The 911,057-nt window shown below is 56.3% G+C and carries 860 protein-coding genes, 8 tRNA genes and 8 pseudogenes (2 of these 876 running past the window's edge); 470 read left to right on the forward strand and 406 right to left on the reverse strand.

Going from position 1 to position 911,057, the window contains the following annotated elements:
- The 3 genes in view from ACFIO0_RS02885 to ACFIO0_RS02895 are tightly spaced (each overlapping or abutting the next) and all read right to left on the reverse strand, a layout consistent with a single transcriptional unit that may run on beyond the window.
- On the reverse strand, positions 1–389 hold the 5' portion of the coding sequence (locus ACFIO0_RS02885) for a DUF2269 family protein (RefSeq protein ID WP_390913406.1). Its footprint begins 76 nt before the window's first position; 389 of the gene's 465 nt are visible here — the first part of the coding sequence; it begins with the start codon at positions 387–389; its stop codon lies beyond the left edge, outside the window.
- Positions 389–1,654 carry a DoxX-like family protein gene (locus tag ACFIO0_RS02890; RefSeq protein WP_390913408.1) on the reverse strand — a complete coding sequence of 422 codons (1,266 nt, stop codon included), beginning with the start codon at positions 1,652–1,654 and terminating at the stop codon, positions 389–391. Before ACFIO0_RS02890 ends, ACFIO0_RS02885 begins: the two co-directional genes overlap by 1 nt.
- Complete coding sequence (locus ACFIO0_RS02895; protein WP_390913410.1) at positions 1,651–2,523, reverse strand: S-methyl-5'-thioadenosine phosphorylase; 873 nt, start codon at positions 2,521–2,523, stop codon at positions 1,651–1,653. Before ACFIO0_RS02895 ends, ACFIO0_RS02890 begins: the two co-directional genes overlap by 4 nt.
- Before the next feature lie 335 nt (positions 2,524–2,858).
- On the opposite strand from ACFIO0_RS02895, the gene ACFIO0_RS02900 reads away from it, so the two are divergent.
- Positions 2,859–4,523, forward strand: a complete 1,665-nt coding sequence (locus tag ACFIO0_RS02900) for a SulP family inorganic anion transporter (protein WP_390913412.1) — start codon at positions 2,859–2,861, stop codon at positions 4,521–4,523.
- A gap of 27 nt (positions 4,524–4,550) precedes the next feature.
- Here ACFIO0_RS02900 and ACFIO0_RS02905 read toward each other — a convergent pair whose 3' ends face one another.
- Complete coding sequence (locus tag ACFIO0_RS02905; RefSeq protein ID WP_390913414.1) at positions 4,551–5,156, reverse strand: flavin reductase; 606 nt, start codon at positions 5,154–5,156, stop codon at positions 4,551–4,553.
- Positions 5,157–5,248: 92 nt separating this feature from the next.
- Here ACFIO0_RS02905 and ACFIO0_RS02910 point away from each other — a divergent pair, with 92 nt between their 5' ends.
- Both ACFIO0_RS02910 and ACFIO0_RS02915 read left to right on the forward strand, forming a co-directional pair.
- Positions 5,249–5,737: a GNAT family N-acetyltransferase gene (locus ACFIO0_RS02910; RefSeq protein WP_390913416.1), complete on the forward strand. Its 489-nt coding sequence runs from the start codon at positions 5,249–5,251 to the stop codon at positions 5,735–5,737.
- A 45-nt stretch (positions 5,738–5,782) separates the two neighbouring features.
- Positions 5,783–6,562 carry an EcsC family protein gene (locus tag ACFIO0_RS02915; RefSeq protein WP_390913418.1) on the forward strand — a complete coding sequence of 260 codons (780 nt, stop codon included), beginning with the start codon at positions 5,783–5,785 and terminating at the stop codon, positions 6,560–6,562.
- On the opposite strand, the gene modC is transcribed toward ACFIO0_RS02915, so the two are convergent.
- Genes modC through modA form a run of 3 tightly spaced genes read right to left on the reverse strand, consistent with a single transcriptional unit; the run spans position 6,559 to position 9,101 of the window.
- Positions 6,559–7,659 (reverse strand): molybdenum ABC transporter ATP-binding protein, encoded by a 1,101-nt coding sequence (gene modC, locus ACFIO0_RS02920; RefSeq protein WP_390913420.1) that lies wholly within the window; start codon positions 7,657–7,659, stop codon positions 6,559–6,561. The two genes, ACFIO0_RS02915 and modC, sit on opposite strands and share 4 nt — an antisense overlap.
- Positions 7,656–8,357: a molybdate ABC transporter permease subunit gene (gene modB, locus ACFIO0_RS02925; protein WP_390913422.1), complete on the reverse strand. Its 702-nt coding sequence runs from the start codon at positions 8,355–8,357 to the stop codon at positions 7,656–7,658. Before modB ends, modC begins: the two co-directional genes overlap by 4 nt.
- A 3-nt stretch (positions 8,358–8,360) precedes the next feature.
- Positions 8,361–9,101 (reverse strand): molybdate ABC transporter substrate-binding protein, encoded by a 741-nt coding sequence (gene modA, locus ACFIO0_RS02930; RefSeq protein ID WP_390913424.1) that lies wholly within the window; start codon positions 9,099–9,101, stop codon positions 8,361–8,363.
- A 193-nt stretch (positions 9,102–9,294) separates the two neighbouring features.
- On the opposite strand from modA, the gene ACFIO0_RS02935 reads away from it, so the two are divergent.
- The 6 genes from ACFIO0_RS02935 (at position 9,295) to ACFIO0_RS02960 (ending at position 15,321) form a co-directional block, all read left to right on the forward strand.
- Positions 9,295–9,768: an NUDIX domain-containing protein gene (locus ACFIO0_RS02935; RefSeq protein WP_390913425.1), complete on the forward strand. Its 474-nt coding sequence runs from the start codon at positions 9,295–9,297 to the stop codon at positions 9,766–9,768.
- A 73-nt stretch (positions 9,769–9,841) separates the two neighbouring features.
- On the forward strand, positions 9,842–10,285 hold the full coding sequence (locus ACFIO0_RS02940) for a DUF1178 family protein (protein ID WP_390913427.1): 444 nt from the start codon (positions 9,842–9,844) through the stop codon (positions 10,283–10,285).
- 4 nt (positions 10,286–10,289) lie between these two features.
- Entirely contained in the window at positions 10,290–10,934 is a 645-nt protein-coding gene (locus tag ACFIO0_RS02945) for an SDR family NAD(P)-dependent oxidoreductase (protein WP_390913429.1), read from the forward strand.
- Between the two features lie 74 nt (positions 10,935–11,008).
- Complete coding sequence (locus tag ACFIO0_RS02950; RefSeq protein WP_390913430.1) at positions 11,009–12,247, forward strand: aspartate kinase; 1,239 nt, start codon at positions 11,009–11,011, stop codon at positions 12,245–12,247.
- A gap of 43 nt (positions 12,248–12,290) precedes the next feature.
- The gene (gene ptsP, locus ACFIO0_RS02955; RefSeq protein WP_390913431.1) at positions 12,291–14,528 is read left to right on the forward strand and encodes a phosphoenolpyruvate--protein phosphotransferase; all 2,238 of its coding nucleotides are present in this window, start codon (positions 12,291–12,293) and stop codon (positions 14,526–14,528) included.
- A 13-nt stretch (positions 14,529–14,541) separates the two neighbouring features.
- Positions 14,542–15,321, forward strand: a complete 780-nt coding sequence (locus tag ACFIO0_RS02960) for an IclR family transcriptional regulator C-terminal domain-containing protein (RefSeq protein WP_390913433.1) — start codon at positions 14,542–14,544, stop codon at positions 15,319–15,321.
- 2 nt (positions 15,322–15,323) lie between these two features.
- Here the strand turns inward: ACFIO0_RS02960 and ACFIO0_RS02965 are convergent, their stop codons facing one another.
- Together ACFIO0_RS02965 and ACFIO0_RS02970 are read right to left on the reverse strand one after the other, a co-directional pair.
- Positions 15,324–15,575: a hypothetical protein gene (locus tag ACFIO0_RS02965; RefSeq protein WP_390913435.1), complete on the reverse strand. Its 252-nt coding sequence runs from the start codon at positions 15,573–15,575 to the stop codon at positions 15,324–15,326.
- Positions 15,576–15,790: 215 nt separating this feature from the next.
- On the reverse strand, positions 15,791–16,255 hold the full coding sequence (locus tag ACFIO0_RS02970; RefSeq protein WP_390913437.1) for a MarR family transcriptional regulator: 465 nt from the start codon (positions 16,253–16,255) through the stop codon (positions 15,791–15,793).
- Positions 16,256–16,386: 131 nt separating this feature from the next.
- Here ACFIO0_RS02970 and ACFIO0_RS02975 point away from each other — a divergent pair, with 131 nt between their 5' ends.
- The 5 genes from ACFIO0_RS02975 (at position 16,387) to ACFIO0_RS02995 (ending at position 23,845) form a co-directional block, all read left to right on the forward strand.
- Positions 16,387–17,433 (forward strand): TAXI family TRAP transporter solute-binding subunit, encoded by a 1,047-nt coding sequence (locus ACFIO0_RS02975; RefSeq protein ID WP_390913439.1) that lies wholly within the window; start codon positions 16,387–16,389, stop codon positions 17,431–17,433.
- 98 nt (positions 17,434–17,531) lie between these two features.
- On the forward strand, positions 17,532–19,874 hold the full coding sequence (locus ACFIO0_RS02980; protein WP_390913441.1) for a TRAP transporter fused permease subunit: 2,343 nt from the start codon (positions 17,532–17,534) through the stop codon (positions 19,872–19,874).
- A 16-nt stretch (positions 19,875–19,890) separates the two neighbouring features.
- Complete coding sequence (locus tag ACFIO0_RS02985; RefSeq protein WP_390913443.1) at positions 19,891–21,453, forward strand: sulfatase-like hydrolase/transferase; 1,563 nt, start codon at positions 19,891–19,893, stop codon at positions 21,451–21,453.
- Between the two features lie 119 nt (positions 21,454–21,572).
- Positions 21,573–22,733 carry an acyl-CoA dehydrogenase family protein gene (locus ACFIO0_RS02990; protein ID WP_390913445.1) on the forward strand — a complete coding sequence of 387 codons (1,161 nt, stop codon included), beginning with the start codon at positions 21,573–21,575 and terminating at the stop codon, positions 22,731–22,733.
- Positions 22,733–23,845, forward strand: coding sequence for a CoA transferase (locus ACFIO0_RS02995; protein ID WP_390913447.1), 1,113 nt, complete (start codon positions 22,733–22,735; stop codon positions 23,843–23,845). The genes ACFIO0_RS02990 and ACFIO0_RS02995 overlap by 1 nt, the downstream gene beginning before the upstream one ends.
- On the opposite strand, the gene ACFIO0_RS03000 is transcribed toward ACFIO0_RS02995, so the two are convergent.
- From ACFIO0_RS03000 to ACFIO0_RS03030, 7 genes are all read right to left on the reverse strand, one after another.
- Positions 23,842–24,945 carry a DUF1513 domain-containing protein gene (locus ACFIO0_RS03000; RefSeq protein WP_390913449.1) on the reverse strand — a complete coding sequence of 368 codons (1,104 nt, stop codon included), beginning with the start codon at positions 24,943–24,945 and terminating at the stop codon, positions 23,842–23,844. The two genes, ACFIO0_RS02995 and ACFIO0_RS03000, sit on opposite strands and share 4 nt — an antisense overlap.
- A gap of 1 nt (position 24,946) precedes the next feature.
- Positions 24,947–25,957: an imelysin family protein gene (locus tag ACFIO0_RS03005; protein ID WP_390913450.1), complete on the reverse strand. Its 1,011-nt coding sequence runs from the start codon at positions 25,955–25,957 to the stop codon at positions 24,947–24,949.
- On the reverse strand, positions 25,954–27,444 hold the full coding sequence (locus ACFIO0_RS03010; RefSeq protein WP_390913452.1) for a di-heme oxidoredictase family protein: 1,491 nt from the start codon (positions 27,442–27,444) through the stop codon (positions 25,954–25,956). Before ACFIO0_RS03010 ends, ACFIO0_RS03005 begins: the two co-directional genes overlap by 4 nt.
- 10 nt (positions 27,445–27,454) lie before the next feature.
- Positions 27,455–27,940 (reverse strand): bacterioferritin, encoded by a 486-nt coding sequence (gene bfr / locus ACFIO0_RS03015; RefSeq protein ID WP_390913454.1) that lies wholly within the window; start codon positions 27,938–27,940, stop codon positions 27,455–27,457.
- Positions 27,888–28,181, reverse strand: coding sequence for a (2Fe-2S)-binding protein (locus ACFIO0_RS03020; protein WP_390913456.1), 294 nt, complete (start codon positions 28,179–28,181; stop codon positions 27,888–27,890). Before ACFIO0_RS03020 ends, bfr begins: the two co-directional genes overlap by 53 nt.
- Before the next feature lie 3 nt (positions 28,182–28,184).
- Positions 28,185–29,198, reverse strand: coding sequence for a hypothetical protein (locus ACFIO0_RS03025; protein ID WP_390913458.1), 1,014 nt, complete (start codon positions 29,196–29,198; stop codon positions 28,185–28,187).
- Between the two features lie 73 nt (positions 29,199–29,271).
- Positions 29,272–30,534 carry an imelysin family protein gene (locus ACFIO0_RS03030; RefSeq protein WP_390913460.1) on the reverse strand — a complete coding sequence of 421 codons (1,263 nt, stop codon included), beginning with the start codon at positions 30,532–30,534 and terminating at the stop codon, positions 29,272–29,274.
- Between ACFIO0_RS03030 and ACFIO0_RS03035 the strand changes: the two genes are divergently transcribed.
- Positions 30,533–30,658 carry a hypothetical protein gene (locus tag ACFIO0_RS03035; RefSeq protein ID WP_390913462.1) on the forward strand — a complete coding sequence of 42 codons (126 nt, stop codon included), beginning with the start codon at positions 30,533–30,535 and terminating at the stop codon, positions 30,656–30,658. The two genes, ACFIO0_RS03030 and ACFIO0_RS03035, sit on opposite strands and share 2 nt — an antisense overlap.
- A gap of 237 nt (positions 30,659–30,895) precedes the next feature.
- Here ACFIO0_RS03035 and ACFIO0_RS03040 read toward each other — a convergent pair whose 3' ends face one another.
- Positions 30,896–31,504 (reverse strand): TetR family transcriptional regulator, encoded by a 609-nt coding sequence (locus ACFIO0_RS03040; RefSeq protein ID WP_390913464.1) that lies wholly within the window; start codon positions 31,502–31,504, stop codon positions 30,896–30,898.
- A 70-nt stretch (positions 31,505–31,574) separates the two neighbouring features.
- Between ACFIO0_RS03040 and ACFIO0_RS03045 the strand changes: the two genes are divergently transcribed.
- The 4 genes from ACFIO0_RS03045 to ACFIO0_RS03060 all read left to right on the forward strand — a co-directional run bounded on the left by ACFIO0_RS03045 (position 31,575) and on the right by ACFIO0_RS03060 (position 34,067).
- Entirely contained in the window at positions 31,575–32,111 is a 537-nt protein-coding gene (locus ACFIO0_RS03045) for a redoxin family protein (protein ID WP_390913466.1), read from the forward strand.
- A gap of 24 nt (positions 32,112–32,135) precedes the next feature.
- Positions 32,136–32,543 (forward strand): nuclear transport factor 2 family protein, encoded by a 408-nt coding sequence (locus ACFIO0_RS03050; RefSeq protein WP_390913468.1) that lies wholly within the window; start codon positions 32,136–32,138, stop codon positions 32,541–32,543.
- Positions 32,544–32,587: 44 nt separating this feature from the next.
- Positions 32,588–33,031 (forward strand): nuclear transport factor 2 family protein, encoded by a 444-nt coding sequence (locus ACFIO0_RS03055; protein ID WP_390913470.1) that lies wholly within the window; start codon positions 32,588–32,590, stop codon positions 33,029–33,031.
- Between the two features lie 163 nt (positions 33,032–33,194).
- Entirely contained in the window at positions 33,195–34,067 is an 873-nt protein-coding gene (locus ACFIO0_RS03060; RefSeq protein ID WP_390913472.1) for an isoaspartyl peptidase/L-asparaginase, read from the forward strand.
- On the opposite strand, the gene ACFIO0_RS03065 is transcribed toward ACFIO0_RS03060, so the two are convergent.
- The 7 genes from ACFIO0_RS03065 to ACFIO0_RS03095 form a co-directional block, all read right to left on the reverse strand.
- Positions 34,064–35,791 (reverse strand): Mur ligase family protein, encoded by a 1,728-nt coding sequence (locus tag ACFIO0_RS03065; protein ID WP_390913474.1) that lies wholly within the window; start codon positions 35,789–35,791, stop codon positions 34,064–34,066. The two genes, ACFIO0_RS03060 and ACFIO0_RS03065, sit on opposite strands and share 4 nt — an antisense overlap.
- Complete coding sequence (cphA, locus tag ACFIO0_RS03070; protein WP_390913476.1) at positions 35,781–38,648, reverse strand: cyanophycin synthetase; 2,868 nt, start codon at positions 38,646–38,648, stop codon at positions 35,781–35,783. The genes ACFIO0_RS03065 and cphA overlap by 11 nt, the downstream gene beginning before the upstream one ends.
- Positions 38,649–38,684: 36 nt before the next feature.
- Entirely contained in the window at positions 38,685–39,515 is an 831-nt protein-coding gene (locus tag ACFIO0_RS03075) for a cyanophycinase (protein ID WP_390913478.1), read from the reverse strand.
- Positions 39,516–39,652: 137 nt separating this feature from the next.
- Positions 39,653–40,798 (reverse strand): alpha-D-ribose 1-methylphosphonate 5-triphosphate diphosphatase, encoded by a 1,146-nt coding sequence (locus ACFIO0_RS03080; protein WP_390913480.1) that lies wholly within the window; start codon positions 40,796–40,798, stop codon positions 39,653–39,655.
- 154 nt (positions 40,799–40,952) lie between these two features.
- Positions 40,953–41,807: an alpha/beta hydrolase fold domain-containing protein gene (locus tag ACFIO0_RS03085; protein WP_390913482.1), complete on the reverse strand. Its 855-nt coding sequence runs from the start codon at positions 41,805–41,807 to the stop codon at positions 40,953–40,955.
- 10 nt (positions 41,808–41,817) lie between these two features.
- A complete protein-coding gene (locus ACFIO0_RS03090) occupies positions 41,818–42,771 on the reverse strand; it encodes a dihydrodipicolinate synthase family protein (RefSeq protein WP_390913484.1) in 954 nt (317 codons plus the stop codon).
- Positions 42,768–44,882 (reverse strand): molybdopterin cofactor-binding domain-containing protein, encoded by a 2,115-nt coding sequence (locus ACFIO0_RS03095; protein ID WP_390913486.1) that lies wholly within the window; start codon positions 44,880–44,882, stop codon positions 42,768–42,770. The genes ACFIO0_RS03090 and ACFIO0_RS03095 overlap by 4 nt, the downstream gene beginning before the upstream one ends.
- Positions 44,883–44,999: 117 nt before the next feature.
- On the opposite strand from ACFIO0_RS03095, the gene ACFIO0_RS03100 reads away from it, so the two are divergent.
- Positions 45,000–45,770 carry an aspartate dehydrogenase gene (locus ACFIO0_RS03100; protein ID WP_390913488.1) on the forward strand — a complete coding sequence of 257 codons (771 nt, stop codon included), beginning with the start codon at positions 45,000–45,002 and terminating at the stop codon, positions 45,768–45,770.
- A 62-nt stretch (positions 45,771–45,832) separates the two neighbouring features.
- Positions 45,833–46,375, forward strand: a complete 543-nt coding sequence (locus ACFIO0_RS03105) for a 3-hydroxyanthranilate 3,4-dioxygenase (protein ID WP_390913490.1) — start codon at positions 45,833–45,835, stop codon at positions 46,373–46,375.
- A 3-nt stretch (positions 46,376–46,378) separates the two neighbouring features.
- On the opposite strand, the gene ACFIO0_RS03110 is transcribed toward ACFIO0_RS03105, so the two are convergent.
- Positions 46,379–46,543, reverse strand: a complete 165-nt coding sequence (locus ACFIO0_RS03110) for a cytochrome oxidase subunit III (RefSeq protein WP_390913492.1) — start codon at positions 46,541–46,543, stop codon at positions 46,379–46,381.
- A gap of 259 nt (positions 46,544–46,802) precedes the next feature.
- On the opposite strand from ACFIO0_RS03110, the gene ACFIO0_RS03115 reads away from it, so the two are divergent.
- Positions 46,803–47,600, forward strand: a complete 798-nt coding sequence (locus ACFIO0_RS03115) for a tryptophan 2,3-dioxygenase family protein (RefSeq protein WP_390913494.1) — start codon at positions 46,803–46,805, stop codon at positions 47,598–47,600.
- Positions 47,600–48,790 carry a kynureninase gene (gene kynU / locus ACFIO0_RS03120; protein ID WP_390913496.1) on the forward strand — a complete coding sequence of 397 codons (1,191 nt, stop codon included), beginning with the start codon at positions 47,600–47,602 and terminating at the stop codon, positions 48,788–48,790. The genes ACFIO0_RS03115 and kynU overlap by 1 nt, the downstream gene beginning before the upstream one ends.
- Positions 48,791–48,804: 14 nt before the next feature.
- Here kynU and ACFIO0_RS03125 read toward each other — a convergent pair whose 3' ends face one another.
- The 3 genes from ACFIO0_RS03125 to ACFIO0_RS03135 are packed head-to-tail and all read right to left on the reverse strand — an operon-like array spanning position 48,805 to position 50,819.
- Positions 48,805–49,599, reverse strand: coding sequence for a metal ABC transporter permease (locus tag ACFIO0_RS03125; protein WP_390913498.1), 795 nt, complete (start codon positions 49,597–49,599; stop codon positions 48,805–48,807).
- A 12-nt stretch (positions 49,600–49,611) separates the two neighbouring features.
- Positions 49,612–50,343: an ATP-binding cassette domain-containing protein gene (locus ACFIO0_RS03130; protein WP_390913500.1), complete on the reverse strand. Its 732-nt coding sequence runs from the start codon at positions 50,341–50,343 to the stop codon at positions 49,612–49,614.
- Entirely contained in the window at positions 50,343–50,819 is a 477-nt protein-coding gene (locus ACFIO0_RS03135; protein WP_390913502.1) for a transcriptional repressor, read from the reverse strand. Before ACFIO0_RS03135 ends, ACFIO0_RS03130 begins: the two co-directional genes overlap by 1 nt.
- 80 nt (positions 50,820–50,899) lie before the next feature.
- Here ACFIO0_RS03135 and ACFIO0_RS03140 point away from each other — a divergent pair, with 80 nt between their 5' ends.
- Positions 50,900–51,805: a metal ABC transporter solute-binding protein, Zn/Mn family gene (locus tag ACFIO0_RS03140; RefSeq protein WP_390913504.1), complete on the forward strand. Its 906-nt coding sequence runs from the start codon at positions 50,900–50,902 to the stop codon at positions 51,803–51,805.
- A 127-nt stretch (positions 51,806–51,932) separates the two neighbouring features.
- Here the strand turns inward: ACFIO0_RS03140 and ACFIO0_RS03145 are convergent, their stop codons facing one another.
- The gene (locus tag ACFIO0_RS03145) at positions 51,933–53,960 is read right to left on the reverse strand and encodes an alkaline phosphatase PhoX (protein ID WP_390913506.1); all 2,028 of its coding nucleotides are present in this window, start codon (positions 53,958–53,960) and stop codon (positions 51,933–51,935) included.
- Between the two features lie 282 nt (positions 53,961–54,242).
- Between ACFIO0_RS03145 and ACFIO0_RS03150 the strand changes: the two genes are divergently transcribed.
- From ACFIO0_RS03150 to ACFIO0_RS03180, 7 genes are all read left to right on the forward strand, one after another.
- On the forward strand, positions 54,243–54,956 hold the full coding sequence (locus tag ACFIO0_RS03150; protein ID WP_390913508.1) for an N-acetylmuramoyl-L-alanine amidase: 714 nt from the start codon (positions 54,243–54,245) through the stop codon (positions 54,954–54,956).
- A gap of 509 nt (positions 54,957–55,465) precedes the next feature.
- Positions 55,466–56,095 carry an ATP-dependent Clp protease proteolytic subunit gene (locus ACFIO0_RS03155; RefSeq protein WP_390913510.1) on the forward strand — a complete coding sequence of 210 codons (630 nt, stop codon included), beginning with the start codon at positions 55,466–55,468 and terminating at the stop codon, positions 56,093–56,095.
- A gap of 135 nt (positions 56,096–56,230) precedes the next feature.
- Positions 56,231–57,496 (forward strand): ATP-dependent Clp protease ATP-binding subunit ClpX, encoded by a 1,266-nt coding sequence (gene clpX, locus ACFIO0_RS03160; protein WP_390913511.1) that lies wholly within the window; start codon positions 56,231–56,233, stop codon positions 57,494–57,496.
- 104 nt (positions 57,497–57,600) lie between these two features.
- Entirely contained in the window at positions 57,601–57,963 is a 363-nt protein-coding gene (locus ACFIO0_RS03165) for a Rid family hydrolase (RefSeq protein WP_390913512.1), read from the forward strand.
- Between the two features lie 72 nt (positions 57,964–58,035).
- Complete coding sequence (locus ACFIO0_RS03170; protein ID WP_390913513.1) at positions 58,036–58,419, forward strand: NADH:ubiquinone oxidoreductase subunit NDUFA12; 384 nt, start codon at positions 58,036–58,038, stop codon at positions 58,417–58,419.
- Positions 58,420–58,430: 11 nt separating this feature from the next.
- Entirely contained in the window at positions 58,431–58,883 is a 453-nt protein-coding gene (gene mlaD, locus ACFIO0_RS03175) for an outer membrane lipid asymmetry maintenance protein MlaD (RefSeq protein WP_390913514.1), read from the forward strand.
- Positions 58,884–59,005: 122 nt separating this feature from the next.
- On the forward strand, positions 59,006–59,251 hold the full coding sequence (locus ACFIO0_RS03180; protein WP_390913516.1) for a DUF2155 domain-containing protein: 246 nt from the start codon (positions 59,006–59,008) through the stop codon (positions 59,249–59,251).
- Here the strand turns inward: ACFIO0_RS03180 and aat are convergent.
- Genes aat through accB form a run of 3 tightly spaced genes read right to left on the reverse strand, consistent with a single transcriptional unit; the run spans position 59,215 to position 61,703 of the window.
- On the reverse strand, positions 59,215–59,841 hold the full coding sequence (gene aat, locus ACFIO0_RS03185; protein ID WP_390913518.1) for a leucyl/phenylalanyl-tRNA--protein transferase: 627 nt from the start codon (positions 59,839–59,841) through the stop codon (positions 59,215–59,217). The genes ACFIO0_RS03180 and aat overlap by 37 nt on opposite strands.
- Before the next feature lie 7 nt (positions 59,842–59,848).
- On the reverse strand, positions 59,849–61,201 hold the full coding sequence (gene accC, locus ACFIO0_RS03190; protein ID WP_390913520.1) for an acetyl-CoA carboxylase biotin carboxylase subunit: 1,353 nt from the start codon (positions 61,199–61,201) through the stop codon (positions 59,849–59,851).
- Positions 61,202–61,211: 10 nt separating this feature from the next.
- The gene (accB, locus tag ACFIO0_RS03195) at positions 61,212–61,703 is read right to left on the reverse strand and encodes an acetyl-CoA carboxylase biotin carboxyl carrier protein (RefSeq protein ID WP_390913522.1); all 492 of its coding nucleotides are present in this window, start codon (positions 61,701–61,703) and stop codon (positions 61,212–61,214) included.
- Between the two features lie 187 nt (positions 61,704–61,890).
- Between accB and ACFIO0_RS03200 the strand changes: the two genes are divergently transcribed.
- Positions 61,891–63,360 (forward strand): AMP-binding protein, encoded by a 1,470-nt coding sequence (locus tag ACFIO0_RS03200; protein WP_390913524.1) that lies wholly within the window; start codon positions 61,891–61,893, stop codon positions 63,358–63,360.
- On the opposite strand, the gene ACFIO0_RS03205 is transcribed toward ACFIO0_RS03200, so the two are convergent.
- The 6 genes from ACFIO0_RS03205 to ACFIO0_RS03230 form a co-directional block, all read right to left on the reverse strand.
- Complete coding sequence (locus ACFIO0_RS03205; protein WP_390913526.1) at positions 63,357–64,784, reverse strand: calcium-binding protein; 1,428 nt, start codon at positions 64,782–64,784, stop codon at positions 63,357–63,359. The genes ACFIO0_RS03200 and ACFIO0_RS03205 overlap by 4 nt on opposite strands.
- A gap of 193 nt (positions 64,785–64,977) precedes the next feature.
- The gene (locus tag ACFIO0_RS03210; protein WP_390913528.1) at positions 64,978–65,718 is read right to left on the reverse strand and encodes an ATP-binding cassette domain-containing protein; all 741 of its coding nucleotides are present in this window, start codon (positions 65,716–65,718) and stop codon (positions 64,978–64,980) included.
- A gap of 11 nt (positions 65,719–65,729) precedes the next feature.
- Complete coding sequence (locus tag ACFIO0_RS03215) at positions 65,730–66,494, reverse strand: ATP-binding cassette domain-containing protein (protein WP_390913530.1); 765 nt, start codon at positions 66,492–66,494, stop codon at positions 65,730–65,732.
- A gap of 11 nt (positions 66,495–66,505) precedes the next feature.
- Entirely contained in the window at positions 66,506–67,714 is a 1,209-nt protein-coding gene (locus tag ACFIO0_RS03220) for a branched-chain amino acid ABC transporter permease (RefSeq protein WP_390913532.1), read from the reverse strand.
- A gap of 4 nt (positions 67,715–67,718) precedes the next feature.
- Complete coding sequence (locus ACFIO0_RS03225; RefSeq protein ID WP_390913534.1) at positions 67,719–68,750, reverse strand: branched-chain amino acid ABC transporter permease; 1,032 nt, start codon at positions 68,748–68,750, stop codon at positions 67,719–67,721.
- Positions 68,751–68,897: 147 nt separating this feature from the next.
- On the reverse strand, positions 68,898–70,244 hold the full coding sequence (locus ACFIO0_RS03230; protein ID WP_390913536.1) for an ABC transporter substrate-binding protein: 1,347 nt from the start codon (positions 70,242–70,244) through the stop codon (positions 68,898–68,900).
- 229 nt (positions 70,245–70,473) lie between these two features.
- On the opposite strand from ACFIO0_RS03230, the gene ACFIO0_RS03235 reads away from it, so the two are divergent.
- From ACFIO0_RS03235 to ACFIO0_RS03255, 5 genes are all read left to right on the forward strand, one after another.
- Positions 70,474–71,775, forward strand: a complete 1,302-nt coding sequence (locus ACFIO0_RS03235) for a short-chain fatty acyl-CoA regulator family protein (RefSeq protein ID WP_390913538.1) — start codon at positions 70,474–70,476, stop codon at positions 71,773–71,775.
- Between the two features lie 104 nt (positions 71,776–71,879).
- Positions 71,880–72,248, forward strand: coding sequence for a response regulator (locus ACFIO0_RS03240; protein ID WP_390913540.1), 369 nt, complete (start codon positions 71,880–71,882; stop codon positions 72,246–72,248).
- Positions 72,249–72,251: 3 nt separating this feature from the next.
- Complete coding sequence (locus tag ACFIO0_RS03245; protein ID WP_390913542.1) at positions 72,252–72,548, forward strand: hypothetical protein; 297 nt, start codon at positions 72,252–72,254, stop codon at positions 72,546–72,548.
- Complete coding sequence (locus ACFIO0_RS03250) at positions 72,548–75,232, forward strand: ATP-binding protein (RefSeq protein WP_390913544.1); 2,685 nt, start codon at positions 72,548–72,550, stop codon at positions 75,230–75,232. Before ACFIO0_RS03245 ends, ACFIO0_RS03250 begins: the two co-directional genes overlap by 1 nt.
- A gap of 197 nt (positions 75,233–75,429) precedes the next feature.
- Positions 75,430–76,599 carry a FliM/FliN family flagellar motor switch protein gene (locus ACFIO0_RS03255; protein ID WP_390913546.1) on the forward strand — a complete coding sequence of 390 codons (1,170 nt, stop codon included), beginning with the start codon at positions 75,430–75,432 and terminating at the stop codon, positions 76,597–76,599.
- Here ACFIO0_RS03255 and ACFIO0_RS03260 read toward each other — a convergent pair.
- The 4 genes from ACFIO0_RS03260 to ACFIO0_RS03275 are packed head-to-tail and all read right to left on the reverse strand — an operon-like array spanning position 76,596 to position 78,159.
- Positions 76,596–77,033 carry a TIGR01244 family sulfur transferase gene (locus ACFIO0_RS03260; RefSeq protein WP_390913548.1) on the reverse strand — a complete coding sequence of 146 codons (438 nt, stop codon included), beginning with the start codon at positions 77,031–77,033 and terminating at the stop codon, positions 76,596–76,598. The genes ACFIO0_RS03255 and ACFIO0_RS03260 overlap by 4 nt on opposite strands.
- A gap of 9 nt (positions 77,034–77,042) precedes the next feature.
- Positions 77,043–77,474 carry a DUF6691 family protein gene (locus ACFIO0_RS03265; RefSeq protein ID WP_390913550.1) on the reverse strand — a complete coding sequence of 144 codons (432 nt, stop codon included), beginning with the start codon at positions 77,472–77,474 and terminating at the stop codon, positions 77,043–77,045.
- Positions 77,474–77,896: a YeeE/YedE family protein gene (locus tag ACFIO0_RS03270; protein WP_390913552.1), complete on the reverse strand. Its 423-nt coding sequence runs from the start codon at positions 77,894–77,896 to the stop codon at positions 77,474–77,476. The genes ACFIO0_RS03265 and ACFIO0_RS03270 overlap by 1 nt, the downstream gene beginning before the upstream one ends.
- A gap of 23 nt (positions 77,897–77,919) precedes the next feature.
- Entirely contained in the window at positions 77,920–78,159 is a 240-nt protein-coding gene (locus ACFIO0_RS03275; RefSeq protein WP_390913554.1) for a hypothetical protein, read from the reverse strand.
- A gap of 116 nt (positions 78,160–78,275) precedes the next feature.
- Here ACFIO0_RS03275 and ACFIO0_RS03280 point away from each other — a divergent pair, with 116 nt between their 5' ends.
- Positions 78,276–78,536, forward strand: a complete 261-nt coding sequence (locus tag ACFIO0_RS03280) for a GapR family DNA-binding domain-containing protein (protein ID WP_390913556.1) — start codon at positions 78,276–78,278, stop codon at positions 78,534–78,536.
- A gap of 32 nt (positions 78,537–78,568) precedes the next feature.
- On the opposite strand, the gene ACFIO0_RS03285 is transcribed toward ACFIO0_RS03280, so the two are convergent.
- Entirely contained in the window at positions 78,569–79,444 is an 876-nt protein-coding gene (locus tag ACFIO0_RS03285) for a hypothetical protein (RefSeq protein WP_390913558.1), read from the reverse strand.
- Positions 79,445–79,570: 126 nt separating this feature from the next.
- Here ACFIO0_RS03285 and ACFIO0_RS03290 point away from each other — a divergent pair.
- Positions 79,571–79,646, forward strand: a tRNA-Thr gene (locus tag ACFIO0_RS03290).
- A 262-nt stretch (positions 79,647–79,908) separates the two neighbouring features.
- Positions 79,909–81,294: an IS1182 family transposase gene (locus ACFIO0_RS03295; RefSeq protein ID WP_390913560.1), complete on the forward strand. Its 1,386-nt coding sequence runs from the start codon at positions 79,909–79,911 to the stop codon at positions 81,292–81,294.
- Positions 81,295–81,597: 303 nt separating this feature from the next.
- Here ACFIO0_RS03295 and ACFIO0_RS03300 read toward each other — a convergent pair whose 3' ends face one another.
- From ACFIO0_RS03300 to ACFIO0_RS03310, 3 genes are all read right to left on the reverse strand, one after another.
- Positions 81,598–82,728, reverse strand: coding sequence for a hypothetical protein (locus ACFIO0_RS03300; protein WP_390913562.1), 1,131 nt, complete (start codon positions 82,726–82,728; stop codon positions 81,598–81,600).
- The gene (locus ACFIO0_RS03305; protein WP_390913564.1) at positions 82,721–83,293 is read right to left on the reverse strand and encodes a DUF4365 domain-containing protein; all 573 of its coding nucleotides are present in this window, start codon (positions 83,291–83,293) and stop codon (positions 82,721–82,723) included. The genes ACFIO0_RS03300 and ACFIO0_RS03305 overlap by 8 nt, the downstream gene beginning before the upstream one ends.
- Before the next feature lie 347 nt (positions 83,294–83,640).
- Positions 83,641–84,540, reverse strand: a complete 900-nt coding sequence (locus ACFIO0_RS03310; protein WP_390913566.1) for a LysR substrate-binding domain-containing protein — start codon at positions 84,538–84,540, stop codon at positions 83,641–83,643.
- A 97-nt stretch (positions 84,541–84,637) separates the two neighbouring features.
- Between ACFIO0_RS03310 and ACFIO0_RS03315 the strand changes: the two genes are divergently transcribed.
- From ACFIO0_RS03315 to ACFIO0_RS03325, 3 genes are read left to right on the forward strand one after another with little or no spacing between them, the layout of a single operon-like run.
- Entirely contained in the window at positions 84,638–85,414 is a 777-nt protein-coding gene (locus ACFIO0_RS03315; RefSeq protein ID WP_390913568.1) for a CmcJ/NvfI family oxidoreductase, read from the forward strand.
- Between the two features lie 27 nt (positions 85,415–85,441).
- Positions 85,442–86,230: an SDR family NAD(P)-dependent oxidoreductase gene (locus tag ACFIO0_RS03320; RefSeq protein WP_390913570.1), complete on the forward strand. Its 789-nt coding sequence runs from the start codon at positions 85,442–85,444 to the stop codon at positions 86,228–86,230.
- A 15-nt stretch (positions 86,231–86,245) separates the two neighbouring features.
- Positions 86,246–87,160 carry a 2OG-Fe(II) oxygenase gene (locus tag ACFIO0_RS03325; protein WP_390913572.1) on the forward strand — a complete coding sequence of 305 codons (915 nt, stop codon included), beginning with the start codon at positions 86,246–86,248 and terminating at the stop codon, positions 87,158–87,160.
- A 160-nt stretch (positions 87,161–87,320) separates the two neighbouring features.
- Here ACFIO0_RS03325 and ACFIO0_RS03330 read toward each other — a convergent pair whose 3' ends face one another.
- On the reverse strand, positions 87,321–88,274 hold the full coding sequence (locus ACFIO0_RS03330) for an SDR family NAD(P)-dependent oxidoreductase (protein ID WP_390913574.1): 954 nt from the start codon (positions 88,272–88,274) through the stop codon (positions 87,321–87,323).
- A gap of 161 nt (positions 88,275–88,435) precedes the next feature.
- Between ACFIO0_RS03330 and ACFIO0_RS03335 the strand changes: the two genes are divergently transcribed.
- Positions 88,436–89,326, forward strand: coding sequence for an AraC family transcriptional regulator N-terminal domain-containing protein (locus tag ACFIO0_RS03335; protein WP_390913576.1), 891 nt, complete (start codon positions 88,436–88,438; stop codon positions 89,324–89,326).
- A gap of 768 nt (positions 89,327–90,094) precedes the next feature.
- Here the strand turns inward: ACFIO0_RS03335 and ACFIO0_RS03340 are convergent.
- The 7 genes from ACFIO0_RS03340 to ACFIO0_RS03370 all read right to left on the reverse strand — a co-directional run bounded on the left by ACFIO0_RS03340 (position 90,095) and on the right by ACFIO0_RS03370 (position 96,326).
- Complete coding sequence (locus tag ACFIO0_RS03340) at positions 90,095–90,874, reverse strand: sialidase family protein (protein WP_390913578.1); 780 nt, start codon at positions 90,872–90,874, stop codon at positions 90,095–90,097.
- Entirely contained in the window at positions 90,804–91,388 is a 585-nt protein-coding gene (locus ACFIO0_RS03345; RefSeq protein WP_390913580.1) for a hypothetical protein, read from the reverse strand. The genes ACFIO0_RS03340 and ACFIO0_RS03345 overlap by 71 nt, the downstream gene beginning before the upstream one ends.
- Before the next feature lie 27 nt (positions 91,389–91,415).
- Positions 91,416–91,856: a c-type cytochrome gene (locus ACFIO0_RS03350; RefSeq protein ID WP_390913582.1), complete on the reverse strand. Its 441-nt coding sequence runs from the start codon at positions 91,854–91,856 to the stop codon at positions 91,416–91,418.
- Between the two features lie 137 nt (positions 91,857–91,993).
- A complete protein-coding gene (locus tag ACFIO0_RS03355; protein WP_390913584.1) occupies positions 91,994–92,719 on the reverse strand; it encodes a copper-binding protein in 726 nt (241 codons plus the stop codon).
- 46 nt (positions 92,720–92,765) lie between these two features.
- Positions 92,766–94,124, reverse strand: a complete 1,359-nt coding sequence (locus ACFIO0_RS03360; protein WP_390913586.1) for a multicopper oxidase domain-containing protein — start codon at positions 94,122–94,124, stop codon at positions 92,766–92,768.
- Positions 94,125–94,136: 12 nt separating this feature from the next.
- Complete coding sequence (locus tag ACFIO0_RS03365) at positions 94,137–95,600, reverse strand: TolC family protein (protein WP_390913588.1); 1,464 nt, start codon at positions 95,598–95,600, stop codon at positions 94,137–94,139.
- Between the two features lie 297 nt (positions 95,601–95,897).
- The gene (locus ACFIO0_RS03370) at positions 95,898–96,326 is read right to left on the reverse strand and encodes a hypothetical protein (RefSeq protein ID WP_390913590.1); all 429 of its coding nucleotides are present in this window, start codon (positions 96,324–96,326) and stop codon (positions 95,898–95,900) included.
- Positions 96,327–96,919: 593 nt separating this feature from the next.
- On the opposite strand from ACFIO0_RS03370, the gene ACFIO0_RS03375 reads away from it, so the two are divergent.
- Positions 96,920–97,552 carry a tyrosine-type recombinase/integrase gene (locus ACFIO0_RS03375; protein WP_390913592.1) on the forward strand — a complete coding sequence of 211 codons (633 nt, stop codon included), beginning with the start codon at positions 96,920–96,922 and terminating at the stop codon, positions 97,550–97,552.
- A 195-nt stretch (positions 97,553–97,747) separates the two neighbouring features.
- Here ACFIO0_RS03375 and ACFIO0_RS03380 read toward each other — a convergent pair whose 3' ends face one another.
- Positions 97,748–98,452, reverse strand: a complete 705-nt coding sequence (locus ACFIO0_RS03380; protein ID WP_390913594.1) for a winged helix-turn-helix transcriptional regulator — start codon at positions 98,450–98,452, stop codon at positions 97,748–97,750.
- A 150-nt stretch (positions 98,453–98,602) separates the two neighbouring features.
- Between ACFIO0_RS03380 and mddA the strand changes: the two genes are divergently transcribed.
- Positions 98,603–99,346, forward strand: coding sequence for a methanethiol S-methyltransferase (gene mddA / locus ACFIO0_RS03385; RefSeq protein ID WP_390913595.1), 744 nt, complete (start codon positions 98,603–98,605; stop codon positions 99,344–99,346).
- Positions 99,343–99,951: an OsmC family protein gene (locus ACFIO0_RS03390; protein ID WP_390913596.1), complete on the forward strand. Its 609-nt coding sequence runs from the start codon at positions 99,343–99,345 to the stop codon at positions 99,949–99,951. Before mddA ends, ACFIO0_RS03390 begins: the two co-directional genes overlap by 4 nt.
- Before the next feature lie 449 nt (positions 99,952–100,400).
- Here ACFIO0_RS03390 and ACFIO0_RS03395 read toward each other — a convergent pair whose 3' ends face one another.
- Positions 100,401–102,173 carry an inorganic diphosphatase gene (locus ACFIO0_RS03395; RefSeq protein ID WP_390913598.1) on the reverse strand — a complete coding sequence of 591 codons (1,773 nt, stop codon included), beginning with the start codon at positions 102,171–102,173 and terminating at the stop codon, positions 100,401–100,403.
- A 105-nt stretch (positions 102,174–102,278) separates the two neighbouring features.
- A complete protein-coding gene (locus ACFIO0_RS03400) occupies positions 102,279–102,731 on the reverse strand; it encodes an NUDIX domain-containing protein (protein WP_390913599.1) in 453 nt (150 codons plus the stop codon).
- A gap of 366 nt (positions 102,732–103,097) precedes the next feature.
- On the opposite strand from ACFIO0_RS03400, the gene thiD reads away from it, so the two are divergent.
- The 11 genes from thiD to ACFIO0_RS03455 are packed head-to-tail and all read left to right on the forward strand — an operon-like array spanning position 103,098 to position 111,043.
- Positions 103,098–103,877 (forward strand): bifunctional hydroxymethylpyrimidine kinase/phosphomethylpyrimidine kinase, encoded by a 780-nt coding sequence (gene thiD, locus ACFIO0_RS03405; protein WP_390913601.1) that lies wholly within the window; start codon positions 103,098–103,100, stop codon positions 103,875–103,877.
- Positions 103,874–104,854 carry an FAD-dependent oxidoreductase gene (locus ACFIO0_RS03410; RefSeq protein WP_390913603.1) on the forward strand — a complete coding sequence of 327 codons (981 nt, stop codon included), beginning with the start codon at positions 103,874–103,876 and terminating at the stop codon, positions 104,852–104,854. Before thiD ends, ACFIO0_RS03410 begins: the two co-directional genes overlap by 4 nt.
- On the forward strand, positions 104,832–105,029 hold the full coding sequence (thiS, locus tag ACFIO0_RS03415) for a sulfur carrier protein ThiS (protein ID WP_390913605.1): 198 nt from the start codon (positions 104,832–104,834) through the stop codon (positions 105,027–105,029). The genes ACFIO0_RS03410 and thiS overlap by 23 nt, the downstream gene beginning before the upstream one ends.
- A gap of 1 nt (position 105,030) precedes the next feature.
- Complete coding sequence (locus tag ACFIO0_RS03420) at positions 105,031–105,801, forward strand: thiazole synthase (RefSeq protein WP_390913606.1); 771 nt, start codon at positions 105,031–105,033, stop codon at positions 105,799–105,801.
- Positions 105,798–106,394: a thiamine phosphate synthase gene (locus ACFIO0_RS03425; RefSeq protein WP_390913607.1), complete on the forward strand. Its 597-nt coding sequence runs from the start codon at positions 105,798–105,800 to the stop codon at positions 106,392–106,394. The genes ACFIO0_RS03420 and ACFIO0_RS03425 overlap by 4 nt, the downstream gene beginning before the upstream one ends.
- Positions 106,391–107,347, forward strand: coding sequence for a ThiF family adenylyltransferase (locus ACFIO0_RS03430; protein WP_390913608.1), 957 nt, complete (start codon positions 106,391–106,393; stop codon positions 107,345–107,347). The genes ACFIO0_RS03425 and ACFIO0_RS03430 overlap by 4 nt, the downstream gene beginning before the upstream one ends.
- A 10-nt stretch (positions 107,348–107,357) precedes the next feature.
- A complete protein-coding gene (locus ACFIO0_RS03435) occupies positions 107,358–108,296 on the forward strand; it encodes an ABC transporter substrate-binding protein (RefSeq protein ID WP_390913609.1) in 939 nt (312 codons plus the stop codon).
- Positions 108,293–108,961 (forward strand): TenA family protein, encoded by a 669-nt coding sequence (locus ACFIO0_RS03440; RefSeq protein WP_390913611.1) that lies wholly within the window; start codon positions 108,293–108,295, stop codon positions 108,959–108,961. Before ACFIO0_RS03435 ends, ACFIO0_RS03440 begins: the two co-directional genes overlap by 4 nt.
- Positions 108,958–109,659: an ATP-binding cassette domain-containing protein gene (locus ACFIO0_RS03445; protein WP_390913613.1), complete on the forward strand. Its 702-nt coding sequence runs from the start codon at positions 108,958–108,960 to the stop codon at positions 109,657–109,659. The genes ACFIO0_RS03440 and ACFIO0_RS03445 overlap by 4 nt, the downstream gene beginning before the upstream one ends.
- On the forward strand, positions 109,656–110,309 hold the full coding sequence (locus ACFIO0_RS03450; RefSeq protein ID WP_390913615.1) for a TenA family protein: 654 nt from the start codon (positions 109,656–109,658) through the stop codon (positions 110,307–110,309). Before ACFIO0_RS03445 ends, ACFIO0_RS03450 begins: the two co-directional genes overlap by 4 nt.
- Complete coding sequence (locus ACFIO0_RS03455) at positions 110,306–111,043, forward strand: ABC transporter permease subunit (protein WP_390913617.1); 738 nt, start codon at positions 110,306–110,308, stop codon at positions 111,041–111,043. Before ACFIO0_RS03450 ends, ACFIO0_RS03455 begins: the two co-directional genes overlap by 4 nt.
- Before the next feature lie 385 nt (positions 111,044–111,428).
- On the opposite strand, the gene ACFIO0_RS03460 is transcribed toward ACFIO0_RS03455, so the two are convergent.
- Together ACFIO0_RS03460 and traA are read right to left on the reverse strand one after the other, a co-directional pair.
- Positions 111,429–111,635, reverse strand: a complete 207-nt coding sequence (locus ACFIO0_RS03460; RefSeq protein ID WP_390913619.1) for an AlpA family phage regulatory protein — start codon at positions 111,633–111,635, stop codon at positions 111,429–111,431.
- A 131-nt stretch (positions 111,636–111,766) separates the two neighbouring features.
- On the reverse strand, positions 111,767–114,748 hold the full coding sequence (gene traA, locus ACFIO0_RS03465) for a Ti-type conjugative transfer relaxase TraA (protein ID WP_390913621.1): 2,982 nt from the start codon (positions 114,746–114,748) through the stop codon (positions 111,767–111,769).
- 172 nt (positions 114,749–114,920) lie between these two features.
- Here traA and ACFIO0_RS03470 point away from each other — a divergent pair, with 172 nt between their 5' ends.
- Positions 114,921–115,247 carry a conjugal transfer protein TraD gene (locus tag ACFIO0_RS03470; protein ID WP_390913623.1) on the forward strand — a complete coding sequence of 109 codons (327 nt, stop codon included), beginning with the start codon at positions 114,921–114,923 and terminating at the stop codon, positions 115,245–115,247.
- A 1-nt stretch (position 115,248) separates the two neighbouring features.
- Positions 115,249–115,494: a conjugal transfer protein TraD gene (locus ACFIO0_RS03475; protein ID WP_390913625.1), complete on the forward strand. Its 246-nt coding sequence runs from the start codon at positions 115,249–115,251 to the stop codon at positions 115,492–115,494.
- Positions 115,495–115,523: 29 nt separating this feature from the next.
- Here the strand turns inward: ACFIO0_RS03475 and ACFIO0_RS03480 are convergent, their stop codons facing one another.
- The 3 genes from ACFIO0_RS03480 to ACFIO0_RS03490 form a co-directional block, all read right to left on the reverse strand.
- Positions 115,524–116,696 (reverse strand): integrase arm-type DNA-binding domain-containing protein, encoded by a 1,173-nt coding sequence (locus ACFIO0_RS03480; RefSeq protein ID WP_390915278.1) that lies wholly within the window; start codon positions 116,694–116,696, stop codon positions 115,524–115,526.
- Between the two features lie 640 nt (positions 116,697–117,336).
- On the reverse strand, positions 117,337–120,414 hold the full coding sequence (locus tag ACFIO0_RS03485; RefSeq protein ID WP_390913627.1) for a type ISP restriction/modification enzyme: 3,078 nt from the start codon (positions 120,412–120,414) through the stop codon (positions 117,337–117,339).
- 215 nt (positions 120,415–120,629) lie between these two features.
- On the reverse strand, positions 120,630–121,589 hold the full coding sequence (locus ACFIO0_RS03490) for a hypothetical protein (RefSeq protein WP_390913629.1): 960 nt from the start codon (positions 121,587–121,589) through the stop codon (positions 120,630–120,632).
- Between the two features lie 62 nt (positions 121,590–121,651).
- Between ACFIO0_RS03490 and ACFIO0_RS03495 the strand changes: the two are divergent.
- Positions 121,652–122,053, forward strand: a pseudogene (locus ACFIO0_RS03495) (IS3 family transposase); the annotation flags it as partial.
- Between the two features lie 260 nt (positions 122,054–122,313).
- On the opposite strand, the gene ACFIO0_RS03500 reads toward ACFIO0_RS03495, so the two are convergent.
- On the reverse strand, positions 122,314–122,757 hold the full coding sequence (locus tag ACFIO0_RS03500) for a DUF3592 domain-containing protein (RefSeq protein WP_390913631.1): 444 nt from the start codon (positions 122,755–122,757) through the stop codon (positions 122,314–122,316).
- 416 nt (positions 122,758–123,173) lie between these two features.
- Entirely contained in the window at positions 123,174–123,401 is a 228-nt protein-coding gene (locus ACFIO0_RS03505; protein WP_390913633.1) for a tail fiber protein, read from the reverse strand.
- A gap of 416 nt (positions 123,402–123,817) precedes the next feature.
- On the opposite strand from ACFIO0_RS03505, the gene ACFIO0_RS03510 reads away from it, so the two are divergent.
- The 3 genes from ACFIO0_RS03510 to ACFIO0_RS03520 all read left to right on the forward strand — a co-directional run bounded on the left by ACFIO0_RS03510 (position 123,818) and on the right by ACFIO0_RS03520 (position 127,591).
- Positions 123,818–125,572: a hypothetical protein gene (locus ACFIO0_RS03510; RefSeq protein WP_390913635.1), complete on the forward strand. Its 1,755-nt coding sequence runs from the start codon at positions 123,818–123,820 to the stop codon at positions 125,570–125,572.
- A 254-nt stretch (positions 125,573–125,826) separates the two neighbouring features.
- The gene (locus ACFIO0_RS03515; protein ID WP_390913637.1) at positions 125,827–126,888 is read left to right on the forward strand and encodes a hypothetical protein; all 1,062 of its coding nucleotides are present in this window, start codon (positions 125,827–125,829) and stop codon (positions 126,886–126,888) included.
- Between the two features lie 34 nt (positions 126,889–126,922).
- Positions 126,923–127,591, forward strand: a complete 669-nt coding sequence (locus tag ACFIO0_RS03520) for a hypothetical protein (RefSeq protein WP_390913639.1) — start codon at positions 126,923–126,925, stop codon at positions 127,589–127,591.
- 459 nt (positions 127,592–128,050) lie between these two features.
- Here the strand turns inward: ACFIO0_RS03520 and ACFIO0_RS03525 are convergent, their stop codons facing one another.
- Positions 128,051–128,314, reverse strand: coding sequence for a hypothetical protein (locus ACFIO0_RS03525; protein WP_390913640.1), 264 nt, complete (start codon positions 128,312–128,314; stop codon positions 128,051–128,053).
- A 403-nt stretch (positions 128,315–128,717) separates the two neighbouring features.
- On the opposite strand from ACFIO0_RS03525, the gene ACFIO0_RS03530 reads away from it, so the two are divergent.
- Positions 128,718–130,235 carry a hypothetical protein gene (locus ACFIO0_RS03530; protein WP_390913642.1) on the forward strand — a complete coding sequence of 506 codons (1,518 nt, stop codon included), beginning with the start codon at positions 128,718–128,720 and terminating at the stop codon, positions 130,233–130,235.
- 258 nt (positions 130,236–130,493) lie between these two features.
- Here ACFIO0_RS03530 and ACFIO0_RS03535 read toward each other — a convergent pair whose 3' ends face one another.
- Complete coding sequence (locus ACFIO0_RS03535) at positions 130,494–130,883, reverse strand: hypothetical protein (protein ID WP_390913644.1); 390 nt, start codon at positions 130,881–130,883, stop codon at positions 130,494–130,496.
- Positions 130,884–131,216: 333 nt separating this feature from the next.
- On the opposite strand from ACFIO0_RS03535, the gene ACFIO0_RS03540 reads away from it, so the two are divergent.
- The 3 genes from ACFIO0_RS03540 (at position 131,217) to ACFIO0_RS03550 (ending at position 134,338) form a co-directional block, all read left to right on the forward strand.
- The gene (locus ACFIO0_RS03540; protein WP_390913646.1) at positions 131,217–132,185 is read left to right on the forward strand and encodes a glycine betaine ABC transporter substrate-binding protein; all 969 of its coding nucleotides are present in this window, start codon (positions 131,217–131,219) and stop codon (positions 132,183–132,185) included.
- A 71-nt stretch (positions 132,186–132,256) separates the two neighbouring features.
- Positions 132,257–133,285 (forward strand): ABC transporter permease subunit, encoded by a 1,029-nt coding sequence (locus ACFIO0_RS03545; RefSeq protein ID WP_390913648.1) that lies wholly within the window; start codon positions 132,257–132,259, stop codon positions 133,283–133,285.
- A gap of 12 nt (positions 133,286–133,297) precedes the next feature.
- Complete coding sequence (locus ACFIO0_RS03550; protein WP_390913650.1) at positions 133,298–134,338, forward strand: betaine/proline/choline family ABC transporter ATP-binding protein; 1,041 nt, start codon at positions 133,298–133,300, stop codon at positions 134,336–134,338.
- 320 nt (positions 134,339–134,658) lie between these two features.
- Here ACFIO0_RS03550 and ACFIO0_RS03555 read toward each other — a convergent pair whose 3' ends face one another.
- Together ACFIO0_RS03555 and ACFIO0_RS03560 are read right to left on the reverse strand one after the other, a co-directional pair.
- Positions 134,659–134,877, reverse strand: a complete 219-nt coding sequence (locus ACFIO0_RS03555; protein WP_390913652.1) for a hypothetical protein — start codon at positions 134,875–134,877, stop codon at positions 134,659–134,661.
- 1 nt (position 134,878) lies between these two features.
- Positions 134,879–136,048, reverse strand: a complete 1,170-nt coding sequence (locus tag ACFIO0_RS03560; protein WP_390913654.1) for a M24 family metallopeptidase — start codon at positions 136,046–136,048, stop codon at positions 134,879–134,881.
- Positions 136,049–136,148: 100 nt separating this feature from the next.
- Between ACFIO0_RS03560 and ACFIO0_RS03565 the strand changes: the two genes are divergently transcribed.
- The 6 genes from ACFIO0_RS03565 (at position 136,149) to ACFIO0_RS03590 (ending at position 142,387) form a co-directional block, all read left to right on the forward strand.
- Positions 136,149–136,934, forward strand: a complete 786-nt coding sequence (locus ACFIO0_RS03565) for an Asp/Glu racemase (RefSeq protein ID WP_390913656.1) — start codon at positions 136,149–136,151, stop codon at positions 136,932–136,934.
- Positions 136,931–138,100 (forward strand): ArgE/DapE family deacylase, encoded by a 1,170-nt coding sequence (locus tag ACFIO0_RS03570; protein WP_390913658.1) that lies wholly within the window; start codon positions 136,931–136,933, stop codon positions 138,098–138,100. The genes ACFIO0_RS03565 and ACFIO0_RS03570 overlap by 4 nt, the downstream gene beginning before the upstream one ends.
- 4 nt (positions 138,101–138,104) lie before the next feature.
- Positions 138,105–139,268: a cystathionine beta-lyase gene (locus tag ACFIO0_RS03575; RefSeq protein ID WP_390913660.1), complete on the forward strand. Its 1,164-nt coding sequence runs from the start codon at positions 138,105–138,107 to the stop codon at positions 139,266–139,268.
- Positions 139,269–139,342: 74 nt separating this feature from the next.
- Positions 139,343–139,576, forward strand: coding sequence for a hypothetical protein (locus ACFIO0_RS03580; protein WP_390913662.1), 234 nt, complete (start codon positions 139,343–139,345; stop codon positions 139,574–139,576).
- Positions 139,577–139,591: 15 nt separating this feature from the next.
- Entirely contained in the window at positions 139,592–140,602 is a 1,011-nt protein-coding gene (locus tag ACFIO0_RS03585) for a M24 family metallopeptidase (protein WP_390913664.1), read from the forward strand.
- A gap of 87 nt (positions 140,603–140,689) precedes the next feature.
- On the forward strand, positions 140,690–142,387 hold the full coding sequence (locus ACFIO0_RS03590; protein WP_390913665.1) for a sulfatase-like hydrolase/transferase: 1,698 nt from the start codon (positions 140,690–140,692) through the stop codon (positions 142,385–142,387).
- Here ACFIO0_RS03590 and ACFIO0_RS03595 read toward each other — a convergent pair.
- The 8 genes from ACFIO0_RS03595 to ACFIO0_RS03630 all read right to left on the reverse strand — a co-directional run bounded on the left by ACFIO0_RS03595 (position 142,384) and on the right by ACFIO0_RS03630 (position 154,233).
- Positions 142,384–143,169, reverse strand: coding sequence for a glutathione S-transferase C-terminal domain-containing protein (locus ACFIO0_RS03595; protein ID WP_390913666.1), 786 nt, complete (start codon positions 143,167–143,169; stop codon positions 142,384–142,386). The two genes, ACFIO0_RS03590 and ACFIO0_RS03595, sit on opposite strands and share 4 nt — an antisense overlap.
- Before the next feature lie 12 nt (positions 143,170–143,181).
- Entirely contained in the window at positions 143,182–144,543 is a 1,362-nt protein-coding gene (locus ACFIO0_RS03600; protein ID WP_390913668.1) for a cytochrome P450, read from the reverse strand.
- A 21-nt stretch (positions 144,544–144,564) separates the two neighbouring features.
- Positions 144,565–146,286 carry a peroxidase gene (locus tag ACFIO0_RS03605; protein WP_390913670.1) on the reverse strand — a complete coding sequence of 574 codons (1,722 nt, stop codon included), beginning with the start codon at positions 146,284–146,286 and terminating at the stop codon, positions 144,565–144,567.
- Positions 146,283–147,323: a hypothetical protein gene (locus tag ACFIO0_RS03610; protein ID WP_390913672.1), complete on the reverse strand. Its 1,041-nt coding sequence runs from the start codon at positions 147,321–147,323 to the stop codon at positions 146,283–146,285. Before ACFIO0_RS03610 ends, ACFIO0_RS03605 begins: the two co-directional genes overlap by 4 nt.
- An 11-nt stretch (positions 147,324–147,334) precedes the next feature.
- Complete coding sequence (locus ACFIO0_RS03615) at positions 147,335–148,015, reverse strand: hypothetical protein (RefSeq protein ID WP_390913674.1); 681 nt, start codon at positions 148,013–148,015, stop codon at positions 147,335–147,337.
- Between the two features lie 152 nt (positions 148,016–148,167).
- Positions 148,168–149,436 (reverse strand): tetratricopeptide repeat protein, encoded by a 1,269-nt coding sequence (locus tag ACFIO0_RS03620; protein ID WP_390913675.1) that lies wholly within the window; start codon positions 149,434–149,436, stop codon positions 148,168–148,170.
- A gap of 41 nt (positions 149,437–149,477) precedes the next feature.
- Positions 149,478–152,918 (reverse strand): pyruvate carboxylase, encoded by a 3,441-nt coding sequence (locus tag ACFIO0_RS03625; RefSeq protein WP_390913676.1) that lies wholly within the window; start codon positions 152,916–152,918, stop codon positions 149,478–149,480.
- 172 nt (positions 152,919–153,090) lie between these two features.
- Positions 153,091–154,233 (reverse strand): alpha-hydroxy-acid oxidizing protein, encoded by a 1,143-nt coding sequence (locus ACFIO0_RS03630; RefSeq protein ID WP_390913677.1) that lies wholly within the window; start codon positions 154,231–154,233, stop codon positions 153,091–153,093.
- A gap of 133 nt (positions 154,234–154,366) precedes the next feature.
- Between ACFIO0_RS03630 and ACFIO0_RS03635 the strand changes: the two genes are divergently transcribed.
- Together ACFIO0_RS03635 and ACFIO0_RS03640 are read left to right on the forward strand one after the other, a co-directional pair.
- A complete protein-coding gene (locus ACFIO0_RS03635; RefSeq protein WP_390913678.1) occupies positions 154,367–154,852 on the forward strand; it encodes a hypothetical protein in 486 nt (161 codons plus the stop codon).
- An 87-nt stretch (positions 154,853–154,939) separates the two neighbouring features.
- Positions 154,940–157,339: a UvrD-helicase domain-containing protein gene (locus tag ACFIO0_RS03640; protein ID WP_390913679.1), complete on the forward strand. Its 2,400-nt coding sequence runs from the start codon at positions 154,940–154,942 to the stop codon at positions 157,337–157,339.
- A 4-nt stretch (positions 157,340–157,343) separates the two neighbouring features.
- Here the strand turns inward: ACFIO0_RS03640 and ACFIO0_RS03645 are convergent, their stop codons facing one another.
- Genes ACFIO0_RS03645 through ACFIO0_RS03665 form a run of 5 tightly spaced genes read right to left on the reverse strand, consistent with a single transcriptional unit; the run spans position 157,344 to position 160,954 of the window.
- Complete coding sequence (locus tag ACFIO0_RS03645) at positions 157,344–158,003, reverse strand: DUF1045 domain-containing protein (protein ID WP_390913680.1); 660 nt, start codon at positions 158,001–158,003, stop codon at positions 157,344–157,346.
- Entirely contained in the window at positions 158,000–158,647 is a 648-nt protein-coding gene (gene otnC / locus ACFIO0_RS03650; RefSeq protein WP_390913682.1) for a 3-oxo-tetronate 4-phosphate decarboxylase, read from the reverse strand. The genes ACFIO0_RS03645 and otnC overlap by 4 nt, the downstream gene beginning before the upstream one ends.
- Positions 158,644–159,867, reverse strand: a complete 1,224-nt coding sequence (gene otnK / locus ACFIO0_RS03655; protein ID WP_390913684.1) for a 3-oxo-tetronate kinase — start codon at positions 159,865–159,867, stop codon at positions 158,644–158,646. Before otnK ends, otnC begins: the two co-directional genes overlap by 4 nt.
- On the reverse strand, positions 159,864–160,670 hold the full coding sequence (locus ACFIO0_RS03660; RefSeq protein WP_390913686.1) for an MBL fold metallo-hydrolase: 807 nt from the start codon (positions 160,668–160,670) through the stop codon (positions 159,864–159,866). Before ACFIO0_RS03660 ends, otnK begins: the two co-directional genes overlap by 4 nt.
- Positions 160,667–160,954 carry an antibiotic biosynthesis monooxygenase gene (locus ACFIO0_RS03665; RefSeq protein ID WP_390913688.1) on the reverse strand — a complete coding sequence of 96 codons (288 nt, stop codon included), beginning with the start codon at positions 160,952–160,954 and terminating at the stop codon, positions 160,667–160,669. Before ACFIO0_RS03665 ends, ACFIO0_RS03660 begins: the two co-directional genes overlap by 4 nt.
- A 266-nt stretch (positions 160,955–161,220) precedes the next feature.
- Here ACFIO0_RS03665 and ACFIO0_RS03670 point away from each other — a divergent pair, with 266 nt between their 5' ends.
- Genes ACFIO0_RS03670 through ACFIO0_RS03680 form a run of 3 tightly spaced genes read left to right on the forward strand, consistent with a single transcriptional unit; the run spans position 161,221 to position 163,997 of the window.
- Entirely contained in the window at positions 161,221–162,312 is a 1,092-nt protein-coding gene (locus ACFIO0_RS03670) for an isocitrate/isopropylmalate family dehydrogenase (RefSeq protein ID WP_390913689.1), read from the forward strand.
- Positions 162,309–163,322, forward strand: coding sequence for a Gfo/Idh/MocA family oxidoreductase (locus tag ACFIO0_RS03675; RefSeq protein WP_390913691.1), 1,014 nt, complete (start codon positions 162,309–162,311; stop codon positions 163,320–163,322). Before ACFIO0_RS03670 ends, ACFIO0_RS03675 begins: the two co-directional genes overlap by 4 nt.
- A gap of 15 nt (positions 163,323–163,337) precedes the next feature.
- Positions 163,338–163,997 (forward strand): FCD domain-containing protein, encoded by a 660-nt coding sequence (locus ACFIO0_RS03680; RefSeq protein ID WP_390913693.1) that lies wholly within the window; start codon positions 163,338–163,340, stop codon positions 163,995–163,997.
- Here ACFIO0_RS03680 and ACFIO0_RS03685 read toward each other — a convergent pair.
- From ACFIO0_RS03685 to ACFIO0_RS03705, 5 genes are all read right to left on the reverse strand, one after another.
- The gene (locus tag ACFIO0_RS03685) at positions 163,994–164,989 is read right to left on the reverse strand and encodes an AraC family transcriptional regulator ligand-binding domain-containing protein (RefSeq protein WP_390913695.1); all 996 of its coding nucleotides are present in this window, start codon (positions 164,987–164,989) and stop codon (positions 163,994–163,996) included. The two genes, ACFIO0_RS03680 and ACFIO0_RS03685, sit on opposite strands and share 4 nt — an antisense overlap.
- Positions 164,990–165,227: 238 nt before the next feature.
- Positions 165,228–165,725: a flavin reductase gene (locus ACFIO0_RS03690; RefSeq protein WP_390913697.1), complete on the reverse strand. Its 498-nt coding sequence runs from the start codon at positions 165,723–165,725 to the stop codon at positions 165,228–165,230.
- Between the two features lie 57 nt (positions 165,726–165,782).
- Complete coding sequence (locus tag ACFIO0_RS03695) at positions 165,783–166,466, reverse strand: adenylate kinase (protein WP_390913699.1); 684 nt, start codon at positions 166,464–166,466, stop codon at positions 165,783–165,785.
- Positions 166,467–166,472: 6 nt separating this feature from the next.
- Positions 166,473–168,431, reverse strand: coding sequence for an acetate--CoA ligase (gene acs / locus ACFIO0_RS03700; protein WP_390913701.1), 1,959 nt, complete (start codon positions 168,429–168,431; stop codon positions 166,473–166,475).
- Between the two features lie 352 nt (positions 168,432–168,783).
- Complete coding sequence (locus tag ACFIO0_RS03705) at positions 168,784–169,173, reverse strand: carboxymuconolactone decarboxylase family protein (protein ID WP_390913703.1); 390 nt, start codon at positions 169,171–169,173, stop codon at positions 168,784–168,786.
- On the opposite strand from ACFIO0_RS03705, the gene ACFIO0_RS03710 reads away from it, so the two are divergent.
- From ACFIO0_RS03710 to ACFIO0_RS03730, 5 genes are all read left to right on the forward strand, one after another.
- On the forward strand, positions 169,172–169,306 hold the full coding sequence (locus tag ACFIO0_RS03710) for a hypothetical protein (protein WP_390913705.1): 135 nt from the start codon (positions 169,172–169,174) through the stop codon (positions 169,304–169,306). The two genes, ACFIO0_RS03705 and ACFIO0_RS03710, sit on opposite strands and share 2 nt — an antisense overlap.
- Positions 169,307–169,322: 16 nt before the next feature.
- Positions 169,323–170,456, forward strand: coding sequence for a zinc-binding dehydrogenase (locus ACFIO0_RS03715; protein WP_390913707.1), 1,134 nt, complete (start codon positions 169,323–169,325; stop codon positions 170,454–170,456).
- Positions 170,457–170,646: 190 nt separating this feature from the next.
- Entirely contained in the window at positions 170,647–171,663 is a 1,017-nt protein-coding gene (locus ACFIO0_RS03720) for a TRAP transporter substrate-binding protein DctP (RefSeq protein WP_390913708.1), read from the forward strand.
- A 115-nt stretch (positions 171,664–171,778) separates the two neighbouring features.
- Positions 171,779–172,408, forward strand: coding sequence for a TRAP transporter small permease subunit (locus ACFIO0_RS03725; RefSeq protein WP_390913710.1), 630 nt, complete (start codon positions 171,779–171,781; stop codon positions 172,406–172,408).
- Positions 172,408–173,805: a TRAP transporter large permease subunit gene (locus tag ACFIO0_RS03730; protein ID WP_390913712.1), complete on the forward strand. Its 1,398-nt coding sequence runs from the start codon at positions 172,408–172,410 to the stop codon at positions 173,803–173,805. The genes ACFIO0_RS03725 and ACFIO0_RS03730 overlap by 1 nt, the downstream gene beginning before the upstream one ends.
- A gap of 60 nt (positions 173,806–173,865) precedes the next feature.
- On the opposite strand, the gene mdoH is transcribed toward ACFIO0_RS03730, so the two are convergent.
- From mdoH to ACFIO0_RS03765, 7 genes are all read right to left on the reverse strand, one after another.
- Entirely contained in the window at positions 173,866–175,716 is a 1,851-nt protein-coding gene (gene mdoH / locus ACFIO0_RS03735; RefSeq protein ID WP_390913714.1) for a glucans biosynthesis glucosyltransferase MdoH, read from the reverse strand.
- 23 nt (positions 175,717–175,739) lie between these two features.
- Complete coding sequence (locus ACFIO0_RS03740; protein ID WP_390913716.1) at positions 175,740–177,266, reverse strand: glucan biosynthesis protein; 1,527 nt, start codon at positions 177,264–177,266, stop codon at positions 175,740–175,742.
- A gap of 407 nt (positions 177,267–177,673) precedes the next feature.
- Positions 177,674–179,212: a hypothetical protein gene (locus tag ACFIO0_RS03745; RefSeq protein WP_390913718.1), complete on the reverse strand. Its 1,539-nt coding sequence runs from the start codon at positions 179,210–179,212 to the stop codon at positions 177,674–177,676.
- A gap of 28 nt (positions 179,213–179,240) precedes the next feature.
- On the reverse strand, positions 179,241–180,011 hold the full coding sequence (locus tag ACFIO0_RS03750) for an SDR family oxidoreductase (protein WP_390913720.1): 771 nt from the start codon (positions 180,009–180,011) through the stop codon (positions 179,241–179,243).
- Complete coding sequence (locus ACFIO0_RS03755; protein WP_390913722.1) at positions 180,008–181,333, reverse strand: FAD-binding protein; 1,326 nt, start codon at positions 181,331–181,333, stop codon at positions 180,008–180,010. Before ACFIO0_RS03755 ends, ACFIO0_RS03750 begins: the two co-directional genes overlap by 4 nt.
- Positions 181,330–181,746, reverse strand: coding sequence for a GtrA family protein (locus tag ACFIO0_RS03760; RefSeq protein WP_390913724.1), 417 nt, complete (start codon positions 181,744–181,746; stop codon positions 181,330–181,332). The genes ACFIO0_RS03755 and ACFIO0_RS03760 overlap by 4 nt, the downstream gene beginning before the upstream one ends.
- Before the next feature lie 5 nt (positions 181,747–181,751).
- The gene (locus ACFIO0_RS03765) at positions 181,752–183,305 is read right to left on the reverse strand and encodes a UbiA family prenyltransferase (RefSeq protein WP_390913731.1); all 1,554 of its coding nucleotides are present in this window, start codon (positions 183,303–183,305) and stop codon (positions 181,752–181,754) included.
- Positions 183,306–183,864: 559 nt separating this feature from the next.
- Between ACFIO0_RS03765 and ACFIO0_RS03770 the strand changes: the two genes are divergently transcribed.
- From ACFIO0_RS03770 to ACFIO0_RS03795, 6 genes are all read left to right on the forward strand, one after another.
- Positions 183,865–185,700, forward strand: coding sequence for an AsmA-like C-terminal region-containing protein (locus ACFIO0_RS03770; protein WP_390913733.1), 1,836 nt, complete (start codon positions 183,865–183,867; stop codon positions 185,698–185,700).
- A 55-nt stretch (positions 185,701–185,755) separates the two neighbouring features.
- Entirely contained in the window at positions 185,756–187,306 is a 1,551-nt protein-coding gene (locus ACFIO0_RS03775; RefSeq protein ID WP_390913735.1) for a protein O-mannosyl-transferase family, read from the forward strand.
- 178 nt (positions 187,307–187,484) lie between these two features.
- A complete protein-coding gene (locus ACFIO0_RS03780) occupies positions 187,485–188,651 on the forward strand; it encodes a DUF4185 domain-containing protein (RefSeq protein WP_390913737.1) in 1,167 nt (388 codons plus the stop codon).
- Positions 188,652–189,177: 526 nt separating this feature from the next.
- Positions 189,178–189,432: a hypothetical protein gene (locus tag ACFIO0_RS03785; protein WP_390913739.1), complete on the forward strand. Its 255-nt coding sequence runs from the start codon at positions 189,178–189,180 to the stop codon at positions 189,430–189,432.
- Positions 189,429–190,919, forward strand: coding sequence for a sulfotransferase (locus ACFIO0_RS03790; protein ID WP_390913740.1), 1,491 nt, complete (start codon positions 189,429–189,431; stop codon positions 190,917–190,919). The genes ACFIO0_RS03785 and ACFIO0_RS03790 overlap by 4 nt, the downstream gene beginning before the upstream one ends.
- On the forward strand, positions 190,916–192,208 hold the full coding sequence (locus ACFIO0_RS03795) for an arylsulfotransferase family protein (protein ID WP_390913742.1): 1,293 nt from the start codon (positions 190,916–190,918) through the stop codon (positions 192,206–192,208). The genes ACFIO0_RS03790 and ACFIO0_RS03795 overlap by 4 nt, the downstream gene beginning before the upstream one ends.
- 302 nt (positions 192,209–192,510) lie before the next feature.
- Here the strand turns inward: ACFIO0_RS03795 and ACFIO0_RS03800 are convergent, their stop codons facing one another.
- Entirely contained in the window at positions 192,511–192,690 is a 180-nt protein-coding gene (locus ACFIO0_RS03800; RefSeq protein WP_390913744.1) for a hypothetical protein, read from the reverse strand.
- 64 nt (positions 192,691–192,754) lie between these two features.
- On the opposite strand from ACFIO0_RS03800, the gene ACFIO0_RS03805 reads away from it, so the two are divergent.
- Positions 192,755–193,288 (forward strand): hypothetical protein, encoded by a 534-nt coding sequence (locus tag ACFIO0_RS03805; protein WP_390913745.1) that lies wholly within the window; start codon positions 192,755–192,757, stop codon positions 193,286–193,288.
- A 15-nt stretch (positions 193,289–193,303) separates the two neighbouring features.
- Here the strand turns inward: ACFIO0_RS03805 and ACFIO0_RS03810 are convergent.
- Positions 193,304–194,501, reverse strand: a pseudogene (locus tag ACFIO0_RS03810) (IS3 family transposase).
- Positions 194,502–194,606: 105 nt separating this feature from the next.
- Between ACFIO0_RS03810 and ACFIO0_RS03815 the strand changes: the two are divergent.
- Positions 194,607–194,810: a hypothetical protein gene (locus ACFIO0_RS03815; RefSeq protein WP_390913747.1), complete on the forward strand. Its 204-nt coding sequence runs from the start codon at positions 194,607–194,609 to the stop codon at positions 194,808–194,810.
- Positions 194,811–194,967: 157 nt separating this feature from the next.
- On the opposite strand, the gene ACFIO0_RS03820 is transcribed toward ACFIO0_RS03815, so the two are convergent.
- The gene (locus ACFIO0_RS03820) at positions 194,968–195,936 is read right to left on the reverse strand and encodes a peptidoglycan-binding protein (RefSeq protein WP_390913748.1); all 969 of its coding nucleotides are present in this window, start codon (positions 195,934–195,936) and stop codon (positions 194,968–194,970) included.
- Between the two features lie 1,021 nt (positions 195,937–196,957).
- Here ACFIO0_RS03820 and ACFIO0_RS03825 point away from each other — a divergent pair.
- Positions 196,958–197,557 carry a pentapeptide repeat-containing protein gene (locus ACFIO0_RS03825; protein ID WP_390913750.1) on the forward strand — a complete coding sequence of 200 codons (600 nt, stop codon included), beginning with the start codon at positions 196,958–196,960 and terminating at the stop codon, positions 197,555–197,557.
- A 344-nt stretch (positions 197,558–197,901) separates the two neighbouring features.
- Here the strand turns inward: ACFIO0_RS03825 and ACFIO0_RS03830 are convergent, their stop codons facing one another.
- Positions 197,902–198,825 carry a pentapeptide repeat-containing protein gene (locus tag ACFIO0_RS03830; RefSeq protein ID WP_390913752.1) on the reverse strand — a complete coding sequence of 308 codons (924 nt, stop codon included), beginning with the start codon at positions 198,823–198,825 and terminating at the stop codon, positions 197,902–197,904.
- Between the two features lie 678 nt (positions 198,826–199,503).
- Between ACFIO0_RS03830 and ACFIO0_RS03835 the strand changes: the two genes are divergently transcribed.
- Positions 199,504–200,855 (forward strand): IS3 family transposase gene (locus ACFIO0_RS03835; RefSeq protein WP_390910864.1). Its coding sequence is split into 2 segments (ribosomal slippage): positions 199,504–199,840 and positions 199,840–200,855, totalling 1,353 coding nucleotides; the frame shifts between segments, so codons are not numbered across the junction.
- Positions 200,856–200,901: 46 nt separating this feature from the next.
- Entirely contained in the window at positions 200,902–201,231 is a 330-nt protein-coding gene (locus tag ACFIO0_RS03840; RefSeq protein WP_390913753.1) for a hydrolase, read from the forward strand.
- A gap of 17 nt (positions 201,232–201,248) precedes the next feature.
- Here ACFIO0_RS03840 and ACFIO0_RS03845 read toward each other — a convergent pair whose 3' ends face one another.
- The 6 genes from ACFIO0_RS03845 to ACFIO0_RS03870 all read right to left on the reverse strand — a co-directional run bounded on the left by ACFIO0_RS03845 (position 201,249) and on the right by ACFIO0_RS03870 (position 205,778).
- A complete protein-coding gene (locus ACFIO0_RS03845) occupies positions 201,249–201,986 on the reverse strand; it encodes a L,D-transpeptidase family protein (protein ID WP_390913755.1) in 738 nt (245 codons plus the stop codon).
- A gap of 40 nt (positions 201,987–202,026) precedes the next feature.
- Positions 202,027–202,908 (reverse strand): helix-hairpin-helix domain-containing protein, encoded by an 882-nt coding sequence (locus tag ACFIO0_RS03850; protein ID WP_390913757.1) that lies wholly within the window; start codon positions 202,906–202,908, stop codon positions 202,027–202,029.
- A gap of 115 nt (positions 202,909–203,023) precedes the next feature.
- Positions 203,024–204,583 carry an AAA family ATPase gene (locus ACFIO0_RS03855; RefSeq protein WP_390913759.1) on the reverse strand — a complete coding sequence of 520 codons (1,560 nt, stop codon included), beginning with the start codon at positions 204,581–204,583 and terminating at the stop codon, positions 203,024–203,026.
- A gap of 5 nt (positions 204,584–204,588) precedes the next feature.
- Positions 204,589–204,837, reverse strand: coding sequence for a hypothetical protein (locus ACFIO0_RS03860; protein ID WP_390913761.1), 249 nt, complete (start codon positions 204,835–204,837; stop codon positions 204,589–204,591).
- Positions 204,834–205,415 carry a DUF2953 domain-containing protein gene (locus ACFIO0_RS03865; RefSeq protein ID WP_390913763.1) on the reverse strand — a complete coding sequence of 194 codons (582 nt, stop codon included), beginning with the start codon at positions 205,413–205,415 and terminating at the stop codon, positions 204,834–204,836. The genes ACFIO0_RS03860 and ACFIO0_RS03865 overlap by 4 nt, the downstream gene beginning before the upstream one ends.
- A 6-nt stretch (positions 205,416–205,421) precedes the next feature.
- Complete coding sequence (locus tag ACFIO0_RS03870) at positions 205,422–205,778, reverse strand: spore germination protein GerW family protein (protein WP_390913765.1); 357 nt, start codon at positions 205,776–205,778, stop codon at positions 205,422–205,424.
- A 291-nt stretch (positions 205,779–206,069) separates the two neighbouring features.
- Between ACFIO0_RS03870 and ACFIO0_RS03875 the strand changes: the two genes are divergently transcribed.
- Positions 206,070–206,801, forward strand: a complete 732-nt coding sequence (locus tag ACFIO0_RS03875) for a DUF5765 domain-containing protein (RefSeq protein WP_390913767.1) — start codon at positions 206,070–206,072, stop codon at positions 206,799–206,801.
- A gap of 169 nt (positions 206,802–206,970) precedes the next feature.
- On the opposite strand, the gene ACFIO0_RS03880 is transcribed toward ACFIO0_RS03875, so the two are convergent.
- The 9 genes from ACFIO0_RS03880 to ACFIO0_RS03920 all read right to left on the reverse strand — a co-directional run bounded on the left by ACFIO0_RS03880 (position 206,971) and on the right by ACFIO0_RS03920 (position 216,996).
- Positions 206,971–207,540 carry a nucleotide exchange factor GrpE gene (locus tag ACFIO0_RS03880; protein ID WP_390913768.1) on the reverse strand — a complete coding sequence of 190 codons (570 nt, stop codon included), beginning with the start codon at positions 207,538–207,540 and terminating at the stop codon, positions 206,971–206,973.
- A 28-nt stretch (positions 207,541–207,568) separates the two neighbouring features.
- Positions 207,569–208,972 (reverse strand): Do family serine endopeptidase, encoded by a 1,404-nt coding sequence (locus ACFIO0_RS03885; RefSeq protein ID WP_390913770.1) that lies wholly within the window; start codon positions 208,970–208,972, stop codon positions 207,569–207,571.
- A gap of 57 nt (positions 208,973–209,029) precedes the next feature.
- On the reverse strand, positions 209,030–209,539 hold the full coding sequence (locus ACFIO0_RS03890; protein WP_390913771.1) for an Hsp20 family protein: 510 nt from the start codon (positions 209,537–209,539) through the stop codon (positions 209,030–209,032).
- A gap of 44 nt (positions 209,540–209,583) precedes the next feature.
- On the reverse strand, positions 209,584–209,985 hold the full coding sequence (locus ACFIO0_RS03895) for an Hsp20 family protein (protein WP_390913773.1): 402 nt from the start codon (positions 209,983–209,985) through the stop codon (positions 209,584–209,586).
- A 24-nt stretch (positions 209,986–210,009) separates the two neighbouring features.
- Positions 210,010–210,453, reverse strand: a complete 444-nt coding sequence (locus ACFIO0_RS03900) for an Hsp20 family protein (protein ID WP_390913775.1) — start codon at positions 210,451–210,453, stop codon at positions 210,010–210,012.
- A gap of 400 nt (positions 210,454–210,853) precedes the next feature.
- The gene (locus ACFIO0_RS03905; RefSeq protein WP_390913777.1) at positions 210,854–213,511 is read right to left on the reverse strand and encodes an erythromycin esterase family protein; all 2,658 of its coding nucleotides are present in this window, start codon (positions 213,509–213,511) and stop codon (positions 210,854–210,856) included.
- Between the two features lie 83 nt (positions 213,512–213,594).
- Entirely contained in the window at positions 213,595–214,578 is a 984-nt protein-coding gene (locus tag ACFIO0_RS03910; protein WP_390913779.1) for a zinc-binding alcohol dehydrogenase family protein, read from the reverse strand.
- Positions 214,579–215,129: 551 nt separating this feature from the next.
- Positions 215,130–215,657, reverse strand: coding sequence for a universal stress protein (locus ACFIO0_RS03915; RefSeq protein ID WP_390913781.1), 528 nt, complete (start codon positions 215,655–215,657; stop codon positions 215,130–215,132).
- The gene (locus ACFIO0_RS03920) at positions 215,629–216,996 is read right to left on the reverse strand and encodes a class I SAM-dependent methyltransferase (protein WP_390913783.1); all 1,368 of its coding nucleotides are present in this window, start codon (positions 216,994–216,996) and stop codon (positions 215,629–215,631) included. The genes ACFIO0_RS03915 and ACFIO0_RS03920 overlap by 29 nt, the downstream gene beginning before the upstream one ends.
- Before the next feature lie 339 nt (positions 216,997–217,335).
- On the opposite strand from ACFIO0_RS03920, the gene ACFIO0_RS03925 reads away from it, so the two are divergent.
- The 3 genes from ACFIO0_RS03925 to ACFIO0_RS03935 all read left to right on the forward strand — a co-directional run bounded on the left by ACFIO0_RS03925 (position 217,336) and on the right by ACFIO0_RS03935 (position 226,814).
- Positions 217,336–218,358 carry a universal stress protein gene (locus ACFIO0_RS03925; RefSeq protein WP_390913785.1) on the forward strand — a complete coding sequence of 341 codons (1,023 nt, stop codon included), beginning with the start codon at positions 217,336–217,338 and terminating at the stop codon, positions 218,356–218,358.
- Positions 218,359–218,585: 227 nt separating this feature from the next.
- Positions 218,586–222,182, forward strand: coding sequence for a DUF3131 domain-containing protein (locus ACFIO0_RS03930; protein ID WP_390913787.1), 3,597 nt, complete (start codon positions 218,586–218,588; stop codon positions 222,180–222,182).
- Between the two features lie 6 nt (positions 222,183–222,188).
- Complete coding sequence (locus ACFIO0_RS03935; protein ID WP_390913789.1) at positions 222,189–226,814, forward strand: GH36-type glycosyl hydrolase domain-containing protein; 4,626 nt, start codon at positions 222,189–222,191, stop codon at positions 226,812–226,814.
- Positions 226,815–227,905: 1,091 nt separating this feature from the next.
- On the opposite strand, the gene ACFIO0_RS03940 is transcribed toward ACFIO0_RS03935, so the two are convergent.
- Positions 227,906–228,349 carry an ion channel gene (locus ACFIO0_RS03940; protein ID WP_390913791.1) on the reverse strand — a complete coding sequence of 148 codons (444 nt, stop codon included), beginning with the start codon at positions 228,347–228,349 and terminating at the stop codon, positions 227,906–227,908.
- 120 nt (positions 228,350–228,469) lie between these two features.
- Between ACFIO0_RS03940 and ACFIO0_RS03945 the strand changes: the two genes are divergently transcribed.
- From ACFIO0_RS03945 to ACFIO0_RS03975, 7 genes are all read left to right on the forward strand, one after another.
- Positions 228,470–229,672: an efflux RND transporter periplasmic adaptor subunit gene (locus ACFIO0_RS03945; RefSeq protein ID WP_390913793.1), complete on the forward strand. Its 1,203-nt coding sequence runs from the start codon at positions 228,470–228,472 to the stop codon at positions 229,670–229,672.
- Between the two features lie 4 nt (positions 229,673–229,676).
- Positions 229,677–232,727, forward strand: coding sequence for an efflux RND transporter permease subunit (locus ACFIO0_RS03950; RefSeq protein ID WP_390913795.1), 3,051 nt, complete (start codon positions 229,677–229,679; stop codon positions 232,725–232,727).
- Positions 232,728–232,768: 41 nt separating this feature from the next.
- A complete protein-coding gene (locus ACFIO0_RS03955) occupies positions 232,769–233,824 on the forward strand; it encodes an alpha/beta fold hydrolase (protein WP_390913797.1) in 1,056 nt (351 codons plus the stop codon).
- 3 nt (positions 233,825–233,827) lie between these two features.
- Positions 233,828–235,036, forward strand: coding sequence for a sodium/glutamate symporter (gene gltS, locus ACFIO0_RS03960; protein ID WP_390913799.1), 1,209 nt, complete (start codon positions 233,828–233,830; stop codon positions 235,034–235,036).
- Positions 235,037–235,587: 551 nt separating this feature from the next.
- Positions 235,588–237,087: a BCCT family transporter gene (locus ACFIO0_RS03965; protein WP_390913801.1), complete on the forward strand. Its 1,500-nt coding sequence runs from the start codon at positions 235,588–235,590 to the stop codon at positions 237,085–237,087.
- Positions 237,088–237,317: 230 nt separating this feature from the next.
- Positions 237,318–238,604, forward strand: a complete 1,287-nt coding sequence (locus ACFIO0_RS03970) for an adenylate/guanylate cyclase domain-containing protein (protein WP_390913803.1) — start codon at positions 237,318–237,320, stop codon at positions 238,602–238,604.
- A 53-nt stretch (positions 238,605–238,657) separates the two neighbouring features.
- Entirely contained in the window at positions 238,658–238,924 is a 267-nt protein-coding gene (locus tag ACFIO0_RS03975; RefSeq protein ID WP_390913805.1) for a hypothetical protein, read from the forward strand.
- Between the two features lie 501 nt (positions 238,925–239,425).
- Here ACFIO0_RS03975 and ACFIO0_RS03980 read toward each other — a convergent pair.
- The 12 genes and pseudogenes from ACFIO0_RS03980 to trbB all read right to left on the reverse strand — a co-directional run bounded on the left by ACFIO0_RS03980 (position 239,426) and on the right by trbB (position 248,769).
- Complete coding sequence (locus tag ACFIO0_RS03980; protein ID WP_390913807.1) at positions 239,426–239,710, reverse strand: pyocin activator PrtN family protein; 285 nt, start codon at positions 239,708–239,710, stop codon at positions 239,426–239,428.
- Between the two features lie 170 nt (positions 239,711–239,880).
- Complete coding sequence (locus ACFIO0_RS03985; RefSeq protein ID WP_390913809.1) at positions 239,881–240,105, reverse strand: DUF2274 domain-containing protein; 225 nt, start codon at positions 240,103–240,105, stop codon at positions 239,881–239,883.
- A pseudogene (locus ACFIO0_RS03990) lies at positions 240,105–241,278 on the reverse strand (TrbI/VirB10 family protein). Before ACFIO0_RS03990 ends, ACFIO0_RS03985 begins: the two are co-directional and overlap by 1 nt.
- Entirely contained in the window at positions 241,275–242,231 is a 957-nt protein-coding gene (gene trbG / locus ACFIO0_RS03995; protein ID WP_390913811.1) for a P-type conjugative transfer protein TrbG, read from the reverse strand. Before trbG ends, ACFIO0_RS03990 begins: the two are co-directional and overlap by 4 nt.
- Positions 242,228–242,911, reverse strand: coding sequence for a conjugal transfer protein TrbF (gene trbF, locus ACFIO0_RS04000; protein WP_390913813.1), 684 nt, complete (start codon positions 242,909–242,911; stop codon positions 242,228–242,230). Before trbF ends, trbG begins: the two co-directional genes overlap by 4 nt.
- On the reverse strand, positions 242,911–243,402 hold the full coding sequence (locus ACFIO0_RS04005; RefSeq protein WP_390913815.1) for a hypothetical protein: 492 nt from the start codon (positions 243,400–243,402) through the stop codon (positions 242,911–242,913). Before ACFIO0_RS04005 ends, trbF begins: the two co-directional genes overlap by 1 nt.
- A gap of 217 nt (positions 243,403–243,619) precedes the next feature.
- Positions 243,620–243,889: a putative entry exclusion protein TrbK-alt gene (trbK-alt, locus tag ACFIO0_RS04010; RefSeq protein WP_390913817.1), complete on the reverse strand. Its 270-nt coding sequence runs from the start codon at positions 243,887–243,889 to the stop codon at positions 243,620–243,622.
- Positions 243,890–243,897: 8 nt separating this feature from the next.
- Entirely contained in the window at positions 243,898–244,665 is a 768-nt protein-coding gene (trbJ, locus tag ACFIO0_RS04015; RefSeq protein ID WP_390913819.1) for a P-type conjugative transfer protein TrbJ, read from the reverse strand.
- On the reverse strand, positions 244,662–247,184 hold the full coding sequence (trbE, locus tag ACFIO0_RS04020) for a conjugal transfer protein TrbE (RefSeq protein WP_390913821.1): 2,523 nt from the start codon (positions 247,182–247,184) through the stop codon (positions 244,662–244,664). Before trbE ends, trbJ begins: the two co-directional genes overlap by 4 nt.
- Positions 247,185–247,187: 3 nt before the next feature.
- Complete coding sequence (locus ACFIO0_RS04025) at positions 247,188–247,457, reverse strand: VirB3 family type IV secretion system protein (RefSeq protein WP_390913823.1); 270 nt, start codon at positions 247,455–247,457, stop codon at positions 247,188–247,190.
- Positions 247,457–247,789 carry a TrbC/VirB2 family protein gene (locus ACFIO0_RS04030; protein WP_390913825.1) on the reverse strand — a complete coding sequence of 111 codons (333 nt, stop codon included), beginning with the start codon at positions 247,787–247,789 and terminating at the stop codon, positions 247,457–247,459. The genes ACFIO0_RS04025 and ACFIO0_RS04030 overlap by 1 nt, the downstream gene beginning before the upstream one ends.
- A complete protein-coding gene (gene trbB / locus ACFIO0_RS04035) occupies positions 247,789–248,769 on the reverse strand; it encodes a P-type conjugative transfer ATPase TrbB (protein WP_390913827.1) in 981 nt (326 codons plus the stop codon). Before trbB ends, ACFIO0_RS04030 begins: the two co-directional genes overlap by 1 nt.
- Before the next feature lie 539 nt (positions 248,770–249,308).
- Between trbB and ACFIO0_RS04040 the strand changes: the two genes are divergently transcribed.
- The gene (locus ACFIO0_RS04040) at positions 249,309–249,917 is read left to right on the forward strand and encodes a hypothetical protein (protein ID WP_390913829.1); all 609 of its coding nucleotides are present in this window, start codon (positions 249,309–249,311) and stop codon (positions 249,915–249,917) included.
- A 196-nt stretch (positions 249,918–250,113) separates the two neighbouring features.
- Positions 250,114–250,820: pseudogene (locus ACFIO0_RS04045) on the forward strand (helix-turn-helix domain-containing protein); the annotation flags it as partial.
- 75 nt (positions 250,821–250,895) lie between these two features.
- Here the strand turns inward: ACFIO0_RS04045 and ACFIO0_RS04050 are convergent.
- Positions 250,896–252,247, reverse strand: a protein-coding gene (locus ACFIO0_RS04050) for an IS3 family transposase (protein WP_390910864.1) whose coding sequence is annotated in 2 segments (ribosomal slippage) — positions 250,896–251,911 and positions 251,911–252,247 — 1,353 coding nt in all. Because the reading frame shifts where the segments join, the coding sequence is not laid out codon by codon here.
- Between ACFIO0_RS04050 and ACFIO0_RS04055 the strand changes: the two genes are divergently transcribed.
- From ACFIO0_RS04055 to ACFIO0_RS04065, 3 genes are all read left to right on the forward strand, one after another.
- Positions 252,170–252,982: an SDR family oxidoreductase gene (locus ACFIO0_RS04055; protein WP_390913831.1), complete on the forward strand. Its 813-nt coding sequence runs from the start codon at positions 252,170–252,172 to the stop codon at positions 252,980–252,982. The genes ACFIO0_RS04050 and ACFIO0_RS04055 overlap by 78 nt on opposite strands.
- A gap of 226 nt (positions 252,983–253,208) precedes the next feature.
- Entirely contained in the window at positions 253,209–254,399 is a 1,191-nt protein-coding gene (locus ACFIO0_RS04060; RefSeq protein ID WP_390913833.1) for a serine hydrolase, read from the forward strand.
- Between the two features lie 276 nt (positions 254,400–254,675).
- Positions 254,676–254,846 carry a hypothetical protein gene (locus ACFIO0_RS04065; RefSeq protein WP_390913835.1) on the forward strand — a complete coding sequence of 57 codons (171 nt, stop codon included), beginning with the start codon at positions 254,676–254,678 and terminating at the stop codon, positions 254,844–254,846.
- 304 nt (positions 254,847–255,150) lie between these two features.
- Here the strand turns inward: ACFIO0_RS04065 and ACFIO0_RS04070 are convergent, their stop codons facing one another.
- Together ACFIO0_RS04070 and ACFIO0_RS04075 are read right to left on the reverse strand one after the other, a co-directional pair.
- On the reverse strand, positions 255,151–256,278 hold the full coding sequence (locus ACFIO0_RS04070; protein ID WP_390913837.1) for an alpha/beta hydrolase fold domain-containing protein: 1,128 nt from the start codon (positions 256,276–256,278) through the stop codon (positions 255,151–255,153).
- Between the two features lie 12 nt (positions 256,279–256,290).
- Positions 256,291–257,193, reverse strand: coding sequence for an NAD-dependent epimerase/dehydratase family protein (locus ACFIO0_RS04075; protein WP_390913839.1), 903 nt, complete (start codon positions 257,191–257,193; stop codon positions 256,291–256,293).
- A gap of 184 nt (positions 257,194–257,377) precedes the next feature.
- On the opposite strand from ACFIO0_RS04075, the gene ACFIO0_RS04080 reads away from it, so the two are divergent.
- Positions 257,378–258,304, forward strand: coding sequence for a cupin domain-containing protein (locus ACFIO0_RS04080; RefSeq protein ID WP_390913841.1), 927 nt, complete (start codon positions 257,378–257,380; stop codon positions 258,302–258,304).
- A 171-nt stretch (positions 258,305–258,475) separates the two neighbouring features.
- Here ACFIO0_RS04080 and ACFIO0_RS04085 read toward each other — a convergent pair.
- From ACFIO0_RS04085 to ACFIO0_RS04095, 3 genes and pseudogenes are all read right to left on the reverse strand, one after another.
- A pseudogene (locus ACFIO0_RS04085) lies at positions 258,476–258,861 on the reverse strand (GFA family protein).
- A gap of 291 nt (positions 258,862–259,152) precedes the next feature.
- A complete protein-coding gene (locus ACFIO0_RS04090) occupies positions 259,153–260,001 on the reverse strand; it encodes an NAD(P)H-binding protein (protein ID WP_390913843.1) in 849 nt (282 codons plus the stop codon).
- A gap of 16 nt (positions 260,002–260,017) precedes the next feature.
- Positions 260,018–260,791 (reverse strand): SDR family NAD(P)-dependent oxidoreductase, encoded by a 774-nt coding sequence (locus ACFIO0_RS04095; RefSeq protein ID WP_390913845.1) that lies wholly within the window; start codon positions 260,789–260,791, stop codon positions 260,018–260,020.
- Positions 260,792–260,896: 105 nt separating this feature from the next.
- On the opposite strand from ACFIO0_RS04095, the gene ACFIO0_RS04100 reads away from it, so the two are divergent.
- A complete protein-coding gene (locus ACFIO0_RS04100; RefSeq protein ID WP_390913847.1) occupies positions 260,897–261,817 on the forward strand; it encodes a cupin domain-containing protein in 921 nt (306 codons plus the stop codon).
- Positions 261,818–261,840: 23 nt separating this feature from the next.
- Here ACFIO0_RS04100 and ACFIO0_RS04105 read toward each other — a convergent pair whose 3' ends face one another.
- Entirely contained in the window at positions 261,841–262,467 is a 627-nt protein-coding gene (locus tag ACFIO0_RS04105) for a TetR/AcrR family transcriptional regulator C-terminal ligand-binding domain-containing protein (protein ID WP_390913849.1), read from the reverse strand.
- A gap of 58 nt (positions 262,468–262,525) precedes the next feature.
- Between ACFIO0_RS04105 and ACFIO0_RS04110 the strand changes: the two genes are divergently transcribed.
- The 4 genes from ACFIO0_RS04110 (at position 262,526) to map (ending at position 264,956) form a co-directional block, all read left to right on the forward strand.
- Complete coding sequence (locus ACFIO0_RS04110) at positions 262,526–262,981, forward strand: nuclear transport factor 2 family protein (RefSeq protein ID WP_390913851.1); 456 nt, start codon at positions 262,526–262,528, stop codon at positions 262,979–262,981.
- Positions 262,974–263,834: an ergot alkaloid biosynthesis protein gene (locus ACFIO0_RS04115; protein WP_390913853.1), complete on the forward strand. Its 861-nt coding sequence runs from the start codon at positions 262,974–262,976 to the stop codon at positions 263,832–263,834. Before ACFIO0_RS04110 ends, ACFIO0_RS04115 begins: the two co-directional genes overlap by 8 nt.
- A gap of 125 nt (positions 263,835–263,959) precedes the next feature.
- Complete coding sequence (locus ACFIO0_RS04120) at positions 263,960–264,166, forward strand: ParD-like family protein (protein WP_390913855.1); 207 nt, start codon at positions 263,960–263,962, stop codon at positions 264,164–264,166.
- Between the two features lies 1 nt (position 264,167).
- Positions 264,168–264,956 carry a type I methionyl aminopeptidase gene (gene map, locus ACFIO0_RS04125; protein WP_390913857.1) on the forward strand — a complete coding sequence of 263 codons (789 nt, stop codon included), beginning with the start codon at positions 264,168–264,170 and terminating at the stop codon, positions 264,954–264,956.
- Positions 264,957–265,050: 94 nt separating this feature from the next.
- On the opposite strand, the gene ACFIO0_RS04130 is transcribed toward map, so the two are convergent.
- Together ACFIO0_RS04130 and ACFIO0_RS04135 are read right to left on the reverse strand one after the other, a co-directional pair.
- Positions 265,051–265,971: an SDR family NAD(P)-dependent oxidoreductase gene (locus ACFIO0_RS04130; protein WP_390913859.1), complete on the reverse strand. Its 921-nt coding sequence runs from the start codon at positions 265,969–265,971 to the stop codon at positions 265,051–265,053.
- Between the two features lie 38 nt (positions 265,972–266,009).
- Entirely contained in the window at positions 266,010–266,750 is a 741-nt protein-coding gene (locus tag ACFIO0_RS04135; RefSeq protein WP_390913861.1) for an SDR family oxidoreductase, read from the reverse strand.
- Between the two features lie 123 nt (positions 266,751–266,873).
- Here ACFIO0_RS04135 and ACFIO0_RS04140 point away from each other — a divergent pair, with 123 nt between their 5' ends.
- Complete coding sequence (locus ACFIO0_RS04140; RefSeq protein WP_390913863.1) at positions 266,874–267,770, forward strand: LysR substrate-binding domain-containing protein; 897 nt, start codon at positions 266,874–266,876, stop codon at positions 267,768–267,770.
- 254 nt (positions 267,771–268,024) lie between these two features.
- Here the strand turns inward: ACFIO0_RS04140 and ACFIO0_RS04145 are convergent, their stop codons facing one another.
- Positions 268,025–268,429, reverse strand: a complete 405-nt coding sequence (locus tag ACFIO0_RS04145; protein ID WP_390913865.1) for a MerR family transcriptional regulator — start codon at positions 268,427–268,429, stop codon at positions 268,025–268,027.
- Positions 268,430–268,492: 63 nt separating this feature from the next.
- Here ACFIO0_RS04145 and ACFIO0_RS04150 point away from each other — a divergent pair, with 63 nt between their 5' ends.
- The gene (locus ACFIO0_RS04150) at positions 268,493–268,984 is read left to right on the forward strand and encodes a DUF2938 family protein (protein ID WP_390913867.1); all 492 of its coding nucleotides are present in this window, start codon (positions 268,493–268,495) and stop codon (positions 268,982–268,984) included.
- A 64-nt stretch (positions 268,985–269,048) separates the two neighbouring features.
- On the opposite strand, the gene ACFIO0_RS04155 is transcribed toward ACFIO0_RS04150, so the two are convergent.
- A complete protein-coding gene (locus ACFIO0_RS04155) occupies positions 269,049–269,456 on the reverse strand; it encodes a Rid family hydrolase (protein ID WP_390913869.1) in 408 nt (135 codons plus the stop codon).
- A 98-nt stretch (positions 269,457–269,554) separates the two neighbouring features.
- On the opposite strand from ACFIO0_RS04155, the gene ACFIO0_RS04160 reads away from it, so the two are divergent.
- Entirely contained in the window at positions 269,555–270,052 is a 498-nt protein-coding gene (locus ACFIO0_RS04160) for a LysR family transcriptional regulator (RefSeq protein WP_390913871.1), read from the forward strand.
- Positions 270,053–270,167: 115 nt separating this feature from the next.
- Here ACFIO0_RS04160 and ACFIO0_RS04165 read toward each other — a convergent pair whose 3' ends face one another.
- A complete protein-coding gene (locus ACFIO0_RS04165; RefSeq protein ID WP_390913873.1) occupies positions 270,168–270,563 on the reverse strand; it encodes a MerR family transcriptional regulator in 396 nt (131 codons plus the stop codon).
- A 212-nt stretch (positions 270,564–270,775) separates the two neighbouring features.
- Here ACFIO0_RS04165 and ACFIO0_RS04170 point away from each other — a divergent pair, with 212 nt between their 5' ends.
- The 3 genes from ACFIO0_RS04170 (at position 270,776) to ACFIO0_RS04180 (ending at position 272,655) form a co-directional block, all read left to right on the forward strand.
- On the forward strand, positions 270,776–271,303 hold the full coding sequence (locus ACFIO0_RS04170; protein WP_390913875.1) for a CHRD domain-containing protein: 528 nt from the start codon (positions 270,776–270,778) through the stop codon (positions 271,301–271,303).
- 116 nt (positions 271,304–271,419) lie between these two features.
- Positions 271,420–272,313 (forward strand): carotenoid biosynthesis protein, encoded by an 894-nt coding sequence (locus ACFIO0_RS04175; protein ID WP_390913877.1) that lies wholly within the window; start codon positions 271,420–271,422, stop codon positions 272,311–272,313.
- Positions 272,314–272,352: 39 nt separating this feature from the next.
- Positions 272,353–272,655 carry a hypothetical protein gene (locus tag ACFIO0_RS04180; protein WP_390913879.1) on the forward strand — a complete coding sequence of 101 codons (303 nt, stop codon included), beginning with the start codon at positions 272,353–272,355 and terminating at the stop codon, positions 272,653–272,655.
- A 308-nt stretch (positions 272,656–272,963) separates the two neighbouring features.
- Here ACFIO0_RS04180 and ACFIO0_RS04185 read toward each other — a convergent pair.
- Positions 272,964–274,315, reverse strand: a protein-coding gene (locus tag ACFIO0_RS04185) for an IS3 family transposase (RefSeq protein WP_390910864.1) whose coding sequence is annotated in 2 segments (ribosomal slippage) — positions 272,964–273,979 and positions 273,979–274,315 — 1,353 coding nt in all. Because the reading frame shifts where the segments join, the coding sequence is not laid out codon by codon here.
- Positions 274,316–274,424: 109 nt separating this feature from the next.
- Here ACFIO0_RS04185 and ACFIO0_RS04190 point away from each other — a divergent pair.
- A complete protein-coding gene (locus tag ACFIO0_RS04190) occupies positions 274,425–275,333 on the forward strand; it encodes an ATP-binding protein (protein ID WP_390913881.1) in 909 nt (302 codons plus the stop codon).
- Positions 275,334–275,400: 67 nt separating this feature from the next.
- Positions 275,401–277,023, forward strand: coding sequence for an exonuclease domain-containing protein (locus ACFIO0_RS04195; protein ID WP_390913883.1), 1,623 nt, complete (start codon positions 275,401–275,403; stop codon positions 277,021–277,023).
- A 152-nt stretch (positions 277,024–277,175) separates the two neighbouring features.
- On the opposite strand, the gene ACFIO0_RS04200 is transcribed toward ACFIO0_RS04195, so the two are convergent.
- On the reverse strand, positions 277,176–278,336 hold the full coding sequence (locus ACFIO0_RS04200) for a tyrosine-type recombinase/integrase (RefSeq protein ID WP_390913885.1): 1,161 nt from the start codon (positions 278,334–278,336) through the stop codon (positions 277,176–277,178).
- A gap of 111 nt (positions 278,337–278,447) precedes the next feature.
- Here ACFIO0_RS04200 and dusA point away from each other — a divergent pair, with 111 nt between their 5' ends.
- Genes dusA through ACFIO0_RS04215 form a run of 3 tightly spaced genes read left to right on the forward strand, consistent with a single transcriptional unit; the run spans position 278,448 to position 281,068 of the window.
- Entirely contained in the window at positions 278,448–279,467 is a 1,020-nt protein-coding gene (gene dusA, locus ACFIO0_RS04205; protein WP_390913887.1) for a tRNA dihydrouridine(20/20a) synthase DusA, read from the forward strand.
- A gap of 30 nt (positions 279,468–279,497) precedes the next feature.
- Positions 279,498–280,319 (forward strand): TSUP family transporter, encoded by an 822-nt coding sequence (locus ACFIO0_RS04210; RefSeq protein WP_390913889.1) that lies wholly within the window; start codon positions 279,498–279,500, stop codon positions 280,317–280,319.
- Complete coding sequence (locus ACFIO0_RS04215) at positions 280,316–281,068, forward strand: hypothetical protein (protein ID WP_390913891.1); 753 nt, start codon at positions 280,316–280,318, stop codon at positions 281,066–281,068. Before ACFIO0_RS04210 ends, ACFIO0_RS04215 begins: the two co-directional genes overlap by 4 nt.
- Here ACFIO0_RS04215 and ACFIO0_RS04220 read toward each other — a convergent pair.
- Genes ACFIO0_RS04220 through ccmI form a run of 3 tightly spaced genes read right to left on the reverse strand, consistent with a single transcriptional unit; the run spans position 281,065 to position 283,025 of the window.
- Positions 281,065–281,298 carry a DUF1289 domain-containing protein gene (locus tag ACFIO0_RS04220; RefSeq protein ID WP_390913892.1) on the reverse strand — a complete coding sequence of 78 codons (234 nt, stop codon included), beginning with the start codon at positions 281,296–281,298 and terminating at the stop codon, positions 281,065–281,067. The two genes, ACFIO0_RS04215 and ACFIO0_RS04220, sit on opposite strands and share 4 nt — an antisense overlap.
- Positions 281,299–281,787, reverse strand: a complete 489-nt coding sequence (gene ruvX, locus ACFIO0_RS04225; protein ID WP_390913894.1) for a Holliday junction resolvase RuvX — start codon at positions 281,785–281,787, stop codon at positions 281,299–281,301.
- Positions 281,784–283,025, reverse strand: coding sequence for a c-type cytochrome biogenesis protein CcmI (ccmI, locus tag ACFIO0_RS04230; protein ID WP_390913896.1), 1,242 nt, complete (start codon positions 283,023–283,025; stop codon positions 281,784–281,786). The genes ruvX and ccmI overlap by 4 nt, the downstream gene beginning before the upstream one ends.
- 294 nt (positions 283,026–283,319) lie before the next feature.
- Between ccmI and ACFIO0_RS04235 the strand changes: the two genes are divergently transcribed.
- From ACFIO0_RS04235 to rarD, 8 genes are all read left to right on the forward strand, one after another.
- Positions 283,320–284,564, forward strand: coding sequence for a sarcosine oxidase subunit beta family protein (locus ACFIO0_RS04235; RefSeq protein WP_390913898.1), 1,245 nt, complete (start codon positions 283,320–283,322; stop codon positions 284,562–284,564).
- A 259-nt stretch (positions 284,565–284,823) separates the two neighbouring features.
- The gene (locus ACFIO0_RS04240; RefSeq protein ID WP_390913900.1) at positions 284,824–285,054 is read left to right on the forward strand and encodes a hypothetical protein; all 231 of its coding nucleotides are present in this window, start codon (positions 284,824–284,826) and stop codon (positions 285,052–285,054) included.
- An 87-nt stretch (positions 285,055–285,141) separates the two neighbouring features.
- A complete protein-coding gene (locus ACFIO0_RS04245) occupies positions 285,142–285,471 on the forward strand; it encodes a sarcosine oxidase subunit delta (protein WP_390913902.1) in 330 nt (109 codons plus the stop codon).
- A gap of 58 nt (positions 285,472–285,529) precedes the next feature.
- The gene (locus tag ACFIO0_RS04250) at positions 285,530–288,544 is read left to right on the forward strand and encodes a sarcosine oxidase subunit alpha family protein (RefSeq protein WP_390913904.1); all 3,015 of its coding nucleotides are present in this window, start codon (positions 285,530–285,532) and stop codon (positions 288,542–288,544) included.
- On the forward strand, positions 288,537–289,106 hold the full coding sequence (locus ACFIO0_RS04255) for a sarcosine oxidase subunit gamma family protein (RefSeq protein ID WP_390913906.1): 570 nt from the start codon (positions 288,537–288,539) through the stop codon (positions 289,104–289,106). Before ACFIO0_RS04250 ends, ACFIO0_RS04255 begins: the two co-directional genes overlap by 8 nt.
- 134 nt (positions 289,107–289,240) lie before the next feature.
- Positions 289,241–289,651 carry a hypothetical protein gene (locus ACFIO0_RS04260; protein ID WP_390913908.1) on the forward strand — a complete coding sequence of 137 codons (411 nt, stop codon included), beginning with the start codon at positions 289,241–289,243 and terminating at the stop codon, positions 289,649–289,651.
- Positions 289,652–289,765: 114 nt separating this feature from the next.
- Positions 289,766–290,365, forward strand: coding sequence for a Fe-Mn family superoxide dismutase (locus tag ACFIO0_RS04265; protein ID WP_390913910.1), 600 nt, complete (start codon positions 289,766–289,768; stop codon positions 290,363–290,365).
- Between the two features lie 108 nt (positions 290,366–290,473).
- Positions 290,474–291,394 (forward strand): EamA family transporter RarD, encoded by a 921-nt coding sequence (rarD, locus tag ACFIO0_RS04270; protein WP_390913912.1) that lies wholly within the window; start codon positions 290,474–290,476, stop codon positions 291,392–291,394.
- Here rarD and ACFIO0_RS04275 read toward each other — a convergent pair.
- Positions 291,331–291,882, reverse strand: a complete 552-nt coding sequence (locus ACFIO0_RS04275; protein ID WP_390913914.1) for a TIGR00730 family Rossman fold protein — start codon at positions 291,880–291,882, stop codon at positions 291,331–291,333. The genes rarD and ACFIO0_RS04275 overlap by 64 nt on opposite strands.
- Positions 291,883–292,035: 153 nt before the next feature.
- Here ACFIO0_RS04275 and ACFIO0_RS04280 point away from each other — a divergent pair, with 153 nt between their 5' ends.
- Together ACFIO0_RS04280 and ACFIO0_RS04285 are read left to right on the forward strand one after the other, a co-directional pair.
- Positions 292,036–293,424: a LysM peptidoglycan-binding domain-containing protein gene (locus ACFIO0_RS04280; RefSeq protein ID WP_390913916.1), complete on the forward strand. Its 1,389-nt coding sequence runs from the start codon at positions 292,036–292,038 to the stop codon at positions 293,422–293,424.
- 88 nt (positions 293,425–293,512) lie between these two features.
- Positions 293,513–295,351 (forward strand): ABC transporter transmembrane domain-containing protein, encoded by a 1,839-nt coding sequence (locus ACFIO0_RS04285; RefSeq protein ID WP_390913918.1) that lies wholly within the window; start codon positions 293,513–293,515, stop codon positions 295,349–295,351.
- Between the two features lie 34 nt (positions 295,352–295,385).
- Here ACFIO0_RS04285 and ACFIO0_RS04290 read toward each other — a convergent pair whose 3' ends face one another.
- The 3 genes from ACFIO0_RS04290 to ACFIO0_RS04300 form a co-directional block, all read right to left on the reverse strand.
- On the reverse strand, positions 295,386–295,781 hold the full coding sequence (locus tag ACFIO0_RS04290; protein WP_390913920.1) for a DUF302 domain-containing protein: 396 nt from the start codon (positions 295,779–295,781) through the stop codon (positions 295,386–295,388).
- An 86-nt stretch (positions 295,782–295,867) separates the two neighbouring features.
- Complete coding sequence (locus ACFIO0_RS04295; RefSeq protein WP_390913922.1) at positions 295,868–299,725, reverse strand: efflux RND transporter permease subunit; 3,858 nt, start codon at positions 299,723–299,725, stop codon at positions 295,868–295,870.
- A complete protein-coding gene (locus tag ACFIO0_RS04300; protein WP_390913924.1) occupies positions 299,722–301,008 on the reverse strand; it encodes an efflux RND transporter periplasmic adaptor subunit in 1,287 nt (428 codons plus the stop codon). Before ACFIO0_RS04300 ends, ACFIO0_RS04295 begins: the two co-directional genes overlap by 4 nt.
- 290 nt (positions 301,009–301,298) lie before the next feature.
- Between ACFIO0_RS04300 and ACFIO0_RS04305 the strand changes: the two genes are divergently transcribed.
- The 3 genes from ACFIO0_RS04305 to der all read left to right on the forward strand — a co-directional run bounded on the left by ACFIO0_RS04305 (position 301,299) and on the right by der (position 305,036).
- Entirely contained in the window at positions 301,299–301,991 is a 693-nt protein-coding gene (locus ACFIO0_RS04305) for a hypothetical protein (RefSeq protein ID WP_390913926.1), read from the forward strand.
- A gap of 91 nt (positions 301,992–302,082) precedes the next feature.
- Entirely contained in the window at positions 302,083–303,483 is a 1,401-nt protein-coding gene (locus ACFIO0_RS04310) for a PQQ-binding-like beta-propeller repeat protein (RefSeq protein ID WP_390913928.1), read from the forward strand.
- Positions 303,484–303,554: 71 nt separating this feature from the next.
- Positions 303,555–305,036: a ribosome biogenesis GTPase Der gene (gene der, locus ACFIO0_RS04315; protein ID WP_390913930.1), complete on the forward strand. Its 1,482-nt coding sequence runs from the start codon at positions 303,555–303,557 to the stop codon at positions 305,034–305,036.
- Positions 305,037–305,077: 41 nt separating this feature from the next.
- Here der and ACFIO0_RS04320 read toward each other — a convergent pair whose 3' ends face one another.
- The gene (locus ACFIO0_RS04320; RefSeq protein ID WP_390913932.1) at positions 305,078–305,788 is read right to left on the reverse strand and encodes a hypothetical protein; all 711 of its coding nucleotides are present in this window, start codon (positions 305,786–305,788) and stop codon (positions 305,078–305,080) included.
- A 102-nt stretch (positions 305,789–305,890) separates the two neighbouring features.
- On the opposite strand from ACFIO0_RS04320, the gene ACFIO0_RS04325 reads away from it, so the two are divergent.
- A complete protein-coding gene (locus ACFIO0_RS04325; RefSeq protein ID WP_390913934.1) occupies positions 305,891–306,982 on the forward strand; it encodes a phospholipase effector Tle1 domain-containing protein in 1,092 nt (363 codons plus the stop codon).
- Here ACFIO0_RS04325 and serS read toward each other — a convergent pair.
- Both serS and ACFIO0_RS04335 read right to left on the reverse strand, forming a co-directional pair.
- Entirely contained in the window at positions 306,975–308,267 is a 1,293-nt protein-coding gene (gene serS / locus ACFIO0_RS04330; RefSeq protein WP_390913936.1) for a serine--tRNA ligase, read from the reverse strand. The genes ACFIO0_RS04325 and serS overlap by 8 nt on opposite strands.
- Positions 308,268–308,350: 83 nt before the next feature.
- Positions 308,351–309,982 carry a pentapeptide repeat-containing protein gene (locus tag ACFIO0_RS04335; RefSeq protein WP_390913938.1) on the reverse strand — a complete coding sequence of 544 codons (1,632 nt, stop codon included), beginning with the start codon at positions 309,980–309,982 and terminating at the stop codon, positions 308,351–308,353.
- 111 nt (positions 309,983–310,093) lie between these two features.
- Here ACFIO0_RS04335 and yajC point away from each other — a divergent pair, with 111 nt between their 5' ends.
- The 10 genes from yajC to ACFIO0_RS04385 all read left to right on the forward strand — a co-directional run bounded on the left by yajC (position 310,094) and on the right by ACFIO0_RS04385 (position 316,958).
- Positions 310,094–310,372 carry a preprotein translocase subunit YajC gene (gene yajC, locus ACFIO0_RS04340; RefSeq protein ID WP_390913940.1) on the forward strand — a complete coding sequence of 93 codons (279 nt, stop codon included), beginning with the start codon at positions 310,094–310,096 and terminating at the stop codon, positions 310,370–310,372.
- Between the two features lie 45 nt (positions 310,373–310,417).
- On the forward strand, positions 310,418–312,079 hold the full coding sequence (gene secD / locus ACFIO0_RS04345) for a protein translocase subunit SecD (protein WP_390913942.1): 1,662 nt from the start codon (positions 310,418–310,420) through the stop codon (positions 312,077–312,079).
- 1 nt (position 312,080) lies between these two features.
- Positions 312,081–313,049, forward strand: coding sequence for a protein translocase subunit SecF (gene secF / locus ACFIO0_RS04350; RefSeq protein WP_390913944.1), 969 nt, complete (start codon positions 312,081–312,083; stop codon positions 313,047–313,049).
- Positions 313,050–313,811 carry a TSUP family transporter gene (locus tag ACFIO0_RS04355; RefSeq protein ID WP_390913946.1) on the forward strand — a complete coding sequence of 254 codons (762 nt, stop codon included), beginning with the start codon at positions 313,050–313,052 and terminating at the stop codon, positions 313,809–313,811.
- Positions 313,812–313,815: 4 nt separating this feature from the next.
- Positions 313,816–314,169 (forward strand): MTH938/NDUFAF3 family protein, encoded by a 354-nt coding sequence (locus tag ACFIO0_RS04360; protein WP_390913947.1) that lies wholly within the window; start codon positions 313,816–313,818, stop codon positions 314,167–314,169.
- 9 nt (positions 314,170–314,178) lie between these two features.
- Complete coding sequence (ccmA, locus tag ACFIO0_RS04365; protein ID WP_390913949.1) at positions 314,179–314,799, forward strand: heme ABC exporter ATP-binding protein CcmA; 621 nt, start codon at positions 314,179–314,181, stop codon at positions 314,797–314,799.
- Positions 314,796–315,452: a heme exporter protein CcmB gene (gene ccmB, locus ACFIO0_RS04370; RefSeq protein ID WP_390913951.1), complete on the forward strand. Its 657-nt coding sequence runs from the start codon at positions 314,796–314,798 to the stop codon at positions 315,450–315,452. The genes ccmA and ccmB overlap by 4 nt, the downstream gene beginning before the upstream one ends.
- Before the next feature lie 93 nt (positions 315,453–315,545).
- Complete coding sequence (locus ACFIO0_RS04375) at positions 315,546–316,280, forward strand: heme ABC transporter permease CcmC (protein ID WP_390913952.1); 735 nt, start codon at positions 315,546–315,548, stop codon at positions 316,278–316,280.
- Entirely contained in the window at positions 316,277–316,426 is a 150-nt protein-coding gene (gene ccmD / locus ACFIO0_RS04380; RefSeq protein WP_390913954.1) for a heme exporter protein CcmD, read from the forward strand. The genes ACFIO0_RS04375 and ccmD overlap by 4 nt, the downstream gene beginning before the upstream one ends.
- The gene (locus ACFIO0_RS04385; RefSeq protein WP_390913956.1) at positions 316,419–316,958 is read left to right on the forward strand and encodes a DsbE family thiol:disulfide interchange protein; all 540 of its coding nucleotides are present in this window, start codon (positions 316,419–316,421) and stop codon (positions 316,956–316,958) included. Before ccmD ends, ACFIO0_RS04385 begins: the two co-directional genes overlap by 8 nt.
- Before the next feature lie 91 nt (positions 316,959–317,049).
- Here the strand turns inward: ACFIO0_RS04385 and ACFIO0_RS04390 are convergent, their stop codons facing one another.
- The 4 genes from ACFIO0_RS04390 to ACFIO0_RS04405 form a co-directional block, all read right to left on the reverse strand.
- Positions 317,050–318,657: an amidohydrolase family protein gene (locus ACFIO0_RS04390; protein ID WP_390913958.1), complete on the reverse strand. Its 1,608-nt coding sequence runs from the start codon at positions 318,655–318,657 to the stop codon at positions 317,050–317,052.
- A gap of 12 nt (positions 318,658–318,669) precedes the next feature.
- The gene (locus tag ACFIO0_RS04395) at positions 318,670–319,959 is read right to left on the reverse strand and encodes a TRAP transporter large permease subunit (RefSeq protein ID WP_390913960.1); all 1,290 of its coding nucleotides are present in this window, start codon (positions 319,957–319,959) and stop codon (positions 318,670–318,672) included.
- Positions 319,956–320,495: a TRAP transporter small permease subunit gene (locus ACFIO0_RS04400; protein WP_390913962.1), complete on the reverse strand. Its 540-nt coding sequence runs from the start codon at positions 320,493–320,495 to the stop codon at positions 319,956–319,958. The genes ACFIO0_RS04395 and ACFIO0_RS04400 overlap by 4 nt, the downstream gene beginning before the upstream one ends.
- 72 nt (positions 320,496–320,567) lie before the next feature.
- A complete protein-coding gene (locus tag ACFIO0_RS04405; protein WP_390913964.1) occupies positions 320,568–321,566 on the reverse strand; it encodes a TRAP transporter substrate-binding protein DctP in 999 nt (332 codons plus the stop codon).
- A gap of 99 nt (positions 321,567–321,665) precedes the next feature.
- On the opposite strand from ACFIO0_RS04405, the gene ACFIO0_RS04410 reads away from it, so the two are divergent.
- The gene (locus tag ACFIO0_RS04410; RefSeq protein WP_390913966.1) at positions 321,666–322,556 is read left to right on the forward strand and encodes a LysR substrate-binding domain-containing protein; all 891 of its coding nucleotides are present in this window, start codon (positions 321,666–321,668) and stop codon (positions 322,554–322,556) included.
- Between the two features lie 184 nt (positions 322,557–322,740).
- Here the strand turns inward: ACFIO0_RS04410 and acnA are convergent, their stop codons facing one another.
- Complete coding sequence (acnA, locus tag ACFIO0_RS04415; RefSeq protein WP_390913968.1) at positions 322,741–325,425, reverse strand: aconitate hydratase AcnA; 2,685 nt, start codon at positions 325,423–325,425, stop codon at positions 322,741–322,743.
- 248 nt (positions 325,426–325,673) lie between these two features.
- Between acnA and ACFIO0_RS04420 the strand changes: the two genes are divergently transcribed.
- Entirely contained in the window at positions 325,674–326,366 is a 693-nt protein-coding gene (locus ACFIO0_RS04420; protein WP_390913970.1) for a DUF1223 domain-containing protein, read from the forward strand.
- Here the strand turns inward: ACFIO0_RS04420 and ACFIO0_RS04425 are convergent.
- From ACFIO0_RS04425 to purB, 5 genes are all read right to left on the reverse strand, one after another.
- Complete coding sequence (locus tag ACFIO0_RS04425) at positions 326,363–327,265, reverse strand: lysophospholipid acyltransferase family protein (RefSeq protein WP_390913971.1); 903 nt, start codon at positions 327,263–327,265, stop codon at positions 326,363–326,365. The genes ACFIO0_RS04420 and ACFIO0_RS04425 overlap by 4 nt on opposite strands.
- 25 nt (positions 327,266–327,290) lie before the next feature.
- Entirely contained in the window at positions 327,291–328,178 is an 888-nt protein-coding gene (locus tag ACFIO0_RS04430; protein WP_390913973.1) for an EamA family transporter, read from the reverse strand.
- Between the two features lie 159 nt (positions 328,179–328,337).
- Positions 328,338–329,429 carry a FliG C-terminal domain-containing protein gene (locus tag ACFIO0_RS04435; RefSeq protein WP_390913974.1) on the reverse strand — a complete coding sequence of 364 codons (1,092 nt, stop codon included), beginning with the start codon at positions 329,427–329,429 and terminating at the stop codon, positions 328,338–328,340.
- Between the two features lie 75 nt (positions 329,430–329,504).
- Positions 329,505–330,050, reverse strand: a complete 546-nt coding sequence (locus ACFIO0_RS04440) for a tetratricopeptide repeat protein (protein WP_390913976.1) — start codon at positions 330,048–330,050, stop codon at positions 329,505–329,507.
- A 216-nt stretch (positions 330,051–330,266) separates the two neighbouring features.
- On the reverse strand, positions 330,267–331,571 hold the full coding sequence (purB, locus tag ACFIO0_RS04445; RefSeq protein ID WP_390913977.1) for an adenylosuccinate lyase: 1,305 nt from the start codon (positions 331,569–331,571) through the stop codon (positions 330,267–330,269).
- A 98-nt stretch (positions 331,572–331,669) separates the two neighbouring features.
- Between purB and ACFIO0_RS04450 the strand changes: the two genes are divergently transcribed.
- The 3 genes from ACFIO0_RS04450 (at position 331,670) to ACFIO0_RS04460 (ending at position 333,079) form a co-directional block, all read left to right on the forward strand.
- Positions 331,670–332,008, forward strand: coding sequence for a hypothetical protein (locus ACFIO0_RS04450; protein ID WP_390913979.1), 339 nt, complete (start codon positions 331,670–331,672; stop codon positions 332,006–332,008).
- Entirely contained in the window at positions 332,009–332,410 is a 402-nt protein-coding gene (locus ACFIO0_RS04455; protein WP_390913981.1) for a DUF6314 family protein, read from the forward strand. It begins immediately after the preceding gene.
- A 69-nt stretch (positions 332,411–332,479) separates the two neighbouring features.
- The gene (locus tag ACFIO0_RS04460) at positions 332,480–333,079 is read left to right on the forward strand and encodes a biotin transporter BioY (protein ID WP_390913982.1); all 600 of its coding nucleotides are present in this window, start codon (positions 332,480–332,482) and stop codon (positions 333,077–333,079) included.
- An 85-nt stretch (positions 333,080–333,164) separates the two neighbouring features.
- Here ACFIO0_RS04460 and ACFIO0_RS04465 read toward each other — a convergent pair whose 3' ends face one another.
- From ACFIO0_RS04465 to ACFIO0_RS04505, 9 genes are all read right to left on the reverse strand, one after another.
- The gene (locus tag ACFIO0_RS04465) at positions 333,165–334,379 is read right to left on the reverse strand and encodes an alpha/beta fold hydrolase (RefSeq protein WP_390913983.1); all 1,215 of its coding nucleotides are present in this window, start codon (positions 334,377–334,379) and stop codon (positions 333,165–333,167) included.
- Between the two features lie 357 nt (positions 334,380–334,736).
- The gene (locus tag ACFIO0_RS04470) at positions 334,737–336,413 is read right to left on the reverse strand and encodes an AIPR family protein (protein WP_390913985.1); all 1,677 of its coding nucleotides are present in this window, start codon (positions 336,411–336,413) and stop codon (positions 334,737–334,739) included.
- A gap of 190 nt (positions 336,414–336,603) precedes the next feature.
- Positions 336,604–337,944, reverse strand: a complete 1,341-nt coding sequence (dddP, locus tag ACFIO0_RS04475) for a dimethylsulfonioproprionate lyase DddP (protein WP_390913987.1) — start codon at positions 337,942–337,944, stop codon at positions 336,604–336,606.
- Positions 337,945–338,083: 139 nt separating this feature from the next.
- Positions 338,084–338,530, reverse strand: coding sequence for a glyoxalase superfamily protein (locus tag ACFIO0_RS04480; protein ID WP_390913988.1), 447 nt, complete (start codon positions 338,528–338,530; stop codon positions 338,084–338,086).
- 184 nt (positions 338,531–338,714) lie between these two features.
- Positions 338,715–339,113, reverse strand: coding sequence for a VOC family protein (locus tag ACFIO0_RS04485; RefSeq protein WP_390913990.1), 399 nt, complete (start codon positions 339,111–339,113; stop codon positions 338,715–338,717).
- Between the two features lie 79 nt (positions 339,114–339,192).
- On the reverse strand, positions 339,193–339,993 hold the full coding sequence (locus ACFIO0_RS04490) for a lytic murein transglycosylase (protein ID WP_390913992.1): 801 nt from the start codon (positions 339,991–339,993) through the stop codon (positions 339,193–339,195).
- A 141-nt stretch (positions 339,994–340,134) separates the two neighbouring features.
- Positions 340,135–341,538 carry a type I glutamate--ammonia ligase gene (gene glnA, locus ACFIO0_RS04495; protein WP_390913994.1) on the reverse strand — a complete coding sequence of 468 codons (1,404 nt, stop codon included), beginning with the start codon at positions 341,536–341,538 and terminating at the stop codon, positions 340,135–340,137.
- 33 nt (positions 341,539–341,571) lie between these two features.
- Positions 341,572–341,910 (reverse strand): P-II family nitrogen regulator, encoded by a 339-nt coding sequence (locus tag ACFIO0_RS04500; protein ID WP_390913996.1) that lies wholly within the window; start codon positions 341,908–341,910, stop codon positions 341,572–341,574.
- Between the two features lie 331 nt (positions 341,911–342,241).
- Positions 342,242–342,745 carry a Hint domain-containing protein gene (locus tag ACFIO0_RS04505; RefSeq protein ID WP_390913998.1) on the reverse strand — a complete coding sequence of 168 codons (504 nt, stop codon included), beginning with the start codon at positions 342,743–342,745 and terminating at the stop codon, positions 342,242–342,244.
- A gap of 172 nt (positions 342,746–342,917) precedes the next feature.
- Here ACFIO0_RS04505 and ACFIO0_RS04510 point away from each other — a divergent pair.
- Positions 342,918–343,001 (forward strand) — tRNA-Leu (locus tag ACFIO0_RS04510).
- 667 nt (positions 343,002–343,668) lie between these two features.
- Here the strand turns inward: ACFIO0_RS04510 and ACFIO0_RS04515 are convergent.
- Positions 343,669–344,334, reverse strand: a complete 666-nt coding sequence (locus tag ACFIO0_RS04515; protein WP_390914000.1) for a helix-turn-helix domain-containing protein — start codon at positions 344,332–344,334, stop codon at positions 343,669–343,671.
- Here ACFIO0_RS04515 and ACFIO0_RS04520 point away from each other — a divergent pair.
- Positions 344,285–344,806, forward strand: a complete 522-nt coding sequence (locus tag ACFIO0_RS04520; RefSeq protein ID WP_390914002.1) for a GNAT family N-acetyltransferase — start codon at positions 344,285–344,287, stop codon at positions 344,804–344,806. The two genes, ACFIO0_RS04515 and ACFIO0_RS04520, sit on opposite strands and share 50 nt — an antisense overlap.
- Complete coding sequence (locus ACFIO0_RS04525) at positions 344,803–345,240, forward strand: DMT family transporter (RefSeq protein ID WP_390914004.1); 438 nt, start codon at positions 344,803–344,805, stop codon at positions 345,238–345,240. Before ACFIO0_RS04520 ends, ACFIO0_RS04525 begins: the two co-directional genes overlap by 4 nt.
- Positions 345,241–345,508: 268 nt before the next feature.
- Here ACFIO0_RS04525 and ACFIO0_RS04530 read toward each other — a convergent pair.
- Together ACFIO0_RS04530 and ACFIO0_RS04535 are read right to left on the reverse strand one after the other, a co-directional pair.
- Positions 345,509–346,140, reverse strand: a pseudogene (locus ACFIO0_RS04530) (tyrosine-type recombinase/integrase).
- Between the two features lie 413 nt (positions 346,141–346,553).
- The gene (locus ACFIO0_RS04535) at positions 346,554–348,488 is read right to left on the reverse strand and encodes a sigma 54-interacting transcriptional regulator (RefSeq protein WP_390914006.1); all 1,935 of its coding nucleotides are present in this window, start codon (positions 348,486–348,488) and stop codon (positions 346,554–346,556) included.
- Positions 348,489–348,591: 103 nt separating this feature from the next.
- Between ACFIO0_RS04535 and ACFIO0_RS04540 the strand changes: the two genes are divergently transcribed.
- From ACFIO0_RS04540 to ACFIO0_RS04595, 12 genes are read left to right on the forward strand one after another with little or no spacing between them, the layout of a single operon-like run.
- Positions 348,592–349,968, forward strand: coding sequence for an ABC transporter substrate-binding protein (locus ACFIO0_RS04540; RefSeq protein ID WP_390914008.1), 1,377 nt, complete (start codon positions 348,592–348,594; stop codon positions 349,966–349,968).
- Positions 349,968–350,804: a nitrate ABC transporter permease gene (gene ntrB / locus ACFIO0_RS04545; RefSeq protein ID WP_390914010.1), complete on the forward strand. Its 837-nt coding sequence runs from the start codon at positions 349,968–349,970 to the stop codon at positions 350,802–350,804. The genes ACFIO0_RS04540 and ntrB overlap by 1 nt, the downstream gene beginning before the upstream one ends.
- 9 nt (positions 350,805–350,813) lie before the next feature.
- Positions 350,814–351,713 (forward strand): nitrate ABC transporter ATP-binding protein, encoded by a 900-nt coding sequence (locus ACFIO0_RS04550; protein ID WP_390914012.1) that lies wholly within the window; start codon positions 350,814–350,816, stop codon positions 351,711–351,713.
- A complete protein-coding gene (locus ACFIO0_RS04555) occupies positions 351,710–352,189 on the forward strand; it encodes a DUF1348 family protein (RefSeq protein ID WP_390914014.1) in 480 nt (159 codons plus the stop codon). Before ACFIO0_RS04550 ends, ACFIO0_RS04555 begins: the two co-directional genes overlap by 4 nt.
- A 31-nt stretch (positions 352,190–352,220) precedes the next feature.
- A complete protein-coding gene (gene cynS, locus ACFIO0_RS04560; protein ID WP_390914016.1) occupies positions 352,221–352,673 on the forward strand; it encodes a cyanase in 453 nt (150 codons plus the stop codon).
- A gap of 3 nt (positions 352,674–352,676) precedes the next feature.
- Positions 352,677–353,483, forward strand: coding sequence for an ATP-binding cassette domain-containing protein (locus tag ACFIO0_RS04565; RefSeq protein ID WP_390914018.1), 807 nt, complete (start codon positions 352,677–352,679; stop codon positions 353,481–353,483).
- A gap of 22 nt (positions 353,484–353,505) precedes the next feature.
- Positions 353,506–354,768 (forward strand): ABC transporter substrate-binding protein, encoded by a 1,263-nt coding sequence (locus ACFIO0_RS04570; RefSeq protein WP_390914020.1) that lies wholly within the window; start codon positions 353,506–353,508, stop codon positions 354,766–354,768.
- Positions 354,765–355,577 (forward strand): ABC transporter permease subunit, encoded by an 813-nt coding sequence (locus tag ACFIO0_RS04575; RefSeq protein ID WP_390914022.1) that lies wholly within the window; start codon positions 354,765–354,767, stop codon positions 355,575–355,577. Before ACFIO0_RS04570 ends, ACFIO0_RS04575 begins: the two co-directional genes overlap by 4 nt.
- Before the next feature lie 23 nt (positions 355,578–355,600).
- The gene (locus ACFIO0_RS04580; RefSeq protein ID WP_390914024.1) at positions 355,601–356,143 is read left to right on the forward strand and encodes an OsmC family protein; all 543 of its coding nucleotides are present in this window, start codon (positions 355,601–355,603) and stop codon (positions 356,141–356,143) included.
- 24 nt (positions 356,144–356,167) lie between these two features.
- On the forward strand, positions 356,168–357,268 hold the full coding sequence (locus ACFIO0_RS04585) for an acyl-CoA dehydrogenase family protein (protein ID WP_390914026.1): 1,101 nt from the start codon (positions 356,168–356,170) through the stop codon (positions 357,266–357,268).
- 16 nt (positions 357,269–357,284) lie between these two features.
- On the forward strand, positions 357,285–358,136 hold the full coding sequence (locus ACFIO0_RS04590) for a rhodanese-like domain-containing protein (protein WP_390914028.1): 852 nt from the start codon (positions 357,285–357,287) through the stop codon (positions 358,134–358,136).
- Positions 358,129–358,743: a DsbA family protein gene (locus ACFIO0_RS04595; RefSeq protein ID WP_390914030.1), complete on the forward strand. Its 615-nt coding sequence runs from the start codon at positions 358,129–358,131 to the stop codon at positions 358,741–358,743. Before ACFIO0_RS04590 ends, ACFIO0_RS04595 begins: the two co-directional genes overlap by 8 nt.
- Before the next feature lie 654 nt (positions 358,744–359,397).
- Here ACFIO0_RS04595 and ACFIO0_RS04600 read toward each other — a convergent pair.
- A complete protein-coding gene (locus ACFIO0_RS04600) occupies positions 359,398–360,306 on the reverse strand; it encodes an EamA family transporter (RefSeq protein ID WP_390914032.1) in 909 nt (302 codons plus the stop codon).
- Between the two features lie 190 nt (positions 360,307–360,496).
- Here ACFIO0_RS04600 and ACFIO0_RS04605 point away from each other — a divergent pair, with 190 nt between their 5' ends.
- A complete protein-coding gene (locus tag ACFIO0_RS04605; protein ID WP_390914034.1) occupies positions 360,497–360,775 on the forward strand; it encodes a hypothetical protein in 279 nt (92 codons plus the stop codon).
- A gap of 13 nt (positions 360,776–360,788) precedes the next feature.
- Here ACFIO0_RS04605 and ACFIO0_RS04610 read toward each other — a convergent pair whose 3' ends face one another.
- Genes ACFIO0_RS04610 through ACFIO0_RS04625 form a run of 4 tightly spaced genes read right to left on the reverse strand, consistent with a single transcriptional unit; the run spans position 360,789 to position 365,446 of the window.
- Positions 360,789–362,384 (reverse strand): gamma-glutamyltransferase, encoded by a 1,596-nt coding sequence (locus ACFIO0_RS04610; protein ID WP_390915279.1) that lies wholly within the window; start codon positions 362,382–362,384, stop codon positions 360,789–360,791.
- 26 nt (positions 362,385–362,410) lie between these two features.
- On the reverse strand, positions 362,411–363,349 hold the full coding sequence (locus tag ACFIO0_RS04615) for an acetamidase/formamidase family protein (protein ID WP_390914036.1): 939 nt from the start codon (positions 363,347–363,349) through the stop codon (positions 362,411–362,413).
- The gene (locus ACFIO0_RS04620) at positions 363,346–364,302 is read right to left on the reverse strand and encodes a Gfo/Idh/MocA family oxidoreductase (RefSeq protein WP_390914038.1); all 957 of its coding nucleotides are present in this window, start codon (positions 364,300–364,302) and stop codon (positions 363,346–363,348) included. The genes ACFIO0_RS04615 and ACFIO0_RS04620 overlap by 4 nt, the downstream gene beginning before the upstream one ends.
- A gap of 40 nt (positions 364,303–364,342) precedes the next feature.
- A complete protein-coding gene (locus ACFIO0_RS04625) occupies positions 364,343–365,446 on the reverse strand; it encodes a homoserine O-acetyltransferase (RefSeq protein ID WP_390914040.1) in 1,104 nt (367 codons plus the stop codon).
- Between the two features lie 206 nt (positions 365,447–365,652).
- Here ACFIO0_RS04625 and ACFIO0_RS04630 point away from each other — a divergent pair, with 206 nt between their 5' ends.
- Positions 365,653–367,716, forward strand: coding sequence for a RiPP maturation radical SAM C-methyltransferase (locus ACFIO0_RS04630; RefSeq protein WP_390914042.1), 2,064 nt, complete (start codon positions 365,653–365,655; stop codon positions 367,714–367,716).
- Positions 367,713–369,134, forward strand: coding sequence for a hypothetical protein (locus ACFIO0_RS04635; RefSeq protein ID WP_390914044.1), 1,422 nt, complete (start codon positions 367,713–367,715; stop codon positions 369,132–369,134). Before ACFIO0_RS04630 ends, ACFIO0_RS04635 begins: the two co-directional genes overlap by 4 nt.
- 6 nt (positions 369,135–369,140) lie before the next feature.
- Here the strand turns inward: ACFIO0_RS04635 and ACFIO0_RS04640 are convergent, their stop codons facing one another.
- From ACFIO0_RS04640 to ACFIO0_RS04700, 13 genes are all read right to left on the reverse strand, one after another.
- Positions 369,141–369,647, reverse strand: a complete 507-nt coding sequence (locus ACFIO0_RS04640; protein ID WP_390914046.1) for a nitrile hydratase subunit alpha — start codon at positions 369,645–369,647, stop codon at positions 369,141–369,143.
- Between the two features lie 69 nt (positions 369,648–369,716).
- On the reverse strand, positions 369,717–370,226 hold the full coding sequence (locus ACFIO0_RS04645; RefSeq protein WP_390914048.1) for a hypothetical protein: 510 nt from the start codon (positions 370,224–370,226) through the stop codon (positions 369,717–369,719).
- A 124-nt stretch (positions 370,227–370,350) separates the two neighbouring features.
- Positions 370,351–371,877: a radical SAM family RiPP maturation amino acid epimerase gene (locus ACFIO0_RS04650; RefSeq protein ID WP_390914050.1), complete on the reverse strand. Its 1,527-nt coding sequence runs from the start codon at positions 371,875–371,877 to the stop codon at positions 370,351–370,353.
- Positions 371,874–373,310, reverse strand: coding sequence for a radical SAM family RiPP maturation amino acid epimerase (locus tag ACFIO0_RS04655; RefSeq protein WP_390914052.1), 1,437 nt, complete (start codon positions 373,308–373,310; stop codon positions 371,874–371,876). Before ACFIO0_RS04655 ends, ACFIO0_RS04650 begins: the two co-directional genes overlap by 4 nt.
- Entirely contained in the window at positions 373,307–375,430 is a 2,124-nt protein-coding gene (locus ACFIO0_RS04660; RefSeq protein ID WP_390914054.1) for a methyltransferase domain-containing protein, read from the reverse strand. The genes ACFIO0_RS04655 and ACFIO0_RS04660 overlap by 4 nt, the downstream gene beginning before the upstream one ends.
- On the reverse strand, positions 375,427–377,382 hold the full coding sequence (locus ACFIO0_RS04665; protein WP_390914056.1) for a RiPP maturation radical SAM C-methyltransferase: 1,956 nt from the start codon (positions 377,380–377,382) through the stop codon (positions 375,427–375,429). The genes ACFIO0_RS04660 and ACFIO0_RS04665 overlap by 4 nt, the downstream gene beginning before the upstream one ends.
- The gene (locus ACFIO0_RS04670; protein ID WP_390914058.1) at positions 377,382–378,560 is read right to left on the reverse strand and encodes a radical SAM family RiPP maturation amino acid epimerase; all 1,179 of its coding nucleotides are present in this window, start codon (positions 378,558–378,560) and stop codon (positions 377,382–377,384) included. Before ACFIO0_RS04670 ends, ACFIO0_RS04665 begins: the two co-directional genes overlap by 1 nt.
- Positions 378,557–379,318, reverse strand: a complete 762-nt coding sequence (locus tag ACFIO0_RS04675; protein ID WP_390914060.1) for an FkbM family methyltransferase — start codon at positions 379,316–379,318, stop codon at positions 378,557–378,559. The genes ACFIO0_RS04670 and ACFIO0_RS04675 overlap by 4 nt, the downstream gene beginning before the upstream one ends.
- On the reverse strand, positions 379,318–380,487 hold the full coding sequence (locus ACFIO0_RS04680) for a pepsin-like aspartyl protease (protein ID WP_390914062.1): 1,170 nt from the start codon (positions 380,485–380,487) through the stop codon (positions 379,318–379,320). Before ACFIO0_RS04680 ends, ACFIO0_RS04675 begins: the two co-directional genes overlap by 1 nt.
- Positions 380,488–380,840: 353 nt before the next feature.
- A complete protein-coding gene (locus tag ACFIO0_RS04685) occupies positions 380,841–382,424 on the reverse strand; it encodes an acetolactate synthase large subunit (RefSeq protein ID WP_390914064.1) in 1,584 nt (527 codons plus the stop codon).
- Entirely contained in the window at positions 382,421–383,998 is a 1,578-nt protein-coding gene (locus ACFIO0_RS04690) for an AMP-binding protein (protein WP_390914066.1), read from the reverse strand. The genes ACFIO0_RS04685 and ACFIO0_RS04690 overlap by 4 nt, the downstream gene beginning before the upstream one ends.
- Positions 383,995–385,980: a TRAP transporter fused permease subunit gene (locus ACFIO0_RS04695; protein WP_390914068.1), complete on the reverse strand. Its 1,986-nt coding sequence runs from the start codon at positions 385,978–385,980 to the stop codon at positions 383,995–383,997. The genes ACFIO0_RS04690 and ACFIO0_RS04695 overlap by 4 nt, the downstream gene beginning before the upstream one ends.
- A gap of 76 nt (positions 385,981–386,056) precedes the next feature.
- Entirely contained in the window at positions 386,057–387,211 is a 1,155-nt protein-coding gene (locus ACFIO0_RS04700) for a TAXI family TRAP transporter solute-binding subunit (RefSeq protein WP_390914070.1), read from the reverse strand.
- Between the two features lie 244 nt (positions 387,212–387,455).
- Here ACFIO0_RS04700 and ACFIO0_RS04705 point away from each other — a divergent pair, with 244 nt between their 5' ends.
- The 3 genes from ACFIO0_RS04705 to ACFIO0_RS04715 all read left to right on the forward strand — a co-directional run bounded on the left by ACFIO0_RS04705 (position 387,456) and on the right by ACFIO0_RS04715 (position 390,524).
- Positions 387,456–388,322, forward strand: coding sequence for a type IV pili methyl-accepting chemotaxis transducer N-terminal domain-containing protein (locus tag ACFIO0_RS04705; protein ID WP_390914072.1), 867 nt, complete (start codon positions 387,456–387,458; stop codon positions 388,320–388,322).
- 181 nt (positions 388,323–388,503) lie between these two features.
- Complete coding sequence (gene tig, locus ACFIO0_RS04710) at positions 388,504–389,835, forward strand: trigger factor (protein ID WP_390914074.1); 1,332 nt, start codon at positions 388,504–388,506, stop codon at positions 389,833–389,835.
- Between the two features lie 125 nt (positions 389,836–389,960).
- A complete protein-coding gene (locus ACFIO0_RS04715) occupies positions 389,961–390,524 on the forward strand; it encodes a hypothetical protein (RefSeq protein WP_390914076.1) in 564 nt (187 codons plus the stop codon).
- Positions 390,525–390,537: 13 nt separating this feature from the next.
- On the opposite strand, the gene ACFIO0_RS04720 is transcribed toward ACFIO0_RS04715, so the two are convergent.
- Complete coding sequence (locus ACFIO0_RS04720) at positions 390,538–390,930, reverse strand: MFS transporter (protein WP_390914078.1); 393 nt, start codon at positions 390,928–390,930, stop codon at positions 390,538–390,540.
- Positions 390,917–391,216, reverse strand: a complete 300-nt coding sequence (locus tag ACFIO0_RS04725) for a hypothetical protein (protein WP_390914080.1) — start codon at positions 391,214–391,216, stop codon at positions 390,917–390,919. The genes ACFIO0_RS04720 and ACFIO0_RS04725 overlap by 14 nt, the downstream gene beginning before the upstream one ends.
- Before the next feature lie 238 nt (positions 391,217–391,454).
- On the opposite strand from ACFIO0_RS04725, the gene ACFIO0_RS04730 reads away from it, so the two are divergent.
- Positions 391,455–392,351: an EamA family transporter gene (locus tag ACFIO0_RS04730; protein ID WP_390914082.1), complete on the forward strand. Its 897-nt coding sequence runs from the start codon at positions 391,455–391,457 to the stop codon at positions 392,349–392,351.
- A gap of 29 nt (positions 392,352–392,380) precedes the next feature.
- On the opposite strand, the gene ACFIO0_RS04735 is transcribed toward ACFIO0_RS04730, so the two are convergent.
- Entirely contained in the window at positions 392,381–392,986 is a 606-nt protein-coding gene (locus ACFIO0_RS04735) for a multicopper oxidase domain-containing protein (protein WP_390914083.1), read from the reverse strand.
- Positions 392,987–393,330: 344 nt separating this feature from the next.
- Between ACFIO0_RS04735 and ACFIO0_RS04740 the strand changes: the two genes are divergently transcribed.
- Positions 393,331–395,784: a Hint domain-containing protein gene (locus ACFIO0_RS04740; RefSeq protein ID WP_390914085.1), complete on the forward strand. Its 2,454-nt coding sequence runs from the start codon at positions 393,331–393,333 to the stop codon at positions 395,782–395,784.
- Between the two features lie 33 nt (positions 395,785–395,817).
- On the opposite strand, the gene ACFIO0_RS04745 is transcribed toward ACFIO0_RS04740, so the two are convergent.
- Complete coding sequence (locus ACFIO0_RS04745; RefSeq protein WP_390914087.1) at positions 395,818–397,002, reverse strand: aminotransferase class I/II-fold pyridoxal phosphate-dependent enzyme; 1,185 nt, start codon at positions 397,000–397,002, stop codon at positions 395,818–395,820.
- Here ACFIO0_RS04745 and ACFIO0_RS04750 point away from each other — a divergent pair.
- The 3 genes from ACFIO0_RS04750 to ACFIO0_RS04760 all read left to right on the forward strand — a co-directional run bounded on the left by ACFIO0_RS04750 (position 397,001) and on the right by ACFIO0_RS04760 (position 399,625).
- Positions 397,001–397,951: an ornithine cyclodeaminase family protein gene (locus ACFIO0_RS04750; protein WP_390914088.1), complete on the forward strand. Its 951-nt coding sequence runs from the start codon at positions 397,001–397,003 to the stop codon at positions 397,949–397,951. The two genes, ACFIO0_RS04745 and ACFIO0_RS04750, sit on opposite strands and share 2 nt — an antisense overlap.
- A gap of 239 nt (positions 397,952–398,190) precedes the next feature.
- The gene (locus tag ACFIO0_RS04755) at positions 398,191–399,096 is read left to right on the forward strand and encodes a LysR substrate-binding domain-containing protein (protein WP_390914090.1); all 906 of its coding nucleotides are present in this window, start codon (positions 398,191–398,193) and stop codon (positions 399,094–399,096) included.
- 106 nt (positions 399,097–399,202) lie between these two features.
- Positions 399,203–399,625 (forward strand): MAPEG family protein, encoded by a 423-nt coding sequence (locus ACFIO0_RS04760; protein ID WP_390914092.1) that lies wholly within the window; start codon positions 399,203–399,205, stop codon positions 399,623–399,625.
- Between the two features lie 245 nt (positions 399,626–399,870).
- On the opposite strand, the gene ACFIO0_RS04765 is transcribed toward ACFIO0_RS04760, so the two are convergent.
- Positions 399,871–400,653: a shikimate dehydrogenase family protein gene (locus ACFIO0_RS04765; protein WP_390914094.1), complete on the reverse strand. Its 783-nt coding sequence runs from the start codon at positions 400,651–400,653 to the stop codon at positions 399,871–399,873.
- Between the two features lie 82 nt (positions 400,654–400,735).
- Between ACFIO0_RS04765 and ACFIO0_RS04770 the strand changes: the two genes are divergently transcribed.
- The 5 genes from ACFIO0_RS04770 to ACFIO0_RS04790 all read left to right on the forward strand — a co-directional run bounded on the left by ACFIO0_RS04770 (position 400,736) and on the right by ACFIO0_RS04790 (position 405,293).
- The gene (locus ACFIO0_RS04770) at positions 400,736–401,401 is read left to right on the forward strand and encodes a GntR family transcriptional regulator (RefSeq protein ID WP_390915280.1); all 666 of its coding nucleotides are present in this window, start codon (positions 400,736–400,738) and stop codon (positions 401,399–401,401) included.
- Between the two features lie 34 nt (positions 401,402–401,435).
- Positions 401,436–402,455 (forward strand): ABC transporter substrate-binding protein, encoded by a 1,020-nt coding sequence (locus tag ACFIO0_RS04775; RefSeq protein WP_390914095.1) that lies wholly within the window; start codon positions 401,436–401,438, stop codon positions 402,453–402,455.
- Between the two features lie 66 nt (positions 402,456–402,521).
- Positions 402,522–403,289 carry an ATP-binding cassette domain-containing protein gene (locus ACFIO0_RS04780; protein WP_390914097.1) on the forward strand — a complete coding sequence of 256 codons (768 nt, stop codon included), beginning with the start codon at positions 402,522–402,524 and terminating at the stop codon, positions 403,287–403,289.
- On the forward strand, positions 403,282–404,091 hold the full coding sequence (locus tag ACFIO0_RS04785; RefSeq protein ID WP_390914099.1) for an ABC transporter permease subunit: 810 nt from the start codon (positions 403,282–403,284) through the stop codon (positions 404,089–404,091). The genes ACFIO0_RS04780 and ACFIO0_RS04785 overlap by 8 nt, the downstream gene beginning before the upstream one ends.
- Positions 404,088–405,293, forward strand: a complete 1,206-nt coding sequence (locus tag ACFIO0_RS04790) for an FAD-dependent oxidoreductase (RefSeq protein ID WP_390914101.1) — start codon at positions 404,088–404,090, stop codon at positions 405,291–405,293. Before ACFIO0_RS04785 ends, ACFIO0_RS04790 begins: the two co-directional genes overlap by 4 nt.
- Before the next feature lie 83 nt (positions 405,294–405,376).
- Here ACFIO0_RS04790 and ACFIO0_RS04795 read toward each other — a convergent pair whose 3' ends face one another.
- The gene (locus tag ACFIO0_RS04795; protein ID WP_390914103.1) at positions 405,377–406,018 is read right to left on the reverse strand and encodes a nitroreductase family protein; all 642 of its coding nucleotides are present in this window, start codon (positions 406,016–406,018) and stop codon (positions 405,377–405,379) included.
- 95 nt (positions 406,019–406,113) lie between these two features.
- Between ACFIO0_RS04795 and ACFIO0_RS04800 the strand changes: the two genes are divergently transcribed.
- Entirely contained in the window at positions 406,114–406,503 is a 390-nt protein-coding gene (locus ACFIO0_RS04800; protein ID WP_390914104.1) for a winged helix-turn-helix transcriptional regulator, read from the forward strand.
- Between the two features lie 4 nt (positions 406,504–406,507).
- On the opposite strand, the gene ACFIO0_RS04805 is transcribed toward ACFIO0_RS04800, so the two are convergent.
- The gene (locus ACFIO0_RS04805) at positions 406,508–407,392 is read right to left on the reverse strand and encodes an HAD hydrolase-like protein (protein ID WP_390914106.1); all 885 of its coding nucleotides are present in this window, start codon (positions 407,390–407,392) and stop codon (positions 406,508–406,510) included.
- Positions 407,393–407,638: 246 nt separating this feature from the next.
- Here ACFIO0_RS04805 and ACFIO0_RS04810 point away from each other — a divergent pair, with 246 nt between their 5' ends.
- The 7 genes from ACFIO0_RS04810 to ACFIO0_RS04840 all read left to right on the forward strand — a co-directional run bounded on the left by ACFIO0_RS04810 (position 407,639) and on the right by ACFIO0_RS04840 (position 415,000).
- Positions 407,639–408,418 (forward strand): DeoR family transcriptional regulator, encoded by a 780-nt coding sequence (locus ACFIO0_RS04810; protein WP_390914108.1) that lies wholly within the window; start codon positions 407,639–407,641, stop codon positions 408,416–408,418.
- A complete protein-coding gene (locus ACFIO0_RS04815) occupies positions 408,415–409,440 on the forward strand; it encodes an ATP-binding cassette domain-containing protein (RefSeq protein WP_390914110.1) in 1,026 nt (341 codons plus the stop codon). The genes ACFIO0_RS04810 and ACFIO0_RS04815 overlap by 4 nt, the downstream gene beginning before the upstream one ends.
- A 45-nt stretch (positions 409,441–409,485) precedes the next feature.
- A complete protein-coding gene (locus ACFIO0_RS04820) occupies positions 409,486–410,754 on the forward strand; it encodes an extracellular solute-binding protein (RefSeq protein WP_390914112.1) in 1,269 nt (422 codons plus the stop codon).
- A gap of 73 nt (positions 410,755–410,827) precedes the next feature.
- Entirely contained in the window at positions 410,828–411,721 is an 894-nt protein-coding gene (locus ACFIO0_RS04825) for an ABC transporter permease subunit (protein ID WP_390914114.1), read from the forward strand.
- Entirely contained in the window at positions 411,718–412,527 is an 810-nt protein-coding gene (locus ACFIO0_RS04830) for an ABC transporter permease subunit (protein ID WP_390914116.1), read from the forward strand. Before ACFIO0_RS04825 ends, ACFIO0_RS04830 begins: the two co-directional genes overlap by 4 nt.
- Positions 412,524–413,315 carry a metallophosphoesterase gene (locus ACFIO0_RS04835; protein ID WP_390914118.1) on the forward strand — a complete coding sequence of 264 codons (792 nt, stop codon included), beginning with the start codon at positions 412,524–412,526 and terminating at the stop codon, positions 413,313–413,315. The genes ACFIO0_RS04830 and ACFIO0_RS04835 overlap by 4 nt, the downstream gene beginning before the upstream one ends.
- Before the next feature lie 32 nt (positions 413,316–413,347).
- On the forward strand, positions 413,348–415,000 hold the full coding sequence (locus ACFIO0_RS04840) for a Na/Pi symporter (RefSeq protein ID WP_390914120.1): 1,653 nt from the start codon (positions 413,348–413,350) through the stop codon (positions 414,998–415,000).
- A gap of 29 nt (positions 415,001–415,029) precedes the next feature.
- Here the strand turns inward: ACFIO0_RS04840 and ACFIO0_RS04845 are convergent, their stop codons facing one another.
- From ACFIO0_RS04845 to ACFIO0_RS04855, 3 genes are all read right to left on the reverse strand, one after another.
- On the reverse strand, positions 415,030–416,085 hold the full coding sequence (locus ACFIO0_RS04845; protein ID WP_390914122.1) for a YeeE/YedE thiosulfate transporter family protein: 1,056 nt from the start codon (positions 416,083–416,085) through the stop codon (positions 415,030–415,032).
- Between the two features lie 23 nt (positions 416,086–416,108).
- Entirely contained in the window at positions 416,109–416,444 is a 336-nt protein-coding gene (locus ACFIO0_RS04850) for a metalloregulator ArsR/SmtB family transcription factor (RefSeq protein WP_390915281.1), read from the reverse strand.
- 66 nt (positions 416,445–416,510) lie between these two features.
- A complete protein-coding gene (locus tag ACFIO0_RS04855) occupies positions 416,511–416,879 on the reverse strand; it encodes a hypothetical protein (protein ID WP_390914124.1) in 369 nt (122 codons plus the stop codon).
- An 88-nt stretch (positions 416,880–416,967) separates the two neighbouring features.
- Between ACFIO0_RS04855 and ACFIO0_RS04860 the strand changes: the two genes are divergently transcribed.
- From ACFIO0_RS04860 to hemA, 12 genes are all read left to right on the forward strand, one after another.
- On the forward strand, positions 416,968–417,708 hold the full coding sequence (locus ACFIO0_RS04860) for a cytochrome c biogenesis protein CcdA (protein ID WP_390914126.1): 741 nt from the start codon (positions 416,968–416,970) through the stop codon (positions 417,706–417,708).
- A 16-nt stretch (positions 417,709–417,724) separates the two neighbouring features.
- Positions 417,725–418,288, forward strand: a complete 564-nt coding sequence (locus tag ACFIO0_RS04865) for a thioredoxin fold domain-containing protein (RefSeq protein ID WP_390914128.1) — start codon at positions 417,725–417,727, stop codon at positions 418,286–418,288.
- A gap of 120 nt (positions 418,289–418,408) precedes the next feature.
- Positions 418,409–418,864, forward strand: coding sequence for a sulfur oxidation c-type cytochrome SoxX (gene soxX, locus ACFIO0_RS04870; RefSeq protein WP_390914130.1), 456 nt, complete (start codon positions 418,409–418,411; stop codon positions 418,862–418,864).
- A 28-nt stretch (positions 418,865–418,892) separates the two neighbouring features.
- On the forward strand, positions 418,893–419,315 hold the full coding sequence (gene soxY, locus ACFIO0_RS04875; protein WP_390915282.1) for a thiosulfate oxidation carrier protein SoxY: 423 nt from the start codon (positions 418,893–418,895) through the stop codon (positions 419,313–419,315).
- A gap of 23 nt (positions 419,316–419,338) precedes the next feature.
- Positions 419,339–419,668 carry a thiosulfate oxidation carrier complex protein SoxZ gene (soxZ, locus tag ACFIO0_RS04880; protein WP_390914132.1) on the forward strand — a complete coding sequence of 110 codons (330 nt, stop codon included), beginning with the start codon at positions 419,339–419,341 and terminating at the stop codon, positions 419,666–419,668.
- Between the two features lie 28 nt (positions 419,669–419,696).
- Positions 419,697–420,536: a sulfur oxidation c-type cytochrome SoxA gene (soxA, locus tag ACFIO0_RS04885; protein WP_390914134.1), complete on the forward strand. Its 840-nt coding sequence runs from the start codon at positions 419,697–419,699 to the stop codon at positions 420,534–420,536.
- A gap of 94 nt (positions 420,537–420,630) precedes the next feature.
- A complete protein-coding gene (gene soxB / locus ACFIO0_RS04890) occupies positions 420,631–422,334 on the forward strand; it encodes a thiosulfohydrolase SoxB (protein ID WP_390914136.1) in 1,704 nt (567 codons plus the stop codon).
- Positions 422,335–422,361: 27 nt separating this feature from the next.
- Positions 422,362–423,645, forward strand: a complete 1,284-nt coding sequence (soxC, locus tag ACFIO0_RS04895; RefSeq protein ID WP_390914138.1) for a sulfite dehydrogenase — start codon at positions 422,362–422,364, stop codon at positions 423,643–423,645.
- On the forward strand, positions 423,629–424,642 hold the full coding sequence (locus tag ACFIO0_RS04900) for a c-type cytochrome (RefSeq protein WP_390914140.1): 1,014 nt from the start codon (positions 423,629–423,631) through the stop codon (positions 424,640–424,642). Before soxC ends, ACFIO0_RS04900 begins: the two co-directional genes overlap by 17 nt.
- A gap of 90 nt (positions 424,643–424,732) precedes the next feature.
- Positions 424,733–425,179: a hypothetical protein gene (locus tag ACFIO0_RS04905; protein WP_390914142.1), complete on the forward strand. Its 447-nt coding sequence runs from the start codon at positions 424,733–424,735 to the stop codon at positions 425,177–425,179.
- Positions 425,180–425,306: 127 nt separating this feature from the next.
- Positions 425,307–425,744 carry a DUF302 domain-containing protein gene (locus tag ACFIO0_RS04910; RefSeq protein ID WP_390914144.1) on the forward strand — a complete coding sequence of 146 codons (438 nt, stop codon included), beginning with the start codon at positions 425,307–425,309 and terminating at the stop codon, positions 425,742–425,744.
- Entirely contained in the window at positions 425,744–426,964 is a 1,221-nt protein-coding gene (gene hemA, locus ACFIO0_RS04915; protein WP_390914146.1) for a 5-aminolevulinate synthase, read from the forward strand. Before ACFIO0_RS04910 ends, hemA begins: the two co-directional genes overlap by 1 nt.
- 7 nt (positions 426,965–426,971) lie before the next feature.
- On the opposite strand, the gene ACFIO0_RS04920 is transcribed toward hemA, so the two are convergent.
- Entirely contained in the window at positions 426,972–427,916 is a 945-nt protein-coding gene (locus ACFIO0_RS04920) for an MBL fold metallo-hydrolase (RefSeq protein ID WP_390914148.1), read from the reverse strand.
- 2 nt (positions 427,917–427,918) lie between these two features.
- Positions 427,919–428,839 carry an MBL fold metallo-hydrolase gene (locus ACFIO0_RS04925; protein ID WP_390914150.1) on the reverse strand — a complete coding sequence of 307 codons (921 nt, stop codon included), beginning with the start codon at positions 428,837–428,839 and terminating at the stop codon, positions 427,919–427,921.
- 151 nt (positions 428,840–428,990) lie between these two features.
- Here ACFIO0_RS04925 and ACFIO0_RS04930 point away from each other — a divergent pair, with 151 nt between their 5' ends.
- The 8 genes and pseudogenes from ACFIO0_RS04930 (at position 428,991) to ACFIO0_RS04965 (ending at position 434,409) form a co-directional block, all read left to right on the forward strand.
- A complete protein-coding gene (locus ACFIO0_RS04930; protein WP_390914152.1) occupies positions 428,991–429,704 on the forward strand; it encodes a cytochrome c biogenesis protein CcdA in 714 nt (237 codons plus the stop codon).
- 16 nt (positions 429,705–429,720) lie between these two features.
- Complete coding sequence (locus ACFIO0_RS04935; protein ID WP_390914154.1) at positions 429,721–430,134, forward strand: thioredoxin domain-containing protein; 414 nt, start codon at positions 429,721–429,723, stop codon at positions 430,132–430,134.
- 206 nt (positions 430,135–430,340) lie between these two features.
- Positions 430,341–430,945 (forward strand): annotated as a pseudogene (locus tag ACFIO0_RS04940) (MauE/DoxX family redox-associated membrane protein).
- A 73-nt stretch (positions 430,946–431,018) separates the two neighbouring features.
- Entirely contained in the window at positions 431,019–431,453 is a 435-nt protein-coding gene (locus ACFIO0_RS04945) for a c-type cytochrome (RefSeq protein WP_390914156.1), read from the forward strand.
- Positions 431,454–431,511: 58 nt separating this feature from the next.
- On the forward strand, positions 431,512–431,829 hold the full coding sequence (locus ACFIO0_RS04950; protein ID WP_390914158.1) for a copper resistance protein CopC: 318 nt from the start codon (positions 431,512–431,514) through the stop codon (positions 431,827–431,829).
- Positions 431,830–431,831: 2 nt separating this feature from the next.
- Positions 431,832–432,680 (forward strand): CopD family protein, encoded by an 849-nt coding sequence (locus tag ACFIO0_RS04955; protein WP_390914160.1) that lies wholly within the window; start codon positions 431,832–431,834, stop codon positions 432,678–432,680.
- Positions 432,681–432,688: 8 nt separating this feature from the next.
- The gene (locus tag ACFIO0_RS04960; RefSeq protein ID WP_390914162.1) at positions 432,689–433,987 is read left to right on the forward strand and encodes a multicopper oxidase domain-containing protein; all 1,299 of its coding nucleotides are present in this window, start codon (positions 432,689–432,691) and stop codon (positions 433,985–433,987) included.
- Positions 433,988–434,004: 17 nt separating this feature from the next.
- Positions 434,005–434,409, forward strand: coding sequence for a c-type cytochrome (locus ACFIO0_RS04965; protein ID WP_390914164.1), 405 nt, complete (start codon positions 434,005–434,007; stop codon positions 434,407–434,409).
- A gap of 28 nt (positions 434,410–434,437) precedes the next feature.
- Here the strand turns inward: ACFIO0_RS04965 and ACFIO0_RS04970 are convergent, their stop codons facing one another.
- Positions 434,438–434,707, reverse strand: a complete 270-nt coding sequence (locus tag ACFIO0_RS04970; RefSeq protein WP_390914166.1) for a hypothetical protein — start codon at positions 434,705–434,707, stop codon at positions 434,438–434,440.
- Positions 434,708–434,899: 192 nt separating this feature from the next.
- Positions 434,900–434,983, reverse strand: a tRNA-Tyr gene (locus tag ACFIO0_RS04975).
- A gap of 109 nt (positions 434,984–435,092) precedes the next feature.
- On the opposite strand from ACFIO0_RS04975, the gene rlmB reads away from it, so the two are divergent.
- From rlmB to ACFIO0_RS04990, 3 genes are all read left to right on the forward strand, one after another.
- Positions 435,093–435,884: a 23S rRNA (guanosine(2251)-2'-O)-methyltransferase RlmB gene (gene rlmB / locus ACFIO0_RS04980; protein ID WP_390914168.1), complete on the forward strand. Its 792-nt coding sequence runs from the start codon at positions 435,093–435,095 to the stop codon at positions 435,882–435,884.
- 69 nt (positions 435,885–435,953) lie between these two features.
- Positions 435,954–436,217, forward strand: a complete 264-nt coding sequence (locus ACFIO0_RS04985) for a hypothetical protein (protein ID WP_390914170.1) — start codon at positions 435,954–435,956, stop codon at positions 436,215–436,217.
- Between the two features lie 243 nt (positions 436,218–436,460).
- Positions 436,461–436,931 (forward strand): CoA-binding protein, encoded by a 471-nt coding sequence (locus ACFIO0_RS04990; protein ID WP_390914172.1) that lies wholly within the window; start codon positions 436,461–436,463, stop codon positions 436,929–436,931.
- 66 nt (positions 436,932–436,997) lie between these two features.
- On the opposite strand, the gene ACFIO0_RS04995 is transcribed toward ACFIO0_RS04990, so the two are convergent.
- From ACFIO0_RS04995 to hisA, 4 genes are read right to left on the reverse strand one after another with little or no spacing between them, the layout of a single operon-like run.
- Positions 436,998–437,303: a phosphoribosyl-ATP diphosphatase gene (locus ACFIO0_RS04995; protein WP_390914174.1), complete on the reverse strand. Its 306-nt coding sequence runs from the start codon at positions 437,301–437,303 to the stop codon at positions 436,998–437,000.
- On the reverse strand, positions 437,300–438,061 hold the full coding sequence (gene hisF, locus ACFIO0_RS05000) for an imidazole glycerol phosphate synthase subunit HisF (protein WP_390914176.1): 762 nt from the start codon (positions 438,059–438,061) through the stop codon (positions 437,300–437,302). Before hisF ends, ACFIO0_RS04995 begins: the two co-directional genes overlap by 4 nt.
- On the reverse strand, positions 438,061–438,414 hold the full coding sequence (locus ACFIO0_RS05005) for a hypothetical protein (RefSeq protein ID WP_390914178.1): 354 nt from the start codon (positions 438,412–438,414) through the stop codon (positions 438,061–438,063). The genes hisF and ACFIO0_RS05005 overlap by 1 nt, the downstream gene beginning before the upstream one ends.
- A gap of 2 nt (positions 438,415–438,416) precedes the next feature.
- Positions 438,417–439,136, reverse strand: a complete 720-nt coding sequence (hisA, locus tag ACFIO0_RS05010; RefSeq protein WP_390914179.1) for a 1-(5-phosphoribosyl)-5-[(5-phosphoribosylamino)methylideneamino]imidazole-4-carboxamide isomerase — start codon at positions 439,134–439,136, stop codon at positions 438,417–438,419.
- Between the two features lie 132 nt (positions 439,137–439,268).
- On the opposite strand from hisA, the gene ACFIO0_RS05015 reads away from it, so the two are divergent.
- Positions 439,269–439,652: a DUF2147 domain-containing protein gene (locus tag ACFIO0_RS05015; protein WP_390914181.1), complete on the forward strand. Its 384-nt coding sequence runs from the start codon at positions 439,269–439,271 to the stop codon at positions 439,650–439,652.
- 69 nt (positions 439,653–439,721) lie between these two features.
- Here the strand turns inward: ACFIO0_RS05015 and hisH are convergent, their stop codons facing one another.
- Positions 439,722–440,360 carry an imidazole glycerol phosphate synthase subunit HisH gene (gene hisH / locus ACFIO0_RS05020; protein WP_390914182.1) on the reverse strand — a complete coding sequence of 213 codons (639 nt, stop codon included), beginning with the start codon at positions 440,358–440,360 and terminating at the stop codon, positions 439,722–439,724.
- Between the two features lie 5 nt (positions 440,361–440,365).
- Positions 440,366–440,953, reverse strand: a complete 588-nt coding sequence (gene hisB / locus ACFIO0_RS05025) for an imidazoleglycerol-phosphate dehydratase HisB (RefSeq protein ID WP_390914184.1) — start codon at positions 440,951–440,953, stop codon at positions 440,366–440,368.
- 141 nt (positions 440,954–441,094) lie between these two features.
- Here hisB and ACFIO0_RS05030 point away from each other — a divergent pair, with 141 nt between their 5' ends.
- Both ACFIO0_RS05030 and ACFIO0_RS05035 read left to right on the forward strand, forming a co-directional pair.
- On the forward strand, positions 441,095–441,334 hold the full coding sequence (locus ACFIO0_RS05030) for an Lrp/AsnC ligand binding domain-containing protein (protein WP_390914185.1): 240 nt from the start codon (positions 441,095–441,097) through the stop codon (positions 441,332–441,334).
- Between the two features lie 8 nt (positions 441,335–441,342).
- Positions 441,343–441,789, forward strand: coding sequence for a hypothetical protein (locus tag ACFIO0_RS05035; protein WP_390914187.1), 447 nt, complete (start codon positions 441,343–441,345; stop codon positions 441,787–441,789).
- Between the two features lie 134 nt (positions 441,790–441,923).
- Here the strand turns inward: ACFIO0_RS05035 and ACFIO0_RS05040 are convergent.
- Positions 441,924–441,998: transfer RNA gene (locus ACFIO0_RS05040), tRNA-Gly, on the reverse strand.
- A gap of 149 nt (positions 441,999–442,147) precedes the next feature.
- On the opposite strand from ACFIO0_RS05040, the gene ACFIO0_RS05045 reads away from it, so the two are divergent.
- Both ACFIO0_RS05045 and ACFIO0_RS05050 read left to right on the forward strand, forming a co-directional pair.
- A complete protein-coding gene (locus ACFIO0_RS05045) occupies positions 442,148–442,579 on the forward strand; it encodes a hypothetical protein (RefSeq protein WP_390914188.1) in 432 nt (143 codons plus the stop codon).
- A 21-nt stretch (positions 442,580–442,600) separates the two neighbouring features.
- The gene (locus ACFIO0_RS05050; protein WP_390914190.1) at positions 442,601–443,488 is read left to right on the forward strand and encodes a YHYH protein; all 888 of its coding nucleotides are present in this window, start codon (positions 442,601–442,603) and stop codon (positions 443,486–443,488) included.
- 7 nt (positions 443,489–443,495) lie between these two features.
- Here the strand turns inward: ACFIO0_RS05050 and ACFIO0_RS05055 are convergent, their stop codons facing one another.
- On the reverse strand, positions 443,496–443,885 hold the full coding sequence (locus tag ACFIO0_RS05055; RefSeq protein WP_390914192.1) for an MAPEG family protein: 390 nt from the start codon (positions 443,883–443,885) through the stop codon (positions 443,496–443,498).
- Between the two features lie 267 nt (positions 443,886–444,152).
- The gene (locus tag ACFIO0_RS05060) at positions 444,153–444,386 is read right to left on the reverse strand and encodes a DUF1127 domain-containing protein (protein ID WP_390914194.1); all 234 of its coding nucleotides are present in this window, start codon (positions 444,384–444,386) and stop codon (positions 444,153–444,155) included.
- Positions 444,387–444,617: 231 nt separating this feature from the next.
- Between ACFIO0_RS05060 and ACFIO0_RS05065 the strand changes: the two genes are divergently transcribed.
- The 9 genes from ACFIO0_RS05065 to murD all read left to right on the forward strand — a co-directional run bounded on the left by ACFIO0_RS05065 (position 444,618) and on the right by murD (position 455,594).
- The gene (locus ACFIO0_RS05065) at positions 444,618–445,691 is read left to right on the forward strand and encodes a P-loop NTPase (protein ID WP_390914196.1); all 1,074 of its coding nucleotides are present in this window, start codon (positions 444,618–444,620) and stop codon (positions 445,689–445,691) included.
- Positions 445,692–446,465: 774 nt separating this feature from the next.
- The gene (gene mraZ / locus ACFIO0_RS05070; RefSeq protein WP_390914198.1) at positions 446,466–446,981 is read left to right on the forward strand and encodes a division/cell wall cluster transcriptional repressor MraZ; all 516 of its coding nucleotides are present in this window, start codon (positions 446,466–446,468) and stop codon (positions 446,979–446,981) included.
- Between the two features lie 4 nt (positions 446,982–446,985).
- Complete coding sequence (gene rsmH, locus ACFIO0_RS05075; protein ID WP_390914199.1) at positions 446,986–447,978, forward strand: 16S rRNA (cytosine(1402)-N(4))-methyltransferase RsmH; 993 nt, start codon at positions 446,986–446,988, stop codon at positions 447,976–447,978.
- 6 nt (positions 447,979–447,984) lie between these two features.
- A complete protein-coding gene (locus ACFIO0_RS05080; RefSeq protein ID WP_390914201.1) occupies positions 447,985–448,338 on the forward strand; it encodes a cell division protein FtsL in 354 nt (117 codons plus the stop codon).
- Positions 448,335–450,122, forward strand: coding sequence for a penicillin-binding transpeptidase domain-containing protein (locus ACFIO0_RS05085; RefSeq protein ID WP_390914203.1), 1,788 nt, complete (start codon positions 448,335–448,337; stop codon positions 450,120–450,122). The genes ACFIO0_RS05080 and ACFIO0_RS05085 overlap by 4 nt, the downstream gene beginning before the upstream one ends.
- 18 nt (positions 450,123–450,140) lie before the next feature.
- On the forward strand, positions 450,141–451,628 hold the full coding sequence (locus ACFIO0_RS05090; RefSeq protein WP_390914205.1) for a UDP-N-acetylmuramoyl-L-alanyl-D-glutamate--2,6-diaminopimelate ligase: 1,488 nt from the start codon (positions 450,141–450,143) through the stop codon (positions 451,626–451,628).
- Positions 451,625–453,058: a UDP-N-acetylmuramoyl-tripeptide--D-alanyl-D-alanine ligase gene (gene murF / locus ACFIO0_RS05095; RefSeq protein ID WP_390914207.1), complete on the forward strand. Its 1,434-nt coding sequence runs from the start codon at positions 451,625–451,627 to the stop codon at positions 453,056–453,058. The genes ACFIO0_RS05090 and murF overlap by 4 nt, the downstream gene beginning before the upstream one ends.
- A 28-nt stretch (positions 453,059–453,086) precedes the next feature.
- Complete coding sequence (mraY, locus tag ACFIO0_RS05100; RefSeq protein ID WP_390914208.1) at positions 453,087–454,157, forward strand: phospho-N-acetylmuramoyl-pentapeptide-transferase; 1,071 nt, start codon at positions 453,087–453,089, stop codon at positions 454,155–454,157.
- Between the two features lie 42 nt (positions 454,158–454,199).
- Positions 454,200–455,594: a UDP-N-acetylmuramoyl-L-alanine--D-glutamate ligase gene (murD, locus tag ACFIO0_RS05105; protein ID WP_390914210.1), complete on the forward strand. Its 1,395-nt coding sequence runs from the start codon at positions 454,200–454,202 to the stop codon at positions 455,592–455,594.
- A 16-nt stretch (positions 455,595–455,610) separates the two neighbouring features.
- Here the strand turns inward: murD and ACFIO0_RS05110 are convergent, their stop codons facing one another.
- Positions 455,611–456,786, reverse strand: a complete 1,176-nt coding sequence (locus ACFIO0_RS05110; protein WP_390914212.1) for an aminoacetone oxidase family FAD-binding enzyme — start codon at positions 456,784–456,786, stop codon at positions 455,611–455,613.
- A 230-nt stretch (positions 456,787–457,016) separates the two neighbouring features.
- Between ACFIO0_RS05110 and ftsW the strand changes: the two genes are divergently transcribed.
- The 15 genes from ftsW (at position 457,017) to ACFIO0_RS05185 (ending at position 473,255) form a co-directional block, all read left to right on the forward strand.
- Positions 457,017–458,186, forward strand: a complete 1,170-nt coding sequence (ftsW, locus tag ACFIO0_RS05115) for a putative lipid II flippase FtsW (protein ID WP_390914214.1) — start codon at positions 457,017–457,019, stop codon at positions 458,184–458,186.
- Positions 458,183–459,289: a glycosyltransferase gene (locus tag ACFIO0_RS05120; protein ID WP_390914216.1), complete on the forward strand. Its 1,107-nt coding sequence runs from the start codon at positions 458,183–458,185 to the stop codon at positions 459,287–459,289. The genes ftsW and ACFIO0_RS05120 overlap by 4 nt, the downstream gene beginning before the upstream one ends.
- On the forward strand, positions 459,286–460,692 hold the full coding sequence (murC, locus tag ACFIO0_RS05125) for a UDP-N-acetylmuramate--L-alanine ligase (RefSeq protein WP_390914217.1): 1,407 nt from the start codon (positions 459,286–459,288) through the stop codon (positions 460,690–460,692). Before ACFIO0_RS05120 ends, murC begins: the two co-directional genes overlap by 4 nt.
- A 343-nt stretch (positions 460,693–461,035) precedes the next feature.
- Positions 461,036–461,224 carry a UDP-N-acetylmuramate--alanine ligase gene (locus ACFIO0_RS05130; RefSeq protein ID WP_390914219.1) on the forward strand — a complete coding sequence of 63 codons (189 nt, stop codon included), beginning with the start codon at positions 461,036–461,038 and terminating at the stop codon, positions 461,222–461,224.
- Complete coding sequence (locus tag ACFIO0_RS05135) at positions 461,221–461,478, forward strand: DUF2484 family protein (protein WP_390914220.1); 258 nt, start codon at positions 461,221–461,223, stop codon at positions 461,476–461,478. Before ACFIO0_RS05130 ends, ACFIO0_RS05135 begins: the two co-directional genes overlap by 4 nt.
- The gene (locus ACFIO0_RS05140) at positions 461,475–461,741 is read left to right on the forward strand and encodes a hypothetical protein (protein ID WP_390914222.1); all 267 of its coding nucleotides are present in this window, start codon (positions 461,475–461,477) and stop codon (positions 461,739–461,741) included. The genes ACFIO0_RS05135 and ACFIO0_RS05140 overlap by 4 nt, the downstream gene beginning before the upstream one ends.
- Positions 461,738–462,655 (forward strand): UDP-N-acetylmuramate dehydrogenase, encoded by a 918-nt coding sequence (gene murB, locus ACFIO0_RS05145; protein ID WP_390914223.1) that lies wholly within the window; start codon positions 461,738–461,740, stop codon positions 462,653–462,655. The genes ACFIO0_RS05140 and murB overlap by 4 nt, the downstream gene beginning before the upstream one ends.
- Before the next feature lie 113 nt (positions 462,656–462,768).
- Positions 462,769–463,674 (forward strand): D-alanine--D-alanine ligase, encoded by a 906-nt coding sequence (locus tag ACFIO0_RS05150; protein WP_390914225.1) that lies wholly within the window; start codon positions 462,769–462,771, stop codon positions 463,672–463,674.
- Positions 463,662–464,555 carry a cell division protein FtsQ/DivIB gene (locus tag ACFIO0_RS05155; protein ID WP_390914226.1) on the forward strand — a complete coding sequence of 298 codons (894 nt, stop codon included), beginning with the start codon at positions 463,662–463,664 and terminating at the stop codon, positions 464,553–464,555. Before ACFIO0_RS05150 ends, ACFIO0_RS05155 begins: the two co-directional genes overlap by 13 nt.
- A 3-nt stretch (positions 464,556–464,558) precedes the next feature.
- Complete coding sequence (gene ftsA, locus ACFIO0_RS05160; RefSeq protein WP_390914227.1) at positions 464,559–465,893, forward strand: cell division protein FtsA; 1,335 nt, start codon at positions 464,559–464,561, stop codon at positions 465,891–465,893.
- Between the two features lie 174 nt (positions 465,894–466,067).
- Entirely contained in the window at positions 466,068–467,669 is a 1,602-nt protein-coding gene (gene ftsZ, locus ACFIO0_RS05165) for a cell division protein FtsZ (protein WP_390914229.1), read from the forward strand.
- A gap of 202 nt (positions 467,670–467,871) precedes the next feature.
- Positions 467,872–468,795: a UDP-3-O-acyl-N-acetylglucosamine deacetylase gene (gene lpxC, locus ACFIO0_RS05170; protein WP_390914231.1), complete on the forward strand. Its 924-nt coding sequence runs from the start codon at positions 467,872–467,874 to the stop codon at positions 468,793–468,795.
- A gap of 147 nt (positions 468,796–468,942) precedes the next feature.
- Positions 468,943–469,812: an outer membrane protein assembly factor BamD gene (locus ACFIO0_RS05175; RefSeq protein ID WP_390914233.1), complete on the forward strand. Its 870-nt coding sequence runs from the start codon at positions 468,943–468,945 to the stop codon at positions 469,810–469,812.
- A 40-nt stretch (positions 469,813–469,852) separates the two neighbouring features.
- Positions 469,853–471,499, forward strand: a complete 1,647-nt coding sequence (gene recN / locus ACFIO0_RS05180; protein WP_390914235.1) for a DNA repair protein RecN — start codon at positions 469,853–469,855, stop codon at positions 471,497–471,499.
- A gap of 91 nt (positions 471,500–471,590) precedes the next feature.
- A complete protein-coding gene (locus ACFIO0_RS05185; RefSeq protein ID WP_390915283.1) occupies positions 471,591–473,255 on the forward strand; it encodes a chloride channel protein in 1,665 nt (554 codons plus the stop codon).
- Positions 473,256–473,257: 2 nt separating this feature from the next.
- On the opposite strand, the gene ACFIO0_RS05190 is transcribed toward ACFIO0_RS05185, so the two are convergent.
- The 5 genes from ACFIO0_RS05190 to cobS all read right to left on the reverse strand — a co-directional run bounded on the left by ACFIO0_RS05190 (position 473,258) and on the right by cobS (position 479,075).
- Positions 473,258–473,602, reverse strand: coding sequence for a DUF427 domain-containing protein (locus ACFIO0_RS05190; protein ID WP_390914237.1), 345 nt, complete (start codon positions 473,600–473,602; stop codon positions 473,258–473,260).
- Positions 473,603–473,680: 78 nt separating this feature from the next.
- The gene (locus tag ACFIO0_RS05195) at positions 473,681–475,471 is read right to left on the reverse strand and encodes a M24 family metallopeptidase (RefSeq protein ID WP_390914239.1); all 1,791 of its coding nucleotides are present in this window, start codon (positions 475,469–475,471) and stop codon (positions 473,681–473,683) included.
- A 30-nt stretch (positions 475,472–475,501) separates the two neighbouring features.
- Positions 475,502–477,376, reverse strand: coding sequence for a cobaltochelatase subunit CobT (gene cobT / locus ACFIO0_RS05200; protein ID WP_390914241.1), 1,875 nt, complete (start codon positions 477,374–477,376; stop codon positions 475,502–475,504).
- 11 nt (positions 477,377–477,387) lie between these two features.
- Complete coding sequence (locus ACFIO0_RS05205) at positions 477,388–478,074, reverse strand: aspartate/glutamate racemase family protein (RefSeq protein WP_390914243.1); 687 nt, start codon at positions 478,072–478,074, stop codon at positions 477,388–477,390.
- A 14-nt stretch (positions 478,075–478,088) separates the two neighbouring features.
- The gene (gene cobS, locus ACFIO0_RS05210; RefSeq protein WP_390914245.1) at positions 478,089–479,075 is read right to left on the reverse strand and encodes a cobaltochelatase subunit CobS; all 987 of its coding nucleotides are present in this window, start codon (positions 479,073–479,075) and stop codon (positions 478,089–478,091) included.
- A gap of 281 nt (positions 479,076–479,356) precedes the next feature.
- On the opposite strand from cobS, the gene ACFIO0_RS05215 reads away from it, so the two are divergent.
- Positions 479,357–479,797, forward strand: coding sequence for a hypothetical protein (locus ACFIO0_RS05215; RefSeq protein ID WP_390914247.1), 441 nt, complete (start codon positions 479,357–479,359; stop codon positions 479,795–479,797).
- A gap of 17 nt (positions 479,798–479,814) precedes the next feature.
- Here ACFIO0_RS05215 and ACFIO0_RS05220 read toward each other — a convergent pair whose 3' ends face one another.
- A complete protein-coding gene (locus ACFIO0_RS05220) occupies positions 479,815–480,441 on the reverse strand; it encodes a DnaJ domain-containing protein (protein WP_390914248.1) in 627 nt (208 codons plus the stop codon).
- Between the two features lie 135 nt (positions 480,442–480,576).
- On the opposite strand from ACFIO0_RS05220, the gene ACFIO0_RS05225 reads away from it, so the two are divergent.
- Positions 480,577–480,834 carry a BolA/IbaG family iron-sulfur metabolism protein gene (locus ACFIO0_RS05225; RefSeq protein WP_390914250.1) on the forward strand — a complete coding sequence of 86 codons (258 nt, stop codon included), beginning with the start codon at positions 480,577–480,579 and terminating at the stop codon, positions 480,832–480,834.
- A gap of 22 nt (positions 480,835–480,856) precedes the next feature.
- Here the strand turns inward: ACFIO0_RS05225 and ACFIO0_RS05230 are convergent, their stop codons facing one another.
- The 5 genes from ACFIO0_RS05230 to gatB form a co-directional block, all read right to left on the reverse strand.
- Entirely contained in the window at positions 480,857–481,345 is a 489-nt protein-coding gene (locus ACFIO0_RS05230; RefSeq protein WP_390914252.1) for a DUF4177 domain-containing protein, read from the reverse strand.
- A 78-nt stretch (positions 481,346–481,423) separates the two neighbouring features.
- Positions 481,424–481,903 carry a thioesterase family protein gene (locus tag ACFIO0_RS05235; RefSeq protein ID WP_390914254.1) on the reverse strand — a complete coding sequence of 160 codons (480 nt, stop codon included), beginning with the start codon at positions 481,901–481,903 and terminating at the stop codon, positions 481,424–481,426.
- A 51-nt stretch (positions 481,904–481,954) separates the two neighbouring features.
- Positions 481,955–482,110, reverse strand: a complete 156-nt coding sequence (locus tag ACFIO0_RS05240) for a hypothetical protein (protein ID WP_390914255.1) — start codon at positions 482,108–482,110, stop codon at positions 481,955–481,957.
- Positions 482,111–482,137: 27 nt separating this feature from the next.
- Positions 482,138–482,827: a hypothetical protein gene (locus ACFIO0_RS05245; RefSeq protein WP_390914257.1), complete on the reverse strand. Its 690-nt coding sequence runs from the start codon at positions 482,825–482,827 to the stop codon at positions 482,138–482,140.
- A 178-nt stretch (positions 482,828–483,005) separates the two neighbouring features.
- On the reverse strand, positions 483,006–484,520 hold the full coding sequence (gene gatB, locus ACFIO0_RS05250; protein WP_390914258.1) for an Asp-tRNA(Asn)/Glu-tRNA(Gln) amidotransferase subunit GatB: 1,515 nt from the start codon (positions 484,518–484,520) through the stop codon (positions 483,006–483,008).
- Positions 484,521–484,673: 153 nt separating this feature from the next.
- Between gatB and ACFIO0_RS05255 the strand changes: the two genes are divergently transcribed.
- Positions 484,674–485,162 carry a hypothetical protein gene (locus ACFIO0_RS05255; protein ID WP_390914260.1) on the forward strand — a complete coding sequence of 163 codons (489 nt, stop codon included), beginning with the start codon at positions 484,674–484,676 and terminating at the stop codon, positions 485,160–485,162.
- On the opposite strand, the gene ACFIO0_RS05260 is transcribed toward ACFIO0_RS05255, so the two are convergent.
- Positions 485,159–486,463, reverse strand: coding sequence for a hypothetical protein (locus ACFIO0_RS05260; RefSeq protein WP_390914261.1), 1,305 nt, complete (start codon positions 486,461–486,463; stop codon positions 485,159–485,161). The two genes, ACFIO0_RS05255 and ACFIO0_RS05260, sit on opposite strands and share 4 nt — an antisense overlap.
- Positions 486,464–486,782: 319 nt before the next feature.
- On the opposite strand from ACFIO0_RS05260, the gene ACFIO0_RS05265 reads away from it, so the two are divergent.
- Complete coding sequence (locus ACFIO0_RS05265; protein ID WP_390914263.1) at positions 486,783–487,433, forward strand: transglycosylase SLT domain-containing protein; 651 nt, start codon at positions 486,783–486,785, stop codon at positions 487,431–487,433.
- Positions 487,434–487,439: 6 nt separating this feature from the next.
- Here ACFIO0_RS05265 and ACFIO0_RS05270 read toward each other — a convergent pair whose 3' ends face one another.
- Entirely contained in the window at positions 487,440–487,868 is a 429-nt protein-coding gene (locus ACFIO0_RS05270) for a hypothetical protein (RefSeq protein WP_390914265.1), read from the reverse strand.
- Positions 487,869–490,412, reverse strand: a complete 2,544-nt coding sequence (gene pepN / locus ACFIO0_RS05275) for an aminopeptidase N (protein ID WP_390914267.1) — start codon at positions 490,410–490,412, stop codon at positions 487,869–487,871.
- A 138-nt stretch (positions 490,413–490,550) separates the two neighbouring features.
- Here pepN and ACFIO0_RS05280 point away from each other — a divergent pair, with 138 nt between their 5' ends.
- The 4 genes from ACFIO0_RS05280 to ACFIO0_RS05295 all read left to right on the forward strand — a co-directional run bounded on the left by ACFIO0_RS05280 (position 490,551) and on the right by ACFIO0_RS05295 (position 494,315).
- Positions 490,551–490,682: a DUF2256 domain-containing protein gene (locus tag ACFIO0_RS05280; protein WP_390915284.1), complete on the forward strand. Its 132-nt coding sequence runs from the start codon at positions 490,551–490,553 to the stop codon at positions 490,680–490,682.
- 131 nt (positions 490,683–490,813) lie between these two features.
- The gene (locus ACFIO0_RS05285) at positions 490,814–492,958 is read left to right on the forward strand and encodes a malate synthase G (protein ID WP_390914269.1); all 2,145 of its coding nucleotides are present in this window, start codon (positions 490,814–490,816) and stop codon (positions 492,956–492,958) included.
- Positions 492,959–493,004: 46 nt separating this feature from the next.
- Positions 493,005–493,427, forward strand: coding sequence for a heme-binding protein (locus ACFIO0_RS05290; RefSeq protein WP_390914270.1), 423 nt, complete (start codon positions 493,005–493,007; stop codon positions 493,425–493,427).
- Between the two features lie 108 nt (positions 493,428–493,535).
- Entirely contained in the window at positions 493,536–494,315 is a 780-nt protein-coding gene (locus tag ACFIO0_RS05295) for a gamma-glutamyl-gamma-aminobutyrate hydrolase family protein (RefSeq protein WP_390914272.1), read from the forward strand.
- 39 nt (positions 494,316–494,354) lie between these two features.
- Here ACFIO0_RS05295 and ACFIO0_RS05300 read toward each other — a convergent pair whose 3' ends face one another.
- On the reverse strand, positions 494,355–494,897 hold the full coding sequence (locus ACFIO0_RS05300) for an REP-associated tyrosine transposase (protein ID WP_390914274.1): 543 nt from the start codon (positions 494,895–494,897) through the stop codon (positions 494,355–494,357).
- Positions 494,898–495,018: 121 nt separating this feature from the next.
- Positions 495,019–495,783 (reverse strand): SDR family NAD(P)-dependent oxidoreductase, encoded by a 765-nt coding sequence (locus ACFIO0_RS05305; RefSeq protein WP_390914276.1) that lies wholly within the window; start codon positions 495,781–495,783, stop codon positions 495,019–495,021.
- A 131-nt stretch (positions 495,784–495,914) separates the two neighbouring features.
- On the opposite strand from ACFIO0_RS05305, the gene ACFIO0_RS05310 reads away from it, so the two are divergent.
- From ACFIO0_RS05310 to ACFIO0_RS05330, 5 genes are all read left to right on the forward strand, one after another.
- Positions 495,915–496,382 carry a methyltransferase gene (locus tag ACFIO0_RS05310; RefSeq protein ID WP_390914278.1) on the forward strand — a complete coding sequence of 156 codons (468 nt, stop codon included), beginning with the start codon at positions 495,915–495,917 and terminating at the stop codon, positions 496,380–496,382.
- A gap of 150 nt (positions 496,383–496,532) precedes the next feature.
- Positions 496,533–498,104, forward strand: coding sequence for a Re/Si-specific NAD(P)(+) transhydrogenase subunit alpha (locus tag ACFIO0_RS05315; protein WP_390914280.1), 1,572 nt, complete (start codon positions 496,533–496,535; stop codon positions 498,102–498,104).
- Between the two features lie 16 nt (positions 498,105–498,120).
- On the forward strand, positions 498,121–499,554 hold the full coding sequence (locus tag ACFIO0_RS05320; protein ID WP_390914282.1) for an NAD(P)(+) transhydrogenase (Re/Si-specific) subunit beta: 1,434 nt from the start codon (positions 498,121–498,123) through the stop codon (positions 499,552–499,554).
- Positions 499,555–499,706: 152 nt separating this feature from the next.
- Positions 499,707–500,573: a hypothetical protein gene (locus ACFIO0_RS05325; protein ID WP_390914284.1), complete on the forward strand. Its 867-nt coding sequence runs from the start codon at positions 499,707–499,709 to the stop codon at positions 500,571–500,573.
- A 125-nt stretch (positions 500,574–500,698) separates the two neighbouring features.
- Positions 500,699–501,973 carry a DUF3422 family protein gene (locus ACFIO0_RS05330; protein ID WP_390914286.1) on the forward strand — a complete coding sequence of 425 codons (1,275 nt, stop codon included), beginning with the start codon at positions 500,699–500,701 and terminating at the stop codon, positions 501,971–501,973.
- A 3-nt stretch (positions 501,974–501,976) separates the two neighbouring features.
- Here ACFIO0_RS05330 and ACFIO0_RS05335 read toward each other — a convergent pair whose 3' ends face one another.
- The 3 genes from ACFIO0_RS05335 to ACFIO0_RS05345 form a co-directional block, all read right to left on the reverse strand.
- Positions 501,977–502,948 (reverse strand): ABC transporter permease subunit, encoded by a 972-nt coding sequence (locus ACFIO0_RS05335; protein WP_390914288.1) that lies wholly within the window; start codon positions 502,946–502,948, stop codon positions 501,977–501,979.
- Positions 502,941–504,008 carry an ABC transporter permease subunit gene (locus tag ACFIO0_RS05340; RefSeq protein ID WP_390914290.1) on the reverse strand — a complete coding sequence of 356 codons (1,068 nt, stop codon included), beginning with the start codon at positions 504,006–504,008 and terminating at the stop codon, positions 502,941–502,943. Before ACFIO0_RS05340 ends, ACFIO0_RS05335 begins: the two co-directional genes overlap by 8 nt.
- Before the next feature lie 140 nt (positions 504,009–504,148).
- On the reverse strand, positions 504,149–505,867 hold the full coding sequence (locus ACFIO0_RS05345; RefSeq protein WP_390914291.1) for an ABC transporter substrate-binding protein: 1,719 nt from the start codon (positions 505,865–505,867) through the stop codon (positions 504,149–504,151).
- A 321-nt stretch (positions 505,868–506,188) separates the two neighbouring features.
- Here ACFIO0_RS05345 and ACFIO0_RS05350 point away from each other — a divergent pair, with 321 nt between their 5' ends.
- From ACFIO0_RS05350 to ACFIO0_RS05370, 5 genes are all read left to right on the forward strand, one after another.
- On the forward strand, positions 506,189–508,045 hold the full coding sequence (locus ACFIO0_RS05350; RefSeq protein WP_390914293.1) for a dipeptide ABC transporter ATP-binding protein: 1,857 nt from the start codon (positions 506,189–506,191) through the stop codon (positions 508,043–508,045).
- Position 508,046: 1 nt separating this feature from the next.
- Positions 508,047–509,225 carry an acetylornithine deacetylase gene (argE, locus tag ACFIO0_RS05355; protein ID WP_390914295.1) on the forward strand — a complete coding sequence of 393 codons (1,179 nt, stop codon included), beginning with the start codon at positions 508,047–508,049 and terminating at the stop codon, positions 509,223–509,225.
- A 77-nt stretch (positions 509,226–509,302) separates the two neighbouring features.
- On the forward strand, positions 509,303–510,649 hold the full coding sequence (locus ACFIO0_RS05360; RefSeq protein WP_390914296.1) for an FAD-dependent oxidoreductase: 1,347 nt from the start codon (positions 509,303–509,305) through the stop codon (positions 510,647–510,649).
- Between the two features lie 19 nt (positions 510,650–510,668).
- A complete protein-coding gene (locus tag ACFIO0_RS05365; RefSeq protein WP_390914298.1) occupies positions 510,669–511,838 on the forward strand; it encodes an amidohydrolase in 1,170 nt (389 codons plus the stop codon).
- Between the two features lie 89 nt (positions 511,839–511,927).
- The gene (locus tag ACFIO0_RS05370) at positions 511,928–513,091 is read left to right on the forward strand and encodes an amidohydrolase (RefSeq protein ID WP_390914300.1); all 1,164 of its coding nucleotides are present in this window, start codon (positions 511,928–511,930) and stop codon (positions 513,089–513,091) included.
- 3 nt (positions 513,092–513,094) lie between these two features.
- Here ACFIO0_RS05370 and ACFIO0_RS05375 read toward each other — a convergent pair whose 3' ends face one another.
- The 3 genes from ACFIO0_RS05375 to moaA are packed head-to-tail and all read right to left on the reverse strand — an operon-like array spanning position 513,095 to position 516,410.
- Positions 513,095–514,102 carry a glycosyltransferase gene (locus tag ACFIO0_RS05375; RefSeq protein WP_390914302.1) on the reverse strand — a complete coding sequence of 336 codons (1,008 nt, stop codon included), beginning with the start codon at positions 514,100–514,102 and terminating at the stop codon, positions 513,095–513,097.
- Positions 514,099–515,379, reverse strand: coding sequence for a glycosyltransferase N-terminal domain-containing protein (locus ACFIO0_RS05380; protein ID WP_390914304.1), 1,281 nt, complete (start codon positions 515,377–515,379; stop codon positions 514,099–514,101). The genes ACFIO0_RS05375 and ACFIO0_RS05380 overlap by 4 nt, the downstream gene beginning before the upstream one ends.
- 23 nt (positions 515,380–515,402) lie before the next feature.
- Positions 515,403–516,410 (reverse strand): GTP 3',8-cyclase MoaA, encoded by a 1,008-nt coding sequence (gene moaA / locus ACFIO0_RS05385; protein WP_390914306.1) that lies wholly within the window; start codon positions 516,408–516,410, stop codon positions 515,403–515,405.
- An 85-nt stretch (positions 516,411–516,495) separates the two neighbouring features.
- Here moaA and ACFIO0_RS05390 point away from each other — a divergent pair, with 85 nt between their 5' ends.
- Together ACFIO0_RS05390 and ACFIO0_RS05395 are read left to right on the forward strand one after the other, a co-directional pair.
- Positions 516,496–516,945, forward strand: a complete 450-nt coding sequence (locus ACFIO0_RS05390) for a hypothetical protein (RefSeq protein ID WP_390914308.1) — start codon at positions 516,496–516,498, stop codon at positions 516,943–516,945.
- A gap of 91 nt (positions 516,946–517,036) precedes the next feature.
- Positions 517,037–517,570 (forward strand): redoxin domain-containing protein, encoded by a 534-nt coding sequence (locus tag ACFIO0_RS05395; RefSeq protein ID WP_390914310.1) that lies wholly within the window; start codon positions 517,037–517,039, stop codon positions 517,568–517,570.
- On the opposite strand, the gene ACFIO0_RS05400 is transcribed toward ACFIO0_RS05395, so the two are convergent.
- Genes ACFIO0_RS05400 through glmU form a run of 4 tightly spaced genes read right to left on the reverse strand, consistent with a single transcriptional unit; the run spans position 517,571 to position 521,965 of the window.
- Entirely contained in the window at positions 517,571–518,248 is a 678-nt protein-coding gene (locus tag ACFIO0_RS05400; RefSeq protein WP_390914312.1) for a DNA alkylation repair protein, read from the reverse strand.
- The gene (locus ACFIO0_RS05405; RefSeq protein ID WP_390914314.1) at positions 518,245–518,796 is read right to left on the reverse strand and encodes a pyridoxamine 5'-phosphate oxidase family protein; all 552 of its coding nucleotides are present in this window, start codon (positions 518,794–518,796) and stop codon (positions 518,245–518,247) included. The genes ACFIO0_RS05400 and ACFIO0_RS05405 overlap by 4 nt, the downstream gene beginning before the upstream one ends.
- Positions 518,796–520,616, reverse strand: a complete 1,821-nt coding sequence (gene glmS / locus ACFIO0_RS05410) for a glutamine--fructose-6-phosphate transaminase (isomerizing) (RefSeq protein WP_390914315.1) — start codon at positions 520,614–520,616, stop codon at positions 518,796–518,798. Before glmS ends, ACFIO0_RS05405 begins: the two co-directional genes overlap by 1 nt.
- A 2-nt stretch (positions 520,617–520,618) precedes the next feature.
- A complete protein-coding gene (gene glmU / locus ACFIO0_RS05415) occupies positions 520,619–521,965 on the reverse strand; it encodes a bifunctional UDP-N-acetylglucosamine diphosphorylase/glucosamine-1-phosphate N-acetyltransferase GlmU (RefSeq protein ID WP_390914317.1) in 1,347 nt (448 codons plus the stop codon).
- Between the two features lie 128 nt (positions 521,966–522,093).
- Between glmU and ACFIO0_RS05420 the strand changes: the two genes are divergently transcribed.
- Together ACFIO0_RS05420 and ACFIO0_RS05425 are read left to right on the forward strand one after the other, a co-directional pair.
- Positions 522,094–522,759 (forward strand): HAD-IA family hydrolase, encoded by a 666-nt coding sequence (locus tag ACFIO0_RS05420; RefSeq protein WP_390914319.1) that lies wholly within the window; start codon positions 522,094–522,096, stop codon positions 522,757–522,759.
- Between the two features lie 79 nt (positions 522,760–522,838).
- Positions 522,839–524,035, forward strand: a complete 1,197-nt coding sequence (locus tag ACFIO0_RS05425; protein WP_390914321.1) for an aminotransferase class I/II-fold pyridoxal phosphate-dependent enzyme — start codon at positions 522,839–522,841, stop codon at positions 524,033–524,035.
- A gap of 69 nt (positions 524,036–524,104) precedes the next feature.
- On the opposite strand, the gene hutU is transcribed toward ACFIO0_RS05425, so the two are convergent.
- From hutU to hutI, 4 genes are read right to left on the reverse strand one after another with little or no spacing between them, the layout of a single operon-like run.
- The gene (hutU, locus tag ACFIO0_RS05430; protein WP_390914322.1) at positions 524,105–525,775 is read right to left on the reverse strand and encodes a urocanate hydratase; all 1,671 of its coding nucleotides are present in this window, start codon (positions 525,773–525,775) and stop codon (positions 524,105–524,107) included.
- Positions 525,772–526,572: an N-formylglutamate deformylase gene (hutG, locus tag ACFIO0_RS05435; RefSeq protein ID WP_390914324.1), complete on the reverse strand. Its 801-nt coding sequence runs from the start codon at positions 526,570–526,572 to the stop codon at positions 525,772–525,774. Before hutG ends, hutU begins: the two co-directional genes overlap by 4 nt.
- Positions 526,569–528,110 carry a histidine ammonia-lyase gene (gene hutH / locus ACFIO0_RS05440; protein WP_390914326.1) on the reverse strand — a complete coding sequence of 514 codons (1,542 nt, stop codon included), beginning with the start codon at positions 528,108–528,110 and terminating at the stop codon, positions 526,569–526,571. Before hutH ends, hutG begins: the two co-directional genes overlap by 4 nt.
- The gene (hutI, locus tag ACFIO0_RS05445; RefSeq protein WP_390914328.1) at positions 528,107–529,303 is read right to left on the reverse strand and encodes an imidazolonepropionase; all 1,197 of its coding nucleotides are present in this window, start codon (positions 529,301–529,303) and stop codon (positions 528,107–528,109) included. The genes hutH and hutI overlap by 4 nt, the downstream gene beginning before the upstream one ends.
- Positions 529,304–529,341: 38 nt before the next feature.
- Between hutI and ACFIO0_RS05450 the strand changes: the two genes are divergently transcribed.
- Entirely contained in the window at positions 529,342–530,754 is a 1,413-nt protein-coding gene (locus tag ACFIO0_RS05450) for a formimidoylglutamate deiminase (protein WP_390914330.1), read from the forward strand.
- Positions 530,751–531,455 carry a UTRA domain-containing protein gene (locus ACFIO0_RS05455; RefSeq protein WP_390914331.1) on the forward strand — a complete coding sequence of 235 codons (705 nt, stop codon included), beginning with the start codon at positions 530,751–530,753 and terminating at the stop codon, positions 531,453–531,455. The genes ACFIO0_RS05450 and ACFIO0_RS05455 overlap by 4 nt, the downstream gene beginning before the upstream one ends.
- Positions 531,456–531,470: 15 nt before the next feature.
- Here ACFIO0_RS05455 and ACFIO0_RS05460 read toward each other — a convergent pair whose 3' ends face one another.
- Entirely contained in the window at positions 531,471–532,703 is a 1,233-nt protein-coding gene (locus ACFIO0_RS05460) for an MFS transporter (protein WP_390914333.1), read from the reverse strand.
- A gap of 67 nt (positions 532,704–532,770) precedes the next feature.
- Between ACFIO0_RS05460 and ACFIO0_RS05465 the strand changes: the two genes are divergently transcribed.
- From ACFIO0_RS05465 to ACFIO0_RS05475, 3 genes are all read left to right on the forward strand, one after another.
- Positions 532,771–533,817: a helix-turn-helix domain-containing protein gene (locus tag ACFIO0_RS05465; protein ID WP_390914335.1), complete on the forward strand. Its 1,047-nt coding sequence runs from the start codon at positions 532,771–532,773 to the stop codon at positions 533,815–533,817.
- A 123-nt stretch (positions 533,818–533,940) separates the two neighbouring features.
- Positions 533,941–535,104 (forward strand): acyl-CoA dehydrogenase family protein, encoded by a 1,164-nt coding sequence (locus ACFIO0_RS05470; protein ID WP_390914337.1) that lies wholly within the window; start codon positions 533,941–533,943, stop codon positions 535,102–535,104.
- A gap of 4 nt (positions 535,105–535,108) precedes the next feature.
- Complete coding sequence (locus ACFIO0_RS05475) at positions 535,109–536,581, forward strand: AMP-binding protein (RefSeq protein WP_390914339.1); 1,473 nt, start codon at positions 535,109–535,111, stop codon at positions 536,579–536,581.
- Positions 536,582–536,610: 29 nt separating this feature from the next.
- Here the strand turns inward: ACFIO0_RS05475 and ACFIO0_RS05480 are convergent, their stop codons facing one another.
- Positions 536,611–537,207, reverse strand: coding sequence for an OmpW family outer membrane protein (locus ACFIO0_RS05480; RefSeq protein ID WP_390914341.1), 597 nt, complete (start codon positions 537,205–537,207; stop codon positions 536,611–536,613).
- 145 nt (positions 537,208–537,352) lie between these two features.
- Between ACFIO0_RS05480 and ACFIO0_RS05485 the strand changes: the two genes are divergently transcribed.
- From ACFIO0_RS05485 to ACFIO0_RS05510, 6 genes are read left to right on the forward strand one after another with little or no spacing between them, the layout of a single operon-like run.
- A complete protein-coding gene (locus tag ACFIO0_RS05485) occupies positions 537,353–538,957 on the forward strand; it encodes a carboxyl transferase domain-containing protein (RefSeq protein ID WP_390914343.1) in 1,605 nt (534 codons plus the stop codon).
- A 39-nt stretch (positions 538,958–538,996) separates the two neighbouring features.
- Positions 538,997–539,434, forward strand: a complete 438-nt coding sequence (locus tag ACFIO0_RS05490; protein WP_390914345.1) for a hypothetical protein — start codon at positions 538,997–538,999, stop codon at positions 539,432–539,434.
- The gene (locus tag ACFIO0_RS05495) at positions 539,434–541,368 is read left to right on the forward strand and encodes a biotin carboxylase N-terminal domain-containing protein (protein ID WP_390914346.1); all 1,935 of its coding nucleotides are present in this window, start codon (positions 539,434–539,436) and stop codon (positions 541,366–541,368) included. Before ACFIO0_RS05490 ends, ACFIO0_RS05495 begins: the two co-directional genes overlap by 1 nt.
- Positions 541,365–542,033: a glutathione S-transferase N-terminal domain-containing protein gene (locus tag ACFIO0_RS05500; RefSeq protein WP_390914348.1), complete on the forward strand. Its 669-nt coding sequence runs from the start codon at positions 541,365–541,367 to the stop codon at positions 542,031–542,033. Before ACFIO0_RS05495 ends, ACFIO0_RS05500 begins: the two co-directional genes overlap by 4 nt.
- A gap of 24 nt (positions 542,034–542,057) precedes the next feature.
- Positions 542,058–542,909, forward strand: coding sequence for a hydroxymethylglutaryl-CoA lyase (locus ACFIO0_RS05505; protein WP_390914350.1), 852 nt, complete (start codon positions 542,058–542,060; stop codon positions 542,907–542,909).
- 2 nt (positions 542,910–542,911) lie between these two features.
- Positions 542,912–543,700: a crotonase/enoyl-CoA hydratase family protein gene (locus tag ACFIO0_RS05510; RefSeq protein ID WP_390914351.1), complete on the forward strand. Its 789-nt coding sequence runs from the start codon at positions 542,912–542,914 to the stop codon at positions 543,698–543,700.
- On the opposite strand, the gene ACFIO0_RS05515 is transcribed toward ACFIO0_RS05510, so the two are convergent.
- A complete protein-coding gene (locus ACFIO0_RS05515) occupies positions 543,697–544,014 on the reverse strand; it encodes a cupin domain-containing protein (RefSeq protein WP_390914352.1) in 318 nt (105 codons plus the stop codon). The genes ACFIO0_RS05510 and ACFIO0_RS05515 overlap by 4 nt on opposite strands.
- 359 nt (positions 544,015–544,373) lie before the next feature.
- Between ACFIO0_RS05515 and ACFIO0_RS05520 the strand changes: the two genes are divergently transcribed.
- The 27 genes from ACFIO0_RS05520 to ACFIO0_RS05650 all read left to right on the forward strand — a co-directional run bounded on the left by ACFIO0_RS05520 (position 544,374) and on the right by ACFIO0_RS05650 (position 566,951).
- The gene (locus tag ACFIO0_RS05520; protein WP_390914353.1) at positions 544,374–544,739 is read left to right on the forward strand and encodes an NADH-quinone oxidoreductase subunit A; all 366 of its coding nucleotides are present in this window, start codon (positions 544,374–544,376) and stop codon (positions 544,737–544,739) included.
- Complete coding sequence (locus tag ACFIO0_RS05525) at positions 544,730–545,254, forward strand: NADH-quinone oxidoreductase subunit NuoB (protein ID WP_390914354.1); 525 nt, start codon at positions 544,730–544,732, stop codon at positions 545,252–545,254. The genes ACFIO0_RS05520 and ACFIO0_RS05525 overlap by 10 nt, the downstream gene beginning before the upstream one ends.
- A gap of 10 nt (positions 545,255–545,264) precedes the next feature.
- Positions 545,265–545,876, forward strand: a complete 612-nt coding sequence (locus ACFIO0_RS05530) for an NADH-quinone oxidoreductase subunit C (RefSeq protein ID WP_390914355.1) — start codon at positions 545,265–545,267, stop codon at positions 545,874–545,876.
- A complete protein-coding gene (locus tag ACFIO0_RS05535; RefSeq protein ID WP_390914356.1) occupies positions 545,873–546,046 on the forward strand; it encodes a hypothetical protein in 174 nt (57 codons plus the stop codon). The genes ACFIO0_RS05530 and ACFIO0_RS05535 overlap by 4 nt, the downstream gene beginning before the upstream one ends.
- Positions 546,047–546,084: 38 nt before the next feature.
- Positions 546,085–546,273: a hypothetical protein gene (locus tag ACFIO0_RS05540; protein ID WP_390914357.1), complete on the forward strand. Its 189-nt coding sequence runs from the start codon at positions 546,085–546,087 to the stop codon at positions 546,271–546,273.
- Entirely contained in the window at positions 546,273–547,487 is a 1,215-nt protein-coding gene (locus tag ACFIO0_RS05545) for an NADH-quinone oxidoreductase subunit D (protein ID WP_390915285.1), read from the forward strand. The genes ACFIO0_RS05540 and ACFIO0_RS05545 overlap by 1 nt, the downstream gene beginning before the upstream one ends.
- Before the next feature lie 85 nt (positions 547,488–547,572).
- The gene (locus ACFIO0_RS05550; RefSeq protein ID WP_390914358.1) at positions 547,573–548,721 is read left to right on the forward strand and encodes an NADH-quinone oxidoreductase subunit E; all 1,149 of its coding nucleotides are present in this window, start codon (positions 547,573–547,575) and stop codon (positions 548,719–548,721) included.
- Positions 548,722–548,762: 41 nt separating this feature from the next.
- A complete protein-coding gene (locus ACFIO0_RS05555) occupies positions 548,763–549,887 on the forward strand; it encodes a hypothetical protein (protein ID WP_390914359.1) in 1,125 nt (374 codons plus the stop codon).
- A gap of 13 nt (positions 549,888–549,900) precedes the next feature.
- Entirely contained in the window at positions 549,901–550,122 is a 222-nt protein-coding gene (locus tag ACFIO0_RS05560) for a DUF5337 family protein (protein ID WP_390914360.1), read from the forward strand.
- A gap of 4 nt (positions 550,123–550,126) precedes the next feature.
- Positions 550,127–551,422, forward strand: a complete 1,296-nt coding sequence (gene nuoF, locus ACFIO0_RS05565; RefSeq protein WP_390914361.1) for an NADH-quinone oxidoreductase subunit NuoF — start codon at positions 550,127–550,129, stop codon at positions 551,420–551,422.
- 24 nt (positions 551,423–551,446) lie between these two features.
- The gene (locus tag ACFIO0_RS05570; protein ID WP_390914362.1) at positions 551,447–551,905 is read left to right on the forward strand and encodes an NINE protein; all 459 of its coding nucleotides are present in this window, start codon (positions 551,447–551,449) and stop codon (positions 551,903–551,905) included.
- 86 nt (positions 551,906–551,991) lie between these two features.
- Positions 551,992–552,402 (forward strand): DUF5333 family protein, encoded by a 411-nt coding sequence (locus ACFIO0_RS05575; protein ID WP_390914363.1) that lies wholly within the window; start codon positions 551,992–551,994, stop codon positions 552,400–552,402.
- Entirely contained in the window at positions 552,399–552,734 is a 336-nt protein-coding gene (locus tag ACFIO0_RS05580) for a hypothetical protein (protein WP_390914364.1), read from the forward strand. Before ACFIO0_RS05575 ends, ACFIO0_RS05580 begins: the two co-directional genes overlap by 4 nt.
- A gap of 133 nt (positions 552,735–552,867) precedes the next feature.
- Positions 552,868–553,269 carry a DUF5333 family protein gene (locus tag ACFIO0_RS05585; RefSeq protein WP_390914365.1) on the forward strand — a complete coding sequence of 134 codons (402 nt, stop codon included), beginning with the start codon at positions 552,868–552,870 and terminating at the stop codon, positions 553,267–553,269.
- 3 nt (positions 553,270–553,272) lie between these two features.
- Positions 553,273–555,288: an NADH-quinone oxidoreductase subunit NuoG gene (nuoG, locus tag ACFIO0_RS05590; protein WP_390914366.1), complete on the forward strand. Its 2,016-nt coding sequence runs from the start codon at positions 553,273–553,275 to the stop codon at positions 555,286–555,288.
- Positions 555,285–555,668, forward strand: coding sequence for a hypothetical protein (locus ACFIO0_RS05595; protein WP_390914367.1), 384 nt, complete (start codon positions 555,285–555,287; stop codon positions 555,666–555,668). The genes nuoG and ACFIO0_RS05595 overlap by 4 nt, the downstream gene beginning before the upstream one ends.
- Before the next feature lie 6 nt (positions 555,669–555,674).
- The gene (gene nuoH / locus ACFIO0_RS05600; protein WP_390914368.1) at positions 555,675–556,715 is read left to right on the forward strand and encodes an NADH-quinone oxidoreductase subunit NuoH; all 1,041 of its coding nucleotides are present in this window, start codon (positions 555,675–555,677) and stop codon (positions 556,713–556,715) included.
- A 2-nt stretch (positions 556,716–556,717) separates the two neighbouring features.
- Positions 556,718–557,212 (forward strand): NADH-quinone oxidoreductase subunit NuoI, encoded by a 495-nt coding sequence (nuoI, locus tag ACFIO0_RS05605; protein WP_390914369.1) that lies wholly within the window; start codon positions 556,718–556,720, stop codon positions 557,210–557,212.
- A complete protein-coding gene (locus ACFIO0_RS05610) occupies positions 557,209–557,640 on the forward strand; it encodes a carboxymuconolactone decarboxylase family protein (RefSeq protein WP_390914370.1) in 432 nt (143 codons plus the stop codon). Before nuoI ends, ACFIO0_RS05610 begins: the two co-directional genes overlap by 4 nt.
- Positions 557,637–558,239, forward strand: coding sequence for an NADH-quinone oxidoreductase subunit J (locus tag ACFIO0_RS05615; RefSeq protein WP_390914371.1), 603 nt, complete (start codon positions 557,637–557,639; stop codon positions 558,237–558,239). The genes ACFIO0_RS05610 and ACFIO0_RS05615 overlap by 4 nt, the downstream gene beginning before the upstream one ends.
- Positions 558,240–558,311: 72 nt before the next feature.
- Positions 558,312–558,617 (forward strand): NADH-quinone oxidoreductase subunit NuoK, encoded by a 306-nt coding sequence (gene nuoK, locus ACFIO0_RS05620; RefSeq protein ID WP_008553673.1) that lies wholly within the window; start codon positions 558,312–558,314, stop codon positions 558,615–558,617.
- Positions 558,618–558,622: 5 nt separating this feature from the next.
- Entirely contained in the window at positions 558,623–560,713 is a 2,091-nt protein-coding gene (gene nuoL / locus ACFIO0_RS05625) for an NADH-quinone oxidoreductase subunit L (RefSeq protein ID WP_390914372.1), read from the forward strand.
- A complete protein-coding gene (locus tag ACFIO0_RS05630) occupies positions 560,713–562,257 on the forward strand; it encodes an NADH-quinone oxidoreductase subunit M (RefSeq protein WP_390914373.1) in 1,545 nt (514 codons plus the stop codon). The genes nuoL and ACFIO0_RS05630 overlap by 1 nt, the downstream gene beginning before the upstream one ends.
- 15 nt (positions 562,258–562,272) lie before the next feature.
- On the forward strand, positions 562,273–563,712 hold the full coding sequence (gene nuoN, locus ACFIO0_RS05635; RefSeq protein ID WP_390914374.1) for an NADH-quinone oxidoreductase subunit NuoN: 1,440 nt from the start codon (positions 562,273–562,275) through the stop codon (positions 563,710–563,712).
- 27 nt (positions 563,713–563,739) lie between these two features.
- Positions 563,740–564,489, forward strand: a complete 750-nt coding sequence (locus ACFIO0_RS05640; protein ID WP_390914375.1) for a biotin--[acetyl-CoA-carboxylase] ligase — start codon at positions 563,740–563,742, stop codon at positions 564,487–564,489.
- 17 nt (positions 564,490–564,506) lie between these two features.
- Positions 564,507–565,280, forward strand: coding sequence for a type III pantothenate kinase (locus ACFIO0_RS05645; RefSeq protein WP_390914376.1), 774 nt, complete (start codon positions 564,507–564,509; stop codon positions 565,278–565,280).
- A gap of 3 nt (positions 565,281–565,283) precedes the next feature.
- Entirely contained in the window at positions 565,284–566,951 is a 1,668-nt protein-coding gene (locus tag ACFIO0_RS05650; RefSeq protein ID WP_390914377.1) for an MBL fold metallo-hydrolase, read from the forward strand.
- 84 nt (positions 566,952–567,035) lie between these two features.
- Here the strand turns inward: ACFIO0_RS05650 and ACFIO0_RS05655 are convergent, their stop codons facing one another.
- The 5 genes from ACFIO0_RS05655 to ACFIO0_RS05675 form a co-directional block, all read right to left on the reverse strand.
- A complete protein-coding gene (locus ACFIO0_RS05655) occupies positions 567,036–568,535 on the reverse strand; it encodes a DEAD/DEAH box helicase (protein ID WP_390914378.1) in 1,500 nt (499 codons plus the stop codon).
- 132 nt (positions 568,536–568,667) lie between these two features.
- Positions 568,668–569,600, reverse strand: a complete 933-nt coding sequence (locus tag ACFIO0_RS05660) for a glycosyltransferase family 2 protein (protein WP_390914379.1) — start codon at positions 569,598–569,600, stop codon at positions 568,668–568,670.
- A 3-nt stretch (positions 569,601–569,603) separates the two neighbouring features.
- Positions 569,604–570,605, reverse strand: a complete 1,002-nt coding sequence (locus ACFIO0_RS05665; RefSeq protein ID WP_390914380.1) for a glycosyltransferase family 2 protein — start codon at positions 570,603–570,605, stop codon at positions 569,604–569,606.
- 4 nt (positions 570,606–570,609) lie between these two features.
- Positions 570,610–572,217 (reverse strand): peptide chain release factor 3, encoded by a 1,608-nt coding sequence (locus ACFIO0_RS05670; RefSeq protein ID WP_390914381.1) that lies wholly within the window; start codon positions 572,215–572,217, stop codon positions 570,610–570,612.
- Positions 572,218–572,318: 101 nt separating this feature from the next.
- Positions 572,319–573,365, reverse strand: coding sequence for a Hint domain-containing protein (locus ACFIO0_RS05675; protein WP_390914383.1), 1,047 nt, complete (start codon positions 573,363–573,365; stop codon positions 572,319–572,321).
- A gap of 195 nt (positions 573,366–573,560) precedes the next feature.
- On the opposite strand from ACFIO0_RS05675, the gene ACFIO0_RS05680 reads away from it, so the two are divergent.
- The 6 genes from ACFIO0_RS05680 (at position 573,561) to ACFIO0_RS05705 (ending at position 578,844) form a co-directional block, all read left to right on the forward strand.
- Positions 573,561–574,340, forward strand: coding sequence for an SDR family oxidoreductase (locus ACFIO0_RS05680; protein WP_390914384.1), 780 nt, complete (start codon positions 573,561–573,563; stop codon positions 574,338–574,340).
- A 9-nt stretch (positions 574,341–574,349) separates the two neighbouring features.
- Positions 574,350–575,471, forward strand: coding sequence for a hypothetical protein (locus ACFIO0_RS05685; RefSeq protein WP_390914385.1), 1,122 nt, complete (start codon positions 574,350–574,352; stop codon positions 575,469–575,471).
- 104 nt (positions 575,472–575,575) lie between these two features.
- On the forward strand, positions 575,576–576,988 hold the full coding sequence (locus ACFIO0_RS05690; protein ID WP_390914386.1) for a sodium:proline symporter: 1,413 nt from the start codon (positions 575,576–575,578) through the stop codon (positions 576,986–576,988).
- Between the two features lie 44 nt (positions 576,989–577,032).
- Positions 577,033–578,112, forward strand: a complete 1,080-nt coding sequence (locus ACFIO0_RS05695) for an ATP-binding cassette domain-containing protein (RefSeq protein WP_390914387.1) — start codon at positions 577,033–577,035, stop codon at positions 578,110–578,112.
- A gap of 10 nt (positions 578,113–578,122) precedes the next feature.
- On the forward strand, positions 578,123–578,467 hold the full coding sequence (locus ACFIO0_RS05700) for a Lin0512 family protein (RefSeq protein ID WP_390914388.1): 345 nt from the start codon (positions 578,123–578,125) through the stop codon (positions 578,465–578,467).
- Positions 578,464–578,844, forward strand: a complete 381-nt coding sequence (locus ACFIO0_RS05705; RefSeq protein WP_390914389.1) for a Lin0512 family protein — start codon at positions 578,464–578,466, stop codon at positions 578,842–578,844. Before ACFIO0_RS05700 ends, ACFIO0_RS05705 begins: the two co-directional genes overlap by 4 nt.
- Here ACFIO0_RS05705 and ACFIO0_RS05710 read toward each other — a convergent pair.
- Positions 578,828–579,502, reverse strand: a complete 675-nt coding sequence (locus ACFIO0_RS05710; RefSeq protein WP_390914390.1) for a WYL domain-containing protein — start codon at positions 579,500–579,502, stop codon at positions 578,828–578,830. The genes ACFIO0_RS05705 and ACFIO0_RS05710 overlap by 17 nt on opposite strands.
- 205 nt (positions 579,503–579,707) lie before the next feature.
- On the opposite strand from ACFIO0_RS05710, the gene tatA reads away from it, so the two are divergent.
- From tatA to ACFIO0_RS05730, 4 genes are read left to right on the forward strand one after another with little or no spacing between them, the layout of a single operon-like run.
- On the forward strand, positions 579,708–579,947 hold the full coding sequence (gene tatA, locus ACFIO0_RS05715) for a twin-arginine translocase TatA/TatE family subunit (protein WP_390914391.1): 240 nt from the start codon (positions 579,708–579,710) through the stop codon (positions 579,945–579,947).
- A 3-nt stretch (positions 579,948–579,950) separates the two neighbouring features.
- The gene (gene tatB / locus ACFIO0_RS05720; protein WP_390914392.1) at positions 579,951–580,478 is read left to right on the forward strand and encodes a Sec-independent protein translocase protein TatB; all 528 of its coding nucleotides are present in this window, start codon (positions 579,951–579,953) and stop codon (positions 580,476–580,478) included.
- The gene (locus ACFIO0_RS05725) at positions 580,475–581,386 is read left to right on the forward strand and encodes a twin-arginine translocase subunit TatC (protein WP_390914393.1); all 912 of its coding nucleotides are present in this window, start codon (positions 580,475–580,477) and stop codon (positions 581,384–581,386) included. Before tatB ends, ACFIO0_RS05725 begins: the two co-directional genes overlap by 4 nt.
- Positions 581,383–582,228: a DUF815 domain-containing protein gene (locus ACFIO0_RS05730; RefSeq protein ID WP_390914394.1), complete on the forward strand. Its 846-nt coding sequence runs from the start codon at positions 581,383–581,385 to the stop codon at positions 582,226–582,228. The genes ACFIO0_RS05725 and ACFIO0_RS05730 overlap by 4 nt, the downstream gene beginning before the upstream one ends.
- Positions 582,229–582,239: 11 nt before the next feature.
- Here the strand turns inward: ACFIO0_RS05730 and ACFIO0_RS05735 are convergent, their stop codons facing one another.
- From ACFIO0_RS05735 to purF, 10 genes are all read right to left on the reverse strand, one after another.
- Positions 582,240–583,457, reverse strand: a complete 1,218-nt coding sequence (locus tag ACFIO0_RS05735; protein ID WP_390914395.1) for a peptidoglycan DD-metalloendopeptidase family protein — start codon at positions 583,455–583,457, stop codon at positions 582,240–582,242.
- Between the two features lie 72 nt (positions 583,458–583,529).
- On the reverse strand, positions 583,530–584,291 hold the full coding sequence (locus ACFIO0_RS05740) for a TIM barrel protein (RefSeq protein ID WP_390914396.1): 762 nt from the start codon (positions 584,289–584,291) through the stop codon (positions 583,530–583,532).
- A gap of 1 nt (position 584,292) precedes the next feature.
- Positions 584,293–585,192, reverse strand: a complete 900-nt coding sequence (gene ltnD / locus ACFIO0_RS05745) for an L-threonate dehydrogenase (RefSeq protein WP_390914397.1) — start codon at positions 585,190–585,192, stop codon at positions 584,293–584,295.
- Between the two features lie 146 nt (positions 585,193–585,338).
- Positions 585,339–585,995 carry a protein-L-isoaspartate(D-aspartate) O-methyltransferase gene (locus tag ACFIO0_RS05750; protein ID WP_390914398.1) on the reverse strand — a complete coding sequence of 219 codons (657 nt, stop codon included), beginning with the start codon at positions 585,993–585,995 and terminating at the stop codon, positions 585,339–585,341.
- Positions 585,992–586,777, reverse strand: a complete 786-nt coding sequence (gene surE, locus ACFIO0_RS05755; RefSeq protein WP_390914399.1) for a 5'/3'-nucleotidase SurE — start codon at positions 586,775–586,777, stop codon at positions 585,992–585,994. The genes ACFIO0_RS05750 and surE overlap by 4 nt, the downstream gene beginning before the upstream one ends.
- A gap of 111 nt (positions 586,778–586,888) precedes the next feature.
- Positions 586,889–587,524: an SDR family NAD(P)-dependent oxidoreductase gene (locus ACFIO0_RS05760; protein WP_390915286.1), complete on the reverse strand. Its 636-nt coding sequence runs from the start codon at positions 587,522–587,524 to the stop codon at positions 586,889–586,891.
- Positions 587,525–587,567: 43 nt separating this feature from the next.
- The gene (locus tag ACFIO0_RS05765) at positions 587,568–587,972 is read right to left on the reverse strand and encodes a hypothetical protein (RefSeq protein ID WP_390914400.1); all 405 of its coding nucleotides are present in this window, start codon (positions 587,970–587,972) and stop codon (positions 587,568–587,570) included.
- 35 nt (positions 587,973–588,007) lie between these two features.
- The gene (locus tag ACFIO0_RS05770; RefSeq protein WP_390914401.1) at positions 588,008–588,796 is read right to left on the reverse strand and encodes an arginine deiminase family protein; all 789 of its coding nucleotides are present in this window, start codon (positions 588,794–588,796) and stop codon (positions 588,008–588,010) included.
- Between the two features lie 85 nt (positions 588,797–588,881).
- A complete protein-coding gene (locus tag ACFIO0_RS05775) occupies positions 588,882–589,493 on the reverse strand; it encodes a DUF2199 domain-containing protein (protein ID WP_390915287.1) in 612 nt (203 codons plus the stop codon).
- On the reverse strand, positions 589,493–590,950 hold the full coding sequence (gene purF, locus ACFIO0_RS05780) for an amidophosphoribosyltransferase (RefSeq protein ID WP_390915288.1): 1,458 nt from the start codon (positions 590,948–590,950) through the stop codon (positions 589,493–589,495). The genes ACFIO0_RS05775 and purF overlap by 1 nt, the downstream gene beginning before the upstream one ends.
- 170 nt (positions 590,951–591,120) lie before the next feature.
- Between purF and ACFIO0_RS05785 the strand changes: the two genes are divergently transcribed.
- Positions 591,121–592,419, forward strand: coding sequence for a methyl-accepting chemotaxis protein (locus ACFIO0_RS05785; protein WP_390914402.1), 1,299 nt, complete (start codon positions 591,121–591,123; stop codon positions 592,417–592,419).
- Positions 592,420–592,428: 9 nt separating this feature from the next.
- Here ACFIO0_RS05785 and ACFIO0_RS05790 read toward each other — a convergent pair whose 3' ends face one another.
- The 7 genes from ACFIO0_RS05790 to alr all read right to left on the reverse strand — a co-directional run bounded on the left by ACFIO0_RS05790 (position 592,429) and on the right by alr (position 598,420).
- Entirely contained in the window at positions 592,429–592,995 is a 567-nt protein-coding gene (locus tag ACFIO0_RS05790; RefSeq protein WP_390914403.1) for a CvpA family protein, read from the reverse strand.
- A 48-nt stretch (positions 592,996–593,043) separates the two neighbouring features.
- Positions 593,044–594,414: a DNA repair protein RadA gene (gene radA / locus ACFIO0_RS05795; protein WP_390914404.1), complete on the reverse strand. Its 1,371-nt coding sequence runs from the start codon at positions 594,412–594,414 to the stop codon at positions 593,044–593,046.
- A gap of 50 nt (positions 594,415–594,464) precedes the next feature.
- A complete protein-coding gene (locus ACFIO0_RS05800; RefSeq protein WP_390914405.1) occupies positions 594,465–595,226 on the reverse strand; it encodes a DNA repair protein in 762 nt (253 codons plus the stop codon).
- 152 nt (positions 595,227–595,378) lie between these two features.
- Entirely contained in the window at positions 595,379–595,834 is a 456-nt protein-coding gene (locus tag ACFIO0_RS05805; RefSeq protein ID WP_390914406.1) for a paraquat-inducible protein A, read from the reverse strand.
- A 38-nt stretch (positions 595,835–595,872) separates the two neighbouring features.
- A complete protein-coding gene (locus ACFIO0_RS05810; RefSeq protein ID WP_390914408.1) occupies positions 595,873–596,619 on the reverse strand; it encodes an ATP-binding cassette domain-containing protein in 747 nt (248 codons plus the stop codon).
- On the reverse strand, positions 596,616–597,389 hold the full coding sequence (locus tag ACFIO0_RS05815) for an ABC transporter permease (RefSeq protein WP_390914409.1): 774 nt from the start codon (positions 597,387–597,389) through the stop codon (positions 596,616–596,618). The genes ACFIO0_RS05810 and ACFIO0_RS05815 overlap by 4 nt, the downstream gene beginning before the upstream one ends.
- A complete protein-coding gene (alr, locus tag ACFIO0_RS05820) occupies positions 597,386–598,420 on the reverse strand; it encodes an alanine racemase (RefSeq protein WP_390914410.1) in 1,035 nt (344 codons plus the stop codon). The genes ACFIO0_RS05815 and alr overlap by 4 nt, the downstream gene beginning before the upstream one ends.
- Positions 598,421–598,556: 136 nt before the next feature.
- Between alr and ACFIO0_RS05825 the strand changes: the two genes are divergently transcribed.
- The gene (locus tag ACFIO0_RS05825) at positions 598,557–599,702 is read left to right on the forward strand and encodes a sterol desaturase family protein (protein ID WP_390914412.1); all 1,146 of its coding nucleotides are present in this window, start codon (positions 598,557–598,559) and stop codon (positions 599,700–599,702) included.
- A gap of 8 nt (positions 599,703–599,710) precedes the next feature.
- On the opposite strand, the gene ACFIO0_RS05830 is transcribed toward ACFIO0_RS05825, so the two are convergent.
- The 10 genes from ACFIO0_RS05830 to ACFIO0_RS05875 form a co-directional block, all read right to left on the reverse strand.
- Complete coding sequence (locus ACFIO0_RS05830; protein ID WP_390914413.1) at positions 599,711–600,766, reverse strand: agmatine deiminase family protein; 1,056 nt, start codon at positions 600,764–600,766, stop codon at positions 599,711–599,713.
- Positions 600,766–602,265, reverse strand: coding sequence for a replicative DNA helicase (locus tag ACFIO0_RS05835; protein WP_390914415.1), 1,500 nt, complete (start codon positions 602,263–602,265; stop codon positions 600,766–600,768). Before ACFIO0_RS05835 ends, ACFIO0_RS05830 begins: the two co-directional genes overlap by 1 nt.
- Before the next feature lie 173 nt (positions 602,266–602,438).
- Entirely contained in the window at positions 602,439–603,119 is a 681-nt protein-coding gene (locus tag ACFIO0_RS05840; protein WP_390914416.1) for an orotate phosphoribosyltransferase, read from the reverse strand.
- Between the two features lie 61 nt (positions 603,120–603,180).
- On the reverse strand, positions 603,181–604,218 hold the full coding sequence (pyrC, locus tag ACFIO0_RS05845; RefSeq protein WP_390914417.1) for a dihydroorotase: 1,038 nt from the start codon (positions 604,216–604,218) through the stop codon (positions 603,181–603,183).
- A 39-nt stretch (positions 604,219–604,257) separates the two neighbouring features.
- Positions 604,258–605,211, reverse strand: coding sequence for a phosphoadenosine phosphosulfate reductase (locus ACFIO0_RS05850; RefSeq protein ID WP_390914418.1), 954 nt, complete (start codon positions 605,209–605,211; stop codon positions 604,258–604,260).
- A 127-nt stretch (positions 605,212–605,338) separates the two neighbouring features.
- Entirely contained in the window at positions 605,339–606,400 is a 1,062-nt protein-coding gene (locus ACFIO0_RS05855) for a glycosyltransferase family 2 protein (protein WP_390914419.1), read from the reverse strand.
- Positions 606,401–606,404: 4 nt separating this feature from the next.
- Positions 606,405–607,100: an FkbM family methyltransferase gene (locus tag ACFIO0_RS05860; RefSeq protein ID WP_390914420.1), complete on the reverse strand. Its 696-nt coding sequence runs from the start codon at positions 607,098–607,100 to the stop codon at positions 606,405–606,407.
- Positions 607,101–607,102: 2 nt separating this feature from the next.
- Positions 607,103–609,487, reverse strand: a complete 2,385-nt coding sequence (locus ACFIO0_RS05865; RefSeq protein WP_390914421.1) for a glycosyltransferase family 2 protein — start codon at positions 609,485–609,487, stop codon at positions 607,103–607,105.
- Positions 609,487–610,128, reverse strand: coding sequence for a sulfotransferase (locus tag ACFIO0_RS05870; RefSeq protein ID WP_390914422.1), 642 nt, complete (start codon positions 610,126–610,128; stop codon positions 609,487–609,489). Before ACFIO0_RS05870 ends, ACFIO0_RS05865 begins: the two co-directional genes overlap by 1 nt.
- Positions 610,125–611,171, reverse strand: a complete 1,047-nt coding sequence (locus tag ACFIO0_RS05875; protein WP_390914423.1) for a glycosyltransferase family 2 protein — start codon at positions 611,169–611,171, stop codon at positions 610,125–610,127. The genes ACFIO0_RS05870 and ACFIO0_RS05875 overlap by 4 nt, the downstream gene beginning before the upstream one ends.
- Positions 611,172–611,405: 234 nt before the next feature.
- On the opposite strand from ACFIO0_RS05875, the gene ACFIO0_RS05880 reads away from it, so the two are divergent.
- Both ACFIO0_RS05880 and ACFIO0_RS05885 read left to right on the forward strand, forming a co-directional pair.
- The gene (locus ACFIO0_RS05880) at positions 611,406–612,326 is read left to right on the forward strand and encodes an AAA family ATPase (RefSeq protein WP_390914424.1); all 921 of its coding nucleotides are present in this window, start codon (positions 611,406–611,408) and stop codon (positions 612,324–612,326) included.
- 49 nt (positions 612,327–612,375) lie between these two features.
- Entirely contained in the window at positions 612,376–613,641 is a 1,266-nt protein-coding gene (locus ACFIO0_RS05885) for a VWA domain-containing protein (protein WP_390914425.1), read from the forward strand.
- Here the strand turns inward: ACFIO0_RS05885 and purL are convergent.
- Entirely contained in the window at positions 613,638–615,800 is a 2,163-nt protein-coding gene (gene purL / locus ACFIO0_RS05890) for a phosphoribosylformylglycinamidine synthase subunit PurL (RefSeq protein WP_390914426.1), read from the reverse strand. The genes ACFIO0_RS05885 and purL overlap by 4 nt on opposite strands.
- Before the next feature lie 210 nt (positions 615,801–616,010).
- Here purL and ACFIO0_RS05895 point away from each other — a divergent pair, with 210 nt between their 5' ends.
- Complete coding sequence (locus tag ACFIO0_RS05895; RefSeq protein WP_390914427.1) at positions 616,011–616,325, forward strand: hypothetical protein; 315 nt, start codon at positions 616,011–616,013, stop codon at positions 616,323–616,325.
- A 221-nt stretch (positions 616,326–616,546) separates the two neighbouring features.
- On the opposite strand, the gene ACFIO0_RS05900 is transcribed toward ACFIO0_RS05895, so the two are convergent.
- Positions 616,547–617,452: a LysR substrate-binding domain-containing protein gene (locus ACFIO0_RS05900; RefSeq protein WP_390914428.1), complete on the reverse strand. Its 906-nt coding sequence runs from the start codon at positions 617,450–617,452 to the stop codon at positions 616,547–616,549.
- Positions 617,453–617,642: 190 nt separating this feature from the next.
- Between ACFIO0_RS05900 and ACFIO0_RS05905 the strand changes: the two genes are divergently transcribed.
- The 10 genes from ACFIO0_RS05905 (at position 617,643) to ACFIO0_RS05950 (ending at position 628,970) form a co-directional block, all read left to right on the forward strand.
- Positions 617,643–621,044: an indolepyruvate ferredoxin oxidoreductase family protein gene (locus ACFIO0_RS05905; RefSeq protein ID WP_390914429.1), complete on the forward strand. Its 3,402-nt coding sequence runs from the start codon at positions 617,643–617,645 to the stop codon at positions 621,042–621,044.
- A gap of 84 nt (positions 621,045–621,128) precedes the next feature.
- A complete protein-coding gene (locus tag ACFIO0_RS05910) occupies positions 621,129–622,010 on the forward strand; it encodes a 1-acyl-sn-glycerol-3-phosphate acyltransferase (RefSeq protein WP_390914430.1) in 882 nt (293 codons plus the stop codon).
- Between the two features lie 23 nt (positions 622,011–622,033).
- The gene (locus ACFIO0_RS05915; RefSeq protein WP_390914431.1) at positions 622,034–622,843 is read left to right on the forward strand and encodes an aspartate/glutamate racemase family protein; all 810 of its coding nucleotides are present in this window, start codon (positions 622,034–622,036) and stop codon (positions 622,841–622,843) included.
- A gap of 27 nt (positions 622,844–622,870) precedes the next feature.
- Positions 622,871–623,899: an N-acetyl-gamma-glutamyl-phosphate reductase gene (argC, locus tag ACFIO0_RS05920; RefSeq protein WP_390914432.1), complete on the forward strand. Its 1,029-nt coding sequence runs from the start codon at positions 622,871–622,873 to the stop codon at positions 623,897–623,899.
- A gap of 14 nt (positions 623,900–623,913) precedes the next feature.
- Complete coding sequence (gene ccmE, locus ACFIO0_RS05925) at positions 623,914–624,357, forward strand: cytochrome c maturation protein CcmE (RefSeq protein ID WP_390914433.1); 444 nt, start codon at positions 623,914–623,916, stop codon at positions 624,355–624,357.
- Between the two features lie 81 nt (positions 624,358–624,438).
- On the forward strand, positions 624,439–625,050 hold the full coding sequence (locus tag ACFIO0_RS05930; RefSeq protein ID WP_390914434.1) for a holin-associated N-acetylmuramidase: 612 nt from the start codon (positions 624,439–624,441) through the stop codon (positions 625,048–625,050).
- Positions 625,041–625,616, forward strand: coding sequence for a 3TM-type holin (locus ACFIO0_RS05935; protein ID WP_390914435.1), 576 nt, complete (start codon positions 625,041–625,043; stop codon positions 625,614–625,616). The genes ACFIO0_RS05930 and ACFIO0_RS05935 overlap by 10 nt, the downstream gene beginning before the upstream one ends.
- Positions 625,617–625,691: 75 nt before the next feature.
- Positions 625,692–627,671, forward strand: a complete 1,980-nt coding sequence (locus tag ACFIO0_RS05940) for a heme lyase CcmF/NrfE family subunit (protein WP_390914436.1) — start codon at positions 625,692–625,694, stop codon at positions 627,669–627,671.
- Positions 627,668–628,120, forward strand: coding sequence for a cytochrome c-type biogenesis protein CcmH (locus ACFIO0_RS05945; RefSeq protein WP_390914437.1), 453 nt, complete (start codon positions 627,668–627,670; stop codon positions 628,118–628,120). The genes ACFIO0_RS05940 and ACFIO0_RS05945 overlap by 4 nt, the downstream gene beginning before the upstream one ends.
- A gap of 76 nt (positions 628,121–628,196) precedes the next feature.
- Positions 628,197–628,970, forward strand: a complete 774-nt coding sequence (locus ACFIO0_RS05950) for an enoyl-CoA hydratase-related protein (RefSeq protein ID WP_390914438.1) — start codon at positions 628,197–628,199, stop codon at positions 628,968–628,970.
- Here the strand turns inward: ACFIO0_RS05950 and ACFIO0_RS05955 are convergent.
- The 5 genes from ACFIO0_RS05955 to gltX all read right to left on the reverse strand — a co-directional run bounded on the left by ACFIO0_RS05955 (position 628,967) and on the right by gltX (position 634,325).
- On the reverse strand, positions 628,967–629,272 hold the full coding sequence (locus ACFIO0_RS05955; protein WP_390914439.1) for a hypothetical protein: 306 nt from the start codon (positions 629,270–629,272) through the stop codon (positions 628,967–628,969). The genes ACFIO0_RS05950 and ACFIO0_RS05955 overlap by 4 nt on opposite strands.
- An 83-nt stretch (positions 629,273–629,355) precedes the next feature.
- A complete protein-coding gene (locus ACFIO0_RS05960; RefSeq protein WP_390914440.1) occupies positions 629,356–630,300 on the reverse strand; it encodes a calcium-binding protein in 945 nt (314 codons plus the stop codon).
- A gap of 166 nt (positions 630,301–630,466) precedes the next feature.
- Complete coding sequence (locus ACFIO0_RS05965) at positions 630,467–631,282, reverse strand: calcium-binding protein (protein WP_390914441.1); 816 nt, start codon at positions 631,280–631,282, stop codon at positions 630,467–630,469.
- A gap of 198 nt (positions 631,283–631,480) precedes the next feature.
- Positions 631,481–632,776, reverse strand: a complete 1,296-nt coding sequence (gene gltA, locus ACFIO0_RS05970; protein WP_390914442.1) for a citrate synthase — start codon at positions 632,774–632,776, stop codon at positions 631,481–631,483.
- A 154-nt stretch (positions 632,777–632,930) separates the two neighbouring features.
- Complete coding sequence (gltX, locus tag ACFIO0_RS05975) at positions 632,931–634,325, reverse strand: glutamate--tRNA ligase (RefSeq protein ID WP_390914443.1); 1,395 nt, start codon at positions 634,323–634,325, stop codon at positions 632,931–632,933.
- A 106-nt stretch (positions 634,326–634,431) separates the two neighbouring features.
- Here gltX and ACFIO0_RS05980 point away from each other — a divergent pair, with 106 nt between their 5' ends.
- Positions 634,432–636,459, forward strand: coding sequence for a ComEC/Rec2 family competence protein (locus ACFIO0_RS05980; protein ID WP_390914444.1), 2,028 nt, complete (start codon positions 634,432–634,434; stop codon positions 636,457–636,459).
- A gap of 36 nt (positions 636,460–636,495) precedes the next feature.
- Here the strand turns inward: ACFIO0_RS05980 and lexA are convergent, their stop codons facing one another.
- From lexA to ACFIO0_RS06015, 7 genes are all read right to left on the reverse strand, one after another.
- Positions 636,496–637,200, reverse strand: coding sequence for a transcriptional repressor LexA (gene lexA, locus ACFIO0_RS05985; RefSeq protein WP_390914445.1), 705 nt, complete (start codon positions 637,198–637,200; stop codon positions 636,496–636,498).
- Positions 637,201–637,299: 99 nt separating this feature from the next.
- Positions 637,300–638,472: a gephyrin-like molybdotransferase Glp gene (glp, locus tag ACFIO0_RS05990; RefSeq protein WP_390914446.1), complete on the reverse strand. Its 1,173-nt coding sequence runs from the start codon at positions 638,470–638,472 to the stop codon at positions 637,300–637,302.
- Positions 638,469–639,359 (reverse strand): DUF4357 domain-containing protein, encoded by an 891-nt coding sequence (locus ACFIO0_RS05995; protein ID WP_390914447.1) that lies wholly within the window; start codon positions 639,357–639,359, stop codon positions 638,469–638,471. The genes glp and ACFIO0_RS05995 overlap by 4 nt, the downstream gene beginning before the upstream one ends.
- Entirely contained in the window at positions 639,356–639,829 is a 474-nt protein-coding gene (gene moaC / locus ACFIO0_RS06000; RefSeq protein WP_390914448.1) for a cyclic pyranopterin monophosphate synthase MoaC, read from the reverse strand. The genes ACFIO0_RS05995 and moaC overlap by 4 nt, the downstream gene beginning before the upstream one ends.
- Positions 639,829–640,644 carry an indole-3-glycerol phosphate synthase TrpC gene (trpC, locus tag ACFIO0_RS06005; RefSeq protein WP_390914449.1) on the reverse strand — a complete coding sequence of 272 codons (816 nt, stop codon included), beginning with the start codon at positions 640,642–640,644 and terminating at the stop codon, positions 639,829–639,831. Before trpC ends, moaC begins: the two co-directional genes overlap by 1 nt.
- Positions 640,641–641,660 (reverse strand): anthranilate phosphoribosyltransferase, encoded by a 1,020-nt coding sequence (gene trpD / locus ACFIO0_RS06010; protein WP_390914450.1) that lies wholly within the window; start codon positions 641,658–641,660, stop codon positions 640,641–640,643. The genes trpC and trpD overlap by 4 nt, the downstream gene beginning before the upstream one ends.
- A complete protein-coding gene (locus ACFIO0_RS06015; RefSeq protein ID WP_390914451.1) occupies positions 641,657–642,238 on the reverse strand; it encodes a gamma-glutamyl-gamma-aminobutyrate hydrolase family protein in 582 nt (193 codons plus the stop codon). Before ACFIO0_RS06015 ends, trpD begins: the two co-directional genes overlap by 4 nt.
- A 187-nt stretch (positions 642,239–642,425) precedes the next feature.
- Between ACFIO0_RS06015 and ACFIO0_RS06020 the strand changes: the two genes are divergently transcribed.
- Positions 642,426–643,817 (forward strand): divergent polysaccharide deacetylase family protein, encoded by a 1,392-nt coding sequence (locus ACFIO0_RS06020; RefSeq protein WP_390914452.1) that lies wholly within the window; start codon positions 642,426–642,428, stop codon positions 643,815–643,817.
- 3 nt (positions 643,818–643,820) lie between these two features.
- Here the strand turns inward: ACFIO0_RS06020 and ACFIO0_RS06025 are convergent, their stop codons facing one another.
- The 7 genes from ACFIO0_RS06025 to fabI all read right to left on the reverse strand — a co-directional run bounded on the left by ACFIO0_RS06025 (position 643,821) and on the right by fabI (position 651,532).
- Positions 643,821–644,858, reverse strand: coding sequence for a succinylglutamate desuccinylase/aspartoacylase family protein (locus ACFIO0_RS06025; protein ID WP_390914453.1), 1,038 nt, complete (start codon positions 644,856–644,858; stop codon positions 643,821–643,823).
- Positions 644,859–644,888: 30 nt separating this feature from the next.
- Complete coding sequence (gene trpE, locus ACFIO0_RS06030; protein WP_390914454.1) at positions 644,889–646,400, reverse strand: anthranilate synthase component I; 1,512 nt, start codon at positions 646,398–646,400, stop codon at positions 644,889–644,891.
- Positions 646,401–646,412: 12 nt separating this feature from the next.
- Positions 646,413–648,260 (reverse strand): SurA N-terminal domain-containing protein, encoded by a 1,848-nt coding sequence (locus tag ACFIO0_RS06035; protein ID WP_390914455.1) that lies wholly within the window; start codon positions 648,258–648,260, stop codon positions 646,413–646,415.
- Positions 648,261–648,326: 66 nt separating this feature from the next.
- Positions 648,327–649,502 (reverse strand): aminotransferase, encoded by a 1,176-nt coding sequence (locus tag ACFIO0_RS06040; protein ID WP_390914456.1) that lies wholly within the window; start codon positions 649,500–649,502, stop codon positions 648,327–648,329.
- Positions 649,503–649,620: 118 nt separating this feature from the next.
- Positions 649,621–650,124, reverse strand: coding sequence for a xanthine phosphoribosyltransferase (gene gpt / locus ACFIO0_RS06045; protein ID WP_390914457.1), 504 nt, complete (start codon positions 650,122–650,124; stop codon positions 649,621–649,623).
- 2 nt (positions 650,125–650,126) lie between these two features.
- Complete coding sequence (locus ACFIO0_RS06050; RefSeq protein ID WP_390914458.1) at positions 650,127–650,729, reverse strand: LysE family transporter; 603 nt, start codon at positions 650,727–650,729, stop codon at positions 650,127–650,129.
- Positions 650,726–651,532, reverse strand: a complete 807-nt coding sequence (gene fabI, locus ACFIO0_RS06055) for an enoyl-ACP reductase FabI (protein ID WP_390914459.1) — start codon at positions 651,530–651,532, stop codon at positions 650,726–650,728. Before fabI ends, ACFIO0_RS06050 begins: the two co-directional genes overlap by 4 nt.
- 206 nt (positions 651,533–651,738) lie before the next feature.
- Here fabI and pdxH point away from each other — a divergent pair, with 206 nt between their 5' ends.
- The 7 genes from pdxH (at position 651,739) to ACFIO0_RS06090 (ending at position 659,978) form a co-directional block, all read left to right on the forward strand.
- Positions 651,739–652,344 (forward strand): pyridoxamine 5'-phosphate oxidase, encoded by a 606-nt coding sequence (gene pdxH / locus ACFIO0_RS06060; RefSeq protein ID WP_390914460.1) that lies wholly within the window; start codon positions 651,739–651,741, stop codon positions 652,342–652,344.
- A 129-nt stretch (positions 652,345–652,473) separates the two neighbouring features.
- Entirely contained in the window at positions 652,474–653,010 is a 537-nt protein-coding gene (locus tag ACFIO0_RS06065) for a cold shock domain-containing protein (RefSeq protein ID WP_390914461.1), read from the forward strand.
- Positions 653,007–653,477 carry a DUF192 domain-containing protein gene (locus tag ACFIO0_RS06070; protein WP_390914462.1) on the forward strand — a complete coding sequence of 157 codons (471 nt, stop codon included), beginning with the start codon at positions 653,007–653,009 and terminating at the stop codon, positions 653,475–653,477. The genes ACFIO0_RS06065 and ACFIO0_RS06070 overlap by 4 nt, the downstream gene beginning before the upstream one ends.
- A gap of 101 nt (positions 653,478–653,578) precedes the next feature.
- Positions 653,579–653,655 (forward strand) — tRNA-Pro (locus tag ACFIO0_RS06075).
- Between the two features lie 678 nt (positions 653,656–654,333).
- Complete coding sequence (locus ACFIO0_RS06080) at positions 654,334–658,014, forward strand: vitamin B12-dependent ribonucleotide reductase (RefSeq protein WP_390914463.1); 3,681 nt, start codon at positions 654,334–654,336, stop codon at positions 658,012–658,014.
- Positions 658,015–658,405: 391 nt separating this feature from the next.
- The gene (locus ACFIO0_RS06085; RefSeq protein WP_390914464.1) at positions 658,406–659,149 is read left to right on the forward strand and encodes a glycosyltransferase; all 744 of its coding nucleotides are present in this window, start codon (positions 658,406–658,408) and stop codon (positions 659,147–659,149) included.
- A gap of 58 nt (positions 659,150–659,207) precedes the next feature.
- Positions 659,208–659,978 (forward strand): TylF/MycF/NovP-related O-methyltransferase, encoded by a 771-nt coding sequence (locus ACFIO0_RS06090; RefSeq protein WP_390914465.1) that lies wholly within the window; start codon positions 659,208–659,210, stop codon positions 659,976–659,978.
- Between the two features lie 45 nt (positions 659,979–660,023).
- On the opposite strand, the gene ACFIO0_RS06095 is transcribed toward ACFIO0_RS06090, so the two are convergent.
- The gene (locus ACFIO0_RS06095) at positions 660,024–660,515 is read right to left on the reverse strand and encodes a sigma-70 family RNA polymerase sigma factor (RefSeq protein ID WP_390914466.1); all 492 of its coding nucleotides are present in this window, start codon (positions 660,513–660,515) and stop codon (positions 660,024–660,026) included.
- Positions 660,516–660,757: 242 nt separating this feature from the next.
- Between ACFIO0_RS06095 and ACFIO0_RS06100 the strand changes: the two genes are divergently transcribed.
- On the forward strand, positions 660,758–660,991 hold the full coding sequence (locus ACFIO0_RS06100; RefSeq protein WP_390914467.1) for a hypothetical protein: 234 nt from the start codon (positions 660,758–660,760) through the stop codon (positions 660,989–660,991).
- A 234-nt stretch (positions 660,992–661,225) separates the two neighbouring features.
- Here the strand turns inward: ACFIO0_RS06100 and ACFIO0_RS06105 are convergent, their stop codons facing one another.
- The gene (locus ACFIO0_RS06105; protein WP_390914468.1) at positions 661,226–662,764 is read right to left on the reverse strand and encodes a trimethylamine methyltransferase family protein; all 1,539 of its coding nucleotides are present in this window, start codon (positions 662,762–662,764) and stop codon (positions 661,226–661,228) included.
- Positions 662,765–663,213: 449 nt separating this feature from the next.
- Here ACFIO0_RS06105 and ACFIO0_RS06110 point away from each other — a divergent pair, with 449 nt between their 5' ends.
- A complete protein-coding gene (locus ACFIO0_RS06110) occupies positions 663,214–663,801 on the forward strand; it encodes an outer membrane beta-barrel protein (protein WP_390914469.1) in 588 nt (195 codons plus the stop codon).
- Between the two features lie 71 nt (positions 663,802–663,872).
- On the opposite strand, the gene ACFIO0_RS06115 is transcribed toward ACFIO0_RS06110, so the two are convergent.
- From ACFIO0_RS06115 to ACFIO0_RS06135, 5 genes are all read right to left on the reverse strand, one after another.
- Positions 663,873–664,706: a TPM domain-containing protein gene (locus ACFIO0_RS06115; protein WP_390914470.1), complete on the reverse strand. Its 834-nt coding sequence runs from the start codon at positions 664,704–664,706 to the stop codon at positions 663,873–663,875.
- Between the two features lie 114 nt (positions 664,707–664,820).
- Positions 664,821–666,569, reverse strand: coding sequence for a sulfotransferase (locus tag ACFIO0_RS06120; RefSeq protein WP_390914471.1), 1,749 nt, complete (start codon positions 666,567–666,569; stop codon positions 664,821–664,823).
- A gap of 126 nt (positions 666,570–666,695) precedes the next feature.
- On the reverse strand, positions 666,696–667,883 hold the full coding sequence (locus tag ACFIO0_RS06125) for an aminotransferase class I/II-fold pyridoxal phosphate-dependent enzyme (RefSeq protein ID WP_390914472.1): 1,188 nt from the start codon (positions 667,881–667,883) through the stop codon (positions 666,696–666,698).
- A gap of 78 nt (positions 667,884–667,961) precedes the next feature.
- Positions 667,962–668,309, reverse strand: coding sequence for an MmcQ/YjbR family DNA-binding protein (locus ACFIO0_RS06130; protein WP_390914473.1), 348 nt, complete (start codon positions 668,307–668,309; stop codon positions 667,962–667,964).
- Positions 668,306–668,476 (reverse strand): hypothetical protein, encoded by a 171-nt coding sequence (locus tag ACFIO0_RS06135; RefSeq protein WP_390914474.1) that lies wholly within the window; start codon positions 668,474–668,476, stop codon positions 668,306–668,308. Before ACFIO0_RS06135 ends, ACFIO0_RS06130 begins: the two co-directional genes overlap by 4 nt.
- A gap of 122 nt (positions 668,477–668,598) precedes the next feature.
- Here ACFIO0_RS06135 and cysS point away from each other — a divergent pair, with 122 nt between their 5' ends.
- The 6 genes from cysS (at position 668,599) to ACFIO0_RS06165 (ending at position 674,376) form a co-directional block, all read left to right on the forward strand.
- Positions 668,599–670,032, forward strand: a complete 1,434-nt coding sequence (gene cysS, locus ACFIO0_RS06140; RefSeq protein ID WP_390914475.1) for a cysteine--tRNA ligase — start codon at positions 668,599–668,601, stop codon at positions 670,030–670,032.
- Between the two features lie 301 nt (positions 670,033–670,333).
- Positions 670,334–671,965 (forward strand): citramalate synthase, encoded by a 1,632-nt coding sequence (gene cimA / locus ACFIO0_RS06145; protein ID WP_390914476.1) that lies wholly within the window; start codon positions 670,334–670,336, stop codon positions 671,963–671,965.
- Between the two features lie 69 nt (positions 671,966–672,034).
- Entirely contained in the window at positions 672,035–672,442 is a 408-nt protein-coding gene (locus ACFIO0_RS06150; RefSeq protein WP_390914477.1) for a hypothetical protein, read from the forward strand.
- Positions 672,439–672,645 carry a helix-turn-helix domain-containing protein gene (locus tag ACFIO0_RS06155; RefSeq protein WP_390914478.1) on the forward strand — a complete coding sequence of 69 codons (207 nt, stop codon included), beginning with the start codon at positions 672,439–672,441 and terminating at the stop codon, positions 672,643–672,645. Before ACFIO0_RS06150 ends, ACFIO0_RS06155 begins: the two co-directional genes overlap by 4 nt.
- Positions 672,642–673,622 (forward strand): alpha/beta fold hydrolase, encoded by a 981-nt coding sequence (locus ACFIO0_RS06160; protein WP_390914479.1) that lies wholly within the window; start codon positions 672,642–672,644, stop codon positions 673,620–673,622. Before ACFIO0_RS06155 ends, ACFIO0_RS06160 begins: the two co-directional genes overlap by 4 nt.
- Positions 673,612–674,376: a squalene/phytoene synthase family protein gene (locus ACFIO0_RS06165; RefSeq protein WP_390914480.1), complete on the forward strand. Its 765-nt coding sequence runs from the start codon at positions 673,612–673,614 to the stop codon at positions 674,374–674,376. The genes ACFIO0_RS06160 and ACFIO0_RS06165 overlap by 11 nt, the downstream gene beginning before the upstream one ends.
- 10 nt (positions 674,377–674,386) lie before the next feature.
- On the opposite strand, the gene ACFIO0_RS06170 is transcribed toward ACFIO0_RS06165, so the two are convergent.
- Positions 674,387–674,851: a hypothetical protein gene (locus ACFIO0_RS06170; protein ID WP_390914481.1), complete on the reverse strand. Its 465-nt coding sequence runs from the start codon at positions 674,849–674,851 to the stop codon at positions 674,387–674,389.
- 197 nt (positions 674,852–675,048) lie between these two features.
- Entirely contained in the window at positions 675,049–676,275 is a 1,227-nt protein-coding gene (locus ACFIO0_RS06175; protein ID WP_390914482.1) for an MFS transporter, read from the reverse strand.
- Between the two features lie 54 nt (positions 676,276–676,329).
- Here ACFIO0_RS06175 and ACFIO0_RS06180 point away from each other — a divergent pair, with 54 nt between their 5' ends.
- The 5 genes from ACFIO0_RS06180 to ACFIO0_RS06200 all read left to right on the forward strand — a co-directional run bounded on the left by ACFIO0_RS06180 (position 676,330) and on the right by ACFIO0_RS06200 (position 679,102).
- A complete protein-coding gene (locus ACFIO0_RS06180; RefSeq protein WP_390914483.1) occupies positions 676,330–677,055 on the forward strand; it encodes a precorrin-6A/cobalt-precorrin-6A reductase in 726 nt (241 codons plus the stop codon).
- Entirely contained in the window at positions 677,042–677,665 is a 624-nt protein-coding gene (locus ACFIO0_RS06185; protein WP_390914484.1) for a DNA-3-methyladenine glycosylase family protein, read from the forward strand. The genes ACFIO0_RS06180 and ACFIO0_RS06185 overlap by 14 nt, the downstream gene beginning before the upstream one ends.
- Positions 677,662–678,327: an alpha/beta fold hydrolase gene (locus ACFIO0_RS06190; protein WP_390914485.1), complete on the forward strand. Its 666-nt coding sequence runs from the start codon at positions 677,662–677,664 to the stop codon at positions 678,325–678,327. The genes ACFIO0_RS06185 and ACFIO0_RS06190 overlap by 4 nt, the downstream gene beginning before the upstream one ends.
- Before the next feature lie 303 nt (positions 678,328–678,630).
- Positions 678,631–678,678, forward strand: a complete 48-nt coding sequence (locus ACFIO0_RS06195; protein ID WP_390915289.1) for a hypothetical protein — start codon at positions 678,631–678,633, stop codon at positions 678,676–678,678.
- Positions 678,679–678,778: 100 nt separating this feature from the next.
- On the forward strand, positions 678,779–679,102 hold the full coding sequence (locus ACFIO0_RS06200) for an HNH endonuclease (RefSeq protein ID WP_390915290.1): 324 nt from the start codon (positions 678,779–678,781) through the stop codon (positions 679,100–679,102).
- A gap of 6 nt (positions 679,103–679,108) precedes the next feature.
- On the opposite strand, the gene ACFIO0_RS06205 is transcribed toward ACFIO0_RS06200, so the two are convergent.
- From ACFIO0_RS06205 to rocF, 3 genes are all read right to left on the reverse strand, one after another.
- Positions 679,109–680,413 (reverse strand): hypothetical protein, encoded by a 1,305-nt coding sequence (locus ACFIO0_RS06205; RefSeq protein WP_390914486.1) that lies wholly within the window; start codon positions 680,411–680,413, stop codon positions 679,109–679,111.
- Between the two features lie 336 nt (positions 680,414–680,749).
- Positions 680,750–681,799 (reverse strand): ornithine cyclodeaminase, encoded by a 1,050-nt coding sequence (locus ACFIO0_RS06210; RefSeq protein WP_390914487.1) that lies wholly within the window; start codon positions 681,797–681,799, stop codon positions 680,750–680,752.
- Between the two features lie 12 nt (positions 681,800–681,811).
- Positions 681,812–682,735, reverse strand: a complete 924-nt coding sequence (gene rocF / locus ACFIO0_RS06215) for an arginase (RefSeq protein ID WP_390914488.1) — start codon at positions 682,733–682,735, stop codon at positions 681,812–681,814.
- A 106-nt stretch (positions 682,736–682,841) separates the two neighbouring features.
- Between rocF and ACFIO0_RS06220 the strand changes: the two genes are divergently transcribed.
- On the forward strand, positions 682,842–683,267 hold the full coding sequence (locus ACFIO0_RS06220; RefSeq protein ID WP_390914489.1) for an AsnC family transcriptional regulator: 426 nt from the start codon (positions 682,842–682,844) through the stop codon (positions 683,265–683,267).
- A 13-nt stretch (positions 683,268–683,280) separates the two neighbouring features.
- On the opposite strand, the gene ACFIO0_RS06225 is transcribed toward ACFIO0_RS06220, so the two are convergent.
- Positions 683,281–683,745 carry a disulfide bond formation protein B gene (locus ACFIO0_RS06225; RefSeq protein ID WP_390914490.1) on the reverse strand — a complete coding sequence of 155 codons (465 nt, stop codon included), beginning with the start codon at positions 683,743–683,745 and terminating at the stop codon, positions 683,281–683,283.
- Entirely contained in the window at positions 683,742–684,320 is a 579-nt protein-coding gene (locus tag ACFIO0_RS06230; protein WP_390914491.1) for a VTT domain-containing protein, read from the reverse strand. Before ACFIO0_RS06230 ends, ACFIO0_RS06225 begins: the two co-directional genes overlap by 4 nt.
- A gap of 176 nt (positions 684,321–684,496) precedes the next feature.
- Between ACFIO0_RS06230 and ACFIO0_RS06235 the strand changes: the two genes are divergently transcribed.
- Positions 684,497–684,582 (forward strand) — tRNA-Leu (locus tag ACFIO0_RS06235).
- Between the two features lie 257 nt (positions 684,583–684,839).
- On the opposite strand, the gene ACFIO0_RS06240 is transcribed toward ACFIO0_RS06235, so the two are convergent.
- The gene (locus ACFIO0_RS06240; RefSeq protein ID WP_390914492.1) at positions 684,840–685,874 is read right to left on the reverse strand and encodes a substrate-binding domain-containing protein; all 1,035 of its coding nucleotides are present in this window, start codon (positions 685,872–685,874) and stop codon (positions 684,840–684,842) included.
- Between the two features lie 80 nt (positions 685,875–685,954).
- On the opposite strand from ACFIO0_RS06240, the gene ACFIO0_RS06245 reads away from it, so the two are divergent.
- Complete coding sequence (locus ACFIO0_RS06245; protein WP_390914493.1) at positions 685,955–687,136, forward strand: phytanoyl-CoA dioxygenase family protein; 1,182 nt, start codon at positions 685,955–685,957, stop codon at positions 687,134–687,136.
- A 515-nt stretch (positions 687,137–687,651) separates the two neighbouring features.
- Here the strand turns inward: ACFIO0_RS06245 and ACFIO0_RS06250 are convergent.
- Positions 687,652–688,545 (reverse strand): AraC family transcriptional regulator N-terminal domain-containing protein, encoded by an 894-nt coding sequence (locus ACFIO0_RS06250; RefSeq protein WP_390914494.1) that lies wholly within the window; start codon positions 688,543–688,545, stop codon positions 687,652–687,654.
- A gap of 159 nt (positions 688,546–688,704) precedes the next feature.
- On the opposite strand from ACFIO0_RS06250, the gene ACFIO0_RS06255 reads away from it, so the two are divergent.
- The 8 genes from ACFIO0_RS06255 to ACFIO0_RS06290 all read left to right on the forward strand — a co-directional run bounded on the left by ACFIO0_RS06255 (position 688,705) and on the right by ACFIO0_RS06290 (position 707,690).
- Positions 688,705–689,526 carry an SDR family NAD(P)-dependent oxidoreductase gene (locus tag ACFIO0_RS06255; protein WP_390914495.1) on the forward strand — a complete coding sequence of 274 codons (822 nt, stop codon included), beginning with the start codon at positions 688,705–688,707 and terminating at the stop codon, positions 689,524–689,526.
- Positions 689,527–689,713: 187 nt separating this feature from the next.
- Entirely contained in the window at positions 689,714–690,490 is a 777-nt protein-coding gene (locus ACFIO0_RS06260) for an SDR family NAD(P)-dependent oxidoreductase (RefSeq protein WP_390914496.1), read from the forward strand.
- Between the two features lie 109 nt (positions 690,491–690,599).
- The gene (locus tag ACFIO0_RS06265; RefSeq protein ID WP_390914497.1) at positions 690,600–691,064 is read left to right on the forward strand and encodes a 2Fe-2S iron-sulfur cluster-binding protein; all 465 of its coding nucleotides are present in this window, start codon (positions 690,600–690,602) and stop codon (positions 691,062–691,064) included.
- Positions 691,065–691,069: 5 nt separating this feature from the next.
- The gene (locus ACFIO0_RS06270; RefSeq protein ID WP_390914498.1) at positions 691,070–693,241 is read left to right on the forward strand and encodes a molybdopterin cofactor-binding domain-containing protein; all 2,172 of its coding nucleotides are present in this window, start codon (positions 691,070–691,072) and stop codon (positions 693,239–693,241) included.
- Positions 693,242–693,379: 138 nt separating this feature from the next.
- Positions 693,380–694,567: an adenylate/guanylate cyclase domain-containing protein gene (locus tag ACFIO0_RS06275; protein ID WP_390914499.1), complete on the forward strand. Its 1,188-nt coding sequence runs from the start codon at positions 693,380–693,382 to the stop codon at positions 694,565–694,567.
- A 457-nt stretch (positions 694,568–695,024) separates the two neighbouring features.
- A complete protein-coding gene (locus tag ACFIO0_RS06280) occupies positions 695,025–696,431 on the forward strand; it encodes an MATE family efflux transporter (RefSeq protein WP_390914500.1) in 1,407 nt (468 codons plus the stop codon).
- Between the two features lie 906 nt (positions 696,432–697,337).
- Entirely contained in the window at positions 697,338–705,479 is an 8,142-nt protein-coding gene (locus ACFIO0_RS06285) for a cadherin-like domain-containing protein (protein ID WP_390914501.1), read from the forward strand.
- Positions 705,480–705,818: 339 nt separating this feature from the next.
- Positions 705,819–707,690 carry a Hint domain-containing protein gene (locus ACFIO0_RS06290; protein ID WP_390914502.1) on the forward strand — a complete coding sequence of 624 codons (1,872 nt, stop codon included), beginning with the start codon at positions 705,819–705,821 and terminating at the stop codon, positions 707,688–707,690.
- Here ACFIO0_RS06290 and ACFIO0_RS06295 read toward each other — a convergent pair.
- A complete protein-coding gene (locus ACFIO0_RS06295) occupies positions 707,687–708,280 on the reverse strand; it encodes an NTP transferase domain-containing protein (RefSeq protein ID WP_390914503.1) in 594 nt (197 codons plus the stop codon). The genes ACFIO0_RS06290 and ACFIO0_RS06295 overlap by 4 nt on opposite strands.
- A gap of 3 nt (positions 708,281–708,283) precedes the next feature.
- Positions 708,284–710,701 (reverse strand): FAD-dependent oxidoreductase, encoded by a 2,418-nt coding sequence (locus tag ACFIO0_RS06300; RefSeq protein WP_390914504.1) that lies wholly within the window; start codon positions 710,699–710,701, stop codon positions 708,284–708,286.
- 156 nt (positions 710,702–710,857) lie between these two features.
- Here ACFIO0_RS06300 and ACFIO0_RS06305 point away from each other — a divergent pair, with 156 nt between their 5' ends.
- The gene (locus ACFIO0_RS06305; RefSeq protein ID WP_390914505.1) at positions 710,858–713,293 is read left to right on the forward strand and encodes an FAD-dependent oxidoreductase; all 2,436 of its coding nucleotides are present in this window, start codon (positions 710,858–710,860) and stop codon (positions 713,291–713,293) included.
- Between the two features lie 122 nt (positions 713,294–713,415).
- Here the strand turns inward: ACFIO0_RS06305 and ACFIO0_RS06310 are convergent, their stop codons facing one another.
- From ACFIO0_RS06310 to ACFIO0_RS06360, 11 genes are all read right to left on the reverse strand, one after another.
- Positions 713,416–714,339: an XdhC family protein gene (locus ACFIO0_RS06310; protein WP_390914506.1), complete on the reverse strand. Its 924-nt coding sequence runs from the start codon at positions 714,337–714,339 to the stop codon at positions 713,416–713,418.
- Positions 714,332–714,784 carry an SRPBCC domain-containing protein gene (locus ACFIO0_RS06315; protein ID WP_390914507.1) on the reverse strand — a complete coding sequence of 151 codons (453 nt, stop codon included), beginning with the start codon at positions 714,782–714,784 and terminating at the stop codon, positions 714,332–714,334. Before ACFIO0_RS06315 ends, ACFIO0_RS06310 begins: the two co-directional genes overlap by 8 nt.
- A gap of 123 nt (positions 714,785–714,907) precedes the next feature.
- Positions 714,908–715,507, reverse strand: a complete 600-nt coding sequence (locus tag ACFIO0_RS06320) for an NTP transferase domain-containing protein (RefSeq protein ID WP_390914508.1) — start codon at positions 715,505–715,507, stop codon at positions 714,908–714,910.
- The gene (locus tag ACFIO0_RS06325; RefSeq protein ID WP_390914509.1) at positions 715,500–716,279 is read right to left on the reverse strand and encodes an XdhC family protein; all 780 of its coding nucleotides are present in this window, start codon (positions 716,277–716,279) and stop codon (positions 715,500–715,502) included. The genes ACFIO0_RS06320 and ACFIO0_RS06325 overlap by 8 nt, the downstream gene beginning before the upstream one ends.
- On the reverse strand, positions 716,276–717,460 hold the full coding sequence (locus ACFIO0_RS06330) for a VWA domain-containing protein (RefSeq protein ID WP_390914510.1): 1,185 nt from the start codon (positions 717,458–717,460) through the stop codon (positions 716,276–716,278). The genes ACFIO0_RS06325 and ACFIO0_RS06330 overlap by 4 nt, the downstream gene beginning before the upstream one ends.
- Positions 717,457–718,332 (reverse strand): AAA family ATPase, encoded by an 876-nt coding sequence (locus tag ACFIO0_RS06335; protein WP_390914511.1) that lies wholly within the window; start codon positions 718,330–718,332, stop codon positions 717,457–717,459. The genes ACFIO0_RS06330 and ACFIO0_RS06335 overlap by 4 nt, the downstream gene beginning before the upstream one ends.
- A 51-nt stretch (positions 718,333–718,383) precedes the next feature.
- Positions 718,384–720,810, reverse strand: a complete 2,427-nt coding sequence (locus ACFIO0_RS06340) for an aerobic carbon-monoxide dehydrogenase large subunit (RefSeq protein ID WP_390914512.1) — start codon at positions 720,808–720,810, stop codon at positions 718,384–718,386.
- On the reverse strand, positions 720,807–721,337 hold the full coding sequence (locus tag ACFIO0_RS06345; RefSeq protein ID WP_390914513.1) for a 2Fe-2S iron-sulfur cluster-binding protein: 531 nt from the start codon (positions 721,335–721,337) through the stop codon (positions 720,807–720,809). The genes ACFIO0_RS06340 and ACFIO0_RS06345 overlap by 4 nt, the downstream gene beginning before the upstream one ends.
- Before the next feature lie 13 nt (positions 721,338–721,350).
- On the reverse strand, positions 721,351–722,205 hold the full coding sequence (locus tag ACFIO0_RS06350) for an FAD binding domain-containing protein (RefSeq protein WP_390914514.1): 855 nt from the start codon (positions 722,203–722,205) through the stop codon (positions 721,351–721,353).
- A 134-nt stretch (positions 722,206–722,339) separates the two neighbouring features.
- Positions 722,340–723,467: an MHYT domain-containing protein gene (locus ACFIO0_RS06355; RefSeq protein ID WP_390915291.1), complete on the reverse strand. Its 1,128-nt coding sequence runs from the start codon at positions 723,465–723,467 to the stop codon at positions 722,340–722,342.
- 671 nt (positions 723,468–724,138) lie between these two features.
- Entirely contained in the window at positions 724,139–725,458 is a 1,320-nt protein-coding gene (locus ACFIO0_RS06360) for a CNNM domain-containing protein (protein WP_390914515.1), read from the reverse strand.
- Between the two features lie 67 nt (positions 725,459–725,525).
- Here ACFIO0_RS06360 and ACFIO0_RS06365 point away from each other — a divergent pair, with 67 nt between their 5' ends.
- On the forward strand, positions 725,526–726,344 hold the full coding sequence (locus ACFIO0_RS06365; RefSeq protein ID WP_390914516.1) for a metallophosphoesterase family protein: 819 nt from the start codon (positions 725,526–725,528) through the stop codon (positions 726,342–726,344).
- On the opposite strand, the gene ACFIO0_RS06370 is transcribed toward ACFIO0_RS06365, so the two are convergent.
- From ACFIO0_RS06370 to ACFIO0_RS06380, 3 genes are read right to left on the reverse strand one after another with little or no spacing between them, the layout of a single operon-like run.
- The gene (locus tag ACFIO0_RS06370) at positions 726,308–727,255 is read right to left on the reverse strand and encodes a tyrosine recombinase (RefSeq protein ID WP_390914517.1); all 948 of its coding nucleotides are present in this window, start codon (positions 727,253–727,255) and stop codon (positions 726,308–726,310) included. The genes ACFIO0_RS06365 and ACFIO0_RS06370 overlap by 37 nt on opposite strands.
- A complete protein-coding gene (locus ACFIO0_RS06375) occupies positions 727,252–728,790 on the reverse strand; it encodes a hypothetical protein (RefSeq protein ID WP_390914518.1) in 1,539 nt (512 codons plus the stop codon). Before ACFIO0_RS06375 ends, ACFIO0_RS06370 begins: the two co-directional genes overlap by 4 nt.
- Positions 728,780–728,929: a hypothetical protein gene (locus ACFIO0_RS06380; protein ID WP_390914519.1), complete on the reverse strand. Its 150-nt coding sequence runs from the start codon at positions 728,927–728,929 to the stop codon at positions 728,780–728,782. The genes ACFIO0_RS06375 and ACFIO0_RS06380 overlap by 11 nt, the downstream gene beginning before the upstream one ends.
- Positions 728,930–729,010: 81 nt before the next feature.
- Here ACFIO0_RS06380 and ACFIO0_RS06385 point away from each other — a divergent pair, with 81 nt between their 5' ends.
- Positions 729,011–729,601: a shikimate kinase gene (locus ACFIO0_RS06385; RefSeq protein WP_390914520.1), complete on the forward strand. Its 591-nt coding sequence runs from the start codon at positions 729,011–729,013 to the stop codon at positions 729,599–729,601.
- A complete protein-coding gene (gene aroB, locus ACFIO0_RS06390) occupies positions 729,601–730,710 on the forward strand; it encodes a 3-dehydroquinate synthase (RefSeq protein WP_390914521.1) in 1,110 nt (369 codons plus the stop codon). The genes ACFIO0_RS06385 and aroB overlap by 1 nt, the downstream gene beginning before the upstream one ends.
- A gap of 9 nt (positions 730,711–730,719) precedes the next feature.
- Here aroB and ACFIO0_RS06395 read toward each other — a convergent pair whose 3' ends face one another.
- Entirely contained in the window at positions 730,720–731,256 is a 537-nt protein-coding gene (locus ACFIO0_RS06395) for a winged helix-turn-helix transcriptional regulator (RefSeq protein ID WP_390914522.1), read from the reverse strand.
- A gap of 41 nt (positions 731,257–731,297) precedes the next feature.
- Here ACFIO0_RS06395 and ACFIO0_RS06400 point away from each other — a divergent pair, with 41 nt between their 5' ends.
- Positions 731,298–731,675 (forward strand): VOC family protein, encoded by a 378-nt coding sequence (locus ACFIO0_RS06400; protein ID WP_390914523.1) that lies wholly within the window; start codon positions 731,298–731,300, stop codon positions 731,673–731,675.
- An 81-nt stretch (positions 731,676–731,756) separates the two neighbouring features.
- On the opposite strand, the gene ACFIO0_RS06405 is transcribed toward ACFIO0_RS06400, so the two are convergent.
- Complete coding sequence (locus ACFIO0_RS06405) at positions 731,757–732,293, reverse strand: single-stranded DNA-binding protein (RefSeq protein WP_390914524.1); 537 nt, start codon at positions 732,291–732,293, stop codon at positions 731,757–731,759.
- Positions 732,294–732,496: 203 nt separating this feature from the next.
- On the opposite strand from ACFIO0_RS06405, the gene ACFIO0_RS06410 reads away from it, so the two are divergent.
- Both ACFIO0_RS06410 and ACFIO0_RS06415 read left to right on the forward strand, forming a co-directional pair.
- Complete coding sequence (locus ACFIO0_RS06410) at positions 732,497–733,078, forward strand: transglycosylase SLT domain-containing protein (protein WP_390914525.1); 582 nt, start codon at positions 732,497–732,499, stop codon at positions 733,076–733,078.
- A 100-nt stretch (positions 733,079–733,178) separates the two neighbouring features.
- Positions 733,179–733,631: a hypothetical protein gene (locus tag ACFIO0_RS06415; protein WP_390914526.1), complete on the forward strand. Its 453-nt coding sequence runs from the start codon at positions 733,179–733,181 to the stop codon at positions 733,629–733,631.
- Positions 733,632–733,652: 21 nt separating this feature from the next.
- On the opposite strand, the gene ACFIO0_RS06420 is transcribed toward ACFIO0_RS06415, so the two are convergent.
- The 5 genes from ACFIO0_RS06420 to miaA all read right to left on the reverse strand — a co-directional run bounded on the left by ACFIO0_RS06420 (position 733,653) and on the right by miaA (position 740,510).
- A complete protein-coding gene (locus ACFIO0_RS06420) occupies positions 733,653–735,740 on the reverse strand; it encodes a dipeptide ABC transporter ATP-binding protein (RefSeq protein ID WP_390914527.1) in 2,088 nt (695 codons plus the stop codon).
- Positions 735,741–735,835: 95 nt separating this feature from the next.
- Complete coding sequence (locus ACFIO0_RS06425; RefSeq protein WP_390914528.1) at positions 735,836–737,302, reverse strand: ABC transporter permease subunit; 1,467 nt, start codon at positions 737,300–737,302, stop codon at positions 735,836–735,838.
- A 15-nt stretch (positions 737,303–737,317) separates the two neighbouring features.
- Positions 737,318–738,415: an ABC transporter permease subunit gene (locus tag ACFIO0_RS06430; protein WP_390914529.1), complete on the reverse strand. Its 1,098-nt coding sequence runs from the start codon at positions 738,413–738,415 to the stop codon at positions 737,318–737,320.
- A gap of 324 nt (positions 738,416–738,739) precedes the next feature.
- Positions 738,740–739,543, reverse strand: coding sequence for a helix-turn-helix domain-containing protein (locus ACFIO0_RS06435; protein WP_390914530.1), 804 nt, complete (start codon positions 739,541–739,543; stop codon positions 738,740–738,742).
- A gap of 79 nt (positions 739,544–739,622) precedes the next feature.
- Entirely contained in the window at positions 739,623–740,510 is an 888-nt protein-coding gene (gene miaA, locus ACFIO0_RS06440; RefSeq protein WP_390914531.1) for a tRNA (adenosine(37)-N6)-dimethylallyltransferase MiaA, read from the reverse strand.
- Between the two features lie 93 nt (positions 740,511–740,603).
- On the opposite strand from miaA, the gene pyrH reads away from it, so the two are divergent.
- The 13 genes from pyrH to lpxB all read left to right on the forward strand — a co-directional run bounded on the left by pyrH (position 740,604) and on the right by lpxB (position 752,821).
- On the forward strand, positions 740,604–741,341 hold the full coding sequence (gene pyrH, locus ACFIO0_RS06445; protein ID WP_390914532.1) for a UMP kinase: 738 nt from the start codon (positions 740,604–740,606) through the stop codon (positions 741,339–741,341).
- Between the two features lie 118 nt (positions 741,342–741,459).
- Positions 741,460–742,023, forward strand: coding sequence for a ribosome recycling factor (frr, locus tag ACFIO0_RS06450; protein WP_390914533.1), 564 nt, complete (start codon positions 741,460–741,462; stop codon positions 742,021–742,023).
- 20 nt (positions 742,024–742,043) lie between these two features.
- Positions 742,044–742,841 (forward strand): polyprenyl diphosphate synthase, encoded by a 798-nt coding sequence (gene uppS, locus ACFIO0_RS06455; protein ID WP_390914534.1) that lies wholly within the window; start codon positions 742,044–742,046, stop codon positions 742,839–742,841.
- Positions 742,838–743,629 carry a phosphatidate cytidylyltransferase gene (locus ACFIO0_RS06460; protein WP_390914535.1) on the forward strand — a complete coding sequence of 264 codons (792 nt, stop codon included), beginning with the start codon at positions 742,838–742,840 and terminating at the stop codon, positions 743,627–743,629. Before uppS ends, ACFIO0_RS06460 begins: the two co-directional genes overlap by 4 nt.
- A complete protein-coding gene (gene dxr, locus ACFIO0_RS06465) occupies positions 743,626–744,819 on the forward strand; it encodes a 1-deoxy-D-xylulose-5-phosphate reductoisomerase (protein ID WP_390914536.1) in 1,194 nt (397 codons plus the stop codon). The genes ACFIO0_RS06460 and dxr overlap by 4 nt, the downstream gene beginning before the upstream one ends.
- Before the next feature lie 5 nt (positions 744,820–744,824).
- Positions 744,825–746,174, forward strand: coding sequence for an RIP metalloprotease RseP (rseP, locus tag ACFIO0_RS06470; protein ID WP_390914537.1), 1,350 nt, complete (start codon positions 744,825–744,827; stop codon positions 746,172–746,174).
- A 115-nt stretch (positions 746,175–746,289) separates the two neighbouring features.
- Positions 746,290–746,415, forward strand: coding sequence for a hypothetical protein (locus ACFIO0_RS06475; protein WP_390914538.1), 126 nt, complete (start codon positions 746,290–746,292; stop codon positions 746,413–746,415).
- 144 nt (positions 746,416–746,559) lie between these two features.
- Complete coding sequence (gene bamA / locus ACFIO0_RS06480) at positions 746,560–748,911, forward strand: outer membrane protein assembly factor BamA (protein WP_390914539.1); 2,352 nt, start codon at positions 746,560–746,562, stop codon at positions 748,909–748,911.
- Positions 748,912–748,959: 48 nt separating this feature from the next.
- On the forward strand, positions 748,960–749,535 hold the full coding sequence (locus ACFIO0_RS06485) for an OmpH family outer membrane protein (protein ID WP_390914540.1): 576 nt from the start codon (positions 748,960–748,962) through the stop codon (positions 749,533–749,535).
- Between the two features lie 75 nt (positions 749,536–749,610).
- The gene (gene fabZ, locus ACFIO0_RS06490) at positions 749,611–750,075 is read left to right on the forward strand and encodes a 3-hydroxyacyl-ACP dehydratase FabZ (protein WP_390914541.1); all 465 of its coding nucleotides are present in this window, start codon (positions 749,611–749,613) and stop codon (positions 750,073–750,075) included.
- A 6-nt stretch (positions 750,076–750,081) separates the two neighbouring features.
- Positions 750,082–750,864, forward strand: a complete 783-nt coding sequence (gene lpxA / locus ACFIO0_RS06495) for an acyl-ACP--UDP-N-acetylglucosamine O-acyltransferase (RefSeq protein ID WP_390914542.1) — start codon at positions 750,082–750,084, stop codon at positions 750,862–750,864.
- Positions 750,864–751,655: a UDP-2,3-diacylglucosamine diphosphatase LpxI domain-containing protein gene (locus tag ACFIO0_RS06500; RefSeq protein WP_390914543.1), complete on the forward strand. Its 792-nt coding sequence runs from the start codon at positions 750,864–750,866 to the stop codon at positions 751,653–751,655. The genes lpxA and ACFIO0_RS06500 overlap by 1 nt, the downstream gene beginning before the upstream one ends.
- A complete protein-coding gene (gene lpxB / locus ACFIO0_RS06505) occupies positions 751,652–752,821 on the forward strand; it encodes a lipid-A-disaccharide synthase (protein WP_390914544.1) in 1,170 nt (389 codons plus the stop codon). The genes ACFIO0_RS06500 and lpxB overlap by 4 nt, the downstream gene beginning before the upstream one ends.
- A 56-nt stretch (positions 752,822–752,877) precedes the next feature.
- Here the strand turns inward: lpxB and mnmA are convergent, their stop codons facing one another.
- Positions 752,878–754,020 carry a tRNA 2-thiouridine(34) synthase MnmA gene (mnmA, locus tag ACFIO0_RS06510; RefSeq protein ID WP_390914545.1) on the reverse strand — a complete coding sequence of 381 codons (1,143 nt, stop codon included), beginning with the start codon at positions 754,018–754,020 and terminating at the stop codon, positions 752,878–752,880.
- Positions 754,021–754,218: 198 nt separating this feature from the next.
- Between mnmA and ACFIO0_RS06515 the strand changes: the two genes are divergently transcribed.
- The 4 genes from ACFIO0_RS06515 to recG all read left to right on the forward strand — a co-directional run bounded on the left by ACFIO0_RS06515 (position 754,219) and on the right by recG (position 759,727).
- On the forward strand, positions 754,219–754,497 hold the full coding sequence (locus ACFIO0_RS06515; protein WP_390915292.1) for a DUF1153 domain-containing protein: 279 nt from the start codon (positions 754,219–754,221) through the stop codon (positions 754,495–754,497).
- A gap of 100 nt (positions 754,498–754,597) precedes the next feature.
- Positions 754,598–755,320: a response regulator transcription factor CtrA gene (gene ctrA / locus ACFIO0_RS06520; protein ID WP_390914546.1), complete on the forward strand. Its 723-nt coding sequence runs from the start codon at positions 754,598–754,600 to the stop codon at positions 755,318–755,320.
- 223 nt (positions 755,321–755,543) lie between these two features.
- Positions 755,544–757,640 (forward strand): NAD-dependent DNA ligase LigA, encoded by a 2,097-nt coding sequence (ligA, locus tag ACFIO0_RS06525; protein ID WP_390914547.1) that lies wholly within the window; start codon positions 755,544–755,546, stop codon positions 757,638–757,640.
- Positions 757,637–759,727: an ATP-dependent DNA helicase RecG gene (gene recG / locus ACFIO0_RS06530; protein ID WP_390914548.1), complete on the forward strand. Its 2,091-nt coding sequence runs from the start codon at positions 757,637–757,639 to the stop codon at positions 759,725–759,727. The genes ligA and recG overlap by 4 nt, the downstream gene beginning before the upstream one ends.
- Before the next feature lie 548 nt (positions 759,728–760,275).
- On the opposite strand, the gene ACFIO0_RS06535 is transcribed toward recG, so the two are convergent.
- Both ACFIO0_RS06535 and ACFIO0_RS06540 read right to left on the reverse strand, forming a co-directional pair.
- Entirely contained in the window at positions 760,276–761,670 is a 1,395-nt protein-coding gene (locus tag ACFIO0_RS06535) for a methyl-accepting chemotaxis protein (RefSeq protein ID WP_390914549.1), read from the reverse strand.
- 80 nt (positions 761,671–761,750) lie between these two features.
- On the reverse strand, positions 761,751–762,200 hold the full coding sequence (locus tag ACFIO0_RS06540) for an iron-sulfur cluster assembly scaffold protein (RefSeq protein WP_390914550.1): 450 nt from the start codon (positions 762,198–762,200) through the stop codon (positions 761,751–761,753).
- Between the two features lie 84 nt (positions 762,201–762,284).
- Here ACFIO0_RS06540 and hisI point away from each other — a divergent pair, with 84 nt between their 5' ends.
- The gene (hisI, locus tag ACFIO0_RS06545) at positions 762,285–762,638 is read left to right on the forward strand and encodes a phosphoribosyl-AMP cyclohydrolase (protein WP_390914551.1); all 354 of its coding nucleotides are present in this window, start codon (positions 762,285–762,287) and stop codon (positions 762,636–762,638) included.
- Between the two features lies 1 nt (position 762,639).
- Here hisI and gluQRS read toward each other — a convergent pair whose 3' ends face one another.
- From gluQRS to ACFIO0_RS06565, 4 genes are all read right to left on the reverse strand, one after another.
- Positions 762,640–763,494: a tRNA glutamyl-Q(34) synthetase GluQRS gene (gluQRS, locus tag ACFIO0_RS06550; RefSeq protein ID WP_390914552.1), complete on the reverse strand. Its 855-nt coding sequence runs from the start codon at positions 763,492–763,494 to the stop codon at positions 762,640–762,642.
- Positions 763,491–764,105, reverse strand: coding sequence for a methyltransferase domain-containing protein (locus ACFIO0_RS06555; protein ID WP_390914553.1), 615 nt, complete (start codon positions 764,103–764,105; stop codon positions 763,491–763,493). Before ACFIO0_RS06555 ends, gluQRS begins: the two co-directional genes overlap by 4 nt.
- 21 nt (positions 764,106–764,126) lie before the next feature.
- Entirely contained in the window at positions 764,127–765,482 is a 1,356-nt protein-coding gene (trmFO, locus tag ACFIO0_RS06560) for a methylenetetrahydrofolate--tRNA-(uracil(54)-C(5))-methyltransferase (FADH(2)-oxidizing) TrmFO (protein ID WP_390914554.1), read from the reverse strand.
- Between the two features lie 326 nt (positions 765,483–765,808).
- Positions 765,809–766,594 carry an enoyl-CoA hydratase gene (locus ACFIO0_RS06565; protein WP_390914555.1) on the reverse strand — a complete coding sequence of 262 codons (786 nt, stop codon included), beginning with the start codon at positions 766,592–766,594 and terminating at the stop codon, positions 765,809–765,811.
- 57 nt (positions 766,595–766,651) lie between these two features.
- On the opposite strand from ACFIO0_RS06565, the gene ACFIO0_RS06570 reads away from it, so the two are divergent.
- Positions 766,652–767,071: a hotdog fold thioesterase gene (locus ACFIO0_RS06570; protein WP_390914556.1), complete on the forward strand. Its 420-nt coding sequence runs from the start codon at positions 766,652–766,654 to the stop codon at positions 767,069–767,071.
- 84 nt (positions 767,072–767,155) lie between these two features.
- Here the strand turns inward: ACFIO0_RS06570 and ACFIO0_RS06575 are convergent, their stop codons facing one another.
- Positions 767,156–767,389, reverse strand: coding sequence for a DUF1127 domain-containing protein (locus tag ACFIO0_RS06575; RefSeq protein WP_390914557.1), 234 nt, complete (start codon positions 767,387–767,389; stop codon positions 767,156–767,158).
- Between the two features lie 92 nt (positions 767,390–767,481).
- On the opposite strand from ACFIO0_RS06575, the gene ACFIO0_RS06580 reads away from it, so the two are divergent.
- The gene (locus ACFIO0_RS06580) at positions 767,482–768,891 is read left to right on the forward strand and encodes an aminotransferase class I/II-fold pyridoxal phosphate-dependent enzyme (protein WP_390914558.1); all 1,410 of its coding nucleotides are present in this window, start codon (positions 767,482–767,484) and stop codon (positions 768,889–768,891) included.
- Here the strand turns inward: ACFIO0_RS06580 and ACFIO0_RS06585 are convergent.
- On the reverse strand, positions 768,888–769,949 hold the full coding sequence (locus tag ACFIO0_RS06585) for a hypothetical protein (RefSeq protein ID WP_390914559.1): 1,062 nt from the start codon (positions 769,947–769,949) through the stop codon (positions 768,888–768,890). The two genes, ACFIO0_RS06580 and ACFIO0_RS06585, sit on opposite strands and share 4 nt — an antisense overlap.
- Positions 769,949–770,263 carry a hypothetical protein gene (locus ACFIO0_RS06590; RefSeq protein WP_390914560.1) on the reverse strand — a complete coding sequence of 105 codons (315 nt, stop codon included), beginning with the start codon at positions 770,261–770,263 and terminating at the stop codon, positions 769,949–769,951. Before ACFIO0_RS06590 ends, ACFIO0_RS06585 begins: the two co-directional genes overlap by 1 nt.
- Before the next feature lie 258 nt (positions 770,264–770,521).
- Between ACFIO0_RS06590 and rplM the strand changes: the two genes are divergently transcribed.
- The 4 genes from rplM to ACFIO0_RS06610 all read left to right on the forward strand — a co-directional run bounded on the left by rplM (position 770,522) and on the right by ACFIO0_RS06610 (position 773,550).
- A complete protein-coding gene (rplM, locus tag ACFIO0_RS06595) occupies positions 770,522–770,983 on the forward strand; it encodes a 50S ribosomal protein L13 (RefSeq protein ID WP_390914561.1) in 462 nt (153 codons plus the stop codon).
- Between the two features lie 2 nt (positions 770,984–770,985).
- Positions 770,986–771,474, forward strand: a complete 489-nt coding sequence (gene rpsI, locus ACFIO0_RS06600; protein WP_390914562.1) for a 30S ribosomal protein S9 — start codon at positions 770,986–770,988, stop codon at positions 771,472–771,474.
- A gap of 261 nt (positions 771,475–771,735) precedes the next feature.
- Positions 771,736–772,413: a hypothetical protein gene (locus ACFIO0_RS06605; RefSeq protein ID WP_390914563.1), complete on the forward strand. Its 678-nt coding sequence runs from the start codon at positions 771,736–771,738 to the stop codon at positions 772,411–772,413.
- Between the two features lie 141 nt (positions 772,414–772,554).
- The gene (locus tag ACFIO0_RS06610; RefSeq protein ID WP_390914564.1) at positions 772,555–773,550 is read left to right on the forward strand and encodes an MsnO8 family LLM class oxidoreductase; all 996 of its coding nucleotides are present in this window, start codon (positions 772,555–772,557) and stop codon (positions 773,548–773,550) included.
- Between the two features lie 57 nt (positions 773,551–773,607).
- Here ACFIO0_RS06610 and ACFIO0_RS06615 read toward each other — a convergent pair whose 3' ends face one another.
- The 9 genes from ACFIO0_RS06615 to guaA form a co-directional block, all read right to left on the reverse strand.
- Positions 773,608–774,225 carry a WHG domain-containing protein gene (locus ACFIO0_RS06615; protein WP_390914565.1) on the reverse strand — a complete coding sequence of 206 codons (618 nt, stop codon included), beginning with the start codon at positions 774,223–774,225 and terminating at the stop codon, positions 773,608–773,610.
- The gene (gene ppk2 / locus ACFIO0_RS06620; protein WP_390914566.1) at positions 774,218–775,087 is read right to left on the reverse strand and encodes a polyphosphate kinase 2; all 870 of its coding nucleotides are present in this window, start codon (positions 775,085–775,087) and stop codon (positions 774,218–774,220) included. Before ppk2 ends, ACFIO0_RS06615 begins: the two co-directional genes overlap by 8 nt.
- 62 nt (positions 775,088–775,149) lie before the next feature.
- On the reverse strand, positions 775,150–776,094 hold the full coding sequence (locus tag ACFIO0_RS06625) for an alpha/beta fold hydrolase (protein WP_390914567.1): 945 nt from the start codon (positions 776,092–776,094) through the stop codon (positions 775,150–775,152).
- 1 nt (position 776,095) lies between these two features.
- Positions 776,096–777,013 (reverse strand): homoserine O-succinyltransferase, encoded by a 918-nt coding sequence (metA, locus tag ACFIO0_RS06630; protein WP_390914568.1) that lies wholly within the window; start codon positions 777,011–777,013, stop codon positions 776,096–776,098.
- Between the two features lie 112 nt (positions 777,014–777,125).
- Complete coding sequence (locus ACFIO0_RS06635) at positions 777,126–777,983, reverse strand: ATPase (protein ID WP_390914569.1); 858 nt, start codon at positions 777,981–777,983, stop codon at positions 777,126–777,128.
- Positions 777,984–778,038: 55 nt separating this feature from the next.
- Positions 778,039–778,944, reverse strand: a complete 906-nt coding sequence (locus tag ACFIO0_RS06640; RefSeq protein WP_390914570.1) for an EamA family transporter — start codon at positions 778,942–778,944, stop codon at positions 778,039–778,041.
- A 57-nt stretch (positions 778,945–779,001) separates the two neighbouring features.
- Positions 779,002–780,066 (reverse strand): OmpP1/FadL family transporter, encoded by a 1,065-nt coding sequence (locus ACFIO0_RS06645; RefSeq protein ID WP_390914571.1) that lies wholly within the window; start codon positions 780,064–780,066, stop codon positions 779,002–779,004.
- 150 nt (positions 780,067–780,216) lie between these two features.
- Positions 780,217–781,077 carry an EamA family transporter gene (locus ACFIO0_RS06650; protein ID WP_390914572.1) on the reverse strand — a complete coding sequence of 287 codons (861 nt, stop codon included), beginning with the start codon at positions 781,075–781,077 and terminating at the stop codon, positions 780,217–780,219.
- A 10-nt stretch (positions 781,078–781,087) separates the two neighbouring features.
- Entirely contained in the window at positions 781,088–782,647 is a 1,560-nt protein-coding gene (gene guaA / locus ACFIO0_RS06655; RefSeq protein WP_390914573.1) for a glutamine-hydrolyzing GMP synthase, read from the reverse strand.
- Positions 782,648–782,854: 207 nt separating this feature from the next.
- Between guaA and ACFIO0_RS06660 the strand changes: the two genes are divergently transcribed.
- Positions 782,855–784,402 (forward strand): trimethylamine methyltransferase family protein, encoded by a 1,548-nt coding sequence (locus ACFIO0_RS06660; RefSeq protein WP_390914574.1) that lies wholly within the window; start codon positions 782,855–782,857, stop codon positions 784,400–784,402.
- On the opposite strand, the gene ACFIO0_RS06665 is transcribed toward ACFIO0_RS06660, so the two are convergent.
- On the reverse strand, positions 784,403–784,702 hold the full coding sequence (locus tag ACFIO0_RS06665; RefSeq protein WP_390914575.1) for a DUF6477 family protein: 300 nt from the start codon (positions 784,700–784,702) through the stop codon (positions 784,403–784,405).
- Between the two features lie 276 nt (positions 784,703–784,978).
- Here ACFIO0_RS06665 and ACFIO0_RS06670 point away from each other — a divergent pair, with 276 nt between their 5' ends.
- Together ACFIO0_RS06670 and lipA are read left to right on the forward strand one after the other, a co-directional pair.
- The gene (locus ACFIO0_RS06670; protein WP_390914576.1) at positions 784,979–786,103 is read left to right on the forward strand and encodes a DUF6456 domain-containing protein; all 1,125 of its coding nucleotides are present in this window, start codon (positions 784,979–784,981) and stop codon (positions 786,101–786,103) included.
- A 117-nt stretch (positions 786,104–786,220) separates the two neighbouring features.
- Positions 786,221–787,168 carry a lipoyl synthase gene (lipA, locus tag ACFIO0_RS06675; protein ID WP_390915293.1) on the forward strand — a complete coding sequence of 316 codons (948 nt, stop codon included), beginning with the start codon at positions 786,221–786,223 and terminating at the stop codon, positions 787,166–787,168.
- Here the strand turns inward: lipA and hpt are convergent, their stop codons facing one another.
- Complete coding sequence (gene hpt / locus ACFIO0_RS06680; protein ID WP_390914577.1) at positions 787,169–787,705, reverse strand: hypoxanthine phosphoribosyltransferase; 537 nt, start codon at positions 787,703–787,705, stop codon at positions 787,169–787,171.
- Positions 787,706–787,787: 82 nt separating this feature from the next.
- Between hpt and ACFIO0_RS06685 the strand changes: the two genes are divergently transcribed.
- Positions 787,788–788,231 (forward strand): SRPBCC family protein, encoded by a 444-nt coding sequence (locus ACFIO0_RS06685; protein ID WP_390914578.1) that lies wholly within the window; start codon positions 787,788–787,790, stop codon positions 788,229–788,231.
- Positions 788,232–788,288: 57 nt separating this feature from the next.
- Here the strand turns inward: ACFIO0_RS06685 and ACFIO0_RS06690 are convergent, their stop codons facing one another.
- The 4 genes and pseudogenes from ACFIO0_RS06690 to ACFIO0_RS06705 all read right to left on the reverse strand — a co-directional run bounded on the left by ACFIO0_RS06690 (position 788,289) and on the right by ACFIO0_RS06705 (position 791,899).
- On the reverse strand, positions 788,289–789,470 hold the full coding sequence (locus tag ACFIO0_RS06690; RefSeq protein WP_390914579.1) for an ammonium transporter: 1,182 nt from the start codon (positions 789,468–789,470) through the stop codon (positions 788,289–788,291).
- A gap of 315 nt (positions 789,471–789,785) precedes the next feature.
- Positions 789,786–790,256 carry a nicotinamide-nucleotide amidohydrolase family protein gene (locus tag ACFIO0_RS06695; RefSeq protein WP_390914580.1) on the reverse strand — a complete coding sequence of 157 codons (471 nt, stop codon included), beginning with the start codon at positions 790,254–790,256 and terminating at the stop codon, positions 789,786–789,788.
- Positions 790,253–790,750, reverse strand: coding sequence for a phosphatidylglycerophosphatase A (locus ACFIO0_RS06700; protein WP_390915294.1), 498 nt, complete (start codon positions 790,748–790,750; stop codon positions 790,253–790,255). The genes ACFIO0_RS06695 and ACFIO0_RS06700 overlap by 4 nt, the downstream gene beginning before the upstream one ends.
- Positions 790,747–791,899, reverse strand: a pseudogene (locus ACFIO0_RS06705) (bifunctional 2-C-methyl-D-erythritol 4-phosphate cytidylyltransferase/2-C-methyl-D-erythritol 2,4-cyclodiphosphate synthase). The gene ACFIO0_RS06700 and the pseudogene ACFIO0_RS06705 overlap by 4 nt, the downstream one beginning before the upstream one ends.
- Positions 791,900–792,080: 181 nt before the next feature.
- Between ACFIO0_RS06705 and dusB the strand changes: the two are divergent.
- From dusB to ACFIO0_RS06730, 5 genes are all read left to right on the forward strand, one after another.
- Positions 792,081–793,067, forward strand: coding sequence for a tRNA dihydrouridine synthase DusB (dusB, locus tag ACFIO0_RS06710; protein WP_390914581.1), 987 nt, complete (start codon positions 792,081–792,083; stop codon positions 793,065–793,067).
- Positions 793,064–794,122: an ATP-binding protein gene (locus ACFIO0_RS06715; protein ID WP_390914582.1), complete on the forward strand. Its 1,059-nt coding sequence runs from the start codon at positions 793,064–793,066 to the stop codon at positions 794,120–794,122. The genes dusB and ACFIO0_RS06715 overlap by 4 nt, the downstream gene beginning before the upstream one ends.
- Positions 794,123–794,146: 24 nt before the next feature.
- Complete coding sequence (locus tag ACFIO0_RS06720) at positions 794,147–795,514, forward strand: response regulator (protein ID WP_390914583.1); 1,368 nt, start codon at positions 794,147–794,149, stop codon at positions 795,512–795,514.
- Positions 795,515–795,648: 134 nt separating this feature from the next.
- On the forward strand, positions 795,649–797,874 hold the full coding sequence (locus tag ACFIO0_RS06725; RefSeq protein ID WP_390915295.1) for an ATP-binding protein: 2,226 nt from the start codon (positions 795,649–795,651) through the stop codon (positions 797,872–797,874).
- Positions 797,867–799,273, forward strand: a complete 1,407-nt coding sequence (locus ACFIO0_RS06730; RefSeq protein ID WP_390914584.1) for a sigma 54-interacting transcriptional regulator — start codon at positions 797,867–797,869, stop codon at positions 799,271–799,273. The genes ACFIO0_RS06725 and ACFIO0_RS06730 overlap by 8 nt, the downstream gene beginning before the upstream one ends.
- On the opposite strand, the gene ACFIO0_RS06735 is transcribed toward ACFIO0_RS06730, so the two are convergent.
- Entirely contained in the window at positions 799,270–799,737 is a 468-nt protein-coding gene (locus ACFIO0_RS06735; protein WP_390914585.1) for a hypothetical protein, read from the reverse strand. The two genes, ACFIO0_RS06730 and ACFIO0_RS06735, sit on opposite strands and share 4 nt — an antisense overlap.
- A gap of 120 nt (positions 799,738–799,857) precedes the next feature.
- Between ACFIO0_RS06735 and trkA the strand changes: the two genes are divergently transcribed.
- From trkA to ACFIO0_RS06760, 5 genes are all read left to right on the forward strand, one after another.
- A complete protein-coding gene (trkA, locus tag ACFIO0_RS06740) occupies positions 799,858–801,234 on the forward strand; it encodes a Trk system potassium transporter TrkA (RefSeq protein ID WP_390914586.1) in 1,377 nt (458 codons plus the stop codon).
- 4 nt (positions 801,235–801,238) lie between these two features.
- Positions 801,239–802,783: a potassium transporter TrkG gene (locus ACFIO0_RS06745; protein ID WP_390914587.1), complete on the forward strand. Its 1,545-nt coding sequence runs from the start codon at positions 801,239–801,241 to the stop codon at positions 802,781–802,783.
- 130 nt (positions 802,784–802,913) lie between these two features.
- Entirely contained in the window at positions 802,914–803,153 is a 240-nt protein-coding gene (hfq, locus tag ACFIO0_RS06750) for an RNA chaperone Hfq (RefSeq protein WP_108828425.1), read from the forward strand.
- Positions 803,150–804,448 (forward strand): GTPase HflX, encoded by a 1,299-nt coding sequence (hflX, locus tag ACFIO0_RS06755; RefSeq protein ID WP_390914588.1) that lies wholly within the window; start codon positions 803,150–803,152, stop codon positions 804,446–804,448. The genes hfq and hflX overlap by 4 nt, the downstream gene beginning before the upstream one ends.
- Positions 804,449–805,100: 652 nt before the next feature.
- The gene (locus tag ACFIO0_RS06760) at positions 805,101–805,973 is read left to right on the forward strand and encodes a trypsin-like serine protease (RefSeq protein WP_390914589.1); all 873 of its coding nucleotides are present in this window, start codon (positions 805,101–805,103) and stop codon (positions 805,971–805,973) included.
- A gap of 470 nt (positions 805,974–806,443) precedes the next feature.
- On the opposite strand, the gene ACFIO0_RS06765 is transcribed toward ACFIO0_RS06760, so the two are convergent.
- Both ACFIO0_RS06765 and ACFIO0_RS06770 read right to left on the reverse strand, forming a co-directional pair.
- Positions 806,444–806,989 carry a pseudouridine synthase gene (locus ACFIO0_RS06765; protein WP_390914590.1) on the reverse strand — a complete coding sequence of 182 codons (546 nt, stop codon included), beginning with the start codon at positions 806,987–806,989 and terminating at the stop codon, positions 806,444–806,446.
- Positions 806,990–809,467 (reverse strand): penicillin acylase family protein, encoded by a 2,478-nt coding sequence (locus ACFIO0_RS06770; RefSeq protein WP_390914591.1) that lies wholly within the window; start codon positions 809,465–809,467, stop codon positions 806,990–806,992.
- 113 nt (positions 809,468–809,580) lie between these two features.
- Here ACFIO0_RS06770 and ACFIO0_RS06775 point away from each other — a divergent pair, with 113 nt between their 5' ends.
- Positions 809,581–810,453, forward strand: coding sequence for an NAD(P)-binding domain-containing protein (locus ACFIO0_RS06775; protein WP_390914592.1), 873 nt, complete (start codon positions 809,581–809,583; stop codon positions 810,451–810,453).
- 302 nt (positions 810,454–810,755) lie between these two features.
- Here the strand turns inward: ACFIO0_RS06775 and ACFIO0_RS06780 are convergent, their stop codons facing one another.
- The 3 genes from ACFIO0_RS06780 to ACFIO0_RS06790 all read right to left on the reverse strand — a co-directional run bounded on the left by ACFIO0_RS06780 (position 810,756) and on the right by ACFIO0_RS06790 (position 814,222).
- Positions 810,756–811,505, reverse strand: coding sequence for a MipA/OmpV family protein (locus ACFIO0_RS06780; protein ID WP_390914593.1), 750 nt, complete (start codon positions 811,503–811,505; stop codon positions 810,756–810,758).
- Between the two features lie 399 nt (positions 811,506–811,904).
- A complete protein-coding gene (locus ACFIO0_RS06785; RefSeq protein ID WP_390914594.1) occupies positions 811,905–813,728 on the reverse strand; it encodes a CocE/NonD family hydrolase in 1,824 nt (607 codons plus the stop codon).
- Positions 813,671–814,222: an HXXEE domain-containing protein gene (locus tag ACFIO0_RS06790; RefSeq protein WP_390914595.1), complete on the reverse strand. Its 552-nt coding sequence runs from the start codon at positions 814,220–814,222 to the stop codon at positions 813,671–813,673. The genes ACFIO0_RS06785 and ACFIO0_RS06790 overlap by 58 nt, the downstream gene beginning before the upstream one ends.
- A gap of 86 nt (positions 814,223–814,308) precedes the next feature.
- Between ACFIO0_RS06790 and ACFIO0_RS06795 the strand changes: the two genes are divergently transcribed.
- Complete coding sequence (locus ACFIO0_RS06795) at positions 814,309–814,959, forward strand: TetR family transcriptional regulator (protein ID WP_390914596.1); 651 nt, start codon at positions 814,309–814,311, stop codon at positions 814,957–814,959.
- A gap of 299 nt (positions 814,960–815,258) precedes the next feature.
- On the opposite strand, the gene ACFIO0_RS06800 is transcribed toward ACFIO0_RS06795, so the two are convergent.
- A complete protein-coding gene (locus tag ACFIO0_RS06800) occupies positions 815,259–815,825 on the reverse strand; it encodes a YSC84-related protein (RefSeq protein WP_390914597.1) in 567 nt (188 codons plus the stop codon).
- A gap of 119 nt (positions 815,826–815,944) precedes the next feature.
- Complete coding sequence (gene hemB / locus ACFIO0_RS06805; protein WP_390914598.1) at positions 815,945–816,949, reverse strand: porphobilinogen synthase; 1,005 nt, start codon at positions 816,947–816,949, stop codon at positions 815,945–815,947.
- A 127-nt stretch (positions 816,950–817,076) separates the two neighbouring features.
- Here hemB and ACFIO0_RS06810 point away from each other — a divergent pair, with 127 nt between their 5' ends.
- Both ACFIO0_RS06810 and mfd read left to right on the forward strand, forming a co-directional pair.
- Positions 817,077–817,604 (forward strand): component of SufBCD complex, encoded by a 528-nt coding sequence (locus tag ACFIO0_RS06810; RefSeq protein ID WP_390914599.1) that lies wholly within the window; start codon positions 817,077–817,079, stop codon positions 817,602–817,604.
- 55 nt (positions 817,605–817,659) lie between these two features.
- Positions 817,660–821,130, forward strand: coding sequence for a transcription-repair coupling factor (gene mfd / locus ACFIO0_RS06815; protein WP_390914600.1), 3,471 nt, complete (start codon positions 817,660–817,662; stop codon positions 821,128–821,130).
- On the opposite strand, the gene ACFIO0_RS06820 is transcribed toward mfd, so the two are convergent.
- The 3 genes from ACFIO0_RS06820 to ACFIO0_RS06830 form a co-directional block, all read right to left on the reverse strand.
- Positions 821,127–822,335, reverse strand: coding sequence for an MFS transporter (locus ACFIO0_RS06820; protein ID WP_390914601.1), 1,209 nt, complete (start codon positions 822,333–822,335; stop codon positions 821,127–821,129). The two genes, mfd and ACFIO0_RS06820, sit on opposite strands and share 4 nt — an antisense overlap.
- A gap of 135 nt (positions 822,336–822,470) precedes the next feature.
- The gene (locus tag ACFIO0_RS06825; protein WP_390914602.1) at positions 822,471–823,124 is read right to left on the reverse strand and encodes a DsbA family protein; all 654 of its coding nucleotides are present in this window, start codon (positions 823,122–823,124) and stop codon (positions 822,471–822,473) included.
- A gap of 5 nt (positions 823,125–823,129) precedes the next feature.
- The gene (locus tag ACFIO0_RS06830; protein WP_390914603.1) at positions 823,130–824,638 is read right to left on the reverse strand and encodes an AMP-binding protein; all 1,509 of its coding nucleotides are present in this window, start codon (positions 824,636–824,638) and stop codon (positions 823,130–823,132) included.
- Positions 824,639–824,702: 64 nt separating this feature from the next.
- Between ACFIO0_RS06830 and ACFIO0_RS06835 the strand changes: the two genes are divergently transcribed.
- On the forward strand, positions 824,703–825,326 hold the full coding sequence (locus tag ACFIO0_RS06835) for a helix-turn-helix domain-containing protein (protein WP_390914604.1): 624 nt from the start codon (positions 824,703–824,705) through the stop codon (positions 825,324–825,326).
- Here ACFIO0_RS06835 and ACFIO0_RS06840 read toward each other — a convergent pair.
- Both ACFIO0_RS06840 and ACFIO0_RS06845 read right to left on the reverse strand, forming a co-directional pair.
- Positions 825,323–825,976 (reverse strand): aquaporin, encoded by a 654-nt coding sequence (locus ACFIO0_RS06840; RefSeq protein ID WP_390914605.1) that lies wholly within the window; start codon positions 825,974–825,976, stop codon positions 825,323–825,325. The two genes, ACFIO0_RS06835 and ACFIO0_RS06840, sit on opposite strands and share 4 nt — an antisense overlap.
- Before the next feature lie 74 nt (positions 825,977–826,050).
- On the reverse strand, positions 826,051–827,877 hold the full coding sequence (locus ACFIO0_RS06845) for an ABC transporter substrate-binding protein (protein ID WP_390914606.1): 1,827 nt from the start codon (positions 827,875–827,877) through the stop codon (positions 826,051–826,053).
- Between the two features lie 329 nt (positions 827,878–828,206).
- Here ACFIO0_RS06845 and ACFIO0_RS06850 point away from each other — a divergent pair, with 329 nt between their 5' ends.
- Entirely contained in the window at positions 828,207–828,980 is a 774-nt protein-coding gene (locus ACFIO0_RS06850; protein WP_390915296.1) for a 3-hydroxybutyrate dehydrogenase, read from the forward strand.
- Positions 828,981–829,002: 22 nt separating this feature from the next.
- Positions 829,003–830,034, forward strand: coding sequence for a patatin-like phospholipase family protein (locus tag ACFIO0_RS06855; RefSeq protein ID WP_390914607.1), 1,032 nt, complete (start codon positions 829,003–829,005; stop codon positions 830,032–830,034).
- Between the two features lie 8 nt (positions 830,035–830,042).
- On the opposite strand, the gene ACFIO0_RS06860 is transcribed toward ACFIO0_RS06855, so the two are convergent.
- From ACFIO0_RS06860 to ACFIO0_RS06875, 4 genes are all read right to left on the reverse strand, one after another.
- Positions 830,043–830,792 (reverse strand): DUF502 domain-containing protein, encoded by a 750-nt coding sequence (locus ACFIO0_RS06860; RefSeq protein ID WP_390914608.1) that lies wholly within the window; start codon positions 830,790–830,792, stop codon positions 830,043–830,045.
- 95 nt (positions 830,793–830,887) lie between these two features.
- Positions 830,888–831,808, reverse strand: a complete 921-nt coding sequence (locus ACFIO0_RS06865) for a pseudouridine-5'-phosphate glycosidase (protein ID WP_390914609.1) — start codon at positions 831,806–831,808, stop codon at positions 830,888–830,890.
- On the reverse strand, positions 831,808–832,698 hold the full coding sequence (locus tag ACFIO0_RS06870; protein ID WP_390914610.1) for a PfkB family carbohydrate kinase: 891 nt from the start codon (positions 832,696–832,698) through the stop codon (positions 831,808–831,810). Before ACFIO0_RS06870 ends, ACFIO0_RS06865 begins: the two co-directional genes overlap by 1 nt.
- 39 nt (positions 832,699–832,737) lie before the next feature.
- Complete coding sequence (locus ACFIO0_RS06875; protein ID WP_390914611.1) at positions 832,738–833,565, reverse strand: DUF4198 domain-containing protein; 828 nt, start codon at positions 833,563–833,565, stop codon at positions 832,738–832,740.
- Between ACFIO0_RS06875 and ACFIO0_RS06880 the strand changes: the two genes are divergently transcribed.
- Entirely contained in the window at positions 833,564–834,760 is a 1,197-nt protein-coding gene (locus tag ACFIO0_RS06880; protein ID WP_390914612.1) for a HupE/UreJ family protein, read from the forward strand. The two genes, ACFIO0_RS06875 and ACFIO0_RS06880, sit on opposite strands and share 2 nt — an antisense overlap.
- 24 nt (positions 834,761–834,784) lie before the next feature.
- Here ACFIO0_RS06880 and ACFIO0_RS06885 read toward each other — a convergent pair whose 3' ends face one another.
- Complete coding sequence (locus ACFIO0_RS06885; protein ID WP_390914613.1) at positions 834,785–835,414, reverse strand: thiamine phosphate synthase; 630 nt, start codon at positions 835,412–835,414, stop codon at positions 834,785–834,787.
- A gap of 142 nt (positions 835,415–835,556) precedes the next feature.
- On the opposite strand from ACFIO0_RS06885, the gene ACFIO0_RS06890 reads away from it, so the two are divergent.
- The 3 genes from ACFIO0_RS06890 to ACFIO0_RS06900 are packed head-to-tail and all read left to right on the forward strand — an operon-like array spanning position 835,557 to position 838,976.
- Positions 835,557–836,294 (forward strand): TrmJ/YjtD family RNA methyltransferase, encoded by a 738-nt coding sequence (locus ACFIO0_RS06890; RefSeq protein WP_390914614.1) that lies wholly within the window; start codon positions 835,557–835,559, stop codon positions 836,292–836,294.
- A 57-nt stretch (positions 836,295–836,351) separates the two neighbouring features.
- Positions 836,352–837,497 carry a heme A synthase gene (gene ctaA / locus ACFIO0_RS06895; RefSeq protein WP_390914615.1) on the forward strand — a complete coding sequence of 382 codons (1,146 nt, stop codon included), beginning with the start codon at positions 836,352–836,354 and terminating at the stop codon, positions 837,495–837,497.
- Between the two features lie 3 nt (positions 837,498–837,500).
- Positions 837,501–838,976: a carboxypeptidase M32 gene (locus ACFIO0_RS06900; protein ID WP_390914616.1), complete on the forward strand. Its 1,476-nt coding sequence runs from the start codon at positions 837,501–837,503 to the stop codon at positions 838,974–838,976.
- A gap of 67 nt (positions 838,977–839,043) precedes the next feature.
- On the opposite strand, the gene ACFIO0_RS06905 is transcribed toward ACFIO0_RS06900, so the two are convergent.
- Together ACFIO0_RS06905 and ACFIO0_RS06910 are read right to left on the reverse strand one after the other, a co-directional pair.
- Positions 839,044–839,352: a hypothetical protein gene (locus ACFIO0_RS06905; RefSeq protein WP_390914617.1), complete on the reverse strand. Its 309-nt coding sequence runs from the start codon at positions 839,350–839,352 to the stop codon at positions 839,044–839,046.
- A 242-nt stretch (positions 839,353–839,594) separates the two neighbouring features.
- Positions 839,595–840,410, reverse strand: a complete 816-nt coding sequence (locus ACFIO0_RS06910; protein ID WP_390914618.1) for a LysR family transcriptional regulator — start codon at positions 840,408–840,410, stop codon at positions 839,595–839,597.
- Between the two features lie 435 nt (positions 840,411–840,845).
- Here ACFIO0_RS06910 and ACFIO0_RS06915 point away from each other — a divergent pair, with 435 nt between their 5' ends.
- The gene (locus ACFIO0_RS06915) at positions 840,846–841,193 is read left to right on the forward strand and encodes a hypothetical protein (RefSeq protein WP_390914619.1); all 348 of its coding nucleotides are present in this window, start codon (positions 840,846–840,848) and stop codon (positions 841,191–841,193) included.
- A gap of 129 nt (positions 841,194–841,322) precedes the next feature.
- On the opposite strand, the gene gyrA is transcribed toward ACFIO0_RS06915, so the two are convergent.
- Complete coding sequence (gyrA, locus tag ACFIO0_RS06920; protein WP_390915297.1) at positions 841,323–844,025, reverse strand: DNA gyrase subunit A; 2,703 nt, start codon at positions 844,023–844,025, stop codon at positions 841,323–841,325.
- A 243-nt stretch (positions 844,026–844,268) separates the two neighbouring features.
- Here gyrA and ACFIO0_RS06925 point away from each other — a divergent pair, with 243 nt between their 5' ends.
- On the forward strand, positions 844,269–844,673 hold the full coding sequence (locus ACFIO0_RS06925; protein ID WP_390914620.1) for a DM13 domain-containing protein: 405 nt from the start codon (positions 844,269–844,271) through the stop codon (positions 844,671–844,673).
- Between the two features lie 90 nt (positions 844,674–844,763).
- On the opposite strand, the gene ACFIO0_RS06930 is transcribed toward ACFIO0_RS06925, so the two are convergent.
- Positions 844,764–845,723, reverse strand: a complete 960-nt coding sequence (locus ACFIO0_RS06930; RefSeq protein WP_390914621.1) for a radical SAM protein — start codon at positions 845,721–845,723, stop codon at positions 844,764–844,766.
- Between the two features lie 155 nt (positions 845,724–845,878).
- Here ACFIO0_RS06930 and zwf point away from each other — a divergent pair, with 155 nt between their 5' ends.
- Genes zwf through pgi form a run of 3 tightly spaced genes read left to right on the forward strand, consistent with a single transcriptional unit; the run spans position 845,879 to position 849,609 of the window.
- On the forward strand, positions 845,879–847,336 hold the full coding sequence (gene zwf / locus ACFIO0_RS06935) for a glucose-6-phosphate dehydrogenase (RefSeq protein ID WP_390914622.1): 1,458 nt from the start codon (positions 845,879–845,881) through the stop codon (positions 847,334–847,336).
- Complete coding sequence (gene pgl / locus ACFIO0_RS06940) at positions 847,333–848,001, forward strand: 6-phosphogluconolactonase (RefSeq protein WP_390914623.1); 669 nt, start codon at positions 847,333–847,335, stop codon at positions 847,999–848,001. Before zwf ends, pgl begins: the two co-directional genes overlap by 4 nt.
- Entirely contained in the window at positions 848,002–849,609 is a 1,608-nt protein-coding gene (gene pgi / locus ACFIO0_RS06945) for a glucose-6-phosphate isomerase (protein WP_390914624.1), read from the forward strand.
- A gap of 34 nt (positions 849,610–849,643) precedes the next feature.
- On the opposite strand, the gene ACFIO0_RS06950 is transcribed toward pgi, so the two are convergent.
- A complete protein-coding gene (locus tag ACFIO0_RS06950; protein WP_390914625.1) occupies positions 849,644–850,123 on the reverse strand; it encodes a thioesterase family protein in 480 nt (159 codons plus the stop codon).
- Positions 850,124–850,242: 119 nt separating this feature from the next.
- On the opposite strand from ACFIO0_RS06950, the gene ACFIO0_RS06955 reads away from it, so the two are divergent.
- A complete protein-coding gene (locus tag ACFIO0_RS06955) occupies positions 850,243–851,865 on the forward strand; it encodes a long-chain-fatty-acid--CoA ligase (protein WP_390914626.1) in 1,623 nt (540 codons plus the stop codon).
- Between the two features lie 67 nt (positions 851,866–851,932).
- Here the strand turns inward: ACFIO0_RS06955 and ACFIO0_RS06960 are convergent, their stop codons facing one another.
- Positions 851,933–852,853 carry a LysR substrate-binding domain-containing protein gene (locus tag ACFIO0_RS06960; protein WP_390914627.1) on the reverse strand — a complete coding sequence of 307 codons (921 nt, stop codon included), beginning with the start codon at positions 852,851–852,853 and terminating at the stop codon, positions 851,933–851,935.
- A 178-nt stretch (positions 852,854–853,031) separates the two neighbouring features.
- Between ACFIO0_RS06960 and ugpB the strand changes: the two genes are divergently transcribed.
- Genes ugpB through ugpC form a run of 4 tightly spaced genes read left to right on the forward strand, consistent with a single transcriptional unit; the run spans position 853,032 to position 857,210 of the window.
- Entirely contained in the window at positions 853,032–854,342 is a 1,311-nt protein-coding gene (ugpB, locus tag ACFIO0_RS06965) for a sn-glycerol-3-phosphate ABC transporter substrate-binding protein UgpB (protein WP_390914628.1), read from the forward strand.
- Between the two features lie 58 nt (positions 854,343–854,400).
- A complete protein-coding gene (gene ugpA / locus ACFIO0_RS06970; protein ID WP_390914629.1) occupies positions 854,401–855,282 on the forward strand; it encodes a sn-glycerol-3-phosphate ABC transporter permease UgpA in 882 nt (293 codons plus the stop codon).
- A 32-nt stretch (positions 855,283–855,314) separates the two neighbouring features.
- A complete protein-coding gene (gene ugpE / locus ACFIO0_RS06975; protein ID WP_390915298.1) occupies positions 855,315–856,151 on the forward strand; it encodes a sn-glycerol-3-phosphate ABC transporter permease UgpE in 837 nt (278 codons plus the stop codon).
- Positions 856,152–856,154: 3 nt separating this feature from the next.
- Entirely contained in the window at positions 856,155–857,210 is a 1,056-nt protein-coding gene (ugpC, locus tag ACFIO0_RS06980; protein WP_390914630.1) for a sn-glycerol-3-phosphate ABC transporter ATP-binding protein UgpC, read from the forward strand.
- 73 nt (positions 857,211–857,283) lie between these two features.
- On the opposite strand, the gene ACFIO0_RS06985 is transcribed toward ugpC, so the two are convergent.
- The gene (locus ACFIO0_RS06985) at positions 857,284–857,937 is read right to left on the reverse strand and encodes a TIGR02453 family protein (RefSeq protein WP_390914631.1); all 654 of its coding nucleotides are present in this window, start codon (positions 857,935–857,937) and stop codon (positions 857,284–857,286) included.
- 98 nt (positions 857,938–858,035) lie between these two features.
- A complete protein-coding gene (locus tag ACFIO0_RS06990) occupies positions 858,036–859,019 on the reverse strand; it encodes an aldo/keto reductase (protein ID WP_390914632.1) in 984 nt (327 codons plus the stop codon).
- Between the two features lie 98 nt (positions 859,020–859,117).
- Between ACFIO0_RS06990 and ACFIO0_RS06995 the strand changes: the two genes are divergently transcribed.
- Complete coding sequence (locus tag ACFIO0_RS06995; protein WP_390914633.1) at positions 859,118–860,017, forward strand: LysR substrate-binding domain-containing protein; 900 nt, start codon at positions 859,118–859,120, stop codon at positions 860,015–860,017.
- Positions 860,018–860,864: 847 nt separating this feature from the next.
- Here the strand turns inward: ACFIO0_RS06995 and ACFIO0_RS07000 are convergent.
- Positions 860,865–861,668: a nucleotidyltransferase domain-containing protein gene (locus tag ACFIO0_RS07000; protein ID WP_390914634.1), complete on the reverse strand. Its 804-nt coding sequence runs from the start codon at positions 861,666–861,668 to the stop codon at positions 860,865–860,867.
- A gap of 335 nt (positions 861,669–862,003) precedes the next feature.
- Between ACFIO0_RS07000 and ACFIO0_RS07005 the strand changes: the two genes are divergently transcribed.
- From ACFIO0_RS07005 to ACFIO0_RS07015, 3 genes are all read left to right on the forward strand, one after another.
- Positions 862,004–862,441, forward strand: a complete 438-nt coding sequence (locus ACFIO0_RS07005) for a response regulator (RefSeq protein WP_390914635.1) — start codon at positions 862,004–862,006, stop codon at positions 862,439–862,441.
- A gap of 500 nt (positions 862,442–862,941) precedes the next feature.
- The gene (locus ACFIO0_RS07010) at positions 862,942–863,790 is read left to right on the forward strand and encodes a hypothetical protein (RefSeq protein ID WP_390914636.1); all 849 of its coding nucleotides are present in this window, start codon (positions 862,942–862,944) and stop codon (positions 863,788–863,790) included.
- A gap of 280 nt (positions 863,791–864,070) precedes the next feature.
- Entirely contained in the window at positions 864,071–864,346 is a 276-nt protein-coding gene (locus tag ACFIO0_RS07015) for a hypothetical protein (RefSeq protein ID WP_390914637.1), read from the forward strand.
- Between the two features lie 459 nt (positions 864,347–864,805).
- Here ACFIO0_RS07015 and ACFIO0_RS07020 read toward each other — a convergent pair whose 3' ends face one another.
- A complete protein-coding gene (locus tag ACFIO0_RS07020; RefSeq protein WP_390914638.1) occupies positions 864,806–865,045 on the reverse strand; it encodes a hypothetical protein in 240 nt (79 codons plus the stop codon).
- A gap of 372 nt (positions 865,046–865,417) precedes the next feature.
- Between ACFIO0_RS07020 and ACFIO0_RS07025 the strand changes: the two genes are divergently transcribed.
- Positions 865,418–865,720 (forward strand): hypothetical protein, encoded by a 303-nt coding sequence (locus ACFIO0_RS07025; RefSeq protein WP_390914639.1) that lies wholly within the window; start codon positions 865,418–865,420, stop codon positions 865,718–865,720.
- 492 nt (positions 865,721–866,212) lie between these two features.
- Here ACFIO0_RS07025 and ACFIO0_RS07030 read toward each other — a convergent pair.
- The 4 genes from ACFIO0_RS07030 to speB all read right to left on the reverse strand — a co-directional run bounded on the left by ACFIO0_RS07030 (position 866,213) and on the right by speB (position 870,348).
- A tRNA-Gly gene (locus ACFIO0_RS07030) sits at positions 866,213–866,286 on the reverse strand.
- A gap of 52 nt (positions 866,287–866,338) precedes the next feature.
- Positions 866,339–867,178 (reverse strand): methyltransferase domain-containing protein, encoded by an 840-nt coding sequence (locus tag ACFIO0_RS07035; RefSeq protein ID WP_390914640.1) that lies wholly within the window; start codon positions 867,176–867,178, stop codon positions 866,339–866,341.
- Positions 867,175–869,220, reverse strand: a complete 2,046-nt coding sequence (locus ACFIO0_RS07040) for an ASKHA domain-containing protein (protein WP_390914641.1) — start codon at positions 869,218–869,220, stop codon at positions 867,175–867,177. Before ACFIO0_RS07040 ends, ACFIO0_RS07035 begins: the two co-directional genes overlap by 4 nt.
- Before the next feature lie 168 nt (positions 869,221–869,388).
- Complete coding sequence (gene speB / locus ACFIO0_RS07045) at positions 869,389–870,348, reverse strand: agmatinase (RefSeq protein WP_390914642.1); 960 nt, start codon at positions 870,346–870,348, stop codon at positions 869,389–869,391.
- Positions 870,349–870,483: 135 nt separating this feature from the next.
- On the opposite strand from speB, the gene guaB reads away from it, so the two are divergent.
- The 3 genes from guaB to ACFIO0_RS07060 all read left to right on the forward strand — a co-directional run bounded on the left by guaB (position 870,484) and on the right by ACFIO0_RS07060 (position 875,570).
- The gene (guaB, locus tag ACFIO0_RS07050; RefSeq protein WP_390914643.1) at positions 870,484–871,932 is read left to right on the forward strand and encodes an IMP dehydrogenase; all 1,449 of its coding nucleotides are present in this window, start codon (positions 870,484–870,486) and stop codon (positions 871,930–871,932) included.
- Positions 871,933–871,982: 50 nt separating this feature from the next.
- Positions 871,983–873,143 carry an RsmB/NOP family class I SAM-dependent RNA methyltransferase gene (locus ACFIO0_RS07055; protein ID WP_390914644.1) on the forward strand — a complete coding sequence of 387 codons (1,161 nt, stop codon included), beginning with the start codon at positions 871,983–871,985 and terminating at the stop codon, positions 873,141–873,143.
- Positions 873,144–873,266: 123 nt separating this feature from the next.
- Positions 873,267–875,570, forward strand: coding sequence for an ATP-binding protein (locus ACFIO0_RS07060; protein WP_390914645.1), 2,304 nt, complete (start codon positions 873,267–873,269; stop codon positions 875,568–875,570).
- Here ACFIO0_RS07060 and ACFIO0_RS07065 read toward each other — a convergent pair whose 3' ends face one another.
- The 6 genes from ACFIO0_RS07065 to hisD all read right to left on the reverse strand — a co-directional run bounded on the left by ACFIO0_RS07065 (position 875,571) and on the right by hisD (position 880,420).
- Entirely contained in the window at positions 875,571–876,164 is a 594-nt protein-coding gene (locus tag ACFIO0_RS07065; protein WP_390914646.1) for a gamma-glutamyl kinase, read from the reverse strand.
- 122 nt (positions 876,165–876,286) lie between these two features.
- On the reverse strand, positions 876,287–876,841 hold the full coding sequence (comE, locus tag ACFIO0_RS07070) for a sulfopyruvate decarboxylase subunit beta (RefSeq protein ID WP_390914647.1): 555 nt from the start codon (positions 876,839–876,841) through the stop codon (positions 876,287–876,289).
- Positions 876,838–877,344 carry a sulfopyruvate decarboxylase subunit alpha gene (comD, locus tag ACFIO0_RS07075; RefSeq protein WP_390914648.1) on the reverse strand — a complete coding sequence of 169 codons (507 nt, stop codon included), beginning with the start codon at positions 877,342–877,344 and terminating at the stop codon, positions 876,838–876,840. The genes comE and comD overlap by 4 nt, the downstream gene beginning before the upstream one ends.
- 6 nt (positions 877,345–877,350) lie before the next feature.
- Entirely contained in the window at positions 877,351–878,358 is a 1,008-nt protein-coding gene (locus ACFIO0_RS07080; RefSeq protein WP_390914649.1) for an alcohol dehydrogenase catalytic domain-containing protein, read from the reverse strand.
- Positions 878,355–879,110 (reverse strand): SDR family oxidoreductase, encoded by a 756-nt coding sequence (locus tag ACFIO0_RS07085; RefSeq protein ID WP_390914650.1) that lies wholly within the window; start codon positions 879,108–879,110, stop codon positions 878,355–878,357. Before ACFIO0_RS07085 ends, ACFIO0_RS07080 begins: the two co-directional genes overlap by 4 nt.
- Positions 879,111–879,112: 2 nt before the next feature.
- Entirely contained in the window at positions 879,113–880,420 is a 1,308-nt protein-coding gene (gene hisD, locus ACFIO0_RS07090) for a histidinol dehydrogenase (protein WP_390914651.1), read from the reverse strand.
- 210 nt (positions 880,421–880,630) lie between these two features.
- Here hisD and ACFIO0_RS07095 point away from each other — a divergent pair, with 210 nt between their 5' ends.
- The gene (locus ACFIO0_RS07095; protein ID WP_390914652.1) at positions 880,631–881,638 is read left to right on the forward strand and encodes a substrate-binding domain-containing protein; all 1,008 of its coding nucleotides are present in this window, start codon (positions 880,631–880,633) and stop codon (positions 881,636–881,638) included.
- On the opposite strand, the gene ACFIO0_RS07100 is transcribed toward ACFIO0_RS07095, so the two are convergent.
- Complete coding sequence (locus tag ACFIO0_RS07100) at positions 881,635–883,023, reverse strand: pyridoxal-dependent decarboxylase (protein ID WP_390914653.1); 1,389 nt, start codon at positions 883,021–883,023, stop codon at positions 881,635–881,637. The two genes, ACFIO0_RS07095 and ACFIO0_RS07100, sit on opposite strands and share 4 nt — an antisense overlap.
- A 247-nt stretch (positions 883,024–883,270) precedes the next feature.
- Here ACFIO0_RS07100 and ACFIO0_RS07105 point away from each other — a divergent pair, with 247 nt between their 5' ends.
- The 7 genes from ACFIO0_RS07105 to ACFIO0_RS07135 are packed head-to-tail and all read left to right on the forward strand — an operon-like array spanning position 883,271 to position 889,935.
- Positions 883,271–883,720: a DUF805 domain-containing protein gene (locus ACFIO0_RS07105; protein WP_390914654.1), complete on the forward strand. Its 450-nt coding sequence runs from the start codon at positions 883,271–883,273 to the stop codon at positions 883,718–883,720.
- Positions 883,721–883,760: 40 nt separating this feature from the next.
- Positions 883,761–884,501, forward strand: a complete 741-nt coding sequence (locus ACFIO0_RS07110) for a hypothetical protein (RefSeq protein ID WP_390914655.1) — start codon at positions 883,761–883,763, stop codon at positions 884,499–884,501.
- Positions 884,494–885,819, forward strand: a complete 1,326-nt coding sequence (locus ACFIO0_RS07115) for a hypothetical protein (RefSeq protein ID WP_390914656.1) — start codon at positions 884,494–884,496, stop codon at positions 885,817–885,819. The genes ACFIO0_RS07110 and ACFIO0_RS07115 overlap by 8 nt, the downstream gene beginning before the upstream one ends.
- Positions 885,806–886,762 carry an AAA family ATPase gene (locus tag ACFIO0_RS07120; RefSeq protein ID WP_390914657.1) on the forward strand — a complete coding sequence of 319 codons (957 nt, stop codon included), beginning with the start codon at positions 885,806–885,808 and terminating at the stop codon, positions 886,760–886,762. The genes ACFIO0_RS07115 and ACFIO0_RS07120 overlap by 14 nt, the downstream gene beginning before the upstream one ends.
- Position 886,763: 1 nt before the next feature.
- Positions 886,764–888,080 carry a DUF58 domain-containing protein gene (locus ACFIO0_RS07125; RefSeq protein ID WP_390914658.1) on the forward strand — a complete coding sequence of 439 codons (1,317 nt, stop codon included), beginning with the start codon at positions 886,764–886,766 and terminating at the stop codon, positions 888,078–888,080.
- A complete protein-coding gene (locus tag ACFIO0_RS07130; RefSeq protein WP_390914659.1) occupies positions 888,077–889,081 on the forward strand; it encodes a stage II sporulation protein M in 1,005 nt (334 codons plus the stop codon). Before ACFIO0_RS07125 ends, ACFIO0_RS07130 begins: the two co-directional genes overlap by 4 nt.
- A complete protein-coding gene (locus ACFIO0_RS07135) occupies positions 889,078–889,935 on the forward strand; it encodes an RDD family protein (RefSeq protein ID WP_390914660.1) in 858 nt (285 codons plus the stop codon). Before ACFIO0_RS07130 ends, ACFIO0_RS07135 begins: the two co-directional genes overlap by 4 nt.
- A gap of 18 nt (positions 889,936–889,953) precedes the next feature.
- Here the strand turns inward: ACFIO0_RS07135 and ACFIO0_RS07140 are convergent, their stop codons facing one another.
- A complete protein-coding gene (locus ACFIO0_RS07140; protein WP_390914661.1) occupies positions 889,954–890,598 on the reverse strand; it encodes a glutathione S-transferase N-terminal domain-containing protein in 645 nt (214 codons plus the stop codon).
- A gap of 301 nt (positions 890,599–890,899) precedes the next feature.
- Between ACFIO0_RS07140 and ACFIO0_RS07145 the strand changes: the two genes are divergently transcribed.
- The 8 genes from ACFIO0_RS07145 to ACFIO0_RS07180 all read left to right on the forward strand — a co-directional run bounded on the left by ACFIO0_RS07145 (position 890,900) and on the right by ACFIO0_RS07180 (position 899,251).
- A complete protein-coding gene (locus ACFIO0_RS07145; protein WP_390914662.1) occupies positions 890,900–892,183 on the forward strand; it encodes an extracellular solute-binding protein in 1,284 nt (427 codons plus the stop codon).
- 269 nt (positions 892,184–892,452) lie between these two features.
- Complete coding sequence (locus tag ACFIO0_RS07150) at positions 892,453–893,310, forward strand: ABC transporter permease subunit (RefSeq protein WP_390914663.1); 858 nt, start codon at positions 892,453–892,455, stop codon at positions 893,308–893,310.
- Between the two features lie 11 nt (positions 893,311–893,321).
- Entirely contained in the window at positions 893,322–894,158 is an 837-nt protein-coding gene (locus ACFIO0_RS07155) for an ABC transporter permease subunit (protein WP_390914664.1), read from the forward strand.
- Positions 894,158–894,916, forward strand: coding sequence for an SDR family oxidoreductase (locus tag ACFIO0_RS07160; protein WP_390914665.1), 759 nt, complete (start codon positions 894,158–894,160; stop codon positions 894,914–894,916). Before ACFIO0_RS07155 ends, ACFIO0_RS07160 begins: the two co-directional genes overlap by 1 nt.
- Before the next feature lie 4 nt (positions 894,917–894,920).
- Positions 894,921–895,814, forward strand: a complete 894-nt coding sequence (locus tag ACFIO0_RS07165) for a helix-turn-helix domain-containing protein (RefSeq protein ID WP_390914666.1) — start codon at positions 894,921–894,923, stop codon at positions 895,812–895,814.
- On the forward strand, positions 895,811–897,232 hold the full coding sequence (locus ACFIO0_RS07170; RefSeq protein WP_390914667.1) for a mannitol dehydrogenase family protein: 1,422 nt from the start codon (positions 895,811–895,813) through the stop codon (positions 897,230–897,232). Before ACFIO0_RS07165 ends, ACFIO0_RS07170 begins: the two co-directional genes overlap by 4 nt.
- On the forward strand, positions 897,220–898,254 hold the full coding sequence (locus ACFIO0_RS07175; protein WP_390914668.1) for a sn-glycerol-3-phosphate ABC transporter ATP-binding protein UgpC: 1,035 nt from the start codon (positions 897,220–897,222) through the stop codon (positions 898,252–898,254). Before ACFIO0_RS07170 ends, ACFIO0_RS07175 begins: the two co-directional genes overlap by 13 nt.
- Positions 898,255–898,321: 67 nt before the next feature.
- Positions 898,322–899,251, forward strand: a complete 930-nt coding sequence (locus ACFIO0_RS07180; RefSeq protein ID WP_390914669.1) for a PfkB family carbohydrate kinase — start codon at positions 898,322–898,324, stop codon at positions 899,249–899,251.
- A gap of 37 nt (positions 899,252–899,288) precedes the next feature.
- Here ACFIO0_RS07180 and ACFIO0_RS07185 read toward each other — a convergent pair whose 3' ends face one another.
- Positions 899,289–900,035 (reverse strand): IclR family transcriptional regulator C-terminal domain-containing protein, encoded by a 747-nt coding sequence (locus ACFIO0_RS07185; protein WP_390914670.1) that lies wholly within the window; start codon positions 900,033–900,035, stop codon positions 899,289–899,291.
- A gap of 84 nt (positions 900,036–900,119) precedes the next feature.
- Here ACFIO0_RS07185 and ACFIO0_RS07190 point away from each other — a divergent pair, with 84 nt between their 5' ends.
- The 4 genes from ACFIO0_RS07190 to ACFIO0_RS07205 are packed head-to-tail and all read left to right on the forward strand — an operon-like array spanning position 900,120 to position 903,716.
- A complete protein-coding gene (locus ACFIO0_RS07190; RefSeq protein ID WP_390914671.1) occupies positions 900,120–900,554 on the forward strand; it encodes a Rieske 2Fe-2S domain-containing protein in 435 nt (144 codons plus the stop codon).
- A complete protein-coding gene (locus ACFIO0_RS07195) occupies positions 900,551–901,774 on the forward strand; it encodes an aromatic ring-hydroxylating dioxygenase subunit alpha (protein WP_390914672.1) in 1,224 nt (407 codons plus the stop codon). Before ACFIO0_RS07190 ends, ACFIO0_RS07195 begins: the two co-directional genes overlap by 4 nt.
- A 30-nt stretch (positions 901,775–901,804) precedes the next feature.
- Positions 901,805–903,244 carry a glutamine synthetase family protein gene (locus ACFIO0_RS07200; protein WP_390914673.1) on the forward strand — a complete coding sequence of 480 codons (1,440 nt, stop codon included), beginning with the start codon at positions 901,805–901,807 and terminating at the stop codon, positions 903,242–903,244.
- 1 nt (position 903,245) lies between these two features.
- Positions 903,246–903,716 carry a hypothetical protein gene (locus tag ACFIO0_RS07205; protein ID WP_390914674.1) on the forward strand — a complete coding sequence of 157 codons (471 nt, stop codon included), beginning with the start codon at positions 903,246–903,248 and terminating at the stop codon, positions 903,714–903,716.
- Between the two features lie 51 nt (positions 903,717–903,767).
- Here ACFIO0_RS07205 and ACFIO0_RS07210 read toward each other — a convergent pair.
- A tRNA-Ser gene (locus ACFIO0_RS07210) sits at positions 903,768–903,857 on the reverse strand.
- A gap of 176 nt (positions 903,858–904,033) precedes the next feature.
- Between ACFIO0_RS07210 and ACFIO0_RS07215 the strand changes: the two genes are divergently transcribed.
- The 10 genes from ACFIO0_RS07215 to proB form a co-directional block, all read left to right on the forward strand.
- Positions 904,034–904,864 (forward strand): DUF2059 domain-containing protein, encoded by an 831-nt coding sequence (locus tag ACFIO0_RS07215; RefSeq protein ID WP_390914675.1) that lies wholly within the window; start codon positions 904,034–904,036, stop codon positions 904,862–904,864.
- On the forward strand, positions 904,865–905,671 hold the full coding sequence (locus ACFIO0_RS07220; RefSeq protein ID WP_390914676.1) for a DUF2059 domain-containing protein: 807 nt from the start codon (positions 904,865–904,867) through the stop codon (positions 905,669–905,671).
- Between the two features lie 178 nt (positions 905,672–905,849).
- Positions 905,850–906,581 (forward strand): 50S ribosomal protein L21, encoded by a 732-nt coding sequence (locus ACFIO0_RS07225; RefSeq protein ID WP_390914677.1) that lies wholly within the window; start codon positions 905,850–905,852, stop codon positions 906,579–906,581.
- 11 nt (positions 906,582–906,592) lie between these two features.
- Positions 906,593–906,862, forward strand: a complete 270-nt coding sequence (gene rpmA, locus ACFIO0_RS07230) for a 50S ribosomal protein L27 (protein ID WP_390914678.1) — start codon at positions 906,593–906,595, stop codon at positions 906,860–906,862.
- Between the two features lie 102 nt (positions 906,863–906,964).
- Entirely contained in the window at positions 906,965–907,531 is a 567-nt protein-coding gene (locus ACFIO0_RS07235) for a GNAT family N-acetyltransferase (RefSeq protein WP_390914679.1), read from the forward strand.
- Positions 907,528–908,022 (forward strand): GNAT family N-acetyltransferase, encoded by a 495-nt coding sequence (locus ACFIO0_RS07240; protein WP_390914680.1) that lies wholly within the window; start codon positions 907,528–907,530, stop codon positions 908,020–908,022. Before ACFIO0_RS07235 ends, ACFIO0_RS07240 begins: the two co-directional genes overlap by 4 nt.
- A complete protein-coding gene (locus tag ACFIO0_RS07245; protein WP_390914681.1) occupies positions 908,019–908,621 on the forward strand; it encodes a LysE family transporter in 603 nt (200 codons plus the stop codon). Before ACFIO0_RS07240 ends, ACFIO0_RS07245 begins: the two co-directional genes overlap by 4 nt.
- A 2-nt stretch (positions 908,622–908,623) precedes the next feature.
- Positions 908,624–909,160 carry a GNAT family N-acetyltransferase gene (locus ACFIO0_RS07250; RefSeq protein WP_390914682.1) on the forward strand — a complete coding sequence of 179 codons (537 nt, stop codon included), beginning with the start codon at positions 908,624–908,626 and terminating at the stop codon, positions 909,158–909,160.
- Between the two features lie 36 nt (positions 909,161–909,196).
- Positions 909,197–910,231 carry a GTPase ObgE gene (obgE, locus tag ACFIO0_RS07255; RefSeq protein WP_390914683.1) on the forward strand — a complete coding sequence of 345 codons (1,035 nt, stop codon included), beginning with the start codon at positions 909,197–909,199 and terminating at the stop codon, positions 910,229–910,231.
- Positions 910,219–911,057 carry the 5' portion of a glutamate 5-kinase gene (gene proB / locus ACFIO0_RS07260; RefSeq protein WP_390914684.1) on the forward strand. Its footprint extends 268 nt past the window's final position, so the window shows 839 of its 1,107 coding nt (coding positions 1–839); the start codon lies at positions 910,219–910,221; the stop codon falls past the right edge of the window. Before obgE ends, proB begins: the two co-directional genes overlap by 13 nt.

Consider the following 911,057-nt stretch of genomic DNA (forward strand, 5'->3'; position numbering starts at 1 on the left):
AAAAACCAGATCTTAAAAGCGCGTTTGGCTTGTGGGGGCAAGGTTGCGGCATTGGCCGTCAAATCACGGATGCGGATTTGTAGGCTCACGACCGGGGCCCAGCACGCGAACGCGGCGGCGTATAATGCGTAAGTTACAATCAGCCAAGGTTCCGTGAGGTTGTAGCCTTGCAACCAGACCAGCCAAAAGCCTGTCAGCGGTTGGATAATTCCTGCAGGCGTTGTGAATATCCAGTCTGCCATGACCACGCCGCGCGCGGTGGTATGGATTGCGCAAACCTCGCCGCTGCGCATCGCCCACACCATTTGAAATGCGGTGCCAATACCGGTGCCAAACAGGACGGTCGAGCTTAGGATATGTAGCCATTTTGCCGTCAGGTACGGATCCATTAACGTTCGTGCTCCAGAATGCCCCAGATTGCGACAAGCACCAGCAAAGGCAGGTTTTTTAGTAAACCGCCCAAAGGCAGCAACCACAAAAGCGGTGCTAGAATCATAAACGCCACGGTGTAGCTGAGGATGAGACCCAGTTGGATCCATGTCATCACCCCAGGTCGCCAATTGCGCAGCAGGGCGAATGCGATTGCCAGATCGGCCAGTCCACCAACCCGCGCCATCGCGATCAAAGCCGTGTCACTCAGCAGGTTGGTTGGAATCAGCGGTACGAAAGTTTCAGCGCTCAGCGTCAGTCCTAATATCCCCGACACCAGCCAAAGAAACACGAGCGACAGGCGCAAGAGCGGACGCATCAGGTAAAGCCGTGCAAGCCAGATGTCTTGGGTACCTGCGGGGCGCGATTGGATGAAATTGCTAACACTGCGAGGCTCAAAACTGATCTCAGGCGACATCGGGGCATGCACACCATGCTGCAATTGCGCGACCGCTTGTTTTGAAATCGGGCCGAGCCGCAGCGCGTCGCCTACCGCACCAAAGGCCACGGCAACAGGCAAAGGTAACCTAAAAATGGGGCGTTTTTTCAACCCCATCCAACCGCGTAGCATCTGCATCAGCTCGGCTTGGGTTACGGTTTCAAGACCCCCGATGTTGTGCGGTTTGCGGCTAGGTGGCACGTGCAAACATTGCAGAATGATCGCGGCCAAATCGCTGGCGTGGATCGGGTTAAACTGTTGCGCGCCGTCACTGACCACGGGCGTGATCAACGGAAATGCTGCCAGACTGCGCGCCAAGGAACTGCCGCCGTAGGACGTGTCGGCCATGACCAAACCCGGGCGCAGGATTGTGACTTGATCGGTTGTGGCCGCTTCGCCCAAACGTCGAAAGTTGGCGAAATCTGTCTCGGCGTCGATCCCGATGGCCGAAACCAGAACCGCGCGGGCATTTGGCGTCATTGCAGCATAGGCGGCGGTGGGGGCCGCAATGTGCACCGCTTGAAACTGTGCCTGTGATCCACTGAGCAGTCCGGCAGCATTCACCAGCCAAGTGTCGTCGGCAAGCGGGGTTTGCCAAAACCTAGGTTGATGCGTTGCCGGATCGTTCAAGTCTGCCTTCAGCGTCTCAAACCCCATTGCCGCCAGTTTGGATGGATTGCGGGCGTGGGCAATCACCTGCAATCCAGCACCGCGCAACGCAAACGCGATGTGACGGCCAATGAAACCATCGGCCCCAAGGATCAAAACCCGTTGGTTTGCCTTCACAAAACGCGACCTGCGACAGCGTCAAGTTTTGCCATGATCGCCGGGTCGCGGGCATCCGGGGCGGTCAAAATCGCGTATTCCAGTGCTTTGTCACAGCCGTGTGGGCAATCAACGCGCTCGGTTCCTAAAAGTTTAGGCAATCGCTTAACCATGTCGCGGCCCTTGTCGGCGTTGCCCATCAGCGTCTTTATGATTTCGGTTACGTCAACTTCTCCGTGGTCGGGGTGCCAGCTGTCATAGTCGGTGATCATCGCGACTGACGCATAGCAAAGCTCTGCTTCGCGCGCCAATTTCGCCTCTGGCATGTTGGTCATGCCGATCACATCCGCGCCCCAGCTTTCACGATACATTCTGGACTCAGCGAGGGTCGAGAATTGTGGCCCCTCCATTGCCAAATAGGTGCCGCCTCTGTGCACGGTTATTTTGGCGTCTCGTGCGGCTGTTTCGCACGCGCCCGACAGGCGCGGGCAAGTCGGGTGGGCGACGCTAACATGAGCGACGCAGCCGGTTCCAAAGAATGATTTTTCGCGCGCGAATGTCCGGTCAATGAACTGATCCACAATGACAAAATCACCCGGCTCCATGTGTTCGCGAAACGATCCGCAGGCCGAGACCGAGATCACATCCGTAACTCCAATCCGCTTGAGCGCGTCGATGTTGGCACGGTACGGAACGGTAGAAGGAGAGTGGATATGACCACGCCCGTGACGCGGTAAAAACGCCATGTCGACGCCGTCTAAAACACCTGTAAGAATTTGGTCAGACGGTGCACCCCACGGGGTTTCAACGGTGATCCATTCTGGCGATTCCAACCCTTCGATATCATAGATGCCCGAGCCTCCGATCACAGCGATTTTGGTGTTGGTCATGCAGGGGACTCCGGTGATTGATTTGGGGTGAATGTGATGCAAATCGCTACAGGTTTCAACGGCCAGACAGTGCATGGTACGTGTAATCCGTTTGGGTCTGCTGTTAACTTTTAAGGCGGTCTTGTGCATTGAATTGGGGCGATCGTGCGACCTTGCTAAGCCAAAGAGGCAGAAAACCGGTTTGGTTCGGGACCGTTTTGCGAGGCTTTGAATACCTCTTTGTCAAATATTCATACAGTTTTGGTATCTCGCCCAGCATGTTGCAGGGTTCACATCGCGCGCGAAACCGTCTAGGACGCGCCAAGAGTTTCTTTTCCCCTGACAGGACACTATCCATGCGCGCCACTTTTGCTGCATTCACAAAGAGTTTGAACGTCACCGATTTGCGTTGGATGCCTGAGGACGGATTTAGCGTCGGACGGTTACGGATCGAACTGTTGTCGGGGCTGACGGTTGCTTTGGCCTTGGTGCCCGAGGCGGTCGCGTTTGCCTTTGTGGCGGGGGTCAATCCGTTGGTCGGTTTGTACGCCGCATTTCTGGTCGGGCTGATCACAGCGCTGATTGGCGGGCGTCCGGGGATGATTTCGGGGGCGACAGGCGCATTGGCGGTGGTCATGGTTGCGCTGGTCGCGCAGCACGGCGTTGAATATCTGTTTGCAACGGTCGTTTTGATGGGCGCGTTGCAGATATTTGCAGGCGTCATGCAGTGGGGCAAATTCATTCGACTGGTGCCACATCCGGTGATGTTGGGCTTTGTAAACGGCCTTGCGATCGTTATTTTCTTGGCGCAAATGGGCCAGTTTAAAGTGCCCGGCACGATGGTTGATACGGGCCACGGCATGGGCGGTGGCGAATGGCTGAGTGGTATGGCGCTGTTCATGATGTTGACGCTGGTGGTTTGTACGATGGCGATTATCTGGGTGATGCCGCGCATTACCAAGCTCATTCCGGCCCCCTTGGCTGGGATTGGGATTGTCGCCGCGGTGGTGATTGGCTTTGGTCTGGATGTTCCGCGCGTTGGTGATTTGGCCTCGATCAGCGGTGGTTTTCCGTTGCCGCACAACCCGTTTGGCGAAGGTCTAGGGCTGTATGGTACAGCACTTGCGCCTTTCACCTTGGAAACGCTGTACATCATTCTGCCGTATGCAGTTATTTTGGCAGCGATCGGCCTGATCGAAAGCCTGCTGACGCTAAACCTTGTCGGCGACATGACGAACACCCGCGGTGGTGCCAGCCAGGAATGTATCGCCCAAGGTGTGGCCAACACGGTTACTGGTTTCTTTGGTGGTATGGGCGGTTGCGCGATGATTGGTCAGTCGATGATCAACGTGAAATCTGGCGGACGGACACGCGTTGCTGGCATCGCTGCCGCCGTGTTTTTGCTGCTCTTTATTCTAGTCGGCTCCAGCATAATTGAACTTATTCCGCTGGCGGCATTGGTCGGTGTGATGTTCATGGTCGTGATCGGGACATTCGCTTGGAATTCGCTGCGCATTTTGACCAAAGTGCCACTGACAGATGCATTCGTCATTCTGCTGGTGACTGTCGTCACCGTGTACGAAGATTTGGCCGTCGCCGTTGTTGTCGGTGTGATCGTGTCTGCCCTTGCCTATGCGTGGAACAACGCCCGCCGCATTCACGCAAAAACGCGCCTTTCAGCGACCCAAGAAGGGGCAAAAGTCTACGAAATCAGTGGCCCATTGTTCTTTGGCTCTTCAGATGGATTTTCGGAGTTGTTCGATGTTGACGGCGACCCCGACACAGTCATCGTCGATTTTGCCGACAGCCGGGTTGTGGACCAATCAGCCTTGCAAGCAATCGAGGCTATGGCCGGTAAATACGAGGCCGCAGGTAAGACTTTGATGCTGCGCCACCTAAGCCGTGATTGCCACCAATTGCTGAACAAAGCGGGCCACTTGATGGTCGATAGCGACGATGATCCTGAATACGCTTTGGCAGTGGATTACTCCGTACGCACTGGAATTTTGGGCGGTCACTAAAGCTGTTTCCTGTGTTTATGAACGGCTTTAGTCGTCCGGACGGATCAGTTCGAATACCTCTTTGACGCTCGTGTAATCGCGGTATCCCATACGGGCGAGCGGATTGAAGGTGGTCACGTCAAAACGCCCGTCGACGATCGTGTCATCGCGCATGTGAATGCCCGTGACTTCGCCAAAGACCACAAAATTCGAAGCGCCCTCGATCTGCACAATCTGGGTCATTTTGCACTCCATCGATGCCGGAACCCCGTCAATGCGGGCGCAATTGATGGTTTCGCACGCGATCGGGGTCAGCCCGACATGGGCAAATTCATCGACGTCTTTGGCCAATGTTGCCGAGGAAATGTTCATCGCGTCCTTCATGTCTGTCTGCACCAAATTCACACAAAACACACCGGTTTCACGAATGTTGGCAACGCTGTCCTTGGTGTTGTCCTGATCGTCTTTGGCACCGGTCGACGCGAACATGACCTGGGGCGGCGCGTACGCCACACCGTTGAAAAACGAATAGGGCGCAAGGTTGTTACGCCCGTCAGCATCACGTGTCGAAATCCATCCAATCGGGCGCGGCGTAATGATGGCGTTGAACGGATTGTGCGGCAACGGATGCCCGTCTTTTGGTTGATAGAACATGAAGATGCGCCTTTTCAGATCGATGTGTTTGGCAAAGACGTAGCGCCGTGTTAGGCGGAGTTCCAGCTTAACCAACACTTGACGCACATCTAATGTATGCCCTGACCCCTGAACAAAACGACGATTGGTGGGAGGTCGAGGCCCTCTATGACCTGTGTTTTGCGCCCGGACGTGAGGCGTTGTCGTCGTACCGGTTGCGTGACGATGTCCCGTCAGTGCCTGATTTGTCACTGATTGCGCGCGATATCGATGGCGTTTTGGGCGGTGCGATCCGCTATTGGCCGGTTTTGGTTGGGGATGCGCCTGTGCTGTTGCTGGGCCCTGTGGCCGTCCACCCGACCCGCCAAGGCGAAGGGTTGGGGCATCAATTGGTCGAGGCCAGCCTTGATATCGCCATGACGTTGCATTGGACGCGCGTGATGTTGGTGGGGGATGCGCCATATTACAATCGCTTTGGATTTCAACGTCTTGCGGGGGTGATGATGCCGCCGCCCACAAACCCTGATCGGGTGCTTGGGCGCGCCTTGAAACCAAATGCGTGGGTCGGTGTGCAGGGGCAGGTGCGACGTGCAAACCCTTGAAATTTAACGCTGGCGTCCCGATGTTTTGATCCAGAGAGGGACCACATGACCGAATTACCGATGATCCGTGTTGTCGATGTTGATGCTGAATTGGACGCATTGGCCATGCGCTACAAAAACGCAGGTGGTATTGGTATCGATCTGCTGAACTCGTTGGGTTTGCAAGCTGATGGATTGTTGCAACGCCTGCCCAAACCAGCGCGCGAAGGATTGCAGGACGCGACCGAAGCGGCCCTAAAACAAGCGATGAAGGCAGCCCATAAATCGCGCGACATGGTGCCCGATCAAGCCAGCTGGTTGAATGCAGCCGTCAGTGCGGCGATGGGGGCGGCGGGTGGTTTTGGCGGTTTGCCCACGGCCCTTGCCGAATTGCCGGTCACCACGACGTTGTTGTTGCGTGTGATCGAAGGCGTCGCAGCTGAACACGGTTTTGACGTGACGGCGGAAAACGTGCGTTTCGACTGTGTTCAGGTGTTTGCCGCTGGCGGTCCGATGGAACACGACGACGGTGCCGACCTTGCGTTTCTCAGCGCGCGCACGGCCCTCAGCGGCGCAGCGGTGCAGGGTATTGTGGCGCGCATTGCCCCGCGGTTGTCGGTTGTTTTGGGGCAGAAACTGGCCGCACAAGCTGTGCCGATTTTCGGAGCCGTGGCTGGCGCTGCAACGAATTACGCATACACCAGCTATTACACCGACATGGCGCATATCCATTTTGGGCTGCGTAAATTAGCGATTGATGCGGATCGGGATCACGCGGATCTGGTCGCGGATCTACGCGTCCGATTGGAAATATTGCCTGCTAAAACGCCAGTGAAAACGGCCTAACGCCCGATCGATTGTGGTGCGATGGACGTGGCGTTGATCACTGCATAGCACGCCACACCGTCGGACAATTCCAATTTCTCCACCGCATCTGCAGGAATGCGGGCCAACAGTCGGTCTGATCCTGCGTTCAGTGCTATGGCGGCACCGGGCCCGGCACCAGTTCGAATACTGCGCACTGTCACAGGTAAAATGTTGCGCGAGGACAGGCCTTCTGGCCGTGTCCGCGAAAGGATTACATCCTGGGCCAGAACGCGCAATCGCACCCGCGCGCCAATCGGTGCCTGAACCCCCGGTAATTCCAGCGCGCCGGCATCGACGTTCAACGTGCTGATCCCGTTGGCATTATGCGCGGCAACGGTCGCATAGATGACCGCACCCGCCTGTCGCACGCCCAACAGCGGTACCAAAGACGGATCGCTAAGCACATCAAACAGCGGACCGGAGGCTGCAACTTTGCCTTGGGATAAAACGACCAAATGATCGGCAAGGCGCGCAACCTCGTCCAGGGCATGACTGACGTATAAAATGGGCAAACCGGCGGCCCCCGATTTCAGTTGCTCGAGGTAGGGCAGGATGCTGTCTTTGCGGGTGGCATCAAGGGCTGCCAATGGTTCATCCATCAACAACATACGTGGGCGGCTCAGCAAAGCACGCCCAAGCGCCACCCTTTGTTTTTCGCCCCCCGACAGATCATGCGGCGCGCGTGTGAGCAAATCGGGTAAACCCAGCAAATCGACGACTTCTGTGAACGACGGATCATATTGACCTGCTAGCGTCCCACGCGCAGCGTGGCGCGCCCCGTAGTTCAAATTTTGGCGCACGCTCAGATGCGGAAACAGGCGCGCATCCTGAAAGACGTAGCCCATGCGCCGTTTGTGTGCGGGGACAAACATGCGCTTACTCGCGTCAAATAACGTATCCCCGTCGATGCGCACATGCCCAGCATCAGGGCGCAGCAGTCCGGCCACCGCGTTGATCAATGTGGTTTTGCCAGCACCCGAACGGCCAAAAATTGCGGTCACGCCGGCCGTGACTTCAAACCCAGCGTCCAGTGTAAAATCGCCCATGGTGTGGGTGATGTGGACGTGCACGCTCATGCTGCGGCGCCGCGAATACGGCGGGCGACGCGGTGGGCCAGCCACTCAGACACCAGTACGGCCCCGATGGCGATCACGCAGGCCCACAGAACCAACGCAATTGCGCGCGGCTCGCCCCCCGGAACCTGAAGGAACGCGTAAATCGCCGAAGGCAGCGTCTGAGTTTGTCCCGGAATGTTGGCCACAAAGGTAATTGTCGCCCCAAATTCGCCAATCGCTTTTGCAAATCCCATGACGCTGCCTGCCAGAATTCCGGGACTGATCAATGGCAGAGTGACGCTGGTAAACACGGAACGCGGCGAGGCACCCAAGGTCGCCGCTGCGGCTTCGAGCTTGGGGTCAACCGCTTCGATTGCCAACCGCATTGCACGCACCATCAGTGGAAAGCCCATGATGATTGCCGCCAAAACCGCGCCCGTCCATTTGAACGCAATACTGACGCCAAAAACAGTTTCTAGGATTTGCCCCATTGGGCCGTTGCGCCCAAAGGCCATCAGCAGCAGATACCCTGTGACAACGGGCGGCAGAACCAATGGCAAGTGGACCAACGCACTAAGGACCGCCTTGCCACGAAACCGGCCACGCGCCAGCAACCAAGCCACCCAAAGTGCGACAGGAATTGCACAGATGGTCGCTGTGCTCGCCACCAAAAGCGACAGGCGCAACGCATCCCAACTGGCTGGATCAAGCCCCAACATCGTCTATTCCGAATTCCGCGGCGCAAAGCCGTGCGATTTGAAAATGGCCTGCGCGTCGGGTGATGCGAGATAGGTCACAAACATGCGCCCGGCATCCGTAATAGCCGCCGCTGGATATTGAATGGGGGTGTGTGTCTCCGGTTCAATCTGGTGGATGATTTGCACACGCGGTTCAGACATTGCATCGGATCGATACGTGATCCCAGCAGGCACATCGCCGCGTGCAACCAAAGCGAGGGCAAGGCGCACATTGTCGGTTTCAACCAAATTGGGTTGCAGATCACCCCACAGCCCAACAGTTTCCAGCCATTGTTTGGCGTAGATGCCTGCTGGCACGGCGTCACGTTGACCCATCGCTATTTTTTTGGGTTTTAGCCACGTCGCCAGTGGCATGGTCCCAGCCGCAGGGGCGTCGATATGCGCAATCACGACCAGTGCATTTGTGGCCACGTTTGTGCGCGACTGCGAAATCAGCTGCGCGCGTTCATCGAGCCAATCCATCCAGTTCGGGTGGGCCAAAACCACCACATCAGCAGGCGCGCCTTGGGCCACTTGCCGCGCGATCAATCCGGACCCGGCATAAGACACCGTGATATCATCAGGATGCGTTGCGGCGATTTCGTCCAAGGCACCACGCAAAGAGGCGGCGGCGAAAACCGTAACGTCCCGCGCCATAACCGCAGATGCAGTGGTCAAGAAAACCGAGATCAGCCCAAAAGCCTTGATATGTGCGCGCAAAGTCATCGCAGGGACTATTCCCCAGCGCCTCGTGTGGCACAAGTCGAATAGAGGGCAATTCACCAGTCATTAACTATGATGTGAAACGTCACGGTGGGCATGGTGCACGCGTGAATTTAGGCCCTCAGTCGTACGGGGGCTGGAAATTCTTGGTAAAACCAGCTATATTGGCGAAAACAAAAGACAAAAAGGCAGGGCAATGACGGCCCCTAAGATCAAGCAGCTTCCTTTGAGCGTGCGCGGTGCGCACAAAAGTGACGTGCGCACGCAGTTTGCAGCGCTCTGTTATCGTGTGGTCAAAGACAAAATCCAGATCCTTGTTATCACGTCACGTGGTACGGGGCGCTGGATCGTTCCCAAGGGCTGGCCGATGGATGGCAAAACGCCAGCTGAATCCGCCGCCACAGAAGCATGGGAAGAGGCGGGCGTTGAGGGCAAAGTCAGCAGTTCTCCCTTGGGCTTGTATTCTTACAGCAAGATCAACGAGGGCGCAGTGGATTTGCCCTGTGTTGCCGTGATCTACGCGATCAAAGTCAAAAGCCTGTCCAGGGTCTATCCCGAAGCCGGACAGCGTCTTCGCAAATGGGTAAGCCGCAAGCAAGCCGCCAAGCTGGTGGACGAACCGGAACTGGCGCGGATCCTAAAAGATTTCGATCCGCGTTTGGTGGCCTGACCTTGCGTTTGATGCCTTGCGCTGACGGCGTATCACGCTAGTCTTTTGCGACACCTTCATGTTGTAGGACCCCATGATCAAATACACGTTGAAATGCGATCAAGACCACAGCTTTGACAGCTGGTTCCAGTCTGCGGATGCGTTCGACAAGCTGGTGGGTGGCGGTCATTTAAGCTGCGCTTTGTGCGGCAGTTCCGATGTGTCAAAATCTTTGATGACCCCAAAGGTGCGTCCGGCGCGCAATGCGGTTCAAACAACAGATCAGGACCAGTCCAAAGCGCTGAGCGTCCCGCAAAACGAGGCCGAAACAGCGCTAAGTGAGATGCGCCAGCAGGTCGAGGCGAATTCGGATTATGTCGGCACAGATTTTACAAAAACCGCCCGTGATATGCATTTGGGTGACGCACCTGAACGCTCGATCTACGGCACCGCCAATGCAGAGCAGGCCAAAGCCCTGATCGACGACGGTGTCCCTGTGATCCCATTGCCCTTTGTTCCAAAAGCGAAAGCGAACTAAAATCATGCATGTTGTTATTACCGGCGCAAGCCGTGGGATTGGTGCCGGTTTGGCCGCCCTGTACAAAGACGCGGGCAACGATGTGACGGGCACCGGTCGCTCTGTTGCGTCCGACATCCAGTTGGATGTGACGCGCCCAAGCGATCATGCTGCAATGGCCGACGCTTTGGCCGATCGTCCGATTGATCTGTTGGTGTGCAATGCGGGGGTCTATTTCGACAAGCAAGAAAACCTGAACGATGGCTATGGTGCCGAAATGTGGGCAGCAACCTTTGCCGCCAACGTGACGGGGGTGTTTTTGTCTATCCAGCACATGTTGCCGATGTTGCGCATGGCCCAGTCCCCAAAGATCGCGATTATTTCATCGCAAATGGCGTCCAGCACCCATGCGCCGGGGGGCAGCTACATGTATCGCGCGTCCAAGGCGGCGGTGCTGAATTTGGGGCGTAATTTGGCAACCGATTTGAAACCCGAAGGGATTGCCGTTGGCATTTATCACCCCGGTTGGGTGCAAACGGACATGGGCGGCAGCACGGCCGACATTGGCGTTGATGCCTCTGTACAAGGCTTGGCCCTGCGTTTCGATGCGCTGAACATTGCGAGCACGGGCTGCTTTGAAACATGGGATGGGCGCACGCACGCCTACTGATCTTGGTGGGGTTGTCTTGCAGTTTTGACGGATGCCGCGTAAAGCGCGATGCAAGCGAGTGACGTGAGGAAACAATGCCTGTTCTTGTGATGAAATTTGGTGGCACATCTGTGGCCACTTTGGACCGCATTCGCCGTGCGGCCAAAAAAGTCGGCGTCGAAGTCGCCAAGGGTTACGATGTGATCGTGATCGTCTCGGCCATGTCCGGCAAAACCAACGAATTGGTCGGTTGGGTCAATGAAACGTCCCCGATGTATGACGCGCGTGAATACGATGCGATTGTGTCTTCGGGCGAAAATGTGACCGCCGGTTTGATGGCGTTGACCCTGCAGGAAATGGACGTGTCGGCGCGCTCTTGGCAAGGGTGGCAGGTGCCTGTGCAAACGACCTCTGCGCATGCTGCAGCCCGGATCGAGGCAATTCCGTCTGACAACATTCTGGCAAGTTTTGCAGCCGGGCATCGCGTGGCGATTGTCGCTGGTTTCCAAGGGGTTAGCCCAGAAGGTCGCATCACAACGCTAGGGCGTGGTGGCTCTGATACGACGGCCGTGGCGTTTGCCGCGGCGTTTGAGGCAGAGCGCTGTGACATCTACACAGACGTTGACGGGATCTACACAACTGACCCACGGGTGTGTTCCAAAGCACGCCGTTTGGATCGGATCGCGTTCGAGGAAATGTTGGAACTGGCGTCTTTGGGTGCCAAGGTATTGCAGACCCGGTCGGTCGAATTGGCAATGCGTTACAAGGTCAAACTGCGCGTGCTCAGCAGTTTTGAGGAACAGTCAGACGAAGCTGGAACGCTGGTCTGCGACGAGGAGGAAATCATGGAAAGCAATGTGGTCGCCGGGGTCGCGTTCAGCCGCGATGAAGCAAAAATGACGTTGGTGTCGGTGGCGGATCGCCCAGGGATCGCGGCGTTGATTTTCACAGCCCTCAGCGATGCGGGTGTGAATGTCGACATGATCGTTCAGAACATCTCCGAAGAAGGGCGCACTGACATGACGTTCAGCTGCCCCACCGATCAGGTGATGCGCGCAGAGGCCGCGATGGCGACTGCAAAAGACGCAGGAACCATCAATTTTGCGGAGCTGATCGCGGATATTGACGTCGCCAAAGTGTCCGTGGTCGGCATCGGCATGCGCAGCCACACTGGGGTCGCGGCCAAGATGTTCCAAGTCTTGAGTGCGGAGGGTATCAATATCAAGGTTATCACGACATCCGAGATCAAGATTTCCGTTCTGATTGACCGAAAATACGTGGAACTTGCTGTCCAAGCCCTGCATGATGCATTTGAGTTAGAAAAAGCGGCTTAATTCCCCCATCGGGTGAAGCTGCGCCCAAGGGATACGTGCCAAAATGGCCGAGAATTTTGAAACAGAAAGCCGCAAGCTGCTTGGCCGTTTGCGTGACACCATGGCGGGCGAAGAAGCCGGTCAGGCGCGCTTGGACAAAATCACCCATCTGATCGCGGATAGCATAGGGTGCGAGGTGTGTTCCATCTATCTGTTTCGCGACGAAGACACGCTAGAGCTATGCGCGACCGAGGGCCTTAACCCGGAGTCTGTTCACCAAACCCGGATGAAACTGGGCGAGGGCCTGGTGGGCCGTGTCGCCAAACGTCGCGTTGTGATCAACACCGCTGATGCGCCGGGGTCCAAGGGCTTCCGGTTTATGCCAGAGACCGGCGAAGAAATCTTTTCGTCGTTTCTGGGTGTGCCTGTGCAACGACTGGGCGAGGCGCTGGGCGTTTTGGTTGTCCAGTCCAAGGACGCGCGACTGTTTTCACCGGATGAGGTTTACGCACTAGAAGTCGTGGCCATGGTCTTGGCCGAAATGACAGAATTGGGTGCGTTTGTCGGCGAGGGCGCTGCGATGTCGGCCCGCCATTCACAGCCTACGATGTTGCGCGGAACTGTCGCCCAAGAAGGGGTGGCAGAGGGGCACATTTGGCTGCACGAGCCACGCGTTGTGGTCACGAACCCGATTGCTGATGATCCGCACCGCGAATTGGAACGCCTCGAAGAAGCTGTCGAAGAACTGCGTGTCGGCGTTGACAAAATGCTGGAAATGGCTGGCGACGGTGAACAGCGCCAAGTGCTCGAAGCTTATCGGATGTTCGCCAATTCCAAGGGCTGGATGCGCCGGATGCAAGAAGACATCAGCCGTGGCCTAAGTGCCGAGGCGGCCGTCGAAAAAGAACAATCTGTCGCGCGTGCGCGGATGGAAACGGTCACGGACAGCTACCTGCGCGAACGGCTGAGCGATCTGGATGATCTGTCAAACCGGATGCTGCGGATTTTGACCGGGCAGGGTGCTGATACGGGGGCCGAAATGCCGGTCGATCCGATTTTGGTTGCGCGCAACATTGGTCCTGCGGAATTGCTGGATTACGGGCGCGGGCTCAAGGGAATCATCCTTGAGGCAGGGTCGGTCGGCAGCCACGCCGCCATCGTCGCCCGTGCCCTTGCGATCCCGCTGATTGTGCACGTGGGGCGCATCACCACCGAGGCGCTGAACGGCGATCAGGTGATGGTCGACGGCGAACAAGGCATCGTGCATCTGCGCCCCGATGACAGTGTCGTCACGGCGTTTCGCGACAAAATCGCAATGGAGGCCGAGGCGCAGCATCGCTATGCGTCGATCCGTGACAAGCGCGCAGAAACCAAATGCGGCAACATTATTGAGCTGAACATGAACGCGGGTCTGATGGCGGATTTGCCGTCGCTGGAAAATTCAGGTGCCGAAGGTGTTGGCCTTTTCCGTACTGAATTGCAGTTTTTGGTGCGCAGCCAGATGCCGAAACGTTCTGAGTTGAGCGCGCTTTACGGCCGGGTTCTGGACGCGGCGCCTGACAAGCGTGTGATCTTTCGAACGCTTGATATCGGGTCGGACAAGGTGCTGCCGTACATGAAACCCAACGATGAACCGAACCCGGCGCTGGGCTGGCGTGCGATCCGCGTGGGCCTTGATAAACCCGGGATTTTGCGCATGCAGTTGCAGGCCTTGATCCGTGCGGCAGCTGGACGCCCGCTGACACTGATGTTCCCGTTTGTGGCGCAATACGAAGAATACACCCAAGCCCGCGCCGAGGTCGACAAAGCACTGGCAGGCGAGGCCAAGCTGGGTCACGTGTTGCCTGCCTCAGTCGAAGTCGGCGCCATGCTGGAAACGCCAAGCCTTGGGTTCGCGCCGCGCAAGTTCTTTGAAGACGTGGATTTCCTTTCGATTGGTGGCAATGATCTAAAGCAGTTCTTTTTCGCAGCGGACCGCGAAAACGAGCGGGTGCGCAGGCGGTATGACACGCTGAATGTCAGCTTTTTGTCGTTCCTTGAGCAGATCGTGGAACGTTGCAATGATACGAACACGCCTGTGTCGTTCTGCGGCGAAGATGCGGGGCGCCCGGTCGAAGCGCTGTGTCTAACAGCCATAGGATTGCGCAGTCTGTCGATGCGCCCTGCGTCCATTGGGCCAATCAAAAGCCTGTTGCGCCGGTCAAATCTGCAAGACGTGCGCAAGGTCATTATGGATGCGCGCCATCGCGGCGACATGTCCGTGCGCCCTGCGGTGATGGACTATTTGCGCCAGCAAAACTAAGAGGCGCACACGCATGCAAAGTTCGATCATTTCCAAGCTTATGTCGGTGCTGACGCTGATCGGCGCATCGCGCACACCTTTGACGTTTTCCGAGTTGGTCGTGAAATCCGGCCTGAACAAAAGCACAATGCATCGCCTGCTGGCCATCGGCGTGGCAGAGGACGTTGTGCAAATGGACAAGTCGAACAAGACGTATTTGCTGGGTGCCAAGGTCTTTGATCTCGTGCGCAATGCCTATTCCGGCTACGATATCCAAGCCGTTGCTCTGGACGAAATGGTGCGCTTGCACGCGGTTTGCGACAGCAACGTGACCATTGGTGTGCCCAGCGGTCTGGAGGTGGTTTATCTGCGCATGCTTGAGGCCAAACACGCGCTTGGCAGCCACCAAAGACCGGGTATGCGCGAGCCGATGCATTGTTCGGCGTCGGGCAAAGCGCTGTGCGCATTTCTGCCTGATAGCGTTGTTGCGGCAAAGTTTGACGGATATGATTTTGCACCGCTGAACTCGCGCACAATTACCTCGCAGGAGGCGTTCCTGAGCGCTTTGCAACAGGTTCGTATCCTCGGTTACGCCACCAACGATCGCGAAGAATACGATCATCTGGTCGGCATTTCGGCCCCGATTTTCAACTACATGAGCGAACCTGTAGCGGTGTTGAACATCTGGTCGCCCCACGCGCGTTATTCATTGCAAGATCTGGAAAAATGGGCCCCGGATTTGATCGGTGCAACCCAGCGCGTTACCGCCTTGATCGGTGGGCGATCGCCCGATCCGCAAAGTTTCGGCACATAAAATTAGGATTGTTCGCCATTCTGCGGTGACAGTCGAATGTCGGAAACTGGCCGAAGGTCGGGCTGTATTGCAGGGTCCAAAACGACGGCTTCCAGCTGATGGATCGCGTCTTGAAGAATACCCGCGGCGTCGTTCAGTCCGGCTTCTTTGTAACTGTTCAAGATATCCTCAAGCACAAAAAACGTCCAAATCGGGTGGAGCGGTTTTTCGGTCTCGGTCTGAGACGCTAGATGAGTGATGTTGTCACAGTTCATTTGTCTTCTCGCTTCTTTTGCGCCTTGTGGCGTTGTTTGACGTTCGAAACAACGGTGGAAATTTGGAATAATTCCAGGAATAGGCGGAAATACGCGGACGGACTGGATTGGTCGAAAAATACTGGATGAAATTGGTTTCAAAAGTGGTGAAACGCATCTTTGGAAAAAACCGGCAGCGCTTTCAGGAAAACCGGACTGTCTGGCCCTAGCTCGGATCACGAACCGGAGTTGCTGAGGCGGGCATCGCAAGATGCACCAGCAATATCGAGCATGGATTTGAATTGATCAAATGCGTCAGCCTCAAACAGTGCGGCGATGTCGGATGCGAATTGTTGGGCACGGGGCCAAATGTCTTTGACGATTTTTACGCCTTCATCGGTCAGCGTGTACTGAATTCGCCGCTGGTCATGATCATCGGGGCGACTGTTGATCCAGCCCGCAGCAATCATCGATTTGACCACCCGACTGGTGTGTGCCGGATCTTGTGATGAATGACGTGCCAACGATCGTAGGTGAAGTTCGTCAAACTGCGCAAGGCTGACCATAATCCGCCATTGCTGCACTTTGATCCCTGCCGGGCGCAGGGTTTCGCGCTGGAAAATCAAAGTCAGCTTTGAGGCAAGTCGCAGAATTCTGATGTTCAGAATTTGGTCAACGTCGCTTGGCGGAATCAAACTCATGGTGTTCTCAGTTGGTCAGTTGGGCTGCTCTTATATGAGGGCGATTTCGTTGCAGGTGCAACAAATTAATTGACAGGGCGCGACAATGCCCGAACACTTGGCGACGGACATATTTAGACTGGGAGGAATAAATGTCGAAGTTTCTTTTTGCAGGCGCACTTGCCGCCTCATCATTGTTTGCAGCCCCTGTGTTTGCACAAGCAAACCTTACCGCTGAAACCGCATCGGTAGGTGGCGCGACCCATCTGGCACCAAGCCACCTGACAGAAGTTGCCGGCACCAGCGGCATCGCCAACATTCAGTTGGCCGATGGTCAAACGCTGACCAATTCGTTGCAAAACGTGGCCGAGGGCAAGACGGATATCGCAAGCACACCGCATATTCTTCCGTTTTTAATGAGCCGTGGGATCGGCCCGTATGGTAAGCTGGGCAAGGAAAAAGGTGCCGAGCTGGCGTCAAATCTGCGCTCGATCTACCCCTACACGCTGGGGATTTTCTTTCTTTACGCGTATGATGCAAAGAACATCCAAGGCTGGGATGACCTAGAGGGCAAGACCATCTTTAACGGCCCGCCACGTGGCGGTGCGTTGACGAATGGTCGCACGATCATTCAAATCGCTACAGGTCTAAAAGACGGCGAAGGCTATACCGGTCTGCAAGCGAATTGGGGCCAAGCAGCCTCGGTTATCGGTGGCGGTGAACCTGACGCAGTTGTGTTGCCAGAGCTGTTTCCGAGCGGGCGGATCTCGACCCTTGGGTCTTCGGGCAAGATGACCGCATGGTCCTTGCCAAAAGACATCTACGACAGCGAGCCGATGCAGAAATACATGAAGGCACCGGGCAGCGATAAAGTCGAAGTGCCAGTTGCAGACCTACAAGCGATCATGGGCGAAGATTGGACATTCGTTTCAGAGGACGCGACGTTCCGTGGCATGGCGACGATCGGCGGCGATGTCGTTCACAAAGACATGGACGAAGAGCTGGTTTACAATCTGGTCAAGGTCTACGTCGCTTCGCTTGATGCGCTGAAAGCCAAAGCGCCATTCGGGGATACCGTCAATTATGACAACCCTGGTTTGGGCATGTGTGGTGCTAACCCTATGAAATACCACAAGGGTGCCGTGCGTGCATGGGAAGAGGCAGGGTACGACATCCCTGACTGCGCCGAAGACAAGTAACACGTCTTGCGATTTAATACCGACGCCGCCTCATTCACTTTTGAACCCGGGGCGGTGTCTTTTTCCACGTAAGAGCAACGTTTAGGTTACACGCACTCATGGCTGAAAAATCTCACGCTGAGCAGTTCCAATCGGTTTTTCCGAACCGGTTGGTGTACGCAATGGCGCTGCTGTTTATGCTGCTGGGCGTGTTGAACAGCATGCCGACGATCCCTGGTTGGGATGACATGTGGCGTGGCGTGACAGGCATTGAAAAACTGAAGGTGCGCAGTTTTGCGACCGAGTGGTTCTACCCGATCATCTTTTTCATCATGATGAGTGTCGTCGCGCTCAAGCACTCAATGTGGCGGGCGTGGCAAGGCACTGGCCGGGCCGGCTTTGGTCTGTTCATGGATGTCGCGTTGGTCGTGTCCGCTTTCACCATCTCGCTTACCTATCTTATTGAAATCGATAGCGTTTGTTTGATTGATGCGCTGAACGGAAACCGCGCCCGATTGATCGCAGAAACCCTCAAGGCCGAGATCGCATTTGCCGATGAAATGGGTCTTCCGGCGCCTGATACCGTCGAGGACCCGCGGTGTGTGTCGACCACTGGTGTGTGGCTGGTGGCGATCATGGGTCTGTCGATGTTGGTGTTTTTGGGCTACAATATCAAGGTTTGGGGCCTGCCGCTGGTCCTCGTGTCTTTGGTCATTGCGCTTTATACAATCGCGACGGTTTTGGTGTGGTATTTTCACGGCCCCGAGGACATCAACAAATACCTGATGACCAAAATGGGGGGCGAGCCGCGCACGTTTCTGGATGGTCGTCCGAACGTCCATGACGCGCTGGTGAACAACGCCTCAGGGATGCTGGGGCGGTTCATGAATGTCATCATGAATGTGGTTTTCCCCTACATTATTCTAGGCGCGATGTTCGGTAAATCGGCGGGTGGTCAATCGCTGATCAAGCTGGCATTTCGCTGGACGCGCAAGCTGCGGGGCGGGCCTGCGCATGCGGCAATCGTGTCGTCTGCGATGTTCGGCACAATCACTGGCGGGCCTGTGGTTAACGTGCTGTCCACTGGCGTGCTGACAATTCCAATGATGCTAAAGCGGGGATTTTCCAAGACGTTTGCAGGCGGGGTCGAGGCCGCAGCGTCCTCTGGTGGCTCAATCATGCCGCCGGTCATGGGGGTTGCAGCGTTTATCCTCGCCGCGCTGACGGCCGTTCCGTACCGCGATATCATCGTGGCGGCGGCACTCCCGGCGATCGCTTATTTCTTTTGTCTGTTCCTGTCGGCGGTGTTTCAGTCGCGCAAACAAGGGCTAGTAGCGTTTGGTGATCTGACCGAAGACATGCGTTTGACGCGCGCGGATTTTCTGCATCTTTCCCAAATTTTCCTGCCGATTTTGCTGATCCTTGTCTTGTTGTTGACGCCCAAAGACGTTGTTGGTTGCGGCCCCATGGGCTGGCTGTTGGGGGTTGAGACAATCATCAACGGCGACTCGTGTCGCGGGGTGAATTTGCCTTGGTTGCTCGAAGTGTTCCAGAACGCTGCAGGGGACGCTGGCGCGACAGGCTGGTGGGCGGCAGCTTTTGTGACGCTTTTGTTGTTCCTCGACAAAGAGTTTCGCAATAAACCACGTTTGGTTTTGGATGCGTTGGCCGAGGCGGGCATGACAGTGTCCACGCTTTATATGATGTTCCTTGCGGTCACAGTGATCGACGTTTGTCTGAACTTTACCGGCCTTTCAAACTTTGTGGCGGTCGATATCCTCAGCTTCTTGCTCTCGCTTGATTTGGGGGGCAGCGGGTCGGCGATGTTCCAGTTTATTGCACTGTTGGTCACGATGTTTCTGGCGGTTTTGTTGGGCATGGGGATGCCTGCGGTGCCGGCGTATATCAACGTTGCCTTGTTGATGGGGCCGATGCTGATCGGGCTCGGAATTGCGACGTTTACCGCGCATATGTTCATCTTCTATTTTGCTGTGGCCTCGGCCATTACGCCGCCTGTGGCACTGGCTGCGTTTGCGGCGGCCACAATCACCAAGGCCGATCCAATGGCCACAGGTTTTAGTGCCGTGCGTTCAGGCATCGTGATGTTTGCCATCCCGTTTGTCTTTGCATTCTACCCAGAATTTCTGCTGATTGATCAAGCGCTTATCGACCCATCCAGCCCGATTGGCGCGCCATTGCCGGGATACGAAAATGGCGTGAGCATGACGTCGCTGTTGTGGCTGATTTTCCGCCTGATGGCAGCACTTTACCTTGTTGCCAGCGCCCTTGCGCGGTTCGACGCAAAGGCGCTGACGTTGACGTGGGTTTTGATCCGTTTGACGCTGGCCGTGCTGATCATGATGCGCCCGGAAATCATCCACGTCAGTGCGCTGATCGCGGCGTTTGCATCGGTCATTTGGCATCATGCCCAAAGCCGGACCCAACCCGCACTCGTCAGCTAAAGTCGGAGCACATGAGATGAGCAAACGCCCAAACTTTCTGTTTTTAATCACCGATCAGCAACGTGCGGATTGGCTGGGATGTTACGGGCATCCGGTTTTGAAAACGCCGAATATTGACGCGATTGCTGCCAAAGGCACGCGGTTTGACAACTTCCATGTGGCGTCGCCTGTGTGCATGCCGAACCGCGCATCTTTGCTGACGGGTCGCTATCCCAGTCGTCATGGTTTGCGCCACAATGGTTGCCGTTTGCCATTGTCCGCCAACACATTTGTCGATCTGCTGGCCGAGGCGGGCTATCACACCGCCGCTATTGGAAAAAGCCACCTGCAACCCTTTACCAATATGCCGCCCATGGACGTTACTCTGGATCAGATCGCCGCCCGAAAAGACGCATGGCGCCGCGACGACGGGGACTATGGCCAAGAAGAACCGGGGCGTTACACAGCCGATGGGCGATATGCGTTCAAGACGCCGTATTACGGCTATCAACACGTCGATATGGTCACAACACACGGTGATCGCTGCGGTGGGCATTATCGCCAATGGTTCCGTGAAAACGCTGACAATTGGGAGGCATTGCACGACGATGCGAACCAACTGCCGCACGACTATTCTTGCCCGCAAGCCTACCGCACTCCAATCCCGGAAAACCTGTACCCAACCGCCTACGTGCGCGACCGCGCTATCGACTATCTAGACAGTCGTGTGGGCGAAGAGGATCCATTCTTTAGCTTTGTGTCCTTTCCAGATCCGCACCACCCGTTTAACCCGCCGGGCAAATATTGGGACATGTACGACCCCGATGATTTTGGCATCACGCTGCCGTATTCTGCGCATCAAAACCCGACGCCACCGATGCGTTGGCTGGATGACAATCTACAGAACGGTGTTGGTCAAAAAATTCCGCAAACCGCGATGATGTTAAACGATCAGCAGATCAAAGAAGCGATGGCGCTAACCGCAGGTATGATGGCGTTTGTAGATGACGCGGTGGGCGATATCGTCGCTGCATTAGAACGCAACGGGCAACTTGAAAACACCGTGATTTGTTACACGTCCGATCACGGTGACTACCTTGGGGATTTCAACATGCTGCTGAAAGGCGCGTTGCCGTTTCGTGGGATCACGCGGGTGCCGTTTATCTGGTCTGACCCGGACAATCGGACAGCAGCGTCGTCTGATGCGTTGGCTTCGACTGTCGATCTGGCCGCAACGATTTTGGACCGTGTCGGGATCGAGCCGTTTAACGGAAATCAAGGCAAAAGCTTTTGTGGCGCAACGGCAGGTGCGGACGGCGTGCGCGACGAATTGTTGATTGAATACAACGATGGGGGCATGCGTTTGGGGTTCGAAACGCCGGCGCGGGTCCGTGCGTTGATCACGCCAAAATGGCGCTACACGATGTATCTGGATCAGGATTGGGGCGAGTTGTATGATCTGTCAGCAGACCCGAACGAGACACTCAATCTGTGGGACAGTGCCGATCATTTTGCGGCCCGCGCGCATTTGGCGGAACGTATGACCCATCATTTGACTGCCCAAATGGATGAAAGCCCACTGCCGGATCGGATCGCATAGACGTGTCGCGATGGCGCTTGGATCCCTCCGGAGTTTGGCAGCGTCGATCAGCACGTCTATGCCTTGCGAAAATTCTCATCTCTGCCTAGCAATGTGCATCCCAAAGCGAGACTTACCCGATGGCAAATGACCCAGACATCTACGAGGATATCCGCGATGCCGTTGCAAAATTATGCGCGCAATTTCCGGGCGAATACTGGCGCACATTAGATCGAGAGATGGCGTATCCCACTGAATTCGTTGCGGCATTGACGCAAGCCGGTTGGTTGGCGGCCCTCATTCCAGAAGAATATGGCGGCGCAGGACTGCCTTTGTCTGCGGGGGCGGCGATCCTTGAGGAAATCCACAAATCTGGCGGGAATGCCGGTGCGTGTCATGCGCAAATGTACACGATGGGCACGTTATTGCGTCACGGATCAGAGGCGCAAAAACAGCAGTATTTGCCGGGAATTGCGGATGGATCATTGCGCTTACAAGCCTTTGGCGTAAGCGAACCGACATCGGGCACGGACACGGGGGCACTAAAAACCACGGCTATTCTGGACTGCGATGACTATGTGATCAACGGTCAGAAAATCTGGACCAGCCGCGCCGAACATTCCGATCTGATGATCCTGTTGGCGCGTACCACGCCCCTGCGCGAGGGCATGAAAAAGACCGAAGGTTTGTCTGTGTTTATTGTCGATATGCGCGCAGCCCTCGGCAACGGCCTGACGATCCGCCCCATCCGCACGATGATGAACCACGCCGCAACAGAAGTGTTTTTCGACAACCTGCGTGTGCCTGCGGCCAATCTGATTGGTGAGGCCGGCAAGGGCTTTCGTTACATCCTGTCGGGAATGAATTCGGAACGTATTCTGATCGCTGCGGAATGTATCGGAGACGCCAAATGGCTGATCGGAAAATCCGTTGAATATGCCAAGGATCGCACGGTATTTGGTCGCCCGATTGGTCAAAACCAAGGCGTACAATTCCCTCTCGCCAAGGCCTACGCCAATATGCGCGCTGCGGAATTGATGGTACGTGAGGCGCTGCGGATCTACGAGGCGGGCGACAGTGCAGGGGCCGAGGCAAACATGGCGAAAATGCTAGCGGCTGACGCCTCAAATGAGGCCGCAAATGCGGCGGTTCAGACCCATGGAGGGTTCGGGTTTGCAGAAGAATACGACATCGAACGCAAGTTTCGCGAAACGCGTTTGTATCAGGTGGCACCGATCTCGACCAATTTGGTTTTATCGTATTTGTCCGAGCATGTTCTCGGGCTTCCACGGTCCTATTGATGGGCGCGTTGGACGGCCTTTTGGTCGTGGCGATTGAACAAGCCGTGGCCGCGCCCATTTGCACATTGCGCCTTGCCGATGCGGGGGCGCGGGTGATCAAAATCGAACGGCCCGAAGGCGAAACTGCGCGTCATTACGATACGGCGGTCAAAGGCACCTCGGCCTATTTTGCATGGCTCAATCGCGGCAAGGAAAGCGCGATTTTGGATTTGAAAAATGGTGGTGACCTGGCGATCCTGCGCGCGATGCTAAATCAAGCGGACGTTTTTGTGCAAAACCTGATCCCTGGCGCGATGGACCGGATGGGGTTGGGGAATGACGTCCTTGCTCGTGAATTTCCGAACTTGATTTCTGTCGCAATTCTCGGATACGGGCAGGACACTGCGTACGCTGACATGCGCGCCTACGACATGTTGGTCCAGGCGGAAAGTGGGCTGTGTTCGGTCACCGGCACGCCTGATAGCCCATCCAAAGTCGGGGTGTCGGCGGCGGATATTTCCACTGGCATGAACGCGCACTCTGCTATTCTTGAGGCGCTGATTGCGCGTGGGAAATCAGGAAAGGGCCGCCAGATCGAGATTTCGATGTTCGATTGCATGGCCGACTGGATGGCGGTGCCGCTTTTGCATTTTGAACATACAGACAAGGTCACCGGGCGCTTTGGATTGTCCCACGCGACGATTTACCCCTACCGTCCGTTTGCCTGTTCGGATGGTACGTTGATCATCGCGGTGCAGACCAATGCGGAATTTGCGCGTCTGTGCGACACTGCGCTGGACCGCCCCGATTTGCCAACCAACCCTGCGTTTGCAACGAATTCGGATCGCGTCAAAAATCGCGCGCTTTTGGACACCGAAATGGAACCGGTTTTTGCCAACCTGACAGTTGCTAGTGCGGTGGAACGCTTGACCCGTGCCAGTGTCGCTTTTGGAAAATACAACGAACTGAAAGACTTAGGCAGTCATCCTGCCTTGCGCCGCACAGATGTGATGTTGCCAGACGGGCAGATCGCAAGCATGCCGCGCCCCGCCGGGCGAGGGCCTGATTTCTCACCGAAACCTGTTCCCGGATTGGGTCAACACACTGAATTTCTGCGCAAAGAATTTGGCTAGCCGCGGATATTCGCATGCGATGAATTTATCGAAACCAGATGATTGTCCCACGCCAGTTTCTGTGGGTGGTCCGTCGACGATCCGCCAATCCGCTGCAAAATCCCTAAACCCGAAGTCGTGATGAAACCGTCGGTGTTTGCGGCAATGCCGCTGGCATCTTCTGATGGAACCGATCGTAGAAAGCGACCTGATTTCGCGTCATAGGTTTGGACCACGCCGCCGCGCGGGGATGTCACGGCAATGGTCGCGTTGTCGGACCCAACGGCGATGCTGCCAATGTACCCTTGCAAGGCGCGAGTTGCATCGGGTGGCGCTGAGAAAACCACTGGGTTGCTTCCACGTTGATGAACGCCGACCAATCCGGTCACATCCGTGTCCCCCTGCCATTGCATTCCGAACGCGACGTGACCTACCGATGAAACGGCAAGGTGGCGGATAGAGTTTTTGTGCAAACTGGCCGGTAATTCAACGACATCTACGATGCGATCGTCCTTTAGGTACGACAGGTTGGGTCGCATTGTTGGGATGTTCAGTTTTGTGCGCCCAGAGTCAGGATGCGTGTCGATCCCGCCATTGGCGACAACCAAAATATCGCTGTATGGCAGACGTTTAATGTCGTGCGGCCCGATCCCACCGCTGGGGAATTCAGCGACCCTTGCGTAACCTGCCTGAACATCCCAGACGCCGATGCGACCTTGGCCTGCCTCGTAGTCGTTTTGGGTGGTGAATAGCCAAGCTCCATCTTTTGAAAACGTGCCATGCCCGTAAAAATGCCTGCCTTCCGGTGCTGCCAGGATCGCTTTGGATTTATGCGTGACGCAATCGAACACAATTGCAAATGTACCGGGCCGGCGCGCAAATGCCACGGCTTCTGGTCGGTTGGGATGCGCTGCTGCGGCGTGGCCACGTCCGGGCAGGGGGATTTGAAACAACACTTTGAGGGTGGCACTTATTCCGCACAACACGAACGTGCCGTCGGGCAGGGCAGCGGCAGACAAATAATTGGGTGATCCGGCATCCGCCCAAGTTGCGGCAGGCATCAGACCAGTGGCCATCAAACCTGCAATAAAGCCACGACGACTTGGGTTTGAAACTGCCATTTTAATCGCCATCCAACGCGTTAAACCCTGCTGCAACGCCCAGTTCAGGGCCCAGCTGGTCGCGCACTATGACGCGGATACGCTCAACAGATTGTTGGATCACTTCGACTTTGATCCGGTTCTGAGGGTCAGCAACACCAGCAAAGATCGGATCGTTCAGTTGTGCCAATTCGTGTGTCGCGCGATCAAAGGCAACGTCCAAGGCTGCCGCTAAATCGTCGTTGTCGCCTGCAAGCCGCGTTGCCAAGTCGTGCAGCGCCAACAGACTAAGTTCGACGTGCTGTGCCGAGCGGCCAGAGCGCCATGCCTCGGCGCGGGTCGGACGTGGTTTCTGATAGGTTCCCAGCGGACGGCCTAGCCGTGTTTCGGACGTAAATTGCAACCCTGTGGACAGGGCCTTGAGCAATTCTTGAAGCACTTCTTCGTCTGATCGATACGTGCCAGTGGCCGAGGGTGTTTTTAAAACGTTCCCGTAATCCGCGGCCCATTCTTGCGCTATCGCGTGGCTCAAAATCGCTGTGTCTGCGGCAATGGTTTGGATCAGCATACAGCGATACCTGTCATCACCTGCAGCGCTAAAGGACTGATCGTAAATCAAAAATTCGAGCGCATAAAATCCACGGGCTGCGATTGATACAGCGTCGTAACTGGCCGGGTTTTCGGCGATCGGGTCTTGGTCTGCGATCAGTTTGTTTAGCGCTTTGGGCGTCGCGCCGCGACTGTCAGGCCAAAACGCAAGCGCAAAGGCGCGGTCATCGATTTCAGTTGGGCCGAACCGCAAGTGGCTGGCCGAAATCCATGCATCAAACGCGTCAGCGTAGGCGGCGCGCAAAGGTTGCGACGTCGCGCTGCAGTCTGATTTTGCCGCGCTCGCCAGTTTTTGTGAGGTGTGCGCCAAACGTTCAAACCGGGGCAGGATGTGATTTTGAACAATGCCCGATGTCACAGCGTTTTGAGCAAATGCGACTACGGGCATCGCAGAGATGATCACAGCAAAAAACAGATGTTTCATAGGCTCTCCAAGAATTTGATCAAGGCGTCGCGGTCAGCCTTTTGCATGTCAACGACGCTTTGTTTTGTCGGTGCGGCCTCGCCGTCGTGCCAAAGGATCGCCTCGAGCAAGGATCTCGCGCGCCCGTCGTGCAAGAAATAACTGTGACCGCTGACTTGCTGCGTTAGGCCGATGCCCCACAGCGGCGGGGTTCGCCATTCCTGTCCGGTCGCGCGGGCTTCGGGCCGATTGTCGGCCAAGCCTGCGCCCATGTCATGCAACAACATGTCCGTGTAGGGCCAAATCAGCTGAAAGCTTTGTTCGGGTTGATCGGCAAGGCGATGGGTGACGAAACTGGGGTGATGGCAGGACGCGCAACCGGTTTCATAAAACACCTGTTTGCCGCGCAACACATCGGGATCAGCTGCATCGCGTCGCGCAGGTACAGCGAGGTTGCGGCTGTAAAACGTCACCAGATCAAGGATATCGTCGTCAATTTCGAACCCGCGATCATCGGCATCACCGTGCGGCGCGTTTTGGCATTCGGTTTGCGCGGCGGTGCATTCGCCCGCGCCATTCGGAAACAGCGGCGACGAAATACCTATGTCACCGGCAAAGGCGGCGGCGGATTGTTCACGTACTGTTGGCGCACCTGCCTTCAGTCCGAAACGGCCCAGCATCGGTTGATTGAATTGCGCCGACCACACGATGTTTTCGCGCCCTGAAATACCATCGCCATCGAGGTCATCCGGGTCCGTTAAGACAAGGATGTCCGCCGTCGGAATCGCCTCTAGCAAACCAAGCCCGATCATTTGTGGCGCAACACGCGGGCTGAGCATTGCGTCCTTGTGCAGCGGTCCATAGCCAAGGTTCAGCGCCTCGTAACCCGGGTGGCGCAAGGTCGCTGTTTCGCCATCAGACAGTTCGATGACCTCGTGGGTATAGGTGACGCCCATTTTGTATTCGGCAGGGTGGCCGGGCAATGCAAAATCTTGCAATTGGGTGCCGTAGGTCGGGTCCGCTTGGGTGGCAAGGTAGTCTTTTATTTGGGCGGTGTTGTCGTTTAGTGACCCGGGGATCGAGATCCGCAAAAACATCGAAACAGCGCTTGTGTCGCCAGCCTCGGGGGGGTGACCACGCCCGTCTTTGATGTGGCACCGCTGGCACGACCGCGCGTTGTACAAAGGGCCCAGCCCGTCAGATGCCAAGGTTGAGGACGGCGAGGACACCCACAATTTGCGGAACAATCCGTTGCCGACTTTGAACGTCAGTTCGTTTTCGAAACTGATGTTTTTGGACGGCTGCGAAAACGCATCTGCATTGTTGCGCGCACGTACGGTTGCAGCACCCGCTGGCAGGTCCTCGAACCGTGTCATGGTCGAAAAATCTGTTGTTGGGGTCGTAACGCGCGCGACACGCGCCGCCTCGGACGGCGTGCGCGGAATGATGTTCAGGTGCGGTTCATCTAAGGGGTTGGCAGCGGCGGCGGACCCAAAAAGGCCCGCCATTAGCGCGACTTTACTCGGCTTCATCCATTTTCGACGCGTTAAGAAGTGCATATTTTTCTTCACCAAGTTTGGCCACAAGGTCCAGTTGCGTTTCAAGAAAGTCGATGTGCCCTTCTTCGTCCGTGAGAAGTTCTTCGAAGATATTCTTCGTCACAAAATCACCCACCGTTTCACAATGCTTGCGCGCGCTCATGTACAAAACGCGTGCGTCATGTTCAGAGGCCAAGTCACATTCCAGCGTCTCTTTTGGTGTTTGACCAATGCGCAACGGGTCTAGTTTTTGCAGGTTGGGATGGCCGCCTAGAAACAAAATACGCGCGATGATTTTGTCGGCGTGGTTCATCTCTTCGATGCTTTCTTCGCGGGATTTTTTGGCCATGTGGCCCAAACCCCAGTCTTCTTGCATGCGGTAGTGCAGCCAGTATTGGCTGACGGCCGTCAGTTCACTTCGCAGAGCGTCGTTTAGGAATTCGATTACTTTTTTGTCGCCGTTCATGGGTTTCTTCCTGTGTTGCTATGCCTGTCAAAACAGGCGGCTGCATGGGGACTTTTACGTTATCATTTGTGCGCATGGTCGACAGGAACAGCGGCATACATCCGCCGCAATCCGCCGATTTCCCAAGCGCGCGGTACACCTTGCCAGGTGTCACGATGGTTTTGTCGTCTGCCGCCCGCATCCAGTCGATGGCTGCGTGAATGTCGCGATCCGAGATGTTCTGGCAATGGCAGACGATCATGTTTTACCCTCCGATCGGGATGATGACGGAGACACCCAACAAGGTGGAATCCACGCCACTTTCTTCGGCGTATCCGAGGCCCGACGACACGGTGATGTCGTTGGCGAATGTGTAATCCGCGCCAAGTGACGCCAGATGATCGCTGCCGGAACTGCGCACATCGCGGTTGGTGTAGGAGGCGCCCAACGTCCAGTTGTTCAGCGTGTAGGCCGCCCCGATCGTGGCATATGTTGCGCGATCATCAGCACCGCCAAAGCCATCGAATGCGGCGATTTCTGCGATCAATTCCAGATCGTCACGGGCGGCATGAACGATGCCAAAGGCGAGGCCGTTTTGATCCTGAACGTCACCGACACTTGCGGACAAATGCGAGGCGCTGATGGAATAGGTGGTGGCACCTTCTTCCAGATCGTATTGCAGCGCGAGGTTGTCCAACTTGCCTGTGTTGCCAACGCCGCCTGACGAGGAAGTGTTGCGCCCACGGTCCGTGCCAAGCGAGCGACTTAGGAAGGAATCGTCCAAGTAAAACAGTGATGCCGTCAGCACCCCTGCGCCCAATTGAAAGCTGGCGGATGCGCCCAAGGCTTCTGACAGTTCGTAATCTTCGACAAAATTTGCGCCGTAAAAACCAGGCGCTGCGTCCCATGCCACACCAAAGGCTGGCGCGAATTTACCGACCGATACGACCGAGTTGCCTAAATCAAAGCTCAGCCCGATGCTGTCGACATACAGCCCCACGTCCTCGAATGCGCGATCATCGGTCGCGTCCAAGACGGATTCAAGGGTCAAGCCTGCAAACGCTGACACGGTGTCAGTGATTTGAAAACCCAGCGTGGCTTCGGTGGTCAGAAAAGTATCTGAAATTTCCGCCGTCGGATCGTCAGATGATATTACGGAATCAACGCCGATCTCGGTCTCGATCTCGAATGTAAAACGGCTGGCTTCTTGAGCCGATAGGGCCGTGCCGGACGCCGTGGCGAGTGCAAAAGCAATCGCAAAGTGGTTGGTGGTGGTCATGTGTGGTCCTTTTGAACGTACAAAAACTGGTGGCAAGGCTGGCGTCCGGCTTGCCTGCCACCGCAGTCAGAATTTATTGAAATACGGCGTTCGGATCGTCCAAGCTGTCGGATCCTTCAAACGCGATTTGGTCTAGCTTTAGCGCGGTGACGACCCGCTCGATGGACCGTGTTTGATCGATCAAACCGTTAACGCCGCCCATAACGAGGGCCTCACCTGCGTCGTTGCCGCGTTCCAGCATCTGGTCGTATGCAAAACCTGCTTCTGCCGCGGTTTTGATCCGGCCCAATGCCATCATCGTGCCTGACAATTTCCCGCGCATTTCAGCGTCAAGCGATGCGTCCGTGGCGGCAACCAGATCGGACAGGGATGGGCCTGAAACCAAGGTTCCGTTCACGCGGACGTATTCGCCCAAGTACACGTTTTGTACGCCCAACCCGTCGTAGTAGTGGCTATTGTGGGTGTTGTCGGAAAAGCAATCGTGCTCTTCCTCAGGGTCGTTCAGCATCAAGCCAAGACGCATGCGTTCGCCGGCTTGCTCGCCGTAAGACAGAGATCCCATGCCGGTCAAAATTGCAGACAAACCTGTGTTTTCGTCAGACATCAAAGCTGCGCGCGCGGCCCCGTCTGATTGCCACTGCGTCGTCATCCATTCCAGATCAGCAACCAGTAAATCAGTCGCGGCCTTTAGGTATTCACCGCGGCGATCACAGTTGTCGTTCGTGCAGTCGTCACCGGCTGCGTAGTCTGTCCATGACCGGTTTCCGGCCCCAGCGCCGTGTCCATTCAGGTCTTGACCCCACAGCAGGAATTCGATGGCGTGATAGCCGGTTGCGACGTTTGCCTCGACGCCGTCTGCCTCGTGCAGCGTGTCTGACAAAAATGCGGGCGTGATGGCTGCGGCGTCAACTTGGGCACCCGACAGCGTAAAGCTTGGGCTGGCGACGACATTCAACGCGGCCAATTCATTTTCGTCTGACGGGCCGCCATAGGCGCTATCCACGTAGTCGATCAACCCTTCGTCCAAGGGCCAGGCGTTCACTTTGCCCTCCCAATCATCGACGATGGCATTGCCAAAGCGGTAGACTTCGGTTTGCTGATAGGGGACGCGCGCTGCCAGCCATGCCTGTTTTGTCGCTTGCAAGGCTTCGGCCGAAGGGGTGGCCATCAAGGTGTCGACCGCCGTTTGCAATGCCTGCGCGGTGATCAAGCTGTCTTCGTATTTGGCGGCCGCGATGTCAGCGTAGGTGTCAAGAACCGCCGTTTTTTCAAGTGCGAATGCAGGCGTTGCGAGTGCGACAAGCAAAGCCGTCGATGAGAGGAAGGAATGTTTCATGGGTGTCCAGTCAGTGAAATTTGATGAATTCAAGGCGATACCCGGGGGTATCTTGCCGTGGCTGTCATCTGTCGATTGTCAGGCGATGCTGGATCAAAATCAGAGTGGCTGGGCGTTGCTGTAATCCTGAGTGTTTCAGTCAGCAATGTCAATCCGACTTTTTTAGTCGGAATTACAATTGTTTTGCGGAGTCATTTGTCAGATTAGGCGTGAGGGGTCGTCACGGGAATCACTGCCGCAACATCAAACGCCTGACCTCGGTCAAAAAAGGGGGCAAACGGTTTTGCTAACCTGCCGAGGCTCACCCTTGTTTTGACAACTGTAGTGACGCAGAAAAAATAAAGTTGTCTGCGTCTTTACGTTACATCGCCAGAACCATTTGGACGCGATCATCGATGTCTTCCAGCAGCGCCTCACCAGACCACCCGGCGCGCCCACGAAACACGAAACCCTGTCGCATGTCGTACATCAACCGGCCTCGTTGCTGTGCGGGGAAATCGGGCGGCAGAACGCCATTTTCTTTTTCGACTTCAAAGCGGCTGGCAAGGCGGATGTCAGTCGCGTTGATCGCGTTTTCCATCCGTTCATCAACGCCTTCGACTTCGCCAACGCTGGTGGAAACGCAAGAGGCCAGAAAGCAGCCGCGCATTCCGCTGTTCGAATCTGTGGCGTAAGAAATCACGCTTGTTAAAAACCCGTGCACTGCTTTTGCGATGTCTGGTTCCGTCTCAAACGCGACAATGGGTGCGCATGCATCGACGTCGGCGTAGCGGTCAATCGTCTTGAGATACAGTTCGCGCTTGTCACCAAATGCGGAATACAGGCTTGGCCCGCTGATTCCCATGGCGCGCGTCAAATCCTTCATCGACGCGCCATCGTAACCTTTGGTCCAAAAGACATTCATCGCCGCTATTAGGGCGTCATCCTCGTCAAAGCTCCGAGGGCGTCCCATTCTTTTTGTATCGATCATAATATATCTCTTGACTGGCTTCTTGAGTTACATCTATATCGTTCGTTATAAATGTGCAAGGAGCATCAAAATGACGACACAGAAGCTAAAAGCAGGTGGGGTATTCCCGATGCTTTCACTTCCAAAAGTTGGGGGTGGTACGCTAAACCTCGGCGCAGCTGCGGATGGGTATGATTGGCAAATGATCGTTGTCTATCGCGGCAAACATTGCCCGATCTGCACGCGCTACTTGTCTGATCTCAACGCCGTCCTGCCAGACCTGAACGGCATGGGTATTGATGTGGTTGCGGTTTCTGCTGATGCGGAAAACCTGGCGCTGGAACAATTGGCTGATGTTTATCCAAAGTTTGCCGTTGGATACGATCTGAGCATCGCGCAGATGCAGGCGATGGGTCTGTACATCACGGCCCCGAATTCACGGATGCCGGTCGTACGCCACTTTGCTGAACCGGCAGTGATTGTGACCGATGAAACCGGCCAGGTCAAAATGATCGACATCTCAAACGTGCCTTTCATGCGGCCGTCCTTGGACAGTCTTACCCGCGGCTTGCGATTTGTGCGCAGCCAAACGGAACCTTTTCCTGTCACCGGCAGTTTCGCCGGGTAACCCCTAGTCAGAAAGAAAAATACCATGACAAACGACACACAAACCGCCGATGTCCGCGCGACCATTGATGCGTTGATCAACGCAGGCACAACATCCGATCTGAGTGCGCTGGATCAGATTTATCACGACAGCATGAAAATCCACATGATCGATACAGATAACAATCTGATGCAGCACGATAAATCCAGTTTCATCGCAATGCTGAAAGGCATGGTTGCCGGCAATAACGGGCAATCAAATACGTGGTCCGAATACCATTCTGTTGAGGCAAAAGGCGACCACGGGCACGTCCTGATCACCCGCAAAGTGGATTTGGGCGGGGCCGATCGCATCCTTGTTCTGAGCATTGATCTACTGTTCGACGATGATCGTTGGCAGGTGACCCGCGAGGTCATTTTCAGCCGTCCAAACGTTGATGTGACTACATCATGATGGCTCGGAATTCACGGTTTAAAATTGTAAAAGGGTACGACACAATGAAACTTTCGATACTTGGCGCATTGATTTTGACCACGAGTTTTGCTTTTGCGGATGGCCATTTGGGCGATGCACCTGCCAGCCTTGTGGCCGTAAACGATGCATTTAACCAACGCGCTGCAGCGTCAGACGCCACCGGTTTGGTTGATCTCTATGCAAAGGACACGTTGTGGATTGCGCAAGGCGCACCGCTAAGCCAAGGCTTGGCCGGACCGCGCCAGTTGTTTGAATTTGTGACCGCGAACGCAGGGTCCGTCACCCACACAATTGACCATCTGTTTGTGTCAAAAGACGAAACTTTGGCGGTGATGATCGGGTCGGTCAAAGCCGTGGTTGAAGCTGCGGAAATGGACGCGACTGGAACGTATTTGTTTGTGCTTGAACCCCAAGACGATGGTTGGGAAATCGTCACTGACATGTGGCACCAGCACGTCGCACAATAAGGGCGATGGCTCGTGCATGCTGGCAGTCCTAACAATGTCACGAATGATCGGCTGAAGGCTTCAAAAACTGCTCTGGTTTCACTATACGCTGCAAGTAACACCTATCAGCGTATAGTGAAATGACATCGGAATTTCATTTGCGGCACAAAATATCGGATCACAGATGACTTATGCATTGGTACTTCACGGTGGGGCAGGCGCCCGTCCAGGGACAGACTACACCGTCCAAAAAGCAGACTTGGCGAAACTGATTGAGACCGGCCAAAGCATGTTGGTTCAAGGGCAATCAGCCTTGGACGTTGTCACGTGGGCCATCGAGGCGCTTGAGGCGTCCGGTTTGTATGTTGCAGGCAAAGGATCAGCACCGCATTCGATGGGCGGGTTTGAACTGGATGCTTCCATTATGCATGGGCCAAACCGGCGCGCAGGCGCTGTCGCCGCGATTGAAGGCATCAAAAGCCCCATTCAAGCAGCCAGAGCCGTTCTAGAAGATGGCCGCCACGTTATGCTTGCGGGCACAGGTGCCCAGATTGCGGCAAAAGCGGCAGGGCTGGCAGAGGTGCTCGACCCCCAAGACTACTATTCCGAGCATGTCTCGCACGGGTCAAGCGAGTCCGCTGATCATGGGACCGTTGGTGCGGTCGCCTTGGACATTCACGGCGAACTTGCGGCAGGCACATCCACAGGTGGCACGTTCAACAAGCTGATTGGTCGTGTTGGCGATACGCCCATTATCGGGTCCGGGACTTGGGCTGATGACACCGTCGCTGTGTCTTGCACAGGGCTGGGCGAGGCGTTCATTCGGACGGCAACAGCCTACGATGTGTCGGCGCGCATGCGGTACGGCAATGTCGCGCTTGATCAGGCCACGCGTCAGGTCTTGGACGAAGTCGCACGGTTTGACGGTGACGGCGGGCTTATTGCCATCGACGCGCAGGGCAACATTTCGATGCCGTACAACAGTGACGGTATGAAACGGGCCGCCGTTTCGGACAGGATGTCGCCAGTTGTGCGGGTGTTCGAACCCGAGGATTAAACCGGCAGCGGCTCACCCGCCTGCCAACCCGTTTGTTGCAATTTCTCGAGCAATGCCATCGTTTCAATGCGATCATCATGGACCAGCAACGCCAGGAAATCGCCGGGACGTGCCCATTCGAGCGATTTGATGACGGCCGAAATTTCTGTTCCGGTTTTTATGATGCCTTCCTCGCGGGCACCAAGGCGCAACAATTCGGTGGACATCACTTCGGTCAATTCGCCGGGCTGGCGGCCACGTAGCAAATCAGGAAGTTCGGCAACCACCACCATGTCGGGCGCGAATGTCCACATGGCTTGGATCATATCGCAAGTGTCTTGATCACTGCGATCGCCTGCCTGGCCTGCGATGACAAGGCGGCGGTTCGCAGGGATCGATTTGATCGCGGACGCCAAGGCCAGCACCCCGTGCGGGTTGTGCGCAAAATCAATCAGCAGCGTCAGCCCACCGACCTCCAGATAGTTGCCACGCCCTGGGTTTTCATCTGGTGAATCGGTAAATCCAGCAAGGCCATCCGCCATTGCAGAAACCGGCAGACCCAATGCATCGGCAAGGCCTATGGCACCAAGTGCGTTGTAAACGTTGAATTTTGCAGCGCCGCGCAAGGCAGGCACAAAGTCGTTGACGGCCAAAACCGGCAGCGCCTTTCCATCGCGCGCAAGCATCATTTGCCCATCAGACACAAAGGCTGCGCGCCCACCGGTGGCGATCCAAACCTCCAAGCTCGCTTGGTCAAAATCCAGTCCGAACCACGTGATTTCGCCGGCAAATTGTGGGCTGCGGACAACCAATTCGGGATCATCCGCGTTTAGCACCAACCGCCCGCCGGGGCGCACCGCTTGGGACAACTGGAACTTGGCGTCGGCTAGCGCCGTGACATCCATGATGCCGTAGGTCCCCAAATGATCCGCTGCGATGTTGGTCAGCAAACAGGCGTCCGCAGTCGGCACCGGCAGGCCACGCCGCATCAATCCGCCGCGTGCGGTTTCGATGATCGCAAGTTCGACACGTGGATCGCGTACAGCCAGACGCGCACCTGCGGGGCCCGAATAATCGCCTTCGTCTAATATTTCGCCGCCGACGCGCACCCAATCGCTGGAGGACAAGCCGACGCATTTGCCCGCGGCCGCCCCGATTGCGGCGGTCAAACGGACCGTTGTCGATTTCCCGTTGGTGCCGGTGACCATGGCGACAGGAACATCGTGTAGCGCATCCCAGTCGACGGCATCCGGTGCAGGCAAATCCGCGGTGTCGTAAACCTTGGCACCGCAGCCCAATCCGAGTGATATTTTATCATCATGCCCAAGATAGGTTACACCCTGTTCGCGTGCCCTTTGCGCCAGCGCAACTTCTTTTGGGGAAAGTTCGGCTGCGATCTGATCCCGCAATTTCTGAACTGTCGCATCGGTGTCGTAGGTCTCACCCGCCAGCGTCGCGGTGGTCGCAGCCCAGGATGCCTCAACCAAATCGGTGGCCGCGTACAGCGCATCAGTTGGCGCACTGACTTGCAGTGTTGCACCCCCGTCAAACGCCCGCATCGCGATGGTACTGTCGGTCCAGCCGACACCGTCCAGCAGCGTGCGGGCCGCAGCGCGCCACAGGGCCATAGCAAATGGTTTGTTCTGATCATCGATGCGCGCCTCGGCGGCGGCACCGACGCTGGACATCAGGAAATTTGCACCAGTAAGGCGACGCGTGTTTTTTAGCTGCGGCTCAATCGCCATCTTCGTCTCCTGAATCCTCAAGACGTACACCACGTGAATCGCGGATCATGCGCATGCCGCCCAGCAGAATATTTTCCGGGACTTCGGGTGCGTCTTCGACCGGGGTTGCACCAGCGAGCGGATCAAGTGCTCCGTCAGCACTGGACTGAGGCGCAGGTGTCGGGCCTGCCTCTTCCTCAGCGCTACTTTCAAACGCGTCTTGTGGGCGATTAAAGTAGATGATCTGTTTCCACGTCCGCGCGATGTTGTCGCCAAAAACCAGCAACAAATCATCAACCGCACCCATGTTAAGGGCAGCATCGACAGCATCAACTTCGCTCGGGATGATCTGGATTTGATCGTCTGGCACGCCGTTTTCGATCAGAGTTTTACGCAGCATTTCAGGGACTTCGGCGTCACCACGCCCGCGTCGCCCGTCATCGGCCTTGCAAATGTAGTGGTCAAATTTTCCGGCAACGATTTTGGCAGCCGCAACGATGTCTTCATCGCGCCGATCGCCGGGCATCGAAAAGCAAATCAGCTTGCGGCCCTTGGGCTCCAATTGCGTGCAAAGCTTGGTCATCGCCTCGATTGCGGCAGGGTTGTGCCCGTAATCCAGAATGACCTTGAAAGGGTGCTCTTCAAAGACGTTTAAACGGCCCGGTGCTTGGAAATACGAGGTGGCAAACGTGCGCAGACCTTGGCGGATATCCTCAAGTGACTTGCCCATTGAATAGCAAATTGCCGCCGCAAACATCGCGTTTTGCACGTTGTGCATGGCTTTGCCGTCGATCGTTGCAGGGATCAAATGGGTCCACATCAATTGGATGTTGGAGGAGTTTTCGTAGATCGTGATCATGTGCCCGTTCATGCCTTGTTCAAGCACAATGGCGCGCCCGCCGATGCGAACATGTTCGCGCACAAGCGGGTGATTGGCGTTCATGGTCACGTAGCAGATGTTGTCTGCTTGGGTGTGGCTGGCCATTTTCAGGCACAGCTCGTCATCCGCATTCAAAACGGCGGTATCGGTGGCGACCTCTACGACGATGCGTTTGACACGCGCTAAATCTTCAACGGTTTCAATGCCTTTCAGGCCAAGATGATCTGCATCGACGTTCAAGACCGCGCCAACGTCGCAGCGTTCATAGCCCATGCCGCTGCGCAACAGACCGCCGCGTGCAGTTTCCAAAATTGCTGCATCGACAGTCGGGTCGCGCAGGATCATTTGTGCCGCGCGTGGGCCAGTCAGGTCGCCTTTGACCGTCAAATTCCCATCGATGTAAACGCCGTCCGTGGTCGCCAACCCGACGGTGTTGCCGCTGAGCTTGTGAATATGTGCAACCATGCGCGACACGGTTGTCTTGCCGTTTGTGCCGGTGATCGAGGCAATCGGGACGCGGCTGGGCGTGCCTGCTGGAAACAACATTTCCATCACTGCGCCAGCAACATCGCGTGATTTTCCTTCGCTGGGGGCGACGTGCATACGGAAACCGGGGGCTGCGTTCACTTCGCAGATGCCGGCGGGAATGTCTTTGTAGGACTGCGAAATATCGGCCGACAAGAAATCAACGCCGCCGATATCAAGGCCAATCGCTTTGATCGCGCGTTCCGCCATGCTGCGATTGTCGGGATGCACGATGTCGGTGACGTCGACCGCTGTGCCGCCCGTCGACAGGTTCGCGGTGGAGCGTAAAAACACGGTTTCGCCGTCCTTGAGAACGGTGTTTTCGTCATAGCCGACCTCGGCCAGATGATCTCTGGCGGTTTTGTCCAGCTCTAGGCGCGTCAGAACTTTTTCGTGACCAACACCGCGACGCGGATCGGAATTCACGATATCGATCAGTTCGGCGGCCGTGTTTTTGCCGTTGCCGACGATGTGGCCCGGCACGCGTTTGGACACTGCCTCAAGCTTGCCATCAATCACCAGCATGCGGTGGTCCAGCCCTTGGATGAACGTCTCGACAATGACGGTGCGGCCACGTTTGTTGTACTCAAGCGCGAAATCGAATGCTTCGATCACGGCCTCGGCTGACGTCAGGTTGATTGAAATGCCGTTGCCGTGATTGCCGTCCAGCGGCTTGACCACCACAGGAAAGCCGATGCGTTTGGCGGCCTTAGCGGCATCCTCGGGGCTGGTTACGGCGATTTGACGTGGCACCGGCAAGCCAAGATCGCCCAAGATCCGGTTTGTCGCCTTTTTGTCCGATGCAAGATCGGTGGCGATGTAGTCGGTTTCAGAAGTGATCGTGGCTTGGATGCGTTTTTGATACTTGCCGTACCCCAGCTGGATCAGGCTGTATTCATTCAGACGCATCCACGGGATGTCACGTTCGATCCCTGCATTCACGAGGGAAGCGGTCGACGGCCCCAATGCTTTGCGTTGTGCGGCTTTGATGAATTTTTCGCGCTTGGCGGTGTAGTCGAACCCGTCCACGCGTTCGCCAGTTTCGACAAGATTATCGGGCAGCAGATTATGAATGAAATCGAGGGCAAGCTGGCTGGCGTGTAGGCCGACTTCTTCTTGTTCGTATTGGAACACCATATTGTAGATGCCGGTTTCGCCAGCGTCGCGGGTCCGCCCGAATGTCACATCCAGACCTGCGACGTTTTGCAGCTCAATGGACATGTGTTCCCAAATATGGGCCATCCATGTGCCTTCGTCTTCGCGTAGACGTCGGATAAACCCGCCGGGTTCGCGGTACGAACACCCGTGCTCTTGCAAGCCGGGCAGAGCGTCTAACAATTGCTCGATAAAATCGTCGCCAATTTTGGCAGATGGCCAGTCTTCTAAAATGCCAATGTCGACGACGTGTCGAATGACCGGGAACTTTGCGTATATATTCGGACCTCGAAAAACAGACGTCTCAAGAATCTTCATATACGGTCCCCTTTTAGGTGTATTTTGGTTGGTCGCTTATGCGGTTCCACTCGGAAAAGCTTGGCGTGAATTTAGATCATACCGATCCCCAGCCAGAAGGATATGTAATTTTACGCCAATCAATCCGACAGCTGCCCCCATCTCGGCATCGGCCATGGATGAGAACTCAATGTCTGAGGGGTCAACGATGGTTAAACCGCCGCTGCCAAAGACTTCGATGACGTCATCAGGTCCGATGAACGCTGCGGTATCTTCGTCGACACCCACACCCGTCGCAAAGGGGTTGTAGGCCAGCGCGGTCATCAATCGGCCAAGCCGATCGCGTTCACGAAAATGCTGATCGACGATCACACGGTTGGTCAGGCCCAGACCGGGTGACAATGATGCCATGCCGCGTTTTGGGGTTCCGCCGGATTTGCCGATCGCAATCATATGCTCGCACACAAACGCAGCCCCTGCGGATGTTCCGGCGATGTGAACGCCGCGCGCGTTTCCGGACCGCAATGCTTTTGCCGCAGAGGTTCCGCCGATGGTTGTGGCAAGCCGAAGCTGGTTGCCGCCGGTGATAAACACGCCCGTGGCCGCATTCAGTTTGTCTAGAAACGCTGGATCTTCGCAATCAGCGCGGGTCGCTAAATCTACGATTTCGATGTCGCGGACACCCAGCTCTTGGAACACGTCGCGTGTGCGGTGCCCTGCGGTGTCCAATTGCGATGCGGTCGGAATGATGACCATGCGCGCATCCGCCCCGCCGCTAAGTTCAACCAACCGCTGCAAAATTGTAGAGGAACGCACTTTTCTATCGCCGCCGCCGATAGGAATGATCCATCCACGCTGCGTATTTTCGATCGTTTTAGCCGGGCACATTGATACGATTCTTTCCAGATTTTCAGTGTCGTACCACTCTTACCTAAATGTTCAGGAGTCTACAGGTAAGTCGGGGTGTGATGAGACAAAACCATTGATTTGTTGACGGACGCCTACCTGCGATGGAAGTGCGCGCGTTAAAAGACGCGTGTACCTCGGCACCACGTTTCTTTGAGGGCAGGGACGTCGCCCATCATCGCAAAGCGGATCAGATCACCGCTGGCCCCGACGCGCAGAGCGCCGCGATCCGCCAGCCCCGCCGCACTTGCCGGGGTTGAGGACACAGTTGCGATACCGCGTGCCAGATTTCCCCACAAATCGCCCAATTGCACCGCTGCGACCAGCAACCCTGCTGGCACGTAGTCAGACGATAAAATGTCCAGCTGGTCTTTTTCTGCGAGCGCGAGGGCTGCGACATTGCCGGAATGGGACGCACCGCGAATGAGGTTCGGGGCCCCCATAACTGTTGCGATTTTGTGGTCCTGACAGGCTTGTGCCGCCTCAAGGGTCGTCGGAAATTCAGCGATCATGACCCCGTATGACTGGCTGGTGGCGACCTGTGCGGCCGTTGTGTCATCGTGGCTGGCCAACGTCGCGCCATAATGCGTGGCAGCAGCGACCACTGCGGCCTCATGTGCGGCCCCATATTCGCTTTGAACCCCGCGCAAGAACGTCACGTAGTCCTCAAAGCGAGCGGGGTCCAAACCGTGTTTGCCACAGACGTAGTCTTTGTATTTTTTCATGTCGCTGAATTGGCGTTGTCCCGGCGTGTGGTCCATCATGGACACGATGCCAACGCGATCTTTGGGGCCAAATTCGGTTAGCTCTGCCACAAGCGTTTCAGAGCAAATCTCGGCGCGTAGATGAATGTGATGATGAACCCTCAGCGCGCCCGCAGAGCGCATTGCCAGAATTTCATCCGCCATTTTGCGGGCATATTTATTGTAGCGTTTGGCGTCATTGCTGATGATCGATCCGACGCGAATGGCGTCAAAAACGGTTGTGATCCCGGTCGCAGCCAATTCGCAATCATGGGCCAGAATAGCTGGTCGCTGTGGCCAATCCACCTTTGGGCGCGGGGTCAGGTGGCGTTCAAGATTGTCAGTATGCAGTTCGACCAATCCGGGCGCGACAAAATCACCGCCCATGTCGCACGCACCGTTCGGGACGTGCCCGCCAGTGTTCATTTCTGAAATGACCCCGTCCGTGATGCGCAGCGATCCGAGAACCACTTCGTCTTGCAAGATCAGGCGGGCATTGGCAAAAATCGTCTCGTTCATCATCACTCTGTTCGCATGAGTTGGGGCCGTTACATGAGGCGCGCGCCCCAATCACAAAGGGTGCGTGCTGACCGCCACGATAATCAGGACGCCGAGCATGGAAAGCGAAAAATCGTTAGAACGCCCCAATAGCAAAAGATGGCTGCGCGAAAGCAATTCAATTTGACACTAAATCTGCCAGCGCGCACCCAAGTTCGGTGTCATTTACAAGGTCCATGACGATGTCAAAATGATTGCGTTCAGGTGCTTCTAGGCGGGTGACGGTTGCATCGGCTTGGATCAAGTGATCGGCGAATTGATTGCTTTGCCGTTTGAATTCGTCGGTTTCCTGCGCGCCCCAAGCGATCACCGTATTGGGAAAGCCCGACAGATTGGCCCGCATCGGGCTGTTGCGTTTGGCCACGTCCACGTCCATGCCGACGGCGTCGTTAATGTAGGTGCCAATCAGAGGCTCTAATTCGTAAATCCCGGATAACAACGCCAGTCCTTTTGGTCGACGGATTGCAGGCAATTTCAGACAACACATGGCCGCCAGATGCGCGCCTGCGGAACTGCCGGACAGGATAAACGCAGATGGATCATACCCCAATTGGGCCGCATTATCGTGCAAGCATTCGATGGCGTCGCAACATTCGCTAACGATGTCATCGAGGCTGGCGTCTGGGGCAAGTGTGTAGTCAATTGCCGCAAATCCCATACCTCGTTTTAGGGTGTCAGGTGCGGGAAAGAATGAATCGCGTTTGCTGAGCAGTTGCCAATATCCGCCATGGATAAAAATGTGCAGCGGTGCCAATTTGGACCCAGATGGCATTAATAGATCGATGGAATTGCTTGATTTGAAGCCATATTTGATCGTCTGTACGTTCTCGAAAGCGGCATAAGCCGCAGCACTTTTATCCACATACGCTTGGATAAACGGATCAATCGGACCATCTAGCACGGAGCTAGGAGAATAAGCCTGCGCACGCGTCGCTGCGTCCATGGTGCGCCATTGCGGGGTTCGATTATTCATTCGCAAAGCGTCACAATTTCAGGCCACAAGCTTCAAATGCTGTGCGCGTGGCCTGTTTTTCGGCTTCGGTCAATTCCAACATCGGATGGCGGACAGTGCCCCCAACTTGACCGAGCAATTCCTGCCAATATTTGCCATGCGCTGTGGGTTTGCCAGCAGGCTTTGTCGCTTTTATTGCAGCGCGCACGGGTTCAAGACTGTCGCGCAGTTTGCGTGCGGCAGTAAAATCGCCAGCAAAAGCCAGCTGCGTATAGTCATGCATGCGTTTGTCGTTTTTGGTTTGCAATTGGTAGGGCGGCGAAGAGCACAGATACAGTTGCCACCCAAGCTGTTCGATATTGTCGAGCCAATCGTCCTCGAGCGAGGTCGAGACCTGAATTTTGTCGCCTACAAGATGGGTCAGACGCACATACATTTCACGCGGAACCGAGTATTTTATGGCAACGATGTTGGGCAGTTCGGCAATGCGCGCACAGGTTTCCGGTTCCATCAGATACCCACTGTCAGGATGGCTCCACATGGCGATAGCTATATCAAGACGATCACATAGGTAGCTGTAATAATTGTACAAAACCTCATCGCGATCATGGCAGAAACTGAGGACCGGCGCATGCACGACGATGTAATCTGCGCCGCAATTTTGGGCGTGCAAGGCCAATTCTAGTACCGTGTCCACGTTCTGGTCGGACACCGACATGATCGTGGCGGCGGTTTGGCCGCACTCGTCCACGGCGATGTCCATGTTGCGTTTGCGTTCATCCAGCGACATCGAGAAAAACTCGCCCTGCTTGCCGGCAATAAACAGCCCTGCGATGTCCAGATCATCGATCCAGTGACGGATGTTACGACGCAATCCCGCCTCGTTAAATGCGCCGTCTTGATCAAAGGGGTTCAATGCTGCTGCCCAAATGCCGCGCATGTTTTCGCGTGCATATTCTTTGGCCTCGGATTTCAAATATTTCATGTCGCAGGTCCTTTTTGCCGGCTTTGCATCGCGCACCAGACACGATGCGGGGTCAGCGGCATTTGCAGATCAGTCACACCAAGCGGGGCAAGGGCGTCAAGGGCTGCGTTCAAAATAGCGGCAGGCGCACCGATCGTGCCAGCCTCGCCGACGCCTTTAGCCCCGAGCAGATTCATTGGGCTTGGGGTTTCGAAACTGTGCACCTCCAGTCGCGGTACATCGGTTGCGCGCGGGATCGCGTAGTCCATGAATGAACCGGTTAGCAATTGGCCGTCTTCGTCGTAAGTGATCTGCTCCATCATGGCCTCGCCAAACCCTTGGGCAAAGCCGCCAACGATCTGGCCATGAACAAAATCGGGAACCACGAGCGTACCTGCGTCATCCACGCACACCACCCGTTCCAGGGTTGGGGTCCCTGTATCGCGGCAAATAGAGATAACAGCGAGATACGCGCCATACCCCCAAGCCTGACCTTTGTTTTCATAGCGAGTTTGAACCGTGATGGGCAGTGGTTCGCCGTCTTTGACCCGTTGCTTGATCTGTTGGCACGCTTGCAAAACAGCGCTGCCACCGATGGCCGTGGAGCGGCTGGCCAAGGCGCCGATGCCAGCGGGGGCGTGATCTGTGTCGCCCATGCGGACCGTTACGTTGGCGGCTGGCAGGTCAAATGCCTGCGCTGCGATTTGGGCAAATGTTGTTTCGCGCGCGTGGCCTTGTGATGATGATCCGCTCGCGGCGATCACCTTGTTGTCTGGCTCTCGCGTTACGGTCGCGCTTTCCCAGCCGCTGCCTGATGGCTCCAGATAGAAGGCTGTGCCAATGCCGACCAATTCGCCGGATTGGCGACGCGCATCGCGTGATTTCATCAGTGAGATGTACGCTGATTTTTCGCGTAGCGCGGTCATGGCGTGATGATAATCGCCGGAATCTAACGTGTTACCGGTCGCTGTCAGGTGGGGGAACGCGTCGCTGCGCAATAGATTCCGGCTGCGTATCTCGAACGGGTCTTGCCCCAATGCGCGCGCGGCTTTGTCGACCAAACGCTCCATCAACATGTTGGCCTCGGGCCGTCCCGCGCCGCGATAAATGCCTGTAGGTCCGCGCCCGTCCTGGACAGCGCGGGTTGTGATATCTAAGGCATCTATGCCGTATCCCGAGGGCAAAATGCGGCCGGCGTTCCATGCGGGAATCAGGCCCGAATTTGGCAACCATGCTCCAATTGGCGCTTCGATTTCGGCCTTGAGCGCGAGGAATTTTCCGCGCGGGTCACAGGCGAGCCACCCTTTTGTCGTCAATCCCCGCCCATGAGTGCCAGCCAAGAAGTCTTCGCTGCGCGAGGCGGTCCATTTGACGTCGCGTTTGTGCTGAAAGGCGGCCCAGACCGTGAATACCTCTTCTGGAAAGAGCGAGGCTTTCATCCCAAATGCGCCACCAACGTGTTGGGCAACAACACGAATTCGGCTGATATCGATACCAAGGATCGATGCTAATTCGGAACGGCTGCGGTGCGGTGTCTGGGTGGAATGCCAAACGGTGACGCAGTCTGTTTTCGTGTCGTAGGCCACTGAAATTGAACGCGGTTCCATCGGTGAGGGGGCCAGTCGCGGGTGCTGGATTGTGCAGGACACGACAAGATGTGCTGCGTCAAAGATTGAGGCTGCTGACCCGTGTTGCCAACTTTGTTTGCCGACACACTTCAGGCGCTGTGTGGGATCGGCTTCAGTATCCACTTCGATCAAATCAGTAGCGTCTGCGCTGGATTGTGTTGACGTCCCCAACACCGCAGCGACAGGTTGACCTGCGGCGCGAACATGGGTTTGAGCGAGGATTTCGAAGGGCAACGTGTGACTGGTTTCCAGAACCGGATTCAGCGACAGAGCGCCAAGCGTTTTGACATCTGCACCAGTATGGACAGCGTGAATTTGCGGTGCATTCATCGCCCCGGCCACGTCTAGCCCCACGATTTTACCTTCAGAGGCCGCTGCGCGCACAAAGACAACATGCAACGGCGACTCCAATGGCACATCATCTGCAAAACGACCCCGACCAGTAATCAGATCGTAGTCCTCTCGTTTGATCAATCGCGGGTTCGCTGGGGGTGACAAGGTCATAACGGGCGTGTTTCCAGCGTGGTAAAAAAGACGGATATGCCGGTCAAAATATTGCCAGCCAAACGGTAGCATGCAAGGAGTTTGTGACAGAGTATCCGGATTTAGACGAGGACTAGGATGAAAATTGCACTGATTGGACAGGGCGCAATTGCGCAATTTGTGATGGAGCAGGCGCAATGTCATGGTTTTGAGGTGGCGGCTATTGTCCTGCGTGCCGGGCGCGCGCCGAAAGTTTCCGGCATGAAAATCGTTCATCAAGTGGCTGATTTAGATCATGATATCGACGTGGTTGTTGACTGCGCTGGGCATCAGGCGTTGCGTGAAATCGGGCCAGACGTGATGTGTGCGGGGATTGACCTTGTCACAATTTCAATTGGGGCGCTTGCCGATGATGCCGTTTCGGCCTCGTTGCGTGATGCAGCCAAGGCTGGTGGTTCCAAGTTGCATTTGGCCAGCGGTGCAATTGGCGCGCTGGATTGTTTGAGGGCTGCGAAAATTGGGACGCTGCACGAGGTCATTTACGTGGGGCGCAAGCCACCAATGGGCTGGGCAGGATCGCCGGCCGAGGCGACGCTCGACCTAACGACACTCACATCCGGTCACGCAGTTCACTTTGAAGGCAGCGCGCGGGATGCCGCATTGGCCTACCCCAAAAACGCCAATGTCGCGGCGGCAGTGGCCATCGCAGGCATCGGTTTTGATGACACCAAAGTACAGTTGATCGCAGACGCGGATGTGGAGGTTAACACCCATGAAATTCGCGCCCGCGGCGATTTTGGCAGCTTTGCTTTTCAAATCGGAGGCGAGGTTCTGCCCGGTAATCCGCGCACGTCAGCACTGGCAGCCATGAGCGTGGTCAGCACGATTGTTGACCTGAAAAACGCCTGATACGTTGACGAAACATGGCTTGGTGTCCACACTTGGGCACGTGTCATCACGAGGAAAACAAAATGTCCAAACTGGCTGCCTTTAATTTTCACAAGTGGATCGAAGAACATCGTCATCTATTAAAACCGCCTGTTGGCAACAAGATGATTTGGTCGGATTCCGACATGATGGTCACGGTTGTTGGTGGTCCAAACAAGCGCACCGATTACCACGACGATCCGGTCGAAGAGTTCTTTTATCAACTCGAAGGTGACATGCTGCTGAAGCTTTACGATGGCACTGAGTTTTACGATGTACCGATCCGTGAAGGCGAGATTTTCTTGCTGCCAGCGCATGTACGTCATTCGCCGCAGCACCCGCAAGAAGGGTCAATTGGTCTTGTGATCGAACCCAAACGGGCGACAGGGCAGTTGGACGCAATTGAATGGTATTGCTTTGAGTGCAGTGCCTTGGTGCACCGCGCAGAGATGCAATTGACGTCAATCGTGGATGATTTGCCACCGGTCTACGACAGGTTTTATGCGTCTGAAGAGCAGCGCAAATGCCCTGAGTGTGGCACAATCCACCCCGGAAAAGAGCCGCCAGAGGGTTGGGTGCAGCTATAGCGATTATTTTCTTGGGCGAAAGAACGGGATCATAAAAATCAGGCACGCCAGCAGGAAAAACACTGACCCAAACATCGCCCAAAAGCTGCCGACGGATGCAATAATAAAGCCGACAGCCGAGACGCAAAATAAAATCCAGCCGATGAAATTGATGGTGTTGTCTGTCATGTTCGCGCGATCTTATGTTTCTAGTTCGGTGCACGATATCGCTAATCCCAAAACAATCCAGACTTAAAATACTTGGGTATGTGTGCAAGGTGTCGTGGTAATTTTGCATGTCGAAGGTTTCTGTCTGGTTATTTCCTTTATGCTTAAAATATTTCTGCTTGAAGCAATTGAAACGCACCTCTAACCTAACCCTACGCGTACCTCGCAGAACGCCCAGAATCTTTCAAAAAGAATCCGATGACCACAACAGGAGCCCCTCATGAGCGATCACCACGGTGCCAAGATGAACTTTGCTGATGACATGTCGTACGGCGACTATCTCGGTCTTGACCAGCTGCTGAACGCACAGCATCCGCGTTCCGATGCGCATGACGAAATGTTGTTCATCGTTCAGCACCAGACGTCGGAATTGTGGATGCGCTTGGCCATTCACGAGCTGCAGAATGCGCGCCTGAAAATCATGGAAAACGATTTGCAGCCAGCCTTCAAAATGTTGACACGGGTAGCGCGGATATTCGAACAGTTGAACAACGCCTGGGACGTTTTGCGGACCATGACGCCCAGTGAGTACACTGAATTTCGCCCCAGTTTAGGCAATTCCTCAGGGTTTCAATCGCACCAATATCGATTGATTGAATATCTTTTGGGCAATCGACAGATGGCGCTAAAGAAAGTGCATGAACACAAGCCAGACGCGCTGGCCGCATTGGAAGATGAACTGGCTTTGCCCAGTCTGTATCAGGTGGCATTGACCGCGATTGGCGCGGATGCAGGCCCGCCGGGGCAGACCGCATGGGCAGCAAACGATGACGTTCAAGCCCGCTGGCAGGCAATTTACGAGAACCCGAAAGACAATTGGGAACTGTATCAATTGGCCGAAAAGCTTGTTGATTTAGAAGACTATTTTCGTCGATGGCGGTTTAACCATGTGACCACCGTTGAACGGATAATCGGGTTCAAACGCGGCACAGGCGGGACGTCAGGGGTGGCATATTTGCGCAAAATGCTCGAAGTAGAACTGTTCCCGGAACTTTGGCATGTCAGAGGAGATTTGTGATGACGTCGGTGCTTAGAAAAGAAATGTTTCATTTGCCAGAAGGGGTCATTTACCTCGATGGAAATTCGCTTGGTCCGTTGCCCAAGGCGGTGCCAGAGCGTTTGCAAAAGATGTTGACGGACGAATGGGGCGACATGCTGATCAAGGGCTGGAACACGGCCGGTTGGATGGATCAACCTGCGCGCGTCGGTAACAAAGTTGCAACGTTGATTGGCGCCCCGGATGGCACCGTTGTGCTGGGCGATACCCTTTCGATCAAGGTGTTTCAGGCCGTCGCGGCAGCCATCAAGATGCGCCCAAAGCGACGTGTGATCCTGAGCGATACAGGCAATTTTCCGACAGACGTGTACATGGCAAATGGATTGGCTAAATTGCTGGACCAAGGGTATGAGGTGAAAACTGTCGATCCGGCCGAAGTCACAACGCATTTCAACGACGACGTGGCGGCTGTGATGTTGACCCAAGTTGATTACCGCACGGGTCGTTTGTACGACATGAACGCCGTGACCAAACTGGCGCATGATGCAGGCGCTGTGATGATTTGGGATCTGGCACACAGTGCCGGTGCGTTGCCGGTTGATTTGGTTGCGTCTAACTGCGAATTCGCGATTGGGTGCACTTATAAATACCTCAATTCTGGCCCCGGCGGCCCTGCGTTTATCTATGTGCGCCATGACCTTCAGGACCAGATAGAACCAGCCTTGTCGGGATGGTTAGGCCACGACGCACCGTTTGATTTCGATCTCGATTATCGTCCGGGGCAAGGTATTGAACGCATGCGCGTGGGTACCCCGTCGGTGATGCAATCGACCTCGCTCGAGGTTGCGATGGAGATTTGGCAAAGCATTGATATGCACGATATTCGTGCTGCTTCAATTGGCCTGCAAGAGCTGTTCATTGCAGAACTTGAGGCGCAAGTGCCGGAACTGGAATTGGCAAGCCCGCGCAACCCGCAAGACCGTGGTAGTCAGGTTTCTTTTAGATTTTCAGATGGTTACGCGGCAATGCAGGCCATCATCGAACGTGGAGTGATCGGTGATTTCCGCGCGCCTGATATTATGCGCTTCGGCTTTACTCCGCTCTACATCGACGAGGGTGATGTGCGCGGTGCCGTCGCGATCATCGCAGATGTGATGAACAATCGCCTATGGGACGCGCCCAAATACAAGCAGCGAAATCGCGTGACTTAAACGCAGAAAATATCCTAGGCGCGGTTGCGCACGATACCAACTAAAGTGGTTAAGACAAAGACTGCGGCGGCAATCGAAACGATTGTCGGTCCGGTCTGCGTGTCCCATCGGAATGCGGCATTTAACCCACCAAGGGCCGAAAAAACCCCGATACACGCGGCGAGCAGTGCCATGGTTTCAGGCGTGCGGGCGAGGGGGCGCGCGGCAGCGGCGGGGATGATAAGCAGCGCGGAAATCAGCAATGCCCCGACCACTTTGATCGCGACGGCCACAACAACGGCCAACGCCAGTGTCAAAATTAGCTGTTCGCGTCGCGCATTTATGCCGCTGGCCGTGGCCAAATCGGGGCTTAGTGTAACGCTGAGCAACGCTTGCCAACGCCAGATCAACAGACCGATCACGCCAGCGGCCCCGGCCCAGATCAACGCCACGTCGCTCTTTGAAACGGCTAAAATATCACCAATCAAATAGGCCATTAAATCCATGCGCACGCCGCTCATCAATGAGACGGCCAACAGACCCAGCGCCAGCATCGTGTGGGCAAGAACGCCTAGTAGTGTATCTTCGGCCAGGCCACGGCCGGAAAGAGTGCTGACCATAATCGCAACCAACAGGGAAATCGCCAAGACACCCAGCATAATTGGTCCGTCAAAGGCCAGCGCAAGTGCAACCCCCAGCAAGGCGGCGTGCGCGGTCGCATCGCCGAAATATGCCATGCGTCGCCACACCACAAAGCACCCCAAAGGGGCAGCGGCAGCGGCCACACCGACACCGGCCAAGGCGGCGCGAACCATGAAATCATCAAGCATTATCAAAGACCTTTAGTGTGAGTGATCGTGATCATGGTGATGATCGTGTGTGTGTTGGTGGCGGTAAAGTGCAAGCGTACCTTGGGTACCAGAGCCAAACAATGCGCGGTATTCTGGTGCGCTGGCAACGACGTCTGGTGTGCCTTCGCAACACACATGACCGTTGAGGCACAGCACCCTGTCAGAGGCGGACATGACCACGTGTAAATCGTGACTAACCATGACAACCGCACATCCAAGATCGCGCCTGACGTCCTCGATTTGCCGGTAAAACGCGGCTGATCCGGGTTGATCTAGACCCTGCGTAGCCTCATCGAGAATTAGCAAATTCGGGCGATTTAACAGCGCACGCGCCAACAGAACCCGTTGAAATTGCCCGCCTGACAAATGCGCCATCTGGGCGTCTGCCTGCTCGGACACCCCCGCTGCCTCAAGAGCTTGGCTGGCGACCCGCGCTTTGACGCGCTTGGGAATATTGAGAAAGCGACGCACAGTCAGGGGCAATGCGGCGTCGATGTGCAGCTTTTGCGGAACGTAGCCGATGCGCAGATCCGCACTACGGGTGACGGTTCCGGAACTCGGGGTGATTGCACCGATCATGGCACGCAAAAAGGTGGATTTTCCAGAGCCGTTAGGGCCGACGATCGTGACGATTTCGCCGGTTTCAATGTTAAAATCCACATCTCGCAAAACGGTTTTGGTGCCGTGGCTAAGCGTCATTTTATTGGCAGTTATAAGCGACATTACGGGTTTTCCTGACAAGAGGGGCACAGCCCTTCGGCCTCGACCACGGTACGTTCGATTTGAAATCCTGCATCTTGGGCCGCGACACTCAGACGGGTTTCAACGGCGGTCGCGTCGGCCTCTGCTACGGCACGGCAGTCGCGGCAAATAAGAAAGGCAGGCGTGTGGTCATGACCCAAGTGCGAGCAGGCAATGTAGGCGTTAAGTCGTTCTATTTTATGGGCAAATCCTGCGCTGACGAGAAAATCTAGCGCGCGATAAGCAACCGGAGGCTGTGCGCTGTGCCCGTCTTTTCCCAAAGCTGCTAGCAGATCGTACGCCCCAAGAGCGCGGTGTTCGCGCAATAAAATCTCGAGCGACCTGCGTCTTACCGGCGTAAATTTTAGCTTTTTTTCAGCGCAGTGTGCTTCGGCTCGGGCAAGTGTGGAGACGATGCAGCTGGCGTGGTCATGGTGCTCAAAGCCGATAGCGGACATTGTGGAATTCCTTGGTCAATTGAGGGGTTGATATAGTATAACATTACGTTTAGCAATCACGCGTTAGAAAGAGGTCCATCATGAAAATTTTGTTAACTGCCGCTGCTTGTGTGTTATCGACGTCCGCTTGGGCAGAGGTCCCTCGGGTGGTCACTGATATTGCGCCCGTGCAATCCTTGGTCGCCCAAATAATGCAAGGTGTCGGGACGCCGGACTTGATTGTGCCACCAGCCGCATCCCCACATGATCATGCGATGCGCCCGTCAGAAGCGCGCGATTTGGCCAACGCTAATATCGTGATCTGGATGGGGCCAACGTTGACCCCTTGGCTGGAAGGATCGATTGGTGCATTGGCCCCCAACGCGACCCATCTGGCGTTGCAGGATCACGCGGACACAGTTCTGCCATTTCGCGAAGGTGCCCAGTTTGAGGCGCATGAACATGAAGCTCATGAGCATGCAGACGAGCCAGCTGAAGAATTCGATCCGCACATGTGGTTGGACCCTACAAATGCGCAAGCGTGGGTGACCAAAATTACCGCAGTACTGATTGCCCAAGACCCAGAAAATAAAGAAAAATATTTAAAGAACAGTGCAGAAGCAACGCAAAGCCTGAACGTGTTAGATACGCAAATACAACAACAATTGACCCCATACAAAGAACGCCCTTTTGTCGTGTTCCATGATGCGTTTCACTACTTTGAGGCACGTTATGACGTCGAAGCTGCGGGTGCGATTTCAGGGTCAAATGCACAGGCACCAAGCCCTCGTAGATTGCGTGAAATCGAACACGTTATCGAGAAATCAGGCGCTGTTTGCGTGTTCACCGAACCTCAGTTCAATTCGGGAATTGTGGATGCTGTTTCAGGTAAAGTACGCGTCGGAACGATTGACCCGATTGGGTTTAATTTGCCTGTAGATCACAAAATGTACTGGAAAATGCTGCAAAACATCGCTGACGGATTTGAGGCCTGCCTGAGCGACTAGTTTATCCTTGGGATGTTGCCAAATCCAGAATTTGGCAGGGTCAAAATCGTTAAATTCTTGAGTGTTGTTAACACATTGGCCCCGCGAAAACGGGGCCAATGCCGGAAAATAAAGATGACGAAGGGCGTTAGACGGCGATTTTACCGCCGTCTTTTTTCGTAATCACCACAACGGACGGGCGCGGTGGCATTGTTGGGTCAAAGTCAGGCCAGCGGGTGGCCGGATCTTCGAAGGTCGAGGACCGTTCGAACCCTTTGAGGTCTTTGGTGCCGTCAGTGCCCGGGTGTTGGACGGCGACCCATAGGGTTTCGCCGTTGTCATGAAAATACGGCCCACACATTTCGCCCCCTATCGGGCAGCGAAAGAACAGTTTGGATGTTCCGCGCAAATCGCCTTCGGTTTCAACGGCATACAGCCCGTCGGATTTACCGGTTTTGCCCCATTTTGATCCTTGGTCGGTCGACACCCAAAGCCGCCCCAAGGCATCCATTGCGGCGTTGTCGGGGGAACCAAACCAGCCGTTTTCGCTAGTTTCAGGGTTCCAGTGCGCGCCGACTTCGGCCAGCGATGGATCACCGCATTTCACAAGGATCGACCACATGCCAGTGGTCGCTGCGTGATCGCCGCCTGCTTCTTTGATTTCGATGATGTGCCCAAAGTCGGATTTGGCGCGCGGGTTGGCCGCGTTTTCGTCGCCCGCTTTGCGTTTGTTGTTGTTTGTCAGCATGATGTAGGCGGTGCCGTCGCCGCGTGGTTGCGCGTCTTCGGGCCGATCCATCGGGGTTGCGCCGAGCAAATCGGCTGCGATGCGGGTGTCGATCATCACGTCACCTTGGTCGTTGAACCCGTTTTCAGCGGTCAGCGGGCCAGTCCCGAATGTCAGCGGCATCCATGTTATCGTGCCGTCGGCGTCAAAGCGCGCCACATAGAGTGTGCCGTCTGACAACAGTGCCGAATTTGCCGCGCGATCATCTGAAACGATGCCGCCAGAGACGTATTTATACTGGTAGTCAAAGCGGTTGTCGTCGCCGGAATAGATCACCAAATGCCCGTCGGTTGAGACTGTGGTTTCGGCCCCCTCATGGCGGAATCTGCCCAGTGCAGTGTGCTTGATCGGCTTGGCGTCCGGGTCGCGCGGATCGACCTCGACAATCCAGCCAAAGCGGTTGGATTCGTTGGGATCTTTGTCGATGTTAAAGCGGTCATGCGTCGTGCCCCACGCGTACCACATGCCGGGCACACCGTAACGTTTCATGCTGGCGGCCTCGGATTGGTTCGAGATGTCGGGTTTGCCGTCGCCATCCAGGTTTTCGGTCCAGAAATAGCCGTGAAAGTTCTCCTCGGCCATCAGGTAGGTGCCCCACGGCGTCATGCCGCCGGCGCAATTGTTCATGGTGCCGATCACGGTCATGCCGTCCGGATCCGCGACGGTTTTCATGCGCGCGTGACCGGCGGCTGGGCCATCGATTGTCATTTCGGTATTCAAGGGCGTGATGCGGCGATTGTATGGACCGTCCAAAACAACCGACCATTTGCCGTCTGTCTGTTCGATTTCCACAACCGATCCACCGTGCGCGGCCATTTCCAGATCGATCAGCTCGGGTGTCATGCCCGAGAAACCAGCGCTGTCTTGGCGACCAAGGCCGGGAAACATGACTTCTTCGTTGGTGTATTCGTGGTTCACGCAAAGCAAGCCGCGACTGCCATCATCATTGAGCGCGGTAAAGCCGACGTAGTCGTTGTTGTAGCCAAATTGCTGCAATTGGGCGGCGGCGGATTGGTTCATCACATCAAAGGCGGGGGCGTCTGCGGTGATCGGATCACCCCAACGCAGCAGGATTTGCGCGTCATAGTCATCGGCGACGTGGTGGGTTTCATCGTTACCCCATGCGAGTTCGTCAAAGATGTAGCGCGATGCCGCGTCCGTGGCTGCGGCGGCAGAGTTGGGGGCGATCAATGCGGATGTTCCAAACAATGCGGTTGTCGCCGAGACGCCCAGCATGCCTGCCAAAACGCCGCGCCGTCCGTAGCGAGTATTGATCACATCGCCGATTGTGGCCGTCAGGTTCGGGTTTGTGGGGATGTCGTCAAAAGCCTCATAGGCTTCGGCTTTGTTACCGATTTCGGGGTCGTTGATGATGTCCTGGCGGTCCATTTTGGGCGCTCCTAGCTGGGGTGGGTTACGGGATAACCCTGATCAAGTTCCACTGTGTTTTGCGGGTTTCAGGTAACAATCGAATGACAGGTATATGACAAGCAGACGTCAAAACAGCGCCGAATATTTCCGGAAATGGGCAGGAATACCTGACTTGTTCAAATGCTGTTTAAGGATAACCTATGGGTGAACCTGCTGCATGTGTTTTCTCGCATTCTTTATAAAAGCAGCGTGTTCGAGCTGTTTATTGCTCAATTTTGAACGATATTTTTGGAGAAAATCATGTTTACAAAACCAAACCGAAAAGTTGATCGCGTATTCTTGCACTGTTCTGCCTCTGATGTTGCATCGCACGACAATGTGGCGACGATGCGCAAGTGGCATACTGATCCCAAACCGCAAGGGCGTGGCTGGTCGGATGTCGGGTATCATCTGTTCATTCGCAAAAGCGGTCAGCTTGAATCAGGTCGACCACTGGAGAAAACACCAGCTGCACAGGCCGGTCACAACACCGGTACAATTGCGATTTGTATGCATGGTCTGGATGAACCCAATTTCACCAACGCCCAGTACAACACGCTGACGGCTTTGTGTGTCGAAATCAACAATGCGTACAACGGTAACCTGACGTTTCATGGCCACAAAGAAGTCGCGGCCAAAGCGTGTCCCGTATATTTTTACAAAGATATTCTGAAATTGGATCAATTCGGTCGTTTGGGTCTGAGCGGTGCCAGCACCCGTCCCTTGGCGCATGCCGCGCACAACGAACGGATGCCTGATGCATTGCCGACAATTCGTCGTGGCGATCGTGGCGAGGCTGTCGCGTTGCTGCAGCGGTTCTTGATGATTAAGGACGACGGCATTTTCGGGCCAAAGACCGACACCGAAGTGCGCAATTTCCAATCGGCCAACGGCTTGTCTCGTGATGGGGTTGTTGGTCAAATGACGTGGACGGCATTGATCGGAACTGATCGTATCGAGCACTTTGGCGAATAGTTTCGTGGATGTTGAAAGGTCAATCCTAACCACGCCTGAACCGATTTGGGCGTGGGCATTTGAAATTAAATCCAATCGTTGCATCATCCACTGGGGGCCGTTGCAAGAGATGCTTTGACCCACAAACAAGGACGATGAAACGGCACTGGCAGGGCTGTTTTCGAAATTTGAAAGCCGAGCCTTTTGTCAAAGCGACTTTGTTAACTTTGCTCGCCTGAAATGGCTTCTTCGATGCGATTATAGAGCATGAGATCGAACCAACACATTGCTTGATATTCCGCGCGCTGCGCACGCATCGTTAACACCGCGTTCATCATAGCGCTTTAGGTGCAGTTCAGGTGTGTCATTTCATCTGGGTAGATTCGTATCGACGTGGTCGCAATAAATCGGATGTTGTCTGATCGTTTAGCGCATGTGCCCCCCTTGCAGCCCTCTGTTCGGGACACTAAGATTCAAGTAACGTCTGGCGGGGTATGGTCCTCACAGACAAGAGTGCAGGCAGACATTTTATGAACGATCCAATTGACACATATATGAACCTCGTCCCGATGGTGGTTGAACAAACCAGCCGCGGCGAACGCGCATATGACATCTTTTCACGCCTCCTAAAGGAGCGGATCATTTTCTTGAATGGTCCGGTTCACGATGGCATGAGCCAGCTTGTTGTGGCTCAGCTGTTGCACCTTGAGGCTGAAAACCCAAACAAAGAAATCTCGATGTATATCAATTCGCCGGGCGGTGTCGTGACCGCTGGCCTGTCGATCTACGACACGATGCAATACATCAAACCCAAAGTGTCCACGTTGGTTGTGGGCCAAGCGGCGTCTATGGGCTCTGTCCTTTCGGTCGCAGGCGAAAAAGGCATGCGGTTCTCGCTGCCCAATTCGCGCATTATGGTGCACCAGCCGTCCGGCGGGTATCAGGGGCAAGCCACCGATATCATGATCCACGCTGCAGAAACGCAAAAGATCAAAGATCAGATCAACAAAATTTACGTTAAACACACCGGTCAAACATTAAGTGCCGTTGAAAAAGCGCTTGAGCGGGACAACTTTATGTCCGCTGAAGAGGCGTTGGCATGGGGCCATCTCGATGAAATCGTTGAGAACCGTAACAAAGAAGACGACGCTAAAGAGTAAATTGTCGTCCCCTGCGCGTCGCGATCGCTGTCATTTTGCGATTGTGGCCGCGGGGGGGCTGACTTAAGCTAAGCCAAATCAGTTATTTTCGCGCAAAATGCGCAAAGCGAAACATTAAAACCTGAAAGGGTTGTCATGGCATCGAATACCGGCGGCGACAGCAAAAATACGCTTTACTGCAGCTTTTGTGGAAAAAGCCAGCATGAGGTGCGCAAGCTGATTGCGGGCCCAACTGTGTTCATCTGTGATGAATGCGTTGAGCTGTGCATGGATATCATCCGCGAGGAAACCAAAGCCTCGGGGTTGAAAGCGACAGACGGTGTGCCGACTCCGAAAGATATTTGCGAAGTTCTGGACGACTACGTTATCGGTCAAGCGATGGCCAAACGTGTGCTGTCTGTGGCCGTGCATAACCACTATAAGCGTCTGAACCATGCCCAAAAAGGCGGCGATATCGAGCTGGCGAAATCCAACATTTTGCTGATGGGGCCCACGGGCTGCGGTAAAACTCTGCTCGCCCAAACGCTGGCGCGTATTCTTGATGTGCCTTTCACGATGGCTGACGCAACCACCTTGACCGAAGCCGGCTATGTTGGCGAGGACGTCGAAAACATCATTCTCAAGCTTTTGCAGTCTTCCGAATACAATGTTGAACGTGCGCAACGCGGCATCGTTTACATTGATGAAGTCGACAAAATTACGCGTAAGTCTGAAAATCCGTCAATTACCCGTGACGTATCGGGTGAAGGAGTGCAGCAAGCGCTGCTAAAGCTGATGGAAGGCACGGTTGCTTCGGTTCCTCCGCAAGGTGGCCGCAAGCATCCGCAACAAGAATTCCTGCAAGTGGACACGACCAACATTTTGTTCATTTGTGGCGGTGCATTTGCTGGGCTGGACAAGATTATTGCAGCACGTGGCAAAGGTTCGGCGATGGGCTTTGGTGCGGACGTGCGTGACAATGATGATCGCGGTGTAGGCGAGATTTTTACGGATCTTGAACCAGAAGATCTGCTGAAATTCGGCCTGATCCCTGAATTTGTTGGCCGCTTGCCCGTTTTGGCAACTCTGGAAGACTTGGACGAAGATGCGTTGGTTACGATTTTGACCCAGCCTAAAAACGCGCTGGTCAAGCAGTATCAACGGCTATTCGAGTTGGAAGACACAGCACTGACGTTTACCGAAGACGCGCTGAGCGCTATCGCGAAACGCGCCATCGAGCGTAAAACAGGTGCACGTGGTCTGCGCTCAATTCTGGAAGAAATCCTTTTGGACACAATGTTCGATTTGCCAGGCCAGGACAGCGTAACCGAGGTGGTTGTCAATGAAGAAGCCGTGATGTCGGACGCGCAACCGCTGATGATCCACGCAGACACGGCCAAAGAACCGGCAAGTGCAGGGTAATCTACCCGACGGTGTTTGCATTCGAAACAAAAGGCGTGCCTCTGGCGCGCCTTTTCCATTTAAACTGACCAGATACGAGCACCATCGGGAAACAGAGGGCAAAGATGACAATCAAGCGCATACATTCCGGCGGCCCGTTTGAGGCAAAAATTGGATACTGCCGCGCGGTTGTTGCCGGCGGGTTCGTGCACGTGGCAGGAACTGTCGGACAGGGCGACACAGTTCAGGCTCAATGCCAATCTGCTTTGGATGTGATCGCGTCGGCACTCAAAGAGGCTGGCAGTGATTTTTCCCATGCTGTGCGCGTGACATACATGTTGCCTGATCCGGCTGACTTTGAAGCATGCTGGCCAATTCTTTCGGCGACATTTGGTGACAACCCACCCGCCGCGACGATGATTTCATGCGCGTTAATCGATCCGAAATACAAAATTGAGATTGAAGTAACAGCGCTTTTGGCAAGCTGATTTGCGCCGCTTGTCACTGGACGCGAGGTTTGGGATACGCCATACCAGACTTGAAACGCCGGAGGCTAATTTATGGGCATTCTGAACACATTGCTACGTTCTGTAACGTGGTGGAACGGTCAAACTCTGAACACGCAATTGTTCACGTGGCGCAAAGGCGTGCGTGTGGGCGAAGATGCGCAAGGCAATATCTTTTACAACAACGCGGATGATTCCAAACGTTGGGTGATCTTTAATGGCGAAGCCGAGGCAACGCGGATCGATCCCGAATGGCACGGCTGGTTGCACCGCACTTGGGATGAACCACCCACCGAAAAGCCGCTAAAGCATCAGTCTTGGGAAAAGCCGCATCAGGAAAACCTGACCGGTACGGCCATGGCATATGCCCCATCGGGGTCAATTCGTCGCAATGATCCTGCTCCTCGTGCGGATTACGAGGCGTGGACTCCGGAATAGGGGCGTTCAAAATGGCTGAAAACACTACAGAAGTAATCGTGGGCGGGGTGGTTCTGGCGGGGGCCTTGGCCTTTGGCATCTACGCAGCCCAAATCGCGGGCCTATCGGGCGGCGGCAGCGATGCATATTCGCTAAATGCCAGTTTCCGCAGCCTTGAGGGTGTCAGCGTTGGCACTGATGTGCGCCTTGCTGGCGTCAAGGTTGGCACGGTCACGGACATTGCGCTGAACCAAGAAACCTTTCGCGCCGACACGACAGTCAACGTCAAGCAAGGTATCGAAATCCCTGACGATAGCGCAATCGTGATTGCATCTGAGGGCTTGTTGGGCGGCAATTTCGTGGAAATCGTGCCCGGTGGATCGCCGTTTAGTTTTGCCGCCGGTGATGAAATCACCGATACGCAAGGTGCGGTCAGCCTGATCTCGCTTTTGTTAAAATTCGTGTCTGGCGGCTCTGGCGAATGATTGCTCGGGTTGCCGCCGCTATTGTGCTTTGCGCCTCATGTTTGGCCACGACACTTGCTGCTCAGCCAAAGGTAAGTTCGGGGTCCGGTGCAGTTTTACGCGGTTTGGACAAGTTCAGCGGCATGTCGATCGATATTGAAATCGGTGCGGGTGAAATTGCTAGGTTTGGCCGCTTAAACATCACATTGATGGAATGCCGCTATCCCGCTGGCAACAAATCCGGCAATGCCTATGCGGCATTAGAAATCAGTGAAATTGGCAAAGCTGGCACAGTATTTTCCGGCTGGATGATCGCATCTGCCCCAGCGCTTAGCGCAATGGATCACGCCCGCTATGACGTTTGGGTCATCCGCTGCATGACGTCCTGAGGGCTGCGAGGCGCTAAAAATCGCGCAGGTTGCGCCTGTGCAGTGTCCAGCAATTGATGATAATGCGCACGGGATATTTCGACGCCGCCAAGGCTTGCCAAGTGTTCAGTGATGAACTGGGTATCAAACAGTTTGAATCCCCCACGCCCGAGCAATTCTACCAAACAAGCCAGAGCTATTTTTGATGCATCGGTTCGCCGTGAAAACATGCTTTCGCCAAAAAATGCAGCCCCCAGAGTGACACCATAGACGCCACCAACAAGAGCATCGCCTTCCCAAACCTCTAGTGAATGGGCGCGATCTGTTTTGTGCAAGGCGCTGTAAAGTTTCCGAATTTCAGGATTGATCCAGGTTTCGACCCGGTCCGCACATCCATCGACAACAGCGTCGAAATCTTGATCAACGGTGACTGTCATCGTTGTCGTTCGCATTCGTTTCGCTAACGATCGTGAGATGTGAAACCCATCCAACGGCATGACGCCGCGCATTTTAGGATCGACCCAGAAAATTTCTGGATCGTCCCGGTTTTCAGCCATCGGAAAGATGCCGATGGAATAGCCGTGCAACAAAAGCTCCGCACTGAGGGCCATGACAGGTTTACTCGGACGCTAGATTGCTTTCCAGCCAATGTTCCAACCAGTGGATATTGTAACTGCCATCCAGAACATCAGGTTCCTGCAATAGGGCATGAAACAACGGCACAGTGGTGTCGACACCGTCAACGATCAGCTCACCCAATGCGCGGTTCAGACGCGCGAGGGCTTCTGGCCGGTCACGCCCATGCACGATCAATTTGCCGATCAGACTGTCGTAAAACGGTGGGATAGAATAGCCGTCATAAAGGGCGGAATCCATGCGTACCCCTAGACCACCGGGCGCGTGATACTGGCTGATTTTACCGGGGCAGGGCGTAAAGTTCGGCAGCTTTTCTGCGTTGATCCGAACTTCGATTGCGGCGCCGTTGATCACCAGATCGTCTTGCGTGAACGACATCGGCAGCCCTTCGGCGACGCGAATTTGTTCGCGCACCAGATCGACACCAAAGATGGCCTCGGTCACGGGGTGTTCGACCTGCAAGCGCGTGTTCATCTCGATGAAATAGAACTCGCCGTTTTCGTACAGGAATTCAATTGTGCCCGCGCCGATGTAGTTGATATCAGCCATCGCATCCGCGCAAACTTTGCCGATACGCGCACGCTCTTCGGGCGAGATGCTCGGACCGGGGGCTTCTTCGAATACTTTTTGGTGCCGGCGTTGCAAGGAACAATCGCGTTCGCCCAAGTGCACGGCTTTGCCTTTGCCATCGCCAAACACCTGAATTTCGATGTGGCGGGGCGTGGTCAGGTATTTTTCAAGATAGACTTCGTCGTTGCCAAAGTTGGATTTACCCTCGGCGCGCGCAGTCATAAATGCGCTTTCCATGTCGGCCGCGGTTTGGGCGACTTTCATGCCTTTGCCGCCGCCGCCAGCAGTGGCTTTGATGATGACAGGATAGCCAATTTCGGCACCGATGCGTTGTGCATCTTCTAAGGTTGGCACGCCGCCGTCAGAGCCGGGCACGCACGGGACGTTCAGGGCCTTCATCGTGTCTTTGGCGGTGATTTTGTCGCCCATAACCCGAATGTGTTCGGCAGTGGGACCAATGAATGTCAGCCCGTGGTCTTCGATGATCTGCACGAAATTAGCGTTTTCCGACAAGAACCCGTACCCGGGGTGGATCGCTTCGGCGCCGGTGATTTCGCAGGCTGCGATGATCGCAGGGATCGACAAATACGACTGCTGGGACGAAGGCGGACCGATGCAAACGCTTTCGTCGGCCATGCGCACGTGCATCGCGTCACTGTCCGCGGTCGAGTGTACCGCAACAGATCCGATACCCATTTCGCGGGCGGCGCGGATGACGCGCAGCGCGATCTCTCCACGGTTAGCGACCAGAATTTTCTTGAACATTTTGAACGCCTTATTCGAGGATCACCAAGGGCGAGCCGAATTCTACTGCGGCCCCGTCATCGACTAGTATGCGCGTGACTTTGCCTGCGCGTGGGGCCGGAATGTGGTTCATGGTTTTCATGGCCTCGACGATCAGGATGGTGTCGCCTTCGGCCACAACCGACCCGACGCTGACGAAAGACGCAGCACCCGGTTCGGCCGCCATGTAGACGGTGCCAACCATGGGTGATGTCACGGCCGCAGGGTTCGATGCAGGATCGGCGCTGGTGGCTGGTGCGGCGGCAGCTGCAGGGGCCGATGTGGCAGGCGCTGCGGCAACGGGTGCGGCGGCGGCCATTTGCGTCACCACTTGTTGTGGTTGCTGGCGGCTGACGCGCACATTCATGCTGTCGTCTGCGGCGTATTCGCGTTTCACTTGGACCTCGGTCAGGTCGTTTTCACGCAGCACTTCGGCCAATGCCTGGATGAATGCCACATCTGCGTCGCGGGTGTTTTTTGTCATAAGTATTCGTGCCTTGTCCCTGTGGTGCTTGCCGATAACTGCGACTATGTCGCGGCCTCGGGGCACCTTGTTCTTTGCGCTCAGGTTATAGGCCAAGGGTTGACCTAAGGAAAGCGTCGTGATGCCATTGCTCATATAGGGTGCATGTCCGCTGTGTTGAAGACCCCATGCAAATCAGGAGAGCGCGATGAATTTGGCCAACTGGCTTTGGAGCCAAGGGAGCACGCGGCCCGACGCCCCTGCATTGTTTTTGGGTCAAGATTTAGTCGCCAGCTATGGGGCATTTATGTCTCGTGCGGATGGGGTCGCCGGATGGTTGCGTGCACAGGGCGTTCTGCCGAACGACCGTGTGGCTATTTTTATGAAGAATGTACCAGATTATCTGGTTGTTTTGTACGGGATTTGGGCGGCTGGCGGTGTCGCTGTCCCGATCAACGCCAAGCTGCATGGCCGCGAGGCTGCCTTCATTCTGGACAACAGCCAAGCGTTGCTGGTGTTCGCAACAAATGCTGAGGCCGCTGCCTTGGAACCTTGCACAACGCGTATTGTGAACACGTCAAACGGACTGCCCAGGGCTGATCCAATTGGCGGCGTTACTCCGCGCAGTACGGATGACTTGGCGTGGCTGTTTTACACTTCCGGCACGACGGGCCAACCCAAAGGTGTGCAAATCACGCATGGGATGCTGGCTGCGATGGCTGACAGTTACCAATCCGATGTGGATACTGTGACGCCTCAGGATGCCGCGATTTATGCCGCTCCGATGAGCCATGGCGCGGGGTTATACAACCTGATGCACGTGCGCATGGGGGCACGGCATGTGTTTCCAGCCTCTGGTGGGTTCGATCCGGGTGAAGTGTTGGATTTGGCGGCGTTTCACCAGCGTGCCCACATGTTTGCCGCGCCGACGATTGTCACGCGCCTGACGTCTTTTGCGGCCAAAACGGGCCGCGACGGGGCAGGGCTGCGCACCATCGTTTACGCTGGTGGACCAATGTATGTGGCCGATATCTTGCGGGCGCGGGCGCAATTCGGCGATGTGTTTGTGCAAATTTACGGGCAGGGCGAATGCCCGATGGCGATCACAGTGCTGCCGCGCGCGGTGATCTCGGATGAAACGCATCCGCGCTGGCGGGACCGTCTGGCGTCGGTTGGGGTCGCGCAAACAGGTATTGAGCTGCGCGTTGGCGATGGGGTGCCGACAGGGCAGGCTGGCGAAATAATGGTGCGCGGCGCGGTCGTGATGCCGGGGTATTGGCGCAACGCGGCGGCAACGGCGGCGACGTTGCACGACGGTTGGCTTGCGACTGGCGACATCGGCGCGCTGGACGCGGATGGCTATCTGACGCTGATGGATCGCTCAAAGGACATGATCATTTCGGGTGGGTCCAATATCTACCCGCGCGAAGTCGAGGAAGTGTTGCTGCGGCACCCGTCCGTCCGCGAAGTTTCGGTCATTGGCCGGGCCCACGCAGATTGGGGCGAAGAGGTCGTTGCGTGTGTGGTGGGAGAGGCGTCAGAGGCAGAGCTGGACGCGTTGTGCCGCGATCACATTGCGCGGTTCAAAGCCCCCAAAGCCTACGTCTGGTTAGACACCTTGCCGAAGAATAACTACGGCAAGGTTTTGAAAACATCGCTACGTGCGCAGCTGGCTTAGCCCAGAACCAGATCAAACGGTGGGTAGTAGTCTTCTGGCGTGACAAAGTTGTCGCCCGTCAGGCTGTCCTCTGCCACGTTCAGGAACGTCACGCTGATACCGTTTGCATCCGAGAAATCGTTTTCGCCCGGAATGCTTTGGTACAGGCCCGACAGGTCAAGCACGGCGTTGCCGTCTGCGTAGGTGACAAAGGACAGCACGTCCGCGTCGCCGTAAGCACCAAAGTAGAAATCCTCAAAGATTTCGCCGCCCATTTGCAAGCGCACTTTGTCTGCGCCCACATCAAAGTCGGTGATCACATCTGCGTCCGAATTGCCGGTGAACACAAAGCAGTCCGCGCCTGATCCGCCGGTCATGACGTCATTGCCAGCGCCACCCGTCAACAGATCTTCGCCGTTGCCGCCATCCAATGTGTCGTCGCCGCGACCACCGTTCAACGTGTCTTTGCTGTCGCCACCGAACAGGACGTCATCGTGGTTGCCGCCGTTCAACGTGTCGTTGCCTTGGCCGCCGTACAGGATGTCGTCGTGGTTGCCACCGTTCACACGGTCATGGCCGTCACCGCCGTACAGTTTGTCGTTCTGGTTGCCGCCGTTCAACAGGTCTTCGCCTTGGTTGCCGTACAGCGTGTCGTTGTCGTTGCCGCCATTGATGCGATCGTTGCCGTTGCCGCCTGTCAGCTTGTCGTCGCCATTGTGGCCATTCAAAACATCATCGTCGTCATTGCCGTAAAACCGATCATCGCCAGCGCCACCGTACATGGTGTCATTGCCTGACCCGCCAGACACGCGGTCTGCAATGGCATCTGCGTTGTTAAAGTTGTTGCCGACATCGCCCGGGTGGATCGCTGCATAGCTGTCATCGCCGGCCCCCAGATTGACGCGGCCCATTTGGCTTGCGTTCAAAACTACGTCGTTACCAGAGCCCATGTTGACCGTGCCGGTCACGACGCCGGTCAAACCGCCTGCAATCACAGTGGATGAGTCGTTGACGAAATAGTCGTCACCGCCGCCCATGCGCACGTCGCCGTCCAGCAGGGACAAGTTGTAAATACCGTCTTGGCCGTTGCCCAATTGAATATTGGTAATCATGGTGCCCAAGTTGGCGATCAGATGGGTACCACTGCCTGACATTGTGATTGCGCCGGTGACGTCGCCATCCCCAAACGGAGAGCCGCCGCCGATCGTGCCGGTGCTGTTGTTCAACAATACGGCGTCGCCATTGCCCTGGGCGCTAAGATAGACTGATATCAAACCGTTGTTAGTTACAAACGAGTCTGCGGCTGCGTAGGTGTATCCAACCATCCAAAAGCCGCCAGTGCCCGGGTTGTCATTCGTGAATTCTAAATCAAATGTACCGGCAAAATCGACTTCCGGAAAGTCGGTGACGCCTTGATAGATTAAATCGAGTGTTTGAATTGGCATTGTTCTATTCCCCAGTTTTGAATGCCTTAATTTAGCCTTAATTGGGCTGCGGATCATACCTCTAATTAGATGAAAATTTTGATGTTTCTCGTTTGGAAACAATGCACTCTGGGCGTGTGGGTTGCACAAAAAAACCGACCTCGGGGGCCGGTTTCTTCAATGTTTCTGGTTGGAATTCCCGTGGGGGTGGAAACTAGATTGCGAGGTATTCCTCGCGCAATTCTTTGTTGTCCAGAACCTCGGCAGCTGTGCCATCAAAAACAATGCCGCCAGTGTCGAGAATCACTGCCCGATCCGCCAGCTTTAGGGCGCGCACAGCGTTCTGTTCCACGATCACTGTCGTGATGCCTTGGTCTTTGATGATACGCAGCGTCTTTTCGATCTCGTCGACGATGACGGGGGCAAGGCCCTCGTAGGGTTCGTCCAGCAGCAAAACCTTGATGTCGCGGCACAGGGCGCGGGCGATGGCCAGCATCTGTTGCTCGCCACCAGAAAGGGTCACGCCTTCTTGGTTGCGACGTTCGCGCAGACGCGGGAACAGATCGTAGACGCGGTCGATAGACCAGCCAACGGGTGGTGCGATCTGCGCCAGCTTCAGGTTTTCCTCAACCGTGAGACCGGCGATGATCCGGCGATCCTCAGGGACAAGGCCGAGCCCGTGTTGCGATGCCTCAAAGCTCGCCATCTCGTGCAGTGGTTTGTGATCCAGCCAGATTTCGCCATGGGTGATTTGTGGATCATCCAGACGGGCAATCGCGCGAAGGGTCGATGTTTTACCGGCCCCGTTGCGGCCCAATAGCGCGAGGATTTCGCCCTCGTGGACGTTAAACGAGATGCCCTGCACGATGTAGCTTTCGCCGTAGTAGGCGTGCAAATCCCAAACCGAAAGGTAGGCCGGGGCAGTGGCGGCGTGATTGGCGTTTGATGCTGTCATGTTCTGTTCCTTTACGCCGCGTCTTGGGTCTCGCCCAAATACGCTTCGCGCACTTTGGGGTGACCTTTGATATTGTCGGGCGTGTCTTCGACCAATGGGGTGCCTTGGGCCAAAACGGTGATCCGTTCTGCAAGCGAAAACACCACGTGCATGTCGTGTTCGATGATGGCGATGGTGATGTCACGCTCGTCGCTGATTTGCTTGAGCAGATCGATGGTGTTGTTGGTGTCGGCCCGCGCCATGCCGGCGGTGGGTTCATCCAACAGCAACAAACGCGGTTCCTGGGACAGGCACATGCCGATCTCAAGGCGACGTTTGTCACCACGCGACAGGGCCGCTGCATGCATGTCGATCTTGTCGGACATGTTCATCTCTTCGAGCATGTGTTCCGCGCGTTCGACCATTTCTTTGTCATCCAGCATATTCTTGAAGGCTGACATGTGAAACGCGCCGTCCCGCTTGGCAAAACAAGGGATCAGCATGTTTTCCAGAACCGACAGGTCGCCAAAGATTTCAGGGGTCTGAAACACGCGGCTGATGCCCATCTGGTTGATCTCGAACGGTTTGCGCCCCAGCACGGATTGCCCGTCGAACATGACCGATCCGGTGTCCGGGATCAGTTTGCCGACCAAACAGTTCAGCAGCGTGGATTTGCCCGCGCCGTTTGGCCCGATGATGGCGTGTACCGAATTTTCGGCAACACTCAGGTTCACGTCACCCAGCGCTTGTAGTCCGCCGAACCGTTTGCCTACGTTTTTGACTTCAAGGATACCCATTGATTTGCTCCTTATTCCGCAGGTGTGGTTTTGCCGTCAGGCGTGTCTGGTGCCTTCTTGCGTTTGAAAAGGGCGATAATTTTTTGGCCACCTTGGACCAAGCCACCGGGCAAGAAGATGATCACGATCATGAACAACAGACCCAGTGTCAGATGCCAGCCTTTGCCCACAAAGTAGTGCAAGAAACCAACAAGCAGATTTTCCAGACCGTCGGGCATAAAGGACAGCCATTGTTCCAGCACGTTGTCGTTGATCTTGGACAGGATGTTCTTGAAGTACTCGTTGAACCCTGCGCCCAAGATGGGCCCGATCAGCGTACCGACACCGCCCAAAATCGCCATGATCACGATTTCACCAGAGGCGGTCCAGTGCATCCGCTCGGCACCTGCAAGCGGGTCCATTGAGGACAACAAACCACCGGCAAGGCCCGCGTACATGCCAGAAATCACAAACGCTGCCAGTGTGTAGGGTTTGGTGTTCAGGCCGGTATAGTTCATCCGTTGCTGGTTTGATTTAACCGCCCGCAGCATCATTCCAAAAGGCGAGCGGAAGATCCGGATCGAGATGTAAAACGAGATCAGCAAGAAGATCGCGCTGAGATAGTAACCAGCGTTAAACGTGAACAACCAGTTGCCGATTTCCAGCTGGTAGCTGTCGCGCATAGCCAGACCAAACAGGTGTGGAACCTCGGGCATACTGTCCAGCTTGAAATACTGCGGGTCGTTGGAATAGACCTGCAAACCGGTTTCGCCGTTGGTCAGGTTGTAGCTGGAATTTGGATTGCCCAAGACCGAGTAGGCCAAGTTGTACGACATTTGCGCAAAGGCCAGCGTCAGGATCGAAAAGTAGATGCCGGAGCGGCGCAAGGATACGTAGCCGATCAGCAGCGAAAACACACCAGCAACAACCACCGACAACAAGATGCCCGGCAATACGTTGTAGCCCAGCAGTTTGAACATCCAGACCGCAGAATACGATCCTATGCCCAGAAACGCTGCGTGCCCAAAGCTAAGGTAGCCCGTCAGTCCGAACAGGATGTTAAAGCCGATGACAAGGATGCCAAAGATCACAAACCGTTGCATCAAATCGGGGTAGCCCGCGTTGAACATTTGCGCCAGCGACGTGCCCTCGGGAAAGGGGTTCAGGATGAAGGGGGCAAAGATGACCATGATGGCCACGATGATAAACAGCGTTGTGTCGCGTTTTGTAAGGTTCAGCATTTAATTATTCCTCCATCACGCCTTTGCGACCCATAAGGCCACGCGGACGCGCTAGGATGATGATGATTGCGACAAGGTAGATGATGATTTGGTCAATGCCCGGGAACCATGCTTTGACTTGGTTCATTGAGGCGAAGGCCTCTAGGATACCCAGCATGAAACCGGCCAGAACCGCACCGGGCAGCGACCCCATGCCGCCGACAACCACCACAACAAACGACAGGACCAGGAAATCCATTCCCATGTGATAGTTGGGCGAATTGATCGGCGCGTACATCACACCTGCCAGCCCCGCCACACAGGCCGCAATCGCGAACATGATGGTAAAGCGCTTGTTGATGTTGATGCCCAACAGCCCGACGGTTTCACGATCCGCCATGCCGGCCCGCACAACCATCCCGAAGGTGGTGAATTGCAGAAAGGCGAACACAGCCCCGATAATCACCGCAGCAAAGGCAAAGTAGACCATGCGCCAGTAGGGGTAGATGATTTTGTTGGCATCAAAGCCCAGCATGACGCCGAAATCATACGATCCACGGAACGCATCAGGTGCGCCTGTCGGGATCGGGTTGGCACCGTAGAAGGCTTTGATCAGCTCTTGCAGAACGATCGCCAGACCAAAGGTCACAAGGATCTGATCCGCGTGCGGGCGTTTGTAAAAATGCTTGATCAATCCGCGTTCCATGATGAAACCAACGATGATCATGATCGGAATGGCAAAGAGAATGGCCAGCGGGACGGACCAGTCAATGATCGACGCCCCCAACTCTGGCCCGAACCAGCTTTCGACATAAGGGGTTTTGACCTTCAGCGCATTGCCAAGGAAATCCTTTTGCGTCGGGTCTTCGACGACGGACGACAGGTTCAGGATACGCTGTAGCGTGACGGCGCAGAACGCACCGATCATGAACAATGCGCCGTGAGCGAAGTTAACAACGCCCAACGTGCCGAAAATGAGAGTAAGCCCGAGCGCGATCAGCGCATAGGCAGAGCCCTTGTCGAGCCCGTTGAGAATTTGCAGAAGGATCTGGTCCATTGGTCCCGCCTTGATATGTCGGAGAGGGCCGCGCACGCGACTATGTGATAGTTAACGTGGGTGCAGGTGGTGCGTCGGAATTTATTGATTTGTCGGTCTGAGGAGGGTGGGCACGAATGCCCACCCAAATTAGCGCGAAACGCTAAATTACGCGCCTGGGTTACATGCGCCCAGTGCACCGCCCGCAAACATCGGGTGATCTGCTTCGTAGATAACCTGTGATGTTGGCGTAACTTCAACAACTTCCAAAAGGTCGAACTCGGATGTCGGGTTTTCTTTACCGCGCACAACCAAAACGTCCTTAAAGCACTGGTGATCTTCTGCACGATACAGAGTCTTACCGTTGCCCAAGCCGTCGAATTCGTAACCTTCGAGCGCTTCAACGATACCGCATGGGTTAAATGTACCCGCACGTTGTGCCGCATCTGCGTAAAGCATCGTTTGGCAATATACAGTGTGTGCCGCCTGAGAAGGTGGGAAGCCGTATTTTGTACCGAACGATTTAACGAATGCTTTCGAGCCTTCGTCTTGCAAAGACCAGTGCCAGTTTGTGGAACCGTGGATGCCTTTAACGTTTGCGCCCGCACCTTTCGCCATCAGGCGAGAGTACAATGGAACAACGATTTCAAAGTTCTTACCGTTGACGACTTTGTCGCGCAGGCCAAACTGAACAGCGTTGGTCAAAGAGTTAACCATGTTCCCGCCGTAGTGGTTCAGAACCAGAACGTCAGCACCGGAGTTCAAAACTGGAGCAATGTAGGAAGAGAAGTCAGTAGACGCGAGTGGCGTACGTACTTTGTTCACTGTGTTCCAGCCCATAGCTTCTGTTGCTGCGGCGATGGACTCTTCTTGTGTCCAGCCCCACGTGTAGTCAGCTGTCAGGTGGTACGCGTTACGATCGGAACCGTACAGGTTTTCCAGAACAGGGGCCAAAGCCGCCGCAGACATGTAACCGTTAAAGAAGTGACGGAAGCCGTTGGCTTTCTTGTCTTTACCAGTTGTGTCGTTGGAGTGTGTGAGACCGGCCATAAAGATAACGCCAGCTTCTTGGCACAGACCTTGAACAGCAATCGCAACACCCGAAGAAGAGCCGCCAGTGATCATCACTGCGCCGTCTTTTTCGATCATGGATTTTGCGGATGCACGGGCTGCGTCAGACTTTGTCTGTGTGTCGCCTGTGACGAATTCCACTTTCTTGCCCAAGATACCGTTGCCTTGCAACTCTTTGGACGAGAATGTGTTCATCATGCCGCCGTCGCCACCACCGTTCAGGTGCTCGACTGCCAGCTCGTAGGCGCGCAGTTCGTCCGCGCCTTCGTCAGCGTACGGGCCAGTTTGTGGAACGTTGAAGCCCAGCGTGACGGTCGAACCTGTTGGTGCGTTCGTATAGCCTGCGTGGCTTGCCGCGCTTAGATACGTTGGTACTGCCAGACCAGCGCCTGCGGCACCGGCTGTCTTCAGCACGCCACGGCGCGTAAAGTTAGAATTGGACATAAATATCCTCCCAGTTGTTGATTTGTGCTCGTAGGCCTCCCTAGACCCTGGACACGCGCATAAAGATGCAAAGGTGTTATCGCCTGCTTTCAGAAAATTGCGCAATAACCCCCTTGAAAATCACAACTATTTTGTAAACAACTGCACAATGCGACGGTATACTTTGTAAAGTTTGTTATGTTGCGGTGCAGAAAACCGTTGAAAACGCGACACAATCGAGGGTTAGAAAATGGCGTCAGAGGGTTTGACCGGCAGCCGCATTCGCGAGCGCCGCATTATTGCGGGCTTCAAACAGGCTGATTTGGCGCGCAAAATCGGCATTTCCGCATCCTATCTCAACCTGATTGAACATAATCGCCGCAGAATCGGTGGCAAACTGCTGCTCGACATCGCTGCGACCTTGGGGGTCGAGGCCAGCGCGTTGACCGAAGGGGCCGAGGCCGCGCTGATCGCCAGCCTGCGCGAATCTGCGGCAGGGGCCAACATCGCCACAAATGAATTGGACCGCGCCGAAGAATTCGCAGGTCGCTTTCCGGGGTGGGCCGAGGTGCTAAGTGCTGCGCATCGCCGCATCAGCGGTCTGGAACGCACGGTCGAAACCTTGAACGATCGCATGGCGCATGACCCGCAGGTCGCAGCGTCCGTGCACGAATTGTTGACGACGGCCGCGGCAATCCGGTCCACGGCCTCGATTCTGGCCGAAGACAAGACCATCACCGAGGAATGGCGCGACAGGTTTCACGCCAACATCGATCAAGACAGCCGCCGTTTGTCCGACAGCTCAAAAGCGCTGGTGGGCTATCTGGATGCCACAGAACACGCAAGCGATGCGCAAACCGGCGGTTCGCCGCAGGACGAACTGGACGCGTTTCTGGAGGCGCATGACTATTCATTCCCAAGCCTTGAGGACGGCAGCGCCGATGTGGACACAGTGTTGCAAGACACGCCGCAATTGGCGTCGGTCGCCGCCCAGCACATCGCGCGCAAAACACTGGAACGGTTGCAATCAGACGCCAAGCGGGTGGCACTGGTCACGTTGCGCGATGCGCTGGGGGCTGATCCGTTAGATCCAATCAGCTTGGCCCGCCGTTTTGACGTGCCGGTGTCCTTGATGCTGCGCCGACTGGCGGCGATGCCGGATTTGCAAACCGGATTGGTGGTCTGTGACCGCTCTGGCAGCTTTGTGTTTCGCAAGCCCGTGTCCGGCTTTGCTATCCCACGGTTCGGGGCCGCATGCCCGCTGTGGCCGTTGTTTGATGTTTTTGCCTTGCCCGGGCAGGTTGCGCGTCGGCGTGTGCAACAAGTCGGGCGCGGCAGTGCTGAATTTGACTGTTTCGCGGTGGCCGAGGCCGCAGGGCAGGCAACGTATAACAGTGCGCCGCTGGTTCAGGCGACCATGCTGATCGTGCCGGTCACCACAACGTTCGACACGGCGCAGGATGCGCTTGAGGTCGGGTCAACCTGCCGTGTGTGTGCGCGATCCAAATGCCCGGGCAGACGCGAACCGTCGATTTTAAGCGAAGGATTTTGACAGCTCTGCCAAAACCAAGGATAGTTATGTGAAATTCGGACACCCGCGCAGGGAGGAACAACCAGTCTGTTCGCGCGTGTGTCTTATGGGGAGGACGACTGAACATGGGAAAACGTGTTCTGCTGGTGGAAGATGAACCAAACATCATCGAAGCCATTACATTTCTGCTGAGCCGTGAAGGCTGGCATGTCGACACACATTCAGACGGGGCAACGGCCGTGGACAAGGTCCGCGATCTTGCACCTGATTTGCTGATGCTGGATCACATGTTGCCGGGCAAAAGTGGTTTGGACATTCTGACCGAACTGCGCAGCGATTCCGATTACGCGGCTTTGCCGATCCTGATGCTGACGGCGCGGGGGCAAATGCGTGACCGTGCCCAAGCCGAAGAGGCAGGCGTCAGCCGTTTCATGACCAAACCGTTCTCGAACACCGAAGTGTTGAACGCTGTGCGCGATCTGACGTACACCTGAGGCATGGGCAAAGAGCAAAACCCGCCGGTGTTTCTGGAACGTCGCAGCTACCGCCAGCGTCGTTTAATGGATGCGCTGCGCCTGTTGCCACTGGTGGGGATGATGCTGTGGATGGTGCCCGTGCTGTGGCCGGTTGCTGACACAGGGGACGTGCCCCCGATCAAAATGTCCCAAGCGATCACTTATGTTTTTGCGGTCTGGCTGGCGTTGATCTTTGCGACAGCGGGGTTATGGAGCCGCCTGAACGATGTCTCGTCGGGGAACCCATCCGATGACGACGCTGAAACGACAGGTCCATAATGGCGTCCCTCAACCTTTTGATCGGTGTTTGCCTGGGCTACGTGACGCTGCTGTTCGGGGTGGCGTTTGTTGCCGAACGTGCCGCCGCACGGGGCAAGGGCGCGTGGTTGCGATCACCGCTCGTCTATACTTTATCCCTTTCGATCTATTGCACCGCTTGGACATTTTACGGCGCGGTTGGCTACGCGGCGCGCTCGGGGATGGAGTTCGTGACGATCTATCTTGGCCCATCGCTGGTGATGATCGGCTGGTGGTGGGTGTTGCGCAAGCTGGTCCGCATCGGGCGCACGCAGCGGGTCACGTCAATCGCGGACCTGATTTCATCGCGCTACGGTAAATCCAACACGCTGGCGATCATCGTGACGGTCATGGCCGTGATTGGAGTCACACCCTACATTGCGCTGCAATTGCAATCCGTAACGTTGTCTCTGTCGATTTTTGCAGACCCGAGCGGTGCGACGGACGGAGGCATGAACTTGCTTTCGGCAGGCTTTTGGGTGGCGCTGGGCCTTGCCTTGTTCACCGTTCTGTTTGGCACCCGTAACCTGAATGCGAATGAACGCCACGACGGTGTTGTCATCGCTGTGGCTGTTGAGGCGGTTGTGAAACTGATCGCGCTTTTGGCCGTCGGGATATTTGTTGTTTGGGGCATTTCAGGTGGGATCACCGAAACCATGGCCCGCATTGATGCCTCTGAAATCGGGCAATGGCACATGGACCGCAGCCGCTGGGCGGCCCTGACCGTTCTGTCAGGGGCTGCGTTTTTGTGCCTGCCGCGCATGTTTCAGGTCTTGGTTGTTGAGCACGATGACGAGCGGCATTTGCACATCGCCTCGTGGGCCTTTCCGATCTACCTGATGTTGATGAGCCTGTTTGTGGTGCCCATCGCTGTTGTTGGTCTGGATTTGCTGCCAGCTGGATCAAACCCCGATCTGTTCGTTTTGACCGTGCCGTTGTCGCAGGGGCAGGACGGCCTTGCGATCCTTAGCTTCTTGGGTGGGTTTTCATCGGCGACATCCATGGTGATTGTGGCGACCTTGGCGCTGTCGACGATGGTGTCCAACCACGTGGTCATGCCGATTTACCTGTCGCTGCAAGGCGAGGGTGCAACCGTGTCGGGTGACGTGCGCAGTGTCGTGATCCTGTCGCGGCGCGCATCGATCCTGATCATCATCGCGCTTGGCTATCTATACTACCGCATCTCGGGCGGCAGTGGTGCTTTGGCCGCGATTGGCTTGATTTCATTTGCCGGTGTGGCACAGTTTTTGCCCTCGATGTTGGGCGGGATTTTCTGGCGCGGGGCGACGCGTGTCGGGGCATTGTGTGGTCTTGTCACCGGCTTTACCATCTGGATTTATGCATCGCTGTTGCCCAGTTTCGGCGCGGACGTGGTGCTAAGCCAGTCCGTGTTCGACATGGGCCCCTTGGGCATCAACTGGCTACGGCCCCAAGCCTTGTTTGGCGTCGACGGGTTGGACCCCACTGTGCACGCGGTTTTGTGGTCATTGTTGCTGAACACCGGGGCGTTTGTCGTAGGATCGCTCGTGTCGTTCCCGACGCCGCTGGAACGATTGCAGGGCGCACAGTTCGTCAACATTTTTGCCCACTCGGGGCACGCACGCGGGTGGAGCGCCTCTGTCGCGGAGAGCGAAGATTTGATGATTATGGCGCAGCGGATTCTCGGGGCACGCGAAGCGCAGGATTTGTTTCGAACAGAGGCCCGCAAGCAGGGCGTCGACGGGCATCTGCCTGAACCAACGCCGGATTTTCTACAACGGTTAGAACGTGAATTATCGGCCTCCGTTGGGGCTGCGACGGCCCATGCGATGATCAGCCAGTTGGTTGGTGGCACGTCTGTGTCGGTGCAAGATTTGATGGCTGTGGCCGACGAATCCGCACAATTGCTTGAGTACTCCAGCCAGCTCGAGGCGAAATCCTCAGAGCTGTCGCACACAGCGCTGCAGCTGCGCGAAGCCAACGCCAAACTGACCCAATTGTCCGTCCAAAAGGATGCGTTTCTCAGCCAGATCAGTCACGAGTTGCGCACACCGATGACATCGATCCGTTCGTTCTCGGAAATCCTGCGCGATACCAAGCGGCTTAGCGGCGAGGAAAAGACAAAATACGCGTCGATCATCCATGTTGAAGCCATTCGATTGACCAGGCTTTTGGATGATTTGCTGGACCTGAGTGTGCTGGAAAACGGACAAGTCAGCCTGAACGAAGCGACGGGCGCGATGGATGACGTGATCGATCACGCGGTCGCCACGACACAAGCAGGCGGTGCGACGCTACGGATCGCACGCGTAAACGGGCCGGTTCGCGTGATGGTGCACACCGATCTGGATCGTCTTGCGCAGGTGTTCATTAACCTTGTCAGCAACGCCCAAAAATACTGCAAAGCCGATGTGCCGGAATTGACGATCGAACTGCGTGAGGAACAAGGCAACGTCGAGGTCTATTTCACCGACAACGGCGTGCCGATCCCGAACGATACGCGGGCTTTAATTTTTGAAAAATTCGCGCGCATTGATGATCAAGACGGCAGCGGTGCGGGGCTTGGGCTGGCGATCTGCCGCGAAATTATGGCGCGATTGGGCGGCGATATCTTTTATTTGCCCATGACAAACGGCAACAGATTTGTGGTGCGTTTGCCACAAACCTTGGCGCTGGTGGCCCAATAATCTAACATTTTCCGCGCATTGGCGCAGATATTTTGCCTAAAACTGCGCGTTTAAAGGCGTTGGTAACTTCTGCAGGTCTATCTATCGACATAACGATAAATCCGACAACTTTGGCGGAGGCGATGGGCTTAGAACAACCACTCTCAATTCTGCAACGTAAAGCGTCAGCAGGCAAACAGGAGCACCAGGCGCGGGTAATGACCCTTGCCAAGGCCATGCGCTTGCAAGCTGCGCGTATCGCGGATGACCTGTTTGATTTGCCGTTGGCGATCATTGGCATCGTGATTGAAGAAACAACAGGTGAGGCGTGCGCTAAATACTTTGACGAGGATGCCTTGTTGGTTCTGCTCGACGGTCCGGAACGTCGGGTCGGGGCTGCGCTTGTTGCGCCTGACATTGTCGGTGGCTTGATCCAGCAACAGACAATGGGTCGCGTGACAGCACCTTTGGGTGACACACGTGGGATGACTTCCACGGATGCGGCGATGGTGGCGCCATTGCTCGACGCCCTGTTTGAGCGGGTCACACCGGTGCTGGAAATCGAAGAAGAAAAACGAATGATGACGGGCTACAAATTTGGCTCGCACGTCGAAGGTCCACGCGTTTTGGGGATGGCGCTGGATGCGCAAAACTATCATGTGGTCCGCTTGACGATTGACATGGCTGGCGGCGCGCGTCAGGGTGACATGACGATTTTGCTACCGTATGTTCCGGAAATTGCACTATTTGATCCGGACGCCGCTGAGAACGAGACCGGACAACCTGCTGTTCCACAAACGTTGAGTGATAGCGTTATGCGATTGCCTGCGGAATTGAATATGGTGTTGTGTCACGTAACCTTGCCCTTGGCGTCTATCGAAGGGCTAAGTGTCGGGCAAACCTTGCCACTGCCGCAAAACACGTTTCCTGAAACCCAAATTGTGGCTGCGACCGGGCGGATTATCGGAACCGGAACATTGGGTCAGATAGACGGGGTGCGTGCCTTGCGTTTGGCGCGCGATCCAATCCACGCCACGCAACCGCGCCGTCGCTTATCTGATCGCGACGACTTGGATTTACCCGAGATCGAAGCCCTGCCAGATGCGCCGCGCCGGAATAATGCCGCATCCGGATCATTCGCGGGGCAATCTGACGGGATGGAGTCTTTGGAATTGGGGGAGGACATGGGCGGCATGTTGCCAGCTCTTGATCTGCCCACCACTATTGATGACGCAGGCGGCGATATCGGCGAAATTCCTGATTTGGCTGATCTCAGTGGCGGTGGGGCAATTGCAACGTTGCCAGATATCGGTGGGCTGCCAGAGCTGGATGATTTACCTGATCTTGCGGACCTGCCGGATCTGGCTGCATTGTCAAAAACAGGCTAACCTTTGCCGGCTGTCTTCGACACCCCCTCTAGCGTGGGGCGCATACTTTCTAGGGCGTAGCCGCCTTGACGCGCGGACGCCAGAATATCATCGACGTCCAAACCTTGCATAGCCGATCCAATGGCCCAAGCAACGGTGCAGCGGGTTCCAGATGCGCAATAGGCCAAAACAGGCCCTTCGTGCTGCGCCAACTCCATATGCCGCGCAATCACATCCAAGGTCATAGTTTGGTGCGTCAAAGGCAAAACGTGAAATTGCAATCCGGCCGCATGCGTTGCGATTTCCAATTGTGCGGCTTGTAGGTTTGACGGCACTTCTTCATCGGGGCGATTGCAGATGATAGTTTTGATCCCCGCAGCCGCAATGTCAGGCAGATCGGTTGGATCAATCTGGGGGGCCACATAGTAGGTGTCGGTAATTGCTCGGATGTCCATGATTATGATTTAGGCCGCTTGATCTGATCTGTCTAGATAGGGGCTGAGCAAAGGTGTTGCCCACATCCCCGCCAACATGGCTATGAAAAACAGCGCGCCGGTCCAGCCGCCATAGCTGAGCGATGCAATTGCGGGTCCTGGACAAAGTCCGATTAACCCCCAACCTACGCCGAACAAAACTGATCCGGTGATCAATCGACGGTCTAACAGTGGATCTGGGGCAGGGGCGAATTCTCCGCCGACCAGGGGTGTTCGACCCGGAACCATGCGCCACGCGAGTGCCATAGGGATAATCGCGCCGCCCATCACAAACGCCAAAGTCGGGTCCCAAGCGCCAAAAAGATCAAGGAAACCTTGGACCTTGGTGGTGTCGGTCATGCCCGAAATATGTAGGCCGGCACCAAACAGGCCGCCCGCGATCAAAGCAAAGATGATACGCATCACATGCCCTCCATCATCAAACGCAAAACAACAACCGTCACAACGCCTGCACCAATGTAGATTAGTGTTGCGACTATGCCGCGCAGGGAAAACCGTGAAATTCCGCAAACGCCATGACCGGATGTGCATCCGTTGGCGATCCGCGTTCCGATGCCAACGCATAGACCTGCCGCGATCAATAATACTGGTGCGCTGGCGGCCCCCGTTACGACAGGAATACCAAATTGCAAAACCGCAGGGACCGCGACCAATGCGGCTAAGAATGCGCCGCGTTCAGCCCATGCACCGCGCGCCGTTCCATCGACCAGGCCGCCGATGATGCCGCTCGCGCCCATAATACGACCATTGCCGAGTAGATAAACCGCGCCGGCCAAGCCAATTAGTAGCCCGCCGATCAATCCAAATATCCAGTCTATTGGCATCGTTAGGCCCTCATGTTCAGGTGTTAAGAAAAAGCGATTCCGACGCCGACCATCATCAAACCGATCACAGACAGAAACAACGCGCCCAGATTGAGCGGCAAGACCGATTGCAAAACGGCCTGCATGTCATCATCGGCCAATTTGGCGCGACGCGCACGAGCGACTTTGACGATACACCAAAAAATGCCCAGTAGACCGACGAGCGAAATGGCGGCTCCGGACCAGATAATCATGTCGAAAATTGAAGTGTTTTGCTGTTCCATGCCCGCTCGCTACCTTAAAAAACCAGAACGGGCAAGATCGCCCATTGCAGGCCCTAGATCGCACGGGTATCCAATGGTTTGTCACCCCGTCTGTGCAATATTCAGGAGCCCCCGACATGACCGACACCGCCACAAATGCCGAAAGCTACCGCGTCACTGCAGACGAATTGCGTCAATTCGTTGAACGGGTTGAACGTCTGGATGCTGAGAAAAAAGACCTTGCTGAGCAACAAAAAGAAGTGATGGCCGAGGCCAAGTCGCGCGGATACGACACCAAAGTCCTGCGTAAAATCATTTCGCTGCGCAAGCGTGACCAGAACGATATCGCCGAAGAAGAAGCCATTCTGGAAATGTACAAAGAAGCGCTGGGCATGTAGCCAACTTTGGCTAAGCGTTCTGGGATGCCGTTTTAGGGCGTCATGACGCTTACGCCCGGAATGCGCTGGATGGCAAAGACGTCCTCGTCATAAGTATCGCTTAAGTTGTCCACGATTTCAGTGGTCCAGCCGGGCATATCCAGTTCTTCTTCGATCTCGTCTTCGAGCGCAAATTTGTCCAAAAACGCTGCAATCACGCGGCGTTTTTGCATTTCTGTCATGACCGGGTGTGATTTTAGGTAGGCGCGAAAACGTTTCATGCCTTCTGGCGACATGATTTCACGCAACAAATCAAAGCCACCAATGATCTTTTCCCCATGTTCTAACCCTGCCATTTCACGCACGATTTGCGCCCAGATTAACGGCGCATCTTCTGAGCACCACACTGTAATAGCGACTTGAGGGCAGGCGGCGCGCAATGCTTTGAGAGTGTCCGACCAGCGAATGTCACACGGATCAGGGACGCTCAAAAAGCTTTGTAAATCAGGGGCTTTCGATTTTTGATACACAGCTGGCAAGAACGTCGCTGGGTTCTTGATTGCCATGAACAGTTCGATTTCATCATTGGGAAAGAGGCTGCAAAACTGGCGCAATTTTACCGCCGAGGTCGGGTAAATAACACCGTCGCGGACCGCCGACATCGCAAAGCCAAAGAAATGCCCGTTGGACAGGATCATTCGATCTGCGTCTTCTTCGTCCAGAATTGCATCCAACAACACATCGCGCGCACCTTCGGCTGGCGGCGCAGATTTTAGAGCATGCAAGGTATGGCGGATCAAATCGCGATATTTCCCGGGGCCCGGAACCGCGATCCCACGCTTGGAAAACGACTCACGATTGCTCAGCAAGCATTTCAGCAGTCGTTCTTCTTCGGTAAAGTGCGCACCGGCATGTAAAACGAGCTGCATGATCCCCCAAAACCCAATGTTTTTGATGTTATTCTTATATCGCAAAAGAGGATTAGGAAAACCTTGAAAGACGTGTCATTTTTCGTCTTGCGCCACAGGGGCAATCACATTAAATGACCTCGCAGTGCCCCTATAGCTCAGCTGGTAGAGCAATTGATTTGTAATCAATAGGTCCGCGGTTCGAGTCCGTGTGGGGGCACCATTTATTTATTAGAAATACATTTATTACAGTAACTTATATGTATTTTCTGCAGACCTATCCCCCAATGCATCCCCCGCCGGAATCCTGTTTTACGTTCTTCGACAGGTCGGTTGAGCCATAGATGCTTTGGTCCGCTCTTACGATAGTGATCGGTTAATGGTCTCGATGATAGGCGCTCATCGGCTTATTTTGTTGAAAAACTCTTGCTTGATCGAGGCATGAACTGCTGATTCAATTCGTCCAACGAGTTGGAGGATTGGCGATGTTGGGACCAAGACAGGAAGCGCAAGCGGCGCTGTTCTATGAGTTCTCGCTGGAAGATCATGTCCCACAGGACCACCTGCTGCGCTCCATAGATCGGTTTGTTGATCTGAGCAGCATTCGTGCTCATCTGGCCGATTTCTATAGCCACACTGGGCGCCCGTCCGTCGATCCCGAACTGCTGATACGGATGCTACTGGTCGGCTATTGCTTCGGTATCCGGTCGGAACGGCGACTGTGCGAAGAAGTTCATCTGAACTTGGCATACCGCTGGTTCTGCCGTCTTGATCTGAGCGACCGTATTCCGGACCATTCAACCTTCTCGAAGAACCGGCATGGGCGCTTTCGCGAAAGCGAACTGCTGCGCCATCTGTTCGAAACGACGGTTGCACGCTGTATTGGGGAAGGCCTTGTCAGCGGGCAGCGCATGGCTGTTGATGCCAGCCTGATCGAGGCGGATGCGAACAAACAGCTCTCTGCGTCCACGGAAGAATGGGACGTAGGCCGGATCGATGTCGAAGCTGCGCCACGCGCTGTGAAAGAGTATCTCGACACGCTAGATGAGGCCGCCTTCGGGGCTGCAACACCCGTGCAGCCAAAGTTCACATCCTTCTCTGATCCCGCCAGTCAATGGACCGCAGCGCGCAAAGGGCCTGCATTCTTTGCCTATTCCGACAACTATCTCATCGATACCGATCACGGTGTCATTCTTGATGTCGAAGCCACCCGCTCGATCCGGCAGGCCGAGGTAGGATCCACCAAAGCTATGCTCAACAGGGTTAGGACAAGGTTCAACCTACATCCTGAACGGCTGATTGCTGATACCGCCTACGGCTCTGGCCCGATGCTCGGCTGGCTGGTGGACCGCAAGATCGCGCCGCACATCCCTGTTATCAACAAAGCCGGTCGCACCGATGGGACATGGTCCCGCGCAGACTTTGAATGGGACGCTGAGAACAACCAATATATCTGTCCTGAAGGGGAAGCGCTAAAGCAATTCCGCCGGAACTATTCGGATCCCAATCGCGGTCCCACCGGTAAGGGCGTCGTCAAATACCAGGCTCTCAAACATATCTGCCAGGCATGCCCGTCCAAACCCAAATGCTGCCCCAAGGCCGACTGTCGCAAGATCACCCGTGAAGAACACGAAGACGCCCGTGATGTGGCTCGCGCCATCCGCAAGACAGCCCAATACAAGATCTCAGCAAAGCTCAGAAAGAAGGTCGAGATGCTCTTTGCCCACCTCAAACGCATCCTCGGCCTGGGGCGGCTCCGACTACGCGGTCCATGCGGTGCAAATGACGAATTCCTTCTCGCCGCCACCGCACAAAACCTCCGCAAACTGGCCAAGATCTTTCCTGCACCGCAGCAACCGCGAAAAGCCTGACCAGAAAGGCGCTCGCGCAACCATCGTCTCACCACTTTCTGCGCCCGCAACACGTTGTTTTTCGACAGAATGGGCGGATTCCGGACCTTTGCTGCAGTTGCAAATTTTCTATTCTCCTTGTCGAAAGCGGACGATCAGCGTAGCCTACAGATCGACGTAAACTTCACATACAGGGGCTTATGCCCCTATAGCAATGTAGCCGCAAAGCACCGTGTGCGACCCATCGGTGATTAGCAGGGTGCGGGCCGCTTGAAAAAATAGTGGATGACTAGGTCTGTTAACCATAAAAGTTGAATTTGGAGTTCACGATTGAGGCGAGAAAAGGTTACTTCCTGCTAAAGATTTGAGGTTCCGAATATTCAAGGCCTCATACGACCGTGCATTTTTGCGCAGGTCAGCAGTAAAACTAATTGGATGGCCATATTTGTGAGCCTCTAGAACTAAGTTGTAATCATCGGGGGACAGGCCGAAGCTGATGCGCTTATTTTCGCCGCCAACATTCGCCTTAATAGACACCACTCCGGATTTTGTTACAGCCTCACGCCTAAAGCTGATGGTCTTTCCATGAACGTTAACATTGTCCAAAGGCGGATCCTTACGGAACTCAATTGCAGCTTTTTCAAACCGTTCAGACAGTGTGGCGGGAATATCCACTTTAGTTCGCTCAGGGCGAAAGTTGGAACTAGGGTTTATAGAAAAAATTACGCGTTCAGTACCTTCAATCTTGAGTAAATTGCTGACCGCTGAACACAGGTTAGCATTTACGCCCTTCGTAACCAGCGGAACGAACCGTTCATCAAACCAGTTTGATTCTTCAAATGACAACTTCGCTGCATTTGCCGCTTCATCAGTGGCATTTAGCAAGGTTTCCACAACTCTGGCACCATAAGGCTGCGGAGGCTCGAAACCGGGCAAAACATTAGTTTCCTCCTTCATAACGGGAGCAAGAACGGTCAATATAAAACTTCCGTGCTCAGTTTGGCCCAAACGTGCAGTTTGTAAGAATGTCTCTGCAAGCCCAGCTCTTTTCCCCGCATAGGATCTGCGTGGCTCGATCACCGCACTTGCGGAGGAAATTAGTAAATCTCGGACATTTCCTATCAGCTTAACCCCATCACTCAAAGAGACGGTTCCGTTCATGGAGCTGGGGCCAACCGTCGACACTTTCAGCGTCTCAAAACCGCTCATTAGCATTTGGCGAAATACAGTTTCGGTATTTAGGTCTTTCTCCGAAGAAATTTCCTCCAAGGCTTCAAACATCCTTGACGGGAAATCTCGTGTTCCTTCTTTCGGGATTAAGACCTCATAGTCACCTTTTGTCCAAACGCTAAAATAGGGCTGCGAACTATATTGTTCCCAGCCGTTGGCCCCAAGAAACCCCAAGACATTGTCAGGCTTTAATAGCGTCAACATGCTTGTATCAAAATTACTCATCGGTTGGCCCCTTCGCTGCGAACAAATCTTGACCGTCGGCTGTCCCTTGCATCGCTTCATGAAGGAAAGTCGCAGAGAAAATGTTAGCTTTAGGTATCCTAAGAGTTTTGGACTGTTGCCCCTCGGGGAGCGAAGGCATTCCCCTAAGTGATATCCAGTATGAGCAAAAACTCAAACTTGTTGTTTCGTTGGTATATTTGATCCAAGCGTCGCAATTGTAAGGAACTAAAGTTACTACCAGCAACCTCGGACTCGCCACCATTACGTCACGAAGACTATCATAAAGCTCTAAATCAACTTGGTAACCGAAGTCCTGTTGTTCGGTTGGCAACGGCGAATGTACTAAGTAGCATTTAGATTGCACATCAATTTTGGGCTTGTTGATGACTTTCCCGCGAACTTTTGAAGAGATTGTAAAATCTAGTTTGTCATCGTCTGGCTCTGGCTTTGCGACACCACAGCCCAAAGACGAGCAGATAGCTCTAATATGCGCACCTGCAAAGCCTTCCTGTTTGGCAGAAAGTGCAGAGTAAAACGTCGGATCACTTATGGTTGGGAAGTTCATGAAACGGACTCAATAATAATAAACCAACTACAACCCTTAAGCGAAAAGAACGCAAGCCATCATGTTGAGCTGATGGCAGGAGACTTAAATACTATGGGTAATAGTGTTAGGTGTCGGAGCGCTTTGCTACTGATGAGTGGTGCCTCAAGGCTCTTATTGCACCTACAAATTCAAAAATTTACCCAAGAATTGTTAAGGAGGCATGGAGGCACTAACTTTTTGCCTGTCGCACGAAAGTCCGGAATGCGGGCTGCGACTGCGGCATGCCGACCAGTCGCTGAACGGCAGCTTTGGGCCGTAGTTGCCTCTGGCTGATCAACTGCAGCTGAGGTGCTACGCCGCACGTTTTACCAGGTCTGCCGTTTCCCAATGTGTTCGATGAGAAAGTCCATAAAGACCCGCACTTTGGCCGAGACAACGTTGCTTTTGGGATAGATCAACCACAGGGCGGGTTGGTCTGCGGCCTCAAAGGTCGGCAGCACGCGTTTCAGTGTTCCGTTTTTGATGTCTTCATGCACCAGCCACAGTGAGTTGAGCGAGATGCCTGCGCCGTCCAACGTCGCTTTCTTTTGCGTCAGCCCATCATTCAGCACTACCTTTTGCATTGCGCGCTTGGGATCGAACTCTCCGGTTTCCTCGCCCCGTGATACAAGGCCCCGCGGTTCCAGATCACCGAAAGCGATCAAGCGATGTGTATCTAAGTCGTCTGGCGTCTGCGGAACACCGAAACGGCTTAGGTAGGCGGGCGACGCGCATAATATACGGCGATCGTCGGCCAGTTTGCGAGCGGTAAGACTGCTGTCTTCGAGCACCGCGTTGCGTAAGGCCAGATCATAGCTGCCCTCGATCAGATCAAAACGCGCGTCTGACAGGTGTAGGTCTAGCGTGAGGTCGGGGTATTTATCCATGAACAACGGCAAAAGCGGCGCAATATAGATTTGTGCGAAGCTGCTGGGGGCTGCAAAGCGCAGCGTACCAGAGATTTGCGCCCTGCCTTTGCCCAAGGCAGCAAGGGCTGCCTCTTCCTGCGCGATCATCTCGCGGGCGTAGGGCAAAAAGTCTTGGCCCTCTGACGATAATGACACCTTGCGGGTTGAGCGGTGCAACAGGTCAGCACCCACGAGATGTTCCAATTTGGCAATCCGGTTGCTTGCCACGGCCGGGGCCATGCCCAGGGCGCGACCTGCCGCGCTGATGTTGAGCGTCTCACAGGCAAGCACAAACAGACGGAGGCTTTGGGTATCCATATTATATATTTTTCCCGAATACTGAATTCACTTACTGCCAGTTTATTTAAATTTTGGAAAGTCTAGTTAGGAGGTCAAGGCAACAAAGGAGCACCTCATGACCCGGACCGCCATGGTGAATTATCATGTTCACAAAGACGAACGTCAGGCGTTTGAACTGGACGCGGGCGAGATCGTTGGCAATCTGATCTCACCCGAACTCGCCCCGACGAAGGTCCATGTCGCGGATGCGCGTGCTGTTAATGTTGGCGCTTTCTCGGACACATCTGTGGAGTTCAAACAAGCGGCTACCGGCGTGCAATCGTTTGGGGATACACAAGATTGGCGGCCTACCTATGACGCTGAGCTAACGCAGATTTTGCAAACTGAACTGAACGCGAAAGAGGTCATCGTCTTCGACCACACTGTCCGCATTGATGATCCAAACGCCGACCGTAAGCCCGCGCGTAATGTTCACAGCGACTACAGCAAAAGCGGTGCGGAACAGCGGTTGGTCGATCTTCTTGGGGCTGAAAAAGCGGCGCATTGGGCCAAAGGGCACTACGCCTTCATCAACATCTGGCGACCTGTGGGGGATCCGATCAACTCGGCTCCTTTGGGCTTTGTTGTGCCGGACAGCGTCGCGGATGCAGATTGGATCACGCTCGATTTGATCTATCCTGATCGCAAAGGTCAGATCATGGGGCTGGCGGTCAATCCGGAGCATCGCTGGATCTATATGTCCAAAATGACGCCGGATGAGGTCGCGTATTTCAACATCTACGACAGTCGGGGCCAGCCATCTGTCGCGCATAGCGCTTTAGATATGACTGAGGACCCCTCCATCCAAACGGTGCGCAAAAGCATCGAGAGCCGCACTTTGGTGCGCTACTAGACACATTACCTTTTGAAAGGGATCACCATGACAAAAACAATTCTCATCACCGGTGCAACGGATGGCATTGGGCTGCTTACCGCGAAAAGCCTCGCGTCCGAGGGCCATACGATCTTGCTTCATGGTCGTAGCACCGCAAGGCTTGAGGCTGCTGCGAAAAAGGTCGGCGGCACCACGCACAGCTATGTGGCCGATCTTTCACGCATGGCGGATGTGACGGCAATGGCTGATGCGATCCGCAAAGATCACGGGCAGCTTGATGTCGTAATCAACAATGCTGGCGTGTTGAAGATCAAGGATACACTGACCGCCGATGGGTTCGACGCACGCTTTATGGTCAACACTTTTGCACCCTACGTTTTGACCCGCGCCCTACTGCCGATCATCCCTAAGGATGGGCGGATCGTGAACCTATCCTCTGCCGCACAAGCGCCTGTTAATCTGGACGCCATGCAGGGGCGCGTACAACTGGACGATATGGGGGCCTATGCACAAAGCAAGCTTGCCATCACCATCTGGTCGCGCGAAATGGCCAAAGACTTAGCGAATGGACCTGTCGTCGTCGCTGTGAACCCGGGCTCACTCCTCGCGTCAAAGATGGTCAAAGAAGGTTTTGGCGTCGCGGGCAACGACCTGCAAATCGGTGCGGACATTCTGCGCGAGGCCGCATTAGGCGCGTCCTTTGCCGATGCGACCGGCAAGTACTTTGACAACGATAGCCAGCAGTTCGCGCAGCCGCACGCAGCAGCAATGGATCCGCGACACAGCGCAGACGTGATGCAAGCCATTGAAGAGATCACAAACACGCTGGCTTGAAGCCAAACAGGAAAGATGAAGACCATGGACCGCAATTCACTCGAAACCGCGCGCACGATTGCGCGCCCCTCCCGCGACGCGATGTTGCAGCGTGACATCTCTGTTCACCACTTTTGGAGCCAAAACCGCGACTTGTTTCAAGACGCTTGGGCGGAATGGGAACAGGGCGGAAACGGGCACACCTTGGATGCATCGCTTTATGATCCCAAACTGCGCGAAGCGGTTGAACAGGCGTGGGCTGACCCCACCAAGGAAGGCGCTGTCAAAGACCTGTGGAAAGAGGTGTTTCCCGGCGTGTATGAAGCGCAGTTCTTTGACCCTGCCAAGCTCTCAATTCTTCGGGACTACATGACCAAGGTCGCTGATGCAGGCATCCCGCTGCGCCCGCCTTACGGCATCTCACTGAACAGAGGTGGCGCGATGCTCGATAGCCGGTCCGAAGGCTACCTTGCCGCGCCGAACTTTCAAGTCTTTTACCGCAATCTGATGGACGCATACATGCGCCCCATATCGCGGCTCTTGTTCTCGGATGTGATGGGCTATGACACGCAAACATTTGGATTTTCGATCCAGTGGCAGGCCGATGCCGACACGTCACTGCGCGCCCACACCGATGCGTCATCGGTCACGTTGAACATCAACCTTAACCTGCCGGGTGAAGATTTTGCAGGTTCCGGCGTCCGCTTCTTTGATCGCGAAACGCGCAAAGTGAGCGAGCTAACCTTCGCCTCCGGCACGGCGTTGATTCACCACGGCAGCGTGCCCCATGAATCGATGCCAATTACGCAAGGCGAGCGGTCGAACTTCGTCCTTTGGCTTTATGGCAATCAAGGCCAGATCCCACCGCATGGGGTGAAGCCTGATCAAGTTGAGCCGCATAAACGATGGGCCATAGTGTCTGCTGACAGCGATGGGTTTGCGCCATTTTGAATCAAGGCGCCCCCCGAGCCGAACTGCATTGGGGGGCATCAAAACAAACCTAGTTGAGATCACTGCTAGGGCCTGTCGAACGGCAGGGTTGCATCACATTTCGGCGTCCCTTTGGCCCAGCCGGTGTGCAATTGCCTTGGCGAAGCAGGTGGCATTGGGATCAGATTTTCCACTCAAACCCAACAGCTTCTTCGGACACCTCCCAGAGACGCGACATGACAGCCTTGTCATGGGCATGCGTGTTCAGTGTGCCCTTGCCGACAGGGCCGACCGTTTCCATGCGACCGGTCGGGCCGTAGAGGGCGCGTTGCTCGGGCAGGGCTTCTTCGGTTGCACACATGACCTCGGGGTATGAGCCTTGTTCCGCAGTCTGGACCATTGGCGTCTTGGTCATCAGCCACCAGATGAAACGCATCGTGCGGCCACCGCTGGTGGAGATCAGCGATGTGGCCGACGAGCCCGGATGGCAGACGAAGACCTCGACATCCTTGCGCCCCGCTGCGGCCAGCCGGTCTTGCAATTCGTAGGCGAACATCATCTGCGCCAGCTTGCTCTGCGAATAGGCGGTGTTCGCGCCGTAGCCCTCATCCCAGTTCATATCATCGAACTTGATGGTCTTGAGACCCATGTTGTAGCCGAGGCTGGCGACGACCACGATCCGGCCTTTGCTTTCGGCGATGCGGTCAAACAGCAGACCATTGAGCAGAAAATGCCCCATGTGGTTGGTGCCAAGTTGGCTTTCGAACCCATCGACGGTCAGCGTGCGCGTCGGCACCTGCGCGATGGCCGCGTTGTTGATCAGCGCATCGATCCGAGGCACCGTTTTCAGAACTTCTTCGGCGGCTTCGCGCACGCTATCCAAAACGGACAGGTCCATGCGAATGAAGCTCACGTCGGCCTGTCCGCCGAATTCCTGTTTCAGGTCCGCGATTGCCGCCTCGGATTTCTCGGCCGAGCGGTTCAGCATCACCACCTTGGCGTTCTTTTTCAGCAAGATGCGCGCGGCTTGAAAGCCTGCTCCAGCGTTGGCACCGGTGATGATGTAGGTCTGGCCTGACTGGTCGCCGAGGCGCTCGGGTGTCCAGCCTTTGGGTCCGAATGTCGTATCTGCCATGTTCTGTCTCCTGCCAGCCCAAACTGGCGGTTTGAGGTGTTGTTGCTTGAAGGCACATATAGAACTTGGCTGGGCACGAAAACAGGCGATATCCTATCGATTACTTGCCCAATCGTCTCAACCCCATTGCAAAGATGAAAGTCCTCTGCCAGCAAGAGTGCATGAGCAAAGACAAGATCAAAAACCTTATCGAGCGCCGTCTGCCAGAGGCAGGCCTCGTCGATGCCGCGTTGAAAGGCGTCCAGCTATTCCGGGTGACCGAGGCCATGCCCTGCGTGCCTGCAGTGTACGAGCCCACGGTGGTGGCAATACTCAACGGGACCAAGGAGGCTGTGCTGGACGGTAAACGTCACGTCTATGGCAGCGACAAATACCTGCTGTGCCCGATGACATTGCCAGTTGAAGCAGGCACACCAAAGGCTTCGGAACAGGATCCTTTGCTCGGCGTAATGATCACTTTGGATTCGCGTATAATGCGCGCGCTCACCATGGAGATAGAGGCGGCTGCCGGTGGCACTAGACAGTCCCAGGGCGAAGCGCCGTCTGCTTTGGCATTAGCGCCCTGGGATGTTGGTTTCTCGCATACACTGCTGCGGCTTCTTGAGCTGCTCGACAATCCGGTTGATCTGGAGGTGCTTGGGCGAGGGCGAATGCGCGAGTTGTGTTACGCGGTGCTCATGGGCGAGGCCGGGGCCGCCGCAAGACGGGCCTTTGGCGTCGGTAACGAAATCGCGCGGACCATCGACTACCTCTCAACCCACCTGAACGAGCAGCTCACCATCGACGACATGGCCGACCACGTTGGCATGAGCCGTGCGGTCTTCCATCGGCGGTTCAAGGAAGCCACGACAATGTCTCCGATACAGTTCGTGAAATCCATGCGGCTGAACCACGCCGCGATGAAGATCGCCGAAGGGAAGACCGTGTCGGAAGCAGCCTGGGACGTGGGTTATCAAAGCTCCTCTCAATTCAGCCGTGAGTTCAAACGGATGTACGGCCAGTCGCCCCGGCAATGGAGCAACGCCGCGCAGGTGCCTCAACTATTGAACTAAGGGACACCTTTTACTGCCAGCTTGCAGCGAATGTCCGGAAAGCGGGCTGCGACTGCAGCAATCCAGTACATGGTCGAGTGACCGGTTTGGGCCGTCCGTGTCTTAGATCGAGATGAACATGCTGCGACCGATCTAATGGCAGCAGTGAGCCCAATTTGTGAATTCAGTTTTTTCGCTGCGCGCGCTCGCAGCATGTAAATCGCCGCAGTTGCTCGGTCTTCGACGCTGCGCGGCGGCAGGGATAGTCGCCTTTCGTTCGTGGCGCAGCAAAGTATTGGACCGCAATTCTCAGGTTGCGGGACATCGCGGATTTGTGCAGGAGCAGCTAATGCTCATGCAGAGATCGATTGCGTTAGCAATTTATCTTGTGCTGTAATGCCGCAGGAATTGCCGAACCGGCCATTGATTGCCCAAGCAGAGTCCAATGCTCAAATCGCTCTTTCCTTGCAACGTAGATCAACAATCGAGACACAGGCTTTGCTGCCTTTCGATGCGCCCACCTCATGATTCGATCCAATGGCGGAAAATAGTCGACCCGTTCAATCAATTTTGAGCAGTTAAGTAACATTTACCACAACCGTTATGTGATTTGACCTTCGCCCTCCACCATCTTTACAGACATTGTAGATGCAACCCCGGTTATTTCAGCAACCGTTGCACGGCTTTTGATGTCTGTTAAGCCGCTTGTCGGAAGAGACGCAAGTCAGCCCGATTCAAAGCGAGTCATTGGTCGGTTGCCAAGTCACCAATATGCTCGGGTCCGCGTTGTTATGGAGCGATAGCTACTTCTACCAATCGGATGGTTGTACCTCCGGCTGAGCCCTCTGCTGATCCGGTCCATGCAACGTAAGCCCCCCCGGCTTTGCGGGCCATCCGGGGAAACCCAACAGATTCCCGACCGAGATTGACGTGCAGGGCCTTTGGCGTTGTGCACCCCGACTCTTGTGAAACGCGGCACATGATGATGGCCTCCCCTTCTTTCGCGTATTCCATCCAAAGCGCCAGTGCAGTGCCATCCGACAATTGCAGGACGTCCACCCGCCCTCCGGGTGCGCCAAGATCAAGGGGCAGTGGGTCATCAAACTGCGCACCGCCATCTTTGGAAAAGGCTATTTTGACGTTTGCGTCGCCGTTGGCCCCGGTAAACCAGATAACGGCCACGTCCATTCCCACCACATCGACTGCCGGACCATTGACCGGGCAGCCTGCTATTTCCCATCCATCCGCATGGATACTTGCAGGCTTGCTCCAGCCCCCCCCGCGCATCCTTATGACGGAGATATCGCGAATTTCTTTTGCTGTTCGATCCCGGTAGACGGCAACGATATCACCCGCGCCTGTGCGGACTGCAGAAGTCTGGCAGCAGGTACAGGCGCGCGCATCAAGCAGGCTTTCGGGGGCCATTGTTCCGTCAGGGGTTACGCGACGGGCACGAACCTGCATGGCATTATCAAAGCTGTCGTTCTCTGCCTGATTGTCATAGGCGCGCCCATCCAACCAAAGCGCTGTCAGCCCCCCGATTGAGTCTGGAACAAGAGACGAAGCCATGTTCGCGCTGTGATCTGTCATCGTGAGGGACCATTGGCGCGGTCCAACTTCGCCCTTCATCAGAAGAAAATGCAATATTGACGTCGTATTGATAACTACCTGGCCCATTGAGTTCGAGCCAATGTGCCGCCAAAGTTCCATCCGAGAGCGCCACCACTGAGGGGAAATCCGCCCAGTTCACGAACATCGTCCGCGATTGGTGGATTGTGCGTATCGGTGACCACTCAGAGCCTTCCAGCAAAGCCATCCGTACTGCCGCATCGGCGCCGCGGTCTTCCGTCCAACTCATCACAACACGGTCATCTGCAAGGGTTGTCAGCGACGGTTCTCGGGCGTGCGGTCCGACTGGGGTGCTGATCTCGCGAAGGCTGAAAGCAGCAGCTTCTTGGGCAAGTCCCAAACTGGCAACGCTGATGAAGATACCAATTGCAATGCTCAGAATGGCGCGCAGGGCACGGCGCTCTACAGGCTCGCGATATCGCGCATGTTCAACTCTCATCTGATGACGCAGCAAGCGTTCTCCTTTCCAGCAGATAGATGGTTAGTTGATCCCGTTGGCGCGTTGCAATGCGCGAATGTAAGCCACGATATTCAAAACATCTGCTTTGGTCACTCCTTCAACTGCAGGCATGTTTCCGAATTTCCAGTGATGCGCGCGGACACCGTTTTGCGCTGCCAACAAGAAGGCCATGTCGCCATGGTGGCTCGGCTCATAGATCTTGTGTACCAAAGGTGGGCCAACGCCGTCTTGACCTTGCCCATTGGCTCCATGGCACGCAGCACAAGCGGCATCATAGGCCCGTGCGCCCAGCGGCTGCTGATCTGAGAATACGCCTGGCACAATAACGGCAACTATCGCCCCATCCGGTAAGATCGGGCTTGTGGCAGGTGCCCTTTCATCTTCATGGTTACTTGACTGCATGAGGAACCACGCGCCCGCAACCACCGCGACCAGCGTAAGGATTATGGCTGCCCCTCGCATTTGTTCAAGCTCCCGTTTTCAAAGTGTTGCCAACCCCAAGTGCCTCCTCCTGAGAAGGGACCGGAACGATCCAAACTGCTGTTGAACCGGGGCCAAAATAATCAGGGCGTCGGCTGTGACGAAGCCCTGTGCCAGTCTTACTTCATCTGCGTAACTGTCAATTTCCCTTTGATACGTTCAGCGACGAATTCGATTTCCTGACCGACTGACATTCTTGCTAATGTGGCTTCGTCTGCACGAAACACCATTGTCATCGCGGGCATGTCAAGGCTTGGCAATGGGCCATGAATGATGGTCACCTTCCCGGCTTTTGCATTGATCTTCTTGATTTTGCCTGTGGCGTACTCCACATCCGCCTGTGCCATCTTCTCACCCACTGTGATCGGCCCGCGCATGCCAGACTCGTAGTGGCCGGGGATCAGGCAGGCGAACTCGAACGTGCCTTCATTGGTAAAATTCCAGATGACTTCGCCAGTTCCGCCCTCGTCCAAACGCACGGAGTTCGGATCATCATGCTCCATATCCATTTTTGCCATCAGTTCTTTGTGCTCGACATTTCCTTCGACCGTATCGATCACAAACTCATGCTCCAGCTCGCCCTTGTTGGTGATGTTGAAGCGGATGGTTTCGCCCCTTGCTATTTCGAGCAACGCAGGTTCAAAGATCATTTTACCACCGTCTGTTTCACGCATGGTGACGTCGATGGTGCGATCAACGTTTGCTGCATCACCCGGTTTGCCGATCATCATTTCAGCATGTTTGTCGGCATGATCATCACCGTGGCTGTGATCGTTGTTTCCAGCCGCAAAAGCAGGTGCAGAAAGGGAAAGCGCAAGCGCGGTTGTCAAAAGTAGGTTTTTCATCAGTTTTTCCTGTAACTTTGAATGTTCGATTGTATCAAAGGGCAGATCAGCCCTTGGACGTCGGTTTTGGAGTCAGAAGGGTTTTGGGGCTGGTGTTGGAGGCAAAGTCGGGCAATTCACCCGTCCATTCGTAGGCCTGCTCACCCGGAGGATTTTCGTACCAACCGGGATCAGAGTAGTCGTGAGCGTCAATCCCCTGTCGCACCTTCACGACCGAGAACATGCCGCCCATTTCGATGGGTCCATGCGGACCCCAACCCGTCATCATCGGGACAGTGTTGTCAGGCAGTTCCATTTCCATCGTGCCCATATCCGCCATACCGGCGGTGCCCATAGGCATATACTCCGGCTGGAACTCACGAATTTGCCGGGTCAAAGGTTTCTTGTTCACACCAATGAATGTCGGCACATCATGGCCCATCGCATTCATCGTATGATGCGATTTGTGACAATGGATCGCCCAGTCGCCCAGATGCTCGGCCACAAATTCGTAAGCGCGCATCGCCCCAACCGGGATGTCTATGCTGACCTCGGGCCATTGCGCGGCTTCCGGCACCCAACCACCGTCGGTACAGGTCACTTTGAAGTCATAGCCGTGCATGTGGATCGGGTGGTTTGTCATGGTCAGATTGCCAACTCGAACGCGGACCTTGTCACCATGATTTACAACCAAAGGATCGATGTCGGGAAAGATCCGGCTGTTCCAGGTCCACAGGTTGAAATCCGTCATCGTCATGATCCGCGGCACATAGGTGCCCGGATCAATGTCAAAAGCGTTCAACATGATCAGGAAGTCACGATCAACGGGCATGAAGGTCGGGTCTTTGGGGTGGACCACAAACATGCCCATCATTCCCATCGCCATCTGCACCATTTCATCGGCGTGGGGATGGTACATGAAGGTGCCAGACTTGGTCAGATCGAACTCATAAACATAGGTTTTTCCAGGTGGAATACCGGGGTGGCTCAGCCCGCCGACACCGTCCATACCTGATGGCAAGATCAATCCATGCCAGTGAATGGTCGTGTGTTCAGGCAGCTTATTGGTAACGTAGAACCGCACCCGGTCGCCTTCCACGGCCTCAATTGTGGGGCCTGTGGATTGGCCGTTGTAGCCCCACAGATGCGCAATCATACCATCTGCCAGCTCGCGTTCCACGGGTTCGGCAACAAGGTGGAATTCCTTCACACCATTGTTCATGCGATGTGGCAACGTCCAGCCATTCAGCGTCACGACAGGGTTGTAATCCGGCCCTGAACTGGGGCGCGCTGTAATCGCAGTGGCAGCACTATCCATCTGTGCGGCCTCGGGCAGGCCCATATTCAGGGTCTTACCCCATGCCTGGGAAGAGACCAGCGTTGCACCTGCGGCACCGGCCCCGAGCAATTGACGTCTATTTAACATGTCGTCTTCCTTTCAGTGTCCTGCGCCGCCACCAGCGGCAAGTGTTGCGCTCTCTCCACCAGCACCAGCGCTGCCGGAACCGCCGCCATAGATCGCGGCAGTCAACTCGGCTTGAGCCAAGTAGAAATCACGTTTCGCATTCGCAGCCTCCAGCGATGCGCCCAGGCGTTCGCGCGCATCTGTCAGCAATTCGAAGGTGCTGGTGATCATACCGTTGTAAGACAGCAAGGCTTCTTCCTCGACGGTCATGCGCAGAGGCACCACAACATCGCGGTAGTGCCGGGCGATCTTGTAGGATGCGTGATAGGAGTTTTCCGCCCCGCGCGCCTCCGAGCGTACATTCACTGCCCGCTCCGCCAGCACATTAGCCGCCTGAAGATACATCAGCTCGGCTTTGCGCATCCGCGCCTTGCCTGTATCATATATCGGGATCGCGAATTCCAATTCCAGTTGTGGCGTTGTTTCAGTTTCAGTTTCGCCATCCTCGGCTTCGCGCTCGGTCTCGAATCCCGCAATGATTTCCAGATCGGTCACCAGCCGGGTTTGATCGGTCAAACCAAATGCAGCGGCCTGTGCTTCAAGCCCCAATTTTGCAACGCGCAAGTCAACGCGGTTGCGCAGCGCCTTGCCTTCAACGTTTGTGACGCGCCCAATGGATCGGGGTAGCGCGGGCAGCGAATCTGGCACGTAATAGTCAACCTCAGCGCCCCACAGGCCCATAAGCTTGGTCAGGTCTTCCTTGGCGCGGGCCGCGTTCAGCCTTGCTTTACCCAATTGCCCGGCAAGTTCGGCGTTGAAAGCATGCTCACGCGCTTGTCCCGCCTTATTCAAAGCGCCCGTCTCGCCAAGTTTGAGCGCGAGTTCAGAGCCCGCGTCAGACGTTGCCTTTGCGCGTTTGAGATAACTCACAGCCTCAAAAGCCGCGACCGCATTTATCCAGGCCTGACGGGTTTGATTGGCCAGAGAGAGTGTATCATTCACGGCGGTTAGCTGTGCTGCCCGGAAGTTGACATCAGCCAAAGCGATCCGTTGTTTGCGGATCTTGGCATCCAGAATATTGGTCGCGATCATGCCTTCGATTGCACGATAAGCACCCAATTCCGCAGCGCCTATCCCCAGGATACCAAGGGACACGACAGGGTTTTCAGGTGTCGCTTGTTGCCAGGCTTCGGCGGCAGAAAGCCCCACATTTGCGTAGGATGCCTGCAGGCCCTTGTTGTTGAGTAACGCGACTTGAACAGCGGTATCAGCGGAAATTGTCTTGCGGTGCACCATCCCATGTACTTGCTTTCTCAGCGCTTCGTTTTCAGCCTGAGTTTCCGCAAAAACGGTCCGCTTCCCAATTGCCGGCGCAATCTGGCCAGCCACGTTGGCGAACCCCGCTTTCGGCTCGGTGAACGCTGCTGGTATTTCAGCGGCGCAAGCACCAAGGACCAACGGGACAATCAAGACGAGGGGTCGTGTTGAAATACGCATCAGTTGCCCTCCGTTTGTTCTTCATTGACGGAACGCCAGTCACGCGGACCAGTTGGGCCACGGTAGGTGTATCCGGCCAATGGATCTTGATATCTGATCGGTGATGCGACTGCCGTACTTGTGACGGCTTGTTGTGCCGCAACGATTGGCAGGGGCGTGGGCTCGTAAGCGCATGCGCCCAGTCCGAGGGCACAAGCCCCCCAAATTAGATGGATTTTCATAAATAATACCTGACTGATGAACTTCGGACTCACGCACAGACATGCGTAAAACGAAGGTTCTTCTGCGAACCTTAGATCAGATCAGGAATTGGGGAGGGCGCAGGAAGCGTGATGGGTCGACAGAATTTCTCTGGGCGTAGCGCATCAGATATCTGCCACCTTCAACATGAATCGCGAAATCATGGCCAGTCTCGTTGAGAACAGCTGAAACGCATATGTCATTGCAGCATTGGTCAGACTTTTGGTCATTAAAAATCTTGTTAGAAACAGATGAATGTTCTTCATGCTTATGCGCAGACGAACTGGCACCATGATCATGACTTTCAACATCAAGATCGACATTGTCCTGAATTGCATGATGCTCGTCGTGCATTCCAGAAGCCGCATGAGACGCTGTTGGAGGTGACAACACCAAAGCAAATACAAACGCGAGGCAGGCGAGTGATTTGAACCAGTCAGAAATGGTTTGCTTCGGCATCATTCTTAATTCTTGGGCGACATTCAATGCCCTGTCAATCCATCCAGCGCTGGAAGGTTTCGAACTCTTTCGTGAGCGGGGCGTAGAATTATGGACCTTGTGCGTGCTCTCAAACGTTTCTGGCCTGATCGCCTCCTACTAAATCGTAGGTAACGCTGTCGACCCAGTTGAACCCATACGCATTCAAGTCGGCAGGTGGCCGAAGGAGACACCACAGAGCATTTCACTCGTCAGGACTCGCGACAGCAGAAATTGTCAATTTATGTGTCCCAAATCCTCATTGACTGAAATGGTGCATTGGGACGTGAACGGTGATCAAAGGCCCTTGTCGCCCGCAGCGTTTGAGTTTCAGGTGTACAGGTAACTTCATACTGCCTGAATGGCCGCAATCGCCTCTGCGATGCAGCAGCGATTTTCTGGAATCGCAGCAGGATTTCGTGCTGCGAGTACGCGCAGCTAGATTTGGGCACTTCTGGTTTGGGCTCCTTGCAGACCAATGCGCGCGCAGAAGACGCCTATTTGGTTGGCTTCCCCAAACGGGCCTTCAGCACTGGTTGTACACTCGCCCGGTCAGCGCGGTGCTGATGATTGGGCTTGGAGGGAGGATCGGAGGGCATATCATGCCAAGAGTCCAACTTCCCGCAATCACCCCCAAACGCAGGGCCTGGAACAAGGGACGAATTATCGGGCAGAAACGTCCATTGCTGCCAAAACAGGTGTGGGCGATCCGTGCGCGGCTCGAACTTGCAGGCAACCTACGCGATCTTGCTTTGTTCAACGTCGCCATAGACAGCAAACTTCGAGGCTGTGATCTGGTCAAGCTAGCCGTTACTGATCTTGTCAAAGGTGATCGCGTCCGCGAACGTGTTTCCGTGATCCAGAGCAAAACCAAAAGGCCTGTTCAATTCGAACTGTCGGAAAACACGCGAGAAACCGTTCTGACCTGGGTCAGAAATCCGGAGATGCTTGCTTGCCGGTTCATGTTCCCAAGCCGGTTTCACGACCGACCACACATCTCAACGCGTCAGTACGGTCGACTTGTCCGCAACTGGGTGAAGGCGATTGGTTTGGAGCCGAGTGGATATGGTACACACTCGCTTCGCCGAACAAAGGCTGCCGAGATCTATCGCAAGACTGGCAACCTTCGCGGGGTGCAACTGCTCCTTGGTCACACCAAAGTTGACAGCACGGTGCGTTATCTTGGTGTCGAACTGGAAGATGCTCTGAGCATAGCCGAGCGCATCGACATCTAACGAACCCTGGCGAACGGTCTTGCCGTTCGCCATTTCGAAGCGGTTGTCCGTCCGTCATGCGGCGTTCAAGCGTTCTGAGCCCACACCAACCGATGCTGCGTCTTGCATGAACGGCCGCTATGCTGGTTTTGTTGTTTCCTTCGGACTTCCAGCCAACAAAAACGACAAGATGAACGAGGGTCTTGCCTTTAAAGGTCATCTACCCGACGAGGCAGGCTTCACCCCAACCAAAGGGGACTGGGCCATCCAGTCATGTGCCGTATTTGTCAGATGCCTTGACCCGTCCAAAAAGACTGTCTTGGCTTCGACAGCCTCGCGCACGCCCACATCCCCCAACCAAAGCGCTACAAGATTTGCAAGCGTAGCTGTGAGGTACACGTCAACGTCATGTCCAGGGTCTGTGGGGCACAGGTCAACGGATTCACTATTCGCAATTACCCACCACATACTAAGATCGGTACGGTCGGAAATTTGCACAAGGATCACCGTTTCCCCGTCCGGCAAGCCTTCGGTATTCAGTGTGCGATGGAAATCCCACATGAACCCACCAACATCGCAATCCTGCGCCGCGATACTGCGTTTGCGCCACCGCATTCCCCAGATGGCCATGTTTTCGACAATTGGTCCAAGCTCTCGCCCCGAACGCGTCAGCTTGTAGTCGGCAGCTTGGCTGGTCGGCGCGGATTTGCGGATGATGATCTCTGCCGCTTCCAACGTTTTGAGCCGTTTGCTCAGGATCGAAGGAGACATGCGCGGGATCGCTTTTTGAAAAGCGCCAAAGCGCGTCGTGCCCAGAAACATTTCGCGCAGTAGTAGCAGCGTCCATTTGTCCCCCAGGATGTCGGCAGAGGCCATCGCCGGACATAAGCTGCCCGATATGTTTTTTGTGTTGCTGTCCATCAGCCATGCCTACAGCGACCAGGGCCGCGTGACTACTACGGATTCCGTAGTGGTTTAGTACGGATTGCGAAGTATCCCCCGATGCACGCCGCGCGCACCATATGACCAAGCCCGGTCTTTCGGGCGATTTCCTATTGAAAGGGGTTTGGCATGGGCCGCTCAATTACATTTACCTACGGCATTGCCGTCTACGTCATTTTTCTGGCGACGTTCCTCTATTCCATCGGGTTTGTCGGGAATGTGCTGGTGCCAAAATCCATCGATTCCGGCCCGCAAGGACCAATCGTCGCTTCGCTGGTGATCAATCTGGTGTTGCTGGCCTTCTTTGCGCTTCAGCACAGCATCATGGCGCGTCCAGCATTCAAACGTGTCTGGACCAATGTTATTCCCCAAGCTGCCGAACGCAGCACGTATATTTTGATGACATGCGTTGCCCTGATCCTGATTTTCGTGTTCTGGCAACCACTTCCGGCGGTCGTATGGGACGTCAGCAACACGGTCCTCGGCACAGCATTGACCGTTCTGTTTTGGGTCGGCTGGCTGGTCGTTTTGGCCTCAACCTTCATGATTGACCACTTTGATCTGTTTGGTCTGAAACAAATTTACGCAAATCTAAAAAAGCGCCAAACCGTCCAACTGGGGTTTGTGAAAGTTGGGCTCTATCGACTGGTGCGCCATCCAATCATGACCGGGTTTCTGATCGCCTTTTGGGCCGCGCCGACCATGACCGCCGGGCATCTATTGTTTACGTTGGTGACCACAGGATACATCGTCATCGCTGTGCTACGTCTCGAAGAAAAGGACCTGATTGTCCAGATCGGTGATGACTACATCACGTATCAAAACGAGGTTCCCGCGTTTATTCCCAGTATTGGGCGGAGGGCGGCAAAATGACACTGGACCCCAAACATCTGCGCCACATTCAGTCTTTCACAGATACAGAACCGCACAGCATTCTCGACCGGCAACTCCCCTTGCGAAACCGTTATCATGGCACGCCTGACGCAGCATGGGTGTACGATCACGCAAAAACCGTTGATGCCCAAGCTCCCGCAAACCATCCGCTCCACGGGCATGTGGTCTGCGGCGAAGGCATCCCAGTGGACATCCCAATATCTGTCCACAAAGCTGTAGGGGGCGAAAGCGACTTTCCATGTCCAGGCGAAATTCTGGCCGCAGCCTTGGCCGGCTGCCTTGATACCGCCATCCGCATGATTGCCAATCTCAAGGGCATCGAACTGAGCCACCTTGAAGTGCAGGTCAGCTTAGGAGCCGACGTTCGCGGAGCGTTGATGACAGGCGACAATGTGCCCGTCGGGTTTCAAACTGCGCACATGAAGGTTGATCTGAAAACAGAGTGTGACATGTCAACGCCGCACCTAAACGCGCTGATCGATGCAGCGGAGCGAAGCTGTGTCATCTTGCAAACACTGCGCGCTCCTCCCACTGTGGAAATTGAACGCAGCTTTGGTGATTTGGGCAACCTGGGGACAGCCTGAGAACAGGATATGGATTCCTCAACATCGGACCTTTAGATTTGATAGTTGAACAGCAGAAAAGTCCGCTCCACGATGGTCGGTTCCGGTTGCGGCGAAAGGACAGTTTGAATTTCGCGCCTCAGATTGGCTCTCAATGACCGCTCTGGCGACATCGGCTGCAACGCAGCGATATGTGTGCCGCACCCGCGAGCAGATGCTGCGTTAGCAAACACCCGGAAGTACAACGGCTGAAAAGTCCGCGTCTCACCAGTTCATGGCTGGCGCAGCGAAAGTCAGCGAACCCCGAATGTTCTCAACTTGTTCTTCAAGATGCCCAAATATGCACGTTCGGTCTAGTTAGGCCTTGTAGAGGCCGCGGTGCGGCGGCAAAATCTGTCTTTGCTGCGCATCACAGCAAGCATCTGACGGGAACGAGGTAAACAAGTGACCGGCTGGCGCCGATCGGTTGTTTAGTTGTCTTTTTCTCCGCTCGATTGATGAAGCGCAGGCCCTCTTGGACGGTGATGGGGATCAAGCTCTTTGTGTGCTTCGCGCTTCGCTTGCACACGTGCGACAAGACTTTGGTGTGCGGAGCCGTGCAGGTCGAAAAAGGCATCCATGGGATCAAGCGGGTCGACCTCTCGACGATTAATCGAAGCATGATATAGGGGATCTCCTTCCAAAAGCATGGCATATGTCACCTTGTCGACCGGAACAACGGCGCAACGCAGGCCGGGCGCGTCTTCGTTAACGAGCAATGAGTTGTCGATAGGGCGGCCAAGCCTTTCCTGCATGGCATCACGGCTCCGAGCGGAAAGGCTGGTGTTACTAATTATGGCCGTCCCTACGTCGATACTGTTCGTAGGGCTTCCGAATGGTGCGCCATCACTAAGCTGGAGGATGTGAACGCCCTCGAAGACCTCCTTGCTTTGGGCTATAAAATCACCAAGTGCTGCATGCCTTCCCTGAAAGGCGGCGATGTGCTCCAACGCCTCGCCAATTACCAAATGTGGCAGGTTGTTACGATCTGGCCATATATTGAATCCGTAGTCGATCCAATTTGTGAGCTGCGTCATGCGGATAGGACCGCGCGCGGGAACCTCCCACGGTATCATCCTGTCAGGCGCATTGAGTACGAGGCAGCGTTCATTTTCGATGTCAATCCCGATTTTCAGTAGACGGTCGAGAATTGCGTGTTCGTCCACCCCGGCTTCGGCGATTACAACCTTGGTGCCATCCGCTCTTTGAAATTGAATGGTTTTGAGGTCTTGTGCACTGAGGCCAGCCACGTTTTCCACCTCGTAGCTCTCATGATCCACGAAACTAGCGACAATGCCGGAATTGCTTGCCTGTTTAAGCCAGACACGGTCGTTGGATGCTGTGAAGACCTTGGCACCGTATTTCTTTAGCAGTTCTGCTATACGAAGCCGCTCATTGATCAAGCACTCTCGGTCATGTCCGATCAGCCGAGAACGGCTGATATTGTGGCCAGCTGAACGAATAGCCTCTTTGAGGCTCTGGCCGGAGACGATCTGGCCATATTCTGGGTGCGGGTTTTGTTGCTCGAAGAGTTGCCGTACGGTCTGAATGTCTTCCACATATCTGGTGGGACCAAAATGTTTTGGTGGCGGAGGAACAAAGACATGCTGGAATTGCTGATACGCATGAGTTGTCTCGACGCTCAAAGGGCTTGGTATAGAGCTATATCGCTTCTGACCTTCCGAGATAGCATTCTTTGCGGCGGCAGCGTTACCCCAACCGGTCAAAGCTAACGGTGCCAGCCGTTTGTACGAACGAAAGAAGGTTTCTATCGCATCCTTGGCACTGCATCTCGAACGCGCCCCACGCTGGATCAGAGGGAGATCATCGATCTGTTGGATGTGTTCCCATATCTGACCCGAGGGCAATGCGATGATTTTGTCATCCCGTATTTCCCAGTCATCGTGGGTTTTGAGTATGCCTAGCGGGCGAACGGCGACCACGTCACCTGTCTTCCTATTTTGCGGCATCGGTTCGAAGACAAGTACGTCTAGTGCTTCACCCTCGTCTCCGATCGTTTCTGGGACACATCCGTAGTGCCAGTGGATTTCCAAAGGGGGATCCACCTCCCGCGCGGCAATGACCTTCCCAGAGCCAAGATCGACCTCCAGTTTTTGAGTCATCGCTTCGGTTTTTGGAATCTCTACGACGGCGTTAATGATTGTCGGAGCATGATCCCCAATTGAAAATTGGTGTCGTAACATACGATTGCGTTTCGCAATTTGTTTGGCAGCACACATTGGTTGGCCTTCTTGGAGACTTCACAGTGTCTGCAGGATTGCTCCAATGGCAAGGGCGATACGTCATCTTTAGAATATTGAGTGTTGCAAGGGGAGTCTTCGAATCTGTTCGAAACCCGCCTCGCGATGCTCCCAAAAAACCGAGCGGATAATCTCGGGGAAAACGTGCCCGGCCGGCAATGCGTTCTGCGCAAACCAACCGGCCTCAGTTATCGCCTCCTCCAGGGCCGGGTTTGAAGCCGTATCAATCTCCCCACTGAGATAGTCCGCGACGAACCAGAACTTCACCATGCGTCCGCTATCATCGATCAACTCGTCGATATAGGCGAGTTGCTTTGGGTGTACCATAACCCGTGTTTCTTCGAAGGTTTCTCGGGCAACGGCAGCCTCAAGCTCTTCCCCATCGCCAACGCCGCCACCAGGAGGTGCCCAGAAATCAAAGCGTCCGGGAACAGTATGTCGAGCCAACAAAAGCCGGTTGCTTCTCAGGACAAGCGCTCCGACCGAAATGCGATGTTCCATGGACCGCCTTTCCTGTGTCCGTTTGCCTTAAGCTAGCATCTTTCAGAGGAACTGTTGCATTAATCAGGGTATATGGCCAGTTCAGCCAGGGTCCCGTTTTTTCGTGTCGCGTATCCTTTTCTATAGGGCTTGTTGCACAAATCGGGCTCTCCGGGCACCTCTTGGGGGCAGCATTGACGAATCCACTGCAACAATTAGTCTGTAACTACTTATGTTTTGATGCCAGTCCCGGGCTGAGATGCGTTTTGGTGCAAACCTATTGAGCCTAATCAGCTCAGGATCGGCGGAGTAAACAGTGAGGGCTGGTATGGAAAATTCTGTTTTTCCGGCACCTGTCCTATTCGAAGAAATTAAAGGATCGGTATCGTGATAGCCAAAGCTTTAACGATCGCAGGCTCGGATTCGGGTGGTGGCGCAGGCGTTCAGGCTGACTTGAAATCATTCTCTGCAATGGGGGTCTATGGCGCGTCCGTTGTCACCGCTATTACTGCCCAAAACACGCAAGCTGTGACGGCCATTCATGCTGTGCCGGATGATATTGTAGCAGCGCAAATCAAAGCCGTCTTGGACGACATTGACATTCATGCCATCAAGATTGGAATGCTGGGGACACCTTCGTTGATTAAGGCCGTTGTCGAAGCGCTCAGCAACTTTTCGGGTTCGATCGTGCTCGATCCTGTGATGGTCGCGCAGTCAGGTGATAAACTTTTGGCCGACAGTGCTATTGACGCCCTAACAACACAGCTGATCCCGCGCGCAACTTTGCTCACCCCAAACTTGCCCGAAGCTGAAAGTCTCGTTGGTGCCGGGACACTCGCAGAACAATCCGCCCGGCTGTTCGATCTCGGAGCGCAAGCCGTCTTGATGAAAGGCGGGCACGCCGACGGGGCGACATGCGTCGATGCACTGGTGACACGCGATGCAACGCATCAGTTGTCCGCGCCTCGTATACAAACCGGCAATACTCACGGCACAGGATGCTCGTTCTCGTCCGCGATTGCCGCATGTCTTGCACAAGGTCTGACCTTGAAGGCCTCCGTCGTGCGTTCGCATCACTGGTTGCATCAGGCAATCGTGCAGGCGGATACGCTGGAGGTCGGGCACGGTCATGGCCCTGTTCACCACTTCCACGCGCTTTGGGCATGAGTAATGCGTTCACCATACTCGGCGGCGGTGTCTGCGGCCTCGCTATGGCGGCAGAGCTGTCATCGCGCGGCGCACAAGTGACTCTTTTTGATCTCAATGGTGCCCCCGGTGAACACGCTTGCTCATGGTGGGCCGGAGGCATGTTGGCACCCGATTGCGAGGGGGTCAGCGCAGAGCCAGAGGTTGTGCGGCAAGGCCGCATGGCCGCTGATTGGTGGGAACGCCATGGAGCAGAGGTCTCGCATCAGGGAATACTCGTGGTTGCTTTGGAACGCGATCAAGGCGAATTGACCACCTTTGCCCGCCGTGCGCCAAGTGCCCGGAGCTTGGACCGCAAGGCGATAAACGCGCTTGAGCCGCATTTGGCGGATCACTTCGCCAAAGCGCTCTTCATTAATGCAGAGGCACACCTTGATCCGCGTGCAACCCTGATGGCCCTTCATGCGCGGCTCGCTGAGAACGGGGTTGTCTTTGATGATCACATCAACGGTCAAATCATCGATTGCCGAGGGCTTGTAGCGAACGACACCTTGGCGGACCTGCGCGGGGTCAAGGGTGAGATGTTGGTGGTGCGCTGCAGGGACGTATCACTTTCCCGCCCTGTGCGGCTGCTCCACCCGCGCTTTCCGCTTTACATCGTGCCGCGCGGGGATGGGGTCTTCATGCTGGGTGCAACCCAGATCGAAAGCAGCGATCGCAGCCGCGCGACACTGCGCTCAGTGATGGAGTTGATGAACGCGGTCTACGCGCTTCATCCTGCCTTTGGCGAAGCCGAACTGCTGGAAATCGGCGTTGATGCGCGCCCGGCGTTTCCTGACAATCAACCGCGCATTCGGCATCTCAGCGATCGCATCTGCGCAAATGATCTGTTTCGGCATGGGTTCTTGCTTGCCCCTGCACTGGCGCGCATGACAGCTGACCTCGTTCTTGAGGGCAAAACACCGGAGGTTTGGTATGAAGATCATCGTGAACGGTGAGGCCGTGGACACCGCGTCACCAACCCTGGCGGCTTTGCTGGCCGAATTGGGCAAAGGCGATGCAAAGGTTGCCACGTCCCTGAATGAGGCGTTTGTGCCCAAGGCGATGCGCGACACGCAGGCTTTGGCCGACGGCGACCGAATTGAGATCGTTGCCCCAAGGCAGGGGGGCTGAGATGCCCACTTTCTATGGAAAAGAGATTGCGTCGCGTTTGATGCTGGGGACGGCGCAATACCCCTCACCTGCCGTTTTGGCCGATGCTTTTCGAAGGTCGGCTGCCGGGATTGCAACGGTCTCCGTCCGGCGCGAGGCCGGTGGCGAACAGGCGGGGCAGGATTTTTGGGCGTTGATCCAAAAGCTTGGTGTCGCGGTACTGCCCAATACCGCCGGCTGCTACTCTGTCCGCGAGGCCATCACCACAGCACAGATGGCCCGTGAATTGTTTGATACGAACTGGATCAAGCTGGAGGTCATCGGCCATGCGGACACGCTGCAACCCGACCCTTTCGGTCTTGTTGAGGCGGCGGGGCAGCTGACCGATGATGGCTTCGAAGTCTTTCCCTATTGCACCGAGGATCTGGTGCTGTGTGAACGTCTTGTCGAGGTGGGCTGCAAGGTATTGATGCCCTGGGGCGCACCGATTGGCACGGGGCTCGGGTTGAACAATATCTACGGGCTGCGCAGCCTGCGCGCACATTTTCCCGAAACTTCGTTGGTCGTTGATGCGGGCCTTGGTCTGCCGTCGCAGGCCGCCCATGCGATTGAACTGGGATATGACGCGGTCTTGCTGAACACCGCCGTCGCGAAGGCCGGTGATCCGGCGGCGATGGCCGAGGGGTTCGCGCGCGCGGTTGAGGCCGGAGCGCTGGCCGCCCATGCCGACCCGATGGAGCCGCGCGATATGGCGGCACCGTCGACCCCCGTTCTGGGGAAGGCGTTTCTATGACCCTCGCGCGCTTCTACCCCATCTTTGATGATGTTGCCTTGCTGCGACGCTTGCTGCCTCTGGGGATCAAGCTTGTGCAGCTCAGGATCAAGGATGAACCCGATGACATTGTCGGGGTACAACTGGCCGAGGCCCGCGATCTCTGCCGCGCGCAGGGTGCCGTGCTGGTTGTCAACGATTACTGGCAGCTGGCCATCGAATTGGGCTGCGACTGGGTGCATCTGGGGCAAGAGGATCTGGATGTTGCCGACATAGCTGCAATCCGCAAAGCTGGGTTGAAGCTGGGTGTCTCGACCCATGATGACGCAGAACTTGACCGCGCCCTGGCCCTTGCCCCCGATTATGTGGCGCTTGGCCCTGTCTATCCCACCATCCTCAAGAAAATGAAATGGCATCAGCAGGGCGTCGAGAAATTGACGATCTGGAAAGAGCGCATCGGCGACGTTCCTCTAGTTGCGATCGGCGGGATGAGTGTTGAACGTGCGCCCGGTGCTTTTGCCGCCGGGGCCGACATCGTGTCTGTGGTGACGGACATCACTTTGAATGACGACTCCGAAGCGCGCGTCCGCGCGTGGCTGGAGGCTTGCGCATGAGTCGCTATGCCCGCCAAACCGCAGTCCTTGGGGCTAAGGCGCAGCAGAGGCTGGCCGATGCCCGGGTTCTTGTGATCGGGGCTGGCGGATTGGCAGCCCCGGTCCTGCTATATCTTGTGGGCGCTGGCGTGGGCCATATTCGGCTGATGGATGCGGATGTGGTGAGCCTCAGCAATCTGCACCGCCAGACGCTGTTTCGCGAAACGGACCTTGGCCAGCACAAGACAGAGGTGGCAGCGCGCCGCCTTGCCGATCTTAATAGTGACGTGCGGATTGAGGCGGTCTCGACCCGCATGGACCCTTCCAATATTGCGGCATTTTGCGAGGGTGTTGATCTGGTTCTGGACTGCGCCGACAGCTTTGCGGTCAGCTATATCGCGTCGGATCATTGCCTTGAGACGGGCCAGCCGCTGATCAGTGCCAGCGTCGTCGGCTCAGACGGATATGTCGGCGGCTTCTGCGGTGGCAAATCGGGCCTGCGTGCGGTGTTTCCTGACCTGCCCGGCCGGCTTGGGTCGTGTGACAGCGATGGGGTTCTTGGCCCCAGCGTAGGTGTGATCGGCAGCCTGCAAGCGGACATGGCACTGGCCGTTCTTGTTGGTGATCGTGCACCACTCGGGCAGCTGGTCACCTATGACGCGCGCAGCCTACGCTTTGGCGGCTTTCGCTTTGATAGCGCCCCCGATCCTGCGCCCAACCCCGCCTTTATCGCGCCCTGTGACATTGCCGCGGAAGACTTTCTGGTGGACCTGCGCGGAAGCGATGAGGGCGGTCCGCCGCTGCCCGACGCCATCCGATCCACCGTTGCTGCGTTCGGTGCGGGCGGGCCCACACCCACGCACCACACGCGCGCCGTTTTGGCCTGTCGGAGCGGGCTGCGCGCCTGGCAGGCGGCCGAGCGGCTTTCGCAACACTGGCAAGGGGACATCAAGCTCCTTGCATTGGAAGACTAAGGAGACCCACATGAGAGTTCTTTTGACAACCGCCGCAACATTGCTGATTGCGGCCCCAGCCTATGCACAGGACAAGTTGACCGTGCTGTTGGATTGGTTCATCAACCCCGATCACGGCCCGATCATTGTCGCCGAAGAGCTTGGGCTTTTCGCCGATCAGAACCTTGAGGTCGAGATTATCCCGCCCGCGGACCCATCCGCCCCGCCAAAACTGGTCGCCGCGGGGCAGGGGGACATCGCCGTCAGCTATCAGCCCAGCCAGCACCTGCAGGTTGCCGAAGGTCTGCCGCTGCTTCGCGTGGGCACGCTGGTCGCCACGCCGCTGAACTGTCTGCTTGTCCTCAAAGACGGGCCCATTCAAGAGATCAGCCAGCTGGCGGGTGCCAAAATCGGCTTTTCGGTCGCGGGTGTGGAAGAGGCCGTGCTGACGGCGATGCTGGGCAAGCACGGTGTCAGCCTTGATGAGGTCGAGATGGTCAATGTCAACTTCTCGCTCAGCCCCTCGCTGATGTCCGGTCAGGTGGATGCGGTGATTGGCGCTTACCGGAATTTTGAGTTGAACCAGATGGAAATTGAAGGGGTCGAGGGCAGGTGTTTCTATGTCGAGGAAGAGGGCGTGCCGACCTATGATGAGCTGATCTATGTCGCCAACCCCGAACTGATGGACAAGGATCAGGTTCGCCGCTTCCTGCGTGCGACGGAGCTGGCGACCCAGTACATCGTCAACAACCCCGAAGCGTCCTGGGAGCTTTTCAAGGGCTATGCGCCGGAACTGGACGATGCTTTGAACGCGAAAGCATGGGTCGACACGTTGCCCCGCTTTGCCTTGCGTCCCGAAGCGCTGGACGACGGCCGCTATACCCGCTTTGAACAGTTTCTGGCCGACAGTGGGTTGGTCGAGGGGACGCGCCCCGTTTCAGCACTTGCCGTCGATCTGGGTGCAGAATGAGCTACGGAGAGGTCTTTGAGGCTTGGCGGGGGGCAACCCCCGCCTGGTCTGACTACACAGAACATGCGTTTGTGCGTGGCCTTGGGGATGGATCATTGCCACCTGCGTCATTCCTGCACTACCTCAAACAGGACTACGTGTTCCTGATCCATTTCTCGCGCGCCTGGGGGCTGGCCGTCACCAAGGGGGACACGGTCGCGGAAATGCGATTGGCCGCAGGCACGGTGAACGGCCTGATCAACGAAGAAATTGCGCTGCATATCAAAATCTGCGCCGATGCCGGGATTGATGAGGCGACACTTTTTGCCACCGAAGAGCGCGCCGAAAATCTGGCCTATACGCGTTATGTGCTGGATGCGGGCTATTCGGGTGATCTGCTTGATCTGCTGGCGGCGCTGGCGCCTTGCGTGATGGGCTATGGCGAAATTGGCCGTGCGCTCGCCGCGTCAAAGACGTCCGACACCTATGCCGACTGGATCGACACCTATGCCGGTGAAGACTATGAACAGGTCTGCCGCGATGTCGGCACCCTGATCGATACGGCGGTGCAAAGCCGACTGGGGGAGGACCCGCACTCCAGCCCGCGCTGGCCCAGACTTCAAAAGCGCTTTGCGACGGCAACGCGGCTGGAGGTCGGTTTCTGGGACATGGGGCTGACCCTGTGACACAGGCTGTGCGGCTCAGCGGGTCGGCAACCATCGAAGGCGTGCCGGTTTTCTCGCACCTTGATCTGACCTTGGAGCCGGGCAGATGGACCTGCCTGTTGGGGGCCAGCGGGGTTGGCAAATCCACGGTTCTCAAGCTCTTTGCCGGTCTGGCCGATGCGGTCGCGTTTCAGGGTGACATCACCGATCCGGGCCGCGTCGCCCTGATGGCACAGCAAGACCTGCTTTTGCCCTGGCTCAGCGCATTGGACAACGTCCTGATCGGGCCTCGCCTGCGCGGTGAGACCCCTGACACAGACCGTGCAATGCAGCTTTTGGAACAGGTTGGTCTTGAGGATCATGCGCAAAAGCGGCCCCATGCGCTGTCTGGCGGGCAAAGGCAGCGGGTGGCATTGGCCCGGACGCTCCTTGAGGACCTGCCCCTTGTCCTCCTTGATGAGCCATTTTCTGCCCTTGACGCGCTCACCCGGCTGCAGATGCAGGAACTGACCGCGTCGCTTCTGAAAGGACGCACCGTTCTGCTTGTGACCCATGACCCGTCCGAGGCCGCACGGCTGGGCGAGCACATCAAGATCATGACCCCATCACAGCTGATCGACATTCCCAGACCCGGCGGCCCAATTCCCCGCCCCGTCGATGCGCCGGACGTCGTTGCGACGCAAACCAGACTTCTCAATGACCTCAGGAGCCCCGTATGAGCACCACAGAAACCCTCCGCGCGCTGGCCGCCGACGATTGGCGCGCGGCCACCACCCATGCGTTTACCAATGCCCTTGCCGATGGAACGCTAGGGCGCGACACGATGGCCGGATACCTGCAACAGGATTATCTTTTCGTCGAAGGGTTCGTGCGACTGCTTGCCTCTGCCGTGGCCCATGCGCCCCGTCTGGCGGATGCGGTGCCGGGTGCGCAGTTCCTTGGGCTGATCTGCGGGCCGGAGAACACCTATTTCCTGCGCGCGTTGGAGGCGCTCGGCGTGCCGCAGGCTGACGCGGCCGCCCCCGAAACTCGCGCGTTCCAAGCGTTGATGGACGACGCCCGCCGCTCGGGCCGATATGAAATTATGCTGTCGGTGCTTGTCGTGGCCGAGTGGATCTACCTCGATTGGGCCGCGCCATTTGAGGACAAGGCCGATGACCTGCCGTTCTGGCTGGGCGAATGGATCACCCTGCATTCCGGTGACGGGTTTGAAGGCGTCGTCGCCTATCTGCGTGAGCAGCTTGATGCGGTCTGGCTGGATTTTGATGACACCGCCCGTGCAGATGTCGAGGCGACGTTTACCAAGGCCGTCGCCCTCGAACGGGCCTTTTTCGATGCGGCATGGGCCGGGTTCCCGGTCGCGCGATGAGCGGCTGGCGTGCAGGGCTGGCGGCGACCCTTGTCGTTGTTGCGCTTTGGCAGGCAATTGTCTGGATCACCGGCGTGCCCCGCTTCATTCTACCGCCCCCGATGCTGGTTGCGGACACGATCTGGACGAGCCGCGCGTTGCTGGCCGAACATGCGTTCATCACAATGACCGAAGTGCTCATCGGGCTTGTCCTTGGTGCGATCTTTGGGTTTGTGACGGCCATTCTGCTCGTCGCATCCCCGACGGTGCGGGCGTTGGTCAGACCCATCCTCGTCTTCAGTCAATCGGTGCCCGTCTTCGCGCTGGCACCCATTCTGACGCTCTGGCTGGGGTTTGGGCTATGGTCCAAGATTGTGATGGCCCTCATCATCATCTATTTCCCAGTCACATCCTCATTCTTCGATGCGCTCATGCGCACCAATAGGGATTGGTTGGGCATGGCGCGCGCGATGGGGGCCAGCCCCGCGCGTGTGATGCTGCACATCCGCATTCCGGCCGCGCTGCCGGGTTTTGCATCAGGTCTCAGACTGGCGGCAGTGTATGCCCCGATCGGGGCGATCATTGGTGAATGGGTTGGCGCGTCTCGCGGACTGGGCTATCTGATGTTGCTGGCCAACGGCCGCGCGAAGACTGACCTGATGTTTGCTGCCTTGCTTGTACTTGCTGTTCTGACAATCCTGCTGCATGCAGGTGTTAACAAGCTCTGCGAAAAGAAGCTGGACCACCCGGAATAATAATGATGATGGTGCGGTGAGTTTTGAGGCAACTTAAGAGCATACTACGGTGAATTTCGGCACCCACTCCGAGGTTTGTCAGCAATGAGCGTGTTTCATGGGCGAAGCCATACTGCATCCATCTGCGAATCAAGAAAACCCAAGGTCTGCAAAGTCCCGCATTGTGTGAGTCCAGCAACCAACTGGATTTGCCACTGCAGCGAAAGTCAGCAAATACGGGCCGCACCGTAGCGTCGGATGTCGACGGCAATGTCGGCATTTGCCCGTTCAAGCCAGTTGCTGGCACCAGGACGAGCAACCGCCTCGTCTTGCAGCCTGTCCTTCGCCAGACATCTCTGGCTGATGCGCGAGGCGACCCAGCAACACTGTAAAGCCCTCGCGGCTGTCAGCGTTCCTCTCGCGCCAATCGCCAGCCTACTGGGTTTTCAATCCATCGGTTGATGTCGGATTCCCGCCATCCTGCCCCATGCACGCTGATCCTGAGCTGAGCTGGGAAGGTGCCTTCAGCGATCTTGCGATAGATGGTGGACCGGGACAGGCCAGTTCGGTCGAGGACGGTGTTCAGGCGGATGATGCGGTCTGGCTCGGACATGGGTTTATTGCCTCCTGCTGGTTGTTTCTGAGTAGTCCTGAACCAGTCAGCCCACACCATTTTTGACCGCGCAAGAGCGCCCGGCTCATCGTCGCAGCAGGGCGTGGAATGGGCGGCAGATCGGACGGGTGTCAGAGCCCGAGTCCGCGTCCCCGGGTGATGTCGATGCCGTGACAATAAGCCAATTCCGCACCGAGTCGGCGACCCGAGTCCATCCGGATGCCCAGCTCGGCCTTGCGGTTTGCAAGAAGGGATTCCAGCTGCGGATCGCGTTGGAGGCTCTTCGCCATCTCGCCCATCTCCGCGCGTGTCGCCCGGTAATCGGACATCGTCCCCGACCGGTAGTGCTTCAGGCTGGTCCGGTGGAGCTTTTGCCAGCGTTCCACAAACTGTGCGGCCCTGCGCTCCGGAGCGGTACGCAGCTGCGTCTCAAGTTGAAGCGCCCGGATGGTTCGATTGACCTGACCCGATCCGGCCTCGGATGCTAGGGTCGGGTCCTTGGCATAGGCTGCTTCGGCATCGCGCCATCCGTAAGGCCGCACCTCCTCGAACGCCGCGCGGGACTCAGAGAGGTTATGCAACTCGTCGGGTGTGCCCGGGCCGCCCCGCTTCTGAGCCGTGAGGACCGCATCCACCGCGCGGGCATGGCGTTTGAGGGCTGCGGTGCGGGCTTTTCGGCTTGCCGCTTCCGGGTCGTCCGCGAAGGTCTTTTGCAGCGCATCCACGCTGGGACGGATATCCTTTCTTGCCTCTTCCCTTCCCGGCCCCTGCGCAACATCGGAGCCAAGCGCGCCGTCTTTGGCAGGGCGCGACCCATCAATCCTATCTCGGAGTCTCTCGGGCACGATCTTGCGCAGGACCTCAATGACACGTTTCTGGAACGTGATCCCGCGCCGCTCGGCAAAGTCCTGCGCCGGATCGGCCTTGGCGTAGTCGAGCGCCATGTCCTTGGCCCGGTCGCGGGACAGGGTGTGGATCAGCCGATCCTGCGAGGAGAAGTCGTCGCGACCGTAGTGCAGGTTTAGTCCGTCCCGATGCCGCGACAGGGCGACGTAGCTGCCATGGGCGTCCAGGCCCGGCGTCGCGAGAACATGGGTTCGGTCCACCGTCATGCCCTGGGCCTTGTGGATGGTCGCGGCATAGCCATGGTCGAGGTGTTTGTAGTCCTTGAGGTCGAAGGCAATGTCGCGCCCGTCGTCGGTCTGGACGGACATAGACTGCGCGCTGGCCTCATGGATGATCCCGAGCGTGCCGTTCTTCACCCCAAGGCCGCGGTCATTCTGCAGGAACATCACCCGATCGCCGCTGGCAAAGCAACGGTCACCCCGCTCGACCGTCAAGGAGGCGTCCTCGCCCAGATCGCCCGCCGCGCGTTTCCGCTGCCGCGCCAACTCATTGAGCAAGCGCACTTCGGCGTTGGTGTGGGTCAGGATGATCCGGCCCTGATCAGGTGCCGCCTGACGGTCGCGGTCCCAGCGGTCGATCAGATCGACGCGCGCTTCGTCGCGGGTCGCAGCGCCATGCGCCATGCCATGGTTGTCGTAGGCATCAATTGCCGCCCCGGTCCGGCCGGTCGCCAGATCGCGGGTGGCGTCACGCTGCCAATCTTCGCGCTGACGGCGGACCTCTCCGATCTTCGCTCCTCCATGTCGCTCTTGAAGAGACCGGAAAGCAGCGCCCGCCTCGATGGATTGCAGCTGCTGCTGATCGCCGACTAGGACAACTTTGGCTCCAGCACCGGCGGCATTGGACAGGACCCGTTCAAGTTGCCGCGTGCCGACCATGCCGGCCTCATCGATAACCAGCAAATCGCGCGCGGTGAGCCGGTCGCGGTTCTGCGCCCAACCGTGTTCCAGGCTGGCGATGGTCCGCGACGCGATACCCGATCCGCTCTGGAGGCCGTCTGCCGCGATGCCGGACAGGGCTGCGCCGCGCACCCGATACCCCGCCGCTTCCCAGGCCTCACGCGCCACCCCGAGCATCGCGCTCTTTCCCGTCCCGGCATGGCCGACGACAATGCCCAGATCGCGCCCGGTGGTGATCTGTGTCAGAGCGTCAGCTTGCTCGCGCGACAGAACCAGACCGCGCGCTTCCGCACGCGCCAAGGCTGCTTTGCGATCCGCATCCCGCACGTCGTGACGTTCCTTCTCGGCCAAGACTTTGGCGGCCCGATGCAGGCGCTGTTCGGCCTCGATCATCGTGCGGGTGGTGAAACGGTCCTCGCCGCACCCATCCTGGCCAAGCCCAACCAGATCGGGCGCGCTTCGGATTGCGCTGGTCACTGCATTGAACTGTTCCACGCTGTCGCTGTGCCGATGGGCGAAGCGTGCCATGTCGCGCTGCGTGAAGGTAGATTGCTGATGGGTAATCGCGTCCAGTGCAAGCGAAGGTTCCGCGATGATACTCGCTCCGTTGTCGCGTGCGATCTCACGATGCAGTTCGGTCCGGTCGGCAGGGCTCCCTTCGCCCGCGATACGCTGCGCGGGCGCGCCGATCTGGCTTTGCGGCTCCAGCGCGATGCCTTGGTCTTCCAGACTCCTGTGATCGATGCGTGCGTCGATGTCGAGTTCAGCCAACCGCTCGTTGGCAAGCGTCGCCCAGCGTTCCCTCCAACGCTCGACCATCCCGGTGCTGTTCCAGTCGCGCACCTTTTTGCCAAACCCATCTTCATCGACAGACCGCATCGTCAGCATGACATGGGCATGTGGTTTGGGCAGTCCATCCGCACCCCTGTCCCAATGCACATTGAGATCAGCGATCATGCCTTGATCAACGAACTCTGACTGCACGAAGTCGCGGGCGAGCGCGATGCCCTCTGCCTTACTCATCTCGCGCGGAATGGCGAACTCTACCTCCCGGGCCAGCTGCGCATCGCGCCTGACCTCGACCGCTTCGACCGCGTTCCAGAGCTGCTCCCGGTCGCTCCACGCATCGGGCGCGGTCTCCGGTAGCAGCACTTCGGAATGCACGACACCGCGCTTGGCCGTGAAGTCATGGCTCCGTTCGATCCGGTCGTCACGCAGCCGCGATGCCGCGCGATAGGCAGCGGACGCCACCGCGCTGGAACCAGCTGCGCGCCCGATGACTTTCACGTGGAGATGATAGATTGCCATGATGGCGCAATCATCTACACAAAAACGCCCACGTCGGAACGACGTATAAGCGCGCCCTCCCTCAATAAAATCTCGGGAAGGACCGGCGCGTCCCCGGCCGTCCTGGCGACTCTGCTGCCTTCTGCAAGATGCCCCGCTATCCTCTCTGCATCAAAACGTTATGGAGGATGCAATGCGCAAACCACGGGATTACGACGCGGAATTGAAGGCGCTGGAGCTGAAGACGAAAGAGCTGAAAACCCGCAAGGTGCAACAGCTTGGCGAGCTCGTCGTCGCCACTGGAGCCGATGCATTCAGTGCAGAGGAACTCGCCGGTGCGTTGATCGTGCTGGCCGAGACAACTGATACTGCAAAAAGGGAGGCTTGGTCAAAACGCGGGGCTGCGTTCTTTCAGCGCCGGTCGCGGAAACCTGCAAAAACAGCTGACCGCGACGCAAAAAGCGCTGCGGCGCAATCTGGCGGCGCGCCATCGGCATCAGGCCGCCCGGGCGCGGCATGACATGCGCAACTGGCAGGTCGAACGCCGCAAACGCACACGGCATCTGATCGAATTGGGTGGACTCGTCGTCAAAGCAGGGATTGTAGACCTCACCGGCGATGACCGCGCTATGATTTACGGCGCGCTGCTCTGGATGGCAGAAAAGCTCAAGGGCGAACAAGGCGATCATGCACGAGTAGTTTGGGCCGAGAAGGGGAGGAAAGCGTTCGAAGACGCTCAGAAAAGAGATGGGCCCTTGGGCCGGTAGTGGTCCAGAAGTCAGCGGCCAGCGACATGTTAGGGGCATTGCCCCGTGCAAATCTTTGCCCACCTCTCCATCAATGGCCGCCTCTGATCCAGGAAGTCGGTCTTGCGATAAGTCCGTACGACCTTGCTGTCTGAGACATGTGCCAGCACCATCTCGGCGACCTCATGTGACGCGTCCGTCTGGTCTGCGAGCCAAGTGCGCAGGCTTGTTCTGAAGCCATGCGGGCGGGCCTCAAGCTCCCTGCGTTCCATCAGCCGCGCCATGGTTGCGTCACTGATGACGCCCTTGCGGACAGAGGGAAACAGATACCCGTCGCGCTCGTAGGGACGGGCGAGCTCGATAACACGTTGTGCCTCTTCGCTGAGAGGGACGCGGAAGTCCTCCGCCGCGCCGAGGCGTGCCTTCATGTTGTTCGCGGGCACGGTCCAGATATCGCCGTCGATTTCTTCCAGCCGCGTAAACCGCACGGGCCGCGAGCGAAGCCCTGTAAGGATGAGCAGTCGCAGCGCGAGATGCGTGATCGTTGGCTCCTCAATGGAGGCGTAGAACGCAGGCACGTCCTCCCATGGCATGCTTGGGATCGACGTCACCTGATGCCGTTGCCGACCCAAGAGCTGCTTCGCCTTGGCGACCGCCTGCAAATCGACATCGAGGCCCAGAGCGGCTGCGTGATCCAGAACGATCTTGAGGCGATTGGCGGCCTTCGAGGCAGTTGCAGCCTTGGCATGCCAGATCGGGGCCAAGGCGTCCCGGATATCGCTTTGGGTGATCTCGGTGACGGGCATGCGTCCAAGTTTGGGCAACACGTGATGTTCCAACGGGCTATACCATCGTCCCGCAGTCCCGTCCCCCTTAAGGTCGGCCTTGCGGCTCTCGAAGGCGTCCAACGCGACTTCCCTTAGGAGGTGGCGGTTGCGCATGGCGTCTTGGCGTTGCCTGCGCCGATGCTCAATGGGGTCCTTGCCTTTTGCGACCATAGTTCGATACTCGGAGGCGACGTCGCGAGCATCCTTCAGGGAGAGAGCCTTCAGGCCGCCGAGACCCATTTCTCGGCGTCGCCCGTAAAGGGTATAGCGGAAGACCCATTGACCGCCGCCATCCTTGCGCTTGATCAGGCGCAGCCCATCGCCATCCTCATGCTTGCCGGGTGGCGCGGATTTGATGAAAAGGGCTGTTAGGTTCCCCAAGGTTATATCCCCCAGATTATCCCCCACAGAATATGGGATTTGCTGCGACGTCGCAAGTTTCCCTGAGAGCATTGGGTCAGGAAAATCCATTTTTTCCAAACAGATATGGCATTACATCGGGCCTGCTGAGACTGGAATGCCATGCGGTGTGGGGGCACCATTTACCTAATAAAATCAGCACCTTAAGGGGTGCTGCGTTGCGATAATATTTTGGGCGAAAAATCCGGAAGCTTATCGGAAGCCGATTGATCTTGCCAAATTTCTGTATCGTGGGAATCACATTGTGAAATTTTTGCAGAATATCAGTTGACGGTTATTGGTGGACGCCGTGAGTGCGGATTACCCAAACACAGATGCTAGGCCAGTAGCTGCACCGATCACTGCGGCAAGTGCGCCGATCCAAACCAGAATGTTTTGCATGGATGCTCTGCGCCTAGATTTTCGATCTTGAGCTGAAAGCCATTGTTCCACAAAAGGACGTTTGGGCGTCACGCGTTGGCCGTTGACTGATACAGTCGCAAACGACACAAAAACATTGTCACCCAACCGTACCCCGCCATTGCAAAGCCGCATGCGGACAGTTTCCGGACCCATATCATTCAATAGCCTGTTCCACGCTTTGACGTATTCAACGGGCGGGGTGGGGGCGGTGACGTTAGCCATCTGCTGTGTCTTCAGTTGTGGCACGATTGGCGGCGCGCATGGCTTCGGTGACCTCTATCGTTTCGACACTGACGCGGGTGACGCGCACCAGCAGGTCGATCACCTGGTCTTTGTAATCGGCAAAGCGGTAGGTGTTGAATTTTTCGCGGATCGTGGGATCGCGGGGCGTCTTTTCTTTGTATTGATCGAGGATCCATTCAAGGCCGGAGCGGTTGCCAAGTTTGTAATCCCAGCACTGGGGCGGGATGCCCGACAGAGTGGTAACACTGTCCAGCGTGATGGTGCCTGCGTCTTTGTCGGCCTTTAGCGCCACTTTGGGGGACAGGCCTGCCTTGGTGGCTTTTTCGTCCTCGATATCGTTGCGTTTCAATTTCCACGGTTTGACGGTTTCATAGCCGATGTGAAGGTCCAGCAAGCGTTGCCCCCAATCTCGCCATTGGTGGAAATCGGGATAAAACGGGATGCGAGGGAATTCGCGTTTCAGGTTGATCGCGTAGGTGTCGCGGTAGATGGGGTCGTGCAGGACGGCGTAAACATAGGCAAAGATGTCATCCTTGGTGATTTTCGCTGCCTTGCCGTAGTGTTTGGTGAATTTATTGAGCGCCCAATCGGTGATGTTGTCGATACGTTGGCCATTCTCGCCATGAAAGAAACAAGGAAGCAGATTGTTTTTTTCAACCGCTTCATAGTCACGTGCTGACTCTCCAGCCAAGACTTGAAATGGTTTGGCCGCTGATGTGCCGCTAATGGAAAAATAGGGTGTATTTGTGTTGCCATTGCCGCCAAATAGTTTGACGTGTTCTTCATAGAAAATGTCATTCATTGGCTTGGACCAGATGAATGCACGTGTCACGAATGGTCGCCACATCGAAGTAGTAATTAGTGGACGGGATGTTAACTTCACTTTACCGCGCCATTTGTTCTTTAGATCACGCGACCATTTTATACGTCCGTCGAAGTTTTCGGATTTTTGGGCGTCATAAATTTCGCGAAAATAATCATACTTTTGACTGAGGGTTTTCTTATCAAAAGAGTAACTCCATTCGTCTCTGTTTGTCTTAATTCCACTCACATATCGTTTAAATATCGCCCGCTCCTGCGATTTCACCTTTGCCGCCTTGGTCTTCTTATCCGCGACAGGCAGCAGATCATCCCAGTCATTTACGGTCTGGTTGATCCAGTTGGCTTTGTCGTCTGGCGTCACCACCTCGTACTTTGCATCCGACGCTTTCACGGCACTCAGCCACGACAGTTTGTCGTCCGCCGTCTCCAACTCTGGCCGCCGCACATAGTGAATTTTGCAATCGCGTTTTTTGCGTTTGCCCAGTTGCTTGCGCACAAAGAATGAAATCGCCACGCCCGTCTGGATGCCAAAGACGTTGTTCTTGGTTCCTGATAATTTAGGATTGGCGCGCACGTCACCGCCCAGATCGACCAGATAAATCTCGTCAAACTCCTCCGCTACATATTTGCGGAACCCGTCAAAGGTGCGACTGTCGATAAAACTGCGGTTGGTGACAAAGGCAATCACCCCGTCATCGTGCAAACGGTCCGACGCCCAGCGGAAAAACCGCGCATACATGTCGTAGACTTTGGTTTTCTGCGCCGTGGACATTTTCACAAAACTGCGTTTTATCAGGTCGTCAATGTGGGGGTAGGTGCGGTTTTTGTTGTTGTCGTTCTCGTTTTGCTGGTTGGCATTGTAGGGCGGGTTGCCGATCACCACGGAAATCTTGCGTTTGTTCTGGCGTTTCACCCGCGCGACGTTTTCATCCGACACGGACGCGAACATATCAAACTGGTGCCCCGATTTGATACCCAAGCCGCCAATGTTGTCCAGCGTGTCCACAAAACACAAGTTCGGGTATTCCGCATATTGACCCGATACCGCTTGATAGGTCGCTTCGATATTCAAGTTCGCCACGTAGTATGGCAGGATTGCGACCTCATTCGCGTGCAGTTCTTCGGTGTATTTATGCCTCAGCTTTTCGGGTTGCCCCCGAAAGTACTCGATCAGCTCGCAAATATAGGTGCCAGTGCCTGTTGCGGGGTCAAGGATTTCGACGCCTTCATCAATCAGCCGTTTGTCAAAGTGTTTGTCGGTCAGCCAGTCGGCCCCTTCGATCATGAATTTGACGATTTCATTGGGGGTATAGACCACGCCCAGACGGTCGGCAGCGTCGGGGTTATAGACCTTGTAAAAGTTCTCGTAGATCACCTTGAGAAAGGTCTGCTTTTCCGTGTGGCTCGTGATTTGCGCGGCGTTGGCGTTGATTGCCGCGTAGTAGGGTTGCAGCGCCTTGAGAGTGGATTTCTTGACCTGTCCGGTAAAGAACGCCCCTTCAAGTTCATACAGCAGCTTGGCGACGTTGTTATCGCGGTGAAAATCTGCCTCGTCAAATACGCGAGCAAAGATTTCTTCCGTCAGGATGTGCTGGATCAGCATTTCGCGTACATCATCGCGCCCCAGCGTCGGGTTGATGGTTTCGCGGGCGTGGTCGAGGAATTTCTTGGCAGCGGGTTTGAACGTAGCGTTGCTTTTGTATGCAGTGTCGATCTTGTCGCGCAGGGCGTCCAGCACCGCAGGTAAGTCGGTTTTGAATTGTTCCACAGCACTGCGGAATTGCGCAATTTCGGGCCGTTGGTAACCAAAGAACAGGTTTAGAAGTTGTTCCAGCCCGTCGGTGTCTGTCATGTCGCAGCGGAAAATTTCATTGCGATCTTGCCAAAGGACGGCGGTTTTCGAGTCCTCGAAAATGATATTGTCTTGGGGGTAGCCTGTGCGCAGTTTTGCGTCGATTTCCGCATCCAGATCATCGTCGGTGTCTTTGGCTTCCCAATATCCCAGTGGCACACGCACATCGTGCAGGATTGCGCCATCTGGCCTGATGGGTTTCTTGAGGCTGGATTGCATCGGGTATTGGTTGATGAACGTCAGATTGTCGGACTTGGCCCACGCCTTGAGCAGGTCTTTGAATGCTTCGCTAATGACGCCTTCGGTAAGGGAGCCGCTGACTTTGCGGTATTCGTCCAAGTCAGCAAGATATCTGTTTATTAAGCGTTGGCTCATCATTCACCCCATACGTGCAAGTTCTTTGTATGGAGGCGTTGTGGGATGGTCTAGGCTGATTAAACAGATAGTTGATTTGAAGTTAGGCGCACTTCAGACGCCGTTGTGGGAAAAACCGGACATTTCCGATGTATTGGTGGAAAACCATGTCCGTAAAAGGAACGTAAAAGCACCCAATAGCATAGTAAAAACCATGCAATGTGTGCTTTTACATACTATTTGGTACCTTTTGTCCCATTCAGAAAAACATACCGATCTTTTGCGTCATTTAGTTGTTTTTCCGTCTTTGTCATATTGCTCATTGCCAGACATTTCAGGTCATTTCCGGTCTTGTCGAAGAAATCGCCAATTCCCTCAATGTCCACACCATTCAACGCGGCCAGTGAGATACTGGTTCCCAAAATGTTGCGGATAAGAACGGAAATGTGTGTTTCTTTGTGGATCTCTTTTATCGGGTTTGGATCAGCCCCACTGTGCATTTCCAGTAAGTCATCGTTCATTTCAGCAATCACCTTTGCCCAAATCAGATGGTTCGGCCAACGGCTACGATTGGGGTCACTGTTGGGGGCGGTGTAGCGCACGGTTTCGCCCGTTTGTCGGACAAGATCGCCAAATAGATCGAACAACTGCCCCCATGTGCGGATGCCCCATGTGTCCTTTAGGTAGTCTTTGCCCGCCCGAAATTCGACCCGCCATACACGGCTTATGTCCGGCTGTGTGGCGTCGATGAAATGATCCGCGTTCTCTACATAAGGTAACGTAACGGGGGAGGCGTCAGGCCCACTCTCCCTACGTACTGTTACATAACGTAGGGGCGGCAGGTTTTGCTTACGTAACGTATCGTTCCAGATCGCCCACCAATAGGTTTTGGAGCGCGCAATCACTTCGGCGCGTTTGTCGTACACAATGACTTGGCGGTTTGGCATTTTGCCCAAGGTGACGGATGTGGTGCGCCCTGACTTGCCGTTCACGGCTTTGTCCGTGTCGGTGATGTAATCACGCCGACCGGTGCCACTGTGCATGACAAAATGTTCCGGTTGTAACGTGAACGACGGTGCAAACACATCAACGCAGAAATCGACGCGGGCGATACTGACGTCATCGGCTTGGAAGCGGATACCCCAAGCGGCCAGCGTGTCCTCAACATGCGCCTTGGCACGGCCTAGTCCATACAACGCGAGGTGCCTTGAGCCGATATTGATGCGGACGCCCCATGGGTCTTTGGGGTGAGGGCGCTTGGTCCATGCAATCGCGCATGACGACAGATCTCGCTCTTCAGGCTCTGTTAGCTGCTGTTTGGCGGCGCAAACCAAAGACCAAGGTGATGATCCATTCTGATCAAGGATCGCAGTTCACGGGCAAAGAGTGGCAATCGTTCCTGGACAAACACAATCTGGATGCCAGCATGAGCAGACGTGGGAACTGCCATGACAATGCGGTGGCTGAAAGCTTCTTCCAGCTTTTGAAACGGGAACGCGTCAGGCGGCGGACATATGTCACACGCGACGCAGCAAGACAGGACGTGTTCGACTACATCGAGATGTTCTACAACCCGACCCGCAAGCACACCAACAACGGCATGCTGTCGCCAGTTGACTATGAAACAGAACAAAGAAAAATGAACAAGGCAGGCGTCTAGGAAACTAGGGGCACCTCAAAACGAACCGTCGCCATACTTCGGTTCATTTGCGCATACCGATACCTATCGGTGAAGCAAGTGGCGACGATGGTGGGTGTGCGTTCATACTCATTTGCACTTACTATGACGACTTCAGTCGTTACAATCTTTCTATGGAAAGGGTGGAAAATTCCAATGTTTCAAGGTTGGCTTGTCTTGGTGCCAAACCTCAACTGAACTTGGGAATCGTTTGAGAGAAGACAGGACGCAAGCGTTACACGTCAGAAGCGATCGAAAATTAGCATATAAGCGCCAGTTCCAAGGAAAACGGTCGCAAATGCTAAAATGACGCCACCCATGATGAAATGACCTGGTCCCGGATAGCGGACTGCGGTTCGATCATTTGGGTTTGCCAAAACTTCATCTTGTCGCCCGATCGGATAATTCCAGTTCGTCGCCCCCGCGGCCGTCTCTCCTTGATATTTCACGCCGTCCGACCCTTTATACTCATAAGTCGGGTAGTAGGTATATCTGCTCGGCATATCATCTGTGCCCGACGTGTATTCCTGTCTGATGGAAACGATGGTGCCCATGACACGCTCGGCGCCTTTGCTGAACTTCAAAGCGGTTCTAATCACGGTCACACCCGCCCAAAGCAAAAGCAAAGGCACGATCACAAACACCACGAATATGATGAGCTTCACCCAAATCGGTAGGTCTTCCATTGTGGGTCCATTCCTATTGTTTTTGCCGAGATATTCTCGTCTATCAGAAAAGGCATAGGGTCCGTGGCCAGCACAAGCAATTGTCCCTTAGCAGGACTTGTTCTTAGGACCTCGACTATTCCAGCCTACCGGAATTGGTCGCCAGAACCGCACGCTAGCACGGTGCTGGCTGACAAGATACGCTGTTCTTTTCTGGATGCTTAAGTGCCAGTCAATGTATCAACAATCGCGGTTGATCAAACTGCCGTCCGGCGCTGTTGTATTGCACGCCGTTGCATGTTCCAAATTACGGGATTCTAACCATTCCGCGTCAGTCATAACCGCTCTGGTCAGGAGCGCGATGAACAAGCCTTGGGGCCCCATTTTCACAACTTTAGTGTAACGCCTTGCACAACCATTTTTTGCGCAGCGGATTGTTATGACGGCGAAGGGTACTCTCCTGTCATGGCAATGCACCAGACCGTTCCCGGCACTCCTTCGAATATCTCGTACATGTCCGGCAACGCAAAATGGTCCCGTCCGTTTCCACCGTAATTATTGCTGATAACTGAGAACAAACTCTCATTGCCGGTTATACTGACGATGCTTCCATCGCTTCCATCCGCTTTTTGGAACCCAGACGGGCAGGTTGAACCATTCATCATTACGATTTCACCTAAGTATTGGGGCCATTAGAGCCAGTGTTGGACGTTGCGTCACACCAGCGAAGTGGCAATTTCCACGTTCCCCAAGGGTCGACTTCCTGAAAGCGTCGCAGCTCGATGTCGCTGCGCAATCTATACCCAGCAGGGCAGTCGCTGAATGCATCAGGCAGGGACAGCATCAGATTGGCAGCGCGCGGGTCGGCGCCGCTTGTTGCTTGGGAAACATCAGTTCCAAAAGCACTAATGCACCAAACCACGCCGCAGTGCAGCTTCCTCGAAGCAGACATTCAATCCCTGAAGAGTATTTCTATTAGTTCGACATCCACACAGGACAAAACGAACCCTCAGCGCAACGGCTCTTGGCACATTTTATCTTCACCATGACAACCGTTTAACAATACACTAAACGTGCATAGATGGATCAAGTTGCAATAGACAGCGCTTCAACAGAAGACCTTTTGAACGTCGTATACGATGTCTCAGCCGACCCTGCTTCTTTCCAAACCCTAACTACTGCGTTCGAACAATGGATCTGGCCGAAAATCGAGGACTCAGACAACACGGATCTGGAAAATTACTTTGCGTCGCATTTTGAAAGAGCCGAGGGCATTCTGGCCCATATCTCTTCGCACATGCCAGACACACAATTATCCGAACACCTCGATCAAACCGGCGCGCTTTCGAATACAAACGTTTTGCTATTCGATGATCAATTAAAAATTGTCTCAGGCTCTGGTGCCGCTCAACAATCGTTTTCGTTGAAACCGGGTGATCTGATTTCCGATTTGCCGATCCTACCAGAGGACATCCCGCCATTGTTGCAGCACGCCAACAAGCTATTGGCTCAAGGTCAGGATACACAATCGTTCCTGCGGGTTAGACATCAAGATGGTCAGCGACTGATCATTCTCCAAATCCGAGTCGTATCTCATGAAGATCGCACTTTTTTGGCTGCCGTGTCCTCGAACGTGCATTGGCCAAACGAATATCAGGAATGGTTGCACAGGGCCTACGGCCTAACTTCTGCCGAATGCGAAATTGTTCGATTGATCGTGGATTGCCAAAACATAACGGAAATCGCGCACAGTCGTGGACGTTCCGAAGGCACCATCCGCAATCAAGTCAAAAGTATTTTCGCCAAGACCGGATCGCGCAATCAGGCGGAGTTGGTTCGGCTGGCGATGTCCATCATGCAAGTGGCTGCCTTCGATGATGACAAGGCTATTTACAGCGCGTTGCAACGCAAATCCGCGCCAACCAGCCTTCCCCATGTACCTGTAAACAGCGTTACCGGCCCAGACGGGCGCAATCTGGACTATCTGATCCTTGGTGACCCGGAAGGTGCACCAGTCATCTATCTGCAAACCGAACTTGGCCTCACACGGCTACCGCAATTTGTCGAAGACAACGCCCGCAGGCGTGGGATGCGGGTTATCTCGCCCATCCGCGCAGGGTTTGGAAACTCTGACCCTGTGCCGAAGAACGCCAGCTTTTCAAAACAGGTTGCGCAGGATTTGCTTACCGTAATGGACCATGAAGGCATCACTTCCCTTCCGGTCATTTCTATAGCCGCCGACAATGCCTTTCCCGCCTATATGCACATTTTGCGCCCTGGCTCGGTGAAGGCCATCATCGCCACTAGCGGCTGTTTTCCATTCGAAAATGACGATCAAGCCGCGCGGCAACATGCGACACATAGGCTGATGCATTCGACCGCCCGCTATTTCCCGCGTTTGCTGCCCTTTGTCGCTAAGGCCAGCTTCGCTTTCATTCGCAAAACGGGCAAAGAGGTGATGATCAAGCTGATCTTCAAAAACGCGCCACATGATTTGAAGTTGTTCGAAAACCCCGACGTGCGCGCCGCGGTTCTTGAGGGCAGCGATGTTGGTTTGTCAGATCAACACAGCGCGCATGAAGCTTTTATATTGCAATGCCTATCTTACCATGATCCAGAACAATTGACCCTTTTGCCTCGGTTAAAAGCGGACGGCGTGCCCTATCATTCTTTAAATGGATTGAAAGATCCGTCCATGCACGCTGATACAGTTGCCGAAAATCAGGAAAGGCACGCTTGGATCGATTTTCATATTTACCCAGAGGCGGGTCAGTGGTTATTTTTCCAGCATCCGGATGATGTGTTTGATTTGGTTGAACGCTTTCTGGTGAAATGAGAAGGCGGAATTTTTTGATCTAACTCTACCAAGAGCAACGTCAAACATCCGTCCAAAAGCGCCGATCACCTGAAACTGCGTTCTAAGAAGTGTCCGCATAAAGTTAAAGAAATCGCGTTTTATGTCCCATATGGGATATAGACACAGCCCGACATTACACGTCTCCTTTGCGTATAAGCGAAATCAGGTGATCTTGGCATCAAGTGGCATGCCACTTGGGGAATGTTGATTTGGAAGTTATTAATTTGTCCGATTTGAATACAGTTAAACTCATTGCAGACCTCCGGCTAAAAATTAGGGATCTGTACGGCGATGATCTCAATGCGTTCAACGCCGTCGTCTGGCCTGACTACGCTGGGAAATCCGCCGCCTCCGACCAGATCGAGGCGTCTTACGATACCGCGATGGACTTGGTGGACAGTCTTGAAAAGGATGCCCCGTCAAATCCCGCCGCGATGCCCGCGTGGGAGGCGAACCGCGTAACCATTGCTGCCGCCATCGACTTCATCATGATCGACGCGGTGGCCCCACATATGCGGGCCGGAAAACTGGTGGGCCTTCGCGGCGCAGCCAAACAGCGGGCGACAGATATCGATCAGCTCAGCGGCCTTTCGGAGTCTAAGATCTATGACGCGGTCACGGAATTTGTGGCTAAGGCCCACGACGCGGCAGAGGCCCTTAGAGATATCGCTGCACGCCCTCGGGCCTATACCGATCTGGCGGGCCATCTCGCGGTTGAGATGTCGACGCTTGGCACAAAGGGCGGCTTTGCGACATTGGATGACATGATGGTCTACGGTCAGGACGAAATTGACGACGTCCTGACTGCGATGAAAGCCAGCAAGTTCTGGGGCGAGGGTGGGAAAATAGCGACGTTCTTCGGGCGCATCGCGAAATACCTGGGCCCTGCCGTGACAGCTCTTGCCGTTGTGGGCGTCGTTATTGCATCCATCGCGCAAAGCGAACATTGGGGCGAGGTGCTGGCCAAGGGTGCGGCGGCTCTGGGCATTGGCCTCGCTGTCGGCGCTGTCGTTGGATCGGCCACCGTTCAGGCTGGGATCGGGACTGCGCTGGCGACGATATTCGCCGCCGCAGGCGTCACCGGAGAGGTTCCGCCAGTGGCCATCGCCATCGCGGCAGCAGGCCTTGTGATTGCGGTCACTTACGCCGCGGTCGAATCCTTCAACTTCCTCTTCGACCTGATATTCAACCTTACTGGCGACACGTCCGCCATGGCCCGCCTTATGGCCGCCCCGATGTCTCGCTCCATGGGTTTGCCAATGGCAAGATCCATGGCGCGAGGCATGGCTGGATAAACGATTTTACCAACAACTATAGACAGGAAAAACCATGAGATACGGAACAGCAATTGATCGCGAACAATTCATCGGATCCTACCTAAAAAGAGAATTCGGCATCCGGGACCCTAATGATACAAAGCCGGAACAGTTGCTTGCTGCCAACCAAGCCATGGCAAAGCAGGCGATGAATCAACAAAGCGATTCCGAACAAGCTGCCTCCGAAAAAGTCTATGGGATGGCAAAGGATTATGGCAACGGCATTGCGATCATGATGATGATCTATAATGGCTCCGACAACCCGCTGAACTACCGCAGCATCTGGGGCGCCAGCGGGGCTAAGCCCTACAAGAACGAGCCGGACGCGCGGATTGATCCGGGTCAATGGTCAGTCTTTCTTTGGGGCGGAGCCGGTTGGGGGCGCGGTGCCATTGGCTCACTCTTCTACAATATAGACGGCCACGACGAGCCTTGTGTCTGGCAAATTTCGGTAAGCGCCGGAGAGGCCGAGAACTGTAGAATATGGACGCAACCTTGGTTCGCCAATGTCATGAGAAACCACCAGGGCCATCTCACCGAAATGGCATCAAACTCCTCCCATGGAAAAACGAGGATGACTAAAGATCTGGGCTATATCCGCGCTTTTGGTGAGACCTCACAGGGCAGGGCACCCTTAATGAAGTTTGTTATCACCCGCAGCGACATCGGTCACTTCGAGTAAGGTGAGAAGTTTTTGGGGGCGGCGCATTTACCGCCTCCAGACTGCGCATTCACAGATCGCCAGTGTGTTTACCATGTCATCACTTTGCACCTTTATTGGAACTTTCAATTAAAACTGACCCACGCACACCCAAGGTCCGGTCGGCAAAGGACACTAGATCCCCATGCCAGCAACAAGGCTGTCATGGGAAAGCTCTGGGCGGTGTTCGAAGAAGCAGCCAAGTTCAACTGGGTTAGCTAACCGAGATACGAGCGAGGTATATTTTGCATATCGCTCCCAACAGCAGACATTCGAACGCGTTGCAGCATTGGTCAAAGTGGGCTCAGAGCCGCCTTGCGGCGGTGCAGAAAAATTCGCGGTTCACGGTTGTTTGAATGTCGGCTCTCGCGGTTATGCCTGAATCGAAAACGGGGCTTACCATGCCGATGTGATACGCGAGTAACTCCGGGAAACGGATTCTTACGCATCATAGACGCCTAGTCGAATATCAAATGGGTTGAGCGGCGGCACCTCGCCGTCGCCCCCGTCCGCGAAAGGGGCCGCTGATAACACTTCATCAAGGTCCACATGGCGATACCGCTTGACTGTACCTATCATACGCGGCGGCTTAATTGCGCCCGCGTCCACAAGTTTATCAAGCGTGGTAGTGCAAACGCCAATGTATGAGGCGGCGGCAATACGGGACAAGGCGGCGGTGTGATCGTGGGCGGTAAGCTTTTTCATTCTGCGTCCGTCTCAATCTTTGCCATAACCTCGTCAAAGACCAGATGATATTGCAGGATCACCACGCCGGGGCTTTTGAAAGTTTGACCGTTGATTGCCTGAAAGCCGTTCCATAACGTAGCTGTCGGCAGGTTTAGGCAGTAAATCGCAAGAAATAGCCTATTTTTGACAAATCCCAAATTTCGATAGCAACTCATGCGTGTAGATGTTTCCTTTACGTTAACTGCTGCCGATTGTTGCTCCGTATTGGTGACTTCTGGCAGTTCTCGCGACTTCGAAACGCGTCCCTAACGAGAGGCAAAAATCTCTTTTTAAAGAACGGTCTGAATAGGCGGAACAACTCGTTGTTTCGCAGCAGAGATACTTTGTCTTTTTTGGTGAAACAGCAAAAAAGGAAAGTTACATGGAACTTTACAAACAAGCCAAAGATCGCACTTTTGTATGGTCGGATGTTTTTGAATTCAACGACAAAGCAAAGATAAACACCATAGGACAATCCCTTTTGGGCGACTATGCCCTGATGCCGCCGGTGACAGAAGCGGCGTCCCTGATTGAAAATGGAGCTGACGGGGATGAGGCCGATTATACCTCAAGCATAGCATTGCAAGCGGTCGAAAGCGGATTAACGTCACGTGGTGTCGGGCTTCAAGATCTCAGCCCAAGTGATTGGGCCGTGTTTGAAACTGCAGCAGTCCAGATCACCGGGGTCCTTAATTCTGACCTTGAGACCACTGACCAGGTTATTGACCTCTACGGTGATGATTTAGACATTACATTGGTTGACGATTTCACAGCTCTTGATGGCACGGCGCTAGACGGCGCGGCGGTTGTCGACACCGACGAAATTATCCTCGATATTGGCCTTGAGGGTGATGATTTGCGCGCTGCATTGGCAGAAGAAGTCGCCGAAACCGCGTACCAGAACGTCTTTGGCGACGTGTCGGTGGGTGACTTCGGGGCCGAAATCGTTGCCGCTCTGAGCGGTGAGGATGAAGATGTCATCGCCACATTTGCCGACGTCGAAGAGACCGATACTGTTGAGACCGAGTACGGCACCGCTGAGGCGACTGACGCGGCCGCGCTCGCTGTTTTTGCCGAAACCCTGACCGAGCAAAACGCGGCATTGGGCGGGAACGCTGAGATCACAAGCATCGAATTCAGCACATTTGACGACTATTATCCCGAGTCGACCACCCCAAATAATCCCGAAGACGGCAACGCCTTTGGCGCAACTGCCGACAGCACATTCGGTTATTCCGGAGCATGGGATGACGGGGAATTGATTTTTGACGACAGCACAACAGTCGATTTGGATGGGGACGGAAATTATACCGAACACATGAATTGGGCGATTGTGAACACCGATGAAACGACAGCAACTATTCTGGATTATGACCACGAGAACTACGAATTGCTGCCAATAGCAGAGCTGTCAGAGTCCTTTCTGGCCAACAACTCGCCGGCCTCCACGACGTGGGTTGCAGAAGAAGGGGAATCCTACTCGGTTTCGGACGAGATTAACTGGTCCACGTCGGTTGAGGGCGGTGTGTCGCTAAACGGGTTTTCCGGTTCGGTGTCTTCAACAACGGGTGGCAGCCTGTCCGAAACGACGACGGTGACATCCAGCACGCAGGCTCGCCGCAAGGTGAGTGTGGAGGCGGATGATTACGAAGATGGGACCTTGGTCTCATACGGGTTTCACGCCTTAAGCTCGGATGCCGTGATTGAGGACGAATACACAATCATCGGGTACACGTCCGATTCAGACACATCTAGCTACAACGTCGGGCTTCCATCGGAGAGCACGTCGATTGCGGTCGAGGCCTATTTCACGATGGACATCACAGAATCCCAGACAATTGAGGATTTCCTTGTCGGGGTATTTGCAACAGATGTTGCATACGATCTACTTGTCGTTTGAACGTCCTTCGACCACCTGAAAATGGTTGTTTTTATTGTCCAAATTCGTGCGAATATGAGACGTGCCCGCGTCTCGCGTATTGATTGTGATGCTCTATCTTCCAGGCAAGGACGAGAGCATCATAAAATCTCGCACTGATCATCGTTCATTCTTCCGCCGGCTTTCAGTTTCGCCCTAAGTTTCGCCCTAAGTTTCGCGTAACAAATGCAACCCGGTTGGCCGCAAATGATAGCAGGGATCGCTTGCGGGAGAGGAGGATCACGTCACTTCACACGAAACGCTCTTCATTTTCCGCGTCTCGCGACACGTATAAAGAACCATGGCCGATGACATACAGCACCTTGCGGCTGTGACCCGACCCTTTGTTCCTGCCCGTGCCGGTCTACCGCTCTGAGCGACACCGTTGAGCGACGCAAGGCCAAGCATGGGGCGCTTAATTTCGTCGGTCTCGATAGCCGACGCGCCATCAAGAGCTGTGAAATCATCAACCAATGTGATGTTCAGGTCTTCTCCGAACACATTGTTGATATCCGCAGTGGTGTCGATGTTGCGCACAGTCAAACTGGATTGGAAAGCATCTTGCACGGCGCTGGTGGTGAAAACTGCTTTTCCGACGATGTCTTCGGCTAGGGATTCCTCGGGTGTCACACTGACCTGATCAACCGCAGACGACGCCAGATATGCCCAAGGTTTTCTGACGTGCGGCATTATTGCGTATTTGCCACCGCACAACAAAACTGTCACATGCGCCGGTCGCTGGATCTAGCGCGTTTAGACGCTTTTGCCCAACGCGCACCCCGTGCCAAAGGCAATGCCAGCATACCTTGCACAGCAAATGGTCAAAATACCGCTTTTGACGCATTTACTACGCTTTCTCGGCTCAAGTGTCGTTTTTGGCTCGAATCTCGAACGGTTTTAGTGCTTGTCTGCGCGTGCCGAGCCTCTTTGAAGAGAGTGATTGGCCAAAATAGGGAGAAAACAATGAAAAATATGGTAATCGCCGCGGGTTTCGCCGCAGCAACATCAATGGGCGCAACAGCGGCTCAAGCAGATTGTGGTGAAGTTTCGATCACACAAATGGACTGGGCATCTGCCGCAGTTGTAACGGCTGTGTCCAAGTTCCTGATGGAACAAGGCTACGGCTGCACGGTTCAAGTTGTGCCGTCATCCACAGTTCCAGCCCTCACATCTTTGGCAGAAACAGGCGAGCCTGACATTCTGACCGAAGTTTGGGCAAACTCCACGCCATCTTACGAGCCACTGTTGGCCGAAGGTAAGCTGGTCGAATTGGGCAACGTTCTGTCCGACGGCGGCGTCGAAGCATGGTGGATCCCGGCGTATCTGGCCGAATCCAACCCAGAGCTGACAACATGGGAAGGCATCATGGCCAACCCTGCGGCAGTCGGTGGCCGTTTCCACGATTGCCCATCAGGCTGGGCGTGTGACATCATCAACAACAACAACCTCAAAGCACTGGACATCGAAGGGTCCGGCCTTGAGCGTTTCCAGCACGGTTCCGGTGAAACACTGCAAACGTCTATTGCTGCGGCCTATGACGAAAAAGCACCTTGGTTCGGCTACTACTGGGCCCCAACAGCTGTTTTGGGCAAGTACCCGATGGTCAAAGTTGAAGTTGCAGCATACGACGCAGATGCGCACGCCTGCAACGGCGACGCAGATTGCGCTGATCCAAAAGTATCAGCCTATCCAGCGTCCAAAGTTGTAACCGCCGCGTCCAAAGCGTTCGTTGAGCGTGAGCCAGATGCAGCAGCATTGATGGCAAACGTGTCGTTCACAAACGCACAAATGGGCGAAGTTCTGGCCTGGCGCTTGGACAACAACGCATCCTACGACGAAGCCGCCGTGTACTTTTTGTCCAACAACAAAGAGACATGGGCCGGTTGGTTGAACGAAGACGCGACAGCCAAATTGTCTGCTCTGCTTAAGTAATCTGGACGTACTAACTACGACCTCTCCGCCCACAGAAGGCGGGGAGGTCTTTTCAATAGGGGAATACAGATATGGCCTTTTACGATGGGCTTTTTAACACGCTCGGCCTGAGCGATTGGTGTGCTGGTGGTTCGTCCGCTGCACCCATGTCGATGGCAGATTTACTCGCGCAAAATTCCGGTGAAGCGACCAAGGGGCCGTTTTTCCCGTTTCCATCGCTGGATAATCTTAACGAAAGCTGTGGCAGCATCCTGCAATCGCGTGATGTGACCAAAGGTATCGAAGAAGGGTTTTTGGCTGCCAAACCGGCGATGAAATCCGTGCTTGATCCGATCACCCAACCGCTCAGCTGGTTGCTGGATGGTGCACTGTGGTTGTTCACGACGACGCCGTGGTTCATCATGATCCCGATCCTTGTCGCCATCGCGTTTTGGGCGTCACGTTCGGTTGCGGTCACGGTGTTTGTGGCCTTTGCGATCGTTTTGATGGGGCTGGTTGACCACTACTTGGTTGCGATGCAAACGCTGTCGATTATCTTTGTCTGTACGGGCATTTCGGTTCTGTTGGGCGTGCCCATCGGCATTGGCATGTCGAAATCGGACAGGTTCCAGAACGGGGCGATCCCGATTTTGGATTTGCTCCAGACGCTGCCGTCCTTCGTATACCTGATCCCGCTGATCTTCTTGTTCTCGGTGACTGAATCCAAACTCTATGGCATTGCGATCATCCTCTACGCGATTGTGCCGGTGATCCGCCTGACCAACCTTGGCATTCGCCTTGTTGATCAAGACGTGATCGAGGCGGCAAACGCGTTTGGCATGACGTCCCGCCAAAAACTGCTGGGGGTTGAGCTACCGCTTGCGCTGCCAAACATCATGGCCGGCGTGAACCAGACCATCATGATGAGCCTCGCAATGGTTGTGATTGCATCGCTGGTGTCTGCACCGGGCCTTGGTGTGAACGTTCTGCGCGGTATTCGGAACCTTGAATTGGGTGTCGGAATTGTTGCGGGTATCGGCATTGTGCTGTTGGCGGTGATCTTGGATCGCGTGTCAAAAGCGGCCCTGACACGGGTCGACATGACCCAAGTGAAACATTGATAGGCGACTGACATGACACAAGAACCAAAAGTCAGCCTACGGGGTCTGTACAAAATCTTTGGCGCGAACGGTAAGGCCGCGCTGAAACATGTCCAAGACGGCATGGGCAAAGAAGAACTGTTGGTCGCGCACAAACACGTGCTGGGCCTGCAAGACATCAACGTCGACATGCAAGCGGGTGAAATCACTGTTGTTATGGGCCTGTCGGGCTCTGGCAAATCAACGCTGATCCGCCACTTGAACCGTTTGATCGAACCCACCGCGGGTGAGATTCTAGTAGACGGGATCGACGTGATGGGTCTGAATGAAACGGGTCTACGCGAATTGCGCCAAGGCAAGATGTCGATGGTGTTTCAAAAGTTCGCTTTGCTGCCCCATCGCTCGGTGATCCAGAACGCGGCCATGTCTTTGGCTGTGCGCGGCGAGGACGAGGCAACCCAAATGCGCGAGGCACAAAAGTGGCTCGATCGGGTGGGGCTGGGCGGCTACGAACACCACTATCCGGCGCAATTGTCCGGTGGCATGCAGCAACGTGTGGGCATCGCCCGTGCGTTGACCGCAAACACCGACATCATGCTGATGGACGAGGCGTTCTCGGCGCTTGATCCATTGATCCGCACCGACATGCAGGACCTGCTGCTCGAACTCCAAGAAGAGCTGCACAAGACCATCATCTTTATCACCCACGATCTGGATGAAGCGTTGAAACTGTCCGATCACCTCGTGATCCTCAAGGACGGCGCGGTCATTCAGCAGGGCGAACCACAGGACATTCTGCTGAACCCTTGTGATCCCTACATCGAAGATTTCGTAAGCGACATTAACCGTGCCCGCGTCTTGCGTGCGCGCTCGATTATGAAACCTTTGGCGAAGGGTGCCAAATACGCAGGCGATTGCCAGATCAACGACAACCTCGAAAGCTTGATCGCGTCCTCGGGTGGTGAAACCAGCAAAACCTACCGCGTCCTGAACGGAGAAGAGGCCGTGGGTCAGATCGATATGCTGGATCTGGTGCGTGCGCTTGTGCCGCGAATCTCATCGACGCAAGCGTAACCCGCGTTAAGGTCGCGGGCTCATCAGCTTGTTCTGATCAAAAATACTCAAAAAGGCGGTGTCAATTGGCACCGCCTTTTCTATTTAATCAGCAACCTCGGCCGCATGCGCCGCTGCCAAATCCGCCATACAGTTGAACTGGAAATCAACTGTTGGCATGGTTCCGGGGGTCATCGTTGCGCCAAACCCGTCCTTGTCAAAGCGTCGGTAAATCCACGCATTCGCCAATCCTCAAAAGCGGGCCACTGGCGCGCCGATTGACCATAGGCGACGCATTCTTCCCACGTGACGATCACGCCCCATTCTTCGGCCAAACGACGTTACACAATTGGCAGTAAGTCGCGGGAAACCGTCGAAGGTGTCCACGCCTGCGCCGTGCTTTCGTAATACGCATGTGCCTCTAGAATGTCATCACGCTGCAAGGCGCGACTGACCTTGTCTGTCAGCAGCTTAAGACCTGCGATCATGCCACTTTCCCAGTCAATCAGCGTGCCATAGACGTCGAATGTCAGGGCTTTGAAACCTGTCAGTTTCATCATTTCACCTCAGAATTGGAAGGTCGGGCGCGGCGCGTTTGGTTAGCAATTCGACACCACTGTCGTGCACGACGATGTTTTCCTCATGCACCATCATCAGACCCGCGCCGTACCCCAGCGAAGGTTCCAACGTCAGTACCATTCCGTCTTGCAAGACGGTGGTGTCAAAGGCGGCGTGCGACGGCTGTTCAGTCAGTTGCATCCCCAATCCGTGCCCAAGGCGCCCGATGTCACCACCGCTGTCATCCAGCTCTTTGATCACACTCGACATTGCTGAAAACAGATCGCGGCACGTGTTGCCAGGTTTTGCCGCAGCCAACCCTGCTTCGGTCGCGCGCCACAAAACATCATAGGCCCGCTTGGCCGTGTCGTCGGCCTGTCCGATGGCCCAATTGCGATCAAAATCACAGAAATACCCATCCCAGACACAGCCTGTGTCCATCATCAGCACATCGCCGGTTTGCAACGGGCGGGGCGGTGGCGGCGAAATGACATCGATGTACCCACCTGTGTCTGCCGATCCGACCAGATAGGGCACGTCATCGGCCCCAAGCCCTAGGGCTGTGCGCTTGAATTCACGAAAGGTCTGATCCAGCGGTTGCCCGACGCTGACAAATTCTGGCACGGCGTCAAAACTGGCCGACCCAATCGCGCAAATATGGCGCAGCTTTTCGATCTCAGCGTCAGATTTCACCATCCGCAGCCCTTGGGTGATTGCCGTTGCGTCCACAACGTTTAGGTCTGGCAGACCCGCCATCAGGCGTTCCCAATCCGCCAGTGGCATCCGCATCGCGGTCTCGTGGCCTTTGGGCAGGCCGATGCGTTTTAGCGGGTGCAGCAGATCGTGCAGCAGGCTGATGCCGTCATCGTCCGGGGCAGGCGCGCTCCAGGTGCGGATATCGTCGATCCAGGATTGACGCATCAAGGCCGCGCCAATTTCAGGGATCACGGCGATGGGCTTGCCAGAGGCGGGAATAAACACGAACCACGGGCGCGTCGGGCTTTGCCAAAACAACGTTTGGAAACCGGTGAAATAGCGGACCTCGGGTTCGCTCAGCACCAAAATTCCGTCCAGCCCTTGTGCGGCCATCAGCGCTTGCGCCTTTTGCGTGCGCGCCTGAAATTCGGATGCGGGAAACCCGCGCGTAGGTGGAGTAAGATTTTGCACTGACATTTCGACCCTCCCAAGCCGTTAATAATCGCAGTTATGCTTGCTTGGCACGTCTGATCGCGTCACACAATAACGGCGTAGCGGTTTTACAAAGGGTAGCGGTTTGGGACAGGCCAGCGACACATCGACACCAATCAAGCGGTTGGCGTTCACGACAGACCAAGGGGCTGGTGCGCGGGCGCGTATTGGTCTGATGGTGCTGGAATCCGATCAAACGATGGAGGCCGAATTTCGCGTCCTGACCGATCTTCCCGGCGTTTCGATCTATCATGCGCGCCTTGCAAATGACGTTGATGTCACACCGGAAAAGCTGGCCAAGATGGAGGCGGAGCTGCCCATCGCGGCCGCCCTGATCCCACAAGATATGGGCCTTGCGTCAATCGGATATGGCTGCACATCTGGGTCCACGATCATCGGCGAAGACCGCGTTGCGCACATTCTGGATGCAGCCCACCCGAACGTGCCATCGACCAACCCGCTGACTGCTGCCAAAGCTGCATTGCGCGCATTGGGGGTGAAACGGCTGGGGTTGCTAACGCCTTATGCGCCGGATGTGACCACGGCGATGCAGGCAAAATTTGAGGCAGCAGGGATCAATGTGACCTTGATCGGATCGTTCTATGAACGGGATGATCGGGTTGTCGGACGGATCGACGCGCAATCTATTCTAGAGGCAACTTTGGCCGTAGGGCGGGGCGATTGCGATGGGGTTTTTGTATCCTGCACCAGCTTGCGCACCACCGGGCTGATTGAACAGGCGGAACAGGTTTTGGGCAAGCCGGTGACGGCGAGCAATCACGCGCTTGCGTGGCACTTGCTGCGATTGGCTGGCATCACCGACACGCAAACTGGATTTGGTCGCTTGTTCCAGATGCAGGCAGCACTGTGATTGTAGTTGATGAAACCGCCTTGGTCGCGGACCTTTCAGCCATGATCCGCATCCCTAGCGTCAACCGTTTTGGCGCGGATGATCCGGCGAACCCCGCCGAAGCCGGAATGGCTGACTATTTTGAATCGCGCCTTTTGGCCCTCGGGCTGGCGGTCCATAGCCATACGGTTGCGGATGGTCGCCGCAATGTTTGGGGCCGTTTAAAGGGACGTGGTGACGGGCCCACGATCTTGTTGGCCGGGCACATGGATACCGTCGGTGTCGCCGGATACGCCGCCCCGTTCGAGCCTGCACTCAAAGACGGGCGCATCTACGGGCGCGGATCGTGTGACATGAAGGCGGGATTGGCGGCCTATTTAGAAGTCGCGCGCATTCTTCAGTCTTCGGGGCAGGAACTGTCCGGTGATGTGATCATTGCGGGTGTGATCGACGAAGAACACGCGATGCGAGGCTCCGTTGATTTCGGGATCAATGGCCCAAAAGCCGACTGCGCGATCGTGGCGGAACCGACCCAATTGGCCCTGTGCCCCGCGCACAAAGGGCAAATTTTAATGACACTGCGTACCAGTGGTGTGTCTGCCCATTCCAGCATGCCCGATGCAGGCGTGAACGCGATCTACCACATGGCTGACGTACTCGGTGCGCTCCAAGACTACGCGCGCGCGCTGAGTCAGCGCGCACCTGATCCGTTCTGCGGTGTGCCGAGTTTTAGCGTAGGCGTCATTCGCGGCGGCGACAACGCGTGTTCGGTTCCTGATTTCTGTGAGATCGACATTGATCGACGCACCATTCCGGGCGAAACGTTTGCGGGCGTCATGGCCGAACTGAAGGCCGTGATGAAGGGCGTGCAGAGCAGTCGTACCGAGCTAAATTATCACTATTGCACGCCGTCTTTAAATTTACCGCCCTTGGATACTGCACAAGACGCGCCCGTCATGCGCGCCCTGCAAACGTCCTGCACGCAGGTGCTGGGACACCCCAGCGTTGTCCAGGTTTTCCCTGGGTCAACTGACGCCCCGAATTTCAACTGTCCGACCGTCATTTGCGGTGCGGGTGATCTGGCGCAATGCCATTCACTGAACGAATACATCGCAGTAGACCAAATCGTCGATGCTGTGAAAATTTACGTCTCTGCGATCAAAACGCTTATGGACACCAAAGGATAACGATATGGATTGGCGCACAAAACTTCTTGATCCGGCCCCGTTTGCGCGGCGCGATTACACGTCGCTTGCGACCCCTGTGTATCGCGGATCGACCGTGGTGTTCGAAAACCAAGCGGCCGTGAGTGACAGTTGGCAACAGGCCGAACACGGCTATTCCTACGGGTTGTACGGCACGCCGACGACGCTGGAATTATCGGCACGTATCGCCGATCTTGAGGGCGCGCGTCATTCGTTTATCGTGCCCGGCGGTCAGGCTGCAATTGCGTTGGTTTACCTGTCGTATTGCCGTGCGGGGGGGCATGCGTTGATCCCGATTTCGGCCTATGGCCCGAACAAAGATATGGCTGAAGGTTTGATGGCCAATTTTGGAGTTGAGGTTGAGCGCTACGACCCAATGATCGGCAGCGGGATCAGCGATTTGATCCGCGAAAACACCCAACTGATCTGGTGCGAAAGCCCGGGGTCCGTGACCATGGAAATCCAGGATGTGCCAGCGATTGTGACCGCCGCTCATGCCCGCGGCGTTCCGGTTGCGTTGGACAACACCTATGCTGCGGGAGTCTATTTTGACGCGTTTGCGCATGGCGTGGACGTCAGCATGCAGGCGCTGACCAAGTATATCGGTGGGCACAGTGATCTGCTTTTGGGATCGGTTTCTGTGCGCGACGAGGCGGGATACGCACAGATGGGCCCGATCTATCGCCAGCTTGGTTTGGCAGTGTCACCAGATGATTGCAGCCTTGCCTTGCGCGGATTACAAACCTTGGCTGTGCGGCTGGATAGATTGGAGCAGTCGACATTGGAAGTCTCTAAGTGGTTGGATGAAAACAATTTTGTCGAAACAGTGAACCACCCTGCATTGCCGTCTTGCGCAGGTCACGACATCTGGAAACGTGATTTCACAGGGTCCACCAGTGTGTTTTCTTTTGTCTTCAAAGACAGCGTGACGGGTGCACAGGCGATCACATTTCTGGACGCGCTCAGGCTGTTCAAAATCGGACTTAGCTGGGGGGGCGTGAATTCTCTGGCTGTGGTGTATCCGCAGGTTGATCGCCCTGACACAGATTACGGCGGCCGTTTGGTGCGGTTGAACATCGGCTTGGAAAACCCGCGCGATTTGATCGACGACCTTGCGCAAGCCTTGGCTGTGATCCGGTCGTCGATCTAACGACTGCGGATTTCAATGTTTCCATTGTGCGCAGTGACGTGCCATCGTTCCAATCACACCAAATGGGGCGGGGCATGGTATCTGAACGCACGGTTTTTAAAGACGACCGCAAACTGACGTATTTGAATGCCGAGGGCGCTGACAAGCCGCTGATCTCGCCGGTGCCTGCACAGGTTCTAGACGATGCGCGCCGCTATCGATTGCAACGGTTTCGCGATCAGATGCAAAAGGCGGATGTCGCGGCACTGCTGCTCTATGATCCGATCAATATTCGCTATGCGTTTGACTGTTCGAACATGCAGGGTTGAACCGCACACAATCCGATGCGCTATGCGATGATCCTTGCGGATGGCCCTGCGATCATGTGGGAATTCAAAGGCTGCGAGCATCTGAATGATGGCCTGCCGGGCATCGACGAATTGCGCACGTCTATTGCGTGGATGTTCATGGCCAAAGGCGACAAGGCGGGCGGCAACCTTGTGAAATGGGCGGACGAGATTGCCGATCTGGTGCGCGAACATGGCGGCGGCAACGCGCGCATTGCGGTCGACAAGATGGACGCACCGGGTGTGTTTTCCCTGCAAGATCGCGGCCTTAGCTACGTTGAAGGCTCAGAAATCACCGAGCGCGCCCGATCGATCAAATCGCCGGCCGAGATCGAGCTGATGCGCTGGACCATTCGCGTGTGCGAAGCGGGAATGGCACGGATTTATGAAAACTCGCATGCTGGCGTCACGGAACGTGAACTTTGGGCGCATTTGCATTTTGAAAACGCGCGCTCGGGCGGGGACTGGTTGGAAACCAAGCTGCTCACTTGCGGCCGCAATACAAACCCGTGGTACCGCGAATGTTCGGATCGGGTGTGCCAGCAGGGCGAAATGATCGCTTTTGATACGGACATGGTTGGTCCCTACGGCTATTGTGCGGACTTGTCGCGGTCTTGGACCTGCGGCTATGTGCCGATGACTGACACGCAAAAACGGATCTACGCGACGGCGCTTGGCCAGATTGATCACAACCTCGCATTGATGCAGCAGGGTATGCAATTTGCCGAATTTAATGCACGCAGTTGGGCGATCCCTGCCGCCCACCAGGACTACCGGTATTCGCTGGCCGTACACGGTGTCGGCATGGCGGATGAGTGGCCGGTTGTGCCCCTGCACGTCGATTTTGATGACACTGCGATGACCGGTGAATTCGAACCCGGAATGGTGCTGTGTGTCGAAAGCCTCGTGGCCCAAGCAGGATCCGAAAGCGTCAAACTGGAAACGCAGGTGCTGATCACCCAAGACGGTTATGAACGGCTCGATAGCTTTCCGTGGGAGCAGATCTAGGGAAAAACCGCACAACGCAGTTTTCGGGTTTCTCAGGGGCACGCGCGCCTCTAAGGTCAGGGGAATTCTGGTGCGTGCGAGGGTCCCATGGCTTCGACTAAAAACATTCTGTTCATCATGTTCGACCAATTGCGGTGGGACTATCTGAGCTGTTACGGGCATCCGCATTTGCACACGCCAAACATCGATCAATTGGCAGAACGCGGCGTGCGGTTTTCGCGCCACTACATTCAATCTCCGATCTGTGGTTCGTCCCGGATGAGCACCTACACAGGGCGTTACGTGCACAGCCACGGCGCGTCTTGGAACAATATTCCGCTCAAGATCGGCGAGCTGACGATTGGCGATCATCTGCGCAGTTCCGGCATGGATTGCTACCTTGTGGGCAAGACCCACATGAAGGCCGATGTCGAGGGCATGAAACGTCTTGGTCTTGCGCCCGACAGCGTCATTGGGGCGCGCGTGGCGGAATGCGGATTTGACGTTTTTGAACGCGATGACGGCATGCGCCCCGAAGGGCCAGACGGGCCATACGACGAAAACGGTGCACTGGCCTACAACGATTATCTGCGCGAAAAAGGCTACGACAGCGACAACCCGTGGCACGACTTTGCGAATTCGGGCTTGGACGATGAGGGCAACGTGTTGTCCGGCTGGTTCCTTAAGAATTCAACCCAAGCAGCCAATATCGAAGAAGACGACAGTGAGACACCCTATCTCACCCGCCGTGCGATGCAATTTATGGAACAAACCGACGGCCCGTGGTGCTGCCATCTAAGCTATATCAAACCGCATTGGCCCTACATTGTGCCCGAACCTTATGCGTCGATGTATGGGTCAAATCACGTGCCGGCCCCTGTGCGCACGGACGCGGAATTTGAGGGCGCGCATCCGGTGCTAAAGGCGTTTATGACCACGCCCGTGGGCGAAGCGTTCAGCCGTGAAGACGTGCGAAATGCGGTTATTCCTGCCTACATGGGCCTGATAAAACAGATCGATGACCAGATGGGTGTGCTGTTCAAATGGCTGACGGACACGGGGCGGATGGAGGACACGATGGTCGTGCTGACCTCGGATCACGGTGATTTTCTCGGGGATCACTGGATGGGCGAAAAGACGTTCTTTCACGATGCCTCAACCAAGGTGCCGCTGATCATTTACGACCCGTCGCCACAGGCTGACAGCACTCGCGGTACCGTCTGCGATGCGCTGGTTGAAAGCATTGATATGGCCGCAACTTTTGTCGATGCCGTCGCGGGCGAGGTGCCTGATCACGTCCTTGAGGGGGAATCCCTGTTACCGATTTTGCACGGAACCACGAACAGCACGCGGCGTGACTATGCGATCTGTGAATACGACTATTCCGGTTCGCCCATCGCGACCAAATTGCAGGCGAATGTGCGTGACGCGGTGATGTTCATGGTTGCGAACAAGCAGTGGAAATTGATCCATTGCGAAGGCGGCTATCCCCCGATCCTGTTTGATTTGATCAATGACCCTGACGAGCTGGTTGATCTGGGGCAAAGCGCGGATCACGAGCCCAAAATCGAAGAAATGTACGCGCATTTGTTTGCATGGGCGCGCAGGCCTGCACAGCGTACGACACGCTCGCGCGCGCAGCTCGAAGAAATGCGGACCAAATCACGTGGGCGTGGCATTGTGCTGGGCATTTACGATGAAAACGACGCACCGCTTGAGATCACAACGAAGTACCGCAACCGCACAGCGCCGCCCTTTGCCGCGCGGCATGGTAAAAAGGCGGGCGCTGTTTCTGATCTAGATTAACGGTTGCGGTGTTGATCATACATGCGTTGCACGAACAGGCCCGTAGGCCGCTGACGCAGTTCGCGGTAGACCTCGCGCATGTAGGCGGGGCAGGCGGCTTGATTGGGCAGAAACCCTTGATAACCTTGGGCTAATACCATCGGTCCAAGCGATGCTGCCACTGCCAGATCAGCGTATGTCAGCCGATCTCCGACCAGAAATTCACGCCCGTCGGCCAGCAATGCATCATATTTGTCAAAACCTGCGTAGATCGTTTTAAGGGCATCGTCAGACACCTGCTGATCCAGTTTTAGTCCCTTGTACATCAACGCTTTGATCACCCGAAACGCCACCAAGCAGGTTAGTTTTTCGTACCAAGGGACACCTGTGGTGATCGACGACCAGACAGCAGATTTATATTGCAGCAGGTTGAAATATGACCATGCCACAACCGCATTTCCAACGTCGTGGCGCACAAAATGCTGCAACTCGTCCATTTGTTTGAACAGATCAGGTTCGGTAGTTTCATCAGGTCGCAACCGTTTGTCAGCCGTGGCCAGCGGATCAAAATGCGCCAGAATATTCGGGTCGGCGATGATCTTGTTGGCGTCTGTGTTCTTACCATCAACGACAAACAGCGGGTATTCGTCCGCCCCGACCCCCCAAGACTTCAGTGCAAGAACGTGAAAAATCGGCGCATGCGGACGTTCGGTAAATGGGACCTCGTAGTGTTCCAACATCCAGCGCCCCAGATCGACATCCGTGGACGGCAGTAGCGTGATCAGCAGATTGTCTGCGGCCATTTCAATCTTCCTTCAGGTGTCAAATTCAACATGGAAATGTTCAGGATGCGGGGTGCCATTGCTGTCGATTTGACCGGCAGCGCCCTTGGCACGACGCAGGTTTTTCTGTTTCAGCAGGGGCGTCAGAATAGCAGGGATCACCGCCATATTGATCTGCGCGCCGATGCAAGTGTGCATGCCGTAGCCCCAGATAATGTAGGTTTCCCACGATCTGTCGGTGCGAAATTCGTTCGGCTTATCAATCACTAAACTGTCGAACATCGCCGAAAACGTCGCGGCGAACACCATGGTGCCTTCTTTGATTTTGACCTGTCGCAGCGTAGACTGAGCAACCGTCGTGTCACGGGTTGCGCGGCGATAAACAACGGGGTTGTGCGGGTTAAACCGCAAGCATTCCCAGATCGTGTTAGCCACCACTTGATGATCACCACGCAAGGCCGCCTCATGCGCAACTTTTAGTGCGTCGGGGCGGTTCAGCAACTCGTCCAACGCAAAACAGGACGCTTTGGAAATGGTCGGGATCGCGCCAATCAGCAGCCCCAAAATATTGTTGCGGATACCCAGATCATCCATGCCGGGTGTGTCCGCGCTTTGCAGTTCCAGCATACGGCTAAGTATGGTTGGATCGGTGGATGGATTTGCCTTAAGATCACCAATCACCTTATCCAAATAGCTCCGCATTTCAGCGGCGTAGCGCATTGATTTTGCGTCAAAATCAGGGTCTGCACCAAGGTCCTCAAACAGATACCAGAACAGAATGGTCGCCCAGTCCTGCATGGTTTCTTTGTCCGGGCCACCAGCGCCGAAATAGGTGTTTGTCATGTCCCACGGCACCTGCAACGTCAGCTCTGGCACGATATCCATCTTGCCAGTTTTTGAGGCCCCGACGATCTCGTTTGCGAGGCGTTCTGCGCGGGGTTGAACCAGTTCTTTGACGTCCGTGCTGCGCATCGCCAAATGCACCGCAGAGGTGTCGCGGGTGTAGTCCCAGCCGGGCTGCATTCCGAGGAAAAAGTTGTCGCCGTCGGTCAGTTTTCGCATCCGCGAGCCATAGACGACCTCAAAATCCGCATCGCGGTTCAGGACGTCGTGAACGTCGTTGTGCCGGGTGATGACGGCGGTGCCGGTGTTGTCATAGGCTTTGACGAATACCTTTGAGATCGAAAAATTCGGTACAAAAGCACGCAAAAAACCGAACACCAAACGCTGGGTCGTCGCCTTGCCAAACGCGGCTGCGAGGTTGGTTTTAACGCCACCCCCGCCGAACAGGGCGCGAATGCCAACACCGATCAGGCGGATCAGGCTCCAGATCCCTTGAAGCCAGCCCAAAATAACCCTGAAGAGGGTCGTGAAAATATTTGTAATCGCAGACATGAAATGAACCCTTTCAATGGGTTAAGTGGGATCAACGATGCCCATCGCGATCATCCGCAAGGACGTCATGGAAGGGATAAAAAAGTAATCCCCACCGCGACATTCCACAAAGGTTTTGAGCTTGTTCATCACGTAGGGCGGTTTGCCCGTGGCCGGATCAGAGGCGATGGTGTGGCGCTTGTGATGCTCGTGATTGCCCAACATCGGGCAGGTGTTATTGCCTTCATGAAAATCCAAACCGTATTGGATCCATTGCTGCTGCACGAATTCGAATTGACGGAACAACGAGGTGCCCATCAGCATCATTGCCACGCCCTGTTCGGTGTTGTCGTCCTTGCTGTCAAAGTTTGACGGACCGTAGGGCAGTCCACGACGCAACACGCGACGGCGGCGGTTTAGGGCTGTGGTTGCGTCCTTATTTTCGGGCTGCACACCGGTTTCAGGATCAACGCCAACCGCGTTCACAGGGTCCAGATAGTCACGTGTGTTGACGCGGCGCATGTGCGCGCCGACAGGGCATTTCAGGCCCGCCATGTCATCCGCATAACGGAAATCTGACGCCTCCGGGGATCGGATGTAGTCGATCTGCGCTTTGGCCGCGCGCCCTGCTTCTGCGACTGGATGTTCCGCATCGGGATCAACATCGAACCCCATCTTTTTGCCAAACGCGCGCCATTCTGCGTAGGTCGAAACCTTGGACAACGGCACACCATCGGACCAGCGACCGCACATCTTTGCCATCAAGGTTTCGCGCGCTTCGTCCAGTGGTACGTCCATCTGGGTGGCATAAGATTCGGCTTCTTCTTCAACAACTTGCGAAAAGGATCCCACGTTTTCGTGCAGCTTGCGGTACGCCATGAATGTGCCGTTGTGGCTAAATTCGAACGGGCGGGCGCAGGGGGGTAATTCCTGGGATTCGTCGGGATGACCCATGATGAATTCACCGGTTTCGAGCGGTTCCCAGCCGTTGCCCATCAGCTTGCCGCGGCCAACGACTGCGGTCTTCATGCGGTCGTCCGGGTACTGGCCTTTGAACACCGGATCGCCGATGCCGTCGGTAAAGCCGAAGTGTTCCTTGGGCGTTGGCATTTTCACGCCGTGAACGTCCTCGAAAACGGCCGAGGCAGATTGGAATTCAGCCTTGCCATCGCGACTGTTGCCCTTGAGGATTTTGACGCCGCCATTAGACTCTTTGCACCACTGCCGCAGCAGGTTTGTCTGCTCTTCCAGCGCGTCTACGGGTTCGTCCGTGCCGGGTGTTTTCAACTGGGCATTCAGCGAAATCCACATGTGCACGTTGTTGGCGTCATTGCCGTCGCCCGCGCGGTTGCCTTGCCAAATGGGGTCCCAATGCTTGTCCCAGTTGCCGGCCTCTTCTGAGGTTTCGGTTTGGTCGCGATCACCCAGCATAAATGCGCGCGCTTTCATGCCTTCGATGAATTCAAACGGCATGCCTTGCATCGTGCGCGACGGGATTTCCAGTTTCAACATCCCGAAAAATGTGAACGCGATGTTCATCGTGCATTGTGGTTTTTCGGGGCCGACAACCCCGGCCTCAAGTTCTTGTTTTGAGGGCCAACGCGCTGATGTTGTCACCTGCCGACGCACTTTGTCGACGAACTTGCGACCTTCTTCACCGCTTGCGATGTTCAGGAAAAAATAGCGCGCAAAAGGGAATGAGAATCGACCATAAGCGCGGGTGACATTGCCTTGAATGTCTTCGAGGTTGAGGGGGCGTTTCATGTGCTCCGTCCAGTCTTTTTATTCAATTTATCCATGGCAGCCATTGAAATGACGCCGGGAATTTGTGTAGGTTCTGTGCGATCTGATGGCTTGTTTGCCGTCAGGAACGCCGCGAAATTTTTGTGAAGATCACCGGCAGAAGCGCCTTGGTTTTCCACTGCAAACGTTGAAAATTTTTGTTGAGAATAAAGCGATTTTAGCACCGATGGCAGATCGTCATAGGTGGCCGGGGTCAGCGGCTTTTCGCCGTTTCGGATAACGTATTTCACAGCCATAAACGCGAAAAGCACGGTTAATGCTGCGGCGATGATAAACGTCCAGAGCGTGTTCCACCCTAGCATCGGCACATCAATCCACCCCAAAATGCGCATCACCAACGCAATCACGGCCACAAGGGCAGGGATCAAGACCGCCAAGAGTAGTGGTTTGGTTGCAAGCAGGTGAAACTTGGGCAATTCCAAGTAGTAATCATGAAACGGCATGGTTGTTTCGACGTGGCATTTGTCCAGATACTCGGCAAAGTCATCCGCTGTATCAACGTCTTCAAAGCCGACGCAATTGGAATAGACGTCCTGAATTTCCAGCTCCATCGTGTTCCAAAGTTCGCGGGCATAGGCGGCGCGCACGTCTTTTTGTTCCGCTTTGCTGAGGTTGGTTGGCAGCGGTTCACCGTCGCGCGTGATCGCGTCGATGTCTGCGGCAAACACCAGATAGGCGCAGTTCAATTGGTCAACGTGTTGGGGCACAACCGTGTTCACACCCTTGACCGTAGCGACCAGCGCGTTTTGCCCGATGCGTCCGTTGTAAACCGCGTCATTCAGCACGAACATCCGCGCCAGGTGGTTGCGTTTGTTGCGCGAAAACGGGCTGTTGATGCCGGTATTCTGGGTCGCAGGGGATTGCATCGCTGTGGGCAATTTGGCCAAGGCGATCCGCACGTTTTGTTCAAACGAGGTGTGGTTTGCGTTGCTTTCCGATGAATCTTTGATCGGGGCGAAAGTGGTCAGAAAAATATGACCTGAGTCTAAATCAGCCATCTAAAATATCCTTAAGGTGCAGCGTTGCGCACGCTGTCAAATGTATCTTGTTGCTCGCGCACGTAGCGTTCGCGGTGCACATCTGCGCGCTCGGTATCGAGGCTGGCGACAGGGCCAAATCCGGGGTCGCCAAGGTCGCCTTGGATGTTCAAAAGCGCGGCATTGTAGGTCTTTTGAAACTCTTCGGCGGATTGCGTTGCGTGGGCTTTTTCCAACCCCAACAGGGCGTCATACACTTTGATGCAACTTTTGATGTCGCGCTGCGCAGATCCGGGCGTTGCGTTGTAATAGTAGTCGTTGCCGATCTGATTGTAGGTGATGTAATTCTTGAACGGCGTGATCGGGATCGACAGGGGATACTTGATCGAGGAATACCAAAACAGGTTCAAACCGTTGGGAATACCGTCCGAAAATGCATCGATGTACTGATCCCACGTGCCGTTAAAATTCGAGCAAAACAAAACGTAATCGTTCTTGAGGTTCGTTTGCTTGCCTTGTCCAAGATCGGGCCATTGATCCGGTTTGATAATGACCCAACGGGCAAAATGGATCAGCGACAGGCCCAGCAGGCCCATCAGATTGGATGGAACTCCGCGCGCGGCCATGAACACCAAGCGGTTGATCCAAGTGATTTTCGGGTTGCTTGGCGTCACGACGTTCATCGCATATGCCTTGCCAGCTACGTTTGACATGGTCTTCCAATCGACTTGTTTAAAAAAATATCTCAAAATAAGCTCGCCGAAACGAACTACCTATAAGTGTAATTACACAGATGCGGATGAGTCAATTGGTTTGCGCAGGGCAGGTGCCCCGTTTTGTGTCACGGCGTGAAAAACCGGCGCTGTTATTGCAGAACTGAACCCTCGTGCGTGCAGTTCGGGCGCCTGATCGCCAGCAATTGACGTGCAGTTGCCGTTTGCCCTTGGCGCAGCAACACGCTGGACATGGCAAATTCGACCAAGTCACGCTGCGCGCGTGATCCACCAATGCGGGCGTGGTCCTGAAGTGCGATTGTCAGATGCGCTTGGGCCTCGGCCCAGTTTTGCGCCGCAATCGCGCCAAAGGCCTGTGCCAGCACTTTGACGACATCACTTGCAGGTCCTTTGGCCCCGTCGATAATCCGTGACAGCGCGTCCGAATTGCCGGCCATTGCGTGGGCCAATGCTGCGTGTACATCCGCAAAAGCCAGCCCCGGTTTGGGAAAACACTGCGCGGCGTAATCGCTGACTGCATGCCAACGTTCCGGTGTAATCTGCACGCCACGCCGCTCGGCGCGGTACAGGATCGAGGCCATGTCGGTCATAACATTCAGGCTTGGGCTTTGCGTTTTTGCGGGCTGTAGATCGGCATCAATGACTGCCCACATTTGATCCGTGTCGCCCTGTTCCAACGCCCAAAGGGCCGAATGCCAAGACAAATGGCAATGCAGCAATCCGGTGCGATCATAGTTGTGCATCCAGTCGCTGAGATAGTCACGACCGGCGGCGGTTTCACCGTTTTCGTAAAACAGGTGCGACTTGATGTGGGCCGCATTTGCGTTGCGTGGGTTGCCGTTAAGCGAGGTTTCGATCATCGCGGCGGCGGGGCCAACCTGACCGGCCTCCATCTGCGAAAAGGCGTGCTGGCCGGTGAACCACCAATCGTCCCCGTACGCAGGGGCCAATTGGCTGGTAAAGGCCAGTAATTCCGCCTCGCGTCCCGGCTGTCCGCTGAACCCGATCAAGCTGAACACGCCTGTGCAGGTTTGCGCGATCAAGGCGTCGCGCGGGTAGTCCAGAACATGCGCGCGAATGGCGGCGTATCCGGCAGCGACTTTGCCTGTCAGCAACAGGGAAAACGCGTTCACATGCGCTTGTTCTTGCGTGGTTAGTCCGGTGACAGATTGGGCAGCGGTAACAGCTGGCGCAATGGCGTCGCGATTGCCCCAAACCTGATGGTGACGCGCCAGCGCGATGTGCGCGAGCGCGAAATTGGGGTCAGCAGCGATAGCCGCCTCAAACTGTTCAGCGGCCCCTTCGGTTGCGGCCAAGGTGCGATCAACCGCATCAACATAGGCATCACGGGCCACTTGCGACGACGTGCTAAGCGGGTTGCCATAACGATCTTGTAACATGTTTACCCTTTATCATTATCGCAACTGGAACCATCTGCGCGTTATTCGAGTTCGACCAATAAATCCTTTGCATCGATCTGGCCACCAGCAGCCACATGCACGGCTTTGACCGTGGCGTCGCGTTCGGCATGGATGCCTGTTTCCATCTTCATCGCTTCGATGGTCAAAAGCAAATCACCTTCTTTGACCTCGGCCCCGACAGTCGCTGCAACCGACGCGACAACCCCCGGCATTGGCGCGCCGATGTGGTTGGCATTGCCCAGTTCCGCCTTGGGGCGTTGCAGGGTCGTGGCCTTGACCAAACGGTTCGGCACACGAATGACACGCGGCTGACCGTTCAGTTCAAAGAACACTTTGACCTCGCCGTCCTCATTGGTTTCACCGACCGCTTGTAGGCGGATTTCCAAGGTCTTGCCGGGATCGATTTCAACTGCGATCTCGTCCCCTGGCTGCATCCCGTAAAAGAACGTGTGCGTCGGTAGGGTCCGAACCGGGCCGTAGGTGCGGTGGCGGCCCATGTAATCAAGGAAAACCTTGGGGTACATCAGGTAGCCGTTCAGGTCTTCGCCGTCGATGTCTTTGCCGTTCAGCTCAGCGCTGAGCTCTGCGCGTGCGGCGTCCAGATCAACAGGGGCAAGATGCGCGCCGGGGCGTGCCGTGCTTGGCGCTTCGCCTTTCAAAACTTTGGTTTGGATGCCCGCAGGGAAGCCGCCCGGAGGTTGACCCAAATTGCCGCGCATCATGTCGACCACGCTGTCAGGGAACGCCACATCGGTGTCTGCATCCTCGACGGCGGCACGGTCCAACCCTTGGGACACCATCATCAACGCCATGTCGCCAACAACTTTGGACGACGGTGTAACCTTGACGATGTCACCGAACATTTGGTTCACGTCGGCGTAAGTCTGGGCGACCTCGTGCCAGCGATCCTCGAGGCCAAGCGAGCGCGCCTGTGCCTTGAGATTGGTGAACTGACCGCCGGGCATTTCGTGCAGGTACACTTCGGACGCAGGGGCCGCGAGGCCGGATTCAAACGCCACGTATTGCGCGCGCACGCCTTCCCAGTAATCGGAAATGTCGCGGATCGCCGAAATGTTCAGGCCAGTGTCACGGTCGGTGTTGCGCAAGGCTTCGACGATGGATCCAAAGCAGGGCTGCGAGGTGCCGCCAGAAAACGCATCCATTGCTGCATCAACCGCATCGACGCCGGCCTCGGCTGCGGCCAAAATGGTCGCGCCGGCGATGCCGGACGTGTCATGCGTGTGAAAATGGATCGGCAGGCCGACTTCGGTTTTCAACGTGCGCACCAATTGGCGGGCAGCAGCTGGTTTCAGCAAGCCCGCCATGTCTTTGAGGCCCAGCACATGCGCGCCTGCGGCCTTTAGATTGTGGCCCATTTGGACGTAGTATTTCAGGTCATACTTGGCGCGGTTCGGATCCAGAATATCACCGGTGTAGCAGATCGTACCTTCGCAGACCTTGCCCGCCTCGACCACTGCATCCATCGCGACGCGCATGTTTTCCACCCAGTTCAGGCTGTCAAAGACGCGGAAGACGTCAACGCCGGATGCCGCTGCTTGGGCCACAAACGCTTGGACAACGTTGTCGGGATAGTTGGTGTAGCCGACGCCATTGGAGGCGCGCAGCAGCATTTGCGTCATCACGTTTGGCATCGCTTCGCGCAAGTCACGCAGGCGTTGCCACGGGCATTCTTGCAAGAACCGGTAGGCGACATCGAACGTCGCACCGCCCCAACATTCGACCGAAAACAGCTGCCCCAGATTGGCGGCGTAGGCAGGGGCGACCTTGATCATGTCAATGGACCGCATGCGCGTGGCAAGCAACGATTGGTGCCCGTCGCGCATTGTGGTGTCGGTCAGCAGCAGGCCCTTTTGTGCCTTCATCCAATCGGCGACGGCTTGCGGGCCTTTTTGTTCTAACAAATTGCGCGTGCCCATTTGTGGCTCTGCCAACAAGGCCGGCGGCTTGGGCGCTTTCATGCCATCAGCGGGCATGGGGCGGTCTTTGGTTTCGGGATGACCGTTCACCGTGATGTCCGCGATGTAGGTCAAAACCTTGGTGCCGCGGTCACGGCGTTTGACGAATTTGAACAGCTCGGGCGTGTTGTCGATAAACGTGGTGGTGTAGGTATTGTCCAGAAATGTCGGGTGTTTCAGCAGGTTTTCCACAAACGCGATGTTGGTCGATACGCCGCGAATACGGAATTCACGCAGGGCGCGGTCCATGCGGGCGATGGCCAGTTCGGGGGTCTGCGCCTTGGCCGTGACCTTGACCAACAAGCTGTCGTAATAACGCGTGATCACACCACCTGAATAGGCCGTGCCACCGTCCAGGCGGATGCCAAAACCGGTTGCCTCGCGAAAGGCCGTGATGCGGCCATAGTCGGGGATGAAATTGTTCTGCGGATCTTCGGTGGTGATGCGCGTCTGCAAGGCATGGCCGGTCAATTGCACTTCGGATTGCGATGCTTTGCCTGTGGCCTCGGCAATGGTTTTGCCCTCGGCGATCAGGATTTGCGCCTGCACGATATCGATGCCGGTTACTTCTTCGGTCACGGTGTGCTCGACTTGGACGCGCGGATTTACTTCGATGAAGTAGAATTTGCCGTCGTCCATATCCATCAGGAATTCGACGGTGCCGGCACATTCATAATTCACGTGCTTGCAGATTTTATAGCCCAGCTGGCAGATTTCTTCGCGCTGCTCATCGGTCAGATAGGGGGCAGGGGCGCGTTCGACGACTTTTTGGTTGCGACGTTGCACAGAACAATCACGTTCAAACAGGTGGTACATGCCGCCGTGACTGTCGCCGAGAATTTGCACCTCGACGTGGCGGGCGCGCATGATCATTTTCTCGAGGTACCCCTCGTCATTGCCAAAGGCTGCTTCGGCCTCGCGCCGGCCCTCAAGCACCTTTTCCTCGACTTCGTCCTCAGAAAAAATCGGGCGCATGCCACGACCGCCGCCGCCCCATGACGCCTTAAGCATCAAGGGATAGCCGACCTCGGCTGCCTCGGATTTGATCGCTGTCATATCGTCGCCAAGGACTTCGGTGGCTGGAATGACTGGTACACCGGCCTCCATTGCGACACGGCGGGCTGATGCTTTGTCACCAAGAGCGCGCATTGTTGCGGCTTTGGGCCCGATGAACGTAATTCCGTTTTGCTCGCAGGCGTCAACGAAATCAGGGTTCTCGGACAACAGTCCGTAACCGGGGTGGATTGCGTCTGCGCCACATTCGCGCGCGACGCGGATAATTTCGTCGATGCTGAGGTAGGCGGCGACCGGCCCCATGCCCTCGCCGATGCGATACGCTTCGTCCGCCTTAAAGCGGTGCAGGCCCAGCTTGTCTTCTTCGGCAAACACGGCGACGGTTTTCTTACCCATCTCGTTTGCGGCGCGCATGATGCGAATTGCGATCTCGCCTCGGTTGGCGATAAGGATCTTGTTGAACTCGGTCATGGTGGCTCCCGTTTGCAGTTGCAGCATTGTTAGGGTGATTCACATCCTGCGTAAACGCGTAGAATTGGGTAGAATGACCTTAAAACGGCATTAAATCGACCTGAAACGCCGAATGGGTGCCCTAAGGGCACTTTCGGAACGGATGTATACCATCGTGAACGAAATCAGGAGTTTATCTGCGCAATTCGAACGGTTTGGGCAGTTTAGCGAGGGTTTCGGCACCCAGCTGGCCCATGTTGGCCTCAAGGTCTTTGGCCAATACACTGGCCAGATGATCAGGGCCCTTTTCGCCCAAGGCCCCCAAGGCATAGTGCCACGCACGACCCAACATCACAAAGTTTGCACCCGATGCGAGCGCGCGCAGAATATCGAGCCCGCTTTCGACGCCACTGTCTAAAATCAGCGGGAGCGCGGTCGCTTTGCGGATCGCTGGCAGCGCGTCAATGGTGGCAGGGGCCCCGTCAAATTGACGGCCCGCGTGGTTGGACACCCAGATGGCATCAACGCCAATTTGCTCAAGCTTTTTGGCATCGGTCGGACGGGTGACGCCCTTAACGATGAACGGACCATCCCACGCGTCACGCAGCCATTTGATATAGCTCCAGTCCGGTGAGGTGCGCAGCAAATAGCCAACGTGCGCAGTTGTAGACCGGCCCTTGGCGCTGGCGTCGGTGTATTTATCCAGCATCCGCATGTGAGGCATGCCGGTGCGCATGATACCTGCGGCCCATGCGGGCTTTGTCGCAACCTGCGCCAGCAAACGCGGCGTCAGTTTTGGTGGATTGGTCAGACCGGAACGGGTCTGGCGTTCGCGCCGTGATGCGACAGGCACATCGACCGTCAGCACCAGCGTTTTAAAGCCGGCGGCACGGGCCCGATCCAACATATCCTGGCGAATTTCTTCGTCACGCGGCGGGTACATCTGGAACCAGCCGTGTTCACCCAAATGCGGTGCGATGTCCTCGGGCATGGCGGTGGCGACGGTGGACAGGCTGTAGGGGATGTTCAATCGTTTGCCCGCTTGCGCCAACATCCGTTCCGCGCCCGGCCAGATCAGGCCCGACATGCCGATGGGCGAAATCCCGAACGGCAAAGGCATTTTCTGCCCCAAAAAGGTGGTCGACAAATCCGGCGTGAATTCGCCGTGCAGCACGGATGGCATCAGCCCAATGGCGTCAAATCGATCGCGATTTCGGGCTTTGGTGCGTTCTTCGCCTGTGGCGCTGTCGAGATATTCCCAAACAAAATGCGGGATACGGCGGCGCGCACCTTCGCGCAAATCGGAGAGGGCGGGGTATCTGTCATCTAAGCTCATTTCGCCTTGTGACCGACCAGCCCCCTAAATGTCCAGCCGCATCACCTAATCAGCAATAACTTAAATCATTTTTTAATAGCATTTGATCAAAATGAGAATCATCGGACACGCATTCATTCCAGGAGCTGAACACATGCAGGCACTAATAATCGACAAAGAGGCCGCACGCCTAGATCACAGCCTAATCTCATTGATGGAGGCGGGTGTTTATGTGACAGGAACCGCAAGTGTCCATGTCGCAGAAATCTGCATTTCACGCATGTCGGTTGATCTGTTGGTCATCGAAAAAACCGCGATCGGGGATGCGTTCGGCGATCTGTTGGGTATGGCAGAAGAACGCAATCCGCATCTTGTGACGATCCTGCGAACGCCTGATGTTGGCACGGATCATGATGAACTGCTGCCGCATTTTCCGTCATTGCATTGTGTGCTGGGTGAGGACGTTTCCAACACCTTTGCTGTACAATTGGGCCTTGCGTCCTTGCGTGCGCGAAAGTGTTATTCGCCTGCGTCGACGGATGCCAAAATCATGGTGCCAAACGCTACAGCTATCGTGCCACAATCACCGCTGGTGACGCGTGTGATCGCACCATTGCACGATTTCGCCGAAGCCTCCTGATCCCTGTCTGCATGGGTTCAAATTTGATGTCGGGAACATAGCAAGAACAGCTTTCGCTTTACGCAGGGCCGCGCTATGGTGCGGCCCATGAGCAGTTATGACGAAATGGACGCCTTTGAAGGCGCATCCCTATCTTCGCGCGCGATGGCCGCGCGTCCGCAACCCTATCTCGAGGGATTGAATCCCGAGCAACGTGCCGCGGTTTTGCATGTCGATGGCCCGGTTTTGATGTTGGCGGGCGCTGGTACGGGCAAAACCCGCGCGTTGACCGCCCGCATCATCCATTTGCTGAACACAGGGCATGCGCGCCCGAACGAAGTGTTGGCCGTGACCTTTACCAACAAAGCCGCGCGCGAAATGAAGAATCGCGTCGGCATCGAAGGCATGCCGTGGTTGGGTACCTTTCACGCGATCTGTGTGAAGTTGCTGCGCCGTCATGCGGAATTGGTCGGGTTGAAAAGCAACTTTACCATTCTGGACACCGACGATCAGGTGCGACTGCTGAAACAACTTGTCCGCGCCGCCGAGATTGACGACAAACGCTGGCCCGCGCGCCAGTTGGCGAACATTATCGATGGCTGGAAAAACCGTGCTTTGACGCCGGACAAAGTGCCGGCCGCGGATTCTGGGGCATACAATCACAAAGGTATTGAGCTGTATGCGCAGTATCAAACCCGCCTAAAAGAATTAAACGCGACAGATTTTGGCGATCTTTTGTTGCACATGGTGACGATTTTCCAGAACCATCCGGACGTGTTGCAGCAGTACCAGCGCTGGTTCAAATTCATCCTTGTTGACGAATACCAAGATACCAACGTCGCCCAATATCTTTGGCTGCGATTGCTGGCGGCTGGGCACAAAAACATCTGCTGTGTCGGTGACGATGACCAGTCGATCTACGGTTGGCGTGGGGCCGAAGTGGGCAACATCCTGAAGTTCGAAACCGATTTCCCTGGCTGTCATGTCGTCCGATTGGAACAGAATTACCGCTCCACCCCGCATATTTTGGGCGCGGCATCTGGGGTGATCAAAGGCAATACGGGGCGCCTTGGCAAAGAGCTGTGGACCGAAGAAACGACAGGTGAAAAAGTTCGTCTGATCGGTCACTGGGACGGCGAAGAAGAAGCACGCTGGATTGGCGACGAGATTGAATCGTCTCAAAGTGGTACACGAGGAATGGCCCCCAAGTCATTGGATGAAATGGCGATTTTGGTGCGTGCCTCGCATCAGATGCGCGCGTTCGAGGACCGGTTTTTGACCATCGGGTTGCCGTACCGCGTTATCGGCGGCCCCCGGTTTTACGAGCGGATGGAGATCCGCGATGCCATGGCCTATTTTCGCGTTGTGATCAGCCCCGACAACGATTTGTCGTTTGAGCGGATCATGAATACGCCCAAACGCGGGCTGGGCGATAAGGCACAACAGACGATCCAAATGACCGCGCGCAGCAACGGTGTGACCTTGGTCGAAGGTGCGCGTTTGGCCGTCGAGCAAGGCTTGATCAAAGGCAAAGGTGCCAAGGAGCTGAGCAAGCTCGTGGACGGTCTTGCGCGGTGGTCAAAAATGACGCGTGGACCCGTCGTTGCGCGGACTATCGGCGACGATGACGTCATTGATGACGGTGCGCCCGAGCGGGTTGAGTACGGCGAGCCCGAACTGAACCACTTTGAATTGGCGCAAATAATTCTGGATGAAAGCGGCTATACGGCGCATTGGCAAAACGACAAAAACCCAGATTCCCCTGGGCGATTGGAGAACCTCAAAGAGCTGGTCAAAGCGCTGGAACAGTTCGAAAATCTGCAAGGGTTTCTTGAGCACGTCAGCCTGATTATGGACAACGAAAGCGACGATGGCGGCGCGAAAGTGTCGATCATGACGTTGCACGCAGCCAAAGGTTTGGAATTCCCGCAGGTGTTTTTACCTGGGTGGGAAGACGGGCTTTTCCCGTCGCAACGATCTATGGACGAAAGCGGAATCAAAGGCTTAGAAGAAGAACGTCGATTGGCTTATGTTGGCATCACGCGGGCAGAAGAGGTGTGCACGATCAGCTTTGCCGCCAACCGCCGCGTCTTTGGTCAATGGCAATCCTCCTTGCCATCCCGCTTTATTGACGAACTGCCAGAAGACCATGTGGACGTGCTAACGCCGCCCGGTTTGTACGGCGGCGGCTACGGTGCCGCGGCCCCGAAATCGTCGCTGCACGAGGCGGCAGGAGAGGCAAATGTCTACAATTCCCCGGGCTGGAAGCGTCTGCAATCGCGCGCCCAAGAACGCCCCGTCAGCCAACCCAAGGAGAACCGAAATACGGTGATTGATCTGCAAGCGGTCAGCAGTTTTACGATGGGCGAACGGGTGTTTCATCAGAAATTTGGCTACGGTGTTGTCACTGGAATTGAAGGCGATAAGCTGGAAATTGCGTTCGAAAAAGCTGGAACCAAGAACGTCGTATCGCGTTTTATTTCTGGGTGCGATGACATCCCGTTTTAGCCCGTTATCCTAAGGGACAGCGCAAGATTTCCTGAAACATGCCGTCTTCGCGCTCGCCGCTTAGGGTCAATGATTTGATTGAAAACGGGGCGGGCAAGCAGGGTGCGAAATGATCGTTTGCTTGCGTTATAACGGTGTCGAGTTGATCGCGTTTTAATGGGCCTGTGAGGGTCATGTGAAATCGAAAGTCTTTGAAAACATAAGGATATCCCCATTTTAACAGATTTGCATCTTGATCCGCAGTCAGGCGGGCTTGGCGGCGACGGACGAGGTCTTGGTCCGTTGGCGGTGCGCGAAAACTGTCCAAATCTGAAACTGCGCGCCCTGCGAGATTAGCAAGTTCCGAAACATCACCGGTGGGTACAAGTGCGATAAAGCCGCCGATCTGTGCAAGCGTCAGCCCTTGCAGCATGACCGGTCGGACATCAGCACAAAAGCGTTTGAATGCGTGTTTTAACCCGTCTGGTGTTTGGCCATCAATCAACCGAAATGGTGGTTTGATTGTGCCGTGAAATCCGTACTTTCGTGGCCGTTTTGTGATACTGTCATCAGGGGTCCCAACCGCAGATCCCGTCGCGATATCCCAGCCTAACCACGTCGCGCCGGCCTGTGCCAACGGCCCCGGGTCAGGTGTCAAATAGACCGCATAGCGGGTAAAAATCATCCCCAATCCACATCAAACTGGGTGACCAGTTTTCCGACCTGATCTGGCGACAACATGCGCGGATCCATTCCTTTGGTAAGCAACGCCAGTTTCGCTGTTTCCTCAAGTTCTTCAATGGCATAGGCGGCGGCCCACACGTCTTTCCCAGCGACAACGGGGCCGTGATTGGCCAAAACGACGGCACTCCGCTTGCCAGTAAGCCCGCGCACCGCATCGCCCATACCTGCATCACCCGGCATGAAAAACGGCAGCAATTTCACGCGGCCTAGTTTCATAATTGCGTAGGGGGTCACTGGCGGCAGCATGTTGTCTGCGTCCGTGTCCGGCAACATCGACAGCGCCACCGAATGGGTCGAATGCAAATGCACAACGGCGCCGGTCTGACTGCGGGTGTCATAAAACGCGGTGTGCAGCGGGATTTCTTTGGTCGGTTGGTCGCCTGACAGCAGGGTCAGGTTTTCGTCCAGATGACTAATGCGTGCGGGGTCCAAAAAACCCATCGAACTGCCGGTCGGCGTCATCAAAATTGTGCCATCAGAAAGGCGCGCTGAGATGTTGCCTGACGACCCACCGGTCAGTCCGCGATCGAACATCGATTTGGCGATGCGGCAGATGTCTTCGCGCAGGCGGGCACCTTCGGTCATTGGGATTGTTCCATCTTGCCAAGGGCCTCTGCAAAGAAGTTCGTGTCGCCAAAGTTGCCGGATTTCAAAGCCAGCGCCATGTCGCCAAGCCGTACGACCGGAACGCCAGCCGCCAGTCGCGGCCCGATTTCGAGCACTTTTGCCCCAAGACCGGATACGACCGCGCCCGAGGTTTCGCCACCTGCAACGACCATGCGTTTGATGCCGCGCTGCGCGAGCACAGCCGCCAGTTCTGCGAACATGTTTTCAATGGCTTTCGCGGCGGCATCCTGACCAAATGTGGTTTGTGCTGCCCGAACGACATCTGGATCAGCAGAAGAATAGACCAAGGGCGAGGTCGATTGTTCCATCACCCAATCGGCAATTTTTGTAACGTCTGCTTCGCCAAGGATTACGGTTTGGGCGGTGACCTCATAGCTGGGGGCTAGGGTCTGAAAGGCTGCGACTTGTGCGCGGGTGGCGCGACTGCATGATCCCGATAGCACAACGCCGCGCTGCGACACGCCGACCCAAGCGGGTGCGCTGGGGGCGATGCCAAAGTTGTAGGGCAGGCCAAGGGCAATGCCTGATCCGCCGCACAGCAACGCGGTGCCATTTGCGGCGGCACCGATGTCGAACAAGTCTGAATCCTGAATGGCATCGACGATCAAATGTCCTTTGGTTGCTGTCATCGCGGATTTGATCGCTTCGCCACCTTTGGCGACGGTTTGCGCGGAAATATGCCCGACGTCGCGCGTACTTTGTGCCGCCAAAACACGACGCAAATCCGGGTCTGTCATTGGGGTTAGGGGGTGATCTTGCATCCCGCTTTGGCTCAGCAAAACGTCGTTCACGAACAGATGCCCTTGGTAAACCGAGCGCCCGTTTTCGGGGAACGCAGGGCACACCAACGTGGTCGCAACGCCCATGCGGTCGGCCAGCGCGTCAAGCACCTGACCGATGTTGCCTTTGGCCGTGCTGTCGAAGGTCGAGCAGACCTTAAAGATGATCTGGCTTGCCCCTTGCGCCAACAGCCAGTCGCAGGCCGCAAGCGACGCGGCGATTGCATCGGCCAAAGGCGCTGTGCGGCTTTTGAGCGCGATAACGCCAGCATCCAACGCGCTGTCAGCCGCAGCATCTGGCACGCCAATGAACTGGGACACCCGCATGCCGGCCTCGGCCAAGGTTAGGGCAATGTCGCTCGCGCCGGTGAAATCATCTGCGATGACGCCAATTTTCATGTGTCGAAATCCTTGATCGGCCCCAGATCGAGCCGGTGAATGTGAGGGGCAACACCTGCAGCAAAGCGGTCGCGCACCAGCGGATCGTGCCCGGGAATAATCAGGTTCGGCGCACTGGCCAGTGTCATCAACCGCTCGAACCCGTCCAGCATGTTTTGCAGATCGACCACGATGGGGAACGGTTTGCGCTGGTACAGGTTTTCGTAGAAATGCGCGGCATCCGAGGCCAGCACCATCCAACCGCTTTGGGTTTTGACGCGCACGGCCTGCAAGCCGCGCGAATGCCCGCCAATACAATGCACGGTGACGCCATCGGCAATTTGTGCGTCGCCGTCATAAAACCGGACTTTGCCAGAATACAGCCGCTTGATCGCCTCGCAAATATGGTCGGCAGTGTAGGGCATGCGCAGTGTGTCGTGGCACATGCAGGGGCCTGTGGCAAAGGCCATCTCGGCCTCTTGCAGGTGCAAAGTGGCGTTGGGAAACAAGTGCAACCCACCGGCGTGATCGTAGTGCAGGTGGGTTACGATCACTTGGGTGATGTCGTGTGGCGTGATGCCCAGCGGCGCAAGCGCTGCAACCGGATCAAGGCGGATAGGGCGGTCGCGCGTGCTGGCTTCGGCGGTGTCATAGCCGGTATCGACAAGGATGTTTTGATCACCACGGCGCAGCAGCCACATGAAATAATCCATGGCGTGTGGGGCATCGTGATTGTCATCAAAGATAAAGCTGTCCGCACGGGTGCGCGCATTGCGATCCGCATATTTGACCGCGTGAATTTCCCAATCATCCGAGGCGTTCACTGGCGCACGCCAGCAAATGTGCGCACATCACGCCCGATCACCATATTTTTGACGGCACCGTCAAATGCCAGAAAATGCGGTGTTTTCAGGTGCGCGGCAAAGGCGGCGGCGTCTTCATAAAGCTCGTACAAGAACACTTCGTTCGGGCGGTCAGGGTCAGTGCACGTGTCAAAATACGAGCACCCGGATTCGGTCAGCGACGCATCTGCATTGGCGTGCATAAGCGGCAAAAAAACGTCCCATTGCGCAGGATCAATGGTCAGGGTGACAACAACGGCAAACATCAGCGGTCTCTCATTTTTGGCGCAGTGCGCAGGGAAATTGGCAAGCGGCATTCAGGTTCTTTATGACGGCGCGGGAAGATTTTGCAAAGTTTTGCGCGCCTGCAGCATGGTTTTTCTTGCAACGATTTGGTGTCATGCTCAAACCACTCGGAAAGTTGTGGGGGGATCGGTTCGCCATTAATGTATTCGATAATGTATGCATTGACAACAATTAGGATATGACGCCATAAACAAGCAGCTTAAATTGGCGATTTACAGGGGCCCATATGAAACAGAATTTTGATATTGCCGTTTTCGAAGGTGATGGCATCGGGCCAGAAATTACAGCACCGACTGTCGATATTTTGATGGCCATGGCGCACGGTAACCCTGCATATTCCTTGTCGTTCAAAACGGCCGCTGCAGGGGCGGCGCATTATGCGCAAACCGGTGAATCCCTGCCTGATACGTCCATGGCAATTGCCCGCGCGTCTGACGCAATTTTGCTGTCTGCGATGGGGCTGCCGAATGTGCGGTACAAAGACGGCACCGAAATTTCGCCGCAAATCGATCTGCGCAAAGCGCTGGTGTTGTTTGCTGGCGTGCGTCCTGTGACAATCAAAGCAGGGCAGCCAACCCCGTTGAATTTGCCTGCGGGCAAGGACGTTGATTTTGTGTTGATCCGCGAAAGCACCGAAGGGTTATTTTACACTCAAGGGCGCGGTGAAGTGACCAAAGACGAAGCCCGCGAAACGCTGCTGATCACCCGAGACATTTCGGAAAAGCTGTTCAAGTTCGCCTTTGATCTGGCCAAAACCCGCAAGGATGCTGGCCGTGGCCCCGGCAAAGTCACCTGCGTGGACAAGGCCAACGTGTTCCGCGCATTTGCCTTTTTCCGCGAAATGTTCGATGCCGAAGCCGCCAAGCACCCCGACCTGATCGCCGATCACGCCTACGTCGATGCGACCGCTCTTTGGATGGTGCAAAAGCCGTGGGACTTTGACGTCATGGTCACCGAAAACATGTTTGGCGATATTTTGTCTGACCTTGGGGCGGGCTTGATGGGCGGGCTTGGGCTGGCCCCGTCTGCTGACATCGGGCTGCACAACGCGGTGTTTCAGCCGTGCCACGGATCGGCACCGGACATCGCAGGCCAAGGGGCGGCGAACCCCATGGCAATGATTTTATCTGCGGCGATGATGTTGGATTGGTTGGGCCTGCGCCACGACAATCCGGCGATGGTCGCAGACGGTGTTCGCCTGCGCGAAGCGGTTGAGCAGGTTGTCTCCGAAGGCACCGTGTTGACCCGTGATTTGGGCGGCATTGCCAGCACCTTTGATGCCGCAACTGCGGTCAAGCGGGCGCTATCGCTCGCATGATCAATGTGGCCTGCATAGGGGCGGGGTATTTCGCGCAATTCCACTACGACAGTTGGGCGCGCATGGACGATGTGACGCTGGTGGGCGCATGCGATCTGGACGTCGCGCGCGCCCAAGCCACGGGCCTGCCAGCCTTTGATGAGCTGCGCGCGATGCTGGACCAGGTGCAACCTGACATTCTGGACATCATTTTACCGCCACACGCCCACGCCGAGGCGATCAGAACGGCCCTCGCGGCGGGCATCAAAACGCTGATTTGCCAAAAACCGTTCTGTGCATCCCTAGCGCAAGCCCGCCAGATCACAGACGAGGCACAGGCCAACGGCGTGCGCATTATCGTGCACGAAAATTTCCGGTTCCAACCGTGGTATCGCTGTATCAAACAAGCACTGGACGATGATCTGCTCGGCGACGTGTTGCAGATGACATTCCGACTGCGCCCAGGGGACGGGCAGGGGCCAAATGCCTATCTGGATCGCCAGCCCTATTTCCAACAAATGCCAAAGTTTTTGATCCACGAAACGGCGGTGCATTGGGTTGATACGTTCCGGTTTTTGCTCGGGAACCCGGTTTCTGTCTACGCAGATCTGCGCCAAATCAACCCTGCGATTGCAGGCGAAGACGCAGGGTTTTTCATCTTTGAGCATGCGAACGGCGTGCGAGCATTTTTCGACGGCAATCGCCACCTTGATCACGCCGCAGACAATCACCGGCGCACCATGGGCGAAGCGCTGGTCGAGGGCACCAAAGGCACGCTGACTTTGGCCGGTGATGGGTCGGTTCACTTGCGTAAATTCGGCGGAATTTCTCAAACAGAATTGCTGGCACCGGACATATTTGATGGATTTGGCGGCGATTGTGTTCACGGGTTGCAAAGTCACGTGATTTCAGCCTTTTTGGGCCACAGACCTTTTGAGAACCTCGCGAATGACTATCTGAAGGTCATCGAGATAGAAGAAGCGATCTATGCCTCGGCGTTGCACGGAAAAAAGGTGACGCTGGAGGAGTAATTTAGGAGGGCATACATGCCTTTATCCAGCTCCCAGCGTGCAATTCACGAGTTGCGCCAACTGATCTTTTCCGGCGAATTGGCGGCCGGTTCTGACCATTTGGAAAGCGAGCTGGCGGATCGTTTGCAAATGTCGCGAACGCCGGTGCGCGAGGCGGCGTTGACGCTCGAAACCCAAGGGTTACTGACCCTGCGACCGCGCAAAGGTGTGCGTATTTTGCCTGTTTCAGCCGATGACATGCGCGAAATTTACGATGTTCTGACCGAACTCGAAGGGCTTGCCGCAGAACGTGCCGCTGAGGCGGGGTATAGCGACGCCGCGCTTGCGGATTTGGGTCAATCTATCGCTGATATGGACCGCGCGATTGACGATCAAGAACTGGATGCATGGGCGCAGGCCGATGAACGGTTTCACACTGAATTGGTGCGCTTGGGGCAAAATTCACGCCTGACCAGCATCGTCGCAATGATGAGCGATCAGGTGCGTCGTGCGCGCGCGATGACCTTGTTTATTCGTCCTCTGCCGACTAAATCAAACGACGATCACCGCGGCGTTTTTGATGCCATAAAACGCGGCGATGTGACCGAAGCGGGGCGCATTCACCGCGCCCACCGTGCGCAGGCCAAGCGGATCATCGTAGATCTGCTTGAAAAACATCGCCTGCATTTGCTTTAGCTCGCAATGCGCGCAGCTTTGGGCGTCATGCCTGTCCAGCTTTGAAAAGCGCGATAAAACGAATTCGGATCGCGGTAGGCCAATAGGAACGAAATTTCCTCGGTGTTTAGGTCGGTATGGCGTAAATAATGCAGGGCCAATGTCCGCCGAGTATCATCCAGAACGGCTTGATAAGATTGACTTTCTGACGATAGATGTCGCTGCAAACTGCGTGTCGACATGTGCATGCGACTGGCCGTTTCGGTGATGTTTGACAGGCCACTTGGCAGCATCTCGCTTAGGGTCTTTCGCACCCGCGCAGTCATCGTTTGTCCTGCACTCAACGCTTCTAGTTCACGGCGAAATTCGGGTTCCATCGTCGCCCATTGCGCGGGGTTCCGGGACAGCAAGGGGCGTGCGGCGTCTTCTTTGAGAATGCTGAGTTCGGGGGCATTGCCATACGTGATCTCAATGCCGAAATAGGCGACAAGCGCGTCGTGACATTCCAGTTTTTCAGACAAAACGATTTTTGACGGGCGCACAGGGTGCCCTGTGCAAATGCGCATGGCCTCGACAAAAAATACCATCTCGGTGGCGGCAAATTGATGCGGTAAATCGAGGCCGGTAACAGTGCTCGATTTCACCAAACGCAGATCATTGCCATCGGGTAAGATGTCCAAACGCAACGGGCCGACCAAAGGTTTGAACACCGACAAACGCTCTAGTCCGACCAAGACCGTCGGGCTGCATGTGAACGCGAAAAATGCCGGGTTGAAGGGGCCGCGCGCATAGGCCTGACCTAAAAACAGCGGTAAATCGGGGCGATTGGCAAGCTCGACTGCGGTGCTCCACCCGTCAAAATACTGCTCTGCACTGACGCCCCGGCCTTCGGTTTCAAGGTAGTCTGCGGGCAGATCCATTTCAGTCAAAACGTCGTCGAGCGAGATTTGCAACAGCGCGCAGAATTGCTCCATTGTGCGGGCGATTTTGTATTTTGGGGCGTAGTCCGTCATGATCAATCCGCTGATGGTTTTTGTCAAAATAGGCGTCTGCCTGACAAAAGGATACAGGGCGTTGTCAAAGATGGCGTGATTTGTTGGTCAATTGGCGCGAACCGCGACCGTGACAAGTGCGTGATTTGATTGATGCGCCTTAAGGTGCGATCCGTTTGCTAAGTAGCGTTTGAATGGATCTGTGCCTGAGGATCGCGGACAGTCCATCAATTACGTAGCTAAGGTTTGACCAGGATACTTATGCTTGAAACTGCCCGAACTGCCCTTGGTGAAAGATCAGACCGGGCACGTCGCGATAGGCGGCTTGCGTGATTTGGCCCAAGATCATCGTGTGATCGCCTGCCTCGTAGGTCGTGTGAAGCGTGCAATGAAATTGCGCCGCACAACCCGCGAGAAGTGGCACGTCATCCGCGCCAACCGTCCAGTCGAACCCGTCAAAGCCGTCGCCTTGCGTCGAAAAATGCTTGGCCAGTGCGAATTGATCCGCGCCTAAAACATGGATGCAAAAAGACTGTGCTGTCACAAATGCATCATGACGCCGCGATCCGCGGCCGGGGGCCCACATCACCAACGGTGGATCCATCGAGATCGAGGAAAACGAATTTGCGGTCATCCCCAGCGGCCCGATTTCGGACTGTGTGGTAATCACCGCGACACCTGTCGCAAAACGACCCATAGCCGCGCGAAAGTCATCGCGCGTGTCAGGGCCGGGGGTAAATCGTTGCTCATCACTCATGGACGCAAGCGGTGCCACGAGGCGGCGCAATTGTCCACCGCCCGTGATGCGCCTGCGTCAGTTTGTGCTTTGTTGAACCAATGCCGACAAATCGATCCCGATTTGATCAATTGGACCCATCGCATCGATCCGTTTCAGTGCACCTTTGGCGTCATAGTAGCTGATCAAAGGGGCGGTTTGCGCGTGATACGCCTTTAGGCGGTCGCCAACGGTTTCCGCGTTGTCATCTGCGCGCCGTTTCATTTCGGTGCCGCCGCATTTGTCGCAAACCCCTGATGTTGCAGGTGTTTTGAACGTGTCATGGTACCCTTCGCCGCAGCTGCCGCACGTGTACCGACCTGCGACGCGTTCGACCATTGCGGCGTCATCAACGTCCAAAGAAATGGCTGCGTCGATTTTTTGACCGGTTTCTTGCAGCAACCCATCTAGGGCCGTGGCTTGCACATCGGTGCGGGGAAACCCGTCAAGGATCACGCCTTTGGCGCAATCTGCTTCGCTCAGGCGATCACGCAGAATGTCGATGACGATCTGATCGCTGACCAAATCGCCGGCTTTCATCACGGCCTCAGCGGCGCGACCCGCATCAGTGCCAGCAGCCACAGCAGCGCGCAGTAAATCGCCGGTGCTCAGCTGAACGTAGCCGAATTTACCTTCTAACATCCGCGCTTGCGTGCCTTTGCCAGCCCCCGGAGGGCCCAGCAAAATCAGGACGGGCGGCGTTGCTGTGTCGGTTCCATCCATGTCGATTTACGCCTTGTTCATGCGGTTGGCGATCAGGTCGTCCACCACGGACGGGTCTGCCAATGTCGACGTGTCGCCCAGCGTGTGGTGGTCGTTTTCAGCAATTTTGCGCAGGATACGACGCATGATTTTGCCAGAGCGGGTCTTTGGCAAACCGGGGGCCCATTGGATCAGATCGGGGGATGCGATTGGCCCGATTTCGCTGCGCACCCATTTGCGCAATTCCAGGCGCAGCTCTTCTGTTGGGTCTTCGCCGTTCATCAAGGTGACGTAGCAGTAAATGCCTTGGCCTTTGATGTCGTGCGGATAGCCTACAACCGCGCTTTCGGCGACTTTGGGGTGGGCGACCAAGGCGCTTTCGACTTCTGCGGTGCCCATGCGGTGGCCAGACACGTTGATCACGTCATCGACGCGGCCAGTGATCCAATAATCACCGTCTTCGTCGCGTTTGCAGCCGTCACCGGTGAAATAATATCCGGCGTAATCTGCGAAATAGGTCTTTTCGAACCGCTCGTGATCCCCCCAGACCGATCGCATTTGACCGGGCCAGCTGTCTTTGATGCAAAGCACACCTTCGACGCCGTTGCCTTCGATGATTTCGCCTGTGGCAGGTTCCAGAACGACGGGTTCAATGCCAAAAAACGGCTTCATCGCGGATCCGGGTTTCATGGCGTGGGCACCGGGCAGGGGTGTCATCAAGTGACCGCCGGTCTCGGTTTGCCACCACGTATCGACGATGGGGCAGGTGCCGCCGCCGACGATCTCGTTGTACCAATTCCACGCTTCGGGGTTGATCGGCTCACCCACTGTGCCCAGAAGTTTCAGCGACGAAAGATCACATTTTTCAACGAAACTGTTGCCTTGCCCCATCAGTGCACGCAAGGCGGTGGGGGCGGTGTAAAATTGCGCAACTTTGTGTTTTTCAACAACCTGCCAGAACCGCGAGGCGTCGGGGTAGGTTGGCACGCCCTCAAACATCAGCGTTGTCGCGCCATTCGCCAGCGGGCCGTAGACAATATAGCTGTGGCCCGTGACCCAGCCCACGTCTGCGGTGCACCAGTAGATGTCGCCGTCTTTGTAATCGAACGTAATTTCATGCGTCATCGCGGCGTAAACCAGATATCCGCCGGTCGAATGTACCACGCCCTTTGGCATGCCAGTTGATCCGGATGTGTACAGAATGAACAGCGGATCTTCGGCGTTCATTTCTGTTGGGGGGCAGTCTGTTGACGCCTCGGCGGCCAAGGCGTTGTAGTCGTAGTCGCGCCCATCAACCCATGTGGTTTGCCCGCCTGTGCGTTTCACAACCAGACATTTCACATTGTCCGAAGTGTGCAGCAACGCCTGGTCCGCATTTGATTTCAGCGGGGTGTTGCGCCCGCCGCGTGGGGCTTCGTCTGCGGTGATCACAACTTTGGCTTCTGATCCGTTGACACGGGCGGCCAAAGCGTCGGGCGAAAAGCCTGCAAACACGATGGAATGGATCGCGCCGATGCGGGCAGAGGCCAGCATCGCATAGGCAGCTTCGGGGATCATTGGCATGTAGATGACAACGCGGTCGCCTTTACCAACGCCCAAGTCCTTGAGAACATTTGCCATTTTGCAAACGTTCTTGTGCAGCTCGTTGTAGGTGATGTGCAAGGCTTCGTCGTCGGGACTGTCTGGTTCCCAGATGATCGCCGTCTGATCGCCGCGTGTTGCCAGATGCCGGTCCACGCAATTGGCGGCAACATTCAGTGTGCCATCGGCGTACCAGTTGATCGACACGTTGCCCAAATCATAGGACACGTCCTTGACCTGCGTGTAGGGTTTGATCCAATCGACGCGCTTGCCGTGTTCGCCCCAGAACGCATCCGGGTCCGCAATCGACGCCGCATACATCGTGTCATATTTCGCCGCATCGACATGGGCATTTGCAGCCATTTCGGCGGATGGAGGAAAAGTTTTCGCGGCGGTGTCTGACATTGGTCGCTCCTGACGGTGTGTTCTGTTCGTACGGAACGACGGCGCTGACAATCGCACCGCGTCCTCCCTTGGCCGAGATAATACCGCGATCTGAAAAGAAAGGAATAACTTACGGTAATATAAGGGTTTGCTTGTAAATCTTTTTCCCTGCGCAACTGTGGTTTGTAAATTTAGCTGTAAAGGCTGTAAATTTCTCCGTGTTTTCCACCTTTTGCCTGTCAAAGCCTTTGCAGTGAAGCCTTTGACAATTTCGCCGGCATCGTTGCGTAAGTTTCGTAAAGGTTAACAATGCCCTGCGACACATTGTTTCCTTGACGATTTTCCTGCGATTTTGGCCAGAATCAGAAGTGGCTTACAAAAGCCCGCGTTCCTCTAGAACTTTGCGGGCCACGCGAAAGCATTCCAACCCCTGAGGCACCCCGCAATAGATCGCGATGGCGTGCACAGCGGCGCGGATTTCCTCGATCGAGCAGCCGTTGTTTATGGCCCCGTTGCAGTGGATTTCCCATTCGTGCATTTTGCCAAGCCCGCCCAGCATCGACAGGTTCATCAAGCTGCGGGTTTTGGCGTCAATCGCGTCGTCGCCCCACCCAAAACCCCAGCACCATGCGGTCATGGCCTCTTGGAAGGGGCGGTTGAAATCATCCGCCGCATCCAGATTTTTCTGCACATAGTCGCCTCCCAATGTGGCTTTGCGCTGGGTCAGGCCCGCTTGGAAAAGATCTTCGTCAAAAAGGCTCATGGGTTTGGTATCCTTGGGTGAAAAGTGGTGTGCATTTGTCCGCGCTTTTATCGCGATAATGGAGGCAGGCCAAGCGATCAGAGCCGACATCAAATGTGCCATTGCTGGCGGTTACGGACCTGCGTACACCTGATGCACCACACAAACTGATGCGTGACACCACCAACTTTGAGGACCCCCAAATGCCTGACACTTTGCCCACCACAATGAACGCGTTTGTTTTGCACCGCCACGGTGGCATGGACGCGATGGACTTTCACGACGATTGGGCGATGCCGCAGGTTGGCCCGGACGATGTGCTGATCAAAGTCGGAGCCTGCGGTCTGAACAACACGGACGTCAACACGCGCTCGGGCTGGTATTCCAGCACAGTGACCGAGGCGACGACCGGTGGTGCCTACGATGATGTCTCGCAACAAGACCCAAGCTGGGGTGGCGCGCCGATCCAGATGCCACGTATTCAAGGGGCCGATGCCGTCGGTGTGGTTGTGGCTGTTGGGGCCAATGGGTCAGCGGATTTGGTCGGCAAACGTGTCATGACAGATTGCTGGCAGCGCGACTGGTCCGACCCGATGAACCGCGACAAGACGGGTTATTTTGGCAGCGAACGTGACGGTGGCTTTGCGCAGTTTACAACTGCTGACCGGCGCAACGTGGGTGTTGTCGACAGCGCGCTGTCCGATGCAGAATTGGCGACGTTTTCATGCAGCTACACCACCGCCGAAGGCATGTTGTCGCGCGCCAATGTTGGTGCAGATGATGTGGTTTTGGTGACGGGGGCTTCTGGTGGGGTCGGGTCGGCTCTGATCCAACTGGCCAAACGGCGCGGGGCAAAAGTCGTCGCAATGGCATCGGAGGCAAAGCATGCCCAAATGGCCGGTCTGGGGGCCGACGCGCTGTTGCCGCGCAGCCCTGAAAACCTGAAACAAGCACTGAAGACCGCGATCGGCCAAGACACGGTTACCGTTGTTGCCGACATCGTGGGTGGCCCGTATTTTGGCACCGTGATCGACGTTTTGGCGCGCGGTGGGCGCTATACGTGTTCCGGCGCAATCGCTGGCCCGATTGTCGAATTGGACCTGCGCACGTTCTATCTGCGCGACTTGACGTTCACAGGATCGACTGTGGTTCCGACCCATATTTTTGGCGACCTGATCGGCTATATTGAACGCGGCGAAGTCCGCCCGATGCTGGCCCAAACCTTTCCGCTGTCGCAATTGCGCGACGCCCAGCAAACCTTTATCGACAAGACCCACGTTGGCAATATCGTCGTCATCCCGTGACGTCGACGTTTCGCCATTTCAGGACTTCTGAACAGAAGGATGTGCACAATACTGCATGCGGGTAATGTGTGCAGGCACAACCTCCGGTACGCCTGTGCGGTAATTCTGACATAAACCCTTGGCACCTTGTGGGGGGTCGGCTAGCCTCTGGTTCAGTTGGGCATCTGCGCCCGCACATAGGGAGAAAAAAATGAACAAGATTGCACTGGGTGCCATTGCTGGCACGCTGACATGCGCCTTTGCACTAGAGGCAGCCGCAACCGAATGGAACGTATCTGTTTGGGGCAAACGCCGCGCCTTTACGGAGCACGTCGAAAAGTTGGCCGAATTGGTATCTGAAAAAACCAACGGCGAATTCACCATGAACATCAGCTATGGTGGTCTGTCCAAGAACAAAGAAAACCTCGACGGGATTTCTATCGGTGCGTTCGAAATGGCGCAGTTCTGCGCGGGCTACCACCGTGATAAAAACCGCGTTGTAACGGTTCTGGAACTGCCATTCTTGGGCGTTGAAAACCTCGCACAAGAAGTTGCGGTGTCCAAAGCCGTCTACGCCCACCCCGCAGCGGCCGAAGAAATGGCTCAGTGGAACGCGAAACTGCTGATGACCTCGCCAATGCCACAGTACAATCTGGTCGGCACCGGTGACGCGCGCATGACGCTGGACGATTTCAAAGGCATGCGCGTTCGTGCAACCGGCGGCATCGGCAAAGCCTTTGCATCCGTTGGTGGCGTTCCGACATCTGTGACCGCGACCGAAGCGTATCAGGCGATGGAAGGTGGATTGGTCGACACGGTTGCGTTTGCCCAGCACGCGCACTTGTCCTTTGGCACGATCAACCAAGCGACGTGGTGGACAGCCAACTTGAACCCCGGCACGGTGAACTGCCCGGTTGTCGCAAACATCGACGCCTATGACGCACTGTCTGATGCCGAGCGTGAAGCGCTCGATTCCTCAATTCCCGAAGCGCTGGATCACTATCTGGCCAACTACGGCGAATTGCTGGGCCGTTGGGACAGCGTTCTGGAAGAAAAAGGCGTGAAAAAAGTCGAAATCAGCGACGACGTGATTGCTGAATTCCGCACAATCGCCGCTGACCCGATCCGCGACGAGTGGATCAAAGACATGGAAGCCCAAGGCCTGCCGGGCCAAGAGCTGTATGATCTGGTTGTGAAAACATTGGCCGAGGCCAAGGCGACTAATTAAGACCAAACAACTGGGTCGTCCCAATCGGGGCGGCCTACTTCGTTTTCGATCAACGACCCAAGCGGGCCCTTGTTCAAAAACGGTGAAAATGCCGATAAAAACGGGGGGATAGACCATGGCAGGCTCAGGTGCTGTGCTGGAGGATTCCAGTCTGCTCAGTAGATTGGATCGTGCACTTTTACCGCTGGAACGTGTGTGTGCGTTGATCAGCGGCCTCGCGATTTTCTCACTGATGTTCCTTGCGGCGTATTCCGTATCGGGGCGCAAATTCTTTGGCACGCCCATGCAAGGCTACGTCGATATCATCGAGTTGATGATGCCGATCATCGCGATCATGGGCGTCGCTTACGTGCAGCGTGATGGCACGCACATCCGCATGGATATGCTGGTCAGCAAGCTGAGCGGGCGCACCTTGTGGCTGTTCGAACTGGTGTCGGTTCTGATGATCCTGATCTTGATGCTGGCGCTGATGTGGGGGTCCTGGGATCACTTCGCCCGCTCGTTTGATTGCGCGCGCCCTTGGTGCAGCAAAGACAGCACCACCGATATTTATCTGCCACTTTGGCCGTCCAAACTGGTGGTGCCGTTTGCCTTTGGAGTGCTGGTTTTGCGCCTGATTTTGCAGGTTTGGGGCTACAGCCGCGCGCTTGTTTTCAACCTCGAAAACCCCGCTGGCGTTCCTTTGAACCTGACCGTAGCAGAGCAGGCGGCCATCGAGGCCCGTTCCTTGGAAGGGGCAGACTGATGGATAGTATTTCAATCGGATTGTGGGTGTCGGGCGGCATGCTGGTGATGGTTTTGCTGGGCATGCGGGTGGCGTTTGCCGCCGGTATGGCGGGCTTTGTCGGGCTGGTTTGGCTGCGCTGGAACGGATTTGACTACGACCCCGAGAAATTCGGCAAGGCGTTGCAAATCAGCGTGCGGATCGCCGGTCTAACCCCACAATCCAAAGTCAGCGCCAATGTTTTGTCGCTGATCCCTGTGTTCATTCTGATCGGCTATTTGGCCTACTACGCCCACCTGACAACGGCCCTGTTCGAGGCCTGCAAACGCTGGTTTGGCTGGGTTCCGGGGGGCTTGGCGGTGTCCACCGTCTTTGCAACGGCAGGCTTTGCTGCGGTGTCTGGGGCGTCTGTGGCGACCGCGGCTGTGTTCGCGCGCATCGCCATCCCCGAGATGCTAAAGCTGGGCTATAACAAACAATTCGCCGCAGGCGTCGTGGCGGCAGGGGGCACGTTGGCCTCGCTGATCCCACCCTCGGCTATCCTTGTGATTTACGCGATCATTGTGGAACAAGACGTGGGCAAACTGCTGCTCGCGGGCTTCATCCCGGGTGCGTTTTCAGCGATCGTTTACGCGGGTCTGATCATCGGTATCGCGATGACGTTCAAGACGGTTGGCCCGCCCGTGCGCGGGTTTACGTGGACGCAGCGGTTTGCGTCCTTGCCACCGGCCTTGCCCATCGTGGCGGTGGTCGTGATCATCATCTTTTTCGTCTACAACCCGTTTGGCGATGCGTGGGGCACACCGACCGAAGGCGGCGCAATCGGCGCGTTCATCGTCTTCTGCATGGCGCTGTATCGGGGCATGCGCTGGGGGCAATTGAAAGAAGCACTGCTGGAAACCGCCAAGTTGACGGTGATGATTTTCACCATCATCTGGGGCGTGCTGATCTACGTACGCTTCCTAGGCTTCGCCAAATTGCCAGACGCGTTTTCGGATTGGATCACCTCGTTAGAAATGTCGCCAATGCTGATTTTGGTCTGCATTTTACTGGCCTACGCGGTGTTGGGCATGTTCATGGATGCTATCGGAATGCTGCTGCTGACGTTGCCGGTGGTTTACCCTGCGGTCATGGCGCTGAACGGCGGCGAATACGTGTCTGCGGCGGACAGTGCGTTCGGAATGTCGGGCCCAATGTGCGCGATCTGGTTCGGGATTTTGGTGGTCAAAATGGCAGAGTTCTGTCTGATCACACCGCCCATCGGGCTGAACTGTTTTGTGGTGGCAGGCGTGCGCGATGACCTGACCGTGCAGGATGTGTTCAAAGGCGTGATGCCGTTTTTCGTGGCGGACGCTGCAACAATTGCGGCGCTGGTTGCCTTTCCGGGTATCGTGCTGTGGTTGCCGTCACTGGTTTAGGCGGCTCTGAACGAGAATGGCCGCCCACCAAAAGAGGGGGCTCTCGCGCCTTTCGAGGTCTTATTCAGCGGCGATTGGCTGGGATGTTGATAGTGTCGTCGCAAACCTGTGGCGCTCTGCCATAGCACAACGGATGATGTCCGGCGGGGCCAATTGCTCGGGCGTGCCAAGCTGTTTGGCGGACCAACTGTGTGCGTTCAAATTCATCCCGCTCAGCGCGGACAATGGGATGGCAAGGCACAAGGATGCGGCAATCGGCGACAGCCATAACGTCACAAGCCCCAGCACGATCCCCGCGACAAGCAACGTGCCGATGACGGTTTCGAACAGGTGAAACTTGGTCATGACGGCGACAGAATATTTCCCGCCCCCGCGTTGTTGCGGTGTCCAGGTTTCGCTAATTCCTATTGTCCTGCGCGCAACCGAGATGGATTGTTGGACCATCAGGATCGGTGCGTAGGCCACAGACAGGATGATTTCCGTCACAACTGACAGGACGAACTGCGGTGCACCGCCAACGTCTCGCATCTGAATGCCGGTGCGCGGGGCCATCACTGCCCCGATGATCTTGGGGGCCAAAAGCATCGTGTATACGAACCCGAGGATGGCCAGCCCGTTGCCGACGTTTATTTCTGGCCAGCTGACTTGCGGGTCATAGCCGCTGAAGTAATGCACAGCGTTGGTGTTTTTACCGTCCCCGAACAGCGCCCAGACCAGCAACAACATCAGCCAGGCGGGCGAGGTCAGATAGCTGATGATCCCGCACAGCAGATGCAGGCGTGACACCGGATGAAAACTGCGTATGCCAAGCAGACGCAGGTGTTGCAGGTTGCCTTGGCACCAACGCCGGTCCCGTAAGACAAAGTCGATCAAGGTCGCGGGGGCTTCCTCATAACTGCCCTGAATATGGGGCAAAAACCTGACCGACCATCCCGCGCGGCGCAGGAATGCGGCCTCGACAAAGTCGTGCGACAAAATGAGATGCGAGGGACCGCGTCGCGACGGCAGGCGGGGCAGGCCGGCACAACTGGCAAATGCTTCGGTTCGGATGATGGCGTTGTGCCCCCAATAGTTGCCTTCGCGGTCCGTCCAGCGTGCTAGTCCTTCGGCGGGGGCGGCCCCGTGGATGCGCGAGGCAAATTGCAACATTCTTCCAAACAGGGTTTGCGCCCCGATAAGCCTTGGAAAGGACTGGACCAGCCCCGCGCCTGGATCACTGCCCATGGCATCGGCCAATTCAACAATCGCCGCGCCGCTCATCAGGCTGTCGGCATCCAGAACCAGCATCGCGGGGTAGGCACCGCCGTAGCGTTCGACCCACTCGGTCAGATTGCCCACTTTGTAATCGGTATTTTCGACCCTGCGACGGTAAAAAACTTTGTTCGGAAACGACGCCCATAATGTTTGGAACGCCTCCAATTCCCGCTTGGCCGTCAGATCATCGCGCGTGTCAGACAGCACAAAAAGCGTGAAGGTATGGGCCGATTTTTCGATCTTTAATGCAGCGATCATCGCAGCGGCGTTGCCAAAAACATCGGATGTCACTTCGTTGTAGATTGGCATCAACAGGGCCACATCAAGTGGTTTGACGAGGCCCTGTGTGGTGGCACAGGGGCGCGGGTGGCGCATTGCCACAACCCCGGCAACGGCCGTGGTGACAGACAGCGAAATCCAGAAAAACGTGAAGGCCATCAACCCGACCACGACGCCTTCAAACCAGGAAAAACCGTTGATTGCGAACCACTGCGTAAAGGCGGCAAGCAACCCCAAAGTGGCCAAGATCGCTGGCAGAAAGACGCCAATCCGCCACCTACGCGTCGTTGAATGTGCCTGCATTGCCACCGCTTTGGGATCGCGAAATGGCCGGTCCAGACGCTGGATCGGTCGCAGCAAGGGCCGCGGTGCCGGCATTCGCCCGCCGTGTTGCAAAGGGGTTATGCTGTCCATCGGTAAAGCCAAACCTCGCTGACCGGTGTGTCGCCCTTGAGCAATTGCGCGCGCAATTCAATTCTAGTCGCATCCTGAGGGGTGAGGTGAAATGCCAATCGCACGTCGCCCGTGCCCGGATTGCGCTGCAAAATGCCCTCGGATACTTTGCCTGCGTCGTTGGTGATCAGCATCTGGATGTCGGACAAATCACCTGCAAAAATCGCATGGTCCGCAAAGTCGATGGCAACGATTGTGTCAATCTTATCAAAGGCCTTGCCGATCCGTGTGTTCGACACGCGCGGCAAATCGGGCAAACCGGTTGCTTTGTCGCCCCATGCCATTGCGTAGCCAAAGCTGTATTCTGATCCCGCTGCCATTGGTTCTGCGGGGCGCCAGTACGCGACGGTATTGTCGTAGATTTCTTTGTCAGACGGGATTTCAACCAGCTCCACCGATCCTGCCCCCCAGTCCCCGTTCGGGGTGATCCAGAGAGACGGGCGGTTCTCGTAAAAGGCTTGCAAATCACCGAATTTCTCGGGGTCGCGGGTGCGTTGCATCAGGCCGAAACCACGTGGGTTTTCGTCGTTGAAAACGCTGATCTCGAGCTCTTTTGGATTGGCAAGTGGCCGCCAAATCCGCTCGCCGGTGCCATTCCACATCAGCAGGCCGTCGCTGTCATGCACGCCGGGCCGGAAATCCTGGAAACGGCCACGGTTGGTTTCATCAAACAGGAACATCGACGTCAGCGCACCAAGCCCGACATGGTGCAGATCAACGCGCGGGAACAGCGTGGCTGTCACATCGACATTGGTGGTGTCGCCCGTCGATATCTTGAAGGTATACGCCCCGGTGGTTGACGGCGAATTCAGCAATGCGTGAACGGTAAACACCGTGTCGCCCGGTGCGGCGGCTTGTACCCAGAAATCGGTAAAGTCGGGGAATTCTTCGCCGCCCGGATCGCCGGTGCGCAACGCCAATCCGCGCGCTGACAAGCCGTAGCCCTGACCTTTGGCAACGGCGCGGAAATAGCTGGCCCCTTGGAACACAACGAATTCATCAAAGTGGCTGGGCGTGTTCAAGGTGGTCCTCAGGCGGAACCCAGAATAGCCCATCGTATCATCGACAGGCAAATTCGGCAGATCGCCCCTGATCTCGAACAACGACAGATCATAGCCGAGCGTTTTGGCGATGCCGTCCTCAACGATGTTGATCGTGGCGGGGCGCGTTGTGTACAAACCAGCTGTGAACAGGTCCATCGTTAGGGGGCGGTCTTCATCGATCCAAATGCCGTTTTCGAGATCAAACTGGATCTTGTTGAAGTCTTCAAAAGACAGGTTTTGCCATGGCGCGGGGATCAGTGGCTTTGGTTCGTAATCTTGTTGTGCCAGTGCGCGGGCGTGCTCCAATAACCACTCTGTGCTGAACGGTGCCTCTGCCGTTATCAAGTTTTCTGCAGACCAGGCGGCAGACCAAGGAGAGGTCGCAGTCGAGGCTGCGATGCCAGCCAAAAGGGCGCGTCGGGAGATCATCATAACGAAGTCAACTTTCTTATGTGTTGATCTTTTTGGCTAGGACTGTGGTGCCAAAAAGATCAAAGGGCCGAAGCCGATGAGGTTGGTATTTTCTGCATTCAGAGTTCAGCGTATTGATAAATACATAAGCGACCCGCAGCGATGTCACAAAACGCCGGACCTCAAAGCGGCAAGGAATTGCTGAGGTTTTTATCAAAAAGTCATGTTTCATGGGCCGGTTTTTGCCGAGTGTTGGGTTCCGCAGGGGGATAGGCAGATGCGCGTCCTCGCACGGCGGGTAAGACTGGCGTTACCCATGCCAAGCGCTGAAGATTCTGGAGCGCGCGTTAGGGGCAATAACGCGCCAACCGTCATTCTAGGCACCCTCGGATTCCCTTGAAACTGGCGTCGCACACATCTTTAGCGTGTCAAAGGGTGGGCTCTTTGCGCCGGTAAACCTGCCACAGCGCGGTCTGCTGGACCGCTTTGTAATGGGTCTTGATGTAGGCACTGTATATGTCCTTCATCAGGTCCGTCGTGGTTGTGGCAATGGGCCGTTTCGGGATCATTACCACATCGACACCCCCCAACAAATCCTGCGCTGAAAGATGGAAATCGGCGTCAAAGTTGCGCCCGTCGTGCATCCATGCGGTTCCACCCGGGGGGGGATTGATGCCTGCAAGCGACGTCATCGGGCTGGCGAAATCCAGGACCAGCACGTTGTCCGCTGGTGGCTCCAGGGATGCCAGCATCAAGACGCCTTTTTCCAAAGTTTCGGCGTAATCAGAGTAGAATTTGAATTGCCCGCCATCGAGCGTGTTGACGATGCGGATGTCTTTGCCGTTTGGGGTTCCCAAAGCGATGCCTGCGCTGCTTGCGACCATTGCGGCGTGCAATCCCAATGCAGCGGCCGAGGACACTCCGATCGGGATCATCAAAACGATCACCAAAACTGCTGCGCCGCGTGTCACCATGTCGGCGCTGTTGGGCAAACCCTGTCGCCATTGACGCGCCAGATGTTCACCGGCGACGACCCCGCCTGCCAGCAATGTCACAACGCCGCGGATTTGAAAATTCTGCAACAGCAATGCATACCCTGCGCAGCCGCAAAACCCGTAGAACAGCACGTCGTTAACGCGGCCTCTTTGCCAAACGGCCAGTGCCGCCAAACACCCGAACAAGACGTATTCGCCTGACGTTTCCAGCAATGACACAACATAGTCGCGGGGCGGCAAAACGGCGCTGACGTTTGATGCATCAACCAGATCCGCGATGTGCATCTGCGTGCCGCCCCAAAACATCTCGATCACGACACCAGAAAGGGCGATGATCAAGATTGCACCAGCTGCCCAACGTCTTTGGATCGGATGTACAAGCATGAGGATCAAAAACCCCAAGGCAACGACGCCGTAGGTTGCCTTTGTGTAGATCAACATCAGCGTCAACGCGCTCGCCGCCAAGGTGTCGCCCGCCAGTTGGTGACGCACCGGTCGGTTGGGCCGCAAATGCATGATCAACAGGATCCCAATCAGCGCCCAGCCGATCCGGTTATAGAACATCGCAAACGAGATATTTATCACGATTTCTCCGGTGTTCATCGGCGTGATCATCAGCAACAGTAAAACGATAGCCCATGGCACCGCGATCAGGGGTCGAACCCGTGTGCCAAGCACATGGATCATGATGGGCCCTGTCACGACCATCAGGGCCGACAACCCTATTGGCATCGCCAGCCCGAGATTGCCGCTGATCCAATATCCCAACGCCGGAATGTAGAACGACAGTGGGCCCAACGCTGTGTGAAAATCGCGGTTCGGCACTTGGCCCTGAACAACGCGATAGCCGCCATCAAGGAATATCAAGAGATCGTTAAAATATCGCGAGGTCGCCGTTGCCCCCGGCAAAATGAGGATCGCGCTGCAGATCACAACGGTGACGATAACCGTCAAAGCGATCGGTGAAAGCATGCTGAAAGGCCGTGGCATTTGCAAACCTTCAGAGCTTCAGGCGTTTAAAGATCGGCTCGGGCAGGGCACAAATGATGCCCATAATCAGCCGCCAAACGCGGAAAGTGTAAACGACATTCGCCTTGTTCGTTTGCAGGTCCAGAATGCGCTGCGCGACGGCCTCGGGGCTGGCTGTCAACGCTTTGGGCAGGTTCATGCCTGCGGTCATTGCGGTGTCCACAAAGCCGGGTTTGACTGTCACGATCCGCACGTCTGTTTGCCCAAACCGGTTGCGCAGACCTGACAGGTAGGCTGAAAACCCGGCTTTGCTTGCGCCGTAGACGTAGTTTGATGCCCGTCCGCGATCGCCCGCCACCGAACTGACGCCGACGATCAGCCCGTGACCGCGCGTGGCAAACCGCCCTGCGAGTAGCTCTAACAACAGCGCTGGGCCTTCGAAATTGGTTCTCATGATTGCAGTCGCGTGGTCCGGGTCGTCTTGGGCGCGCGGTTGATCCCCCAACATGCCAACAACGCAAACAATGGTGTCGGGCAGATCGCCAAGGCTGTCGATGAACCCGTCAAAACTGCCGGTTTCGAGGATATCGAGGGGGTAAACTGGAACCTGATCTGCACCGCGTCGGGTCTGAATGTCCTCGGCGTTACGTGTGGCCGCCTCAACGTTGCGCGCAGCAAACGCGACACGCCAGCCTTTGGCCGCATAGGCATCGCCAACGGCCCGCCCGATGTCTGACGTACCACCGATAACCAGCAGCCTTTTGCCCGCATCACGGACGACGGGGGTGTGCATGTTACTCATAAATCAAGCCTTTCGGACAGTTTTGACGCTATTTTGTCGACAACTCCGACATCCCGTCGAATTTTGCGAAACTTGGCGATGTTCGGATATCCAGCACTAAATGTGGCGCGGGATTGGCAGGCGTCTTTGGCCAGATAAATGCGCCCGCCCGCCTGCGCGACAAGCAGGTCAATTTCAGCCAACAGTGCCAACCGTTTTTCGCTGACCGGCAAATCTAGCGCCAGCGTCAACCCATCGCGCGGAAATGACATCAGACCAGCACCGGGCCCGAGGCATTTCAGAACCGCCAGAAAAGACCCTTCGCCACGAGACGACAACAGATCAAGGATCGCTGTCAGAACCTGCTCGGCGCTTTCGTTCGGGATCACACATTGATGCTGCACAAATCCGCGCGTGCCATAGATGCGGTTCCAGTTGGCGATACCGTCGAGCGGGAAAAAGTAACTGTCCCAGGGCACCAGCGTCGTGCGCCCGGATTTTTTGAAACCGCGCCGATAGTAAACGGCGTTGAAGGCGGACACTGACGCGGTATTCAGCACCCAGCCCGGCAATTCGACCGGCACCCCCAGACGTCCGTTGCGGGTGGGGGGAAACTGTTCGTACCCGTCTGGCAGGTCGTCTTGGGTCGCGTGTTCGCCCGCAAGGATCAACGAGCGCCCAAGGGCTGCACCGCGCGCCAGAACGTCGATCCACGCGACGGTGTAGGTTGTGTCTTTGGTCTGACGCAGCAGCGCGATGGCGTCTTTCAGGTTCTTGGCGGCGTGTGTCGTTTGACGGACCCATCCGCTTTGTACAGGTTTTAGCCGGAAACCAGCCGACAGGATCGTACCGGTCAACCCCATTCCGCCGATTGTGGCGTGAAACAACTCCGGGTTTTCGTGCGGCGCACAGCGCAGGATCCGGCCATCGGGCAGGGCCAGTTTCAACCACGCAACGTGGTGTCCAAAGGTGCCGTCGTTGTGCTGGTTCTTGCCGTGCACATCCGATGCGATCATGCCACCAACCGTCACAAAACGCGTGCCGGGCACCACGGTCGGGAAAAACCCGCGGGGCAAAAAGCAGTCGATGATCTCGGCTAGCGAAACGCCTGCCTCAACCGCAAGCAACCCTGTGCGCGGGTCGAACGACTGCATCCGATCCAGCCCTGTCATCGACAATGTAGCGTCGCGCCCAATGGCGGCGTCACCGTACGACCGGCCCAACCCGCGCGCGATCAGGCCAGTGCCACCTGCGGTTACGCCCGCTGCCTCATCAAGGGTCGATGCAGCCGTCAGCGCACCGATCTGTCGGGGGTATCGGCCCCACCCACTTAGGTCTTTCATACGGTCGCGTCCCGAAACACGTGACGCCGATCAAGCTGGAATTTGATGATGTACCCGATACTTAGCCCCAACACCGCGCCGGAATATTTTGCAAAATCAGTCGGCCAGAGCGCGTAAAAACCTAGTTCAAACCCCCAAAAGATTAGCGTCGTCAGCACACTGAACAGGCCGGACAAAGTGATGCGGTGCGCCTCTGCTGCGGGGCTGGTGTAGGCCTCGCGGAAGGTCCAGATCTTGTCGATGACATATTTGACGGCAAAGCCCGCGATGGTGCCGATAAGAATCGAAACCATCAAGGGTGCCGCCGGTGCGCCGACAACTGTGATCTGCTGTGCGACCAGATTGGCCGCAACCGAAACGACTGCCGAAATCGCGTAGCGCACAAAGGGGTGGCGGTCTGAAACCAACCGCATCACTGCTACCATGATGCGGCCACAAAGACGGCCAGCATCGCCAAACCACTTAGCCGGCTCATCGGGTCTTTGAGGGCAAAGACCACCGGATCGTCTTGCATCTGGCGGCGCTGCGCGAGGATCAGCGCGCGACCGATCCAGTAGGTCAGGATCGGACAGGCAAACAGCAACAGATCGGGATGCGTGTACAGCGAACTGACGGAGTAGCCCGAAACATACAGGGCCAGCACCGTGACAGCGTTGAAACCTGCGGCTGCTGACAGCGCGGCCAGCATGGTCAGATCAATGTTCTCGTAATCGCGATTGGCAGGGGACGGCAGTTTGGAATCGACGCGCGCTGCCAGTTCCACAAACCGCTTCATCAGCGCCAGTGACACGAAAATCGACAGGGAAAAGACCACAAGCCAAGACGACAGGCTGATATCAAGCGCGACCGCGCCCCCCAGCATCCGGATGGTATACAGGCCAGACAGGGTCAGGACATCGACCAGCAATACCTGCTTGAGCCGCAGCGTGTAGAGCGTTGTTAACATGAAGTACCCAGCGAGCACCCCGGCGAATGCAACCGAGATAGAGAGCGACACAGCGCCCGCCAGCAGCAGCAATATGGGTATGGCGATGATCGCATGGATCAGTGGAATTTCACCTTTCGCGAGGGCGCGGTTCTTTTTGCTGCGATGGGTGCGGTCATCCGTCAGGTCCACCAGATCGTTCAGCAGGTAACAGGCAGAGGCCGCGAAACAGAACGCCACCGCCGCAAGGGTGGCCGTTAGCAAACTGGCGACGTCAAACATGTGGGCGGCGAACATCGGTAAAAACACCAACGCATTCTTTGCGTATTGGTGCACCCGCAATTGCTTTGTCCAGCTTTTCAACGTGGCGCGTTGATGGTCCAGAAAAAATGCGTTTGGTGCCATTTCACGTAGTTTCGCTGCCACGGATCGCGAGGTACGGATCGCAATCGGATGGCGCGCGGCTTTCCACACGGGCAGGTCTGCAGCATCGTTGCCGATATAGTCGAACTTGCCCAAACCAAACGTTTCGATCAGGCATTGCGCTTTGTTTTGGCCCGATAAATTGACAGACGGCGTTGTGGCAAAATACCCGTCAAAAACCCCCAGATGGGTGGCAATCGCACGGACGAAATTTTCGTAGGACCCGGAGGCCAGATAAACTTTGCGCCCGGCATCACGCGCACGATGAATGAGGCCAAGAACCGCGTCGTCATATGGCAGCGTCTCGGGCGCGCAATCTGCGTCGTCGCATATAAACTGCTTTAGCGCGGCTTTGCCCGTTTTGAGCGCGCGCAGCATGCCAAAGGCGGCAGAAGGATTGCCCCCAAGACGTCGAAACGCAGTTTCAATTAGCAGATCGGATCGCAAAAGCGTACCGTCCAGATCGACGATCAGCGGTATGGTCGCATCCATATCCAAGGTGTCGACATAAGAATGTTGCGCCGATGCGCTCGGGCTGTTGCGCCGTGCATTCGTGCCAAGATCGGCATCAATGACGCCAGCGGCCGTGCTCTGAAGTGGTCCGATGTTTACTTTGTAATTCATGCCCGGACCCTTCCTTGGTCGCTGTTTGTTGACGCAGATCCAGCGCACGGCATGGACGCGGCAAAGCATCCAGTAGGCCCCGAATTTTGGACAGCTATGACTGCGAAGTCACAGAATCCTGGCGAACAAATTGGTAAGACGGCGTACATCGCGATCACCTTGTTTTAGCAACACTCAGACCCCTTTTAGATGGGTGAAAAACGGGCCCAGTTCAGATTGGCGGTACATTCATCAGGATGCGAGCGTGTTTCTTGCGCACCATCCGGTCTGGCAAAAAAGTGCCAGAATTCGCGGTGCACAGGCGAAAAATGGTAAGTTTTTCGGGTTTGAGGCATGATTTTCAGAGTGTTGGCATCAAATCCGTTTCGCTTGCTTGTGGCTGAGCGGTTCATCCTTAGGGTGCAAAGCAGATATTTTGACAGACCATCGCATGGCTGTCCAAGCAGGGAGCCTTGATCGGTTCAAACAGGCGTCGATCGTCTGTTCCGGTCCGTTTCGGCGGCACGGTTTTTGTCGCCGTGACGCATAAAGAAGTAAGGGAGCAACAATGCAATCGCGCATGAGGTTGAAGAACATGGTGTTTCATCTGCGCCAGTGGCTCGTCTGGATCGTGGCAGCCGCTGGCATCGGTGCGGCTGTGTATTTTGTCGCTCCGGCTTTGGTTCCGCATACGCTTGTCCAAGCACAGATTAATGAACAGATCGGGCGCTGGACGGGTGGGGCATTTCGATTGCGCGCTGATGCAAAATTTACGGTCGCGCGCGGGTTTCGTGTGACGGTGTCAGATCCGGCGTTTGTGTCGCTCAACGAAATCGATGCGGCACCTGTCGTGACCGCGGACAGCATTGCAGCACCGCTCAGGTTATTGCCGCTGTTGCTTGGTCGGATCGAAATCGCGCAGCTTGTTCTGGTGCGTCCAGACATCGATTTGCGCAGGCCTGACATGCATTTCACAAAACCCGGCAATCCAGAAACCGTAGACCAAACCGCACCTGAGCTGGGTGACGTGATTTTGGTCGACGGCACCCTGCGGTTGCGCGGTGCGATGGGCCGTCATCAGGTGTCGGGTCTTAATCTGCGCTTGGGTGGCGATGCAGTGACAAACGCCGTGGCGATACAGGGCGGCGTGTTCGTGGGTGCACGCCATCTGCGTGTTGATTTGCAAGTGGATGACTTGCACGCATTGGTTTCGGATGCGGGATCGCAGGCAAAACTAAACGTCCGTTTGGGCGCACGCCGCAACAGCGACGAGGGCGACGTGGCGGCATCCGCGCAAGGACTGCCCTACGAAATCATCGAAAAAGCACGACAAACTGCGGATCGTTTTGGCCTGCCTTGGGGCGGGTTTGGTGCGCTGACCGCTGAGGGAACATTGTCGGTGACCCCGCAGGCGGTCTCCATGTTTGATGCACGCTATTCGCTTGGTGGCGTGAAAATGCAAGGTCACATGCGCGCGCAAACTGCTGGCCGGCCGGTGTTTGCGCAGTTGTTGGGCCTGCCTGATGCCGTGCACGCACTGGTCGCAGAGGCCACAAACATGTCGGATCGTCGTTGGGTCGATGCCCCTGTGTCGATGGCCTGGCTCGATGGTCTTGATCTGGATATTGCGCTGGTTCGGGACACTCCATCGAACGCGACGCCGAGACGTGATGCCGCCGCAGTTTCCCTTACTGTTGGCAATGGCACGACGTCGTTTGATCTGGCCGGACACATCGAAGGCTTTGGCCAAATGCAGACCAAGATCGCCCTTGAGCACCAGATCGGTGCGCCGGTCAAAATGATGGCGTCCGGGCGCGTCGATACGATGTCCGTCGCCAATATCACGCAGTTGCTGGCGACGATGGGGTCGCCGCCGCTGATCGGTACGGCGCAATTGCCCGAAGGGCTGATGAACGGCACCTTTGATGTCCGCGCCCGTGGCCGCACGCTGGGCCAGATCGTCAACAGCATGAACGGGTCGGTCACCGCACAGCTAAAGGGCGGCAGTCTGGTGGGCGCGGATCTGGTCGCAACGCTCGAAACATTGGTCAAAGGGCGCGAGTTCATGACAGAAGAGCACGGCCCGCTAATCCCCGCGGCAGGGCGCACGCAGTTCGATCAGTTGGACGCGCGCGTCGATTTGGCATCCGGTATCGCCAATGTTTCGCGGGTGTCCATCGAGGGCGAGCGGTTCGGCATCAACATGCTGGGCGAGGTCCAGTTGACCCAAGGCACGATGAATGTCGGTGGCAATGCGGTGCTGTTGTCGACACCTGACGCAGGCGCGCGGTCCACGGACACTCTGGTTGATCTGCCATTTGGCGTGGGCGGCACCGTATTCGGGCTGGTGGTTGCCGCGGGTGTTCCCAAAGTGACAACAGCGCGGCCCGAAACCAAAACCGATGCTGACAATTGATAGATTGATTCCGCGATCCCCGCAGCCAGATATTATGAAAGCAAATTACAGCCCAATGCAATTTTTTGTTTCCTCGCCGACCAGCCTGCGCTGGCGCACGCCGTTTATCGCAACCTGCCTGCTGTTTTTCTGGCTGGTGTTTTACGGGTATTGCCTGTTTCCGGGGCTGGGTGGGGTGCTGAATGCCGGAGATTCCGCCAAATTCCAGACACTCGGTCACACGTCTATTCTGGTGCACGGGCCGGGGTATCCGCTTATCTTGATGCTTGGATCACTCGTGCGCGTGCTTCCCCTCCCGTGGGAGCCATGGTGGGTGATGACCTTTCTGATGGCCTCGGTTCCCGGTGCAATCGCCAATATGATGGCGTTTTTGGTCGTTCGCCGACTGACACGCAGCATTGTCTTTGGTCTGGCGGCGGGCCTGCTTTTGGGCAGCGCCGGATTGATGGCCGTGCAGTCGACCGAAGCAGAGGTCTATCCGCTGGCACTAGCGTTCATTCTGTCGATCGGGTTCTTGTTGCTGCGGTTCAACGAGACAAAATGGACAGGCCATTTCATTGCCGCTTGCGGTGTTTACGCGCTGTCGTTTGGCAACCATCTGATGATGATCATGATGGTGCCGGTGTTCTTGTGGATCATCGCCGCGCATTGGCGCATTCTTTTGCGCCCAAAGATCATCATTTCCGTCTTGTTCCTGTTGCTGCTGGGGGCCAGCCAGTACCTGTATCTGGCTTGGGTCACTTATGCGCCCTCGACCGTTTATTCTGAATATCTGCCGTTGCCTCCGAGCGCGGGCGAGCTGGTTCGATATATCGCGGGGACTTATTTTGGCGATCTGTACGGGGCAGGCCTTGGGTCGACCCAAACCACAGAAATCTTGCTGAACACTTTGGCGTTTGCGCATCCGCGATTTTCGGGACCCGTCATTGCGCTGGGCTTGCTTGCGTTTGTGTTGGGGTGGCGCAAGCGTGATGCGGGGTGGATTGGACTGGCGTTGATACTGGGGATCGGGCTGGCCTTTACGCCGTTCATGCTTTGGTACGGGGCCTATGACATCCGCGCCTTTCATTTGCCGGTTCTCGGGCCGCTGCTGATAGGCTCGATTGCGTCTGTGGGTTGGTGGTTGGGGCGCTGGCCTACGGTGCGCCTGTGGGTTGGCGTCGCGTTCCTTGCGGTGGGCGTTGTGCGCACCAGCGAAATGGCGGGGTATTTGTCTATCCGCGAACCGATTTTCCCGAACTTGGTCGAGACGCTCGAACAGATCGTGCCGCAGTCGCCCGTCGACAATCCGGTTGTGTCGATGACCTACGAATTACGCATGGCGACGCTGTATCACGAGTTGCTGGGCGAGGTGCCAAAACCGGCAAGTTATCGGGTCACGTGGCGCACGCCGGCCGAGATTGCCAAGCGCGATCCGGTGGGCGGGCTGGTTGTGCCCACCGATGGCGAACAATTCTTGCAATGGATCGAATATCGCCACCCCGATCTGATCTGCCGGACCATGCCAGTTGAACAACCTGCCGGAACACCTTGGCCCGCCTACGCTTTTTTATGCGAAGACCGACCAGCCCTGTCCGGACCAGATCAGGCTGACGACGCCAACTGATTCTTGGGTCTGTTGTCGTGTCCATCACAAATGTGAGAATCGGCAATAATAAGCGATAAATTGCTTTATTGTTGCTTTGATATAGGTCAAACACCGCTCATGCCTGAGTCGTGTGTTGCCGTGCAACCCCATGATCAGAGCGTCCGTTGAAACTCCGTCATGGGAGCGCAGACTGCTTATGTTCAAGACATTTTCGATCTCTCTGGTCCTTTTGATCTCGCTGGCGACCTGCGCCAGTCACACGACTGTGGCCCCCAATCTGGACATCGGGAAAACCCCGATCAGTTCCATGATGTTCGCATCATTGGGGGGCAAAGACGTGCCCACCGCAGTGCCCGATTTGACGGTTGGTATGGCCGAGGTTGTGCACCAGTTAACGGGTGCCGCATCGACGAATGCGACAGCCGACAGATGGAATGTGCATGGCACCGATCTGGGGCACATGTTCATGCACAACGACGATCTGTACATGATGTTTGGCGACACCTACGGCCCTGAAGGCGGTGATTGGCGCAGCAATGTGTTGGCCCGCATCGCTGATCCTGATCCTCGCAACGGCTTTTCCTTTGCCGGAATGACCGAGGCCGTCGACGGCACCGCTAGCGAACTTGTGCGTGCGTCTCGGGTGCCGGGCATTGAATGGACAGTGATCCCGACAAACGCGGTATCAGCGGCAGGGCAGATGGTCATGCACTATATGTCGGTGCGCGCGTGGGGTGACGATGACCGCTGGTATGTCCGGCGCTCGGGCCTTGCTGCATCGCAGGACAACGGCCAGACGTGGACCAGATCGCAGACCGCTATCTGGCCTGCGGGCACCGGATTTGAACAGGTTGCCTATGTGCAAGACGGTGGCTTCATCTATGTCGTGGGCATCCCGCAAGGGCGGTTTGGTGGCGCAAAACTGGGGCGTGTCACGCCTGAGGCGATCTTTGATCCTGCGTCTTACGACTACTGGAATGGCGCAAAGTGGGTGTCCAACATTCACGCTGCGGCCAACATCGTGCCCCCGTCGATCGGCGAGGTTTCCGTCGCCTGGAGCGCTGTGAACAATCGCTGGCTGATGATGTACTATGAACCGAACCAGCGCGCGATTGTTTTGCGCCACGCAACTGCATTGACGGGACCCTGGAGCGACATGCAAACCGTCGCCGACAGTCGCGACTACCCCGGTCTTTATGCGCCCTACATTGTGCCCGGTGGTGATGTCGATGGCACATTGTATTTCACAATGTCGCGGTGGAAACCGCTGTATAATGTGTTCCTGATGAAGGCACAGATTGGCACTGAAACGTTGGCCGCGCAGGTGGATCCAACAGACACATCGACAACACCGATAGACTGATTGCGCTGCTGCGTTTGATGCAACGAAAGCGGGCGGAACGGGCAAGTCACCGCACTAACAATCTGCAGGAAACCAAGGTGACGCGATGCTCTGGTGTCCCTTCGGCAGTGTTTTGCGCATTGCTCTGCGCGATCTCGAATACCGGATGTTTCCTGTTTCAAAGGTCGCCTATGACACCACGTGTAGGCATGACTGACTGTCTGATTTTCATTCTCGAAAATCGTATTTTCCCTCTCAATTACAGCAGGTTGAGACAATTTTGGTGGCGCAGAAACAGTTCCTGCGCATTGAACCCGGCAAAGCGATGTGTCCCCTTCAGTCCAACGGCAAGTCGCGCGGAAAAACACAAACCCGAACTGGAAAAACCGCACGCTGTTTTTGCCAACGGCAGGCTTTCGCCATTTTCGCACAGCCCGCTTGGCCGCATCCAAGTAACCTCATAAATTTAGCTGACGAGTGTGGTGCCGCGTGACTGCTTTCTCTCAATTCTGAGGTCCCGTCACTCATCAACCTCAAGGAGCACGACATGAAACCAACACAACACCCAACGCGACGAAACGCCTTTACGGTTGTCCTTGGTATCGGAATTGCGATTTTGCCTGCAACCGCTCAGGCCTATGTTGGCCCCGGTGCTGGCCTTACGGCGATTGGCACGATGGTGGCGCTGTTTGCGGCACTGATCCTCGCGCTCGTCGGCTTTGTCTGGTATCCGGTCAAACGCTTGATGCGCACCGCCAAGGCACCCACAAAAGCGAGTGAAAGAACCGAGCCGCGCGAATGAGCGTTGCGGCCCTGATGATGGGCCTGCTGGCATTCATCGTTGTGCTGCGGGTCTTTAATGCGGCCCAAGTCGCAGGCGAGGTCATCGCGACCACCCAAGATGCGATCGGGGTGATGGCCAACGCTGACGTGACTGACGCAGAAAAAGAAATGCAGGTGCGCCGCGCCTCGCTCAAACTGATTGGGCGTTTCTTTTGGATCGCATCCATCGGCGTGATGGCGTTTGCGGCATCTGTGGTGTTGGTCTGGGGCGGTGCTGCTTTGGGTTTGTACCGGTTCGAGCGCGCGATGGCGATTGCTATCGGGTGGCCGTTTATTGTCGGGTCGAGCGTCGTTGCTATTGCTGTCTGGGTCGGCCTTGATCGATTGAAACGCACCACGGCACCATCCACAAATGACGGTGGCGATGTGCCGTATAACACGCTTGATATTGCCTTGCATGATTTTGCCTTTGCCGCGCCGGGTCGTCAGCGCAGTCTAGGGAAATTCGAAACCGCACTGTTCCGGCGTCGCATCAATATGGATCACGCAAAGCGCCCGGTGTTCGTGACCTCGTTGCCACGCGCCGGGACCACGATCATGCTGGAAATGCTGGCAGGCTTGCCGCAGTTCGCCTCGGCCACGTACAGGCACATGCCATTCACCTTGTCACCGTTGTTGTGGGGCGGGTTTTCCGGTGCGTTCCGCAAGTCTGGCGGCACGGTCGAGCGCGCCCACGGCGACGGTATCAAAGTGGGTTTTGACAGCCCCGAAGCCTTTGAGGAAATGCTGTGGATAGCATTCTGGCCCGAGCATTTTGACGACACCAAAATCACGCCTTGGGACGCTGACGAAAGGCACCCCGAGTTCGAAACATTCTTTCGCACCCACATGGCCAAGATCGTTGCGACCAAACCAGGGGCGACGCGCTATCTATCTAAAAACAATGCCAATATTGCACGCCTTGGCCTGATCGAACGCCTGTTTCCAGATGCGACCATCATCGTTCCGATCCGCAATCCGCGTGCCCAAGTTTGCTCTCTCATGCGGCAACACCAACGGTTCTGTGACCTTCATGCGCGCGAACCATTTGCGCGACGCTACATGGAAGGGGCGGGCCATCTAGAATTCGGAGAGGCGCTGCGGCCAATCGCGTTTGACGACGCGTCGCCCAATCCGGCCACAGCGCAGGACACGACGTTTTGGCTAACCTATTGGATCGCCGCGTACGAACATGTTCTGGCCACTGCCGGCCCCGCAGTCGTCGTTGTCGATCATGATGCATTGTGCGCTGATCCGTCTGGTTTTCTGCCGGAAATCGCGCAGGCGATGGGCCTTGATTGCGACGCCGAGCTGGCAGCCAGAGGCGCGATTTTGCGCCCCGCTGGCCCGCCGCCAAATCTGAACGATGTCCCGCTGGCACTGCTGCAACGTGCCGACGCATTATACGCAGAATTACGCCGTCTTTCTGCCGGTGCTGCATTCCCGAAACAAGGAAACGCCAAGTGAAAAAACCGCTGTCGGACCGCCTGTTCTTTGGCGGCTTTTTGCTGTCGCTCGTCTTTATTGCGATGACTTATGGGATTGTTTCATCTTGGTGGGGCTGGTTTCCTGCGCCACAGTTGGGCCTTGCACACCGCACGTATCTGGACGTTTCGACCAATTGGAAAAACGATTTGGGGCTTGAGCCGACGCGCCATCTGGTGCCGCCCAACGACACCGGTGATGTGTCGGCTGAACGTGGCTTTGCGCTTGCTCCAGGTGCGTCACCGCAACCGGGTTACACCTTGATCGCCGGTCTTAGCGATGACCAAGAAACATCAGAACATGTTGTGCGGATGTTTGATGCCACAGGCACCGAGGTCCATCGTTGGCCCATCGAATATGACAATTTTGACCCGATTATCCCGCCGCAAAACGTGATGCTGCACGGGATGGAGGTGTTCGAGGACGGGTCTATCGTCGCCACCTTTGACACGGGCCAAGCCATCGCGCGCGTTGATGCGTGTGGCGCAACAATGTGGAGCGTGCGTGGCGGTTTTCACCACTCCATCACACGCAGCGGTGACGGCGGGCTTTGGACGTGGGAGGGCGACGATATGGTGCGGCTTGACGAGGAAACTGGCGAAAAGACGTTCACCCTAAGCCTCGTACGCGACGTCATCCCCGCAAATGATGGTGAACAACGCGCCACCTTTGACATCCGCACAATCGAACCCAATGAGGCAGATGAGGGGCTGATGTATTTGTACGACCCGTTTCATCCCAACGACGTGGAAATGCTGCGCCCGGAAATGGCGGATGCCTTTCCCATGTTCGAGGCGGGTGATTTGTTGTTCAGCCTACGAGAATTGAACCTTGTCGCGGTTGTGGACCCGAAAACCGGTATCCTGCGGTGGTCGCAGCACGGTCCTTGGCTGAAACAACATGATCCCGATTTTCACGCTGACGGGACGATCACGGTTTTTGACAACGCGACTGGAACGGGGCGGTCCTTGATCCGACGGGTCGATCCGCAAACCGGCGAAATGTCGACAGAGTTCGCAGGGAACGAGGTCCTGCCATTTTACACATGGCGGCGCGGCAAGCATCAATACCTGCCGAACGGCAACCTCCTTTTGACCAACGCCGAACACGGGCGAGTATTAGAAGTTGGCCCCGAAGGTCGGATCGTGTGGACACGTGATATGGTCTGGGATGCCAACAGCAACCTGATTATCACCGAAGCCCGCCACATCCCCAAGAGCTTTTTTGAACAGGGCGTGCCGAGGTGCAATGATGGTGTGGACGCGCAGTAGTCGAAAACCGCAGGCTTGTCGGTGCTTGGTTCTGCCGATTGTTGTTGGCCCGATTTTGCACTATCCCCGCGTTCTGACGAACAAAGAAGGGCAAAAGTGCTAAGCGATGGAAAACAAAAGATATAATTTACATCACCACGCACGCCTCTCTGTTGCGCCCATGATGGATTGGACTGGTGTTTTAAAAGGCTAAGTAAAATCAGCGTGTTAGATACGCATGATGCAGTGAGTCATACGATAGTCATACAGGGACACCTTCGTAAGGGTTGATTTTGGTGACGTTTTTGCGCACTAGATTTGCCTCAGGCGTCCTGCTTATCGATCCATGCTTGCGCCTCAGCTTCTGTTTTGAATGTTCTATCATGGTTCCGATGAAGGCGCTCTTCTCCGTCCACATGGATCACATCCCAGACTTCGAAAAAAACCGCGTCATCCCCATCAGGGGGGGTGATGTTTGCAAAGCGTTGGATTTTGTATGTCATTTTCTTACCTTTATTGCAGGGATCGTGGCTTGATGACGTTTGCTTTTTGTAGCTTATCGCTAGAGTGAGCGACGCGCGCGTTGTGTTCGCGGGATGGGCGCTTTTGAGAGGTGGTTTAAAATTGAAGCATAAGGCGATTGATTTGGCCTCAGAGGTCAAACGCGCAGTTTTGCCTGACGGAATGAATGGTTTTTTGTTCCCAATGTATGAAGCAATTTGGAACGCAATTCATTCGATTGAAGATCGATGGGGCGATGAACTTGAAGACAAAGGGCAACTGTCCGTGAGTTTTGATGCTCTCAAACGCGAAGTTGCTGTCGTTGATTATGGCGTGGGGTTTGATGAGGGGAATCTGTCCGCCTTCCTAACCCCTTTGACTGGCAACAAGTATGATCGTGGCGGAAAAGGCTTTGGCCGCTTCATGGCATTTAAGGTCTACAGCAAGGTTTTTTATTCCTCAGGTCAGGCGCAGGCGGATGGTGTGATGACAAAGGGTTGTTACAAATATGACCCTTTTTCAGATGAAGACAACTTGGTTAGCGTCAATGAAGCCGCTGGGGTGGGTGCTCACCGTTATGACGCTGGCGTAACTGCGTGAGGTGCCCCTAGTTTCCTAGACGCCCGCCTTGTTCATTTTTCTTTGTTCTGTTTCATAGTCAACTGGCGACAGCATGCCGTTGTTGGTGTGCTTGCGGGTCGGGTTGTAGAACATCTCGATGTAGTCGAACACGTCCTGCCTTGCAGCATCGCGTGTGACATATGTCCGCCGCCTGACGCGTTCCCGTTTCAAAAGCTGGAAGAAGCTTTCAGCCACCGCATTGTCATGGCAGTTCCCACGTCTGCTCATGCTGGCATCCAGATTGTGTTTGTCCAGGAACGATTGCCACTCTTTGCCCGTGAACTGCGATCCTTGATCAGAATGGATCATCACCTTGGTCTTTGGTTTGCGCCGCCAAACAGCAGCTAACAGTGCTTGCAAAGCAAGATCAGTTGTCATGCGCGACTGCATTGACCAGCCAACGACACGCCGCGAGAACAGATCAATGACCACAGCGAGATACGACCAGCCCTCATGCGTTCTGATGTAGGTAATGTCTGTCACCCATACCGTATCGGGCGCATCAACTTCGAAATGACGGTCCAAGGTGTTGTCGGCAACAACAGCAGGCTTGCCGCCATAGCGCCCTGGACGGCGTCTGTAGTCAATCTGTGCCGAGATGCCTGCTAAGCTGGTCAAACGTGCAACACGGTTCTCTGAGCAGGTCTCGCCTTGATCCAAAAGATCATCGTGCAGTTTGCGGTAGCCGTAGACCTTGCCGCTGTCCGTCCATGCCTGTTGCAGCAGATCAGTTTGCCGAGCGTCTTCAAGCGCACGCTGGCTCAACGGTTCTTTAACCCATGCGTAAAAGCCACTGAAATGCACCATCAGCACACGACACATTGACCGCACCGAAAACTCCGCCCGATGAGCCTCAATAAATGCGTACTTCACTGAGACTCTCGCGCGAAGTTCCCTCTCGTGCATTGCTGCGCAATACCCTGCCGGGCAGCGCGACGGTCGCCTTTTTTAAGATGGTGCGTTCCTCGGTCACCCGGGCCAGTTCGCGCTTCAACCGTCTTATCTCAGCAGCCTGTTCCGCAACCTCAGATCGGGCGCGTGGTGACTTCGCAAACTGCGCCTTCCAAGTGTACAAGGATTTGGTGCTGATACCCAACCGCTCGACCACTTCGCTGACAGCGTAACCACGCTCAACAACCTGCGCCACGGCGTCCTGTTTGAACTCGTCTGTAAATCGTATTCCCTTGTTCATAACCGTCTCTCCTTGGTTCCAAAATTACCAAGCAAAGCGTCTACAATACTAGGGGCACCTCACTCAGAGCCGCCATCCGGTGATGCAGCGACGGACGGTCATCTGATGTTCTCAGACCTGCCGTTGGACAAATTCGCGGTGACCTATGCCAAGTTATTCAAAATATTGATGTTTGCGGGATCAAAGCCAAGAAAGCGTGCCATTCCGGTTCAGAAGGCCGTCGTTCCAGATTTTTCGACGAGTGTTCGCTTTGAGCCCATTTCGACCGATGCTGCATCCAGTATGAATGGCCGCTATGCAGAAAGCTGACTTCGAAATTCATCAGGCTGTTCTATCTATGTCCAGTATTGGTTGAACACAATATTGCGCTACACAGATTGCGACGAAAGCGAGCTGCGCGGTACAATAGAATTTCTAAAGTCCAACGAGTTCCATTCTGAGTGCAAAACTATTCTTACCTGACATCTTATGGTTCGCTTGAAACTTTGGACAAAAACTGGGGTTTCGTGATGCCAAAGGTGCGTTCGAACGCCCTTTTTTCCGTATCCCCTAGCCCAAGATTTTCAAAGTATTTTAGCGCCTCTACCGCTGAACGACCTTTAGTTAGCCTCCAAAGTAACAGAGCCAACGCGTCATAATCTTCGTTGAAGAAACGCTCTTTCTTGATTAGCTCCTTCAAGTCAGACAAACTGATAACTGAGCCTTTCTCCAGAGATGACTGTACAATCTCTGGTCCTTCTATCAATTCAAGAGCAATAGCTTGGGCAATGGCTTCGATAAGCCACCTCTCGCCACGAATCCTACGCAGCGGGAGCCCGTCTCGCATTTCTGCACCAGAAAGTTGGTATTGGATATTGTGAGCGGATTCATGTGCAATGAGTATGCGAATGCCTTTTGCGGGAAGTCGAGAAGGACTTGAATTTCTATCAAATGAAGCTCCGCATACAATAATTAGTTCAGGTGACATAGCTCCTGTGAATTGCATTCCTTGGCAAAGAGATGACCAGCGGCGTCTTATTTTTGCTTTTGAAATTTTTTTGTTGAAAGCCAAGAAGCTGCGTTCAGTCAATTCTGAGGTGTCGTTAGAAAAGAAAAATTCAATTGGGAGAGGTAACTTCAGACCAACCAATTTGAGTAGATCCGAAATTGTTTGATCAAAGGCGCTTCTGGTGAGAGCCGCAGTTCCTACATTGAGATTTGAACCCAGTTCCGCATTTGCCACCCCATTAACAGAGGGAAAGAACCTATCCAAAGTTCGATCAATTTCTGCCAACGTACGGCACAACACAACCGCATTTCCCCGGTTAACAGATGGTACTTCTGCGAAGGCGTCCTGTTTTCGAAGTAAGTCGACCGCATTTTTCGTCTTCGTTCCGAATAAACCGTCGACTGGCCCCGCATCCAAACCAAGAGCATTAATTGATTTTGAAGACATCTTACAGATTCCTTAATGGGATCAGCCCGTACGTCTGATGAAAAAGAAATCATACTTGCAAGAAGGACAGAAATAATCGCTTTTATTTTCAACATACGAACTTGCCCATTGTCGTGTTCTACCTAGTAAACTTACTAAGCTTACGCAGAAACATAAGAACCAATTTTTGAGCCCATGCAACGATTTAGTCTGTAAATGTTCTCTGACCAAAATTCATGGACATTCTGAATGAGGAAGTCCGTTGGGAACCTTACACCGGTAAGTTCGGGTTCATTGCTATCATCTGGCAGTTTTAGTCAGTTTCCCCCACTTTCGCAAAAAGCGCGTTTAAGTGCAAAAATGCTGTATAGTGAAATTGGAAAAGCAATCATTGGCGTAACCGCAGCGAAAGTTTGTTTTGTCCGGAGGATGTGTGAAAACTATGGACGTCCAACAATATTCGCTCAAACCTCCCGTTAGCTGCGCTCTGTCGCGCTTTTGATTGAACTTTTACTCAAGCTTTCAAAGCGAACGAGGCGAGAGAGATCACGGGGTGGAGTTTTCACATAGCCTCTCCGCATAGCGGACCTTTCGCGCCAATTTTGCGCCGTTGAACCCGACCTAAACAGTCAGATGACTGCTCCGAGCCCCATAATGCAGATTACGCGCGGACATCTACACGTTCCTCAAACAATTGAGTGATGTTAGGGCGGGCTATGCGGGCTGAGCTACCGATCTGGTTTTGCCGTTAAATAGCAAGTCTGATCGGGAACGCGACTGCCAACCCCTATTTGTGTTTTAGCGGTGTGTCGATGACGGTTGGCCTCTTGGTGGTGTTGGTTTCGCTTGAAATGATGGTGCAGAACGCAGAGCGCCAGCGGCTCCTATACCTCGCGAAACCCCACAAAAATGAAAGGCATATCTTGCCAGCCAGCACCGTGCTAGCGTGCGAGTCTGGCAACCAATTCCGGTAGGCTAGTAAACGCCGACTTAAGGAATTGTAACTTTGAACGTCATAACTCTCGCTAAATCCACGTGCAAAATGGCTATTGCGGCATTTGTGTTCTTTCTCTCCGCAGCCGTAAGCGCAGACACCACCTGTTTAGACCCCGCAGGACGGGGTGTAGATTGGAGCAATTGCGTTATTCTCAGGAACCAGACCAACGCGGACCTGAGACAAGCGAACCTGACCGGCGCGGACCTGTACGAGGCGAACCTGACCGGCGCTGACCTGACCCACGCGACCCTAGAAGGCGCGGACCTGGCGGGCGCGACCCTGCACCGTGCGGACCTGACATTAGCGGACCTGTTTGGCGCGACCCTGCACAGTGCGGATCTGACCGGCGCGACCCTGACATTAGCTAACCTTGCCGGCGCGATCATGGAAGGCGCTGACCTTACCGGCGCGGACCTGACCGGCGCGTTCCTGGATGGCGCGGACCTGACCGACGCGATCCTGCGCCGTGCGGATCTGACCGGCGCGACCCTGACATTAGCTAACCTTGCCGGCGCGATCATGGAAGGCGCTGACCTTACCGGCGCTGACCTGACCGGCGCGATCCTGGATGGCGTGCCTCTATCCGGCGCAACATTCCCGGATGGCCGTGTATGCGCCGCGAATTCCATCGGAGATTGCAAATAACCTTGGTCTGAGGTGGATGACATTGACTATGCCGATGTGTCAGTTGGCACCTAAGCATTAACAAAAAAACAGCACATCTTGTCAGCCAGCACCGTGCTAGCGTGAGAGTCTGTCAACCAATTCCGGTAGGTTGGTTAACACATGGGCAGGTTTCGGACCTTTGTTTCGGGCGCGCACCGAGGTCAGCTCTGTGCGCGCCAAATCCGGCATCTGTATTACATCTTGTCGCAGGAACAAACACGTCTCAATCGCCAGTTACCCGGCACAAGGTTTTCGGGAAAGGTCGCTGACGTCTACCCTTCGTGCTTTTGACCACAGCATCGCGCTAAGGCATCAGGTCATCTCTAATCGCACGAACCTATGGACGGCGAGACACACCTTCTGCCGTTCACGGTCACGTTGATCAGGATCGCGTCGGTCAGGTTCACGTTGGTCAGGTCCGCGCTGCTCAGAAACGCGCCGGTCAGGTCCGCGCGTCTCAGGTTCGCGTGGGTCAGGTTCGTGCCGATCAAGCCCGCGCCATCCAAGATCGCGCCATCCAAGTCCGCGCCGGTCAGGTTCGCGCCCGCCAGGTCCGCGCCAGTCAGGTCCGCTTGTCTCAGGTTCGCGCCGGTCAGGTTCGCGTTGATCAGGGTCGCGTTGGTCAGGTCCGCGCCGGTAAGGTCCGCGCGGGTCAGGATCGCGCCCGTCAGGTCCGCGCCCGTCAGGTTCCCGGTTAGGCCCGCGTGGGTCAGGATCGCGTTGCGCAGGTTCGCGCCGCTCAGGTCAGCGACGGACAGGGTCGCGCGGCTCAGGACCAAGCCGCGCAGGTCCAATCCGCTCAGGTCCGCGTCGCTCAGGTTCGCGCCGGTCAGGTTCACGCCCGTCAGGACCACGTCGCTCAGGTTCACGTTGCGCAGGTCCGCGTTGGTCTGGTTCGTGTTGGTTAAGTCCGCGCCGGACAGCTCCGCGTTGGTCAGGATCGCGCCGCTCAGGTCCGCGCCGCTCAGGTCCGCGTTGATCAGGCTCGCGCTGCTCAGGTTCGCGCCGGTCAGGTTAGCGCCGGTCAGGGTCGCGCCTTCTAGGGTCGCGTGGGTCAGGTCCGCGTTGGTCAGGTTAGCGCCGGTCAGGTTCGCCTCGTACAGGTCCGCGTGGGGCAGGGGCGCGTTGGTCAGGTCACAACCTGACGAATCTGCATAGGCTTTCGGCCATTCGTCGCAGGCAGCTATCGCCGGTAGGGCAAGGGTCAGAGACAGCATGGTCGCGGTGATGAATGTAAGTGGTTTCAAAAAAGGCTCCAGTTCAAATCTTAAGTCGTGTTGCGATTCGCCTATAGGGTGTCCCGACCGAAGGGTTACCGGCACCGATGCGTGCCTTATGATCAATCGATGCGGTTGGCCAAGGGCGCCAAATGCTTGCACCTGCTCCATTTTTCAAATGTACGCAGGGTGTTGCAATTACGCTATGGCGCTTAGGTGGATTAGGCAAGGACGTCGTGACGCTGGATAAGAGCGCCCTCATGCAGGTCAGTTGGCAGACTGTTTTCAACGAACCGAAGGGCGCAGCATTCTCGCCTTCTGCTTGCATCTTTCACGCAGTGACGAGACGAACGCGCGCGCCTTTGATCGCTGTGCACAACGGACCGCTTTGGGCAGCGAGCGGTCTTTACCAAAATTGCGCGGAACGGCGGCTTTGTCCCGCAGAGCCGAAATAGCTCTCAACAAAACCAACGGCAGCTTTGAGTCAGCTGGGAGGGTAGCCTTTTGAAAGGGTCGGAAGTATTTTTACCACTTGGTCAAATTTGAATAAGGTTAAATATGTCGAACTTATCTTCGGCAACTTTCGTGATCTGCTGGAGAAGGGACTCACCATCGCGGAAGGTGTCTGACGTCAGCGCTTATGGGTCCAAATAGGTATATTTGATAAGAGAGAGTTGTTGGCTCATCGTAACCACTGAGGAGTGGGACATGAGACAGACAACTGGAACACGCAAAAGCCCTGGCGAGAAGATCGTCAAAGACATCAAGCGGGCCACGCGCAAGCATTATTCATCCGAAGAGAAGATCAGGATCGTCCTGGACGGTCTGCGTGGAGAAGACAGCATCGCCGAACTGTGCCGCCGTGAAGGCATATCACAGGGCATCTATTACAAATGGTCCAAGGACTTCATGGAGGCTGGCAAACGGCGGCTAGCTGGCGATACGGCACGTGCTGCAAACACAGATGAGGTTAAGGACCTGCGCCGCGAAGCCCGTGATCTGAAGGAAGTGGTGGCTGAACAGACGCTGGAACTGCGTCTTCTCAAAAAAAGCATGTTCGACGGTGGGGGCGACCCCGAATGAGATACCCTGCATCTGAGAAACTAGAGATCATCCGGTTGGTCGAAGAAAGCCACCTGTCAGCCCGCCTGACGCTCGCCAAGCTCGGTATCCCCCGCACCACATTCTACCGTTGGTATGATCGCTACCTCCAGCGTGGTGAGGCTGGGCTGCAGGACCAGTCTCCCAGGCCCAAGCACGTCTGGAACCGCATCCCTGACGACGTGCGTCGCAAGGTGGTCAAACTGGCGTTGAAGGAGACAGAGTTGTCACCGCGAGAACTGGCGGTGACGTTCACAGATACAGAAAGCTACTTTGTATCAGAGGCTTCAACGTATCGGATCTTGAAGGCGCACGATCTGATCACCAGTCCTGCCTTCATTGTGATCAAGGCCGCCAGTGAGTTCAAAGACAAAACGACGGCCATCAATCAGCTGTGGCAGACCGACTTCACCTATCTGAAGATCATCGGTTGGGGCTGGTTCTATCTCAGCACGATCCTGGACGACTACAGCCGTTACATCATCGCGTGGAAGCTTTGCACCAATATGCGGACCCGCGACGTCACTGACACGTTGGATCTGGCTTTAGCAGCGTCGGGATGTGACCAAGTTCATGTCGTCCACAAGCCGCGACTGCTCAGCGACAACGGCTCCAGCTACGTCTCGGGGGAACTGGCCGAATGGTTGCAGAATAAAGGTATGAAGCACTCGCGCGGTGCGCCGTATCATCCGCAAACCCAGGGCAAGATCGAGCGTTGGCATCAGACTTTGAAGAACCGCATCTTGCTGGAAAACTACTTCCTACCCGGTGATCTCGAAGCCCAGATTGAAGCCTTCGTCGATCACTACAATCATCGGCGCTTCCACGAGAGCCTGAGCAACGTCACACCGTCTGATGTCTACTTCGGACGGTACAAAGCCATTCTACAGCAACGAGAAAGGATCAAACATAAGACGCTCGAAACGCGACGCTTGCATCACAGACAACGCGCCGCATAATCAAACCAACCAGATGAGCCAAACTCTGTCTTAGCTTAAGCTGCCATTGGTTCCAAAAACCCTGACGACGGACAATGCCGTTGACCCGGCAACCGAGATTGTCCTCAGCCACGACCTGTCTGCCTGGGAAGGCGAACACTTCTTTGCCGTTCCAAAAGACGTCCCCGGTGAGGAAATGACCACCCTTTCGGGCGATTTCATAACTCGAGTGTTTGAAGGGCCATACCGCCACGCCAAGAATTTTGAACACGATATGCGAGTCGCCGCAAAGGCAATTGGAAAGACCGCCAAGGATGTGTTCTTTTTCTATACGACTTGCCCAAGATGCGCCAAAGCCTATGGTGAGAAATACATGGTTGGGGTCGCCCAAGTCTGAAGCGCCGCGCGCGGATATCAATCAGCCAAGTCTGCAACCTCGCAGGTCGCTGCATCCGGCAAGGCAGTATTCATCGCGCGTCCCAGCCCATAGATGTCAGGATGATCAACAATCTGCCCCGCAGCATTTGGAAACCGCGTGAAAGACGCCAGACCCACCGGTATCGGCGGGGCGGGAGCATCAAAGGTACGTCGGCCATTCGCCAAACGATGCACTTCTGCGATATCCATTCCCAGAACAAATGCGACCAATCGATCCCATTGCTGAACCCGCACACACCCGTGTGACAAGGCCCGATATTCCTGATCAAATTTTTCCCGATTGTTTGTGTCATGCAAATAGACCAACAACCCCGGCTGCAACCGCACGGCAGCAAGACCAAGAGGATTGTTCGGGCCTGCGGGCCAGACGCGATTTGCATATTCGCCGCTGGCAATCATTGAGGGCGGCGGCCGCCATGTCGGACGGAAGCGGACGGACGAGACATAGGTGTTCAATCGGGGGGTGCGGTGCCATGGTGCGCCGACAATGATACGGCTGCGCAGCACGGGTATGCCCTTATCAAACGCAACAAGCTCAAAGGAAGGAATATTTACGAGGATGGCCTTGCCAACCGCAGGCACCTGATAGGGCACGCCTGCTTTGTCCAACTGTGTTTGAAAGACCTCAGCCCTTGTCGTTGCCGGAAATGCGCAAAACGCCAACAATACAACAAGGACCAAAGCCGCGAATATCCATTTTCTACGTTTACTCAATCGCCTGTTCTCCGTTTATAATTTGGGGTTCATGTGCTCATCATGGGCCTGGGCCCAGGTCTTTGTAGTGAAGCGCGCAGGACTTCTCTTGCCCACGAATAACGCGCTTGCCGTCCAGCGGGCCACCATGTTCCGTAACAACTGTGACTTGCGCCTCAGGCTGATCAGCACGTTCGAAATAGATCACCACCCAATCGCGGGTTTTTCCAAAGCGCTGCGCGTTTGGCGTGTTGGAAAAGAGTGCGGTGAACTGCCAATCGTTTTGTTCAGTATGCAGGATTGGTAATCGGGTATCGCCCGTCGGATTGAACCTGCGGGGTTTGATCGTGGGTAGCCGATCCAAATTGCTGCGATAAGCCTGATCAACCGCAAGGATGTCAGCGACAGACGGTTGTTGTCGATCTATTGGGGCGTGTCGTGGACGTCTGCGCGCGAGCATGTCAGCCAGAGAATGACGCAGGCTTTCGACCCGGCGCGGACCGATCCCCTTGATGGCGGCCAGTCGTCCGTCATAGGCTGCGGCCTCTAGTGCTTCTAATGTTTCAATGCCCAGATCCTCATGGATTTGGCGGGCCAACGCCGGGCCAATCATCGGAACCGTCCGCAGTATCTGTTCAGGGTCGGCCGCACCGCGCAGCCGGTCCAACACGCCCGATCCACCCGTATCGAGAATTTCGGCGATGGTGGCCGCGATGGATTGTCCGATAGTCGGCAAATCATCCAGCCCGCGTTTGCCCCCACGTTGATAGTCAAGCCGAACGGGATGGGGCAAACCGCGCAGGTAACTCGCCGCATCACGGTAAGCCCGGACGCGGAACAGCGATGCGTTCTGCTGGTCCAAAAGGCGTGCCACTTCATCCAGTTTGTCAGCAACAAAGCGGTTTTCGGACAAAGCGTCCTCGGGTGCAGGTTGGGGAGCCATGGTATCCTCCGATCAATTCCTTTCCTCACTTTAACTCAGCCGCAAGCGTTCCTTATTGATCGCCATCAATGGGGATCGGGCGTATGGTGTGTATGGTGTGTAGAGAGCGGACAGATCAATCTGCGGCGGGGATTGCGCCAGCTTCCCTCAACACAAGGTCGATGCGCAGGGCAGTGTCCGCAATCGAGCCAGCGGCGGCAATGATCGTCCAGTCGTGCGGCGGCGCGGTATTTGCAACTTGTGCCCGCACCACATCCGCATCAGCGTCAGAGGCATCGCCGCGCCGAGCCGTCACCCTATCAATCAATATGTCGGGTGGGGCCTCCAGCCAAAACCGATGCAACGCAATGCCGGTACCCGCTGTTAGGTTTGTTGCCCTTTCCCTGTCGTCGGGGTTCAGAAACGTCGCATCAATCAACACGGAATGGCCGGTATTCAAGGTGTTGCGTGCACGTTGAATGATCCTGTCATAGATGGCTGTGCGTGCTGTGGGCGTATAGGCGGACGCGCCAAGGCGGGTGCTGGGGGCTGCGCCGCGCATCGCCTTGCGCTCTGTATCGCTGCGCAAAAGGACCGCCCCGGGTGCCGCCCCGATTTTGGGTGCCACTTCTTGCGCCACGGTTGTTTTACCGCTCCCCGAAAGACCACCAATCAGGACAAGCACAGGTTCAGGTGGGGACAAAACGGCAAGCGCCTCGGCCAGATAAAGTGTGGCGTCCTTATCAATTGGCGATCCTGTCGCAAGGGCCGTTTGGGCCGCTACCATTGCGCGAATTGCGGCGCGGACCGCGATGAACAGGGGCAATGTGGTCAGCCCGTTGTCCTGGTTTCCCATGGCCGCCAGCAGATAGGATCCAAGGACGATATTGGCGGCGCGATCAAGGGCGCGATGTCGCAAATCCATAATCAGAAACGCCAGATCATATAGGACGTCGCATGTTCCCAGCACTTCATCGAATTCCAGCGCATCAAAGGGAACCGGCTTGCCGCCCAACATCACCAAATTGCGCAGATGCAGATCGCCGTGGCACCGACGCACATGACCCTCAGCGCTGCGTTGGCGTAAAAGCGGCTCAATGTTATTTAATGCGGCGTGGCTTTGCGCATGAAACCGGGCAATGAGTGCAGTGTCCAGCACGCCATCCAACTCTGCAAATACCCGGTCCAATTCATCCAATATATCGGTGATCAGCGTCGCACCGTCAGCGGTACGCTGCGGCGTCTTGGCGTGGTAGTCAAACACGCTCTGCCCAAGGTCGCGGGCAAGCGCGTCATCCAGTCGCCCCTCATCCGCAATCACTGACAATTCATCCGACGTCGGGAACCTGCGCATCCGTAGAACCCATTCGACAGGTATCCCATCGCCATCCAGCGCAAGTTGCCCGTTCGCCGCGCGGGTGACAGGGATCACGGTTTGGTAAATCTCGGGGGCGATCGGTTGGTTCAACGCCAACTCGCGTCTGATCATCTTTTCGCGCAAATCAAGCGTCGACAGGTCCATGTAATCGTAGCATACGGCGCGCTTGATCTTGAGCGCGACATCGCCTGCAAGAAAAATAATCGCACCGTGTGTCTGGACGACGTCGACGGGGGCGCCGCCGGGATGCGTATCGCCAGACGAAAGAAACGCGATCACTTCGTCCTGCTTTTCGAAGGATTGGGAAGTCTGGGTCATGCCGGTTAACCCGCATCAAGCACGGTGCGCCAAGCACCGGGGCACAGATTTTCCACATGTTCACGCGTCATTGGATTGCCTTCTAGCCCAAAGGCATTCAATGCCGCGCCTTGCCTGATCAAAACCGCAACTGGGTGTTTTCGTCCAGTAAAGAAAACAATGCCATTGCTGTGGATGACTTTAACGGCGCGGTCAGACAGCACCGCAATCCGCGACGGTCCGACGTTGATCATCTGATCCAGCGAAACTGTCATCGTCCCGGTCCAAACGCGCGCCATGCAAACCGCGTGACCGGGAAAAGCAGCGCGGCCACAGTGACACGAACGACTGCCGTCACGCTGCCATCCAAGCTGGGTTTGGTGAAGTCCGGGCGCAAATCCAGCGTAACATTTGTAGGTATCGGGCCAGCATATTGCAAGGGCATCAACAGCCCACACAGCCGTCCGGTTTCTGCAGGATCGCTAAGGCCGTAATCCGCGTCAATGTGCAGTTTTTTCAGATGAATGCGATGCAAGATACCTATGACTAGGGTCGGCAAAGCCCGAACCGCAGCACCATGACCGCGCTTACGCGAGGGTATTCTGCGTCGTTTCGGTCTTGCCGTTTTTGGCCTATGCTCGGCTTTGTCTTTGGCGACTGGACCTTTGCGGGGCCCATCCGCCAGCGTAAGACGGGGGGCCAGTCCGGCCAGTGCGCGCATCTCGACCCGGTAGGCGAATTGCGGCGATGTGGTCAGATGCACCCTGACAAACACTGGTGTGATTAGGGCCAGACAAACCAAGGCCAGTATGAAAAGCAATAACCACAGGATGATTGCGATCAGCAATGCCATAGCAATTCAGGTGCCGTCTGACTTGGCTTTTGAGGTTGCCATCTTGTCCACGACGGCGGTCGCAGCTTCGGCGGCAATTTCGGTCATACTGGTCAATGCCCCCTTGACGGATTCAACCCGCGCGCCGTCTTTGTCAATGATGATAGCACCCAGTGGTTTGATCCCGCCACCAGCGCCTGTTCCGGCTGAATTCCCCGATTTCTGGCCGGCATTTCCGCCTGCGCCAAACCCAAAGCCATAGCTGACAATTGGGATAACAGTCGCGCCGTCACGTTCAATCGGATCGCCAAGGACATTCTTGGCGTTCAGTAAACGGTCAAGTTCTTCCACGGTGCCTTTCAGCAGTTTTTCAACGCCTTCCATTGGCTTCTCCTTTGCATTTGAGGTGTGAATGAAAGGATTAGCTGACGGCGGGTCGGGCCAATTGACTCTGATCAATTGGCGTTCATCAATCGCGCTTTTGCGCCTTCTGGGTCTGGCAAACGGGCTGGAATTCATTTGGGTCTCCACCAGGGTTTCCAGTGATATGCGGTTCCTTTTGGGGCAACGGTTTGGGAAACAGATATCAGTGACAACATCAAAGACGAGAATTGATCAGCATCAACCCGTCCGGGTGAGCAGGCCTTACTTTTGGATGAAAAGGATCATGCGACGATGTGTTGGAGTGTAGAAGCGTCCGTTGGGATGGTCGCAGTCGGTACAATTGCGTCCGCAGTCACGTACCGGCGCGGCGACCCGCCTGCAATCTGGCTGACATTGGGGTTCTTTGCGATAATGGAGGCGCTGCAAGTCGCGGGATACGGCGTTGTCGACCAATGCGGGACAGCTTCAAACACGTCGGTGACAGTACTGTCCTACCTACACATTGCGGTACAGCCATTCTTCATCAACGCGTTGGCCATGGAGCTTGTCCCCGGCGTTGTTAAACGCCGCGTGCGGGTCTGGGTATTTGCAGCCTGCGCAGTGTCGTCACTTGTAATGCTGGCGCAAATTTCACCCGCATCCCAACTTGGGGCGTGCCAACCCGGCAGCCCGTTGTGTGCTGACCGATGGTGTACGGTTTCGGGTGATTGGCATATTGCATGGGATGTCCCCTATAATGGTCTGCTCGTCAGGGTAGAGCGGATATTTGGCATTTATTCCGGATTTCCAACATATATGATTGCTGCGTTTATCTTGCCTTTGATCTATGGCGCGTGGCGTTTTGTCATCGTTCATGCGGTCGCGGGGCCGATCCTTGCCGCCAGTCTGACAACAAACCCAAACGAGATGCCTGCGATATGGTGCCTTTTCTCAATAGCGATCTTGCTGATCAGCTTGAGCCCCGTTGTCAGAAAAACGGTCTCAACCACGCATTGGTGGGGCAGGCCCGTTGTGCCAGATTAGGTGTGCCGTCAAAGGGAAGGTCGACCGCTGAGTGGAACAGCCGACGTCGTTGCATCTTGACTGGTGTCAGGCAGTCTATCCGTGATCACAGAGGCTAAGGTTTCATGTGGCAAAAGTTGATGGACTCTTTGCCTCAAGACTTTCACGAGCCGCGCAAGATGCAGCGGCCTTAGTCTTTTTCCTTTTTGCTCGGGTTCTTTTTCGGCTTGCTGGGGCTTGCGCTCACGGTCACATGAGCCGGGCGGATCAGCCGCTGTCTCAGTGCAAATCCAAGCCGATGCAGAACAAGGACCTCTCCGGGATTGGCTTTGTCGGTTTCCTGCATTTGCAGGGCTTCATGCAGCACCGGATCAAAAGGAGTGTTCCTCGGTTCGATCAGTCTGACACCAAGCGCCTTTAGTCCGGTCTCAAAGGCACTCTTGGTTTTGTTCAGACCCTCCAGATGCGCGGCAATGCGGGGGGCATCGGCACCCTTGTTGGCGCGCGCGGATTCAATCGCCAGACAGATGTCATCATAGGCAGGGGCAAGTGCCTCTACTGCGAGGGCTACGCCATGGTCACACCCGTCCAAACGGGCCACGTCGGCGCGTTTGCGGGCGTTCTCGGCCTCGGCAAGTGCGCGCTTCCATTTGTCCGTAAGTACCTCCAGTTCCGCCTCCGGGTCCCGGGTGGTTGCTTTGGGTTCATCTGCTACCGGATCATCGGTGGCTTGATTGATCTCGTCTTTGTTCTCTTCCATGCTGCGTTCCTTTCATGGGTTACTGGCGCTAGCGGACAAGCAGAAATATGCGGGCTGATCCGCGTTGGATGGTCAACGCCAGCGCGCCGTCGATGGAGGCAAGTTGCTGGCGCAATTCGGCCACTGAAGCGACCGGGACCCGATTGGCGGCCAGAATGATGTCACCCGCTTCCAAACCTGAACGTGCGGCGGGGCTGTCAGCGTCCACTTGGGCGATGACAACACCGGAAACATCGCCATAAAGCGGATCACCCGGTTGCAGGTCACGCAGTTCAGCCCCTGAAAGCCGCCCGAGCCCGCGCTCGCCCGCTCTCGCACCAAGCTGCGCGCCTTTGCGCAACGCAGTTGTCAGTGTCAGCGTTTGGCCATCGCGGATGATGTCGATTTCTATGTCGCGGCCCAGTCGTTTCAGCCCGATCTGACTGCGCAAATCCGCAGATCCGGTAATAGAACGACCATCAACAGAGACAATCAGATCACCGGGCTGCAATCCCGCCGCCTGTGCGGCACTGTCCGGCTCGACTTGGGTGATCACTGCACCGACGCCGGCCTCTAGACCTAGGGCCTCTGCAAGGTCAGGCGTAAAATCCTGGATCATCACCCCAAGTTGTCCCCGCTGGACCTCTCCAAACTCGATCAGTTGATCGACAACAGCGTCGGCCATGTTTGCAGGTACGGCGAAACCGATCCCGACATTGCCACCCGACGGTGCGATGATCGCCGTGTTGATACCAACCAGCCGCCCATCAAGGGTTACCAATGCACCACCGGAGTTGCCGGGATTGATAGATGCATCAGTCTGGATGAAATCCTCGTAGCCTTCGATATTGAGCCCGCTACGGCCCAAGGCGCTGACGATGCCGGACGTCACCGTCTGGCCAAGGCCAAACGGGTTTCCGATTGCCAGGACGTAGTCGCCCACCTGCAGCCGATCACTGTCGCCCAGATCAAGCGCGGTCAAATCCCCGGCCTCGATCCTGAGCAGGGCGATATCCGTGCCGGGGTCGCTGCCGATCAATTGTGCATCGAATTGCCGCCGGTCCTTGAGCGTCACGATGATCCGGTCGCCGTTCTCAACGACGTGGTGGTTGGTCAGCACGTACCCTTCGTCGGCATCAAAAATCACGCCGGATCCCGCGCTCATCTCGCGGCGCGGTTCTGGCTGCTGCGGGATCGGTTGCATGTCGAAAAACTGTCGAAAGAAGGGATCGTTGAACAGCGGGTTTAATTCGGCCGTTTGGCGGCTTTCGACCGAAATGTTGACGACGGCCGGTGTCACTTCGGCCAGCAAGGGGGCCAGTGTTGGCAGCCCATCGTCGTTCAAATAGAGCGGTTGATCCACCGTCTGCGAGGCCACCGGCACCGCGGGTCCCATGGTAAGAATGCAAAGAACTACCATGATGTGGCCAAGACGAGAAACAAGAACAGCCATTGCTTATCTCCTTGATTTTCAGGGGTAGGGGCCGGCATTGCCCGGCCCCTGAATCCGCTACGCAGCTTTTACGGGAATGCGTTTGACTTTTGCCTGCGCCTCGGCAGTCTTGGGCAGGCTTACGGTCAGCACGCCGTTCCTGAATTTGGCGTCGGCCTTGTCAGCGTCGACGCCCGCAGGAAGCGGCACCGTGCGGTAGAACGACCCGTAAGAACGCTCGGACATGTAGACGCCTTTGCGTTCTTCCTCGTGTTCGATCTTCTTTTCGCCACGGATGGTCATCGCGTCGCTGGTGAGCGATATGTCGATGTCTTTTTCGGTCATGCCGGGCAATTCGATTGTGACGTCGACGCTTTTGTCGGTCTCGGTGACGTCGGTGCTAGGACCGAACATGCCCACCACTTCATTGCGCCCAGTCCAACCGTCTTCTACCTTGTCCCAAAAGTCTTGGAACACATGGTTGATCTCGCGTTGCAGCGAAACCAACGGATTTGATCCGTTTTCTCGTTCACTTGCCGGGCTCTTTTCTTTGTCCCGACCCCATGGGATTAGATCGCTGATTTGCATTTTTTGGTCCTCCGATTGCTGTTTTGATCAGTCGCAAAGGCGGATCATGCCGCCTTCACAGAGATTTTTTTCGGCTTGGTTTCCGCCGAGCGTGGTAACTCAAGCCACAGAACGCCGTTCTTGAATTCGGCGTTGATTTTGGCCTGATCGATTTCATCCGAAAGCGTAAAGATGCGGACGTAGTCGCCGACCCGGTATTCGGACGACAGTGCGCGGTAGCCTTCGGGGGCATAGGGCTTGACCGTGCCGCGCAGGGTCAGAACCTGACGTTCAAGCGTCACGTCGACGTCACCCGGTGCCACACCCGGCATGTCGGCTGTGATCACCGTGGTCTCGTCACGCTCAAAGATGTCGACTGCGGGTGTAAACGCCATCGCTCTGCGATTTGCATCACCGTTGTTTGTCGCAACGTCGCGTGTGTCTTGGGGTGCGAGTTCTTGTGCCATGATACTCTCCTTTCAATCGTGGTTTCAGTTGGTTTTGATTGCAATGCGCTTGGGCTTGTCGCCTTCGGGCCGCTGCATTTCGACCGTCAGAACACCGTTGTCAAAGCGTGCATCTATTTTGTCTGGATTGACCCGGAACGGCAGATCGACCGAGCGCAGGAAAGCCCCATCCGCACGCTCGCGGCGATGCCAGACGATATCCTCGCCGTTTTCAGGCTCCGGATAGGTGCTGCGAATGGACAGCATTGTGTCTTTGACTGTCAGCTCGATGTCTTTTTCGGTCAGACCGGGCAGTTCGGTGGTCATCACGATGCTGTCCTCACCGGCCCAGAAGTTGACCGGCGGGTAGGTGGCGGATTGGCCGGGCGTTCTGACACCGTCAAAAAGCCGGTTCATGGCCGTTTGCATCCGGCGCATATCGGCGAACGGATCGCCATTGCTGAGTGGGGAAAAAACTGTTTGTAGCATTGCAGTACTCCTTTTTGATGTGACGTGGTCAGGCGCTGTACCGCCCCCGGACGGAAACGGATTTCGGCTCCAAAGACGTCCGGATAGGCAAGCGATGTGTGAGAGGTGCGTTTGGATCGCGGTCAGGCATGGAACGCTGAACGATCAAACAGGCCGGCGGTGCACGCGCACCTTGATGGACCTGAATGGCAGCCAAAGGAACGGCTGCATCACGCCCGCCATCCATTGTTCCATTTCCCGAAGACCCGTTACCGGCATCTCCGGCAAACGATTTGGGAAGCGATCCCCGAGCTGTCAAGAACCGCGATAGAAATTTTGGGGGCAGCCAATGCGGCAGTTCAATGGGTCTCATTTTATCTTCCTCAAGTGGGTTCTTGACCGACGGGATCGCGAGGCTAGTTCACAAGCCAAACGGATAGGTTTTGTCCTCTTTGATATTTGTCAGTGTGGGCAGCGCGGAGACCGCCCGTGTCTGGTCAAACCAGACAAAAGCGTCATACTGTTTTGCCAAGTAGGCATAGCTGTAGTGGCTCGCGCGTTCAGTCTCGGACCGGTAGATGACGCCGATGTAGCGCTGCAATCTTTGCTGGTTCAGGAGCCGCAGGAATTCAGGGGGGTGTTCCTTTTTGAAATCCCACAGAAAACGTTCAAGATCGACGTCGTGACACAGTGCCTCGTAGCTTTGGGGCCGCGGCGGGCGGATGTCTTTTGTTTCCAGCGGGGCGTCCCACTCGGAGGCGGCGGCAACGGTGCCAGATGCGGTTCCAAATCCGATCAAGGCGACCGTATCGCCGTATTCCTCGCGGCACAGCTGTCCGATGTTCAACTCGCCACGGACCCTGCCCATATCGGTGTGACGCGCATCGCCAATGTGGGAATTATGTGCCCAGACCACGATTTTCTTGTCTGGGCCTGCATGGGCCATTATCTGGCGCAACGTCTGGAACATGTGTTTGTCGCGTAAGTTCCAAGACAGCCGGGAGCCGTAATACATCACGCGATAATAGCGTTCCGCATTCGTAACCAGTCGTGCGTTTTGTGCTGCATCAAAAAACTGGTCACCATCTTGCGCGGTATAGTCCAATTGCTGCTTAAGCAGGTCGATCAGAATTTGCGTAACCGGTTTTTCGCAATTGGAAAATCCGGGTGAAAGGGCGGCGCGACCATAAGACGCGGGGTCCTGCGACCACGCTGACAAGCACGCGTAGCGCGAGCGGGCCACAGCGGCCGCCGCTCTGTCTACCCGGTCAAGGTACGCCAGAACCGCCGCAATCGATGCGTTCATATTATAGAAGTCAAGGCCATAGAAAGCGACGCGATCATCGGCTTTTCTTGCCCGGTTATATTGCTCCAAATAGCGTGTGAACGCATCGAACTCTACGTTGCGCCACATCCATGTGGGAAAGCGCGCAAAAGGCGAAGGTTTCATCGACCCGGGCCGCTTTTGCCGGATGTAGCGGTCAACCATTGCAGCGTCAGGCCAGTCGGCTTCGACGGCGACACTGGAAAAGCCGTGTTTTTCGATCAAGCGCCGGGTGATGGCGGCCCGTGCGTGGTAGAATTCCGAGGTGCCATGAGATGCTTCGCCCAAAAGCACCACACGCTTTGATCCGAACCGATCGAACGCTTTGGCAAAATCAGGATCATTGATCTGGGGCAAAGGTTCGGCGGCGGCGCGCAGGACAGATCGTACGGTGTCGGTTCTTGGCGGCGGTACGGGTTTTGGCTGTGTCGTGGCCTGTGTGCGAAGATGTGTTTTGAACCAATTGGCAGCATGATCAACCGCACTGTCCAATGTGCCGGTTTCTTCAAATAGGTGGCCGGCACCTGAAACGATCTCCAGCTTCTTTTCACATTTCAAGGCAATAAGAGCTTGTTTGTTCAGCCGGATGACATCGTGATCCAGACTACCGACGATCAACAATGTTGGGCTGGAGACCTGAGGAAGAAACTCCATGGCAAGGTCGGGCCGACCGCCCCGCGATACGACCGCAGCCACCCGGCTCTTAAGTTCAGCGGCAGCAACAAGGGCGGCCCCGGCACCTGTGCTTGCCCCAAATAGGCCAAGTGGCAGATCTTCAAGGTCAGGCTCGGAGGTGATCCAGATTGAGGCTTCAATCACGCGGTCGGCCAACAGCGGAATGGCAAAAACGTTGCGGCGATCCTGCCCTTCCTGCGGTGTCAGCAGATCGAACAGAAGTGTCGCAAACCCTGCCGCATTGAGTTTCCTAGCCACATCTGTGTTGCGCGGTCTGTTTCGACCGGAGCCGCTGCCATGGGCAAACAGAACGATGCCGCGCGGGTCCGGCGGGACCGTCAGATCACCGAGCAACCCGAGCGGTGGGATGGCCACTTGCCGTTTGTGGATGCGTTTCTTGGCCGTATCTGCGGTATGTGTCGTGCCGGTCGAAACTTGACCCAACAGGCCCACTGTTTCGTCGTCGGTGAGTTGATGAAAGTCGCGATAAAAGCCGCCTACACCGTGAAATGACGTCACAGGATGAAGGCAAATGATGTCGTCGGCTTGATCGGATATCTCTTGTAAAGCTGCTTTTGGGGCAACCGGGAGGGCAACGATGATCCGTTCCGGACTGTTGCGTTTCAGCCCGATCAGAGCCGCCTTCATTGTGGCACCAGTGGCCAGCCCATCGTCCACCGCAACAACGGTTCGACCCTTTGGGTCTAGCCTTGGCTGATCTCCTAAATATCGCTTTTTGCGACGCTCAAGTTCAACCCTTTGATCGGCCACAGCCCGTTCAAGATAATCCCCGTCGGCACCTGAAAGCTGTTTGACGTCCTTGTTAATGACAATTTCGCGGGTAGCACCCTCGACAATCGCACCGAGGGCGACCTCCGGATTATTGGGTGCACCGATTTTGCGCACAAGGAGCAAATCAAGCGGCGCGTTAAGCTTTTTTGCGACCTCGACTGCGACGGGCACACCGCCACGGGGCAGGGCATAAATCAGCGGCCTGTCAAGTTCCAGCCCCGCCAAAGCGTCTGCCAATTGCCGACCTGCGTCAGCGCGACCTGCAAATGTGAAGGCTATTTGTTCCATAGCGTCAAGGATATGGCATCTGCGGCGTTTCGAGATTGAGTTTTGTCAATCGTGGCACGAAATTTAAACCGCTTGAAAATACTCTAGGGGACAAGCACCGCAGCACCGCTCAGATGGCCGTTGCGTAGGTCGCGCAAGGCTTCATTTGCGTCTTTGAGCGCATAGGCCGTCGTATGGGTTTGAACACCGGCCTTTTCAGCAAGCGGAAAAAATGCCTCGCCGTCCTGCCGCGTCAGGTTGGCGACGGACATGATCTGTCGTTCATGCCATAAATCGGCATAGGGAAAGGATGGGATATCACTCATGTGAATACCTGCACAGACGACGCGACCGCCCTTGCGCACCGCTTTCAAAGCTTTGGGGACAAGCGCACCCACGGGTGCAAAGATGATCGCTGCGTCCAATGATAGATCCGGGTCCTCGTCTGAACCGCCTGCCCAGATGGCACCATTCGCGCGCGCGAAATCCTGCCCAACACTATCGCCCGGTTGCGTAAAGGCATAGACGTCGCGGCCTTGCCATGCCGCGATCTGGGCAAGGATGTGTGCCGCCGCGCCAAATCCATAGAACCCTAGCTGCTGCGCCTCACCTGCCATGGTGTAACTGCGATACCCGATCAGTCCGGCGCACAGCAGTGGTGCCAAATGGGCCGGATCGGCATCACCGCAAAGCGCAAACACATATGCCGCATCGGCAACGCATTCTTGGGCAAATCCACCGTTCAACGTATATCCGGTAAAGCCGGGTGCATCACAGAGGTTTTCGCGACCTGTGCTGCAATAGGGGCAGCGACCGCAGGTCCGTCCCAGCCATGGCACACCCACGCGCTGACCTATGGCCAACCCTTCGACATCACCACCCACTTGCACGATCCTACCGACAATTTCGTGTCCGGGGATCAGTGGCAGCACCGGGTTCTTCAGTTCTGCGTCGACGATGTGCAGATCCGTGCGACACACACCGCACGCCTCAATAGCGACCCGCACCTGTCGAGGGCCGCAGGTTGGCGGTGCGACATCTTCATACCGAAGTTTAGTCGCACCTTTGTGCAGAACCATTGCGTGCATAGCATTTTCTCCAAAGTTGGCTGTCGCTTGTAGCGCGTCTACGGCGCATGAGAATGATGCGCATCAATTGGCCAACGCCCGAATGCCACCGCCTTCTGGACATTTCATCAGCAAATTCTTGCCAGATAAAAATTAGATACGGACATCTTGATTGGAATCAATCGGCGATGAATATATTTTGAAACACGTAAATCACGTTCGTACTTTGTCCTGTGTGGAGGTGGGGAATTTACTATGGTAGACCATTCTGGAACCCTGGATATCATGCGGAAGCTTGGCCCCGGTGGGCGGTCACTTCCATGCCAAATTCAGTCAAACCGAAAAGAACTGACACATGACTTGCAGAAATACCTGCATGTTCTGGGTCCAACGCCGAAACGCTGCCTAGAATCGCTCGCGGATCTGGGGCTGTCTGATCCTGAGATTGGGCGCTATTTCAAGATTCCCAAAGATATTGTCACTGACCTTCGGCAAGCCTGGAAAATTGACGGCGAAATCTGAGGCCATTGCGCCTTGAGCACGGCAGTGTTCGGGGTCGCTGATGCGTTGGACTACCTGACCGCTAGAACACTGCAGGCCGCGTAATGCAGCACTTTTTGCGACACGCTGCCCAATACGGTGCCTTCGAGAGCCCCAAGTCCGCGTGACCCGATGGCGATCATATCGACCTTGAATTGCGCGGCCGATTTTAGGATTTCCTCGGCATAATCGCCCGAACGCACTGATATCTCGACGGTTTTGGCACCTTTTTCTGCACAAAGCGCTTTCGCTCTGTTGACAATCTGGTCGCCGAGAACTGCAATGATCCTTGCCGTCCTGGCGTCTGTTGCGTCGCCGCCCAGAAGTTCAGGATAGCTTCTTGGTACATACGCCGTGCCCGGCGAGACAACACTTTGCGCCTCTTTGACGAGATGTTCTACCTCGGCCATATGCACGAGCTCTGCGGCTGGACGACCGTGCATCAAGACATGCACGATAAACAGATCTGCGTGCAAATTGCTTGCCAATTCGGCTGCCACGTCGACGGCCCGTTGCGCGGTCAGCGACCCGTCAACGGCTAGAAGAATTTTGTTGATCATTGTCTTGCTCCTTACGAGAGTTGAAATGTGAATTATCTGATCCGTGCGAACAAATTGGCCGCCCATCTTTGGCGACAATCGCCGGGCGTGCCGTACCATTCGCATCCGTGGTCGCGCCCAAATCTGATTGGTCATAAAGGTAGTCTCGGGTCAGTGGAACGGCATCGATATTTCGGGACAACTGGAATTGGAAAACCGCCTGTGGGCCATTGCGAAAGGTTTGCTCACACGCAGCAAGATAGAAGCGCCACATCCTGACAAAGCGATCATCATACATCGCCGCGACCTGATCTTCATTCTGTCGAAACCGATCGTACCAGTGCCGCAACGTATAGGCATAATGCAGCCGCCAACATTCAATGTCCGTTGCCCACAATCGGGCTTTTTCGACGGCGCGGATGGCTTCTGAAGCAGTAGGGATGTAGCCGCCCGGAAAGATGTATTTGGCAAGCCAAGGGTTCGTTCCCGTCGCAGGCGCAATCCAGCCAATCGTGTGGATGAGCGCAATGCCGTCAGGAGAGAGCCGGTCGCGGATGGTCTGAAAATAACTATTAAAGTGGCGCAGGCCCACATGTTCGAACATCCCAACCGAGACAATCCTGTCGAAACTGCCTTCAACATGACGGTAGTCGCAGAGCCGGAAGTCGATCCTGTCCGCCAAACCTTCGCGTTTTGCACGCTGCGTTGCGTAGATGTGCTGTTCTTGCGATAGTGTAATGCCGACAACCCGGGCACCAAAGCCTTTTGCCAGCGTCAACGCCATTCCGCCCCAACCGCATCCGATGTCCAAGACCGTCATGCCCGGTTCGATCATCAGTTTGCGGGCGATGTGTTCCTTTTTATGCGCCTGCGCCTGATCCAGTGTCTCGGTCGGTGTTTTGAAATAGCCGCACGAATACTGCCGGTCCTCATCCAAAAACAGGTCATACAGACGCCCCGACAGGTCATAATGGTGTACCACGTTGCCGCGCGCGCGCTCGACGATGTTGTTTTGCGTCAGCCAGCGAAGGGCGGCGCGGGATTTTAGCAGCGGCTTTTGCCACCAGACCCGATTCCCTGCAACACGCTGAACATTCCGTACGATCAACGCCAGAAATTCCTGCAAATCATCCCCGTCAATCATCAGCGCCCCGTTCATGTACGCTTCGCCCAGGGCCAATTCCGGATTCAATGCCAGATGCCTCACGGTTGCGGTGTCGCGCAAACGAACTCTTACCGGATCGCCGCCCAAGGTGCCGTATCTGTGACTATCTCCGGACGGCATGATGACGTGCAGTGCACCGTCTTGTATGAGTGACCGCAGCATTCTGTCGAGCGCGTATTCTGCAAACTGGATCATCAGATCACTTTCTGTCCTGGGTACATTTATCTCGGTCTAATCAGGCGGCGAGAAAGGTACTGTGCGTGCTGGTAAATCATATTCAAAAACGCGATGGATAGCCGCGTATCATCCGGAACGATGCCGTCAGTTTGCCTAGCTTCGCGCATGAAACAGAAACCATATTGACACTGATCAATCGGTGAAAAGATTTCGGGTCTAGTCTGGTCATGTGTGGTTTCGTTGCTCGATTGCACGGTAGCCGTACTGAAATGCTCTGAATGCCAACGCGAGATAAGTTCGTTTTTCGGACTCTTATGGCTTTGCCAGAGACATCTGCATCAAAGGATGGCGCGCACAATGACCCGATCACAACAGGCAATGCCGCCCGGCAAGGACCGACTGTCAGAACCGGGACAGGCCTTTGAAACATCGGATGTTTTGGTGTTTGTAGAAGACGCGGCAATAACTGCGGCGGGCGTCAACCATGCACAAAAAATCGCGGGCGTATTTGGCGGTAAAGTGGTCTTGGTGCAGGTGTTGTGTAAACCTGTAAACGGCAACGGTCCGATTGATCCGGTGGAATGGGACATAAAGAAACAACAAACCCTAAAGCAATTGGGAATGCTGACAAAGGGATCGGAAGGGGCCAACCAACCCTGCAGCGTCGAACTTCTTGAGGGGCAATGCGTCAACCGGATCAAGGCGTTCATGGAACACCGACAGGGCGACATGGCTGCGTCTCTGCGACCCCGCAGCGATATAGAGTGGTATTTGAGCGAGACGGCTTGGGGTGTGCTTTTGTCGCAAAGTGCCGCGGTTCTGATGATCCCGGATGACGCAGCGATTGAGCCGAATGCGCAATACCGCCGAATTTTGGTACCTCTCGATGGGTCGTCCCGTGCAGAAGCGGCGTTGCCGGTGGCCATGAAGCTGGCTCGGGCTGAACACGCCGAACTGATCGTATGTTACGTCTTGCCCGCGCCCAGCCTGACAGAGCTCGCGGCAGGGGACCCTGAGACCGAGCGTCTGCACGCCCTTGTCAGGCATCGCAATGAACAAGCTGGCAAAACCTATCTTGACCGGATCAGGAAACGGTTTGAACGCAACGGCCTGAAAATTTCAGTCAGAGTTTCCCACAGTGGTGATGCGCGACGCGCATTGATCGACATCATATCAAAAGAAAATACGGACTTTGTGGTTATGACGACACATGGACAAAGCGGACACAGAGACGTGCCCACTGGTGATGTGGCACGGTACGTTTTGACCAATGCGGATATTCCGGTGCTGCTGGTACGTCCTCGAAACAACCGTGACAACAATCACGCATTCGGCAAGCTGTCGTCAACGGGGGTCAGGCAACCGGCTGGCACGGACTGATGACTGCACCGGACAGGCCTTTGATTGATGCAAGAACCGGGCCGGAGGCGGACGCGCTGCACCACCGAGTTGTCTCAGGCCCACCCACGTTTCTTGACATCTACCGGGTTCTGCCAACCTTGGGTGAATGGTTTGAAAGGGTTCGCAGGTATTGTTCCGAACCGCCGCCCAGTCAGGAACGTGCAGCAGACTGGATCTTGGACAACGATTACCAAATCCTCCGCGCGTTGCGGCGCTTGGATGAGGATTTTCCTCCGCAATTCTACCAAAGACTGCCAGCGCTTGCCCAACCCGATGGCGCAGGAACGCCGCATGCGTTTGCCGTGTCGCAGGCCGTCTATAATGTTTTAGAGCCACAGATCACACTGACGGGCCTTACCGATTTCATTGCGCAATATCAGCAGTCCGCAGAACTGACTAACGCTGAACTTTGGGCAATGCCATCGATGCTGCGGCTGGTATGCCTGGAGCGGTTCATCCACGCTGTTGGGGCGATGGATAAAGCACTGATGCCACAGGTAAAGCTGAGCACAGAGACCTTGACCGCACCCGAAACCCGGCCTGTCGATGCCGTTGCAAAAGCAATTACAAATCTGATTGCTGTCAATGCAATAAAATGGCCGGACTTTGTCGATGAGGTCAGCTGCATCGAAGCGGAGCTGGCAAACGATCCCGCCGACATTTATCCAGCCATGACATTTCAGACCCGCAACCGGTACCGCGACGTGGTTGAACAACTGGCATCGCGGTGCGATCACTCGGAACCCGAAGTGGCGCGCATGGCGGTCGCTTTGTCGCGCAATCAGGAAACAGATACCTGCCGCTGGCATGTCGGATATTGGCTGGTCGAGGAGGGCTTGCTGACGCTTGAGGACGCGCTGCAGTGCCGTGTTTCGGGTGTCTTAGCATTGCAGCGTCGCTTGTCGGGTTACAATCGCACCCTTTATGCTGCCGGATTGATCTTGCTTGTGGTTGCAGCGATCTTGGTGTCGGTGATCTATTTATGGGTTCAAGATGCAACTCTGACCCAATGGCTGACCGGCCTTTCAATTACCGTTCTTCCAGCAACGATCCCGAGCGTTTGGTTCGGCCATTGGTTGATTGCCCGGTTTAGCCGCCCGGAAATTTTACCCGAGATGGATTTCTCAAAGGCAGTTCCGCAAGACTATGCCACTGCCATCATTGTCCCGGTGATCATCGCATCCCCCGGCGAAGTGGATGCAATTGCGCAAAAGGTTGAAATTCTGCGTATTGCCAACCCTGATTTCGCGTTTCGATTTGTCATTTTATCCGATATTGCCGATGCACAAACCGAAACATTACCACAAGACATCGAGGTAGAGGCCGCGCTGCAAAAGCGGATTGAAGACCTCAACCGTCGCTACGCTGTGGATGCCAGTCCGCCGTTCGTATTGTTGCATCGTCGCCGTAAATACAACGACGCCGAAGGATGCTGGATGGCATGGGAACGCAAACGCGGCAAACTCGAAGAGTTCAACCGCTACGTTTTGAGGGATGGAAAAGACGCGTTTGACGTGGTTGCAGGCCCTGCCGAAACACTGCGTGGTATCCGGTATGCAATCACGCTGGATGCCGACACGCAATTGCCGCCGGGATCAGCGGTACGCCTTGTCGGCATCATGGCACACCCGCTGAACAGGGCCGTCGTTGATCAAAGTAGCGGGCGTGTTGTGTCAGGTCATGCCATTCTACAACCGCGCATCGAGATTTTACCAAAGCTAGGCAAAGGTACGCATTTCACGCATCTTTATGGCGGCGACACCGCCATAGATATCTACAGCCGGGCCGTGTCAGATGTGTACCAGGATATGTTCGGGACTGGCATCTATGTCGGCAAGGGCATCTACGATATCGCGGCCTTGCATCAAAGCATGTTGGGCCGGGTGCCCGATAACCACATCCTAAGTCACGATCTGTTCGAAGGGCTGCATGGGCGGGCAGCATTGGTCAGCAATCTTGTTTTGTACGAAGACCTACCCGCGACCTATCCGGAATTTGCCATGCGTCAGCATCGCTGGATGCGCGGCGACTGGCAGTTGGTTCCATGGCTTGGACGTAGGGTGCCGACAGCGGAAGGTTGGACCAAAAAGACACCGCTGTCAGGGCTGGATCGCTGGAAGTTGGTGGACAACCTGCGCCGTAGTCTGATGTCACCCGCGTTGCTGTTGTTTTTTCTTGCTGGTTGGCTGCTGATGCCGGGCAGTGCGTTGGTCTGGTCGGGTTTTGCACTTGCGGCACCGGGCAGTTATCTGATCGGCGAAACGTTTGCCATTGCAACGGGCGGTGTGCGGCGCGGCGCGCTGGGCAATGCAGTCCACAATATTCGGACCACCAGCGGACGTTGGTTTTTCTTCATCGCCTTTCTGGTCAGCGACACGCTGATCGCGCTGGATGCAATCTTTCGCACGCTTTGGCGGGTTTATGTCACGGGTAAAAACCGGTTGGAATGGACCTCGGCGGCGCACGCATCGACGCGGTTATCGCACAGCAGCATCCGGCGCGCGTCATGGCATCTGATGTGGCCGTCCTCGGCGCTCGCGGTGGTGATCGCAGGACATCTGGCGCTTTTTGATTTGCAGGGGTTCTGGAGCGCTGTGCCGGTTCTCGTGCTTTGGCTGATCGCGCCGGAGATATCGGTTTGGAGCGCACAACCCCGCTATTTTCGCGCTCAATCATTGAATGACCCACAGCGCAAATTCCTGACCCTTGCGGCACGGCGCACCTGGCATTTCTTTGAGACGTTCGTTGGCCCCGATGACAACTGGTTGCCACCTGACAATTATCAGTTCGGCCAGAAGGAAGAGATCGCGCACCGCACCTCGCCGACCAACATTGGCATGTTCCTTGTGTCAGCATTGGCCGCACGTGACATGGGTTTCATCACCACAAGCGACTTTGCTGCGCGTGTGCGCAATACCCTCGACACGCTTGGGCGTATGGCCAAATATCGTGGTCATCTCATGAATTGGTACGACACCCAAACGCTGGACCCACTTGAGCCGCGGTATGTCTCGGTCGTTGATAGCGGCAATTTGGCGGTGTCGTTGGTCACGCTAAAACAGGGGTGTTTGGATCTTGTTGATGCGCCCGTGATCGTACCTGCAAATTTCAACAGTCTTGAGGTGTCTCTGGATCTGTTGTGCGCAGCACTACGCGGCGTGCCGATGCGCGATTATTCAACTCTGGACCGAACAGAGCGCGCGATCCGGGATCAAGTATCACAGATCATCGCGTCGCCATTGCGGTTGAAAGAAGGACTTGCCGCCCTCGATGGCGTGCATTGGCAGGCGCTTGAGATACTTGCATTGGAGGCAATAGAAAAATCCCCTGATCTTACAGCTGAGCAGGCGAGGGACATCACGACATGGCTGGAAAGGTTCCACCATAACCTGAACGCCATTGCCCGCGATATTGATGCTTTCATGCCTTGGCTAGCAGTCATCGCCGATTGTCCGGACGCAGTTTCTTCTGCCGCCTATGAGATGGCGGGCCAACTGTATTCTGAACCTGACTGGTTGGGCCACAGGGTATCCTCAGAGACATTCATTTCGGTCTTGGACGCATGGGCGGCAACGCACCCCGAAGCCTCCGCTCAGACAAAGGAATGGTTGGATCAGTTGCGCCTGTCCGTGCAAACGGGTTTTGCCAAGCAAGAGACACTGCGCCTTGCCCTTCGCGATCTTGCTGAAAAGGCGGATCAGCTGGCCTTTGATATGGATTTTTCATTTCTGTATGACACGTCCGCACGACTGTTCTGGATTGGGTACAACCAAAGTCTGGAGAAAATGGACACCAGCCACTAAGACCTGTTGGCGACAGAGGCGCGTCTGGCCAGCTATTTTGCCATTGCCAAACATGATGCGCCGATCGAGCACTGGTTCTCCTTCAGCCGCCCGATCACCCGACTTCAGGGTAAGCCATCGATCCTGTCGTGGAATGGGTCGATGTTCGAATACCTGATGCCGCCGCTGTTCCTGCCCAGCTACCGCGACACATTGCTGGGAGAGAGTGAGCTGACAGCCGTCGATTTTCAACGCACGTATTGCGCTGAACGCAAGGTGCCTTGGGGGATATCAGAATCCGCATTCGCCACAACGGACATGCGCGGAACCTTTCAATATCGCGCCTTTGGTGTGCCCGGTCTTGGGATACGCCGCGGGCTGACCGATGATCTGGTTATCGCGCCCTATGGATCGGCTTTGGCGCTGTGCGGGTGGCCAGAGGCCGCAGCCGAAAATCTCGCAGAACTTGCGCGGCTTGGTGCGCTGACCAGATACGGGTTTATCGAGGCGCTGGATTTTACGCCTGATCGAAGTGTCGGGACGCGTGACTTTGTCGCGGTCACGACATTTATGGCGCATCACCAAGGCATGGTTCAAACGGCCATCGTCAACGCCCTGCAAGACGATATCATGGTCCATCGGTTTTTGCGCGAACAGACCGTACGTGCCATGGGTCTTTTGTTGCAAGAACGCGTACCGTGGGACGTACCGCTGGAACTTGGGCGTGCGGATGAAGTCTGGGATCATCCCGCCGACACGAACCAAGCACCCGAACTCGCACCGTGGGTGCCGTCGCCGCATCTGGTCGTACCGCAGGTGCATCTGCTGGGGAATGGCCGCATGTCATCCCTGATCACGCAAAGTGGGGGTGGCGGGCTGAGTTTGGATGACACGGGCCTAACACGCTGGCGACCTGATCCTGTTCGCACCGGTGATGGGGTGTGGCTCTATCTTCAGGATGTCGAAAGCGGTGATCTATGGTCGCTGGGGTCTGCACCGACAGGGCGTACAGATGTCGACACCACGTGTGTTTTTCACCAACACATGGCCGAGCTGCTGTGCCGACACGATGGGATTGTCGCACGCATGGACGTGACCGTGGCCCCTTATGATGACGTCGAAATCCGCCGTGTGAGCCTGATAAACGAAAGCGAGGTCGCGCGAACAATCAATGTCACGACCTATGCTGAGGTCACCTTGGCCCCGCCACTGGACGACGAACGGCACCCGGCATTCAGCAAGCTTTTTGTACACAGTGCGTATCTGCCCGACGCGCAGGCACTGGTGTTCACGCGCAGGCCGCGCCGTCCGGAAACGAAGCCGCCGGTGTTGTTGCATAAACTGGTTGCCGGCGACCCGGATGTTGCAGTCACAGCGTGGGACACAGACCGCCGTCAGTTTGTCGGACTCAATCAGACTGCGCGCGCGCCCGAAGGGGTGCAACGTGGTCTTGGCAAGGCGGCAGGGTGGACGCTTGATCCGGTGATGTCTCTTCAGGTGCGGGTATCGCTGAAACCGATGCAAACCAAACAGCTTGTCTTCCTGAGCGTCGCCGCGTCGTCGCGCGGTGCGGCCTTGCAGGTCGCCAAACAATATCCCGTTGCCATGATTGACCGCACCTTTCGCGACGCTTTGCTTGAGGCAGGGCGTACCGTGCGCAAACTTGGGATTGCCCCTGAACATTTGCCCGGGTTGCAGGTGTTGTCATCGTTGCTGGTGCATCCCCACGGAACATACCGCACCATGCAGCCCACAAATGCGGACATGTGGCATGGCCAGCAGGACCTATGGCGTTTCGGGATTTCCGGGGATTATCCGATTTTGTTGCTCAAGCTATCGGATTTGGAAAAAGCGTCGCTTCTGGATATTTTGGTGCGCGGTCACCGGCTTTGGCACCATTCTGGCCTACAGTGTGACTTGGTCATTCTGCGCGACGCGGCCAGCAGCTATGAAGAGCCACTGCGCGAAAAGGTCTTGTCCATCATCAGCGATGCCCAAGCAACGGGAATGTTTGGCATGCGCGGGGGTATTCACCTGCTTGCGGGTGATCAGATGTCGGCAACGATGCGGCGTGGGGTCGAGGCGTCGGCCTGTGTTGTGCTGGAGCATGACAATAAAAGCCTTCGAGAGATGCTCGACAAGGCCTTGGAAACGCAGGACCAGCCCCTGCTTTTTGTGCCGGAACCACATTCGTCGTACATTCCGGTTTCTGCCATCGTCAGGCCCGATAATTTGCAGTTCGATAATGGATATGGCGGTTTTGATCCTGAAAACGGTGATTATCTGATCCATCTTGAAACCGGTATCCACACCCCGGCACCTTGGTGCAACATTCTGGCCAATGACGGTTTCGGCTGCCTTGTCAGCGAGGCTGGATTGGGCATGACATGGGCTGTGAATAGCGGCGAGCACCGTCTGACGCCGTGGTCAAACGATCCGGTTGCCGATGTGCCGAGCGAAGTCTTGTATCTGCGTGACGAGGCCAGTGGCGAAGTCTGGACGACGACGTCGCAGCCGATAGGGATGGGCACAGATTGTCAGATCAGACACGGAACGGGGTTCACCCGTTGGTGTAAGAACAGCCATGGATTAGAGCAGGAGCTTTTGTGCTTTGTGCCGGTGGATGACCCGGTCAAGATTGTTCGGCTGCGCCTGACCAACCCGTCGGATCAGCCCCGCCGGATCACGGCCACCTATTACGCGCAATGGCTGTTGGGTGCACTTGACAGTGCGTCCCGCCCCCATGTCATCAGCCGCTATGACGCAGACCTGAAGGCCATCGTCGGTCGCAACCTTTGGAATGCGGAATTTGCATCGCGCACGGCATTTCTGACAGCAACGCGTGATCCTTATAGCATGACCGGCGATCGGCACGAATTTCTGGGCCGCGAGGGCGATGTGCACAATCCCGAAGGATTGCGACGTTGGGATCTGGGCGGGCGCTTCCCCCAAGGCAGCGACGCTTGCGCGGCCTATCAGGTGCATCTGGATATCCCCGCAGGTGCAGAGACGGAAGTTGTCTTTGTTTTGGGTGAGGTCGCGAAACCGACACAACTGGCCCCGATCGTCGAAGAGTGGCGGAACCCTGAAACAACGGCGCATGCGTTCGAGACTTTGCAGGCCACTTGGGCCAAACGGCTGGGTGCTGTTCAGGTCAAAACCCCTGATACGGCATTCGATCTGATGGTGAACAGGTGGCTGCCCTACCAAAATCTGAGCTGCCGGATTATGGCGCGCGCGGGGTTCTATCAGGCGGGCGGGGCATACGGGTTTCGCGATCAATTGCAGGATGTGCTTGCGTTGCTGTTGACTGATCCTGATCGAACGCGGGCGCAAATTCTTCGGGCGGCACATTACCAGTTTGAACAAGGCGATGTGTTGCACTGGTGGCATCCACCGATGGGGCGCGGTGTGCGCACGCGGTGTTCGGATGACTATGTGTGGTTGGCCTATGTGACGGGCCGCTATGTTCAGGCCACGGGCGATACGGAAATTCTCAATGTCGAAATCCCGTTCCTGAGGGCACCCGACCTGCGCCCCGAAGAACATGACCGCTATGCACTGTTTGATACCGGCGACACAGGAACCCTGTTTGATCATTGCGCCCGCGCGTTGGACAGAATGATGGCTACGGGGTCGCATGGTTTGCCCCTTATGGGCGGCGGTGACTGGAATGACGGCATGGACCGTATTGGTGAAAAAGGGCAGGGCGAAAGCGTCTGGCTTGCTTGGTTTCAGATCGCGACGATCGGCATTTTTGCGCCAATCGCACGGCAGGCCGGGCATATGGACGCCGCAGATCTGTGGCAGGCCAACGTCGATGATCTGGTCAGCGCGCTGGATCTTTATGGATGGGATGGCGACTGGTATCTGCGTGCTTTTGACGATGACGGGATGCCTTGGGGGTCGTCCCGGAACGACGAGTGCCGGATTGATCTGATTGCGCAAGCGTGGTCGGTTCTGTCGGGTCTGCCGCTGGATGACCGCGCCCGTACCGCGATGAAATCGGCGGGCGCGGATCTGGTGGACGAAAAGGCGCGTCTTATCCGGCTTCTTGCGCCACCCTTTGACAAGACGGGCCGTGATCCCGGATATATACAAGCCTACCCGCCCGGCGTGCGGGAAAACGGTGGTCAATACACCCATGCTGCGGCGTGGCTGGGCGCTGCCTACGCTAAGGTCGGAGAGGGTGATCTTGCGCATCGCATCTTCGACATCATCAACCCAATCGCGCGGACCAGCACCCTGCAAGATGCAGATCACTACCGCCGCGAACCCTACGTTCTTGCTGGCGATGTGTCAGGTGTAGGCGCGCAGATCGGTCAGGGGGGGTGGTCGTGGTATACCGGTGCGGCCGGATGGACCTGGCAGTTGGGTGTTTCGGGTATTCTGGGCATACAGCCCGAGGCGGGTGGCGTACGGTTGGACCCTTGCCTACCAAGCAACTGGGGACACGCAGAGATCATACTCGAAAGTGAACACGGTCGGATCGAAATAACGATTAAGGACCCCGACAATATCGGTCATGGTGAGACGCGGATCGTTGCGGACCAGTGCGCGATTGATGGGCTGTCCATTCGATACCCGGGCAAGGGCCGCACATGTCAGGTCGTGGTGACCATAATTGGACCATCAAGGGCCGAGGCGGAATAGGCCGGCAGCGTGAAATGATACGCAGTCACGCCACAAATGAATGTTCGGGACCTGCCAGAAACGCGCCTGTGTTGCGCGGGCCGTTTTCCTGACAGGCTGCTGGCGCGTGATCCAATGGAGGAGTGGATGGAACGAGTAATCTTTTCAAGGGGTCACGTAGATTTCCTGCGCAAGTCACGTGCATCTAATGATGCATAGTGTGCATTCCAATGCGTACCAATCGCAGTTTTTGCACTCATTTCCTGTTTTCTGCTGTGATCCATGAAGCTCACTTCAGCTTGTTTACATCTTCCGAAATCTCCTGACGCAGTGCCGGTCCTTGCCGCCCACTTCTTAGCCAAGCTCTCCTTGTCGAAAGTACGTGACTCCTGATACTTGAAGTTGCGGCGTATGATTTGAGCCAAGTATGACTTGCTTCCGTCTTTGCGGGTCTTTGAACGTATCGTCGCCATGTGTATGACTTTCTCTGGTTTGGTATGACTCCGAGTCATACAGTATGTCGAAACAGGCGAAAATAGGGCAAAATCATATCAAATGCGCCGGAATGAAAGTTGAGTAAATTTCGAAAAAATACAATAAAATCAGATATTAACCGCTCAGCTCGCCTATCCGTTGCGCCCATGATGGATTGGGTCATGACTTCAATTTATACATTATAAAACAATGAGTAGACATTCTGCGAACGTCAATGTTGTAGGTGATGTTGTAAAATCCACCGGAGATTGGGGCGACTGATGGGACGGACAACCACGCAGACTACGTCAAATCAGCGTGACAAGGACTAGCTCAGAATACTTGATGGAGCTCTGGGTTGATGTCCGCTTGCCTGTCGTAAGCGGTCGCTCTTCGTGGTTAGTCGTTGGGTCAGCTATGCGGACAAACCTGACTTTCGACTTTTGGTCTTTGCTAGCGCAGCATCGCTTTGCGTGAGCGGCAAACAATTCACTTTAGCACCGTCTAAGTCGTCGAAGCGGTCATTACCGATGCATAAAAATGCAGTGATGCTAATTGAGCGTTGCTGCACTGATCGCCAATCCGATCAGTAGATTAAATTCGGCAGAATGCCCGAAGCAACAATGGCCGGATCAAGTCTACTCGTCGCCTTCAAAAACATCCGGCAAGACCCGCGATAAAACGCCAATGAGAAAAGCTGTACTGATCCCAAATGTCAATAAGCCTGTGATCGCACAAAAGGTTGCGACGATCCGTGCGTCGGGACCCAAAACAATGTCACCATAGCCCAGCGTCGTATACGTCACCGTGGCGAAGTAGAAGCTCGTTACCAAGTTCGGCAGATCGGTGATCCACAAAAATACCACCGACCACGTCCAGATTTGCAGCGTGTGCGCCGACACAAGCACGAATACGCCGAATAAAAGCAATGCCACCGGCTGCAGGCGCGGCCATCTGGTGGCATCAAACATACCCGCTAGTTTCGGAAAACATGGAATGCTGAATGCGATAGCTCCGATATGTACGAGTGCGCTGAATGTCAGCAGTCCTGTTCCAAGAAGGATTTGTTCGACTGCGCCCATAGTGCGTTCCTCTTTTTTGGTCTAAGATTAGGTCAACACGGATAGAGACACAGACTTTGGTTAGGGGCAATTAATATGATACGAAACGACTTGATTAGAGTTCTCAGCTTGATCGCGGCAATGGTGAGTACCAGCGCACTTGCTCAAGATGCGACCCCGCGCCCTGCCAAGGTAGCTACGGTGGTCGCGTCTGACACCGTTATTTCGCGCAAATACCCCGCCGTTGTGTTGCCGTCGCAAGAGATCGAACTGTCGTTCAAGGTGTCGGGCCAAATCATCGATCTGCCAATACGTGCGGCGTCTAATGTGAGCGTAGGAGACACCATCGCACAGATCGACACGCGCGACTTTGAGAACCAGATTTCTCAACTCCAAAGCAGTCGTGACCAAGCTACAGCACAGCTTGAGGCCCTAAGAGCAGGCGCACGACCCGAAGAAATTGCAGCCCTAGAGGCCGCCGTTGCATCGGCCCAAGCGCAAGTAGAGCAAACAACCGATGCTTTGACACGCGCCGAAGCGTTGCTGGAGCGGGGCGTGGCCACGCGGGCGCAAGTTGAAGGCGCACAGGCAGAAGCGCGAGTAGCACAAGCGAATTTGCGGGCGCAGGAAGAGCAACTGCGGATTGGCGAGATCGGTGGGCGTCCGGAAGAGATTGCAGCGTCTGAGGCGGTTTTGCGCGGGATCGACACCCAGATTAAGGTAGCACGGGACAATTTGTCCGATGCGACACTGACCGCCCCTTTTGATGGCATCATCGCGCGGCGCGATATTGAGAATTTCTCAAACGTATCCGCAGGCCAAAGCATCGCCCTGCTTCAACGGTTGGAAGTTGTGCATTTGGCTTTTGATATTCCAAGCATTGATGTCACCGAACTTACCCGCAATGGACCGGGTAGCATCACCAACATTGCCACCTTTAATTCCTTGCGTGGTCAAGAGTTCGAGACCGAACTCGTAGAGTTTTCTGTGCAGGCCGACAGCGCTACACAAACCTACCGTGGTCGCGTTTCAGTGACTGTACCTGAAGGGGCCGTTATCCTGCCCGGAATGGTTGCGAGCGTTATTTCTTCTACACAAGGATCAGCTGCACAAGTCGCAGCACCTCTTTCCGCCATCGCAGCAGAACCCGATGGGTCACCCTTCGTCTGGTTGGTGTCGGATGATGGCAAAGTCTCTGCACAAAAGGTGTCACTGGGCGAGGCAACTGGCGCAAGCGTCGTCATCAGCGAAGGGTTGTCTGATGGCGATACCATCGTGTCAGCCGGTGTCAGCAAGATAATTGACGGCATGACCATCCGTCCGATCACACGCGTGGGGAACTGATCAGATGGATTTGGCCCGTTTCGCGCTTGAAAAGCGCCTGATTTCCGCTGTTGCGACGGTGCTGATCCTGCTGGCAGGGTATTTCGCCTATACAGCTTTGCCCCGATTTGAAGACCCCGAGTTTGTCATCAGACAAGCCCAGATCGTCACGCCTTACCCCGGTGCATCGGCTGAAGAAGTCGCCGAAGAAGTAAGCGAAGTTGTCGAAAACGCGCTCCAGCAGTTGCAAGGCATTGATGAGGTGCGCTCTGTTTCCGCACCGGGTCTCAGCACGGTCACTGTTGAGTTTACGATTGCCGCAACGCCCAGTTACACTGAGCTGGATCAGGTCTTTGCCAAGATGCGGGCCAAGATATCAGATGCAGGATCGCAACTGCCGCCGAATGCGCTGCCCAGCCAAGTCTATGATGATTTTGGCGATGTCTACGCGCAGTATTATGCGATCACAGGCGAAGGCTTCACCATCACTGACCTTTATGAATACGCCAAGGATTTGCAACGCGAATTGGTCACCGTCGAAGGCGTGTCCAAGGTTGTGTTGAATGGCGTGCAGGACGAAGTGATCTATGTCGAATATGAGCCAGCGCGGCTGACCGAGTTGGGTCTTGCGCCCTCGCAAATCCAGCAGCTGCTCGAAGGGCAGAACCTTGTCACGCCCGCCGGATCAATCGTAGCGGGATTATCCCGTCTTAATGTGCGACCGCAGACCGCTGTGGGCTCGATTGAAGCGATCCAAAACCTGCTGATCACGAACGCGCAAACTGGGACGTCTTTCCGTCTTGGCGACATCACTACGGTCTCGCGTGGCTTGAAAGAACCCAGCAGTTCCTTGCTGTTCCGCAACGGCGAACCTGCCATTGGCCTTGGTATCTCCAATCAGCGCGGCGGCAATGTCGTGAACATGAGCAACGCGGTCAAAGACCGCATTGCCGAACTGTTTGATGAACGCCCCATCGGCATCGACGTGTCGCCGATCTCGGATCAAGGGGCGGCGGTCAAAACATCCGTGGATGACTTTGTCGTCAACGTGGCGCTGGCTTTGGCAATTGTCGTTGGTACGCTTCTGATCTTTATGGGATTGCGATCCGGTATCTTGATGGGGGGCATCTTGCTTGTCACCATCGCAGGAACCCTGTTCGGTATGTACCTATATGGGTTGAACATGCAACGCATCTCGCTGGGTGCGCTAATCATTGCGCTTGGTATGCTCGTCGATAATGCCATCGTTGTGGTTGAGGGCACGCTTGTGCGCGTGCAACGCGGCGAGGATGCGGCCAAGGCATCGCACGCCGTGGTGAAACAAACCATGTGGCCATTGCTTGGTGGGACTGTTGTTGGCATTCTGGCCTTCTCGCCCGTAGGCTTTTCCCCTGACAACACAGGCGAATATGCGGGCAGCCTTTTCTGGACCATCGGCATCGCACTGTTGTTCTCATGGCTCGTCGCGATCTGGCTGACGCCTTATTATTGCACGGTCCTTCTCAAACAGGGAAAGGCGGATGCAGAGCCCAAAGAAAATGCAATCCTCAAGGCGTATCGCTCGTTACTTGCCCTTGCGATCAAGGTGCGCTGGATCACTGTTGGCATCACGGTGGCGCTGTTCGTGTCTGCCATCGCGATGTTCAGTGCGGTGCCTGCAGGGTTCTTCCCTTCCTCGACGCGCGATCAGTTTGTGATCGACTACTTCTTGCCCCAAGGCGCAGACATCACGCGCACCCAAGCGGACCTAACTGAAATCGCTGAACATGCGCGAGGATTGGAAGGCGTGACAGGTACCAACACAGTTGTCGGTGGCGGTCACCTGCGGTTCATGCTGATCTATGAGGCAGAGGGTGGAAACGCCGCGTATGGGCAAATCTTGGTCGATGTTGAGGACTACACCATCATCGACGGGCTACGGACCGATTTGCAGGCCCACATTGATGAGACGTACCCTGAATCCAACACCAAGGTCTGGAAATTTGTTTTGGGCCCAGGTGGCGGTTCCAAGGTTGAGGCACGATTCTTTGGGTCTGATCCGGCGGTTCTGCGGTCACTTGCGGGTCAGGCCAAGACGATCATGTCTGACGCTGGTGCCATCGCTGTCAAAGACGACTGGCGCGAGCAGGTTCAAGTGGTGCGTCCCGTAATAGACATCGAAAACGCACGTCGTTTGGGTCTGACACAAGGAGAGATTTCTAACGCGATTTACAGCCACCTGACAGGCACAACCCTTGGCCTTTATCGCGAACGGGATGAACTGCGCAGCGTCGTGATGCGCCCGGTTGTGGAGGCGCGTAATGACATTGCTCAGTTGCGCGACATCCAAGTCTTTAGTGCGGCCATCGGCGGCTATATCCCGATCAGCCAAGTTGTAGACCGTTTTGATATCGTGTTTGAGGCTGGCAACCTGCGCCGGATCGACAGAGCGTTGGCAATCACTGCACAGTCCGACAACGCACCCGGTGTTCTGTCAGGCGATCTTTTCGACGCCGTCAAAGGCCCCGTTGAAGCCATTCCGCTCCCTTCTGGCTACAGCATGGAATGGAAGGGCGAGTTTGGCAGCAGCCAAGAGGCCAACGCAGGCCTTGCTTCAACTATGCCGCTGGGCTTTGGTGCAATGTTCATCGTGGTATTGTTCCTGTTCAACGCATGGCGGCAGACAATCATCATCTGGTTGGCTGTGCCGCTTGCCCTAATTGGCGTGATCTACGGTCTTGCGGGCACGCAAACCCCGCTTGAGTTCATGGCAATCCTCGGCATCCTGTCGCTAACAGGCATGTTGATCAAAAACGCGATTGTCTTGATTGACGAAACGGACACCCAAATCGCCGATGGCAAGGCGCGTATGGCAGCGGTGGTCGATGCCGCCGTCAGCCGCGTGAGGCCTGTGTCCTTGGGCGTTTTGACCACAGTGCTGGGTGTTGTGCCGCTGTTGTGGGACCCCTTCTTCAAATCCCTCGCGGTGGTGATTATTTGCGGCCTAAGCTTTGCCACTATCCTGACCCTGATTGTTGTCCCAGCACTTTATGCGATCTTCTTTCGCGTAAGCGGCGACGAAACAGCGACCGAATAGGGGCTTGATCAGGGCAGTATGCAACGTGATGCGAGGGTGACATGAAAGCGATACGATTGCCGCTCCTTGGCCTGGCCTTTGCTGCATCCTGCACGCCGGTGCCCGACCGGGTTGCCTTTTCGACGGCGGTCCCATCGGCCAGTTTCCAGAATATTTATGTGACGACTGGACGATTACCAAGCACCGGTGAGGTTGACCTAAAGCAGGACAGAAACGCGAAAACGCGGTTTGTAAAATATGCTGTTTCAATCCCTCCGACCCATGCGCTTGGGCAGATCGAATGGCCAGATGAAACAGTCGACCCCAATACCGACTTTGCCGTCGTTGGCACCGATGATCTTGAAAACAGCACAGGTTTCATCAATCGTATCAAGGCCGAGCGCGATGACGAGGTCGCCATCTTTGTACATGGCTACAACAATACCCCATCCGAGGCGCTTTACCGGTTTGCGCAAATCGGACATGACTTTGAAATCACATCACCGCGCATTTTGTTCGCCTGGCCCTCTGCGGGTAGGGCGACGGGTTATGTCTATGACCGTGATAGCGTGTTGTTTTCGCGCGACCCCTTGGCGGACCTGTTGACCCAGATCAGCAGGACAACGAATAAAGAAATCACATTAATGGCGCATTCAATGGGCGCGCATCTGACGATGGAAGTGCTGCGCCAGCTTGCGATCACCGGCAGGCGGGACGTGCTAGATGATTTACGCGTTGTCGCCTTGTTTGCTCCTGACATCGACCCGGATATCTTTCGCGCGCAGGCAAGGGCCATTGGCACGCTTCCTGATCCGTTCGTCATTATGACAAGTAGTCAAGACCGCGCCCTGAACCTGTCGGCCTTCCTGAACATTGGCCGTCAAAAAGTGGGCGACCTAAGCCGTGCTAAAGACGTGGCTGGCCTCAACATCACACTGTTTGATTTCACAGCACTGGCAGATGGCTCAAACTTTGACCATCTGGTGCCGATGACATCCCCCGCAGCCATCGCAGTCTTGCGCGACTTAGTGCGATCAGACCGCAAAGGGCACCTTGACCTGTCGCAATTCGACATTGGCCCAGACGGCGTCATCCGCGCCCGTGCGCCGCAGGGGTAAGCCATGCCAGAAATCATCATCCCCGCTTTCATCTCCGTCACACTAGGGTTTGTGGTGTTCTTTCTTGGCGTCTTCCTGACGCGCAAAATCACGGTTTTGGGGGACTACAACATCCCAGAGCCTGTCTCTGGGGGCCTCGCCGTCGCGCTGCTGACTTGGGTCTTCTTTGCATTCACGGGGCAGCAAATCACTTTTGACCTTGAGGTACGAGACTATTTGCTGGTGGTGTTTTTCGCCACAATCGGTCTGAACGCACAGATTTCGGACCTGTTCAAAGGCGGGCGATTGCTCGTTTTTCTACTGGGCCTGACCCTCGCCTTCATGGTGCTGCAAAACCTCATCGGGTTGCTCGGTGTGACCCTGTTTGGTCTGCCCTTGGCGACTTCGGTTCTGGTCGGCTCGGCATCGCTCATCGGCGGCCATGGCACCGCCATTGCGTGGGGGCCACAGATCGAAGAGTTGACTGGCTTTGGTGCGGCACCAGAGATGGGCGTGGCCTCGGCAACACTTGGGCTGATCCTTGCGGCTGTGCTTGGCGGGCCGATTGCAAAGCGTTTGATCGACAGGAATAGTCTCACAAGTGATCAGGCCGAAGGACCGATTGTCGGTCTTGAGTTCGAGGACAAAGAAAACCCAGACGACCTGATCAACCACGTGAGCCTGATGCGCGGCATACTGGCAGTACATATCGCGATCCTGTTGGGCTACATTCTGCACCTCGGCATCATTGAGGCCGGTGTGAAACTGCCGCTCTTCGTGCCGTGCCTTTTGGTTGGCATCGCGATGTCCAACACCGTTCCCTATCTCTTCCCCCAGATCGCCTGGCCCGCTCGTACCAAATCCCTCGCGGTGATCTCAGACTATTGCCTCTCCGTATTTTTAGCGATGTCGTTGATGAGCCTCCAACTTTGGACGCTTGCAGAACTGGGTGGCCCGATCTTGGCCGTTCTGGTGCTGCAAGTCATCATGACTGTGGCCTTTATCCTGCTGATCTTCTTCCGCCTGATGGGCAGCAGCTATCAGGGTGCGGTCCTCAGTGCGGGCTTTGCCGGGTTCACCCTTGGGGCGACACCCACGGCTATCGCAAATATGTCATCCGTGACAAAACGCTATGGCCCCGCCCCGTTGGCATTTATCGTGTTGCCGCTGGTTTCGGCGTTCTTCGTTGATCTCGCGAATGCAGTGATAATCCAACTTTTCGTCAGTTTGTAGAACGGGGCATTTGTCACAGGACTAAGTCGGCGGGTTGCTATTCGCTAGGAACGTACCAACTAATACTCATCCACATTTCAACAGAGGAATTACGATTATGAAGTACCTGGCTTTAGTTGCGGCGGCCACGCTCACCTTCGGCAGCAGCTCAGCCTCTGCCCAGTCCTCAAGCGTTCGAGTATCATCGGGACATTTTTGTGCTCTAAACAAATGCGTTCGGTTTTCACGCGATCTGAACTCTGTCTCAATTCAAGGCCGTCGCGCGGTATCAGTTGCGACATACGGTCTGCGGAAAAACCCCGTCATCTCAGCCGAGGAGTTTCGGCAGATATTCAGCCTTGCGCTGCGCCAAGGCGGTGTAAATGGAAACAGAGGCTAGACCATTCACCGGCCTCGTTGCGAAGCTAAACCGCTAAATACCTACTCTTTGCCATCGGATAGCATTTGCTTGAATGAGCCAAATCTGGTCTGACAGAAGGAAGCCACGTTGGCATTTAGTCATATCAAGGGACGCTTCAAATGCTCATGCCTAACTCGCCGAACCCTCAACGATGAGCCGGTCCCAAACCCTTCTGTTTGCGTCTCTCCTGACGATTTCGGTCGTCGCAGGATGGGGAGTGGTCGACCCAGATGGTCTGGTAACCCAGTCGTCATTGGTTGTGGATCGCTATTTTGAAAGCCGTGGCTGGTTTGTCATGCTCTCCGTCTCCGCAATGCTCTTCATGTGCATTTGGCTGGCCTTCTCGCCTTGTGGCAACATTCGGCTGGGTGCAGATGATGATCGTCCCGAGTTTTCAACACCGTCTTGGATCGCAATGTTGTTCGCGGCGGGCATGGGCGTGGGTTTGTTGTTTTGGGCTGTGGCAGAACCTTTGACACACTTCGCATTTGCGCAAGAAATCATGCCTCCACCGATAGCGGCACAGCAATCCTTGCTCGCCACCAATTTTCACTGGGGCATACACGCGTGGGGCATCTATGGTGCCACCGCCCTTGCAATCGCATATTTCACCTTCCGGCGCGGCGCACCGATGTTGGTCAGCGGGCCGATTGAGACGCTGTTTCCTGATGAGACTTGGGCCAAAATTGTCGGATGGCTGTCCGACTTCATGGCCATTGTGGCAATTGCCATTGGTGTTGGCGGATCCATCGCGATGGGTGTTTTTCAAGTCGCCGATGGTGTGGACATCATGATGGGCGGAGAACAGGCCAGCGGCACTTTAATCGCGATTGTCTTTGCTACCATGGTCGCCGCTTACTTGCCCCCGCTCATGGTCGATCTGGGTGCTGGCATGGCTCGACTGTCCAACACCGCGATGATCATCGCAATCGCATTGGTGCTCTATACGGTGATCCTTGGACCAACAGAGTTCCTTCTCAACTCCATTGTGAACAGCTTTGGCGACTATGTCTTCGCGGCTATCCCGCGTGGCTTCCAAACCCTGACATTCTTTGGCGATGATCTGGGGGCATGGTTCCAGGACTGGACCCTCACCTATATGGTCTGGTGGATTGCTTGGGGGCCATTCGTCGGTGTCTTCATCGCGCGCATATCCAAAGGCCGTACAATCCGTGAATTCGTCTTGGGTGTTCTGATCGGCCCAACCGTCTTTTCCGTGATCTGGTTTGGCGCATTTGGTGGCATCGGACTGTTTGACGCCCTACTTGGCAGCGGCGATCTACTGGCACTCACCGGAACCAATGTGGAACGCGTCACCTTCGCACTGCTGGAACGCCTTCCACTGCCGACGTTGACCACGGCGGCGACAATTGTCGCTGCGTTCTTGTTCATCGTCACAAGTGTTGTAAGCGCCGCCTTTGTGTTGGGGACTTTTTCAACAGGGGGTGACCCCAATCCCAGCCCGCGCATCAGATTAATCTGGGGCGCGCTCTTAGGCGTGCTAGGCGCAGCAATGATCTTGGCGGGATCAATCGATGCCATAAAAAAGCTGATTGCAATCGGTGCTCTCCCTTTCGTGTTTGTTTGCGTATTGCTTTGTGTCTGTCTGGTACGGGGCTTGCGTCAGGAGGTGACCAATGCTGATCGGTGAAACGGTTGATACGACACTGAATCTCTCGACCTTTGCCTTCATCGGGGCGATGATCTGGCTGTTAATCCGCAGATAACCTGCACCCCGGCCTAGTGGCGGGTCGACGACAGATGTTATATCATCCGACAATGGATCGCGCATGCCGAGGAGTGCTAGAGCTTGTGTCAGCTACTTTTGCCTGCCTGATCTTTGCGTGACGGATCGCGGGTTTGGAATAACAAGGAACAGCCGTGCGATCCTATGCTGAAAACCTGATCGAAAGAGCGGATGCCAACGCCGAAGAGGTCATCGGATGGGTGAGGATCGCCATTGCTCTGATCCTGGGGATGACCGCGATTGGTCTGGCCTTGGTGGGAGACAACCCACCGGGGAGCGCCCGGACCACGCTCACGCTCGCCGCCCTTGTCATCCTGGCGACATTTGCCATTGGCTGCTTGGCAGTGTTTGTCGTGCGCCGAGGGATCTATCGCTCATGGATGGCCTGGGGATTCGGGCTCACCGACGTTAGCTTGGTCTCCCTGAACCTCTACCTTACGTTCGCAATTAGCGGAGCCAGTTCAATGCTAGCGCTGTCGACACCGGTGGCATTGCTGGTTTGTGTTGTCTTTATTTTTCAGATGTTCCGATATCGCGTACGCCTGCAGATAGCCTTGTCGCTGTCCATGGTCTTGATGATTGCGTTCCTGGTGTTTTTGCAGCCTGTCGAAACCCTTCCGGGCGCAAACATTCGTTACCTGCAGACTGCCTTCACGCCGATCACGAATACAGCACGGGTGGTCCTTTATGCGCTGATTGCCGGTCTGGCTGTCTTCGCAGTGTGGCGTGCGCGACGGCGTCTGTTTGAAGTCGCACGCCAAACCGAAATCCAGCGAAACACCACCCGGTTTCTTCCGACAGAATTGGGGCACGATCTGAGCGATGCTGCTCTTGCAGAGTTACAAAAAGGCCGCTCTTTGCCTCTTGCCATCGTCTTCGTCGACATTCGTGGGTTCACGCGCATGTCAGAGGCCCTTGGTGCAAGAGACACCAGCAGCCTTCTGACTGAATTCAGGTCAATTGTGACCGATTGCACCGCTGATATGGATTGCATCATTGACAAGTTCATCGGCGATGGCGCGCTGATCATCTTCGGCCTGCACAGCGATCTGTCGCAGGGGTGCCGGGATGCTGTTAATTTCGCCCAGACGCTTTTGAAAGCAGTAAATGAGTGGAGCGGCAGACGGTTAGCCGAGGGTCGCGAGGACGTACGTATCGTCATCGCCGTGCATTCTGGCCAAGTGATCGCAGGCGCGATTGGTGACATGCGTCGGCTGGAGTTCTCTGTCGTCGGCGGGACGGTCAATGAAGCGTCGCGGATTGAAGCCTTTGCCAAAAGTAAGGACCTAGAATTTGTGGTGTCACAGCCAGTTCTCACAGCATGCGGATCGGCCGATGGCTGGCAAACACTTGGCAATCAGCCGCTCCGAGGTGCCAGCCAACCGATAGAATTGTTAACTCCCAGGGCCGCTGGTCAATAGGCTTCGAACTGCACAAGACGGACACAGCACCATCATCGGCAAGACCTCTGAGCATGAACCTGTTACTCAGAAATTGGATCAATGCACTTCAAACGTATGGTTTCGTGCGGACGATCATGGAAAGGGCTGGGAAACATGAACTGGCATCCGATCATTTCCGGGAAATTGATCCAGTTGATCACAGTTTCTCGCGTGTTTTTAGCCAGTTCAAACTGCATCGGCTTGATGGTTTTGTTTTGAACGACGGACACTCTTTCGCGAATTCGGTCATAGCTGAGAAGGTCATTGACCTTCAGTGTCACCAAGTCGCAACTGCGTAACTTGCCTCAGCCGCAAAACCGGCCACGCCATGGCGCTTGAGCTGATGATCTAAGTATAAGACGAATGGCGCAAGCTCGCTGGGGCCAACTGAATGCCTGAGATAATTGAAGGGATTAATTCAAGGAAGGGATCAAGAAACTTCAAAACGCCGCCTGATCAAACCGTCACCAACTTTTGGGCATAGCTCTTTCGTTCGCGCTGCGGTTCGCATGAATGTCCGGTTTTCCTACCGCACAGCGGCGCAGATATCTACGCTATTACAGCAGTTTTCACGCTGCGCGCACACGCAGCAAAAAATCAACAGGTCCGGTGTGGGCTCTTTCTAGTTATTCGCCGCAAGTTGGATCAATGGCCGCTATCCTAGGGGGTCGTATCACCGAGGAGATGCGCGCATTTCAATATGCCGTCGCTCCCCCAGCGATGTTGGTAAAGGAATTTGGACGTCGGTGGTGTTGATCGGACAATTCACGAAGTATTTGAGTTCGCCTCAGGTTTCGACTTTAGGCTCTTTCCTGAAAGGCGCGGGCTTCTGACAAAGCCACCGCTCGCCGCCTGTCCAGATATTCCGCAAGGTCTTGAATGTGGACGCCGCGCGCACTCTTTTGGCTTCTTTCCGAGCGTGTCAGCGGCAGATCGATGTCGCCAGAACCAATTTTCCGTAGAAATTTAGCGAGCGTCAGATGCGAAAAGTAATCTCGGCAGACGGTTTCTGCAGGCACAATTGCGCGGGCGTCATATTGCGCCATCAAAAGGAAAAATGTGTTCATAGCGGCCTCGCAGATCATGGAATCTGTATCAAAATCGGCCGGAATCAGGCGCAAATCAACGGGAGCAGGCGGTGGACTTCGGCGGCTATGTGGTTGTTTCGTCGAGGATAGGTCACCTTAGCGAGGTGTGGCGTCGTAGAATAACTTGCCACGGCTGCGTGGACCTATCCCTCATTAGCCGAGTTGCGCTACTTCGGTACTTCTCGTCGTAGCTTTGCGAAGCCGCGATCCGTTGCCATGAAGCGTTCGACCATCGGCGCGATTAGTTTTGCCGGTTCTGCAACCGTCTGGCCGTTTTGTCGTTCCAGAACTTTCGCGTAGGCGACAAGGTCGCGGTGGACTTGAGCTGGCAATGCCACTGTCACTTTCACCGGTTTGTCGTCCGGCAACGCGTCCAGTTTCAATTTGGTCATCAGTGTCCTCCCTGTGGTTCAAGGATCAGATCACGGGTCACAATCACGCGCACCGGAAATCCCGGCCGAATTGTTAAGGTTGGCGGAATATCAATCTGACGACGCACGATCTCGCGGCCTGCATCACCGATGGTGTCTTGTGCGCCGTCGCGGATGGCAGTGGCGATGGGATCGTCATCATCAGTCCCCAGTTCGGCACCGATGTTGAGCACTGTAGAAAGAAGCGCCGCCCTCAATACACCGCCCCAATGGTGATCGACACCGTCCTCGAGACCTGCATAGCCTGTGATATCCGCTCCAGGTTGCCGTTCCAGAACAATGGAATGGCCATCGGGCAGGATGATCCGGGTCCAGACGAGCAGGATGCGGCGTTGGCCGAAACCGACGCCATTGTCATATTCGCCGATGAGGCGAGACCCTTGCGGCAGCAGGAGATAGCGCCCCGAAGGGCTGTCATAGACGTTCTGGGTCACTTGAGCCGATCAGGCCCGGCAAGTCAGAGCGAATGCCAGTGACGAGGGCGGCGGGAATGATGGACCCGGCCTGAAGGACGTAAGGCGAGGCGGGCGGCGTGACACGATCCGGGGCAACGATGCGACGGTCGACAGGGGCATTGAGGAAGGCGAGTTGGCGGCCTTGATCTGTCTGTGCTCTGCCGTCGGGTTGCGGGGCCGGGAAGCTGCTCGCAGGCGCGGTACTGGGTGCAGCGAAACCCGATGGAGCGGTCGGTGATTGTGTTGCAAAGAACACTTCACTTGTGCGGGCGGCTTCCTCTTCCGCGACCCGACGCTGCTCGGCTGGGTCAGGACCTGGCATGGGCGAAGCAGGGACGGGTTGACCCGCGTCCTGTGTGCGCAGGATCGGGCGTCCGAGGTCTCCAGGCAGCGCGGGTCCAAGTTGCGGGATGCCGCTGTAATCTGAAGGCAGGCGGCGCAACTCGTCGGCGGTGGGGCGGTTTTCCGTGGTGAAAAGCTCACCGGGGCGATCTCGGACCGGGCGATCCTGCAATGCGAAGATTAGTGCGCCGCCGATGCCAATAGCCGTTATGACGGCGAGGCCGCCGAGGACCTTGCGGGAGAGGCGCACGACGCGGGGCGGATCGGGCCGTAGCCGGAACGGATCACTTGGGTTGGCCGCGGGCGACACTCTGGAGTCTGCGGCTGACGTGGTCATGGGCGCGGCCTGCCATCGGTGCGCACGATCCTGACCACCTGTTGATCGTCACCTCCAAGGCGCAATTCAGCGGCAGCAAAGAGCCGATCCACGATCAGGACGTTGCGGAAGACGCGGGTGTTTACCAATTCCGCGCTCCCATCGGCCCCGAGCACGAAGAGGGGCGGCATCTCGCCCTGCACGATGCCACGCGGGAAGACGACAAAGACGCGACGGCCGTCGTCGAACACGCCGTCCGGCCGCCAAGGTGGCGTGTTCTCTTCAACTTGCAGCCCATAGCGATAGTTACGATGGCTGGCAGGCGGGATTGCGGGCTGCTGGATTGCCGGTGAGCGGGGTTGGACGCGCCCCGGCGGATATGACCAGGCGACAGAAGCCATGTAGGAAGTCTCATTGGCACGCAATTCCAGCAGATACGTCCGCCGGTCCGTGTTGATGACAAGATTAGTGGAGATGTCGGGCCGGGTCGGTTTGATGAGGATGTGCACACGGGCGGCGCGCCCGTTGCCGCTTTCGGTGTCCCCGATGATCCAGCGCGTTGTGTCTCCGGCTGCAATCGGCCCCGCGCCAGTCAATTGCTCGCCGGGTTCGAGCGCGATGTTGGTGATCTGACCTGGAGCGGCATAGATCTGGTAGAGCGCGCCTTCGCTGTAGGGGAAGACCTGGATCGCATTGTAGTAGCCCTCGCGGCGAGGCTCTACCCGGGCCGCCGCATTGGCATTGATGACGCGGGCCTCTGCGGTGGCGGCATCCGCGTCGCCGCCGCGCGACGGGGTCCAGGGCGGCGGCGTGTGGATCGCTCGCAGCGGTTCTTCGACCACGGGTGGCGGAGGCGCGGGCAAGGCGGGGACATCATTGTCATAGTCGATTTCGGGCGGGGTGTAGCTTGCACAGGCGCTCAGCAGGAGGCACGCAGTCAGTGTGATAGGGATAGTAGTGTTTACGCGTCTCATTGCTGAAGCTCCCGGGACCAGTTGATGGCGTGGACATAGATGCCGAGGGGGTTTTGCCGGAGTCGTTCGGCGCTGCGCGGTGGCTGGATCGAAATGGTCAGGATCGCTGTCCAGCGCTCGGTCGCGGCGAGGCTGCCGTCCTGATAGCGCCGCTCTGTCCAGGCGATACGGAAACTGTCTGGTGAGGCGCGAATGACGCTAGAGACATCGACCGAGATCTGGACCTCGCCGACCTGAGCGAAGGGATCGTTGGACCGGGCATGATCATTCAGTGCCATCGCGCCGCGATCGGTGGTGAACTCATAGGCGCGCAGCCAGTTCTGACGCACAACGATAGGATCGGCCGGGATGGCGCGGACCCGTTCGATGAACTGCGCGAGGTGATAGGCGATCTGTGGATCACTCACCTCGTAGTCGGCACTGGCGGGGGCGACGCTGTGGGCCTCGCCCAGTTGGTCGACCTCGACGACCCAAGGGATGACGGTGCCCTGCGCGGATTGCCAGACGAGACCGAAGGCTAGTCCGGCCGACAGAAACAGGGACCCGAAGGCCATCAGCCGCCAGTTCTTTGCCTGGACGCGGGCCGATCCGATGCGGTCGTCCCAGACCTGTGCCGCTTTTTGATAGGGGGTCTCGGGTTCCGGGGTCTTGCCATAATTGAGCGAGGGGCGTTTGAGCATCAGGGATCCCTTTCCGAAAGGCTGACAGTGGTGCCACCGCCGGGGCTGTCGCCAGAGCGCAGGGCATGGGTGGCGGCGGTCGCGCCATGGTGGAGCGTTTGTGCGCGACCCATGCGCGCGGCCCAAGCGGGCGGGCTGGACGAAGGTGTCGGGGCATTGGGGCTGCCGCCGCCAGTTACAGCGCCGCCGCTGGCCGCAACCGCTGCCCGTGCCCCGCCTTGGGCGCTGTCGCTGAAGGCTGACGCGGCCTGGCGCAGGGGACTGGTGGCGACACCAGCACCGGCCCGCCCGATACCACCGACCCCATAGGCGACTCCTGCGGCTCCGGTTCGTCCGGCGGATCCGAGGCTGTACGCTGCGGAAGCCCCACCGACGGTTGCGGCCCCGCCGCGGGCACCGGCGAGCACGCCGCGTCCTGCAGCGCCTGCGGCCATACCCGTTCCGGCCATGCCGACGGCGGTGACACCTCCGGCGACGAGCCCGGTGCCCACGGCTGCGCCCATGCTGAGTTGCGGTCCGCCGGAGATCAGCCCGTTGGCGATGCCGGGACCGAAGATGCCGAGGCCAAGAAGGGAAAGGGCGGCCAGCACGATGGCCATGGCCTCTTCGATATTGGGCTGATCGCCACCCAACAGGCCGAACCCACTGTCAATATAGCTGGTGAAGACTTCAAGGAAGCGGTCGATGACGCCTGTGCCACCCATTGGCTCACTCCTCCGGGTCTGAGGATGGGGCCGGGGTCAGGAAACGGCGGCGGGTCTCGGTCCAGGTGGCGGCGCAGTCTTGATCATTCAAAGCGGCGTTTCCAAGGTCCCGGCAGCGCTGCAGCGCTGCCTGCAGCGGCTCATTCACCTCGGGCAGTTCGGGGCTGGACCAGACATCAATGTCATCCTCGCGAGCGATCTCCAGTAATGCGCCGAGGACAGCCATGAAGGCCACGACACCTACGCCTAGCCGGAGGAGGAATGCGCCCTTCATCTCTTGCCTCAGTTCTGGAACATCTGGGCATTGCCCGGCTGATAGCCGGTGCCAGGTTCCAGAAACCGCCGCCGCTGCTCACGGGCCTGCTCCTGTGCCGCCGCCATTTGTGCCGCTTCCAGGTTCTGGGCTCGGCCTTGCGCAGCCATCAGCGCTGTCAGGTCCGAGATTTGCTGCGATTGCAGGGCGAGCAGTTGGTTCCCTGCCTGTGTCGCCTGCAAGGCCCCGGTCGCACCCTGGCTTTCACCGATCAGCGCGGACATCTGTGCGCGGTTGGTGTCGAGATTGCCGATGACCCCCGCCTGCACCCGCATTGCGTCCTGCAGGCCGCCGACGGTCGTCTGCCACCGCTCGCGAGCACCATCGATCAAGGCCTGATCGGTGGCCGTCAGCGAGGCAGGGCCGTAGTCGGTCTGAAAGGCCTGATCGATTGCCTGCACGTCATAGGCTATGCGCTGCGCCTCGCCCAGAAGCTGTTGCGTGCGCTGGACCGATTGCTGCAAATCTTGCAGTGCCGAATAGGGCAGGCTGGTGAGGTTGCGTGCCTGATTGATCAGCATCTGCGCCTCGTTCTGCAGCGAGGTGATCTGGTTGTTGATCTGTTCGAGCGCGCGGGCGGCGGAAACGATATTCTCGGCGTGGTTCTGCGGATCGTAGACGATCCGCCCGAAGCCGCCAAAAAACGCATGGGCAGGGAGGGCGGTGAGTGTTGCTGTCACGGGAACGGCGAGGAGAAGCGCTGTTGCAAGGCGGATTGTGAGGTGTTTGGCAGTCATGAGGAAGTCTCCTTTTGGGTGAGGGGAGTGGGACTTGTCGATGGAACTTTGGGGTTTTTTTCTTCGATGTCCGAAGCTGGTGGCATGGGGACCAGATTGGTCAGGTTGGGAAGCAGATCGACGGCCCAATCGACACCGCGTTCGCTTAACCAGCCCGAGACGAAACCCTCGCGCCCGTATTCGGCGAGAATGCGGGTGATCGCGGTTTGATCGGATTTGGACGAGGTTGCGGTAAAGGCGAGGGCAATCTCGCCCAGACCGAGGTCGAAGAGCCGGTTGCCCCGCCGGGATTGGCAGTAGTAGTCGCGTTTTGGTGTGGCTCGGGCGAGGATGTCGATCTGCCGGTCGTTCAATCCGAAGCGGCGGTAGATATCAGCGATCTGCGGCTCAAGGGCGCGTTCGTTTGGCAGGAACAGTCGGGTCGGGCAACTTTCGATGATCGCAGGCGCGATGGCTGAACCGTCAATGTCCGCCAATGACTGGGTGGCGAAGACGACGCTGGCATTCTTCTTACGCAGGGTTTTTAACCATTCGCGCAACTGTCCCGCGAAACCTGTGTCATCCAGCGCCAGCCAGCCTTCGTCGATGATCAGCAGCGTTGGCGAGCCGTCGAGCCGGGCTTCGATGCGGTGGAAGAGATAGGCCAGCACGGCAGGGGCCGCACCAGTGCCGATCAGACCTTCGGTCTCGAAGGCCTGGATGGTGGCCGTACCGAGTTGCTCGTCTTCGGCGTCGAGCAAATGGCCGAAAGCGCCACTGATGCAATAGGGCTGCAAAGCGCGTTTGAGGTCTTGGGACTGCAACAGCACCGACAGGCCCGTCAGGGTGCGTTCACCCACCGGCGCGGAGGCCAGCGACGACAGGGCGGACCAAAGGTGATCTTTCACGTCAGGCGTCACCGTCACGCCCTCGCGGGTGAGGATGTTGGCGATCCAGTCTGCGGCCCAGTTGTGGGTCGCGGGTTCATGAATGCGGGCCAGCGGCTGCAGGGCCGCGGGGTCGGACACATCTTCGGACAACGCGCCGCCGAGATCATGCCAGTCACCGCCCATGGCAAGCGCCGCAGCCCGGATCGATCCGCCGAAGTCGAAGGCAAAGACCTGGGCTCCTGTGTAGCGACGGAACTGCAAGGCCATCAGCGCCAACAATACTGATTTGCCCGCGCCGGTCGGCCCGACGATCATTGTGTGGCCAACATCGCCGACATGCAGGGAGAGCCGGAACGGGGTCGAGCCCTCAGTCTGCCCGAAGAGTAACGCCGGGGCCGCGAAGTGGTCGTCTTGTGCGGGACCCGCCCAGACGGCTGAAAGCGGGATCATATGGGCGAGGTTGAGTGTCGAGACTGGGGGTTGGCGGACATTGGCGTAGACATGGCCGGGCAGGGAGCCCAGCCAGGCTTCGACCGCATTGGTCGTCTCAGCAATGCAGGTAAAGTCGCGACCTTGGATGACTTTTTCGGCAAGCCGCAATTTCTCGTTGGCGATGCGTGGGTCTGCGTCCCAGACCGTCACGGTCGCAGTGACATAGGCTTCGCCAATCAGATCGGATCCAAGCTCCTGCAAGGCCGCGTCGGCATCCATCGCTTTGTTGTGGGCATCGGAATCCAAGAGCGCCGAGGTCTCGTTGGTCATGATCTCCTTGAGGATGGCCGCGATGGATTTGCGCTTGGCAAACCATTGACGCCGGATCTTGGTGAGGAGCCGCGCGGCATCGGTCTTGTCGAGCATGATCGCGCGGGTGGACCAGCGATAGGGGAAGGCCAGCCGGTTGAGGTCATCGAGGATGCCGGGCGTTGTTGCGCTCGGGAAACCGGTGATCGTGAGGATGCGTAGATGCGCGTCCCCCAGCATCGGTTCCAACCCGGCGGTCAGGGGCTGGTTAGCAAGCAACGCGTCGAGATGCATCGGGACCTCTGGCACGCGGACGTGCTGCACTTTAGTCGAGATCGTTGCATGCAGGTAGGTCAGGGTCTCGACATCATTGAGCCAGATACACTCCGGCATGAACCCCTCAAGAAGTTGCAGCACGCGGTCGGTCCGGTCGACAAAGCCTGCCAGCGTCTCGCGCGCGTTGGCTCCGCTCTCAGGATCGCGTCCTTCATAGAGGAAACGCTCGGCGCGGGCCGCTTCTTCAGCGGGCGGCAGATACAGCAACGTCAGGAAATACCGCGACTCGAAATGCGTGCCTTCCTCTTCGAACTGCGCCTTGCGCTCTGCATCGACCAAAGCCGACGCTGCATCGGGAAACTGGCTGTCGGGATAGGAGAGCGCGGGCACCCGTTGCGCCTCGACAAACACCGCCCAGCCGGAGCCGAGCCGCCGCAACGCGTTGTTGATCCGACCCGCAACGGCGACCAGTTCGGCGGGCACCGCGCTGTCGAGATCGGGACCACGAAACTGTGCAGTGCGCTGAAATGATCCGTCCTTGTTCAGGACAACGCCCGCGCCGACAAGCGCCGCCCAGGGCAGGAAATCGGCCAGATGGGAAGATTTGCAGCGGTATTCGGCGAGGTTCATCATCGCTCACACTCCGAGATGGCCGGGGATGCGCAGATGACGGCGCACCACATCGACAAAGAGTGGATCGCGCTTGGCGGCCCATACGGCAGCAAGATGACCTACGATCCAGATCAGCAGACCGACCAGCCAAAGTTGCAACCCAAGCCCGACGGCTGCGGCAAGCGTGCCGTTGAGGATCGCGATGGACCGCGGCGCACCGGCAAGCAGGATCGGTTCGGTCAGGGCGCGGTGTACCGGGATGACAAAGCCGGGGATGGCGTCAGGATCGAGCATCAGATCACTGCCCCGCCGCCAAAGGAGAAGAATGACAGGAAGAAGCTCGACGCCGCAAAGGCGATGGAGATGCCGAAGACGATCTGGATCAGCCGCCGCGCGCCACCCGAGCTGTCGCCGAACGCGAGGGTCAGGCCGGTAATGATGATGATCATCACTGCGATGATCTTGGCGACCGAGCCTTCGATGGATTCAAGGACTGCCTGCAGCGGCGCCTCCCAAGGCATCGACGAGCCTGCTGCGCGGGCGGGGGAGGCCAATGTCAGTGAGACGAAGGCGGAAATGCAGAAGGCGTCGACCGCCCGGCGGCTTGGTAGAAAGCTGTTGAACATCAAGTAGATCCTTTGCTGGTGTCGGTTGCGGGGGAAAGATGATAGTCACCGGTCGGGTCGAGGCCTTCGACCTGCGCCAGCTCGGAGAGGCGGCGTGCACGACCACGCCCGGACAAGACGGCGACGAGGTCAATCGTTTCGGCGATAAGCGCACGCGGGACAGTGACGACAGCCTCCTGAATGAGTTGCTCCATTCGACGGAGAGCGCCCAGAGCGGTCCCGGAATGGATCGTGCCGATGCCGCCGGGATGACCGGTGCCCCAGGCCTTGAGGAGATCGAGCGCCTCTGGGCCACGCACCTCACCGATGGGAATACGGTCAGGCCGCAGACGCAATGACGAGCGCACGAGATCGGAAAGAGAAACCACACCGTCCTTGGTGCGGAGTGCAACCAAGTTCGGAGCGGCGCATTGCAATTCGCGAGTATCTTCAATCAGGACGACGCGATCCTCGGTCTTCGCGACTTCGGCGAGCAGTGCGTTGGTCAGAGTTGTTTTTCCCGTCGAGGTGCCTCCTGCGACGAGGATATTCAGGCGTTCGGCGACCGCTGCTCGGAGTGTTTCCGCATGCGCGCCGGACATGATCCCCGATGCCACATAGTCGTCGAGTGTGAAGACGGCGACAGCGGGTTTCCGGATGGCGAAAGTCGGTGCGATTACGACCGGTGGCAAAAGCCCTTCAAACCGCTCACCGGTCTCGGGAAACTCGGCACAAATGCGCGGGCTACTGGCGTGAACCTCGGCGCCGACATGGTGGGCAACTAGGCGGACAATCCGTTCGCCATCGGCAGCGGAGAGGCAATCATCGGTGGCGCAGAGCCCCTCTGAAAGCCGGTCGATCCAGAGCCGTCCATCGGGATTGAGCATGACTTCGACGATTTGCGCATCGTCAAGATATCGGGCGATCGCGGCGCCGAGCGCTGTCCGCAACATGCGACTGCCGCGTAAAATCGCCTCTGAGTGTTGTTGTAAAACAGTCATGCTCGTCCTCGGTTGGAGGGACGTCACATGACGGCCCGGTATCGGGGACGATTAAGAGAACTGGAATTAGGGGTATCGCAACAGTGTAAAAGGCGTAGTAGCACTCCGGCGAAGAAGGACAGGGAAACGGCGGTGCGGCCCAGCAGATTTAGGGAATAGCCTCGATAAAAGGGTGCACGTTTCGGTTAGCAGTCCTTCGTGACTATTGCGGCGAAGGTCCGGGTCGAGCCCAATCTACCTGATGCTGCACTTCGCATGAAGGTCAGCTTTAGCAGAGAGGGCAGCGTATCAGGTTAACGGTCGTTTACTTGACACACTTTAGCGAAAATCCCACAAATAGATAATGAAACTGAGTCTGTATGTTTCAGGAAAAACCTAATGGAAAGTATTAGCTGGAATTTCCAACACGCTTGGTGTTTTCCGAAAAACTCTCTTTTTTGGGTGCCTTAAAATCTCTCACAGAGAGTAAATCTAAGGTTGACAGTACGTCTTCTCGCATTCAGCCTTAGATAGCAAGAGAGTGCAGTGATGGATTTTAGATGAGAATAGTATTAAAAATTGCTGCTGCCAGCCTACTTACACACACCGTTTGTACAGCAGCAATAGCCAAAGAAGTAGCGGTTACGTCAAGCGAGTGCGTTCCATACGATGCGCAATTCATTAATAGTAAAAAGTCAATAGAATTGGCGCGATCGATATCTGAAAACTTACCTGACGCGAAAACGGGGTCAATGGCAAATGCTCGCGAACTTGCAGTGTATATAAGCCAAAGGGCCGAGATCGAAGGCGTTGATAGGGATCCCCTATTTTTCTTGGCTTGGTCTTACCGGACGGCCTTAATGACAGAATATGGTCCATCGCTTGGGCTTTCTGAAGCTGCCACTGGCATGCTCTTGGGTGGCCGATTTTGTGAAGAGGCCACATTTCTGGCCCTAATCGCAAGCCTACGCTTTCAAGTTGTAGGAGAAATTAAAGGCACGCCTGTTCCGGGATATAAGGAATTCGGAACTAGGCTTCACTATCCACCAATCGATTTCGGTATTAGCGATTTCGATGCGGCAGTATGTTGGATGCAAAATCTCGAAAATGGAATGACTCCACCTGCAGACAATTGGCGGTATTTAGATTGCCGAAAAAATAAAAAATAATCAGAAAGATAGTTTTGTATGACATATAATAGTTTTGAAGAATTGGGCGTAAACTTCCAATACATGTTTGACGCAGTTACCGTAGAGCGGAGGTATTTTTTTAATGGCCCTGTCTGACGTCAGCGCTTATGGGTCCAAATAGGTATATTTGATAAGAGAGAGTTGTTGGCTCATCGTAACCACTGAGGAGTGGGACATGAGACAGACAACTGGAACACGCAAAAGCCCTGGCGAGAAGATCGTCAAAGACATCAAGCGGGCCACGCGCAAGCATTATTCATCCGAAGAGAAGATCAGGATCGTCCTGGACGGTCTGCGTGGAGAAGACAGCATCGCCGAACTGTGCCGCCGTGAAGGCATATCACAGGGCATCTATTACAAATGGTCCAAGGACTTCATGGAGGCTGGCAAACGGCGGCTAGCTGGCGATACGGCACGTGCTGCAAACACAGATGAGGTTAAGGACCTGCGCCGCGAAGCCCGTGATCTGAAGGAAGTGGTGGCTGAACAGACGCTGGAACTGCGTCTTCTCAAAAAAAGCATGTTCGACGGTGGGGGCGACCCCGAATGAGATACCCTGCATCTGAGAAACTAGAGATCATCCGGTTGGTCGAAGAAAGCCACCTGTCAGCCCGCCTGACGCTCGCCAAGCTCGGTATCCCCCGCACCACATTCTACCGTTGGTATGATCGCTACCTCCAGCGTGGTGAGGCTGGGCTGCAGGACCAGTCTCCCAGGCCCAAGCACGTCTGGAACCGCATCCCTGACGACGTGCGTCGCAAGGTGGTCAAACTGGCGTTGAAGGAGACAGAGTTGTCACCGCGAGAACTGGCGGTGACGTTCACAGATACAGAAAGCTACTTTGTATCAGAGGCTTCAACGTATCGGATCTTGAAGGCGCACGTGTCCGTCGTCAGGGTTTTTGGAACCAATGGCAGCTTAAGCTAAGACAGAGTTTGGCTCATCTGGTTGGTTTGATTATGCGGCGCGTTGTCTGTGATGCAAGCGTCGCGTTTCGAGCGTCTTATGTTTGATCCTTTCTCGTTGCTGTAGAATGGCTTTGTACCGTCCGAAGTAGACATCAGACGGTGTGACGTTGCTCAGGCTCTCGTGGAAGCGCCGATGATTGTAGTGATCGACGAAGGCTTCAATCTGGGCTTCGAGATCACCGGGTAGGAAGTAGTTTTCCAGCAAGATGCGGTTCTTCAAAGTCTGATGCCAACGCTCGATCTTGCCCTGGGTTTGCGGATGATACGGCGCACCGCGCGAGTGCTTCATACCTTTATTCTGCAACCATTCGGCCAGTTCCCCCGAGACGTAGCTGGAGCCGTTGTCGCTGAGCAGTCGCGGCTTGTGGACGACATGAACTTGGTCACATCCCGACGCTGCTAAAGCCAGATCCAACGTGTCAGTGACGTCGCGGGTCCGCATATTGGTGCAAAGCTTCCACGCGATGATGTAACGGCTGTAGTCGTCCAGGATCGTGCTGAGATAGAACCAGCCCCAACCGATGATCTTCAGATAGGTGAAGTCGGTCTGCCACAGCTGATTGATGGCCGTCGTTTTGTCTTTGAACTCACTGGCGGCCTTGATCACAATGAAGGCAGGACTGGTGATCAGATCGTGCGCCTTCAAGATCCGATACGTTGAAGCCTCTGATACAAAGTAGCTTTCTGTATCTGTGAACGTCACCGCCAGTTCTCGCGGTGACAACTCTGTCTCCTTCAACGCCAGTTTGACCACCTTGCGACGCACGTCGTCAGGGATGCGGTTCCAGACGTGCTTGGGCCTGGGAGACTGGTCCTGCAGCCCAGCCTCACCACGCTGGAGGTAGCGATCATACCAACGGTAGAATGTGGTGCGGGGGATACCGAGCTTGGCGAGCGTCAGGCGGGCTGACAGGTGGCTTTCTTCGACCAACCGGATGATCTCTAGTTTCTCAGATGCAGGGTATCTCATTCGGGGTCGCCCCCACCGTCGAACATGCTTTTTTTGAGAAGACGCAGTTCCAGCGTCTGTTCAGCCACCACTTCCTTCAGATCACGGGCTTCGCGGCGCAGGTCCTTAACCTCATCTGTGTTTGCAGCACGTGCCGTATCGCCAGCTAGCCGCCGTTTGCCAGCCTCCATGAAGTCCTTGGACCATTTGTAATAGATGCCCTGTGATATGCCTTCACGGCGGCACAGTTCGGCGATGCTGTCTTCTCCACGCAGACCGTCCAGGACGATCCTGATCTTCTCTTCGGATGAATAATGCTTGCGCGTGGCCCGCTTGATGTCTTTGACGATCTTCTCGCCAGGGCTTTTGCGTGTTCCAGTTGTCTGTCTCATGTCCCACTCCTCAGTGGTTACGATGAGCCAACAACTCTCTCTTATCAAATATACCTATTTGGACCCATAAGCGCTGACGTCAGACACATCGCAGCCCGGCGCAGGGACAAGGCGGAGGCAACGATTTACGAAATAAAGGCGCAGGGCGGACGCGCCGCGTTCATCCAGACGGATCTGACCGATCCGACCCAGATCGAGGTGCTTCACGATGGCATCCTGGACGAATACGGGCGGCTCGACATTGCCTTCAACAACGCCGGGTATCAGGAAGCCAAGGCACCCCTGGTCGACCAGACGCCGGACGTTTACGCGCGCGTTTTCGACACGAATGTTCGCGCTGTCTTTCTGTCGCTGCGGCGCCAGATTCAGGCGATGAAAGACCGCGGCGGTGCAATTGTGGTGAATGCTTCGGTCAGCGGAATGAAGAACCCCAATCCGGGCTTTTCGATCTATTCCGCGTCGAAGGCCGCTGTCATTTCACTTACGAAATCGGCGGCGATGGAAGCGGCCGAACAGGGTGTGCGGATCAATGTGATAGCGCCCGGACGGGTCGTGACGGACATGATGTTGTCATCCAAGGTCATGGACATGAAAGCCGTCGCAGCAGGCCTGCCCATCCGCCGTATGGGAGAGCCGGAGGAAGTGGCCAACGCGGTCGTCTGGCTCGCCTCGGATGCGGCATCCTTCGTTGTTGGACACGTCCTTGCCGTAGATGGCGGCTTCATGGCGACGTAGGATAACCTTACGTCGGCGTTCAATTCGCTAAGGACAGCGGCGTCGGACAAAGCCGACCTTTGAGTGAAATTCGCCAATGACCGCTCCCTGATGTGCGACGCTTTGTTATTGTGAGATGACCAAACCTCACATTTTGCGAAATCATCGAGATCCGTCTGATTGCGTTAGATCAAAGCCTCTCCTCCTGTAACTGGTAGTTAAAGGCGATTTTCCAAGGACGTAGGAAATGAGCAATCTATCAGGTGCCTTTGTGAATGGTTTTGTGGACCCAAAATTTGCGGGCGTAAGAACAGCATTTGAAGAAAATTTCACCAAGCGCGACGAGCTGGGCGGCGCTTGCTGCGTCTATTTAAACGGCGAAAAGGTGGTTGACCTCTGGGGCGGTGTGCGCGATCCAGCGACCGATGCGCCTTGGGAAGAGGACACCATGGTCCTTGTCTTCTCGCTGACCAAGGGGATGTCAGCATTGACACTCGCATTAGCGCATTCGCGTGGTTGGCTGGACTACGAGGCGCGCGTCGCGGAGTACTGGCCAGAGTTTGCGCAGAACGGCAAAGAGGCAATCACCGTGCGACAATTGCTGGCGCATCAAGCTGGCCTGCATGCGATCCATCAAAAGATCAACCGCGCCATCATTGCCGATCCAAATCGATTGGCGGCGATCTTGGCGCGCGAGGCACCCAAATGGCCGCCAGGCACCTGCAACGCCTATCATTTTTTATCGCTTGGTTTTTATGAAGGTGAATTGCTGCGTCGGATTGATCCGGCGCACCGCACGCTTGGGCAGTTCTTTCAGGACGAAATCGCAAGGCCGCTTGATCTCGATTTTTACATTGGTCTTCCAAGTGTGATCCCGAACGAACGGCTTGCGCCACTCACCCAAGCTGGCCTGATCAAGTCGGTTTTCGGATATCCATTTCCGATGATACGGGCGCTGATGAACCCTTGGTCCGATACGTTTCGGGCCTGCATCGTAAACCTGGGCGCAGGTGTGGTTATGGACAAGGACCGGATATATGCGCGTGATCTTGAAGTTCCTTCTGGCGGCGGCGTCGGCACAGCACGCGCTATTGCAAAGGCATACAGCGTCTTCGCGACAGGTGCATCGGAACTCGGGCTCCAGCCGGAAATGCTGGCAGCACTGAGAGCACCTGCCGTACCGCCATCACGCGGGTTCTTTGATGAGGTGCTTCGGGACGACGCGCAATACGCACTGGGCTTCATGAAGCCGTTTGAGGGCTTTTCGTTCGGTCACGCGGACGCCTTTGGTGCGCCAGGTGCAGGCGGTTCGCTTGGCTATGCCGACCCTGCGATCGGTTTAGGCTATGGATATGTGACAAACCGCATTGGACCGGGCGTTGAGCCCGATCCAAGGGACGTCGCATTGCGCGAGGCCATATCGGCAGCACTGGCCTAACGCCGCTAAAAGCTCTGCGGCCGACATCAATTAGATGCTTTCATCGCTTATGCGCCCCGCTACTCGCCAGCGTTGCGTGAGATCAATCACTCGCTACACGGCACCTCAGAAATTGCGATGCCTGTAACTTATTGCATCTTTTCTGTGTCAGGCTTTGATAATGTCGGCAAAATAGACGTTCGTGTGCTGTGCAGCATTCGGTAGAATGGGCTCTCTGCCACCATTGGATGCACCGCGGCAAGTCAGCCTGGTACGCCCAAAAAATGGGCGGAGGTAATGTCTAACGCGAAGAACAAACATTTTGCGGATCGTGGTCACGTACTGCTGATTTCTTTAGAAAAAAGACAAATAGAGGATCTTTACGCCTTTATCGAGCTGTCTGAGCATGCCGACGCAGGGGTCTACTTCTTCAGCCTTGTTGAAGATGCCATTAACAAGTTGTGCTAAAGAAGGCAGCAACTAGTTATTCTGAGTGACGAAACCATTCCAGTGATGACTGCCTGTCAAAGCTAAATGGCGGTTAAAATGGGGGGCACACACACCCCACAATAGCTTAACTTATTGATTTAAAAACTAAATATTTGAGTTCGTGGCGGAGGCTCAGATCGCGGTATTCGGACCCCGGTCGTTCGCGGCATGCGTCACGACAAAGTAAGTTGCGGGGAAATCCGGACATTCTGGCTGACTGGGCGAATGTCCGGATAAAAGTGTTTAGCTCTTGGGTCCAACCTCGAAACGCTTTGCGTTCTTTCTAGTCCGACAAATGCACGTCGAAAAACGCCGTGATCTCGCGATAGAGCTCTCGTGTCTCGGGCATCGACCAGTCGAAAATATGCTGCGCGTGCGACAGTCCTTCGAAGATGTGCAGTTCAGCAGCGATGCCTTCTTGGCGCAGGCCCCGATGGACGCGCGCCGTGTTGCTCAAGAAGAGATCCCGCGTTCCTGCCGTCAGTGTTGTCGGTGGAAAACCGTCAAAGTCGCCATTAATCGGGGACAAGAGAGGATCGCTCAGATCATGGCCGTCCGCATAAAGCGCTGCCGCACGGCCAAGATAGCCGTCATAGGAAACAAGAACATTGTCGATCCATTCATTCGTGCGGTAGCTGTCGCCTGTTTCGGTTAGGTCTGACCATGGCGAGATTGGTGCGATGGCCCCCGGTACTGGCAAGCCTTCGGATTTGATCTTATGGACAAGGGAGAGTGTCAGGCCGCCGCCGGCAGATGTCCCGAAAATTCCAACATTTGCTGGATCATGGGTTTCAAGAACGTCGCGATAGACCGCTAACGCATCTTCGACAGCGGCTGGAAACGGTGCTTCGGGTGGCATCCGGTAATCCACGGCAATGACCTCATAGCCGCCAATGTCCGCCATGACTGTGGCCTCACTCGTCCCTGATCGACCGGGGCCAAAAACATAACCGCCGCCATGGAGGTTGATCAGCACTTGATTTTGATGTGCCTCCGGCACGGTCTCGGGGCGCAAAATGAAGACCGGAACCCCGCCCAATGTCGCATCTTCGATGGTTATGCCGTGCGCTTCGCGCAGAGCGGTGGCTTCTTGTACACCATATTCCGATGAAGCTGCGACAGTCGCGATCCATTCTTCATCGCTGGTCGGAGCCAAGTTCCAATATGGGGAATACGGGGCCGCGATCAAAGCCTGTGCCGCCTCGCTTGCGGTTTGGGGGATCGGTAGCACCCGCTGGGGCGTGTGGCGATCGCCAGTTTGCGCATTCAGAGGACCAAACTGTTCAGCAAGCGGTGCAAACTGAGCCTCTTGCGCGATTGCCAGGCTTGACTGGAGCATCAATGCCGAGGCCGCGACAGCCATCTTGGTGAGATGTCCAAACTTTGGACGGTTGAAAGATACGTGTTTCATAGCTGTTCCTCCTTAAGCCTCGGTTGGGCGGTACAAACCCGCGTCGATGTCTGCGATCAAAGACGGTTCGGACGGGCTCCAGTTCAACACCTCACGTGTCCACGCGCCGGACGCCGGGGTGTCAGAAGCGGCCATGAAGTGGAACCAATCGAAGTAGGTCTGCGCCTCATCGCCGGACTTGGGCGACACGGGCAAATCAAGGCTTTGGCCGAGCGCCTCGGCGATATCCTTGAACGGTACGGCTTCCTCAGCCACGGCATGGTAGTGTACGCCGCCTTCGCCCCGCTCCAGTGCCAACCGGTATAGTCGTGCGGCGTCCTGCCGATGCACGGCACACCAGCGGTTTTGCCCTTCATCTACATAGGCAGCCTCGCCATTCTGCAGCGCGATGTCGGCCAGCATACGCACAAAACCGTGGTCCCCGGCACCATGAACAGAAGGAGCCAGTCGTACGGCAGCAATCTTCACGCCCGTCCGCGCCATTTCTGCGCCCGCATGTTCTGTCGCCACGCGGGGGTGCGCCATTTCACCTGTGGGTGCGAGGTCGGTCTCGGTCGAGAATGCCCCAGGTGACAAGATTGCGGTGCCCGATGTCACAAGAAAAAGCCGGTCCGATCCAGCCAGTTCCGCGCCAATGGCCCGAACAACCTCGGCGTCATGGGCGCAGTTTTCGGCGAACTTCGAGAAGTCGTGATTGAAGCCAAGATGGACTACCGCGTCAGCCTTGGCGGCCCCTTCACGCAGGCTGGCCAAGTCTTCGAGGGTGCCTCGATGTGGTTCAGCTCCCGCCTTTTTTAGAGCCTCAGCTGAGGCATCGGACCGTGCAAGCCCAATGACCGAATGATCGTTGTCTAACAGGTCGCGAACGACGGCACGGCCGACATAACCTGTTGCTCCGGTTACGAATACACGCATAGCTATCTCCTTTGTTACGCTTGGGTCGGTCGTCCAACCCAAATCTCATGAGACTAAATATACGCGAATCTTTGATACGTTGAATGTGTGGTGGTCGCTAATGTCTTCGCAAACGTCCCAATTTGTTGCTTTGCGATAATCGGTTTGGTATTCTCAATCAAAGCTGAACAACCGAGTAAACAAAATGGACCCCCTGTCTGACATTCTTTCGATCCTTAAACCGCAGAGCCATCTCGCAGGTCTGATCGACTTAGGCCCTTCAACCGCAGTCGCTTTTCCCGATCAGGCCGGGGCGCTGAAATGCAATACGATGCTTTCGGGGCAGTGTTGGGTGGCTGTTGAGGGCCGTGAAACGCCCGTTTTGATTGAGAAAGGCGACTTCTTTGTTCTTCCAAGTGGTCGACCGTTTTCGGTTGCAACGGATCCGTCACGCACGCCCGAACCGGTAGAGCATCTCCTGTCGGCACCTCTTTCCGAGCAACCTGCGGTCCTAAACGGCGGGGGTCATGCGACGATCGCAAGTTGTCGCTTTACGGTGTCAGAGGTCCAACCGGCGCATTTTATCTTCATGCTGCCCCCGATCATCGTGATCCCCGCCAAAGAGGCTACTGCTGCGCAGTTGCAATATCTGGTCGAACGCATTCTGGATGAAATCGCCGCCGCCCGTCCCGGAGGGTTATTGATCGCCCAGCATCTGTCCCATGTCCTTTTGGTGCAAATGCTGCGGCACCGACACGTGGCGCAGGACGGCGGCTTAGGCTGGCTGGCGGCGCTGGCAGATACACAGCTCTCTCTGGCGCTGGCCGCGATCCACGCAGACATAGGACAAAAATGGACACTCAAGTCTCTGGCTGAACACGCGGGCATGTCTCGGTCCGTATTCGCACGGCGTTTCCATGACGTATTGGGTGAGACCCCAATGGACTATCTGACAAACTTACGCATGGCGAAAGCGAGCGATCAACTTATGACATCAAGTGATACGATTTCAGAGGTTGCCGAGCGCGTCGGGTATCAATCGGAAAATGCTTTCAACACCGCGTTCAAACGGATCGTGGGCAGCCCACCCAGACAGTTTGCAAACCAAGTTCAATCGTCATCGCCTCCATAAGTATGAGAAGCCTGTAATGAAACGGCTGTCTGCTTATTCGCAGACTGTGAATGTTCGTAAAAGCCGTAGCGTTTGTTGGGTTGGGCTCTTGGCGGACATTTGAGGCAATTGCGAGGGTTCAGATTTTCGGGCAAGGGTGCCGCTTGACGCCTTAAGCGGACTTGGCTGCACCTAGTCTCGCAAGTCATCAAGCGGTGCGACCCAGCTATGTCGGCATTCTGTATGTACTTCCTGACTGGGCTTTGGAAAACTCGACTCAACAAAGGAACCGACACCAACGGCTATTAAATTGGGCATTCGCGATGGCTCCCAGAAGACGGTTGACCCACATTCACCACAGAAGTGAAATACTAACCCGAACCCTGAATCCGATGATCGCCTGTATGATTTGTAAGGCCCTGTAATTATACACTTTCCTTTGGGAAAAATGCTGCAATTCCATATGGAGTGCCTGTGCGCTTTTGACAGGCAATACAATGGCAAAGTGACACCAATTTTGGTTCACCATGGCAAAGCGCCCTCAGCTTTTCGCACGAACATGTAGCCTCTCGCTGCATTACGGACCTCGCTTGATCATGGCAGTATGTTGGAACTCGCCGTTCTTGCAAGGGCGTGTCGTGCACACGGTAGTTTTAGGTCCTAAAGCGGCCATCCTACGATTTCTGTCGGACATTTTCGGCTCGGAGGCATTGCTCGCGGCAGCTGTTTGTCAGCACCAATTCCTTGGACCATTTTCATGCAAAGTCTCTGGGACTGGCGGGCGCATGTTTACGGCAGTCTTTTCGAACAGATATGGCTGAACGCAGGGACCGACGTGGTCCCCGCGTTGTTCCGGATCATCGACAAAATTATGCAAACTCGGCCGCGTGGCTTTCGCACCATGCGCGGAAGGTGCGTGGCGCGATGCCGGTCAGGTTCGCGATATCGTTGGCGAGGAAGCCTGCTCGCCCTGCACGGAACGTCTCGTTGAGGTTGCGCAGAGCCTTGGCATTTGGCTCAGGCATGCCGTCCGCGATGTGTTGATGCTCAAGTTCTTCAGGCGTCACCGATACGAACTCAATGGGCTGGTCGAGCACGTCTGCGACGGTCGCGACCTGTTCGCGGGCGCTCAGGGCCTCGGGGCCGTTCAGGATGTAGGCGTGGCCCGCATGGCCCGGCTCGGTCAGTGCCAGCACCGCGATGCGCGCCACATCATAGGGATCGACGATCGCAAGGGCGCCGGGATCGGTCGCGTCCACCACACGACCCTCTTTCTTGATCGCGTCAAGCCACCACAAGGCGTTGGACATAAGCCCATTGGCCCGCAGATAGGTGACGTCCAGATCAGACTTGTGAAAAACCTCGTCGCGGGCGGCGATCATGGCACCGATCATTGGATAGGGTTGCAGGCTGGTCCCGAGTGATGAAAGCAGGGCGATCCGTTTTACATTGGCGGCATGGGCTGCATCGATCATACTTTGGGCCTGCTCAACGGACGGTTCGAGCTGCATGAAGAAAACGCCTTCAACACCCTGTGTCGCTTCGGCGATGCTTTTCGCGTCGTCAAGCTCGCCGACGGCAAATTCAATACCCTCCGGCAATTGCTTCCTGGCACGGACTTCATCGCGCACAAAGGCGCGCACAGCATGACCTTTTTCCAAAAGTTGGGTCGCGACTTCGCCGCCGACATTTCCGGTTGCTCCGAATACAAGATACATGAGATTTTCCTTTCGATCAGTTGGTTTGGGTTTTGGGTGATGAGGTTTGAGATGCCATGTTGGCGAGGGCCCAGGCATCCGCGCCCGCAGGCAGGTGGTCAGGGCAGTCCGGATCGGTTGCCGCCCGCCAGATCGCTTCGGTCACGTCCGCGATCTTTGTCGTGGCAGACGGCGCGCCCAGACCCGCAAACGCCATTTCTGCGAACGCGGCATAGGCCTCGGGAATACCGTCAATTGCGCGCGATTGCGCACTTTCGGCAAAGCGCGTATCGGCCTGCCCCGGAATGACGACCTTCACGGATACGTCGAATTCCTCCATCTCAAGCGCGAGGCAATTACTGAACGCGATGATGGCTGCCTTGCTGGCGCTGTAGAATGAGAACAGAGGGAAAGGCTTCATCGTCGTGCTTGTATTGACGTTCACGATGACGCCCGACCGCCGCTGCCTAAACGCTGGCAAGACGGCCTTCGTCATTGCAATCGTGCCGAGCGTGTTGGTCTCAAAGATGGCGCGCGCTTGTGCCATATCGGTGCCTTCGACAGCGCTCAGCATGCCAATACCAGCGTTGTTGACCAGCACATCGATGGGACCGGCAGCTTCCATGGCGGCGGCGATGCTGTCAGGATCGGTCGTGTCCAGTGGCAGCACCCGCAAGCGGTCGCTCGGCGGGAACAAATCCTCGCGCGGGGTGCGCATCGTTGCGATGACGGACCACCCTTTGTCGAGAAAAAACAATGCCGTCTCCAGCCCGAAGCCGGAGGAGCATCCTGTAATGAGTACAGTCTTCATTGTGAAATCCTATTTCTGTTTGGTTATCCTCTGTTGACAAAATAGCGGCTCGACTGTGTACTATCGATAGCTCAAAGTCCGACATTCATTTGCGAGAGTCTTGGCGTGACTGATCCACTGACCGATGTAATTTCTCTGCTGCAACCGCAGCCGGCCGCGATGAAGCTGGTTTATGGGGGTGGCGCGTGGCGTGTGCGCCGAGAGATCACGGATCGGGTGTTTTATGGATTGGCGCTGGATGGGGGCTTTCGATTCCAAGCGGATGGACAGGCGGAAGTCGTCGTCGACGCTGGCGACTTCCTCTTGGTCCCCTCGGCTGCTGGTTTCACGGTATCGAGCAAGATCGCTGTGACTGGCGATGCCCTTTCGGCGCTTCCCATTGATCTGTCCGGCGGGGAATATCGCGTAGGCGACCCGGATGCACCGATCGATGTCAGGATGATGATCGGCTATTGCCTCTTTGGCTCACCTGACGCGTCCTTGCTGGTCTCGCTCTTGCCTCAGATTGTCATTATCCGGAAAAGTGATCGCCTCGCCGCGCTCGCGGGTTTGGTGGACGACGAGTATCGAAATCGGCGCAATGCGCGCAATGTGATCCTTGCTCGTTTGCTTGAAGTCCTGTGCATCGAAGCCTTCCGCGCCCTGCCTGACGAAGGTGGCTTTGCGGGGCTCGTGCGCGGGCTTGCAGATGATCAGATCGCGCAGGCCATCCGCCTCATACACGAAGACCCCACACGCGGCTGGACGGTTGATGACTTGTCGCGCGAAGCCGCACTTTCACGGTCAGCTTTCTTCGCAAAATTCAACCGTGTGGTCGGCATCTCACCGATGGAGTATCTGCAGAATTGGCGAATGTCGTTGGCCAAGGACAAGCTAAGCGCAGGCAACAGCTCCATTTCTGAGATCGCTTACAGCGTTGGCTATGGCTCACCCAGCGCGTTCAGCGTGGCCTTCACCCGCGTTGTCGGGCGTCCGCCGAAAGAGTATGTGCGGCAGATCAGGGCGACCAAAGATCGACTACATTGAAGCCCGCGCAGCAATGGACTGCACTATGCAGTCAAGCCCGCAGCGATGAACTGCGCGATCTTTTCTATTTCCGCTCTGTTCACGCGACCTCCGGTCACAATGATCCGCCAATAGAGGATGCTCGCAAGCGCATCGTTGGCAAGCTCGCGGTCCGCGCTTGCGAGTAACTCACCGCGTGCAATCGCCCGATCAACGATCATCTTGCCGCGTTCGCGGCGTTCATATTGCAGGGTGGCTCGAATCTCAGAACTCAATGCGCTGGTCCTGGCCATCTCGGCATGCAAGTCGGGCAGAATGCGCCGGATCAACGGGTGGCGCAGGGTCCGACGCAGGGACAGCAGGATCAGCCGCAGATCTTCCAATAACGATCCGCTGTCGGGGATGGACGTAAGGTTCAGGCCAACCGCTTTGATCAACTCAATCGCCATGTCCTGCTTTGAGGGCCAGCGGCGGTAGAGCGCCGCTTTTCCGACGCCGGCCCGCTTGGCGACACGTTCCAAACTGAGTGCGCCCAAGCCTGTCTGTGCCCATTCTTCAAAAAACGCACGGGTCAGCGCGTCGGTCACAGATGAGCGCATCACGGCTGCGCCACTGGGCGCACGTGGGGCAGCGTTCACCTCTAAATTTTCGTCGGAACGATTGCGTTCCATCCGTTAATCTCCTATATGGTCGATACGACACCGTTCCATCCAAAAAGGAGATTTGTCAATGACCACTCAACAAACCCGTTTTGAAGGCCTTGCCGATATTCTGCGTGAAGGGCTCGGTGCCCGACTCGCTCCGGACGCGGAAGGCTTTCTTGATATGATCGCCGAAGACTGTGTGTTTGAGGCTCCCTATGCTCCGCCGGGTTTCATCACCCGCATCGATGGCCGCGACGCATTGGAGCGTTACCTGATGGTTTTGCCCGATCTTATTCGCATTGATGATTTTTTCGATCTGCGGGTCAGCGAAATGGCGGACCCGAACAAGGTTGTGCTAGAGTTTCGCGGCCGCGGCGAAGGTCGGACCGGTGCGACCTATGATCAGAAATGGATATCGGTGATCGAGACGCGCGACGGAAAGATCGTCTATTACGCCGATTATTGGGATCCACGGATCACACTCGCCGCGACCGGTGATGCAGTTCCCGAGCCTGAAGGGGAGGGTTTTACCCGTGCCTGATACAATCCTTGTCACTGGCGGCACTGGCACGACCGGACGCCGTGTATCCGCTCAGCTTTCGGCGCGCGGTCTTCGCTATCGCGTGGCAACACGCAGCCCCAAAGCTGAAAATGAAATCCGTTTTGATTGGGTCGACGAAACCACGTGGGCGGCGGCCCTAAAGGGAGCCCCGAGCATTTACCTCGTCGCGCCCAGCGGCATCGCCGAGCCGCTGCCTGTGATGATCCCGTTCATGGAACTGGCGATCCGCAGAGGTGTGAAACGCTTTGTGCTGCTCAGCGCATCATCATTGGACGCAGGTGGCCCGATGATGGGGATGGTACATGCCTGGCTGCGCGACCACGCACCAGAATGGGTGGTTCTGCGTCCGACGTGGTTCATGCAAAATTTCTCCGAAGGGCAACTTCTTGCCCCCATCCGCGATGAGGGTGCGCTCTTTACCGCGACGGGTAACGGGCGGATCGGGTTCATCGATGCGGAGGATATTGCAGCCGTCGCAGTCGAAGCACTGACCCTGCCGGAATGTGTGTCAGGCGACATGATCCTGACCGGACCTGCGGCACTCAGTTACGATGATGTGGCGCAGACGCTCAGCGATGTGCTGGATCACCCGGTCAAGCATCATCACCTGAGCGTGGCCGAGCTTGCCGCGCGACATATGGCCCAATCCGGCCTGCCAGAAGCCTATGCGCAAACACTCGCACAGATGGATGCAGAAATCGCTGCGGGGTCGGAGGACCGCACTACTGATGCGGTGGCGCGCATGGCAGGACGTCCGGCGCGGACGTTGGCGGACTTCGTGGCGGCCAACGCGGATGTGTGGAGGCAAGGGAAATCAAGGGCGACAGCCTAATGCTGACATCGCACGGTTCAACTCTTTGCCGTCGTACAGTCAACGAAGTTATTACACCATCTGATTGACTAATAACGATACTAAACGTATACGTTTCGTATCGTTATTAATTCCAGGAGATATCAATGGGCATCGTGAAAATCGACGACGACCTGCATGAAGAAATCCGTCGGGCCAGCACCGTGATGTGCCGATCCATCAACGCGCAGGCCGAGTTCTGGATGAAAATTGGTATGTTGGCCGAAGCCAGTCCAACCTCGTCCTTCAACGACATCCTCAAGATGCAATTGGAAGCCGCGCAAGTGCGTGTCGCAGACGTAGCGGCGGCATGATATGGTAAAGACCCCAGATGAACTGGATCTGATGCGCGTGTCCGGTAGATTGCTGGCGTCTGTCTTTGAGATGTTGGACGGGCAAGAGTTCGATGGCATGTCGACATTGCAGGTCAACGATCTGGTCGACCACTTTATCACAGTGGACCTCGATGCCCGTCCGGCGAGCAAAGGTCAGTATGATTTCAAGTATGTCCTGAACTGCTCGATCAATCACGTTGTTTGCCACGGCGTGCCAGATCCGAATGAGATCATCCGTGACGGCGATATCGTAAATTTCGACATCACACTCGAAAAGAACGGCTATATCGCAGATTCAAGCAAGACCTATCTGGTTGGCAAGGCACCGCCTGCCGCAAGACGGCTGGTGCGGATCGCCCAAGAGGCAATGTGGAAGGGCATCAAGCAGGTGCGGCCCGGAGCGTATTTGGGAGATATCGGCTTCGCAATCGAACGGCACGCCAAGAAAAACGGCTGCTCGGTCGTGCGGGAATATTGCGGACATGGCATTGGTCGCGAGATGCACGAGGAACCCAAGGTCCTGAACTTCGGACGACCGGGAACAGGCATGAAGCTGCGCGAAGGCATGGTCTTTACAATCGAGCCGATGGTCAACAAGGGCAGTCGCAGGGTCGCAACCGAGAGCGACGGATGGACGGTTGTGACCAAAGACCGGAAGCTCTCAGCACAGTTCGAGCATACAGTTGCGGTCACGAGAGGTGGCGTCGAGGTTTTGACCCTGCGCAGCGACGAGACGCCAATGTTGGAGAGAATGCGGCAATCTGGCTAATATCTGTACGACACCCCTATGCGGCACTTAAATGCGTGTCGTTTTATGATGTGGCATCGCCGAAGGATTTATCGGCAATGCCACGGCGGGTGATTTAGCTTGCTGCCTGTCTGACCGGAGACAACAAGTCGTCCAGACCGATCCTTCGGAACATCTCTGCCCTGACCTGATCCGCCACCCCGCTCACAACCTCGGAACCATCGTGCGACGGATCAACGTGGACCCGAAACGGTCGTTTTCCGAACGGCGCGTTCACAATGTCGACGATACCCCGCGCCACGGCCGATGGGTCTGCGTTGGCAGGCTCAAGAGACCGAAGCCCGTCGAGCGCCTTTGAAGGGACGTCAGCATAGGGACCGGTCAGATAAGCATCGGCAACCGCCTGATCGTCGGGTGACCCGGCATGTGCGAAGTGATTGGTACCGGCAGTGAACGCACCCGGCACCATGATCGACGTTTCGATCCCCCAACGTGCCAGCTCGGAAGCGTAGGAAACGGCGAGCGAATCCATGCCTGCCTTGGCCGCAAAATAGGGCGACAGGAACGGCGGCGTACCACCACGCGCGCTGCTCGAAGACACCCAAACGATAAGCCCTTGGCCTTGCGTACGCATTTTTGGCAGAGCTGCGCGCATTACGCGCTGCGTCGACAGCACATTGACGTTGTAGAGCTGCGCGAGCTGTTCGGGTGTGAACGCCTCTGCCGGGCCGAATGACATGTGGCCCGCATTGTGGACTATCACGTCAAGACGGCCAGCCTCATCATAGATTTGGTCAATCCCGGCAGCGACGGACGCGTCGTCCACCACATCAATCTCGACCACGCGCAGATCGACATCTTTCTTGCTGGCATACTCCTTTGCGGCACTTGCCTTATCCGCATTGTGGCCGCTGATGCCGCGCATGGACGCATAGACAGTGTGCCCTGCATCGGCGAGCGCGTAGGCCGTCATTTCACCGAAGCCGCTTGATGCGCCGGTGACCACGATGATTTGTTTTTCTGTTTCCTTTGTCATTTGATTTCTCCTTTGTCTCAAGTGGCGGTTTGGCCCGTTCAGACCAACCCACCGTTTGCGCGTAATGTCTGTCCGTTGACCCAAGCGCCGTCCGGTCCGGCCAGAAACGACACGGCGTTGGCAATGTCGCGGGGTTCTCCGAGCCGTTCGAGCGGCACCATTTTGGCGAAACGATCGATCAGGTCTTGCGACTTGCCGTCTAGGAATAGATCGGTGGCAGTGGGCCCGGGTGCCACGGCATTGACGGTAATGCTGCGCCCGCGCAGCTCCTTTGAGAGGATGCCAGTCAGCGTCTCGATGGCTGCCTTGGTCGCGGTGTAGACCCCGTATGTCTCAAGCTTCGTGCCCACGACACTGGTCGAGAAGTTGACGATGGCCCCACCGCTTTGCAGCCGGTCCGCAGCCTCGCGTAGCGTATTGAATGTGCCTTTGAGATTGACCGCGATATGCGCGTCTAACAGGGCGTCGTCACTGTCGGCAATCTTCGCCAATTTCATGATGCCCGCATTGTTCACGAGCACATCGACACCGCCGAATGCGGTCTCGGCAGCATCGAACATCCGTCGCACAGCCTCAGCATCGGATACGTCTGCTTTGGCAGTAATGGCCTTGCCACCTGCGGCCTCGATCTTGTCGACGACGGCCGCCGCCGCTTTTTCGCTGCCGGAATAGTTTACGATGACGTTGAAGTCATCCGATGCCAAACGTTCGGCAATGGCCGCACCAATTCCGCGCGACGCGCCGGTGACAATTGCAGTTCTGGATTTTGTATCTGTCATGGTATTTCCTTTCTATTTGCCAGCCCCGTGCGGGACGTGGGCGACAGATACGTCGTTGCTGGAGCGGGATAATGGGGTATATTTTGACATCTCTATTCGCCCCGCACGAACAATGAGGATGCCATGGACCGGTTTGACGCAATGCAATTGTTTGTGCGGATCGTCGAACGCCGCAGCTTTACTGACGCCGCGCACGATACCGGGACACCGCGATCCACGGTCACGGAAGTTATCCAGCAGATGGAGCAAAGGCTTGGTGTGCAATTGCTCCACCGTACGACGCGTGTCGTGCGCCCGACTCTGGACGGGCAAGCCTACTATCAGCGATGCCTCTCGATACTTAACGACGTTGAAGAGGCCGACAGTGCCTTTGCCGGCGCGCCACCGAAAGGCCACCTTCGGATTGAGGTTCAGGGCACGCTAGCCAGACACTTTCTGATGCCGGGACTGCCGGACTTCTTGGCGACGTACCCCGAGATCGAGATTTCCATCAGCGAAAGGGATCGCTGGGTCGATCTTGTTGAGGAAGGTGTCGATTGTGTTTTGCGGTGGGGCAAGCTGCCCGACAGTGACCTCATCGTGCGGCTCTTGGGCATGGCAAAACGGATCACCTGTGCTTCGCCTGACTACCTAGAGAAATTCGGTGAACCGACTTCGCTTAGCGATCTGGAGACCCACAAAATGGTCGGCATGCGTTCGCTGACCACGGGCATCGTCAGACCCCTGCATTTTGACGTGAATGACCAAATAAAGAACGTATCACCGTCGACGCGCGTGTCAGTCACCGGCCCTGAGAGCTATCGTTTATCCACCTTGCTTGGTTTTGGACTGGCACAAATGCCGCTCTTTCACATCGACGACGACCTCAAGCACGGACGCCTCCGTCAGGTTCTGGAAAATTATATCGTCCCATCTATGCCGGTCTCGCTGCTGTATCCTCGAAGTCGTCAACTTTCAGCGCGTGTGCGCGTGTTTATCGACTGGGCGGTGCGCTCGTTTCAGAATAACAGGTTTATATAAACATATCTGATTTGGTGAAATCCAGAGCACTACAGAGCAAGCGGCGTCGACGAAGCGGCCATTCGTTTATTGCGCAGCATCGGTCAAAATGGACTCACTCCTGCCGTTAGCCACTTTGATCAGGTTTGTTGAGTGATCTGAAAAGCTCAAGATCAACTATGGCGGACAAAACCGACACTCTGCCTTTGTGTCTAAAAGTAGGCCTTTCTTCAGACGCATGAACCAAAAGGGACGGTGCGACCGTTTGCACAAATTTACTGCGAACGCGTCGTGAGTACATCCTGAAGTATCGCCTGAAATCGGGGGCATTCGAGGTGAGAGGGCGCATTGCAATCTGCGACATGATCCAGCAGGTCGGCAGTTGCTTGCAATTCTTGCGCCTGTTTGCGCAAGTTTATCGCCTGGCTTCGCAAATCGTCTCGACTGAGAGTCAAATCATCTCTCTTCGGGCTAAAGAGGGATGCGATGTCATCCAGCGAATAGCCTGCGCGTTGCCCCAACCCGATCAAGGCAAGCCTCGTCAACACGCCATCATCATATTGCCTGCGCAATCCGTGCCGACCGTCTGAAACGATAAGACCGCGTTTTTCATAGTAGCGCAGGGTTGATGGACGATATCCGCTGCGTCGCGCGACCTCTGCAATATCTATGCGGAACATATTGACTTAAACCTTGCTTCAAGTTGCAAAACTATTGCGGGGTTCATCAGAAAAGGAAAGCCCATGAATTTCGTAGAATATCTGTCTTGGGGTGCCGCTGTCGGTTTCGGCGCAACCATTTTCACTGACCTCGTCGGACTTTTGCGCCAAGGGTGGGCCGCAACAGACGGGTTTTATCGCTTGGTTGGACGTTGGATCGGATCGTTTCCAAGCGTCGGCCTCTTCCACAACGACATACGTGCGACCGCACCCGTCGCCGCAGAAGCCATACTTGGTTGGGGTGGGCATATCATATTGGGTTTGCTCTTCGGGATCGGCTTTGTCTTACTGTTCGGGATATCGGCGGTTGGCGAACCCAAAGCATGGCAAGGACTAAGCTTTGGTCTCGCAACTGTCCTAGTCCCTTGGCTGATCTTTCAGCCGCTTTTTGGGTGGGGGATTGCCGTTTCAAAAGCGCCTGAGCCATGGGAAATGCGCCTGAGAGGCATTGTCACACATGCGGTTTTTGGATTGGGATTGTGGTTGAGCGCGTTGCTGCTTGGCAATGCGCTCTAACCGTCGCGGCCATTCAGACACCTCGCAGGTAAAGCGTATCTTCGGGGCCCGTTCTGCGTGTTAGTCAGGCAGCCACTTGGACAACCATTTCTATCTCGATCTGCAGGTCAGGGCCTGCCAACGCGGCAACGCCGATGCCTGTGAGGCTTGGCTGTGCACCATCGAGAAAGCGCATGATCTCGGTCATTGCGATCTCTTGCGTCTCGGAGTTTAGGTCGGTCGCATAAATGCGCATCTGCACGATGTCATCGGTCGTGGCCTGAAGCGCCTCAAGGGCCGCTCGCAAGTTCTCAACAACAATGGCAGTTTGTTCGGCCAGCGATGCGGGCGCAGGCGCTCCGTCAGGTCGCCAAGCTACCTGACCCGACACAAAAGCCAAAGGCGCAGGGTGTGTGATGGATATTTGAGAATAACCAACCTTTCCAGCATTTGGCAGGGCGGGTGGGTTCATTCGATCGATTGCAGCGGACATGCTTTTCTCCTTTCATGGGCTGTCATGGCGAAAGACTTAGACGCTAGACTTGGCGAATAGGGTTCGCTGCAGTCACGATTTTTGCGCTACAAAGGGCCATGATGGGATCGAAGGTGAACGACATCTTACTGTTTCTCGCGGTCGTCGAGACCGGGAGCTTTGTGGCTGCTGGCAAGATGTTCGGACTGTCGCGCTCGACAGCCGGGAAGGCCATCGCACGGCTGGAGGACGGCTATGGCGCTCGGCTGTTAAACAGAAGTACGCGCGCCCTCGACTTAACCGTAGAGGGAAAACGCCTTTACGAGCATGGACAGGCCATTCGTACAGCGATCAAGGCGGCGGATGACAGCATCGCAAGCGACCGAGGCATTCCACGCGGCGTGCTCCGAGTAACTGCACCGGATGCCCTGGGACGGCGGCTGTTGTTGCCGACCGTGCGTCGTTATCTGGAAAGATGGCCAGAGACCCAGATCGAAATGTCGCTGTCGGACCGCGTCGACAATATCATTGAAAAGGGCTTCGACCTGGCGATACGGATCGGTGTGAGCACGCCCGATCAAGGGTTCATGCGCGCACGCTGCTGCGGGCGCGCATGAACTGTTAAGATGCGGGACAAAGCACCATTTCGCTGCGATTGCGCGTAGGTCCGCTAAGCGAGCTTTTTCTAAGATGAGTATTTGTTAACTGAACAAGCGACGCTAGCCGCGATTTTCACTCCAGCCACAGCCCCATATCTTTCAACATCGCATCCATGAATTCTTTGTCCGGCGTGACCATGAAAGCAGCGAGAAGGTTTCGCGCAGCTGTGAGTTCTTCAATCCTGATGTCCACTTCTGCCACCTTTTCAGAAATGATCTGGGCACGCTCCTCGCGCGAGACCGTATCGGAAAACAGCCGATCCAATGACTCAGTGAGTTCCTTTAATTTGAAACCCAGTCGCTTGGCGAGAGAGATGAGAGAAAGTCGTTCCAGCGTTGTGTCGTCATAAATGCGGTAGGTTCGGCTTCCAGCAGCCACAGGGCTAGAATGAATAAGACCGAGCGCCTCGTAATGACGCAAGCCATCCTTTGAGAGGCCGGATCGCTTTGCCAGTTCGCCAATCATCATAGCGCAACCTCATATTAGTGCTTGACTGTAGGGTATACCCAATAGGCTAAAGCTTATCCGAACACAACGAATCGGAGAGCAATATGCACGTTTTTCTTTTACCTTTTCTTCTTGCAGCAGGTGTCGCCACCGCCCAAGAGGTGCCGCCGGTGAGCGGGAGCACGCTTGATCCAAGTGCGGGTGCGAAAATAGGACCGATATTTGAAACTTGGATGTCGCCGCACCAAGAGGGCGGTGAAGAACAGGACACACCGCGTTTGGTTCCCGACGCCTTCAAATCCACCACACCCTCTGTTGACCGCGATGAGCGGCCATCACGTGGCCACGCGACCCTCGCTTTCTCGCAGGACCTCAGCACCGCCTACGCCCATATCGCGATCGAAGGCGTCAATCCCGAAGACATCGTGATGTTCCACATACATTGTGGTCGCCCGGGGCAGCTGGGACCCATCATCGTTGATTTTGGCCTGAAAAATGATCTGACCGAAGTGTTTGCCGACGGCAAAGCGTCGTTGCAAATCACCAATGAAGACATTGTTGCGGCCTCGGAACATGGCCACGGCCTTGTCGCGGCCTTTACCGCTGGATGTCCTATCACAGTGGCGGTCCCCACCGACAAAGTCGTGACTGTCGCGGGCCTCGCGCACATCGCCCATGAACGGGAGTTATACTACAATCTTCATACGTCTGGCCAAACATACTTCGGAGATATTCGAGGTCAATTGTATCCGGCTGAATGACCTGAATGTTGAAAATGAACGTCGCTGTTTTCAACCAGTCCACACCCCAATGAGATCGATAGATCCGGCATGTCCCGCCGCACCAAAATTCACCCGACACAGGAAAGGATAACCCAATGAAACTTGAGACCACTACAATAGAGTCCACCCATGAAACGTCGCGCTCCCGTCTTGGTTGGGCGATGGTCGCCCTGTTTGCGATCGCCAATTTAATCATCGGATTTAGCGCAGGCGACAGCGCCATCGGCAAGCTCGCGCCATTTATCTGTATCCTCCTGATGAGCATATTTGCCTTCGGACATGGCATTTCACGCTATAACGCCAAGACGATGGCCGCCTTTTTTCTATTCGCTTTTGCCATCAGCTGGAGCTACGAAACGCTCAGCATCCTGACGGGTTTCCCTTTTGGGAATTACCATTACACAGATGTGCTTGGGCCCAAACTGTGGTTGGTGCCCTTGCTGATCATGCCAGCGTATTTTGCAGTCTGTTACTTCTCTTGGCACATTGCGCATGTTCTTTTGGATCACTACAAGGATGGGCTGAGCGGCTCACGTTTGTTTTCCGTACCGATGGTGGCCACCTTTGTGGTGGTCATGTGGGATCTGTCGATGGACCCTGCGCGGGCAACTCTTGGTCAGACCTGGATTTGGGAAGACGGTGGCGCGTATTTTGGCGTGCCATTTTTAAACTACGTGGGCTGGCACTTGTGCGTCTACACGATCCTGCAAGCCTTCGCGTTGTATCTGAACCGAACCGACAAAGCGGTCGGGTTAACAGGGCGCAGTCATAACTTTCTGATCTTGCCGGTCATGATGTACGGCGCAATCGTGGTCGAATTCCTGAGCAAATCGGTCTTCGCCGAAGATGCCGTTGTGCAAAGTCTCGATGGTCACAGTTGGCACGCAACGGACATTTACAGCTCGCTTGCACTGGTCTCCCTTTACACGATGGCCTTCGTGACGGTGTTGGCGACCTTCAAATTGCTGGACCGACGCAGCGCGACCTGATGTTCCAGAACAGTCGATCACAGCTCAACGTCTGAGTGGATGACGTTTGCGGAATTTGAGGATAATTTTGTAGAGGGCATTTTGCAGGATGTTGCAGCTGAACTCGAATTTTTCAGAAAGATCAGGAAGCCGCCTATCGGCAAACGCATGCTTGGCTTCCCACAAACGGCCAACCCAAAGATGCCCGAAGTACGGTTGGAGAAGTTTCCGGACATTCGCGGCACTGCAGAATTCCGGCAAAGCGGGCTCGCGCCGCTCATTCGCCGCGATCAGTATGAAGGTCCGCTAAAGCAGTCAGAAGAGGGCGGCATCGCTGTTATTTGCGAGTTGAACACCGCTTAGTTGAAAAAATCCAAGTCATTGAAAAGTGGGGATGTTGAGTCTCATTAATTCAGTCCCATTAATTACGAATTCCGACATGCTATTTGAAGGAGGTTCCGACGGTTCATAAAACATTATGTGACCCTAAGTGTTTGTTTTTATTTGTCATAAGATCGATCATCGATGACGACCGTATTCTTTGGTGGGGTTGCGATAGATCGTGTGATAGTGACCCAGTCCACGAGCGTTTGCGCCTGTCCGTCGTCAGGGTTTTTGGAACCAATGGCAGCTTAAGCTAAGACAGAGTTTGGCTCATCTGGTTGGTTTGATTATGCGGCGCGTTGTCTGTGATGCAAGCGTCGCGTTTCGAGCGTCTTATGTTTGATCCTTTCTCGTTGCTGTAGAATGGCTTTGTACCGTCCGAAGTAGACATCAGACGGTGTGACGTTGCTCAGGCTCTCGTGGAAGCGCCGATGATTGTAGTGATCGACGAAGGCTTCAATCTGGGCTTCGAGATCACCGGGTAGGAAGTAGTTTTCCAGCAAGATGCGGTTCTTCAAAGTCTGATGCCAACGCTCGATCTTGCCCTGGGTTTGCGGATGATACGGCGCACCGCGCGAGTGCTTCATACCTTTATTCTGCAACCATTCGGCCAGTTCCCCCGAGACGTAGCTGGAGCCGTTGTCGCTGAGCAGTCGCGGCTTGTGGACGACATGAACTTGGTCACATCCCGACGCTGCTAAAGCCAGATCCAACGTGTCAGTGACGTCGCGGGTCCGCATATTGGTGCAAAGCTTCCACGCGATGATGTAACGGCTGTAGTCGTCCAGGATCGTGCTGAGATAGAACCAGCCCCAACCGATGATCTTCAGATAGGTGAAGTCGGTCTGCCACAGCTGATTGATGGCCGTCGTTTTGTCTTTGAACTCACTGGCGGCCTTGATCACAATGAAGGCAGGACTGGTGATCAGATCGTGCGCCTTCAAGATCCGATACGTTGAAGCCTCTGATACAAAGTAGCTTTCTGTATCTGTGAACGTCACCGCCAGTTCTCGCGGTGACAACTCTGTCTCCTTCAACGCCAGTTTGACCACCTTGCGACGCACGTCGTCAGGGATGCGGTTCCAGACGTGCTTGGGCCTGGGAGACTGGTCCTGCAGCCCAGCCTCACCACGCTGGAGGTAGCGATCATACCAACGGTAGAATGTGGTGCGGGGGATACCGAGCTTGGCGAGCGTCAGGCGGGCTGACAGGTGGCTTTCTTCGACCAACCGGATGATCTCTAGTTTCTCAGATGCAGGGTATCTCATTCGGGGTCGCCCCCACCGTCGAACATGCTTTTTTTGAGAAGACGCAGTTCCAGCGTCTGTTCAGCCACCACTTCCTTCAGATCACGGGCTTCGCGGCGCAGGTCCTTAACCTCATCTGTGTTTGCAGCACGTGCCGTATCGCCAGCTAGCCGCCGTTTGCCAGCCTCCATGAAGTCCTTGGACCATTTGTAATAGATGCCCTGTGATATGCCTTCACGGCGGCACAGTTCGGCGATGCTGTCTTCTCCACGCAGACCGTCCAGGACGATCCTGATCTTCTCTTCGGATGAATAATGCTTGCGCGTGGCCCGCTTGATGTCTTTGACGATCTTCTCGCCAGGGCTTTTGCGTGTTCCAGTTGTCTGTCTCATGTCCCACTCCTCAGTGGTTACGATGAGCCAACAACTCTCTCTTATCAAATATACCTATTTGGACCCATAAGCGCTGACGTCAGACAACCAGAACGCCAAATTCAAAGAATTGTTACAAGCTGCGAAGGAAAACCAACCTGAGAATGCCGCTCTTGGGTTGGAAAAGGTGACTATCGACACACCAGTGTATTTTGATCTCATGGAAATCATAGACGAATTTAGGCGTCTTGATATCGAAATGGTTGCAGGCCAGCGAGGCCCAAAGTCGGGGCCGCTACATGGGCAGTTTACGCGCCTTCTGATGCGGCTGGAATCTAGGCTAAACGACCGACGTTATGACCTTATTTTCAAGCCGCAGACATATAACACCAGCGCGTCCATGGATGACCTTTTTCGCAAGCTTCTTGGTGAGGAAAACTCAAATCGGAAGAAGATAGTCGTTCTTGACTTAAGCCCAGTGCCTTTCGATGTTAGAGGTTCTTTAATTTCTTTAACATTGAGATGCTTGTTTGACTTCTCTTACTGGCATAGCCGCCTTAAAGGGTCTCGCTTTCCAATCGCCATTTTTGCAGATGAAGCGCACATCTACCTGAGTGACTCAGCATCAAATCAAGCACCAAGAGAATCCGCTGAAAGGATCGCCAAAGAGGGCCGAAAATACGGGATTAGTCTCACTGTAATAAGCCAGCGACCGAGAGAGATGTCGTCCACGATCTTATCGCAGTGCGGAAGCTTCTTGTGCTTACGAATTTCGAATCCAGACGACCAATCATATGTTCGCAATCTGCTGCCTGACTCGATAAGAGGAATAACATCGATGTTCTCATCCTTGAGACGTGGCGAGGCCATCCTTATAGGCGATTCCATGATTATGCCCACGCGCATTAAAGTTGACAGACCTAACCCGGCTCCTGACAGCGCTGATGCATCATTCACGGCGTTTTGGAGCGAAGAACCCGTTGAGCTAGATGTAGCAGGTGTCTTGGGAACCTGGAGAAATCAAAAGGTTCCGCGCTAACGCTAGTACGTTTTAGAGGCAGCATTGAAAAGTTGGCTCATCGTTGAATGCAATCTCGGAGTTTAGGATGTTTGGTTTTTTCAAAAAGTTTTTGGGGAGCAAAGAAGCTTCTGATAGCGTGAACAACCACGCGACAGAAATGCAGCCGGTGGAGGTCGGTAGCGAATTATCGCCTTCTTCTGATGCTGCGGTCTGGGAAGAGATCGAGCGAGAAAGCAGAGAAAAGCTGGAACTGATGTCCGCACAGATGCCTGGGGGCGATTACTTCAAGCTACTTGAGAAGCTTCAAAGCGCAATCTCAGAGAAGAAATACTTAGAGGCTGCGGAGGCTGCCCATAAAAGTATCGCACCTCTTCAGGATTGGTTGAGCGACCCCCGAGGAGATGGGGAACGTCTGAAGCTCCGCATTCCTGCTTTGCAGCAGGGTGGTACTATGATGGCCATAACAGGAGACATCATAGGGCTTGAAAGTGTTCGCGACCTCGTGTTCGAATTTGACCACCTAGTTGAGTATCGATCCGATGCGATTAAGCATCTCAAATCTATCGATACTTTTGAACGCATTCGGCAACTCGTCACGTCGAAGCCAGGTGTGTTGCAGAACAAAATGAAAGCGGAACTCGGCGAGGAAGATGGTCGCTATGTTAGCAACCTGATTTCTTGGCTAGAGAAAGCTGGGGAGATATCGCGGATCGAGAGCGGTAAGACTTATGCGCTCCACATGGCTGAGCATTCATCCAGTTCGATCCAAACCGTCCCAAAAGAAGTAATTGCGCGCTCGCCAACTACCACGATGTCCAAAAGAAGAAATTCGCTTAACCCTCAGTCTATTTTGAACCGGACCTATCGATTTGTAGCCGTGGATGTGGAAACTGCAAATCGACAACACAGCAGCATTTGCCAAGTTGGATTGGCAATGGTGCCCGCAAGCGGGGATATCGAGACGCTCAGCATTTTGATCGACCCTGAACAAGGCTTCGAAACTTTTAACGTCGATCTACACGGCATTGATGAAGCAACAGTAAAAGACGCATCCACTTTTGAAGATATTCTTCAAATGTTGCGACCGTTGCTTGAACGCCATGTCCTTGTGCAACACAGTAATTTTGACAAGCAGGCATTCAATGCAGCTAGCAAATATTATGGTGTTCCAGAATTGAGAGCCAATTGGGTCGATAGCGTTCAGATTGCGCGGAAAGCTTGGCCGGAACTGAAAAGCAACGGTGGTCATGGCTTGGCCAATCTTAAGGTCCATTTGGACTTAGATTTTGAGCATCACGACGCTGAAGAAGATGCCCGTGCTGCTGCAGAAGTTGTGCTTCTGGCGGAGGCGGCTACCGGCAAGGATTTCTCGGAATTGGCGAAGTCCAAAAAGCAGAAGTACCAAACGTCGGTTACCATTTTGGGAAATCAGAATGGCGCACTTTACGGACATGTTGCTTGTTTTACTGGGCAATTGGCCATGTCTCGCGTTGAGGCTGCGACGTTCGCTGCCGGAGCGGGGGTCACCGTAAAAACCGGTGTTTCCAAGAAGGTAACGCTTTTGATCGTTGGTGACCAAGACTTGTCGACGTTGGTTGGTCACAACAAAAGCAGCAAACACCGACGTGCGGAAGAACTGCAACGTGAAGGCCATGAAATCAAGATCCTAGGAGAAACTGAATTTCTCAAGCTGATCGCAATCGGCTAAGTTTTGTTTTCAGGGGCCGGGATTTGCCTCGATTGCAATAACTGACAGAATAGAATGTGCCGTGGCTACAACTGACTTATCGCATAAGGTTCAATATGTTTTATGGGAATTTACCCCAACTCGGTAACTTGCGCTGAACATCTTGAGCTCAGCTAAACGCCTCTGTCTGAGCGGCGTTTCCGAGGGAATTGGCCATTCCGGACCAATTTAAGTGCTTTGTCCCGCTTCGTGACTTCGGCCAACCAGGTCCAATCCGCGTATTTGTCGCCAGTTTGACGCAAGTGCGTATAGCGCTTCAGCGAAGTCCACGACCGGTGGCCTGAGTTGGCGGCAACGTACGGAATATTGAGGCCGAGCTCGAACAGGCGTGAAACACCGTCATGCCGCAGATCGTGAAAGTGAAGTCCCTTTATTTCCAAGAACTTGCAAGCTCGCGTGAATGCAGCGCTGATAGCATCAGTCGAGTAGGGGAATATCTCGTCTTCTATTAATGGCATGGCCTCGATGATCGCCAGAGCCTGTTCCTGCAGGTCACACCAGACATCGTTGCCGATTTTTTCGCCGGGGTTCTTCATGTCCCGGACCAATATACGTTTGCCTTCCACGTCGAGATCTTTCCAGCGAATGCGGACGATCTCTTCCTGACGTCGGGTGGAAAAGATGGCAAAGGCGATAATCCTATGCATGGGGATGGACGTGGGGCGACGTCGGGAGCGGTCCAAAAAGTGCTGCATGAGTCGATCTAGTTCATCGAGCGTGGGACGCCGATTTCGTTCTCGGCTCTTGCCGGTGATACCCAGTTTGTCAGCCACTTTCCGGGCGTCTTCCATAGCCTGCGCGCTTAGTGGAAAGCCCCAGGCGGGTCTGGCGATGGAGAACACTGCACCGAGATGGGAAAGGTAGTTGGAGACTGTTTGAGGCTGAACACCGCTGTTGAGCTTTTCTCGCGCGAATTCGACGATATCGGCGCTGGTTATCGTGTCACAGTGTTGGTCCGCGATATCAAACGTCTTGATGCTCTTCAGAACCTGGGTCTTGGTCCGGCCGATCTGCTTGTTGCTTTCGCCTACATACCTGTCGATGGCATCGGCCAAAGTCGGTGTCTTCTTGCTTTTTGGTTGAGATTTGAGCGCATCAAGGGCACCGGGCCGTGCCAGGCTTTCTTCGCGGTTTTCAATCCACGCCGCAGCGGTTGATCTGCGCTCGAATGTCTGACTTTCGCGTAGTAAGACTTTACCTTGCCGCATCACTGAGATTTGAGCGAGCCAAGCTATGGTGCCATTCTTGCGACGACGCTTTATGATGGTTCCCATGATTTACAACATGGCCTTTCATTTTACAACACGTGTTGTAAATGTAGCAGATAATGGGCCTAAATGGCAAGATATCGAACATAGACAAACTTGAAAAATCGGAGCTAAGTATTGGAAAAGGCGGTAAAATCGCAGATTGGCGTAAGTAGCAGATTATCCGTGGCTCCGATGATGGATTGGACCGACAGGCATTGCCGCTACTTGCATCGGCTGCTGTCTGGTCAGGCGTTATTGTACACTGAAATGGTCACGTCGCCGGCGTTGGTGCGTGGGGGCGCATTGCATTTGTTGGATCACGATGTTGCCGAACATCCTGTGGCGTTGCAGTTGGGCGGTTCTGATCCGGTTGAATTGGCGCAGGCCGCGCGATTGGGCGCGCAGGCGGGATATGACGAGATCAACTTGAACGTCGGCTGCCCGTCAGATCGGGTTCAATCGGGCACGTTTGGTGCGGTGCTCATGCGTTCGCCTGCGGTCGTTGCGGATTGCGTCAAAGCGATGTGTGACGCGGTAGACGTTGAAATTACTGTGAAATGTCGGATTGGCGTCGATGATCAAGACCCATCCGAGGTGCTGCCAGAATTTCTTGCCCGCATTGTTGGGGCAGGGTGCGAGCGGGTCACAATCCACGCGCGCAAGGCATGGCTCAAGGGGCTAAGCCCGAAGGAAAACCGCGATATTCCACCGCTGGATTACGAACTGGTGCAGTCGATGAAGGGGCTGTTTCCGAACCTTCACATCTCGATCAACGGTGGCATCGACACGCTGGAACAGGCGCGCGGGTTTCTGGATGCGGGGCTTGACGGGGTCATGATCGGGCGCGCAGCCTATCATCAACCTTGCGACATTCTAAGTGCTGCTGACCCGATGATTTTTGGCGTGGGCGAGGTCACAACGGCTGAACAAGCCGTGCATGCGATGCTGCCCTACATCGAGGCGCACATGTCTGCGGGTGGTCGCCTAAACCAAGTCACGCGCCACATGATGGGCCTGTTTGCAGGGCGCCCCGGTGCGCGTGCGTGGCGCCGGACGCTATCTGAAAACGCGACGAAACCGGGCGCTGGGCCCGAACTGCTGTTGGCGGCAATGGATCAAGTGACGGCACTGGCACAGCAGGGCGAAGCGGTGTAGCAATTCTGGCAATAGCCAAGGATGTCCCAAATGAATGACCCGATGTTGCTGACCCAAATGCTGGTGCTTTTGCTGGTGATCGGGGCCTTTGCAGGCGTGCTTGCCGGTCTGTTGGGGGTCGGCGGTGGCATCGTTCTGGTGCCAGCCTTCTTTTATGCATTTCAAACGCTTGGCTATGACGGCCCACAGCTGATGCAGATGTGTCTGGCAACATCTTTGGCGACAATTATTGTGACCTCTGTGCGCTCGGTTCATAGCCACAACAAAAAGGGTGCCGTTGATTGGGGGATCCTGCGCACGTGGGCTCCGGGCATCATCGCGGGCGCGATCCTTGGCATGCTGGTTGTGGCGCAACTGCGATCCGCAACGTTGCAGGCGATCTTTGGTATTCTGGCCCTCATCGTCGGGCTGTACATGAGCTTTGGGCGTTCGGAATGGCGCGTCGCGCAGGCGATGCCATCAGGCCCGCTGCGCCTGATCTTGTCGCCGCTGTTGGGGTTCATGTCGGTGTTGATGGGCATTGGTGGCGGCAGTTTCGGGGTGCCGACAATGACGCTGTTCAACACAGCGATCCACCGCGCCGTGGCCACTGCTGCGGGGTTTGGAGTGGTGATTGCCGTGCCTGCGGTCATCGGTTTCCTGATGGTAGATATGACGATGGCGGTGCCGCCGTTCACCATCGGTGCCGTCAATCTGATCGCCTTCGGGATCATTATCGCCATGACGCTGATCACGGCCCCTTGGGGGGTGAAACTAGCGCATGCGATGGACCCGAAGCCGCTGAAGCGCGCGTTCGGGATGTTCTTGGTGCTGGTGGCGCTGAACATGCTGCGCAAGGCGTTGATGGGATGATGCACGCCGACGGGTTTGTGACGTTCGGGTTTGATGGGGATGTCGCGACTTGGGCTGCGGCGGCCCATGCCAGGACGTCAGAAATCCTGTCTGATCCGGTCACAAAAGCTGCGCAAATGCGCCATGCAAACACGTGGTTTGTGGGGGTCGATACGCTGAACAATGGACCAGACGGATCCATCGTTGATGTACCGCTTGTTGGACCATGGCAGAGCCATGTGCCAAAATTGCCGTTGCACCCAGCGCAAGTGTCGGTTGTCTACAACGGCTATCCGCAGCAAGACGCAGACGAAAGCGATGCCAACCACCGCTACCGGATCAGTCGCAAGGCGGCACATGTAGACGGGTTGCTGCCGGTCGGTGCTGCACGTAGGCGCTATCCCCAAGAACTGCACGCCTATATTCTGGGGCTGCCGTTGAACGATGTCGCGACTGCGCCGACCGTGGTGTGGAAAGGCAGTCATCTGATCATGCAGGCAGCCTTGGCCAAGGCAATTGGTGCGGACAACCCGACGCAGGTCGACGTCACCGACATCTACCAAGCGGCGCGGCGCGACGTGTTTGATCGCTGCGAGATGATCCCGTTAAACGCAAAACCGGGTGAGTCATTTCTGCTGCACCGTTTTGCGCTGCATGGAACGGATGTCTGGGATGCGGATTTTGGTCCACTGCCAGCAGAGGGGCGCATGATCGCATTCTTCAGGCCCGAAGTGTCCCAGCAAGATCAATGGCTTGCGGCGGACCCTTAGCGCTTTAGCCGGGCCATCCGCCCACCACGGCGGGTTTTGGGCGATGGGTCACGAGTTGGCAGCTCTGCCATAATTTCGGCCCGCTCATCTGCATGCATCTTGGACCAGCGCCCGATTTCGTCGATGGACCGCGAACAGCCGACACAAAGCCGCGTTTCAGGATGCACCACGCAAACCTGCACACAGGGGCTTTGGATTTCGGCGCGCCGCCACACGGGTGCATCAGTCATCTACGCGTTCCTCAATACCGCCAAGCGGTCCAACATACCTTGCAAGATATACCCTGCGGCGACGTGATCAATGACCTCTGCGCGACGCTTTCGCGACGTATCCGCCTCGAGCAGGGCGCGTTCGGCGGCAACGGTGCTAAGGCGTTCGTCCCAAAAGGTAATTGGCATGTCGGTATTTTTGTCAGCCCAGAGCTTTTCCAGATTGCGGGCGAAGGCGCGGGTAGATTGCGCGCGCGGCCCCTCTGATCCGTCCATATTGCGTGGCAATCCCAGAACCAGCCCGCCGACATTGCGATGGGTCATGACCTCTAGCAGACGGGCGGCATCCAGCCCGAATTTCTTGCGCTTGATGGTTTCCAAAGGCGTCGCGATGCTGTGAAACGGGTCTGACACGGCCAGGCCGATGGTCACTGTTCCCAAATCCAGCCCGATCAGGGCGCGCATGGGGGGCAGCGCTGCGTGAAATTCATGCACGTCATCAAGGATCATTCGGCCACCCCTGCGCGTTGTCCTGCGCGGGTGATCAGATCGATGGCAGTGGGGTTTTCGGCAAACACCTGCATGGCGTTGGCATAGATCGCCGCCGCCTGATCGCGCCGTCCCAAAACACCAAGCGCCCCGATCAACTGCGCCCATTCCTCGGGGGGACCACCTTGGGTGGCAAGACGATCAGACAGGCCAGACACCATACCTTCGATCATTTCAATCCGCTCGGCACCGGACATGTCGCCTGCGGCCTCGATATCGTCCGACGATGGACCGCGCAGGGCCGCGCCATTTCCGATCGTCGGGATTTGATAGTTTATGCCTGCACGGGCGGCGGCATCCGGGATCTGTGCCAAAACCGGCGCAATCCAAGGGGCATCGGGCGGGCCAGCCCTAAGCATTTGATCCCAAACGCGAAACGCAACATCCGGACGGCCGGTCTGGGACATCATCAACCCCATGTAGTAGCGCGCAGGACCGTTCCCGGGATCACGGGCCAGAATTGTGCGCAACACGTTTTCCGCCTGAGGGGAAACATACCCACCAGCAGCCAAGATCAACATGTCAGCGTAATCCGTCAGGTCAGCGACCGTGGCGGATGCGCCTTTGAGATCAATGGCGGCGCGCTGTGCCTTGTGCGCGGCGGCGAAATTCCCAAGGTTGGATTCGTTTTGCGCCAACAAAATGTGGCCCTGCACATCGTCGGGTCGCAAGGCGACCGTGCTGCGCAATTTGTCGACCAGTGCGACATAGTTTTCGTCCAAACCTTCGAGCGGTGTCGCTGGTGGCAGGCTTTGTTCAGCCTGTGTCTGGTCGGGGCGAGTGCTTCGGCGTTCTTGAGCGCTTGCGATCCGGTCAGCAAGGGCCAAATCGCCGTAACCCGGTGCACCCAAACCGTAAGTGTCGCCGATCCCGCGATACAGGCCAAAACTGCCTGCAACCAGAACAATGCCAACCACTGCGGCCATAATTTTCGGGGCACCACCGGATGTGCTGTCAGCGTCTGCCATCGCGTCTGCGGCCAGAATGCGGCGGGACACTTCGGTGCGGACCCGCTGGGCGTCTGCGGCACTGAGCACACCGCGCGCAAGATCACGTTCAACTTCGCTGAGTTGATCGCGGTAGACCCGCAAATCATAATCCGCCGCCGTTGTTGCAAATCGAGGCGCACGCAGCAACGCCAGCGCGAAAAGGCCTGCAATCGCAAGCGCCAAACCCAAGGTAATGATCCAGAACGCCATGCGGACTCCCGTTGAAAATCGTGATGCAGATGTAACCGCCAATGCGTCATAGAAAAAGGGGCAATTGGGCGCAGGCGGGTGCAATGCACGCCCATGTGACCCCTTGTGTTGATAGATAACGCGCGTTCCAGCCAGATATATGTCGCAAATACGGGAAAAAATGCCGCGCGCGGTATCCTCTTTTTTTGCATGTAGCGCAGAACAAGGCCAAGGTGCGCGAGCCTGCGCGAATCTCGAATTCGCGACGTCGATGTACGCGCAGTTTTTTCGTCGTCTCTGCTGAAAGCCCTGCTTATGAAACGTTATTCCGCCTTTGCCATCGCCCGAGAAGCGACACGTTATCATTCCGGTTGGGAACGGGCGTGGCGCGCGCCAGAGCCGAAATCCAAATACGATGTGATCATCATCGGGGCTGGTGGGCATGGCCTTGCGACGGCCTATTATCTGGGCAAGAATTTCGGCATCACCAATGTGGCGATCATTGAAAAAGGTTGGCTTGGTGGCGGCAACACCGGCCGTAACACCACGATTATCCGGTCGAACTATTTGCAAGATCCGTCCGCAGCCTTGTATGAAAAATCACGCTCGCTGTACGAAACCATGTCCCAGGACTTGAACTACAACGTCATGTTTTCCCCGCGTGGGGTGATCATGCTGGCCCAAACCCAGCACGAAATTCGCGGCTATCAGCGCACGGCCCACGCCAACGCATTGCAAGGCGTGCAGACGGAATGGATTTCACCCGCCAAAGTCAAAGAGCTTTGCCCGATCATCAATCTGGATGGCCCGCGCTATCCGGTTTTGGGTGGCTTGTGGCAAGCCCGCGGTGGCACAGCGCGCCACGATGCGGTGGCATGGGGTTATGCGCGCGCCTGTTCGGATATGGGCATGGACGTGATCCAGAAATGCGAAGTCACCGCGATCCGTCGTGAAGGTGGCAAAGTCGTTGGCGTTGACACGACCAAAGGCGCGATCGATTGCGATAAACTGGGCATCGTGGTCGCGGGCCATTCTGGTGATCTTGCGCAAATGGCGGGCTTTCGTCTGCCGCTGGAATCCGTGGCCTTGCAAGCGCTGGTGTCAGAGCCGATCAAACCGGCGATGGATGTGGTCATCATGGCCAACACCGTGCACGGCTACTTGTCGCAATCGGACAAAGGCGAGATGGTCATTGGCGGCGGTACAGACGGCTACAACAACTACACCCAGCGCGGATCATTCCACCACGTCGAGGAAACCGTGCGCGCTTTGAACGAGACATTCCCGATGCTGTCACGCTTGAAAATGCTGCGCCAATGGGGCGGGATCGTGGACGTCACAGGGGATCGATCCCCGATGCTGTCCAAAACGCCCGTGGACGGCGTGTTCATCAACTGCGGTTGGGGCACAGGCGGGTTCAAGGCGATCCCCGGCTCTGGCTGGGCCATGGCGGAATTGATGGCAAAAGGGCACTCGCCTTTGACAGATGCCTTCGGGATGGAACGCTACATCGAGGGTCGGTTCATCGATGAATCCGTGGCTGCAGGGGTGGCGCACTGATGCCTGCCACACGTGCTATCAGACTAGCGAACGGCCATGCTGCGACCGCCATTGATGCAGGACGCAGGCTGCGCGCGAATAGCAAAACTGGCGATTTTGACGAGAAAAGCGCCTTGCAACAGGTGGCTTCGGCCATTTTCAGCGCATCGCGCAACGTCATTCCGGCTGGCACTCGCACAGAAGCAGCGGGGGTTCCCGCCTATGTTGAATTGCCGTTGAAATCTGATTTTGTGGGGTCTCTGGAAAAGGAGGGCTTCCAATGTCTGACTACACAAACCCAAACATTCACCGTGGCCAAGGGATCACCGGGCGCGGGCTGCTTATCGCTGTTGCCGTGCTTGTCGCATTTATCTTTGCGCTCGCTTATCTGGGTGCATCAACTGTACCAGAAGGCAGTCTCGAAAGTGGCGCAACAGGTGCCGAACTGGGCGCTGACGGTGTCATCACCCCAGCTGCACCGGTTGAATCGAACCCGGCTGCCGTCGAATAACGTAAATCACAACATTCCAACCGCATCAGGCGGGCGCCCCTCGGCGTCCGCCTTTTGTGCGTTCTCACCTCTGATCGGAGCGGCCCCATGCTGATCCTTACTTGCCCTTGCTGCGGTGTTACTGCCGAAGAAACCGAATTCCACGCAGGCGGCGAAGCGCACCTGAAACGCTTTGGCCCCGGCTCCGACAATGCGGATTTCGAGAACTACCTGTTCATGCGCGAAAACCCCAAAGGCGTACACTTTGAACGCTGGCGTCACAACAACGGTTGCGGAAAATGGTTCCACGCGGCGCGCTGCACCATGACGCTTGAGGTCTTCGGCACATACCTCGCCCAAACCTATGAACCACCGGCCGACCTTTGCGCAAAAATCAGCTCCAAACGCCCCGGCTGGTCATGGGGGCGCTTCTCATGATTGTTCTGATCCAAAATACTCAAATCCACACTGTCACCGCCACCAAAGGGCCGATCACATGAGCACACGTCTCGCCACAGGCGGCCGCCTGCTGAACAAAGCCCGCGCGGTCGCGTTCAACTTTAACAAAACCGCAATGAAAGGCTTTGAGGGCGACACGCTTGCCTCGGCCTTGCTTGCCAACGATCAAATGTTGATTGGTCGCTCGTTCAAATACCACCGCCCGCGCGGGTTGGTGGCCTCAGGTGCTGAAGAGCCAAACGGCCTTGTAAACATGGGGCAGGGCGGCAAATTTGAACCAAACCAGCGCGTCACCACAACCGAGCTGTTCGATGGTTTAACCGCCGAAAGCCAGAACCATTGGCCTAGCCTTGAATTCGACGTGGGTGCGGTAAATGCGAAACTCTCGCGCTTTATGCCTGCTGGTTTTTACTACAAAATGTTCATCCATCCGCGCCCCTTGTGGAAGCACGTGTATGAACCGATCATCCGCGCGGCAGCGGGTCTTGGCAAAGCGCCCAAAGATCTGGATGCAGACACTTACGAACACTTTTACGCGTTTTGCGATGTGCTGGTGATTGGGGCAGGGGTTGCAGGTCTGCAAGCCGCCAAATCCGCCGCATCCTCGGGTGCCAAAGTATTGCTGCTGGAACAAAATGCCCACCTTGGTGGCCGCGCACCTGTGGATGGTGGTCAGATCAACGACCAATCTGCCGATGAATTCATCACAACCATCACAGCAGAGCTTGCGGCGATGGAAAACGTCACCATCCGCACCCGCACGATGGGCTCTGGTGTGTATGACCACGGCTACGTTCTGGGTTACGAACGCCTGACCGACCACGCGCCTGACCTTGCAGGCCCGCGCCACCGTTTGTGGCGCATTCGCGCCGGACACATCGTGACGGCAACGGGTGCGATTGAACGTCCGTTGTCCTTTGCGGGCAACGATATTCCCGGCGTCATGCTGGCGGGCGCGGTGCGTGATTATGCCGTGAACTACGGGGTATCCGTCGGGGATCGCACCGTGGTTGTGACCAACAATGACGACGCATACCGCACCGCAATCACGCTGAAACACGCAGGCCTCGACGTGCCTGTGATCTTGGATGCTCGGGTTCTGGCGACAGATTCTGCTCTGGTCGCTCAAGCCAAAGCTTTGGGTATTCGTGTCCTCATGGGCCACGCGATTTCATCGGTGCAGGGTGGCAAACGGGTCACCGGCGTGTCTGTGTGTTCCCAAGCGGGCGAGGGATCGGTGCTCGAGGAAATCACCTGCGATGTGGTTGCCATGTCCGGTGGCTGGTCGCCGGTTGTGCATCTGTGGTCACACTGCGGTGGCAAACTGACGTGGGATGACGCGCAGGCGCACTTCCGCCCTGATCCAACCCGTGCACCAACTGGCGACAAGGGCCAAGCCTTTGTGACCTGCGCAGGCAGCGCAAACGGCGAAATGGGTCTGGCCGAAATCATGACTGACGCAGATGCGGCGGGCAAAGCTGCGGCAACGGCGATGGGATTTAAACCCAAAACCGAGCAAGCCCCGTCGGCCGTCACCGTGGCAGAGGCCGCAATGATGCCGGTCTGGCTGATGCCGCAAGGTGCCGGTTACAAACTGCGTTCCAAAACCTGGCTGGACTATCAGAACGACGTCAAAGTCAGCGATGTGCAATTGGCCGCCCAAGAGGGCTTTGAATCTGTCGAGCACGCCAAGCGTTACACGACTTTGGGTATGGCGACGGATCAGGGCAAACTCAGCAATATCAACGGTCTCGCGATCCTTTCTGATGCTTTGAATCAACCCATTCCGCAGACCGGAACCACCACGTTTCGCCCGCCGTACACGCCTATCTCGATGGGTTCGATCGGTGGTGAAGCGCGGGGCCACGTGTTCCAGCCCGTGCGCCGCACGCCGATGTACGATTGGCACGATGAAAACGGCGCTGACTGGGAACCAGTTGGCCAGTGGCGTCGCCCGTATGCCTATGTGCGGGACGCTGAAACCGTGCATGACGCGGTGATGCGTGAGACGAAGAACACGCGCGAAGCTCTTGGAATCCTTGATGCATCCACCCTTGGCAAGCTGATCGTCAAAGGCGCTGACGCGGGCAAGTTCCTCGACATGCTCTACACCAACATGATGAGCACGCTGAAGGTCGGCAAATGCCGCTACGGTTTGATGTGCAACGAAAACGGTTTCCTCAGCGATGACGGCGTTGTGGCGCGCATCGATGACGACACATTCCTGTGCCACACGACCACGGGCGGTGCCGAAACCATTCACGGCCACATGGAAGAATGGTTGCAAACTGAATGGTGGGATTGGGACGTTTACGTCGCCAACGTCACCGAGCAATACGCCCAAGTTGCGGTTGTTGGCCCGAATGCCCGCACCGCGTTGGAACGTCTTGGCGGTATGGATGTGAGCGCTGAAAGCTTAGGCTTTATGGAGTGGGCAGACGGCACGCTGGGCGGCTTTGACGTGCGCGCCTATCGCATCTCGTTCTCGGGCGAATTGTCTTACGAAATTGCGGTCCCTGCATCACAGGGCCAAGCGTTCTGGGATGCCTTGATGGCTGTGGGCGCTGATTTGGGTGCGATGCCGTATGGCACGGAATGTCTGCACATTCTGCGCGCCGAAAAAGGCTTCATCATGATCGGGGATGAAACCGATGGCACCGTGATTCCGCAGGATCTGGGCCTAGGCTGGGCGATCTCGAAGAAAAAAGAAGACTACCTTGGCAAGCGCGCACAAGAGCGCGAGCACATGGCATCAAGCGAACGTTGGAAGCTGGTTGGCCTTGAAACGGTCGACGGATCGACCCTGCCGGACGGCGCGTATGCTGTGGGCGAGGGCACCAACGCCAATGGTCAGCGCAACATGATCGGGCGGGTCACGTCTTCGTATCATTCGCCAAATCTGAACAAGGGCATTGCCATGGGTCTGGTTTTGCACGGTCCGGATCGCATGGGCGAGGTCATCACCTTTCCTGGCACCGACGGCAAAAACTATGAGGCCAAAATTGTGTCGCCGATTTTCTATGACCCCGAAGGGGAGAAGCCGAATGTCTAATCTTGTGACCGCGCTGAACGGCGCATCCGATGCAAATGGCATTGCCACGATCACCGAAGTGCCGCTGCAAGGCATGATCACCCTGCGTGGCGACCTGAGCAAAGCCGCGATCAAAAAAGCAGCAACAACGGCGGCTGGCGTCGACATGCCGGGCCAAGGTCAGGCGAACATGAACGGCGACAGCGGCATCACGTGGATGAGCACGGACGAGCTGTTGATCCTATGCCCCTACGGCGACGTTGCGGCAAACCTTGCGACCATGACAAAAGCGCTGGCCAAGACGCATGCCCTGGCTGTCGACGTATCAGACGCGCGCGCGTCGTTCACTGTGTCAGGGCCAAATGCCCGCGATGCGATGGCGAAACTGGTGCCTGTGGACCTTGCCAAGGGCAGCTTTGAGCCGGGCATGTTCCGCCGTACCCGCATGGCCCAAGTGGCCGCTGCATTCTGGATGACCGACGCTGAAACCTTTCAGATCGTGTGCTTTCGATCCGTCGCGGACTACGTATTCGAGGTTCTGAAAATAGCGGCGCAACCGGGCAGTGAAGTCGGTTTCCTTTGATTTAAGGACCACCCGTTTGTGCCCGAACGCGATAAGGTACAGTTAATTGGCTGTGTCGCTAATTGGCGTCAATTTGCCGTTGCGTTTTCAACCTATGCGATCTAATTTTTCCCGAATTAGGGGGGAATTAGTCTTTGAAACAAGCATTTAAAGCGGCCGCCGTGATGGGTGCCATGACATTGGGTTCGCAGGCGATTGCTGCACCCAGTACGTACAGTTGCGAAATCACCTCGAAAGCATCGAGAGGTGGGTTTATTCCATCAGAAATGTACATTGTGATTGAACCAGACGCGACCACGGCAGATCTGTATTTTTCCAATGATAGACTAAATACTCATAAACCGTTCACAGCAAAAGCTGTTAAAATCTCTGACCAAAAATACCGTCTAAAGCTTACTCTGGACGTCCCTACCAGCAGCGATGGAACGATAAAAACCGCTTATACAGTTCGATTTGATCAAGGCCGCCAGTCGTTCACGATCAGTGCTACTGTGCATGGGTATGACAATCGCGAAAGTGGCAATGGCCGGTGTAAGCCTGTGTAGCCGTCGAACAAACGGCGAAATTGCAGAAAATTACGTGCAGGGCCCTTGATCTTGCACGCCTGCGCGCTTCGTGTCAGTGAAGACTTAGATTTCATCCCAACAGGAGGCCCGAACATGGCTTTTACACTTCCCGATCTTCCCTACGCCCATGATGCGCTGGCCGGCAACGGCATGTCTGCTGAAACGCTGGAATTCCACCACGACCTGCACCACAACGCCTATGTCACCAACGGCAACGCGGCGATTGCGGGCACCGAATGGGAGGGTAAATCCCTTGAGGACATCATCACCGGCACCTATGACGCATCCTCTGTCGCGCAAAACGGCATCTTCAACAACATCAGCCAGCTTTGGAACCACAACCAGTTCTGGGAAATGATGAGCCCGGGCGCATCCGCGATGCCATCCGAATTGGAAGCGGCGATCAAGGATAGCTTTGGTTCCGTTGACGATTTCAAAGCTCAATTCGCAGCGGCTGGCGCGGGCCAGTTTGGTTCTGGCTGGTGCTGGTTGGTCAAAGACACCGACGGCGGCCTAAAGGTCACAAAAACCGAAAACGGCGTGAACCCGCTGTGCTTTGGCCAAACGGCTTTGCTGGGCTGTGATGTGTGGGAACATTCCTACTACATCGATTTCCGCAACAAGCGTCCGGTCTATCTGACCAACTTCATGGACAACTTGGTCAATTGGGAAAACGTCGCATCCCGCATGTAATCACGCGACGATAGAACACCTAAACGCCTCGACCTCACCGTCGGGGCGTTTTGCGTTGCAGGAACGGGGGATTTGGCGCAAAGCTAGGCTATTGCCAAAGGAACCCCAATGACGTCAGCCGCCAAAGGCATCCTCGCCATGATCGGCTGCTGCACGATCTGGGGTTTGTCCGCACTGATCTACAAGCAAATCAGCCACGTGCCTGCCATCGAAGTGCTGGCGCATCGCACATTCTGGTCGTTCATTTTCTTTGTGGTCCTTTTAGGTATCCAAGGACGGCTGGGCGAAATGCGTCGTGCGTTCGCCAATTGGCGCACATGCGCAATCACGGCGACGGCCTCCTTGTTGATCCTTGCCAATTGGTTCCTGTTTATCTGGGCGATCGAAACCGGGCGTGCCACCCAAAGCAGCCTTGGTTACTACATCTACCCGCTGGTGTCGGTGGTGCTGGGCTGGGCGCTGTTTTCCGAACGCCTAAGCACGGTGCAGTGGGGCGCAATCGCGCTCGCGGCAGCCGGCGTTTGTGTGCTGACCTATGGCTTGGGCGGCGCGCCGTGGATCGCGCTGACGCTGGCCATCACATTCGCCATCTACGGCGTCATCAAAAAGCAACTAGAGGTGGGGCCGGTGGTCTCTGTCACAGCCGAAGTTGTGCTGGTCGCGCCCTTTGCCGCCCTGTTTCTGTGGCTTTCATGGCACAATGGGCACGCCGCGTTTGGCAGTGATTTTACCACGACGGCATTGTTGATTTTTGCAGGGCCTTTGACGGCGGTACCGTTGATTATGTTCAGCTATGCGGCTCGCCACGCCAGCATGGCGACCATTGGATTGGTCGGATATTTGAACCCGACCTTGCAATTTTTCTGCGCGGTTGTGGTGTTTTCAGAGTTGTTCACAGGGTGGCACGTGGTGGCATTTGCGTTGATCTGGACGGCGCTGATCATCTATTCCAGCGTGTTGTGGCTTCAGGACAAAGCCGCGCGCAATGCGGCCTCGCCAGCCGCAGCATCCGGCACCTCAGTGATGTAATCGAGCACGCTGGCGTCCGCAAAACCTTGCGCTACGACATGCTTCATCAATTGCATCAAGGGTGTCCAGTACCTGTTTGTATTTACTAGGATAACTGGTTTTTTGTGCAAGCCCAATTGGCGCCATGTCAACACTTCGAACATCTCGTCTAGTGATCCGGCACCACCGGGCAAAACCACCACAGCATCGCAGTTCATGAACATGACTTTCTTACGCTCGTGCATGGTTTCGGTGACAACATATGTGGTCAAATCGGTCTTGCCGACCTCCCAATCTACCAGATGTTGCGGGATCACGCCAAAGGTCACAGCGCCAGCTGCTTGGGCCGAACGCGCCACCGTGCCCATCAGGCCAACGTCGCCCGCACCATAGACCAAACGCCAATCATTGCGCGCCAGTGCTTCGCCCAGATCATGGGCGTCTTTGGCATAGGCAGGGTCCGCGCCCATGCGTGATCCACAGTAAACACAGACAGATTTTGGCAGCATGGTTGGCTCCGATTGATGACAAATAATGGAAATGTGATAGCGCGGGTTTTGACCGGTGATAGCGCGCTTGGTATGTAAGCTCAATCGTGATGCGCAAAGCATATGGGCAGACAGTTGCCGCCCATTTGGCACCACCGTTCAGGGGACCGATTGATGAGCAAACTAGCAGCCTTTTTAGGATCCAATTCCGGACTGATCGCCGGAGCAGGCGTGTTCGTGGTCGGCTCCATTGGTGTCGGTGCGTATCTGGGCGTTTTGGCACCAAAAGATGCCACGCCTCCGGCGGTGGTAATGGTCGCGCCACCTGAAACAGCAGTTGTCGCCGTTGAGCCCGCTGTGGCCGCCCCAGAGCTAGCAGCCGTTGCAACGCAACCCGAGACGCCCGCGCCAGCAACCCAAGACACCGCGACGGCGCCTACCGTGGATGAAGTGCGCAATGAGGCCGACGGGTTGACCGTGATCGCCGGGCGCGCAGAGCCGGGCAGCGACGTGGTTTTGCTGGTTGATGGCGTTGAAAACATGACTGTGCAGGCGGGCAATGACGGGGCGTTTGCTGCGGTGACATTCCTGTTGCCGAACGGCGATGCGCAGGTTTTGACCATTTTGCAACGGACCGGCGGCGTTGATCTGGCTGCCGATGACATCATTTTAGCACCGCGTGCGCGTGTTGTCGGATCGGCGGAACCCGCGGCCAAAGCGACGCTTGAAATTATCGAACCCGCTGCCGAAGCCACGCGTGTGGTTGGGGGTGTTGCTGCTACTGAAACTGCGCCTGCCGCAAGGGTCGAAACGCAAGTGGAGCCTGAGGCAGTTGCAACGCAAGTGGAGCCTGAGGCAGTTGCAACGCAAGTGGAGCCTGAGGCAGTTGCAACGCAAGTGGAGCCTGAGACAGTTGCAACGCCGGTGGAACCTGTGACCGAAGTCGCAACGCTTGAGGCACCAGAACCTGCGGTGCCTGAAACAACGGCGGCACCCGATCCGCAGACCACGCCAGAGCCTGTCACCGAACAGGTCGCGATCCTCAAATCGAACGAAACCGGCGTTGAAATCATCAACCGCTCCAGCGCGCCGGACGTCATGTCAAACGTGGCGATCGATACCATTAGCTATTCGCAAGACGGCGACGTGTTGCTAAGCGGGCGGGCGCAATCGCAAGCGTCTGTCGTGCGGGTCTACCTGAACAACGCAGTTGTCACGACGCTTGAGGTCGACACCAAAGGGCGCTGGCGCGGCGATTTGCCGGACGTGGACACCGGCATTTACACCCTGCGCGTGGACGAGGTCGACGATGTTGGCGACGTCACCAGCCGTGTTGAAACGCCCTTCAAACGCGAAGCGCCGGCGATTTTGGCCGCCGCGCAACGCGAGGTTGATGCGCCGGTCAAGGCGATAACCGTTCAAACCGGAGCAACCCTGTGGGCCATCGCGCGTGATCGTTACGGTGACGGCACCTTGTTTGTGCGGGTGGTCGACGCCAACAAAGACAGCATCCGCAACCCTGATTTGATCTATCCGGGTCAGGTGTTCGAGCTGCCGGAATAAACGCACACACTCAGAAAAATAGGGCGAAACGCTGGCACATCCCCTGCGTGCGCCCTATGTCTAGGCACTGAACTGTCTAGGACGATTTATGCCCCCCGAAACTGCTGTTACTCCGCCCGATCAAGCGCCTGCACTTAGTGAAAACGAGCGCGCGCGCGCCTCTGGCATTCGCACCTTGCGCAAAGTTGCGCCCTATCTTTGGCCCGCCGACAAAGCATGGGTCAAACGGCGCGTCGTTTGGGCGATGATCGCGTTGTTTATGTCCAAACTGGTTGCCATTGGCACGCCGTTCATCTTTGGACGCGCCGTTGATGCGATGGGCGGCGATGGGGTGAACCCGCTGGCGTTAGGCGCGATTGGTCTGACCGTTGCCTACGGGCTGGGGCGGGTTTTTAACGTTGGGTTTCAACAGCTTCGCGACGCCATCTTTGCGCCTGTGGCACAGCGTGCGCTGCGGATGTTGGCGCTAGAAACGTTTGAGCATATTCACCGGCTGTCCATGCGCTATCACATCACTCGCAAGACTGGCGGGCTGAGCCGGATCATCGAACGTGGTGTCAAAGGCGTCGAATTTTTGCTGCGGTTCTTGCTGTTTTCCATTGGGCCATTGATTTTGGAATTGCTGATGATTTCGGTCATCTTCGCCTTGTATTTTGACATGTGGTATCTGGCAGTTTTGGGCGTCACGATTTCGCTGTATGTCTGGTTCACATTTCAGGTCACGGAATGGCGGGTCAAACTGCGCAAAGTGATGAACGACCAAGACACGGACGCCAATCAAAAGGCCATCGACAGCCTGCTGAACTACGAAACGGTCAAGTATTTCGGGGCCGAAGGGCGCGAAGCGGCGCGGTATGACAGCGCGATGGAGCAATACGAGGCGGCAGCACTTAAGACGTCGTATTCGCTGGCGGGCCTGAACTTTGGACAGTCATTCATCATCACTTGCGGCCTTGTCGGTGTGATGGTTCTGGCGGCTGTAGGGGTGCAAAATGGCGCGCTGTCGGTGGGCGATTTTGTCATGGTCAACGCCTACATGATCCAGATTACGCTGCCGCTGAATTTTTTGGGCACAGTTTACCGCGAAATCCGTCAGGCGCTGGTCGACATGGGCGAAATGTTTGACCTGCTGGAACAGCCAGCCGAGGTCAAGGACGCCCCTGATGCACAGGAATTGGTGGTCACCGGCGGGCGGATCGAACTGGACAACGTGCATTTTGGCTACGATCCACAGCGCGCGATCCTCAAAGGGATTTCAGTTGTTGCCGAACCAGGTGAAATGGTGGCGATTGTCGGGTCCACTGGGTCGGGTAAATCCACCATCGGGCGGTTGTTGTTCCGGTTTTACGACGTGGGCGACGGGGCGTTGCGGATCGACGGGCAGGACGTGCGCGATGTGACGCAAACCAGCCTGCATGCGGCCATTGGCGTCGTGCCGCAAGACACGGTGCTGTTCAACGACACGATCCGCTACAACATCGCCTACGGCCAGGACGGGGCAAGTGTGGAGCAGATCGAAGAGGCTGCGCGTGCTGCCCAAATCCACGATTTCATCGTTTCGCTGCCGGATGGGTACGAGACGACGGTTGGCGAGCGCGGGTTGAAGCTGTCAGGGGGCGAAAAGCAACGAGTGGGCATCGCGCGAACGCTGCTTAAGGACCCTGCGATTTTGCTGCTGGACGAGGCGACCTCGGCGCTGGATTCTGAGACTGAACAAGACATCAAAGAGGCGTTGATGCGGGTTGGTCGCGGGCGCACGGTTTTGACGATCGCGCATCGCCTGAGCACGATTGCCGAGGCAGATCGGATCGTGGTTTTGGAACAGGGCGAGATTGTCGAGACTGGCACGCACGATGCCTTGATTGCGCGCAACGGGCGGTATGCGCAGCTGTGGCATCGCCAGCAAGCTGATGAAATGGTCGCCTAAAGCGAAGGTGGTGGGCGACACGCCCACCTTACGTTCAATCCGCAGCGATGGCTTTGTTGGTCAAATTGTCGAGCGCGCCGGTCATTTTGGTTATGGTCTCGGCGTCGCTGGGTACGCTGTGAGTGGCCGCAATTTCTGCAGGCGCGTGGTAACTGAGGTGCACGTCACCAGATGCATTTTGATAGCAGACCACCCGCAACGGTAAATCCAAACCCGCCGTTTGTGCAGCCTGCATCAACGGCGTTCCCAGCATCGGATTTCCGAACATCAACATCTGCGTCGGTCGCAAGACTTGATCGACGGACGCCGCCCCTTTGGCGTGATCAACACGGGCAAACACGATGGCTCCGGCCCCTTTGATCGCCGCCTCTAGGCGGTCCAACGTGACGTCCACGGAATGCGGGCTAGGTTTCGTGATCAGTTGGGTCATTCAGAGATCCTTTGTGTTGCCTTGAACGCGCAAGACAACACAATTGATCCGGAATGTCTCATCACTTTGATGTTAAGCGCGGGGGTCTATTCAGCCGCGCGCAGAGACACAGGCAAGTCTGCCACGTCGCCATCAAAATCCCAAATCAACTCACGGTTCTCGGAGTGTTTTGACTGCCGTTGCAGGGCCCAATCACGTGCGGAATTGCTGGCGCGCCCCAAGGACAGCTTGCCCAGAAGTTGCGCAAACCACAGCACGTAGGTCGTGGCCCAAACGCGCATTGCCAGCAGGGACGGCGTGACCATCAGCGTCAAAACTGTCGCGATCCCAAGGCCAAAGACCACGGCTGTTGCCAGCTGTTTCCACCATAGCGCAGTGGGGCTGTCGACGGTGTATCCGCCTGCACCAAAGTCCAGTGACAGCCCAAACATCATCGGAGCAAGGCCCGCCATTGTCGTGATCGTTGTCAGCAAAACCGGGCGAATGCGATCTTGTGCGGTGCGGATAATTGCTTCGATCCGCGGCATGTAGCGTTCGTATTCCTGATAGGTGTCGATCAAAACAATGTTGTTGTTCACCACGATCCCGGCGAGCGCGACAATCCCCGTACCCGTCATAATGATCGAGAACGGTTGATCCATCACCAGCATCCCGATCAGCACGCCAGTTGTCGACAGGATCACCGCTGCAAGAACGAGGATCGCGTTGTAAAAGCTGTTGAATTGCGCGAGCAGAATGATGAACATCAACCCCAGCGCACCCATAAAGGCGTTGGCAAGGAACGCGCCGGATTCTGCTTGGTCTTCTTGATCGCCGGTCCATTCATGGGTCAACCCATTGGCAAATGGCTTGGTTTCCAGCCATTTATCGAGCTGGGCAATGCGTTCGCCGGGATTGACCGGGATCATGCGCAGCGCGCCGGAATTCAGGTCACTTTGCAGGTTCACCGACGGATCCGACTGATCCAGAACGGCATAGGTTTTGCCATCCACGGCCGTCACATCTGCGAGGTCAGACGGCAGCAATGTCGCCACGATTTGCTCGACCTCTGCGCCATCGACATCAGCCGATCGGATCAGTTTTTGCAAACCTGCTGTCACGTCGGCCTTGATGTCAAAGAACCGCTTTTGATCGATACGGCTGACTTCGGCCAGCTTGGGGACAGGTGTGCGGGTGATGAAATTGGCAAGCGGAACAAGCCCATCTGCTGTGCGTACCTTGAGCGTATCAAGAGTGCTGAGAACCCGGTCTTTTTCGGGCAGGCGCACGCGAATTTCAATTTCCTCGTCAGAGGAATCAACGCGCATCGTGTCGAGCAAAATGCCGCGCGTGACCAGCTGAACCATGGCCCCAACTGTGGCCACGTCCGCGCCGTAGCGACCGGCTTTTTCGACGTCCACGTTGATCTGCCAATCGATGCCGGGCAGGGGGCGTGTGTCTTCGATCAGGGCCAAGCCGGGGGTCGCGTCGAACTGTTGGCGCGCCAGTGATGTCGCCGTTATCAGGTCGTCCCAATTGTCGCCTTTGATCCGCAAATGCACGGGTTTGCCGCTGGCAGGACCGCGCGACAGATTGAGGATTTCGACCTTGATCCCGGGCAACGTCGCGAGCGATACCATCAGTTCGTCGATGACCGTGTCGCCGTCAAATGCCTCGGCCTTAACCTCTTGGTTGACGGTGTAGCCGATGAACGGAATGGTGAACCATGGCTTGGTCGCGTTCGGGCGATCTTCCCACGGAATCGTTTCCAACTGGATCTGGCCAATGGTGTCTTTTGGGGCCTGCGCGCCGCCTGTGTTGGCGTTCAAGCCACCGTTGCCCGCAAAGGAAAATGCGGTGTCGATGCCAGGGTGCAGGCGTACGATGTCTTCTGCCTGACGGACCAGATCATCCTTTTCTTGCAATGACAGATTGCCCCGCGCAAGGACGTAAACGATGGCCTGTTCAGGTTCGGATTCTACAAAGAATTCAACGCCTTTGTTGTTGTTGGTAAAGTAGATCATCGTGACCCCAACGAACACAAACACGAAGCCTGCCATGACCAGCGGCATAATCGGATTGCCGACAATGAATTCCATGAGATGCCCAAAGCCCGAGCGTTTGTAGCCTGAGCGCACGGTCTTGTGACGCTTGCCGATCAGGCGTTGCAGCAACCATGCGCCGCCGCGTCCAAGACGGGGAAGGAACGCGAAAACCGCGCACATCGCGATCAGGATACTGCCCAATGCGACAAAGCCCAAGAACACAACGCCAACGCCTAAAATGAAGACGGTCAAGAATGTCGGAACGACACTGCCAATGATGTTAAGGCCGTCCAGATTTGCGAATTCCAGCGAGATAATGCCGAACAATGCACCGATGCCGAGGGCGGCAAATGGCACGATGCCTGCGATCAACGGCAGCAGCAGATTGATCAGCAAGGGCAGCCGCGCAACGGCGTTCACACTGTTGCGGACCACGTCGATCAGACGGCCGATGACACCGCCCATAACGGGCAGGTAGACAAGGGCGACAACCAGTGACGCGCTGAGGACAAAGATCAGCGTGACGGGCAGCATGCCCATGAATTGTCCCGGAACGCCGGGCCAGAACAGCATCGGTAGGAACGCGCAAAGCGTTGTGGCGGTTGATGAAATCACCGGCCAGAACATGCGCTTGGCTGAATCGACGTAAGAGGCCATCGGACCGGCCCCTTCGGCCTGTCGTTTGTCAGCGTATTCGACCACCACGATTGCACCATCCACCAGCATGCCAACGGCCAAAATCAGGCCAAACATCACGATGTTCGAGATCGAAATGCCCATGACGGCAAGCATCGCAAAACACAGCAGGAATGACGTGGGAATGGCGAAACCGACCAGCAAGGCGGCGCGCAAGCCAAGGGCCGCTAGCACCACGATCATCACCAAGGCGATGGCGGTAAAGACCGATCCTTGCAGCTGTTTGACCATCGAATCCACGACGCGCGATTGGTCATTTGACGTGCCAACTTCGACGGCTGCGATCAGACCTTCGGGCCACTCGGCAGAGCGGTCCGCGACGATCTGTTTCACGGTTGTGGCCGTGTCGATCAGGTTAAAGCCTTTGCGTTTGACGACTTGCAACGCGACGGTGTCATCGCCGTTAAAGCGGGCCGTGGCCTCGCGATCCTCAAAGGTCAAATTGATCTGCGCAAGATCGCCAAGGGTGACAACGCGGTCGCCATTGGTCTTGACCGGCAGGTTGTAAACGTCGCGCGGTTCGGTGAAGGACGACGGGATTTTGACGGAAAACGTGCCTTGATCCGTGCTGACCTCGCCCGCTGCAATCAGCTGGTTGTTGTTCTGCACAACGTTGATCAATTCGCCCGCGGTGACGTTGTAGGCCTCAAGGCGCAGAGGGTCGATGACCACCTCTAGCATCTCGTCGCGGTTGCCGGTGATCGCGGCCTCAAGAACTGCATCCAGCGCCTCAAGCTCGTCCTGCAACTCTTTGGCAACACGCGCCATTGTGCGCTCGGGTACAGGGCCTGACAGGTTCACGATGATGATCGGGAATTCGGAAAAGTTGAACTCGGTGATCGAATATTGATCGGCGCCTGACGGGAACTCGGCCTCGGCGTTGCTCATGGCGGTGCGCGCGTCCGCCATGACTTGGGTTTTGTCCCAGCCAAATTCAAATTCCAGCACCACGTTGGCGTAGTTTTCTGCTGCCGTTCCGGTCATCTTTTTCAAACCCGACAGATCGGCAAATTCGTTTTCCATCGGTTTGACCAACAGGGTTTCACTGTCAGTGGCCGAAATGCCGGGAAACGGGACAGACACGATCAACATCGGGATTTCGATGTCTGGTTCGCCTTCTTTCGGCAGGGTGGAATAGGCAAAGCCCCCGACCAAAATCGAGAGCACCACAAAGGCGATGACCATGCGGGCGCGCGAGGCGGCCCAATCGACTAGACCGGTCATTGGGTGACCTCGCGGAATGTGGGCGCGACTTTTACGCCAGCAGTTACGTAGTCTTGGCCCACAACAATAATGTCCAGTGTGTCAGGCAAGCCTGCCAACCAAACACCGTCGACCGTGTCGCGCAGCATTTCTACCTGGTGGAATTGCACGAGGCCGGTGTCATCCACGGCCCGCAGGCCCAATGCGCCGTCGTTGTTCAATGTCAGGGCAGAGCCGGGCACCAGATGCGCCTGTGCGCCAGCCGCGCCAATCAAGATTTCTGCGGTTTGACCATCGCGGATTTTCAGATCTTTGTTTGGCACTTCGATTTCGACGCGGAATGTGCGTGTGGTCGGATCTGCGCTGCGGCTCAGGAATGTGACTTTGCCGACTACTTGTGCGCCACCTGCGGCCAAACGCGCACCAGCAGTTGCACCCAATTCGATACGATCAACTTCGGTTTCCGGGGCAAATGCGACCAGTTTGATCGGGTCCAACTGAATGACGGTCGAGCACAACGATCCGGGCTGCAACAAGCTGCCCAATTCCGCAGTGTCACTTTCTAGCAGCCCTGCGAACGGCGCTTTGATATCCAGACGGGACAGTTCTTTTTGGGCGGCAGCCACGGTGGCTTGGGCAGATTCGATGCCGGCCGCAGCAGATTGAATGCCGGATCGCGCAGCACTTAGGCCAGAATTCGCAGCCTCGATGCTGGCTTCTGCTGCCGCGACTTGTGCGTTTGCGCTTTTGACGCGGGTGTCAGAGGCGAAACCGTCGACGCTCAGCTTGGTGGCGGCGTTCTGGTTGGTCATGGCCTCTTCCAAAACGGCGTTGGCCTCCAGGATTCTGGCACGTGATTCTGGCACGCGGCTTTCCGCTTCGGACAGGCGGGCTCTGGCTTCGGCCAGTCGTGCCTTGGCTTCGGCGAGGGTCGCGCCACGGGTTCCCGGATCAAGCTGGCACAGCAACTGGCCGGTCTCGACAAAGGTGCCTTTGCGCAAAGGGGCAGACAACACTGTTGCGGATGTTTCTGAGCGCACATCCACCTGCCGCGCAGCTTGCGTTTGGCCCCGCAACACCACCGCACTATCAATTTTCTGTGCAACTGAATGCTGGGCGACAACCTTGATTAAATTTTCGGTTTTTGCCTCACGCGCCGGGTTTTCTGCGTCGTCGGTAGCGTTTTGGGCGACGTCTGCGGGTTCACGTAGCCCTAAAAACTCCAGTGCTCTATCGCGTTCGATAATCGCAAAATACAACAAGACCGCCACCGCAATGGCTGTAATTAAAGGAAAAATTCGCATGTATCGCCTCGATTTGACTTTGCTTGGGCCCGAAATGTAGGTCCTGTGATACGCTAGATAGGTACTCTTGTGCGCTAAACTAACCAGTTCAGATTACTTTTTTCGCAAAGGGCTTGCAATGACCCAAAATTGCCAAAGGGTGCGACGTATCGCGGCGCTCAAATCCGCCCGATGACAATTGCGACCTCGCAGCCCTTGGCTTGGTGCTTTTGGCGGGTTAAGAGAGGCGTTAACGACCTTGAATAGGTCACAGGTTAGATCGTGCGCATCCAGCGCATTTGGGGATCAAAATGAGCGACACAGACAGTTTCATCGAAGAGGTCAACGACGAAGTCCGCCGCGACAAGCTGTTTGCAGCGCTTCGTAAATACGGCTGGATCGGCGTTGTGGCCGTGCTGCTGCTGGTCGGCGGTGTTGGATATTCCGAAAACAACAAACGGATTGCGCGCGGTCAAGCCGAGGCATTGGGCGACGGCATGATGAACGCGCTTGAGCTGAACGAGGCGGACGCCCGTGTCGCCGCACTGCAAACGGTTGAGGCTGGCGATCCTGCCGCCGGTGCTGTTCTGGCGTTCATGACTGCGGCGCAGCAAACCGATGCAGGCGATGCAGCAGGCGCGGCTGAAACGCTACAAACTGTGGCGAACACAAACGAGTTGCCGCTGATCTATCGCCAGATCGCAACATTCAAAGCCTTGGGCGTCAATGCCGCCAACCTTAGCCTCGAAGAGCGCGCGAACGGTTACAGCGAATTGGCCCAGCCCGGCAATGCCCTGCGGCTTTTGGCCGAAGAGCAATTGGCGTTCATCGACATCGAACAAAGCAATACCGACAGCGCAACCGCGCGTTTGCAAGCCATTCTGGACGACAGCGAAGTTACGGCGGACTTGCAACAGCGCGTCCTACAGGTGATGGTGGCCTTGGGCGTAGAACCCGACCTTAGCCAAGTGACCGGCCCAGCAGCCGCAGGCACAGGTAACTAGCCACGAGCGACGACACGTTGCGCAACGATGCAATGACCAAAACGGTCACATCCTGCGCAAAAGACAGGACCGCAACAAAGCGAGCAGACCCATGACGATGCGATCTAAATCCATTCGATTTAACACGGACCGATCAGACGCGGACGCACGCCGCAGTGTGCGCAGACCTTCGTTTTTGACGGGGGCCGCTGTGGTGTCGGCCATTTTCCTGGGGGCCTGTTCGGAACCCGAAGTGATCCTGCAAGGCAAACGCGAAACGCTGCGCTCTGTGCTGCAGGACCCTGCAGAACAAATCAACCTTGACGAAGTCGCCGCAAATCAAAGCCGCGCGATTTCACTGGGTAAAACCACGAATAACGCCAGCTGGACCCACGGGACCGGCACGCAGACCTACCGCACGACGCACCCGGCACTGGGATCATCGTTGCAATTGGCATGGTCCGCGAACATCGGGGCAGGCGACAGCCGCAAGCACCGTATCACCGCAGATCCGGTGTCGGACAAAGGCGTAATCTACACGCTTGATGCCACATCGACAGTCACCGCAACGAACACCAGCGGCGCAACTGCTTGGTCCAAAGACATTCGCCCGCCTCGGGATTCCAAAGATGATGCGACGGGTGGCGGCTTGGCCGTGCACGAAGGCACGCTGTATGTGTCGTTGGGCTTTGGCGAATTGGTCGCAATGGACGCGGCAAACGGTGCTGTGCGCTGGCGCCAGCAGCTAAATGCGACGGGCTCGGGCCAACCAACAGTGTCTGGCAATCTGGTTTATGTGCTTGCGGGGGACGACACGGGCTGGGCACTTGATACCAAAACCGGACGGATCGAATGGCAAATCACAGGCGCTGCCAGCGTGTCAAATGTGCTAGGGGCACCGGCACCGGTTGTCGCGGATGATCTGGCGATCTTTGCCTTTGGGTCCGGCGAATTGCAGGCCGTGTTCCGTCGTGGCGGTTTGCGCCGCTGGGATGCGTCCATTTTGGGCGAACGCCCCGGGCGGGCCTTGTCGAACATCGATGACGTGACAGGCACGCCGGTTGTGGACGGTTCCGTGCTGTATGCAGGCAACCAGGCTGGACGTATTGCCGCAATCAACGTGCGCAGTGGCGCGCGCCTTTGGACAGCCCGCGACGGGGCCGTTGGGCCGGTTTGGCCTGCGGGCGACAGCGTTTTTGCCGTGACCGATAAAAACGAGCTGGTGCGACTGGACGCCAACGACGGATCGCGTGTCTGGGGCGTGCAACTGCCTAATTTCCTTAAGAATAAACCGCGCAAGACGGCCGAGATCTTTGCCCACCACGGGCCGATCGTGGCCGGTGGGCGGGTGATTGTCGCCTCAAACGACGGCATGTTGCGCAGTTTTGATCCGCGCGATGGGTCGTTGATTGCCTCTAGCGAAATACCGGGCGGGGCCACCACTGCACCTATCGTTGTCGGCAGCACGCTGTATGTGGTCGGGCGCAAAGGCCAACTGCACGCTTTCCGTTAGACGCGATATAGTCTAAGGCAGCGTTTCGAGCCGCGTCTGTGCGGCTCACCCAGTTATTCGGAGCGGACCAGATGTCCTTCACCCTCGCCATTGTCGGGCGCCCAAACGTGGGCAAATCGACGCTTTTCAACCGCCTTGTCGGCAAACGCCTGGCTTTGGTCGACGATCAGCCCGGTGTGACCCGCGATCTGCGCGAAGGGGCTGCGCGCCTTGCGGACCTCAAGTTCACCGTGATCGACACGGCGGGTCTCGAAGAGGCCACTGATGAATCGCTTGAGGGACGGATGCGCAAGCTGACCGAACGCGCCGTGGACATGGCTGATATTTGCCTGTTCATGATCGACGCACGGGTCGGGGTGACGCCGACGGACCAAGTGTTTGCTGAAATCCTGCGCAAGCGGGCGGATCACGTGATCTTGGCCGCAAACAAAGGCGAAGGATCGGCCGCAGATGCTGGGGTAATCGAAGCTTATTCGTTGGGTCTGGGCGAGCCGATCCGCCTGTCTGCCGAACACGGCGAAGGTCTGAACGATCTCTATTCGCAACTGCAACCGCTGTCTGATGAATTTGATCTGCGCGCGGATCAAGCAACAGATACGCCTGATATTGATGTGGCGTTTGACGAGGACGAAGACGATCCTGACTACGTGCCGGTGCCGACCAACGCCAAACCGTTGCAGGTTGCTGTTGTTGGTCGTCCGAACGCGGGAAAATCCACACTGATCAACAAAATCCTCGGCGAAGAACGCTTGCTGACAGGTCCCGAGGCCGGGATCACCCGCGATGCAATTTCGCTGCGGATCGAGTGGGCGGGGGCGGACGGACCCGCCGTGCCAATGCGTATCTTTGACACCGCTGGCATGCGCAAAAAAGCTAAGGTTCAGGGAAAACTAGAGAAACTCAGCGTCGGGGACGGTCTGCGTGCCGTAAAATTCGCCGAAGTTGTGGTGGTTCTGCTGGACGCTGAAATCCCGTTCGAGCAACAAGATTTACGGATTGCCGATTTGGCGGAACGCGAAGGGCGTGCTGTCGTGATCGCGGTCAACAAATGGGACGTCGAGGACGAAAAACAGGCGAAGCTTAAGGATCTCAAAGAAAGCTTTGAGCGACTGTTGCCGCAGTTGCGTGGGGCACCACTGATCACGGTTTCTGCAAAGACCGGTCGTGGGTTGGATCGATTGCAGGCTGCCATTATGCGCGCATACGACATGTGGAACCGTCGGGTGACCACCGCACATCTGAACCGCTGGCTGTCTGGCATGGTGGAGGCGCATCCGCCCCCCGCGCCACAAGGCAAACGCATCAAGCTGCGCTACATGACCCAAGCGAAAACGCGGCCTCCAGGCTTTGTGGTGATGTGTTCGCACCCCGACAAAGTGCCGGAAAGCTATTCGCGCTATCTGGTCAATGGTTTGCGCGTTGATTTTGACATGCCGGGCACGCCGATCCGTTTGTACATGCGCGGTCAGAACGACCAGAACCCTTACAAGGGCCGTAAAAAAGCGCCGCCGTCCAAATTGCGCAAACACACGCAAGGTCGTCGCTCTGACTGACGGCAAGGGATGGTGGGCGACACGCCCACCTTACCCCCACGTTATCTAAACGCGCGTAGCGTTGGCCAAGCCACTGCAATTGCACCGAGAATTGCAAGAACCGCAACGCTATCCACTGCAAATTCATTGCGTACAGCCACGGCAATCAGTGCCCAGATCACCGCAATTCCGTAAGTCGGTGCGCGTGCCAATCGCCACTGGATCGCAAAGCTCAGCACAATCGCAAACCCAACACAGACCCAAGCTGCTGTGGTTTCGCTCAGAAATCCGTAGCCCGCAGCGATCAACCCCAAAGCAACCGAGCTGGCCGCGCTGAGCCAGCCTGCGTACAACCCGACAGGCCAGCTGGCCCAAACGCGATCGCCCAAAGGTGCGCGCATCAGGGCGATCAGGGCCGGGATCAGCATGCACCAGATCAACACGGTCGCCCACAGCGGGCTAAGGAGTGCGACAGGCAACCAACCGACGCCGACGGCCAGCGATACCATCAACGCAGGGCGCATCGCTGCCCAGTCAGGGTCCGTGCGGCGTTTCCACAGCCCAAAGAGCGCACCAGCGATCAGCCACAGATAAATCAGCCCCCAGATCGAAAACGCATAGCCTGCGGGCTGCATGCTTGGGTTGATTTGCGGCACCGGAAACTGGTTCGGATCAAAGCCGCCAAATCCAGGCACCAGAAATGGCGATGCGGCAAAAGCAACGCTTAGGATCAGCGTCAAAGCAGCGGTCAGGCGGGCGGTGGCATCGGTCATGAGGCGGGGCTCCGGTCGATTGTGATTGTTATCCTGCATTTACAACGGATCACGTCCAAGTAAAGTTGCCTGATAGATTTATTTATTTTGGACACGCAAACCATGACTCGCATTGCGATTTTTTGTGACGGCACGTGGAACTCGTCGAGTATCCCTGAAACGACCAGCATTCACAAATTGCAAAACGCGGTTCTGAGCGACCCTTTGCAAGGCCAAGTTGCCGCGTATTTTGCCGGGGTCGGCACGGACGACCGATTTGACGGGCACACAGCGCAGTTCTTGAACAAATGGGGGGGCGGCGCGTTTGGTTGGGGGCTCGATGGTAAAGTAAAAGAAGCCTATGAGTTCATCTGCAACGTTTATAGCGCCGGGGACGAGCTGTATTTTTTCGGCTTTTCACGGGGCGCGTACACGGCGCGCTCGGTTGCTGGCATGATCCGAAAATGTGGCATCGCCAAGGATACTTCGCCCGAGGGGATCAACGCTGCCTTTGATCTGTACCGCAAATCAGGGCCTGAAAACGCGCCAGATCAGCCGCATATTCTCAGCGCGCGGCGGGCAATGTCGCCTGATTTTGCAACGTCAGCCAAAGATGCCGAGGCCCGTGGTGGTGCGGATATTGTGCAGATTGCCTACATCGGCGTGTGGGAAACAGTCGGGGCGCAAGGCATCCCGCCGTCCTTGTTGGGCCCCGTCGCATCGGTTTGGAACCGGCGGTACAAATTTCATGACATGGCCTTGTCCAGCCTTGTAAAAAGTGCGCGCCACGCGTTGGCGCTGGATGAGCAACGACCGCTTTACACACCTGCGTTGTGGGACAATCTAGATGATCATTTTGACAAAGCCGGCCTGAATGGTGGTGACGTTGGTCCGCTGCGCCCGTTTCAGCAAATGTGGTTTGTGGGCGATCACAAAACCCTTGGCGGTGCAGGGCCGGAACAGCCGCTGTCGGTGCTGCCACTGGAATGGATCGTGCAAGGTGCTGGGCGTTTGACGCTAAAACCAGGTGTACGTTTTCCGGTGACGGACCCTGACCCGATGGCACCTGCACCGCGCATTTTCGCGCGGCGCAAGATGTTTGCAAAATGGCGTTTGGGTCCGCAACACAAGCGTGACTTGCATCCCTCAGCCGAGGCGCGTGCGAGCGGGATCCAAAGTTACCGCCCGGGCAGTCTGGCCAAGTTTTTTAGCTAAGCTGACCGTTCGCCGAAATCGCAGTTTTGCCACCCAGATACGGGGCCAACACCTCGGGCAGGGCGATCGACCCATCCGCCTGCTGCCCGTTCTCAAGCACGGCAATCAAGCAGCGCCCAACAGCCAAACCCGATCCGTTCAGCGTGTGCACGAACTGCGGTTTGCCGCCGCCCTCTGGCTTGTAACGCGCGTTCATGCGGCGGGCTTGGAAGTCGCCAGTTGTGGAAACGGACGAAATTTCGCGGTAGGCATCTTGGCCCGGCAACCACGCTTCGATGTCGTAGGTGCGGCGCGCACCGAACCCCATGTCGCCGGTGCACAATTCAACCGTGCGGTAGGGGACGTTCAGGCGTTCCAGCAAATCTTCGGCGCAGCGCAACATGCGTTTTTGTTCCGCATCGCTGTCTTCGGGCAAGGTGACCGAGACCATTTCGACCTTTTCAAACTGGTGTTGGCGTAGCATGCCGGACGTGTCGCGCCCCGCCGATCCAGCTTCGGAGCGGAAGCAAAGCGTGTGCGCGGTCATGCGGATTGGCAGGGCTGAGGCCTCGAGCACGTCGCCAGACACGGAATAGGTCAACGTCACTTCGGACGTCGGGATCAGCCACCAACCATTTGTCGTCTGGTAACTGTCATCGCCGAATTTCGGCAATTTGTCGGTGCCGTACATCGCCTCGTCACGGACCAAAACCGGTGTGTTGTATTCGGTCAAGCCGTTGTGATCCACGTGGGTGTCGACCATGAATTGCGCCAGCGCGCGGTGTACACGGGCCACGGCCCCTTTGAGCATGACAAAGCGCGCACCTGATGTTTTGGCTGCTGTTTCAAAGTCCATCGACGCGGCGACAGCGGCAATTTCAAAATGCTCTTTGGGTGCAAAATCGAACGTGGCAGGCGTGCCCCAGCGGTTCACTTCGACGTTGTCCGCCTCGTCCGCGCCCATGGGCACATCGTCGGCAGGCAGGTTCGGAATGCGGGCCAGCGCATCCGTCAATTGGGCGTCCAGCGCATCGGCCTCTTGACGCATGGTTGCAACTTCGGCCTTTTTCTCACCGACCAGCGCGCGCAGGCGTTCAAACTCGGCCTCATCGCCACGGCCTTTGGCAGCACCGACTTCTTTTGAGGCTTTGTTCTGCTCGGCTTGCGCAGTTTCAGCCGCAAGGATCTTGGCACGGCGCGCCTCGTCCATTGCCAGCAAGGTCGGTGACACCGCATCATCCCCACGGCGCGCCAAAGCGGCGTCAAAAGCGGCAGGGTTTTCGCGGATCGCTTTGATGTCATGCATGGGGATGGTCCTTGGATTTGAGTCGATTTGGTCGGGTTATGCCCGAAGTTGGGAACTGTAGCCAGACATCAAGTGTTTATGCCTTACCGAACATAAGCCCCTTTGAAATGTGAAGATGGGTAGCTTTCTGTGTCTGGACGCATGGGGTTTAACATCACTGACCCAAGCCAATTCGTACCCTGAAAGTTTGTGGAGAAATCAAAAAATGAGTCTTCAAAAATTGAGTTTTTAAAAGAGGAGTTGAACAAGTCTGTGCCGCACATATTGAGGTTATCACCTTCAGCATTGCTAAAGTCGCACCGATATACTGCGGTGGCTTCAAACTGAGCATGGCTCAAAGCAGTGTTTTGCAAATTGCAATCTTCCAGCTTTGCGCCATTAAATCGCGTTCCCGTTAGATTTGCATTTGCGAAATTACATCGTACAAACGAGCTTCCTTCGAAATCAGCTTCAGTAAGATTACTGCCCTCGAAATCGCAATTTGCAAAACTTGCACCTCTCGCATTCATTTTTTGGCCCAAAATACTTTGAAAAATCAAGTTTGCACCTGAAATTCCATCCAAATTACTTTCGCTTAAAACTGCTCCACCCAACTTCATGTCGTTAAAGTTGCACCCCCCTAGGTAGCATCCCCTGAGGTCTATTTTAAAACCACTTTGCCCAAATTCCTTTGCATTTTGTTCATGTACACGCAAAGCAGATGTCCGAGTTCCCAATACTTGAATCGCAATTTCGATGTCTGCTCTAGTTCGCAAGTTTCTCGCTGCGAGCCAAGCTTGCCCTTCAAAAAAAGCTCTGCCAAATCTGCCCAAGCGGGTCCGGCGAATATCTAATTCCACGAGAAAAACGCCTTGATCTTTATTGCGATAGCCTAGAGGTGGCAAATCTACAGAAGGTCCAACAGGAATTTGGGTGTTTTGACGCACATATGAAGACAGAATACGTAAAATGGTAATGTGGTCTTGGATGCTGTCTTTTGACAACCGCTGAAGCGAAAAAATAGCACCAATTCGCGCTTCGATGTTCACGTCAGTAAACTCGTAGGTTGTTCTTTCAATCACCGCTTTTCCAAGTGGATCAGTGAGTTCCAAGGGCCCTTGGTCATCATATATAGTTTCGCCATTTTTGTCCGTAACATATACTGGTGTTTCAATGAGTTTTCGGACTGGTTTGTCGGCACTCAAGCCTTGTACTGCCTTGAAAATACGGTCGTTTATCAGCCCTTCTTCAGTTGCCTTTGCGGTTCGCTCGTTGATCCATACACGGATAACGGAAAAGAAAACCGTGGCGGCAGCTGCTAAGACACCCATCAAAAGCGCGACAGATGTCGCAATGTTCCGAATATCCAATGCGGGCGTGTCTGGATTGGATGCATCGGCTTTTAGTCGATCAACTAATTTCGTTAAGCTGACGCCGATTTCTACGAGATACAAACTTAACGCCATAACTGCTAAAGTGCATGCTGTTATGATGATCAGCATAACGTAATTTCGTTGTATCCAGTTTAATTGAAAGCGATGCTTCGGGACTTCTGTAGAGACCAGCCATTGAACACAAAAAACCAGCACGACCATCACAATAAAAACCCAAGTCACGGGGTGGTTTACAATTGTTAAATACGATTCAATCATTGCGCGACCTTTCAAAATCTTCCCACCACCATGGCGCGCATTTGTGACGTCGCCAAGCGTCAATTTCGCGTGTTTCCCGCCCATCCCAAACATACCTTAAAAACCACCCCGCGTGACCTTGCAAAGCCCCCCAACACTCCATAGGTTCTGCCAAAATCAGCGCGTCCCAAAGCGCCCGAAATCAAGGACAAAACCATGGACCAAATCGGCCAATTTCTGCCCCTCATTCTGATCTTTGCGATCATGTATTTCCTGCTGATCCGTCCGCAGCAGAAAAAGATGAAAGATCACCAGGCGATGGTGGCAGCGCTGCGTCGTGGTGACAAAGTTGTGACCGCTGGCGGCTTGATCGGCAAGGTCGTCAAGGTCATGGATGACGGCGAAGTCGAGGTCGAAGTGGCTGACGGCGTTAAGGTGCGTGTGGTTCAGGCGACGATCTCTCAGGTTGTGTCCAAGACCGAACCAGCCAAGTAACTCTGCCGTTTAACCTTCGGTTATTTAAGAACAAAGGACCCATTGATGCTGCAATTTGATGCATGGAAGCGGGTCGCAATTTGGCTGACCTGCGCGGTGGGATTGCTGCTGGCGATGCCCAATGCGTTTTACACGCGTGTCGAGGCGCGCAATGACGCGGTCGCGGCGATCGAGTTGGGCGAGGATACCCCCGAACAGCAAGCGATTGCAGGCACTTGGCCGTCCTATTTGCCCTCTGGTCTGGTCAATCTGGGCCTCGATTTGCGCGGCGGTGCGCATCTGCTGGCCGAAGTCGAGCTGTCGGATGTTTATCAAAGCCGCATGGAAGCGTCGTGGCCCGAAGTGCGCGATGCCTTGCGTCCGGCCCGGGCCACAATCGGCGGTATTCGCCAGCAACCGTCCAAACCCGACGAGTTGCGCGTTCGGATCGGCAACCCTGAAAACATGGCCGAAGCACTGGTGATCGTGCGCGGTCTGGCGCGTCCTGTGCAATCGTTGACGGGTGTCGGTTCGACCGATCTGGCCGTCAGTGCCGAGGGCGACATCATCGTCGTGACCCTGTCTGACGCTGAACGACTGTCCACCGATGAACGCACAATGCAGCAGTCGCTGGAAATCGTGCGACGCCGCATCGACGAGGTCGGCACCCGCGAACCGACGATCCAGCGCCAAGGCACTAACCGGATTTTGATCCAAGTGCCGGGCATTGGGTCTGCGGCCGAGTTGAAAGAAATCATCGGCACAACCGCCCGCCTGACGTTCAACCCTGTTGTGAACCGCACGGGCGACAGCAACGCCAACCCGGGCATCGGCAACTCGCTGGTTCCATCGCTGGACGAACCGGGGCAGTATTTCATCATCGAAACCGCACCAGTTGTGTCGGGCGAAGATCTTGTTGATGCGCAGCCAGCGTTTGACCAAAACGGCGGCCCTGCGGTTTCGTTTCGGTTCAACACCTCGGGCGCGCGCCGTTTTGGTGACTACACCGCTGAAAACATCGGCAGCCCGTTTGCGATCACGTTGGACGATGAAGTCGTCAGCGCGCCGGTCATCCAAAGCCATATTCCGGGTGGATCGGGCATCATCACCGGCAATTTCTCGGTCGAGGAAAGCACGCGATTGGCGGTTCTGCTGCGGGCAGGGGCCTTGCCTGCGGAACTGACCTTCCTTGAGGAACGCACCATCGGGCCGGAACTGGGCCAAGACAGCATCGACGCGGGCAAAATCGCAACAATGGTCGCCTTTGGCGCGGTGCTGGTGTTCATGGCGCTCAGCTACGGCACCTTTGGCATATTTGCCAACATCGCACTGATCATCAACGTCGGTCTGATCTTTGGACTGCTCAGCCTTGTTGGCGCGACGCTGACGCTGCCGGGCATTGCGGGCATCGTGCTGACCGTCGGTATGGCAGTCGATGCAAACGTGCTGGTGTTCGAGCGGATCCGCGAGGAACTCAAATCCTCAAAAGGGCCGGCGCGCGCGATTGAACTTGGGTACGAAAAAGCGCTGAGCGCGATTATCGATGCCAACATCACCACGTTTATCACCGCTGTGATCCTGTTCGTCATGGGCTCTGGCCCGGTGCGCGGGTTCGCGATCACGCTGGGCCTTGGGATTATCACCTCGGTCTTTACTGCCATCTACGTCACGCGGCTGATGGTGGTCATCTGGTTTGAACGCCGCCGCCCAAAAACGATCGAGGTTTAAGATGCGTCTCAAGTTAGTCCGCGAAAACACAAAGTTCGATTTCTTTAGCCGCTGGAAACTGTGGTTGGGCATTTCGATGCTGATGGTGGTGATCGGGTTTACGTCCTACGCGATCCAGGGCCTGAACTTTGGCATCGATTTCCGGGGCGGCACCACGATCCGCACCGAAAGCACGCAACCCGTTGTAATCGGTGAATACCGCGCCGCGTTGGACACGTTGAATTTGGGCGATATTTCGATCACCGAAGTGTTTGATCCGAATTTCCGCGCCGATCAAAACGTCGCGATGATCCGCATTCAGGCCCAAGAAGGCCAAGAAGCGGTCGAAGTCGATACGATTGTCCAAGTCGAAGCCGCCTTGCAAACGATTGATCCGGGAATGAAATTTCCGTCGGTTGAATCCGTTGGTCCCAAAGTGTCAGGCGAGCTGATCAAGACGGCGGCGCTCGCGGTGGTTCTGGCGATTGGCGCGGTTCTAATCTACATTTGGCTGCGTTTTGAGTGGCAGTTTGCCTTGGGCGCAGTGGCTGCATTGGTGCACGATGTGGTGCTGACAATTGGCGTGTTTTCCGAACTTCAGATCAAATTCGACCTCGCGATTATCGCCGCCTTGCTGACCATCGTTGGCTATTCGCTGAACGATACTGTGGTGGTGTTTGACCGGGTGCGTGAAAACCTGCGCAAGTACAAAAAGAAAGAACTGGCCGAGGTTCTGAACATCTCGATCAACGAAACGCTCAGCCGGACAGTCATGACATCTGTCACCACATTGCTGGCGCTGATCGCCCTGTTTGTGCTGGGCGGCGACGTGATCCGTGGCTTTGTTTTTGCAATGATTTGGGGCGTGATTGTCGGGACGTATAGTTCGGTCTTTGTTGCCTCAACGATCCTGCTGTACTTGGGTGTGAAACGCGATTGGTCCAAGCCTGACGCGAATGCTGGCAACCAATTCGCCAACATTGACGCCTAAATGAGCGAGGCCTTTACAGCCGCGATTGCAACGCCGGGGCTGTGGTTCATTGTCATCGGCGCGCTGCTTGCGGGCATCGTGCGTGGCTTTTCCGGCTTTGGCACGGCGATGATCTACCTGCCGTTTGCAGCCCAAGTTGTCCCACCGTTGTGGGCGATCATCACGTTGATGGTGATGGATGTGATCGGGCCGATCCCGCTTGTGCGCCCTGCGTGGCGGGCGTCTCAAAAACGGGATTTGTTTTTGTTGCTGGCCGGGTCCGTGTTGCTCATTCCTGTGGGTTTGTCGTTGCTCGATACGATTTCGCCTGAAACGTACCGCTACATCGTGTCTGGCATCGCACTGGTTCTGGTGCTGTGTCTGGTGTTCGGGCTGCGGTATTCGGGGTCTGTTTCGCCGCCCGTCACGTTAGGGGTCGGGGCGTTGTCAGGGTTTTCCGGCGGCTTGGGCGGTGTGCCCGGCCCACCCGCGATCCTGTTTTATATGGCCAGCACTTTGCCCGTCAAAACCGTGCGCGCGAACATGATATTGTTCCTGTTTTTCACCGACTTTTTGCTGCTGGGCATCATTGGCATTCGCGGTGATCTTGCGATGACACCAATCATTATCGGTGCGATGATGGCGATCCCGAATGCGGCGGGAAACCTGATAGGTGCCGCCATTTTTGATCCTGACAAGGCGGCGCTATACAGGGCGGTTGCGTATGTTATCGTGGCAGGTGCAGCAATCATCGGCCTGCCGTTCTGGTCCAATTTGGGGTAATGAAATGCGTTTGAACGAAGTCACGTACAACGACGCCAAGCCAATCGAGGGCTACGGCCCCGGCTTTTTCCGCATCGGCGGAGAGGTGTTTCATTCGGCGGTTTTGACCTCCGGCCAAGGCACGTTTGAATGGAGTGGCTACGATGACGCTGCAACATTGCTGGCGCTGGCCGGTGACATCGACGTGCTGTTTGTCGGCACCGGCGCGGACGTCGCGCACATCCCGACAGACCTGCGCGATCAGCTCGAAGAAGCGGGCCTAGGGGTCGAGGCAATGGCATCGCCGGCGGCCGCGCGCACCTATAATGTGTTGCTCAGCGAAGGGCGCCGCATTGCTTTGGCGATGTTGCCCGTTTAACGATTGAGCATGAGTTTGAATGTCACAGACCTAACAATCGCGCGCGGCGGCTTGCCCGTGCTGAACGGTCTGTCGTTTACGCTGGATCCTGGTCAGGCGCTAATTTTGCGCGGTCCCAACGGCTCTGGTAAAACGACCCTGCTGCGCACAATCGCGGGTTTGCAACCAGCACTGAGCGGCACGATTGACGCCGACGAAGATCAGATTGCCTACGCCGCACATTCCGATGGGCTAAAGGCGATGCTGTCGGTGACCGAAAATTTGCAGTTCTGGGCGGATGTGTTTGGGCAGAACGATATCAAACCGGCATTGCGCGCCTTTGATTTGACCACACTGCAAGACCGTCTCGCGGGCACCTTGTCAGCGGGGCAAAAACGGCGACTGGGTCTGGCACGTTTGTTGGTGACAGGGCGGCCGGTTTGGGTGCTTGATGAACCGACAGTGTCGCTTGATACCGCGTCCGTGGCCTTGTTTGCAGACGCTGTGCGCGCACATTTGGGGCAGGGTGGCATGGCCCTGATCGCGACACACATCGACCTTGGTCTTGACGAGGCTGCGATCCTTGACGTCACTCCGTTTGCCGCCAAACCCGAGGCCCGTTTCGGGGCCAGCGACGAGGCATTTCTTTGAACGCTCTGTTGATCCGCGATTTGCGCCTTGCGGTGCGCGCAGGCGGCGGCCTTGGCCTTGGGCTTGCGTTTTTCCTGATTGTTGTGGTGCTGGTGCCGTTTGCGGTCGGGGCCAACACCGATCTGTTGTCGCGCATCGCGCCCGGCGTTTTGTGGATTGGTGCATTGCTCGCGTGCCTCTTGTCTCTCGATCGCATCCTTGCCCTCGATTTCGAGGACGGAACGCTTGATTTGCTGGCCACAGCGCCGGTGCCGCTTGAGGCCGCGCTGAGCATCAAGGCCCTCGCGCATTGGATCACCACTGGCCTGCCTCTGGTCCTCGCCGCCCCGATCTTGGGCGTATTAATGAGCCTGCCACCCCAAGGTTACCTCTGGCTCGTTGTCTCGCTTTTGCTCGGAACGCCAGCACTGTCCGTCATCGGAACCTTTGGCGCGGCCTTGACTGTCGGCATCAAACGCGGCGGTTTGCTGTTGTCGTTGCTGGTCCTGCCACTCTATGTGCCGACGCTGATTTTCGGGGCCGAAGCGGCGCGGCGCGGCGCTGCAGGGGCGGATGTCAGCACGCCGATGCTGCTGATGGCGGGCATTTCCGCCGGGGTCATCGCATTGATGCCATTTGCCAGCGCTGCCGCCTTGCGGATAAACTTGCGATGAGCTGTGAACACGTTGACGTGGGCCTGCCAAGATGCCGGTTGAGCAGCGCGGCGCAACGCATTACTGATCTATAAACCGCATTAAGGAACCTAAATGTCTCTTTGGGAATACGCCAATCCAGTCAAATTTTTGCGGCTCAGCGAGCAGGTGTTGCCAGTGCTTTGGGTATTGGCCGCGGCCAGCGTCGGCACCGGGCTGATCTGGGGTTTTTTCTTTACGCCGGACGAACGGCTGCAAGGGTCCACGGTCAAAATCCTGTTCCTGCACGTGCCGGCCGCGTTGATGGCCATTAATGCGTGGTTCATGATGTTGGTGGCCTCACTGATCTGGTTGATCCGGCGGCATCACGTTAGCGCCTTGGCCGCCAAAGCCGCAGCACCAGTTGGCGTCGTTTTTACGCTGATCGCGCTGGTGACTGGGGCAATTTGGGGGCAACCGATTTGGGGCACGTGGTGGGTTTGGGACCCGCGATTGACCTCGTTCCTGATCCTGTTTTTGTTCTACCTTGGCTACATCGCCCTGTGGGAAGCGATCGAAGACCCGGATACAGCCGCCGATCTCACATCGGTTTTGTGCCTTGTCGGATCAGTGTTCGCAGTGCTGTCACGCTACGCCGTTCAGTTCTGGAACCAAGGCTTGCACCAAGGCACTTCAGTGCCCGTCGCGACAGGCGAGCGCAGCGTGGCTGACGTCTTTTGGCAACCGCTGCTGATTTCGATGATCGGCTTTGGCTTGTTGTTTCTGGCCTTGGTTTTGTACCGCACAGGCACCGAAATTCGCATCCGGCGCACGGCCGCATTGCTGGCCCGAACAGGAGCACGCGGATGATACCTGAACTTGGAAAATACGCAGGCACCGTGTTGTGGGCTTACGGCGCGTCTCTCGCGTTGCTTGGCGTTCTGGTCTTTGTGACCCTGCGCAAAGGGCGCAAGGTGAGACGCGCAATGGAAAAAGTGGAAAATCGGAATGGCTAAAATTTCGCCCCTAATGCTGGCTCCACCGCTGATCTTTGCAGGGTTTGTAGCGATGGCTGCGGTTGGTATGTTCCGCGACAATCCCAACGATCTGGAAAGCACGCGCACAGGCCAACAGGCCCCTGCAATCACAACCGAAACCTTACCCGGTTTCAATGCCGTCAGCGCAGAGGACTTGGCCAGCGGTGACATCACGCTGGTGAACTTCTGGGCCAGTTGGTGCCCGCCGTGCCGCGCAGAACACCCCAAATTGCTGGAAATGCAGGCTGCTGGCGTTCCGATCATCGGCGTGAACTTCAAAGATACTGCCCGCGATGCAACGCGCTACTTGGACGCTGACGGCAATCCATTTTCCGCTATTGGTTTCGATCCCAAAGGGCGCACTGCCATCGATTGGGGCGTGACCGCACCGCCGGAAACGTTCATCCTGGATGGCAACGGCAAAGTACTGTTTCGCTTTGCAGGCCCACTGATCGGCAGTGACTATGAGAACCGGTTCTTGCCAGAATTAACAAAAGCGCTGTCTGACTAAGCACTCAAATTTGCTGCCCGTTTGCTGGGTTGGAGGCTTTCAGATTAGCGAGACCAAGATGCACCAGCAGGCCTTGTCAAATTCAGACGGCCTATCCAGCAAATTCGCGCAGAACCTGACCGGCATTAACCGGCGTGCGTTCGCCGTCGCGCATGGACAAGCGACCATTTACCAAGACATGGGCCACGCCCGAGGCGTAGCGGCGCGGGTGGCGTGCGGTGGCGTTGCTGGCGATGCTGGCTTTGTCAAAGACGCAGATGTCGGCGTAATATCCTGCCTTTAGCGACCCGCGTTGCTTTATGCCCAAACGGGCTGCGGGAATTGAGGTGATTTTACGCAACGCTTCGCCCAAACTCAGCACATTGCGATCCCGAACATAGTATTGAAGGAAACGCGCAGCCCAACCATATCCACTCAGCGATCCGATGTGGTCCTTGAGGATACCTTCGTTGGCGATGGCAACGGTGTCCGAAATAACCGCGCATTCGGGTTGCTGCATGCACAGGTCGACATCAGAATCCTGAAAGGATTTCGACGACCACATGCAGGCCATCAAATGGTCGCCTTCCTCCAGCAAAATATCGAGCACCGCGTCGTAGGGGTGGCAATTGCGCATCCGTCCGATTTCGGCAAAATCCATGCCAACGATGTCTTTGTTGTGCGTCGCGTTCAGCAACACGATGTCGCTCCATTTTTCGACCTTTACGATCAACCACATCGGTTGCGGGTTGGCTTTGATCTTTTCGCGCATCTCGGGGTTGGCGAGGCGCTTTAGCACGTCTTCGACGCCGCCCGCTTGGGCCCATTTGGGCAGGATCGCGGCCATCAGCGTGTGGTTCCAGTCATGCGGGATGACGTCAAATGCGATGTCACAATCGTAACGCCGCGCAAGGTCGATCATTTCCAGCGTGTGTTCCATCGCGTGACTGGGTGCACCGTATTTCGGCTGGATATGAGAGATTTGCAGCTTGGCCCCCGATTGGCGCGCGGTGGCAATCGCTTCGGCAAATCCGAGATCATACTGGGTGTCGCGGTTGCGCACGTGGGTTGCATACAGACGCCCCCATTTGGCGGCGACTTCGCACATCGGCACCAGATGTTCGGGGGCGGCCAAACTGCCGGGAAAATACTCAAGCCCCGAGGAAAACCCGCCAGCACCTTCGTCCATGCAGCGATCAACAAGGCGGGCCATGTCGTCGACTTCTTCGGGTTCGCCCGCCCGCAAATCACCGCCTAAAATGGCGCGGTGAATGGTGCCGTGGCCGACAAAGGCCATCACATTCACGCCCAGATCGATATCATCCAGAACATCAAGATATTCGCCAAAACCGTGCCAGTTTGCGTGTTTTGCATCATCGGTGTGCCAGGGTGCAACCATGCGGATGGCGTCGTGTGACACCACAGGCGCGCAGGAAATGCCGCATTGGCCGATGACTTCGGTTGTTACGCCTTGGTGGACCTGACTTTCTGCGCGCCCATCCGCGATCAGCGTGAAATCGGAATGGGTGTGCATGTCGACAAAGCCCGGGGCGACGGTCAGGCCTGACACATCGATGACCTCTGCGGCGCTGGTCAGCGCAAGTTCGCCGGGGGCCGCGATTGCCGCGATCTTGCCGTCTTTGATCGCAACGTCCCCCACAAAACTGGTGGTTGCGACGCCGTCGAATATTTCGCCCCCCTTGAGGATCAGGTCGAACATCTGTGAGCACTCCTAGAGGGCCGGGCCATAGAGCCAGTTGGGCAGGAAGGTCGCGATCTCGGGGAAGGTGATCAGGATCATTAGCCCCACGATGTAGGCGACAATAAAGGGCAAAACAGCCACTGAAATTCGTTCAATCGAGATGCCCGATATGCGCGCTGCCACCGTCAGGTTTGCCCCAAGCGGCGGGGTCAGAAAGCCGATTTCGCAAGTGATCACCGTAAAGATACCAAACATCACCGGATCAACGCCCAAGGACAGGGCCAGCGGCAGGAACACAGCCGTGAACAACACGATCTGGGCCAGCGATTCCATGAAGGTGCCGATAAAGATGTAAAAGACGCCAATCAGCAGCAGCACCAACACTTTGTTTTCCGTGATCGAGGTGATGCCGTCTTGCACAGCACTGGGCACGTCATAAAACGCGGTAAGTTGACCAAAGGCCAATGTCGGTGTCAGCAAGATCAGGATGCCCGTCAGCAAAGCGGTAAAGCGCAGCGAGTCGATGACTTTTTGTACGGTCAATTCACGGTAGATGAACATGCCGACAAACAGGGAATAAAACACCGCAACACCCGCGGCTTCGGTTGGCGTAAAGGCACCGCCGTAGATGCCGCCAAGGATCAGCACGGGTGCGCCGATGGACCATTTGCCATCCCATGCCGCCTTTAGGAACGGACCCCATGAAAACGCAGCACCATTGCCGCCATATCCGCGTCGGCGCGAAATGATGTAGGTGGTGATCATCAGTAAAAGCGTCACCATGAAGCCCGGGATGACGCCGGCCAAGAATAGCCTTGGGATCGATGTTTCAGACACCAAACCGTAGATGATCAACAAGTTAGAGGGTGGGATCAGGCTGCCAAGAGCACCGGCACTGGCGGTGATGGCGGCGGCAAACGGCACGTCATAGCCTTCGCGTTTCATTGCGGGCACAGTGACGGACCCGATGGCCGCCGTTGTCGCAGGGCCAGAGCCGGAAAGCGCTGCAAACAGCATACAAGCAAAGACTGTCACCAGCCCCATCGAGCCGCGATAGGCCCCCACAAGATTGGTCGCGATGGCGATCATCCGGTTGGCCATGCCGCCGACCTCCATCAATCGACCGGCCAGCACAAACAACGGGATGGTCAGCAGCGGAAACGGGGTCAGGCTGCCATAGCCGGTCTGGGCCAGCAGCGTGTAGGGAATATCAATCAGATAAAGCGCAATGGCCGTGGTCAGGCCAACGGCGACAAACAGCGGAACGCCCATGACGGTAAAAACCACAAAGACAATGGCGAGGATCAGTAGGGGGCTCATAGGTGGGCCTCGATGTCGTCAAGGGGCGCGTCGCCGGTTTCCTCAAGCATGCCGGGCAGGCCCCTAGCCCCGTCGCTCCACCAGTGTGCATAGGTTTGAATGAGACGCAGCAACATCAGCGTATACCCGATGATCAGGATGGATTGTGGGTAGAATTGATCAATGCCTAGGCTGGGGCTGCGGGTGGTGTATTTCCACAAAACCCCCAGATATTCCCAACTGACGCGGATCATGAACAAACAAAAGAACGCCCAAAACCCGTCCGCGATAAAGATCACAAAGCGACCCATGCGCGGTGGCAATGACTGCACAGCCACCAGAATACGAATGTGAAACCGTTCGCGCACACACAGCGATGCCCCAGTGTAGACCGCCCAGACCATCGCAATGGAGGAGGCTTCTTCGGTCCAATGCAGGGCAATTTCAAAGACATATCGCGCGACAACTTGGGCAAAGACCGCAACGGCGATCACAACAAGGCAGCTACAGCAGATCAACTCTTCTATGTGTCGCTCTAGCCATTTGAGTAGTCTCATCGCCGTTCCCCTGAAGTTGCTGATCTGGCGTGAAAAAGGGGGCTGAATGCCCCCCTTTGGGTCGTGCGTCGCTTATTCAGCGGCGGCTTGGATTTGCTGGACCAGATCCACAAAATCAGCGCCTCGTTTGGCGGCGAATTCATCCTGGACGGTCTTGGCTGCGGTGATGAAATCCGTCAGATCTGGGCGGGTCATCTTCATGCCGCCTTCATTTGCCAACCACGTGCGCACTTCTTCGGTCTCGGTCAGCACCTGTGCGCGCATCTCGATCCCTGCATCCGTGGCGGCACGCTGGATTTGCTCGCGCTGCTCGTCACTCAGCTTTTTCATGAACGCGTCAGAGGCGAACAAAGGGGCCATGGCGACAAAATGCTCGAGGATGACCAAGTGAGGCTCGAATTCGTAGAACTTCATGTCTTTGATGAACGAGGTGCCGTTGTCGCCACCGTCCACCGTGCCTGTTTGCAGGGCGGTCGGCGTTTCGGACCATGCCAGCGGCACAGGGTTGGCGCCAAAGGCCGCGAATGTGGCAAGCATCACTTCGTTCTTGGGCACGCGGATTTTCAAACCCTGCATGTCAGCCATCGTGTTGACCGGACGTACCGAGTTGTAAAAATCGCGGTACAAGGCCGGACCGAAGGACAGCAGATGGACACTGGTGTCGGCTTGCAGCTTTTGCTTCATGAAATCGCCGACAGGACCATCGACAACACGTTGCAAATGCTCACCGTTCTGGAAAACGTAAGGCAGGACAGTCACATCCATCAGCGGCCAGTGGGGTGAAACGTTGTTCCCGGTGATGAAAAAGCCATCAACGGTGCCCAGTTGCATGGCCTTAAAGGCCTCGTCTTCGCTAGAGATTTGATTGCAGCAGCGCAGTTTTACATCGATCGAACCGCCGGTGTATTCTTCGGCTTTGGCCTCGAAAATCTTGCCAAAACGACCATAAAGCGACTCTTCTGGTGCGCCGAATCCGACGTTCATCGTAAGGTCAGCCGCCAGTGCACCTGAAGCCGAAACTGCCAAGGCAATCAAAGAGGTAGTGACAGATTTTAATCCGAAATTTTTCATCTTTTTCTCCGAGTTGGGTTACGTTTTTTCTTAAGCTTGGCATATGAAATTCATCAAGTATAATATCAAAAAGGTCATCTTTGATAACATTGAGGCATCATGAGTATTGATCTACGCCATCTGCGATGCTTCGTTGCGGTTGCAGAAGAATTGCATTTTAGGCGTGCGGCCGAACGTCTTGGCATCGCCCAACCGGCCCTCAGCCGGACCATTTTCAATCTTGAAAAAGAGCTGGGTGTCACGCTTTTGGAGCGGACAAATCGCATCGTCGACATCACCACCACCGGCAAAACTTTTCTGGAGGGATGTTACCGTGTTTTGAACCGCATGGAGCGCACCATTGAGAACACGAAACGGGTCCATGAAGGAAAAATTGGATCTTTGAGGATTGGGTACACTGAAAATGCGATCAGCGGATGTGTTCCGGAAATACTAAAGTCTTTTCAAGACCTTCAGCCCGATATCGACCTGCAGCTACATCACAGCGTGACCGCGGTTCAGCTAAAAAACCTACAGGACAAGGAGCTCGACATCGGGTTCGTCACCGGGGCGATCAACCGTAAAAATTTCGAAACCCGATTGGTGCAATCTGAGACATTTGTCTGTGTTGTCTACAAGGGGCATGCCTTGGCGCACAGGAAAAGTGTGCGCTTGAGCGAGCTGGCCGATGAAGACATCATTCATGGCACATCGACCGAATGGGAGTACTTCTTTTCCTATCTGATCCCGCTTTGCAGGAAGTCTGGGTTTGAGCCAAAAATCGTCCAAGAAGGTCTCAACACGACAGCAATTCTTGGCCTTGTGTCTTGTGGCATGGGGATAACGATTTTGACGGATTGTGTGCGCAATCTGGTGGGTGCGAACCTAGTTGTTATTCCGCTAGAACAAACCTCAGAGCGGCTTGAAACAGTGGCGATTTGGAAAACAGACACAACCGACGGCGCCAAAGAACGCTTTTTGAAGTTTCTGGAGCTGCGCGGGAATCCGTAAAATTGCGTACAGCAAACGCCGAGCGCCAATCGCCAGTCCTAAGCGGTATGTGTCCGCAACGGTCGCGAGCAGTAAAAGCGCGCAGCGTAGCAATCAAAGGTATTGGCCGAAATCTGAGCGGACATTCATCCACAAAAAAGGCCCCGCAGTTTCCCGCGAGGCCTTTTGTCATGTGAAACGCGATCTATGCAGCGGCGAGCGAACGCAAAACGTAGTGCAAAACGCCACCGTGCTCGATGTATTCAATCTCGATCGCGGTATCGATACGGCATTTCAGGCTGATCTCGTGCACAGTTCCGTCCGCCATTGTGATGGTGCAAGGCACCTCTTGCAGCGGCTCGATTGTGTCGAGGCCCGAGATAGAAACCGTTTCGTCACCGGTCAGACCCAGCGATTTGCGGCTCACGCCATTTGTGAACTCGAACGGGATCACACCCATGCCAACAAGGTTGGAGCGGTGGATACGTTCAAAGCTTTCAGAAATGACCGCCTTGACGCCCAGCAATGCTGTGCCCTTGGCGGCCCAGTCACGGGATGACCCGGCACCGTATTGTTCGCCGCCAAAGATCACCAGCGGTGTACCGGCAGCTTGATGCGCCATGGCTGCGTCGTAGATCGACGTTTGTGCGCCATCCGGTCCTTTGGTGTAGCCACCCTCAACCCCGTCCAGCATCTCGTTTTTGATGCGGATGTTGGCGAACGTGCCGCGCATCATCACTTCGTGGTTGCCACGACGTGACCCGTACGAGTTGAATTCGCGCACAGGCACTTGGCGTTCGGTCAGGTACTGGCCAGCAGGCGTGTCGGCCTTGAACGAACCGGCAGGGCTGATGTGGTCGGTCGTGATCATGTCGCCCAAAACCGCCAGCACTTTGGCGTCATTGATGTTTGAAATCACGCCTGGCTCGGCACCCATCCCTTGGAAGTAGGGCGGGTTTTGCACGTAGGTCGATTGGGCTGGCCAATCGTAGGTCAACGCGTCGGTGGTTTCGACCGCTTGCCATTTTTCGTCGCCTTTGAACACGTCCGCATACTTGGTCTGGAACGCTTCGCGGGTCACGGTTTGTTCAACCAATTCAGCGACTTCTTGGGTCGTGGGCCAGATGTCTTTCAGGAAGACGTCGTTGCCGTCTTTGTCCTGACCGATAGCGTCCGAGGCCAGATTGATGTCCAACGTACCGGCCAGTGCGTAGGCCACAACCAGCGGCGGTGAGGCCAGATAGTTGGCGCGCACGTCGGGTGAAATACGCCCTTCAAAGTTGCGGTTGCCGGACAATACTGAGGTCGCAACCAAATCGCCGTCAGCGATGGCTTTGGACAGCTCCGCTTGGATCGGACCAGAGTTGCCGATGCACGTGGTGCAGCCATAACCGACAAGGTTGAAGCCGATTTTATCGAGGTCTTCTTGCAATCCAGCGGCTTCCAAATATGCAGACACAACTTGTGATCCAGGGGCCAAAGACGTTTTGACCCAAGGTTGGCGGTTCATGCCCAAGGCAGCGGCCTTGCGAGCCACCAAACCTGCGCCAATCATGACGTAGGGGTTGGATGTGTTGGTGCACGACGTGATGGACGCGATCACAACTTTGCCGGATTCCATGGTGTAATCTTCACCGTCCACGGCCACTTCTTTGTGCATCGGGCGCTTGAACGTCTCTTCCATTTCGCGGCGGAAGGCGGTCTGGCCGTCGGTCAGTGCCACGTAATCTTGTGGGCGTTTGGGGCCGGAAATCGCAGGAACGATTGTACCCATGTCGAGGTGCAGGGTGTCTGTGTAGATTGGGGCGTAATCATCGCCGCGCCAGAAGCCGTTTTCCTTGGCGTAGGCTTCGACCAACGCGATGCGGTCCTCGTCACGACCGGTTGTGCGCAAGTAGCGTAGCGTTTCGCCGTCGATTGGGAAGAAACCACAGGTCGCGCCGTATTCCGGTGCCATGTTGCCGATGGTCGCGCGATCTGCGAGTGGCAGGCGGTTCAACCCTTCGCCGTAGAATTCGACGAATTTGCCAACAACACCTTTGGCGCGCAGCAGCTCTACCACTTTCAACACCAGATCCGTACCGGTGGTGCCTTCCATCATGGAACCCGTCAGCTCGAACCCGATAACTTCGGGGATCAGCATTGAGATCGGCTGACCCAACATCGCAGCCTCAGCCTCGATCCCGCCGACGCCCCAGCCCAAAACGGCCGCGCCGTTTACCATCGTGGTGTGGCTGTCCGTGCCGACCAGCGTGTCAGGATAGGCAACTTGGTTGCCGTGCTGATCTGCATCTGTCCAAACGGTTTGCGACAGATATTCAAGGTTCACCTGGTGGCAGATGCCGGTGCCGGGCGGTACAACGCGAAAGTTGTTAAACGCGTTCTGGCCCCATTTCAGGAAGGTGTAGCGTTCCATGTTGCGTTCGTATTCGCGGTCAACGTTCATCTGGAACGCGCGCGCATTGCCGAACTCATCAATCATAACCGAGTGGTCGATGACCAGATCAACCGGGTTCAGCGGGTTGATTTGCTCTGCGTCGCCGCCAAGGGACACCAGCGCGTCACGCATCGCGGCCAAATCAACAACAGCTGGAACGCCGGTGAAATCTTGCAACAAAACGCGGGCAGGGCGGTACGCAATCTCGCGCGGGTTCTTGCCACCTTGGGCACCCCATTGTGCAAATGCTTTGATGTCGTCGACGGTGACCGTCTTGCCATCTTCAAAGCGCAGCATGTTTTCCAGAACCACTTTCAACGCGGCAGGCAGCTTGGCGAAATCACCAAGGCCAGCGGCCGTCGCGGCAGGGATCGAGTAATAATCAACAGATTGATCGCCAACTGTCAGCGTCTTGCGCGTCTTGGCGGTGTCGTGTCCAACTGTAATGGGCATGTGGGCTCTTCCTTTGGGGTAGAGTTGCGGGAATGGCTTTGGGTGCGGTTTGCCTTATGAAACGTCTCGGATCAACCGTAAATTGGGCCTATGCGGCAAAATGTATACCATTGTGTACCGAAATATGCCGTCAATTGAACGCATTTGCGTGATCAGAAGTGTTGCAAGTCTCAAGAAACCTTGATTGGTCATTTCAGTCACGCTTCATTAGGGATGAGGGACGACATGAACAACGGATCAAAAACGCCATGAAACGACTGTTATCCAGCACTGCTGCCGCATTTTTTGCACTCGCTGCCCCCGCGTGGGCCGGATCGCCTGTGGTGGTTGAATTGTTTACGTCGCAGGGCTGTTCCTCTTGCCCGCCTGCGGATGCAATGTTGCACGAATTGGCCGAACGTGATGACGTGATCGCCTTGGCGCTGCACGTGGATTACTGGGACTACATCGGCTGGAAGGATGAATTCGCCAAGCCAGCCTATTCCAAGCGCCAGCGTGAATACGCCATAATCGGGCACCGCCGGTCGGTTTACACTCCGCAAATGGTCATCAATGGCGAAACCGATGTGGTTGGCGCAAAGGCGATGCAATTGTCCGAAGCCTTGGCGCAGCACGCAGCGAAACCTGCGCTGGTGGATGTCGAAATCGCACGTCAGGGCGGTAATTTGCAGATCAACGCGGTTTCAAACGGGGCAAAGGGGCCGTTTGTTGTGAACCTTGTGCGCTATACACCCCGGTCGAAAACACGGATTACGCGGGGCGAAAATGCAGGGCACACACTAAGCTATGCCAACGTCGCGCATGACTGGAAGATCGTCAAAGAATGGGATGGTCGTGCACCACTGAACATGACGGCGGATCTAGACGGAGACGAACCAGTCGTTGTTATCATTCAACAAAACCGGTTTGGGCCGATCATGGCAGCGGCGCGTTTGCGCTAAAAATGATCGGGGCGCCACCGGCGGTGCATCCACAGCCACTGGTCAGGATGTGCACGAATTTGCGCGCTGAGGCTGTCGTTCATCGCTTGGGTCATAGTCAGGGCATCTGAATGCGGGATCGGTTCTTCTAGCACGGTGTCAAAACTGATCCCGTCGGGTTGGCGAATGCCATAATACGGAACCAGCAAGGCATCAAATCGCAGCGCAATCTTTGCCGCAGACACGGCCGTGCGTGCAGGTTTGCCGACAAAATCCATAACAGGCGCACCAAAAACGTGCTGATCAAACAGCAACACCGCTTGCCCGCCTTTTTTGAGATGACGCACAAACCCTGCGGTGCCTTTGTTCCCCTGAGGAAACATTGTGCCGCCAATCGCTTCCATCGTTTTAACGTAATGAGCGTTGAAATAAGGGTTGGACATGTTGCGGTACAGCCCACCAAAATTGAACCCATGCGTTGTCAGGGCGGCGCGCGTTGTCTCGTAATTGCCCAAATGTCCGGTGACCAGAATGATCGGACGACCTGCGGCTTGGGCGGCTTTGATCGCCTCGAATCCGACGCCTGACATCGGGTGATGATCCATGCGGGCCATCATGTCTTTGGTCGAATAGTTTTCGATCAAGGCGCGACCGAAGTTGTTCAGGCAAGCTTTGGCCGTCACGCGGCGTTCTTCAATGTCCAAATCTGGAAAAACATGAGCAAGATTTTCGAGCGCGCGGCGACGGTATCCGGCCAATGGCCCGAAAACATTTGCCACCAGGGCCCCAAGCAAGCGCACGCGCGTTGTGTACGGAAGAATCAATGCACACCGGATCACACCGGAAATAATCGCGTTTGACACGTAATGCGTGGCGCGTTCCTTGAACGGTGCAACGGGTTTTTCGGCGGATTTCGTCATGGCACCTGTTTAAGGCAAGAGGGGCTTACAGCGCGGTTTTAGCCTTGCGGGTCACGCGCGTTTCACGATGCCAAACATATAGACCCGCCCCGACAATCACAAGCGCACCAACAACTGTCCACGCGTCAGGAACTTCGGCAAACAAGAACAGGCCAAAGAGGATTGAAAACACCAAGCCCGAATAGTTGAACGGGGCAAGCAGGCCGGCTTCGGCCATGCTAAGCGCGCGGATCAGCAGCATTTGTCCGGTGGCGCCAAACAGGCCGATCAAACCCATCAGCGCGACGGCTTTCAGGGTTAACGGCTGCCAGTAAAACGGAACAATCAGGCTCAGGATCACGGTGCCGACAAGGCCGGTGTAAAACAGCGACGTCCAGACGTTTTCGTCCGGTCCAATGCGACGGGTGATCAATGTGTAGGCGGCAAAACATGTGGCCGCGCAGAGTGGCAACAGGGCGACGGGCGAAAACACATCAGTTCCGGGACGAATGATGATGAACGCGCCAATCATTGCAACAACGATGGCGGCGATACGGCGTTGGCCCAATGCTTCGCCCAAGAAAATTGCGCCGCCCATGGTGATCAGCATTGGATTCAGGCTCATCACAGCGGCGGCTTCGGCCAAGCCAATCCGGCCCAAGGCGAGGAAGTAAAAGAACGTTGCCATCATCAGCAGGATCGAACGGGTGATCTGCAATTTTGGATAGTGGCTGCGAACAACACTGCGCAGACGCGGGGCCACGAGGATCAGAACCAACAGCATTTGCACCGTGTAGCGCGCCCAAAGTGCGGGCATAGCGCCAGTGATCGGGCTGATAAATTTGACGCAAACATCCATGCAAGTGAAGCAAAAGATAGCCAGCACCGCGAGGGTTATGGCGCGCGGATTTGCCGAAGCAGAAGGTGCGCTCATATTGTCACGTGTCGCATGATCTGGCCCTGCAGTTGCTGCCAACGTCCCCTTGGCATACGGTAAGAACGCGCAGGAAAAGCGAGCAGTTTCAAGCGGTTTCGATGCGCGCACCCAACGAATGTCGCAAACAGGCCGTGTCGCAACGATTGCCAGCGTCGATTACTCGCCGTCAGCAGGTTCATCATCGGGGACCAGCAACAAGATGTCGCCGGACGTTTCCATAGCCCGAACCGTTGCAATGATCGCGCTCATGGCGGCATCGACATCTGCTTGTTTTGGTTTGTCCAGTTCTTGCACCTCTTCGCGCAATTGATCAGCCATCCGTCCTGACATGTTTTCTAGGATGTAATCCGCAGAGGCTTGCATACCGCCCGCCGCAGCACCTGCGATGGCGAGCACCAGATCGCCCGGTGCAACATCACGCAAAATTCGCGGAATATCGCGTGGTGCAATACGTTCGGGAATATTGCCAAAGGTAAAGATCGCTTTGCGGACTGCTGTGGCGAACCCCTGATCGGTTTCATCGAGGCCCTCAAGCATGTCGTCGCGGGTCAGTGAAGTTGACGAATTCAGGATCGCACCGACACGATCGACCGGATCATCGTCAAAGGCGCGCAACGGCTGCGCAGACAGCTGGGTCGCTAGCGACAGCCCGATGCGATCCACCGCATCCGGCGACACACCGCTGGTTTGTGAAACGGCGTAGGTGATTTGACGCGCACGTGGTCCAGGCAGCATGCCCAGCAATTCGGCGGCTTTGCTGATCTCAATTTTGGACAACATCACGGCCGCGACCTCAATGCTTTCGTCTTGCATCACCGGAAGCAGGGCGCTGACGCCCAAATCACGGATGCGCACCCACGGATCACCGGTTTGGCGCACGCCTGCCTCTTTGCGCAGTCGATCAGAGGTTTGTTTGCTGATTTTACCGTCCAAGGCCGTCAACGCGCCGGCAATGCCACCGGGAAAACTAAGGCCGATGCTGCTGACTTCGTTGGCGAATTCGGCGACCACGGACGCCAGTGTATCGCGGTCAACCACGCGCATTTTACCCATCTGCTGGGTCAGCTGCGCTTGCAGTTCTTCTGGCAAATCCTCAAGCGGGATATCAGCCCCTTCGTTCAGCAACAGACGCACGATAATTGCTGCCTTTGCCTTGCGACTAAGGTTCAGAATCGGTTTGGGAGTTGAAGGGAAGTCAGCCCCGCCCTGCGTCATCGCAGGCATCGGGGCCATAGGTACCAGATCCATTCGTGCCAACCTTGTGCTGTTTCACACAGGTTTGGCACATAGGGGTAAAGAAACCCTCAAAGACCACGCAGTCTTTTAGTGGCTGTAGGTCACACCGGTCGCAATGGCGTTGGACAGCGACTTGGCCGCCCAGGTGTCAGAACCGCCACGGGCATTGATTTCACGCAACTGTGCAATGGCACCGATTTTGTCGCCTTGATCCAACAGACCTTGGCCCATGTAAGATCGCGCAAGGATGTTGTCGGGGTTCGTATCCAGCGCTTGTTTGTAGAACACCATGGCCACGTCGATGTTGCCCAGTTTGCGGTTGGTGAACCCTTTGTACGTCAGCACGCGGTCGTCGTTTTGATCGGACATCGCGGCCAGCACGCCTTGGGCGTCTTCGTAACGACCCGCATAAGCCAATTCGCGCACAGCATCGTACAGGCCCGTATCATCTAGGCTGGATTTCTTGGGCTTCACACAGCGCTGCTTTTTCTCGTCCCAAACACGTACACCTTTGCAGTCTTTGCTGGTTTTGGTGGGTTTGGGGGCGGTTTCTTCGCCACCGCCTGCCGCATAGATCGGTGTGGCGATTGAAAATGGCAAAGTCAAAGCAGCTACAATCATGAATGTACGCATAAGGTCGTCTCCTGTCTGGGTCTTTTGTTAATCATAGCGTTATAACCCGACAGGTCCCGAGTTTATTCGATCACGGCTACGTTATTTTGCTGTGCCTGTTGTGAACCTGTCTGTTCAGGGGGGCATTGCGCCGCTGATCCGGTGTGATCGGGGGCAAGACAACAAGGGCGCTGTGGCACAAGGCGCACCCGCGGGGACGCGCCTTGTATCTGCGATTTAGTCTTTGAACACGCGGGCGAAAATCGTGTCGACGTGTTTGGTGTGATAGCCCATGTCGAATTTCTCGTTGATTGCGTCCACGGACAAGGCGGCGCAGACCTCTGGATCGCCCAGCAATTCCTCGCGGAAATCAGTGCGGAATTCCCAAACCTTCAAGGCATTGCGCTGCACCATTTTATACGCGTCTTCGCGGTTCACGCCAGCTTGGGTCAAGGCCAGTAGCACCCGTTGGCTCATCACAAGGCCGGGGAATTTGTTCATGTTGTCCAGCATGTTGTCCGGAAAGATCAGCATTTTGTCGATGACAGAGGTCATGCGCGACAGGGCAAAATCCAGCGTGATCGTGGCGTCGGGGCCGATGTTACGTTCAACAGAAGAATGCGAAATATCACGCTCGTGCCATAGGGCGACGTTTTCTAGCGCAGGGATCACCGTCATGCGCACCAGACGCGCCAGACCTGTCAGGTTTTCGGTCAGCACAGGGTTCTTTTTGTGCGGCATCGCGCTTGAGCCTTTTTGGCCCATGGAAAAGAACTCGGCGCCTTCCAACACTTCGGTGCGCTGCATGTGGCGCACTTCGATCGCGATATTTTCGATGGAGGACGACACAACACCCAACGCCGCAAAGAACGCAGCATGGCGGTCGCGCGGGATGACTTGGGTTGAAATCGGTTCGACCTCAAGGCCCAGTTGCGCGCAAACATGTTCTTCGACCTGCGGATCGACGTTGGCAAATGTGCCAACCGCACCAGAAATCGCACCGGTTGCGATTTCGGCGCGCGCCACATGCATGCGGGCCAAGTTGCGATCCATTTCCGCGTAGAAACGTGCGAACGTCAGACCCATCGTTGTCGGCTCGGCGTGGATGCCGTGGCTGCGACCGACACGCAGGGTATCTTTGTGCTCAAGCGCGCGGCGTTTCAAGGCGGCCATCAAGCCCTCGACACCAGCGATCAGAATGTCTGCGGCGCGCACCAGTTGGACGTTGAAACAGGTGTCCAGCACGTCCGAGGATGTCATGCCTTGGTGCACAAAGCGTGCCTCGTCCGATCCGACATGTTCGGCCAAATGGGTCAAAAACGCGATGACGTCGTGTTTGGTTTCGGCCTCGATCTCGTCAATGCGGGCCACGTCGAATGTGACGTCTTTGGCTTTCCAGACTGCATCGGCGTTTTCGCGCGGGATGGTGCCCATGTTGGCCATCGCTTCGCAGGCGTGGGCTTCGATCTCGTACCAGATTTTGAATTTGGTTTCGGGCGACCAAATGGCAACCATTTCAGGACGGGAATAGCGAGGGATCATGCGCGCACCTTTTTGTGACTTTGACAGGGAGAGACTTTAACAAGTGTCGGGGGCCTCATAGACTGCGTGGGGCGCAACAACAACCTAAGAGGCCACAAATGAGACGGATCGCCGCGATTGCCTGCTTGATTTTACCAACCATCGGGGGGGCTGAAGAGGCTTGGACCAAGCTGGACGAGGCGGGCATTCATGCTGCCCTCGATGATCAAAAGCTGATTTACCAAAGTGCCGACCAGACGTTCTACGTCTCGGGCAAAACGCTGTACAATCAGGATGGGCACGCAAGCTGGGGCGTCTGGCGGGTGCAAAGCGATCAGTATTGCAGCCAGTGGCCGCCCAACGATCTGTGGGCGTGCTTTGATCTGGAAAAACAAGGCGATCAGGTCCGCTTTGTCGGGTTCAATGGTGATATCACCGTTGCGGATTATGCGGAATAAATGACGCGGGCTTTGGCGGATTTTGTCGGGCGCTGGGCGATTGAGCGCACCATTACGCATGTTGGTGCCGCGCGGGCTGATTTTCACGGACATGCGACGTTTGAACCGGATGGGGATGGGCTGGCGTATCATGAAATTGGCACGCTGGTGATCCAAGGGCATCCGCCAATGCAATCAGAACGACGCTACCGTTGGGACGCGGACCTGAACGTCTATTTTGATGACGGGCGGTTCTTTCACACAGTTCCGCCAATGGGCGGGAAAACGCAGCACTGGTGTGACCCTGATGACTACGCTGTGGATTATGATTTTAGTGCTTGGCCCAACTGGACTGCGGACTGGCGCGTCCAAGGGCCTCGCAAAAATTACAGAATGCTGACTGGATACCGTAAAGCAGCATAATGCACTTGCAGAATATTTCGCTGCGCGGCAGAAAACCCGCACAGGAAATATTGCCAAGGAGCAAACGAGATGAATTCAGCACATGAACATAAAGTGCTAAGCGACGTCCTTCACGTTAACGAAGGCGCGTTGCGTTTGGCCAAACAGGCTGCGTTGGTTGTGTTTGGTATCGTAGTTTTAGCAGTTGCAGCAAAGATCAAAGTGCCGATGTGGCCCGTGCCGATCACGCTTGGGACGTTCGCGGTTCTAAGCATCGGTGCGGCGTACGGCGCGCGCTTGGGTCTGGTCACAATCTTTGGTTACTTGCTGATCGGCGCGCTTGGGTTTGACGTTTTTGCAGGCTCAACAGCCGAAAAATTCGGGCTTGAGTACATGATGGGCGGCACCGGCGGCTATCTGGTTGGTTACGTTTTGGCGACCGTTTTGTTGGGTGCATTGGCGCGCAAAGGCTGGGACCGTTCAGCACCGAAAATGGCCCTGGCAATGGTGCTGGGCAACGTGCTGATTTACGTCCCAGGCTTGATCTGGTTGGGCATGCTGTACGGTTGGGACAAGCCGATCTTGGCATGGGGTTTGACACCGTTTTTGATGGGCGATGCAATCAAGCTGGCGCTGGCTGCTGGCCTGTTCCCACTGGTCTGGAAAATGGTCGACCGCGCACGCGGTTAAAACTGTCTTGATCCAATAGTGAGGCGCGCGCCCTTCGGGACGCGCGCCTCATTACATTCCGGGTGCTTGGATCAGCCGAGATCGCTTAGGGTGCGAGTTCGGTGATCACCTCGGAGCTACGCTCGAGCGTGCGGTGCACCGGGCATTTGTCGGCGATTTCGAGCAGGCGTTGGCGCTGATCGCCGCTTAGGTTCCCTGTCAACGTGATCCGCCGTTTCCACGTATCAATCTTGTCGCCGCTGCCGGTTTCCGCGTCCTGCGCATGCACCTTGGAATGGTTCACATCGACGCTGACATGATCCAGTGACCAGCCTTTGCGGCGTGCGTACATTCGGATCGTCATCGACGTGCAAGCCCCTAATCCTGCGGCTAAAAACCCGTAAGGCGACATGCCTTTGTTGGTGCCGCCATAGGCCAGTGGTTCGTCTGCCAATGCGTGATGCACGGGTCCTGAATGGATGTCTTGCAGGAACCCTTTTGGGTCTGCCTCGCAGGTGCGCACAATACCTTCTGGTGCGCCGATTGGCGGGGCTGGGTGCTTGAGTTTCAAGTAGCGCGAAGCCCAAGTTGTGATCACCTCGGCGGCGTATTCTGCATCCTCGGATCGGGTAATAAGGTGGTCGGCATCATCCAGTGTGACGAATGATTTGGGGTGCTTGGCGGCCCCGAAAATCTCGGCTGCGTTGTCAATCGAAACGATGGAATCTTGGGGGGCGTGCAAAACCAGCAATGCGGAATTTAAGCTTGCAACACAAGCCTTTAGCTCAGTGCTGGCTACGTCTTCGACGAACTTTTGACCGATGGTAAAAGGGCGACCGCCAAGGGAGACTTCGGCGGAGCCTTTGGCTTTGATTTCAGGCAGGGCGTCAGCAAAGTTGTGGGTGACATGGCCGGGATCAAACGGCGCGCCTAAGGTCGCTACTGCTTTGATTCCATTTATCTTTGTGGCAGCTTTGAGGACGGCAGCGCCGCCAAGCGAGTGACCAATCAACAGGGCAGGCGGCATGCCTATGGCGCTCAGATGGGCGGCGGCTGCGACCAAATCATCGACGTTTGTGGTGAATGACGTGTTGGCGAATTCGCCCTCGGAATGACCCAAGCCTGTGAAATCAAACCGTAAAACGGCGATGCCCATGCCGGACAGACGTGCTGCGATCCGGCGTGCGGCAGGAATGTCTTTGCCGCAGGTAAAACAGTGCGCAAAGATCGCGGTGGCCATGTGCGGGCCTGCGGGCAGGTCCAAACGGGCTGACAATTGCGCGCCATTGTGGCCGGGAAAAGTGATGCGTTGTGTGGGCATGATGCGTCCTTTGGTTGCCCCGATGATGGGGGTTGGGGACGAGCTTGGAAAGGTCTGTGACAGGGCGGTCACGCAGGTGTTAACGGGCCGTGCGCCGGGGTTTTGGCAAGAACTGCGCAGATTAGGCCGAATTATGCGCAGTTTAGCGGCCTCTGAGGGGGGCGATTTGAGGGTGTTTTGGACGAAGTGCACAGATTTGGGCTGAAACTGCGCAATTTGAGTGGTTTTGGGTCGTTAGGGCGTCGGTAGGGATTGGGTGGCGTTAAGGTTTGAGGCGAGGAGGTAGGTGTTTTTTTATAATTACGAAAATGGGCCATTTTGACCGCTACAAGCCGCAGTTAGATCAAAAAAATTTTGTTATTCTTTTACAGCGCTGTCAACGACAAGCGTAGTAAATTTACTGCCTTTGGCCAACTCGTCACCTCCTTTTTGACCACGGTAGAGGCTCCATACACCCTCAACGGCATTACTAAGTATACTCTCGGTGAATGATTGGGGATCTATGGTTGCGAAATCCTGTGGCGACGGCTTTCTTTGCCGCGTCATTTTGCAAGCGACCCACAACATGCAATAGAATTTGATGTTGGTGCGGTCGTTCGCTGACATATCCTTCGACTTGAGGGTTTTCTCGATGGCAATGTTCAGTTTAGCGGCGTTAGCATATAAGTTTATGGGCTTAGACTTTGAAAACAACTGCTCGTATTCGTTTTGGTCTTTGATAATGTTGGATGGTCTTGCTCTGGCTGTATCAGGCCGTTGATTGACAATAGACATCAAGACTTGTGCCATTCTTGAGATACTTATTATTCTTGACGCGGGCTTGCCCAGATTCTTATAGAAATTTTTTCTTCGGTCATAGTATAGGTTAAGTGTTTTTAGCCGAGTTTCAATATCGCGTTGAATTTCGTCCGTTGCTCGTAGCGACCCGGGTTGCACGCCGTTTTGGCTATTGGTTGCTTTGATAATCTTATCACGGACTGCATCATCTTCGGAGGAAATGACCTTGATCATTATCATTCTTTTTTCGTTTGGATTAGAAAAAAGATCGCGCTCTGAAAAGTACTTGTTGACTTGAGTAGATGTCTGAAGCCCATTTACGATTTGAGGGTTTCCTATTGTTAAAGTGTCGCCATCTAATGTCGCTTTGTTGGATAAGATCGTGATGCCATTGTTCATCCACCAAAAGTCTGCGTCACGCTCGTCTTTTAAAGTCGCAGCAATTTCATCGTTTACTTCCGTTGAACCCTCGAAGTCGCGCACATTTGCTTCAAACAATTCGGCCTTGAGTTCAGCGCCTCTTTTTAGAAAGTTATCGAATTCTGGCAAACTTGCCAAAACAACGAAGCCTTTTTCAGCGTTTAAGCTTTTAGTTACAACCAACTCATAGGCATCTTTGCGCCGCTTTCTTGCAAGCTTTATCAAGTCCACGGCGGACAGCAACTCAACTTCCACTGTTGCTTGTGAGAATTTTTCACTAGCCGCCTGCTTGAGTTCAGCGATCTTGTATTCAGTCTTTGGATGAATGTGCCTTTCACCCTTTTTACAAGCGTAGTGGTATCGAACTATGATCTCTGGAAAACGGATCGCTAAAGTTTTAAGAGCATGCCTGAAGCAGTCCACTTGTGAAATTATTCCGCTGTTAAATTCCTCCAAATCCGAAGTTTTTACTGACAAATCGAACAGTTTGTTTGTAGCAGATATCAACTTGTTCAAAGCCGTTTCTGAAAAACTTCCAGAGGTCTTGGCCTGAATAATATGAATTTCAAGCAGTACATTACTCTTTAAATATTTTGCGTCAAAATCTTCTTGAATCAGTTCGCCATTTGCGAAAGAGAAAATAGCATCAATCCCACCATCGTGCTCGCCATCTGTAATCCCGCTTTCCAATTCTTCGTAAGTGAGATTATAATCTTTTAGGATGCTATCGGCACAAAATAATTCAAAGAAATCTGGCTCAGTCATATTTGGAGCAATTTCTAATCTTTGTTGATCAAGAACATCGTTCAATAGTTGAATGTCGTTTGAGCTGTTCACTTATCACCTGTACACAAATTCATTCAATGCATCCTAGGGTAGTTTAATAGGTCCTTCAATACTGATCCTCGTGGGTTGAAAAGGTCCACTGGACCTTTCGCAAGGCGGTCTTCGCCCCAGGGTCGGGCGCTACCCTAGTGTTGTGGGCATAAACGGGCCATGGGTTTGCGCAGTGCCTGTGATGCAATGATCATTCTCCCATCAGCGCCCTATCAAATTCTAGCGTTGTTAGGTTCTCAAAGCCGTCTTCGGTGATCAGCACTTGGTCTTCGAGTTTGATGGTGAACGCGCCGCCGACGGCCCCAACGGCGGCCTCGACGCACAGGACCATACCCGCCTCGAGCGGATAATCGAAGGCACCCGGCACGGCTTTGTCGGGGTAGGCGACGAGCGGCCATTCATCGCACAGCCCAACGCCGTGCATCAGGCAGCCGTATTTCTGGGCTTGGAATTGATCATCCAAGCGGTGCGAATTTGCGGTCAGTTCGGGGATCGTGACGCCGGGTTTCAGCATCGCCATGTTGGTCATGATGTGTTCGTGGGCGTGTTGCATGGCGTAGATCATGTCGGCGGGCGGTTTTTGATCACCGATCCACCAGCTGCGCGAGATGTCGATGCAGATGCCGTAGGATCCGATCAGATCGGTGTCAAAGCTGATGATCTCGTTTGCCTGCGTGATGCGTGGCCCACATTCCTGGAACCACGGGTTGGTGCGTTGACCAGAGGATAGCAGCCGCGTTTCGATCCATTCGCCGCCACGGCGGATGTTTTCGGCGTGCAAGATCGCCCAGACGTCATCCTCGGATGTTTTGCCATCCCCGACATTGGCGCGGGCGAAATCCTCCATGGCTTTGACCGAGGTTTCGCAGGCGTGATTGGCGCAGCGCATGGCGTGGATTTCGTCAGCGCATTTGATGGAACGGGATTTTTCGGTGACTTCTTCGCCGTCTTTCAAAGTGAACCCTTGGGCTTCGAGTGCGTGGGCCCCGTGCAGCATGATTTTGTCGACACCGAGCAGTTTGTTTGTGCCTGCATGCTCGGTCATGATCTCGCGCACCTCGTTGGCAAAGGCGTCTGCCTTGACGTCGGTTTTGTCGCCGGTTGCGAAGTAGAACATCGAACCGCCACCCCGCACTTCGCGCACCAGCGGGTTAAATCCGGTGAGGAAAGGCGCGTTTTTATAGTCCCAAATCACCATGTAGCCATCGGCGCACAGCAGCACGGCGCGGAACGGATTGTGGGTGTTCCACAGCTGCATGTTGGTGCTGTCGGTGGCGTAGCGGATGTTGAGCGGGTCGAACATCAGCAGGCCGCCATAGCCGCGATCCACGATGTGTTGCGTCAGCCGTTTGTGCCGATATGCGCGCATTGTTTCAAGGTTGGGAACGGTCAGCCCTGCCGCCTCCCATTCGCCAAACGCCAGCTGTGTCGGCCCGATTTCAATGCGATCCATATCGTTGGGCGACCCATCCGCCAGCGTTGCGCCTTTGGTCGGATCAATCTTGCGGGTGTCGCGGTGGTGCTGGTTCATTTGGGCATCCTTGGTCACAGTGTTGCGTACAAGGGTGCGCGGAACCGGCGCGGTATGATTGCCAAAAACCGACGTAAATACCTGTCGTTTTTGACATCGGATGGTGAACGGGGGCGCACAAACCATACGCCCCCGTTCGTTAATTGGGGTGTGACCAATGGGTGTCAATCACCACATGCGGCTGCCCGTCTGATGTCTTTTCAGCAGTCTTTCCATCCGACCCGACAGTGCAACTGACCTGGCGACGAAACGAGCTGAAGTATTCAGACGTCACAACATCAATCGGTTCGTCAAACACCAACGTCAGCGACCAAAACCCGGCAGTTTTAGCGTTGACCGCTTTGACTTTGCCGGCAAACCGATGCCCCAAATACAGGCCCGTCACACGCTGCGAAGGGGTGAATTGCGGCTGCGGTGCATCGCGCGCCTGCGCGTGCAGGGTGTTCCAATCGCGCGCGCCCCATTGATGGGCGACGGCCTCGAGGGCTTGGGCATGACTGATCGGTTGGCCCGTGTCAGCAAGGCCGGATCGCAGGCGTTTGGCTTGCGCCTTAAGCGCGGCGCGTGAGGGAAGAGAAATATCCATTCCAGTGTCTCCTGTTGTCGCGGAGCGGTGTTCGGGTGTTCGCATTGCCAAACGTCATGAGCGACGTAAGGGATCAGGAATTATCGTGTTCAACGCTTCACCAAAATGCGAACGGCAGGCGCGCAGGGCCTTGGAACAGGCATGTAGGCGCGTTGAATTTGGATTGCAAGGGGTGGGCTGGCGGTCAAATCTCGGCGTAGATTTCCAGCAAGTTGCCGTCGGGGTCGCGGAAAAACAGCGTGCGATGACCAAAGTCACGATCCGTGGGCGGTGACAGAATTTCGACATTCTGGCGGGTCAGTTCGACCGCACAAAGATCGACGATTTCGGGCGTGACTTTGAACGCGAGTTGCAGCGCGGCTGTGCCATCAGGAACGGGCGTGTCGGTCGCCGTGGGCCCCGGTTTTGCCAGCACAAAGATGTTGGCCCCGATGTTGTATTCCCGCCAGGTGGGCGACAGGCTGCGGGTCAGATCAAAGCCCAAAACGGTTTCGTAAAACTGGATCATGGCGGGCAGATCGCGCGCGTAAATCACGGTGTAATCAACGGCCCTAATCGCCTTGAACGGGTTTTGTGTGGGCATGATGTGATCCCTCTGAATTGAAAAACCGCGCATCTGTCTGGCAGGCGCGCGGTTGATTTAGAATTTCAAAAGCAACGGGTTAGCCGTCAATCCGTGCGCCCATGATCGCGATCGCTTTTTGGTAAACGCCTGCTGCATTCCATTGTTTGATGACTTTGAAATTGGCTTGGCCTTCTTGGTAACCTTTGCCGGGTTTCCAGCCTTTTTGGCGCAGGAAATTTGCGGTCGAGGCCAGCGCGTCGGTCTGGTTGTAAAAATCAACGCGGCCGTCGCCGTTGCCGTCGACACCGTATTGCAGCGCGTTGCCGGGCAGGAATTGCGTGTGGCCCAATTCGCCGTGTTTGGCACCTTTGGTGTTGGCGGTAATTGCGCCTTGGTCGACCAGTTTCAGCGCGCCAATCGCGTGCGGTTTAAAGAATTCAGAGCGGCGGCAATCGTAGGTTAACGTCGTGATCGCGGACACAACGGGGCTGGACCCCATGAAGCCGCCAAAGCCGGTTTCCATACCGTGAATCGCGATGATCACGCCGGCTGGAACGCCGTAACGTTTTTCGAGCGCTGCAAAAAGGTTGGCGTTTTGGGCTTTGCGTTTCTTGCCTTGGGCGACAATTGTGTCGGCACCGCGCACCTGCATGAATTTGCTGAGCGAGTATTTGAACGACTTTTGATTGCGGTCTGCGGCGATGGTTTTGCTGGCATAGCTGGCACTGGCCAAGGCGGCCAAACCGCGTTTTTTCACGCCGGCTTTTTTGGCATCCGCGGCAAAGCTGGCTTTCCACGCGTTGAACCCGGCGCTGGTGTTGCCGCAGGTTGCGGCCTGCGCGCTGGTTGTTGCAAGTGCCAGTGCGGCGACGATCGCGGCACGTTTGAAAATTGGCATATCAATTACTCCCTGAACGTTTTCCTCATGATGGCGCGCGTGTTGCCAGAGGTAAAGGGGGCAGGGGACTGCACGCAAAAAAGGCGCAACCTAAGCTGCGCCTTGATGAATTTTGTATTGCGCGGGCGAACCCGCAGCCCCTTAGCAGGAGTAGTACATCGCGTACTCAACCGGGTGCGGCGTGTGTTCGTAACGCTCGACTTCTTCCATTTTGAGGGCCACGTAGCCTTCGATCTGGCTTTTGGTGAACACGTCACCGGCCAACAAAAAGTCCATGTCTTTGCTCAGCTCGTCCAAAGCTTCGCGCAAGGAACCGCAAACCGTCGGGATGTCTGCCAGTTCTTCGGCAGGCAAGTCATACAGGTTTTTGTCCATGGCTTCGCCCGGATCGATCTTGTTCTGGATGCCGTCAAGGCCAGCCATCAACAGCGCTGCAAAGCACAGGTAGGGGTTGGCGGACGGGTCAGGGAAACGGGCCTCGACGCGCTTGGCTTTCGGGCTTTCCGTCCACGGGATCCGTACGCAACCTGAACGGTTACGCGCAGAATAGGCGCGCAAAACCGGCGCTTCAAAGCCCGGAATCAAGCGTTTGTAGCTGTTTGTGCCGGGGTTGGTGAAGGCGTTCAGGGCCTTGGCGTGGTGCAGAATACCGCCGATGAAATACAACGCTTCTTGGGAAAGATCTGCGTATTTGTCGCCTGCAAACAATGGCTTGCCGTCTTTCCAGATCGACATGTTTACGTGCATACCGGTGCCGTTGTCGCCTGCGATTGGCTTTGGCATGAACGTCGCGGATTTGCCGTAAGCGTGGGCGACGTTGTGGATCACGTATTTGTATTTTTGCAGCTCGTCGGCCTGTTTGGTGAGGCTGTCAAAGATCAGACCCAGCTCGTGCTGGCAGCTTGCGACTTCGTGGTGGTGCTTGTCGACTTTCATGCCGAGGCGTTTCATCGTCGACAGCATTTCGCCGCGCAGATCGTGGGCTTCGTCGATTGGGTTCACAGGGAAATAGCCGCCCTTGATGCCCGGACGGTGGCCCATGTTGCCCATTTCGTATTCGGTGTCGGTGTTCCAGGACGCGTCGGTTGCATCAACTTCGTAGGATACTTTGTTGATTGTGTTGGAATAACGCACGTCGTCAAAGAGGAAGAATTCGGCCTCTGGACCCATGTAGGCGACGTCGCCGATGCCTGTGGATTTCAGATAGCTTTCCGCTTTTTGGGCCGTGCCGCGTGGGTCACGATCGTAGGCTTCGCCGGTGTCAGGCTCAACAACAGAGCAGTGCACGCAGATGGTTTTTTCGGCGTAAAACGGATCAACATAGGCGCTGTCCACGTCGACCATCAGTTTCATGTCTGATGCTTCGATTGATTTCCAACCCTCGATTGAGGAGCCGTCAAACATGAAGCCTTCCTCGAGGAAATCTTCGTCAACTTGGTCAGCACAAAGCGTGACGTGCTGCAGTTTGCCGCGTGGGTCTGTGAAACGGATGTCGACGTATTCAGCGCCTTCTTCCTTGATCATATCGAGAGTTTTATTGCTCATCTTCGATGTGTCCTTTTGGAGTTTTGATAATAATTACAGCGCGTCTGAACCGGTTTCGCCGGTACGGATGCGGATTGTTTGCTCAACTGGGGTGACAAAAATTTTGCCGTCCCCGATTTTTTCAGTTTTGGCGGCGTCTACGATGGCCTCGATGGCGGCATCGACCTGGTCGTCGTCCAGAACAACTTCGACTTTGACCTTGGGCAGGAAATCGACAACATATTCAGCGCCGCGGTAGAGTTCGGTGTGGCCCTTTTGACGTCCAAAGCCTTTGACTTCGATGACGCTAAGCCCCTGAACGCCCACCTCTTGCAAAGCCTCTTTGACTTCGTCCAGCTTGAACGGTTTGATGATCGCTTCGATCTTTTTCATGAAGTGCCTCCCCTGGCTAAATTTGTGGCCCGAAATTTCGGCACAAAACCCCGGCCCAAAGCCCCGGAGTATTCCGGCTTGTGCTAGCTTGGTCATTTCAGGTTGTGATTCCAGCGTCCAGAAAAGGGCGACGCGGGCAGGGGGAAAGGCGTGAATTTGCGCGGGTGCGATTAAATTATGCGCGCAATGCTGAAATTTTAGGCGAAAGTGAATCGCTGAAATTGAACGTGATGCCGCGCCCGTTTCAGGGCCTCAGAATCGCACAAACGACGAAGGGGCGCAGAGGTACAAACCCCTCGCGCCCTTACGCAATTCATCGGTAATACCAACTTTAGGCGGCGACAGACTGCGCGACGCCAACCAAGGGGACCGAAATTTCCAGACCATCGGCATAGACCACATGGGTTTTGTCAAAGGTCAGGTGGAACAAATTCATGTTCCGCGCCCCAAGGTCGGTGATGAATTCGCCGTCAATCAATTGACCGGCCTGAACCACCGCATTTGGAACCCCAAACATCGACTGGGCCCGCCAATCACGCACCAGAACATGCTGGGCCGCGGGCAAAATCACGTTGTGTTCGGGGCGCGTGTGCCCAAGCGAACCCGCCTTGATTGCGACCGCAGGGGCGGTGATGCGCAAGGACGTGATATTGCGCAGCTCGACCATGCCCGCATCACGCGTGACAATGCGATCCCCCGGCGCGAGGTATTCCACGGGGATTTCCCCGTCGGATGTAAAGATAATACTGCCAGCAACAATGCCGGCATGCGTGCTAAATGCGCGTGCCTGCGGATCCTGTCCGCTTTCGACGCGCCCGACCGTTTTCGGTTTCATGGGCGTCTCTTTTGTTATGTAACCTGCCTCTAGGTTATGGAAAACATATGACAATATATGTTTAATGTCGCCTATTTTTTTGTGTCGAATTCTGATTTCGGGTGCTGTGCATTTTCTGCTCGCATCTGTGGGCAAGCTTTGCTACACGCTGCCGTGTTCGAATAGAACATGTGCGGGTGTGGCGGAATTGGTAGACGCACTTGGTTTAGGTCCAAGCGCCTTTGGCGTGGGGGTTCGAGTCCCTTCACCCGTACCACTTTACCTTAAGTAATTGAATTATAGCGATAAAAACATATTTGATGTGTTTTCAACGCGAAAATATCTGTTCGATTTCGTATGTTGGGAATTGGCGGAAACTCCGATTACGCACAATTTACGCACACCAAAATCAACAAAGACCATTCATCCAACGGTGTTTGGTTCCAAAGTTGGCCTTAACCTGAGTGTCTGGATGGAAACTCAGAGACTGCCATGCAGAAAAAGCGCCATTTCGCTGCGTTTGCGCCAATGACAGCTTTTGAATGATTTTCCAGATGAGTATATCTTGTCTAGGCAGTCGTTGTGCCGCTCTCTGGGTGTAGAATTGGGAAAGGCTGTAATCGGAGGGTTCAAACGATGCACATTGGGCTGATCGGCGGTATCGGTCCGGCCGCAACGGACTTCTACCACCGCAGCCTGATCAGTCGTGCCACACAAGCGGAACGTGACCTGAATTTGACGATGGTCCATGCCGACTCGGCGGCACCGATCTCAACGCGATCTTCGTGGACGGTCAAGCAAGCTTTCCAATCGTGGATTGCGCAAGCATCCACATCGACGAGATCGCACGACGCATTTGAATGATCGCCGTCGTTACTCTCGTCGCCTCATGTTGCACAGAAATCAGACCTGCGGACAAATCTGCCGTCTATCAAATATCTACTTCAGGCAACGACTACAATGTAACTGCACGGCTTGTCCGACCGGTTTTCGAACACACAGTCCTGAGGCTCGCCCAAAGTCAGGCAATCGTCTGCATCAAGCTCGTTAATCATATTGCCTTCGATGAAATGCAGCGTTCCTTCCAGAACCCAGACCACCTGACCAATAAATTCGAATGCGCTGCGCGGGAACGGCACGTGCGCGCCGGGGGGCAGGGTCACTCTGGTGATCTGGGGGGTATGACTGCTCTGCTCTTCTTTGTTCATCACGGCGTTGATCGGTTCGCGGACATATCCGGTTTCCGGGTCCCGCCATGGGGTGCGGTCTTGGGCCCGCACCAGTCGTTTGTCTAGCTCCACCGAGGCCTCGCGCAAGAGGGCTGACATGCTGATCTGCAGCGCCCCGGATATCTTGCCCAGAAGCGCTGCTGTCGGACTCGATGTGCCACTTTCGACGCGGTGGATCATGGCGCGCGAGACACCGGAGCGCTCCGCCATGTCACCGAGCGACCAGGATCGAGCGATGCGTTCAGCCCTAATACGTTCGGCTAGACGTGCCGCATCTTTGTCTAATATATTAGACTTAGCGATTTTGCTCTGATTCTCGGAAGTGCCCGACATGAATATCCTCGATGCGAAAGAAAACGATCTTGCCGCCATTCTCGACATTTACAATGAAGCCGTTGCCAATACGACCGCGATCTGGAACGAGATGAAGGTCGATCTCGCGAACCGTCATGACTGGCTTCGCCAGCGTCGGAAACAGGGTTATCCGGTCCTGGTCGCCCAGAACCATGATGGACACGCGATCGGCTATGCCAGCTTCGGGGATTGGCGTGCTTGGGATGGCTATCGCTTCACAGTCGAACATTCCGTCTATGTCCACAAGGATCACCGTGGGAAAGGCGTGGCTAATCTTCTCCTTCCAGCACTGATTGAGCGCGCGAGTGAGATGGGCAAGCATGTGATGGTCGCGGGGATTGAAGGCTCGAACGATGCCTCAATCCACCTTCATGCGCGTCATGGATTTGAAGAAGTGGGCCGGATGCGCGAAGTCGGCGCGAAATTCGGTCGCTGGCTCGATCTCGTGTTCATGCAGCTTTCGCTTGATGGACGCACGAATCCCGGTTCCGGTATATGAACTGGCTGGTAACAGCGATCCTGCTGGTTGCGGGAGGTGCGGGGCTGGTGATCCAGAACGTGTTCATGCTTCAGGCTCGCACCCTGTCAGGGTCGATCTGGGCGGCACTGTGGCTCAACTCTCTGATCGGTCTGACATTACTGACCGCGATTGTACTGGCGAGTGACGGCATCCGGCCCTTCGCGCGGCTCGCGAGCGCACCGGCATTGTGGTTCCTCATTCCGGGTATTCTCGGCACGCTCTACGTGCTGGCAAGTCTGCGAGGATATGTGCAGTTTGGCGCGAGCATCACTGTTGGAACGCTCGTGGCCAGCCAGCTGACCGCCGGTCTCTTCTTCGATTTTTGGCGAAGCGGGTCTCTCACATGGTCCGCCGGTCTTGGCGTCGTTTTTCTAATCGTTGGCGCAACCCTCGTTGCAAGAAGCGCTGGCTGATGAACCATGGAAATCTCATAAACCTGCTCCCCCTTTATCATCCGACGGGTGCGGATAGCATCGCCGCACATACAGCAAATTGTCTGGGCGCTGACCGGGGTGACGACGTGACACTGATTGAAATCACAGCCATCGCTGCACAACTTGAAAGCCGACCTTCGAACAACCCGCAGCATCGGTCGAAAAGGGCTCAGCGCTGCCGTAGAAAGTATCAAACGATCAAGACCGCTTCGAGGTGACGAACGGCTCCTACCTTTCGTCAAGGTTCTTAGATGTCGATCCGTTCAGCTATACTCAGGGCGTCTTCCAATTCGACCCCAGACATCTGACAGTGCTATCAACTTTTGTGTGGCCAAGCAAAAGTTGAACGGCACGCAGGTTGCCTGTTTTGCAATAGATTTCCGCCACCTTTGTTCGGCGCATAGAATGCGTGCCATAGCCACTTGGTTCCAACCCAATAGAAACAACCCAGTCCCGAACCAGCCGCCCATACTGGCGTGTTGATATGTGAGGGCGATCATGAAAACGGCTGGGAAACATGGACTGGCATCCCATCATCTCAGGAGACTTGATCCAGTTGGTCACAGTTTTTCGCGTGTTTTCAGCCAGTTCAAACTGGACGGGCTTGTTGGTTTTACTTTGAACGACGGACACTCTTTCACGAATTCTGTCGTCCATGAGTAGGTCAATAACCTTCAGTGACACCAAGTCGCAACCGCGTAACTTGCTGTCTATTGCGACGTTGAACAATGCGAGATCGCGGAGATTACCCGCGAGTTCGAGGCGAGCGCGGATGGCCCAGACCTGCTTTGGTAGCAGCGGGCGTTTTTGCCCAACGAGGCTACCCTTATTCCAGGTTCTTCGTTTTGGGGTGACAGCGGGAAGTTGAACTCTTGGCATGATTTGCCCTCCATCCAACCCTCCCGCCCAATCATCAACACAGCGCTGACGACGTATTATAGCCTGAATACTAATGACGGCTTCGCCGCTGGCGCGTCATCACGTGTTTCTGCGAAAGCAAAAGGCGGCTTCGAGCCCAACGTGTGAATCCGTATTTTGTGCTGCGTGCGCTCGCAGCGGTGGAAATGCCGCGTGAGCGAGAAAATACGTGCTGCCGCGCAGCGGGAAAACCGGCCATTCATGTAGGCCCCAGCGAAGATCAGCCGTCGGATCTGCAGGTTGCAGACGAAGTAGACCTGAGCACATGCGAAGGCTTTGGGTCGGTGACAGGTTGTCTTTTCGAACAGCATTCCTTCGTCATGCGTGGCGCATGCTTGTGAACGCCATCGCATCGCGACCGGGCGGCTTGGCCCCTAGATTTCCCACTCGGCATCGGAGATGCGAAGCGCTTTGATCCTTGAGTAGACCGTTGTTGGCGCAAGCTCCAAAAGGCGGGCCGCTCCGGTTGGACCCGACACTTTGCCCTGTGACCGGCGCATGCACTTGATGAGATTGTCCCGCTCAAGACGCTTCAGATCAGTATTAGATATAATGTCCTCTTTATCGTCGAACTTTGCTGCAAGACCTGACTGGAACTCTATTCGCAGTTTTCCGCCTTGCGCCAAAATCGCAGCACGCTCAATCACGTTTTCCAACTCGCGGACATTGCCGGGCCAATTATAGGCCACAAGCGCTTCGATATTCGCTTTGGATATCCGCGGTAACGGCAGGCGCAACCTGCTGGATGCGCGTTCCAAAAAGTGTTGAGCCAGAAACGGGATGTCTTCGGGGCGGTCCTTTAAGGCATCGCAGTGAATCGGGATAACGCCCAATTCAAAAAATAAAGCTTGGCTAAATCGTTCGGCACGGGCTTCTGCGGCAAGGTCACGGACAGTCGTCGATACGATCCGAAGCGATACGGGCGTGTCATAAGTGTCCCCGATGCGCCTGAATGCCCCTTCCTTAAGGACTGCAATCAGCTTGGCCTGAAATGCCTTTGGCAAATCTGAAACCTCGTCTAGATGCAGTGTCCCGTTATTGGCCAGTGCCAGCTTGCCGGTGGTGTCGCGCACCGCTCCGCGAAACGCTCCGCGCCGATAACCGAACATCTCCGCTTCAAGGTTTCGAGTTGGGATGTCGGAACAATTTACGCGTACCAATGGCCGTTTGGCCAGATTGCTCGCCTCGTGAATAGCGCTAACGGTCAGGCCTTTTCCCGTGCCAGACGCCCCTGAAATCAGGACATTCGTCTGTGTGCGCGCGACCAAATCAATCTGAGTGTTAAGGTTTCGGATAGAGGCGGACTGGCCGATAATCCCCGCATGCGATCTGACACTGCGTATCTCTTTCAGCAAGTAATCGTTCTCTTGTTCGAGCTGGAAGCGCAGCTTTTCTACTTCTTCTAAGGCTCCGTGTAGCCTTTTTTCATTTTCTTTGCGTTCGGTCACGTCGCGAAAAATGACGACCGCACCCGCCAACACTCCTTGATCGTAAATCGGCGTCGAGACGTATTCGACCAAGATTGGTTTACCGTCTTTTCGCCAGAATGCGTCGTCATCGACCCGCACGGTCTTATCGTGCCTGAACGAGTCGTAGATTGGGCAATCATGGGCATGAAATCGATCCCCATTCAGGTGGTGGTGGTGGATGATCTGGTGCAAATCCTGCCCAATCAGATCGTCCGCGTTCCAGCCCAGCATCTCTTGGGCGGCACGATTGACGAAAGTCGCTTTGCCTTCGGCGTTGATCCCGTAGATACCTTCACCTGCAGCCTCAAGGATCAAATGGTTCTGGGCCTCCATCTCGCGGAAAAAGCTGTGGATATTCTGCCATTGCATCAAACCTGCACGGTGTTGGGCTTCCTGTTCTGCCAGATGATTGTGCCGTTCTTGGGCATTAAGGTCCAAAAAGCTTAGCATCACTTGATTGTCCGACACACGGGTTCCAAATGTTTGCAAGCGCAGCTGTTGGCTATTGACGCGCTCAAACAAGAGGGTGGCGGTGGTGTAGCGCCCAAAGTGAAGTACGGCCTCAAGGAAGACAGCCATTTCAGCGGGAGGCGATTGCAGCACTGCACCAAGCGATACGGCGGTGAGATCTGCGGCGAACAAGCGCGAAGCCTCGCAATTATGTGAAACGATATCCCCGTGACGGGCTTCGATAATAAAAGCCGCAAGCGGGTGATTTTCGAGCGTGAGTGAAATGTCAGAATCAAGGGCCATGCGATCAGAAGGCGCGAAGATTCGTGTTAAAGCGACTACCAGATTTCGTAAATTACGAAATATCGTGCTGTCTGCGTAATTTTTCATCAATTATTTCAGCATGTTGTTGATTTTAGACACCCCAAAAACCGTCTTAAGGGCGCGGCACCCTCATGGCATCCTCATCCCAAATCAACTCATGGGGGTCATCATGACAGTCAAAAGTCTCGGCAATCCGTTCTCAAAAGACACCGACCTGCGCCACGGTCAAAGCTGCACATGCGAAGGCTGCAAAGCGTCGAACGCATCACAGGGCACGCAAATGTCCAGCGAAGAGATGCTGGAAAAAGCCGTCGAAAGCGCGATCGTGCGTTCCGTGTTCGGGCACAGCGACATCGGGCGTCGTTCTTTCATGGGGATGGTTGGCGGCACGACAGCCGCAGCCGCCCTTGCGTCCGTGTTTCCGATAAACGAAGCCAAGGCCGCAATTCTCGACAATCTTGGGCCGCCAGAGAAAACTGATCTCAACATCGGGTTCGTCCCGATCACCTGTGCGACGCCGATCATCATGGCTCAGCCACTTGGGTTCTATGAACGTTACGGGTTGAACGCGCAGGTTATCAAAACCGCAGGCTGGGCCGTTGCCCGTGACAAGTCGTTGTCTGGTGAATATGACGCCTCTCACATGCTGACACCAATGCCTTTGGCGATGACGCTTGGGGCGGGTTCAGTCGCTGAACCCTACATTATGCCCGCAGTCGAAAACATCAACGGTCAGGCGATTGTTTTGGCCAATCAGCACATGGACAAGCGTGACCCCAAACAATGGAAAGGCTTCACCTTTGGTGTGCCATTTGAATATTCCATGCACAACTTCCTACTGCGCTACTACGTGGCCGAATTTGGTCTGGACCCAGATGTCGATATCCAGATCCGCGTTGTGCCGCCGCCTGAAATGGTTGCGAACCTGCGGGCTGGAAACCTTGATGGCTATCTGTCGCCAGACCCGTTCAACCAGCGTGCAGTATATGAAGGTATCGGGTTCATTCACATCCTGACTAAAGAAATATGGGAAGGTCATCCATGCTGTGCTTTTGCTGCGCCATTGTCTTTCGCGACCGAATTGCCAAATACCTACGGCGCTTTGCTCAAGTCGATCATTGACGCGACACAGTACGCGTCCAACCCTGACAACCGCATTGAGATATCGGAGGCGATTGCACCGACCAATTACCTCAACCAACCCGTGACCGTTATCCAGCAAGTCCTAACTGGCACCTATGCGGACGGTTTGGGCGAAGTGCAGCGTGTGCCGGACCGCATCGATTTTGACCCCTTCCCGTGGCAATCCATGGGCGTGTGGATTCTGACGCAGATGAAGCGTTGGGGCTATATTGAGGGCGATGTGGATTACAAAGGGGTGGCCGAACAGGTGTATCTGGCATCAGACGCGCGCAAGGTCATGACTGATCTTGGCTACGATGCCCCTACGGACAACTACAAATCGCATATGATCATGGGCAAAACCTTTGATCCGGCGAAACCAGAAGCCTATGTCGAAAGCTTTGCCATCAAAGCAGGCGACTGATGGATTTGTTGTCAGAAAACAAGCGGGCCGCGATTTGGTCGATTGCCTTGCTGGTTGTTGGGCTGTTGGTGTGGGAGTTTTCGATCACTGCACAAACGCTGAACACTGGCGAGTTGACCGAATACGAATTGCTGACAGGGGCGGGCACGGCAAAAGCAGGCGTGCCGCCCCCCAGTGAAGTTGCGGTTAAGGCATGGCAGGAATTGTCGAACCCGTTTTATGACGCAGGACCTAACGATAAAGGCATCGGCATCCAAATCGGTTACTCGATCTACCGTGTTCTGACGGGCTATTTTTTGGCAGCAATCATCGCGATCCCGCTTGGCTTTCTGATCGGCATGTCCACGGTGGCGTATAAGGCACTGAACCCGTTCATTCAGGTTCTGCGGCCTATTTCGCCGCTCGCTTGGATGCCGCTGGCCTTGTTCATCATCCAAGATTCCGAGGCCTCGGCGATTTTTGTGATCTTCATCTGTTCCATCTGGCCGATGCTGCTGAACACCGCGTTTGGTGTGGCAGGTGTGCGGGAAGACTGGGTCAACGTGGCGCGCACCCATGAACTTGGGGCGATCAAAACGGCCTTTACCGTGGTTCTACCCGCTGCCGCGCCCACCATCGTTACAGGTATGCGGATTTCGATCGGCATCGCATGGTTGGTCATTGTGGCGGCAGAGATGCTCGTCGGGGGCACTGGCATTGGCTATTACGTCTGGAACGAGTGGAACAACCTCGACCTGACCTCAGTCATCTTTTCAATTCTCATGATCGGCGTCGTCGGCATGTTGTTGGATGCGGCCTTTGGCCTGCTCCAGCGACGCGTCGCCTACACCGAATAAGGCAGGCCAATGGCAAATTCATTTCTAAGTATTGAAAAGCTCACCCAGAAATATCCCGATGGCAAAGGCGGCGAATTCACGGTTTTTGAAAACGCCAGCTTTGGGATTGAGAAGGGAGAATTCGTCTGCATCCTTGGCCATTCGGGCTGCGGAAAATCCACAATCATGAACATCCTTGCGGGGCTGTCAGACCCGACAAGTGGCGTGGTCAAAATGGACGGTTACTCAGTTTCGGGGCCAAGTCTTGATCGCGGCGTGGTGTTTCAGAACTACTCCCTTCTCCCATGGCTGACCGCATTGAAGAACGTCACATTCGGGGTCGCCGCGCGCTTCCCTGACTGGACCAAGCAGCAAGTCGAAGAACATTCGATCGCGTTCCTCGACAAGGTCGGATTGTCCGGTGACGCTATATATCGCAAGCCAAGCCAGCTGTCCGGCGGTATGCGCCAGCGCGTATCGATCGCGCGCGCCTTTGCGAACGAACCGAAATTACTGCTGCTTGATGAACCCTTCGGTGCGCTTGATGCGCTGACACGGGGCACCATTCAAGAAGAGCTGTTGAAGGTCTGGAGCGGGACGGATCAGACCGTCTTTATGATCACTCATGACATCGACGAGGCGATCCTGCTCGCCGACCGTATTCTGTTGATGACGAACGGACCACTGGCGCGCGTGGCCGAAAGTGTCGAGATCACAATTCCACGACCACGCACACGGACTGACATAGTGGAACACCCGAACTACTACGCGATCCGAAATCATCTGGTGCAGTTCCTTGGTAAACGCTCTGCCGAATTGGCAGGGAAACCCAATGAAGCGAGCGCAACCCATTCGCCAAAAAAGATCCGCATCGACAAAACCGAAACTGCGGAAAGCGATAAGCCGTTGCTGCAGGCGGTAAAGACATGACTCTGACCCTGCCGCGCCCCCCCGTTCCGCCCTTCAGCTATGACAACGCTGTCCAAAAAGTGCGGATGGCCGAAAACGCATGGAACGGCCGTGATCCTGCCAAGGTCGCGCAGGCCTATACGCCAGACACAGCTTGGCGCAACCGGTCGCAATTTCTGCAAGGTCGCGCACAGGTCGAGGCGTTTCTGACCGAAAAGTGGGCGACAGAAAACGGCTATCGGTTGATCAAGGAAATCTGGGCCCACAGCGATAACAAGATCGCCGTGCGCTTTTGTTACGAATTTCACGACGCTTCGGGCCAATGGTTTCGCGCCCATGGCAACGAAAATTGGGCCTTTGATGCTGACGGTTACATGGCGCAACGCCATGCCTCGATCAACGATGTGCCTATTTCAGAGGGCGAACGCAAGTTTCATTGGGATGCTCCAGGGCCACGCCCAGATGACCATCCAGGCCTGACCGCGCTCGGCCTGTAATAAATAACCAAGTATGAAGGATACCACACCAATGACCGACATGATGACCAAAGAAGACGTCACAGCAATGATCCTTTCGGCCAAGAAAACAGCCGGAATAACTTGGGAAGACATTGCCAATAAAATCGGGATGTCGCCGGTCTGGACCCATTCTGCGGCCATGGGCATGAACGCTTTCCCACCTGAAAAGGCCGCCCTGATGGTTGCAACCATGGGCTTGCCCCAAGAAGCCGAAAGCGTGCTGGCGGAAAGCCCGACAAAGATTTGGGAACAGGCCGTGCCGACCGATCCCTGCATCTACCGGTTTTATGAAATCGTCGGTGTCTATGGACCGACGCTCAAGGCGCTCATCCAAGAGAAATTTGGCGACGGCATTATGTCTGCGATTGATTTCGAAATGTCAGTCACCCGCGTTGAAAACCCCAAGGGTGATCGCGTCAACGTTGAAATGTCGGGGAAATATCTCGGCTATAACAACTGGTAAGAGATGATGCAGCACGATCATCCAGGCGACAAAGCTGCAAGCCCTGTCCATGTGACAGGAAAGGCAGATGTCATCGTCAGCAGCGTTGCCCATAGCTACAACGCGAGCGACGGTGAGGTGCTGTCTGGGATTGATCTGACCATCCGGCCGGGTGAAATCGTGGCACTTATTGGACGGTCAGGGTCCGGCAAATCAACGCTACTGCATATTCTTGCAGGCTTGATCCAGCCCAGCGAAGGTTCCGTGCGTATAGGTGGCACGAGGGTCTCAAAGCCGTCGCCCCGTTGGATCATGATGTTTCAAGCCCCATCCTTGTTCCCGTGGATGACTGTCTCGCAAAACGCAGCCCTTGGCCTGCGGTATGGCGGCCAAAAAGACGGTGTTGAGCGCCGGATTGCTGAGGTGTTGTCGTTGGTGGATTTGTCCGAATTTGCAGATCGCAACGTACAGGACCTGTCTGGCGGACAACAACAGCGTGTGGCCCTTGCACGATCGCTGGCACCAAGCCCCGAGGTGCTGCTTCTAGACGAACCATTCTCGGCGCTTGATATGTTCACCCGTCAAGCCATGCAGCAAGACGTGCGCGCCATTGCCAAGCGGCTGGGCCTGACCCTGATCCTTGTGACCCATGACGTGTCAGAGGCCGCGCTGATGGCGGACCGCGCCGTATTCCTTAAATCCGGCGCAGGGATCATCGCTGACGATACGACCGTTGATCTCGCCGACACCGACCGCGACCTTGGCATCCCCACTTTCAAGGCGGAACTGGCACGCCTCAATGCAATTTACACGACGATGCAATCGTCATGACAACTAAAAGGAAAATGACCCCATGGACGACTCCCCGAACGAAAACCACGTTGACCTTCACGCTGCATGCTGTGGCCATGACGGCGTGGATCAAGACAAACGCCAGACGCTAGATTTGCTTGCCTCGGGTGGCTTAGCCGCCATGTTGGCAGGCCTCGCAGGCAGCTTGCCGTCCATGGCTCAGGCGCAAGACGATGACGTTGTGCGCATTGGTTATTTGCCGATCACAGACGCGACCCCATTACTTGTGGCCCACGCCAAAGGGTTCTTTGCTGATGAGGGTCTTGAAGCCGAAAGACCAACATTGATCCGTGGCTGGGCCCCCCTGATTGAAGGGTTCACATCTAACAAATTCAATCTTGTCCACTTCCTTAAGCCGATCCCAGTCTGGATGCGTTATAACAACGAATTTCCTGTGAAAATTATGGCTTGGGCACACACCAATGGCTCTGCGCTTGTGGTGGGCGGCCATACCGAGATCACCGATTTCGCGGGTTTGGGTGGCAAGCAAGTTGCTGTGCCCTTCTGGTATTCAATGCATAATATCGTGCTGCAATATGCTTTACGCGCGGCGGGCATCAAAGCCGTGATCAAGTCCGCAGATGAGCCGCTGGCCCCTGACGAATGTAACCTGCAAGTCCTACCACCGCCTGACATGCCGCCTGCTTTGGCAGCCCGCAAAGTCGATGCCTATATTGTGGCCGAACCGTTCAACGCCTTGGGCGAGCTGCGCGCCGGTGCACGGATGCTGCGCTTTACAGGTGATATCTGGAAAAACCATCCCTGTTGTGTGGTTTGCATGAACGAAGAAACGACAAACGCCAAACCGGAATGGACCCAAAAGGTCATGAACGCGGTTGTGCGCGGCGCGATCTATGCAAGCCAGAACAAGGAAGAAGTGGCGCAGCTATTGTCCAGAGACGGTGAAGGGTATTTGCCGGCACCGGCCCCCGTCGTTACCCGCGCCATGACGCTATATGAGGACAACGCCGAGTACATTGAAAGCGGCGCGATCAAGAACCAGGCTGAGTTCCAGAACGGCCGTATCGACTTTCAGCCTTGGCCATATCCTTCGGCGACGAAACTGATCGTCGAGGCGATGTCAGAAACCGTCGTCAGCGGTGATACAACATTCCTTACTGATCTCGACGCCGATTTTGTGACCCAGGATCTGGTAAACTACGACTTCGTCAAGACAGCGCTTGAGGCCAATCCTGAGTGGCTCGACGACCCATCGGTAAACCCCGGCGACCCTTATGTGCGCGAGGAAATCCTCAAGCTATGAGCGTGATAACAGACATCCCAAAACTGCGCAGCTTGCCCGCATTGGGCAAGTATCGCGGGCTGATGAATGCCTTCATCGGCATGGGCGGGCTGTTGGTGATTTGGTGGCTTGGCGGACGCGCGGTGGCCGATGATCCGAACATGTATGCCTTTGCCGACTTCGCACCAGCACCCACAATGGCGCGGCTTTGGGTGATGATCACATCCGGTGAGGTACTGGATATGGCGGGCCCGTCGCTTTACCGCGTTGGTCTAGGGATGTTGATTGCTGTCGTGGTGGGCGTGCCTTTGGGCATTCTGATCGGGCGGGTCGCACAACTGCGCGAAATCACCAATATCCCGTTCCAGTTCCTGCGGATGATTTCGCCGCTGTCTTGGATGCCGATTGCCGTCATGGGCTTTGACACGTGGGACGCGGCGATTGTCTTTTTGATCACCGTTGCTGCGATCTGGCCGATTGTCTTTGCCACCGCTGCAGGGGTGCGCCGCATTGATCCCGCTTGGATAAAGGTGGCTCGCAACCTTGGCGCAAACCCGTGGCACATGCTGACCACTGTGATCCTGCCCGCTGTTGCGACCGACATTTTCACCGGTATCCGGCTGGCCCTTGGGGTCGCATGGGTGGTGCTGGTGCCTGCTGAATACTTAGGCGTCACATCGGGCCTTGGCTACGCCATCAACGATGCCCGTGACACCCTTGAATACGACCGATTATCAGCCACCGTCGTGGTGATTGGCGTCATCGGTTTTGCTCTCGACACGCTGTGCCAGAAGGCCATTGGCCGCCTGAATTGGACCCGCAGCGCTTAACTTTAACCAACCGGAGGAAACACATGTCCGAACCCGTTACAGCACTTACCGGCTGCCTTGCCCCCATCGACAAAACAGGGCTTGAGACCTTGATCGAAAATGGCAAAGCCAACCCTGAAGTCATCAAGACCCTGAAATGCAAAACCGTAGCAGAGGGCAAGTTCCGTCATGCGAACTACATTCGCAATCTGGAACCCTACATCGTGGACGAACCACCCGGATTGCTCGGCGATGACACAGCACCCAACCCGTCAGAAGCATCTCTTGCCGCTCTGGGTTCCTGCGTTGCCGTCGGCCTGCATGCCAACGCGGTGCATCGCGGCATGACCGTGAATAAGCTGGAACTGGAACTGGAAGGCGATCTGAACATCACCGCCGTTTGGGGGACTGGTGATCTGAACGTGGCTAAGCCTATCGGCTTCACGGATGTGCGCATCAAAGTCGATATGGAATGCGAAAACACACCCAAATCAGTGGTGGATGAACTGGTGGCACATGTCATCCAATATTCGCCTGTTTTCAACACCTTTTCACGTCCCGTGAACATGGTCGCTGAGACCATCTGACCATCCAAATCAAAGGAGACCGCAATGACATTACAGGAAAAAATAGCTGAACCATCGGCCATGCAAACCCGCGTTGATGCGGTCGCCGCCTCGCAGTTGAAGCCTATCGTGCGCGAAATCGACGAAGGGCTTTACCCCGAAGACATCCTGCGTGCCTTCGGGACTGCGGGGGCTTACGGCAGTCATGTGGCTGCTGACATGGACATGGGCCAAACGATCCAAGCCATTGCACGCGGCGGCGAGGAATGTATCTCAACCGCGTTCTGCATGTGGTGCCAAAACGCACTGGCGTGGTACATCGCGTCGTCTAACAACGCTGGCCTGAAGACTACTCTATTACCAGACGTCGCGGCGGGCAAAGCCCTTGGCGGTACGGGCTTATCCAACCCGATGAAGACCTTCTTTGGCATTGAAAAGATGCGACTCAAGGGCGCGCGCACCGAATATGGCTATACCGTTCGGGGATCATTGCCTTGGGTTTCGAATGTCGGCGAAGACGGCTATTTCGGCATTGTCTTTAGCGTCGAAGACGAAGGTAGCGTCAAGCATGTCATGGCTGTCGCCCGTGGCGATCAGACGGGCGTGAAAACCGTTCTGGACCACGACTTTATGAGCATGGCGGGCACTGCCACCCGTTCGGTTCAATTCCGCGATGCGTTGATTGAGGACGCCTTTGTTCTGGCCGACCCGATCGACGGATACCTACAGAAAATTCGCCCCGGTTTTGTGCTGATGCAGACCGGCATGGCGCTGGGGATGATCCGCAGTTCGATAAAATTGATGGAACAGGTGCGTGGTCAATTGGGCCATGTAAATAAATATCTCGAAAAGCAGCCCGAGGATTTTCAAGTCCTGCTTGGCGCGTTGGAAGCCGAGATTATGGATCTGGCTCAAACCCCTTACGACACCTCAATTGCCTATTTTCGCCGTGTTGTGGAAGCGCGTCTGCGCGGCGGTGAAGCCTCAACAGAGGCCGCGCACTTTGCCATGCTGCATTGTGGCGCGCGCGGATTCGTTAGCAAAGGCGCCGCACAAAGGCGCCTGCGCGAAAGCTATTTTATCGCAGTGGTGACACCCGCTACCAAACAACTTCGCAAAATGCTGGCCGAACTTCCGGCGGCTTAAATCAAAAGGAAATACAATGTCTTCTATCTTAATTTCCCCAGCCGAACTTGCAGCCATGCCTGAAGATGACATCGTTATCATCGACACGCGTGCACCCGAAAGCTTTGCTGTGGGGCACATCTCAGGTGCGGTCAACCTGCACGACATCTTTACCTATCTGGCCACCTCAACCGCTGAAGGCATGGCCGAACTGACCCAGAAATTCGCCGATGCTTTTGGGGCTGCGGGCCTAGATGGAACCAAAACGGCTGTGATCTACGAACAGTCGATGAACACGGGTTTCGGCCAATCGTGCCGTGGGTATTTCCTGCTTAGCTACTTGGGTTATCCAAATATCAAAGTCCTGCATGGTGGCTTTGCCGCTTGGGAATCTGCAGACATGCCGGTGGCAACCGATGCCGTTTCACCCGCGCCCGCGACCTTTACAATTGATCCTTCCGCTGCAGCGCTGATGTTGGACTTAGACGACATGAAAGCGGCCCTAGATGATGCCGAGTTGACACTCTTGGATGTGCGCGACGTCGATGAATGGATAGCCACCAGTTCCTCGCCCTATGGCCCAGATTTTTGTCCGCGCAAAGGCCGTATCCCCGGCGCAAAATGGTTGGAATGGTACCGGATGATGAAGCCAACAGCAGGCGGTGCGATGATGAAATCCGCAGATGAGGTTATGGCGGAATGTGCCAGTGTCGGCATCACGACCGACACGCCTGTCTATATCTATTGCTTCAAAGGGGCGCGGGCGTCGAACACCTTTCTTGCCCTCAAGGAAGCGGGTGTCAAAGACGTGCGTATCTACTTTGGATCATGGAATGAATGGTCACGCGACATGAGCCTGCCGATCGAAGAGGGCCGCCCGTTTGCCTGATAAGATTACGATTGACTACTACTTCGCGCCAATGTCGGGCTATGCCTATCTTGGGCATGCCCGCCTTTTGAACATTGCAGCGCAGGCTGGCGCACAAGTCGTCTATCATCCGCTTGATATGGCCAAGGTGTTTGAAGCGGCGGGGTCGTTCCCGCCCGCGAAATATCCAGCAGTGCGCCAACATCAACGCAAAGCTGACATGATGCGTTGGGCGAAAAAACTGTCATTGCCGATCAATCCTACCCCAAAATTCTGGCCTACGCCGATGCCCTTGGCCTGTCAGGTGATTGTCGCAGCGAAACACCTGGGACTTGATCAGGGCGCTGTCACACAGGCCATCCTTTCGGCCGTTTGGACGCATGACTTAAACATCTCAGATGCTGCGGAGATTGCCACCGCACTCAGGCGGCAGGGCATTGCACCTGATCCAATTCTTGCGGCGGCCCTTAGGCCAGATATCATCACCGAGGCCACCTCCGAAACGCGAGATGCAATCGTATTAGGGGTTTTCGGATCACCGACTTATGTCACAGGTGAAGACTGGTTTTTCGGACAAGACAGATTGGAGTTCTTGGAATACCGATTGGGTGTTGCAGGCTTGATCTGAACCTCAGCCAAACAGCACGGCTGTTTATCGCTTCAATTAGGGTACAAACCGTCCAGAATTTTAAGTGTCCGAAACCAATTTTCGGGAACCGAACCTTGAAGCGTCACTTGCGCACGGTGGCAAGGTCTGCGCCTCGATTGTTGATGCGGACTGCAGCAAAAGAGCGGATTGGATGCTGCCCATCTGATCACATCTGAACGTCCGCTCTGGAACAATTCGCCGCATCGCCGAGATCGTTGTGCTGCGAGTGCGAGCAAATGCTGCGTGAGCAATAGCTGCATCTGCAAAAGGCAGCTTTGTCCGCAAAGCAGTCATCGGTGCTGTCAAATCGCTGCGCACCTGCTCGAATGTCCGCTTCGGGGAAGCCGCGTCGCAGCGTTGAGAGCTTGCATGAACGGCATCTGTGGGCCGTCCGCGTAACTTTGCAAAACTCACTTTCTGCTCATAGCAGACATCGGTGGTTGGCCTGTGTCTGTCACTTCGGGCTGAGCGTTACCATTGACCATGTCTAACAATTGCAAATGGCATTCCGCACGAGCAACGTAGGTATCTGTCATTTAGAAAAACCCGTGTCGCGTTATCCGTACCACTAACAATTTTAATAAAAAATGTTGGTTAATGATGTTCCCTGCGGTGACAGTTCGGGCGCAAAACCTAGGTGGTTTTCACCTTCCGTTCGCGCACCGCGATGAATAGGCCCGAGCTAAAGATCACCGCAGCGCCGATCCATGTGAAAATGTCTGGCACTTCGGCAAAGAACCACGCGCCGATCAGGGCGGTCCAAATCAGTTTGAGAAAATCAAATGGCATCAAGGCTGTGGGGTCGGTTTCCTTTAACGCTTGGCTTAGGGACATCTGTGCGATTGTGCCGAAAAGGCCGATCATCACCAGCCATCCAAGGGTATTTGTCCCGAATGGTTGCCAAACCCAAAGTGCTGGAATCACTGAAAAAACCCCCAAAAATATGCCCATGTAGGCCACAATTGTCAGGCTGGATTCCGTGCGCGACATGATCTTGATCAGGACCATCGCGACGGCCCAAAGGGCGGCCGCCCCGGTAACCAACAACGCACCTGTATCTATCGCCACAATGCCCGGTCGCAGGATGATCAGCATGCCCAGAAAACCGAAAATAATCGCCAGCCAACGGTAGATGCGAAAACGTTCGCCAAGCACCAGAACCGCCAAAATCGCCATAAAAATCGGGGCGGTGAAACTGAGGGCCGTGACCTTGGCCAAGGGCGACATCGATAGGGCGGTGAAAAACATCAGCATCGCGCCGATGTTAACCACGCCGCGCAAGGCGTGCAGCCCGATGTTTTGGGTTCGCAGCACCGCAAATCGCGAGCGCACCAGCAGCGGCAGTAAAAATGCCAGCCCGAAAATGTTGCGAAAAAAGGCGATCTGAAAGGGTGGTAGCGCGTCCGACACAAACCGCACCAGCGCGTGCATGATCGCAAATGCGACCGTCGATAGACACATCAGAAAAATGCCGCGTGCTGCTGGTGTTTGGCGGTGCCAAAGCGCGCGGAACCGCCCCAAACCTGTGGTCAACGTTGTCATATTTGCGTGATGTCCCCGTTCAACCGTATCGATTTGACGCGTAGCTCTTGCTTAGACAATGACGCCGCGTTTGGCAAATTCGAAACCGGCAAAGCAGCGGTCGGGATGTTGGGTTTGGAGCGTATGACGGCTTGCGAATCTCTAGAATTGTTCCTATTTTGTTCCTGACATCATTCAAGGGAAATCCGTAATGGAACCGCATGAAACCACGTTGAAAGTGCACTATATTTGCCAGACTTACGTCGAGAAAAAGAGCGGGCACGCGCAGCAGGGAAGTTTGGAAATCGGCAAGCAAATTCAATACACTACGGCATCCGAGGCGCAGGAACGCGCAGAGCGGGAATGCCGGTCTGCGGACACGGTTGGCGCGGACGCCTACATGGTAAGCGAAGATCCGAATTCCGGCGAAGTGAGCGTGCCGACGTTCCTTGCCAGATTCGGAAATGTTCCTGAAAACGACAGTTTTTGACGCGCTTTTGGTGCTAAAACCCGACCGCGTGACCGTCTTTGCGCGGGTCTGATCCGGCGCTGTAGCCTGTGTCGCCCAGTCGGCAAATCAGCTGCGCGCCACCAAAACCAAAGGCGTTGTCCGGGGCCTCCAGCGACACCGTGTGACCAAGGGATGTCAGCGCATCCAGGGTGGCTGTCGGCATCGTGTCTTCGCAGGCGATTTCCAGCCCTTCGACAAACCGCCAGCGCGGCGCATCAATGGCCATTTGCGGGTCTTGGCCCCAGATTTGCGTGCGCAAAACCATCTGTACATGGCCTTGTGCCTGCATCGGCCCGCCCATGACGCCAAAGCTCATGAGGGGTCCGTCCGGTCCCATCAGGAACCCTGGAATAATCGTGTGAAAGGGGCGTTTGTTCGGCCCGACACGGTTCTGGCTGTCGGGATCAAGTGAAAAACCAGCGCCGCGATTTTGCATGGAAATTCCGGTGCCGGGGATCGCAATGCCTGACCCGAAACCGGCGTAGTTCGACTGAATGAACGACACCATCATGCCCGACGCGTCCGCCGCTGTCAGATAGACCGTGCCGCCGTTTTTGGGCGCGCCGACGTTGAAATCCTGCGCGCGGGTTTGATCGATCAGGGCGGCGCGGCTGGCAAGATACGCGTCGTCCAAGAGGGCTGCGGCGGAAACATCGCTCATGTGATCTGCGTCAGCGACGTAGGTTTCGGCGTCGACCAGCGCCAGTTTCATGGCCTCGATTTGCAGGTGAAATGCAGCTGGATCATCGGCGTCAAGATCGCGGATCACGGTGTGTGACAGGATGCCGATGGCCATCAATGCGGCGATGCCCTGACCGTTTGGCGGGATCTCGTGCAGTTCCAGATCGTCGAAGGATTTGGAAATTGTGCCGCACCAATCAGCGGTGTGCGCGGCCATGTCGGCGCGGGTCAGGGCAGCACCGTGTTGGGCCGCAAAATCGCAGATTGCGCCAGCCAAAGCGCCTTTGTAAAACGCCTCACCTTTGGTGTCGGCGATTGCGCGCAGGGTGGTTGCCAAGGGGGCGTTGATGAACCGTTCGCCCGCTTTGGGGGCTGCGCCATTTGGCAAAAAGGTTTCTGCAAAACCGGGGTAGTCGCCAAGATCGAGCGCGGCGCGGCGCCACAATTCTGCGATCACCGGCGTCACGATAAATCCGTTTTGCGCGTAGTCGATTGCGGGTGCGAACAGCTCGGCAAAAGGCAGCTTGCCAAACCGCTCTGACAGCGACACCCACGCGGACACAGCGCCGGGCACGGTCACGCTTTCCCAGCCGCGAAATGGCATTTCGTTGTGTCCCGAAAACCGTTCCGGCGTCCATGTGGCAGGCGCGCGCCCCGAGGCATTCAGCCCGTGCAGTTCAGTGCCGTCCCAGACAATCGCAAAGGCGTCTGACCCGACGCCGTTGCCCGTGGGTTCGACCAATGTCAGCGTGATCGCCGTGGCAATTGCCGCATCCACCGCGTTGCCGCCCCGGGCCAACATCGACAGGCCCGCTTGGGCTGCCAAAGGCTGCGAGGTCGACACGATGTTGTCCGCCAAAACAGCCGAGCGGCGCGACGGATAAGGGTGCGTGGCGCGAATTTCCATGGTGTTTTCTTTCATTGCGGCTTTTTTCATTTCTGCGGATCAATCAGGTGTTTTGCCATCATCATGTGCACACCTTTTTCGCGGTTTACGGTTTGGGTGATGCGCAAATCACCCGCGAGACTGCACAGCATGTAGGCGTCTTGGCGGCTGATGCCTGCGCGCTCGGACACCAGTTTGATCATGTCGCGCAAGGCCATTTTCACGCAAGCATCTAGGTCGGGTGCCATGCCCATCGTGATGTAATGCGTTGGGGTTTCGGCCTGTGGATAGCTTAGGTCGCGATGCTTTAGAACACTCAGCCGGAACCGTCCCTGAAGGGCGGTTTCAATGGCGGTCACGCAGACCTCGCCGTCGCCCTGCGCGCCGTGCCCGTCGCCGCACGAAAACAGCGCGCCGTCGTTGAAAACCGGCAGGAATAGCGTGGTGCCCGCCACCAGTTCCTTGTTGTCGATGTTGCCGCCGTGGATTCGTGGTTCGATAGTCGAAATCCGGCCCCAGGTGGGCGGCGGGGCCACGCCCATGACGCCAAAGAATGGCGCAAGTGGCAATTCTAATCCCCAAGGCAACGCGGCGATGCCACGCGCGGCATCCAGCGGAATGATAGTGTGGTGATGATCCGTGAAATCATCGGGCAGGGTGCCTTTGAGCGGGCCGTGATAGTTAAACCCCCAATCCTGTCGCAGGGCCACATCGAGAATATCGACTTGTAGAACATCGCCCGGTTTTGCGCCTGAAACCGCCACCGGTCCGGTCAAGATGTGGCCGGGCATCGCGGGCACACCGGCGGCGTGAATTTCTAGCAACTCAGGCGGCACGTGGAACCCGTCACCTGGCAAGTTCATCGGCCCGCCAGAGACCGAATTGATCACAATTTCATCGCCACTTGCGATTGTCACGGCGGGCGCGCGCGAGGCGTCGAAGTAGCCCCAATGGCAGGTCTCAATCGATGCATTCAGGGTCGTCATTGGGCCAGTATTCCTTCGATCAGAATTTGAACGCGCAGGGCTTCTTGGATCGTTGCAAGGCGGTTTGGTTTGCCATTCATCAACAGCACCAGATCATCCAGTTGAGCCTTGAGGCTGGTCGCCCTCGGGTCTGCGGGATCTGGTGTTGCCGGGGTGAAATCGCCACCTGACGACACGGTGTCACGGTAAAAATCCGACACGCGGCGGCTGGTTTTTGACCCTTTGATTGTGACCTCTTGGCGGTCGGGCTGCGCGCCGCCGACGCTGCCCATGATCGTCACAGGCAGGCCTGCGTGGTTGACCAAACGCGCGGCCACGTGGGTTTCGCACAAATCACTTTGCGCTGGATAATCGGGGCGGGCCCAGACCAATTCGAGCGGCCCCAAGATGCGTTCGCTAAAGAATAGGAAATGCGAGATTACTTCGCGGGTCATGCCTCCTTCACCCCGAAACCGCAGCCAATCAGCAGCCATTTGCCATGCGCGCGGCCAGTGTGCGTAGGTCACGACGATGTCGACGCCGGCCAAATCACCCAGCGCACCAGACTGCGCTGCGGCTGACACGTCGGTCAGGGCGGCCCCTGCGGCTTGGGTGAAATTGACCGCTGCTGGCACGCCGGATGCTGCTAATTGTTCGACCAAATCGCGGCTTTCGGCGACGTCGATGCCCAGTGGTTTTTCCAGGAAAACCGCTTTGTTTTGTGCGGCGGCGGCCAAAGCATAGGCCTTGCGCGGGACCGGCGGGCAGGCGAGATACACCAGATCGGCCGCCGCAATTGCATCTGCGGCATTGGCGGCAATCGTGGCGTTCGGGGCCAGTTTTTGGGCGGCCTGACAGGCGGCGGCGTCCGGATCCCAAATCGCGGTCACCGAGAATTCCGGGTGCAGAACCATGTGTTCAACCATGCGCTGACCCATGATGCCCAAGCCGATCACGGCGGTTTTGATCGTCATCTAAATCTCCTGACGTGGTGTTGTGGCGAAATGTGATCGCTCATTCGGGCGGGGTCAACCACGCCTGCACTTCGGGGGTCAGGGCGCTGACGTCAAATTGAAAGGCCCCGTGCCCGAATTCCGAGTGCAGATGGGCGTGTCGGACGGGGACGTCGGCAGTGTGCAGGGCCTCGGCCAGTGTTGCGATTTCGTCGCGCGGATAGCGCCAATCGCTTTCGTAACTGACCAGCAAAACGGGGGCTTTGATGGCTGCAACGGCGACCTGAAGGCTGTCGTAGCCCGCCGCCAAATCGTAGAGATCGACGGCCTTGGTCAAGTACAGCAGCGAATTTGGGTCAAAGCGCAGGGTGGCGCGGGCGCGGACTTGCGCCAAGAACTGCTCGACTGCGAATTCAGGTGCGAATTTTTGGGTGGTTTCAGGGGGCGTTTCAGATGCAGGTGCACGGCCGAATTTGGCGGCCAGCGTTTCGCGATCCAACCACAAAACCGAGCCGATCATCGCGGTCATGCCGATCCCTTGCAGCGGCGGCGTGCCCGCGTAATACTGCCCGTCTTGCCAATTTGGATCGGCGTAAACCGCTTGGCGCATCAGTTCCCACAGCGCGATGGTGTAGGCCGATGTGCTGGCTGTCGCGCTGATCGCAATGGCGCGGTTCAGTCGGTCGTGATGGCGGCGCGCGAATTCCAGAACCTGAAACCCACCCATGCAGCCACCGATGGCCAGCGCCAGTTTTTCGATGCCAAAATGATCCAAGAGGCGCGCCTGCGCGTCGGCCATGTCAGCGATGCGAATTACAGGAAAATCCATGCCATAAGGTCGTCCGGTTTCGGGGTTTTTGGACGCAGGTGAAATCGATCCGCCGCTGCCCGCTGGCACGTTGGCGCAGATTACAAAATAGCGGTTGGTGTCCAGCATTTTGCCGGCACCAATGGCACAATCCCACCACGGTTTGACGCCATCCTGGGCCGGACTGCCGCCTGCGTTTTGCGAATTGGTCATGCCGTGACAGACCAAAATTGCGTTGCTGCGATCCGCGTTCAGAACCCCGTAGGTTTCAACCGCAAGGTGGGGGTCAGACAAGGTCTGGCCCGACGCTAAAGCCAGCGGGCTGTCCAGAAAAATGGTCTGTTTTCGCTCATTCATTGCGGTTTTCCCTATCGCGAACCATCCCCGAGGTGACCAGCAACTTCTTGACAGGTCTTTTCGGTATGCTAGGCTTTTCTTGCAATAGTTGTACTAGAAATTACTTTTCGTTCGATATTTTTAAACCGACTCTGCTGACGGCTCATATTATTTTCCGAGTACAGCGCGTCGCACCACGTCTTGCAAGCGAGACAGAGGGATTTATTATGAACCGTCCGGTTTCTCCATCCGAAATGCTGCGCAAACCGGTGTCTTATGACGCTGATATTTTGCTGCCGTTTATGCCGTTTGGCCCGATTGAACGCCCGTCGCTGGCGTTGGGGATCTTAAAGGCGGCGCTGCTAAAGGCGGGGTTGTCGACGCAAGTGACCTACCCAAGCTTTGATTTTGCCGAAGAAATCGGATCGGCCCCTTATGCTGAACTGGCGTGGGTGCGCGAGGAAAACATCGGCGAATGGATGTTTTCCGCCGCTGCATTCCCCGACTTTGACGGCGATATTGACGGCTACATGGCGCGCGTCACCGGGTTGTTTGCCAAGACCGAAGACGAAGCATTGATCGTGCGGGACTGGCTGATGACCGTGCGAAAACAAGCGGTTACGTTCATCGAAAACATGGCGCAAGACATCGCCGCATCGGGCGTCAAAATTTTGGGCTGCACCTCGACCTTTCAGCAGCACTGTGCGGTGTTGGCGCTGACGCGGCGGGTCAAGGAATTGAACCCCGCCATCGTCACCATTTTGGGCGGGGCCAATTGCGAGGCCGAAATGGGCGTCGCCACGGCGTTGGAATTTCCGTGGGTCGATCTGGTGGTGTCGGGCGAGGCCGAAGAATTGCTGCCAACGCTGTGCAAAACGATTTTGGCCGGAAAACTGGCTGACACACCGTTGCCGGCGGGCGTTTTGGGCCAGAACATCCGCACCCACCCTGATCCTTACAAAGCGCCACCTCGGGCCAGCGCCGATTTGAACACCTCTCCGACGCCGGATTTTGACGACTTTTTCGAAGGGCTGGATGGCTACGCGCTGAGCGCTGAAATCACGCCGGCGCTGATGATCGAAAGTTCGCGGGGCTGCTGGTGGGGCGCGATCAAGCATTGCACGTTTTGTGGGCTCAACGGTGGGTCGATGTCGTACCGTTTTAAACCAGCAGAGCAGGTGATGGGCGAGTTGGACGAGATGAGCGCCCGCTATGGTCTCACGCGGTTTCTGGTCGTCGACAACATCTTGCCGCTGGATTATTTCGACACGCTGTTGCCGCAACTGGCGGAGCGTGGCGCGCCTTATCATCTGTTTTACGAGATCAAGGCGAACATCCATTTCGACCAGCTTCAGCTGTTGCGCGACGCGGGCGTGACGTGGTTGCAACCGGGCATCGAAAGCTTTCATGACGGCGCGCTGAAGCTGATGGACAAGGGCACGCCGGCTTGGAACAACATCCAGTTGCTAAAATGGTCGCGCGAATTGGGCACCACGCTGACGTGGAATTACCTGTGCGGATTTCCGGGCGAAGAGGATGCGTGGTATTCCGAAGTTGCCGACTGGATTCCGCAGATTGAGCACCTGCAGCCCAGCCGTGAATTGCGCCCGATCCGCATTGACCGCTTCAGTCCGTATCACCAACGACCGACCGAATATGGCATCGATTTGCAGGTGAATTGGGCGTACAAACACATCTATCCGCTTGATAACGAAGGTTTGTCGCGCTTGGTCTACATCTTTCATTCCGCGTCGGAGTTTGAGCTGAATTCGTCACCTTTCCGCATGAAAGGCACCAGCGATCTAGAGGAATTCCCGTCTTTGGGCAGCCCCGGTCGTGATGCGTTGCAAGCGCGATTGCGGGTGTGGCATGCCAGTTTTCAGGCCAATCTGCCGCCCATTTTGGCGATGGAGGAACACCCCGATCAAACGACGATTTTGGACACCCGCGCGGTGTCGCTGGCACGCCGCGTTGTGCTGGACGGCGATGCGCACCGGGTCCACCGCACGTTGCACGGCGCGCGCCCGTTTGGTGGTGTGCTGAAGGCAGTTCAAAGCGACGGAAAAGCGGCGCTGAACGAGGCCGAAGTGCAAGCGATCTTGGATGACCTGATGGCGCGCAATCTGGTGCTGAACATTGGTGGGCGCTATATGGCGCTGGCGGTTCCGGGCGATTTGCCGGCACTGCCGAAATCCAACGAAGAAGGGTATCCCGGCGGCTGGATCAACCGCAACGCAGCCCTGCCGATGAAAGACCGGGCAGCCCGCTATCAAGAACGGGTGACGTCGTGAACAAGGCCGCGCCCAACCTGGTGATTTCGGAAGAAAAAGCCTTTGAGGTTTGGGCGCAAATTTGTGGGCATATCAACGGAATGGCACTGGGCGGTAGCCTGCTGGCGTTGCGTGTGGCGGGGCATCTGAAGGGTGCGCCGCTGACGTTAGACCGGATGAACGGCAACGCCGGCTACCTGAACGGGTTGCTGCATGCGATGGCCGCGATGGGCTGGTTGAACGAACCGGTGGACGGCGTTTGGGATTGGACGGATGCGGGGCGTGATTTGATCCGGCAGGCTGACCTGCTTGAGCACATTCCGACCCTGCTGGACGCGGCAGATGCGCTGCTGGATAGGGCCGATTGTGACCTGCCTGATATTGCGTCGGTCCCCGCCCCGCTGGGCCTGATTTTGCAAGGATACCTGTTGGCCCCGCTGATGCTGGGATGTGCTGCACGCCAAGATGCCATTGCCCCCCCAAACAGCCATGCAACGTTGCGCGCGTTGGGTTGGATCGATGAAAACGGCGCGTTCAATGACCTTGGCCAAATCGCGCTGTCACAAGCCGGAGCATACCACTATCCGGTGACCTATTTGCCGACTTTGGCGCGAGTTGGCGAACTTTTGTTCGGTGATCCCATGGGCTTGCGGGCCCGAACAGCGACCCAAGAGGAAACCCATGTGGATCGCGCCCGCGACATTCTATTTTCAGGGCTGGTGTATCAACACTCGGTTGGTCCTGCGATTTGGGACCGGCTGCGCGATGTTCTGACATCCGCCCAAGCGCCGCGCTACATTCTGGATCTGGGGTGTGGGGATGGTCAGATGCTGGCCGAAATCGGCAAACGCGCGCCCAGCGTTCAGCTGATCGGGATGGAGTACAACCGTGTCGCGCAGGCCACAGCGGCAGAGCGGATTTCTGGCTTTCCCAACGCCTTTGTTATTGCTGGTGACATCGGCGCGCCGCAGGCCACAATTGCGGCGTTAACGGAACGCGGGATCGACCCCAAAGACGTGTTGCTGATCACCAAATCCGTGGTTCACAATCGCAGTTGGACGCCGCCCACTGGCCCGCTGGTTTCCGGCGACACGCACGCCATGGCCGCAACACCCGACGGCGCGATCATCACAGGTGACGCATTGGCGCAAAACCTGACGGAATTTTTTGCCGCGTGGCACCCGTTCGTGGGCCCACACGGGTTCTTCGTGATCGAACCGCATGCAATTGCGCGCGCGACTTTGCGGGCCAATTTGCACCGCAGCATCGGGCCGTGTCTGGAATACACGCATTGCCTGTCGAACCAGTTGCTGGTGCAGGCGGATTGCTTGCGCCGATGTGCCGGTTTGGCCGGATTTGTCAGCCGCTATTCAACCGGCATCGGCGCTGGTACATTGGGCTATGACCACATGAGCGTCGATCATTTCTTTGTCGCCTAGGCCCTGCTAGGTCGCGACAATTGCCACCACGGCGATGTTGGTGTTGAGCGCGCTGGTGCCGACATTCACGACGACGGACTGAAACTCTATACCAGCATTGACCCCACCAACATTGACGTTGACCGATTGAGGCCCTGCAGCGGCCAAATTCATGATGTCATCATCGCTGAGGTTCGAGGTGTCGGGTGCGAGCGGCAAAACCACGTGATGGGTGTCGCCAGTGTTCTGCACAAAGTGCAAACGCACACCGTCGGGCAGGGGCAGAAAATGGCCAAGCCCGTTGATAAAATCGGCGCGACTGGCCTCAAAGTCGTCGGCACCCGGCACCACAATATGCACGTCGCGGTCGGTGTTTTGCACGACAACCGGTTTGGCCCCACTGGGCACGCTGACGCCCGCATCCCCGAGCACAGCTGCGGGATCAGAGATCAATTTCTCTTTGTAATCTGTGTCTTGCCACGCTTGGGCGATGACACTGGCGAGGGCCACTTTTTGTTTGTCGCTGCTTGCCATGATAAGGTTCCTTTCTAAAGGTGAAACGCCCCGCCCGCGCAGTGCAGGCAGGCGGGGCATGGATTGAATTTAGGTCGCCACGATTGCCACAACGGCGATGTCGACACCGGCGTTCACGTTGACGCCGACGTTGACGTTGCCACCGACGTTGACGTTGGCACCTTCGTTGACGTTGACCGCGTTGTTGACGTTTGCGCCCACGCCGGACGCCATGGTCATCACGTCGTCATCAGACATGTCCTGCAAGTTTGGCGCTTGCGGGATAACCATGTGCCGGTCGGTTTCGGTGTTTTGCAACATGTGCAGACGCACGCCTGCGGGCAGTGGCAACATCCAGTTGATGCCGTTCATGAATTGCTCGCGCGTTTCTTCAAAGTCTTCGGCGTGTTGGGCCACAACGTAGACGTCTTGTGCGGTGTTCTGCACGACTTTTACGTTGGTGCCTTTGGGCACGTCTAGCCCTGCGTCAGACAAAACGCCCGCGGGGTTCGCGACCAGTTCCGCCAAAAAGCCGGGGTCTTTCCAGGCGTTGGCCACGACCTCCGCTCTGATGACTTTTTCCTTATCACCTTCTGCCATATCGATGTCTCCTTTGTTGAAATGCAATGCCGGGGTGGCACTGAACGCGTTTGACAGTCTGTCGGGTTGCACCTGTTTTACGGCCCCGTTAGGGATCATCCGGCCAAGTGCGGCCGGTATTCGGTTACGCCCCTAGTTGGGGTTGCGCAGGCGTTTGGGGTTGATCTGTCGCGCCCACGGGCACCTGAAATCCAAGCGCGTCGTGGCCGTGGTGTGGTTCTTCGTCCAGCAAACCTGCAGTGAAAAGCTGGTTCATGACCTCAAAGCTGTGCGCGGCGGGAATGCTCAGGAAACTGCTGACTTGCCCCGCGATTTGGTCCGCCGTGTAGGAGCCTTGCGCGATCATCGCCCCGATCATGCGGGTGGCGGGACCGGATTGAACCTCGTGTTTGCGGAACCGGTTGGTGACGTTAAATCCGTTGGCCACAGGCGCGTGGGTCAGGTCATCGCGAAAGGCGACAATCCGGTCAGGGGCGACTTCGGTTGGCATGTGGTCCTCGATGATCTGGTCGATCAAGGCGCGCAAAGATGCGGCATCGGTGAACGTGCCTTGCGCCACGGTCCAATAGCCCAGCTGCCAGCGTTCGGTCGCATGGCACGGCGTGATCAGGCGCACGGATCGATCCACCATGTTGACCAAAAACCCGCTGACGCAGGCCGTCGTGAACGTGGCATCATCGGCCAGCCGCTCTTCCTTGTCGCGCGCCACGTTCTTTTTGTGCCGCTCCAGCGCCCTGCCGGAGATCGACTTGGTCGGGTTGAACGCCTCGCGGTTTTGCGGAATGCATTCGACAAACGCCAGCTCCTCCGGGGTGAAAGCGTTCAGAATTTCGTTCCACTGGCGCAGGGTCAGGATCGAAAAGCGGTCAATGAAACCGTTGCGTTCCTCGGACAGTTTCAGCAGTTTTTTGACCCGCTCGACGTGCTTTTGCGGCTGCGCGGTCGTGGTTTGCGGGAATTCGCCGTTGATGTCGTGGAAATCACACAAGAAATCTTCGTAATCGGGGTTGTCCAGCGGATCGGAGGCCCAGTAGCAAAAACCCATTGAGGCGGCTTGGCCCATCACGTCCTTGATCACGTTCAGCGTGTCGCTCCACAGCGCTTGGTTTTCGGGTGTGCGCAGGAACTGGCTGCCCAATTTGGGGGCCGCGACGGAACAGAACCAGCAGCCGACCGAACAGCCCTTGGACAGTTCGTAGCAGACAGGGGCGTGGACCACGTATTCAGCTTTGTTGCCGCCCAAATGGCTGACGCAGCGCGCCACCATCCGGTCACGCCAAATCGCAAAGCGGTCGTTCAGCGGGGTGGCAAGACGGCGGTAGCGATCGCGTCCGGCGACCTTTTCGTTCTGGTAATTCAGGTAGCGTTTGACGGACAGGGGCAGGGCCGCAAAATCATCGATCTCGTGGCGATGTTCTTCGTTCCACAGGCTGCGAATTTCGGCGTGATCGCGTTCTAAACCGTATTCTTGGGCGGCCGCCGCAGGATCAGCTGCCGCCTTTTCGCGAAACACCGCATCGGCGTACCAGCGTTCGATAAAACGCTTGGTGTGGCCAAGGTCTGCGCGATACGCCGCATCGGCATTTTCGCGGCGAAACACCACGGGGCGAATGTCTTCGGGGGCATGCCAATTGTTTGCTGATTTGTTCATTTTAGATCTCCCTTGCTGGGATCGGGTTCTTCAAAAAGCAGTCCCCGGTCATAAAGTGCTACGTTCAAAAAATGCATCGTGTTTTCGGCTGGCGCATCTAGGGCCAGCGCGATGTCCATCGCCGTGTGTGTGCCGCTGGCGATCAGATCACCGATGCCGCGCATGTCGGCATCATGGGTGACGGTGTGGCGCTGATAACGGGTCGAGACGGTAAATCCGGCCTCGCAGGGCTGGTAATTTAGATCCTCGCGCAGACGCACCGTGTCGCGGTGGCTCAGCGATGTGGCCATCTGTTCGTTGATCATGCGCAACAGGATGCGGCGCAAATCGGCAGCGTCCGCAAACGTGTCGTGATCCAGCACCCAATGGCCCAGTGGCCAGCGTTTTGTGGCGTTGCACGGCGTGATCAACTGGACGGATCGGTCGACCATGTTGATGTAAAATCCGGACACACAAGCGATAGTCGAGGTCACATCGTCTTCCATCGGTTCTTCGCGGCCCAGTTCGACCATTTTCAAATGCCGTTCCAGCGCGCGCCCCGCGATGACCTTTTTGGGGTCTAGTGCTTCGCGGTTTTGCGGCACACATTCGACAAACGCGAGTTCTTCGGCGGTGAATGCCTCGTGAATGGCGTTCCACTGTTTCAACGTCAGCACCGAAAACCGTTCGATCACACCGCCATTTTCATCCGACAGCTTCAGCAGATTCTTGACCCGCTCGACGTGTTTTTCCGGCTGCGCGGTGGTGGTTTGCGGGAACGATCCTTGGATGTCGTGAAAGTCCATCAAGAAGTCTTCGTATTCGGGGTTGTCCAGCGGATCGGTCGCCCAATAGCAGTAGCCACCGCGCGCGCCTTCGCCCAAAATCTCGCGCATGACCTCTAGGCAGTCACGCCAGGTTTGGCGGTTTTCGGGGGTGTAGGGCCACTGCGTGCCCATTTTTTCGGCCGCAACCGCGCACCATCCGCAGCCCAGCGAACAGCCTTTGCCCAGCTCGATACAGTAGGGCGCGTGGACCAAACGATCAGCTTTGCGCCCCAAATGGCTGCGGCTGCGTTTGATCTGACGTTCGCGCCAAATGCGCCAGGTGCGGTTTTCAGGTGTGCCTTCGGTGCGCAGCAAATCAGAGTGGCCACGTTTTTCGTCCATCATCGCGTGATAGCGCAGGGCGGCTGCAGATTCTGCGCGCCGCTGATGGGCGGGTTGGTTCAAATCCCACAGGCTGCGCACGTGTTCGGGATGGCGCAGCAGCCCCCAATCTTGGCACGCCTCAACCGGGTTCACCGCCATCTTTTCGCGGAATTTGTTGTCAGCGGCAAAGCGTTCCAACAGCCGTTTTGTGTGCCCGACGCAACTGCGATAATGCGCGTCTGCGGCGGCGTGGTCATAGATGATTTTCCGGATTTCGATGTCTTCGACAGCCTTGGGGATCATTGCGGCCTCCTTTCGCACCAGAACTGGTACATCTGCAAAAATGTCAGGGGATAAAGGCGTTCGAACGCGGCCCAGTAGACCAGATTTGTCGCCTGTGGATCGTCGGGAAACAGCGCGCGGTAGCTGGCCAGAACTTCGCCGGGCAATTCAAAACCGATCAGGCGTAGACCCAGCTGGTCCAGTGTTTCGGCCAGCTTTGGCAGAGTGAACCGGTGTTCCTGAACGTGAAAGATCAAATCGCGCACGCCGCTTTGGTAGTAAAAGTCGCGGGTTGTGGGGCACAATTGCGCCGGATGATCGGGCGGTAAATCAGCGATCACGCGCCGGGCTTGTGCGATGCCCTGCGGTGTGGCGAGCAGGGCGTGATCGGCCACAATTTGCTGGCCAGCAACGATGCCTTGGCGGGCCACTTCGGAATACAGCGCGATTTTCATCACACCGCCAGGGTTCAGGCAATTGACCAGTTGGGTCCAGCCCGCGACCGGATCTTGCATGTGGTGCAGCACACCCGAGCTGACAATCACGTCAAATTTGCGCCCCCAATCGCAGAGCCCCAGAATGTCGCCGTGCAGCAGGCTGACGCCGGTGACGCCCAGTTTGCGGGTCATACGGGTGCCATAGGCAAGGCTTGCGCGGCTCAGATCGATGCCGGTGACATGGGCTGCGTCAAACTGCGACGACACGCCGGTCAGATCACGGCCCGTGCCGCATCCGGCCACCAGAATTTGCGGCTGCGCAAAATCGCGCTGAGGCTTCCAATGGGCAAATTGACGGCGTAAAAATACGTCAATTGTTGTGCGCGAGGTCCGCGACAAAGTCCGCCAGCGCGGGTAGGGGTTTTGTTCGTATTGTGCGTTCACGGCGCGTGACACATCATTTTCCAACGTGGCCATAGCGGGCAGATCGCGGGCGATTTCGCGTTCTTGGTCCAGATCGTGGATTTGGTGCTGGATCAGATCGTCCAGCACGCTTGTTTGCCCCTGATCCAGCCACTGCCGCGCGGCGGGCAGGTCGGTGAGCGGTGCAAACAATGCCTGCGCGAGCAACCCGTTAACGGTTGCAGCCTGCGGTCCAGCTGCCAGATCGCGCAGCAATTTGACCTCTTGGGGGTCGGCGGGCAGTAGGTATTCGTTCAGCCAACTTTGCTGTGCTATTGCCTCGGCCAGCCACAGGGTGGCCTGCGGGATGCGTTCGTTGCCAATCAACACCAACAGCAAGGCGCAGCGCAGGTTTTGAACGCTGGTTTCAAACCGGAAATCGCTGATGATTTGACGGCGCAAAACCTTGCAGAGCAAAGGCGGGGCGGTTGCTGCGAACCTGTGCACCGCGTCGGGATCAGACCAATCACCTTGCCAGAACGCCTCCATTTCGGTGGCGTCCAGCAACGTCGCAAGGGATGCCTGCGCCAGTGATTCAATTTCCAGATCGGCGATGTCGTAGCTGGCCTCGATCACCGACGCATCCGGCAGCAAACGCGCGCCCTGCGGCAGTTTTGCAAGGCAGCGCAAGAACACCTGTCGGGCGGGCAGGAACCCCGGATTTTGGCGCAAGATCTGGTCCAAAAGGCGCACGGCATCGGCGTAGGCCCCTTGGGCGAACATGACCTCGGCCAGCACATATTGCGGATTCAACAGCTCTGGCGCGTCGCTGACGATTTTCTCAAGTCCTGAACGCGCGGCAGATAAATTGCCGCGCATCCAGTGCACCACTGCGCGTCCCGTGCGGGCGGTGTTGTTGTTTGGATCAAGGGTTAAAGCACGTGAAAACCGGTTCCACGCGGTGTCGATGTCGTTGCGCCCTTGGGCGACGCTGCCCCACAGTGCGAACTGCTCGGCGCTGGCGGTGTCCTTGGCGCACAGGGTCGCAAAGGCGATCTCGGCGGCATCAAGTTTGCCAATCATCAGTGCAACACGGCCAAAAACCTCGCGCTCAGGCGGGGTTTCGGGCAGGCCTGCGCCGCTGAGCAACTGGATCAAAGCGGCAGCACTGTCTTGCGTCGGCAAAATGTTCAGGACTGATTGAGCCAGCGCGCAGGCGGCCTCGGTTTGACCCAGACGGGCCTTTTGCATGGCTTCGTCCAGCAAGGTAGCGGCTGTGGATTGCGTGTCGTGTTTGGTCATTCTGCGGCCTCGCGAAAGACACCCATTTGCGAGGCGAACTGCACAAAGCGCGCGTCGTAACTGCCTGATTTTTCGGGAATGTTGGTGATGTCACCACCGGGAAAACGGTTCGGCAATTCAGGCACATCGCCCGCCAGCGCCAGTGTCAAATAGCGATCTTTCAGGCGCAGCATCAGCTTGCGCGCGACCAGTTCATCCAGCGCGGCCGCCACAGCCGCGGGATCCTCGTCAGGCAGTGCGGCAAGGATGTTGGGCATCGATCGCGCGTCAGCACAGGCCAGATAAATCAGGCGATCCAGCCCGCTAAGAACCACGCGGCGCGGCGTGCCAACGGAACGGGTGTCCAGCAAGATGATCTGGTCGTCGCGCACCGTCATCGCCAACATCGGCTTTAGCCCGTCGCGGTGCGAAATCGCCCAGTTTTGCACAACGGCGCGAAAGCTCGCGTGCTGCTGGCCGTCTTGACCACGTGCGCCCAGATCGATTGCGTGACGTTCATCTTCAAAGAAATACGCCATGTCATCGAGTTGTTCGCGCGACATCGGATAAATGTAGGAATAGCTGCGCAACGGGCGCAGTCGCAGACCAAATTTTTCCGGCGTGTTGTGGTAGGGGCTAAAGCGGTCGAACCGGATCATGCCGACACCGGCGGGCGGTTGCAAATGCGCGATCAGCGGCAACCATTCGGCGACCTCGTCGTACCAGTCGTCTTGTTCCCCGGGAAAGCCCATAAGGATGTTCCACGACAGTCGAACACCGCTTTCGCGCGCGTATTTCAGCAATTGCACATTGATCATTGCGGTCGTGCCTTTGTCCATCAAATCAAGGACATCGTCGTGCAAGGATTCAACGCCGGGCTGGATCCAATTGGCGCCGGCTTCGGCCAGCAGGGCAACTTGTTCGCGGCGCAAATTGGCCTTGGTTTCGTAGAATAGCGTGTACCCGCTGTCCGCTTCGATCAGCTTGGGCAGCACGGTCTTCAGGTGGGTCATGTCGATGATATTGTCGACAACGCCAAAGTCTTTGACGCCGTGGGTTTGGGCCAGATGGTGAAAATTCTGCACCGCCTCGTCGCCTGATTTCGCGCGATAATTCATGCCGCTGCCGTTCAGGCCGCAGAACGTGCAATGGTGTTTTTGGCCCCACCAACAGCCGCGCGAGGTTTCCACCAGCACGCCCGGCGACACGTGATCGCGAAAGGCGACGCCGTTCAACGTGTCGAAATAATCGGTGTAATCAGGGCAGGGCGACACGTCCATATTTTCGATCGTCAACCGCCGTGGGCGTGTTTTGGGCGGCGTGGCGCGGTGCCAAGGGGCGTGCACGCCGGGCAAGTCGATGTGCGCATCGCGGCCCTGTTCCAACAGTGTTTTGCACAGCTTGGGAAAGATCACTTCGGCCTCGCCGTTCACCACGTAATCGACCCAGTCAAACGCGCGGTGCAGGGTCTGGCCCATGATTTCTTCGCAGTTCGCACCGCCCATGACCGTCACCACGGTTGGGTCCAATTCGCGCGCACGCCGCAACAATGCCAGCGACGCGGTGTTTTGCTGGAACATCGACGTACAGCCGATAACTTTGGGTCCGTGGGCCAGCAACGCGCGCGCTGTCATGTCGACAAATTCGGCAGAGCGATCGCGCAGAAAATCAATGTCTTCGCGAAAGGTCGGGCTGTCAGCAAGCCGCACCAGTTTGTAATATTCGTCCTCGTCGGGTTCAAAATCGGGGAAGGCGGCGCGCGAAAACACCCATTCGGCCATCATCGCCTCGACCCGCAAATTACCGACTGTGGCGACCAGCGGCAAGGATGCGATGTCGGCCCACCACAGATCCGCGTGAAAAACGCGCGCGCTGATGTCTTGGCGCGCAAGGGCAGATTTCAGGATGCCAAGCCCGATCGAGGGGCGCTGAGGCGAGGCAAACGGCATTGAGACGAGGGCAATATCAATCATCAATCTTTACCTTCAAAATGTTGGTGTGAAAAACCTTGCAATACGCGGGCCAGATCGGGGCCGCTGGCAAAACGATCAGTCGCCAAAACCTTGTAACCGTCGGGCCATTTTTCACTGGATGCACAGGGCGCAATCAGGCGGGCGTGGCGCGTCACCATGTTGATCAAAACGCCCGACACGCAGGCGATTGTCGCGGGGGCATCGGTGATCGCGGAGCGTGCCGTGGCCCGGGGATCACTGCGCGCCCGACCGGTTAACGCCTTGGCTTGGGCTGCCCCGCGGTTTTGCGGGATGATGTCGACGAACAGCAATTCGCGCGGCGAGAATGCAGCGTGCAAGGTGTGCAACTGGCGCAGTGACAGGATCGAAAAGCGATTGAAATCAGCACCCTGCGCGAACGAACTTTGCAAAAGTGCGCGCATCCGGTCGATTTGGCGCGGGGCCAGTGCGGTGGTTGTGGCGGGATACCGACCCAGAATTGCGTGGAATTCTTGGGCAAAGATTTCGTAATCGGGGTTGTCTAGCGGGTCCGTTGCCCAGAACAAAATGCCCTGTCCTGCGGCGGGGCCGGCAAAGGCGTGGATGGCCTGCAACACCTCGCGCCACAGGGCGACATTGCGGTCGCTTGCGTGAAAAGTTTGCTCTAAACCTGCGGCGGACAGACCGCAAAACCAGCACCCGACAGAGCAGCCTTGGGTCAGCTCAAACGCGACGGGCAGATGCAAAATCGCGGTGTTGTAGGCGGCTGTCAGTTCGGTCTGGCAGCGCGTGATTTGGCCTGTGCGCCAGTCTGCAAAGGCCGCGTTTTCTGGCGCGCAGAGGTCGCGCATTTGCACCCGTTTTTGGGCGCGAAATTGCAGATAGTGGGCAAACAGCTGGGTGATGTGCGAGGCGTCGCTGGGCTGGTCTGTGGCACTGGGCGACAGATACGGGCGCAGTTCGGTGGGCGACATCGGCAGGTCAAATTCGGGCAGGTCCAGATCAAACCCGGCGGCGTCCAGACGCGCGCGCAGTTTGGCATCGGCCAACCACGTGTCGGTAAAACGCTTGATCCGTGCGAGGGCATTAAGATCAGCCTCGGTTGCGCCAAAACGCGCCTGAAATTCCTGTTCCAGACGGGGGCGTATGGGGTGCGGCGCTGAAACTTGCGCGCCTGTCAGAGCAGCGTGGGTGTTCATTTCGCACCCTCCGGTTTTGCGCCGCGCACGTAGACCGTGTCACCGGCGACAACCCACGGTGTGGCGCGGCGTTGCAGCACGGCGCGGTAGCCTGCGTCCGTCAGAAAGCGGTCGACTTGCGGTTCGCTGGCTGACTGCAAATAACGCGGCTGGTAATTCACTTCGGTCACGATCATGCGCAGGTTGGCAAGCAGGGCAGTTGCCCCATGGAACGCCAGCAGTTCGCCGCCCTGAACATCGGCAACCATCACATCAAAGTCTTTTAGATCAAAGCCTTGGGCTGCGATCAGCCCGTCGACACGGCGGGTATCCACGGCCACTTTACCTTGGGTTTCAATGAACTGCGGCATCGGTTCGCACAGAGAGCTTTCGCCCGGATCACACGCCAAATGCAGGGTCGATGTGCCATCCGCGTCGCTGGCGGCAGCACACACCGCGGCGATGCGGACGTGGCGCGGGCTGTCAGAAAGTCGATCCAGTTGATCCAGCCAAGACTGCCAAAATCCGACATGCGCGCTGAGTTTTTCAAACTGCACAGGGTTCGGTTCGACGAACAAAATATTGCGAAATCCAAGGGCGATGTAGGTTTCCAGCTCTTCTCCGATGGAGCCGCCCAAATGCAGCACACCGGTGCGCGCAACGCCGTGGTGATCAAACAGCGCTTCATGCCCGCCCATGCGATCGGGCACTTTCAGCTGCGCGTGGGTCAGCCAATCATCCGTCTGGGGGGCTGCATTTATGGTGTCCACGCGCCCCATCAGATGGTGGCCTGCGTGGGCCGTTTTATGGACGCGAATTTAACCACGCCCAGACCGTCCGCGGCAGAGCGATCGAACACGGTGTAGTAGCCATTCAGCAGGGGCAGCCCCAAAATGAACGGCGCGGAAAAGCTAAAGATGGTGAAGGAGGCGGAGCCGTCCTCGTGCGCGTTCAACTGCCAATAATTCTGCGGTGGAATGGTCAGGCGAACGGGCGCGTCTGTGCCGTGAAGTTCGACGGTGACATCGGGCCAGCCGTCTAAATCAGCCGCAGTGCGCACAAGGTTGGTGTCACTGATCGCAGCCCTGAATTTTGGCGAAATTTCTGCAAAGGCCGCCAGCATTTGCGTGTAGACTGCGGCGGGCACGGCGATACCATTGGTGCCGGTGTCGATGATGGAATTTGACGGGGTGCCTGCAAAGCTGTCGGGCACTTCGATCCGCTGATCGCCAACATACACGGCGATCATGTGGGTGTTGTAATAGGCGTCGTGCACGATTTGGGCTGCCTGAAAGTCACCCTCGTACAGGTCGGTTTCTTCGGCTCCGGCCCCAAACACGACCTCGCCGTGGTTCAGCGGATCGGTGTCTGGCGTGTCCGTGCCGTAGTGAATGCGCGAGCGGTGCGTGTAAAATGCGAACTTGTTGGCGACGACGCCTGTGGTTTCCAAATGCGTGAAATAGGACGGCAGATTGACCGTTTCCTTTTTCGTCGGAGTGCCGATGGCTTTGTACGCCCACGCGGCGGATTTGATGCCAATGTCGGTGAAGGTGTTCAGCGGCGCATAGGCCAGCCCCATGATCCCGTCAGCCGTGCCAAAGGGTTGCCCGGCGGCGGGCGGAATCAGGGTGACATTTACCGTCGCAAGGCCGGCTTCGGGGGTGTTGTCGCCCTCGGTCATGGTCAGGCTGGTGTTGACCACAGGGCCGGTAAAACCTGCCGGGTTCGATCCGTAGCTGAGGTGTTCCAGATAGGTGGTTTGTTCCAGATCTTTGGACACAACGTCGTGCACATTGATCGCCAGCGAACTGCTGCCAGTGTCCAAAAGCAAATGCACCGGCCGGTCATGCGCACCGATTTCAAAAATCGCAGTATAGTCGCCTTTAGCTTGTAAATTGCTAATTGGCAGACGGAAGACATCTGTGGGTGTGGCAGGTTTTGGTGGCATAACTTCCCCTCAAAATCACGACCCATTTACCAGCCCAAGATGTGCGGGTGGCTTTGGCGCAGTTCGAGGTAGAAGAAGTTTAATTGCTAAAATACAATAACTTAGTTCTAAAGTTCGAACTCAATGTGTCGTGTCCAAATAAAAATTTCGTATCAAGTCGACTGGTAATAAAAATATAGTTCTGAATAAAATGTAGCTGGCAGATTCTCGTTTGTCGAGAATTTTCTATCAATGAGTGTGTTTTCAGTGGAGCGCACCAAGACGCTCCAAGCGTGTAAAATTCACGCAACGCTTGTGTCGTTAGACCCCGCAAACGTGGTCAATCGGGAGTGTCGCTGTGGGAATTCAACGGATCAGAGCATGACTTCGATCAGAGTGGGGCCGCTGCGTGTCAGCCCATCATCAAGGGCGGTTTCAAGGGCTGCGCAATCGCTGACGCTGCAGGCCTCGACCCCCATCGAGCGTGCCATTTGCACCCAATCCAGCGCGGGGCGATCAAGGCTTAGCATGTCGATGGCGCGGGGGCCGGGGTTTTGGACGCCGACGTTTGTCAGTTCTCCTCGCAGAATTTTGTAGCTGCGGTTGGCGAAAATCAACACGGTGATGTCGAGGTTTTCGCGCGCCATGCTCCATAGTGATTGCACGGTGTACATCGCCGATCCGTCGCCTGTCAGGCACATGACTTTGCGCTCGGGGCAGGCGATGGCGGCACCAATGGCCGCTGGCATTCCGTAGCCGATTGAGCCGCCGCAATTGTTCAGCCAGGTGTGCCGTGGTGCGCCTTTGGTGGCGGGTGAAAACGCGCGCCCCGTGGTCACGGATTCGTCCACAACAATCGCATTTTCGGGGATTGCGCGGGCGATCACAGCGGCAAGCGTGTCGAGATTGATGGGCCCAGTGGGCCGCGCGGGCTGATCGGCGGTGACCACATGCGCGGGCGGCGTTTCGGTGGAATTGGTCGCGCTGCACAAGGCATTTAGCGCGGCACTCAGGTCTGCGCCTGCGTCCGCAAGGGTCAAAATTTCTGCGCCATCGCGGGTCAAAATTGCGGGTTTTCCCGGGTAGGCAAAGAACCCGACGGGCGCGCGCGCACCGATCAAAACGATGCGTTTGAAAGGTTTTAGAACCTCAAGCGCGATGTCGATGGGATAGGGGACACGGCCTACAAAAACGCGACCTGCGCCGCGTTCAAGACGCGCATTCGACCACTCCGCTAGCAGTTGGCACCCGGTTTTTGCAGCGATACGCCCTGCGATTTCCAGATTGCGTTCTGTCAATGCGGCACCACCTAGCAACAGCAGTGTTTCGGGGCCAGCCAGCGCGTTGGCTGCGTGGTCCAACTGGCCGTGATCGAACGGCTTGGGCACCGGTAAATCTATCGCGTCGTGGGCAACGCCGCCGTCATTCCACGCGGTGTCACTGGGCAGGATCAACGATGCGATCTGACCGGGCGCGACCATCGCTGCTTGTACCGCCTCAGCCGCATCCGCGCCCACGGTCTGCGCTGATTTTGACGTGTGGACCCAGTGTGACACCGGGCGCGCGATGCCTTCGATATCCGAGGTCAGCGGTGCGTCCAATTCGATGTGGGCCGAGGCATGTTCACCGATGATGTTAACCACGCCAGAGCCGCCTTTTTTGGCGTTGTGCAAATTCGATAACCCATTCGCGAGGCCGGGGCCAAGGTGCAAAAGCGTTGAGGCTGGCGTGCCTTTCATCCGGTAATATCCGTCGGCAGCACCGGTCGCGACGCCTTCTTGCAGCACCAACACGGAGCGCATTCCGGGGATGTGATCAAGGGCGGCAACAAAGTGCATTTCCGAGGTGCCGGGGTTCGTGAAGCAGACATCGACACCGTTGGCGAGCAGCGTGTGCACGAGGCTTTCGGCCCCATTCATTTTCGAGTTCGTTTTTGGGTTCGGTTTGGCGTCTGTCATGTGGTTTCCTTTGCCCAGTAAGGCGCGCGCAGGTCCTTTTTCAGGATCTTGCCGATGGTGCTGCGGGGCAATGCCTTGCGCAGTTCAAGCCCCGATAATCGCTGACTTTTTCCCAATCGAGCATTGGCGTCTGCCAAAATGTTTGCGCCGGTGCGGATCGCTGTTTCACGCAGCACCACCAGCCCCAACGGCGTTTCGCCCCATGCATTGGATGGCACCCCGATCACGGCCGCATCCGTGACGTCAGGATCGTCCAGCAGCACCAGTTCAAGATCATTGGCGTAGATGTTCAGGCCGCCGGAAATGATCATGTCTTTCTTGCGATCTGACAGCACCAAAAACCCGTCCGCATCGAACGATCCCATGTCGCCGGAGCGGAAATAAACCTGCCCAGCGGCGTCCTGCCAGATGTAGTCGGCAGTTAGATCGTCGCGACCAAAATAGCCGGACATCATTGTGGGGCCGCGCCCGCAAATTTCGCCAACTTGGCCTGCCGGCACCTCGTGGCCTTGCGCGTCAATTAACCTGATTTCGTTGCCCGGTGCGACCTTGCCAACGCTGTGCAATTTGGTCGGGTTTTCATCCGCGACCAACACCGTTACGCCGCCGCCTTCGGTCAGGCCGTAATATTCGATCAGCTTGCCCGGAAAACGCGCCAGAACGTCAATTTTGACGTCGGCGCGCAGGGGGGCCGACGTCGAAAATTTGATCCGCATCGAGGACAAATCGAAACTGTCGAAATCCGCGACATCCATGATGCGTTTGTATTGCACAGGGACCAACATCGTGTGGGTGATCGCCTCGGTCTCGGCTATCTGCAAATAGGCGCGCGCGTCGAACTTTGGCATCAAATGCACCGTCGATCCGCCAAACAAGGTGGGCACAAACGACACGATTGTGGTGTTGGAATAGAGCGGCGTCGAAATCAGCGTGCGCGCGTGATCGTCGTAGCCGTTGGGTGATACACGCTCCATCTGCGCGGCGCGCATCCAGTGATTGTGCAGGATGCCTTTGGGGGTGCCGGTGGTGCCCGAGGAATAGATCAGATTGAAGGGATCGGACATGTCGATATCGATTATCGGATCGGTGGTTGGAGCTTGTGCGAGGGTGGTGTCGTAGTCGGCAAAATCGGGGTGCGTGAAATCCAACGCGATGCGGTTGATCGGCATTGCGGTGACAAAACCCGCGACCAGATCTAGGTATTGCTCGGCCACAAAAATCGTGGTCGCCGTGCAGTCAGTCAGCATTTTTTGCAGGGCATCAGGCGAGGCCATAGACGACAGTGGTGTGACGCAGCCACCAGCGCGTAGAATTCCCATGAACAGTTCCGCGTAAGGAATTGAATTAGCGGACAGAATGGCGATGTTGTCGCCTTTTTTTAATCCTGCTTGCAGCAACGAATTTGCGACCCGATTGATGCGCTGGTCGAACGCGCGCCACGTCATCCGATCATCACCACAAACCAGCGCCAACCGCTCTGGATGGGCGTTCGCGTTGGTGCGAATACGGGCGACAATCGTTTCGGTGGGCGGCGTTTCGGGCGGCGGTGGTGTGATCTGGATCATAGGTTTCATGCAGGGCTAAGGGTGGCATTTGCGCGCCGTGCCACAAGCATCGGCAGTGCGCACAGGGCGGCCCCTATAGCAAAGGACAGACCGTAGCTGAGGTCAACCAGTGCGTTTTGCGGCATCGCGATCAGCAGGCCGCCAAAGAACAACATCACGCGCAATGGCAGGCCAGTTGGTCCGGTGAGGGGGCCGATCAGGCTGATGTATCCCTGAAGTGCCGAAGAAATCATTGCGACGCCGATCAGGGCGCACCCGAGAGCGACGGCAATTTCCCATGCGGGCGCTTGACCGACGAGGGCCGGATTTAGCACAAAGAAAAACGGCGCGATGTAGATGACACCGCCAAGGCGCATGGCCTCGAACCCTGTCGCAATCGGGTTGGACCCCGCCATCGTCGAGGCGGCAAATGCACCCAGTGCAACGGGCGGCGTGATGTAGCTGACCATGCCCCAGTACAGAATGAACAGGTGGACAGCGAGCTGGTTCAAACCACCCGCCTCAAGCGCGGGCGCAAGCACCACAGCAAGGAAAATGTAGCAGGCTGTGACTGTCATCCCCATGCCGAAAATGAACGCGGTCAGCGCGCCCATCAGCAGCAAGACCAGCGTGCTGTCGCCAGCCATAAACACCAATTCGTTCACCAGCGTTCCGGCCAACCCCGTGGCTGAAAACGACCCGACAATCAGCCCAACACCCAGCAGGATCGCGGTTAATTCCGCCAGCCCCATGCCAACGCCGACAATCATGTTGCCAAGGCGCTGCAGGTTCAAACGGAACCGCGCGCGGAACTGGTTCACGACCAGCAAAAGGGCGGTGGAATAAAACGGAGCCGAAGATTCTTGGCGCAACCCGATCATCATGTACAGCAGCAGCGCAAAGACAAAAATATAGGGCCAGCCTTCGCGCATGACCTCTTTGAGGCGGGGCAGGTCGGGTTTGGGCAATCCGCGCAGGCCACGTTTGGCGGAATAGGCATCAATGCCAGTGAACAGGCCCCAGTAAAACAGGACGCTGGGAATGGCGGCGGCAAGCGCGATTTCAACGTAGGGGCGCGACAGGAACGAGGCCATGATGAACGCGGTTGCGCCCATGATCGGGGGCATTAGAACGCCGCCGGTTGATGCGCAGGCTTCGGTTGCGGCGGCGGTTTTGGCGGAAAATCCGGTTTTGCGCATGGCGGGGATAGACACAGCACCGGTGGTCAAAACGTTCGAGATGACAGAGCCGGACATCGAGCCCATGAACCCGCTGGCAAAGATTGAAACCTTGGCCGCACCGCCGCGGTAACCGCCCACAAGCCCAAGCGCGAGGTCGTTGAAAAACTGCCCTCCGCCAGTGCGTTGCAGCACCGCGCCGAATAAAATGAAGCCGATGACCACGCCGCCAAACGCCTTCATCGGGATGCCAAAACTGCTTTCGGCGGAATAGATGTGATAGGGGACGGTCTGCATGAACGTGCTTTGGAAACCCGAAAACGGGTCAGGCACGTGGCCTGCAAACGTCGGGTAGAACGCGAAAAACGCGACGATGCAAAACAGGATCATGCCGCCTGCGCGCCGTGTTGCCTCTAGCACGAGGAAAAAGAACACGACAGAAACGTATTGCGCGACTTTGGGTGGGGCATATTCCCAGCCCTGCGACAGGTTTTGCTGTGCGGTTTGCGACAGGTAGGCGGTGCAGCTGAGGGCGATGGCGAACAGCGCCCAATCGAGCAGCGAAGGCACGCCCCCCTTGCCGCCGCGCATTTGGAAAATCAGGAAACTCAGCGCCAGAAACAGGCCGCCAAGGATGTAAAGATAGCGCCCTTCGATCAGAACAAGCCCGAAAAGCTGGATGTTAAACAACTGGTTGATGACCAGAACCAGCGACAGCAGCGTGCCGATCACCACAACCCAACGCGCAGGGCCAGCAAGTCGTTCGGACGGGGTGGCACCATCAATGGCAACCTGCTCGTGCCCTGTCGGGATGGGGGTATTGGGATCGGACATGGGGGTGCTCACACTGAATGGACAAGGACAAACCGCCCGAAGCTAGGCTGCGGGCGGCTGCATCATTGGCGCGCGATCAAAATACGACCGGGAACCCACCGTCTCTGAGTGCTTTGCGGCGTGCTTTGGCCCAGGCTGCCGCCCAATCCGCGGGTGCCGCAGCTTTGGTTGCGGTCCATGCCGCAGCAAGCGCGTTCTGGCGCGCGATCAACGCATCATTGTGATCTTGAGCATCTTCGCTCCAGACGCCTGCTTCGGTGTAATAACGCACCGCACCGGCGTGGTAGGGCACAACCCATTCCATGTTTTGCTTGTCGATGGCCCAGCCGCCAATGCCCGGCGAATTGCCGTCATATTTGGGGAACAATTCAACCATCGCTTTGGTCATGTTGTACACGAGGTCGTCTTCGGTGGCTGCCATCGCGGTCAAAACCGGATAGGCATAGCCTGCGCCCTGATAGCCGTCTGTGCCATCGATATTGGCCCCGACGCGCGCTTTGTTCATCTGAAAGAATGGCGCGATGTCGATCATTCTGCCAAATCCTGCGGTGTCGGCAGGATCAATCGGTGGCCAGAATAGACCGCGTGGGCCGGCTGCGGCCTCATAGACTTTACCCGAGTTGGTGGAGGCGAATGCCGCGTCGACCTGACCTTCGATCAGGCCATTCCAGCTGGCGCCGTAGCCGCCAAAATCGACACGCTCGACGTCGTCCCACGTAAGGCCGCCGTAGGCGAGGTAGGCTTCTGTGTTCACGTTCAGGGCAGGTGCGCCAACGATGTAGGCGACGCGTTTGCCTTTGAGATCGCTAAAAGTTTTGATGTCGAGATCACCCGCCACGCCCACGGCCAAGTTGATTGCGCCGCCGTTGTTGGCCATCAAAACGCGGACCGGTTGTGGCCCCCAGTTTTCTGCGCCGAAATCAAACACGCCTTCTTGGGCCATGAAACTGCCACCGACGCCGGTTGCAGAAAACTGCACACGCCCCTGACGCAGGGGTTCGGTGCGCGACACGTCGTTTTTGCCCGGTAGAACGCGCAGGTTCACGCCGGCTGCATCCTGCAACGCGGCACCAATCGCGACCGATTGATTATAACCCGCAGAACCGGTGCCATAGGCCGTCCAGCTCAGCTGTTTTGGCAGCTCAAAGTCCTGAGCTGCAAGCAGCGTCGGCGCGGCGCCGATCGTGGCGCTAAGGCCCAAGATCGCAATTGTAGAAGTAAAGTAGTTCATAATTTCCTCCCAAAAATTCTTGAAATTGCTGCAATCACACGCAGCAAATATGGTCTGGCGGCCACTATTTCTGCGAAACAGCATTCCGCCCTGTGAAACAGACTATGGATCAGGGCTTTGACGAGTCAACACACCTTGGGTTTTACGCCCCGTCGGTTTTTGATGCTTTGCGCGTTGGCCGTGTCTAATCACATGTTAACGGTTGTGCCTTAAAAGTGCGCCTAAAGAAAAATTCGAGGCCAGCATGCGACGACGTTTTTTCCAAATTTGGTCGGTGATGCTCGTGTTGTGCGCGCAGGTCGGGCATGCGGACGTTTTGACGGATCAGGCTGAAACATTGACCCGCATCAACCTTGTTGGGCAGCAAAGGTTGCTTGCGGTCGAAATTTCGATGTCGGCGTGCATGGTTATGACCGGCGTCGACGTCGAGGCAAACGCGGCTTTGGTGAAAACCTCTGCAGACACGTTTGAACGCTTTTCGGTCGCGCTGCAGGCCGGTGACCCTGAGTTGGCGCTGCCTCCGGAAACCCATCCTGAAATTTTGGCGAATTACACTGTCGTTGGTCACAGCTGGCAGACATTTGCTGCAGCGTCCCGTCAGATTGCGTGGGGCGGCATTCAGTCGGTCACGGTGCGTCAGGTGCTTGCACTTGGTCCGGTCATCGTGCGCGACATTCAAATCGCCGCAGAGCTGGTCGAAACTGTGTACCGCGAGAAACTGGTCACCAAAAAGGAAATGACCCGGACCATTGATATCGCCGCCCGGCAGGGGATGCTTGCCATGTTGCTGGGGCAGCAATTTTGCTTTGCCGCGCTCGATATCAACCGTGCCGCGATGCAAGATGATTTGCGCGCGACGATGGAATTGTTCGCGGTGTCGATGGATGCGATGGCCAACGGCGACTATGATATGGGAATAATTGACCCGCCCAGTCTGGCAGCCCTTGGCACCATGCAAGACATGAAGGGCCTGTGGGAAAACGCCGTGCCGGTGTTGGACATTGCCCTTGCGGATCCGGACAATGCGCGCGACGTGCTGCAGGATTTGGAGCCAATCACGCTGTCGCTATTGGATCTGTCGCAAAAGATGTTGAAAATCTATTTGAATTGAGGTCGCAGCGCGCGCTTGGCTTTGCACATGTGCCGCGCGGCTTTCGACAGTCTTTTATGGACAATTCGGTGCTGTTTTCTCGACCACGTCTGCTTTTCCTTGCACCTGCCGTGCCACGCCACTAGAAGGGCGCAAATTCTTGCCAGCGCCAGTTTAGGCGCCCTAATCCTATGGAGCACACATGCAGGTCACCGAGACGCTGAACGAAGGTCTGAAACGCGGTTATTCTATCACCGTCACGGCCGCCGAACTGGACGCCAAAGTCGACGAAAAACTGGTTGAAGCGCAGCCAGAAGTCGAAATGAAGGGCTTTCGCAAGGGCAAGGTGCCTATGCCGCTTTTGAAAAAGCAATTCGGCGACAAGCTGATGGGCGAAGCGATGCAAGAATCCATCGATGGTGCCATGAACGAGCACTTTGAAGCGTCAGGCGATCGCCCAGCGATGCAACCCGACGTCAAAATGACCAACGAAGACTGGAAGCCGGGCGACGACGTACAAGTCGACATGGCCTACGAAGCGCTGCCAGAAATTCCAGAAGTTGATCTGAGCAAGATCAAGCTGGAGAAAATGGTTGTCAAAGCGGACGACGCAGCGATCGACGAAGCATTGGCCAACCTGGCCGAAACTGCCCAAGATTTTAAGGCCCGCAAAAAAGGCTCCAAAGCCAAAGACGGCGACCAAGTCACAATGGATTTTGTTGGCAAAGTTGACGGCGAAGCCTTTGAAGGCGGCGCAGGCGAAGCGTACCCATTGGTTCTGGGCTCCAACTCTTTCATCCCCGGCTTCGAAGAGCAGCTGGTTGGCGTGAAAGAAGGCGAAGAAAAAGCCGTAACGGTGTCCTTCCCTGACGAGTACCAAGCAGAGCATCTGGCCGGCAAAGAAGCCGTGTTTGATTGCACAATCCAAGAGGTTAAAGAACCTGTTGCTGCGGAAATCAACGACGAGCTGGCAACTAAATTTGGTGCCGAAGATCTGGCCGCGTTGAAAGGCCAAATCGGCGAGCGTCTTGAAGCTGAATACGGTGGTGCATCGCGCGCGATCATGAAGCGTGGCCTGCTTGATCAACTGGACGGTTTGGTTAGCTTTGAACTGCCGCCATCTTTGGTTGAAGCCGAAGCCGGTCAAATCGCACACCAGCTGTGGCACGAAGACAACCCGGAGGTTGAGGGCCACGATCACCCAGAGATCGAAACCACAGACGAGCACAAAACATTGGCGACACGCCGCGTGCGTTTGGGCTTGTTGTTGGCAGAGCTGGGTCAAAAAGCCGAAGTCACCGTGACCGACGCCGAAATGACACAAGCGATCATGAATCAAGCGCGCCAGTACCCTGGTCAAGAGCGTCAATTCTTTGAATTCGTTCAGCAAAACCAGCAAATGCAGCAGCAAATGCGTGCGCCTTTGTTCGAAGACAAAGTCGTAGATCACATCGTTGAGCAAGCGACTGTCGCCGATAAAGAAGTGTCCAAAGACGAGCTGCAAAAAGCCGTTGAGGCGCTCGAAGAAGAGTAAATTCTACTTTAGTGATTTACGGGGCCGCGTCCGCAGGGATGCGGCCCTTTTTCGTTTCGCAAAACCCAAGGCAGGCGTAGAAAAGCGTGTATTCGTATCCAAATCACCCTACGCAGCAGGGCTACATGACCAAAACCGCGCAACGCGCGTATGTCGCATCGGCGATTGAACGCGGCCTGCTGCCCGGGGATGCGATGCGCCGCGCTGATATCGTGTCGCTGAAGGCATCGAACGACCCTGATGTTCCGATCCAGTTTTGGCAGCTGTTTTCAGTGCTTGGCCCTGATCCGATCATTCAGATCGTGCAGGATTTTTACGTCCGTGTTTTTGCGGACGAAGAATGGTTCACTTCTGTTTTTGCCCGTGTGGGCGGGGTCGGGTATCACATCAACACCCAAGCTTCGATGTGGGCGGATGTCATGGGCGGCGGGCCGTATTATCACGGCGCTGATTTCCGTCTGAGCTTCCACCACACTCACAATGCGATTGCGCTGATGAATGATCGCGGGGCGGCGCGCTGGGTCACATTGATGAACCAGACGCTGGATGTATCAGACCAATATTTGCCAGATGATCCGCGGGTGCGGGTGTCTCTGAATACGTTCCTGACGCATTTTCTGGGGAAATATGCCGTCGAATTCGGGTTGGGCGATGTTGGCGCGTTTGGTGCGGTGAACGGGCGTTTTTGACGTGTAGGGACGACTAGGCGCGCTGGATGTATTTTTGGGCGGTGATTGCCGATAAAATGCTCAGCGCGGCGGCCACCCAAAGGGCTGGGGTATAGCTTTGCGCCCAATCATAAATTTGACCTGCGAACCATGGTGCGAGCAACCCTGCCAAGCCCCAAGCTGTGAAAATACGGCCGTAAGCCAGTGGGCCCGCGTCACTTGGAAAGAGCAAAGATACTGCTGCTGGATAGGCCGCTATTGTGCTCCCATAGGCAAAACCCACGATCCCCAAAATCACAAGAGTCTGACCGGGAAACCCCGACAGCGCGAGGAGTGCAGCAGCACCAAGAAGCGGCAGGATTGTGAGAATCCGGCGCGGCGATACCCGATCTGAAAGCCACCCGGACAACAGGCTATCCCAAACCATTGGCAAGCCCAAACGCCAGACTGTACCCGATCCAAACCAGGTCCAGCCCGTTTGCTATGCTTGCTAGGCCGGCCCCTGTGGCCCCGAGGACTGCAATGACGATGTAAATTGTTGCCGGTTGCAGGCGTGAATAAAGGGCGGGACCAAATAGAACTGCTGTTGTCAGAAACACCAAGCCCGAGGCGTAAATCAGGCTGACGGTCGCGCGCGAGGTGGCAAACAACGTCTCAAGTGGGTCTAGGAAAACCGAAAATGCGTGGATCGAGCCAAGCACCATGGCCACCATTGATGCGGCAAAAAGGACTGTGCGTCCTTGAGAAGGGGATGGCCTCATGGCTGAACTGTACTGCAAGGACGCCACAAAACAACATTTTCGGGCCCGTTGTGTGCCTTTCAAAGGGTGTTGCGGCTGTTCGTGCGCCATGACTCTAGCCCAGCCCCCGTAGTACGCGCTTGCCTCTGTGCGGGTGTAAACCTACTGCTGTGCTCAGGGAATTTCCCGCGCGCTTACAGATTGATTGCCGATGTCCACCAACTCCTCTTCTTCTCAGGTCACCGGCTATGCTGCGGCGTGGAGCATCGTTTTTGTCTGGTCATTTTGGTTGATCGTAAGCCGTGTCGCCAACCAAAGCGGCTTGACGATCTATGATTTGGCGGCGTTCCGCTACGGTTTGGCCTCGGTGGTCGCAGTGCCTCTTTGCCTGTATTACAAGCCTTGGCGTGGGCTGCGTTTGATGCAAATCGCAGTGCTTTCGTTCATTTTGGGCCCCGTTTACATCCTTGTCGTTTTTTCCGGATTTCTATTTGCGCCCGCCGCCCACGGGGGGATTTTTATGAACGGGATGCTGCCGTTAATCAGCATCGTTTTTGGCGTGGTTCTGATGCGGGTTTTGCCCGGTTTCAAACAGGTTTTGGGGGCCGGATTGATCCTTGTGTCGGCGATTGCACTGGCGTGGGACGCCAGCGTAAGCAGCGGCGAAACAGCGTGGATCGGTGATCTGCTGTTTGTGATCGGCGCGCTGTTTTTTTCGACCTACGTGATCCTGTCAGAGCGCTGGCAGCTGGGCGCGATGCAAATCATCTTTTGCGGAACAATCGTCAATGCGGCGCTGTATCTGCCGGTTTGGGCGCTTTGGTTGCCCTCTGGCATTGCTGACGCGCCGATGGGGCCATTGCTGTTGCAGGCGGTCTATCAAGGGTTTGTGCCAAATCTGATCGGATTGCTGTTCATCGCGCATGCCTCGCGGACAATTGGCAACGGCAATACCTCGTTTATTCTGGCTGCTGTGCCGGGGGGCGGCGCGATTTTGGGCGCGTTGATTTTGGGCGAAAGCCTAAGCCTGATCAGCCTTGCCGCATTGGTTGTTTTGACCATCGGATTGCTGATCAGCGTGCGCAGAAAGCGTCCGCAACCTGCCTGAATCGTGATTAGAAAATACCCCGAGCAGCGTTAGTCATTTGCGGCGATTACAGCGAACTCGACGACAAAAACGCCGTTGGGCATGACATTTTTCAGCGATTGCGGCAGCTCGGTTGTGCTGAGCGGGATGGTTCCGTGGTCACCAGGTTTTGCCGTTGAGGGCAGCGCAAAATCAAAAACGAACAATGATTGTGTGCCCTCGATACGGGTAGGCGAATAGACCATCGTGCGACCACGTGGTTCGATCAAATCGCTGTCTTTGGCATCAAACGTCCAAACGGCAGGATTGCCCGGCAGTTGCACTTGTAGCGGCCAGCCAAGCCGGATCAGTTGAACCCGCATTTTGGCCATCATGCCGTTGTCTTCGTGCGGCAAAATATGGCAGTGATAGACGGTCTTTCCGGTGACATCGGGGCGGAAATTCATGCGCACGACCGCTTGGTCCGGCATTTTGAGCGGTCCGACCAATTTTGTTGGCCGCTGACATCCATCGTGCCTATCACCCGGCTGGGACTGGATCATCTCGAGCAACCTCGTGCGGAACGAAAACGGAGCAGCGTACAGCGCCTCAATGGTGATTTTCCCATCCCGATGGGCCATAGCCAGATGACTGACTAAAATGATCGCCGATTTCATGGTCGTGATCCGTTTCAATTATGACCCATATTTTTGCCTTTAGTTGGTGGTTGCAGCAGTGTCTGCAGTGTTTCTGGTGATAGACGGGGAAAGAGCGGTGAATGCGTTTGGTCAATCATTTTGCCCCTTACGCGGCAACTTGAACGGGCAGGCGGGGTTTCATATTAAAATTTTTATCAAATAGGCAAATAAGGCAGCACCGCCAAAAGTTAACAAGAAGATACCCTGATTGACCTAGGAATTGACATAATACCAACGCGCCCAAGAGCTAAACGGAATTTGCGTGAGGTGATCTGTTTCACCGGACCAGCGCCAAAAAATGTTTCGAATTTGGGAAAAATGTAATGAGTACGAACAGCAGCTCCGATCCTGCCTCGCAGAGTAACAGTGTGCACACTGGTACGTCTGGTACCGATACTCTAACGGGTGGTCTGGGCAATGACACGATCAATGGCGATGCGGGCAATGACATCATCGCAGGTGACGGGCCTGTCGCGGGTGCGTGGCATTATGAAACCTATGATTACAACTTTTCCTCTTCTGCTGGGCAGGCGTTTGACATCGAAAGCGGTGTGCGCACGGGGTCGGGCTATGTCACGGATTTCGATGAAGGAAATCTGACCAATTCGATCAGAGGCACGACCGGCAACCCCGAAGATTTCGGGGTCATTTACACATCGACGCTGGATGTAACTGCGGGTGGCACATACCGCCTGACGACCTCGTCTGATGATGGCTCGACCATCCAGATTTTTGACAGCGCCGGCAACGCGCTTGATTTTTCGAACCAGACCGGCGGCGTTTTAGACTATCTGAACAATGACTTTCACCAAGGCACAACCACGCGCTACGGCGATGTCGTTCTTGACAGCAATGAAACGTACACGGTCCAGATCCGGTATTGGGAAAATGCTGGCGGCGACGCGTTAAGCGCGACGATTTCCGGCCCTGATACTGGCAATGTTTCAGAATCCTTGTTGACGTCGTCGATGTTGGGTCTGGCCCCTGATCCTGATTATTCAGTGACAGGCGTGGCCGCTGGCATCGAGGGCGACGACGTCCTGAATGGCGGCGCTGGCGACGACACGATCCAAGGGAACGGCGGCGATGACACCATAAATGCAGGTGCAGATAACGACAGCGTCGACGGCGGCACAGGCAACGATTCCATCGAAGGCGCTGCTGGCAACGATACGCTAGAGGGCGGCACCGGTGACGACACGATTTATGGTGGTGAAACACCGACCGACAATTTGCTGACCAACGGTTCGTTCGAAGACGGCACGCATGCTGCAAATGGCGTGAACGGTCTGGATGGCTGGTCAAACACCACAGGGTCACCGGATTCCGCAGACGACGGCGCGGCAGCTGAATCGTGGAACCCCGCGAATGAGGGCAGCGACGGCACCGGCTACGTCACCATGTGGACCTACGCAAACGGCAACCCCGGTGAGGCAATGCAGCAAACGCTGGCAACCCCGCTGGCGGCTGGTGAAAGCTATACCCTAACCTTTGATGCGATTTCTGCGGATCAGGTTGGCGGCACATGGTTCACGCCTTCTGACATTCCCGTCAGATTTGAAATCGTCGATCAGGCGACAGGCACCGTGCTGGGCAGTACGGTTGTCCAAGGCACCAGCTACGAAGAATACGAATTTGATTTCACGCCTACGACGGCCGTAAGCACAATCATTTTGCGTCCCGCAACCGAAGGCTCTGGCACCTATCCGTCAATTATTTTGGACAATGTCAGCTTGAGTGTGACGCCGGATCCGGACGGCGATGACGTCATCACGGGCGGGGCTGGCGATGATTTGATTTTTGGCCAAATCGGTGATGACACGGTCGATGGCGGCGACGGCGATGATACGATCGACGGCGGCAAAGGCAACGACCAACTGACGGTTGGCGTCGGTGACACCGCCAGTGGTGATGACGATTCCGACAACTTCATCCTTGATTTTACCCAAACCAGCACGACGGGGTCCACCACGATCACAATCGATGGCGGCACTGGCGAAGACGCCGGGATCGACTATGACACGCTGAATCTGTCAGGGCAGGGTGAATACACGCTGACGCAGACGGTCGATGCCGATGGGGATTCAACCAGTGGTACGGTGACGTATGCGTCCGGTCAGGTCGTTAACTTTAGCGAGATTGAAAACCTCATCACCTGCTTTACGCCCGGTAGCATGATCCGCTCAGAGCAAGGTCAGGTTGCGGTTGAAAACCTTGTTGTCGGCGATTTGATCGAAACGCAGGATCACGGGTTGCAGGCCATTCGTTGGATCGGGTGTCGCAAGCTGGACGCAATTGATCTTCGGCTCCATCCAAAACTGCGACCCATCCGCATTTCAGCAGGTGCCTTGGCCACAGGGTTGCCCAAGCAGGATCTGGTGTTGTCGCCTCAGCACCGCGTGTTGGTGCGCTCAAAAATCACCGACCGGATTTGTGGTGAAGCCGAGGTTTTGATTCCGGTGAAAAAGCTGCTTGGCATTGACGGGATCGATATCGTTGCAGATCAAGAGGCGGTGACGTATTTTCACCTGCTGTTTGATCGGCATGAAATCGTGTTTGCCAATGACGCACCGACCGAAAGCCTGTTCTTGGGGGCGCAATCGTTGAAGTCGCTTTCGCCAGAAATGCTGGATGAAATCAACACTCTGTTCCCGGAGATTTTTGCGAGCGGTTTTGAGCAAACACCGGCCCGCACGATCCTGCAAAAAAACAATCGGATCGAAAATCTTGTGCGGCGTCACAGCGTGAACGCGCAGGCGTTGTTGGACATCAGCTAGTTTCTGGGCCAAAACCGGATTCAGGCGGGTCTGCTACGTCGCTGTGTTGCCCATGATATGGGCTTCTAAGGCCGCGAGACCTTCGTCCAGTCCAAGCCGCCCAAACCCCAACCGGAAACGATCGGTCGGTGTTTCGCCAAGGTCAGAGCGGTAAATCGTGCTGGGCAACAACAACACCCCGCTTTTTTCGACCAAAGACCGGCAGAACGCATCTACGCCTTCCGCCCCTTTGTAGCGCGGGAACGCCATACAAGACCCGTCCGGGCGGCGCCATTCGAACAAGTCCGGGTGCCGTGCAAAGAATGCGTCCCATTTTGGCAGGTTCTGATCCACGATTTCGCAGTTCCGACGCAAAAGCTGTGCGCGATTGTTCAATGCAATCTTGGTCAGTCGCTCGCTTGGGCCTGAATTGCAGATCGACAAATAGTGCTTCATCCGCTCCATTTTTGACAGGATTTCAGCGTCCTGGCAGGCGATCCACCCAATGCGCAGACCGGGCAGGCCAAATGATTTTGACATCACATTCAGCGACAGCCCGCGTTCGTAAACATCGGCGATAAAGGGCAGGTGGCGGGTGCCTGTTGGGCCAAGCCCGTTGAAAATTTCATCGTGCAGAATGTAGATGCCATGGGTGCGACACAAATCCACCAGCGCCATGTAGCGATCCAACGGCAGGATCGTGCCCGTCGGATTGTGCGGGAAATTAATGGTCATCAGTTTGGTGTTTGGTCTGATCGCAGCCTTGACCCGGTCAATATCCAACGACCAGCCATCGTTTGGATCCAGCGGCACGCCGGTGGCCTCGCAGATCGCGACGGGCAAGGTTTCATGGCTTTGATAGTTGGGGGTGACGACGATGGCGTGGCTGTCGGCGTCAAGGATCACGTTGTTGGCTGCAAAAATGCCTTCGCTGGCGCCGGCGAAACACAAAATGTCGGATGCGGCCTGCCGTTTGTAGATGGTGGCAATCGTGGCGCGCAGATCGGGCGCGCCATAGGTTTCGGTGTAGCCGAGCGACATGCCGTCAAACTCTTCGCGTTCCTGCGGTGTTGCCATTGCCAGCAAATCGCGCATCGAAATGCTCTCGGCATCAGAGGCGGTCATGTGGTATCGCGCTTTGAACTCCCATTTTGAAAAGTGGGTCTCAAGGCGGAAGTCGGGCAATGTCGGCATTGTCGGGATCACCTGTTTGGGTTGCATAAGGGGCTGGCACGACATGATTATCTTGGATCGCGCGCAAATCGAAGACCTAATTGATCTAGAGATCGCAGGGCAGGCAATCGCCGCCGCGTATATTGCTGCGAGCAGGGGGCACGTTAATTTGCCAGCGGTCGGGCATATCACCTTTCCCGACCGATCTGCCGATTGCCACATCAAATACGGCCATGTGCAAGGCGATCCCAATTTTGTCATCAAGGTCGCGACCGGCTTTCCGCAGAATGCCGAAACGGGATTGCCGACAGGAAACGGTGTGTCCCTTGTGATGTCTGCGCAAACGGGCGCTGTGAACGCGGTTTTACACGATCAGATGCTTTTGACGGATATTCGCACGGGGTTGGGTGGGGCCATCGCAACCAAGAATTTGGCCCGCGCCGATAGCCGTCGGGTTCTGGTCGTGGGGACCGGTCCACAGGCACTGCGGCAAATCCAAAGCCATATCGCTTTGATCGGTGACCATCTGACATTCGAGGTCTGGGGGCGGTCGAATGCCAAGGCCCAAGCGGTTGTCGCAGCTATGACCGGCAAGTGCGCGATTGCGGTTGCCCCGGATTTGGAGGCAGCAGCGTGCAAGGCGGATATCATCGTCACGGCAACCGGATCGAACACGCCCTTGATCAAGGACGAGTGGGTGAACAGAGGTACGCATGTCACAGCACTGGGCGCGGACGCGCCGGGCAAGCAAGAGCTTGAAACGAACCTCGTGGCCCGCGCTGATGTGTTGGTTGCGGATTCTAGTGCTCAATGTCTGGATCATGGAGAGTTCTGCCATGCCTTTGGTACTGCAAAGATACTGGCAACACAGGTTAGCGAACTCGGCCTTGTCCTATCAGGGGACGTGCGTGGGCGCACTGATCCCGCGCAAATCTCGATTGCCGATTTGACAGGGATCGCCGCCCAAGACATTGCAATTGCTAACGTTGTGCTGGCGGCACAAGGCGCCAACTAGGCGGTGCAAACGCACGTTACCGTCATGCACTCAAATCCTGCGATTGCTTGATGGGCTGCGTGGGATGAAAACGACGATCATTTTACGATCGCCTAGCGCTCCGAAGATGCCCCCAATCCCGACCAGCAAAAACAACTCGCTTAGAGGCAGGTTGTTTAAAAACAGTACATCATTGTACAAAATTGCGTATTAGTGGTGTGCCAATGAGCCACCTCATTGAGTGACAAAAGGATTTAACCATGCTGGGTGCGCAGAATTTAGACTGGGAAGACGTGAAGAGTTTCGCAGTAGTTGCTGTTGCGGGATCAGTGCGTCGCGCCGCCAAGGAACTGAACGTGCATCATTCAACCGTCAGTCGCCGGATGGACAGTCTAGAACACGCGCTAGGGACCAAATTATTTGATCGCAAACCCGAAGGCTTTGTTCTGACCTCCGCTGGCGAGAGGTTTGCGTCTACCGTGCAAGAATGCGGGCTGCGTTTGAACGATGCGGAGCGGTTCATCTCGGGCCAGGACCGCGACCTGAGCGGTATTGTCACCGTCACAATGGCTGAATCTATGGCCGTTCATGCATTTGCGCCACGATTGGCAGAATTTGCGGAAACTCATCCCAACATCGAAGTACACATGATCATGACCACAAAAGTTGTGGATATTTCGCGGCGCGAGGCCGATATTGCCCTGCGTATCGACAACAATCCACCCCAAACATTGGTCGGAAAGCGGCTCTATCCTTATTATCAAACGGTCTATGCGACCCAAGATTATCTCGATTCACATGACTTTGAAAACGATCCTGAGTCTGCGCGCTGGGTGGCTTGGCACGCAGGCAAGAACAGGTTTCCTGCGTGGACAAAAGAGGCTGGATTTGGCGGCGTGCCGCTTTGGGGGCATTTCCCGGAACCTTCTATGCAACAAGCAGCGGCGCGGGGCGGAATGGGGTTGGCAATGCTGCCGTGCATCATGGGCGACAATGATCCCGAGCTGGTACGTGCCACGACGCGCAAGCCGATGAAAGCACGTGATATTTGGTTGCTTACACACGCTGATCTGCGCAGAACAGCACGGATCAAAGCCTTTATGACCTTTGCCGAAAAGGTTATGCGAGACGCGAAATCGCAGTTTTTGGGAAAGACTGGTGCGTGAATGCGCCACTCTGGTGCGCAATGCGCCGATGACAATGTAAATTTGCTACGCCAGAAATGTGTTTGAACCAACGGGACCGATCCGTCCGCATGACTGGAGACACACCATGGAATTTCCTTACATCGCCGCATTTGTCGGTGCATTTTTAATCATTATGCAACAGGTGTTTATGATGATCACAGGCACGCACCGGGGAAAGGTCGCAATTGGCGTTGGATTTGGTGATGACAACGAATTGGAGCGGAAAATTCGCCGTCACGGGAACCTCGCGGAAAATGCCGCGATCTTTCTTGTTGTGCTAGGTTTTGCTGAAATTCTGTCAGGTGGCGGCATGGTTACAACCATCATTGGTGTGGTTTTTCTCGTGTCACGCATCGCTCATGCGACGGCGTTTTCATCGCTGGCGGGCTCTCATGGGCAGGAAAACAGCGCGCGGATTTATGTGTTGTGCCGGCTGTTTGGCGCGCTTGGCACTGGGCTGTCTGGCATCGTTCTTGGCGTGTACTTGTTGTATCTGCTGGCGATGTAAATCGGGCGTAGTGCGTACCTGAAATCGTCTGGGACGTTGAACATGCCAAACGTCACCACGATACTTTGAATACTACGACAATTGGTATGAAAATTGTCGCTTTGTCGGGGGCAGGGCCATTCAGGTTCTCCATCAAGACGTAGAGATTGATGCGACTTTGATTTCCAGGGAACCAGAGTTGAGACCAAAGAGCGGAGTGTGGACGATTGGGACTGTGTGGGCCTAACGGATTTAGCTTTCGCGCGTCACGCAATCCCGAGAAACCCAAGCTGTACGTCCAATTGGCATTGCCCCATCTGATGTCCGGACACAGTTGGTTTGCCATTTGCTTGGGCTGCCAAACAAAGCGTCGTTGGGGTGGCGCGCGTGATGACGTCGCATACCAGTTTCGCAGATTTGATGTCTTGATCCGTGAACGGCTGCGGGTCTTGTAAATCTTTCCCAAGAGTTGTCGCATTGATCAAGATAGCGCCAGCTTTTGTGGATTGTGAAACAACCACGTCGGGCCAGTGCTGCGCTATCAGATCGTTCACGGATTTCGCGCGCTCTTTATCCGTTTCGCTAAGGATCAATTGCGAAATGCCCCTTTCGCACAGGGCATCGACGATGGCTATTCCAGCCCCACCGCCGGCCCCCAAAACATGCGCCACACCGTTTTTGATAGGAATTCCGGCCGCATCGATCGCTGCGCACATCGCCAAGCCGTCCGTTGCATCCCCGATCAACCGGCCATTTTTGGATCGTACGGTATTGACCGCGCCCAACCGCGCGGCGCGCGTGCTGCAGTTGTCCATGGCGATAAACGCGGCCTGTTTATGCGGATAGGTGACCGAGCATCCGATCATGTTGGCGCTGTGGCGTAGCAATTCCCAAAACCCCGACACGCCTGATTGGGACACGTCCAGTGGCACCATGGCAATGTCTAACCCTTTCGCATCAAAGGCAGAATTGAAGGTTGGGGGCGAAAATACATTTGCAATCGGACTGCCGATGATCGGGATAATTTTGGTTTTTCCGGTGATGGGCATCTTGAGGCTTTCAAAAATGGGCTTGACTCATTGTCTTCAATATTGCGAAAAATATCCAACATTTTTTAAAAAGGTGAACGAATTGCTGTTTGGCGGACGTAGATCAGAAGACGACACTGTGGTTGAAATGCTGGCCTCTGCGATCCGGCGCGACATTTCGTTTGGCGTGCTGCGCCCTGATCAAAAGCTCAAGATCACGGACCTGCGGCAAAGCTATGGTGGATCCAACCATTCGATGCGCGAAACGCTGCGCATTTTGTCCTCCGAAGGGGTGGTCGAAGCAACCAATCAACGGGGTTTTCGCGTCACCTCAGCCACCGAAGACGATCTTCGTGATATTCTACTGGTGCGCCTTGAGGTTGAAAAACTGGGTCTTAAACGCTCGCTTGAGCGCGGCGATGTCGCATGGGAAAGCCGTGTGATTGCAGCCCTGCACGCGGTCAGCCGTGCTGATGGTCAAGTTCAAGACAACCCTGATGACGTGACGGCCTTGCAATGGGACGAGGCCTGCCGGGATCTGAGTATGGCGCTGATTTCGTCCAGTGGTTCGCCAAGGTTAAGCACGATGGCGGCACAATTTTACGGCCAATCGCGGCGTTTTCGTCTCGCGCTTTTGCGCGAAGGTCGCATTGATTTTGCCGCGCGCGCGGTGCGCAGGGCCCAATTGCAAGACGCCGTTATTGCACGTGACGAGACACGCGCGCTTGGGGTTCTTGAAGACGATATTGGTGCCGATTTGGGCGCCTGAAATAACACAGAACGGATCATTTAGGGAGGAAACAATGGTCATTTTCAACAGACGTCAGACACTGGGCCTGATCGGTGCGGCGGCGGCGTCCAGCCTTGCAGCACCAGCAATTGCGCAAAACAAAAAGATCGTGGTGGGGGCGTTGCGCTTCACGTCGCATTCCGCCAGCTTTATCGCGGCAGAGCGTGACTATTTCAAAGCCGCTGGCCTTGATGTCGAATTGCGCTTTTTCCAAGCCGCACAGCCCATGGCCGTGGCCATCGCGTCAGGTGATGTCGATTACGCCGTAACGGCGATCTCGGGTGGCTTGATTTCACTGGCTGACAAGGGCGCGATCAAAGTCATCGGCGGCGCGCTCAGCGAAGAACCGGGCATTGACGGTCAAAAAATCCTTGTCTCAGACGCAGCATTTCAGGCTGGTGTCACAACACCGGCAGGTCTGGCAGGCAAGAAATTCGGGATTTCAACTGCCGGATCGTCCTTTCACTACATGGGCTCCAAAATCGCGCAGGCCGAAGGTGTCGACATGTCGTTCACGCCGCTGCAAAAAGTCGGAGCGATCATTGGCGCGCTTAAATCCGGCCAGATCGATGCATGGTCCATCGTGCCGCACATCGCCAAACCGCTCGCAGGGTCTGGCGCGGTTCACATCATCGGGAATGTGTCCGATTATTTGCCGAACTATCAGGTCACAACGGTGTTCACATCCGCCAAAAACGCAAGCGACGAACGCGGCCAGACGGCCGATTTCATCAAGGCCTTTGGCATGGGGGCAAATGACTATAACGCCACCATGATCGACAAAGCCAGCGGCGAGGACGGCGTTAATGACATGGTCGATCTGATCCATAAATACGTCTACACGGATCGTCCGCGTGAAAAAGCAGCACCGTCCATCATCAATGGCACGATGCGGATCAATGAGGGCGCGCGCCTGAACACGGCGTCGGTTCAGGATCAGCTGAGCTGGTTCCAGTCCGAGGGCCTTATTGATGGTGACATCACCCTCGATACGTTCGTTGACACCAGCTACGTCGACACCTTTGAGGCCTAAGGTCTAAAACACGGCTGGCCGCTGTTTGATGTGGCCAGCCGATGTCTCTTTGTTCAGGAAAAATTCATGGATATTCGCTTGGATGCGATCAGTCATTCCTATGGCGACACAGAAGTCTTGCGTGACATTTCGCTGGATATTCCAACCGGCAAAATCGTCTGCCTTGTCGGCCCGTCTGGCTGTGGCAAATCGACGTTGCTGCGTCTGCTGGGCGGGCTAGAGCGACCGTCTGCGGGGCGGGTTTTGCAGCTTGGGTCGCCACCAGAGGGCTGCCTGAATCCGCTGACGTATGTGTTTCAGGATTTTGCGCTGCTGCCTTGGCGTTCGGTGCATGGAAATATTTCACTGGTGCTCGAAGATCACGGCATCAAAGGTGCGCGTGCGAACGATATTATCGCGGATGTTCTGGCGCGCACCAAGCTGAGTGATTTCAAAAACGCGCTGCCGCGGCAATTGTCCGGTGGCATGAAACAACGGGTCGCCATTGCGCGCGCGCTGGCCGTCAAACCGGCGGTGATGTTGATGGATGAACCGCTGTCTGCCCTTGATAGCCAGACCCGCGAATTGTTGATGGATGATCTGGTGACCTTGTGGACCCGCCAGCCGTTCACCGCCTGTTATGTCACCCATAATCTGGCCGAAGCCGTGCGACTGGGCCACCAGATTGTCGTCTTGTCCCGTCGTCCCGGTCAAATCCGCGAGGTCGTCGAAATCGAAACGCCCTTGGCTGCACGTGGTCACGGAGATGCCGAGTTAGAGCGCACGCAGAAACACCTTTGGGATTTGATGCGCGAAGAGGCCCGCGCCGCTGATGAGGAATTGCTTGATGTCTGATGCAACGCCAAAAACCCAACCGATCGAGGTCCGATTTCGCGGCGGCGGGTTCGCGCCAAAATCACGCCGCTGGGTCGGACTGATCGTTTTCGTCTTTTTGATCGCAATCATGGAAATCGGTACACAAAGTGGGTTTGTGTCGTCGCTGACCTTGCCAAAACCGTCCGACGTGCTGGCGACCTTTGCAGAGCTGTGGGACAGTGGATTATTGTTCAAACACCTGTTCCCATCCCTCAGTCGTCTTGCTGTGGGGGCCACGATTGGTGCGACAATCGGGATCGCGGTTGGCGTCATGATCGGGCTGTTTTCTTACGTGCGCGCAGGTTTGGTGCCGCTGGTGGCCGCGATCTTTCCGATCCCCAAAATCGCCTTGTTGCCGTTGTTTGTAATCTGGTTCGGGATCGACGAGGCCAGCAAATACGCCCTGATCGCCTTTGGCACGTTCACGCCCACGGTCGTCGCCACCTACGGCGCGGTCGACAACGTTGACCGGTCGCTGATCCGCATGGGTCAAAGTTTTGGGCTGTCGTGGTTTTCGATTGTTCGCAAGATCGTTTTGCCAGGGGCCATGCCCGGTATCTTGTCCGGTCTTCGCATTTCACTGGCGATTGCGATTATTCTGCTGGTCGCTGCCGAAATGCTGGGGGCCGAATACGGAATTGGTGCCTACATCCTAGAGGCCGGATCGCTGTATGATCTGGAGCGCCTCTTTGCTGGCGTCGTGATCCTGTCGCTGTTGGGCGTCATTCTAAGCACTGTGATCGGCGCGATTGAGCGTCGCCTTCTTGGTTGGCGATCATGAGCCGCAAGCCTGAATGTGACTATGACGTGGTTGTTGCGGGCGGCGGTGCGGGTGGTGTTGGTGCCGCTTTGGGCGCGGCCCATGCAGGTGCGGATGTTCTGCTGGTCGAGAAATATGGCTTTTTGGGTGGGGCTGCGACGTCGTCCAACGTGCTGGCCTATTGCGGTTTTTTCCAACAGGGGGCAACCCCGATCAAGGCGGTTGGCGGGGTTGCGGATCTGGTTCTGGACGAATTGCGCAGCTTGGGGTTGGACTGCGATCCGTTCTGTTCGCCAACGACCTTGAACTGGATCATCCTGCTAGAGCCGGAAGCGGTGAAACTGGCGCTGGATCGCGTGTTGATCAAGGCCGGCGTGGACGTGTTGTTGCACACGCGCGTGGCCGCAGTTGCACGCACAGCAGATCGGATCCAATCGGTCACATTGGCCGGCATGGAAGGGCGCAGACGCGTCGCGGCAGAGGCGTTTGTGGACGCCACGGGTGACGCGAACCTCGCGATGTTGGCCGGTTTGGACTGCCGTGTTGGCAATGAAAACGGGCACCTGCAAGCGATCTCGGCACCCATTCGGATTGGCGGGCGTGATCACACTGTCCCGATCGACCGCGACGCGGTGATTGCAGGGTTCGAGGTTTATAACCGGACCGGCCAATACCCGTCTGCGCGCACCGATGGGGGCATCTTTACCGAAGTTCCGCGCACCGGAGAAATGTGGTGGATGATGTTTGATCATGCGATCGCGGATCTGTCCTCAGAAAGCTTTACGCGCGCCGAACAAGCCGCACGAGGGGCTGCGCATGATTATGTCGACGTGCTGCGCGCGCATGTTCCCGGGTTCGAGCACGCGTATCTGTCATCGAGTGGCCCACAAATCGGTATCCGCGAAAGCCGTCATCCCCCCGCGCGCTACGATCTAACGGCCGAGGATCTGCGCACGGGGCGCCAACGCAGTGACGGTGTTGCCAAAGCCGCGTGGCCAATCGAGGATCACTCGGAGCCGGGGAAACCGGTATATCATTCCGTGGGCGGGGACGGGTTTGCCGATATCCCGCTCGATTGCCTTCGCGCAACAGGGTTGGATAACGTGTTCTACGCCGGCCGTTTGATCGGCGCTGACGACATGGCGTTCGGATCAATCCGTGTGATGGGAACCGCGTTCGCCACCGGAGAAGCCGCAGGTCGCGGCGCCTGCGACTGTTTCTAAGGGGCACTACCATTGCCCGAAGGGCGAGGAGCAGCACCGCGCAAACTGCACAGTGCTGCTAACGTCGTCGCCCGCCTGCGTGCCTAGTCGACCAGCGTCACGATTGTGTCGCGCGATTTGCGCACCTTTTTCATCGGCAACAGCCAGTCCGCCGCAGGGTCGCGGTACCCCAGTGGCAGCAAAACAACCGATCGCAGGCCACGCGCAGTAAGACCCAAAATCTCGTCAACTTTGCTTGGATCGAAGCCTTCCATCGGCGTGCTGTCGACTTCTTGCTCGGCCGCAGCCACCAGCGCAATTCCCAACGCAATATAGGCTTGGCGCGCCGCGTGCGCATAGTTGACCTCGGCGTCGCGAGGCACATAGTTGCTTTTCAAATTGTCGTAATAGGCGTTCAGCATTGGCAAATCGCCACGTGCTTCGACATTCAGTTGCACAACATCATCGATACGCTCGGCGGTGTAGGTGTCCCACGCGGCAAATACCAACAGATGAGAGCCATCGGTGATCTGGGCTTGATCGCCTGCCGCTTTGCAAATTTTTGTCTTAACGTCCTGATTTGTCACCAATATCAGCTCAAATGGCTGCGTGCCACTTGATGTCGGAGCCAGTCGAATGGCCTCGATGATAGCGTCGACTTTGTCCTGTGGGACAGGTTTTGTAGGGTCCATTTTCTTAGTTGCATAACGCCAGTTCAACTGGTCACTGAGGGTTTTGTTGGTCATTTATCTGATCCCATTGTCGGCACCGGAATGGTGCGGTATACATTTGTTACCGACGCTATATTCGGTACCAAAATCCTTCGCAAGGAGGCACAATTTTGACCCTCGGTTACAAAAAGGGAACCGCCATGCTGGACGCCGAACAATGCCCCGATTGCAAACGCATCAATGGTGTCCTGTCGCGGGTCGGGGACCGCTGGAGCGTTCTGGTGGTCATCTCGCTGTCGCAATACGGCACGCTGCGGTTCAATGAACTGAAGCGGAATTTGGGAATTTCGCAACGCATGCTGAGCCTTACGTTAAAAGAGTTGGAACGTGATGGTCTGGTCAATCGCACCTATCACCCGACGATCCCGCCCAAGGTCGAATACAATCTGACGCCGCTCGGCGAATCCTTTCGCGCGCCTGTCGCTGCTTTGGGGTATTGGGCGCTTGAGAACCTTTCAGCCATTGATGCCGCCCGTGAAGCGTATGATGCTTCAGCCTAACTCGCTAAATGCGGCCAAGCCGCCAATCTGCAAACAGGTTGGATCGTTCCGAAAACGCGTCTGTGTCGTATCCGGCGAACAACCCGTCTTGGGTGACTAGAACAGTGCGCCAGCCACGTGCAGCAGCCCCCAAAATATCGGTGTGCAGCGTGTCACCGCACATGGCTATGCGCTGCGGCGGGACCCCGGCTAGTGACGTCTCGATCAGATCATAGACCTCTGGAAAAGGTTTGCCGAAAAACCGCACGTGGTCGGGAAATTCGTCTGCGATAAGGTGGCCGTAGTGGCCGGGTTCTATCGAAAACCCGTTGTCGCGTGGCGCTGCCAAATCGGCGTTCCCGATCAAGAGGGGACGGGGGCGTTGTCGCATCGCTGCCACCAGCAGGTCTTGTCGTTTCTCGGTCCACTCGGCGGTCGATAAGAATAGGAACTGGTCTACAGCAGTATAGATTTTCGCGCAGTCTTCTAGTCGATCAGCAGAGGGCGGAAGGTCAGTCAAAGTATCTGATGTTGCCGCAGCAACCCCCCAATGCCCGTCGGCCAAATGAAGCAAGGCTGCCTCGCGACTGGTGATGATTTCGTCATCAGCGACGCTGAGACCCAAACGCTTGAATTTGTCGATTGCGCCGGCACGATCGTAGCTGGCGGCGTTGGTCAAAATCCGAATGGAACAGCCACGTTCACGCAGTTGATCGAGGCGACGGTCGGCACCAGGTATCATCGTTTCGCCGACATTCAGCACGCCAAAAGCGTCAAAAACAAAGGCGTCAATGTCGTCGGTAATATCCAGCAATGATGAAATGTCAGCCGTCTTTGGTTGGTCGATAACCTTGGGAAGCCTGTCAGCCACTTCTTCGTAGCGGTCAAAAATCGATTGCGTTGTTTGCATGCTGCCCCGGTCAGGATGGGTGACGGATTGGATTGGGTGTAACAGTACGGATAAATGCCAAGAGGAAAAGGGAAAACAACAAAACGATGCGATTCTGAGGCATTTTGTATGGATTTTCGTGAACACATTATGATTTAAGTTATAAATATCAACTAGTTGATAAGTGTATCTTGAGATGCAACATTAAAATGTTGTTTTGTTGCTTTTGAACGCCTAACGTGACCTCACCAAGTGTGTGGGGTTTGGATGTCATCTAAAAAAGCGAAGCGACGCGAGGCGATTACGACCCTTGTTCTAGAGCAGGGTGCCGTCACCGTTGGATCGCTGGCTGAACGTTTTGACGTCACGATGCAGACGATCAGGCGCGATGTAGACAAGCTGTGCGAGGGTGACATGTTGCACCGTGTGCACGGCCGCATCGAGCTAAGCCAAGAATTCCTGAATACGCCTTTTGATCAACGCGCCGGCACCAACCTGCTGGGCAAGCGCGCCATCGGTGAGGCCGCCGCCAGCCTGATCCCCGATGGTGCGACGCTGTTTATTTCGATTGGATCGACCCCACTAAGTGTCGCGCAGGCCTTGCGGCGTCGTAAGGGTCTGACCGTGATCACCAATAACCTCAGTGCGGCGATGGCACTTAGCGAAGAAGTGTCAAACCGGATCATGCTGCCGGGCGGCGAATTGCGTTTGCCGGATCGCGATATTCTTGGGAACGAAGTTTTGGATTTCTTCGGGCGGTTTCGCGCAGAATTCGCGGTTTTCGGCACCGCAGGCATCGCAGCTGACGGCGGGCTGTTGGAATTTCACACAACCGAAGTCCGGGCGACACAAAAGATTTGCGAAAACGCGCAACAATCGTTGTTGGTGGTGGACGGGTCCAAATTCGGACGCACGGCGCCGGCGCTGGGCGACAACATCACCAGCATCGATACGGTCATTATCGACCGCCACCCGGCTGCGGAATTTGCGCCGCTATTGGGTAAAATCAGCGACAGGCTTGTGATAGCCGAAGGAGAAGGCGCATGACGGCTGCCCCGTTTGTGGTGATCAAAGACGTGGCCAAGCGCTGGAATGGCCAGTTGGGCGTCGAAGGTATTTCGTTGGATATTCCCGAAGGCAGCTTTACCGCGCTGCTGGGGCCGTCGGGGTGCGGCAAATCCACGACGCTTCGTTTGCTTGCCGGGCTCGAGCATCCCGATGAGGGGGCCATTTTCATTGACGGCAAGGACGTGACGACCAGTGCGGCGTCAGATCGAAACCTGTCCATGGTGTTCCAATCCTACGCGTTGTTCCCGCATTTGTCGGTCGCCGAGAACGTCGTGTTCGGCCTGAAGGTGCGGCGGGTGCCAAAAGCCGAGCGTCAACAAAAGCTGCACAGGGCTTTGGAAATTACCGGATTGCTTGGCTATGAAAACCGTAAACTGGGCGAATTGTCGGGTGGGCAACGCCAACGGGTGGCGCTTGCGCGGGCGATTGTTGCAGGGCAGCGGTTGTGTTTGATGGATGAACCTTTGTCGAACCTCGACGCCAAGCTGCGTAACTCTGTGCGCAAAGACATCAAAAAACTGCAGCGCGATCTGGGCATCACCGTGGTTTACGTGACCCACGACCAGACCGAGGCCATGAGCATGGCCGACACAGTTGTCTTGATGAAAGATGGTCATATCCAACAGGTTGGCCCGCCGCAGGACCTGTACAACAAGCCCAATAATACCTTTGTCGCAGAGTTCGTGGGCGCACCGCCAATGGCGCTGATCGAGGCCGCCGGTCTGAACGGGTACGAGATAGGTCAGACATTGGGCATTCGGGCCGAGAACATCGAAATCGTGGCCAAAGGCAAAGGCCGGATGACCTGCACCGTGAGCGAAAGCGAATTTCTAGGCTCCGAGACATTGATCGGGCTGGAGCATGATCGTGCGACAGGGCTGAGCGTCCTTAAACCCGGCATGGCGATGATGCCCGAAGGTCAAATCGTCGACATCGATTTTCACAACGACAGCCTGCACGTCTTTGACGGTGCCGGGCATAGAATGACGGCGCAGGGGTAACGTTTGCGACGGCTAAAAGACCGATAAAATCCTAGGGAGGAAACCATGAAACTATTTTCAACAACCGCGCTTGGACTTGCGACTGCAATGGCAGCAGGCCTTGTCACAACGGCAAGTGCTGAAACCGAGCTTACGATGTATTACCCGATTGCTGTCGGGGGGTCTTTGACCGAAGTCGTTGACGGCATCGTCGCCGATTTTGAAACCGCCAACCCTGACATCAACGTCACCGCGATCTATTCGGGCAACTATGACGACACTCGCGTGCGGGCCTTGTCCGCGCTTGCGTCGGGCGAAGCTGCGCAGTTGGCGGTCATGTTTTCGATCGACGCCTATGACCTGATCGAACAGGAATTGATCGTTCCGTTCGAAGACGTTGCGACAACGGACGCTGACAAGGAATGGCTAAACAGCTTTTACCCGGCCTTGATGGCAAACGGTAAAATCGAAGGTCAAACCTGGGGCATCCCGTTCCAACGCTCAACAATCGTGGCCTACTACAACAAGGATTTGTTCCGCGCCGCGGGTCTGGATCCAGAGGCACCGCCAACCACGTGGGACGAAATGATTTCGATGGGCAAGGCCCTGACCAAGGACGACACCCACGGTCTGATGATCCCGTCCACCGGTTATCCGTATTGGATGTTCCAAGCGCTCGCGATCCAGAACGGCAAAGAGGTCATGTCTGGCGACGGTCTGACCACATATTTTGACGACCCAACCGTTGTTGAAACGCTGGAATTCTGGAAATCACTGTCCGCCGAGCATGGCATTATGCCCACAGGTACGGTCGAATGGGGCACCTTGCGCCAAGCCTTTCTAGAGGGTCAAACCGCGATGATGTGGCATTCTACAGGCAATCTGACGGCCGTGAAAAAGGGCGCAAGCTTTGATTTCGGTGTCGCAGAACTGCCGGGCAATGCGCGCCTTGGTTCACCCACAGGTGGCGGTAACTTCTATCTGTTCAAAGACACAACAGACGAGGAAAAAGCCGCCGCACTAAAGTTGATGCAGTTTATGACGTCACCAGAACAAGCGGCGGCATGGTCCATCGCGACTGGCTACATGGGCGTGTCCCCGGCAGCGTATGAAACGGAGGCGTTGAAAGCTTACACCGCTGAATTTCCGCCAGCGTTGGTTGCGCGCAACCAGTTGGAAAACGCCGTTGCCGAGTTTTCGACGTTTGAAACAGCGCGTGTGCGTGATGGTCTGAACAGTGCGATCCAATCCGCGCTGACCGGGGCAAAAGAGCCTGCCGACGCCCTTGGTGAAGCCCAGGCCGCCGCGGTGCGCCTGTTGTCTGACTACCAATAACCACGGACAATAACCACGGATGGGCCGGTGCGTGATCGTACCGGCCTGACTCTTCTCAACCGGAGACGCCGCCATGTCAGCCCATGCCAATCTAGAACGCCGCAGGCAGGCCATCTATGGCTGGCTGTTGTTGTCGCCGGCACTGGTGTTGCTGTCGGTGTTTGCCTTTTACCCGACAATGGCGACGCTTTGGTCCAGCGTGTTTTCACGTGGCACCCGTCGCAAGCCTGTCGAATTTGTCGGCAGCGAAAACTACACCGACCTGTTTGTGGATCCGACATTCTGGCTCGTGGTCAAAAACAACCTTTTGTACGCGGGCGTGACCATCCCTGTGTCCATTGGCATCGCTCTTGCAATGGCGCTTTGGGCGAACTCTAAAATTTCGGCGCGTGGCTTTGTGCGCACCGCCTATTTCACACCGACCGTGCTGCCGATGATTGCTGCCGCCAATTTGTGGCTGTTCTTTTACACCCCCGGTTTAGGTGTGCTGGATCAAATCGGGTCCGTCTTTGGCCTGCCGTCGGTGAACTGGCTGGGACAGCCTGAAACCGCACTCTGGGCGATTATCATCGTGACGATCTGGAAAGAGGCGGGGTTCTTTATGATCTTCTATCTCGCGGCTTTGCAAACCATCCCCGAGGATCTGAAAGAGGCCGCAGATATCGAGGGGGCCAGCCGCTGGACTTACACCCGCCGGATTGTGCTGCCGTTGTTGATGCCGACCACTGTGTTCATCGCGGTGAATGCGTTGATCAATTCGGTCAAGCTGATTGATCACCTGTTTATCCTGACCAAGGGGGGGCCGTCGGATGCCTCGAAACTCTTGCTGTATTACATCTGGGAAATGGCCTTTGCGTTCTTTGACGCGCCACAAGCCGCAGCGATGACGATCCTTGTGATCGCTGTGCTCGCAATCGTGGCGGCCGTGCAGTTCCTTTATCTTGACAAAAGGACGCATCACCAATGAAACGCCTCAGCACTTTCATGGACAGCTTCGGCGCGATCCTTTTGGCAATCATCTGGATCGCGCCACTGTTGTTTGCATTCTGGGCCGCCACCCATTCGACGTCTGATGCGGTGAACTTGAAACTGTTTTCGCCTTGGACGTTGGATAATTTCCGTGTGGCGTGGAACGGCGCGCCTTGGTTAAAATACTTTATCAACACCTTTAGCTTGGTGACTGTTATCCTGATCGGTCAGTTCATTCTGACAACTTTGGCCGGGTTTGCCTTTGCGCAACTGAACTTTCGCGGCAAGGATTTCGTGTTTATTCTGGTGTTGATGCAGCTGTTTATTCTGCCCGAAGTTCTGATCGTCGAGAACTACGCGATGGTGTCACGTTTGGGTCTGTTCGACACGATCCTGGGCGTCGGCATGCCCTACATGGCCAGCGCGTTCGGTATTTTCTTGATGCGCCAAGCGTTCAAAGGTGTCCCGATCGAGCTGCACGAGGCCGCGCGGATTGAGGGCTGTGGTTTGTTGGGCATTTTGTGGCGCGTCTATGTGCCGTTGGCCAAACCGACCTATTTGGCCTATGCTTTGGTTTCGGTCTCGACCCATTGGAACAATTTTCTGTGGCCGTTGATCGTGACCAATTCGCCGGAAACGCGGCCACTGACGGTTGGGCTTTCGATTTTTGGTGCCCCGGAAAACGGCGTCGACATCAGCGTCATTTCCGCCGCAACTTTGATGTCAGTCGCACCGCTGCTTATCGCGTTCCTGATTTTCCAACGACAATTCGTCCAAGCCTTTCTGCGCGCAGGGATCAAATGACCGCAATTTTGCAAATCACCGATACTCACATCGTGCCCGAAGGGGCGCTGGTTTCAGGTCGGCTGGATACGTTTGCTGCCCTGACACGTCTGATCGAACGGATCACGTCAATCCAACACCAGATTGATGCGATCGACGCGATTTTGATCAGCGGAGACCTGAGCGATAATGGTTCGCCCGAAAGCTATGACAGGGTCAAATCGCTGCTCGAACCACTTGGTCTGCCGCTGCTGGTGATCCCGGGCAATCACGATGCTCGTGCACCGATGCGCGCCACCTTTGGCGATCAGTTCGCTGCGGATGGCCCCTTGGATTGGGCCCAGAAAATCGGGGATCTGACGGTGATCGGCCTTGATACGCTGGTCGAAGGGGCGCGCGAAGGCACGTTGGTACCGTCGTCTTTGGCGTTTCTAAAGACCCAACTGAAAAATGCAAAAGACGCGCCGGTTCTGTTGGCCATGCACCACCCGCCGTTCCAGACAGGGGTCAAATTCTTGGATGATATCGGCCTGACCAATCGCGACGTCTTTTGCGAGTTGCTGGCGGATCATGCCGGTCCGTTGCGGATCATTTGCGGGCACATCCATTCCATGACGGTTGCGGATGTGGGCGGGCATGTCGCGATTTCGGCCCCGTCGCCTTGCAGCACATTCGCGTATGATCGTCGCGCCGATGCGCCTGTGGGGTTCATGTCGCTCGAAGACGGTTGCCTCTTGCATAAATGGGAGGCAGGGTTCCATTCAATTCGAATTGGCCCAAACGCAGGGCCCGGTCCGTTCCCGTTTTGATGCGACCGCAGTGCTGACAGAAAGTTTCCTTTGTGGATGAACCGAACCTGATCCAATTCCTTCTCAATATTGCGGGGGCGGCAGCGCTGCTGATTTGGGCTGTGCGTTTGGTGCGCACAGGGGTCGAGCGCGGATTTGCAGCGCCACTGCGGTTCTGGCTGCGCCATTCTGCCAAAAACCGGCTGGTCGCCGCCGCGACGGGCATGGGCGCTGCGGTGTTCTTGCAAAGCTCGACGGCTGTGGCAGTTCTGGTGTCAAATTTTGTGTCCAAAGGCGGACTGGCCACGGCGGTCGGTTTGGCAATCCTGTTGGGGGCGGATGTCGGATCGGCGGTTGTCACCCAGCTGTTGATGGTGCGCCAAGCGTTTCTTATTCCGCTGTTGTTGTTGGTCGGTGTAGCAGTATTTTTACGCGCAACCGGCAGCACACGCCAAATCGGTCGCATCCTGATCGGATTGGCGTTGATTTTTGTGTCGCTCGATATGATCCGCGCGGCCACTGGCCCGATGGTGGCCAACCCTGCGACCGAAACTGTCATGGCGTATTTGGCAGGCGATCTGTTGACGGCGTTCATTCTGGGCGCAGTTTTTGCGTGGGTTGTGCATTCCAGCGTTGCGGCCGTTTTGTTGTTTGTCACCCTCGCCGGGCAGGCGGTTTTGCCGGGGCCTGCGGCTGGTGCGATGATCCTCGGGGCCAATCTGGGTGGTGCTTTCATTGCGTATGTTTTGACGTTGTCAGCACCGTTGTCATCGCGTCGGATGATCGTGGCAAACCTGGTTTTGCGCGGCGGTGGGGCAGTTTTGGCGACCTTTGTTATTTTCACATTTCCAGACGTCTTGGGTCGCCTTGGGGCTACGGCTGCGCGTCAATCAATCAACCTTCATCTGGCGTTTAACGTGGCTTTGGCCGTTGTTTCATTGCCATTTGTAGGGGTTTTGACGGGGTTACTGACGCGTTTGATGCCGGACAAGGCTGAGGGCGAAAATCCGTTGCAGGCGGCCAGTGCGCTTGATCCTGCCGCTTTGGCGCGCCCGCAGCGTGGCTTGGATTGTGCGGCCCGAGAATTGCTGGGAATGGGCCAAAAAATTGAACGCATGCTCAGCGCGGTTGAGCCACTTTATGACACTTGGAATGACGCGGCGGCGACATCGATCCGCGATCAGGATGTGACGATTAAAAAGATGCATCTGGACGTAAAACTATACCTCGCGCGGCTCGGGCAAAAGGGGTTGGACGAGGACCTTGGAGGGCGCTCTATGGAGCTTGCCTCGATCTCGTCCAGTCTGGATTCTGCGTCAGATGCCATTGCCCGGATCATGCTGGAACTGGCGGGCCGCCTGAACGCCCAAAAGCTGCAGTTTTCCCCGAAAGGGCGTGAAGAGATCGGTGACTTTTCCGACCGGGTGCAAAGCAATGTGCAACTGGCGCTGAACGTGATGATGAACCAAAACCCCGCCGAGGCACGGGAGTTGGTCGCCGCCAAAGAAAAAGTCCGCAAAGTCGAGCAAAAATTGCAACGCAATCACATTGGTCGTTTGCGCGAAGGTTTGGCCGAAAGCATTGAAACCAGCAATATTCACCAAGAAACGTTGCGGGCGCTCAAGCAAGTGAACACAGCGTTTTCGATGGTCGGGTATCCAATTTTGTCGAAATCCGGGGATTTGTTGAAAAGCAGATTGGCTTAACGGCGTTCAGTCTAAAATTGTATTTTAGATCAAACAGATGGACCGAACCCCAAGATCAATTGGCGCAGGCCAATGGCCGCTCCGATCATGATGCAGATCAACGTGAGCGGCGCGCTTAAGGCCAGCACGGAAAATGCTGACAGGCCCTGACCGACGCTGCACCCGACAGCGACAACCGCCCCCATTCCCATCAGGGCAGCCCCTAGAATTTGGCGGCGTAATTCGCGTGGATCGTCGCAGGCTTCCCATCTGAAATGGCCTTTGAACAGGCTGCCAATCAAAGCACCCAGCAGCACCCCAACAACAGATCCGGTGCCAAAGCTGATGGAATTGCCCGATGAGGTCATGGCGTACAGAACTGTCTCGCCGATTGGTGCGGAAAACGTGTGGCTGACAACAGGGATTGCCTCAAAACCGGTGCTGGCGATCCACTGTGTGCCGGCCCAACCTGTGACAATCGCAACGCCGCCAATTGCCCCCCAGAACACATGGCTGCCAGCGTTGCGCATGTCACGGTTCACCAAGGTCAGCGCTAAAATGGCAACGCCAATCGCGATGCCGGTGCGTTCGAGCGATAGCCCTGTCAGCTGTGCGCCCAAATGGGCAAAAGTCGACGTGTTCAGCGTTTCCTCGGACGCGCCGAACGCCCAAATGCGCAAACCGGATAGGGGGCCGCCCAATGTCACATAGGCGGATATGCCCATGATCAGCACGATCAAAAGCGCGCGTAAATCGCCACCGCCAACCCGCGCCAGCGCGCCGTAACCGCAGTTGCCAGCCAAGGCCATGCCGTAGCCAAAGACCAGCCCGCCAAAGATGCTGGCCACCGGATTCCAGCTGCGTGACAAGTAGAGTGTTTGTTCCAGATCCAGCAATCCTGTGGCGGACAGGCTGAACGTCCCGACGACGGATACGCCGATGGCGATGCCCCACATGCGCAAGCGCAGTGTGTTTTCGCCGTAATAAAGATCTTCGATGGCACCAAGGGTGCAAAAGCGTCCGATGCGCGCGGCAAGCCCTAACAGAATGCCGCCGATCAGGCCGACAATGGCAACGGCGACAGGCTCGGATACGACATCAAACACCTGCGTTTTCCATGTGTTGCTGCTTATTTTTCGCGGCAGAACAAATCATAGACAACTTCCATGATCTGTTTGGGGCGATCATCGGTCAGACGGTAGAAAATGGTTTTGCCATCGCGTCGTGGCGTGACCAGCCCCTCAAGACGCAGGCGCGACAATTGCTGCGACACGGCGGCCTGGCGTGCCGACAACAGGTCTTCTAGTTCGGTCACAGACTTTTCACCCGAGGCGAGATGACACAAGATCATCAATCGGCCCTCGTGGCTGATCGCTTTGAGAAAGTTGGACGCTTGCATGGCATTGGCTGCCATCTTGTCCATATCTTCTGCGCACATGTTCACGTCAAATACTGGCAGACCCATGTTTACCTCAACATTTGGGAGAGTTTCGGCCGCGGTGGGCCCAGAATGAACTGTCATATACGCACCTCATCCCGTGATATCAATCTTAGCTTGCTGCAGCATCTGGCCCAGCAATCCCCAAAAGAAATCCTCGCCGGGGTATCCTTCGATCCGCGCGGCCTCGTACCCGTCGATCATCAACACAAACGTCGGCGTGAAATTCAAACCACGCGCGAATGACATGCCGGCAGGGGGGGCGTTGTGAATGTCGATGCGCTGCAACGGCGCTGCGCGACCTTCGGCGGTTTTGGGGTAGATATGCGCGATCTCGTCATTCCAGCGTGCGCACCACACGCAGCCTTGTTCCTCGACCATGACCAACACGGTGTCAGCGGCGGCGGTAAGAGCGGATGAAATCATCAAAAGCGCGCTGAACGTAAGGGTGCGGAGTGACATGTTGATTTGACCTTGAGTTAACAAACAACATAATATGAATATGTGAATTACACAAGCCGTGTGAATTTTGAAAATGCGAGGGCCTCTCATGCTGGAAATCACCTATTTGGGGGCCGCTGTTGCGGGTCTGTTGTCGTTCTTGTCGCCGTGTATTCTGCCGATTGTCCCTTTTTACCTGAGCTATCTGGCTGGCGTTGGCATGAACCAAATCACCGGTGATGCTGATATTGATCCCAAAACGCGCAGGCGTGCGGTGCTGGCGGCATGCTTTTTTGCGGCCGGAGTCATCACGATTTTTATGGGGCTGGGGGCGGCGGCGACGGTCTTTGGTCAAGTCGTGCGTGAATATTTCGACATCCTGCGGTGGATCGCTGCGGCTGTGATTATTGCCATGGGGCTGCATTTTCTGGGCGTAGTCCGGATCGGGGTTTTGTACCGTCAATTGCGGGCCGATACGGGCAATACCGCGAACGTCAATCTGATCGGGGCCTATGTGATCGGGCTGGCGTTTGCATTTGGATGGACCCCCTGCGTCGGGCCGGTTCTGGCCGCGATCTTGTTCACGGCGGCGGGGGCTGACACGGCTGCAACCGGGGCAGGGCTGCTGTTTGTCTACGGCCTGGGCATGACCGCGCCGTTCATTCTGGCCGCATTGTTCATAGGCCCGTTCATGTGCTGGATGGTTCGTTTTCGACGTCATCTTGGGCTGATCGAAAAAATCATGGGCGCGATGTTGATCCTGTTTGGCGTGCTGATCGCGACCAATTCGGTGAACTATATCGCGCAATGGATGCTGAACGTGGCGCCCGATCTTTGGCTACTTCTTTAACTCAGGAGGATATCAAATGAAGACCTTACTTGCAGCCTGCGCCGTCTTACTGGCGATGACATTTACCGGCACTGCCGCTGATCTTGGTGACGATGGATTGCACAAAACCGCTTGGATGCGCGACACCTTCAAGGACCTCGGCGAAGATTTGGCCGAGGCAAATGACGAGGGCAAACGCCTGATGATCATCATCGAACAGCGCGGATGCATTTACTGCAAAAAAATGCACGAAGACGTGTTCCCGATCAAAGAAATCGCGGACTACATCGACGCCAATTTCTTTGTGGTGCAGATCAATATGTTTGGCGATGTCGAGGTCACGGATTTTGACGGCACGACTTTGCCCGAGAAAGATATGGTTCGAAAATGGGGGGTGTTGTTCACGCCATCGATTCTATTTTTCCCAGAAAATGTAGCGGCGGATGTCTCTGCGGCCCAAGCTTCAGTTGCCACGATGCCGGGCGCATTCGGGCGTCACACGACCTTTAATATGCTGAATTGGGTTGTTGAAAAAGGGTACAACGGGGACGAAAGTTTTCAGAAATATCATGCACGTAAGTTTGCAGAGCAGTCGCAGTGACGGTCAGGTCCGCGCCACAAATTCCGATCACATAATAAAATTCAAGTAAGTGAATTTGTTGTTGCGTCATCACAAATCTGTGCGCTACGATACATAAATTCGAAGTGTTTGGGAGGACGCATGAGGAAATTTGGAATTGCAGCCGTCGTTACGGGTCTGCTGACAACCGCCGTTTACGCAGAGCCTGTCGCACCCGCAGCCGTGAATTTTGAAGACGGGGTTGTCACGGCGTCATTGACGGGCGTGGCTGGTGATCCGGTCAACGGCCGAGAGGTTTTCAAGAACCGCAAACAGGGAAATTGTCTGGCCTGTCACGTCAATGCCGAGATGCCCGAGGAATCGTTTCACGGCGAAGTCGGCCCCGAAATGACGGGCGTGGCTGATCGTTGGGAAGCCGGCGAATTGCGCGGGATCGTGGCAAACTCAAAGATGATGTTTGAGGGTACAATCATGCCTGCCTTTTACCGCGATGCAGGGTTCGAGCGGCCTTTGGAGAAGTTTGAAGGCCAGACCATTCTAACGGCGCAACAGGTCGAAGATGTCGTCGCTTATCTGCAGACGCTCAAAGAAGAATAAAAACCCTTTTCCGATGGGAGATACCAATATGGAACTGAACCGCAGAAAAATTTTGGGGCTAGGCGCGGGGACGGTGGCCTTTGTGTCACTGTCTGGCGTGGCTGTTTTTGCTTCGCTCACCGACGATGCAATTGTCGCGATGACAGGGGGTGCAGACGTCACCGAAGGCGGCATCGATTTGACAGCGCCTGAGATCGCAGAGAACGGCAACACCGTGCCAATCGCTGTGTCCGCACCCGGTGCCGTCGAAATTGCGCTGTTTGCAGCCGGCAATCCAACGCCTGCTGTTGCGACGTTCAAATTCGGCCCGTTGGCCGGCGCACGCGCGGGTTCAACACGTATTCGTTTGGCCAAAACCCAAGACGTAATCGCAGTCGCAAAAATGGAAGACGGCACATTCCGCCGCGCCAGTGCGACAGTCAAAGTGACAATCGGCGGCTGCGGCGGCTGACCTGAAATTCGAGGAGAGACAATATGGCTTCTGGTGTTAAACCACGCGTCAAAGTTCCGAAAACGGCGGCTGCCGGTGAAGTGATTACGATCAAGACATTGATCAGCCACAAAATGGAATCCGGCCAACGCAAAGACGATGATGGCAACCTAATTCCGCGCTCGATCATCAACCGCTTTACGGTCGATTTTAACGGTCAAAACGTCATCGACGTCACGATCGAACCTGCGGTTTCGACAAATCCGTTCTTCGAATTCGAGGCCACAGTGCCCGAAGCCGGTGAATTCCAATTTACTTGGTACGACGACGATGGGTCCGTTTACGAGACCAGCAAAAAGATCGCGATCGGCTAAGGCACGTCAGTTTAGGGAGGACGACGGGATGAAAATGACGAAACTGCTAGTGGGTGCTGCATGCTTTGGTATGGTTGCGCTGACGGCGAATGCTCAGGAAACTGCCAAACTGTCTGTCGATGGCGGTGAGGCGTTGACGATCCGAACGACGGCGCCTGCGCACGCAGAAAACCTTGACGAAATCTCATCAGGCTGGATTTATCGGTCAGCGGAAACGCGGGCGCTACAGCTTGATGATTTCGACAATCCGGCCTTTGTTTTTGTGGATCAGGCGATTGATCAGTGGGACAAGGTTGACGGAACTGAGGGCAAAGCCTGTTCGTCTTGCCACGAAAATATCGAAGACTTTGCCGGTTTGCGCACAACATTGCCGCGGGTCGAAGACGGTCAATTGGTCTCGATGGAAAATCTGGTCAACGAATGCGTCACTGATCGCATGGGCGCTGACGCGTGGAAGTGGTCCAAGGGCAAAATGACCTCAATGACAGCCCTGATTGGCCTGCAATCACGTGGAATGCCGATCAATGTGGCGATTGATGGTGATGCCGCGCCGTTCTGGGAACAGGGCAAAGAGTTGTATTACACCCGCGTCGGGCAGCTCGATATGGCGTGTTCGAATTGTCACGAGGACAACTACGGCACGATGATCCGCGCAGATCACCTGAGCCAAGGTCAGATCAACGGCTTTCCAACCTATCGTCTCAAGAACGCAAAGCTGAATTCGTCGCATGCCCGTTTCAAAGGCTGCATGAAAAACATTCGCGCAGAGCCGTTCAAAGAAGGCGGTCAGGAATTCCAGGCGTTGGAATTGTATCTTGCATCACGTGGCCAAGGTCTGTCGGTTGAAACACCATCTGTGCGCAACTGATCTACGAACTGAACCCCTCGGCCGTGTGGCTGTGGGGTTTTTCCAATCCCATCTAATTCAAACATGCGCATATGTACGCAAGTGAGGCTGCCCGATGATTTCCCGCCGCGATTTTCTGCAAACAACTATGGCCGCTGCAGCACTATACGGTACGTCCGGCTTTGGAAATTGGGCTCGGGTCGCTGCGCAGCAATCGCTGACACAAGACAGGCTGCTGGAATTTGACACTTTCGGAAACGTTTCGCTGATCCATGTGACGGACATCCACGCGCAACTAAAGCCGATCTATTTTCGCGAACCGTCTGTCAACATCGGAGTGGGGGGCAACAAAGGGGCTGTGCCGCATGTTACCGGTGCGGATTTTCGCAAATTGTACGGCATCGATGACGGCAGTGCGTCGGCCTATGCGTTGTCGTCGACAGATTTTTCCGCGCTGGCGCAAACCTACGGCCGGGTCGGTGGGTTGGATCGCGTGGCGACTGTGATCAATTCGATCCGTGCCGCGCGTCCGGACGCGTTGTTGTTAGACGGCGGCGACACATGGCACGGCAGCTACACCTGCTATCAGACTGCGGGCCAAGACATGGTCAACGTCATGAACGCGCTAAAACCCGACGCGATGACGTTCCATTGGGAATTCACGTTGGGATCCGAGCGGGTCAATGAAATCGTCGAAGGTTTGCCCTTTGCCGCCCTTGGTCAGAACATCTTTGACGCGGAATGGGACGAGCCAACGGAATTGTTCCCGCCCTACAAATTCTTTGAACGCGGGGGCGTCAAGATCGCTGTGATTGGTCAAGCATTCCCGTACATGCCCATCGCCAATCCCGGCTGGATGTTTCCTGAATACTCGTTCGGTATCCGCGATGAACGGATGCAGGAAATGGTCGACGAGGTCCGCGCGAACGGTGCTGAATTGGTTGTTTGCCTCAGTCACAATGGCTTTGATGTCGACAAACAAATGGCCGGCAAAGTCACTGGCATTGACGTAATCCTGTCGGGCCACACCCATGATGCACTGCCCGAACCGGTGTCGGTCGGGGACACGATTATCGTCGCCTCTGGGTCGAACGGAAAATTCGTCAGCCGCGTTGATTTGGACGTGCGCGATGGTCGGATGATGGGCTTTCGTCACAAGCTGATCCCGATCTTTTCCGATGTGATTACGCCGGATGCCACGGTGACCAAATTGATTGATGAACAACGCGCACCCTACGTCGGCGCATTGTCCGAAGTCATCGGTCAAACCGGCGATGATCAAACGCTGTATCGCCGTGGGAACTTCAACGGCACATGGGACGACCTGATCTGCGACGCGCTGATTTCCGAACGCGAGGCGGACATTGCATTGTCCCCCGGCGTGCGGTGGGGACCGTCGATTTTGCCGGGCCAAGACATCACGCGCGAAGACATCTGGAACGTCACCTCGATGAGTTACGGCGAAGCGTATCGCACTGGAATGACAGGCGAATTCTTGCATGTGGTGCTTGAAGACGTGGCAGACAACCTGTTCAATCCTGATCCCTATTACCAGCAGGGCGGCGACATGGTGCGTGTGGGTGGTCTTGGCTACCGGATCGACGTGAGCAAGCCTCAAGGCGAGCGGATCACCGAAATGACCTTGCTGAAAACCGGCGAAATGATCGACCCGACCAAGGCCTATCAAGTCGCAGGATGGGCGTCGGTCAATGAGGGCACCGAGGGGCCCAAAATCTGGGACGTGGTCGAGGCGCACATCGCAAAACAGGGCACTATTTCCCTTGATCCAAACAACAGTGTGAAAGTCGTCGGCACCTAAGCCAACGATAAGACGGAGGCATCTGAAATGTCAGACAATACAACACGAAATAGCCCATCGCGCCGTGCGTTTTTAAGCGGTGCAGCGGCAGCAGGTGCAGGCGCGCTGACGACAACTGCAGCAACGGCGCAAACGGCTGACCCGCTGATCACAGATGTGCAACCTTGGGCGCAGGAATTCGGCGAGGGTGTCGACGCTGTTCGCTACGGCCTGCCAACTGCGCACGAGGGCGACGTGATCCGGCGCAATGTGGAATGGCTTACCGCTGACACCATCAGCTCGATCAACTTTACGCCCATTCACGCGTTAGATGGCACGATCACGCCGCAGGGCTGTGCGTTCGAACGCCACCATTCCGGCGCGATTGACCTGAAAAAAGACGACTACCGTTTGATGATCAATGGGCTGGTGGATACACCTTTGGTGTTTTCCTATGCCGATTTGGAGCGGTTCCCGCGTGAAAACCACGTGTATTTTTGCGAATGCGCGGCCAATACCGGCATGGAATGGGCGGGTGCGCAGTTGAACGGTGCCCAGTTTACCCACGGTATGATCCACAACATGGAATACACCGGCGTGCCGCTGCGGACCTTGCTGGAGGAAGCGGGGTTGGATACGGCAGGTGATCTTAAAAACAAATGGGTGTTCGTTGAGGGTGCAGATGCGTCGTCAAACGGGCGGTCTATCCCGATGGAAAAAGCGCTGGACGATGTGTTGATCGCGTTCAAAGCCAACGGTGAGGCGCTGCGCCGCGAACACGGTTATCCTGTGCGCCTTGTCGTGCCTGGGTGGGAAGGCAACATGTGGGTCAAGTGGATCCGCAGGATCGAGGTCATGGACGGACCCGTCGAAAGCCGCGAGGAAACCAGCAAATATACGGATGTTTTGGAAGACGGCACAGCGCGCAAATGGACCTGGGCGATGGATGCAAAATCTGTGGTCACCAGCCCCAGCCCGCAATCCCCGATCACACATGGCACGGGGCCTTTGGTCATTTCCGGCCTCGCGTGGTCGGGTCGCGGCGCGATCACCCGTGTGGATGTGTCCAAGGATGGCGGCAAGAATTGGGAAACCGCGCGCCTTGCAAAACCGGGTGAAAAAATGGCCCTGACGCGGTTCTACCTCGACACCGATTGGGACGGAACAGAGATGATGCTGCAATCGCGCGCCATCGATGACACCGGCTATGTCCAGCCGACAAAGACGCAGCTGCGCGCGGTGCGTGGCCTGAATTCGATCTACCACAACAACTGCATCCAAACGTGGTTGGTGCGTTCAAACGGCGAGGCTGAAAATGTCGAAGTTTCTTAAATCCACTGCATTTTTGGTTGCGATAACACTTTTTACCGGCCCCGCGTTTGCCGAAAAATTCGGACTTGGACGCACGGCCTTGCCCGAAGAAATTACCGCGTGGGATGGCGACATTCAGCCCGATGGAACCGGACTGCCTGTCGGGTCAGGGGATGCGTTAATTGGCGAAGAAATCTTTGCGGATCAATGCGCTGCGTGTCACGGTGATTTCGCTGAAGGTATTGATAACTGGCCTAAATTGGCGGGCGGCGCTGACACACTTGATCACGATGATCCGCTGAAAACCGTAGGCTCATTCTGGCCACATCTGACCACGGCCTACGACTACATCCAGCGGTCCATGCCGTATGGCAACGCAGGCACGCTGAGCGATGATGACGTGTACGCGATTGTCGCCTACATTCTTTATTCCAACGACCTGATCGACGACGATTTTGTACTGTCTAACGAGACGTTCTTTGACGTTGAAATGCCAAATGCCAACGGTTTCATTGTCGATAATCGGGCTGAGACTGAATACGCGCAATGGACGGGCGAGCCGTGCATGACAAACTGCAAATCAGAAGTCAAAGTCACCATGCGCGCCATGGTTTTGGACGTCACCCCACAAGAGGAGCGCACCAAAGTGGCAGCGGCCTCCGAAGAGGCACCAGAAGTAGCTGTTGCAGCCTTTGACCCGGAATTGGCCGCAGCTGGCAAAAACGTGTTCAAGAAATGCAAATCTTGCCACCAAATCGGCGCGGGGGCAAAGAACAGAGTTGGCCCGATTTTGACCGGCATAGTCGACAATCCTGCGGGTGCCGTGGACGGGTTCAAGTACTCCAAAGCGCTGCGCAAAGCGGCAAAGGCTGGATTGATTTGGAACGACACTGAATTGGCTGCTTTTCTGGCCAAGCCAAAGGTGTATTTGAACGGCACCAAGATGTCGTTCGCTGGCCTCAAGAAAGAAGCAGATCAATTGGCGATTGTTGAATTTCTAAAATCGCTCGAAGAGTAGATTTGTGGGTCTGATTGAACCCGCCAATGATCGGGATCAAGGCCTGCGAACCGGTCACATGTATTGGCCACACAACCAGGGGATAGAACGATGAGATACCTTAAAACACTGAGCGCGATTATTTTCGCGGTGTTCACGGCGACCGCAGTGCTTGCCCAAGACGGATTGGCGGATCACAAACTGGCCTTGCAGATCAGCGACAACAATCCTCAGAAAATGAACACGGTTTTGAACGTCGCGGCCAACGTGACCCGCTATTACGAAAGCATTGGCGAAAGCGTCGAAGTGCGCATTGTCGCGTTCAACGCTGGTCTGCACATGCTGCGAGAGGATTCCTCGCCGGTGATGGATCGGTTGAAGGTATTTGGCGCATCAATGCCCAACGTGACCTTTGCTGCCTGTGCCAACACGATCGATGCGATGACGAAAAAAGAAGGCAAACCAACCCCGATTGTGAACATAGCAGAGCACGTGCCGGCCGGTGTCGTCGATCTGATGACACTGGATGAAAACGGCTGGACGATCATTCGCCCCTAAGGCTGTTCGCAGGGCCGTTCGGGGCTGTACCTGCGTGTGTTAAAAAACAATTGCAACACTTTGATCCAGAACAAGGTTTTTCACCCAACTATCAGCCAAAATAGCGCTTCCAAAAGGAGAGACTGCAATGAGATCATATTTGTTAGCCGGAGTTCTATGCGCTGCATTCACAAGTGGCGCGCAGGCAGAAGACACATCGACATCCTATCCGTTTGATGGGTCATTTGACGATGCAACATTCAGTGTGGAAAACGCGATTATCGGCAAGGGGCTGGTGATCGACTACGTCAGCCGCACCGGTGAAATGTTGAACCGGACAGCGGGTGATGTTGGCAGTGATGTCAAAATATTTGACGCCGCAGACGTGTTTCTTTTCTGCTCTGCCGTCCTGTCGCGCAAAGTGATGGAGGCCGATCCGATGAACATTGCACACTGCCCCTACGGCATTTTTGTCGTTGATCGTGGCGGCGAGGTGATCGTTGGTTACCGCAATTATCCAGCTGGCGCGATGCAAGAGGTGCAGGCGCTTTTGGATGAAATCGTCCAAGAGGCGGTGGGGGAATAATGAACTACCAATCGTTTTTTAAAGCAGCACTTGATGACTTGCGCGAACAGGGCAACTACCGCGTTTTTGCGGAACTTGAACGCCACTGTGGTGCGTTCCCCAAGGCGACGTCACGTGGGGGCGAAACCGCTGATGTGACGATCTGGTGTTCGAATGATTATCTGGGAATGGGCCAGCATCCGGACGTTTTGGCGGCCATGCATGACGCGCTAGATCGCTGCGGGGCAGGGGCCGGTGGCACGCGCAATATCTCGGGCACGACCCATGAACACGTTTTGCTAGAGTCCGAATTGGCCGACCTGCACGGCAAAGAGGCGGCGTTGCTGTTTACCTCGGGCTACGTGTCGAACTGGGCTGCTTTGGGCACGCTGGCCTCGCGCATTCCCGATTGTGTGGTGCTGTCGGATGCGCTTAATCACGCGTCGATGATCGAAGGCATTCGTCATTCCAAAGCCGAACGCATAATTTGGGCGCACAATGATCTGGCCGATCTTGAGGCCAAGCTGGCGGCATTGCCGCTGGATCGCCCAAAACTGATCGCCTTCGAAAGCGTCTATTCCATGGACGGCGACATCGCACCAATCGCTGAAATCTGTGATCTGGCGGATAAATACAACGCGATGACCTATCTGGACGAAGTCCATGCGGTCGGCCTGTACGGCCCGCGCGGTGGTGGCATCGCCGAGGAACGCGGATTGATGGATCGGCTGAGTGTGATCGAAGGCACGCTTGGCAAAGCGTTTGGCGTGATGGGCGGATACATCGCCGCCTCGACCGGGTTGTGCGATTTCATTCGCAGCTTTGCCAGCGGGTTTATTTTCACCACCGCATTGCCACCTGCCGTCGCTGCGGGCGCTGCTGCATCGATCCGCCATCTGAAAACCAGTCAGGCGGAACGCGACGTGCAAAAGTCAAAAGTTGCACAGGTGCGGGCGCGTCTTGAGGCGCTTGGTATTCCGCATGTAGACAACCCCAGCCACATCATTCCGGTGATGGTTGGCGATCCGGTCAAATGCAAATACATCTCTGATGTGCTGCTCAAGGATTTTGGCATCTACATCCAGCCAATCAATTACCCGACGGTTCCCAAAGGCACCGAACGATTGCGCATCACGCCATCGCCGGTTCATTCAGAAGCTGACATCGACCATCTGGTCAGCGCAATTGGTCAGCTTTGGGAACAATGCCAACTGGCACGGATGCCGCTCGCTGCGCAGTGACGCGGGGCTACTCGAACTCCATCTGTTCATACACGCGCCCGGCGTTCTTTGTTGCCAATTCTTCGAAGGTATCAAGATGGGCGTAGGGCGTTTGATCCACATAATAGGCGTCGGCGAGATCACCGCCGTCGTCTAAATGGGCCCCAACTTTCTCACGCAAATAGATCAGATAATCGCGGGTGTAGCGGCGGACTTGGTCCATGTTGGTGGGATGGCCGTGTCCTGGAATGACGTATGTCGCGTTCAGCGCCTCGAATTCAGTGTCCCAGGTTTCGATCCAATCCGCCGTCATGGTGTGCTCGAAAACCGGCAACATGCGTTCGTGAAAGGCCATGTCGCCGGCGATCACGAGGCTTTGTTGCGGCAACCAAATGACAATGTCACCGGCGCTGTGGGATGGCCCCAGATAGCGGGCTTCGATCAGCATGCCGCCCATTTCAACGCCAAAGGTGTCCTCAAATGTTTGCGTGGGCAGCGCGACGGTCGTCTGGTCGGCACGCTCTTTCAGGCGCGTTCGGGCTGCGCGCAATGATTGCCCGCCACGTTCCTCAAACTCGGCCGCGGCATCGACGTGTGCGACGATGTCGACACCTTGCATGGCCCAGTAGGAATTGCCCAACATGGCATGCCCTTGGCCATTCTCGTTGAATACCAGCTTTACCGGCTGTTCTGTCACCACCTTGATTTCTTGGTGCAGGGCCTCGGCCAATTGGTAGGACCCGCCACCGTTGATGACGATCACACCATCGCCGGTCACAATAAAGCTTAGGTTGTTGTTGTGGCCGGCATTTTCATAGGTCGGTGGGGCGGTGGCACCGATCGCAGAAAACACATTTGGGATCACTTCGACCGGTTTGGAATACAGCACAGAGGCGGGATATTGATCCGCGATGTCTTCGCTCGCGAAAGCCGGGGCCGCGATAATCGCGCAAGTCATTGCTAAATAATGCATCTTCATCCCTCTGCCACAAAGGCATAGCCGTCTGCCGTTTTGTCCACGTAACCGACACCGTTTCCGGACAGGTGATACCCGATCACGCGGGTCTGTTCGTGGGCAAGCTGATCCATCAAGGACAGCCGTGTCGTCGCAGCGGTTTCGGGGTCCTGATCCGAACCCGAATTCCACTCCGGTTTGGCAAATGCGATGTGATCGTTGCCGATGCAGTCACCGAGGATCATCACAGCTTCGGTGCCGCTGCGGACCTCAAGCGCCATGTGACCGGGCGTGTGCCCATAGGTTGCACGCGCGGCAACGCCAGGCATGATTTCGTCGCCGTCATCAAAGAACGCGATCTGGTCTTGGATCATGCCTAACCGGCGCTGGGCACCAACGGCGAACGAGGCGCGCGCCTCGCCAATCTGATCGACGGTGTTCGGGTTCATCCAGTAATCCCATTCCGCTTTGCCAATCATATAGTTGGCAGTGGGAAACAACGGATCGTCAAAATCATCCAACAGCCCCCACAGATGGTCCGGATGGGCGTGGGTGAAAGCGATGTCAGTAATGTCGTCGGGGCTGACATCCAGCGCCTCAAGCGAGGCCAACAAAATACCAGAGTTTGGTGAAAAATCTGGCCCGGACCCGACATCGAACAAAACTGTGCGCGCGCCATGACGCATCAAGGTGACGTTGCAAGGCGGCGTCAAAACGTCGGGCGACTGACCGTATTTTTCAAGGATAGGCAGCAGTTGATCCTGCGGCATCGGGTCGAAAATGAAACCTCCTGGCAAGGTCAAATTGCCATCGCTGACAACGTCGATCCGCATGTCACCAATCGCAACTTGGGCGCAGGCCAAACCTGCAGGCAAGCCAAGCGCTGCACCTGCTGCCAATGCAGCCCCGCCTGTGACAAACGTGCGTCTGGGAACGGTCATTCTTGCTTTCCACTCATTCTCTTATCTGAATATGAATGATTGTGTTCGGCGAGGCAAGTCTCTGATGCAATCCATCGCTCTGACGGGATTGTGAGTAGGGCCCAAGCACATTTGCATTGAAAAAACTGTGGCATCGCTTCACATCACGATTATGGAATTTGTTTTTGCATATCTCGCGGGGCTGCTCACGCTGATCAACCCTTGTGTCTTGCCAGTGTTGCCAATCGTTCTGGTCAGCGCGTTAAACGCAGACCGTCTTGGCCCCGTCGCTTTGGCGCTGGGGATGAGCGTGTCGTTTGTGACGTTTGGCGTGTTGGTCACCGCCTTTGGGGCGATAATCGGGCTGACGCAGGATCGGTTGGCACAAATCGGAGCGGTCCTGATGATCGTCTTTGGCGTGATCCTGATTGTGCCAATGTTTGCGCGCCGGTTTGAATTGGCAACGGCAGGGGTCGCATCAGGTGCTGACACACAAATGAACCGGTTGGACAATTCGGGCCTACGCGGCCAGTTTGTCGGCGGGCTGTTGCTCGGGGCGGTTTGGTCACCTTGCATCGGACCGACCCTTGGCGGGGCAATCGCGCTGGCGTCACAGGGTGACAATCTGGGCTACGTGACCCTGATCATGACGTGCTTTGCGTTGGGTGTGTCGACGTTGATCCTTGGCCTTGGCTTGGGCGCACGTGAAGCAATCAGAACCCGCGCACAAATGCTCCGCAGCTTGGCGGAAAAATCAAAACCCATCCTTGGGGTCACCTTTATCGCTGTGGGGCTGATGCTGTATTTTCAGTTCCATCACTACATTGAAGGATGGCTGCTGGATGTCATGCCAATCTGGCTACAGGACCTGTCGGTCGCAATCTAAACGCACGGAGACACCTATGAAACGTACCCCCTTTTCGCGGCGCATTTTCCTCGCTTCTTTTAGCGCAGTGGCCCTCGCGCCGATCAGCGCCTTTGCTGATGGCTTTGTTGAATACACACCGGGCGTCATCGACGCGGCACTGGCCGAGGGCAAAACCGTCTTTGTCGACTATTCCGCCACGTGGTGTGGCACCTGCAAACGCCAAGCACGGGTGATCAACGCATTGCGCGCGTCTGATCCAATGTACGACGGTGCCATGACGTTCGTGAAGGTGGATTGGGACACTTACAAAAGCAAAGATGTCACTGTGTTTCGCGGTATCCCGCGTCGTTCAACATTGATCGTTCTGCGCGGCGAAGACGAACTTGGGCGTGTCGTCGCCGGCACGTCCGAAAGCCAAATCAAAGGCTTGATGGATAAGGGACTGTAAAGGTTGAGGTCAGAAGGGCGATGGTGCCCAGAACAATCACGGCCCGTTCAACGCGAATAGATCTGCCAAGGTGACGGGCGGCATTTGGATCCCCCGTGCGCATGGCCGGAATGAACTGTGACTTGTTGAGCGCTGCGCGGCCCAGAAGGGCCGCGGCCAGCACGACCTTGAGGCTTACCGCCGCTAAAACAGCCACCCTCTATCGGATGGTGATGACTGATCACATGTGTCCATACGGTTTGAGGTCGAAAGACCTGTTGGAGCGGCGGCTTTCATGTGGAAGATCGTCACCTCACCAGCCGATAGCGGGTGATGCGTTCAAAAAGCCAAGCATGATGTGAAGACGCCGCCACAGACGTTTATTGGTGCAGTAGGCATTGTTGGCTGTTGCGGTTACTTGGGTGGCGCTCGGTTCCTTTTCACAGGACGGACAGTGGAATGGTTCATCTCGATATCGGTAGTGCTGTTGGGCTTGCAAAAGCTGCAAGACGTTGGGCGGTTCGCCACGATGTTTCTAAACTACGATCTGTTTGCGCAACGCTGGGTTCGCTACGGATATGTCTATCCATTGGTCGAAACGGGCGCGGGTCTGCGCATGACTGCGGGTGTTCTAACGTGGGTGTCGGCACCAGCCGCATTGTGCGTGGCAAGCATTGGTGCTGTCAGCGTGCTCAATGCGGTCTACATCGACAAACGCGAACTTAAATGCGCCTGCGTTAGTGGTGACAGCCAAGTGCCACTGGGGTTCGTTTCGTTTACTGAAAATCTGATGATGGTCGGTATGGCGATCTGGATGCTCTCGAAGCTGTGATACCAATCCGTTTGACCCTCCACCTACAGGAAGGCTTAGGGATATCCAAAAGACGTAAGGGTCAGTGCATCTAATGAAATCGATTATCGCAATTGCCGCTATTTTGGGTGCGGGTGGCGTGGGCTACGCAATGTGGACGGCAACATCACAAACCGCTGCGACTGACATAGCCATCGGCATGGAGGACGGTGTTCTCGCCAATGTGCTGTTGCCCGAAACACTGTCGCAGAACGCCCAGATCGGCAAGTTCGGCTTTGAAGCCAAATGCGCCGCTTGCCATGGTTTGAATGCAGCGGGCCAAGATGGCGTCGCACCACCGTTGGTCCACATCATCTATGAACCTAGCCATCACGGGGACAAAGCGTTCCAACGCGCTGCTGCTATGGGCGTTCGAGGACACCATTGGCCGTTTGGTGACATGCCCCCCGTTGATGGTATCAATCGGGCAGATGTCACAATGATCATCGCCTACATTCGAGAATTGCAACGTGCCAATGGGATCAACTAATCTCCAACCACAAAACAAGAGACTGGGAATAATGATGAAGAATATTCTACTCGCAGGAATGATCAGTATTTGGGCCACGGGTGCGATGGCACATTCCCCGTTGGATGGAACGACACCAGCAAACGAAGCCGTTGTGACAGAGATGCCGACCGAAATCTTGATGGACTTCAAAGGTGACATTCGTATGACACGGGTCGCGATCACCCATGCCGACACACACAGCATGGATATGGACCTTGGCGAACAAACAGCGTTCACGCAGGAGTTCGTATTGCCGATGCACGACCTGGGTGCGGGTGTGTACGTCGTTGAATGGCGTGGTCTTGGTTCAGATGGTCATGCCTTGAACGGCACCTTCAGCTTCACTGTTGAATAACGATGCCTGATGCATTCGGCCTAGCGGCCATCGTCACAAAATTTGCGCTTTATCTTGGCGTGATGACTGCGGCTGGCACGGTCATCGCCACGTTGATGTTTCGGCTGGATCGCACGCGTGGTTTGGCCGTGGCATTCGCCGTTTTGGGGTTGATGGCAACGATCCTCGCCTTTTCATTGCGCGGTGCCAATCTGACGGGCAATGTCAGCGGCATGATCGACCCCGAGATGCTGGGCCTGCTGTGGACAACACCTGTCGGCACTGCTTTGCTGTTACGTTTGGTGGGCCTTTGCTTGCTAATTACGGGTCTGTTCATGGGCCGCGTTGGGACTTGGGTCTCGGTGTTGGGTGGTGTCATTGCGATCTGGTCTTTCGATCACGTCGGACACGTTTCTGGCCGTGATGCCATGTTGCTCGACGTCGCTTTGACGTTGCATTTGCTGGCCGTTGCCCTGTGGATCGGGGTTCTCACACCTTTGAAACGCTTGGCATCATTGTCAGGCACCTATGCCTTGGCTGCGGATGTTGGGCATCGATTTGGGGTTGTAGCTTCGGTTACTGTTCCTGTGTTGGTCATCGTGGGTGGTTACATGGGCTATGAACTGGTCGGTTCGCTCGAGGCTCTTATTAGCACAGGATACGGGCAGGCCTTGAGCATCAAGGTGCTGCTGGTCGGTTTGCTTCTTGGCTTGGCCGCGGCGAACAAACTTCGCTTCATTCCCGCGTTGCGCGACGGTGATCCAGCTGCGGCCAACCATCTCTCCAAATCCATATCTGTCGAATGGCTGGTGATCTTTGCCGTGCTGGCAACAACTGCTGTTTTGACAACAAACCTTACTCTGCCAACATGAGGTACCACATGAACAGACGACACTTCTTGGCCACCGTTTCAGCCACGGCAATCCTACCTTTGCCCACGTTCGCAGCCCAAGATACGTTGCGGTTGAAGGCCGAAGCCGTGACGCAGCAAATCCTACCGTTGGGCGATGGTGCAACGTCCATGCTGGGCTTCAACGGGTCAATGCCAGGGCCAGAACTGCGGGTGCGTCGTGGTGAACAGGTAAACATCGAGGTCGAAAACGGTCTTGAGGAAGGCACGGCAGTGCATTGGCACGGCATCAGGTTGGAAAACCAGATGGATGGGGTGCCGATGTTGACCCAAGAGTTGATCGAACCTTCCGACACCAAAACCTACAGTTTCATCCCACCTGACGAAGGCACCTATTGGTATCATTCGCACTATATTTCTTACGAACAGGTCGCGCGGGGGATGATGGGGCCATTGATCGTCGAGGATGAAACACCCCCCGATGTGGATCACGACATCACCGTGCTGATGGCGGATTGGCAGATGCAGGAAGATGGCGTTCTGACGGAGGAGTTCTCCGATATGCACACCGTCGCCCACGGCGGCTACATGGGGAACTTCGCCCGTGCGTTCCTGTCCCAAGATCAGGTGAAGACTGGGGATCGGGTCAGATTTCGACTGATCAACGCTGCAACGAACCGCATTTTTCCTGTAGAGGTCAGCGGTGTCGCTGGGTCGGTCGTCGCCTTGGATGGCATGGCCCTGTCCGAGCCACGTTCGATGACAGAACTCACTCTCGCACCTGCGCAACGGGCGGACCTGATCGTAGACATCACTGGCCCCGTTGGATTTGATATGTTGACCCGTCAGGGACCATATCGATTGGCTGATCTGGCTGTGAGTGGCACCAATACGGATAGGCAAGCAGGAGCGATCATGGCGCTGTCACCGCCCAACCTGCCAACGCCTGCTGAACCTAGCCAACATCTGACGTTGACGATGATGGGCGGTGCAATGGGCGGGCGACATGATGGCGACAATATCTGGGCCTTCAACAACGTCTCGGACTTACAAACCGACCCGTTCGGATCATTCCAAAATGGCGAAACGGTGCGGATCACATTCGCAAACGATACATCGTTCCCGCACGGCATCCACCTGCATGGTCATCACTTTTACGAAGTTGATAAGAGCGGGGCCTTGGGCGACCTGCGTGACACAACTCTGGTGAACGCAGGCCAAAGCCATGACATCATCTGTGTATTCGACAACCCTGGTCGCTGGCTTTTGCATTGTCACATGCTCAGCCATGCTGTTGGCGGGATGCGCACTTGGGTGAACGTGGCATGAGGTGGTTGGTGCCATTTATGTTGTTTTTTGCGTCAACAGCCGCAGCTGATCACAATTGGGACCACCGCGACATTGCCGCAGGCCAAAGCCTGTATGCGGACACCTGTGCGTCATGCCACGGTGCCAACCTTGAGGGGCAACCGAACTGGCGATCCCCCGACGCTGATGGTGTGCTTCCAGCCCCGCCGCATGACGGAACTGGTCACACATGGCACCATGATGATGAACTGCTGTTCGAATACACCAAATTCGGTGGGGCCGCTGCTTTGGAGGTTAGGGGTGTCACTGGGTTCAACAGCGGGATGCCAGGCTTTGGCGAAACGCTCACTGACGATGAGATTTGGGATATCCTCGCCTACATCAGATCAACTTGGTCTGTGCGAGAACGCGAAGTCCAAGCCAGCAGGAACCCTCCGCACTGATGGCAAAAGCAGTCGAGAAGGCTGGACGCTATGACAGTACATATTTTCCACGACCAACGCGGACCATGTGCCTGTCGTCACACAGCGCCCGCAGTGCGCGATAGCAGGCTTCATGGGTTAGGTTGATGCGGGTCGCCAACTCGGTCACCGTTGAATCGAAGTATCCTGCCTGAACAGCGGCGAGGATGCGCGCCTTTACTGACGGGATCGCCAACATCTCGATAAGTGCGCGGTATTGCTGAACTTGAATGGCAAGCAGCCTTGTGAAGCCCTCGGCGAACACCGGGTTGGACTGCATCGTTGATCCAAGCGGTAACAGGGTAAGGTGCGTGGATGGTCGCTTACTATCGTGCAAAAGCAAATCGAAAGGCGCTTTCAAAATCTGCTCAGAAGCTTCGAGAATAGAACAAGAACGGAACGAGACTTGGGACCAACCCCAATTCGGTTAATTTTCTCAAAGCAAGAAAGCTCGTAAGTAACTGATTTATAATGGTGGGCGACCCTGGAATCGAACCAGGCGTGCGTCTCCGCGAGGGAGTTACAGTCCCCTGCCACACCTTGCGGCCTGTCGCCCACTGTCATGCGCATTGCGTCTGACGTGCTGGGTGATTACTAGCGAGCCAAAGGCCCGTCAAGGCAGAAATTGGCTTGAAATAGATGGCCGCGGAACAAAGGCGAAAAAGATGAAAAAACCAAAGTGGGTTGTCCAGAAAGAGCAGGGCCAAAAGGCAGATGAAAAAGCGACCGTTTGGTTGTTTGGTCTGCACGCTGTGCGTGACGCGTTGATGAACCCTGGACGGGTGAAGTTGCGCTTGATCGTGACGTTAAATGCGCAAAACAAGTTACAAGAGGCGATTGCTGAATCCGGCATCGAGCCAGAGCAGGTCGATCCGCGTAAATTTAATGCACCCCTTGATCCCGGGTCTGTGCACCAAGGGGCCGCACTCGAGGTCAAACCGCTCGATTGGGGGCGTCTGGCCGATGTGGCGATTGGCGACGAGGCACCCCGGCTGATTTTGCTGGATCGGGTGACCGACCCACACAATGTTGGCGCGATTCTGCGCTCTGCCGAAGTGTTGGGGGCCTCTGCGGTCATCGGCACTCGGCACCATTCCGCGCCAGAAACCGGTGCTTTGGCGAAAACCGCCAGTGGCGCGCTGGAACGCCAGCCGTATTTGCGGGTCCGCAATCTGGCCGATACGATGATCGAGCTGAAGAACATGGGTTATTTGGTGTTGGGTCTGGACGGTGAGGCCGAGCAAACGATCGAGGCTGCCGTTGAAGGCGTCATTGATCGCCCTGTCGCGCTGGTTCTGGGGGCCGAAGGGCCGGGACTGCGCGAAAAAACCAAAGAAACCTGCGACGCGCTGGTGCGTATTGACGCATCCGAAGGGTTTGGGTCGCTCAACGTCTCAAATGCTGCGGCTTTGGCCTTATATGCCTCTCAGGCGCGCAAAGGTGCCAAGACGGAATAGGGGGCGACGTTGGGGTATCCGAGCAAGATTGCGACATGCTGTTATTGCGGGGCCCGCGCGGCGCTGGTGATGAAAGAATCGGGGCGGCACGAATTGGCGTGCAGCCGCTGCGGGGCGCCATTGCACGAGCTAAAGATGCTGCCTGTGCGCAAGCCTGCCGTTGCAAAAGTTGAACGCGAATTGATCCGCCCGAGCGCGGTGCGATCAAACCGCCCAAAACCGTCGATCAAAAAAGCGAAGAAGAAAAAGCCGCGCAAGTCACCGCGTCCCTTCAAGTTTTTGAAAGATGCATTTGAGGATGCATTTGAATTTGTTGAAGATATTTTTGATTGAGGCGAAGAGGTTTTGACGAACCACATAGGCTTTGGCAGATTTCCGCCGATCTTTAATTTTTCGTTCACAGAATCGCGACAAGGTCTTTTTACGCGGCCAGATAGACTTATCTGTTAGTGTATGAGGTCACAGGTTTGGAACTCCTGCCTGACCTAACACTGTCCCTCGTTCCGCACTTATGCGCCCCTTGGCTTTTTGCTTTGGGGCGCTTTTTTATTGGGACGGGCTGGTTTATGGGTAGGTATGAAAGAATATTCCGACGCCTTTTTAAAAGACATTCTGACACGCACCAAAACGGTTGCGATCGTCGGCGTTTCCGCAAACCCGGTGCGGCCCAGTTATTTTGTGGCGCGCTATTTGGGGCTCAAAGGGTACAAGGTCATTCCGGTCAATCCGGGCCTCGCAGGGCAGGAATTGCTAGGCGAAACGGTGCGTGCAGATCTGGGCGAGATTGATGAACCCGTTGATATGGTTGATATTTTTCGCCGCTCGGAAGCTGTGCCAGAGATTGTTGATGCGGCGCTAGCCCAGTTTCCGGATCTCGGTACGATCTGGATGCAAATCGGGGTGGAGCACAGCGAGGCGGCGGCAAAAGCCGAGGCGCGCGGCGTGGATGTGGTGCAGAACCGTTGCCCGAAAATCGAATACCAACGGCTGTTTTCAGAACTGCGCATGGGCGGGTTCAACACAGGGATCATCAGCTCAAAGCTGTGATCGACAGCGGGCGTGACCCAATGGACGCAGCTGTGCTGCGACACGATGTTTTATTGGGGCAGGCGGTTAGCGGTTCGCTTTTTCGGCGAGGCCGGATTGCGTTTGGCGCCGCGCCAGTTCAGCAACGACATCGTCCAGATGCACATCGCGCGCCGTCAGCATGACCATCAAGTGATACATGACGTCGGCGGCCTCGGACGTGAGTGCCGCTTTGTCGCCTTTGACGGCTTCGATGATGGCCTCTATCGCTTCTTCCCCAAATTTTTCGGCGCATTTTTCAGGGCCTTTGGCCAGCAATTGCGCGGTCCAGCTAGAGGACGGGTCCGCCGATTTACGCGCCTCAATCGTGTTGAAAAGGTCGTTCAGGGTCATGTGAGCCTCATCGCGATGCCAGCGTTTGCCATGTGCTGTTTCGCTTCTTGGATGGTGTAGTCGCCAAAATGGAAAATCGAGGCGGCGAGCACGGCAGACGCCCCGCCTTTGGTGACCCCGTCGACCAGATGATCGAGGTTGCCAACACCACCCGAGGCGATCACGGGCACATTCACGGCGTCAGAAATGGCGCGGGTCAGGGGCAGGTTGAACCCTTGTTTGGTGCCGTCACGGTCCATGGACGTTAGCAAAATTTCACCAGCCCCTTTGGCAGCGGCAGTCATGGCGAATTCAACCGCGTCGATGCCTGTCGGTTCGCGGCCGCCGTGGGTGAAAATCTCCCAACGGCCGGGTTCAACCGTCTTGGCGTCGATGGCGCAGACGATGCATTGGCTGCCAAAGTGGTCCGCGGCGTCGGCCAAAACGTCCGGGTTGGCGACTGCGGCGGAATTAAAACTGACCTTGTCGGCCCCAGCCAGCAGCAAATCACGCACGTCAGCGCTGCTGCGCACGCCGCCACCTACCGTCAGCGGAATGTAACATTGTTCAGCCGTGCGGCGGACCACGTCGAACATGGTGCCGCGGTTTTCGACTGTGGCGTGGATGTCGAGAAAGCAGAGTTCGTCCGCACCAGCGGCGTCATAGGCGCGGGCAGATTCCACTGGGTCGCCGGCATCGCGCAGGCCGACAAAGTTCACGCCTTTGACCACGCGCCCGTCAGCGACGTCGAGGCAGGGGATGATACGGGTTTTGAGCATCAGAAACGAGATTCTCCGTATGCGCCCCAAATTTTTGAGGCGATCATGAGGTTCATATTTACGGCGTCTTGCAAGTCAAAGCCAGTCAAGGTTGCCAATTCAAACTGGCCCAAGCCATAAATTGTCGCATGGATCAGATCGTATACAGATCGCCATTCGATTTCTGTCAGGGATATGTTCAGCTGTGCGTCGGTTTCGAAATGGGGTTTGAGCGATTGGATGTTTAAAGTTGGATGCCCAAATGCGCGTTGAATAACGTCTGTACTGCCCCCTGACGATATCTCCGCAAAGCAAGATCGAACGAATCTTTGTTGCTCGATTGTTAAAGACAATGCGTAAAGGGGAGCGTTCATTTTTAGTTTTTGAGCTTGGTAAGTGCTGTATTCAAATCAATCGCCCCATCATAGAGCGCCCGCCCCGAAATCGCGCCCGAAATCACGCCTGTCGCCTTAAGCGCTGTCAGGTCGGCCATCGACGACACGCCGCCGGATGCGATCACAGGGATAGATACGGCGCGGGCCAAGGCTTCGGTTGCCTCGATATTTGGGCCTCCCATTGCGCCGTCGCGCAGGATGTCGGTGTAGATGATCGCAGCGACGCCTGCGTCCTCAAACGATTTGGCGAGGTCCGTGACCATCACATCGGTTTCCTCGGCCCAACCTTTGGTCGCGACACGTCCGTTGCGGGCATCAATGCCGACGGCGACTTGGCCCGGGAATTTGCGCGCAGCTTCGCGCACCAGATCGGGGTTTTCGACGGCGATTGTGCCAAGAATCACGCGGGCGAGCCCTTTGTCGAGCCATGCCTCGATTGTGGCGATGTCGCGGATACCGCCGCCCAATTGCGCAGGCACTTTGCACGATTTCAGGATCGCCTCGACAGGGGCCGCGTTCACGGGCGCGCCGGCAAACGCACCGTTCAGATCAACCAGATGCAGCCATTCGCAACCCGCCTCGACAAAGGCGCGCGCTTGGGCCGCCGGATCATCGTTAAAGACGGTGGATTGGTCCATGTCGCCGTGAACAAGACGCACAGCTTGGCCGTCTTTGAGGTCAATTGCCGGGTAGAGGATCATGAGGTTTGCCCTTTGTCGCAGTGTTTAAGGCCTTATGCGGGGGCGCGGCGGGATTTGCAACGCGACCCAAGGTCAGCCTTGCCAGAAACGGTTGCGTGCCACATGCTGCGCGAAAATAAGGGAGGAAAACACATGAAAACATGGATAACAGCCGCGGCTTTGGGTCTGGCAATGGCGGGGGCTGCGATGGCTGATCCCGTATTGGGCACGTGGAAAACTCAAGTTGATGATGGCAATTACGCACACGTCAAAATGCAAAAATGCGGCGAGAATGTTTGTGGCACAATTGCCAAAGCGTTTGACGCAAACGGTCCGATTACAACCGCAAACTTAGGCAAAAATCTGGTTTGGGCGATGGTGCCAGCCGGCGACGGCTACTACAAGTCCGGCAAAATCTGGCAGCCTTCAACAGACAAGATTTACAAATCCAAGATGTCTTTGTCGGGAAATACTCTTAAGGTATCCGGCTGTGTTGGTCCGATCTGCAAAAAGCAGACATGGACGCGCGTTAACTGATCCGAGATTTTAACTTAGGGTGCGGTTTGGCTGCGCCCTAAGTATTCGCATTTCATCTGCGAGCCCCGACTAGGGGGCCCATTTCAGAAAATTCCCAATCATCCGCAGCCCTGTGCCCTGACTTTTTTCAGGGTGAAATTGCATGCCAACCATCGTGTCGCGTCCGATCACGGCGGTGACGTCGTGGCCGTATTCCACGTGGGCCAAACGTTCTGCGGGATCGCTGACTTTGAAGTGATACGAATGCACAAAATACGTGTGATCGCCCGATACAATGCCGTCCAGCACCGCGTGTGGATAATTGATAACCAAATCGTTCCACCCCATGTGCGGCACCTTGAGGCGCGCGTCGGTGGGGGCAATCGGAACAACTTCGCCTTGGACCCAATCAAGGCCCGCAGTGTCGCGGTATTCGCGCCCGATGCTGGCCATTAGTTGCATGCCGACGCAGATGCCCAAAAACGGGCGACCTTTGGTTTCAACGGCCTCGACCATCGCATCGTACAGCCCGCCTGTGCCGGTCAGTGCGGCGTGACAGGCCGGAAATGCGCCGTCGCCGGGCAGCACAATGCGGTCTGCGCGCGCCACAACGTCAGCGTCTGCCGTGACGACAACGTCGCCTGCGTCGACTTCGCGTGCCATGCGTTCGAACGCTTTGTGCGCCGAGTGCAGATTGCCGCTTTCGTAATCAACAATGGCTGTCAGCATCGCGGTTACAACGCCCCTTTGGTCGACGGGATATCGCCGGATTTGCGCGGGTCTACCTCGACCGCATCGCGCAGCGCGCGGGCGACAGATTTAAACGCGGCCTCGGCGATATGGTGGCTGTTGATCCCGTGCAGCATGTCGACGTGCAGGGTGATGCCGCCGTGCGTGGCAAGGGCCGTAAAGAATTCGCGCACCAGTTCCGTGTCGAACGTGCCGATTTTCTGCGTCGGCAGATCGACGTTCCAGATCAGGTAGGGGCGGGCGGACAGATCAAGGGCGCAACGCACTTGCGCATCATCCATCGGCAACAGGCAACTGCCGTAGCGCACGATGCCGCGTTTGTCGCCCAAGGCTGCCGTCAGCGCCTGACCCAGCGCAATGCCGGTGTCCTCGACCGTGTGGTGATCGTCGATGTGCAAATCACCTTTGGCGCGGATCGTCATGTCGATCAACGAGTGGCGCGCCAACTGGTCCAGCATGTGATCAAAGAACCCGATGCCGGTTTGGTTGTCATAAATCCCCGTGCCGTCCAGATTGACGGTTACCGAAATCTCGGTTTCGGCAGTAGATCGTGTGATGGTGCTGGTGCGCATGGATGGCCTCCGGATCAGTGTTCGTCTGCTTATAGGCGCGAAGGGCAGGCGGGCCAAGACCCGCACACGGCCCAACTAAAGATTGCGCCCGATGTGGTTCCTATGCCAGCAAGGACGCATCTTATTCTCGGAGCATCCCCCATGAGCACCTGCGTTTTTATCCAGATCCGTTGCACCCCCGGTAAAACCTACGCGGTTGCCGAAGAAATCGCGCTGCAAGAGATCCACTCGGAACTGTATTCGACGAGCGGCGATTTTGATCTTCTGATGAAGATGTACATTCCTGCCGATCAGGACGTGGGCAAATACATCAACGATCATCTGCTGGTGATCAAAGGGATCGAACGGTCACTGACGACAATGACGTACAAGGTGTTTTGATTGGGCTGATGTTTAAGACCATCTTTGAGTGGTTCAAGCGATCGGGCAATGTCAGGACAGAAACCATTGCTGACAATTCGTTAGTTGATGCGCGTCACGTCAGCGTGGAATTGGAGTGCCGGATAGGGTTCGAAACCCGCGTACCCAATCCATTGGACACTGATTTTGACCTTGTTGACTTGTTCGAGCGGTCAAGCGGAATTCAATTGCAAGGAACCCGACACCTGCACAGTTGGTCGCAAAACGATGAGCAAGACCACGGGACCAGTTTGGGGGTGTGGGTATCTGCAACACGGCAGGAATTGGTATTCAATGTCGGATTCGGGTCGTCAGCATGGTTTCACAATAATGTTGCGACGTCAGAATTTGACATATCGACCTTCTTGTCGTTGCCTGACCATTTAATTGACCAGAGCAGTGTTGAATTTGATCTCACCGTTTGGTGTATGAATTAAAATTGCCAGCTCCAGAAACATTGCCAGCTCCAGAAACATTGCCAGCTCCAGAAACATTGCCAGCCCCAGAAACGACGAAAGGCCACCCGAAGGTGACCTTTAACGTTTTCCACCGGGGTATGGTGGGACCAAATTGGAGCGGGCGAGGCGATTCGAACGCCCGACCCTAACCTTGGCAAGGTTATGCTCTACCCCTGAGCTACGCCCGCTTCCTTTGGTGAGGCAGCATCTATAATTGGATGCTGCAGGCCGCAAGAGGTAATTTCACACTATTTGAAAAAAACGCAAAAAATCTGAAAAATCGCAAATTATTTGCAGGTGCAGCGACGGAAAATCTGAGGTCCCGCGTTTTACACGCATGAAACAACGTGACCTGACCCTTGCTATCCCTGCTGCCATGATTGCGACCGCTCTTGTTGTGCTGGTTTTGTGCACAGCGACCCCGCAATCGGCGTCTCAGTCGGTGACGAATGACGGGGACGTGCGGCCACAGGTGTTGGTGGATGTGGCGCGCGCCGAGATGATTGACGGCAGTGTTTGCATCGATCTTGCCCTGACCAGTCTAAAACCTGACCTGACGTTGCAGGATGTGCGGATTGCCGGGGCGGATACAAAAACCTTTGCCCCACAGACGCTGGGGTTTGCCCAAGACGGTGTGGCGCAAGTGGTTGCAAAATTCTTTAAGAAAGTGCCCCGGATTTTTACGGCGGTCCTTGATTTTGGCGTGCACGGACAAGAACCCATTCTGATCACCCCACTTTTTGACGCTGGTGAAATGCAGCAAAAATAAAATCCACCAAGGAGCATCGCAATGCCCATCATTTCAAACTTGAAAATCACAGCCTTGGTTATTGGCATTGTCGTCGCGGGCGTGGTCCAAAGCGATGCACGCTCGCAAATTCGCAAACACAAGGCGACGGAAGCCGAGGGGCTCAGCTTGATCGAAGCGGATCGCACAATCGAGGGCAGCAAAATTGCGGTGCGTGATGACGGCATATCACTGAGCATTCAATCCAACGGGCTGCCGACACATACTGTTGGCAAATTTCCGAACCGCGACAATCCATACACCATTTCGGCGCAGTCTTATGCGTTTAGCGTTTCCAAGGCCCCGACGCTGAACAAGCCCGAACCCGTGTTGCGTGATGAGGCCTTTGGCGTGGCGTTAAACGGGGTGCCGTTTGATCCCGAGGCCGCTGAGTTCTGGCAGGGGGACCCGCGATCAGGGTGGGTCTACAATGCGCTGGGCGGTGCTGTTTCGCTGGGGCTGGATGCAAATTTTGCGCATGTGCAGCCTTCGGGTGCGTATCATTACCTCGGTTTGCCGATCGGATTGATGGAGCAGTTGGGCTGGCGGCCTGATGCGGCGTCGCCTTTGATTGGCTTTGCCTCGGACGGGTTCCCGATCTACGCGCTGACCGCTGATGTTGGCGGGACTGTTATCCGCATGACCTCGTCTTATCAGCTGAAATCAGGCGAGCGGCCGGGCGGGGATGAACCGTCTGGGCCCTATGACGGGGCGTTTCAGCAGGATTTTGAATTTGTCGCAGGGTCGGGCACGCTGGATGAGTGCAACGGGGTCATGATCAAAACCGCAGATTATCCCACAGGCACCTACGCCTATTTTTTAACCGACGATTATCCCGTCATCCCGCGCTGTTTGCGCGGGGCCGCTGGATCGGGGTTTTCCAAATACTGACCTGTGATCAAAACAGGCTGTGCGCGATCAACCCAAGCGAGCCAAAGACCAGCATCAACAGCGTCAGCGCCATGCCACCCACCCGCAGGGGCATGATCTGGGGGTGGCGCGAAAACCCGTAGGCGTGCATCGCGCGACCGGCCAGCAGCATCAAACCCAAGATGTGCACAGCAATACCCGGCGCGCCTTGTAGTTCCACTAGCAGCATCAGGATCAAGCCGATGGGGGAGTATTCGGCGCAGTTGCCCTGTGCACGCATACGCGCCAGCAGCGCCTTGTCACCGTAATCGCCAACCGACAGCCGGTTCGCACGCCGATAACGTATAACGCGCACCGTCAGCGCCAGAAAGATCAGAGTGATAAGGCCTGCATAAAGCGGCGTAATGGCGAGGGGCATGTCTCAAATCCAACGTTAGGGCATTTGCATTGCCTGCACTGTCAAACAATCAACGGCATATGGAAACCCCAATAAAAAACGGCAGCCCCAGGGAGGAGGGACTGCCGTCTAAGTGTCATCTGCGCGGTTAAGGGAGGAGAAACCCCGCGATGATCCTGTTTGCCTTCTTTGGTGAAGGCTAAAAAGCCGCGGTGGTATCTAGGGAGGAGACGATACCACCGCGCGTTACAGACGGTCTAGGGAGGAGACGACCGTCCGATCCTTGTTTTAGGCTGCCGTGTGCTGTTGTCCGGCTTCCCATGCGATGCGGCGCAGTTCGCTGCGGGCCAGACCCAAGTCGGTCAGATCGCGGTTGCTGAGGGCGGTCAGTTCATCCAGCGTCTTGCGGTACACGCGGCGCTGGGCGCGGCGCAGGGCCGCTGCTTCCAACATGTGACCGGCAGAAGCCATCATCCGTTCGATGAAAGAACCGTTTGTGTGTGTGTCATTAAAATATGTCATCGTCTTGCTCGTCTTTCTTGACTGCGTCTTCGTTCGTGTTGATAGAAACATAACGGTATGCTGCGCGTGCACAATAGATTGTTCGGCAATGCTGCTATGCAGCATTTGCATGGCAAAGGTCCTTGAAAATCATTTGACCCGACCAAAGGCGATTTTGTGATCGCGGTGGCGGGGCCTTGTCCTTTGGTGGAAAAAAGCCAATTAGGGGACAACACCAAAAGGAGCACCGCGATGTCTGTCACCAAAGAGTCCATCCTAGAGGCATTGGCCCGCGTTGCCCTGCCAAACGGGGAAACCCTGGTCAGCCGCGATATGATCCGCGCGATCAACATCCAAGGCGACGCGGTCAATTTTGTGATCGAAGCGCCCACACCCGAAATCGCCGCCCAGATGGAACCTGCGCGCAAAGCCGCCGAAGCCGTCGTGCTGGAATTGGATGACGTGTCCAAAGTTACGGTGGCCCTGACCGCACATGGGCCTGCCGCCGCCAAAGCCCCACCGCCCAGTTTGAAAATCGGCGGCCACCCGAAACCACAAGAGGGGCCAACCAAGCCGTCCGGTGTACAGCGCATTCTGGCGATCGGCTCTGGCAAAGGCGGAGTGGGGAAATCGACTGTGTCCTCGAACCTTGCGGTGGCCTTGGCCAAACAGGGGCGCAAAGTTGGCCTGCTGGATGCAGATATTTACGGCCCGTCACAGCCGCGCATGATGGGCGTGAACAAACGCCCTGCGTCGCCCGATGGCAAAACCATCATTCCGCTGCACGCCCACGGTGTGACGCTGATGTCGATCGGCTTTATGATGGAAGAGGGTAAGGCCGTCGTTTGGCGTGGCCCGATGTTGATGGGCGCACTGCAACAGATGCTGGGGCAAGTGGAATGGGGCGAACTTGACGTGCTGCTGGTTGATCTGCCGCCGGGCACTGGCGATGTGCAACTGACGCTGTGCACGAAATCCGAACTGACTGGCGCGATTGTAGTGTCGACCCCCCAAGACGTCGCCCTGATCGATGCGCGCAAGGCGCTCGACATGTTCGCGACGCTAAAAACCCCGGTCTTAGGCTTGATCGAAAATATGTCGATGTTCGTGTGCCCCGATTGCGGGTCGTCACACGAAATATTCGGGGCAGGCGGCGTCGCTGCCGAAGCCGAAAAAATGGGCGTGCCGCTGTTGGGCAATCTGCCGATAGACCTGGACACACGGCTGGCCGGCGACGGCGGCACACCGATTGCAGCGGGTGAGGGGCCAATGGCGCAGGCCTACGCCCAGATCGCCAAGGGGCTGATCGAGGGTGGCATGGCGTAAAGCCAACCCAAACCGTCGTCGTTATTAATAAAGAGGCACCGTGATCGTATCACGCGTGCCTTTTTTGTATTTACGGGATCTCGTGGGATACGGCATGGGAAAGCGTGGGATCAATCTGTCGTTGGGCGCGGGAATTCCGAATCAATTGCTCGAAATCGCAGTATTTTTGGGAACCCAGCTGACAATTTTGGGGATTGAAGAGTGTCCTGTGTGAGAACATAAAAAGAACATTCAATCTGCTCTGAAATTAATTGCGATTAGTTGGGAAACCATGGGCCATACTTTCATCGCGCCGTGAGGCACAATATGTAGTGACATCTTTCCGTCGAATAACAATTTAGGCGAATTTTCCCCCAAATCGAACCACCCCAGCATGTTGTGAACGGGCGTTAATGGCTGTCCAGCGTGCCAATTTCCCATAAATAACAGTTGTCACCCACGTATTCCCATCGTATCCCTTGTTCATCGGATGAGAACGAGACCAAGGGGCACCAAACGACCCCGAACTTATAAAAGACTCTAGCAGGTTTCATACAGGCACCTCGCTTTCATCAGACCAAGAGATCCGGCGCGCGAGCGAGCAGACATCCCCCCAGGTGGCGCGCGCAGCTGGACTTCCCACTCAAGTGGGACATGGCGGCGAGTTGATCAGTGGCAGCAGATCAACTCGCCGTTTCTAATTTTCCCGACACAATTTATCGGGCCCGACACGAAACACATCCGCGCGACGGCGCATAGGCATCAGCCCGCAACGGGCAAATCAGGGACGGACCAGTGGCAAGACGGTTCAGAGGCGAAAGCCAACACAAAGTCGACACGAAGGGGCGGGTTTCAATCCCGGCCTCTTTTCGTCGTGTGTTGGAAGCCTCTGATTCCAATTGGAAGTCTGGCGAGGCCCCTGAATTGGTGATCGTCTATGGGGACCACCGCCGCAACTACCTTGAGTGCTACACGATGGAAGCCATCGACGAGGTGGACGCCAAGATCGACGCGTTGCCGCGTGGGTCGATGCAGCGCAAAATGTTGCAACGCCTGTTTCATGGCCAATCCTTCCCGACGGCGGTCGATGAAACCGGCCGACTGGTCTTGCCGGCAAAATTGCGCAACAAAATTGATCTGTCCGGCGAGGCGTTCTTTATCGCTGCTGGTGATACGTTCCAGATTTGGAAGCCCGAGACGTACGAGGCCGAAGAGGCCGCAAAAACCGAAGAGTGGCTGGATGATTTGCCCGAGGATTTTGATCCGATGGCGTTCCTAGACGGCGATGCTCAGCCCCAAACGGAAGGATAAAGTGATGGCTGCTGCCGCTGCCACAGTGTCCGACAAACCCCACGTTCCTGTTTTACTGCGCCCGCTGTTGGCCGCCGTTGCCCCTGTTTCAGGGCGCTGGCTGGACGGCACATTCGGGGCCGGCGGGTACACGCGCGGCCTGCTCGAGGCCGGTGCCGATCACGTCATGGGCGTGGACCGCGACCCGCTCGCGTTCGAAATGGCGGCCCCTTGGGTCAGCGATTTTGGCGACAAAATCACCCTGCAACAGGGCGTGTTTTCGAAAATGGACGAATACGCACAGGATTTGGACGGCATCGTTCTGGATCTCGGCGTGTCGTCAATGCAGCTGGATTTGGCCGAACGCGGATTTTCGTTCATGCGCGACGGTCCGCTGGACATGCGCATGTCGCAAGACGGGCCTTCTGCCGCAGACGTGGTGAACAACGCAGACGAGGCGGCCATCGCCAACATCCTGTTTCAATACGGTGAAGAACGCGCCAGCCGCCGCATCGCCAAAGCCATCGTGACCGAGCGTACAATGGAACCGATCACCACAACCTTGCGTCTGGCTGGGATCATCGAGGGGTGCTTGCCCCGCTCCAAACCAGGTCAATCGCACCCCGCGACGCGCAGTTTCCAAGCGCTGCGCATTGAGGTGAACAATGAATACGGCGAGCTGTACGAGGGGCTGATGGCCGCGGAGCGCGCGCTGAAACCCGGCGGGCAACTGGCCGTGGTGACGTTTCATTCGGTCGAGGATCGCATGGTCAAACGGTTCCTCACGGCGCGGTCAGGCAAGGCAGGTAACGCCAACCGCTACGCGCCGATGACCAACGCAGAGCCGATCCAGTTTACGGTCAAGTCTCGCAAGGCGATTGGCCCTGATGATCAGGAATTGGCGGAAAATCCACGCTCGCGCAGTGCAAAACTGCGGGTGGCCACCAGAACCGACGCGCCTTCGGGCGAGATCGCGTCAAAGACCATTGGCATGCCGATGGCGAACAGAACGAAGTAGGGTAACATGCGGACGGTATTGTATATTTTGACGGTTTTGGCGGTGGTTGCGCTGGCGTTTTGGGCGTACCGCGAAAACTATGCGACCCAGCAAACCCTGAACGACGCGGACAATTTGCGCCGCGATATTCGCGCCGCACATTCGCGCTTGGCCGTTTTGAACGCCGAATGGGCCTATCTGAACCGACCCGATCGTTTGCGCGACCTTGCCGACATCAACTTTGACCGGTTGGGCTTGTTGCCTCTGGCCCCCGAACAATTCGGGCTGATCGACCAGATCGCCTATCCGTCCGAACCTGAATTGCCGATCCTGAACCCCGTCGATGTGTTCAGCGACGAACAAGCCGGAGACAGACCATGATCCGCACGCCGCTGCGCCCGTTGGCCCGCATTCTGGACGCTCGTGAAAAGGGTGAAAACCCCGACGCTATTGAAAAGGAAAACAAACGCCTGCGCCACGAAGACATGCAAGCCCGTTCGCGCAACCGCGCCGAGGGGCGTCTTTTGGTTTTGGGCCTGTTCTTTTTCTGCGCTTTTGCCGTTGTTGGCGGACGTATGGGGATGCTTGCGACCTCTGATCCGGTCGAGCCACGCTCGGCTGCCGTGGGCAGTGCGATCAGTGCAGCCCGCGCCGACATTGTGGATCGTCACGGCAATTTGCTGGCGACAAACTTTGAAACCCACGCGCTGTATGCGCAACCAAAACAGATGATTGATCCTGTGGGGGCGGCAGAAAAGCTGGTCAAAATCTTTCCCGATCTCGATGGCGCGCGTCTGGTCAAGGATTTCACCGGTACGCGTAAGTTTCTGTGGATAAAAAAGAAAATCAGCCCGGAACAGATGCAAGCCGTGCATGAAATCGGCGACCCTGGTTTGCTGTTTGGCCCACGCGACATGCGCCTGTATCCCAACGGAAAACTGGCCGCGCACGTCATGGGTGGCGCGTCCTTCGGCAAAGAGGGCGTGAGCGCTGCCGAAGTGATCGGCGTCGCGGGCGTCGAGAAATACTTTGACGATTATCTGCGTGATCCGGCCAACGGCAACACGCCGCTGCAATTGTCACTGGACCTCACGGTTCAGGCCGCAGCCGAGCGTGTCTTGCAAGGTGGCATGAATTTGATGAACGCCAAAGGGGCCACATCCATTTTGATGGACGTGCACACCGGCGAAGTGATCAGTGTCGTGTCCTTGCCCAGCTTTGACCCCAACAACCGTCCGCGCCCGATCACCGAAGGCGACCGCGGCGATGATCCGTTGTTCAACCGCTCGGTTCAGGGGGTGTACGAACTGGGCTCTGTGTTCAAGATTTTCACTGCCGCACAGGCGGTCGACATCGGCATTGTCAGCCCGTCGACGATGATCGACACCAAAGGCCCGATGAAAGTCGGCGGCTTTAAGATCGGTGAATTCCGCAACAAAAACTACGGCACGCTGAGTGTCACAGACATCATCATGAAGTCGTCAAACCGTGGCACCGGTCGTTTGGTTTTGAAAATCGGCATCAAAAAGCAAAAGGAATTCCTTGATGCGATGGGTTTCTTCAAAGCGACGCCTTTCGAGATTGTCGAGGCAGCCCAAGGCAAACCATTGTTGCCCAAACGCTGGACAGACCTAAGCGCTGTCACCATCTCGTATGGTCACGGATTGTCTACGTCACCCATGCATTTGGCGGCCGGTTACGCGGCGATTGCCAACGGCGGTCGCGTGGTCAATCCGACCATTCTGAAACAAGGCGGCCCATCCTATGGCCCCCGCGTCATGAGCGAAAGTTCAGCCCGTGCAGCCCGTGGCATGTTGCGCAAAGTTGTGGCCAAAGGCACTGCCAGCTTTGGCGAAGTGCCGGGCTATGCGGTGGGCGGCAAAACCGGCACGGCAGACAAACCCAAGCCCACAGGCGGGTATTACGACAAAAAAGTCATCGCGACATTCGCCAGCATTTTCCCTTCGCACGACCCGAAATACGTGTTGATTGTAACGCTGGACGAGCCGGTCGAAACCTCGGGTGACAAACCGCGCCGCACCGCCGGTTGGACAGCCGTGCCTGTGGCCGCAGAAATGATCCGCCGTGTGGCGCCGTTGTTGGGGATGCGACCAACCGTTGAACCCGCAACTTTGGCTGATATAACCCTGACCAGCAGTAACTAAGCCGCAAAGGCAGGCACGATGGGCACTAAGGTCACGAAAACATTAAGCGATTTGGGCTTGGTGGCGACATCTGGCGCGAATCCCGACATTTCATCCTTGATTGTAGACAGCCGGCAGCTGGCCAAAGGCTGCCTGTTCGCGGCGATGCCCGGTGTCAAAATTCACGGTGCGACGTTTGTGCAAGAGGCGCTGGATCAAGGCGCCGTGGCCGTATTGACGGACGCAAAAGGCGCGCAGATTGCAGGCGACGCGATCAAGGCTGCCGGGGCTGCGATGGTCATTTCACAAACCCCGCGCGAAGCCTTGGCCCGCGCCGCTGCCCTGTGGTTCGGTGCGCAACCCAAAACGATGATCGCGGTCACGGGCACCAACGGCAAAACGTCCGTGTCGACTTTTGTGCGCCAGATCTGGACAGAACTGGAATTCGCGGCTGTGAACCTCGGCACGACGGGGGTTGAAGGTGCATGGCGCGCACCGCTGGCCCACACCACGCCAGAGCCGATCACGCTGCATCGGACGTTGGCTGCGGCTGCGGACAACGGGATCACGCACGCAGCGATGGAGGCGTCTAGCCACGGATTGGATCAACGCCGCCTCGAGGGGGTGACGCTGAAGGCCGCTGGTTTCACCAACTTCACCCAAGATCACCTTGATTATCACGAGACGTTCGAGGCTTATTTTGCCGCAAAAGCGCGGCTGTTCATTGACGTGCTCAGCCCCGATGGCATCGCAGTGATCAACATCGATGATCCCAAGGGCGAAGAAATGGCCAGACTGGCCGCAGCACACGGCCACGACATTTTGCGGGTCGGGCGCTCTGACACCGCTGATATCCGTCTTAGCGCGCAACGCTACGACGCGACGGGGCAGGATCTGCGGTTTGAATTTGACGGCAAAGCCTATCAAACACGGTTGAACCTGCTGGGCGGGTTTCAGGCCGACAATGTGATGTTGGCGGCAGGACTGGTGATCGCATGCGGCGCTGACCCGAGCCAAGTGTTTGACACGCTTGAACATTTGACGACTGTACGCGGCCGGATGGAATTGGCCGCCACCCGCGACAATGGCGCGGCGGTGTTTGTTGACTACGCCCACACGCCGGACGCGGTAAAAACCGCACTTGCCGCGATGCGCCCGCATGTGATGGGCCGTTTGGTGGCGATCGTGGGGGCGGGTGGCGATCGCGACGTGACCAAACGCCCATTGATGGGGCAGGCGGCGGCAGACAATGCAGACGTCGTGTTTGTGACCGACGACAACCCGCGATCCGAAGACCCCGCAACAATTCGCGCTGCGGTCATGGCGGGCTGCCCGGGGGCGAGCGAAGTCGGGGACCGCGCCGAAGCGATCTTGCGCGCGATTGATAGTCTGGGCGCAGGTGATGCGCTGCTGATCGCGGGCAAAGGCCATGAAACGGGGCAGGTCGTCGGCGATGATATTTTGCCCTTTGACGATGTGGAGCAGGCAAGCGTGGCTGTGGCCGCATTAGAAGGACGATTGGCATGAACACCCTTTGGACAGCAGCCGAGGCCGTCTCTGCAACAAGTGGGCGCACCACTTCTGATTGGGTCGCAAACGGAGTGTCCATCGATACGCGCACGATCCAAGCGGGCGATCTGTTTGTGGCTTTGCAAGCCGAACGGGACGGCCATGATTTTGTCGCGCAAGCGTTGGAAAAAGGGGCAAGTGCGGCGCTGGTATCGCGCATCCCTGACGGGCTGGACGAAAGCGTGCCCTTGCTGATCGTCGATGATGTTCTCAGCGCGCTTGAAGCCTTGGGGGCTGCCGCACGTGCACGCACAAACGCCCGAGTGGTTGCTGTGACTGGCAGTGTCGGCAAGACCTCGACCAAGGAAATGTTGCGCGCGATGTTGTCGGATCAAGGGCGCACGCATGCCTCTGTTGCCAGCTACAACAACCACTGGGGCGTGCCGTTAACCTTGGCGCGGATGCCCAGCGACACCGAATATGCCGTTATCGAAATCGGCATGAACCACCCCGGCGAAATCGCCCCGCTGTCGAAATTAACCCGCCCGCATGTGGCGATGATCACGACCGTTGCCGCGGCGCATCTGGAGGCGTTTGAGAATGTCGAAGGGATCGCCGTCGAAAAGGCTTCGATCATTGACGGTCTGGAATACGCTGGCACGGCGATCCTGAACAACGACGTAGACACGGCGGCGATTTTGCAAGCCAAGGCGCATGATGCCAAGCGGCGCGATGTTGGCTTTGGCGAACACGGGTTTGATTACGTTCTGAAAGACATCCAGATCATTGGGGACACGACAATTGTGCAGGCTGAAGCGTTCGAGCAGCCGTTGCTGTTCAAGATTGCCACGGCGGGGCGGCATTTTGCGATGAACGGCTTGGGCGCTTTGGCGGCGTGCGAGGCATTGGGCGCTGACCTTGCGTTGGCGGCTGCATCGTTGGGCCGGTGGTCACCGTTCGAGGGGCGTGGCGCGCGCGAAACTATCACTTTGGATCCTGTTGAAACCCACCTGACGCTTGAGCTGATCGACGACAGTTACAACGCCAACCCCACGTCTATGGCCGCCTCGATCGAAGTGCTGGCCGCGGCCCAAACCACTGATAACACAGGGCGTGTCAGCAAGGGGCGGCGCATTGCCTACCTTGGTGATATGAAAGAACTGGGACCGGACGAAATCATGCTGCACGCAGGCTTGGCGCATTTCGAGCACACCAAAACCATCGATGTCATTCACTGTGTTGGCCCCCTGATGCGCGCGATGTTTGACGCACTGCCAGAGCCACAAAAAGGCCGTTGGCACGCGACCAGCGCTGAAATGGTGCAAGGGTTGCGCAATGATCTGGACGCGGGCGACGTGGTTCTGGCCAAAGGATCTTTGTCGATGAAATTGGGCCTTGTCGTTGACGCGATCCGCAAAATGGGCCATCCCCAAGATGCAGATACTTAACACCAGATAATGAGTAAGGGAGAGCGCGATGCTCTATTGGTTGTCGGAATACGACGCGTTTAACCTGTTTCGCTACATCACTGTGCGTGCAGGCGGGGCGTTTCTGACAGCGCTTTTCTTTGGCTTTATCTTTGGCCAACCCTTGATCAACGTGTTGCGACGCCGCCAAGGCAAAGGCCAACCGATCCGCGATGATGGCCCTGAAGGTCATTTTGCCAAAGCCGGCACGCCCACCATGGGTGGATTGCTGATTGTTGGGGCACTGTTGACCTCCACCTTGCTGTGGGCGCGTCTGGACAACCCGTTTATCTGGATCATTTTGTTCGTGACCGTGTCGTTTGCAGCCATCGGCTTTGCCGATGATTATGCCAAAGTATCCAAACAAACGACGGCTGGGGTGTCGGGCAAAATCCGCCTGCTTTTGGGGTTCGCAATTGCCGGCATTGCGGCCTATTTCGCGGCTGCGGCCCATCCCGAAGATTTGCAAAATCAACTGGCTTTGCCAGTGTTCAAAGACGTTCTGATCAATCTTGGCGTACTCTACATCCCGTTCTCGATGATTGTGATTGTCGGGGCGGCCAATGCGGTCAACCTGACTGATGGTCTGGACGGTTTGGCGATTATGCCGGTGATGATTGCCGCCTCGACGCTCGGCATCATTGCGTACGCCGTTGGACGCGTGGATTTCACCGAATATCTTGACGTGCACTACGTGCCGGGCACCGGTGAAATTCTGGTGTTTACCGCTGGCATTGCAGGCGGCGGCCTTGGCTTTTTGTGGTATAATGCCCCCCCTGCGGCCGTGTTCATGGGCGATACCGGATCGCTGGCTTTGGGCGGCGCTTTGGGCGCGATTGCCGTGTCGACCAAACATGAATTGGTGCTGGGCATCGTCGGCGGGTTGTTCGTAGTCGAGGCCCTGTCGGTGATCATCCAAGTCCTCTATTTCAAAAAGACCGGCAAGCGAGTGTTCCTGATGGCACCGATCCATCACCACTACGAGAAAAAAGGCTGGGCCGAGCCGCAGATCGTGATCCGGTTCTGGATCATCTCGCTGATCTTGGCGCTGATCGGTTTGGCGACGCTGAAAGTCCGGTAGGGCGCTGTCGATGTCTGAACATTCCAACACGCGGAGCAGCGGATGATTACGGTTCAAGGATTGAGCGGCGCGCGGATTGCAGTTTTGGGGCTGGGGCGCTCTGGCTTGTCGGCGGCGCTGGCGCTGCGCGAAGGCGGTGCCATTCCGGTTTGCTGGGATGACAACGACGCCGCGCGGGTTGCAGCCGAGGCCGAAGGGCTCGTGTGCAGTGACCTTAAAAAACACGGCGCGTTTGATGATATCGCGCGCCTGATCGTATCACCCGGTATTGCGCACATGTATCCGGTGCCCAACCCCGTGGTCGCGGCGGCGTTAAAGGCAGGCGTGGCTGTCGACAACGACATCGGCCTGTTCTTTCAGTCCTTTGCCACGCCTGAATGGAACAACTTCGAAACCATCCCCCAAGTGATCGCTGTGACCGGTTCGAACGGAAAATCGACGACCTCGGCACTGATCCACCACATTTTGACCCACGCTCAACGCCCCTGCCAACTGGCCGGAAACATCGGGCGCGGGGTGTTGGACATTGATCCGGCCATTGACGGCGAAGTGGTCGTGCTGGAGCTGTCGAGTTACCAAACCGAGCTGGCGCGCAGCCTCACGCCGGACGTCGCCGTGTTCACCAATCTGTCGCCGGATCATTTGGATCGCCATGCCGGAATGGGCGGATATTTCGCCGCCAAACGCCGCCTGTTCGCTGAGGGCGGACCAGACCGCGCCGTGATCGGTGTGGACGAAATCGAAGGCCAGTTCCTCGCAGGGCAACTGAGCGAAGGCGCTGCCGATGACCGCGTAATCCGCGTGTCAGTCGAGGAAAAACTGACCGGTCCCGGCTGGCAAGTTTTTGCGCGCAAGGGGTTCCTAAGCGAATACCGCAAAGGGCGCCAAGCAGGCTCGATCGATTTGCGCGAGATCGCGGGCTTGCCCGGTGCGCACAACCACCAAAACGCCTGCGCGGCCTACGCTGCGTGCCGCGCGTTGGGCATCGCGCCCAAAGTGATCGAGGTGGCCTTTCACAGCTTTGGTGGCTTGCCGCATCGCAGTCAAACCATCGCCGAGGCCAACGGCGTGCGCTACGTCAACGACAGCAAGGCGACCAACGTGGACAGTGCCGCCAAAGCCTTGCAGGCGTTCAAAAATATCCGCTGGATTTGCGGTGGCTTGCAAAAAGAAGGCGGGCTTGAACCGTTGAACGCTGTCGCGGGTGAGGTCAAAAAAGCCTACGTGATCGGGCGCGAAGCCGCGCAATTTGCGATGCAGCTGACGTGTGAGACGCAAGTGTGCACCACGATGGAATCAGCTGTCGCGGCCGCCATGGGCGACGCGACGGACGGCGATGTCGTCTTGCTGGCACCGGCCGCTGCCAGTTTTGATCAATACGACAGCTTTGAGCGGCGCGGCGAGGATTTTGAAGCCGAGGTTAAGGCGGGTTTGTAACTGCTCCGCGGCGCTGTTAGCCGTTCAGGTGGCGTGCTGTCGCCATCGCGGATGACCACGCCCACTGGAAGTTGTATCCGCCCAGCCAACCCGTGACATCCACCGCTTCGCCGATGAAAAACAGCCCGTTTTGCGCTTTGCATTCCATGGTTTTGGACGACAGCGCGTCTGTGTCGACACCGCCGAGCGTGACCTCGGCGGTGCGGTAACCTTCGGTGCCGCCGGGGGTCAGCGTCCAGTTTTGCAAATGCGTGATGATCTCGCCGAGGCGCGCATCAGATTGATCGGCGAGGTTGCCAGATAAATCGAGGTCTTTTGCTACAAAATCGATCAACCGAGAGGGCAGGTGGCGTGCCATTTCGGTCGTCAGGTTCTTGCGCCCTTGCGATTGGCGCTGGGTGCGCAGTTTTTCAAACAACGTGTTCTCGGGGTCGATGTTCAGCGTCACGGTTTGCCCCTCAACCCAATAGCTCGAGGCTTGGAGGATCGCAGGACCGGACAGGCCACGATGAGTGAACAAGATCGCCTCGTCGAAGGCGGTGTTTTGCGCGGTGACGCGGGCCGGCGTGGCCACACCCGCGAGGGGGACAAAGCGGTCTTCGGGAAAGGTGAACGGTACAAGTGCTGCGCGCGTGTCGGTCAGCGAAATGCCAAATTGGCGTGCAATATCATAGGCAAAGCCGGTCGCGCCCATCTTGGGGATGGATTTGCCACCGGTGGCGATCACAACATTGGTGGTCTCGATTTGGGCCTGACCGTTCGGGCCGGTCAAGGTTGCTTTGTATCCAGCGTCAGTTTTTTCCAAGCCGTGCACGGCCGTTTGCAAATGCACTTGCACGCCTGCTTTTTCCATCAGATCACGCAGCATTGCGACGATTTGCTTGGCGGACACATCGCAAAACAGCTGGCCCAAAGTTTTTTCGTGCCAGGCGATGTCGTAGCTGTCGATTAGATCAACAAAATCCCACTGGGTGTACCGCGCCAGCGCAGATTTTGCGAAATGCGGATTTTGGGACAGGAACGCATGCGGCGCGCAGTGCATATTGGTGAAGTTGCATCGACCGCCGCCGCTGATCCGGATTTTTTCGCCTGCGGATTTGGCGTGATCCACGATCAACACGCGCCCGCCGACGTGCGCGGCGCACATCATTCCTGCGGCTCCGGCCCCTATGATTAACGTATCAAATTGCATGGGCTTCGCTTGCCTGAGGGATGCCGCGCCGTCAAGCAAGGGTTGCGATGGGGATCGGTTACACTGGGTGTCACTGCTGTTGATGATTTGAGTATTTTTGATCAGAACAAGCGATGCCGGATTTGGATCTGTCGTGGCGCAATCAGTGGTGGATTGCGCGGTTAAAACACGCTATACTTAGCCCTAGATCCCGAAAAGGGACGGTTTGAGGCAGTGTAAAGGCGTACCCCATGACAGAGATGGTCTATGGTGCAGTTCAGGTTCAACGTGGTGAGCCTATTCTTCCTAAGTGGTGGCGAACAATAGACAAATGGGCGTTGTCCTGTGTGTTGATCCTGTTCGCTGTCGGTCTTTTGCTGGGGTTGGCATCGTCGCCCCCATTGGCCGCAAAGAACGGTTTCGAGCCGTTTCATTACGTGCAGCGCCAAGCGTTTTTTGGCTGTGTCGCGATCATTGTTATGTTGCTGACGTCGATGATGTCACCGCTTTTGGTGCGCCGATTGGCGGTTCTTGGCTTTGTTTGCGCATTTGTCGCGCTGGCGATGCTGCCGTTCTTTGGCACCGATTTTGGCAAAGGCGCGGTGCGCTGGTATTCGCTGGGCTTTGCCTCACTGCAACCCTCTGAATTTTTAAAACCCGGTTTTGTGGTTGCTGCTGCGTGGATGATGGCGGCGAGCATGGAATTAAACGGCCCGCCTGGTCGCACATGGTCGTTTGCCTTGTGCATTTCGATCGTGCTGATGTTGGCGATGCAGCCTGACTTTGGCCAAGCTTGCCTGGTTCTGTTTGGTTGGGGTGTCATGTATTTTGTGGCTGGCGCGCCGATGCTGCTGCTGGTTGGCATGGCCGGTTTGGTCGTTGTCGGCGGGATTGTCGCGTATTCCAGTTCTGAGCACTTTGCCCGTCGCATTGACGGTTTTCTATCCACGGATGTCGATCCGACCACGCAGTTGGGCTATGCGACCAATGCCATTCGCGAGGGTGGATTGTTCGGCGTTGGTGTCGGCGAGGGCCAAGTGAAATGGTCATTGCCTGATGCGCACACCGATTTCATTATTGCTGTCGCGGCCGAGGAATACGGGCTGATCATGGTTCTGGTCATCATCATGCTGTATGGTGGCGTGGTTGTGCGGTCTTTGCTGCGTTTGGTGCGTGAACGTGATCCGTTTATTCGTCTTGCCGGAACCGGCCTTGCCTGCATGTTTGGCGTTCAGGCGATGATCAACATGGGCGTGGCCGTGCGCCTGTTGCCAGCCAAGGGCATGACGCTGCCGTTTGTCAGTTATGGCGGCTCGTCCGTGATCGCATCGGGCATCGCGCTGGGGATGTTGTTGGCGTTTACGCGCACGCGTCCGCAGGGCGAAATCAGCGAGTTACTCAGCCGGGGACGCAACCGATGAAAGCACCACTTTTGATGATCGCAGCCGGCGGTACGGGCGGGCACATGTTCCCGGCCCAAGCCTTGGCCGAGGCGATGTTGAAAAAAGGTTGGCGGGTCAAGCTGAGCACGGATGCACGCGGCGCGCGCTACACAGGCGGCTTTCCTCACACCACCGAGATTGAACAGATCAGCAGCGCCACCTTTGCGCGGGGCGGGTTGATTGCCAAAGGGCTGGTGCCGTTTCGCATTGCGTCGGGCGTGCTGGGTGCTGCGTTCAAAATGATGCGTGACAAGCCCGACGTTGTTGTCGGTTTTGGCGGCTACCCGAGCATTCCTGCCATGGCTGCGGCCACATTGCTGCGCCGTCCGCGGATGATCCACGAACAAAACGGCGTGCTCGGCCGGGTGAACCAACTGTTCGCCAAACGGGTCGATCAGATCGCCTGTGGCACGTGGCCTACAGAGTTGCCTGAAGGCATCGAAGGCATTCACACCGGCAATCCCGTGCGTGGCACGGTTCTGGAACGGGCGGGCGCTGGCTACATTCAACCGGGCGATTACCCGATGGAATTGCTGGTCATCGGTGGCAGTCAGGGTGCACGCATTCTGTCTGACATCGTGCCACCGGCCATTGCGCAATTGCCGATGGACATGCTCGCCAACATCCGCGTCAGCCATCAGGCGCGCGGCGAAGACGAAGACCGTGTGCGCGATTATTACGCTGAAAACGGGATTGATGCCGATGTGCAGCCGTTTTTCCACGATGTTCCGCGCCGCATGAGCGAGGCGCAATTGGTGATCTCACGCTCTGGTGCGTCATCTGTTGCCGATATTTCTGTGATCGGGCGCCCGTCGATCCTGATCCCGTTTGCTGCGGCAACCGGCGATCACCAAACCGCCAACGCGCGCGGGCTAACAGACGCGGGTGCCGCGATCCTGATCCCAGAGGCCGCACTGAACATTGATGCCTTAAGCGAGCAAATCCAAACCGTGCTCAGCACGCCGGAGGCAGCAGGCAAAATGTCGCGCGCAGCCCTAAGCACAGGCAAGCCGGAAGCAACCCAGACATTGGTCGAGATGGTCGAAGCCCTCGCCAACACAACACAAGGATCAAGCACATGAACGCTGCCACCAAACTGCCCGGCGACGTTGGCCCGATCCATTTTGTTGGCATTGGCGGCATCGGCATGTCCGGCATCGCCGAAGTGTTGTTGAACCACGGCTATGTGGTGCAGGGATCTGACCTTAAGACCTCAAAAATCACCGACCGTCTGCACGAATTGGGTGGCCTGATCTTTGAGGGACAGCGCGCCGAAAACATTGCGGACGCCGAGGTCGTGGTGATTTCTTCGGCCATCAAACCCGGCAATCCTGAATTGGACGCCGCCCGTGCGCGCGGCCTGCCGATTGTGCGCCGCGCAGAAATGCTGGCCGAGTTGATGCGCCTGAAATCCAACATCGCAGTTGCGGGCACGCATGGCAAAACCACCACCACCACGATGATGGCGGAACTGATGGTTGCCGGCAATTTTGACCCGACCGTTGTGAACGGCGGCATCATCCACGCCTACGGGTCCAACGCGCGCATGGGGCAGGGCGAATGGATGGTCGTCGAGGCAGATGAAAGCGACGGCACCTTCAACCGCCTGCCTGCAACAATCGCGATCGTGACCAACATTGACCCCGAACACATGGAACATTGGGGCACGGAGGCGGCGCTGCATCAAGGGTTCCTTGATTTTGTGTCCAACATTCCGTTTTACGGTGTGGCCGTGTGCTGCACCGATGATCCCGACGTGCAAAGCCTTGTGGGCAAGATCACCGACCGCCGCGTCGTGACCTACGGATTTAACGCGCAGGCTGACGTGCGGGCGCTGAACCTGCACTACGTTGGTGGCGTGGCAAAGTTCGATATTGCGCTGCAATCCGAAGATATGGTGATCGAAGGCTGCTCCTTGCCCATGCCGGGTGATCACAACGTTTCGAACGCCTTGTCGGCTGTCGCAGTGGCGCGGCATCTCGGCATGAAGGCTAGTGAAATTCGCGATGCTTTGGCGGCTTTCGGGGGTGTCAATCGCCGCTTTACCAAAGTTGGTGAAATCGACGGAGTCACAATCATTGATGATTACGGACACCACCCTGTGGAAATCGCGGCGGTGCTAAAGGCCGCGCGCCAAGCCAGCGAAGGCCGCGTGATTGCCGTCCACCAACCACACCGCTTTACAAGGTTGTCGCACCATTTTGAGGAATTCTGCGCCTGTTTTAACGACGCAGACGTTGTCGGCATTGCAGATGTTTATGCTGCGGGCGAAGACCCTATCGAGGGGGCCTCGCGCGATGATCTGATCGCAGGCCTGATCCGTCACGGTCACCGCCACGCGCGCGCTGTGAACGACGAGGCCGACCTAGAACGCCTTGTGCGCGAACAGGCACGCCCGGGTGACATGGTGGTCTGTCTCGGGGCGGGGACAATTTCAACTTGGGCCAACGGGTTACCGGATCGATTGATGAAGGGGGCGGCTTAGCTATGATGCTCGCAACTGTTCTTGTTATTGCAGCGCTGTTTTGCGTTGTAACATTGCGGGTCGGACCGCGGCGAACTGCCAAACTTTGGCTCGTATGTACGGCTATTCTAGCAGTCCTTTTTTTGGCGATGGTTCTGACATCGTCTAGCGGAACCAATGGCTTTATGACGTCTTTGGACGCGTATGTTTTGTCGTTGATCGTGCTGATGACGGGAACGTCTTTGGCAGGGCTTTTGATGGGCTGGACCATTCGCCGCCTGACGGGCAAAGAGATCGCGCAGTGACACTTTTGTGGCTCTGCATTGCATGGGTTTTTGCCAGCGTGGGCTGTGCGATGCTGCCGATGCGACGTCAATATGTGCCAGGGATCGCGTTGCTTGTCGCGGCCCCGATTTTGATCGTTATGATTGGTATTCAAGTTAGCCCGTGGCTGGCCATTGCGGCCGTGTTCGCGTTTCTATCGATGTTCCGCAATCCGCTGCGCTATATTTGGGCGCGCTTGCGGGGACAAAATCCGGAGATTCCGAAATGAGCCTGTCTTTGATCCTTGCTTGCATCTGGGCGTTGATTGCCAACCTTTTGGCCATGACCCCCAGCCGCGATTACCACTGGCGCAACGCCTATATTCTGATCGGCATCGGCATCCCGATCCTTGGCTTTGTTACGTGGCAAAACGGTCCGGGCGCCGGTCTGTTTGTCATGGTCGCCGCGATGAGCGTGCTGCGCTGGCCCGTCGTTTACCTTGGCCGCTGGATCAAACGCTCAGCACGAAGAACCCAAGAATGAGCGCGCTAGTCTTTGTCTCGCCGCTGGCTGTCATTGCGATGGTCTGCCTGTGGTTGGGGTTCAAAGGTCGGATCTGGTTGTTCGTGGCTTGGGCTGCATTCTGGGTGGCCGCGACGGTTTTGATTGCGGTGTATTTCTTTGCGAGCGCGTCGCCTACGCAAGTGATTGTGATCTTGGGCGGTGGCATGTTGCTGTTCCAGATTTCGGTCTTTGCGGCCGGTTTTTTGGGCAAACGCGCGCGCGAATGGAAAGTTGAAGAATGACAGACCTGCCAACGGTGCGCGGACGGCTGACGCCGCAACGGGATTTGTCTGACCTCACGTGGTTGCGCGTTGGCGGCCCTGCGGACTATCTGTTTCAACCCGCGGACATCGACGATCTGGCCGATTTCCTCAAGGCGCTGGACACAGATGTGCAGGTGTTTCCCATGGGCGTCGGCAGCAACCTGATCGTGCGTGATGGCGGCTTGCGGGCCGTGGTCGTGCGCATGGGGCGTGGGTTTAACGGTATCGAAATCGACGGCAATCGGGTCACGGCAGGTGTCGCGGCCCTAGACAGCCACGTGGCGCGCAAGGCGGCGGATGCTGGTGTCGACCTGACATTTTTGCGCACAATTCCCGGCAGCATTGGCGGTGCGGTGCGCATGAACGCAGGCTGTTACGGCAGCTACACGGCAGACGTGTTTGTGCAGGCGACAGCGGTTTTGCGCTCTGGTGAAATCGTAAAGCTGAGCGCGGATGATCTGCAATTCCATTACCGCCAAACCGAGCTGCCAGAGGGGGCGGTGATCACCAGTGCGATCCTGCAAGGACCATCCGGTGAGCCTGCCGAACTCCACCAGCGCATGACCGATCAACTGGCCAAGCGTGACCAGTCGCAACCCACCAAAGACCGCAGCGCTGGCAGTACGTTCCGCAATCCGGCGGGATTTAGCTCAACCGGAAAAGCCGATGATGTGCACGACCTGAAGGCATGGAAAGTCATCGATGATGCAGGCATGCGTGGCGCGCGCCGTGGTGGCGCACAAATGAGCGAGATGCATTCCAACTTTTTGATCAACACAGGGGGCGCAACCGCCGCCGATCTGGAAGGATTGGGCGAAGACGTGCGAAAAAAGGTTTACGATTCCAGTGGTATTACGCTAGAATGGGAAATTATGCGGGTCGGTGATCCTTAGGGTCGCAATACGGGTATAGACCTGCATTTCAAAACGCCGAAAATCGGCACATAAAAATAAGACCTCGCTAAAAGAGGTCGGGACATAGAGGCACTCTGGTGGGTCAGTCGAGCATGACACCCCGAACAGTGGCGGTATTATTGGGTGGCCCTTCGGCTGAACGCGAAGTGTCATTGGATACAGGACACGCATGCGCCGCCGCATTGCGGGAGACAGGATTTGAAGTGATCGAGGTCGATGCAGGCCCCGATCTTTCTGCGGTTTTAAGCAACCTTAAACCGGACGCGGTTCTCAATTGCCTGCATGGGCGTTGGGGCGAAGACGGCTGCGTGCAAGGCATCCTTGAATGGCTCGGTATTCCCTATTCACATTCCGGTGTTTTGGCCTCGGCTTTGGCGATGGACAAGCAACGCTCCAAAGACGTGTTCCGTCAGGCTGGATTGCCGGTCGTGGACAGCATCATTGCGCGCGCTGATGACGTGCGTGCGCGTCACGTGATGGCACCACCTTATGTGGTGAAGCCAAACAACGAAGGATCCTCGGTCGGGGTCTACCTTGTTGAAAAAGACAACAACGGACCGCCGCAACTGGACGATGATATGCCGACCGAAGTTATGGTCGAAACATACGCTCCGGGCCGCGAATTAACCACGACCGTGATGGGCGACCGTGCCCTGACAGTAACCGATATTTTGACGACAGGCTGGTATGATTATGACGCCAAATACAAAGAAGGTGGCTCAAGCCACATTGTCCCTGCGGATGTCCCTTCCGACATTTTCGATCTGTGCATGGACTACGCCTTGCGCGCCCATGCAGCCCTTGGATGTCGTGGTGTCAGCCGCACCGATTTCCGCTGGGACGAAAGCCGGGGCGTCGACGGCCTGATCCTACTTGAAACCAACACACAACCCGGCATGACCGCCACATCGCTCAGCCCGGAACAGGCGCAAGCCGTGGGCATTTCGTTCGAAAAACTCTGCGCCTGGATGGTGGAGGACGCGTCATGTCCCCGCTGAGCGCACCCAAAATGATCCGTCGCACCCCCAAGGCTGATCCGGCACCGTCGCGTTGGGCGTGGCGCTTGCAGCGTTTGATGCTGACGCCGATGTTTCGGTTGACCTTGCGTGCAGGTCTGCCATTCGCGCTGACGTTGGCCGCTGGCACTTACTATTTTACCAACCCTGACCGTCAGGCCGCAATCCGCGATTCCGTCGCCGAGGCCCGCGCCAGCATTCAAGAGCGTCCCGAATTCATGGTCGGTCTGATGGCGATTGATGGCGCTGACACCGAACTCTCTGAAGATATCCGCGCCAATCTGCCAATCGATTTTCCGGTCAGCTCGTTTGATCTGGACCTTGAGGAGATGCGCAAGATCATCACCGACTTGCCGCCCGTGGCCCAAGCGTCTTTGCGCATTCGTCCCGGCGGCGTGCTGCAAATCGACGTGACGCCGCGTGTTCCTGTCGCCGTTTGGCGCACAGACGGCGGGCTGTCGCTGGTCGATGCATCCGGCGCGCATGTCGAAATGTTGCCGTTCCGTGTGGAACGTCCTGACCTGCCGCTGATTGCGGGCGCGGGGGCCAACAAACATGTGGGCGAAGCGCTTGATCTGATCCGCACAGCCCAGCCTTTGGGCGCGCGTTTGCGCGGTGTTGTGCGCATGGGCGAGCGGCGCTGGGATATCGTTTTGGACCGAGATCAACGCATCCTGCTGCCAGAGTTTGGCGGCGTATCCGCGCTGGAACACGTGATCGCTCTTGAGGGGGCCCAAGAGGTTCTAAGCCGCGATGTGGCCGTGGTGGACATGCGCCTTAGCGGTCGCCCGACAGTAAAAATGAATAACGACGCCACCACCGAATGGTGGCGCATCCGGCAGCTTTCCGAGAGTGGACAATAAGTGATGATGGACCTGTATGACAGCCAGCGCAGTATGCGCAACATGCGCAAAGTTGCGATGCAGCGCGGTGTGGTGGCGATTTTGGATGTGGGCAGTTCCAAGATTGCCTGCTTGGTTTTGCGCTTTGACGGCTCTGGCAAAGTTGGCGAAGAGGGCGAGATCGGCTCGCTTGCTGGCCAGTCAGGTTTTCGCGTCATCGGTGCGGCCACAACCCGGTCGCGCGGTGTGCATTTTGGCGAAATTTCGGCCATGGCTGAAACAGAGCGGGCTATTCGCACAGCGTTACAGGCGGCACAGAAAATGGCCGGAATCCGCGTTGATCACGTGATCGCGTGCTTTGCCGGTGCTGATCCGCGCAGCTACGGGCTGGACGCCAAAGTATCGCTGGACGGTCAAGTCGTGACCGAAGACGACGTGGCGCGCGTGCTGTCCAGCTGCGATGTGCCGGACTATGGCATGGACCGCGAAGTGCTGCATGCACAGCCCGTGAACTTTGCGCTGGATCACCGGTCAGGTCTGTCTGATCCGCGTGGCCAATTGGGCAATGAACTGTCTGTCGATATGCACATGCTGACTGTCGATGCTGCCGCTGTGCAGCATCTGGCGCATTGCATCAAACGCTGTGATCTGGAATTGGCAGGCATCGCGTCGTCGCCTTATGTTTCGGGCATTTCGGCGTTGGTCGAGGACGAACAGGAACTGGGTGCGGCCTGCATCGACATGGGGGGCGGGTCGACCAGCATCTCGATCTTTATCAAAAAGCACATGATTTTTGCCGACACCGTCCGCATGGGCGGCGATCATGTCACATCGGATATTTCGCTGGGTCTGCAAGTGCCGACAGCCAATGCGGAACGGATCAAAACATTCTACGGCGGCGTTCATGCGACGGGCATGGATGATCGTGAGATGATCGAAATCGGCGGTGACACGGGTGACTACGAACACGATCGGCGCACCGCATCGCGCGCGGAACTGATCGGCATTATGCGCCCCCGGGTCGAAGAAATTCTGGAAGAAGTTCGCGCGCGTTTGGACGCCGCAGGATTCGACCATTTACCAAGCCAACAGATTGTTCTGACCGGTGGCGGCAGTCAAATTCCGGGGCTAGATGGGCTGGCCTCAAAGATCCTCGGGCAGCAAGTGCGCCTTGGGCGACCATTGCGCGTTCACGGTTTGCCGCAGGCCGCAACAGGCCCAAGCTTTGCCTCGGCGGTAGGCTTGTCGCTGTTCGCAGCACACCCGCAAGACGAGTGGTGGGATTTTGACATTCCAGCGGATCGCTACCCTGCGCGTTCGCTGAAACGCGCCGTAAAATGGTTCCGAGACAACTGGTAGGCGCCATATATCGCGTGATTGCGCGAAATGACGCGTGATCAGGCGAAAAATCGCCCATATTTTGCGTCCGAATTGCGTTTTTTGGGTGACGGTGCTTAGAAAATTGGCTAAGATTAAGGCGGATTAGGCATAAAAACACCCGCGAATGCGGGTCCAAACAGGCGGACTTTAACAATGACATTGAACCTTTCGATGCCCGGACAGGACGAATTGAAGCCTCGGATCACCGTGTTCGGTGTCGGTGGGGCTGGCGGCAACGCTGTGAACAACATGATTGAAAAGCAACTCGATGGAGTTGATTTCGTTGTGGCAAACACAGACGCCCAAGCGCTGCAACAATCTGCGTCGCAAACGCGTGTGCAGCTTGGCATCAAGGTCACCGAAGGTTTGGGTGCAGGCGCCCGCGCAAGCGTTGGGGCCGCGGCCGCCGAAGAAAGCATTGAGCAAATCGTTGACCATCTGGCGGGCGCGCACATGTGCTTTATTACCGCTGGCATGGGCGGCGGTACCGGTACTGGTGCTGCCCCGATCATCGCGCAAGCCGCCCGCGAGTTGGGTGTTCTGACCGTTGGTGTTGTCACTAAACCGTTCCAGTTTGAGGGTGCCAAGCGCATGCGTCAGGCTGAAGACGGTGTTGAGGCGCTACAAAAAGTTGTCGACACGCTGATCATCATTCCGAACCAAAACTTGTTCCGTCTTGCGAACGAAAAAACCACATTCACCGAGGCGTTCTCGATGGCAGATGATGTTCTGTATCAAGGCGTTAAGGGTGTGACGGACCTGATGGTGCGTCCTGGCCTGATCAACCTCGACTTTGCTGACGTGCGCTCCGTGATGGACGAAATGGGCAAGGCGATGATGGGCACAGGCGAGGCGGACGGCGAAGATCGCGCGATCCAAGCCGCAGAAAAAGCCATTGCCAACCCGCTGCTGGACGAAATCAGCTTGCGCGGCGCAAAAGGCGTTTTGATCAACATCACCGGCGCACACGATCTGACGTTGTTCGAACTGGACGAAGCGGCGAACCGCATTCGCGAAGAAGTCGACCCAGAGGCGAACATCATCGTTGGTTCGACCCTCGATACAGCCATGGAAGGCATGATGCGCGTCAGCGTTGTTGCCACCGGTATCGATGCGGTTGACGTGCAGACAGACATGCCAGTGCCGCGCCGCCCAATGGCCGCACCTTTGTCGCAAACAGCGTCTGCACCCGCGCCATCTCAAGCCGAATATGCGCCTGAAATCGCTGCACAAGCTGCGCCAGAGCCGTCGTTGTTCGAAGAGTTGAATGTCCAAGAAGCCGCCGCACAAGATATGGCCGAAGATATCTTTGCCGAAGATATTCCGGCTGTCGCGACCGACGATCTGCCGCCCCCTGCGTATCAGCCGCAAGTGGCCGCGTTTGAACCACAACACGAAGCGCTCGAAGCTGAGCCTGAGGCATTTGTTGCACCACGTGCGCCAACGCCGGGCACGCCATCGCCAGAAGCAATGGCGCGTCTGCGTGCCGCTGCACAAAAAGCAGCCCCTGCACAGGCTCCGGCTGCTGCGGCACCTGCGCCAACTGGAGAAGCAGAGCGCCCGCGTTTCGGGATCAATTCGTTGATCAATCGCATGACGGGTCACGCCGAGCAGCTAACGCAAGAGCGTCCCGCGCGTCAACAACCTCCGGTTCAACAGCAAGCTGCCGCACCTGCGCAACAGCCAGTTGAGGCCGTGGATCCTGACCAAGAGCGTATCGAAATCCCGGCATTCTTGCGTCGCCAAGCGAATTGACGCTACGAAATATACGGATTGAGGGCTGCCTTAGGGTGGCCCTTTTTCGTTTAAAAGCAATGACTTGATTGCAGGCTGGCGTGAATCTGCCGACTGTGAAACCTGATGTTTCAGAACGTTACAAAGATTGAGTTGAGGTTGGAGCCGTTGAAACGTAATTATCAAATCAACAGCACGAGAGTGCGTCAAGAATGAGGCAGTTTTGCAAACCACGATTAAATCACCCATCAGCTTTACCGGTCGGGGCCTGCATTCAGGCGCACCCGCAACGCTGACTATTCGCCCAGCCGGGGCTGAGCACGGGATTTGGTTTGCACGCACAGACATCGCAACCGGGGACAACCTTGTTCCGGCGCGCTGGGATTCGGTCAATCGTTCGCCTTTGTGCACCAAGTTGGAAAATGCGTCCGGCGTTGGCGTTTCCACCGTTGAACACGTTATGGCGGCTTTGGCCGGATGCGGCGTGCACAATGCGCTGGTTGAAATCGACGGGCCCGAAGTGCCGATCGTGGATGGTTCTGCTGTTCCATTTGTACGCGGTATCATGCAACGCGGTTTGCGGGCTTTGCACGCGCCGGTACGGGCATTCAAAGTGATGAAAACGGTAACCGTCACGGAGGGCGATGCGTCAGCGACGTTGGCACCTGCGGACACGCTGTACATCGACTTTCAGATCGATTTTGTCGACTCGGCCATCGGTCATCAAAGCAAATCACTGCGCATGAACAACGGCAGCTTTGCCCGCGAACTATGTGACAGCCGTACGTTCTGCCGTCAGGCGGACGTCGAGAATATGCAAGCCAACGGATTGGCGCTGGGTGGTAGATCCGGCGAAAATGGCGTGGTGTTTGACGGTGCCAAAGTTCTAAGCCCGGGTGGTTTGCGCCATGCGGATGAACCTGTACGTCACAAAATGCTGGATGCTTTGGGCGATCTTGCGCTTGCTGGTGCCCCACTGGTTGGGCGGTATTCAGGCGTGCGGGCAGGGCATTCGTTGACAAATACACTGCTGCGCAAGGTCTTTGCGACCCCAGGGGCCATTCAAATGGTGGTCTGTGACGACGCAATGACACAAGCCCTTCCGGGCTATGGTCTGGTCTGGGACGAGATCCCGAACGTCGCGTAAACTAGGGTTTTCAGCGACAACATCTTCACAATTTTCAAATGGCGCGATCAAAGGGCGTTTGCATGGTTTTGCATGGTAAAATAGTGTGCTAACACATGTGAAAGACAGCCCTCTAAGGGCGGGGTGAATGCGGTGAGGAAATCAATCATGGCGAGCGGTGCCTCTGGGAAACGTTTGATCGTAGCGCTGCTGTTGTCCACCACTTTGGTGGCCTGCGGTGGATCACGGAATCTGCCGACGACGGGCAGCTTGTTTAATCCACAACAAGTCCCTCTTGAGTCGTTCACAGCGGAGCAGATTTTTGAGCGCGGCGAGTTTGAACTCGAGCGTAATCAACCATCCGAAGCCGCGTTCTTTTTCGGTGAAATTGAACGGCTTTACCCCTATTCTGACTGGGCAAAACGCGCTTTGATCATGCAGGCGTTTGCCCATCACCGCGACAAAGAATATCCGGACAGCCGCTCGGCCGCGCAGCGTTTCATCGATTTTTACCCCGATGATGACGATGCGGCCTACGCCCAATATCTGCTGGCGCTAAGCTATTATGACCAAATTGATGAAGTTGGCCGTGACCAAGGTTTGACGTTTCAAGCGTTGCAGTCGCTGCGCGAAGTCATCGAACGGTATCCGAACAGCGAATATGCGAAGTCATCGATTCTCAAATTCGATTTGGCCTTTGACCACCTTGCGGGCAAAGAAATGGAAATCGGACGCTACTATTTGCGCCGCGATCACTATGCATCCGCGATAAACCGCTTCCGTGTGGTTGTTGAAGATTTCCAAACCACGTCGCACACAGCTGAGGCGCTTCACCGCTTGGTCGAGGCGTATCTGTCGCTTGGCCTGACGGAAGAGGCACAAACCGCAGGCGCGATCCTTGGGTACAACTACCAGTCCACAGAATGGTACGAAGACAGTTACAAGCTGTTGACCGGTCGCGGGCTGGAACTGAAGGCCGCAGGCGATGGTTGGCTACGCCAAGTTTACCGTCAAATGATCAAAGGCCGGTGGCTGTAACGGATGGTGGGCGACACGCCCACCTTACAGGCTAGACGACATGCTGCGCGGGCTCGATATTTCTGACATGTTGATCATCGATCGGCTGGAACTGTTGTTTCAACCGGGTTTGAATGTGTTGACGGGCGAAACCGGTGCTGGCAAGTCCATCTTATTGGATTCATTGGGTTTTGTTCTGGGTTGGCGCGGACGTGCAGACTTGGTGCGCCAAGGCGCGGCACAGGGCGAAGTCACGGCGTGGTTCGATTTGCCTGATGATCATCCAGCACATGCAGTTCTTATCGAGGCTGGCTTGCCCGATGGTGACGAGCTGATCTTGCGCCGGATCAATACCAGTGACGGACGCAAAACAGCGTGGGTTAATGACCGACGGTGTTCGGGTGACGTGTTGCGCGCGCTGTCTGACACTTTGCTGGAATTACACGGTCAGCATGATGATCGCGGCCTTTTGGATCCAAAGGGGCACCGCGCCATTTTGGACACCTTTGCGAACACCGAAAACGCGAAGGTCAAAACCAGCAAAGCTTGGTCGCAGATGGGCAAAGCGCGCAAAGCGTTGAAGGCGGCAAAAGAGGCGATGGATGCGATCCGCGCCGAAGAAGAATTTCTACGCCATGCGGTTGCTGAGCTGACTGCCTTGTCACCAGAGCCGGGCGAAGACGAAGAATTGGACGTACGTCGTCGTTTGATGCAGGGATCGGAAAAGATCCGCGACGACGTAATCAAAGCGCACAAAGTGCTGGGTAACGATGGCGCTGAAGGCAATCTTGCCAATGCTTTGCGGTGGTTGGACGGCATCGCGGACAAAGCCGAAGGGCATCTAGAAGCCCCGATCAACGCATTGGGCCGCGCAATGGTTGAGTTGGATGATGCGATTGATGGCATCATGGCCTGCATCGACACATTATCGTTTAATCCCAGTGAATTAGAAGACGTCGAAGAGCGCCTTTTTGCGATCCGTGCAATGGCGCGCAAGTACGATGTTGCACCTGATGAGCTGTCTGAATTCGGCGCTGGTCTTGCGGTGAAGTTGGCCGCCTTGGATGCAGGGGATGCGGATTTGGCTGTGCTGGCCGCTGACTTGAAAACAGCAGAGCTGGGCTATGATGCCGCTGCAGGCGCATTGACGGCAGCGCGTCAAAGATCGGCGTCAAAACTGGACAAGGCTGTGACCGGTGAATTGGCTCCGTTGAAAATGGACCGTGCTGTGTTCACGACCTTGATCGAACCGGAAACGCCGGGCCCGGAAGGGCGTGATATGGTGTCGTTCAGTGTGGCGACGAACCCCGGTGCGCCGTCTGGTCCGCTCAATAAAATCGCATCTGGGGGTGAACTTAGCCGCTTTTTGCTGGCGCTAAAGGTGTGCCTGACCAAGGATCAATCCGGCCTGACGATGATCTTTGATGAAATCGATCGCGGGGTCGGCGGTGCGACCGCGGATGCCGTTGGTCGCCGCTTGGCAGAGCTGGCGGATGGCGGGCAAGTGTTAGTTGTCACCCATTCGCCGCAGGTGGCCGCCTTGGGCGCGCATCACTGGCGCGTCGAAAAATCGGTGACCAAAGGCATGACCACATCCCGCGTCGTGCCGCTGTCGCCAGATGAACGCACCGACGAAATCGCGCGGATGCTGTCAGGCGATACCGTCACAGAACAGGCCCGGGCCGCCGCGCGCGCGTTGCTGGACTAACACGGCACCTTTTACATCCGCGCACTTTGGCCTAGAGGTAATAAACCTCTGAACAAATCGGGCCATTCCGTTGGACACGCTTAACGCCTATTTGAAATCCCTGAGCCGAGACGCGGCGACGTCTTTCAAAGACGGCTGGGCGTTGCTGCGCAAGCAAGGACCAGGGCAGATCCAATTCTGGTTCATTGCCTTGCTGGTCGGGATCGCGGCGGGCACCACGGCGTTGTTTTTTCGCAAAGGTATCGAGGGTTTAGAGGGCACTCTTTACGGTTTGGATGAAGGTCAGTCGCTGATCAGTGCCGCACAAAACCTGCCGTGGTACTGGCTGATTGCACTGCCTGCGGTGGGTGGTTTGCTGGTTGGATTGATCCTGCATAATTTCACCCCTGATGGTCGCGTGCGCAGCGTGGCTGATGTGATCGAGGGCGCGGCGATGAACGAAGGACGGGTGGAAACCCGCGCCGGTGTGGCCTCTGCCATCGCGTCGTTCATAACGCTGTCCTCAGGTGGCTCGACAGGGCGTGAAGGACCGGTTGTGCACCTTGCAGCCGTCATCGCCACCAAAGTCAGCCGCTACATTCACGCTGATGGCATAACCGGTCGCGACTTGCTTGGGTGCGCCGTAGCTGCGGCTGTCTCTGCCAGCTTTAACGCGCCGATTGCCGGGGCTTTGTTCGCCTTAGAGGTCGTGTTGCGCCATTTTGCTGTGCACGCGTTTGCGCCGATTGTCATCGCGTCAGTGGCAGGCACGGTCATCAACCGTTTGGAATATGGCGGCGTGACAGAATTCATGTTGCCAGTCGAAAGCGCGTTGCAGTTCTACGTGGAACTGCCTGCGTTCTTGTTGCTGGGCCTGACCTGTGGATTGGTCGCGGTGGTGCTGATGCGCACGGTCTTTTGGGCGGACGACATCGGCACGCGATTGCAAGCCAAGACGGGCCTGCGCCGTTGGATGCGACCGGCGATTGCGGGGCTAATGCTTGGCGTTCTGGCGCTGGCCTATCCGCACATCATCGGCGTCGGATACGAAACAACGTCGCTGGCGTTGACAGGCCAATTGGGTCTGCACGAGGTTATCGTGTTTGCTGTCCTGAAAACCATTGCTGTGGCCATCACCATGGCAGGGCGCATGGGCGGGGGCGTGTTTTCGCCGTCTTTGATGATCGGTGCACTTGTCGGCCTTAGTTTTGGGCTGATCGCAACGGCGGTTTTCCCGACGGTGTCCGGCACCACGACTTTGTACGCGTTAGCGGGCATGGGGGCGGTGGCCGCTGCCGTTTTGGGCGCGCCGATTTCCACCACATTGATTGTGTTCGAACTGACCGGCGACTGGCAAACCGGCCTTGCGGTCATGGTGTCTGTGTCGATTTCGACGGCACTTGCCTCGCGCATCGTGGACCGTTCGTTTTTCCTGTCACAGATTGAACGACGCGGCATACACCTCGCGGCTGGACCACAAGCCTATCTGCTGGCCATGTTCCGTGTCGCCAATGTGATGCGCAAAGCCGATGATCCACGTGCTGCGGACGAGGACGCTTGTTGGGAAATGATCGGCGATGGCATCTACGTTGATGGCAACGCCACGTTAGAGGCCGCGATGCCGATCTTTGACCGCGCGTCGGTGCCGTTTGTGCCCGTTGTGACGCTCAGCGGCGAAGACAGCCCGCCCGAATTATGGGGCGCGCTGTTTCATGTGGATGCGCTAAAGGCGTACAACCGCGCGCTGGCAGCAACTGCCGCCGAGGAACATTCCTAGCTTTAGATGTGTTCGACGGTGATTTGATCGCCTGTGTAAAACGCCAAATACCCTTTGATCCGGTCGACACCGTCCAGGGGCGTTTCATAGCTCCAAACTGCGTCTTTTAGCGTTGTCGATTTGGTCACAACAGAAAAATACGTCGCATCGCCTTTGTGCGGGCAATGGGTGGTTTTGTCGGTTTGGTCCAAAAACGCCATGGCGATATCGCTGCGCGGAAAATAGATCACGGGCGGGTAATCGCCTTCGGATAACTCAAGCGCTGAGGTGCTTTCGCCCAACACAGCCCCACCGGCGCGCACGCTCCATTTGCCAGAAGCTTTGCGGATTTTGATGTGGTCGGCCATGATGATCCCTTTCGAACGTGTCGTTGCGTGTCAACTGAAGCGCGAACCTAACAGAGACACGACAACCACGCCAGAGGGTTACAGTGGGCGGGTCGCCTGACGCAGCCATTCTTTGGTTTCTGGGGCAACGCGTGGGCCAATTTTATCAAATGTTTCAGCGTGATAGGCGTTCAGCCAAGCAAGGCTATCCGCATCCAACAGATCAATATCGATAAGCCTGCGATCAATCGGCGCAAAGGTTAGCGTGCGCCAATTCAACATGGCGCGGTGCGCGTCACCGCTGGTCAATTCGGGCGCGTTTTCAACGACAATCAGGTTTTCGATCCGGATGCCAAAGGCCCCTTCACGGTAATATCCAGGCTCGTTTGACAGGATCATGCCAGCTTGCAGTGGCACATGACTGATGCGGCTCAGGCGTTGCGGGCCTTCGTGAACACTCAGATACGCACCAACGCCGTGACCCAGTCCGTGATCAAAATCCTGCCCAGCCATCCACAAAGGCACGCGCCCGATGGCCTCGATATCTCGTCCGGCAAGACCCAACGGCCAGCGCAAACGACTGATCGCAATCATACCCAGCAAGACCCGCGTAAAGGCGGAGCGCGCCTCGTCATTCGGGGTGCCGATTGCAATTGTGCGGGTGATATCGGTGGTGCCATCCAGATACTGACCGCCACTGTCGAGCACGATCAGATGCCCGTCTTGCAACTGGCTGTCGGTTTCTGTCGTGACGCGGTAATGCATGATCGCGCCGTTCGGGCCAGTGCCAGCAATTGTTTCGAAACTGATGTCTTGCAGGGCGTTGTCACGGCGGCGAAAGGCCTCAAGTTTGCTGACAACTTGGGTCTCGCTCACGGTGTTCGGGGCCTGTGCGTCCAGCCACGCGAGCAGTTCAACCACAGCCGCACCATCGCGCAAATGCGCCTGCGCACTGCCGTTGATTTCAGCGGTGTTTTTGCAGGCTTTGGGCAGCGCGCATGGCTCTTCCCCCCAAACGACCTTGTCGCCAAGGGTCTGTGCGACGATCACCGGAACGCTGGTTTTGTCCAGCCGCACAGGGCCGCTGAGCGTGCTGAGATACGACAGAAAATCGTCTGGCGCGTGGATGCGCACCTCGGGTCCCAAATACGCCTCAAGCCCGTGTAGTTTGTGCGCCATCATGAACAGATCGACGGATCCATCAGCCATCAGAACAGCAAACCCCTGCGCAATCGGATTGCGTGGAATGTCAGCGCCACGAATGTTCAACAGCCAGCAAATGCTGTCGGGCAGGGTGATCACGGCGGCCTCATGGCCAGCTTCGTGCAAGGCAATGCCGAGCCGGGTACGCTTGTCAGCGTGACTTTCCCCTGCAAATTCAATGGGATGTTCTTTGGCGGCCTCTTGGGCGGGTGCAGGCTGATCCTCCCAAATACGATCAACCAGGTTTTCACACTCCACCAGCGAAATGTTGGTCCCTTCAAGCGTCGCGCGCGCTTGTTCGATTTGTGCGACTGTGTGCAGCCACGGATCGAACCCAACCTGCCCACCGTTTGGCAACTGATTCTTGAGCCATGTCGCCAGCGAGGTTTCGGGCCAGGGAACAGGCGTGAAAACATCGGCGACTTGGTCTTTGACTTGTGTGCGGTAGCGCCCGTCGATGAACACGCCAGCCACATCGCGCAGGGCCGCGCAAAATCCGGCTGACCCAGTAAATCCAGTGAGCCAAGCCAACCGTTCGTCGCGCGCTGAAACGTATTCGCCTTGGTGTGCATCTGCGCGTGGGATCAAAAAACCGTCCAGCGCGGCGCGGGCTAATTCATCACGCAGTGCGGCAAGTCTGGGTGGGCCTTGCTCCGGCCGTGCGGTTACTTCAAACGACTGAAACATTGGATCACTCCCGCCTTGGTTTTCGTGTTTTTAGCCTGCGCGTTTCATACCCATCACACGGGCGCGGGCCCGCGGGTCAGAATCAAACAGGGCCGCCAATTGTTCGGTCATCGCACCGGCCAACTGATCCACATCGGTGATGGTCACGGCGCGATCGTAATAGCGCGTCACGTCGTGGCCGATCCCGATCGCCAGCAGTTCAACTGCGCGGCGTTTTTCGACCATCGCGATCACATCACGCAGGTGTTTTTCCAAGTAATTCGCGGGGTTAACCGACAGTGTGCTGTCATCAACCGGGGCCCCGTCAGAAATCACCATCAGAATTTTGCGCGATTCAGGACGCGCCGACATACGACGGTGCGCCCATTCCAACGCCTCGCCGTCGATGTTTTCCTTAAGCAGGCCCTCTTTCATCATCAGACCCAAATTCGGGCGCGCGCGGCGCCACGGGGCGTCAGCGGATTTATAGATGATGTGGCGCAGATCGTTCAAACGGCCGGGTGTTTGCGGGCGACCATCGTTCAGCCACGCTTCGCGGGCTTGGCCGCCTTTCCACGCGCGGGTGGTAAAGCCGAGGATCTCGACCTTGACGTTGCAACGTTCCAGCGTGCGCGCCAAAACGTCCGCACAAATCGCGGCAATCGAAATCGGGCGACCGCGCATCGAACCGGAGTTATCGAGCAACAGCGTCACGCAAGTATCGCGGAATTCGGTGTCTTTTTCGACCTTGAACGACAGCGGCGTCGTCGGGTTCGCAACGACCCGTGCCAGACGGCCAGCATCTAACGTACCTTCCTCAAGATCAAACTCCCAAGACCGGTTTTGCTGGGCTTGAAGGCGGCGTTGGAGTTTGTTGGCAAGGCGCGACACAGCGCCTTTTAACGGTTCCAGCTGTTGATCAAGATAGGCGCGCAGGCGTTCCAACTCAACCGGTTCCGCCAAATCTTCGGCGCGAATTTCCTCATCGTGGTCAGACAGATAGACCAGATATTCAGGGTCCGCGTCTGACACAGGTTGCGGGGCAGGTGGTTCAAGCGGAGCCTCGCCGTCGGGCATTTCTGCCTCTTCGCCCATCTCTTGATCGGCCATTTCGTCCATCGAAACTTGGGCTTGCGACGCGTCTTGCTGCTCTTCTTGGCTTTGCTCCGGCGTGCCTTCGGCCTCTTCGTCGTCGTTGTCGTCTTGGCCGGTGCTATCTGGTTCTTGCTGCTCTTCGCCGCCGTCTTCGGCCTCGTCTTGTTGGTCGTCGTCGATTTGGTCAGGGTCATCCCCCAACTGATCACCGTAGCCTAGGTCAGCGATGATCTGACGCGCGAACTTCGAAAACGCGGCTTGGTCGTCCAGAATATCGTTCAGGTTTTCGAGCGTGCCGCCGGCCTGCTGTTCAATGAACGGCTGCCACAGCTCCATCACGTTTTGCGCACCCGAGGGCAGGTCGCGGCCCGTCGCCAAGTGGCGCACAAGATAGCCCGCAGCAGTTGCCAAGGGTGCGTCAGATGCCTGTTTGACCTGATCATAGCCCTTGCGCATGGCTTCGTGCTTGATCTTGGCGTCGATGTTGCCAGCGGTGCCCGGCATGTCGCGCGCGCCGACGGCTTCGCAGCGGGCGGTTTCCATCGCTTCGTATAATTCGCGCGCCATTTCGCCCTGTGGGTTATAGCGGGCGTGGGTCTGGCCGTTGTGATAACGGCGGTTCAGCGCCAGCGCGTCTGCGGTGCCGCGCGCCAACAAAACTTCGTCGCGGGTCATGCGGCGCGACACTTGTGGCAAGCGCATCGCGTCACCGGACAGACCTGCGGGATCAACGGTGTAGCTGACGTTCAATTCCGGATCGTTGGCCAAGACTTTGGTCGCCTCAGAGAGGGCCTTTTTGAACGCGTCGGCTGGGTTGTCTGGTTGGCTCATCGTCTTGCGCCCTATGTAACTGCGTTCAAAGTTTTGGTATCGGTTGCGAGGTCCACCAAAAGATCCACATGCACATCAAGTGCGTCGATCACTGTATAGCCTACGTCGCGTCCGTCAAAGGCAAGGTTCAGGTCGGTGCCTGCTAGCACAACCGCGTCGGCCCCTGCGTCGATCAATTTTTGGCCTTCGGCAATGAAAAAGCTGCGTTGATCATCGGTGCAATTGCTCGACAAGGCCATGTCCAAATAGGTTTGACCAACGGCGTCAATATCATCGGGGGCAATGGCGTTGGTATGGGTCAGTTGTCCATATAAACTGGTACGCATTACGACGCCCGTTCCCAACAATCCAACAGTTCCAATGCCTTGCGCAACAAAGTAGTCATCCAAGGGCGCGACTCCGCTGACGATTGGCAAGGACGATAAAGTAATTGTTTCGTCGACGCAAAAATGTCCACCGAGCGATGTTATCACTGCACAGTCGGCACCCGCCGCCTTCAATCTGTCAATCAAACCTGCATAAACCTGTGCTTGTGCAACACGATCATCAGCTAAGTTGTTTTTGACCAACACATTGGCATCCGCCTGAACTATCGTCATCTCAAGCGGTTTGCCAAAGCTGCGCATCGCTGCGGTCAGCTTTTGATAATATACCACCGTTGATGCGGCACCGATACCGCCGATTAAACCGAGGTGCATGTTGCCTCCTTGGATTAGCCCAGGCTGACGCTTGCGGCGCTTTCAGGCAGTTCTTCGTCGAACAAACGTTGGTAGAATTCGGCAACCGTTTGGCGCTCTAGCTCGTCACATTTGTTGAGGAAGGACAGGCGGAAGGCATAGCCGACATTTTTGAAGATTTCAGCGTTTTCGGCCCATGCAATCACAGTCCGTGGCGACATCACTGTCGACAAATCACCGGACATGAATGCGGTACGCGTCAGGTCGGCAACCGTGACCATCTGCTTGATGATCTTTCGGCCTGCTTCGGTGTTGTAATGCGGGTTTTTGCCCAGAACGATCGCGGTTTCGGCGTCGATGCTTAGATAGTTCAATGTGCTGACCAAAGACCAACGGTCCATTTGGCCTTGGTTGATCTGCTGCGTGCCGTGGTACAGACCCGTCGTGTCACCCAAACCAACCGTGTTCGCGGTCGCAAAGATACGGAAGAACGGGTGCGGCGTGATCACTTTGTTCTGATCCAGCAAGGTCAGTTTGCCGTCTTTTTCCAGAACCCGCTGGATCACAAACATAACGTCGGCGCGGCCGGCATCGTATTCATCAAACACAATCGCAGTTGGATTGCGCAAGGCCCAAGGCAGGATACCTTCTTGGAAATCAGTGACTTGCTTGCCGTCTTTCAACTTGATCGCGTCTTTGCCGATCAGATCGATACGGGAAATGTGCGAATCCAGGTTCACCCGAACCGCTGGCCAGTTCAGGCGCGATGCGACCTGTTCGATGTGCGTGGATTTGCCGGTGCCGTGATAGCCTTGGATCATCACGCGACGGTTGTGCGCAAAACCTGCAAGGATCGCCAGTGTCGTGTCGGGATCAAACTTGTAGGTCGGGTCAAACTCGGGGACACGTTCCGTGCGGTCGGCAAAGCCTTTGACCGTCATGTCTGTATCAATGCCAAAGACGTCGCGGACCGAGATGTCTTCGGTTGGTTTCGCGTTAATATCCATTGCACCGTCGGCCATCGCACGTCGTCCTTATCATAATGTAAATCGGCGGCCAAATACCCGCCGCGTTCGTGGTGCAACATATCGCGAGGAAGGACAAGGGGAAGGGCCAATATCTGCTCCCCCTTGAGGCCAGTTGTTTACGTCGCGTCAAAATCGCGGGCCCGATGTGGGCGCAAATACGCAAACCCCGTGCGAGTGATGCGTGAAAACTGCACAAACGCCGCGCTATTGCTGAGAGGAGAATTCACAGCGAGGAAAACATGGTTGAAATTCGAAATCTGAAAAGGCCGACTTGGGTGACATCCCAACGGATGTATCGCGCGGGCGTGTGCGGGCTGGCGGGGTGGATCGTGTCGTTTGGCTTGGTGCATTGGGGCGGGCCGATGGCACGTCACATCCCGGATCAAGGGGTGCATCTTGCGGCGTTCTGGGGGGCGCTGGTTGCAGGGTTTATCGTGGCGAGCGGATTCGGTCATGCGCGTTGGTGGGGCTGGGCCTTGGCCGGTCTAAGTGCGGTGTTGGCAACGGTTTTTGGCGCGATTATCGCCGCGGCGACCATGGGCGTGCTTGCCGTCGGTTCCCCCTCAGCCGGAGCATTGGGCGTGATTGCGATTGCCGACGGGGCGAGCAGCCCGTTGCTGGTGTTGACGTGGGGTGTGGCGATGGTTGGTGTCGATGCCTTTGCCAGGTGGGGCGCAGTTGCGCGATTCCCACCTGTGAAAGACATCTTTGGCTAAGCAATTGGCGGCCGCGCTTAGTCCTTAAAGCTGCGGCTGCCTTTGATCTGATCCCACGCCCAAACAACTTCTTGCAGCTGTTCTTCTTGGCTGCGATCGCCACCATTCATGTCGGGGTGCAACACTTTGATCAGCTTTTTGTAGGCCTTGCGGATTTCCGGCTTGGTCGCGTTGTCATCAACCTCCAGCACCTCGATGGCGCGGCGTTCTGTGGCTGGCAATTTACGACCGGCTTTGGCACCACGTCCGGGGTTTTGCGTCGAATTTGCACCCAACACTTGATGCGGATCCTCGATGCCCAAACGGGCCCACGCCCGCGCCTCGGGGTCGCCCATCGGTTTGGTGGGGCGTTCCCATACCTTGTCGTCAGACTGCTGCGCGTTGATTTCGGCCTCGGTCGTGCCGTCAAAAAAGTTCCACTTCAGGTTATATTCGCGCACGTGCGCCTGACAAAACCAGAAGAAATCATCCAGAACATCGGGGGCCTTTGGTGCGCGGTACTTGCCTGCCTCGGCGCAGCCGGCGTGATCGCACACGCGGGTTGATGTCTCGGATGCACCGGACATGCCGCGGCGGCCACGGGGGTTTTTCTTTTTGGATGTGGATACGGACATATCGAATCCGAACGGATCAGGCTTTGGCATGAATGGGACCTTTTCGACTCAAGGCGTTGAGTTTAGAATATTGACAGAGAAGTTGAAGGGGGTTGACGCGAAAATACGTCAGGTCGTGTGCGATTTTTTTTGACGTTCAACTCAGATAGAAAAATGGGCGGGTGTATGCTGGTTACTCAAGAAATCGAAACAAAGCTGCGGGACGCCTTTGCGCCTCGCGAATTAGAGGTTGTCGATGACAGCGAAAGCCATCGCGGGCACGCAGGCTACCAGGATGGCGGGCAAAGTCATTTTAACGTGCGCATCCGGGCTGACGGTTTTTCCGGGCAGTCAAGAATTGTGCGTCACCGTGCCGTTCATGCCGCATTGGGGGCCGAATTGATAGGACGAATTCACGCGTTGGCACTGGATATCGACGTTTAGTTTTCTGATTTAAACCCGAGGCTTAGGTCTCGGGTTTGTCAGCACGTTGTTCGGCAAGGCTGCGCAGGCTGTCAGTCATGCCGGCAACTTCGCTGGTTTCCTCAACGCCGTTGTCGCTGAGCATTTGTGTGGCGCCAACCCCGCCGGCCGGGTGCTGGTCCGTGTCGACAGGTTCCTCAGGCTCGTCATCGCTGACATCCTCCTCGTCAGTGTCAACAGCCGCAGCAGCAATCACGGGCGGGGCCAAAACTTCGGGTGCAAATGTGGTGACGTCTGTGGTGCGCGGTTTGCGAAACACCAAAACATTGCGCCACTCAGTCGATGATCCGGTAAGTCCGGAACGTTCAATCGATGGCAATGTTTCTGCGCGCTGATATTCCCAACCAGAGGCCGCCATGGTGTTCATCAACTCCTCGATCGCATTGGCGAAACGGGCCTCATGGCTTTTGATTCCCTTAGCCTTCAGCCCTTTAGAGGGCGCGGGAACAACGCGATATTCGTATGTGGACATGGACGCACCTTTGGATTGCAGATGCCCGTATAGCAGGGGTGCGAGGTGGGGAAAAGAGGCGGGTTGCCTGTCGCAACACTAACTCTTGCGCTTGATCCCGATGCTGCGACCGGCGCGATCCGGGCGCGGCAGATCTTTGTGCGCATCATACATCGTTTCAATACGCGACAGTACGGTCTGCGGCATCGGTGCGACCTTGGGGCCGGATTGATCGACGTGCAGCGTGAGGGCCTCGCCCGTGGCCGCCAGCCAGCCGTCGTTGTGCCAGATTTCTTGATACACATGAAAGCGTTTTTCGTCATAATCCAGCAGTTGAAAGGTGATCTGGACTGGATCATTCACATGCAATTCGCGCACATAACAGACGTGGAATTCGGCGACATAGGTGGTGCAGCCGGTTTCGGTTAAATAGTCAGGACCAAAGCCGAAAACCGGATAGGCCTGATCGGCGCATTGATCCATCAGCACCGAATAATAGGCCATGTTGAGGTGGCCGTTATAGTCGATCCATTCAGGGCGCACGGTCAGGGTGGAGGAGCGGAAGGGGGCGTTTTGCATGAGCTGATCGTTCCTGTGGGCTAGGGCGGAGTCAACATCGACGCGGCGTCGTTACCCTTTGGAGAGGTGTTCGAGGATGTGGCAGGCGTAGTGTTCTTCCAGATCGCAGGCGCGCGTCAAAACATCCGTGGCGCGCCCGAGCGTTTCCGGGGCGTTTGTCTTGGCGTAATCCTGTAGCAAGCGCTGGCCAATTCGACTGCACGTCATTGACGAGCCCATGTCGCATATCTGTGCTTACAATGCGGCTGTATCCTGCGTCTCGTCAAATTCACCGACCAAAACAAGAAAGTAACATAGGGTCAGGTTTTGCGCGTCGCACCCTTGTTCCAATTTGGCGCGCCACGGTTCTAGCGGCGCAGCACCGTCAGCCTCTGCAAATGTGGCAATTTCCATTACGCCAGAAATCAGCGGATTGCACGCTGTAGGGGATTCATCTGTGCAGGCATCAAATAGATAGGTTAGATGCTCGTAACGCGAGTTTCTTAATTTGCCGTACCATGACAAGAAAAGCCCCAGATCGTCGCAGGCTTGCTTTTCTTTGGCAGCGCATTGAGTTCGCAAAGCACTATTTCGGCTTTCAGCTAAGGTTTCGGCGTGCTGAACATACGCTTTTTCTTTGCTCTTTAGTGCTGATGTAGCATCTGCGAGGGACGCGCCATTTTGCATCGCGCGTGCGACACCAAACGAGATGCCATCGGTGCGTTGGCTTAAAATGTCGATGTGTATCAAACATGCCATTGCTTTGCCCGCTGCGCATTGTGCGTCAGTTTGCGCTGCAGCGAGGGCCGCGCGGTTCGACATGCTGTAAGGTCCGTCGGGGGTCAGTTCCTTCAGAGTAAAGACGTTCTGAGCAAGGCTTTCGCATTGCTCGGGGGCACCGTCCGAGCAGCCTTTATTCCGCGCATCAAGCGCCATACGGGTCAAAGCGTCTGCGCGTTTGACGTCTTTTGGAAAAATTGGGGGGAGGCACTCCCTCTTTCGTAGTGGAACGCCAAGATCGCGCAATCAATCAGGGGATCGCACGTATTTGGATACCCCTCTTGTGCCGTTCCTGTTTGCGGCACTGCAAGCAGCACAAGACACAGCGCGATAACGTACCGCATCAGCCCGCCAGCTTTTTCGCCACCAATTCGTTCACAGCCTTGGGGTTGGCTTTGCCGCCTGTGGCTTTCATCACTTGGCCGACGAACCAGCCCGCCAATTTCGGGTTCTCGCGGGCTTTTTCAACTTGGGCGGGGTTGGCGGCGATGATCTCGTCTAAGGCAGCCTCGATTGCGCCGGTGTCGGTGACTTGTTTCATGCCGCGTTCTTCGACGATCACAGCAGGATCACCGCCTTCGGTATAGACGATTTCAAACAGGTCTTTGGCAATTTTACCGCTGATTGCGTCAGAGCTGATCAAGTCGATCACGCCGCCCAATTGTGCAGGCGTAACGGGGCTGTCGGTGATGTCGCGATCGTCTTTTTTCAGGCGGCCAAACAGTTCGTTGATGACCCAGTTGGCCGATGCTTTTCCGTCGCGCTTCTTTGCCACGGCTTCAAAGTAACCAGCGGTGTCCACGTCTGCAGTCAGCACGGATGCGTCATAATCCGACAGGCCAAAGTCGCTGATAAAACGCGATTTTTTGGCGTCTGGAAGTTCGGGCAAGGTGGCTGCGATTTCATCAACCCACTCTTGTTCGATTTCCAGCGGCATCAGGTCCGGATCAGGGAAATAACGGTAGTCATGGGCTTCTTCTTTGGATCGCAGAGGCGAGATTTCGCCAGTATCCGGGTTCCATGCGATGGTGTTTTGCTGGATTTTGCGACCCGCTTCGATTTCACCAATTTGGCGTTTTGCCTCGGCAATGATCGCCGCTTGGATGAACCGCATCGAGTTCATGTTTTTCAACTCGCAACGGGTGCCGAGATAAGAAAAATCATCGCCGTTTTCGCGGAACTTTTCGTAATCACCCGCGCGGCACACAGACACGTTCACATCAGCGCGCAGGTTGCCGTTTTGCATGTTGCCGTCAGATGTGCCCAGATATTGCACGATTTGGCGGATTTTGGCGATGTAGGCGGCGGCCTCTTCGGGGCTGCGGATGTCGGGTTTGGACACGATCTCCATCAGGCAGACGCCTGTGCGGTTCACGTCAACAAACGACATGTTCGGGTCCATGTCGTGAATGGATTTGCCCGCGTCCTGTTCCATGTGGATGCGTTCGACCCGCACCATGCGCGCGGTGCCGTCGCCCAACTCGACCAAGACTTCGCCTTCGCCCACAATCGGGTGGTACAACTGGCTGATTTGGTAGCCTTGCGGCAAGTCCGGATAGAAATAGTTTTTGCGGTCAAACGCCGATTTCAGGTTGATCTGTGCCTTTAGGCCCAGCCCCGTGCGCACGGTTTGTTCGATGCAATATTCGTTGATCACCGGCAACATGCCGGGCATGGCTGCATCCACAAACGACACGTTCGAATTGGGTTCAGACCCAAAGGTGGTCGACGCCCCCGAGAATAATTTCGCGTTTGAGGCGACCTGCGCGTGCACTTCCATCCCGATCACCAGTTCCCAATCGTGTTTGGCACCAGCGATGGTTTTGATTTTGGGCAAGTCGTAGGTCAGATCGAGCATGGGGTGTGCCTTTGGTAAACTGTTTGGATTGGTCATAAAACAGGGCTGCGCGCGGGGCAAGGTGGTTTGGGGGCGCGGCAAGATGTCGGATAGGGAAATTTCAGGTTTGGCCCCAAGTTACCAAAAGGCCCAGATCAAAGGAGTGGTCCCGAGATGCAAATTAGTGAACCCGACGTGCCGGAGTGGAGCTTTCTTACGGCCGAGGCGGCCAAAGACGGGTATTATACCGATCTGTTTGCGACCGAAGTTGATGGTCATGTGACGCTCGCGGCATTTATCCAAGCGTTTTACACAACGCCGTTGTTTCGCGCGGAACGACTGGTTTTGCGCATTGCCGCGCGCCTGCCCAGCACCGATCAGCAGGTCACAGACTTGGCAAACGCAGATGCGACAAAGTTCGCGGCATGGACCGTCGAAGCGCGCGAGGACACCCAGATTTTACTGAACGCAGGGCGCACAAAATCCTGCCTGATGGTGACGCACGAGGCTGACAAGACGCAATTGATGTTCGGCTCTGTGGTGGTGCCCGAGCCTGCCAAGGGCAACAAATCACCCCGTTTGGGGCCGGTTTTTGATACGTTGCTAAGCGCGCACAAAGTGTATTCGCGCCTGCTGCTCAGTGCGGCGGCGCGAAGACTTTAAGCGGCTTCGGTCACTGGGCCGTCTTCGGTAAAGATCACCTTGAGGCCCGCCGCGATTTCATGCCGGAACGTGTTGCCGATGATGCGCAGTGCGTCTGCTTGGCCCGAGGCCGCAAAACGGTCAGGGCAGCGCACCCGCAGGTTGTTGTCAAAACCGCGGGCTGCGTGGGCCCATAGCATCGGGTGCAATTCGGTCAGATGTTCGCGGATAATCCATTTGGCACAGTCCGTGATCTGGGCGCGTACGTGATCGGATTCGTCATTTCCGCCACGGGCATTGCCCATCGTATTGGCGCAATAGGCGGCCAAAAGGTTCACGACATACTGGTTCTGGGTCCGCTCTAGGATGTCGTGCAATCCGTCGATGAAAAACGCCACGTCCAGTCGCGAGCAGGCGACGTCGTCATAAGCGATTGCATCAAATTGCACCCAAACATAGGCCCCGGCACCCCAAAGCTCTTGCGTGCGGGCAGCTGTGCGGCGCGCTTCGAGTTCCAGCATGTCGTGGCTGCCATACCAACGTGGCAGCAGGTGGTTGCCCATTGCGCGCATCGCACGGGCATTCATCGGATCAAGGTTGATCAGGGTTTCGTAGGCGTCTGCGATATTTTCTTTGGATGAATCTTTGCCGGTGCGCAGAGCACATTCTGCCGCGCACAAGAACGCAGGTTTCGGGTTCATATCGGCGAAGGGGGCCAAAATGTCTGTGGCACGATCAAAATGGGCCTCAAACGCCGCGCGGTTCTGAGACGAAATTTCTGTGTCCCAGCCGGTGCCACGCCACGCCCAACCGATGTCCATGTGGGCATGGGCGACAATGGCTGCAATGGCGTAGTCGTGGTTGGAGTCTGCAAGCACCCCCTCAAGCGCCTCGATGCCGTCCATCAACGGTGCATCTTTGGCCGGGCGGCCAGTGATCAGCGCATGTTCACAGGCAAGTACAACATCTGCCCGCGCGCCGTATCCGACCAGATCAGCCACAGGCATACCACCGGCTGTTTTGCTCAGGGCGCGATCAGCAAGGCGGATCGCACGGGCCACATCATCCCACTGTTCCTGACGGGCCAAACGCTGGCCACGCATTTGGTGATAGTCCCGTTCGCGGTCTTCTGCGGTTGGGTCAGGGCAGGGGATCGACAAAGCCTGGGCTTGGTCAATCGCTTCGTGTGATCGTGTGCGGGCTTTTTGAACAACAGGACCGGACGGGAGAACAACGCCGTCTGCGGCAACCGTTGGGCGGGTCCTTGAAAACAGCGCCGAAAAGGGGCGCAGGGGGGAACCAATGATACTCGTTAACAACATTCTGGATATTTCCAAATTCTTTTATTCGACCCTCGTAATGTGCAAAAGGTTTGAGGCCGAAACGTGGCGAGGGCGCGATGGTTTGAGGCTTTTGTCACGGCAAAACCGCTTATTTTATTAACAAAATCCTAATTTTGCGCCTTACTTCCCGTTAAGGTAGGTAAGCTTTCACTTTCGGGTGGAATTCCGTTGAACTGCCCAAGTGACGCGAAATAGCGACAATCCGCGTATGAGCGGACTGTTGTTGCAAAATCAGGGGCAATGAGGGGGCAAAGCTTGCCATTTGGGTACACCTTTGCCCATAGTCATCGTCATGCGTATGAAATTAACCATATTGGCCGTGTTGATCGGTCTGAGCGGACCTTTTGCAGGATCGGTGCTCGCCGACACCAGTGATACGGTCGATTTGCGCCCCCCAACACGGGACGGCAATGTGCCGCGCACCCGCTGGACGCATCAACAAGATCACCTGCTGTGGAACCGTGCGGCGCTGTCTGCACTGAAATCACACGGCAAGCCGCTGACGGATATGGTCCCGCGCGACATCGAAAACTGGTGCCCCAAATATCCAACCGCAAGCGACGCGGATCGCCGTGCCTTTTGGTTGGGGTTCATGTCGGCGCTTGCGAAATTTGAAAGCACCTACAAGCCCAAGGCCGTGGGCGGCGGTGGCAAGTGGTATGGCTTGTTGCAAATCCTGCCCGCGACGGCGCGGGGCTATAAATGCAATGTCGGCACCGGTGAGGCGCTGAAAAACGGTGCGGCCAACCTAAGCTGCGCGGTGCGGATCATGGCCGTCACTGTGCCACGTGACGGGGTGGTGCATGGGCGCGACAACAAATGGCGTGGTGTCAGCGCCGATTGGGGGCCGATGCGGTCCAAATCCAAACGCGCTGACATGGCGAATTGGCTGCGTCGTCAGGCGTACTGTGCGCCGTTGGACAACCTGCGCCCACAGACGCGGCCCTGACCCAGTTCACACAAACCCAAAATGGTGGCGCTCGGTTTTGATGCCACGGGATTCTAGTTCGGTTTCAAACGCGCGGTGGGGCGGCGTTGCCTCAAACGGGATTTTCACCTTTTGACCGATGTGCAGCACAGCCGTGAGGCGCACGGACAGATCAAGGCGGGTGTCAAAGCGGATGTGTTTGATTTTTTTGATCGAAACCTCGCCAGTCTTGGTGCCTGCATGCCAACTTAGCGTGGTGGCATCCAAGCTTAGCCCAGCCGCCCGCGCAGTGATCAAATCGTAAAACGCGGGCAGGGTGCACAAAACCACGGCCACGGCCAGCACGATGGACATGTCGATGCGAATGATCAAAACCACCAGAGCGACCCAGATGGCCAGCACCGTGATCAGGGTCGTCCAATTGCGCCCTGAGGTTTCAAACCTGTAGGCGTCCACTCACGCGCCCCTGATCCGGCTGATCATTTCCGAAGTATCGCGGCTGAGTTTGGGGGTATTGCCGATCCGCTCTAGCTGTGTGCCGATCAAGGTTTGGCGGATCGCATCGTAGCGCCGCCAGGTCTGGAATGCCGAACACATCCGTGCGGTCGTTTGCGGGTTCACCGGATCCAGTTTGATCAGCCAGTCGGCCAGCAGCCTGTATCCAGACCCGTCCTTGGCGTGGAACCCGGCGTGGTGCATCGCGAGGGCCCCAAGCGTGGCGCGGAAACGGTTCGGGTTTTTCCAGTTGAACGCCGCATGTTTGGTCAGGGCTGTGGCCGTGTCGGCGGCATCGTCGGGCTTGGCCTTGATCACTTGCAGGCCGAACCACTTGTCCATGACCAGCCGGTCGTCACGCCACTGGGTTTCAAAGGCCGCAAGGGCCCCGTCGCCACGCCCTGCACTGATCAAGGCGCCAAGCGCGCTCAGTTGCTGCGTCATGTTCGAGGCGCTGTCGAACTGCTTTTGCGCGGCGTCGCCCCCGTCAAGGCGGGTGAGCAGGGGTAGAATGGCCCCCGTCAGCGCGCGTTTGCCGGATTGCCCGGCGTCGGGTTGGTAGGGGGCGGACACTTGATAGCGCTCAAACAGCGGGGTCAAAATGTCTGACAGATGATCGGCTTGCGCGGCGCGGGTTGCCTCATGCGCCGCCCAGATCGCGTCTGGATCAGGGGTGTCGCCGGCGGTGTGCAAATCAGCGGCCAGTTCAGACTGACTGGGCAGACCAAGCATTAGCGCGCGAAAGTTCGGGTCCAGATCGTCATTGCGGATGAGCGCGTGCAACCCGTCCAGATAGGCCGGATCAGGGGCTTTGCCGTTGCGAATACTGGCCAGAACCGACGCCTTGGCCAGCGCGCGCCCGGATTCCCAGCGGTTGAACGGATCGGTGTCGTGGGCCAGTAGGAACGCGTGGTCCGCTTTGTGATCCAGAACCACGGGCGCCGAAAACCCGCGCAGGATGGACGGCACCGGTTTGGACGTCTGACCGGTGAAACTAAAGCTTTGCGTGGCTTTGGTGACCTCGAGGATTTGAGTGCTCATGGTTTCGACGCCGTCTGGCCCCAGCAGACCAAGGGCGACAGGAATGACTTGCGGTTCCGGTTTGGCCGTCGCCGCGCTGGGCGGCGTGTGCTGGGTAAAGGTCAGCGTGTAAGTGTCACCCTGATAGGTTTCCGCGACCTTAAGATGCGGCGTGCCCGCTTGGGAATACCAGCGTTTGAATTGGGTCAAATCGCGGCCGGTGCTGTCCTCGAACACTTGTAGCCAATCCTCGATCGTGCAGGCCTGACCGTCGTGGCGATCAAAGTACAGATCCAGCGCCTTTGAATAGGCGTCGGCCCCGACCAGCGTGCGCAGCATGCCGATGACTTCGGCGCCCTTTTCGTAGATCGTGGCGGTGTAGAAATTGTTGATCTCCTGAAAACTTTCGGGGCGCACAGGGTGGGCAAGCGGGCCTTGATCTTCGGTGAACTGACGGCTGCGCAAATCGATCACGTCGCGGATGCGTTTGACCGACGGCGATCGCATATCCGAGGTGAACTGGCTGTCGCGATACACCGTCAGCCCTTCTTTCAGGCACAGCTGGAACCAGTCACGGCAGGTGATCCGATTGCCCGTCCAGTTGTGAAAATACTCATGCGCGATGATCGCCTCGATCCGTTCAAAATTATCGTCGGTCGAGGTTTCAGGGCTGGCCAGCACGGCAGAGGAGTTGAAAATATTCAGCCCCTTGTTTTCCATCGCGCCCATGTTGAAATCATCAACGGCGACGATATTGAAAATGCCCAGATCGTATTCGCGGCCATAGACGTCTTCGTCCCATTTCATCGAATCCTTGAGCGCCTGCATGCCAAAGGCGCACTTGCCCTCGTCGCCGGGGCGCACATACAGGTTCAACGCGACGTCGCGCCCGTTCATGGTTGTAAAGCGGTCTTTGTGGGCGATCAGTTCGCCTGCGACCAATGCGAATAGGTACGCGGGCTTGGGCCAGGGGTCGTGCCATTCCGCCCAGCCATCGCCTGATGCGACGTGATCGCCGTTGGACAGCAACGTGGAATGCGGCCCGTTGATGCGCACGGTGAACGTCGACATTACATCGGGGCGGTCGGGGTAAAATGTGATCTTACGAAACCCTTCGGCCTCGCACTGGGTGCAATACATGCCGCTGGATTGATACAGCCCCTCAAGCGAGGTGTTGGCGGCGGGATCAATCTGGACTTCGCATTCCCAGATGAACGGGATGTTGGGCACCTCGCAGGTCAGCCCCTCGGCGGTGACAGTTGGCGTGACCGTTTCGCCGTCGATTTTGGCGGAGCGCAGGTTGAGCTGTTCGCCATGCAAAAAGAACGTCTTGTCGGTGGCGTCTTTGCGCGGGCTGAACTTGATCCGCGACGTGACGCGCGTGGCGTTCGGGGCCAGATCAAAGGTCAGGTGGACGGTGTCGACGGTGTATCCAAAAGGCGTGTAGTCCTTAAGATAAATAGTCTGGGGGGCTGCGTCGCGCATAAGTCACTTCCGAAAAGTTGGGAACAGGTATCAACGGGACTACGTTAGGGGTGCAAGACATTGGCCGCAAGCGGTCTCAGGCTGGCGGTGGGCGACAGGACTGCCTTTGGGCGTAAAGGGGGAAAAGGCATGCCAAAGATGCGCAAGAAATCGGACTTTCCGAGCAAGGTTTGTGCCACCTGTGGTCGCCCGTTTGTATGGCGCAAAGCCTGGGCCAATGTTTGGGACGAGGTGCGATATTGTTCCGAGAGGTGCAGGCGGGAAAAGTAACGCCGGTTTCGGATTTATTCGAATTGGTAAGAAAATTTGACCAATCATGTTTACTATCGGAAACTTTTTACCTACAGCATACCGCAGGACACTGTTATCAAGCTGCGAATCCAAAGACCAAAGGGGCCTTCATGACCGATTTTGTTGCCAAATCAGAGCTGCGCGTTGCGCCAGAGCTTGCCACGTTCATCGAAACCGCGGCTTTGCCGGGGACAGGTGTTGACGCCGATGCCTTTTGGACGGGCTTTTCACAATTGGTGCACGAACGTGGCCCGCAAAACCGCGCGTTGTTGGAAAAACGCGAGCAAATCCAAGCGCAAGTTGATGCCTGGCACTTTGAACATCGCGGTGCGAACCATGATGCGGCGGCCTACAAGGCGTTCTTGCAAGACATCGGCTATCTGGTCCCTGAGGGCGACACATTTGAAATCGAAACGGCCAACGTCGATCCAGAGATCGCATCGGTTGCCGGCCCGCAATTGGTCGTGCCGATCACCAACGCGCGCTTTGCGCTGAATGCCGCCAACGCCCGCTGGGGCAGCCTGTATGACGGGTTTTACGGCACGGACGCGATGGGCAGCACGCCGCCAAAAGGGCCTTACAACCAAGGGCGCGGCGCACGGGTTGTCGCGCGCGCACGGGTGTTCCTCGACGAAGCGTTCCCGATTGATGGCACCAGCCACGCGGATGCGCGTCGGTATAGTGTGCGCAAAGGTGCGTTGATGGTGGATGATTGTCCGCTGGATCACCCCGAGAAATTCGTCGGCTACAAAGGCCACCCCAAAGCGCCATCTTCGATTTTGCTGCGCAACAACGGCTTGCATGTCGAACTGGTGTTTGATCGCACACACTCCATCGGCAGCCGCGACCAAGCGGGCCTCGCTGATGTGGTCATGGAAAGCGCTGTATCCGCGATCATGGATTGCGAAGATTCCGTCGCCTGTGTCGACGCCGAAGACAAAGTTGTTGCCTACACAAACTGGCTAGGCCTGATGCGCGGTGATCTGGAAGAGACGTTTGAGAAGAATGGTACACAGATGACCCGCAAAATGGCCGGTGATCGTGACTTTACCACGCCTGATGGCGGCGAAATGTCTGTCAAAGGGCGCGCGCTGATGTTGGTGCGCAATGTCGGGCATCTGATGACCAACCCTGCGATTTTGGACCGTGACGGCAACGAAGTGTTCGAAGGTCTGATGGATGCCATGGTGACCACGCTGATCGCGATGCACGATTTGCAGCGCGAGGGCGGCAATTCGGTCAAAGGATCAGTTTATGTTGTGAAGCCAAAGATGCACGGGCCCGAAGAGGTCGCCTTTGCTGACGGAACATTCACGGCCGTCGAACAGATTTTGGGCCTGCCGCAGAACACCGTCAAAATCGGGATCATGGACGAGGAGCGCCGCACCACGGTGAACCTGAAGGAATGTATTCGCGCGGCAAAGAGTCGGGTGGCATTTATCAACACCGGTTTCCTGGATCGCACGGGCGATGAAATCCACACCTCGATGGAGGCTGGGCCGTTTTCGCGCAAAGACTTTATCAAAGGCAAAAGCTGGATCGCGGCTTATGAAGATCAAAACGTCGATATCGGCCTGGATTGCGGCCTGTCCGGTAAGGCGCAAATCGGCAAAGGCATGTGGGCGATGCCCGATCTGATGGCAGCAATGCTTGAGCAAAAGATTGGTCATCCGAAATCAGGGGCGAACTGCGCTTGGGTGCCAAGCCCGACTGCCGCGACGCTGCACGCACTGCACTATCACAAGGTTGATGTGTTTGCAGTTCAGGCCAAGCTGAAAGCAGGCGGACGCCGTGCGCATGTTGAAACGGTTCTGGAAATCCCGCTGGCGACCTACCAAAAATGGACCGACGCGCAGAAAATCCGCGAAGTGGAAAATAACGCTCAAGGGATTCTGGGCTATGTCGTGCGCTGGATCGACCAAGGCGTCGGCTGTTCCAAAGTGCCAGACATGAACAATGTCGGCCTGATGGAAGATCGTGCAACTTGCCGGATTTCAGCGCAGCACGTGGCCAACTGGTTGAACCACGGCGTTGTGGACGCCCAGCAAGTCATGGCGGCCATGCGCAAGATGGCAGAAGTCGTCGATGGCCAAAACGCGGGCGATGCGTCGTACACGCCGATGGCACCGGGTTTTGACGGGATTGCGTTTCAGGCGGCCTGCGATCTGGTTCTTAAGGGGCGTACGCAACCGTCTGGCTACACAGAACCTGTTTTGCATGCCCGCCGTTTGGAATTCAAAGCAGCAGCAAAATAACCCATAGAAATGGTGGATTGAAATCCACCTTACGAGGAGAAATCACATGATCAATCTTAGAAAAGCCCGCGTCCTTATTCGCAAAACTTTGGAAAAGGGCCGCGAGTTGGACCTAAAGCCACTGTCCGTTGTCGTGCTGGATGCGGGCGGTCACGTGCAAGCGTTCGAGCGCGAAGATGGCGCAGCACCGGGGCGTTTCGCGATCGCACACGGCAAGGCCTATGGCTCGGTCATGTTGGGCATGGCGGGCACCGCGCAAATGGCACGCGCCGAAGCGCAGGCGTATTTCATGGACTCTGTGAACGGTGTATTTGGTGGTCAGGTGATCCCGGTGCCGGGCGGCGTTTTGATCCGTGGACGCAAAGGCGAAGTGATCGGGGCGGTTGGTGTGACGGGCGACAGCTCTGACAACGATCTGATCGCGGCGATGGCGGGACTTGAGGCAGCAGGTTTGGTCGGCGAGGGCTAAGCCAAACTCTATTGCGGATTTGCGCACATACAACTGCGCGGGGGGCGGGCTGTTCATGGCGCGCCCCTTTATTTATAGGTAGGTCGAGCAGTCAGTAACGAGGATGTCATGGCCCGACCAATCATTGGAATTATTTCGAATTCGCATATGATCAGTGATCAATATGAGGTGCAGGGCGCGGGTGTGATCAACATCGCAGCTGTCGCCGAAGTGACCGGTGGATTGCCTTTGATGGTGCCGGCAGATCCCGATCATGTGCATATCCAAGACTTGATGGCGCGTTGCGCTGGGTTTGTTTTTACCGGCGGGCGACCGAATGTTCATCCGGAGGAATACGGCGAAGTCGAAACTGCGGCACACGGTGATTTTGATCGAAAACGCGACCGGTTGGCGCTGCCGCTGATCCGTGCTTGCGTCGAACATGGTCTGCCGATTTTGGGCATTTGTCGTGGGTTTCAAGAGGTGAATGTGGCGATGGGCGGCTCGCTCTATCCGGAAATCCGCGATTTGCCGGGGCGTACAAACCACCGGATGCCACCTGACGGTACGATTGAAGAGAAGTTCGCTCTGCGTCATGCGGTCACGTTCACGGACGGTGGTGTATTCCATCAATTGATGGGTGCACGCGAGGTTATGACCAATACGCTGCACGGGCAGGGGATCAAGCAAGCGGGTGCGCGCATTGTCGTGGATGGAGTTGCACCGGACGGCACGCCTGAGGCGATCTATGTTGAGGGTGCCCCTGGATTTACGATGTCTGTTCAGTGGCATCCTGAGTGGAATGCAGCCGATGATGTCGTGTCACGCCCGCTGTTCGAGGCGTTTGGCGAAGCGGCGGGTGCGTGGGACCGGTTTGGCGAAATGCGTCCGGCACTTAAGACTGCATAACACGGGTGTGCGACACGCACACCTTACGGACGAAATCCGTTACGCGGATCGGGCTTTCAGCGGCGTATACGGTCGATAGGCGGCACCAATGGGTGTTTGGACGTTGTATGTCCCTTGTCGGGTTGCACGATGGATCGAACTGTAGGACCAATCTTGAGGCCGTGGGACCAAGCCCGCTTGGACTGGTGCGGAAAAGATCATGTGCCGATGCGCATCTATGTCTTCTTGGTCCCGCAAGTGATGTTCCCAAAAACGGCGCTGCCAAATGCCTTTGTCGCCGCGACGTGCCGTTACCGGATCCCGGTTTTCAGGCGCAGGCAGACCGCGCGAAAAGTGAGATTTTAACATCCGCCACCGCGTAGAAAAATCGGCGTCATCCGGCGGCAGGGTCCAGATTGTGTGGATAACGGATGGCAGGACGACCACTTCGGTGATCTCAAAGGGATAACGCGTGCGGGTCAGGCGCATGGAACTGCGCAGCTTTGCGATGTTCTGCACCAGAAGATTACTGTTCCGGTCGGCAAGACGGACTGTGAAAAACAGCGTGGCACCGGGGCGCTTTGAGCGGATGTAATTTGACATGCAGCAACGTTAGCTGAGTCGTAGTTAAGCGGAGATTAATGTACGCATAGCAAGTGAGGGACCCCCAGCTTGCCGGGCGAAATAGAGGTAAGGTGTGCGTGTCGCACACCCCGCCGTTCATTTACATTTGTCCGCCGGCGATTTCGATGTTTTGCCCGTTGATGCTTTGCGATCCTGGACCGACCAGCCACGTCATGGCAGCGGCCACTTCGTCACATTCAACCAAGCGGCGATGGCGATTGGTGTTTACCATGATCCCTAGCGCTTTTTCTTCGCTGATGCCGGCGCGGTTTGCGATGCTTTGAGTGTTGCGCGTCACAATTTCGGTATCCACATAGCCGGGGCAGATAGAGTTGAACGTCATGCCGGTGCCCATGTAGTCTTCGCTCAGGCTGCGGATCAGTCCGATCATTCCGTGTTTCGACGCCGAATAGCACGCAGCCCCCGGCACACCGCGAATGCCCGCGATCGAGGACACCGCAATGACGCGTCCCCAGTCGGTTTGGCGCATCGAACCAAGGCTTTCGCGGATCGTCAAAAACGCGCCATCCAGATTGGTCGCCATCATGTCGCGCCAGAACGCCATGTCGGTTTTGTGAACTGCTTTGCCGGTCGCAACCCCTGCGTTGGCGATGCAAATCTGGATCGGCCCGCGCGCCTCAACGGCCGCTGCGATAGTGTCGACCACTTGGGTTTCTTCGCGCACGTCCATTGCAACGCCAAACATGCCGTCCGTTGCGACGCTGTCCAGTACGTCTTGGCGACGACCGGTGATTGTCACTTGCGCCCCTTGTGCGACCAGTGTTTGTGCCATGGCGAGGCCAATGCCCGTGCCGCCGCCGGTAATCAAAGCGTGTTTGCCTGCGAGTGATGTGTTTTGTATCATGCTCAATCCTCCTTTTTTCACGTTTCACACTGAAGGTTTGGGACCGCGATGCAAGTGCGAATGGCATTTGTGACGAAGCGGCATGATGCTAAATTTTGATTGAGTATTTTGGATCAAGACAGGCGGGAACGATGAAAAACCTAATGGATGTTCCGCCGGTTTGGTTGGGCGTGTTTGTGGCTGCCGCATGGGTGCAAGGGCAGTATCTTTCTTTGGGGTTGGCATGGCCGCAACCCTTTGCCAGCTTGTTAGGTGGTGGGCTGATTGGCCTTGGATTGATCTTGATTGGTCTCGCCGCGTTTGAGCTGTGGCGACATCGCACAACGATCATGCCGCATGCTGATACTTGTGCAATCGCACCCGCATCCCTTGTGCAATCAGGCATCTTTGCCCGCTCGCGAAATCCGATCTATCTGGCGGATGCGTTTATCTTGTCAGGGTTGGTGCTGCGTTGGGATGCGGTGCTTTGTGTGATCCTGGTGCCAGTGTTCATGTGGTGGATCGCGCGGCATTTCATTGAGGCCGAAGAAATCCGCCTGCAAAACCATTTTGGAGATGATTTTCCTGGCTACGCACGAAAAGTGCGTCGGTGGCTCTGAATTTTTGCAAAAATTACCAAAGGGTCGCGGCGGCAGTCCTTGTCTTCTGCACTGCAGCACATTACAAAAAATCGGGCAACATGATCAAAACTGCCGTTAATCGGAACTGTTTTGTCGTAAATCGAATGAATTAAGTGGGGGAGCCTTCGAGTGAAGATCGGGACACCAAAAGAGTTATTTGAAGGTGAACGTCGCGTCGCGATGACGCCAGACAGTGCCACGCAACTGCAAAAGCTGGGTCATAACTGTTTGATCGAAACGGGTGCGGGTGCCGCTGCCGGTTTTGCCGACGCGGATTACAAAAACGCGGGCGTTGAGGTTGTGAAAACCGCCGCCGCATTGTGGAAAGCCGCAGACGTGGTCGCCAAGGTGCGCGCCCCTGATGAAACCGAAGTCAAACGCCTGCGCGATGGTCAGACGCTGATTTCATTCATCAACCCTGCGGCCAGCGAAAAGCTGATGGCACAGGCGGCCAAAAAGGGCTCGACTGTCGTTGCCATGGACATGGTTCCACGCATTTCGCGCGCTCAGAAAATGGACGCACTGTCGTCGATGGCAAACATCGCAGGCTACCGTGCGGTGATCGAGGCGGGCAACAACTTTGGCCGTTTCTTTACCGGTCAGATCACGGCGGCGGGCAAGGTCCCACCAGCCAAGGTTCTGGTTGTGGGCGCTGGCGTTGCCGGTTTGGCAGCTGTTGGCACGTCGACGTCGTTGGGTGCGATCACCTACGCGTTTGATGTGCGTCCCGAAGTGGCCGAGCAGATTGAATCGATGGGCGCTGAGTTTGTCTACCTCGATTTTGAAGAAGAGCAGGCCGATGGTGCCGCAACAGGTGGCTACGCCGCCGTGTCCAGCCCGGAATTCCGCGAGGCGCAATTGGCCAAGTTCCGTGAACTGTCGCCAGAGATCGACATCGTCATCACCACGGCGCTGATCCCGAACCGCGAGGCCCCGGAACTTTGGACCGAAGACATGGTTGCGGCGATGAAACCCGGATCTGTGATCGTCGATTTGGCGGCGGAAAAGGGCGGCAACTGCAAGCTGACCGTGATGGACGAAAAAATCGTCACGGACAACGGCGTGACCATCATTGGCTACACCGATTTCCCGAGCCGGATGGCAGCACAAGCCTCGACGCTTTATTCGACAAACATCCGTCACATGATGACTGATCTGACCCCTGAAAAAGACGGCGTGATCGATCACAACATGGAAGACGACGTGATCCGTGGCGCGACTGTGACGCATGCGAAGGCCGTGACCTTCCCGCCGCCACCGCCGAAAATTCAAGCGATTGCGGCGCAGAAGAAAGAAGCTCCAAAAGAGCTGACAGCCGAGGAAAAACGTGCCGCCGAAACGGCTGCGTTCAAGGCACAGACGCGCAATCAAGTCACGCTGTTGGCTGTTGGCGCGTTTGTCTTGTTGGCAGTTGGATTGGTCGCACCGGCCAGCTTTATGCAGCACTTTATCGTGTTTGTTTTGGCGGTTTTTGTGGGTTTCCAGGTCATCTGGGGCGTGGCGCATTCGTTGCACACACCACTGATGGCCGTCACAAACGCGATTTCATCCATCATCATTCTAGGTGCTGTTATGCAAATCGGGTCGGGGTCGTTCCTCGTTATTTTGCTGTCTGCGTTGGCCGTGTTTATGACCGGTATCAACATTTTTGGCGGCTTCCTCGTGACACGGCGCATGCTCGCCATGTTCCAGAAATCTTAAGGGCGGGGACGAACTTATGGACTACGGATTTACAACAGCGGCCTATGTGGTCGCAGCCATTCTTTTCATCCTGTCGCTTGGCGGATTGTCTGGACAAGAAAGCGCAAAACGTGCCGTTTGGTATGGGATTGCGGGTATGGGGCTGGCGATTGTCGCCACGCTGATTGGCCCGGGTTCCGGCCTGTGGTTGCTGTCATTGCTGATGATCGCGGGTGGTGGTGCCATCGGTTATCAACTCGCGACCAAAGTACAAATGACGCAAATGCCAGAGCTGGTTGCAGCGATGCACAGCCTTGTTGGTTTGGCGGCTGTATTCGTTGGATTTAACGCGCACCTTGAAATGGGTCGCGTGATGCTGATGGACGATACAGCGCGCAAAGGACTAGAGGGTTTTGCCGCCCTGTTGGCGAAAAAGGATGGCGTCGAGATCGCCATTTTGCGGGTCGAAGTGTTCCTTGGTATCTTTATCGGGGCGATCACATTCACGGGGTCGGTCATTGCCTATGGCAAGCTGGCAGGTCGTGTGGACAGTGCCGCCAAAAAGCTGCCCGGTGGTCACATGCTGAACGCTGGTGCCGGCATTTTGTCGCTGATCTGCCTTATCTGGTACTTTAACTCTGGCGCGTTTTTCCCGCTGTTTATCATGACTTTGGCGGCCTTGTTTATTGGCTATCATCTGATCATGGGCATTGGCGGGGCGGACATGCCGGTGGTTGTGTCTATGCTGAACAGCTATTCGGGCTGGGCCGCGGCGGCGATTGGTTTTTCCCTCGGGAACGACCTGCTGATCGTTGTTGGTGCGCTGGTTGGTTCCAGTGGTGCGATCCTGTCCTACATCATGTGTAAGGCAATGAACCGGTCATTTGTGTCGGTGATCTTGGGCGGCTTTGGTGGCCCAGCGGGTGAACAAATGGCGGTCGAAGGCGAGCAGATCGCAATCGAGGCCGAAGGGGTTGCTGCGGCATTGAACGAGGCGGATAGCGTCGTGATCATTCCGGGGTACGGGATGGCTGTTGCGCAGGCGCAATCCGGTGTGGCTGATCTGGTGCGCAAATTGCGTGCCCAAGGTAAAAACGTGCGGTTCGCCATTCACCCCGTTGCGGGGCGCTTGCCCGGTCACATGAACGTGCTGCTGGCCGAGGCCAAGGTGCCCTATGACATCGTGATGGAAATGGACGAGATCAATGACGACTTTCCGACAACGGATGTTGCCATTGTGATCGGTTCAAACGACATCGTGAACCCTGCGGCACAGGACGATCCGAATTCACCAATTGCAGGTATGCCGGTTCTGGAATGCTGGAAAGCCAAGCAAGTGTTCGTGTCCAAACGCGGGCAGGGCACTGGCTATTCCGGTATCGAGAACCCGCTGTTTTTCAAGGAAAACACGCGCATGTTCTATGGCGATGCAAAAGCGTCTTTGGACAAGCTGTTGCCAATGATAGACTAACACTGCGGGTGCACGACACGTGCACCTTACATAATGCGACAAGAGGCGGGGTTTTTCCCCGCCTTTTCGATATGAAACGCTGATAAGCGGGAGTCGGCCACCCTTGCTTGCACCCATTCCTCAGGTTTGAAACAAAACACCTCATGTCGTTGATGAAGTCCATAATCACTGCGTCCCAGCATGCCTCGCGCCCTGGGTTCATCAAGAACTTGCCGGCGCATTGCGTCTGCTTTTACCCGCGCTCGGACACGCTGTTGGTGACGTTTGATCATGTGGGATCGCTGACCATCAAACAAGGACGTTTGCCTTGGGCCTTTGGACTGGCGGAAAAACTGGGCTGGTCACACTTGGGCAACATGACCAAACAGAACGACTGGTTCCGACACAAAAGCATGTTCGCAACCTACCGCGCGATGCGCAAAGAAGGATTCTTCGAAAGCTTTGACGAGGTCGTGTTTCTAGGCGCGTCGATGGGCGGATATGCGGCATGCGCCTTTAGCGTTGTCAGTCCCGGTGCGCGGGTTGTGGCGTTTTCACCGCAATCTACCCTGCGCCGTGATTTGGTGCCGTTCGAGACCCGCTTTCACAACGGTCGCAAGCTGGGGGATTGGACGGGGCCATGGGTCGACAGCGCGCATACCGTCGAAAAAGCCAGCAACGTAAAGCTGTTCTATGACCCGCATTTCACCGGTGATGCCGCCCATGCGGCGCGCTACAAGAAAGGGCACATAGAACACTATCCGGCACCCTACTTGGGTCACAAAGTTCCAACCGGATTGAAGGCGATAGGCCAATTTGAACCTATCGTTCTTGCCGCTGTTCAAGATGATCTTACCCAAGCCAAGTACCGTACATTGTTACGGGACCGACGGCGTGAACCGCTGCATGCGTTGCGCGTTTTAAAAAGGGCGCAAAAGCGTGGTCACAACGACTTGGTCAAACGCGTGATTGCCAATGGAACGATCCCGTACGCGCCGGATTACATCGCGCGTATGGCGCGTCGTTTATCAATTTCTTGAATCGCGGTATACAATCGTATTCCGGTAACGTATTGAAATATAACAAATTGTTTGACTTTTTGGAGGGTGGCGATATGTCTTGACCCAAATGTGTTGCTCTTTTCAGAGCAAGTTGGAGCCTGAGCATGCCGCCCATTGATGATCATCCGCAACGTTACAAACTGGCCAATGAACTGCATGCGCGCCCGTTTCCGGCCATGGCCAGCCCCTGCACAGCCGCCTATATCGCGATCAAACAGTCGGGGCCATCTGCCACCCGTGATCGCAGTCTGGACCTTGCCCATCTGACCAATCTGCTGGACCGCCACGGCGTCGCGCACCCGCAACCGGGGGCCACGCACTACTACGGGCAGATCGGCAAACATTGGTTGAAATGGGAACAGCACACCGAATTTGTGACCTACACGGTGTTTTCCGAAGGCGTGCGCAAACACGCTTTTGACGCCGCTGAATTCGAGGTTTTCCCAAGCGATTGGCTCGCGGCATCCCCCGGTCAACGCGTCACCTCTGTTTTGCTGCGCATCGAAAACGAGAGCGACCAGGATCAGATCACCACCAACCTGCGCGACTGGTTTGTACCAGAGAGCCTCGCGGTCAGTTCGATGTTGGATGGTGCCGCGGTATCGGCGGGCGATTTCCGCATTGATAGCAACGGTCACATCCGCTTTGCCGTGTTTGCGGCCTCCCACACTGGCGCGCGCCGCGTCGGGCGCATCGTGCAACGTCTGTGCGAGGTCGAAACCTACAAGGCGATGTCGATGCTGGGCTTTGGTCACGCGCAAACGCTGGGCCCAAAACTGAATGCGTTAGACCGTCAACTGACTGATCTGATGGGCACGATGAGCCATGAGACCGCGGTGCCAGAGGAAACGTTGCACGCGTTGCTGAGCATCTCGAGCGAACTGGAATCATTGTCCGCCCAAGGCTCGTTCCGCTTTGGTGCGACAGGAGCCTACGAGGCGATTGTGGGCCAACGGATCGAGGCGCTGCGCGAAGAGCGGTTCATGGGCCGTCAAAGCTTTGGTGAATTTATGATGCGCCGCTACGAGCCGGCGATGCGTACGGTGCAATCCGCGCAGCGGCGTCTGGATGCCATGAGCCAGCGATCAATCCGCGCCTCGAACCTGCTGCGTACGCGTGTCGACGTGGACCGCACGGCCCAGAACCAAGCGCTGCTCGAAAGTCTGGATGGGCGCGCGGATCAGCAGCTTAAATTGCAACGCACAGTCGAGGGGCTGTCGGTGGTTGCGGTCAGTTACTACGCGGTGTCGCTGGTGTCATACGCGCTTTATCCGCTGACCGAGGTCACGGGGCTAAGCAAAGGCACGATCACCGCGTTTGTGACCGTGCCGGTGATTGCATTGGTGTGGGTGGTGCTGCGCCGCATTCAGCGGCGCTAGCGGTTAGCGTCCGCGAATGCGGGGGTCCAGCGCGTCGCGCAGACCATCGCCAAGGTAGTTCACACCCAACACAGTCAGCGAGATCGCGATACCGGGCAGCATCACTCGTTCAGGATATTCGGTCATGCGCGGCACGGCGTCAGCCAGCAGTTTGCCCCACGTGGGAAAGTCGGACGGAAAGCCAAAGCCAAGGAACGAAAGCGCGCTTTCGGTGATGATCGCGGTAGCAAGCCCCAGCGTCGCAGACACCATGATCGGAGAGATCACGTTGGGCAGCAAATGCCGCGTGATGATCTTGGCATTGGACGTCCCGATGGAGCGGGCGGCAAGGATGAATTCACGTTCCTTGAGCGCCAGAATTTCACCGCGCACAATCCGCGCCGTCTGCATCCAGGAGGTGACGCTGATGACGCCGACGATCAGGATGAACATGCCCATTTCAGGGCCGAAATTTGAACGCAGCGGTTGGCGGAACAGCACAACGGCCACAAGCAACAGTGGCAGGATCGGCAGCGACAGCACCAGATCGGTAAAGCGCATCAGCCAGAAATCCATGCGGCGGAAGTAGCCGGACAGAACGCCAACGCCAGTGCCGATGATCAGCGACAGGATCATCGCTGCCCAGCCCACAGACATCGAAGCGCGACCGCCCGCAATGATATTGGCCAGCAGGTCGCGGCCCAAATTGTCGGTGCCAAAAGGGCGGTACCAAAGCGTTTTTGCATCGCCGTTCCACAGGGCCGTCCAGATCGGGCGCACGTCCTTGTTGCGGATGTCCAGTTTCTTGGGATCAACGTCCCAGATCCACGGTCCAAAGATCACGAACAGAGTTATGAACAGCAGAAAGCCACCGCCAAACACAGCACCTTTGTGCTTTTTGAACTGCGACCAGACGTCTTGCCACTGGCTGCGGGGTTCTTTGGCGGGCTCTTTGTCTTTAAGCGCCGCAAAGTGGTCTTCGGTCATATCAGTCATAGCGGATCCTTGGGTCGAACACGCCATACAGCACGTCCGCAAGCAGGTTAAACATCACGATGAGAATGGCAAAGATGAACGCCAAGGTTTGTACGGTGGGCAGATCGTTGGACAGCAGGGCGCGGATGAACATGTCGCCGATGCCGCTGACGCCAAAGACGACTTCGGTGATGATGGCGCCACCAAAGATCGACGGGATGCCGAGGGCGATGACTGTGATGACGGGGATCATCGAATTGCGCAGCACGTGGACCATGACCACGACGGCCTCGGATAGCCCTTTAGACCGCGCCGTGCGCACGTAGTCCTGGTTCAGGTTGTCGAGCACAGAGGCGCGCATGTAGCGGCTGATCTGGGCTGTGGTTTGCAGGGCCAGCACCATCACGGGCAGCACCATCTGCTTGAGCTGGGTGACGAAGGTGTCCCAGTTGTTGACTTCGTGGGTGGTGTCATACAGCAGCGGGAACCAGCCCAGTTGTACGGCAAAGATGATGCCGAGCAGGGGGCCTGTGAAAAACGGTGGGACGGAAAAACCGATCATGGTGATGAACGTACCGGCCTGATCGAAGACAGAATATTGGCGGTAGGCGGAATAGATGCCGATCGGGATCGAAATCAGGATGCCAACCACATAGGCCATGCCGACAACCCAAAGGGTTTGGGGCAGGCGCTGGATAACCACATCCATCACCGGACCGCGCCACTGCCAGCTGATCACGCGCTGTTCTGTCACCATACGGTCCAGTTCTGCGTTGTAGACCATCGAAAACTGGGTGTCCGGCAACCAGCCAAACAGGAAGGTGTCGCGGGTCATCCAGTCGATCATGACCTGCGGTTCAACGATAAAGAACTGGTACAGCCATTTGATGTACTGGATGTGGATGGGCTGGCCGAGGCCAAGCGCTTCGCGCATCTTTTCTTTGACTTCAGGCGGGACAGTCAGGGGCACTTGCGCCATCGGGTCGCCGGGGGCGAGCTGGAGCAGCAAGAAAATAACGAGGCTGATGAACAAAAGCGTCGGGACCGAAAGGATCAATCGACGGATTGTGAAGGTCAACATATGCGGCGCCTTTGTGCGTCAGTCTTCGTTTGAAGGAATTTGGAACGGAATTGTATGTGCGGTGAAGGTGCGCGACACGCGCACCTTACGTTGCATATCTGCGGGTAAGGTGTGCGTGACGCACACCCCACCACTGCCGATTAGTTACCTGTGCGGTACCAGTCAGCTGCGTTCCACAGTTCTGAGTCAAACACGTTGAGAACAACGCCACCCAGAGTGTTGGAGTGTGCAGAAACACGGCCACGGTCAACCAGAGGAACGATGGTAAAGCTGTCTTTTGTCAGCATGTCGTTCATCTTTTTGCCCAACTCACCGCGTTTTTCCAGATCGCCGGTTTTGGCAAGCTCGTCGATCAGTGCGTCATACGCAGGATCGCAGAAGCGGTTGATGTTTTCACCCTGCCATTGGCTGGAAGGCTTAGGCTCATTGCCACATTTGTACGCAGCAAGGTAGGCTTGTGGGTCTGTTCCGTCAAACACGTTGGCGTACATTTCGACGTCAGCGTAGAATTTTTGGAACGTGTCAGGCGACCCTGGGTCACCGCCAAAGAATACGGAACCGTCAAGGTTACGCAGTTCGGTTTCAACACCGATTTGGCTCCAGTAGTCCTTGATCAGGGCTTGGAAGTCCTGACGTACGGCGTTCGTGGATGTTTGGTACAGGATGGAAATACGCACACCGTCTTTGGCGCGAATTCCGTCAGACCCTTTGACCCAACCAGCGGCTTCCAGCTTGGCGTTGGCACCTTCGATGTCTTGTGTCAGGCAACCGGTGTTTTCAGACGCATACAGTGCAGGCGCTGGAACAAGGTTACATGTCGGACGACCTGCGTCGCCATACCCGACTGCAACCAGTTCTTCGCGGTTGATCGCCATGGACAGTGCTTCACGCACGTTGATGTCTGACAAGAACGGGTGTGGTTCTGCAACTGTAGAACGCGTGTCTGCTGGCAGATCAGGGGACGGGTTCGTGAGGTTCATTTCCAGACGTTCGACCAATGCGCCGAATGCAGAAATAGGAACACCTTTGCCGCCTTCGGCCATCTTTTGGATGACGTCTGGTGCCAATTGCAGGTTCCAACCGTAATCATATTCGCCGGTTTCCATAACCGCACGACCAGAGGCTTCGGCAGAACCGCCACCTTTGAACGTCAGTGCGGCAAAGGCTGGTTTGCCTTCTTCACGGTAGTTTTCGTTGGCAACCATCTGGATCACGTCGTTTGGTTTAAACGTTGTGACAACAAACGGGCCGGTGCCGATCGGGCCAAAGTTGGCGTCTGTGCACTCAGGTGCGCGTGCGCCCAGGCATTCTGCAAACTGTGCCGCTTGAATGATCGGAGACTGACCACCCATGAACGGGCCATACGGGTTTGGCTTTGGCGAAGAGAACGTCACTTTGGTGGTCAGCGCATCAATCGCTTCAACGTTTGTAACGCCTTCGAATTTCGCGCCTTGTGCGCAACCGCCTTCGGGGTCCATGCAGTATTTTGCAGTGAACACGAGGTCAGCTGATGTCACATCGGAACCATCAGACCATTTCAGGCCCTCTTTCAGCTTCCAAGTGATGGATGTCAGGTCTTCGGACACGCCGCCGTTGGCAACTGTTGGAATTTCTTCCGCCAGAAATGCAACCGGGTTACCGTCTTGGTCGTAGCGACCCATCGGCTCGATCACGAGCGAGGACGATTCGATGTCCTTGGTGCCACCAGACAAATAAGGGTTCAGGATCGATGGGGCCTGCCAATAAATAATTTTGACTTCGCCGTCGCGGCCGCGCTCACCTGAGTGGCCGTCCGCCATCGCCATGGGTGTAAGCGCAAGTGTTGCGCCGGCCCCAAGCAGAAGGGTTCTGAGTTTCATTTTATACTCCATGTTGGACACATGTTGTGTCGTTAATCCTGCGATTGTTCCCGTTTGGGCCGCAGGTGCTTTTGATCGTCCGGGGGGAATTGCAAGACCTAAATCCGCTAACTCAGCGAATCTACAGCATTTTTAAGTGTTCCCCCACAAGCCAATGAGGACCATCGAAACAGCTTTTGGGAAAATTGCAACCCCGTTGATGAAGTGACGTTAGATGATATGTGGAAACTTTGCGCACAACGGGCTCAGGGGTTTGACACTGCTCATGACTTAGACGTAGCGTTTAACATCGCTCCATACAGGGGAGACACGGGGATCAGCATGCTAGACCAGACGCCAGAACAACCAGGTGCGCCTAAAAACGGTGGACCAATCGCAGACATTCAAGGTCTTCGGGTCGAATTCCAGACCAAGGACGGCCCCGTACTGGGGGTCGAGGATGTCTCGTTTTCAATCAATGCGGGTGAAACGGTCTGTGTGGTTGGCGAATCCGGCTCTGGCAAATCGGTGTCGTCCCTGTCTTTGATGCGGCTGGTAGAATTTGGCGGCGGTGAAGTCACCGGCGGCAAGCTGCTGTTTGATCGCAAGGACGCCGACAACGTCGATCTGGCCCAAACCGAACCGAATTTGATGCGCTCGATCCGCGGCAATGAAATCGGGATGATTTTTCAGGAACCGATGACGGCTCTGAACCCGGTGTTCACCGTTGAACGTCAGTTGACCGAAGGGCTGCGCCTGCATCGCGGTCTGTCCAAAGCCGAGGCCAGCGCGCGCGCGCTCGAGCTGATGAAAGAGGTGCGCATTCCCGAAGCGGAGCGCCGCCTGAAACAATACCCGCACGAGCTGTCTGGTGGTATGCGCCAACGGGTGGTCATTGCGATGGCCCTTGCCTGCGCGCCACGTTTGCTGATCGCGGATGAACCGACAACGGCGCTTGATGTGACCATTCAGGCGGAAATCCTCGCGCTGATGGACCGTCTGAAACGCGAAACCGGCACGGCAGTGATGTTCATCACACACGACATGGCGGTGGTGGCCCAAATGGCCGACCGCGTCGTCGTGATGTTCCGCGGCAAAAAGGTCGAAGAGGGCACGGTCGAGGAAATCTTCGAAAACCCGCAGCACCCCTACACCAAGGCATTGTTGGCGGCGGTTCCCAAGCTTGGCGAAATGACCGGCAAAGACTATCCCGAACCGATGGTTTTGCTGGGCCGCGACCAAGACGAAATCAAACCGATCATCGGCACGGATGAAACGCTGTTGACGGTCAAAAACCTGACCACACGGTTTCCTGTCAAAGGCGGGTTTTTCCGCCGTACGGTGGCGAATGTGCATGCGGTCGAGGATTTGTCGTTTTCAATCAACAAAGGTCAAACGCTGTCACTGGTCGGTGAATCCGGTTGCGGAAAATCGACGGCGGGGCGCTCTATCCTGCGTTTGGTCGAACCGCTGTCCGGCAGCATTCAGGTCGGTGATGTCGACATCATGGCGCTGGATGGCAAGGGCTTGCGAAACGCGCGCTTGGACATGCAGATGATTTTCCAAGACCCGTTCGCGTCGCTGAACCCGCAAATGCAGCTGTCTGATCAGGTGGCCGAACCGATGCACAACTTTGGCATGTTCAAAGGGGCCGAGGTGATGGACCGCATCGAAATGTTGTTTGATCGCGTCGAACTGCCCCGCAGCTTTATGCGCCGTTATCCGCATGAATTGTCCGGCGGGCAACGCCAACGGGTTGCGATTGCGCGCGCGTTGGCCTTGAACCCCAAACTGATCATCGCAGACGAGGCGGTGTCGGCGCTGGACGTGTCTGTCCAAGCCCAAGTGCTAAACCTGATGATGGAATTGCAGCAGGACCTGGAGCTGTCGTTCTTGTTTATCAGCCACGATATGGCCGTTGTTGAACGGGTCAGCCACAATGTGGGTGTGATGTATCTGGGCCGGATCGTCGAAATGGGCCCACGTGCGGCGGTGTTCGAAAACCCGCAGCACCCGTACACGCAGGCCTTGATGAAGGCGGTTCCGATCGCTGACCCGCGCCAGCGCAAAGACGAAAAAGACCTGAATTTCAAACCAATTCCGTCGCCGATCCATCCGGTGGGCTATCAGGCCGAACCTTCGGTTTACCGCGAGGTCGCGCCGGGCCATCAGGTTTTGATCACGGACAGTGGATACTAAAATGACCGATACTAAATCCGGTGGGCGCCTCAGCCCGCTCGAGCTGATGACGAAACTCATCAGCTTTCCAACTGTTAGCCGTGACACCAACCTGCCGCTGGTGGATTGGGTTGAAGACTATCTTGGATCGCACGGTATCACGGCGCACCGCTGGCCTGACCCGGATCAACCACACAAGGCTGCGTTATTTGCCCATGTCGGCCCCGAGGTCGAGGGTGCCATTGTGCTGTCGGGTCACACGGATGTTGTGCCGGTGGACGGGCAGCCGTGGGACACGGACCCATGGACGGTCGTTGAAAAAGACGGGCGCTATTACGGGCGCGGCACCTGCGACATGAAAGGCTACGACGCATTGGCGATCTGGGCCTTGGTCGAGGCACACTACGCCGGCGTCAAACGTCCGCTGCAACTGGCGCTTAGCTTTGACGAAGAGGTTGGTTGCACCGGTGCGCCCCCCATGATCGAAGCGATGCAAGGCGTGATCCTCAAAGGTGCGTCGGTGATCGTGGGCGAGCCTTCAAACATGAAGGCGGTGACTGGCCACAAAGGCGGGCAGGGCATCTACACCCATGTTGTCGGGTTCGAGGTGCACTCGTCGATCATGCACACCGGCGTGTCTGCGATTTTGGAAGCCGCCAAGCTGATCAGTTTTGCCACCGAAAAGAATGCCGTGAATTTTGCCGCGGAACCCACAGCGCTGGGGGCGATGTTCGATCCGCCTTGCACCACGTGGCACGTCGGCATGATCGAGGGCGGAACGGCCCACAACATCACCGCCAAAGACTGCAAATTCGCGATGGATTTCCGTGCGGTGCCAGGCGATGATCCTGATGCACTGGTTGCGGACTACGTCGCCCGCGTGCGCGAGGTTGAGGCCGGCATGCAGGCCGTGCACCCGGACACCCGGATCGATTTGAACATCCGCTTTGCTGTGCCTCCGCTGCGCCCAGAAGACGGCGGCGAAGCTGAAGGCATCGCGCGCGCGATCACAGGTGACAACGCAGGACACGTGGTCAGTTACGGCACCGAAGCGGGGCAGTTTCAGGCGGCGGGATATTCAGCTGTGGTTTGTGGCCCGGGTGACATCGCGCAAGCCCACCAACCCAACGAGTTCATCGAGATTGCCCAGTTTGAAGCTGGCCACCAATTCATGCGGGATTTGGTGGCGCGATTGATGTGATCGGCGCACGGCGCTCTTGCTGAGCAAGACGCCCCGCCCACCGTCCCGTAAAAAACGTCTGAAGGTGATTTGATGCTATGATGGCTTTCCCGATTTCCGAGGCAACTCCGGTCGTGCACGCGGGGGCTCCGCCGCAGCAAACTGACGTTGTGGTCATTGGTGGTGGTGTCGTTGGTGTGTGCACGGCGTTGTTTTTGGCCGAAGCTGGTCATCACGTTGTGCTGTTGGAAAAGGGTCGCATTGCCGCGGAACAATCCAGCCGCAATTGGGGGTGGATTCGCCAACAAGGTCGCGATCCGCATGAATTGGGCATCATGGCTGAATCCAACCGGATCTGGCGCGATCTTGCCAGCCGCACAAATGTTGACATCGGTTTGGTCCAAGGTGGCGTCAGCTATCTGGCCAAAACCGACGAAGAGATGGCAGTGTACGAGGCCTGGCTGGATCATGCCCGCGCCCACGGTGTCGACAGCCGATTGCTCAGCAATGCCGAGACCCAAGCCCTGATTCCCGGCATGTCGCAAAGCTACGCGGGCGCGCTATACACTGCGACTGATTTGCGGGCTGAGCCTTGGGTGACCGTGCCTGCTTTGGCAGGGATTGCGGCACGTGCTGGTGCGCGGTTGATTGAAAACTGCGCGGTGCGGACGCTGGACATTCAAGCAGGCCGCGTCACTGGCGTGATGACGGAACAGGGGCGCATCAAAGCGTCCTCGGTTGTTCTGGCGGGCGGTGCATGGTCGTCGCTGTTTTTGCGCAATGCGGGCGTGGCCTTGCCGCAGCTGAGCGTGCGCGCAACGGTGGCTGCGACCGAACCTTTGCCGCAAATGTATCAAGGCGGCGCTGCGGATGACAAAATTGCGTTTCGCGCGCGTGCTGACGGTGGCTATTCGCTGGCCGCGGGTGGGTTCCACGAGTTGTTTATCGGCCCTGATGCGTTTCGCGCGTTGCCAAAGTTTCTGACGCAACTGCGCAATGACCCGTTTGGTACCCGGTTTAAGGCCAGTGCCCCAACAGGGTTTCCCGATGCGTGGGGCACGCCGCGCAGCTGGTCCGCAGAGGCGCAAAGCCCGTTCGAGCGGATGCGCGTGTTGAACCCTGCACCAAACCCAAAAAAGCTGCGGAATCTGCAGCGCGATTTTGCGGCGCTTTTCCCTGCATTTGGGCCCATAAAGTTAAAATCGGCCTGGGCTGGTATGATTGACACGATGCCTGACGTCGTGCCGGTGATGGACCGTGTGGACGCGATCAAGGGGCTGGTGGTCGGCACTGGATTTAGCGGTCACGGTTTCGGGATCGGTCCGGCTGCGGGGCGTGTGTTGTCGGCTCTGGTCACTGGCGCTGATGTGGGTCATGATCTGCACAGATTCCGCCTGAGCCGTTTTACTGACGGTTCCAAGATGGATATTGGACCGTCCGTTTAAGCCTCGAACTGGAGTAAATATGCCAATCAAAAACCGTTTTGCTGAAACCCATGCTGAAATTACCGGCTGGCGCCGCCACCTGCATATGCATCCCGAGCTACAGTTTGACGTGCACGAAACCGCGCAATTTGTCGAAGACAGGCTGCGTGAATTCGGGATCACCGACATCACCACTGGCATCGGTCAGACGGGGGTTGTGGCGGTCATCAAGGGGCGCACCGATACGTCTGGTCGCGTGATTGGCTTGCGCGCTGACATGGACGCGCTGCCGATCCACGAGGCAACAGGGTTGGAATACGCCAGCACCGTGCGGGGCAAGATGCACGCCTGTGGCCACGACGGGCACACGGCGATGTTGCTGGGGGCCGCGCAATATCTGGCGGAAACCCGCAATTTTGATGGTACCGCCGTGATGATCTTTCAGCCCGCAGAAGAGGGCGGCGGCGGTGGCCGCGAGATGGTTAAAGATGGCCTGATGGACCGTTGGAACATCCAAGAAGTGTACGGCATGCACAATATGCCGGGCTATCCGGTTGGTGAATTTGCGATCCGCGCAGGTGCTTTGCTGGCGGCCACGGACGAATTCGTTTTGACCATCACCGGTCAAGGCGGGCACGCAGCTGCCCCCCACGAGGCAATTGATCCTAATATTGCCGCAGCGCATGTGATGTTAGCTTTGCAGTCGATCGCGTCACGCGCCGTTGATCCGTTGAAAAACGTGGTCGTTTCGGTCTGTGCCGTTCATTCCGACACCGATGCGTTCAATGTTATTCCGCAGTCGATTTCGATGCGTGGAACCGTGCGCACGCTGGATGCAGATGTGCGCGATCTTGCTGAGGCCAAGCTGAAACAGATCACGGACTTGACCGCGCAGGCGCATAGCTGCACTGCTGATATCGTTTACGAACGCGGCTATCCTGCGACGGTTAATGCCGAGTTGAATACTGAATACGCGGCAGAAGCGGCAGCAAGCATTGCCGGATCCGTAGATACAAATACACCGCCGATTATGGCAGGCGAGGATTTCTCCTACATGTTAGAGGAACGCCCGGGTGCCTACATCATGATCGGTAACGGTGATGGCGCAACCGTCCACCACCCCGCCTATGATTTCGATGACGAAGCGATCCCGGCAGGGTGCAGCTGGTTTGCTGAAATGGTCGAACGCCGTATGCCAATCGATGCGTGATCTGTCTGATAAGACCTTGCCAACCCTTCAAAATTGACCCAATCTAAAGTTGTATATTTTACAACTTATTATCGCATCAGGAGAATTAAATGGCTGTGAAAAACCGGTTTGCAGAATTGCATGATGACATCACGGCGTGGCGCCGCGACATTCACCAAAACCCCGAAATTCTATTTGAAACGCACCGCACCAGCGCGCTGGTTGCAGACAAACTGCGCGCCTTTGGGTGCGACGAGGTGGTGACTGGCATCGGGCGCACGGGCGTCATCGGTGTGATCAAAGGTAACAAGACTGAGTCTGGCAAGGTCGTCGGGCTGCGCGCTGACATGGACGCATTGCCAATTCACGAGGCAACAGGTGTTGAATATGCCTCGCTCACGGACGGGGCGATGCACGCCTGTGGTCACGATGGGCATACCGCGATGTTGCTGGGGGCCGCGCAATACTTGGCCGAAACCCGCAATTTTGACGGCACTGTCGTCGTCATTTTCCAACCCGCCGAAGAAGGCGGCGGCGGCGGTAAAGAGATGTGCGACGACGGCATGATGGACCGCTGGGGCATCCAGGAAGTCTACGGAATGCACAACTGGCCGGGCCTGCCAACCGGTCACTTTGCGATCCGCTCTGGCCCGTTTTTCGCAGCCACCGATCAGTTCGACATTTACGTCGAGGGCAAAGGTGGCCACGCCGCCAAGCCGAACGACACGGTCGACACCACCGTCATGGCCAGCCAATTGGTTATGTCCTTGCAAACCATCGCCAGCCGTAATGCTGACCCGATTGATCAGGTGGTTGTATCGGTCACATCATTTGAAACCTCGTCCAAGGCGTTCAATGTGATCCCGCAAAAGGTGCATTTGAAAGGCACCGTGCGCACCATGTCCAAGGAAATGCGCAACCTCGCTGAGACGCGGATCAACGAGATCTGTTCAGGTGTGGCAATGACCTTTGGCGGCACAGCTGAGGTCGACTATCACCGTGGCTATCCGGTCATGGTCAATTCCGAAGAACAAACAGCCTTTGCGGTGGACGTTGCCAAATCAGTGTCGGGCCAATGCGACGAAGCGCCGTTGGTGATGGGCGGCGAAGATTTCGCCTTTATGCTCGAAGAACGCCCAGGCGCCTACATCGTCGTTGGCAATGGCGAAGGCGCGATGGTGCATCATCCCGAATACAACTTTAACGACGACGCAATCCCGGCAGGGTGCAGCTGGTGGGCGGGCATTGCGGAACAACGCATGCCGATGTCCTAAGGGTCAAATCAGCGCTTGGTAGACGGCGTCAATGCCGTCTGCCTCTGACGTTGCACTAAAGGCGTCAACCGTCACTTCGCGCGCGCGCTTGCCCATGTTTTCAACGTTTCCATCAAGGATTTTGCTGACAGCACTGGCCGCATCCATCACGTCATCGACAACAGTTCCGGTGGTGCCTTGCACCGAGAAACTGCGGTAGTATCCAGCGTCCGTGCCGACAAACGGGACACCGCTGGCCATCCCTTCAAGAGGGACCATGCCGTAGCCTTCGTAGCGTGGCAATTGCACGACTAGGGACAAGGCGCGCATCAGGTTTGGCATTTGATCTGCGGCGATTTCACCGACAAACAGGATACGCTCAGACAGGCCTGCGGCGGCTATTTTGTCCTTTAACTCTTGTTGAAACGCTTGGTGTTCCCGCGCCGCACGACCAATCATCAAAGCCACTGCATTCGGGTGCTGCGACAACACGTTAATCATCGCATCGACAAACCGGTCGCTGCCCTTTTCAGGCCGCACCCGCCCGATTGACGCGATGCCAGATGTGCCGCCGTAGCCAAGGGCCGCCCACGCCGCCGCGCGATCAGGGGCAGGGCAATAGAGTTGTGTGTCAACGCCGTGCGGCACGACGGCGCGCACGTTTGGGACAAAGCTGGCGGCTGTGTCCGTCGTTGCGACAATCGCGTCCATGCGCGAAATCAACCAGCGCGGAAACGCAGAATGGCGACGCTGTGCAGCTGAAGTAAAGACGATTTTGATCGGCAGGCGCAACACGTCACGCGCCCAGATTGCCGCACGCATTTCGGTGTTGCGACGCACATGCCAGATGCAGGGTTCGGTTGACGCGGCGCGCGCCTGTTTCAGCGTGATCGGCGGCGGGCATCCGGGCAAGGGGTGGCCAACAAGCGACAGATCGTAACGGCCTGCTTGGGCGCGCACGACGTTAGCAGCGGTGGCCGACACGCCGGTGAAGTTGCGGTTAAAATTGGTGACAAAAACCCGTTGTTTCATGGCGCAATGTCCAGGGCTGTGATCAGTTGGTTGGCCACGTCGTCCAAAGTTCCGCTTTGATCGGCGACAAAGGCTTTGGCCCCGGCGCGCGCTGTTTGCAACGCATCTGGGTGGCGCAGCCAAGTATCGGCGATCTCGGCGATCTGTGTCGCATCATTGACCAAACGCGCGCCGCCTTTGGCCTCAAGCGCGCTGTAGGCTGCGGCAAAATTGGTGATGTGAACGCCCGACAACACAGCGGCCCCGAAATGTGCCGGTTCAAACGGATTGTGCCCGCCAATAGGGTGCAGCGAACCGCCTAAAAACACGAAGGGCGCAAGGCTGTACCACAAGCCCATTTCACCCAAAGTATCTGCCAGATAGACTTGCTTTTCAGGCAGGCCACCTGCGGAGCGGGCAGTGAAACTGAACCCGGCGTTTTCGATCAACTTCTGCACGTCCGGGCTGCGTTCAGGATGACGCGGGACAAGGATAAGGCACAGATCAGGATGTGTTTTCAATAACTTGGCATGCGCTTCTAACACATCGGTTTCTTCGCCGTCATGGGTCGAGCACGCAGCCCAAACCGGGCGATGCCCAAGCGTTGTGCGCATCTGATCCAGCGATTTGCCATGCACAGGCAGGGGGGCAGACAGGGATTTGAGATCGACGCCCTTTGCGGTTTTGTCTGCGGGGGTTCCGAGATCAATCAGGTGCAGGGCCATCGCGGTTGTCTGGGTCAGCACCAGCTTGAAATGGTGCAGCAAAAACGCGGCTGTCTGGCGTCGCTTTGCCCAGCTTTTTAGCGACTTGTCCGAGAGCCGGGCGTTGACCATCGCCATTGGAATATCTGCGCGGCGCGTGTGGATCAGCATGTTCGGCCACAATTCGCTTTCGACCAAGATCGCAGCGTCCGGTCGCCATGTTTTCAGAAAACGGCGCAGTGGGCCCGCGCCATCAAGAGGCGCAAATTGATGTTGCGTGCGCGCAGGCATGCGGGCGGCGATCAGATGCGCGGATGTCGCAGTGCCGGATGTGATAAGAAATCGCGCGTCCGGCAATGCGCGGCCCATGGCGGTGATCAACGACAAAACCGACAGGCTTTCACCGACGGATGCGGCATGAAACCAGATCAGCGTGCCGCCGGGGCGATGTTCAGTGGCGTTGCCAACGACCTCATGGGCGCGGTGGCTGGGCACGCCCGCACGACGCAATTTGCGCACCACAAAAAACGCGGCAATCGGCATGAAAAAGGTCGTGGCAACGGCGTAGGCGCGAAAGAGCGCAGTCGGACGCATGCTCGGGCGCTGAGGACCGCGCATTAGCCGCCCGTATGGCTCATGTGGCGGGGCATTTGACCGTCCAGCGATTGCCGAGAATAGTCGAAATCATGGCCCTTGGGCTTCATCGCAATTGCCGCGCGAATGGCGTCTTCTAACGGGCGGTCATCGTTTGGATGGGCACGCAAAGGTGCGCGCAAATCGGCCATGTCTTCTTGGCCCAAGCACAGGTAAATTTCGCCGGTGCAGGTAATGCGGACGCGGTTACAGCTTTCGCAGAAATTATGCGATAGGGGCGTGATAAATCCGATTTTCTGACCGGTTTCCTCGAGCCGTACGTAACGCGCAGGCCCCCCGGTTTTTTCGGCCAGATCGGTGACGGTGTAGTGATCTTCGTAGGCGGTGCGCACGTCTTTCAGCGACCAATATTGGCTCAGGCGATCCTCGTTGCCGATGTCGCCCATTGGCATGACTTCGATCCACGTCAGATCAAGGCCCAGATCGGCGCACCATTTGGTGATGCTGGGCAATTCCGGCTCGTTAAAACCTTTAAGCGCGACGGCGTTGATTTTGACTTTTAGGCCAGCTTTTAACGCTGCATCGACACCGCGCAGAACCTGCGGCAAGCGCCCCCAGCGGGTGATGTCGGCGAATTTCTGATCATCCAGCGTATCAAGCGAGATATTCACACGGCGCACACCAGCGGCAAACAAATCATCAGCGTATTTTTCCAACTGCGACCCGTTGGTGGTCAGCGTCAATTCCTTGAGCGTTCCAGCCTCAAGATGTCGCGTCATGCCGTCGAAAAACGTCATGATCCCTTTGCGCACCAAAGGTTCGCCGCCCGTGATCCGCAGCTTTTCGACGCCAAGGCCAATGAACGTGGAGCACATGCGGTCCAGTTCCTCGAGCGTCAGCAGTTCCTTTTTCGGCAGGAACGTCATGTTTTCGGACATGCAGTAGACGCAGCGAAAATCGCAGCGGTCTGTGACGGAAACGCGCAGATAGGTGATGGCGCGTGCGAAGGGATCAATCAAAGGTGCATTCATGCCTCAATAGGTAAAGATGCGCGCACCGACGGGCAAGGGGCAAAGGGCGATTGATGACACAGCACCTGCGGGTTAGGCTGGGCTCATGAAAAATATTGTAACAAGTGTCGTGATCTGTGCCGCTTTGGCAGGATGTGGTTTGACCCCGAATGGGCTGAAAACACCAACCAAAACAATCGAGGCGGATGTGCCCGTGGGCGATGCCGCTGCCGGTGTGCAAACACGCCCTTTGGCGCGGCCGGTTGCGAGCGACGTGGTCACGACACCCGAGGCTGCGAAACCTGTCCCTACATCTGGTGATCTGGGCAGTACGGTTGCATCACTGGGCAGTCCGGCAGAACCTGGTTTGTGGCTCAAAACGCCACTGGTCAGCACGCAAAGCACTGGCAAAGTCAGCTATAACGGCACGTCCATTGATGTGACCCTGATCCCGATTAACGGTCCGGTCACCGCGGGCAGCCGCCTGTCTTTGCAAGGGTTTCAGTCGCTTGGCGCGCCGTTGACTGAATTGGTTGAGGTGCAGGTCAGCGTCTAGATCGCTCACCTCCTTGTGATGCGCAGCGTCTGTGCGTTGACACCCACTTCGCGCTGACGTTGTTTGCGGGTGCAGCACAAGGAGCATCAAAATGAGCACAACGAAACTGGCCGCTGGCAGTCTTTTTCCGAAATTCGACGTGGACCAATACGGCGGCGGCACTTTGCATGTCGGCACGCCCACAGGTGGGCATGATTGGCAGATGGTTGTGGTTTATCGCGGCAAGCACTGCCCGATTTGCACACGGTACCTGAACACGCTGAACGACTTGCTGGATGATTTTCACGGCCAAGGCGTCGATGTGATCGCCGTCACCGGTGACACTGCGGACCAAGCAGATGGGCAACTGTCTGATATCGCGCCAAAATTCCCTGTTGGGTATGGGATGAGCATCGCACAAATGCAAAGCTTGGGGCTATACATTTCAGACCCGCGTTCAGCGGCAGAAACCGATCATCCGTTCCCGGAGCCGGGCCTGTTCATCATCAATGGTGATGGTGCGATCCAAATCCTCGACATCTCGAACGCGCCGTTTGCACGGCCCGATCTGAATGTGGTTCTTGGCGGCGTCAAATTCGTGCGCAATCCCGAAAACAACTATCCTATTCGCGGGATGCACGACTGATTATTTGAGGTACTTGGCGGCCTCTTTGGCGGCAAAAGGCTTCATCTGGGCACCGTATTGATCCATAAATGCAACAACGGCTGGCGCGTCATGCTTGGACAAGTCGCGCAGCCACCACGCGATGGCTTTTTGGATAAACCACGCGCGATCCGGCACATACGACGCAGCCCATCCCAAAACCCGCGCGCGGATTTCCAGATCCATTGGTTTGGGGTGGTTCTGTTTGGTCCACGGCAACGTGATCACGAGCGCTGCGCGGCGGGTCCACATGTGCTCAGACGTTGTCCATGTTTCAATATGATCGATCCGCGAGGGGTCAGCGATCAGTCGCTTTTGACCGGCCATGCAAGCGTGATCTGCAATCGCCCAGCTGTCAAAATCATCCACCCACGAGGCAATCAGGCCCCACGCGTCGTCATCATCTTTGATGCGGGCTTGGGTCAGTAATTTGGCGGCTGCCAAGCGCGCCTCATAGATGTCGGTTTCCCAAAGGGCGTCGGCCAGATCGACACGTTGCTCGACGTCCATCGTCGCGCGCCATTCTTTGGTCAGATCGTTGATGACTGGATTGGCAACGCCAAGGTAGACACGAGGGGCCTTGTGATAGCTCGCGGTTTGTTCAGCTTTTTCAGCGTCTTGGTGTTCATTTAGCTGCGCAAGTGCATCATCCAGGTTCATTCGGATTTGTCCAATATATGTGTGGGCAAGCCATCCAGCGTGCGCTGATTTCGGTCCTGCCAATAAGTGTCGATGCCAGTGCGGCCTTTGTTGTCTGCCCATTTGTCCAGAACATCGCGTGGGCCGACATGATCAAAGAAGGGCACAGCATACCCGCAGCTGGTTTGCAACATATCAACATGCATATCATAGATTTGGCGCGCACCGATGTGAGGCGGGAACAGGGCGTTCAGGGCGTCAAATTCCGTGTCACGGGGATGCAGGCATTTGGCGGTGCCATAGGCGCGCATAATCATCGGGCGTGTCTCAAAACCAACCCACATCAAGGTCATGCGTGGGTTCACGGGCAAGTGGCCCGCGGTCTCGTTACCGCTGCCAGTCAGGTTGCGCCACACGATGCGGGTCGGAGACATAACGCGCAGGCTGTCATTGCCTTTGGGCGAAATATTGACCTTGCCCTCGGGCGCGGCTGATCCACAAAAGAACATGTGTTGTTGTTCGATAAAGGTGCGGTGATCATCCCCGATTTGATCAAATTGTTTGCCCATTATTCAACCGTCACAGATTTGGCGAGGTTGCGGGGTTGATCCACATCAGTGCCTTTGGCAACAGCAGTGTGATAGGCCAACAACTGCGCGGGAATAGCGTATAGGATCGGGGTTACGATGTCCGGCACATCAGGCATTTCGATGGTTGCCCACGTGCCTTCGCCGGCTTCTTCCAGACCTTTGGCATCTGATACTAAAATGACCTTGCCTTTGCGCGCCATGACTTCTTGCATGTTGGAAACGGTCTTTTCGAACAGCGTGTCACGCGGGGCAAAAACCACCACAGGAACATGTTTGTCAACCAACGCGATGGGGCCGTGTTTTAGTTCACCTGATGCATAAGCTTCGGCATGTATATAGCTGATTTCTTTCAGTTTTAACGCACCTTCGTGGGCGAGCGGATACATCAAGCCACGTCCCAGAAACAACACATCCCGGGCCTCTGATAGCTTGAGCGCAGCAAGGCGCATCGCGTCGTTTTGTTCAAGCGCTGTGTTGATGACAGCGGGCATTGCACGCAGAGCAGACAGGTGATCTGTCATCTGGTCCGCAGTGATTGTACCGCGTTGTTTGGCCGCTTTCAGCACCATCAAAAGCAACACTGTCAGTTGGCATGTGAACGCTTTGGTCGAGGCCACGCCGACCTCAACACCTGCGTGGATCGGCAGTGCCAGATCGCTTTCGCGCGCGATCGAACTTTCGGGCACATTGACCACAGATACAATTTTGTCTGCTTTGCCGTCGCAATAGCGCAGGGCGGCCAATGTGTCTGCGGTTTCGCCCGATTGGCTGACAAAAACCGCGAGCGTGCGCGCCGGAATTGGCGGTTCACGGTAGCGAAATTCTGACGCAACATCGACCTCGACCGGCAAGCGGGCGACCTGTTCAAACCAGTATTTCGCGGTCAGGCAGGCCAGATATGCCGTGCCGCATGCAACCATCGTCACGCGGTCAATTTTGGAGAAATCGATGTCAGGGGCGGGCAGGGTGATGTCGCCATCCTTGCCCAAATAATTCGCCAATGCGTCACCCAAAACAGTTGGCTGTTCGGCGATTTCTTTGGCCATAAAGTGTTTGTGCCCGGCTTTGTCCACACGCGCGCTGTCAATCTGAATGGTGCGAATGTCGCGGTTGGCCAGTTCACCGTTGCGATCACGAATTTCCAGCGACGTGCGGGTCAGGACGGCGCGGTCGCCTTCTTCTAGATAGGTGATCCGGTCGGTCAAAGGTGCCAAAGCGATTGCGTCAGAGCCCACGAACATTTCGCCCGTTCCATGCCCGATGGCCAAGGGCGAACCTTTGCGCGCTGCGATCATCAAATCGTCTTCGCCGTGGAACAAAAATGCGAGCGCAAACGCGCCCTCAAGCATATCGATGGTTTTGTTCGCAGCCTCGACCGGGCTTGCCCCTTGGGACATGTGATATTGCGTCATCAATGCGACGGTTTCGGTGTCGGTATCGGTGGTGAACTCAATGCCTGCCGCCGTCAATTGCGCCCGCAAATCACGAAAGTTTTCCACGATGCCATTGTGCACAACAGCCACGGGGCCCGCCTGATGCGGGTGGGCGTTGTTTTCGTTTGGCGCGCCGTGCGTGGCCCAGCGGGTGTGGCCGATGCCAGACTTGCCTGCGAGCGGTTCATGGACCAATCGATCCGACAGATTAACCAGTTTTCCGACCGCGCGACGACGGTCCAGAACACCGTTGTTTACAGTGGCGATACCGGCGCTGTCGTAGCCGCGATATTCTAGCCGTTTAAGCGCCTCAACAAGGATTGGTGCTGCTTCGTGGTTCCCGAGGACCCCTACAATTCCACACATTTTTAGCTGCTCCTGCTTAGGCGGGCCTTCTTGGCCTTTAACATTTCGAACAATTTTCGTGCCATACCCGGTTTTTCGACTTGTGGCGCGCGGGCCAGCGCCAAAGCGTCTGGTTCCACGTCTGATGTGATCACGGACCCGCTGCCGGTCATCGCGCCATCGCCGATTGTGACGGGGGCAATCAACATGGTGTTGGACCCGATGAACACATTGTCGCCGATGTCTGTGTGGTGCTTCATCACGCCGTCATAATTGCAGGTGATTGTACCTGCACCAATGTTGGTTTTCTCGCCAATTGTTGCATCGCCAATGTAGGACAGGTGGTTGACCTTGGCCCCTTCGGCGATCTGGGCGTTTTTGATTTCGACAAAGTTGCCGACGCGCACGTGTTCGGACAATTCCGCACCGGGGCGCAAGCGGGCGTAGGGCCCGATGATGCCGCCGCGTGCCACGTGGCAGCCTTCTAGGTGGGAAAATGCGCGAATGGTTGCACCGGATTCAATTGTCACACCGGGGCCAAAGACCACGTTGGGTTCAACAATTGTGTCGCGCCCGATGATCGTGTCCAGTGATAGATAGACGGTTTCGGGGGCGACCAATGTCACGCCGTCTTCCATCAATTGCGCGCGGGCACCTGTCTGGAACAATGCGTCGGCGGCGGCCAGTTGTGCGCGTGAATTGACGCCAAGCGTTTCCGCCTCTGAACAGGTCACAACGGTTGCGGAATGTCCTGCGGCGCAGGCCAGTCCCACCAAGTCGGTCAGGTAGTATTCCCCTGAGGCATTGTCGTTGCCGATTTTATCAAGCAATTCAAACATTAACGGGGCAGGGCAGCAGGTGACGCCGCCGTTGCACAGGGTGATCGCGCGCTCGGCCTCTGTGGCGTCTTTGTGCTCGACGATGCGTTCCAGCGACGTGCCGTCCATGACCAAACGGCCATAGCGCGCGGTGTCTTCGGGCTCAAAACCCAACACAACCACGTCGGCGGGTGCATCGAGCATCGCTTGCAAGGTTTCGTTTTGCATGAACGGCGTGTCGCCAAACAGCACGATGGCTTTGCCGTCAAAACCGGCCAAAGCATCGCGCGCCTGCATCACCGCGTGGCCGGTGCCCAGCTGTTCGGTTTGCAAGACGACTGTTGCGTCCTCGTCGTGATCCAGTGCCGCTTTGGTCACGGCTTCGGCCCCGTGCCCTGCGATGACAACGGTGTGGGACAAATCCAACGCTTGGCCTGCGTTCATCGCGTGCACCAACATCGGTGCCCCAGCGATGGGGTGAAGGACCTTTGGCATATCGGAATTCATCCGTGTGCCTTTTCCTGCGGCCAGGATGATAAGTGCAACGCTCATGCGAAATCTCTTTTGTTCTGCTCGTCCTCGTTTTATCCGTTTGCGCCAAAGGCACAAGGTGTTGTGCGATCAAACAAAATGTCGGGTTGCAACACGTGCAAGCAGGGTTTCGCCTAAGGGGTACGCAGATGAAGACGGTTATTTTTGATTTGGACGGCACATTGGCCGACACCAGCGGCGATCTGATCGAAGCGGCAAACGTGTGTTTTCGCGACATGGGGGCAGGCGATATGCTGGACCCTGCGTCGGATGCCGGCACCGCATTGCGGGGTGGTCGCGCAATGCTGATGCTGGGGTTGCAACGCATGGATCGGGCCCACGACAAGGACACGTTGGATCACTATTATCCTGTGTTGCTAGAGGCTTATGCCAAGGACATCGACAGCCGCACGGTCATGTACCCCGGCGCGATGGACGCGGTTGAGGTGTTAAAAACGCTGGGCTACGGCGTCGGCATTGCGACCAACAAACCCCAAGGTCTAGCCGAAGAGCTGCTGAAACGCCTCGGTGTGCGGGATGCCTTTGCCTCGATGGTGGGGGCGGATACGTTGGATGTGCGCAAACCTGATCCCGAACATTTGTTTGAGGCGGCGCGGCGTGCGGGGGGTGATCCTGCGTTGACCTGTTTGATCGGTGATACGGATACCGACCGCAAAACTGCCCGAAATGCCGGTGTGCCGAGCGTTTTGGTTACTTTTGGACCTGCGGGCGGCGACATGGCCGCGCTGGAACCCGAAGCATTGTTGGATGATTACGCCGATTTGCCGGCAATTGTTCAGCGGTTGTTGGGCTAATCGGCTGCCTAGATTTGGTTTTGTTTAATGCGTCCTCCTGTCTCTTGACGCGCGCAGGCTGAGTGCGCACAACATCCCCATGACACAGAATTTTACCGGCAGTTTCACCCAGCAAGATCCCATTCCCGAAGCAGGTATCGAGGCAGCAATAGCTGTTTTGCGCCACGGTCGGTTGCACCGTTACAACACGGCTGAGGGCGAGATATCAGAGACCGCGCTGCTAGAGCAGGAATACGCGGCCTACGTGGGTGCGAAATACTGCCTTGCGGTGGCCTCTGGCGGGTATGCGATGGCGACGGCCTTGCGGGCGCTGGGGGTTGGGCACGGGGACAAGGTGTTATCGAATGCCTTTACGCTGGCGCCGGTTCCTGGCGCGATTGCCGCAGTCGGGGCCAAGCCGATCTTTGTTGGTGTGACCGAACAACTGACCATCGATCTGGATGACCTTGAGGCCAAAATCGACCAAGCGGACGTTTTGCTGCTCAGCCACATGCGCGGGCACATCTGTGACATGGAACGCTTGATGGCGATCTGTGACGGCGCAGGCGTCAAAGTGGTCGAGGATTGCGCGCACACGATGGGGTCGGCGTGGAAGGATGTTGCCTCGGGGCGGTCCGGCCACATCGGGTGCTATTCGTGTCAGACGTACAAGCACGTGAATTCGGGCGAGGGCGGTTTTCTGGTCACGGATGATCCGGTTTTGGCGGCGAAATCCGTGATGATGTCGGGGTCATACATGTTGTTCGAACGGCATTTGGCGGCACCTGATCCATCGGTTTTTGCCCAGATTAAATACGAAACACCAAATATTTCCGGACGCATGGACAACCTGCGCGCGGCGATCTTGCGGCCACAAATCGCAGATATCGCGACGCAATGTGCGCGCTGGAATGATCGCTACTACGCGCTTGAGGCGGGTCTTCGTGACACGCCCGGCATGCAGGTGATTGAGCGCCCGGAGGTCGAAACCATTGTCGGATCATCCATTCAATTCCTGTTGTTGGACTGGTCAGATGACAGCATCCGCGATGTGGTGTCGCGGTGCGGCGCACGCGGAGTTGAGCTCAAATGGTTCGGCGCGCCAGAGCCTGTGGCCTTTACCAGCAAATACGACAGCTGGACCTACGCCGACCCGCAGCCAATGCCAAAATCCGACCGGATTCTGCACGGGATCGTCGACATGCGCGTGCCGCTGACGTTCTCGATCGAGGATTGCGATTTGATCGCACAAATCATCAGAGCCGAAGTGTCAGCCGTCTTTCAAGCGCAAGGGTGATCAAGGAGCAGATGCACGCCTGCACCCACGCACCATTCGGTCCGCAAAACATGTAGGTCGCGCCAAAGTTTAGCGATTCAAAATGCCAGGCAAGTTCAGCCCGTTTTCGCGCGCGCAATCCAACGCATCCTCGTACCCTGCATCGGCGTGGCGCATGACGCCTGTGGCGGGATCATTCCACAACACGTTGGCGATGCGCCGGTCTGCGTCCTCGGAACCATCGCAACAAATGACCATGCCCGAGTGCTGGGAAAAACCCATGCCGACACCGCCGCCGTGGTGCAGCGACACCCACGTCGCACCACCCGCCACATTCAGCATCGCATTCAGCAGTGGCCAATCGGACACGGCGTCCGAGCCGTCTTTCATCGCTTCTGTCTCGCGGTTTGGCGAGGCAACCGAGCCGCTGTCAAGGTGGTCGCGCCCGATCACAACAGGGGCCGACAATTCACCGCTGCGCACCATTTCGTTAAAGGCAAGGCCCAGCTGGTCGCGCAGCCCCAGACCGACCCAACAAATGCGCGCTGGCAGACCTTGGAAATCAATGCGTTCGCGGGCCATATCCAGCCAATTGTGCAGGTGCGGATCGTCGATCAACTCTTTGACCTTGGCGTCTGTTTTGTAAATATCCTCGGGATCGCCAGACAAAGCGCACCAGCGGAACGGACCGATGCCACGACAGAACAGCGGCCGGATGTAGGCAGGCACAAAACCGGGAAAAGCAAAGGCGTTCTCAAGCCCTTCTTCTAATGCGACCTGCCGGATGTTGTTGCCATAATCCAGTGTCGGCACGCCAGCGTTCCAGAAATCGACCATGGCGGAAACCTGAACTTTCATTGACGCACGCGCGGCTTTTTCCACGCCTTTGGGATCGCTTTCTTGTTTGGCGCGCCACTCGGCAACGTTCCAACCCTGCGGCAAATACCCGTGAACCGGATCGTGGGCCGAGGTCTGGTCCGTCACCATGTCAGGCCTCACGCCGCGCTTGACCAACTCAGGAAACACGTCAGCCGCGTTGCCGATCAAGGCCACGGATTTTGCCTCGCCCGCCTCTGTCCAGGCATCGATCATCGCCAAGGCTTCGTCCAGATCGTGGGTCTTTGCATCGACATAGCGCGTGCGCAGCCGGAAATCAGCGCGGGTTTCGTCACACTCAACAGCCAGACAGCAGGCCCCCGCCATCACAGCCGCCAAAGGTTGCGCACCGCCCATGCCGCCCAAGCCACCGGTCAAAATCCAACGCCCCGACAGGTTGCCGTCATAATGCTGGCGACCTGCCTCCATGAACGTCTCGTAGGTGCCCTGCACGATGCCTTGGGTGCCGATGTAAATCCACGACCCCGCCGTCATCTGGCCGTACATCGCGAGGCCCTTTTTATCGAGCTCGTTAAAATGATCCCAGTTCGCCCAATGCGGCACAAGGTTGGAATTGGCGATCAAAACGCGTGGCGCATCTTTGTGGGTGTTGAACACGCCAACCGGCTTGCCCGATTGCACCAAAAGCGTCTGGGTGTCTTCCAGTTCTTTCAAGGCCGCAACAATCGCGTCGAAATCTTCCCAAGTGCGCGCGGCACGTCCGATCCCGCCATAGACCACCAGTTCATGCGGGTTCTCGGCCACGTCAGGGTGCAAGTTGTTCATCAACATGCGCATCGGCGCTTCGGTCAGCCAGCTTTTTGCAGTGATCTCGGAGCCGGCGGGTGGAAATACGTCGCGGGTGTTGTGGCGGGAATGGGTCATTGGGAACCTCTTAGGGATTGGGCCAAATTGGTCAGGGTGGCAAGAATTGATGTCAAATACGGACGAAGCTGCGCGGCTTTTGCGGTGTCATAGTCCCAAGGGGCGGCTTCGTGTGTCAGGTAGGTTGATTGCGCCAATTCCATTTGGATGGCGTGGATGTCGCTGGCAGGTTGACCGTAGTGCCGTGTGGTCCAGCCGCCTTTGAAACGTCCGTTTGTTATCGCCGAATAGGGCAGGGCTTGGGCGCAAATTTCGCGCGTTGCGGCCTCGATCTGTGGATCACAAGTTGCCCCTAGATTTGTGCCGATGTTGAAATCACGCAACGTGCCCTCAAACAAAAACGGAATTTCTGACCGGATCGAATGACAATCGTACAAGATCGCAATGCCGTGCAGGTCGCGCACCCGTTCCAGTTCTGCCCTAAGGGCCGCGTGATAGGGGGCGTGAAAGGCTGTGCGACGCGCTTGGACTTCAGCGTCGCTTGGCGGCGTGTCCCAGATCGAGAGCCCGTCGAAATCGGTTAGCGGCACCAGCGTCGTTGTGTTTTCACCGGGGTACAGGCTGGTGCCTGACGGGTCACGGTTGGCGTCAATGACATAGCGGTGAAAGTTTGCTTTGACCGTCGTGACCCGAGGCATCAGACCCGCATAGAGCCGGTCAATATGCCAATCGGTGTCGGCCAATTTACGGCCATTTTCGTTTAGTTTCGCCGCGATGGATTCCGGCACAAACGTACCTGTGTGCGGCAAGCCCAGCACAATCGGGCCGTACCCTTGTTCTGTGCTGACGGGCGTCATTCGGCATGCCCTTTCACGAAGGGGGGCAAATCAACCGCATGCGCCAAGGCACCACTTTCGACCAACGCTGCGGCGGCTACAATGGACGGTGCCAGATAGCGATCCTCAACAATGGTCGGCACCTCAGCGCGCAAGGTGGACATGGCCGCGCACAACGCAGGGCTGGTTTGCAAAGGCGCGCGAAACTCGATGCCCTGAACGCCGCACATCGCCTCGACGCCAAGGATCACATTCAGGTTTGCGTTCATCCGTAACAACCGGCGCGCGGCATGGGCGGCCATGCTGACGTGGTCTTCTTGGTTGGCAGAGGTCGGGGTGCTGTCCGTGGTGCACGGGTTGGCGAGGTGCTTGTTTTCGCTCATCAAAGCCGCTGTTGTCACTTCTGCGATCATCAGGCCGGAATTCAAACCGGGGTTTGGCGTCAGGAACGGCGGCAGGTCAAACGACAGCGTCGGGTCAACCATCAAGGCGACGCGGCGCTGGGCGATGGCCCCGATTTCCGACACCGCAACGGCGATTTGATCTGCAGCAAACCCCACAGGTTCGGCGTGAAAATTACCGCCAGAAACGATCAGGCCTTCTGCGACCAACACCAGCGGATTGTCGGTGACTGCGTTGGCCTCGGTTTCAAGTGTGCGGCCGGCAAAATGCAGCAAGTCCATCGCAGCGCCGGTGACCTGCGGCTGACAGCGAATACAATAGGGGTCTTGAACGCGGGTATCGCCGTCGCGGTGGCTTTCACGGATCACGGATCCTGCCATCAAAGCGCGCTGCGCACGGGCGACAGCGATTTGACCCGCATGACCGCGCAGGGTGTGGATCGCGTCTTGTAACGGGGCGGTCGACCCCATGATCGCATCGGTAGACAGCGCGCAGGTTAGCACAGACGTCGCGGCATTGCGCCACGCGCCCCACAGCCCAACCAACGCACATGCCGTCGAAAACTGCGTGCCGTTGATCAGCGCCAAACCTTCTTTTGCGCCCAAGACGATTGGGGTCAGGCCTGCTTTGCCCAATGCTGTTCCCGCATCCATGTGCACGCCCTGAAACATGGCTTCGCCTTCGCCGATCATCGCGGCGGCCATGTGCGCCAACGGGGCCAGATCGCCGGATGCGCCAACCGATCCCTGGCTGGGGATCACGGGGGTGACGCCCTTGGCCAGCATGCCTTCGATCAAGGTCACCGTGGTCATCGCCGCGCCAGATGCACCGCGCCCGAGCGACAGTAATTTTAGCGCCATCATCAGGCGCGTTGTTGCCTCGTCCAGCGCATCACCCACGCCGCAGCAATGGGATAAGATCAGGTTGCGTTGCAGGGTTGCGACGTCCTTGGTCGCGATCTTGACGCTGGCCAGTTTACCAAAACCGGTGTTGACCCCGTAGACGGCTTCGCCGCCGTTCGCGGCCTTTTTCACCAAAGCCGCCGCCGCTGTAATGCCCACATGGGACGACGGGTGCAGGGCAACCGGTTGCCTGCCTGACCAGATGTCATGAAGTTGGGCCAATGTTGCTGAACCGGGTGTGAGGATGAGTGTCACAAGACCCCCTGTGTTATGCGAGCATGAAGAGGATTGAAGCCGATCCGATACGCCAGTTCCACCGGATGTTCTGCGTTCCAAACGCACAGATCCGCGTGGTTGCCCGCAATGATCCGCCCGCTTTGTGTTTCGCCCAAGGCCTGTGCGGCATGGGCCGTAACGCCCAACAAGGCCTCAAGCGGGGTCATGCGAAACAGCGTGCAGGCCATGTTCATCACCAGCAAAGGCGAGGCCAATGGCGACGATCCGGGGTTGCAATCCGTGGCCAATGCCATTTGTACACCGTGATCGCGAAACGCCTGGATCGGCGGGGCTTGGGGTTCGCGCAGGGTGTAGAATGCGCCGGGTAAAATGACCGCAACGGTGCCCGCATCCGCCAAGGCGCGCGCGTCTGCGTCTGTTGCATATTCGAGGTGATCGGCGCTGAGGGCACCGTATTTTGCTGCCAACTGCGCGCCGCCAATGTTGGACAGCTGTTCGGCGTGCAATTTCACGGGCAACCCAAGTTCAGTGGCGACATCAAAGACCCGCGTAATTTGATCGGCGTCAAAGGCGATGCCTTCGCAGAATCCGTCCACCGCGTCGACCAACCCCAATGTGTGGGCGGCGCGCAAAGTTGGGATGCAGACCTCGTCAATGTAGGCGTCGGGGCGTCCTTTGTATTCGGTGGGCGTTGCGTGCGCCCCAAGGAATGTTGTTTTGATTTTGACCGCTCGCCGCGTGCCGATCTGGCGGGCAACGCGCAGCATTTTTATCTCGGTGTCCATGTCCAGCCCGTAGCCGGATTTGATCTCGATCAGGCTGACACCTTCGGCGATTAACGCATCCACCCGGGTCAAAGCATCTGCCAGCAACGCGGCCTCGGACGCTGCCCGCGTGGCTGTAACGGTGGACATAATCCCGCCACCAGCCACCGCGATCTCTTCGTAGCTGGCACCATTGAGACGTTGTTCGAACTCTGCTGCGCGGTTGCCGCCAAAAACGATGTGGCTGTGGCAGTCGATCAACGCAGGTGTCACAAGCCGCCCTTTGAGATCAATGGTTTCGCCCACTTGATACGCGTCGGGCAGATCACCTGCGGGGCCAACCCACGCTATTTTGCCGTCATCGATCACAATCGTACCCTCAGCGATCAGCCCAAAGCTGTTGTTGGCCGCAAGGGTCACTATCTGCGCATTGGTCAAAATGTTCATTGTCGACTCGCTTGCAAATATCCGGTGTTAATGATTTTATGTGCATACATAATAATCTGTCAAGCGAGAGAGCCATGAAAAGAAGCGGACACCAAATTTGGTCTCAAACCGCGTTGCTTCCGACCGGGTGGGCGCGCGACGTTCTGATCGACGTTGATGGGGCAGGCCGGATCAGCCGGGTGCAACAAGACATGCCAGCGTGCGGCACACAGGTGCCATTTTTGCTACCCGCACCAGTCAACGTGCACAGTCACGGGTTTCAACGTGCAATGGCTGGTTTGACGGAACGCCGTGGCCCGAACCCCAGCGATAGCTTTTGGACGTGGCGCCAGCTGATGTTCCGGTTTCTCGACCGCCTGACACCGGAGCACGTCGAAGCCATCACCGCCTTTGTGCAGATGGAAATGCTCGAGGCCGGCTACGCCACAAATGTTGAATTTCACTACCTGCATCATCAACCAAACGGTGCGCCCTACGACAATATTGCCGAGATGTCGCAACGGGTTGTTGCCGCTGCTGATCAGACCGGGATTGGCCTGTGCCTGTTGCCTGTGCATTATCAATTCGGCGGCTGCGACCTGCGTGAATTGACCGCCGGTCAAATCCGGTTTGGCAACACGTTTGAGCGTTTCACAACCTTGCACGATGTAGTTTGCAAGGTACTGGCCGACGCGCCGGCTGATGCAAATGTTGGTGTGGCACCGCATTCGCTACGTGCGGTTCGCGCCGATGATCTTAGGCAATATGGGGCAAATTTCCCGACAGGTCCGATCCACATGCACCTTGCAGAACAGACTGCCGAGGTCGTAGAAGTTCAAACTCACTGGGGCGCGCGCCCTGTCGAATGGGCGTTGGAAAACATGGGGTTAGACGCACGTTGGTGCTTGATCCACTGCACCCAAATGACCCCGGATGAAACAATACGTTTGGGGCAATCTGGCGCTGTTGCCGGGTTGTGCCCGATTACCGAAAGCAGTTTGGGGGACGGTATTTTTGACGGGGTGCGGTGGATGGAAAATGGTGGCCGCTTTGCCATTGGTTCTGACAGTAACATCCGCATTTCCCTTAGCGAAGAGCTGCGCACGCTTGAGTATTCTCAACGCTTGCGTGATGGCACGCGTGCCGCTTTGGCCACGCCCGCGCAATCAACCGGGCGACGCCTGTTCGAGGGCATGTTACAGGGGGGCGCGCAGGCTGCGAACCGTAAATCGGGCCGGCTGGAGGTTGGGTATTGGGCCGATATGTTGTCGCTGGATACCACGTCGGAAAACCTGTGGGGGCGCACGCAAGATGCCGTGCTGGACAGCTGGATATTTGCAGGCGATGACCGCCTTGTGAATGACGTTTGGTCTGCGGGTCGGCATATGGTAACGCATGGCAGACACAGTGGGCGTGACCGGATCGTGACCACCTACAAACGCACGTTGAACGAGTTGAAAGGAGCCTTATGAACACGCCCACGTTTCGCAATTGGCAAAGTGTTCAAGACGAGGTTCTGCGGCGCATCCATTCTCGCGAGTGGAAGCCCGGCGATTTGATCCCCAACGAAACTGATCTGGCGCTGGAATTCGGCTGCGCGCGGACAACTGTGAACCGCGCGCTGCGCTCTTTGGCGGACAGCGGGCTGTTGGACCGGCGGCGCAAAGCAGGCACGCGCGTTGCGTCGCAACCGGTTGCCAAGGCCACCCTGAACATTGCGGTCATCCGCAGCGAAGTCGAAGAGCGTGGGCAAAAATACGGGTACCAGTTGATGTCGCGCGCGCAGGCTGTGCCTCCGGTTGGGGTAAGTGCCGGCATGGCCACTGACACCGGGCAAACCTTGTTGCATATTCGCGCGCTGCACATTGCAAATGACAAACCTTATGCCGTGGAAGACCGCTGGATAAACACAAAGGTCGTGCCGGATGCCCTGAATGAAACGTTCAAGGACGTCAGTGCGAATGAATGGTTGCTGACACACGCCCCCTACACACACGGCGAAATCGCGTTTTCAGCGGCGTCCGCGTCAAAGGATGACAGCGCGGTTCTAAGTTGCCCGGAGCACAGCGCATTGTTCGCGATTGATCGGGTGACGTGGGACGGCGATGCCTCTGTGACCAAAGTGCGATTGATTTTCGCACCGGGTCATCAGCTGCGTACTGATTTAAAGTAGTTTTGAAACAGCCGCTTACGACGTTTTCGCTACCGCTGGATTGCCTGCCTTGGGGGTGTCGCGAATGAGAAACACCATGATCCCCGCAAACACAGCCAGCCAAACCGACGACCACCACACCCAGAGATATTGCGCGTAAATATCATAGAGCAGACCGCCAAAATACGCACCCAATGCGGCTCCAATTTGATGCCCTGCAGAGATCAGACCAAACGCCAGCCCCATCACGCCTTTGCCGATGTGTGTGGCGACCAGGCTCGCTGTGACCGGGACAGTTGAATAATCCACCAAACCAAACAGGATCGAAAAGAAAATCAGCGTCTCAAAACTGGTGCCCACATTGATCAGGATGACAAACGTCACTCCGCGGATCAGGTAAATTATGCCAAGCAGCAGGGGTCTGTTCATGCGGTCGCTGAGCCATCCAGCCAAAATCATGCCAACAAGATTGATCGCCGACAAAAGCCCGTAGGCGGTGGCAGAGGGCACAGGACCAAAGCCGCAATAGGACGCGTAGGGCAGGAAGTGCGTTTCGATCACACCAGAGGTGGTGTAGCCGCAGATGAAATAGCTCCAGAACAGAATCTGAAACGCGGGCAGCTTTAGAATGTACCTCAGGTCTTGCCACAGGTTCGACTGAGATGTGTTTGCTGTACTATCGGGGGCGGATTTAGCGTGGCTTGGGAACCATCGGTAGACGCAGAACATGATGATCAACGTGCAAACGCCAAGGGCGACAAATGCCATGCGCCAGTCATAGACGCTGATCAACAGGGCCAAAAGCGGCACGAATACGAATTGACCACCAGTTGATCCCGAGGTCGCAATGCCAGTGGCGAGGCCTTTGTTGTGGGTGACTTCGTGTTCCACAGCGGTCGACACGACGTGGGTTGCGACCAGACCAAACCCGACTGCCGCGATGCCGCTGAAGGCCAGAAAAAAGGCGAGCGGACTGGTGGTCGCGGCGATCAAAAAGCACCCCGTCGCCAGCGCCGACAGGCCGATCAGCACGATGGCCCGCGCGCCTTGTTTGTCGACAAGCCTGCCGCCGAACGGCGCGATGCCGGCCATCACCAACAACGCCAGCGCCGCCGCACTTGATGTGAAACTGCGCGACCAGCCCAGCTCTTGCTCAAGAAGCGGCATGACCAGTCCAAGGGTGGCGCGGGCGGAAAACGTCAGCGCGAGCGCCACAAACGAGAGGCCAATGATAAGGGCGGAACGGTGATTTTTGGAAAGATGTGCCACGACGGTGCCTTTTGGATTGCTTGTCCGATTGTGTTTACACAGCTGCTGGATTGGCCTAAATGACAGTATGCAATCAAAAACAGCCAAAATGGAATTCGCGGCACGACAGATGCCCAAACGGGTGGTCTTTGTCATCTATCCGGGCGTGACCTTGCTGGATGTCACCGGACCGTTGCAGGCGTTTTCAAGTGCGAACAACACCGAGATCGTGAACGGTACACGCATGTACGACGTCGTGATTGCCTCGCCGCAGGGCGGACCGGTGATGACGGATTGCATGGTCGAATTGGGCAGCGTAACACTGGATCATGCCGCATTGCGGCCTATCGATACGTTGATTGTTGCGGGCGGGCAGGGCGTGTTTGATGCGATTGAACAGCGTGACCTTGTTGACTGGATCAGATCCGAAAGCGCCAAATGCAGGCGGGTTGCATCCACGTGCATGGGGTCGTTTTTGACAGCCGAAGCGGGGTTGCTAGAGGGCCAAAGCGTCACAACCCATTGGCGTCAGGTCGAAGAACTGCAGAGGCGATTCCCCGAAATCGACGTGAAACGCGACCCGTTATTTGTGCGCAACGGCAACATGTGGTCTTCGGCGGGCGTCACTGCGGGTATCGACCTTGCCCTTGCCATGATCGAAGAAGATTTGGGCCACGAGGCGGCGATGCAGGTGGCGCAGGCATTGGTCGTCTTTTTCAAACGCCCCGGTGGGCAGTCCCAATTTAGCGATATTCTGAACATCCAAGCAGCTGAAACCGAAGGGTTGTTTGCCGATCTGCATGCCTGGATCGCAGGTCATTTGCAGAGCGATCTGAGCGTTAACAAGCTGGCAGAACGCTTGGCGATGAGCCCGCGCAGTTTCTCGCGCAAGTACAAAGAGAAAACCGGCATCACGCCTGCAAAAACGGTTGAAATGATGCGGGTGGATGCGGCCAAACGTGCCCTTGTTCGCAGCGATCTGTCCCTTGCCAAGATCGCATTTAACGCCGGTTTTTCTGATGAACAGCGCCTCAGGCGGGCGTTTCAAAGGCATGTGGGGGCATCGCCAATGGCATATCGTGACACATTCGGTGATGCGGATCGTCCGGCAGAGTCGGTCCAAAACCAGCTTTAAACCGGTATTTTTATCGGATCAAAACTCAACCGTCAGCCCTTAGTGCTGACAGCGCTCTTGACCCAACACATCCGTCATGGCTAAGTAATGAACAACTGTTCAATAAATCCGATGAGGACCAACATGTTCAATGCCACAATGCAGTTTGATCTGGGCGAAGACGTCAACGCGCTGCGCGATATGGTGCACCGTTGGGCCCAAGACCGCGTCAAACCAATGGCCGCAAGCATCGACATTTCGAATGAATACCCGTCCGAATTGTGGACCGAAATGGGCGAATTGGGATTGCACGGCATCACGGTGGACGAAGAATTCGGCGGCGCGGGCATGTCCTATCTGGCACACACTGTCGCGGTCGAAGAAATTGCGCGCGCCAGTGCTTCGGTGTCGCTGTCGTATGGTGCGCATTCAAACCTGTGCATCAATCAGATCAAGCTGAATGCCACGGATGATCAAAAGCGCAAATACTTGCCCGGATTGATCGCAGGCACCGATGTCGGGTCGCTCGCGATGTCAGAAGCAGGGGCAGGATCAGACGTTGTGTCGATGACGCTGAATGCGGAAAAACGCAATGATCACTTTAGGTTAAACGGCAACAAGTACTGGATCACGAATGCGCCTGACGCCTCGACCTTGGTCGTTTACGCCAAAACCAGCCCTGACATGGGCTCCAAAGGGATCACCGCATTTATCATCGAACGGGACATGGTCGGGTTCTCGACTGGACCACATTTCGACAAGCTGGGGATGCGCGGATCGAACACAGCCGAGCTGATCTTTGACGACGTGCAAGTGCCGTTTGAAAACATCCTGGGCGAAGAGGGGCGCGGGGTTGCCGTTTTGATGTCGGGTCTGGATTACGAACGCGTGGTCTTGGCAGGCATCGGGCTGGGGATCATGGCGAACTGTCTGGACGAAATCATGCCCTACATGGCAGAGCGCAAACAGTTCGGCCAACCCATCGGATCGTTCCAGTTAATGCAGGGCAAAATGGCCGATATGTACACCGCAATGAATTCGGCGCGCGCCTATGTTTACGAGGTGGCAAAAGCCTGTGATCGCGGTGATGTCACCCGTCAGGATGCGGCGGCGTGCTGTTTGTATGCCTCCGAGCAGGCGATGACACAGGCGCATCAAGCGGTTCAGGCCATGGGCGGTGCTGGCTATTTGTCGGACAACCCCGTGGGCCGGATTTTCCGCGATGCCAAGTTGATGGAAATCGGGGCCGGCACGTCTGAAATTCGCCGCATGCTGGTGGGTCGCGAAATGCTGGGCGCGATGGGATAGTGTCATGGCTCTGAACATGGCCGCGCAGTGCTTGGGGCACCCCGCCGATCAGGTCGCTGTTGTCGATCTGACTTCGGGTGCGCGCTGCGACGTGACTTATGGCGCGCTGGCTGACATGACCGATGGTTTAGCGCGCGCGTTGCTGCGAAATGTGCAGGCGGGTGACCGGGTTGGTGTGTTGCTGTCCCAAAGCCCATGGTGTGCTGCGGCCCATCTGGCGATCTGGAAAATTGGTGCAATTTCAGTACCTTTGTTCAAACTGTTCAAGTATGATGCGTTGAAATCGCGGGTGCAAGATGCCGGAATCGACATCGTTCTGACAGACGACGAAGGCAGTGCGTTGTTGGGTGATTTGGCGACGCCGTGGTTGGCGGCGAACGTCGGGATCGCTGGTGATCCCGTGCCGATGATGCCGGTTGAAACGACCACACCCGCCGTGTTGATCTACACCAGCGGTACCACCGGCAGCCCCAAAGGCGCGCTGCATGGTCATGGTGTTCTCGCGGGGCATCTGAACGGTGTTTCCCACAGCCACGACCATTTGGGGCAAGCCGGTGATTGCCTGTGGACCCCGGCGGATTGGGCGTGGATCGGCGGATTGTTTGACGTGTTGATGCCGGGATTGGCGCTGGGGGTTCCGGTGGTTGCCGCGCGGCTTGAAAAATTCTCGACCCAAGGCTGTATCGACATTTTGACCAAGGGGCAGGTACGCAATGTGTTTTTTCCGCCCACGGCGTTGCGGATGCTGCGCGCCAATGGGGCACGGATTGCCGGATTGCGGTCGATTGCCAGCGGGGGGGAACCGCTTGGTGCTGAAATGCTGAACTGGGGGCGTGACGCGTTGGGCGTTCAGATCAACGAATTTTACGGACAAACCGAATGCAACATGACGGTGTCCAGCTGCGGTGCGGACTTTGATCCGCGCCCCGGCTGCATCGGCAAACCTGTCGCGGGCCACGAGGTGCAAGTGATCGACGAAACCGGTGCGCCGACCCAAGATGAGGGCGACATCGCCGTGCGCCAAGGGTCGCCTTCGATGATGTTGGAGTACTGGAACAATCCGGAAGAAACGCAGGCAAAGTTCCGTGGTGACTGGATGCTGACGGGCGATCGTGGCATCTGGGAGGGCGCGTATCTGCGCTTTGTCGGGCGCGAGGATGATGTGATCACTTCTGCTGGCTACCGCATTGGCCCTGCGGAAATCGAGGACTGTTTGCTGACCCATCCTGACGTCGTGACCTGCGGTGTTGTGGGCAAGCCGGACGCGCTGAGGACCGAGGTGGTCAAAGCCTATGTTGTGCTGCGCGAGGGGGCAGAACAGAACGATGATGCTCTTAAGGCGCATGTTAAGGATCGTCTTGCAAGCTATTCATATCCAAGGGAAATCAGTTTTGTAAAATCCCTGCCGATGACCGTCACCGGCAAGGTTATTCGCAAAGATCTAAAGGCCATTGCACAAAGCGAAACAGGGCAATGAGAGCGCAAATGCCCTATGTTTTGTCGCGTTCAGAATTTCACCACATAGGCAAAGTTCATCACGTACGGGTCGATTTCGGCGACCCCGATAGCGGTGCCGTTCAGCGTGACGTCACTGTCGATATCAAGCCAACGCAAGTTCGCGCGCAACGCAGATTTGTTGCTCAGCTCGTAGTCCAGACCGACCTGCACCGCCACGCCAACGCTGTCTTCCAGCTCCAACGTGCCAAGAGACGATTCCTCTTGAAAGAACGCGGTATAAGTGATGCCCGCGCCGACATAGGGTTTAAAGGCGGTGTTGGTCACAAAGTGGTAGTTCAGCGACAAGGTAGGCGGCAAATGTTTGGTGGTTCCTGCAAAACCGACGCCAGCGATGTTGATGTCGTGCTCGAACGGGGTTGCCGCCAACAATTCGATCCCGAGGTTGTCGCGGATGAAATACTCGGCAGTGAGTGTTGGCTGGATTTCGTCATTGATATCCGCCAAACTGCCCGCCAAGGTTCCGTTACCGGATTTTGGCATGACCGACGCCAGACCAAGCCCGATGGAGATGTCGCCGCGCGATTGCGCAACCGCCGAGGTGGCGCACGCGCTTGCCAAAACGAGACCGATGATGATGTGTTTCATAATGTATCCCCAATTTTCAGTGATAGGGCCAGATTATGCCGCGTTGCAGCGCCAAGAAATGATACAGATCAACCCCGGGATGGTTTTTGCGTGAAAACCCATGAATTTACCCGCTATTTTGCAGTTGCGGCATGAAAGGACGTTCATGAAACTGACTTCTCAAATTTTACCCTCGTCCGAGGCGTTTAAATCCAATCTTTCAGCCCATGAAATTGCATTGGCGCAGGTGTCTGATGCGGCTCAAGCTGCGGCTTTTGGCGGCGGCGAGCGGTCGCGTGATCGCCACGTGTCGCGGGGCAAGATGCTGCCGCGCGAACGGGTCGCGAACCTGCTGGATCCCGGTAGCCCGTTCCTTGAGGTCGGTGCAACGGCTGCCCACGGCATGTACGATGGGGCCGCCCCTTGCGCCGGTGTGATCGCGGGAATTGGAGTCGTTCAGGGCCATGAAGTCATGGTGATTTGCAACGACGCGACGGTCAAAGGCGGCACGTACTATCCGATGACGGTCAAAAAACACCTGCGCGCCCAAGAGATCGCGGAGCAGAACAATCTGCCGTGCATTTATCTGGTCGACAGTGGTGGTGCGAACCTGCCCAATCAGGACGAAGTGTTCCCTGATCGTGACCACTTTGGCCGGATTTTCTACAACCAAGCGCAGATGAGCGCCAAGGGCATTCCGCAGATCGCTGTGGTCATGGGTTCGTGCACGGCGGGGGGCGCGTATGTGCCGGCGATGTCGGATGTGACGATCATTGTAAAAGAACAGGGCACGATTTTCCTTGCTGGTCCGCCTTTGGTCAAGGCGGCGACTGGCGAAGTTGTATCCGCCGAGGATTTGGGCGGCGGCGATGTGCACACGCGTTTGTCCGGTGTGGCTGACTATCTGGCCGAAGATGACGCGCACGCGCTGGCGTTGGCGCGCCGCGCTGTCAGTCATCTGAACCGCGCCAAACCAACAACGGTGCAATGGGAAACGCCCGAAGATCCCGCCTATGATCCGGCGGAATTGTTGGGCATCGTGCCCGCCGACACGCGCCAGCCCTACGACATTCGCGAGGTGATCATGCGGGTGGTTGATGGATCACGCTTTGACGAATTCAAACCGCGCTTTGGCGAAACTTTGGTGACGGGGTTCGCCCATCTCAAGGGGTGCCCGATCGGGATCATCGCCAACAACGGTGTACTGTTTTCCGAAGCGGCCCAAAAAGGCGCGCATTTTGTTGAACTGTGTTCGCAACGCAAAATCCCGCTGGTGTTCTTGCAAAACATCACGGGCTTTATGGTGGGGCGCAAATACGAAAACGAAGGTATCGCACGCCACGGGGCCAAAATGGTGACAGCAGTGGCCACAACATCCGTGCCAAAGATCACGATGGTAGTGGGGGGGTCGTTCGGGGCAGGGAACTACGGCATGTCCGGGCGCGCCTATTCCCCGCGGTTCATGTGGTCGTGGCCCAATTCGCGCATCGGCGTGATGGGCGGGCAGCAGGCGGCGGGCGTCTTGGCCACCGTCAAACGCGACGGGATCGAACGGCGCGGCGAAACTTGGTCGGCTGAGGAAGAAGCCGCATTCAAGCAGCCGACAATCGACATGTTCGAGGAACAGTCACACCCGCTTTATGCCTCGGCCCGGTTGTGGGATGACGGCGTGATAGATCCGCGCAAAACCCGCGATGTGTTGTTCCTTAGCCTATCTGCCAGCTTGAATGCCCCGATCGAGGAAACACGCTTTGGCGTGTTCCGGATGTGATGATGTTCCAGCGTTTTGAAATATACGGGATTGCGAATTATGACTGATTTTCAAATGGGGCCACTGGGCCTGCACGTGATCAAATACGCCGCAAAGCAGGCGGATGATTTTTACGATGCCAACTGGCTGATCATTGATGTGAACTGCACCACCGATCAGGGCAAAGTCGCGTTTCAATCGCCCTGCCTGATGACCACCGACATTTTCGATTTCATGGATGAAATCAAGGCGTTGCTGTCGGGCGAGGGCTATAATGCCTATCTGGTCAGTCTGGAACCTCAGGTTGATGTCAAGATTTCGCGCGGTGATGGCCCGGACATGTTTGTGCTGGATGTCGAACTGACCCCTGACGCGGACAACGACGAGGACATCTATGATCTGTCCTGTCCTGTGAGCCGCGCTGATGTAGAAAACATGGCGCAAAACGCCAGCAAAGTCATCGAAGCGTTCCCCGTGCGCGCGATAGGAGGATCGTGATGTTTAACCGTATTTTGATCGCCAATCGCGGCGAAATCGCCTGTCGTGTCATTGAAACCGCGCAAAGAATGGGCGTGTCCTGCGTTGCGGTCTATTCAGATGTGGATGCCAGCGCCAAGCACGTGCAGATGGCCGATTTGGCCGTGCACATCGGTGGCAATGCCCCGGCTGACAGCTATTTGCGCGGCGATGTGATTATTCAGGCGGCTTTGGATACGGGCGCGCAGGCGATCCATCCGGGCTACGGGTTCTTGTCCGAAAACCCCGATTTTGTTGACGCGGTCGCGGCGGCTGGCCTGACGTTCATCGGCCCCTCGGCGGATGCGATCCGCGCCATGGGGCTTAAGGATGCGGCCAAGGCGCTGATGATCAAAGCGGGCGTGCCGGTTGTGCCGGGCTATCACGGCGCGGATCAGGACGACAGATTGCTGGCAACAGAAGCTGACAAAATCGGCTATCCGGTGTTGATCAAGGCGGTTGCGGGCGGGGGCGGCAAAGGCATGCGCTTGGTTGAAGCCGCAGATGATTTCGCTGACGCACTGGCCTCGGCCCGATCTGAGGCCAAGACGTCCTTTGGCAACGCCGACGTTCTGGTCGAGAAATTCGTGACCAAACCGCGCCACATCGAAGTACAAGTGTTTGGCGATGGCACCCGCGCGCTGCATTTGTTCGAACGCGACTGTTCCCTGCAACGCCGCCACCAAAAGGTCATCGAAGAGGCTCCAGCCCCCGACATGCCCCAAGACATGCGCGACGCGATGGGCACCGCTGCGGTCCGTGCGGCCGAGGCGATTGGCTACAAAGGTGCGGGCACAGTCGAATTTATCGTCGACGGATCGAACGGTCTGCACGCGGACAAGTTCTTTTTCATGGAAATGAACACGCGCTTGCAGGTTGAACACCCCGTGACCGAATTGATCACTGGGGTCGATCTGGTGGAATGGCAGTTGCGTGTCGCGGCTGGCAGCGCTTTGCCCTGTGCCCAAAGCGACCTTGCGATCAACGGTCACGCATTCGAGGCGCGGCTGTACGCCGAAGACGTGCCAGCAGGTTTCTTACCTGCAACCGGAACGCTAACGCATCTGTCGTTTCCTGAAAATGCACGATCTGACAGTGGCGTGCGCAGTGGCGACACGATCAGCCCGTTTTACGATCCGATGATTGCCAAGGTGATTGTGCACGGGCCGACGCGGCAGGTGGCTTTGGCCCGTTTGTCAGCGGCGTTACGTCAAACCCAAGTGGCTGGGACCACGACGAACCTTGCGTTTCTGGGTGCTCTGGCTGGGCACGAGGGCTTTGGCACAGGCGACGTTGACACCGGCCTGATTGCCCGCGATCTGGACGCGCTGACTGCACAGGCCACCGTTACGCCAGCCCATTGGGCGCGCGCAGGCATGGTGGCTTTGGGCTTGGACACAGCCGCATCCGAGACGGGGTTCACCCTGTGGCAACCTTTGCGCCGCTCGGTTGCTTTGGCCTTGGGTGAAGACGAGCGCACCCTTTCGGTCGAAGTTTTATCGCCCATAGAACAGCACTGGACTGTGGGTGACGCAACTGTGGTTGCCAAACACGTTGGTGGCGCTTGGATGCTAGATCAGCAACCGGCCCCGCAGACCGCACAGGCCGGATCAACCGTGACCATCTTTGCCGACTACGGGATCGCCTTTGACGTGATCGACCCCTTGCAACGAGACAGCAGTGCCGGAGGCGACGGCAACCTGATCGAAGCGCCAATGCCCGGTTTGGTCAAATCCGTGATGGCAAAAGCAGGGCAGGTGGTCAAAGCCGGCGACCGTTTGGCTGTTCTGGAGGCGATGAAGATGGAGCATGCGCTGCTTGCGGCCCGTGACGGTGTTGTAGCCGAGGTTCTTGCCTCTGACGGCGATCAGGTAGAAGCAGGGGCGGCCCTGATCCGACTAGAGGCCGAGGCATGATCACTCTGCATCATTGCCCGCAAACCCGCTCCATGCGCTCGCTCTGGTTGCTGCATGAATTGGGCGTTGAATTTGACGTCGTCACCCATGCGTTTGGTAAGAACCTGCGCGATCCCGACTATTTGAACCGGTCTTTTGCCGGGCGCGTGCCAGCGCTGGAACTGGACGGGCAGTCGATTTTCGAAACCGGTGCGATCACCGAGGTGCTGTGCGAACGCTTTAGCCCTGACACGCTGGGCCGACCTGCGGGACATCCCGAACGTGCCGACTGGCTGGTTTGGGTGCATTTTGCCGAAACCATCAGCCAGCACACTGCGGCCCTAACCCAGCAGCACGTTGCCCTGCGCGAAGACCACATGCGCAGCCCCATCGTGATGAAACTTGAGGCGGCGCGGATCGGGAAATGCTTTGCGGCGATCGAGGCACGCTTGACCGCGCTGGGCACGCCCGCGCAGTATCTTTTAGAGGGAGGGTTCAGTGCGGCTGATATCTCGGTCGGGCAAGCGGTCTACATGGCACGGTTTTTTGCGACACTGGACGGCTTCCCGAAAGCGGCGGCTTGGTACGAACGGTTGACGGCGCGGGATGCGTTTCAGGCCAGCCTACCGGACGCCGATCAACGATTGTTCCCGCAGGCGTTTTTCGCGCCGTGGCCCATGGAATGAGCAACCAAACAGGAAAGAACACCTATGTCCGAGCACGCAGAGATCTTTGAAGTTGGCCCCCGCGACGGTTTGCAAAACGAGGCCCGCGATATTCCGGTGGCCGAGAAAATCGCGTTGGTGGATTTGCTCAGTTCGGCGGGGTTCAAGCGGATCGAATGTGCCAGTTTTGTTTCCCCCAAATGGGTGCCGCAGATGGCGGGCAGTGGCGAAGTTCTGGCGGGAATCACCCGGGCTGCGGGTGTACGTTATGGTGCGTTGACCCCGAACATGCGCGGATTTGAAGATGCCAGAGCGGCGGGTGCCGACGAAATCGCGGTGTTTGGCTCAGCGTCCGAGGGGTTCTCGAAGGCAAATGTGAATGCCACAATCGAGGAATCGCTAGACCGCTTTGCGCCCGTGATCGAGGCGGCACGCATGATCGATCTGCCCGTGCGCGGCTATGTGTCTTGCGTGGTCGGCTGCCCCTATGACGGCGATGTTGACCCGGCGGATGTTGCCCGTGTGGCTGACCGATTGTTTGCGATGGGCTGTTACGAGGTGTCCTTGGGTGACACGATCGGCGCGGGCACGCCCGACAACATCGCGCGCATGTTGATGGCGGTGCGTGACGTGGTCCCTGTGGGCCGGTTAGCGGCACATTATCACGACACAAAAGGGCGGGCGATGGACAACATCGATGCGTCTATCGCGCTGGGCGTGCGGGTGTTTGACGCCGCCGTTGGTGGTTTGGGCGGTTGCCCGTTTGCGCCGGGTGCTGCGGGCAATGTGGCGACCGAAGATGTGGCCGCGCATCTGGCCCGATTGGGCTATGAAACCGGTTTGGATCTGGATGTTGTGGCGAAAGCGGCTGAAATGGCCAAAGCCATGAGGGGCTAGGAATGTTCAAGACTCTGGACCTTGATGTGGATGCGCGCGGCGTGGCCACATTGACCCTGAACCGTGCCGAAAAGCACAACGCCTTGTCGGCAGTGATGCTGGCGGAATTGACACAGGTGGCCCATGATTTGGGCGCGGACGATGCGGTGCGTGTTGTCGTATTGACAGGGGCCGGGCGCAGCTTTTGTGCGGGCGGTGACCTTGCGTGGATGCAAGAGCAAATGGCGTCTGATCCCGAAACCCGAGGGCGCGAGGCGGCCAAGCTGGCGCATATGTTGCAGGCAATGAATACGATGCCCAAACCGCTGATCGGCGCGCTGCAAGGCAATGCATTTGGCGGCGGTGTTGGCATGGCTGCGGTCTGTGACGTGGCGATTGGCGTCGACAGCCTACGGATGGGGTTCACCGAAACGCGTCTTGGCATTATTCCGGCCACCATCGGCCCCTACATTATCGCGCGTATGGGCGAGGGGCGGGCGCGTCGTGTGTTCATGTCGGCGCGCCTGTTTGCGGCGCAAGAGGCCGTCGATCTGGGGTTATTAGCGCGCGCGGTGCCCGCAGCCGATTTGCCCGCCGCGATTGAGGCCGAAGTCGAACCTTACCTGTCTTGCGCGCCGGGGGCTGTTGCGTCCGCCAAGGCTTTGGCGCGCGCGTTGGGTCCGCACATCGGCGAGGACACGATTGCGATGACGATTGCGGCGCTTAAATCCCGCTGGGAAACGGATGAGGCCGCAGAAGGCATCGGTGCGTTCTTTGACAAGCGCAAAGCGGCGTGGATGCCCAAGGCTTAGTCGCGCGGGTTCTCGAGGAATTCGATCTCAATAAAAGCGCATTCGAAATCATTGGCGCTAATCACGTCATGCTCTGCCCCTAGTTCCCGAAAATACGGAACGCCGGTTTTCATCTCCGCCAAAGTGCGATTACCATCGGCCCCGAGAATTTCGAGTTGCCCGTCGAACATCGGCACCACAACATAGTCATAGTCATGACGGTGCCAGCCGGTGTTGTTTCCACGCGCGCGAAATCGCCATTCAGTGACCCGGGTTCGAGTATTTTCGATCAGAACAATCGGGGTGGCGGTGCCTGGGGCTGCGGGGGTGCACATATCATGTCTCCTGGTGGTTTGAGCAGGCTAGGGCGCATCGCAGGAATACGATAGGGCCAGATCGATTACGACACCCGGCCAGAATCAGGTGATGCTGATCTGCTGTTCGTTTTGTGGCTTCTGTTTTCCAAACTGCGCACAAAACCTTGAGGGCAGTTGAATTTAGTGAGCACGAATGTGGCGTCGTTTAACGGTTTTTGAACTTGTGATGCACTAGTGCGGCATAACGGCCTTGGATGGAGCGAAAACCTGTGGCTGTTGGTTGACCCTGACAAGTCACAGGGCTAAACCCATGATCGTCAACTTCGCCACTTGGCCGCGCGGGCAAAACGCCGTTTCGCGATACACAAGGAGCCACCATGGAAGAGATGTTGCGGGAGTACCTCCCAATTCTCGTTTTTCTGGCCGTTGCCATCGGCCTCGGTCTAGCCCTCATTCTAGCTGCTGTTGTGATTGCGGTGCGCAATCCGGACCCTGAAAAGGTGTCAGCCTATGAATGTGGATTTAATGCATTTGATGATGCGCGAATGAAATTTGATGTCCGGTTTTATCTGGTGTCGATCCTGTTCATCATCTTCGATCTGGAAATCGCCTTTCTGTTCCCTTGGGCCGTGGCCTTTAAGGACGTCAGCATGGTTGGGTTCTGGTCGATGATGGTCTTTTTGGGCGTGCTGACCGCAGGCTTTGCATACGAGTGGAAAAAGGGAGCGCTGGAATGGCAGTAAGGGCCACAGCAGAGGGCGACAAAGATTTCGCCACACAATCCTTGAACGCAGAATTGCAGGACAAGGGCTTTCTTCTGACCTCGACCGAGGATCTGATCAACTGGGCCCGCACAGGTTCGTTGCACTGGATGACCTTTGGTTTGGCGTGCTGTGCAGTCGAAATGATGCACACGTCAATGCCGCGCTATGACCTTGAGCGGTTTGGCACGGCACCTCGTGCGTCCCCGCGCCAGTCCGATCTGATGATCGTGGCCGGTACATTGACCAACAAAATGGCACCGGCCTTGCGCAAAGTTTACGACCAGATGCCAGAGCCACGCTACGTGATTTCGATGGGCTCCTGCGCCAACGGCGGCGGCTATTACCACTACAGTTATTCGGTCGTGCGCGGCTGTGATCGCATCGTGCCGGTCGATGTTTACGTGCCCGGTTGCCCGCCAACCGCAGAGGCTTTGTTGTACGGCATCATGCAACTGCAACGCAAAATGCGCCGCACCGGCACAATCGTTCGATAGGGGCTGACAGATGACTGAAGCACTCACAGAACTCGGCACCTACATCGAAGCCAAACGCCCCGATTGCGTGCTGGCATGGGATATCACCCACGACGAATTAAACGTCGATGTGGCTCCGGCCAGCATCACCGGCTTGGTTGAGTTTTTGAAAACGGATTCCACCTGCAAATTTTCCAGCCTCGTGGATATCACAGCTGTTGACTACGCGGGCCGCGCGAAACGCTTCGACGTGGTCTACCATTTCCTGTCGATGTACCAAAACCATCGCATCCGTCTGCGCGTCTCTGTTCGCGAGGATCAAATGGTGCCATCGATCTGTGAAATCCACCCGTCAGCCAACTGGTTCGAACGTGAAGTCTTTGACATGTTCGGCATCCTGTTTTCCGGCCACCCGGATTTGCGCCGTATCCTCACGGACTATGGTTTTCGCGGCTACCCGCTGCGCAAAGATTTCCCGACTACCGGTTACACCGAGGTCCGCTACGACGAAGCGCAGAAACGCGTCATTTATGAACCGGTCAGCCTTGTGCAGGAATACCGCCAGTTCGATTTTATGAGCCCGTGGGAAGGTGCCGAATACATCCTGCCCGGGGATGAGAAAAAAGACGAGGCGGCGAAATGAGCGGTTTTTGGTGGCTTGCAATTTCGGCACTGACGATCATCCCGATGGTCAAGCTGCTGCCGTTCTTTGGCATCAACAAATACTGGGCTGCTGTGGCTGTTGTTCCTGTCGGTACGGTGGGCTTGCTGTGGTACATGGCGGTCAAACTGCAAGAGCTGGAGAAGCGCTAGTGCACGCGGGATTTCCAGACATTACATGGTTTCACTCAATGGCAGGGGTCTTTGCCCTTTTTGTGATGGCCGCACTGTTCTTGTTGCCTGCACGAGTATTACAAAAGCGACATGACTATCCGGCGTGGACGTTGGTTTTTGGTTTGGTGCCGTATCTCGGCCCGTATATCCTGCTCTGGGCACTTGCCACATCTGAGCCACGAAAAGTTGAAGAGGTCTTTAAATGATGGACGGCACCAAAGGTTTCGATGACGCCCTGACGGGCGAGCAGAAAATCCGCAATTTCAACATCAACTTTGGCCCGCAGCACCCTGCAGCGCACGGGGTTTTGCGTCTGGTTCTGGAACTTGACGGCGAAGTTGTTGAACGTTGCGATCCGCACATCGGCCTGCTGCACCGTGGCACCGAAAAGCTGATGGAAAGCCGCACGTATTTGCAAAACCTGCCGTATTTCGACCGGCTGGATTACGTGGCCCCTATGAACCAGGAACATGCTTGGTGCTTGGCCATCGAAAAGCTGACAGGCGTCGAAGTGCCCCGCCGTGCATCCCTGATCCGCGTGTTATATTGTGAAATCGGTCGGGTGTTGAACCACCTGCTGAACGTGACGACGCAGGCCTTGGATGTTGGCGCACTAACGCCGCCGCTCTGGGGCTTTGAAGAGCGCGAAAAGCTGATGATCTTTTACGAACGCGCATGTGGCGCGCGTTTGCACGCGGCCTATTTCCGTCCTGGTGGTGTGCATCAGGATCTGCCGGATGACCTACTTGATGACATCGAAACATGGGCCAACGAATTCCCCAACATGCTGGGGGACATCGACGGCTTGCTGACCGAAAACCGTATTTTCAAACAGCGCAACTGCGACATTGGCGTGGTCACAGAACAAGACATTTTGGACTTTGGTTTTTCCGGCGTCATGGTGCGTGGATCTGGTTTTGCATGGGATTTGCGCCGCTCGCAGCCCTATGAATGCTACGATGAATTCGATTTCCAAATTCCGGTGGGCAAGAACGGCGACTGCTACGATCGCTACCTGTGCCGCATGGAAGAAATGCGCCAATCCACGTCGATCATCAAACAGGCGATCGTTAAACTGCGCGAAACGCCGGGTGACGTGATGGCGCGGGGCAAAATCTCGCCGCCCAGCCGGTCTGACATGAAAACCTCGATGGAAAGCTTGATCCACCACTTCAAGCTGTACACCGAAGGGTTCCACGTGCCGGCCGGCGAAATCTATGTCGCCGTTGAGGCGCCCAAAGGTGAATTTGGCGTGTATCTTGTGTCGGATGGCTCCAACAAACCGTACCGCACAAAAATCCGTGCGCCGGGCTTCCTGCATTTGCAGGCGATGGACCACATCTCGAAGGGGCACCAACTGGCTGATGTCGCCGCGATCATCGGCACGATGGACGTGGTGTTCGGAGAGATTGACCGATGATGCTTTGCCTAGCGACCACGTATTCTTCTGAAAAAACTGCCGCCCAAGGGTCCCGTACACTTCGCGCAACTCAAGGTCTGACTTAATGCTTCGCCGTCTTCATAAAGAACAACCCGCCAGCTTTGCATTCACGCCCGCGAACCAGGCTTGGGCCGAGGCGCAGATCACGAAATACCCCGAGGGTCGTCAGGCGTCGGCGATCATTCCGTTGTTTTGGCGCGCTCAAGAACAGACCGGTTGGTTGACCCGCCCAGCGATTGAACACGTATCCGAAATGCTGGGCCTTGCCTACATTCGCGGGCTCGAAGTTGCGTCGTTTTATTTCATGTTCCAACTGCAACCTGTCGGGTCCGTGGCCCACATTCAGGTGTGCGGCACGACGTCCTGCATGATTTGCGGGGCAGAGGATTTGATGGAGGTTTGCAAAGATAAAATCGCTGCCAAGCCGCATGAGATTTCCGCTGATGGCAAGTTTTCTTGGGAAGAGGTTGAATGCCTCGGGTCGTGTTCCAACGCGCCTATGGCCCAGATCGGCAAGGATTATTTTGAGGATCTGACAGCCGCGCGTTTTGGCGAAATCATCGACGAATTGGCGGCAGGCAAGGTGCCAACACCGGGCCCTCAGAATGGCCGCTATGCTGCAGAACCGCTGAGTGGTCTGACCAGCTTGACGGAATATGACAGCGGCAAAACGCAGTACAACGCGTCTGTGCAACTGGCCACAGACATCGGTGACACGATCAAACGCATTGATGGCACCGAAGTGCCACTGCTGGCCCCGTGGCAGGGAAAATCGGCGAAATCGGCCGCAAAACCAGCGGCAAAGGCCAAGGCAAAGCCAGCGCTAAAAGCAATTTCCAAAGCGCCGGCGTCGAAAGCCAAGTCAATCGCCAAGCCCAAAACGACAGCCGCAGCAGCACCCGTTGCAGCAGATGGTCCCGGCAAGAAACCCCGCACCATGAAGGCACCGCGCAAGGCCGGTGCGGATGATCTTAAGTTGATCAAGGGCGTTGGTCCAAAGATGGAAACCTTGCTGCATGGCTTGGGCTTTTTCCATTTTGATCAAGTGTCCAAATGGTCGGCGGACGAAGTTGCGTGGGTTGATCAGAACCTCGAAGGGTTCAAAGGCCGCGTGAGCCGCGATTCTTGGGTCGATCAGGCAAAGTCACTCGCTGCGGGTGAAGAAACAGAATTTTCCCAACGCGCCAAAAAAGACGGTATCTATAAGAAATAATAAAAAACTGACGGAACTTCTGAACGGGAGAGGGACAAGACATGAACAATTCAACAAGGAATGCCAACTGCGCAATGACGTGCTGGATCGTCGCTGCATTGGCGGGGCTGCTTGCAGCCGTGCTGTTGTGGGTGATCGGCGACTGGGGCTTTATCCAAGGCCTGTTTGTCGGCGCATTGATTTTCATCATTGGGGGTGCATTGTTGCAGTGGTTGCTGTGCAAACCATTGCCTGCGCCGAATGCAATTGATGACAGCCAAACGCCTTTGGCGCGCGCGCAAGCCGCAAATGCCGGTGTTGCTGTTGCCGCGACAGCCGCTGCTGGTGCAACTGCATCCTCCTTGATGGGCGGTTCGGGTGATGCGGATATTTCTGGTGGTGCCGGTGATGACACACTGGCGGGCGGCGGCGCTGCGGATGATTTGAGCGGCACGGCTGCTGCATCATCCAAAACCGCTGCTGTGAAACCTTCTGCGAGCCTTAAAGGCACGCAAGAGTTGGCTGAACGCAAGGGCGATTGGAAATACGAAAAACCTGCGGATGCAAAACCCGCAAAAGCGCCGGCCAAAAAGACCGCGGCTAAGAAAGCACCTGCCAAGAAAACCGCAACTGCTAAGGCCGCTGGTGCAGCGGCAACAGCCGACGCCAAAACAGCCAGCGCAAAGAAAGCGCCAGCCAAGGCAAAAGCACCTGCAAAAGCCAAGGCCGCTGCGACGGCTAAACCTGCTGCTGCAAAAGCTGCCGCGCCTAAGGCTGCTGCAAAAACAGCGGCTTCTAAAGCCACGGCTAAAACAGCAGCACCAAAAGCTGCTGCTAAAGCTGCTGCTAAAGCTGCCGCGCCAAAGGCCGCAGCTAAATCGGCTGCAAAACCAGTGGCAGCTGATGGCAAACCAGCCTTGCTTAAGAAAGCGCGCGCAAGCGGTGCTGACGATTTGAAGCAAATCAAAGGGGTTGGCCCGGGTCTGGAAAAAACCTTGAACGAACTGGGGTTTTTCCACTTCGATCAGGTTGCTGGTTGGCGCAAGAAAGAAATTCAGTGGGTTGATGACCGCCTGAAATTCAAAGGCCGCATTGAACGTGACGAGTGGACCAAGCAGGCCAAGGTTTTGGCCAAGGGCGGCACCACCGAATTTTCGAAAAAAGTGAAGAAAGGTGGCGTTTACTAAACGCCATTAGACAATGATGCAGAGCCAGGACAAAACCACCAAAGCCGGACAGCGCGCGTCGCTGTTCATCGCTGGATTGGGCGTGTTTTGGCTCTGTATTAACCTTGCGGGGAATTATTTCGGCTGGTCCAACGGGACACGTGCCTTTTTTGACCTCGCGGTGCTGGCCGGTTTCGGTTTTGCACTTTGGATCGTATTCAACATCTGGCGCACCCGCCAGAAAGACAAAGGCTAGCGATATGCTGCAGGACAAAGACCGGATCTTTACCAATATTTACGGCATGCATGATCGTACTTTGGCAGGCGCACAAGCGCGTGGTCATTGGGACGGCACGGCCAAGATGATCAAAAAAGGCCGTGACTGGATCATCGACGAGATGAAAAATTCCGGTCTGCGTGGCCGTGGTGGTGCGGGTTTCCCGACGGGTCTGAAATGGTCGTTTATGCCCAAAGAAAGCGACGGTCGTCCGTCCTATCTGGTGGTGAACGCGGATGAATCCGAGCCGGGCACCTGCAAAGACCGCGAGATCATGCGCCATGATCCACACACGTTGATCGAGGGCTGTTTGATCGCGTCCTTCGCAATGAACGCTAACGCCTGCTACATCTACATTCGAGGCGAATACATCCGCGAAAAAGAAGCGCTGCAAGCCGCCATCGACGAGGCATACGACGCCGGTCTGGTTGGCAAAAACGCCTGCAAATCCGGTTGGGATTTCGACATTTATCTGCACCACGGGGCCGGGGCCTACATTTGCGGCGAAGAAACCGCATTGCTGGAATCCCTCGAGGGCAAAAAAGGCATGCCGCGGATGAAACCGCCATTCCCTGCGGGCGCTGGCCTGTACGGCTGCCCGACAACGGTGAACAATGTGGAATCCATCGCTGTGGTGCCAACGATTTTGCGTCGCGGCGCTGACTGGTTCAGCAGTTTCGGCCGCCCGAACAATGCAGGCACAAAACTGTTTGCGATCTCTGGCCACGTCAACAATCCCTGTGTTGTCGAAGAAGCGATGTCGATTGGTTTCGAGGAACTGATCGAAAAGCACTGCGGCGGTATTCGCGGTGGCTGGAGCAATCTTAAGGCGGTCATTCCGGGCGGATCCTCTGTGCCGATGATCCCCGGCGCGCAGATGAAAGACGCGATCATGGATTTTGACTATTTGCGTGAACAGCGCTCTGGTTTGGGGACGGCAGCGGTCATCGTGATGGACAATTCCACCGACGTGATCAAAGCGATCTGGCGGTTGTCCAAATTCTACAAACATGAATCTTGTGGCCAATGCACGCCGTGCCGAGAAGGCACCGGCTGGATGATGCGCGTCATGGACCGTCTGGTAACAGGCGAGGCAGAGCCTGAAGAGATCGACATGTTGTTGGACGTCACCAAACAAGTTGAAGGCCACACGATTTGTGCCCTTGGTGATGCCGCCGCTTGGCCGATCCAAGGTTTGATCCGCCATTTCCGTGATGAAATCGAGGATCGCATCAAACACAAACGCACCGGACGCGTCAGCGCCGTGGCGGCTGAGTAAGAATTTTAAGTAGAGGATCGTATCATGCGCGGTGAGGTTTTAGCCTTTAACAAGCAAACGGGTACCGGCGTCATCAGTGGCGAAGACGGCAACCGTTATGACTTTGCTGGTGTTGATGTGCCGGAACATTTTTCTGCGATCCGGGATGGCGTGACAGTTGATTTCACGCCTGAGCAATCTCGGGCCGGTGCGATCTATGTTGTGAAAGGCGCGCAAACCAGCCTTTCGGCGGGACCAAAGGACAAAATCATCGCAGCCGTGCTTGCGTTTTTCCTTGGTGGGTTAGGTGTGCACAAATTCTATCTGGGCAAGCGCAACGCCGGTATCATCATGTTGGTGGCGTCCGTGGGGGGCGCGATCCTGTTCCTGATCCCGACGATGATTATCGGTCTGATAGCGTTTATCGAGGCCATAATTTATCTGGTGAAATCCGAAGACGAATTCCAGCGGGACTATGTTCAAGGGAACAAATCATGGTTCTAGGAAAACTTCTTTTCGTCAATCGACACGTCGCCGCGGCTTTGCTGGCCGTTTCATTTAACTCGCTTACACAAATCTAGGGGCGTTTGGTGCAATCGTTGAACTCAATTTCTCTGGCAATCGCCGCTGTGTGCATGATCGGGGCCAATGTTGTTTCGGCAGCTGATCGTCCAGCACCGGCGTATTACCTTGAGGCGTTGATTGACACGACGACAGCCCAGCAATTGGCGCTGTCATGCCCCAGCTTAAGCGTTGATTTGGCCGTGATGGCCAAAGCCACCGGCGTTGTGATCAATCGTCTTGAGGCGGATGGATTTACCATGACAGCCGAGCAAACCGGCATGCTCAGTTCTGAGGATGCGTTGACCGCACGCCAGCAGGTGTTCGTTGCAAAACATGGGTTGGAAACGCCGACGCCAGACCTTGTCTGTGCAGCAGGCAAAGCGGAAATCGCGGAAGGAACAGTAATGGGTAGCTTTTTGATAGAGGTCCAGCCATGAAAATTGCCAGCCTAAGTATCGCGGTCCTTTTGGGCGCGTCCCTTTTGTCTGCGTGCAGCAAAGCAGAAGATCGCGTTACGTTTGACGGCCAGTTTTTCCGCGCAAAACTGTCTAAGGTCGACAAGCAACGTGATCAGTTTTCGATTGAGGTGTCACCTGTCTCTGCATCCCTTGATGGGGCACGTGATGCCGGGCGTTACGAGGCAACTAGATACTGCATCAAGAACTTCGGCACGTCGGCAGTTATCTGGGCAATGGGCCCTGACGCAGAAGATGGCACATTGCGTGTCGAAAATGATAAATTGCAACTGCGTGGAGCCTGCAATCCGTGATCAGCTACGCCGCATATTGCCTGATATGTGCCTTAGGAACCGCTTGTTATTGCATAACAAGGGGCACAGTTCCCACGTCTACAAAGGCGCGCGTGCTTAACGCACCACGCTTTTGTCAGAAAAGGAAACTGTGATGAAAAAAGTAATGATGACTGCCGCCGCTGCCGCCGTGTTGGCGACCTCTGTTCAGGCCAAGCCGAATTTGCGTGACGTCTCGGCCATTGATGACGGGCTTCTGGCGGTGGCATTGGCGAACGAAATTCGCAATAAATGTGCTAATATTTCTCCACGCATGCTCAAGGCATTGCGCTTTGTGAACGGACTGCGCGATAAGGCCCGTAACATGGGGTATAGTGACACTGAAATCGACGCTTACCGCAAATCGGATGTGGAAAAAGAGCGGCTGAAAGCAAAAGGCTATGCCTATCTTGAGGCCAATGGCGTGATTAACGGACAGCCGGAAACCTATTGTGCGCTCGGGCGTGCAGAAATCGAAAAATCGAGCCAGATTGGCGCGTTACTCAAGGTGAATTGACGCATGAGCGACCTTCGCAAGATCAACATCGACGGACATGAAATCGAAGTGGACGGGGCCATGACCCTGATCCAGGCTTGTGAGCAGGCGGGGGTCGAAATCCCGCGGTTCTGTTATCACGAACGTCTGTCCATCGCGGGCAATTGCCGCATGTGCTTGGTCGAAGTTGTCGGTGGTCCGCCCAAACCTGCTGCGTCTTGTGCGATGCAGGTGCGCGATTTGCGTCCCGGTCCCGAGGGGCAGGCACCGGTTGTCAAAACCAATTCGCCGATGGTCAAAAAGGCCCGCGAAGGCGTGATGGAATTTCTACTGATCAACCACCCGTTGGATTGCCCGATTTGCGATCAGGGCGGCGAATGCGATTTGCAAGATCAGGCCATGGCCTACGGCGTTGATTTCAGCCGTTTCCGCGAACCAAAACGCGCGACCGAAGATCTGGACCTGGGCCCGCTGGTCGAAACCCACATGACGCGCTGCATTTCGTGCACGCGTTGCGTTCGTTTCACAACCGAGGTCGCCGGCATTCACCAGATGGGCCAAACTGGTCGTGGTGAAGATGCAGAAATCACGTCTTACTTGGGCGAAACGCTTGATTCCAACTTGCAGGGCAACATCATTGACCTGTGTCCGGTTGGCGCGTTGGTCTCGAAACCCTACGCGTTCACGGCCCGTCCCTGGGAGTTGACCAAAACTGAATCCGTCGATGTGATGGACGCGCTTGGGTCCAACATTCGTGTGGACACCAAAGGCCGTGAAGTCATGCGCTTTATGCCGCTGAACCACGATGGTGTGAACGAGGAATGGATTTCCGACAAAACCCGTTTCGTGTGGGATGGTTTGCGCCGTCAACGTTTGGACACGCCCTATATCCGCGAAAACGGCAAGCTGCGCAAAGCCAGCTGGCCCGAGGCGCTTAGCGCTGTTGCCGCTGCGATGAACGGGAAAAAGATTGCTGGCCTTGTGGGTGATCTGGTTTCGGTTGAGGCGGCGTTCGCGCTCAAGACCTTGATCGAGGGGCAGGGCGGCGTTGTTGAATGTCGCACGGATGGGGCCAAATTGCCGAGTGGCAATCGCTCTGGCTACGTTGGCAATGGCTGCATCGAAGACATTGATACGGCAGACAAAATCATCCTGATCGGTACCAATCCTCGGGTTGAAGCACCGGTTTTGAATGCGCGTCTGCGCAAGGCTTGGTCGCGTGGCGCAACCGTTGCAATGATCGGTGAGCAGGTTGATCTGACGTTCGATGTGATCAACTTGGGCACAGGACGTGACGCATTGGCTGGTTTGGCCGCGATGGATCATTCCGACAAGCAGGGCGAAAATGGCCTGATGATCATCGGCTCCGGTGCATTAAACGAAGCCGACGGCGCTGCCGTTCTGGGCACGGCGATGCAGGTGGCACAAGCGGCAGGATCGAAGTTGATGATCTTGCACACCGCTGCGGGTCGCGTGGGGGCTATGGATATCGGTGCTACAAACGATGGTGGCATGGACGCTGTGTCGCAAGCCGAGGTGATCTATAATCTTGGCGCGGATGAGGTGGATATCGCCGCTGGCCCGTTCGTTATTTATCAAGGGTCGCACGGCGATCGTGGCGCGCATCGCGCTGACATCATCCTGCCGGGTGCCGCCTATACCGAAGAAGCCGGTCTGTTTGTGAACACCGAAGGGCGCCCGCAACTTGCGCAGCGCGCCAGCTTTGCCCCGGGTGAGGCCAAGGAAAACTGGGCCGTCTTGCGCGCGCTAAGCGGTGAAATGGATGCCACATTGCCCTTCGACAGCATTGCGCAGTTGCGCACAGCGATTGTCGCCGCAGTGCCGCATTTGGGTGACATCGATGTTGTCGCTGAAAACGCGTGGAATGCCGAGAAAGCTGGCAAACTTGGCAAGGCAGATTTCCGCACTGCGATCAGCGATTTCTACCTGACCAATCCGATTGCGCGTGCCAGCCAATTGATGTCCGAACTTAGCGCGAATGCAAAAGCGCGCAAAGAACAGGCGATTGCGGCTGAATGAAACTGGTGTTCGCTATATCAATGATGCCACTGGCAGCTTGCGAACCGCAGGTTCCGACTGCTGCGCAGTTCATCCCCGAATATTTGGGGATAGAGACGGCTTTGTTGGACGATGATTTGGTGCAATTTAACGTTTCTATGACAAACGCGATTACGGGCGAAGACGTGTCGCGTTATGCGGAATGTGCCGCTGCGCAATATACCTTGATCCGCGGATGGGGTTTTGCGCGTCATGTGCGCACAAATGTGAATGAAGAGGGTGGCGTGTGGTCAGCAGATGCTGTTTACACCATTTCGCCAGCCCTGCCGCGCGGGTTGCGCACGATCGACGCCGAAGTCGTGACTGCGTCCTGTGTGGAAAAGGGAATACCGACGGTGTGAGGACTTATGGCTGACTTCTTTTTCAATACCACGCTCGGCATGTTGCTTGTCATTGTTGGTCAAATTCTACTGGTTGTCGTGCCGCTTTTGCTGGCGCTGGCATTCCTGATGTACGCAGATCGCAAGATCTGGGCGGCGGTCATGATGCGCCGTGGTCCCAACGTGGTTGGCGTTTTTGGCCTGCTGCAAAGCTTTGCGGATTTCGGCAAATACATCGTCAAGGAAATCGTTGTGCCTGCGGGTGCCGACAAGGCCGTGTTCTTTATGGCACCGATGGTCACGTTGGTGATGTCGCTGATCGCTTGGGCCGTGATCCCGTTCAATGATGGCTGGGTATTGTCCAACATCAACGTCGCGATCCTGTATGTTTTCGCGGTGTCCTCGCTTGAAGTGTACGGCGTGATCATGGGCGGCTGGGCGTCGAATTCTAAATACCCGTTCTTGGGATCTTTGCGCTCTGCCGCGCAGATGATTTCGTACGAAGTGTCCATTGGTTTGATCATCATCGGCATCGTAATCAGCTCTGGTTCTTTGAACTTTGGTGAAATCGTTGCCGCGCAAGATACCGGTGCAGGGATGCTGGGCTGGTACTGGTTGCCGCACTTCCCGATGCTGATCTTGTTCTTTATCAGCGCGTTAGCCGAAACCAACCGCCCACCGTTCGATTTGCCAGAGGCTGAGTCAGAACTGGTTGCCGGCTATCAGGTTGAATATTCATCTACGCCATTCCTGTTGTTCATGATCGGTGAACTGGTGGCAGTGGTGCTGATGTGCGCGCTGATCTCGCTGATGTTCTTGGGTGGCTGGTTGTCACCGCTGCCATTCTTGCCGGATGGCATCTTCTGGATGGTTGCCAAAATCGGCCTCGTGTTCTTTTTCTTCTCGATGGTCAAGGCAATCACGCCGCGCTATCGCTACGACCAACTGATGCGTTTGGGCTGGAAAGTGTTCCTGCCGTTCTCATTGTTTTGGGTCGTGTTCGTGGCGTTTGCCGCCAAATTTGACTGGTTCTGGGGCATCTATGCCCGCTGGGCCGTAGGGGGTTAATCATGACACAAATCGACTATACCCGTGCCGCTAAGTATTTCCTGCTCAATGACTATTGGGTTGGGTTCAAACTGGGGATGAAGCATTTTTTCCGCCCCAAGGTGACAATCAACTACCCGCATGAAAAAGGCCCGCTTAGCCCGCGGTTTCGTGGTGAACATGCGCTGCGCCGTTATGCAAATGGCGAAGAACGTTGCATCGCGTGCAAGCTGTGCGAGGCGGTGTGCCCGGCCCAAGCGATCACAATCGACGCCGAACCCCGCGAGGATGGCTCGCGCCGCACCACGCGCTATGACATTGACATGACCAAATGCATCTACTGCGGTTTTTGCCAAGAAGCTTGCCCGGTGGACGCAATCGTAGAAGGCCCGAATTTCGAGTTCTCAACCGAGACCCGCGAAGAGCTGTACTACGACAAGGACAAGCTGCTCGCCAACGGCGATCGTTGGGAAGCAGAAATCGCGCGTAATCTAGAATTGGACGCGCCCTACCGATGAGCACTCCCGTCAATCCCTTTGCCGATATGATGGCCAAAATGCAGGAGCAGATGCAGGACATGTCAAAAGGCATGCCCGGTCTTGACGCGTTCTCGCCCGCTGCATTCGAGGCGATGATGGGCACGATGCCCAAAGAGATGATGGAAGCCATGTTCGGCAACAAGCTGGACGAGGGCGCACTTGATGCCCGCACCAAATTACTGCTGACGTTGGCTGGTTTAACCATGCAAGGCGCGCAAAACGAGGTGGCTGTGCGTCAAACTGTGCGTCATGCGCAGGCGGCGGGTGCAACGGAACAACATATTACCGAAACGATTGGGATGATGGCGATGTTCGCCGGTCTTCCCGCAGTGACCCGCGCCACGGAGCTGGCAAAGCAGGCCCTGACTGACAAAAAGACGTCTGACAACAAGGATGACGAAACATGAGCGTGTTTGCCTTTTACCTCTTTGCGATTTCTGTGATCGCCGGTGGTTTCTTTACCGTGGTTAGCCGTAATCCGGTGCACTCGGTTTTGTGGTTGATCCTGTCATTCCTCAGTGCGGCTGGTCTGTTTGTGCTGTTGGGTGCTGAATTTGTCGCGATGCTGCTGATCATCGTTTATGTCGGTGCGGTTGCAGTCTTGTTTTTGTTTGTCGTGATGATGCTGGACATCGATTTCGCCGAACTGAAAGCCGAGATGGCGAAATACATGCCGTTGGCCTTGCTGATCGGCCTCGTGATCCTGATGCAGTTTGTGATGGCGTTCGGGGCTTGGGAAAGCAATTCAGCCGCAGAAAGTCTGCGCACGAATGTGATGCCCGTTGATCGTCACAACACCGAAGCCTTGGGGCTGATCCTGTACGACCAATATTTCCTGCTGTTCCAACTGTCGGGTTTGATCCTGCTGGTGGCGATGATCGGTGCGATTGTTCTGACACTGCGTCACCGCACAGATGTGAAACGCCAGGATGTGGTCGCGCAAATGATGCGTGATCCAGCTGTCGCGATGGAGCTTAAGGACGTGAAACCGGGGCAGGGGTTGTGAGAGCTGCACCATGACTTGGCAGCGACGCTGCCGTTATTTGAATACGAGACGAAAAATGACCGAGGATAAGACATGATCGGACTAGAACATTACCTGACGGTGGCGGCGACGCTGTTTGTCATCGGCATTTTTGGGCTCTTTCTGAACCGCAAAAACGTAATCATCCTGCTGATGAGTATTGAGCTGATGCTGCTGGCGGTGAACATCAACTTGGTTGCGTTCTCCAGTTTCCTTGGGGACCTGGTCGGTCAGGTGTTTACCTTGTTTGTCCTCACCGTTGCTGCTGCGGAAGCGGCGATTGGTCTGGCGATTTTGGTCTGTTTCTTCCGCAACCGTGGCACAATCGCGGTTGAAGACGTCAATGTAATGAAGGGCTAAGAGCTATGGAACTAACAATACTCTTTGCCCCGCTGATCGGCGCGCTTTTGTGCGGATTTGGCTGGCGTATCATTGGCGAAACCGCGGCGATGTGGGTGTCCACGGGCTTCCTTTTCCTTGCCGCGATCCTGTCTTGGGTAGCATTCCTGTCGTTCGACGGCGTGACCGAGCAGATTCAAATTCTGCGCTGGATCGAAAGCGGTACGCTTAGCACCGATTGGGCGATCCGTATGGACCGTTTGACGGCGATCATGCTGATCGTAATCACGACGGTTTCCAGCCTCGTGCACCTTTATTCCTTTGGCTATATGGCCAATGACCCGCAGTGGCAGACCGGCGAAAGCTATAAGCCGCGCTTCTTTGCGTACCTGTCGTTCTTTACCTTCGCGATGTTGATGTTGGTGACCTCCGACAACCTCGTACAGATGTTCTTTGGTTGGGAAGGGGTTGGCGTTGCCTCGTATCTATTGATCGGTTTTTACTACCGCAAACCAAGTGCCAATGCGGCGGCGATCAAAGCCTTTGTGGTCAACCGCGTGGGCGATTTTGGTTTTGCCTTGGGCATTTTCGCGATCTACATGATCTTTGATTCCGTCCAGTTCAGCGTGATTTTCGCAAATGTGCCAGAGCATGCGACCGAAACGATCAGCTTTCTGTGGGGCGAATGGAACGCCATCGAAGTTATCGCGTTGCTGCTGTTCATCGGTGCGATGGGCAAATCGGCGCAGTTGATTTTGCACACCTGGTTGCCTGACGCGATGGAAGGACCGACACCTGTATCTGCCTTGATCCACGCCGCGACCATGGTAACTGCTGGTGTTTTCCTTGTGTGCCGGATGTCGCCAATCATGGAATTTGCGCCCTACGCGACTGGTTTCATCGTGGTCATCGGGGCCACAACAGCGTTCTTTGCGGCGACGGTTGGCTTGGTTCAAACCGACATCAAACGCGTTATTGCCTATTCTACCTGTTCGCAATTGGGCTACATGTTTGTGGCAGCAGGCGTCGGCATGTATTCGGCAGCTATGTTCCACTTGTTCACGCACGCGTTCTTTAAGGCGATGTTGTTCTTGGGCGCGGGCTCGGTCATTCACGCGATGCACCACGAACAAGACATGAACAATTACGGTGGTTTACGTAAGAAAATCCCGTTCACTTTTGCGGCGATGATGATCGGCACGCTGGCGATTACTGGTGTCGGCATCCCGCTCACGCATTTCGGTTTTGCAGGGTTTTTGTCTAAGGATGCGATCATCGAAAGCGCCTATGCAGGCCAGTCCATGTATGGTTTCTGGTTGCTGGTTTTGGCCGCTGCGATGACGTCGTTCTATTCGTGGCGCTTGATCTTCTTGACGTTCTACGGCGAGGCGCGTGGCGACAAACACACGCACGAGCACGCCCACGAAAGCCCGATGACCATGTTGATACCATTGGGTGTGCTGGCAATTGGCGCGATTTTTGCCGGTATGATCTGGTTCAAACCGTTCTTTGGCCACGTGGACGAAGTTGGTAAATTCTACGGAATTCCAGTCGCCGAAGCCGGCGCACATGGCACAGAGCATGTAGAGGGCACCGAAGACAGCCATGGGACCGCTGCCAAGGAAGGCGAAGCGGAACACCACTACACGTTTGTCGGCAAACCGGGCGAAGGCGCGATTTACATTGCCCCTGATAACCACATTCTGGACGATGCACATGCGGTGCCAAAATGGGTCAAAGTCTCGCCTTTCATCGCGATGCTCTTTGGCTTGATCATGGCGCTGTGGTTCTACATCTGGAACCCGACCTTGCCTGCGCGTTTGGCCGAAAACCAACGTCCGCTGTATCTGTTCCTCAAGAACAAATGGTACTTTGACGAACTTTACGACTTTGTCTTTATCCAGCCGGCCAAGGCACTTGGCCGCTTCCTCTGGAAGAAAGGCGACGGCAATGTCATCGACGGCACATTGAACGGCATCGCCATGGGCATCATCCCATTCTTCACCAAATTGGCAGGGCGCGCGCAGTCCGGCTACATCTTTACCTATGCCTTCGCCATGGTGATCGGGATCGCGGTCCTGGTGACTTGGATGACGATGAGCGGGGGGGCAAACTGATGGACAATATCCTATCAATCGTCACGTTCATCCCTGCGGCTGCTGCCCTGATTATGGCGCTGTTTTTGCGCGGTGATGACGCTGCTGCACGCAAAAATGCCAAGTGGATCGCGATGGTCGCGACAGTTGCGACCTTTGTCGCGTCGCTGTTTGTATTGTCAGGTTTTGACGCCTCCGAGACGAGTTTTCAGATGGTCGAGCAAGGCAGCTGGATCATGGGCTTGCAATACAAAATGGGTGTCGACGGCATCAGCATCCTGTTTGTGATGCTGACAACGTTCATGATGCCGCTGGTGATTGCCGCGTCTTGGAACGTGGAAACGCGGATCAAGGAATACATGATTGCGTTCTTGCTGCTGGAAACGCTGATGCTTGGCGTGTTCATGGCGCTGGATCTGGTGTTGTTCTACCTATTCTTCGAGGCAGGCCTGATCCCGATGTTCCTGATCATTGGCATTTGGGGCGGGGCGAACCGTATCTACGCGAGCTTTAAGTTCTTCCTCTATACCTTCCTTGGATCGGTTCTGATGTTGGTTGCGATGGTTGGGATGTATGCCGACGCGGGCACCACGGATATTGCAATGCTGCTGAAACACGAATTCAGCTATGGAACGATCAACTTGCTAGGCATTCAGGTCGTGGGCGGTTTGCAAACCCTGATGTTCCTTGCGTTCTTTGCCAGCTTCGCGGTGAAAATGCCGATGTGGCCAGTGCATACGTGGTTGCCGGATGCGCACGTGCAGGCCCCGACGGCGGGTTCTGTGGTGCTGGCAGCGATCCTGTTGAAAATGGGCGGCTACGGCTTCTTGCGCTTTTCCTTACCAATGTTTCCTGTCGGGTCCGACGTGATGGCGAACTTTGTTTTGTGGATGTCCGCGATTGCGATTGTCTACACCTCACTGGTCGCCTTGGTCCAAGAAGACATGAAAAAGCTGATCGCCTATTCATCGGTCGCCCACATGGGTTTTGTGACGATGGGGATTTTCTCGGCGAACCAACAAGGTCTGGACGGTGCGATTTTCCAAATGATCAGCCACGGCTTTATCTCGGGGGCTTTGTTCCTGTGTGTCGGCGTGATCTATGACCGCATGCACACCCGAGACATTGATGCCTACGGTGGCCTTGTGAACCGGATGCCGGCCTATGCGATGATCTTTATGTTCTTCACGATGGCCAACGTTGGCTTGCCGGGGACCTCCGGGTTTGTGGGTGAATTCCTGACGTTGATCGCCGTGTTCCAGGTGAACACATGGGTTGCGGCCGTGGCGACAACGGGTGTGATTTTCTCGGCGGCTTACGGCCTGTGGCTGTACCGCCGCGTCGTTATGGGTGACCTGATCAAGGAAAGCCTGAAGTCGATCACGGATATGACCACGCGCGAGCGTTGGATTTTTGCCCCTCTGGTCGTTATGACACTGCTGCTGGGGGTTTATCCTGCCCTTGTTCTCGACATCATCGGCCCGTCTGTTACGGCGCTCGTGACCCAATACGATACGGCACTTGCTGCTGCGGCTGACGCCGTGACACAAGTCGCCTCTCATTAAGAAGGAGCGGGGCCTATGTCCGCTGATCTGAGCACAATTCTGCCGGAAATCCTGTTGTCGCTGTTCGCGATTGGGGCACTTTTGGGGGCGGTTTACACTGGCAAGGACAACGCCGCCTCGGCGCTTGTTTGGCTGACCAGCGCGGTCATGCTGGTGCTTGCCATTTGGATCGGCACGATGGGCGGCGATGCAAACACTGCCTTTGGTGGCATGTTCATCGACGATGCGTTTTCACGTTTTGCCAAGGTCGTGATCCTTGTGTCGGCTGCGGCCGTTCTGGCCATGTCCGAAGGCTATATGACCCAACGCGGCTTGCTGCGTTTCGAATATCCGATGCTGGTAGCGCTTAGCGTCGTTGGCATGATGATGATGGTCAGTGCGGGCGATCTGATGTCGCTTTACATGGGGCTGGAACTGCAATCGCTGGCGCTGTACGTGATCGCATCCCTGCGCCGTGACAGTGCCAAATCCACCGAAGCGGGCCTCAAGTATTTCGTGCTTGGTGCGCTGTCTTCCGGCCTTTTGTTGTACGGTGCGTCGCTGGTCTATGGCTACGCCGGCACCACGCTGTTCTCTGGCATCATCCAAACTGCGGTTCACGGCGAAGTTTCCCTTGGCCTCTTGTTTGGCTTGATCTTCTTGATCTCGGGCATGGCCTTCAAAGTGTCTGCCGTGCCGTTCCACATGTGGACGCCAGACGTCTATGAGGGCGCGCCAACACCAGTCACTGCGTTCTTTGCCACAGCACCCAAAGTCGCAGCCATGGGATTGTTCGCCCGTGTCATGCATGACGCATTTGGCGCGGCTGTCGCTGATTGGCAGCAAGTTGTTGCACTGTTGTCTGTGTTGTCCATGTTTTTGGGTGCGATTGCGGCCATTGGTCAGACCAACATCAAACGCCTGATGGCGTATTCTTCGATCGCACACATGGGCTATGCGCTGATCGGATTGGCTGCTGGCACCGCAATGGGCGTGCAGGCGATGCTGATCTACATGGCGATCTACGTGACCATGAACATCGGCACATTCGCATTCATCCTGATGATGGAACGCGATGGCCAACCTGTGACCGACATTGCGTCGTTGAACATGTATTCCAAAGTGCACCCGGGCAAAGCAATTGCACTGTTGGTTTTGCTGTTCTCACTGGCTGGCGTGCCACCGATGCTAGGCTTTTTCGCCAAGCTGGGCGTGTGGCAAGCAGGCATTGATGCGGGTTTGGTCTGGCTGGTCGTGGCCAGCGCCGTCGCCTCTGCGATTGGCGCGTATTACTATTTGCGCATCGTGTTCTTCATGTACTTTGGTGACGAACAAGCGGAACCATTGGACAAAGGGCGTTCGCCCATTTTGTGGGGATTCTTGATGGCGTCAGCAGTGATCATGGTGATCGGTGTTGTGAACCTGTTTGGCATCGAAGGCCCGGCAATGGCTGCGGCTACAGCGCTTGTTAACTAAGCGCGCATATCAGCGAGAGATCTCGTTTTGAACGATTGGCCAGATGGCTACGGGCGCCGGGTGTTGGCGTCCGTGGATTCCACGCTAAGTGAAGCGGCGCGTATTGCACCAACACTGTCAGGGCCTGAATGGGTTTTAGCGTTGGAGCAAACAGCAGCACGCGGGCGGCGCGGACGGGCGTGGGCGATGCCGGTCGGCAACTTTGCCGCAACTTTGATTTTACCCGTGAGCGAACCGCCAGCCACTGCGGCTTTGCGATCGTTTGTTGTCTCACTGGCACTGCGCGACGCCTTTGTCGCGGTCAGCGGTCAAGAAGATGCTTTCGCTTTGAAATGGCCAAATGATGTGCTGCTGCGTGGCGGCAAGGTTGCAGGTATTTTGCTCGAAAGTGCCAGTGCCGGATCGACCCTAAGCCACCTTTCGATTGGCATTGGCGTGAACCTTGCATCGGCCCCCGCAGCCAAAGACGTTGAAGTCGGGGCCGTTCCACCAGTCGCGCTGCGCAGCGCATTGAATATCACGGTCTCACCGCAGGCGTTTCTCGACGTCCTTGCCAGCGCCTATGCGCGATATGAAACCCAATTTGTGACCTACGGCTTTGCGCCAATCCGCACCGCGTGGATGGCCAATGCCGCGCGCTTGGGCGAGGTCATCACCGCGCGAACAGCACGCGAAGAATGGGTTGGCACCTTTCGCGAGGTGGACGAGACAGGGCAACTTGTTCTAGAGACGGCTCAAGGCATTCGCGCCATTCCGGCAGCGGACGTGTATTTCTAAAGTAGGGGGGCTAACCCATGCTTCTGGCAATTGACTGCGGCAACACCAATACGGTTTTTTCCATTTGGGATGGAAAGCAGTTTATCGGCACTTGGCGCACCGCAACTGAATGGCAGCGCACGGCGGACCAGTACTACGTCTGGCTTAGCACCTTGATGAGGTTCCAAGACATCGACGTGCAAATCACCGATGTGATTGTGTCCTCAACGGTGCCACGGGTCGTGTTTAACCTGCGCGTTCTGGCCGATCGATATTTCAACACCCGGCCCATTGTTGTGGGTAAGTCCGATTGCTTGCTGCCTGTCGATGTGCGCGTTGATGCGGGCACTGCCGTGGGGCCTGACCGTTTGGTCAACACTGTTGCTGGCTTTGATTTGTATGGCGGTGATTTGATTATGGTCGACTTTGGCACGGCCACCACATTTGACGTGGTCGACACCGATGGCGCTTATGTCGGTGGTGTGATCGCACCGGGCGTGAACCTCAGCCTTGAGGCATTGCACCAAGCCGCCGCAGCCCTGCCGCATGTCGATATTTCCAAGCCCCAAGCGGTCGTTGGCACCAACACTGTTGCCTGTATGCAATCCGGCGTATTTTGGGGTTACGTCGGCTTGGTCCGTGAGATATGTGCCCGCATTAAGGCGGAACGCGACCGCGACATGCGCGTGATTTCTACAGGGGGGCTAGCCCCGCTGTTTCAACAAACAGAAAAGCTGTTTGATGACTTTCAAGACGATTTAACGATGCACGGATTGACCGTGATCCATCGTTACAACAAGGAAAATAACTGACAAATGAGCAGTGAACGATTGATCTACCTTCCCCTCGGTGGGGCGGGCGAAATTGGCATGAATGCCTATGTCTATGGCTATGGAAAACCTGAACAAGAGCGACTGATTGTGGTCGATTTGGGCGTGACTTTCCCTGATATGGATGGCTCTCCGGGTGTGGATTTGATCCTGCCTGACATTGAATGGCTCGAGGCGCGGCGCGACCGCATCGAGGCGGTTTTTGTGACCCACGCGCACGAAGACCACGTTGGTGCCATTGCCCACACCTATGGCCGTCTTGGCGCGCCGATTTATGCGCGTGCCTTTACGGCAAACATTGCGCAACGCAAGATGTCTGAACACGGGCATCCGGCGAATGCGGTGACAGTTGTGGGTGCATGGCCAGAACAGCGCGACTTTGGCCCGTTCAAGGTTGGCTTTTTGCCGATGTCCCACTCGATCCCCGAGAGCTCGGCGATGGTGATCGACACGCCGCATGGCCGCGTGATCCACACCGGCGATTTCAAATTGGACAAAACCCCGCTGGTCGGCGAAGCGTTTGATCCTGATCTATGGGCCGAAGTATCGGCAGGCGGCGTCAAAGCCTTGGTCTGCGACAGCACAAATGTGTTTTCGCCCAACGCAGGTAAATCCGAAATCACCGTCGGACCCGAGATCGAAAAACTGGTGTCATCCGCCAAAGGTATGGTCGTGGCGACCACCTTTGCATCCAACGTTGCGCGCGTGAAAACACTGGCCGAAGCGGGCGAACGGGCAGGGCGGTCTATCGTTTTGTTAGGCCGTGCGATGCGTCGCATGGTCGAAGCCGCGATCGAAACCGGCGTTCTAAAAGACTTCCCATCCGTGGTCAGCCCCGAAGATGCCAAAAGCCTGCCACGCGAACATCTGATGTTGTTGGTGACTGGTTCGCAAGGCGAACGTCGCGCGGCCTCGGCCCAGCTGGCACGCGGGAAATACATGGGTCTGACGATGAAAGAGGGCGATACGTTCCTGTTTTCGTCCAAAACCATCCCGGGCAATGAACGCGGCGTGATCCGCATCATCAACGCCTATTCGGAAATGGGTGTGGATGTGGTTGATGATTCATCTGGCCTGTACCACGTGTCCGGCCACGCAAACCGCCCCGACATCGAGGCGATGCACGATCTGGTCAAACCGCAAATCCTGATCCCGATGCACGGCGAACACCGTCACTTGCGCGAACACGTCAAACTCGGCGAAGCCAAAGGCATCAAAGGTGTTCTGGCTGTGAACGGCATGATGATCGATTTGTCCGGTAACACACCAAACGTCGCGGAATACATCGAAACCGGCCGTACCTATCTGGATGGCTCTGTGCAAATCGGCGCGCTGGACGGCGTGGTGCGGGATCGCATTCGTATGGCCTTGAACGGTCATGTGGTTGTGACGCTGATCTTGGATGATGCGAACGAACCACTGGGTGAACCATGGTGTGAACTGATGGGACTGCCGGAAACCGGATCATCAAACACGGCATTGGTCGAAGTTCTGGAACACGACCTAAGCCAGTTTTTGGGCCGCGCTGATGCCAAAACCCTGCGTGATGACGATGATTTGGGCAATGCGCTACGTAAAATTGTGCGCAATTCGGCGCAAAATGAGATCGGTAAAAAGCCGGAAGTAACAGTCGTGGTTTCGCGTCTAAGCTAAGCGCTGACGCGGGTCTTGATCGATAGAGACAAAAAAGGGGCGCAGATCAACTGTGCCCCTTTTTCATGTCTTAATGGCTAGCAGTTAGCTGTTGTAGCGATCTGCAAAGCTGAGTTCGATAAACGTTGGCGTGTGATCGCCAAGTCCCAAGACCTTGTTGCCGCCACGATCGTTGTTGCGATCAGACTGTTTCGGGGCTTGCTTGGCCGAAGAACTGGACCGGTTGCGCGAAGACGATTTGGCCCGCGTGTCGGTTTTTTGTTCTGTTGGTTGCTCAGGTGCTTTGGACGCTTCTAGCGGTGCTGCTGCCTGAACCGTGTCTACAACAGGCGTCGTTTCAGGTTTTTTCGAACGGCTACGGCTGCGAGGTGCCTTTTCGACAGGTGCGTCACTTGCGGGTTTTGGTGCCGGTGATTTGGCAACCGGCGCGAGCGTTTTCAGCGGGTTGTCCAAGCGTGGAATGGCTTTTTGCAACAAGCGTTCTACGTCTTCGAAATTCTTTTCGTCGCGCGAGGTGCAAATCATGATCGTTTTGCCTTCGCGACCAGCACGTCCGGTGCGACCGATGCGGTGAATGTAATCTTCGGCGTGGCTGGGCACGTCAAAGTTGAAAACGTGGCTGACCGATGGCACATCAAGCCCGCGTGCGGCGACATCAGAGGCGCACAAAAAGCGCAGTTCGCCCGAGCGGAATTTATCAAGCGTTTTGGTGCGCTGTGACTGGTCTAGATCGCCGTGGATCGGGGCCGCATCATAGCCGTATTTCGAGAGCGATTTGGCAACGATATCAACGTCCGTCTTGCGATTGCAAAAGATGATGGCGTTGGTGCATTTTTCGCCCTCAGCGTCGATCAACATACGCAAAACTTTACGTTTTTCAGTGGCTTCGCGATCCTTGCGCGACCCTTTGAACATGACAACGGCTTGCTCAATTGTCTCGGAGGCCGACGCTTGGCGCGCAACCTCAACCCGCTCTGGGTTAGACAGGAACGTGTTGGTGATGCGTTCGATTTCAGGGGCCATGGTTGCCGAGAAAAACAGCGTTTGACGCGTGAAAGGCGTCAGGCCAAAGATGCGTTCGATATCAGGGATGAAACCCATATCGAGCATACGGTCAGCTTCGTCCACAACCATGATTTTGACGTCAGTCAGGATCAGCTTGCCACGTTCGTGGTGATCGAGCAGGCGACCTGGCGTGGCAATCAAGACATCGACGCCTTTGTCGATCAGTTTGTCCTGTTCTTTGAACGAAACGCCGCCTATCAGCAGCGCTTTGGTCAGTTTCAGGTGCTTTGTGTAGGTGTCAAAGTTCTCGGCAACTTGGGCGGCCAATTCGCGCGTCGGGCACAAAACCAAGGACCGTGGCATGCGCGCACGGGCACGGCCGCGCGCAAGCATCGTGATCATCGGCAGTGTGAAACTGGCGGTTTTGCCGGTGCCGGTTTGGGCAATCCCCAAAACGTCGCGCCCTTCGAGCGCGGGGGGAATTGCACCCGCCTGGATCGGCGTTGGTGTTTCATAGCCAGCTTCTTCGATGGCTTTGAGGACCTTTGAATTCAGGTTCAGATCAGAAAATTTTGTCATGTATGTCCGTATGTTGCGGACATTCACTTGGCCCGCGGCAGCGATTTGCGCCGGCCCGAATGGCCCTAGGGGCGATCTGGTGATCGCAGCACTTGTGCGCCAATACCAAGAAGCGCAGTTGGGGTCAAACTATCAGGTGAAATCAGGGAAGTGGCGCGCCAATTTTGCATCTAAATCCAGTGTAATTTCGCGGTACATTTCGCGTGCTTGCAAACGGGCGCGCAAGGCGTCGGTATCGGTTGCGACTTCGGTGTAAAAACGACGCAAACCTTCTTCGCCCTCTGCGGCCTCAAGCGTTTGAAACATCTCGTGCAACGTCAAACCACCGCGTTTGCGTGATTTGGCAGGGGCCAGTTCCGCGCGGTAGGACCCTTGTTCCAACCGGTACCGATAGGCGGCAATCCAGTCTTCCCATGTTTTTGCGTGGGCGTGCGCCAGATCTATGTCGCTCAGTTCAATTTCGTTCGGGTTCATTGCATCGCCTTGAAAGGCATTGTGAATCCGAACGCTGATGTCGGGTAACCCTGTGCGCACAAACAGTTTTCCGGCGACATGGCTTAGAAATCCACCTTTGATGTAGGCCCCGAATTCGGGATAGATATCCTGTACGATCCGGGTGCGTTCCGGCCCATTCGGGATGAATGTTTTGTAAGAGTTCCCAACACCTGCCAATTGTTCCATCGGGCGGGTGCGGGCGCATGCGGTGTCGGGATCAAGGGTTGCCAAACTGTCAGATACAGAGGTTTGGGGCACCAGAAATTCATCGACATCCATGTGGATTAACCAGTCAACTTCGACCTTGCGATTGTAGGCATGAGTAGCATTTCGGCTTTGACGGACTTGGTGTTTTTCGGGCCTTTTGCCATCGATTTTTTGCCAATGGGCGGCATCACAGGCTTGAACCCGTATTTTTGGGTGGGCCTTTAACGAGGCAAATGCATCGCTGTCTGGATCATCGAGATATAGGTACAATCGGTGCGCGCCGGCGTCGATGTGATACGCAGCAAAGCGCAAGATATCCGCCGTGGGTGCCAGTATCGTCGCCGCCAGCCCCCATTTTGTCATGCGCTAAATCCCTGATGACCCAAATTGACGCGCGACCTTTTCATCCAGATCCAGCGTCCATGTCACCAGCATGTCATGGGCGGCCAATAGGTCAAGCCGTTCGGTGCTGGCAAGGCACATTTCATCAAAGAAAGCACGCAATCCCGCGTCCCCGTCTTCTTCGGTAACCACATTTAGTACGTCATTTAGAGCCATGGTTTCATTTGTTTTTTTGCGATACGACCCTTTCGACATTCGATAATCGAAGTGTCGCTTGAACACATCCCAACTTGGGGCGTGTGCATGGCCGATCACCACGTCGGGCAAGGCATGACCGTTGATGATTTTCGCTCCTTTTTGCAGCATCGCATGGATGCCGATCCGCACGTTCGGCAGCCCCACACGCGCGATATTCTTGCCACCCGCATAGCTGATAAAACCATCAGGCAAAAAATTACCGAACGTCGGATAGATGAGGCGCATTTCGTGTTTCTTGCGTTTTGCATGCTTGCGGGCGCGTTTGAAATAGGCGGGTTTGTTCCAGGGATCATCGCTCGCAAGCATCTCGATAGGTGTGATGCGCGCAAAGGCGGCGTCGTTTGGGACCGTGATCAGGTGGTGGGCCAAAGGTTCAGCGGTGAGTAGAAATTCGTCAACATCGATGTGGCACAACCAGTCCATTTTGCTGCGATTATAGGTGTGCGTGGCGTTGTATGCCTGGCGCAATTGGTGAGTTTCACGCGCTTTTTCAGGGGCTTGCGCCCAATGGGCATCGTCACATTGAACAAAGCGGACCTTTGGATGGGCCAGTCGTTCAGCCAGTTTCGTATCCGGTTCATCAAGGTGGATAACGATTTCTGCGGCACCCATATCGAGGTGCCACGCGATAAAACGCGCGACATTCATCGCGGGCGCTTTGATCGTACTGACGACGCCCCAGCGTAAAGTGTCCGGGTCCGTCTGTGCTGGCGTCGAGGGGGTCACAACCGTTGTGCGAGTAGCCGGTTTTTCGATGTCAGCAGCCACGCAATTACACCATCATTTCCTTGGTCGCAGTCAGCCTGATGTCGGAGTAATCACGTTCAACACGGTCGATGTCCCATTGCAGACGGGTCAAATAAACAATGTCGCCATCGTGGTCATGCGCGATGTGCAGTTTGTTGGCTTCTGTAAATTTATCAACGGCTTGTTTGTCACCGTTCACCCAGCGCGCAGAGGTGAATTGCGACTGTTCAAAGCGCACGGGCAAGCCATATTCCAGCTCGATACGGCTGGCCAAAACCTCGAATTGCAACTGCCCGACAACACCAACAACAAAACCCGATCCGATGGACGGTTTAAAGACCTTGGCGGCGCCTTCTTCGGCGAATTGCATCAATGCTTTTTCCAGATGCTTGGCCTTTAGCGGATCACCTGCGCGCACGCCTTGCAGCAGCTCTGGTGCGAAGGACGGGATGCCGGTGACGCGGATCGCTTCGCCCTCGGTTAACGTGTCGCCGATGCGCAACTGGCCGTGGTTCGGGATGCCGATGATGTCGCCGGCCCACGCCTCTTCGGCCAGTTCGCGGTCAGAGGCCAAGAACAGCACCGGGTTCGAGATCGCCATTTGTTTTTTGGACCGCACATGGGTCAGTTTCATGCCGCGATGAAAGTGCCCCGACGCAAGACGCACAAAGGCCACACGATCGCGATGCTTTGGGTCCATGTTGGCTTGAACCTTGAAAACAAATCCTGCAACTTTGGTTTCTTCGGGGGCAACATTGCGCGGTTGCGCCGACTGAATCTGCGGTTCGGGACCGTAGTTTGCGATCCCCTCCATCAATTCCTTAACGCCAAACGAATTGATCGCAGATCCGAACCAGATCGGTGTCAGCGATCCTTCTGCCATCGCCGCCTTGTCCATTGGTGGTAGCAATTCGCGGGCCATCTCCAGCTCTTCGCGCAATTGCGCCAGTTGGGCTTCGGGCACGTGTTCCGCCAATTTCGGGTCATCCAAACCATTGATTTCGATGGATTCAGCAACCTTGTTACGATCCGCACGGTCCATCAATTCAAGGCGGTCGCCCAAAATGTCGTAGCACCCGATGAAATCACGCCCGACCCCGATGGGCCAGCTGGCAGGGGTCACGTCAATCGCTAGGTTCTCTTGAATTTCGTCAATGATCTCAAAGACATCACGGCTTTCGCGGTCCATCTTGTTACAGAATGTCAGGATCGGTAAATCGCGCATCCGGCACACTTCGAACAGCTTTTGCGTTTGGGATTCAACGCCCTTTGCGCCATCAATCACCATGACTGCGGCGTCAACTGCGGTTAGCGTGCGGTAGGTGTCTTCGGAAAAGTCAGAGTGGCCCGGCGTGTCCACCAGATTGAACCGGAAGTGTTTGTAATCAAAAGACATTGCAGAGGCCGAGACAGAGATGCCGCGGTCTTTTTCCATTGCCATAAAGTCAGAGCGTGTGCGTCGTGCTTCGCCCTTTGCCCGTACTTGGCCCGCCATTTGGATCGCTCCACCGAACAACAAGAATTTCTCGGTGAGGGTCGTCTTGCCGGCATCAGGATGCGAGATGATCGCAAACGTGCGGCGGCGCGCGATTTCAGGCGGCAAGGCGGGGCGGTTTGAGGCGGTATCCAACATGAAGACCGCTATAGATTGGGGGTCGGCGTCGCGCAAGGTGCTGGGGGTCGTCAATCACGCGGGTAAGGTGTGCGTGTCGCACACCACCGATTATCAGGCGATCACCGAGACGAGGCTTTTTTAAGTAATTCCGCCGCGTCCGGTCTGTTCAACAACCCTTCTTGTACATCCAAACCCGAATGCGGCAGATTAGAATGACCAAGGATAACATCCCCTAAGCTTTCTGACAGATCAGCGGGTAAAACCGGCTTTGTACGGCTGTCGATCAACATGGATTCGGCAGCAATGCCTTCCGCATAAATGATCTGGTGCCCATCGAATAGCAGTTGGAAATAATCAACAAATCCACCGTCTCGCACCCGCACGCTATCCCCGTTCACCAAGTGGCGCGCCTTTACCAGCAGCTCAGACCGTCCGGCCCCCAATTTGTCACTGCGCTGGTAGATAAACAGGCGATGATCGGGCCCAAGGATCAGATCGTGCTCGTTGTTCAGCGTCCCGGCAGTGATGCAAATCGGGGCAAATTCACCAACTGCGCGGACAGTGCTTTGCCCGATCCAGCGCACCTTTTGTGGCCCGTCATCACGGGTCAAAACCCGGTCGCCGACTTGCAAATCTTCGATAGGTCGCTGTGCGCCAGATGCCAACGTAATATGGGTGCCCCGAGAAAAATTGACACACGCCACTTGGGCAAATGTTTGGGCCGGATTGTCCGTGTTGATTCCGACAAGCGAATAGGACGCGCTGTGGTTCAGCGGCACCAAAGGCAACAGGTAAATGTCGTTCACATGGTCGCTGTCATCCACTTCGACCAACACCAGCGCGTCAGATGTTTGCCCGTCCGGCGATATCAAGGTTAACGCACTGTCCAAATGGATTGCGGCCCCGGTTTGCCCGATTTCGGTGTCTTCCGCGACTTTAAACACGGCCTCTCCGACGGGGCGCAAAGACAGGCGCGCAGGCTCGCTGCCGTAGCGAAATTCATAGACGTCATCCAACACCAGCTCTGCTGCAAACGACAGCGCATCGTCCAAGTTGGCGCCGTCAATCACAGTGAAGTCGTGACAGCGGATCACCGGCAAGCTTTGCGCAGGCACCAGGGCGGCCTGAGGGCTTTTCAGCGTGCTGTTGAACGAATCTTGGGTCATTGAACCAATGCAACCTGCGATAAAGGATTGTTTGTTATGGTATTTCACTAATCTAGGAGTGTGGCGATCTAGCGTCAATCGGTTGATGATTTCAAGGAGCCTTCAGCAACTGAAAAATAGCTTCCGTCTATGGCTGGTCCTTGTACGACGCAAAGTGTTAGGAATTTCCCAACATCTTTTCAGAAGGAATACACAATGGATTTGGGAATCAAAGGCAAACGCGCACTGGTGTGTGCATCGTCAAAAGGCCTGGGTTTGGGCTGTGCCGAGGCATTGGCCGCAGCGGGCGTTAACCTTGTGATGAACGCACGTGGGGCAGACGCGCTTGAGGCATCGGCCCAAACCATTCGCGACACCTACGGCGTTGACGTCGTGATTGTGGCCGCTGACATTGCCATACCAGACGGGCAGGCGGCAGTTCTGGCCGCAGCGGACGGCGTTGATATCTTGGTGAACAATGCAGGCGGCCCGCCTCCGGGCATGTGGTCTGACTGGACGCGCGACGATTTTATCGCAGCACTTGATGCAAACATGCTGGCCCCGATTGCGATGATGAAAGCGTTGTTGCCGGGCATGATGGATCGCGGCTGGGGCCGTGTCGTCAACATTACGTCGCAGTCCGTTAAGGCCCCGATTGCGGTGCTGGGTCTGTCCAATTCCGCGCGCGCAGGCCTCACAGGCTACGTCGCGGGCACCTCGCGTCAAGTCGCAGGCAAAGGCGTCACGATCAACAATTTGTTGCCGGGCATCCACGCTACAGACCGCGCAATTTCGCTGGACACCGGCGTGACCAAGGCCAAAGGTATTTCGATGGATCAGGCCAAAGCCGAACGCTGCGCCACGATCCCTGCAGGCCGCTATGGCACCCGCGAAGATTTCGGCTCGACCTGCGCGTTTCTGTGCAGCCAGCATGCCGGTTTCATCGTTGGTCAGAACATTCTGCTGGACGGTGGTGCCACGAACGCAACGCTTTAGGCTGCTGATATGGCTGAAAAATTCTCGCTTAAGGATCATCTGTTTAACCCGGAAACGGTTGCGCAACTGGCGGCTGAATACGCCGCTGGTGTGCCTGCATTTGATGCGGCGCAGTTCACAACAGAGGCCTTGGGTGGTTTCCAATCGCGCGAGTTGATGGACCGGTTAGAGTGGCTCGCGACGTGCGTTGAAACGCAGTTGTCGCCGGATTTCAACGTGATGGCGGATCAGCTAGAGGCGGCAATGCCAGCGCGTCTTGATCCATCCCTGCGCGATGATGATTTTGGCCATTTCATTCACGGCGTGCCTGGAATTTTGGCCGTGCGTCACGGGCTGGAAAACCACCGCGAAAGGGCGCTTGATCTGCTGCACGCCGCCACGCAACGGTTTTCGATGGAGTTCTACATCCGCCCGTTCCTGAACCGTTGGCCCGACGAAACCTTGGGTCGTTTGGCGCTTTGGGCCGGCGATCAAAACTATCACGTGCGTCGACTGGTCAGCGAGGGCACGCGCCCGAAACTGCCGTGGGCAAAATCGGTAACCTTGACCCAAGACCAGACACTGCCGTTGCTGGATCAGCTGTTTGCAGATGGCACCCGATATGTGACCCGCTCGATTGCCAACCACCTGAATGATATCGCAAAATTCGCACCTGATGTGGTTGTCGATCAGTTGGCGGCTTGGGCCAATTCAAACACGCAAGTCGACAAAGAAATGGCGTGGATGCAGCGCCATGCCTTGCGCACCTTGGTCAAGGATGGCCACGCAGGCGCGCTGGACATGCTTGGTTATCGGGCCGACGCGCCTGTGCGGGTCACAGCGCAGATGAAAACGCCCGAGGTCAAAATCGGTGATGCGTTGACGTTCGAGGTGCAGATCGCGGCCGATGAACTCTGCGATGTTTTGGTGGATTACCGCATCCGTTTCGCCCGTCCGTCAGGCAAGTCTGCCGAAAAAGTGTTCAAGCTCAAGCAAGGTAAGGTGCGTCTCGACGCACCGCTGTCGCTTGCGAAAAAGCACACCCTCAAAGCACAGGCCAGCACCTTTCAATGGCACGCGGGTCCGCACGCTTTGATCGTGCAAGTCAACGGTGTCGATCATGCCGAGCTGGCGTTTGAAGTGACTGGATAACGTTACCCTTACGGATCCAATCTTCACGTTAACGTATGTGCGCTGGTGCAAAGGGTGTCGCCCTGTTACGAGGTATCGATTGATTTTGCCCAAGGACGCTGCGCATGCAAGCCACTGCTTTGATTTCTATTGTTGCGCTGATCATCGTAGGCTCGATTGCCGTCGCCCCACGGCGCGCCAGCATCGAAGGCTTCTTTGGCGGCCTGTCCGTTTCAGGTTCTGCTCCCGGTCTTTGGGTCTTAGTTCTCAGCCAAGTCACCACCTGGATTTTTGCCCGATCCCTGATGAATGCGGCCATCTTGGGCTACTACTACGGGATCGCGGGGACCCTTGCTTACGCGGCCTATTACGGCTCTTTTCTAAGCGGCGCGTTGATCGTCGCACGCCTGCGCAGCAAAGGCGCAGAGTCTCTCCAAGACTGGCTGGGAACGCGTTTTGGAACTGTCGGAACGGGCAGTTACAACGTGGTTGTGGCCTTGCGCCTGCTGTCCGAAGTCTTTGCCAACTTACTCGTTATCGGCCTGATCGCGGCGGCTGTTTTGGGCGGCACCGGCACGTGGGCCATCGTGGTGCTCGCGGTCATCGGGCTGGCGTATTCCGCGTGGGGCGGGCTGAGTGCAGCCTTGCGTACCGACGTCGTGCAAATGTTGCTGTTTCTCGCGGCCTTTGGCGCGGCGTTTTTGGCCTTGGTGTTCAGCCCCGATTTCAACCTTGGCGCGGTTTTGACCGCCCCCGGCGCCTCCGGTCCCTACAACGGTTGGATACTGCTGGCGGTCGCGGCGTTGCAGGTGTTTTCATACCCCGCGCATGATCCGGTGATGATGGATCGCGGGTTCATCGCAGACCCTGCCACCACGCAAAGATCGTTCCTGCACGCGTTCTGGATTTCGACCCTGTGCATCATTGCGTTCGGCTTTTTCGGGATCCAAGCCAGCTTGATCGGTGCGGAATACGAAGGTCAGTTGATCGGCACATGGGCGGGCATGTTCCCGCCTTGGGTGTTCGTTTTGCTGATGGTGTCACTGGTTGTCTCGGCGCTCAGCACGCTTGATTCCGCATTGGCGTCTGCTGCGCGATTGGTGGTCGAGGAACTGCATTTGGCCCCGCGCACCTTGAACGGCGGGCGCATCGTGATGGTCGCATTTATGGTGGCGGGGGCGGCGCTGACCTTATGGGGGAACAAGACGTTGTTTGACGCGGTCGCGGTGTCTGGCACGGCGTCGATGTTCCTGACGCCTGTGTTGGTCGTGGGCCTGTTGGGCGGGCGCACCATCGCGCTTTGGTCCTACGTCGTGGCCTACGGCGCTGCGATTTTGGGCGCGTTCATGTATTTTGCCCGCAGCTGGGACAGCATCGCGGCAGTATGGGGGAACAAGACGTTGTTTGACGCGGTCGCGGTGTCTGGCACGGCGTCGATTCTGCCCGAGGGCCACAAGTACGAGCAATTGTTGGTGATTTGCATCTGCGTTCTGATCGTCGGCTTTGCCTCAGTTCTTGCAGGGGCGCGCAAGGGCTGATAGCGCTTATCTGACTTAATTAATCAGAAACAGAGCTGCCCGTTTTGCAACCCCAAACGCCCCGTTTAGAAATTCGCAACTTGCGGCGCAGCTTTGACGGGCGCGCGGTTGTTGACGGCGTGTCGCTGCGCATAATGCCGGGGCAGGTGACGTGTTTGCTGGGCCCGTCTGGATGCGGTAAATCCACGACCTTGCGGATGATTGCCGGTGTCGAAATGCAAGACAGCGGCGAAATTTACGTTGATGGCAAACTGATCTGCGACACGGTGTTTCGTATCCCGCCCGAGCGCCGTGAAATCGGTTTGATGTTTCAAGATTTCGCGCTGTTTCCGCATCTTAGCGTGGCGGACAATGTGGCCTACGGTCTGCGCGGATCAAAGGCCGAAAAACGCGCGCGGGTCGAGGAATTGCTGGGTCGCGTTGATCTGATGGATTTCATCGATGGCTATCCGCATCAACTGTCGGGTGGCGAACAGCAGCGGGTTGCACTGGCGCGCGCGTTGGCCCCACGTCCGCGGATCATGCTGATGGATGAACCGTTTTCCGGCCTTGATAACCGCCTGCGTGACGGCATCCGGGACGAGACGCTGAACATCCTAAAAGACGAAGACACCGCCGTTCTACTGGTCACTCACGAACCGGACGAAGCGATGCGCATGGCCGACGAAATCGCGCTGATGCGGGATGGAAAAATCGTGCAACAAGGTGCGCCGTATAACGTCTATACGCGGCCCATCGATCGGGCCTCGGTCGCGTTTTTCAGCGATGCGAACATGCTGAATGCAACGGTTGAGGGCGCGCTGGCTATGACCCCGTTTGGCCGGTTTTTGGCCCCCGGTGTGCCGGACGGGACCGAAGTGTCGATTGTTTTTCGCCCCCAGCATTTGCGCATCGATTTTGACCGCGCCGGCAAAGGCCCGGTGCCGACGCCCGTCGATGGCACCCCTGCGCGCGCCGTCGTGGAACGCGCCCGTTTCATGGGCAACGAGAGCCTGATCGAGTACAAATTGGACCACGACGGGTCCGTCATGAAAGCCACCGTTCCCAACGTTTTCCTACCGCAAGCGGGCACTGTGATGTGGCTGACAGTGCGGCGTGACCGGTGTTTTGTTTTCGCATCATAGGAGTAAGCACATGAGATTGTTGACTGAATTCGGCATGGGCACATCGCTGCGCCGTGGTGATTACACACAAGCGGCAAAACGCGCGGTCCAAGACGCCTTGTGGCACAATTCGATCAATCTGGCAGAGCTGTTCGGCTTTGAAAAAGAAGCGATGCGTATCACCGTCGACGTTGGCGTGCAGCGCCCTGATCAGGTCGACGTGGCGGCCTTGGCCGAGGTGTTTCCCTATGGCTCAACCACGTTCAACGTGCAGCGCGGTGGCCTTGATATTGCCCGCCCTGAGGGCACCGGAAATCCGACGATCATGGCCAATGTCGCCCTGTCTGTTGCCTTTGAAATGGAGCGCGAAGCATGAGCGAGATCACAGCAGAGCAGCGCATCATCATCGAAATGGGCATGGGCAACGACCTGCACGGCATGGATTACACCAAGGCCAGCACGCGCGCGATCGAAGACGCATTTCGCCATTCATCCCTACCGATTTTTGGCGCGCTTGACCTAAGCCACGATGCGATGCGTGTACAAGTGACCGTTGGTGTGCAAGATCCCGATCAGGTGGACGTTGAGGTTCTCAAGGCCAAACTGCCGCGCGGACGTGCCGAGGTGTCCGTGGTGTTTGGTGGGCTGAACGTGGTGTCGCCAGACGGTGGCGATACAATCGTGATTGCCCAAGCTTCGGTCGAGGCGTTTTTGCCGCCGCAAACCGGTTGGACGCTTAAGCCTGCGGGCTAGGCATATCGTCCAAGGTTTTGCCGACCTCATCCACAAACATCTGCGGTTGCGCCTGCGCGGACTGAATTAAATCAACGCGGAACTCTCTGAAATCATTGCGGGTTTCGCACCACGCAGTCAAAATCCAAACACGCGCCCAGTGTTCTAGTTTCAGCGGGCGGATGATGCGCGATGTGATCCTGTCGCCTTTGGAATGATAGGTAATGCGCAGTTTTTGCTTGGCCCGAATGGCTGCACGCAGGGTTGGCATCTGGGACAATCCGCGCGCGCTATCGCCAAAGGACGAGGCCGCGTAGGCCCAAGTTTGCGCATCTGGTGTCGCGTGTTGGGGCAGGGCGGTTTCGAGTTTTGCACCAAGGCTAGTTGCGGCGCGGCGCAGGTCCGGATCCGCGGCCTCGGACACAATGGCAAGGCCAAGGTTGAGGACTTCGATTTCTTCGTCGGTCAAGTGTAGTGACGGCAGGGTCGTGACGGGTTGCGCCTGATACCCGATCCCGCGCGCGCCTTTGACGGGCAGGCCGCTGGCCATCAGATCATCCATGTCACGGTAGATCGTGCGGGGCGACACAGCAAACGCGTCGGCCAATTCTTGGGCCGTGTGCAATCGCCCGTCTTGCAGGGTTTGCATAATTTTGGTGAGACGATCAGGACGGGACACGGTAAAACCTAATATTTGTGCGCAACTGACATTAACATGTCAGTTTGATCTGCGCTAGCCTTGGAAATCCACCTTTGCACTGCCACAAACGCCAAAATCACCGCATTGCCGCTTTCCTAACGCGCAAGGCGTGCCTAAAACGGTTCTCGACATTTGGGCACGTGGGACACCCCCGTGCGAGACCTAAAAAGAGTGGAGACTGAATATGTCACTTGGACCTTGGCAAGTATTGCTGATCGCTGTTGTTGTGCTGGTGCTGTTTGGGCGCGGCAAGATTTCGTCGCTGATGGGCGAAGTCGGTAAGGGCATCACGTCCTTCAAAAAAGGCATCACCGAAGGCACGCAAGAGCTGGAAGACGACGCCGCAGACGCAGCTGAAACTGCAAAAGACGTTACACCTGAAACGGTTGCTAAAGCCGCGACAGACGACAAAGACAAAGGTTAAGCCATGTTTGGTATGGGCGGGGTCGAGATGCTGATCATCGGCATCGTCGCCCTTATTGTGGTCGGTCCAAAGGACCTGCCGATGCTGTTTCGCCAAGTCGGGCAGTTTGTCGGCAAGGCCCGTGGTATGGCGCGCGAATTCCAGTCTGCGATGAACCAAGCGGTTGATCAATCGGGCATGAAAGACGTGCAAAGCAGCCTAAAGGCGGCGACGAACCCGATGGGGGCTGCGATGAATTCCGTCAAGGATGCCGCCCGTGATGCGACAGAGGCGATGAACCTCGACCCTGACAGCGAGACCGGCAAGCTGGCGGCCAAGCGGGCAGAGCAGACCAAGAAAATCCAAGCCTCGACAGCGCGGGCCGCAGCAGAACGCAAAGCGCGCGAAGCAACCGAGGCACTGACCAAAGCGGACGAAGCAGAGGCCGCCTTGGCGCCTGCACCAAAAGCGAAAGCGGCGAAACCCAAAACTGCAAAGCCTAAAACGGCCGCAAAACCCGGCAAGCCTAAAACTCCGAAGAGCAAAACATGACCCAAACCGACGACATGGAAGAGGGCATGGACGCATCCAGCGCCCCGCTGATCGAGCATCTGACAGAGCTGCGCACGCGGTTGATCCGCTCGGTTGCAGCCTTTGTTGTGGCGATGATATTCTGTTTCATCTTTGCGGGTTTCCTGCTGGATTTCCTGCTGCTGCCGATTGAAAAAACCATGCGCGAGCTGGGCAATGAAAACCCGGTCATGCAGTACACGGCCCCGCAGGAATACTTTTTCACCTTGCTCAAGATCGCCATGGTTGGCGGTTTGGCTTTGGGCTTTCCGATCATCGGCACGCAGCTGTGGCGCTTCGTGGCACCTGGTTTGTACCGCAATGAAAAATCCGCGTTCCTGCCGTTTTTGGTGGCCTCACCTGTGTTATTCATCATCGGCGCGCTGTTTGCGCATCTGATCGTGACACCGCTGGCGATGCGGTTTTTCCTTGGGTTTGCTGATATTCAATCGGTGTTGTCGCTGGTCACCGCACCGGGTGAAGTCGTCGATGACGCCGCCGCGGCCAAGTCCGGCATCGACATCGTTTTCAACGGTAAGGTGAACGAAACGCTGGACATCACGCTCAAGCTGATCGTGGCCTTTGGTCTGTGTTTCCAGCTGCCTGTACTGCTGACGTTGATGGGCAAATCCGGCCTGATTGATGCGGGCGGTCTGCGCCGCGTGCGCAAATACGCGGTTGTTGGCATTTTGACATTGGCCGCCGTGGTGACGCCGCCTGATGTGATCACCCAAGTCATTCTGTTTGTCGCCGTTTACGGGTTGTACGAGATTTCGATCCTGTTGGTGGCCCGTGTGGACCGCGACCGCGAAGCGAAACTGCGCGAAGACGGGTTTTATGAAGACGACGAAGAGATGTTTGACGAAGACATTGAGGACGACGACAAATGACCGATGAGCCGATGTTGCGCATTGCGCAGGCGCTGGAACGACTAGCGCCTGCACCTTTGCCCGCCCCTGATTTCGGGGCGGCGTCGGCCTTTGTCTGGCACACCGCTCCGGATCGTTTGGAACCGGTTCACACCGTCTCGCGCATTCCGCTAAGCCTGCTGGTTGGCGTCGACCGGTCGCGTGATACTTTGCTCGCCAACACCACGCAATTCGCCAAAGGTTTGCCGGCCAACAACGCCCTGTTGTGGGGGGCGCGTGGCATGGGCAAATCCAGCTTGGTCAAGGCGATCCACGCCGATGTTCAGGAACGCCATGCGCACCTGAAGATTGTGGAACTGCAACGCGAAGACTTGCCCTCGGTCGGCCGTCTGCTGAACCTGCTGCGCGGTGTCAAAGCGCAATTTATCCTGTATTGTGATGATCTTAGCTTTAGCAACGATGACACACATTACAAATCGCTCAAGGCGGTTCTGGATGGCGGGATCGAAGGGCGACCTTGCAATGTCGTGCTGTATGCCACGTCGAACCGTCGCCATTTGATGCCACGTGACATGATCGAAAATGAACGCGGATCAGCAATTAATCCGGGCGAAGCGGTCGAGGAAAAAGTGTCTCTGTCGGATCGTTTCGGGCTTTGGCTGGGCTTTCACGCCTGCGATCAAGATCAATATTTGTCGATGATCCAAGGGTATTGCGCAGCGTACGGCGTCACGATTTCACCAGATGATTTGCGCGCACAAGCCATCGAATGGCAAGCCACACGCGGCGGTCGATCCGGGCGCGTGGCGTGGCAATTCTTTAGCGATCTTGCTGGTCGCAGTGGTGTTAAGTTAACCGCCTAAGCGACTGCTTTTTATTGCAAATACGGTAGTGGGTCGACGCTATCAAAGCCGTTGCGCACCTCGAAATGTACGTAGGCGTCATCGCCGCTGCGCAGTTTTGCAATGCCTTGGCCGCGACGCACTGTATCGCCTTTTTGCACCGCAACATCTGTCACGTTTGCATAGACGGTCAGCAGGTTGTCGGGGTGGCGCACAACAATGATTGGCACGCCATCAGCGCTTTGGGTGATGGCGGCGACAGTGCCTGCATCTGCGGATTTCACCGAGGTTCCGGGTGCCGCTTTGATGTTGATACCTTCGTTTTTGCCTTTGGAATATTCGCGGATAATGTCGCCTTTGATCGGAAAGCCCATCTTGGCCGCTTTGACGGGGGCGGTGGTTTTGCCGACATTGACGGTTGGCGCAGGCGTGGCTGCAGGTGTGGTCGCGGTATCGTTTGCGGGCAACGGTTTGACCGCACTGGGCGGTGTCGGTGTTGGCGAGCCGACACCGGGTGCAGGTGTCGCCGATGCTGTTGCCACCTCGCGTTGGGGGGGGGGCTGACGTTCAACCGGGATCAGCAAAAACTGTCCTTCGCGGACCGCAAAATCAGCGCCCAGCCCGTTCCATTCTGCCAGTGATTTGGCGGACACTTGGTACAAGCGCGCGACGGTAAATGCGGTTTCGCCGCGTTCGACTTTGTGGCGGATCGGCTCTGCACCCGATTGCGCAGCACTCGATGGTGCCGTGGTGGTTTGCGCAGAGGGCAGGGCCGCTGTTTGCACCGATGTGTCGGGGGAATTGTTGATGGCGTTGCCAGCCAATGTGGTCACATCCAACGGTTGGATCGGGCCAGTCGTTGCTGCACCTGTTGCGGGCGATGGTTCTGCCACGCGGCGGGGAAGGGCGATGATTTCGCCTTTGCGCAACGGCACGTCAGCTGCGACACCGTTAAATTTAGCAAGCTCGGCTGCGTTTAGGTTCAAACGTGTTGCCACATCATTCAGCGTATCGCCGCGATTGGCGACGGCCACCTGATAATTAGGATAAGAGATCACGCCGCGATCATCCGCACGTGGTCGGTTTGCAGTTGCTTTGGTCGCGGCATCAGCCGTGGAAAACCCACCGCCCAATCCGCGCAAATCAAAGTCCAGCGGTTGGCCGTCACAAGCGGCCAAGGCCCCCAACGCGACAGTGGCCAAAATCATACGGCGGCAAGCACCGCGCGGAGCGCGCATGTGTGTGATCATCTGCTATGTCCTCTTGTGGCCCCATGTTTTCCGGAGCTTTTGTCGCACAATACCCATAATGTTAAGGTTTTGCTAGGTCTTCTTGGTCATCCAGCCCAAGGTCGGCTCCGTGGCCCCCATAGGTTTGTATTCAGCGCCCAGCGGGGCCTCATAACCTAGGTCTGCGATGGCCTTGAACAGATAGGGATAGTTGATTTCGCCCTGATCAGGTGCACCGCGTCCAGGCACGGCTGCAAACTGGATGTGACCGATGGATGGCAATAGGTCTTTGATTTTGTCGCATAAATTCCCCTCCATCCGTTGCACGTGATAGCAATCGAACATCAACTTGATATTGGGCAGGCCCACATCGGCGATCACTTGCATCGCTTGCTCTGTGGTGGTCAGGAAATAGCCCGGCGCGTCAAAGTGGTTCAGGGGTTCGATCAGGATCGTGATGCCCAACAGTGCGGCTTGGGTGCAGGCGTAGGTCAGGTTGTCTACAAAGGTGGCATGTGCCTGCGGCCCCGCTGCGAACCCTGCCATGACGTGAATGTTTGGGGTGTTGATTGCACGGGCATAGGCGATGGATTGATCAATTGCAGCGCGCGCTTCTGCCTCGCGACCGGGGATCGCACTTAGCCCGTTGTCACCACCCGCAACATCGCCGCGCGCCGTGTTCAAGCCCAGCATTTGCAGGCCGGTTTCGCGCAGGGCCGCAGAAACGTCTTGGGGCGCTGTGTCGTAGGGCCAATGGCACTCAACCGCATCAAAACCGCAGGATTTTGCAGCACGGATCGCATCGGGCAAGGACAGTTCTGTCCACAAAAACCCCAAGTTTGCAGAAAATTTCATATCATTTCGCCTTTGGCAGCTGCAGCCCTGACTTTTCGGCATAAACTTTTACGACCGCTGCGTCATCTTCAAAACCGAGCCCCATGTCGGCGGCGGCCTTGAATTGGGCCAAGGCGGCTGTGGTGATTGGCGCGTCAAAGTTAACGGTTTCGGCAATATCCAACACAATTCCCAAGTCCTTTGGCCAGATATTGACCGAGGAATGCGCGGTGTAGTCGCCCGCTGCGACGTGCGGCGCGCGGTTTTCCAACATCCAGGATGTGCCAGCGCATTTTGAGATAACTTCGATGAATTTATCTGCTGTCACCCCTTGGGTCAGCCCAAAAGTCAGCGCCTCGGCCATCGTTGCGATGTGCACGCCTGCGAGCAGTTGATTGACCGATTTCATCGCCGATCCAGCGCCGACTTCGGGGCCTAAATCGAACAGGGTTTCTGACACTGACGACAGTAAAGGGCGGGCTGCGTCAAACGCGTCTGGCGATCCTGCGGCCATTATCGACAATTGCCCGTTCATCGATTTTTTGGCCCCGCCTGAAATCGGCGCATCCAAATAATGCACACCAAGTGCCATACAACGTGCGCCCATGTCGCGCGCAAAAGCCGGGGGCACCGTGGCGCAAGACACCACAACAGCGCCCTTTTTCAACGCCGGCACGATGCCTTTTGCACCAAACAGCACGTCTTCGGTTTGGGCGGCGTTCAAAACCACCACGACGACAACGTCCAGAATGTCTGCGACTTTGATCGGAGGCTCGTTTTCGCCGCCGTCACCTTGGAATTTGGTCATCTGCGCAGGGTCAGGATCACTGCCCCAAACCCGATGTGCACCGCGCAAGGCCGAGCATGCTATGCCCAAGCCCATAGAGCCAAGGCCAATTACGGCCACGTTCTGTTTGGTCATTCTAGTCTCCCCACTGCGAAACATGCAGCACTCGTTCGTACATTTCAGCGTCTAACGCGCCTTATCTGGGATCGGGTTTACCTTACGGGAGCTTCACGTCAACCTCTTTGAAGCGGGACGTAAAAAATGCAAATCAAATGCACACCTTATCCGTCTTTGCCCAGCCCTTCGAGCAGGGGAACAAAGCGGACGTCACGCAGTTCGGAATACTCCAAACCGCTTTCGGTTTTGTGGACCTTGATCAGGCTTTGGACCGCGTCCGATTGCCCCACAGGCACGACCATGATGCCGCCCATTTTAAGCTGGGCCAGCAGCGGGCCTGGGGGGTCTTCGGCGGCGGCTGTCACGATGATGCGGTCAAACGGCGCTTGGTCGGGCAGGCCAAACGATCCGTCGCCAGTGATCGCGGTGATGTTGGTCAGATCGAGGTGGTCAAAGATGTCGCGCGCCTCGCGCACCAAGCGGCGATGACGGTCAATCGTGTAGACGCGGCGCGCCAGTTTTGACAGGATTGCGGCCTGATACCCTGATCCGGTTCCAACCTCTAACACCTTGTCACGACTGGTAATATTCAGTGCCTGACTCATCAATCCGACAACAGACGGCTGGCTAATGGTCTGCCCACAAGCAATCGGCAACGGCATGTCCTCGTAGGCGCGATCGGCAAACAGGCCGCGCACAAACGGGCCGCGATCAATCGCCTCCATCGCACCGAGCACCCGCTTGTCCGTCACCCCCTTGGAGCGCAGGGCATAGAGGAATTGCATTTTGCGCTCAGCGTCGGTTTCGGGCGTGTCGCTCATGTGTTGATCGACCCCAGATCGCCCATTACATCGTGGGCGGTCAGATCGGCGCGCATGGGCGTGACCGAAATGTAGCCATCAAGGTTCACAGCTGCGTCCGATCCTGCCGCGCATTTCGCCCGTTGATCGCCGCCTTTGATCCACAGGAATTTACGCCCGGATGGGGCAAAATGCGGTTCGGTGGAAAAGCCGGTGTTTTCGCGCCGTCCTTGGGGGGCCAATTTGATGCCTTTGACGTCCGCACCCGGTACCGGCGGAAAGTTGACGTTGTAAAACAGGCTGTAGTCCGCAGATTCGGTTGGGTTGGCGGCCAGAATGCGGCGAACAACATCTGCGCCGTGCTGGGCTGCGGCCTCAAACGGGTTGTCCATTGTGTTGTTGGCAGGGCCGAAATATTGCGACAGGGCAATGGCGGGCAGACCTTGTAATGCGGCCTCCATCGCGGCCCCAATCGTGCCGGAATAGAGCGTGTTTTCAGCCGAATTATTGCCGCGGTTCACGCCGGACAACACCAGATCGGGTTTGTTGTCGACCATGACCTCGTGCAGGCCAGCAAGGACGCAATCGGCAGGTGCCCCTTCGGCGGCGTATCGGCGGGGGCCGAGTTCGGAAATCATCATCGGATGGGTGTAGCTGATGCAGTGGCCAACGCCGGATTGCTCGAACGCGGGCGCGACGGTCCAGACTTCGCCGGTTGGGCCTGCGATTTCAGTCGCAATGGCGTGCATGATTTTCAGGCCCGGAGCGGCGATGCCGTCGTCGTTGGTGATGAGAATGCGCATAGATGGCCCCTTTGCCCTGTTTTGTAGGCAAGGGCGGCTTGGGCGGCAAGTGCGCGTGCCGCTGTTGAAGGGATTTTTTAGACCACAGGTGCGCGCCGTTGCGCGTAAGACTCAGATTTGAGCAAGCAGGGCCGCGGCCTGATCGGCGGGCGCGGCAAGTCCATCTTTGCTTTCGCCGGGATAAAACCGTGCGCGCGTGGCGGTTGGCATCGGGTCAGGCGTCAAAATGTGCACCTTTGGTCCGGTGGTTGTGGTTTCAGCCTGCCAACTGCGGGCCAGCGCGATTTGCGCGGCTTTGCTGGCACCGTAGCTGCCAAAGAATTGCGTGCCAGCGCGCGGATCGTCAAAGAACACTGCTTGGCCGGATTGCCCCAACAGCGGGGCGACAAAGGTGATCAAACGCGCCGTTGCCGTCACATTCCCGTCCATTGATTTGGCGAAATCCTTGTCGTCAATGTGGGACGCTGGCGTCAGTGGGGCTGCGTGAATGGCCGTGTGCAGCCACATGTCCAGATTGCCCCAGCGATCGAATATGCCACGGCACAGGGTCGCCATTGCCGCCTCGTTGGTGATGTTCATCGGCGCAAGGGTTGCTTGGCCGCCGCGGGCTTGGATGCGGTCATCCAGTTCCTCAAGCGCGCCTGTGGTTTTGGCCACGGCAATGATGTGGTGGGTGTCGCAGAGCGCGATCGCCAAAGCGGCCCCAAGGCCACGGGATGCGCCGGTGATGAGGGCGGTTTTTGTCACGTCTTTTTTCATGCCTGCTAGATGATGGGATACGCGCGCAAGGTCAAGCTTTGGTGCGGTGATAGGTCAGCGTCAGATGGGCGCAGTGGTGGATCGCTTGTTCGGGCAGGGGCGCGCTAAGCCCAAGATAAAGCGCGCGGTTGCCCTGATAACGAAAACTGGCCGGATAGAGCGTACGTATCTGTTCAGAAAGGGTAGAATTGCAGTTCACAAACAGGCCAATCTCGTCCGGATGTTTGTCGCTCCAGGCCACACGCAGGGTCGATCCGATGCCGGATTTCTGCGGCATCCACGACGGCTGCCCCCATTTTAACGTCTCGCTGAGTGCGCCGATTTCCGCCGTTTTCGCCGCGTCCTGCACGATGGCGCGGATCGCGTGAAACTGGTTTTGGGCCGGTTTGGGCCAGACTTGGATCGCCGAGGCGAGGGGATTTGAAAGCTGTGTCATGAGGCAAACCTATAGCACAGTCCTGACAGCTATTGTCAGCAAGGTGTGAACCGCAGCGACAAGCACGACAATCCGCCGTCCAGTTTGGCCGCTTCCGAATTGCCGATTTGGGTGATTTCGTATCCGGCTTTGTCCAGTTTTTCCGCCGTGCAGGGAAAGCCTGCTGGCATCAGAACCGATCCGTTGAACCGGATGGCATTGGCGCAGGCCTCTTCGCCCGGGCTGGTGTGGATCACGTTGTAGCCGTCAAAGCAGCCGGATGCGTCGAGCAGTTCGGTCGACAAAACAGTGACTGCGTCCAGCAGCGAACAGTCGGTTTTAAAATGCAGCACGCCGGGGGGCGTTTGCACGGTGCGCACCTTGTGACCCCATTTTGCGGTGATGTCCGTTAGGTTCGCGACACCTGTGGCGTCCGTGCGCGCCGATAGGCCGACAAGGATTTCGCGTTCCGTGACCAAGATATCGCCGCCCTCGATGTAGCCAGAGGTGATGGTTTCAACGTTGGAATAAAGCGCGTCGAGGTGTGGTTTCATTTCCAGCGCTTCGCCCAATCGCGTCGGCGCACCAGGGCGCATGATGATCGCCCCTTGGGGCAGGCACAGGGCTGTGTCCTCGACAAAACAAGCGTCGGGGTAGGGTTCCAATGCGTCCAGAACGCTGACCGTTGCCCCCGTTGCGCGCAATGCGGCGACGTAGGCTGCATGGTGGTCGAGGAACGTTGCAAGGTCCGGCGCACCGATGTCCGTGTCGCGCAATCCATCGGTGACGCTGTTGCCGGGGCGACGGGTGATGGCGTGGGTAAAGGTGTGGGATACGGGGGGCATGTTTGAGGACTCGTGGATGATTGCGTTTTTGGGAGTATGCATGCATGTGAGCACGCTTGTCATTAAGCCAGAAAGCGTAATTTGCTTATCGTTCCAAGTGAGGTCGTATGTCGCGTCCTGCCGCTGCATAGATATCCAGCAGAGTATCAAACGTAATGCCGTTGACTTGGTCGTGGCCTAACGGGTGAGTGTCGTCATGAACCTTGATGAGCGGACGGACCCCGCCATCTTGAAAAACAACGTTACAGGCAAGGGGAGCCTCTGTGTCGTAGTACGGCAAACTGTTAGACATCCACCCAAAGAAGCCGCCTAGTGAGGTGTTATTATCAGTGTGAATGATCGCAGCGTAGGCATCAAAATTTTCCGGTTTTAAACTGCACCAGACTCCAAACCCAAAGGGAATGTCGCTGCCCTTAACTGGCAAATCTAAAACTCCTCGCACGAACCTATGTTCACCTACTGCGCACAGATTTGCGTTGAGCCAATCATCACCGAAAGAAAGAGAATCTTTTCCGCTTTCAGTTCGATTTGCGTGAATCCAATGGTCAGGGTGGTCGTAACCTAGTTCAAAGATGCCGTTGAAGGTTTCCGCGCAACACGCACAAGCCGTTGAGTTGTCGTTAAATGCGCGCCAACGCGGGTCTTGTTCCAGCGTATAAGGTGCTGGGTTACCAATGAGTTTTTGAAGCCAGCGAATTACTCCGCCGCCTTCATCTCAAACCCGTCGTCAATCTGGTCGCTGGGTGTTACCGGATATTCGCCCGAGAAACACGCATCGCAGTATTGTGGGCACTTTTTGTCGCGGCCTTTGGCCTCGCCCACGGCGCGGTACAGCCCGTCGAGCGAGATGAACTTGAGGCTGTCGACGCCGAGGTGATCGCGCATTTCTTCTTCGGACATAGTCGCGGCCAGCAGTTTGTCGCGCTGTGGGGTGTCGACGCCGTAAAAACACGGCCATTGCGTCGGCGGGGAGGCGATGCGGAAATGTACTTCGGCAGCACCTGCATCCAGGATCATCTCTTTGATCTTGCGCGATGTGGTGCCACGGACCACGGAATCGTCGACCAGAATGATCCGTTTGCCTTTGACCAGCGCGCGGTTCACGTTCAGTTTCAGGCGCACACCCATGTTGCGGATTTGCTCGGTTGGTTCGATGAACGTGCGGCCCATGTATTGGTTGCGGATGATGCCCATGGCGTAGGGGATACCGGATTGCAGCGAAAACCCGATGGCGGCTGGCGTGCCTGAATCGGGCACTGGACAGACCAGATCGGCGTCTACTGGCGCTTCTTTAGCCAGTTCACGTCCAATATTTTCACGGGTTTCATAGACGGATCGGCCGCCTAGAATGCTGTCAGGCCGTGAGAAATAGACATGTTCAAAGATACAGAAACGCGGGGCGACACGGCGGAACGGAAAGTGGCTTTGGACCCCGTGTTTTTCGCTGATCACGACCATTTCGCCGGGCTCGATCTCGCGAACGAATTCGGCACCGATGATATCAAGCGCGCAGGTTTCCGACGATAACGCCCAACCGTCAGCAACTTTGCCCAAAACCAGCGGGCGCACGCCCAACGGATCACGCACACCGATCAGTTTGGTGCGGGTCATGGCGACGATGGAAAATGCACCTTCAACGCGGCGCAGCGCGTCCTCCATCCGCTCGGGGATGTTGCGTTGCAAGGACCGCGCCATCAGGTGGATGATGCATTCGCTGTCAGACGAGCTTTGGAAAATCGAACCGCGTTCGATCAATTCACGACGCAGCGCATTGGCGTTGGTGATGTTGCCGTTGTGCGCAATCGCAGCGCCGCCCATGGCAAATTCACCAAAGAACGGTTGCACGTCGCGGATCGCGGTCTGACCTTTTGACCCAGATGTCGAATAGCGCACGTGGCCGATGGCAAGTGGCCCGGGCAGCGTTTCCATCACCTTTTGTGAGGTGAAATTGTCACGCACGTACCCAAAGCGGCGGGCAGACTGGAAACCGTGTTCGGCATCATGGCTGACGATGCCGCCTGCCTCTTGTCCACGGTGCTGAAGGGCGTGCAGGCCAAGGGCGACAAAATTTGCCGCATCCTTTGTCCCGATGACGCCAAACACGCCACATTCTTCTTTGAGTTTATCATCATCGAAAGGATGGGCGGGGGGCATAATATTGGACAAGTCTGCAGCTCCGAATCCGGCGGTTGTCAGGACACCCTTCGTTTACGCAACTCAAAGGGCATTGTCACCAAGTGATCAAAGATAAACAGCGAGGTTAGCAATGTTGTAAGACATCTTGGGTAAGCGTTCATGATAATCAGCAGATCAAGAGGTCATTCATGCGCGCCCAATTCACCGCCAGTTCCGTCGAAAGCAACGAGTATAAAAACACGGCGGTGGCGGAAATGGTCGAACGCACCTTTGCGATAATTGAATTTGACCCCCAAGGCACGATTTTGCAGGCCAATCAGAATTTCTTGGACGTGCTCAGTTATGAGATGAACGAAATTGTTGGTCAAAACCACAGTATTTTTATTGAGCAAAACCACCTTCAATCACCTGAATACCAGCAGTTCTGGCAGGATTTGCGCAGCGGCAAGCATTTCACCGGGCAAGTGCTGCGTGTTGCCAAAACCGGCGCTCGGGTTTGGATTCAAGCCACCTATGCCCCGGTTTTTGACGAACATGGCGGCGTGGTTAAGATTATCAAACTGGCGACAGATATTTCAGCGCGCCGATTTGCTGTTGAACAAATCTCTGAGGGTCTTGAGGCGTTGGCGGCCGGTGATCTGGCGCACCGTGTGTTTATGGATCCAAAGAACGAACTGTTTGATCTGGCCGAAGGGTTTAATGCGTCAATGGAACGGTTGGCGGGTGTGTTCAAGGTTGTTGGCGAGGTGGCGGGCGGCTTGGATCAGGCAGCACGCGAAATGGAACAACGCTCCGGTACGACAGCAGAAAGTTCACTGCGCAATGCCGCAACGTTCGAGGAAACCTCGGCGGAGGTGGACATGATGACCGAGTCCATCAAGAATTCAGCACAATCTGCCCAAGATGCGACAGCGGGTACGCTTGAGAATGCGCGCCTCGCTGATGTCGGGGCTGCTTCTATGGCACAGGCCCTAGAGGCGACTACAGCAATGCGAAAAGCCACAGATGAAATGTCGGGTATCAACGAAGTGATCGATTCAATTGCATTTCAAACCAACCTGTTGGCCCTGAATGCCGGGATCGAGGCCGCGCGCGCTGGTCAGTCTGGCGCTGGCTTTGCGGTTGTTGCGACAGAAATCCGTAATCTGGCAGGGCGTTCGCAAGATGCTTCTAGCCAAATTCAATCATTGATTGCACGCTCCATTGAGCAGGCCAAAACCACGGAAACCCACGTGCACGAAAGCGAAGGCAATCTAAAACAAGTGCAAGGCAAGTCGCGGGTAATGGCGGATAACATGGGGTTGATTTCAAACGAGACAAAAGAGCAATTTTCCCGGGTCGCTATCATCAATCAAACGATCCGCGAATTGGCAATTTCGAGCGAACGTGATGCCCAGCTGGCCTCGGAGAACGAAGATTCTGCAGGTGTGCTATCGACGTTCAGCGCACAGTTGAACCGTGAGCTGAGCCAGTTTTCAACGCGCTAGACGAACAGCTTATTCGCTGGGCGCGGCGGTGCAGCTGCTGACCAAGCTTTCGTATTGGCGCGTGATCCAACCCAGCGCCTGTTCAGGGTCTTGTTCCTGAATGGTGTTGGTAAAGCGTCCGAATACAGCGGCAGAACGGCTTTCATCGACCATTGTAAATTCCTGACCTGTGATCACCGTATCATAAACAAAGAACGCAATGACAACCAGCAACACGCCGCGCACGACCCCGAACAAAAATCCTAAACCCTGATCAAGCCCGCCAAATATCGACCGGCGCACAAGTGACGAAAATAATGGCGTGAAAAACGACACAACAATCAGCGCGATAACAAGAACAATGGCAAAGGCACCGATAACGCCCAATTCGCAACTGTCAGCAATGATATCGCCGACTACTGGAATTTCGCGTACCATCGGGGCAACTCGTGGGGCAAAAATATAGGCGAGAATGGCAGCGGCCACCCAGCCGACAATTGCCATGACTTCGCGCATCAAACCGCGCCCGTAGGCCAACAACGCAGACAAGACTATCACGATGGCCACAACGCCGTCGATAATTGTGAAACCGTCCATACTCTTTTCCGCCTTCTTAATCTTTGTTTTGTACGACCACCAACGGGGTTACCCCGCGCCGAACATTTCACCCACAAATGCTGTCAAGTCGCCCATCTGATTGAGCTTCATGCCAGATGCTTCGACTTGTTTTCCACCAAGCGGAGCAATGGCCGAGGTAAAACCAAGTTTTTGCGCTTCTTTCAACCTGTTTTCGGTCTGAGGGGCAGGCCGCAGGGCTCCAGACAGGCTTATTTCGCCAAAAACAACTGCGCCTTCAGGCAATGCAGTATCTTCGCGTGCGCTAAGTAGGGCCGCGGCCACAGCCAAATCGGCGGCAGGTTCGGAAATTTTCATACCACCGGCTACGTTCAAATAGACGTCCAAGCCGGTGAACGGAATACCACAGCGGGCCTCAAGAACGGCAAGAATCATCGCAAGGCGTCCGCCGTCCCATCCAACAACAGTGCGTCGTGGTTGCGAATGTGGGCTGGGCGCAACTAATGCTTGCAGTTCGACCAGCACAGGTCGGGTGCCTTCGACGCCGGCAAAAACGACAGATCCAGGGCTGGGCGTGCCGCGTTCGCTCAGGAACAGGGCGGATGGATTTGTGACTTGCTCCAACCCGCCACCGGTCATTTCGAAAACGCCAATTTCATCTGACGGGCCAAAGCGGTTTTTGACTGCGCGTAAAATCCGGAATTGGTGACCACGTTCGCCTTCGAAATACAGCACGGTGTCGACCATATGTTCGACAACACGCGGCCCGGCGATTTGCCCGTCTTTGGTCACGTGACCAACCAGCACCACAGACATGCCGTGGCGTTTTGCAAATGTCGTCAGTTCATGCGCAGCACTGCGCACTTGGCTGACGGAACCCGGCGCGCTGTCGACAATGTCCGACCACATAGTCTGGATCGAATCGATGATTGCCAACTGCGGTTTTTCGGCTTCAAGCGTGGTGAGAATATCGCGCAAATTGGTTTCAGCGGCCAATTTCACCGGCGCGTCTGTTAACCCAAGGCGCTGTGCGCGCATCCGGACTTGCGCGCTGGCTTCTTCGCCGGACACGTAAATCGTTTTTAGGCCGCGTCGGGCAAATTCTGCGGCAGCTTGCAACAAAAGTGTCGATTTTCCGATGCCGGGATCGCCGCCAACCAAGATTGCCGAGGCTGGAACGAGGCCGCCGCCCAAGACGCGGTCCAATTCGTCTAACCCTGATTTTGTGCGTGGCGGCGGGGCCTCTTTTGTGGCCAAGTCAGTTAGTTCAATTGACGATCCGCGTTTTGAGCCGAGCGATTTTTTTGCAGGCCCCGATGTCGAAAGCCCGGTGTCTTGGGTGATTGTGTTCCATTCTCCGCAGCTGTCGCATCGCCCCGACCATTTTGTGGAGGAGGCGGCGCAGGCCGAACACGTGAATGTGGTGGTTGATTTTGCCATGACGACGCTTGTGCCTCAGGACGCGGGCAGCGTCAAAACCTAATCGTGGTTTATTCCGCAGCTTTGGGCGGCAATTCGATCACGGTGTTGTCGGCGCGCACTATCGTTTCGATGCCCAAGTCGGGTAGCACATCTTTTAGTTCATCACGCAGACGTTCCATTTGTGCGGCCGCCACAGATTCCTCGAGCTCGATTTCGTGGTGCCAGTGTCTTAGTTCCGAGCTGACAATCTTTGCTTGATCCAAACGGGTGTTGAATTGTTCCAGCTCGAATTGGCGTTGCTCCAGGAAATTGCGGGCGCGCGCGACACGATCGTCCGAGTAAACCTCGGCCAGTTCCTTCGAAATATGCGACATTTGCGCGGCAATTTCGAGCACTGCAGGTTCCAATGCGGACAAATCCGGATGATCGCGCAAATACGCGAGCCGTTCGCGCACCGCGTCAAATTCTGAACTGATGCGAAAAGTTTGACCGCGATCGGCGGCGTGAACGGCAGCGTAAGCGCGCGCGACGTCGTTCATTCCGACAGAAAACTGGCGGTGCGAATTTTCCAGCGCAATAATGCGTTGATTGGAGGGTAAGAAAAAGCACAGCCCGACGGCCAGAGCGGTGAGGCAAATTTGCGCGTACATGCCAGCCTGTGGCACGGTAACCCCATTCCATCGCAGGCTAAATTCGATCCACGGCAAGGCACCAAATGCTGCCATAACAGTCGCGACAAGCGCGCAAAGTGCGGCAATCGCAAACACCACCAGCGCCAAACGCTGCATAAAAAACTGGATCAAATAGCCAAGTGCCTTGAGGTGGGCCATGATTCGTCTTCCCCCCAGAAGATTTTAATATGTCGGCGAATATACGCCCATCGGGGACCTCGGCGAAGGGGAAAATGGTTAATTTGACGTCTGTGGTGCGTCAAACCATCAAGTTTTAACTGCAAATCGAAAGGATTGTTTCGCAGGTGTCACTAGTCCTGCAGCGCAGCTTTGGATTGTTTTAAGTCGCGCTCGGATAGAAAACTAAACAGCAATGACGCGAGAATGCAGAAGGTGAACAGGTACAGACCCCACGCGACTTCGATGCGACCAATACCGATGCCCTTGGTCAGAGTGATGTAAAGGGCGATCAGGAAAATGTCGGCCATGGCCAGTTTCCCAAGGATATGCAGAACCGGCAGCGTGCGCGGACTAAGCAAACCCCAATGCAATAGTGCGAGCCCAATGGTTTTCAGATAGGGTGCAAACAGGGCAAAGATGGTGACAAGCAACGCCAGAAAAACATCTGATCCCCACAGCGATTGCAGCCCGCTGATCACGCTGATTTCGCTGAGCCCAAACATTGGCAAAAGGCCGGCGCGCATGAGTGGCGCGAACCATGCAATCGGGTAGAGGACGAGAAGTGTCAGGTGGGCGTAACGCAACATGCGGGTCTCCGGCGGAAAAACTTGGACTAAAATAATGCTCAGCGGACCGCTTCGATTGGTCCTTCGGCGCGGCCATGAATGAATTGTGACAAGTAGGGGTCTGTGGCGGTATCGATGTCAGCGACCGGTCCTGTCCACTGGATAATGCCGTTGTGCAGCATCGCCACGTTGTCCGCGATGGCCCGCACCGAGGTCATGTCGTGGGTGATCGTCACTGCGGTGGCCCCCATTTCGACGACAATTTCCCGAATGAGATCGTTGATGACGCCGGCCATGATCGGGTCGAGCCCAGTAGTTGGTTCATCGAAAAAGATGATCTCGGGGTCGGCAGCGATTGCGCGCGCCAGCCCCACGCGTTTTTGCATGCCGCCCGACAATTCAGCGGGCAAGCGGTCAGCCACATCAGGGGTCAGTCCCACACGGCGCAGTTTTTCGATAGCAATTTCGCGGGCCTGTGCCTTTGGCTTTTTCAGCGATCCGCGCAAAAGCCGGAACGCGACGTTTTGCCAAACAGGAAGGCTGTCGAACAATGCAGCCCCTTGAAACAACATGCCGAAACGCGCAAGAAATGCGTCGCGATCGGCTTTGGTCACGTCGGTGCCGTCCACAGTGATTGTGCCGCTGTCAGGCGGGATCAAGCCAAGGACAGATTTGATAGTGATGGATTTTCCGGTGCCTGATCCACCGATAATGACCATCGACGAGCCACGCGCGACATCTAGATCAACTCCACGCAGTACATGATTGTTCCCGAAAGATTTTTTGACGTTTGAAAGGGTGATCATAGCGAGAAAAATACCCCCGTCAGGACAAAGTTGGCGGCGAGGATCAGGACGGCTGCGGCCTCGACCGAGCCTTTGGTTGCGCGCCCGACGCCTTGTGCGCCGCGCCCTGAATTCATCCCGTAATAGCACCCCATCAAGGCTGCGATAAAACCAAACACGCCGCCTTTGACCAAGGATGACACCACATCGCGGAATTCCAAAAAGTCGACGGTGTTGCGAATGTAGGCCGCGGAATTGAACCCCAGTGTGCCGGTCGCCACGCCGTAGCCGCCAAAAATTCCGATGATGTCGCCGATTGCGACCAGCAGCGGCACGACCAACGTGGCTGCCAGAACGCGCGGAACGGTTAGGTATTTCATCGGATGCGTGGACAGAGTCACCAAGGCATCGATTTGTTCCGTCACCTTCATCGTCGCAATTTCGGCCGCAATTGACGACGTCACGCGCGCAGCAATCATAAGCCCGACCAAAACGGGCCCCAATTCGCGCACCATGCCGATAGCTACAATTTGCGGCACGACTGCTTCTGCATTGAACCGTGCGCCCCCCGCATAGATTTGTAGCGCCAGCGCACCGCCCGTGAAAAACGCCGTCAGCCCTACAACCGGCAGCGACAGCCATCCGATATTGAGCAGGGACAACGCCAGTTCACGCAGATAAAACGGGGGCCGGATCATGTGCCCAAGCGTTTGCACCGCAAAGATCACCACGCGACCGATGGCTCCGAACAGGCCCAAGGAGACGGCGCCAATTGATGCTAGAAATTTCATTCGACGTAGGTCCGTGAATAACGATTGCCGAGCGATGTCAGAATTTCGTATCCGATTGTGCCGGCATACGCGGCAAGTTCGTCAACGCTTTGGTCGCTGCCCAACAGGCGCAGGGACGTTACATTTGCGCCCAGATCGGTGATGTCGACTGTGATCAAATCCATCGACACGCGCCCGATGATCGGGAGCGATTTTGCGTTTGCGACCAGTGTTGCCCCGTTTCCAATCGCGCGGATCAGACCATCGGCATAACCCGCTGAGATCGTGGCAACGACACTGGGGCGTTTGGCGATCCATGCGTTGGCGTAGCCGACGGTTTCGCCCACGGCGACGTCTCGGGATTGGATGATGGGTACGTCCAGCGACACAACGGGTTTTGCCGCGCCAAAGGGCATGCCGCCGTACAACCCGACGCCGGGGCGGGTCATGTCAAAATGGTAATCCTCACCCATCAGAATGCCACCGGTTGCCGCCAAAGAACGCGGCACATCCAGACCATCCGTCATCTCGATAAAGCTGCGCAATTGTTGCGCGTTCATCGGGTGATCCGGTTCATCTGCACAAGCAAGATGGGACATGATCAATGTCGGATTTTGGGCCAGTGCGATGTCGCGCAATGCGGACCACTCAGCAGGCTCCATCCCCAGACGGTTCATGCCACTATCGAGTTGCAGACCAAAGGCGGCACCCGGCAAGGCCTCTACGTGACGCAACATTTGATCAACGGAATTGATCATTGGCACTAGGGCTGCGTCCCGAATGATAGATGTGTCACCGTGCATGTGGCCGGAAAAGACGTTGATCGTCGGGGCAGGGCCCAGGGCTGCGCGCAGGGCTGCACCTTCTTCGGCGACGGCCACGAAAAACGTGCGCACACCGGCTTTGGCCAAAACCCGACCCACAGAAGGCGCGCCCAAACCATAGCCGTTGGCCTTGACCACAGCGGCGGTTTCGCCTTCGCTCATCGCGTTCAGCTTGGCCCAATTGTCAGCCAGAGCATTCAGATCAATCGTTAAATTTGCAGTACTCATGGCACGCGTTTTGACAGGCAAACGCGTGCTGGGAAAGGGCAAAATGTGCGGGCCTGTTGCCACAAGGTCAGGATTTCCTTGCTTGATGCGCACAATTTCGCCGTTCATACAGCACTTGAACAAAGTGGAGAGACAGATGGGTTTGATCCGTAAATTGGTGGCAGAATTCGAACGCCCTCGTGAAAGCCGCCCGTTTGGCAGCGGTTGGGCCTCTGGCAGCCTGTCGATTTTGGCGGGGTTGGCGGGGCTTTTGCTGGTCATCGTTCGCTTTTTTCCCGAAACCTTTACCATGCCTGAACTGCAGGTGATCCATGACAGCGGCATGGTCACATTTGCCCTGCGCGCGGTTTTGTTGTTTGGCTATTTAATGGCTTTGCTAAGCGTGCTGCTGAACCGGCGCAAAACGCTGGGCCTGACCGGTTTGGCGCTGGTGGTTTTGGCCTCATTGCTGGGCACGGCCGATCCGATGGGGATTTCGCCAGAACGTCAGCCGTTGTACTTTGGGCTCGATTATTTTGTGATCAACGTGATCGTCGTTGGCATTCTGTTCATCCCGCTGGAACGGGTGTTTCCCGCCCGATTTGACCAAACCGTCTTTCGCCCGGAATGGCAGGAGGACATGTTTTATTACCTTGTCAGTTCGATGCTGGTGCAGGTTCTTGCGTTTCTGGCCATTGCGCCGACGAACATGGTGTCTGACCTGTTTGATTTCACGCAAACCCGTGCGTTTGTTGGCACAATGCCGTTCTGGTTGCAGGTCGCGATCATCATGGCAGCGACGGATTTTGTGCAATATTGGGTGCACCGCGCGTTTCATACGTTCCCGTTTTTGTGGCGGTTCCATGCGATCCACCATTCGACCAAGCAACTGGATTGGCTGGCGGGTGCGCGCATGCATTTTGTGGAAATCGCGGTTTTGCGGGGGCTTACGGCCGTGCCGATGTTCACCTTGGGCTTTGATCCCGGAGCAATCCAAACCTATCTTTTGATTGTCTATTTCTACAGCACGTTCATTCACGCAAACCTTAGTTGGCACTTTGGTCTGCTTGAGCGCTTTTTTGTGACGCCGCGTTTTCATCACTGGCATCACGGGTCAGAACGCGCAGCAATCGATATTAATTACGCGTCGCATTTCCCGATTTACGATTGGTTGTTTGGCACTCATCACTTGCCGGAAAAAGACTGGCCGGTTGAATACGGGGTGGTCGGAAATGATGTGCCGCGTGGATATTGGCGCCAGTTTATTCACCCGTTTCGCAAGCCCAAGCAACCCGAAGACTAAAGCGCGCGCTAAGCAGGCAATTGTTGGGTTGCACAGTGAATACCGCCGCCCACTTCGCCTAGTGCATCTACGTTCAGTGTGATGATTTCAAGCCCGGGATAGTGGCGGGCTAGGACCCGGGTTGCGGCGTTGTCTGCATCGCTATCACCGAACTGCGCGGCAATTACAGCACCGTTGCAGGCGTAGTAATTTGCATAAGATGCCACGAAATCAAAGGATTTCAAGCGGCGTCGGGTTGGTTCTGCAATGACGTCGACGTTTAGCCCTGCGGCGACCAAGCCGTCATAGGTGTCGATGGCCGCGGCGTGAAACGGGTCTGTCATGTCTGGGGTGTTGGGTAGGTTGATCAACACGCGCCCCGGGCCTGTAAAGCGCGCGAGGCTATCGATGTGATAATCTGTGATGTCTTCGCCGTAGACACCTTTGGACCAAGTTATTTTACTTGCACCATATGCCTTTAGCAGGCGATCTTCAACTTCGCCGCGCGATTGTCCGGGGTTGCGATTGGCGTTCACCCATGAACTTTCGTGGGCCATCAACAGGCCGTGACCATCGTGTTCTACGCCACCTGCCTCGCCCCTGAGCCCGGAGGGCACAACGTTCATGCCAAGCCGTTTTGCGACCTCAAAGGCGAAACGTCCATCGCGCGCGTGCACTTGTTTTTGGCCCCATCCATTGAACTGGATGTGACTGACCACGCGCGTGTCACCTTGGCGGGCAAACAGCGGCCCTGCATCGCGGGCCCAAAGGTCTTCGGTGGGGATGGCCCACAACTCGACGCCCTTGGTCAGGTGTTTGCGCGCACCTGATTGGTCACGCGCGGGGGCCAACATGATGACGGGTTCGAATTCGGAAATAGTATTGGCGATCTCAGCGATTGTGCGCTGCAGAATGTCGAGAAAGACCGGGTCAGGGTGCACTTTTCGTGACACTGGCCACATCATAAAGCTCGCCTCGTGGCGGTCTTCTTCGGGCGGAACAAAGAGCGGTTGGTTGGCCATCGCAGGGAATGTGGACAGCGCGGAAACCGCTGCTGCACCTGTCAGTAAGTCACGTCGAAACACTAGAACTCTCGATCATCGCCACCGTCTTGTTGCCACGGCTGCACGAGGTTGCCAAAGCGGGTGAATTGACCCTCAAAGGACAGGTCGACGGTGCCGATAGGACCGTGGCGTTGTTTGCCGATGACGACTTCGGCGCGCCCGTGCAGGCGTTCCATTTCTTCTTGCCAGCGCGCCATTGCCTCTAGATCGTGATCGCCGGGTTTTTCACGCTCTTTGTAATATTCCTCGCGGAACACGAACATCACGACGTCGGCGTCTTGTTCAATCGAGCCGGATTCACGCAAATCCGACAACTGTGGGCGTTTGTCTTCGCGGTTTTCCACCTGACGCGACAGCTGGGACAGGGCGATGACAGGAATGTGCAATTCTTTGGCGATGGCTTTCATGCCCATCGTGATTTCTGAAATCTCGTTCACACGGTTTTCGGATTTGCCGGTGCCGCGCACCAGTTGCAAATAATCGATAATCAACACGTCTAGCCCGTGTGTCCGTTTCAGTCGGCGCGCGCGGGCTGCCAATTGGCTGATCGGCAGGGCCGGCGTGTCATCGATGTACAGCGGGCAGGATTCCAAAGCTTTGGCGGCGTCGACAAACCGGCGGAATTCGGTTTCGGTCATGTCACCGCGACGGATCTGTTCGGATGGGACTTCTGATGCTTCGGACAAGATCCGCGCGGCCAACTGATCGGCGCTCATTTCGAGCGAGTAAAACCCGACAACGCCGCCCTCGATTGCGCCTTCGGTGCCATCGTGTTTCAGGCCGCGTTTGTAGGCCTTGGCCACGTTAAACGCGATGTTGGTCGCAAGCGAGGTTTTGCCCATCGAGGGACGCCCCGCAAGGATCAAAAGGTCGGAGGGGTGCAAGCCGCCCAGCTTTTTATCCATGTCAATCAAGCCGGTAGAGATGCCGGACATTTGCCCGTCACGTTGATACGCGGTGTTGGCGTTGTTCACAGCCGAGGTCACAGCCTTCAGAAAGCTTTGAAAACCGCTCTCGGTTTGACCCTGTTCGGCAAGCTTATAAAGCTGCTGTTCGGCCTCGACGATCTGCTCGCGCGGTTCACTGTCGACGTTCACAGTCGCAGCCTTGGCCGCAATATCGCGACCCAAATGGATCAGATCGCGGCGCACGGCCAGATCGTAAATCATCTGGGCATAATCGCGCACCGCAAAGGCGCTGATCGCGGCCCCCGCAAGACGGGCAAGATAGGCGGGGCCACCCAGTTCCTTGAGGCCCTCGTCGTCCTCCATAAATGCCTTGAGCGTGACGGGGCTGGCCAGATTGTTTTTACCGATACGGGTGGCGGCAATGTCAAAGATGCGCGCGTGAACGGGGTCGTAAAAGTGGATCGGGCCGATGATCGATGCGACACGGTCGTAGACATCGTTGTTGGTCAGGATCGCGCCCAGCAATTGCTGCTCTGCCTCGATGGAATGAGGCATGGTTTCAGGGGCCTGCACCTCGGGTGCGCCTGGATTGATTGTGCTGATCTCGTTCATTGCTCACCCCGATGTCGCGACTTGACTGATCACCCCAGTCGTCTTGGCGTTTGTCTTACGCGGGCCAAGGGGGGCGGTGCAATCTGGATATCCTGTGGATATGTTTGCGTTGGGGGAACTGATACAGCATCTGGGGGTGAAATGCACGTAGGCACCCAGATGCTGTGAAAATCTTAGGTTTTTTTGTTGGATTCTTGCCAGCCACGAGGATCGTTCAAGAAGGTTTCAACCCCTGCGATTGTTGCCGCGTCGAACGCGCCCGAGGCCTTGGCTTCGGCCAGAACGTCCCACCACGTGCACAAGGAATGCAGCGCAACCCCATGATCACCCAAGGTCTTTTCTGTTTCAGGAAAGATACCGTAGTAAAAGATCACGGCAGTGTGGGCGCAAGTCGCTCCGGTTTCACGAATCGCATCCACAAACGACAGCTTGGATCCGCCGTCAGTGGTCAGGTCCTCGACCAACAAGACGCGTTCGCCTTCGTTCATCTGGCCCTCGATGCGCGCATTGCGCCCGTAGCCTTTGGGTTTCTTGCGCACGTAGGTCATTGGCAGTGCCATGCGCTCGGCCACAAGGGCGGCAAACGGGATGCCCGCAGTTTCGCCGCCAGCGATGTTGTCGAACGCCTCGAAACCGGCGTTGCGCATTACGGTAACGGTTAGGAAATCCATGAGCGTTGAGCGGATGCGCGGGTAGCTGATCAGTTTGCGGCAATCAATGTAGGTGGGCGATGGCAGGCCAGAGGCCAGCGTGAATGGTTCGTTTGTGTTGAAGTGCACCGCCTTGATTTCAAGCAACATGCGCGCTGTCAAACGGGCCATTTCCTCGGATGTGGGATAGCTGGTGGGGATCATAATCGGGGTCCTTTGCGCGGATGATGGTGCGGGTTTTGAGTATTTAGGATCAGAACAAACGTTAGGTTACGGACCAATTTAGGTCATATCCGGGATCAAAGACGGTGACTGGGCCATCTGGCGTGTCGATGTGGCTGGGGTAAGTGGTGGGCGCGCCTTTGATCATAGTGATTGTATCCGTGTTCACTGGCAGGCCATAAAAAGCGGGTCCGTGGAGCGATGTGAACCCTTCGAGATTTTCGAGTTTCCCATCATCTTCAAATGCTTGCGCCAGAATTGACAGGGTGTTGGGGGCCGTGAAACAGCCAGCACAACCGCAAGGCAGCAGTTTGTTTGCGTCAGTGTGTGGCGCGCTATCTGTGCCGAGGAAAAAGCGTGCCTCGCCCGAGGTTGCGGCATCGCGCAGGGCCAAACGGTGTTCTTCGCGTTTGGCGACGGGCAAGCAATAATAGTGCGGTTTGATTCCGCCGGCCAGAATGTGGTTTCTGTTGATCACCAAGTGGTGCGTGGTGATTGTGGCTCCAAGCGTGTCGTCTTGGGCGCGTGCGTAATCGACGGCGTTTTTGGTGGTGATGTGTTCCATGATCACGCGCAGGCCCGGTGTGGCGCGGCGGATCGGGTCGAGCACGCGGTCGATGAAGACGGCCTCTCGGTCGAAAATGTCGATGTCGTGATCGGTGACTTCGCCGTGGACGCACAGGGGCAGGCCAATCTCGGCCATACGTTCGAGCACAGGGGCGACGCGGTCAAAGTGGCTAACACCCGAGGCGGAATTCGTCGTGGCACCGGCTGGATACAGTTTCACGGCCTTGATCAGGCCAGATGCGTGTGCGGCCGCGATGTCGTTTGGATCAGAAGCTTCGGTCAAATACAGGGTCATCAACGGTTCAAACGTCGCACCCTCTGGCAGGGCCGCGAGAATGCGATCACGATACGCGACCGCCTGCGCACTGGTGACCACGGGGGACACAAGGTTGGGCATGATGATTGCGCGCGCAAAATGTTGAGTTGTGGCTGGCAGCACCGCGCGCAGCATATCGCCATCGCGCAAGTGCAGGTGCCAGTCGTCGGGACGGCGGATTGTGATCGATGATGTCATGGGGCGCGCGGTAGCATGCCGTGCGCTGTAGTGCCAGAGTTATTGGTTGCTTTGCTGAACGTCATCCTCGCCGGATTCGGACTTGAGCTGCAAAAGGCGACGCGCAAAATAAGGGGCTTTGCCGCGCTTGATCACCGCTTCGCATAGCATTGTGGCCAGTTTTGTGCGGCCGCGGACATCGACCTGAGCCAATACGTTGCGCAGATAATTGCGATTATCGCGGCGTGCGCGAAAGATCTTGGCAAAACCAGTTGTGGTCAGTTTTCCCGCACTTGCCTTGGCCAAAATTCGCAACAAAACCTGCATTTCAAGCAGTTCGGTTTGGATAGATGTGCCCATGTTGCGCAGGCGAAACTTGGTGACATTCGGGCGTGTGAACAGGGCGGCATGCATCGCGTCAAGCGTCGCTGCGGGATCATACAGCACGTAGGCATGATCGGCAGCGTCCAACATATCGGGCGCGTAGCCGTAGCGATTGTTGAAATCTGTACGGCGCATTTTTGTAAAGCGATCGTCCCATTCAGTGACGCGCGGATCAAGCGTTGCTTGGGGTTGGATTGCCACGACAGTCGCACCAGGTGCTGCAACAGAAAACGCGGCTGCCGCGTAGGCGCAGGGGCCTGCGCCGTAGAAAATGACGTTTTCGTATGCGTCAAAGAAACCATCGTCGATCAATCGATCAAAATAACCGTACACGCGCGAGTCGCGAAACCATGTGTCGCCGTCCGAGACGATGCACAAATGTGACCAGCCAACGCCTTTGACCATTTCCCAACCCAACGGTTGGGCGGTTTCAGACAATGACCGGATGCCTTGGATCGTTTCAAACGTCACCAACAAGGTTGGTTCGTCTTCGACAAACGTGGCGAAATGACGTTTGCCAAGCGGTTGAAAGAAGCCATGTTCTTCGGAAATCTGCGCAAGTTTCTTAAGCCATTCACCTTTCGGTAAATTCGCCAAAGGCGTGTCGAATGTGTTGTCGGCGTCCTGCATCAGCCTGGTCCTCAATCGCATCATTGTCGCACGTAACCCGTGCGTTTGACGGGAAAACGCCGCCTCGATCGGGCGGAATTGAGATGTAGCTAACCGAAGATTGGGGCGAAAATGCGGACAATTTGTGCTATTTCGAAGCGTTTTTGCCCTTCGCCGTGCGTGCTTTGTTGGCGTATTGGATCATAAAACTGGCGGCTTTTGGCGACACAGGACGTGTCGGTGCTGCCATCAACAAACGCCCAAACAGGGCGCGAAACGGTTCTAGCTGCATCAGTTCGTCGAACCGGGTGTGACGCCATTGAACGGCTAATTTGTGCAGCTTTTCCAATTGGTTATCCGAACGCAACTCAGTCACGATGGCTTGTGTTGCGTCGTGCATCCGTTGGATAGTCGTATCTTTGGCGGCGTTAAAATTGCGTTCAACCCAATAGTCGAGACCGAGGATATGATCGGAGTGAACCGCGCGGCCACGATCCGCTTTCAAAACGTAGCTTTCCATTGATCCAAGGGGGTAGTGATTTAGTTGCGCCAAAGCGTAGTTCGGTCGCCCGAAGTTGGAAAATAGGCGTTTGGTTTTGAATTTTCCGTCCAGTTCACGCCCTTCGCAATCAAACCATCGGGCCTGATCCAGCTTGTCCTCATCGGGGCTGCGTGGACGGTGAACGCCGACTTTTTTGTAGATACCATTGTTGGCATAAAATGTTTTGAACATTGATGCACGCCACGGCCATTGAACCACCTCGGGGGCGCATGCGGTAAAGGTTTGCGTGACCGGTTCGTCCTTGAAGCGCGCAGTGTCGCCGTTTCCAAACAAGCGCCAAGTTAGCGTGATCGCGGTGGCGTCGGGTAGGGCGGTCAGCAATGCGGGCAGTGTGCCATCGCCGACCTTGATGTTGACGAATTCATCGACATCCAGAGGCAAAATCCAATCCGCATCGCGCACGATTTTCAGCTTGTCAGCTTGCTTTAGCGCGGTGAACTGGATGCCACCCTTGTCGTAGGGGCCGTCGTTGCGAATATGGGTGATGTGCCCCATTTTGTCTAAACGGTTGAGGATCTTATCGGTGCCATCGTCGCAGTCGTTGGAAAACACCAAAAAATCGGTAAACCCGACGGCCTTGTGATGGGCGAGCCATTCCAAAAGAAATGCGCCCTCATTGCGGACTGTCAATATTGCTAGGAATTTCAACTTCTTACCAAGCGCGCCGAAAGGAAACAACCTTGGAAGTGGAGCCGCGCGCGTAATAGGCGAACCCTGCGTCCATAAAGGCCCTGAACACTTTGTTCACGCCTTCGGGACCGATCCATTGGGGGTGCAATTCAATGACGGCAGCACGCAATCCGGTAAGGTCCATGTTAGGTATCAAATCCGCTTCGGCCCCTTCGATGTCGCAGACCAAAACTGTCGGTTTCAAGCTTTTGAACACTGTCTTTGTGTTCAGCATTTCGATTTTTTCGACGGACGACACATTCGTACCCTCAATCGGTGTTAATGACGAAGCCAGAAAATTTCGGCGCACGTAAAAATCAACGCTGCCTTTACGGCTTCCCAGAACCGCGTTTGTGACGGTAGCGTTTTCAACACCGTTGGCGGCATGCACCGCTTTTAGGTAGGGGATCAGGGTTGGATTTGCCTCAAACGCGTGGATGTGTTTGATTTTCCGTTTGGTCGCCAACAAGGTCGAAGTATAACCCATGCCTGCGCCCAATTCGACGACGACGTCGTCCTCGCGCACGACGCGCAGCAGGCATTTGGTTTCTTTGGCTTCGTACCCCCCGTCCGTCATCGCCCCGCGGATACGCCCTGTCATAAAGTGACCGTCTTTAGGGAATTTCATTCCATTGGTAGTGATAAATTCTTTGGCATCAATGGTTTGTGCATCTTTCATCGTCAACTCTCCATATCCAAAGCAAGGGCATAGGCCACGCGCTCTGTCTCTGTCAGCTTCACCTTAAGCGCTTGTTGATACAGGTCTTCAAATTCCGGCATGCCGTGTAATTCAACGGCCTTTTCACGGTGCCATTCCAAGCCTTTTTCATGCCAGCTGCGCAGCTCTTTGTCTTGCATCAGGCGGTCATATTCAGCGCGCACTCGCGGCAGGTTCCGTTGGATCGTGACGTCCTTAAAGTCGGACCAATCCATGCGGATCCAGTAGTTGATCCCGATGGACCGGTCGACGTGCAGCGCGCGCCCACGTTGCCGTTTGATCAAGAAACTTTCAGCAGAGCGCAAAGCGTAGTGGTTCAATTGAATAAGATCGTAACCAATTGATTTCTTTGAGTTACGCCATCCGTTTTCAGCCGCCTCGCTGGTCATATCCTGGCCAGAACCGTTAACCCACTTGACCTTTTTCTTCATCGTCTCGTCCAACTTGTTGGGACGATGGCAGCTGATCTTTTCGTAGGCCCCGATGTTTTTGAACATCGTTTTGAAACCCCAAACCGTGTGGGGTTTTGGGCAGAATTTTGGTGCACAGGTGTCAAATTGATCGATCACCAGTTCATCATTCAAGCGGATCACATCGTTGTGCCCAAACAGGCGCCATGTCATCGCAACGTTGGTGGCATCCGGCACAGCGTCGTAGAAATCTTGCAGTGTTCCGTTGCCCGTGCGCACGTTCATAAATTCATCGACGTCGATGTGCGCGATCCAATCGGCGTTCATGATGACCGGTTCTTTTAACGACTGGTTCAGCGCGTATTGCTGGGGCGAATTGCCCTTCCAGTTGTCGTTGTTGCGGTGTTGGATCACGCCCATTGCCTGCAAGCGGTCCAGCAATTCCGACGTCCCGTCAGAGCAATCGTTTGTGTAAATCAAGAAGTTATCGACACCGATCGCACGGTGATAGGCGATCCATTCGACGATATATGGCGTTTCGTTTTTCATGCAGCCGACGATCACATTGCCCGATTGACCGTCGGGCAGGGTGCGTTGTGGTACTTCGGAATAAGCGGCGGCAAGCTCCTCTTCGTTAATCACACCCATTTTGTTGTGTGGGGCAAACGACGAGGTGCGCAGTTTTTCGAAGTTCTGTACGGCCAAAGGCGGCATCAATTTGCGCGCGATGTCGGACAAGCCATCGTTTGATGGGGTGCTGTCTGTCACAGTTTCCGCAGGTGCCATCGCTGGCGAACCGTTGAGACGCGCAAGATCGGCAGTTTTGGTTTTACGCTCTTCTTTGGTGGCTTTGTCGATGCGCCACATGAACCCCAAAAGATACTGTGAGGCGCGGAAACCATAAGCTGGATCGGCTTCTGACCAGGCGCCTTTGGCGCGGGGTTTCTTGAATGTATCTGCCTTGAGACCTTTGTGCGCTTTGATCAGCGCCTTGTTGTCTGCCTCGAATGTCTTGGAAACTGCAGAAAGGGATGCAACGTCAACTTCGTCACCTTCTACTTTGATTTCGTTGACAAAAGACCGCCACAGTTGGCGCGGCAAGATGCGCTTTTTTGAGGCCAGAACCTGCAAGATTAGTGCGTTCAATTGACGACCACGGGCCAGCCACGCGGCGGATGCGTCTGTAGGGGCGTCCTCAGCGGCGGCTTTGCCAATCGCGCCTTTGATACCGATCATGTCGCGAATTTCATCGGTGACAGTTTCGGCGGCAAACGCGTCTGCGTCATAGCCGCGCAAAGATACCGAACCTTTGCCAAACACGTCTTCCCAAAACGCCACGAGCTTGGCGTAGTCCAGCCAGAATGGTGCACCTTGGTTTTCGGCAAAAACACCCGCTTGGGGATCGGCTTTTGGTTGCTCTGCAATGCAATCCGCCCACCATGTTTTGGAGCCCGCCAACGCCATTTCCTGATCCAAGGGCACGCCGCGCCCTTCGAGGATTTGTTCGGCATAGTGGCGCACCAACAATTTTGCCTGCTCGTCCACATGCGCGATGACGCGAATGTCATCCGACAGGGGGGACAACAGCGCGTGCAAGCGTTGCAGTTCGGATGTACGCGACAAGGACACACCCAATTGCGAGGCGGACAAAATCAGATCCTCAGGATTGTGCTGCGCGATCTCTTTTGTCAGATCGCCAACCAGCGCGTCATGCAGAACTTTTTGTTTGTCACCAGTGATATAGCCGCGATTGTAGCGCAACGGATCAATGTGATCGGGATCCGTCACAGCCATAAACAAACGCGTGTGGTTTTTGTTGCCGGGACTGCGGGCAAACAGCACGCCTTTGCTGATCAACTGGTCGCGTTTGGACGCGAGGACTGATTGTAAACGGTCCGCGCCGACCTGTTCCAAACCTATGTGCAAATGGATGCGCATCAGGCAACCTCACTCTCTACGTCAATGTGTTCTGGGTTGGCATTGGCGCGGCCCCACCATGCAATGGGGCGGCCAAGAAAACCGCTTAGCAAATCTTTGACGTCGGGGTCAGCGACATCGTATTCAAGGAAATCAGCGTCTTTTCCAAACAATGCGCGCAGGTGGGCGTAATGCCCCTCGATCCATTGCACGCGTTCTTTGGAGGTCTCGCCGTAGCCTTCAGGCAGGCCGGGGATTGCGTTGTCAGGCAGGCGGGTCATGCCAAGATTGGACCACGCCAACATCGATTGCGAAATGTCCCAGCTGTCACGGTTTGATGCGACGAACTTGACGCCAGGATGGTGTTCGCGAATGGCGTTGATCAGTCCAAAATCCATCTGCGGCCAGACGGATTTAACATCGCTAAGCATGCTCATCTCGGTGATGGCATCAAAGCCACCTAACCGTGCGCCGGGGTCACCAGTTTCGTAATATCCACGGTACAAAAGGTCAGCAACAAACTGGTTATGAAGCGTTTCGTCATCCGATTGTTTGGCTTTGATCCGGTGATCTGCCACCCGAAATCCTGAACGACGCAGCGCGCGTGCCAGCGTTGTTGTGCCGGTTTTGGGCAGGCCAAGGTTGACGACCATCAGGCTCATTGTGCAGCGTCCAATTCGATCAACCCAAGGTCTCGCAACATCGCTTCTTCTTGGGGTGGCAGTTTAGAGGCGGCGCGCAACTGCGTCTGCATCGCTTGATACTCTGGCTGCTTCAGCAATTCGTCGCGCTTGGCAATGTGGGCTTTGACCGAGGCCTTGTGCAGGTCGGCGATCACCTTGTCTTTGCACAGGTTTGCAATTTCCTGTTTTAAATCAGCCGCGTAGCGCATGATTGACGTGTCTTTCCACGCGGGATCATTGCGTTCCCGCCAATAGGTGTCATCAAATGCACGGTTTTCGCGGTTCACGTCACCACGGTCATTTTTGACCAGATAACTATCAAGCGAGCGCAAGGCGTAGTGGTTCAATGTCGCAAATGCGCGCGCACCAGCGGCCGGAAATTTGCGAATGCGGCGCGGATTTGCAGCCACCAGAAAACGGTGCGGGACAGCGCGCCCTGATCCGTCGGTCCAACTGGGGCGTTGCTTGCCCGGCAGCTTGCCTTTGAAAAACGGGCGATGCGCGCCGTAATATTGCAGCGGAAAATCGTGACGCACGAGGGACTTAACCTCGATCGCGGCCTCACCACACCACAGATCTGGATTGTGGCTGCGCGTGAACTGTTCGATCACCGGCTTGTCCACGTAGGTTTCGACATCGTCGTTGGCAAAAAACTGAAACGTCAGGCTGATGGTCTGCGGGTTGCCACAGGCCTCGATCAGGGCAGGGATCGTGTGATCGCCTACGTGAATGTTCAGAAATTCGTCAACATCCGCAACCCAAACCCAATCGGCATTGATCACACAGTCTTGTTTGCGCGCGTCTTTTAACGCTTCCATCTGGTAATTGCGGCCCTCGGCAGGGTTCGGCAAATGCTGCACAAGGCCGCGTTCGGCCAAGGCATCCAGCATCGTGTCGGTGCCGTCAGAGCAATCGTTTGAGTAAAACAGAAAATCGGTCACGCCCAACAGGCGATGAAAGGCGATCCATTCCAACAGGAACGGCCCCTCGTTTTTGACACATGTCACTGCGGTTATGCGCATTTCTGCCCACCTATCCCGCCCAATTCAGTTGCGCGCATTGTTCACTGTTCCGCCTCATGGGTTCGTTGGCTTTATGCCCCGAGACCTCTTTTATCTGGTTAACATCATGCCTCATCGGTCGAATCAGGTCAATCTTTGGAACCGGATGCACACCAGATTGCGTGGCCTGATACTTTAAGGGCACTTGACCTTAGCCTTAGGCAATGCACCTTTGGGCGATAAGGGGAGTTTTTCATGGCTAACATCAATGCGTCCGTAACCTCGATCGACGGGGTTCAAAAAATGCTGGCAGATCAGGGTTATGTCTGCGGGCGGGCTTTGGGGACGGTGGTGTTTTTGTCGCTGAAACTGGGGCGCCCACTGTTTTTAGAAGGCGAGGCCGGCGTTGGCAAAACCGAGATCGCCAAAGCGCTTGCGAGCGCGATGGGCAAACGGCTGATCCGTTTGCAATGCTACGAAGGATTGGATGCCGCGACAGCGGTCTACGAGTGGAACTTTCCGGTGCAAATGATCGCGATCCGTACGGCAGAGGCGTCAGGCGACACTGACCGCGACGCCCTCCAAGAAGAACTGTTCTCGGACAAATACTTGATCGAACGCCCGCTGTTGCAAGCCATGCGCCCTGATGAAAACGGCGCGCCGGTACTGCTGATCGACGAACTTGACCGCACGGATGAGCCGTTCGAGGCGTTCTTGCTTGAGGCGCTCAGCGATTTTCAGGTCACAATCCCCGAACTCGGCACGATCAAAGCGCCAGAACCACCCATCGTCATCGTCACGTCCAACCGCACCCGCGAAGTCCACGACGCCCTGAAACGACGCTGCCTGTATCACTGGGTCGACTATCCGAATTTCGATCGCGAAATGGAAATTCTGACCGCCCGCGCCCCCGAAGCCGCCGAAAGCCTTAGCCGCGAAGTCGTTGCATTTGTTCAAAAATTACGCACCGAGGACTTGTTCAAAAAACCTGGTGTGGCCGAAACCATCGACTGGGCAAAATGCCTGCTCGCGCTCGACGTGATCGCCCTCAGCCCCGAAGTTATCGCCGACACCCTCGGCGCAATCCTGAAATACCAAGACGACATTGCGAAACTCCACGGCTCAGAAGCCAAACGCATTCTGGACCAAGCCAAAGCCACGCTAGACCCGCACTGATGCCAAAACCTGCGCCTGTTCTGATCAAAAATACTCAAAGCCCACCGCGATGGTAGAGCACATTCCGCTAGAGTTACCGGACAACCCGAAACTTGCTGGCAACATCACCCATTTCGCGCGGGCGTTGCGGCGTGCGGGGCTGCCGATTGGGCCCGGGCGGGTGATTGATGCGATCCGCGCCGTTGAGGCCGCAGGCTTTACCGAGCGGATGGATTTCTACTGGACGCTGCATGCCTGTTTCGTCAACCGCCCGGAACACCGCGTTGTTTTTGCACAGGTTTTCCGGCTGTACTGGCGTGATCCGCGCTACCTTGAACACATGATGGCGGCGATGCTGCCGGCCATTCGCGGGGTCCAGGAAGACCGTACAGCGCAAGCCGCGGAAAAGCGCGCAGCCGAAGCGTTGCTGGACGGGGCAGACGCGCCGGTCGATCCGCCCGAGGCCCCAAAAGACGACGATGGAACCGAGCTGGAGATCGACGCCTCGCTGACGATCAGTTCCGAAGAACGGCTGCGCAGTCTTGATTTTGAACAGATGAGCACTGCTGAAATGGCCGCCGCCAAACGGATGCTGTCGCGCATGCGCTTGCCGGTCGAACCGATCCCGTCACGGCGTACAAAAACCGCGCTGCGGGGGCGGGTGGACGCCGCTAAAACCATGCGTGCTGCGATGCGCAAAGGCGGTGAGTTGCACCAGATCATCCACAAAGCCCCGCGCCATCGCTGGCCGAATTTGGTGGTGCTGTGCGATATTTCTGGCTCGATGAGCCAATACAGCCGCGTCGTGCTGCATTTCCTACACGCGGTCAGCAACGCCAAAGGCGCGGGCTGGGCCAAAGTGCATGCGTTCACCTTTGGCACGCAATTGACCAACATTACCAGACACTTGGGGCAGCGTGACGTGGACGCAGCGCTGGCGGCGGCAGGGGCCGAGGCCCAAGATTGGGAAGGCGGCACGCGCATCGGGCAATGCCTTGAGCGGTTCAACAAAGACTGGTCGCGCCGTGTCATGGGGCAGGGCGCTGTGGTGCTGGTGATCACGGATGGGCTGGACCGCGATGATCCGGACGAGTTGGCCAAACAGATGCAGCGTTTGCACCTGTCATCGCGCCGCCTGATCTGGCTAAACCCGCTGCTGCGCTGGGACGGGTTTGCGCCCAAAGCCCGTGGAATCGCGGCAATGCTGCCCCACGTCGACAGCTTTCGCGCAGGGCATTCGATTGCGTCACTCGAAGAACTGGCAGAGGTGATTTCCCGCCCTGACGATGTGGGCGAAAAAGCGCGTTTGATGCGGGAATTAACGCAGAACCGTTAGGCGACCGCTGCGGCGAACGACGTGCGGTAGGTTTCCGACAGTTCGGCCATTGGCGCGCTGCTGGTGTTGCTGAACCAGACTGTGTCGCCGGTGAATTTCCCGACTGATTGGATGGTTACTCCTGCTTGGCCTGCGGCCAGCATCAACGCTTCGGCTTGGTCAAAGTTGCAGGCGATCAAGTAGCGGGCCTGGTCTTCGCCAAACAGGGTTGGGGTGTCGTCGCTATCGAGCCACACGCCGATGCCAGCACTTTCTGCCAACTCGAACGCGGCCAATGCCAGCCCGCCATCGGACAGGTCCGTGCAGGCGGTGATCATGGCGCGGTTGTCGCGGATGAAATTGCCGTGCTTGGCCTCTAGGTCCAGATCGACGTGGGGTGCGTCACCGTCGGTGCGGTTGAACACCTCGGCGAGCAACGCAGATTGGCCCAGGTGGCCGGCCGTTTCGCCCAAGACCAACGCCACGTGGCCTTCGCGCACGTCGCTGCCGATGATGTCGTCGGTGTGTTTCAGCAAACCAACCGCGCCGATTGTGGGCGTTGGCAAAATCGCGGAGCCGTCGGTTTCGTTGTACAGTGACACGTTGCCCGACACGATTGGCATGTCCAGCGCCAGAACCGCTTCGCCGATGCCTTTGATCGCGCCGACAAATTGTCCCATGATTTCAGGCTTTTCCGGATTGCCAAAGTTCATGTTGTCGGTTGTGGCCAGCGGTGTTGCACCGACTGCGCACAGGTTGCGATAGGCTTCGGCCACGGCTTGTTTGCCGCCTTCAAACGGGTTGGCCTTGACGTAGCGCGGGGTCACATCGGACGTAAACGCCAGTGCTTTGTCGGTGCCGTGGATGCGGATAATGCCGGATCCGATGTTCGGCGTGCGCGCGGAATCACCCATAACCATCGTGTCGTATTGTTCATACACCCACTGTTTTGCAGCGTAGTTCGGCGATGAAATCAGCGCGCGCAAACCGTCAATCGCATCGATACCCGGAACGTCTGACAGTGGTTCAGCCGCGGGCGTTTCGACCCACGGGCGGTCGTATTCAGGGGCGGTGCCAGCCAGCGTTTTCAGCGGCAGGTCAGCTTTGGTTTCGCCGTTGTGCACGATGTGAAACCGGTCTTCGGCCATGGTTTCGCCGACGATGGCAAAATCGAGGTCCCATTTGTCGAACACGGCTTTGGCTTCGGCCTCGAGTTCGGGTTTCAGGACCATCAGCATACGTTCTTGGGATTCCGACAGCATCATTTCGTAGGCGGTCATGTTGACCTCGCGCACGGGCACGTTTTCGAGGTACAGACGCACGCCAAGATTGCCTTTGTCGCCCATTTCGACCGCAGAACAGGTCAGACCAGCGGCCCCCATGTCTTGGATCGAAATAACCGCGCCGGTTTTCATCAGCTCAAGCGTGGCTTCCATCAGGCGCTTTTCAGTGAACGGGTCACCCACCTGAACCGTGGGGCGTTTTTCTTCGATCGTGTCGTCAAATTCAGCAGAGGCCATAGTTGCCCCGCCAACGCCGTCACGGCCGGTTTTTGCGCCCAAATAGACAACGGGCATGCCGACACCGGATGCTGCGGAGTAAAAGATTTTATCGCTATCGGCCAAACCGGCGGCGAACGCGTTCACCAAGCAGTTGCCGTTGTAGGCGGGATCAAAGCGGACTTCACCGCCCGCACACGGCACGCCAAAGCAGTTTCCGTAGCCACCAACGCCCGCAACCACACCGTTGACCAGCTGTTTGGTTTTGTGATGCGCAGGTTCGCCGAATGACAGCGAATTCATTGACGCGATCGGGCGCGCGCCCATGGTAAAGACGTCGCGCAGGATGCCGCCCATGCCTGTGGCCGCCCCTTGGTAGGGTTCGATGTAGGAGGGGTGGTTATGGCTTTCCATTTTGAAAACAATGGCTTGACCGTCGCCAATATCCACAACTCCAGCGTTTTCGCCGGGGCCGCAGATGACTTGGGGGCCTTCGGTTGGCAAGGTGCGTAGCCATTTCTTTGAGGATTTATAAGAGCAATGTTCGTTCCACATCGCCGAGAAAATACCAAGCTCTGTGAAGGTCGGTTCGCGTCCGACGATCTCTAGAATGCGGTCATATTCATCTGGGCTCAGGCCGTGGCTGGCAATCAATTCTGGTGTGATAGCTGGTTCGGTCATGTGGCGCGGCCCCCCAAGGCATATTGGTTTGCGCACCTCTTACAATGCGGCGCGCGCGGGGGGAAGGGGCGGCGACGCAAGAGAACGGTATTGGTTTGTTTGATCATCAAAGTCGGGCTGTGCGGTTGTTGTGTTCGGGTGGGGCAAGGCCATCTGTTGTTACTGTGTTCGTTCTCGGCTAGACCCATCTGCAACCCAAGGGAGAATGCTATGTTGAAATTTTTGTCATTCACTGCAGTCGCTGTGTGTTTGTCGACTGCGGCGCAAGCCTGTCCTTGGGCGTCAGGGGCTTATCGTGCGTCCGTTCCCCCAGACATCACGGCTACGGTACGGTTTAATGGTGACTGTTCCAAAGCGGACATTGAAATGTCTGGTGGCGCTGCCAAAACCGAAAAAGTCACTGCCGGGAACAAGGGCTGGTCGGCAACTCATGGTCAGTTCGATTTTGAGTTTGACGCCAAAGGCAAGCGGGCGCGGGTTACGCGTGGTGGTGCGTCGCGTACTGTGCGGATGAAAAAGTTCTAAACAGCGGTTCGCGATCCTGGATGATGCGCGTGATCTGTGGCCAAAAAAAAGGCCGAGCACAGAGGCTCGGCCAAGTCCAACAGGGAGGTGAAGATGTTAAGCGTTACAGCGTTACCATCTTCATAACGATGAATTATGGTGCGTCATGCCCACGTTCAAGGCGCAATCTGCCGCAGGCTTAGCATGTCCGCTATGCGTTTTTTGCATAGCTGGTAAGAAAATCAGATTTTCTCTTGTTCTCTCAATTGCTTACGGTACGCGATGATCTCGTCTTGGACAAAGTCACGGAAGGCGGCGATACGCTTGGATTGCCGTAATTCTTCTGGATATGCCAAAAATACAGGCACTTCTGACGATTCAATTTCTGGCATAACTCGAATGAGGTCCGGAAAATCCTGCGTCACGTAATCCGGCAGAATGCCGATTCCCAGATCATGCAGCACCCCTTGCAACACACCAAAGTAGTTATTGACCGTTAACGTTGATTTCACACTGTAGGCCATCAGCTCCTGAACTAGGCTGGCGCTGGCCCCGACTTGGGCAGAGTCGGTGTTCTGACAAATCAGGCGGTGGTCGACCAAATCTTCGGGACCTTGGGGAAAAGGATGCCCCTCCAGGTATTTTGGCGTCGCATAGGCGCGCATCCGCACCGACATCAACCGCTTGCGGATCAGGTCGGCTTGGGAGGGTTCTTTCATGCGGATGGCTACATCGGCCTCGCGCATGGGCAGGTCCAGCACTTTTTCCTCGAGCATCAGATCGACGCGCAGGTCGGGGTATTTTTCGTACAGCTTGGGCAGGCGCGGGGCCAGCCATAGCGTTCCAAAACCGGTCGTGGTGGTGACCCGCAGATCGCCGAACACTTCTTCTTCGCTGTCACGAATGCGCGCGCTGGCAGTGTCCAGACGCTTGGTCATGGCAGAGGTTGCGTCAAACAACAGCTCGCCTTGTTCGGTCAGGATCAGACCGCGCGCATGGCGGTGAAACAGCGTCGCGTTCAGGGATTCTTCGAGCGCGCGCACCTGACGGCTGACAGCAGATTGTGACAGGTTCAGCTTGTCACCGGCATGGGTCAAACTGCCCGCATCGGCGACGGCGTGAAAAATTCTAAGTTTGTCCCAGTCCATGCTGCTGTCTCTCTTTACCCATGCCACGCTGTATATTCGTCCCGCGTATATAGCCAAAAAGGGCCCGATACACAGGGGGAGAAGCGCCGTTTTTTGACCAGAGGCGAAAAAAATCTATACAGGTCAATAATTGTGACCTAATATCGAGTAAATAATATGCAAGACTGATCCGATGCTGGGGAGCCCACAGATGAGCACGCAAAAGATTTCGCTAAATGACCGCTATGACCTGACCAAAAGCCCGGTGCTGTTAAACGGCACGCAGGCGTTGGTGCGCATGACCATGATGCAAAAGGCCCGCGATAAAGCGGCGGGTTTGAACACGGCAGGGCTGGTGACGGGCTATCGCGGATCGCCTTTGGGTGCCGTCGACATGCAGATGCAGCGCGCGGAAAAGCAGTTGGTGCAAAGCGATGTGACGTTTCAATCCGGTCTGAACGAAGACCTTGCCGCCACTGCGATTTGGGGGGCCCAGCAGGCCGAGCTGCGCGGTGAGGGCAAATACGACGGTGTCTTTGGTCTGTGGTACGGCAAGGGGCCGGGCGTGGACCGGTCCGGCGATGTGATGCGTCACGCCAATATGGCCGGCACGTCTGTGAATGGCGGCGTGCTGATGGCGATGGGGGATGACCACACGGGCGAATCCTCGACCGTGCTGCACCAATCCGAATTTGCGATGATCGACAGCTACATGCCGGTGGTCAGCCCCGCGGGGGTCCAAGAGGTGATGGATTACGGGCTGTACGGCTGGGCCTTGTCCCGGTTCGCGGGTGTCTGGGTCGGCCTGAAAACGATGAAAGACACGGTCGAGGTCACGTCGGTCGTCGACGGTGATCCGCATCGTTTGTCGTTTGTGATGCCTGAATTTGACATGCCAGACGGTGGGTTGAACATCCGTTTGGTCGATGACCGCGTCGATCAAGAGGCCCGTTTGCTGAATTACAAACGCCATGCTGCCGAGGCGTTCAGCCATGCCAACAAGATGGACAAGCGGATGTGGGGCAAGGCCGGTGCCAAGATAGGCTTTGTGGCGGCGGGCAAGAACTGGCTAGACCTGATCCACGCGATGTCCTTGCTGAACATTGACGCGACCGAGGCCGAGCGTCTGGGTGTCACCACCTACAAAGTCGGGCAAACTTGGCCGCTGGACATGCGCGGTTTTAACGACTGGGCAGAGGGGCTCGATCTGATTGTCGTGATCGAGGAAAAGCGCAAGCTGATCGAAGTTCAGATCAAAGAAGCGCTGTTTGACAATCGCCAAGGGCGGCGTGTGTACGGTGGCACCAAAGATGGCGTCGAATTCTTTACCTCTGGCTGGGCGCTAGATCCGGTTGAGATCGCTGAAAAGCTGGGCCAGGTGTTGTGTGACGAGGGTCGCAATACGGACGGGATCAAAGCGGGACTGGCGGTGCTGGACGAGGCCCGCCGTTCTGACAACGCCGAGGAAATCGCGGCGCGCCTGCCGTATTTCTGCTCTGGCTGCCCGCATAATTCTTCCACTGTCGTGCCGGATGGTTCGCGTGCCTATTCCGGCATCGGCTGTCACTTTATGGTGCAATGGATGGACCGCGACACGCTGGGCTTTACCCACATGGGGGCCGAGGGCGCGAACTGGATCGGCGAGGCACCGTTTTCGAAAACGGGCCACGTATTCCAGAACATCGGGGACGGCACGTACAACCATTCTGGCATCCAAGCGATCCGTGCAGCTGTGGCGGCTGGCACCACGATGACCTACAAAATTCTGTACAACGACGCGGTCGCAATGACCGGCGGGCAAAGCCATGAGGGCGATTTGCCTGCCGAACGTATCGTCGAAGAATTGACCGCCATGGGCATTAAAAACCTAGCCGTGGTCTATGATGAAAAAGAAGACGTGAACTTTGCCGCCTTTCCGAAAAGCGTTGAAATTCATGAACGTACCTATTTGCAAACCGTACAAGAGCAGTTTGCAAAGTTGGAGGGTGTCAGCGCGATTGTCTACATCCAGACCTGCGCGGCCGAAAAACGCCGTCGCCGCAAACGCGGGCTGTTTCCGGACCCCGACAAACGCTTGTTCATCAATACAGACGTCTGCGAAGGCTGCGGCGATTGCGGGGTGCAATCCAATTGCGTGTCGCTGGTGCCTGCGGAAACCGAACTGGGTCGCAAACGCAAAATCGACCAATCGTCGTGCAACAAGGATTTCTCTTGCGTCAAAGGGTTCTGCCCGTCGTTTGTGTCACTGGAGGGGGCCGTGGTGCGTAAAGAAGCGACCACCGAACTGGTCTTGCCCAACCTGCCAGCGCCGGCAATTCCCGCGATCAACGGCACGTTCAACGTTGTCATCACCGGCGTCGGCGGCACCGGCGTTGTGACCATCGGCGCGGTTTTGGCGCAGGCGGCCCACATCGACGGCAAAGGCGCGGGCATGATGGAAATGGCGGGCCTCGCGCAAAAGGGCGGCGCGGTGCACATCCATTGTCGCCTTGCCAATGATCCTGCCGATATCTCTGCGATCCGGGTTGCCACTGGCGAATGTGACGCGCTGATCGGGGGCGATCTGGTGGTCTCTGCGGGGTCCAAAACGCTGGGGCTGACGCAATCAGGGCGCACAGGTGCGGTGGTCAACAGTCACGAAATCATCACCGGTGATTTCACCCGCGACACTGAATTCACACTGCCTTCGGACCGGTTGATGTTGGCGCTACAAGCCCGTCTGCGCGATGATGTGGCGTTGTTTGATGCATCCGACCTGGCCAAGGCCGTGCTGGGGGATTCCATTTTCTCGAATATGATGATCTTTGGGGCGGCGTGGCAGCGCGGTCTGATCCCGATCAGCCATGAGGCACTGACCCAAGCCATTACGTTGAATGGCGCGGCAGTAGAACGAAACTTGCGCGCCTTTGAAATCGGGCGCTGGGCGGTGTTGTTCCCGGAAGATGCGCAGGCGATTTTGACACCGACTGTGATCGAACTCCCATCAACCCAAGCTGACAAAATCGCCTACCGCGCTGATCAATTGGTGGCCTATCAAGGCAAACGTTTGGCCAAACGGTACACCAAATTTTTGGACAAGATTGAGGATGCAGATGTTAAGAACTCCGCATTAACTGGGTATCATAAGTTGCTGTCTTACAAGGACGAATACGAAGTCGCGCGATTGTTGTTAAGCACTCGCAAAAAGGCGCAAGCCGAGTTTGATGGCGATTTCAAAATGACCTTTAATCTGGCCCCGCCGATGCTGTCGAAAACGGGTCCAAATGGCCGTCCGATGAAACGCGAATTCGGTCCTTGGCTAGAACGTCCGTTGCGGGTGTTGGCGAAACTGAAACGCTTGCGTGGCACACCGCTGGACGTTTTTGGATACACCGCCGAGCGTAAAATGGAGCGTGCACTGATCGCGCAGTACGAGGGCGATATGAAGGTCGCGTTGACCCAGCTGACACCCGAAACCAAGGACGCGATCGTCGCGTTGGCAGAGCTGCCTTTGCAAATTCGCGGGTTCGGTCCGGTAAAGGCCGAGAACGAGGCGAAGGCTGCAAAACGACGCGAAGAATTGCTGTCGATCATCAATATGGGCGGCGCGCCGATGGCCAAAGCCGCAGAGTAATTTGGCAAAACGTCCGGCAGGGCTAGGCAGAGGCGGCGCACACCCTTAAGTTGTTGTTACGCATAAACACGGCATAGGATCGGCATGCTGAACCAGAAACGAGATATCACCCGTGAGATTAGCTATGCGCATGCCGCAGCGACCGTTGGCGGCCGCGCGATGATCCGGTTGATGGAAAATACCACAGGCAGGATGCGCTTGATCAAGCGTGCTTCGGGATACGAGGATGATGTGGCGGCGGGCCGCGATTTTTGGGCGGTGATGGTCGAGCGCTACGGGCTAAGTTTGGAAATCGCAGGTGGGGCACTGTCCAACATTCCCAAAGACGGCCCGCTGATCCTGATCGCGAACCACCCCTACGGCATTCTGGACGGCATGATGATGGGGCATATTCTGTCCCAAACCCGTGGAGATTTCCGTATTCTGGCAAATTCGGTGTTTCGCAAAGCCGAAGACCTGAACCGCATCTTGCTGCCGATTTCGTTTGATCAGACAAAAGATGCAGTGCGCCAAAACATCGAAACGCGCAAAAACGCGCTGAACTATCTGGATCAGGGGGGGGCCATTGGCATCTTTCCGGGTGGCACCGTCAGCACGGCCGAGCGTCCTTTTGGCAAGCCGATGGACCCTGGCTGGCGCGGGTTCACCGCCCGCATGGTGGCAAAATCCAATGCTACGGTTGTGCCGGTATTTTTTGATGGGCACACCAGTCGTTTGTTCCAAATCGCGAGCCATATGCATTCGACATTGCGGCTGGGGTTGCTGATCAAAGAGTTCAAAAAGCGGGTCGATACGCCGGTGCGCGTTGTAATTGGCGATCCGATTAGGCGCGCGCAATTGGACCCATTGGCGGGGGATTCCAAACAGATGATGGATTTCCTGCGCAAAGCGACGTATGAGCTAAATCCAAGCCCAGCAAAGACCTTTGATCTGGGCTATGAGTTTGAGAAAAAGCGCCGCAGCTAAGCGGTGCACGCGGGTGAAAAACAATGGCTGTGGGCATTTTTGACAGTGGTTTGGGCGGTTTGACCGTTCTGGAGGCAGTGCAAAAGCGCTTGCCTGACGTTGAATTCGTGTATCTCGCCGACAGCGCCAACGCACCTTACGGCGTGCGCACGGCAGACGATATTTACCACCTGACCTGCGCGGCTGTGCAACGCCTGTTCGATGCGGGCTGCGATCTGGTGATTTTGGCCTGCAACACGGCGTCGGCTGCAGCCTTGCGCCGGATGCAAGAGGGTTGGATTCCAACAGACAAACGCGTTTTGGGCGTGTTTGTGCCACTGATCGAGGCGCTGACCGAACGCGATTGGGGCGACAATTCGCCGCCGCGCGAGGTCGATGTAAAACACGTCGCGCTGTTTGCGACGCCCGCAACTGTGTCCAGTCGGGCCTTTCAGCGGGAATTGGCATTTCGCGCCATCGGTGTCGACGTCGAAGCGCAGGCGTGCGGCGGTGTTGTCGATGCGATCGAGGACGGTGACATGATTTTGGCCGAAGCGCTGGTGCGCAGCCATGTGGACGCGTTGAAACGCAAGATGCCCGAACCCCATGCAGGCATTTTGGGCTGCACCCATTACCCGTTGATGGCCGAGACATTCCAAGAGGCCTTGGGCCCGGATGTCACGCTATATTCCCAAGCCAATCTGGTGGGCGACAGCCTGGCCGACTACCTTGAACGCCATCCCGACAAAATCGGCGCGGGCACCTCTGCCTATCTGACCACGGGTGATCCCAAGCGTGTCAGCGACCGCGCTACTCAGTTCTTGCGACGACAAATCATCTTTGAATCCGCATAAAACTGAATTTTAAGACAAAGAAGAACCATGACACATTCCATCGCTATTCTTGGGGCCAGTGGCTACACTGGCGCTGAACTTATCCGGCTCATTTCTCAGCATCCTTCAATGCAAATCAAAGCCTTAGGGGCTTATTCTAAAGCGGGTCAAACGATCGCGCAGGTGTTTCCGCATCTGCGTCATTTGGACCTGCCGACCATGGTTTCGTTTGATCAAATCGACTGGTCAGGCATTGACCTGTGCTTTTGTGCGCTGCCTCACAAAACCAGTCAGGAAGTGATCCGTGATCTGCCGGCAGATCTTAAGATTGTTGATCTCAGCGCTGATTTCCGGCTGCGCGACCCGCAAGCCTACGAGGCGTGGTACGGCAACGCGCATGGTGCAGTCGCAATGCAATCAGAGGCGGTTTACGGCCTGACCGAATTTTACCGCGACGAGATCACAAATGCGCGTCTGGTTGCGGGAACAGGGTGTAATGCGGCCACAGGCCAGTTTGCTTTGCGGCCCTTGATCGCGGCTGGCGTGATCGATCTGGACGAAATCATTTTGGATCTGAAATGTGCTGTGTCAGGGGCAGGGCGCGCGCTTAAGGAAAACCTGCTGCACGCCGAATTGTCCGAAGGGTATCACGCCTATGCGGTTGGTGGCACGCACCGGCACATGGGCGAATTTGATCAGGAATTCAGCGCGGTTGCGGGGCGGGACATCAAAATTCAGTTCACCCCGCATCTTGTGCCGGCCAATCGCGGCATTCTGGCGACAACCTATGTCAAAGGTGATCCACAGGTGATTTACGATACATTGGCACAAGCCTATGAAAACGAGCCGTTTATTGAGGTTCTGCCAATGGGCGAAGCGCCCAGCACTCGCCACATTCGCGGCTCGAATTTCTGCCACATCGGTGTGGTCGCAGACCGCATTGAAGGACGCGCAATTGTGATCGCAGCGCTGGATAATTTGACCAAGGGCAGCTCGGGCCAAGCGTTGCAAAACGCCAATCTGATGCTAGGTATCAAAGAGACGACGGGGCTGATGATGGCACCGCTATTTCCTTAAGCCAAAGGCCTGACATGAAATCGCTTAAAAAACAGCGCCGTATCCAAGTTATTGTCGTCGCGACGGTTGCCTTGGCATTGTCGACGGCCTTGATCGGGTACGCGCTAAAGGACGGCATCAACCTGTTCCGCTCTCCAACCCAAGTGGTCGAAATGCCACCTGCCGCAACCGAGATTTTCCGCATTGGTGGCTTGGTCGAAGACGGGTCGTTGGTGATTGGCCAAGGTGAAAGCATTACCTTTGTGGTGACCGATGGCGGCGCGTCCGTGCCGGTCAGCTACACGGGTATCCGCCCCGATTTGTTCGGCGAAGGCCAAGGCACTGTGGCCACCGGTCGCTACATCAACGGTGTCTTTGAAGCCACTGAAATACTTGCCAAACATGATGAAAATTACATGCCATCCGAAGTCGTAGATGCGCTAAAAGAACAGGGTGTCTACCAAGACCCCAACGGATAGCACCGAACGCAGACACCACGCATCGTTAACCTCATGCGCGCACTTTGACCCCAAATCAGAGCAGCGAAAGCGTGGGAATTTATGCAAAGTGTCAAACAGATCGCGACAGAGATCGTGCACCGCGAAGGCGGGTACGTCAATGACCCCGATGATCCCGGTGGTGCGACAAATTTTGGCGTGACGATCCACACAATGCGGCGTTTGGGTCTTGATCTGGACCGTGACGGTGATGTGGATACGCAGGATGTCAAACGGCTGACCCGCGATCAGGCCATCGACATCTTTGTGACGCACTATTTTGATCGCCCTCGCATTGCCGAATTGCCGATACCGCTGCAAGCATCGGTGTTCGACATGTACGTTAACGCCGGTGGCAATGCGATAAAGATCCTGCAACGTTTGTTGCGCGACATGGGCCAAGAGGTCAGCGTTGATGGCGCGCTGGGTCCGATGTCGATTGGGGCTGCACATTTGGTGCATGATCAGGCCGCAGGTCACCTGGTCGATGCCTACGGAATTGCCCGGCGCAATTACTATTTCCGACTGGCTGACAAACGTGCCGCCAGCCGCAAATATGCGCGTAATCGCAAGGGCGGCAAAGGTGGCTGGATCAAGCGGGCCGAGGAATTTATCGCGCCTGCCTATCATTTAACAACTGAAGAATTTGAACGGAGGGTGGCGCGATGGGCCTGATTGAACGTGTGTTTCAAGTGATGTTTGGCGGCGGCAATGTGGTGCGCGAAACGGCCGAAGTGTTTCGTGAAAACGCCGAAGCGGGGGCCGCGCGTGGTGCCACTGTTCAGATGCAAGCGATGCGCCAATACAGCGAGGAATTCGCAGTGCCGCGTCAGGGTGGCTTTGATCGGTTTATGGACGGCGTGAACCGTTTGCCGCGCCCTTTGCTTGCGCTTGGCACTTTGGGTTTGTTCGTGTCGGCGATGGTGGAACCGTTGTGGTTTTCGCAGCGCATGCAAGGTATCGCGCTGGTGCCAGAGCCGCTTTGGTGGCTGCTAGGCGTCATCGTGTCGTTCTATTTTGGCGCCCGCCATCAAGTGAAAAGCCAACAATTCCAGCGGGAAATCGTCGGAACAATGACTGCGGTTCCGCAAGTGATGGAAAACATCAAGGCGCTGAAAACCTTGCGGGCCCAAGACGTCGGTGCCGCAAACACATCGGGTGATACGCGTTTGGGCGTGGCCTCGATCCTGCCGGACGGCAATGCAGCGCTTGAGGCTTGGCAGCGCATCCGCAAGATTTAGGACCCGCGACAATGTGAACACGCGCGCGCGTCGAATTCCATTGGCGCGCGCAGCCTTGCGACCTATACCTAAGCCATGATTACTGAACTTGGTCACTTTGCCCTTATCCTCGCCTTTATGGTGGCAATCGTTCAATGCGTGGTACCGCTGGTCGGCGCGCACAAAGGCTGGCGGTCTTGGATGGCGTTGGGGGAACCTGCGGCCTCGGCACAATTTTTGCTGACGGCCTTCGCGTTCGGGGCCTTGATGTGGGCCTTTATTGTCTCTGATTTTTCGCTGCGAGTTGTGGTGCTGAACAGCCATTCGGCCAAACCGATGCTGTACAAAATCAGCGGAACATGGGGCAATCACGAAGGATCGATGTTGCTGTGGGTGCTGATTGTGACCCTGTTCGGGGCAACGGCGGCATGGTTCGGCGGCAATCTACCGCCCAGCCTGCGGGCCCGTGTTCTGGCCGTTCAATCCGCGATTGCCGTGGCGTTTTTTGCCTTTATCCTGTTCACATCGAACCCGTTTGCGCGCCTTGCGACGCCGCCCTTTGACGGGCAGGATTTGAACCCGTTGCTCCAAGACCCAGGTCTCGCTTTTCACCCTCCGTTTTTGTACCTCGGTTACGTGGGGCTCAGCATGGCGTTCAGCTTTGCCGTGGCCGCATTGATCGAAGGTCGCGTTGACGCGGCGTGGGGCCGTTGGGTGCGTCCATGGACGTTGGCGGCGTGGATTTTCCTGACCATCGGCATCGCGCTTGGCTCTTGGTGGGCCTACTACGAACTTGGCTGGGGCGGTTTTTGGTTCTGGGATCCGGTGGAAAACGCATCGTTCATGCCTTGGCTTTTGGCCGCCGCATTGCTGCATTCCGCCATCGTCGTGGAAAAGCGCGAAAGCCTGAAATCATGGACAATCTTGCTGGCGATCCTAGCGTTTGGCTTTTCCTTAATCGGTACATTCATCGTACGCTCAGGCCTACTGACGTCGGTGCATGCCTTTGCAAATGACCCCGAGCGCGGCGTGTTCATTCTGATGATCCTCGCCTTTTTCACAGGCGGTGCGCTGATCCTGTTCGCCCTGCGCGCCGGCACGATGGAGGCCAAGGGCGTGTTCGGTCTGGTCAGTCGTGAAAGCGCGATCCTGACCAACAACATCCTGCTGGCCGTCAGTTGTTTTGTGGTCTTTGTCGGCACGATGTGGCCGCTGGTCGCCGAAATGTTCTTTGATCGCAAGCTGTCGGTCGGGCCGCCGTTTTTCAACATGGCGTTCACGCCGTTCATGCTGGGCCTTGGGCTGATCTTGCCTGTGGGTGCGATGCTGCCGTGGAAACGAGCCGATCTAAAGCGCGTGATGTATCCGCTGCGCTATGCCTTTGTGCTGGCGCTGGCGATTGCCGGTCTGGTTTGGGCGATGCAAACGGGGCGCTCGGTTTTGGGTCCGATTGGCGTGTTTTTGGCGGCATGGGTCGTGATGGGTGCGGTGATCGATCTGGTTTCACGTACAGGGCGCGGCGGTGATCGCTGGCGTCGTTTGCGGCGTCTGCCACGTGCCGATTGGGGCAAGATGGTTGCGCATTCCGGCCTTGGCATCACGATGCTGGGCGTGGCTGGAATCACGTCGTGGCAATACGAAGATATCCGTGTTGCGCAGATCGCGCAGCCCTACGACGTGGGCGCGTACACATTCACGTTAAACGCTGTGCGCGAGGCCGAGGGCCCGAATTATCTGGCCACGATTGCCGATATTACACTGGCGCGTGACGGCAAAATACTTGCACAGCTGGCCCCGGAAAAACGCATTTATCCCGTGGCGCAAATGCCCACAACCGAAGCCGCGATCCACTACAACCTCGCGCGCGACGTCTATGTTGTAATCGGAGACGAGCAGGCGCAGGGCGGTTGGGCCGTGCGGGTTTACGTCAAACCGTTGACCAACTGGATCTGGATTGGCTGCGCGCTGATGGCCTTGGGTGGCATGCTAAGCCTGTCTGACCGACGGTTCCGCGTTGCTGCGGGGGCGCGCAAATCAGCGCCAATGCCGGCCCCAAACAACGTGCCCGCCGAATGAAACGCTTGGTCTTCATACTGATGCTGTTGGCAGCACCGCTGATGGCGGTGGAACCAGACGAAATTCTGGATGATCCGGTTTTGGAAACCCGCGCACGCGAGATTTCCAAAGGCTTGCGGTGTCTGGTTTGTCAAAACGAAAGCATCGATGAAAGCCACGCGTCGCTGGCGCGTGACTTGCGCATCTTGGTGCGTGAACGTCTGGTGGCAGGCGACAGCGACACCCAAACTGTTGATTTTATTGTCGAACGCTACGGCGAATACGTGCTGTTGCAGCCGCGCGTCACCGGGGCCAATTGGTTGCTGTGGGGGGCAGGGCCATTGATGTTGCTGATCGCGGGGGCCACCGGACTGGTCTATATCCGAGGGCGCGCCCGCGCAGTCACCCCCCAAGACGACCGGCTTAGCGACGATGAAGCCGCCCGTTTGGCGAAGATATTAGAAGAATGACGCGCGGTTTCGCTTTTCTGAACTGATTGGTTTGATATTGAGGGGGCAACACGCCCTTGAATAGAAAGCCGCGCTCATGGATTATCAAACGCTTACCCTGAACATCGCTGATGGTGTCGCCACAATCATGCTGGACCGTCCGGATGTGATGAACGCGATGAACACGCAAATGCGCGCCGAAATTCAGCATGCGATGACCGTGTCTGGCAAAAAGGCGCGCTGCGTTGTGCTGACGGGGTCAGGGCGGGCGTTCTGCTCGGGTCAGGATTTGGGTGACCGATCGGGGGGCGACGGTGATCCGGAACAATCATTGCGCGACGAATACGAACCGATGTTGCGCGCGATCTTTGATTGCCCTGTCCCGACAATTGCGGCGGTAAACGGTGCGGCGGCGGGGGCGGGGGCCAACCTTGCGCTGGCATTTGACGTCGTGATCGCATCCGAAAGCGCATATTTCATGCAAGCCTTCACCCGCATCGGCCTGATCCCGGACGCAGGTGGTACCTACACGATGCCGCGCACGATGGGCATGGCCAAGGCAATGGGCGCGTCCCTGTTTGCCGACAAAATCACCGCACGGCAGGCCGACAACTGGGGCATGATCTGGGAGGCCGTCGACGACGGTGTCTTTGTCGATCATTGGAAAGCCCGCGCAGCCTATTTGGCGAATGGGCCAACGGCGGCCTATGCCTCTGCCAAAATCGCAATTCGCGGCACGTGGGACAATACGCGTGACGAACAACTGGCGCTTGAAGCAAAAGAGCAGGGCAATTGTGGTCGCACCCGTGATTTCAAAGAAGGCGTTTTGGCGTTTATGGAAAAACGCAAAGCCGGTTTTGAGGGCCGCTAAACCCGCTGAACAGCGTGGCGCGCAATAAGAACGACGTCGTTTGCGTCCGGAACATGTTCTGCGTCACGTGACAACACCGCCAATGGGGCCCCATCCGCGCGCAGCGTAAAAATTGACGGATGGCTGTTTGCGTCAATCGTGACGACTGGCGGAGCATTTCGAGCGTTATAAATCACGACGATCTGGTCCGTGTCTTCTTCGGGATCTGACACAAATGCGACTTCGGTTTCGGTCATGGGCGCGCGCAACAAGGCATCCCATTGCTTGTCCAATCCATCGTTGTAGCGATCTGAGGTGGTCATATTGTCATGCCCCTTCTTTTATTTCTAGCGCGTGTTGGTCGGGAATGCCCCGGTTCGTCTCGTGTTTGTCGCAAATTCCGACCCTAGCGGTTCGGGTCAAGATCGCTGATTAGCGGCGCGGGAATAATCGTGATCGCCGCTGCGGTCAATGTGTTGCCAGCGCCCGTAACCCGTGCCACGATTTCACCGTCTGCAGACACAATCGCATCTTCACCATCGGCGACGACTGTAATGTCCGGCGTCGCATCGTCGTTGGTCATCAGAACCAAAGCATCGTCATCGGCCAGATCCGTGATCAAGGCAGGGCCGCCCGTTTGGGTTTCGGCATCCACTTGATCCAGAAGCACCGCAAAAGTATCGGCCCCTTCGCCGCCTGAACCGGTGTCGTCAGCGCCTAAAATCAGCAGATCGTCACCCTCACCACCGCTTAGGGTGTCGGCCGTGTTGTCATCGTTAAACACCGCCTGGCTGTCCGCTGTGGTGTTCAAAACATCGGCCAATTCAGCACCATCGCGCAGGGCGATCAGATCGGTCAGGTTCAAGGGCGTGCCCGCCACTGTGCCGCCAAACAGCGCATCATCGCCGGTGCCACCAGACAAGTCATCGGACCCTTCGCCGCCAATCACCAGATCGGTGTCCGCGCCGCCGTCTAGCGTGTCGTTGCCCGCGTCACCTTCGACCCAGTCTTCGCCCGCGTCGCCGTCAATCGCATCGTCGCCAGTGCCCCCCAGCAGCAAATCATTGCCTTCACCACCGCTGACCACATCGTTGTCTTGCTCGGCCACAATCACGTCGTCACCCGCACCGCCCTCGATCGTGTCGTTGCCAGAGCCGCCTTGGATGTTGTCGTTGCCATCAAGGCCCGCGATCAAATCGCTGCCGCTTTTGCCATCGATGTCATTGGCCTGATCGTTGCCCGTCAGGGTCTGATTGTTATCGGTACGATCATTGTCATCGTCGTCCACCAACTCGTAAACACCATAGCCCAGCAACAGCCCGGGGATCGCAAAAAGTAAAAACTGTATCAATCGTCAATCCCCACACATTCGTCTTGAATTGAGGCTAAAGCGCGACCTTGGGTCAGGTCAAGAAAACCACGATCACTGTTTGAAAGAGCGAAACAATCACCTTGATATTTCCCTTTTTAGGCGAAGATCCTGATCGGTCCATCGCCCTTCAGTTGTCAGTACACGCCTAAGTGGGGCGTTGCGTCAGTACGATATCTGTGGCGCTTAATGTGCTGACATCCACACCCAGAAGAACCATGGCAACCTGGTCATCGATTCGCACTTCGGCGGCACCGTCATCGGTTTCACCAAAGGTCACTACAGGTGTTTCAGCGTCAGCCGCGTACGAGTAAACCAGCACATCGGTGCCACGTTCAAAATCGGTTATGACGGCCTCGTCGCCGGGTTCCATCCAGTCGCCTGCGGTCAAGGTGTCGGCCCCTTCGCCGCCGGACACAACGTCGTTGCTGCCGAACAAAATCAAGTCGTCACCAAAACCACCAAACACGGTGTCGGCTTCGTCTTCGTCTGAATCGAAGGTGAAATTCACCTCAACTTCGTCAGTGCTCACTGCGCCCTCGAGTGACGCAATAAAGGCCGCTTCGTCGAGCAAATCGGCGCTGAGGATCACGTCGTCTCCTGCGTCGCCGCGCAGGGTGTCTTCGCCTTCGCCGCCAGTTAGCAGGTCGTCGTCTGCGCCACCGCGCACAAAGTCGTCGTCGTCTTGTCCAAGCACAATGTCAGTGCCCGCGCCGCCAAACAATTCGTCATCGCCCGCCGCACCGGTGATCAGATCGTCGCCGCCGTTGCCAAAGACACGGTCTTCGCCTGCGCCACCTTCCAGAATATCGGTGCCCTCTGTGGATGGGTCGACAGGCGGGTTTGTTGTGCTGTCATCGGTTTCATCTTCGGATTTGGCCGCGACCGGATCGTCGTCATCTTCAAATACCAAGGTGTAAACAAGGCCCCAGCCCAACAAACTTAATAATGCAATACCGACCATCGGAAGATCCCTTTTAACTTACAAATTTACCATTCGTTAACGTTTTGAATTTGAGTTTTCAAATTTTGGGCGTTCACTGTTTCAGGCCGGGAAACAGAAAGGCAAAGTCCAAAGGATAACAGCAAAAAACCGCCCCAACATGATGTTGGAGCGGTTTGATTTTTGCGTTTGATTCGAGCCGTGTGGCCCGAAACAAAGTTAACGGTTTTCGATATCCACGTAGTTGCGGCTGGTTTCGCCCAGATACAACTGGCGCGGACGTCCGATCTTGTTTTGTGGGTCTGCGATCATCTCTTTCCACTGCGAAATCCAACCGACTGTGCGGCTGACCGCAAAGATAGGGGTGAACATCGATGTCGGGAAACCCATCGCCTCGAGGATGATGCCGGAATAGAAATCAACGTTCGGGAACAGTTTCTTTTCCGCAAAATATGGATCAGCCAAAGCCGCCGCTTCGAGTTCTTTGGCCACTTGCAGGATCGGATTGTTTTCGACGCCCATCAGTTCCAGAACTTCGTCGGCGCTTTCTTTCATCACGGTCGCGCGTGGGTCAAAGTTTTTGTAAACACGGTGACCAAAGCCCATCAGGCGGAACGGATCGTTCTTGTCCTTGGCGCGGGCGATGAATTCAGGAATGCGATCGGGCGTGCCGATTTCTTTCAGCATTTCCAAGCAGGCTTGGTTTGCACCACCGTGGGCAGGGCCCCAAAGACAGGCGATACCGGCAGCGATACACGCAAACGGGTTCGCACCCGAGGACGACGCCAAACGCACGGTCGATGTTGACGCGTTCTGTTCGTGATCGGCGTGCAGCGTGAAAATCCGGTCCATGGCGCGGGCCAAAATCGGGTTCACTTCGTAATCTTCGGCCGGCACAGCAAAGCACATGCGCAAGAAGTTCGATGCGTAATCCAGATCATTGCGCGGATACACAAACGGCTGACCGATTGTATATTTGTACGCCATTGCCGCAATTGTCGGCATTTTCGCAATCATCCGGATCGAGGCGACTTCGCGTTGCCAAGGGTCGGAAATATCGGTGGAATCATGGTAAAAGGCAGACATCGCCCCAACCACACCGTTCATGATCGCCATTGGATGGGCATCGCGGCGGAAACCACGGAACAAATACATCATCTGTTCGTGGATCATCGTGTGATTTGTCACGCGCGATTCGAAATCTTCGAGTTCTGCCGGGGAGGGCAATTCGCCGTACAACAGCAAATAGCAGACCTCTAGGTAGTGCGAATTCGCCGCCAGTTGGTCGATCGGATAGCCGCGGTGCAGCAGTTCGCCTTTGTCGCCGTCGATGAACGTAATTGTGCTGTCACAGCTGGCAGTCGATGTGAAACCCGGATCGTACGTGAATACGCCTGCTTGGGAATAAAGCTTGCGGATATCAAGGACATCAGGGCCTGCTGTGGGCGAAAATATTGGCAAATCATACTCTTGGCCATCAATGCTCAGCGTTGCGGATTTTTGCGTCTCGGACATGTCATCCCTTCCTATGTCGGCCGCAGGATTCTCCTGCTGGCGTGTGGCCCTGCGCGCCAAATTGATGCGCGCAAACGGGTCCATTCTTGAGGGGCCAAATCAGCCCCATGTGCTTCGTTATCGTGGCGTGCCTTACCAACCGGTTAAAACTGTATCAGGTCGCCGCGTCATTGATGCGGGCCAGCGTTTCATCACGCCCCAAAACCAGCATCATGTCAAAAACCGAAGGCGTTGCTGCGCGTCCTGCAAGGGCGGCCCGCAATGGACCAGCCAGCTTGCCAAACTTGGTATTTTTACCTTCGGCGAAATCGTTCAGGACAGCCTCAAGACTGTCTCGGACCCAGCTAACAGTTTGCAAGTGCGGCGTCAATTCACTCAGTATACCACGGGATACCGTATCAAGGTGTTTGGCGGCTTTTTCCTCGGGCAGGATCGGGCGCGAAGCTAGAATAAATTCGGCTTTATCAAGGAGTTCAGGAAAGGTTTTCGCCCGTTCTTTCAAAATCGGCAGCGCTGCCAAAATGCCGGTCTCTTGTGATTTTGTGAACGCAGGTTGATCAGAAGCGGCAAGAAAGGCGATGATTTCGCGCTGCAACGCAGCATCATCCGCCACAGCAATGTGCTGCCCGCAGATGTTTTCCAGCTTTTTGAAATCCAGACGGGCCGGGCTTTTGCCAATGCCGGTCAGATCAAACCACTCTAGCGCTTGGGCGTCGGTGAAAAACTCGTCGTCGCCATGGCTCCAGCCCAGTCGCGTCAGGTAGTTGCGCATACCAGCGGCGGGGTAGCCCAACGCCTGATATTCCTGCGCACCGGTTGCGCCATGCCGCTTCGACAGTTTCTTGCCATCGGGGCCGTGGATCAGCGGAATATGCGCCCAAACCGGCACGTCCCACCCCATCGCATTGTAAATCGTCATCTGGCGCGCGGCATTGTTCAGGTGGTCGTCACCGCGGATCACGTGGGTCACGCCCATGTCGTGATCGTCCACAACCACCGCCAGCATGTACACCGGCGTCCCGTCAGAGCGCAGCAGCACCATGTCATCCAGCTGGTCGTTGCGAATGGTCACGTCGCCCTGAACAGAATCGCGGATCACTGTCACACCGTCGCGCGGCGCTTTGATCCGCACAACAAAAGGCGCATCAGGGTGATCCGTTACATCGCGCCAAGGGCTGCGAAATAGCGTCGAGGTGCCGGCGTCCTTTGCAGCATCGCGAAAGGCCTGGATCTCGTCTTGGGTCGAGAAACATTTGTATGCTTTGCCCTGCGCAAGCAGATCGCGGGCGACCTCTGCGTGACGCGCGGCGCCGTCAAACTGGCTGATCACATCGCCATCAAAATCCAACCCCAACCACGCCATGCCTTGCAAAATTGCTGCCGTTGCCTCGGGGGTTGACCGCTCGCGGTCCGTGTCCTCGATCCGCAGCAGAAATTTACCACCACGACCACGGGCAAACAGCCAGTTGAACAAGGCCGTGCGCGCCCCGCCAATGTGCAAAAAACCCGTAGGGGACGGGGCAAAACGCGTGACAACAGCTTGGGACATGAGGGGCATTAACCTTTCAGTAACCATCAAAGAGATAGCATTGGCCACTATCTACCGAGCGGCGCGGGCGGGGGCAAGCAGGCGGCGAAGGTGAAAAGGCGCAACAATGTTAGCGACGACCATTTTAACGCAACGCGGACATATGTTTGCGTGGGTTCCGGTGTGCATGGCCATCGGCATCGGCGGCTATTTTTCGCTACGTTTTGAACCAAGCACGGCGCTGTTGTTCGGGGCAGGCGGGTTGGCCTTGGCGTGCCTGCTGATCGGCTGGCGTATCTCCGAAGTTTTTGGCCCATTCCTGATTGCCATCGCCTTGATCCTAGGCGGTTTTGTACTGGCCGCATCACGGGCACATTCGCTGGATCATCCGGTGCTCAGCTGGCGGTATTACGGCCCGATCGAGGGGCGGATTGTCGGCATGGACCGCAGCGGATCTGACGCCGTGCGCTTGACGTTGGACCAAGTCCGACTGGACCGCGTTGCCCCAAACCGAACCCCGACACGTGTGCGTATTTCGCTGCACGGCGACAGTGCACTAGGGATCGATCCAAAGCCGGGATTGCGGGTCATGACCACCGGCCATTTGTCGCCCCCCAGCGGTCCTGTCGAACCGGGTGGCTTTGATTTTCAACGCCACGCGTGGTTCGCGGAACTGGGCGGTGTCGGTTATACGCGTGTGCCACTGCTGGCGATAGCCCTGTCCAAAAACGATTGGTCGCAACGGATTTTCCGCATCCGTATGGATGTCTCAGCCCACGTGCGCCACTTGCTGCCCGGCGATGTGGGCGGGTTTGCCGCGGCGGTCACGACGGGGGATCGCAGCGGGCTTAGCAAGGACGCGCTGCTTGATTTGCGCGCCAGCAACACCGCGCATCTGATTGCTATTTCAGGCCTGCACATGGGACTACTGACCGGCTTTGTTTTTGCGCTGCTGCGGCTGATCCTGATCATCTTGCCTTATGTCGGACAACGCATGCCGGTGCGCAAAGTTGCCGCTGGCGGCGCGTTAATTTCTGCGGCCGTGTACCTTGCGCTTTCGGGGGGGAATGTGTCGACTGAACGCGCTTTTGTGATGGTCGCCGTGATGCTTTGCGCCGTCATGTTGGATCGCCGCGCCATTAGTTTGCGGGCCGTCGCCATTGCCGCCATCGTCGTGTTGATCCTGCGCCCTGAGGCGTTGTTAGGCCCCGGGTTTCAGATGTCCTTTGCCGCCACCGCAGCCTTGGTCGCTGTGTTCGAATGGATCCGCGACAATCAAATCAAATTAGGCCCGAAATGGGCGCAACCGGTTGTTGCTGTTGTGATTTCCTCGGCTGTGGCCGGATTGGCAACAGGCCCGATTGGGGCCGCACATTTCAACACCGTCGCGCATTACGGGCTGCTGGCCAATTTGCTGAGCGTTCCACTGATGGGGTTTCTCGTGATCCCCGCCGCGGTGCTGGCGCTGATCCTGGCCCCCTTCGGATTAGAGGCTGTCGGGCTATGGCTGATGGGTCTTGGTTTGCGCTGGATTTTGGGCGTCGCCGATTACGTCGCTGCGATGGACGGCGCGCGTGGGTACGTGATGGGGCCCGGCGCAATTGTCTTGCCAATGCTCGCGCTCGGCGCGCTGTGGGTGATCTTGTGGCAAGGGCGCAGCCGCGTGATCGGTGTCATCCCGATGATTGCGGCGTTTGTGCTGTGGGGGCAGGGCGAACGGCCAGTGGCGTTGGTGTCGGATTCGGCGTCGATTATCGGGGTCATGACCACCGATGGACGCGCGCTGAGCAAACCCAAAGGCGCAGGGTTCGTCGCCTCAAACTGGTTGGAAAACGACGGTGATCCAGCGGCCCAAGACACAGCGGCCTTGCGGTGGGGGGCATCACCGGATCGCTTGAAATCCAAGCAAATCGGCGACGTCGAATTGATGCATGTCATTGGGAAAAAGGCGGTGGCGGACCTAAGGGCGTGCCGCGCGGGTCAAGTGATTGTCGCCAGTGTCACGCCGGAACAAGCCATCACGGGCTGCACGGTCATCCACCCGATGACGCTGCGCGATACCGGGGCCGTGGCGTTTTACGAAAAGGGCGGAAAGGTCACGATGCACACGGCACGTGATGCCAGTGGTGATCGGCTATGGTCAGGCTGGAAATAGGACAAGACGGGCCCGCAGGCCCACCTTGGACTGTACTCAATAGGTGCGGATCAGACCGACCAATTTGCCTTGAACCTTGACGCTATCATCGCTGAACACGCGGGTTTCGTAGGCTGGGTTGGCCGCCTCAAGCGCGATGGTGTTGCCACGGCGCATAAAGCGTTTCAGCGTGGCCTCGTGATCTTCGACCAAGGCCACAACGATATCGCCGTTTTCAGCCACTGAGGTCTCTTGAATTACGACCACGTCACCATCGTTGATGCCGGCCTCGATCATCGAATCGCCTTTGACTTCAAGGGCATAGTGGTTGCCTTGGCCAGACAACATCTGACCCGGAACAGCCACCGAATGCGACATCTGGTTGATCGCCTCGATCGGAACACCAGCGGCGATTTTGCCCATAACCGGCAGATCAAACGCATCCACAGTCACAGGGATCGCGGACGCAGGCGGCGGGCCGTCAGGACGATCACCTTGGATCACACGCGGGGTAAAACCGCTGGCAACACTGGGCGCGCCCCCCATGCTTTCGGGCAGTTTCACGATTTCCAATGCACGGGCACGGTGCGCAAGGCGGCGAATAAATCCGCGTTCCTCAAGCGCTGTAATCAGGCGGTGAATTCCGGATTTTGAACGCAAATCCAACGCTTCTTTCATCTCGTCAAAGCTGGGCGGGACACCGTCGCGTTGCACACGTTTGTGAATGAAGCCTAATAAATCCAGTTGCTTTTTCGTCAGCATTTCTATCCCTCCCCACATACTTTGCGTATGATCGTTGCTACGTTGCTACGTTGGTTTGGGTTTGTTCTAGTCATGTTCCCGTTTTGTGTCAACTTTTTCTTAAAGGTCGAGAACATCCACCATCTCGCCCGTGTCTTGGGCGGGGGCGTTGGCGGCGCGCACGATCAAAACATTCGAGGCTGATAATACGCTCAGCAAAGAGCTGTCTTGCTGATCAGCGCTGCGCACGCCGGATGGATCGGCAAAGCCGCGCATGTAGTGTTCGCGCGGCCCGTTTGCAGCGATGGGTGCGGATAGTGGCACAGATCGGCGCGACGCGGCGGCGTTGCCCAAGCCCAACATGGCCCGCACAACGGGGGCCAAAAACACCGTGCCACACACCATCGCCGACACCGGATTACCCGGCAAACCGATCATCGCCATGCCGTTCAACCGCCCCGCCATCAGGGGTTTTCCCGGGCGCATCGCAACTTTGTAAAACGACTGCTCCATCCCCATTTCGGCGGCAACCGGGGCAACCAGATCGTGATCACCAACAGAGGCACCGCCAATTGTCACAACCAAATCAGCACCTTGAGCAAGCTGAAACGCGGTGCGCAAAGAATCCACATTGTCGCGCGCAATCGGCAAAATCCGTGCCACGGCCCCGATATTTTCCAACATCGCGGCCAGCCCAAAGGTGTTGGACGCAATGATCTGATCCGGCCCCGGCGCCTGCCCCGGCATCACCAATTCATCCCCGGTCGAGATCAGCGCGACCTGCGGTTTGCGCCGCACAGGCACTTCGGCGATATTCATCGACGCAAGCAAAGCCACGTCCGCAGGTGTCAAAACCCGAGGGGCATTTAGCGGATCACCAGCCATGAAATCGACGCCAGCGGGGCGGATATTGTCCTTTGGGCTGATGTCGCGACCCAAGGTGATCAGATCGCCACGGCGGGTCACGTCCTCTTGGATCACAACAAAATCAGCACCTTGCGGGACCGGCGCACCGGTGAAAATCCGCACAGCCTGGCCGGGGCCAACAGTGCCATCCCACCCATGACCAGCCGCAGATTCGCCGATGACTTTGAACATGGTGTCGTCTTCGACCTCAGCCGATTTGACCGCGTAGCCATCCATCGACGAGGCGGCGAACGGCGGTTGCGTCCGGCTGGCGTACACCGTTTGCGCGAGGGTCCGACCATTGGCTGCGCGCAGCGGCACGTGCTCGATTTCGAGCGGGGAAACGAGGGCGAAAAGCTGCTCAAGGGCGTCTGGGACGGTGATCATTGCAGAGTGTCTTCCAATATTTGGGCGGCTTCCCATTCGACGTATTTTTGGCCAGATGGAATCAAACGCCAATCTTGGCGCCCGTTGCTGGCGCGCCCATTGAGAACCGCGGCCGCAGCCGATGGGCTGGAAAATGCGTAATCGGCGGTAAACACCGCATGTGTTCCTTCGACAACCAACGTTCCATTTGTCATCAGGTCATGATGTAGTTTTTCGTATGTCGAGCTGCTGTTCTTTGCAAAACTCGTGCGGGCTTTTGCGCCAGCTTTGACAACAAGTTCCCCATTCACCAGTTCGGCTATCGCTTGAACACCATGTTTCGTTTTTGGAATTTCAAACATAATGATGCCTTCTGGTTGACTGGAAACCTGTGCAGGCGTTCGTTTCTTCTGAGTGAACAGATCTATCTTGACAGCCGGCAGCACCATGTTCAGCGTGTCCAGAAAGCTCTCCATATTCGCCACAGCCGCTTCGCTCAGGCTACTGCGGGGCGGGGTTGAGGCGTTTTCCAGTGGCGTGTTCCCCACACTGCGCGCGATTTCAACCAGCCGTGATTCCAGATATTTCACGTGCGCTTTGTGCAGCATGTCACCCGTCGTCGTGATCAAAACGGCAGTGTCCCACCAATCCTTGCCCGACACGTGTTGGCGCAGCCGTGTGCGCATGTCTTCGGCCTCGCCAACATAGGCCAGCGGCCCGTCTTCGGTCTGGCCCAGCAGTACGTACACACCGGTTTGATTTGTCTCGGACCGGTCCAGACCTTTCTTGATCAGCGTGCGCGGAATGCGCAACACGTGACCTGTCCAGTTGAACACTTCGGCTGTCAGCATCCCGTCGGGTTTGCCGTCGATGAAAAACAGTTCTAGCGAACGACCCGCGAGGCTCATTTCGCCTCATGCCGCCCTGATTTACCGCCGTCTTTCAACTGCACGTGCAAGCCACCGATTTCCATGGCTTTGTCGACGGCTTTGGACATGTCGTAGACGGTTAACGCGGCGGTTGAGGCGGCGGTCAGCGCCTCCATCTCCACACCGGTTTGACCCGTCGTTTTGACAGTCGCAGTGATGCGAATGCCGGGCAGGTCTGCGTCTGGTTCCAGTTCGACCGCAACCTTGGTGATCGGCAGGGGATGACACAGCGGAATTAGGTCCGATGTTTTCTTGGCCGCCATGATGCCGGCAAGGCGCGCAACCCCCAGTACGTCACCCTTTTTAGCGCGTCCTTGTGTAATGATCTCAAAGGTTTCCGGCTGCATCTTAATCCATGCGGCGGCCACTGCGATACGGTCCGTGACCGCCTTGTCAGAGACGTCGACCATGTGTGCCGCGCCGTTACCGTCAAAATGCGTCAAGGCCATTACATCGCACCGCCCGGCACCAGCGGATTGGCCAGCAAAGCCCGGGTCGCAGCGGCAACATCGTCCTGCCGCATCAGGCTTTCGCCGATCAGGAACGTGCGCGCGCCGTACATCGCCATGTCGGCCAGATCAGCAGGCGTATTCAGCCCGCTTTCGCAAACGATCATCCGGTCCGCAGGCACCTGTTTTGACAGGATGCGCGTGGTATCCAGCGAGGTCTCGAACGTCTTGAGGTTGCGATTGTTGATCCCGATCAGCGGGCTTTTCAACAGCGTTGCACGGTCCAGTTCGGCGGCGTCGTGGACTTCGATCAGCACGTCCATACCCCAATCAAATGCGACTGATTCCAGCTCGCTTGCTTGGGCGTCCGACACAGAGGCCATGATGATCAAAATGCAGTCGGCCCCCAACGCGCGGGCCTCGACCACTTGATAGGGATCGTACATGAAATCCTTGCGCAAGGCGGGCAGGGAACAGGCGGCACGGGCTTGTACCAAGAAATCTTTTGCGCCCTGAAAGCTGGGTGTATCCGTAAGAACGGACAAGCACGCAGCGCCACCGGCCTCATAGGCGGCGGCGTGGGCGGCGGGATCAAAATCAGCGCGGATCAACCCTTTGGACGGGCTGGCTTTTTTGATCTCTGCGATCAGGCCATACCCGTGTCGACCTGCCTCGCGCAGGGCATCGCCAAACGGGCGCACGGGGGGGGCGGCGTTGGCCTCTCCGGTCACTTCTTCGAGGGATTTGGCGGCTTTGTCTGCGGCCACTTCCTGTAGTTTGTAGGCTGTGATTTTGTCGAGAATTGTATCTGTCATGTTGCACCTTGGGTGATGCGCGCCACGGCGCTGATTTTTTCGCGAGCCGCACCGCTGTCGATGCTGGTGCGGGCCATGTCGACGCCGGTTTTCAAATCGCTTGCTGCGTCTGCAACCACGAGGGCTGCGGCGGAATTCAGCAACACAGCGTCGCGATAAGCGTTTAGCGCACCGCCCAGCAATGCGTTGAAATCACGCGCGTTTTCTTCAGGTGTGCCGCCGATGATATCCTCGAACGGATGCACCGGCAGACCTGCGTCTTCGGGGTGCAGTTCGAAATCGATGACGGCACCATCGGCCAGCGCACTGACCCAAGACAGGCCGGTGATCGTCAGCTCGTCTGTGCCATCAGAGCCATGCACAAGCCACGCTTTTTCAGAGCCCAATTGCAGCAACGTTTCCGCCATCGGGCGGATCAGATCACGTGAAAACGCGCCGGTCAGTTGCCGTTTCACACCCGCAGGATTGGTCAAAGGCCCAAGGATATTAAAAATCGTGCGCGTGCCCAATTCTGCGCGCGTTGGCATCACATGGGCAATCGCGGGGTGGTGCATGGGGGCCATCATAAACCCGATGCCTGCCTCGTTTAGCGCCTGTTCAACGATCGCCGGACCAACCATCACGTTCAGGCCCATTTGCGTCAACGCATCTGCCGCACCGGATTTGGACGACAGGTTGCGATTGCCGTGCTTGGCGACCGTGACACCAGCGCCGGCAACAACAAACGCCGTCGCGGTTGAGATGTTCAGCGTGCCTTTGCCGTCGCCGCCCGTGCCGACGATGTCCATCGCACCGGCAGGCGCGCGCACGGCGTTGCATTTGGCGCGCATCACGGCAGCAGCAGCGGCGTATTCATCGACGGTTTCACCGCGCGTGCGCAGGGCCATCAGCAGACCACCCATCTGGCTTGGCGTTGCTTCGCCGTCAAACAAGATCTGAAACGCAGCTTCGGCTTGTGCGCGGGTCAATGGCCCGTTGGCCGCCGCATCGATCAGCGGTTTTAGCGCATCGCTCATGCGTCCACCTTCATTTCGTTCACAAAGTTTTGCAGCAATGCATGTCCATGTTCCGAGCGGATCGATTCAGGATGAAACTGCACCCCGTGGATCGGCAATTCACGATGCTGCAGGCCCATGATCGTGCCATCTGGCAGCTCAGCGGTGATTTCCAGACAGTCAGGCAGGGTGTCGCGATCGACAACCAGCGAATGATAGCGCGTCGCCTCGAACGGGGTCGGCAAACCGGCAAAAACGCCGGTGGCTTTGTGGTGCATATCACCCATTTTGCCGTGCACGATTTCATGGCAGCGCACGACCTTGCCGCCAAAGGCCTGACCGATGGTTTGATGGCCCAGACAGACCCCCAACAGGGGCGTGCGGGTTTCCGCCGCTGCTTCAGTCAGCGCAAGGCAAATTCCGGCCTGATCCGGATCACACGGACCGGGCGACAGCAAAATTCCCGCGGGTTTCATCGCCATAGCCTCTTGGACATCAATGGCATCATTGCGCCGAATTTCGATTTCAGCGCCCAAAGAGCCTAAATAATGCACCAGATTATAGGTGAAACTGTCGTAGTTATCGATCAAAAGCAGCATAAGCGCAGTCTTTGTCCCAGAGGTGTTTTTTGAGGTGGAGGCCGAGGCCATACCAGCGTTATAGTGGGCGAAAGTAGGTTCAGGGCATACATGTTCAGGCTTGCCCGCTATCGTCAAGGGGTGGCACCCGTGAAGGCGACAGGTTTGAACACATTGAGACCACAACTGTTGGGCGGAGAGCAAAGCCATGGCACAGGGATTTTTAGGCGGCGCGTTACTCGGAGCAGTGCTGTCCGTTGGGGCAGCGGGCGTCGCTTCGATTTACGTTGGCGCACCAAGCGCGCCTGTTGTCGGCGATGCAGCCCCGAATGCGACCAGCGCCCCCGAAACGGGTAAAGACGGGCAAACCTCGCCCGCAGGTGACAGCGATCTGGTGCAAGACACCGCATCTTTGGTGCTGCAACCCGAGGCGGATTCAGTTGATTCTGTGGCCGCTGCCGGATCGGATGTTCCGACTTTGCCCGAAACAGGTGGCGCAGACGGTCTAGATGCCCCCGATGCCCCGACCGCTGATGGTTCTGTCAGTGTGGACAGCGTGACCCCGGTTTTGCCTAGCCCGCAAGCGGCAGTGCCCACGGCCCCGTCAAACGACAGCCAAGCCTCGATTTCGACCGATCCCGCACAGCCACTGGCCCCGCCAGTGCCCGAGGCGGAAACCGCGTTTGAGCCTGAAACACCCGCAGAACCCGAGGTTCCTGAACTCGCTGAGCCAGAAGTGCCTGAGCTGCCGACACCAGAAGCGCCTGAGATCTCAGAACCAGAAGTTGCTGTTGAAACCGACCCGTCGCGCCCCGCAATTGGACGTCCCGCAGGGTCTTTGGTTGATCGCGACACTGAAACAGCTGCCGAAGTTGCACCAGCACCGGCCACACCTGATCCTGACGCTGAACGCCCGATTGATGCCTTTGCGGCCGAATTCGAGGATGCCTCTGACAAGCCGTTGATGGCGATTGTTCTGATCGACGCGGGCTCTGATCTAAGCGGCAATACCGTTGGCGTCGCAGCCCTGCGCAGCTTTCCGGCCCCGATCACATTCGCCGTCCAAGCCAGCCTGCCAGACGCCGCCGCACGCATGGCGCAATACCGCGCTGAAGGATTCGAAGTCATGGCGATGATCGACTTGCCGGACGGATCCACGGCCACCGACGCCGAAGTGACGCTGAACTCGGTGCTCAGTTCGTTGGACGAGGTTGTGGGCGTCATCGAAGGCGTCGGCACGGGCCTGCAACAAGACCGCGAAGCATCGGATCAGATGACGCAAATCCTGGCGCAAAGCGGGCACGGATTGGTCACTCAATCCAAAGGTTTGAACACGGTGCAAAAACTGGCCGAACGCGAAGGTGTGCCGTCAGCGGTCGTGTTTCGTGACTTTGACAGCGCTGATCAAACGCCCACCGTGATCCGCCGGTTTCTGGATCAAGCGGCGTTTCGCGCGGACCAAGAGGGTGGCGTGATTATGCTGGGTCGGTTGCGCCCGGATACGATCTCGGCGCTGCTGTTGTGGGGGTTGGCGGATCGCGCCGAACGCGTGACGCTGTCGCCGGTGTCAGCCGTTTTGAACCGCCGCGCCGCGCAGTAATCGCTAGATAATTTCGTCTTCGTCAAACAACGGGTCGGCGTCTAGCTGGGCTGTCAGATCCTCAACTGTGTCACCGTTGGCCTGCGGACTGAGTGCGGCAAGGTGAAAAATCGCGTCGCCTTCGTTGACGATTGGCAACACCGCGCGCCCGATCAAAATGCCGCCAGACGGGGCCAGCATTTCGGTTTCAAATTCGCCAAACGGGTCTGCGACTGCGGCCAGCACGTCACCTTCGGCCACGGTTTCGCCGGTGTCGCGGAACGTGCGCAACAGCCCGCCCGCAGGTGCGCGCAGCCATTCAGACGACTTGCAAAACAACGGGGCAGAGCGGGCTTTTGTGATGCCCTTGGACGCAATCATGCCCTTGGTGTGCATCACCCGCAAAATGCCGGCAACGCCGTGGCGCACTGAATTTTCGTCAAACCGCAAGCCTTCGCCGGCCTCGTACAGCAGCACAGGCGTGCCACGTTCCGCGGCTTCGGCCCGCAGCGATCCATCGCGCAAGCTTGAGCCCAAAATCACCGGCGCACCAAAGGTTTGTGCCATCGCGGCGGTGGTTTTATCCCCCGGCGTGATCCGGCATTGCGGCAGGTTGGTGCGGTGGATCGCAGCCGAGTGCAAATCGATGCCAAAGTCGCAGCGCAGTACCACTTCGTTCAGGAAAATGTGCGCCAGACGGGACCCGAGCGACCCCTTGGTTGTGCCCGGAAAACAGCGGTTCAGATCACGGCGATCCGGCAAATAGCGCGAGCGGTTGAGAAAGCCAAAGCTGTTGACCACAGGCACCACCAGCAAGGTGCCGCGCAGTTTGTCGAGCTGCTCGGCGCGCAACACGCGGCGCACGATTTCAACGCCCACAACTTCGTCGCCGTGCACCGCCGCCGACACGAACATCACGGGACCAGGGCGTTTGCCGTGAATGACCTCGACCGACAGGGTGACGGGCGTGTGATCGGGCAGGGTGGACACCGGCAGATTGACGGTTTGACGGGTGCCTGGCGCAATGGTTTGCGTTCCGATTTCAAAGGGCTGTTGCGTCATGGTCGGTGTACTTTCCAAAGCGCAAAACGCTTATGCGTTGCCATCTGATCCAAAGCGCGAAGCGTCTTCGGCGGCACGTCTGATTGCACCGGATTTATGCACGGTTTCCATGAATTCCGCCTCGGGATCGCTGTCATAGACCACGCCGCCGCCGGCTTGAATGTACAGCTTTTGATCCTGCACAACGGCCGTGCGTAGCGCGATGCACATGTCCATGTCGCCACCCGCGCTGAAATAGCCAACGCCGCCGCCATAGACGCCGCGTTTTTCGGGCTCCAGCTCGTCGATGATCTCCATTGCGCGCACTTTTGGGGCACCTGAAACCGTGCCCGCAGGCATCCCGGCAAAGAACGCATCCAGCGCGTCGCAGCCGTCTTTTAGCTCGCCCACCACGTTGGACACGATGTGCATGACGTGGCTGTAGCGCTCGACGATGAATTCCTCTGTCGGGCGCACGGTGCCGATTTTGGCGACGCGACCCACGTCGTTGCGGCCCAGATCCAGCAGCATCAAATGCTCTGCCAGTTCCTTTTGATCCGCCAGCAAATCAGCCTCTAGCGCGCGGTCTTCTTCGGGTGTTGCCCCACGTTTGCGGGTGCCGGCGATGGGGCGGATCGTGACCTCGTTGCCGAACACACGGACCAGAATTTCGGGCGACGCCCCGATCACCTGAAAGCCGCCAAAGTTGAAATAGAACATGAACGGGGACGGGTTCGTGCGGCGCAAAGACCGGTACAGCGAAAAGGGCGGTTCAACAAAATCCTGGGTCCAGCGTTGGGACGGCACACATTGAAAAATGTCACCTGCGCGAATGTAGTCTTTGGCCTGTTCCACCGCCGCCTTGTAGCCGTCGCGGGTAAAGTTGCTGACCGGTTCGCCGACGTCTTGCGCATCCCCTAAATTGCGGGTTGCGACCGGCATCGCGCGTTCCAGATCACGCACCGCGTCCATGACGCGTTCGGCGGCTTGGGCGTAGGCGGCGCGCGCGGTTTGCCCGTCGCTGACCCACGCGGGCGACACCACTGTGACCTCGCCTTTGACACCGTCCAGCACGGCAATCACGGACGGGCGCAGCATGATCGCGTCAGGCACGCCCAACACGTCTGTGTTGACGTTCGGCAGGTGCTCGACCAGCCGGATCATGTCGTAGCCAAGGTAGCCAAACAGACCTGCGGCGGATTGCGGTAAATCCTCGGGCAACTCGATTTTGCTTTCGGCGATCAGGGCGCGCAACACGTCTAACGGATTGCCGTCAGCAGGCACAAACGCATCGCCGTCATAGCGCGCTGAGCGGTTGATAGCCGAGGCTTCGCCGTCGCATTTCCAGATCAAATCCGGCTTCATTCCGATGATCGAATAGCGCCCGCGGATTTCGCCGCCGGTCACGGATTCCAGCACAAATGCGTCTTTTTGCGCGCCTGTAAGTTTCAGCATCAAGGACACAGGCGTGTCCAGATCAGCCGCCAAGCGGGTGTAGACGATCTGGTTTTCACCGGCCTCGTAGGCGCGTGCGAAACTGTCGAAATCAGGGGTCAGGGCCATGCGGCAGAACCTTTATGGAAAGTTGACGTGAACCGCAGCCAGTGCGCGCGGATCGATGTTTTGACCGGCACGCAACACGGTGTCCTGCGCGTAGGCGTTGAACACGTCTTGGGCCAGTTGTTGGTTGACCTGTTCTTGCAACTGCGTCGCCAATGCTGCGACTTCGGGGTTGTCACCGGCAGGGTTGATGGCGTCCAGACGGACCACCAAAACGGTGCCAAAGCTGTCGACGATCGCGACCTTGCCGACCTCCATTTTGAACACATCCGCCATAAAGCTGGGGGGCGTGCCGCCAATGAAGCCCTGACGGTTCTGGTCGATTTCTTCGACGCCCGTCAGGCCCAGACCGGCAAATTCAGTGCCGGATTCAAGTTGCGGAAGGTAGGTTTCAGCCAGCGCTCGCAGGCGGTCTTCGACTTGGCTGGCTTGCCAGTTTGAGCGCACCTGATCGCGTGATTTTTCAAACGTCGCAGCGCGCACCGGCAGTTCACCGTCCAAGCGCATGGCAAAGATCCCGCCGTCATCCAGATTGCCGATTTTCGGGAAATCCGACGCGGTCAGTGCCGCTGCGGTTTCGCCAAAATCTGCGTAGGCCGCGATGCCGTCGCCGTAGCCTTCGTACCATTCCATTTCGCCCAGAACCATGTCGGTTTCGGCGGCCAGCTCTTCGAGCGTTGCTCCACCGGCCAGCATGTCATCGTAGTCTTGGGCCAAGCGTTCGACCATGCGGCGGGCACGGTCGCTGGCAAGGTATTCTTGCAACTGCGGCGTGGCCTGTTCAAAGGTTGTGATCTGTGCAGGCAAGATGCCGTTGACGCGGAACAGGGCCGGGCCCAACGCGCTTGGCAATGGGCCAACAACGTCACCGACGTCGGCGCCAAACACGGCTTCGCCTGCGGCATCAAGGCTGAGACGGTCGTTGTCGCCCATGTCCACGTCTTCCAGGGTCAGGCCACGCTCTTCGACCAAGGCCTCGAAGGTGGTGCCGTTGACCTCAAGCGCGGCTGCGGCTTGATCTGCACTGGCTTGATCCAGAAACACCAGGCGTTCGATCAAGCGACGCTCTGGCCGGTTGTATTCGTCAGCGCGGGCGGCAAATTCGGCGCGCATGTCTTCGTCGGGGATTTCAATTTCGCCAATCAGGCTGTCTGGCGTCAGTTCGACGTAGGTCAACTGCTTGGTTTCTTCCAACATGAACTGGTCCAGATTGGTCTCGTAGTAGGCTTTCAGGTCGGCTTCTGTCGGCTCTGCCAGTGGTGTTTCCAGATCACCGGCCACCAAACGCGCCCAAGTGAAATTGCGGCTTTCGCCGAAAAAGTTCAACAACGTGTCGGTATAAGTGTCGGGCATGACGACGCCGCTGACCAAGGCACCTTGCAACAACGTGCGCGCGGTTTCTTCGCGCAGGCCGTTTTCAAAATCAGCTTCGGACTGGCCACTGCGTTCCAGTGCAAAAGCGTACCCTTCGCGGTCGAATTCACCATTCACACCTTGAAACGCAGGGATTTCAACGATTTGGTCACGCAAAGTTTCATCACCGATGCTGATGCCCAGTTGGGTCGCTTCGTGATCCAGCGCGCGGGTGGTGATCAACTGCTGCAACACCGCTTGGTCCAAACCGATTTCCTGAGCGCGGGCAAACGGCAAGGATTGACCGGTTTGCGCCTCAACAGCGCGAATTTCCTGGCCCAGACGGTTGGCGTATTGCTGCACGTCGATGTGCTTGTCGCCGACGGATCCAACGGTGCGCAAGGTGCCCGACAGACCGGACGCACCAAAGCCACCCAGACCCAGCATCGCAAGACCCACGACGATCCAAACAAAAATTTTGCCGCTTCCGCCTTTTTTCTTCTCAGCCATGATGTGTCCCTGCCTTAGCCCATTGCGTTTGCCCATGTTTAGGACGCGCGACACAGGGGGGCAAGGTCAGATAGTGACGCGCGCGAGCCTTTGATACAGCGTCGCAATGCCCGATGCGTCCAAGTTGGCAAAAGCGATGCGCAAATGGTGCTGGCCCGAGGTGTCCTCGGGCGGGCAAAACATCGTTCCGGGCAGACATAAAATACCCTGTTGTTTGACCAAAACCGGCGCAAGATCGGCAGACGAGATGTCAAACGGGTGCTTCATGTAGGCGAAATATGCGCCAGCGCCTTTCAATTCCCACCCGAGGGCCGCCAGCACGTGAAATCCGTCTTCGATGGCGCGGCGTCGGCGCAAGATTTCCAGACGCTCATCCGCGAGCCAATCGGTTAGGTTGTTCAGTCCCCAAAGGGCGGCGTGCTGGCCAATCTGACCGGGGCAAATCGCAACAGTATCAAGGAACTTTTCGGTCTGCGCCAGCCGCTCAGGCGAAGCCACCAACGCACCCACGCGGTGACCCGTCAAACGAAACGCCTTGGAAAACGAATAAAGATGAACGAACGTGTGATCCCAGTCAGGCTGGCTAAACAGCGAATGTGGCGCGCCTGTGCGGCTGTCAAAATCGCGGTAGGTTTCATCAACAATCAGCGCGATCCCGTGCTGTTGCGCCAGATGAAAGAACGCCAAAACCAGATCGCTTGAATACTCGACACCTGCCGGATTGTTGGGGGACACAAGCGCGATGGCCTTGGTGCGCTGCGTGATCAGGGCGGCAGCATCCGCAACACTGGGCAGCAAATCCGGCCCCGCCGGCAACGGGATTGATCTGACACCGGACATATCCAACCACATTTTGTGATTGAAATACCAAGGTGTTGGCAGAATAACTTCATCCCCTTCAGCGCAAAGCGATGCAATTGCCGCAGCAAACGCCTGATTGCAACCCGATGTGATTGCGACATTGTCTGCCACGGTCGTCGCGCCGTAATGTCGGTTAATGGTGTGGGACAAGGCAACGCGTAAATCTGCGTTGCCCAGTACAGGTCCGTACAAATGTGCGCTGTCATCATTTAGCGCGGCATTCGCCATCGCTTGGCGCATCTCAGGCACAGGTGGATCGACCGGGGCGGCTTGCGACACATTGATCAACGGGCGATCCAAGGGATGCTCGATGCCATCCAACCAACGCCGTGCCTCCATCACCGGAGGAGAGAATGTTGCTGCGGTGCGCGATTGCGTCATTGGGGCCTCATGTAGCAAAACACAGAAGCCTCCGGCGGGAGTATTTGGGATCAAGACAGGGGCGCATTTGTTCTGATCTTAAATACTCCCGCCGGAGGCATTAAATTCTTATGCGATGTCAGTCCGTGCCGCGATAGGGCTCGACGTATTGTAGCGCCATATCCCAAGGGAAAAAGATCCACGTGTCCTGAGACACACCGGTGATGAATGTATCAACTTGCGGCTCGCCCTTTGGCTTTGCGTAAACTGTCGCGAAATGGGCGTTGGGGTACAGCGCGCGCACAACTTCCAGCGTTTTGCCGCTGTCCACCAGATCGTCGATGATCAGGATTCCGGTGCCGTCACCCATCATGTCGGCGTCTGGATGCTTGAGCACCTGCGCGTCGGACTGGTCTTGGTGGCTGTAACTTTTGATGCTGATCGTGTCGACCGTGCGTACATCTAACTCGCGCGCGATGATCATTGCCGGAGCCATACCGCCCCGCGTGATTGCAACAATCGCGCGCCACGCACCGTCATCAGGCCCGCGCCCGTCCAAACGCCACGCCAAAGCGCGGCTGTCGCGGTGCATTTGATCCCAGCTGATGTGGAACCCTTTTTCGTGGGGCAAGCGATCGGTCATAGCTATTTTCCTGTAAGAAGTTTCAGACCAAAACCGCCCAAAGCCAGGGCTGCGATACGGTCAAAGATAGGTTTGGCGCGCAGATAGCCCGCACGGGCAGGGGCGCTGGACAGCGTCACGGCGCAGGTGGTGTAAAACAGCACCTCTAGTGTAAAATGGTTGGCCAAAATCAGCGCCATATTGGGGGCCGTCAGCCCTTGGGGGAAAACGACGACCAACAGAGCGGCGGCAAACAGCATCGACTTTGGATTGCCGAAGTTGACCAGCAGCCCTGACAAAAATGCGCGACCTCTGGGGACGCTCACGTCTGGCAACGGTTTGCGCGCATTACGCCATGTCTGGATCGCGATCCAAATCAGGTACAGTGCGCCGGCAATTTTGATGGCGTTAAAAGCCCATGGGAACACTTTGAACACGGCCTCAAGCCCCAGAAACGCGGCGGCCGTCCAGCACACTGCGGCCAGTGACAGGCCCAAACCTGTGGCGATGCCCGCCGCGCGCCCGGCGCTGACCGACGTCTTTACTGACATCAAAAATGCGGCACCCGGGCTGGCAAGCGCTGCCATCAGGATCAAGTTGAACGCGATGAGGCTTTGCGCGGTCATCCTTTAGAAATATCCGGCGCATCAACGGCCTTCATTCCGACCACGTGATAGCCGGCATCGACGTGCAGATTCTCTCCTGTTGTGCCGGATCCAAGGTCGGACAGCAGGTAAAGTGCCGATTTGCCCACGTCATCGATCGTGACATTGCGACGCAGCGGCGAGTTGTATTCGTTCCATTTCATGATGTAGCGGAAGTCGCCGATGCCCGAGGCCGCCAGCGTTTTGATCGGACCGGCAGAGATCGCATTGACGCGAATCCCGTCTTTGCCCAAATCTTCAGCTAAGTATTTCACCGAGGCTTCTAACGCCGCTTTGGCCACGCCCATGACGTTGTAATGCGGCATGACTTGTTCGGCGCCGTAGTAGGTGAGGGTCAGGGCAGAGCCGCCTTCAGACATCATCTTTTCGGCGCGCTGCATGATCGCTGTGAACGAGTAGACCGAGATATCCATCGTCAGCGCAAAGTTGCCGCGGCTGGTGTCGACATAGCGGCCACGCAATTCGTTTTTGTCAGAGAACCCAATGGCATGAACGACAAAATCAAGGTGACCCCATGTCTCTTGAAGCGAGGCAAACAGCGCGTCCATCGACGCCTCGTCACCCACATCACAGGGCAGTACAATGTCGCTGCCCAGCTGTGCGGCCAGTGGATCAACACGCTTTTTCAACGCGTCACCTTGGTAGGAAAACGCCAATTCAGCACCGGCATCTGCACAGGCTTTGGCGATGCCCCACGCGATAGATTTGTCGTTTGCGAGGCCCATAATCAGCCCGCGTTTGCCCGCCATCAAATTGTTCGACATACTGTTTTTGTCCTACTTTTACATTTGGTCTTGTCGCGGCTCTTGCGAAGTCTAACCTGTTAACAAGACCTTTAGGCGATTGCGGGGACACCATCAAGGTTTCGTAAATCGGGTATAGGTGGCGCTGCGGCAGCCTTGCAATGTATAGGATGATACCGTACCGCCGACTAAGTTTTAACCATGTGATAAAAAGTCGAGCACTCAGGATGAGCGAACGTAGCGGAAAATTTGGCGGCGACGACCCGTTTGAAATCGCCAAAACGTGGCTGGCCGAAGCCGAGGCCGCCGAAGTAAACGACCCCAACGCGATTGCGTTGTCGACGGTCGACAGCACTGGATTGCCGAACGCGCGCATGGTTTTGCTCAAGGGCATCGAACCTGACGCGTTTGTCTTTTACACCAACTACGAAAGCGCCAAAGCTGCCGAATTGGACAGCGCCGGCAAAGCTGCGTTTGTGATGCACTGGAAATCGCTGCGCCGCCAAATTCGCGTGCGCGGCACAGTCATCAAAGAGGACGGGCCAAAGGCGGATGAATACTTTGCCTCACGCTCGCTCAAAAGCCGGTTGGGCGCGTGGGCATCACAACAAAGCCGACCTTTGAAAAGCCGCACAAGCCTGCTGGCAGAGGTCGCGAAAGTGACCGCAAAACACGGCACCAACCCTGCACGCCCGCCGTATTGGGGCGGCTACCGTATTACCCCCGTCGAGATCGAATTTTGGGCAGATGGTGATTTTCGCCTGCACGACCGGTTCGTCTGGCGGCGCGAAAAAGACGGTGATCCGTGGATGATAGAACGCCTGAATCCGTGAATTTCACGCGACCTGAAATGCAAATAATTGAAATAAAACGTTTTTTTCGGCTTGAATTGCAAAGGTTAAATCGCGCAAGACTATAGGATGGGGCAGAGGGATGCTGCGCCAAAGAATGAAAGACATCTAGTGCAAGACGAAGAGAATATAACCGAGACAGTGAGCGGCCTCGTAAAGTGGTTCGATCCAGTCAAAGGATTCGGGTTTGTAGTTGCTGATACCGGCGGCCCTGACATCCTTTTACACGTGAATGTGCTGCGTAATTTTGGCCAGAATTCGGTGGCCGATGGTGCCGCGATCGAGGTCGAGGTCCAGCATACCGAACGTGGCGTGCAGGCCGTCGAAGTGATCAGTATTGTTGCCCCCGAAGGCAGCGATACGGTTAACCTAAGTGACATTGCCGACATGGACATGGCCACCGTTGCCGCAGCACCGCTAGAGCCGGGCCGCGTCAAATGGTTCGACAAGGGCAAGGGATTCGGCTTTGCCAATATCTTTGGCCGCGGCGACGACGTGTTTCTGCATATCGAAGTATTGCGCCGCTCGGGTCTGTCAGACTTGCAACCGGGCGAAGCCTTGGCGATGCGCGTCATCGAAGGCAAACGTGGACATATGGCGGCAGAAGTGCATGCATGGGAATCTGCATTGGAGAAACCCAACGAATGATCCGCACCTTCTTGTCCGCTTTTTGTCTTGTGATTTGGGCAAATGTTGCGCTGGCCGCTGACTGCACCAAAAATGCGGTGATGCTGCGGGGCGACTGGGGGCAGGCGCGGTTCAACATTGATTTGGCCGAAGACGAGCGCGCCCGCGCCGTTGGCCTGATGCACCGCCAATCTATGTCGCGCTCGTCGGGCATGCTGTTTGTCTATCCACAGCCCCAAGCGCTGACATTCTGGATGCGCAACACGCTGATCCCTTTGGACATGCTGTTTATCGATGCCACCGGCGTCGTCACCCACATCCACGAAAATGCGATCCCCCATGATGAAACCCCGATCCCGGGGGGCACTGGTCTTGCTGTGCTCGAAATCAACGGCGGCATGGCGCGGGCGATGGGAATTACGGTTGGCAGCCAGCTGCGTCACCCGTCTTTTGACCAAGACACAGCCGCTTGGCGCTGCGCGTCCTAAGCTGTTTTTCCGATTTGTTGAAAAACCTGTGATTGTTTGTGAATGAACGGGTCAAAAGGGCTTTTCAATCCCGACAAGCTTGTCTAAAGAGTGCGCATGGACGGGGCGTGGCGCAGCCTGGTAGCGCACCTGTTTTGGGTACAGGGGGTCGGAGGTTCGAATCCTCTCGCCCCGACCATATAAGCCGACAGACCCAAGGGTCGGCTCACCCGAAGGGCGGTACACATAGTGTGCCGCCTTTTGTGTTTTTCGGGATATTCACACATCATCTAGTAGCCTCAGGTGTGACTGAGTCGTTTGATTTGGCAATATTTTGCCCGTGATTCCCGCTATACGCTAAGGTGCGTAAACTTTTTATGAATGACGCGAATAAGCGTCAAGTCCGAGTCATCCGGCGTCACCCTGCCTGTGGATAACTTCAACAGATACTTCACCTCATTTGCCTAAAGCCGCCCTAACATTCACAAAATTGGGCTTGGGGCTTGGGGGCAAAATTCTGCCGCAAATCGCAACCATTAACCTATTGAATCACGTGGGCCCGTGTCGCCGTGATCAGCGCGTTCCGGTCAAGCCGAATTATTGAAAAAATCCGGAATAAATCCGTTGACCGGATAGGGCTGGATACGCCAAGTTGTGCAAGTCGAACGAAGCACCACAAGATTTAGTGTCTAAGACTAAAGCGTGCACCGCGGCGGCAGGGACAAGATGATAAACACATAATCAACGACGTGTGTCGGAATGAGGTGACTTTTGTCGGCTCGTACCGGATCAAATTCGTCCCGCAATGATACGAGGTAGGGAGCCTGCAACGCTAGGCTGCCAAGAATTTAAATGCTTGAAGAAATAGGGCAGCGCTATGAAAATTGAACGCACTTTCACCACCGCAGGCAAAGATGCATATGCATCGCTGGATTTCGTCACAACCGTTTCGGAAATCCGTAACCCGGACGGGACCATCGTGTTCCATCTGGATGACGTCGAAGTTCCAAACACATGGTCGCAAGTCGCAAGCGATGTGATTGCCCAGAAATATTTCCGCAAAGCCGGCGTGCCGTCCAAGATGAAAAAGGTCGCCGAAAAAGACGTTCCTGAATTCCTGTGGCGCTCGGTTCCGGCTGGCGACGATGTCGAGTTCGGCGGCGAGACGTCCTCCAAGCAAGTGTTCGACCGTTTGGCCGGCGCATGGGCGTACTGGGGCTGGAAGGGTGGCTATTTCACCACCGAGGCCGACGCCCAGGCCTACTACGACGAAATGCGTTTCATGCTGGCGACACAGCGGTCCGCGCCAAACAGCCCGCAGTGGTTCAACACTGGCCTGCACTGGGCCTACGGCATCGACGGTCCGGCCCAAGGCCACCACTATGTCGATTACAAATCCGGCAAGCTGACCAAATCCACGTCTTCCTACGAGCATCCACAGCCACACGCTTGCTTTATCCAATCCGTGTCTGATGATCTGGTCAACGACGGCGGCATCATGGATCTTTGGGTCCGCGAAGCCCGCTTGTTCAAATACGGCTCCGGCACTGGTACCAACTTTTCGTCCCTGCGCGGAGAAGGCGAAAAACTGTCCGGCGGTGGCAAATCATCCGGCCTGATGGGTTTCCTGAAAATCGGTGACCGGGCAGCAGGCGCGATCAAATCTGGCGGCACCACACGCCGTGCGGCGAAAATGGTGATCGTGGATGCGGACCACCCTGACATTCAGGATTTCATCAACTGGAAAGTCATCGAAGAGCAAAAAGTGGCGTCCATCGTCTCTGGCTCAAAGATGCACGAGCAAAAGTTGAACGCGATCTTTGCAGCGATCAAAGCGTGGGACGGCAAGGCCGAAGATGCCTATGACCCCAAGGTGAACCCGTCGTTGAAAGACGCCGTGCGTGACGCCAAAAAGGTCGCGATCCCAGAGACATACGTCAAACGCGTGCTGGATTATGCAAAGCAGGGCCACACATCGATTGAATTCCCGACCTACGACACCGATTGGGACAGCGAGGCGTATTCGTCGGTCTCCGGTCAAAACTCCAACAACTCGATCCGCGTGACAAACGCGTTCCTGACCGCCGTTGAAAAAGATGCCGATTGGGAATTGATCAACCGCAAAGACGGCCAGGTCACCAAAACTATCCGTGCGCGTGATTTGTGGGAACAAGTCGGCCACGCCGCATGGGCCTGCGCCGATCCGGGCATCCAGTACCACGACACCGTCAACGACTGGCACACCTGCCCAGAAGACGGCGCAATTCGTGGCTCCAACCCGTGTTCCGAATACATGTTCCTCGACGACACGGCCTGTAACCTTGCCTCGATGAACTTGCTGACCTTCCTCAAGGACGGCGAATTCCAGATCGAAGACTACATGCACGCTTCGCGCTTGTGGACAGTGACGCTGGAAATCTCGGTGATGATGGCGCAATTCCCGTCCAAGGAAATCGCACAGCGCTCCTACGACTTCCGCACTTTGGGTCTGGGCTATGCCAACATCGGCGGCTTGCTGATGAACATGGGGTATTCCTACGACAGCGACGAAGGCCGCGCGCTGTGTGGTGCTTTGACCGCCGTCATGACCGGTGTTGCCTACGCGACTTCTGCTGAAATGGCTGGCGAATTGGGCCCATTCCCGGGTTACAAAAAGAACGCCGACCACATGCTAAGGGTCATGCGCAACCACCGCACGGCGGCCTATGGATCATCCGATGGCTACGAACAGCTGGCCGTGAAACCAGTGCCGCTGGACCACGCCAACTGCCCGGATGCGCGCCTGATCGACATGGCGATGGCCACTTGGGACGAAGCACTCAAGCTGGGCGAAGAGCACGGTTACCGCAACGCACAGACCTCTGTGATCGCGCCAACTGGCACCATCGGTCTGGTGATGGATTGCGACACCACAGGCATCGAACCTGACTTTGCGCTGGTTAAATTCAAGAAACTTGCCGGCGGCGGTTACTTTAAAATCATCAACCAATCGGTGCCTGCGGCTCTGGAAAAACTCGGCTACGGCTCTGCCCAGATCGAAGAAATCGTATCTTATGCAGTGGGTCACGGCTCCATCGGCAACGCGCCGGGAATCAACCACACCTCGTTGATCGGTCACGGTTTTGGCCCGAACGAGCTGGCGAAAATCGACGCCTCGCTGGAATCAGCATTCGATATCCGCTTTGTGTTCAACCAATGGACGCTGGGCGAAGAATTCTGCACCCAAGTTCTGGGCATCCCCACAGAAAAGCTGAACGACCCGACGTTCGATCTGCTGAAATCCTTGGGCTTTTCAAAGGCCGACATCGACGCTGCCAACAACCACGTCTGCGGCACAATGACGATCGAAGGTGCACCGCACCTGAAAACCGAACACTACAGCATCTTTGATTGTGCCAATGCTTGTGGCAAAACCGGCAAACGCTATTTGTCAGTCAACAGCCACATCTACATGATGGCCGCCGCGCAATCGTTCATCTCTGGTGCGATCTCAAAAACGATCAACATGCCAAACGATGCAACCATTGAAGATTGCCAAAAAGCCTACGAATTGTCGTGGTCTTTGGGTGTCAAAGCCAACGCGCTGTACCGTGATGGATCAAAACTGTCCCAACCTTTGGCTGCATCGCTGGTTGAGGACGACGAAGACGCGCAAGACATCCTCGAAAGCGGCAACCACCACGAAAAAGCCACCGTTCTGGCCGAAAAGATCGTGGAAAAGATCATCGTCAAAGAGATCGTGAAGTCGCACCGCGAAAAAATGCCCGAGCGTCGCAAAGGCTACACCCAAAAGGCCATCGTTGGCGGGCACAAAGTTTACCTGCGCACCGGCGAATACCAAGACGGCAACTTGGGTGAAATCTTTATCGACATGCACAAAGAGGGTGCAGGCTTCCGCGCGATGATGAACAACTTTGCCATCGCGGTATCGGTTGGGCTGCAATACGGCGTGCCGCTCGAGGAATTTGTCGACGCGTTCACCTTCACCAAGTTCGAGCCAGCCGGCATGGTTCAAGGCAACGACAGCATCAAAAATGCGACCTCGATCCTTGATTACATCTTCCGCGAATTGGCCGTGTCCTACCTGGATCGCACCGATCTGGCGCACGTCCAACCCGAGGGTGCGACATTCGACAGCCTTGGTCGCGGCGAAGAAGAGGGCGTGTCCAACCTGTCCGAGATTTCCGAGAGCGCTGCGTCTAAATCCTTGGAAGTGCTGAAACAAATCAGCTCGACCGGCTACCTGCGCAAACGTTTGCCACAGGACTTGGTCGTGTTGCAGGGCGGCATGGCGGGCGCAAATGCAGTTGCCACAGCGGCCGATCCGGTTGGCGCGTTGCAAACGCTGGCACCCGAAGTGTCGAGTGCCGCAATGGCCGCTGGTGGCTCAACGGCGATCAGCTCGGGCTCGGTGCCGACATCCATGGATCTGCGCGTCAAAGCCAAGATGCAAGGCTACGAGGGCGAAGCCTGCGGCGAGTGCGGAAACTACACGCTGGTGCGCAACGGCACCTGCATGAAGTGCAACACCTGCGGCGGGACGTCCGGCTGTAGCTAAGAGTTAGCGCACTTCTGGGAAGGGGTGTGTAGGGGTCCGGATCTGGCCACGATTGATCTGGACCCCGACGAGATAGGGTGGGGCGTTACGTTACGTGCCACTTTTCACGAAAAGGGAGGCTCTCGGTGTTCTTACGAACACCTGCCGCCTTTCGTTGCAAGCCCCGACGGGTCTTGCAACTTACACGGGGCGGGTGCGCTCGCCCCTGACGACGTTCAGGCCGCAGGCAAAATATTACCGAGCGGTTAACAAATTGAGCTTGAACGGCGAAACTTGGGAGGACTTCGGTCCTCCCTTTCTTCGTTTGGCACAGGCGCCGTCAAAGGCTTGTTCAAAGGTCGCGAATGTCCGATATTCGCCGCGCGATAGCTTAGCCCAAAAGGTCGAAATTATGCCCAAGATCAGCATTTGCATCCCTGCCTACGACATGGGCGGCAAAGGGGCGATGTTTCTTGAACAATCGTTCCTGCGCTTGGGTGCCCAAGACTTTGACGATTTCGAGGTTGTCGTGTCCGATCAATCGCAATCGGGCGATGTTTACGACCTGTGTGCCGCCACCACAGAGATCACCGTGCGCCACGTCTGGTTTCGCGACGGGCCGAAACAAGCCTCTGCCAACACCAACAACGCCATGCGCCACGCGACGGGCGAAATCATCAAAATCTTGTTTCAGGACGACCTGCTGATGGCGAGGGACGCTTTGCGCCAAACGGCCGAGGCCTTTGATCACAGCGATGCGGCGTGGTTGATCTGCGGGTCCGGTGTGACGCGCGATGGTCAAACGGTAGAACGCCCGATGGTGCCGCGTCTGCATCCGCAACTGCATTTGGGCAAAAACACCGTCAGCAGCCCGTCGGTTTTGGCGATGCGGGCCGCGCAAAAGCTGGAATTCGACGAAGACCTGATCTGGTTGATGGACGTGGACCTCTATAAACGGTTGCTGTTGGCTTATGGCGCGCCGCATATTTTGCCCGACACGCTGGTGTGGAACCGGCTGCATTCAGGACAAGTCAGCGAATCTGTGTCCGGTGAGACACGGGCGCGCGAATTGAAGTACGTCCGCGGCAAATTTAGCGCCCATGAGACCTTTGGCGATTGGCTGATGTACCATAAACAGATACTAAAAATACGCTAACGCATGCCTTTGTGTATGCCACACGCAGCCTCAAATACGCACTGCATTGGATATTTTAATGGACCCTATTACGTCGACCGTTCGCTTTTTGCGCCGCGCCCTGACCAAAGCGCCGTATAAATACGACTATTTCGCAGATCATTTCGCGGTCCGTAAAAAATACGTCCCGTTCCTGCACGACGATAAATTCCAAAGCACGTGGGACGCCTTGTGCAAAGAAAGCGCGCCGCACTGGATCGGTGGCACCCCTGACATCCGCTGGCGTGTGCACGTGTGTTTGTGGGCGGCTGAAAACTGCCTGCGCCTTCCCGGTGATTTTGCCGAATTTGGTGTCAGCACAGGGCTGCTGTCGACCATGATCGTGCGCAACACCGACTTTGACAAAAGCGGCAAAAAGTTCTTTTTGTTCGACACTTACGACGGCATCCCCGTCGAGATGGCCAGCGTGTCCGAACAAAAGGGCGTCGCAAAAATGAACAAAAATATGTACACAGGCAACGCGGCCAACACCAATATCATCGATTTTGTGCACAAACAGTTCGCACCGCACCCCAATGTTCAGACCGTTCAGGGGCTGTTGCCGGCCTCGATCGAACAGGTGGAATTCGAAAGCCTGAGCTACATTTCCATCGATCTCAACATCACGGCCGCGGAAATGCAAACGATCGAAGCGATTTGGGACCGGATCACGCCCGGCGGCATCATCGTGCTGGATGACTACGGTTCGACCGGCCACGAGGAACAAAAAGAAGCGTGGAACGATTTTGCCAAACGCAATGATCGTTTGATCCTGGCGATGCCGACGGGGCAGGGCATTTTGATGCGCTAAAGGGTTTCAGGGACCATGCGAAAACGGCGGTCCCTGACGTCGATCCTACTTGGGTTCTTTGCCCAATGCCGCCCGTAGGCGGGCACGCGCGCGGGCCAATCGTGACATCACTGTGCCCAGCGGCAGCCCGGTGCGTTTTGCCAGTTTTGCGGGCGATGTTTCACCGGCACTGACCATTTCCATCAACGCGCATTGATCATCCGGCAGATCGGAAATCGCGCGCAGCGTGTCTTCACATTCCAGACGGTCCATCGCGACAGGCTCGATCGCGGCGTCATCCTCGCCCAATTCTTCGGGGGCAGGGGCGCGGCGCCACAACATGCGCGCCTGATTGTGCAACGTGCGCATCGCGTAGGCGGGCAGGTCATCGATGGCGCGCCCTTCGCCCAGTTTTTTGACCAAACGCACCAATGTTTCCTGGGCAAGGTCCTCTGCATCACTTGGATTACTGGTCAAACGACGGGCCCGCTTTTGCAGCATAGGCATCAGATCGGGCAAGCGGGACGGGTCAATTGTATCGGTTTCAGATTTGGACATGTTGAATTCTCCTCTGGGCTTCATCCTGCCAGAGCCTGAAAAATAAGCTATACGGGGGAATTTAGCCGATGGCACATCCCCGCGCTTTTTGGGCGGAGCGTTGCGCAACCGCGCGCGCGCTTTCGGCGGTCCACCGCGTGTTTCAAAAGGGCACGGATGCAACGGGTGATTTCCGCATCAAACAGGGTGAGAACCGATGAAGGCTCTCAACACAACCAACCACCCTGAAAGGGAGAAATCCTATGACAAAGCTCACCACATTGACCCTAATGGCGATCACCATTCCGGCTTTTGCAATGGCACAAGTCTCTGCTGACACCAATGGTGATGGCGTTCTGACGTTGGACGAAGTGCAAGCAGTATACCCTGACGTTACTGCCGACAGCTTTGCCGGCATGGACCTGAATGCTGATGGTGCGCTGGATGGCGACGAAGTTGCAGCAGCCCAAGAAGCTGGCCTGATGCCTTCCGAATAACGCAGATATCCACACGACAGGTTCTCGGGCATGAATAATGACTAAAGACGTAAGGAGATTAGCGTAAACTCGCCCCAGAGGGATCCGCTAAGCTACCGCACGGGACACCTTTAGACATTTCTTCAGACTGGACATCGCGCCCGAACCGCCAGTGTGGGGGCACACGGCCCGATTGATCATAAATGATCTTTCGGGCCGTGTTATATTTTGAGGTATTTGTTTAAAACCAGCAGATTACGAGCCGAGGTAAATGTTGAATTTTGCCCGAATTTCCGCATCCACCTGTGGGTCAAACCTGGCTGCGGACACTTGGGCCAAGATGGCTTCTTTGCGGGCTACGGCGTTGTTCAACAGGCCCGGTTTATCGCTTTCGGCCCATTCTTTGGGTGACATCCGGTTGCCCAGTGTGGGGTAGACATTGTCGCTTTGCATCCGGCTGAGGGTTTGATCGGTGCCCAGATAGTGACCGGGCCCGCCCATGCAGACAGATGCCATTTGATCCAGCGCGAGGGTTTCATCGTTCACCTCGATGCCGCGCACGCAGCGCTGCGCCTGACCGATGATGTCATCGCCCAAAATCAGCGATTCATGGCAAAAGCCCAAAAGGGACGCGTGCATGCCTGCCGCCTCGTAAATCATATTGCAGCCCGACAGGCCCGCCATGACGTTGGAACACATCTGTTCCCAACCTGCCTGCATATCCGGTTCTTTGGAATCGGCGATGCCAGCCGCCGCACCGCCCGGAACCCCGTAGTATTTGTGCATTTGCGACACGCCCGAGGTCAGCAAGGCTTGTTCGCCCGATCCCCCCGTCATCGCGCCGGTGCGCAGGTCCAGATCAAACGGCCACGTGCCAAAGATACACGGCGCGCCCGGCTTTACCGCGTTCACATAGACCAGTCCGGCCAGACATTCCGCAACCGCCTGCACAATCGCACCAGCGATGGTCGATGGCGCAGTTGCCCCCGACATGCCCGCCGACAGCAACAGCACTGGAATGCCAGCTTTGATACATTCCTCCATAACCAGACAGGATTCAGTGGCGAATTTCATCGGCGGAACCACAAAGCAGTTCGAATTCGACATAAAGGGGCGCTCGCGCCATTTGTCTTCGCCACCGGCAATCATGTGCAGCATCTCGACGGCGGGGGCGACAAACTGTGGCTCGGAAAATGAAATGCCGACATGTTTTGTTGTGCCCGAGAGGCAAGAATAGACCGCGTTATATTCGCCCTCGCAGGTGTCCAGAATGTCGCGTGCCACCATCGGGCGCTGCACAAAATGGATGTTTTCCAGCGTGTCGCAAATGCGGGCGGCGTCGTGCAAATCCTGGTTGGTGGATTCGCGGTATGTGCGGCCATGCACATCGACCAGATGGACCGCCGCACCGGCCGTCCCGTAATGGACGCGTGTGCCTGACAGTTCCAGATCATTTCGGCCATCACGGCTGAACAGCGTCACGGAATTGTTGGCTTTGGCGATTGTGTCCTCGACCAGCGCGCGCGGAAAGCGGATGCGCCCGTCGTCGCCTTGGACAGCACCGACACCGGTCAGATAGGCCACACCACTTTCCGGTGCATCGGCCAGTCCAATGGTTTCCAAAGCCGTCAATGCGGCCTCGTGAATGCGATCCATGTCGATCTGCGACAGGGGTTTGTACGTGCCGCCCTCCATGCCGGGGCGAATAGGGCGCAGGTGGTCGGGCAGGGCAGAGGATCGGGCAGCGCGACGGGCGGCGCGGCCACCGCTGCGAGAAGGGGAAATATCGTTCATAAGAGGGTCCGTTCGGAAAAGGCAGAATGCAGGTTTGGGTCGTGATCTAACCCAAACGGGGACGCCCACGCGCCGCACGGCCACGCTCTGCACCGATGGTGCGCACGATCAGCTCGATTTTGCAGCAGGGTCCCTGCATGCCAGTCCTCCGATGAATGGTGCTTACACGATGTCGTACCCCAGCGACTTGGGTCTAGCTTGTTTGCGACATGATGTATTTTTGCGCGTTCGGCGCATATTTGCTGAGTCAGCGCGCAATTATCAGCACATTTTTGCCGATCAGGTGTGTTCGCACGTCGCCAATCGGCGGGTTTTTGTCGTGCAGTGGCAAGGGCTTGCCCATAAGTGAACGCGCCATCATCAGGGCGTGCAACCTGCTATTCGACACCCCAGATAGACACTGCGCTGGTCAAAGAAATGCCACGCATTAACGATACAGGAGTTCCACAATGAAACATGTCTTATCAGTACTTGCCTTGGCCGGGTTGGCCTACACACCTGCATATGCCGGATCAATTGCCGATCCGGTTGTTGAAACGATTGCACCGCCACCAGCAGCCCCAGTACCGCAGCCCTACACAGGTGGGGAATGGACCGGGTTCTACGGTGGTTTGCAATTGGGCAACCTGGATGTGGACGGCACCGGAACAGCTGACGGCGATGACGTTTCTATCGGTGTGCACGCTGGGTATGACTATGACTTTGGCCGCTTTGTGCTGGGTGGTGAGGTCGACTACGACTTTACTGACGTAGACCTTGCCGGTGCTGCCACGGTCGATAGCGTTGCACGTTTGAAACTGCGCGCAGGCTATGACTTGGGGCGCACGTTGCTTTATGCCACAGCTGGTGTTGCGCAAGTTGACACGTCAATTGGCTCCGAAACCGGTGAATTCGGCGGCCTTGGTGTTGCGTACCAAATCAACGACCGTTTCGTGGTCGGTGGTGAGGTCCTGACCCACTCGTTTGACGACATTGGCGGTTCTGGCGTCGAAGCAGACGCAACCAGCATCAACATCCGTTCGTCGTTCCGATTCTAAACACTGGGCCAATTCTAAACACCCGGTTTAAGAAAACTGGGGCATCTGATCATGTCAGGTGCCCCAAACCGCTACCATTTGCCAGAGGCCCCGCCGCCACTGGAACTGCCCCCTCCAAATGATCCGCCTTTCCCGTCATTTCTGCTTTTTTGACCGATGACGTAGATGGAACTGGCGCTGTATCCGCACTTGGTGCAGGCGGTGGTTTGTTCCCCCGATCCATCGTCCCTTTTTGCCGAAGGCTTGATGACGGTGCGCGATACGCGCAGGCCACCACGTGCGTTGCAAGACGGGCAGGGTTTGAGCCGCGCAAACACAGCCTTGATCTTGTTCTGGAACACGACCCAGCCAGCAATCAACGCAGAAATCACCAACCAGATGGTGCCGCCGTTGTTTACCGGTGGGTCTTGATTTGCAGCAGCCGGACGGGCAATCGTGTCGATGGTATCGGTGACGCCGGCCATGATTCCGCCGATGTAGTCGTTTTGCTGAAAGGCGGGCAGGAACCTGCGATCAATCACCTGTGCTGCAACCGAATTCCACGCGCTGTCATAGCCAGAGCCTAATTCGATGCGCATCTCGCGGTCGGCGTACAGCACCAGCACCATGATGCCGTTGTTTGCGATCTTGTCGCCGACACCCCATTCGTTGAACAGACCTGTGGCGAATTCTTCCATCGAGATGTTGGGCGCATAGGTGTCTTTGCGCGACAGGGTCACAACCGTCATCTCGACGCCGGTCTCTGATTTCAACGCATGCAACTGCGCGCTCAGCGCGGCCTCATTCTCGTCGGGCAAGATCCCGGCAAAATCATTCACCGTCGTTGATTCATAGTCAGGGAAATACTGGGCTGCAGCCACCAAGGGCCACAGCATCAAAATCATCGCACCCACAAACCGTTTCATTTCACATCACCCTTGCGCATCGTTGCCGTTGAACAGCAACAAGCTAGCCTGCGACGGGGGGCTTTGTCAGTGATTAACTGTCAGGGGCTGCACACGCGGGCGGATCACCATCGATCAGTTCAAATAATCCCCCCACAGGGCTGGGTCCAACCGCGTTACAAAGTCGTCCAGAATGCCTGGGTCTTCGCGCCATTTCCCAATCGACCCCGTGTGCACAGGGCGGCGCACCTGTGTCGCACTCAGGGTCAGCACCGCGGTGGTGCTGCGTTCGGGATGGGCCATCGCGTCGTGCCACGTCAGATCACAAAACGCCGCCATCCGCGCGCCAGTGGTTGCGATGTCCTGCACCAGATCTTCATAGCGGACGTCCAGAATTTGCCCCGGCAACACCGCGCGCCAATGCGCCATCGACTGCGCGTACAGATTAAACTTCTCGGCCATCCAGTCCAGATCATAGGAATACGACAGCACAGCGCCAGAGAAATGCGATTTCCACATCGACAGCGCGATGTCTCTGGGGTCACGCCGCACGTGGGCGATGCGGGCATTCGGATAGGTCATTTTCAGGAAGCCGACCAACCGATAGTTTTCCGGCATTTTGTCGATGTAGGCGACCGTGTCTTCGGGCAAATCCGGCAGCAATCGCTGATCTTCGCGCACCAAGGCGGCGGCGTCTCGGGCCGTGAACGGCAGGTTGTGTTCAATGATGTCGCGCAGCAGAAATCCGGCGGTGCCGCGTTCGCCCAAGGGGGCGACGTTCGGGTGCAGACCAAGAACCGTTTCAACCAGTGTTGTGCCAGAACGTGGCAGCCCAAGCACAAAAATCGGTTTTGGACCCTGTGGTGCGTCGTCAAAATGCACCTCAGGTTGGGCAAATCTGTCAAGGGTTGCGCGGGTCACAGCAGCGTCTGCCACAGGGTCGTAGGGGCGCAGCTTTGCCATTTCCTTGTTCGCCAGCCCAAGCATTTTACGGGCTTGGACGGTATCGTCTTTGGCTGTCAAAACCTTGGCCAATGCAAAGAACAGACTGGCGCGTTCTTCGGTGTTTTTGGCCGCTTTGTTTAACGCAGAACGGATCTGTGGTTCCATTTTGCCGATCTCGGCTGCGGGTCGCAACAGCGTCAATTGTTCTAGTGCGTCGGGGTTGTCGGGCTGGATCGCAAGGATCGCGGTGTAGTGTTTGATCGCCTCTGCGGTGTCGCCCATTTCGACGTATTGCGTGGCCAGCCGGTAGCGGGCAGGGATGTCATCGGGCGCAAGTGCGACCGCCTTTTGCACGACGTCTAGCGCCTCTTGGGTGCGGTTTTGTCGGGCCAGCGGCAGGCTTAGCTGGGTCAGCGCCAGCACATCGTCAGGATTGATCTGCAAGACAGTTTCAAGGGCGTCGATGGCGTCTTTGATTTTGCCCAGCGAGAGCAGAATTTTGCTGCGCAGGTGGTAAATCGCCGGATTGCGCGGGGCTGCGGTTTGCGCCTTTTCGGTCGAATACAGCGCGTCGTTCTCGCGTCTTAGGGCCAGTTCGCCCTGTGCCTTTAGAAACCAGGCCTGCCAATCGTTTGGTGCGGTCGCGGCCAGTTTCGCAAGCAACGCAACAGCCGTGTCCGCCCGCCCGATCAGGATCAGCGTCTGGGCAAGGTTCTTTTGCGCCTCGGGGAAATCCGGTTGTAGTTTCAGCGCCTTTTGAAAATGCGCGATGGCTTCGTTTGGGCGTCCTATCGCGCTTGTTGCAATTCCGATAATATTCGGTGCCACAGCAGACTTAGGCGATTTTTTTGCGGCCAATTGCGCGGCTTTTAATGCGCGTTTGTAATTGCCTTGTTGTAAAAATTTTCCGGCGTCTTGCAAATCCGTTTGGTGTACCATGCTTGGGAAATAACTCACGTTATGGGTGTGTTGTTTCCATATATTTGGCAGGTTGGATTGCGCAACCGAGGCGCACGAAAACTTGATGCTCTGCGGGCAAAGTCACCAATATTGCGTGGCAACCGGCTATTTTTCGCTCACTAAACCTTCGGCAAAGGCACACAGCGTGCCGAGAGCATCGGCAAAGCGCGCGTCATCGATCGTCATCGCCACACGGATATGCCCGGCGGCTGCTGTCCCAAAGCTTTCCCCGGGCATCACCGCAATTTTATGCGCATCCAGCAAGGCATAGGCGAACTCCAGACCGCTGAGGCTCGTCGCACGTACATCCAGCATCAGATACATCGCACCTTGGGCAGGGATCAGCCCCACGGTGTTTTGGCGCGCGATGATTTCGGATGCGATGCCACGGCGACGGCGAAACGGCTCTGCGATCTCGGCCTCAAACGCCTCGCCCTGCTCCAGCGCAAACTTGGCCGCGCGCTGGATGTAGCCCGGAACCCCGTAGGTGGTGTTGGTGGCCAGATTGATCATGGCCTCGATCGCGTCTTCTGGCCCAACGATCCAGCCACAGCGCGATCCGGTCATGGCGTGCGATTTCGACATTGATCCGACGACCAGCGTGCGCTCTGCCATGCCGTCCAAAGCGCGCGGGCTGATGTGATCGCCTTCCCAGACTTGGGTGTCGTACACCTCGTCCGAGATCAGCCACATGTCGTTGTTGATACATACGTCGGCAATGCCCTGCATCGTCTCGGTGCCGTACACCGTGCCCGTGGGGTTGTTTGGCGAATTGATCAGCAAGGACCGTGCGCCAGTTTCCTTGGCCGCAGCCTCCAGATCGGCAGCACGAGGTTGAAACGCATCCTCGGCGCGGGTCGCAACGGGATGCGGGATCGCCGAGACAGAGCGCAACGTGCCGGGGTAGGTGGCGTAATAGGGATCAAGAAACAGCGCGGTGTCGCCGGGATCAAGTGCTGCATTGTGCGCGGCAAACAACGCCGATTGCCCACCGGGGGTGATCATCACGTTATCAACGGTTGTCACAACGCCAGTACGGGCCTGCACACGGGCGGCAACGGTTTCGCGCAGCTCGTCAATGCCGGGGACCAGCGCATAACCCGTATGACCATTCATCGCCTCCTGATGCATCTGCTGCAAAATTGGCGCGGCGGTCAGGATGTCATGTTCGCCCACAGTCAGCTCGACCACAGGGGTGCCAGCCTTGATCATACCGCGGGCTTTCAGGAAAACTTCCCAACCGTCTGATCCGCCGTCGCCCAAAAGGGTGGTGATACGTGTGCTAAGGTTCATGGGGTGCGCTCCGACGTTGAATTTCCGCCAAGGGGGCAGAGCGCGTTTGATTCGTCAATCGCCAGTGATCAGCACAGCCTACGTTCGGGCTGGCAAAGTCGCCTGAAGCTTCTTGGTCAACCCACTGCGCACAATGTCATAGGACTGCGTCAGGCGATCGGTAATTTCAGCGGGATCAGCACCAATCCACTGGACCCGAACCCAAGAGCGGTGAAAATAGGGGGCCTTCTCGGCGCGGCCAAGTTCGATCAACAAGGTGGCGGTTTCAACATCAGGGGTTTTGACTGACACCCCGTCGCCCAAAACGCCGATGCTGGCAAACATCTTGCCACCGATCTTCCACGCGTCATGGCCACCACCCCAAGGGTCGCTCAGCTCGGCCCCCGGAAAGGTTTCGCAAATTGCGTTGATGTCATCACGGGTCATGACACCAGAATGCCCGAAGCCACCAGTTCTGCCAAGGCCAGTTCTGCCAAGGCCAGTTCCGCTAAGGCCAGTTCCGCTAAGGCCAGTTCCGCTAAGGGTTGACCAAATGCACACCAATGCCGTAACCATTGCCCCATGACAATGAACGCAACAATTATCTGCTGCATTATCTGCTGATCTTTCTCAGCGGGTTTTTTCTGTCATTCCATCCATAGACCAGAATTGCTAAGCCCGCGCTTAACACCGCATACGACCATGCGCCGCATACGACCATGCTTAGGACCTGACTATGACCGACATCCAGCTGCACAACACGAAAACCCGCCGCAAAGAGCTGTTCGCACCCATCGACGACAAAAACGTGCGGATGTATGTCTGCGGGCCGACCGTCTACGACCGCGCCCACATCGGCAACGCGCGGCCGGTGCTGGTGTTTGATGTGCTGTTCCGGCTGCTGCGACACGTCTACGGCGCGGATCACGTGACCTACGTGCGCAATTTCACGGACGTCGATGACAAGATCAACGCAACCGCATTGGCGCGCCAGCAAGCTGGGGCGCAAGGGTCCCTCGAGGACCTGATCTCGGAGCGGACCGAAGAGACGATTGACTGGTACCTCAAGGACATGGGCGCACTCGGCGCGCTTGAACCAACCCACGCACCACGCGCCACAGGCTACATCGCGCCGATGGTGGCGATGATCGAAGACTTGATCGCCAAGGGCCACGCCTATGCCAAAGACGGGCATGCGTTGTTCCGGGTGCGGTCGTACAAAGAATACGGCAAACTGTCGGGGCGGTCAGTCGACGACATGATCGCTGGCGCGCGGGTCGAGGTGGCACCGTTCAAAGAAGATCCGATGGACTTTGTGCTCTGGAAACCCTCAATCGAGGACCAACCGGGTTGGGACAGTCCATGGGGACGGGGGCGCCCGGGCTGGCACATCGAATGCTCGGCCATGGCGCATGATTTGCTTGGGGAGGCATTCGACATCCACGGCGGGGGGAACGATCTGATGTTCCCGCACCACGAAAACGAAATCGCACAATCGGCCTGCGCCGGGCACGGCTTTGCCAACGTCTGGATGCACAACGAAATGCTTCAGGTCGAGGGCAAGAAGATGTCCAAGTCGCTTGGCAATTTCTTTAGCGTGCGCGATTTGTTGGAGCCGCATAACTCATGGGTTTCAGGTGTGCCTGGTATAGTTATCCGATTTGTGATGCTGTCTACCCATTATCGGAAACCTATGGATTGGACAGACTTAAAGGCTAGAGAAGCACTTGATACGTTGACTAAGTGGGCACAGGTTGAGGAGCCAGACGCCGCTGCACCTAGTGAAGAGATGATCAACGCTCTTGCGAACGATCTGAATACAAAAGGTGCGTTGGATGCTTTAGGGATACTCCATAAAGAGGGAAAGATTAGTGAGCTTGTCAGTTCCGCGCGCTTGTTAGGTCTAGAACTCGTCAACCCTTCATTTGTACACGATCGCTGGATGCGAGATTTATCATTGCAGTCTCAAAACCAAGAGAAGCTCAACGAAATTGAAAATCTATTGGTACTCGCTCGCGCAGAAGCAATGAAAACAAAAGACTTTTCAGTAGTAGACCGTTTGAAGGGATTGGCGAAGGCCGCTGGCGTGGAAATTCAAATGACCAAGGAAGGTGTGAAGGTAAATATCACTTCCAACTTTGAACCGTCAAAATTGGAAGCTATCAAATGACGTTACACCAAGTATTGGCACAAACACAGGATCGCGTACGACCCGAGGGTGGGGGCATCGCCCCCGACCCCAAATCTGGCCATGGGGGAGGGTCGGGTGAGATCCGTGATATTTCATGTCACGGTAAAGATTCAAACAACCTAAAGCACGCTAACCCCTTGTTAACGCAAATGTTTCGCATGCGAAACAAATCCGTATTCCGCAACATCCGCCCGTGGTGTGTCAAGACACACCTTACGATCCAAACGGGTAAGGTGTGTCTCGACACACCCCACAGCCCGAGCCGCGAAAGGGCAGCACCATGACCCGCGAACGCCTCTACCTTTTTGACACCACCCTGCGCGACGGGCAGCAAACCCAAGGGGTGCAGTTTTCAACGGCCGAGAAAATCCAGATCGCAAATGCGCTTGATGCGCTGGGCGTGGATCACATCGAAGGCGGGTGGCCCGGTGCCAACCCGACTGACAGCGCGTTCTTTGACGAGGCCCCCAAAACCCGGGCGACAATGACTGCGTTCGGCATGACCAAACGCGCCGGCATGTCCGCTGAAAATGATGACGTTCTGGCCGCGGTCACCAACGCAAACACACCTGCAGTGTGCCTCGTGGGCAAGACCCACGATTTTCACGTGACCACGGCGCTGGGAATCACGTTGGACGAAAACCTCGAGAACATCGCCCAGTCGTTCGCCTACCTCAATACCCAAGGGCGCGAGACGGTTTTCGACGCAGAACACTTTTTCGACGGCTACAAATCCAATCCTGACTACGCCTTAAAAGCGATCAAAGCGGCCTATGAAAACGGTGCCCGATGGATCGCGTTGTGCGACACAAACGGTGGCACTTTGCCTGCCGAAGTTGGCCGGATCACATCTGAAGTTATCGCAGCAGGCATCCCCGGTGACCACCTTGGCATCCACACCCACAACGACACAGAAAACGCGGTTGCCTGTTCGCTCGCCGCCATCGATGCTGGCGCGCGCCAAGTCCAAGGTACGCTTAACGGGTTGGGCGAACGTTGCGGCAATGCGAACCTGACCGCGTTAATCCCGATCTTACTTTTGAAAGAACCTTACGCGAGCAAATACGAAACGGGTGTCAGCACGGACGCGCTCGCGAACCTGACCCGCACCAGCCGGATGTTGGACGAAATCCTCAACCGCGTGCCGACCAAGCAAGCAGCGTTCGTCGGGTCGTCTGCCTTTGCCCACAAGGCGGGCCTGCACGCCAGCGCGATCCTCAAGGATCCGACCACCTACGAGCACGTCGTGCCATCCGTGATCGGCAACGCGCGGATCATCCCGATGTCGAACCAGGCAGGGCAGTCCAATTTGCGCCGCCGCTTGGCCGAAGCCGGCATCGACGTCGCACCCAAAGATCCGGCCCTTAGCCGCATTCTGGACCGCATCAAAACCCGCGAGGCCGAAGGCTATTCCTACGACACCGCGCAGGCCAGTTTCGAACTGCTCGCCCGTGATGAATTGATGATGATGCCGGATCTGTTCGAGGTGAAGCGCTACCGTGTTACCGTCGAGCGGCGTAAAAACAAATACGACCAAATGATCAGCCTGTCCGAGGCCGTTGTGGTCGTCAAAGTAAACGGCGAAAAGAAGCTTTCGGTTAGCGAATCCATGGACGAAACCGGTGGGGATCGCGGACCAGTGAATGCGCTGGCAAAGGCGTTGGCTAAAGATTTGGGGCCGTTTCAAAGTGTGATCGAAGACATGCACCTTGTTGATTTCAAAGTCAGAATCACACAAGGCGGCACCGAGGCTGTGACCCGCGTGATCATCGACAGCGAAGATGGACATGGCGCGCGCTGGTCGACCGTTGGGGTCAGCCCGAACATAGTCGATGCGTCATTCGAGGCGCTGCTGGATGCGATCCGCTGGAAATTGATCCGCGACGGGGCAGGGCAAAACGCTTCAAAATAAATGTAACCTTGACGTTACATGGTGATCTTCTTAAATGTAACCCATGAGTTACTTTTTGAGGATTCGCACATGACCCTGTCTGATGAACACATCGCCAAAGTCCGCAGCCTGGGCATGCTGGGTGTTGGCGGCAGTTGCCTGCTGTATGCCGTGCTTGCGCTGATCCAGAATCGCCCCGATCCGATGCTTTGGTTCATCCCTTTGGCCATCGGCGTGCTGGCCGCAATCGTGATCTGGACCGTGTTTCTCATCGCCGGACGCGGTGCCGCGCAGGCTGCGTCAGACGAACTGTTCTTGCAAACCACGACCAAAGCACAACGCCACGCCTACTGGATTGCGTTGTCGATGTTCGCGCTGTTTGCCTATCCGTTGATCAGCGGCATGATCACGTGGGCCACAGGGTTTGCGGCGATGGGAACCATCACAGGTGCCGCCCATCCGTTGTTGTTTGTGATCTACGAGTGGCGCGACGCATGAACGTTTTACGCAATCATCTCAAAGCTTTGCGGGCTGAGCGCAGCATGACCCAAGCTGATCTTGCGACAGCAGCGGGGGTATCACGCAAAACCATTAACACCATCGAAAATCAGGTGTTTGTGCCCTCAACCACCCTCGCTTTGACACTGGCGCGTGTGCTGGACGTCAGCGTGCACGATATTTTTGAATTGGACATAGAGTGATCAAACGTATGTTTAGCTTTATCCTGACATCTTTTGCCATCACGGGCTGCATTGCGCTGGGGTTGATCGCGTCGGACCGCCCGAAACCGTTGGAGCCGACGCAGGGCCTCGATTTCACGACGGCGATGGGCCAAGACCTAAGCCAAGTTATTGAAACCACGCCCGTCCTGATGCGCGACGGGTCCGAAATGGCTGTGCGCCTGTACGGTGCTGCGGGGGCGGATCAACCGCTGATCGTGTTGGTGCACGGGTCGGGGTGGCACGGGATGCAGTTTGACGGTTTGGCGCGCGGTTTGGCGGATCACGCCCGCGTTTTGGTGCCCGATTTGCGCGGTCACGGGGCGAACCCCGAACGGCGCGGTGATGTGGATTACATTGGGCAAATGGAGGACGATCTGGCCGATTTGATCGCAGAACAGGCACAACCGACCCAAAAGATCGCCATGCTGGGCCATTCCTCTGGTGGTGGTTTGGTCGTGCGTTTTGCAGGTGGTGAACACGGTGACATGCTGGATCGCGCCGTGCTGCTGGCCCCGTTTCTGAAATATAACGCACCCACCACGCGGCAGAATGCGGGCGGTTGGGCACACACGATGGTGCGTCGAATTATTGGGTTGTCGATGCTGAACACTTTCAAAATCACAGCGCTGAACCACCTGCCGATCATCCAGTTCAACATGCCACCAGCGGTGCTGGACGGCCCCTACGGGCACACAGCGACAACGCAGTATTCGTACCGTTTGAACGCCGGTTTTGCCCCGCGCGGCGACTACATGACTGATATCGCAGCCTTGCCTAAGTTCTCGCTGATTGTCGGAACCAAGGACGAGGCGTTCTTTGCGCATGAATATGAGCCGCTGATGCGACAGGCCACTGGCAAGGGCCGCTATCTGTTGGTAGAGGGCGAGGGGCATTTGGCGATTGTCGATGCCCCAGAAACCCTAGTCGCGATCAAAGAGGATCTCAGTGGACTTTGATAATGATCTGAACGCCTGCGCCGCACTGGTCGAACGCGGTGATCCCGCGCGGTTTCGCACTGTGATGGCAGCGCCTGTTGCTGCGCGTGCCAAACTGTTCCCGCTGTATGCCTTTAACGTCGAGGTGGCGCGCGCGCCGTGGGTGACAGCGGAGCCGATGATCGCTGAAATGCGCCTGCAATGGTGGCGCGACGCACTTGAGGAAATTGCGACAGGTGTGAGCGCGCGTCGTCACGAGGTTGTCACACCTTTGGTCGATGTTTTGTCGGCTGACACAGCTACGATGCTGGATGAACTGGTCGCTGTAAGGCGTTGGGATATTTACAAAGATGCGTTTGAGGATGAGGCTCATTTCACCAATTACATTGATCAAACAGCGGGTCATTTGATGGTCGCTGCGACCCGTAGTTTGGGTGCTGCTGAGGAAGAGGTCGTGCGCGATGCAGCCTTTGGTGCAGGGATTGCTGCGTGGTTGCGCGCGGTACCTCAGCTTGAGGCGGCCAAGCGCGTTCCGCTGCTGGATGGTCGGGCTGAAGCCGTGCAGGAACTGGCGGCTGGCGCGTTGCGGCGGTTGCAAAAGGCGCGGGCGTCAAAGGCCAAGATTTCCAAAGCCGCAAGTGCCGCGATGTGGCCCGTGGTTGGTGCCGATCAACTGCTGAAACAGGCGGTCCGTGACCCGATGTCCGTGGCCGAAGGGCGACTGGATGCACGTCCCAAACCCCTGATCTGGGCCGCGATGTTCGGGCGTTGGTAGCGCGCAAGCTTTAGATCTGTTTCCAAGCTTTGTTTAGCCATTTGCGTGGTCGGGCAGACAAAAACGGTTCTGCGTCCTTGGGGTTTAACCCGCGACGTTCCAGAAAAACAGCCAGCGCTGCCGCACGCGAGGGCTGCGTCATGTATCCGCTCCAACCTGCTTGTTCCGCTGATTGTAACTGAAAACACCCAAAGCCTGCGATGATGCAGTGCAAGTCGGTGGCCAGTTCATGTGCTCCGCATCCACCGGGCAAGCGGTCAACGATGTCAGCTAGGCGCGCATGCATCAATTCATGGGCCATCGTGTTGATGACCTGTATGGGCAGCGCCATGAGTTCGGGATTGTAACAGATCAGCGGGTTCAAAGGATCATGGTGATATTCGCCAGCGACTTCGCCCAAGGAGGTGTAATCGTGACGCCATTGCACATCGATTTTTGGCAATGGATCAACGGTGATCTGTACGTCTAGTGCCATGAGCTGCGCAATCCGGTTCGCAATTGTCTGTGCGCTCGCTTGGCCTTGCCCCTTTGGCACGTCGAAAAATTCACGGGTTGGGGTGATCAGTTACGCCGCTTTGATCCAGTTTGGGCGATGAGTGTCGACCCAATCGTAGCTTTCGTGAATCCATCCCATCATGTCGTCGCTGACAATAGATTTTGAATTCCAGAACATTAAACCGCTTGCTCTTTGGGGCGCAGCATCAGCCAGATCAGTGCGCCGCCCGCCAGCACCAGGAACGGTGCCATGGCGTAGTTGACTGCCGCCCAGCCTGTCGCCGGATCACCGCCAGAGCAGTTCATCAAACCGCCCGAGGCAAGCGAAGCCAGCGTCACGCCGCCAAACACCAGCAGGTCATTCAGGCCCTGCATACGGCCGCGTTCGTGTTCGGAATAGCTGGTGGTCAGCATGGTTGTAGCCCCGATAAAGCCAAAGTTCCAGCCGATGCCCAGCAGCACCAAAGCCACGTAAAAGTTCATGATATCAACGCCCATGAGCGCGACAATACCCGCGCCACCCAGAATTGCGATGCCCATGCCAACGATCTTTTCGACGCCAAAGCGGGCGATCAAATGGCCGGTGAAAAACGACGGTGCAAACATGGCCAGCACGTGGCCCATGACGATGTTGGACGCGTCCGCTTTGGTGAACCCACAGCCAACAACCGCCAGCGGGGTTGAGGTCATCACGAGGTTCATCAATGCATAAGAAACCATCGCGCAAATCACTGCGACGGCGATGCGCGGGGTTGTGATCAGTTCCCAACGGGTGCGGCCTTTGGGGCTGTCAGCGGTTGGTGCGGCGGGTTTTGGGATGTTGATGAAATAGAACAGTGACGAGCCGATGACGTTCAGGAAAATCACCGCGATGTAGGATCCCATGAACACGACGGGCAGGGCGTCCGAGGTCAGTTTAACCAGTTGCGTGCCGATCACGGCAGCCCCTAGGCCACCTGCCATAACGTATGAAATCGCCTTGGGGCGGTAAGCGTCAGATGCGGAATCAGCGGCGGCAAACCGGTAAAACCCTTGGGCCGACATGTAGATGCCAGTAAAGAAACTGCCGATCAAAAAGACCGGAAAACTGCTGAGATACAAGCCGTAGGCACAAATCGCGCCTGCAATCGCGCCACCCGCCGTGCCTAGCAAAAACCCTGTGCGCCGTCCGTAGCGCTGCATGATCGCTGAGACCGGCGTGGCCGACAGCATCGAGCCCAGAACAATCAGCGAAATCGGTAAGGTCGCAAAACAAATGTTGGACGCCAGTGACTGCCCCGCGAGGCCGCCAATCGTGAAGATCAGCGGCATTTGCGCGCCAAGGAACGCTTGGGCCAAGACCAGCACAAACACGTTTCGTTTGGCCAAAGCATCATTTGCGGGGGGGGCTATTGTGGCTGTCATGCCCGAGCGATAGCCGTTAGCCTGAGGGTGAGCAAGAGGGGGCGCGCGGCTGAAATGAAACTGTTACTGATCGCAGGGATGGGCGAAAGCGTTGGCCTCGCGCGGGATTTGTCAGCATTGCAGGGCGTCGAGGTCACGTGTGTCAACGAAGGCCGCGCTGTGGCCCGTGCCGCACCGCCTGCAAAAACGTATGACGGCACGTTTGCGGATGACGCCGCATTTGCCGCGTTCCTGACGGGTTTCGATTTTGTAGTCGATGCCGCGCACCCGTTTCAGTCCAAATTGGGGCAGGTGGCGGCGACCTGCGGCCTGCCGTATCTGCGCGCAACCCGTCCGGTTTGGACCGAGGACGTGGGTGAGGCGTGGATCAAAGCAAGCAGTCTGAATGCAGCAATCGACGCGATCCCACAGGGTGCGACGCTGTTTGTGGTCACCGGACGCGGGACGCTGAAACATCTGACCCACCGCACTGATTTGACTGTCTTTTGCCGCCAATTGGATCAGCACGATCAGAATTTTCCCTTGGAAAACGGACGTTTTATTTTTGGCGAAGGGCCGTTTGATGCAGACGATGAAATCGCTTTGTTTCAAATGCTTGGGGTGGATACGATGCTGCTGCGCAATTCCGGCAGCGTGGCGGGGTCCAGCAAACTAGAGGCCGCGCGCGCCTGTGGCATTCGGATCGTAATGATCGACCCACCATCCTTGCAAATTGATGCCGATCAGGTGGCTGACCTGTCGCAAATCGTAGAAAGAGTACGCGCCCATGCGGATCATTGAAACCGACGCGGACGTTTCAGAAGGGGCTGAATGGCTGGCACAAACCTGCCCGCAGATGAAAATCGCACTGGCCGAAATCGGGCCGCTGCCCTTGCGCCGGCGCGGTGACGGGTTTGCACAATTGCTCAGCGCGATTGTCAGTCAACAGGTGTCTGTGGCCTCGGCCAATGCGATCTGGAAACGGATGGAGGACCACGGTTTGACGACCGAAGCTGCCGTTCTCGCCGCCGGTGATGACGGCTTGCGCGCAGCGGGCCTTAGCCGTCAGAAAATCGCCTATTCCCAAGCGCTGGCCGCCGCCGACATCGACTACGCAGCCTTGCGCGCAGCCCCGGACGCGGACGTCATCAAAACCCTGACTGCCGTCAAAGGCATCGGCGTGTGGACCGCCGAGATCTACGCGATGTTCTCACTTGGTCGCGCCGATGTGTTTGCCCCCGGTGATCTGGCCCTGCAAATCGCCGCCCAAGGGCTGTACGATTTGCCCGAGCGGCCCTCCGAAAAACAGATGCGTGCGCAGTCGCTGGACTGGTCGCCTTGGCGGTCGGTTGCGGCGCGCACGCTCTTTGCGTACTACCACGTTGTTAAAGGCAGAGAAGGTATCACATGACACGAGTTTTAACGTCCGAGCGCCGCGAACCGGTTTCCGGTGAAGTCCGATCAATTGTCGTGTTTGTGCACGGATACGGGGCCAATGGCGCTGATTTGCTGGGCCTCGCGGACCCTTTGGGCGAACATTTGCCCGACACGTTGTTTGTGTCACCCGACGCGCCCGAGACGATTCCCGGCATGCCAAACGGGCGTCAGTGGTTCCCGATCCCGTGGATCGACGGGTCATCCGAGGAAGAAGCCGAGCGCGGTTTGAACGCCGCAGTCGAGGATTTCAACGCCTTCCTGGACGCCCTGATGGTCGACGAAGACGTGCTGCCCGAACAGGTCGTGTTGTTCGGCTTTTCCCAAGGATCAATGATGTCGCTGCATGTGGCCCCGCGCCGCGAAGACGAACTGGCAGGCGTGGTTGCGTTCTCTGGCCGTTTGTTGCGCCCGGAGCTGTTGGCGGACGAGGTTGTGGTGCGCCCACAAATCTTGCTGGTGCACGGCGATCAGGATGACGTGGTGCCACCGCAATCCTTGCAAGAAGCCGCCGAAGCGCTGCAAGGTGCTGGTTGGAAAGACGTTTTTGCCCATGTGATGAAGGGCACCGGCCACGGAATTGCGCCTGATGGGTTGAGCGTCGCCTTGGCATTTATGCGCGATAAACTGAGTCTGTAAGCAAACCGGAAACTGCAATATATTGCGTCAAACCTAGCACTTGCCACTTGCAAACCACGAGATATAGTCAAGTCATGCAGGATCGGGGGATCCCGCCCCCGAGCTGCACGTCGCGACTTTGATGTGAGCACACGGGCGAGGAACATGATTGATGGCCAGTTTGAGTAATACTCATACGACAAACAGTCTGACGAACTCTGAATTTCGAGCGGATTTTGTCCGCAATCCGACAGCGCTAAAGCAGCATCCGGCGCTGGTGTTGAATGCGGACTATCGCCCGCTTAGCTACTATCCGCTGTCACTGTGGCCTTGGCAGGATGCGGTCAAAGCGGCGTGGCTGGACCGTGTTGATATCGTTGCAGAATACGACACGATTGTAAGCAGCCCCAGCACGCAAATCCGTATCCCGTCGGTGGTGGTGCTAAAGGATTACGTCAAGCCGCAAAAGCGTGTGGCGTTCACCCGGTTTAATCTGTTTTTGCGCGATGAATTCTGTTGCCAATATTGTGGTGCGCGCGGGGATCTGACGTTTGATCACGTGGTGCCACGGGCCGCGGGCGGGGTCAGCAGCTGGCAAAATGTGGTGGCGGCGTGCAGCCCATGTAACCTGAAAAAAGGGTCGCGCGCCTTGCACCGCACCGGCATGAATCTGCGCAAACCGCCGCGCCAACCGGGTGCCGAAGAATTGCGCAACACCGGCCGTAAATTCCCACCCAATCATCTGCACGACAGCTGGATGGATTTTCTATATTGGGACGCAGAGTTGGAAGCGTGACAACAGTCAATCACTACTCGTTAACAGGTTTTCCAAACCGAACGATTTCAAAACAAACTTGAAGAAATCGTAGATCAATGGGGAACCATCTTGAATAAATTCAATCACCGGCACGCCACTGTAAAAAACAAGCGGCGTCAGTAAGGCAATTACAAACCATTGTTTTTGTTGCTCACGTGCTTTCCAAATTTGCAGCACGTCGATTGCATTGGTGAAATCACCTTCTGTTTCGACCCGCATCATAAGTTCGTGGTCAATCTGACCTTTTAAAACCAATGGATCTGTTTGGTTGTTCTCGAGAGCTTTGTCCGGATTTTTTTCAATTGTTGAAAATAGATTCTTTGTAACCAGGCAATAAATGTTTCCCGCCCGCAGAATTTCTTGTGCCTTTTCAAACGCTTTGATCGCCTGATTGCGTTTTACCAGAACTTCGACAAATCCAAACAGAATTGAAAACATGAAGGTGCAGATTGCCAAAACCGGTTCTGCGTTTGTCCATGATGCGGACCAAAAAGCGGAGATTGTTGCGTCCCCATCCAAATGCCGCCAAAAAATGATCGCCATGATCAGAATGATCGACAATACGTAGAGCGCAAAAATACACCAAAAGCTTCTCACGTTTATCCAGCTGAATCGTCCCAACCAGCTGTTGATCCGTGGCGCATCAAAGAACGGCAATCTTGGTGGCTGATGCTTGGTGCCGTCCACAACGTGAAAACAGGCCTCAAAGCAGTGGTTGAACTGTTGGCGCAGTAACAGAGCGACGGGTGCCTTGATGTCCAAAGTGCGCCCCAGTCCCTTGCCCCGCATCGACACCAATTTGATCTTGGAAGAGAGATGATCCCTAATGTTCTCGTTTTTAACCATCGATTCGACGGCCTGTTTCGGGTTTTCCAGATCATCCAAACATGGCGACGATATCTTTCGAGGTGTGATCGAAATAGGGGCCAGAAAATTAGTTCTATTGTTCTGGGGTAACAGAATTCCATGCGCGACTGAGCGAACATGATGTTTGCTTTTGATTTGGTCGCTCACCAGTTTCGCAATTTTCACGATCTCTTTGGACTTCAGGCTTTCAAAGGAAAGTGCGCGTTCTTCATCGGACAGATCGGGGTCGGCACAGGCAACTTTGTTTGCCATTTCGCTGCGCGCTTTGATCAACAGTTTTAAATCGTCATCTAGTTCAAGGCGAAAAATGAAAATTCCGTCACTGCGCATCCAGTAGTCTGCCTTGGCAGGTAGGCATTCACCATATTCAAAGTACTTGTGTGGTTTTGTTGGCAAAGTTTCTTTTTGATGGGTGAAACTCATCCATGGCGCAGACGCGACCGGGCACCAGTCCCAGAAAAAACAGACAGTCATGTTAGATTGAGCCGACCGCGATTGCCATCGTAGCCAACCCTACAAAAACAATGCTCCAGACAAAAAAGAACACCACCTGCAACCAACTGAAATTCTGGCGCACAACAACTTTTGCATCCGACGGCTCTATCGGAATCCCAATACGATTAGACAATTAATTACCCCAAGTAACATTCAAAAGACTAGGCGTGGATATGAACACGAGTCAACGCGCAATCTAACTTGGGGTCTTGAATGAAGTGTTTCTATGTGTGTTCATTTTAGAAAAAATCTAACGTTTTGCGCTTATTTCGCGCGGTCCAGCATGCCGAACAGATCGCGTGGATCGTCAGGGTCCGCCAGCAGATCAAGTGGGTGGAACAATTCGGTGCCTTTGATCTGGTCACGCACGTAGCGCAAGGCGCTGAAATCTTCGATCGCGAAACCGACGCTGTCAAACAGGGTGATTTGTTGCTCTGAGGTGCGCCCGGCGGCCTTGCCAGTCATGACTTCCCACAATTCGGTCACGGGGTGATCCTCTGGCAACTGCTGGATTTCGCCCTCAACGCGGGTTTGCGGTGGGTATTCGACAAAAATGTCGGCGCGGTGCAGGATCGCTTCGGCCAGTTCGGTCTTGCCGGGGCAGTCGCCGCCGATGGCGTTGATGTGCACGCCAGCTCCAACCATGTTGTCAGTTAGGATCGTGGCGTATTGTTTGTCAGCGGTGCAGGTGGTGATGATCTGCGCGCCGTTCATCGCGTCTTGGGCGGTTTTGCACGACGTAACGCGCAGGCCCGCAGCCGTCAGATTGGTCGCGCATTTTGCCGTCGCCGCTGGGTCGATATCGTACAGGCGCACTTCGTCGATGCCGAGAATGGCTTGCATCGCGATGGCCTGAAATTCCGACTGCGCGCCGTTGCCGATCATCGCCATGCAGGTTGCGCCTTTGGGGGCCAGTAGCTTGGCCATGGTCGCAGATGTCGCCGCTGTGCGCAGGGCCGTCAGCAAGGTCATCTCGGTTAACAACACCGGATAGCCCGTGGATACATCGGCCAAAAGTCCAAAGGCAACAACGGTTTGCAAGCCTTCCTTCGTGTTCTTCGGATGGCAGTTCACGTATTTGAAACCATAGTCCAATCCGTCCGAAGTCGGCATCAGTTCCATCACGCCGTCGTCCGTATGGCTGCCGATGCGTGCGGTTTTGTCGAACAATTCCCAGCGTTTGAAATCATGCTCGATGTAGGCGGCGATGCCTTTCAGCATGTCGCGCAACCCGATGTGATGCACCAGTTTCATCATGTGATCGACTGAGACAAATGGCACCAGTGCTTTGTCCGAAGGGTTCAAATTTGTCATGTTGGTAATCCTTTAAGCAAATGCGCGGGTGGGGCGGTCAAAGACTTTGCGCCCAAAGGCCGACGCCGTAAGTTCGACCATCAATTGGGCGGTGCGGCCGCGATCATCCAGAAACGGATTCAGTTCTACCAGATCAAGCGAGGTCATCAGGCCGCTGTCGGACAGCATCTCCATCACCAGATGCGCCTCGCGCACAGTTGCGCCGCCGGGAACGGTGGTGCCGACGGCAGGGGCGACCGACGGATCAAGGAAATCAACGTCCAGCGACACGTGCAGCATGCCGTTTGCCGCCGCCACATCGGCAAGGAAACCGGACAGCGGTTTCACAATCCCGTCCTCGTCAATCGCGCGCATGTCGATGCTGCGCACGGCCGTTCCATGCAGCGCGTCGCGTTCGGCAGGATCTACAGATCGCAGCCCCAACATGCAGATGCGTTGCGGGGGCACGGGGTGGTCGAACACGGGGAATTCCGCGAAATCAGGGCGACCGGCCAGATAACCCACAGGCGTGCCGTGCAGGTTGCCGGAATCCGTGGTCAGCGGCGTGTGGTAATCGGTATGCGCATCCAGCCAGAGGATGAACAGGGGGCGATCTGCCGTGGCAGCGGCGCGGGCAACCCCGAGCGTTGTGCCCAGCGAGAGCGCGTGATCACCACCCAAGAAAATCGGGAAACCCTCTGCCATTGCGGCTTCGGCTTTGGCGGCCAGCGCGGTTGTCCACGCGACGGTTTCGGGCAGGCGGTAGAGGGCGTCGACCTCGGCCACGTCATTGGCGCGCGGTGTGACATTGCCGTGATCCGTGACGCTGTGCCCGAGGTCGCCGAGTGCTGCCGCAAGCCCCGCCGTGCGGTACGCATCCGGTCCCATCAAACAGCCCGCCGTGCGTTTGCCGCAATCCATCGGCGCACCGACCAGAACGATGTTTTTATCCGTCATTTTCCATTTCCCCTTGGCGTTTTCCCTAAAGGATCGGTTGATCTGTACGTGTGCAACGTGTCAAACTGACCAAAACGGGCATAGATTGACCAAAGTGGACGTAAAAATGGACGAAACGGACAATGAGCTGATCGCAGCACTGCGCCACGATGCACGCGCGTCGCTGTCGGACCTGGCCGCGCGCTTGAATATCTCGCGCACAACGGTGCGGTCGCGGATCGAACGGCTGCGCGGGCGCGGCGACATCCTTGGGTTCAGCGTGGTGATGCGCGAGGACATGTTGGCCGATCCGGTGCGCGGTTTGATGATGATCGGGATCGAAGGGCGCGGCACAGAGCGGATCTTGCGCCAGCTGAATGGCATGGCCGAAGTGCGCGCGGTGCACACCACGAACGGGCGCTGGGACGTGATCGTTGAGGTGGGCACAGACACGCTGGAAACATTCGACGGCGTACTGTCGCGCATCCGTCGATTAGATGGCGTGTCGGTCAGTGAAACGAATTTGCTGCTGTCGACGAAAAAATCGTCTTAGGGGCAGGGGTCCGCTAGGCTTTGCGTGTCGCCGCGATCAGCCATGCCGCAAACAGGCCCGTCGAAATCACCGCGTTCCAGCCCGCCATGCTGAGGCCCAGCATTTCCCACGGAATATCGTCGCAGCGGATCAGCGGTGCAGACATGATTTGGTCCAGCAATTCATCCGCAGACAGGTCGCTGATCGAGTTGGATGTGCAGCTGGTCGGACCTTCGAAAATGCCGCGCTCGACCCCTGCGTGATAAAACCCGTAGCCTGCGGTGATTGCGGCGGCCACAGCACCCAGCAAGATCACAGGCACGCGCGGGATCGCCAAAGCAATCACGCCAATCACAATCGCAATCACATGCGGGTAGCGTTGCGTGATGCACAATTTACACGGGGCCAAGCCGCCGATGTGTTGAAACGCCAGCGCCCCCAGCATCAATGCCAGTGACCCGCCAGCGGCGATCAAAATCCAAGTGCGTTTGCTGTTCATAGAAACTTTACCGCCGCGAATCCGCCGATCAACAGAACGACAAGTAACGTGAACATAAGCCCCAAGCGGCGCTCGATGAAATCACGAATAGGTGCGCCAAAGGTCCTGAGCAGGGCGGCGACGATGAAAAACCGCACCGCGCGCGCCAGTATCGAGGTGGCGATAAAGGTGCCCAGCGGCATGCCGGTCCAGCCCGACATGATCGTGATGACTTTGTAGGGGAACGGCGTGACGCCTGCGGTCAGAACCGCCCAGAAGCCCAAATCGTTAAAGCGGGTGTTGAAATCGGCCATCGCGTCGCCCTTGCCCAAGGCGGCCAAAATCGGCTGGCCGATGGTGTCATACGCCAGCGCGCCGATTGCATAGCCCAGCAAACCGCCTAAAACCGAGGCGACCAGCGCCACACCCGCAATCACAAAGGCCCGGTTCGGACGCGCAATGATCATCGGAATCATAATGACGTCTGGCGGGATCGGAAACACCGAGCTTTCGATAAACGCGACAAAGGCCAGCACCCACAGCGCGCGGGGATGCTCGGCCATGCCCAAAGTCCAATTGTATAGCCGCTGCAACATCGGTGCCCACTTTGCGTCTTGTTTCGCTTGGGAAAGCGCAGACCACGGCTGTGCGCGCAGGTCAAGATCGCCATGAAATGCTGGGCCGTTTTAGACCTGAATTTCAGCGTTCTGCAAATGAATGATAAAATCCACTTTACGCCGCCTGAACGTCAGGTTAGATGATGCGCAATGAGGCCCAAGTGGCGGAATGGTAGACGCGGTGGATTCAAAATCCACTTCTGTAACAGGAGTGCCGGTTCGAGTCCGGCCTTGGGTACCAGCCTCATACTTTACCCCTTGAGAATGAGTGAAGACTCGCAGCCCCGGCCCATTGCGCTGAGGCGTGGGGGACAGTTTTTGCCGGGCTTTTGGCAAAACAAAGCTACTTTCAAGTGTCCGTGAGAAGGCTGGGGTAAGCCTAACCCCAAAAGGCGTATAGTTGCCGCAAAACTGTAAAACGAATGATAATAAGCGATGACCGGATGTCTGGTCTGCGGACGAAGCGGTCACTCAGTGCGTGTTCGCGGATGTCCGCTTTTAGAAACGCCTTTTGAGAGGTGGAATATTCTCAGGGGTAACGACTTGAATATGAGATATGGTTGTATCAGGCGGTTCGGGCGATAGCTTGTGATGATGCAAGAAGGCTTGGAACACGTTTTGTAGATCCACGCGCAGGTCATGGTGCAGTACAAAGCTGAGACGTTTATCTTCGATTAGCCGTCTATTGTCGGTATCCAGATCGTGGGCGACATAGACATCAGGCAGTGACCCATTCTGTTCGAGTGCATTCAAAATCGCTGTGTTGCCACCGCCCATCGAATATACGGCCCGTATTTGGTCCAGACCTGCGTTAATACTTTGCATGATGCGCGATGTTTCAAGATGCACGCCGCTGCCCCCACTTGCATCTATGATACGCAGGTTAGGACACAGCCGGGCCAGAGTCCCCTTGAACGCCACTTCTCGCTCCTCCTCCCCCAAAAATCGATCATTGCTTCTTGAGGTCAGGACTGTTCCTTCACCGTCGCCGATTGTTTTTGCAACCAGGTAGGCCGCCGTGCGACCTGCGCTTTGATTATCAAGGCCGACGTAGGCAAGGCGCTTTGTCGTGTTCAGGTCAGTGACCAAGGTGACAACAGGAATGCCCGATGTGATCAATTGATTCACGGCTGCTCTGATGGTCGGCAGATCACGCGCTTTGATACACACGCCATGGCTGCCCCGTTTGGCGATGCGCGACAAAACTGCGGTGACATCATCTTCGGTCATAATCTCTTGCGCTTGGAACCTTGGACGGCAAACGGCGCTTCCAATAGATGGCAACACCAGTTCAGCAGCTTGCTGTACTTCACGGCTAAAGCGCGTTGGCGCTTCGATCAAAAAATCGAAAAACAGACGTCGACCTCGAGCGGCCAATTGTGCCTCTTGTCCTTCAAGTTCTGAAATGGCTGCAGCAACGCGTGCCCTGGTTTGCGGACTGACATTCGCGCGATTGTTTATCACGCGGTCAACTGTCGCGGTGCTAAGCCCCGACTGTCTGGCAACTTCTTTAAGTGGAAATCGATGTGTCATTTGATGTGTTTCTGATGTCTTTTGGGAAGCTAATCAAGGGTCCAGTGCTGCATATTCAGGGAAACACAGGGAGATCTTCTATGAACAACCACATCGAAACTGAAGCAGGGTATTTTGATAGCACGGCGTGTGATCTCAACGCATTCAGTGCGGTTGTCGATCAAAAGGCAAACCCATCAACCGTTCCGAACGCCGAAGACATTCAAAAGAATGTCCCAATTTATGACATGTCCAGATTGCGCCCGTCGCTTGAAGACAAAGAGCGACGCCGGACAATTATGGCCGAATGGGCCCATGTCCTAAGGGCGGGCGCGGGTGTTCTGGTTTTGCGCAGGGCCTATGAGGACACTGTAGTTATAGGCGAGGTCACTATGATCTACGAACAGATCATTGCTTCCGAAAAATTGGCCAACGCCGGTGGCGGTGACCACTTCGCCGCATCAGGATCCAATGACAGGATATGGAACTCCTTGCAGAAACTCTGCGAAGTGGCTCCGGAAGTGTTTTTGCGATACTTCGCCAATACCTCCATCGCAGCGGCGTGCGAGGCATGGCTTGGTCCGAATTATCAAATGACAGCTCAGATCAATCTGGTTCATCCCGGCGGTGCGGCACAGCAAGCCCACCGAGATTATCACCTCGGCTTTCAAACCGCTGAAGTTAGCGCGGAATATCCAGCGCATGTTCACGACCTTTCGCCTGCTTTGACGCTGCAAGGCGCCATCGCGCATTGTGACATGCCGGTTGAAAGTGGCCCTACAAAACTCTTGCCGTTCTCGCAACTTTACCGCGCAGGTTACGCCGCTTGGCGACGGGACGATTTTAGGGCGCTGTTTGAAGAGCGATGTATTCAATTGCCGCTGGCGAAAGGGGATGCCCTATTTTTCAATCCAGCGCTCTTTCATGCGACCGGCGCAAATACGAGTAGTGACGTTCACCGCATGGCCAATTTGCTTCAGGTGTCGTCTGCATTCGGGCGTGCCATGGAAACGGTAGATCGCGCAAAGATGTGCAAACCGCTGTATCCCCATGCGTTGGCCGCACACCAGAGAAACACACTAGGCGTTTCAAACCTACGGGCTGCAATTGCTGCGTCGGCAGAAGGGTATTCATTCCCAACCAATTTGGACCGAGATCCCCCAAAAGGTGGGCTTGCACCTGAAACCCAGCAAACGCTGTTTGCGCGTGCCCTTGCTGAGGGTTTTGATCTTCAGAGATTTGAAGCGATTCTGGATGAGATGCATATCAAACAATTAGCATAGCGTCATACTATCTAGGGTCCTGACCCTAAGCAAGAATGACTGACGATTTCGCTGGGCCAGGCTTGCAGAGCTGCCATTCGCCGCTCCGCAGAAATCCGGCAATATGGGCTCATACCGGACATCTGGTAATTTCAGTCAGTCAAACCTTACCACGCAAGACATGTAACGTCGGCTGTGCTGACGCTCCGGACTTTTGCCTTTGTAGCAAGTGCAAGTACAGGAATTCAGAATTGCGCTTCGTGCCTGCGGCAACTGACATTTTGCACCGTAGCGAATTTCACCAAACCGATCATTGAAACCCATCCAAGTGCACGAATTTTGTACGACCTGTTCGCTGTATCATGCTCGAAATAGTGAAGCTCAGACGAACCTGCAGTTCATCGCATCCCGACGATTATCATTGTAACTTTTGGCGTGACGAATTGACAACATTGACCGCGCGAGAACCCCCAGCTGAGACGCCAAAACGCAGCCATCGAGCAACCAAATCATTAAAAATCGCCGGGTTTCGGAAGCTACCCGGAAATTAATACACCTGCAGATTTTTGATCGTTCGGTGACAGGCCGAATTTGCGAGAGAACTCACGGCTAAACTGTGTGGGGCTTTCGTACCCTACGTCGAAAGCAGCAGACGCAACAGTCGTGTTCCCGGATAGCAAAAGCCGCTGAGCCTCGAGCAAGCGCAGTTCCTTTTGGTATTGTAGAGGGGTTGTGGCCGTCACCGATTTGAAGTGTTCATGAAATGCAGACAAGCTCATGCCGGACTCAGCGGCAAGTTTGGCCACGGATAGGGTGTTTCTGAAATTCATGCGAATGATGGCAATGGATTTCGAAATTCGGTTGGCCGGGCTGTCATGTCTGAGCAGCTGTCGTAGCATGCCACCGTGCTGGGCCCGCAAGAGGCGAAAATGAATTTCCTTAAGAACGAGCGGTGCCAACGCACGGGCCTCTGTCGGGTCTTGGGACATACGAAAAAGACGCGCTACAGCATCACTCAGCGCCGCATCAGAGGCAGCAACGTTGAGCGCATAGGTATCACTTTCCGTTTCTCCAATGCCGTCAATTTCATCATAGAGACTGCGTGCCAACGCCAGATCCAAACGCAGGGCAAGTGCAACATAAGGCCGTTCCGGAGTGGCTTGGATAACTGCGGATTCAACGGGGACTGCATGGCTGACTATTAGTGTGTCCCCCGCGCCGTAACGGAGCACACGACCGCCGATGTAGGCCTCTTTGGCCCCTTGCAGCACCAAGCACATGATTGGATCATAGATTGCGGCCGAGCATTCTGTCTTTGTTGTATTGCCAAATGCGAACAGCCCATCGACATCTGTGCCGCAGCCTCTACCTAAACCGCCATTCACCTCAACATAATGAAAAACGTCGTTGATCAAATTTTCTGGCACCATCAGACGGCCTCCCTTGTTTGTTATTTATAGGAAAAATTGCCTCGGGATAATACCCAGAGCCATAGCTTTGGAGAAATAGGCAGATCATTCGGAGGATCAGGCAGTGAGGTTGGCGCACTTGATGCTACCTTGGGGCGACATTCATTCAGGAGCCTGTCCATGTCCAAGACAATATTAATCACTGGCGCGTCGTCGGGTATCGGTAAAGAAACAGCCAAGCTTTTTGCCTCTCGCGGTTGGCAGGTCGTGGCGACAATGCGCTCTCCTCAAGATGAAGTAGACCTTGTTGGAAACGACAACATTCTGGTCACGCGGCTCGACGTTACGGACACGGCTTCGATTGAAGATGCCGTTGCAAAGGGTATCGAAAAATTCGGTAAGATCGACGTGCTGCTGAACAACGCGGGCTATGGCGCATATGGCCCGCTCGAAGCATTTCCGATGGAGCGCATCCGTCGTCAGTTTGATACGAATGTGATTGGTTTGCTGGAAACCACCAAGGCCGTTCTGCCCCATCTTCGTGCGCAGGGCGCGGGCACAATTGTCAACATCTCGTCAATTGGCGGGCAAATGACCTTCCCGCTTGGCGCGCTCTATCATGGCTCCAAATTTGCTGTCGAAGGTATTTCGGAATCCCTGCACTACGAACTTGCTGCAGCAGGCATCAAAGTCAAAATTATTGAACCCGGAATGATCGCAACCGACTTTGGAGGACGCTCGTTCGATTTTGTCAACGACGAGGCGTTGTCGGAATATCAGCCTGTCGTTCAGGCGCTGTTTACAACTTGGGGCGGCGAAGAAGCGACCTCTCGAGCGTCACAGCCAATTGTTGTGGCGGAAATTATCTACGGCGCCGTCACAGACGGAACCGATACGTTGCGCTATCGCGCTGGTGCCGACGCCGTCGAACTGCTGAACAACCGCAAAGCCCTAGATGATAAAGCATTCATTGACGGCATGAAGGATCAATTCGGGCTTTGAGCCATTACGGGCGAAGACCCATGTATACGCAAGCAATTGAATGCGGAGGATGGGCCGTCGTAACGGGCGGTGCCAGCGGTGTCGGATTTGCCGCTGCTGATCGGGCTTTTTTACCTAATTGAACGCGGCAATCAACCAATCAAAGAACTCATACTTGTGAACGTTCCAGTTCTCGAAAGGACCTATCATGTCAAATACAGCTCTCATCACCGGCGCATCTTCAGGAATTGGAAAAGAATTTGCCCGGTATCACGCGTCTAAAGGCGGTGATGTCATTCTTACCGCGCGCCGCGAGGCCGAACTCGTCGCGTTGAAAGGTGAATTGGAAAAAGACTATAAAATTTCGGCACATGTGTTCGCTATTGATTTAGGTGCGCCCGATGGTGCCATCGACCTGATAAAGGCAGTAACGGATGCAAAATTTGACGTTGATATTCTGATCAACAACGCGGGTTTTGGCGGGCAAGGTCTGCATATCGAGCGGGATTTGGCGCTCGAAACTGCGATGATCAATCTAAATGTGACAGCGCTGGTGACGTTGACACATGCGTTCGCAACTCGGATGGCGGCCCGAGGTTCAGGTAAGATCCTAAATGTGGGGTCGATTGCTGGCTTTATGCCGGGCCCAAATCAGGCTGTCTATTATGCAACAAAAGCATTCGTGAATTCGTTCAGTCAGGCGATCGATCAAGAGCTTAAAGATAAAGGCGTGACATGCACGGTTCTTGCGCCGGGACTGGTTGAAACCGAATTTGTGAAGGTCGCAAAACTTGAAGGTACGAGCATGGTTCAGGGCGGTTTTGCAACTGCTGAAAGCGTAGCCAAACATGGGTATGATGCGATGATGGCAGGCAAGCTGGTGACAATCAACGAACGTTCACTGCGCTTCATGGCGAATTGGCTTATGCCACTTATGCCACGGCGTATGATGCTTAAATCGATATTCGATTCCCAATCCAAATAATTCTTCGGATGGCCCGCAATTCTTGCCCGTGCGGGCAATTGGATCATGCGGGCCTGACTTGTGAAAAAGAATGACCAAGAGATGACACATAGGGAGGTTCAATAGAACCATGGCAATATCACTAAAACTGAACGGACAGATACACGCAGTTGAGGCTGAAGCGGGAACCCCACTGCTCTGGGTGATCCGGGATGAACTGAAATTGACCGGAACCAAATTCGGGTGTGGTGTTGCATCTTGCGGAGCTTGCACCGTGCATCTGAATGGCGAACCGGTCCGTTCATGCCAAACTTTTATCGAAGACGTCGAGGATGCCGAAATCACCACCATCGAGAAGATGGAGGAGGACAAGATTGGCGCGGCGGTTCAACAAGCCTGGGTCGAACTAGACGTGGTCCAATGCGGCTATTGCCAGTCCGGCCAGATCATGAGCGCCGTTGGGTTGCTGCGTGAAAACGCGAAACCAACTGCAAACGAAGTAGATGACTACATGTTCGGCAACGCGTGTCGCTGCGCCACCTATCAACGCATACGTGCCGCTGTTTTGCGTGCATCAGACATTCTGGAGGCTTGAAGCAGATGACGACTGATATTTCCCGCCGAGGATTTCTACAAGCTGCTGGTGCCGCAATGCTGGTCATTGGCATCCGCCCTGATGGTGCACTTGCCGCAGGACATGGTTCTGCGCAACTGACCCCGTTCGTTAAGATCGATGCCAATGGTGTTGTCACGGCTGTCGTGAAACATTTCGAGATGGGACAAGGTCCCGCAACCGGCCTGACCACGCTTATTGCCGAAGAGCTTGGCTTGTCGATGGATGCGATCGAATATGAATTCGCGCCCTCAGACCCCAGCAAATATAACAACCTGTTCTTTGGTCCGTTCCAAGGCACTGGTGGCTCAACCGCTATGGCCAATTCGTATATGCAGTACCGCCAAGCAGGTGCCGCTGCGCGTGAAATGCTGATCGGCGCGGCTGCAAGAACTTGGGGTGTTGAGCCAACAACGCTCACGCTGCAAGACGGCGTAATCTCAGGTGGTGGTAAAGCCGCACCAATGGTCGATTTCCTTTCAGCAGCCGCAGAAATGGACCCACCCGCGAACCCAACGCTGAAAGATCCCAAGGACTTCCGCCTTATCGGGAATCCGGATGTTCGTCGCAAGGATTCAACACCCAAGACCAACGGCACAGCCATTTTCGCGATGGATTTACATCTAGAAAACCAAATGGTCGCGATGATTGCACGTACGCCCCGCATGGGAGGCACAGTCGCGGGCTTTGACGACAGCGATGCGCAGTCAATCAAGGGGTTTATTCGTGCGGCGGCGTTGCCCAACAAGGCTGGTGTTGTGGTTTACGCTGAAAATACTTGGGGTGCCCTTCAGGCCCGCGACGCCTTGACGGTTGAGTGGGATTTCTCTGCCGCAGAGGTCCGCAGTTCCGATGAATTCCGCGCAGAATTAATTGCGGCTGTGAACACCGACCCAGAATTCAACGTGATGAACTCAGATCAGGCCGCGACTGCCGCATTGATTGACGGCGCTGATAAAGTTGTCGACCACACCTATTACTTCCCTTTGCTGGCTCACGCCCCAATGGAACCTCTGACGTGCACCATCCAAGCCACCGAAGATGGCGGTATCTTGTTACATGACGGCGCGCAGCAGCCGACCGGGCCGCATATGGCCATGGCGCAAATCTTTCAGCTTCCGATGGAGAAAATCCGCATCAACACGATGTTGGCAGGCGGGTCGTTTGGCAGGCGGGCGACACCAACCGCGGATTATCAGGTTGAGGCGGCATTGGCCTTTGTCATCACGGATCGAACGCGACCGGTGAAATTGGTCTGGTCACGCGAAGATGACATCACAGGAGGGTATTATCGCCCCGCCGTTGCGCACCGTGTACGCGTAGGGCTGGACGGCGACGGCAATATCCTTGGCTGGGATCACCGGATAGCAAGCCCGTCGATCATAAAAGGCACCCCGTTTGCATCTGCCCTTGTGCATGACGGCGTTGACCATACCTCAATCGAAGGGGTGTTTGGCAGCCCTTATATTATTCCTGGTCAATTCTTGGGCCTGACAGACGTGGCCAAGGCGACTTCGGTATTGTGGTGGCGTTCGGTTGGGCACACCCATACGGCTTACGTGATGGAAACTATGATGGACGCGGCGGCCAAAGCGGCAGGGCGTGATCCGGTTGAATTCCGTTTGGCACTGCTAAGTGGCGGTGAAAAGGATCAGACCCGTCTTGCTGGTGTGCTGAAACTGGCGGCTGACAAAGGCAACTGGGGCAAAGCCGTCGCGGGGCGCAGTCAAGGTATCGCGGTTCACAAAAGCTTTAATAGCTACGCCGCTGAGGTTGTCGAGATCTCGGGCACTGCTGAAGAGGGTATCAAAATCGAAAAAGTCACTTGTGCCATTGATTGCGGCATTGCCGTGAACCCTGATGTGATCAAAGCGCAGATGGAGGGTGGTATCGGCTATGGTATCGGGCACGTGATGCGCGACGAGATCACGTTAACCGAAGGCGTGGTCGATCAGTCCAACTTCCCCGATTACGAACCTTTGCGGATCGGGGATATCGCGGCCATTGAGGTGCATATTGTGCCATCAGCCGAGGCACCAACTGGCGTGGGTGAACCGGGCACGCCACCTGCGGCACCAGCCTTGGCCAACGCAATCGCTGCAAATGGACCCCGTGTGACAGAACTGCCGATGAACAAACACGGTGTCAGCTTTGCCTAAAAAGACACATGCCTCGCGCTGCCTGTTGCGGCGCGAGGCAACATAGTGAAACTTACTTTTTGTAAGATTTCTGACAAAACGATGTCCGCATTTGGTCCTATGAAATTCCGCCCGAAAAGCTAACTCACTACTATGACCATGATTGATGACCTAAACCATTGGATGATGACCGAGGGCCGTTGCTCTGGTGATCCGCTTAAAGTGGCAGCCCAGTATTGCGCAAAACTGATCGAGGCGGGCGTACCCCTGTGGCGGGCCAATATCAGCCAACGATTTGCCAACCCTCTGCTGCTGGCGTGGGGTGTCGTGTGGACCCCTGACGGCACTGAGATTTATGAAATCACGCATGCAAGGATGCTTACAGCCGATTATGTCGGCAGCGGTTTTGAATATATCTTTGATAAACAACAGCCTTTGCACAAGAGCTTGCGCGACCTTGATCCAGCGACAGAACATCTTTCTTATCTGGAGTTTGCCGAAGCTGGGGGCACTGATTACTATGCCACACTGCTGGATTATGGGGATCGTTCGCAACATGGCTGCACGTTCACAACCAGATCCACACAGGGCTTTTCGCCCCAACATCTCGAAATGATTGAAGCAACGAAAACAGGCCTCGCTGCGGCGTTAGAGCCAATGACGATGCGTAAATCCTCCAAAAGCTTGTTACGCACTTATCTTGGCGATGGCCCAAGTGAGGCCGTCTGGAATGGCACCATACGGCGCGGTGAACGCACGACAGTTTCGGCGGTTGTCATGTTTTCTGATCTACGCGGGTTCACGGCACTCTCAGACAGTTCATCCGAGGATGATGTCTTTGACGCCTTGGATGGATATTTTGACGTTGTTGTACAATCGGTCGAGGAAAGAGGCGGCGATGTGCTTAAGTTTATGGGTGACGGCATTCTTTCAATTTTCCCAATTCAAACGCCTGCAGACCAAAATCTTCAATGTCAGAACGCTGCACTTGCCGCAAATGGGGTGCTGATCGGGCTGGCAGCACTAAACGAAAGGCGCTTTGGGGCCGGCAAACCACCTCTGGACGTTGGCATCAGCATCAATTCAGGGCAAGTCAGCTATGGCAATATTGGCAGCCCTGGCAGACTGGATTTTACAGTGCTTGGCGGCGCGGTCAATCTTGCCAGTCGGATCGAAGGATTGACCAAGACGATCGGACATCGCGTGCTCGCGACCACTATTGTGGCCAAGGCAAGCCCCGAACACTTTACAGCCTGCGGTTCGCATCATGTGCGTGGAATTGCTGAACCTATAGATATTTTCAATCTGGTTGATCCCGATCGCCAAAACGACAAGAACTCTGGGTGATGCTCTCTGTATCATGGAAACGACTGCCAGTAGAGCACATCTAGCAAATCAGAAGTTCATCGGTTTGCGGAAAAACCGCACATTGGGCTCTCAGTCGCCATTGACGGTTTAGGCCAGTCAAACCGTGCTGTGTATTGGTTCACAAAAGCCTGTCACGCGGTCCGTTGCGGTTGTTTGAAGCGCTAAAAACCCAACAGGCATCCGGCGATCGCAAGGCTTGGAATACAACGATGACGGCTTTGATTATTTGGCTGTTTTTACGGACATCTTGCAACGCGGCTTGACCGTTCTGCACGCCTGGGTTAGCTAGCCATCAGGCCGCAGACGCCTGCCACCCGCTGACGTAAAGTCTTGGTAAAGCTCTGTATCGGTTTTTGTCATCCTTCCCGTCGATCGCGCGGATGGTAACGCGGGTCCCTCCTGAAAATGCGCGATATTGCATGAGGAATTCGGACAAATGCCCGAGAGAGATACAAACCCCCAAACCAACAGCTTTTTGACGGATCCACTGGCCGTCACCTACGCCAAAACCGCGCTGCCGATCATCTTTGTCATGGGGATGAGCGGGCTGCTCGCTGTCGCTGATGCGCTGTTCCTGGGGCATTACGTGGGCCCCGACGCGTTGGCCGCCGTCACGCTGATGTTCCCGATCTACATGCTGATCGTGGCGCTGGCGACGTTGGTTTCGAGCGGCATGTCGAGCGTTTTGGCCCGGCATCTGGGCGGCAATCGTTTAGATGAGGCGCGCGGCGTGTTTGCAGGCGCGCATGGTTTGGCGTTGTTGATGGCGGCCATTCTGATCACGCTGTTTGTGTTGTTCGGACAGTCCGTGGCGACGCTGGCGGCTGGTGGGTCACAAGACCTTGCCCAAATGGGCCTGACCTATCTGCGCATCACCGTGCTGTTTTCGCCGCTGCTGTTTGTGCTGTCGGTGAATTCGGACACGCTGCGCAACGAGGGCAGGGTGGGTTTCATGGCCGCGATGAGCCTGCTGGTGTCGCTCGCGAACATTGGCTTTAACTATGTGTTGATCGCAAAGCTGGACATGGGGGTTGCGGGCTCGGCCTATGGCACCAGTCTGGCGCAGGCTTTGGCGTTGATCATCATCGTGACGTTCCGGGTGCGCGGGGCAACGCAGCTGCGGCTGACGGCGGTGCTGGAACACCGGCTGACCTACGCGTGGGGTCGCATTCTGGCGCTGGGTGCCCCGCAAAGCCTGAACTTTATCGGCATCGCACTGGGGTCGGGCGCGATCATGGCAGCGCTGCAGATCGTTGATCGGGGGGCAGATGCCAGCCAAAGCTACGAAAGCACGGTGTCGGCCTACGGGATCATCACGCGGGTGTTGACGTTCGGGTTTTTGCCGCTGTTGGGGCTGAGCCACGCAATGCAAACCATCACCGGCAACAACCACGGGGCAGGGCAGTGGCAGCGGTCGAACGACAGCCTCAAATTCGCCACCGTCGCGGCCTTTGGCTACTGCGCGGTTTTGCAGCTAACGATGAGCCTGTTTGCGACCCAGATTGGTGCGGCCTTTGTCGATGATCCGGTGGTTGTGGCCGAGGTGGCGCGCATTTTACCGGTGCTGATCGCGATGTTCTTTTTGTCGGGGCCCTTGATGATGATCGCGACCTATTTTCAAGCGATCGGCGATGCGGGGCGGGCTGCCCTGTTGGGGCTGTCCAAACCCTACCTGTTTGCAATCCCTTTGACGTTCGTTCTGGCGGCCCGGATCGGTGAAATCGGCATTTGGATGTCTGGCCCGCTGTCTGACGTTTTGCTGCTGATGTTAACGGTTAGTGTGCTGGGGTACGGCGCGAAACGTGGAACAAAGCGCTTTGGGTTGTTCCAAACCGCCCCTTAGGCGTCGGCGGGAATTGGCACATGGACGGCGGATTGCTGCGCAGCGATTCGGGTAAATGTGTCAATTTCCGCATGAAAGGGTTGATAATCTTTGGGCCAGACAACCATTGGTTCATAATGATGAACAATACATGACGCCGGTTTACGTTAGGGCACGGTTAACGAGACGAAAATTGTTGGTACGCAATTGTTTCGAATTCGGAAACTGTCTCACTTTTGGGAAATTGGCGTAAATTCGCAATTTCGCCTTGCTAGTATGCCAAACTATTGACGTTTTCAATTTGGCACTGATCGAGGGTTCGAAACGGTGTTCCTACCCTAGGTAGTAATCCTCCGAACCTTAGATAGAAGTCCCGATTTCAGGTGCTGGTTAACAGACCTGTGTTGCCATCGAAATTTGCAAATTAACTCAGATTTTTCTCTTTTGTTCGTCACAAATCATTGGCTATTACTGTCCTTGCCCAACTGGGGGGCGATGTCTGTAGGTCACGGGGGCGACCGCACAATGACGTATCCATGTAGGATGCGGGAGATGTGTGTGCGCCGTGCTGCTTTGGTAGTACCTGTTACGCAATTTGCAATGGCGATGCCGTTGCTGCTGTCTGCTGTTTAGCAGGCTCTCCCCTTTTGTTTGGTGTCTGATTGTGTGGGTCGTCCAGGGTCCTACGCGTCGGTCTTGTTTTGGGTATGAAGTACGGTTTGCCATTTTCGGCAAACGAAGGCCTTAGCGCCGTAACGAGGAGAGTTGGAAATGACACTAGGTTTCGAGAAACCCAAAGCGATGCGGCAAACGCGTCCTAAGGCGAGTGGTGCGCCCCAAACTTTCCTTTCGCCAAATTCATTCCAATCAGAAATTTTTCAGGCCGCGTCGCGCGCCGAATGCGTAAACGCGTAGGAGTACCGAGTAATGACAACGACAGTAAATTTCAACGAACTGGCCACTGGCACAATCGTAGACAACGAATATCAAGCCCAAGGGGTCACGATCTCTGCAACCGGTGGATCCGGCGATGCGATGATCTTTGACACCTCCAACCCGACGGGCGGCGATGGCGATCTGGCCACAACCAACCTGGGCAATGTTCTGATCATCTCCGAAGACGGCGATTCCAACGATCCTGATGACAACGGCAGCGGCGGCACGTTCCACTTTGCATTTGACGATGCGACGTCTGTTGAACAGCTGACCTTCCTTGACCTCGAGCAAAACGCGACGGTTCGTTTCTTTGACGAAAACGGCACGCAGATCGGTCAACAAACCATTTTGGCGACAGGCGACAACGGCCAGAGCATTGTCGATTTCAACACCGACGGTGTGTACAGCATGCAAGTCACCCTCGCGGGGTCTGGTGCGGTCGACAACTTGGTATTCGACCAAGAAAACTCTGACGTCGAACTGGACGGGATCGTTGAAGGCACAAACGATGCCGAAGTGATCGACGTGAACTACACAGGTGACCCAGAGGGTGACCAAATCGACAACAACGATGAAATCATAGCTGGCGAAGGCCCACAGGACGATATCGTAGACGCATTTGGCGGCAACGACACAATCGTATCTGGCGAAGGCAACGACGACATCTACGCAGGCAGCGGCGACGATTCCGTTGACGGCGGCAGCGGCGACGACCTGATCTACGGCGATTCCAACCTGCAGGCTGGCCCTGACAGCGACGCATCCGACGACAAGATCCTCGATTGGGGCACATTGGGCTACGGCACCGAATTGGCTGGCGGCGCGTCCGTCGACACCGGCGGCGTGACTGTCAACGTCAGCTTTCAATCCCAAGACCCGGGCGCGTTGATCTGCACAGAATCCACGGCTCAGCACGTCGCAAGTGGCGAAACCTTTGATGCGAATTCATCTTTGATGTTGTTCGGTGCAGGCGGCGAGGGCGGCGTTGATAACACGTCGACCACCACCTTTGAATTTGACGCAACGAACCCTGCGTATTCCGACGAAGTGCAAGACGTCTCGTTCCGCATCAACGATCTGGACACAGGGACCAACTCTGACCAGCACATCGATATCGTCACCATTCGCGCCTATGACGCCGCTGGCAACCTGATCCCGGTGACGCTGACGAATACCGGTACGATTGCAATTGATGGCAACACAGCCACCGGCGCGGACGGCCTTGGCAGCGATGCAAACCCGACGGACAGCTCTGCGTCCTTGTTGGTGAACATCCTGGGTCCGGTTGCGAAAATCGAAATCGATTATGACAACGGCGACGTGACCGACCAGAAAATCTGGCTGACCGACGTGCATTTCTCGACCATCTCTGCGGATGTTGAAACCGACGACGGCGAAGACGGCAATGACACCTTGCTGGGCGGCATCGGCGAAGATTCCATCTACGGCGAAGGCGGCGACGACCGCATCGAAGGCGGCGTGGGCGACGATTTTGTCTCTGGCGGCACCGGCAACGACTTTGTTTTGGCTGGCGACGGCAACGATTCAGTCATGGGCGACGACGGCAACGACACGCTGTGCGGACAAGACGGCGACGACACGTTGCTCGGCGGGATCGGCAACGACGTCCTTGAAGGCATGAACGACAACGACGTTCTGTTCGGCGGCGCGGGCGATGACCGTCTGTACGGCGACAACGGCAACGACGAATTGACGGGCGGCGAGGGCGCTGACTCGATCTACGGCGGCCGCGACGCTGACACGATCTTTGGCGGCGCAGGCGATGTTGTTGACGGCGGTTCGGGTGGCTTTAACGCTGATCCGGCATTGAACACGGACGACGACACGCTTGATCTGACGGGCCAAGGTCCTTTCATTCTGGAAAACGTCACAACAGACGGCAACGGCAACGGCACCAACGGAACGGTTGTGTTTGTCGACGGCGCGGGCAACCCGACGGGCGAAACGCTGGCGTTCACAGAAATCGAAAACATTGTTGGTGATGACGTCACGAACACTGGCCCTGTAGCGAATGATGATGTGTCTGCGACGGACGAAGATGTGTCTGTGGTTGTTGATTTGATTGGCAACGATACAGATGCGGACGGGGATGCTTTGACAGTGATCTCGGCCACGGTTCCAGCGGATCAAGGCACGTTGGTCGACAACGGCGACGGTACGGTGACGTTCACGCCAGCGGATGATTTCAACGGCGAGGCGACGATCAGCTACGAGATTTCGGACAGCAACGGCGGCACCGACACCGCGACACACACCATCAACGTCGCCCCCGTCAACGACGGACCGGATGCGGTGAATGATGCGGATGTTGGCGTCGAAGACACAGCGATCACAGTTGATTTGCTGGCCAACGACACGGATGTCGAGAACGACGATCTGACCGTCACAGGCGCCACGGTTCCAGCGGATCAAGGCACGTTGGTCGACAACGGCGACGGCACAGTGACCTTTACGCCAGCGGATGATTTTAACGGCGTGGCGACCATCAGCTACTCGATCACCGACGGCAACGGCGGCACCGACACCGCGATCCACGAGATCGATCTGGCGGCAGTCAACGATGGTCCGGTTGCGGTTGATGACTTGGCCGACACCATGGAAGAAGAGCCGGTCATCATCGATTTGATCGGCAACGACACCGATGTTGACGGCGATCCGTTGACCATCGGCACGGTCAGCGTTCCTGCGGATCAAGGCACGGTTGTCGACAACGGCGACGGCACGGTGACGTTCTCGCCCGCTGAAAACTTCAACGGTCCAGCCACGATCACCTACACGGTTATCGACGGTGAGGGCGGCAGTGACGAAGGCCAGGCGATTGTCTCGGTCGGCGCGGTCAACGACGGCCCGACGGCGAATGACGACAGCGATGTGACGGACGAAGATGTGTCCGTGACAGTCGATCTGATCGGCAACGACACCGACGAAGAAGGCGACGCATTGACCGTCACAGGTGCCACGGTTCCTGCGGATCAAGGCACGCTGGTCGACAATGGCGACGGCACAGTGACGTTCACGCCAGCGGATGATTTTAACGGCACGGCCACGATCAGCTACTCGATCACGGACGGCAATGGCGGCACGGATTCCGCGATCCACGAGATCGAAGTTGCGTCGATCAACGACGATCCGGTTGCGGTTGATGACATCGAAACCACGGACGAAGACCAGCCGGTCATCATCGATCTGATCGGCAACGACACCGATGTTGACGGCGATCCGTTGACCATCGGCACGGTCTCGGTTCCTGCGGATCAAGGCACGGTTGTCGATAACGGCGACGGCACGGTGACATTCTCGCCCGCTGAAAACTTCAACGGTCCAGCGACGATCACCTACACGGTTATCGACGGTGAGGGCGGCAGTGACGAAGGCCAGGCGATTGTCTCGGTCGGCGCGGTCAACGACGGCCCTGTAGCGAATGATGATGTGTCTGCGACGGACGAAGATGTGTCTGTGGTTGTTGATTTGATTGGCAACGATACAGATGCGGACGGGGATGCTTTGACAGTGATCTCGGCCACGGTTCCAGCGGATCAAGGCACGTTGGTCGACAACGGCGACGGTACGGTGACGTTCACGCCAGCGGATGATTTCAACGGCGAGGCGACGATCAGCTACGAGATTTCGGACAGCAACGGCGGCACCGACACCGCGACACACACCATCAACGTCGCCCCCGTCAACGACGGACCGGATGCGGTGAATGATGCGGATGTTGGCGTCGAAGACACAGCGATCACAGTTGATTTGCTGGCCAACGACACGGATGTCGAGAACGACGATCTGACCGTCACAGGCGCCACGGTTCCAGCGGATCAAGGCACGTTGGTCGACAACGGCGACGGCACAGTGACCTTTACGCCAGCGGATGATTTTAACGGCGTGGCGACCATCAGCTACTCGATCACCGACGGCAACGGCGGCACCGACACCGCGATCCACGAGATCGATCTGGCGGCAGTCAACGATGGTCCGGTTGCGGTTGATGACTTGGCCGACACCATGGAAGAAGAGCCGGTCATCATCGATTTGATCGGCAACGACACCGATGTTGACGGCGATCCGTTGACCATCGGCACGGTCAGCGTTCCTGCGGATCAAGGCACGGTTGTCGACAACGGCGACGGCACGGTGACGTTCTCGCCCGCTGAAAACTTCAACGGTCCAGCCACGATCACCTACACGGTTATCGACGGTGAGGGCGGCAGTGACGAAGGCCAGGCGATTGTCTCGGTCGGCGCGGTCAACGACGGCCCGACGGCGAATGACGACAGCGATGTGACGGACGAAGATGTGTCCGTGACAGTCGATCTGATCGGCAACGACACCGACGAAGAAGGCGACGCATTGACCGTCACAGGTGCCACGGTTCCTGCGGATCAAGGCACGCTGGTCGACAATGGCGACGGCACAGTGACGTTCACGCCAGCGGATGATTTTAACGGCACGGCCACGATCAGCTACTCGATCACGGACGGCAATGGCGGCACGGATTCCGCGATCCACGAGATCGAAGTTGCGTCGATCAACGACGATCCGGTTGCGGTTGATGACATCGAAACCACGGACGAAGACCAGCCGGTCATCATCGATCTGATCGGCAACGACACCGATGTTGACGGCGATCCGTTGACCATCGGCACGGTCTCGGTTCCTGCGGATCAAGGCACGGTTGTCGATAACGGCGACGGCACGGTGACATTCTCGCCCGCTGAAAACTTCAACGGTCCAGCGACGATCACCTACACGGTTATCGACGGTGAGGGCGGCAGTGACGAAGGCCAGGCGATTGTCTCGGTCGGCGCGGTCAACGACGGCCCTGTAGCGAATGATGATGTGTCTGCGACGGACGAAGATGTGTCTGTGGTTGTTGATTTGATTGGCAACGATACAGATGCGGACGGGGATGCTTTGACAGTGATCTCGGCCACGGTTCCAGCGGATCAAGGCACGTTGGTCGACAACGGCGACGGTACGGTGACGTTCACGCCAGCGGATGATTTCAACGGCGAGGCGACGATCAGCTACGAGATTTCGGACAGCAACGGCGGCACCGACACCGCGACACACACCATCAACGTCGCCCCCGTCAACGACGGACCGGATGCGCAAAACAGCAGCTACTCAGTGTTGCAAAACGAGACGGCTGGCGACCTAGACGGCAATGCGATCACGGACGACACTGGCGAAGGTGTCGACAGCGATCCGGAAGGTGATGACCTGACGGTTGTTGCTGTGAATGGCACGACCGGAACCGTCGATGCCGCAATTGCTGGCGACAACGGTGGTCTGTTCACGATCAGTGCAGACGGGACTATCGACTTTGACGCGAACAGTGAATTTGATGGTTTGGGTGCAGGAGAGACAGCGTCCACAACTGTGACCTACACGATCGCAGATGAAGCTGGTCTGGAAGACACCGCAACGGTTACCTTTACTGTGACAGGCACCAACGACGGCCCGGTGGCCACGCCTGATCTGGCTGAAACCGACGAAGACACAATCATCACGTTGGACAATGTGCTCGACAACGACACGGACGCCGATGGTGACATGCTGACGGTGTCGGCTGTTGCCGGTGACGACACGCTGGTTGGCACGGCGGTTGCCGGTGACACTGGTGGTCTGTTCACGATCAACGCAGACGGGTCAGCGACCTTTGATCCGAATGGCGATTATGACGAACTGCCCGTTGGTGACATTGCAAATTCCGAGGTGACCTACACGGTTACCGATCCGGACGGCCAAGAGGTATCGACCACTGTCACTGTAATAATCTACGGGGTTAACGACGCTCCGGTTGCGGTTGATGATGCGGACACCACGCCGTTCAACACTCCGGTTATTGTTGATCTGATCGGCAATGACACCGATGTTGACGACGATCCGCTGACGCTGGCCACGGCAACTGTTGATCCGGCCGAAGGCACGCTGCTCGACAATGGCGACGGTACGGTCACGTTCACGCCTGCTGACGGGTTCGAGGGCGATGCGACCATCACCTACACGGTCCAGGACGGCAATGGCGGCGAAGACGAAGGCCAAGCCATCGTGACAGTCGAAGAGCAACCACTGGACGGTATCGTAACCGGTACTGACGATGGCGAACTGATCGACGAAGACTACACCGGCGATCCAGAAGGCGACATGGTCGACAATGGCGACAACATCTTTTCTGGTGATCCAGAAGACGAAGATGACGACATCATTGTCGCTGGTGGCGGCAACGACACTGTAATTTCCGGCGACGGCGATGATAGTGTTGACGGCGGGGCAGGTGATGACCGTATCCACACCGACGAAGGCGACGACACAGTTGCTGGCGGCACCGGTAACGACACAATCGCCACAAGCGAAGGTGACGATAGCGTTGACGGCGGCACAGGTGACGATGAAATCGGCACAGGCGTCGGGTCGGACATAGTTGTTGGCGGCGAGGGTAATGATCTTATCAACACCGGCGGCGGCGATCTGATCGACAAAGGCTATCCGGGTCTGTTCCCTGGCGAAGAAGGCACGCCTGGTACCGAAGATGACCGCGACTTTGTTGACGGTGGCGCCGGCGACGACACCATCCGCACGGGCGACGACGCTGACACCATCATCGGTGGTGACGGCAACGACGTGATCGACGGCGGTATCGACGCAGACAGCATCACCGGCGACGAAGGCAATGACCGTATTGTCGGCGGTGAAGGCTCTGACAGCATCACGGGCGGTGTCGGCAACGATACAATCCACGCGGGCAACGACCCTGATCTGGGTCTGGACTTCTTGAACATCGAAGACGATGGTTCCAACCCGTTTGGTCCTGATCTACGCCCTGACAACGGCAAGGACACAGTGTCCGGCGGTGAAGGCGACGATCTGATCACCGGTGCGGACGACGACGACTTGCTGATGGGTGACGAAGGCAATGATACCATCGACGGTGGCATTGACGACGACACGATCTTGGGCGGCATCGGCAACGACAGCTTGTTGGGTGGCCAAGGCAACGACAGCATCGAAGGCGGCGACGGCGATGATTACATCGACGGCGGACGCAACGCTGACGTGGTTGACGGTGGGGACGGCAACGACACCATCCTTGGCGGCAACGGCGCTGATGTTCTGAGCGGTGGCGCGGGCGATGACGTTATTGACGGCGGCACCGGTGATGACACCATCAACGGCGATGCAGGCAACGACAGCATCCTGGGCTCCACGGGCGACGATGTCATTGATGGCGGTTCAGGCAACGACACCATAGACGGTGGCAACGGCGGCGCAGACATCATGTCTGGTGGCGACGACGAAGACTTGTTCATCAACGTCACAGCCGGCGAAGTTGTCGATGGCGGCGAAGGTGTCACAGACACGTCCGACTTTGACACGCTTGACCTCACAGGCTCGGCCCCGAACAATGGTTCCCTGCAAATCGTTTACGATCCAGCGAACAACGAAAACGGTGTGGTCAACTACTTTGACGAAAACGGCGACGACGCAGGGCAATTGCAGTTCTCGAATATCGAGAACGTCATCCCTTGCTTTACGCCGGGCACGTTGATTGCGACGCCAAAAGGCGAGCGCAAAGTAGAAGACCTGATGGTCGGCGATCGCATCATCACACGCGACAACGGTATCCAGGAAATTCGTTGGGTGGGGGCCCGCGACATGACTGGTGCTGAACTGGAAATGGCCACACACCTCAAGCCCGTCCTGATCCGTCAGGGTGCCTTGGGTGGCGGTCTGCCAGAGCGTGATATGATGGTATCGCCAAACCACCGTGTTCTGGTGGCCAACGACAAGACTGCGCTTTACTTTGAAGAGCGTGAAGTTCTGGTCGCGGCCAAGTTCCTGACCGGTCTGGACGGTGTCGATGTGGTTGATGTGTCGGGTACGACGTACATCCACCTGATGTTCGACGCACACGAAGTGATCCTGTCGGACGGCACGTGGACAGAAAGCTTCCAGCCGGGTGATCAGACGCTGGCCGGTGTTGGCGATGCGCAACGCGACGAGATCCTGGAACTGTTCCCGGAGCTTGCAACGCGGGCAGGTATCGATGCCTACACCTCGGCACGTCGCTCGTTGAAGAAACACGAAGCGGCCTTGCTGACCAAGTAAGCCTAACACTTTCCAAAATATCTGCTTCGGCCCCTTTTTCGGGCCGAAGCATCACAGAATATGCAGCTTCTAGCGTGAAATTACACGTTTGGAGGGAAAAGCGGTGCAGGAGGCTGCACCGCTTTTTTTATACAATCCCGCAAAATTCAGTCCATTGTTTCCATTTTGATACCGAATTGCTGCATCGCGGCGCATTTTTGTGACAGTTTATGACAATGACGTAGTGTTGATAACCATTATGCGATTTTCCCCCTCCCCGAACTCAAGAAACGGTATACATGAGGCGCATAGGTAATGGGGATTGCCGTTTTTTAACTTGTTTTCGGAGGTAGCGCTGCCATGCCTACATTCAATGGGACTACGAATAACGATACAATCCAAGGCTCCAACGACAATGACACGATCAATGCCTTTAACGGTCAGGATCTGGTGTCAGGCGAGGGTGGCGATGACGTCATCAACGCAGGCGATGGGAACGACACAGTCTTTGGGGACGTCGGCGAAGGCACAGCCCCCGGCAATGATGCCTCCCCCCTGATCATCAACATCAACAATCTGGTGACAAACGACAACGCCGACAACAACGCGTCGGCTGGCCAATCGTCGGTCTACAAAAACGTTGCAACGCTCGAGGATGGCACATCGGTGTCCGCTCGCATCGTTCTGGTGTCGAAATCCGACCCGAACCTGAGGGTCGATCTGTCCGGCGGCAATGGTTCTGAAATCTTGATGAACGGCAACGGCACCGGCGACACAGCTGATTTCCGGATGGAATTCTTTATTCCGGATTCCGAGAACGCAATAACCGGCACGCCAGTGGCACTGAATTCGACCGCGACCGTCAACGATCTGGACCGCAACAGCGTCGGCGACCAAGAGGCTGTGACCATTGATGCCAACAGTTTCACATCCTTTGGTGTGGCTGACGACACGTCCTTGAATGTCACCACCAGCGGCGGAGACGTGACAGCGGCCGGCGGCGAACAAAACAGCCCATCCGATCAAGACGCATGGTTCAGCGCATCTTTTGAAAACCGCGAATTCATCGAATTCACACTTGAGGCGCGCGACACCAACTCTGGTTTCTCGTTCTCTGGTGATTTGATCGACGACGTGATTGTGACCCCGATCGAGGCGGGCGACGACACGATTGACGGCGGATCGGGCCAAGACCAGATCTTTGGCCAAGGCGGCGACGATTCACTGATCGGTGGTCAGGGCGACGACACGCTGATCGGCGGCACCGGCGAGGACACGCTGGAAGGCGGCACAGGGCAAGACTTGCTCGAGGGCGGCGACGGCGCGGACAGCCTGACCGGCGGCGAAGGCGACGACAGAGCCTTTGGCGGCGCGGGCACCGACATTCTGACAGGTGGCCCGGGCAACGATCAGCTCGATGGCGGTTTGGGCAGCGACACGTTCAACTTTGACGAAGGTGGCAACCACGTTGTTGTCGGCGGCGAAGACCCAGATGGTCTGGACATCGACATTCTGGACTTGTCCGGTTTGCGCACCAACGTTATCGAATCCGGCCCGGAATCCGGCAGAGTCGAATTTCTTGATGCCAACGGCAACATCACTGGCCGCATGGATTATTCTGAAATCGAGCAGGTCATCATCTGCTTTACGCCGGGCACGATGATTGCCACCAATCGCGGTGAAATCGCAGTGGAAACGCTGGCTGAGGGTGACAAAGTGTTCACGCGCGACAACGGCAGCCAGCCTTTGCGCTGGGTTGGGCGTCGTGATTTGACACCTGCCGATTTGGCGGACAATCCTGAATTTCAACCGGTCTACATTCGCGCCGGTGCGCTTGGCAAAGGTGTGCCAGAGCGTGATTTGATGGTCAGCCCGAACCACCGCATGTTGCTGACGTCCGATCTGGCCGAGGTCATGTTTGAAGAACGCGAAGTGCTGGTTGCGGCCAAGCATCTGACGGGTCTCGACGGCATCGATCAGATCGAAGCGAGCACGGTCAGCTACATCCACCTGATGTTCGATCAGCACGAAGTTGTGCTGGCGGATGGTGCGTGGACCGAAAGCTTTCAACCGGGTGATCATTCCCTGCGCGGGATCGGCGATGCACAGCGCGCTGAAATCCTCGCTTTGTTCCCGGAATTGAACACGCTGGCGGGCATGCAAAACTACGGCTCCGCCCGTTTGTCGCTGAAAAAGCACGAAGCCCAACTGCTGACCGACAAAATGCGCTAACGGGTTTTGCGCCAGAGGGCCCATTCCTCTGGCGTGTCCAAATCCATCCGCGCGTGATTGTCGGGTAGGGGCACCAGATGCACGCGACCGGCGTGGTTCTGGATTACAGATTGACCACCCGCATCCCCGGACAGCGTCGCGATTTCGGCAAACAGAGCCTGATCAAAGATGATGGGATGGCCGGCCTTGCCGCCTTGGGTGGCCCCACGCCAAATCAGGTTTTCAGGGTTTTGTGATTTAGCATCAATGACTTGTCGCAGATCGTGGGTGGTGACCTCCGGCAAATCACCCAGCAAGATCATCGCGCTTTTTGTGCCTGCTGGTAAGGCGGCGATCCCTGCACGCATCGAAACGCTCATCCCGTCCGCGGCATCCGGCACCTCGACACAGATCACGTTTAGACCCGCCAATGCCGGGTGTCTGGCGTGTGGTTTGGGCGGCACCGTTACGTAGATCTGCGCGCTGACGCTTAGCGCCATTTCCGCCTGCCTGCGGATCAACGGGATCCCATCCACGTCCTCCAACATTTTGTCCGCGCCGCGCATGCGCGACGAGGTTCCGGCCGCCAAAATAATGATCGGTAAGGTCATGTGTCAGCCGCGCATCCGTGCGCCGTCCGCGTCAAACAATGGCGTGGTCACAACCCGTGCGGCGCGCATGTGGCCCAGAATTTCGATCTCGACCGCAAGGCCTTCTGCGACGCGATCTGTCGGCAAAAACCCGAACGCAATCGATTTGCCCGCGTGGTGCGAATAGCCGCCCGAGGTGCAAAATCCGACAACGTCACCGTCCAGCCAGATGGGCTCGTACCCCTGAACATCGGCGTCTGTGGCGTCGACCTCAAAGCTGACCAATTGGCGGGCAGCCCCTGCGTCACGTTCGGCCTCGGCTGCGGCGCGCCCGATAAAGGCGGTGTTTTTCTTAAAGCTGATGAACCGGTCCATGCCGGTTTCCGCCGCTGTGTAGTCCGGCGAAAATTCAGCCATCCAAGAGCCAAAGAACTTGTCCAGCCGCAGCGACATCATCGCGCGCATGCCGAACGGAACCATGTCGTGCTTTTGCCCCTCGGCCCACAACGTATTCCACAGCGCGCGTTGCCCCATCGGATCGCAGTACATTTCGTACCCCAGATCACCGGTGTAGCTGACGCGCTGCACGATGCAGTCGGTCATGCCGATGGTGATTTTGCGCACATCCATGAATTTCATATCGCTGATATCGCTGAGTGTGCAGGCGGCCAGAACGTCACGCGCGCGCGGCCCTGCGATTTGAAAGCCATTGCGTTTATCTGTGATATTCTCGATACTTACGCTGTCATCTTGATGTTGCAAGAACCACCGCATGTGGAATGCTTGCGCACCGTACGATGCAGTCAGCTGGAACTCTTCTTCGCTCAGGCACGACACGGTGAAATCCCCGATCAGCTTGCCTTTTTCCGACAGCATCGGCGTCAGGCTTAGACGGCCAAGCTGTGGAATGCGGCCTGCCATGATCCGGTCCAGCCACGCGCGCGCACCGGCCCCTTTTATCAGATATTTGCCAAAATTGTGGACCTCGTTGATGCCAACGGCGCTGCGTACACCGGCGACTTCACGCGCGGTCGCGTCAAACGCATCCGAGCGGCGGAACGACGGGGTTTCGAACGTTGGTTCGTCACCGGTGGCAAAATAGTTGACCACCTCGAGGCCAAATTGTTGCCCCCAAACCGCGCCCATGCGGGAAAACACATCGTACATCGGCGTCGTGCGATTGGGGCGCGCGGCGGGCAGTTCTTCGTTCGGATAGGACACTGAGAAACGCTTTTGGTAGTTTTCGATGACTTTGGGCAGGGTGTAGCCGGGTGAAATCCAGTCGCCAAACCGCGCGACATCCATCGCCATCACGTCGCGCTCACATTCGCCTTCAACCATCCATTGCGCCAGCATCAGGCCAACGCCGCCGCCTTGGCTAAAGCCCGCCATGACGCCGCACGCCGACCAATAATTGCGCACGCCAGGGATGGGGCCGACCAGCGGATTACCGTCGGGGGCGAATGTGAACGGGCCGTGGATGACGTTTTTGACACCCGCCTTTTCCAAATCGGGAAAGCGTTTATAGGCGAAGTTGATGCTGTCTTCGATCTTGTCGAAATCGTCTTGCAACAAGTCCTGACCAAACGACCAAGGCGTGCCGTCAATCGCCCACGGACGGCAAGTTTGTTCGTAAAATCCGATACATAGCCCGCGACCTTCTTGGCGCAAATAGCTTTCGCCTGCGGGGTCCATGACGTGGGGGTGTTCTTGCCCGTCGGTCATCATGTCGACAATCATCGGCACGTCTTCGGTCACCAGATACTGGTGTTCCATCGGGTGCAGCGGGAAATAAATACCGGCCATTGCGCCCACTTCGCGCGCCCACAGCCCGCCCGCATTCACCACGTGTTCCGCGTGAATTGTGCCTTTGTCCGTGACCACATCCCACGTGCCGTCAGGGCGCTGGTTGGTTTCAACCACCATCGTGTGGGTATGAATCGTGGCACCGCCCATGCGCGCCGCCTTGGCGTAGGCGTGGGTGGTGCCAGAGGGGTCAAGGTGCCCGTCCAGCGGGTCATAAAGCCCGCCAACAATGCCGTCGATGTTGGTGACGGGCGCGATTTTCTTGATCTCTTCGGGGCTGACGATTTCTGTCTCTAACCCCATGAACCGGTGCTTTGCGCGTTCAGCCAGCAGCATGTCGAACCGGTCTTGGTTATCGGCCAACGTCACGCCACCAACGTGGTGCAGGCCACAGGACATGCCGGTGATTTCTTCAAGTTCCTTATACAAACGAATGGTGTAGCCCTGCAGGGCGGCCATGTTTGTGTCGCCATTTAGCGTGTGAAAACCGCCCGCTGCGTGCCACGTCGACCCCGATGTCAGCTCTGATCGTTCCAACAGCATCACGTCGGACCAGCCCAATTTGGTCAGATGATACAAGACAGACGCGCCAACGACGCCGCCGCCGATGATTGCAACACGTGTGGTGGTTTTCATGAGGCCGGTTCCTTTGCGATAACTGTCTGCAATTTGGGTTTCACTCTGGACAAGGGCTGGTCGAATAGCGACAAAAATTGTCGCCTTAGGGCAACCAAATCGATTTCAAGCCGCGCACTCTAGACTTAACGTAATCACATTTCAGGGCACTTTCATATGCGTACCCATGCTCAGGCTGTCGTCATTGGTGGCGGCGTTATTGGATGTTCTATCCTGTACCACCTCACAAAATTGGGTTGGAATGACGTCGTTCTGACCGAACGGGACGAGCTGACCAGTGGCAGCACGTGGCACGCGGCGGCCAACATTCACGGGCTGCACGACAGCACTAACATCAGTCGCATCCAGCACTACACCATGGGTTTGTACAAAGAGCTGGAGCAAGAAACCGGACAGGGTTGCGGTGTGTTTCAGCCCGGATCTCTGTATTTGGCGCAGACCGAGGCGCGCGAACACCAGCTGCGTTTGCAAGCGGCCAAAGCCAAACTGTACGGCATGAATTTCCACGAGGTTGACCGCGCCGAGGCCGAACGTTTGCACCCGTTGGTCGACTATGACGGCATTCGCTGCATCATGTGGGAACCCGATGGCGGCAATGTCGACCCCTCTGGCGTGACCCAAGCCTACGCGACAGGCGCGCGCCAGAACGGTGCCGAAATCATGCGGTTCAATCCTGTGCTGGGCACCGATCAACAACCCGACGGCACGTGGATTGTGCGCACGGAAAAAGGCGATATTTCAACGCCTTGGGTGATCAACGCCGCGGGTCTTTGGGGGCGTGAAGTTGCGGCATTGGCAGGCATTGATCTGCCGTTGCAGCCCACCGAACACCAGTATTTTGTCACTGAAACTATCCCCGAGATTGCCGCAATGGACCGTCGACTGCCATCCGTGGCGGATCGTGATGGCGAATATTATCTGCGCCAAGAAGGCCAAGGTTTGCTGGTCGGTGCCTACGAGAAAAACATGAAATTCTGGGCTGAGAATGGCACCCCGTTGGACTTTGCCCACGACCTGTTTGACGATGATCTGGAGCGGATCGAGGAAAACATGCTGCGCGCCATCGACCGTGTGCCCGTGGTCGGCACAGCTGGCATCAAACGGGTCATCAACGGTCCGATGATCTGGTCGCCTGACAGCAATGTGTTGCTGGGCCCTGTGCCTGAAAAAAAAGGCTATTTCTGCTGTAACGGCATCATTCCCGGGTTCTCGCAATCGGGCGGCATGGGCCTGATGGTCGCGCAATGGATCATAGAGGGCGAGATGCAGTACGACATGTTCCCGTGGGATCTGGCACGCTTTGGCGACTGGGCCACAAACGGGCAAACCGGAAAGACCTTTACCAAAGAACGGGTGCGCGACCAATACGCCAACCGCTTTAAAATCCACTTTCCGAATGAGGAACGCGCGGCCGGTCGTCCGGTGCGCATGCGTCCCGCCTACGATTTGCAGAAATCCATGGGCGCGGTCATGGGCCTGAACTACGGCTGGGAACATCCGTTGTGGTTCGCAGATACCCCGGGTGCGACGGATACCGACGGATTTACGCGCCAGAATTGGTGGGGGCCGGTGGGCGAGGAATGCAAGATGCTGCGCGATCGCGCCGGCATTATCGACATCTCGAATTTCGCCAAATACACCTGCAAAGGGGCAGGGGCCGAGGACTGGCTGAACGCGGTTTTTGCCAACACTATGCCAAAGACAGTCGGGCGGTCGTGCCTCACGCCGTTGATCGGCAAACGCGGTGGGATTGCAGGTGACTTCACGGTCACGAGGCTGGCGACGGATGAATTCTGGATCATCGGATCTGGCATGGCAGAACGCTATCACGCGCGTTTCTTTAGCGAGGTGCCATTGCCGCAGGGCACTGTTTTTGAAAGTAAAACCAATGACATTTGCGGCTTTAACGTCGCAGGCCCCGACAGCCGCGCGATGTTGCAACGGATGACAAATGCCTCGCTTGCGACCACAGATTTCCCGTTCCTGCGATCCCAGAAAATCACGCTTGGCGGGGTCGAGATTCTGGCGCTGCGTGTGTCGTTCACCGGCGATCTTGGCTGGGAATTGCACTGCAAGACCGAGGATCAATTGCAGCTTTACACCGCTCTGTTAGAGGTCGGTCGCGATTTCGGCGCTGGCCCTGTCGGCGGGCGCGCATTGATGAGCTTGCGGATCGAAAAAGGCTACGGATCCTGGAGCCGCGAGTACTCGCCCGAATACTGGCCCCAAGAGGTCGGATTGGACCGCCTGTGCAAAATGGACAAAGCGTTTTTGAACAAAACAGCCGTTGCGGAATCGATGGCAAAACCGGCCCGTGAAACCCTTGTCATCTTGGCCCTGAACGCCGCCCAAACCGACGCCTCATATGCTGACGCAACTGGGGGCGAGCCGATCTTTAAGGACGGCAAAGGCATCGGGCGCGTGACCTCGGGTGCCTACGGATACACGGTTGGCCAAAGCCTCGCGCTTGGCTACGTCAAAGACGCAAAAGCAGGCGACGAGGTCGACGTCATGGTGTTGGGCAAGCCGCACAAAGCCATAATTTTAAGTGAGCCGCCGTTTGACCCCAAAGGGGCGAAGCTGCGGGGCTGAGGGAAATACAAGATGGTGGCGATGCGGGATAAACCGGCCTGACGGTCGTCCGATTTAGGCTGCCCCACAGGGGGTGCCGTTAATCGGAGGTCCGGATAGAGTAATCAGCGTCGATAAATAGCTCATGCGTCAATGATTTTTTGTTGATCATAGGCAAATGCCTGCGCAACTTCGGCCAATGCTGAAACCGCGATTAAATTTGCATCTCGCAGAGACGGAACCAGTCCGATCGGGCCACGCACGCGTTTGAGATCATGCTCTGAGATGCCTTTTTCGGCCAGGTGGGCAAGGCGGGCCGTTTGGGTCTTTTGGCTTCCTAATGCACCAATAAACCCAGCTGGAGTTGCCAGTGCGGCGGTAAGAAAAGCGGGTTCCCAATCGTGGTCGTGGAACAACGTCAGGACGCCGCTTGTCGGTGCTAGGTTCAACTCAACCACGTTGTCTATGGATCGCATATGGGTTGGTGGCTCTGCGCAATGTGTGGCAACGGCCTCTAGATCTGTGAGGTCGGGTGAATACGCTTGGATGTCAAAGCCGGTCGCCTTTCCGCCCCTGGCAGTCGCGCGAAAGATCGCGCCGCGGCCTGCGAGGCACAGAGTGACTTTGGGTTGGTAAGCAATTGTGATGTACCTAGCCTCGGGTCGAAAGGTCAACGACGCGGGGCGGCGGGCCGTCAATGCGTCATGCGCGGCGAGCAGCGTCGTAAGATCAGGGGCGGGATCAATCCAAATCGACAATGATCCGCCGCAGGGCAATGTCAGATCGTGAAACGCTGAGCCCTCGCCATAGCGCAACAGCCGCGCGGTACCAGAGCGCAAGCAATCGGAGGCGTGCAGCGCAATGTCGCGATCAATGCAGCCGTTGGACATATAGCCTGTCATGTTCCCGGCTTCGCAAACCACGGCCAGTGAACCAATATCGCGTGCGCTGCCACCTTTGATGTCAACAGAGGTGATCAACGCAAAGCGTTGCTGCGTTTTGACGTAGGTTTTCACCTGCGCCAAAACATCAACAGCATGGTCCAAATAGGTTATGGTGTTAGGCAACTTTTTCAGCGTCCAACACGTCCGCGAAGTTCTTGAAGAATTTGGCCGCCAGTTTTTTGGCCGTGCTTTGGATCAACCGGCTGCCCAATTGCGCCAGTTTGCCGCCGATTTGTGCTTTGGCGTCATAGCTCAGGATCGTGGTGTCGCCGTCCGCAACCAATGTCACATCTGCGCCGCCTTTTGCATGACCCGCAGCGCCGCCATTGCCTTGACCGGTCAGCGAAAATTGATCTGGTGCGCCGCTTTTGTCCAACACGACATCACCGCTGAAACGCGCCTTGACCGGACCGACCTTCAGGACAATCTTTGCCTCAAGTTCGTTGTCGGAATGCTGGATCAGTTCTTCGCAACCCGGAATACATTGTTTCAAGATCTCAGGGTCGTTCAAGGCCGCATAAACGCGGTCCATTGATGCATTGATGATGATTTCGTCTTTGAGTTCCATGGTCTTACCTTTGTTAACAGCAGGGGAATTTGATTGAAGCAAGCGTTTGGGCTTGCTCTGGGGGCAGGGCCCATTTTTGACGCCATGCACCAAAGTATTTTTGAAATCGTTTCATGGATAAGCCTATTTGGTTGTGGTGTTTTGAAACGCCGCGAAGGCGGCAGGTGTGTCGATGTCGGCGTAAAAGCCTGCTTGTGGCAGTGCCAAGTGCTGTGCCTGATCCGGATTGGCGCGTGTGAATTTTGCGCATCCGGGGTTTGTTTTATCCGCAAGCAATTGGGGCCGCATTTGCGCAGGGACAACGATGGGATTGCCACGGGTCCCTGCGTGAAACGGGATTGAAATCTTGGCGACGTCAGCTGCCAAATGTGCTGCGATCAACGCGCGCAGATCGCCCTGTGTCAGTTGCGGTTGGTCACCAAGTCCAATCAGCAGGTGATCGACCATCGGGGGCGCAAGAAGACCGGCCCTGACTGAAAAGGGTTGGCCTTGTTCGAACTGCGGGTTGTGAACCAACCGGACAGGCAGGCCTGCAAGCGCTGTTTCGATCCGCTCCGCTTGGAAACCTGTGACAACACAGACTTCGCCATCAACCGCCCCAAGATAGGTTTCCACAACATGCCGGATCATCGGTGCACCAGCTATGGGCAGCAACAACTTGTTGTGCTCCTGCATCCGGCGCGACAAACCCGCCGCCAAAATGATCGCGCCGACCTTAGACATTTTGCGCTGCCTTGATCAACAAACCACGTTTCACTTGCGTCAGTTCCGCAAGAATCGAGAGCGCAATTTCGGATGGCGTGACGGCCCCGATATCCATGCCCGCAGGGGCGTGAACCGATGCTATTTGCGTGGCTTCTACGCCAGCCTTCATCAGTTTTTCCGACAGGGCCGCATATTTCTTGGAACTTCCAACAAACGCAACGTAGTCAGCCGTTGCCGCCAAGCCAATCTTTAATGCCGCCAAATCACCCTGTCCTTGGGTTGCAATCACCAGATACCGCCCGCGCCCTGAAACACGAGGCGGCAGCGGTGTGTCTGTTTCACAGGCACCAATTGCCCAGCCAAATTGTCCAGCAAGTTCGGTCAATTTCTCCGCAACCGGAGACGCGCCAAACACCAATAGCTCTGGTTCGGGCATATGCGGTTCGATGAAAATGTCGATCGTGCCTTTGGACGGACAGCCATTGCGGGCAAACTGAATGCCATCGACGTTGTCGCCTGCAGATACGCCCTTTTGCGCAAGGTCTTCTTCGGGAGAGACCGAGATAAATTGCGGCTGGCCCGTATCATAGGCCCGCAAGGTCGCCGCTTTGATGGCACCGCGCACGCAACCACCGCCCAGCCAACCCTCTAGGATCGTGCCGTCGTCGCGCAGCAACGCTTTGGCCCCCGGTTTGGCGGCCGTCACGCCAGCCGTGCGCACGATGGTGGCAACGGCAAAAACATCTTCGCCTTCTTGCAACCCGCTTTCCATGATCTGTTTGGGTGTCATAACTGTGCGAAATCCTGCTCGAGGGCGGCCAGATCGCCCAACGTGTTTGCCGCGCGGAACAGGTCAAGATGCGGCAGCGCCTCGGCCATGGCACGCGCGGTCGGCTCGTAGCCATCCCAGCCCTTCAGCGGGTTCAGCCAGACCACCTTGCAGCCGCGTGTCTTAAGGCGGATCAAAGCGTCCGAAATACGGCTTTGGGATGCGGTGTCATACCCGTCAGACAGGATCATCACGACGGTCCGATTGTCCACAAACCTGCGCCCGTAGGTGCTTGCAAATTTGTTCAGACTTTCGCCAATCTTTGAGCCACCCGCGAACCCGTCAGCAAGCAAAGACAGTCGTGCAAGGGCGCGCAAGGCATCCTTGTCGCGCAAAGCTTCGGTAATCCGAACCAACCGCGTATGAAATAGGTAGGCATCGGCGCGACTGTCCGCGCGCATCAATCCGGCTAGAAAAGCCAGGAAAATGCGCGAATAAACAGTCATCGAGCCGGATACGTCACAGATCGCTGTCAACCGCAGCGCGCGATCTGGCCTGTGACGTTTGGGCAAGGCAAACGGCTCGCCTCCGGTCGCAAGGCTTTGGCGCATGACTTTGCGAAAGTGGATTTGATCCCCTTTTCGGGCCGCTTTGCGACGCCGCGATCTGTGGTCCCGCATCACAGCGCCAAGCCGCATGGCAATCTTTTCGGCAGCCTCAATATCCTCGGGCAGCACAATGTCGCGCAGGTCTTTTTTGAACAGATTGGCGACATCTGTGGCGACCAATTTGCCCTCACCATCGCTTTCAGCTTCGCCATCAGATCCATCAGGCGCTGTGATGTCGCCCGTACCGCCGATTTCACCCTCGGCTTCCGCATGACGGGACGAATGCACATTTTTGTTCTCGCTCGGTTTTATGGTCGGCGTTACACGCGTTTTCACGCGACCACCGTTCATCCAAAAGCTGTTGAACAGCCCGTCAAATTGCGCGGCCTCGTCGGCGCAACCCGTGAAGACGGATTTCAAGGCGCGCCGCGTATCATGCGGGTTTGTGGCGTTAATATGGGTCAGCGCATCCAAAGCGATGCCTGTTTCACCGACCCCAAGGCGCAAACCGTTGTCGCGCAAATGCGCCACAAAGCCTGCCATGCGCGCAGCTGGCCCTGGATCACGAGCGGCGAATTTGGTCACAATGCTCATGCCGCTTTGCCCGCTAAACGCTGGGCAACCTCGGTTGGAATGGCGCTTTGATCGGGCTGGGTTTTCAAAAGCGTCGTTAACGTCGCCTGTAGAATAGCAGGATCATCCGTTAGGTCAGCCACACCAAGCCCCATGAGGGCGGCGGCGAAATCCAGCATCTCGGCGATGCCCGGTTTTTTCTCCAGCTCCTGCTTGCGCAACGCCTGCACGAACCCCACGATTTGCGCGCACAGACGATCCGTAATGTCGGGATAACGCGTGATCAGAATGGTCAGTTCCGTCTCGTGATCCGGGTAGGGCACATGGGCATAAAGACAGCGACGGCGCAGCGCGTCGCTAAGATCGCGGGTGCCGTTGGCCGTCAGGATCACGATGGGGCGCGTTATCGCTGTGATCGTGCCCATTTCAGGGATCGTGATTTGAAATTCAGACAGAATTTCCAGCAGATAGGCCTCGAATTCCTCATCCGCGCGGTCGATCTCGTCGATCAAAAGAACGGGCGCTTTGTCTTGGCGGATCGCCTTAAGCAAAGGACGTTCCAGCAAAAACTCATCCGAAAAGATCCGCGCCTCAACCGCTTTTCCGGTCTCGCCATCCTCTGATGCGGCGCGGATCGCCAAAAGCTGACGTTGGTAATTCCACTCGTAAATCGCCTGCGCGGCATCAAGACCTTCGTAGCACTGCAGCCGGATCAGTTGCGTCTCCTGCACCGTGGCCAACACCCGCGCGACCTCGGTTTTACCGACGCCAGCGGCACCCTCAAGCAGCAAAGGACGCCCAAGCGAGAGCGACAAATGCAGCGCCATCGCCAGATCGCTTGAGGCAATATAGCCCTGATCGGCCATGGCCGTTTGCAACGTATTCCAAGTCATCGGTGTCCTCCCAGACGACGTGGGCCACACGTGCGGCCCACATCATTTCCTTTAGTCGTGCATGCCCAGATCATTGGCTGTCTGCCAAATGCGCCAGTGGTCGTGGGGCATGTTGGTGTGACGGTTGCCAAACGGGCGGAACGCGTCCTGCACCGCATTCGAAAAGCACGGAACGCCGCCGACATGCGGGCTTTCGCCGACACCTTTGGCCCCGATCGGGTGGTGCGGGCTGGGGGTGACGGTAAAGTCGGTCTCGTAGTTCGGCACCTCCCAAGCGGTGGGCAGGAAGAAGTCCATGAGCGTGCCGGTCTTGCAGTTGCCCATGTCGTCGTAGGCAATCTCTTGACCCAAGGCGACGGCGAGCGCCTCTGTCAGGCCGCCGTGGATTTGCCCCTCGATCACCATCGGGTTGATCCGTGTGCCGCAATCGTCCAGCGCATAGAACCGGCGTATTTCCGGCACACCCGTGTCCACGTCGATGTCCATGACGCAGACATAGGCGCCAAACGGGTAGGTCATGTTGGGCGGGTCATAGTAGCTGACCGCTTCTAGACCCGGTTCGAGCCCCGGTATCGCTTGGTTGTAGGCGGCGTAGGCGATGTCTTTCATCGTCTTGAACTGCTCAGGTGCGCCTTTGACGACAAAACGGTCCACGTCGAATTCCACATCGTTGTCGTGGACCTCTAGCAAATAGGCCGCGATCATCTGCGCCTTGGCACGGATTTTGCGCCCCGCCATTGCCGCCGCCGCCCCAGCCACTGGGGTCGATCGTGACCCGTAGGTGCCAAGGCCATACGGGGCCGTATCGGTGTCGCCTTCCTCGATTGTGATGCTTTCCGCAGACAGACCAATCTCGGTCGCGAGGATTTGCGCAAACGTCGTGGCGTGCCCCTGACCTTGGCTGATCGTCCCAAGCCGCGCGACGGCCGATCCTGTCGGGTGGATGCGGATTTCGCAGCTGTCAAACATGCCCATCCCAAGGATGTCACAGTTTTTCACAGGGCCCGCGCCGACAATCTCGGTAAAGAAGGACAGACCGATGCCCATGACTTTGCGGGTTTCGCCGCGCTTGAACGCCGCTACGCGTTCTGCCTGTTCGGCGCGCAGGCCTTTGTAATCAACCGCCAACAACGCCTTGTCCCAAGCGGTCTGATAATCACCAGAGTCGTATTCCCAACCCAGCGCCGCGGTGTAAGGAAACTGCTCTTTCTTGATGAAATTGATGGAGCGCAATTCAGCTGGATCCATGTTCAACTCGATCGCAAGGACCTCGATCATACGTTCGATGAAATACACGGCCTCCGTCACGCGGAACGAGCAGCGATACGACACGCCACCCGGTGCTTTGTTGGTGTAAACACCGTCCACGCCAAGGTAGGCGACGGGGATGTCATAGGACCCCGTGCAGATGTTCATAAAGCCAGCAGGAAACTTGGTCGGGTCCGCGCAGGCGTCAAACGCGCCGTGATCGGCGGTGACGTGGCAGTGCAGGCCGGTGATTTTGCCGTCTTTGGTGGCGCTGATCTTGCCCTTCATCCAATAGTCACGCGCGAAGGCGGTGGACATCAGGTTTTCCATCCGGTCCTCGACCCACTTCACCGGAACACCGGTGACGATAGAGGCGACGATAGAACAGACATAGCCGGGATAGACGCCAACCTTGTTGCCAAAACCGCCGCCAATGTCAGGCGATACAACGCGGATGTTGTGTTCTTCTATTCCCGACAGCAGGGATGCGACCGTGCGCACCACATGCGGTGCTTGGAACGTGCCCCACAACGTCAGCTTGCCGTTGACCTTGTCCATCGACGCAACCGATCCGCAGGTTTCAAGCGGGCAGGGGTGCGTGCGGTGGTAATACATCTCTTCGGTGGCGACGACGTCTGCATTGTCGATGACCTGATTGGTGGCGTCTTCCTCGCCTGCTTCCCACGTAAAGATGTGATTGGGATGCTTGCGCGGTCCGTGTGCGCCGTTGGGGATCGACCCGTCTTCGGCCACCAGATCTTCGCGTAGCACGACGTCCGATTGTAGCGATTTGAACGGGTCAACGATGACTTCTAGTTCTTCGTAATCCACCTCGACCAGCTCAACCGCATCGGCAGCGACATAGCGGTCAGAGGCGACAACGAATGCGACCTCTTGGCCTTGGAACAGCACCTTGCCGTCCGCCAGCACCATCTGTTTGTCACCGGCGAGCGTTGGCATCCAGTGCAAGTTCAGCGGCTCTAGGTCTTTGGCCGTGAGCACCGCGACAACACCCGGCAATGCCATGGCTGCGTCAACATTGATCGATTTGACCCGCGCGTGGGCGTAAGGGGAGCGCACGAAATCGCCGTGCAACATGCCCGGCAGCTTTATGTCATCGACGTAATTGCCCTTGCCTTGCGTAAATCGCGCATCCTCGACCCGCTTGCGTGAACAGCCCATGCCCCTAAGGTTGGCGACCCGTTCGTCGCGTGTGATTTCGTCCTTCATTGTGCCGCCTCCACTTCTTTTTGTCCTACCACGTCGTTGCTTGAGGACTTTGCTGCATTCAGTTCAGACGCCGCTGAAAGAATAGATTTCACGATGTTCTGGTAGCCCGTGCAGCGGCAGATATTGCCTGCGATGCCAAAGCGAACCTCGTCCTCGGTCGGGTTGGGGTTTTCTTCGAGCAGCTTGGCCGCCCGCGTAATCATGCCCGGCGTGCAAAACCCGCACTGAAGGCCGTGGTGTTCTTTGAAGTTCTCTTGCAAGACGTGCAGGGCATCAGGGCTGCCTAAGCCTTCGATTGTCGTCACCTCTGCGCCGTTGGCTTGCGCCACAAACACCGTGCAGGATTTCACCGATTTGCCATTCATCGTTACGGTGCACGCCCCGCAATGTGACGTTTCACACCCCACGTGCGGGCCGGTAATGTTCAATTTTTCGCGCAGCGCGTAGATCAGCAACTCGCGGGGTTCTGCGAGGAATTCGTGGTCCGCGCCGTTCACGTTCAGTTTGACGTGCATCTTGTTTGACATGTTCAATTTCTCCCTATGCGCGCGACCAGGCACGCGCGATGGCGCGGCCCAAGACAATGCCTGCGGCGTGACGTTTGAATGCGACGGGGCCGCGGTTGTCTTCTGTTGGATCGATGTCGTCGAGCATTGCTGTGATGGCTGCCTTTAGCGACGCATCATCACAAGTGCTTCCAATCAACGCCTCAGCAGCAGCTTTAGACCAGACCGGCACATCGCTGAGGTTGGTCATCGCGATGGAAGCGGTCGCAACCTTGCCGCCGTCTTTGGACATCTGCACTGCAGCGGCAGCCGTGGCGTAATCGCCGATTTTGCGTTTTTGTTTCTCGTAAGCATACCCACCCAGTGGGGCCGCAAACGATATTGCCGTCAAAACCTCGTCGTCTTCACGCTCGGTCATGTAGGCGGCTTCGTAAAATTCACGCGCATCAATAACCCTGTCTCCATCAGGGCCGGTCACATGGAATTGCGCGTTCAAACACTGCATCAGGCCGGGCATGTCGTTGCCCGGATCACCGTTTGCAACATTGCCACCAACAGTGCCCATGTAGCGGACCTGTGGATCGGCAATCTGCAACGCCGCCTCTTTCATAATTGGTGCTGCTGCCTTTAGCGCGTCCGAGTTGATGATGTCATGCTGCGTCGTCATTGCGCCGATCCGCACAACGCCATCCGCGACACTAATTGCCCCAAGCCCGTCGATGTCTTGTAGATCGATCAGATGCGGGACCTCGGCCATCCGCAGTTTCATCATAGGGATCAGGCTGTGCCCCCCTGCGATCACACGGGCATCGTCGCCGTGTTCTTGTAACAAGGCAATCACGCCTGCCATGTCTGTTGGCCTGTAGTATTCAAACGCTGCTGGTATCATCGCTTCGCCTCCCGTTCCGCAAATGGATGTCAGGAGTAAACTTGTATGCAGTCGCGCACCGACGCTTGTGCTATTCAGCGAGCTGTTAAGGAATTTTCACGAACTGCGCGTCATCCTGCACGAGTTGCGAAATCTCAGATGCCAAGCGCGTCGCGTACGGGTTTCAGGTTAGAACGACTCACCGGGACGGTTGGTAAATCGGGTGCGGCAAAGCGACAAACACCGGTGTCTTTAAGCCGTTCAAAATGTTCGACCTGTGTCGGGTTCACCAAATAGCTTCTGTGGGTCTTTAAAAAACCGATCGCACCGAGGCGCTTGGCGGCCTCCGTGATTGGCCAAGTGCAAAAATGCTGCCCGGTTTGTGTATAGACATTTGTATAATGCCCCTGGGCACGGACAAACGCGACCTGCGCAGGATCGATCAAATGCGTCATGCCTTCGCGTTCGCAGGGGATTCTGATCGAAGCTGGCATGACGTGTGGCGGGGCGGCTTTTGTCGTGGGCGTAACCGAAAAATCCAGCGGATCCGCACCGTCCAGTACGGGTGCATTTGGATCCAGAAACGTGACACTCATCCACAAGAACGCGCCAAAGATCACAAAGCTGGATAAGATCACACCAACGGCAAGTATCTCGTTGCTCATCACCGGTCCGAATTCATTCAGGGTCGGAACCTCGATAAAACTGGTGCCAAGAGTCGCGACAAAATGAACAGAAGACACGGCGAACCCAAAGCAAAGCGTGCCGAGCAAAATGTTGCGATTGTTGCGCTGACCGTAGGCAATCCAGAACGCCAAAATACACAATCCAATGGCTGAAACGACGGCCAACACGATCCCGAAAGGCGTGTATATGGCACGGCACAACTGCAACCCCGCCATCCCGACATAATGCATCGCAAGAATACCGCATCCAACCAAAGCACCGGCACCACAAAGGGTCGCTGTCGTGCGTTCGCGAAAATGCAGCAACAACAACGCCACGCCAACAATCAATATCGCGAGCAAGGCCGAAGCCAGTGTAATCGCCGCATCATAATAAAACAGGATAGGCATTTGCAGGCCCAGCATTGCCACAAAATGCATCGACCAGATGCCGCCTCCAAGCGCTATGGCAGACATCGCAACCGACCCTTTTCGGCGTGACACACTTTGCGATGACAGGTTTTTTGACAACGTAAACCCAGTGAACCCCGCCACAATAGCGATGATCATTGAGGCAAATACCAGCCATGTATTATGACTAACGTCCAAGACATCCATGATACGTGATTGCACCAAATTCCTGACAAATCAAACACGGAAGGTCAGTAGGCCGTTCAATTTTGCGCCAAAAGCGGAAAAATTCGGGCCGTTCGTCAAAGGTAAAACCATCTCGCTGAGAACAATCTGCGGGGTTTTAGACTTACAAATCGTTCACGCCGCACCAATCAGTTTGGGCTGACCTGCGTCATTTGGAAGTTTTCGACCCGCGCAAAGTGGAGCGGCTAAAATCGTTCGCCCCGTGTTCAGATGTCGATCTTAGTTTGACCGGGCAATAACTGTACTGTGCATCGTATACGCGCCTGTTTCGCTTTGCTCCAGATCCAATTGCTGTAACCCAGTCACGCACTGATCTGCCGTAAACATCCACTAAATTTCGCAGACCTCCAATGTCTTGATTGGTGGAAATGTTAACTTTTGGTCAACTTGGATACATTTCAACATTCTTACAGGTCGGACGAGTTTTGGCCAAATGTCTTTGACGTTCCTATGGGTCCAAAATCCACACCCGCTACGGCCTGCCAGGAACACTTAAGACAGGGCTAGATGGGCTGACGGTGACTTCACGAAGATGCCCGTGGGTACGGCCGTAAATACAAACGTTATTTTTCTAAAGTGATCCTTGATACTGCCAGCAAAAATTACAGCTTCACGTGGACCAATTTTAAACCTTAGACCAAACCGTCCAGCTGCCTGATGCGCAGCTGTGTGATGCGGTTGCCGTCGCGTTCCAGCACTTCAAAGCGAAAGCCGTGGAAGGAAAACACCTGACCGGCGGTCGGGATCATTTGCGCCTCGTGAATGACCAAACCGGCGACTGTGTTTGCCTCGTCATCGGGCAGGTTCCAGTCGGTGGCGCGGTTCAAATCGCGGATCGTCATGGCCCCGTCGACAAGGAACTGATCGTCTTCGGATTCGGTCACTTGGTGCTCTGCATCGTCATCAAATTCGTCGGTGATTTCGCCAACGATTTCCTCGAGAATGTCTTCTAGCGTGATCAAACCCTGTAGGCTGCCGTACTCGTCCACCACCAGCGCGAAATGCGTGCGATTGCGCAGGAACTGGCGCATTTGGTCGTCCAGCGTTGTGGTTTCAGGCACAAAGTAGGGGGCCATCGCCACGGCGGATATGTCGAACGTTTTCAAGGCGCTGGCTTTGCCTTCCGGGCCTCCAATGTCTTTGAACATGGCGCGTGCGAGGTCTTTGGCGTGGATCACACCGATGATGTTTTCAGGGTCGTCACGAAACACCGGCAGACGGGAATGGCGTGATCCCAGGCACTGCTCCAGAATGGTTTCGGGCGCGTCGGCCACGTTGACCATTTCAATGTTGGATCTGTGCAACATGATCTCTTCGACCACACGGTCACCCAAATCTAGCGCACCCAAAATCCGGTCGCGGTCTTCTTTTTCCACAACCCCTTCGGAGTGGCCAAGTTGCAGCGCTCCGGCGATTTCTTCGCGCACGGCCAGAATGTTGCTGTCAGGGTCGATTTGCACGCCAAAGATGCTGAGCACACCGCGTACCAACAGGCGCACCGCCGACACGATGGGCGAAAATACAGTGACCACCAAAGAAATCGGGCGCGACACGGCAGACGCTGCTGTTTCCGAATTTGTGATGGCGTAGGTTTTGGGGAGAACTTCGGCGAAAATCAGGACCAAAAGCGTCATGGCGAGGGTCGCAATCACAACGCCGCTTTCGCCAAAAGCCTTTGTAAACATGGCAGTCGCCAGAGACGTCGCCAGGATATTCACAAGGTTGTTGCCCAGCAAAACCGACCCGATCAAGCGCTCGTTGTCCTCGGTTATGGCCAGTGCCCGTTCGGCACCGCGTGATCCTTTGTCGGCCTGCGCACGCAATTTCCCGCGCGAGGCGGCCGTCAACGCGGTTTCAGACCCTGAAAAGAAGGCCGACAACACCAAGAGAAAGAGGATCACGGCTGAGGTGATCCAAAATGCGCTGTCCAGCGTGGCCATTGATACGTCCATTTGTGAGTATGTCCTTTACCTTCATTGCGTTATGGGGGTGCAAGGCAGTGCAATCAAGGGGCGCGTCATGCGGCATAAACATATTGGCGTTCTGGATGGAACGGTTCTGGTCTTTGGCGGACCCTATTCTAACGCGCAGGCGACAACGGCTGTGCTGGCGCAAGCGGCGGTTTTGGGCATTGCCCCCAGTCATGTGATTTGCACCGGCGATGTGGTGGCCTATTGCGGTGCACCGGGGCGCACGGTTGCGGCAATCCGCGCCTCTGATTGCACGGTTGTGGCCGGCAATTGCGAGGTGCAATTGGCAGCGGGTGCGATAGATTGCGGCTGCGGATTTGAAGAAGGCTCTGCCTGCGACGTTCTTTCTGCGCGCTGGTTTTCTTATGCATCCAAACACGTGCGCGATGCGGATCGTTCTTGGATGCGGCGCTTGCCAGACATCGCAACATTTGATCACTGCGGCGCACGTTACGCGGTGGTACACGGCGGCGTCACCGATGTTGCACGGTTCATCTGGGACAGCAGCGATGACGCTGTTTTTGATGAGGAATGGAACGAGATCGAACGTTTTGTCGGCCCCGTCGATCACGTGATCGCAGGGCATTGCGGTGTGCCGTTTGTGAAAACCACGTCGCGTGGGCGGTGGATGAACGCAGGCGTGATCGGAATGCCGCCCCATGATGGCGGCGTGGACACGCGCTTTGCGCTGTTAGAACAAGATGCATTTGTGGTGCGACCGCTAACCTATGACGTCGCGGGGGCTGTGGCGGACATGGAAACCGCGGGATTGACCCAAGGTTACGCCGACGCGCTACGAACAGGCTACTGGCCGTCCCAAGACGTTCTGCCTCAGGGTTTGCGGGTGTCAGGTTTCGCCAAAGGGTGATGTTCTAGCACCAGCTCGCTCAGCCTCTCGTCCAGAACATGCGTGTAGATTTCGGTCGTGGCGACGTCTGCGTGACCCAACATTGCTTGGATCGATCGCAAGTCCGCGCCGCCCGCCAGCAAATGCGTCGCAAAGGCATGGCGCAACGTGTGCGGCGTGACTTTGGCCGGGGAAACACCGCCGGCAACGGCCAGTTCCTTGATCAAAAGATAGAACCGGTGGCGCGTCAGGTAGCCTGCAACGCCGCGTGACGGAAACAGGAATTTGGACGCGGGTTTGCCCTTGGATTTGGCCAGATCATCCGCGGCATCACGCACCGGCAGCCACGCAGCCAAAGCTTCGCGGGCAGGGGGGGACAATGGCACAATCCGTTCCTTGCCGCCTTTGCCAAGGATCAAAAGCACCCGAGGATCGCCGCGTGCCGCTGACACAGGCAGGCCAACCAATTCGCTGACCCGCATGCCGGTGGCATACAACAGTTCCATCAAACAGGTGTTGCGGGTGCGGTCGCGACCATGGCTGCGGGCGGCTTCTAGCAGGCGGTCGACTTCGGCGACCTCAAGGGTCTTGGGCAAGCGTTTATCAAGCCCCGGTCCCGCGATTTGGATCGCCGGATTATCCTCGCGCCAACCTTCCTCAAATGCGAAACGGAACAGCTGTTTGATTGATGACAACCGACGCGCGCGGGTGGATTTGGCAAGGCCTTGGGCGTCACAATAAATCAGATAACCCTCAACATCGGATTGCGCGACGCTCTGAAAATCCTTTGCCTTTCCCGTGAGATAGGCGTCAAAATCCTTTAGGTCCCGACCATAGGCGAGCAAGGTGTTGTTGGCCGCACCCAATTCTGCGGCTTGTGCCTCGAGGAACGTGGAAATCCACTGGGCGGCTGAAATTGACGGGGTGTTCATGTGGCATCCTCGCGTTGCAGCACTTGCAAGGCAGACCGGCGGGCCGCGTCTTCTAGGCCCAAGGCACGCATCGCGCTAAGGCCTTTGCTCAGCTGGTCCAGATCGCCGTCGGCACCGGCCTGTACCGCGCGCAAGCTTTGTAAAATCGCGCGCCCAAGTTCGTTATTTTGCGCCAATTCGGTGATCGGTGTCGGGCCGTTAGACGTGCCAAATGCGTTAGCAATTGCACGTTCGTGCGCGGTTGTGGGGGGCACTGGATCGATCCAGCCTGTAGCGATGGCCAGATCAAAAACATGCCGTTTGGGGATGTCGCCCTGCGCGGCAATGGATTCGTAAAACGGCGACACCAGGATCACGTCCCATGCGATGCTGCGGGCGGGTTCGCTTAGGGTTTGCTTGCTAAGCGCTTCGCCAAACAATGTCGCAAACGGCACCGCGAGGCCTGCGGCCTTCATGTGGTTCCATGCATTTGGCAGGGTCTTGGAAATCGCATCGACGCTGCCGGTTTTTAGCGCTGTTTCAAATCGTTGCACTGCAGACACCCGATCCCATGTGCCGCCGGATGCTGCGGGTTTTCGTTGCGAAAAAATGCCCAACAAACGATTGTCACCCAAGGCCCCCGCAGCGGCCAGACGTTCAGCGGCGTCCAGTTGTTTTTTCCAACCGGCCACGTCGCGCAAATCCGCGTGGGCATAAACGACGGGCCAACTGCGCGTGCTGATCGGCTGGCCCAGGGCCTCGTGAATGCGAAACAACAACGGATCAGGGGCGGCAGGGCGGGGCAGCGGTGGTTCGCCCTCAAACAGGTCAGGATCAAGAAATCGCTCAAGTGCGGCAGTTTGCGCCGGCGTGATCGTTTCCAGCGCGTGCGCCGTGCCCAACAGCAAGGCTGCCGTGTCCCAATCACCAGCGCGAGCAGCACAAAAAACGCGGTAGGCGTAGTCCGGTGCAAGGCGCGGATCGGATTGAATAAGCGCGCAGGCCGTGTCTTCGGTTTCGTTCAGAAGTGCGGCCTGAATGTAGCGGCGTGCAAACGCCGGGTCGCGCTTGGGGTCAGCCTGTTCAAGCAGGGCAAGCGCCGGATCAACCGCGCCAGCCTTCATCACCGCATCAATGCGCGCCAGATCAAACAGATCGCTTTTGCCTGTCGCGGGGGCGGCATCAGCGAGCAATGTCGTGAAAAATACGGCCTGTGCTGCGGGCAGCGTCAGGTCCGGCATATCCGCCAGCACCTTGGCCAAGGTCGCCGCATCACTGCCCGACCACAGCGTATCCGGCAGGCCAGACACCGACGGCGGCAGCAACCCGATGCGCATAGGGGCGTTTTCGCCTAGCGGCATAACAGTCACGCTCGGCACAGATCCGCTGCCCGTTGTCGCGGGTTCATCCGGAATTAGCGCTGCAGGGGCAACACGGGCTGCGGTGGCCGCGCTGTCCAGCCAATCGATCGCAGACAAAGGCCGGTCTTGGGCAACCGCAAAAATCGGCAGCCCGATCAGGCACATCGAGGCCAAAAGGCGCGCTTTAGTCCGCATTCAAGGTCACAGGTACACGCACTTCGTCTTGGGGTGCGGCGAAATCGGCCCCAAAAAACGGTCCGACGTAGGCATAGCCAACCAACCCAATGAATCCAAAAACTGCGAGATAAATCAACAGTTTAATCAGTTTGAACATAAATTCGCCTGCCCTTTGGTCTTTTGATTTTGTCCAACTTATATATGGCCTTTTTCACAATATCACGTCATTCACATCATTATGAGCGAAATTGAGCAATCCATGGCCGATCAGCCGAATGCATCCCACCGGTTTCGACTGCGCAAAACGGTGGTGATGGTGGGCATGATGGGGGCCGGCAAGACAGCCGTCGGGCGTGCTTTGGCACTGCGATTGGGCGTGCCGTTTCTGGACAGCGACGCCGAAATCGAAGCGGCCGCCAACATGTCGGTGCCCGAAATTTTTAACCGCGACGGCGAGCCGTTCTTTCGCCTGAAGGAAACGCAGGTCATCGCCCGTTTGTTGGACGAACAACGCGGTATCCTGTCGACGGGGGGCGGCGCGTTCTTAAGTGCTGAAAACCGTCAGAATATCTCGGCCAAGGGCGTGTCGATCTGGCTGGACGCAGACATTGATTTGCTGTGGAACCGTGTGCGCCACAAAGACACGCGCCCTTTGCTGAAAACCCCTGATCCCAAAGCGACGTTAACCCAACTGTTCGAGCAGCGCGTGCCCCAGTACAAACTGGCGGATATCGCTGTGCGCTCGCAGTCGGGGTTGTCGATCGAAGACATGGTTGACCGGGTGATTGAAGCGCTCAAAACCCGCCCGGATGTGATGGAGATCCTGTGATGCGTGACCTTGTTCAAGTGAACTTGCCGGGGCGTGAATATGATATTCATATCGGTCCTGGGCTGCTCGCCGGGGCGGGTGATTTGATTACGCCGTTGTTGTCACAGCCGCGGGTTACAGTCATCACCGATGACAACGTCGGTGCCTTGCATCTTGAGGGATTGCGCGCCGGTTTGGCGTCTGCGGGCATTAAAATGCAATCGCTGACACTGCCTGCGGGCGAGGGCACCAAGAACTGGGCGAACCTGACCACATGCGTCGAATGGCTGCTCGATCAAAAGGTTGAGCGGCGCGATGTCGTGATCGCATTTGGCGGCGGTGTGATCGGTGATCTGGTCGGCTTTGCGGCCTCGATCCTGCGGCGCGGTGTCCGGTTTGTACAAATCCCGACGTCCTTGTTGGCGCAAGTCGACAGTTCGGTTGGCGGTAAAACCGGCATCAACACGCGCCACGGCAAGAACCTTGTTGGCGCGTTTCATCAGCCCGCCTTGGTGCTGGCGGATATTGATGTTTTGGGCACGATGACCCCGCGCGATTTTCTGGCTGGCTGCGGCGAGGTCGTGAAATACGGGCTGCTGGGGGATGCTGAATTTTTTGAATGGCTTGAGGTCAATGGACCAAAAATGGCCGCCGGCGATGTGGCCGCGCGTGTCCATGCGGTGCGCCGTTCCGTTCAGATGAAAGCCGAGATTGTGATGCGCGACGAGACTGAGCAGGGCGACCGTGCGCTGTTGAACCTCGGGCATACGTTTTGCCACGCGCTAGAGGCCGCAACGGGCTATTCGGATCGTTTGTTGCACGGCGAAGGCGTCGCGATTGGCTGTGCGCTCGCCTTGGAATTGTCGTCGCGTATGGGCCTGTGTTCGCAAGAAGACCCAAGCCGCCTGCGTGCATTCCTGCGCGACATGGGCATGAAAACCGACCTGCGCGACATTGAGGGCGATTTGCCTGATGCGGACGCGCTACTGGAATTGATGGGGCAGGATAAAAAGGTGCTCGACGGGCAGTTGCGCTTTATTCTGACGCGCGCAATTGGCGATAGCTTTGTGACCAGCGATGTGCCTCGAACGGCTGTGTTGGATGTGCTGCAAGACGCATTGGCGTTGTGAATTAGGCCGCTAACTGCCCAGATTGACGGCCTGACTGATTTCGATCCCGGCATTGATTGCTGAATAAAGCGGCCTTGGTGGCCTCTGGTTCATGTCAATATCACGCGTAAGCCACTGTTGCGCATGCAAAGTTTTCAACGACTGCGACAATGCCCGATCTGTGATTCCCCCAAGGTCTTTTTTGATATCACCAAAGTATCTTGGCCTTTGACTGACGGCCAAAACAGGAACGGTCCATGCACGCCGCACAAGGATCAGTTCGCTGTCTTTGGGGGCTGCCACGGTGATCTGATCGGCGCGCGCTGCATACTGCGTGCCCAAAGGCGTCAGTCGATATTCCGGCCGTAGTGGATGACCATGGCCCGGATTTCGCTCTATCAAACCAAGCTCGATCAAGTAGGTCAGGCTTTTGGTGAATGCAGTCCGACCAGCCCCTGACGCAGACAGCAAGGCCGCCTGACGGCCTGCAACCCCGCGATGCATCAGCGTAAGAATGTTCAATGACCACGCACGAGAGGTGACCTTGACAAGTAAATCAATGTCCATAAAGTATAGTATATATATTTTGTGACCAAGGGGGAATTAAAATGTCTATAGTCACGTTAGATAAGACCATCACGATTGCCATCTCCGTCAAAGATCGCCACGCAAGCGCTGCATGGTATGCGGAAAAACTGGGGTTCACGCTGCTGTATCATCTCGATGAGGCCGGTTGGAGCGAATTGAAGACCATGACGGATGGCGTAACTTTGGGCATGGGGGAGCAGGTCGAACCAAAGCCGGGCAATACGGTTCCGGTGTTTGGCATCGCGGACATCAATACCGGGCGAAAAAAGCTGGAGGCCGAAGGCGTGAAATTTGATGGCGATACCGAAGTGATAGACGGGATGGTTAGCACCGCGACGTTTTACGACCCTGACGGCAATGCCCTAATGTTAGCCCAAGATTTGACGGGTGCCAGTTAAACGAGCCTGAGAAACAAAAAAGGCGCGAGGGTCATCGCGCCTTTCGAAATTCAAAATGTCATCGCGGGTCGCGCACCGTTTTTAGAACGGAATTTCGTCGTCCAGATCGCGTGACGGGGCAGGGCCGGAATTGCCACCACCACCGCCATTGCCGCTGTCGTATCCGCCACCGCCGGATGGGCCGGAATCATAGCCGCCTTGCTGTTCGTAGCCGCCACCACCACCGCCGCCGCCGTAATTGCCGCCTCCACCGCCGCCGCCTTCGCTGCGGCCGTCCAGCATGGTCAATGTGCCGCCAAAGCCCTGCAACACAACTTCGGTGCTGTATTTGTCGACACCGGATTGGTCCTGCCATTTGCGGGTCTGCAATTGGCCCTCAATGTAAACTTTGGATCCTTTGCGCAGATACTGTTCGGCAATCCGCACCAGACCCTCTTGGAAGATCGCGACAGAATGCCATTCGGTTTTCTCTTTGCGCTCGCCGGTGTTGCGGTCTTTCCATGTCTCGGAGGTCGCGATGCGCAAGTTGCACACTTTGCCGCCGTTCTGAAATGAACGCACTTCGGGATCACGTCCCAAATTGCCGATAAGGATCACTTTGTTTACTGAGCCAGCCATGGCATCCCCCTTGGATATTTCGTGTCCCGCAAGCGTCGCAAACGCGAATCTGACGAGACGTATTTGGACGTGGTTATACCCAAACGCCGCGTCATAGAACATCTCTAACGCAGGCGTGACAGGAATTTTGGAACCAATCTCTGGTAACGCGGTTAATTTTGCGTATATTGCACCCAAAGCAGATGTCGTGGGGCAAAGACTGAATGCGCATAGGTGTAGTTGTTGCTGTATGCAGCGCGTTAATTGGTGAGGCCGCAGTGGCCGAAGGTTTGTCGTCTCGCAATCGCAAGTCGCTGTTTTCGTCGCAGACCAAAATTCTCGACAGCCGCGCGTCCAAGCAATATTCCGGTTCGGTGCGTTTGCAGCCTGCAAAGGTCAACACGCCGTCCAAATGGGCCAGCCCGTCGTACAAAGGCAAATACAAAGGCAAGTACCTGAACATGGCCCGCGATGCGGCGCGCAGGTACAACGTGCCCGAAGATTTATTCGTTCGTCTTGTACAACAAGAAAGCAACTGGAACCCGAATGCGAAATCGCATGTGGGGGCGTTCGGGCTGGCGCAGCTGATGCCGGCCACAGCGCGCTATTTGCGGGTAAACCCCCGTGATCCTTACGAAAACCTTGATGGTGGCGCGCGCTACCTCAAGGAACAGTACCGCGAATTCGGCTCGTGGCGCTTGGCCCTTGCGGCTTATAATGCGGGCCCGGGGGCGGTCAAAAAATACGGTGGCGTGCCGCCGTTCAAAGAGACCCGCAACTACGTCAAAGTAATCTGGGGCAGCTAAGGTCACACGTATCGCGTGTCTTCCTTTCGCCTGATCAGGTCCGCAATATTGCCACGATCCTTCGGTATGCCCTGTTTATTGGGCAACTAAGGGGCACGACATGGCCGTTTCTTCCACCAGTTTTGAAGAGCGTTTGACGCGTTTGGACTCTGGCACAGTCAAACTGTACGCAGGCGATGACACGCCGCAAAAATACAAAGCCGACAATCTGATTTGCGCCAAACAAAAGGTCAAAAAGACGTTCTGGACCGCGATTTTGTCAGGAGCCCCAGCGGGCGCATTAGCGGGTTACATGTTCAAAACCAACGTCGGGATCGAGATGTTCTTTTCTCAGTCCTTGCCGGTTTTGTATGCAATCATCAAAGCAGATCCGACAACCGCGGCCATCTGTTTGGCGATGCTGGCCGGGCCCGTATGCACCCTCGGGTTCCTGATTTTTGACCGCACGCAAAACCGTTTGGCGCAGTTTTGGTGGTCTTATCTGGCGGGATCAATCGGCGTGAACCTGACGACGTGGTACTATTTTTACTTGGCAATGTCTGCCGGCGCGTAAAGCCACACGCCGGCTTTAGGGTTATTGCGCTGCGATCTTGATCACAGGCTCCATCCTGGACAGAATGTCGTCGCTGAGGTGGCATTTGACCTGATGGCCATCGGCCAGTTTACGCACAGGCGGGATGTCTTTTTCACACAAGCCACCGGGCACGTCCGATTTCCAACGACACCGCGTCTGGAACGGGCAACCGGGGGGCGGGTTCATCGCCGACGGGATGTCGCCCTCAAGCACGATGTGCTGTTTTTCCACCGATGTATCCGCGATTGGCACGGCTGACAGCAACGCCTCGGTGTAGGGATGATAGGGGGGCGAAAACACCTGATCGGTTGTGCCCAATTCCACCACATGCCCCAGATACATCACCATCACACGATCGCTAAGGTAGCGCACAATCGACAAATCGTGGCTGATAAACAGCAGCGTGGTTTTGTGTTCGCGCTGGATTTCCATCAACAAATCAGTGACCGCGGCTTGCACCGACACGTCAAGCGCTGAAACAGGTTCATCCGCCACAACGATGCGCGCATCCCCGGCAAAGGCGCGCGCAATTCCGACCCGTTGCTTTTGTCCACCGGACAGCTGGCGCGGCATGCGGTCGGCAAATTCACGGGGCAGTTTCACCAGATCGAGCAGTTCTAGCATGCGCACGCGGCGCTCGGCCTCGTTTTTGCCGACCTTGAAAATTTCCAACGCGCGAATGATTTGGCGGCCAACTGTCATCGACGGGTTCAGCGTGTCAAACGGGTTCTGGAACACCATCTGGATGTCGGCGACGTTCTTGGTTGTGCGTGCCTCGATTGGCGTGTCCTGGATTTCTTCTCCGTCCAGCAAGATCGTGCCGTCACTCGCTGTTTCCAGCCCCATTAGGACCTTGGCAAAGGTGGATTTACCGCAACCGGATTCGCCCACGATGGCCAATGTTTCGGATTCACGCGCCTCGAATGTCAGGGTCTCGTTGGCCTTGACCACTTTGGTCGATCCGCCCCCAAACATCGCGTTCGCCGCCACCTCGTAGTATTTCTTAAGGTTCTTCATCGACAAGACAACCTCGCCAATTTCGCCTTTTTGTTTGACCTCGCCCAGTTCCAACGGCGCGTCCCAATCGATTTCGCCAAACTTCAGACAGCGGCTTTCGTGGCGGTCACCATGTTCAACCGTTTCCATCGGGATCGCTTTGGCGCGGTCACAGCGTCCGGCCTCAAAGTAGTCGCAGCGCGGTCCAAAATTACAACCCGAGGGGCGCTCGTGTGGCAACGGAAAGTTACCGGGGATCGCCACCAAAGGCCGTGCGTTTTTGTCCGCACCGGGCAGGGGGATCGAACGGAATAGGGCCTGCGTATACGGGTGTTGCATCTTGTCGAACACGTCTTCGATGCGACCGGTTTCGACGGCCTCGCCGGAATACATCACACAGATGCGGTCACAGGTTTCCAGCACCAGACCCAAGTTGTGAGAGATGAACAGCATCGAGGTGCCGTATTTCTTGCCAAGGTCTTTGACCAGCTCGACCACGGCGGCCTCGACTGTCACATCGAGGGCCGTCGTAGGTTCGTCCAAGATCAGCAAAGACGGCTCTGACATCAACGCCATCGCAATGACGATACGCTGTTGCTGGCCACCTGATAACTGATGGGGAAATGACTCCAAAATGCGTTTGGGATCGGGCAGTTTCACATCCGTGACAACCTGTAACGCGCGCTCGTAAGCGTCGTCAGATGACATGCCCTGATGGATCATCGGGACTTCCATCAGCTGCTTGCCGATCTTCATCGCAGGGTTCAACGACGCCATCGGTTCTTGGTAAATCATGGCAATCTCGGATCCGCGAATATCGCGCAACTCTTCCATGCTCATCGTGCCCAGATCGCGGCCCTTGAACTTGATCGAACCACCAACAACGCGCCCGTTTTTGCCCAAATCCTGCATGACCCCAAGGGCCACCGTAGATTTTCCGCACCCTGATTCACCAACCAACCCAACGGCTTCGCCCGGTTGAACCGTGACCGAAAAATCCATCACCGCAGGAATTTCGCGCAACCGCGTAAAAAAGGAAATCGACAGTTGATCAATCTCTAGGATCGGCCCGTCGTAATCTAGCTTTGTCATCTTCGTCTCCCAGATCAGACCTGCGTGGTGCAGTTTGTTCTGATCAAAAATACTTCGGGGGTCCGGGGGCAGCGCCCCCGGGACGGCTCCGTTTATCAGTCGCGCAGGCTTTCTTCGCGCAGACCATCCGCCAGCAGGTTTAGACCCAACACCAACGTCAGCAAGGACAAGGCTGGGGCAATTGCTGCGTGCGGATACAGCGCCAACAGGCGGCGACCGGCGTTAATCGTTGTGCCCCAATCCGGGCTTTCAGATTCCAAACCCAGACCAAAAAAGCCGAGCGTGCCCAAAAGGATTGTCGTGTAGCCAATGCGCAGGCAGAAATCTACGATCAGCGGGCCACGGGCGTTGGGCAGAATTTCCCAAAGCATGATGTACCACGGCCCCTCACCACGGGTTTGTGCGGCTGCCACGTAGTCGCGGGTTTTGATGTCCAACGCGAGGCCGCGCACGATCCGGAACACGGTGGGCGAGTTCACAAACACCACCGACACGAACACCACCAGAATGGCAGGGGGCATGTTGATTCCGTCCAGAACCGCGGGCAGACCGGGGATCCAATAGGTCTTGGTCGCAACGATCGCGCCGTCATTTGAAATCAACGACAGATAGGCCCACGCCAACACGCCCAGCACCACGATCAGCAGCGGTGTGCGCACCGATGGCTGTGTGTAAAAGCGCGAATTCAGCAGTATGGCAAAGAAGATCAGCGGGAACACGAACAGCACCGCAGCCATGTAGTTCGGAATACCCGTGGCGACAATCTCTGGCGTGACCAGCAGGTAGAACAACAAGATGACCGGAAAGGCCAGGATCAGGTTCGCGAGGAACGACAGGATCGTGTCCAGGCGACCGCCGTAGTAGCCCGCAGGCAGACCCAGCGTGATGCCGACCATAAAGGCAAACAGCGTCGCCATCGGTGCAATCAGAACGACGATCCACGCGCCTTTGAACAGACGGCTAAAGACGTCGCGCGCAAGGTTGTCTCCTCCCAGCAGGAACCACTGATAATCGCCGTCTGTCGCCCCGCGCAGGGGTGTTCCGGGCAATTTGTTCTTCATTCCCGACACCTGAGACAGGCTGTTGTGCGTGACCAGCATGTCAAACACACCGCCCATAACACCCGCCAAAACCCAGAACAGAACGATGCCAAACCCGATCATGCCCACGGTGCTGTCAAACAATTTGCCGTACAGACCAAGCTTGCGTTTGAACTTGAACGAGGCGGCAAAGATCACAATCATTGCGATCCAGACTGGCAACAACTGCTGCGCCATGCCACCAAAAATGCCAGCCTTTGGCCCCATCAGGATGCCAGCCAGCAGGTAGATCAGGACAATGCCGATCACCAGTATAAAGCTGAATTTGACGCCGGTGCCAACCAGCCCAGACACACCGGCACTGCTGCTGGCGGTTCCGTCAGATTGCATCCGAATAGGTTCGTCCGTCACAAACAGCGATGTCACAATTTGCACCACCACCAGAATGGCAAAGAGGCAAACAGCGAGGGTGAAAAACAGGTTTAGCGCGCTCAGGCTGCCTGTCCATGTTAATGGTTCCATGTGCTCATCCTCCCTTTATGAAATGCGAATGCGTGGGTTCAAAAAGACATAACCGATATCAGATATCAGCTGGGTCAGCAGAACCACCACAACAGAGACGACCGAAACGGCCAGTAAAAGTTCGATGTCGTTGTTGGATGCGGCTTGCACTAACAACCAGCCAAAGCCCTTGTAGTTGAACAAGGTCTCGACGATCACAACCCCGTTCAACAGCCACGGGATTTGCAACATAATGACAGTGAACGGCGCGATCAGCGCGTTGCGCAGCGCGTGTTTCATCACCACGTTACCAAAGCTGACGCCCTTTAGGCGGGCGGTGCGAATGTACTGCGCCGTCATGACTTCGGTCATCGAGGCCCGCGTCATCCGCGCGATATAGCCCATGCCGTACAGCGAGATGGTTAGAACGGGCAGGAAGAAGTTCTTGAACGTCGCATCGTCAACCGCGCGGGTGGCAGAGCCCGAGAACAGCGTCTTTGCGTCCATCCAGCCCCAGTCAACCAACAGCGGTGACAGACCGTTTTTCGAGGACGCCAAAAGCGCAATGAATATAACGCCAGAGACGTATTCGGGCGTCGCAGTGGTCGCGATCGAGAATGTTGATAGCGAACGGTCCAAACGCGATCCTTCGCGCATGCCCGCCAGAACGCCGACCCCTAGTGCCATTGGCACCATCAGCAGCAAAACAAAGCCCATCAGTTTGCCCGTGGCCCCGAGGCGCGTCATGACCAGCCCGCCAACGTCGGTTTTGAACACCGTAGAAGAGCCCCAATGGCCTTGCAGAACGCCGCAGAACGTTGCCCGTTGGTCTTGGGGGGTGTTGCGCGCAAAACAACGTCCCGTGACGATGGGGTTCCCGTCATCATCGACTTTTTCGGTGACCCAGCCCGGCATAACGCCAACCCAGCGGCCGAATTTTACGGGCATTGCATCGAGGTATCCGCGATCCCCCAGATAGCTTTCCACAGCCTCTTCGGACATGCGAAAGTTGCCTTGGGTTTTGGCGAGCTTTTCAAGGTTTGGATAAAGGTTCGTCAGGAAAAACACGATGAATGTCAGGCAAAGTGCCGTCAATAACATCACGCCCAGACGTCTGAGTATGAATATTCCCATGGGTGCCCCTGTTGGTAGGCTTGCGGCAGATTATTCTGCCTATGTTATAAGGAGCGACCGATTTTCGGTTCTTCTCCAGCCGTGTGTAGCGCCGATGGCACCTGTGAATTTGCATGAAAATTACGCCGCTCAGATGTTAAAACCGGGTCCGCACGGTGCGTCACCAATCCCATACACTCAAACATGCACCTCAATCCCCATCCGCCCATCAGGCAACAGAACGCGTCGTAGGTCAATGTGAAGTTTGCCCAAATAGTCGTGATCCAGCGACACCAAGACGTCTGAAAACGACATCGCGGCTTTGTAGGGAATTCGACTGGCGGATTAGGGCGAAACCGTCGATTTTCCTGACCCTTTGCGCAAAGCACTTGGGGTTTTAGAGGTGTGGTGCTGAATAAAGCGGGTGAAATAGGCGGCGCTGCCGAAGCGCAAGTGCCGTGCGATTTCCTGAAATGGCACGTCGGTGTCGATGAGCGCGGATTGCGCACTGTGCAACTGGCGCTCTGTTATGATGTCCGCCGCCGTGCGTCCTGTGGCGGCTTTGCAGGCGCGCGTCAGATGCGTTGGCGTCACGCTTAGCTCGGCGGCGTGATCCGCCATGCTGAACCCTTGCATCTCGGGGCGGATCAGATTGTCGCAAAACCGTGCAGACAAGCGGGCAGAGGCGTTTTGTTTGACGGGCAGGTTTTCAGGCAAGGCGATCTGGCGGCGCAACCACACCGAAATCAACCCCATGTGTGCATCCAGCGCGTCTTGGGCCAAGGCACGTCCGCGCGCCACTTCACGCCCTGCGGCCTCAAGCAGACCTGACATCTCGCCGATGGCATCGTTGTCGCGTACTCTGATCTGGCGGGGCTGTTCGGGCAGACGCAAGTCATTGCCAACAGGGCAGACCGCCACTTGGCCAAGCCCCTGACGGCCCATATCCAGCGCAAAGATCTGACCGCTGGGCACGTAGATCGCGTTGTGCACACCAACGCCGCGACGGGTGCCGTTCAACAGCAATCGACCTTGGCCACGGGTGATCCAGATCACCATGTCCTGTTGGCTTTCATGTGCCAAAGACAGCCGCCAAGGTTGGGTGCCGATCATCGCCGCGAGGCTGATAATATCAATATGTCCAAACATACACGGAATCTGTGTGAATGGATTGTTTTAGTCAATTTTTGATACTGGACGATAGAATTTTAACTCGGTTCTGTGTGGTTTATGCAATCTGGCTGGGATCAACCCTGATCCAGTCCTTCATTTTTGAACGGAACCACGTGCGTTGGCGTTTGGCATACTGACGGGTTGCGATGATCGCGGCCTCGCGGGCTTGATCCAAGGATATCTCGCCAATTGCGTGGGCCATTAATTCGGGCACTCCGATCGCGCGGCATGAGGGCAGGGCAGGATCAAAGCGGGTTTTCATGGCTGCGATTTCGTCCAGCGCGCCGTCGTCGATCATCAGGTCAAAGCGCTGCGCGATGCGCGGAGTCAGCCAGTCTTTGGGTGCATCCATCACGATGCAAGTGGCCTCAGCGGTGTTCAGCAGTGGCGCAGGGGTCGCGTCTTGCCACGTCGCAAGGCTGGTGCCGGTTGCGGTTAGAACCTCGTAGGCGCGCTGCACGCGGGCGCGGTTTTGCACGTCAATGCGCGCGCAGGTGGTAGAATCAAGGGCCGCCAACATGTGTTCGCGGGTCAGATCATCTGCGGCTTTGCGCACCTCTGGAGGCGTTGCAGGGATGTCTGCCAGCCCGTTCGTAAGAGCGGAAAAGTACAAACCGGTACCGCCAACGAAGATCGGGCGCGCGGAACCGCCTAACAGCGGCAAAATATCGCGTAGCCAGTGACCCGCCGAATAGGGGGCATCATAGGCCACGTGACGGTACAATTTATGGGGGACGAGCGCCTCTTCGGCGACGGACGGGCAGGCGGTAATTGTGCGCCAACAGCCATAAATCTGGCTTGCATCGGCATTTATAACGACCCCGCCGCCACTGCGCGCAATCGCCAAAGCCAGCGCGGATTTACCGGAGGCTGTCGGCCCTGCGATCAGCACCGGCTGGTCAGCGCGAATATGCGCCAACCCGAATGCGTCCAAAATATCCATTTCTTTTGCGCGTTGCCTCAAAGTTGGATTGAATTCTGGGCTGGTTTGCGACATTTTACGCCGAAACAAAACATAAATTGCAGGAGCGCCCACATGTCGTCACCCGAGACCGCTGAAAACAAGACCACGTTCAAACGGGTGATGCTCAAAATTTCGGGGGAGGCGTTGATGGGCGATCAGGGCTTTGGCCTGCATCCCCCCACGGTTGAACGCATCGCGGCCGAGGTGAAATCTGTGCACGACATGGGTGTTGAAATTTGCATGGTCATCGGTGGCGGTAACATTTTTCGCGGGCTGCAAGGCTCGGCCCAAGGGATGGAACGCACCACGGCTGACTACATGGGCATGCTGGCCACGGTGATGAACGCGCTGGCGATGCAATCCTCGCTCGAAGCGCACGGCATCCACACCCGTGTGATCAGCGCAATCACCATGAACGAAGTCGCCGAACCCTACATCCGTCGCCGCGCCGTGCGTCACCTCGAGAAAAAGCGCGTTTGCATCTTTGCCGCCGGCACAGGCAACCCGTATTTCACGACCGACACTGCCTCTGCGCTGCGGGCCAACGAAATGGCCTGCGAGGCGATCTTTATGGGCAAACAGGTAGACGGTGTTTACGACAAAGACCCTAAGAAACACGACGACGCAGTGCGCTACGACAACGTCAGCTACGACGATGTGCTGCAAAAGCGTCTCGGGGTTATGGATGCATCCGCCATCGCATTGGCCCGTGACAACAACTTGCCGATCATCGTGTTTTCTTTGGACGAGCCGGGCGGGTTCCGCGGGATTTTGGCGGGCGAGGGCACTTACACAACCGTCGGCGACTGACGGGGACTGCGTGAAATTTGCTCAAAACCTGCGCCATAGCTGACGCTAATAGCGCTGGATCGCTGGGCAAATTGAAAGTATACGGTTTAAATCAATAAAAAACGGCAGGCACACCACAATGTCAGAAGACTTTATGCTTGATACAGACGACCTTGAACGCCGCATGGATGGCGCGATGAGTTCGCTGAAAACTGAATTTGCATCGCTGCGCACAGGGCGCGGTTCTGCGTCGATGTTGGAACCGATCATGGTCGAGGCCTATGGCCAGCGCACCCCGATCAACCAGGTCGGAACGGTCAACGTACCTGAGCCACGCATGGTCACGATCAACGTCTGGGACAAATCGATGGTCCAAGCCGTCGAAAAAGCGATCCGCGAAAGCGGGCTGGGGATCAATCCGCAGTTGAACGGCACAATCATCATGCTGCCGATCCCCGAGCTGAACGAAGAGCGCCGTCGCGATCTGACCAAAGTTGCCGGACAGTATTCCGAAAGTGCACGGATTTCCGTGCGCAACATTCGCCGTGATGGCATGGACCAGATCAAAAAAGCCAAGAACGATGGCATGTCCGAGGATGACCAGAAAATCTGGGAAACCGAAATGCAGGACATGACCAACAAATACATCAAACTGGTTGATGAGATGCTTGAGACCAAACAAGCAGAGATTATGCAGGTTTAAAAGCGGCCGATTGCGCGTGAATGACACCTGATTTGGTGAAACACACTCAGAACAACGAGGATATCGCCATCGCTGATCGAGCAGAACAAACCGTTGAACAGGCCGCAGCCCAAGATCATGGACCGCGCCACGTGGCGATCATTATGGATGGCAACGGGCGGTGGGCGACACAGCGCGGGCGTCCGCGTCTGTTTGGGCACCACGCCGGTGCAAAACGCGTGCGCGAAATCGTCGAAAGCTGCCCTGACGTCGGGGTGAAATACCTCACGATCTTTGCATTCTCGACGGAAAACTGGAAACGCACGCAGGTCGAAGTGGCAGGACTAATGAGCCTGTTTCGCCGCTACATCACCAAAGAGGCCCGCGCGTTGGACGGGTTTGGCGCGCGCGTGCGGTTCATCGGGGATCGGGTGCGTCTGGATGCTAAACTGATCAAACTGATGGACGATCTTGAGGACATGACCGCCCACAACACCTCGATCAACCTGACAATTGCGTTGAATTACGGTGGCCGCGACGAGGTGGCCCGCGCTACAAAACGTCTGGCTGAAGAGGTCGCAGCGGGCCGTCTGAGCCCCGAAGATGTAGATGAAGAAACCCTGCCAAAGTATTTGGATACTTACGTTTTACCTGATCCGGACCTCGTGATCCGCACCAGTGGCGAAGCCCGCATTTCGAATTTCCTGCTGTGGCAGTCGGCCTACGCAGAATACGAATTCATTGAAACGCTCTGGCCTGATTTCTCGAAAGAGGAATTTGCGAAGCTATGTGCCTCGTATGGCGGACGCGAGCGTCGGTTTGGGGCGGTGAAAACATGAGCGGAAATCTCAAATGGGCCGATCTTGCCATTCGCCTCAGCTCGGCCCTTGCGATGGTATTGGTCGGAATTTGGGGCGTTTGGATGGGGTCCCACGCGTTCCACGTCCTGGTCTCGTTGATTTGCGGTTTGATGATCTGGGAATTGGTGCGCATGATTGCACCGCGCAACGCGCCATTGGCCCTGCAACTGGGCACCCTTAGCGGCGTCGCCTTGATCATCGCGATCTATTTACCGTCCGGGTTTTCCTTTCCGTTGCTAATGGCACCAGCCTTTGTCGGCTTTGGCCAACTGAACAAGCACCGCGTTATTTTTATGATCTTTGCGGTGATGGTTTTGCTGGCGGGCTTTGGCATGATGTCGGTGCGCGATGATCTGGGGCTTGGCTGGATGATGTGGCTGATCTGCGTCGTCGTGGCCACAGACGTGCTGGGCTATTTCGCAGGGCGTTTGATCGGCGGGCCGAAATTCTGGCCGGCAGTCAGCCCGAAAAAGACATGGGCGGGCACTGGTTTTGGCTGGATCGGGGCGGCACTGGTCGGCTGGGGTTTTGCACTGAACTCCGGTGCCACATTCGAATTGATTGGCATTTCGATCGCAATCTCAATGGCGTCGCAAATGGGCGACATCGCCGAAAGCGCAATCAAACGGATGATGGACGTCAAGGATTCCAGCGCATTGATCCCGGGTCACGGCGGCGTTTTGGACCGCTTTGACGGGATGTTGGGCGCGTCCGTGTTCTTGTTGATCGTGGGGCAAATCATCGGCTTTCCCCCTGGGCTCGCATGACAAAACGGCGGGTTAGTATACTTGGGGCCACGGGCTCGATCGGACAAAATACCATTGATTTGATCGCACGCGATCCGGATCACTACGACGTGGTGGCCCTGACCGGCGCGCGCAATATTGGGCAGCTTGCGCGTGACGCGATCAAGCTGAACGCAGATATCGCAGTGACGGCCCACGATGATTTGCTGGATGATTTGCGTGCTGCATTGGCGGGCAGTGGGGTTCAGGCGGCCGCGGGGCAGGCGGCCTTGGACGAGGCCGCAGCGCGCCCTGCCGATTGGGTCATGTCAGCGATTGTCGGGGCTGCGGGTTTGGCCCCGGGCATGGCCGCCTTGGCGCAAGGCGCAACTTTGGCGCTGGCCAACAAGGAATCGCTGGTGTGTGCCGGTGCGTTGATCAAGGCGACGGCGGCGACACACGGCGCGCGCATCCTGCCAGTGGACAGCGAACATTCCGCCGTTTTCCAAGCTTTGATCGGTGAAAACATCGCAGCGGTCGAGCGGATCATTATCACCGCCAGCGGTGGTGCATTTCGCGACTGGCCGATTGCGGATCTGGCGAATGCGTCACTGGCGCAGGCGTCCTCGCATCCCAACTGGGACATGGGCCAACGGATCACGATTGATTCTGCGTCGATGTTCAACAAGGCCATGGAACTGATTGAAACCCGTGAGTTTTTTGAGGTCTCTCCATCCCAAATCGAAACTGTCGTGCATCCGGAATCGATGATTCACGCATTGGTCGGGTTCAACGATGGTGCCTTGATGGCGCATGTTGGCCCGCCGGATATGCGCCACGCAATTGGCTTTGCGCTGCACTGGCCGACGCGCAAAACCTTGCCGGTTGCGCGTCTGGATCTGGTGCAAATCGGCGCGCTGACGTTTCGTGCCCCTGATGAAACCCGCTGGCCTGCTTTGCGCCTTGCACGCGAGGTGATGGAACGTGGCGGCATGGCAGGGGCGGTGTTCAACGCGGCCAAAGAAATCGCGCTGGATGGTTTCATTGGCGGTCACATTCAGTTTACCCAGATGGCCGATATCGTGGCGGTTGTGTTGGACACTGCCAATCGCGATGGTGGTGCGCTGAATGCCAGCCACATTGATGCCACGATGACACTTGATAATGTGCGCGAGGTGAACCATCTCGCACGCAAGGCCGCCCAAGCGGCAATAAAAAACAGAGCAGGATAAAAACGTTGGATATCGGAACACTGGTTGGTCAGTTTGGTGGATTTTTCTGGGTGATCCTCGCCTTTATTGTGGCGCTCAGCGTGATCGTCGCGATCCATGAATATGGTCACTACATTGTGGGCCGTTGGTCGGGCATTCATGCGGATGTGTTTAGCATCGGCTTTGGCCCCGTCATCTGGAGCCGTAAGGACAAGCGCGGCACCCAGTGGCAAATCGCGCTGCTGCCTTTGGGCGGCTACGTGAAATTCGCCGGCGACGCCAACGCGGCCTCTGGCAAAGACGAAGAGGCGATGGAAGAGGTTGCAGCAGATCCAGAAGCATTGCGCAAAACCATGCACGGCGCGCCACTTTGGGCCCGTGCATTGACCGTGGCGGCCGGGCCTGTGTTCAACTTTGCATTCTCGGCAATCCTGTTTTTTGGCGTGGTGATGTGGTCGGGCACGCCCAGCGACCCCCTGACTGTATCCAAACTGCGCTCATTGCCTGATGTGCAAAGCGGCTTGCAACCTGGCGACCGTATTTTGCGGATCGAGGGCCAAGAGGTGCCCAGTTTTATCGGAAATGACGTTTTGAAATTCGCCAACGCTTTGCCACGGCAGGCGGAATTGGCCTACGAGGTCGAGCGTGACGGCGAAACTGTCAGTACTGTTGGCCCGTTTCTGGCACCGGCGCGTGTCGGCGGTGTGACGCCGCGCAGTGCGGCGCAAGTGGCTGGCCTGAAAGAGGGCGACGTGATCACCCACGTGGACGGCACGCGCATTTACGCGTTTGGCGATCTGGCGCGCGTGGTCGAATCCTCGGACGGTCGCGGCATCCCGCTGATCGTTTGGAGCGATGGCGTATCGCGCGACATTACCTTGACCCCGAAACGTGTGGATGAACCGCAGGACGAGGGCGGTTTCGTCACGTATTGGCGCATCGGTGTGGCGTCAAGCATGGCGTTCGAACCTGCCTACGAAAGTGTCGGCGTCTGGGATGCCTTAAGTGGCAGCGTGTCGCAAGTGGGGCGGATCATCACCGGGTCGATCACCGGATTGGGGTCTATGATCGCCGGGCAAATCAGCACCTGCAATCTGTCTGGCCCAATCGGCATTGCGCAAACATCGGGCGCGATGGCAAGCCAAGGCGTCGACAGCTTTATCTGGTTCATTGCGGTGCTGAGCACAGCGGTGGGACTGCTAAACCTGTTCCCGATCCCAGCATTGGATGGCGGTCATCTGGTGTTTTACGCCTTTGAATCTGTCACCGGACGCCCGCCAAGCGATCGCGCGCTGCGCATTTTGATGACGATCGGTCTGACCTTGGTGTTGGGGCTGATGATGTTTTCGTTGTTCAACGATATATTCTGTCCGTAACGGGCGTTGCGCATCAGGGCGGGCCACATATTGGCCTGCCCAATTGCTGCCACATTTGGTCCCAATTGCCACCACATTCGCGAGGTAGAGTTTTCTTAACAAAAGGAATTCGACCATGCAGACGCTTCAATCCAGCTACCGCGGCCTAAGCCTACTCCTAGACTTGAACTGGGATCGCGCCTTGTATTTGGGCACGCTGACAGCCGGCCTTTGCTTGGGCATTTGGATGAGCGGGCTTTAATCCGCCGCCCACCAGCAGCGATACCCACCACATGTTGTGAAAATTAAGTGCTCAGACCACCGTGTCTGGGCCTTTGTCGTTTTGACAAGCCTTTGTATTCTCGGTACTCAGAAAGAAATAGATGTCTGAAGGTGGGGGCAATCCATGAGACTGGGGTTTTCGAAAATGCGTGCAGGCAAAAAAGTCGGATCAACGAGTGTGCAGACAATTGTACGCGCATTTGGCGTTTTTCTACTAATTTCAGCGGTTTGGGCGGTGCAATCGGCACCTGCTGTTGCGCAGAATTTCAAATTCAATCGCGTTGTCGTTGAAGGCAATGCGAGAATTGGCGATTCAGCGGTGATTTCTCAGTCGGGAATCGCACAGGGCCAAACGGTCAGCGCCGGCCAGCTAAATGACGCCTATCAACGTCTGCAAAACAGCGGATTGTTCGAAAGCGTTGAAATGGCGCCTGCCGGAAACACGTTGCGCATCACAGTTGTTGAATTTCCGACAATCAATCGCGTCAGCTTTGAGGGCAACCGCCGCATCAAAGATGAAGCGATGTCGGCTTTGGTTACCTCTGCTGAACGCCGCGTTTTCAACCCCTCCGTTGTCGAAGCGGACGCCGCGGCCATCGCCGAAGCCTACACAAACGACGGCCGTTTGGCGGCACGTGTCACCCCGCGCATCATCAAACGGTCCAACAACCGGGTTGATGTGGTGTTCGAGATTTTCGAAGGTGACGTTGTCGAAATCGAACGCCTGAGCTTTGTGGGCAACCGTATTTATTCTGACAATCGTTTGCGCCGTGTTCTGGATACCAAACAAGCCGGTCTGTTCCGCGCGTTGGTGCGCAAAGACACGTTTGTTGAGGATCGCATCGAATTCGACAAGCAAATCCTACAAGATTTTTACTTGTCGCGTGGCTACATCGATTTCCGCACTAATTCTGTGAACGCACAATTGGCGCAAGAACGTGATGGCTATTTCCTCGCCTTCAATATCCAAGAGGGCCAGCAATTCAAATTTGGCGAAATCACCACTGTTTCCAACATCAATTCAGTGGATTCAGATGACTACCAAGACGTCATTCGTGTCCGCCCCGGTGTCGTTTATTCGCCTACCTTGGTGGAGCAAGAGATCGCCCGCATGGAGCGTTTAGCCGTCAAGCAAGGTGTTGATTTTCTGCGGGTCGAACCGCGTATCAAACGCAATGACCGCGATCTGACGCTGGATGTCGAATTCGTTCTGTCACGCGGTCCACGCGAATTTGTGGAACGCATCGACATCGAAGGCAACACGACGACACTGGATCAAGTGATCCGCCGTCAATTCGACTCCGTCGAAGGTGACCCGTTGAACCCGCGCGAAATTCGCGAAGCCGCGGAACGCATTCGCGCATTGGATTTCTTTTCATCCTCGCAAGTGAATGCCCGAGAAGGCTCTGCGCCGGATCAGGTCATTGTTGATGTTGATGTTGTCGAACAACCGACCGGGGCGCTCAGTTTTGGTGGATCATTTTCAGCAACTGACGGGTTTGGTCTTGCGATCAGTTTTGTGGAAAAGAACTTTGTGGGTCGGGGCCAACAACTTAGCCTTGATTTTTCAACGGCAGAAGAATCCGAGAGCTACGGATTCCGGTTCGCAGAGCCTGCATTCTTGGGCCGGAATGTAGAGTTTGCAATCGCGCTGAGCTATAGCGAAACAGACAGCGATTACGCTACGTATGACACAGAGCAGATATTCTTTCGGCCAAGCCTGTCGTTCCCGATTGCTGAAAATGCCCGTTTGCAACTGCGCTACACTGCAGAGCGCATTGATGTGCTCGAGCGTGACACGTCCGTTAACGGCACAATCATCGCGTCCGACATTGCAGCAGGTCCGCAAATATCGTCTGCCCTTGGCTACCAATACACCTATGACACACGCACCACCGGCATTGATACGGATCGTGGATTTTTATTCCAGTTCGGCCAAGACTTTGCCGGCGTTGGCGGGGACAGCGAGTACATCAAAACCACGGCCAAAGCGATTGCGCAGCGCAAAATCTTTAACGAAGAGGTCACATTGCGTGCGACTTTGGAAGCCGGTGGATTGTCGTGGGTCAGCGGGACAAACCGTGCTGCGGATCGCTTTATTATTTCCTCACAAACGTTCCGTGGGTTTGAGACAGGCGGTATTGGCCCGCGCGACGGTGTGAAAGGCGATGCATTGGGCGGCAACTTGTTTGTGGTGGCCCGTTTTGAAGCCGAATTCCCTCTGGGTTTACCTGAGGAATATGGCATCACAGGCGCGCTGTTTTACGACGTTGCCAACCTTTGGGACCTAAGCGACGTGAACACAGGTGGCACGGCTGTAGATGGCGAGAGTGGCGCGTTCCGTCATGTCATCGGCTTTGGCATCCTTTGGGAAACGCCGGTTGGCCCACTGCGGTTCAACTTTACCGAGGCCATCAAAAAAGAAGACTACGACATCGAGCAGACGTTTGATTTGACGCTGACCACCAAGTTCTGATCCGCTATGGGACAAACCCCGTTTAGCAAATCATGTTTGAAAATACTGATGGCCGCAGTGCTGTCATCGGTATTGAGCGGCGGATTTGTCATGACGCTTGTTTCAGCGGTGCAGGCTCAGTCAACTGAAACGGTGCGCAGCCCGATTCTGGTTGTGGACAGCGAGCAGCTTTATGTTGGCAGCGCGTTCGGGAAACGTGTTGCGCGGGATCAAAGCCGGCTTAGCGCTGCTTTGGTCGCCGAGAACGTCGAGATCGAACAAGAACTGTCGGCACAAGAGCAGTCTTTGACAGAGCGACGCGCCACCACACCTGCGGCCGAGTTCAGAAAACTTGCCGATGAGTTTGATGCAAAGGTGCAAGCCACACGGTCCCGCCAGTTGGGAAAAACCCAAGCGTTGACGCAACTTTTGGAGCAGCAGCAAGTCGTCTTCCTTCAGTCTGCTGGTCCGGTGTTGGAAAACCTGATGCGCGACGCAGGGGCCGCAGTGCTTTTGGACCGTCGTAATGTGTTTTTTAGCGCGGATGCCGTCGATGTCACAGGTGCCGCAATATTACGGATTGACGCAACCCTTGGCGAAGGTGCGCCGCTGGCGGCCCCAAAGAACGCGCCGCCAGTCGAGTGATCACCTTGCCCACGATGGTTTGGCTTGCTAGGCAGTTATGAGTATTTAAAATCAAGACAAGGAAAGAGCAGGCCCATGAGTTCCGAGCTTCTGAGCGCAGACATCCATCTGATCCAGCGCATTCTGCCCCACCGCTATCCATTTCTTCTGGTTGATAAAGTTGTCGATATTGACGGCATTCATTCGGCGCGTGGCATCAAAAACGTCACCATGAACGAACCGCATTTTCAGGGCCATTTTCCTGGCAATCCGATTATGCCGGGTGTCACAATTGTCGAAGCAATGGCGCAAACGGCGGCTGTCATGGTGGGCACTGCGCTGAACATGTCTGACAAGGAATTGCTGGTCTATTTCATGGCAATCGATGGCTGCAAATTCCGCCGCATGGTTATTCCGGGCGATGTTCTTGAGCTAAAGATGAAAACCATTCGTGGTAAGCCCGGCGGCAAGGTTTGGAAGTTTTCGGGCGTGGCCGAGGTCGCAGGCGAATTGGCGTGCGAGGCGCAATTCACCGCGATGATCGACCTACCTAAGGAGTAAGAGCGCGTGAGCAATATTCACCCCTCAGCCATAATCGAGGCCGGCGCGCAAATTGATCCAACCGTCAAGGTGGGTCCGTTTTGTTTGGTCGGTCCTGAAGTTGTGCTTGCCGCTGATGTTGAGCTGAAAAGCCATGTTGTTGTGACGGGGGCTACGGAAGTGGGCGAAGGGACCGTCATTTACCCTTTTGCGGTGATCGGTGAAATCCCGCAGGATCTGAAATTCAAAGGCGAACAATCGCGCCTTGTGATCGGCAAGCGCAATCGCATCCGTGAACATGTTACGATGAATGTCGGCACCGAGGGTGGTGGTGGTGTCACGCGCATTGGTGACGATGGGATGTTCATGGCAGGCTGTCACATCGCTCATGATGCAGTCATTGGCGATCGTGTTGTTTTGGTGAATTCGGTGGCGATCGCCGGGCACGCGGTGCTTGAGGACGATGTGATTGTTGGCGGTCTGGGCGGTGTGCATCAGTTTGTCCGCGTTGGGCGTGGTGCAATCGTTGGCGCGCTGACCAAGGTCACGCATGACGTTATTCCATACGGTCTGGTGCAGGCCCCGCGCGGCGAGCTGGAGGGCTTGAATTTGGTTGGATTGAAACGTCGCGGTGTTGCGCGCGCCGACATCACGGCCCTACGCGCGGCGTTTCAGATGCTGGCGCAGGGTGAGGGCACGTTCCATGATCGGGCAGAGCGACTGGGTGCCGATACAGACAGCGCCTATGTCAAAGAAATCACAGATTTTGTTTTGGGCGAAAGCGATCGCTCATTCTTGACGCCACGCTGATGTTGGCGCTGATTTGTGGCACAGGCGATTTGCCCGCAAAAATCGCCGCAGCGCAGGCTGAACCACCGCTGATTTGTGTGATCGAGGGGTTTGCCCCCACAGGTCTCAAGGCGGATTTGGTGTTTTCGTTTGAAACACTTGGGACGTTGCTGATTGAATTGGGCCATCACGGCGTCACCGAGGCCTGTGCTTGCGGTGCCATTGATCGCCCGCAAATTGACCCTTCAAAGCTGGATGAGAACACGGCACCGCTGGTGCCGTTGTTGATGGGGGCGATAACGTCAGGGGACGATGCAGCGCTGCGGGCGGTCATGGGCCTGTTCGAACAGACCGGTTTCAGAGTGCGTGCTGCGCATGAGCTGGCGCCGGAATTGATTGCTCAGCCTGGTGTGTTGTCTGAAAAATGGCCCGATGCCCAGATGCGTCTGGACGCAAAATTGGGTGCGGATGTGTTGGCCGCGATGGCCCCGTATGACGTGGGCCAAACCTGTGTGACAGGGGGCGGGCAACTGTTGGGAATGGAGACCATTGGCGGTACGGATCATATGATCGCGACGCTGCCAAAAACGCCACTGCTGGCGCAGGGTGTATTGGTCAAAGGCCCTAAGATTGGCCAAGACATGCGCGCAGATATGCCAACAATCGGGCCGCGCACTCTCGAGGCGGTGATTGACGCGGGTCTTGCTGGCATCGTGATTGATGCGGGTGACGTGTTGTTGCTGGACGCGGATCGTTGCATTGCGCTGGCGAATGCTGCGGGCATTGTCCTTTGGTCGCGCACGGGCGAATGAGCATGCGCGTGTTTGTCGTGGCCGGCGAGGTGTCTGGTGACAAGCTGGGCGGTGCGTTAATGGCTGGCCTGCGCGAATTGCAACAGGACGTGTCATTCGACGGTATTGGTGGCGCTCAGATGCAGGCCCAAGGGCTGACCAGCCGTTTTGAGATGAACGAGCTGAGCGTGATGGGGATTGCAGAAATCCTCCCTAAGTATTTCCACCTGAAACGCCGGATCCGTGAAACAGCGCAGGCGGTGATCGACACAAAACCTGACGTGTTGATCACCATCGACAGCCCCGATTTTTCCCTGCGCGTGGCAAAGCTGGTGAAAGAAGCCAGTGACATTCGCTGTGTGCATTACGTGGCACCGTCCGTGTGGGCGTGGCGCCCGGGGCGCGCTGTAAAGATGGCAAAAGTCATTGATCACGTGCTGGCACTGCTGCCTTTTGAACCGCCCTACATGGAAGCGTCGGGAATGGAATGTGATTTCGTCGGGCATCCTGTTGTGGCGGAACATGTGGCGTCGTCGGATGATGCAAAGGCGTTTCGGGATCAACATGGTTTGGGTGACGCTGACCCATTGCTGTTGGTATTGCCCGGATCACGGCGGGGCGAGGTGTCGCGACTAGCTCCGGTTTTGGGGGACGCGTTAAAGCCGTTGGTGGCAGCACATCCCAACTTGAAGGTCGTAGTTCCTGCGGCCGGACCGGTTGCGAATTTGGTACAAGAGCAGGCCAAAGAGTGGCCCATAGAGCCGCTGATCCTTGACCCAAGCGGTCAGTCGCTTGCGGCGGCAATGGCGGATAAACGCGCCGCATTTGCTGCCGCTGACTTTGCGATTGCCGCGTCTGGCACGGTCATGCTGGAACTGGCTGCGGCACAGACCCCAACGGTCAGCATCTACACGGTGAATTGGCTGAGCCTTAAGATCATGCAAGGGTTGGCCATCGTTGATACGGCCAATTTGATCAATTTGGTGTCGGACACCCGCCATGTGCCCGAATTTATCGGGGCCAACTGCCGCGGTGATTTGGTTGCGGGCGGATTAGAGACGCTGATGGCTGATCCTGAACCGCAGCGCGCGGCTATGGGCGTCACGATGACGCGTTTAGGGCAGGGTGGCGAAGACCCCGGTTTGCGCGCTGCACGTGCCGTGCTGGACCGGATGCCCAAGGCCTGACCTGATCCAAAGGCGCCCGCTGACGCGGGCATTCCATATTTTATCGGTGCGTGTCGCTAACCTTTGTGGATCCAGCCACCGCCAAAGATACGGCTGCTGTCGCGGTCGTAAAACACGCAGGCTTGGCCCGGGGATACGCCTTGTTCTGCGGTGATCAATTCCACCGTTGCTTCGGTGTCCGAAATCGGGCGGATGATCGCATCTGTCGGCGGACGGGTCGAGCGCACGCGCACGCCCACATGCCATTCCGTGCGGCTGGTCAGAGGTTCATCCCCCAGCCAGTTGATTTCTTTGAGCGGTACAATCCGTGTCGCCAGCATTGATTTGGGCCCAACGATAACATGGCGTGTGTTGGGGTCCAGTTTCACAACATAAAGCGGATCGGCAAGGCCGCCGATGCCGAGACCTTTGCGTTGGCCGATGGTGTAGTTAATGACGCCGTCATGCTGCGCCAGCACCTTGCCGTCGACGTCGACAATGTCGCCGGGTGCGGCTGCTTCTGGGCGCAGTTTGCGAATGACCGAGGCGTAGTCGCCGTTGGGCACAAAGCAGATGTCCTGGCTGTCGGGTTTGTCGGCCACACTAAGCCCGTATTTCGCGGCCAGTGCGCGAGTGTCATCCTTTGACGGCAGATGCCCAAGCGGAAAACGCAGGTAGTCGAGCTGTTCCGGGGTGGTGGAGAACAGGAAATAGCTTTGATCGCGGTTGGCGTCTGCGGCGCTGTGCAATTCGGGGCCTGCATCGCCCATCATCCGTTGAATGTAGTGGCCGGTCGCCATGCAATCGGCCTCAAGGTCTTTGGCGGTTTCAAGCAGGTCTTTGAATTTCACGCGCTCGTTGCAGCGGATGCAGGGTACAGGGGTCGCACCGCCTAGATAGCTGTCAGCGAATTCGTCAATCACCGCGTCCTTGAACACGTTTTCATAGTCCAAAACATAGTGCGGAAAGCCCATAGTTTCGGCGACTCGGCGTGCATCATGAATATCAAGACCGGCACAGCATGCGCCTTTTTTTGCCAAGGCAGCACCGTGATCGTACAGCTGTAGAGTGACGCCAACCACATCGTAGCCTTGTTCGGCCAGCATCGCGGCGACAACCGAACTGTCCACGCCACCCGACATTGCAACCACCACGCGCGTCTCGGAAGGTGGTTTGGCAAAGCCCAGAGAATTGAGCGTTTTGTTTTGATCCAGTGCCATGGTGGCATCTCCGAATGGGGTCAGTTTGGGCGTCTATCACGTCGTTTGTCACGTGGCCCAACACAAGGTTTGTAGAATGTCTTAGAAAATATAGGAAAATCCTAATCATTCTCAAGGGCCAGCTTCACCGCTCATTAAGCCTAATTGCGCGAATGTTCCAGCCAAGACAAAGATTGGGACAATAAATCGGGTGAAAAAATGTATCTAAAAAAGGTGGAAGGACCGCGTGCAGTGACGCTGCCGGACGGTTCAATAATGACCAAGGCGGATTTGCCAAGCGAAACGACGCGCCGATGGGTGGCGTCGCGCAAGGCGGCAGTTGTGCGTGGTGTTTTGTATGGTTTGCTCTCGGAAGAGGCAGCCTTGACTAGCTACAAATTAAGCGAAGATGAATTCAAAGAGTGGGTTCGGGCCGTCAGTTTGCACGGAGAAGCCGCTTTAAAAGCCACATCTGTTCAGAAATATAGACAATTTTAGGTTGTATGGCTAATATCTAGTTATCGGTAACCGATGGTTAACCTTTTTTGTTCACGTTTAGTGCCAATGGTTAACCCTTGATGTGATGCGGAGAAAAAGAATGCGTGTGCTGCTGGTTGAAGACGATCCAACGACCTCGAAGAGTATCGAATTGATGCTTACCCATGCCAACCTGAACGTCTATGCGACGGACCTGGGCGAAGAGGGGATCGATCTCGCAAAGCTTTATGATTACGATTTGATCCTTCTTGACCTCGATCTACCGGACATGAACGGCCACGATGTGTTGCGCCAATTGCGCCTTGCGCGGATTGAAACGCCGATTTTGATCCTGTCGGGGGCCGATGATACCGAAAGCAAGATCAAAGGCTTTGGGTTTGGGGCAGATGATTATTTGACGAAACCATTCCACCGTGAAGAACTGGTGGCGCGTATCCATGCGATCATTCGCCGGTCCAAAGGTCACTCGCAATCAGTGATCAACACAGGTCAGATTGCCGTTAATCTTGATGCCAAAACAATCAGCGTGCAGGGTAAAACCGTGCATCTGACGGGTAAAGAGTACCAAATGCTGGAACTGCTGAGCCTGCGAAAAGGGACAACTTTGACCAAAGAAATGTTCCTGAACCACCTCTATGGCGGCATGGATGAACCCGAATTGAAAATCATCGATGTGTTCATCTGCAAGCTGCGCAAAAAACTCAGCGTTGCCACTGGTGGTGAAAACTACATCGAAACGGTTTGGGGGCGCGGTTACGTCTTGCGCGATCCAGAACCTGTGGCTGCGCCTGAAGATCACCGATTGGTTGTCGGCGCACGATAGATCAAGCGACCTCATAAATTACGGCACCGTCGACCTTTGGTTCGGTCGACACCGCTGCACGGGCGGTAGGCGATACTTTCGGGTGTCGCCTGTCGCCGTTTTTAGATGACCAAACTATTCCGCACATTTTGGACCGAATCCAACTGGACCTGCCCTTGTCCGCCGCCTATTTCTATAGAGCACACGAAGGGGCAGACCATTGAATTTTGAACGCGACATATCCGTGCTGACATATGAAGATGCGCAAAGCGAACTTGCGCAGTTGGCCGAAATGTTAGGCAAGGCCAACACGGCCTACCATGGAAAAGATGCACCCGATCTAGATGATGCAGACTATGACCGACTGAAACGGCGTAATTCTGCGCTTGAGGCTGCCTTTCCTGATCTTAAACGTACCGATAGCCCCTCGGATCAAGTCGGTGCGGCGCCCTCCGAAGGGTTTTCAAAAATCACGCACGCGGTTTCAATGTTGTCCTTGTCCAACGCGTTTGATGCTGAGGATGTGACCGAGTTCGACAGTCGTATTCGCAAGTATCTAGGGCTAGAGGCAACGACGCCTTTGCCCTTTACGGCTGAACCCAAGATCGATGGTCTGTCTTTGTCTTTGCGCTACGAAGACGGGCGACTTGTTCATGCGGCGACACGTGGTGATGGTTCCGTTGGCGAAAACGTCACAACCAACGCACGTACGATTGCCGATATTCCGCAACGATTGGCGCATGCTCCAAAAACGGTAGAAGTCCGCGGAGAAGTCTACATGTCACATGCCGATTTCGAAGCGCTAAACGCTAATCAAAGCAAAAAGGGTGGCAAGTTATTTGCCAATCCGCGCAACGCAGCTGCAGGTTCATTGCGCCAATTAGACGCTGAAATCACCCGCGCGCGGCCGTTGCGGTTTTTTGCCTATGCTTGGGGCGAGCTGTCTGAGCCCTTGGCCGACACACAAATGGGTGCGATTGATCGGCTCGAAACGTTGGGTTTTAAAACAAATCCTTTGACGCAGCTTTGCGATGGGCCAGAGGCGTTGGTCACGCATTACGGCAAAATCGAACAGCAAAGGGCTAACCTTGGCTATGACATTGATGGTGTTGTCTACAAAGTTAATGATTTGGCGCTGCAAGCCCGACTAGGGTTTCGGTCCACGACACCGCGATGGGCAATCGCGCATAAATTCGCGGCGGAATTGGCGTGGACCCGATTGGAAGGCATCGACATTCAAGTCGGACGCACAGGCGCACTTAGCCCCGTTGCACGCCTCGCACCTGTCACCGTAGGCGGCGTGGTCGTTTCAAACGCGACCTTGCACAACGAAGATTACATCGCAGGTCGAGACGCCAAAGGTGGTGAAATTCGTGAGGGCAAGGATATCCGTATCGGCGACTGGGTGCAGATCTACCGTGCGGGTGACGTTATCCCGAAAATTGCGGATGTAGATATCAGCAAACGACCTGAAGATGCCGTGCCTTTTGATTTCCCGCATCGATGCCCTGAATGCCAAAGCGACGCGCCGCGCGAAGTTGGGGATGCTGTGCGTCGCTGCACAGGCGGGTTGATTTGTCCTGCTCAAACCGTAGAAAAATTGAAACACTTTGTTGGCCGCTCTGCCTTTGACATCGAAGGGCTTGGGGCCAAACAGGTCGAACAATTCCATACCGACGGTTGGATCGCTGAACCCGCCGACATTTTTACGCTGCGGGATCGCTTTGGCAGCGGTATGCAACAGCTGAAAAATCGCGAAGGGTGGGGCGACAAGTCGGCATCTAATCTGTTCGATGCAATCGATGAAAAACGCGTGATCGGGTTGGGCCGCTTGTTGTTTGCCCTCGGTATTCGCCATGTGGGCGAGGCAGCCTCGAACCTGTTTGCAGCGCATTTTGGAACGTGGACTGCGTTAAGTGACGGGATGGATGCGGCAAAACCTTTGTCTGGACCCGTTTGGGACGACTTGGTGGGCGTGGACGGGGTCGGCGAGGTCATGGCAACGTCGCTCGTAAACGCATTTTCGAACCCTGAAGAACGCGCCGCAATCAATCGGTTGGCAGCACTGTTGGACATCCAAGATGTCGTTCGCCGCGACACATCAAGCAGCCCGGTTGCAGGCAAAACCGTCGTCTTCACCGGGTCTCTTGAAAAAATGACCCGCGCTGAGGCAAAGGCCAAAGCCGAGCGATTAGGGGCCAAAGTCTCAGGCTCTGTTAGCGCAAAGACGGACCTTTTAGTGGCAGGGCCAGGGGCCGGTTCCAAGGCGAAAAAGGCTGTCGAATTGGGCGTTCAAACCTTAGACGAGGACGAATGGCTCGCCCTGATCGAGGGATTATGAGGGGGCGCCCGACCTCTCTTTTTCCGCTTTTTGCCGGTCTGGAAACGCTGGCTGGGGTGGGCCCAAAAACCGCCAAACTGTTTCCGCAGCTTGGTGTCGAAGCACCACGTGATCTGCTGTTCACCTTGCCCCACACTGGGATCGATCGCCAACTGCGGACCTCCATTCAAGATGTGACTTTGCCCGCGACCGTCACGGTCAGTGTGACCATTGGCGCGCATCGTCCGGCGCGCAATAAAGGTGGTGCGTACCGTATTCAAGTCGAAGACGAGGGCACGTCATTTCAGTTGGTCTATTTCCATGCGCGCGGCGATTATCTAGAGCGGACTTTGCCAACTGGATCACGCCGCATCGTTTCGGGCCGTGTCGAATTATTCGATGGCATTGGCCAGATGGTGCATCCGGATCATGCCGTTCCAGAAGAGGATGCAAACGACATTCCCAGCTTTGAACCGGTCTATCCCTTGACCGCAGGCGTGACCCAAAAGACGATGTTCAAAGCCACTCGCGCTGCCCTAAATCTAGTGCCGCCGTTGACGGAATGGATCGATCCCAACCAAAAGGCGCAATCGAATTGGCCAGATTTTGGGCAAGCGATTCAGGATGCGCACGCGCCGCAAAGCGTTGCTGATCTGGCCGCCACTTCGCCTGCGCGGGAACGTCTGGCCTATGATGAACTGATGGCGCACCAGTTGACGCTTGCCTTGGCCCGCCTGCGCGAACGGCGCTCGCAGGGGCGTTCCAGCAAGGCAACGGGTCGTTTGCAATCAAAGGTTCTAGGTGCGCTTCCGTACCGCCCGACGGGCGCACAAACCCGTGCGATTGCTGAGATTTCAGCGAATATGGCTGATGAAAACCGCATGAACCGATTGCTTCAGGGGGATGTTGGGGCAGGCAAAACGTTGGTCGCTTTTATGGCGCTTTTGGTTGCCGTAGAGGCCGGTGGCCAAGGCGTCATGATGGCCCCGACCGAGATTTTGGCACGTCAACATTTGGCCGGTTTGCAACCGCTAGCCGAAGATGCTGGCGTGGTTCTGGAACTGCTGACTGGGCGGGACAAGGGACGCGAGCGGATCGCAAAACTGGACGCGTTGGCGCGCGGTGACATTCAGATTTTGGTGGGCACCCATGCGGTGTTTCAGCCGGACGTGGTGTTCGCCGATTTGCGCCTTGCGATTGTGGACGAACAACACCGGTTCGGGGTCCGCCAACGGCTTGAGCTGGGCAAAAAGGGGCGCCATGCAGATGTGTTGGTGATGACTGCAACACCGATCCCGCGATCGCTGGCTTTGGCACAATACGGCGATATGGATGTGTCGGTGCTGGATGAAAAACCACCCGGACGCAAACCGATCCGAACGGCGATGGTGTCGACAGAACGGATCGACGAGGTCGTCGAACGCTTGCGTGCGGTGATGGCAACCGGGCAGCAATGTTATTGGGTTTGTCCATTGGTCGAGGAAAGCGAAATCCTCGATTTGACCGCAGCAGAAGAACGGTTCAAGCGGTTGCGTGCGATGTTGGGCGAAGGCGTTGTCGGGCTTGTGCACGGGCAAATGCCACCCGCTGACAAGGATGCGGCGTTGGCGCGTTTCCAATCGGGCGAGACCAAAGTTTTGGTCGCAACCACGGTGATCGAGGTCGGGGTCGATGTGCCCAATGCCACGATTATGGTGATCGAGCGGGCCGAAACATTTGGGCTGGCGCAGCTACACCAGTTGCGCGGTCGGGTCGGGCGAGGAGACGCCGCGTCGACTTGCGTTTTACTCTATCAATCACCGTTGTCAGAAACGGGGCAAAAGCGTCTAGAAGTGATGCGCGAAACCGAGGACGGATTTGTGATTGCCGAGACGGATTTGGCGATGCGCGGGGCAGGGGATGTGATCGGTGTTGCGCAATCGGGCATGCCGCGGTTCCGTGTTGCTGATCTTGAGCAGCAAGCCGATTTGATGGCAGTTGCCCAAAGTGATGCGCGGGCGTTGTTGATGGACGATCCTGCATTGGAAAAACCACGGGGGCAGGCTGCGCGGACATTATTATGGTTAATGCGGCAGGATGAAGCTATCCGTTTGATTTCAGTGGGTTAGACGGAGATGTTCCAGAAAGTTCACAAATGTTCTCAAAAAGTTCTTTACAAGAGCGGATCAAAATGAGAACAAAGGTGCAACAGAAGAACATGAGGCACCGACGAACATGACAACTATTCGCCAAATCAAATCAATCGCGAACCGTGCGCAAGATACTTTGTTGCAGGATGCAATTGGAATGGCCGCGTTAATTGTGATGCTCTTTGTTGGCCTGTCTCTGCCGTCTTTTGTTTGATTTTCTGCCTGCGATCTTATGCCGACCATTCTTCGCGTCCGTCCCAAATTGATGCGTTAACAGACACTGCCTGTCCTCGTTAAGCCGTCACCTTCGGTTCTGAATGGTCTAGGGTCCCCATAAGATACAGTTACTTGCGCCGCCATCCCTTTGGATGAGCGGCGTTTTTTTTGGTCTCACGACTTTGGCAAAAATTGGAAATTGTCCATGTTCTACTTTAGGCAGGAGGCAAAATGTTTAAGCTCGAACTTTATGGATCGCTCTGAAAACGCATCATGACCTGTATCCCAGATTGGGCATTCGCCCCGTTGTTTTAGAACGTGTACGCAAGCCTCAGCCCACCCCAATGGCGGCCTTGGATCATGATGGGTGCGGACAGATCCTTCATCATCACAAAGTCACCGCCGCCCATATCGCGCCGGTACACTTGCAACAAAAATGGCTCGGTGTTTCGTCCGGCCTTAAGGCCGACACGATCGGCAAAGATACGACGATTACGGCAGTTCGCCATGTTCCAAACTGGATCGTCGCCTTGGGGATGCGAAAATTTGTAGTTGTGCGTCGGCAGATAGCCGTTTTTGTCCACTGCTGCGCAAAATACGACTTTGGGGTCGAACTGCACGGCGGGTTCCTGGATGTCTGGCATCACAGCGTCCATCAACGTTGTGAACGCGGTCAAAACCTGTTCCGGGTCACTGTTTGGGATCGGTCTGTAGCTGGTATCGAACATTTTGGGCAGGCTGATCTGACCGTTTTCGACGGCGTTGGACAGTGCGACACTGGCCGTCGCAGCGGCTGTTTGGACGTAATCGATGAACTTGCTGTCTGCGGTCAATCCGCTCAAACCGGCGCTGGCTTGGACAATCGTCTCTGACGTGTCGATCAAGGATTGAATGCGTCCATGGGCTTCTTCGATGCCGCCAGCTGTGGCGGTCGCGCTCTCTTCTAATCCGTTCAGGACGGGTTCGAAGGCGGCGACTGTCGAACCAACTGTTTCGGCGCGGGTCTTGATCCGTTGTGCCAGATCATGGGTGGCGGCCACCGATTGCTCCATCCGGCCAAGCGCCTGATCCGTGCTGCTGGAATGTTCCAACACGTGGCTGGCCATCGCGGCAACCTCATGCGCTTCGACGCCCAATTTGGACATCCATTCGCTCAAGGCTTCGATGTTGGTTGAAATCTGTGCTGCCGCCGCTTTGGTATGCTGGCTAAGTTCGTTGATGGCCTCTGCGACGACCGCAAAACCCCGGCCCGCGTCGCCTGCATGGGCCGCCTCGATCTTGGCATTGATCGCCAGCGTGTTCACTTGCATCGAAATCGACGCGATTTGCGAATTGTTCTTTTTCACCGCCTTGAGCGTGCTAGAGACGGTTTCAGTGCGCGCGCCCAGTTCTTGCACCCACTCAGCCACGCCGCGGGTTTTTTCGCCAACATCGCGCATTGCCTCGGCAGAGCTGTAGATTTCCTGCGCTGTGGTATCGCTGCTTTCGGACAAATCAATCAGGGCGGAACGCGATTCTTCGTTGGCCCCAAGAATGGCGCGCGCACTTTTGCTAAGCTCTGCCAAGTCACGGTGCTGACGTTGCGCCTGTGCTTCGACCACGTCGAGAAAGCCAGCCAAATCAACGATTTCGTATCCCATGATTGATGCCGATTTCGACATGCGCGTCATCTGTTTCGGATCAGGGAATGTGGAATGTGTAGACATGAAACCTCGTTAAGACTTGTGGCGCAATGCCAGCCTTAGCGTGGAATTCTTCAAATGTGCTTAATGCCCGTTAGGCAATGTCAGGCGCAATCGGACTGGGCGGCTTGCTGCATGGCTTCAAATGTGGCTTCGATGCTGAGCAAAATTGAGGCGTGCCGGTTTTTATAGTCGCGTGCGGGTTCCAGTACTTCGAACCCGTCGAAAGGGGCCGCAGGCACCGGGCCGCCTGATTTGAGCATCGCGCGCAAGGCGTCGCGTGCCGTTTCGACGTCGTTCAACGTGCATCCGATGATGGCGGATCCGGTTACAGCCGCCGCAGCTTGGCCCAAGGCGCAGGCTTTGACGTCCTGACCAAAGGCGGTGATCCGCCCGTCTTGAACGTTAACGTCGACAGTCACGGTTGAGCCGCACAAGGGCGAGCGTTTCTTGACGCTGGCCTGTGGTCCCTTAAGACGTGCGTGATGGGGAATGTCAGCCGCGAGGGCCAAAATGCGCCCCGAATAGAGTTTGATCAGATCTGTATCGCTCATGGCCGCTTTCCTTACCGCTGAACCTATTACATAAGCGTCTGGACCAAAGATGCAAAAAGGTTTTCTGCGATGACGGATGATGTGATGTTTGACCCTGCAAGTTTGACGTTCAACGAGGCTGGTTTGATCCCTGCAATTGCCCAAGACGCAGCATCTGGCGAGGTGTTGATGATGGCGTGGATGAACGCCGAGGCCGTTGCAAAAACCCTGTCGAGCAAACGCGTGACCTACTGGAGCCGGTCGCGCCAAGCGTTCTGGATCAAGGGCGAAACATCGGGCAACGTGCAGGAATTGGTGTCGCTAAGGGTCGATTGTGATCGCGATTGCTTGCTGGCTGTGGTCCGTCAAACCGGTCCTGCGTGCCACACCGGACGGCGGGTTTGTTTTTACACCGACGTAATAGATGGGACAGAAGTTGAACTGATGTCGCCTGAGTAGGCTACAACCCGATCATTTTGCGGATATCTGCAGGCGTATAGCCGTCAGCGCGGAATTTGGACAACGCACGCGCATCATCGCGTTTGGCAAGGCGTTTGCCTGCGTCATCACGGATCAACGCGTGATGATGATACGTCGGCGTTGGAAGGCCCAAAAGATGTTGCAACAACACGTGGATTTTGGTGGCTTCAAACAGATCGTTGCCGCGCACCACATGCGTGATCCCTTGGGCCGCATCATCTAGCACCACAGACAAGTGATAAGACGTGCCCATGTCGCGGCGGGCCAGAACGATGGCCCCAACTTGGGTTTGGAACTCTTGATCGGTGATGTTGATCTTGCCTGTTTGACCCTCAGGACCTTGACCCGTTTCCATGAACGATGCGGACCACTCAGCAACCTTTGAGACATCCAAGCGAAGCGCGGTATCCGTCGGGCGCAATTGCGAAGTGCGTGGTTTCGATTGGCAGGTGCCGGGGTAAATCAAACCATCAGGGCCGATCATCGGTGATCCTTCTTGGGGGGCGGAAGCGGCGTTCAGGATATCTTTTCGATTACAATGGCATACGAACAGTAGCTCATGTTCCCATAGCGTATCAAGCGCCCCCGAATACACGCCAAGCCGGTCAGATTGGCGCAGGACAGGTTCTGACCAACTGATCCCTAGCCATGCCAGATCGTCATAGATTTGCGTCTCCCATTCAGGGCGCGCGCGCGATTGATCAATGTCCTCGACGCGCAGCAGGAATTCGCCGCCGTTTTCCTTCGCCATATCGTAGGCCAACAGCGCCGAATACGCATGGCCAAGGTGCAACGGGCCTGTGGGGGATGGCGCAAATCTGGTTCGAAAAGTCACGCTTTTTCAATCACGTATACATTACTCTTCAAGTTAATTCCGGGCAGGTGCTCACCGTATTCTTTGAACAAAAGCTGGGCCGCGCCGCAATCGGTCCATTCGGAAATTGCGCCCTCGTTGCTGGCGTCTGCGATGGCATGATCGTTGAACGAAAACACCAGCTTTCCGCTGCGTGGCAACGCTTTCATCAGCATGTGAAAGACCGAGATCGGAGCCGCACCTGCACCGATCACTCCAATGGCCGCCATGTTCGCATAAGTCCCTGAGGGGCTTGGCAAATTTGCACCTGCTTTGATCACATCGAGAGTTCGGTAAGCCCCGGATGTTTCGGCCTGCGCCAACATGTCGGGCGACAGATCAAGGCCGTCGATCAAATCAAAGCCAGCCAGCCGCAAGGCCAAACCCGACAACCCGGTACCGCACCCGAAATCCAAAACAGGTGCCGCTAAATCATCAGCGAATTGCGCCAAAGCAGAGGCGCATCGCCCCGGCGTTGCATAGCCGTTTTTGGTGATTTCGTCGTTATAACTGGTGGCCCACGCGTCATAGTGCGCGCGCACGCTGGCGCTGGTAGATTTGCCGTAAGACTTGCTTAAAAAATCGTCATTCATGACGTAGGTTAACGTTTGAACCTAGGCTGCGTCCAGTGTGCTCGCGCCAAGCCATGCGTGCCAGTCCAATTTCGCGCGATCTGTATAGGCTTTGTAGCGGTCTTTGCGCCCGCGACGTCCGCCTTTGAGGCCCTCAACCAGCGGGAACAGCCCAAAATTCACGTTCATCGGTTGGAATGTTTTAGCATCAGCCCCACCAGTGATGTGCGTGATCAACGCACCCATCGCTGTGGTGTTTGGCGGCGCGCTGATGGAGCCGCCCAGCATTTCCGTGGCCGCCATACGACCAGCAAGCAAACCCATGGCGGAACTTTCGACGTAGCCTTCAACCCCCGTGATCTGACCCGCAAAGCGGATGTGCGGGGCGGACCGCAAACGCATTTGGTCATCCAGCAACGTGGGCGAGTTCATGAACGTGTTACGGTGGATGCCGCCAAGACGGGCAAAGCTTGCGTTCTCAAGTCCGGGAATTGTTTTGAAAACATCCACTTGCGCGCCGTACTTCATCTTGGTTTGAAAGCCGACAATATTGTAAAGCGTGCCCAATTTGTTGTCGCGGCGCAGCTGCACAACGGCGTAGGCTTTGACATCGGGCTGGTGCGGATTGGTCAACCCCACAGGCTTCATCGGGCCAAAGCGCAGCGATTCACGGCCACGTTCTGCAATGACTTCGATGGGCAGGCAGCCGTCGAAATAGCCGGCAGTTTCGCCCTCGTGAAATTCAGCTTTGTCCGCGGCCATCAGCGCGTCGATGAACGCCTCGTATTGGTCTTTGTCCATCGGGCAGTTCAGGTAGGCGGTGCGTTCTTCTTCGGTGTCGCCCTTGTCGTAGCGCGATTGCATCCACGCTTTGGACATGTCGATGCTATCAAAATAGACAATCGGGGCAATTGCGTCGAAAAACGCCAGTGATTCCGCGCTGGTTTCTTTGGCAATCGCTTGGCCCAAGGTGGTTGACGTCAGCGGACCAGTTGCAAAAATCCAGTGGCCGTCTGCGGGCAGTTCGGTGATTTCGCCGTACTCAACTGTGATATTCGGGTGCGCCAGAATCGCATCAGTCACCGCTTGGGCAAAGTGATCACGATCAACCGCCAATGCGCCACCGGCAGGCAGGCGATGTTTGTCGGCCGTTTGCATGATCAAACCGCTCGCTTGACGCATTTCCCAGTGCAGCAAACCCACAGCATTTTGTTCGTCATCATCCGAGCGGAAGGAATTGGAACACACCATTTCGCCGAGCAATCCGGTTTGATGCGCAAAAGTTTCGACCTTTGGGCGCATTTCGTGAATCACAACGGTGATCCCCATATTTGCGGCCTGCCATGCAGCTTCGGACCCGGCCATGCCGCCGCCCACGATGTGTAAAATATCTGTCATGATTGGGATTTAGGGCAGGGTCGTGCCATAGGCAACAGCGCAGGTGGTCCTAAGCGGATCATAATTGAGGGGGAGGAGAGAGTTTTGGGGTCGCCGGAGCAGGAACGGTCGATCAGTGAGAGCTGACCTGGAGGGACCATCTGCGTTCGGCGACCCAAAATCTCGTCTGGGTTACTTCGTTTCACCCGATGTCTCATTTGTGCCTTATTGCCGCCCAATTTGATAGTCCAAATGTGGAAAGAATGTGAGGCAGATTTGGAAACAATCGAGAGCGATCATATTTTTCATTTATTTTCAAATATTTAGGCCAGATCGATGGATGCGATCTATTGTTCCCAAGTCGGATCACGTTTGTCTAAAAATGCCGCAATCCCTTCTTGAGTGTCTTTTTCCAGCATGTTTTGCACCATGACGTCGCCGGTGTAGGCGTAGGCATCGGCCACAGGCATCTGGATTTGGGCGTAAAATGCCTCTTTTCCGACCTTAACGGCGCTGCCCAATTTGCTGGCGACCAATTGCGCGAGGTCCACAGCCTCTGATTCCAAAGCCTCCGGCGGCGCAACGCGGTTGACCAGACCCAAAGTTTCGGCGCGCTCTGCGTCGATGAACGTGCCTGTGGTCAACATTTCAAACGCTTTCTTGCGCCCGATGTTGCGCGACAGGGCGACCATGGGGGTGGAACAGAACAGGCCGATGTTGACGCCATTGACGCCAAAACGCGTGCCTTGCGCTGCAATCGCCATGTCGCAGGTCGCAACCAACTGGCAGCCAGCAGCGGTCGCGATGCCGTGGACTTGGGCGATGACAGGCTGCGGCATCGATTGCACCCGCGCCATCATGGCGGCACAGCGATCAAACAGGTCTTTGAAATAGGCCGCACCGCCATCCTCGTTTTGGCGACCCGCCGTCATCTGTTTCAAATCATGGCCTGCGCAGAACGCTTTGCCATTGCCTGACAGGACAACCGCCCGCACGGAACGATCCTCGGCGATGTTATCCAGCGCGCCGTGCAGGGCCGCCAACATCTCGTCCGACAGCGCGTTCAACCGCTCGGGCGCGTTCATCACCAGCTGCGCAACCGCGCCCGTGCCCCGACGTTCCAAAATTGCCATCTTGCCCTCCACCGCATTTCCAACAAGGTTTAGAGCACCAAACGGAGAAGGAAAAGCATGTCACTCAAGATGGATGAAGCGCAGTTGATGGAATTCATGCGCGGCGTGTTTCACCAGGTGGCTGATGATTTTCACGTGGATGCGGTGTCTGCCGATGAAATCACGATGCGGTTGCTGGTGGGGGATCGCCATTTGCGTCCCGGTGGCACGGTGTCTGGGCCGTCGATGTTTGCGTTGGCGGATGTCTGTGCCTACCTGCTGACACTGGCCAACATCGGGCCCAAGGCGCTGGCAGTCACGACCAATTGCAGCATTGATTTTATGCGCAAACCTGCCGCGGGCGTCGATCTGATCGCAAAAGGGCGGATGTTGAAGTTGGGCAAGCAACTGTCGGTTTCCGATGTGTTGTTGTTTTCTGACGGGCTGGAAAAACCTGTGGCGCGGGCCAGTTTGACCTACGCGATCCCCCCAAATTGACCAAGCATTGACCAGACATTATCCAAAAAGGCCGCCGGAGTTCACCGGCGGCAAGGAAGAGGTCTGGATCACATCACGGGGAAGTCATGCCTTCCAGAACACACGGGAGGCCTCGCTAAGAGCCTGCTCGCGTGTCAGCCCGACGTCCGCCAATTGTGCATCCGTTAGCTGTTTCAATGCAGCACGGGTGTTTCGGCGCGTCGTCCAAATCGACACATAGACTGCAAATTCCACTGCCCAGACCGATACAATCGGCAAGCTTTTGTTTTCGCGCAGGTAAATTAGCGCGTCGATGTTGGAATGCTCTACGTGTGTCATGGTATTCTCCAATATTGTATTGACACAATATGACGGTATCGTCATGTGTATTGGTAGATAAGTTGATACAAAGAATCTACGGAAACATTGTAATGGATACAATTTGGCAACCTGTCCTGTCCCACCTGACAGGACCCAAGTACAAAGTGGTGGCGCAGACCATTCGTGACGGCGTTGCGACGGGCGAATTGCTTGAGGGGGCAAAGCTGCCTCCGGTGCGCGATTTGGCGTGGAAACTGGGCATCACGCCGGGCACCGTTGCGCGTGCCTACACGATCCTGACCGACGAAGGGATGCTGAACGCCGAAGTTGGACGCGGCACATTTGTCGCCCCCAAGCGCAGCTTTGCGCCGCTGTTCGCGCCAATCGAAATCGATGCTGCGATCCACAATTCCGAGGCGCAAACCTACAACGTCAATCTGTTTTCCCCACATTTGCCCAGCGTCGGACAGGCACCGCTGATCCGTCAGTTGCTGTCCGACATTGCCCATGATCCGCCGTCGGGTGTGATGCATTATCCCAGCCGTCATACCTCGCAAAAGGCGCGCGAGGCCGCGGTGCAGTGGTTGAAAAATGCACCCTTAGGGGCGTTTCGCGAAGGCGATTTGACGCTGACCAACGGTGGTCAAAACGCGATTTTGATTGTGCTGCAAGCTGTCTTGCGGGGACGTAAACCAACGATTTTGGTCGAAGAACTGGCCTATCCCGGGTTTCGCCGCGCCGCCGAATTGCTGCGGGTGAATGTGGTGCCGGTGGCGATGGACGAAGACGGGCTGATCCCTGATGCGTTGGCCGCTGCCTGCCAATCCTACGAGGCGCAGGTGTTGTGCACCTCACCCGAAGTACACAATCCGACCTGTGGTTTCACGCCGGAATACCGCCGCGAACAAATTGTTGCTGTGGCGCGCAAACATGATCTGCAAATTTTGGAAGACGATTGTTACCGCATGGGCGCGGCTGTTGCCCCGACCTACCGGATGCTGGCGCCGGAACGCGGCTGGTACGTGGCCTCGATTTCGAAAACTGTCACGCCCGCGTTGCGCATCGGGATTGCGGTCGCACCCGAAGGCAAAGGGTCGAAACTGCGCCGTGCGGCGGAGCATTCGTTCTTTGGCCTTGCGACCCCGATCACCGATTTGGCGGCACGTCTGTTGACCCATCCGCAGCTTGACGCGCTCACGACCAAAGCCCGTCTTGGGACCAATACCTATGTGGAAAGTGCCGTGAACATTCTGGGCGGGTACGATTTGAAATGGCGCAAAGACGTGCCGTTTCTTTGGCTGAAATTGCCCGAAGGCTGGCGGGCAGGGGCATTCTGTCAGGCGGCCGAGGCGCAAGGCGTGCAAATCCGCCCAGCCGAGGAATTCGCCTGCCGTGATGCCCGTGTGCCGCATGCGATCCGGTTTGCGATCAATGCCGGCGTCAGTTTGGCGAGTTTCGAGGCCGCAATTCACCGCTTGCGTGATTTGCTAGACAATCCGCACGACCAGATCGGGGTTTAAAGCAGCCCGCCTGCGCCCCACGCAATTCCAAACGCAATGGTCATCGCCGCCAGCGCCGCCGAATAGCCCGCGATTTTCCACTTTGAAAACGGGCGTTCGCCATAGGTGCGACCGTCGATGCCAGAGACCACAACCTTCATCGGTTTGCCGCCGTAAGTGTAGTGCAGGATCCAGACGGGCAGCAGGATGCGCCGATAGTGGATGCCTGTGGTGTCGGTTTGATAGCGAATGCTGTGCACGCCGGATTTGTTGATGTGTTGCTTGATCCGGTTGCGCATCAGCAGGGTTTTGTCCGCGCCATTGGCACGCAAACCTTCGTCGACGGTTTGGTGGTGACGTTCTGCCGCAAAGCCCGCAAGGTATCCGGCGCGGTAGGGGCGCAAATCGCTCGGGTTGAATGCGTGCAGAATCCCGTCGCGGATCAGCGGCGTCACATGCGGCGAGGCTGGCATCAGCACGTCGTCAAAGTGGATCCGCATGTGCCCTGACAAGGATCGCGTGCGCCGGTTGTCACCGCTGCCGGTTGTGTGTTTGGCCCAGTATTCAACGGCCTCGGTGCTGTCAAAGGTCCAGAACGGGGCGTACAAACCGGCGACGCGGGCTTGGCTAACGACAACGTTTAGATCGCCCGGGGCTGCGAGGCGTCCTGCCACCCAATCGAGGGCTTGGCGTTGGGCAAAATCCTGATCCGCTTTGAACGGGATCAACGCTTTGGTTTGATAGCCGCTGTCTTGATCGCTCAGCACCACGGCCCCGTCGCAATAGGGGCAATGTTCGGACAGGGCCGGGCCGGTGAACAACACTTCGCCGCCGCAGGTTAGGCACTGGTGCGCGCGCGTGTCGCTAAGGTCTTTGATCTGCGGCAAAGGTGGTTCTGCGTCTGGCAGATCAACATCATACGGGAATTCGGCGGCTGCGAGGTGATCGTCAGCTGTGTCTAGGCTGTGGACTGCGCCGCACATTGTACAGTGCAAGCCTTGGGCGACGGGGGAATAGCGGCACTGGCCGGCACAGTTCGGGCACTGAAGGTCTCCTTGGTCCGCATCAACACGCTCCATCAATTTGAATCCCCAAGGGCAGCCGCGATTTCCAGCAAGATGCGCAAACGCAGCCAAGACCGGTCGATCGCGCCATCTAAATCGCCTGAGACCCCCCAATCGCCGATGATCGTCGCCACAAACCACGTGGCCATCAACCAGAATGCGATCATCGCCCAGCCGGCAACGGACCGGATAAAGCCGGCAGAGCCATGTTTTAGCTCGTGTTTTGCCTCGCGTACTTTGATCAGTTTGACGACTGCGGGCACACCAACAACCGTTGCCGTGATCATCAGGGCAAGCGTGGCAAGAATCGGCGGGATCAAGGAGACCATTTCGGGGGGATATCGCTTTGAGATTTGGTTAGAAACCACGGTGCAGGGGTCAAAGCGCGAATGCAAGCCGTTCGGGGCAGTGATTTGGGTGAAATTTTGTGGGGTATTATGATACCTTATTTATAAGTCGTTGTTTTTGAACATCTAAAACATGTTTGTGTCGCTTGACCGTGCGCGCACGTCCTTTATACACCGCTCATCTGATATCGGATATGGCGCAATTTCCATGTCCTCCACCCCAAACAGGATATTCCTGCCATGAAAACCTTTTCTGCGACACCTGCAGATATCGACAAAAAATGGATCATCATTGATGCTGAAGGCATCGTGTTGGGCCGTTTGGCATCGATTGTAGCCATGCGTCTGCGTGGCAAGCACAAGCCAACCTTTACGCCTCACATGGATTGCGGCGACAATGTTATCATCATCAATGCTGAAAAAATCCAGCTGACCGGTAACAAACGTCAAGAGCACCACTACTGGCACACCGGCCACCCAGGTGGGATCAAATCCCGGACCAAGGAGCAAATCCTTGAAGGTGCACACCCTGAGCGTATCGTAACGCTGGCTGTGAAACGTATGTTGCCTGGCAACCGCCTGAGCCGTCAAATCATGACCAACTTGCGCGTCTATGCGGGTGGCGAACACCCACATGAAGCGCAAAACCCAGACGTTCTGGACGTTGCGGCCATGAACCCTAAAAACACACGGAGCGCATGAGCATGTCTGACGAAATCAACACACTCGAAGACTTGCAAGCCGTTGCTGGCGAAGCCGCAGCGCCAGAAGTCGAACTGATCGTTCGTGAACCTGTTCGTGACGAACTGGGCCGCGCATACGCCACAGGCAAACGTAAAGATGCGGTTGCTCGCGTTTGGATCAAGCCTGGTTCCGGCAAAGTCACCGTAAACGGCAAGCCGCAAAACGAATATTTTGCACGCCCCGTTCTGCAAATGATCTTGGCACAACCTTTCACCATCGCTGGTGTTGAAGGCGAATTTGACGTGTACGCCACAGTCAAAGGCGGCGGTTTGTCCGGTCAAGCGGGCGCGGTAAAACACGGTGTTTCCAAAGCATTGCAGCTGTACAACCCGGCCCTGCGTGGCGCGTTGAAAGCCGCAGGCTTTCTCACACGCGACAGCCGCGTTGTTGAGCGTAAGAAATACGGTAAGGCCAAAGCGCGTAAGAGCTTCCAGTTCTCCAAGCGTTAAGCTTCATACCTTTCAAAATTGCAAAAAGGCCGCCTCAATTTGGGCGGCCTTTTTCTTTGGCTGTACCGTATTTTCCAATGCAAACCCTGCAAGCACTTCAACCTAAGAGGGTAGGGATTCCCTTACTTTTCAAATTATTTTGGTCATGTCATCACAAACAGGCCCAAAGATTTTCGGGCAATCTACCGGCCAATTTTTAGGCCAATGCCGATACATCTTGCAGGTAACTTATTGTAACTATTACTGTTTAGGAAGATTAACATGACTATTAACATCACAGATCACATGTTCAAATTTGGTGGCATGAAGTATTTTCGTGGCAATGCTCATCTGGTTGAACTGGGCACGATCGGGGAAAAGAAAGACCCGATTGGCGCGCGTGCTTACATTGATCCGGCAGGCAAAATTCGGGCGTCACATTTGGCAGATCGCCCGATCAAACAGGGTCGTCCGTTGTCTATTGACTGGGACCAAGTCAAAAAGGCTGACCTTGAGGCGGCTGTGTTGCTGAAATTCTTCGGGATGGGGATTAACGGGCCGACATCGTTTGATTATGCCAAAGCGAAACGCGCGAATTTGAAGCTGATCAACTATTCGATTGCTGAAAATCCGCTAAAGCGTTGCCTGAACAACGACGCCAACACAGCGCGCCGTTCGATGTTTGCCGAAGGCAATGATGCCCGCGTCGTGTCCGAAATCTGGATCGTCGTCGAGGCCGAATTGGCCACGGTTTTGGATCAGAATTTCCAGCACAACGGCGATTTTTCATACGCTGGTCAAAACCTGAAGCTCGACCTGTCGCTGGGTAAAACCCTGAACGAGTCGATCTCGATCGGGGCGGGAACTGTGTTTGCCTACAAGATGCACAAAGTGAAAAAGTGGAAAAAGAAAACCGACAAAATCGAAGACATGGAAGCCGATTACAAAGGTATGGGCTGATCCAATTCGAATAGCGTGACCAACGGCAAGGCTATGCGTGGCCTTGCCTTTTTGCAGCCCGCGATCGCTACGATTTGATCGTTGGGCTGGCACATCAGGGGCGCAGACTCTAGTTTGGTGTTAACCAAAGGATTGCCGTTGATGAAATACTCCGTTCTTGACCTCGCGCCTGTTCCCGAAGGGTCCGATGTGGCGGATGCCATGCGCAACACCACCGAGTTGGCGCAGCGGGCCGAAGCATTGGGCTATCACCGCTACTGGATGGCAGAGCATCACAACATGCCGGGCATTGCATCGGCCGCGACCTCGGTGTTGATCGGCCATGTCGCCAGCCACACTAAAACGATGCGCGTCGGGTCGGGCGGGATCATGTTACCCAATCACGCGCCGCTACAAATTGCCGAACAATTCGGAACGCTGGCTGCGCTCTACGGGGATCGCATCGATCTGGGCCTGGGCCGCGCACCCGGTGGCGATCAGGCGGTCTACATGGCGTTACGCCGAATTGGCGGCGATAATTTCCCTGCGGATGTGGCAGAATTGATGGGCTATTTAGGCGACCCGATTGACGGTGCGACCGTGCGCGCGTTGCCTGGCGAAGGATCACACGTGCCAATCTGGATCTTGGGTTCGTCTTTGTATGGCGCGCAATTGGCCGCGCACTACGGTTTACCTTACGCCTTTGCGTCGCATTTCGCGCCTGCCGCTCTCGAGGAAGCGATCTATATTTATCGCCGCGATTTCAAGCCATCAGCGCAGCTGGAACAGCCGTATTTCATGCTGGCCGCCAACGTGTTTGCAGCCGAAACAGATGAAGAGGGGGCGTATTTACGGACCTCGATGCAACAAGCCTTTGCGCGGATGCAAACGGGAACGCGGGGCAAATTACCCCGCCCAGTAACTGACATCGACGCTACAATTGGCGAAGGCATGCGCCGCGCAGTTGAGCCGATGCTCAAGGTGTCTGCGACCGGTTCGCCCGAGAGCGTTCGCGCAGATTTGTCAGCTATGATAACAACTTATGCGCCGGACGAGCTGATCTTGACGGGGCAAATTCACGATCATGCTGCGCGCGTTCGATCGTTTGAGATTGCGGCGAAAGCGATGTGTGATCTGGAAGGCGCGCGGGCTGCCTGATCGTGACGTTTTTTGAGTATTTTTGATCAGTACAAGTGCGAATGAACACTGTGTCGGCTACGCGTCCGGATCGATGAGACCCAAGCCACGCAAGTATATCCCGATGCCGGTTTCCAGCAAATCCTCTGGTGGAAAAGGTGAGGCGCGACCAGGTGAATTACGCGCGAACAGCTCGACCACGCCATGGCTCATGGCCCAGATATGCGCGCTGAACATGGACGCAGGCGGGCGTTTGTCGGCTGGGATGTGTTCGCTAAGATCCGTGGCGGCCTTTTCCAGAACGCCATTGGCGCGGTTGGCAACCATCGCCAGATCGGGGGTGCAGTTCACGGAAATGCCGCTTTCAAACATCGCAATGTAGTGGCCGGGGTATTTTCGAGCAAAAGCAAGGTAGGCGCGGCCTGTGGCCTCAAACGCTGCAAGGGCTGAAGGCTGGCCCGATTGATAAGCGAATTCCATCAAATCGGCAAAGATTTCATAACCTTGGCGGGCGGCCTCAGCGATTAAGTCCTCGCGTCCCTCAAAGTGGCGATAGACCGCAGCAGGGGTCACACCTGCGGTTTTTGCGGCCTCGGACAAGGTGAAACCGGTTGGCCCTTTGGTTTCGATCAAGGTCAAAGACGCATTGATCAAAGCCTGCTTTAGGTTGCCGTGGTGATAGCCGCGTTTAGGCATGCCAAATGTCCGGTCCGCCGCAGATTTGCGCGTCAATCTTGCCAATGGCTTTGGTGTCTTTGTTTGCGTAGTCCAGCCCATGCAAAACCGTGCGAATGGCATTCAGGCGGGCACGGCGTTTGTCATCGGATCGCACGATGGTCCACGGCGCGTGTGCGCTGTGCGATCGCTCCAGCGTTTCGGAAATCGCAGACGAATAGGCCTCCCATTTTTTGAGGCCCTCGACGTCGATCCAGCTGAGTTTCCATTGCTTGAGCGGATCGCTTTCGCGCCCCAGGAAACGACGTAATTGTTCAGCGCGCCCGACGTTTAGCCAGAACTTGAACAAGTGAATACCATCACCGGTGATCATCTTTTCGACGTCTTGCACTTGGCCGAAAAACGCCTCGCGTTGCTGAGGTTCGCAAAACCCAAAGACGTGTTCGACAACGCCGCGATTGTACCAGCTGCGATCAAAAAATGTCATGCCGCCGGTCGTTGGTAAGTGTTTGATGTAGCGCTGAAAATACCATTCGCCTGCTTCTTTTTCAGACGGCTTGGACAGCGCAACAACACGCGCGCCACGTGGGTTCAAATTTTCGCGAAAGCGCTTAATCGTGCCACCTTTGCCCGCAGCATCGCGCCCCTCAAAAACGATTGCGACACGTGCGCCGCTGTCTTTTGCCCAGGCTTGCATTTTGACCAATTCGATCTGCAAGGCTGCCAATTGGCGTTCATACACCTTGCGCGCCAGACGTTCAGAATGCGGATAGCTGGCATTGATAATGTCGCCCTTTTCGGCGCGTTTTATCGCGCTGCGCACGTCATCTGGCGCGAGGTCTTTGAAAAATGCACTGATGCCGCCGTCAAATGGAAGGGTCATGATGCGGATCCTTTTCGGAATTATGTGACTGCTCTTAACATCAATATGGGGGAGGGGCGCGGTTAACGCAAACCCGCACGCACCGCAGCGCGATCGATTGCGGCTATTACCTCGGGGTGACTGACGTGTTGGGGCATGTGACCAACGCCGGGCAAGACCACCAGATTGGCCCCTTTGATGTCGTCGACCATGCGCGTGGAATGCACGTACAGGCCCACCGTTATGTCCGCGTCGCCGTGCACGATTTCCACAGGCAGATCGAGGCCACTGTATTTGCTGTGCAACGCTTCGACTTGGGGGCGCAAATCATGGCGTTGTTGGGCGTTGGCGATCAAGGAATTCGGGTTCAGGATCATCGGAACGCCGATGTGGGCACCGTATCCGGAAGGGGCCGATTGCGGGACAAACACGCCTTCAATGCTATCTGCGACATAGTCCGCACTAGCCCATGCAGAGATCAGGCGCGCGATAATCGGACCCTTGATAGAATGTGCGAGACGGGCGTTGAACGCGTCCAATTCGCCTTCCCAAGGGTAGGTGGCACCTGCCAACGAAACGACAGCGCTGATGCGATCAGGATGGTTAACGGCCCACGCCATAGCGACCGCCCCACCAAAGCTTTGGCCTGCGACGATGGGTGCCTGCGCACCCAGCTGCTGCGCTGCCTTTGAGAGCAAATTTGCCTGATCCACAATCGTGACACCAGAGCGTTTCAGCGGCGGTGTGTGCCCAAGACCGGGGCGATCAAAAATGATCACGCGGTAGGATTTCGCCAACTTGCCCGCCAGATCAAAGGTAAAGTCCCGGGTGTTGCCAGACGCACCGTGCAATAAGACCAGATCGGGGCCTGTGCCGAGTTCAACGTAGTGAACAGGGTGCCCGTCAACGTTAACGAACGCGCCATCAGGTGGGAAATCGCGTGCGGCCTCAAGCTTGCGTTGTCCGACTTTCCACAGTGTCAAAGCCGTGGCGATCACCACAACTGCGATCAAGGCGATACTGGCCACTTTAAGCACCTATCAAATCCATATCAAACGGGGTCGATTGGTATATCTCGTTGATCCAATTGCCATAAAGCAGATGGGCGTGACTGCGCCAACGGTTCACAGGTGCCTGCGACGGATCATCATCGGGGTAGTAATTTTGTGGCACATTGATCGGTGTGCCCTCGGCGACATCACGATCATATTCCTGCTTTAGCGTGTCGCTGTCGTACTCAAAGTGGTTAAAAATATAAAGCGCGCGATGCTTTTGATCCTCAACAAGGCACGGGCCGACTTCGTCACTGCCAAGCAGGGTTTTGAGACCGCCTGACGCGTCAATCTCGCCTTGGCGCATTTCTGTCCAACGGCTGACCGGGATCACACAGTCGTCTGAAAACCCGCGCAAATAAGGCGAGGCGGCACTTAGATTTCGGTGTCTGAAACATCCGAATGCTTTGGCGTCCAGATCATGTTTCTTGACGCCGTGAAAATGGTTAATCAAAGCCATCCCACCCCAACACACGCCAAAGGTGGAATGCACGTTGGTTTGGGTCCAATCCATGATCTCGCGCAGCTCGGCCCAATAATCAACTTCGTCAAACGGCAAATGCTCGATCGGGGCACCGGTGATGATCAGACCGTCAAATTTTTCGTCGCGCACGTCCGAGAACGGGCGATAAAAGCTTTCCATATGCGCGGCGGTGGTGTTGCGCGCTTGGTGATCTGACATGCGGATCAGGCTCAGTTCGATCTGTAGCGGTGTCGCACCTATCAGCCGGGAAAACTGGGTTTCAGTCTGGATCTTTTTTGGCATCAAATTCAGCAGGCCGATGCGCAAAGGGCGGATGTCTTGCAATGATGCCGTGTCCGCGTCCATCACCGACACACCCTCGCGCGTGAGCACGTCATAGGCCGGGAGCGTTGCTGGAATTTTGATGGGCATTGGGTCGTCCTGTAAATGAGGTCCCAGACAAATAGCGCTAGGTCGTAAAAGTTTCCAGAGTAGGGCGCGCGGAGCCGTTCACGACTGCGACACTCTTGCGTCAGGTCTGGGTTTAAGCGCGCGCAATAGCGTCTTCTATCAAGCTGTCAAAATCGGCGGTGGTCTTTAATTGCGCAACCTCATCGGCTGTGACCGTGACACCCCAACGCGACATCGCAGCATAGCGCGGTTGGCGGTGCGCAAGTGCCTTGGCATAGGTCCAACGGATGAAGCTATCTGGATCAACCTCGCCTTCTGACACGTTGTTTTCGTTCAAATATTTGTCCCACATTCGTGCAAGAAATGCTGGCTGATAGGCCATCGGTTTGGGGGCTTTGTCAAAGCGGCTTACGAGTTCGGCGGTGTGTGCGTCGTCACTTTTGATCCAGACCGGCAAGCAGGTTTGGCTGAGCGTGTTCATCAGCACATCGGCGTCATCATCGGCGTCAACCCATTCGCAGATCGACCCGCCGGTGTCGCAGATGAAATTGGGGTAACCATACAAGGCCTCGCCGCGATCCGCAAAATAGGCGGTGTCGTTCAGGGCTGCGATTTCAGCGGTGCGAAACTGGTCCTGACGGCGTTTGTATTCGTCAATGTTTTGACCGCCGCGCGCCGGATCACCCGGTTTGCCTAGATAGGTGGCCACAGGTGTCAGGTTCTCGAATGTGATGTTCGAGCCGATGTAGATGCTGTCAGACATCAACAAATCACGCAGAAACGGCACTTTCATCGCCTCGGCCTTGGCATTGTCAGCGATAAATTCACCCATGTAGCGCGTGCCAATGCGGTAATCGATGCTGTAGTGAAACCACTGGCCAGTGTCGCGCAACAGCGACGACATGTGGGTTTTGCCAAGCCCGGACATCCCGTAAACCATCACTCGTTTCTGAGGGGCCGCGCGCCACGCGTTTGCATCTTTGTAAAGCATCGAAGTATTCCGCCGATTAGGTGTCGTTATGTCCTAACGGCGCGCTGCAAAGCGGTCAATTGCGGATGCGTTTCCACACGCGCCCATCCAGAATGATCATGCCAAGCGCCAGCAGACTAAATCCGATGTAGGCATTCGCGCTTAGGGATTCGCCTAAGACCAGCGCGCCCAGCGTGATCGCAACCGGCGTGATCAGCAATGTGACCAGCATCAGATTGCCACTGCCAGCCATCGACAGGACACGGTAATACAGCAGATAGGCGCCAGCGGTGGCGATGATCGCGTAGTACCCGATGGCAACAATCGTGCGCGGTTCCAGATCAAGGCTGATGGGCCCGTCGATGACCCAAGCCAGCGGCACAGTGACCAGCGTCGATCCCGTCAGCATCCCGGCAGCGGCGACCTGAGGCGGCAATCCCCCCAACATTTTGCGCGCCCAAACGCCGGCAATCGCATAGCTGATTGTGCCGCCGATGATGGCAAGCTGCGCGAGGCTGCGCAGATCAAACGTGCGAAAATTGTCCAGACCGATGGCCGTCGCAACACCCAAAAACCCAAGCGTGACCCCCACGGCTTTGCGCGGCGTAATCCGTTCATCCGCAAAGAAAAGGGCGGCGGCAATCACGCCAAAAATGGCGGTACCGGCGTTGAAAATCGAAGTCAGGCCGCTTTCGATATACAACTGACCCCATGTCATCAGCGAAAACGGGATCACGTTATTCAGCAGCCCCATGACCAAAAACGCAAGCCAAATCATCGGTTTGCGCGGAATTGGCAGGCGCCACACCAGCACGACAACCCACAAAACCAGCATGGCCCAAAAGGTGCGATGTGCAACGGCGGTCAGCGGGTTGATTTCATCCAACGCGATCCTGATAGACAGGAACGATCCGCCCCAGATGCAGCCCAGCAGCAGCATCTCGATCCATGCGCGCGATGATAATGTTTTTTGTTCAATCATGACGCGACCCTAGGGCCGTGGTCGCGTCATAACCACCCGAATCTTGCGCCTTTTAGCTCAAAACGAAAATGCGACAGAGACGCCTGCGGACACAGCCGAATTCCCGTTGAAAGGAACGCTTGCACCGGTTGTTGACGCAATTGCATCGCCCAAATCCGTGTAGCGGACGCCAGTGGTGATTTTCATGTTGTCCTTGGTGTAGGTCGCTGCCAATCCAAGGCTCGTGAACCCGTTTGTCGGGGCCAAGGGGGACACCAGATTGTCGCTGCCGCCATCCTCATACCCCAAGATCACAGCGCCGCTCCAGGTGTCGGTGAACTTGCGTCCGATCCCGAGTGAAAACGTGGTCGCGCTGTCCAGGTTTGCCAAATTGAGGCCACCCAAACCTGCCGCAGGCACGATAAAATCATCGTAGTTGGCATAGCGAATGGACCCGAACAACAGCGTGTCTTTGGCGATCCCGGTTTGAAAGGCCAAATTCCAACTTTCGGGTGTCGTGACATTTGTGGTGACGGCCCCGGCGATGCTGTCGATTGATGCAAAACTGTGGTCGATTTCAGAATTGTAGGTCAACGATACTCGCAGCGCGATGTCCGTTTTTTCGTATGCCACACCAGCCAGCCAGCCCACGCTTGTGTCGCGTGCCAGATCAAGGTTGTAACCAGCGACAGGACCAAAGGCCAAGCCGTTCAGGGTGACACCGCCTTCGGCTTGTTGGACGCGCAGGCCACCGTGCACGGAAAAACCGCCATCAAAGCGGTAGTTCGCAACGCCGGTAATTGCGTTTGTGTCGACGCTGGCGCGGGTGCCGCCAAAGGCCGATGCGGCCGGATTTTGGGCATAGCTGGTGTTTGCGCCAAACGGTTGATCCCAGATCAGCGCAAAGGACACGCGGTCGCCAAAATCTGTTTTGTAGCTTGCGCTGTCGGTGCTAAATCCTTGGCCGACATCTGGTACACCTGCGCCAAACACGCGCGCATCTGTGGCACCAAAACTGAACTTGGCGACGGTGCCGACTGCAAAGACATCGGTGATGCTTTGACCGGACCGATCCAGTCCTGCGGCGTTGGCTGTGGCTGTGCTTAGACCAAGCGCCATCGCCGCAATAAATTGCGTTTTCATACGGTTTCCTCCCTTAATTACAAACCGCTATGGTCTGTCGATCATTAAGTCCTGAGGGGGGAAACGGCGTGCGCTCAAGCCTGACCTAAGGGCAGGTGCCAGTGCTGTGAAGCACTGTCAGAGCGATGTGAAATGTCGTGAACGATTTGGCTAGGCGCGGCGGGTTTCTGCAACAATGTTGATGTAGTTGCCGGCAAAGATGATCGCGGCACCAATGAACACCCAGATGTCCACGGCTTCGGCGTAAACCAGCATCCCGATCACGGCGATCACCGGCAGGCGGATGAAATCGATCGGGATCGCAACCGTGGCAGGCGCGATAGAGAGCGCGCTGGCGATGCAAAAATGCGCCAGCAATCCACACAGCCCGATCATCACCAACCACGGCAGGGTTGTGGCATCGGGCAGGGCAATGTCACCATCGTATCCAGCCATGACCAGCCCAAAGACCAGTTGCAAAACCGTTAGGTAGAAAAGGATGCAGGTGATTGATTGCGTGCGGGTCAGCCGCTTGGTGAACACGGTGGTAAGCGCGAAAAAGATCGCCGAGGCAGCGGCCATCAGAACGCCGTGGTTGATGCCGGTCATATCGGGACGCGCCACAATCAAGATGCCGATGAACCCCATAATCGCGGCCAGCGCGCGCACAAACGTGATCCGTTCGCCCAGCAACAATGGCCCCAACAAGATCACCCAAATGGGCGAGGTGAACTCAAGCGCAAAAACCTGCGCCAGCGGGATCACCGTGACGGCGTAAAACCACAGATTTTGGCCGGTGAAATGCGCCAGATTGCGGATCAGGTGCGTGCCGAAACTGTCGATGTTGATCTGTCGCCACGTGCCGGTTGCACTTGCAATTGTACCGACGATCAGCACGCCCACAATCGAGCGAAACAACATGATTTCAAAGGTATCCAGCGCAAAGCTCACCTCGCGTCCGGCCACAGCCATGACAGAAAACGACGCGATTGCCCCGCTCATGAACAGGGCGGCTTTGAACACAGGATTCATCGGCGCGGGGTTATTCCCACTCAATCGTGCCCGGAGGTTTCGAGGTGATGTCGTAGGTCACACGGTTGATGCCTTTGACCTCGTTGATGATCCGCGTGGCGGTTTCACCGAGAAATTCGTGACTGAACGGATAGTAATCCGCCGTCATGCCATCGACAGACGTGACCGCGCGCAACGCACAGGCAAAATCGTACGTGCGCCCGTCGCCCATCACGCCAACAGTGCGCACAGGCAGGATCGCCACGAACGCTTGCCAGATGTCGTCGTACAGCCCGTGTTTGCGGATCTGGTCGATGTAGACGGCGTCGGCTTCGCGCAGGATGTCCAGTTTAGGACGGGTGATTTCACCGGGGCAGCGGATCGCAAGACCCGGACCTGGAAACGGATGACGCCCGATAAATGCAGCGGGCAGGCCCAATTCACGACCCAAGGCGCGCACTTCATCCTTGAACAGCTCGCGCAGGGGTTCGACCAGTTTCAGGCCCATCTTTTCGGGCAATCCACCAACATTGTGGTGCGATTTGATCGTGACCGACGGCCCGCCTGAGAACGAAACCGATTCGATGACGTCCGGATACAGCGTGCCTTGGGCCAAAAATTTGGCGCCACCCACTTCGCCTGCGTGTTTTTGGAACACGTCAATGAACAGTTTGCCGATGATCTTGCGTTTGGTTTCGGGGTCAGATTGGCCTTCAAGTTCGCCCAAGAACAATTCGCGTTCATCTGCGTAGATAAACGGGATGTTGTAGTTGTCGCGGAACATGGTGATGACTTCTTCGGCCTCACCTTTGCGCAGCAAGCCATTGTTCACAAAAACACAGGTCAGCTGGTCACCGATTGCCTCGTGGATCAGCACCGCGGCGACAGAAGAATCAACGCCGCCGGACAAGCCACAGATGACTTTTGCGTCGCCAACCTGTTCGCGAATTTTTGCGATGGCTTCTTCGCGGTAGGCACCCATAGTCCAATCGCCTTTGAAACCGGCCATGCGGACAAAGTTCTCGTATAATTTTGCGCCGTTCGGGGTGTGGTGCACTTCGGGGTGGAACTGAACGGCATAGAAATTGCGCGACACATCAGCGGTGATCGCAAATGGCGCGTTGGGCGAGGTCCCGTAAACTTCAAAGCCCGGAGCGATTTTTGCGACGTGATCGCCGTGGCTCATCCAGACCTGTTCGCGGTTGTCGGCAAACCAACCCTCAAGCAAGTCCAGCTTTTCAGCCTCGGGGGTGACATAGGCACGACCGAATTCGGCGGTGCCGTGACCGCTTTCGACTTTGCCGCCCAGGATTTCCATCATGACCTGTTGGCCGTAACAAATGCCAAGGATCGGCACGTCAATGTCGAAGACAGTAGACGGCGGGCGCGGCGACCCCTCGTCGATGACCGACGCAGGCCCCCCCGACAAGATCACAGCCTTTGGCGCAAACTCGGCCAAAAACGCATCCGTGACGTTCTGATAGGGGTGAATTTCGCAATAAACATTCAGCTCGCGAAGGCGTCGCGCAATCAATTGCGTCACTTGGCTGCCGAAGTCGATGATGAGGAGGCGGTCGTGATTTTGTGTCATGGCGCATGCAATAAATGTGCAACGCGCCAGTGGCAAGGATTCGCGTGGCCTATGCGGTCAGACTTTGCGACGCAGCCACAAGATTTAGACAGCGTTGATCACACCGAATGTCGCTTTTTTCCCCAAGCGGACGCTTAACGGGGGTGGGGCGTTCATGCACTGGGGTAATCAACGTGCCAAGCAAGATTGATATGTGAGGGTTTCCCGATGGCTGAAGCAGCAACAACAGGACGACGTGGACGTGGTGGCGGTGGTGCGGCGCGCCGGGCAGAGCGCTCAGCGGTTTCATTTGAAACGGCCAAGTATATCGAACGCAATATTCCGAACTTTGAGGTTCTGAACGAAGAGGCGTTAGATATTATCGAGGCCAACGCGGAACAAATCCTTGAGGAAGTTGGCGTTAATTTCCCGGATAATCCGGCCGCATTGGACCGCTGGCGTGATGCAGGTGCTGATGTCACCGGCGAACGCGTGCGAATCCCCAAAGGTCTGGCGCGTAAATTATGTGCCACAGCGCCCTCTAGTTTCACCCAGCACGCGCGCAACCCTGATCGCAATGTGGTTATTGGCGGGCGTAACATGGTGTTGGCGCCGGTTTATGGCCCTCCGTTTGTGCGCGATTCTGTGGGTGGGCGTCGCTACGCAACCATCGACGATTTCCAGAAGTTCGTGAAACTGGGCTATATGTCCAAATGGCTGCACCATTCCGGTGGTACTGTGTGCGAACCGACAGATGTGCCTGTGAACAAACGTCACTTGGACATGTTGCACGCCCACATGACCCTGTCTGACAAGCCGTTTATGGGGTCGGTCACCGAACCCAGCCGTGCGCAAGACAGTGTCGAGATGTGTGAAATCCTGTTTGGTAAGGATTTTGTCCAAGAAAACACCGTTATGACGTCGCTGATCAACATCAACTCTCCGATGACGTTTGATGATGTGATGATGGGCGCGCTCGAAGTGTACGCGCAAAACAACCAAGCCTGCATTATCTCGCCGTTTATCGTCGGTGGCGCGATGGCGCCTGTGTCGATTGCCGGGACATTGACCCAAGTTATGGCCGAAGCGTTGGCCGGCATTGCCTACAGCCAGCTGTGCCGCGCAGGTGCGCCAGTGATCATGGGCGCGTTTGTGACCTCGATCGATATGAATTCGGGCGCGCCGACCTTTGGCACACCTGAGGCTGCGCACATTACTTACGGGGCAGGGCAGTTGGCCCGCCGTTTGGGTTTGCCGTATCGCTCCTCTGGTGGGTTTACCGGATCGAAGCTGCCAGACGCCCAAGCCGCATACGAATCTGCCAACAGCTTGAACATGGGCCTGCTGGCTGGTGTTAACTTTATGTTGCACTCGTGTGGGTGGCTTGAGGGCGGGCTGGTCAGCAGTTTCGAGAAATTCGTGATGGATGCCGACCAACTGGGCGCGCTGCATCACATCGCCCGCGGTGTTGAAATGGACGTGAACGCCCAAGCCATGGATGCGATCCGCGAAGTTGGGCCTGGCGGGCACTATCTGGGCTGCGAACACACCCAAGCCAACTTTAAGGCGGCGTTCTGGAAATCCGACCTCTTGGACTACAAACCGTTCGAGACGTGGGAAGACGAAGGCGCGCGCGATACCCAAGCCCTTGCGGCCGAGCGGGTGCAGAAAATGCTGAATGACTATCAGCAGCCTGCTCTTGATCCAGGCATCGCCGAAGGCCTGCGCGACTACATCGCCACCAAGAAGGCGGCGACACCTGATTCGTTCATGTGATTAGTTGGAAACAATAGACCGGGTGGAGCGCAAAATATGCGCTTCACCGACAATCGCGATCATAATGTCGATATGTCGCAGCAAGCTATACGCCGATTCTTTAGCTTTGCGCTGAGCGTTTAATTCGCTCTCAATCTCCATCAATTTCATCAAAGCAGCGCCGTGACGGGGCAGATTTCCGTAGCCCAAAAGGCGCGATAAATGCGCCGTTCTGCGGTAGTCTTGGGCACCAATTTTGGCTGCACGCATCAATAAACGTGGGCGTTTTACCGTGTTTAGCATGCTTAGAACGTCTTGCATTGTCGTATCCTTATAATTTTCATGAACGGGCAAATGCCACGTCAGCTTCGAGGATCAACATGCCACAGCCTAAACGGGTGTTGCGCCTCGCTGCGATGCGGCGTTCGGCGCTTTCATCACTGTTTATGATTTGGAAACAATGCTGACCATATCGATGGATTTTAACGAAAGAGTAACCAACGCAGCTCTAGGTTGTGTGGATAAATATGGGGATAAACGTGGCAAACACACCCCTGGGACAGACTAAGAAAAGGTGAAGATATGACGGAGGCAAGTATGAGTGCACCAACATTGGGGCACTTTCCTGATTGGGTGCCAGCTGGTGCCAAACTCTATTTAGCGCATACCGAAACGGGTACGCCCATTCGTGCACTTGCACGTATGGTGGGCTGTCACGCGTCGACCGTATTGCGCCAAATTAGGCGTGTTGAAACGCGTCGTGACGATCCATTGATTGATGCCGCTTTGCGTACCTTAGGAACGCAACATTTGGGGACAGCGCAGCGCAAAATTGCCTGCCAATCGGAAAGAGACATGGATATGCGAAGCGAACAGAACACGATTGATATGACACCGGACGAAGCGTCTTTGACGCGTGATGCAATGCGGATTCTGCGCCGCTTGTGTGAAAAAGGTTCGGTTTTGGCTGTGGCCAAAGACATGGAAAAAGCTGTGGTTGTCCGCGACGATGCCCATGGTGCGACAACACGGACGGCCGTGGTTGATTGTGCTGTGGCCCAAGCGATGGCGCTAAAAGATTGGATTTCGGCGGCCTCGACAGGGCGCATCACACGCTATCAGATTACGGCTGCTGGTCGTGTGGCGTTAAACGAAATGTTGGCGACGCACCAAAAAACCAAAGGGTTTAACGAGGCACCGGCCGAGTTTTCCGACGCACAACGCACGTGGGGCGAAAAAGTCCTGCCAGACACCGAAACCGGTCGTCCAAAACGGATGCGTTACAACTTGGGTGAATCGCCACTGACCGCACTTGCGCGTCGCCGCGACAAAGACGGCTCTGCATTCCTGAGTGATGATCAGGTGCGTGCCGGTGAACGTCTGCGCGAAGATTTTGAGCTCGCACAAATGGGCCCTCGGGTTGCGCAAAACTGGGATCGTTTTCTAACGGGTGGCGGTCGTGGTGGATTTGTCGGCGACAGCGGTGTTGGCGACGGTCCATCCGGTGCGCGCGGTCGTGTGGCCGACGCAATGGCCGATCTGGGGCCAGGCCTGTCTGACGTGGTTTTGCGCTGCTGTTGTTTCCTCGAAGGGTTGGAAACAGCCGAGAAAAAACTGGGCTGGTCCGCACGTTCGGGCAAGATCGTGTTGCGCATCGCATTGACGCGTTTGCAACGCCATTACGAAGAATCGACAGGCCCCGGCGGCGGCATGATCGGTTAACAAAGATCGGCGGGTTGCGCTGCTGCCAAATCGGCTATGCGTGCAGCCCGCCTTTTCTTTAACGAAATCTGTGATAGATCAGGGCTAGTTATGACTTTTGTCACAAAGGCCAGCCTGATGCGTGATCTCAAAATTCCAGAACAACGCCACCCTGAAAAAGCGCGTCGTCCTGACAACCCGCAACCCAAAAAACCAAGCTGGATCAGGGTCAAAGCACCCGGCGGCGAAGGTTATGCCAAGACCGCCAAGATCATGCGCGAGAACAAATTGGTGACGGTCTGCGAAGAAGCCGGCTGCCCGAACGTCGGTGAATGTTGGTCCCAAGGCCACGCCACGATGATGATCATGGGCGAAGTCTGCACGCGCGCCTGCACATTCTGCAACATCGCGACCGGCAAACCGCCAGAGGATCTGGACGCGTTTGAACCGGGTCGTGTGGCCCATGCGGTCGAAAAACTGGGGCTGAACCACGTTGTGATTACGTCCGTGGATCGTGATGATATTGAGGACGGCGGGGCAGATCACTTTGCCCAAACCATCCGCGCGATCCGGCATCGTTCGCCCGACACGACAATCGAAATTCTGACGCCGGATTTTATCCGCTGCAAACCAGAAGTGCTGGAACAAGTGGTCGAGGCGCGCCCCGATGTTTTCAACCACAACCTTGAAACCGTGCCGGGCCTGTACCCCGAAGTCCGCCCCGGCGCGCGCTATTTCCACTCGTTGCGTTTGTTGCAGCGGGTCAAGGAAATGGATCCGATGATGTTCACGAAATCTGGCATCATGGTCGGTTTGGGTGAAGATCGCCAATCGGTGCTGCAAGTGATGGAAGACATGCGCGCCGCCGACATCGATTTCCTGACGATTGGCCAATATTTGCAGCCCACGCCAAAACACCACGCGGTGGACCGGTTTGTGCATCCTGATGAATTCGCCGCCTACGAAAAAGCCGCCTACGGCAAAGGATTCTTGATGGTATCAGCGACGCCGCTTACGCGGTCCAGCTATCACGCGGGGGACGATTTTGCGCAACTGCGTGCTGCGCGTCAGGCCAAATTGGGCTGATCAGGTGAACCGCACTTTGCCAATATGCGGCAGATTGCGGTTACGCTGTGCAAAATCGATTCCATAGCCGACGACAAATTCATCCGGAATTTCAAACCCGATATAGTCTGCGCGAAAATCGATTTCGCGCCGGCTTGGTTTATCGAGCAAAGCGATGGATTTTAAGCGGGCTGGATTGCGCGTCTGCAACAGCTTGGTCACGTGGTTCAGGGTGTGGCCTGTGTCAACGATGTCCTCGACAACCAGCACATCACGCCCTTCAATTGCGCCACGTAAGTCTTTGAGAATGCGAACTTCTCGGCTGCTTTCCATGCCGTCACCGTAGCTTGAGGCCTCAAGGAAATCGACCTCGATGGGCAGGTCCAACTCGCGCACCAGATCGGCGATGAACACGAAGGATCCACGCAGCAGGCCAACAACAACCAGCTTGTCCGTGCCTTCAAATTCGGCGTGGATTTCCTCGCAGAGTTCTTCGATCCGCGCGGCAATCGATTTTGCCGAAATCATCTGATCGATGACGTATGGACGCTGTGACATGGTGCCCCCCAATTGTATTGGCCCTTGAATTCATTTGCGTTTCGTAACACATCTCGCGAAACCGCCGCTATAGCCAAACGTGATGCCCAAACATTCAGAGACCAAATTCCTGCCCCACAGCGCCCAACAGATGTATGATCTGGTGGCAGATGTGGCGTCGTACCCCGAATTTTTGCCGTGGTGTTCGGCCGCGCGCATCCGGTCTACCAAGACGGAGGGTGCCTCGATTGAGATGCTGGCCGATCTGGTGATTTCGTTCAAAGTGTTTCGCGAGCGTTTTGGCAGTCGGGTTGTGTTGTGGCCAGAGGCCCAGAAAATCGACACGGAATATCTGGACGGCCCGTTTAAATACATGAAATCGAACTGGGCGTTCGAGGACGCCGAGGGCGGTTGCAACGTCACCTTTTTCGTCGATTTTGAATTCAAGAACGCGATTTTGCAGGGCATCATTGGTGTGGTGTTCAACGAGGCCATGCAGCGCATTGTCCGCGCTTTTGAACGTCGTGCGGATGATCTGCACGGCTAGACCAAAACGCAAAACGGGCCCCAAAAGGCCCGCTTTTTAGTTCATAAGTTCAGCTACTTAACTGTTCATGTCGTAGGCGCGTTCACCGTGTTGCGCGATGTCCAGACCGTTAACTTCGGTCTCTTCATCGACGCGCATCGGGATGAACACGCGGATCACCAGCACCAGCACAACAGTCACAGCAATCGTGTACACGCCAACAATCACGAGGGAACCCATTTGCGCAGCCCACGTGCCAGCGCCAAAGACCGCAATCATGATCGTGCCAAAAATACCGCCCACGCCGTGCACGGCAAAGACATCCAATGTGTCGTCGATTTTGAATTGGTTGCGGATCAGGTTCACCGCTTCTTGGCAGCCGATACCGGCGATCGCGCCAATGATCAGCGCCTCGATCGGGCCAACAAAACCGGACGCTGGCGTGATTGACGCAAGGCCCGCGATCGTACCGGTGACGATGCCGACCAGAGACGCTTTGCCGAACTTGATCTTTTCCCACAGGGCCCACGTCAATGATGCTGTGGCCGCCGAGATATGCGTGACCGTGATCGCCATTGCCGCACCGCCGTCTGCCGCCAATTGCGATCCGCCATTAAAACCGAACCAACCGATCCACAAGAATGCCGCCCCCATCATCACCATGCCGGGATTGTGCGGCGGTGTGTTCTGGTTTTTGCGCGCCCCCAGGAACACGGCCAAGACCAACGCGGCAAGGCCCGCCGTTTCGTGCACCACAATGCCGCCAGCAAAATCGCGCACGCCGGTGTCGCCAAAAATACCGCCATCCGCCAAGAAACCGCCGCCCCAAACCCAGTGGACCACTGGCGCGTAGCACAGCAACATCCATGCGCCCGAAAACGTCAGCACAAACCCGAACGAGATGCGTTCGACATAGGCGCCAACGATCAAGGCTGGCGTGATGATTGCGAATGTCATCTGGAAGGCAAAGAACAAAACCTCGGGCAGGGTGCCAGACAGCGATGACGCGTCAACACCCAGCAACATCAGCTTGTCCAAGCCGCCCCAGAAACCAGATGTTCCTGATCCAAAGGCAATTGTGTAGCCGAAAAAGAACCAAAGCACGCTCATCAAACAGGCGATGGCGTAGCAATGCATAAAGACGCTAAGCACGTTGCGCGAGCGCACCAGCCCGCCGTAAAATAGGGCAAGCCCCGGAAGGGTCATCAGCAGCACCAATGTGGTGGCCACCATAATCCAAGCTGTATCAGCTGCGTTCATCTGGTTCTCCGATCCTGAAAGCGCGATGTTGAGGATGCATAGGCGCTCTCGGTGCGGATAAAAGCAGCAACGGGTCCGGTGGGCGCTTATTTTTCGGGCGATTGGCTTATTGGTTAAATTTTGGGCGCATGCAGCGGTATTTTGCCTTAAATTTAGGCGCAAGCGAATCTTTGCGCATGCGCTGGCGTGTCGAAGGTATGGATATCCTGACTGCCACCGGTTTAGCGCGCGCGTTACTCTGTTCGGATTAGTTGGTTATTTCATCACTAGTCGGGGCCTCGCTCGGCGCCTACCTCTCGCTTGGTGAGGCCTCATTTACGGCAAGTGTCGCAACAGCAATTGCAGCGCATTATCACGCGCACCGATCCGCACGTTTTCGCGGCCCAACGCCCCAAATTCGATGGTTTCGAAATGTGTGGCCTGACCGGTTTGCGCGAGGCCAAAACAAACCCGACCTTCGGGTTTGTGATTTGATCCACCGGGGCCTGCCAAGCCCGTGATTGACACCGCAATGCCCGCGTCAGAGTTGGTCAAAGCGCCCTCGGCCATGGCAACGGCGACTGGTTCCGACACAGCGCCGTGGGCCGCAATCAGCGCTGCATCGACCCCAATCATTTGGGTTTTGGCGGCGTTAGAATAGGTGACAAATCCCCGATCGACAACGCGCGATGATCCGGGAATTTCGGTCAGAGCGGCCGCAACCATGCCGCCGGTGCAGCTTTCTGCTGTTGCAATCATGGTGTTTGATTGTGACGCTTTATCAAGGATTTGTGCTGCAACCTTCATGTCATAATGACCCCGTGTGCGATGCCGGCAAGAACCAGAACGCCGAGGGCCGCGAACACGCCTGCAATCACATCGTCCAGCATCACACCTAACGCGTCGCCGCGCCGATCTGCCCAGCCCACCAGCCACGGTTTCCAGATGTCGAACAGGCGGAACAACAAAAATGCGGCGATCCATCCAGGCCACATCGCAAGGATCGAAATGTCGTTGGCCCACGCGGCGTAGGACAGCGGCAACAGCGCGATCCATTGACCGACCAGTTCGTCCACGACGATCTCGGATGGGTCGTGATCCTCTGATCCGCGGGTCATCTGGTCCGTCGCCCACCAGCCTTTTAGGAATGCAGCGACCACCCCGATCAGAAGCAAGGGAAAGCCGCCCAAAACATGCACCAACCACGCCCAAGGCAGCGATACAAACGACCCCCACGTGCCCGGTGCAGGGCGGATGTAGCCGACGCCAAACAGCGTTGCGATCATGCGCGCCAACATCAGGATTTCACCAACGCGCAGGTTGCGATGCAGGCGATGCCTTCGCCGCGACCGGTGAACCCGAGACGTTCCGACGTGGTTGCCTTGACCGATACACGGCCCAAATCCATGCCCATTATGCGCGCCATTTCTGAGCGCATTGCCACGCTGTGCGGCCCGATTTTGGGGAATTCACAGATCAGCGTGCAATCGATGTTTGAGATGCTAAACCCTTTGTCACGCGCCATACTTACTGCGTGGGTCAGGAAAATGTGGCTCTCGGCCCCTTTCCACTGCGGATCAGAGGGGGGGAAATGTTGTCCGATGTCGCCCATCGCCAGCGCGCCGTAAATCGCGTCTGTGACCGTGTGCATGCCGACATCTGCGTCCGAATGGCCAACCAGCCCGTGACTGTGCGGGATCGCAACGCCGCACAGGGTCACGTGATCGCCCGCGCCAAAGGCGTGCACGTCGAAACCGTTGCCCAATCTAATGTCCATCTGCGTCGTCCTTTTGGGCCTGCAAAATGCGCGCGGCGCGTTCAAAATCAGCAGGGTGGGTTATTTTCAGGTTGTCCTCATGGCCATCTACAATTGCGACGGCAATCCCAAAGGCGCGCGCGACCTCGACATCGTCGGCTGCACCGCCTGCGTGGGCGTCGTGCGCGGCTTTGATCGCGTCCAGCTTGAACCCCTGAGGTGTTTGTGCGCGGAACAATCCAGCTCGATCCTGGGTTCCGTTGACGCGGCCGTCTGCACCTGTCCACAATGCGTCGGTTACGGCCAAAGCGGGTGCTGCACCGTCGTGGTCATAAAGCGCTGCGATAACTGCTGAAATGACGCCTGCGCTGACGCAAGGCCGTGCAACATCGTGGATCAAAACGCGGATCGTTCCGTCGGGTACCGCGACGAGGCCGGCGATGACCGAGGCTGCGCGGTCCGCGCCACCAACGGTCACGTTTGCGCCGTTCAGCGTGGCGGCAAGGTCCAGATCATCAGGGTGTAAAACCAGGACAATGTCGTCAATCTCTGCATGTTCGGCAAAGGCGCGCAGGGTGTGATCGATCACCCGCGCATCGCCGATTTCGCACCACTGTTTTGCCAAACCCGCAGCGTCACCGCGGCGCGCGCGGGTGCCACGTCCGGCGGCAACGATAACGGCTGTGGTGCTCATGTTTTGCGCTTTGGTGTCATAATCTTGTGTTTAGGCATTCGGAGGGGGCAAGGCAATTGCACAGCGCGATTGCCTAAATTTTAGGCAGGTGGTAGTTTTTTGGGCTTAGGGTGTGGGGCAAACCGTTGAGGGTGCCGGACATTGCCGCTAGGAAATATGAAAACACAAAGGAAACCGTCAGTTGAGTTCGTCAAATGACCCCTTGGAATTAACGCCGCCAGTGATGCTGGCCCCGATGGCCGGGATAACCGATTTGCCGTTTCGCAATCTGGTTGCCTCGTTTGGTGCAGGCATGGTGGTGTCAGAAATGGTCGCCAGTCATGACATGTTAAACGCCCGCCCGGGCAGTCGTGAAAAGGCGGAATTGGGGATCGGAACAGTCGGCACCGCCGTTCAATTGGCGGGGTCTGAGCCCGGTCCAATGGCCGAGGCTGCGCGCATGGTTGCAGGGCAGGGTGCTGCCGTGATCGACATCAACATGGGCTGCCCCGCGAAAAAAGTTGTGAACGGCTATTCGGGCTCTGCCTTGATGAAGACGCCGGATCACGCACTGACCTTGATCGAAGCCGTGGTGAACGCGGTCGATATTCCGGTCACGCTAAAAACCCGTCTAGGCTGGGATGACGCGCTGATGAATGCCCCTGAAATCGCGATGCGGGCCGAAGCCGCTGGCATCAAGCGGATCGTCATTCACGGGCGCACGCGCTGTCAGTTTTACAAAGGACAGGCCGATTGGGCAGCGATTGCGCGGGTCAAACAGGCGGTGCAGATTCCGGTCATCGCAAACGGCGACATTGTCGATATCAACACGGCGCGCCTTGCGATGACGCAATCGGGCGCGGACGGTGTGATGATCGGGCGGGGCGCGCAAGGGCGGCCGTGGGCGTTGGCCGAAGTCGCGCATGCGTTGTTTGGCGGTCCCAAACCCGACGTGCCAGCGGGGCAGGATCTGGCCGATCTGGTCGGCGCACATTACGCGGCCATGCTGGCATTTTACGGCAACGATCTGGGGCTTCGGGTGGCGCGCAAACATCTGGGTTGGTTCATGGACACGGCGAAAACGCCAGCCGATCTGCGCCGCCGCGTGCTCACCAGTAAAGACACCACCGAAACCGCTGCGATGATTCCACAGGCCATTCTCGCCAACGCGCACGGGGTCGCAGCATGAGCACGGATCCCTCAATCTGGGCGTCACTGCCGGTTCCAGCGGTTTTGATCGATGCACAGGACAACATTCTCGATATCAATTCCGCCGCCGAAGGGTTCCTGAACGTGTCCGCCAAATCCGTAGTCGGCGTGCCGCTGTGGGATCAGATCGCCATCGATTCCCCGCTCGAAGAAGCGTTTTCGCGTGCGCGCGATCATGGCACACCGCTGTTTGTGAACGATGTCGATGTGGGCAGCGGACAGCGCGCACCCCTGCAATGTGCCTTGCAAATCGCGCCACTGATCGGTGCGCCCGGGCAAATGATCATGATGATCACGCCGCGCGAACTGGCCAGTCACATCACGCAAAACCATTCGGTCAAATCAGCGGCGAAATCAGCAATTGGCATGGCGGAAATGCTTGCTCACGAGATCAAAAACCCACTGGCTGGCATCACCGGCGCTGCGCAACTGATCAGCATGAATTTACCGCCCGAAGACCTTGAGTTGACCGATTTGATCGTCGAAGAAAGCCGCCGCATCGTAAAACTGTTGGAACAAGTCGAGCAATTTGGCAACCTGTCTGTGCCCGAAATGCAGCCCGTAAACGTCCATGATGTGCTGGACCGCGCACGCCGGTCTGCGTTGCTGGGATTTGGGGCGCAAATGAAGATCATCGAGGATTACGACCCGTCGCTGCCGCTCGCGCTGGGGGACGGTGACCAGTTGCTGCAAGTGGTTCTGAACTTGCTGAAAAACGCCTCAGAAGCGGCGGGGCCTGATGGCGGTACGATCCGTTTGCACAGCTATTTTGAACATTCGTTCCGCCTGCGCCGCGCGGATGGAACCGGCCATTCATTACCGCTGCAAATCGAGGTGATTGATGACGGCCCGGGACTGCCAGATAGTATCAAAGGCGACATTTTTGACCCCTTTGTCTCGGGGCGCGAAAACGGCACCGGATTGGGCTTGGCGCTGGTCAACAAAATCGTGTCGGACCATGGCGGCTGGATTTCCGTCAGTTCGGTTCCGGGACAAACGACGTTCCGGTTATCCCTGCCGCGCGCCCCTAAATAGTCAACAAAACAAGTAGGATAGATCATGGATGGCACAGTATTGGTCGCAGATGACGACCGCACGATCCGAACAGTTTTGACCCAAGCGTTGACGCGCGCAGGGTGCAAAGTACACGCGACCTCGTCGCTGACCACGCTGATGCGATGGGTCGGCGAAGGCAAGGGTGATGTGGTCATTTCAGATGTGATGATGCCGGACGGCAATGGGCTGGAAATGCTGCCCAAAATTGCCGAAGACCGCCCGGGTTTGCCGGTCATCGTGATCTCGGCGCAAAACACAATTATGACCGCGATCCAAGCGGCCGAGGCCAAGGCCTATGACTATTTGCCCAAACCGTTTGATTTGCCCGATTTGATGAAACGCACAGCCCGCGCGCTTGACAATAAACAAGCGCCGCGCGCCAGCACCACCGACACCCAAGAGCGCCCCGAAGAGCTGCCTTTGGTCGGGCGCACGGCCGTGATGCAGTCGCTGTATCGCGTGGTCGCACGGGTAATGAACACCGATTTGCCAGTGGTGATCTGGGGCGAAAGCGGCACGGGCAAATCGCTGATCGCCCGCGCCATCCATGACTTTTCCGACCGGCGGACATTGCCGTTTATCACGCTGACGGCGCTTGATCTTCAAGAACTTGAAGGGCCTGCGCGGGTGCTGGCACGGGTCAAAGGTGGCACGCTGTTGATCGACGAAATCACCGATGTGCCGGATGAAATGCAAGCGCGACTGGTGCGCATGATGGACACGCCCGGCGAATATGTGCCGCGCTTTATGGCGACCAGTCAGGCCGATTTGTCGCAAGCCACCGAAAGTGGGCTGGTGCGCAAGGATCTGTATTACCGGCTGAGTGGCGCGACGCTCAAGGTGCCGTCCTTGCGTGAACGGGTCGACGATATCGAATTGCTGGCGGCCCATTTTTTGGCGAAATCCGAACAATCGGGCAGTGGTGCATTTACCCTGTCTGCCCCCGCGACCGAGATTTTTCGCACCTACAGTTGGCCCGGCAACGTGCGCCAGCTTGAAAACGCGGTGCGCCGTTTGGGTCTGACCAGCCGCAATGCTGAAATTTCAGCCTCCGAAGTCGAGCAGATTCTAGGCAATCAGCCGGATCTCGCGCCTCTTGCCGGTGGGTCGACCGATACCGAAAAACTAGGGGCGTCTGTGGGCGGGCACCTGCGGCGATATTTCGATTTGCACGGCGATGTTTTGCCACCTCCGGGGCTTTACGGCAGGATTCTGCGCGAAGTTGAGGGGCCATTGATCGAAATTGCCCTCGATGCGACAGGTGGAAATCAGGCGAAATGCGCTGATTTGTTGGGGATCAACCGCAATACCCTAAGAAAGAAGATCACAGAGCTAGGTATTCAGGTGACACGCCGCCGCAAGTTGATGTAAAACGGCCACACAAGGCGTGGCTTTCAGGGCGCAGTTCTGAACATGACCACCCGATATTGCGGTTGGGTGCATGTGCACCGCATCAACAGGTAGGAGGTTCTGTGGTTTCCCGGACACGCCAAACACGTTGGCTGATGACGCTCGGGCGTTTGCGCCGCCAAAGACGTGTGCGCAATGCCGCGACCTTGGGGCTGGTGTTTTTGGCCCCGGTGTTGGTTTTAGCGACGTTTTTGGTGCTTGGTCCGCTGGATCAAGGGGCAGGCGCGCTATCGCTGCGGTTGGTTTTGCTGGCCGATCTTGTGTATGTTCTGGCCATCGCCGCATTGGTTTTATCGCAAGTTGCCCGCCTGATTTCAGCCCGTCGCGCCAAGTCTGCTGGATCGCGTTTGCACCTGCGTCTGACGGGGGTGTTCGGGCTGCTGGCACTGATTCCCACCGTGACCGTCGCGATTTTCGCCGGTCTCACTGTGAACATCGGTCTCGAGGGTTGGTTTTCAGAGCGCGTCAGCCAAGTGATCGGCAATTCCGTGGCCGCAGCCCAGGCCTATGAAACCGAACAAAGCGCTGATCTTGTGCAAGATGCACGTGCACTGGCGGCGGGGTTTGACGGGGCGCGTCAAAACAATCCGAACCTGAGCGACAGTGAAATTCTGGGTGAAATGCAGGCTCAAATTCAGCGCGGTCTGCGCGAGGCATATTTGGTCGATGGCACCGGTGCAATCCGGGCGCGTGGGGTGCGGTCGTATCTGTTTGATTTCGAACCGCCCAGTGCGCAAAATCTGGCCGCCGCGCGTGATAATGGTTGGCTGATTATCGAAGATTGGCCGATCAACGAATTTCGCGCGTTGGTGCCGCTGGACAGCTCGGTGGACCGGTTTTTATACGTCAGTCGCGATGTCGACGGCGCGATCTTGTCGCTGCTGGATGAAACTCAGGAAACGGCGCGTTTGTATCGCCAACTCGAAAGCGACCGTGGGCGGGTCCTGTTCGAATTTGGCCTTATTTATCTGGGCTTTGCTGTCATCCTAATTTTGGCGGCGATCTGGCTGGGGCTGTGGTTTGCGGAACGTTTGTCCGGCCCTGTTGGCCGTCTGACAGGCGCTGCGCAGCGGGTTGGGGCCGGCGATCTTGAGGTGCAAGTGCGCGAAGAGGAAGGCGACGATGAAATTGCAATGCTGGGGCGGTATTTCAACCAAATGACCAAACAGCTTAAGGGGCAGCGCGACACATTGCTGGACAACACCCGCCAGATTGAAAGGCGCCGCCGCCTGTTTGATTCCGTGCTTGGGTCGGTGACCTCTGGCGTTGTTGGATTGGATGCTGCAGGCAAGGTGACCTTTGTGAACCGCTCGGCTGAACGGCTGCTGGATTGGCACGAAGATCAACAATCTGTGCCGTTGTCGTTTGCCGTTCCGGAATTTGGCCCGCTGTTCGATATTCTTAAAAATGGACCGCAGGAAATTGCTCAGGACGAAATCAAGGTGAGCCGTTTGGGCCGCATGGAAAACCTTCTGGTGCGCATGGCGACGCGGCGCAATGATGCGGGCAAACGCGAAGGCTACGTTGTCGCGTTTGACGATGTGACCGATCTGGTCAGCGCGCAACGCATGGCGGCATGGGGCGACGTGGCGCAACGGATTGCCCATGAAATCAAGAACCCGCTGACCCCGATCCAGCTGAGTGCCGAGCGTATCAAACGCAAATTCGCCCCCAAGGTGGGCGAGGACAGTGACCAGCTGGAGCAAATGACCGATGTCATCGTACGCCAGACTGGCGATCTGCGTCGCATCGTAGACGAGTTTTCGAAATTTGCGCGGATGCCTGAACCTGATCGCCAAAGCCATGATCTGACGTCTTTGGTGCAAGATGCCGTCACATTGCAGCGTGTAGGACAGCCAGGTGTTGCAATTTCTACCGACCTTTTGGATCAGCCTTTGGTGTTCGATCTGGACGCGACGATGATCTCGCAGGCGCTTACAAACTTGATTAAGAACGCAGGCGAAGCAATTGAAACATTAAAAGAAAAAGGCGTTTCGAATGGCCTTGTTCCGCAAGTGCACGTGACCCTGAAGCAAGACGAACATGCTGCATTTATTTCGATCGCAGACAACGGCATCGGGCTGCCCGAAGATCGCGCACGCCTGTTTGAACCCTACGTGACCACGCGCAGCGAAGGCACGGGGTTGGGCCTGCCAATTGTGAAAAAGATTATCGAAGAACACGGCGGCACTTTGGTGCTGGACGATGCGCCTATTTTTGAGGGGCAAACACATTACGGGGCCATGGCAGTGATCACATTGCCGCTGAACATCAGCGCCGCCCCGACACGCGACAACCAAGAGGTGACAGGCAATGAGTGACATTCTGATCGTTGACGACGAACGCGACATTCGCGAGTTGATTTCGGAAATTTTGAAAGACGAAGGGTTCCAGACCCGTTTGGCTGGCAACTCGGATGATGCGATGGCAGCGGTGAACGAAGACGCGCCCGCGTTGATGATTTTGGACATCTGGTTGAAAGACAGCCGCATGGACGGAATCGACATTCTAAAAACGGTGAAACGCGACAACCCGGACGTGCCGGTCGTCATTATTTCGGGCCACGGCAACATCGAAATCGCGGTCGCTGCGATCAAACAGGGGGCTTATGATTTCATCGAAAAGCCGTTCAATATTGACCAGCTTTTGGTGGTGATCCGCCGTGCGATGGAAACCAGCCGCCTGCGCCGCGAAAACCAGTCGCTGCGGCGTCAGGACGGCGCGCAATCAGAAATGATCGGCAATTCCGCGTCGTTCCGTGCGCTGATTTCGCAGCTCGACAAAGTCACCAAATCCAACGGGCGTGTAATGCTGACAGGCCCCGCTGGCAGCGGCAAGGAACTGGCCGCGCGCTACATTCACGCCAATTCGAACCGCGCCTCAGAGGCCTTTGTGACGATCAACTGCGCCGGCGTTGCGGCGGATCGAATGGAAGAGGTTTTGTTTGGTCGCGAAAGTGCGGATCGCGGTGTTGAACCCGGCTTGCTAGAACAAGCGCACGGCGGTGTCGTATATTTCGACGAGGTCGCAGACATGCCCATCGGCACGCAATCAAAAATCCTGCGCGTGTTGGTCGATCAGCAATTCCACCGGGTTGGCGGCGCAGACAAAGTCCGCGTCGATTTGCGGGTAATATCCAGCACAAGCAAGAACTTGGACGCCGAAATTGAAGCAGAAAATTTCCGTCAAGAACTGTATCACCGCCTGAATGTGGTGCCGATTGCTGTGCCGTCGCTAGAAGAGCGGCGCGAGGATATTCCGCTGTTGGCGGGCCATTTCATTGCCGAATGCAACGCCAATCAAGGGCTGCCGCTGCGCGAGCTTACGGATGATGCGTCAGCGTTGATGCAGACGATGATTTGGCCGGGCAACGTGCGCCAGTTGAAAAACCTGATCGAACGGGTGCTGATCCTGTCCGACGGTACCGGCCCGATCGAGGCGCGCGAATTGCCGGGCGAAGACGATGCATCTGGCGAAGAAGGTCGTGTGGTTTTGTCGGGCGCACTGGCAACGCTGCCGCTGCGTGAGGCGCGCGAAGCATTTGAACGCGAATATCTGCTGACCCAGATCAACCGCTTTGGCGGCAACATCAGCCGTACCGCGAATTTTGTCGGGATGGAACGCAGCGCGCTGCATCGCAAGTTAAAATCGCTCGGGGTTGTGACATCAGCCAAAGCCGGCGCGCGGGTGGCGCATGTGGACGATCAAGAGACGGATTAACCTTGGTTCAAAACCCGCAACGTCCCGTCTGAATTGCGCAGAAAACAGGATCGATCAGTGAGTGTGGGCAGTTTTGCAGCGCCGCTGGCTGGCACTGTTGCTGCCCCATTTTTGCAAGGCTGGATTTTGGCCGGCGCGTAACCTTTGTCGCTCATGCATTGGGTTTCGACCCGTCCGCGCAAGGCTTTGTTGACGTCGACCTGATAGACATGACCGGGGCGGTAATAGCCGGGCTGCGTCGTGCAAACGTTGGCGGCATTGCAGATTTGACGCGGTGCCACCCAAACCGGCGGCGACACTTGGGTTTGCAAGCGCACGGGGGCGTCGCGCAAGGCGCGCACCTCGCAGGACGTGATGTCGGATTGCAGGCGGGCAGGGCTGACGCCCGCGCGGTAATAGGTCGTCAACGGCAAGCAGGCAGACACCACCAGCGGCAAAACCAAAAAGCAGATGCGTATTTTCATACCGCCGATTGTGTCGCATCATCGCGGCACACACAATCGGATTGACCGGACTTGCGCCTTTGTGTCATGCGTTTGGTTCGGATCAGCCTGTATCTGGGCGATGGATCAAAGGATGGACCTATGAAGGTCATAATTTGTGGCGCTGGCCAAGTTGGCTGGCAAATTGCCCGACATTTGTCAGGTGAACGCAACGACGTCACGGTGGTCGACAACAACGCAGATTTGGTGCGCCGCGCCACCGATAGCCTTGATGTTCAAGGGGTTACGGGCTTTGCGAGCTACCCGTCCGTGCTGGATAAGGCGGGTGCGGGCGACGCTGACATGATCATCGCGGCGACCCATTCCGACGAGGTGAACATGGTCACTTGTCAGGTGGCGCATTCGGTGTTCCGGGTGAATCGCAAGATTGCGCGACTGCGTTCGCAAGCCTATCTCGAAACGATTTATTCCGACCTGTACCGCCGCGATCACATGCCAATTGACGTGGTGATCAGCCCCGAACGCGAGGTCGCAGCCGCCGCTTTGCAACGTCTTTCGGCCCCGTCTGCCTTTGATACCGAACGGTTTATGGACGGCCAGGCGCATTTGCTTGGCATCCTGATCGAAGACGATTGCCCGGTCATCAACACGCCTTTGCGCCAGTTGACCGACCTGTTTTCGACCCTGCGCGCCACGGTTGTAGGCGTGCGCCGTGAGGGCACGTTGTTTTCACCAGAATCCGGTGATCAGCTGTTTGCCGGCGATGAATGTTATGTGTTCACGCACGTGGATGACATCGCCCGCACAATGGAAATTTTCGGCAAGAAAATGGCCAAACAAGAGCGTGTCGTGCTTGTCGGGGGCGGCAATGTCGGGCTGGCTGTGGCCACCGAACTGGAACAACGGGCAACCCGTGTGCGCACCAAGATTATCGAAAAAAGCCGTGCGTGTGCGGAACGTGCCGCCGAAGCTTTGGAACGCACGATTGTGCTGAACGGTGACGGTCTGGATGTGGCTTTGTTGGCCGAAGCGGGCATTGCGCGCGCTGATGCGATGCTGGCGATCACCGATGACGACAAAACCAACATGCTGGCCGCCGTGCGCGCAAAATCCGAAGGGTGCCCTTACGCGATTGCCTTGATCAACGACCCGACGCTGGTGCCGCTGATGGGGCCGCTGGGGATCGATGCCTACATCAATCCGCGTGCCACAACCGTCAGCTCGATCCTGCGCCACATCCGCCATGGCCGGGTGCGCGCGGTCTATTCGATTGGCGACGCCGAGGCCGAAGTGATCGAGGCCGAAGTGCTGTCGACCTCGCCCATGGCGGGCAAACGCATCAGCGATATCGGCTTTCCCGAGGGGGTGTTGGTCGGCGCGGTGCGCAAAGGCGACACGGTGCTGCGCCCCATGGGATCCACCCGCATTGACGAAGGCGACGTGATCGCGCTGTTTGCCTTGGCAGGCGACGTACCCGAGGTGGAACGCCTGATGCAAGTTTCCATCGATTTCTTCTAAACAGATGCCCCGCGCCCCCGAACCCATTGGTTTTGTTGATCGTTTGATGCAGCTGCCGCTGTTCATGATTGTCTTTGGTGTGGCGTCTTTGTCAATGCTGGTGCCAGCTGTTTTTGCCGGTCTGACCCGCGAACTCGAAACAGGGCGCGCGTTTTTATACAGTGGTCTGTTGGGTTCGATCCTGTTTGTTTTGATCGCTCTGGCCCACGCCGGCCGGATGCCGCGACACGGTGCGCTTGGCCCGTTGATGTCGTTGTTTTCGACCTTTGTGTTCCTGCCGATTGTTCTGGCGATCCCGTTTTTTGAGGCGTTGAAAACGACGACGTTCCTGAATGCCTACATCGAGATGGTCAGCGCCATCACCACCACCGGCGCGACGTTGTTTGACGACCCCGAACGCCTGAACGGGCCGCTGCATTTGTGGCGCGCGCAGGTTGGCTGGATGGGTGGTTTGGTGATGTGGATTGCGGCCTCGGCCATTCTGGCGCCGCTGAATTTGGGTGGGTTCGAAGTGACCGCGCGGGCTGAACCGGGGCGGCGCATTGCGGGGGTAGGGCGCGTTGGTCAACCCGAAGGCCGTGCACGGCTGGTGCGGGTGATTGCGACGATTTTTCCGATCTACACCGGGCTGACCTTGCTGTTGTGGGTGCTGTTGTGGTTGTGCGGCGAAACATCGCTGGTGGCGATCTGTCATGCGATGTCGATCATGGCGACGTCGGGCATTTCGCCGGTGGGTGGAATGGACGCCGCAAGCGCGGGTATCGCGGGCGAAATGGTCATGTTCCTGTTCATGTTTTTTGCTCTGTCGCGCCTGACATTTTCCTCTGACACAGTGACCAGCGAAAGCGGTGGTTTGCGCCACGATCCAGAGTTCCGGATTGGCATCGCGTTGGTGATCGGGGTGCCGACTTTATTGTTCGTGCGCCACTGGTTGGGGGCCTTTGATGTCGAGGCACAAGCCAGCCTGCTTGAGGCCGTGATCGCCTTTTGGGGGGCGACCTTTACGGTGATGTCGTTCCTGACCACCACGGGGTTCGCAAGTGCCAGTTGGTCCGAGGCGCAAAGCTGGTCGGGATTGGCGACGCCGGGCCTTATTCTTATGGGGCTTTCGCTGATTGGCGGTGGTGTTGCGACGACTGCGGGTGGCGTAAAACTGCTGCGGGTTTTTGCGCTTTATCGCAACGGAACCCGCGAAATGGAGCGTTTGGTGCACCCCTCGTCGGTCAGCGGCGCGGACCCTTTGGCGCGGCGTTTGCAGAAAAATGGCGCGTTTACCGCGTGGATTTTCTTTATGCTTTTTGCCATTTCGCTGGCCGCAATCACCATGGTTTTGGCCGCCCTTGGCGTTAGTTTTGACGAGGCGCTGGTGCTGTCGATTTCCAGCCTTTCGACCACCGGACCGCTGCTGGAATGGGCCGCTGACACGCCGATCAGACTGTCCGAATTGGGGCCGTGGGCCAAGTCGGTTATTGCCGCGGCAATGGTCATCGGGCGCCTCGAAACCCTGGCGATAATCGCGCTTTTGACGCCTGATTTGTGGCGCGGTTAGGTTACGTTAGGTAAATAGAACCATGCAGAGCGTTTTTTTGGGCTGGAATGTCTTGGAGTCCTTATACATACTCTCCCCAATAGGGATGGCTTGATCCGCAGGCCGACAACAAGAATAAAGGCAAGATGTCATGGCTTCGGACCGACAAAATCTGCAGGACGCGTTCCTGAACCACGTGCGCAAGACCAAAGTGCCCGTGACCATTTTCCTAATCAATGGTGTTAAACTACAAGGGGTTATCACTTGGTTTGATAACTTCTGTGTATTGCTGCGCCGTGATGGGCAATCCCAGCTGGTCTACAAGCATGCGATTTCGACGATCATGCCAAGCCAGCCCATCTCGCTATATGAGGGCGAAGACTCCGCTTGAGCAAAGAGCAATTCCAGATCGATGACAGCGACGGGCCACGCCTGACGCGCACATGGGTCCTGCATCCAGATATTAAGTCAGATTATGGCCGACGCGATGCAACACTCGCGCTGGCCGAAGCTGTATCATTGGCCCATGCGTTGGCCGAACTAGAGGTTATTGGCTCAAATGCTGTCCGCTTGCCCAAGCCGCATGCGGGCATGTTGTTTGGCAAAGGTAAGATACAGGAATTACACGATTTATTCGAGGCTGAAGAGATCGAATTGGTCGTGATTGACGGCCCTGTTACGCCGGTTCAGCAGCGCAACCTGGAAAAAGCGTGGGACGTCAAAGTGTTGGATCGCACGGGCCTGATCCTCGAAATCTTTAGCGATCGCGCCGCCACCAGCGAAGGTGTGCTGCAGGTCGAGATGGCAGCGCTGAGTTATCAGCGCACGCGACTGGTGCGCGCATGGACCCACCTTGAACGCCAACGCGGCGGGCTGGGCTTTGTGGGTGGACCGGGCGAAACCCAGATTGAATCGGACAGACGCGCGATTGACGAACAACTGGTGCGCTTGCGTCGCCAGTTGGAAAAGGTTGTGAAAACCCGTGCCTTGCACCGCGCCGCACGGGCGAAAATTCCGTTTCCCGTGGTGGCGTTGGTTGGTTATACGAACGCCGGAAAATCGACTCTTTTCAATAGGTTGACGGGCGCGGATGTGATGGTCAAGGACATGCTGTTCGCCACACTTGACCCGACCATGCGCAGCCTTGTGTTGCCTGACGGGCCTGAAGTGATCCTGTCCGACACGGTTGGATTTATCTCTGATTTGCCGACCGAACTGGTTGCGTCATTCCGCGCCACGCTCGAAGAAGTTTTGGCCGCCGACATCATCCTGCACGTGCGCGATATCAGCCATCCTGAAACCGAAGCGCAGGCCAAAGACGTGCGCGACATCATGACGGTTTTGGGGGTCGAACGTGAACGCCCGACGTTTGAGATCTGGAATAAGGTCGACGTTCTGGAGCCTGAGGCCGCAGCGGCCGTTCAGGCCCGCGCGGACCGTGACGAGACCATTTTTGCGACGTCAGCCGTAAAAGGCACCGGCCTTGATGTGATGATGGAGGCGGTTGCGGTTGCGCTGCAAGGATCGCTGTTCACCGAGGATCTGACATTGCCGTTCTCTGAGGGGCGCAAACGCGCGTGGCTGTTTTCGAATGAGGTCGTTGAATCCGAAGGGCAATCCGAGGACGGTTTCGAGCTGACCGTGCGCTGGAGCGGCGATCAGAAGGCGCAGTACGACGCATTGTAGCGCGCGGCGGCGTTAACGCTGCGTGCGCCGGGGTGATTTTGTAAAACTGTACAAAAGCCACTGGAATCTGTGCAGTTCGCGCCGCACAACGACGCCTGTATCAGCCTGAAACTGCCGAACTGTACAGATTTGGCTGAAATATGAGCAGTTTTGGCGGATTGGACGTGTTTAGGTGTGGTTAACCTGTTGGCCTCGTTCATGTTTGAGCGCGCGCGTTAGGTATTTGGTCATGTTTGCAGGGCTGTGCGATTTGGATCGACCGATATTCCGCAGGATGTGTGCCGTGGATCATCTTGCAACTGATTTACGTCGTAGAGGATACGAAGGTCTGATTTGAGCCCACACTCGGCCTTTTGTATCAAACGCACCAATCCGGGTGTGCGTGATGATTAAGACTCTACAACCGACAACACATAACATAGTGTCTGAAGATGATTGATTTGAAGCGAGCACGGCGGGACACCAACGAAAGCTCCGCTTCAGTCAACGGAGAAACCCCGGGTATCAAATGTTCACGGCCAACCCGGCTGCAGCGAACTGGGGCATGAACGCGAACGGTCGCGATTCTATTTTCCACACCAGCCCGAACAACTCACTCTTAAATGCCAGCAGGGCGGGGTTGTGACGGTAAATAGCATTACCCCATCGGACTATGTCGACGCACGGATCGCCGCCAAGGTTTCCGACAATTCTACTTCAATTTATTGCAACCACGACAACCAAAGGAAATATAATGAAACTATGTCTCAAGATTGGCCTTATGATAGCTGCGCTTGTTTCGCCGTTTGGAATAGCGAGCGCAGATACCACTAACGCCTATGCAAACTCTGGCATTCCTCTGGAATCCATTGATGATGCTCCTTGGGTGGCGACGATTGTTATGCATGGCACGCGCAACCAGTTTTGTGGCGGCGCGTTGGTTGCGCCGGGTTGGGTTCTGACGGCGGCGCACTGCGTCGACACGCCGACCGTGCGCAAAGACCCGTCAAGAATTGATGTTGTCTTGGGCACATTGAACTACGCGAGCGGTGGCGAGCAGATCACCGTGTCCGAAATTTTCATGAACCCAAGCTGGAATCCAAGCACGATGGATTTTGACGTGGCGTTACTGCGTTTGTCCAATAGCGCGACCATTGGGCGGCCTATCCAAATGTATGAATCCGAAAACTTGCCGGGGGACATGACCGTTCAAGTGTCAGTCTGGGGTTCCACGGCACAGGGTGGTCCGGGAACTCCGGTTTTGAAATATACTGAGGTGCCGACGGTCTCCAACTATACGTGCAACGCCCCTGAAAGTTATAACGGCGCCCTAACCAACACGATGTTTTGTACAGGTTATCCGAGAGGCGGCAAAGATGCTTGCCCAGGTATTAGTGGAGGGCCGGTGTATGTTCGTATTTGGGGCGAAATTAGGTTGGGCGGTATTGTTAGCTGGGGCCACGGGTGTGCCGTTGCACTAAGGTTCGGGGTCAACACACAGGTTTCGGCAATATCTGATTGGGCCAATCAGACGATGTCGAACTAAGCGTCAAAGAACAATTCGCGTGCCCGCAAGTTCGCGGGCGCGCGTCACAAGTTGCTTAACCATTGGCCACCGGTTTAAGAGAGCGTGCCGGTCAAATTGGGTCAAACGCAGACTTTTGTGCCGGGAACTAGAACTGCAGCTTTATCCCGCAGTTCCGTCATTTAGAATATCCGAGAAAGGGGATGACTATTGCTAGAGAAATCGTGCAATCGAAACTGCTGTTGTCACTGATTGTTTCTTTGCTGAGTATTCCAGCAATGTTCATTTCTCGAGTAACCCCACCTCATGGCCCGGGCGTAATCTCGCTGTTGTTTTTGGCAATTTGGGGGATCAGCACGATGTACATTATGGTTCGTGCAGTTTTTTGGACATTCAAATCAATAGCAAAGTTCTTACGTTGCTAGTCGGCCAATTTCTAACCAACAAAGGCCTGAAAGGTCCGCACAGCTGACCTTGTCACTTAAGCGTCGCTAAGCATCCCGCCATTTTCCGCTCGCCAGATCACCAAGGCTCCATTGTCCGACTTGTGCGCGGATCAGGCGTAGCGTGGGATGCCCGATGTGGGCGGTCATGCGCCGGACTTGGCGGTTGCGCCCTTCGGTGATGGTGATTTGCAGCCAGGTGTCGGGAATATCTTTGCGCACGCGGATCGGTGGGTCGCGTTCCCATAGCCCGTCGGGTTCCGAGATCTGTTCGACCTTTGCCCGTTCGGTCATGCCGTCGTTCAGCTTGACACCACCGGCAAGTTGGCTCAGCGCGCGCCCTTTTGGCGTGCCTTCGACTTGGACCCAGTAGGTCTTTTCCATCTTGTTGGTCGGGTGCGTGATGCGCGCCTGCAGCGATCCGCTGTCGGTCAAAACCATCAACCCTTCGCTGTCGCGGTCAAGGCGACCTGCGGCGTAGACGTCGGGGATCTTGATGAATTTCGACAGGGTCGGGCGCGGCGAAGTGGTGCCTTTGTCGGTGAATTGCGACAGCACGCCGAACGGTTTGTTGAATAGGATGACGCGGGCCATTTATTGCTCCGATGCAGGGTTCAAGGTTGTCACACCGACGGCAGCACCGCGGGCGAGGTCTGCGTCCAGTGACATGAGGATGTATTCGCCGCGCCGCCACAATTGCGCGAGGTCGTCGTAGTGGCGCGATAAAAAGTGGCCCGATTGCCCCGTCGAGGTGACAAAAACCGAGCTGTCAGGATCGGCGAAATCGTAGACGCCGCGGTAGCCGGCACCATGCACGTTTTCGAACGGGTTGGGGCCGTCACCTGATGTCAGCCCACGGTTCAGCGTGTTGTCGCCGCCAGAGGTGGATTGGCGGATGTTCACGAAATAGCGCAGCAGCGGCACTTTGCCCAAGGTCGTGTGGTCGTGCGTGGCTTGGTGTGCGTCGCCCCAGCGCAAGGATTCGAGCCCCGAGCCCCAAGTTTCCTCGATTTCCAGCAACGCGTCATCCAAGGCCAATCGCGCCATGTCGGCGCAGGTTTCAATCGGCGCGCTTTGCACCACGTCGCACCACTGCGCGGCCCCGTCGATGTCGCGGTAGACCCGTTCGATGAACAGCGGTTCGACGTGGCTGAACTGGTCAGCCATTGGCCCCAGATCATCGTTGATCAGCCGGTCTTGCAGCGCGCGCAACCACGTGGCGTAGATCAGCGGTTCGGGCAGGTGTTCGTTCATCTCACCGCTCCAACTGGCAAGCAGATCCAGCGCGCGTTGGCGTTTGCGCTCGGGCGTGCCTTCGACGGCGGCCTCGCCTGTGAACCACAACTCGGCCCCGATCAGCGGCAGCAGGGATCGCGCGGTGAAACTGACGGTATCCAACTGCGCCTCGACAAAGCTGTCGCGCGTGTGGACTTGGCGCGCTTGCATCAGCCGTTGCCAGCGTTGGATGCGTTGCGTGTCGCCCCACGTAAACGACACGTGATTGGGGAACGGGCGTTCAACGGTCTTGTTGTTGGTGTTGCCGAGGATACCGCCCAAAGGGGCGATGAATTCGGGGTTGGCGGCGTAGGGCATGCGCCCTTCCCAGTGGTTTTTCGGGTCCGCCCCAAGGGACGGCATGCGCCCTTGGCTTTGGTGATTTGCATCGCGGCGCGGGATCGCACCGATGGTTTTCATCGCGATGTTTTCACGGTCCACCAGCGTCAGGTTTTGCGCGGGCGCGATGTAGAACACGCCGGCGTCGATGGCTTGTTTGACGTTGCGCGCTTGCATGATCCCGATGCCTGCGGTCATCGATGTGTCACGCGGGCTGAGCACGGTGGCAGACAGGGCTGCGACATGACCGGGCGGCGTGACAGTGCGCAAGTCTTTGAATGCACCGGGTAAAATCGGGCCGTTGTCGGACCAGCGCAGGGTAATTGTGATCGGTGGTGCGTCTTTGATGTTGATGATCGAGGGGCGGGTTTCAAACGCCTTAAAGCCGTCTTTGACGCGGTATTCTTCGGAATTGTCGGGGTTCAGTTCTTCGATCATGATGTCTTGGTCATCGACGTAGGCGCTGGTCAGGCCCCAGCCCAATTCGGCGCTGCGTCCGGTCAGGATCACGGGAACGCCGGGGATCGTGCCGCCAATCACGCTGCCGGTGCGCAAATCCATACGCGCCAGATACCAGATTGCGGGGGCGGTGAACCCGAGGTGCGGATCGTTGGCCAGCAACGTGCCACCGGACGCAGAGCGTGTCGGCGCTGCGGCCCACGCGTTGGACGCACCGGCAAATACGGGCGCTTTGAACGGTGACAAAGGGTGCTGGCCGGAGGTGTTTTGCGCATAGACGGGCAGGGTCGACAGGTCAGGCATTAGTGAGGCGTATTGCGGCAAGGCAGCCACGCCAGAGCCCGGCGCGTCGGGCAGAATATCGCCCAAGCGCTTGGCATCAGGCACCGCCAGCGACATGCGGGCGCGCAGAACTTCGGCGTCCAGATGACCGGACATTTGCAGGCCCATCAGCTTGATCAGTGCAATCGAATCTGCAGGGCGCCACAGGGCAATCGGCGCGTTGAAAATGAACATCTCGGGCGCACCACGCCCCGACGCCCCTTTGTTGATTTCGGCCAGTTGCGCGTTCACGCCAGCGGAATAGGCCTCGAGTGCGGCGCGGGTCGGCGCGTTCTGTGCCTCAACCGAGGCAATCGACAGACGGTACAAATCCAGACGGCGCAAATGCGTGTCGATCTCCAGCGTGGTGGTGCCGAACACTTCGGACAGCCGGCCCTGAGCGGTGCGGCGCAGCACAGTCATTTGCCACAGGCGATCCTGCGCGTGCGCAAACCCCAGCGCAAAAAACGCATCCGCATCGGTTTGCGCCAGAATATGCGGCACATTCGCATTGTCGCGCACGATCTCGATCGGGGCGTTTATGCCGTCAACCGTGACCGCAGCCGAGTAGTCGGGCAGGGACCGTGAGGCCAGATAATAGACCAGCAAAATTGCCAGCACAGACAGCACAATCGCCGCCGCTGTCAGTCGTACCAGCCATTGAAACAATAGTGCCATCGCGGCCTCGTGCAGTTGACCCTTGGGGTCAGACTGTTACGTATGCTGGCAAACGATGACAACCGTCCATTGGCCCGTAGTGGCGTCCATTGGCGCACATTCAGGAGAAAGACATGACAAAGATTGCATTTTTGGGTTTGGGGGTCATGGGCGGACCAATGGCGGGGCATCTGCAAAAGGCAGGCTTTGACGTAACGGTTTACAATCGCACGGCTTCCAAGGCGGATGCTTGGGCGGCTGAATACGGTGGATCGGCGGCGGCTACCCCGCGCGAGGCCGCTGCGGGCGCTGAGTTTGTGATGGCCTGTGTGGGCAACGATGATGATTTGCGGTCGGTCTGTTTGGGTGCGGATGGCGCGTTTGCAGGCATGGGCGCACAAGCGGTGTTTGTGGATCACACCACCGTGTCGGCAAAGGTCACGCAAGAGCTGCACACAGCCGCAGGTGACGCAGGCAATTATTTCATCGATGCGCCGATTTCAGGTGGTCAGGCGGGGGCCGAAAATGGCGCGCTGTCGATCATGTGCGGCGGTGACGAGGACGCATTCAAACGCGCATTGCCGGTGATGGAGGTGTATTCCAAAATCTGCCGTCGCATTGGGGACAGCGGTGCCGGGCAGATGACCAAAATGTGCAACCAGATCGCGATTGCAGGTTTGGTTCAGGGGCTGTCAGAGGCGCTGCATTTCGCACAGAAAGCCGGTCTTGACGGGCGCGCGGTGGTCGAGGTCATTAGCCAAGGTGCTGCTGGCAGCTGGCAGATGGCGAACCGGTACGAAACCATGCTGGACGATCATTTTGACCACGGGTTTGCTGTGGATTGGATGCGCAAGGATCTGGGGATTTGTCTGGACACCGCCAACGAAATCGACGCGTCTTTGCCGGTCACCGCACTGGTCGATCAGTTCTATCACGATGTGCAAAAGCTGGGCGGCGGGCGCTGGGATACGTCCAGCCTGATCAAGCGTTTGCAGGCGATGGGTTAACAGACCCCAGTTGCCCCCCCTGAGCGTGTTCTTGGGGGGGTCGTTTTGGAGTTTGTTGGGGAAATCAAGGTAGGTGCGTTGTGGTCAATGTCGGGTTTGAGCCCAATTGACCAATATTCTGTGATGTAGCGAATGTCAGGTTCCAGGCGCTTAAACCGCTGCCTTCTCCGCTCTCGAATGAACTTCACTGTCGAGAAGTGCAACAGGGCTCCAAAAATCTGCGACATTACCCTCTCCAAAGCATCTTAAGCTTCACAAAATCGGTCAAACTGACTTTCTCGACATACTGACGCGGTCGCGCCTTAGAACCGGTATGACAATCCAACAAAGCTGCTGAGGCCGACATCTTCGTCCACGATTGGGCTGTCCGAAACGTCATCGGGCAGAAAGGTGGCGCGTACCGAGCCCACCAGGTTCACCCTGTCGTTGATCGGGAACACGGTTGAAACTGCGATGTGGGGTATGATGACGTTACCAGGCGCGTAAGCGGGTCGTCCTATGGTGGCCTCGTTCGCAAAGACACCATAGGAATACTGCGCGAGGTCGTCGCTTTGCCAGGTCAGGCCAGCCGACAAAAGGAGTGGCGTCTGGCCCAAGGGGAGCGGTTGTCGCACTTCTGCCGCGATCTCGTGACCACCATGATCGTCAGACAGTTCGGTAACAGCCCTCAGGTGCAATTGTGTCCCACGTCCGAAGCTGTAGCGCAGTTGCACCCCACCATCGACTGTGATGTCGCGATCAATACCCGCCAGCGCGGGGCTGTCGGTATCGTCGAGGGCAGAGAACCGTGGCGATACGACAGCGCTAAATTGAAGCTGCTGGTTCGAAATGAGCGTGACGCGCAGCCCGTCCGGGATGCCGATGCTGAACGCCTCTGCCTCGTAACGAAGGAGCGGCAGTGCCTGTGTTTCGTTATCCTCCCCAACGAAGATGGACGTCGCATGGGTCACGCCCAGTCCCAGGGAGAACCCCTCGGCCGGTTGTTGTGCTACGGCCTGTCCTGCACCGCAGCCAACCACCATGGTGGTTGCGACGATCGCTCGAAATGTCATGGGTGTTTTCCTTCGTGTATTTAGCGAGGTGATCAGTTCGCGGGGTTCAGGGTTTGTCCGTTTTCAAGTGTCAGCCCGCCATTGGCGGTGATGGCAACCTGTCCGCATTGATCGCCGCGTGGCACCGTCATGCACAGCTCTGACCCGTTCAGGGACCATGTGCCGTTCTGCTGTCCTCACGGGGTTTGCATCGCGATTGTACCCCCCTCGAGGAAAGGCATTTGCATGTGTATTCCCATGCGCCGCATCTCGAACGTGTTCCCGGTGATGTGTGCCGCAATCACGGTTTCACTGTCTGCTGTGAAGCCGCAGCACCTTCCTTGGCGATCCCGAAGTGCCGTTGCTATTTAGAAACGAACGTCGTTCGAAGCTGATTTCGTGCACGAAATCAGCGCCCAGTCACTCTTCGGTTTCGGAATTCGGGATCACCGGAACCAGCAAATACGTGTCGTAACTCCCACCTGTATGGATCAAATGCGATCCTTCATTGATCGTTGCGTCATGTGCCAGCGTCGGGTGATCAAACTGATCGTGACCTTGTATAGATAGTTCAAGCGTTTCCCCCGATCCAAAATAGGTGCTGCTGGGCAATATCTCGATCTCAATGGGTACGATTTCACCTTGGCTTAGCGGCATCCGCCGCTCATGCGCCAATACGGGCTGCTCTGGTGTCGAACGTTCAGCGTCTAATTCGCGGTGTGAGACACGCAGCCAGCCAAGTGCCGCAGGCGTCTGGCTAAAGCCAGTCTTGCCGTAGAAATTGACCTCTTCACCTGTTGCATCATACTTCCGTACGGCGACGAACAGGTCCATGTCATCTGCGCCGTCTGCTTGAACCCACAGGTGCAACTTCATGTTGCCGGTCAGTTCGGTCTCTCGATCAAAAGTTGTGCGAAACACGACTTCACCTGTTTGCGCATCATAGCTTGCCTCACTCTCTTCGGCGGGCAAGTTGTCAAGCAATGCACCGTCGGATGCATCAAGGTAGAGAGGCGTATAAATCGTCGATGGCAGAGGCCAGTCATCTGCATCCCGGACACTGTATCCTTTCAAAGTGTCCCGCACTTCCAACCGGACGCGGGGGCGTTCATCAAATCCGTTGTCTTCATCTTTGAGGAAATGGTCGAAAAATGCTGTTTGCATCTCACGCGCTTCGTCGCTGTAGTAGACCGCCCATTTTGGCTGGCCATGTGTGTAGAGCCATTTTTGTTCAGAAGCGATGCGCTTATACCCTTCGAAGGCCCCGCGCGTGTGCAGCCCTTGGTCTGACCAACTTGCAGCCACCAAGGCGGGTACATTGATTGTTTCCAATGCGATACCCGAAGGGGGTTGAACCTTATCTTCCAACCACTTCATCACTATGGGACGGCTACGTGCGAAATCGAAAATTGTGGTAGCCGGAAGGCTCGATTCATTGGCCTTTCGCTTGACCCGATCCATCCAGAAGGGCGTGAACGCCGTTTCAGGAATGCCGCCGTGAAACAGAACCTCGCGGTAAGCGTCGGTTTGTCCTTCCCAAGGCATGATTGCTTTGAGATATTCTGGCGGTGTGCCACTGGCGGCTGCCCATTGGGCAATCGCGAGATAAGAAACCCCCGCTAGGCCAATATTGCCATTGCTCCAGTCCTGCGTACCGGCCCAAGTAATGGCATCGTGAAAATCATCGCGATCCTGTTCGCTGATCACCGATCCAACGCCTTCGGACTTGCCGTAACCGCGCGTGTCGAGCGTGACCACCGCGTAGCCTTGCTGAACCCAATAGGCAGGGTCCGGGCCTTCCCAAGGTGTCCATTCGCTTAGCTGCAATGGACCGATGTCAAAATCATCTCGAGCGTTGAACCGCATGATGTTCGGATATTGCTCCAAGCCCTCATCTTTGTGATAAGCCGTAATCGTCAATATGACTGGAACATCATCCGCGCCCTTTGGGCGAAACACATTGGCTGAAAGACGTGTCCCATCTCGTGTCATCACCGCCAGATCGCGTTCGACAATGGTATTGCCTTCAAGCTCGGAGATATCTTTCGAGACAAACGGGCTGTCCGGTGTTCCGATAAGATCGGTTAGGTCTGACGGCTCGTAGACAGAGGGACCATCCGCCAAAAACCAATACGCACCAAAGACAGCACAACCCAAAACGAAACCAAGGCTCAAAATAACTCTTTTCATGCCTCTTGCCATTTGCTGCTTGCACGTTCTTGCCACACGGAAAAACTGATCCATGCGACTGACACCAATCCAAATGCGATCAAGATGATCGGCCCAACCGCTTCAAACACCGCAAACATTGCAGCGCCGATGAAAAACAGAACTAACAATTGAATTGGTGTGACTATACCATCGCGCAGCGCGGCGCGCAGGATAACAAAGTTGACCGGGAGGTAGACAAGCAGTCCGGTGATCAAGCCAGGGCTGAAGTCTTGAAAAACGATGGTGGCACCAAGGTGGAAAATCGCGTTGACGATCTGCGAGCCCATCAGAAACAGGATCACACACCATGAAGCGGCACGGGTTCGCAAAACGGTTGCCGAGATAATGAATGCGATTGTTATCGCGGTCAGCAAAACAAAAATGGCCTCAGTCGTAAGCGCATTATTGTCCGCAAAATAGCGAAGTCGCCAGTCCCGAAAATCGAAATACAAATTTTCTTCACTGTGATGAATGGCGTAAGCCAAAGGTGCGAGCAGGAGGGTTATATGAAAGGGCCATTTAAGCATCAGAGCATCCTTATTGAGTTGCGCTGTAACTAAACTGGCCTTATTTGACTATCCAGTCAGTTAGTATCTTAGAGGAAAAATCGGCCATGACCAGCCAGCCCGGATACCGTGGCCTGCGCCAAACAAGCAACCGCGAGGCCCTTCTTGGTGCCGCGTCAGAGCTGATCGGCGTCCGTAGCCTCTCAGAGGTTTCCATCGACGAGATCGTGCATCGCGCCGGTGTGGCCAAGGGCACATTCTACAATCATTTCAGGGATAAAGCCGACATTTCCCATCACGTCGCCGTTGGCGTTCGACAAGATGTCCAAGACCAGATTGCACAGTTCAAGTCCATTATCGCCGATCCAGCGTTGCGCCTATCCATCGCATTGACCCTTTTCTTGGATCTCGCGGTTTATAGCCCGCAAAGGGCGCAAATCTTGGTGACAATGCTCACAGATGTATCCGACATAGGCGCGCCGATGAATGCACGTGTTCGGGCAACACTAGAAGAAGGCAGATCATCGGGCCGGTTCTCTTTTCGATCGCTGGATTCTACTTTTGTTTTTGTTCTGGGCATCGTTGTCGCTGGGGTGAGATCGATTCTTGAGCGCGACATTCAGGACGATAGCCCTGATTTGATCAATGATCTCATCGTTCATGGCCTGATTGGTCTCGGGCTGTCACGGGTAGATGCGGTATCCATGGCCGCATCCGCGCGTGACAAAGTGCGTTCTGCTTCAGCACCCGATAATTGATACAGTGTCAAAAACTGTTTATTATAGTCATAAGCCGTAACGGTTTTGCAGGCTAGTTGGCAACTTCACCCATGCAATTCGGGCGCAATTGCTTTGCAAACAGGTTTCTCGCGATAAATGGAGTTGGTATCAACACCTCCGATAACGCAGTTCTAACGTAGCAAAAGCAATAACGGACATTGGCGCAACCGCAGCGAACTGGCGCTTTGTCCCGCAGAGCAGTCATCGGTGTTGATCGAAAATAGCATCGGGCGCGGGTGGGTGGAACGCGCCCGGTGCTCATTTTAAGTGGTCCGGATTTACGGAATGATCCGCGAATATTTGGTGCCTTCAAGCGTGGCTCCTATCCGCAGTCCGGCGCGGCCGAATACGGCGGCAAGAACCGGGGACAGCACGGTTGTGGTGTCGGCGTTCAGGCTGTCGCCTTTGTCTGAAATCACGTATTCCAGATCGGCCCCGGCGGCCCAACCGGGTGAGCGGCGGAAATCTGTTAACGCTTGGTCTGTCATAAAGAACAGCACGTGGGCGTATTGTTGTGCGCCGATTTGAAAGCCGCCAGAGGCTTTGGTCACCGAATAATAATCGACCGTTGTGTTGCCAACCAACAGTGCGCCGCGCCCGTATGCACCACCGATGCCCAGACCGGCTTCGGTCACAAGGGGCATAACCAGCATGCCGTTTGCCTTGTCCGCAAGGTCGCGCGTGTTGGGATAGCTGCGGTACATTTCCGCCAATGTCGCACTGACGCGCGCATCAATCAGGCTAGGCCCACGCCCGCCAACACCATTGCCACAAGCGGCCAGCGCCACTGTGGATGAAATCACGCCCAAGCCAAACGCTCGACGTGAGAAAGTCGTATCTGTCATAAAAAGCCGCCTATATATTGTCACTGCTGTTGTCGGTTATCCGATCTTGTGGGCAATTATACGCCGATTGCGCGTGCTATGTCACGTGTATTGACGGGGTAAGGCGGTATTTCGCTGGGCTAGGACATGCCGTTTAGAATTCGCGCAGCTGCGGGGGCGAAATAGGTGAGGATTCCGTCACATCCGGCGCGTTTAAAGGCCATCAGGCTTTCCATCATGACCTTGTCGCCGTCGATCCATCCGTGCTGGGCGGCAGCTTGGATCATGCTGTATTCGCCCGACACCTGATAGGCGTAGGTGGGCGCGCCAAAGGTGTCTTTGACGCGGCGGCAGATATCGAGATACGGCAGGCCGGGTTTGACCATGACCATGTCCGCGCCTTCGGCCAGATCACGTTCGATCAGGCGCAAGGCTTCGTCCGAATTGCCGGGGTCCATCTGGTAGGTTTTCTTGTCGCCGGTCAGCGCACCTGATGCGCCAACAGCGTCGCGAAAGGGGCCGTAAAACGCCGAGGCGTATTTGGCGGAATAGCTGAGGATCATCACGTTCTGATGCCCTGCGGATTCCAGCGCAGTGCGCATCGCGCCAATGCGCCCGTCCATCATGTCAGAGGGGCCGATGATGTCGGCACCGGCCTCGGCTTGGGCCAATGTCATCTTGACCAATGCCTCGACGGTGCGATCATTGACGATCTCGCCGTTTTCAACAAAGCCGTCGTGGCCGTTGATGTTGTAGGTGTCCAGCGCGACGTCGGTCATGATCGCGATTTCGGGCACTGCGGCTTTGATGGCACGGATCGCGCGGTTGGCGTGGTTGTCGGGATCCCACGCACCGGCGCAGTCTTCGGTGCGTTCTTCTAACCCTGTGTAGGGGAAAATGCAGATCGCCGGAATGCCCAGATCGGCAGCTTCGCGCGCCGCCTCGACAACCTTGTCGACGGATCGGCGGAAAACCCCGGGCATGGATGCGATGGGTTCTTGGATACCGGTCCCAGAGCGCACAAACACCGGCCAAATGAAATCATCCACGCTCAGCGTATTTTGCCGGGTCAACGCACGAATAGCAGGCGATTGACGGGTGCGGCGCAGGCGTGTGGCGGGGTATGAGGCTTGGGTTGGGCGCATGATCTGTCCACTTTGGTTTACATCAAAATGGATGCCATGGATTTTTGCGCCTCGCAAGGGTAGGAATTGGCACAAAGTCCCGATAAGACGTAACTCTCATGCGGGCGAAAGCACAAAGGCGCGACAGTTGGATCTTTCCCAAACACTCTTTGAAATCATCGACATGCGGTCGTTTTCCAATCTTTGGTACTGGATCGGGCTGGCGGTGTTGTGGTCTTCGGCCAGCCACTGGGTGTTGGGGGTGCCAAACGACATGGTGCAACGCGCGCGCAGGCACGGCGGTCAGGCGCAAATTGACCTTGAGGACATGGTAAGAATTAACTGCAACCGTTTGTTATACATCACAAATGTATCAGGGTTGTGGTTGCTGGGTTTTGCCTGTTTCTTTATCACAGGCCTTGCGATTTTGGGGTTCATCTACGGCGTCGAAATCGCCCAAGCGGTGTTTTTGCTGGCCTTCCCCATGAGCATCGTTGGCGTTTTGAACGTCTCGACTGCGCGCCTGATCGAACAGGAACAAGCCGTGGGCGATGCGCTGCGATCCTTGATGACGCGCCACCGCATTTACGTGCAAATCATTGGAATGATTGCGATATTTGTCACAGCCCTCTGGGGGATGGCCTATAATCTGCGTGATTTGATCTTTTTGCAGTAACGCCGCACCCCATTTTGTTGAAACGACGATGTCCCGCCCAAATTAAAGCGATCTGATGAGCAGCCAAAAACATATCACCGTCTCAGGCGCGCCCGAGGGCTTTGACGCCCAACTGATCCTGTCCGAACTGGACAAGGGTGGCGTGCCGGTTTGCCACGTGGCGCGCGACGACAAACGCATGGCCGCGATGGTCGAAGCGTTGCGGTTTTTCGCCCCCGATTTACCGGTCATCGTGTTTCCGGGATGGGATTGTTTGCCCTATGATCGCGTGTCGCCGAACGCTGACATTTGTGCGCAACGCATGGCGACGCTGGCCGCGTTGGTGCACGGCATGCCCAAGCGGTTTGTGCTGCTCACCACGCTGAATGCCGCGTCCCAGCGGGTGCCGGCGCGCCACGTTCTGCGCGAGGCGGCGTTTGCGGCCCGTGTGGGCGAGCGGATCGACGAAAAAGCGCTGCGCCATTTTCTGGTGCGCATGGGGTTTGTGCAAAGCCCGACGGTGATGGAACCCGGCGATTACGCGGTGCGCGGCGGTATCATCGACATCTATCCGCCGGGCGATCTGGGGCCTGTACGGCTTGATCTGTTCGGCGATACGCTGGACGGCGCGCGCCGCTTTGATCCGGCAACCCAGCGCACCACTGAGAAACTGGAATTGGTCGAACTGGCACCGGTGTCCGAGGTGATCTTGGACGAGGCCGCGATCACCCGTTTTCGCCAAAGCTACCGTCTGGAATTTGGCGCGGCCGGCACCGACGATCCGCTGTACGAGGCGATCAGCGCGGGGCGCAAACATCAAGGTGCAGAGCATTGGATGGCGTTTTTCCATGAAGAGTTGGAGACGCTGTTTGACTACCTGCCAGCGGCCTCGATCACGCTGGATGATCAGCTGACGGGCGCGCGTTTGGCCCGTTGGGACGGCATCGAGGATCAGTATGAAACCCGTCGTTTGGCGATGGAAAACCGGTCCAAACTGGACAGCGTTTACAAGCCTGCGAAACCCGAAGGTTTGTACCTGAATGATCTCGCGTGGGAAAGCGCGCTGGTGGACCGCCGTGTCGTGCAATTCAGCGCATTGCCACAGGCGACGGGCGTTGGGGTGACGGATGCGTCCGGTCGGATCGGGCGAAACTTTGCGCCAGAACGTCAGCAAGAAAGCATTAGCCTTTTCGGGGCTTTAGCGGATCACATTAAAGCGAAAATGAAAACCAAACCGGTTGTGATCGCCAGCTATTCCGAAGGTGCGCGCGAACGTTTGACAGGGCTGATTGAAGACGAAGGATTTGTCGAAGTCGTGGCGATCATGAACGGCACACGGGTTGCCAAACGTGGGCTACATCTGGCGGTTTGGGCGCTGGAACACGGCTTTGAATCGCCCGACATGGTGGTGATTTCGGAACAAGACGTGTTGGGTGATCGCCTGATCCGCGGACCCAAACGCAAGCGGCGCGCCGAGAATTTCCTGACCGAAACACAATCGCTGAGCCCCGGTGATTTGATCGTGCACGTGGACCACGGCATCGGGCGCTACATGGGCATGGAGGTGGTCAGTGCCGCAGGTGCCGCGCATGAATGTTTGCTGTTGGAATACGCCGAGCAATCCAAGCTGTACATGCCGGTCGAGAACATCGAATTGCTGTCGCGCTATGGCCATGACGAGGGCTTGTTGGACCGTTTGGGCGGCGGTGCGTGGCAGTCGAAAAAGGCCAAGCTGAAAGAGCGCATTCGCGAGATGGCGGACAAGCTGATCCGCATCGCGGCGGAACGTGCGCTGAGGAAAGCGCCGGTTTTGGAGCCACCAGAGGGGGCGTGGGATGCGTTTTCCGCGCGCTTTCCTTATACCGAAACTGACGACCAATTGCGCGCCATTGGCGAGGTCGTCGACGATCTGACGTCGGGCAATCCGATGGACCGGTTGGTGTGCGGCGACGTGGGCTTTGGCAAAACCGAAGTTGCGATGCGCGCTGCGTTCGTGGCGGCGATGTCGGGTGTGCAGGTTGCCTTGATCGCGCCGACGACGTTGCTGGCGCGTCAACACTACAAATCATTCGCCGAACGGTTCCGTGGCTTTCCGATCGAAGTGCGCCAGTTGAGCCGCTTTGTTTCGGCAAAAGACGCCAACGACACCCGCGAAGGCATGGCGCGCGGCACAGTCGACATCGTGATCGGCACCCACGCGCTGCTGGCAAAAAGCATTCGTTTTCATAACCTTGGCCTGTTGGTCATCGACGAAGAACAGCACTTTGGGGTGACGCACAAGGAGCGTCTGAAACAAATGCGCTCAGACATTCACGTGTTGACGCTGACGGCAACGCCGATCCCGCGCACGCTGCAATTGTCGCTGACAGGTGTGCGGGATCTGTCGATTATTGGCACGCCGCCGGTCGATCGTTTGGCGATCAGAACCTACGTCAGCGAGTTCGATAAGGTCACCATCCGCGAGGCGCTTTTGCGCGAACATTATCGCGGCGGGCAGTCGTTTTACGTGGTGCCGCGCATCACCGATCTGCGCGAAATCGAGAATTTCCTGACCGAACACGTGCCCGAAGTGAAATACATGGTGGCGCACGGGCAGATGGCCGCGGGCGAACTGGATGACCGCATGAACGCGTTTTATGACGGCAAATATGACGTGCTGTTGGCGACGACAATTGTGGAATCCGGTCTCGATATTCCGACGGCGAACACGATGATTGTGCACCGCGCTGACATGTTTGGTCTGGCGCAGCTGTACCAAATTCGCGGGCGCGTGGGGCGCTCGAAAACGCGGGCGTATGCCTATCTGACGACCAAGCCGCGGGCAAAATTGACGGCCATGGCGGAAAAGCGTTTGCGCGTTTTGGGATCGCTTGACACGCTGGGGGCAGGGTTCACGTTGGCGAGCCAGGATTTGGACATTCGCGGCGCGGGCAACCTGCTGGGCGAAGAACAATCGGGGCAAATGCGCGACGTCGGGTTCGAGCTGTACCAGTCCATGCTGGAGGAGGCGATTGCCAAGATCAAATCCGGCCAGATGGAAGGTTTGTCTGAGGCAGATGACCAGTGGGCCCCGCAGATTAACCTGGGTGTGCCGGTGCTGATTCCTGAAAAATACGTGCCTGATTTGGACGTGCGTTTGGGGCTGTATCGCCGTCTTTCGAGCCTGTCGAGCAAGGTCGAGTTAGAAGGCTTTGCCGCTGAATTGATTGACCGTTTCGGGCCTTTGCCGCGCGAAGTGAATACGTTGATGTTGGTCGTGCGTATCAAAGGCATGTGCAAAAAGGCGGGCATTTCAAAGTTGGATGGCGGGCCAAAAGGGGCGACGATCCAGTTTCACAACAACAAGTTTGCATCGCCCCAAGGGCTGGTGGAATTCATCGACGATCAGCGTGGTTTGGCTAAGGTCAAAGACAACAAAATCGTCGTGCGTCGCGACTGGCTGAAAGACAACGACAAGATCAAAGGGGCCTTTGCCATCGCGCGTGATCTGGCGGAAAAAGTCATTGCTGAACGCAAGCGCAAGAAAGCCGGATCAAAGGCCGGTTAAGCGGCTTTTTCGATCCGGTTCATGCGTTGCATCAGCACCAGACACACCGCCCCCAACACGCAGACAATCGTGATCAATGGCATCGGCGTGCCATCGAACAGCACGCTCATGGGCGAGGCAGCGGCGGCCCCGATAATGGTTGAAATCGAGCCGATCACAGAGGCGGCCATGCCGGCAATATGGCCCATCGGTTCCATCGCGATGGCGTTCAGATTGCCGACGGTTAAACCCGCCTGACAGAACAATCCGAACTGCCAGATCAGGAACAACGGAAAGTCGAATTTGCTGCCGCTGTACATCAGGGACAGCACGATGATGCCCAATGCCAATTGCAAGCCGAACGTCCAGGTGACCACCGCGCGCATGCCGAACCGTGTCACGATGATCGAGTTCAGAAAGCTCGCGCTGCCCGACATCAAGGCGATCAGTCCGAACCAATAGGGAAAACTGTCGCTGCGACCGTACGAGATGTCAAAGATCGGCTGGATCATGGTTAACAGAGTGAACAACATGCACAGCACCATTGTTTGCACGATGATCGACAACAGCACTGTCGGGTGGGTCAACATCTCGTGCACCGCACTTAGCATTAGCGCCAAACGCAATGGGCGGCGGTCTTGGACGGCCAAGGGCTCATTCAGGCGAACGCCTAACCAAGCTGTTGAAATTACGGCAAAAAAGATGAACGCACCAAAGATTGCGCGCCAACCTGCCGCATGAATGATCAAGTCACCCATGGCCGGTGCAATCGCGGGCACCAGAATGAAAATCATCATCGACAGCGACACGATACGGGCCATTTCACGCCCTGAATAGATGTCGCGAATGACGGCCAGTGACACAATGCGCGGGCCGGATGCGCCGATGCCTTGGACCACACGCGCCGCCAACATCCATTCCAATGACGATGTCATCCACGCCGCAATCGCGCCGGCGACGTAGATGACGCAGCCGATGTAGATCAGCTTTTTGCGCCCGAATGCGTCCGACAATGGACCGGTAAAAAAGGTTCCGAACCCAAGCCCGATGACAAACGCCGTCAGAACCCATGCAGCGTGCGCAGGTGCGTCTGGCGAAATCTCGGCGGCGATGGCGGGCATGCCGGGCAACATGGCGTCGATTGAAAATGCGGTGGTCGCAAACATCATTGCCATCAAGACAATGAATTCGGACCGGCTAATGGTTTGTGGGACTGTAGTGTTCAAAATGGCTCGCAAAAATTGCGACGCTAAAGCGCGTCACGGATTTTATGGCGCATTTACCTGCGGTTGAAAACAGCAATTCGACAGTGACGTGAGGGCGAATGAAAATTGGCGACTATTTGCCTGAAACTCTGGCGGTTATTTGCCTGAGACTTCGGCAATCACTTTGGCCCACAATTCTGGCGGTTGTGCGCCTGGAACGGCGTGTTGCCCGCCCACGATAAAGGTCGGAACCGATGCTATACCCATTGCGCGGCTGTGTGCGTCGCGATCTTTGATCGATTGGGTGTCTTCGTCCGTGGCGAGCAAGCGCAACACCATCGAGGCATCCATTTCGATGCCGTCGGCGATATCGGCCAGCACGTCCTTGTCGCCAATGTCGCGCGCGTCGGTGAAATACGCTTTGAACAAGGCGGCGACAGCGGCTGTTTGACGCCCCTCGATGCCAGCCCAGTGGATCAGACGGTGGGCGTTCAGCGTGTTTGGCGTGCGCTGCATGCCTTCAAAGTCGATCTTTAGGCCAGCTTTTTCCGCGTGCTCGACCACGGGGGCATAGGCGCGCACGGCCCCTTCTTTGCCACCGAATTTGCCCTCTAGGTAGTCGCGCCGCCCCATGCCATCACGCGGCATATCGGGGTTCAGCTGAAAGGGGTGCCATTCGATGTTGAACGGGTGATCGGGGTTGGCGGCCAGTGCCACATCCAGATGCGCCTTGCCGATAAAGCACCACGGGCAGATCGGGTCAGACATGATATCCAGTTTGACGGGGCGTTCGATAATCGTATCAGGCATGGGCGTCAGGCTTTCCAAGTGGTGCGCAACTGGCGGCGCAAGATTTTTCCGTTTCCGCCCAGTGGCAGCGCGTCGATGTGGACGTACAGGCGCGGCTGTTTGTAGGCGGCGATTTTGTCCCTGACATAAGCGCGCAGCGCGGCTTCGTCCAGAGGGGCGGGGCTGGTGTAAAAGGCGGCGATCACAAAGGTGTCGGCTTTGATTTCGACTTGGGTGGCGGCGACGGACGTCAGGCCTGCGAATCCGGTCAGCGCCTGTTCGACCTCGATGGGGGAAACCCGGTAACCGCCTGCGTTCATCATGTCGTCGTTGCGGCCCAGATAGCTGATTTCGCCGGTGTCGCGCATCACGCCTTGATCCCCCGTCAAGAACCAGTCGCCTTGCATTTTGGATGCGGTTTCATCCGGTGCGTTCAGGTAGCCGAGCATCAAACCGGGGTCGGAGTTGTGAATGGCGATTGTGCCCGCATCGCCGATGGGGACCGGCCCGTTTGCCCCAAGGATCGCGACGCGCCGTCCGGTTTGGGCAAAGCCAAGCGCGCCTGCAGAGGCGGGTGCTTTGGGGCTGGATGACAGAAACGTAGAACATTCGGACATGCCGTATGCTTCGAATATTTGCGTGCCGGTGGCCTGTTCCCAAGCGGTCGTTGTCGCGATTGGCAGCTTTTCACCCGCGCTGAGCCCGTGGCGTAAATCGGGTAGGTTTAGCGTGCTTGCGGACTTTAAGAGTTGGCGGTAAACCCCCGGTGCAGCTGCAAAAATCGTGGCGTTGTGAGTGGCCAAAAGGGTCGGCAAGTCAGCCGAGGGCGTGTTCGGCGCAGGGATCAGGGCGGTGGCCCCAACGGTCCACGGATCCATCAGACCGGTGCCTAGCGTGTAGGTCCAGTTGAATGCGCCTGCGTGCAGCACACGGTCATCGCTGTGCAGATCGTACCAGCCCTGAAACATCATCTGACGGGCCCAAATCGCGCGGTGCGCGTGGGCGACCGCGCGTGGTTTGCCCGAGGTGCCAGAGGTGTAGATGACGTAGCCCAAACGATTTGGATCGCCCATGTGATAGCTGGCGGCGGGCAGCGTGCGCATGGCGTGCAGTGCGTCCAGCGCGATGATGTTGCCAGCCTTTGGGCAGGGCACATCGGGATCGTGCAAGATCAGTTTTGGCGACAGATCGGTGATGATCTGCGCGACTTCGGGCATCGTCAGCGCGGCGGATGTCGGAACCACAACCATGCCTGCGGCCAACGCCCCGAGGTAGGCCAGCGGGAAATCAACCGTATTGCCCAGACGCATCAAAACGGTATCGCCAGCGCGCGCACCTGCGTTCAGCAATCCGGTGGCGGTGCCCAAAACGGCGGCCTCAAGATCGGCGTAGGTCCAGTGGTCCGGCGCAGTGTCATGTAACACGCTGAGCGCGATTTTGTCAGGTTGCGTGCGCGCCTTGCCCAAAACGTATTGCGCCATGTTGAACGAGGCAGGCGGCGGGGAAATGGGGGGGCTTTGGACGACTGACAACATCCATGCTTGCTAGCGCGGCACCCGCGACGTTGCAAGGCACGCGCGCGCGTCTTATAGATCGTGCATGACAGGCAAAGACCCCAAATCGCTGATCCAAATCGCCCGCCAGAACGGGCAATCCGAAACGGCAGAACCTTTGGATCTGGGGGTGCGGGTGCGCGCGTTGCGCAAAGCGCGCGACTGGACGTTGGAGCAGGCCGCAGGGCAGGCGGGGCTAGCGCGATCCACCCTGTCCAAGATCGAAAACGGGCAGATGTCGCCGACCTATGACGCGTTGAAAAAGCTGGCTGTGGGCTTGGAAATATCCGTACCCCAGCTGTTTACGCCGCCCGAAAGCGGGCAGGTTGGTGGGCGCATGACCGTCACCAAAATGGGCAGCGGCAACGCGCAGGCCACTGTGACGTATGAACATGAATTGCTGGCCGAGACGCTGACCCAAAAGAAAATGTTGCCGTATCGGGCACGGGTGCGGGCGCGCTCGATGGATGAATTTGACGGCTGGGTGCGCCATGAAGGCGAAGAGTTTTTGTTCGTGCTGACCGGCGTTGTGCGTTTGTACACAGAGTTCTACGAACCGGTCGATATGCGGCGCGGCGACAGTGCGTATTACGATGCCACGATGGGCCACAATGTGGTGTCGACCAGCGACGAAGACGCGTCGATCTTGTGGGTGACGACGCTAGGCTAGTCGTCAGCCAGCAGCGATTTCAGGATGAAATGTGTGATGCAAACGCTCAGCAGTTGGGCTGCGATGAAGGCTGCGATGTGGCCGGGATAAATGCCTGCAAATGTGTCGCTGAACCCACGCGCGATCGTCACCGCAGGGTTGGCAAAACTGGTGGATGACGTGAACCAGTAGGCCCCGGTGATGTACATGGCGACCAGCGCTGGCACCGCGTCGGGTTTGCTGCGAATGCCACCAAAAATCACGAACAACAGCCCGAAGGTCGCGATGATTTCAGAGGACCACTGCGCAATGCCGGTGCGATGCATCGTGGTCGAGGTTTGCAAAATCGACAGGTCAAACATCAGATGTGTCGCCCAAACGCCAGCGATCCCGCACAGGATTTGCACGATGACGTAGGCACCCGCGAGGGGCGCTGCGATCTCGCCCCGCAGCCAGAATGCGAGCGTGACCGCAGGGTTGAAATGCGCGCCCGAAATCGGGCCAAGCACCGTGATGATCACGTACAACATACAGCCCGTCGCAATCGCGTTGGCCAGCAGTGCAATCGCATCATTCCCGTCAGCAAGGGCCGCGCCCATGATGCCGGAGCCAACAACGCCGATCAGCAAAAGGGCGGTGCCCAGCCCTTCGGCGGCAAGTTTACGGATCATGTGGGGCGCTTTCTGTAATGATTTTTCAGTGCAATAAGTCCGATGTGTAATGGTTTTGTGACGCGCCAGCGCCACTAATCCTGCCACCACCAAACTTCGGGCATGTAACGCGGGCCGTCGCCGTAGATTGGCAGCGTTTGCGGGAACTGCATTTCGCGCATGTGGGCGATGCGACCAGAGGTGAATTGCCAGAACGGGATCACGTAGCGACCGGCCATCAAAGCCCGATCCAGCGCGCGCACAGCGGCGACAAAATCGTCGTGCCCTTTGGCGTTTAACATCGCTTGGACCATGGCATCGACGGCAGGGCTGGTGGCCCCCATCAGGTTGCGGCTGCCTTGCAATGCCGCGGCCTCGGACCCCCAATAGAACTGTTGTTCGTTGCCCGGTGACAGGGACAAAGCGCGGCGGTAATACGTCAGATCAAAGTCGAATTTGCCCGTGCGCGCCACGTATTGCGCATCGTCAGTCGTCTCGACCGTGGCACGAATCCCGAGCCGTTTCAGCGCGCCCAGATAGATGTCGGCGATGGCTTTGTGCTCTGAACTGCCTTGCGCCAAAAGGATCGTCAGGGTCAGCGGTGTGCCGTCAGCGTTTTGCATTTCGCCTTGGACCGGCGTCCAACCGGCTTGTTCCAGCAGCGACAACGCGGCGCGAATACCCTTACGATTGCTTTCGCGACCATTGGTTTCGGGCAGGGTGTAGCCGTCGATCAAACCGGGCGGCATCGTGTCGGCGAATGGTTGCAGCAAATCCAGCGTGCGGCCCGTCGCGGCACCGGGTTTCATCGCCAGAACCGAGTTCGAAAAATACGAGCTGATGCGCGGCTGCGCGCCACCGGTCAGCGTCGTGTTGATGTATTCAAAGTTGAACGCCTGGATCAGCGCCTCGCGCACACGCCAGTCATCAAACGGCGCACGGCGGGTGTTGATCACGAAACCCGTCATGCCCGAGGGCTTTTGATGCGGGATTTCGGTTTTGACGACCTCGCCATTCAGAGCCCGCGGGAAATTGTAACGCTTGTTCCAACGCTCGGCATTGAATTCGCGCGCCGCCGAAATGTAGCCCGCTTTGAACCCTTCAAGCAGGGCTGTGGCATCGCCGTAAAAATCCAATCTGACCGTGTCGAAATTATGGGTGCCTTTGCGCAACGGCAGCTCTGCCCCCCAATAATCGGGATTGCGTTTCAGCGATACAAAACGGCCGCCCTCAAAGCTGTCGACGACATAGGGGCCGGTGCCGATGGGCACGTCGTTCAGTTGGGCGTCGGCAAAAACCTTGCCCTCCCATTGGGCGGCTTTCAGGATCGGGCGCATGCCGACCAACAAGGCCAGCTCGCGGTTGTCTTCTTTGAATGTGAAGCGGATCGAGGACGGACCGGATTGTTCCATCGCGTCGATTTTGGACCAAAGGCCGCGATATTTTGGATGGCCAGTGGTTCCCAAAGTTTTAAACGACCACATCACATCGGGAATTGTGACCGGTGATCCATCCGAAAATCTGGCCGAATCGCGCAGGGTGAATTCGACCCAAGAGCGGTCGTCAGGCACCTCAACCGATTCGGCCAAAAGACCGTAAAGCGTGAATGGTTCGTCCAAAGAACGGCCCATCAGGCTTTCGTGTGTAAAGATTGAAAGCTGCCATGGTGACGTTCCTTTAACCGTAAACGGGTTCAGGGAATCAAAGCCACCGGTGTTGCCCAAAACGATAGACCCGCCTTTGGGGGCATCGGGGTTGGCATAGGGCAGGGACACAAAATCTGGCGGCAAGGCCGGTGCGCCATACATAGCTATGCCATGCGCCGATTCTGTCAGGGCCAGATTGGGCAGCAGAATCACCATCGCTGCAGCTGCAAAATGCTGGATTTTTACCCGCACAGATTGGAAAAATACTAACCCCATTTTGGCAACAATCCCTATGATCCCTTGTTTTGTTAACCCTTTGCGTAACGGGGCTTTGATCTAAGTTCAAACTTTAAGCTTGGCCGCGGGCAACCAATTGCTTATAAAGAGCTTACTGCTCGATAGGTTTCTTGCCTGTATGAAACCTGCCTCAATAACTTTACGCCAGCCTTGTGCTGGCGTTTTTTTTTGGCACATCGGTATTCGGCAAGAGCCGGTTACAAATGTCGTCGTATCTGCATCGTGATCGCTTTTCCATTCCTTTCGCACCTGCAGCATGACATAGTCCGCGCAACTCAGCGCAAAGGAAAAATATCATGGCAATCAGTATTGATCTTGGCGGCAAAACGGCTGTCATCACCGGTTCCAATTCGGGCATTGGCCTTGGCATTGCGCAGCAATTTGCGCGTGCGGGCGCCGATGTCGTGCTGAACAGTTTCTCCAACACTGACGAAGATCACGCGCTGGCCGCCGACATCGCGCGCGACTTTGGCGTAAACGCGAAATATGTGCAGGCCGACATGTCCAAGGGCGATCAGTGTCGCCAGTTGATCGCAGACGCGGGCCGTTGCGATATTTTGGTGAACAACGCGGGCATCCAGCATGTGGCCGCGCTGGAAAACTTTCCGCCGGAAAAATGGGACGCGATCATCGCGATCAATTTGTCCTCGGCGTTTCACACGACCGCTGCGGCGTTGCCTGCGATGCGCGAGGCTGGTTGGGGGCGGGTGGTGAACATCGCCTCGGCCCACGGGTTAACCGCGTCGCCGTTCAAATCTGCCTACATCGCGGCCAAGCACGGCATCATCGGTTTGACCAAAACCACGGCGCTTGAAACCGCCACCGACCCGATCACGGCAAACGCGATTTGTCCGGGCTACGTGTTGACGCCTTTGGTGGAATCGCAAATTCCTGACACGATGAAAGAATACGACATGAGCCGCGAGGACGTGATCAAGAACGTTATGTTAAAACGTCAGCCGTCCAAGGAATTCGCCACAGTCGAGCAGATGGGCGGCACGGCAGCGTTCTTGTGTTCTGAATTTGCAGACCAGATTACCGGCACGGCGGTCAGCGTCGATGGCGGCTGGACCGCCCTTTAACCCGACCTGACAGGATAGTTTTATGCCCCCCAAAAAGATCAACCTCGCCCTGCAGGGCGGTGGTGCGCATGGCGCGTTCACGTGGGGGGCGCTTGATTGTTTGCTTGCTGACGCGCGTATCGAAATCGCAGGCTTGTCCGGCACTTCGGCGGGGGCGCTGAATGGTGCGGCGCTCAAGGCGGGCATGATAAAAGGCGGGCGCGAGGGTGCGCGTGAAAACCTGAATTGGCTGTGGGGGCAAATCGGTGCCTCGCAAACCGAGCCTTTGCATCAATGGCTTACGCCGTTTGGCCCCGCCGGTGTCAGCAATGCCATTGGCGCGTCGTTGCCCTATCTGATGGGCGAGGCGTTCTCGCGGTTGGTGTCGCCCTATTCTTACGGTCCGTTTTACAACAACCCGTTGCGCGCCATTGTGGATCAGTTTGATTTCGCGTCCATCTGCGCCGATGAGGGCCCCGCGCTGTTCATCAACGCCACGCGCGTGCGCAACGGCAAGCTGCGGGTGTTTCGGGCCGAAGAGGTCACGACGGATGCGATTTTAGCCTCGGCCTGTTTGCCAACAATGTTCCAAGCGGTCGAGATGTTTGACAGTGAAACCGGCCAGACCGAGGCGTTCTGGGATGGCGGTTATACCGGCAATCCGGCGCTGTTTCCGCTGTTTGATGGCACGCTGCCCGAGGACATCGTGGTGATCAACATCAACCCGCTGGAACGCGCAGAGCTGCCCAAAACCCCGCAGCAAATCCAGAACCGTCTGAACGAGATCAGCTTTAATTCGTCACTGCTGCGCGAAATGCGTGCGATCGATTTTGTGCAACGATTGCTTGAGGATGGCACGCTAAAGCCGGGCCGCATGTCGCAAGTGTTTACGCATATGATTGCCGATGATGCGCTGATGAATGATCTGTCGATTGCGACCAAATCAGTACCAAACGGCTACATCATCGAAACGTTACGCGACGCAGGTGTTAAGGCCGCACAAGCGTTTCTGGATCAGCATTTTGATGATTTGAACGCGCGCTCGACGTTAAAACTGCGCGACATGTTCGCCTAAACTTTGGGCTAGCTTTCGGGTGGCACGCTGGGGTCTTTGCCGTTTGGATAGACCAGACCGGCCGAGATCACCAGTTTGGCGGAATCCTCGACCGACATGTCCAGTTCGATCACGTCTTCGGCGGGCACAAACAACAAGAATCCGGACGTCGGGTTGGGTGTTGTTGGCAAAAACACCGACAGCAATTCGCCGGTGTTGCCGGCGCGCTGGGTGATTTCGCCTTTGGCGGGCGTGGAAATAAATCCGATCGCCCAGATGCCTTTGCGCGGATATTCGATCAGGCAGGCGGTCTCGAATGATCGTTCCGTCTGGGCAAATACCGTTTCCGAGATTTGTTTGATGCCCGAATAAATCGAGCGCACAACCGGCGTGCGTTCCACCAAACTTTCGGCGAAACGGATGAACGAACGCCCGATGATGCCTTTGGCCATCCACCCCATGATGATGGTGAAAATCAGGAACACGATCAGGCCGACACCGCGCACGTTGACCGTCACCCAATTTGGGTTCGGTTCGCGTGATGGCCCGACGCCGATGAATTTTTCGTGGCCCAAAAAGTAGTTCACAAGGGAATCGGGCTGCCAGCCTCTGGGCACCACGTTCCACACAAATCCGTCAAACCAGCCCACGACCGTCCAGATCAGCCAGATCGTCAGGCCAACCGGTGCCACAACCACAAGCCCTGTCAAAAAGGACGAGCGCAGTCGCGAGATCACGCCAGGGCGGCGCGGAGTTTCTGGATCAAAAGGCGTGTTCATGACAGGTCCGGATAGTTCACTCAAACTTGGTATGCGTTTTGCTCAGGTACTACAATGGCACTGGCTGTCGTCGTAGGGTACGAGGGCGCTTAGGGCTAGGCGCGCGCGTGCAGTGTGCCCAATTCAGCGGCAATTTGCGCAGCCAGACGGGCATTGTTGCGCACCAGCGCGATATTGGCGTCCAGCGATTTGCCTTTTGTCAGCTCAAAGATTCGCTGCAACAGGTAGGGGGTCACGCCTTTGCCGGTGATGTTGTGGGCCTCCGCATCGGTCTGCGCGCGCGCAATGATCGGGGCCAGAATGTCGGCGCTGATTTCGGCGTCTTGCGGGATCGGGTTGGCGATCAACTGCCCGCCGGGAATGCCCATTTGACCGCGCAAATGATGCGCGACGGCGATCTGGGCTGCGGTGTCCATGCGCAAGGGCGCGTTGATGTCGCTGTGACGCGACCAGAATGCGGGCATGTCGTTTTGGCCGTAGGCGATGACCGGCACGCCTTGGGTTTCCAGCACCTCGAGCGTTTTGGGAATATCTAGGATGGCTTTGGCACCAGCGGCCACGACGGTCACCGGCGTTTGCGCCAGTTCCAGCAGATCGGCCGAGATGTCAAAGCTAAGTTCCGCACCTTTGTGCACACCGCCGATGCCACCGGTGGCAAAGACGTGAATGCCAGCGAGGCGTGCTGCGATCATCGTCGCCGCGACCGTTGTCGCCCCGGTGCCGCCCGTGGCGATGCAGGCGGCCATGTCCGCGCGCGACAGTTTCGCGACACCTTTGGCTTGGGCCAGGGCGACCAGTTGATCGTCGTCCAATCCGGCGTGCAGCGTGCCGTTCATCACAGCCATGGTTGCAGGCACAGCGCCTGATGCGCGCACGTCGGATTCGACCTGCCGCGCGACCTCCAGGTTTTGCGGATAGGGCATCCCGTGGGTGATGATCGTGCTTTCTAACGCAACGATTGGCGTGCCGTTTTTCAGGGCGGTTGCGACCTCGGACGAGGGGGTGATGAGCGGCATTAGACGGATTCTCCGGAAACATAGGTGGCTGCGGCTTGTAGGGCTTGATCGAGCGCTTCGGCGCGTCCTGCGCCACGGGCCTCGGCGGCGATGTGGGCGGCCATGAACGTGTCGCCGGCGCCGGTGATGCGGGTGACCAGAACTTGCGGCGGGGTCTGGCTGATGATGCCATCGGCGCTGCCCTCAGAGGCGTCAGAGCCGCCATTCGTGACCAAAACCCGTTGCGCGCCGCGTTTCAGCAACGCCCGCGCGGCGGTGGTCGTGTCCGCAAAGGTGGCCTTGCACAGCAAACCTGCTTCTTCGAGGTTCACATACAGCGTGCCGCGTGCGGCGTTCAGGAATGGCAGCAGGCGTTCGGCCTTGCCCGGCGACGCAGGTGCCACCCGCAAATCCGCCTGCGCGAGCGCCGTGCTGGTCGCAATTTCCGACAGCAATTCGACAGTCAGATTACCGTCGAGCGCAATCAGCCCGGTGTAGGGGTTGGCCGTATCGGCGAGGGTGCCATCGCTTAGCGGGCGCAGGATTTTTGCGCCTGCGGCCTCGAGTGAATGGGCATCGGCGATGGCGGCGATCAGGCCGTTCGCGCCCTCGACGGCCATGTACTGGTCGGTGGGCAAATCATCGGAGCGGTAGACCGTGTCGGTGATCAGCCCGCGCGCTGTGCAGGCTGTGATCAGCTCGTCGCCCTCGGGGTCGCGCCCGATGGCGGTCAGCAAGGCTGGCGTTAACCCGAACCGCGCCACGATCATGGCGATGTTCATGGCCACGCCGCCGGGCAAACGGCTGATGCGGCCCGGCACATCAGAGCCTTGGCGCATCACACGCGAAGATCGGCCAATCACGTCCCACAAGACGCTGCCGATGCACAAAATATCAGGTGTTGAATTCATGCTTCGGTTTTGGCGGCCTTTGGCGCGGGGCGCAAGCCGCTAGTCGACGTGAAACGTCAGCGCGGCCCAAAAGGTTTGCCACACGACGTCTTCGGGGCCGGTCCCGTCAAAGGGTTGCAGGACCACGGCATCAAACAGATAGTCGCCCGTGATCACGGGGACCGTTGCGCGCCCTTGATCATCGGTACGCTCTAGCGTGATCGTCACGGTGCCGTCCGTTGCGCGGTGAAAGACTTCGATCTGGGCGTCTGTGCGGGGTGCGTCGTCCAGCAGCACTTGGACTTGCATTTGCCCGTCGAAATCGGCGGCATAAGGATTGCTCAGCGCGACAAATTCGGTTTTCAGGCCAAATGCACGGTCAGATCCGGCACCGTCACCGACAGCCACGAGAGCCTTGGCGTGGCGGGTATAGCTTTCGCGGAAACTGTCGCGCGCAAACCCCAGCGCGTCGTGACGGGATTCGATGTCTGCAAAATCCTTGTGCGCGGCGAATTTCAGAAACTTTGGCCATTCTTTGTAGCGTACTTTGGCGGGCGTGGTTTCGTGCAGGATCACCAGCAATCCGTCAGCATCCGGCACCATCTGCATCGCGGGCCTGTCGCCCATGCGCCCATCCACCGGCGTGATCTGATCATCCATCGCCACATCAAAGCGGGTAAAGCTGTTTTCGAAATACGCGAGCTTTGATCCGGCGAACTCTTGCCCGTTGCGAAGGTCCACGACCAACGTGTCGCCAGTTTCGACTTGAAACTTTTCCGGTTCGATCCAAAACTCGTGCGCGAACACGTTGGTGGGCGCGAATACTGTAGACAGTCCACCCAGAACAGCGGCACAACAGGCCGTGCGGATAAATTGAGGCAAATTCATGATACGGGCTTTCTTGTGGTTGTGCCTTAAGCTGCGCTTTGTGGTTGTGTTGTCAAGCGTTGGCGTGGCGATGGTGCATGCCAATGTTGTGACTGCGCACGAAACCTTGCCGACAATTGCAAACATCGAGGTCGAAGAAGACCACATCGTGTTCACCATGAGCGCGAATTTCGAAGCGTTTCTGGCCGGCATCAATCTGGATGTAATCACCGACACGGACGAGGCCGAGCAGGCCGAGGATTACGACGCCTTACGCGCCCTGACCGCACCGGAACTAGAGGTGCGATTGCCCGCGCTGATCGACCGGTTCAACGCGGTGCCGCTGATCACGGTGGACGGCGCGCCGGTGGTTCTGGACATCGAAGTGTTCAGCGTGCCACAGACCGTCGATCTAGAAGTGCCGCGCGTGTCCGAACTGGTGCTGAGCGCGCCGATTGATCCCGATGCGGACGTCGTTGCCGTCACGTGGCCGCAGGGGCACGGGCCACTGGTGCTGCGTCAAAACGGGGTGGATGAACCGTTCACCGGCTACATTGATCCCGGCACCTCTAGCGATGATATTTCCCTAAAGGGCGGGGGACAGATGACGGGATGGCAGACGTTTGTGGCCTATATTCCCGTCGGATTTGACCACATTTTGCCGCAAGGGCTGGATCACATCCTGTTCGTGCTGGGCCTGTTTTTCCTCAGCACCCAACTGCGCGCGCTGCTGTGGCAGGTGTCGGCGTTCACGCTGGCGCACACGGTAACGCTGGCGCTTGGAGCACTTGGTTTGGTGAATATTCCGGGCTCGATTGTGGAGCCGCTGATTGCCGCCTCGATTGTCTACGTTGCGGTCGAAAACATCTTTGCCTCGGGGCTAAGCCGTTGGCGGCCCATGGTTATCTTCGGGTTCGGATTGCTGCACGGGCTTGGCTTTGCCTCAGTCCTTGGGGAATTTGGCCTGCCAGAGGGGCAGTTCATTCCGGCGTTGATTTCGTTCAACATCGGGGTCGAATTGGGTCAGTTGACGGTGATCGCCATGGCGTTTGTTGTGTTGTGGCTGGCCACGCAGGCCACCAAAATCGCGCATCTGTCAGAGGATGAAACGCCGGTTCAAACCCGCGCGGTGATGGCGCGGGCGGTGTCGATCACTGGATCTCTGCTGATTGCGATAATCGCCGCCTATTGGGTGATCGAGCGGACGATAATATGAGCCCGGGATTATAAACGCGAGGCTTTAGGCTTTGATCGCGTCGATCATCGTGCCCAAGGTGGCCGCCGGATCATCCGTGCCCCAAATCTCGTCGCCGATGGCAAAGAAATCTGTCATCGGGGTCAGGGTTTTGATCATCTCGAGATTGATCAGACCTTCGGCGACAACCGGCACTTCGATCACTTCGGACCACCACTGGAACAGATCGGTTTCAGCAAAGCTGCCGTCGCCTAGGGTGTTTTCGCGCACAGGGCCAAAGCAGACGTAATCGGCACCGGCTTCGCCTGCGCTCATGCCATCGTGACGCGAGGTGTTTGAATGCACGCCGACGATGGCATCCGCACCCAGTTCCTTGCGCGCATACCGGACCTGATGGGCCCCGTCGCTGAGGTGCACACCGTCCAGCCCAAGACGTTCGACCATCGTGATGTGGTCAGAAATGACGATAGCAACATCCCGCGCATGGGCGATTTCGCGCAAAGCATCACCGGCTTTGGCGATCAGCCCTTCGTCCGTGCTGGCCATAACAAGGCGCACGCAGGCCACGTCATGGGCATCCAGAACGGCGGCCAATTGCGGGCCGAAGGTGGCCAGATCAAAGCTGGTGGGCGTGATCAGATAGATCTGCGGCGTGTCAGTTTCGGTCTTGGCCATGGGTCGCGTCCTTTGATTGTTGGGCTTGCTCTAGCGGATTGGATTGGAAAAGGAAACTTTTATGCCCGATGTGCTGATTTTTTAGACCAAACAACTGCGGGCGCGATTGTGGAGGGTGTTTTGAAACACTAAAGACAAGAGCATGAGCAATATTCCTTTCTTTGTGCTGGTGCGTCCGCAAATGGGCGAAAACATCGGGGCGGCGGCGCGCGCGATGTACAACTTTGGGCTCGACCGGATGCGGATCGTGGCCCCGCGTGATGGCTGGCCAAACCCGTCCGCTGTGGCGATGGCATCGGGGGCAGGGCGCCTGCTGGATGACGCGCAGTTAACCGATGATCTGGCCGGATCGCTCAGCGATTGTACGTTTGTGTTTGCGACCACCGCGCGGGCGCGTGATTTGACCAAACCGGTCTATTCGCCCGAGGCGGCGATGAAACTGGCAGCCGAGAAAATTGATGCCGGTGGTCGTGTCGCGGTGCTGTTCGGGCCTGAACGCGCAGGGCTGGAAAACGACGATATCGCGCAAGCCAACGCGATCATTTCGGTCCCGGTGAATCCGAATTTTGCATCCCTGAATTTGGCGCAATGCGTGCTGTTGGTGGGCTACGAATGGATGCGCCAGCGCGGCGAAATCGAACATGAAACGGTTGAGATGGCAGGCACCGACTGGGCCAGTGGGCAAGAGGTCGAACACCTTGCGCGCCACTATGAGGACCGCCTCGAGGCCGCCAATTTCTTTTACCCCGAGCACAAAGCCCGCAGCATGAAAACCAATCTGCGCAACATGTGGAGCCGCATGCCGATGACCCGCGCAGACATCCAAATGTTCCACGGCATGCTGCGGCAGATGGTCCGCTGGAAAGAACGCGGCGATTGATCTGCTGGACGTCTGCGCCTGCGCGCCCTACCTTCTGCGAAAAAGCACGAGAGACACATGAGCACCAAGCGTAATATTTTCGAAGAAGTGGGCGCGGCGGGTCAGGCCCCAGTTGCCCAACCGGGGTTGATTGATCAAGGGCGCGGCGGTGCGCGTGGTGCCATTCGCATCTGGCTGATGATGCTGTTTGCGCTGGTGGTTTTGATGATCATCATCGGTGGTTTGACCCGTCTGACCGACAGTGGCCTGAGCATCACCGAATGGAAGCCGCTGCTGGGGGTGATCCCGCCGCTGAACGCTGCGGATTGGGCCATCGCATTTGAGAAATACAAACTGATCGACGAATACCAGATCCAGAACCAATGGATGGAACTGTCTGATTTCAAAGTGATTTACTGGTGGGAATGGGGCCATCGCCAATTGGGCCGCCTGATCGGTCTGGTCTGGGCAATCGGTTTTTTCTGGTTCCTGATCCGCCGTCAAATTCCGACAGGTTGGACGGGGCGTTTGCTGTTCATCGGCGTGCTGGGCGGGCTGCAAGGCGCGATTGGCTGGTGGATGGTGTCATCGGGTGTGACCTCGGGGCAGAGCATGACAGATGTGGCGAGCTATCGCCTTGCGACCCATCTGGGGCTGGCGTTTGTGATCCTTGGGTTCATCGCGTGGTACGTTTTCAACATGGGCCGCACCGAACGGGATCTGATGCAAGCACGGCGCGGCAAAGAGGCCAGATTGTTCGGCCTGTCCACGGGGCTTTTGCACTTTGCGTTCCTGCAAATTCTGATTGGCGCGCTGGTTGCTGGCATTGATGCCGGGCGCAGTTACACCGATTGGCCGCTGATGGGGGGACAAGTGTTTCCGGCGTCTGCCTTCATCGTCGAACCGATCTGGCGCAACCTGTTTGAAAGCCCGGGATTGGTGCAATTCATTCACCGCGTCACCGGTTATTTGCTGTTCGCTTTTGCCATTCTCGTCTGGCTGCGGGGGCGCAAAAGCACGCATCCCCGGACACAATTCGCCTTTAACGCGGTGTTTGCGGCAATGGTCTTGCAGATCGTTCTGGGCATTGTCACCGTGATGACAGGCGCGCCCGTTGAAATCGCGATTTTCCATCAGCTTTTGGCCGTGATCCTGTGGGTGTTGATCCTGCGCGCGCGCTTTTTGTCGGCCTATCCAATTCCAACTTCACTCCGAGGAACCTGATCCATGACTGCTTATGACGACTTGATGGCGTTCACGCGCGACACCCAAGCCTTGGGGCAAATCGCAGGCCGTTTGGGCTGGGATCAGGAAACGATGATGCCACGTGGTGCTGCCCCGCAACGGGCCGAAGAAATGGCCGCAATCGAGAGCGTTTTGCACGCCCGCCGCATGGACGCGCGGGTGGGTGACTGGCTGGCGGCGATCGACGTCAAGGCGCTGGACAAGGTCGGCAAAGCCCAAGTGCGCCACATTCAACGCAGCTTTGATCGCGCCTCAAAGGTGCCCGCAGATCTGGCCGCGACTTTGGCCCGTGTCACATCCTCGGCGCAGGGCGTTTGGGCCGAAGCGCGTGAAGACAATGACGTCGCCGGGTTCTTGCCCACCTTCGAAGAGGTCATCAACCTCAAGCGTCAAGAGGGGGCCGCGTTGGCTGCGGGCGGCGATGTGTACGACGCGATGCTGGCGGATTACGAACCGGGCACGACGGGTGCCGAGCTAGAGGCGATGTTCGGCGCGCTGCGTCCGGAATTAAGTGCGCTGCGTGCTGCGATCAAAGACGCCGAGGCCCCGCAACGGCTGGACGGTCATTTCGATGAAGGCGCGCAGATGAAACTGACGCGCCATCTGGCCAAGACCTTTGGCTATGACATGAGCCATGGGCGCGTGGACAAAGCGGTGCATCCGTTCAGTTCGGGTTCGGGTCTGGATGTGCGGATCACGACGCGCACGTCAAAGACCGATCCGTTCAACTGTTTCTATTCGACAATTCACGAGGTCGGGCATGCGTGTTACGAGCAAGGCATTGATCCTGAATATCTTTTGACCCCGCTGGGCAGTGGCGTGTCGATGGGTGTGCACGAAAGCCAAAGCCGGATTTACGAAAACCAGATGGGGCGCAGCCGTGCATTTACCGGTTGGTTGTTTGAAGAAATGAAGGCGGCGTTTGGCGACTTTGGCATCCCGGATGCGGATGCGTTTTACGGCACGGTGAACCGTGTGAATGACGGCTATATCCGCACCGAAGCGGACGAGGTGCAGTACAACCTGCACGTCCTGTTGCGCTTTGATCTGGAGCGCGCCTTGATGGCCGGTGATTTGCAGATTGGCGATCTTGAGGCGGCGTGGAATGACCGCTTTGAGGCTGATTTCGGCTATAGCGTCGACAAACCCAGCAACGGTGTTTTGCAAGACGTGCACTGGCCTGTGGGTCTGTTCGGGTATTTCCCGACGTATTCGTTGGGCAATGTCTATGCTGGCTGTTTGCACGAAGGTTTGCGCGCGGCTGTTCCGGATCTGGATGAGCAATTGGCCGACGGTGACACAGCACGGGCGACGGGGTGGTTGCAGAACAACCTGCAAAGCCACGGTGGGCTCTACGAGCCACGCGACGTGATCGAACGCGCCTGTGGATTTGCGCCAACCGAACAGCCGTTGATTGCGTATCTCAAGGCCAAATTCGGCGATATCTACAAGCTCTGAGTGATCGTGGTGACCAAAAAAAGAGGAGGCCGAAGCCTCCTCTGAGGTGGTGGTCGTAGGGTCCGGTTTAGTCCGGCAGCAATCCCTGCCAGCCGCGGGCCCAGAGAGAATGGGCACCGCCGCCAAACATCGCGCACACCAGGAGGGCGATGGCCACGATGGAGAGAAAGCTGAGGTCGAAGATCATTTGGCTGATGCTGTAACTGGTGATGATGATGTTGTTCTGGACGTGACCAATGCAGATTGCGCTTTGGGCGAGAACCATCAGCAAGGCAAAACTGGCGATGACCCGCGTGCGGATACCCAACAGCAGCCAGAATGCGATCACCCAGTGCAAGGCAATGTTGACCGCGTCAAAAACCAAGAAATCAGTCACGCATAACGACAGGATTGTCGTGTGATGGGTTCCGCTTGCGAGCAAAGACGCAAGCTTGAGAACCGAGATGATGCTTAGGCCTGTTGCGGCCATGACACGTGGTACTATTTGCAGAGTTCTGTAATTGATAATCATAGTTTCCTGCCCAAATTGTTTTTCACTACACTACGAATTTCGGGTGGACGCGGCTATACCGATCTGTGCAAATCAGGCGTTGCACTTCTGTGGATAAGTATCGCAACCTATTGTTTTATATTGCTTAAAATATCCACAATGTCCCGTATGACGGTGTCGCTGCGGCGCGTGTAGTGATAGCTAAGCCAGACCTCTGAGGTTGTGGGTACACCGATGGGAACCTCGATCAGGTCATGGTGTTCTTGGGCAAACAACTTGGGCAATCTACAGACAATCGCGGCGGTGCGCATGACGGTGCGCATCAGGTTTAGGCCTTCCATTTTTAGAACTGGTGGAGCGTCAAAATGGGCGCGCAAAGTGTCTTGGCCATTGCTGACGTCCTCATGATGCGCCAAGTCACCCCAGCCCTGAAGATTGTCGAAATGGTTGATGTCACAATAGCTGCGCCACTGGGTTGTGCCGAGGCGCTTGCGGATCAGGCGGCCTTCGTTTGGTTCGTGTTCCGACAGCACGATGTCGGTTTCGCCAAACGCCAAACTGGCCTGATACAGGGACACGACCAGCGTAACGTTTTCCAAACCGTTCGAGACCTCACCGATGATTGGCGCAAGGTAGGACTGCAAGATGCGCAGGGGGGCATTGATCCGGATGTCGCTGTGTTTGCTGGAGGTGTTTTCTTCGGATTGGGCGCTGGTCAGGAACGCTTCGGTTTGCGCGGCGATCGAGATGAGTTTTGTGGCCAGCGATGTCGGTTGCCAGCTTTGCCCGTCTTTGGTGAACAGCGGCTGCCCCAGCTCTTCGGTGATCCGCTCAATGCGCCGCGACACTGTGGCTGTGTTGGTTCCCAAATGCTCGGCGGCGGCGGTCATTGTCGCATATCGCTCTAAGGCCAGACAAAACCGTAAATCATCCCAATTTTTCATATCATACCATTTTAGTTTGCGAAAATAACGCTAGGCATCACTGGTTACGGCCTGCCTCTGACAACCTGAGGCGGGCTAACATATTGATACATTACGATTATTTACCAGATCATTCGAGCTGCATTAACGTAAATACGGGCTTGCAAGAATGAACGCCACACAGCGGAGGAATAGGTTGGCCTCTCAGAATTGCTGCTGCCTATCCTATTGTATAGTGCATCGGTCCCTATTTCGCAGGCATTGCCTGGTGTCTTGCCAAGGGTGGGACATGTGACGGGGCCGGGGTCTGGCGACAACGAATGTGCGGTTGATGCGGGGGGTAAGCGGCTTTTTGCCAGCCTGTCTAAAACTGAGGTTTCTAAAGAATTCTTCCCATAAAAATTAACCTTTTCGCCTGTCAGGGTCCGAGTGTGAGTTAAATAGGAGAAAATCGTTATGAAAACATTCGTCATCCTTGCCGCAATTGGCATCGTGTCTGCGAACGCATTGTTCGCCCAAGATACCCAGCAATCATCTGTTATCGGCGCATCCGGCGACACAGTTTATTCTGTGCAAGTCGCAGGATCTGACGGCGTGACATACAATTGTCTGCCGAATTTGCGTGTTGAAAACGGCATTCGCTACCGTGATTGCATCCGCGATGGTGCTGCATTGGCAGGCAACGGCACATTGCTTGGTGGCACGCTGAGTGGATCAAGTGCTGCGGGCGCGATTGTGGTCGCGTTGGTGGTTGCGGCTGCGTTCGGTGACGATGGGACTGTTGCAACAACGACAAACCCCTAAGCGAAAATATCCGTTTCAGATCTGGAACTCTGAACGATGTTTAACGAGAAACGGCGCGCCTGAGAGATCAAGCGCGCCGTTTTTGATTCCCCTTCGGGGAGAGTATTTTTGATCAGAACAATCGGGTGGTTATTCTGTGGCTTCGCCTTCGTCCTCGTCGCCTTGGTCTGCGATCCATGCGACGCTGACGACTTCTTCGTTTTTGCCGGTGTTGAAAACTTTGACGCCGCCGGCGCTGCGCGATCTAAAGCTGATGCCTTCGACGGGCACGCGGATTGATTGGCCTTTGGACGTTGCCAGCATGATCTGATCGTCCAGTTCTACAGGGAAGGAGGCGACGATTTCGCCGCCGCGCATCGCTTTGTCCATTGCCGTGACACCCATGCCGCCACGTCCGCGCACTGGGTAGTCGTGTGAGGACGATAGTTTACCCGCACCCTGCGCCGTGATGGTCAGGATCAAGTTTTCGGCAGCTGACATTTCTGCGTAGCGTTCGGTCGAGAAGTTCGGATCGGCTGGTGCCTCTTCTTCGTCGCCCTCGTCATCCGTCAAACCTGCCATGGCGCGGCGCATTTTCAGGTAGGCTGTGCGTTCTTCGGAAGTCGCATCAAAGTGGCGGATGATCGACATCGACACGACGGTGTCTTTGCCGTTCAGACGCACGCCGCGCACCCCAACCGAATTGCGCGAGTTGAACACCCGCACGTCGGTCGCAGGGAAACGGATCGCGCGCCCCGAGCTGGTGATCAGCATCACGTCTTCGTCGTTTGAGGCGATGCGCGCGTTGATCAGCGTTGTTTCGGCGTGATCGTCCTCGAATTTCATCGCGATTTTGCCGTTGGATTTCACGTTGGTAAAATCAGACAGCTTGTTGCGCCGCACGGTGCCTGCGGAGGTCGCAAAGACCACCTGCAAGTCGTCCCATTCCTTTTCATCGCGGTCCACGGGCATGATATCAGCCACGGAAACGCCGGTCGGGATCGGCAGAATGTTGACGATCGCCTTACCTTTGGCGGTGCGGCCACCTTGGGGCAGGCGCCAGGTTTTTAACTTGTAGACCATACCGTCGGTCGTAAAGAACAACAGCTGCGTGTGGGTGTTGGCAACAAAGAGGGTCGTGATCACGTCCTCTTCTTTGGTTTGCATGCCGGACACGCCTTTGCCGCCGCGTTTTTGCGCGCGGAAATCAGCGAGCGGTGTGCGTTTGATGTAGCCGCCAGAAGTCACGGTCACGACCATGTCCGCACTTTCGATCAGGTCTTCGTCGTCCATGTCACCGGACCAGTCGACGATCTCAGTGCGGCGCGGAATGGCGAATTTTTCTTGAATTTCAACCAGTTCCTCGCGGATGATCGTCATGATCCGGTCACGAGACCCCAGAATTTCGAGGTATTCCTTGATCTTGCCGGCCAGTTCTTCCAGCTCGTCTGTGACTTCTTTTACGCCGATCTGGGTCAGGCGTTGCAGGCGCAATTCCAGAATGGCGCGGGCCTGAGTTTCGGACAGGTTGTAGGTGCCGTCGTCGTTCGCGGTGTGGGTCGGATCGTCGATCAGCGCGATGTAGGACAGGATGCTTTCGGCAGGCCAGCGGCGCGTCATCAGCTTTTCACGGGCCTCACCTGCGTCAGCGGACGAGCGGATCGTGGCAACGATTTCGTCGATGTTGGTCACGGCGACGGCCAGACCGCACAAGATGTGGCTGCGTTCGCGGGCTTTGCGCAACAAGAATGCGGTGCGGCGGGCCACGACGTCTTCGCGGAAATCGATGAAGGACGTGAGGAACCGGCGCAGCGTCAGAGTTTCGGGGCGACCGCCGTTCAGGGCCAGCATGTTGCAGCCGAAATAGGTTTGCATCGGTGTGAAACGGAACAACTGGTTCATCACAACTTCGGCTGTGGCGTCGCGTTTCAATTCGATCACGACGCGCACACCGTTGCGATCAGATTCGTCCTGGACGTGGGCGATGCCTTCGATCTTTTTGTCGCGGGCGGCTTCAGCGATCCGTTCGATCATGGTGGATTTGTTGACCTGATAGGGGATCTCGTCGATGACAATGGCCCAGCGGTCTTTGCGAATTTCTTCAACCCGGGTTTTGGCGCGCATAATGACGCTGCCGCGGCCTTCAAGGTAGGCTTTGCGCGCACCGGTGCGGCCCAGCATGATGCCGCCAGTAGGGAAATCGGGACCGGGAATGTATTCGATCAAATCCTCGGACGACAAGTCAGGATTTTCGATCAACCCGAGGCAAGCGTTGATGACTTCGCCCAAGTTATGCGGCGGGATGTTGGTGGCCATGCCCACGGCGATACCGCCCGCACCGTTGACCAGCATGTTTGGAAAACGTGCAGGCAAAACAGTGGGTTCGCGTTCTTTGCCATCGTAGTTGTCGGCGAAATCGACGGTGTCTTTGTCCAGATCGCTGGTCATGAAAGACGTGACTTTGTCGAGGCGGGATTCGGTGTAACGCATCGCCGCCGCACTGTCGCCGTCCATCGAGCCAAAGTTGCCCTGGCCATCGACCAGCGGCAGGGACATCGAGAAATCTTGGGCCATGCGCACCAGCGCGTCGTAGATCGCGCTGTCGCCGTGCGGGTGATACGAACCCATCACGTCACCCACGGATTTCGCGGATTTGCGGTAGGTTTTGTCGTGGGTGATACCCTTTTCGTACATCGAATAGATGATGCGGCGATGGACCGGTTTTAGACCATCGCGCAGGTCAGGAATCGCGCGGCTGACGATGACCGACATGGCGTAGTCCAGATAGGACGTGCGCATCTCGTGTTCGATTGTAACCGAGGGGCCGTCATAAACGGGGCGCTCTGGCTGCATTTCTTCATCGTTTTCAGGAGGTTGCGGTGTGTCGGTCACGTGGCGGCCCAATCTTCTAAAGGGTTCTATATCTTGGGGGTATCTCTATCAGAAATGGCAGATACTGTGCAATGCCGTTTGCAGTTTTCGACGGGTTTGGGCGCGTTGCAACAATCCATCGCACGTTTGTCAGAAGAGGTGTTTGGTAGTTTAATCAAATGCGCGCTAACTTGGAATTAAGAGTTAATGAGATAGGAACACGAGATGAAACAGATTTTTGCAGTAGGTTTTGGCCTGATCGCGGCCTTTGTGCTGACGGTATCGACGGCTTTTGCCGGTGACGTTCATATCAAAGAGGTCCTGAACGAGGGCAGCTTTACTGGCGCATCGGGGCACGCAACATCGGGTGATGTGCGGGTCGTCACCACCAAGGACGGGCGCACAGTGGTGTTGCTCAGCGATAATTTCTCGTTTGACGGCGCACCGGATCCGCAGATTTCCTTTGGCAAGGGCGGCAAGCACGACGCCTCAACCTTGATGGGCAAGCTGGTGTCAAACAACGGCAAACAGCACTACGAAGTGCCAGCAGGCGTGAACGTCGCCGACTATACGGACGTGTTTGTCTACTGCGTGAAATTCAACGTACCACTTGGTGTCGCGTCGTTCTAAAAGAGTAACGAAACAACCATCTGCTCAGTCCCTCGGGTAGATATAAGCCTCGGTTCTTTTCATGGCTCCGGGGCTTTTTTACGTCTGCTGTTAGGCTGAACAGGACGCGCCACCCAAGACGCAGAATTTGGCGCAGTGGGGGTGGTTCAGGGCCACATCGGTTTCGGCCTGTTCCAGCGTGGTGCCCAATTCGAATTCCGCGTCATAGGGCAACAGCGTGCAGGCCAACACGGACGGCGTCGCGGCCCCTTTGCGTTTCACGACCATGCGCGAAGAAGAGCACATCATCGCATCGGGCGATTTGTCCAAGATACCCCAGCAGGCGGTGGTGATTTCCGGCACTTCGACGCTTTCGTCCATTTCTGGGAACAAGACGGTCATGCCGGGGTCGTTCGCATCGATGTCATAGCCGTGTTCTGCGTAAAATGCGCCGTAGCCTGCGCGGCTTTCGGCGTCAGAGTGGCCAAAGACACTGCGTCCAGCAACCGCCATTTTGAACCCGTTGTCGCGCAGCCAGTTCATACCGACAATTGTTTTGTCCAGCGCGCCGGCACCACGTTCCGCATCATGCAAGGCAGCGTCATAGTGATCGACCGAAATGCGCAAGGTCAGCTTGTCGGGGAATTCAGCGTTCAGTTCTAACAATCCGGCCAGCATCGACTTGCGCATCATCGGGCGCATGGCGTTGGTCAGGATCAGCACGTCGTAGCCCGCGGCCAGCGATGCGCGTGTGATATCAATCATTTGCGGGTTCATGAACGGCTCACCGCCGGTAAAGGCGATCTCGGTCACGGGCCATTTGCGGGTGATGATTTGATCCAGATAATCCTGCACTTCGGCGGCGGTAATATAGACCAGTCGATCGTTGCTTGGGCTGCTTTGGATGTAGCAATTCACACACTCGATGTTACACAGCGTGCCGGTGTTGAACCACAGCGTTTGCGGATTGCTCAGCGCCACACGCGCACGATCCTCGCCCTTGGCGGTGAGGTTCGGATCTTCGAATTTACCGACGTTTGCCAGAGTCGTTTCGGGGATCAAATCTTTCATGATGTGCGTGCGACCTTGCTCTTTGCCTTTTGTCTATGTGTGATAGGGTGAAAGCAGTTGCAAGAAAAAGACCATTCTTGGCACGTGACAACCTTGTGATCGTGTCAAAATAAGGTCATGTTTGCGCTAACATCAATAAGGGCGGAGCATATCTGATGGTCTCACGCGTTATCCCAGTCGATCCATTCGATCTGGTCATTTTTGGCGGCACGGGCGATTTGGCGCGCCGCAAAATCCTTCCGGGTCTGTTTCGGCGCTATTGTGCTGGGCAAATGCCACCCGAAAGCCGGATCATCGGGGCTGCGCGTTCCGATTTTGACGATGCCGACTATCAGGAATTTGTCGCCGAAGCGATCCGCGAATTTGGCGGTGGGCGCGCGTGCGAAGACGGCACGCTTGAGGCATTTCTGGAACGGCTGTCATACGTGCCCGTGGATGCGCGCGGCGAGGCGGGGTGGACCGAACTGGCTGCGTTGATTTCCGGCAGCACTTTGGTGCGTGCGTTCTATTTTTCGGTTGGCCCAAGCCTGTTTGGCGATCTGGCTGAACGTTTGCATCAACACGGTATGGCCGATGAGCACTGCCGTATTGTGGTCGAAAAACCGTTTGGCCGTGATCTGAAAACCGCCGAGGCGTTGAATGCGACCTTGGCCGAGCATTTTGACGAAAGCCAGATTTACCGGATCGACCACTATCTGGGCAAAGAAACCGTGCAAAACCTGATGGCGGTGCGCTTTGGGAACCTGCTGTTTGAACCGTTGTGGAATTCGCAATACGTCGATCACATCCAGATCACGGTGGCTGAATCTGTGGGCGTTGGCGGGCGCGGTGAATATTATGATAAATCCGGTGCGATGCGTGACATGGTGCAAAATCACCTGATGCAACTGCTGTGTTTGATCGCGATGGAACCGCCGTCGAAATTTGACCCAGGTGCGGTGCGTGACGAAAAACTGAAAGTCATTCGCGCCCTTGATCCGGTTGAGCCGCACCATATTGTGCGCGGGCAATATAGCGCCAGCGACGATGGGCCGGGCTACCGCGATGCGGTTGGTGATCCGCGATCGACCACCGAAAGTTTCGTGGCGATGAAGGTCGGGATTTCGAACTGGCGATGGGCGGGCACACCGTTTTATCTGCGCACAGGCAAGCGCATGGTGGACCGCTGTAGCGAGATCACTGTGGTGTTCAAAGCGCGCAATCACTCGATCTTTGACGAGGTTCAGGGCCAGCATCGCAACGTGTTGACGATCCGGCTGCAACCCAACGAGGGCATCACGTTGGGCGTGACAATCAAAGAGCCGGGACCGGGTGGTATGCGCCTGATCGACGTGCCGCTCGACATGAGCTTTGCCGAAGCGTTGGGCGAAGATGGCGGCGATCCGCCGGACGCGTATGAGCGTTTGATTATGGACGTGATCCGTGGCAACCAAACACTGTTCATGCGCGGTGACGAAGTCGAGGCCGCATGGGCATGGACCGACCCGATCATTGAAGGCTGGAACAAGCGTGGCGACGTGCCCAAACCCTATGACAGCGCCAGCACAGGCCCCGGAGATTCGGATCAGATGTTGGCGCGTGATGGACGCACATGGAGACCTGTAAGCCCATGAATATCAAAGAATATGTTGACCGCGAAATGCTGGCGATCGATGTTGCAAACATCCTTGCTGGCGATTTGAAAACCGCGCTTTTGACCCAGGATCAAGTCACGTTTGTTGTGCCCGGTGGCACCACGCCGGGGCCGATTTTTGACATTCTATGCGCTGCCGATCTGGACTGGTCGCGTGTCAAAATCATGCTTAGCGACGAACGTTGGGTGCCAAGCGATCATGCGCGATCAAACGCGAAACTGCTGGCGGAACGGTTGCTGGTCGAACGCGCCAGTGCGGCACAATTTGTGCCGTTTTACGTCGACGAAATGACCTCGGAGGATGGGGCTGCAGCTGTGTCTGCGCAAATCGCAGATACGCTGCCGATCTCGGTTTTGGTGCTGGGCATGGGGGCGGATATGCACACCGCGTCGCTGTTTCCGAATGCAATCGGGCTTGAGGCGGCGTTGGCGAATAACGCAAATGCGCTGTGCGCAATTCAGGCGCAAGGGCAGGAGCCTCGCGTGACCCTGAGCGGGCCTGCGTTAAACGGCGCGCTGTCCAAACACCTCGTGATATTTGGCGATGACAAACGCGCAGCGCTTAAGGCGACGGCCGGTTTGTCGGTGCACGAGGCTCCTATTTCTGCCGTGACCAGCGGCATGACCATTCATTGGGCGGCATAAATGACTGATACTTTGAACGACCAGTGGCAGGCGCTGAAAACGCTGCATGCAACCCACAAAAACCGCGAAATGCTAAGCCTGTTTGACAGCGATACACAGCGCGCTGCGGATTTCAGCGCCGACAGCCACGATATGCTGTTGGACTACTCCAAAACCAACATTGATAGCGGTATTCGGGACGCGTTGTTGGCGCTGGCACAGGCCGCGGATGTGACTGCCAAACGTGATCAGATGTTCGCAGGTGCTGTGATCAACGAAACCGAAGGGCGCGCGGTTTTGCACACAGCGCTGCGCAATCTGGACGGCGATCCGGTGCTGGTTGACGGTATGGATGTGCTGCCAGAGGTACGCGCCACGCTTGAGCGGATGGGCGATTACGCGGATGCCGTACGCGTCAGCGACATCACGGATGTGGTGAACATCGGCATCGGTGGATCGGACCTTGGGCCGGCGATGGCCGTGCAAGCGCTAAGCCCCTATCACGACGGCCCGCGCGTGCATTTCGTGTCGAACGTGGACGGTGCGGATGTGTCTGATACGCTGCGCGGTTTGGATGCAAAAACGACCCTCGTGATCGTTGCGTCCAAGACGTTTACCACGATCGAAACCATGACCAACGCGCGCACCGCACGGGCGTGGATGCTGGACGGTGGCGGTGATCCGAACGCGCAATTCGCAGCGCTCAGCACGTCTGATGAAAAAACGGCCGAGTTCGGGATTCCGCCCGAGCGCGTCTTTGGGTTCGAGGACTGGGTTGGCGGGCGCTATTCGGTTTGGGGGCCTATCGGGCTTAGCTTGATGATCGGGATCGGTCGGCGGGCGTTTTATGCGTTTCTACGCGGTGCGCAGGCGATGGACGTGCATTTTTGTGCCGCGACCGGGGTTGAAAACCTGCCGCTGATGCACGCGTTGGTTGGCATTTGGCACAACCAGATTTGCGGACACGGGACCCGCGCGGTCCTGCCGTATGATCAGCGTTTGGGGAAATTACCCGCGTATTTTCAACAGCTTGAAATGGAGAGCAACGGTAAGTCCGTGGCGATGGATGGTACCGCACTAGGGCGTCATTCGGGCCCTGTGGTCTGGGGCGCGCCCGGCACCAACGGGCAGCACGCATTCTATCAGTTGATCCACCAAGGCACGCGGGTCATTCCGTGCGAATTCCTGATTGCCGCCGAAGGGCACGAGCCTGATCTGGCACATCATCACCAGCTTTTGGTTGCCAATTGTCTCGCGCAGTCCGAAGCGTTGATGCGTGGTCGATCCATGGATGACGCACGCAGTCGCATGGCTGACAAAGGTCTAAGTGGTGCGGAATTGGAACGCCAAGCGGCCCACCGCGTGTTTGCGGGCAATCGGCCATCGGTGACGATTGCCTACCCCAAATTGGATCCATTTGTTCTGGGCCAAATTATCGCGCTCTACGAACATCGCGTGTTCGTTGAGGGCGTGATTTTGGGGCTTAATTCCTACGACCAATGGGGCGTTGAGCTGGGCAAGGAACTGGCCACAGCCTTGCAACCTGTTGTCGAGGGCACCGAAAGTGTTGAAGGCAAAGACGGGTCGACCCAAGCTTTGGTTGGATTTGTTCAGCGGCATCGAACGTAGAATTTTTGAGTATTTTTGATCAGAACAGGCGGGGTCAGGTGTGTTGAATGGCACCGTCGGTTTTGATCAGTTCGGCCTTGATGTGATCCGGGATCGGTTGACGCGCGCTGCCGTCTGAGGTCAGCAAAACCATGATGCAGGTGAACGTTGCGCGCAGGGTGCCATGTGCCCAGATTTGCTGTTCCAGCGTCAGTGACGTGTTGCGAAAACCGGTGCAGCGGGTGGTGACGATGTAGTCTTCGTCGCGCAGCATTTCCTTGAGATAGCGCGCCTCGCCGCCACGGATCACGATGCGCGGGCTGGTCGGATCACCGATGGTGCCGATGTTGTGCGCCTCCATGAACCGGATGCGCAGCCGTTCGAACCACACGAAATATCGCACATTATTCACATGCGCCAAAGTGTCGAGTTCGTCGTGATGCACGCGGTCGCCGTAGGCCAACGGGGCAGGGTGAGCGATGCCGGCAGCCGTCTGTTCGGCCTGAGGCAAGTTCGTGTGGTAACGCAATGACATAACGTCATCTGTAGGCGAAGTATTGTGGGGCTTGCAAGGTGGCCCGTGCCTTGGCAGGGTCTGACGTAAGGGAGCGCGCGCAATATTATGGGCGCCACAACACCAACAGGGAGATGCCAATGCTTGGCCAAATGATGACATCCGCGCTGACGATCCAGTCGCTTGTGGATCACGCCGCACGCTATCATGCTGAAACAGAAGTGTTTTCTGTGAACACAGGTGGGGGTGTCGAGACAACAAATTGGGGTGACGTCGGGGCCAATTCGCACCGTTTGGGGGATGCGTTAACCAAGCTGGGTCTTGAGCCGCAAGCCCGCTGTGCCACAATTGCCTGGAACAATCGTCGCCATTTGGAAATCTATTTTGGCGTCTCGGGCGCTGGTCTGGTCTGCCACACGATCAATCCGCGACTGTTCCCCGAACAGTTGGTCTACATCATCAATCACGCCGAGGACAAAGTGCTGTTCATCGACGCCACGTTCATTCCTTTGGTGGCGGCCATTCGCGACAAGTGTCCGCATTTGGACCACATCGTTTTGATGGAAGGCCGTAACGAGGCCGCAGCGGCCCAGATCGATGGCTTGATCTTTTATGATGAATTTATCGGCGGCGGCGATCCGGAGTTTGTCTGGCCTGAGTTCGACGAAAATACCGCGTCCAGCCTGTGCTACACCTCTGGGACGACGGGCAACCCCAAGGGCGTTTTGTATTCGCACCGCTCCACCGTTTTGCACGCGATGGCGTCGAACACGAACGACTGTATCGGGCATTCCGCGATGGATGTGGTGCTGCCGGTTGTGCCGATGTTCCACGTTAATGCATGGGGCACGCCGTACGCCTGCGCGATGGTTGGCGCACGCATGGTGATGCCGGGGCCGGGTCTGGATGGCGCGTCTTTGGTCAAGCTGATCGACACGTACCGCGTGACCACGGCGTTGGGTGTGCCGACGATCTGGCTGGGTTTGCTGGGCGAGGCGGACAAGGTCGGATCGAAACTGACCTCGTTGACGCGCACGGTTGTTGGCGGCTCTGCTTGCCCGCCGTCGATGATCGCAGCGTTCCGTGAAAAATATGACGTCGAGACGATCCACGCCTGGGGCATGACCGAAATGTCGCCGCTGGGGTCGTCCAACCAACCGCTGGCCAAGCACCTTGATCTGCCGATCGAAGAACAGCACAAGCTGCGCGAAAATCAGGGCCGCCCGCCGTGGGGTGTCGAGCTGAAGATTGTCGATGATGAAGGCAATGATTTACCCAATGATGCGGTTGCCCAAGGCGATCTGGTCGTGCGTGGCCACTGGATTTTGGACAGCTATTTCCTGAAAACCCGTGATGAAACTTTGACCAATGGCTGGTTTGACACGGGCGATGTCGCGACGCTGGACCCGAACGGGTATCTCAGCATCAAGGACCGGTCCAAAGACATCATCAAGTCCGGTGGCGAATGGATTTCATCCGTGGATCTGGAAAATATCGCGATTGCGCATCCGAAATTGGCGGACGCTGCCGTGATCGGTGCGCGCCATGCCAAATGGGATGAACGCCCGATTTTGGTCGCTGTTGTGGCCGAAGGGCAATCGCCGTCGCAGGAAGAAATCCTCGCGATTTTCGACGGTCAGATCGCCAAATGGCAAATCCCCGATGTGGTCGTGTTCACCGATGCGTTGCCGCGCAATGCGACGGGCAAAGTGCTAAAACGCAACCTGCGCGAGGAATTCGGCGAAGTGCTGATGGACGGCTAAGCGTTGCCGATCCTAAAATAATCAGGGCCCGGCCATCATGTTGGCGGGGCCCTGACTTTGTCGTCGATTACAACAAACCCGTGTCGTCAGACGTGCGAAACGGCGACAGGCTGGCGGCAAAGGCATCGATGAATTCCAGCGTCACCGCCGATGGGCGTTTCAAGGTTGGTCGAACCAGCGACAGTCTGTGCGCGATTTTTGGCAAAAACGGCCGCATCAAAATGTGCTGATCGGCAAATTTGACCGCGTCCAGTTCACTGACCACAGCGACACCCACCCCAAGCGACACCAGTTCACAGGCGGCGGTAAATTGACGGGTTTCCACCAGCGTCTCCAGCGGCGTGTTTGTGTCCAGAAACGCATTGCTGAGGCTTCTGAAAAAATCACTGTCGCGGCGTGTGTGAATTATTTTTTCACCGGCCAGATCTGGTGGCGAAATATGCGTGCAGTTTTGCAACCGGTGCCCTGTGGGGAAAATGCAAACCGTGCGCACATCGATGTCGCGGCTGTGCACTGCGGAATGCCCGCGAAACCCATCGGTGATCCCGAAATCGAATTGCTCGTCGATCATCCATTCCAGGATGCGCTCGGGGCGATCAGGCTCGATTGTAAAACTCACTCCGGGGCGGTTTTTGAGAAATTTGGCGATGACGTTTGGCAGGTGGCTGGTGGCAAAACCGGGCAGGCACGCGATCCGGATGTGGCCGGCTTTGCGCTGGGTGATGCTTTGGCTGACGTCATCGATTTGTCCCATTAAATCAAGGACTCGTTGGATGTCTGATTGCAAGAATTGCACTTCTTGGGTGGGCACCAGTCGACCATCGCGGCGGTTAAACAGGGTAAATCCCAAGGTCTGGCCAAGGTCCGACAACAGGCGGCTGACCGCTGGCTGGCTGATCCCCAATTCTTTTGCAGCCCGTGTCACAGAACTGTGTTGTACCACGGCCATAAGGGCCTCGAACTGGCGTAACCTAAGTTTCTGTTTCATGTTTTCCAGTCTCACAAATGCAATTCACGGGACATAACACAATGTTATATTTTTTCAACAATTTACGACCTTGCATTATGCCTGTCTGACTGTATCGTTTTGATATTAAACAACCGATGCGGGTGACACCCCAAAGCATCACAAGAAAAACGCACCGCTGTGGTGCATGGGAGGAATAATGAAAAAATCTTTGATCGGCGCGCTCGCCGTGTCCACAATGCTGACGCCCGTGGCGGCGATGGCAGAAACCGAAGTGCAGTTCTGGCACGCATTCACCGGCCGTCTTGGCGAGCTGGTCAAAGCCCAAGTTGCGGATTTTAACGCCAGCCAAAGCGACTATACCGTCGTCGAAAGCCACAAGGGCAACTATTCCGAAACGTTGAACGCGGGCATCGCTGCCTTCCGCGCCGGCGAACAGCCGCAGATTTTGATGGTATTCGAGGTCGGAACCGCAACAATGATGGCGGCCAGCGGTGCTGTGCGCCCGATGCACGAAGTCATGGCCCAAAGCGGTGCCGCATTCGAACCTGACTCCTATATCGGTGCGGTCAAAGGCTATTACACAACCACAGACGGCGATATGTTGTCCTTGCCATTCAACGCATCGACGCCGGTTTTGTGGGTGAACCGTGACGCAATGACAGCTGCTGGCGTTGATCCTGACACGGATCTGTCCACTTGGCAGAACGTCGGCGCGACCTTGGATGCGCTAAAGGCGGGCGGCGAAGAATGCCCGCTGGTCACCGCATGGCAAAGCTGGATCCACCTCGAAAACCTGTCGGCCTATCATGACGTTCCATTCGCATCCCAAGACAACGGATTTGCGGGTCTCGACACTGAATTGATGCTGAACGGCGAGGCACAAGTTGCGCACCTGACGGCCATGGGCCAATGGGCACAAGACGGCAAATTCATCTACACGGGCCGCCGCAACGAGGGTGGCGCGAACTTCCGCGCTGGCGAATGTGCGCTGTTCACCGAAAGCTCTGCGGGCTACGCGGGCATCAGTTCAGAAGCCGAATTCGAATTTGACGTGCGCCCACTGCCGTACTGGGAAGGTGTTGGAAACGCACCACAAAACACCATCATCGGTGGGGCATCCTTGTGGGTCATGGAAGGTCATGACGATGCGGAATACAAAGGCGCGGGTGAATTCCTGAGCTATCTTTCCTCGTCCGACGTGCAAGCTGCATGGCACCAGAACACCGGTTATCTGCCGATCACAGTCGAGGCAGGCGAGGCCACCCGCGCGGCCGGTTTTTACGATGCAAACCCCGGCACGGACATCGCTGTGATCCAGATGACGGCGAAACAGCCAACGGCCAATTCCAAAGGCTTGCGTCTGGGGTCATTCGATCAAATCCGTGGCATCATCGACGAAGAGCTTGAGGGTATTTGGTCTGGCGACAAAACCGCCCAAGAAGCCATGGACAGCGCTAAAGAGCGCGGCGATGCGTTGTTGCGCCGCTTTGAAGCTGCCAATCGTTAACTAAAAACCGGGCAGGCCCAACACCGGGCCTGCCTTACTTTTTCGCGGGGGCGAAGAGATGGAAAAACGCGTTACGTTTCGCGGCTGGTGGCTGCCACTGCTGTTGATCGCGCCTCAGGTGCTGATTTCTGCCGTGTTCTTTTTCTATCCGGCGGGGCAGGCGATCTATCAATCGCTGTTCATCCCTGATCCCTTTGGGTTGTCGTCGCGCTTTGTCGGCCTTGGCAATTTTGAATTCCTGTTTGGTGATAAATTCTACCGCGCAGCCTTTGGCACGACGGCATTGTTTTCCATCCTTGTGACCTTGTGTTCGATGATCCCGGCGCTGTTTCTGGCCGTCATCGCCGACCGTTTGATCAAAGGATCGGGCGTGTACCGCACCATGTTGATCTGGCCCTACGCGGTTGCCCCGGCGGTTGCAGGCGTTTTGTGGCTGTTCATGTTCAACACCCGCGTCGGCGTGGTGTCGTGGTATTTGGGCAATTTTGGCTACAATTGGAACCACGTCTTGAACGGAGGCGAGGCGATGGGCCTTGTCGTTGTCGCCTCGGCGTGGGGACGGATCAGTTACAATTTCTTGTTCTTTTTCGCCGCTTTGCAGGCCGTTCCGCGATCTGTGATCGAGGCCGCCGCCATCGATGGCGCACGGTTCTGGCGCAGGTTTTGGACAATCGTTTTGCCGCTGTTGTCGCCCACCACGTTTTTCCTGCTGGTCGTCAACATCGTCTATTCGTTCTTTGAAACCTTCGGCGTGATCCACACGATCACGGCAGGGGGGCCGCAACAATCCACGACCATTCTGGTGTACAAAGTCTTTGCCGACGGGTTCGTGGGCCAAGACCTTGGGTCGTCCTCGGCCCAGTCTGTGGTCTTGTTGGTTGTGGTCGGTTTACTGACCATCATCCAGTTCAAATTCGTTGAAAAAAGGGTGCATTACTGATGGCCTTGTTCAAACGCGAAGAGCTGCATGGCATGGTCGAAAAACGTGGCGCGAGCCTGTGGCTGACCCACGTTGTGATGATTGTTGGTGTGCTGGTGATTTTCTTTCCGATCTGGCTGGCCTTTGTGGCATCCACCGTGACCCAGCCTGAAATCGTCAAACCACCGATGCCGCTCTGGCCTGGCGATCAATTCGTTGAAAACTACTCTAAGGCGTTGTTTTCAGGCGTGAACGTGCCGGTCACAACGATGCTGTTCAACAGTCTGGTGATGGCCATTGGCATCGCGGTGGGCAAAATCGCGATCTCGCTGCTGTCTGCCTTTGCGATCGTTTATTTCAAGTTTCCGGGGAAGATGCTGTTTTTCTGGATGATTTTCCTGACGCTGATGTTGCCTGTCGAGGTGCGCATCGTGCCCACTTACGAGGTCGTCGCTGGCTTTGGCATGCTGAACAGTTACGGCGGTCTGATTATGCCGCTGATTGCCTCGGCCACGGCGACATTTTTGTTCCGGCAGTTTTTCCTGACCATCCCGGATGAGCTGGCAGAGGCCGCACGTGTCGATGGTGCCAGCCCGATGCGTTTCTTCTGGGACATCGTTGTCCCGATGAGCCGCACAAATGTCGCCGCTCTGTTTGTGATCCTGTTTATCTACGGTTGGAACCAATATTTGTGGCCGCTGCTGATCACCACAGACCCCGAAATGAACACCATCGTGATGGGCATCAAACAGATGTTTCCATCGGGCGATGATGTGGCGGACTGGCCGGTGATTATGGCCACGTCGATCCTTGCGATGATCCCTCCGGTGATTGTCGTGGTTAGTATGCAACGGCTGTTTATCCGCGGCCTCGTCGATAGCGAGAAATAAGAAATGGCAACGGTTTCCCTCAAGGACGTCAAGAAAAGCTTTGGCGCAACGGACGTGATCCACGGCATCACAACCGACATTGCGGACGGCGAATTTATCGTAATTGTCGGCCCTTCGGGGTGTGGTAAATCCACGCTTTTGCGGATGGTTGCGGGCCTCGAAACCATCACCGCGGGCGAAGTGTTTATCGGCGGTGCGCGCGCCAACGACAAGGAACCGATGGACCGCGACATTGCGATGGTGTTCCAAAACTACGCGCTTTATCCGCACATGTCGGTGCGCCAAAACATGGGCTACGGGTTAAAAATCGCGGGCCTGCCTAAGGATCAGATCAACGCCAAAGTGGTCGAGGCCGCCAAGCTGTTGCAGTTGGAACCACTGCTGGATCGCAAGCCTAGACAGCTGTCGGGTGGCCAGCGCCAACGCGTCGCGATGGGCCGTGCAATTGTGCGCGAACCGGCGGTGTTTTTGTTCGACGAGCCGCTATCAAACCTGGACGCCAAGCTGCGCGTGCAGATGCGTCTCGAAATCAAGGAACTGCAATCCAAGCTGGGCATCACATCGCTGTACGTGACCCACGATCAGGTCGAAGCGATGACCATGGCCGACCGCATGATCGTGATGAATGGCGGCATTGCCGAGCAGATCGGCACCCCGCTTGAGGTCTACGAAACACCGCGCACATTGTTCTCGGCGCAGTTTATTGGCAGCCCGGCGATGAACATCGTTGATGCGCAGGTTCGGGGCGGCAAGGTCATTTTGGGGGATCAGCCGGTCGCGGATGCGGTTGGGGTCGATGGGCCGGTCAAACTGGGCATCAGGCCAGAGCATCTGGTGTTCGATGATTCCGGCCCGATTGCTGTAAATGTTCAGATGGCCGAACCTTTGGGCGCGAACACGCTGCTGCACGGCAAGCTGGCTGGCACCACCGAAAACTTTACCGCGAGCATGCAAGGCGTGCATCTGCTGACCGACAAAAACGCACAAATCCGTTTTGGAATTCAGCCTGGAAAAGCGCATCTTTTCGACGTTGAGACCGGGTTGCGGCGCGCACAATAATCACAGCGACCTCAGCGTAAACAATGTCGGTGGCGTATGTTTTTGGTGCAGCGCGCTGCGAAACTATCCGTTTTTAGTCGAAATAACGCACCAGCGGGGTGGCGGCGCGGAAAATCTCGATCAGTTGGTCGATCACCTCGTCATCCAATAGCTGCTCGTCGGTGATGTTTTTGCGGCATCCAAGGCCGACCATCTTTAAATATGGGGCTGCCGGATCGTTTTCTTCAAAACCTTCCGGCACGACGTTCAGCGCCTTTCGCGTGACCAAACCGTCTGCAAAAGTTGTCTTGAAATCACGGTCCGCCAAAATGTCGTTCAGGCCTGTGGGATCATCGTGCAAACGGTTGCGCACCCGCGCCAGTGCCGCCTTTGAAGGCTGGAACAGGGCGGCACCCGCGTAGCAATTTGCGGGCTCGATGTGCAGGTAGTACCCGAAATCCTCAGTGGGGTGACCCGCGTTGGCAAACACATCGATGGTCGTGCGATACAGACCCGGACCTGTGCGTTCGCGTGGGTCTTGAAAGAACTTGGTGTAGCTTTGTTTTGGCTTGTTCACCGCATCGGCCACGTAGGGATCAAAGCGATCGGCATAGTCGTGCAGAGTCGTCGCGATGCCGGTGAAATTGCGCAAAGCATCGTCGCGTTCTTCGCGGTGCGTGTCGACCCAAGCCTTGCGGTTGTTCACCGCGAGATCTGTCAGGAACTCGAATGTTTCCGGCTCTACCATTGCTTAACTCCTGTTGCGCGGACACCGCGTTGCGATGGCACCCTTGTAGAGTTATTTCAAACCATCAGCCACGGGTTTTCCAGCGCAAACTGGTCGGCTCATGCATTCAGCCCCTTCATGCCTTCGGGCGTGTAGCGCGCGCCGGCGACGTCCAGCGGCGCAATCGCGGCCTCGAGATGCGTGGCCTCATCACCGGTCAAGGTAAGGTCGGCGGCAGCGACGTTTTCCTCAAGGTACTTGAGGCGTTTGGTGCCGGGGATCGGCACGATGTGGTCGCCTTTGCTTAGCAGCCAGGCCAATGCGATCTGTGCCGGGGTGCAGCCCTTGGTGGCGGCAAGGTGGCGCACCACGTCGACGAGCGTCGCGTTTGCTGCGATGTTGTCTGGCGAAAAGCGGGGCAGGTTGACGCGAAAATCACCGGGTTCAAAACCCGCGTGACGATCAAACGTTCCGGTCAAAAATCCGCGCCCGAGTGGAGAATAGGGCACAAACCCGATCCCGAGTTCATCGCACGTTGGCAGCACGTCGCGTTCGACATCGCGTGACCACAGTGAATATTCAGTCTGAACCGCCGCGACTGGATGAACGGCGTGGGCGCGGCGCAGGGTTGCATCGCTAACTTCACACAGGCCGATGTGACCGATTTTGCCAGCTTCCACCAAGCGCGATAATGCCCCCATCACGTCTTCGATGGGTCGGTCCGGGGCAACGCGGTGAACATAATAGAGGTCGATGTGCTCGACCTCCAATCGGCGCAAGGATGCCTCGCAGGCGGCGCGTGCGTATTGCGGGCTGTTGTCCAGCGTGCGTGCGTATTCGCCGGGTTTGCGTACGATGCCGAACTTGGTTGCGATCACGGCGTCGGGCTTGCGTTGTTTCAGGAAACGACCAATCAATTCTTCGTTGTGGTGCGGCCCGTACATGTCGGCGGTGTCAAAGAACGTGACGCCCAGATCGCAGGCGCGGTGCAAGACCGCCATCGATTCTGCGTCGTCTCTGGGCCCGTAAAATTCGCTCATCCCCATGCAACCAAGGCCAAGGGTCGAAACACTGAGGTTTGCTGTTAAAGATCGGGTTTGCATCGCGGTTCTCCTGTTGTGGATGTCCCCAAATTAGCTTTTCGAAAGCAGGCGTAAAATGCCGCTTTTTGGAAGTTCATTTTTCATTTATGAAAGACATCATGAGCACACGCATGAATTGGGATGACATGCCCGTCTTTTTGGCAGTTGTGCGCAGCGGTACTTTGACCGATGCGGCAAGCAGGCTGGGCATAGGCGTGGCCACGGTATCGCGCCGGATCGAACGGTTGGAACAGGCCTTGGGTGTTCCGTTGTTTGCCCGCCACCAAACCGGCTACAAATTGACAGACGAAGGCCAAGCGCTATTGCCGCGCGCAGAAGCATTGGATGACGCCATGCGCGGGTTCCAATCAAACGTCGAAACCGAGGCCAAAGTGACCGGCCATGTGCGGTTGGCGACGGCTGAAAACCTTGCCAATCCGATCATTATTCCCGCGATCGTACCGTTGTTGAACCGCCACCCCAATCTGACGCTCGAAGTCATGACCGATGTCGCCACCGTGAATTTGCACCGCCGTGACGCGGATCTCGCGGTTCGTATGGTGCGCCCGACGCAGGGCAATGTGTCTGTGCGCCGGATTGGAACCATCGGGTTTGGCCTGTACGGATCGGTGCCCTACATGGCGTCGCGGCTGGAAAATCCCGAGGACGCGATGTTTGCCAATGACCGCATGATCGGATGGACCGAACGCCACAACATGCTGCCCGCAGCGCAATGGATGGAGCGGGTTTTGCGTGGTCGCGCGCCCGCGTTGTTGACGACGACGCTGTCGGCGCAAATCGCAGCGGCCAAGGCGGATCTTGGATTGACGATCTTGCCGCATTTTATGGCGCAACAGGCGGGGTTGCAAAAAGTGCCGATGGATTTGGGTCTGGATCAGCCAATCTGGTTGGTGGTGCACAGCGATCTGGCCGCGTCCCGGCGCGTGCGCGTAGTTGTGGACCACCTTGTCGAGACGTTTGAGCGGGAACGCGCGAATTTGACAGGTGCAACGCAATAGGGCTGAAGAGGCCGGTTGTGTCGCTGACGGCGCGCAGCAGTTGGCAGGATCGCGTTCAGGGGCTGAGCGCGGTCGGTGATGATTGTCTGGGCAAACGTTTTCAGATGTTGGAATTGATCCCGCGGCTGAATACTTTGAACCGGCGGAGGGCACTGGCAGCTTGGCGTTGCGGTTGATCTCGCCGCGCTGGAGGCGACCTCCGATTTCAAAAGCAATCGGTTGCATGGTCTGATGGCATTCGGATGGGTGCTGGTTGGGTACGCAAAACGCTACTCTCGGGCGGCTGCGGTACTTGCAAGACACTGTTGTCCGTCTGGGGGCTGACAATCGCGCGTGATGTGGCAGGGTTTCATGGTGGACCAATTGCGCTTGAAACGGCCTCCACCGGTGGCTTGCGCGCCACTCTGACAGTGCTGCATTTGACCCAATCTAGGCCGTCAGCAACAGGTCGGTCACATCATCCACAACAACCCCTTGCAGCACGGCATAGTCGTTGGTTTCTAAATCACCGTCATCATCGATTTGTGCGCGAAGCTAAGCAATCCCGACCTGAAACAGATCAGAACACAGCATTCAGTTTTGCTGGTGGGTGGAAATATGCGAATGGGCGAGGTGCCTTTCAGTCCAGTATGATTGCACAGATTGAACTTGGCTGAGCGATCCACCAATCATGTTTCTGCCTATGCTGTTGCGCTGGGGCGAGGGTGGTCGCCGGGCAATCTGCGACCTTTAGCGGCGCGCGAACAGCTGGCTGAATTGTCGCGAATTCCTGAGAGGCACCTCGCGAAATTCGATGATCGGGAGGCCTGATGTTGTCGGGGACAGCGTTCAGGCGGTCTACGGCTCGTTATCGCATGTAGGGGCACTGCACGGATAAGGCTTCGCCAAGCCGTGCCCAGGTTGCCGCCTCAAAGCGTTCAGGCCAGTCCATCCCCAAACGCGTGGCTCTGTTTCGCGCACGTGGCAGGTACGCTTTTGCATACGCCAGATGGGCAGAAATCATCGCATCCCGGGTTGGAACCGCTGGTGGTAAACTTGTCAGCAGGTGCTTTTGGTCCTCTGTGATCAGCCGGTTAAGGTGCAAAATGCCGCCGCGATTGGGGGCGTCTGTTTCTTCGATCAACAAATCCACCAGCAAGTTGCGCAGGTGGAACACGCCGAGCACACGGTTGATGTATTCGTGGCGACCGGCCGCTAGATGCAAGAGGCCGAGGATTCGGATAAACTCTTCGACCTGATACCTAAATTTCTTCAGGTTCGGCCCGTAATTCTGCGCAGATTTGGCCAAGCTGTCGTAGATATTGTCGTGATCAAACAGCGGTTTCAAACTGCTTTGCGCGTGTGATCCCATCTGCTCGGGCTTCAAGATCACGACGTCGGTGCGGGTCCAGTCCGCAGTGATGGCATTGATCAAAACCAGGACGTTTGTGCGGTCCCACCACAGCATGATTTCGCCGGTTTTACCGACAGCGTCGTGCCAAATCTGTGCGACTTCGTCAGATGCGCCGCTGTCTGCCACCAAGACAAAATCGATGTCGCTGTATTGGTCTGCCAAACCGGTTGCGTAACTGCCGCTTAGAAAGAGCGCTTTGAGGCCCGGCACGTCGCGGGTGGCGTCGGAAATTACTTTGATGGTGTCACTGCGCGCCACAAATTCAACCCTGACGTGATTCTATTGCAGCGAGGTTAACGCCCTCACAAATGACGGTCAATTTGGTCACAAAGCGGATGTCGGTGGGTTTTTGCCGACTTTTGTTCTGCGAACGGTCCGGTTTTTCGGTTGGGTGGCGGTGTGAATTCCAGATTTTATCTGGGACCCGATAAGCGAACGTGCGCCATATTACTTGCGCTTTTTCGGCTTGAACCGCTTGCGCAGAACAGGGTCATGGCACCCGTTCAGTCATGTATTTCGTATTCAGAAACCAATTCTTCATCATTCCAGACGATTTTATGCGCGAAGACAGTTCAAAGTCGGAGTTTCGCAGAATGAAAAATGAGGCCACTAAGTTTTTATTCGTCGACGACGACATCGTTTGCGCAATCAAATTCAAGCGGTTTTTGTCCGAATCGGAGTTTGGAAACCTGGTCGTCACAGCCTCGGATGGGGTTGAGGCGTTGGAAATTTTGCGAGGCGACGCGGGGCGCGAGAAACTTGAGCACCCCTACATGGTGATCCTCGACATCAACATGCCGCGTATGGATGGGTTTGAATTTCTCGAAACGTTGCGCCAGGATCCCGACCTGAAAGACACGGTTGTTTTCATTATGACGACATCTGGTGATCCGACTGACATGGACACAGCCCTAATTCGAGGTGCCGACGGATATTTCCCAAAAAATCAAACGGACATTGGTTTTCTGCAAGCCATCGCCACAAGCAAATCTTTGAAGGAGCCTGAGATAACGCACTACACGCGGAATTAAAGGGAGTGGTTCGTGAGTATGCTGCATACCCTACGACGACCCGCAGTCTGACCGTGTCCGCACAGATATGTCGAGGAATGCAAATTTCTAAGCTATCGGCGGAATGTGGCTATTGGTCAAAAAATGGCATTTATTATGTGCCGATGGCCTGCGTAGACAGGGTGAATGTTGTCGAAGATTAAACGCTGCCAAACACACACAAATTCCAGATGAAATGCTCAAACACCCAAATCTTTTTTGGCATTTTTCCGTTAAAAATGTGGTATTTAGCTATAAAATCAAGACCTTTCAGCCGTTACTCGAGAGATGCAATAAACTGGGCTGACTGGGTCCACGTGTTCGCTTTCGTCCTTGATCGACGTCCCAATCCGAAAAGAAACCGGTTCAGGTCACCTGCTTAAAGCTGGTCCATGCGTGCGACCGACGGAACTGTGCCTCTCGAACGTATCATTGGACATAAGGCGACATGATCTCAATCGCATCGTGCCGTGCTTATCGGAATGAAAAAGTTGATAGGAACGACACATGCTGAAACTGGCACAGGCATCAACACCCTTCAGACAACCGATTACCACGAGGCAGTTTTTTTGCGTGTCGTTTCCATGGTGACGTCAGCAGAACCGGAGCTGATGCTCGTTGCGTCCCGCAAAACTATTCCAAATCTTCAATCACGAGGATCCTGGCACATCGCCTCTTATCCCAGAAGCGGGAACCACCTGGTCAGGGCGATCATCGAGGCATATACCAATCAACCGACAGAAGGGTGTCTTGGGGCAAAGCGAGATATCCCGATTTGTGAAAGACCAGTAAACGAGCCGCGGCTCATCCAGATTTATTGTGATCAACCCATTGGATATAAAGCGCATTTTGTGAGAGAAATTCACGAAAGAGACAAAGCGAGGTCGCAAAACCCGATGGGTATGGTCTTTATCACCCGTGATCCGGCGGCTGCGATTTCATCCCATACAACGCGGATGTTGTCGAATAGGCGCAAATTTCCTTGGCTTACAAAACGTCAAAAACGGATTACCATTCAAGCCCAGATTGACTTGTATCTGTCTCTGGTTTTTCGCTACGCAGTTCAAAAAGACGGGCCCAAAGTGCATGTCAAATTCGAAGATTTGATTTCAACGCAAAGCGCCAAGCAAGCGGCAAAAAAACTGTTGAGCAAATTGGGAGCAAGGTTAGAGGGACCATCTTTAAATGAGGTCTACAAAATCGCCAAAGAAAGCCAGAGCTCTTTGAGCAACAGCCGGCAAGATCTGAAAAACGAAATTGAAGACATCGTGCGTGGCTTACTGTCGTACGATGATGTCCTCAGCTACATCCAAGACGCACGGGTCGATTAAGCTGGTCAGACGTTTGCGCATTTGCGGTGAGAGCGGATTGCTGCAGGGCGCAAGCGATGCCCCAAGTGCAATTGAATATTTTCAAAGCGTTGAGTGATCGATTTGAGCGGGTAACGCCATGGTTATGTTAAGTTGTGTCGATTTACGTTGATCGCTTTTGACATGAAGTAACAAGTGTAAAGCTCTGAAAATATTTGACTAAATCCCAAGATTGCTTTTCACGCTGGTCAACCGCAATCAACCCCGATCTTTTCAAAAAGGGTAATAAAAAGGGTATCAATTGGCACTCAATAAATTGCATCACGCCAAGCTCAAGAGCCTGCCAATCGGCAAGCATTCCGACGGGGGCAATTTGGTCTTTTGGAAACGCAGCGCGACCAGTGGTAGCTTCATTTTTGTCTACTCGACCCAAAACAAGCGCAAGACAACAACGCTTGACTCGGTATCACGATTGCCCTTTGGCGATGCGCGCGCAGGCAGAAAACCTGCGCAACCTTTTAGAGGCGGGCAAAGATCCATAAGCTTTTCTGGTCGCCGAGAAAATGTCCAAAGCTGATGAACAGGATTTGACCCTTCGCGCGATGACCAATGCGTGTTGGTGCTCAAAGTATTTTGACGTTGAATACAAGAACGCAAAAGCGTCGTGGATCGCCTGCAACGGGCCGTGCAGCGCTTTGAGGGCCGTTTGCAGCTGTCCCCAAAGCCCGCGTCGACGGCAAGCACTATGGCTATAACGAGGACCCGCCAAATCCAGAGCAGCCAAGCAAGATACCCGACCTTATGCCTAGCCGCGCAAGCCTTATGCGTATAAGATAATGAAGAAACTTCTCGTCAAGTGTCTTCATAAAAAAACAGTAAGCCCTCGGCCATTGATCGGGGGGGTACTGTTTTTTAGGAAACGTAAACTGACTGATTGAACTCGAATGACCGCTTCGACCCGCTGCTCTGCAGCATTGGCAAGGATCGCCAATGTCCGCAATGGGGCGAGGTATATCACAACGTTGGTGCTTCAATGTTACCAAGGTACTTGAAATACACGATCAACGAATACTTGACCCTTCTGCACGAAACCCGCTCTTGCCTTTTCGGTCTCATTTCGCATTCCGATAATCACGTGATGATCACTTGGCCATCGCGTTTCTATATCTTTATATTGTAAAGTTGGCTCGGGAAAAGAGTCTTCAACTTTCTTCGCGGCTTTGACAACCTTTGCCCACGCTTCATGGTCTTCGATTTTTTTGATTTCTATGGTCATATCAATGAGTTCCTTGCTGACTTCATCTGCGCAGCATAACATCTCTGCGTACATCAGGGTAGCCGCGTCGGTTGGGTCAGACACGGAAATCTCGAAAGAAGCGGCCCTTCGTGACTGTGTGCCTAACGGCAGCTTCGTCCACAGAGCGGACGTCGGACACGATTGAAATCGAGCACCCGCAGCGAACGGCTGGTCTGGTGAAGCTGCAACGCGGCGCTTGACGCCAGGGTGAAGGTCCGGTTTGAGCCGGGTTTACCAGTTTGGGCAAAACCACGACATCATCGCAGTTGCATCGATACCAGCCAATCGGCGCTTTCCTGATCTGCGGGAAAGAACAGCTCGATCCTTAGATCATCAAGAGGTTCGTCATTGATGGTACTAAATAGCCTGCAACCTAACCTGACGGTGCCCGTGCCCCTGTTTGTGGCTATTACCGGCGGGCTAACTGCCGGATTGGGCGGTATGCTGTGGGCGTTGGGAACCTATGTTGCAGCAGCAGTCCCTGACGCTGCAGCAAAAGTAACGCAAATCGCCGCATGGGTTCGGTTTTGCACGGATTCTACCGCATCCGTTTTAGTGGGCGCACCGTTTAACGTCGTATTGAATCTGTCGTTCCTAGCTTTGATGTTGATCTCAAGCAGGGTGCCATTGAGTGAAACCACCGTTACTTTATGATGGGGTCTCGGCCTGCAATGCCCGATGATGCCGACATCACCCAAGCGATCCTTTGGTCTGTGAGAGCCGACAATGAGGGAGCGATCAATCCTAAAATTTGCGACTGGAAGCCTGTTGAAACACGAAATCACCTTCACTCGATTGCTCCAGATCGAGCCAGACGAAATTAAACGCTGAAGATCCAATAAAGTGTTCATAGAATGAATTTTCTCTTAAATCATTCTGGCAGAGTTCCATTTGTTTCGCGGGGACTTGTCAGCATTCACTTGGGTTGCGAAGTGTGTCAGCACTATGGCGTTCATGAAACCGTCCCCATGATGTTTGATTGTGATCTGAAGGTGAAAATGCGTACGATCCCACGTAGGCCGAAACGCATTGAAACAACTTGTCGCACTTTGAACATTTTATGAATCTAAAAAGGGGTGCAAAAAGGGTAAAAAAGGCACTTCTCATAAATTTAAGTGATTTTTATCAAGTAGTTGTATGAAAATTTGGAGCGGGTAACGAGAATCGAACTCGTAACTAAAGCTTGGGAAGCTGCCGTGATACCTTTTCACCATACCCGCGCACCAAGGGTGCAATTAGGCGATTGTCGCTTTGGGGTCAAGCAGGCGCGATCTATTTTACATGCGCTTGATAGAGGTGAATGGACGCCGGAATCTCAAGGCCTCGTGTCATTTCGTGCGTGGCAAAACGGGCGGCGATATCATCACGCAAAGCCAGCTTTTGATCAGGCGAGGCCTCAAAGTGGCGCAGCGCATTGTCCGCAGGCCCGATGATACAGCACAGCTCGGCGGCGTCGTGTGCACTGCCGTGGCCAGTCAGCGCGATCTGATGCGTGGTGCAAGTGACGTTTTGCAATCCGGCGGCCTCTAGCATCGGGATAATCCGGTCCGCGTCTTCAAACGCGAAGGGGCCGGGCAGGGTGCGGTCGGTCTTGGCCATGGGTCCCAAAATCTCTCGTGATGCCGCGGCCGGGATCATGAACCACGGGTTGTCTGCGGCAGATGCCCACGCGGCCATCGTGATTGTTCCGCCGGGTTTTACCGCGCGTGCGAAGTTTGAAAACGCCGCTGTTGTGTCCGCAAAAAACATCACCCCAAAGCGTGAAATCACGGCGTCAAACTTGCCTGTTTCAAACGCGTGGGATTGCGCGTCGGCCAGCAACCAAGTGACGTTTGGCGCATCTCGTGCCACTGCGGCTTGCGCCAACAACGTTTCGGAAATGTCGAGGCCTGTTGCATGTCCCGCATCACCAACAAGCTCGCTCGCACGCAATGTGCTGGTGCCCGCGCCGCAGCCGATATCCAAGACATGGTTGCCCGTTTGCAAATTCGCATGGCGCAACACCAAGTCCAAAACCGGCCCGAGCAACGTGTCCATTGCCGCTTGTTGCGCGACCCATTTTTGGCCCGCATCGGATGACCAATAGTCGGCTTGATCGAAGTTTTCAGTCATCCGCGGCGCCTGCGACGGCGTCCGCCGTCTTCGCCATTGCCACCGCCGCCGGTGTTGAATGTCGCCGTCGGGATCGTGACAATGGAATTCAAGATCGGGAAAGGTTCGACTGAATTCGGGATCGCCGACGCATTCACGAAATGCTCTTGGAACCGAGGCTCAATCGCGGTTTCAATTTTGTGGATCGCGCGCACTGTCGCCTCGATTTCGGTGCGTGCGTCGCGGTTCAAAAGGGCGATGCGCGCGCCTGTGCCGGCAGCGTTGCCAGCGGAGGTAACCTTGTCCAAAGGCGCGTCGGGGATCATGCCGAGGACCATCGCGTGTTTGGGGCTGATGTGTGCACCAAACGCGCCCGCCAGCACAACGCGGTCCACAGATTCGACGTTGAATTTGTCCATCAACAAGCGCGCGCCGGAATAAAGCGCGGCTTTGGCCATCTGGATTTCACGGATGTCGCGGTTGGTCACCGTCAACTTCGGGCCACCTTTTTCAGAGCCGTCATAGACTAGATAGGAGTACGTGCGCCCGTCAATAAAGCAGCGATCTGATCCGGTTTGTGCGGGGCTGCCGATCAGGCCCGGGCCGTCGACGATGCCCGCAAGGCGCATTTCAGCGACCATTTCGATGATGCCCGATCCGCAAATTCCGGTGACGCCGGTGGATGCGATTGCCGCGTCAAACCCGTCTTCGTCCGACCAGATGTCCGAGCCGATGACGCGAAAGCGCGGGGCCTTGGTGACCGCGTCAATTTCCACGCGCTCGATTGCGCCGGGGGCAGCGCGCTGGCCTGAACTGATCTGTGCGCCCTCAAAGGCGGGGCCGGTAGGCGATGAACACGCCAGCACTTTTTCTTTGTTCCCCAGCAGGATTTCCGCGTTGGTGCCCACGTCGACCACCAAAACCAGATCATCCGATTTATCCGGCGCTTCGGCCAAGGCTACAGCGGCGGCGTCTGCCCCAACGTGACCGGCAATGCACGGCAGCAGATAGACGCGGGCAGAGGGGTGAATGTTCAGTTCCAGATCGTCAGCCCGCAGGCGCAGTGAATCCGATGTTGCCAAAGCAAACGGCGCCTGACCCAGTTCGAACGGATCAATGCCCAAAAACAGGTGGTGCATGACCGGGTTGCACACAAACACGGCGTCGACGATCAAGGCTTTGTCGATCTCGGCCTCGATGCTGATCTGGGTGAACAGGGCGTTCATGCCTTCGCGCACGGCGTTGGTCATTTCCTGCGCGCCATTTGCGTTCATCATCGAATAGCTGACGCGGCTCATCAGGTCTTCGCCAAATCGGATCTGCGGATTCATGATGCCAGAGGACGCCACAACTTCGCCGGTTTGCAGATCGCACATGTGCGCGGCGATGGTGGTTGACCCCAGATCGACGGCAAGGCCGTACACCGTACCTTCGTAATATCCGGGCCAAATGTGCATAATCCGCGGCGCGTTTTCGTCATCACCCAAATGCACGGCACAGGTGACCTTCCACGTGCCTTTGCGCAAAACCGGCTGCATGACTTGCATGATGTGCAAGTCCGCATGCACGTTTTCCAACTGCCATTGTTCACGCAACGCAATGCGCAGCCGTTCCAGATCGCCCGATGGATCATGCATGTCGGGTTCCTGCACCTCGACGTAATACAGCTTGGTCGAGGGGTTCATCGTGATGTCGCGGGCCTCGGCCCGTTTGCGCACGACTTGTTTGTGCACTTGGGATTCCGGTGGCACGTCAATCACCACATCGCCCTGAACCGCAGCTTGGCACCCCAAACGGCGCCCATCGATCAAACCGCGCTTGTCTTTGTAGCGCTGCTCGACGCTGTTCCACTCGGACAAGGCGTCATCCGCAACCGTCACACCGTGCTTGGAAAATTCACCATAACTGGGCGTGATCTGACATTTTGAGCAAATCCCACGCCCGCCACAAACGGAATCCAGATCGACCCCCAATTGGCGCGCGGCCGTCAGAATGGGTGTGCCCAGTGGAAAGTGACCGCGTTTGCCCGAAGGGGTGAAAACGACAAGTGGATCGCTGCTCATGAATGTGGCCTATTGTTGCTTCTGGGCATTGTTTTGCCAAAGCATAGAAGGCGCGCCAAAAAGCGAAAGCCAAAGAGCGGCAAAAACCGTTTCAATGGCGTCATTGTGCGCATAAAGACTATGAATCCAATCGCCGGTCCGCCCAACGATTGTTCTGATCTTAAATACTCAATCCACACCGCGCGCATGAAAGATGAACCCGAGTAAGTTCAGCAAGACCTGCGCTGCCAAAATCGCGGTCGAGCCTGAGGGGTCATAATCTGGTGCCACTTCGACCAGATCGATGCCGACGATCTCGTGGCGCTTTGACACCTCTTGCAGCAACTCCAGCACGTCGTAGTACAAGAACCCGCCGTGGCTGGGCGTGCCTGTGCCCGGTGCGATGGACGGGCAAAATGCGTCGATGTCGATGGTGATGTACAAACGTGCGCCTTTCGGGATGCGTTCAGCTGTGGCGCGTGGGCCCAATTCGCGCATTTGGCGCACCGATAAAATGTCGGAGCCCATGGCGCGCGCGTCTTCATAGCCTTCGCGCGCGGTGGAGCTGACGTTGCGGATGCCGACTTGGGTCAAGCCGGTGACATAGGGCTGTTCTGCTGCGCGCCGCATCGGGTTGCCGTGCCCGTGCCGCACGCCGTGGCGTTCATCGACAAAATCCAGATGCGCGTCGATTTGCAGGATGTGGATGTCATCGTGATCGTCAAAGGCACGAATGCAGGGGATGTTGATCGAATGATCACCGCCAATGGTGACGGGCAGGGCACCGGCCGCCAAAGCAGCCCGCACACCCGTTTCAATGTTGTCGTGGCTTTTTTCCGTGTCTGTGTGCACGATGTCCGCATCCCCCATGTCGACGATTTGTACGTCGGCAGGCAGGTAGGTTGCGTCGTCCTCGTGATCATAGGCCCCGGCGTGGCCAAAGCTGAACAAGGTCGATGCCTCGCGCACAGCACGTGGGCCAAATCGCGCGCCGGACCGATACTGCGTGCCCGCATCGTAGGGCGCACCCAGCACGGCAACATCGGCGTCAATCTTGTCCCAGTCGGCGATATATGGCCGCTTTCCAAAGGTCGCAATTCCCACAAACGGCAGGTCCAGCCGTCCTGCATCATAGCCATGTTTGCTCATCTTATCCGTCCCTTGATCCGTTTGTCGCAGACTGCGTCAACAAAACACGCAGATCAATCGCCTGCGCCTCTTTTCTTTTCCGCCAAGCCGTGAAATAGGAAACCGCCAAATGAACACTCCTATTCGAGGTACGATATGGAAATTCGTGAGGCTCTCACCTTTGATGATGTTTTGCTGGTTCCGGGTGCGTCTAGCGTCCTGCCATCTACGGCCGACACGCGCACGCGTGTGACCAAATCGATCAGTATGAACATCCCGCTGCTCAGCTCTGCGATGGACACCGTCACCGAAGGTCGCATGGCGATTGCCATGGCCCAAGCTGGCGGCATCGGCGTTGTGCACCGCAATCTGACCATCGAAGAACAAGCCCGCGAAATTCGCCGCGTCAAACGATTTGAGAGCGGGATCGTCTACAATCCGATCACGCTGACAGCCAATCAAACGCTGGCCGATGCCAAAGCCTTGCAAGAACGCTACCGGGTCACGGGGTTTCCTGTGGTTGACGGGTCTGGCCGCGTTGTGGGCATCGTGACCAACCGCGACATGCGCTTTGCCACAGACGATGACACGCCGGTGTCGGTGATGATGAGCACCGATAACCTGGCGATCCTACACGAACCGGCAGACCGCGACGAAGCCATCAGCCTGATGAAAGCCCGCCGCATCGAAAAGCTGCTGATCACTGACGGGGCAGGCGTGTTGACAGGGCTTTTGACCCTTAAAGACACCGAACAAGCGGTCCTGAACCCGACGGCTTGCAAGGATGATCTTGGCCGTTTGCGCGTTGCGGCGGCGACCACAGTTGGGGATGCTGGCTTTGCCCGGTCCGAGGCGCTGGTCGATGCAGGCGTCGACATGATTGTGATCGATACCGCCCACGGTCACTCCGAAGGTGTTGCGATTGCGGTGAAACGCGCCAAGGATATGTTTCCTGACGTGCAGGTTGTCGCTGGCAACGTGGCCACCGGCGAGGCAACACGCGCCTTGATTGATGCGGGCGCGGACGCGGTCAAAGTTGGCATCGGACCGGGGTCTATTTGCACCACACGCATGGTCGCAGGCGTTGGTGTTCCGCAGTTGACCGCGATCATGGATTGCGCCGCAGCAGCCGGTGACATTCCAGTCATCGCAGACGGCGGCATCAAATTTTCTGGTGATTTTGCCAAAGCCATTGCAGCCGGGGCAACCTGCGCGATGGTCGGATCAATGATCGCGGGCACGGACGAGTCACCGGGCGACGTGATCTTGTATCAGGGCCGGTCTTTTAAAACCTATCGCGGCATGGGCTCACTTGGGGCGATGGCGCAAGGATCCGCAGATCGTTATTTCCAAAAAGACGCAGCCAGCGACAAATTGGTGCCCGAAGGCATCGAAGGCCAAGTGCCCTACAAAGGCACGGTCAGCGCGGTCATCCACCAGATGGTCGGGGGCCTGCGCGCGGCGATGGGATACACCGGATGCGCCACAGTCGCCGAGATGAACACGAACTGCAATTTTGTCAAAATCACCGGTGCTGGCCTAAAAGAAAGCCACGTGCACGATGTGCAGATCACACGGGAATCTCCCAACTACAGAGTAATGTAAGGCAGCAATATCATGAGCTTGTGGACCAACCTTAATTCAGGCGCAGGTCTTTGACGCCCGGCGCACGCGTGGCCGCAGCCATTGATGTCCTTGATCTGATCGCGGACGGTCAGCCTGTCGAAAGGGCGCTGACCACTTGGGCGCGTCGCAGTCGCTTTGCCGGGTCCAAGGACCGTGCCGCGGTGCGCGATTACGTGTTTGGCGTGGTGCGCAACCGGCGCTCTGATGCGGTGCGCGGTGGTGGTGAAACCGGACGCGCGCTGATGCTCGGCAGATTGAGTGATCAAGGTGACGATCTGGACGCCTTGTTTCACGGCGAAGGTCACGCGCCCACGCCGCTGAGCGACGAAGAACGCGCAATCACGGCTCAGCCGGTTGATGCGGCAGACGTTTGGGATTTGCCCGACTGGTTGATTGCTGAATTCAAGACAGCACTTGGCGACACCGCCGCGTCTGTGGCGCAAATCCTCAAATCCCGTGCGCCGATCACGTTGCGTGTGAACAGCGCCAAAACCTCACCTTCGCAAGTCACATCTTTGTTGGCCGATGAGGGCGTCGAGGTACTGCCAAATCCGCTGTGTGACATCGCCCTCACGATCACCGAAGGCGCGCGTAAGCTGCGCAATTCGGAATGCTACCAAGAGGGCTTGGTCGAGTTGCAAGACGCGGCCAGTCAAGCGGTGGTAAGCGCGCTGCCCGAGGGCCAAAAGGTGCTCGACTACTGTGCTGGCGGCGGCGGCAAGTCACTGGGAATGGCGGCGCAAAAGCGAAATGTCGTGGCGCATGACATCGATTTTGACCGGATGCGGGACCTGCCAGATCGTGCGCGACGGGCGGATGCGCAGATAAAATTGCTGGCGACGGACTTGCTGGCAGGCGAAGGTCCATTCGATATCGTGCTGGTTGATGCGCCTTGCTCCGGGAGTGGTGCATGGCGTCGCAGCCCCGAAGCCAAATGGGTTTTAACGCCTGAGCGTTTGAACGAACTGACCACCATTCAGGATGAAATTCTTGATCAAGTTCAATCGCTTGTCGGAGCAGGTGGAACCTTGGTTTTCGCCACATGTTCGGTGTTGAAATGCGAAAACGAAGACCGCGTTGCAGCCTTTTTGGGCCGTAATTCCGGATGGGAATGCACCCAACAATCGCGCATAAATGTTAGCCCAGAGGGTGACGGATTTTTCCATGCACACTTGACGCGCGTGATTTAACCGCCACACTCAACCTAGAAGATAGCTCAGCCAAAGCCGCAATGCCACCGTCTCAACGGTGGTTAAGACGGGATTAACCGTTTTTGCGCCACAAGAGACAAGCTGAGTCGAATTTAGGGGGCTATGTTGCAAGACCGTGCATTAACGACCGGGGCCGTTAGCCGTCTGTCCGAAAAGGGCATGACGCGGATGCGTAGTCTGCTGATTGCTGCTGTTTTGATGGGGGCAATGGCCCTGTTGGCACCGAATGGTGATGTGCAGCTTGGGCTGGGCGTTTCGTCTGTAACATTACTGATCTTGGGTGTGCTGATGGTCGCGTTTTCGCATCGTCGCCAAACCACCCGCGAGTCTGCGCAAGACGTGATTGCAGATTTCATCGCCAAAGATGCATCGCCTAGTTTTGTCGTTAGTGATGATGGTGCGGTAAAGTCATTCAATAAATCGGCGGAAAAGCGTTTTGACATGCCCATGGGCGACACGCTTGTTGGGGTTTTGCGTGCGACTTTTGCAAATCCTGGTGGAATTATTTTCCGCCTGAAAACTGCGGCAGAACAAGACGGTGCTGCGCGCGAAGACGTTGTGACCCGCAAAGGCCACGTGCGGTTGTCGGTCCATCGCATGGGCACGGATTCATTCCTGTGGCGGTTTGAGGATGTTCCGGAACCTGCGGCTGGACGTGGCAGTGACGGGCCGTTGTTGCCGATGATGATGATCGGTCGTAGTGGTGCGGTCTTGTTCATGAATGACGCCGTTCGAAAGCTGATTGGCCGCCGCGTGAAATCATTGCAACAACTGTTGGGTGACACGCCTTTGGTAAACGGTGCTGTGTGCGATATTTCGACAGAAACCGGCGAGATGAAGGTTCAGATCGCCGAGGTTGAGGCCGGTGTCGGACGGCGCGCGCTGTATTTCTTGCCGGCGGCACAAAATGCTGCCGATAATGTTTGGTCATCATTTGACGATCTGCCGGTTCCGTTGTTGCGGATTGAACCGGATGGGTATGTGGCAGCGCACAACGCCTCAGCCATCGGCCTGATCGGCGACGAGTTGAAGATCGGCGTGCATCTATCTGAATTAATGGAAGGATTAGGTCGTCCTATCACGGATTGGTTGCAGGAAACGATCTCTGGTCGCGCAGTTCAGCATTCTGAATTCTTGCGCCTGAAGCGCGCGGACAAAGAGATGTTCGTGCAAGTTGCCCTGAGCCGTGTAACGGAAGAAGGCGCATCGTCTTTGGTCGCGGTTTTGACCGATGCAACCGAGCTGAAAACCCTTGAAGCACAGTTTGTCCAAAGCCAGAAAATGCAAGCCATCGGCGAATTGGCGGGTGGTGTCGCGCATGACTTTAACAACCTTTTGACGGCGATTTCTGGTCACTGTGATCTGCTGCTTTTGCGGCATGATCAGGGGGACGCTGACTATAGCGACCTGATGCAAATTAACCAAAACGCCAATCGTGCGGCTGCGCTTGTCGGCCAACTTTTGGCGTTTTCTCGCAAGCAAACTTTGCGTCTCGAAGTGTTGGACATGCGCGATACGCTTGCTGATCTTACGCATTTGTTGAACCGCTTGGTTGGTGAAAAGGTCAGCCTGACACTGACGCACGATCCGGTTTTGCAGTCCATCCGTGCGGACAAACGGCAATTGGAACAAGTGTTGATGAACCTTGTGGTAAATGCGCGTGATGCGATGCCAGAGGGTGGCGAAATTCACATCGAAACCGAACGTTTGTCACTTAGTGTGCCGATGGATCGTGATCGCGCATCCGTGCCTGCTGGTGAATATGTGATGTTGAAAGTGACGGATCATGGCGTTGGGATTCCTGCGGACAAACGTCAAAAAGTGTTCGAACCATTCTTTACAACCAAGCGGACAGGCGAGGGAACTGGCCTCGGGTTATCAACGGCTTACGGCATCGTTAAGCAAAGCGGCGGTTACATTTTTCTCGACAGTGAGGTCGGTTCAGGTACGTGCTTTACGCTGATTTTCCCGGTCTTGGACAACATCGCAACACCGGTTGTCACAACGCCCCGCGCGTCGAAATTTACAGCACCAAAACAAGGTGACGGCGTTATTTTGTTGGTCGAAGACGAAGCACCTGTACGTGCGTTCGCCAGCCGCGCACTGCGATTGCGTGGGTACACTGTGCTTGAAGCGGACTCAGCCGAGGCCGCTTTGAAAACATTGGAGGATTCGTCACTTAACGTAGATTTGTTTGTGACCGATGTGGTTATGCCGGGCAAAGATGGCCCAAGCTGGGTCCGCGAAGCATTGCAAGAGCGCCCGAATGTGCGGGTTGTTTTTGTATCCGGTTATGCAGAAGAAAAATTCAGCGAAGCACAAAGCAAAATCCCGAACTCGGTGTTCTTGCCAAAACCATTTTCGTTGAACGACCTAACAGAGACCGTTCATCAGCAACTGCATTGATTATTCGATGCTGTCATACAGCGCGAATTCATCGGCAAACTTGCGACGAAACCGGTCTTCGACGTCTGATGACAGGTGTTGTTTGATCGAGGGGGACACGTTCTCGCGCTCCAAATCAAACGTCACACCGAGGCGTTCAGTCAGGAAATTCTGCAATTTGTCCTGATTTTCGTATTTAAATAGATGCGTGACCGCGGTGCCGTTTGGCTGCGCTTCGAGGAACTTAGACTGCGCGCCGACGTCGGCAAAACCTGGCTTTTTACCCTTCATGTAGGCAAACACAAAATCGTCAAAACTGATGCCATGGGTGGTGTTGGGTTTGTCTTTCATGAACGGTCGTTGCCGATACCGCCACCAACTGCCCAGCCAGCTGATCGGCTCGCGCATGACTGCCATCAATTCCAGTTCGACATCGCAAACATTCACAAACATTGGTCGGATAAAGCGATTGTAGCGATAAACCGGTGCATGTTTCAGCATTGGTGGTTCAGAGATCACCAAATCTGCGCGGTCCCGCAAGGCGTTTTCATATGCAGTTGTGCCAGTTTTAGGAACGGACAAAAACGCCAGACGTTCTTTGTAAAAAATAAGCATTCGACGCGCCTGATCTATGACTTTGACTGCGCGTATGTTGCGCAAGCCGGCCAGCAGATGCAACCGCGCAAAAGAAAACCGCCCGCAACAGTAGTGCGGGCGGTCTAACAAATTTCGGCGCTTTAACTAGCGACAGCTGTCATGAACCGGTCGCGGATCACAACGGGATCTTTGGTGATAACCGGCAGCTTGATGTTGCCGCTGTCACATTTGCTGACGATAATGGTCATTTTCTTGCTGTCGATTGCGGCTTGCAAAACTTTGCCGGTGTCGACGTCTTGGCAGGTCACAACATTCTCGCATCCGCAGGCTGTTGCCACGGCTTCAAGCTTGGTCAACTTGCCCGCATAGGTCGGCTGGTCGCCAGTAGATCCGTAGGATCCGTTGTCGATGATCAACAAAATAAAGTTGTCAGCGACATTGTTGGCGATGGTTGGCAGGGTGCCCAAGTTGGTCAAAACAGACCCGTCACCATCAATCGAAATCACGGTTTTGTCTTGCGCCAAGGCGAGACCCAAACCGATGGATGATGACAGGCCCATGGTGCCGAGCATGTAAAAATTAGACGGTTGATCGTCAATCATGTGCAGCTCTTGGCTGGGCAGACCGATGTTGCAAACAATCAGTTGGTCACGAAGGATCGGGGCGATTTCTCGCAGGATTTCTGAACGGATCATTGGTCGCCGTAGCCTCCCCAAAAGGACGCATCCGTCAGGATCGCCACAGGTTTGTTGCACATGAATGTGTATTTCAGGATCGCATCCAATTCGTCCGCATCCGATTCCTTGTGAAAATGGTACGTCGGAATGTTCATCTGGTTCAGCAACGCTTTGGTGTGCACGGCCATTTCGACCTGACACGCAACCGGTTCACGCAGCTCGCCGCGGTACGAAATCAGCATCGGCAGCGGCATCCGGTAGTATTGGATCAGGGTCGCCAGCGTGTTGATTGTCACACCGATTGCAGTGTTTTGCATGATGATCGCAGGGCGTTTGCCACCCATGAATGCACCAGCGCACAGACCCATACCTTCGTCTTCCTTGTTAGACGGGATGTGGAAAATCTCCGGACGCGCTTCGACTTCGTCGATAACACCCGCGAGCTGTTTGCAAGGCACAGTCGTAATGAAGTCAACGCCATTGGCGATGAAATCATCAACGATTTTTGAACTGATGGACACGTTTGGTTACTCCTCGTGTTCAGGGATAAGAATGATTTTTGGGGCGGCGACACGGCCGGCACGAATGTCTTCGAACGCAGCCTGGCCGTCGGACAAAGTGCGCGATTGCGTCCAATCCAACGATCCAAGTTTGCCTTGGAAAATCGCTGTGGCGGTGTCGATAAAATCGCGCGCCGTATAAGTGTAGGTGCCGATGAACGTAATTTCCTGCAAGGTCATACGCCGGATGTCGAGACCACCCGTCGCTTCGCCCAAACCGATGTGCACGATGACGCCGCCGGGGCGTGCGTAGGCAGTGGCATCGGCGCGGGTTGCCGCGTATCCGACCGCGTCGATCACGATGTCGACGGTGCCAAGCGCTGGGATTTCTGCGTCGTGTGGGGCAAGAGCCGCAAAGCCTTGGATGTTCAAAAGAGTTTCCCGGCGCAGGTCATTTGGTTCGATCAACGCGATGTTGCGGGCACCAAAGGCGAACAACGACAGGGCCGCGCCAACACCGATCGCGCCACCACCAATGACCAGGCAATTCAGCTCTGCCAGTGGTTTGCCAATCGCGTGCTGCGCCAGTCGAACACCATGCCAACCACAGGCCAATGGCTCAGCGAGTGCGGCTTTTTCGAATGACACATCGTCGGGAATGGTCACAAGGTTTTTGCGCGAGATACAGACGTATTCGGCGAACGCACCTTCGCGCGGTGGCATCGAAATGATCATGCGTTCGGGGCAAAGATTGGTGCGCCCTTCTTTGCAGGCCGGGCATTTCCCGCAGGACACCAAGGGGTTGATCGTGACGCGGCGCCCGTCTTCGTCGCCACCCACGATAATGCCAGCGGCTTCGTGGCCCAAGGTCAGGGGCGCGGGGCGGCGTTCATCATGGCCCAAAAACGCATGCATGTCAGATCCACAAATGCCCGACGCCATGATCTTGACCAACACTTGGCCTTTGGCGGGTTTGGGCATGTCGGCATCGCGGTAGGTCAGCGTTTCAACATCGGTGTAAACGAGTGCTTTCATTTTGCGGTATATCCTCCGTCGACGTACAGGGTTTGGCCAGTGACATAGGCCGACGCATCCGAGCAGAAAAACATCAGCGGGCCGTCTAAATCGGCAGGTTCGCCGTTGCGTCCGATGCAGGTTTGATCCGCATTGCGTTGCGCCAATTCAGCGTCATTGAACACCGCCGCTGTTAGTTCTGTGCGGAAAAAACCGGGTGCAACTGCGTTTGCGGTGATGCCGTGCGCGGACCATGCTTGTGCCATGGCGCGGGTCATTTGTGTGACGCCACCTTTGGAGACACCATAGCTGATGCCGTTTGGAAATGCGCGGGCAGATTGCAGTGAGGCAAAGTTCACGATGCGGCCCCAGCCTTTGGACTTCATTGCTGGCACCATTGCTTGTGCAAGGAAAAATGGTGCGGACAAGTTCAGGTTCAGCGTCATGTCCCAGCCAGCGTTATCCACGTCATCGGCATTTTGCCGTGTGTTGATACCGGCGGCGTTGATCAAGATATCAGGTCCGCCAAAGGGCAGGGCGGCCGCCGCTGCGATGTCTTTTAGCGCCGAGCGATCAGCCAGGTCTGCGGTGACAATCGCTGTTTCGCCGATGGCTTCGGCTTGCCACGCTGTCAACGCGTCCTCGCGACGTGCGACGCCCACAACTTTGGCACCAGCCGCTGACAGCATCAGTGCCGCTGCGCGACCCAAACCGCTGCTGGCACCGGTGACGCAAGCGACCTTGCCGCTGATATCAAAGAGCGGGGTTGCCATGATCAGTCTTCCGCCGTCAAATCGAAGTTCTCTTTGGGGAAGTATTTGAACAGGCGCGCATCTGCGGCGCGGGCGTGGCCTTCCATTCCCTCAAGGCGCGAAATGCGGGCTGTCGCAATGGCCACGTCGCGTGATCCTTCTTGGGTTGAACGCTGCCACGTGACGATTTTCATGTATTTGTGAACGGACAAGCCGCCAGTGTATTTTGCAGAGGCCGAGGTTGGCAAAACGTGGTTCGTGCCAGAGGCTTTGTCGCCAAACGACACGGTGGTTTCTTCGCCCAAGAAAAGCGACCCGTAGCATTGCAGGCGCTCAAGCCACCAATCGAGATCTTCGGCCTGAACGGTAAGATGTTCTGGCGCGTAGTCATCCGAACAAGCGGCCATTTCTTCGCGGTCCGCACAAACGATGACCTCGGCATAATCGCGCCACGCGGCCTCGGCGTTTTGACGGTTCAGTTCCGGCAAATCAGCGATCAAAGTTGGCACCATTTCCATGACTTTTACCGCCAGCGCGTGGTCATCTGTGACCAACCACACCGGAGAATTATAACCGTGCTCGGCTTGTGATACCAAATCGGTTGCGACCATGTGCGCGTCTGCCGTGGCGTCCGCGAGGATCAAACTGTCGGTTGGACCTGCGATCATGTCGATGCCAACGCGGCCAAACAGAATACGTTTTGCTTCGGCCACAAACTGGTTGCCAGGGCCGACGAGAATGTCTGCCGGGGGCAGATCAAATAGACCAAAGGTCATTGCCGCTACGCCCTGGACACCGCCCATAGCGAGGATTTTGTCAGCGCCACACAGGTTTGCAGCATACACAATTGCCGGCGCTATTCCGACGTCTGGACGCGGAGGTGAGCAGGCAACGATGTGTTCGCAACCAGCAACTTTGGCGGTTGTGACTGTCATGATTGCGCTGGCGATGTGGCTGTAGCGACCACCCGGAACATAGCAACCTGCGGCGCGCACAGGGATCGCTTTTTGACCTGCGATCAGGCCTGGAACGATTTCCAGTTCGACATCGGTCATGGTTGATTTTTGGACTTCGGCAAAGCGGCGCACGTTGTCGTGGGCAAAGGCGATGTCGTCTTTTAGCTTTTGTGGGACCAAAGCGGCGGCCGCCTCGATGTCTTCGGCCGACAAGATTACAGCGCCATCGTAATTGTCGAATTTCGCGGCGTATTCCAGTGCGGCTTTGTCGCCACCAGCCTCAATATCATTCAAGATGGTTTGAACCGTATCACGCACGTCGCCCGCGTCGGTCATAGAAGTCTTAGAGGCTTTTTTAAGATAGTCGCGCGCCATAGTTCACAATCCTATAGTTTGTTTTTCGTGTCGGGCCTGATGCAAATGAATGATCGCATGGCCGTTGCTTGACGTCGGTGTAGGCGGTGTTCAAATGCTTTGCAAGCGCTTACATTTTTTGTTAAGTTGCTTTTGCGCTTCTTATCCACTGATTTCAAAAAGGTGAATTGAGTGGCGCGAATTGGCACAAACGCAAAGGTTATATTCGGAATGTCGAAAACGACGCCCCCAACGCTTGCGGATGTTTCGCGCCTTGCCGGTGTGTCGACGGCGACAATTTCGCGCGCGCTGAATGATCCGAATGTGGTTGCACAAAAGACCCGAGAAAAGATCGAGGCCGCGATAAACACCCTTGGCTACACGCCAAATTCCGGCGGGCGCATGTTGGCATCCTCACGCAGCAATACTGTGGGCGCGATCATCCCGACTATGGCAAACGCGATTTTTGCCAATGGCTTGCAAGCCTTTCAAGAAGCGCTGTCAGAGGCCGGCGTCACGATGCTGGTGGCAAGCACCGGGTACGATCCAAAGGCCGAACTGACGCAGATCCGCAACCTAATGGCGCATGGGGCAGGTGGGTTGTTGCTGATCGGACAAGAGCGCCCCGAAGACTCCAACCGGTTCTTGCGGATCCGGAACATTCCGCATGTGTTGGGGTGGTGTTACGGCGACGATGTGGACAACCTGTATGTCGGGTTTGACAACAAGGCGGCGGCCTATGACGCAGCACTTAAGGTGCTTGAGATGGGGCACCGGAAAATCGCCATGATCTCGGGCATTCTGGACGGAAACGACCGTGCGCAAGCCCGTTATGACGGCGTGTTGGATGCAATTTCGCAGTTTGGGCAGGGTGCGACTTTGGTTGCATCGGCGCCGTCACCTTATGTTTTGCAAGGCGGTCGCGACGGGTTTGACCAAGTGAAATCAGCCCAGCCCACAGCGATTATTTGCGGCAACGATGTTGTGGCAGCAGGGGCGATGACGCGGGCCCAAGAGCTGGGGTTCAAAGTGCCAAGCGACATCTCGATCATCGGATTTGATGACATCGGATTGGCGTCTGCCGTGTCCCCAAGGATGAGCACAGTGCGCGTTCCCCAAGAACAAATGGGCAAAGCCGCAGCCGAGGTTTTGATCGCGCGCATGGGCGGCACCCAAGGCACAAGCGTGAAATTCCCCACCGAATTCATCCAGCGGGGATCTCTGGCACCGCCCGCCTAGATCAGCGCGATCATCACGTCGCGCGCCACATTCACGTCCGCTTGGGTCGCATCAAATTGACCCACTTGGAACCGTACAACGATTTGCCCATCCACCCGCGTTTGCGTGATGTAAATGCGCCCGTCATCGTTAATCCGGTTCACATAATCGATCATCGCCGCGTCATCTTTGCCCGTCAGTCGAAAGGTGAACAGCGACAAAATCGGGTCTGTCACGATGTCAAATCGTGCATCGGCGCGCAGTTGTTCGCACAACTCTTGCGCCCAGGCGACGTGATTGCGCAGGCGGGTCCGCAGCCCCTCTAGCCCATAGGACCGGATCAGAAACCACAGTTTTAGCGCGCGGAAACGACGGCCCAGTGGCACCGACCATTCCGAGTAGTTGATCAAATTGTCGTGCCCGTGGGTTTTCAAATACTCCGGTTGGATCGCCAGCGTTTGCACGAGACTGCTTGGGTCGCGCAGAAAATGCGCCGAGCAATCAAACTGCGCGCCAAGCCATTTGTGTGGGTTGAAAACAATCGAATCCGCCAGCTCGACCCCGGCCCAAAGTGCGCGAAATTCGGGGCAAATCATGCCCGCACCAGCCCATGCTGCATCGACGTGTGAATACAGATCAAAGTCGCGCGCGATTTGCAAAACCTGCGCTAAATCATCACTGGCGCCGGTGCCGGTGCCGCCCGTGCAAGCAATCACGCCGGCGGGTTGATGACCGTCCGCGATGTCTTGCTGGATCAGCGCGCGCAATGCATCCGGGTCCATGCCACGCAGCGCCCCCTTGACGGGAACACGCACCAGATTGTCCTGACCGATGCCTGCGACCCAGATGGCACGATCAACCGAGGTGTGAACTTCGGCCGAGCAATAGATCCGCAGGCGCGGTTGGCCCGACAGACCCATCTGGTTGCCCTTCCAGTTCAGGGCGCGTTCACGCATCGTCAAAACGGCGGCCAAAGTGGCAGAGGAGGCGCTGTCTTGGATCACGCCGGAAAATCCGTCGGGCAGGTCAATCGCTTGACGCAGCCATTCCAGCATGACGGTTTCCATCTCAGTGGCTGCCGGAGACGTCTGCCACAGCATGCATTGTGCGGCGATCGTCGACACCAGCATTTCCGCCAGCATCGAGGGTGGAGCTGCATTTGCCGGAAAATACGCAAAGAACCGCGGGTGCTGCCAGTGCGTGATCCCGGGCATCACGATGCGTTCGAAATCGGCCATTATGGTGTCCATGCCGGTCGATGCTTCGGGTGGGGTTTGATCCAGTTGAACGGCGATATCACCGGGCGCGGTTTGTGCGCGCACGGGACGGTCGCGGATCGTTTTGTGGTAATCGGCAGCCCAGTCCGAAATCCGTGCGCCCCATTCGGGGAATTCATCCCAATTCATGCCATGTTCCCTTTGCGATCACGATTATTTAATTGCTTTGTTAAGTGATGTGTAGCGTGAATGATCCCGCCGCGTAAACTGCAAGCGCAATCGCGACAGTGAATTTCTCGTGACACGGACGTCGTTGCACGCACCAATTGCGAAAAATCCAAGGTCAGCATCCACAATATGCTTGAACACCGTGTGTGAAATTGTCCACATACGGTGCATGAACGAATGTTTTTGCCTGTAATCAAGGAGTTTTGAAATGGGTTTTACGGATGCAGTACGCACATGCCTGACAGAAAAATACATCACCTTTAGTGGCCGTGCATCACGGTCGGAATATTGGTGGTTTGCACTGTTTTCGCTGCTGGTGACACTCGTTTTGGTTGGGCTGTTCTTCTTGTTCGGCGGCGTTCGCGCCATGAACACGGGTCAGTTTTCGACGATCAATTACATTATGGGCGCCCTCTTTGGTGTTGGGATGATCGCGCTGTATATCCCGTATATTTCGGTTTATGTGCGCCGCTTTCATGATCGGGATTTGTCTGGTTGGTGGATTTTGGGTGTGTTTGTCTTGTCCAATATTCCCTACCTCGGAGTGCTGATCAGCCTTGCGGCCTTTGTCATCACAGTCCTAAAGGGCACAGACGGCGAAAACCGGTTTGGCGAAGATCCGCTAAACCCATCCTCTGGCGCGGACGTGTTCGCCTAAGGATTTGCACAACTTAATGCGCAAGTATTGCGTCTGCGCGATGATGATTGTCTGGGTTTTGCCCGCTATCAGCGTCGCGCAAGACGCGAATGACACGAGCCTCGAGTATTCGGTGCTTGAGGCTGTTGATCGGCCTGTTGGTGACAGCTCCGAAGATTTTCGCGCCGTGGCCAAACGGGCGGACGCACGGTCCGACACGATCTATGCCAGCAAGCTTGACGGTGATCTGACGGGTGCGCGCGCGCAATCTGATCCCTCAACTACTGTTTCCCCACGCCAACGATCGCCAATGGATCTGAACGGGTTTGGCGTTGTCCTTGCTGTGGGTCTGGTAATTGGCGCTTTGTTTTTGTGGCTGAAATTCGGGGGTGGCGGGACGCTGTTGGCCCGCGAACCCAGAGATGACACGCGGCGCAAACATACAACGCCAGACGCGTGGAAAATGGGTGACGAGGCGATAAAAGACGCCGATGGGCTGCTGGCCCAGATTGCGCAAATGACAGACCGAACTGCAGCGATGGTGCTTTTGTTGCGCCATTGTTTGCTGGCCGCTGCGCGTGCCACCGATGCGCGGTTTGCACGCTCGGATACAGAACGTGGCGCATTTGGCAGGCTACCGGCAAATTGGATCCATCGCACGCGCCTTGAAACGATGTTGCAGCACACTGAACTTGCGCATTACGGCGGACGAGATGTGGCCCAAGACCGGTTTGACGATGCTCTGGATGCGGCACGTCGCATTTTGAACGGCGCAAAATATGCGGGTGGCGCGCGTGGCTGAAACACCTTCAAACACGGCACCTTCGAACATGATGCCGATTGTCGTGGTCTGCGGTCTGCTGATTGCGGGCTTTTTGATGCTGACCTTGCTAAGTTCCGGCGCACGTGATCGCCAGTTGAACATGTCCCAGATCGGGTTTGGCGCATTGGGGCCGTGGCTGATTGCCCAAGATATTCCGGCACGTCAATCGCACCCGCGACTTAGCCCGCGTCTGGATGCGCTAAGTCTGCGAATATTGCCGATCTTTGATATGAATTTGGCAACCGACGGTCTTGATCCTGAAACCCGCGCGGACCGGATCAAGGATTACGATCAACGCGATCTCGACCTTTCGGTGTTTCATGACAAATTGATGGAACTTGAAAGCGTCGTTTTATTCCCCAAATGGCGGGGAGCGTTGATTGAGACCGGCATTGCGCATGAACAGGCGTTGGTGCCTGCCGATCTGTATTCAAACCTAGCGCGGCAGCTGGGTCTGGAGGGGTTGCAAGTGCTGCGTGGTGGTGCGGAATTTGCAACACAAACCCTGTGGGACAGCTTTGAGGTGTCGCTGTTTCATGCGCAGCGGTTCGATATTTCAACCCTGCCAAAGCAGTGCCGCACCAGCCTGCGGTTCGGGCGTGATGCCCTGATTATCACATGTGCGCTGGAAGACGCGGATCATCCGGTTCACTTTGTGGCTGATCCTGATTTGATGAACAATCACGGCATGGTTGCGTCAGATAATTCTGCGTTTACAGCGGGCTACATCACAAACTTAATCAACGAATCCAAACATCCGGTGTACATTGACAACAGCCCGAACCTGTTGACTGCCACCGCCGAAAGCCAGGAACGACAAGACTACGAGCGTGGCTCGGACGAGATGTCGCGGTTTTTCATGTATCCGTTTTCGCTATTTTGGGCTGTGCTGATGATCGTCTTGGCGGTGCTGTTCTGGCGTGGGTCGCGCCGGTTTGGTCCCGTCCAAAGTTACGGGCCTGCACCGCGCGAGCTGTCCAAACGGGCGGCTATTGCGGCCAAGGCGCGGCTGCTGCGCTTGTCTGGAAATGACGGGCATATGGTTTCGGATTTTGTGCGTCTGCAGCTCCAAGACCTTGGTGCGCGCAGTTTTGGCGGCGCTTTGGGGCAGGGCAACGAGGCGCGGTTTATAGCGCTTTTGGCGCGGCGTGATCCGGATCTCGCCCAAGAATTTTCGGCCGTCACCGACGTGTTGATCAACGATGGCGCTGACATGGCCCCACAGGTCCTTGATCGTCATTTGGCCATCTACCAAACTCTTCTTAAGAAAGTTGTGCAACATTATGAACCTGTCTGAATTCCAAACATTGGCCGACGATATTCGCGGTGAAATCGGGTCTGTCGTGCAAGGACAACGTGGGTTGATCGACATGCTGTTGGTGTCGATTTTTGCACGTGGTCACGTGCTGCTTGAGGGGCCTCCGGGTACTGCAAAAACACTTGTCGCGCGGTGCATGAGCCAGGTTGTCGATCTGGATTTCGGGCGAGTCCAATTCACCCCGGACCTGATGCCGGGGGATGTGTTGGGCGTGAACCTTTTTAACTTTGAGACCAATGAGTTCCGTCTAACCAAAGGCCCAATTTTTACGGACATTCTTCTCGCTGATGAAATCAACCGTGCACCGCCAAAAACCCAGTCGGCCTTGTTGCAAGCGATGAACGAACGCGAAGTTACGATTGACGGCACGAACTATCCGCTGGGCGACAATTTCTTTATCATCGCCACGCAAAACCCGATTGAACAGCACGGCACATACCCGCTGCCAGAGGCGCAATTGGACCGGTTCCTGTTCAAGGTTCTGGTCGATTTTCCAGACCGCCAAACCGAGATTGATATTTTGATGCGCTCCGCCGGATTGCCGCTTGGCAATGGCAGTGGTGGTGCGGCTTTGCGCCGTGTGATGGATCGCGACACGTTGAAAGCTGGCCATGAATTGGTCGATTCAATCAGGCTGGATGAAACGATCCTGACCTACATTGTTGACCTCGTGCGCGCGACCCGCGATGACGGTGAAATCCAGCACGGCGCGTCGACCCGCGCGGCAGATGCGATTGCCGGTGCGGTGCGTGCCAAGGCCGCATTGGAAGGGCGTGACTATGCGATCCCGGACGATGTTCAGGCGCTGATTATCCCCGCGCTGCGTCACCGTTTGGTGCTGGGACCATCGGCTGAAATCGAAGGGCGTACGACAGATGACGTGTTGACGACCTTGCTAAATCGCACGGACGCGCCACGCTAGGATGCGCCCCTCAGTTCGCCTTATTGCACTGGTTTTGGGTGTGGCTGCGGCCACGGTCATGATCGGTATGACCCGAACAGACGGTGCAACGGCGGTCATTGCGTTGTGGGGTGTGCTGATTTCTGTGGCAATTGTCGACTTGGCAATGTCTGCAAGCGCACGTGATTTTGACATTAGCACTGACATGCAAGATACTGGCTATGTTGGTAAATCTGCGTTTATCAAACTGTCAATTAGGGCAAAGAAAAATGCATTGCCTGTCAACATCGCGTTGCGATTGGATCATAGTGTCGAGCTGAGTTTGCAAGAAGACACGGTGTATCTGGAGTGTGATGCGGGCACAAAAAATGCTGGTGTGAAAATTCCTATCGATCTGCGTGAACGGGGCGAGGCGCGGCTGACGCGGTTGTCGTTGATGTATGTCTCGCGCTTTGGGCTGTTCGATGTTTTGCCAAGCTGGCCGCTGGATATTAGCATTGCGATTGTACCCGATATTGCGCCAGTGCTGAACGGGGAAATCCACACTCAGATGTTACCGCTGCTCGATGGGTTAAAGGACATGAACCTGCGCGGCGAGGGGTCCGAATTTCATCAGTTGCGCGAATTCCAGACGGGTATGGATCCGCGGTCGATTGATTGGAAGCGCTCGGCGCGCACGCGCAATCTGGTGGCGCGTGAAACCCGCGCTGAACGCAACCACCAGATCATGTTGTGTTTGGATCAGGGGCACCTGATGGGCGAACGCATCGGCAAGCTGGCCAAGCTGGATCATGCGATCAATGCATCCCTGTCGCTGGCGTGGGCTGGCGGTTTGGGCGGCGATAACGTGGGCTTTTACAGCTTTGATGCGACGCCTCAAACATTCATTCCGCCGCGTCCGGGCCGGCGTGCCTTTGCGCATATTCAAAAGGTCAGCGCCGGGCTGGAACAGGTCGCGCATGAAACCAACCACACGCTCGGGATCACGCAGCTGAATGGCAATCTCAAACGGCGTTCGTTGATCGTGGTGTTTTCGGATTTTGTCGATAGCGTCACAGCCGAGCTGCTGGTCGAGAACCTCGGCGTGATTTCGCGCCAACATCTGGTGCTCTACATCGCGCTGCGTGATCCTGAATTGCAGGCGATCGCGGAACCTGATGATACGTCGATGAACGCGATCGCAAATTCGGTGTCGGCGCGGCAATTGCTGCGTGAACGTCAGGCGGTTCTGGACCGTTTGCAGCGCCTCGGGATTTTGTGCATCGACACCGTGCCAGAGCAACTGACTGCGCGCCTGATTTCGCGCTATATCGATATCAAATCGCAGGAAATGATATGATGATCCGATCCTCTCGATTTCGAGCCGAGCGTGAAGCGGGCTGGAAAAAGCTGGAAACACTAGTCACTGTGGCCGAGGCCAATGGCATGTCTGCGCTGAGTTACGAACAGGCGCAAAACCTTGCCAGCCTGTATCGCCAAGCGGTGAATTCGCTGAGCGTGGCGCGGTCAATTTCGATGGACAAGGCGCTGCTTGCCTATCTCGACGCGTTGTGTGCGCGGGCCTATCTGGTGGTTTACGCCCCCCAAGAAAGCGTGCGCGGCGCAGTTGTGCGCCTGTTCACTTCCGGCATTCCACGGGCGGTGCGTCGATCCGCGTTGCCGTTGTTCATCGGATTTTTGGCGATGGTTTTGGGGGCCGTGGTTGGCTATCTGCTGTATTTTCAAGACCCCGAATGGTTCTTTACGTTTGTGCCGCCTAGCATGTCGGACGGGCGCGCGCCGGGGGCCTCGGTTGAATACTTGCGTTCGACCTTGTTTGACGATGACAGGCAAGACGGCGAAAGCCTTGGGGTCTTTGCGTCGTTCCTGTTTTCGCACAACACACGCATCGCCATTTTCATCTTTGCGCTTGGCATATTTGCCTCGCTGCCCAGTTTTATTCTGACGTTTTACAATGGGTTACTGTTAGGCGCGTTCTTTGCGATGTTCGCCGAAGCGGGGCTTGGCTACGAGCTGTTTGGCTGGTTGTCGATCCACGGTGTAACCGAGTTGTCGGCGATCTGCGTGGCCTGCGCGGGCGGTGCGCAGCTGGGGCTTGCGGTGCTGTTACCGGGCAATACCACGCGGCGCGAGGCGTTGCGATTGGCGGGCAGGGACGCGGTGAAACTGATGATTTTGGCGGGGTTGATGTTGATCGCTGCCGCCATCATCGAAGGCTTCTTTCGCCAGTTGGTTCAAAGCACGGAATTGCGACTGTTCATCGGCTGGGGCATCGGTGCGCTGTGGCTTGCGTGGCTCATGCTGGCCGGGCGCGGCCCCGAAATAGAGCGTGACTTATGAAGGATCGCCGCATCGAAATCGTTCCACCCGAAGGTGTGCCTGTATCGCTAAAAGTGGCGACCGCCGGGGCGCGTTTCGGTGCGCAAACATTGGACATTTTGATCACCTTTGGTGGCATGTTCCTGTTCTTGCTATTTGTCATTTTTACCAACTTTCTGGATGAAGGGCTGCTGGTTTCGCTGTTCTTTTTGCTGACGTTTTTCCTGCGCGTGCCGTATTATATTTTCTCGGAACTGGTCTGGAACGGGCGCACCCTGGGCAAACGTATCGTCAAAATCCGCGTGATCAGCGCGGATGGTGGACGCCTGACGCCGCATCAGATTGTTGCGCGTAATTTGATGAAAGAAGTCGAAGTGTTCCTGCCTGCGACCACCTTGCTGACGGGCAATTTCGGCAACGGTTGGACCGGTTTTGCGATCTTTGTGTGGATGTGCGCGATCTTGCTGTTTCCGCTGCTGAACAAACGCCGGTTGCGCTTGGGGGATATGATCGCGGGCACTTTGGTTGTTGAACAACCCAAAGCGTTTTTGATGCCGGATCTGGCCGCACCCAAGGTTAAGACCGAGTCCGGTTTTGTCTTTGATGTGTCGCACCTCAACATCTACGGGCGCTTTGAATTGCAGGCGCTTGAGGGTATCTTGCGCGAGCGTCCAAAGACACCTGACGCCAGACAGCGGGTGTCCGATGTGGTCAGAACCATCCGGCGTAAAATCAACTATGTTGAACCTTTGCTGCCGAATGATCATTGGGCATTTCTGACCGATTTTTACCGCCAGCAGCGCGCATATCTGGAAAGCCGCCAGTTGTTCGGGGATGCGCGCGAGAACAAATTTCACGACAAATCAAAGGATTAGGTTTGCATCCTTCGTGGTCTACGCTGCGCCTTTTTCTCGCAAATACCCAAGCATTTCGGGGCGATAGGCGTCAATTTCGTCGCGAACGGCTGCGTGCTGCGACAACTGGTTTTGGTAGGTCCGCACGGAGGCTGGCCAGTCCAGTTTTGGCACAACCGGACCTTCAAACAGCGCAATCCATTCCAGTGTGATGATCGTGCCGGGGTCACCCATCCACAGCCTGTCTGGCGAAAGACCGGCGCGACCCAGCATGTGCCCCAACGCAATCAACTGCTTTTGAATTTGGGCGTGTGCCAGCGAGATCGCAGCGCTGTCGCGGGTTTCGGGATCAACATGAGCAAACGTGAGACGCAGGGCGGGTTCAAGGCGCGTGTCGGCAAACCGCGACCGTTCGCGACATTTTGCCCGCCCGATCACCGTGTCAGGCAACATCGGAATTTCGGGATGTTTTTCCTCGAGGTATTCTGCGATCACTTCGCTGTCGGTCAGGATCAAATCGCCGTCCACAAGGGCCGGAATATTCCCAGACGGAACGATCGCGAGATACTCTTGTGACCCACCACCACCGGGCGGAGGTGCCTCTTGAAACGATAGTTTTTTGTGGCGCAGAAGTATCCGCAATTTAGCGCAATACAGTGAATGATCTGATGTATAAATTAACATTTTGCCTGACTGATCCTACGCGTGGTCGTTGCAATTTCTACCACACCATAGCGTTGGAATGCCGGACAGGAACAGCCGCTAAGCACCCTAACAAAATGGTGTTGCAGAGGCGCTGGCAGGCCGGTTTTAGATGAACACGGGCTGGGCATGATGAACCTATCCAGCAAAACCGCCGACGCGATTTCAACAATATGATGGAATCGTATGTGTTTTTGCTGGTATAGTATTTGAATGGATTTGGGAATTCCCTCAACCTTGCACGACAGACTAAAACGAATCTGTGGTTTCTGGGAGGAAAAACATGAAATCTCTACGTAATTCGGCACTTGGCCTGACGCTGTGCGTCGCTGGTGCTTCATTTGCGTCAGCACAAGATCTGACAATCGCAATCGTAAACAACGGTCACATGATCAACATGCAGAAAGTAGCGCAAGCCTACACTGCAGAGACTGGTGTGAACCTGAACTGGGTTTCGCTAGAAGAAGGCGTTCTGCGCGAGCAAGTCACATCTGACACAGCCACCGGTGGCGGTCAGTACGACATCATCAACATCGGCATGCAAGAAGCACCCATCTGGGGCGCGGCAGGCTGGATCGAGCCCCTGAACTTTGGCGCAGAATACGACGTTGACGACATGCTGCCAGCAATGCGCAACGGTTTGTCCCACGAGGGCACGTTGTACGCGGCACCATTCTACGGTGAATCGTCCATGGTCATGTACCGCAAGGACCTGACAGATGCCGCCGGCGTAACAATCGCCGACAACGATTCATGGGACAACATCAAGGCCGCAGCGGCTGCGATGCACAATCCTGGTGCTGGCGTTTACGGTGCATGCTTGCGCGGTAAGCCAGGTTGGGGCGACAACATGGCGTTCGTGACAACTGTTGTGAACTCCTTTGGTGGTGCATGGTTCGACAAAGACATGCGTCCGGTTCTTGACTCTGACGAGTGGAAATCTGCGATCAACTTCTACGTTGATCTGTTGGGCAACTACGGCCCTCCCGGTTCTGAAGGTAACTCCTTTAACGAAATCCTTGCTCTTTACAACGAAGGCAAGTGTGGCATGTGGATCGATGCAACAATCGCTGCGTCATTCCTGGAAGTCGAAGGCGTTGCATACGCCCAGTCGCCAAACGCTGGTAACCCAGTGGGCGCGAACTGGTTGTGGGCATGGGCAATGGCCGTCCCTACAGGTTCGCCAAACTCCGAAGCTGCACACGCGTTCATCGAGTGGGCAACATCCAAAGCGTACATCCAAGCGGTTGCAGCGCACCCTGACTTTGGCTGGGGTTCGGTTCCTACAGGCACACGTGCGTCCACCTATGCCTACCCTGAGTTCCAAGCGGCGGCACCTTTTGCAGCAGCTGAAATGGCAGCCATTGAATCTGCGGCACCAGAAGCCACAGACATCAAGCCATACGTAGGTGTTCAGTTCGCAGCGATCCCTGAGTTCCCAGAAGTCGGTACAGCCGTTGCTCAAGAAATCGCAGCAGCTTTGTCCGGCGCGAAATCAGTCGACGATGCATTGGCCGCAGCGCAATCTGCCGCAGACGCAATCATGTCCGAAGCGGGCTACTACTAAGCCGCTAACGCATAGATTACCAAAGGGTCCGGAGGACGATTTCCGGGCCCTTTACCCCCAGTTGACACGTTCGCCCGATCTGTCCGACCACTGCGTCACCGCCGTGTTTGGCACAACCGCTCTGCAAACGATCATCCGCTAATTCACAAATTCAACGAAACTTCTGCTTCGCACAGGTGACCCGAGCTATGTCCAAAAGAACGCTCCCTCGCATACTTCAAACCCCAGCTGTTTTGTTGCTGCTCGTTTGGATGTTGGTCCCGCTTAGCATGACGATTTACTTTTCGTTCATCCGCTACGTTTTGAACAGTTCGATCCGTCCGGAATGGACCAAACCGGCGCTGAGCAACTGGCGCGGATTTGGCAACTACAACTACGTGCTGAACGCCAAGGATTTCTGGTTCGCAATCCAGAATTCGGTGTTCATCGTGACCAGCATTCTCGTGTTGACCGTGATTTTGGGTCTCGCGATTGCAGTTCTGGTCAACAGGTCTTTTCCCGGACGTGGTATCGTGCGCGTCTTGCTGATTTCACCGTTTTTCGTCATGCCAGCGGTCAACGCGGTGTTGTGGATCAACATGATCCTTGACCCGGTTTTGGGGCTTCAGGGCCTTGCAGTTGGCGGCATTAACAACATCGTTGACGGGTTGCGCGAATTTCCGGTCTTGGGCGCGTTCTTTAATTTGTGGCCCGAATTCCGGCCGCTGTCGTTCCGCGCAACACAGACGTCATCCTACGCGGTGATCATGATGGTGGCGTGGCAATGGACACCCTTTGCGGTCCTGATTTTCATGACGTCTTTGCAATCCGAGGACGAAAGCCAGAAAGAGGCGGCAACGCTGGATGGGGCGTCTGCATGGTCGCAATTCATCAATCTGACGGTTCCGCATTTGGCCCGGCCCATCGCGATTGTGGTGATGATCCAGTCGATCTTTCATCTGTCGCTGTATGCGGAAATCGAAATCGTCAGCCGTGGCAGCGGGAATAAAAACCTGCCCTATCTGATCGGTGAATTTACCAACAACAACATTGGTGCCGCGAGTGCCACAGGCATCTTTGCAGTCATCCTTGCCAACATCATCGCGATCTTCTTGTTGCGCATGGTTGGCAAGAGCTTGATGGATTAGGGGAAAAGACAATGGCAACAGTCGCTCAAAGCTCGAAACTTGGTAATTTCCTTTGGCCCGTCTTGGCCTGGACCATCGCCCTGATCTTTTTCTTTCCGATTTTCTGGTTGGTGTTTACCAGCTTTAAGACCGACGCCGACGCGGTCAAACCGGAATTCCTGATCTTTTTCACACCAACGCTCGAAAACTACACGAACATGACGCAAAACTACGATTACTGGCGCTTTGCCATTAACTCGGTCATCACCTCGTCGTTTGCCACGTTGTTTGCGCTGATTGTGGGTGTGCCTGCGGCCTACGCGATGGCGTTCAACCCCAGCCGTCACACCAAAGATATTCTGATGTGGATGTTGTCGACCAAGATGCTGCCAGCTGCGGCCGTGCTTTATCCGATGACGTTTCTGACCAAAAACATGCTAGGAATCTACGACACGCATTTCTTGGTGATTTTGGTTTTGTGCCTGATCAATCTGCCGATCGTGATCTGGATGTTGTTCACCTATTTCAAAGAAATCCCCAAAGAAATCATTGAGGCGGGCAAGATGGACGGCGTGTCTACGTGGGGCGAAATCAAGGATATTCTGATCCCGCTGGCATGGGGCGGCATCGCATCCACGGCACTGCTGACGTTCATCTTTTGCTGGAACGAAGCCTACTGGAGCGTGCGTTTGACAACGATTAACGCGGCCACATTGTCCACGCTGATCGAAGGCAACCGCGCACCCGAGGGTCTGTTCTTTGGCCGCCTGTCAGCCGTATCGACGGCGGCAATTGCGCCCATCGTTATCCTTGGCTGGTTCTGCCAAAAACAATTGGTACAGGGCCTGACATTCGGAGCCGTCAAGTAATGCTGAACGCGGCCCCCACCGATCTGACGGGCAAAACCTGCCTGGTGACTGGTGCCGTTGGTGGCATCGGGGCCAGTGCGGTTGCGCATTTCGCTGCCCTCGGCGGAACGGTTTATGCGACTGATATTGCAGATGAATTTGACGGGCCAGCCACGTACGCGCCGTTCAACTTACTGGACGACAACGGGCTGACTGGCTGCACCAACTGGATCGCAGACATCAAACCCGACGTGTTGTTCAACAACGCGGCCGTCTTCGACATGGGCGGTGTGCTGGACGCAGATCTTGCGCAATTTGACCGCTTGTTTGGCGTCAACGTGCGGGCGTTTTACGCGGTGATGCAGGCCACGGCCAAATCGATGGTCGCGCGCGGGCAGGGCGGTTCGATTATCAATCTCGCGTCCCAAGCAGGGCACCGCGGCGAAGCGCTGGTCGCGCATTATTGCGCCACCAAGGCTGCCGTGATCAGCTACACCCAATCCGCAGCACTCGCGCTTGCGCCGCATAAAATCCGCGTAAATGCCATCAGCCCAGGCGTGATCGACACGCCGATGTGGGCATCGGTTGACGCGTTGTTCGCAAAATTCGAGGGCAAGGAACCGGGGCAAAAGAAACGCGAAGTCGGTGCCGCCGTACCGCTTGGCCACATGGGCGTGCCAGACGATGTGGCACGCGCCGCTGTTTTCCTTGCATCAGATCAATCATCCTACATGACCGCGCAGACCATCGGTGTCGATGGCGGCAACGTGCTGAGGTGAATGCATGTCAATAATCGCCCCTGAAATTGAAATGGTTGATCGCAGCACGCGGTCCATTCGCTACCTTGAACACGGGTGGCCAAATGAATTGTGCCGCTGGCATGCGCACGAAGAATACGAGCTGCACTTGATCACGGCGACACGCGGCAAGGCGTTTGTGGGCGACTACATCGGCGATTTCAAAGCTGGCGATTTGTTCATGACCGGGCCGAACCTGCCGCACAACTGGATCACCGATAAAGTCTGGACCGAACCTGCCCCAACGCGCGACATGCTGGTTCAATTCAGCCACGAAAGTGTTGGCAAACTCGCCGAAGGCTTTCCTGAATTCGCTCAGGTTTTGCAACTGCTACAGCTGGCCCAGTCTGGCATTTTGTTTGAGGGGTTCAACCCGACCTTTGCGCGTGGACACATGGAATCGATCCGCGACAACAAAGGCGCTGAACGTATTCTGGCTTTCGTGCGCTTTCTCGTGCGGCTCAATGAACATGCCGAGAAAAAGACCCTGTCGGCGGCCAAACTGATCCAACCCGAAGGCGGCAGCAAACAGGCGCGCATCGCAGAAGTGGTTGATTTTATTGTCAAGAACTTTAGCGACGTGATTTCGGTTGGCCAAGCCGCTGACATGGCGCGTATGACCGAAATTACCTTCAGTCGCAATTTTCAGGCGGTGACCGGGCATAGCTTTGTCGAGTTTCTGAACCGCATTCGCATCGGCGAGGCCTGCGGCATGCTGTATGCCTCTGACGATCAGATCATCACGATTTCGCAAATGGCGGGGTTCAAAAACCTTGCTAATTTCAACCGGCATTTCTTGAAGGTGAAGGGCATGACTCCTTCCGAATACCGCGATACCGCGCGCAAGGATCTCGCACCGCAAATGGAGCCTACCTCATGAACAGTGTGACGCACACACCCGTGTTCGCAACCCGCTATGACCGGTCCGCGTGTGATATTGGCGTTGTCCATTTGGGCTTTGGTGCGTTCCACCGTGCGCATCAGGCGGTTTACATCGACGATTACATGGATGTGTCCGGCGATTTGCGCTGGGGCATTGCTGCCGTCAATTTGCGTGGGTCTGAGGCCGATCAATTTGTCTTAGCCGAGGCGGACATTAACCGTCATGACGGCTACTATCTCAAGTCTTATTCCGCTGAAGGTGAGGTTGCGCTGCGCCGTGTGCGCCCACATGTGCACTTTGCCGATTGGAGCATTGCGCGCGCCAGTTCCGAGGCGCTGTTGTCAAAGGCTTCGGTGCATTTGGTGACGATCACCGTGACCGAAAGCGGCTATTACACTGATCCCAATGGCGATCTAAGCCTGACAGATCCGACGATCAACGCCGAGGTTGCAGGTGGCACCGCGCACAGCGTTTATGGATATCTGCGCGCCGCTTTGCGCGGGCGTGTTGCAAGCACAGGGGCACCGCTGACCATCGCGTGTTGCGACAATATCCGCCAGAACGGCAAGATGTTGCGTCGCAATTTGCAGACCTACCTTGAGGCGTGCAGTGATCAATCGCTCGCAACTTGGGTGAATACGAACGTGGCGTTTCCCTGTTCTATGGTTGATCGGATTACACCGCGCAGCCCGGCCGAACTTGGCCCGGAATTGTCCATTCTGGTGGGCAAAGACGTCACATCGCCGGTCATGGCGGAAGATTTCATTCAATGGGTTTTGCAAGACAGCGCGGTCGCACCAATGCCTGATCTAGCGCAATCCGGCGTGACTGTAACGCCAGATGTTGATCCTTACGAGGAAACCAAAATCCGCGTGTTAAACGGTGGACACACCGCGCTGGCCTACATGGCCGCCCTTGACGGGGTCGAAACGTTTGATGCCGCGATGCGCGTGGATCACTTGAACAAACACTTCCAAGATTTTGAAACAAAAGAAGTTCTGCCTGCAATCACCATTGATCTGCCGTTCAGCAAAGAAGATTACCTTGCTGACATCGCGCGGCGTTTTGGCAATCAGGCCATCGGTGATACGGTGGCGCGCATCTGTGCGGATGGCATGGCAAAGTTTCCGATTTTCATCCGGCCAACGCTGTTTGGGTGCTTTGAACAGGGCATCGTGCCGGTCTTTGCGATCAAAAGCATTGCCAGCTGGTATGTTTTTGCCCGTCACGTCGCCGCCGGAAATATACCGTTCAAATACGTCGAACCCAGTTGGAACGATCTCGAAGCGCTGCTGGGGACGGATGCATTTTTGACCAATCGCCAACTGTGGGGCGATCTACCTGAAACCTATCCTGAATTCGTAGACACCCTGCGACGTGAGATTAAAGAATTGGAGCTAAAATGTCCGGTCTAACTCTGCGCGATGTGCGCAAAAGCTATGGCGAAACGCAAGTTATGCACGGCGTCGACCTCGATATTGAAGACGGCGAATTTGTCGTGTTTGTTGGCCCGTCAGGCTGCGGTAAATCCACGCTGCTGCGCATGATTGCCGGGCTCGAGGAAATCTCGGATGGGACTGTCGCGATTGGCGATCAGGTGGTGAATGACGTCGCCGCATCCAAGCGTGGCGTGGCGATGGTGTTCCAATCCTACGCGCTATATCCGCACATGACCGTCTATAAAAACATGGCGTTCGGGCTAAAGCAGGCCAAGACGGATCCCAAGGAAATTCACAGCCGCGTGACGGCTGCTGCCGAAATTTTGCAGATCACCGATTATCTGGAACGCAGCCCGCGCAACCTGTCTGGCGGGCAGCGTCAGCGGGTGGCAATTGGCCGTGCGATTGTGCGCGACCCCAAAGTGTTTCTGTTTGACGAACCGCTGTCCAATCTGGATGCCGCTTTGCGAGTGCAAACCCGCCTTGAAATCGCGCGCCTGCATCAGCGTCTTAAAACCACGATGATCTACGTGACCCACGATCAGGTCGAAGCGATGACGCTGGCGGATAAAATCGTCGTGTTGCGCGACGGGCGGATCGAGCAGGTTGGTTCTCCGATCGAGCTGTATGAACGCCCGGCAAACGCCTTTGTTGCGCAGTTTATCGGCAGCCCAAAGATGAACTTTTTCTCGGCGGACGATCTGTCACCAAACGCGGGCGAAACGTTGGGCCGTGAATTGCCAACGACAGAGCAAGTTGGTCTGCGTCCTGAACATTTGGTCGTCACAGATACAGCCAATGCGGTTGTCGAGGGGCGTCTGGATCTGATTGAAAACCTTGGGGAATACGCGTTGGTTCACTTGATTTCATCCACAGGCGTGGAATTCATTGCCAAGACGGAAAAACCACCAGAGGCGGAAAAAGGCGAAACGATCGGCTTTACGATCAAGCCCGAACTTGCCCACTATTTTGGTGCTGAAAGCGGCTTGCGCATTTAAGGATACGGCCCATGACTGCTGACTTTTTTGACGTTGCCGCAGCGTGTAAATCAACAGGCGGTTTTCAATGATTGTGTGTTGTGGCGAAGCGCTAATTGATATGATCCCGACGACGGATAGTTCTGGCGCGCGCAGCTTCACGCCGCATGCTGGTGGCGCTATTTTCAATACGGCGATTGCGTTGGGTCGGCTCGGGGCGCAAGCGCATTTTGTGTCGGGGGTTTCGACAGATTTGTTCGGCAAAATCTTGTTGGATCAACTGCACAAAAGCAATGTGGCGACCGACCTTGTTGTGCGTTCTGATCGCCCGACGACGCTCGCGTTTGTGGAACTGACCGATGGGCACGCGAGCTATGTTTTCTACGATGAAAACACGGCTGGCAGACTGCTTGATCCGCAAGAACGACCGAGCATTCCTGACGCGGCCAATGCGATGTATTTTGGTGGGATCAGCCTGATCAGTGAACCGGCGGCCGATTTTTATCTGGCACTTGCTGTGCGCGAAGCATCGCGGCGCGTTATTGTTGTTGATCCGAATATTCGGGTGTCTTTCATCCAAGACGAGGTATCTTACCGCGCCCGTTTGGACACGCTGATCGCCCATGTTGATATCCTCAAAGTATCTGACGAAGACCTGGATTGGATTGTACCGGGCCCATTGTCGCTGCTTGAGAAAGCCGGTGTTTTGCGCGAACGAGGGCCGGAAATCGTGGTTTTGACCAAAGGCAGTGCAGGTGCCTGCGCGTTGTTTGGCGAGGGCGAAATCGTTGATGTCCCAGCGCAGACCGTCACCGTCGCAGACACCGTCGGGGCAGGTGACACATTCAACGCCGGTTTCCTCGCCAAACTGGCAGAAGACGGGCTGCTTGATCGCAATCGGATCAACAATTTGAACGCAGCTGATTTGCGGCGGGCGCTTGAATACGGAACCAAAGTTGCTGCGGTGACTGTGTCGCGGCCGGGTGCAAATCCTCCGTGGAAAAGCGAGCTGGCGTAGGTCGAATTCTGGCGGGAAACCCTATCGAGATCAGCTGTTATGCGCGCAAGCTGATCGCCGCACGACGCAAAACATCCAGAGCGCGATCGAATTCTGCGGGCTTGTCGAATTGGTTGACCGATGCGGTTGTCGCCAGCACTGCCGGGGACGCGCCGATGGGCCCGATCGGCACTGCGATCCCGGCCGCGCCCATTTCGAATTCGTTGCGCACAAACGCGTATCCCTGTTTGGCTGCGGTTTCGATTTTGCTGCGTACAGAACCAACATCCATGTCCGTTTCTGGCGTGTACCGTTCAGGCGTCAGTCCGGAGAGTGCCGTCGCTTGATCTGCATCTGAACCATGTGCCAGCAGCATGCGACCCACTGCCGTCGGCAGCAACGGCAACGTGCTGCCCACCGAAAAACCAAACGAAACCCGCGCCGATGAAATGGCCGATCGCGCGACATAGATTGCGCGGTCACCGTCCTGCATGGCCAAGGCGATTTCGCCCTCGAATTCCTCGGCGTATTGGTTCAGCACCGGTTGCACCCGATGCCCAAAATCGTTGGAAGTGAGGTAGCCACCCGCGATTGCCAAAATCTTTGGCGCAAGACGCAAGACCCGATCTGTTTTGTGCAAATACCCATCATCCTGCAGCGTCATGCACAGCCTGCGCGTTGTGGCACGGTCAAACCCGGTCAACCGCGACACCTCGGCCATCGTTAGGTCGCGCCTGCCGGTTTCGAAGCACGATAAAACCCTTAAGCCTTTGGCAAAGGTTGAGGCATTGTTCTTGTTGGTCATGTTGACAGGTTTTTCCGATTTCAATATGTTCGATATGTGACTGTTTGTGCGATTATCGCACATATTTGAACGAGGTCAAACCAATTGCTTGAAACCGACGGCACGTCTGGACCGGAACAGTTTGACGACACAAGCCTTTGGGTGGTTGTGGCACAGAGCGCTGCGTTGGACATCCCCCGACCGGTCCTTCCTGTAACATTGAACGGGCAGCGTCTGGTGTTGTTTCGCGATGACGACGGGCAGCTGGGGTTGATCGGGCGGAACTGTCCGCATCGGGGTGCTGATTTATGCTTTGGCAGGCTCGAGGATAACGGCCTGCGCTGTCCGTTTCACGGCTGGCACTTTGATCGCACGGGGCAATGTGTAGAACAGCCTGCAGAACCGCTGGGATCGCAAATGTATCAGCAAATCAAGGTGCCGATGATCGCGGTTGTTGAACGTGGCGGCGTGATCCTTGCCTATGTCGGCAATGGGCAGCCGCAAACCGAAATGCTGCACAAGAAAGGTGGGACATCATGATCAGTCAGGATCTGAACGACAGGATTACGCGTATTGGACCGGATGCGCCTGCCGGGGCTGTGTTGCGCAGATATTGGCAACCCGCCGCTCTTGCCGAGGAACTGGCGCAGGGCGACCAAGTTGCTGTAAACCTGCTTGGGGAACGTTTGGTTTTGACGCGCAATGACGCCAAGGATTTGGTGTTGGCGACACGGGTTGCGACACCTGACGAACCGCCTGCGTTTTACCCTGATGCAAAGGATATCGCGATCGACCCGCAGGGTCCGGTCTATCCTGTGGAAAACCGTAAAGGCCTGTATTTTGCCTACATGGGGCCGGGCACACCGCCTGATTTTCCGAACTTTGATTGCTTTCGCGCCCCCGACAGTCACGTCTTTGCCTTCAAAGGCTTGTGGGAATGCAATTGGCTGCAAGCGCTGGAAATCGGGATAGATCCTGCCCATGCCTCGTTCTTGCACAGGTTTCTAGAGGACGAAGACACCTCCGAGGGCTACGGCAAACAGTTTCGCGACAAGGCGGCGCACACGGACATGCCGATGACGCAGATTTTGCGCGAATACCCGCGTCCGGACATTGATGTGCAAGAAACCGAATTCGGGCTGAAAATCACCGCGTTGCGTAATTTGGACAACGGGCTGACGCATGTGCGTGTGACCAATCAGATCTTTCCCGAGGCGATCTGCATTCCGATGTCGCGCGAGATGACGATCACGCAATGGCACGTGCCGATCGACGATGAAAACTGCTATTGGTACACGATGTTCACCAGCTTTCAGAACCCGGTCAACAAGGCCTTGATGCGCGAACAGCGGCTAAAGGAGCACCGTTTGCCGGACTATGCGCCGCTGAAAAACCGGGCCAACGATTATCACTATGATCCGGCCGAACAGGCGAGCGCAACTTATACCGGTATGGGGCTTGATATCAACGTTCATGATCAATGGGCGGTCGAGGGGATGGGCCGTATTCAGGACCGCACGCAAGAACACCTTGGTCGCTCTGACGCTGCTATTATCCGCTACCGGCGGATGCTGCGCGCTGCGATCACGGCGCTGGAAAGCGGCGAGGGGGATTTGCCAATGCTGAATGATCCGCTGGCGTCGGGTATCGTGGGGCCACTGTCTAACGATGCCATTACAAACAGCAACGATTGGCAAAACGCGAGCCAACAAGCTGATATCGCGCGCCGTGCCGCGTGTCCGTGGGATGCAACTGTCTAACGATTTGGGGTGAATGGTGCTGTGGTTAAAATGATCAAATTTGGTGGGCTTGCTAAGCTTGGCCGCTGGGACAATGAAACAGCAAAGCGCGCCCAAAATGTGGTCGATCAGGTCGAGGCCAAAAACATCGAAACCGTGCGTTTGGTGTTTGCCGACCAGCACGGCATTTTACGAGGTAAAACCATCACGGCGCGCATGCTTGCGTCTGCGTTCGCCTCAGGCATAAACGTGCCTTCGACGTTGCTGTTAAAAGACACATCACACCGGACGGTGTTTGACGTTTGGAATGGCACGGGGGCTGGCGTTGATGCGCTGGTTTGCGGGGCAAGTGATGTTTTGTTGGTGCCGGACCCCACTTGTTTTTATCCGTTGCCGTGGTCTCCGCAGTCGGCGATTTTGATGTGCGATGTGATTGATCGATCCGGCAGTGACATCAGCTTTGCTTCGCGCACAGTTTTGGCAAAAGCCGAGGCGCAATTGCACGAGGCAGGTTATGACGCCGTCTTTGGGCTAGAAGTCGAATTCCAGATTTTTCAAAAAACCGATGACGGGTTGGCCCACAATCAAGCGTCGATGCCGCCTGCGCCGTTTGGGACACGCAACCTGACCCAAGGGTGGCAATATCTGACGGACACGCGCTATAGCGAGACCGAAGATATCCTTGATACTCTGCGCCGACACGCTGAGGCGATGGGTCTGGCACCGCGCACGGTTGAGGTCGAAATGGGCCCAAGCCAATTTGAATTCACCTTCGATCCGTCCGGCCCGATGATCCAAGCGGACCGCTTTGTGCTGTTCCGCACGATGGTCAAAGAAGTCTGCGCACAACGTGGATTGCACGCGACATTCATGGCCAAACCGAAACTGGCAAATGCAGCAGCAAACGGTTGGCATATTCACCAGTCATTGCTGGACATCAAAACCGGCAAAAACGTGTTTATGCCCAAAGACACAGGGCTAACACCGCAGGCGTCTGGCTGGATCGCGGGGCTGCTAGAGCACGCCGCCGCGTCGTGTCTTTTGACGACACCGACAGTGAATGGCTACAAGCGTTTTACCGAATTTCAGCTGGCACCAAACCGCATCACGTGGGGGACGGACAATCGTGGGGCAATGATCCGCGCGCTGATGTATCCCGACGACACCGCCAGCCGTATCGAAAACCGGGTCGCGGATACCACCGCGAACCCGTATTACGCTTTTGCCTCGCAAATTCTGGGCGGGCTTTCCGGGATTACCGGTGCAAAAACGGCGCCTGAGCCCAGCCAGACACCTTATGCAGACACTGCCGCGCAATTGCCCGACAATCTAAGTTCTGCAATCGATGCTTTCGAGGCAAGTCAGCTGTACAAAGACACGCTTGGCGACGGGTTTGTTCAGTATCTGGCCCACATCAAACGCGCCGAATGGCAGCGTTATCTGATGACCGTGTCAGAGTGGGAACAGGCCGAATATTTTAACCTGTTTTGACATGATCAGACGCTTTTCGAAAACCAAAGCGGATCCCGAAAAAGCTGTGAGGTTTGAGGACATCATCGACGGGTATTTTCCGCTGCGCGAAAGTTTGCGCCAGATGTTGGTGCGGAATGGTTTTGCGTCCGCAAGTGTCACGCTGTCTCATGCCCCGATCATGGATATTCCTGGCCTTGCACCGGATGCCCCGGTGCCGCTGCGTTTGAGGCATGGCACGGCTGGGTTAGCAGATCGACTGGACATTGTCGTGGCACTGTGTGGCGATGACCTAATGGTTGTCGGTCACGGAAAATGGCGCTGGCACGGCGAAGCCGGCGCGCAGCACCCGAACCTGTCCGCACAGACGCGGTTAGCGGAACCTGCTTTTGTACGGGGTTTTGGCCTTGCCTCGGGCGTCCTGCACACGGACCTGTTTGACCGGATCACAGCAGACCAACGGATCGGGTTTGCTGTGTTTCACAATTCCTAGATCATGAACCGCACACAGCTTGCGGTCACAAATCACCGAAGCGGTAGAAATTGGCGGAGGAACAGGGATTCGAACCCTGGGAACCCGTTAAGGCTCAACGGTTTTCGAGACCGCCACGTTCGACCACTCCGCCACTCCTCCGCGGGGATCTTGATGGGTCTGTTAATCCTGAATGCGCGGGCTGGCAAGACGCAATGCGCGGGCGCAACGGCAAAGCGCAGCCAATGACGCAGATATGATCGGAAAAATCATTGCGACTTGGCGGATAAACCCTAGATTACAAGCGTAACCAACCCAAGGAGCAGACAATGCAAGCAATGAAATCTATAGGCGCCGGAATGATGGCGCTGCTGCTTGGGTTGACGGTTCTGACATCGCAGGTGCAGGCCGCAGACAAGGCCAAGCTGGAAGAGTTCCTTGAGGTGACCGGCTTTGACGTCGCCCTTGATAGCATCCGGTTGTCAGCGGAAAACGCGCCGCAAATGCTGGGGCTTGATGCGCAGGATTTCGGGTTTCACTGGGGGCGCATGACCACGGATGTGTTTGGCGCGGATTTGATGCACGACATGGCGATCGAATTCTTGGGCGAAACGCTGGACGAAGAACACCTTGATCACGCCGCAGGCTTTTACGCCACGGACTTGGGCAAACGTCTGGTTGCGGTCGAAAACAAATCCCACATGAGCGATGACGACGATCTGAAATCCGAGAGCGGCGAGGCGATCATCGCCGGGCTTGTGCGCATCGGGTCACCCCGCGTTCAAATTCTCAAGCGGATGAATGCGGCCAGTGACAGTGCCGGCAACGGTCTGCGCGCGATCCAAGAGGTGCAGGTGCGCTTTTTGATGGCCGCTGCGGGCGCTGGCATCATCGAGCTGCAAATGGACGAACCTGATTTGCGCGAACTGCTGCGCACGGGCGAAGATGAATTGCGCCTGTCGATGCAAACTTCGGGGTTGGCGTCGGCAGCCTATGTTTATCAGGCGTTTTCCGATGCCGAGATGGAAGATTACACCGCCGCATTAGAGCACCCGATGATGCGCCATGTCTATGATCTGATGAATGCCGTGCAATTCGAAATCATGGCGGATCGGTTCGAGGCCTTGGCCGCACGTATGAAAGGTGTCCAGCCCAGCGAGGAGCTGTAAATGCGCAGCCTTGCAATTGCCTGCCTGACACTGCTTTGGGCGAGTAGTGCGTTTGCGCAAGCACAGCTGAGCGTCGCGATGGATCGCCTTGGCATTGCCGAGATGATCGAAATTATGCGCGTTGAGGGCGTTGATTACGCAGCCTCACTGAACGAAGAAATGTTGGACGGGCAGGGTGGTTCGCTGTGGATCGCACAGGTTGACGGTATCTATGACGCGGCCCGCATGGTCGAAACGGTCCGTGCGTCGCTGGCGACATTGTCAGATGAACACCTGCGCACGATCAACGTGTTTTATGGCAGCGATGTGGGGCGCCAAGTGATTGCGTTGGAACTGGCCGCACGGCGCGCGGTCATGGACAAAGATCTCGAAACGATTGCGCGTGAGGCTTACGTTCAAGCCGTCGCAGAAAACGATCCCAAAGTGGTGCAGCTACAGCGGTTGGAACAAAGCGGCGATATGATTGAACGCAACGTGACGGGCGCGCTGACCGCCAACTACCGGTTCTTTTCCGGCATGGTGGACGGCGATGCGTTTGCCATGAGTGAGGACGAGATCATCGCCGAGGCATGGGCGCAAGAAGATGAAATTCGTGAAGACACATCAGAGTGGCTGATGGGCTATCTGATGCTGAGCTATCAACCGCTTGGGGACGACGCATTCGAGGCCTATCTGACATTTGCCGAAACCCCGGCCGGACGCGCGCTGAACGGTGCGATTTTCGACGGATTCAACACGATGTACGCCGATATTTCCTATGCATTGGGGCGCGCGGTTGCTTTGAACCTGATCGGTGATGAATTATAGCGCCAATACGCCTTGACGTAGCTGCAAATCACGTGCATTAGGCGGCTTCCAATCAGGGGCAATTGTCCCTTTTTTTCATGATCATTCCAAACGGAATGCGCTGTCCGAGGCGGGGTTAAACCCACAAAACCCTATGAAAATAGGTGCCAAACGACGCGGTAATACAAAGGAAGACCCCATGTTCGCGGTTCTTAAAACCGGCGGCAAGCAGTACAAAGTTCAATCCGGAGACATTCTTCGCGTTGAAAAATTAGCTGCAAATGCTGGCGAAACAATCCAATTCAACGATGTTTTGATGCTCGGTGGTGACGCTGTCACTGTTGGCGCACCTCTCATCGCGGACGCAGGCGTGCAAGCCGAAGTGATCGACCAGATCAAAGGCGTTAAGACAATCAACTTTGTCAAACGTCGTCGTAAGCACTCCTCCAAGCGTACCAAAGGCCACCGTCAAAAACTGACACTGGTCAAAATCACCGACATTTTGGCGTCTGGCGCTGATAAGTCCGGTGTGGCTGCTGCCATTGGCGCAGGTTCCGTTTCTGCCGCAGCTTTGGCTGCAATTGACGCGCAATCACCTGCCGCCAACAAAGACAACGTCAAAAAAGCTTCTTCTGCCAAAGCCGCGGCCCCACAAGCCGAAGCCAAAGCCGAAGCGCCTGCAAAAGCAGCGCCTAAAAAGGCCGCTCCTAAGAAGGCAGCAAAAGCAACTGACGGCGACGATCTGTCCAACATCTCTGGTGTCGGCCCGGTTATCGTTAAAAAGCTGCACGCTGAAGGCATCACAACATTCGCACAGGTTGCTGCGTGGACAGATGCTGACGTAGAAGCTATTGAAGAGAAACTGTCGTTCAAAGGTCGTGTGGGTCGTGAAGACTGGATCGCACAGGCTAAAGAACTGGCTAAAGGCTAAGGAGAGACCAAATGGCACATAAAAAAGCAGGTGGTTCATCCCGGAACGGTCGCGACTCAGCGGGTCGTCGTCTTGGCGTGAAAAAATATGGCGGCGAAGCTGTCATTCCAGGCAACATCATCGTTCGTCAGCGCGGCACCAAATTTTGGCCGTCTGAAGGCGTTGGCATGGGCAAAGATCACACGATCTTCGCAAAAGTGGAAGGTCACGTGACATTCAGCACCGGCCTGAAAAACCGCAAATTCATTTCTGTTCTCCCGATGGCGGAGGCAGCTGAGTAAGCCGCACCAAAAATGGTAAAACATTTAGAGGGATCGGCGGAAACGCCGGTCCTTTTTTCGTTTCCAAACAATTTCCACCTCAGATCGAAAGGGGCAGGGTTCATGACCACGACATACACCGTTCCAACTTTGGTAGATGGAAATTTGCGCCTGCGCCGCCCGCATCTGGATGATGTGGCCGCACGCCTTGAGGCGGGAAACGATCCTGACATTCAACGCATGTACGGCATCGATCCGTCGGCGTTTCAACCTGTGACCAAAGACAGCGCAGACGCTTGGGTTAAATACCATGTGGATCAAACCTATTCGTGGTTCATCGATATTGATGATCGCCTAAGCGGGGTGATTTTTCTGCATTCGCTCAATCAAACCGACCGTCGGGCTATCGTCAGCATTGGCTTGTTGCGTCCCGAAAACCTGGGCCAAGGTTACGGCAGTCGCGCGATGCATTTGCTGCTGGCCGAGGCATTCGGGCCGCTCAATTTGCACCGGATTGCCTTGCGCGTGATCGATTTCAACACCCGCGCCATTGCCGCCTACAAAAAGGCCGGTTTTGTCGAGGAAGGGCGCGAACGTCAATCTGCCTGCGTCGGAGGACAGTTTCATGACGATGTCATGATGGGTGTGCTAGCCCCTGAATATCTTGGCCAGAAGCGAGATGTTTCATGAGAACTTTGCACACCAACCGACTGATATTGCGCAACTTTGTGCACTCTGATGCACCTAAAATTGCCGCAGCTCTGAATGACATGGAAACTTGCCGTGGCCTGACGGTGGTGCCTTGCCCTTACACGATGGCGGACGCCGAGGCGTTCCTCGCCAAACCTGACAAAGCCGCGCGGGCTGTGTGCACGCTTGATGATCACCTGATCGGGGTTGTCGGGAATGGTGCGCAATTTGGCTACTGGTTTGCCAAGGCGCATTGGGGCAAGGGATACGCCTCTGAGGCCACCCAAGCGGTGGTCGCAGATCACTTTGCCCACAGCGATGCGGATCTCTTGTCTGGCTACGTGTCCGACAATCACGCCTCTGCGGCTGTTCTGCGCAAGCTCGGGTTTGAGATAACGGGCGACAAAATGCTGCATATCCGGTCGCGCAACAAAGAGGTGCCAAGCAAATCTGTTGTTCTCACTAAATCCCGTTGGGAGACCATGACATGAGCGTTGCTCTTGCATCATTCGCCGTTTTTGCGGCCAGCCAGATCGGCACGCCGGGCCCTGCAAACATGGCGTTACTTGCCACGGGTGCGCGCTATGGCATGCGCCGCGCCTTGCCGTTCATGTTTGGCGTCGCATTCGGCAAGCAGCTGATTATTTGGCCCATCGGTTTTGGCTTGATGGAACTGGCAGAGCGGGCGCCATTTGTGTTTCTTGCCCTGAAATACGTCTCTGCCGCCTACATTGTCTGGCTCGCGTGGAAGGTCGCAAATCTGCGGCTGAACACGGGAACCACAGACACCAAAGCCCCGGGATTTGCCGCAGGTTTGATCGTGCATCCGCTGAACCCCAAAGCATGGGCAATGATCGTTGGCGGCTTTACCGCCTTTGTGGCATCTGGCACATCCACGCTAGAGGCCACCGCCACAATTGCCGCTGTTTTGCTGGCCTGTCAGTTGCTGTTGCATCCGGTCTGGACACTTGCAGGTGATCGGATCGCCAAAACCGTGGCAGGAACACCGGCGGAACCCTATTTAATGTACACTTTGGCCGGCCTCACGGTTGCCTCAGTGATGTTCGTATTGTTCGCAGGAGGAGCATGACGATGGATATGAGTAGCACGACACCCCAGATCACGCTGGAAACGGATCGCTTTGACCTGCGTCCGTTGCGTGTGTCCGACGTTGGTTTGATCGAAATGTACAGCGCTGACAAACGGGTTGCGCGGATGACCTCGTCGATCCCGCACCCACTGCCGCCGGGCAGCACCGAGGCGTTTGTGAAACGATCTATTGCGCATGAGCGCGACGAAGATGTGTGGGCGGTTGACGGGTTGAAAACCGGCGGTGCCGAATTGATGGGTTTGATCACGTTGCAGCGGATGGACCGCAATCAATCGGAAATCAGCGGTTGGGTGGCACCTGCGTTCTGGAACACATCGCTGGCCTCTGACGCGATCCACGCGTTGGTCAAAGCCAACCCGAATGACAACACCACGATGTTCGCATCCGCATTTCAGGACAACCCGGCATCCGCCAAAGTGTTGACGCACTGCGGCTTTGAATACCTTGGGGACGCCGAAACATTCTCGGTTGCGCGCGACGCTGCTGTGCCCACCTGGACCTACACCCGAAAACTATGAGTTGAGCCTGTGCGAAACGCAGGCTAGGAAGCAAACATGAAATTTCTTGATCTGTGCAAAGTATACATCCGCTCTGGTGCGGGAGGCGGCGGTTGCGTCAGCTTTCGGCGTGAAAAATACATCGAATACGGCGGGCCGGACGGCGGCGACGGCGGCAAGGGTGGCACGGTCTGGGCCGAAGCGGTCGAAGGTCTGAACACGCTGATCGATTTCCGCTATCAGCAGCACTTTTTTGCCAAGAACGGTATTCCCGGCATGGGACGTCAGCGCACCGGTGCAGACGGCGACGAAATCGTCTTGCGCGTGCCGGTTGGCACCGAAATTCTGGACGAAGACCAGGAAACCGTTATCTGCGATTTGACCGAGGTCGGCCAACGGGTGCGCCTTGCCAAAGGTGGCAACGGCGGTTTTGGCAACCTGCACTTTAAATCGGCTACCAACCAAGCGCCGCGGCGCGCCAATCCGGGCCAAGACGGCGTCGAGCGCACACTGTGGCTGCGTTTGAAACTGATCGCCGATGTTGGTTTGCTGGGTCTGCCGAACGCTGGGAAATCGACGTTTCTGGCCGCCACGTCGAATGCGCGTCCCAAAATTGCCGACTATCCGTTTACAACGCTGCACCCGAACCTTGGGGTTGTTGGCGTCGATAACACCGAATTCGTGGTCGCAGATATTCCTGGTTTGATCGAGGGCGCCTCCGAAGGGCGTGGCTTGGGCGATCTGTTTTTGGGCCACGTTGAGCGGTGTTCGGTGCTGTTGCATTTGGTCGACGGTACGTCCGAAACCGTGGCCGAAGATTACAAAACCATCATCACCGAGCTTGAAAAATATGGCGGTGCTTTGGCTGACAAGCCGCGCGTGACTGTCTTAAACAAGATCGACGCGCTGGATGATGACGAACGCAACGAAGCAAAAATCGCGCTGCAAGAAGCCTGCGGCGGCGTTGTCATGCTGATGTCTGGAGTTGCCAAAATCGGCACGGTCGACGTTTTGCGCGCGCTGCGCAGTCAGATCGACACTGACCGTTTGCGCCAGAACCCCGCACCCGAGGAAGAAACGTGGCGTCCTTAACATCTGCCAAACGGCTGGTCGTCAAAATCGGATCAGCCTTGTTGGTCGACAAGATCAGCGGTGATTTGCGCGCGGACTGGCTGCACGGATTGGCGCAGGACGTGGCATGGTTAACGGCCGCCGGCACACAAGTCGTGCTGGTGTCCTCGGGGTCCATTGCGCTGGGTCGCGGCGTGCTGAAACTGCCCAAAACCGAACTTGCGCTTGAGCAATCACAGGCGGCGGCGGCGGTTGGCCAGATCCGTCTGGCCCGCGCCTATGAGGAAGCACTTGCGCCCCACAGCATCACCACCGCGCAGATTCTGATGACACTCGAAGACACGCGTGACCGTCGCCGTTACCTGAATTCGCGCGCTACATTTGAGCAACTTTTGTCGCTGGGTGTGGTCCCGATTGTGAATGAAAATGACACGGTGGCCACGGATGAAATCCGCTTTGGTGACAATGACCGTCTGGCCGCCCAAATCGCGGCGACCATTGGCGCAGATCAACTGGCATTGCTGTCAGACGTGGACGGGTTCTATTCTGCAAACCCCACCGATGATCCAACCGCGAAACGTTATGACGTGATTGACCAAATCACCCCGCAAATCGAAGCGATGGCAGGGGATGCTGGGTCTGGATTGTCCAAAGGTGGCATGAAAACCAAAATCATGGCGGCAAAAACCGCCACGGCGGCTGGCTGCGCGATGGTCATTTCCGAAGGTTCAGGCTTGCGCCCGCTGACAGCGTTGGAAAATGGCGCAAATTGCACGTGGTTCACGGCAACACTTGACCCGCAGATCGCGCGCAAACGCTGGATCGCGGCGATGAAACCGCAAGGATC

It is taken from the genome of Pseudosulfitobacter sp. SM2401, assembly GCF_042932805.1.
GTDB lineage: Bacteria > Pseudomonadota > Alphaproteobacteria > Rhodobacterales > Rhodobacteraceae > Ascidiaceihabitans.

Excerpts from the sequence above, each read along its gene's own strand:
- ACFIO0_RS03170 (WP_390913513.1), top strand. The coding sequence starts at position 58,036 with ATGGGCATTCTGAACACATTGCTACGTTCTGTAACGTGGTGGAACGGT.
- ACFIO0_RS06910 (WP_390914618.1), bottom strand. The coding sequence starts at position 840,410 with ATGAAAAATTGGGATGATTTACGGTTTTGTCTGGCCTTAGAGCGATAT.
- mraY (WP_390914208.1), top strand. The coding sequence starts at position 453,087 with ATGCTCTATTGGTTGTCGGAATACGACGCGTTTAACCTGTTTCGCTAC.
- ACFIO0_RS05700 (WP_390914388.1), top strand. The coding sequence starts at position 578,123 with ATGAGATTGTTGACTGAATTCGGCATGGGCACATCGCTGCGCCGTGGT.
- ACFIO0_RS05910 (WP_390914430.1), top strand. The coding sequence starts at position 621,129 with ATGCTGAACCAGAAACGAGATATCACCCGTGAGATTAGCTATGCGCAT.
- otnK (WP_390913684.1), bottom strand. The coding sequence starts at position 159,867 with ATGAAAATTGGCGTCATCGCAGATGATTTCACCGGCGCGAGCGACATT.
- ACFIO0_RS05360 (WP_390914296.1), top strand. The coding sequence starts at position 509,303 with ATGATGGCTTTCCCGATTTCCGAGGCAACTCCGGTCGTGCACGCGGGG.
- ACFIO0_RS06400 (WP_390914523.1), top strand. The coding sequence starts at position 731,298 with ATGTCTATAGTCACGTTAGATAAGACCATCACGATTGCCATCTCCGTC.
- ACFIO0_RS03380 (WP_390913594.1), bottom strand. The coding sequence starts at position 98,452 with ATGGACAGCAACACAAAAAACATATCGGGCAGCTTATGTCCGGCGATG.
- soxX (WP_390914130.1), top strand. The coding sequence starts at position 418,409 with ATGAGGAAATTTGGAATTGCAGCCGTCGTTACGGGTCTGCTGACAACC.
- hemA (WP_390914146.1), top strand. The coding sequence starts at position 425,744 with ATGAACTACCAATCGTTTTTTAAAGCAGCACTTGATGACTTGCGCGAA.
- ACFIO0_RS06280 (WP_390914500.1), top strand. The coding sequence starts at position 695,025 with ATGCCCGAGAGAGATACAAACCCCCAAACCAACAGCTTTTTGACGGAT.
- ACFIO0_RS06205 (WP_390914486.1), bottom strand. The coding sequence starts at position 680,413 with ATGAGTTTCACCCATCAAAAAGAAACTTTGCCAACAAAACCACACAAG.
- ACFIO0_RS05725 (WP_390914393.1), top strand. The coding sequence starts at position 580,475 with ATGACCCAAACCGACGACATGGAAGAGGGCATGGACGCATCCAGCGCC.
- ACFIO0_RS06405 (WP_390914524.1), bottom strand. The coding sequence starts at position 732,293 with ATGGCTGGCTCAGTAAACAAAGTGATCCTTATCGGCAATTTGGGACGT.
- hfq (WP_108828425.1), top strand. The coding sequence starts at position 802,914 with ATGGCTTCGGACCGACAAAATCTGCAGGACGCGTTCCTGAACCACGTG.
- ACFIO0_RS06130 (WP_390914473.1), bottom strand. The coding sequence starts at position 668,309 with ATGACCCGTGATGACATCAACGCAATTTGCGAAACCTTTCCGGGGGCC.
- ACFIO0_RS04075 (WP_390913839.1), bottom strand. The coding sequence starts at position 257,193 with ATGCGTGTATTCGTAACCGGAGCAACAGGTTATGTCGGCCGTGCCGTC.
- ACFIO0_RS05930 (WP_390914434.1), top strand. The coding sequence starts at position 624,439 with ATGCAAAGTGTCAAACAGATCGCGACAGAGATCGTGCACCGCGAAGGC.
- ACFIO0_RS03880 (WP_390913768.1), bottom strand. The coding sequence starts at position 207,540 with ATGGAAGAGAACAAAGACGAGATCAATCAAGCCACCGATGATCCGGTA.
- ACFIO0_RS04410 (WP_390913966.1), top strand. The coding sequence starts at position 321,666 with ATGAGTATTGATCTACGCCATCTGCGATGCTTCGTTGCGGTTGCAGAA.
- ACFIO0_RS05455 (WP_390914331.1), top strand. The coding sequence starts at position 530,751 with ATGAACACGCCCACGTTTCGCAATTGGCAAAGTGTTCAAGACGAGGTT.
- ACFIO0_RS06765 (WP_390914590.1), bottom strand. The coding sequence starts at position 806,989 with ATGGCCCGCGTCATCCTATTCAACAAACCGTTCGGCGTGCTGTCGCAA.
- pgi (WP_390914624.1), top strand. The coding sequence starts at position 848,002 with ATGACTGATACTTTGAACGACCAGTGGCAGGCGCTGAAAACGCTGCAT.
- ACFIO0_RS03870 (WP_390913765.1), bottom strand. The coding sequence starts at position 205,778 with ATGGAAGGCGTTGAAAAACTGCTGAAAGGCACCGTGGAAGAACTTGAC.
- ACFIO0_RS03815 (WP_390913747.1), top strand. The coding sequence starts at position 194,607 with ATGTTCTCAGACCTGCCGTTGGACAAATTCGCGGTGACCTATGCCAAG.
- ACFIO0_RS05345 (WP_390914291.1), bottom strand. The coding sequence starts at position 505,867 with ATGAAACTCAGAACCCTTCTGCTTGGGGCCGGCGCAACACTTGCGCTT.
- ACFIO0_RS04700 (WP_390914070.1), bottom strand. The coding sequence starts at position 387,211 with ATGAACTACTTTACTTCTACAATTGCGATCTTGGGCCTTAGCGCCACG.
- ACFIO0_RS02905 (WP_390913414.1), bottom strand. The coding sequence starts at position 5,156 with ATGTTCTATCAACCAAAAGACGGGCATCCGTTGCCGCACAATCCGTTC.
- ACFIO0_RS03640 (WP_390913679.1), top strand. The coding sequence starts at position 154,940 with ATGAGCAGTTATGACGAAATGGACGCCTTTGAAGGCGCATCCCTATCT.
- ACFIO0_RS05515 (WP_390914352.1), bottom strand. The coding sequence starts at position 544,014 with ATGTGCACCCCCGCAGCCCCAGGCACCGCCACCCCGATTGTTCTGATC.
- ACFIO0_RS05120 (WP_390914216.1), top strand. The coding sequence starts at position 458,183 with ATGAAAGCACCACTTTTGATGATCGCAGCCGGCGGTACGGGCGGGCAC.
- hutG (WP_390914324.1), bottom strand. The coding sequence starts at position 526,572 with ATGACGCCCGTCAGCACAGAACAAGGGTACGGCCCGATTGTGCTGGGC.
- ACFIO0_RS06345 (WP_390914513.1), bottom strand. The coding sequence starts at position 721,337 with ATGTCAAACAAGATGCACGTCAAACTGAACGTGAACGGCGCGGACCAC.
- ACFIO0_RS06110 (WP_390914469.1), top strand. The coding sequence starts at position 663,214 with ATGAAACATGTCTTATCAGTACTTGCCTTGGCCGGGTTGGCCTACACA.
- ACFIO0_RS03580 (WP_390913662.1), top strand. The coding sequence starts at position 139,343 with ATGGTATCTGAACGCACGGTTTTTAAAGACGACCGCAAACTGACGTAT.
- ACFIO0_RS03510 (WP_390913635.1), top strand. The coding sequence starts at position 123,818 with ATGGATCAAGTTGCAATAGACAGCGCTTCAACAGAAGACCTTTTGAAC.
- rpsI (WP_390914562.1), top strand. The coding sequence starts at position 770,986 with ATGTCTGACGAAATCAACACACTCGAAGACTTGCAAGCCGTTGCTGGC.
- ACFIO0_RS06930 (WP_390914621.1), bottom strand. The coding sequence starts at position 845,723 with ATGAAAGATTTGATCCCCGAAACGACTCTGGCAAACGTCGGTAAATTC.
- ACFIO0_RS06285 (WP_390914501.1), top strand. The coding sequence starts at position 697,338 with ATGACAACGACAGTAAATTTCAACGAACTGGCCACTGGCACAATCGTA.
- hisF (WP_390914176.1), bottom strand. The coding sequence starts at position 438,061 with ATGCTCAAAACCCGTATCATCCCCTGCCTCGACGTCGCTGACGGGCGC.
- ACFIO0_RS03055 (WP_390913470.1), top strand. The coding sequence starts at position 32,588 with ATGAAACTTTCGATACTTGGCGCATTGATTTTGACCACGAGTTTTGCT.
- ACFIO0_RS04620 (WP_390914038.1), bottom strand. The coding sequence starts at position 364,302 with ATGACGATCAAAACCGCCGTGATCGGCTTGGGCATCATGGGTCAGCGC.
- ACFIO0_RS04590 (WP_390914028.1), top strand. The coding sequence starts at position 357,285 with ATGTCTTCTATCTTAATTTCCCCAGCCGAACTTGCAGCCATGCCTGAA.
- ACFIO0_RS07110 (WP_390914655.1), top strand. The coding sequence starts at position 883,761 with ATGATGATTGTCTGGGTTTTGCCCGCTATCAGCGTCGCGCAAGACGCG.
- ACFIO0_RS02945 (WP_390913429.1), top strand. The coding sequence starts at position 10,290 with ATGCATGTTGTTATTACCGGCGCAAGCCGTGGGATTGGTGCCGGTTTG.
- ACFIO0_RS06360 (WP_390914515.1), bottom strand. The coding sequence starts at position 725,458 with ATGGACGTATCAATGGCCACGCTGGACAGCGCATTTTGGATCACCTCA.
- ACFIO0_RS06270 (WP_390914498.1), top strand. The coding sequence starts at position 691,070 with ATGACGACTGATATTTCCCGCCGAGGATTTCTACAAGCTGCTGGTGCC.
- ACFIO0_RS05585 (WP_390914365.1), top strand. The coding sequence starts at position 552,868 with ATGAAAAAAGTAATGATGACTGCCGCCGCTGCCGCCGTGTTGGCGACC.
- ACFIO0_RS06855 (WP_390914607.1), top strand. The coding sequence starts at position 829,003 with ATGCCCCCCAAAAAGATCAACCTCGCCCTGCAGGGCGGTGGTGCGCAT.
- ACFIO0_RS04435 (WP_390913974.1), bottom strand. The coding sequence starts at position 329,429 with ATGGATCTGGTACCTATGGCCCCGATGCCTGCGATGACGCAGGGCGGG.
- ACFIO0_RS04360 (WP_390913947.1), top strand. The coding sequence starts at position 313,816 with ATGCGTTTGAACGAAGTCACGTACAACGACGCCAAGCCAATCGAGGGC.
- ACFIO0_RS06320 (WP_390914508.1), bottom strand. The coding sequence starts at position 715,507 with ATGTCTAAGGTCGGCGCGATCATTTTGGCGGCGGGTTTGTCGCGCCGG.
- ACFIO0_RS03425 (WP_390913607.1), top strand. The coding sequence starts at position 105,798 with ATGACCCTCGCGCGCTTCTACCCCATCTTTGATGATGTTGCCTTGCTG.
- ACFIO0_RS03705 (WP_390913703.1), bottom strand. The coding sequence starts at position 169,173 with ATGAGCCTTTTTGACGAAGATCTTTTCCAAGCGGGCCTGACCCAGCGC.
- pgl (WP_390914623.1), top strand. The coding sequence starts at position 847,333 with ATGAATATCAAAGAATATGTTGACCGCGAAATGCTGGCGATCGATGTT.
- murF (WP_390914207.1), top strand. The coding sequence starts at position 451,625 with ATGAACACCCTTTGGACAGCAGCCGAGGCCGTCTCTGCAACAAGTGGG.
- ACFIO0_RS04930 (WP_390914152.1), top strand. The coding sequence starts at position 428,991 with ATGGAATTTGTTTTTGCATATCTCGCGGGGCTGCTCACGCTGATCAAC.
- hpt (WP_390914577.1), bottom strand. The coding sequence starts at position 787,705 with ATGTCACAGCGTCCATACGTCATCGATCAGATGATTTCGGCAAAATCG.
- ACFIO0_RS07250 (WP_390914682.1), top strand. The coding sequence starts at position 908,624 with ATGGATATGAGTAGCACGACACCCCAGATCACGCTGGAAACGGATCGC.
- ACFIO0_RS07095 (WP_390914652.1), top strand. The coding sequence starts at position 880,631 with ATGTCGAAAACGACGCCCCCAACGCTTGCGGATGTTTCGCGCCTTGCC.
- ACFIO0_RS05965 (WP_390914441.1), bottom strand. The coding sequence starts at position 631,282 with ATGGTCGGTATTGCATTATTAAGTTTGTTGGGCTGGGGCCTTGTTTAC.
- ACFIO0_RS03050 (WP_390913468.1), top strand. The coding sequence starts at position 32,136 with ATGACAAACGACACACAAACCGCCGATGTCCGCGCGACCATTGATGCG.
- ACFIO0_RS06385 (WP_390914520.1), top strand. The coding sequence starts at position 729,011 with ATGAGCGAAATTGAGCAATCCATGGCCGATCAGCCGAATGCATCCCAC.
- ACFIO0_RS07140 (WP_390914661.1), bottom strand. The coding sequence starts at position 890,598 with ATGTTAATTTATACATCAGATCATTCACTGTATTGCGCTAAATTGCGG.
- ACFIO0_RS03390 (WP_390913596.1), top strand. The coding sequence starts at position 99,343 with ATGACACTGGACCCCAAACATCTGCGCCACATTCAGTCTTTCACAGAT.
- soxA (WP_390914134.1), top strand. The coding sequence starts at position 419,697 with ATGAAAATGACGAAACTGCTAGTGGGTGCTGCATGCTTTGGTATGGTT.
- ACFIO0_RS04490 (WP_390913992.1), bottom strand. The coding sequence starts at position 339,993 with ATGCCAATTTTCAAACGTGCCGCGATCGTCGCCGCACTGGCACTTGCA.
- ACFIO0_RS03455 (WP_390913617.1), top strand. The coding sequence starts at position 110,306 with ATGAGCGGCTGGCGTGCAGGGCTGGCGGCGACCCTTGTCGTTGTTGCG.
- ACFIO0_RS07120 (WP_390914657.1), top strand. The coding sequence starts at position 885,806 with ATGAACCTGTCTGAATTCCAAACATTGGCCGACGATATTCGCGGTGAA.
- ACFIO0_RS06555 (WP_390914553.1), bottom strand. The coding sequence starts at position 764,105 with ATGAATGACGATTTTTTAAGCAAGTCTTACGGCAAATCTACCAGCGCC.
- trpE (WP_390914454.1), bottom strand. The coding sequence starts at position 646,400 with ATGGCCCTGACCCCTGATTTCGACAGTTTCGCACGCGCCTACGAGGCC.
- ACFIO0_RS05085 (WP_390914203.1), top strand. The coding sequence starts at position 448,335 with ATGATCCGCACGCCGCTGCGCCCGTTGGCCCGCATTCTGGACGCTCGT.
- ACFIO0_RS03720 (WP_390913708.1), top strand. The coding sequence starts at position 170,647 with ATGAACAAGATTGCACTGGGTGCCATTGCTGGCACGCTGACATGCGCC.
- ACFIO0_RS06840 (WP_390914605.1), bottom strand. The coding sequence starts at position 825,976 with ATGATCCGTAAACTTGCCGCCGAAGGGCTGGGCACCGCCCTTTTGCTG.
- ACFIO0_RS06135 (WP_390914474.1), bottom strand. The coding sequence starts at position 668,476 with ATGCAGCAGATAATTGTTGCGTTCATTGTCATGGGGCAATGGTTACGG.
- ACFIO0_RS06420 (WP_390914527.1), bottom strand. The coding sequence starts at position 735,740 with ATGACAAAGCTAGATTACGACGGGCCGATCCTAGAGATTGATCAACTG.
- ACFIO0_RS05505 (WP_390914350.1), top strand. The coding sequence starts at position 542,058 with ATGTCCGAGCACGCAGAGATCTTTGAAGTTGGCCCCCGCGACGGTTTG.
- guaA (WP_390914573.1), bottom strand. The coding sequence starts at position 782,647 with ATGACACAAAATCACGACCGCCTCCTCATCATCGACTTCGGCAGCCAA.
- traA (WP_390913621.1), bottom strand. The coding sequence starts at position 114,748 with ATGGCAATCTATCATCTCCACGTGAAAGTCATCGGGCGCGCAGCTGGT.
- ACFIO0_RS04795 (WP_390914103.1), bottom strand. The coding sequence starts at position 406,018 with ATGACCAACAAAACCCTCAGTGACCAGTTGAACTGGCGTTATGCAACT.
- secD (WP_390913942.1), top strand. The coding sequence starts at position 310,418 with ATGCTGCAATTTGATGCATGGAAGCGGGTCGCAATTTGGCTGACCTGC.
- ACFIO0_RS06485 (WP_390914540.1), top strand. The coding sequence starts at position 748,960 with ATGGCCGCAGTGCTGTCATCGGTATTGAGCGGCGGATTTGTCATGACG.
- ACFIO0_RS03250 (WP_390913544.1), top strand. The coding sequence starts at position 72,548 with ATGGCGTCCCTCAACCTTTTGATCGGTGTTTGCCTGGGCTACGTGACG.
- ACFIO0_RS02940 (WP_390913427.1), top strand. The coding sequence starts at position 9,842 with ATGATCAAATACACGTTGAAATGCGATCAAGACCACAGCTTTGACAGC.
- ACFIO0_RS04985 (WP_390914170.1), top strand. The coding sequence starts at position 435,954 with ATGAAAGAATCGGGGCGGCACGAATTGGCGTGCAGCCGCTGCGGGGCG.
- ACFIO0_RS06650 (WP_390914572.1), bottom strand. The coding sequence starts at position 781,077 with ATGAATCCTGTGTTCAAAGCCGCCCTGTTCATGAGCGGGGCAATCGCG.
- ACFIO0_RS06085 (WP_390914464.1), top strand. The coding sequence starts at position 658,406 with ATGCCCAAGATCAGCATTTGCATCCCTGCCTACGACATGGGCGGCAAA.
- ACFIO0_RS06580 (WP_390914558.1), top strand. The coding sequence starts at position 767,482 with ATGGATACAATTTGGCAACCTGTCCTGTCCCACCTGACAGGACCCAAG.
- ACFIO0_RS03165 (WP_390913512.1), top strand. The coding sequence starts at position 57,601 with ATGACAATCAAGCGCATACATTCCGGCGGCCCGTTTGAGGCAAAAATT.
- cimA (WP_390914476.1), top strand. The coding sequence starts at position 670,334 with ATGACCCGCGAACGCCTCTACCTTTTTGACACCACCCTGCGCGACGGG.
- ACFIO0_RS05015 (WP_390914181.1), top strand. The coding sequence starts at position 439,269 with ATGAAAACATGGATAACAGCCGCGGCTTTGGGTCTGGCAATGGCGGGG.
- ACFIO0_RS04740 (WP_390914085.1), top strand. The coding sequence starts at position 393,331 with ATGAGTACGAACAGCAGCTCCGATCCTGCCTCGCAGAGTAACAGTGTG.
- ACFIO0_RS04955 (WP_390914160.1), top strand. The coding sequence starts at position 431,832 with ATGCCTGATGCATTCGGCCTAGCGGCCATCGTCACAAAATTTGCGCTT.
- ACFIO0_RS06780 (WP_390914593.1), bottom strand. The coding sequence starts at position 811,505 with ATGACATTTCGAGCGATCGTCGCAACCACCATGGTGGTTGGCTGCGGT.
- ACFIO0_RS05005 (WP_390914178.1), bottom strand. The coding sequence starts at position 438,414 with ATGAACGCTCCCCTTTACGCATTGTCTTTAACAATCGAGCAACAAAGA.
- ACFIO0_RS03475 (WP_390913625.1), top strand. The coding sequence starts at position 115,249 with ATGCGCAACTGGCAGGTCGAACGCCGCAAACGCACACGGCATCTGATC.
- ACFIO0_RS03980 (WP_390913807.1), bottom strand. The coding sequence starts at position 239,710 with ATGATCTGCGAGGCCGCTATGAACACATTTTTCCTTTTGATGGCGCAA.
- ACFIO0_RS06915 (WP_390914619.1), top strand. The coding sequence starts at position 840,846 with ATGAAAACATTCGTCATCCTTGCCGCAATTGGCATCGTGTCTGCGAAC.
- ACFIO0_RS03670 (WP_390913689.1), top strand. The coding sequence starts at position 161,221 with ATGAAACAGAATTTTGATATTGCCGTTTTCGAAGGTGATGGCATCGGG.
- ACFIO0_RS04780 (WP_390914097.1), top strand. The coding sequence starts at position 402,522 with ATGGATATTCGCTTGGATGCGATCAGTCATTCCTATGGCGACACAGAA.
- ACFIO0_RS03320 (WP_390913570.1), top strand. The coding sequence starts at position 85,442 with ATGACAAAAACAATTCTCATCACCGGTGCAACGGATGGCATTGGGCTG.
- acs (WP_390913701.1), bottom strand. The coding sequence starts at position 168,431 with ATGTCAGACACCGCCGCGAAAACTTTTCCTCCATCCGCCGAAATGGCT.
- ACFIO0_RS03545 (WP_390913648.1), top strand. The coding sequence starts at position 132,257 with ATGGCCTTTTACGATGGGCTTTTTAACACGCTCGGCCTGAGCGATTGG.
- aroB (WP_390914521.1), top strand. The coding sequence starts at position 729,601 with ATGCGTGACCTTGTTCAAGTGAACTTGCCGGGGCGTGAATATGATATT.
- ACFIO0_RS06570 (WP_390914556.1), top strand. The coding sequence starts at position 766,652 with ATGTCACTCAAGATGGATGAAGCGCAGTTGATGGAATTCATGCGCGGC.
- hemB (WP_390914598.1), bottom strand. The coding sequence starts at position 816,949 with ATGCGCCCAACCCAAGCCTCATACCCCGCCACACGCCTGCGCCGCACC.
- surE (WP_390914399.1), bottom strand. The coding sequence starts at position 586,777 with ATGCGCATTCTCATCACCAACGACGACGGCATCGCCGCTCCGGGCCTG.
- accC (WP_390913520.1), bottom strand. The coding sequence starts at position 61,201 with ATGTTCAAGAAAATTCTGGTCGCTAACCGTGGAGAGATCGCGCTGCGC.
- ACFIO0_RS05255 (WP_390914260.1), top strand. The coding sequence starts at position 484,674 with ATGCAAATTAGTGAACCCGACGTGCCGGAGTGGAGCTTTCTTACGGCC.
- ACFIO0_RS04215 (WP_390913891.1), top strand. The coding sequence starts at position 280,316 with ATGATGCACGCCGACGGGTTTGTGACGTTCGGGTTTGATGGGGATGTC.
- ACFIO0_RS03145 (WP_390913506.1), bottom strand. The coding sequence starts at position 53,960 with ATGGACCGCCAGGACATCATCAACGACCCCGAAATCGGTAACAAAGCC.
- ACFIO0_RS04305 (WP_390913926.1), top strand. The coding sequence starts at position 301,299 with ATGAGCGACACAGACAGTTTCATCGAAGAGGTCAACGACGAAGTCCGC.
- cphA (WP_390913476.1), bottom strand. The coding sequence starts at position 38,648 with ATGAAGATTCTTGAGACGTCTGTTTTTCGAGGTCCGAATATATACGCA.
- ACFIO0_RS04080 (WP_390913841.1), top strand. The coding sequence starts at position 257,378 with ATGGACCCCCTGTCTGACATTCTTTCGATCCTTAAACCGCAGAGCCAT.
- ACFIO0_RS06885 (WP_390914613.1), bottom strand. The coding sequence starts at position 835,414 with ATGGCCAAGACCGAAACTGACACGCCGCAGATCTATCTGATCACGCCC.
- ACFIO0_RS07175 (WP_390914668.1), top strand. The coding sequence starts at position 897,220 with ATGTCCGGTCTAACTCTGCGCGATGTGCGCAAAAGCTATGGCGAAACG.
- ACFIO0_RS06295 (WP_390914503.1), bottom strand. The coding sequence starts at position 708,280 with ATGACCTTACCGATCATTATTTTGGCGGCCGGAACCTCGTCGCGCATG.
- ACFIO0_RS07180 (WP_390914669.1), top strand. The coding sequence starts at position 898,322 with ATGATTGTGTGTTGTGGCGAAGCGCTAATTGATATGATCCCGACGACG.
- ACFIO0_RS04610 (WP_390915279.1), bottom strand. The coding sequence starts at position 362,384 with ATGGAAATTCGCGCCACGCACCCTTATCCGTCGCGCCGCTCGGCTGTT.
- ACFIO0_RS05825 (WP_390914412.1), top strand. The coding sequence starts at position 598,557 with ATGGGTTTGATCCGTAAATTGGTGGCAGAATTCGAACGCCCTCGTGAA.
- ACFIO0_RS03850 (WP_390913757.1), bottom strand. The coding sequence starts at position 202,908 with ATGGCTCCCCAACCTGCACCCGAGGACGCTTTGTCCGAAAACCGCTTT.
- ACFIO0_RS04250 (WP_390913904.1), top strand. The coding sequence starts at position 285,530 with ATGAGCACACGTCTCGCCACAGGCGGCCGCCTGCTGAACAAAGCCCGC.
- ACFIO0_RS05540 (WP_390914357.1), top strand. The coding sequence starts at position 546,085 with ATGGCAGGGGTCTTTGCCCTTTTTGTGATGGCCGCACTGTTCTTGTTG.
- hutU (WP_390914322.1), bottom strand. The coding sequence starts at position 525,775 with ATGACCCATTCCCGCCACAACACCCGCGACGTATTTCCACCCGCCGGC.
- ACFIO0_RS06025 (WP_390914453.1), bottom strand. The coding sequence starts at position 644,858 with ATGACGCAACAGCCCTTTGAAATCGGAACGCAAACCATTGCGCCAGGC.
- ACFIO0_RS06500 (WP_390914543.1), top strand. The coding sequence starts at position 750,864 with ATGTTGGCGCTGATTTGTGGCACAGGCGATTTGCCCGCAAAAATCGCC.
- secF (WP_390913944.1), top strand. The coding sequence starts at position 312,081 with ATGCGTCTCAAGTTAGTCCGCGAAAACACAAAGTTCGATTTCTTTAGC.
- ACFIO0_RS03115 (WP_390913494.1), top strand. The coding sequence starts at position 46,803 with ATGAGCGATCACCACGGTGCCAAGATGAACTTTGCTGATGACATGTCG.
- ACFIO0_RS06415 (WP_390914526.1), top strand. The coding sequence starts at position 733,179 with ATGGCCGTTTCTTCCACCAGTTTTGAAGAGCGTTTGACGCGTTTGGAC.
- ACFIO0_RS04170 (WP_390913875.1), top strand. The coding sequence starts at position 270,776 with ATGTCGCCGCACCAAGAGGGCGGTGAAGAACAGGACACACCGCGTTTG.
- trbE (WP_390913821.1), bottom strand. The coding sequence starts at position 247,184 with ATGATGAACCTCGCCGAATACCGCTGCAAATCTTCCCATCTGGCCGAT.
- mddA (WP_390913595.1), top strand. The coding sequence starts at position 98,603 with ATGGGCCGCTCAATTACATTTACCTACGGCATTGCCGTCTACGTCATT.
- ACFIO0_RS06430 (WP_390914529.1), bottom strand. The coding sequence starts at position 738,415 with ATGGGAATATTCATACTCAGACGTCTGGGCGTGATGTTATTGACGGCA.
- recN (WP_390914235.1), top strand. The coding sequence starts at position 469,853 with ATGCTGCGCGGGCTCGATATTTCTGACATGTTGATCATCGATCGGCTG.
- ACFIO0_RS04835 (WP_390914118.1), top strand. The coding sequence starts at position 412,524 with ATGACCGCAATTTTGCAAATCACCGATACTCACATCGTGCCCGAAGGG.
- ACFIO0_RS06350 (WP_390914514.1), bottom strand. The coding sequence starts at position 722,205 with ATGATACCAGCAGCGTTTGAATACTACAGGCCAACAGACATGGCAGGC.
- ACFIO0_RS07125 (WP_390914658.1), top strand. The coding sequence starts at position 886,764 with ATGCGCCCCTCAGTTCGCCTTATTGCACTGGTTTTGGGTGTGGCTGCG.
- ACFIO0_RS05980 (WP_390914444.1), top strand. The coding sequence starts at position 634,432 with ATGTTAGCGACGACCATTTTAACGCAACGCGGACATATGTTTGCGTGG.
- ACFIO0_RS06040 (WP_390914456.1), bottom strand. The coding sequence starts at position 649,502 with ATGACGCAATCGCGCACCGCAGCAACATTCTCTCCTCCGGTGATGGAG.
- uppS (WP_390914534.1), top strand. The coding sequence starts at position 742,044 with ATGACACCTGATTTGGTGAAACACACTCAGAACAACGAGGATATCGCC.
- ACFIO0_RS05050 (WP_390914190.1), top strand. The coding sequence starts at position 442,601 with ATGCCCATCATTTCAAACTTGAAAATCACAGCCTTGGTTATTGGCATT.
- lipA (WP_390915293.1), top strand. The coding sequence starts at position 786,221 with ATGCGTGATCTCAAAATTCCAGAACAACGCCACCCTGAAAAAGCGCGT.
- trbJ (WP_390913819.1), bottom strand. The coding sequence starts at position 244,665 with ATGACTGCCAAACACCTCACAATCCGCCTTGCAACAGCGCTTCTCCTC.
- ACFIO0_RS06515 (WP_390915292.1), top strand. The coding sequence starts at position 754,219 with ATGTATCTAAAAAAGGTGGAAGGACCGCGTGCAGTGACGCTGCCGGAC.
- ACFIO0_RS06775 (WP_390914592.1), top strand. The coding sequence starts at position 809,581 with ATGACAAAGATTGCATTTTTGGGTTTGGGGGTCATGGGCGGACCAATG.
- ACFIO0_RS05150 (WP_390914225.1), top strand. The coding sequence starts at position 462,769 with ATGACACCCCGAACAGTGGCGGTATTATTGGGTGGCCCTTCGGCTGAA.
- otnC (WP_390913682.1), bottom strand. The coding sequence starts at position 158,647 with ATGACCGAAGGTGCCCGCCTGCGCGAAGACATCTGCCGCATCGCCAAA.
- ACFIO0_RS06730 (WP_390914584.1), top strand. The coding sequence starts at position 797,867 with ATGAGTGACATTCTGATCGTTGACGACGAACGCGACATTCGCGAGTTG.
- ACFIO0_RS03955 (WP_390913797.1), top strand. The coding sequence starts at position 232,769 with ATGAAAGCGATACGATTGCCGCTCCTTGGCCTGGCCTTTGCTGCATCC.
- rocF (WP_390914488.1), bottom strand. The coding sequence starts at position 682,735 with ATGACGGATAAAAACATCGTTCTGGTCGGTGCGCCGATGGATTGCGGC.
- ACFIO0_RS07220 (WP_390914676.1), top strand. The coding sequence starts at position 904,865 with ATGCGCAGCCTTGCAATTGCCTGCCTGACACTGCTTTGGGCGAGTAGT.
- ACFIO0_RS05495 (WP_390914346.1), top strand. The coding sequence starts at position 539,434 with ATGTTTAACCGTATTTTGATCGCCAATCGCGGCGAAATCGCCTGTCGT.
- trkA (WP_390914586.1), top strand. The coding sequence starts at position 799,858 with ATGAAGGTCATAATTTGTGGCGCTGGCCAAGTTGGCTGGCAAATTGCC.
- ACFIO0_RS06255 (WP_390914495.1), top strand. The coding sequence starts at position 688,705 with ATGTCCAAGACAATATTAATCACTGGCGCGTCGTCGGGTATCGGTAAA.
- ACFIO0_RS06460 (WP_390914535.1), top strand. The coding sequence starts at position 742,838 with ATGAGCGGAAATCTCAAATGGGCCGATCTTGCCATTCGCCTCAGCTCG.
- ACFIO0_RS04025 (WP_390913823.1), bottom strand. The coding sequence starts at position 247,457 with ATGCTCGATCCTGACGCCATCCCCGGCTTTGTCATCCCGGTACACCGC.
- ACFIO0_RS06890 (WP_390914614.1), top strand. The coding sequence starts at position 835,557 with ATGAGCAATATTCCTTTCTTTGTGCTGGTGCGTCCGCAAATGGGCGAA.
- rpmA (WP_390914678.1), top strand. The coding sequence starts at position 906,593 with ATGGCACATAAAAAAGCAGGTGGTTCATCCCGGAACGGTCGCGACTCA.
- ACFIO0_RS06315 (WP_390914507.1), bottom strand. The coding sequence starts at position 714,784 with ATGGAACTCAAAGACGAAATCATCATCAATGCATCAATGGACCGCGTT.
- ACFIO0_RS06800 (WP_390914597.1), bottom strand. The coding sequence starts at position 815,825 with ATGACAGATACGACTTTCTCACGTCGAGCGTTTGGCTTGGGCGTGATT.
- ACFIO0_RS06900 (WP_390914616.1), top strand. The coding sequence starts at position 837,501 with ATGACTGCTTATGACGACTTGATGGCGTTCACGCGCGACACCCAAGCC.
- trbG (WP_390913811.1), bottom strand. The coding sequence starts at position 242,231 with ATGAGACGCGTAAACACTACTATCCCTATCACACTGACTGCGTGCCTC.
- ACFIO0_RS03395 (WP_390913598.1), bottom strand. The coding sequence starts at position 102,173 with ATGTTACGACACCAATTTTCAATTGGGGATCATGCTCCGACAATCATT.
- ACFIO0_RS07245 (WP_390914681.1), top strand. The coding sequence starts at position 908,019 with ATGAGCGTTGCTCTTGCATCATTCGCCGTTTTTGCGGCCAGCCAGATC.
- ACFIO0_RS05450 (WP_390914330.1), top strand. The coding sequence starts at position 529,342 with ATGTGCATACATAATAATCTGTCAAGCGAGAGAGCCATGAAAAGAAGC.
- soxY (WP_390915282.1), top strand. The coding sequence starts at position 418,893 with ATGGAACTGAACCGCAGAAAAATTTTGGGGCTAGGCGCGGGGACGGTG.
- glnA (WP_390913994.1), bottom strand. The coding sequence starts at position 341,538 with ATGAGCAATAAAACTCTCGATATGATCAAGGAAGAAGGCGCTGAATAC.
- ACFIO0_RS04070 (WP_390913837.1), bottom strand. The coding sequence starts at position 256,278 with ATGAAACACGTATCTTTCAACCGTCCAAAGTTTGGACATCTCACCAAG.
- ACFIO0_RS06870 (WP_390914610.1), bottom strand. The coding sequence starts at position 832,698 with ATGAATTCAACACCTGATATTTTGTGCATCGGCAGCGTCTTGTGGGAC.
- ACFIO0_RS03325 (WP_390913572.1), top strand. The coding sequence starts at position 86,246 with ATGAAGACCATGGACCGCAATTCACTCGAAACCGCGCGCACGATTGCG.
- ACFIO0_RS04135 (WP_390913861.1), bottom strand. The coding sequence starts at position 266,750 with ATGACAGATACAAAATCCAGAACTGCAATTGTCACCGGCGCGTCGCGC.
- ACFIO0_RS03220 (WP_390913532.1), bottom strand. The coding sequence starts at position 67,714 with ATGCTGAACCTTACAAAACGCGACACAACGCTGTTTATCATCGTGGCC.
- ACFIO0_RS04385 (WP_390913956.1), top strand. The coding sequence starts at position 316,419 with ATGGCTAAAATTTCGCCCCTAATGCTGGCTCCACCGCTGATCTTTGCA.
- glmS (WP_390914315.1), bottom strand. The coding sequence starts at position 520,616 with ATGTGTGGAATTGTAGGGGTCCTCGGGAACCACGAAGCAGCACCAATC.
- ACFIO0_RS07165 (WP_390914666.1), top strand. The coding sequence starts at position 894,921 with ATGTCAATAATCGCCCCTGAAATTGAAATGGTTGATCGCAGCACGCGG.
- tatA (WP_390914391.1), top strand. The coding sequence starts at position 579,708 with ATGTCACTTGGACCTTGGCAAGTATTGCTGATCGCTGTTGTTGTGCTG.
- accB (WP_390913522.1), bottom strand. The coding sequence starts at position 61,703 with ATGACAAAAAACACCCGCGACGCAGATGTGGCATTCATCCAGGCATTG.
- ACFIO0_RS05680 (WP_390914384.1), top strand. The coding sequence starts at position 573,561 with ATGGATTTGGGAATCAAAGGCAAACGCGCACTGGTGTGTGCATCGTCA.
- ACFIO0_RS03950 (WP_390913795.1), top strand. The coding sequence starts at position 229,677 with ATGGATTTGGCCCGTTTCGCGCTTGAAAAGCGCCTGATTTCCGCTGTT.
- ACFIO0_RS05805 (WP_390914406.1), bottom strand. The coding sequence starts at position 595,834 with ATGTTGCGTTACGCCCACCTGACACTTCTCGTCCTCTACCCGATTGCA.
- ACFIO0_RS04390 (WP_390913958.1), bottom strand. The coding sequence starts at position 318,657 with ATGTTCGACCTGATCCTCAAGGGGGGCGAAATATTCGACGGCGTCGCA.
- ACFIO0_RS05350 (WP_390914293.1), top strand. The coding sequence starts at position 506,189 with ATGCTAGACCAGACGCCAGAACAACCAGGTGCGCCTAAAAACGGTGGA.
- ACFIO0_RS07235 (WP_390914679.1), top strand. The coding sequence starts at position 906,965 with ATGACCACGACATACACCGTTCCAACTTTGGTAGATGGAAATTTGCGC.
- ACFIO0_RS04950 (WP_390914158.1), top strand. The coding sequence starts at position 431,512 with ATGATCAGTATTTGGGCCACGGGTGCGATGGCACATTCCCCGTTGGAT.
- ACFIO0_RS03330 (WP_390913574.1), bottom strand. The coding sequence starts at position 88,274 with ATGGCAGATACGACATTCGGACCCAAAGGCTGGACACCCGAGCGCCTC.
- ACFIO0_RS03620 (WP_390913675.1), bottom strand. The coding sequence starts at position 149,436 with ATGTTACAAGATCGTTATGGCAACCCGCTTAGCACGTCGTCGCAAGTG.
- ACFIO0_RS05630 (WP_390914373.1), top strand. The coding sequence starts at position 560,713 with ATGGACAATATCCTATCAATCGTCACGTTCATCCCTGCGGCTGCTGCC.
- ACFIO0_RS03180 (WP_390913516.1), top strand. The coding sequence starts at position 59,006 with ATGTCGATCGATATTGAAATCGGTGCGGGTGAAATTGCTAGGTTTGGC.
- ugpE (WP_390915298.1), top strand. The coding sequence starts at position 855,315 with ATGGTCGAAAAACGTGGCGCGAGCCTGTGGCTGACCCACGTTGTGATG.
- mlaD (WP_390913514.1), top strand. The coding sequence starts at position 58,431 with ATGGCTGAAAACACTACAGAAGTAATCGTGGGCGGGGTGGTTCTGGCG.
- ACFIO0_RS06240 (WP_390914492.1), bottom strand. The coding sequence starts at position 685,874 with ATGACACATCGATTTCCACTTAAAGAAGTTGCCAGACAGTCGGGGCTT.
- ACFIO0_RS04550 (WP_390914012.1), top strand. The coding sequence starts at position 350,814 with ATGGCAAATTCATTTCTAAGTATTGAAAAGCTCACCCAGAAATATCCC.
- modA (WP_390913424.1), bottom strand. The coding sequence starts at position 9,101 with ATGACTTTGCGCGCACATATCAAGGCTTTTGGGCTGATCTCGGTTTTC.
- ACFIO0_RS03200 (WP_390913524.1), top strand. The coding sequence starts at position 61,891 with ATGAATTTGGCCAACTGGCTTTGGAGCCAAGGGAGCACGCGGCCCGAC.
- ACFIO0_RS03240 (WP_390913540.1), top strand. The coding sequence starts at position 71,880 with ATGGGAAAACGTGTTCTGCTGGTGGAAGATGAACCAAACATCATCGAA.
- ACFIO0_RS06690 (WP_390914579.1), bottom strand. The coding sequence starts at position 789,470 with ATGAACGCAGCTGATACAGCTTGGATTATGGTGGCCACCACATTGGTG.
- ACFIO0_RS07225 (WP_390914677.1), top strand. The coding sequence starts at position 905,850 with ATGTTCGCGGTTCTTAAAACCGGCGGCAAGCAGTACAAAGTTCAATCC.
- ACFIO0_RS04300 (WP_390913924.1), bottom strand. The coding sequence starts at position 301,008 with ATGCGAATTTTTCCTTTAATTACAGCCATTGCGGTGGCGGTCTTGTTG.
- ACFIO0_RS03450 (WP_390913615.1), top strand. The coding sequence starts at position 109,656 with ATGAGCACCACAGAAACCCTCCGCGCGCTGGCCGCCGACGATTGGCGC.
- ACFIO0_RS03270 (WP_390913552.1), bottom strand. The coding sequence starts at position 77,896 with ATGCCAATAGACTGGATATTTGGATTGATCGGCGGGCTACTAATTGGC.
- ACFIO0_RS04970 (WP_390914166.1), bottom strand. The coding sequence starts at position 434,707 with ATGCAGTCCAACCCGGTGTTCGCCGAGGGCTTCACAAGGCTGCTTGCC.
- ACFIO0_RS06260 (WP_390914496.1), top strand. The coding sequence starts at position 689,714 with ATGTCAAATACAGCTCTCATCACCGGCGCATCTTCAGGAATTGGAAAA.
- ACFIO0_RS02975 (WP_390913439.1), top strand. The coding sequence starts at position 16,387 with ATGTCGAAGTTTCTTTTTGCAGGCGCACTTGCCGCCTCATCATTGTTT.
- ACFIO0_RS07135 (WP_390914660.1), top strand. The coding sequence starts at position 889,078 with ATGAAGGATCGCCGCATCGAAATCGTTCCACCCGAAGGTGTGCCTGTA.
- ACFIO0_RS05790 (WP_390914403.1), bottom strand. The coding sequence starts at position 592,995 with ATGGACGGTTTCACAATTATCGACGGCGTTGTGGCCATCGTGATAGTC.
- metA (WP_390914568.1), bottom strand. The coding sequence starts at position 777,013 with ATGCCCATCAAAATTCCAGCAACGCTCCCGGCCTATGACGTGCTCACG.
- ACFIO0_RS05535 (WP_390914356.1), top strand. The coding sequence starts at position 545,873 with ATGAGCGGTTTTTGGTGGCTTGCAATTTCGGCACTGACGATCATCCCG.
- ACFIO0_RS06325 (WP_390914509.1), bottom strand. The coding sequence starts at position 716,279 with ATGACACCCAAACAGATCATGGAAAGCGGGTTGCAAGAAGGCGAAGAT.
- trmFO (WP_390914554.1), bottom strand. The coding sequence starts at position 765,482 with ATGACAGATATTTTACACATCGTGGGCGGCGGCATGGCCGGGTCCGAA.
- ACFIO0_RS03925 (WP_390913785.1), top strand. The coding sequence starts at position 217,336 with ATGACCCGATCACAACAGGCAATGCCGCCCGGCAAGGACCGACTGTCA.
- ACFIO0_RS05880 (WP_390914424.1), top strand. The coding sequence starts at position 611,406 with ATGGCTAACATCAATGCGTCCGTAACCTCGATCGACGGGGTTCAAAAA.
- ACFIO0_RS06830 (WP_390914603.1), bottom strand. The coding sequence starts at position 824,638 with ATGTTGTCAGTCGTCCAAAGCCCCCCCATTTCCCCGCCGCCTGCCTCG.
- ACFIO0_RS05465 (WP_390914335.1), top strand. The coding sequence starts at position 532,771 with ATGCAATCAAAAACAGCCAAAATGGAATTCGCGGCACGACAGATGCCC.
- ACFIO0_RS04785 (WP_390914099.1), top strand. The coding sequence starts at position 403,282 with ATGTCTGATGCAACGCCAAAAACCCAACCGATCGAGGTCCGATTTCGC.
- ACFIO0_RS04715 (WP_390914076.1), top strand. The coding sequence starts at position 389,961 with ATGACCAAAACCGCGCAACGCGCGTATGTCGCATCGGCGATTGAACGC.
- ACFIO0_RS02985 (WP_390913443.1), top strand. The coding sequence starts at position 19,891 with ATGAGCAAACGCCCAAACTTTCTGTTTTTAATCACCGATCAGCAACGT.
- ACFIO0_RS05380 (WP_390914304.1), bottom strand. The coding sequence starts at position 515,379 with ATGCGTCCGACTGCGCTCTTTCGCGCCTACGCCGTTGCCACGACCTTT.
- ACFIO0_RS05310 (WP_390914278.1), top strand. The coding sequence starts at position 495,915 with ATGAAAAACCTAATGGATGTTCCGCCGGTTTGGTTGGGCGTGTTTGTG.
- ACFIO0_RS03615 (WP_390913674.1), bottom strand. The coding sequence starts at position 148,015 with ATGTCAAACGTAGCTGGCAAGGCATATGCGATGAACGTCGTGACGCCA.
- trpD (WP_390914450.1), bottom strand. The coding sequence starts at position 641,660 with ATGAGCGATGCGCTAAAACCGCTGATCGATGCGGCGGCCAACGGGCCA.
- ACFIO0_RS06960 (WP_390914627.1), bottom strand. The coding sequence starts at position 852,853 with ATGAAACAGAAACTTAGGTTACGCCAGTTCGAGGCCCTTATGGCCGTG.
- ACFIO0_RS03110 (WP_390913492.1), bottom strand. The coding sequence starts at position 46,543 with ATGACAGACAACACCATCAATTTCATCGGCTGGATTTTATTTTGCGTC.
- ACFIO0_RS05240 (WP_390914255.1), bottom strand. The coding sequence starts at position 482,110 with ATGACGTGCAGTCGAATTGGCCAGCGCTTGCTACAGGATTACGCCAAG.
- ACFIO0_RS03775 (WP_390913735.1), top strand. The coding sequence starts at position 185,756 with ATGCAATTTTTTGTTTCCTCGCCGACCAGCCTGCGCTGGCGCACGCCG.
- ACFIO0_RS03560 (WP_390913654.1), bottom strand. The coding sequence starts at position 136,048 with ATGTCAGTGCAAAATCTTACTCCACCTACGCGCGGGTTTCCCGCATCC.
- mdoH (WP_390913714.1), bottom strand. The coding sequence starts at position 175,716 with ATGCCGGCACCGCGGCCCTTGCTGCGACCGATCCAGCGTCTGGACCGG.
- ACFIO0_RS03910 (WP_390913779.1), bottom strand. The coding sequence starts at position 214,578 with ATGCACGCAATGGTTCTGCACAAAGGTGCGACTAAACTTCGGTATGAA.
- ACFIO0_RS05765 (WP_390914400.1), bottom strand. The coding sequence starts at position 587,972 with ATGACACAGCTTTCAAATCCCCTCGCCTCGGCGATCCAAGTCTGGCCC.
- ACFIO0_RS07010 (WP_390914636.1), top strand. The coding sequence starts at position 862,942 with ATGAAAAAGTTGATAGGAACGACACATGCTGAAACTGGCACAGGCATC.
- ACFIO0_RS06875 (WP_390914611.1), bottom strand. The coding sequence starts at position 833,565 with ATGAATTTGCCTCAATTTATCCGCACGGCCTGTTGTGCCGCTGTTCTG.
- ACFIO0_RS03525 (WP_390913640.1), bottom strand. The coding sequence starts at position 128,314 with ATGAAAAAGCTTACCGCCCACGATCACACCGCCGCCTTGTCCCGTATT.
- ACFIO0_RS04515 (WP_390914000.1), bottom strand. The coding sequence starts at position 344,334 with ATGTCGAGAATGGCGGCAAGATCGTTTTCTTTCGCATCGAGGATATTC.
- ACFIO0_RS04680 (WP_390914062.1), bottom strand. The coding sequence starts at position 380,487 with ATGCCACCAAAACCTGCCACACCCACAGATGTCTTCCGTCTGCCAATT.
- pyrC (WP_390914417.1), bottom strand. The coding sequence starts at position 604,218 with ATGACATCATCGATCACAATCCGCCGTCCCGACGACTGGCACCTGCAC.
- ACFIO0_RS04685 (WP_390914064.1), bottom strand. The coding sequence starts at position 382,424 with ATGACAGACGCCAAACCGAACCCAAAAACGAACTCGAAAATGAATGGG.
- ACFIO0_RS07035 (WP_390914640.1), bottom strand. The coding sequence starts at position 867,178 with ATGACTGAAAACTTCGATCAAGCCGACTATTGGTCATCCGATGCGGGC.
- ACFIO0_RS05305 (WP_390914276.1), bottom strand. The coding sequence starts at position 495,783 with ATGATACAAAACACATCACTCGCAGGCAAACACGCTTTGATTACCGGC.
- lpxB (WP_390914544.1), top strand. The coding sequence starts at position 751,652 with ATGAGCATGCGCGTGTTTGTCGTGGCCGGCGAGGTGTCTGGTGACAAG.
- hisI (WP_390914551.1), top strand. The coding sequence starts at position 762,285 with ATGTTTGACCCTGCAAGTTTGACGTTCAACGAGGCTGGTTTGATCCCT.
- ACFIO0_RS04660 (WP_390914054.1), bottom strand. The coding sequence starts at position 375,430 with ATGACCAAACACGACACGCAATCCACAGCCGCTACCTTGCTGGACGAA.
- ACFIO0_RS03915 (WP_390913781.1), bottom strand. The coding sequence starts at position 215,657 with ATGATCAACAAAATTCTTCTAGCCGTTGACGGGTCGCTGACCGCGCAA.
- ugpC (WP_390914630.1), top strand. The coding sequence starts at position 856,155 with ATGGCAACGGTTTCCCTCAAGGACGTCAAGAAAAGCTTTGGCGCAACG.
- ACFIO0_RS03305 (WP_390913564.1), bottom strand. The coding sequence starts at position 83,293 with ATGAACTTCCCAACCATAAGTGATCCGACGTTTTACTCTGCACTTTCT.
- ACFIO0_RS02970 (WP_390913437.1), bottom strand. The coding sequence starts at position 16,255 with ATGAGTTTGATTCCGCCAAGCGACGTTGACCAAATTCTGAACATCAGA.
- ACFIO0_RS05950 (WP_390914438.1), top strand. The coding sequence starts at position 628,197 with ATGGATTATCAAACGCTTACCCTGAACATCGCTGATGGTGTCGCCACA.
- ACFIO0_RS04965 (WP_390914164.1), top strand. The coding sequence starts at position 434,005 with ATGTTGTTTTTTGCGTCAACAGCCGCAGCTGATCACAATTGGGACCAC.
- ACFIO0_RS03745 (WP_390913718.1), bottom strand. The coding sequence starts at position 179,212 with ATGCTTTCACCGATCGCTTTGACGGTTATCGTCACCGTTGTGATCTGC.
- ftsA (WP_390914227.1), top strand. The coding sequence starts at position 464,559 with ATGATGGACCTGTATGACAGCCAGCGCAGTATGCGCAACATGCGCAAA.
- obgE (WP_390914683.1), top strand. The coding sequence starts at position 909,197 with ATGAAATTTCTTGATCTGTGCAAAGTATACATCCGCTCTGGTGCGGGA.
- ACFIO0_RS04615 (WP_390914036.1), bottom strand. The coding sequence starts at position 363,349 with ATGACGACCCTGAATGCATCGATTGAGACCTGCCATTGGGGCTACTTC.
- ACFIO0_RS05705 (WP_390914389.1), top strand. The coding sequence starts at position 578,464 with ATGAGCGAGATCACAGCAGAGCAGCGCATCATCATCGAAATGGGCATG.
- tatB (WP_390914392.1), top strand. The coding sequence starts at position 579,951 with ATGTTTGGTATGGGCGGGGTCGAGATGCTGATCATCGGCATCGTCGCC.
- ACFIO0_RS03280 (WP_390913556.1), top strand. The coding sequence starts at position 78,276 with ATGACCGACACCGCCACAAATGCCGAAAGCTACCGCGTCACTGCAGAC.
- ACFIO0_RS05300 (WP_390914274.1), bottom strand. The coding sequence starts at position 494,897 with ATGTCAAATTACATCCGCTCAAAGCGCCCCGGTGCCACGCTGTTTTTC.
- ACFIO0_RS04375 (WP_390913952.1), top strand. The coding sequence starts at position 315,546 with ATGTCTCTTTGGGAATACGCCAATCCAGTCAAATTTTTGCGGCTCAGC.
- ACFIO0_RS05080 (WP_390914201.1), top strand. The coding sequence starts at position 447,985 with ATGCGGACGGTATTGTATATTTTGACGGTTTTGGCGGTGGTTGCGCTG.
- ACFIO0_RS07100 (WP_390914653.1), bottom strand. The coding sequence starts at position 883,023 with ATGAATTGGGATGAATTCCCCGAATGGGGCGCACGGATTTCGGACTGG.
- ACFIO0_RS04815 (WP_390914110.1), top strand. The coding sequence starts at position 408,415 with ATGACGGCTGCCCCGTTTGTGGTGATCAAAGACGTGGCCAAGCGCTGG.
- ACFIO0_RS03975 (WP_390913805.1), top strand. The coding sequence starts at position 238,658 with ATGAACCTGTTACTCAGAAATTGGATCAATGCACTTCAAACGTATGGT.
- ACFIO0_RS05195 (WP_390914239.1), bottom strand. The coding sequence starts at position 475,471 with ATGTTTCAGTCGTTTGAAGTAACCGCACGGCCGGAGCAAGGCCCACCC.
- ACFIO0_RS05225 (WP_390914250.1), top strand. The coding sequence starts at position 480,577 with ATGCTGGTTACTCAAGAAATCGAAACAAAGCTGCGGGACGCCTTTGCG.
- ACFIO0_RS07080 (WP_390914649.1), bottom strand. The coding sequence starts at position 878,358 with ATGAAAGCACTCGTTTACACCGATGTTGAAACGCTGACCTACCGCGAT.
- ACFIO0_RS04235 (WP_390913898.1), top strand. The coding sequence starts at position 283,320 with ATGAAACGTTATTCCGCCTTTGCCATCGCCCGAGAAGCGACACGTTAT.
- ACFIO0_RS04860 (WP_390914126.1), top strand. The coding sequence starts at position 416,968 with ATGCTGGAAATCACCTATTTGGGGGCCGCTGTTGCGGGTCTGTTGTCG.
- ACFIO0_RS03350 (WP_390913582.1), bottom strand. The coding sequence starts at position 91,856 with ATGCGAGGGGCAGCCATAATCCTTACGCTGGTCGCGGTGGTTGCGGGC.
- ACFIO0_RS06770 (WP_390914591.1), bottom strand. The coding sequence starts at position 809,467 with ATGGCACTATTGTTTCAATGGCTGGTACGACTGACAGCGGCGGCGATT.
- ACFIO0_RS04180 (WP_390913879.1), top strand. The coding sequence starts at position 272,353 with ATGACGTTTGCGGAATTTGAGGATAATTTTGTAGAGGGCATTTTGCAG.
- dxr (WP_390914536.1), top strand. The coding sequence starts at position 743,626 with ATGACAAAACGGCGGGTTAGTATACTTGGGGCCACGGGCTCGATCGGA.
- ACFIO0_RS03065 (WP_390913474.1), bottom strand. The coding sequence starts at position 35,791 with ATGGCGATTGAGCCGCAGCTAAAAAACACGCGTCGCCTTACTGGTGCA.
- rplM (WP_390914561.1), top strand. The coding sequence starts at position 770,522 with ATGAAAACCTTTTCTGCGACACCTGCAGATATCGACAAAAAATGGATC.
- ACFIO0_RS04705 (WP_390914072.1), top strand. The coding sequence starts at position 387,456 with ATGCGACGACGTTTTTTCCAAATTTGGTCGGTGATGCTCGTGTTGTGC.
- ACFIO0_RS06210 (WP_390914487.1), bottom strand. The coding sequence starts at position 681,799 with ATGACAAATTTGAACCCTTCGGACAAAGCACTGGTGCCATTTGTCTCA.
- gltX (WP_390914443.1), bottom strand. The coding sequence starts at position 634,325 with ATGTCCCAAGCTGTTGTCACGCGTTTTGCCCCGTCCCCTACGGGTTTT.
- ACFIO0_RS04760 (WP_390914092.1), top strand. The coding sequence starts at position 399,203 with ATGGAATTTCCTTACATCGCCGCATTTGTCGGTGCATTTTTAATCATT.
- ACFIO0_RS05800 (WP_390914405.1), bottom strand. The coding sequence starts at position 595,226 with ATGGCCCACCTCAAGGCACTTGGCTATTTGATCCAGTTTTTTATGCAG.
- ACFIO0_RS04990 (WP_390914172.1), top strand. The coding sequence starts at position 436,461 with ATGAAAGAATATTCCGACGCCTTTTTAAAAGACATTCTGACACGCACC.
- ACFIO0_RS05055 (WP_390914192.1), bottom strand. The coding sequence starts at position 443,885 with ATGCCCCTCGCCATTACGCCGCTTTATGCAGGCCTTATCACTCTGATC.
- guaB (WP_390914643.1), top strand. The coding sequence starts at position 870,484 with ATGGAAATTCGTGAGGCTCTCACCTTTGATGATGTTTTGCTGGTTCCG.
- yajC (WP_390913940.1), top strand. The coding sequence starts at position 310,094 with ATGGACCAAATCGGCCAATTTCTGCCCCTCATTCTGATCTTTGCGATC.
- trbF (WP_390913813.1), bottom strand. The coding sequence starts at position 242,911 with ATGCTCAAACGCCCCTCGCTCAATTATGGCAAGACCCCGGAACCCGAG.
- ACFIO0_RS03750 (WP_390913720.1), bottom strand. The coding sequence starts at position 180,011 with ATGAGTAACATGCACACCCCCGTCGTCCGTGATGCGGGCAAAAGGCTG.
- ACFIO0_RS05905 (WP_390914429.1), top strand. The coding sequence starts at position 617,643 with ATGAGCACGCAAAAGATTTCGCTAAATGACCGCTATGACCTGACCAAA.
- ACFIO0_RS04400 (WP_390913962.1), bottom strand. The coding sequence starts at position 320,495 with ATGAGACTACTCAAATGGCTAGAGCGACACATAGAAGAGTTGATCTGC.
- ACFIO0_RS06640 (WP_390914570.1), bottom strand. The coding sequence starts at position 778,944 with ATGATTGAACAAAAAACATTATCATCGCGCGCATGGATCGAGATGCTG.
- ACFIO0_RS04810 (WP_390914108.1), top strand. The coding sequence starts at position 407,639 with ATGTCATCTAAAAAAGCGAAGCGACGCGAGGCGATTACGACCCTTGTT.
- gatB (WP_390914258.1), bottom strand. The coding sequence starts at position 484,520 with ATGCTCGATCTGACCTACGACTTGCCCAAAATCAAAACCATCGCTGGT.
- ACFIO0_RS06050 (WP_390914458.1), bottom strand. The coding sequence starts at position 650,729 with ATGACCGCGCAAAGCCTCATCGCGTTCAACTTGATCCTGATGGCAGCG.
- ACFIO0_RS03225 (WP_390913534.1), bottom strand. The coding sequence starts at position 68,750 with ATGGACCAGATCCTTCTGCAAATTCTCAACGGGCTCGACAAGGGCTCT.
- ACFIO0_RS03600 (WP_390913668.1), bottom strand. The coding sequence starts at position 144,543 with ATGTCTGCGATTACAAATATTTTCACGACCCTCTTCAGGGTTATTTTG.
- ACFIO0_RS06395 (WP_390914522.1), bottom strand. The coding sequence starts at position 731,256 with ATGGACATTGATTTACTTGTCAAGGTCACCTCTCGTGCGTGGTCATTG.
- ACFIO0_RS04195 (WP_390913883.1), top strand. The coding sequence starts at position 275,401 with ATGTTTGGTTTTTTCAAAAAGTTTTTGGGGAGCAAAGAAGCTTCTGAT.
- ACFIO0_RS07215 (WP_390914675.1), top strand. The coding sequence starts at position 904,034 with ATGAAATCTATAGGCGCCGGAATGATGGCGCTGCTGCTTGGGTTGACG.
- ACFIO0_RS04240 (WP_390913900.1), top strand. The coding sequence starts at position 284,824 with ATGTCTGACTACACAAACCCAAACATTCACCGTGGCCAAGGGATCACC.
- ACFIO0_RS06355 (WP_390915291.1), bottom strand. The coding sequence starts at position 723,467 with ATGGATGTCTTGGACGTTAGTCATAATACATGGCTGGTATTTGCCTCA.
- ACFIO0_RS05650 (WP_390914377.1), top strand. The coding sequence starts at position 565,284 with ATGAGCAGTGAACGATTGATCTACCTTCCCCTCGGTGGGGCGGGCGAA.
- zwf (WP_390914622.1), top strand. The coding sequence starts at position 845,879 with ATGGTCTCACGCGTTATCCCAGTCGATCCATTCGATCTGGTCATTTTT.
- ACFIO0_RS05545 (WP_390915285.1), top strand. The coding sequence starts at position 546,273 with ATGGACGGCACCAAAGGTTTCGATGACGCCCTGACGGGCGAGCAGAAA.
- ACFIO0_RS07060 (WP_390914645.1), top strand. The coding sequence starts at position 873,267 with ATGTTGCAAGACCGTGCATTAACGACCGGGGCCGTTAGCCGTCTGTCC.
- hisB (WP_390914184.1), bottom strand. The coding sequence starts at position 440,953 with ATGCGCACCAGCACCATCACACGATCTACTGCCGAAACCGAGATTTCG.
- ACFIO0_RS05335 (WP_390914288.1), bottom strand. The coding sequence starts at position 502,948 with ATGACTGATATGACCGAAGACCACTTTGCGGCGCTTAAAGACAAAGAG.
- ACFIO0_RS03685 (WP_390913695.1), bottom strand. The coding sequence starts at position 164,989 with ATGACGGACTACGCCCCAAAATACAAAATCGCCCGCACAATGGAGCAA.
- ccmI (WP_390913896.1), bottom strand. The coding sequence starts at position 283,025 with ATGGCGTTCTGGATCATTACCTTGGGTTTGGCGCTTGCGATTGCAGGC.
- ACFIO0_RS05810 (WP_390914408.1), bottom strand. The coding sequence starts at position 596,619 with ATGATCACCCTTTCAAACGTCAAAAAATCTTTCGGGAACAATCATGTA.
- ACFIO0_RS07185 (WP_390914670.1), bottom strand. The coding sequence starts at position 900,035 with ATGACCAACAAGAACAATGCCTCAACCTTTGCCAAAGGCTTAAGGGTT.
- ACFIO0_RS04600 (WP_390914032.1), bottom strand. The coding sequence starts at position 360,306 with ATGACAACGTTGACCACAGGTTTGGGGCGGTTCCGCGCGCTTTGGCAC.
- ACFIO0_RS03075 (WP_390913478.1), bottom strand. The coding sequence starts at position 39,515 with ATGTGCCCGGCTAAAACGATCGAAAATACGCAGCGTGGATGGATCATT.
- ACFIO0_RS04290 (WP_390913920.1), bottom strand. The coding sequence starts at position 295,781 with ATGACCCAACTGATCACGAAACCTAGCCCGCATTCCGTGGACGTCACG.
- miaA (WP_390914531.1), bottom strand. The coding sequence starts at position 740,510 with ATGGATATTTTGGACGCATTCGGGTTGGCGCATATTCGCGCTGACCAG.
- ACFIO0_RS03590 (WP_390913665.1), top strand. The coding sequence starts at position 140,690 with ATGGCTTCGACTAAAAACATTCTGTTCATCATGTTCGACCAATTGCGG.
- ACFIO0_RS05785 (WP_390914402.1), top strand. The coding sequence starts at position 591,121 with ATGCGCGCCCAATTCACCGCCAGTTCCGTCGAAAGCAACGAGTATAAA.
- ACFIO0_RS04735 (WP_390914083.1), bottom strand. The coding sequence starts at position 392,986 with ATGAAATCGGCGATCATTTTAGTCAGTCATCTGGCTATGGCCCATCGG.
- ACFIO0_RS05610 (WP_390914370.1), top strand. The coding sequence starts at position 557,209 with ATGAGCACTCCCGTCAATCCCTTTGCCGATATGATGGCCAAAATGCAG.
- ACFIO0_RS04465 (WP_390913983.1), bottom strand. The coding sequence starts at position 334,379 with ATGCCCACACAACGCATCACTTTTCCCGGCCACAATGGCGCGCAATTG.
- mfd (WP_390914600.1), top strand. The coding sequence starts at position 817,660 with ATGAGCAGCCAAAAACATATCACCGTCTCAGGCGCGCCCGAGGGCTTT.
- ACFIO0_RS06225 (WP_390914490.1), bottom strand. The coding sequence starts at position 683,745 with ATGAACAGCAAACGCACTTGGATTTTGATCGCCGCTGGCGGGTCACTG.
- ACFIO0_RS04765 (WP_390914094.1), bottom strand. The coding sequence starts at position 400,653 with ATGCCCATCACCGGAAAAACCAAAATTATCCCGATCATCGGCAGTCCG.
- ACFIO0_RS05090 (WP_390914205.1), top strand. The coding sequence starts at position 450,141 with ATGGGCACTAAGGTCACGAAAACATTAAGCGATTTGGGCTTGGTGGCG.
- ACFIO0_RS07040 (WP_390914641.1), bottom strand. The coding sequence starts at position 869,220 with ATGAGCAGCGATCCACTTGTCGTTTTCACCCCTTCGGGCAAACGCGGT.
- ACFIO0_RS03400 (WP_390913599.1), bottom strand. The coding sequence starts at position 102,731 with ATGGAACATCGCATTTCGGTCGGAGCGCTTGTCCTGAGAAGCAACCGG.
- ACFIO0_RS05865 (WP_390914421.1), bottom strand. The coding sequence starts at position 609,487 with ATGCGCATCCATTTGCACATAGGTTTGGAACAGGTCGGCGCGGACCGT.
- ACFIO0_RS03520 (WP_390913639.1), top strand. The coding sequence starts at position 126,923 with ATGAGATACGGAACAGCAATTGATCGCGAACAATTCATCGGATCCTAC.
- ACFIO0_RS04920 (WP_390914148.1), bottom strand. The coding sequence starts at position 427,916 with ATGCATTATTTAGCAATGACTTGCGCGATTATCGCGGCCCCGGCTTTC.
- ACFIO0_RS06670 (WP_390914576.1), top strand. The coding sequence starts at position 784,979 with ATGAGTGCACCAACATTGGGGCACTTTCCTGATTGGGTGCCAGCTGGT.
- ACFIO0_RS04690 (WP_390914066.1), bottom strand. The coding sequence starts at position 383,998 with ATGAAACCTATGATCCAGATCACACCACCGCCGCCCGAAACGCCGCCC.
- hisA (WP_390914179.1), bottom strand. The coding sequence starts at position 439,136 with ATGATCCTCTACCCGGCAATTGACCTCAAAGACGGCCAAGCTGTGCGT.
- nuoG (WP_390914366.1), top strand. The coding sequence starts at position 553,273 with ATGAGCGACCTTCGCAAGATCAACATCGACGGACATGAAATCGAAGTG.
- ACFIO0_RS04995 (WP_390914174.1), bottom strand. The coding sequence starts at position 437,303 with ATGACCCTGAACGACCTTTTCAACACGATTGAGGCGCGTAAATCGGCG.
- ACFIO0_RS03300 (WP_390913562.1), bottom strand. The coding sequence starts at position 82,728 with ATGAGTAATTTTGATACAAGCATGTTGACGCTATTAAAGCCTGACAAT.
- ACFIO0_RS02995 (WP_390913447.1), top strand. The coding sequence starts at position 22,733 with ATGGGCGCGTTGGACGGCCTTTTGGTCGTGGCGATTGAACAAGCCGTG.
- ACFIO0_RS03785 (WP_390913739.1), top strand. The coding sequence starts at position 189,178 with ATGAAACCAACACAACACCCAACGCGACGAAACGCCTTTACGGTTGTC.
- ACFIO0_RS05140 (WP_390914222.1), top strand. The coding sequence starts at position 461,475 with ATGAGCGCGCTAGTCTTTGTCTCGCCGCTGGCTGTCATTGCGATGGTC.
- ACFIO0_RS05885 (WP_390914425.1), top strand. The coding sequence starts at position 612,376 with ATGGTAGAGCACATTCCGCTAGAGTTACCGGACAACCCGAAACTTGCT.
- ACFIO0_RS05370 (WP_390914300.1), top strand. The coding sequence starts at position 511,928 with ATGGCTGTGAAAAACCGGTTTGCAGAATTGCATGATGACATCACGGCG.
- ACFIO0_RS05365 (WP_390914298.1), top strand. The coding sequence starts at position 510,669 with ATGCCAATCAAAAACCGTTTTGCTGAAACCCATGCTGAAATTACCGGC.
- ACFIO0_RS03470 (WP_390913623.1), top strand. The coding sequence starts at position 114,921 with ATGCGCAAACCACGGGATTACGACGCGGAATTGAAGGCGCTGGAGCTG.
- gpt (WP_390914457.1), bottom strand. The coding sequence starts at position 650,124 with ATGACCGATCGCTTGCCCCACGAAAAAGGGTTCCACATCAGCTGGGAT.
- ACFIO0_RS03875 (WP_390913767.1), top strand. The coding sequence starts at position 206,070 with ATGTGTTGGAGTGTAGAAGCGTCCGTTGGGATGGTCGCAGTCGGTACA.
- ACFIO0_RS03765 (WP_390913731.1), bottom strand. The coding sequence starts at position 183,305 with ATGAATTACAAAGTAAACATCGGACCACTTCAGAGCACGGCCGCTGGC.
- ACFIO0_RS04520 (WP_390914002.1), top strand. The coding sequence starts at position 344,285 with ATGAATATCCTCGATGCGAAAGAAAACGATCTTGCCGCCATTCTCGAC.
- ACFIO0_RS04585 (WP_390914026.1), top strand. The coding sequence starts at position 356,168 with ATGACATTACAGGAAAAAATAGCTGAACCATCGGCCATGCAAACCCGC.
- ACFIO0_RS02935 (WP_390913425.1), top strand. The coding sequence starts at position 9,295 with ATGACGGCCCCTAAGATCAAGCAGCTTCCTTTGAGCGTGCGCGGTGCG.
- ACFIO0_RS03800 (WP_390913744.1), bottom strand. The coding sequence starts at position 192,690 with ATGACATACAAAATCCAACGCTTTGCAAACATCACCCCCCCTGATGGG.
- ACFIO0_RS04090 (WP_390913843.1), bottom strand. The coding sequence starts at position 260,001 with ATGTATCTTGTATTCGGAGCAACCGGAAATGTCGGCGGCGAAGTCGCG.
- ACFIO0_RS07145 (WP_390914662.1), top strand. The coding sequence starts at position 890,900 with ATGAAATCTCTACGTAATTCGGCACTTGGCCTGACGCTGTGCGTCGCT.
- ACFIO0_RS03230 (WP_390913536.1), bottom strand. The coding sequence starts at position 70,244 with ATGTCCAATTCTAACTTTACGCGCCGTGGCGTGCTGAAGACAGCCGGT.
- ACFIO0_RS03920 (WP_390913783.1), bottom strand. The coding sequence starts at position 216,996 with ATGATCCAGTTTGCAGAATACGCGCTCGACAGAATGCTGCGGTCACTC.
- ACFIO0_RS03965 (WP_390913801.1), top strand. The coding sequence starts at position 235,588 with ATGAGCCGGTCCCAAACCCTTCTGTTTGCGTCTCTCCTGACGATTTCG.
- ACFIO0_RS03090 (WP_390913484.1), bottom strand. The coding sequence starts at position 42,771 with ATGAAATATTTGAAATCCGAGGCCAAAGAATATGCACGCGAAAACATG.
- ACFIO0_RS07195 (WP_390914672.1), top strand. The coding sequence starts at position 900,551 with ATGATCAGTCAGGATCTGAACGACAGGATTACGCGTATTGGACCGGAT.
- ACFIO0_RS04040 (WP_390913829.1), top strand. The coding sequence starts at position 249,309 with ATGAGAATAGTATTAAAAATTGCTGCTGCCAGCCTACTTACACACACC.
- ACFIO0_RS06685 (WP_390914578.1), top strand. The coding sequence starts at position 787,788 with ATGCCCAAACATTCAGAGACCAAATTCCTGCCCCACAGCGCCCAACAG.
- ACFIO0_RS07085 (WP_390914650.1), bottom strand. The coding sequence starts at position 879,110 with ATGGCAACCCCGCTCTTTGATATCAGCGGCAAGGTCGCTTGCGTCACC.
- gltS (WP_390913799.1), top strand. The coding sequence starts at position 233,828 with ATGCCAGAAATCATCATCCCCGCTTTCATCTCCGTCACACTAGGGTTT.
- alr (WP_390914410.1), bottom strand. The coding sequence starts at position 598,420 with ATGAGTACTGCAAATTTAACGATTGATCTGAATGCTCTGGCTGACAAT.
- ACFIO0_RS04935 (WP_390914154.1), top strand. The coding sequence starts at position 429,721 with ATGAAACGTACCCCCTTTTCGCGGCGCATTTTCCTCGCTTCTTTTAGC.
- ACFIO0_RS04750 (WP_390914088.1), top strand. The coding sequence starts at position 397,001 with ATGATTATCTTGGATCGCGCGCAAATCGAAGACCTAATTGATCTAGAG.
- ACFIO0_RS05690 (WP_390914386.1), top strand. The coding sequence starts at position 575,576 with ATGCAAGCCACTGCTTTGATTTCTATTGTTGCGCTGATCATCGTAGGC.
- ACFIO0_RS05260 (WP_390914261.1), bottom strand. The coding sequence starts at position 486,463 with ATGTTGTTAACGAGTATCATTGGTTCCCCCCTGCGCCCCTTTTCGGCG.
- ACFIO0_RS06825 (WP_390914602.1), bottom strand. The coding sequence starts at position 823,124 with ATGCCTGATACGATTATCGAACGCCCCGTCAAACTGGATATCATGTCT.
- ACFIO0_RS06410 (WP_390914525.1), top strand. The coding sequence starts at position 732,497 with ATGCGCATAGGTGTAGTTGTTGCTGTATGCAGCGCGTTAATTGGTGAG.
- ACFIO0_RS07005 (WP_390914635.1), top strand. The coding sequence starts at position 862,004 with ATGAAAAATGAGGCCACTAAGTTTTTATTCGTCGACGACGACATCGTT.
- ACFIO0_RS06835 (WP_390914604.1), top strand. The coding sequence starts at position 824,703 with ATGACAGGCAAAGACCCCAAATCGCTGATCCAAATCGCCCGCCAGAAC.
- ruvX (WP_390913894.1), bottom strand. The coding sequence starts at position 281,787 with ATGATCCTTGATGACGTGCATGAATTTCACGCAGCGCTGCCCCCCATG.
- thiS (WP_390913605.1), top strand. The coding sequence starts at position 104,832 with ATGAAGATCATCGTGAACGGTGAGGCCGTGGACACCGCGTCACCAACC.
- ACFIO0_RS05670 (WP_390914381.1), bottom strand. The coding sequence starts at position 572,217 with ATGTTGGATACCGCCTCAAACCGCCCCGCCTTGCCGCCTGAAATCGCG.
- ACFIO0_RS07155 (WP_390914664.1), top strand. The coding sequence starts at position 893,322 with ATGGCAACAGTCGCTCAAAGCTCGAAACTTGGTAATTTCCTTTGGCCC.
- ACFIO0_RS03610 (WP_390913672.1), bottom strand. The coding sequence starts at position 147,323 with ATGGCTGATTTAGACTCAGGTCATATTTTTCTGACCACTTTCGCCCCG.
- ACFIO0_RS06610 (WP_390914564.1), top strand. The coding sequence starts at position 772,555 with ATGAAATACTCCGTTCTTGACCTCGCGCCTGTTCCCGAAGGGTCCGAT.
- ACFIO0_RS03770 (WP_390913733.1), top strand. The coding sequence starts at position 183,865 with ATGAGGTTGAAGAACATGGTGTTTCATCTGCGCCAGTGGCTCGTCTGG.
- hisD (WP_390914651.1), bottom strand. The coding sequence starts at position 880,420 with ATGGCGCGCGACTATCTTAAAAAAGCCTCTAAGACTTCTATGACCGAC.
- ACFIO0_RS04730 (WP_390914082.1), top strand. The coding sequence starts at position 391,455 with ATGTCCACCAACTCCTCTTCTTCTCAGGTCACCGGCTATGCTGCGGCG.
- ACFIO0_RS03690 (WP_390913697.1), bottom strand. The coding sequence starts at position 165,725 with ATGAGTGATGAGCAACGATTTACCCCCGGCCCTGACACGCGCGATGAC.
- recG (WP_390914548.1), top strand. The coding sequence starts at position 757,637 with ATGAGGGGGCGCCCGACCTCTCTTTTTCCGCTTTTTGCCGGTCTGGAA.
- ACFIO0_RS06760 (WP_390914589.1), top strand. The coding sequence starts at position 805,101 with ATGTCGACGCACGGATCGCCGCCAAGGTTTCCGACAATTCTACTTCAA.
- ACFIO0_RS06220 (WP_390914489.1), top strand. The coding sequence starts at position 682,842 with ATGGACGAAACGGACAATGAGCTGATCGCAGCACTGCGCCACGATGCA.
- ACFIO0_RS03820 (WP_390913748.1), bottom strand. The coding sequence starts at position 195,936 with ATGTCTTCAAAATCAATTAATGCTCTTGGTTTGGATGCGGGGCCAGTC.
- ACFIO0_RS04790 (WP_390914101.1), top strand. The coding sequence starts at position 404,088 with ATGAGCCGCAAGCCTGAATGTGACTATGACGTGGTTGTTGCGGGCGGC.
- ACFIO0_RS04850 (WP_390915281.1), bottom strand. The coding sequence starts at position 416,444 with ATGGGTCTGCCAGTATTTGACGTGAACATGTGCGCAGAAGATATGGAC.
- ACFIO0_RS04310 (WP_390913928.1), top strand. The coding sequence starts at position 302,083 with ATGACGATGCGATCTAAATCCATTCGATTTAACACGGACCGATCAGAC.
- ACFIO0_RS04255 (WP_390913906.1), top strand. The coding sequence starts at position 288,537 with ATGTCTAATCTTGTGACCGCGCTGAACGGCGCATCCGATGCAAATGGC.
- ACFIO0_RS06925 (WP_390914620.1), top strand. The coding sequence starts at position 844,269 with ATGAAACAGATTTTTGCAGTAGGTTTTGGCCTGATCGCGGCCTTTGTG.
- ACFIO0_RS03365 (WP_390913588.1), bottom strand. The coding sequence starts at position 95,600 with ATGCGTATTTCAACACGACCCCTCGTCTTGATTGTCCCGTTGGTCCTT.
- ACFIO0_RS05835 (WP_390914415.1), bottom strand. The coding sequence starts at position 602,265 with ATGAACGAGATCAGCACAATCAATCCAGGCGCACCCGAGGTGCAGGCC.
- tig (WP_390914074.1), top strand. The coding sequence starts at position 388,504 with ATGCAGGTCACCGAGACGCTGAACGAAGGTCTGAAACGCGGTTATTCT.
- ACFIO0_RS03030 (WP_390913460.1), bottom strand. The coding sequence starts at position 30,534 with ATGAAACATTCCTTCCTCTCATCGACGGCTTTGCTTGTCGCACTCGCA.
- ACFIO0_RS04055 (WP_390913831.1), top strand. The coding sequence starts at position 252,170 with ATGCTTGCGCGTGGCCCGCTTGATGTCTTTGACGATCTTCTCGCCAGG.
- ACFIO0_RS05500 (WP_390914348.1), top strand. The coding sequence starts at position 541,365 with ATGATCACTCTGCATCATTGCCCGCAAACCCGCTCCATGCGCTCGCTC.
- ACFIO0_RS04455 (WP_390913981.1), top strand. The coding sequence starts at position 332,009 with ATGACGCGGGCTTTGGCGGATTTTGTCGGGCGCTGGGCGATTGAGCGC.
- ACFIO0_RS04645 (WP_390914048.1), bottom strand. The coding sequence starts at position 370,226 with ATGGCAGAAGGTGATAAGGAAAAAGTCATCAGAGCGGAGGTCGTGGCC.
- nuoI (WP_390914369.1), top strand. The coding sequence starts at position 556,718 with ATGACACAAATCGACTATACCCGTGCCGCTAAGTATTTCCTGCTCAAT.
- ACFIO0_RS05935 (WP_390914435.1), top strand. The coding sequence starts at position 625,041 with ATGGGCCTGATTGAACGTGTGTTTCAAGTGATGTTTGGCGGCGGCAAT.
- ACFIO0_RS03645 (WP_390913680.1), bottom strand. The coding sequence starts at position 158,003 with ATGATTTTTACCCGCTATGCGGTCTATTTGACACCTGACCCGGGGCCG.
- ACFIO0_RS04565 (WP_390914018.1), top strand. The coding sequence starts at position 352,677 with ATGATGCAGCACGATCATCCAGGCGACAAAGCTGCAAGCCCTGTCCAT.
- ACFIO0_RS04120 (WP_390913855.1), top strand. The coding sequence starts at position 263,960 with ATGGGCATCGTGAAAATCGACGACGACCTGCATGAAGAAATCCGTCGG.
- ACFIO0_RS05060 (WP_390914194.1), bottom strand. The coding sequence starts at position 444,386 with ATGACATATTTTAATGACACACACACAAACGGTTCTTTCATCGAACGG.
- mnmA (WP_390914545.1), bottom strand. The coding sequence starts at position 754,020 with ATGGCACTGGATCAAAACAAAACGCTCAATTCTCTGGGCTTTGCCAAA.
- ACFIO0_RS06380 (WP_390914519.1), bottom strand. The coding sequence starts at position 728,929 with ATGTTCAAACTGATTAAACTGTTGATTTATCTCGCAGTTTTTGGATTC.
- ACFIO0_RS03755 (WP_390913722.1), bottom strand. The coding sequence starts at position 181,333 with ATGAAAGACCTAAGTGGGTGGGGCCGATACCCCCGACAGATCGGTGCG.
- ACFIO0_RS06990 (WP_390914632.1), bottom strand. The coding sequence starts at position 859,019 with ATGCAAACCCGATCTTTAACAGCAAACCTCAGTGTTTCGACCCTTGGC.
- ACFIO0_RS04335 (WP_390913938.1), bottom strand. The coding sequence starts at position 309,982 with ATGGGCGGGAAACACGCGAAATTGACGCTTGGCGACGTCACAAATGCG.
- ltnD (WP_390914397.1), bottom strand. The coding sequence starts at position 585,192 with ATGACCAAACAGAACGTGGCCGTAATTGGCCTTGGCTCTATGGGCTTG.
- ACFIO0_RS04320 (WP_390913932.1), bottom strand. The coding sequence starts at position 305,788 with ATGACCGATGCCACCGCCCGCCTGACCGCTGCTTTGACGCTGATCCTA.
- ccmD (WP_390913954.1), top strand. The coding sequence starts at position 316,277 with ATGATACCTGAACTTGGAAAATACGCAGGCACCGTGTTGTGGGCTTAC.
- ACFIO0_RS03435 (WP_390913609.1), top strand. The coding sequence starts at position 107,358 with ATGAGAGTTCTTTTGACAACCGCCGCAACATTGCTGATTGCGGCCCCA.
- ACFIO0_RS06340 (WP_390914512.1), bottom strand. The coding sequence starts at position 720,810 with ATGAAGGACGAAATCACACGCGACGAACGGGTCGCCAACCTTAGGGGC.
- ACFIO0_RS04535 (WP_390914006.1), bottom strand. The coding sequence starts at position 348,488 with ATGAAAAATTACGCAGACAGCACGATATTTCGTAATTTACGAAATCTG.
- cysS (WP_390914475.1), top strand. The coding sequence starts at position 668,599 with ATGACCGACATCCAGCTGCACAACACGAAAACCCGCCGCAAAGAGCTG.
- ACFIO0_RS06565 (WP_390914555.1), bottom strand. The coding sequence starts at position 766,594 with ATGGCAATTTTGGAACGTCGGGGCACGGGCGCGGTTGCGCAGCTGGTG.
- argE (WP_390914295.1), top strand. The coding sequence starts at position 508,047 with ATGACCGATACTAAATCCGGTGGGCGCCTCAGCCCGCTCGAGCTGATG.
- ACFIO0_RS06575 (WP_390914557.1), bottom strand. The coding sequence starts at position 767,389 with ATGACACACGTAGAGCATTCCAACATCGACGCGCTAATTTACCTGCGC.
- ACFIO0_RS04755 (WP_390914090.1), top strand. The coding sequence starts at position 398,191 with ATGCTGGGTGCGCAGAATTTAGACTGGGAAGACGTGAAGAGTTTCGCA.
- ACFIO0_RS06735 (WP_390914585.1), bottom strand. The coding sequence starts at position 799,737 with ATGAAAATACGCATCTGCTTTTTGGTTTTGCCGCTGGTGGTGTCTGCC.
- ACFIO0_RS04625 (WP_390914040.1), bottom strand. The coding sequence starts at position 365,446 with ATGAATGAGCGAAAACAGACCATTTTTCTGGACAGCCCGCTGGCTTTA.
- ctaA (WP_390914615.1), top strand. The coding sequence starts at position 836,352 with ATGAGCACCAAGCGTAATATTTTCGAAGAAGTGGGCGCGGCGGGTCAG.
- ACFIO0_RS04175 (WP_390913877.1), top strand. The coding sequence starts at position 271,420 with ATGAAACTTGAGACCACTACAATAGAGTCCACCCATGAAACGTCGCGC.
- ACFIO0_RS05470 (WP_390914337.1), top strand. The coding sequence starts at position 533,941 with ATGTTCAATGCCACAATGCAGTTTGATCTGGGCGAAGACGTCAACGCG.
- speB (WP_390914642.1), bottom strand. The coding sequence starts at position 870,348 with ATGAGCAAACATGGCTATGATGCAGGACGGCTGGACCTGCCGTTTGTG.
- ACFIO0_RS05480 (WP_390914341.1), bottom strand. The coding sequence starts at position 537,207 with ATGAAACACATCATCATCGGTCTCGTTTTGGCAAGCGCGTGCGCCACC.
- nuoF (WP_390914361.1), top strand. The coding sequence starts at position 550,127 with ATGCTGCAGGACAAAGACCGGATCTTTACCAATATTTACGGCATGCAT.
- ACFIO0_RS04145 (WP_390913865.1), bottom strand. The coding sequence starts at position 268,429 with ATGTTCCGCATAGATATTGCAGAGGTCGCGCGACGCAGCGGATATCGT.
- serS (WP_390913936.1), bottom strand. The coding sequence starts at position 308,267 with ATGCATGACATCAAAGCGATCCGCGAAAACCCTGCCGCTTTTGACGCC.
- ACFIO0_RS02960 (WP_390913433.1), top strand. The coding sequence starts at position 14,542 with ATGCAAAGTTCGATCATTTCCAAGCTTATGTCGGTGCTGACGCTGATC.
- ACFIO0_RS05395 (WP_390914310.1), top strand. The coding sequence starts at position 517,037 with ATGAGCACAACGAAACTGGCCGCTGGCAGTCTTTTTCCGAAATTCGAC.
- ACFIO0_RS04275 (WP_390913914.1), bottom strand. The coding sequence starts at position 291,882 with ATGCTGCCAAAATCTGTCTGTGTTTACTGTGGATCACGCATGGGCGCG.
- ACFIO0_RS06175 (WP_390914482.1), bottom strand. The coding sequence starts at position 676,275 with ATGACAGCCACAATAGCCCCCCCCGCAAATGATGCTTTGGCCAAACGA.
- ACFIO0_RS02950 (WP_390913430.1), top strand. The coding sequence starts at position 11,009 with ATGCCTGTTCTTGTGATGAAATTTGGTGGCACATCTGTGGCCACTTTG.
- ACFIO0_RS03010 (WP_390913452.1), bottom strand. The coding sequence starts at position 27,444 with ATGGCGGGCCTTTTTGGGTCCGCCGCCGCTGCCAACCCCTTAGATGAA.
- ACFIO0_RS05940 (WP_390914436.1), top strand. The coding sequence starts at position 625,692 with ATGATTACTGAACTTGGTCACTTTGCCCTTATCCTCGCCTTTATGGTG.
- ACFIO0_RS04030 (WP_390913825.1), bottom strand. The coding sequence starts at position 247,789 with ATGTTCAACAGCTTTCTACCAAGCCGCCGGGCGGTCGACGCCTTCTGC.
- ACFIO0_RS05645 (WP_390914376.1), top strand. The coding sequence starts at position 564,507 with ATGCTTCTGGCAATTGACTGCGGCAACACCAATACGGTTTTTTCCATT.
- ACFIO0_RS04805 (WP_390914106.1), bottom strand. The coding sequence starts at position 407,392 with ATGCAAACAACGCAATCGATTTTTGACCGCTACGAAGAAGTGGCTGAC.
- ugpB (WP_390914628.1), top strand. The coding sequence starts at position 853,032 with ATGAAAAAATCTTTGATCGGCGCGCTCGCCGTGTCCACAATGCTGACG.
- ACFIO0_RS04355 (WP_390913946.1), top strand. The coding sequence starts at position 313,050 with ATGAGCGAGGCCTTTACAGCCGCGATTGCAACGCCGGGGCTGTGGTTC.
- ACFIO0_RS06105 (WP_390914468.1), bottom strand. The coding sequence starts at position 662,764 with ATGAACGATATTTCCCCTTCTCGCAGCGGTGGCCGCGCCGCCCGTCGC.
- ACFIO0_RS06230 (WP_390914491.1), bottom strand. The coding sequence starts at position 684,320 with ATGTTGCAGCGGCTATACAATTGGACTTTGGGCATGGCCGAGCATCCC.
- ACFIO0_RS04675 (WP_390914060.1), bottom strand. The coding sequence starts at position 379,318 with ATGGGGCGCGTGGACACCATAAATGCAGCCCCCCAGACGGATGATTGG.
- murB (WP_390914223.1), top strand. The coding sequence starts at position 461,738 with ATGACAGACCTGCCAACGGTGCGCGGACGGCTGACGCCGCAACGGGAT.
- ACFIO0_RS06725 (WP_390915295.1), top strand. The coding sequence starts at position 795,649 with ATGACGCTCGGGCGTTTGCGCCGCCAAAGACGTGTGCGCAATGCCGCG.
- ACFIO0_RS04865 (WP_390914128.1), top strand. The coding sequence starts at position 417,725 with ATGAAGACCTTACTTGCAGCCTGCGCCGTCTTACTGGCGATGACATTT.
- ACFIO0_RS03865 (WP_390913763.1), bottom strand. The coding sequence starts at position 205,415 with ATGGCATTGCTGATCGCAATCATCCTGTGGTTATTGCTTTTCATACTG.
- ACFIO0_RS05035 (WP_390914187.1), top strand. The coding sequence starts at position 441,343 with ATGTTTAAGACCATCTTTGAGTGGTTCAAGCGATCGGGCAATGTCAGG.
- ACFIO0_RS06330 (WP_390914510.1), bottom strand. The coding sequence starts at position 717,460 with ATGAGCATTGTGACCAAATTCGCCGCTCGTGATCCAGGGCCAGCTGCG.
- ACFIO0_RS05840 (WP_390914416.1), bottom strand. The coding sequence starts at position 603,119 with ATGATCCCCACCAGCTATCCCACATCCGAGGAAATGGCCCGTTTGACA.
- ACFIO0_RS04425 (WP_390913971.1), bottom strand. The coding sequence starts at position 327,265 with ATGACGAAATCCGCCGAAAAACCCGTTGCACCGTTCAAGGAACGCGCC.
- ACFIO0_RS03095 (WP_390913486.1), bottom strand. The coding sequence starts at position 44,882 with ATGACCTTGTCACCCCCAGCGAACCCGCGATTGATCAAACGAGAGGAC.
- ACFIO0_RS05190 (WP_390914237.1), bottom strand. The coding sequence starts at position 473,602 with ATGGCCGACCACATCAAAATCCGCAAAGCTTCTGGCAAATGGAGCGTG.
- ACFIO0_RS04065 (WP_390913835.1), top strand. The coding sequence starts at position 254,676 with ATGTCTAACGCGAAGAACAAACATTTTGCGGATCGTGGTCACGTACTG.
- ACFIO0_RS06880 (WP_390914612.1), top strand. The coding sequence starts at position 833,564 with ATGATACGGGCTTTCTTGTGGTTGTGCCTTAAGCTGCGCTTTGTGGTT.
- ACFIO0_RS05740 (WP_390914396.1), bottom strand. The coding sequence starts at position 584,291 with ATGAAATTTTCTGCAAACTTGGGGTTTTTGTGGACAGAACTGTCCTTG.
- ACFIO0_RS04910 (WP_390914144.1), top strand. The coding sequence starts at position 425,307 with ATGAGATCATATTTGTTAGCCGGAGTTCTATGCGCTGCATTCACAAGT.
- ACFIO0_RS06300 (WP_390914504.1), bottom strand. The coding sequence starts at position 710,701 with ATGAAAACCACCACACGTGTTGCAATCATCGGCGGCGGCGTCGTTGGC.
- ACFIO0_RS03100 (WP_390913488.1), top strand. The coding sequence starts at position 45,000 with ATGAAAATTGCACTGATTGGACAGGGCGCAATTGCGCAATTTGTGATG.
- ACFIO0_RS03205 (WP_390913526.1), bottom strand. The coding sequence starts at position 64,784 with ATGCCAATTCAAACACTCGATTTAATCTATCAAGGCGTCACCGACTTT.
- ctrA (WP_390914546.1), top strand. The coding sequence starts at position 754,598 with ATGCGTGTGCTGCTGGTTGAAGACGATCCAACGACCTCGAAGAGTATC.
- ACFIO0_RS04775 (WP_390914095.1), top strand. The coding sequence starts at position 401,436 with ATGGTCATTTTCAACAGACGTCAGACACTGGGCCTGATCGGTGCGGCG.
- pyrH (WP_390914532.1), top strand. The coding sequence starts at position 740,604 with ATGTCGTCACCCGAGACCGCTGAAAACAAGACCACGTTCAAACGGGTG.
- ACFIO0_RS03135 (WP_390913502.1), bottom strand. The coding sequence starts at position 50,819 with ATGTCCGCTATCGGCTTTGAGCACCATGACCACGCCAGCTGCATCGTC.
- ACFIO0_RS03005 (WP_390913450.1), bottom strand. The coding sequence starts at position 25,957 with ATGAAACATCTGTTTTTTGCTGTGATCATCTCTGCGATGCCCGTAGTC.
- ACFIO0_RS03585 (WP_390913664.1), top strand. The coding sequence starts at position 139,592 with ATGCGCTATGCGATGATCCTTGCGGATGGCCCTGCGATCATGTGGGAA.
- ACFIO0_RS04485 (WP_390913990.1), bottom strand. The coding sequence starts at position 339,113 with ATGCCCACACAAAACCCGTTCAAGGCGATTAGGGCCGTTGATTACACC.
- ACFIO0_RS03155 (WP_390913510.1), top strand. The coding sequence starts at position 55,466 with ATGAACGATCCAATTGACACATATATGAACCTCGTCCCGATGGTGGTT.
- ACFIO0_RS05490 (WP_390914345.1), top strand. The coding sequence starts at position 538,997 with ATGACTGATTTTCAAATGGGGCCACTGGGCCTGCACGTGATCAAATAC.
- ACFIO0_RS02965 (WP_390913435.1), bottom strand. The coding sequence starts at position 15,575 with ATGAACTGTGACAACATCACTCATCTAGCGTCTCAGACCGAGACCGAA.
- ACFIO0_RS04220 (WP_390913892.1), bottom strand. The coding sequence starts at position 281,298 with ATGACTGATGCACCCGTGTGGCGGCGCGCCGAAATCCAAAGCCCCTGT.
- ACFIO0_RS03725 (WP_390913710.1), top strand. The coding sequence starts at position 171,779 with ATGGCAGGCTCAGGTGCTGTGCTGGAGGATTCCAGTCTGCTCAGTAGA.
- ACFIO0_RS05235 (WP_390914254.1), bottom strand. The coding sequence starts at position 481,903 with ATGCAAAACGCCCCCTTCCGCTCCTCCACCCTGACCGTGCGCCCTGAA.
- ACFIO0_RS03285 (WP_390913558.1), bottom strand. The coding sequence starts at position 79,444 with ATGCAGCTCGTTTTACATGCCGGTGCGCACTTTACCGAAGAAGAACGA.
- ACFIO0_RS06665 (WP_390914575.1), bottom strand. The coding sequence starts at position 784,702 with ATGCAAGACGTTCTAAGCATGCTAAACACGGTAAAACGCCCACGTTTA.
- frr (WP_390914533.1), top strand. The coding sequence starts at position 741,460 with ATGTCAGAAGACTTTATGCTTGATACAGACGACCTTGAACGCCGCATG.
- ACFIO0_RS04745 (WP_390914087.1), bottom strand. The coding sequence starts at position 397,002 with ATGTCGTGCCAGCCCCTTATGCAACCCAAACAGGTGATCCCGACAATG.
- ACFIO0_RS03630 (WP_390913677.1), bottom strand. The coding sequence starts at position 154,233 with ATGAGCTTAGATGACAGATACCCCGCCCTCTCCGATTTGCGCGAAGGT.
- argC (WP_390914432.1), top strand. The coding sequence starts at position 622,871 with ATGACACATTCCATCGCTATTCTTGGGGCCAGTGGCTACACTGGCGCT.
- ACFIO0_RS03340 (WP_390913578.1), bottom strand. The coding sequence starts at position 90,874 with ATGGCTTCGTCTCTTGTTCCAGACTCAATCGGGGGGCTGACAGCGCTT.
- ACFIO0_RS03255 (WP_390913546.1), top strand. The coding sequence starts at position 75,430 with ATGACCCTTGCCAAGGCCATGCGCTTGCAAGCTGCGCGTATCGCGGAT.
- ACFIO0_RS03315 (WP_390913568.1), top strand. The coding sequence starts at position 84,638 with ATGACCCGGACCGCCATGGTGAATTATCATGTTCACAAAGACGAACGT.
- ACFIO0_RS05525 (WP_390914354.1), top strand. The coding sequence starts at position 544,730 with ATGGCAGTAAGGGCCACAGCAGAGGGCGACAAAGATTTCGCCACACAA.
- ACFIO0_RS03940 (WP_390913791.1), bottom strand. The coding sequence starts at position 228,349 with ATGGGCGCAGTCGAACAAATCCTTCTTGGAACAGGACTGCTGACATTC.
- ACFIO0_RS06695 (WP_390914580.1), bottom strand. The coding sequence starts at position 790,256 with ATGAAGGTTGCAGCACAAATCCTTGATAAAGCGTCACAATCAAACACC.
- ACFIO0_RS03575 (WP_390913660.1), top strand. The coding sequence starts at position 138,105 with ATGGATTGGCGCACAAAACTTCTTGATCCGGCCCCGTTTGCGCGGCGC.
- cynS (WP_390914016.1), top strand. The coding sequence starts at position 352,221 with ATGACCGACATGATGACCAAAGAAGACGTCACAGCAATGATCCTTTCG.
- ACFIO0_RS03945 (WP_390913793.1), top strand. The coding sequence starts at position 228,470 with ATGGTGAGTACCAGCGCACTTGCTCAAGATGCGACCCCGCGCCCTGCC.
- ACFIO0_RS04960 (WP_390914162.1), top strand. The coding sequence starts at position 432,689 with ATGAACAGACGACACTTCTTGGCCACCGTTTCAGCCACGGCAATCCTA.
- der (WP_390913930.1), top strand. The coding sequence starts at position 303,555 with ATGTCCTTCACCCTCGCCATTGTCGGGCGCCCAAACGTGGGCAAATCG.
- ACFIO0_RS05655 (WP_390914378.1), bottom strand. The coding sequence starts at position 568,535 with ATGACAAAATTTTCTGATCTGAACCTGAATTCAAAGGTCCTCAAAGCC.
- ACFIO0_RS04105 (WP_390913849.1), bottom strand. The coding sequence starts at position 262,467 with ATGGAACGCAATCGTTCCGACGAAAATTTAGAGGTGAACGCTGCCCCA.
- ACFIO0_RS04925 (WP_390914150.1), bottom strand. The coding sequence starts at position 428,839 with ATGACCGTTCCCAGACGCACGTTTGTCACAGGCGGGGCTGCATTGGCA.
- ACFIO0_RS06185 (WP_390914484.1), top strand. The coding sequence starts at position 677,042 with ATGCGGATCATTGAAACCGACGCGGACGTTTCAGAAGGGGCTGAATGG.
- ACFIO0_RS03665 (WP_390913688.1), bottom strand. The coding sequence starts at position 160,954 with ATGTTTGCCGTTGTTGTCACCCTGACCATTGATCCTGCGCAATGGGAC.
- comE (WP_390914647.1), bottom strand. The coding sequence starts at position 876,841 with ATGATCCGTTCAGAAATCCTGCGAGAAATCGCCCCGATCCTTCGTGAC.
- ACFIO0_RS06950 (WP_390914625.1), bottom strand. The coding sequence starts at position 850,123 with ATGTCATTGCGTTACCACACGAACTTGCCTCAGGCCGAACAGACGGCT.
- rarD (WP_390913912.1), top strand. The coding sequence starts at position 290,474 with ATGACGTCAGCCGCCAAAGGCATCCTCGCCATGATCGGCTGCTGCACG.
- ACFIO0_RS03860 (WP_390913761.1), bottom strand. The coding sequence starts at position 204,837 with ATGACAGTTTCGCTGGATCAGATGATCAACGTCGGACCGTCGCGGATT.
- ACFIO0_RS03060 (WP_390913472.1), top strand. The coding sequence starts at position 33,195 with ATGACTTATGCATTGGTACTTCACGGTGGGGCAGGCGCCCGTCCAGGG.
- ACFIO0_RS04480 (WP_390913988.1), bottom strand. The coding sequence starts at position 338,530 with ATGGATATTTCTCTTCCCTCACGCGCCGCGCTTAAGGCGCAAGCCAAA.
- ACFIO0_RS05045 (WP_390914188.1), top strand. The coding sequence starts at position 442,148 with ATGAAACAACGTGACCTGACCCTTGCTATCCCTGCTGCCATGATTGCG.
- ACFIO0_RS04505 (WP_390913998.1), bottom strand. The coding sequence starts at position 342,745 with ATGAAACCGAAAACGGTCGGGCGCGTCGAAAGCGGACAGGATCCGCAG.
- soxC (WP_390914138.1), top strand. The coding sequence starts at position 422,362 with ATGTCAGACAATACAACACGAAATAGCCCATCGCGCCGTGCGTTTTTA.
- ACFIO0_RS05325 (WP_390914284.1), top strand. The coding sequence starts at position 499,707 with ATGAAGTCCATAATCACTGCGTCCCAGCATGCCTCGCGCCCTGGGTTC.
- murD (WP_390914210.1), top strand. The coding sequence starts at position 454,200 with ATGATTACGGTTCAAGGATTGAGCGGCGCGCGGATTGCAGTTTTGGGG.
- ACFIO0_RS04580 (WP_390914024.1), top strand. The coding sequence starts at position 355,601 with ATGTCCGAACCCGTTACAGCACTTACCGGCTGCCTTGCCCCCATCGAC.
- ACFIO0_RS03790 (WP_390913740.1), top strand. The coding sequence starts at position 189,429 with ATGAGCGTTGCGGCCCTGATGATGGGCCTGCTGGCATTCATCGTTGTG.
- nuoH (WP_390914368.1), top strand. The coding sequence starts at position 555,675 with ATGGCTGACTTCTTTTTCAATACCACGCTCGGCATGTTGCTTGTCATT.
- ACFIO0_RS06155 (WP_390914478.1), top strand. The coding sequence starts at position 672,439 with ATGAACGTTTTACGCAATCATCTCAAAGCTTTGCGGGCTGAGCGCAGC.
- ACFIO0_RS06170 (WP_390914481.1), bottom strand. The coding sequence starts at position 674,851 with ATGGCACTAGACGTACAGATCACCGTTGATCCATTGCCAAAAATCGAT.
- ACFIO0_RS06785 (WP_390914594.1), bottom strand. The coding sequence starts at position 813,728 with ATGGATCAGTTTTTCCGTGTGGCAAGAACGTGCAAGCAGCAAATGGCA.
- ACFIO0_RS07240 (WP_390914680.1), top strand. The coding sequence starts at position 907,528 with ATGAGAACTTTGCACACCAACCGACTGATATTGCGCAACTTTGTGCAC.
- ppk2 (WP_390914566.1), bottom strand. The coding sequence starts at position 775,087 with ATGACCCTTCCATTTGACGGCGGCATCAGTGCATTTTTCAAAGACCTC.
- ACFIO0_RS06245 (WP_390914493.1), top strand. The coding sequence starts at position 685,955 with ATGAACAACCACATCGAAACTGAAGCAGGGTATTTTGATAGCACGGCG.
- ACFIO0_RS03555 (WP_390913652.1), bottom strand. The coding sequence starts at position 134,877 with ATGATGAAACTGACAGGTTTCAAAGCCCTGACATTCGACGTCTATGGC.
- ACFIO0_RS05285 (WP_390914269.1), top strand. The coding sequence starts at position 490,814 with ATGACCGATTTTGTTGCCAAATCAGAGCTGCGCGTTGCGCCAGAGCTT.
- ACFIO0_RS03410 (WP_390913603.1), top strand. The coding sequence starts at position 103,874 with ATGAGTAATGCGTTCACCATACTCGGCGGCGGTGTCTGCGGCCTCGCT.
- ACFIO0_RS04160 (WP_390913871.1), top strand. The coding sequence starts at position 269,555 with ATGATGGGATCGAAGGTGAACGACATCTTACTGTTTCTCGCGGTCGTC.
- ACFIO0_RS04130 (WP_390913859.1), bottom strand. The coding sequence starts at position 265,971 with ATGACAAAGGAAACAGAAAAACAAATCATCGTGGTCACCGGCGCATCA.
- ACFIO0_RS06845 (WP_390914606.1), bottom strand. The coding sequence starts at position 827,877 with ATGGGGTTAGTATTTTTCCAATCTGTGCGGGTAAAAATCCAGCATTTT.
- ACFIO0_RS03825 (WP_390913750.1), top strand. The coding sequence starts at position 196,958 with ATGGCTATTGCGGCATTTGTGTTCTTTCTCTCCGCAGCCGTAAGCGCA.
- ACFIO0_RS03890 (WP_390913771.1), bottom strand. The coding sequence starts at position 209,539 with ATGCAAATCAGCGATCTAATCCCATGGGGTCGGGACAAAGAAAAGAGC.
- ACFIO0_RS07065 (WP_390914646.1), bottom strand. The coding sequence starts at position 876,164 with ATGCTTATTTTTTACAAAGAACGTCTGGCGTTTTTGTCCGTTCCTAAA.
- ACFIO0_RS03675 (WP_390913691.1), top strand. The coding sequence starts at position 162,309 with ATGATCAATGTGGCCTGCATAGGGGCGGGGTATTTCGCGCAATTCCAC.
- ACFIO0_RS03210 (WP_390913528.1), bottom strand. The coding sequence starts at position 65,718 with ATGACAGCATCAAACGCCAATCACGCCGCCACTGCCCCGGCCTACCTT.
- ACFIO0_RS04450 (WP_390913979.1), top strand. The coding sequence starts at position 331,670 with ATGAGACGGATCGCCGCGATTGCCTGCTTGATTTTACCAACCATCGGG.
- ACFIO0_RS04665 (WP_390914056.1), bottom strand. The coding sequence starts at position 377,382 with ATGATTGATATTGCCCTCGTCTCAATGCCGTTTGCCTCGCCTCAGCGC.
- ACFIO0_RS07105 (WP_390914654.1), top strand. The coding sequence starts at position 883,271 with ATGGGTTTTACGGATGCAGTACGCACATGCCTGACAGAAAAATACATC.
- ACFIO0_RS03085 (WP_390913482.1), bottom strand. The coding sequence starts at position 41,807 with ATGAATAATCGAACCCCGCAATGGCGCACCATGGACGCAGCGACGCGT.
- acnA (WP_390913968.1), bottom strand. The coding sequence starts at position 325,425 with ATGCCCATTACAGTTGGACACGACACCGCCAAGACGCGCAAGACGCTG.
- ACFIO0_RS03780 (WP_390913737.1), top strand. The coding sequence starts at position 187,485 with ATGTTCAAGACATTTTCGATCTCTCTGGTCCTTTTGATCTCGCTGGCG.
- ACFIO0_RS04155 (WP_390913869.1), bottom strand. The coding sequence starts at position 269,456 with ATGTCCGCTGCAATCGATCGAATGAACCCACCCGCCCTGCCAAATGCT.
- ACFIO0_RS06180 (WP_390914483.1), top strand. The coding sequence starts at position 676,330 with ATGAAACTGTTACTGATCGCAGGGATGGGCGAAAGCGTTGGCCTCGCG.
- glmU (WP_390914317.1), bottom strand. The coding sequence starts at position 521,965 with ATGAGCGTTGCACTTATCATCCTGGCCGCAGGAAAAGGCACACGGATG.
- purL (WP_390914426.1), bottom strand. The coding sequence starts at position 615,800 with ATGACCGAACCAGCTATCACACCAGAATTGATTGCCAGCCACGGCCTG.
- ACFIO0_RS03605 (WP_390913670.1), bottom strand. The coding sequence starts at position 146,286 with ATGAAACGCCCCCTCAACCTCGAAGACATTCAAGGCAATGTCACCCGC.
- ACFIO0_RS07160 (WP_390914665.1), top strand. The coding sequence starts at position 894,158 with ATGCTGAACGCGGCCCCCACCGATCTGACGGGCAAAACCTGCCTGGTG.
- ACFIO0_RS05510 (WP_390914351.1), top strand. The coding sequence starts at position 542,912 with ATGTTCAAGACTCTGGACCTTGATGTGGATGCGCGCGGCGTGGCCACA.
- ACFIO0_RS03080 (WP_390913480.1), bottom strand. The coding sequence starts at position 40,798 with ATGATGAACGAGACGATTTTTGCCAATGCCCGCCTGATCTTGCAAGAC.
- ACFIO0_RS05870 (WP_390914422.1), bottom strand. The coding sequence starts at position 610,128 with ATGAGCCTGATGGTCGTCAACCTTGGCCTGCCCAAAACCGGCACAACA.
- ACFIO0_RS05730 (WP_390914394.1), top strand. The coding sequence starts at position 581,383 with ATGACCGATGAGCCGATGTTGCGCATTGCGCAGGCGCTGGAACGACTA.
- ACFIO0_RS05560 (WP_390914360.1), top strand. The coding sequence starts at position 549,901 with ATGATGCAGAGCCAGGACAAAACCACCAAAGCCGGACAGCGCGCGTCG.
- ACFIO0_RS05685 (WP_390914385.1), top strand. The coding sequence starts at position 574,350 with ATGGCTGAAAAATTCTCGCTTAAGGATCATCTGTTTAACCCGGAAACG.
- ACFIO0_RS03460 (WP_390913619.1), bottom strand. The coding sequence starts at position 111,635 with ATGTCCGAGCCAGACCGCATCATCCGCCTGAACACCGTCCTCGACCGA.
- ACFIO0_RS06475 (WP_390914538.1), top strand. The coding sequence starts at position 746,290 with ATGCAGACGCTTCAATCCAGCTACCGCGGCCTAAGCCTACTCCTAGAC.
- ACFIO0_RS04325 (WP_390913934.1), top strand. The coding sequence starts at position 305,891 with ATGACTCGCATTGCGATTTTTTGTGACGGCACGTGGAACTCGTCGAGT.
- ACFIO0_RS04280 (WP_390913916.1), top strand. The coding sequence starts at position 292,036 with ATGAGCAAACTAGCAGCCTTTTTAGGATCCAATTCCGGACTGATCGCC.
- ACFIO0_RS05875 (WP_390914423.1), bottom strand. The coding sequence starts at position 611,171 with ATGCGCATAACCGCAGTGACATGTGTCAAAAACGAGGGGCCGTTCCTG.
- ACFIO0_RS03895 (WP_390913773.1), bottom strand. The coding sequence starts at position 209,985 with ATGGCACAAGAACTCGCACCCCAAGACACACGCGACGTTGCGACAAAC.
- ACFIO0_RS03035 (WP_390913462.1), top strand. The coding sequence starts at position 30,533 with ATGGGTGTCCAGTCAGTGAAATTTGATGAATTCAAGGCGATACCCGGG.
- ACFIO0_RS02910 (WP_390913416.1), top strand. The coding sequence starts at position 5,249 with ATGTATGCCCTGACCCCTGAACAAAACGACGATTGGTGGGAGGTCGAG.
- ACFIO0_RS04540 (WP_390914008.1), top strand. The coding sequence starts at position 348,592 with ATGACAGTCAAAAGTCTCGGCAATCCGTTCTCAAAAGACACCGACCTG.
- nuoK (WP_008553673.1), top strand. The coding sequence starts at position 558,312 with ATGATCGGACTAGAACATTACCTGACGGTGGCGGCGACGCTGTTTGTC.
- ACFIO0_RS02900 (WP_390913412.1), top strand. The coding sequence starts at position 2,859 with ATGCGCGCCACTTTTGCTGCATTCACAAAGAGTTTGAACGTCACCGAT.
- ACFIO0_RS04670 (WP_390914058.1), bottom strand. The coding sequence starts at position 378,560 with ATGAACACCCACGCTGCTCTGACAGGCGCGCAAGTTTCAGCGCCGCAC.
- ACFIO0_RS03485 (WP_390913627.1), bottom strand. The coding sequence starts at position 120,414 with ATGAGCCAACGCTTAATAAACAGATATCTTGCTGACTTGGACGAATAC.
- ACFIO0_RS06265 (WP_390914497.1), top strand. The coding sequence starts at position 690,600 with ATGGCAATATCACTAAAACTGAACGGACAGATACACGCAGTTGAGGCT.
- ACFIO0_RS03530 (WP_390913642.1), top strand. The coding sequence starts at position 128,718 with ATGGAACTTTACAAACAAGCCAAAGATCGCACTTTTGTATGGTCGGAT.
- ACFIO0_RS04525 (WP_390914004.1), top strand. The coding sequence starts at position 344,803 with ATGAACTGGCTGGTAACAGCGATCCTGCTGGTTGCGGGAGGTGCGGGG.
- fabI (WP_390914459.1), bottom strand. The coding sequence starts at position 651,532 with ATGTCGAACAATTTGATGGCGGGCAAACGCGGGCTGATTATGGGCCTC.
- ACFIO0_RS07020 (WP_390914638.1), bottom strand. The coding sequence starts at position 865,045 with ATGACCATAGAAATCAAAAAAATCGAAGACCATGAAGCGTGGGCAAAG.
- ACFIO0_RS02915 (WP_390913418.1), top strand. The coding sequence starts at position 5,783 with ATGACCGAATTACCGATGATCCGTGTTGTCGATGTTGATGCTGAATTG.
- ACFIO0_RS03140 (WP_390913504.1), top strand. The coding sequence starts at position 50,900 with ATGAAAATTTTGTTAACTGCCGCTGCTTGTGTGTTATCGACGTCCGCT.
- ACFIO0_RS04440 (WP_390913976.1), bottom strand. The coding sequence starts at position 330,050 with ATGCGTACATTCATGATTGTAGCTGCTTTGACTTTGCCATTTTCAATC.
- ACFIO0_RS03430 (WP_390913608.1), top strand. The coding sequence starts at position 106,391 with ATGAGTCGCTATGCCCGCCAAACCGCAGTCCTTGGGGCTAAGGCGCAG.
- murC (WP_390914217.1), top strand. The coding sequence starts at position 459,286 with ATGAACGCTGCCACCAAACTGCCCGGCGACGTTGGCCCGATCCATTTT.
- ACFIO0_RS03265 (WP_390913550.1), bottom strand. The coding sequence starts at position 77,474 with ATGCGTATCATCTTTGCTTTGATCGCGGGCGGCCTGTTTGGTGCCGGC.
- ntrB (WP_390914010.1), top strand. The coding sequence starts at position 349,968 with ATGGATTTGTTGTCAGAAAACAAGCGGGCCGCGATTTGGTCGATTGCC.
- ACFIO0_RS05330 (WP_390914286.1), top strand. The coding sequence starts at position 500,699 with ATGCCGCCCATTGATGATCATCCGCAACGTTACAAACTGGCCAATGAA.
- rlmB (WP_390914168.1), top strand. The coding sequence starts at position 435,093 with ATGAAAAAACCAAAGTGGGTTGTCCAGAAAGAGCAGGGCCAAAAGGCA.
- ACFIO0_RS05815 (WP_390914409.1), bottom strand. The coding sequence starts at position 597,389 with ATGAAATTTCTAGCATCAATTGGCGCCGTCTCCTTGGGCCTGTTCGGA.
- ACFIO0_RS05915 (WP_390914431.1), top strand. The coding sequence starts at position 622,034 with ATGGCTGTGGGCATTTTTGACAGTGGTTTGGGCGGTTTGACCGTTCTG.
- ACFIO0_RS04630 (WP_390914042.1), top strand. The coding sequence starts at position 365,653 with ATGAACCGTCCGGTTTCTCCATCCGAAATGCTGCGCAAACCGGTGTCT.
- ACFIO0_RS03730 (WP_390913712.1), top strand. The coding sequence starts at position 172,408 with ATGGATAGTATTTCAATCGGATTGTGGGTGTCGGGCGGCATGCTGGTG.
- ACFIO0_RS04500 (WP_390913996.1), bottom strand. The coding sequence starts at position 341,910 with ATGAAAAAGATCGAAGCGATCATCAAACCGTTCAAGCTGGACGAAGTC.
- ftsW (WP_390914214.1), top strand. The coding sequence starts at position 457,017 with ATGACAGAGATGGTCTATGGTGCAGTTCAGGTTCAACGTGGTGAGCCT.
- ACFIO0_RS05265 (WP_390914263.1), top strand. The coding sequence starts at position 486,783 with ATGAAATTAACCATATTGGCCGTGTTGATCGGTCTGAGCGGACCTTTT.
- ACFIO0_RS03295 (WP_390913560.1), top strand. The coding sequence starts at position 79,909 with ATGTTGGGACCAAGACAGGAAGCGCAAGCGGCGCTGTTCTATGAGTTC.
- ACFIO0_RS03245 (WP_390913542.1), top strand. The coding sequence starts at position 72,252 with ATGGGCAAAGAGCAAAACCCGCCGGTGTTTCTGGAACGTCGCAGCTAC.
- ACFIO0_RS05900 (WP_390914428.1), bottom strand. The coding sequence starts at position 617,452 with ATGGACTGGGACAAACTTAGAATTTTTCACGCCGTCGCCGATGCGGGC.
- ACFIO0_RS06795 (WP_390914596.1), top strand. The coding sequence starts at position 814,309 with ATGACCAGCCAGCCCGGATACCGTGGCCTGCGCCAAACAAGCAACCGC.
- ACFIO0_RS03550 (WP_390913650.1), top strand. The coding sequence starts at position 133,298 with ATGACACAAGAACCAAAAGTCAGCCTACGGGGTCTGTACAAAATCTTT.
- ACFIO0_RS04265 (WP_390913910.1), top strand. The coding sequence starts at position 289,766 with ATGGCTTTTACACTTCCCGATCTTCCCTACGCCCATGATGCGCTGGCC.
- ACFIO0_RS03900 (WP_390913775.1), bottom strand. The coding sequence starts at position 210,453 with ATGCTACAAACAGTTTTTTCCCCACTCAGCAATGGCGATCCGTTCGCC.
- ACFIO0_RS05860 (WP_390914420.1), bottom strand. The coding sequence starts at position 607,100 with ATGAAAGATGCACAAACCATTGATGCCAAAGAATTTATCACTACCAAT.
- ACFIO0_RS03680 (WP_390913693.1), top strand. The coding sequence starts at position 163,338 with ATGCCTTTATCCAGCTCCCAGCGTGCAATTCACGAGTTGCGCCAACTG.
- ACFIO0_RS05475 (WP_390914339.1), top strand. The coding sequence starts at position 535,109 with ATGGCTCTGAACATGGCCGCGCAGTGCTTGGGGCACCCCGCCGATCAG.
- ACFIO0_RS05230 (WP_390914252.1), bottom strand. The coding sequence starts at position 481,345 with ATGTCCACATACGAATATCGCGTTGTTCCCGCGCCCTCTAAAGGGCTG.
- pdxH (WP_390914460.1), top strand. The coding sequence starts at position 651,739 with ATGAGCGAACGTAGCGGAAAATTTGGCGGCGACGACCCGTTTGAAATC.
- cobS (WP_390914245.1), bottom strand. The coding sequence starts at position 479,075 with ATGGCCGACGGTGCAATGGATATTAACGCGAAACCAACCGAAGACATC.
- ACFIO0_RS06020 (WP_390914452.1), top strand. The coding sequence starts at position 642,426 with ATGGCACAGGGATTTTTAGGCGGCGCGTTACTCGGAGCAGTGCTGTCC.
- ACFIO0_RS05995 (WP_390914447.1), bottom strand. The coding sequence starts at position 639,359 with ATGAGCCTCGCGGGTCGTTCGCTAGAACTGTTTTTCATCGACGGCAAA.
- ACFIO0_RS03025 (WP_390913458.1), bottom strand. The coding sequence starts at position 29,198 with ATGACCACCACCAACCACTTTGCGATTGCTTTTGCACTCGCCACGGCG.
- ACFIO0_RS05425 (WP_390914321.1), top strand. The coding sequence starts at position 522,839 with ATGACACAGAATTTTACCGGCAGTTTCACCCAGCAAGATCCCATTCCC.
- ACFIO0_RS04825 (WP_390914114.1), top strand. The coding sequence starts at position 410,828 with ATGTCAGCCCATGCCAATCTAGAACGCCGCAGGCAGGCCATCTATGGC.
- ACFIO0_RS06660 (WP_390914574.1), top strand. The coding sequence starts at position 782,855 with ATGGCTGAAGCAGCAACAACAGGACGACGTGGACGTGGTGGCGGTGGT.
- ACFIO0_RS06790 (WP_390914595.1), bottom strand. The coding sequence starts at position 814,222 with ATGCTTAAATGGCCCTTTCATATAACCCTCCTGCTCGCACCTTTGGCT.
- ACFIO0_RS05580 (WP_390914364.1), top strand. The coding sequence starts at position 552,399 with ATGAAAATTGCCAGCCTAAGTATCGCGGTCCTTTTGGGCGCGTCCCTT.
- ACFIO0_RS04395 (WP_390913960.1), bottom strand. The coding sequence starts at position 319,959 with ATGAGCCCCCTACTGATCCTCGCCATTGTCTTTGTGGTTTTTACCGTC.
- pepN (WP_390914267.1), bottom strand. The coding sequence starts at position 490,412 with ATGCGCGACGCAGCCCCCCAGACTATTTATCTTAAGGACTACACGCCT.
- ACFIO0_RS05390 (WP_390914308.1), top strand. The coding sequence starts at position 516,496 with ATGAAAAATATTGTAACAAGTGTCGTGATCTGTGCCGCTTTGGCAGGA.
- ACFIO0_RS05945 (WP_390914437.1), top strand. The coding sequence starts at position 627,668 with ATGAAACGCTTGGTCTTCATACTGATGCTGTTGGCAGCACCGCTGATG.
- bfr (WP_390913454.1), bottom strand. The coding sequence starts at position 27,940 with ATGAACGGCGACAAAAAAGTAATCGAATTCCTAAACGACGCTCTGCGA.
- ACFIO0_RS06250 (WP_390914494.1), bottom strand. The coding sequence starts at position 688,545 with ATGGTGCCAGAAAATTTGATCAACGACGTTTTTCATTATGTTGAGGTG.
- ACFIO0_RS04605 (WP_390914034.1), top strand. The coding sequence starts at position 360,497 with ATGGAACCGCATGAAACCACGTTGAAAGTGCACTATATTTGCCAGACT.
- hutI (WP_390914328.1), bottom strand. The coding sequence starts at position 529,303 with ATGAACATTTTGACCAATGCGCAGATAGTGACCCTTGCGGCCAACAAC.
- clpX (WP_390913511.1), top strand. The coding sequence starts at position 56,231 with ATGGCATCGAATACCGGCGGCGACAGCAAAAATACGCTTTACTGCAGC.
- ACFIO0_RS06715 (WP_390914582.1), top strand. The coding sequence starts at position 793,064 with ATGAGCACGGATCCCTCAATCTGGGCGTCACTGCCGGTTCCAGCGGTT.
- ACFIO0_RS05290 (WP_390914270.1), top strand. The coding sequence starts at position 493,005 with ATGATCAATCTTAGAAAAGCCCGCGTCCTTATTCGCAAAACTTTGGAA.
- ACFIO0_RS03740 (WP_390913716.1), bottom strand. The coding sequence starts at position 177,266 with ATGATGATCTCCCGACGCGCCCTTTTGGCTGGCATCGCAGCCTCGACT.
- ACFIO0_RS04165 (WP_390913873.1), bottom strand. The coding sequence starts at position 270,563 with ATGATGATTGGCGAACTGGCAAAGCGATCCGGCCTCTCAAAGGATGGC.
- ACFIO0_RS03105 (WP_390913490.1), top strand. The coding sequence starts at position 45,833 with ATGTCCAAACTGGCTGCCTTTAATTTTCACAAGTGGATCGAAGAACAT.
- ACFIO0_RS04905 (WP_390914142.1), top strand. The coding sequence starts at position 424,733 with ATGAGATACCTTAAAACACTGAGCGCGATTATTTTCGCGGTGTTCACG.
- ACFIO0_RS05295 (WP_390914272.1), top strand. The coding sequence starts at position 493,536 with ATGGCCCGACCAATCATTGGAATTATTTCGAATTCGCATATGATCAGT.
- ACFIO0_RS06585 (WP_390914559.1), bottom strand. The coding sequence starts at position 769,949 with ATGGAGCGTGTTGATGCGGACCAAGGAGACCTTCAGTGCCCGAACTGT.
- ACFIO0_RS05155 (WP_390914226.1), top strand. The coding sequence starts at position 463,662 with ATGTCCCCGCTGAGCGCACCCAAAATGATCCGTCGCACCCCCAAGGCT.
- ACFIO0_RS06370 (WP_390914517.1), bottom strand. The coding sequence starts at position 727,255 with ATGAACACCCCGTCAATTTCAGCCGCCCAGTGGATTTCCACGTTCCTC.
- soxZ (WP_390914132.1), top strand. The coding sequence starts at position 419,339 with ATGGCTTCTGGTGTTAAACCACGCGTCAAAGTTCCGAAAACGGCGGCT.
- ACFIO0_RS03635 (WP_390913678.1), top strand. The coding sequence starts at position 154,367 with ATGCAGGCACTAATAATCGACAAAGAGGCCGCACGCCTAGATCACAGC.
- aat (WP_390913518.1), bottom strand. The coding sequence starts at position 59,841 with ATGGCCCTCAGTGCGGAGCTTTTGTTGCACGGCTATTCCATCGGCATC.
- ACFIO0_RS03500 (WP_390913631.1), bottom strand. The coding sequence starts at position 122,757 with ATGGAAGACCTACCGATTTGGGTGAAGCTCATCATATTCGTGGTGTTT.
- ACFIO0_RS05850 (WP_390914418.1), bottom strand. The coding sequence starts at position 605,211 with ATGCAGGACGCCGACAACACATTCGACACGCCTTTGGCGAATTTACCG.
- ACFIO0_RS04945 (WP_390914156.1), top strand. The coding sequence starts at position 431,019 with ATGAAATCGATTATCGCAATTGCCGCTATTTTGGGTGCGGGTGGCGTG.
- ACFIO0_RS04720 (WP_390914078.1), bottom strand. The coding sequence starts at position 390,930 with ATGGTTTGGGATAGCCTGTTGTCCGGGTGGCTTTCAGATCGGGTATCG.
- ACFIO0_RS03235 (WP_390913538.1), top strand. The coding sequence starts at position 70,474 with ATGGCGTCAGAGGGTTTGACCGGCAGCCGCATTCGCGAGCGCCGCATT.
- ACFIO0_RS06590 (WP_390914560.1), bottom strand. The coding sequence starts at position 770,263 with ATGGTCTCCTTGATCCCGCCGATTCTTGCCACGCTTGCCCTGATGATC.
- ACFIO0_RS04830 (WP_390914116.1), top strand. The coding sequence starts at position 411,718 with ATGAAACGCCTCAGCACTTTCATGGACAGCTTCGGCGCGATCCTTTTG.
- ACFIO0_RS06995 (WP_390914633.1), top strand. The coding sequence starts at position 859,118 with ATGAGCACACGCATGAATTGGGATGACATGCCCGTCTTTTTGGCAGTT.
- ACFIO0_RS07205 (WP_390914674.1), top strand. The coding sequence starts at position 903,246 with ATGATCAGACGCTTTTCGAAAACCAAAGCGGATCCCGAAAAAGCTGTG.
- ugpA (WP_390914629.1), top strand. The coding sequence starts at position 854,401 with ATGGAAAAACGCGTTACGTTTCGCGGCTGGTGGCTGCCACTGCTGTTG.
- ACFIO0_RS06865 (WP_390914609.1), bottom strand. The coding sequence starts at position 831,808 with ATGCCGCTCATCACCCCCTCGTCCGAGGTCGCAACCGCCCTGAAAAAC.
- ACFIO0_RS06335 (WP_390914511.1), bottom strand. The coding sequence starts at position 718,332 with ATGACTTGGAATACGTTGCAAACGGCCATGGCCGATCAGGGCTATATT.
- ACFIO0_RS04295 (WP_390913922.1), bottom strand. The coding sequence starts at position 299,725 with ATGACCGGTCTAGTCGATTGGGCCGCCTCGCGCGCCCGCATGGTCATC.
- ACFIO0_RS03760 (WP_390913724.1), bottom strand. The coding sequence starts at position 181,746 with ATGCGGTTGGTTTCAGACCGCCACCCCTTTGTGCGCTACGCGATTTCG.
- ACFIO0_RS04245 (WP_390913902.1), top strand. The coding sequence starts at position 285,142 with ATGCTGATCCTTACTTGCCCTTGCTGCGGTGTTACTGCCGAAGAAACC.
- ACFIO0_RS05750 (WP_390914398.1), bottom strand. The coding sequence starts at position 585,995 with ATGAGCGACACGCCCGAAACCGACGCTGAGCGCAAAATGCAATTCCTC.
- ACFIO0_RS06095 (WP_390914466.1), bottom strand. The coding sequence starts at position 660,515 with ATGTCCAAATCTGAAACCGATACAATTGACCCGTCCCGCTTGCCCGAT.
- gltA (WP_390914442.1), bottom strand. The coding sequence starts at position 632,776 with ATGTCCGAGACGCAAAAATCCGCAACGCTGAGCATTGATGGCCAAGAG.
- modC (WP_390913420.1), bottom strand. The coding sequence starts at position 7,659 with ATGAGCGTGCACGTCCACATCACCCACACCATGGGCGATTTTACACTG.
- ACFIO0_RS03310 (WP_390913566.1), bottom strand. The coding sequence starts at position 84,540 with ATGGATACCCAAAGCCTCCGTCTGTTTGTGCTTGCCTGTGAGACGCTC.
- ACFIO0_RS06605 (WP_390914563.1), top strand. The coding sequence starts at position 771,736 with ATGACTATTAACATCACAGATCACATGTTCAAATTTGGTGGCATGAAG.
- ACFIO0_RS03625 (WP_390913676.1), bottom strand. The coding sequence starts at position 152,918 with ATGACCGAGTTCAACAAGATCCTTATCGCCAACCGAGGCGAGATCGCA.
- ACFIO0_RS06375 (WP_390914518.1), bottom strand. The coding sequence starts at position 728,790 with ATGCGGACTAAAGCGCGCCTTTTGGCCTCGATGTGCCTGATCGGGCTG.
- ACFIO0_RS05485 (WP_390914343.1), top strand. The coding sequence starts at position 537,353 with ATGAAACTGACTTCTCAAATTTTACCCTCGTCCGAGGCGTTTAAATCC.
- ACFIO0_RS03595 (WP_390913666.1), bottom strand. The coding sequence starts at position 143,169 with ATGGCCGCAGACAATCTGCTGATCACGCTACTGCCGTCCACGGATGTC.
- ACFIO0_RS07170 (WP_390914667.1), top strand. The coding sequence starts at position 895,811 with ATGAACAGTGTGACGCACACACCCGTGTTCGCAACCCGCTATGACCGG.
- ACFIO0_RS05340 (WP_390914290.1), bottom strand. The coding sequence starts at position 504,008 with ATGTTGACCTTCACAATCCGTCGATTGATCCTTTCGGTCCCGACGCTT.
- ACFIO0_RS03020 (WP_390913456.1), bottom strand. The coding sequence starts at position 28,181 with ATGATCGTCTGCCATTGCCAGAACATCTCGGATCGCGACATTCACGCA.
- glp (WP_390914446.1), bottom strand. The coding sequence starts at position 638,472 with ATGATCACCGTCCCAGACGCCCTTGAGCAGCTTTTCGCCCTCGTTTCC.
- ACFIO0_RS03215 (WP_390913530.1), bottom strand. The coding sequence starts at position 66,494 with ATGGGTATCCTTGAAGTCAAAAACGTAGGCAAACGGTTCGGCGGACTA.
- ACFIO0_RS03855 (WP_390913759.1), bottom strand. The coding sequence starts at position 204,583 with ATGACCCAGACTTCCCAATCCTTCGAAAAGCAGGACGAAGTGATCGCG.
- ACFIO0_RS05110 (WP_390914212.1), bottom strand. The coding sequence starts at position 456,786 with ATGCAATTTGATACGTTAATCATAGGGGCCGGAGCCGCAGGAATGATG.
- ACFIO0_RS05570 (WP_390914362.1), top strand. The coding sequence starts at position 551,447 with ATGCGCGGTGAGGTTTTAGCCTTTAACAAGCAAACGGGTACCGGCGTC.
- ACFIO0_RS03715 (WP_390913707.1), top strand. The coding sequence starts at position 169,323 with ATGCGTGACACCACCAACTTTGAGGACCCCCAAATGCCTGACACTTTG.
- ptsP (WP_390913431.1), top strand. The coding sequence starts at position 12,291 with ATGGCCGAGAATTTTGAAACAGAAAGCCGCAAGCTGCTTGGCCGTTTG.
- ACFIO0_RS06305 (WP_390914505.1), top strand. The coding sequence starts at position 710,858 with ATGCGTACCCATGCTCAGGCTGTCGTCATTGGTGGCGGCGTTATTGGA.
- ACFIO0_RS06035 (WP_390914455.1), bottom strand. The coding sequence starts at position 648,260 with ATGGCTGAGAAGAAAAAAGGCGGAAGCGGCAAAATTTTTGTTTGGATC.
- ACFIO0_RS06125 (WP_390914472.1), bottom strand. The coding sequence starts at position 667,883 with ATGAACCTTAGCACACGTATCACCACCCTTTTGGGCGACGGCGGATCA.
- radA (WP_390914404.1), bottom strand. The coding sequence starts at position 594,414 with ATGGCAAAATCAACCACCACATTCACGTGTTCGGCCTGCGCCGCCTCC.
- ACFIO0_RS04150 (WP_390913867.1), top strand. The coding sequence starts at position 268,493 with ATGAATTTCGTAGAATATCTGTCTTGGGGTGCCGCTGTCGGTTTCGGC.
- ACFIO0_RS06435 (WP_390914530.1), bottom strand. The coding sequence starts at position 739,543 with ATGTTTGGACATATTGATATTATCAGCCTCGCGGCGATGATCGGCACC.
- ACFIO0_RS03710 (WP_390913705.1), top strand. The coding sequence starts at position 169,172 with ATGGGTTTGGTATCCTTGGGTGAAAAGTGGTGTGCATTTGTCCGCGCT.
- ACFIO0_RS04655 (WP_390914052.1), bottom strand. The coding sequence starts at position 373,310 with ATGATCCCCAAGGCTGTCGAAGACATCGAAATCCGGAAAATCATCTAT.
- cobT (WP_390914241.1), bottom strand. The coding sequence starts at position 477,376 with ATGAGCCAACCAGACAACCCAGCCGACGCGTTCAAAAAGGCCCTCTCT.
- ACFIO0_RS06645 (WP_390914571.1), bottom strand. The coding sequence starts at position 780,066 with ATGAAAACGCAATTTATTGCGGCGATGGCGCTTGGTCTAAGCACAGCC.
- ACFIO0_RS05130 (WP_390914219.1), top strand. The coding sequence starts at position 461,036 with ATGCGACGTCAATATGTGCCAGGGATCGCGTTGCTTGTCGCGGCCCCG.
- ACFIO0_RS06080 (WP_390914463.1), top strand. The coding sequence starts at position 654,334 with ATGAAAATTGAACGCACTTTCACCACCGCAGGCAAAGATGCATATGCA.
- ACFIO0_RS05555 (WP_390914359.1), top strand. The coding sequence starts at position 548,763 with ATGAACAATTCAACAAGGAATGCCAACTGCGCAATGACGTGCTGGATC.
- ACFIO0_RS06090 (WP_390914465.1), top strand. The coding sequence starts at position 659,208 with ATGGACCCTATTACGTCGACCGTTCGCTTTTTGCGCCGCGCCCTGACC.
- ACFIO0_RS04285 (WP_390913918.1), top strand. The coding sequence starts at position 293,513 with ATGCCCCCCGAAACTGCTGTTACTCCGCCCGATCAAGCGCCTGCACTT.
- ACFIO0_RS04695 (WP_390914068.1), bottom strand. The coding sequence starts at position 385,980 with ATGTCCGATCCCAATACCCCCATCCCGACAGGGCACGAGCAGGTTGCC.
- ACFIO0_RS03905 (WP_390913777.1), bottom strand. The coding sequence starts at position 213,511 with ATGGAACAAATAGCCTTCACATTTGCAGGTCGCGCTGACGCAGGTCGG.
- ACFIO0_RS06275 (WP_390914499.1), top strand. The coding sequence starts at position 693,380 with ATGATTGATGACCTAAACCATTGGATGATGACCGAGGGCCGTTGCTCT.
- ACFIO0_RS03125 (WP_390913498.1), bottom strand. The coding sequence starts at position 49,599 with ATGCTTGATGATTTCATGGTTCGCGCCGCCTTGGCCGGTGTCGGTGTG.
- ACFIO0_RS04570 (WP_390914020.1), top strand. The coding sequence starts at position 353,506 with ATGGACGACTCCCCGAACGAAAACCACGTTGACCTTCACGCTGCATGC.
- purF (WP_390915288.1), bottom strand. The coding sequence starts at position 590,950 with ATGCCCCCCGCCCATCCTTTCGATGATGATAAACTCAAAGAAGAATGT.
- ACFIO0_RS03045 (WP_390913466.1), top strand. The coding sequence starts at position 31,575 with ATGACGACACAGAAGCTAAAAGCAGGTGGGGTATTCCCGATGCTTTCA.
- ACFIO0_RS04405 (WP_390913964.1), bottom strand. The coding sequence starts at position 321,566 with ATGAAAAATTTCGGATTAAAATCTGTCACTACCTCTTTGATTGCCTTG.
- ACFIO0_RS04725 (WP_390914080.1), bottom strand. The coding sequence starts at position 391,216 with ATGGTGGCCATGGTGCTTGGCTCGATCCACGCATTTTCGGTTTTCCTA.
- ACFIO0_RS07025 (WP_390914639.1), top strand. The coding sequence starts at position 865,418 with ATGGTACTAAATAGCCTGCAACCTAACCTGACGGTGCCCGTGCCCCTG.
- moaA (WP_390914306.1), bottom strand. The coding sequence starts at position 516,410 with ATGAATGCACCTTTGATTGATCCCTTCGCACGCGCCATCACCTATCTG.
- soxB (WP_390914136.1), top strand. The coding sequence starts at position 420,631 with ATGATTTCCCGCCGCGATTTTCTGCAAACAACTATGGCCGCTGCAGCA.
- ACFIO0_RS06535 (WP_390914549.1), bottom strand. The coding sequence starts at position 761,670 with ATGTCTACACATTCCACATTCCCTGATCCGAAACAGATGACGCGCATG.
- ACFIO0_RS04820 (WP_390914112.1), top strand. The coding sequence starts at position 409,486 with ATGAAACTATTTTCAACAACCGCGCTTGGACTTGCGACTGCAATGGCA.
- ACFIO0_RS04060 (WP_390913833.1), top strand. The coding sequence starts at position 253,209 with ATGAGCAATCTATCAGGTGCCTTTGTGAATGGTTTTGTGGACCCAAAA.
- ACFIO0_RS06720 (WP_390914583.1), top strand. The coding sequence starts at position 794,147 with ATGGATGGCACAGTATTGGTCGCAGATGACGACCGCACGATCCGAACA.
- trpC (WP_390914449.1), bottom strand. The coding sequence starts at position 640,644 with ATGACAGATACAATTCTCGACAAAATCACAGCCTACAAACTACAGGAA.
- ACFIO0_RS05770 (WP_390914401.1), bottom strand. The coding sequence starts at position 588,796 with ATGCCCCCCGTATCCCACACCTTTACCCACGCCATCACCCGTCGCCCC.
- ACFIO0_RS06985 (WP_390914631.1), bottom strand. The coding sequence starts at position 857,937 with ATGGTAGAGCCGGAAACATTCGAGTTCCTGACAGATCTCGCGGTGAAC.
- ACFIO0_RS06190 (WP_390914485.1), top strand. The coding sequence starts at position 677,662 with ATGACACGAGTTTTAACGTCCGAGCGCCGCGAACCGGTTTCCGGTGAA.
- ACFIO0_RS05675 (WP_390914383.1), bottom strand. The coding sequence starts at position 573,365 with ATGACCCAAGATTCGTTCAACAGCACGCTGAAAAGCCCTCAGGCCGCC.
- ACFIO0_RS05065 (WP_390914196.1), top strand. The coding sequence starts at position 444,618 with ATGTCTGTCACCAAAGAGTCCATCCTAGAGGCATTGGCCCGCGTTGCC.
- gyrA (WP_390915297.1), bottom strand. The coding sequence starts at position 844,025 with ATGCAGCCAGAGCGCCCCGTTTATGACGGCCCCTCGGTTACAATCGAA.
- ACFIO0_RS02990 (WP_390913445.1), top strand. The coding sequence starts at position 21,573 with ATGGCAAATGACCCAGACATCTACGAGGATATCCGCGATGCCGTTGCA.
- ftsZ (WP_390914229.1), top strand. The coding sequence starts at position 466,068 with ATGACATTGAACCTTTCGATGCCCGGACAGGACGAATTGAAGCCTCGG.
- ACFIO0_RS06955 (WP_390914626.1), top strand. The coding sequence starts at position 850,243 with ATGCTTGGCCAAATGATGACATCCGCGCTGACGATCCAGTCGCTTGTG.
- rsmH (WP_390914199.1), top strand. The coding sequence starts at position 446,986 with ATGGCTGCTGCCGCTGCCACAGTGTCCGACAAACCCCACGTTCCTGTT.
- ACFIO0_RS04460 (WP_390913982.1), top strand. The coding sequence starts at position 332,480 with ATGAATTCAGCACATGAACATAAAGTGCTAAGCGACGTCCTTCACGTT.
- ACFIO0_RS05405 (WP_390914314.1), bottom strand. The coding sequence starts at position 518,796 with ATGGGCAAACAATTTGATCAAATCGGGGATGATCACCGCACCTTTATC.
- ACFIO0_RS05205 (WP_390914243.1), bottom strand. The coding sequence starts at position 478,074 with ATGCACCTCGGTTTAATCGGCGGTATCGGTGCCGCATCAACGGTGGTA.
- ACFIO0_RS03335 (WP_390913576.1), top strand. The coding sequence starts at position 88,436 with ATGAGCAAAGACAAGATCAAAAACCTTATCGAGCGCCGTCTGCCAGAG.
- modB (WP_390913422.1), bottom strand. The coding sequence starts at position 8,357 with ATGTTGGGGCTTGATCCAGCCAGTTGGGATGCGTTGCGCCTGTCGCTT.
- ACFIO0_RS07150 (WP_390914663.1), top strand. The coding sequence starts at position 892,453 with ATGACGATTTACTTTTCGTTCATCCGCTACGTTTTGAACAGTTCGATC.
- nuoL (WP_390914372.1), top strand. The coding sequence starts at position 558,623 with ATGGAACTAACAATACTCTTTGCCCCGCTGATCGGCGCGCTTTTGTGC.
- ACFIO0_RS05375 (WP_390914302.1), bottom strand. The coding sequence starts at position 514,102 with ATGAAACAACGGGTTTTTGTCACCAATTTTAACCGCAACTTCACCGGC.
- ACFIO0_RS06120 (WP_390914471.1), bottom strand. The coding sequence starts at position 666,569 with ATGGTACACCAAACGGATTTGCAAGACGCCGGAAAATTTTTACAACAA.
- ACFIO0_RS05520 (WP_390914353.1), top strand. The coding sequence starts at position 544,374 with ATGGAAGAGATGTTGCGGGAGTACCTCCCAATTCTCGTTTTTCTGGCC.
- ACFIO0_RS04640 (WP_390914046.1), bottom strand. The coding sequence starts at position 369,647 with ATGGCAAGCAGCGACAAACAAAAAGTGGCCCTCGCCAGTGTCATCGCC.
- ACFIO0_RS05895 (WP_390914427.1), top strand. The coding sequence starts at position 616,011 with ATGTTGAAATTTTTGTCATTCACTGCAGTCGCTGTGTGTTTGTCGACT.
- ACFIO0_RS02980 (WP_390913441.1), top strand. The coding sequence starts at position 17,532 with ATGGCTGAAAAATCTCACGCTGAGCAGTTCCAATCGGTTTTTCCGAAC.
- ccmE (WP_390914433.1), top strand. The coding sequence starts at position 623,914 with ATGAAATCGCTTAAAAAACAGCGCCGTATCCAAGTTATTGTCGTCGCG.
- ACFIO0_RS06290 (WP_390914502.1), top strand. The coding sequence starts at position 705,819 with ATGCCTACATTCAATGGGACTACGAATAACGATACAATCCAAGGCTCC.
- ACFIO0_RS03360 (WP_390913586.1), bottom strand. The coding sequence starts at position 94,124 with ATGTTAAATAGACGTCAATTGCTCGGGGCCGGTGCCGCAGGTGCAACG.
- ACFIO0_RS03355 (WP_390913584.1), bottom strand. The coding sequence starts at position 92,719 with ATGAAAAACCTACTTTTGACAACCGCGCTTGCGCTTTCCCTTTCTGCA.
- ccmA (WP_390913949.1), top strand. The coding sequence starts at position 314,179 with ATGAGTTTGAATGTCACAGACCTAACAATCGCGCGCGGCGGCTTGCCC.
- ACFIO0_RS03040 (WP_390913464.1), bottom strand. The coding sequence starts at position 31,504 with ATGATCGATACAAAAAGAATGGGACGCCCTCGGAGCTTTGACGAGGAT.
- ACFIO0_RS06070 (WP_390914462.1), top strand. The coding sequence starts at position 653,007 with ATGATCCGCACCTTCTTGTCCGCTTTTTGTCTTGTGATTTGGGCAAAT.
- ACFIO0_RS05530 (WP_390914355.1), top strand. The coding sequence starts at position 545,265 with ATGACTGAAGCACTCACAGAACTCGGCACCTACATCGAAGCCAAACGC.
- moaC (WP_390914448.1), bottom strand. The coding sequence starts at position 639,829 with ATGGCCTTGACGCATTTTGACGGTAACGGCGCGGCACACATGGTCGAC.
- ACFIO0_RS03275 (WP_390913554.1), bottom strand. The coding sequence starts at position 78,159 with ATGGAACAGCAAAACACTTCAATTTTCGACATGATTATCTGGTCCGGA.
- map (WP_390913857.1), top strand. The coding sequence starts at position 264,168 with ATGGTAAAGACCCCAGATGAACTGGATCTGATGCGCGTGTCCGGTAGA.
- ACFIO0_RS06100 (WP_390914467.1), top strand. The coding sequence starts at position 660,758 with ATGACAAAGCTCACCACATTGACCCTAATGGCGATCACCATTCCGGCT.
- ACFIO0_RS03420 (WP_390913606.1), top strand. The coding sequence starts at position 105,031 with ATGCCCACTTTCTATGGAAAAGAGATTGCGTCGCGTTTGATGCTGGGG.
- ACFIO0_RS05660 (WP_390914379.1), bottom strand. The coding sequence starts at position 569,600 with ATGACAAAATGGGGGCTGGCGGCGACGATACTGGCACCCACGGCGGAT.
- ACFIO0_RS06115 (WP_390914470.1), bottom strand. The coding sequence starts at position 664,706 with ATGAAACGGTTTGTGGGTGCGATGATTTTGATGCTGTGGCCCTTGGTG.
- ACFIO0_RS06745 (WP_390914587.1), top strand. The coding sequence starts at position 801,239 with ATGCCCCGCGCCCCCGAACCCATTGGTTTTGTTGATCGTTTGATGCAG.
- ACFIO0_RS03260 (WP_390913548.1), bottom strand. The coding sequence starts at position 77,033 with ATGGACATCCGAGCAATTACCGACACCTACTATGTGGCCCCCCAGATT.
- ACFIO0_RS06635 (WP_390914569.1), bottom strand. The coding sequence starts at position 777,983 with ATGCTTTACAAAGATGCAAACGCGTGGCGCGCGGCCCCTCAGAAACGA.
- ACFIO0_RS05550 (WP_390914358.1), top strand. The coding sequence starts at position 547,573 with ATGCTTCGCCGTCTTCATAAAGAACAACCCGCCAGCTTTGCATTCACG.
- ACFIO0_RS04110 (WP_390913851.1), top strand. The coding sequence starts at position 262,526 with ATGACCACTCAACAAACCCGTTTTGAAGGCCTTGCCGATATTCTGCGT.
- ACFIO0_RS05615 (WP_390914371.1), top strand. The coding sequence starts at position 557,637 with ATGAGCGTGTTTGCCTTTTACCTCTTTGCGATTTCTGTGATCGCCGGT.
- nuoN (WP_390914374.1), top strand. The coding sequence starts at position 562,273 with ATGTCCGCTGATCTGAGCACAATTCTGCCGGAAATCCTGTTGTCGCTG.
- ACFIO0_RS04095 (WP_390913845.1), bottom strand. The coding sequence starts at position 260,791 with ATGAAGACTGTACTCATTACAGGATGCTCCTCCGGCTTCGGGCTGGAG.
- ACFIO0_RS05175 (WP_390914233.1), top strand. The coding sequence starts at position 468,943 with ATGGCGAGCGGTGCCTCTGGGAAACGTTTGATCGTAGCGCTGCTGTTG.
- bamA (WP_390914539.1), top strand. The coding sequence starts at position 746,560 with ATGAGACTGGGGTTTTCGAAAATGCGTGCAGGCAAAAAAGTCGGATCA.
- ACFIO0_RS03505 (WP_390913633.1), bottom strand. The coding sequence starts at position 123,401 with ATGATGAATGGTTCAACCTGCCCGTCTGGGTTCCAAAAAGCGGATGGA.
- ACFIO0_RS04140 (WP_390913863.1), top strand. The coding sequence starts at position 266,874 with ATGGACCGGTTTGACGCAATGCAATTGTTTGTGCGGATCGTCGAACGC.
- ACFIO0_RS05135 (WP_390914220.1), top strand. The coding sequence starts at position 461,221 with ATGAGCCTGTCTTTGATCCTTGCTTGCATCTGGGCGTTGATTGCCAAC.
- ACFIO0_RS05420 (WP_390914319.1), top strand. The coding sequence starts at position 522,094 with ATGAAGACGGTTATTTTTGATTTGGACGGCACATTGGCCGACACCAGC.
- ACFIO0_RS04575 (WP_390914022.1), top strand. The coding sequence starts at position 354,765 with ATGAGCGTGATAACAGACATCCCAAAACTGCGCAGCTTGCCCGCATTG.
- ACFIO0_RS04900 (WP_390914140.1), top strand. The coding sequence starts at position 423,629 with ATGTCGAAGTTTCTTAAATCCACTGCATTTTTGGTTGCGATAACACTT.
- lexA (WP_390914445.1), bottom strand. The coding sequence starts at position 637,200 with ATGCTGACGAAAAAGCAACTGGATTTATTAGGCTTCATTCACAAACGT.
- ACFIO0_RS04420 (WP_390913970.1), top strand. The coding sequence starts at position 325,674 with ATGAAACGACTGTTATCCAGCACTGCTGCCGCATTTTTTGCACTCGCT.
- ACFIO0_RS04855 (WP_390914124.1), bottom strand. The coding sequence starts at position 416,879 with ATGTCACTCCGCACCCTTACGTTCAGCGCGCTTTTGATGATTTCATCC.
- ACFIO0_RS03885 (WP_390913770.1), bottom strand. The coding sequence starts at position 208,972 with ATGGCTGTTCTTGTTTCTCGTCTTGGCCACATCATGGTAGTTCTTTGC.
- ACFIO0_RS04650 (WP_390914050.1), bottom strand. The coding sequence starts at position 371,877 with ATGAACAAATCAGCAAACAATTGGCATGCCCCCGAAGACATTCGCCCC.
- ACFIO0_RS05735 (WP_390914395.1), bottom strand. The coding sequence starts at position 583,457 with ATGATCACACACATGCGCGCTCCGCGCGGTGCTTGCCGCCGTATGATT.
- ACFIO0_RS06015 (WP_390914451.1), bottom strand. The coding sequence starts at position 642,238 with ATGCTGCTTTTGATCGATAACTACGACAGTTTCACCTATAATCTGGTG.
- ACFIO0_RS03150 (WP_390913508.1), top strand. The coding sequence starts at position 54,243 with ATGTTTACAAAACCAAACCGAAAAGTTGATCGCGTATTCTTGCACTGT.
- ACFIO0_RS03130 (WP_390913500.1), bottom strand. The coding sequence starts at position 50,343 with ATGTCGCTTATAACTGCCAATAAAATGACGCTTAGCCACGGCACCAAA.
- ACFIO0_RS03000 (WP_390913449.1), bottom strand. The coding sequence starts at position 24,945 with ATGGCAGTTTCAAACCCAAGTCGTCGTGGCTTTATTGCAGGTTTGATG.
- purB (WP_390913977.1), bottom strand. The coding sequence starts at position 331,571 with ATGATCCCTCGCTATTCCCGTCCTGAAATGGTTGCCATTTGGTCGCCC.
- hisH (WP_390914182.1), bottom strand. The coding sequence starts at position 440,360 with ATGCTGACAGCCATTGTTGATTACGAAAGCGGCAATCTGCACTCGGCG.
- ACFIO0_RS05030 (WP_390914185.1), top strand. The coding sequence starts at position 441,095 with ATGAGCACCTGCGTTTTTATCCAGATCCGTTGCACCCCCGGTAAAACC.
- ACFIO0_RS06425 (WP_390914528.1), bottom strand. The coding sequence starts at position 737,302 with ATGGAACCATTAACATGGACAGGCAGCCTGAGCGCGCTAAACCTGTTT.
- ACFIO0_RS04210 (WP_390913889.1), top strand. The coding sequence starts at position 279,498 with ATGAATGACCCGATGTTGCTGACCCAAATGCTGGTGCTTTTGCTGGTG.
- ACFIO0_RS05595 (WP_390914367.1), top strand. The coding sequence starts at position 555,285 with ATGAAACTGGTGTTCGCTATATCAATGATGCCACTGGCAGCTTGCGAA.
- ACFIO0_RS06150 (WP_390914477.1), top strand. The coding sequence starts at position 672,035 with ATGACCCTGTCTGATGAACACATCGCCAAAGTCCGCAGCCTGGGCATG.
- ACFIO0_RS06540 (WP_390914550.1), bottom strand. The coding sequence starts at position 762,200 with ATGAGCGATACAGATCTGATCAAACTCTATTCGGGGCGCATTTTGGCC.
- ACFIO0_RS05400 (WP_390914312.1), bottom strand. The coding sequence starts at position 518,248 with ATGAACCTGGATGATGCACTTGCGCAGCTAAATGAACACCAAGACGCT.
- fabZ (WP_390914541.1), top strand. The coding sequence starts at position 749,611 with ATGAGTTCCGAGCTTCTGAGCGCAGACATCCATCTGATCCAGCGCATT.
- trbK-alt (WP_390913817.1), bottom strand. The coding sequence starts at position 243,889 with ATGAAGGGCGCATTCCTCCTCCGGCTAGGCGTAGGTGTCGTGGCCTTC.
- ACFIO0_RS03695 (WP_390913699.1), bottom strand. The coding sequence starts at position 166,466 with ATGGATGGAACCGACACAGCAACGCCGCCCGTCCTGATTTTGCTGGGC.
- ACFIO0_RS03440 (WP_390913611.1), top strand. The coding sequence starts at position 108,293 with ATGAGCTACGGAGAGGTCTTTGAGGCTTGGCGGGGGGCAACCCCCGCC.
- ACFIO0_RS03375 (WP_390913592.1), top strand. The coding sequence starts at position 96,920 with ATGCCAAGAGTCCAACTTCCCGCAATCACCCCCAAACGCAGGGCCTGG.
- ACFIO0_RS07200 (WP_390914673.1), top strand. The coding sequence starts at position 901,805 with ATGATCAAATTTGGTGGGCTTGCTAAGCTTGGCCGCTGGGACAATGAA.
- trbB (WP_390913827.1), bottom strand. The coding sequence starts at position 248,769 with ATGACTGTTTTACAACAACACTCAGAGGCGATTTTACGCGGCAGTCGC.
- ACFIO0_RS05320 (WP_390914282.1), top strand. The coding sequence starts at position 498,121 with ATGGACTACGGATTTACAACAGCGGCCTATGTGGTCGCAGCCATTCTT.
- ACFIO0_RS05955 (WP_390914439.1), bottom strand. The coding sequence starts at position 629,272 with ATGACCACCTCAGATCGCTACAACGATGGATTGGACAAGCAATGGGAT.
- ACFIO0_RS03540 (WP_390913646.1), top strand. The coding sequence starts at position 131,217 with ATGAAAAATATGGTAATCGCCGCGGGTTTCGCCGCAGCAACATCAATG.
- ACFIO0_RS03985 (WP_390913809.1), bottom strand. The coding sequence starts at position 240,105 with ATGACCAAATTGAAACTGGACGCGTTGCCGGACGACAAACCGGTGAAA.
- ACFIO0_RS06860 (WP_390914608.1), bottom strand. The coding sequence starts at position 830,792 with ATGAACACGCCTTTTGATCCAGAAACTCCGCGCCGCCCTGGCGTGATC.
- ACFIO0_RS05220 (WP_390914248.1), bottom strand. The coding sequence starts at position 480,441 with ATGCCAAAGCCTGATCCGTTCGGATTCGATATGTCCGTATCCACATCC.
- ACFIO0_RS04555 (WP_390914014.1), top strand. The coding sequence starts at position 351,710 with ATGACTCTGACCCTGCCGCGCCCCCCCGTTCCGCCCTTCAGCTATGAC.
- ACFIO0_RS04200 (WP_390913885.1), bottom strand. The coding sequence starts at position 278,336 with ATGGGAACCATCATAAAGCGTCGTCGCAAGAATGGCACCATAGCTTGG.
- ACFIO0_RS06365 (WP_390914516.1), top strand. The coding sequence starts at position 725,526 with ATGCGGCATAAACATATTGGCGTTCTGGATGGAACGGTTCTGGTCTTT.
- ACFIO0_RS04430 (WP_390913973.1), bottom strand. The coding sequence starts at position 328,178 with ATGAGCGCACCTTCTGCTTCGGCAAATCCGCGCGCCATAACCCTCGCG.
- ACFIO0_RS05280 (WP_390915284.1), top strand. The coding sequence starts at position 490,551 with ATGCGCAAGAAATCGGACTTTCCGAGCAAGGTTTGTGCCACCTGTGGT.
- ACFIO0_RS06615 (WP_390914565.1), bottom strand. The coding sequence starts at position 774,225 with ATGCCTAAACGCGGCTATCACCACGGCAACCTAAAGCAGGCTTTGATC.
- ACFIO0_RS07130 (WP_390914659.1), top strand. The coding sequence starts at position 888,077 with ATGATGATCCGATCCTCTCGATTTCGAGCCGAGCGTGAAGCGGGCTGG.
- kynU (WP_390913496.1), top strand. The coding sequence starts at position 47,600 with ATGACGTCGGTGCTTAGAAAAGAAATGTTTCATTTGCCAGAAGGGGTC.
- ACFIO0_RS02895 (WP_390913410.1), bottom strand. The coding sequence starts at position 2,523 with ATGACCAACACCAAAATCGCTGTGATCGGAGGCTCGGGCATCTATGAT.
- dddP (WP_390913987.1), bottom strand. The coding sequence starts at position 337,944 with ATGAACCAGCACCACCGCGACACCCGCAAGATTGATCCGACCAAAGGC.